Annotated in this window: 890 protein-coding genes, 21 tRNA genes, 2 other RNA genes and 22 pseudogenes (2 of these 935 running past the window's edge); 474 read left to right on the top strand and 461 right to left on the bottom strand. The window is 68.6% G+C overall.

The features are described 5' to 3' along the window. Positions 1-551, top strand: the 3' portion of a protein-coding gene (locus tag FVO59_RS16100; protein WP_182253536.1) for an NUDIX domain-containing protein. The gene continues 376 nt to the left of window position 1, outside the view; only the last 551 of its 927 coding nucleotides appear in the window; the start codon falls outside the window, past its left edge; the stop codon is at positions 549-551. Between the two features lie 93 nt (positions 552-644). Here the strand turns inward: FVO59_RS16100 and FVO59_RS16095 are convergent, their stop codons facing one another. From FVO59_RS16095 to FVO59_RS16075, 5 genes and pseudogenes are all read right to left on the bottom strand, one after another. Then, positions 645-2,219: an HNH endonuclease signature motif containing protein gene (locus FVO59_RS16095; protein WP_182253535.1), complete on the bottom strand. Its 1,575-nt coding sequence runs from the start codon at positions 2,217-2,219 to the stop codon at positions 645-647. Between the two features lie 69 nt (positions 2,220-2,288). Continuing rightward, a pseudogene (gene hslR / locus FVO59_RS16090) lies at positions 2,289-2,665 on the bottom strand (Hsp15 family ribosome-associated heat shock protein). Further along, entirely contained in the window at positions 2,665-3,333 is a 669-nt protein-coding gene (locus FVO59_RS16085) for a lysoplasmalogenase family protein (RefSeq protein ID WP_182253534.1), read from the bottom strand. The pseudogene hslR and the gene FVO59_RS16085 overlap by 1 nt, the downstream one beginning before the upstream one ends. A gap of 21 nt (positions 3,334-3,354) precedes the next feature. Continuing rightward, positions 3,355-3,807, bottom strand: coding sequence for a hypothetical protein (locus tag FVO59_RS16080; RefSeq protein WP_182253533.1), 453 nt, complete (start codon positions 3,805-3,807; stop codon positions 3,355-3,357). A 31-nt stretch (positions 3,808-3,838) separates the two neighbouring features. Continuing rightward, entirely contained in the window at positions 3,839-4,423 is a 585-nt protein-coding gene (locus FVO59_RS16075; protein WP_182253532.1) for a GNAT family N-acetyltransferase, read from the bottom strand. A gap of 144 nt (positions 4,424-4,567) precedes the next feature. Here FVO59_RS16075 and FVO59_RS16070 point away from each other — a divergent pair. From FVO59_RS16070 to FVO59_RS16055, 4 genes are all read left to right on the top strand, one after another. Continuing rightward, positions 4,568-4,641 (top strand) — tRNA-Pro (locus FVO59_RS16070). Positions 4,642-5,006: 365 nt separating this feature from the next. Beyond that, a complete protein-coding gene (locus tag FVO59_RS16610; RefSeq protein WP_259363312.1) occupies positions 5,007-5,537 on the top strand; it encodes a helix-turn-helix domain-containing protein in 531 nt (176 codons plus the stop codon). A 342-nt stretch (positions 5,538-5,879) separates the two neighbouring features. Beyond that, positions 5,880-7,439, top strand: a complete 1,560-nt coding sequence (locus tag FVO59_RS16060) for a thymidylate synthase (RefSeq protein ID WP_182253531.1) — start codon at positions 5,880-5,882, stop codon at positions 7,437-7,439. Beyond that, complete coding sequence (locus tag FVO59_RS16055) at positions 7,436-8,590, top strand: nucleotide kinase domain-containing protein (protein ID WP_259363311.1); 1,155 nt, start codon at positions 7,436-7,438, stop codon at positions 8,588-8,590. Before FVO59_RS16060 ends, FVO59_RS16055 begins: the two co-directional genes overlap by 4 nt. A gap of 15 nt (positions 8,591-8,605) precedes the next feature. On the opposite strand, the gene FVO59_RS16050 is transcribed toward FVO59_RS16055, so the two are convergent. Continuing rightward, complete coding sequence (locus FVO59_RS16050; protein ID WP_182253530.1) at positions 8,606-9,235, bottom strand: Nmad2 family putative nucleotide modification protein; 630 nt, start codon at positions 9,233-9,235, stop codon at positions 8,606-8,608. Between the two features lie 14 nt (positions 9,236-9,249). Continuing rightward, positions 9,250-9,717 carry a TIR domain-containing protein gene (locus FVO59_RS16045; RefSeq protein ID WP_182253529.1) on the bottom strand — a complete coding sequence of 156 codons (468 nt, stop codon included), beginning with the start codon at positions 9,715-9,717 and terminating at the stop codon, positions 9,250-9,252. Positions 9,718-9,799: 82 nt separating this feature from the next. Between FVO59_RS16045 and FVO59_RS16040 the strand changes: the two genes are divergently transcribed. Genes FVO59_RS16040 through FVO59_RS16025 form a run of 4 tightly spaced genes read left to right on the top strand, consistent with a single transcriptional unit; the run spans position 9,800 to position 14,029 of the window. Further along, positions 9,800-11,020 carry a toll/interleukin-1 receptor domain-containing protein gene (locus FVO59_RS16040; protein WP_220465686.1) on the top strand — a complete coding sequence of 407 codons (1,221 nt, stop codon included), beginning with the start codon at positions 9,800-9,802 and terminating at the stop codon, positions 11,018-11,020. Beyond that, the gene (locus FVO59_RS16035) at positions 11,017-11,847 is read left to right on the top strand and encodes a hypothetical protein (RefSeq protein ID WP_182253528.1); all 831 of its coding nucleotides are present in this window, start codon (positions 11,017-11,019) and stop codon (positions 11,845-11,847) included. Before FVO59_RS16040 ends, FVO59_RS16035 begins: the two co-directional genes overlap by 4 nt. Further along, complete coding sequence (locus FVO59_RS16030) at positions 11,810-12,523, top strand: restriction endonuclease (RefSeq protein WP_259363310.1); 714 nt, start codon at positions 11,810-11,812, stop codon at positions 12,521-12,523. The genes FVO59_RS16035 and FVO59_RS16030 overlap by 38 nt, the downstream gene beginning before the upstream one ends. Before the next feature lie 27 nt (positions 12,524-12,550). Next, positions 12,551-14,029 carry an Ea47 family protein gene (locus tag FVO59_RS16025; protein ID WP_524538369.1) on the top strand — a complete coding sequence of 493 codons (1,479 nt, stop codon included), beginning with the start codon at positions 12,551-12,553 and terminating at the stop codon, positions 14,027-14,029. A 600-nt stretch (positions 14,030-14,629) separates the two neighbouring features. Here the strand turns inward: FVO59_RS16025 and FVO59_RS16020 are convergent. After that, positions 14,630-15,031: a VOC family protein gene (locus FVO59_RS16020; protein ID WP_182253525.1), complete on the bottom strand. Its 402-nt coding sequence runs from the start codon at positions 15,029-15,031 to the stop codon at positions 14,630-14,632. A 120-nt stretch (positions 15,032-15,151) separates the two neighbouring features. Between FVO59_RS16020 and FVO59_RS16015 the strand changes: the two genes are divergently transcribed. Continuing rightward, on the top strand, positions 15,152-15,682 hold the full coding sequence (locus FVO59_RS16015) for a metallophosphoesterase family protein (RefSeq protein WP_182253524.1): 531 nt from the start codon (positions 15,152-15,154) through the stop codon (positions 15,680-15,682). Positions 15,683-16,559: 877 nt separating this feature from the next. On the opposite strand, the gene FVO59_RS16010 is transcribed toward FVO59_RS16015, so the two are convergent. The 5 genes from FVO59_RS16010 to FVO59_RS15990 form a co-directional block, all read right to left on the bottom strand. Then, entirely contained in the window at positions 16,560-17,258 is a 699-nt protein-coding gene (locus FVO59_RS16010) for an NADPH-dependent F420 reductase (protein ID WP_220465685.1), read from the bottom strand. 44 nt (positions 17,259-17,302) lie between these two features. Beyond that, entirely contained in the window at positions 17,303-17,563 is a 261-nt protein-coding gene (locus FVO59_RS16005; RefSeq protein ID WP_182253523.1) for a DUF7218 family protein, read from the bottom strand. A gap of 116 nt (positions 17,564-17,679) precedes the next feature. Continuing rightward, entirely contained in the window at positions 17,680-18,105 is a 426-nt protein-coding gene (locus FVO59_RS16000) for a pyridoxamine 5'-phosphate oxidase family protein (protein WP_182253522.1), read from the bottom strand. 56 nt (positions 18,106-18,161) lie between these two features. Beyond that, the gene (locus FVO59_RS15995) at positions 18,162-18,605 is read right to left on the bottom strand and encodes a pyrimidine dimer DNA glycosylase/endonuclease V (RefSeq protein ID WP_182253521.1); all 444 of its coding nucleotides are present in this window, start codon (positions 18,603-18,605) and stop codon (positions 18,162-18,164) included. Further along, positions 18,602-20,800 (bottom strand): MMPL family transporter, encoded by a 2,199-nt coding sequence (locus tag FVO59_RS15990; RefSeq protein WP_220465684.1) that lies wholly within the window; start codon positions 20,798-20,800, stop codon positions 18,602-18,604. Before FVO59_RS15990 ends, FVO59_RS15995 begins: the two co-directional genes overlap by 4 nt. A gap of 80 nt (positions 20,801-20,880) precedes the next feature. Between FVO59_RS15990 and FVO59_RS15985 the strand changes: the two genes are divergently transcribed. Next, complete coding sequence (locus tag FVO59_RS15985; protein ID WP_182253519.1) at positions 20,881-21,246, top strand: hypothetical protein; 366 nt, start codon at positions 20,881-20,883, stop codon at positions 21,244-21,246. After that, positions 21,246-22,130, top strand: a complete 885-nt coding sequence (locus tag FVO59_RS15980) for a GNAT family N-acetyltransferase (protein WP_182253518.1) — start codon at positions 21,246-21,248, stop codon at positions 22,128-22,130. Before FVO59_RS15985 ends, FVO59_RS15980 begins: the two co-directional genes overlap by 1 nt. Before the next feature lie 12 nt (positions 22,131-22,142). Here FVO59_RS15980 and FVO59_RS15975 read toward each other — a convergent pair whose 3' ends face one another. The 3 genes from FVO59_RS15975 to imuA' are packed head-to-tail and all read right to left on the bottom strand — an operon-like array spanning position 22,143 to position 27,963. Beyond that, a complete protein-coding gene (locus FVO59_RS15975) occupies positions 22,143-25,664 on the bottom strand; it encodes an error-prone DNA polymerase (RefSeq protein ID WP_182253517.1) in 3,522 nt (1,173 codons plus the stop codon). After that, on the bottom strand, positions 25,664-27,238 hold the full coding sequence (locus tag FVO59_RS15970) for a DNA polymerase Y family protein (protein WP_259363309.1): 1,575 nt from the start codon (positions 27,236-27,238) through the stop codon (positions 25,664-25,666). Before FVO59_RS15970 ends, FVO59_RS15975 begins: the two co-directional genes overlap by 1 nt. Beyond that, positions 27,235-27,963, bottom strand: a complete 729-nt coding sequence (imuA', locus tag FVO59_RS15965; RefSeq protein ID WP_182253516.1) for a DnaE2-dependent mutagenesis accessory factor ImuA' — start codon at positions 27,961-27,963, stop codon at positions 27,235-27,237. The genes FVO59_RS15970 and imuA' overlap by 4 nt, the downstream gene beginning before the upstream one ends. A 103-nt stretch (positions 27,964-28,066) precedes the next feature. Here imuA' and FVO59_RS15960 point away from each other — a divergent pair, with 103 nt between their 5' ends. From FVO59_RS15960 to FVO59_RS15930, 7 genes are all read left to right on the top strand, one after another. Beyond that, entirely contained in the window at positions 28,067-28,357 is a 291-nt protein-coding gene (locus tag FVO59_RS15960; protein WP_182253515.1) for a DUF1905 domain-containing protein, read from the top strand. A 53-nt stretch (positions 28,358-28,410) separates the two neighbouring features. After that, entirely contained in the window at positions 28,411-28,881 is a 471-nt protein-coding gene (locus tag FVO59_RS15955; RefSeq protein WP_182253514.1) for a prepilin peptidase, read from the top strand. 43 nt (positions 28,882-28,924) lie between these two features. After that, positions 28,925-29,140: a response regulator gene (locus FVO59_RS15950; RefSeq protein ID WP_182253513.1), complete on the top strand. Its 216-nt coding sequence runs from the start codon at positions 28,925-28,927 to the stop codon at positions 29,138-29,140. Positions 29,141-29,151: 11 nt separating this feature from the next. Then, on the top strand, positions 29,152-29,769 hold the full coding sequence (locus FVO59_RS15945; RefSeq protein ID WP_182253512.1) for a CYTH domain-containing protein: 618 nt from the start codon (positions 29,152-29,154) through the stop codon (positions 29,767-29,769). Positions 29,770-29,840: 71 nt separating this feature from the next. Next, entirely contained in the window at positions 29,841-31,004 is a 1,164-nt protein-coding gene (locus tag FVO59_RS15940) for a type III polyketide synthase (RefSeq protein WP_182253511.1), read from the top strand. Next, a complete protein-coding gene (locus tag FVO59_RS15935) occupies positions 30,994-31,731 on the top strand; it encodes a methyltransferase domain-containing protein (RefSeq protein ID WP_182253510.1) in 738 nt (245 codons plus the stop codon). Before FVO59_RS15940 ends, FVO59_RS15935 begins: the two co-directional genes overlap by 11 nt. Before the next feature lie 69 nt (positions 31,732-31,800). Further along, positions 31,801-32,859, top strand: coding sequence for an endonuclease/exonuclease/phosphatase family protein (locus FVO59_RS15930; protein ID WP_182253509.1), 1,059 nt, complete (start codon positions 31,801-31,803; stop codon positions 32,857-32,859). Between the two features lie 80 nt (positions 32,860-32,939). On the opposite strand, the gene FVO59_RS15925 is transcribed toward FVO59_RS15930, so the two are convergent. The 4 genes from FVO59_RS15925 to lpdA (FVO59_RS15910) all read right to left on the bottom strand — a co-directional run bounded on the left by FVO59_RS15925 (position 32,940) and on the right by lpdA (FVO59_RS15910) (position 36,539). After that, a complete protein-coding gene (locus FVO59_RS15925; protein WP_182253508.1) occupies positions 32,940-33,311 on the bottom strand; it encodes an SdpI family protein in 372 nt (123 codons plus the stop codon). A gap of 21 nt (positions 33,312-33,332) precedes the next feature. Then, a complete protein-coding gene (locus FVO59_RS15920) occupies positions 33,333-33,965 on the bottom strand; it encodes a TetR family transcriptional regulator (RefSeq protein ID WP_182253507.1) in 633 nt (210 codons plus the stop codon). After that, entirely contained in the window at positions 33,958-34,917 is a 960-nt protein-coding gene (locus FVO59_RS15915) for a CPBP family intramembrane glutamic endopeptidase (RefSeq protein WP_182253506.1), read from the bottom strand. Before FVO59_RS15915 ends, FVO59_RS15920 begins: the two co-directional genes overlap by 8 nt. A 224-nt stretch (positions 34,918-35,141) precedes the next feature. Beyond that, positions 35,142-36,539, bottom strand: a complete 1,398-nt coding sequence (lpdA, locus tag FVO59_RS15910; protein ID WP_182253505.1) for a dihydrolipoyl dehydrogenase — start codon at positions 36,537-36,539, stop codon at positions 35,142-35,144. A 131-nt stretch (positions 36,540-36,670) separates the two neighbouring features. On the opposite strand from lpdA (FVO59_RS15910), the gene FVO59_RS15905 reads away from it, so the two are divergent. The 3 genes from FVO59_RS15905 (at position 36,671) to FVO59_RS15895 (ending at position 38,489) form a co-directional block, all read left to right on the top strand. Then, positions 36,671-37,153 (top strand): FHA domain-containing protein, encoded by a 483-nt coding sequence (locus FVO59_RS15905; protein ID WP_182253504.1) that lies wholly within the window; start codon positions 36,671-36,673, stop codon positions 37,151-37,153. After that, positions 37,153-37,842, top strand: coding sequence for a transcriptional regulator FtsR (ftsR, locus tag FVO59_RS15900; protein ID WP_182253503.1), 690 nt, complete (start codon positions 37,153-37,155; stop codon positions 37,840-37,842). Before FVO59_RS15905 ends, ftsR begins: the two co-directional genes overlap by 1 nt. Positions 37,843-37,943: 101 nt before the next feature. After that, a complete protein-coding gene (locus FVO59_RS15895; RefSeq protein ID WP_182253502.1) occupies positions 37,944-38,489 on the top strand; it encodes a MerR family transcriptional regulator in 546 nt (181 codons plus the stop codon). Between the two features lie 74 nt (positions 38,490-38,563). On the opposite strand, the pseudogene FVO59_RS15890 reads toward FVO59_RS15895, so the two are convergent. After that, positions 38,564-39,375: pseudogene (locus FVO59_RS15890) on the bottom strand (ParA family protein). A 144-nt stretch (positions 39,376-39,519) separates the two neighbouring features. Between FVO59_RS15890 and FVO59_RS16605 the strand changes: the two are divergent. Together FVO59_RS16605 and FVO59_RS15880 are read left to right on the top strand one after the other, a co-directional pair. Continuing rightward, entirely contained in the window at positions 39,520-41,808 is a 2,289-nt protein-coding gene (locus FVO59_RS16605) for a MinD/ParA family ATP-binding protein (RefSeq protein ID WP_259363306.1), read from the top strand. After that, a complete protein-coding gene (locus FVO59_RS15880) occupies positions 41,808-42,299 on the top strand; it encodes a peptide deformylase (RefSeq protein ID WP_182253501.1) in 492 nt (163 codons plus the stop codon). Before FVO59_RS16605 ends, FVO59_RS15880 begins: the two co-directional genes overlap by 1 nt. 64 nt (positions 42,300-42,363) lie before the next feature. Here the strand turns inward: FVO59_RS15880 and FVO59_RS15875 are convergent, their stop codons facing one another. Continuing rightward, a complete protein-coding gene (locus FVO59_RS15875) occupies positions 42,364-44,190 on the bottom strand; it encodes an AMP-dependent synthetase/ligase (protein ID WP_182253500.1) in 1,827 nt (608 codons plus the stop codon). 116 nt (positions 44,191-44,306) lie between these two features. Between FVO59_RS15875 and FVO59_RS15870 the strand changes: the two genes are divergently transcribed. Together FVO59_RS15870 and FVO59_RS15865 are read left to right on the top strand one after the other, a co-directional pair. Beyond that, positions 44,307-45,005, top strand: coding sequence for a lysophospholipid acyltransferase family protein (locus FVO59_RS15870; protein WP_182253499.1), 699 nt, complete (start codon positions 44,307-44,309; stop codon positions 45,003-45,005). A gap of 73 nt (positions 45,006-45,078) precedes the next feature. Beyond that, complete coding sequence (locus FVO59_RS15865) at positions 45,079-46,416, top strand: class II 3-deoxy-7-phosphoheptulonate synthase (RefSeq protein WP_182253498.1); 1,338 nt, start codon at positions 45,079-45,081, stop codon at positions 46,414-46,416. Positions 46,417-46,521: 105 nt separating this feature from the next. Here the strand turns inward: FVO59_RS15865 and pknB are convergent, their stop codons facing one another. After that, positions 46,522-48,471, bottom strand: coding sequence for a Stk1 family PASTA domain-containing Ser/Thr kinase (pknB, locus tag FVO59_RS15860; protein WP_182253497.1), 1,950 nt, complete (start codon positions 48,469-48,471; stop codon positions 46,522-46,524). 82 nt (positions 48,472-48,553) lie between these two features. Continuing rightward, on the bottom strand, positions 48,554-49,738 hold the full coding sequence (locus FVO59_RS15855; RefSeq protein ID WP_182253496.1) for a muramidase family protein: 1,185 nt from the start codon (positions 49,736-49,738) through the stop codon (positions 48,554-48,556). Between the two features lie 136 nt (positions 49,739-49,874). Here FVO59_RS15855 and FVO59_RS15850 point away from each other — a divergent pair, with 136 nt between their 5' ends. Continuing rightward, positions 49,875-50,219 (top strand): Rv2175c family DNA-binding protein, encoded by a 345-nt coding sequence (locus FVO59_RS15850; RefSeq protein ID WP_182253495.1) that lies wholly within the window; start codon positions 49,875-49,877, stop codon positions 50,217-50,219. 23 nt (positions 50,220-50,242) lie between these two features. On the opposite strand, the gene FVO59_RS15845 is transcribed toward FVO59_RS15850, so the two are convergent. Continuing rightward, entirely contained in the window at positions 50,243-51,322 is a 1,080-nt protein-coding gene (locus FVO59_RS15845; protein ID WP_430736356.1) for a polyprenyl synthetase family protein, read from the bottom strand. Between the two features lie 94 nt (positions 51,323-51,416). Here FVO59_RS15845 and FVO59_RS15840 point away from each other — a divergent pair, with 94 nt between their 5' ends. The 20 genes and pseudogenes from FVO59_RS15840 (at position 51,417) to FVO59_RS15745 (ending at position 70,414) form a co-directional block, all read left to right on the top strand. Then, a complete protein-coding gene (locus tag FVO59_RS15840) occupies positions 51,417-51,803 on the top strand; it encodes a DUF3040 domain-containing protein (protein WP_182253493.1) in 387 nt (128 codons plus the stop codon). A gap of 253 nt (positions 51,804-52,056) precedes the next feature. After that, entirely contained in the window at positions 52,057-52,488 is a 432-nt protein-coding gene (gene mraZ / locus FVO59_RS15835) for a division/cell wall cluster transcriptional repressor MraZ (RefSeq protein WP_182253492.1), read from the top strand. Between the two features lie 96 nt (positions 52,489-52,584). Beyond that, positions 52,585-53,523, top strand: coding sequence for a 16S rRNA (cytosine(1402)-N(4))-methyltransferase RsmH (gene rsmH / locus FVO59_RS15830; protein WP_182253491.1), 939 nt, complete (start codon positions 52,585-52,587; stop codon positions 53,521-53,523). Continuing rightward, positions 53,520-54,134 carry a cell division protein FtsL gene (ftsL, locus tag FVO59_RS15825; protein ID WP_182253490.1) on the top strand — a complete coding sequence of 205 codons (615 nt, stop codon included), beginning with the start codon at positions 53,520-53,522 and terminating at the stop codon, positions 54,132-54,134. Before rsmH ends, ftsL begins: the two co-directional genes overlap by 4 nt. 20 nt (positions 54,135-54,154) lie before the next feature. Beyond that, positions 54,155-55,960, top strand: a complete 1,806-nt coding sequence (locus tag FVO59_RS15820) for a peptidoglycan D,D-transpeptidase FtsI family protein (RefSeq protein WP_182253489.1) — start codon at positions 54,155-54,157, stop codon at positions 55,958-55,960. Positions 55,961-55,990: 30 nt separating this feature from the next. Then, entirely contained in the window at positions 55,991-57,403 is a 1,413-nt protein-coding gene (locus FVO59_RS15815) for a UDP-N-acetylmuramoyl-tripeptide--D-alanyl-D-alanine ligase (RefSeq protein WP_182253488.1), read from the top strand. Then, positions 57,400-58,500: a phospho-N-acetylmuramoyl-pentapeptide-transferase gene (mraY, locus tag FVO59_RS15810; RefSeq protein WP_182253487.1), complete on the top strand. Its 1,101-nt coding sequence runs from the start codon at positions 57,400-57,402 to the stop codon at positions 58,498-58,500. The genes FVO59_RS15815 and mraY overlap by 4 nt, the downstream gene beginning before the upstream one ends. Then, entirely contained in the window at positions 58,497-59,999 is a 1,503-nt protein-coding gene (gene murD, locus FVO59_RS15805; RefSeq protein WP_182253486.1) for a UDP-N-acetylmuramoyl-L-alanine--D-glutamate ligase, read from the top strand. Before mraY ends, murD begins: the two co-directional genes overlap by 4 nt. 16 nt (positions 60,000-60,015) lie before the next feature. Next, positions 60,016-61,242 carry a putative lipid II flippase FtsW gene (gene ftsW, locus FVO59_RS15800; RefSeq protein WP_182253485.1) on the top strand — a complete coding sequence of 409 codons (1,227 nt, stop codon included), beginning with the start codon at positions 60,016-60,018 and terminating at the stop codon, positions 61,240-61,242. After that, entirely contained in the window at positions 61,239-62,312 is a 1,074-nt protein-coding gene (locus FVO59_RS15795) for a UDP-N-acetylglucosamine--N-acetylmuramyl-(pentapeptide) pyrophosphoryl-undecaprenol N-acetylglucosamine transferase (RefSeq protein ID WP_182253484.1), read from the top strand. Before ftsW ends, FVO59_RS15795 begins: the two co-directional genes overlap by 4 nt. A gap of 12 nt (positions 62,313-62,324) precedes the next feature. Then, positions 62,325-63,725 (top strand): UDP-N-acetylmuramate--L-alanine ligase, encoded by a 1,401-nt coding sequence (gene murC, locus FVO59_RS15790; RefSeq protein WP_182253483.1) that lies wholly within the window; start codon positions 62,325-62,327, stop codon positions 63,723-63,725. Position 63,726: 1 nt separating this feature from the next. Beyond that, on the top strand, positions 63,727-64,713 hold the full coding sequence (locus FVO59_RS15785; protein WP_182253482.1) for a cell division protein FtsQ/DivIB: 987 nt from the start codon (positions 63,727-63,729) through the stop codon (positions 64,711-64,713). 208 nt (positions 64,714-64,921) lie between these two features. Next, complete coding sequence (gene ftsZ, locus FVO59_RS15780) at positions 64,922-66,064, top strand: cell division protein FtsZ (RefSeq protein ID WP_182253481.1); 1,143 nt, start codon at positions 64,922-64,924, stop codon at positions 66,062-66,064. Continuing rightward, a pseudogene (locus tag FVO59_RS15775) lies at positions 66,061-66,737 on the top strand (YggS family pyridoxal phosphate-dependent enzyme). The gene ftsZ and the pseudogene FVO59_RS15775 overlap by 4 nt, the downstream one beginning before the upstream one ends. Before the next feature lie 43 nt (positions 66,738-66,780). Then, entirely contained in the window at positions 66,781-67,254 is a 474-nt protein-coding gene (locus tag FVO59_RS15770) for a cell division protein SepF (RefSeq protein WP_182253480.1), read from the top strand. Between the two features lie 3 nt (positions 67,255-67,257). Then, positions 67,258-67,557, top strand: coding sequence for a YggT family protein (locus FVO59_RS15765; RefSeq protein WP_182253479.1), 300 nt, complete (start codon positions 67,258-67,260; stop codon positions 67,555-67,557). A gap of 143 nt (positions 67,558-67,700) precedes the next feature. After that, positions 67,701-68,270, top strand: coding sequence for a DivIVA domain-containing protein (locus FVO59_RS15760; RefSeq protein ID WP_182253478.1), 570 nt, complete (start codon positions 67,701-67,703; stop codon positions 68,268-68,270). Positions 68,271-68,277: 7 nt separating this feature from the next. Next, complete coding sequence (gene lspA / locus FVO59_RS15755; RefSeq protein ID WP_182253477.1) at positions 68,278-68,856, top strand: signal peptidase II; 579 nt, start codon at positions 68,278-68,280, stop codon at positions 68,854-68,856. Between the two features lie 2 nt (positions 68,857-68,858). After that, on the top strand, positions 68,859-69,791 hold the full coding sequence (locus FVO59_RS15750; protein ID WP_182253476.1) for an RluA family pseudouridine synthase: 933 nt from the start codon (positions 68,859-68,861) through the stop codon (positions 69,789-69,791). A gap of 47 nt (positions 69,792-69,838) precedes the next feature. Beyond that, on the top strand, positions 69,839-70,414 hold the full coding sequence (locus tag FVO59_RS15745; RefSeq protein WP_182253475.1) for a GNAT family N-acetyltransferase: 576 nt from the start codon (positions 69,839-69,841) through the stop codon (positions 70,412-70,414). Here FVO59_RS15745 and FVO59_RS15740 read toward each other — a convergent pair. After that, positions 70,404-70,886 (bottom strand): NUDIX hydrolase, encoded by a 483-nt coding sequence (locus FVO59_RS15740; protein ID WP_182253474.1) that lies wholly within the window; start codon positions 70,884-70,886, stop codon positions 70,404-70,406. The two genes, FVO59_RS15745 and FVO59_RS15740, sit on opposite strands and share 11 nt — an antisense overlap. 70 nt (positions 70,887-70,956) lie before the next feature. On the opposite strand from FVO59_RS15740, the gene FVO59_RS15735 reads away from it, so the two are divergent. The 7 genes from FVO59_RS15735 to FVO59_RS15705 all read left to right on the top strand — a co-directional run bounded on the left by FVO59_RS15735 (position 70,957) and on the right by FVO59_RS15705 (position 80,722). After that, the gene (locus FVO59_RS15735) at positions 70,957-71,559 is read left to right on the top strand and encodes an RNA polymerase sigma factor (RefSeq protein ID WP_182253473.1); all 603 of its coding nucleotides are present in this window, start codon (positions 70,957-70,959) and stop codon (positions 71,557-71,559) included. Beyond that, on the top strand, positions 71,534-72,598 hold the full coding sequence (locus tag FVO59_RS15730; protein WP_182253472.1) for a hypothetical protein: 1,065 nt from the start codon (positions 71,534-71,536) through the stop codon (positions 72,596-72,598). The genes FVO59_RS15735 and FVO59_RS15730 overlap by 26 nt, the downstream gene beginning before the upstream one ends. Before the next feature lie 72 nt (positions 72,599-72,670). Further along, positions 72,671-76,189 (top strand): DNA polymerase III subunit alpha, encoded by a 3,519-nt coding sequence (gene dnaE, locus FVO59_RS15725; RefSeq protein WP_182253471.1) that lies wholly within the window; start codon positions 72,671-72,673, stop codon positions 76,187-76,189. Between the two features lie 95 nt (positions 76,190-76,284). Beyond that, positions 76,285-77,865 (top strand): hypothetical protein, encoded by a 1,581-nt coding sequence (locus FVO59_RS15720; protein ID WP_259363304.1) that lies wholly within the window; start codon positions 76,285-76,287, stop codon positions 77,863-77,865. A gap of 4 nt (positions 77,866-77,869) precedes the next feature. Then, positions 77,870-79,183, top strand: a complete 1,314-nt coding sequence (gene hisD / locus FVO59_RS15715) for a histidinol dehydrogenase (protein ID WP_259363303.1) — start codon at positions 77,870-77,872, stop codon at positions 79,181-79,183. 30 nt (positions 79,184-79,213) lie between these two features. Then, positions 79,214-79,690 (top strand): transcriptional regulator NrdR, encoded by a 477-nt coding sequence (nrdR, locus tag FVO59_RS15710; protein WP_182253469.1) that lies wholly within the window; start codon positions 79,214-79,216, stop codon positions 79,688-79,690. Between the two features lie 12 nt (positions 79,691-79,702). Further along, positions 79,703-80,722 carry a quinone-dependent dihydroorotate dehydrogenase gene (locus FVO59_RS15705; protein WP_182256906.1) on the top strand — a complete coding sequence of 340 codons (1,020 nt, stop codon included), beginning with the start codon at positions 79,703-79,705 and terminating at the stop codon, positions 80,720-80,722. Positions 80,723-80,753: 31 nt separating this feature from the next. Here FVO59_RS15705 and FVO59_RS15700 read toward each other — a convergent pair whose 3' ends face one another. Next, positions 80,754-81,314 carry a DUF3043 domain-containing protein gene (locus tag FVO59_RS15700; protein WP_182253468.1) on the bottom strand — a complete coding sequence of 187 codons (561 nt, stop codon included), beginning with the start codon at positions 81,312-81,314 and terminating at the stop codon, positions 80,754-80,756. 44 nt (positions 81,315-81,358) lie between these two features. On the opposite strand from FVO59_RS15700, the gene FVO59_RS15695 reads away from it, so the two are divergent. The 5 genes from FVO59_RS15695 (at position 81,359) to ctaF (ending at position 86,391) form a co-directional block, all read left to right on the top strand. Then, positions 81,359-82,771 (top strand): dipeptidase, encoded by a 1,413-nt coding sequence (locus FVO59_RS15695; protein ID WP_182253467.1) that lies wholly within the window; start codon positions 81,359-81,361, stop codon positions 82,769-82,771. 108 nt (positions 82,772-82,879) lie between these two features. Next, entirely contained in the window at positions 82,880-83,248 is a 369-nt protein-coding gene (erpA, locus tag FVO59_RS15690; RefSeq protein WP_182253466.1) for an iron-sulfur cluster insertion protein ErpA, read from the top strand. Positions 83,249-83,337: 89 nt separating this feature from the next. Continuing rightward, entirely contained in the window at positions 83,338-84,237 is a 900-nt protein-coding gene (gene ctaC, locus FVO59_RS15685; RefSeq protein ID WP_182253465.1) for an aa3-type cytochrome oxidase subunit II, read from the top strand. A 3-nt stretch (positions 84,238-84,240) separates the two neighbouring features. After that, positions 84,241-85,965: an aa3-type cytochrome oxidase subunit I gene (gene ctaD / locus FVO59_RS15680; protein ID WP_182253464.1), complete on the top strand. Its 1,725-nt coding sequence runs from the start codon at positions 84,241-84,243 to the stop codon at positions 85,963-85,965. Between the two features lie 3 nt (positions 85,966-85,968). Then, positions 85,969-86,391, top strand: a complete 423-nt coding sequence (ctaF, locus tag FVO59_RS15675) for a cytochrome c oxidase subunit 4 (protein WP_182253463.1) — start codon at positions 85,969-85,971, stop codon at positions 86,389-86,391. Between the two features lie 63 nt (positions 86,392-86,454). On the opposite strand, the gene FVO59_RS15670 is transcribed toward ctaF, so the two are convergent. From FVO59_RS15670 to ctaE, 6 genes are read right to left on the bottom strand one after another with little or no spacing between them, the layout of a single operon-like run. After that, entirely contained in the window at positions 86,455-86,874 is a 420-nt protein-coding gene (locus tag FVO59_RS15670) for a rhodanese-like domain-containing protein (RefSeq protein WP_182253462.1), read from the bottom strand. Between the two features lie 47 nt (positions 86,875-86,921). Next, the gene (locus FVO59_RS15665) at positions 86,922-87,491 is read right to left on the bottom strand and encodes a GNAT family N-acetyltransferase (protein ID WP_259363553.1); all 570 of its coding nucleotides are present in this window, start codon (positions 87,489-87,491) and stop codon (positions 86,922-86,924) included. 18 nt (positions 87,492-87,509) lie between these two features. Beyond that, on the bottom strand, positions 87,510-89,321 hold the full coding sequence (qcrB, locus tag FVO59_RS15660) for a cytochrome bc1 complex cytochrome b subunit (protein ID WP_182253460.1): 1,812 nt from the start codon (positions 89,319-89,321) through the stop codon (positions 87,510-87,512). Continuing rightward, the gene (qcrA, locus tag FVO59_RS15655; RefSeq protein WP_182253459.1) at positions 89,318-90,397 is read right to left on the bottom strand and encodes a cytochrome bc1 complex Rieske iron-sulfur subunit; all 1,080 of its coding nucleotides are present in this window, start codon (positions 90,395-90,397) and stop codon (positions 89,318-89,320) included. The genes qcrB and qcrA overlap by 4 nt, the downstream gene beginning before the upstream one ends. 36 nt (positions 90,398-90,433) lie before the next feature. Then, the gene (gene qcrC, locus FVO59_RS15650; RefSeq protein ID WP_182253458.1) at positions 90,434-91,267 is read right to left on the bottom strand and encodes a cytochrome bc1 complex diheme cytochrome c subunit; all 834 of its coding nucleotides are present in this window, start codon (positions 91,265-91,267) and stop codon (positions 90,434-90,436) included. Positions 91,268-91,287: 20 nt separating this feature from the next. After that, complete coding sequence (gene ctaE, locus FVO59_RS15645; protein WP_182253457.1) at positions 91,288-91,941, bottom strand: aa3-type cytochrome oxidase subunit III; 654 nt, start codon at positions 91,939-91,941, stop codon at positions 91,288-91,290. A gap of 213 nt (positions 91,942-92,154) precedes the next feature. Between ctaE and trpD the strand changes: the two genes are divergently transcribed. Together trpD and FVO59_RS15635 are read left to right on the top strand one after the other, a co-directional pair. After that, positions 92,155-93,219 (top strand): anthranilate phosphoribosyltransferase, encoded by a 1,065-nt coding sequence (gene trpD, locus FVO59_RS15640; protein WP_182253456.1) that lies wholly within the window; start codon positions 92,155-92,157, stop codon positions 93,217-93,219. Between the two features lie 15 nt (positions 93,220-93,234). Further along, positions 93,235-94,224, top strand: a complete 990-nt coding sequence (locus tag FVO59_RS15635; RefSeq protein WP_182253455.1) for a PHP domain-containing protein — start codon at positions 93,235-93,237, stop codon at positions 94,222-94,224. Positions 94,225-94,246: 22 nt separating this feature from the next. Here the strand turns inward: FVO59_RS15635 and FVO59_RS15630 are convergent, their stop codons facing one another. Continuing rightward, entirely contained in the window at positions 94,247-95,170 is a 924-nt protein-coding gene (locus FVO59_RS15630) for a 5'-3' exonuclease (protein WP_182253454.1), read from the bottom strand. Positions 95,171-95,356: 186 nt separating this feature from the next. Between FVO59_RS15630 and rpsA the strand changes: the two genes are divergently transcribed. The 3 genes from rpsA (at position 95,357) to FVO59_RS15615 (ending at position 98,302) form a co-directional block, all read left to right on the top strand. After that, on the top strand, positions 95,357-96,811 hold the full coding sequence (rpsA, locus tag FVO59_RS15625) for a 30S ribosomal protein S1 (protein ID WP_182253453.1): 1,455 nt from the start codon (positions 95,357-95,359) through the stop codon (positions 96,809-96,811). 100 nt (positions 96,812-96,911) lie between these two features. Further along, positions 96,912-97,514: a dephospho-CoA kinase gene (gene coaE, locus FVO59_RS15620; protein ID WP_182253452.1), complete on the top strand. Its 603-nt coding sequence runs from the start codon at positions 96,912-96,914 to the stop codon at positions 97,512-97,514. Next, complete coding sequence (locus FVO59_RS15615; RefSeq protein ID WP_182253451.1) at positions 97,511-98,302, top strand: GNAT family N-acetyltransferase; 792 nt, start codon at positions 97,511-97,513, stop codon at positions 98,300-98,302. Before coaE ends, FVO59_RS15615 begins: the two co-directional genes overlap by 4 nt. On the opposite strand, the gene FVO59_RS15610 is transcribed toward FVO59_RS15615, so the two are convergent. Next, on the bottom strand, positions 98,275-98,895 hold the full coding sequence (locus FVO59_RS15610; protein WP_182253450.1) for a DUF4126 domain-containing protein: 621 nt from the start codon (positions 98,893-98,895) through the stop codon (positions 98,275-98,277). The two genes, FVO59_RS15615 and FVO59_RS15610, sit on opposite strands and share 28 nt — an antisense overlap. Positions 98,896-98,971: 76 nt before the next feature. On the opposite strand from FVO59_RS15610, the gene uvrB reads away from it, so the two are divergent. Then, positions 98,972-101,041 carry an excinuclease ABC subunit UvrB gene (uvrB, locus tag FVO59_RS15605; protein ID WP_182253449.1) on the top strand — a complete coding sequence of 690 codons (2,070 nt, stop codon included), beginning with the start codon at positions 98,972-98,974 and terminating at the stop codon, positions 101,039-101,041. 27 nt (positions 101,042-101,068) lie between these two features. Here the strand turns inward: uvrB and FVO59_RS15600 are convergent, their stop codons facing one another. Then, positions 101,069-101,311 (bottom strand): hypothetical protein, encoded by a 243-nt coding sequence (locus tag FVO59_RS15600; protein WP_182253448.1) that lies wholly within the window; start codon positions 101,309-101,311, stop codon positions 101,069-101,071. A gap of 44 nt (positions 101,312-101,355) precedes the next feature. On the opposite strand from FVO59_RS15600, the gene FVO59_RS15595 reads away from it, so the two are divergent. The 16 genes from FVO59_RS15595 (at position 101,356) to FVO59_RS15520 (ending at position 117,287) form a co-directional block, all read left to right on the top strand. Next, entirely contained in the window at positions 101,356-101,799 is a 444-nt protein-coding gene (locus FVO59_RS15595) for a MarR family winged helix-turn-helix transcriptional regulator (protein ID WP_182253447.1), read from the top strand. A 55-nt stretch (positions 101,800-101,854) separates the two neighbouring features. Beyond that, entirely contained in the window at positions 101,855-102,592 is a 738-nt protein-coding gene (locus FVO59_RS15590; RefSeq protein WP_182253446.1) for a DUF4129 domain-containing protein, read from the top strand. Beyond that, positions 102,583-103,125, top strand: coding sequence for a hypothetical protein (locus FVO59_RS15585; RefSeq protein ID WP_182253445.1), 543 nt, complete (start codon positions 102,583-102,585; stop codon positions 103,123-103,125). The genes FVO59_RS15590 and FVO59_RS15585 overlap by 10 nt, the downstream gene beginning before the upstream one ends. Further along, on the top strand, positions 103,122-104,087 hold the full coding sequence (locus FVO59_RS15580) for an AAA family ATPase (RefSeq protein WP_182253444.1): 966 nt from the start codon (positions 103,122-103,124) through the stop codon (positions 104,085-104,087). The genes FVO59_RS15585 and FVO59_RS15580 overlap by 4 nt, the downstream gene beginning before the upstream one ends. A gap of 3 nt (positions 104,088-104,090) precedes the next feature. Beyond that, positions 104,091-105,362 (top strand): DUF58 domain-containing protein, encoded by a 1,272-nt coding sequence (locus FVO59_RS15575; RefSeq protein WP_182253443.1) that lies wholly within the window; start codon positions 104,091-104,093, stop codon positions 105,360-105,362. After that, positions 105,359-105,934 carry a hypothetical protein gene (locus tag FVO59_RS15570; RefSeq protein WP_182253442.1) on the top strand — a complete coding sequence of 192 codons (576 nt, stop codon included), beginning with the start codon at positions 105,359-105,361 and terminating at the stop codon, positions 105,932-105,934. The genes FVO59_RS15575 and FVO59_RS15570 overlap by 4 nt, the downstream gene beginning before the upstream one ends. Positions 105,935-105,943: 9 nt before the next feature. Beyond that, on the top strand, positions 105,944-108,832 hold the full coding sequence (uvrA, locus tag FVO59_RS15565) for an excinuclease ABC subunit UvrA (RefSeq protein WP_182253441.1): 2,889 nt from the start codon (positions 105,944-105,946) through the stop codon (positions 108,830-108,832). Next, on the top strand, positions 108,832-110,721 hold the full coding sequence (uvrC, locus tag FVO59_RS15560) for an excinuclease ABC subunit UvrC (protein WP_182253440.1): 1,890 nt from the start codon (positions 108,832-108,834) through the stop codon (positions 110,719-110,721). The genes uvrA and uvrC overlap by 1 nt, the downstream gene beginning before the upstream one ends. 26 nt (positions 110,722-110,747) lie before the next feature. Beyond that, a complete protein-coding gene (gene rapZ, locus FVO59_RS15555) occupies positions 110,748-111,620 on the top strand; it encodes an RNase adapter RapZ (RefSeq protein WP_182253439.1) in 873 nt (290 codons plus the stop codon). Positions 111,621-111,706: 86 nt separating this feature from the next. Further along, positions 111,707-112,699: a DNA-binding protein WhiA gene (whiA, locus tag FVO59_RS15550; protein WP_182253438.1), complete on the top strand. Its 993-nt coding sequence runs from the start codon at positions 111,707-111,709 to the stop codon at positions 112,697-112,699. 146 nt (positions 112,700-112,845) lie between these two features. Continuing rightward, positions 112,846-113,472: a superoxide dismutase gene (locus FVO59_RS15545; protein ID WP_182253437.1), complete on the top strand. Its 627-nt coding sequence runs from the start codon at positions 112,846-112,848 to the stop codon at positions 113,470-113,472. Positions 113,473-113,572: 100 nt separating this feature from the next. Further along, the gene (gene gap / locus FVO59_RS15540; protein WP_182253436.1) at positions 113,573-114,583 is read left to right on the top strand and encodes a type I glyceraldehyde-3-phosphate dehydrogenase; all 1,011 of its coding nucleotides are present in this window, start codon (positions 113,573-113,575) and stop codon (positions 114,581-114,583) included. Between the two features lie 3 nt (positions 114,584-114,586). Continuing rightward, entirely contained in the window at positions 114,587-115,801 is a 1,215-nt protein-coding gene (locus FVO59_RS15535; protein ID WP_182253435.1) for a phosphoglycerate kinase, read from the top strand. Beyond that, positions 115,792-116,604, top strand: a complete 813-nt coding sequence (tpiA, locus tag FVO59_RS15530) for a triose-phosphate isomerase (RefSeq protein WP_182253434.1) — start codon at positions 115,792-115,794, stop codon at positions 116,602-116,604. The genes FVO59_RS15535 and tpiA overlap by 10 nt, the downstream gene beginning before the upstream one ends. Before the next feature lie 78 nt (positions 116,605-116,682). Further along, positions 116,683-116,931: a preprotein translocase subunit SecG gene (gene secG / locus FVO59_RS15525; protein WP_182253433.1), complete on the top strand. Its 249-nt coding sequence runs from the start codon at positions 116,683-116,685 to the stop codon at positions 116,929-116,931. Beyond that, positions 116,931-117,287, top strand: a complete 357-nt coding sequence (locus FVO59_RS15520; RefSeq protein ID WP_182253432.1) for an RNA polymerase-binding protein RbpA — start codon at positions 116,931-116,933, stop codon at positions 117,285-117,287. Before secG ends, FVO59_RS15520 begins: the two co-directional genes overlap by 1 nt. 121 nt (positions 117,288-117,408) lie before the next feature. Here the strand turns inward: FVO59_RS15520 and FVO59_RS15515 are convergent. Further along, positions 117,409-117,479 (bottom strand) — tRNA-Gly (locus FVO59_RS15515). 128 nt (positions 117,480-117,607) lie between these two features. On the opposite strand from FVO59_RS15515, the gene FVO59_RS15510 reads away from it, so the two are divergent. From FVO59_RS15510 to FVO59_RS15470, 9 genes are all read left to right on the top strand, one after another. Next, positions 117,608-117,684: transfer RNA gene (locus FVO59_RS15510), tRNA-Pro, on the top strand. Between the two features lie 60 nt (positions 117,685-117,744). Further along, positions 117,745-119,274, top strand: coding sequence for a trigger factor (gene tig / locus FVO59_RS15505; RefSeq protein WP_182253431.1), 1,530 nt, complete (start codon positions 117,745-117,747; stop codon positions 119,272-119,274). Between the two features lie 66 nt (positions 119,275-119,340). After that, the gene (locus FVO59_RS15500; protein WP_182253430.1) at positions 119,341-119,844 is read left to right on the top strand and encodes a tetratricopeptide repeat protein; all 504 of its coding nucleotides are present in this window, start codon (positions 119,341-119,343) and stop codon (positions 119,842-119,844) included. 53 nt (positions 119,845-119,897) lie between these two features. Next, positions 119,898-120,536, top strand: coding sequence for an ATP-dependent Clp protease proteolytic subunit (locus FVO59_RS15495; protein ID WP_259363301.1), 639 nt, complete (start codon positions 119,898-119,900; stop codon positions 120,534-120,536). 16 nt (positions 120,537-120,552) lie between these two features. Beyond that, a complete protein-coding gene (locus tag FVO59_RS15490) occupies positions 120,553-121,194 on the top strand; it encodes an ATP-dependent Clp protease proteolytic subunit (RefSeq protein ID WP_182253428.1) in 642 nt (213 codons plus the stop codon). A 258-nt stretch (positions 121,195-121,452) separates the two neighbouring features. Beyond that, entirely contained in the window at positions 121,453-122,388 is a 936-nt protein-coding gene (locus FVO59_RS15485) for a sugar-binding transcriptional regulator (protein ID WP_182253427.1), read from the top strand. Further along, positions 122,385-123,386: a deoxyribose-phosphate aldolase gene (gene deoC, locus FVO59_RS15480; protein WP_182253426.1), complete on the top strand. Its 1,002-nt coding sequence runs from the start codon at positions 122,385-122,387 to the stop codon at positions 123,384-123,386. The genes FVO59_RS15485 and deoC overlap by 4 nt, the downstream gene beginning before the upstream one ends. 9 nt (positions 123,387-123,395) lie before the next feature. Continuing rightward, a complete protein-coding gene (locus FVO59_RS15475) occupies positions 123,396-124,838 on the top strand; it encodes an aldehyde dehydrogenase family protein (RefSeq protein ID WP_182253425.1) in 1,443 nt (480 codons plus the stop codon). Further along, a complete protein-coding gene (locus FVO59_RS15470; RefSeq protein ID WP_182253424.1) occupies positions 124,835-125,686 on the top strand; it encodes an aldehyde dehydrogenase family protein in 852 nt (283 codons plus the stop codon). Before FVO59_RS15475 ends, FVO59_RS15470 begins: the two co-directional genes overlap by 4 nt. A gap of 64 nt (positions 125,687-125,750) precedes the next feature. On the opposite strand, the gene FVO59_RS15465 is transcribed toward FVO59_RS15470, so the two are convergent. Next, complete coding sequence (locus tag FVO59_RS15465; RefSeq protein ID WP_182253423.1) at positions 125,751-126,470, bottom strand: GntR family transcriptional regulator; 720 nt, start codon at positions 126,468-126,470, stop codon at positions 125,751-125,753. 95 nt (positions 126,471-126,565) lie between these two features. Between FVO59_RS15465 and FVO59_RS15460 the strand changes: the two genes are divergently transcribed. The 7 genes from FVO59_RS15460 (at position 126,566) to FVO59_RS15430 (ending at position 133,645) form a co-directional block, all read left to right on the top strand. After that, positions 126,566-127,561: a carbohydrate kinase family protein gene (locus tag FVO59_RS15460; RefSeq protein ID WP_182253422.1), complete on the top strand. Its 996-nt coding sequence runs from the start codon at positions 126,566-126,568 to the stop codon at positions 127,559-127,561. Next, positions 127,558-128,136 (top strand): TIGR00725 family protein, encoded by a 579-nt coding sequence (locus tag FVO59_RS15455; RefSeq protein ID WP_182253421.1) that lies wholly within the window; start codon positions 127,558-127,560, stop codon positions 128,134-128,136. The genes FVO59_RS15460 and FVO59_RS15455 overlap by 4 nt, the downstream gene beginning before the upstream one ends. A gap of 38 nt (positions 128,137-128,174) precedes the next feature. Further along, on the top strand, positions 128,175-129,218 hold the full coding sequence (locus FVO59_RS15450; RefSeq protein WP_182253420.1) for an ABC transporter substrate-binding protein: 1,044 nt from the start codon (positions 128,175-128,177) through the stop codon (positions 129,216-129,218). Continuing rightward, a complete protein-coding gene (locus tag FVO59_RS15445; protein ID WP_430736312.1) occupies positions 129,215-130,057 on the top strand; it encodes an ABC transporter ATP-binding protein in 843 nt (280 codons plus the stop codon). The genes FVO59_RS15450 and FVO59_RS15445 overlap by 4 nt, the downstream gene beginning before the upstream one ends. Continuing rightward, positions 130,054-131,682 carry an ABC transporter permease gene (locus FVO59_RS15440; RefSeq protein WP_182253419.1) on the top strand — a complete coding sequence of 543 codons (1,629 nt, stop codon included), beginning with the start codon at positions 130,054-130,056 and terminating at the stop codon, positions 131,680-131,682. Before FVO59_RS15445 ends, FVO59_RS15440 begins: the two co-directional genes overlap by 4 nt. A gap of 138 nt (positions 131,683-131,820) precedes the next feature. Continuing rightward, positions 131,821-133,089, top strand: a complete 1,269-nt coding sequence (gene clpX, locus FVO59_RS15435) for an ATP-dependent Clp protease ATP-binding subunit ClpX (RefSeq protein ID WP_182253418.1) — start codon at positions 131,821-131,823, stop codon at positions 133,087-133,089. A gap of 34 nt (positions 133,090-133,123) precedes the next feature. Continuing rightward, positions 133,124-133,645, top strand: a complete 522-nt coding sequence (locus FVO59_RS15430; protein ID WP_182253417.1) for an NUDIX hydrolase — start codon at positions 133,124-133,126, stop codon at positions 133,643-133,645. A 13-nt stretch (positions 133,646-133,658) separates the two neighbouring features. On the opposite strand, the pseudogene FVO59_RS15425 reads toward FVO59_RS15430, so the two are convergent. Then, positions 133,659-135,709 (bottom strand): annotated as a pseudogene (locus FVO59_RS15425) (M3 family metallopeptidase). A gap of 24 nt (positions 135,710-135,733) precedes the next feature. Further along, positions 135,734-136,642 (bottom strand): LysR family transcriptional regulator, encoded by a 909-nt coding sequence (locus FVO59_RS15420; protein WP_182253416.1) that lies wholly within the window; start codon positions 136,640-136,642, stop codon positions 135,734-135,736. Positions 136,643-136,728: 86 nt separating this feature from the next. On the opposite strand from FVO59_RS15420, the gene tdh reads away from it, so the two are divergent. The 4 genes from tdh (at position 136,729) to FVO59_RS15400 (ending at position 139,878) form a co-directional block, all read left to right on the top strand. Next, the gene (gene tdh, locus FVO59_RS15415) at positions 136,729-137,772 is read left to right on the top strand and encodes an L-threonine 3-dehydrogenase, zinc-binding type (RefSeq protein WP_182253415.1); all 1,044 of its coding nucleotides are present in this window, start codon (positions 136,729-136,731) and stop codon (positions 137,770-137,772) included. A gap of 9 nt (positions 137,773-137,781) precedes the next feature. Next, positions 137,782-138,960: a glycine C-acetyltransferase gene (kbl, locus tag FVO59_RS15410; protein WP_182253414.1), complete on the top strand. Its 1,179-nt coding sequence runs from the start codon at positions 137,782-137,784 to the stop codon at positions 138,958-138,960. Positions 138,961-139,048: 88 nt separating this feature from the next. Next, positions 139,049-139,657 carry an ArsR/SmtB family transcription factor gene (locus FVO59_RS15405; RefSeq protein ID WP_182253413.1) on the top strand — a complete coding sequence of 203 codons (609 nt, stop codon included), beginning with the start codon at positions 139,049-139,051 and terminating at the stop codon, positions 139,655-139,657. 2 nt (positions 139,658-139,659) lie between these two features. After that, on the top strand, positions 139,660-139,878 hold the full coding sequence (locus FVO59_RS15400) for a hypothetical protein (RefSeq protein ID WP_182253412.1): 219 nt from the start codon (positions 139,660-139,662) through the stop codon (positions 139,876-139,878). 76 nt (positions 139,879-139,954) lie between these two features. On the opposite strand, the gene FVO59_RS15395 is transcribed toward FVO59_RS15400, so the two are convergent. Further along, positions 139,955-140,170 carry a hypothetical protein gene (locus FVO59_RS15395; protein ID WP_182253411.1) on the bottom strand — a complete coding sequence of 72 codons (216 nt, stop codon included), beginning with the start codon at positions 140,168-140,170 and terminating at the stop codon, positions 139,955-139,957. A 2-nt stretch (positions 140,171-140,172) separates the two neighbouring features. Further along, on the bottom strand, positions 140,173-142,746 hold the full coding sequence (gene valS, locus FVO59_RS15390; RefSeq protein WP_182253410.1) for a valine--tRNA ligase: 2,574 nt from the start codon (positions 142,744-142,746) through the stop codon (positions 140,173-140,175). A 162-nt stretch (positions 142,747-142,908) separates the two neighbouring features. Between valS and FVO59_RS15385 the strand changes: the two genes are divergently transcribed. The 10 genes from FVO59_RS15385 to ndk all read left to right on the top strand — a co-directional run bounded on the left by FVO59_RS15385 (position 142,909) and on the right by ndk (position 154,548). After that, complete coding sequence (locus tag FVO59_RS15385; protein ID WP_182253409.1) at positions 142,909-144,534, top strand: ABC transporter substrate-binding protein; 1,626 nt, start codon at positions 142,909-142,911, stop codon at positions 144,532-144,534. A 1-nt stretch (position 144,535) separates the two neighbouring features. Further along, positions 144,536-145,501, top strand: coding sequence for an ABC transporter permease (locus FVO59_RS15380; protein WP_182253408.1), 966 nt, complete (start codon positions 144,536-144,538; stop codon positions 145,499-145,501). After that, positions 145,498-146,307 (top strand): ABC transporter permease, encoded by an 810-nt coding sequence (locus FVO59_RS15375; RefSeq protein WP_182253407.1) that lies wholly within the window; start codon positions 145,498-145,500, stop codon positions 146,305-146,307. Before FVO59_RS15380 ends, FVO59_RS15375 begins: the two co-directional genes overlap by 4 nt. Beyond that, entirely contained in the window at positions 146,304-147,788 is a 1,485-nt protein-coding gene (locus FVO59_RS15370; RefSeq protein ID WP_182253406.1) for an ATP-binding cassette domain-containing protein, read from the top strand. Before FVO59_RS15375 ends, FVO59_RS15370 begins: the two co-directional genes overlap by 4 nt. Before the next feature lie 18 nt (positions 147,789-147,806). Continuing rightward, the gene (locus tag FVO59_RS15365) at positions 147,807-147,959 is read left to right on the top strand and encodes a ribbon-helix-helix domain-containing protein (protein ID WP_182253405.1); all 153 of its coding nucleotides are present in this window, start codon (positions 147,807-147,809) and stop codon (positions 147,957-147,959) included. Then, entirely contained in the window at positions 147,956-148,663 is a 708-nt protein-coding gene (locus tag FVO59_RS15360) for a VOC family protein (RefSeq protein WP_182253404.1), read from the top strand. Before FVO59_RS15365 ends, FVO59_RS15360 begins: the two co-directional genes overlap by 4 nt. A gap of 358 nt (positions 148,664-149,021) precedes the next feature. Next, positions 149,022-152,381 carry an isoleucine--tRNA ligase gene (ileS, locus tag FVO59_RS15355; protein ID WP_182253403.1) on the top strand — a complete coding sequence of 1,120 codons (3,360 nt, stop codon included), beginning with the start codon at positions 149,022-149,024 and terminating at the stop codon, positions 152,379-152,381. After that, entirely contained in the window at positions 152,374-153,726 is a 1,353-nt protein-coding gene (locus tag FVO59_RS15350; protein WP_182253402.1) for a bifunctional folylpolyglutamate synthase/dihydrofolate synthase, read from the top strand. The genes ileS and FVO59_RS15350 overlap by 8 nt, the downstream gene beginning before the upstream one ends. Then, positions 153,723-154,130, top strand: a complete 408-nt coding sequence (locus FVO59_RS15345; RefSeq protein WP_259363297.1) for a DUF4233 domain-containing protein — start codon at positions 153,723-153,725, stop codon at positions 154,128-154,130. The genes FVO59_RS15350 and FVO59_RS15345 overlap by 4 nt, the downstream gene beginning before the upstream one ends. A 1-nt stretch (position 154,131) precedes the next feature. After that, complete coding sequence (ndk, locus tag FVO59_RS15340; protein ID WP_071643142.1) at positions 154,132-154,548, top strand: nucleoside-diphosphate kinase; 417 nt, start codon at positions 154,132-154,134, stop codon at positions 154,546-154,548. A 58-nt stretch (positions 154,549-154,606) separates the two neighbouring features. On the opposite strand, the gene FVO59_RS15335 is transcribed toward ndk, so the two are convergent. Beyond that, positions 154,607-155,218, bottom strand: coding sequence for a vitamin K epoxide reductase family protein (locus FVO59_RS15335; protein WP_182253400.1), 612 nt, complete (start codon positions 155,216-155,218; stop codon positions 154,607-154,609). A gap of 267 nt (positions 155,219-155,485) precedes the next feature. Here FVO59_RS15335 and FVO59_RS15330 point away from each other — a divergent pair, with 267 nt between their 5' ends. Next, positions 155,486-157,909 carry an Rne/Rng family ribonuclease gene (locus FVO59_RS15330; protein ID WP_182253399.1) on the top strand — a complete coding sequence of 808 codons (2,424 nt, stop codon included), beginning with the start codon at positions 155,486-155,488 and terminating at the stop codon, positions 157,907-157,909. On the opposite strand, the gene FVO59_RS15325 is transcribed toward FVO59_RS15330, so the two are convergent. Then, complete coding sequence (locus tag FVO59_RS15325) at positions 157,874-158,140, bottom strand: DUF4031 domain-containing protein (protein ID WP_182253398.1); 267 nt, start codon at positions 158,138-158,140, stop codon at positions 157,874-157,876. The two genes, FVO59_RS15330 and FVO59_RS15325, sit on opposite strands and share 36 nt — an antisense overlap. 214 nt (positions 158,141-158,354) lie before the next feature. On the opposite strand from FVO59_RS15325, the gene rplU reads away from it, so the two are divergent. The 10 genes and pseudogenes from rplU to FVO59_RS15275 all read left to right on the top strand — a co-directional run bounded on the left by rplU (position 158,355) and on the right by FVO59_RS15275 (position 165,982). Further along, positions 158,355-158,663, top strand: coding sequence for a 50S ribosomal protein L21 (gene rplU, locus FVO59_RS15320; protein WP_182253397.1), 309 nt, complete (start codon positions 158,355-158,357; stop codon positions 158,661-158,663). A gap of 19 nt (positions 158,664-158,682) precedes the next feature. After that, positions 158,683-158,940, top strand: coding sequence for a 50S ribosomal protein L27 (gene rpmA, locus FVO59_RS15315; RefSeq protein ID WP_099196843.1), 258 nt, complete (start codon positions 158,683-158,685; stop codon positions 158,938-158,940). 80 nt (positions 158,941-159,020) lie between these two features. Continuing rightward, positions 159,021-160,520: a GTPase ObgE gene (gene obgE / locus FVO59_RS15310; RefSeq protein ID WP_182253396.1), complete on the top strand. Its 1,500-nt coding sequence runs from the start codon at positions 159,021-159,023 to the stop codon at positions 160,518-160,520. Further along, positions 160,517-161,304, top strand: a pseudogene (gene proB / locus FVO59_RS15305) (glutamate 5-kinase). Before obgE ends, proB begins: the two are co-directional and overlap by 4 nt. 54 nt (positions 161,305-161,358) lie before the next feature. After that, on the top strand, positions 161,359-162,636 hold the full coding sequence (locus FVO59_RS15300) for a glutamate-5-semialdehyde dehydrogenase (RefSeq protein ID WP_182253395.1): 1,278 nt from the start codon (positions 161,359-161,361) through the stop codon (positions 162,634-162,636). A 49-nt stretch (positions 162,637-162,685) separates the two neighbouring features. Then, a complete protein-coding gene (locus FVO59_RS15295) occupies positions 162,686-162,898 on the top strand; it encodes a hypothetical protein (RefSeq protein ID WP_182253394.1) in 213 nt (70 codons plus the stop codon). A gap of 6 nt (positions 162,899-162,904) precedes the next feature. Continuing rightward, positions 162,905-163,507 (top strand): nicotinate-nucleotide adenylyltransferase, encoded by a 603-nt coding sequence (gene nadD, locus FVO59_RS15290; RefSeq protein ID WP_182253393.1) that lies wholly within the window; start codon positions 162,905-162,907, stop codon positions 163,505-163,507. Further along, positions 163,504-164,640, top strand: a complete 1,137-nt coding sequence (locus FVO59_RS15285; RefSeq protein WP_182253392.1) for a hypothetical protein — start codon at positions 163,504-163,506, stop codon at positions 164,638-164,640. Before nadD ends, FVO59_RS15285 begins: the two co-directional genes overlap by 4 nt. Beyond that, a complete protein-coding gene (gene rsfS / locus FVO59_RS15280) occupies positions 164,640-165,017 on the top strand; it encodes a ribosome silencing factor (protein WP_182253391.1) in 378 nt (125 codons plus the stop codon). The genes FVO59_RS15285 and rsfS overlap by 1 nt, the downstream gene beginning before the upstream one ends. 2 nt (positions 165,018-165,019) lie before the next feature. Continuing rightward, positions 165,020-165,982 carry a GNAT family N-acetyltransferase gene (locus FVO59_RS15275; RefSeq protein ID WP_182253390.1) on the top strand — a complete coding sequence of 321 codons (963 nt, stop codon included), beginning with the start codon at positions 165,020-165,022 and terminating at the stop codon, positions 165,980-165,982. A gap of 2 nt (positions 165,983-165,984) precedes the next feature. Here FVO59_RS15275 and FVO59_RS15270 read toward each other — a convergent pair whose 3' ends face one another. Next, a complete protein-coding gene (locus FVO59_RS15270) occupies positions 165,985-166,188 on the bottom strand; it encodes a hypothetical protein (RefSeq protein WP_182253389.1) in 204 nt (67 codons plus the stop codon). Between the two features lie 191 nt (positions 166,189-166,379). On the opposite strand from FVO59_RS15270, the gene FVO59_RS15265 reads away from it, so the two are divergent. Both FVO59_RS15265 and FVO59_RS15260 read left to right on the top strand, forming a co-directional pair. Continuing rightward, a tRNA-Ala gene (locus FVO59_RS15265) sits at positions 166,380-166,455 on the top strand. A 272-nt stretch (positions 166,456-166,727) separates the two neighbouring features. Next, positions 166,728-167,915, top strand: a complete 1,188-nt coding sequence (locus FVO59_RS15260; protein WP_182253388.1) for a M14 family zinc carboxypeptidase — start codon at positions 166,728-166,730, stop codon at positions 167,913-167,915. 172 nt (positions 167,916-168,087) lie between these two features. On the opposite strand, the gene FVO59_RS15255 is transcribed toward FVO59_RS15260, so the two are convergent. Next, a complete protein-coding gene (locus FVO59_RS15255; RefSeq protein WP_430736311.1) occupies positions 168,088-169,227 on the bottom strand; it encodes a calcium:cation antiporter in 1,140 nt (379 codons plus the stop codon). A 124-nt stretch (positions 169,228-169,351) separates the two neighbouring features. Here FVO59_RS15255 and FVO59_RS15250 point away from each other — a divergent pair. Then, positions 169,352-170,451 (top strand): annotated as a pseudogene (locus FVO59_RS15250) (NAD(P)-binding domain-containing protein). Here FVO59_RS15250 and FVO59_RS15245 read toward each other — a convergent pair. From FVO59_RS15245 to FVO59_RS15235, 3 genes are read right to left on the bottom strand one after another with little or no spacing between them, the layout of a single operon-like run. Continuing rightward, complete coding sequence (locus FVO59_RS15245) at positions 170,391-171,275, bottom strand: 3-methyladenine DNA glycosylase (protein WP_182253387.1); 885 nt, start codon at positions 171,273-171,275, stop codon at positions 170,391-170,393. The pseudogene FVO59_RS15250 and the gene FVO59_RS15245 sit on opposite strands and share 61 nt — an antisense overlap. 13 nt (positions 171,276-171,288) lie before the next feature. Continuing rightward, the gene (locus FVO59_RS15240; protein ID WP_182253386.1) at positions 171,289-172,317 is read right to left on the bottom strand and encodes an App1 family protein phosphatidate phosphatase; all 1,029 of its coding nucleotides are present in this window, start codon (positions 172,315-172,317) and stop codon (positions 171,289-171,291) included. Positions 172,318-172,350: 33 nt separating this feature from the next. Continuing rightward, positions 172,351-173,028, bottom strand: a complete 678-nt coding sequence (locus tag FVO59_RS15235; RefSeq protein WP_182253385.1) for a DedA family protein — start codon at positions 173,026-173,028, stop codon at positions 172,351-172,353. Between the two features lie 42 nt (positions 173,029-173,070). Between FVO59_RS15235 and FVO59_RS15230 the strand changes: the two genes are divergently transcribed. The 5 genes from FVO59_RS15230 to holA all read left to right on the top strand — a co-directional run bounded on the left by FVO59_RS15230 (position 173,071) and on the right by holA (position 181,104). Continuing rightward, on the top strand, positions 173,071-174,405 hold the full coding sequence (locus FVO59_RS15230) for an anthranilate synthase component I family protein (RefSeq protein ID WP_259363294.1): 1,335 nt from the start codon (positions 173,071-173,073) through the stop codon (positions 174,403-174,405). A gap of 111 nt (positions 174,406-174,516) precedes the next feature. After that, the gene (leuS, locus tag FVO59_RS15225) at positions 174,517-177,009 is read left to right on the top strand and encodes a leucine--tRNA ligase (RefSeq protein WP_182253383.1); all 2,493 of its coding nucleotides are present in this window, start codon (positions 174,517-174,519) and stop codon (positions 177,007-177,009) included. A gap of 103 nt (positions 177,010-177,112) precedes the next feature. Beyond that, positions 177,113-177,760, top strand: a complete 648-nt coding sequence (locus FVO59_RS15220; protein ID WP_182253382.1) for a ComEA family DNA-binding protein — start codon at positions 177,113-177,115, stop codon at positions 177,758-177,760. Continuing rightward, positions 177,757-180,015: a ComEC/Rec2 family competence protein gene (locus tag FVO59_RS15215; protein ID WP_259363292.1), complete on the top strand. Its 2,259-nt coding sequence runs from the start codon at positions 177,757-177,759 to the stop codon at positions 180,013-180,015. The genes FVO59_RS15220 and FVO59_RS15215 overlap by 4 nt, the downstream gene beginning before the upstream one ends. Before the next feature lie 42 nt (positions 180,016-180,057). After that, on the top strand, positions 180,058-181,104 hold the full coding sequence (gene holA, locus FVO59_RS15210; protein WP_182253381.1) for a DNA polymerase III subunit delta: 1,047 nt from the start codon (positions 180,058-180,060) through the stop codon (positions 181,102-181,104). 105 nt (positions 181,105-181,209) lie between these two features. Here the strand turns inward: holA and rpsT are convergent, their stop codons facing one another. The 6 genes from rpsT to FVO59_RS15180 form a co-directional block, all read right to left on the bottom strand. Continuing rightward, a complete protein-coding gene (gene rpsT / locus FVO59_RS15205; RefSeq protein WP_182253380.1) occupies positions 181,210-181,470 on the bottom strand; it encodes a 30S ribosomal protein S20 in 261 nt (86 codons plus the stop codon). A 105-nt stretch (positions 181,471-181,575) separates the two neighbouring features. Next, the gene (locus tag FVO59_RS15200; protein ID WP_182253379.1) at positions 181,576-182,355 is read right to left on the bottom strand and encodes an alpha/beta fold hydrolase; all 780 of its coding nucleotides are present in this window, start codon (positions 182,353-182,355) and stop codon (positions 181,576-181,578) included. 89 nt (positions 182,356-182,444) lie between these two features. Continuing rightward, entirely contained in the window at positions 182,445-184,169 is a 1,725-nt protein-coding gene (locus FVO59_RS15195; RefSeq protein ID WP_182253378.1) for an ABC transporter family substrate-binding protein, read from the bottom strand. A 115-nt stretch (positions 184,170-184,284) separates the two neighbouring features. Beyond that, the gene (locus FVO59_RS15190) at positions 184,285-186,210 is read right to left on the bottom strand and encodes an ABC transporter ATP-binding protein (RefSeq protein WP_182253377.1); all 1,926 of its coding nucleotides are present in this window, start codon (positions 186,208-186,210) and stop codon (positions 184,285-184,287) included. Then, on the bottom strand, positions 186,207-187,118 hold the full coding sequence (locus tag FVO59_RS15185) for an ABC transporter permease (RefSeq protein ID WP_182253376.1): 912 nt from the start codon (positions 187,116-187,118) through the stop codon (positions 186,207-186,209). The genes FVO59_RS15190 and FVO59_RS15185 overlap by 4 nt, the downstream gene beginning before the upstream one ends. Next, positions 187,118-188,101, bottom strand: coding sequence for an ABC transporter permease (locus FVO59_RS15180; protein ID WP_182253375.1), 984 nt, complete (start codon positions 188,099-188,101; stop codon positions 187,118-187,120). The genes FVO59_RS15185 and FVO59_RS15180 overlap by 1 nt, the downstream gene beginning before the upstream one ends. 255 nt (positions 188,102-188,356) lie before the next feature. On the opposite strand from FVO59_RS15180, the gene lepA reads away from it, so the two are divergent. The 3 genes from lepA to hemW are packed head-to-tail and all read left to right on the top strand — an operon-like array spanning position 188,357 to position 192,144. Then, entirely contained in the window at positions 188,357-190,207 is a 1,851-nt protein-coding gene (lepA, locus tag FVO59_RS15175) for a translation elongation factor 4 (protein ID WP_182253374.1), read from the top strand. Between the two features lie 60 nt (positions 190,208-190,267). Continuing rightward, positions 190,268-190,918 carry a DUF1990 domain-containing protein gene (locus FVO59_RS15170; RefSeq protein WP_182253373.1) on the top strand — a complete coding sequence of 217 codons (651 nt, stop codon included), beginning with the start codon at positions 190,268-190,270 and terminating at the stop codon, positions 190,916-190,918. Continuing rightward, the gene (gene hemW, locus FVO59_RS15165) at positions 190,918-192,144 is read left to right on the top strand and encodes a radical SAM family heme chaperone HemW (RefSeq protein WP_182253372.1); all 1,227 of its coding nucleotides are present in this window, start codon (positions 190,918-190,920) and stop codon (positions 192,142-192,144) included. Before FVO59_RS15170 ends, hemW begins: the two co-directional genes overlap by 1 nt. A 39-nt stretch (positions 192,145-192,183) precedes the next feature. Here the strand turns inward: hemW and FVO59_RS15160 are convergent, their stop codons facing one another. After that, entirely contained in the window at positions 192,184-193,602 is a 1,419-nt protein-coding gene (locus tag FVO59_RS15160) for a carboxylesterase/lipase family protein (protein ID WP_259363290.1), read from the bottom strand. 106 nt (positions 193,603-193,708) lie between these two features. Here FVO59_RS15160 and hrcA point away from each other — a divergent pair, with 106 nt between their 5' ends. The 9 genes from hrcA (at position 193,709) to FVO59_RS15115 (ending at position 201,727) form a co-directional block, all read left to right on the top strand. Then, a complete protein-coding gene (gene hrcA, locus FVO59_RS15155; RefSeq protein WP_182253370.1) occupies positions 193,709-194,743 on the top strand; it encodes a heat-inducible transcriptional repressor HrcA in 1,035 nt (344 codons plus the stop codon). Positions 194,744-194,786: 43 nt separating this feature from the next. Then, positions 194,787-195,893, top strand: a complete 1,107-nt coding sequence (locus FVO59_RS15150; RefSeq protein WP_182253369.1) for a molecular chaperone DnaJ — start codon at positions 194,787-194,789, stop codon at positions 195,891-195,893. A gap of 26 nt (positions 195,894-195,919) precedes the next feature. Continuing rightward, positions 195,920-196,648, top strand: a complete 729-nt coding sequence (locus FVO59_RS15145) for a 16S rRNA (uracil(1498)-N(3))-methyltransferase (RefSeq protein WP_182253368.1) — start codon at positions 195,920-195,922, stop codon at positions 196,646-196,648. A 14-nt stretch (positions 196,649-196,662) separates the two neighbouring features. Next, entirely contained in the window at positions 196,663-197,010 is a 348-nt protein-coding gene (locus FVO59_RS15140) for an HIT domain-containing protein (protein ID WP_182253367.1), read from the top strand. 85 nt (positions 197,011-197,095) lie between these two features. Then, positions 197,096-198,121 (top strand): PhoH family protein, encoded by a 1,026-nt coding sequence (locus FVO59_RS15135; RefSeq protein ID WP_182256898.1) that lies wholly within the window; start codon positions 197,096-197,098, stop codon positions 198,119-198,121. Next, on the top strand, positions 198,118-198,576 hold the full coding sequence (ybeY, locus tag FVO59_RS15130; RefSeq protein WP_182253366.1) for an rRNA maturation RNase YbeY: 459 nt from the start codon (positions 198,118-198,120) through the stop codon (positions 198,574-198,576). Before FVO59_RS15135 ends, ybeY begins: the two co-directional genes overlap by 4 nt. Next, on the top strand, positions 198,573-199,865 hold the full coding sequence (locus FVO59_RS15125; protein WP_182253365.1) for a hemolysin family protein: 1,293 nt from the start codon (positions 198,573-198,575) through the stop codon (positions 199,863-199,865). Before ybeY ends, FVO59_RS15125 begins: the two co-directional genes overlap by 4 nt. Further along, on the top strand, positions 199,858-200,760 hold the full coding sequence (era, locus tag FVO59_RS15120) for a GTPase Era (protein WP_182253364.1): 903 nt from the start codon (positions 199,858-199,860) through the stop codon (positions 200,758-200,760). Before FVO59_RS15125 ends, era begins: the two co-directional genes overlap by 8 nt. Positions 200,761-200,779: 19 nt before the next feature. Beyond that, positions 200,780-201,727, top strand: coding sequence for a quinone oxidoreductase family protein (locus tag FVO59_RS15115; protein WP_182253363.1), 948 nt, complete (start codon positions 200,780-200,782; stop codon positions 201,725-201,727). A 3-nt stretch (positions 201,728-201,730) separates the two neighbouring features. Here the strand turns inward: FVO59_RS15115 and FVO59_RS15110 are convergent, their stop codons facing one another. Then, positions 201,731-202,372, bottom strand: a complete 642-nt coding sequence (locus FVO59_RS15110) for a hypothetical protein (protein ID WP_259363286.1) — start codon at positions 202,370-202,372, stop codon at positions 201,731-201,733. Positions 202,373-202,569: 197 nt separating this feature from the next. Between FVO59_RS15110 and leuA the strand changes: the two genes are divergently transcribed. Then, positions 202,570-204,324: a 2-isopropylmalate synthase gene (gene leuA, locus FVO59_RS15105; RefSeq protein ID WP_182253362.1), complete on the top strand. Its 1,755-nt coding sequence runs from the start codon at positions 202,570-202,572 to the stop codon at positions 204,322-204,324. A gap of 54 nt (positions 204,325-204,378) precedes the next feature. On the opposite strand, the gene FVO59_RS15100 is transcribed toward leuA, so the two are convergent. Beyond that, positions 204,379-204,774, bottom strand: a complete 396-nt coding sequence (locus tag FVO59_RS15100) for a VOC family protein (protein WP_259363284.1) — start codon at positions 204,772-204,774, stop codon at positions 204,379-204,381. A 51-nt stretch (positions 204,775-204,825) separates the two neighbouring features. Here FVO59_RS15100 and FVO59_RS15095 point away from each other — a divergent pair, with 51 nt between their 5' ends. Then, positions 204,826-205,557, top strand: a complete 732-nt coding sequence (locus FVO59_RS15095; protein ID WP_182253361.1) for a TetR/AcrR family transcriptional regulator — start codon at positions 204,826-204,828, stop codon at positions 205,555-205,557. Between the two features lie 6 nt (positions 205,558-205,563). Here FVO59_RS15095 and FVO59_RS15090 read toward each other — a convergent pair whose 3' ends face one another. Then, positions 205,564-206,250, bottom strand: a complete 687-nt coding sequence (locus FVO59_RS15090) for a trimeric intracellular cation channel family protein (protein WP_182253360.1) — start codon at positions 206,248-206,250, stop codon at positions 205,564-205,566. A 36-nt stretch (positions 206,251-206,286) separates the two neighbouring features. On the opposite strand from FVO59_RS15090, the gene recO reads away from it, so the two are divergent. Then, entirely contained in the window at positions 206,287-207,030 is a 744-nt protein-coding gene (gene recO, locus FVO59_RS15085; RefSeq protein ID WP_182253359.1) for a DNA repair protein RecO, read from the top strand. After that, entirely contained in the window at positions 207,027-207,830 is an 804-nt protein-coding gene (locus FVO59_RS15080) for an isoprenyl transferase (protein ID WP_182253358.1), read from the top strand. The genes recO and FVO59_RS15080 overlap by 4 nt, the downstream gene beginning before the upstream one ends. On the opposite strand, the gene FVO59_RS15075 is transcribed toward FVO59_RS15080, so the two are convergent. Further along, entirely contained in the window at positions 207,770-208,381 is a 612-nt protein-coding gene (locus FVO59_RS15075) for a P-loop NTPase family protein (protein ID WP_182253357.1), read from the bottom strand. The two genes, FVO59_RS15080 and FVO59_RS15075, sit on opposite strands and share 61 nt — an antisense overlap. A 52-nt stretch (positions 208,382-208,433) precedes the next feature. On the opposite strand from FVO59_RS15075, the gene FVO59_RS15070 reads away from it, so the two are divergent. Next, the gene (locus FVO59_RS15070; protein WP_182253356.1) at positions 208,434-209,102 is read left to right on the top strand and encodes a DsbA family oxidoreductase; all 669 of its coding nucleotides are present in this window, start codon (positions 208,434-208,436) and stop codon (positions 209,100-209,102) included. A 60-nt stretch (positions 209,103-209,162) separates the two neighbouring features. On the opposite strand, the gene FVO59_RS15065 is transcribed toward FVO59_RS15070, so the two are convergent. Then, a complete protein-coding gene (locus tag FVO59_RS15065) occupies positions 209,163-210,374 on the bottom strand; it encodes a metallophosphoesterase family protein (RefSeq protein ID WP_182253355.1) in 1,212 nt (403 codons plus the stop codon). Positions 210,375-210,497: 123 nt separating this feature from the next. Continuing rightward, positions 210,498-211,001: a glutathione peroxidase gene (locus FVO59_RS15060; RefSeq protein ID WP_182253354.1), complete on the bottom strand. Its 504-nt coding sequence runs from the start codon at positions 210,999-211,001 to the stop codon at positions 210,498-210,500. Between the two features lie 59 nt (positions 211,002-211,060). Here FVO59_RS15060 and dusB point away from each other — a divergent pair, with 59 nt between their 5' ends. The 5 genes from dusB to FVO59_RS15035 all read left to right on the top strand — a co-directional run bounded on the left by dusB (position 211,061) and on the right by FVO59_RS15035 (position 216,450). Beyond that, positions 211,061-212,245 carry a tRNA dihydrouridine synthase DusB gene (gene dusB / locus FVO59_RS15055; protein WP_182253353.1) on the top strand — a complete coding sequence of 395 codons (1,185 nt, stop codon included), beginning with the start codon at positions 211,061-211,063 and terminating at the stop codon, positions 212,243-212,245. Further along, entirely contained in the window at positions 212,235-213,608 is a 1,374-nt protein-coding gene (locus FVO59_RS15050) for a deoxyguanosinetriphosphate triphosphohydrolase (protein WP_182253352.1), read from the top strand. The genes dusB and FVO59_RS15050 overlap by 11 nt, the downstream gene beginning before the upstream one ends. Then, a complete protein-coding gene (gene dnaG / locus FVO59_RS15045; RefSeq protein ID WP_182253351.1) occupies positions 213,608-215,476 on the top strand; it encodes a DNA primase in 1,869 nt (622 codons plus the stop codon). The genes FVO59_RS15050 and dnaG overlap by 1 nt, the downstream gene beginning before the upstream one ends. A 35-nt stretch (positions 215,477-215,511) precedes the next feature. Beyond that, positions 215,512-216,279 carry an ATP-binding cassette domain-containing protein gene (locus FVO59_RS15040; protein ID WP_346265678.1) on the top strand — a complete coding sequence of 256 codons (768 nt, stop codon included), beginning with the start codon at positions 215,512-215,514 and terminating at the stop codon, positions 216,277-216,279. 95 nt (positions 216,280-216,374) lie between these two features. Next, a tRNA-Asn gene (locus tag FVO59_RS15035) sits at positions 216,375-216,450 on the top strand. A 168-nt stretch (positions 216,451-216,618) separates the two neighbouring features. Here FVO59_RS15035 and FVO59_RS15030 read toward each other — a convergent pair. After that, a complete protein-coding gene (locus FVO59_RS15030; RefSeq protein WP_182253349.1) occupies positions 216,619-217,134 on the bottom strand; it encodes a septum formation family protein in 516 nt (171 codons plus the stop codon). An 88-nt stretch (positions 217,135-217,222) separates the two neighbouring features. Next, entirely contained in the window at positions 217,223-217,789 is a 567-nt protein-coding gene (gene def / locus FVO59_RS15025) for a peptide deformylase (protein ID WP_182253348.1), read from the bottom strand. Positions 217,790-217,844: 55 nt separating this feature from the next. Here def and FVO59_RS15020 point away from each other — a divergent pair, with 55 nt between their 5' ends. Continuing rightward, positions 217,845-218,834 (top strand): DMT family transporter, encoded by a 990-nt coding sequence (locus FVO59_RS15020; protein WP_259363282.1) that lies wholly within the window; start codon positions 217,845-217,847, stop codon positions 218,832-218,834. Between the two features lie 55 nt (positions 218,835-218,889). Here FVO59_RS15020 and pgl read toward each other — a convergent pair whose 3' ends face one another. From pgl to tkt, 6 genes are read right to left on the bottom strand one after another with little or no spacing between them, the layout of a single operon-like run. Then, positions 218,890-219,669, bottom strand: a complete 780-nt coding sequence (gene pgl, locus FVO59_RS15015; RefSeq protein WP_182253347.1) for a 6-phosphogluconolactonase — start codon at positions 219,667-219,669, stop codon at positions 218,890-218,892. Positions 219,670-219,673: 4 nt separating this feature from the next. Continuing rightward, positions 219,674-220,609 carry a glucose-6-phosphate dehydrogenase assembly protein OpcA gene (locus tag FVO59_RS15010; RefSeq protein ID WP_182253346.1) on the bottom strand — a complete coding sequence of 312 codons (936 nt, stop codon included), beginning with the start codon at positions 220,607-220,609 and terminating at the stop codon, positions 219,674-219,676. Next, positions 220,606-222,150 (bottom strand): glucose-6-phosphate dehydrogenase, encoded by a 1,545-nt coding sequence (zwf, locus tag FVO59_RS15005; RefSeq protein WP_182253345.1) that lies wholly within the window; start codon positions 222,148-222,150, stop codon positions 220,606-220,608. The genes FVO59_RS15010 and zwf overlap by 4 nt, the downstream gene beginning before the upstream one ends. Before the next feature lie 34 nt (positions 222,151-222,184). Beyond that, on the bottom strand, positions 222,185-223,783 hold the full coding sequence (locus FVO59_RS15000; protein ID WP_182253344.1) for a phosphoglucose isomerase-related protein: 1,599 nt from the start codon (positions 223,781-223,783) through the stop codon (positions 222,185-222,187). Then, a complete protein-coding gene (gene tal, locus FVO59_RS14995; RefSeq protein ID WP_182253343.1) occupies positions 223,780-224,892 on the bottom strand; it encodes a transaldolase in 1,113 nt (370 codons plus the stop codon). Before tal ends, FVO59_RS15000 begins: the two co-directional genes overlap by 4 nt. A 26-nt stretch (positions 224,893-224,918) precedes the next feature. Continuing rightward, complete coding sequence (tkt, locus tag FVO59_RS14990; RefSeq protein ID WP_182253342.1) at positions 224,919-227,018, bottom strand: transketolase; 2,100 nt, start codon at positions 227,016-227,018, stop codon at positions 224,919-224,921. A gap of 282 nt (positions 227,019-227,300) precedes the next feature. Between tkt and FVO59_RS14985 the strand changes: the two genes are divergently transcribed. Beyond that, positions 227,301-228,215, top strand: coding sequence for a heme o synthase (locus tag FVO59_RS14985; protein ID WP_182256889.1), 915 nt, complete (start codon positions 227,301-227,303; stop codon positions 228,213-228,215). Positions 228,216-228,286: 71 nt separating this feature from the next. Here the strand turns inward: FVO59_RS14985 and FVO59_RS14980 are convergent, their stop codons facing one another. Continuing rightward, positions 228,287-229,399, bottom strand: a complete 1,113-nt coding sequence (locus tag FVO59_RS14980) for a COX15/CtaA family protein (RefSeq protein ID WP_220465683.1) — start codon at positions 229,397-229,399, stop codon at positions 228,287-228,289. Between the two features lie 241 nt (positions 229,400-229,640). On the opposite strand from FVO59_RS14980, the gene sufB reads away from it, so the two are divergent. From sufB to FVO59_RS14950, 6 genes are read left to right on the top strand one after another with little or no spacing between them, the layout of a single operon-like run. After that, a complete protein-coding gene (sufB, locus tag FVO59_RS14975) occupies positions 229,641-231,059 on the top strand; it encodes a Fe-S cluster assembly protein SufB (RefSeq protein WP_182253341.1) in 1,419 nt (472 codons plus the stop codon). Then, the gene (gene sufD / locus FVO59_RS14970) at positions 231,059-232,255 is read left to right on the top strand and encodes a Fe-S cluster assembly protein SufD (protein ID WP_182253340.1); all 1,197 of its coding nucleotides are present in this window, start codon (positions 231,059-231,061) and stop codon (positions 232,253-232,255) included. Before sufB ends, sufD begins: the two co-directional genes overlap by 1 nt. Continuing rightward, the gene (locus tag FVO59_RS14965) at positions 232,252-232,578 is read left to right on the top strand and encodes a non-heme iron oxygenase ferredoxin subunit (RefSeq protein WP_182253339.1); all 327 of its coding nucleotides are present in this window, start codon (positions 232,252-232,254) and stop codon (positions 232,576-232,578) included. The genes sufD and FVO59_RS14965 overlap by 4 nt, the downstream gene beginning before the upstream one ends. Further along, entirely contained in the window at positions 232,579-233,349 is a 771-nt protein-coding gene (gene sufC / locus FVO59_RS14960) for a Fe-S cluster assembly ATPase SufC (RefSeq protein ID WP_182253338.1), read from the top strand. Positions 233,350-233,358: 9 nt separating this feature from the next. After that, on the top strand, positions 233,359-233,688 hold the full coding sequence (locus tag FVO59_RS14955; RefSeq protein ID WP_182253337.1) for a metal-sulfur cluster assembly factor: 330 nt from the start codon (positions 233,359-233,361) through the stop codon (positions 233,686-233,688). A 1-nt stretch (position 233,689) separates the two neighbouring features. Continuing rightward, positions 233,690-234,862, top strand: a complete 1,173-nt coding sequence (locus FVO59_RS14950; protein WP_182253336.1) for a MalY/PatB family protein — start codon at positions 233,690-233,692, stop codon at positions 234,860-234,862. 35 nt (positions 234,863-234,897) lie between these two features. Here FVO59_RS14950 and FVO59_RS14945 read toward each other — a convergent pair whose 3' ends face one another. Further along, positions 234,898-236,019: a DUF2510 domain-containing protein gene (locus tag FVO59_RS14945; RefSeq protein WP_182253335.1), complete on the bottom strand. Its 1,122-nt coding sequence runs from the start codon at positions 236,017-236,019 to the stop codon at positions 234,898-234,900. A gap of 93 nt (positions 236,020-236,112) precedes the next feature. Here FVO59_RS14945 and FVO59_RS14940 point away from each other — a divergent pair, with 93 nt between their 5' ends. From FVO59_RS14940 to FVO59_RS14920, 5 genes are all read left to right on the top strand, one after another. After that, the gene (locus FVO59_RS14940) at positions 236,113-237,525 is read left to right on the top strand and encodes an MFS transporter (RefSeq protein ID WP_182253334.1); all 1,413 of its coding nucleotides are present in this window, start codon (positions 236,113-236,115) and stop codon (positions 237,523-237,525) included. A gap of 146 nt (positions 237,526-237,671) precedes the next feature. After that, positions 237,672-238,253: a biotin transporter BioY gene (locus tag FVO59_RS14935; protein ID WP_259363280.1), complete on the top strand. Its 582-nt coding sequence runs from the start codon at positions 237,672-237,674 to the stop codon at positions 238,251-238,253. Beyond that, positions 238,250-238,930 carry an energy-coupling factor ABC transporter ATP-binding protein gene (locus FVO59_RS14930; RefSeq protein WP_259363279.1) on the top strand — a complete coding sequence of 227 codons (681 nt, stop codon included), beginning with the start codon at positions 238,250-238,252 and terminating at the stop codon, positions 238,928-238,930. Before FVO59_RS14935 ends, FVO59_RS14930 begins: the two co-directional genes overlap by 4 nt. Further along, positions 238,927-239,523 (top strand): energy-coupling factor transporter transmembrane component T family protein, encoded by a 597-nt coding sequence (locus tag FVO59_RS14925; protein ID WP_182253333.1) that lies wholly within the window; start codon positions 238,927-238,929, stop codon positions 239,521-239,523. Before FVO59_RS14930 ends, FVO59_RS14925 begins: the two co-directional genes overlap by 4 nt. A gap of 92 nt (positions 239,524-239,615) precedes the next feature. After that, positions 239,616-241,214 (top strand): ABC-F family ATP-binding cassette domain-containing protein, encoded by a 1,599-nt coding sequence (locus FVO59_RS14920; protein ID WP_182253332.1) that lies wholly within the window; start codon positions 239,616-239,618, stop codon positions 241,212-241,214. Positions 241,215-241,254: 40 nt separating this feature from the next. Here FVO59_RS14920 and FVO59_RS14915 read toward each other — a convergent pair whose 3' ends face one another. Genes FVO59_RS14915 through FVO59_RS14905 form a run of 3 tightly spaced genes read right to left on the bottom strand, consistent with a single transcriptional unit; the run spans position 241,255 to position 242,617 of the window. After that, positions 241,255-242,052: an SURF1 family cytochrome oxidase biogenesis protein gene (locus FVO59_RS14915; RefSeq protein WP_182256882.1), complete on the bottom strand. Its 798-nt coding sequence runs from the start codon at positions 242,050-242,052 to the stop codon at positions 241,255-241,257. 8 nt (positions 242,053-242,060) lie between these two features. Continuing rightward, on the bottom strand, positions 242,061-242,258 hold the full coding sequence (locus FVO59_RS14910; protein ID WP_182253331.1) for a hypothetical protein: 198 nt from the start codon (positions 242,256-242,258) through the stop codon (positions 242,061-242,063). Then, entirely contained in the window at positions 242,255-242,617 is a 363-nt protein-coding gene (locus FVO59_RS14905) for a DUF3099 domain-containing protein (protein ID WP_182253330.1), read from the bottom strand. Before FVO59_RS14905 ends, FVO59_RS14910 begins: the two co-directional genes overlap by 4 nt. A 102-nt stretch (positions 242,618-242,719) precedes the next feature. On the opposite strand from FVO59_RS14905, the gene FVO59_RS14900 reads away from it, so the two are divergent. Continuing rightward, positions 242,720-243,430, top strand: coding sequence for a beta-ketoacyl-ACP reductase (locus tag FVO59_RS14900; protein ID WP_182253329.1), 711 nt, complete (start codon positions 242,720-242,722; stop codon positions 243,428-243,430). 33 nt (positions 243,431-243,463) lie between these two features. Here the strand turns inward: FVO59_RS14900 and FVO59_RS14895 are convergent, their stop codons facing one another. Genes FVO59_RS14895 through FVO59_RS14885 form a run of 3 tightly spaced genes read right to left on the bottom strand, consistent with a single transcriptional unit; the run spans position 243,464 to position 246,084 of the window. Beyond that, complete coding sequence (locus FVO59_RS14895; protein WP_182253328.1) at positions 243,464-244,150, bottom strand: alpha/beta fold hydrolase; 687 nt, start codon at positions 244,148-244,150, stop codon at positions 243,464-243,466. Between the two features lie 41 nt (positions 244,151-244,191). After that, positions 244,192-244,827 (bottom strand): phosphoserine phosphatase SerB, encoded by a 636-nt coding sequence (gene serB / locus FVO59_RS14890; protein WP_182253327.1) that lies wholly within the window; start codon positions 244,825-244,827, stop codon positions 244,192-244,194. Between the two features lie 15 nt (positions 244,828-244,842). Further along, positions 244,843-246,084: a glucose-1-phosphate adenylyltransferase gene (locus tag FVO59_RS14885; RefSeq protein WP_182253326.1), complete on the bottom strand. Its 1,242-nt coding sequence runs from the start codon at positions 246,082-246,084 to the stop codon at positions 244,843-244,845. Positions 246,085-246,130: 46 nt separating this feature from the next. Here FVO59_RS14885 and glgA point away from each other — a divergent pair, with 46 nt between their 5' ends. The 3 genes from glgA (at position 246,131) to FVO59_RS14870 (ending at position 248,459) form a co-directional block, all read left to right on the top strand. Then, a complete protein-coding gene (glgA, locus tag FVO59_RS14880) occupies positions 246,131-247,315 on the top strand; it encodes a glycogen synthase (protein ID WP_182253325.1) in 1,185 nt (394 codons plus the stop codon). Between the two features lie 17 nt (positions 247,316-247,332). After that, positions 247,333-248,115 (top strand): ABC transporter ATP-binding protein, encoded by a 783-nt coding sequence (locus FVO59_RS14875; protein WP_182253324.1) that lies wholly within the window; start codon positions 247,333-247,335, stop codon positions 248,113-248,115. Between the two features lie 86 nt (positions 248,116-248,201). Then, positions 248,202-248,459, top strand: a complete 258-nt coding sequence (locus tag FVO59_RS14870) for a type B 50S ribosomal protein L31 (protein WP_067246295.1) — start codon at positions 248,202-248,204, stop codon at positions 248,457-248,459. Positions 248,460-248,515: 56 nt separating this feature from the next. Here the strand turns inward: FVO59_RS14870 and FVO59_RS14865 are convergent, their stop codons facing one another. Continuing rightward, complete coding sequence (locus FVO59_RS14865; protein WP_182253323.1) at positions 248,516-249,223, bottom strand: 3'-5' exonuclease; 708 nt, start codon at positions 249,221-249,223, stop codon at positions 248,516-248,518. A 74-nt stretch (positions 249,224-249,297) separates the two neighbouring features. Here FVO59_RS14865 and FVO59_RS14860 point away from each other — a divergent pair, with 74 nt between their 5' ends. The 5 genes and pseudogenes from FVO59_RS14860 (at position 249,298) to FVO59_RS14840 (ending at position 253,556) form a co-directional block, all read left to right on the top strand. Beyond that, complete coding sequence (locus FVO59_RS14860) at positions 249,298-249,921, top strand: LysE family translocator (protein WP_182253322.1); 624 nt, start codon at positions 249,298-249,300, stop codon at positions 249,919-249,921. Positions 249,922-250,076: 155 nt separating this feature from the next. After that, positions 250,077-250,610, top strand: coding sequence for a single-stranded DNA-binding protein (locus FVO59_RS14855; RefSeq protein ID WP_182253321.1), 534 nt, complete (start codon positions 250,077-250,079; stop codon positions 250,608-250,610). 293 nt (positions 250,611-250,903) lie between these two features. Continuing rightward, positions 250,904-251,164: pseudogene (locus FVO59_RS14850) on the top strand (DUF6993 domain-containing protein); the annotation flags it as partial. 211 nt (positions 251,165-251,375) lie between these two features. After that, entirely contained in the window at positions 251,376-253,055 is a 1,680-nt protein-coding gene (gene ettA, locus FVO59_RS14845) for an energy-dependent translational throttle protein EttA (RefSeq protein WP_182253320.1), read from the top strand. A 21-nt stretch (positions 253,056-253,076) separates the two neighbouring features. Further along, positions 253,077-253,556, top strand: a complete 480-nt coding sequence (locus FVO59_RS14840; RefSeq protein WP_182253319.1) for an acyl-CoA thioesterase — start codon at positions 253,077-253,079, stop codon at positions 253,554-253,556. Between the two features lie 3 nt (positions 253,557-253,559). Here FVO59_RS14840 and FVO59_RS14835 read toward each other — a convergent pair whose 3' ends face one another. Continuing rightward, positions 253,560-254,450 carry an acyl-CoA thioesterase gene (locus tag FVO59_RS14835; RefSeq protein ID WP_182253318.1) on the bottom strand — a complete coding sequence of 297 codons (891 nt, stop codon included), beginning with the start codon at positions 254,448-254,450 and terminating at the stop codon, positions 253,560-253,562. 61 nt (positions 254,451-254,511) lie between these two features. On the opposite strand from FVO59_RS14835, the gene FVO59_RS14830 reads away from it, so the two are divergent. After that, positions 254,512-255,177 (top strand): DUF8185 domain-containing protein, encoded by a 666-nt coding sequence (locus tag FVO59_RS14830; protein WP_182253317.1) that lies wholly within the window; start codon positions 254,512-254,514, stop codon positions 255,175-255,177. Here FVO59_RS14830 and FVO59_RS14825 read toward each other — a convergent pair. From FVO59_RS14825 to pepN (FVO59_RS14810), 4 genes are all read right to left on the bottom strand, one after another. Continuing rightward, positions 255,174-256,838, bottom strand: a complete 1,665-nt coding sequence (locus FVO59_RS14825; protein ID WP_182253316.1) for an FAD-binding dehydrogenase — start codon at positions 256,836-256,838, stop codon at positions 255,174-255,176. The genes FVO59_RS14830 and FVO59_RS14825 overlap by 4 nt on opposite strands. Further along, positions 256,835-257,326: a globin gene (locus FVO59_RS14820; RefSeq protein WP_275943031.1), complete on the bottom strand. Its 492-nt coding sequence runs from the start codon at positions 257,324-257,326 to the stop codon at positions 256,835-256,837. The genes FVO59_RS14825 and FVO59_RS14820 overlap by 4 nt, the downstream gene beginning before the upstream one ends. Beyond that, positions 257,281-258,369, bottom strand: coding sequence for a mechanosensitive ion channel family protein (locus FVO59_RS14815; RefSeq protein WP_182253314.1), 1,089 nt, complete (start codon positions 258,367-258,369; stop codon positions 257,281-257,283). The genes FVO59_RS14820 and FVO59_RS14815 overlap by 46 nt, the downstream gene beginning before the upstream one ends. Positions 258,370-258,449: 80 nt before the next feature. Then, a complete protein-coding gene (gene pepN, locus FVO59_RS14810; protein ID WP_182253313.1) occupies positions 258,450-261,029 on the bottom strand; it encodes an aminopeptidase N in 2,580 nt (859 codons plus the stop codon). Positions 261,030-261,165: 136 nt separating this feature from the next. Here pepN (FVO59_RS14810) and FVO59_RS14805 point away from each other — a divergent pair, with 136 nt between their 5' ends. From FVO59_RS14805 to FVO59_RS14780, 6 genes are all read left to right on the top strand, one after another. After that, positions 261,166-262,359, top strand: coding sequence for a ferrochelatase (locus tag FVO59_RS14805; RefSeq protein WP_182253312.1), 1,194 nt, complete (start codon positions 261,166-261,168; stop codon positions 262,357-262,359). 31 nt (positions 262,360-262,390) lie between these two features. Then, positions 262,391-262,876: a ribose-5-phosphate isomerase gene (locus FVO59_RS14800; RefSeq protein ID WP_182253311.1), complete on the top strand. Its 486-nt coding sequence runs from the start codon at positions 262,391-262,393 to the stop codon at positions 262,874-262,876. Between the two features lies 1 nt (position 262,877). Beyond that, positions 262,878-263,876, top strand: a complete 999-nt coding sequence (locus FVO59_RS14795; protein ID WP_182253310.1) for an Fpg/Nei family DNA glycosylase — start codon at positions 262,878-262,880, stop codon at positions 263,874-263,876. Positions 263,877-263,989: 113 nt separating this feature from the next. Then, positions 263,990-265,471, top strand: a complete 1,482-nt coding sequence (locus FVO59_RS14790) for an alanine/glycine:cation symporter family protein (protein WP_182253309.1) — start codon at positions 263,990-263,992, stop codon at positions 265,469-265,471. A gap of 36 nt (positions 265,472-265,507) precedes the next feature. Continuing rightward, the gene (locus FVO59_RS14785; protein ID WP_182253308.1) at positions 265,508-266,149 is read left to right on the top strand and encodes an FMN-binding negative transcriptional regulator; all 642 of its coding nucleotides are present in this window, start codon (positions 265,508-265,510) and stop codon (positions 266,147-266,149) included. Beyond that, entirely contained in the window at positions 266,146-267,633 is a 1,488-nt protein-coding gene (locus FVO59_RS14780; protein WP_182253307.1) for an amidohydrolase, read from the top strand. The genes FVO59_RS14785 and FVO59_RS14780 overlap by 4 nt, the downstream gene beginning before the upstream one ends. A gap of 66 nt (positions 267,634-267,699) precedes the next feature. On the opposite strand, the gene FVO59_RS14775 is transcribed toward FVO59_RS14780, so the two are convergent. After that, positions 267,700-268,185: a Dps family protein gene (locus tag FVO59_RS14775; protein ID WP_182253306.1), complete on the bottom strand. Its 486-nt coding sequence runs from the start codon at positions 268,183-268,185 to the stop codon at positions 267,700-267,702. A 139-nt stretch (positions 268,186-268,324) separates the two neighbouring features. Here FVO59_RS14775 and FVO59_RS14770 point away from each other — a divergent pair, with 139 nt between their 5' ends. Beyond that, entirely contained in the window at positions 268,325-268,861 is a 537-nt protein-coding gene (locus FVO59_RS14770) for a gamma carbonic anhydrase family protein (RefSeq protein ID WP_182253305.1), read from the top strand. Positions 268,862-268,893: 32 nt separating this feature from the next. Further along, positions 268,894-268,967: transfer RNA gene (locus tag FVO59_RS14765), tRNA-Ile, on the top strand. Here the strand turns inward: FVO59_RS14765 and FVO59_RS14760 are convergent. Next, positions 268,965-269,189, bottom strand: coding sequence for a CDGSH iron-sulfur domain-containing protein (locus FVO59_RS14760; RefSeq protein ID WP_182253304.1), 225 nt, complete (start codon positions 269,187-269,189; stop codon positions 268,965-268,967). The genes FVO59_RS14765 and FVO59_RS14760 overlap by 3 nt on opposite strands. 162 nt (positions 269,190-269,351) lie before the next feature. Here FVO59_RS14760 and FVO59_RS14755 point away from each other — a divergent pair, with 162 nt between their 5' ends. Next, positions 269,352-270,401 (top strand): iron-containing redox enzyme family protein, encoded by a 1,050-nt coding sequence (locus FVO59_RS14755; RefSeq protein WP_182253303.1) that lies wholly within the window; start codon positions 269,352-269,354, stop codon positions 270,399-270,401. Here FVO59_RS14755 and FVO59_RS14750 read toward each other — a convergent pair. Next, entirely contained in the window at positions 270,389-270,607 is a 219-nt protein-coding gene (locus FVO59_RS14750) for a hypothetical protein (protein WP_182253302.1), read from the bottom strand. The genes FVO59_RS14755 and FVO59_RS14750 overlap by 13 nt on opposite strands. Before the next feature lie 143 nt (positions 270,608-270,750). Here FVO59_RS14750 and FVO59_RS14745 point away from each other — a divergent pair, with 143 nt between their 5' ends. Beyond that, a complete protein-coding gene (locus FVO59_RS14745) occupies positions 270,751-271,761 on the top strand; it encodes a YihY/virulence factor BrkB family protein (protein ID WP_182253301.1) in 1,011 nt (336 codons plus the stop codon). Between the two features lie 13 nt (positions 271,762-271,774). Here the strand turns inward: FVO59_RS14745 and FVO59_RS14740 are convergent, their stop codons facing one another. Further along, positions 271,775-271,984: a KTSC domain-containing protein gene (locus FVO59_RS14740; protein ID WP_182253300.1), complete on the bottom strand. Its 210-nt coding sequence runs from the start codon at positions 271,982-271,984 to the stop codon at positions 271,775-271,777. Beyond that, entirely contained in the window at positions 271,981-272,850 is an 870-nt protein-coding gene (locus FVO59_RS14735; protein WP_182253299.1) for a DUF72 domain-containing protein, read from the bottom strand. Before FVO59_RS14735 ends, FVO59_RS14740 begins: the two co-directional genes overlap by 4 nt. 142 nt (positions 272,851-272,992) lie before the next feature. On the opposite strand from FVO59_RS14735, the gene FVO59_RS14730 reads away from it, so the two are divergent. Then, positions 272,993-273,199 carry an Rv3202a family protein gene (locus FVO59_RS14730; protein ID WP_182253298.1) on the top strand — a complete coding sequence of 69 codons (207 nt, stop codon included), beginning with the start codon at positions 272,993-272,995 and terminating at the stop codon, positions 273,197-273,199. Positions 273,200-273,208: 9 nt separating this feature from the next. Here the strand turns inward: FVO59_RS14730 and FVO59_RS14725 are convergent, their stop codons facing one another. Both FVO59_RS14725 and FVO59_RS14720 read right to left on the bottom strand, forming a co-directional pair. Then, positions 273,209-274,462 carry an alpha/beta fold hydrolase gene (locus FVO59_RS14725; RefSeq protein WP_182253297.1) on the bottom strand — a complete coding sequence of 418 codons (1,254 nt, stop codon included), beginning with the start codon at positions 274,460-274,462 and terminating at the stop codon, positions 273,209-273,211. Continuing rightward, the gene (locus tag FVO59_RS14720) at positions 274,462-276,477 is read right to left on the bottom strand and encodes a DUF262 domain-containing protein (RefSeq protein WP_182253296.1); all 2,016 of its coding nucleotides are present in this window, start codon (positions 276,475-276,477) and stop codon (positions 274,462-274,464) included. Before FVO59_RS14720 ends, FVO59_RS14725 begins: the two co-directional genes overlap by 1 nt. A 170-nt stretch (positions 276,478-276,647) precedes the next feature. On the opposite strand from FVO59_RS14720, the gene FVO59_RS14715 reads away from it, so the two are divergent. Both FVO59_RS14715 and FVO59_RS14710 read left to right on the top strand, forming a co-directional pair. After that, entirely contained in the window at positions 276,648-277,421 is a 774-nt protein-coding gene (locus FVO59_RS14715) for a hypothetical protein (RefSeq protein ID WP_182256878.1), read from the top strand. Positions 277,422-277,599: 178 nt separating this feature from the next. Next, positions 277,600-278,103, top strand: a complete 504-nt coding sequence (locus FVO59_RS14710; protein WP_182253295.1) for a DUF3145 domain-containing protein — start codon at positions 277,600-277,602, stop codon at positions 278,101-278,103. Between the two features lie 166 nt (positions 278,104-278,269). On the opposite strand, the gene yczR is transcribed toward FVO59_RS14710, so the two are convergent. Beyond that, a complete protein-coding gene (yczR, locus tag FVO59_RS14705; protein WP_182253294.1) occupies positions 278,270-279,676 on the bottom strand; it encodes a MocR-like transcription factor YczR in 1,407 nt (468 codons plus the stop codon). Positions 279,677-279,771: 95 nt separating this feature from the next. Between yczR and yczE the strand changes: the two genes are divergently transcribed. Then, on the top strand, positions 279,772-280,461 hold the full coding sequence (gene yczE, locus FVO59_RS14700) for a membrane protein YczE (protein WP_182253293.1): 690 nt from the start codon (positions 279,772-279,774) through the stop codon (positions 280,459-280,461). Between the two features lie 58 nt (positions 280,462-280,519). On the opposite strand, the gene FVO59_RS14695 is transcribed toward yczE, so the two are convergent. From FVO59_RS14695 to aceE, 6 genes are all read right to left on the bottom strand, one after another. Then, entirely contained in the window at positions 280,520-281,758 is a 1,239-nt protein-coding gene (locus tag FVO59_RS14695; protein ID WP_182253292.1) for a beta-ketoacyl-[acyl-carrier-protein] synthase family protein, read from the bottom strand. An 81-nt stretch (positions 281,759-281,839) separates the two neighbouring features. Beyond that, positions 281,840-282,088: an acyl carrier protein gene (locus FVO59_RS14690; RefSeq protein ID WP_182253291.1), complete on the bottom strand. Its 249-nt coding sequence runs from the start codon at positions 282,086-282,088 to the stop codon at positions 281,840-281,842. A gap of 63 nt (positions 282,089-282,151) precedes the next feature. Next, positions 282,152-283,150, bottom strand: a complete 999-nt coding sequence (locus FVO59_RS14685; protein ID WP_182253290.1) for a beta-ketoacyl-ACP synthase III — start codon at positions 283,148-283,150, stop codon at positions 282,152-282,154. Further along, positions 283,147-284,067 carry an ACP S-malonyltransferase gene (locus FVO59_RS14680; protein WP_182253289.1) on the bottom strand — a complete coding sequence of 307 codons (921 nt, stop codon included), beginning with the start codon at positions 284,065-284,067 and terminating at the stop codon, positions 283,147-283,149. The genes FVO59_RS14685 and FVO59_RS14680 overlap by 4 nt, the downstream gene beginning before the upstream one ends. A gap of 113 nt (positions 284,068-284,180) precedes the next feature. After that, entirely contained in the window at positions 284,181-285,371 is a 1,191-nt protein-coding gene (locus tag FVO59_RS14675) for a PucR family transcriptional regulator (protein ID WP_182256876.1), read from the bottom strand. 28 nt (positions 285,372-285,399) lie between these two features. Beyond that, entirely contained in the window at positions 285,400-288,126 is a 2,727-nt protein-coding gene (gene aceE, locus FVO59_RS14670; protein ID WP_182253288.1) for a pyruvate dehydrogenase (acetyl-transferring), homodimeric type, read from the bottom strand. Positions 288,127-288,278: 152 nt separating this feature from the next. Here aceE and FVO59_RS14665 point away from each other — a divergent pair. Further along, positions 288,279-288,351: transfer RNA gene (locus FVO59_RS14665), tRNA-Val, on the top strand. A 25-nt stretch (positions 288,352-288,376) separates the two neighbouring features. Here the strand turns inward: FVO59_RS14665 and FVO59_RS14660 are convergent. Genes FVO59_RS14660 through FVO59_RS14650 form a run of 3 tightly spaced genes read right to left on the bottom strand, consistent with a single transcriptional unit; the run spans position 288,377 to position 291,307 of the window. Beyond that, a complete protein-coding gene (locus tag FVO59_RS14660; RefSeq protein ID WP_182253287.1) occupies positions 288,377-289,513 on the bottom strand; it encodes an acyltransferase family protein in 1,137 nt (378 codons plus the stop codon). After that, on the bottom strand, positions 289,506-290,471 hold the full coding sequence (locus FVO59_RS14655; protein ID WP_259363271.1) for a methyltransferase family protein: 966 nt from the start codon (positions 290,469-290,471) through the stop codon (positions 289,506-289,508). Before FVO59_RS14655 ends, FVO59_RS14660 begins: the two co-directional genes overlap by 8 nt. Further along, on the bottom strand, positions 290,468-291,307 hold the full coding sequence (locus FVO59_RS14650; RefSeq protein WP_182253286.1) for an aldo/keto reductase: 840 nt from the start codon (positions 291,305-291,307) through the stop codon (positions 290,468-290,470). Before FVO59_RS14650 ends, FVO59_RS14655 begins: the two co-directional genes overlap by 4 nt. A 73-nt stretch (positions 291,308-291,380) precedes the next feature. Between FVO59_RS14650 and FVO59_RS14645 the strand changes: the two genes are divergently transcribed. From FVO59_RS14645 to rnpB, 4 genes are all read left to right on the top strand, one after another. Beyond that, positions 291,381-291,779, top strand: a complete 399-nt coding sequence (locus tag FVO59_RS14645; protein WP_182253285.1) for a YchJ family protein — start codon at positions 291,381-291,383, stop codon at positions 291,777-291,779. A gap of 9 nt (positions 291,780-291,788) precedes the next feature. Further along, positions 291,789-292,523: a zinc ribbon domain-containing protein gene (locus FVO59_RS14640; RefSeq protein ID WP_182253284.1), complete on the top strand. Its 735-nt coding sequence runs from the start codon at positions 291,789-291,791 to the stop codon at positions 292,521-292,523. Positions 292,524-292,584: 61 nt separating this feature from the next. Continuing rightward, the gene (locus FVO59_RS14635) at positions 292,585-294,300 is read left to right on the top strand and encodes a bifunctional 3'-5' exonuclease/DNA polymerase (protein ID WP_259363270.1); all 1,716 of its coding nucleotides are present in this window, start codon (positions 292,585-292,587) and stop codon (positions 294,298-294,300) included. A gap of 14 nt (positions 294,301-294,314) precedes the next feature. Further along, an RNA gene (gene rnpB / locus FVO59_RS14630) (RNase P RNA component class A) lies at positions 294,315-294,680 on the top strand. A 54-nt stretch (positions 294,681-294,734) separates the two neighbouring features. Here rnpB and ppgK read toward each other — a convergent pair. Beyond that, on the bottom strand, positions 294,735-295,478 hold the full coding sequence (gene ppgK / locus FVO59_RS14625) for a polyphosphate--glucose phosphotransferase (RefSeq protein WP_182253283.1): 744 nt from the start codon (positions 295,476-295,478) through the stop codon (positions 294,735-294,737). A 68-nt stretch (positions 295,479-295,546) separates the two neighbouring features. Here ppgK and FVO59_RS14620 point away from each other — a divergent pair, with 68 nt between their 5' ends. From FVO59_RS14620 to FVO59_RS14605, 4 genes are read left to right on the top strand one after another with little or no spacing between them, the layout of a single operon-like run. Beyond that, positions 295,547-295,774 (top strand): SPOR domain-containing protein, encoded by a 228-nt coding sequence (locus FVO59_RS14620; protein WP_182253282.1) that lies wholly within the window; start codon positions 295,547-295,549, stop codon positions 295,772-295,774. A 2-nt stretch (positions 295,775-295,776) separates the two neighbouring features. Next, complete coding sequence (locus FVO59_RS14615; protein ID WP_182253281.1) at positions 295,777-297,114, top strand: glutamine synthetase family protein; 1,338 nt, start codon at positions 295,777-295,779, stop codon at positions 297,112-297,114. 9 nt (positions 297,115-297,123) lie between these two features. Then, entirely contained in the window at positions 297,124-300,102 is a 2,979-nt protein-coding gene (locus tag FVO59_RS14610) for a bifunctional [glutamine synthetase] adenylyltransferase/[glutamine synthetase]-adenylyl-L-tyrosine phosphorylase (protein WP_182253280.1), read from the top strand. 28 nt (positions 300,103-300,130) lie between these two features. Further along, a complete protein-coding gene (locus FVO59_RS14605; protein WP_182253279.1) occupies positions 300,131-301,066 on the top strand; it encodes a diacylglycerol/lipid kinase family protein in 936 nt (311 codons plus the stop codon). A 126-nt stretch (positions 301,067-301,192) separates the two neighbouring features. Here the strand turns inward: FVO59_RS14605 and glnA are convergent, their stop codons facing one another. After that, positions 301,193-302,617, bottom strand: coding sequence for a type I glutamate--ammonia ligase (glnA, locus tag FVO59_RS14600; protein ID WP_182253278.1), 1,425 nt, complete (start codon positions 302,615-302,617; stop codon positions 301,193-301,195). A gap of 117 nt (positions 302,618-302,734) precedes the next feature. Here glnA and FVO59_RS14595 point away from each other — a divergent pair, with 117 nt between their 5' ends. Further along, on the top strand, positions 302,735-303,151 hold the full coding sequence (locus FVO59_RS14595) for an RDD family protein (protein WP_182253277.1): 417 nt from the start codon (positions 302,735-302,737) through the stop codon (positions 303,149-303,151). Between the two features lie 32 nt (positions 303,152-303,183). Here FVO59_RS14595 and FVO59_RS14590 read toward each other — a convergent pair whose 3' ends face one another. Next, positions 303,184-303,660 carry an ATP-dependent zinc protease family protein gene (locus FVO59_RS14590; protein WP_182253276.1) on the bottom strand — a complete coding sequence of 159 codons (477 nt, stop codon included), beginning with the start codon at positions 303,658-303,660 and terminating at the stop codon, positions 303,184-303,186. 25 nt (positions 303,661-303,685) lie between these two features. Between FVO59_RS14590 and FVO59_RS14585 the strand changes: the two genes are divergently transcribed. Beyond that, positions 303,686-304,873 carry a RimK family alpha-L-glutamate ligase gene (locus FVO59_RS14585; RefSeq protein WP_182253275.1) on the top strand — a complete coding sequence of 396 codons (1,188 nt, stop codon included), beginning with the start codon at positions 303,686-303,688 and terminating at the stop codon, positions 304,871-304,873. Between the two features lie 63 nt (positions 304,874-304,936). On the opposite strand, the gene FVO59_RS14580 is transcribed toward FVO59_RS14585, so the two are convergent. Further along, positions 304,937-305,647: a DUF4191 domain-containing protein gene (locus FVO59_RS14580; RefSeq protein WP_182253274.1), complete on the bottom strand. Its 711-nt coding sequence runs from the start codon at positions 305,645-305,647 to the stop codon at positions 304,937-304,939. Positions 305,648-305,768: 121 nt separating this feature from the next. Here FVO59_RS14580 and FVO59_RS14575 point away from each other — a divergent pair, with 121 nt between their 5' ends. Then, positions 305,769-307,133 (top strand): hypothetical protein, encoded by a 1,365-nt coding sequence (locus FVO59_RS14575; RefSeq protein ID WP_182253273.1) that lies wholly within the window; start codon positions 305,769-305,771, stop codon positions 307,131-307,133. Positions 307,134-307,139: 6 nt separating this feature from the next. On the opposite strand, the gene sucB is transcribed toward FVO59_RS14575, so the two are convergent. From sucB to FVO59_RS14560, 3 genes are all read right to left on the bottom strand, one after another. Continuing rightward, the gene (sucB, locus tag FVO59_RS14570; protein ID WP_182253272.1) at positions 307,140-308,888 is read right to left on the bottom strand and encodes a 2-oxoglutarate dehydrogenase, E2 component, dihydrolipoamide succinyltransferase; all 1,749 of its coding nucleotides are present in this window, start codon (positions 308,886-308,888) and stop codon (positions 307,140-307,142) included. A gap of 72 nt (positions 308,889-308,960) precedes the next feature. Further along, a complete protein-coding gene (gene lpdA / locus FVO59_RS14565) occupies positions 308,961-310,334 on the bottom strand; it encodes a dihydrolipoyl dehydrogenase (RefSeq protein WP_182253271.1) in 1,374 nt (457 codons plus the stop codon). Next, positions 310,334-311,809: a leucyl aminopeptidase gene (locus FVO59_RS14560; protein ID WP_182253270.1), complete on the bottom strand. Its 1,476-nt coding sequence runs from the start codon at positions 311,807-311,809 to the stop codon at positions 310,334-310,336. Before FVO59_RS14560 ends, lpdA (FVO59_RS14565) begins: the two co-directional genes overlap by 1 nt. Before the next feature lie 111 nt (positions 311,810-311,920). Between FVO59_RS14560 and FVO59_RS14555 the strand changes: the two genes are divergently transcribed. The 6 genes from FVO59_RS14555 (at position 311,921) to FVO59_RS14530 (ending at position 318,070) form a co-directional block, all read left to right on the top strand. Then, complete coding sequence (locus tag FVO59_RS14555) at positions 311,921-312,847, top strand: proteasome assembly chaperone family protein (protein ID WP_182253269.1); 927 nt, start codon at positions 311,921-311,923, stop codon at positions 312,845-312,847. A gap of 165 nt (positions 312,848-313,012) precedes the next feature. After that, positions 313,013-314,266 carry an RNA polymerase sigma factor gene (locus FVO59_RS14550; protein WP_182253268.1) on the top strand — a complete coding sequence of 418 codons (1,254 nt, stop codon included), beginning with the start codon at positions 313,013-313,015 and terminating at the stop codon, positions 314,264-314,266. Then, positions 314,263-315,582 carry a MurT ligase domain-containing protein gene (locus tag FVO59_RS14545; RefSeq protein WP_259363268.1) on the top strand — a complete coding sequence of 440 codons (1,320 nt, stop codon included), beginning with the start codon at positions 314,263-314,265 and terminating at the stop codon, positions 315,580-315,582. Before FVO59_RS14550 ends, FVO59_RS14545 begins: the two co-directional genes overlap by 4 nt. Continuing rightward, positions 315,579-316,331, top strand: a complete 753-nt coding sequence (locus FVO59_RS14540; protein ID WP_182253267.1) for a type 1 glutamine amidotransferase — start codon at positions 315,579-315,581, stop codon at positions 316,329-316,331. Before FVO59_RS14545 ends, FVO59_RS14540 begins: the two co-directional genes overlap by 4 nt. 15 nt (positions 316,332-316,346) lie before the next feature. Beyond that, complete coding sequence (locus tag FVO59_RS14535; RefSeq protein ID WP_182253266.1) at positions 316,347-317,039, top strand: alanine racemase C-terminal domain-containing protein; 693 nt, start codon at positions 316,347-316,349, stop codon at positions 317,037-317,039. Then, the gene (locus FVO59_RS14530; protein ID WP_182253265.1) at positions 317,036-318,070 is read left to right on the top strand and encodes an alanine racemase; all 1,035 of its coding nucleotides are present in this window, start codon (positions 317,036-317,038) and stop codon (positions 318,068-318,070) included. The genes FVO59_RS14535 and FVO59_RS14530 overlap by 4 nt, the downstream gene beginning before the upstream one ends. A gap of 5 nt (positions 318,071-318,075) precedes the next feature. Here FVO59_RS14530 and FVO59_RS14525 read toward each other — a convergent pair whose 3' ends face one another. Continuing rightward, positions 318,076-318,285: a DUF7455 domain-containing protein gene (locus FVO59_RS14525; protein WP_099196012.1), complete on the bottom strand. Its 210-nt coding sequence runs from the start codon at positions 318,283-318,285 to the stop codon at positions 318,076-318,078. 181 nt (positions 318,286-318,466) lie between these two features. Here FVO59_RS14525 and FVO59_RS14520 point away from each other — a divergent pair, with 181 nt between their 5' ends. After that, positions 318,467-320,587, top strand: a complete 2,121-nt coding sequence (locus FVO59_RS14520; protein ID WP_182253264.1) for a DNA gyrase/topoisomerase IV subunit B — start codon at positions 318,467-318,469, stop codon at positions 320,585-320,587. Beyond that, on the top strand, positions 320,584-321,039 hold the full coding sequence (locus tag FVO59_RS14515) for a GNAT family N-acetyltransferase (protein WP_259363267.1): 456 nt from the start codon (positions 320,584-320,586) through the stop codon (positions 321,037-321,039). The genes FVO59_RS14520 and FVO59_RS14515 overlap by 4 nt, the downstream gene beginning before the upstream one ends. A gap of 16 nt (positions 321,040-321,055) precedes the next feature. Here FVO59_RS14515 and FVO59_RS14510 read toward each other — a convergent pair whose 3' ends face one another. Beyond that, positions 321,056-323,494, bottom strand: coding sequence for a DNA gyrase/topoisomerase IV subunit A (locus tag FVO59_RS14510; RefSeq protein ID WP_182253263.1), 2,439 nt, complete (start codon positions 323,492-323,494; stop codon positions 321,056-321,058). Between the two features lie 83 nt (positions 323,495-323,577). Between FVO59_RS14510 and FVO59_RS14505 the strand changes: the two genes are divergently transcribed. Then, a complete protein-coding gene (locus FVO59_RS14505) occupies positions 323,578-324,705 on the top strand; it encodes an alkaline phosphatase family protein (RefSeq protein ID WP_182253262.1) in 1,128 nt (375 codons plus the stop codon). Between the two features lie 91 nt (positions 324,706-324,796). Here the strand turns inward: FVO59_RS14505 and sepH are convergent, their stop codons facing one another. Continuing rightward, the gene (gene sepH / locus FVO59_RS14500) at positions 324,797-325,819 is read right to left on the bottom strand and encodes a septation protein SepH (protein WP_182253261.1); all 1,023 of its coding nucleotides are present in this window, start codon (positions 325,817-325,819) and stop codon (positions 324,797-324,799) included. Between the two features lie 212 nt (positions 325,820-326,031). Between sepH and FVO59_RS14495 the strand changes: the two genes are divergently transcribed. Continuing rightward, on the top strand, positions 326,032-326,325 hold the full coding sequence (locus tag FVO59_RS14495) for a DUF4193 domain-containing protein (protein WP_182253260.1): 294 nt from the start codon (positions 326,032-326,034) through the stop codon (positions 326,323-326,325). Positions 326,326-326,386: 61 nt separating this feature from the next. Here FVO59_RS14495 and FVO59_RS14490 read toward each other — a convergent pair whose 3' ends face one another. Then, entirely contained in the window at positions 326,387-326,869 is a 483-nt protein-coding gene (locus FVO59_RS14490; RefSeq protein WP_259363266.1) for a DUF3093 family protein, read from the bottom strand. A gap of 3 nt (positions 326,870-326,872) precedes the next feature. Between FVO59_RS14490 and dut the strand changes: the two genes are divergently transcribed. From dut to FVO59_RS14460, 6 genes are all read left to right on the top strand, one after another. Then, complete coding sequence (gene dut, locus FVO59_RS14485) at positions 326,873-327,322, top strand: dUTP diphosphatase (protein WP_182253259.1); 450 nt, start codon at positions 326,873-326,875, stop codon at positions 327,320-327,322. Next, positions 327,319-327,912, top strand: coding sequence for a DUF3710 domain-containing protein (locus FVO59_RS14480; protein ID WP_182253258.1), 594 nt, complete (start codon positions 327,319-327,321; stop codon positions 327,910-327,912). Before dut ends, FVO59_RS14480 begins: the two co-directional genes overlap by 4 nt. Positions 327,913-327,998: 86 nt before the next feature. Next, positions 327,999-328,673 (top strand): DUF3159 domain-containing protein, encoded by a 675-nt coding sequence (locus FVO59_RS14475; RefSeq protein ID WP_182256864.1) that lies wholly within the window; start codon positions 327,999-328,001, stop codon positions 328,671-328,673. Positions 328,674-328,791: 118 nt separating this feature from the next. Further along, a complete protein-coding gene (gene acnA, locus FVO59_RS14470) occupies positions 328,792-331,671 on the top strand; it encodes an aconitate hydratase AcnA (protein WP_182253257.1) in 2,880 nt (959 codons plus the stop codon). Positions 331,672-331,939: 268 nt separating this feature from the next. Beyond that, positions 331,940-333,883: a 1-deoxy-D-xylulose-5-phosphate synthase gene (gene dxs / locus FVO59_RS14465; RefSeq protein ID WP_182253256.1), complete on the top strand. Its 1,944-nt coding sequence runs from the start codon at positions 331,940-331,942 to the stop codon at positions 333,881-333,883. A gap of 10 nt (positions 333,884-333,893) precedes the next feature. Next, a complete protein-coding gene (locus FVO59_RS14460; RefSeq protein ID WP_182253255.1) occupies positions 333,894-334,799 on the top strand; it encodes a diacylglycerol/lipid kinase family protein in 906 nt (301 codons plus the stop codon). Between the two features lie 6 nt (positions 334,800-334,805). Here the strand turns inward: FVO59_RS14460 and FVO59_RS14455 are convergent, their stop codons facing one another. From FVO59_RS14455 to FVO59_RS14435, 5 genes are all read right to left on the bottom strand, one after another. Beyond that, positions 334,806-335,501 (bottom strand): SPFH domain-containing protein, encoded by a 696-nt coding sequence (locus FVO59_RS14455; RefSeq protein ID WP_182253254.1) that lies wholly within the window; start codon positions 335,499-335,501, stop codon positions 334,806-334,808. Positions 335,502-335,641: 140 nt separating this feature from the next. Then, a complete protein-coding gene (locus FVO59_RS14450; protein WP_182253253.1) occupies positions 335,642-337,801 on the bottom strand; it encodes a 3-hydroxyacyl-CoA dehydrogenase NAD-binding domain-containing protein in 2,160 nt (719 codons plus the stop codon). Positions 337,802-337,806: 5 nt separating this feature from the next. Beyond that, entirely contained in the window at positions 337,807-339,012 is a 1,206-nt protein-coding gene (locus FVO59_RS14445) for a thiolase family protein (RefSeq protein ID WP_182253252.1), read from the bottom strand. 74 nt (positions 339,013-339,086) lie between these two features. After that, the gene (locus FVO59_RS14440) at positions 339,087-340,283 is read right to left on the bottom strand and encodes an HRDC domain-containing protein (RefSeq protein WP_182253251.1); all 1,197 of its coding nucleotides are present in this window, start codon (positions 340,281-340,283) and stop codon (positions 339,087-339,089) included. Beyond that, entirely contained in the window at positions 340,276-340,857 is a 582-nt protein-coding gene (locus tag FVO59_RS14435; RefSeq protein ID WP_182253250.1) for a DUF3000 family protein, read from the bottom strand. The genes FVO59_RS14440 and FVO59_RS14435 overlap by 8 nt, the downstream gene beginning before the upstream one ends. A gap of 25 nt (positions 340,858-340,882) precedes the next feature. Between FVO59_RS14435 and FVO59_RS14430 the strand changes: the two genes are divergently transcribed. Further along, positions 340,883-342,031 carry an alpha/beta hydrolase family protein gene (locus FVO59_RS14430; RefSeq protein ID WP_182253249.1) on the top strand — a complete coding sequence of 383 codons (1,149 nt, stop codon included), beginning with the start codon at positions 340,883-340,885 and terminating at the stop codon, positions 342,029-342,031. A gap of 30 nt (positions 342,032-342,061) precedes the next feature. Here FVO59_RS14430 and FVO59_RS14425 read toward each other — a convergent pair whose 3' ends face one another. Further along, complete coding sequence (locus tag FVO59_RS14425; protein WP_182253248.1) at positions 342,062-342,493, bottom strand: SufE family protein; 432 nt, start codon at positions 342,491-342,493, stop codon at positions 342,062-342,064. 37 nt (positions 342,494-342,530) lie between these two features. Then, entirely contained in the window at positions 342,531-343,427 is an 897-nt protein-coding gene (locus FVO59_RS14420) for a sulfurtransferase (RefSeq protein WP_182253247.1), read from the bottom strand. A 127-nt stretch (positions 343,428-343,554) separates the two neighbouring features. On the opposite strand from FVO59_RS14420, the gene zapE reads away from it, so the two are divergent. The 4 genes from zapE (at position 343,555) to FVO59_RS14400 (ending at position 347,040) form a co-directional block, all read left to right on the top strand. Further along, a complete protein-coding gene (gene zapE / locus FVO59_RS14415) occupies positions 343,555-344,601 on the top strand; it encodes a cell division protein ZapE (RefSeq protein ID WP_182253246.1) in 1,047 nt (348 codons plus the stop codon). A 114-nt stretch (positions 344,602-344,715) separates the two neighbouring features. Further along, positions 344,716-345,975, top strand: coding sequence for an ammonium transporter (locus tag FVO59_RS14410; RefSeq protein ID WP_182253245.1), 1,260 nt, complete (start codon positions 344,716-344,718; stop codon positions 345,973-345,975). Positions 345,976-346,157: 182 nt separating this feature from the next. Continuing rightward, entirely contained in the window at positions 346,158-346,574 is a 417-nt protein-coding gene (locus FVO59_RS14405; protein ID WP_182253244.1) for a type II toxin-antitoxin system PemK/MazF family toxin, read from the top strand. Positions 346,575-346,653: 79 nt separating this feature from the next. Continuing rightward, entirely contained in the window at positions 346,654-347,040 is a 387-nt protein-coding gene (locus tag FVO59_RS14400) for an SPW repeat domain-containing protein (RefSeq protein WP_182253243.1), read from the top strand. A gap of 85 nt (positions 347,041-347,125) precedes the next feature. Here the strand turns inward: FVO59_RS14400 and FVO59_RS14395 are convergent, their stop codons facing one another. Together FVO59_RS14395 and FVO59_RS14390 are read right to left on the bottom strand one after the other, a co-directional pair. After that, the gene (locus tag FVO59_RS14395; RefSeq protein ID WP_182253242.1) at positions 347,126-348,019 is read right to left on the bottom strand and encodes a TIGR01777 family oxidoreductase; all 894 of its coding nucleotides are present in this window, start codon (positions 348,017-348,019) and stop codon (positions 347,126-347,128) included. 49 nt (positions 348,020-348,068) lie between these two features. Further along, the gene (locus FVO59_RS14390; protein ID WP_182253241.1) at positions 348,069-349,292 is read right to left on the bottom strand and encodes a zinc-dependent alcohol dehydrogenase; all 1,224 of its coding nucleotides are present in this window, start codon (positions 349,290-349,292) and stop codon (positions 348,069-348,071) included. A 385-nt stretch (positions 349,293-349,677) separates the two neighbouring features. On the opposite strand from FVO59_RS14390, the gene FVO59_RS14385 reads away from it, so the two are divergent. From FVO59_RS14385 to FVO59_RS16285, 5 genes are all read left to right on the top strand, one after another. Further along, positions 349,678-350,799, top strand: a complete 1,122-nt coding sequence (locus FVO59_RS14385; RefSeq protein WP_182253240.1) for a hypothetical protein — start codon at positions 349,678-349,680, stop codon at positions 350,797-350,799. 340 nt (positions 350,800-351,139) lie between these two features. Continuing rightward, positions 351,140-351,643, top strand: a complete 504-nt coding sequence (locus FVO59_RS14380; RefSeq protein WP_182253239.1) for a hypothetical protein — start codon at positions 351,140-351,142, stop codon at positions 351,641-351,643. Between the two features lie 312 nt (positions 351,644-351,955). Continuing rightward, on the top strand, positions 351,956-352,447 hold the full coding sequence (locus tag FVO59_RS14375; protein ID WP_182253238.1) for a DUF6932 family protein: 492 nt from the start codon (positions 351,956-351,958) through the stop codon (positions 352,445-352,447). Continuing rightward, positions 352,372-353,400: a hypothetical protein gene (locus tag FVO59_RS14370; protein WP_182253237.1), complete on the top strand. Its 1,029-nt coding sequence runs from the start codon at positions 352,372-352,374 to the stop codon at positions 353,398-353,400. Before FVO59_RS14375 ends, FVO59_RS14370 begins: the two co-directional genes overlap by 76 nt. A 27-nt stretch (positions 353,401-353,427) precedes the next feature. After that, positions 353,428-353,919, top strand: a complete 492-nt coding sequence (locus FVO59_RS16285; RefSeq protein ID WP_220465682.1) for a hypothetical protein — start codon at positions 353,428-353,430, stop codon at positions 353,917-353,919. Between the two features lie 78 nt (positions 353,920-353,997). Here the strand turns inward: FVO59_RS16285 and FVO59_RS14360 are convergent, their stop codons facing one another. The 12 genes from FVO59_RS14360 to FVO59_RS14305 form a co-directional block, all read right to left on the bottom strand. Beyond that, the gene (locus tag FVO59_RS14360) at positions 353,998-354,342 is read right to left on the bottom strand and encodes a hypothetical protein (RefSeq protein ID WP_182253236.1); all 345 of its coding nucleotides are present in this window, start codon (positions 354,340-354,342) and stop codon (positions 353,998-354,000) included. Beyond that, entirely contained in the window at positions 354,339-356,600 is a 2,262-nt protein-coding gene (locus FVO59_RS14355; protein ID WP_182253235.1) for a phage tail tape measure protein, read from the bottom strand. The genes FVO59_RS14360 and FVO59_RS14355 overlap by 4 nt, the downstream gene beginning before the upstream one ends. A 147-nt stretch (positions 356,601-356,747) precedes the next feature. Continuing rightward, positions 356,748-357,164, bottom strand: a complete 417-nt coding sequence (locus tag FVO59_RS14350; protein ID WP_182253234.1) for a hypothetical protein — start codon at positions 357,162-357,164, stop codon at positions 356,748-356,750. A 149-nt stretch (positions 357,165-357,313) separates the two neighbouring features. After that, on the bottom strand, positions 357,314-357,598 hold the full coding sequence (locus tag FVO59_RS14345; RefSeq protein ID WP_182253233.1) for a protein-glutamate O-methyltransferase CheR: 285 nt from the start codon (positions 357,596-357,598) through the stop codon (positions 357,314-357,316). Further along, positions 357,526-357,960, bottom strand: coding sequence for a protein-glutamate O-methyltransferase CheR (locus FVO59_RS14340; RefSeq protein WP_182253232.1), 435 nt, complete (start codon positions 357,958-357,960; stop codon positions 357,526-357,528). Before FVO59_RS14340 ends, FVO59_RS14345 begins: the two co-directional genes overlap by 73 nt. 115 nt (positions 357,961-358,075) lie before the next feature. Continuing rightward, positions 358,076-358,732, bottom strand: coding sequence for a hypothetical protein (locus tag FVO59_RS14335; RefSeq protein WP_182253231.1), 657 nt, complete (start codon positions 358,730-358,732; stop codon positions 358,076-358,078). Next, entirely contained in the window at positions 358,725-359,213 is a 489-nt protein-coding gene (locus tag FVO59_RS14330) for an MGMT family protein (RefSeq protein ID WP_182253230.1), read from the bottom strand. Before FVO59_RS14330 ends, FVO59_RS14335 begins: the two co-directional genes overlap by 8 nt. Next, entirely contained in the window at positions 359,210-359,653 is a 444-nt protein-coding gene (locus FVO59_RS14325; protein ID WP_182253229.1) for a hypothetical protein, read from the bottom strand. The genes FVO59_RS14330 and FVO59_RS14325 overlap by 4 nt, the downstream gene beginning before the upstream one ends. Beyond that, entirely contained in the window at positions 359,650-359,937 is a 288-nt protein-coding gene (locus FVO59_RS14320; protein WP_182253228.1) for a hypothetical protein, read from the bottom strand. The genes FVO59_RS14325 and FVO59_RS14320 overlap by 4 nt, the downstream gene beginning before the upstream one ends. Further along, the gene (locus FVO59_RS14315; RefSeq protein WP_182253227.1) at positions 359,934-360,110 is read right to left on the bottom strand and encodes a hypothetical protein; all 177 of its coding nucleotides are present in this window, start codon (positions 360,108-360,110) and stop codon (positions 359,934-359,936) included. Before FVO59_RS14315 ends, FVO59_RS14320 begins: the two co-directional genes overlap by 4 nt. Continuing rightward, complete coding sequence (locus tag FVO59_RS14310; protein ID WP_182253226.1) at positions 360,107-360,856, bottom strand: hypothetical protein; 750 nt, start codon at positions 360,854-360,856, stop codon at positions 360,107-360,109. The genes FVO59_RS14315 and FVO59_RS14310 overlap by 4 nt, the downstream gene beginning before the upstream one ends. Positions 360,857-360,884: 28 nt before the next feature. Beyond that, entirely contained in the window at positions 360,885-361,121 is a 237-nt protein-coding gene (locus FVO59_RS14305) for a helix-turn-helix domain-containing protein (protein WP_182253225.1), read from the bottom strand. Positions 361,122-361,286: 165 nt separating this feature from the next. Between FVO59_RS14305 and FVO59_RS14300 the strand changes: the two genes are divergently transcribed. Together FVO59_RS14300 and FVO59_RS14295 are read left to right on the top strand one after the other, a co-directional pair. After that, on the top strand, positions 361,287-361,772 hold the full coding sequence (locus FVO59_RS14300; RefSeq protein ID WP_182253224.1) for a helix-turn-helix domain-containing protein: 486 nt from the start codon (positions 361,287-361,289) through the stop codon (positions 361,770-361,772). Then, positions 361,769-363,127 carry a site-specific integrase gene (locus FVO59_RS14295; RefSeq protein ID WP_182253223.1) on the top strand — a complete coding sequence of 453 codons (1,359 nt, stop codon included), beginning with the start codon at positions 361,769-361,771 and terminating at the stop codon, positions 363,125-363,127. Before FVO59_RS14300 ends, FVO59_RS14295 begins: the two co-directional genes overlap by 4 nt. 15 nt (positions 363,128-363,142) lie before the next feature. On the opposite strand, the gene FVO59_RS14290 is transcribed toward FVO59_RS14295, so the two are convergent. After that, positions 363,143-363,218: transfer RNA gene (locus FVO59_RS14290), tRNA-Val, on the bottom strand. A gap of 205 nt (positions 363,219-363,423) precedes the next feature. Between FVO59_RS14290 and FVO59_RS14285 the strand changes: the two genes are divergently transcribed. The 4 genes from FVO59_RS14285 (at position 363,424) to FVO59_RS14270 (ending at position 364,089) form a co-directional block, all read left to right on the top strand. Next, positions 363,424-363,496 (top strand) — tRNA-Gly (locus FVO59_RS14285). A 56-nt stretch (positions 363,497-363,552) separates the two neighbouring features. Beyond that, positions 363,553-363,623, top strand: a tRNA-Cys gene (locus FVO59_RS14280). Between the two features lie 25 nt (positions 363,624-363,648). Next, a tRNA-Val gene (locus FVO59_RS14275) sits at positions 363,649-363,720 on the top strand. 177 nt (positions 363,721-363,897) lie between these two features. Further along, entirely contained in the window at positions 363,898-364,089 is a 192-nt protein-coding gene (locus FVO59_RS14270; protein WP_182253222.1) for a hypothetical protein, read from the top strand. A 20-nt stretch (positions 364,090-364,109) separates the two neighbouring features. Here FVO59_RS14270 and FVO59_RS14265 read toward each other — a convergent pair whose 3' ends face one another. Continuing rightward, positions 364,110-364,868, bottom strand: a complete 759-nt coding sequence (locus FVO59_RS14265) for a hypothetical protein (RefSeq protein ID WP_182253221.1) — start codon at positions 364,866-364,868, stop codon at positions 364,110-364,112. A 156-nt stretch (positions 364,869-365,024) separates the two neighbouring features. On the opposite strand from FVO59_RS14265, the gene FVO59_RS14260 reads away from it, so the two are divergent. The 5 genes from FVO59_RS14260 (at position 365,025) to FVO59_RS14240 (ending at position 368,809) form a co-directional block, all read left to right on the top strand. Next, entirely contained in the window at positions 365,025-365,291 is a 267-nt protein-coding gene (locus FVO59_RS14260; RefSeq protein ID WP_182253220.1) for a hypothetical protein, read from the top strand. Positions 365,292-365,399: 108 nt separating this feature from the next. Beyond that, entirely contained in the window at positions 365,400-365,696 is a 297-nt protein-coding gene (locus FVO59_RS14255) for a hypothetical protein (protein ID WP_182253219.1), read from the top strand. Between the two features lie 118 nt (positions 365,697-365,814). Then, on the top strand, positions 365,815-365,982 hold the full coding sequence (locus tag FVO59_RS14250) for a hypothetical protein (protein WP_182253218.1): 168 nt from the start codon (positions 365,815-365,817) through the stop codon (positions 365,980-365,982). Positions 365,983-366,332: 350 nt separating this feature from the next. Next, positions 366,333-368,270, top strand: coding sequence for a threonine--tRNA ligase (thrS, locus tag FVO59_RS14245; protein WP_430736355.1), 1,938 nt, complete (start codon positions 366,333-366,335; stop codon positions 368,268-368,270). Beyond that, on the top strand, positions 368,267-368,809 hold the full coding sequence (locus tag FVO59_RS14240) for an HIT family protein (protein ID WP_182253216.1): 543 nt from the start codon (positions 368,267-368,269) through the stop codon (positions 368,807-368,809). Before thrS ends, FVO59_RS14240 begins: the two co-directional genes overlap by 4 nt. A gap of 3 nt (positions 368,810-368,812) precedes the next feature. Here the strand turns inward: FVO59_RS14240 and pdxY are convergent, their stop codons facing one another. Both pdxY and FVO59_RS14230 read right to left on the bottom strand, forming a co-directional pair. After that, positions 368,813-369,664 carry a pyridoxal kinase PdxY gene (gene pdxY, locus FVO59_RS14235; protein WP_182253215.1) on the bottom strand — a complete coding sequence of 284 codons (852 nt, stop codon included), beginning with the start codon at positions 369,662-369,664 and terminating at the stop codon, positions 368,813-368,815. Between the two features lie 4 nt (positions 369,665-369,668). After that, on the bottom strand, positions 369,669-370,979 hold the full coding sequence (locus FVO59_RS14230) for an aminotransferase class I/II-fold pyridoxal phosphate-dependent enzyme (RefSeq protein ID WP_182253214.1): 1,311 nt from the start codon (positions 370,977-370,979) through the stop codon (positions 369,669-369,671). Positions 370,980-371,047: 68 nt separating this feature from the next. Between FVO59_RS14230 and pdxS the strand changes: the two are divergent. From pdxS to FVO59_RS14170, 12 genes and pseudogenes are all read left to right on the top strand, one after another. Next, positions 371,048-371,949 (top strand): annotated as a pseudogene (gene pdxS, locus FVO59_RS14225) (pyridoxal 5'-phosphate synthase lyase subunit PdxS). Positions 371,950-372,047: 98 nt separating this feature from the next. Beyond that, positions 372,048-372,932 (top strand): AraC family transcriptional regulator, encoded by an 885-nt coding sequence (locus FVO59_RS14220; RefSeq protein ID WP_182253213.1) that lies wholly within the window; start codon positions 372,048-372,050, stop codon positions 372,930-372,932. Position 372,933: 1 nt separating this feature from the next. Next, positions 372,934-373,563 (top strand): pyridoxal 5'-phosphate synthase glutaminase subunit PdxT, encoded by a 630-nt coding sequence (gene pdxT, locus FVO59_RS14215; RefSeq protein WP_182253212.1) that lies wholly within the window; start codon positions 372,934-372,936, stop codon positions 373,561-373,563. 10 nt (positions 373,564-373,573) lie between these two features. After that, a complete protein-coding gene (locus FVO59_RS14210) occupies positions 373,574-374,404 on the top strand; it encodes a ribonuclease FAU-1 family protein (RefSeq protein WP_182253211.1) in 831 nt (276 codons plus the stop codon). Between the two features lie 53 nt (positions 374,405-374,457). Next, positions 374,458-375,222, top strand: coding sequence for a YebC/PmpR family DNA-binding transcriptional regulator (locus FVO59_RS14205; RefSeq protein WP_182253210.1), 765 nt, complete (start codon positions 374,458-374,460; stop codon positions 375,220-375,222). Between the two features lie 67 nt (positions 375,223-375,289). Beyond that, the gene (gene ruvC / locus FVO59_RS14200; protein ID WP_182253209.1) at positions 375,290-375,868 is read left to right on the top strand and encodes a crossover junction endodeoxyribonuclease RuvC; all 579 of its coding nucleotides are present in this window, start codon (positions 375,290-375,292) and stop codon (positions 375,866-375,868) included. Positions 375,869-375,877: 9 nt separating this feature from the next. Then, positions 375,878-376,486, top strand: coding sequence for a Holliday junction branch migration protein RuvA (ruvA, locus tag FVO59_RS14195; protein WP_182253208.1), 609 nt, complete (start codon positions 375,878-375,880; stop codon positions 376,484-376,486). Continuing rightward, positions 376,479-377,510 carry a Holliday junction branch migration DNA helicase RuvB gene (ruvB, locus tag FVO59_RS14190; protein WP_182253207.1) on the top strand — a complete coding sequence of 344 codons (1,032 nt, stop codon included), beginning with the start codon at positions 376,479-376,481 and terminating at the stop codon, positions 377,508-377,510. Before ruvA ends, ruvB begins: the two co-directional genes overlap by 8 nt. A gap of 73 nt (positions 377,511-377,583) precedes the next feature. Beyond that, the gene (locus tag FVO59_RS14185) at positions 377,584-378,000 is read left to right on the top strand and encodes a preprotein translocase subunit YajC (protein WP_182253206.1); all 417 of its coding nucleotides are present in this window, start codon (positions 377,584-377,586) and stop codon (positions 377,998-378,000) included. Positions 378,001-378,037: 37 nt separating this feature from the next. Beyond that, positions 378,038-379,774 (top strand): protein translocase subunit SecD, encoded by a 1,737-nt coding sequence (secD, locus tag FVO59_RS14180; RefSeq protein WP_182253205.1) that lies wholly within the window; start codon positions 378,038-378,040, stop codon positions 379,772-379,774. Continuing rightward, entirely contained in the window at positions 379,774-380,763 is a 990-nt protein-coding gene (secF, locus tag FVO59_RS14175; RefSeq protein WP_182253204.1) for a protein translocase subunit SecF, read from the top strand. The genes secD and secF overlap by 1 nt, the downstream gene beginning before the upstream one ends. 69 nt (positions 380,764-380,832) lie before the next feature. Next, positions 380,833-383,085 (top strand): RelA/SpoT family protein, encoded by a 2,253-nt coding sequence (locus tag FVO59_RS14170; RefSeq protein WP_182253203.1) that lies wholly within the window; start codon positions 380,833-380,835, stop codon positions 383,083-383,085. Here the strand turns inward: FVO59_RS14170 and FVO59_RS14165 are convergent. The 3 genes from FVO59_RS14165 to FVO59_RS14155 all read right to left on the bottom strand — a co-directional run bounded on the left by FVO59_RS14165 (position 383,055) and on the right by FVO59_RS14155 (position 385,413). Further along, complete coding sequence (locus FVO59_RS14165) at positions 383,055-383,624, bottom strand: type IV toxin-antitoxin system AbiEi family antitoxin (RefSeq protein ID WP_182253202.1); 570 nt, start codon at positions 383,622-383,624, stop codon at positions 383,055-383,057. The two genes, FVO59_RS14170 and FVO59_RS14165, sit on opposite strands and share 31 nt — an antisense overlap. Positions 383,625-383,690: 66 nt before the next feature. Beyond that, a complete protein-coding gene (locus FVO59_RS14160; protein ID WP_430736354.1) occupies positions 383,691-384,974 on the bottom strand; it encodes a DUF349 domain-containing protein in 1,284 nt (427 codons plus the stop codon). A 133-nt stretch (positions 384,975-385,107) separates the two neighbouring features. Then, on the bottom strand, positions 385,108-385,413 hold the full coding sequence (locus tag FVO59_RS14155; protein ID WP_182253200.1) for a hypothetical protein: 306 nt from the start codon (positions 385,411-385,413) through the stop codon (positions 385,108-385,110). A 78-nt stretch (positions 385,414-385,491) separates the two neighbouring features. On the opposite strand from FVO59_RS14155, the gene FVO59_RS14150 reads away from it, so the two are divergent. The 11 genes from FVO59_RS14150 (at position 385,492) to FVO59_RS14100 (ending at position 396,606) form a co-directional block, all read left to right on the top strand. Next, positions 385,492-386,820: a replication-associated recombination protein A gene (locus FVO59_RS14150; protein ID WP_182253199.1), complete on the top strand. Its 1,329-nt coding sequence runs from the start codon at positions 385,492-385,494 to the stop codon at positions 386,818-386,820. A 173-nt stretch (positions 386,821-386,993) separates the two neighbouring features. Next, positions 386,994-387,623, top strand: coding sequence for a 30S ribosomal protein S4 (gene rpsD, locus FVO59_RS14145; protein ID WP_182253198.1), 630 nt, complete (start codon positions 386,994-386,996; stop codon positions 387,621-387,623). Between the two features lie 62 nt (positions 387,624-387,685). Continuing rightward, the gene (locus tag FVO59_RS14140; protein WP_182253197.1) at positions 387,686-387,874 is read left to right on the top strand and encodes a hypothetical protein; all 189 of its coding nucleotides are present in this window, start codon (positions 387,686-387,688) and stop codon (positions 387,872-387,874) included. Between the two features lie 64 nt (positions 387,875-387,938). Then, positions 387,939-390,599: an alanine--tRNA ligase gene (gene alaS, locus FVO59_RS14135; RefSeq protein ID WP_182253196.1), complete on the top strand. Its 2,661-nt coding sequence runs from the start codon at positions 387,939-387,941 to the stop codon at positions 390,597-390,599. Continuing rightward, the gene (gene ruvX, locus FVO59_RS14130; protein ID WP_182253195.1) at positions 390,596-391,078 is read left to right on the top strand and encodes a Holliday junction resolvase RuvX; all 483 of its coding nucleotides are present in this window, start codon (positions 390,596-390,598) and stop codon (positions 391,076-391,078) included. Before alaS ends, ruvX begins: the two co-directional genes overlap by 4 nt. Next, a complete protein-coding gene (gene mltG, locus FVO59_RS14125; RefSeq protein WP_182253194.1) occupies positions 391,071-392,525 on the top strand; it encodes an endolytic transglycosylase MltG in 1,455 nt (484 codons plus the stop codon). Before ruvX ends, mltG begins: the two co-directional genes overlap by 8 nt. Position 392,526: 1 nt before the next feature. After that, on the top strand, positions 392,527-393,351 hold the full coding sequence (locus FVO59_RS14120) for a shikimate dehydrogenase family protein (RefSeq protein WP_182253193.1): 825 nt from the start codon (positions 392,527-392,529) through the stop codon (positions 393,349-393,351). 4 nt (positions 393,352-393,355) lie between these two features. Further along, complete coding sequence (gene aroC / locus FVO59_RS14115) at positions 393,356-394,585, top strand: chorismate synthase (protein ID WP_182253192.1); 1,230 nt, start codon at positions 393,356-393,358, stop codon at positions 394,583-394,585. Next, a complete protein-coding gene (locus FVO59_RS14110; protein WP_182253191.1) occupies positions 394,572-395,093 on the top strand; it encodes a shikimate kinase in 522 nt (173 codons plus the stop codon). Before aroC ends, FVO59_RS14110 begins: the two co-directional genes overlap by 14 nt. Further along, positions 395,090-396,169, top strand: coding sequence for a 3-dehydroquinate synthase (aroB, locus tag FVO59_RS14105; protein WP_182253190.1), 1,080 nt, complete (start codon positions 395,090-395,092; stop codon positions 396,167-396,169). The genes FVO59_RS14110 and aroB overlap by 4 nt, the downstream gene beginning before the upstream one ends. Beyond that, complete coding sequence (locus FVO59_RS14100; RefSeq protein WP_182253189.1) at positions 396,166-396,606, top strand: type II 3-dehydroquinate dehydratase; 441 nt, start codon at positions 396,166-396,168, stop codon at positions 396,604-396,606. Before aroB ends, FVO59_RS14100 begins: the two co-directional genes overlap by 4 nt. A 6-nt stretch (positions 396,607-396,612) precedes the next feature. On the opposite strand, the gene FVO59_RS14095 is transcribed toward FVO59_RS14100, so the two are convergent. Then, positions 396,613-397,215 (bottom strand): hypothetical protein, encoded by a 603-nt coding sequence (locus tag FVO59_RS14095; RefSeq protein ID WP_182253188.1) that lies wholly within the window; start codon positions 397,213-397,215, stop codon positions 396,613-396,615. Between the two features lie 207 nt (positions 397,216-397,422). On the opposite strand from FVO59_RS14095, the gene efp reads away from it, so the two are divergent. From efp to FVO59_RS13930, 33 genes and pseudogenes are all read left to right on the top strand, one after another. After that, entirely contained in the window at positions 397,423-397,986 is a 564-nt protein-coding gene (gene efp, locus FVO59_RS14090) for an elongation factor P (protein WP_182253187.1), read from the top strand. A gap of 2 nt (positions 397,987-397,988) precedes the next feature. Beyond that, positions 397,989-398,399, top strand: a complete 411-nt coding sequence (nusB, locus tag FVO59_RS14085; protein ID WP_182253186.1) for a transcription antitermination factor NusB — start codon at positions 397,989-397,991, stop codon at positions 398,397-398,399. 50 nt (positions 398,400-398,449) lie between these two features. Continuing rightward, on the top strand, positions 398,450-401,761 hold the full coding sequence (locus tag FVO59_RS14080; protein WP_259363261.1) for a DEAD/DEAH box helicase: 3,312 nt from the start codon (positions 398,450-398,452) through the stop codon (positions 401,759-401,761). 97 nt (positions 401,762-401,858) lie between these two features. Further along, complete coding sequence (locus FVO59_RS14075; RefSeq protein WP_182253185.1) at positions 401,859-403,430, top strand: Rieske 2Fe-2S domain-containing protein; 1,572 nt, start codon at positions 401,859-401,861, stop codon at positions 403,428-403,430. A 111-nt stretch (positions 403,431-403,541) separates the two neighbouring features. Beyond that, complete coding sequence (pyrR, locus tag FVO59_RS14070; protein WP_182253184.1) at positions 403,542-404,072, top strand: bifunctional pyr operon transcriptional regulator/uracil phosphoribosyltransferase PyrR; 531 nt, start codon at positions 403,542-403,544, stop codon at positions 404,070-404,072. Further along, on the top strand, positions 404,069-405,028 hold the full coding sequence (locus FVO59_RS14065; RefSeq protein WP_182253183.1) for an aspartate carbamoyltransferase catalytic subunit: 960 nt from the start codon (positions 404,069-404,071) through the stop codon (positions 405,026-405,028). The genes pyrR and FVO59_RS14065 overlap by 4 nt, the downstream gene beginning before the upstream one ends. 19 nt (positions 405,029-405,047) lie before the next feature. Next, positions 405,048-406,331 (top strand): dihydroorotase, encoded by a 1,284-nt coding sequence (locus FVO59_RS14060; RefSeq protein ID WP_430736353.1) that lies wholly within the window; start codon positions 405,048-405,050, stop codon positions 406,329-406,331. Next, positions 406,328-406,834 (top strand): PH-like domain-containing protein, encoded by a 507-nt coding sequence (locus FVO59_RS14055; RefSeq protein ID WP_259363260.1) that lies wholly within the window; start codon positions 406,328-406,330, stop codon positions 406,832-406,834. Before FVO59_RS14060 ends, FVO59_RS14055 begins: the two co-directional genes overlap by 4 nt. After that, a complete protein-coding gene (gene carA / locus FVO59_RS14050) occupies positions 406,831-407,988 on the top strand; it encodes a glutamine-hydrolyzing carbamoyl-phosphate synthase small subunit (RefSeq protein ID WP_182253181.1) in 1,158 nt (385 codons plus the stop codon). The genes FVO59_RS14055 and carA overlap by 4 nt, the downstream gene beginning before the upstream one ends. Continuing rightward, positions 407,988-411,274: pseudogene (carB, locus tag FVO59_RS14045) on the top strand (carbamoyl-phosphate synthase large subunit). The gene carA and the pseudogene carB overlap by 1 nt, the downstream one beginning before the upstream one ends. Continuing rightward, entirely contained in the window at positions 411,271-412,134 is an 864-nt protein-coding gene (gene pyrF / locus FVO59_RS14040; protein ID WP_182253180.1) for an orotidine-5'-phosphate decarboxylase, read from the top strand. The pseudogene carB and the gene pyrF overlap by 4 nt, the downstream one beginning before the upstream one ends. Next, positions 412,103-413,035 carry a guanylate kinase gene (gmk, locus tag FVO59_RS14035; protein WP_182253179.1) on the top strand — a complete coding sequence of 311 codons (933 nt, stop codon included), beginning with the start codon at positions 412,103-412,105 and terminating at the stop codon, positions 413,033-413,035. Before pyrF ends, gmk begins: the two co-directional genes overlap by 32 nt. Before the next feature lie 61 nt (positions 413,036-413,096). Continuing rightward, positions 413,097-413,351, top strand: coding sequence for a DNA-directed RNA polymerase subunit omega (gene rpoZ, locus FVO59_RS14030; RefSeq protein WP_099195959.1), 255 nt, complete (start codon positions 413,097-413,099; stop codon positions 413,349-413,351). 111 nt (positions 413,352-413,462) lie between these two features. Next, complete coding sequence (metK, locus tag FVO59_RS14025) at positions 413,463-414,659, top strand: methionine adenosyltransferase (protein ID WP_182253178.1); 1,197 nt, start codon at positions 413,463-413,465, stop codon at positions 414,657-414,659. Between the two features lie 7 nt (positions 414,660-414,666). Next, positions 414,667-416,646 carry a primosomal protein N' family DNA-binding protein gene (locus FVO59_RS14020; protein WP_259363259.1) on the top strand — a complete coding sequence of 660 codons (1,980 nt, stop codon included), beginning with the start codon at positions 414,667-414,669 and terminating at the stop codon, positions 416,644-416,646. Positions 416,647-416,683: 37 nt separating this feature from the next. Continuing rightward, positions 416,684-417,607, top strand: coding sequence for a methionyl-tRNA formyltransferase (fmt, locus tag FVO59_RS14015; RefSeq protein WP_182253176.1), 924 nt, complete (start codon positions 416,684-416,686; stop codon positions 417,605-417,607). Next, positions 417,604-419,001, top strand: coding sequence for an RsmB/NOP family class I SAM-dependent RNA methyltransferase (locus tag FVO59_RS14010; protein ID WP_259363258.1), 1,398 nt, complete (start codon positions 417,604-417,606; stop codon positions 418,999-419,001). The genes fmt and FVO59_RS14010 overlap by 4 nt, the downstream gene beginning before the upstream one ends. Beyond that, entirely contained in the window at positions 418,998-419,678 is a 681-nt protein-coding gene (rpe, locus tag FVO59_RS14005; protein ID WP_182253175.1) for a ribulose-phosphate 3-epimerase, read from the top strand. The genes FVO59_RS14010 and rpe overlap by 4 nt, the downstream gene beginning before the upstream one ends. Further along, positions 419,675-419,938, top strand: a complete 264-nt coding sequence (locus FVO59_RS14000; protein WP_182253174.1) for a phosphoribosyl-ATP diphosphatase — start codon at positions 419,675-419,677, stop codon at positions 419,936-419,938. Before rpe ends, FVO59_RS14000 begins: the two co-directional genes overlap by 4 nt. 41 nt (positions 419,939-419,979) lie before the next feature. Beyond that, the gene (gene hisG, locus FVO59_RS13995; RefSeq protein WP_182253173.1) at positions 419,980-420,822 is read left to right on the top strand and encodes an ATP phosphoribosyltransferase; all 843 of its coding nucleotides are present in this window, start codon (positions 419,980-419,982) and stop codon (positions 420,820-420,822) included. After that, positions 420,822-421,583 carry an imidazole glycerol phosphate synthase subunit HisF gene (gene hisF / locus FVO59_RS13990; RefSeq protein ID WP_182253172.1) on the top strand — a complete coding sequence of 254 codons (762 nt, stop codon included), beginning with the start codon at positions 420,822-420,824 and terminating at the stop codon, positions 421,581-421,583. Before hisG ends, hisF begins: the two co-directional genes overlap by 1 nt. Further along, positions 421,580-421,924 (top strand): phosphoribosyl-AMP cyclohydrolase, encoded by a 345-nt coding sequence (hisI, locus tag FVO59_RS13985; RefSeq protein ID WP_182253171.1) that lies wholly within the window; start codon positions 421,580-421,582, stop codon positions 421,922-421,924. The genes hisF and hisI overlap by 4 nt, the downstream gene beginning before the upstream one ends. Before the next feature lies 1 nt (position 421,925). Further along, complete coding sequence (locus tag FVO59_RS13980; RefSeq protein ID WP_182253170.1) at positions 421,926-422,519, top strand: Trp biosynthesis-associated membrane protein; 594 nt, start codon at positions 421,926-421,928, stop codon at positions 422,517-422,519. Positions 422,520-422,553: 34 nt separating this feature from the next. After that, a complete protein-coding gene (locus tag FVO59_RS13975; protein ID WP_182253169.1) occupies positions 422,554-422,784 on the top strand; it encodes an HGxxPAAW family protein in 231 nt (76 codons plus the stop codon). Continuing rightward, positions 422,784-423,590 carry an indole-3-glycerol phosphate synthase TrpC gene (gene trpC / locus FVO59_RS13970; protein WP_182253168.1) on the top strand — a complete coding sequence of 269 codons (807 nt, stop codon included), beginning with the start codon at positions 422,784-422,786 and terminating at the stop codon, positions 423,588-423,590. The genes FVO59_RS13975 and trpC overlap by 1 nt, the downstream gene beginning before the upstream one ends. Further along, positions 423,587-424,795 (top strand): tryptophan synthase subunit beta, encoded by a 1,209-nt coding sequence (gene trpB, locus FVO59_RS13965; protein WP_182253167.1) that lies wholly within the window; start codon positions 423,587-423,589, stop codon positions 424,793-424,795. The genes trpC and trpB overlap by 4 nt, the downstream gene beginning before the upstream one ends. Then, positions 424,792-425,583, top strand: coding sequence for a tryptophan synthase subunit alpha (trpA, locus tag FVO59_RS13960; protein ID WP_182253166.1), 792 nt, complete (start codon positions 424,792-424,794; stop codon positions 425,581-425,583). Before trpB ends, trpA begins: the two co-directional genes overlap by 4 nt. A gap of 10 nt (positions 425,584-425,593) precedes the next feature. After that, a complete protein-coding gene (gene lgt, locus FVO59_RS13955) occupies positions 425,594-426,565 on the top strand; it encodes a prolipoprotein diacylglyceryl transferase (RefSeq protein WP_182253165.1) in 972 nt (323 codons plus the stop codon). Positions 426,566-426,678: 113 nt separating this feature from the next. Continuing rightward, positions 426,679-431,267: pseudogene (gltB, locus tag FVO59_RS13950) on the top strand (glutamate synthase large subunit). Beyond that, entirely contained in the window at positions 431,260-432,726 is a 1,467-nt protein-coding gene (gltD, locus tag FVO59_RS13945) for a glutamate synthase subunit beta (RefSeq protein ID WP_182253164.1), read from the top strand. Before gltB ends, gltD begins: the two are co-directional and overlap by 8 nt. 56 nt (positions 432,727-432,782) lie before the next feature. Next, a pseudogene (gene pyk, locus FVO59_RS13940) lies at positions 432,783-434,230 on the top strand (pyruvate kinase). 81 nt (positions 434,231-434,311) lie between these two features. After that, positions 434,312-435,091: an alpha/beta fold hydrolase gene (locus tag FVO59_RS13935; protein ID WP_182253163.1), complete on the top strand. Its 780-nt coding sequence runs from the start codon at positions 434,312-434,314 to the stop codon at positions 435,089-435,091. 8 nt (positions 435,092-435,099) lie between these two features. After that, positions 435,100-435,753 (top strand): esterase/lipase family protein, encoded by a 654-nt coding sequence (locus tag FVO59_RS13930; protein WP_259363255.1) that lies wholly within the window; start codon positions 435,100-435,102, stop codon positions 435,751-435,753. 208 nt (positions 435,754-435,961) lie between these two features. Here the strand turns inward: FVO59_RS13930 and FVO59_RS13925 are convergent. Continuing rightward, positions 435,962-436,044: transfer RNA gene (locus FVO59_RS13925), tRNA-Leu, on the bottom strand. A gap of 91 nt (positions 436,045-436,135) precedes the next feature. Here FVO59_RS13925 and FVO59_RS13920 point away from each other — a divergent pair. Further along, positions 436,136-436,753, top strand: a complete 618-nt coding sequence (locus tag FVO59_RS13920) for an ANTAR domain-containing response regulator (protein ID WP_071644465.1) — start codon at positions 436,136-436,138, stop codon at positions 436,751-436,753. Continuing rightward, on the top strand, positions 436,750-437,289 hold the full coding sequence (locus FVO59_RS13915; RefSeq protein WP_346265676.1) for a GNAT family N-acetyltransferase: 540 nt from the start codon (positions 436,750-436,752) through the stop codon (positions 437,287-437,289). Before FVO59_RS13920 ends, FVO59_RS13915 begins: the two co-directional genes overlap by 4 nt. 21 nt (positions 437,290-437,310) lie before the next feature. Here the strand turns inward: FVO59_RS13915 and FVO59_RS13910 are convergent, their stop codons facing one another. Beyond that, a complete protein-coding gene (locus tag FVO59_RS13910) occupies positions 437,311-437,712 on the bottom strand; it encodes a hotdog fold thioesterase (RefSeq protein WP_182256852.1) in 402 nt (133 codons plus the stop codon). Positions 437,713-437,775: 63 nt separating this feature from the next. Here FVO59_RS13910 and polA point away from each other — a divergent pair, with 63 nt between their 5' ends. From polA to FVO59_RS13880, 6 genes are all read left to right on the top strand, one after another. After that, a complete protein-coding gene (polA, locus tag FVO59_RS13905) occupies positions 437,776-440,409 on the top strand; it encodes a DNA polymerase I (protein ID WP_182253161.1) in 2,634 nt (877 codons plus the stop codon). A gap of 47 nt (positions 440,410-440,456) precedes the next feature. Next, complete coding sequence (locus FVO59_RS13900) at positions 440,457-442,130, top strand: DUF885 domain-containing protein (RefSeq protein ID WP_182253160.1); 1,674 nt, start codon at positions 440,457-440,459, stop codon at positions 442,128-442,130. Positions 442,131-442,162: 32 nt separating this feature from the next. Then, entirely contained in the window at positions 442,163-443,515 is a 1,353-nt protein-coding gene (locus FVO59_RS13895; protein WP_182253159.1) for an MFS transporter, read from the top strand. A gap of 47 nt (positions 443,516-443,562) precedes the next feature. Beyond that, complete coding sequence (locus FVO59_RS13890; RefSeq protein WP_182253158.1) at positions 443,563-444,318, top strand: SGNH/GDSL hydrolase family protein; 756 nt, start codon at positions 443,563-443,565, stop codon at positions 444,316-444,318. A gap of 61 nt (positions 444,319-444,379) precedes the next feature. Next, positions 444,380-445,123 (top strand): formylglycine-generating enzyme family protein, encoded by a 744-nt coding sequence (locus tag FVO59_RS13885; protein ID WP_182253157.1) that lies wholly within the window; start codon positions 444,380-444,382, stop codon positions 445,121-445,123. Then, on the top strand, positions 445,120-445,983 hold the full coding sequence (locus FVO59_RS13880) for an arginase family protein (RefSeq protein ID WP_259363254.1): 864 nt from the start codon (positions 445,120-445,122) through the stop codon (positions 445,981-445,983). Before FVO59_RS13885 ends, FVO59_RS13880 begins: the two co-directional genes overlap by 4 nt. A 41-nt stretch (positions 445,984-446,024) precedes the next feature. Here the strand turns inward: FVO59_RS13880 and FVO59_RS13875 are convergent, their stop codons facing one another. Beyond that, positions 446,025-447,353, bottom strand: a complete 1,329-nt coding sequence (locus FVO59_RS13875) for an MFS transporter (RefSeq protein WP_259363253.1) — start codon at positions 447,351-447,353, stop codon at positions 446,025-446,027. Positions 447,354-447,415: 62 nt separating this feature from the next. Here FVO59_RS13875 and FVO59_RS13870 point away from each other — a divergent pair, with 62 nt between their 5' ends. Beyond that, on the top strand, positions 447,416-448,492 hold the full coding sequence (locus FVO59_RS13870) for a DNA polymerase IV (protein ID WP_182253156.1): 1,077 nt from the start codon (positions 447,416-447,418) through the stop codon (positions 448,490-448,492). Between the two features lie 83 nt (positions 448,493-448,575). Continuing rightward, positions 448,576-450,153, top strand: coding sequence for a bifunctional phosphatase PAP2/diacylglycerol kinase family protein (locus tag FVO59_RS13865; RefSeq protein ID WP_182253155.1), 1,578 nt, complete (start codon positions 448,576-448,578; stop codon positions 450,151-450,153). Between the two features lie 237 nt (positions 450,154-450,390). Here FVO59_RS13865 and FVO59_RS13860 read toward each other — a convergent pair whose 3' ends face one another. The 5 genes from FVO59_RS13860 to FVO59_RS13840 form a co-directional block, all read right to left on the bottom strand. Next, a complete protein-coding gene (locus tag FVO59_RS13860; RefSeq protein WP_182253154.1) occupies positions 450,391-450,867 on the bottom strand; it encodes an NUDIX hydrolase in 477 nt (158 codons plus the stop codon). Between the two features lie 44 nt (positions 450,868-450,911). After that, complete coding sequence (locus FVO59_RS13855; protein WP_182253153.1) at positions 450,912-451,712, bottom strand: class I SAM-dependent methyltransferase; 801 nt, start codon at positions 451,710-451,712, stop codon at positions 450,912-450,914. 130 nt (positions 451,713-451,842) lie between these two features. Then, on the bottom strand, positions 451,843-454,197 hold the full coding sequence (locus FVO59_RS13850; RefSeq protein WP_182253152.1) for an ATP-binding cassette domain-containing protein: 2,355 nt from the start codon (positions 454,195-454,197) through the stop codon (positions 451,843-451,845). Positions 454,198-454,245: 48 nt separating this feature from the next. Then, positions 454,246-454,659, bottom strand: coding sequence for a VOC family protein (locus FVO59_RS13845; RefSeq protein WP_182253151.1), 414 nt, complete (start codon positions 454,657-454,659; stop codon positions 454,246-454,248). A 10-nt stretch (positions 454,660-454,669) separates the two neighbouring features. Continuing rightward, complete coding sequence (locus tag FVO59_RS13840) at positions 454,670-455,107, bottom strand: helix-turn-helix transcriptional regulator (RefSeq protein ID WP_259363251.1); 438 nt, start codon at positions 455,105-455,107, stop codon at positions 454,670-454,672. 58 nt (positions 455,108-455,165) lie between these two features. Here FVO59_RS13840 and FVO59_RS13835 point away from each other — a divergent pair, with 58 nt between their 5' ends. Next, positions 455,166-455,750 carry an HdeD family acid-resistance protein gene (locus tag FVO59_RS13835; RefSeq protein WP_182253150.1) on the top strand — a complete coding sequence of 195 codons (585 nt, stop codon included), beginning with the start codon at positions 455,166-455,168 and terminating at the stop codon, positions 455,748-455,750. Between the two features lie 62 nt (positions 455,751-455,812). On the opposite strand, the gene FVO59_RS13830 is transcribed toward FVO59_RS13835, so the two are convergent. Further along, positions 455,813-456,577 (bottom strand): SDR family oxidoreductase, encoded by a 765-nt coding sequence (locus FVO59_RS13830; protein WP_182253149.1) that lies wholly within the window; start codon positions 456,575-456,577, stop codon positions 455,813-455,815. A gap of 114 nt (positions 456,578-456,691) precedes the next feature. Here FVO59_RS13830 and FVO59_RS13825 point away from each other — a divergent pair, with 114 nt between their 5' ends. The 4 genes from FVO59_RS13825 (at position 456,692) to FVO59_RS13810 (ending at position 459,373) form a co-directional block, all read left to right on the top strand. Beyond that, positions 456,692-457,165: an NfeD family protein gene (locus tag FVO59_RS13825; protein WP_182253148.1), complete on the top strand. Its 474-nt coding sequence runs from the start codon at positions 456,692-456,694 to the stop codon at positions 457,163-457,165. A gap of 7 nt (positions 457,166-457,172) precedes the next feature. After that, positions 457,173-458,099, top strand: coding sequence for an SPFH domain-containing protein (locus FVO59_RS13820; RefSeq protein ID WP_182256844.1), 927 nt, complete (start codon positions 457,173-457,175; stop codon positions 458,097-458,099). After that, positions 458,096-458,866 (top strand): glycerophosphodiester phosphodiesterase family protein, encoded by a 771-nt coding sequence (locus tag FVO59_RS13815; protein WP_182253147.1) that lies wholly within the window; start codon positions 458,096-458,098, stop codon positions 458,864-458,866. The genes FVO59_RS13820 and FVO59_RS13815 overlap by 4 nt, the downstream gene beginning before the upstream one ends. Before the next feature lie 123 nt (positions 458,867-458,989). Further along, on the top strand, positions 458,990-459,373 hold the full coding sequence (locus tag FVO59_RS13810; RefSeq protein ID WP_182253146.1) for an RNA polymerase-binding protein RbpA: 384 nt from the start codon (positions 458,990-458,992) through the stop codon (positions 459,371-459,373). A gap of 1 nt (position 459,374) precedes the next feature. Here FVO59_RS13810 and lnt read toward each other — a convergent pair whose 3' ends face one another. The 9 genes and pseudogenes from lnt to FVO59_RS13765 all read right to left on the bottom strand — a co-directional run bounded on the left by lnt (position 459,375) and on the right by FVO59_RS13765 (position 469,052). Further along, a complete protein-coding gene (gene lnt / locus FVO59_RS13805; protein ID WP_346265675.1) occupies positions 459,375-460,889 on the bottom strand; it encodes an apolipoprotein N-acyltransferase in 1,515 nt (504 codons plus the stop codon). 16 nt (positions 460,890-460,905) lie between these two features. After that, positions 460,906-463,376: pseudogene (locus FVO59_RS13800) on the bottom strand (DEAD/DEAH box helicase). After that, positions 463,373-464,134, bottom strand: coding sequence for a twin-arginine translocase subunit TatC (tatC, locus tag FVO59_RS13795; protein WP_182253145.1), 762 nt, complete (start codon positions 464,132-464,134; stop codon positions 463,373-463,375). The pseudogene FVO59_RS13800 and the gene tatC overlap by 4 nt, the downstream one beginning before the upstream one ends. Positions 464,135-464,196: 62 nt before the next feature. Further along, entirely contained in the window at positions 464,197-464,430 is a 234-nt protein-coding gene (tatA, locus tag FVO59_RS13790; protein ID WP_182253144.1) for a Sec-independent protein translocase subunit TatA, read from the bottom strand. A gap of 31 nt (positions 464,431-464,461) precedes the next feature. Continuing rightward, the gene (locus FVO59_RS13785; RefSeq protein ID WP_346265674.1) at positions 464,462-465,451 is read right to left on the bottom strand and encodes a helix-turn-helix transcriptional regulator; all 990 of its coding nucleotides are present in this window, start codon (positions 465,449-465,451) and stop codon (positions 464,462-464,464) included. After that, on the bottom strand, positions 465,448-466,383 hold the full coding sequence (locus FVO59_RS13780) for a helix-turn-helix transcriptional regulator (RefSeq protein WP_182256840.1): 936 nt from the start codon (positions 466,381-466,383) through the stop codon (positions 465,448-465,450). The genes FVO59_RS13785 and FVO59_RS13780 overlap by 4 nt, the downstream gene beginning before the upstream one ends. Positions 466,384-466,436: 53 nt before the next feature. Further along, on the bottom strand, positions 466,437-467,348 hold the full coding sequence (locus tag FVO59_RS13775) for a hypothetical protein (RefSeq protein WP_182253143.1): 912 nt from the start codon (positions 467,346-467,348) through the stop codon (positions 466,437-466,439). A gap of 10 nt (positions 467,349-467,358) precedes the next feature. Beyond that, positions 467,359-468,369: a tRNA (adenine-N1)-methyltransferase gene (locus FVO59_RS13770; RefSeq protein WP_182253142.1), complete on the bottom strand. Its 1,011-nt coding sequence runs from the start codon at positions 468,367-468,369 to the stop codon at positions 467,359-467,361. After that, a complete protein-coding gene (locus FVO59_RS13765) occupies positions 468,366-469,052 on the bottom strand; it encodes an HAD family hydrolase (protein WP_430736306.1) in 687 nt (228 codons plus the stop codon). Before FVO59_RS13765 ends, FVO59_RS13770 begins: the two co-directional genes overlap by 4 nt. Before the next feature lie 77 nt (positions 469,053-469,129). On the opposite strand from FVO59_RS13765, the gene FVO59_RS13760 reads away from it, so the two are divergent. Beyond that, positions 469,130-469,975: a PAC2 family protein gene (locus FVO59_RS13760; protein ID WP_182253140.1), complete on the top strand. Its 846-nt coding sequence runs from the start codon at positions 469,130-469,132 to the stop codon at positions 469,973-469,975. Between the two features lie 4 nt (positions 469,976-469,979). Here FVO59_RS13760 and FVO59_RS13755 read toward each other — a convergent pair. Together FVO59_RS13755 and FVO59_RS13750 are read right to left on the bottom strand one after the other, a co-directional pair. Then, positions 469,980-470,809: pseudogene (locus FVO59_RS13755) on the bottom strand (undecaprenyl-diphosphate phosphatase). Between the two features lie 52 nt (positions 470,810-470,861). Continuing rightward, positions 470,862-472,157, bottom strand: a complete 1,296-nt coding sequence (locus FVO59_RS13750) for a M20/M25/M40 family metallo-hydrolase (RefSeq protein ID WP_182253139.1) — start codon at positions 472,155-472,157, stop codon at positions 470,862-470,864. A gap of 112 nt (positions 472,158-472,269) precedes the next feature. Between FVO59_RS13750 and FVO59_RS13745 the strand changes: the two genes are divergently transcribed. Then, positions 472,270-472,354, top strand: a tRNA-Leu gene (locus FVO59_RS13745). 41 nt (positions 472,355-472,395) lie between these two features. On the opposite strand, the gene FVO59_RS13740 is transcribed toward FVO59_RS13745, so the two are convergent. The 4 genes from FVO59_RS13740 to FVO59_RS13725 all read right to left on the bottom strand — a co-directional run bounded on the left by FVO59_RS13740 (position 472,396) and on the right by FVO59_RS13725 (position 476,632). Further along, positions 472,396-473,118 carry a glycosyltransferase family A protein gene (locus FVO59_RS13740; RefSeq protein ID WP_182253138.1) on the bottom strand — a complete coding sequence of 241 codons (723 nt, stop codon included), beginning with the start codon at positions 473,116-473,118 and terminating at the stop codon, positions 472,396-472,398. Positions 473,119-473,124: 6 nt separating this feature from the next. Continuing rightward, the gene (locus FVO59_RS13735) at positions 473,125-473,580 is read right to left on the bottom strand and encodes an SRPBCC family protein (protein WP_182253137.1); all 456 of its coding nucleotides are present in this window, start codon (positions 473,578-473,580) and stop codon (positions 473,125-473,127) included. 93 nt (positions 473,581-473,673) lie between these two features. Continuing rightward, positions 473,674-474,759, bottom strand: coding sequence for a VIT1/CCC1 transporter family protein (locus FVO59_RS13730; protein ID WP_182253136.1), 1,086 nt, complete (start codon positions 474,757-474,759; stop codon positions 473,674-473,676). A gap of 130 nt (positions 474,760-474,889) precedes the next feature. Continuing rightward, positions 474,890-476,632 carry a DEAD/DEAH box helicase gene (locus FVO59_RS13725; protein ID WP_182253135.1) on the bottom strand — a complete coding sequence of 581 codons (1,743 nt, stop codon included), beginning with the start codon at positions 476,630-476,632 and terminating at the stop codon, positions 474,890-474,892. A gap of 103 nt (positions 476,633-476,735) precedes the next feature. Here FVO59_RS13725 and FVO59_RS13720 point away from each other — a divergent pair, with 103 nt between their 5' ends. Then, positions 476,736-477,563: an SGNH/GDSL hydrolase family protein gene (locus FVO59_RS13720; RefSeq protein WP_182253134.1), complete on the top strand. Its 828-nt coding sequence runs from the start codon at positions 476,736-476,738 to the stop codon at positions 477,561-477,563. A gap of 22 nt (positions 477,564-477,585) precedes the next feature. Here FVO59_RS13720 and FVO59_RS13715 read toward each other — a convergent pair whose 3' ends face one another. Further along, a complete protein-coding gene (locus tag FVO59_RS13715; protein WP_182253133.1) occupies positions 477,586-478,395 on the bottom strand; it encodes a TrmH family RNA methyltransferase in 810 nt (269 codons plus the stop codon). Positions 478,396-478,456: 61 nt separating this feature from the next. Between FVO59_RS13715 and FVO59_RS13710 the strand changes: the two genes are divergently transcribed. Further along, the gene (locus FVO59_RS13710) at positions 478,457-479,320 is read left to right on the top strand and encodes a Sir2 family NAD-dependent protein deacetylase (protein WP_182253132.1); all 864 of its coding nucleotides are present in this window, start codon (positions 478,457-478,459) and stop codon (positions 479,318-479,320) included. A gap of 9 nt (positions 479,321-479,329) precedes the next feature. Then, positions 479,330-479,917, top strand: coding sequence for a histidine phosphatase family protein (locus FVO59_RS13705; protein ID WP_182253131.1), 588 nt, complete (start codon positions 479,330-479,332; stop codon positions 479,915-479,917). A 12-nt stretch (positions 479,918-479,929) separates the two neighbouring features. On the opposite strand, the gene FVO59_RS13700 is transcribed toward FVO59_RS13705, so the two are convergent. From FVO59_RS13700 to FVO59_RS13680, 5 genes are read right to left on the bottom strand one after another with little or no spacing between them, the layout of a single operon-like run. Continuing rightward, the gene (locus tag FVO59_RS13700; protein ID WP_182253130.1) at positions 479,930-480,733 is read right to left on the bottom strand and encodes an HpcH/HpaI aldolase/citrate lyase family protein; all 804 of its coding nucleotides are present in this window, start codon (positions 480,731-480,733) and stop codon (positions 479,930-479,932) included. Next, a complete protein-coding gene (locus FVO59_RS13695) occupies positions 480,730-481,209 on the bottom strand; it encodes a MaoC family dehydratase (protein ID WP_182253129.1) in 480 nt (159 codons plus the stop codon). The genes FVO59_RS13700 and FVO59_RS13695 overlap by 4 nt, the downstream gene beginning before the upstream one ends. A 9-nt stretch (positions 481,210-481,218) precedes the next feature. Beyond that, entirely contained in the window at positions 481,219-482,391 is a 1,173-nt protein-coding gene (locus tag FVO59_RS13690; RefSeq protein ID WP_182253128.1) for an acyl-CoA dehydrogenase family protein, read from the bottom strand. Beyond that, positions 482,388-484,277, bottom strand: a complete 1,890-nt coding sequence (locus FVO59_RS13685; protein WP_182253127.1) for an acetyl/propionyl/methylcrotonyl-CoA carboxylase subunit alpha — start codon at positions 484,275-484,277, stop codon at positions 482,388-482,390. The genes FVO59_RS13690 and FVO59_RS13685 overlap by 4 nt, the downstream gene beginning before the upstream one ends. Before the next feature lie 5 nt (positions 484,278-484,282). Beyond that, a complete protein-coding gene (locus tag FVO59_RS13680; protein WP_182253126.1) occupies positions 484,283-485,836 on the bottom strand; it encodes a carboxyl transferase domain-containing protein in 1,554 nt (517 codons plus the stop codon). 92 nt (positions 485,837-485,928) lie between these two features. Here FVO59_RS13680 and FVO59_RS13675 point away from each other — a divergent pair, with 92 nt between their 5' ends. Next, entirely contained in the window at positions 485,929-486,522 is a 594-nt protein-coding gene (locus tag FVO59_RS13675; protein ID WP_182253125.1) for a TetR family transcriptional regulator, read from the top strand. Positions 486,523-486,553: 31 nt separating this feature from the next. On the opposite strand, the gene FVO59_RS13670 is transcribed toward FVO59_RS13675, so the two are convergent. Genes FVO59_RS13670 through FVO59_RS13660 form a run of 3 tightly spaced genes read right to left on the bottom strand, consistent with a single transcriptional unit; the run spans position 486,554 to position 490,057 of the window. Next, positions 486,554-487,921, bottom strand: a complete 1,368-nt coding sequence (locus FVO59_RS13670) for a dihydrolipoamide acetyltransferase family protein (protein ID WP_182253124.1) — start codon at positions 487,919-487,921, stop codon at positions 486,554-486,556. After that, entirely contained in the window at positions 487,918-488,943 is a 1,026-nt protein-coding gene (locus FVO59_RS13665; protein ID WP_182253123.1) for an alpha-ketoacid dehydrogenase subunit beta, read from the bottom strand. The genes FVO59_RS13670 and FVO59_RS13665 overlap by 4 nt, the downstream gene beginning before the upstream one ends. Before the next feature lies 1 nt (position 488,944). Beyond that, on the bottom strand, positions 488,945-490,057 hold the full coding sequence (locus FVO59_RS13660; protein WP_182253122.1) for a thiamine pyrophosphate-dependent dehydrogenase E1 component subunit alpha: 1,113 nt from the start codon (positions 490,055-490,057) through the stop codon (positions 488,945-488,947). Positions 490,058-490,225: 168 nt separating this feature from the next. Between FVO59_RS13660 and FVO59_RS13655 the strand changes: the two genes are divergently transcribed. Continuing rightward, positions 490,226-490,699 carry an Lrp/AsnC family transcriptional regulator gene (locus FVO59_RS13655; protein ID WP_182253121.1) on the top strand — a complete coding sequence of 158 codons (474 nt, stop codon included), beginning with the start codon at positions 490,226-490,228 and terminating at the stop codon, positions 490,697-490,699. Here FVO59_RS13655 and FVO59_RS13650 read toward each other — a convergent pair. Next, positions 490,671-491,579, bottom strand: coding sequence for an alpha/beta fold hydrolase (locus FVO59_RS13650; protein WP_182253120.1), 909 nt, complete (start codon positions 491,577-491,579; stop codon positions 490,671-490,673). The two genes, FVO59_RS13655 and FVO59_RS13650, sit on opposite strands and share 29 nt — an antisense overlap. Positions 491,580-491,644: 65 nt before the next feature. Between FVO59_RS13650 and FVO59_RS13645 the strand changes: the two genes are divergently transcribed. Continuing rightward, positions 491,645-491,908, top strand: a complete 264-nt coding sequence (locus FVO59_RS13645; RefSeq protein ID WP_182253119.1) for a hypothetical protein — start codon at positions 491,645-491,647, stop codon at positions 491,906-491,908. Positions 491,909-491,913: 5 nt separating this feature from the next. Here the strand turns inward: FVO59_RS13645 and FVO59_RS13640 are convergent. Beyond that, positions 491,914-491,985: transfer RNA gene (locus FVO59_RS13640), tRNA-Arg, on the bottom strand. Positions 491,986-492,033: 48 nt separating this feature from the next. Here FVO59_RS13640 and orn point away from each other — a divergent pair. The 5 genes from orn to FVO59_RS13615 all read left to right on the top strand — a co-directional run bounded on the left by orn (position 492,034) and on the right by FVO59_RS13615 (position 494,049). Continuing rightward, on the top strand, positions 492,034-492,660 hold the full coding sequence (gene orn / locus FVO59_RS13635) for an oligoribonuclease (protein ID WP_182253118.1): 627 nt from the start codon (positions 492,034-492,036) through the stop codon (positions 492,658-492,660). Positions 492,661-492,696: 36 nt separating this feature from the next. Continuing rightward, a tRNA-His gene (locus tag FVO59_RS13630) sits at positions 492,697-492,769 on the top strand. Positions 492,770-492,905: 136 nt separating this feature from the next. Further along, on the top strand, positions 492,906-493,250 hold the full coding sequence (locus FVO59_RS13625) for a metallopeptidase family protein (RefSeq protein WP_182256838.1): 345 nt from the start codon (positions 492,906-492,908) through the stop codon (positions 493,248-493,250). Continuing rightward, complete coding sequence (gene clpS / locus FVO59_RS13620) at positions 493,247-493,549, top strand: ATP-dependent Clp protease adapter ClpS (RefSeq protein ID WP_182253117.1); 303 nt, start codon at positions 493,247-493,249, stop codon at positions 493,547-493,549. The genes FVO59_RS13625 and clpS overlap by 4 nt, the downstream gene beginning before the upstream one ends. After that, on the top strand, positions 493,546-494,049 hold the full coding sequence (locus FVO59_RS13615) for a DUF2017 family protein (RefSeq protein WP_259363250.1): 504 nt from the start codon (positions 493,546-493,548) through the stop codon (positions 494,047-494,049). The genes clpS and FVO59_RS13615 overlap by 4 nt, the downstream gene beginning before the upstream one ends. Here the strand turns inward: FVO59_RS13615 and FVO59_RS13610 are convergent. From FVO59_RS13610 to gatC, 5 genes are all read right to left on the bottom strand, one after another. After that, positions 494,039-494,623, bottom strand: a complete 585-nt coding sequence (locus FVO59_RS13610; protein WP_182253115.1) for a nucleoside/nucleotide kinase family protein — start codon at positions 494,621-494,623, stop codon at positions 494,039-494,041. The two genes, FVO59_RS13615 and FVO59_RS13610, sit on opposite strands and share 11 nt — an antisense overlap. Before the next feature lie 26 nt (positions 494,624-494,649). Next, positions 494,650-495,909, bottom strand: a complete 1,260-nt coding sequence (dinB, locus tag FVO59_RS13605; RefSeq protein WP_182253114.1) for a DNA polymerase IV — start codon at positions 495,907-495,909, stop codon at positions 494,650-494,652. Positions 495,910-496,064: 155 nt separating this feature from the next. Next, positions 496,065-497,579, bottom strand: a complete 1,515-nt coding sequence (gatB, locus tag FVO59_RS13600) for an Asp-tRNA(Asn)/Glu-tRNA(Gln) amidotransferase subunit GatB (RefSeq protein WP_182253113.1) — start codon at positions 497,577-497,579, stop codon at positions 496,065-496,067. Continuing rightward, positions 497,579-499,096, bottom strand: coding sequence for an Asp-tRNA(Asn)/Glu-tRNA(Gln) amidotransferase subunit GatA (gene gatA, locus FVO59_RS13595; protein WP_182253112.1), 1,518 nt, complete (start codon positions 499,094-499,096; stop codon positions 497,579-497,581). Before gatA ends, gatB begins: the two co-directional genes overlap by 1 nt. Continuing rightward, entirely contained in the window at positions 499,093-499,392 is a 300-nt protein-coding gene (gatC, locus tag FVO59_RS13590) for an Asp-tRNA(Asn)/Glu-tRNA(Gln) amidotransferase subunit GatC (RefSeq protein ID WP_182253111.1), read from the bottom strand. The genes gatA and gatC overlap by 4 nt, the downstream gene beginning before the upstream one ends. A gap of 48 nt (positions 499,393-499,440) precedes the next feature. Between gatC and FVO59_RS13585 the strand changes: the two genes are divergently transcribed. Both FVO59_RS13585 and FVO59_RS13580 read left to right on the top strand, forming a co-directional pair. Next, positions 499,441-501,141, top strand: a complete 1,701-nt coding sequence (locus FVO59_RS13585; RefSeq protein ID WP_182253110.1) for a long-chain-fatty-acid--CoA ligase — start codon at positions 499,441-499,443, stop codon at positions 501,139-501,141. A gap of 41 nt (positions 501,142-501,182) precedes the next feature. After that, entirely contained in the window at positions 501,183-503,021 is a 1,839-nt protein-coding gene (locus FVO59_RS13580; protein WP_430736304.1) for a DEAD/DEAH box helicase, read from the top strand. Between the two features lie 69 nt (positions 503,022-503,090). On the opposite strand, the gene ligA is transcribed toward FVO59_RS13580, so the two are convergent. The 3 genes from ligA to FVO59_RS13565 form a co-directional block, all read right to left on the bottom strand. After that, positions 503,091-505,409 (bottom strand): NAD-dependent DNA ligase LigA, encoded by a 2,319-nt coding sequence (ligA, locus tag FVO59_RS13575; RefSeq protein WP_182253109.1) that lies wholly within the window; start codon positions 505,407-505,409, stop codon positions 503,091-503,093. 159 nt (positions 505,410-505,568) lie between these two features. Beyond that, a complete protein-coding gene (gene mnmA, locus FVO59_RS13570) occupies positions 505,569-506,666 on the bottom strand; it encodes a tRNA 2-thiouridine(34) synthase MnmA (protein ID WP_182253108.1) in 1,098 nt (365 codons plus the stop codon). Positions 506,667-506,704: 38 nt separating this feature from the next. Beyond that, positions 506,705-507,859 carry a cysteine desulfurase family protein gene (locus tag FVO59_RS13565; RefSeq protein WP_182253107.1) on the bottom strand — a complete coding sequence of 385 codons (1,155 nt, stop codon included), beginning with the start codon at positions 507,857-507,859 and terminating at the stop codon, positions 506,705-506,707. 99 nt (positions 507,860-507,958) lie between these two features. Here FVO59_RS13565 and glgX point away from each other — a divergent pair, with 99 nt between their 5' ends. The 3 genes from glgX to glgB are packed head-to-tail and all read left to right on the top strand — an operon-like array spanning position 507,959 to position 514,348. Beyond that, positions 507,959-510,028 carry a glycogen debranching protein GlgX gene (gene glgX, locus FVO59_RS13560; protein WP_182253106.1) on the top strand — a complete coding sequence of 690 codons (2,070 nt, stop codon included), beginning with the start codon at positions 507,959-507,961 and terminating at the stop codon, positions 510,026-510,028. Between the two features lie 31 nt (positions 510,029-510,059). Beyond that, positions 510,060-512,144, top strand: coding sequence for an alpha-1,4-glucan--maltose-1-phosphate maltosyltransferase (locus tag FVO59_RS13555; protein WP_259363248.1), 2,085 nt, complete (start codon positions 510,060-510,062; stop codon positions 512,142-512,144). Further along, a complete protein-coding gene (gene glgB, locus FVO59_RS13550) occupies positions 512,141-514,348 on the top strand; it encodes a 1,4-alpha-glucan branching protein GlgB (protein ID WP_182253104.1) in 2,208 nt (735 codons plus the stop codon). The genes FVO59_RS13555 and glgB overlap by 4 nt, the downstream gene beginning before the upstream one ends. Positions 514,349-514,400: 52 nt before the next feature. On the opposite strand, the gene FVO59_RS13545 is transcribed toward glgB, so the two are convergent. Both FVO59_RS13545 and FVO59_RS13540 read right to left on the bottom strand, forming a co-directional pair. Next, complete coding sequence (locus FVO59_RS13545) at positions 514,401-515,342, bottom strand: tetratricopeptide repeat protein (RefSeq protein WP_182253103.1); 942 nt, start codon at positions 515,340-515,342, stop codon at positions 514,401-514,403. After that, positions 515,339-517,210, bottom strand: coding sequence for a DUF8094 domain-containing protein (locus FVO59_RS13540; RefSeq protein ID WP_182253102.1), 1,872 nt, complete (start codon positions 517,208-517,210; stop codon positions 515,339-515,341). Before FVO59_RS13540 ends, FVO59_RS13545 begins: the two co-directional genes overlap by 4 nt. 182 nt (positions 517,211-517,392) lie before the next feature. Between FVO59_RS13540 and FVO59_RS13535 the strand changes: the two genes are divergently transcribed. Then, on the top strand, positions 517,393-518,472 hold the full coding sequence (locus FVO59_RS13535; RefSeq protein WP_182253101.1) for an AI-2E family transporter: 1,080 nt from the start codon (positions 517,393-517,395) through the stop codon (positions 518,470-518,472). Positions 518,473-518,488: 16 nt separating this feature from the next. Here FVO59_RS13535 and FVO59_RS16600 read toward each other — a convergent pair whose 3' ends face one another. The 8 genes from FVO59_RS16600 to rpsB form a co-directional block, all read right to left on the bottom strand. Next, a complete protein-coding gene (locus FVO59_RS16600; RefSeq protein WP_259363247.1) occupies positions 518,489-518,776 on the bottom strand; it encodes an Rv1322 family protein in 288 nt (95 codons plus the stop codon). 9 nt (positions 518,777-518,785) lie between these two features. Then, positions 518,786-519,439, bottom strand: a complete 654-nt coding sequence (locus tag FVO59_RS13530; protein WP_259363246.1) for an aggregation-promoting factor C-terminal-like domain-containing protein — start codon at positions 519,437-519,439, stop codon at positions 518,786-518,788. A gap of 60 nt (positions 519,440-519,499) precedes the next feature. Further along, positions 519,500-520,087 (bottom strand): DivIVA domain-containing protein, encoded by a 588-nt coding sequence (locus FVO59_RS13525; RefSeq protein ID WP_182253100.1) that lies wholly within the window; start codon positions 520,085-520,087, stop codon positions 519,500-519,502. Then, a complete protein-coding gene (locus FVO59_RS13520; RefSeq protein WP_259363245.1) occupies positions 520,087-521,250 on the bottom strand; it encodes a phosphatidate cytidylyltransferase in 1,164 nt (387 codons plus the stop codon). Before FVO59_RS13520 ends, FVO59_RS13525 begins: the two co-directional genes overlap by 1 nt. A 4-nt stretch (positions 521,251-521,254) precedes the next feature. Then, positions 521,255-521,809, bottom strand: a complete 555-nt coding sequence (gene frr, locus FVO59_RS13515; protein ID WP_182253099.1) for a ribosome recycling factor — start codon at positions 521,807-521,809, stop codon at positions 521,255-521,257. A 74-nt stretch (positions 521,810-521,883) separates the two neighbouring features. Beyond that, entirely contained in the window at positions 521,884-522,600 is a 717-nt protein-coding gene (gene pyrH, locus FVO59_RS13510; RefSeq protein ID WP_182253098.1) for a UMP kinase, read from the bottom strand. Between the two features lie 90 nt (positions 522,601-522,690). Beyond that, positions 522,691-523,518 carry a translation elongation factor Ts gene (gene tsf, locus FVO59_RS13505; protein ID WP_182253097.1) on the bottom strand — a complete coding sequence of 276 codons (828 nt, stop codon included), beginning with the start codon at positions 523,516-523,518 and terminating at the stop codon, positions 522,691-522,693. 44 nt (positions 523,519-523,562) lie between these two features. Continuing rightward, positions 523,563-524,405, bottom strand: a complete 843-nt coding sequence (rpsB, locus tag FVO59_RS13500; RefSeq protein WP_182253096.1) for a 30S ribosomal protein S2 — start codon at positions 524,403-524,405, stop codon at positions 523,563-523,565. Positions 524,406-524,700: 295 nt separating this feature from the next. On the opposite strand from rpsB, the gene FVO59_RS13495 reads away from it, so the two are divergent. Next, positions 524,701-525,198, top strand: a complete 498-nt coding sequence (locus tag FVO59_RS13495) for a murein hydrolase activator EnvC family protein (RefSeq protein ID WP_182253095.1) — start codon at positions 524,701-524,703, stop codon at positions 525,196-525,198. A 26-nt stretch (positions 525,199-525,224) separates the two neighbouring features. Here the strand turns inward: FVO59_RS13495 and FVO59_RS13490 are convergent, their stop codons facing one another. The 9 genes from FVO59_RS13490 to FVO59_RS13450 all read right to left on the bottom strand — a co-directional run bounded on the left by FVO59_RS13490 (position 525,225) and on the right by FVO59_RS13450 (position 532,229). Next, on the bottom strand, positions 525,225-526,127 hold the full coding sequence (locus FVO59_RS13490) for a tyrosine recombinase XerC (RefSeq protein ID WP_182253094.1): 903 nt from the start codon (positions 526,125-526,127) through the stop codon (positions 525,225-525,227). A 54-nt stretch (positions 526,128-526,181) separates the two neighbouring features. After that, on the bottom strand, positions 526,182-527,357 hold the full coding sequence (gene dprA, locus FVO59_RS13485) for a DNA-processing protein DprA (RefSeq protein ID WP_182253093.1): 1,176 nt from the start codon (positions 527,355-527,357) through the stop codon (positions 526,182-526,184). Then, complete coding sequence (locus FVO59_RS13480) at positions 527,354-528,883, bottom strand: YifB family Mg chelatase-like AAA ATPase (RefSeq protein WP_182253092.1); 1,530 nt, start codon at positions 528,881-528,883, stop codon at positions 527,354-527,356. The genes dprA and FVO59_RS13480 overlap by 4 nt, the downstream gene beginning before the upstream one ends. Further along, positions 528,880-529,242 carry a YraN family protein gene (locus tag FVO59_RS13475; RefSeq protein ID WP_182253091.1) on the bottom strand — a complete coding sequence of 121 codons (363 nt, stop codon included), beginning with the start codon at positions 529,240-529,242 and terminating at the stop codon, positions 528,880-528,882. The genes FVO59_RS13480 and FVO59_RS13475 overlap by 4 nt, the downstream gene beginning before the upstream one ends. A 91-nt stretch (positions 529,243-529,333) precedes the next feature. After that, a complete protein-coding gene (locus FVO59_RS13470) occupies positions 529,334-529,660 on the bottom strand; it encodes a DUF2469 family protein (RefSeq protein WP_071644723.1) in 327 nt (108 codons plus the stop codon). A 43-nt stretch (positions 529,661-529,703) separates the two neighbouring features. After that, positions 529,704-530,363: a ribonuclease HII gene (rnhB, locus tag FVO59_RS13465; protein ID WP_182253090.1), complete on the bottom strand. Its 660-nt coding sequence runs from the start codon at positions 530,361-530,363 to the stop codon at positions 529,704-529,706. Continuing rightward, positions 530,360-531,091: a signal peptidase I gene (gene lepB, locus FVO59_RS13460; RefSeq protein ID WP_182253089.1), complete on the bottom strand. Its 732-nt coding sequence runs from the start codon at positions 531,089-531,091 to the stop codon at positions 530,360-530,362. The genes rnhB and lepB overlap by 4 nt, the downstream gene beginning before the upstream one ends. A 120-nt stretch (positions 531,092-531,211) precedes the next feature. Continuing rightward, positions 531,212-531,559: a 50S ribosomal protein L19 gene (gene rplS / locus FVO59_RS13455; RefSeq protein ID WP_182253088.1), complete on the bottom strand. Its 348-nt coding sequence runs from the start codon at positions 531,557-531,559 to the stop codon at positions 531,212-531,214. A gap of 175 nt (positions 531,560-531,734) precedes the next feature. Next, a complete protein-coding gene (locus tag FVO59_RS13450; protein ID WP_182253087.1) occupies positions 531,735-532,229 on the bottom strand; it encodes an MFS transporter permease in 495 nt (164 codons plus the stop codon). 102 nt (positions 532,230-532,331) lie between these two features. Between FVO59_RS13450 and map the strand changes: the two genes are divergently transcribed. Both map and FVO59_RS13440 read left to right on the top strand, forming a co-directional pair. Next, positions 532,332-533,114, top strand: a complete 783-nt coding sequence (gene map / locus FVO59_RS13445) for a type I methionyl aminopeptidase (protein WP_182253086.1) — start codon at positions 532,332-532,334, stop codon at positions 533,112-533,114. Between the two features lie 96 nt (positions 533,115-533,210). Beyond that, a complete protein-coding gene (locus tag FVO59_RS13440; RefSeq protein ID WP_182253085.1) occupies positions 533,211-533,933 on the top strand; it encodes a DedA family protein in 723 nt (240 codons plus the stop codon). 18 nt (positions 533,934-533,951) lie between these two features. Here FVO59_RS13440 and trmD read toward each other — a convergent pair whose 3' ends face one another. Genes trmD through rpsP form a run of 4 tightly spaced genes read right to left on the bottom strand, consistent with a single transcriptional unit; the run spans position 533,952 to position 535,900 of the window. Next, a complete protein-coding gene (trmD, locus tag FVO59_RS13435; RefSeq protein ID WP_182253084.1) occupies positions 533,952-534,668 on the bottom strand; it encodes a tRNA (guanosine(37)-N1)-methyltransferase TrmD in 717 nt (238 codons plus the stop codon). Between the two features lie 16 nt (positions 534,669-534,684). Next, positions 534,685-535,239, bottom strand: a complete 555-nt coding sequence (rimM, locus tag FVO59_RS13430; RefSeq protein WP_182253083.1) for a ribosome maturation factor RimM — start codon at positions 535,237-535,239, stop codon at positions 534,685-534,687. A 1-nt stretch (position 535,240) separates the two neighbouring features. Next, the gene (locus FVO59_RS13425) at positions 535,241-535,471 is read right to left on the bottom strand and encodes an RNA-binding protein (RefSeq protein ID WP_182253082.1); all 231 of its coding nucleotides are present in this window, start codon (positions 535,469-535,471) and stop codon (positions 535,241-535,243) included. A gap of 6 nt (positions 535,472-535,477) precedes the next feature. Continuing rightward, on the bottom strand, positions 535,478-535,900 hold the full coding sequence (gene rpsP / locus FVO59_RS13420; protein ID WP_182253081.1) for a 30S ribosomal protein S16: 423 nt from the start codon (positions 535,898-535,900) through the stop codon (positions 535,478-535,480). 209 nt (positions 535,901-536,109) lie between these two features. On the opposite strand from rpsP, the gene FVO59_RS13415 reads away from it, so the two are divergent. After that, positions 536,110-537,258, top strand: coding sequence for a glutamate--cysteine ligase (locus tag FVO59_RS13415; protein ID WP_182253080.1), 1,149 nt, complete (start codon positions 536,110-536,112; stop codon positions 537,256-537,258). A gap of 19 nt (positions 537,259-537,277) precedes the next feature. Here the strand turns inward: FVO59_RS13415 and FVO59_RS13410 are convergent, their stop codons facing one another. Next, positions 537,278-538,246 (bottom strand): sugar-binding transcriptional regulator, encoded by a 969-nt coding sequence (locus FVO59_RS13410; RefSeq protein ID WP_182253079.1) that lies wholly within the window; start codon positions 538,244-538,246, stop codon positions 537,278-537,280. 99 nt (positions 538,247-538,345) lie between these two features. Between FVO59_RS13410 and FVO59_RS13405 the strand changes: the two genes are divergently transcribed. The 3 genes from FVO59_RS13405 to glpK all read left to right on the top strand — a co-directional run bounded on the left by FVO59_RS13405 (position 538,346) and on the right by glpK (position 542,448). Continuing rightward, on the top strand, positions 538,346-540,064 hold the full coding sequence (locus FVO59_RS13405) for a glycerol-3-phosphate dehydrogenase/oxidase (RefSeq protein WP_182253078.1): 1,719 nt from the start codon (positions 538,346-538,348) through the stop codon (positions 540,062-540,064). Between the two features lie 85 nt (positions 540,065-540,149). Beyond that, on the top strand, positions 540,150-540,911 hold the full coding sequence (locus tag FVO59_RS13400; protein ID WP_182253077.1) for an MIP/aquaporin family protein: 762 nt from the start codon (positions 540,150-540,152) through the stop codon (positions 540,909-540,911). A gap of 22 nt (positions 540,912-540,933) precedes the next feature. Further along, positions 540,934-542,448 (top strand): glycerol kinase GlpK, encoded by a 1,515-nt coding sequence (gene glpK / locus FVO59_RS13395; protein ID WP_182253076.1) that lies wholly within the window; start codon positions 540,934-540,936, stop codon positions 542,446-542,448. Positions 542,449-542,505: 57 nt separating this feature from the next. On the opposite strand, the gene FVO59_RS13390 is transcribed toward glpK, so the two are convergent. Continuing rightward, positions 542,506-543,387 carry a LysR family transcriptional regulator gene (locus tag FVO59_RS13390; protein ID WP_182253075.1) on the bottom strand — a complete coding sequence of 294 codons (882 nt, stop codon included), beginning with the start codon at positions 543,385-543,387 and terminating at the stop codon, positions 542,506-542,508. Positions 543,388-543,465: 78 nt separating this feature from the next. Here FVO59_RS13390 and FVO59_RS13385 point away from each other — a divergent pair, with 78 nt between their 5' ends. Beyond that, the gene (locus FVO59_RS13385; protein WP_182253074.1) at positions 543,466-544,383 is read left to right on the top strand and encodes an EamA family transporter; all 918 of its coding nucleotides are present in this window, start codon (positions 543,466-543,468) and stop codon (positions 544,381-544,383) included. A 6-nt stretch (positions 544,384-544,389) separates the two neighbouring features. Here the strand turns inward: FVO59_RS13385 and ffh are convergent, their stop codons facing one another. Genes ffh through FVO59_RS13365 form a run of 4 tightly spaced genes read right to left on the bottom strand, consistent with a single transcriptional unit; the run spans position 544,390 to position 547,736 of the window. Continuing rightward, positions 544,390-545,943: a signal recognition particle protein gene (gene ffh / locus FVO59_RS13380; RefSeq protein WP_182253073.1), complete on the bottom strand. Its 1,554-nt coding sequence runs from the start codon at positions 545,941-545,943 to the stop codon at positions 544,390-544,392. A 13-nt stretch (positions 545,944-545,956) separates the two neighbouring features. Next, positions 545,957-546,460: an RNA polymerase sigma factor gene (locus FVO59_RS13375; protein ID WP_182253072.1), complete on the bottom strand. Its 504-nt coding sequence runs from the start codon at positions 546,458-546,460 to the stop codon at positions 545,957-545,959. Further along, on the bottom strand, positions 546,457-547,092 hold the full coding sequence (locus FVO59_RS13370; protein WP_182253071.1) for a hypothetical protein: 636 nt from the start codon (positions 547,090-547,092) through the stop codon (positions 546,457-546,459). Before FVO59_RS13370 ends, FVO59_RS13375 begins: the two co-directional genes overlap by 4 nt. A 59-nt stretch (positions 547,093-547,151) precedes the next feature. Further along, positions 547,152-547,736, bottom strand: a complete 585-nt coding sequence (locus FVO59_RS13365; protein WP_182253070.1) for a TetR/AcrR family transcriptional regulator — start codon at positions 547,734-547,736, stop codon at positions 547,152-547,154. A gap of 50 nt (positions 547,737-547,786) precedes the next feature. On the opposite strand from FVO59_RS13365, the gene lipB reads away from it, so the two are divergent. Together lipB and lipA are read left to right on the top strand one after the other, a co-directional pair. Continuing rightward, positions 547,787-548,491 carry a lipoyl(octanoyl) transferase LipB gene (gene lipB, locus FVO59_RS13360; RefSeq protein ID WP_259363243.1) on the top strand — a complete coding sequence of 235 codons (705 nt, stop codon included), beginning with the start codon at positions 547,787-547,789 and terminating at the stop codon, positions 548,489-548,491. After that, positions 548,488-549,480 carry a lipoyl synthase gene (gene lipA / locus FVO59_RS13355; protein ID WP_182253068.1) on the top strand — a complete coding sequence of 331 codons (993 nt, stop codon included), beginning with the start codon at positions 548,488-548,490 and terminating at the stop codon, positions 549,478-549,480. Before lipB ends, lipA begins: the two co-directional genes overlap by 4 nt. 3 nt (positions 549,481-549,483) lie before the next feature. Here lipA and FVO59_RS13350 read toward each other — a convergent pair whose 3' ends face one another. From FVO59_RS13350 to smc, 3 genes are all read right to left on the bottom strand, one after another. Beyond that, the gene (locus FVO59_RS13350) at positions 549,484-549,984 is read right to left on the bottom strand and encodes a DUF2004 domain-containing protein (RefSeq protein WP_182253067.1); all 501 of its coding nucleotides are present in this window, start codon (positions 549,982-549,984) and stop codon (positions 549,484-549,486) included. A 38-nt stretch (positions 549,985-550,022) separates the two neighbouring features. Further along, positions 550,023-550,898 (bottom strand): signal recognition particle-docking protein FtsY, encoded by an 876-nt coding sequence (gene ftsY / locus FVO59_RS13345; protein WP_182253066.1) that lies wholly within the window; start codon positions 550,896-550,898, stop codon positions 550,023-550,025. 188 nt (positions 550,899-551,086) lie between these two features. After that, positions 551,087-554,614 (bottom strand): chromosome segregation protein SMC, encoded by a 3,528-nt coding sequence (gene smc / locus FVO59_RS13340; RefSeq protein ID WP_182253065.1) that lies wholly within the window; start codon positions 554,612-554,614, stop codon positions 551,087-551,089. A gap of 539 nt (positions 554,615-555,153) precedes the next feature. Here smc and FVO59_RS13335 point away from each other — a divergent pair. The 7 genes from FVO59_RS13335 (at position 555,154) to FVO59_RS13305 (ending at position 561,680) form a co-directional block, all read left to right on the top strand. Next, on the top strand, positions 555,154-555,438 hold the full coding sequence (locus tag FVO59_RS13335) for a hypothetical protein (protein ID WP_182253064.1): 285 nt from the start codon (positions 555,154-555,156) through the stop codon (positions 555,436-555,438). Between the two features lie 12 nt (positions 555,439-555,450). Next, a complete protein-coding gene (locus FVO59_RS13330) occupies positions 555,451-556,545 on the top strand; it encodes a GNAT family N-acetyltransferase (protein WP_182253063.1) in 1,095 nt (364 codons plus the stop codon). Then, a complete protein-coding gene (locus FVO59_RS13325; protein WP_182253062.1) occupies positions 556,542-557,648 on the top strand; it encodes a GNAT family N-acetyltransferase in 1,107 nt (368 codons plus the stop codon). Before FVO59_RS13330 ends, FVO59_RS13325 begins: the two co-directional genes overlap by 4 nt. 84 nt (positions 557,649-557,732) lie before the next feature. Beyond that, a complete protein-coding gene (locus FVO59_RS13320) occupies positions 557,733-558,425 on the top strand; it encodes an ABC transporter ATP-binding protein (protein ID WP_182253061.1) in 693 nt (230 codons plus the stop codon). Next, positions 558,422-559,744, top strand: coding sequence for an FtsX-like permease family protein (locus FVO59_RS13315; protein WP_182253060.1), 1,323 nt, complete (start codon positions 558,422-558,424; stop codon positions 559,742-559,744). The genes FVO59_RS13320 and FVO59_RS13315 overlap by 4 nt, the downstream gene beginning before the upstream one ends. A 24-nt stretch (positions 559,745-559,768) precedes the next feature. Then, complete coding sequence (locus tag FVO59_RS13310) at positions 559,769-560,287, top strand: GNAT family N-acetyltransferase (protein WP_182253059.1); 519 nt, start codon at positions 559,769-559,771, stop codon at positions 560,285-560,287. Positions 560,288-560,468: 181 nt separating this feature from the next. After that, positions 560,469-561,680, top strand: a complete 1,212-nt coding sequence (locus tag FVO59_RS13305) for an MFS transporter (protein WP_182253058.1) — start codon at positions 560,469-560,471, stop codon at positions 561,678-561,680. A gap of 95 nt (positions 561,681-561,775) precedes the next feature. Here the strand turns inward: FVO59_RS13305 and mutM are convergent, their stop codons facing one another. From mutM to FVO59_RS13275, 6 genes and pseudogenes are all read right to left on the bottom strand, one after another. After that, positions 561,776-562,678: a bifunctional DNA-formamidopyrimidine glycosylase/DNA-(apurinic or apyrimidinic site) lyase gene (mutM, locus tag FVO59_RS13300; protein ID WP_182253057.1), complete on the bottom strand. Its 903-nt coding sequence runs from the start codon at positions 562,676-562,678 to the stop codon at positions 561,776-561,778. Positions 562,679-562,684: 6 nt separating this feature from the next. Next, positions 562,685-563,377: a ribonuclease III gene (gene rnc / locus FVO59_RS13295; RefSeq protein WP_182253056.1), complete on the bottom strand. Its 693-nt coding sequence runs from the start codon at positions 563,375-563,377 to the stop codon at positions 562,685-562,687. An 11-nt stretch (positions 563,378-563,388) separates the two neighbouring features. Next, positions 563,389-563,598 carry a 50S ribosomal protein L32 gene (rpmF, locus tag FVO59_RS13290; protein WP_040165203.1) on the bottom strand — a complete coding sequence of 70 codons (210 nt, stop codon included), beginning with the start codon at positions 563,596-563,598 and terminating at the stop codon, positions 563,389-563,391. Between the two features lie 2 nt (positions 563,599-563,600). Then, on the bottom strand, positions 563,601-564,149 hold the full coding sequence (locus tag FVO59_RS13285; protein WP_182256829.1) for a YceD family protein: 549 nt from the start codon (positions 564,147-564,149) through the stop codon (positions 563,601-563,603). A 30-nt stretch (positions 564,150-564,179) separates the two neighbouring features. Beyond that, the gene (gene coaD, locus FVO59_RS13280; RefSeq protein ID WP_182253055.1) at positions 564,180-564,677 is read right to left on the bottom strand and encodes a pantetheine-phosphate adenylyltransferase; all 498 of its coding nucleotides are present in this window, start codon (positions 564,675-564,677) and stop codon (positions 564,180-564,182) included. Positions 564,678-564,734: 57 nt separating this feature from the next. After that, positions 564,735-566,905: pseudogene (locus FVO59_RS13275) on the bottom strand (ATP-dependent DNA helicase RecG). 55 nt (positions 566,906-566,960) lie between these two features. Here FVO59_RS13275 and rsmD point away from each other — a divergent pair. Together rsmD and FVO59_RS13265 are read left to right on the top strand one after the other, a co-directional pair. Beyond that, positions 566,961-567,536, top strand: coding sequence for a 16S rRNA (guanine(966)-N(2))-methyltransferase RsmD (rsmD, locus tag FVO59_RS13270; RefSeq protein WP_182253054.1), 576 nt, complete (start codon positions 566,961-566,963; stop codon positions 567,534-567,536). Between the two features lie 42 nt (positions 567,537-567,578). Continuing rightward, positions 567,579-567,890 (top strand): hypothetical protein, encoded by a 312-nt coding sequence (locus tag FVO59_RS13265; RefSeq protein ID WP_259363242.1) that lies wholly within the window; start codon positions 567,579-567,581, stop codon positions 567,888-567,890. Here FVO59_RS13265 and thiL read toward each other — a convergent pair whose 3' ends face one another. Further along, positions 567,891-568,895, bottom strand: a complete 1,005-nt coding sequence (gene thiL, locus FVO59_RS13260; protein ID WP_182253053.1) for a thiamine-phosphate kinase — start codon at positions 568,893-568,895, stop codon at positions 567,891-567,893. 23 nt (positions 568,896-568,918) lie between these two features. On the opposite strand from thiL, the gene FVO59_RS13255 reads away from it, so the two are divergent. Further along, entirely contained in the window at positions 568,919-569,398 is a 480-nt protein-coding gene (locus tag FVO59_RS13255) for a DUF3515 family protein (protein WP_182253052.1), read from the top strand. Between the two features lie 30 nt (positions 569,399-569,428). Here the strand turns inward: FVO59_RS13255 and FVO59_RS13250 are convergent, their stop codons facing one another. The 7 genes from FVO59_RS13250 to FVO59_RS13220 all read right to left on the bottom strand — a co-directional run bounded on the left by FVO59_RS13250 (position 569,429) and on the right by FVO59_RS13220 (position 577,032). Beyond that, entirely contained in the window at positions 569,429-570,511 is a 1,083-nt protein-coding gene (locus FVO59_RS13250) for a D-alanine--D-alanine ligase family protein (protein WP_182253051.1), read from the bottom strand. Continuing rightward, positions 570,417-571,553 (bottom strand): NAD(P)H-dependent glycerol-3-phosphate dehydrogenase, encoded by a 1,137-nt coding sequence (locus FVO59_RS13245; RefSeq protein WP_430736298.1) that lies wholly within the window; start codon positions 571,551-571,553, stop codon positions 570,417-570,419. Before FVO59_RS13245 ends, FVO59_RS13250 begins: the two co-directional genes overlap by 95 nt. Next, on the bottom strand, positions 571,543-572,292 hold the full coding sequence (locus FVO59_RS13240; protein ID WP_182253050.1) for a lysophospholipid acyltransferase family protein: 750 nt from the start codon (positions 572,290-572,292) through the stop codon (positions 571,543-571,545). Before FVO59_RS13240 ends, FVO59_RS13245 begins: the two co-directional genes overlap by 11 nt. Before the next feature lie 4 nt (positions 572,293-572,296). Further along, the gene (gene murA, locus FVO59_RS13235; RefSeq protein WP_182253049.1) at positions 572,297-573,661 is read right to left on the bottom strand and encodes a UDP-N-acetylglucosamine 1-carboxyvinyltransferase; all 1,365 of its coding nucleotides are present in this window, start codon (positions 573,659-573,661) and stop codon (positions 572,297-572,299) included. Positions 573,662-573,765: 104 nt separating this feature from the next. Further along, the gene (leuD, locus tag FVO59_RS13230; protein ID WP_182253048.1) at positions 573,766-574,386 is read right to left on the bottom strand and encodes a 3-isopropylmalate dehydratase small subunit; all 621 of its coding nucleotides are present in this window, start codon (positions 574,384-574,386) and stop codon (positions 573,766-573,768) included. Then, entirely contained in the window at positions 574,386-575,813 is a 1,428-nt protein-coding gene (gene leuC / locus FVO59_RS13225) for a 3-isopropylmalate dehydratase large subunit (RefSeq protein WP_182253047.1), read from the bottom strand. Before leuC ends, leuD begins: the two co-directional genes overlap by 1 nt. A 181-nt stretch (positions 575,814-575,994) precedes the next feature. Continuing rightward, positions 575,995-577,032 carry a TerC/Alx family metal homeostasis membrane protein gene (locus FVO59_RS13220; RefSeq protein ID WP_182253046.1) on the bottom strand — a complete coding sequence of 346 codons (1,038 nt, stop codon included), beginning with the start codon at positions 577,030-577,032 and terminating at the stop codon, positions 575,995-575,997. 177 nt (positions 577,033-577,209) lie between these two features. Here FVO59_RS13220 and FVO59_RS13215 point away from each other — a divergent pair, with 177 nt between their 5' ends. From FVO59_RS13215 to FVO59_RS13195, 5 genes and pseudogenes are all read left to right on the top strand, one after another. After that, positions 577,210-577,767, top strand: coding sequence for an RNA polymerase sigma factor (locus FVO59_RS13215; protein WP_182253045.1), 558 nt, complete (start codon positions 577,210-577,212; stop codon positions 577,765-577,767). Continuing rightward, positions 577,764-578,900: a DUF4349 domain-containing protein gene (locus tag FVO59_RS13210; protein ID WP_182253044.1), complete on the top strand. Its 1,137-nt coding sequence runs from the start codon at positions 577,764-577,766 to the stop codon at positions 578,898-578,900. The genes FVO59_RS13215 and FVO59_RS13210 overlap by 4 nt, the downstream gene beginning before the upstream one ends. 59 nt (positions 578,901-578,959) lie before the next feature. Beyond that, positions 578,960-579,499 carry a winged helix-turn-helix domain-containing protein gene (locus tag FVO59_RS13205; protein ID WP_182253043.1) on the top strand — a complete coding sequence of 180 codons (540 nt, stop codon included), beginning with the start codon at positions 578,960-578,962 and terminating at the stop codon, positions 579,497-579,499. Between the two features lies 1 nt (position 579,500). Beyond that, a complete protein-coding gene (locus FVO59_RS13200) occupies positions 579,501-580,751 on the top strand; it encodes an MFS transporter (RefSeq protein ID WP_182253042.1) in 1,251 nt (416 codons plus the stop codon). A gap of 62 nt (positions 580,752-580,813) precedes the next feature. After that, positions 580,814-581,450: pseudogene (locus tag FVO59_RS13195) on the top strand (SDR family NAD(P)-dependent oxidoreductase). 107 nt (positions 581,451-581,557) lie between these two features. Here FVO59_RS13195 and FVO59_RS13190 read toward each other — a convergent pair. From FVO59_RS13190 to FVO59_RS13180, 3 genes are all read right to left on the bottom strand, one after another. Continuing rightward, a tRNA-Glu gene (locus FVO59_RS13190) sits at positions 581,558-581,630 on the bottom strand. Between the two features lie 73 nt (positions 581,631-581,703). Then, positions 581,704-582,729 (bottom strand): LLM class flavin-dependent oxidoreductase, encoded by a 1,026-nt coding sequence (locus FVO59_RS13185; protein WP_182253041.1) that lies wholly within the window; start codon positions 582,727-582,729, stop codon positions 581,704-581,706. Between the two features lie 104 nt (positions 582,730-582,833). Further along, positions 582,834-582,906: transfer RNA gene (locus FVO59_RS13180), tRNA-Glu, on the bottom strand. Between the two features lie 147 nt (positions 582,907-583,053). On the opposite strand from FVO59_RS13180, the gene FVO59_RS13175 reads away from it, so the two are divergent. After that, entirely contained in the window at positions 583,054-583,692 is a 639-nt protein-coding gene (locus FVO59_RS13175; RefSeq protein WP_182253040.1) for an MBL fold metallo-hydrolase, read from the top strand. A 16-nt stretch (positions 583,693-583,708) separates the two neighbouring features. Here the strand turns inward: FVO59_RS13175 and pepN (FVO59_RS13170) are convergent, their stop codons facing one another. Next, the gene (gene pepN / locus FVO59_RS13170; protein ID WP_182253039.1) at positions 583,709-586,210 is read right to left on the bottom strand and encodes an aminopeptidase N; all 2,502 of its coding nucleotides are present in this window, start codon (positions 586,208-586,210) and stop codon (positions 583,709-583,711) included. Positions 586,211-586,237: 27 nt separating this feature from the next. Continuing rightward, positions 586,238-587,428 carry a trans-sulfuration enzyme family protein gene (locus FVO59_RS13165; protein ID WP_220465681.1) on the bottom strand — a complete coding sequence of 397 codons (1,191 nt, stop codon included), beginning with the start codon at positions 587,426-587,428 and terminating at the stop codon, positions 586,238-586,240. Between the two features lie 113 nt (positions 587,429-587,541). Between FVO59_RS13165 and FVO59_RS13160 the strand changes: the two genes are divergently transcribed. Beyond that, positions 587,542-588,021, top strand: a complete 480-nt coding sequence (locus FVO59_RS13160; RefSeq protein ID WP_182253038.1) for an Lrp/AsnC family transcriptional regulator — start codon at positions 587,542-587,544, stop codon at positions 588,019-588,021. 3 nt (positions 588,022-588,024) lie between these two features. On the opposite strand, the gene FVO59_RS13155 is transcribed toward FVO59_RS13160, so the two are convergent. Continuing rightward, positions 588,025-589,365, bottom strand: a complete 1,341-nt coding sequence (locus tag FVO59_RS13155) for an APC family permease (protein WP_182253037.1) — start codon at positions 589,363-589,365, stop codon at positions 588,025-588,027. Between the two features lie 102 nt (positions 589,366-589,467). After that, entirely contained in the window at positions 589,468-590,025 is a 558-nt protein-coding gene (gene msrA / locus FVO59_RS13150; protein ID WP_182253036.1) for a peptide-methionine (S)-S-oxide reductase MsrA, read from the bottom strand. 177 nt (positions 590,026-590,202) lie between these two features. Between msrA and FVO59_RS13145 the strand changes: the two genes are divergently transcribed. Together FVO59_RS13145 and FVO59_RS13140 are read left to right on the top strand one after the other, a co-directional pair. Then, positions 590,203-590,676, top strand: a complete 474-nt coding sequence (locus FVO59_RS13145; RefSeq protein ID WP_182253035.1) for a carboxymuconolactone decarboxylase family protein — start codon at positions 590,203-590,205, stop codon at positions 590,674-590,676. Further along, positions 590,673-591,023, top strand: a complete 351-nt coding sequence (locus tag FVO59_RS13140; RefSeq protein WP_182253034.1) for a GNAT family N-acetyltransferase — start codon at positions 590,673-590,675, stop codon at positions 591,021-591,023. Before FVO59_RS13145 ends, FVO59_RS13140 begins: the two co-directional genes overlap by 4 nt. A gap of 1 nt (position 591,024) precedes the next feature. Here FVO59_RS13140 and FVO59_RS13135 read toward each other — a convergent pair whose 3' ends face one another. From FVO59_RS13135 to FVO59_RS13065, 15 genes are all read right to left on the bottom strand, one after another. Further along, positions 591,025-592,020 carry a pirin family protein gene (locus tag FVO59_RS13135; RefSeq protein ID WP_182253033.1) on the bottom strand — a complete coding sequence of 332 codons (996 nt, stop codon included), beginning with the start codon at positions 592,018-592,020 and terminating at the stop codon, positions 591,025-591,027. Then, positions 592,017-592,790 carry an ABC transporter ATP-binding protein gene (locus FVO59_RS13130; RefSeq protein WP_182253032.1) on the bottom strand — a complete coding sequence of 258 codons (774 nt, stop codon included), beginning with the start codon at positions 592,788-592,790 and terminating at the stop codon, positions 592,017-592,019. Before FVO59_RS13130 ends, FVO59_RS13135 begins: the two co-directional genes overlap by 4 nt. After that, positions 592,787-593,695, bottom strand: a complete 909-nt coding sequence (locus FVO59_RS13125) for an ABC transporter ATP-binding protein (protein WP_182253031.1) — start codon at positions 593,693-593,695, stop codon at positions 592,787-592,789. The genes FVO59_RS13130 and FVO59_RS13125 overlap by 4 nt, the downstream gene beginning before the upstream one ends. Before the next feature lie 25 nt (positions 593,696-593,720). Next, on the bottom strand, positions 593,721-596,417 hold the full coding sequence (locus FVO59_RS13120) for an FtsX-like permease family protein (RefSeq protein ID WP_182253030.1): 2,697 nt from the start codon (positions 596,415-596,417) through the stop codon (positions 593,721-593,723). Then, complete coding sequence (locus tag FVO59_RS13115) at positions 596,414-598,795, bottom strand: hypothetical protein (RefSeq protein WP_182253029.1); 2,382 nt, start codon at positions 598,793-598,795, stop codon at positions 596,414-596,416. The genes FVO59_RS13120 and FVO59_RS13115 overlap by 4 nt, the downstream gene beginning before the upstream one ends. A gap of 151 nt (positions 598,796-598,946) precedes the next feature. Continuing rightward, positions 598,947-599,018: transfer RNA gene (locus FVO59_RS13110), tRNA-Gln, on the bottom strand. A gap of 100 nt (positions 599,019-599,118) precedes the next feature. Further along, positions 599,119-600,432 carry a threonine/serine exporter family protein gene (locus FVO59_RS13105; protein ID WP_220465680.1) on the bottom strand — a complete coding sequence of 438 codons (1,314 nt, stop codon included), beginning with the start codon at positions 600,430-600,432 and terminating at the stop codon, positions 599,119-599,121. Next, positions 600,429-601,934, bottom strand: a complete 1,506-nt coding sequence (gene gltX / locus FVO59_RS13100) for a glutamate--tRNA ligase (RefSeq protein WP_182253028.1) — start codon at positions 601,932-601,934, stop codon at positions 600,429-600,431. The genes FVO59_RS13105 and gltX overlap by 4 nt, the downstream gene beginning before the upstream one ends. Positions 601,935-601,946: 12 nt before the next feature. Then, positions 601,947-602,747 carry a class I SAM-dependent methyltransferase gene (locus FVO59_RS13095; protein ID WP_182253027.1) on the bottom strand — a complete coding sequence of 267 codons (801 nt, stop codon included), beginning with the start codon at positions 602,745-602,747 and terminating at the stop codon, positions 601,947-601,949. After that, positions 602,744-603,997 (bottom strand): MFS transporter, encoded by a 1,254-nt coding sequence (locus FVO59_RS13090; protein WP_220465679.1) that lies wholly within the window; start codon positions 603,995-603,997, stop codon positions 602,744-602,746. The genes FVO59_RS13095 and FVO59_RS13090 overlap by 4 nt, the downstream gene beginning before the upstream one ends. Positions 603,998-604,002: 5 nt before the next feature. Then, entirely contained in the window at positions 604,003-604,779 is a 777-nt protein-coding gene (locus tag FVO59_RS13085; RefSeq protein ID WP_182253025.1) for a fumarylacetoacetate hydrolase family protein, read from the bottom strand. A 209-nt stretch (positions 604,780-604,988) separates the two neighbouring features. Then, positions 604,989-605,969: a hypothetical protein gene (locus FVO59_RS13080; RefSeq protein ID WP_182253024.1), complete on the bottom strand. Its 981-nt coding sequence runs from the start codon at positions 605,967-605,969 to the stop codon at positions 604,989-604,991. A 234-nt stretch (positions 605,970-606,203) separates the two neighbouring features. Continuing rightward, positions 606,204-607,307, bottom strand: coding sequence for a branched-chain amino acid aminotransferase (locus FVO59_RS13075; RefSeq protein ID WP_182253023.1), 1,104 nt, complete (start codon positions 607,305-607,307; stop codon positions 606,204-606,206). 46 nt (positions 607,308-607,353) lie between these two features. Continuing rightward, a complete protein-coding gene (locus tag FVO59_RS13070; RefSeq protein ID WP_182253022.1) occupies positions 607,354-608,403 on the bottom strand; it encodes a 3-isopropylmalate dehydrogenase in 1,050 nt (349 codons plus the stop codon). Positions 608,404-608,497: 94 nt separating this feature from the next. Beyond that, the gene (locus FVO59_RS13065) at positions 608,498-610,027 is read right to left on the bottom strand and encodes an MFS transporter (RefSeq protein ID WP_182253021.1); all 1,530 of its coding nucleotides are present in this window, start codon (positions 610,025-610,027) and stop codon (positions 608,498-608,500) included. An 84-nt stretch (positions 610,028-610,111) separates the two neighbouring features. Between FVO59_RS13065 and FVO59_RS13060 the strand changes: the two genes are divergently transcribed. After that, on the top strand, positions 610,112-610,681 hold the full coding sequence (locus FVO59_RS13060) for a TetR/AcrR family transcriptional regulator (RefSeq protein ID WP_182253020.1): 570 nt from the start codon (positions 610,112-610,114) through the stop codon (positions 610,679-610,681). Between the two features lie 30 nt (positions 610,682-610,711). Here the strand turns inward: FVO59_RS13060 and serA are convergent, their stop codons facing one another. The 3 genes from serA to FVO59_RS13045 all read right to left on the bottom strand — a co-directional run bounded on the left by serA (position 610,712) and on the right by FVO59_RS13045 (position 613,311). Continuing rightward, entirely contained in the window at positions 610,712-612,331 is a 1,620-nt protein-coding gene (serA, locus tag FVO59_RS13055) for a phosphoglycerate dehydrogenase (protein WP_182253019.1), read from the bottom strand. A 141-nt stretch (positions 612,332-612,472) separates the two neighbouring features. Continuing rightward, complete coding sequence (locus FVO59_RS13050) at positions 612,473-612,826, bottom strand: hypothetical protein (RefSeq protein ID WP_182253018.1); 354 nt, start codon at positions 612,824-612,826, stop codon at positions 612,473-612,475. Continuing rightward, a complete protein-coding gene (locus FVO59_RS13045; protein WP_182253017.1) occupies positions 612,823-613,311 on the bottom strand; it encodes a hypothetical protein in 489 nt (162 codons plus the stop codon). Before FVO59_RS13045 ends, FVO59_RS13050 begins: the two co-directional genes overlap by 4 nt. 43 nt (positions 613,312-613,354) lie before the next feature. Between FVO59_RS13045 and FVO59_RS13040 the strand changes: the two genes are divergently transcribed. After that, a complete protein-coding gene (locus FVO59_RS13040) occupies positions 613,355-614,305 on the top strand; it encodes a hypothetical protein (protein ID WP_259363240.1) in 951 nt (316 codons plus the stop codon). 77 nt (positions 614,306-614,382) lie between these two features. On the opposite strand, the gene FVO59_RS13035 is transcribed toward FVO59_RS13040, so the two are convergent. The 8 genes from FVO59_RS13035 to FVO59_RS13000 all read right to left on the bottom strand — a co-directional run bounded on the left by FVO59_RS13035 (position 614,383) and on the right by FVO59_RS13000 (position 624,456). Next, positions 614,383-615,648 (bottom strand): alpha-L-fucosidase, encoded by a 1,266-nt coding sequence (locus FVO59_RS13035; RefSeq protein ID WP_182253016.1) that lies wholly within the window; start codon positions 615,646-615,648, stop codon positions 614,383-614,385. Positions 615,649-615,734: 86 nt separating this feature from the next. Then, complete coding sequence (gene ilvC, locus FVO59_RS13030; protein ID WP_182253015.1) at positions 615,735-616,763, bottom strand: ketol-acid reductoisomerase; 1,029 nt, start codon at positions 616,761-616,763, stop codon at positions 615,735-615,737. Between the two features lie 38 nt (positions 616,764-616,801). Further along, positions 616,802-617,311 (bottom strand): acetolactate synthase small subunit, encoded by a 510-nt coding sequence (gene ilvN / locus FVO59_RS13025; protein WP_182253014.1) that lies wholly within the window; start codon positions 617,309-617,311, stop codon positions 616,802-616,804. A 3-nt stretch (positions 617,312-617,314) separates the two neighbouring features. Beyond that, on the bottom strand, positions 617,315-619,117 hold the full coding sequence (locus FVO59_RS13020; RefSeq protein WP_182253013.1) for an acetolactate synthase large subunit: 1,803 nt from the start codon (positions 619,115-619,117) through the stop codon (positions 617,315-617,317). A gap of 34 nt (positions 619,118-619,151) precedes the next feature. Next, a complete protein-coding gene (ilvD, locus tag FVO59_RS13015; protein ID WP_182256821.1) occupies positions 619,152-620,858 on the bottom strand; it encodes a dihydroxy-acid dehydratase in 1,707 nt (568 codons plus the stop codon). A 36-nt stretch (positions 620,859-620,894) separates the two neighbouring features. Further along, positions 620,895-621,692, bottom strand: coding sequence for a trehalose-phosphatase (otsB, locus tag FVO59_RS13010; RefSeq protein ID WP_182253012.1), 798 nt, complete (start codon positions 621,690-621,692; stop codon positions 620,895-620,897). Beyond that, entirely contained in the window at positions 621,689-623,128 is a 1,440-nt protein-coding gene (locus tag FVO59_RS13005) for an alpha,alpha-trehalose-phosphate synthase (UDP-forming) (protein WP_182253011.1), read from the bottom strand. Before FVO59_RS13005 ends, otsB begins: the two co-directional genes overlap by 4 nt. Before the next feature lie 104 nt (positions 623,129-623,232). Continuing rightward, a complete protein-coding gene (locus tag FVO59_RS13000) occupies positions 623,233-624,456 on the bottom strand; it encodes an MFS transporter (RefSeq protein WP_182253010.1) in 1,224 nt (407 codons plus the stop codon). A 183-nt stretch (positions 624,457-624,639) separates the two neighbouring features. On the opposite strand from FVO59_RS13000, the gene FVO59_RS12995 reads away from it, so the two are divergent. Further along, on the top strand, positions 624,640-624,918 hold the full coding sequence (locus tag FVO59_RS12995; RefSeq protein ID WP_182253009.1) for a hypothetical protein: 279 nt from the start codon (positions 624,640-624,642) through the stop codon (positions 624,916-624,918). A 53-nt stretch (positions 624,919-624,971) separates the two neighbouring features. On the opposite strand, the gene FVO59_RS12990 is transcribed toward FVO59_RS12995, so the two are convergent. The 3 genes and pseudogenes from FVO59_RS12990 to FVO59_RS12980 all read right to left on the bottom strand — a co-directional run bounded on the left by FVO59_RS12990 (position 624,972) and on the right by FVO59_RS12980 (position 627,598). Beyond that, positions 624,972-626,150, bottom strand: a complete 1,179-nt coding sequence (locus tag FVO59_RS12990; protein ID WP_182253008.1) for an acetyl-CoA C-acetyltransferase — start codon at positions 626,148-626,150, stop codon at positions 624,972-624,974. Then, positions 626,147-626,800: a CoA transferase subunit B gene (locus FVO59_RS12985; protein WP_182253007.1), complete on the bottom strand. Its 654-nt coding sequence runs from the start codon at positions 626,798-626,800 to the stop codon at positions 626,147-626,149. The genes FVO59_RS12990 and FVO59_RS12985 overlap by 4 nt, the downstream gene beginning before the upstream one ends. Position 626,801: 1 nt before the next feature. Further along, a pseudogene (locus FVO59_RS12980) lies at positions 626,802-627,598 on the bottom strand (CoA transferase subunit A). Positions 627,599-627,694: 96 nt separating this feature from the next. Here FVO59_RS12980 and FVO59_RS12975 point away from each other — a divergent pair. Genes FVO59_RS12975 through FVO59_RS12960 form a run of 4 tightly spaced genes read left to right on the top strand, consistent with a single transcriptional unit; the run spans position 627,695 to position 630,704 of the window. Further along, on the top strand, positions 627,695-628,480 hold the full coding sequence (locus FVO59_RS12975; protein ID WP_182253006.1) for an IclR family transcriptional regulator: 786 nt from the start codon (positions 627,695-627,697) through the stop codon (positions 628,478-628,480). Positions 628,481-628,514: 34 nt separating this feature from the next. After that, entirely contained in the window at positions 628,515-628,964 is a 450-nt protein-coding gene (locus FVO59_RS12970) for a MarR family winged helix-turn-helix transcriptional regulator (RefSeq protein ID WP_182253005.1), read from the top strand. Continuing rightward, positions 628,961-630,187, top strand: coding sequence for an MFS transporter (locus tag FVO59_RS12965; protein ID WP_182253004.1), 1,227 nt, complete (start codon positions 628,961-628,963; stop codon positions 630,185-630,187). The genes FVO59_RS12970 and FVO59_RS12965 overlap by 4 nt, the downstream gene beginning before the upstream one ends. A 34-nt stretch (positions 630,188-630,221) precedes the next feature. Further along, entirely contained in the window at positions 630,222-630,704 is a 483-nt protein-coding gene (locus tag FVO59_RS12960; protein WP_259363238.1) for a YbaK/EbsC family protein, read from the top strand. On the opposite strand, the gene FVO59_RS12955 is transcribed toward FVO59_RS12960, so the two are convergent. After that, the gene (locus FVO59_RS12955; protein WP_182253002.1) at positions 630,705-631,184 is read right to left on the bottom strand and encodes a hypothetical protein; all 480 of its coding nucleotides are present in this window, start codon (positions 631,182-631,184) and stop codon (positions 630,705-630,707) included. Between the two features lie 107 nt (positions 631,185-631,291). Here FVO59_RS12955 and FVO59_RS12950 point away from each other — a divergent pair, with 107 nt between their 5' ends. Next, on the top strand, positions 631,292-632,380 hold the full coding sequence (locus tag FVO59_RS12950) for an LOG family protein (protein WP_182253001.1): 1,089 nt from the start codon (positions 631,292-631,294) through the stop codon (positions 632,378-632,380). 94 nt (positions 632,381-632,474) lie between these two features. Further along, positions 632,475-632,547, top strand: a tRNA-Lys gene (locus tag FVO59_RS12945). Here the strand turns inward: FVO59_RS12945 and FVO59_RS16775 are convergent. Beyond that, positions 632,509-632,766 carry a helix-turn-helix transcriptional regulator gene (locus tag FVO59_RS16775; RefSeq protein ID WP_430736352.1) on the bottom strand — a complete coding sequence of 86 codons (258 nt, stop codon included), beginning with the start codon at positions 632,764-632,766 and terminating at the stop codon, positions 632,509-632,511. The genes FVO59_RS12945 and FVO59_RS16775 overlap by 39 nt on opposite strands. A gap of 140 nt (positions 632,767-632,906) precedes the next feature. On the opposite strand from FVO59_RS16775, the gene FVO59_RS12935 reads away from it, so the two are divergent. The 24 genes from FVO59_RS12935 to FVO59_RS12830 all read left to right on the top strand — a co-directional run bounded on the left by FVO59_RS12935 (position 632,907) and on the right by FVO59_RS12830 (position 648,115). Continuing rightward, positions 632,907-633,308 carry a hypothetical protein gene (locus FVO59_RS12935; protein ID WP_220465678.1) on the top strand — a complete coding sequence of 134 codons (402 nt, stop codon included), beginning with the start codon at positions 632,907-632,909 and terminating at the stop codon, positions 633,306-633,308. Continuing rightward, positions 633,296-633,517: a hypothetical protein gene (locus FVO59_RS12930; RefSeq protein WP_182253000.1), complete on the top strand. Its 222-nt coding sequence runs from the start codon at positions 633,296-633,298 to the stop codon at positions 633,515-633,517. Before FVO59_RS12935 ends, FVO59_RS12930 begins: the two co-directional genes overlap by 13 nt. Positions 633,518-633,524: 7 nt before the next feature. After that, positions 633,525-634,082, top strand: coding sequence for a helix-turn-helix domain-containing protein (locus FVO59_RS12925; protein WP_182252999.1), 558 nt, complete (start codon positions 633,525-633,527; stop codon positions 634,080-634,082). An 85-nt stretch (positions 634,083-634,167) separates the two neighbouring features. Continuing rightward, positions 634,168-634,497: a helix-turn-helix domain-containing protein gene (locus tag FVO59_RS12920; protein ID WP_182252998.1), complete on the top strand. Its 330-nt coding sequence runs from the start codon at positions 634,168-634,170 to the stop codon at positions 634,495-634,497. Beyond that, positions 634,494-634,796, top strand: coding sequence for an HNH endonuclease (locus FVO59_RS12915; protein ID WP_182252997.1), 303 nt, complete (start codon positions 634,494-634,496; stop codon positions 634,794-634,796). The genes FVO59_RS12920 and FVO59_RS12915 overlap by 4 nt, the downstream gene beginning before the upstream one ends. An 82-nt stretch (positions 634,797-634,878) precedes the next feature. Beyond that, on the top strand, positions 634,879-635,199 hold the full coding sequence (locus FVO59_RS12910) for a hypothetical protein (protein ID WP_182252996.1): 321 nt from the start codon (positions 634,879-634,881) through the stop codon (positions 635,197-635,199). After that, on the top strand, positions 635,178-636,620 hold the full coding sequence (locus FVO59_RS12905; protein WP_182252995.1) for a terminase large subunit domain-containing protein: 1,443 nt from the start codon (positions 635,178-635,180) through the stop codon (positions 636,618-636,620). Before FVO59_RS12910 ends, FVO59_RS12905 begins: the two co-directional genes overlap by 22 nt. Before the next feature lie 229 nt (positions 636,621-636,849). After that, the gene (locus FVO59_RS12900) at positions 636,850-638,010 is read left to right on the top strand and encodes a phage portal family protein (protein WP_182252994.1); all 1,161 of its coding nucleotides are present in this window, start codon (positions 636,850-636,852) and stop codon (positions 638,008-638,010) included. Further along, positions 638,007-639,875, top strand: a complete 1,869-nt coding sequence (locus FVO59_RS12895) for a head maturation protease, ClpP-related (protein WP_182252993.1) — start codon at positions 638,007-638,009, stop codon at positions 639,873-639,875. The genes FVO59_RS12900 and FVO59_RS12895 overlap by 4 nt, the downstream gene beginning before the upstream one ends. Before the next feature lie 14 nt (positions 639,876-639,889). Then, complete coding sequence (locus FVO59_RS12890) at positions 639,890-640,048, top strand: hypothetical protein (RefSeq protein WP_182252992.1); 159 nt, start codon at positions 639,890-639,892, stop codon at positions 640,046-640,048. Between the two features lie 72 nt (positions 640,049-640,120). Further along, a complete protein-coding gene (locus tag FVO59_RS12885) occupies positions 640,121-640,462 on the top strand; it encodes a hypothetical protein (RefSeq protein WP_182252991.1) in 342 nt (113 codons plus the stop codon). Positions 640,463-640,464: 2 nt separating this feature from the next. Continuing rightward, positions 640,465-640,878 (top strand): hypothetical protein, encoded by a 414-nt coding sequence (locus FVO59_RS12880; protein WP_182252990.1) that lies wholly within the window; start codon positions 640,465-640,467, stop codon positions 640,876-640,878. After that, positions 640,875-641,273 carry a hypothetical protein gene (locus tag FVO59_RS12875; RefSeq protein WP_182252989.1) on the top strand — a complete coding sequence of 133 codons (399 nt, stop codon included), beginning with the start codon at positions 640,875-640,877 and terminating at the stop codon, positions 641,271-641,273. The genes FVO59_RS12880 and FVO59_RS12875 overlap by 4 nt, the downstream gene beginning before the upstream one ends. 6 nt (positions 641,274-641,279) lie before the next feature. Further along, positions 641,280-641,786 carry a hypothetical protein gene (locus tag FVO59_RS12870; RefSeq protein WP_182252988.1) on the top strand — a complete coding sequence of 169 codons (507 nt, stop codon included), beginning with the start codon at positions 641,280-641,282 and terminating at the stop codon, positions 641,784-641,786. Then, complete coding sequence (locus tag FVO59_RS12865) at positions 641,786-642,901, top strand: hypothetical protein (RefSeq protein ID WP_182252987.1); 1,116 nt, start codon at positions 641,786-641,788, stop codon at positions 642,899-642,901. Before FVO59_RS12870 ends, FVO59_RS12865 begins: the two co-directional genes overlap by 1 nt. Beyond that, positions 642,898-643,257, top strand: coding sequence for a hypothetical protein (locus FVO59_RS12860; protein WP_182252986.1), 360 nt, complete (start codon positions 642,898-642,900; stop codon positions 643,255-643,257). The genes FVO59_RS12865 and FVO59_RS12860 overlap by 4 nt, the downstream gene beginning before the upstream one ends. Beyond that, complete coding sequence (locus FVO59_RS12855; protein WP_182252985.1) at positions 643,254-644,903, top strand: carbohydrate binding domain-containing protein; 1,650 nt, start codon at positions 643,254-643,256, stop codon at positions 644,901-644,903. The genes FVO59_RS12860 and FVO59_RS12855 overlap by 4 nt, the downstream gene beginning before the upstream one ends. Beyond that, positions 644,896-645,591 (top strand): hypothetical protein, encoded by a 696-nt coding sequence (locus FVO59_RS12850; RefSeq protein WP_182252984.1) that lies wholly within the window; start codon positions 644,896-644,898, stop codon positions 645,589-645,591. The genes FVO59_RS12855 and FVO59_RS12850 overlap by 8 nt, the downstream gene beginning before the upstream one ends. Continuing rightward, on the top strand, positions 645,591-646,334 hold the full coding sequence (locus FVO59_RS12845; protein ID WP_182252983.1) for a M15 family metallopeptidase domain-containing protein: 744 nt from the start codon (positions 645,591-645,593) through the stop codon (positions 646,332-646,334). Before FVO59_RS12850 ends, FVO59_RS12845 begins: the two co-directional genes overlap by 1 nt. A 2-nt stretch (positions 646,335-646,336) precedes the next feature. Continuing rightward, a complete protein-coding gene (locus FVO59_RS16280; RefSeq protein WP_220465677.1) occupies positions 646,337-646,513 on the top strand; it encodes a hypothetical protein in 177 nt (58 codons plus the stop codon). 8 nt (positions 646,514-646,521) lie between these two features. Beyond that, on the top strand, positions 646,522-646,866 hold the full coding sequence (locus FVO59_RS16275) for an LtfC-like domain-containing protein (RefSeq protein WP_220465676.1): 345 nt from the start codon (positions 646,522-646,524) through the stop codon (positions 646,864-646,866). After that, on the top strand, positions 646,863-647,567 hold the full coding sequence (locus FVO59_RS16270; RefSeq protein ID WP_220465675.1) for a collagen-like domain-containing protein: 705 nt from the start codon (positions 646,863-646,865) through the stop codon (positions 647,565-647,567). Before FVO59_RS16275 ends, FVO59_RS16270 begins: the two co-directional genes overlap by 4 nt. A gap of 24 nt (positions 647,568-647,591) precedes the next feature. Further along, entirely contained in the window at positions 647,592-647,903 is a 312-nt protein-coding gene (locus tag FVO59_RS12835) for a hypothetical protein (protein ID WP_182252981.1), read from the top strand. A gap of 11 nt (positions 647,904-647,914) precedes the next feature. Then, positions 647,915-648,115: a hypothetical protein gene (locus FVO59_RS12830; protein ID WP_182252980.1), complete on the top strand. Its 201-nt coding sequence runs from the start codon at positions 647,915-647,917 to the stop codon at positions 648,113-648,115. Here FVO59_RS12830 and FVO59_RS12825 read toward each other — a convergent pair. Both FVO59_RS12825 and FVO59_RS12820 read right to left on the bottom strand, forming a co-directional pair. After that, positions 648,112-648,345, bottom strand: a complete 234-nt coding sequence (locus FVO59_RS12825; protein WP_182252979.1) for a hypothetical protein — start codon at positions 648,343-648,345, stop codon at positions 648,112-648,114. The two genes, FVO59_RS12830 and FVO59_RS12825, sit on opposite strands and share 4 nt — an antisense overlap. A 12-nt stretch (positions 648,346-648,357) precedes the next feature. Next, positions 648,358-649,146 (bottom strand): tyrosine-type recombinase/integrase, encoded by a 789-nt coding sequence (locus FVO59_RS12820; protein WP_182252978.1) that lies wholly within the window; start codon positions 649,144-649,146, stop codon positions 648,358-648,360. A gap of 295 nt (positions 649,147-649,441) precedes the next feature. Between FVO59_RS12820 and FVO59_RS12815 the strand changes: the two genes are divergently transcribed. The 3 genes from FVO59_RS12815 (at position 649,442) to FVO59_RS12805 (ending at position 652,052) form a co-directional block, all read left to right on the top strand. Further along, on the top strand, positions 649,442-650,452 hold the full coding sequence (locus tag FVO59_RS12815) for an acyltransferase family protein (RefSeq protein ID WP_182252977.1): 1,011 nt from the start codon (positions 649,442-649,444) through the stop codon (positions 650,450-650,452). A 182-nt stretch (positions 650,453-650,634) separates the two neighbouring features. After that, entirely contained in the window at positions 650,635-651,444 is an 810-nt protein-coding gene (locus tag FVO59_RS12810) for an inositol monophosphatase family protein (protein WP_182252976.1), read from the top strand. 38 nt (positions 651,445-651,482) lie between these two features. Further along, entirely contained in the window at positions 651,483-652,052 is a 570-nt protein-coding gene (locus FVO59_RS12805; RefSeq protein WP_182252975.1) for a hypothetical protein, read from the top strand. A gap of 48 nt (positions 652,053-652,100) precedes the next feature. On the opposite strand, the gene FVO59_RS12800 is transcribed toward FVO59_RS12805, so the two are convergent. Continuing rightward, positions 652,101-652,298 carry a hypothetical protein gene (locus FVO59_RS12800; protein ID WP_182256926.1) on the bottom strand — a complete coding sequence of 66 codons (198 nt, stop codon included), beginning with the start codon at positions 652,296-652,298 and terminating at the stop codon, positions 652,101-652,103. 117 nt (positions 652,299-652,415) lie between these two features. Here FVO59_RS12800 and FVO59_RS12795 point away from each other — a divergent pair, with 117 nt between their 5' ends. The 3 genes from FVO59_RS12795 to FVO59_RS12790 are packed head-to-tail and all read left to right on the top strand — an operon-like array spanning position 652,416 to position 653,622. Continuing rightward, entirely contained in the window at positions 652,416-653,021 is a 606-nt protein-coding gene (locus FVO59_RS12795; RefSeq protein WP_182252974.1) for a TetR/AcrR family transcriptional regulator, read from the top strand. Beyond that, positions 653,018-653,227: an NAD(P)-binding domain-containing protein gene (locus FVO59_RS16595; RefSeq protein WP_259363236.1), complete on the top strand. Its 210-nt coding sequence runs from the start codon at positions 653,018-653,020 to the stop codon at positions 653,225-653,227. Before FVO59_RS12795 ends, FVO59_RS16595 begins: the two co-directional genes overlap by 4 nt. Continuing rightward, positions 653,224-653,622: an NADPH-dependent F420 reductase gene (locus FVO59_RS12790; protein WP_259363235.1), complete on the top strand. Its 399-nt coding sequence runs from the start codon at positions 653,224-653,226 to the stop codon at positions 653,620-653,622. The genes FVO59_RS16595 and FVO59_RS12790 overlap by 4 nt, the downstream gene beginning before the upstream one ends. 84 nt (positions 653,623-653,706) lie before the next feature. Here FVO59_RS12790 and ssrA read toward each other — a convergent pair. Next, positions 653,707-654,076, bottom strand: a transfer-messenger RNA (tmRNA) gene (gene ssrA, locus FVO59_RS12785). Positions 654,077-654,221: 145 nt separating this feature from the next. Between ssrA and FVO59_RS12780 the strand changes: the two genes are divergently transcribed. After that, positions 654,222-654,872, top strand: coding sequence for an SIMPL domain-containing protein (locus FVO59_RS12780; RefSeq protein ID WP_182252973.1), 651 nt, complete (start codon positions 654,222-654,224; stop codon positions 654,870-654,872). 40 nt (positions 654,873-654,912) lie between these two features. On the opposite strand, the gene hflX is transcribed toward FVO59_RS12780, so the two are convergent. Next, complete coding sequence (gene hflX / locus FVO59_RS12775) at positions 654,913-656,421, bottom strand: GTPase HflX (RefSeq protein ID WP_182252972.1); 1,509 nt, start codon at positions 656,419-656,421, stop codon at positions 654,913-654,915. A 70-nt stretch (positions 656,422-656,491) separates the two neighbouring features. Here hflX and FVO59_RS12770 point away from each other — a divergent pair, with 70 nt between their 5' ends. Next, on the top strand, positions 656,492-657,139 hold the full coding sequence (locus tag FVO59_RS12770) for a class I SAM-dependent methyltransferase (protein WP_182252971.1): 648 nt from the start codon (positions 656,492-656,494) through the stop codon (positions 657,137-657,139). A gap of 24 nt (positions 657,140-657,163) precedes the next feature. Here FVO59_RS12770 and dapF read toward each other — a convergent pair whose 3' ends face one another. From dapF to FVO59_RS12685, 17 genes are all read right to left on the bottom strand, one after another. Continuing rightward, positions 657,164-658,036, bottom strand: a complete 873-nt coding sequence (dapF, locus tag FVO59_RS12765; protein WP_182252970.1) for a diaminopimelate epimerase — start codon at positions 658,034-658,036, stop codon at positions 657,164-657,166. A gap of 35 nt (positions 658,037-658,071) precedes the next feature. Continuing rightward, on the bottom strand, positions 658,072-658,512 hold the full coding sequence (locus tag FVO59_RS12760; protein ID WP_182252969.1) for a GNAT family acetyltransferase: 441 nt from the start codon (positions 658,510-658,512) through the stop codon (positions 658,072-658,074). Beyond that, entirely contained in the window at positions 658,509-659,057 is a 549-nt protein-coding gene (locus tag FVO59_RS12755; RefSeq protein WP_182252968.1) for a dihydrofolate reductase family protein, read from the bottom strand. The genes FVO59_RS12760 and FVO59_RS12755 overlap by 4 nt, the downstream gene beginning before the upstream one ends. Positions 659,058-659,094: 37 nt before the next feature. Beyond that, the gene (gene miaA, locus FVO59_RS12750; RefSeq protein WP_182252967.1) at positions 659,095-660,024 is read right to left on the bottom strand and encodes a tRNA (adenosine(37)-N6)-dimethylallyltransferase MiaA; all 930 of its coding nucleotides are present in this window, start codon (positions 660,022-660,024) and stop codon (positions 659,095-659,097) included. Beyond that, the gene (gene miaB, locus FVO59_RS12745; RefSeq protein ID WP_182252966.1) at positions 660,021-661,574 is read right to left on the bottom strand and encodes a tRNA (N6-isopentenyl adenosine(37)-C2)-methylthiotransferase MiaB; all 1,554 of its coding nucleotides are present in this window, start codon (positions 661,572-661,574) and stop codon (positions 660,021-660,023) included. The genes miaA and miaB overlap by 4 nt, the downstream gene beginning before the upstream one ends. Before the next feature lie 60 nt (positions 661,575-661,634). Next, entirely contained in the window at positions 661,635-662,303 is a 669-nt protein-coding gene (locus FVO59_RS12740) for a regulatory protein RecX (RefSeq protein ID WP_182252965.1), read from the bottom strand. Between the two features lie 144 nt (positions 662,304-662,447). Then, positions 662,448-663,491, bottom strand: a complete 1,044-nt coding sequence (gene recA / locus FVO59_RS12735) for a recombinase RecA (RefSeq protein WP_182252964.1) — start codon at positions 663,489-663,491, stop codon at positions 662,448-662,450. Between the two features lie 246 nt (positions 663,492-663,737). Beyond that, entirely contained in the window at positions 663,738-663,959 is a 222-nt protein-coding gene (locus FVO59_RS12730; RefSeq protein ID WP_182252963.1) for a DUF3046 domain-containing protein, read from the bottom strand. A gap of 23 nt (positions 663,960-663,982) precedes the next feature. After that, positions 663,983-664,291, bottom strand: coding sequence for a helix-turn-helix domain-containing protein (locus FVO59_RS12725; protein ID WP_182252962.1), 309 nt, complete (start codon positions 664,289-664,291; stop codon positions 663,983-663,985). Positions 664,292-664,444: 153 nt separating this feature from the next. Further along, positions 664,445-664,927, bottom strand: a complete 483-nt coding sequence (locus FVO59_RS12720) for a CinA family protein (RefSeq protein WP_182252961.1) — start codon at positions 664,925-664,927, stop codon at positions 664,445-664,447. Then, positions 664,924-665,499, bottom strand: a complete 576-nt coding sequence (gene pgsA / locus FVO59_RS12715) for a CDP-diacylglycerol--glycerol-3-phosphate 3-phosphatidyltransferase (protein WP_182252960.1) — start codon at positions 665,497-665,499, stop codon at positions 664,924-664,926. Before pgsA ends, FVO59_RS12720 begins: the two co-directional genes overlap by 4 nt. After that, a complete protein-coding gene (locus FVO59_RS12710; RefSeq protein ID WP_182252959.1) occupies positions 665,499-668,261 on the bottom strand; it encodes a DNA translocase FtsK in 2,763 nt (920 codons plus the stop codon). Before FVO59_RS12710 ends, pgsA begins: the two co-directional genes overlap by 1 nt. 60 nt (positions 668,262-668,321) lie before the next feature. Next, positions 668,322-669,998, bottom strand: coding sequence for a ribonuclease J (locus tag FVO59_RS12705; protein ID WP_182252958.1), 1,677 nt, complete (start codon positions 669,996-669,998; stop codon positions 668,322-668,324). Between the two features lie 61 nt (positions 669,999-670,059). Further along, positions 670,060-671,037: a 4-hydroxy-tetrahydrodipicolinate synthase gene (gene dapA, locus FVO59_RS12700; RefSeq protein WP_182252957.1), complete on the bottom strand. Its 978-nt coding sequence runs from the start codon at positions 671,035-671,037 to the stop codon at positions 670,060-670,062. Between the two features lie 43 nt (positions 671,038-671,080). Further along, positions 671,081-671,842 carry an SDR family NAD(P)-dependent oxidoreductase gene (locus FVO59_RS12695; protein ID WP_182252956.1) on the bottom strand — a complete coding sequence of 254 codons (762 nt, stop codon included), beginning with the start codon at positions 671,840-671,842 and terminating at the stop codon, positions 671,081-671,083. Then, positions 671,842-672,318 (bottom strand): dihydrofolate reductase, encoded by a 477-nt coding sequence (locus FVO59_RS12690; protein ID WP_182252955.1) that lies wholly within the window; start codon positions 672,316-672,318, stop codon positions 671,842-671,844. The genes FVO59_RS12695 and FVO59_RS12690 overlap by 1 nt, the downstream gene beginning before the upstream one ends. Further along, positions 672,315-673,124 carry a thymidylate synthase gene (locus FVO59_RS12685; protein ID WP_182252954.1) on the bottom strand — a complete coding sequence of 270 codons (810 nt, stop codon included), beginning with the start codon at positions 673,122-673,124 and terminating at the stop codon, positions 672,315-672,317. Before FVO59_RS12685 ends, FVO59_RS12690 begins: the two co-directional genes overlap by 4 nt. 68 nt (positions 673,125-673,192) lie before the next feature. On the opposite strand from FVO59_RS12685, the gene FVO59_RS12680 reads away from it, so the two are divergent. The 3 genes from FVO59_RS12680 to FVO59_RS12670 all read left to right on the top strand — a co-directional run bounded on the left by FVO59_RS12680 (position 673,193) and on the right by FVO59_RS12670 (position 674,600). Next, positions 673,193-673,618 (top strand): thioredoxin family protein, encoded by a 426-nt coding sequence (locus tag FVO59_RS12680; protein ID WP_182252953.1) that lies wholly within the window; start codon positions 673,193-673,195, stop codon positions 673,616-673,618. Beyond that, on the top strand, positions 673,615-674,052 hold the full coding sequence (locus tag FVO59_RS12675) for a DUF4395 domain-containing protein (RefSeq protein WP_182252952.1): 438 nt from the start codon (positions 673,615-673,617) through the stop codon (positions 674,050-674,052). The genes FVO59_RS12680 and FVO59_RS12675 overlap by 4 nt, the downstream gene beginning before the upstream one ends. Before the next feature lie 122 nt (positions 674,053-674,174). Next, positions 674,175-674,600, top strand: coding sequence for an OsmC family peroxiredoxin (locus tag FVO59_RS12670; protein ID WP_182252951.1), 426 nt, complete (start codon positions 674,175-674,177; stop codon positions 674,598-674,600). Positions 674,601-674,613: 13 nt separating this feature from the next. Here FVO59_RS12670 and FVO59_RS12665 read toward each other — a convergent pair whose 3' ends face one another. The 6 genes from FVO59_RS12665 to FVO59_RS12640 all read right to left on the bottom strand — a co-directional run bounded on the left by FVO59_RS12665 (position 674,614) and on the right by FVO59_RS12640 (position 682,251). Then, positions 674,614-675,057, bottom strand: a complete 444-nt coding sequence (locus FVO59_RS12665; protein ID WP_259363234.1) for a hypothetical protein — start codon at positions 675,055-675,057, stop codon at positions 674,614-674,616. Further along, a complete protein-coding gene (dapB, locus tag FVO59_RS12660) occupies positions 675,054-675,800 on the bottom strand; it encodes a 4-hydroxy-tetrahydrodipicolinate reductase (RefSeq protein ID WP_182252950.1) in 747 nt (248 codons plus the stop codon). The genes FVO59_RS12665 and dapB overlap by 4 nt, the downstream gene beginning before the upstream one ends. Before the next feature lie 49 nt (positions 675,801-675,849). Beyond that, complete coding sequence (locus FVO59_RS12655; RefSeq protein WP_182252949.1) at positions 675,850-676,452, bottom strand: histidine phosphatase family protein; 603 nt, start codon at positions 676,450-676,452, stop codon at positions 675,850-675,852. Positions 676,453-676,555: 103 nt separating this feature from the next. Further along, positions 676,556-677,590 carry an aldo/keto reductase gene (locus tag FVO59_RS12650; protein ID WP_259363233.1) on the bottom strand — a complete coding sequence of 345 codons (1,035 nt, stop codon included), beginning with the start codon at positions 677,588-677,590 and terminating at the stop codon, positions 676,556-676,558. A gap of 207 nt (positions 677,591-677,797) precedes the next feature. After that, complete coding sequence (locus FVO59_RS12645; protein WP_182252948.1) at positions 677,798-680,065, bottom strand: polyribonucleotide nucleotidyltransferase; 2,268 nt, start codon at positions 680,063-680,065, stop codon at positions 677,798-677,800. Positions 680,066-680,307: 242 nt separating this feature from the next. After that, positions 680,308-682,251 carry a GDSL-type esterase/lipase family protein gene (locus FVO59_RS12640; RefSeq protein ID WP_259363232.1) on the bottom strand — a complete coding sequence of 648 codons (1,944 nt, stop codon included), beginning with the start codon at positions 682,249-682,251 and terminating at the stop codon, positions 680,308-680,310. A gap of 154 nt (positions 682,252-682,405) precedes the next feature. On the opposite strand from FVO59_RS12640, the gene FVO59_RS12635 reads away from it, so the two are divergent. Next, complete coding sequence (locus FVO59_RS12635) at positions 682,406-683,017, top strand: DedA family protein (RefSeq protein WP_259363231.1); 612 nt, start codon at positions 682,406-682,408, stop codon at positions 683,015-683,017. A gap of 10 nt (positions 683,018-683,027) precedes the next feature. Beyond that, positions 683,028-683,201 (top strand): DUF5302 domain-containing protein, encoded by a 174-nt coding sequence (locus tag FVO59_RS12630; protein WP_182252947.1) that lies wholly within the window; start codon positions 683,028-683,030, stop codon positions 683,199-683,201. Positions 683,202-683,257: 56 nt separating this feature from the next. On the opposite strand, the gene FVO59_RS12625 is transcribed toward FVO59_RS12630, so the two are convergent. Both FVO59_RS12625 and FVO59_RS12620 read right to left on the bottom strand, forming a co-directional pair. Next, positions 683,258-683,935 (bottom strand): FMN reductase, encoded by a 678-nt coding sequence (locus FVO59_RS12625; RefSeq protein ID WP_182252946.1) that lies wholly within the window; start codon positions 683,933-683,935, stop codon positions 683,258-683,260. A 1-nt stretch (position 683,936) separates the two neighbouring features. After that, positions 683,937-685,136 carry a CE1758 family FMN-dependent luciferase-like monooxygenase gene (locus FVO59_RS12620; RefSeq protein ID WP_182256806.1) on the bottom strand — a complete coding sequence of 400 codons (1,200 nt, stop codon included), beginning with the start codon at positions 685,134-685,136 and terminating at the stop codon, positions 683,937-683,939. Between the two features lie 135 nt (positions 685,137-685,271). Between FVO59_RS12620 and FVO59_RS12615 the strand changes: the two genes are divergently transcribed. Further along, entirely contained in the window at positions 685,272-686,405 is a 1,134-nt protein-coding gene (locus FVO59_RS12615; protein ID WP_182252945.1) for an acyltransferase family protein, read from the top strand. A gap of 9 nt (positions 686,406-686,414) precedes the next feature. On the opposite strand, the gene efeB is transcribed toward FVO59_RS12615, so the two are convergent. The 3 genes from efeB to efeU are packed head-to-tail and all read right to left on the bottom strand — an operon-like array spanning position 686,415 to position 689,872. Then, entirely contained in the window at positions 686,415-687,677 is a 1,263-nt protein-coding gene (gene efeB / locus FVO59_RS12610; RefSeq protein ID WP_182252944.1) for an iron uptake transporter deferrochelatase/peroxidase subunit, read from the bottom strand. Between the two features lie 21 nt (positions 687,678-687,698). Beyond that, positions 687,699-688,931, bottom strand: a complete 1,233-nt coding sequence (gene efeO, locus FVO59_RS12605) for an iron uptake system protein EfeO (protein ID WP_182252943.1) — start codon at positions 688,929-688,931, stop codon at positions 687,699-687,701. Next, the gene (gene efeU / locus FVO59_RS12600; protein WP_182252942.1) at positions 688,928-689,872 is read right to left on the bottom strand and encodes an iron uptake transporter permease EfeU; all 945 of its coding nucleotides are present in this window, start codon (positions 689,870-689,872) and stop codon (positions 688,928-688,930) included. Before efeU ends, efeO begins: the two co-directional genes overlap by 4 nt. A gap of 154 nt (positions 689,873-690,026) precedes the next feature. Here efeU and FVO59_RS12595 point away from each other — a divergent pair, with 154 nt between their 5' ends. Beyond that, positions 690,027-691,031: an isopenicillin N synthase family dioxygenase gene (locus tag FVO59_RS12595; RefSeq protein ID WP_182252941.1), complete on the top strand. Its 1,005-nt coding sequence runs from the start codon at positions 690,027-690,029 to the stop codon at positions 691,029-691,031. A gap of 131 nt (positions 691,032-691,162) precedes the next feature. Here FVO59_RS12595 and rpsO read toward each other — a convergent pair whose 3' ends face one another. After that, positions 691,163-691,432, bottom strand: coding sequence for a 30S ribosomal protein S15 (rpsO, locus tag FVO59_RS12590; RefSeq protein ID WP_018187174.1), 270 nt, complete (start codon positions 691,430-691,432; stop codon positions 691,163-691,165). Positions 691,433-691,637: 205 nt separating this feature from the next. On the opposite strand from rpsO, the gene FVO59_RS12585 reads away from it, so the two are divergent. Further along, positions 691,638-692,864: an MFS transporter gene (locus tag FVO59_RS12585; RefSeq protein ID WP_182256804.1), complete on the top strand. Its 1,227-nt coding sequence runs from the start codon at positions 691,638-691,640 to the stop codon at positions 692,862-692,864. A 43-nt stretch (positions 692,865-692,907) separates the two neighbouring features. Here FVO59_RS12585 and FVO59_RS12580 read toward each other — a convergent pair whose 3' ends face one another. The 6 genes from FVO59_RS12580 to FVO59_RS12555 form a co-directional block, all read right to left on the bottom strand. Then, entirely contained in the window at positions 692,908-693,456 is a 549-nt protein-coding gene (locus tag FVO59_RS12580) for a YceI family protein (protein ID WP_182252940.1), read from the bottom strand. A gap of 149 nt (positions 693,457-693,605) precedes the next feature. Next, the gene (locus FVO59_RS12575) at positions 693,606-693,974 is read right to left on the bottom strand and encodes an FKBP-type peptidyl-prolyl cis-trans isomerase (protein WP_182252939.1); all 369 of its coding nucleotides are present in this window, start codon (positions 693,972-693,974) and stop codon (positions 693,606-693,608) included. 84 nt (positions 693,975-694,058) lie between these two features. Beyond that, positions 694,059-694,871 (bottom strand): ABC transporter permease, encoded by an 813-nt coding sequence (locus FVO59_RS12570; protein ID WP_182252938.1) that lies wholly within the window; start codon positions 694,869-694,871, stop codon positions 694,059-694,061. A 7-nt stretch (positions 694,872-694,878) separates the two neighbouring features. Then, a complete protein-coding gene (locus FVO59_RS12565) occupies positions 694,879-695,706 on the bottom strand; it encodes an ABC transporter permease (RefSeq protein ID WP_182252937.1) in 828 nt (275 codons plus the stop codon). Between the two features lie 77 nt (positions 695,707-695,783). Then, the gene (locus FVO59_RS12560) at positions 695,784-696,974 is read right to left on the bottom strand and encodes an extracellular solute-binding protein (protein WP_182252936.1); all 1,191 of its coding nucleotides are present in this window, start codon (positions 696,972-696,974) and stop codon (positions 695,784-695,786) included. Between the two features lie 53 nt (positions 696,975-697,027). Then, entirely contained in the window at positions 697,028-698,095 is a 1,068-nt protein-coding gene (locus FVO59_RS12555) for an ABC transporter ATP-binding protein (protein ID WP_182252935.1), read from the bottom strand. A 107-nt stretch (positions 698,096-698,202) separates the two neighbouring features. Between FVO59_RS12555 and FVO59_RS12550 the strand changes: the two genes are divergently transcribed. Both FVO59_RS12550 and FVO59_RS12545 read left to right on the top strand, forming a co-directional pair. Continuing rightward, positions 698,203-698,994, top strand: a complete 792-nt coding sequence (locus FVO59_RS12550) for a FadR/GntR family transcriptional regulator (protein ID WP_182252934.1) — start codon at positions 698,203-698,205, stop codon at positions 698,992-698,994. A 49-nt stretch (positions 698,995-699,043) separates the two neighbouring features. Continuing rightward, complete coding sequence (locus FVO59_RS12545; RefSeq protein ID WP_182252933.1) at positions 699,044-699,751, top strand: cache domain-containing protein; 708 nt, start codon at positions 699,044-699,046, stop codon at positions 699,749-699,751. 141 nt (positions 699,752-699,892) lie between these two features. Here FVO59_RS12545 and FVO59_RS12540 read toward each other — a convergent pair whose 3' ends face one another. Next, the gene (locus FVO59_RS12540; protein WP_259363223.1) at positions 699,893-701,164 is read right to left on the bottom strand and encodes a PrsW family glutamic-type intramembrane protease; all 1,272 of its coding nucleotides are present in this window, start codon (positions 701,162-701,164) and stop codon (positions 699,893-699,895) included. A 59-nt stretch (positions 701,165-701,223) separates the two neighbouring features. On the opposite strand from FVO59_RS12540, the gene FVO59_RS12535 reads away from it, so the two are divergent. After that, positions 701,224-702,093, top strand: coding sequence for a fumarylacetoacetate hydrolase family protein (locus tag FVO59_RS12535; RefSeq protein WP_182252932.1), 870 nt, complete (start codon positions 701,224-701,226; stop codon positions 702,091-702,093). Positions 702,094-702,157: 64 nt separating this feature from the next. Here the strand turns inward: FVO59_RS12535 and FVO59_RS12530 are convergent, their stop codons facing one another. From FVO59_RS12530 to FVO59_RS12515, 4 genes and pseudogenes are all read right to left on the bottom strand, one after another. Beyond that, on the bottom strand, positions 702,158-703,618 hold the full coding sequence (locus tag FVO59_RS12530; protein WP_182252931.1) for an aspartate ammonia-lyase: 1,461 nt from the start codon (positions 703,616-703,618) through the stop codon (positions 702,158-702,160). A gap of 62 nt (positions 703,619-703,680) precedes the next feature. Beyond that, positions 703,681-704,589 (bottom strand): phosphodiesterase, encoded by a 909-nt coding sequence (locus FVO59_RS12525; protein ID WP_182252930.1) that lies wholly within the window; start codon positions 704,587-704,589, stop codon positions 703,681-703,683. A gap of 46 nt (positions 704,590-704,635) precedes the next feature. Next, a complete protein-coding gene (locus tag FVO59_RS12520) occupies positions 704,636-704,965 on the bottom strand; it encodes a peptidase (protein ID WP_182252929.1) in 330 nt (109 codons plus the stop codon). Positions 704,966-705,078: 113 nt separating this feature from the next. After that, positions 705,079-706,421, bottom strand: a pseudogene (locus tag FVO59_RS12515) (inorganic phosphate transporter); the annotation flags it as partial. Between the two features lie 151 nt (positions 706,422-706,572). Here FVO59_RS12515 and FVO59_RS12510 point away from each other — a divergent pair. Together FVO59_RS12510 and FVO59_RS12505 are read left to right on the top strand one after the other, a co-directional pair. Beyond that, a complete protein-coding gene (locus tag FVO59_RS12510) occupies positions 706,573-708,678 on the top strand; it encodes a S9 family peptidase (protein WP_259363221.1) in 2,106 nt (701 codons plus the stop codon). Positions 708,679-709,165: 487 nt separating this feature from the next. Beyond that, entirely contained in the window at positions 709,166-709,999 is an 834-nt protein-coding gene (locus FVO59_RS12505; RefSeq protein ID WP_259363220.1) for an endonuclease domain-containing protein, read from the top strand. 321 nt (positions 710,000-710,320) lie between these two features. Here the strand turns inward: FVO59_RS12505 and FVO59_RS12500 are convergent. From FVO59_RS12500 to truB, 6 genes and pseudogenes are all read right to left on the bottom strand, one after another. Then, a pseudogene (locus FVO59_RS12500) lies at positions 710,321-711,348 on the bottom strand (6-phosphofructokinase). Positions 711,349-711,568: 220 nt separating this feature from the next. Continuing rightward, positions 711,569-713,721: pseudogene (locus FVO59_RS12495) on the bottom strand (DEAD/DEAH box helicase). A 195-nt stretch (positions 713,722-713,916) separates the two neighbouring features. After that, entirely contained in the window at positions 713,917-714,864 is a 948-nt protein-coding gene (locus FVO59_RS12490) for a bifunctional riboflavin kinase/FAD synthetase (RefSeq protein WP_182252928.1), read from the bottom strand. Beyond that, the gene (locus tag FVO59_RS12485; RefSeq protein ID WP_182256795.1) at positions 714,861-715,253 is read right to left on the bottom strand and encodes a hypothetical protein; all 393 of its coding nucleotides are present in this window, start codon (positions 715,251-715,253) and stop codon (positions 714,861-714,863) included. Before FVO59_RS12485 ends, FVO59_RS12490 begins: the two co-directional genes overlap by 4 nt. Before the next feature lie 71 nt (positions 715,254-715,324). Beyond that, positions 715,325-715,693, bottom strand: a complete 369-nt coding sequence (locus FVO59_RS12480; protein ID WP_182252927.1) for a hypothetical protein — start codon at positions 715,691-715,693, stop codon at positions 715,325-715,327. Further along, positions 715,690-716,583 (bottom strand): tRNA pseudouridine(55) synthase TruB, encoded by an 894-nt coding sequence (gene truB / locus FVO59_RS12475; RefSeq protein ID WP_182252926.1) that lies wholly within the window; start codon positions 716,581-716,583, stop codon positions 715,690-715,692. Before truB ends, FVO59_RS12480 begins: the two co-directional genes overlap by 4 nt. A 172-nt stretch (positions 716,584-716,755) precedes the next feature. Here truB and FVO59_RS12470 point away from each other — a divergent pair, with 172 nt between their 5' ends. Continuing rightward, positions 716,756-717,658 carry an iron-sulfur binding domain-containing protein gene (locus FVO59_RS12470; RefSeq protein ID WP_182252925.1) on the top strand — a complete coding sequence of 301 codons (903 nt, stop codon included), beginning with the start codon at positions 716,756-716,758 and terminating at the stop codon, positions 717,656-717,658. A gap of 12 nt (positions 717,659-717,670) precedes the next feature. Here the strand turns inward: FVO59_RS12470 and rbfA are convergent, their stop codons facing one another. From rbfA to FVO59_RS12445, 5 genes are all read right to left on the bottom strand, one after another. Next, positions 717,671-718,099 carry a 30S ribosome-binding factor RbfA gene (gene rbfA, locus FVO59_RS12465; RefSeq protein ID WP_182252924.1) on the bottom strand — a complete coding sequence of 143 codons (429 nt, stop codon included), beginning with the start codon at positions 718,097-718,099 and terminating at the stop codon, positions 717,671-717,673. A 64-nt stretch (positions 718,100-718,163) separates the two neighbouring features. Continuing rightward, positions 718,164-720,929 (bottom strand): translation initiation factor IF-2, encoded by a 2,766-nt coding sequence (gene infB, locus FVO59_RS12460; protein ID WP_259363219.1) that lies wholly within the window; start codon positions 720,927-720,929, stop codon positions 718,164-718,166. 94 nt (positions 720,930-721,023) lie between these two features. Continuing rightward, positions 721,024-721,296 carry a YlxR family protein gene (locus FVO59_RS12455; RefSeq protein ID WP_182252923.1) on the bottom strand — a complete coding sequence of 91 codons (273 nt, stop codon included), beginning with the start codon at positions 721,294-721,296 and terminating at the stop codon, positions 721,024-721,026. A 60-nt stretch (positions 721,297-721,356) separates the two neighbouring features. Then, a complete protein-coding gene (gene nusA / locus FVO59_RS12450; RefSeq protein WP_182252922.1) occupies positions 721,357-722,340 on the bottom strand; it encodes a transcription termination factor NusA in 984 nt (327 codons plus the stop codon). Positions 722,341-722,480: 140 nt separating this feature from the next. Continuing rightward, positions 722,481-724,535, bottom strand: coding sequence for a PhoX family protein (locus FVO59_RS12445; RefSeq protein ID WP_182252921.1), 2,055 nt, complete (start codon positions 724,533-724,535; stop codon positions 722,481-722,483). A 105-nt stretch (positions 724,536-724,640) separates the two neighbouring features. Between FVO59_RS12445 and FVO59_RS12440 the strand changes: the two genes are divergently transcribed. Continuing rightward, on the top strand, positions 724,641-725,996 hold the full coding sequence (locus FVO59_RS12440; RefSeq protein ID WP_182252920.1) for a flavin monoamine oxidase family protein: 1,356 nt from the start codon (positions 724,641-724,643) through the stop codon (positions 725,994-725,996). Between the two features lie 5 nt (positions 725,997-726,001). Here FVO59_RS12440 and FVO59_RS12435 read toward each other — a convergent pair whose 3' ends face one another. The 3 genes from FVO59_RS12435 to FVO59_RS12425 are packed head-to-tail and all read right to left on the bottom strand — an operon-like array spanning position 726,002 to position 729,646. Beyond that, on the bottom strand, positions 726,002-727,036 hold the full coding sequence (locus FVO59_RS12435) for an LOG family protein (RefSeq protein ID WP_182252919.1): 1,035 nt from the start codon (positions 727,034-727,036) through the stop codon (positions 726,002-726,004). Positions 727,037-727,078: 42 nt separating this feature from the next. Beyond that, positions 727,079-728,833 carry a proline--tRNA ligase gene (locus FVO59_RS12430; RefSeq protein ID WP_182252918.1) on the bottom strand — a complete coding sequence of 585 codons (1,755 nt, stop codon included), beginning with the start codon at positions 728,831-728,833 and terminating at the stop codon, positions 727,079-727,081. A gap of 42 nt (positions 728,834-728,875) precedes the next feature. Continuing rightward, the gene (locus FVO59_RS12425; RefSeq protein ID WP_182252917.1) at positions 728,876-729,646 is read right to left on the bottom strand and encodes an isocitrate lyase/PEP mutase family protein; all 771 of its coding nucleotides are present in this window, start codon (positions 729,644-729,646) and stop codon (positions 728,876-728,878) included. Between the two features lie 79 nt (positions 729,647-729,725). Here FVO59_RS12425 and FVO59_RS12420 point away from each other — a divergent pair, with 79 nt between their 5' ends. From FVO59_RS12420 to FVO59_RS12400, 5 genes are all read left to right on the top strand, one after another. Then, on the top strand, positions 729,726-731,144 hold the full coding sequence (locus FVO59_RS12420; RefSeq protein WP_182252916.1) for an RNB domain-containing ribonuclease: 1,419 nt from the start codon (positions 729,726-729,728) through the stop codon (positions 731,142-731,144). 60 nt (positions 731,145-731,204) lie between these two features. Then, positions 731,205-731,894, top strand: a complete 690-nt coding sequence (locus FVO59_RS12415; protein WP_182252915.1) for a nucleotidyltransferase domain-containing protein — start codon at positions 731,205-731,207, stop codon at positions 731,892-731,894. After that, positions 731,891-732,322, top strand: a complete 432-nt coding sequence (locus FVO59_RS12410; RefSeq protein ID WP_182252914.1) for an NUDIX hydrolase — start codon at positions 731,891-731,893, stop codon at positions 732,320-732,322. The genes FVO59_RS12415 and FVO59_RS12410 overlap by 4 nt, the downstream gene beginning before the upstream one ends. A gap of 104 nt (positions 732,323-732,426) precedes the next feature. Continuing rightward, complete coding sequence (locus FVO59_RS12405; RefSeq protein ID WP_182252913.1) at positions 732,427-733,335, top strand: hypothetical protein; 909 nt, start codon at positions 732,427-732,429, stop codon at positions 733,333-733,335. Further along, positions 733,332-733,679, top strand: coding sequence for a GntR family transcriptional regulator (locus FVO59_RS12400; RefSeq protein ID WP_182252912.1), 348 nt, complete (start codon positions 733,332-733,334; stop codon positions 733,677-733,679). Before FVO59_RS12405 ends, FVO59_RS12400 begins: the two co-directional genes overlap by 4 nt. Here the strand turns inward: FVO59_RS12400 and FVO59_RS12395 are convergent, their stop codons facing one another. The 3 genes from FVO59_RS12395 to ispG form a co-directional block, all read right to left on the bottom strand. Continuing rightward, positions 733,680-734,534: an alanyl-tRNA editing protein gene (locus tag FVO59_RS12395; protein ID WP_182252911.1), complete on the bottom strand. Its 855-nt coding sequence runs from the start codon at positions 734,532-734,534 to the stop codon at positions 733,680-733,682. Positions 734,535-734,563: 29 nt separating this feature from the next. Next, positions 734,564-734,896, bottom strand: a complete 333-nt coding sequence (locus FVO59_RS12390) for a nuclear transport factor 2 family protein (protein ID WP_182252910.1) — start codon at positions 734,894-734,896, stop codon at positions 734,564-734,566. 111 nt (positions 734,897-735,007) lie between these two features. Beyond that, positions 735,008-736,138: a flavodoxin-dependent (E)-4-hydroxy-3-methylbut-2-enyl-diphosphate synthase gene (ispG, locus tag FVO59_RS12385; protein ID WP_182256791.1), complete on the bottom strand. Its 1,131-nt coding sequence runs from the start codon at positions 736,136-736,138 to the stop codon at positions 735,008-735,010. Between the two features lie 79 nt (positions 736,139-736,217). On the opposite strand from ispG, the gene FVO59_RS12380 reads away from it, so the two are divergent. Further along, positions 736,218-736,844, top strand: coding sequence for a pyroglutamyl-peptidase I (locus FVO59_RS12380; protein WP_182252909.1), 627 nt, complete (start codon positions 736,218-736,220; stop codon positions 736,842-736,844). Positions 736,845-737,091: 247 nt separating this feature from the next. Continuing rightward, positions 737,092-738,972 carry a chorismate-binding protein gene (locus tag FVO59_RS12375; RefSeq protein WP_182252908.1) on the top strand — a complete coding sequence of 627 codons (1,881 nt, stop codon included), beginning with the start codon at positions 737,092-737,094 and terminating at the stop codon, positions 738,970-738,972. Between the two features lie 16 nt (positions 738,973-738,988). Here the strand turns inward: FVO59_RS12375 and FVO59_RS12370 are convergent, their stop codons facing one another. Beyond that, positions 738,989-740,086, bottom strand: coding sequence for a hypothetical protein (locus FVO59_RS12370; protein ID WP_182252907.1), 1,098 nt, complete (start codon positions 740,084-740,086; stop codon positions 738,989-738,991). Positions 740,087-740,122: 36 nt separating this feature from the next. After that, a complete protein-coding gene (locus FVO59_RS12365) occupies positions 740,123-741,436 on the bottom strand; it encodes a M50 family metallopeptidase (RefSeq protein ID WP_182252906.1) in 1,314 nt (437 codons plus the stop codon). 87 nt (positions 741,437-741,523) lie between these two features. Here FVO59_RS12365 and FVO59_RS12360 point away from each other — a divergent pair, with 87 nt between their 5' ends. Beyond that, on the top strand, positions 741,524-743,134 hold the full coding sequence (locus tag FVO59_RS12360; RefSeq protein ID WP_182252905.1) for a Mur ligase family protein: 1,611 nt from the start codon (positions 741,524-741,526) through the stop codon (positions 743,132-743,134). A 57-nt stretch (positions 743,135-743,191) separates the two neighbouring features. Here FVO59_RS12360 and dxr read toward each other — a convergent pair whose 3' ends face one another. Both dxr and FVO59_RS12350 read right to left on the bottom strand, forming a co-directional pair. Continuing rightward, positions 743,192-744,274: a 1-deoxy-D-xylulose-5-phosphate reductoisomerase gene (gene dxr, locus FVO59_RS12355; RefSeq protein ID WP_182252904.1), complete on the bottom strand. Its 1,083-nt coding sequence runs from the start codon at positions 744,272-744,274 to the stop codon at positions 743,192-743,194. 61 nt (positions 744,275-744,335) lie between these two features. Further along, entirely contained in the window at positions 744,336-745,259 is a 924-nt protein-coding gene (locus tag FVO59_RS12350) for an FKBP-type peptidyl-prolyl cis-trans isomerase (protein WP_182252903.1), read from the bottom strand. A gap of 149 nt (positions 745,260-745,408) precedes the next feature. Here FVO59_RS12350 and FVO59_RS12345 point away from each other — a divergent pair, with 149 nt between their 5' ends. Continuing rightward, positions 745,409-746,197 (top strand): lysophospholipid acyltransferase family protein, encoded by a 789-nt coding sequence (locus FVO59_RS12345; protein WP_259363216.1) that lies wholly within the window; start codon positions 745,409-745,411, stop codon positions 746,195-746,197. Positions 746,198-746,209: 12 nt separating this feature from the next. Here the strand turns inward: FVO59_RS12345 and FVO59_RS12340 are convergent, their stop codons facing one another. After that, the gene (locus FVO59_RS12340; protein ID WP_182252902.1) at positions 746,210-746,698 is read right to left on the bottom strand and encodes an OsmC family protein; all 489 of its coding nucleotides are present in this window, start codon (positions 746,696-746,698) and stop codon (positions 746,210-746,212) included. 40 nt (positions 746,699-746,738) lie between these two features. On the opposite strand from FVO59_RS12340, the gene FVO59_RS12335 reads away from it, so the two are divergent. Further along, positions 746,739-747,734, top strand: coding sequence for an asparaginase (locus FVO59_RS12335; RefSeq protein WP_182252901.1), 996 nt, complete (start codon positions 746,739-746,741; stop codon positions 747,732-747,734). A 12-nt stretch (positions 747,735-747,746) separates the two neighbouring features. On the opposite strand, the gene FVO59_RS12330 is transcribed toward FVO59_RS12335, so the two are convergent. The 17 genes from FVO59_RS12330 to prmC all read right to left on the bottom strand — a co-directional run bounded on the left by FVO59_RS12330 (position 747,747) and on the right by prmC (position 764,504). Beyond that, complete coding sequence (locus FVO59_RS12330) at positions 747,747-750,449, bottom strand: FtsK/SpoIIIE domain-containing protein (protein WP_182252900.1); 2,703 nt, start codon at positions 750,447-750,449, stop codon at positions 747,747-747,749. A gap of 57 nt (positions 750,450-750,506) precedes the next feature. Continuing rightward, positions 750,507-751,358, bottom strand: coding sequence for a PP2C family protein-serine/threonine phosphatase (locus tag FVO59_RS12325; RefSeq protein ID WP_182252899.1), 852 nt, complete (start codon positions 751,356-751,358; stop codon positions 750,507-750,509). Between the two features lie 72 nt (positions 751,359-751,430). After that, positions 751,431-752,414 carry an aldo/keto reductase gene (locus FVO59_RS12320; RefSeq protein WP_182252898.1) on the bottom strand — a complete coding sequence of 328 codons (984 nt, stop codon included), beginning with the start codon at positions 752,412-752,414 and terminating at the stop codon, positions 751,431-751,433. A 96-nt stretch (positions 752,415-752,510) separates the two neighbouring features. Further along, complete coding sequence (locus FVO59_RS12315; RefSeq protein ID WP_182252897.1) at positions 752,511-753,305, bottom strand: DUF5684 domain-containing protein; 795 nt, start codon at positions 753,303-753,305, stop codon at positions 752,511-752,513. 132 nt (positions 753,306-753,437) lie between these two features. Further along, a complete protein-coding gene (locus tag FVO59_RS12310; protein ID WP_182252896.1) occupies positions 753,438-754,178 on the bottom strand; it encodes a YaaA family protein in 741 nt (246 codons plus the stop codon). A 76-nt stretch (positions 754,179-754,254) separates the two neighbouring features. Then, positions 754,255-754,515 carry a F0F1 ATP synthase subunit epsilon gene (locus FVO59_RS12305; RefSeq protein ID WP_182252895.1) on the bottom strand — a complete coding sequence of 87 codons (261 nt, stop codon included), beginning with the start codon at positions 754,513-754,515 and terminating at the stop codon, positions 754,255-754,257. 2 nt (positions 754,516-754,517) lie between these two features. Next, on the bottom strand, positions 754,518-755,972 hold the full coding sequence (gene atpD / locus FVO59_RS12300) for a F0F1 ATP synthase subunit beta (protein ID WP_182252894.1): 1,455 nt from the start codon (positions 755,970-755,972) through the stop codon (positions 754,518-754,520). 25 nt (positions 755,973-755,997) lie between these two features. Next, a complete protein-coding gene (locus tag FVO59_RS12295) occupies positions 755,998-756,891 on the bottom strand; it encodes a F0F1 ATP synthase subunit gamma (RefSeq protein ID WP_182252893.1) in 894 nt (297 codons plus the stop codon). A gap of 19 nt (positions 756,892-756,910) precedes the next feature. Next, positions 756,911-758,551: a F0F1 ATP synthase subunit alpha gene (gene atpA / locus FVO59_RS12290; RefSeq protein ID WP_182252892.1), complete on the bottom strand. Its 1,641-nt coding sequence runs from the start codon at positions 758,549-758,551 to the stop codon at positions 756,911-756,913. A gap of 50 nt (positions 758,552-758,601) precedes the next feature. Continuing rightward, positions 758,602-759,390 carry a F0F1 ATP synthase subunit delta gene (locus tag FVO59_RS12285; RefSeq protein WP_182252891.1) on the bottom strand — a complete coding sequence of 263 codons (789 nt, stop codon included), beginning with the start codon at positions 759,388-759,390 and terminating at the stop codon, positions 758,602-758,604. Next, a complete protein-coding gene (locus FVO59_RS12280; protein ID WP_182252890.1) occupies positions 759,390-759,935 on the bottom strand; it encodes a F0F1 ATP synthase subunit B in 546 nt (181 codons plus the stop codon). Before FVO59_RS12280 ends, FVO59_RS12285 begins: the two co-directional genes overlap by 1 nt. 27 nt (positions 759,936-759,962) lie before the next feature. After that, a complete protein-coding gene (gene atpE / locus FVO59_RS12275; protein WP_071642243.1) occupies positions 759,963-760,199 on the bottom strand; it encodes an ATP synthase F0 subunit C in 237 nt (78 codons plus the stop codon). A gap of 43 nt (positions 760,200-760,242) precedes the next feature. After that, positions 760,243-760,986 (bottom strand): F0F1 ATP synthase subunit A, encoded by a 744-nt coding sequence (gene atpB, locus FVO59_RS12270; RefSeq protein WP_182256787.1) that lies wholly within the window; start codon positions 760,984-760,986, stop codon positions 760,243-760,245. Between the two features lie 180 nt (positions 760,987-761,166). Next, on the bottom strand, positions 761,167-761,676 hold the full coding sequence (locus FVO59_RS12265; protein ID WP_182252889.1) for a Cg1360 family ATP-synthase-associated protein: 510 nt from the start codon (positions 761,674-761,676) through the stop codon (positions 761,167-761,169). Then, a complete protein-coding gene (locus tag FVO59_RS12260) occupies positions 761,676-762,866 on the bottom strand; it encodes an MraY family glycosyltransferase (RefSeq protein ID WP_182252888.1) in 1,191 nt (396 codons plus the stop codon). Before FVO59_RS12260 ends, FVO59_RS12265 begins: the two co-directional genes overlap by 1 nt. Then, positions 762,863-763,579: an L-threonylcarbamoyladenylate synthase gene (locus tag FVO59_RS12255; protein WP_182252887.1), complete on the bottom strand. Its 717-nt coding sequence runs from the start codon at positions 763,577-763,579 to the stop codon at positions 762,863-762,865. Before FVO59_RS12255 ends, FVO59_RS12260 begins: the two co-directional genes overlap by 4 nt. A gap of 67 nt (positions 763,580-763,646) precedes the next feature. After that, entirely contained in the window at positions 763,647-764,504 is an 858-nt protein-coding gene (prmC, locus tag FVO59_RS12250) for a peptide chain release factor N(5)-glutamine methyltransferase (RefSeq protein ID WP_259363215.1), read from the bottom strand. Positions 764,505-764,600: 96 nt separating this feature from the next. On the opposite strand from prmC, the gene cysK reads away from it, so the two are divergent. Then, positions 764,601-765,539 (top strand): cysteine synthase A, encoded by a 939-nt coding sequence (gene cysK / locus FVO59_RS12245; RefSeq protein ID WP_182252885.1) that lies wholly within the window; start codon positions 764,601-764,603, stop codon positions 765,537-765,539. Positions 765,540-765,553: 14 nt separating this feature from the next. Further along, positions 765,554-766,117 carry a serine O-acetyltransferase EpsC gene (gene epsC, locus FVO59_RS12240; protein ID WP_182256785.1) on the top strand — a complete coding sequence of 188 codons (564 nt, stop codon included), beginning with the start codon at positions 765,554-765,556 and terminating at the stop codon, positions 766,115-766,117. A gap of 8 nt (positions 766,118-766,125) precedes the next feature. Here epsC and FVO59_RS12235 read toward each other — a convergent pair whose 3' ends face one another. The 6 genes and pseudogenes from FVO59_RS12235 to lysA all read right to left on the bottom strand — a co-directional run bounded on the left by FVO59_RS12235 (position 766,126) and on the right by lysA (position 773,701). Continuing rightward, positions 766,126-766,635 (bottom strand): GNAT family N-acetyltransferase, encoded by a 510-nt coding sequence (locus FVO59_RS12235; RefSeq protein ID WP_220465672.1) that lies wholly within the window; start codon positions 766,633-766,635, stop codon positions 766,126-766,128. Then, entirely contained in the window at positions 766,632-767,714 is a 1,083-nt protein-coding gene (gene prfA, locus FVO59_RS12230; RefSeq protein ID WP_182252884.1) for a peptide chain release factor 1, read from the bottom strand. Before prfA ends, FVO59_RS12235 begins: the two co-directional genes overlap by 4 nt. Positions 767,715-767,738: 24 nt before the next feature. Further along, on the bottom strand, positions 767,739-769,787 hold the full coding sequence (gene rho, locus FVO59_RS12225; protein WP_182252883.1) for a transcription termination factor Rho: 2,049 nt from the start codon (positions 769,785-769,787) through the stop codon (positions 767,739-767,741). A 166-nt stretch (positions 769,788-769,953) separates the two neighbouring features. Continuing rightward, complete coding sequence (thrB, locus tag FVO59_RS12220) at positions 769,954-770,862, bottom strand: homoserine kinase (protein WP_182256781.1); 909 nt, start codon at positions 770,860-770,862, stop codon at positions 769,954-769,956. Positions 770,863-770,938: 76 nt separating this feature from the next. After that, positions 770,939-772,254: pseudogene (locus FVO59_RS12215) on the bottom strand (homoserine dehydrogenase). A 56-nt stretch (positions 772,255-772,310) separates the two neighbouring features. Continuing rightward, a pseudogene (lysA, locus tag FVO59_RS12210) lies at positions 772,311-773,701 on the bottom strand (diaminopimelate decarboxylase). Between the two features lie 122 nt (positions 773,702-773,823). On the opposite strand from lysA, the gene FVO59_RS12205 reads away from it, so the two are divergent. Continuing rightward, positions 773,824-774,876, top strand: a complete 1,053-nt coding sequence (locus FVO59_RS12205) for a YhjD/YihY/BrkB family envelope integrity protein (RefSeq protein WP_182252882.1) — start codon at positions 773,824-773,826, stop codon at positions 774,874-774,876. A 7-nt stretch (positions 774,877-774,883) separates the two neighbouring features. On the opposite strand, the gene FVO59_RS12200 is transcribed toward FVO59_RS12205, so the two are convergent. The 3 genes from FVO59_RS12200 to FVO59_RS12190 are packed head-to-tail and all read right to left on the bottom strand — an operon-like array spanning position 774,884 to position 778,338. Beyond that, complete coding sequence (locus FVO59_RS12200; RefSeq protein WP_182252881.1) at positions 774,884-775,651, bottom strand: LmeA family phospholipid-binding protein; 768 nt, start codon at positions 775,649-775,651, stop codon at positions 774,884-774,886. A 7-nt stretch (positions 775,652-775,658) separates the two neighbouring features. After that, positions 775,659-777,323, bottom strand: coding sequence for an arginine--tRNA ligase (gene argS, locus FVO59_RS12195; protein WP_182252880.1), 1,665 nt, complete (start codon positions 777,321-777,323; stop codon positions 775,659-775,661). 31 nt (positions 777,324-777,354) lie between these two features. Further along, on the bottom strand, positions 777,355-778,338 hold the full coding sequence (locus tag FVO59_RS12190) for an N-acetylglucosamine kinase (protein ID WP_182252879.1): 984 nt from the start codon (positions 778,336-778,338) through the stop codon (positions 777,355-777,357). Between the two features lie 109 nt (positions 778,339-778,447). On the opposite strand from FVO59_RS12190, the gene FVO59_RS12185 reads away from it, so the two are divergent. From FVO59_RS12185 to FVO59_RS12155, 7 genes are all read left to right on the top strand, one after another. Next, entirely contained in the window at positions 778,448-779,383 is a 936-nt protein-coding gene (locus FVO59_RS12185) for a MurR/RpiR family transcriptional regulator (RefSeq protein WP_182252878.1), read from the top strand. Next, on the top strand, positions 779,380-780,132 hold the full coding sequence (locus FVO59_RS12180) for a sugar isomerase domain-containing protein (protein WP_182252877.1): 753 nt from the start codon (positions 779,380-779,382) through the stop codon (positions 780,130-780,132). Before FVO59_RS12185 ends, FVO59_RS12180 begins: the two co-directional genes overlap by 4 nt. 83 nt (positions 780,133-780,215) lie before the next feature. Beyond that, a complete protein-coding gene (gene ngcE / locus FVO59_RS12175) occupies positions 780,216-781,634 on the top strand; it encodes an N-acetylglucosamine/diacetylchitobiose ABC transporter substrate-binding protein (RefSeq protein WP_182252876.1) in 1,419 nt (472 codons plus the stop codon). Next, complete coding sequence (locus tag FVO59_RS12170) at positions 781,631-782,653, top strand: carbohydrate ABC transporter permease (RefSeq protein ID WP_346265673.1); 1,023 nt, start codon at positions 781,631-781,633, stop codon at positions 782,651-782,653. Before ngcE ends, FVO59_RS12170 begins: the two co-directional genes overlap by 4 nt. Next, the gene (locus FVO59_RS12165) at positions 782,650-783,558 is read left to right on the top strand and encodes a carbohydrate ABC transporter permease (protein WP_182252875.1); all 909 of its coding nucleotides are present in this window, start codon (positions 782,650-782,652) and stop codon (positions 783,556-783,558) included. The genes FVO59_RS12170 and FVO59_RS12165 overlap by 4 nt, the downstream gene beginning before the upstream one ends. Before the next feature lie 125 nt (positions 783,559-783,683). Continuing rightward, the gene (locus tag FVO59_RS12160) at positions 783,684-784,478 is read left to right on the top strand and encodes an SGNH/GDSL hydrolase family protein (protein WP_182252874.1); all 795 of its coding nucleotides are present in this window, start codon (positions 783,684-783,686) and stop codon (positions 784,476-784,478) included. 510 nt (positions 784,479-784,988) lie between these two features. Next, entirely contained in the window at positions 784,989-786,140 is a 1,152-nt protein-coding gene (locus tag FVO59_RS12155; protein ID WP_259363551.1) for a tyrosine-type recombinase/integrase, read from the top strand. On the opposite strand, the gene FVO59_RS12150 is transcribed toward FVO59_RS12155, so the two are convergent. Further along, the gene (locus FVO59_RS12150) at positions 786,070-786,300 is read right to left on the bottom strand and encodes a DUF3263 domain-containing protein (protein WP_182252872.1); all 231 of its coding nucleotides are present in this window, start codon (positions 786,298-786,300) and stop codon (positions 786,070-786,072) included. The two genes, FVO59_RS12155 and FVO59_RS12150, sit on opposite strands and share 71 nt — an antisense overlap. A 134-nt stretch (positions 786,301-786,434) precedes the next feature. Between FVO59_RS12150 and FVO59_RS12145 the strand changes: the two genes are divergently transcribed. From FVO59_RS12145 to FVO59_RS12135, 3 genes are read left to right on the top strand one after another with little or no spacing between them, the layout of a single operon-like run. Then, positions 786,435-786,629, top strand: coding sequence for a type II toxin-antitoxin system HicA family toxin (locus tag FVO59_RS12145; protein WP_182252871.1), 195 nt, complete (start codon positions 786,435-786,437; stop codon positions 786,627-786,629). Continuing rightward, positions 786,626-787,009: a HicB family toxin-antitoxin system gene (locus FVO59_RS12140; protein ID WP_182252870.1), complete on the top strand. Its 384-nt coding sequence runs from the start codon at positions 786,626-786,628 to the stop codon at positions 787,007-787,009. The genes FVO59_RS12145 and FVO59_RS12140 overlap by 4 nt, the downstream gene beginning before the upstream one ends. 38 nt (positions 787,010-787,047) lie before the next feature. After that, complete coding sequence (locus FVO59_RS12135; RefSeq protein WP_182252869.1) at positions 787,048-787,338, top strand: hypothetical protein; 291 nt, start codon at positions 787,048-787,050, stop codon at positions 787,336-787,338. A gap of 62 nt (positions 787,339-787,400) precedes the next feature. Here FVO59_RS12135 and FVO59_RS12130 read toward each other — a convergent pair whose 3' ends face one another. From FVO59_RS12130 to FVO59_RS12100, 7 genes are all read right to left on the bottom strand, one after another. Beyond that, positions 787,401-787,709, bottom strand: coding sequence for a hypothetical protein (locus tag FVO59_RS12130; RefSeq protein WP_182252868.1), 309 nt, complete (start codon positions 787,707-787,709; stop codon positions 787,401-787,403). Beyond that, positions 787,709-788,134, bottom strand: coding sequence for a hypothetical protein (locus FVO59_RS12125; protein ID WP_182252867.1), 426 nt, complete (start codon positions 788,132-788,134; stop codon positions 787,709-787,711). Before FVO59_RS12125 ends, FVO59_RS12130 begins: the two co-directional genes overlap by 1 nt. Continuing rightward, positions 788,131-788,283 carry a hypothetical protein gene (locus tag FVO59_RS12120; RefSeq protein ID WP_182252866.1) on the bottom strand — a complete coding sequence of 51 codons (153 nt, stop codon included), beginning with the start codon at positions 788,281-788,283 and terminating at the stop codon, positions 788,131-788,133. The genes FVO59_RS12125 and FVO59_RS12120 overlap by 4 nt, the downstream gene beginning before the upstream one ends. Then, the gene (locus tag FVO59_RS12115; protein WP_259363550.1) at positions 788,271-789,725 is read right to left on the bottom strand and encodes a peptidoglycan DD-metalloendopeptidase family protein; all 1,455 of its coding nucleotides are present in this window, start codon (positions 789,723-789,725) and stop codon (positions 788,271-788,273) included. Before FVO59_RS12115 ends, FVO59_RS12120 begins: the two co-directional genes overlap by 13 nt. Positions 789,726-789,803: 78 nt before the next feature. Then, on the bottom strand, positions 789,804-790,073 hold the full coding sequence (locus tag FVO59_RS12110; RefSeq protein ID WP_182252864.1) for a hypothetical protein: 270 nt from the start codon (positions 790,071-790,073) through the stop codon (positions 789,804-789,806). Then, the gene (locus tag FVO59_RS12105) at positions 790,070-791,089 is read right to left on the bottom strand and encodes a hypothetical protein (protein ID WP_182252863.1); all 1,020 of its coding nucleotides are present in this window, start codon (positions 791,087-791,089) and stop codon (positions 790,070-790,072) included. Before FVO59_RS12105 ends, FVO59_RS12110 begins: the two co-directional genes overlap by 4 nt. Then, positions 791,086-791,802, bottom strand: a complete 717-nt coding sequence (locus tag FVO59_RS12100) for a hypothetical protein (protein ID WP_182252862.1) — start codon at positions 791,800-791,802, stop codon at positions 791,086-791,088. The genes FVO59_RS12105 and FVO59_RS12100 overlap by 4 nt, the downstream gene beginning before the upstream one ends. 98 nt (positions 791,803-791,900) lie before the next feature. Here FVO59_RS12100 and FVO59_RS12095 point away from each other — a divergent pair, with 98 nt between their 5' ends. Further along, entirely contained in the window at positions 791,901-792,965 is a 1,065-nt protein-coding gene (locus FVO59_RS12095) for an acyltransferase family protein (protein WP_182252861.1), read from the top strand. On the opposite strand, the gene FVO59_RS12090 is transcribed toward FVO59_RS12095, so the two are convergent. The 5 genes from FVO59_RS12090 to FVO59_RS12070 form a co-directional block, all read right to left on the bottom strand. Next, a complete protein-coding gene (locus tag FVO59_RS12090; protein ID WP_182252860.1) occupies positions 792,962-794,167 on the bottom strand; it encodes a hypothetical protein in 1,206 nt (401 codons plus the stop codon). The two genes, FVO59_RS12095 and FVO59_RS12090, sit on opposite strands and share 4 nt — an antisense overlap. 1 nt (position 794,168) lies before the next feature. Beyond that, positions 794,169-795,338, bottom strand: a complete 1,170-nt coding sequence (locus FVO59_RS12085) for a hypothetical protein (protein WP_182252859.1) — start codon at positions 795,336-795,338, stop codon at positions 794,169-794,171. A 20-nt stretch (positions 795,339-795,358) separates the two neighbouring features. Then, positions 795,359-796,969, bottom strand: a complete 1,611-nt coding sequence (locus tag FVO59_RS12080) for a fibronectin type III domain-containing protein (protein WP_182252858.1) — start codon at positions 796,967-796,969, stop codon at positions 795,359-795,361. After that, positions 796,969-797,115, bottom strand: a complete 147-nt coding sequence (locus FVO59_RS12075) for a hypothetical protein (RefSeq protein ID WP_182252857.1) — start codon at positions 797,113-797,115, stop codon at positions 796,969-796,971. The genes FVO59_RS12080 and FVO59_RS12075 overlap by 1 nt, the downstream gene beginning before the upstream one ends. Before the next feature lie 68 nt (positions 797,116-797,183). Beyond that, on the bottom strand, positions 797,184-800,000 hold the full coding sequence (locus tag FVO59_RS12070; protein ID WP_182252856.1) for a phage tail tape measure protein: 2,817 nt from the start codon (positions 799,998-800,000) through the stop codon (positions 797,184-797,186). A gap of 46 nt (positions 800,001-800,046) precedes the next feature. Here FVO59_RS12070 and FVO59_RS12065 point away from each other — a divergent pair, with 46 nt between their 5' ends. Beyond that, the gene (locus FVO59_RS12065) at positions 800,047-800,424 is read left to right on the top strand and encodes a hypothetical protein (protein ID WP_182252855.1); all 378 of its coding nucleotides are present in this window, start codon (positions 800,047-800,049) and stop codon (positions 800,422-800,424) included. Here FVO59_RS12065 and FVO59_RS12060 read toward each other — a convergent pair. From FVO59_RS12060 to FVO59_RS11825, 51 genes are all read right to left on the bottom strand, one after another. Further along, positions 800,409-800,684: a hypothetical protein gene (locus FVO59_RS12060; protein ID WP_182252854.1), complete on the bottom strand. Its 276-nt coding sequence runs from the start codon at positions 800,682-800,684 to the stop codon at positions 800,409-800,411. The genes FVO59_RS12065 and FVO59_RS12060 overlap by 16 nt on opposite strands. 113 nt (positions 800,685-800,797) lie before the next feature. Beyond that, entirely contained in the window at positions 800,798-801,343 is a 546-nt protein-coding gene (locus tag FVO59_RS12055) for a hypothetical protein (RefSeq protein ID WP_182252853.1), read from the bottom strand. A gap of 79 nt (positions 801,344-801,422) precedes the next feature. Continuing rightward, complete coding sequence (locus tag FVO59_RS12050; RefSeq protein WP_182252852.1) at positions 801,423-801,938, bottom strand: phage tail tube protein; 516 nt, start codon at positions 801,936-801,938, stop codon at positions 801,423-801,425. After that, positions 801,935-802,132, bottom strand: coding sequence for a hypothetical protein (locus tag FVO59_RS12045; protein ID WP_182252851.1), 198 nt, complete (start codon positions 802,130-802,132; stop codon positions 801,935-801,937). Before FVO59_RS12045 ends, FVO59_RS12050 begins: the two co-directional genes overlap by 4 nt. Next, positions 802,129-802,554 (bottom strand): hypothetical protein, encoded by a 426-nt coding sequence (locus FVO59_RS12040; protein WP_182252850.1) that lies wholly within the window; start codon positions 802,552-802,554, stop codon positions 802,129-802,131. Before FVO59_RS12040 ends, FVO59_RS12045 begins: the two co-directional genes overlap by 4 nt. Next, positions 802,551-802,928, bottom strand: a complete 378-nt coding sequence (locus FVO59_RS12035) for a hypothetical protein (protein ID WP_182252849.1) — start codon at positions 802,926-802,928, stop codon at positions 802,551-802,553. The genes FVO59_RS12040 and FVO59_RS12035 overlap by 4 nt, the downstream gene beginning before the upstream one ends. Beyond that, positions 802,925-803,353 carry a DUF6093 family protein gene (locus FVO59_RS12030; RefSeq protein WP_259363549.1) on the bottom strand — a complete coding sequence of 143 codons (429 nt, stop codon included), beginning with the start codon at positions 803,351-803,353 and terminating at the stop codon, positions 802,925-802,927. The genes FVO59_RS12035 and FVO59_RS12030 overlap by 4 nt, the downstream gene beginning before the upstream one ends. After that, positions 803,353-803,829, bottom strand: a complete 477-nt coding sequence (locus tag FVO59_RS12025) for a hypothetical protein (protein ID WP_182252847.1) — start codon at positions 803,827-803,829, stop codon at positions 803,353-803,355. Before FVO59_RS12025 ends, FVO59_RS12030 begins: the two co-directional genes overlap by 1 nt. 16 nt (positions 803,830-803,845) lie before the next feature. Then, positions 803,846-804,118 carry a hypothetical protein gene (locus FVO59_RS12020; RefSeq protein ID WP_182252846.1) on the bottom strand — a complete coding sequence of 91 codons (273 nt, stop codon included), beginning with the start codon at positions 804,116-804,118 and terminating at the stop codon, positions 803,846-803,848. Between the two features lie 2 nt (positions 804,119-804,120). Then, the gene (locus FVO59_RS12015; RefSeq protein WP_182252845.1) at positions 804,121-805,020 is read right to left on the bottom strand and encodes a phage major capsid family protein; all 900 of its coding nucleotides are present in this window, start codon (positions 805,018-805,020) and stop codon (positions 804,121-804,123) included. Between the two features lie 9 nt (positions 805,021-805,029). Beyond that, entirely contained in the window at positions 805,030-805,599 is a 570-nt protein-coding gene (locus FVO59_RS12010) for a hypothetical protein (protein ID WP_182252844.1), read from the bottom strand. Positions 805,600-805,678: 79 nt separating this feature from the next. Next, positions 805,679-806,350 (bottom strand): VG15 protein, encoded by a 672-nt coding sequence (locus FVO59_RS12005; RefSeq protein WP_182252843.1) that lies wholly within the window; start codon positions 806,348-806,350, stop codon positions 805,679-805,681. Continuing rightward, positions 806,304-807,758 carry a phage portal protein gene (locus FVO59_RS12000; RefSeq protein ID WP_182252842.1) on the bottom strand — a complete coding sequence of 485 codons (1,455 nt, stop codon included), beginning with the start codon at positions 807,756-807,758 and terminating at the stop codon, positions 806,304-806,306. The genes FVO59_RS12005 and FVO59_RS12000 overlap by 47 nt, the downstream gene beginning before the upstream one ends. A gap of 11 nt (positions 807,759-807,769) precedes the next feature. After that, positions 807,770-809,311, bottom strand: a complete 1,542-nt coding sequence (locus FVO59_RS11995) for a terminase (protein ID WP_182252841.1) — start codon at positions 809,309-809,311, stop codon at positions 807,770-807,772. After that, complete coding sequence (locus FVO59_RS11990) at positions 809,274-809,573, bottom strand: hypothetical protein (RefSeq protein ID WP_182252840.1); 300 nt, start codon at positions 809,571-809,573, stop codon at positions 809,274-809,276. Before FVO59_RS11990 ends, FVO59_RS11995 begins: the two co-directional genes overlap by 38 nt. Positions 809,574-809,673: 100 nt before the next feature. Next, positions 809,674-810,015, bottom strand: a complete 342-nt coding sequence (locus tag FVO59_RS11985) for a hypothetical protein (RefSeq protein ID WP_182252839.1) — start codon at positions 810,013-810,015, stop codon at positions 809,674-809,676. Between the two features lie 311 nt (positions 810,016-810,326). Beyond that, the gene (locus FVO59_RS16590; RefSeq protein WP_259363212.1) at positions 810,327-810,458 is read right to left on the bottom strand and encodes a hypothetical protein; all 132 of its coding nucleotides are present in this window, start codon (positions 810,456-810,458) and stop codon (positions 810,327-810,329) included. A gap of 249 nt (positions 810,459-810,707) precedes the next feature. Beyond that, on the bottom strand, positions 810,708-810,863 hold the full coding sequence (locus tag FVO59_RS11980; protein WP_182252838.1) for a hypothetical protein: 156 nt from the start codon (positions 810,861-810,863) through the stop codon (positions 810,708-810,710). Continuing rightward, on the bottom strand, positions 810,856-811,047 hold the full coding sequence (locus FVO59_RS11975) for a hypothetical protein (RefSeq protein ID WP_182252837.1): 192 nt from the start codon (positions 811,045-811,047) through the stop codon (positions 810,856-810,858). The genes FVO59_RS11980 and FVO59_RS11975 overlap by 8 nt, the downstream gene beginning before the upstream one ends. Continuing rightward, positions 811,044-811,226, bottom strand: a complete 183-nt coding sequence (locus FVO59_RS11970; protein ID WP_182252836.1) for a hypothetical protein — start codon at positions 811,224-811,226, stop codon at positions 811,044-811,046. Before FVO59_RS11970 ends, FVO59_RS11975 begins: the two co-directional genes overlap by 4 nt. A gap of 209 nt (positions 811,227-811,435) precedes the next feature. Then, positions 811,436-811,657, bottom strand: coding sequence for a DUF7455 domain-containing protein (locus FVO59_RS16770; RefSeq protein WP_430736296.1), 222 nt, complete (start codon positions 811,655-811,657; stop codon positions 811,436-811,438). Continuing rightward, positions 811,635-811,976: a hypothetical protein gene (locus FVO59_RS11965; protein ID WP_182252835.1), complete on the bottom strand. Its 342-nt coding sequence runs from the start codon at positions 811,974-811,976 to the stop codon at positions 811,635-811,637. The genes FVO59_RS16770 and FVO59_RS11965 overlap by 23 nt, the downstream gene beginning before the upstream one ends. Further along, entirely contained in the window at positions 811,976-812,806 is an 831-nt protein-coding gene (locus tag FVO59_RS11960) for a 3'-5' exonuclease family protein (RefSeq protein WP_182252834.1), read from the bottom strand. Before FVO59_RS11960 ends, FVO59_RS11965 begins: the two co-directional genes overlap by 1 nt. Before the next feature lie 498 nt (positions 812,807-813,304). Then, positions 813,305-813,375: transfer RNA gene (locus FVO59_RS11955), tRNA-Trp, on the bottom strand. Between the two features lie 415 nt (positions 813,376-813,790). Then, entirely contained in the window at positions 813,791-814,285 is a 495-nt protein-coding gene (locus tag FVO59_RS11950) for a DUF7341 domain-containing protein (protein ID WP_182252833.1), read from the bottom strand. Next, positions 814,278-814,682, bottom strand: coding sequence for a hypothetical protein (locus FVO59_RS11945; RefSeq protein WP_182252832.1), 405 nt, complete (start codon positions 814,680-814,682; stop codon positions 814,278-814,280). Before FVO59_RS11945 ends, FVO59_RS11950 begins: the two co-directional genes overlap by 8 nt. Beyond that, positions 814,679-815,005 carry a hypothetical protein gene (locus FVO59_RS11940; protein ID WP_182252831.1) on the bottom strand — a complete coding sequence of 109 codons (327 nt, stop codon included), beginning with the start codon at positions 815,003-815,005 and terminating at the stop codon, positions 814,679-814,681. Before FVO59_RS11940 ends, FVO59_RS11945 begins: the two co-directional genes overlap by 4 nt. Then, complete coding sequence (locus FVO59_RS11935; protein WP_182252830.1) at positions 815,002-815,142, bottom strand: hypothetical protein; 141 nt, start codon at positions 815,140-815,142, stop codon at positions 815,002-815,004. Before FVO59_RS11935 ends, FVO59_RS11940 begins: the two co-directional genes overlap by 4 nt. After that, a complete protein-coding gene (locus FVO59_RS11930) occupies positions 815,139-815,351 on the bottom strand; it encodes a hypothetical protein (protein ID WP_182252829.1) in 213 nt (70 codons plus the stop codon). Before FVO59_RS11930 ends, FVO59_RS11935 begins: the two co-directional genes overlap by 4 nt. After that, positions 815,348-815,869, bottom strand: coding sequence for a hypothetical protein (locus tag FVO59_RS11925; protein WP_182252828.1), 522 nt, complete (start codon positions 815,867-815,869; stop codon positions 815,348-815,350). The genes FVO59_RS11930 and FVO59_RS11925 overlap by 4 nt, the downstream gene beginning before the upstream one ends. Next, positions 815,856-816,152, bottom strand: coding sequence for a hypothetical protein (locus tag FVO59_RS11920; RefSeq protein ID WP_182252827.1), 297 nt, complete (start codon positions 816,150-816,152; stop codon positions 815,856-815,858). The genes FVO59_RS11925 and FVO59_RS11920 overlap by 14 nt, the downstream gene beginning before the upstream one ends. After that, positions 816,149-816,496: a hypothetical protein gene (locus FVO59_RS11915; protein WP_182252826.1), complete on the bottom strand. Its 348-nt coding sequence runs from the start codon at positions 816,494-816,496 to the stop codon at positions 816,149-816,151. The genes FVO59_RS11920 and FVO59_RS11915 overlap by 4 nt, the downstream gene beginning before the upstream one ends. Before the next feature lie 11 nt (positions 816,497-816,507). After that, complete coding sequence (locus FVO59_RS11910; RefSeq protein ID WP_182252825.1) at positions 816,508-816,966, bottom strand: single-stranded DNA-binding protein; 459 nt, start codon at positions 816,964-816,966, stop codon at positions 816,508-816,510. Between the two features lie 2 nt (positions 816,967-816,968). Continuing rightward, positions 816,969-817,178 (bottom strand): hypothetical protein, encoded by a 210-nt coding sequence (locus FVO59_RS11905; RefSeq protein WP_182252824.1) that lies wholly within the window; start codon positions 817,176-817,178, stop codon positions 816,969-816,971. A gap of 417 nt (positions 817,179-817,595) precedes the next feature. Next, a complete protein-coding gene (locus FVO59_RS11900) occupies positions 817,596-818,321 on the bottom strand; it encodes a hypothetical protein (RefSeq protein WP_182252823.1) in 726 nt (241 codons plus the stop codon). Between the two features lie 6 nt (positions 818,322-818,327). Next, complete coding sequence (locus FVO59_RS11895) at positions 818,328-818,606, bottom strand: hypothetical protein (RefSeq protein WP_182252822.1); 279 nt, start codon at positions 818,604-818,606, stop codon at positions 818,328-818,330. Continuing rightward, complete coding sequence (locus tag FVO59_RS11890) at positions 818,603-818,986, bottom strand: HNH endonuclease (protein ID WP_182252821.1); 384 nt, start codon at positions 818,984-818,986, stop codon at positions 818,603-818,605. Before FVO59_RS11890 ends, FVO59_RS11895 begins: the two co-directional genes overlap by 4 nt. Continuing rightward, entirely contained in the window at positions 818,983-819,849 is an 867-nt protein-coding gene (locus FVO59_RS11885) for a DNA-methyltransferase (protein ID WP_182252820.1), read from the bottom strand. The genes FVO59_RS11890 and FVO59_RS11885 overlap by 4 nt, the downstream gene beginning before the upstream one ends. A 145-nt stretch (positions 819,850-819,994) precedes the next feature. After that, positions 819,995-820,615, bottom strand: coding sequence for an HNH endonuclease family protein (locus tag FVO59_RS11880; protein ID WP_182252819.1), 621 nt, complete (start codon positions 820,613-820,615; stop codon positions 819,995-819,997). Then, entirely contained in the window at positions 820,612-820,965 is a 354-nt protein-coding gene (locus FVO59_RS11875) for a RusA family crossover junction endodeoxyribonuclease (RefSeq protein ID WP_182252818.1), read from the bottom strand. The genes FVO59_RS11880 and FVO59_RS11875 overlap by 4 nt, the downstream gene beginning before the upstream one ends. Beyond that, entirely contained in the window at positions 820,962-821,318 is a 357-nt protein-coding gene (locus FVO59_RS11870) for a hypothetical protein (protein WP_182252817.1), read from the bottom strand. The genes FVO59_RS11875 and FVO59_RS11870 overlap by 4 nt, the downstream gene beginning before the upstream one ends. Beyond that, positions 821,315-821,935 carry a Mom family adenine methylcarbamoylation protein gene (locus tag FVO59_RS16810; RefSeq protein ID WP_524538375.1) on the bottom strand — a complete coding sequence of 207 codons (621 nt, stop codon included), beginning with the start codon at positions 821,933-821,935 and terminating at the stop codon, positions 821,315-821,317. The genes FVO59_RS11870 and FVO59_RS16810 overlap by 4 nt, the downstream gene beginning before the upstream one ends. A gap of 243 nt (positions 821,936-822,178) precedes the next feature. Next, positions 822,179-822,733, bottom strand: a complete 555-nt coding sequence (locus FVO59_RS11865; RefSeq protein WP_182252816.1) for a hypothetical protein — start codon at positions 822,731-822,733, stop codon at positions 822,179-822,181. Then, positions 822,730-823,317 (bottom strand): HNH endonuclease signature motif containing protein, encoded by a 588-nt coding sequence (locus FVO59_RS11860; RefSeq protein ID WP_182252815.1) that lies wholly within the window; start codon positions 823,315-823,317, stop codon positions 822,730-822,732. The genes FVO59_RS11865 and FVO59_RS11860 overlap by 4 nt, the downstream gene beginning before the upstream one ends. Next, positions 823,314-824,129 carry a PD-(D/E)XK nuclease-like domain-containing protein gene (locus FVO59_RS11855; protein ID WP_182252814.1) on the bottom strand — a complete coding sequence of 272 codons (816 nt, stop codon included), beginning with the start codon at positions 824,127-824,129 and terminating at the stop codon, positions 823,314-823,316. The genes FVO59_RS11860 and FVO59_RS11855 overlap by 4 nt, the downstream gene beginning before the upstream one ends. Positions 824,130-824,271: 142 nt before the next feature. Next, positions 824,272-824,439: a hypothetical protein gene (locus tag FVO59_RS11850; RefSeq protein ID WP_182252813.1), complete on the bottom strand. Its 168-nt coding sequence runs from the start codon at positions 824,437-824,439 to the stop codon at positions 824,272-824,274. Beyond that, positions 824,439-824,948 carry a hypothetical protein gene (locus tag FVO59_RS11845; protein ID WP_182252812.1) on the bottom strand — a complete coding sequence of 170 codons (510 nt, stop codon included), beginning with the start codon at positions 824,946-824,948 and terminating at the stop codon, positions 824,439-824,441. The genes FVO59_RS11850 and FVO59_RS11845 overlap by 1 nt, the downstream gene beginning before the upstream one ends. Before the next feature lie 190 nt (positions 824,949-825,138). After that, the gene (locus FVO59_RS11840; protein WP_182252811.1) at positions 825,139-825,327 is read right to left on the bottom strand and encodes a hypothetical protein; all 189 of its coding nucleotides are present in this window, start codon (positions 825,325-825,327) and stop codon (positions 825,139-825,141) included. 17 nt (positions 825,328-825,344) lie between these two features. Then, positions 825,345-825,836 (bottom strand): HNH endonuclease, encoded by a 492-nt coding sequence (locus FVO59_RS16765; RefSeq protein ID WP_182256777.1) that lies wholly within the window; start codon positions 825,834-825,836, stop codon positions 825,345-825,347. A gap of 939 nt (positions 825,837-826,775) precedes the next feature. Beyond that, positions 826,776-826,994, bottom strand: a complete 219-nt coding sequence (locus FVO59_RS11830) for a helix-turn-helix domain-containing protein (protein WP_182252810.1) — start codon at positions 826,992-826,994, stop codon at positions 826,776-826,778. Then, entirely contained in the window at positions 826,991-827,158 is a 168-nt protein-coding gene (locus tag FVO59_RS11825; RefSeq protein ID WP_182252809.1) for a hypothetical protein, read from the bottom strand. The genes FVO59_RS11830 and FVO59_RS11825 overlap by 4 nt, the downstream gene beginning before the upstream one ends. Before the next feature lie 91 nt (positions 827,159-827,249). Here FVO59_RS11825 and FVO59_RS11820 point away from each other — a divergent pair, with 91 nt between their 5' ends. Beyond that, positions 827,250-827,687 carry a hypothetical protein gene (locus FVO59_RS11820; RefSeq protein ID WP_182252808.1) on the top strand — a complete coding sequence of 146 codons (438 nt, stop codon included), beginning with the start codon at positions 827,250-827,252 and terminating at the stop codon, positions 827,685-827,687. Then, complete coding sequence (locus FVO59_RS11815; RefSeq protein ID WP_259363208.1) at positions 827,635-828,051, top strand: ImmA/IrrE family metallo-endopeptidase; 417 nt, start codon at positions 827,635-827,637, stop codon at positions 828,049-828,051. The genes FVO59_RS11820 and FVO59_RS11815 overlap by 53 nt, the downstream gene beginning before the upstream one ends. A 69-nt stretch (positions 828,052-828,120) precedes the next feature. Here the strand turns inward: FVO59_RS11815 and FVO59_RS11810 are convergent. From FVO59_RS11810 to FVO59_RS11790, 5 genes are all read right to left on the bottom strand, one after another. Then, a tRNA-Arg gene (locus FVO59_RS11810) sits at positions 828,121-828,193 on the bottom strand. A gap of 77 nt (positions 828,194-828,270) precedes the next feature. Next, positions 828,271-828,657: a DUF1304 domain-containing protein gene (locus FVO59_RS11805; protein ID WP_182252807.1), complete on the bottom strand. Its 387-nt coding sequence runs from the start codon at positions 828,655-828,657 to the stop codon at positions 828,271-828,273. A 39-nt stretch (positions 828,658-828,696) separates the two neighbouring features. Continuing rightward, the gene (locus FVO59_RS11800) at positions 828,697-829,563 is read right to left on the bottom strand and encodes a CPBP family intramembrane glutamic endopeptidase (RefSeq protein ID WP_220465670.1); all 867 of its coding nucleotides are present in this window, start codon (positions 829,561-829,563) and stop codon (positions 828,697-828,699) included. After that, positions 829,560-830,285 carry a tRNA (guanosine(46)-N7)-methyltransferase TrmB gene (trmB, locus tag FVO59_RS11795; RefSeq protein ID WP_182252805.1) on the bottom strand — a complete coding sequence of 242 codons (726 nt, stop codon included), beginning with the start codon at positions 830,283-830,285 and terminating at the stop codon, positions 829,560-829,562. Before trmB ends, FVO59_RS11800 begins: the two co-directional genes overlap by 4 nt. Before the next feature lie 24 nt (positions 830,286-830,309). Beyond that, positions 830,310-831,152: a DUF3097 family protein gene (locus FVO59_RS11790; RefSeq protein ID WP_182252804.1), complete on the bottom strand. Its 843-nt coding sequence runs from the start codon at positions 831,150-831,152 to the stop codon at positions 830,310-830,312. 118 nt (positions 831,153-831,270) lie between these two features. Between FVO59_RS11790 and FVO59_RS11785 the strand changes: the two genes are divergently transcribed. The 4 genes from FVO59_RS11785 to FVO59_RS11770 all read left to right on the top strand — a co-directional run bounded on the left by FVO59_RS11785 (position 831,271) and on the right by FVO59_RS11770 (position 835,497). Then, complete coding sequence (locus tag FVO59_RS11785; protein WP_182252803.1) at positions 831,271-833,298, top strand: TPM domain-containing protein; 2,028 nt, start codon at positions 831,271-831,273, stop codon at positions 833,296-833,298. A gap of 113 nt (positions 833,299-833,411) precedes the next feature. Continuing rightward, on the top strand, positions 833,412-834,152 hold the full coding sequence (locus FVO59_RS11780) for a PspA/IM30 family protein (protein ID WP_182252802.1): 741 nt from the start codon (positions 833,412-833,414) through the stop codon (positions 834,150-834,152). Between the two features lie 59 nt (positions 834,153-834,211). Continuing rightward, on the top strand, positions 834,212-835,018 hold the full coding sequence (locus FVO59_RS11775; RefSeq protein WP_182252801.1) for an arginase family protein: 807 nt from the start codon (positions 834,212-834,214) through the stop codon (positions 835,016-835,018). Further along, the gene (locus FVO59_RS11770; RefSeq protein ID WP_182252800.1) at positions 835,015-835,497 is read left to right on the top strand and encodes a Fe-S oxidoreductase; all 483 of its coding nucleotides are present in this window, start codon (positions 835,015-835,017) and stop codon (positions 835,495-835,497) included. Before FVO59_RS11775 ends, FVO59_RS11770 begins: the two co-directional genes overlap by 4 nt. On the opposite strand, the gene FVO59_RS11765 is transcribed toward FVO59_RS11770, so the two are convergent. From FVO59_RS11765 to FVO59_RS11755, 3 genes are all read right to left on the bottom strand, one after another. Then, the gene (locus tag FVO59_RS11765; protein ID WP_182252799.1) at positions 835,476-835,937 is read right to left on the bottom strand and encodes an SIP domain-containing protein; all 462 of its coding nucleotides are present in this window, start codon (positions 835,935-835,937) and stop codon (positions 835,476-835,478) included. The genes FVO59_RS11770 and FVO59_RS11765 overlap by 22 nt on opposite strands. Before the next feature lie 145 nt (positions 835,938-836,082). Then, positions 836,083-836,607 (bottom strand): polysaccharide lyase beta-sandwich domain-containing protein, encoded by a 525-nt coding sequence (locus FVO59_RS11760; RefSeq protein ID WP_182252798.1) that lies wholly within the window; start codon positions 836,605-836,607, stop codon positions 836,083-836,085. A gap of 34 nt (positions 836,608-836,641) precedes the next feature. Next, positions 836,642-837,346, bottom strand: a complete 705-nt coding sequence (locus tag FVO59_RS11755; protein ID WP_182252797.1) for a tyrosine-protein phosphatase — start codon at positions 837,344-837,346, stop codon at positions 836,642-836,644. A 187-nt stretch (positions 837,347-837,533) separates the two neighbouring features. Here FVO59_RS11755 and FVO59_RS11750 point away from each other — a divergent pair, with 187 nt between their 5' ends. The 9 genes from FVO59_RS11750 to FVO59_RS11710 are packed head-to-tail and all read left to right on the top strand — an operon-like array spanning position 837,534 to position 844,621. Beyond that, positions 837,534-838,445 (top strand): alpha/beta fold hydrolase, encoded by a 912-nt coding sequence (locus tag FVO59_RS11750; protein ID WP_182252796.1) that lies wholly within the window; start codon positions 837,534-837,536, stop codon positions 838,443-838,445. 33 nt (positions 838,446-838,478) lie between these two features. Continuing rightward, complete coding sequence (locus FVO59_RS11745) at positions 838,479-840,005, top strand: ABC transporter substrate-binding protein (protein ID WP_259363205.1); 1,527 nt, start codon at positions 838,479-838,481, stop codon at positions 840,003-840,005. Further along, positions 840,002-840,955: an ABC transporter permease gene (locus FVO59_RS11740; RefSeq protein ID WP_182252795.1), complete on the top strand. Its 954-nt coding sequence runs from the start codon at positions 840,002-840,004 to the stop codon at positions 840,953-840,955. Before FVO59_RS11745 ends, FVO59_RS11740 begins: the two co-directional genes overlap by 4 nt. Further along, positions 840,955-841,821: an ABC transporter permease gene (locus FVO59_RS11735; protein ID WP_182252794.1), complete on the top strand. Its 867-nt coding sequence runs from the start codon at positions 840,955-840,957 to the stop codon at positions 841,819-841,821. The genes FVO59_RS11740 and FVO59_RS11735 overlap by 1 nt, the downstream gene beginning before the upstream one ends. Beyond that, entirely contained in the window at positions 841,818-842,621 is an 804-nt protein-coding gene (locus tag FVO59_RS11730; RefSeq protein WP_182252793.1) for an ATP-binding cassette domain-containing protein, read from the top strand. The genes FVO59_RS11735 and FVO59_RS11730 overlap by 4 nt, the downstream gene beginning before the upstream one ends. Next, positions 842,618-843,442: an ABC transporter ATP-binding protein gene (locus tag FVO59_RS11725; protein WP_182252792.1), complete on the top strand. Its 825-nt coding sequence runs from the start codon at positions 842,618-842,620 to the stop codon at positions 843,440-843,442. The genes FVO59_RS11730 and FVO59_RS11725 overlap by 4 nt, the downstream gene beginning before the upstream one ends. A 45-nt stretch (positions 843,443-843,487) precedes the next feature. Further along, on the top strand, positions 843,488-843,907 hold the full coding sequence (locus FVO59_RS11720; RefSeq protein ID WP_220465669.1) for a cytosine permease: 420 nt from the start codon (positions 843,488-843,490) through the stop codon (positions 843,905-843,907). After that, positions 843,850-844,179, top strand: a complete 330-nt coding sequence (locus tag FVO59_RS11715; protein ID WP_182252791.1) for a cytosine permease — start codon at positions 843,850-843,852, stop codon at positions 844,177-844,179. Before FVO59_RS11720 ends, FVO59_RS11715 begins: the two co-directional genes overlap by 58 nt. Further along, on the top strand, positions 844,169-844,621 hold the full coding sequence (locus FVO59_RS11710; RefSeq protein WP_182252790.1) for a nucleoside deaminase: 453 nt from the start codon (positions 844,169-844,171) through the stop codon (positions 844,619-844,621). Before FVO59_RS11715 ends, FVO59_RS11710 begins: the two co-directional genes overlap by 11 nt. Before the next feature lie 58 nt (positions 844,622-844,679). Here FVO59_RS11710 and FVO59_RS11705 read toward each other — a convergent pair whose 3' ends face one another. The 4 genes from FVO59_RS11705 to FVO59_RS11690 are packed head-to-tail and all read right to left on the bottom strand — an operon-like array spanning position 844,680 to position 847,367. Then, a complete protein-coding gene (locus tag FVO59_RS11705; RefSeq protein WP_182252789.1) occupies positions 844,680-845,393 on the bottom strand; it encodes a hypothetical protein in 714 nt (237 codons plus the stop codon). Next, on the bottom strand, positions 845,390-845,890 hold the full coding sequence (locus FVO59_RS11700; protein ID WP_220465668.1) for a GNAT family N-acetyltransferase: 501 nt from the start codon (positions 845,888-845,890) through the stop codon (positions 845,390-845,392). Before FVO59_RS11700 ends, FVO59_RS11705 begins: the two co-directional genes overlap by 4 nt. Further along, positions 845,887-846,585: a uracil-DNA glycosylase gene (locus FVO59_RS11695; RefSeq protein WP_182252788.1), complete on the bottom strand. Its 699-nt coding sequence runs from the start codon at positions 846,583-846,585 to the stop codon at positions 845,887-845,889. Before FVO59_RS11695 ends, FVO59_RS11700 begins: the two co-directional genes overlap by 4 nt. Continuing rightward, positions 846,585-847,367, bottom strand: a complete 783-nt coding sequence (locus FVO59_RS11690; protein WP_182252787.1) for an SDR family oxidoreductase — start codon at positions 847,365-847,367, stop codon at positions 846,585-846,587. Before FVO59_RS11690 ends, FVO59_RS11695 begins: the two co-directional genes overlap by 1 nt. 152 nt (positions 847,368-847,519) lie before the next feature. Between FVO59_RS11690 and FVO59_RS11685 the strand changes: the two genes are divergently transcribed. After that, positions 847,520-848,842, top strand: a complete 1,323-nt coding sequence (locus FVO59_RS11685; RefSeq protein WP_182252786.1) for a bifunctional o-acetylhomoserine/o-acetylserine sulfhydrylase — start codon at positions 847,520-847,522, stop codon at positions 848,840-848,842. A gap of 130 nt (positions 848,843-848,972) precedes the next feature. Further along, positions 848,973-850,178, top strand: coding sequence for a homoserine O-acetyltransferase MetX (gene metX, locus FVO59_RS11680; RefSeq protein WP_182252785.1), 1,206 nt, complete (start codon positions 848,973-848,975; stop codon positions 850,176-850,178). A gap of 6 nt (positions 850,179-850,184) precedes the next feature. Here metX and FVO59_RS11675 read toward each other — a convergent pair whose 3' ends face one another. From FVO59_RS11675 to FVO59_RS11660, 4 genes are read right to left on the bottom strand one after another with little or no spacing between them, the layout of a single operon-like run. After that, complete coding sequence (locus FVO59_RS11675) at positions 850,185-850,838, bottom strand: NUDIX hydrolase (RefSeq protein ID WP_182252784.1); 654 nt, start codon at positions 850,836-850,838, stop codon at positions 850,185-850,187. 8 nt (positions 850,839-850,846) lie between these two features. Next, positions 850,847-851,164 carry a thiamine-binding protein gene (locus FVO59_RS11670; RefSeq protein ID WP_182252783.1) on the bottom strand — a complete coding sequence of 106 codons (318 nt, stop codon included), beginning with the start codon at positions 851,162-851,164 and terminating at the stop codon, positions 850,847-850,849. A 41-nt stretch (positions 851,165-851,205) separates the two neighbouring features. Next, positions 851,206-852,414, bottom strand: a complete 1,209-nt coding sequence (locus FVO59_RS11665) for a hypothetical protein (protein ID WP_182252782.1) — start codon at positions 852,412-852,414, stop codon at positions 851,206-851,208. 16 nt (positions 852,415-852,430) lie between these two features. Beyond that, on the bottom strand, positions 852,431-853,264 hold the full coding sequence (locus FVO59_RS11660) for an ADP-dependent NAD(P)H-hydrate dehydratase (protein WP_182252781.1): 834 nt from the start codon (positions 853,262-853,264) through the stop codon (positions 852,431-852,433). A gap of 50 nt (positions 853,265-853,314) precedes the next feature. Here FVO59_RS11660 and FVO59_RS11655 point away from each other — a divergent pair, with 50 nt between their 5' ends. Further along, positions 853,315-854,400, top strand: a complete 1,086-nt coding sequence (locus FVO59_RS11655) for an NADH:flavin oxidoreductase/NADH oxidase (protein ID WP_182252780.1) — start codon at positions 853,315-853,317, stop codon at positions 854,398-854,400. A 60-nt stretch (positions 854,401-854,460) separates the two neighbouring features. Here FVO59_RS11655 and FVO59_RS11650 read toward each other — a convergent pair whose 3' ends face one another. After that, positions 854,461-855,522 (bottom strand): hemolysin family protein, encoded by a 1,062-nt coding sequence (locus tag FVO59_RS11650; protein ID WP_182252779.1) that lies wholly within the window; start codon positions 855,520-855,522, stop codon positions 854,461-854,463. After that, entirely contained in the window at positions 855,519-856,835 is a 1,317-nt protein-coding gene (locus FVO59_RS11645; protein WP_182252778.1) for a hemolysin family protein, read from the bottom strand. The genes FVO59_RS11650 and FVO59_RS11645 overlap by 4 nt, the downstream gene beginning before the upstream one ends. Positions 856,836-857,099: 264 nt before the next feature. Here FVO59_RS11645 and FVO59_RS11640 point away from each other — a divergent pair, with 264 nt between their 5' ends. Then, on the top strand, positions 857,100-860,771 hold the full coding sequence (locus FVO59_RS11640; RefSeq protein ID WP_182252777.1) for a multifunctional oxoglutarate decarboxylase/oxoglutarate dehydrogenase thiamine pyrophosphate-binding subunit/dihydrolipoyllysine-residue succinyltransferase subunit: 3,672 nt from the start codon (positions 857,100-857,102) through the stop codon (positions 860,769-860,771). A 122-nt stretch (positions 860,772-860,893) separates the two neighbouring features. Here FVO59_RS11640 and FVO59_RS11635 read toward each other — a convergent pair whose 3' ends face one another. From FVO59_RS11635 to FVO59_RS11620, 4 genes are all read right to left on the bottom strand, one after another. After that, the gene (locus FVO59_RS11635; protein WP_259363548.1) at positions 860,894-861,964 is read right to left on the bottom strand and encodes an APC family permease; all 1,071 of its coding nucleotides are present in this window, start codon (positions 861,962-861,964) and stop codon (positions 860,894-860,896) included. A 354-nt stretch (positions 861,965-862,318) separates the two neighbouring features. Further along, a complete protein-coding gene (locus FVO59_RS11630; RefSeq protein WP_182252776.1) occupies positions 862,319-863,614 on the bottom strand; it encodes a GNAT family N-acetyltransferase in 1,296 nt (431 codons plus the stop codon). A gap of 44 nt (positions 863,615-863,658) precedes the next feature. Continuing rightward, the gene (locus tag FVO59_RS11625; RefSeq protein ID WP_182252775.1) at positions 863,659-863,901 is read right to left on the bottom strand and encodes a zf-HC2 domain-containing protein; all 243 of its coding nucleotides are present in this window, start codon (positions 863,899-863,901) and stop codon (positions 863,659-863,661) included. Beyond that, complete coding sequence (locus FVO59_RS11620) at positions 863,898-864,518, bottom strand: sigma-70 family RNA polymerase sigma factor (RefSeq protein ID WP_182256764.1); 621 nt, start codon at positions 864,516-864,518, stop codon at positions 863,898-863,900. Before FVO59_RS11620 ends, FVO59_RS11625 begins: the two co-directional genes overlap by 4 nt. 96 nt (positions 864,519-864,614) lie before the next feature. On the opposite strand from FVO59_RS11620, the gene aroA reads away from it, so the two are divergent. The 3 genes from aroA to bcp are packed head-to-tail and all read left to right on the top strand — an operon-like array spanning position 864,615 to position 867,463. Then, entirely contained in the window at positions 864,615-865,940 is a 1,326-nt protein-coding gene (gene aroA, locus FVO59_RS11615) for a 3-phosphoshikimate 1-carboxyvinyltransferase (RefSeq protein ID WP_182252774.1), read from the top strand. Next, positions 865,937-866,980, top strand: coding sequence for a ribosome small subunit-dependent GTPase A (gene rsgA / locus FVO59_RS11610; RefSeq protein WP_182252773.1), 1,044 nt, complete (start codon positions 865,937-865,939; stop codon positions 866,978-866,980). Before aroA ends, rsgA begins: the two co-directional genes overlap by 4 nt. Before the next feature lie 9 nt (positions 866,981-866,989). Next, positions 866,990-867,463 (top strand): thioredoxin-dependent thiol peroxidase, encoded by a 474-nt coding sequence (gene bcp, locus FVO59_RS11605; RefSeq protein ID WP_182252772.1) that lies wholly within the window; start codon positions 866,990-866,992, stop codon positions 867,461-867,463. Between the two features lie 3 nt (positions 867,464-867,466). Here bcp and FVO59_RS16585 read toward each other — a convergent pair whose 3' ends face one another. Beyond that, positions 867,467-867,655 carry a hypothetical protein gene (locus tag FVO59_RS16585; protein ID WP_259363201.1) on the bottom strand — a complete coding sequence of 63 codons (189 nt, stop codon included), beginning with the start codon at positions 867,653-867,655 and terminating at the stop codon, positions 867,467-867,469. Beyond that, positions 867,613-867,882: a hypothetical protein gene (locus FVO59_RS16580; RefSeq protein ID WP_259363200.1), complete on the bottom strand. Its 270-nt coding sequence runs from the start codon at positions 867,880-867,882 to the stop codon at positions 867,613-867,615. The genes FVO59_RS16585 and FVO59_RS16580 overlap by 43 nt, the downstream gene beginning before the upstream one ends. A 204-nt stretch (positions 867,883-868,086) precedes the next feature. On the opposite strand from FVO59_RS16580, the gene FVO59_RS11595 reads away from it, so the two are divergent. Next, positions 868,087-868,335, top strand: coding sequence for a WhiB family transcriptional regulator (locus FVO59_RS11595; RefSeq protein ID WP_071641453.1), 249 nt, complete (start codon positions 868,087-868,089; stop codon positions 868,333-868,335). Between the two features lie 90 nt (positions 868,336-868,425). Here FVO59_RS11595 and FVO59_RS11590 read toward each other — a convergent pair whose 3' ends face one another. Further along, on the bottom strand, positions 868,426-869,904 hold the full coding sequence (locus tag FVO59_RS11590) for a sensor histidine kinase (protein ID WP_182252771.1): 1,479 nt from the start codon (positions 869,902-869,904) through the stop codon (positions 868,426-868,428). A gap of 53 nt (positions 869,905-869,957) precedes the next feature. Beyond that, a complete protein-coding gene (locus FVO59_RS11585; RefSeq protein ID WP_182252770.1) occupies positions 869,958-870,353 on the bottom strand; it encodes an Rv3235 family protein in 396 nt (131 codons plus the stop codon). Between the two features lie 147 nt (positions 870,354-870,500). On the opposite strand from FVO59_RS11585, the gene FVO59_RS11580 reads away from it, so the two are divergent. Next, positions 870,501-871,088 carry a hypothetical protein gene (locus FVO59_RS11580; RefSeq protein ID WP_182252769.1) on the top strand — a complete coding sequence of 196 codons (588 nt, stop codon included), beginning with the start codon at positions 870,501-870,503 and terminating at the stop codon, positions 871,086-871,088. Between the two features lie 8 nt (positions 871,089-871,096). On the opposite strand, the gene FVO59_RS11575 is transcribed toward FVO59_RS11580, so the two are convergent. Continuing rightward, a complete protein-coding gene (locus tag FVO59_RS11575) occupies positions 871,097-871,375 on the bottom strand; it encodes a helix-turn-helix domain-containing protein (protein ID WP_182252768.1) in 279 nt (92 codons plus the stop codon). Positions 871,376-871,472: 97 nt separating this feature from the next. Here FVO59_RS11575 and FVO59_RS11570 point away from each other — a divergent pair, with 97 nt between their 5' ends. Both FVO59_RS11570 and FVO59_RS11565 read left to right on the top strand, forming a co-directional pair. Next, the gene (locus tag FVO59_RS11570) at positions 871,473-872,087 is read left to right on the top strand and encodes a CpaB family protein (RefSeq protein ID WP_182252767.1); all 615 of its coding nucleotides are present in this window, start codon (positions 871,473-871,475) and stop codon (positions 872,085-872,087) included. Continuing rightward, on the top strand, positions 872,084-873,313 hold the full coding sequence (locus tag FVO59_RS11565; protein WP_182252766.1) for a CpaE/TadZ family protein: 1,230 nt from the start codon (positions 872,084-872,086) through the stop codon (positions 873,311-873,313). The genes FVO59_RS11570 and FVO59_RS11565 overlap by 4 nt, the downstream gene beginning before the upstream one ends. On the opposite strand, the pseudogene FVO59_RS11560 reads toward FVO59_RS11565, so the two are convergent. The 3 genes and pseudogenes from FVO59_RS11560 to FVO59_RS11550 form a co-directional block, all read right to left on the bottom strand. Continuing rightward, positions 873,261-874,482, bottom strand: a pseudogene (locus FVO59_RS11560) (pyridoxal phosphate-dependent aminotransferase). The gene FVO59_RS11565 and the pseudogene FVO59_RS11560 sit on opposite strands and share 53 nt — an antisense overlap. Beyond that, positions 874,463-875,149, bottom strand: a complete 687-nt coding sequence (locus FVO59_RS11555; RefSeq protein WP_182252765.1) for a GntR family transcriptional regulator — start codon at positions 875,147-875,149, stop codon at positions 874,463-874,465. The pseudogene FVO59_RS11560 and the gene FVO59_RS11555 overlap by 20 nt, the downstream one beginning before the upstream one ends. 35 nt (positions 875,150-875,184) lie before the next feature. Continuing rightward, complete coding sequence (locus tag FVO59_RS11550) at positions 875,185-876,180, bottom strand: carbamate kinase (RefSeq protein ID WP_259363196.1); 996 nt, start codon at positions 876,178-876,180, stop codon at positions 875,185-875,187. A 104-nt stretch (positions 876,181-876,284) separates the two neighbouring features. On the opposite strand from FVO59_RS11550, the gene FVO59_RS11545 reads away from it, so the two are divergent. Genes FVO59_RS11545 through FVO59_RS11525 form a run of 5 tightly spaced genes read left to right on the top strand, consistent with a single transcriptional unit; the run spans position 876,285 to position 882,447 of the window. Beyond that, positions 876,285-877,223 (top strand): oxamate carbamoyltransferase subunit AllH family protein, encoded by a 939-nt coding sequence (locus tag FVO59_RS11545; RefSeq protein WP_182252764.1) that lies wholly within the window; start codon positions 876,285-876,287, stop codon positions 877,221-877,223. Further along, a complete protein-coding gene (locus FVO59_RS11540; protein WP_182252763.1) occupies positions 877,220-877,828 on the top strand; it encodes an ankyrin repeat domain-containing protein in 609 nt (202 codons plus the stop codon). The genes FVO59_RS11545 and FVO59_RS11540 overlap by 4 nt, the downstream gene beginning before the upstream one ends. Positions 877,829-877,847: 19 nt before the next feature. After that, entirely contained in the window at positions 877,848-879,398 is a 1,551-nt protein-coding gene (gene fdrA / locus FVO59_RS11535; protein WP_182252762.1) for an acyl-CoA synthetase FdrA, read from the top strand. Next, positions 879,398-880,822, top strand: coding sequence for a YlbE family protein (locus tag FVO59_RS11530; RefSeq protein ID WP_259363194.1), 1,425 nt, complete (start codon positions 879,398-879,400; stop codon positions 880,820-880,822). The genes fdrA and FVO59_RS11530 overlap by 1 nt, the downstream gene beginning before the upstream one ends. After that, positions 880,819-882,447, top strand: a complete 1,629-nt coding sequence (locus FVO59_RS11525) for a SulP family inorganic anion transporter (protein WP_220465667.1) — start codon at positions 880,819-880,821, stop codon at positions 882,445-882,447. Before FVO59_RS11530 ends, FVO59_RS11525 begins: the two co-directional genes overlap by 4 nt. A gap of 214 nt (positions 882,448-882,661) precedes the next feature. Here the strand turns inward: FVO59_RS11525 and secA are convergent, their stop codons facing one another. Beyond that, positions 882,662-885,418 carry a preprotein translocase subunit SecA gene (gene secA, locus FVO59_RS11520; RefSeq protein ID WP_182252761.1) on the bottom strand — a complete coding sequence of 919 codons (2,757 nt, stop codon included), beginning with the start codon at positions 885,416-885,418 and terminating at the stop codon, positions 882,662-882,664. Between the two features lie 212 nt (positions 885,419-885,630). Here secA and FVO59_RS11515 point away from each other — a divergent pair, with 212 nt between their 5' ends. After that, a complete protein-coding gene (locus FVO59_RS11515; protein WP_182252760.1) occupies positions 885,631-886,224 on the top strand; it encodes a PadR family transcriptional regulator in 594 nt (197 codons plus the stop codon). A 72-nt stretch (positions 886,225-886,296) separates the two neighbouring features. Then, on the top strand, positions 886,297-887,622 hold the full coding sequence (locus FVO59_RS11510) for a coiled-coil domain-containing protein (RefSeq protein ID WP_182252759.1): 1,326 nt from the start codon (positions 886,297-886,299) through the stop codon (positions 887,620-887,622). A 79-nt stretch (positions 887,623-887,701) separates the two neighbouring features. On the opposite strand, the gene hpf is transcribed toward FVO59_RS11510, so the two are convergent. The 5 genes from hpf to mtrA form a co-directional block, all read right to left on the bottom strand. After that, positions 887,702-888,364, bottom strand: coding sequence for a ribosome hibernation-promoting factor, HPF/YfiA family (hpf, locus tag FVO59_RS11505; protein ID WP_182252758.1), 663 nt, complete (start codon positions 888,362-888,364; stop codon positions 887,702-887,704). Positions 888,365-888,429: 65 nt separating this feature from the next. Then, positions 888,430-889,110, bottom strand: coding sequence for a ComF family protein (locus FVO59_RS11500; protein ID WP_182252757.1), 681 nt, complete (start codon positions 889,108-889,110; stop codon positions 888,430-888,432). A gap of 91 nt (positions 889,111-889,201) precedes the next feature. Next, on the bottom strand, positions 889,202-890,917 hold the full coding sequence (locus FVO59_RS11495; RefSeq protein WP_182252756.1) for an LpqB family beta-propeller domain-containing protein: 1,716 nt from the start codon (positions 890,915-890,917) through the stop codon (positions 889,202-889,204). Then, positions 890,914-892,650 carry an MtrAB system histidine kinase MtrB gene (gene mtrB, locus FVO59_RS11490; RefSeq protein ID WP_182252755.1) on the bottom strand — a complete coding sequence of 579 codons (1,737 nt, stop codon included), beginning with the start codon at positions 892,648-892,650 and terminating at the stop codon, positions 890,914-890,916. The genes FVO59_RS11495 and mtrB overlap by 4 nt, the downstream gene beginning before the upstream one ends. A 6-nt stretch (positions 892,651-892,656) precedes the next feature. Then, positions 892,657-893,337 carry an MtrAB system response regulator MtrA gene (gene mtrA, locus FVO59_RS11485; RefSeq protein WP_182252754.1) on the bottom strand — a complete coding sequence of 227 codons (681 nt, stop codon included), beginning with the start codon at positions 893,335-893,337 and terminating at the stop codon, positions 892,657-892,659. A 231-nt stretch (positions 893,338-893,568) separates the two neighbouring features. Here mtrA and FVO59_RS11480 point away from each other — a divergent pair, with 231 nt between their 5' ends. The 3 genes in view from FVO59_RS11480 to FVO59_RS11470 are tightly spaced (each overlapping or abutting the next) and all read left to right on the top strand, a layout consistent with a single transcriptional unit that may run on beyond the window. Further along, positions 893,569-894,897 carry a DUF7847 domain-containing protein gene (locus FVO59_RS11480; protein WP_182252753.1) on the top strand — a complete coding sequence of 443 codons (1,329 nt, stop codon included), beginning with the start codon at positions 893,569-893,571 and terminating at the stop codon, positions 894,895-894,897. Next, entirely contained in the window at positions 894,894-895,562 is a 669-nt protein-coding gene (locus FVO59_RS11475; protein WP_182252752.1) for a DUF4129 domain-containing protein, read from the top strand. Before FVO59_RS11480 ends, FVO59_RS11475 begins: the two co-directional genes overlap by 4 nt. Next, positions 895,559-895,610, top strand: partial view of a DUF4350 domain-containing protein gene (locus FVO59_RS11470; protein ID WP_182252751.1) — the beginning only. It continues 1,142 nt past the right edge of the window; the window shows 52 of its 1,194 coding nt (coding positions 1-52); it begins with the start codon at positions 895,559-895,561; its stop codon lies off the right edge, out of view. Before FVO59_RS11475 ends, FVO59_RS11470 begins: the two co-directional genes overlap by 4 nt.

Here is an 895,610-nt window from a genome sequence, read left to right as displayed (position 1 = left end):
CCGTGATCAGCGACCCCGAGAGCCTTGCGCTGGAGTGGGTTCCGGTCGATGAGGTCGACCAGCGGCCGCTGCACCCGGGTTTCGGCGCGGCGTGGCCGCTGCTGCGGTCGCTGCTGGCGGCGCATCCGGCGATCGTCGTCGATGCCGCGAACGTCGTCGGCTCGGTGCCGGACGGCTGGTGGAAGGACCGCATGGGCGCGGCGTCGCGTCTGCACGCGCGCCTGTCGGCCTGGGCGGCCGGCGGGGTGGACGCCGAGGCGCTGGGCCTCGAAGCCGACCGGTGGTTCCCGCCGGTGTCGATGGTCGTGGAGGGCGCTGCGCGGGCGATTCCGGATGCCAGTCACCAGACGCACGGCGCCCGCGTCGCCATCGTGCGCGCCGACGGCGCGGGCGACGACGCGATCGTCGAGGAGGCGCGGTGCCTCCTAGTGGACGGATCGGAGGTCACCGCTGTGACCAGCGATCGCGGGCTGACCGTCAGGCTCGAAGAGGCCGGTGCGCGGGTCGAGTCGGCCGGCTGGCTGCTGCGACAGCTGGATGCCCGCGGCTGAACCCTGACGCGATCGCTTTCGGGTCGCTCGGCATCGCTGATCTACCTCGGAGCTCTGTCGACGGTGGCGGAGCGTGAAGGACCTTCGAGCAGGTCAGAACGGTGGTCGCTCCGGCGGATCGAAGCGACCCGGTTCGCCCGGTGGATCGGGCGGATCGACCGAGGGCACGAACATGACCCGCCGGTTCGGCTTGTCGCGATAGGTGCGCCCATTCGGGCTGGTCCATTCGACCGAGCGATCGGGCAGCTGACGCGCGAACCACCGATGGCTGTCGGGGATGTCGGGATGCTTGAGAGGATGATGCCGGCCGCAGAAGTGCGCCAGGTTGTCGACGTGCGTCTTGCCGCCCAACGCCCAGTCTTCGTGGTGGTCGATCTGACTACGGTGCACGGGAGCGCGGCATCCGGGAAAGCGGCAGTGCTGATCGCGGGCTCGCAAGAACCGGCGCATCTGCTCGGTCGGCGTGTACGTATCGGTCTCGACGACCATGCCGGATGCGTCGAGGAACAGCCGCGTCCAGCCGGTTCGCTGCCCTGAGAGGGAGCGCGCGACGTCTGGCATCAGCGCGCCGAACCCGTCGAGCTCTGCCGGCCGGTCATCGCCGCCGGCGAGCGTCGTGGCCGCGACCGTCACCTGGATGGTGGCGTGGATGCTCTCGAGCCCGGCGCCGTGCGCGTCGGTCGGCGTCGAGGCGAGCAGCAGATCGGTGAAGAGATCTGCGCGCAGCTGATCCATGGTCCTCGTGTCGGCGGGAACGTGGATGATGCACGGGCTGTCATCGTGGAACTTCGGATCCAGGGGAAGGTCGAAGGGGTCTGCCGTGAAGGTGTGTGATCCGAAGATCGCCCCGGCGTGGGCATCCGGCATCTGGGTGTCCGGCATCGCAGCATCCGGCATCTGGGCATCCGGCATCTGGGCATCCGGCATCCCACCGTCCAGCGGCAGAAGCGTCTCGGTGTCGAGACCGACCTCTTCGGGTTCGGAGGGACCGAAGTCCGGATCGCGGTCTTCGGGGTGCTGCTTCATGTGCCGCGCCATCTTCGTCAGGCGATCGAGGATCGCGACCCCCAGATGCTCAGACAGCACGGCCTGCAGCAGCACCAGCCCGTCGCCGATCGAGCGGATGGTGACCGTGCGATCTGCTGCAGCGCGCTCGTGCTGCTCGACGACGGTCGAACCGGCCAGAGCCGCTGCGATGCGACGAGCCTGAGCGCGAGTGCGGCCGACGGTGTCGTGCTCGGCGGTCTCGAGCGCCGCGGCCTCGTACAGCAGCAGCGTGTCGGCGTCGACCATGCCGGCGTCGATCGACTCGCGCACCGGTGCTGCCTCCCGCAGGATCTCGCGCACATGACCGGGCGTGATGCTCCCGGCAGCGAAGGACTCGCGGACCGTCTCGAACTCGCTGGCCAGCAGATGAGCGTCGGCGAAGGCGAAGACCATCGATCCGTGCGAGATGTGACCCGCGGCCGAATACTCCGAGATCATCGAACGCTCGATGGCATCGCGATGCTGCGGGGCAGCCGCCACCTCTTCCTGCCACAGATCCCAGCGACGGGCCAGCAGTGTAGAAGCCTCGGCCTGCAGCGCCGCGATCTCACGCTGCTTCGCCGTCCACTCGTCGAGCAGCGCGGTGCGCCGTTCGAGGAGTTCGGTGAAGTCTGCGGCCATGCATCCAGATTAGAACATACCTACGACATTCGGTCGAGGTCGCGCCATTCTGTGGATAACCCGCGGAGTTCAGTCGTCGTAGGCATCCCGGCCGCGAAGGCGGTCGATCTCGCGACGCTCGCGCTTGGTGGGGCGACCTGCGCCGCGATCCCGCACGGCGAGCATGGCCGATGGCTCCCTCGGGGAGTGCGGTCTTCATAGGCGGTGACGGCGACCGGCGCGCCGACCCGCTTCGACAGGGTCTGCTTCACGATGAGGATGCGGTCGAAACCAGACATCCGCACCCTCACCTCGTCGCCCGGCTTCACCGTCTGCGCCGCCTTGGTCCGCTCGCCGCCCACGCGCACGTGGCCGGCGCGGCAGGCGGTCGTGGCGGCAGAGCGGGTCTTGTAGATGCGGATCGCCCAGAGCCAGCTGTCGACACGGACCGGCTTCACGGCATCCATCAGCTGCTCTTCTCCTTCCGCAGCGCGACGATCGCGCCCGCGATGATCAGCCCCTGCCCGAGTGTGTAGGTGAGCATCACCGCCGGACTCGTCCAGCCCGGCATCATGTCTGGGAGGAACAGACGGAACGCGAGAATCGAGTCACTGGCGAGGAAGAACGCGCCGCCCGTCGCGATGATCGCGTTGCCTCGGGCGGAGGTCGCCGCGGTGCCGGCGAGAACGAGTCCGTACGCGGCGACGGCGAAGAACAGACCGCCGATGTGCGGGCCGAGGACGATCAGCATCCCGACCCACCAGGCTGCGTAGATCAGCGTCCACCAGGGCAGACGGCGGATGCGCGTGAATCGCAGGAAGACGACGATGTAGGCGATGTGCGCGATGCCGAAGAACAGCAGCATGAGGGGCAGCTCGGGGCCGTCGGGGAAGAATATACCGGCGCCGTCGCCGAGCCATGAGAAGAGCAGAGCCGCGAGCAGAAGTGCGATCGTGATCCGCGGCCGGAGTCTCGGAGCGGCGGCGAGAACAGGCAGCGCGAGCAGCGGCATCAGGGTCAGTTTCGTGGGCGCGGCGAGTGAGCTCTGTGCGGCGAGAGCGCTGACGTGGACGATGGCGAGAACGACGTACGGGGTCCAGACGGCGATGTCGAGAGGACGGATGCTGCGGGGCATCCACCCATCGTATTGAGCCGGTCAGCCCTCGACGGTGACTTCGCCGATCTGCCCGTCGACGCCGAGGTGCACGGCGGGCCAGTATCCTTCGGGGAAGTGCCGCCCGCACGAGTCGGTGAAGTGCAGCACCGTCGCGTCGTCGGTGATCTCGAGGGTGTCGAGCACCAGATCGCCTGCGCCCTCTTCCAGCTCAGTCGGCGAGGGGTCGCCATCGCTGAAGTGGGTGATGATGGCTTCGGATGCTCGGCGCCGGATGCCGTCGAGATCAGCCACGACGGCATGGACGCGGGGGATGAGGGCTCCCACGGCATCGATGTCGGCTCCGTCGATCATCACCTCGAGCTCGCGGCCATCGACCGTCAGCGCGCCCGAGTACCAGTCGTGCGTGACGACGTCGCCATCGTCGAGCGTGGTCTCGGCGCGCGAGAGGATGCCGAGTTCCGGATCTTCGATGGTCGGATGCTGGGTGCTCATGCGGCCACCGTAGCGCCTGACCGGTCTGCGATCAGTCGGCCAGGCCGCGCGTCACGAGGACTCGTCCTCCCGTCAATGTCGGGCCCTGGTCGAATCCGGCGGCGAGGAACGTCGACAGCGTGCCGTGGAAGAGGTCGTTGGACCGATGGGATCCGGTCGACGTGTCGACGGGGTAGGCCTCGATCATGCGCGCACCGGACTCTCGGGCAAAGTCGAGGGCGGATGCCAGCAGCTCGGCGTTCAGACCCTTGCCACGGTGCTCTTTGCGTACGACGAAGCAGGTCACGGCCCAGACGGAGTCGTCGTCGAGCGGCTCGGCGGTGGCTGCGAGGATTGCGCGCGTGTTCAGGATGCGCTGCTGCACCGTGCGAGGGCCGACCCGGATCCACCCTGCGGCCTCGCCATCGACATAGGCGATGAGGCCGGGGGGAGGGCCGGCGGCGACCTCGTCGTGCAGCATGTCGCGCCGTTCGTCGAGCGACGTCGCCTGCCAGACCTTGTTGCGCACGACGGGCCAGATGCACTGGCAGCTGCGCCCATCGCCGCCGCCTGACAGCGAGTGCTGCACGTCGTCCCACCGGGTGATCGTGGCCGGTTCCGTGGTGATCGTCGCCATGCTCGCACGCTACGCGGAGGTGCCGACATCGGCAACGGATCCCGCTCGTGGATGCCGTTCGCCACGCCCGACTTCATCGGTTCGCGATGGCTGAATCCGTCGGCTAGGATAGTGGAGTTGCCCGCGCGAAAGCGCGGACTGCCACGGGCTGTGGCGCAGCTTGGTAGCGCACTTGACTGGGGGTCAAGGGGTCGCAGGTTCAAATCCTGTCAGCCCGACGTAGACGTAACGAGGAGGGCTCTCGATTCGCAAGGATCGAGGGCCCTCCTCGTTCGTCTACTCGCGCTTGTAAAGCGGGGCCACGCGGCGCCGAGAGGCTCCGCGCGCCGCTTGCCCGCCCGACGTTCGCCGATCTCGACGACGAGCGGCGCGTGGAGGGCGCCGTGGGGATGCAGCCCGACCGAGAGGTCCCGGAAACTCCGGGGTTTCCGGGGCTTTTTCTGTAGGTGGATGTGATCCGGTCATCGAAAACCCACTACTTTGATGCCCTCGCGGCCCTCTCAGGCCGCCGCGCTCCGGCACGGGGAGCGACCGTGCCGGTTGCTCCCGATTCGTGGGTGGGAGCAGGACGCACCTGTTCGGTATGGACACCGAACACAGCCCGGCTGGCAACCCCTGGGGCCTAGAACCCCTGCTCGACGTCGGCGAGCTCGCCGCGTACCTGGGCGTGCCCGTCTCCTCCGTCTACGACTGGCGCGCTCGCGGCCTCGGTCCGCGAGCGTATCGCTTCGGGAAGCATCTGAAGTTCGCGCTCTCGGACGTGCGGACCTGGATCGAGCAGCAACGCGACCCCGAACCGCCTGTCTTTCCAGAGGGGGATGATCCGATGAGCCGGCAGCGCCTGACCATCGGCACTTTCGGAGAGATCGGCCACCTCGTGAGATGGCCTGCTCAAGTCGAGCCCCGGTATCCTCGGTTCGGAACCTGCCACGTTCGACCGCGCCACTCCGGACTGAGCGGCAAGCGTCCGCGCACATGCGGGTTTTTGCGGCGCGTGCACCGACCTCGTGCTCTGCGAACTGGGCGCGCCGGGGTACCCCGCGATCCTCCTTGCCGTGCCGCACCAACCTCACCGCCACCTGGTGTATCGCTGACCATCGAGGATGGTGATTGAGAATGGTCCACCCCGAGTTTGTGTCCCTGCTGGCGGAGCATGGTGCAGTTCTTCGTCGACGGGCCGACGGCGGTACTGCACGTTCTTCACACTTGGAGTCACGAGGCCGCGATTCGGCACCGATCTCGTCGTGTTGACCAAACTGCGTCGTACAGGGAAGCTTTGCGCAAGACACTGACACGGCCGAACTAGCGGTTGAGCGAACCGATACGACCGTCCACCAGGATCTGATCTGGCAGTCTCTCATCTACGACACGGTTGGGTTGCGGTCCTCGATCGCCCGACTTGTCCGAGCACACGGAATACTTGATCTCAAGATCTAAGCGGCTCGGGAGGGTACGCATGCTCTATCGCAACGCTGCGCGAGCCTTCATCGCCGAGCTTGCCGAGATTCGTTCGATTGGGCGACCGGTGAGAGTTCGCGGACTGCCGACTCACGAGCGCCTCGCACGTGCTGTGACTTTGGCGCGGCCAACGGAACGATTCATCACGATACCGGGTCGTCGTAACGATGTGTTCGCGACCATCGCCGAGACGATGTGGGTGCTCGCTGGGCGCAATGACATGGAGTATCTAGCCCGCTATCTCGGCCGCGCGCTGCAATTCTCGGACGACCAGGTGACGTGGCGGGGAGGCTATGGGCCACGGTTGCGCGACTGGAAAGGAGTCGATCAGCTGGATGAGATCCGCAAGCTCCTCCGTTCGGACCCTCAGTCCCGCCGGGCGGTCGCTGTTTTGTTCGATCCGGCGCGCGACTTCGCGGATACGCTCGATGTGCCCTGCAACAACTGGCTGCACTTCCTCATCAGGGATGGCAGAGTCCACCTCAACGTGACCGTGCGTTCCAACGACATCCTATGGGGGTTCTCCGGCATCAACACGTTCGAGTGGAGCGTGCTGCACGAGATGATGGCCTTCTGGCTCGGTGCGCGAGTCGGTCACGTGTCGTTCTTCATCTCATCCCTACATCTCTACGACGAGCGAAACGGGCAAGCTGACCGCGCGCTCGCCGGGTTTGGCGGCGCCACCGGCTACGAGGAGGCATGGGTGGGCGCTCAGTTTGGGACTCGATGGGAGGACTTCGCGGGCGTGCTCGATCTCTGGTTCGATATCGAAGCTCGGCTGGCATCCGGGGAGGACTGTTCCGAGGAGATCGCTGGCTTCCCCGACCCGTTACTGCGTCAGTTCCTTCAAGCGATCGCGATCAAATGGGCGATCGTCGCAGGTGCTGACGGCGCCCGGCAGCGTGAACTCGTCGACGATCTTGGCCACAGTGACATAGCGTTCGCGCTTCATGAACAACTGTTCCGAGACGCTGCTCAGCTACTATCCCAGCCCGTCTCCACAGTGGAGTGGGTAGACCTGCGCGAGTCGGTCATCGCCTTGCATCGTTCTAAGGACGCCGCCTACGGCAACTCGTGGAAGAAGCGAGGAGAGCTGATCAGCATTGCCGCCAACCTCGCCCGCAAGATTGATCGCATCGATCAGGTGGTGGGTGGTGCGGCAGCCGGGAGAGAAACCCTTCTGGATACTGCGGTCGATCTCCTTGTGTACGCGGTCAAATATGAGACCTTCCTCGCGGACCAGTCAGCCGACGTCGCTAATCATCTCTTCACGAGCGGCGGTGAGCGGTTTAGCGACGGCCCGAATGGTTTCGAGGAGCTCATGCGGGCGCGTGACGTCGACGGAGAGGTCAGGACCGCCCGTGCGGAGGCCGCACGGGCCTCGACGGCGTTCAATGAGCTGGATGCCTTCCTCCAACTCCACCCGCAGGGTGAGTGGATGGAGAAGCTTGCATTGGCCGAGCGCCTGACGGCGACCGCGTTACGCCTCTTGCTTGCAGTCGCGCGGTCCGACCCGGATGGAGCCCACACGCTGCGCCGCGATGCGGTGCGGTCATGACGGCGGTTCTGGTCGGCAGCGACGCATCCGGGGGAGATGATGGAGCGAACCATTGGACGACGGGTCGGAATTGCATCTCCCACGAGAAGCGAATCACCGTAGGCAGCGCAGAGCGGAGACGGGCACGGGTTATGCGAGCACCAACTCCCCGGGACGGGGTCTACGAGATCTATTGGAAGTTCGCGGCTGAGCGCCAGCATGTGTTTGAGGCGCGCATCGCTGGGGCTCCCGGGCCGTGGACGCAGGACCGGATTCTCCAGGAGTACAAGTTCTGCAACGTCTATCGGGCTGCTGACCGTGTCAGCCAGTACCTCATCCGTGATGTCGCTTACCGCGATGACGACTCAAGCCCTGCCGATCGTCTGTTCCAGATCGTCGCGTTCCGAAACTTCAGCAATGTCAGTACGTGGGAGACCGTCGTCGAGATACTTGGCCGGTCGCCTCGGATTGCCGATCTAGACTCGGGTTTGTTCGAGGCTGCGCTCACCGAGGCGAAGAACCGCAACGGAGGCCTCTACACAGGGGCGTTTATCCTCTGTGCCACGGACGTTTACGGTCGAAAGGCCAAGCATCTGAACCATGTAGAGCTGTTCCGGGATATGTTCGTGCGGTCGCGCCTTGCCGAGCGGGTTCTTGAGGCGGAGTCGCTGGAAGAGGTCTACGACCTGCTCCACGCTTTCCCTTTGATGGGGGATTTCATGTCCTATCAGATGGCGATTGACCTGAACTATTCGGAGCACGTGAACTTTTCTGAGAACGACTTCACGAAGCCTGGCCCGGGCGCTTTGCGCGGCATCAAGAAGGTGTTCTCCGACCTGGGGGGTCTTACGCCGCAAGAGGTGATCATGTGGATGGTCGACAATCAGGAGGCCGAGTTCGCCCGTCTGGAACTTGACTTCAGCGGCCTCTGGGGCCGGCCGATACAGGCGATCGACGCTCAGAACCTCTTTTGCGAGACGGACAAGTACTGCCGTGAGGCGGTTCCGGAGCTGGCTAGCGCGAGAAGCCGGATCAAATCGCGGTACGTCTCCACGCCCGAGCCGATGACGCTCTTTTTCCCGCCCAAGTGGGGGATCAATGGCCTCCTTCCTCAAAACGAGGTGCTGGGCGATGAGCTCGTGCGTGCGCGCGTCCTCGAGCCCATGTTCTAGATGAGAGCGTGGCGCTCACGCGGTTGATGTTGCGGGCTGGTGACGCCGTGGCCAGTCGTGCGGGCGTCCCTGCACTCCCGGTTCGAGTGATCGCACCCACTCGATGATCGCAGCGACGTGCTCGTCGGTGAAGTTGCTGCGGTATGCAGGTGCCGTGTGCACGAGGTCGAAGCCGTAGTCGTTGCGCAGCGATTCGGGGATGACCGGGCCGTCTCCGCCGAAGTACACGAACTCGTCTCCGAGCATCACTCGTTCGCTTTTCGTGTCGCGCAGCATGTGCCGCGCCTCTAGTGAGCCGTCGGCTTTGCTGTGGCGGGAGTCCTCCTGTATCCATTCACCGTCTGGATCCCGGTGGTAGATGTTGTCACCAAAGTGCTGCATGCGGCTGCCCCGAAGGTTTGGCCGTTTCTCGGCGAAGCGCTCATCATCCCAATATTCCTGGAAGCTCACGATCTCTGCGACGCGCATCGCGTAGACGAGGTTGCCTGCTTTGCCGTTCGGCCGGGAGCCGGTGCCGACTATCCAGTCGTCGACCTGGGCGACCTTGCGGATGTCCTGCTTGCAAGTGGCAAGAGAGCAGACACCGTGAAAGGGATTTGGCGCGAACCCGACGTCGTAGCGAACGATGTAGCTGAACACCTTCACGCTCGACATCCCCGTCAGCAGGCAGCCCGCGGGATGGACTGTACAGGCGCGGGCGTACCGCTGGGCGCTGTCCAGTTGTCCTTGCCCTCAAGCGCGTCGATGATCGCCTGGGCATCCCAGTTGACGACCGCGTTCGCGTAGTCGTCAAGCGGTTCGGGCATGTCGTCGTGCGTGGTACCTGGTGCCCAGACTCCGACGATCCGCTTGTCGGGGAACTTGCGGGCGTACTCGATCTCCCAGTCAACCCACTCGTGGTTCTTCGTGTCGGGGGAGATGATGACGATGATCTTTCCCGCCCATCGGATCTGGTCCGCCAGGAGCTTCCTGATGTAGTCGGGGCTTTTCGCGTTATTCGGGGTCTCGCTCGTGATCGAAGAGTCTCGAATCTCGGCTCCGCTGCCGGCGAGCATCTTCTTGAGATCTCCGACCAGCGCGTCGTCCTCGTGACGATGGCTGATGAAGATATTGTGTTGGTCGCTCACGTCGGGCTCCTCCCTTCCAGGGATAGTCTACTTTTGGCCACCGACATCGCCCCGATGAGGCGGCGTTTCGAGAGGAGAACATGTGCCGATCCCGCCGATCCTTGACGTATTCGTCGTCTGGCACCCTGACGACGTGATCGGCGCCGAGCGATTCGGAGAGCTCCACGAGCACTTCCATAGTCCGGCCTTTTCGGGACTGGCCGGCGGCGCCGTCGAGGTGTACGGGCGCAGCGATCCCTGGGTGGACGGAGCGTCGCCACGGCCCTTCGGCATTGCAACGCCACTCGGCGAGGGGCTTCCGCCCGCGCAGTTCAACGCGATCGTCCCGATCGTCGACACGAACTTGCTCCGTGCGGCGGCCGAGGTGGCCAATCCGTGGGGCGCATATCTTCGCGAGATTGCCGAGCTGAATCGGAGGTCTGGCGTAGGTGTCTACCCGGTCGTGGCCACAGGCTTGCAATGGGGTACCAGCATCGTCAATCAGATCCTCGGCGGTATCCAGACCCTGCCCGCTGACGTCAACACGGATGGTGGCCTGTTCGGGCGCGAACTGGCGCAGGCGATCACCCAACAGATCCAGCGGGAGGCGAACCTCCCCGCACGGTTGACGGTGTTCGTGAGCCACACGAAACACCGTTCTTCCGAGGAAGTTTCTCATTCCGGCCCCGCAATGTTCGAGCGTGTACGTGACCACATCCAAAAGTCTCACCTGTCGGCGTTCTTCGACGCGCAAGACATTCAACCCGGTGGCGATTGGGAGAAGACGCTTGAGGGCGCCGCTGGTAACAGCGCGCTGCTGATGATCCGCACCGACGTGTACGCCGCACGAGAATGGACGCAACGTGAGGTCCACGCGGCGAAGCACAGCGGCATGCCAGTCGTCTGCATGTACGCGCTCACGGCCGGGGAGGAGCGGGGGTCCTTCCTGATGGACCACGTCCCGTCGGTGGTCTGTGACCTCGCCGATCCAGATCCAGGCGTCGCCCTTGCGCTCAACAGGCTTGTCGACGAGACGCTCAAGAACACTCTTTGGCAAGCGCAGACGTCCTATCTCTCGGAGGACGGGTTCGATTGGCTTCCTGCGCAGTCGCCTGAGCCAACCACACTCGCCCCCTGGCTTGCTTCACATCAAGAGACGCAGCCAGATGATAAGCACCTTTGGGTTATTCACCCTGATCCGCCGCTTGGGCCCGCGGAGCGAGAGGTGCTGCTGCAGTTGTGCGCGGTGGCCGGCTATGACGTCGACGTCGACATCTTGACGCCCAGGACGTTCGCCGCGCGCGGTGGAGCACTCAAATCATGAGCGAGCCCGCCCTTATCTCGCGAGATGCTCTTTCGGGCCATAAAGTCGCTTTGTCGGTCTCTGAGAGCGCCGATCTCGCCCGTCTTGGTCTCACTGAGCAACACTGCCGGCTGGTGGTCGCCGAAGTAGGCAGAGCGATCATGCTCGCGGGAGGGACCGTCGTGTACGGTGGTCACCTCAATCCAGGTGGCTACACCGAGATCCTGATCGAAGAGGCCCAACGTTTCAGCAGCGGACGATCCGTGCTTGAGATCACGCTTGCCGAATCTGAGTACCGGAAGCTCACGGCGGACGAGCTGGTGGCGGCAGACCGGAATCTCGGTGACGTCGGCAGACTGACGTTGGTTTCCGAGTCGTGTATGACGGTGCCGATCGCACGCGCCCTGGACGGTTCCTGGACCCAAGACGCTGGCAACGCGTTGATCGCGATGCGCGAGCATGTCGCGAGAGCAACAACAGCTCGCCTGATTGTCGGGGGACGCCTCGCGGGCTACGTCGGCGCGGAACCCGGCGTCATCGAAGAGGCGCGTCTGACGATTCAGTCCGGGGGTCTTCTCCTCGTCGCCGGAGGGTATGGTGGTGCGGCTGCGGCAGTCGCGCAGCGTCTATATCCGCAGTACTTCGAAGGCTGGGCGCCTGGCGCATATCCGGCTCATGCTCATGATGCAGAGGTCACAGGTGCGCTTGACAACTTGCATGATGCATACATGAGTGCAGCCCCCGAACCTGACATCGACGAAGAGCTACTACGAATCCTCACCATCAGCCATAGACCAGCCGATATAGCGCGTGCCACCGTGCGCCTGCTCTCCGAGGCGGCACACTAGGTTGGCTCGTTGGCGTGAGTATCAAGAGCAGGCAGCGGGGCTCTTTCGGGAACTTGGATTTAACGTTCACACTGACCTGCGGGTAACAGGAGCGCGTGGCAGCCACGACGTCGATGTCTACGCGAGCTTCGAACGGGCTGGTCTGGTTGTGAACTGGATCATCGAGTGTAAGCATTGGAAGCGCCCAGTCGACAAGTCCCACGTACTAACCCTGAGGTCGATCGTGGAGGATGTTGGTGCAGATCGCGGGATCCTGCTCTCAGAATCCGGAGCTCAAAGCGGCGCAGTTGCAGTCACACACAAGAGCAATGTGCACGTCACGTCGATCGTCAATCTCAAGACTATGGCAGCCGATGAGATCGTTCTGGAACAAGTTCGTGCTCTGCCCAGAAGAGTCGCGATGGCGCACGCTCGATACTGGGCGCTCTCCAAGTCGCATCGCGAAGCGTATGGACTTCGGCCTGAGGGTGCAGCGGGGGGCTATAGCGGCGCTGTTGTCCTGATGCAGATCAAGGACGTTCTCTTCAGCACACTGGCGGAGCAGTACCCCCCGCGGGGAGACGTATTGCCCAACCTTGGCCTCCACAGCCCAAACGAAGCGCTCGCATGGGTGTACCCGCAGCTGGCGGACCTCGAGCTGAAACTCGAAATGGCAGAGAAGGCTCTAGCCACCTGACCAACTCGCCGGCCGCGGTGGCCGTTGATGGATGACGGGGCAGTTGTTGGTCGCTGGGGCGCATCCGGGCACGATCAACTGTCTTTGCTTCACGCGCTTGAACTCCAACTGTGTATGCGTGTTCACCCGAGGCTCTCAGTTCAGCGTGGAGATGCCGTCCGTCCCGGACCCTCGGGAGCACACATCGTGCAGCTCCCTCGCCTCAGGTTCTATCGTTTCCTCATGGCAATACCCGACGCCCAGGCATGCCCTTGCGCCAGTGCGCATCGGCGACTCATGGACCTCCATGAGGATATTCACCGAGCCATCGAGAACTATCTCGACGAGAACGAGTTCCGACGGTGGCTCAATTCAGCCATCCAGAACTCGCGCGGCGTGACCTTCCTCCTGCAGAAGCAGAAGGTCAAGTGGGCCGAGTTCGATACCTGGTACGGTGACTGGCAGAGTAGGGCGCGCGAGAACCCGGTTCTTGGCTGGGGCGTGACTGCCAGAAACCGGATCGTCAAGGAAGAGGATCTCGCTACGCTAAGCCAGGCGGTAGTGGGTGTTTACGACACCCATCGCCGCGGATACGAAGACGTGTTCGTGGTGCCGCCATCTACGTCGCCGGAGACGATCATCGCGTCATTCGTCAAGCTGGCGGAGCAGGACGGCAAGAAGCGAAAGGGGTGGATCCGCATCGAGCGACGCTGGATCGACGACCAGCTCCCCAATTATGAGCTGGTCGCTGCGCTTCGTGAGATGTATCGAGCAGTAGGGAAGGCGGTCGAGCTTGCTCACAAGGCCAGTGGCGTGGACGCATGCCTCGCCCCGTCATTCGCTCGGGAGTGTGTCACGAGCAGAATAGATCTTGATTTTCACTGTCTCGGATCGGGGAACCCTGTGCCCACGATGATGCTCAATCTTGAGTCCGGAGAAGTCGCAACGGTTGGCTTCCGTGGCCTCGAGCGCGACAACTCTGAGGATTTCGCAGAGTTCGGTCGCCAACACTACGGCGAGCCGCCGCGGTTCACTACTGACCCCATTGCGCATGTTGACGAAAGGATGGAACTCTCCAAGCAGTTTCTCAAGGCGGATGGCTACGCGGGTCCGATTCTGATGCTGTTTGGCAACGGCGGGGGACGGTTGTTCCCTATTGCGTTCGGCGAAGACGAGCCACGCGAAATGAAGATCGCAGCCGTGCTCGAGTCGGTAGGTGCATGGCAGTTCAATGGCGCGGTGTTTTCGTCGGAGACGTGGATCGGTCTTCCTGGCTCGAAGGGCGAGCTCGTGGGTGTGCCCAAAAGTCGTTTGCTACCAAGCAACCGAGAGTTCTTCAGCGAAGACTCGAAGGGAGGTGCTCGCGACGAAGGCCTAATCGTGGTCGGCCTTTCGGCGGATGGACGGCAGCGGGTACTCACCCAGCCGTTCGGTCGGGTCCTCGGGGGTTACGTATTCGGGCAGCTGCTGGTGAACGAGATGTCCGTGCCTACGTTCCTACGTCCACTATGGGAGCGGTGGCGTTGATGGAGCGATCGGAGAATCGAAGTGCTATTCCAAGTGCCGCTACTAATGGGACCGACGGGGAGTTGCGCCTTGGCCTCGGGGAGCGGCAAATCAGGTGACCAACAGCCGGCACGTCGTTCGGCGGCTCGACGACGCCGAGAACTTGTTGACCAGATTGGTGACCAGAAACCCCCAGAATGGCCCGTATCAGTCGTTGACTGCCGGCGGTGTTGTTGCCATGAGAACCGCGGAATTTCCCGGAATCTCGTCCGATCGGCACTCAGGCACGACGGACTCAGAGCCCGTCAGTTGTTCTTGGCGCGAGTCTGAAGCCAGACCCATCAGAAACCCATCTGAATCAGCCGCCAAGAACCACCACCGACCGGCTACACTCGAACCAAGCGAACCGCCTGGTTCCCTGGAAACACAAGGGAATCCGCGAGTTCCCGAGACGTTCGGCGGAGACCGGAAATCGACCGGTTCCTCCAAGGGGTCGCAGGTTCAAATCCCGTCAGGCCCTCACTCGGGTCTACTCGCGTCCGCAGCTCGGGGCCGAGCGGCACCAACAGGCTCGGCGAGCGGCGGCCCGTCCCATTCTCCGCGGGGGAGTTCGCCCCCTCGTCAAGGCGCCACAAGCACCGAGATCACATTTCCCGCGGGGTCCTTGAACCACGCGATCTCGGGCCCCGACGCCCCGTCCGGGCCCATGCGCGCGATGCCCTTCTCATCGGTGCCGAAGTCGGGGTCGGTGTAGATCTTCGTGACCACGCCACGGGCGTTGAGATCGTCGACGGCGGCCTCGACGTCAGCCACCGCGAAGTTCAGGACGGTGTAGGTCGCCGGCACGTGGTCGGGCTTGTCGTACACGAAGAGCGAGCCGCCCTGCGGCAGACCGATCTCGAGAAAACCCATCGGGTTGTTCGAGACCTGCATGCCGAGAGTCTCGCCGTAGAACGTGCGGGCGGCGTCGAGATCGTCGACGCTGAATCCGCTGAAGACCCGCTCGGGGTTGAATGCGCTCATATGCCAATGGTGCGCCTGGATCTGACGCATTTCCACCGGTTCTGCGGACGGTGGTCGAGGTCGTGAAAGACCCCCAGCATATGTGAGTGCGGCGCGGTGGCATCCCGCATGATGGATGCCATGACGACGATGCTCCTGCTCGCCGACACCCACATCCCCGCACGGGCGCGACGCCTCCCGAGCGCGGTGCTCGAGGCGGTCGACGCCGCCGACATAGTCGTGCACGCCGGCGACTGGGTCGACCTGGCCACACTCGACCTGCTCGAGGCGCGATCGAAGACGCTCCATGCGGTCTACGGCAACAACGACGGCCCCGCACTTCGCAAGCGCCTCCCCGAGATCGCGCGCTTCGCCGTCGACGGCCGAGAGTTCGCGGTGATCCACGAGACAGGTGCGGCTCGCAAGCGCGAGGAGCGGATGGATGAGGCGTTCCCCGGCGTCGACGTGCTCGTCTTCGGGCACTCGCACATCCCGTGGGACGCAGTCGCGCCATCCGGCATGCGTCTGCTCAATCCCGGCTCACCCACAGACCGGCGCCGCCAGCCGGTCTGCACGATGATGCTCGTCCGGATCGACGCCGGAACCCTGGACGTCACCGTCGTTCCCGTCGAGCGAGACTCCGCCAGCAGCACCACGCGCGGCGAACCATAGCACCGCCGTCATTCCGCGAGAATAGTCGCCCGATTTCCCGTGATGCCGAATAGGCTCCAGAGAAGCGGGGCGTTCCCAGGGGTCCCGCACTCGATCCGCGCCTCCGGGTGATCTCTCCCGAATCGCACCCACGCGCGGTGATGGGCGGATGTATGACTGCGCAGGCGCTGCTGACGGCACCGGTGCTCGGCATGGGCTCTTCGCTTATCGAGCCTGTCGCAGGCGACCGCGGCGACCGCGGCGACCGCGGCGACCGCTCCGGCCGCGCCGTGCCCCGCCTGACCTGGGTGCTCTGCGCCGGCCTGCTGCTGTGCGGATCGATCCTCGTCTCCGCGGCGACCACGACCGACGCCGAGTGGTGGCACCTCTACTTCAGCCGACTCGGCATGCGTGGCGACTTCTCGAGCCTCATGTTCAACAGCGGACTGTTCCTCAGCGGGGCGATCATCGCCGGTTCGTCATGGGTGCTGCGTATGCGGCTGCGCGAGCTGGCACCGGCGACCGCACGGGTGCGCCTGGCGACGGCGATCATGCCGCAGGCGGTCACCGGACTCGGAGTCAGCCTGCTCGCGATCGGCCTCTTCCCGCTCTCGGTTGACCCGGTGGCGCACGAGTGGGCCACCAACGGTGCCGTGCTGTCGTTCGCCCTGCTGCTGCTCGCGCACCGCGCTCTGCTCTGGCACCTGTCCGCGCCCCTCCGCCGCGCAACGGTCGTCAACGCGATCGTCATGATCTGGGCGCTCGCCGCCGTGAAGGCTGAGGCGATCTCGCTCACCGTGTTCGAGGCGATCGTGTTCGCCGTCATCCTCTGCTGGGTGCATCAGCTCGAGCACGTGGTGCGCGCCAGCAGCAGTCGCCGCAGCGCTACAGGCAGCGGTCAAGCAGGCAGCACGCCGCCCCTCGCCCTGGCCACCACGATGCCTCGCCGCGACGTCGCGAATCCGTCGAGCATCTCCCGCAGCTCACCCGCGTCGACGTCGGCGCCGAACGCGTCGGCGCCCGGTTCGAGCATGATCCCGGATGCCAGTCCGCCTGCGATCACGGGATCGAATCCCAGGTCGTCGACCAGGCGCGACACGACCTCGAGGTCGTCGGCGGACTCCCCGGCGATCGCGATCGCCTTGCGCCCGGATGCCCCGGCGGGCCGCGCCTCGTCCTCCACGTCCTGGTACCCCATGTGCCCGAGGCCTTTCACGACCCGGGCTCCAGCCAGGTGCTTCTGAACCAGCTCGCTCGTCGACGTGCGGGGGTCGTCGAGATCTGGACGATCGCCGTCCGCACCCCACCAGTAGTTCATGGCGTCGATCACGAGCATCCCGCGCATGCTCTCCGCCGGCAGCGTGCGATAGCGGCCCAGCGGAAGGGCGAGCACCACGGCATCCGCCCCCGCCACGACGTCCGAGACGGAAGCCGCCTCGGCTCCGATCGCCGACATCGCCCGCGCGATCGGCGCGGGGTCGCCCGAACGGGCGATGAGCACCCGGTACCCGGCATCCGCCGCCAGAGCCGCCAGCACACGCCCCAGACGGCCGGCGCCGATGATGCCGAGCGTGCGGATCGGCGAAGTGACAGTCACCCCGTCATCGTACGGCCCGGCTCTCCGGCGCCGACGCGGCGTGCTCAGTGGTCGCGCAGCATCTTGATGAGCTCGGCCTTGCGCTTGTCGGAATAGCCCTCGAGGCCGAGCTCTTTCGCCCGCTTCTTCAGCTCGTCGACCGTCCAGTCGTCGTAGTCGCCGGACTCGCCGCCTCGCCGGCCGACCGCCGATCGCCCGTCCCTGGCAGCCGCGTTCGAGATGCGCGCCGCCTTCTCCTTCGATGCGCCGTCATCGCGCAGCTTCTCGTACAGCTCTTCGTCCTTGAGCTCTGGCTGGTTCGGCATGGCCGCCTCCTCGGATCGTCGGACGTCGCACTCAGCGACGGGCACGACGATACGCACCGTCGCGACCGCGCCGAACGGCCTTGACAGCCCCGATCGCCCGACCTACCCGGCGCGGCTCACTCCCAGATGGCCTCGACGACGCGCGGCGGATGCTCGCCCGCGTCGTACACGCGCACCCAGTGCACGTCGACCACGACGACCTCGAATCCGACATCCAGCGCGCGCGATCCGGGGAACCGCTCGCTGTACACCTCGCCCAGCCGCCAGCGCTCCTCGTCGCGCGCGACATGGGCGCGGCCCTCGAGCTGCACCGACGTGTCGGCGCCGGTGACGGCCAGCGCCACCCGCGGGCGCTCGCGGATGTTGCCCACCTTGCGCGAGTCGCTCGTCGCGTCGAACACGAGCACGCCCTCGTCGGTGGCGGTGAGGCCGACGTACGCGGCCTGCGGCGCGCCGTCGGCGCCGATGCTGGCCACCACGCCCGATCCGCACACGCGGACGAAGTGCGCGACGGCGGCGCGATCAGAGGCATCGATGGTCATATATCGACGGTACGCGCCTCACCCGGCGAGGGCGAGAGGTTCTTGTGTGGACCGCGTCATGTGACGACGGTCGTCGCCCGCTCCCATGACTCCACCGGTCCGGGCACGACCGTGAACAGCGGGTGCGCTGTCGGCGACGCGGCGCGCCAGCGCACGGCATCCGTCGGGCTGCGCTGGTCGAGCTTCGCGCCCAGATGCATCCACTCGAGTGCCAGCTGCCCTTCCGTCACCGGGATGCGGGAGACCGGTGAGGCAGGCGCGAGGATGCGCGTTCGATCGAAGCGGTAGCTGCGGGCGTCGGCCTCGTCCGCGATTCCTGACAGATACGCGCCGACGGAGGCGAGCGGGTCGGGCTGAGTGCGGAAGCGCTCGAGCTGCGGATGCCTGGTGTACCCCTTCGTGCGCCCCGCGAGCACCGCCTGCGCGAGCAGGGTCTCACGCCAGCACGCGACCAGGGCGGCCCGGTCGAGGTGCGAGGGATGCAGCGACCAGATCCTCACCCGCGACCCGGTCCTCGCGATGGCTCGGCATCACGGCGGCTGAGCTTCGACGGCCACCAGATCGCGCGACCGATGTCGTACCCGAGCGCCGGTACGAGCAGCGACCGCACGACGAACGTGTCGAGCAGCACACCGAACGCGACGATGAACGCCAACTGCACGAGGAACAGGATCGGGATCACCGACAGCGCCGCGAACGTCGCGGCCAGAACAAGCCCGGCTGAGGTGATCACCCCGCCCGTCACCGACAGTCCGCGCAGGATGCCCTCGCGGGTGCCGTGCCGCTTCGACTCCTCGCGCACCCGCGTCATCAGGAAGATGTTGTAGTCGATGCCCAGCGCGACGAGGAAGACGAAGCCGAAGAGGGGCACCGCGGGATCGGCACCCGGGAACTGGAACACGCCGTTGAACAGCAGCGCCGCCACACCCATCGCCGAGCCGAACGAGAGCACGGTCGTGAGGATCAGCAGCACGGGCGCGACGACCGCTCGCAGCAGCAGCATGAGGATCACGAGGATCACGCCGAGGATCACCGGGATGATCAGGTTGCGATCGTGGATGGATGCCGTGTTCGTGTCGACCGCGGTCGCGGTCACTCCACCGACCAGTCCGCCCATGGGTTCGAGGGCGGAGCGCAGCCGCTCGACCGTCGCCTCGGCGTCAGCCGAATCGGCGGCATCGGCCAGCGTGCCCTGCAGCAGGACGCGGCCGTCAACGACCGTCGGATCGGGAGCAGGCGAGCCGGGAGGGCCGAAGGCGGTGATGCCGTCTGCGGTGACCGGAGCGCTGCCAGACGGTGAATCCGCCGCCGTCACGCTGACACCGTCGACGCTCTCGTCGGCGAGCAGCACATCGGCGGCATCCTGAAGCCGACCCTCGTCGACGAGCACGTACGCGGGACTGCCCGACCCGCCCGGGAAGTGCTCTCCGAGCACCTGCTGCCCGTCGCGTGCCTCGGACGCGCCGAGCACGAGATCCGATTGCGGCACCCCCTTGGCATCCAGCTGCACGACGCCGACCGCCGCGACCGCCAGCACGATGGCCGTCGAGATCCAGATGAGACGAGGGCGGCTGCGGATGCCGCGGGCGAGGCGCGGCCACAGACCGCGACCCTCCAGCGGATCGACCTCCGCGACCCGCTCCGGTTCGTACGCCGGACGCTTCGGCCAGAAGGCGGCCCGCCCGAACAGGCCGAGCAGGGCGGGAAGCAGCGTGAGCGCGGCGAGCATCGCGAACACGATGCCGATGGCAGCCACGGGGCCCAGCGTGCTGTTCGACTTCAGGTCGCTCAGCAGCAGGCACAGGAGGCCTGCTATGACGGTGCCGCCGGAGGCGAGGATCGGCTCGAAGGAGCCGCGCCACGCCGCCGCCACGGCGGCCCACCGGTTCTCGGTGCCGTGAAGCTCCTCGCGGAAGCGCGCCACCATCAGCAGCGAGTAGTCGGTCGCCGCGCCGATCACGAGGATGAACAGGATGCCCTGGGTCTGCCCGCTCAGCAGCAGGATGCCGAACTTCGCAGCCCACCAGACGACCAGCAGCGCCACGCACAGCGCGAACAGGCTGGTGCTCAGCACGACCACGGGCAGCAGCAGGGAGCGGTAGACGATCACGAGGATCACCAGCACCGCAGCCAGCGCCACGAGCAGCAGGATGCCGTCGATGCCCGCGAACCCTGCGACGAGATCGGCCGTGAATCCGGCGGGACCCGTGATGTACACCTCGACCCCATCGGGGACGGCGTCGCGGAGGTCGGCGGACAGGGCGGTGGACACATCGCCGATATCGGCATCCGTGTCGATCGGCACGAAGGCCTGGGCGGCGAGCCCGTCGTCCGAGACGATCACGGGGGAGGAGCCGTCCTTCACACCCTCTGCCGTCGTCGCATCCTCGAGGGCGGCGGAGAGGTCTTCCGCCAGCGCGTCGTCGATCCCGCCGTCGGCTGCGAAGACGACCACCGCGGGGATCGAGTCGGAGCCGACGAAGTCGTCGAGGGCTCGCTGCACCTCGGTCGCATCGGCCGAGTCGGGCAGATAAGTGGTGCGGTCGTTGGAGGAGACCTCGTCGATCTTCCCGAACAGCGGCCCGCCGAGCCCTGCCCCGGTGAGCCACAGCAGGATGAGGGCTGCCGAGAGCAGCACCCTCCAGAGTGTTCTCGGCTTGTGCCGGTCGGCGCGAAGCTCGGCCCGTGTCGTCATGTGCATCCCCTCGTAGACCACTCCACGCTATCGGCCAGGGAAAAAGTGCTCGGAGCCCTTGACAGGCCTAGCATGAGGGCATGCAGAGAACACTCGTCATCTCGGCATCCGCGCCGGTGCCGCAGGGCAACCGCGTCGAGATCGCCCAGGCGGCCGACGGAGTCGTCGTCGCCGTCCGGGATCTCGACCGGGGCATCCAGTATCAGGTGCGGGACGTGACCCGCGAACAGCTCGACGTCTGGCGCGCGGTCGTGCGCGACTGCCGCGTGACCGAGTCGGCGAGGGGTGCGCGCACTGCCCTGACCGTGGCCTTCACCGACGCGGCGTCGGCCGCGGAGGAGGCGCTCAGCGAGGCGGATGCCGCGGCCGCGGCGGCGAAAGCGGAGTCGGACCGCTGGGGCGGGGCCGACAAGCCGCCCGCCGAGGTTCCCGACCGGTTCTGGTGATGACACCCTGGACCCGCGCCGTCGATGCGGATGCCGGCCGAGCGATGATCGCCGCGGCCGCATCACGAGTGCGGGCCCGAAGGCTGGCGGTGCAGCACTGGGCGGAACCCGAACCCGAACGCGGTGAGATCTGGCATCTCGTCGACGACCCGGTGACGGTGTGGGCGATGCCGGATGCCACCGGCGCGCTGCTGCTCGACATCGATGTGCCCGTCCGCGACGGCGTCGATGCGGCGCGGCTGCGGCGGTGGCTCGCCGAGCTGGCGGCCGTCGCCGGGTGGACAGGCAGCTGGCGGGTCGGGGTGCTCGACCACGACCCGCTGATGGCATCCCTCACCGCGGATCCGGATGCCAGGCACGTGGCGACCAAGATGCAGCTCGACGTGCGCACCGTGGCCGAGCCGTCCGGCGTGCACCTGCGCGCCATGGACGACGTCGACTACGCGGCCTACCGGGAGCGCGCTGACGAGGAGTACGCGCAGGAGCGTGTCGCCGCCGGTGCCGATCCGAGCATCGAGGCGGCCCGTGCGACCGCGGCCGCGCAGATGGCCGAGATGCTTCCCGACGGGCCCCGCACGCGTGGGCAGCGGATGTGGACGGTGCGCGACGGTGCAGGCGAGCGCGTCGGCATCCTCTGGGTCGCGCTGCGCGACGGGTTCGGGTTCATCAATGACATCTCGCTCGACGAGAGCCGGCGAGGGCAGGGCATCGGCACCCAGGTGCTGCGTGCCGCCGCGGCGGAGATGCGGGCGGTCGGGCTCGGCGTGCTCGCCCTCAACGTCTTCGGCAGCAACGACGCCGCACGGAGGCTGTACGCCCGCGAGGGGTTCCGCGAGACCGAGACGCTGTGGTCTGTCCCGATTCCGGCGGCATCCGTCGCGTGAGCCTCCCGCCGGTCACCGGAAGTCGCGCGAGCGGTGCGCGAGACCGGTGCGCAGATCCTCGAACGCGTCGGCCAGCACGTTGGTGACGCCCTCGGGGGAGCGCTCGAGGATGCCTCGCACGATGAGCGCGGGGGAGTCGCGGGCCACACGCCGGTAGCGCGCCCAGACGCCTGTCGTGCAGATGACGTTCACGAGTCCGTGCTCGTCCTCGAGATTCAGGAAGGTGACGCCGCTGGCCGTCGCAGGGCGCTGGCGGTGCGTGACGACTCCCGCCACCTCGATGCGCCGTCCGGTCTCATGCGTGCGCAGCCGGATCGAGGGCAGCACACCGCGCTCGTCGAGCGCGGCGCGCAGATGAGCCATCGGATGGTCGTCGATGGAGACGCCCGTCGCCCACAGATCCGCCGCCAGACGCTCGTACCCTGATTGGTCGGAGAACAGCGGCGGCTGCACCGAGAGGGCGGTGCCAGGCAGGAATCGAGCTCTGTCCTCTGCGGCGGCACCCGCGAGCCAGATGGCCTCGCGCCTGCTCAGCCCCAGGCACTCGAAGGCACCGGCCGTTGCCAGCGCCTCGATCTGCGCGGTGGTGGCGTCGGTGCGCCGCACGAGATCGTGCAGGTCGCGGAACGGCCCGTGCTCGTCTCGCGACGCCACGATGCGCTCGGCGAGCTTCACACCGATCCCGCGAACCCCCGACAGGCCCAGCCGCACGGCGAAGCGTCCGTCGCGGCGGTGCGCTGCCGACTCATCGGGGGCGGTGATGTCGAACCGCAGCGGAGCCGGCTGGTCGAAGGAGACGCAGGACTCCCGCCCGGTCTGCCCCGTGCCGGCATCCGGCCCCGTGCCGGCATCCCCGTGAGCGTCGGCATCCGATGCGCCGATCGGCTCCATCCCATCCATCACCCCTGATGCATGCAGGTCGGGGCGCAGCACCTGCACGCCGTGATGGCGGGCATCAGAGGTGAGCGAAGCCGCCGAGTAGAAGCCCATCGGCTGCGCCCGCAGGAGCCCCGCCAGGAATGCAGCCGGATAGTGCAGCTTCACCCACGAGCTGGCGTAGACGAGCAGCGCGAACGACAGGGAGTGCGACTCGGCGAAGCCGAAGTTGGAGAACGCCTGGATCTGCGCATAGATGCGATCCGAGACATCCGTGCTCAGACCCCGCCGGCTCATACCGGCGTACAGCTTCTCCCTGACCCTCTCGATCTTCTCCAGCCCGCGCTTCGAGCCCATCGCTCGGCGCAGCAGATCCGCCTCGTCGGCTGTGCAGTCGCCGATGGCTGTGGCCATCTGGATGAGCTGCTCCTGGAAGATCGGCACTCCCAGCGTGCGCTTCAGGATCGGCTCCAGGTCGCGGTGCGGGTACGGGATGTCGAACGGCAGCGGCGGTTCGCCCCGGCGCTGCCGTTCGCGGTTCTCGGCATCCACCCTGTCCTTCTCGAGCTTGCGCCGGACGAACGGATGCACCGCGCCGCCCTGGATGGGCCCGGGGCGGATGAGCGCGATCTGGATGGCGAGATCGTAGAAGCAGCGGGGCTGCAGTCTGGGCAGCAGCCCCATCTGCGCTCGCGACTCGACCTGGAAGACGCCGATGGAGTCGGCCCGGCAGAGCATGTCGTAGACGCCTGGTTCCTCTTTGGGGATCGTCTCGAGCGTCCAGTGCTCGCCGGTGGATGCCAGGATGAGGTCGAAGCAGTGCTGCAGCGCCGCGAGCATCCCGAGCCCCAGCAGGTCGAACTTCACCAGCCCCATCGAGGCCGCGTCGTCCTTGTCCCACTGGATCACCGTGCGCTTCTCCATGCGGGCGTGCTCGACGGGCACCACCTCGCCCACCGGGCGGTCGGTGAGCACCATCCCGCCGGAGTGGATGCCGAGATGCCGGGGCGCACGCAGCAGAGCCTCCGCGTAGCCGAGCACATCATCGGGGATGTCGTGCCCCTCCACCGCCTCGAGGCCAGAGCTCCACCCGTCTACCTGCTTCGACCAGGCATCCTGCTGGCCGGGGGAGTATCCCAGCGCCCGAGCCATGTCGCGCACGGCGTTCTTCGGCCGGTACTGGATCACGTTCGCGACCTGGGCGGCGCGCTCGCGCCCGTAGGTCTCGTACACCCACTGGATGATCTCCTCGCGCCGGTCGGAGTCGAAGTCCACGTCGATGTCCGGCTCTTCTGTGCGGGTGGTGGCGAGGAAGCGCTCGAAAGGCAGCCTGTACAGGATGGGATCGACCGCGGTGATGCCCAGCAGATAGCAGACCGCGCTCGCCGCGGCGGATCCACGCCCCTGGCACAGGATGCCGCGCCGCCTGGCCTCCTGCACGATGCCGTGCACGATGAGGAAGTAGCCGGGGAAGTCCTTCTCTTCGATGACGTCGAGCTCGCGTTCGATGCGCGCCCGTCCTGCCTCGTCGAGGCGCGGATACCGCTCGGGCACCGCCTGCCAGACGAGCCGGCGCAGCCAGGTCATCGGCGTGTGCCCGTCCGGCACCTGCTGCTTCGGCAGCGCTGGACGGGCCGAGCGCAGCGAGAACGCGCACTCGGACGCCAGCCGCAGCCCGTGCTCGATCGCCCCGGGGTAGCGCCGGAACCGGGCCGCCATCTCGGTGCCGCTGCGCAGATGCGCGCCGCCGTGCGCGGGCAGCCAGCCGTCGAGATCGTCCATGCTGCGCACCGCCCGCACGGCGGCCACAGCCTCGGCCAGGCGCGCCGTCTCCGGCGTCGCATAGTGCGCATTGCTCGTCGCAACCACCGGCAGCCGCAGGCGCGCGGCGAGCTCGGCGAGGGCGTCGTTGCGGCGCGTGTCGAGCGGATCGCCGTGATCGAAGAGCTCCACCGCCACCCGGTCGTGTCCGAACAGATCGACCAGCCGCTGCAGCGGGGCCTCTGCATCGCCGGCCTCAAGGCCGCGCCGGACGGCGCCCTTGCGGCATCCGGTCAGCACCGTCCAGTGCCCGTCCGCCCGCGTGGCCAGCTCCTCGAGGTCGTAGACGGGGCGACCCTTCTCGCCGCCGCGCAGCTGGGCGGCCGAGATCGCACCGGAGAGGCGGTGATACCCCTCGGCGCCGCGGGCCAGCACGAGCAGATGATCGCCCTCGGGGTCGGGCGTCCCGGCCCGCACCCTGGACCGGGTGCGCGGCGGGTTCTCGGCGATGCCGAGCGAGAGCTCGGCCCCGTAGATCGTCTGCACCCCGGCCTTCATCGATTCGGCCACCTCGGCGAACCGTGATGCCCCGTAGAAGCCGTCGTGATCGGTGATCGCGAGCGCGCTGAGACCGAGCCGCTCGGCCTCGGCCAGCAGAGCCTCAGGAGAGGACGCGCCGTCGAGGAACGAGAACCACGAGTGCGCGTGCAGCTCGGCATAGGGCGCGGCGTCGCTCGGCCGGGTCACCGTGTGCGGATCGGGGGGACGCCGGCGTCTGCTCACCGGTCCTGGATCGGCACGGGGGCGCACCGGCTCGCCCTGCACAGGGGCCGGGCCGTCGATGTTGAGGGTGCGCTCCAGCTCCTTCCAGGTCTGGGGCGGGTTGTGCCAGCCCATCAGCGGTACCGTCCCTCTGCCCACCAGCCGTCGGCCGAGCGGAACACCAGCCAGGCGCGATGACCCGCGTCGAGCAGCTGGAAGCGATGGCCTGAACGGGCGCGCTCGGCATCCCACCGGTGCTCGTTCACCGGCCAGGGGCCCGCCCAGCCGACCACCTCGCTGTCTTCGATCAGGGCGGGCGGCGTCGACAGCGCGCCACGGTCATCGATCTCGATCTCGGCTCCGCCGGCACCGCTCACCCGCACCGGCCGCATGGGCGTGTACACCTCGGTCGGCAGCGGATCGGGCATGCTGCCCGGCCACGGCTGCGAGGGATCGCGCTGCACGAGGGGCCGCTCGCCCCACGGGGTGAGCACCTGCCGGTCGGCCAGCATGCGCCCACCCGACATCGCAGCCGTACTCACCCCACGGTGGCCGAGCAGCGTCTGCACGCGGGAGACCGCGTGATGCAGCCGTTCGTCGGTGCCAGAGCCGAAGAGACCGGGCTGATGGTGGGCGGCGTCATCGACGGCCACGGGCGCGAGCCGCACCCCGACGATGCCGCGGAAGGCATGCGCGGCGTCTTCCGGTGCGTCGTCGACGATCGTCTCGAGCTGCCAGCGCACTCGGTCGACCAGGTCGCCCGCATCGAAGCAGGTCGGATGCAGCCAGGTGCGCGAGAAGACCGCCCCGTCGTCGTCGGTGAGATCGATGCGCACCTCGGTGCACACGGCCGAGACGTCGGCGAGGGCGAGCAGCACGGCATCCGCGGTCTGCCGCACGGCGAAGGCGATCTGATCGGACTGCCCGAGCGGGGTCTCGAACTGCACCTCCCGCGCCAGCTGCGGGTCGGGTGGGCGCGGGGTGAGCGGGCGGGAGTCTGCTCCGGACGCCAGGTCGTGCAGCCGAGCCCCGTGCTCGCCGAACCTCGCCCGCACCGAGAGCGCGTCGAGGGCGGCGAACTCGCCGAGGGTGGCGACCCCCAGCCGTCGCAGCAGATCGGCGAGCTCCGGCTCGCCGAGCACCTGAAGGGGGAGCGGTGCCAGGAAGTCGCGGGATGCGCCCGACGGGATCACCGCCCACGGATCGACGCCGTCGCTGCGAGGGGGAGCCGCGCGGGCGGCGAGCTCGGCGGTGAACATACCGTCGGCCACGCCGATGCGCGCCTCGCCGTAGCCGGCATCGGAGAGCATCCGCACCAGGGCTGCCGCCGCGCCCTCCTCTCCGTCGTGATAGCGCGAGATGCCCCGCGACCGCAGGGCGGCGAGACCCGGGCGCAGCAGATGCGCGCCGGGGGCGTGCGCCTCGATCAGCCGCAGCACCGGAAGGAAGGCGCGCTCGTCGGCGGTCTCGTCGTGCGGCAGCGTCTTCAGCGAGGGCAGGCGGCTCTGAGCCTGCCGCTTGCGCTGGCCCACCCGCACACCGTGCGCGCGTGCGGAGTCGGTGCAGGCGGAGACGAGCCCGGCGCGCACCAGAGCGGTGGGTGGATGCGGGGGCGCGGCGCCCAGCGCGGCACGCAGCGGCCAGTCGGGGAACCACAGCACGTGCACGCGCATCGCATCGGTCGCCGGCGCGGCCGTCGGGCCTCTCATGACGCCACCGCCCAGCTCGGATGCGTCGGCAGGGCCTCGCGTGGATCGAGGGCGGGCTCGACGGCGGTGTCGATGCGGCCGAGGTCATCGGGCAGCCGCACCCGCAGGCTCTTCGGCACGGGCGTCGAGCGGGTCTGCGCGGTGACCGTCACCGTGCGGTCCGACAGCAGACCCCACCCCTCGCCGAGCCCTTCCCAGTGCGGGTCGTGCAGCGTGATCAGCCCCTCGCCCTGCGGCCAGGGCGACGTGGTGAGCAGGGTGCAGCCGCGGTCGCGCAGCCGGGCCGCGAGGCGTGCGGCATCGGCATCCCGCACGCGGGAGCCGGGGTTCATCGCGATCAGCGGCACCACCTCGGCCAGCGCCGAGACGACGGCGAGCCAGCGCTCGCCGGGCTCCGGAACCAGGATCAGCCGCGACAGATCGATGCCGAAGGCGGTGGCGGCCTCGAGGCCGAGCGCGGGCATGCCGACGGCGGCGCACCAGCCGCCGCGCTGGGACAGCGCGCTCATCAGCGCGAAGACCAGGCTAGGTGACGACGACACCGAGTACACCGTGCCCGTCTGCAGGCCGCCCTGGGGCAGCAGCTCTCGCAGAGCGGCGGGCATCGGAAGGTGCGCGTCGTCGCTGCGTCGGCGCTGCATCCGCCCGATCTCGCGGCGCAGGCGCAGAATGTCCCCTGCGCGCTCGTCGGCGGGGGAGAGTGCCGTGGTCGTCCTGATCCCCATGCATCCATCCTCGAATAAAGATTCGAACAGTTCAAGTTCATCTGTGACAGTAATTCGCACATCCGACATCGGTCGCGACCGGCCCCACGACTACGCTGGGACCATGCGGATCGAGTTCGAGAGCGAGGTCACTCGCTGGCAGGCCAGAGTGGATGCCTGGTACTTCGCCACGCTGCCCGAGCAGCTCTCGGCCGAGATCCGCGAGCTGCCCGCCCCGCCCCGAGGCTTCGGCTCGCTGCGCGTGCAGGCGCGGATCGGGCTCACCGTGTGGACGACGTCGATCTTCTTCGACGGCTCCGCCTTCGTGCTGCCGTTGAAGAAGCAGGTGCGTCAGCAGCAGGGGATCGACGAGGGCGACATCGTCACCGTCGACCTCGACATCCTCGACGTGTGAGCGTTCTCCACAGCCCTCTCCGGGACACACGGCTCATCGCCTAGCCTGCGAGCGTGACCCTCCACTTCGCCGCCGTGCTGATCGTGCACCTCGCGCTCGCCGCGGTCGGCCTGTGCCTCATCGTGATCGACGCGCGCTCGCACCGGCTGCCGAACCGCATCGTGCTGCCTGCGCTGGGCGCACTGATCCTGCTCCTCATCGTCGAAGCGATTATGACGGGCGACGGGGAGCGACCGACGCGGGCGCTGCTCGGCGGACTCGCGCTCGCCGCCTTCTACGCCATGCTGCGGCTCTCATCCCGGCAGGGCATGGGCGGGGGAGACGTGAAGCTCGCGGCCGTGATCGGCCTCGCGCTCGCCTGGCACGGCTGGCAGACGCTGCTGCTGGGGGCCGCAGCGGCCTTCCTGCTCGGGGCGCTGCACGCCCTGTCGCTGATGGCGCTGCGACGGGCCACGCGGCACACGCGGATCGCCTTCGGGCCGTGGATGATCATCGGGGCGGCGCTGGCGATCGGGATCGCGTGAGCGCTTCCGCCGTGCTGTCGGCGGAGAGGGATAGGGTGAGCACATGGCACTCGCACGACTTCACGGCGGCCCGCTCGACGGGCAGATCATCCCGCTCGCCGACGCGGATCAGGATTCCCTGATCCTGCCCTACAGCGAGACCCAGCTCACCTATCGACGCGAAGGCGAGTCGACCAACACCGGTGCGCACGACGGCCCGACCGAGACGGCCTTCTGGTTCGTCGAGGCGGGGGACGACATCAGCCCCGGCGACGACTGACCGCCCCGCACGTGACCGCAGAACCGCAGCGCACGTTCGAGATCGAGCGCAAGTACGACGCCGACGCCGACACCGTCCTTCCCGACTGGTCGGGCATCCCCGGAGTCGTGGCGGTGAGCGACGGCGAGCCCAGAGAGCTCGACGCGCGCTACTTCGACACGGCCGATGCCGCTCTCGCCAGGCACGGCATCGCGCTGCGCCGGCGCACGGGCGGCCCCGACGCCGGCTGGCACGTCAAGGGCCCCAGACAGGGCGACGGCAGGCTCGAGCTGGGATGGCCGCTGGGCGAGGCCGATCGGCTGCCTGACGCCATCGCCGAGATGGTCGCGCAGTGGACGGATGCCGAGCTGCACCCCATCGCGCGCATCGAGAACTCCCGCACCGCCTTCCACCTGCGTGCGACCGAAGGCGTGATCGCCGAGTTCGTCGACGATCACGTCCGCGCGACCGATCTGCGCACCGGCATCCGCCGTGAATGGCGCGAATGGGAGATGGAGCTCGGGCCGGCAGCGCCCGCCGACCCCGCTGAGCAGATCGCATTCTTCGCCGCTGTCGAGGCGGCCGTGCTCGCGGCGGGTGGCCGCGAGCCGTCATCCGGGTCGAAGCTGGCCCGCGCTCTCGGGTTCTGACTCCTCACACAGACGGCCTGCGCGGTGGCAACCCCTTTCGCTCGCCGCGCGCATGATGCTTGAGTCGCATCATGAACCGTGCTGTGCAGCTGCGCTCGATCCACACCCTCGTACCCGGGGTGGTCGTCGAGCAGCACGCGGTGCGTGAGATCTTCGCCGCCCAGCCCGGAGTCACACGCCTCGCGCAGCGGCTGATCGCGACCTCGTTCGACGGGGCGGGAGTCGAGACCAGGCACACGGTGCTCGACGAGCTCGATCCGTCGGCCGAGGTCGACTCGCCCCGGTTCCTCGATCGCCGGTCAGGCACGCTCCTCGAACCCGGCACCGCCGCCCGCAACGACATCTACGCCCGCGAGGCCGACCGGCTCTTCATCGAGGCCGCCCGTGGCGCTCTCGACGGCGACCCCGACCTCTCGGCATCCGACATCACCCACGTGGTCACGGTCTCGTGCACCGGATTCCACGCCCCCGGGCCCGACTATGCGATCGTGCGCGCACTGGGGCTCTCGGCTGCGGTGCAGCGCTACCATCTCGGCTTCATGGGCTGCTACGCGGCGCTGCCGGCTCTGCGCGCCGCCGCTCAGTTCTGCCGCGCCGACCCCGAGGCGGTCGTGCTCGTGGCGAGCGTGGAGCTGTGCACCCTGCACCTGCGCTCATCGAACGACGCCGACGCGATCATCGCCTCGTCCCTCTTCGCCGACGGAGCCGCCGCCGCTCTGGTCACCGCCCGCCCCCTGCCGACGGAGGTGCCCGCCCTCACCCTCGACGGGTTCCACACCGGCCTCATCCCCGAAGGGGAGCGCGACATGGCATGGACGGTCGGCGACACCGGCTTCGAGATGGTGCTGTCCACGCGGGTTCCGCAGCTGATCGGCGGGCACATCGACGAGGCTCTCCGCGCGCTCTGGAGCGAGGACGCCGGGGTGGCTCCAGGTCTCGCCGACCATCCGATCGGCGAGGTCGTGAGGCACTGGGCGATCCATCCCGGCGGACGCAGCATCCTCGACCGGGTGCAGGAGCGGCTCGGTCTCGACGATGCGCAGCTCCGGCCGGCTCGAGAGGTGCTGCGCACCTGCGGCAATATGTCGAGCGCGACGGTGCTGTTCGTGCTGCAGCGCATCCTCGAGCACGAGGGCGCTCTGCCGGGCGAGCGCGTCGCGGCAATGGCCTTCGGCCCGGGCCTCACAGCCGAGAGCGCGCTGCTCACTGTCGCAGGACGCGCCGATGCCCGCTGATCCGCATGGTCGCGTGGTGGATCTGAGCCGGCGCGAGACCGGCCTCGTCGAGCTGATGGATGCCGACGACGCCGACCCCGAGATGCTCGCGCGCACCTACGCGCTCTTCCGGTTCGTCAACGCCGTCGTATCGGGGCGGGCAGGCGCGCTGCGACGCACGATCGCATCCCGCACCGGGCGCGATCCGATCCGTGTGCTCGACATCGGCTGCGGAGGGGGCGACATCGCCAGATACGTCGCCCGCCGGCTGCGCCGGGGTGGGCATCCGGCAGAGGTGGTCGGCGCCGACATCGACCCGCGGGCGGTGCGCTGGGCATCGGATGCCGATGGCGAAGGCCTCGTGCGGTGGCGCTGCCTCTCGAGCTCAGACCTCGTGACCGAGGGGGAGCGCTTCGATGTCGTTCTCTCCAATCACGTTCTGCATCACCTGACCGCGTCGCAGCTGGGTGCCCTGCTCGCAGACTCCGAACGGCTCATGACGCCTGGCGGAGTCGCGGTGCACAGCGACATCGCACGCAGCCGCACCGCCTATGCGCTGTTCGACGCCCTCACCCGGCCTCTCGCCGGCACGCTGCTCAAGGGGTCTTTCATCCGAGAGGACGGGATGCTCAGCATCCGCCGCTCGTACGCCGCCGCCGAGCTGGCCGCCGCGGCTCCGCCTGGGTGGCGGGTCGAGCGACGCGCGCCGTCGCGCCTGCTGCTGGTGCGCGCGGGCGGGCCGGCGTGATCCCGGATGCAGAAGGAAGCCCGGACGGCAATCCGAAGACCTGTCAGCTCCCCAGGGGAGACTGGACGCATGCCCGTGACGACCGAACAGCGAGCCTCTGACCGACTCGGAATGTCGTCACCGAGGCAGCGCCTGCCGCGTCGACGCATCGTCGCGATCGCCGCCGGCATCGTGACCGCCGGCATGCTCGTCACCATCACCTGGCCGCAGGCGTTCGGCCTGCATCGGACTTTCGGCATCGCCCAGGTCATCGCGTTCCGGCCGGTTCTGGTCATCGGCTTCGCCGTCATGGGGGTGCTTGTCGCCGGAACCGCCCTTCTGATGAGGCCTCGCGCGCGCCGTATCAACGCGCTCATCGTCGCCGGTGTCCTGCTGATCGCCGCTCTCGCGCAGAGCGCCGTTCTCGGCTCACGTGGGTGGGGTAGCGCCTTCGCACCCCCGCGCGGCGCCGCCATGCCTGTCGACGGCGACCTCATCGTCCTGTCGTGGAACGCTCAGGGCGGCGCGACATCGGCTCGCGAGATCGCCGAACTCGCGCTGACCGTCCGACCTGATGTGATCGCCCTCCCCGAGACGGATGCCGTCGCCGCGGATGAGGTGCGCGCGATCCTCGCCGAGCACGGGATCGGCATGACGGCGTCGACGGCTGGTGACTGGATCCCGACGTCTGTGCTGATCTCCACCGATCTCGGGAGCTATCGTCTCGATGCGTCTCGCGGCTCGACCCCCGGCCTGCCCAGCGGGGTCTGGCTCCCCGAGGCGGAAGGCTCGCCGCCGATCGTCGTCGCGCATCCGATGCCGCCACTCCCCGCGAGCATGAACAGCTGGCGTGACGGCTTGAACTGGGTTGCAGAGCAGTGCCGGACCGTGGGGGACGATGTGATCGTGGCGGGCGATCTCAATGCGACGGTGGACCATCTCGGCGTCGTCCCTGGATGCAGCGACGCTGCGGCGGTCGCATCCGCTGCCGCCTCCGGGACCTGGCCCTCGACGACGCCGCAGGCGCTCGCCTCGCCGATCGATCACGTCCTCGTCGGAGCGGACTGGACGGTGCGGGGGGTGCAGGTCATCGACACGCCGGGAACAGGCAGCGACCACCGGCCGATCGTCGCGGTGCTCGGCTCCTGATCCGGCGCGCGTGAACGGGCAGACGACGCCGCTGCCAGGGAAGTCCTCCGGTCTGGGCTCTGCTGGTCAGCAGAGCAACGTCATGAGGACGGGCCTTTCGTCACCTCGCGTGCGGCTCTGCTTCCGACACGGGCTCCGTAGAGCACGAGAGCCAGCATCAGCACGCACGCCCCGAGTGCGACGATCGCGAGCGCCGGCGCGGGCAGCGGGAGCAGGGCGATGAGACCTGCACCGATCGCGATGTATCCCGCGATCAGCGTCGGCCTTTTCGCTCGGATGTGTGCGGCGAGCCACGCTTCCTCGCTCTCCAAGGTGCTCGGGATGCGGATCCCTGCGACGCGGTTGCGCTTCAGCTTCCCTGTCGCGGTCGCGTGGGCCATCCAGACCATGAGCAGACCCGATCCCACAAGGGCGACGAAGAGGACGATCCGCGTGATCAGGTCTTCATCCATGGTCTTTCCCCTTCCAGGGCATCAGGCCTCGGTCACTCCGTCGTCTGCGGGGACGAAGCCGGGAGCGGCGATGCTGGTCAGAATGAACTGCACCAGCACGTCCGCGGTGGCGGAGGCATTCCTCCACTGGTCGTTGATGAACGAGCTCGTCTGCGCCCCGATGAACAGCAGCACGAGCGCTCGGGCCGTCGAGACGGCATCGACGCCGTCGCGGAGCACCGCATCGGCCTGTGCTTTCATCAGTGCCCCCTCGATCGCCGCGTTCCAGCTCGGGTGGGGCATGTGCGCGACCTCGGGGAAGTTCTCTGCGGCCTGGATGACCAGCCGGAGTCCTGCCTGCATGACGATGTCATGCTCGATCTCGGTGACGATCCTCCGGAGGAAGAGGATCAAGGCGCTCAGGCCATCGAGATCCGCATCCGCGACAGCGGCCTCGCGGACGGCAGTGAGGCGCCCGTCCTGCCGGAGGATGAGCTCTTCCGCGACGCCCTTCTTCCCGGTGGGGAAGTGGAAGTAGAACCCGCCCTGAGTCACGGACGCCTCCGCCAGCAGCTCGGCGATCCGCACGGCCTCGTAGTGCTTGCGGCTGAACAGCCGAGCCCCTGCCTGGAGGATGTTCTCGCGGGTCGCGATAGCCCGCTCCTGCTTAGCCATCCGCGCGTTCCTCGCTCGGCGAGGACTGGGGTCGAGCCGGCTTCGGTGCGAATGGAGCGAACTTTCCGAGCGCGACGATCAGGACGAGGAGGACTGCGGGGATGATCCAGCCGCTCCATCCGGTGATGTTGGCGTGCAGCGGGTCGTAGGTGCCGTCCTTCGCGAAGAACAGGAGGGCCAGGGTCGCCGCGGCGTTGAGCGAGCTGTGGGCGAGCGCGGCCGGCCACACGGATCCGCCGCGGAGCCGGAGCCACCCGAAGATCCCGCCCATGATGATGCAGAACACGACCATGGCGATGAGCGCGAGCCACCCAGGCGTTCCGGGGTAGTTGTGGCCGAGCAGGATCACCGGTGCGTGCCACAGCCCCCAGATCACACCGGAGATGAGGATCGCCGGCCACGGGCCGAAGCGCAGGAGCTTGGGCAGCAGCCAGCCGCGCCAGCCGATCTCCTCACCGAGCGCCGGGATGAGATTGAAGATCAGTGCAGCAAGCAGCAGGTTCACGAACTGCACAGCGACGAGAACGCCGATCGGCAGCGGCAGCTCGGTGATCCCGGCGCTCTCGAGCTGCCGCTCGGTGAGCTGCTGGAAGCCCGAGAAGCCGGTGAAGTCCGCCGGGTACAGGCCCAGGAGCGCACCGACGACGAGAGCGCCCATGCACAGCGCGATGGGCAGGAACAGCCCGATGGCCAGATACCCGATCAGCCGTCCGGCCGGCTTCAGCGGGACGAGTCCCAGGGCGCGCGCCTTGTGCCGGGGCTTCTCGATGAAGAACACCACGACAAGCGCTGCGACCGTGGGCGCGAACATCATCGTCATGACGAGCAGGCCGGCGAGAGGAGATCGCAGGCCATCGCCGAGCCAGAGGGGCAGGGTGATCAGCCATGCAAGAGCGAAGGCGGTCGCGATGTAGACCGTCATCGACGTGCCGAAGCGGTTCGTCGTGTTCATCTCTTCGTTCAGTGCAGTGCCGCTTCGGTGTCGAGAAGTCATGGCAGAAACATACCGAACATACTGTTTCATATCGAGCGATACAGATGGCAGCCGGGCAGGGTGCCGACGAGGAGTGTCGAGGGGCACAACGAGATGACCCCCGAGGTGGTGCCTCGGGGGTCATGGTCGCTCCGCGAATCAATACGGAGATCCAGAGCGTTGTCTGGAGATGTTGCTCGGTCTCACATGTTGATCATGTGACCGGCGAGGCCGTGGAAGGCCTCCTGCAGCGCCTCCGACAGCGTGGGGTGGGTGTGCACGTTGCGGGCGGCCTCGAGGGCGGTGAGGTCCCACTTCTGCGCGAGGGTCAGCTCGGGCAGAAGCTCGGAGACGTCCGGTCCGATCAGGTGACCGCCGATGAGCTCGAGGTGCTCGGCGTCGGCGATCAGCTTGACGAAGCCGACGGGTTCGCCGAGGCCGTTGGCCTTGCCGTTCGCGCTGAACGGGAACTTGGCGACCTTGATCTCGCGACCCTCGGCCTTGGCCTGCTCCTCGGTGAGGCCGAAGCTGGCGACCTGCGGCTGGCAGAACGTGGCGCGCGGCATCATGCGGTAGTCGCCGAGCGTCTGGGTCTCGGCCTTGCCGATGGTCTCGGCGGCCACGACGGCCTGCGCCTCTGCCACGTGGGCGAGCTGCAGCTTGGCGGTGACGTCGCCGATCGCGTAGATGCCCTCGACGTTGGTGCGCATGTGGTCGTCGATGTCGATCGCACCGCGCTCGGTGAGCTTCACGCCCGTCTTGTCGAGGCCGAAGCCCTCGACGTTCGGAGCGAAGCCGACCGACATGAGCACCTTGCCTGCGGTGATCTCGCCCGGCTGGCCGTCGCGGGTCTCGTAGGTGACGTGCACCGACGAGCCGTTGTCGGTGACGGTCTTCACCGCGGTGGAGGTGAGGATGTCGATGCCGAGCTTCTTGTACTGCTTCTGGATCTCCTTCGAGACCTCGACGTCCTCGTTGGGGAGGGCGCGGTCGAGGAACTCGATGATGGTGACCTTGACGCCGTAGTTGGTCAGGACGTACCCGAACTCCATGCCGATGGCGCCGGCCCCGACGATGACGATCGACTCGGGCAGCTCGCGGGAGAGGATCTGCTCCTCGTAGGTGACGACGTTGTCGCTGAGCTGCACACCGGGAAGCAGGCGCACGGTCGAGCCGGTCGCGATAATCGCGTTGTCGAAGGTGATCTCCTCGGTCGAGCCGTCGCTCTTGGCGACCGAGATGGCCTTGGGGTCGGTGAAGGTGCCGCGACCCTCGTACTCGGTCACCTTGTTCTTCTTCATCAGGAAGTGGATGCCCTTGACGTGCGTGTCCGCCACCTTGCGGCTGCGGTCGAACGCGGCGCCGAAGTCGAAGCTCACGTCACCGGAGATGCCGAAGAACTCCGCCTTGTGCGTGAAGGTGTGGGCGATCTCGGCGTTCTTGAGGAGCGACTTGGAGGGGATGCATCCGACGTTCAGACACACACCGCCCCAGTACTTCTCCTCGATGATCGCGGTGGACAGACCGAGCTGGGAGCTGCGGACGGCGGCGACGTATCCGCCAGGGCCCGCGCCGAGGATGACGACATCGTAATGTGGCATGCCCACAGCCTAATCCCTGGCCGCAGGCGCGGGTGGGCGCGTGACCCGACAGAAACCGGCGGGCAGGACTGTATCGGCCTCCTCGCGGCCGGATGCATCAGATAGTCTGGAGAGCCGGAGGAGGGAGAACCGTGACAGACGACAGCAAGATCGGCGCCGGAGGCGCGATCCACCGCAGCGGCGAACAGCGCCACGACGTGACCCAGACGTTCGGACACGACTCCGACCTCTCCTTCGTCCCGTTCGGCGCCGACCTCACCGAGCCCGAGGCCGCCGCGATCGCCGCCCTGCCCTCCGGGTCCGCTCTGCTCCTGGTGCGGGCGGGGGCGCTGGCCGGTGCACGGTACCTGCTCGACGCGGACGTCACCACGGTCGGTCGCCATCCGGAGGCGGACATCTTCTTCGACGACGTGACCGTGTCGCGCCGTCACGCCGAGATCACCCGCTCGGGGACGGCGTTCGAGATCGTCGACCAGCGCTCGCTGAACGGCACCTACGTCAACGGGGAGCGGGTCGACCGCAGCGAGCTGGCCAACGGCTACGAGCTGCGCATCGGCAAGTTCCGCATGAACTTCTTCGCCTCGCCGATCGATCTCGCGGCGGCGAACGCCTGATGGCGGCGGCCGGCGCCGCCAGGGACCGTTCCGCATCCGCGGGTCTTCTCAGCATCGGTCAGGTCCTGGCTCGGCTCACCCCCGAGTTCCCGCAGCTCACCTCCAGCAAGCTCCGCTTCCTCGAGGTGCAGGGCATCGTCACCCCGTCTCGCACCGAGTCCGGCTACCGCAAGTTCTCCGGCTCCGATGTCGAGCGGCTGCGTGCGGCGCTCACCCTGCAGCGCGACCACTATCTTCCGCTCAGCGTCATCCGAGAGCAGCTCGACGAGGCCGAGGCGAAGGGCGAGGGCTGGGGCAGCATCGCGCCTCCGTCGATCTCGCCTCCGGCACGCCGTCACCGCCGCGACGAGCTCCTGATGCACACCGGAGCGACGCCGCAGCTGCTGAACGACGCGATCAGCGCGGGGCTGATCATCGGAGCCGAGCACTACACCGATCAGGTCGTCACGCTGCTCTCGGGTCTCGTGACGCTCGCTCGGCACGGCATCGAGCCGAGGCACCTGCGCAGCATGCGCCAGAACGCCGAGCGAGAGGCCGCGCTGATCGAGTCCGCGCTGTCGACGCTGCTGCGCCGGACCGACGCCGCGTCGCGCGGCAGGGCAGCCGAACTGGCGCCGGAACTCGCCACGCACATCGACGAGGTGCGGCGGCAGCTCGTCTCGCAGTCGCTCGAGCGCGTGCTTTCGTAACGAACGGATTGCGACACACCTACCCCGGGGTGCGGATGTCGTTGCCGGTGCGGGGGTCCTGCTCTAGCGTGGGGGAATAAGCCGTTCAGGAGGGACAGAGTATGAGTGCGGATGGGCTTGCAGGCGACCCGCGGTTCGTGACCGAACTCCTGTTCACCGACGGTCTTCCGGCGATGGATGACGAGGTCGGCTACCGCGGTGCGGTCGCCGCTCGCGCCGCCGGCATCACCTACCGGCAGCTGGACTACTGGGCTCGCACCGAACTGGTCGTCCCGACCGTGCGCGGCGCCTCCGGCTCGGGATCACAGCGCCTGTACGGGTTCCGCGACATCCTCGTCCTCAAGCTGGTCAAGCGACTGCTCGACACCGGCATCTCGCTTCAGCAGATCCGCACGGCGGTCGAGCAGCTCCGTGCCGCCGGCATCCGTGACCTCGCCGGCACCACGCTGATGAGCGACGGAGCCTCCGTCTACCTGTGCACCTCGAACGACGAGGTCATCGATCTGGTCAGCCGCGGTCAGGGTGTCTTCGGCATCGCGGTCGGCAAGGTGCTGCGAGAGGTGGAGTCGACGCTCGTCGAGTTCGACCCGACAGCCCCCGATCCCGTCGATGAGCTCGCGGCGCGCCGCACGAAGCGCACCGCCTGAGCATCGCCGGCAGAGCGCCGGAGAGAAGAGAAGCCGCCCCGAGGGGCGGCTTTCTTCGTCTGCGATCGCGGCCGTCAGGCCGTCGCGCCGCCCTCTGGCACCGGCACGCGTCCGGTGCGGATGATGCGGTCGAGCAGCAGGTCGAAGTCGGCGGCCAGCTCCTGTGCGGAGTCGCCGGGCCAGATGTGCAGCGGCTTCGCGGCTCCCTGCGCCTGCTGCAGCGAGGTGCGCTCCGGCAGCTGGGGCGAGAGAACGAGTGGGCCGAACATGTCGCGCAGCTCCTTGATGCGGAACTGGTGCTCGATCGACTGCGGCCGGACGCGATTGACCACGATCCCCAGTGGCTGGAGACGGGGGAGAGGCCTCGGCGGATCTCCTCGATGGCGCGCAGAGCGCGATCGGCGGCGGCGACCGAGAACAGGCCCGGTTCGGTGACGACCATGACGCGGTCGCTGGCCGCCCACGCGGTGCGCGTGAGGGCGTTGAGCGACGGGGCGCAGTCGATCAGCACGAGGTCGTACTCGCTCTCGACGGTCGCCAGGGCCTCCTCGAGCTTCCAGACGTCGCGCACGCTCGGGTGCGGGCCGTCGAAGTTGATGGCGGAGGGGCTGCCGATGAGCACGTCGATCGTGCCGGGGTGCACCTTCGCCCAGCCGCTGGTGGTGATCGCCTGGCGCACCACCTTCTCCTTGGGGTTGCCCAGGACATCGGCGATGTTCAGCCGTCCGGCGATCTGGAGGTCCATGCCGGTGGACACATCGGACTGCGGGTCGAGGTCGACGACGAGGGTCCGGATGCCACGGGCGAAGGCGGCGGAGGCGAGACCGAGGGTCACGGTCGTCTTTCCGACGCCTCCCTTGAGGGAGCTGACGCTGAGTACGTGCACGACCTACACGTTACCGTGCGCTCCTTTGAGGAGCACTCAGCAGCGGGCGGTGCGTTCGCGGGAATACCGGTCTTTTGGTCGTGATCAGCCAGGACCACTAATCTTGTCCGGGCGCCTACGTGCGCGCGAGCTGGGAGTTGAACCGTGAACCCGAAGAACAACGTCGATCCCGACGGCGACGATTCGCTGGGTGTGCTCGATGACACCCCGTCGTCTGACACGACCGGGATCGGCCTGATCGGCGGCACCGCACACGTCGAGGTCGTCCTGCCGACCGGTGGCGATGACGATCTCGACGACGAGGTCGTCGAAGGCGAGATCATCGACGGCGAGTCCGCATCGGTCATCACGGATCTCATCATCGACACCTCGGCCGTCGCCGACGCCGAGGTGCTCGCGCGCATCCAGCAGGAGGCGCCGGACGTCATCATCGAGCTGCCGGCGGAGGACCTGCCGTCGGCGCCGCGCGCCGCGCGCGGCGCGGAGGATCTCGACGATGCTTCGGTCGCCGAGGAGGCCGAGCTGGTCGCCGAGATCGTCGACGACGAGGGCTACGCGGACGATGCGGAACCGGAGGAAGCGGAGACGGAGGACGCGGCCGCGATCACGGCGGATGCCGGCGACCGGGCGCCGCACCATCCCGTACAGCAGCCCGTGTCGGCTGTGACCACGGAGCCCCAGGCTGAGCACGACGTCGATGCTCCCACCGAGGACGTCGACGATGCATACCCGGATCGGGCCGCACACGGCGACCTGAGTGGGAACGCGCACGCCGAGGTCGATGACGAAGAGAACGTCGAAGACGAGGACGAGCACCTCGTCGAGGAAGAAGACTCGGCCGAGGGCGCGGACCCTGTGGAGGACGCGGGTGTCTTCGTCGACGCCGAGCCGGGCGACGACGAGACCGGCTCCGGCACATCGGCTGTCGTGGAGGCGGCCGCGGCAGAAGAGGTCCTTGCAGAGGAGACCCTCGTTGAGGACGCGATCGACGACCAGCCCGCAGGTGACGCGGCCTCCGAGGACGTACTCGCTGATGATCGTGCGGACGACGACATCCCTGACGACGCAGCCGCCGACGACGCAGGCACTGACGACGAGGCCATCGACACCGACATCGACGATGAGCTCGACGATGAGCTCGACGAGGAGGACGAGCTCGACGAGGAGGAGCACGTCCACGACGTCGATGACGAGGACGACGACGATGGTCTGGTCGAGGCGAGGCCCGAGGTCGCCGACGAACCGGCAGGTGAGCAGCCGACGGCTGTTCAGACCGCCGATGCGTCGGTCGTCCTCGCCCCCGCGCATCCTGAGCATCCCGAGACGGACCCCGTCCCGACCGGCATGGCGCCCGCGCGACCTGCCGAACCCGCAGAGGAGAACCCCGCCGTGGCATCCCACGACTCCGCCCCAGCCGCACGCCCGGCCGCCCGGCCCGCCGAGATGCAGCTGACCTCGAAGCGCCTCGACGACCTCGGTTCCGCGGCATCCAGCGAGAGCGCCGACCTGCTGACCGCCGATCGGCTGCTCGACCCCTCCCGGGTGGCCAAGCCCGAGCCCGAGGGCACCTGGAGCCACCTGCTGTACTCGATCTCCGGCGGCCGCATCAACGTCGGCGACAGCCGTCGCGCGCGCGAGCGCAAGCAGCTCAGCGCCCGCATCGCCGCCCCGCTCACGGGCACCGCGCGCTTCGTGCCTGTGCTCTCGCGCAAGGGCGGCGTCGGCAAGACCACCGTGACCGCCCTTCTCGGCATGGCGCTGGCAGACGCTCGCGACGACCGGGTCATCGCCGTCGACGCCAACCCCGACCGCGGGACGCTCGCGGAGAGAGTCGTCGGCACTCACACGAAGTCGGTGCGCGACCTCGTGCGCGCGCAGCACGACATCCGTGGCTTCCACGACGTCTCGGCCCTGGTCGCCCGCGACGAGACGCGCCTCGACGTGCTCGCCTCCGACGCCGATCCGCGCGTCTCCGAGGCATTCGGCGACGGCGACTACCGCGAGGTCGCAACGGTCGCCGCCCAGTACTACTCGCTGGTTCTCACCGACTCCGGAACCGGCATCGTGCACTCCGTCATGGGCGCCACTCTCGACCTCGCAGATCAGATCGTGATCGTGTCCGGCCTGAGCGTCGACGAGGCGCGACTGGCATCCGAGACCATCACCTGGCTGGAGACCAACGGCCACGCCGCGCTCGCCCGCGACGCGATCGTCGTGCTCAACCAGTCCACCCCCGGCGCGCCGCTGGTGCGCCTGAGCGAGCTCGAGGCGCACTTCTCGACGCGAGCCAAGCACGTGCTGCGCATCCCGTACGACGCGCAGATCGCAGGGGGCGGCGCGATCGACTTCGCCAGCCTGCAGCCGGCGACCCGCCAGGCTGCGCGCGAGGTCGCCGCGGCCCTCATCGAGGGCCTGCGGGCGAAGGCCTCCTGATGACCGTCCGCGAGATCCGCCTCTACGGCGACCCCGTGCTGCGCACCGTCTGCGCTCCCATCGACGAGATCGATGAGGGCGTGCGCGCCCTCATCGCCGACCTGATCGACACGGTCGAGCTGCCGGGCCGCGCCGGCGTCGCAGCCAACCAGATCGGCTTCGCGCTGCGTGCGTTCAGCTACAACATCGACGGCGAGATCGGCTACGTGATCAACCCCGTCCTCACCGAGGTGCGCGGCGAGCCGGTGCCGACGGGGGAGGGATGCCTGTCGGTGCCCGGCCTCTGGCACGACACCCCGCGGCATCCCTGGGCGCGCGTCGAGGGCATCGACCTCGACGGCGATCCCGTCGTGCTCGAAGGCGAGGGCCTTCTCGCCCAGGCGCTGCAGCACGAGGCCGACCACCTCGACGGCCGGGTCTACCTGAGCCGCCTCGAGGGCGAGACCCGCAAGCTCGCCATGCGCCAGGTTCGCGAGAGCGACTGGTTCTAGACAGCGACCTATGCCTGAGGCCCCGCGCGGATCGCGCGGGGCCTCAGTCATGGACCGGTCTGCCTCAGCCGAGCGGTGTGGTGGTGGTGTGCACCGGCGCGTCGTAGATCTCAGCCACAGCGTCGGCGAAGTCGTCGAGGATCACGTTGCGCTTGATCGACATCTTCGGCGTGAGGTGTCCGCTGGCCTCGGTCCACTCCACGGGAAGGATCGTGAACTTGCGGATCGACTCGGCGCGCGAGACCGTCTTGTTCGCGCGGTCGACGGCGCGCTGCACCTCGTCGCGCACCGCCTGATTGCGGCTGGCTTCGCTCAGCGACATGTCGGAGGGCAGGCCGTTGTTGGCCAGCCAGGTCGGCAGCATCTCGCTGTCGAGCGTGACCAGGGCCGAGATGAAGGGCTTCTGATCGCCGAGCACGACGACCTGGCCGACGATCGGGTTCGAGCGGATCGGGTCCTCGAGCATGGCAGGGGCGACGTTCTTGCCGCCCGCCGTGACGATGATCTCCTTCTTGCGACCTGTGATCGTCAGGAACCCCTCGGAGTCGAAGCTTCCCAGATCGCCGGTGCGGAACCAGCCGTCGTTGAACGCGGCAGCGGTGGCCTCGGGGTTGTTCCAGTACTCCTTGAAGACGTTGATGCCCTTGACCTCGATCTCGCCGTCGTCCGCGAGGCGGACGCCGACGCCGGGGAGCGCGGGGCCGACGGTGCCGATCTTGGACTTGTCGGCGAGGTTGACCGTCGCAGGCGCCGTGGTCTCGGTGAGACCGTAGCCCTCCAGGATCACCACGCCGAGGCTGTGGAAGAAGTGCCCGAGACGCGCACCGAGCGGCGCCGAGCCCGACACCGCGTACGACACGTTGCCGCCCATGGCCTCGCGCAGCTTGCTGTAGACGAGCTTGTTGAACAGCGCGAACTTCATCCGAAGGCCGAAGGGGATCGACTTGCCCTCTTCGAGCAGGGTGGAGTGCTCGATGGCGACGGCGGCCGCGGCACGGAAGATCTTGCCCTTGCCGCCGGCCTCGGCCTTCTGCTCGGCGGAGTTGTACACCTTCTCGAACACGCGGGGCACCGCGAGCAGGAACGTCGGCTTGAACGATCCGAGCGCAGGCAGCAGCTGCTTCGTGTCCGGCTGGTGGCCGGTGCGCACACCCGAGTGGATGGCGAGGATCGAGATGAAGCGGGCGAACACGTGCGCGGTCGTGATGAACAGCAGCGTCGATGCGCCTGGTGCCGAGACGACCTCGTCGAGCGCCTTCGCCGAGTTGCGCGAGAGCTCGACGAAGTTGCTGTGCGTGAGCACGCAGCCCTTCGGGCGCCCGGTGGAACCGGAGGTGTAGATGAGGGTCGCGATGTCGGAGCCGACGGCGATGCCCCGGCGGCGCTCGATCTCGGCGTCTTCGATCTCCGCGCCGCGCGCCGTGAGCGTGTCGATGGCACCCAGGTGCAGCTGCCAGATCTCGCGCACGAGCGGCAGGTCGCCGCGAACCTCGTCGGCGCGCGTGAAGTGCTCGGCCGACTCGACGATCAGGGCCGTCGCTCCCGAGTCCTCCATGATCCACTGGATCTGGGCGGGGGAGCTGGTCTCGTAGATCGGGACCATGACGGCTCCGGCGTAGAACAGCGCGAAGTCGACGAGCGTCCAGTCGTAGGTGGTCCTTGCGATGAAGCCCACCTTCTCGCCCGGCTGGATCCCGGCGGCGACGAAGCCCTTCGCGAGGGCGATGACCGCGGTCTCGAAGTCCTTGGCGGAGATATCGCGCCAGCCGCTGCCCTCCGGCACGCTGAACAGGGCGAGATCGGGGGTCTTCTTCACCCGCTGGGCCAGCAGATCGCTGACGTTCCCCTCCGGGTCTGCAGGGACGATTGCGGGGACTTCGAACTGGGCCACGGCAGCTCCTTCGGCACCGATCGGACGTGGATGCTCAGAGTCTATGGCATGAGACCCAGTCGCAGATCATATGAAACTCGGTCGCCTGGCCCCGTGCGGCGCTAGACTTCCACACGATGTTCTACTGGCTGATGAAGTACGTCGCGATCGGTCCGCTGGTCAAGGCGATCTTCCGACCCTGGATCGTGGGGCGCGACAACGTCCCGACCAGTGGCGCGGCCATCCTGGCGAGCAATCACCTCTCCTTCGCCGACTCGATCTTCCTGCCCCTGCTGATCGACCGGCCGATGTCGTTCCTCGCCAAGAGCGACTACTTCACCGGCCGGGGGCTCAAGGGCTGGGCCACGAAGTTCTTCATGAAGGGCACGGGCCAGATCCCCATCGACCGCTCGGGCGGGAAGGCGTCGGAGGCGTCGCTCAACACGGGGCTGCAGATCCTCGGACGCGGCGACCTGCTGGGCATCTACCCCGAGGGCACCCGCAGCCCGGACGGCAGGCTCTATCGCGGCCGCACCGGCATCGCGCGCATGGCACTCGAGGCGAAGGTGCCGGTGATCCCGGTGATCATGGTCGACACGGACGCGGCCATGCCGATCGGTCAGCGCATCCCGAACGTCATGCGCGTGGGGATCCTGATCGGAGAGCCGCTCGACTTCTCTCGCTACGAGGGCATGGAGAACGACCGGTACATCCTCCGCGCGGTCACCGACGAGATCATGATCGCCCTGCAGCGCCTCGGCGCGCAGCGGTACGACGACGTGTACGCGTCGACCGTGAAGGACCGCCTGCCTGCGGGCGCACCCGGCCGCTCCTGACGCGGTCGCCCGCACCCCTCGGCCGCCGTCACAGGGCCGATCGACGCCGTCGGCGGACACTAAGCTGGAGCACATGCTTCCCTCGCACCCCGAACTCGACGCGTGGCGATCCCTTCCCATCAAGCAGCAGCCGCAGTGGCCCGACGCAGAGCGCACCGCCGAGGTGTCGACCCAGCTCGCCGCTCTGCCGCCGCTGGTCTTCGCGGGTGAGGTCGACAATCTCCGCGCGCGGCTCGCGCGCGCCGCATCCGGCAACGCATTCCTGCTGCAGGGCGGCGACTGCGCCGAGACGTTCGCCGGTGCGACCGCCGACCAGATCCGCAACCGGATCAAGACCGTGCTGCAGATGGCCGTCGTGCTCACCTATGGCGCATCGATGCCGGTCGTGAAGATGGGCCGCATGGCCGGTCAGTTCGCCAAGCCCCGCTCGAGCGACACCGAGACCAGGGGCGATGTGACGCTGCCCGCGTACCGCGGTGACATCGTGAACGGCTACGACTTCACCGAGAAGTCGCGGCAGGCCGATCCTGGTCGCCTGCTGCAGGGCTACCACATGGCCGCATCGACCCTGAACCTCATCCGCGCGTTCACGCAGGGAGGTTTCGCCGACCTGCGCGAGGTGCACTCGTGGAACAAGGGCTTCGCGCAGAACCCCGCCAACCAGCGCTACGAGCGGATGGCGGCCGAGATCGACCGGGCGATCAAGTTCATGGAGGCCGCGGGCGCCGACTTCGAGGAGCTCAAGCGCGTCGAATTCTTCACAGGCCACGAGGGCCTGCTGATGGACTACGAGAGCCCGATGACCCGCATCGACTCGCGCACGAGCACCCCGTACAACACCTCGGCGCACTTCCTGTGGATCGGGGAGCGCACCCGTGAGCTCGACGGCGCGCACGTCGACTACTTCTCGCGCATCCGCAACCCGATCGGCGTCAAGCTCGGCCCCACCACGACGCCCGAGACGGCGCTCGCGCTGATCGACAAGCTCGACCCGAACCGTGAGCCAGGCCGGCTGACCTTCATCACACGGATGGGTGCGGGCAAGATCCGGGATGCTCTTCCACCGCTGCTCGAAGCGGTGAAGGACTCCGGCGCCGTGCCGCTGTGGGTCACCGACCCGATGCACGGCAACGGCATCACCACCCCGAGCGGCTACAAGACCCGTCGCTTCGACGACGTCATCGACGAGGTACGCGGCTTCTTCGAGGCCCACCGCGCAGTGGGAACGTTCCCCGGCGGCATCCACGTCGAGCTGACCGGCGACGACGTGACCGAGTGCCTCGGCGGCTCCGAGCAGATCGACGAGGCCGGCCTCGCAACCCGCTACGAGAGTCTGTGCGACCCGCGCCTGAACCACATGCAGAGCCTTGAGCTCGCCTTCCTCGTCGCGGAGGAGCTGGAGAAGCGCTAGACCCTCAGCCGTCAGACACGAGAGCGGCCGTCCGGAACCCGGGTGGCCGCTCTCGTCATTCGGCGCAGTCCGCGCCGCAGAGATTCTGCTCGACGTGGTCGTGTCTCAGCAGAAGAAGCCCGGAGTGAGGGTCACGGTCGTGCCGCGTGCAGCGCTGCCCGACGGGTCGTAGCTGCAGACCTTGTAGACGTCCCAGTACTTGCCGCCGAGCGGAAGCTCCATGTCCTCGATCGTGGGGTTGACCTTGAACCCCGCGTCCTTCAGTGAGTCGACCGCCTGCCTGACGGTCTTCCCCTTCACGTCGGGGATGGGGAGCGGCTGCGGACCCTTCGACACGGTCAGCGTCACGGTGTCGCCGGGGCGCCATGCGCCGCCGCCCGGTCGCTCGGCGGACTGCGCGATCACCGAGCCCTTGGCGACCGAGTCGCTCCAGTCCTCAGGGCGCTCATCGGAGACCTGCAGCCGCGCCTCCTCGAGGGCGCGGACGGCCTCGTCGACGGACTTGCCCGTGACGTCGGGCACCGCACCGAGCGAGAGCTGGATGAGCGCGGTGTCGTCTTCGAAGACCTCGCACCCGTCGCCGCAGGCATACGGCTCGCGCTGATCCCGCGGGGTGATGCGCACATTGAGCACGAGCCCCGCGTCGAGGTCGTCGAAGTACTCCTCCACGTCGTCGGAGACGTTCACCCTGTTCTCCGCGAGCACGGCGCGCACCTCGTCTGCGCTCCTGCCGTGCAATGCGGGCAGCTCGTGCCTGGCGGGGCCGGTGGAGACGATGAGCTGCACCGTGCTGTCCTTCTCGACGCGCTCGCCCTCGCCTGGGGCTGATTCGATGACGAGGCCCGCTTCGACGTCGATCGAGGACTGCTCGGCGCGCTCGGGCACCAGCCCCTCGGCGGTCACGGTCGCCGCGGCCCGCTCGTAGTCCAGCCCCGCGACCGCCGGCACGGCGATGAGCGACCCTGGGCCGGAGCCGAACCACCAGCCGGCTGCGCCGGCGAGCACGGCCAGAAGCAGCACGAGGGTCAGCAGGGCCGCGCCGGTCGACCGGCGCCTCGCCGTCCGCCGTCGCAGACGCGTGGCGTTGTCGGCCGCCTCATCGACCTCCTCGGCCGGGGTGGGCAGCACGGCCGTGCCGGGAAGGATCTTCGTGACCGAGCCGGAGTCGTAGTCGCGGGAGGCGGCCTCGGTCGCCGTGGGCACGGGGGCGACGCCGATCTCGCGCTCGATCTCGCGCAGGCGCGTGAGCATCTCCTTGGCATCGAGCGGGCGGTCGTCGGGGGACTTCTCCGTGGCCCACAGCACGAGCTCGTCGAGCTGCTCGGGCACCCCGGGGTTGCGGACGCTCGGGCGCGGCACCTGCTCGGTGGCGTGCTGGAAGGCGATCTGCATGGGCTGCTCGCCCTTGTACGGCTGCTCTCCGACGAGCATCTCGTACAGCATGATGCCGAGCGCGTAGATGTCGCTGCGCGCATCGGCCGTGCCGCGGGTGACGAGCTCGGGGGCGAGGTAGGCGATCGTGCCGAGCAGCTGCGCTCCGGTCGCGGTGTTCGCGGTGGTCGCTCGGGCGAGGCCGAAGTCGCCGATCTTGATCCTGCCGTCCTCTGCCAGCAGCACGTTCTCGGGCTTGACATCCCGGTGCACGATGCCCGCGCCGTGCGCGGCGGCGAGACCGGACAGGATCGCGTCCATGATCGTGATGGTCTGCGTGACGGTGAGGCGCTTCTGCTCGCGCATGAGCTCACGCAGGGTGATGCCGGGGAGGTACTCCATGACCAGGTAGGCGAGCTCTCCGTCCTGACCCTGGTCGAACACGTTGACCACATGCGGGTCGGCGAGACGGGCGGCAGCCCTGGCCTCCTGGATGAACCGGCTCTGGAAGGCGGAGTCGTCGCTGAGGTGCGCGTGCATCACCTTGAGGGCGATGCGCCGCTCGAGGCGCATGTCGGTCGCCACGTAGACGGTCGCCATGCCGCCGCGGGCGATGCGGGCTCGCACGCGGTACCGACCGTCGACAAGCCGCCCGATGAGAGGGTCGGCCTGCGGAGTGTTCACAGGTCGAGTCTATGAAGAACAGCCTGGGTGAACAGGCAACGGCGCACCGCTGACGCGTTTCGATCCGGTGACGATGGGCGCGTCATCGCAGCGTGGCGAGCCAGCGGTTCGCCTGATGCTCCCACTGACCGTAGCGGTCGGGGAACGCCGACACCTGCACCGTCTGCGCGGCGTCGGTGAACCGCATGCCCTGCCATCCGGGGATGTCGAGGAGTCCTCGCGTCGCCGCGCCGTTGGGGTCGCCCGCGCCGCCGTAGAACACCCGGATGCTGCGATCGGCGTCGGTGATCTGCTCCGGCGTGCCCCATCCCTGGCTCGGCCGCTGCTGGAACAGGCCGAGCGAGTCGCGGTCGCCGTGGTTGAGATTGCGCATCGACGATTCGACCATCGCGGTGGCGAGGGCGATCGCGATCCCGCGATCGGGCACGCCGAGCTCCCGCCCGATGCGGATGATCCGCACGGCATGCGCCTGCTGAGTGGCATCCAGGGACGCCGAGCGCTGAGCCGGGGCCGGCGGTGCCAGGCGCAGGCTCTGGCCGGGGTAGATGATGCTTCCGGCGCCGAGGCCGTTGGCCTGCAGCAGAGCGGCGACGGTCGTGCCGTACTTCTTCGCGATGCCGAAGAGCGTGTCGCCCGCCGCGACGGTGTGCGCGGTCGGCGCGGCCGCCGGCGTGGTGGCGGCGACGGGCTGCAGTGCCGGGGCGGCCGCCGGGGCGCCCGCGACGCGCAGCGTCTGCCCGGGCCGGATGATGGCCGATCCGCCGAGGGAGTTGAGCGACATGATGGCCGACACCGTGGTGCGGTACTTCTTCGCGATGGCGTAGACGGTGTCGCCGCGGACGACGGTGTGGGTGGCCGCGGCACCGGGGGCCGTCGAGGCAGCCGGCACAGCGGCGGGAGCAGCCTGCGCGGCCGCGGGGGAGAGGCGCAGCGTCTGACCGGGGTAGATGACGGTTCGCCAGCCCAGACCGTTCCATGCGAGCAGATCGGCTGTGGAGACCCCGTGCTTCCTGGCGATCGACGAGACGGTGTCGCCCGGCTTGATCGTGTAGGCGGAGGGACGAGCCGCTGACGCGTGGACGACGCCGCGGCCGGCGTCGTGCACGGCGGTGAGCGCCCGCATGTGCGGCGCCGTGTCGGCCGTCCCCTGGGAGCGGATCTCGCCGGCCTCGGCAGGGGCGACGGAGAGCGCTGCGGCGAGCGTTCCGATGACGGCCGCCGGTGCGGCGAGTCGCACCGGGACGGTGCGCGGTGTGCTGATGCTCATATCGTCTCTCTCCCGGTGAGTCCAGAAGAAACGCTGACACGCATGTAAACCGTTGTCAACTGGTGTGACTGAAGTGACTGGAGTGATCGCCGTTCCGCGACACGATCCGCGATGCCTCGGATGAGATAGTGGAGGGGTGTCTGAGAACGCTGCTGATCCCTCCTCCTGGCTGACGATCCCCGAGCTCGCCGAGGCCCTCGGCGAGACCCCTGGACGTGTGCGTCGACTGCTCGATGAGCACTATCTGATCGGCTCCCGCCGCGGTGGCGCCTTCGCTGTTCCCGCGGTGTTCATCGTCGACGCCCGTCCGCTGCCGTCGCTGCGCGGCACGATCATGGCGCTGCAGGATGCATCGTTCTCTGATGACGAGATCATCGACTGGCTGCTCGCCGAGGAGGAGAGTCTCGGACGCACGCCGATCGCGGCTCTGCTCGCCGGGCACAAGAGCGAGGTCCGCCGCGTCGCGCGCACTCTCGCCTGACGGCGGGTCGGCGCGCAGGCCGGTCAGGCCGATCGTGCGATCGCAGCCGTGGCGAGCTCGTTCAGCGTCTGCGCGGCCCTGGTGTTCAGTGCCGCGGCGTCGAGGGCGCGTGCGGCTGATTCCGTGTACGCCGCGATCATGCGCTCCACCTGCTCGGCCGCGCCCGACTCGCGGATCAGCTCCTGCAGCTGCGCCACCTCGGCGGCACTGAGGTCGGGATCGCCGATCCGCGCGTCAAGGTGCCGGCGCGCGTCGTCGTCGAGTGCATCGCGAGCGATCGCGATGAGTGCGGTCCGCTTGCCCTCGCGCAGGTCGTCGCCGGCGGGTTTGCCGGTGACGGTCGGATCGCCGAACACGCCGAGCACGTCGTCGCGCAGTTGGAAGGCCATGCCTACCGGATGCCCGAAGGCGCGAAGGCCCTCGAGCAGCGAGTCATCGGCGCCCGCGAGCGTCGCGCCGAGGAGGATCGGCTGCTCGACGCTGTAGCGCGCGGACTTGAGTGCCGCGACGCGCAGCGCACGCTCGAGGAGCGAAGAGGGCGGGTTGACGCTCCATGCCGACTCCTCTGTTATGTCGAGCATCTGGCCGACGGTCACGTCGCGGCGCATGCGCGCGTACTCCGCGCGGGTGGCAGCGGCATGAGGATGCCCGCGCAGGCTCTCCTCGAGCAGATCATCGCTCCACGCGACGAGCAGATCGCCGAGCAGCACGGCCGCCGAACGGCCGAAGGCCTCCGCATCGCCGTGCCATCCGGCATCCCGGTGGGCGGCCTCGAGGGCGCGATGGGATGCGGGCCGTCCGCGCCTGGTGTCGGAGTTGTCGATCAGATCGTCATGAACGAGTGCGGCCGACTGGAAGACCTCCAGCGCGGCGCCGAGTCCCCACAGTGCGGCGTCGGGCGCGGTGCCGTCGCCGCCCGCGGCGAGCCAGCCGGCGTGCGCGAAGCGAGCGCGCAGGCGCTTTCCTCCCTGCAGCGTCGCGGCTGCGGCGCCGAGGAAGAGCTCGGCGTCGGGCCCGTACTCGGCTCCGCGCGAGCGGATGCTCTGCAGAAAGTGGTCGAGTCTGTCTGCGATGGCATCGGTGACGGGTGAGGATGGCACGATTCCCAGCCTAGATGCAGGCAATCCAGGGGTGCTCGGGTAGCCCGCCGCCCTGCGCGCGGGTAGACTTGACAGACCGAAACCGAGGGGGTTCGACATGCCTCTTTCCGAACAAGAGCAGCGCATGCTCGATGAGATGGAGCGCCATCTCCTCCAGCACGACGCGGACGTCGTCACGGCGCCGTCAGGCGACCGCGCTCTGAGCTACCGCAACCTGGTGTACGGCGCGCTCCTGCTGCTCGCAGGCATCGGCGGTCTCGTGGCTGCCGTCGCGGCCGGCGATGCGATCGGCGTGGCGGGCAGCATCATCGTCGGCGTGGTCGCCTTCCTTGCGATGCTCGGCGGCGCGATCCTCGCGTTCACACCCGTGCGCCGCACCTCCGCCCCCTCGACGTCGACGAAGCAGCGCGCTCCGAAGTCGCAGGACTCCTCCTTCATGGATCGCATGAACGATCGCTGGGATCGGCGCCAAGACGAACGCTGATCTGACCCACTGAGAAACCCGGATGCCGTGCATCCGGGTTTTTTTGTGCCTTCGTCGCGGATTCTCCTCCACTGGTCCTCCACCAGCCCTCCACTGCCCTCCACGCGTCCCGTGCCGCGGAATCACGGGCCTCGGCCGCACCTCTCTCGGGAGATCGACAGGAATCGGGGTGGATTCTCGTAGGAAAGTGGAGCGAAGTGGAGTAAAGTGGTGCGCACCTCGAGTTGGCCGGACGCAGAGGGGGTGATGGCCAGTGCTGCTGGGTACCCACACGCCGAAGCTCGACGACAAGGGCCGCGTGATCCTTCCTGCGAAGTTCCGCGAGGACCTCGCCGGCGGCATCGTGGTCACCCGCGGCCAGGAGCGCTGCCTGTACGTGTTCAGCACCGCTGAGTTCGAGGCCAAGCACGAGCGGATCCGTCAGGCCCCGCTCACCGACAAGCAGGCGCGCAGCTTCCTGCGCATGTTCCTCTCGGGCGCGAGCGCGGAGATGCCCGACAGCCAGAACCGCATCACCATCCCGGCCCACCTGCGTCAGTACGCGGGCCTGGAGAAGGAACTGGTCGTCACCGGCGTAGGCGCCCACGCCGAGATCTGGGACGCCACCGCCTGGAATGAGTACCTCGAGAGCAATGAAGAGTCCTACGCCGATCTGGAACAGGAGGTGATTCCCGGCTTGTTCTGACCACGGCTGTGATGCCTCGCCGCTCCGCCCCGACACACTTCCCCGGTGCCGGGTCGAGCGGAGAGGAATCAGAGCCGGAGGTCACGGGAGAAGATCATGAGCATCCGCGACATCCACACCCCGGTGCTGCTGGAACGCTGCATCGAGCTGCTCGCACCAGCGCTGCAGCAGGACGGCGCGGTGCTCGTCGATGCCACGCTCGGCATGGGCGGCCACTCGGAGGCGTTCCTGGAGCGCTTCCCCGGCATCCGCCTCGTCGGCCTCGACCGCGACACCGACGCTCTCCGCATCGCGGGCGAGCGCCTCGCGCCCTTCGGCGACCGCGTCACGCTCGTGCACACGGTGTACGACGAGATCGGCCTGCACGCGCAGGGAGCCTCCGCGATCCTGTTCGACCTCGGCGTCTCGTCGCTGCAGCTCGACGAGGCGGACCGCGGCTTCGCATACTCGAAGGACGCCCCCCTCGACATGCGGATGGACCAGACCAAGGGCCGCACGGCCGCCACGATCCTGGCCGAGTACAGCGAGGGCCAGCTGCGGCGCATCTTCGAGCGGTTCGGCGAGGAGAAGCTCGCCGGCCGCTACGCCCGGTTCATCGTCGAAGCCAGGGCCCGGCATCCCCTCACCCGCTCCGGAGAACTCGTCGACCTGCTCGTCGCGGCCACCCCCGCCGCGGCGCAGCGCGCCGGCCACCCCGCCAAGCGCGTCTTCCAGGCGCTGCGCATCGAGGTGAACTCCGAGCTCAGCGTGCTCGCCGACGCCATCCCGGCGGCGATGGACGCGCTCGCCGTCGGCGGCAGGATCGCCGTCATGGCGTACCAGTCGCTGGAGGACCGCCTCGTCAAGCAGGCGTTCACCGCGGCATCCTCGTCGACCGCACCCGCCGGGCTCCCGGTGGAGCTGCCCGAGCACGCCCCCCGCTTCCGCGTGCTCACGAAGGGCGCTGAGCTGGCAGGCGACGAGGAGAAGGCGCGCAACCCGCGCGCCATCCCGGTGCGGCTGCGTGCCGCAGAGAAGCTGAGGGAGTCGGCATGAGCCTCCAGACCGCCCGCGTGCAGCCACGGCCCGCACCGCGCACAGAGCCGCCGCGTCCGCGGCTCGCCCCCGTCACGGCTCCGGCAGCCAGGCGACGACCGCGGCTCGCGTACGCCGCGCTCGCCGTCGGCGGCGCGCTGGCCATCGGCGCCGCCCAGATGGGCATCTCGCTCGCCACCACGCAGGACGCCTTCGTGCTCGCCGGCCTGAACAGCCAGCAGCACGAGCTCGGCCTGCAGAAGCAGGCGCTGCACGAGCAGCTCGTGGGCATGAGCTCTCCGCAGGCGCTGGCGGCCAAAGCGGATGCCATGGGCCTCGTCGTCGCGGGTTCCGCATCGTATCTGCGGCTCAGCGACGGACAGGTGCTCGGGGCGGGGGACGGCGCGAGCTGGGCATCCACCGTCAACCCGAACGGCGGCACGGTGGTCGGCAACGCCTTGCTCGCCTCGCCCGTCCCGCCCGCGGAGGAGACCCCGACGGCAGAGGATGACGCGGCAGCGGGGGACGACACAGCAGCGGCCGAATCCGTCTCTGACATCGCGGTCACGCCGATCGAACCAGCCGCCCCGCCCGTCGTCACCGACGGGCTTCCCACCCCCGTCACCCGATAGCCCACCGGACGGAGAAGCGCATGACGACTCGAGCAACTCGCTCACAGCGCCGACGCACCGTCGCCGCCCTCGCCGTGATCCTCGCGGTGCTCGGGGCGTTCGTGTTCCGGCTCGTCGACATCCAGATGGTCCACGCGGACGATCACGTGGCCGAGGGCGTGAACACCGGCAACCTCGGATCGACGCAGGTCATCGCCGGCGCGCGCGGCGACATCACCGACTCGGACGGCACCGTGCTCGCCTCGAGCGTTCTCGTCTACGACGCGCAGCTCTCTCCGCTGCTCATCCGCGAGTTCGAGGAGGAGCCCAATCCGAAGAAGAAGCCGAAGCTCAGCTGGGACGAGGCCAGTGAGCGCATCGCGCGCATCGCCGGTCTCGATGTCGACGAGCTGCGCGAGAGCGTCTCGAAGAAGCTCGCGCAGGATCCGAACTCCCAGTACCTCGTGCTCGCCAACGGCCTCAGCACCGAGCAGTACCTGCAGCTGCGCGAGCTGAAGACCGAAGACGGGCTCGCCTACATCGCTATGAAGCCGCGCTCCGTGCGCGTCTACCCGAACGGCGCGGTCGCGGGGACGGCGCTCGGCTTCCTCGACGGGTCGGGCAAAGCTCAGTACGGCATCGAGCGCATCGAGGACTCGTGCCTCGCCGCGAAGAACGGCGAGATGACGTACCTCCGCGGTCAGGGCGGCGTGAAGATCCCGGGCAGCGAGCAGATCACGCCCGCGACCGACGGCGGCACCGTGCAGCTGACGATCAACAGCGACCTGAACTGGTACCTGCAGCAGATGATCGCCGAGGAGGCGCAGAAGCAGGGTGCGCAGGCCGGCTCGGTCACCGTCGTGGAGGTGAAGACGGGGAAGATCCGGGCCATGGCGGAATACCCCGCCGTCGACCCCAACGACATCGACTCCGTCGACCCCAAATACTGGAAGTCCCAGGTGTTCTCGGACGCCTACGAGCCCGGCTCGACCTTCAAGCCCATCACGGCCGCGGCGGTGCTCGACCAGGGGGCGGCCACCCCGCTGACAACGGTGACCGCGCCGTCGCGCGAGCACTTCCCGAACGGCGCGGAGGTCAACGACCCGTTCTCCCACCCCGTGTACCAGTACACCTTCGCCGGCGCGCTGATCGACTCCTCGAATGTCTCGCTGTCGAAGTTCGGCACGATGATCGCGCCCGAGACGCGCTACGACTACCTGCAGAAGTTCGGGGTCGGAGCACGCACCGCGGTGGGCTTCCCCGCAGAACAGTCCGGCCAGATCACCGACCTCGAGAAGTGGCGAGGTCAGACCCTCTACACCACCACGTTCGGGCAGGCGTTCACCGTCACCCCCGCTCAGATCGCCGGTGCGTACCAGGCGCTCGGCAACGGGGGAAAGAGGCTCGACCTCTCGCTCGTCGAGTCGTGCACGATGCCCGACGGCACCGTCGTCGAGGCCGACCGGCCGGAGGCGACCCAGGTGGTCAGCGAGGACACCGCGGCGCAGGTCCGACGGATGCTCGAGAACGTCGCCGTCCAGGGCGGCCTCGCCAAGACGGTCGCCGTGCCCGGCTACCGGATCGGCATGAAGACCGGAACCGCGCAGAAGCCCAACCTCGACAAGCCCGGATACAAGAAGGGCGTCTACTTCACCAACATGGCGGGCATCGCGCCCATCGAGGATCCGCAGTACGTCGTCCTGGTCACCCTCGACGAGCCGACTAAGATTAGGAACTCCGCGGCCACCGCCGTCGCGTTCCAGAAGGCGATGACGCAGGTGCTCAAGACCTACCGCGTCGCCCCCTCTTCGCAGCCCATGGATGAGCTGCTCCCGAAGTTCGACTAGCCGGCATCCCGCCGCGCAAGGAGATGCCACATGATCGCCCTTTCGCTCGCCGAGATCGCCGAGATCCTGAACGGTGAGCTGCGCCTGCACGCAGCCGACACGGCCGACACCGTCGTCGACGGCGTCGTCGACACCGACTCGCGCCAGATGACAGCCGGCTCGATCTTCGTGGCGAAGCCCGGTGAGGTGACCGACGGTCACCACTTCGTCGCCGCAGCCGCCGCCGCCGGGGCGGTGCTGGCCATCGTCGAGCGGCCGGTCGAGGCCGAGCTCACCCAGATCGTCGTCGCCGACGCGGTCGCCGCTCTGGCCGACCTCGCGCGCGAGGTCGTCGCGCGCGTGCGCGCGGCAGGAGACCTCCGGATCGTCGGCATCACCGGCTCGAACGGCAAGACCACCACCAAGAACTTCCTGGCGCGCATCCTGTCGGATGAGGGCGAGACGGTCGCGCCTGTCCGCTCGTACAACAACGAGGTGGGCGCACCGCTGACGATGCTGCGGGTCACACCGAGCACCCGGTATCTGGTGAGCGAGTTCGGTGCTGCAGGCGCAGGCAGCATCGCCCGCCTGGCCGGACTGGTCACCCCCGACGTCTCCGTCGTGCTCATGGTCGGACTCGCCCACGCAGGAGGGTTCGGCGGCATCGAGGAGACGGCGAAGGCGAAGTCCGAGCTGGTCAGCGCCGCGCGGACCGACGGCACGGCGGTGCTGAACGTGGACGACCCGCGCGTGTGGGCGATGCGCCGCATCGCCGAGGAGCGCGGGATGTCGGTGGTGGGCTTCGGCCAGCATCCGGATGCCGAGGTCAGGGCCGACCGCATCGAGGTCGCATCCGACGGCACGAGCGCCGTCATCAGCGCCGACGGCGAGGAGACCCCGCTGCGTCTGCAGGTGCTCGGCGCACATCACGTGCACAACGCCCTCGCCGCGATCTCCGCCGCCCGTGTGCTCGGTGTGCCGGTGCGCGCGTCGATCAGTCGTCTCGAGACCGTCGAGATCGCCGAGCGCTGGCGCATGCAGCCGATGGGATCCGACCGCGTCCGCATCATCAACGACGCCTACAACGCCAGTCCCGACTCGATGGCCGCGGCCCTGCGCACCCTCGCTCAGATCGTCGCGCCCGGGGAGCGCACCGTCGCGGTGCTCGGTGCGATGAGCGAGCTGGGGGAGACCGCAGGCGAGGAGCACGACCGGATCGGACTGCTCGCCGTGCGCCTGAACATCCAGCGCATCGTCGTCGTCGGCGCCGATGCGCGGCGTCTGTACCTGGCCGCGGTCGGCGAGGGCTCGTGGGACGGCGAGGCCGTGCACCTGCCCGACCAGGATGCCGCGTTCGAGTACCTCACGCACGAGCTGCGTGACGGCGACAGGGTGCTCGTGAAGTCGTCCAACTCCGCGGGGCTCCGGCATCTCGGCGATCGTCTGGGAGAATCGTTCTCGTGAGGTCCTTGCTTATGGCGACGGCGATTTCGCTCGCCTTCTCGCTCTTCCTGACCCCGGTCTTCCTCAAGGTGTTCCGCCGGATCGGCTGGGGGCAGGTCATCCGCACCCCGGAGGACATCGCCAACCCGAGCCACGAGGCCAAGCGCGGCACGCCCACCATGGGCGGCGTCATCTTCATCGTCGGAACGGTGATCGGCTACTTCGCCGGAAGCTTCTTCGGCGGCACGACACCGGCGCTCAGCGCGATCCTCGTGCTCTGGCTGATGGTCGGCTTCGGCATCGTCGGCTTCATCGACGACTACATGAAGATCCGCAGCCAGCGCAGCCTCGGGCTCTCCGGCTGGCGCAAGATCGTGGGGCAGCTGCTCGTGCTCGTGCCGTTCGGCATCGTCGCACTGAACTTCCCGAACCGCCTCGGCCAGTACCCGGCCAGCGGCTACGTGTCGCTGTTCCGCGACATCCCGTGGCTCAACCTCTTCGCCTTCGGTGCGGTGCTCGGCTGGATCCTCTATCTGATCTGGGTCTCGGTGATCGGCGTGGCGACGTCGAACAGCGTGAACCTGACCGACGGGCTCGACGGTCTCGCCGCCGGAGCCGGCGTGGTGGTCGTGGGCGCGTACAGCCTCATCGCGTTCTGGCAGTTCAAGCAGTCCTGCGTGGGATCGCTGCTGGCTCAGGCAGGATGCTACGAGGTGCGCGAACCCCTGAACCTGGCGACCGTGGCGGCGGCCTTCGCCGGCGGCCTGGTCGGGTTCCTGTGGTGGAACGCGCCCAAGGCCAAGGTGTTCATGGGCGATGTCGGCTCGATGGCGATCGGCGGCGTCGTGACGGCCATGGCGATCCTGACCCGCACCGAGCTGCTGCTGCTCGTGATCGCCGGCATCTTCGTGCTCTCCTCCGGCTCTGTCATCCTGCAGAGGCTGTACTTCAAGGTGACCCGCGGCAAACGGCTCTTCCTGATGAGCCCGTTCCATCATCACCTCGAGATGCGCGGCTGGGCCGAGGTGACGATCGTCGTGCGGCTCTGGATCATCGCCGGTCTCCTCGCGGTGTCGGCCGTCGGGCTCTTCTACGTCGACTGGCTGATTCAGGCATGAGCGATCGACTGGACTCCCTCACCAGCTGGCGCGCCGACTGGTCGGGGCTGAGGGTCGCCGTGCTGGGGCTGTCGGTGACCGGCTTCTCCGCGGCGGACACGCTCACCGAGCTGGGCGCCGAGGTTCTCGTGCTCTCCGAGGGCGCGGCAGAGGAGTACGCCCGTCTGGTGCCGGTGATCGGTGCGCGACTGGAGCTGGCATCGCTCGCCGATGTCCCGGCGGCACTGCGCGATTTCGATCCCGAGGTCGTCGTCGCATCTCCCGGCTTTCCTCCGTCGCACCCGGTGATCCGCTGGGCGCAGCAGAACGGGATCGCACTCTGGGGAGACATCGAGCTCGCCTGGCGGGTGCGCGACAAGGTCGTGCGCGCCGACGGCTCTCCCGCCGACTGGGTGCTCATCACGGGCACCAACGGCAAGACGACCACCACCCAGCTGACCGCGACGCTGCTGCAGGCCGGCGGCCTGCGTGCAGCCCCCTGCGGCAACATCGGCGTCCCCGTGCTCGACGCGGTGCGCGACCCGGCCGGCTTCGACGTGCTCGTCGTCGAGCTGTCCAGCCACCAGCTCTGGTACATCGGCCAGTCCGCCCTCGCGGGACAGCTCGTGCCCCACTCCGCGGTCTGCCTGAACCTCGCAGACGACCACCTCGTCTGGCACGGCAGCTCGGACGCGTACCGCGAGGCGAAGTCGTTCGTGTACCGGCACACGAGGGTCGCCTGCGTGTACAACAAAGCGGACGCCGCCACCGTGCGCATGGTGGAGGAGGCGGATGTCACCGAGGGAGCGCGCGCGATCGGCTTCGACCTCGGCACGCCGGGGCCCAGCGACCTCGGCGTGGTCGACGGCATTCTCGTCGACCGCGCCTTCCATGCGGATCGTCGCAACAGCGCACTCGAGCTGACCACGCTCGACGAGCTCCGCGCAGCGGGCCTCGGCGCGCCGCACATCGTGCAGAACATCCTCGCCGCGTCCGCGCTGGTCCGCTCGCTGGACGTCGCACCCGCTGTCATCCATGACGCCCTTCGCGACTTCACCCTGGACGCGCATCGGATCCAGCTGATCGCCGAGCATCGCGGCATCCGGTGGATCGACGACTCGAAGGCGACCAATCCGCACGCGGCCGCGTCGTCGCTGCGCGCCTACCCCGGCGCGGTGTGGGTCGTCGGTGGCGACCTCAAGGGGGTCGACCTCGGGGACCTCGTCGCCGATGCCGGCCGCACGGCGGGGGCCGCGATCGTGATCGGCGTGGACCGCGCGCCCGTTCTCGCGGCATTCGAGCGACACGCATCGCAGGTGCCGGTGTTCGAGGTCGTCCCCGGTGAGACTGGGGAGGTCATGGATCGCGTCGTGGAACTGGCGACCGGGATCATCGACGGCGAGGGGACGGTGCTGCTGGCTCCCGCCGCGGCATCCTTCGACCAGTTCGCCAGCTACGCGGACCGGGGAGAGCGCTTCGCGCAGGCGGTGCGCGCATGGATCGAGCAGTCGGGATCGTAGACGGAGGAGGGCGCGGATGACGCAGACGACTCGCCCTCCGCGCACCGAGGGCCGCGGACTCGCGGCGCGGGTATCGCTCGGTCGCCTCTTCGCTCCTCCCACCACGGAGTTCGTGCTCATCGCCTCGACGGCTCTGGTGCTCACGGTCTTCGGATGGGTCATGGTGCTCTCCGCGACCAGCGCGAAGCCCGACCCGTGGGACGGCGCGCTCAAGCAGGGCATCTTCGCACTTCTCGGCATCCCGCTGATGCTGCTGATCAGCCGGCTGCCCGTGTCGTTCCTCGGTCGCATCGCATGGCCGGCGCTCATCGGAGCCACCGCCCTGCAGCTGCTGGTCTTCGTGCCCGGTCTGCGCGTGTCGTCGTATGGAAACACCAACTGGATCCGGATCGCCGGTTTCCAGCTGCAGCCGTCCGAGTTCCTGAAGCTGACACTGGCGCTCTGGATCGCCTATGTGCTGCTTCGCAAGCGCGCGCGTCTGGGCATCTGGCATCACGTCTTCATCCCCGTGGTCCCCGTGTCGGTGCTCGTCGTCGGCACCGTGATCGGGGCCAACGACCTCGGCACGGCGATGGTGCTCGTGCTGATCACCCTCGGCTGCCTGTTCTTCGCCGGCGTCAAGCTGCGCCTGTTCATCCTGCCGCTGATCGGCGGCGTCATCGCCGTGCTCGGGTATGCGCTGACCAGTGACAACCGCATGAAGCGCATCATGTCGGCGTTCAATCCCGAGGCCTGCGACCCGACGCGCGAGTGCTACCAGGCCGTGCACGGCATGTGGGGGATGGCGAACGGCGGCATCTTCGGCGTCGGGCTCGGAAACTCGCAGGAGAAGTACGGCTGGCTGCCCGCCGCCGAGAACGACTACATCTTCGCCATCGTCGGCGAGGAGCTCGGCCTGATCGGCTGCGTGCTGGTGCTGGCGCTCTTCGCGGTCTTCGCGGTCGGCGTGTTCCGCATCGTGCGCCGCTCGGACGACCCCTTCATCCGGGTCGCCGCGGGAGGGATCGGCGTGTGGATCATGGGTCAGGCGCTGATCAACATCGGCGTCGTGCTGCGGGTCTTCCCCGTGATGGGAGTGCCGCTGCCCTTCATGTCGCAGGGCGGCACAGCGCTGGTGTCGGTGCTGGCGGCGTGCGGCGTGCTGCTCGCCTTCGCCCGCACGCTGCCCCAGTCCGACCCGCGCGCGTCCGTCCAGACGCCACGCGGCCGGACCACGGCGACAGCGGGTAGGGTCGCGAGGTGACTTCGTACCTTCTCGCCGGCGGGGGAACCGCCGGCCATGTCAATCCGCTGCTCGCGGTCGCCGATCTGCTGCGTGAGCGCGCCGGCGACCAGGTGCTCGTGCTGGGCACGAAGGAGGGGCTCGAGTCCCGCCTCGTCCCGGAGCGCGGCTACGAGCTGCTCATCGTCGACAAGGTTCCCTTCCCGCGTCGTCCCAACCGTGCCGCCATCGCATTCCCCCTGCGATTCCAGCGTGCGGTCGCCCAGGTGCGGGAGCACATCCGCCGCAACGCGATCGACGTGGTCGTCGGCTTCGGCGGCTACGCGTCCGCGCCCGCCTACGTCGCCGCCCGGCGCGAGAACGTCCCGTTCGTCGTGCACGAGGCCAATGCGAAGCCTGGTCTGGCCAACGTGCTCGGCGCCCGCAGCGCCGCTGCCGTCGGCGTCGCGTTCGAGGGCACGCCGCTGTCCCGCGGCGAGGTGGTCGGGATGCCGCTGCGCCGGGAGGTCGTCGACCTGGACCGGGCGGGAACCAGAGCCGAGGCCGCGGCGTACTTCGGTCTGGACCCCGATCGTCCGGTGCTGCTCGTCTTCGGGGGCTCGCTGGGGGCTCTGCGGCTGAACGAGGCGATCGCCGGATCGTGGGGCGACATCCTCGCAGCCGGCTGGCAGCTGCTGCACGCCACGGGCGAGCGGAGCGACCTCGTCGACCCCGAGGTGCCTGGCTACGCGATGCGCCGCTACATCGACCGGATGGATCTCGCCTTCGCCCTGGCCGACCTGATCGTGTCGCGCTCAGGATCGGCCACCGTGAGCGAGGTGAGCGCGCTCGGCATCCCGGCCGTGTACGTGCCCTACTCGGTCGGCAACGGCGAGCAGCGGCTCAACGCGGCATCGGCGGTCGAGGCCGGGGCTGCCGTGCTGCTGGATGACGAGACCTTCGACGGCGACGTCGTGCGCGAGCGGATCATCCCGCTGCTCGGGGACCGCGCGCGCATCGAGGCGATGGCGGCGGCGGCCGAGCGCATCGGCTCGCGCACCGGCTCCGAGGACCTCATCGCGCTCATCGATCGCGCACTCGCCGAAAAGTAGACTGGGAGCGACATGATCAGACCCGACCTCTCCCTCCCGATCCCCGACACCATCTCCTCCGCGCACTTCATCGGCATCGGCGGTTCCGGCATGAGCGGACTCGCGAGGATGTTCCTCGACGCGGGCATCCGCGTCTCCGGATCCGACCGCGCAGACAGCGACAACCTGCGCGCCCTCGCCGCCGCCGGGGCGACGGTGCACGTCGGACACGACGCGGCGCATCTCGGCGACGCGGACACCGTGATCCACACCGGTGCCATCTGGCCGGAGAACCCCGAGTTCGTCACCGCCAAGCAGCGCGGCCTGCACGTCATCCACCGCTCCCAGGCGCTGTTCTGGCTGATCGGCGGGCGTCGTCTCGTCTCAGTCGCGGGCGCCCACGGCAAGACGAGCTCGACCGGCATGCTCGTGACCGCACTGCAGGCCCTCGGCGCCGACCCGAGCTTCGTCAACGGCGGCGTGATCGAGCAGCTCGGCATCTCGAGCGGCACGGGCTCGGACGAGCTCTTCGTCATCGAGGCCGACGAGTCGGACGGCACCTTCCTGCTGTACGACACCGCGATCGCACTGATCACGAACGTCGACCCCGACCACCTCGACTTCTTCGGATCCGAGGACGCCTTCTACGACGCCTTCGTGCGCTTCGGCGACGAGGCCCGTGAGGCGGTCGTGATCTCGAGCGACGACCCCGGCGCGCAGCGCGTGCGGGCAGGCCTCAGCCACCGCACGGTCGTCACCTTCGGACGCGCGCCCGACGCCGACCTCCGCATCGACGACATCGCCACCGGCGGCGGGGTCTCGGCGACGCTGGTGCGCGGCACCGAGTCGGTGCGCATGCAGCTCGCCGTGCCAGGCGCGCACAACGCGATCAACGCGGGCGGCGTCGTGGCGGTGCTGCTCACGCTGGGCTACGCTCTCGCAGACGCCGTCCGTGCGGTCGAGGGCTTCGCAGGAACCGTCCGTCGGCTCGAGTTGCACGGCGAGGCGCGCGGCGTGCGCGTCTACGACGACTACTCGCACCACCCGACCGAGGTGCGAGCGGCCCTCGAGGCGATGCGCGGGGTGGCGGGGTCAGGGCGCCTGATCGCGATCCAGCAGCCGCACACCTACTCGCGCACCCAGCACATGTACCGCGAGTTCGCCGAGGTGCTCGAAGAGCTCGCCGATCACACCGTGATGCTCGACGTCTACGGCGCGCGAGAGGATCCGGTGCCCGGCGTGACGGGCGAACTGGTCAGCGGGGCCTTCGCCGACCAGACCAACGTGCACTACGTCCCCGACTGGCAGGAGGCGGCCGACTACACGGCCCGCATCGCGCGCGAAGGCGACTACATCGTCACCCTCGGCTGCGGCAACGTCTACCAGATCATCCCGCAGGTGCTGGACTCGCTGCGCCGTCCCGTCGAGGACTGACATGCGCCGCCCGGCACCGCTTCCCGCATCGCCCGAGGAGCCGACCCCTGACGACGTCTCCGAGGACGCAGCGCCCGGACGTCGCCGTGGCCTGCTGCGCTTCGGCGGCGCGTCCGCGGATGCCGCCGGGTCCCCGGCGCAGGATGCCGGCGACCCCGACGTCGCGGATGCCGCGGATCGTGCCTCGACCACGGATGTGATCGAGGACGAGGATCGGGATGCCGTGCGTGAGGCTGTGCGCAGCAGTGAGGTCTGGCGGGCGGCCAGGGCGCGCCGGAAGGCGCTTCGTGCCGAGATCCGCCGCTTCACCCAGCGCTCTCGCCGGCGCAGATTCGTCGTGTGGGGCTCAGCGGCCGCGATCGCGGCGCTGGTGATCGGCAGTGTGGTCGCCGCGTACAGCCCTCTCTTCGCGGTCGAGAAGATCACCGTCGCAGGGGCGACGACGATCGATCCCGCAGTCGTGCAGCAGTCGCTGTCGGGGCAGATCGGCGCACCGCTCGCCCTGGTTGACGCAGACGAGGTGAGGTCGGCGCTCGCGGAGTTCCCCGTCATCGAGTCGTACGCCCTCGAGGTGCGCCCGCCGCGCGAGCTGCTGGTGCGGATCGTGGAGCGGACGCCGATCGGCGCGATCCGCGGCGACGACGGGTACTCGGTGGTCGACGCGGCGGGTGTCGTGCTCGCGTCGAGTCCCGAACTGCCGGAGGGTCGGCCTGAGCTCGATGTCGCAGGGGGAGTCCGCTCGGCCGCGTTCCACAGCGCGGGCCTGGTGATGCGGTCGCTCCCCGCGGACCTCCGCTCTACCGTCGCCGAGGTGCGGGCGACATCGGGCGACGACGTCACGCTGCGTCTCGGCGACGGCAAGACCGTCGTGTGGGGGAGTGAGAAGGACTCGGTGCGCAAGGCCGCCGTGCTGGTGCGCCTGATCGCCGCGTCGCCGGGGTCGAGCACCTTCGACGTGTCGTCGCCCACCGTTCCCGTCGTGCGCTGAGGGCGCGCCCGCGCGGTATCGGAGCGGCGGTCGGAGTCGCAGGATGCCGGGATGCGGATCGATCGCGGCGACACGCCGTGTCGGTGCGGGCGCAGAGGGACGTTGCGCATACCGTCGTTGACGAGAACGCAATACCGGGAAACAGTTTAACCCTCTCGTTGAGGTTTAAGGTTTATCCCTCGTCAGGCTCGAATAACGGAGGCCGGCCATGAGCCAGAACCAGAACTACCTCGCCGTGATCAAGGTCGTCGGCGTCGGCGGTGGCGGCGTCAACGCCGTCAACCGCATGATCGAGCTCGGACTCCGCGGAGTCGAGTTCATCGCCGTCAACACCGACGCCCAGGCGCTGCTGATGAGCGACGCCGACGTCAAGCTCGACGTGGGGCGCGAGCTGACCCGCGGCCTCGGCGCGGGAGCCGACCCGGAGGTCGGTCGTCGCGCCGCCGAGGACCACGCGGAGGAGATCGAGCAGGCGCTGACCGGCGCCGACATGGTCTTCGTCACCGCCGGCGAGGGAGGCGGCACCGGCACGGGCGGAGCGCCCGTCGTCGCGCGCATCGCCAAGTCGATCGGCGCCCTGACCATCGGCGTCGTGACCAAGCCGTTCTCGTTCGAGGGCCGCCGCCGCCAGAGCCAGGCCGAAGCCGGCGTCGCGAAGCTCAAGGAAGAGGTCGACACCCTCATCGTGGTGCCGAACGACCGTCTCCTCGAGATCAGCGATCGCGGCATCTCGATGATCGAGGCGTTCGCCACGGCCGACCAGGTGCTGCTGGCCGGTGTGCAGGGCATCACCGACCTGATCACCACGCCCGGTCTGATCAACCTCGACTTCGCCGACGTGAAGTCGGTCATGCAGGGAGCCGGATCCGCCCTCATGGGCATCGGCTCTGCCCGCGGCGCCGACCGTGCCATCAAGGCCGCCGAGCTCGCAGTCGAGTCGCCGCTCCTCGAGGCGTCGATCGAGGGCGCCCACGGCGTGCTGCTGTCGATCCAGGGTGGATCGAACCTCGGCATCTTCGAGATCCACGATGCCGCCGACCTCGTCAAGGAGGCCGCGCACCCCGAGGCCAACATCATCTTCGGAACGGTTATCGACGACACGCTCGGCGACGAGGTTCGCGTCACGGTGATCGCGGCCGGCTTCGACGGCGGTGAGCCCGCTCCTCGTCTCGAGCCGATGGTCGTCGAGCGCCCGGCGGCGAACCCGCTGCCCGAGGTGCGCGTCGAGGAGACCTCCGCAGAGGAGCGCCCCGAGCCGGTCAAGCCGGCCGTGGCGCCCGCGCCCGTCGCCTCCAGCATCGAGCCGGCCTTCTCCGACGACGACATCGACATCCCCGAGTTCCTGAAGTGACGCTCAGCGCGCGGCTGTCGGCGATCGACGAGCGCATCGCCGACGCCGCGCGCCAGGCGGGCCGGGATCCGGGGGAGATCACCCGGATCGTGGTGACCAAGTTCCACCCGGCCTCCCTGGTGCGCGAGCTGCACGGGCTCGGCGTCGCAGATGTCGGCGAGAACCGCCAGCAGGAGATGTCGGCGAAGCTTGCGGACCTCGACGGCGTCGACGTGCGCTGGCATTTCATCGGTCAGGCCCAGACCAACAAGGCGGCGATGATCCGGCGTGACGCCGACGTCGTGCACTCCGTCGACCGGGTCAGGCTCGCCGACGCGCTGCACCGTGCCGCTGTCGGCGATGACGTGCTCGATGTCCTCGTTCAGGTGAACCTCACCGAGGACGAGGGACGCGGCGGGAGCACCCTCGCAGACGCCGAGGCGCTGACCGAGCATGTGCTCGGCCTCCCGTCGCTGCGGCTTCGTGGCGTGATGGCCGTCGCGCCTCTCGACGAGGAGCCGGCATCCGCCTTCGCGCGGCTGCGCGATGTCGCCGACCGCATCCGCTCCCTCGCCCCGAGGCCACGTGGATCTCGGCCGGGATGACCGGGGATTTCGAAGCGGCGATCCATGCGGGTGCGACACACCTGCGGATCGGATCCGCAATCACAGGACCGCGCCCCGACCGGGGTTAGCCTTTCAACCAGACCAGCCCGAACGTTCGAACCGGAGGACACGATGGGTAACCCGCTGAAGAAGACCATGGTGTATCTCGGCCTCGCCGACGAGGAAGAGGTCTACGAGGAGGAAGCCGCGCAGACGCCGGCGCGAGCCTCCCGTGACAAGCACGAGACGCCTGAGCGCGACGAGGCCGCACCGGCTCCCGTCACGCCGCTGCGCCGCCCGACCGCGGTGCGTCAGCCCGCTGCCGGCGCGGTCAACGAGATCCTCACCGTGCACCCCAAGCAGTACCGCGATGCGCAGATCATCGCCGAGAACTTCCGCGAGGGCGTCCCGGTGATCATCAACCTGTCGCAGATGAGCGACGCAGACGCGCGCCGCCTGATCGACTTCGCGAGCGGTCTCTCGCTCGGCCTGTACGGACGCATCGAGCGGGTCACCAGCAAGGTCTTCCTGCTCTCGCCCGAGAACATCGCCGTGTCGGGTCAGGGCGGCATCGCGCAGGCGGATTCCGCCTCGTTCGACTCCTGATCCGTGGGAGCGATCCTCAGCATCGTCGGCGGCATCGTCGAACTGGTGCTGACCCTGTACGTGCTCGTGCTCATCGTGCGACTCGTGCTCGAGTACATCCCGCTGTTCAACCGATCCTGGCGTCCTCGCGGCGCGGGACTGGTCGCGGCGGAGATCGTCTACACCGTGACCGATCCGCCCATCCGCTTCTTCCGTCGGCTGGTCCCGCCGCTGCGGATCGGCTCGATCGCCCTCGATTTCGGGTTCATGCTGACGATGCTCAGCGTGCTCATCCTGATGGCGATCGTGCGCGCTCTGACCTGACCTGCTGAGCGTGCTCGCATCGCGCCGCTCAGACTGGGGGACTATGCTTGGCTCCCAGACGCGCGCCCCGGGTACGCGTCGGAAGAACCACATCGCCGGCTCTCAGCGACTGGCAACCGAACTCATCGAAAGAGGAGCCACCCATGGCACTTACCCCGGATGACGTCGTCCACAAGGAGTTCCAGCACGTTCGATTCAAGGACGGCTTCGACCCTGAGGAGGTCGACGACTACCTCGACGAGATCGTCGTTGAATGGCGCAAGACCATCGAGGAGAACAACGAGCTGAAGGCGAAGCTCGCCGCGTTCGAGTCCGGCGAGAACGCCCCGGCTCCTGTCGCAGCGGCCGCTCCGGCGCCCGCCCCGGCCCCTGTGGCCGAAGGCTCGAGCACCGGCACCTCCGCCGGCATCATCGAGCTCGCCCAGCGCCTGCACGACGAGCACGTCGCCGAGGGCGAGGCCAAGCGCAAGCAGCTCATCGAAGACGCCGAGGCTGAGGTCGCGCGCATCCGCACCGAGGCCGAGGCCAAGCAGCGCGAGGAGTCCGCACGACTCGAGCGCGAGCGCAACACCCTCGAAGGTCGCATCACCGAGCTCCGCGAGTTCGAGCGCGACTACCGCGGCAAGCTGCGCGCGATGATCGAGGGCCAGCTGCGCGATCTCGACCAGAAGTCTCCGACGGACTCGACGCCCGTCTCCGCCATCGGCCTGTAGGTCACTCTTGGCAGGACGTCGTCCCCTTCGTCGGTCGGCGGCCGGCGCGATCGTCGCTCTTCTCGCGACGCTCGTGCTGGCCGCCGATCAGTATGTGAAGCACCTCACGATCGAGAACCTTCCCAAGCACGAGGCCGTGCCCGTGCTGGGAGAGTTCCTCCAGCTGTACTACGTGCGCAACGCCGGCGCCGCCTTCTCGATCGCCTCCAACATGACCTGGATCTTCACGATCGCCATGACCGTCGTCACCGGGATCATCATCTGGAAGACGTTCGAGGTCAGCTCGCGACTCTGGGCCGTCGTGCTCGGGTGCCTGCTCGGCGGGGTGCTCGGCAACCTCACCGACCGTCTGCTGCGCGAACCGGGTTTCGCGGTCGGCCACGTGGTCGACATGATCTCGATGCCCTGGATGCTGCCCGCGATCTTCAACGTCGCCGACATCTTCATCGTGTCGGGCATGATCGCCGTGGCGCTGCTGGTGGTGTTCGGGGTGCGTCTCGACGGCACGCGCGAGCGCGACCACGCCGCGAGTGATGACGACGCCGTGACCGGCCATGAGGACGCCGCCGCGTCCGCGGGAGCCTGATCGTGCAGTCCCGCAGCCTTCCCGTCCCCGACGGGCTCGACGGCCAGCGCGTCGACGCGGCCCTGGCGAAGATGCTCGGCTTCTCGCGCACCTTCGCAGCCGAGGTCGCCGAGGCGGGTGGCGTCACTCTCGACGGCGCCCCGCTCGGAAAGTCGGATCGTCTGCGGGCCGGCGGCTGGCTCGATGTGAGCTGGGCGCCGAAGGAGGAGCCGAGGATCGAGCCGATCCCGGTTCCCGAACTCGGGATCGTGCACGATGACGAGGACATCGTCGTCGTCGACAAGCCCACCGGCGTCGCAGCGCACCCGTCGCTGGGCTGGGAGGGTCCGACGGTCGTCGGCGCCCTCGCGGCGGCCGGGTTCCGTGTCGCCACCAGCGGCGCTCCCGAGCGACAGGGGGTCGTGCATCGGCTCGACGTGGGAACCAGCGGGCTGATGGTCGTCGCCAAGACCGAGCGCGCGTACACGGTGCTCAAGCGCGCTTTCAAGGAGCGAACGGTCGAGAAGATCTACCATGCCGTGGTCCAGGGGCATCCCGACCCGCTCTCCGGAACCATCGACGCGCCGATCGGCCGCCACCCGAATCACAGCTGGAAGTTTGCCGTCGTGCCCGACGGCAAGCCGTCGGTGACGCACTACGAGACTCTCGAGGCGTTCCCCGGCGCGTCGCTGCTCGAGATCCACCTGGAGACCGGGCGCACCCATCAGATCCGCGTGCACATGGCCGCGCACCGGCATCCCTGCGTGGGAGACCCGCTCTACGGAGCCGACCCGACGCTCTCTGCGAGACTGGGGCTGAGCAGGCAGTGGCTGCACGCGCACCGCCTGGCGTTCAGCCACCCCGCCACCGGCGAGTGGGTGCAGTTCGAGTCGCCGTATCCCGCCGACTTCCGACACGCGCTCGAGGCGCTCGACCCGGGGCGCGCCGAGGACTGACCGCGTCGCTCCGAGCCGATGTCGGTGCCATGCGCGAGACTGCGCAGGTGAGCATAGAGGTGAGGCCGGCGACGCGCTTCGACGACGTCGCCACCCTGGTAGGGCCGAAGAACCCGGCGTCGAACGTCTGCTTCTGCCTGAGCTATCGCATCGGGAACAAAGAGAACGTGGCGCTGCGCGGCGAGGCGCGCGCCGACCGCGTGCGCGAGCTCTGCGACCACGATCCGCCGCCGGGCGTGATCGCCTACCTCGACGGCGAGCCCGTCGGCTGGGCGGCTCTGCACCCGCGACGCGACACCAGCTTCGCGCGCAACCGGCTCATCCCGCACATCGATGACGTCGACGTGTGGTCGCTGTGGTGCTTCCGCGTGCGACCCGGTCACCGCAAGCAGGGCGTCATGCATGCGCTGATCGCCGGTGCGGTCGACTATGCGCGTGAGCGCGGGGCGCCGGCCGTTGAGGGCTATCCGGTAGACAACCGCGGAGAGAAGGTCAATCAGACGATGATGTACGTCGGCACGCGATCGCTGTTCGAGAGTGCGGGTTTCGAGAGGGCAGCGGACACAGGCTCGGTGCTCGACGGATTCCCTCGTGTGGTGATGCGGCTCGACCTCAGCGCCTGACGCGACCGCCGCGGAAGGTCGCCGGATCGTCCTCCGCCATCGCAAGGGCGATCTTGCGCACATGCGCGTCGTCGACGTCACCCATCGCCGCGAGGTCGTAGAAGCCGACCTCGGTCAGCTCGCCGTCGGCCGGATGCGGGTCTCCCGACACCCAGGTGCAGCGGAAGACGAGGTCGAGGTAGTCGACCTGATCGCCGTTGGCATAGGTGATCCGGGGGAGCTGCTGCACGAGTGCGAGCCTGTCGACCGAGACGACCACTCCCGCCTCCTCGAGGCACTCGCGTGCCGCGGCGTCTGCCGGCTCCTCGCCAGGCTCGACGATGCCGGAGACGGACTGCCACGCTCCGTTGTCCGCGCGCTTGCCGAGCAGCACCTTCTCGTCGCGGAAGACGATGGCCGTGGTGCCGACGAGGGGAAGCGGTGCGGTGCCGATGTGCTCGCGCAGCACGAGGACGAACTCTGGAGTGGCCATGGCATTCAGCGTATCGATCGCGATGAGAGGATTCCGTGAACCGTTCCCGCGCGCGAAGGCAATACCCGGTGTGAGCACAGACAGCGAGATCATCGAGCGATCGCTCGAGGAGCCGGAGGCCTTCTCCGGGATATTCGAGAGACACGTCCGTCCCGTCGGCGGCTATATCCGGCGACGGGTGGGGGCGGACGCCGTGGACGACGCGCTCAGCGAGACGTTCCTCGTGGCGTTCCGCCGACGTGCCTCGTTCGACCGGAGCGTCGGTTCTGCGCTGCCGTGGCTGCTCGGCATCGCGACGCGGATCGTGAAGCGGCACCGCGCTGATGAGGCCAGGCAGTGGCGGTCGTTCGCCGCCGCGTCCGCCGCTGCGCCTGTCGGCGACGGGGGTCATGGTGGGGTCGATGAGCGGATCGACGCCGATGCGGCGGTGAGGGCGCTCGCGCCCCGCATCGCGGCGCTGTCGGCACGGGATCGCGACACGCTGCTGCTGTACGCGTGGGGCGATCTGACCTACGAGCAGATCGCGATCGCGCTCGGCGTGCCGGTCGGAACCGTCCGTTCGCGGTTGAATCGCGTTCGGCGGAGGCTCGCACCTCCGGGCTCGCACACCGCGGCCCGACTGACCTGGATGGCGAAGGAGGAGAGCGATGTCGCTTATGGAACAGGTGCGTGAGATCGGCGGGGCCGAGGCGCACATCGACGAGAAGGACGTCGCGGCGGCGCGTCGTGCTCTGATGCGCTCGATCGGCGCGGCACAGCCGAAGGCGAAGCGGATCGCCAGGGGACGGTGGATAGGCGTCGGCGGACTGGTGGCGGCGTCGGCGGTGACGGCGATCGTCGTCGGGACCGTGCTCGCACCCCCGGACGCGTCGAGCGCATCGGCCGCGGTGTTCGAGGAGGCGGCCGCGGGGGCGGAGAAGGGTGCGGCGATGCCGCTGGAGCCCGGCAGGTACCTGAAGCTGGAGACCGCCTTCTCGATGCACACCACCTGGGATGCGGACATGCCGGAGGGAGCCCGTTTCAACAACCACGATCCGGAGGATGCCGAGGCGATCCTCGTCGTCCAGGATCGGGGCACGACCTGGGTCCCGGCGAACGCGGACGACGTGTGGGTGCGCGAGCGGATCCCGTACACCGTGGTCGACGCGCAGGGGACGGGGTCGGCAGAGGCCCTCGCGGAGTGGGCCGAGCAGGATCCGGGCAGAGGGCTCGGTGGCGTGAACCGCTACCCGGGCGGTCTCGCGGAGGGCGGCGGGGGTGACGGCGAGACCTTCGAGTACCACCTCGACGATCGTGAGCTCTACGCCGATCTGCCTGACGACGTGCCGGGGGTGATCGACTGGTTCTCCTCTCGATACGAGGGTGAGGGGGATGCGAACGGACTCGGGCACTACTTCGCCGAGACGATCAGCGACGTGTCGGTCTTCAACCTCGCACCCGCATCGGCGCGTGCCTCCATGCTGCGAGCCTTCGCGACGCTCGACGGGGTCGAGGTCGTGTCCACCGACGCCGACAGGTCGACGCTGCGCTACGAGCGGACGAGGACGAACGGCGACACCTCGGCGATCGATTTCGTCCTCGACACGGAGCGGGGGTACGTGCTCGAGGTGACGTCCTGGCCGTACGGCGTCGATCCGGACGGGGAGCCGACAGCACCCCGCTGGAGCAGCCGCACCACGGCGACGATCTCGGTGGTCGATTCCGCCCCGTGATCCTGCGGAGCGTCGCTGAGGCGGCCCCGGCACCGGAACCAGGTGTCGGGGCCGCCTCGTAGACTCGAGGGCATGGCCTCCGACTCTTTCGTGCACCTGCATGTCCACAGCGAGTACTCGATGCTGGACGGCGCGGCGAAGATCGCCGCGATGACGCAGGCGGCGGCCGATTACGGGATGCCGGCGATCGCCGTCACCGACCACGGCAACACCTTCGCGGCGTTCGAGTTCTACAATGCGGCGAAGAACGCGGGCATCAAGCCGATCATCGGCCTCGAGGCGTATATGACGCCGGGCACTCACCGCAGCGACAAGACCCGCGTGGCGTGGGGATCGCCGGATCAGAAGAGTGACGACGTCTCGGGATCGGGCGCTTACACCCACATGACGATGTGGAGCGAGACCACGCAGGGCATGCACAACCTGTTCCGCATCAGCTCGCGCTCGAGCATGGAGGGGTACTACTTCAAGCCGCGTATGGACCGCGAGCTGCTGCAGACCTACGGCAAGGGGCTGATCGCCACCACCGGATGCCCGTCAGGGGAGGTGCAGACCAGGCTCCGGCTCGGACAGTACGACGCCGCGCGTGCCGCGGCCGCCGAGTTCCAGGACATCTTCGGCAAGGAGAACTTCTTCGCCGAGATCATGGACCACGGGCTCTCCATCGAGCGACGTGTGATGACCGACCTGCTCCGGCTGGCCAAAGACCTGAACATCCCGCTGGTGGCCACCAACGACTCGCACTACACGCACCAGCACGAAGCCGATGCGCACGAAGCGCTGCTGTGCGTGCAGTCCGGCTCGACCATGGACGATCCGAACCGCTTCAAGTTCGACGGCGACGGCTACTACATCAAGACAGCGCAGGAGATGCGTCAGCTGTTCCGCGACCACCCGGAGGCGTGCGACAACACGCTGCTGATCGCCGAGCGCTGCCAGGTGGAGTTCGACACCTCCGCCAACTACATGCCGAAGTTCCCCGTGCCCGACGGCGAGACCGAAGACAGCTGGCTGGTCAAGGAGGTCGAGGCAGGGCTTCACTACCGCTACCCGGGCGGCATCCCCGACAAGGTGCGCAAGCAGGCCGAGTACGAGCTCGGCGTCATCCTGCAGATGGGCTTCCCCGGCTACTTCCTCGTGGTCGCCGACTTCATCAACTGGGCCAAGGACAACGGCATCCGGGTGGGGCCCGGCCGTGGTTCCGGCGCGGGATCGATGGTCGCCTACGCGATGAAGATCACCGATCTGGATCCGCTCGAGCACGGCCTCATCTTCGAGCGCTTCCTGAACCCCGATCGCGTGTCGATGCCCGACTTCGACGTCGACTTCGACGACCGTCGACGCGGCGAGGTCATCGAGTACGTCACCGAGAAGTACGGCTCCGAGCGCGTCGCGCAGATCGTCACGTACGGCACGATCAAGTCCAAGCAGGCGCTGAAGGACGCTGGTCGCGTGCTCGGATTCCCGTTCAGCATGGGCGACCGCCTGACGAAGGCCATGCCGCCGGCCGTGATGGGCAAGGACATGCCGCTCAGCGGCATGTACGACAGTGCGCACCCCCGGTACAAGGAGGCCAGCGAGTTCCGCGCGCTGATCGACACCGATCCCGAGGCGAAGACGGTCTTCGAGCGGGCTCTGGGGCTCGAGGGGCTGAAGCGGCAGTGGGGTGTGCACGCCGCGGGCGTGATCATGTCGTCCGAGCCGCTGCTCGACATCATCCCCATCATGAAGCGCGAGCAGGACGGCCAGATCGTCACGCAGTTCGACTACCCGTCGTGCGAGTCGCTCGGCCTGATCAAGATGGACTTCCTCGGGCTGCGCAACCTCACGATCATCTCGGACGCGCTCGACAACATCCGGCTCAACAGGGGAGAGGAGCTCGACCTCGAGCACCTGGGCCTCGACGACCGGGCCGTCTACGATCTGCTCGCACGCGGCGACACACTCGGAGTGTTCCAGCTCGACAGCCCGCCGCTGCGCTCGCTCATGCGGCTGATGAAGCCAGACAACTTCGGCGACATCTCGGCCCTCATCGCGTTGTACCGCCCCGGTCCGATGGGCGCGAACTCGCACACGAACTACGCGCTGCGCAAGAACGGCCTGCAGGAGATCACGCCCATCCATCCCGAGCTCGAAGAGCCCCTGGCCGACATCCTGCAGGAGTCGTACGGCCTGATCATCTATCAGGAGCAGGTCATGGCGATCGCGCAGAAGGTCGCGGGGTTCAGCCTCGGTCAGGCCGACATCCTGCGCCGTGCGATGGGAAAGAAGAAGAAGTCCGAGCTCGACAAGCAGTACGAGGGCTTCTCCGGCGGCATGAAGGAGCGCGGCTACGGCGAGGGCGCGGTGAAGGCGCTGTGGGACATCCTGCTGCCCTTCTCGGACTACGCGTTCAACAAAGCCCACTCCGCCGCCTACGGTCTGGTCTCCTACTGGACCGCGTACCTCAAGGCGCACTATCCGGCCGAGTACATGGCGGCCCTTCTCACGAGTGTCGGCGACTCCAAAGACAAGATGGCTCTGTACCTCAACGAGTGCCGGCGCATGGGCATCCGGGTGCTTCCGCCCGACGTCTCGGAGTCGATCAACTTCTTCGCCGCCGTCGGCGAGGACATCCGCTTCGGGCTCGGTGCCGTGCGCAACGTGGGCAGCAACGTCGTCGACGGGATCGTCGCCTCCCGTAAGGACGGGGCCTTCACCTCGTTCCATGACTTCCTCGGCAAGGTGCCTCTGCACGTCGCGAACAAGCGAACCGTCGAATCCCTGATCAAGGCGGGTGCCTTCGACTCGATGGGCGACACGCGTCGCGCCCTGATGGAGATCCACGAGGACGCTGTCGAGGCCGCCGTCGACCGCAAGCGGAACGAGGCGCAGGGCGCGATCGGCTTCGACTTCGACAGCCTGTACGACGACATGGAGGAGGCCCCGCCGGCGAAGGTCCCCGATCGCCCGGAGTGGATCAAGAAGGACAAGCTGGCGTTCGAGCGCGAGATGCTCGGCCTCTACGTGTCCGATCACCCTCTCGCGGGACTGGAAGTGCCGCTGGCCAAGCACGCCTCGATCTCGATCAGCGACCTGCTGACCTCGGAAGACCTTCAGGACGGCGATCAGGTCACCGTCGCCGGACTGGTGACGAGCGTGCAGCACCGTGTGGCGAAGGCCAGCGGCAATCCGTACGGCATGATCACCGTCGAGGACTTCAACGGCGAGGTGACGGTCATGTTCATGGGCAAGACCTACACCGAGTTCCAGCACACGCTGCAGCAGGATGCCATCCTCGCCGTCCGCGGGCGCGTGTCCCGCCGGGACGACGGTCTCAATCTGCACGCGCAGTCGGCCTTCGCCCCCGACGTCGGATCGTTCGACGCGGCCGGACCGCTCTCGCTCCTGGTCGCCGAGCAGCGTGCGACCGAGCGCGTCATGAACGACCTTGCAGACGTGCTGCGGCGCCACGCCGGAGAGACCGAGGTGCTGCTGCGCGTCCATCGCGGCGGCTCGGCCAAGGTGTTCGAGGTGCCCATGCCCGTCACGGTGTCGGCAGACCTGTTCGGCGACCTGAAATCGCTGCTCGGGCCCTCCTGCCTGGGGTGAGCGACAGACGACGACACGACTGACCGAACTCCAGGGTCGGGTGGGTAGGATCGTGACTCGCGTGGCGACCCACCCGTGAAGGAAAGGACCGATCGATGAGCTTCGACAGGCCCGGCACCGACCCCGACGAAACGTCCGGGGAGGGCAGGCGCTCCAGCGAAGAGGCACGACTCGACTGGCTGGACGACAAGGACGGCGCTCCCGACGATGCAGCCGCGGCTTCGCCTGCCGACGACGTCGCCCTGACCGACGAGCCTCAGGCCCGCGCAGACGCCCTCGAAGACGAAGACGCTCCGGCCGACGAGCCGGACGCCGATGACGATCTCGACGACACGGGGGTGCTCTATGAGGACCAGGTCGAGCCCGAGTACGGCATCCTCGGCTTCACCCTGCGCGAGCTGATCGTCGTCGGCGCATGGCTGGTCGGCTTCGTCGTGTCCTTCTTCCCGATCGGTCCGATCGGCGACACCATCTGGACGACCGGGATCCACTGGATCCTGATGATGGGCGTGCCGACCGCGGCGGTCTTCCTCGTCGTGCTGCGCCGGCTCTCGCCGGACGGCATCCGGCGGGTGGGATCGCTGGGGATCGACCAGTTCGCATCCGTCGCGGCATCCGTCGCCGCCGTCTCCTGGGCGCAGGTGCTGTGGCAGCAGGTCGCAGCCACAGCGGCGACCGGCGCCGTGCTGATCGGATGGGTCGCCATCGTCGGTCAGCTCGCCATGCTCGTGCTCGTCGCGGCGACGGTGTTCGCGCCGCTCCTGCCGCGGCTGCGCGAGGACTTCCACGGCAGGCTCGAGACGCTTGCCCACCGGAACGCCAACCCGGTCCGCCCTGTGATCTCCCGGCCGCGGCCCGAGCGCGAGCTCGTCCCTCCGCAGGCCGGCACTGTCGTCGACCACCGCACCGTGACCGACGACGACGACATCGCGCACGAGCGGACTGCGGCGACGGCCGCCGAGCCTCGCGTCGAGACCGCGCTGACGGTGGTCATCCCGGATGGACCTCAGGCATCCGACGCCCTGAACCAGACATCCGTGTCGCACATCGTGCCGCAGCCGGTACCGGTCGCAGAGCCCGCTGTGAGCGCGCCGGAGCCGAGTCTCCAGGACCAGGCCGCCCCGCAACGCGCCTCGGTCGGCTCTGCCGCGCCCGAGGACGAGGACGCGGACGACATCGAGGTGCTCTACAACACCGCTGCCGTCGAGGCGCTGCAGGACATCTTCGCCGTCGACGAGACGACGAATCCACGACGTCCCGTCGAGCACAACACGGCCCCTGATGGCGTCGCCGGCTCCGACATCCGCCCCGACCAGCTGGAAGACGCGGTCGAGGTCGGCACGGCTGCGGACGTCGCGGTCGGATCAGAGGAGCGCGTCGTGGAGCCAGAGGCCGACACCACAGCGTTCGACCTCGACGCAGAGCCGATGCTGCGCCGCAGCCGCGGCGAGCACGGGAACGGATCCGCTCCCGCCGCCCCCGGCCAGCCGGAGCCGTTCTGGATCCTCGCCCCGACCGAGCGCGACGTGCTCGACGAGCACGGTCAGCCGCTGTTCCGCATCGGGCCGACCGCGTGGGCGCTCGCGATCGAGGATCGAGGCGGGGCTTTCGTGGTGCGACATGAGGACGGCCGCATCGGCTACCTCCACGACATCTCCGACATCACGAAAGGCTGAGCGCGTGCGCACGATCGATCTCCGAGGGCAGTCGCTCTCTCCCTCCGACATGCTCGCCGCGGTGCCGCGGGCCACTCAGGCGCGTGCCGAGGCGCTGGAGGCCGCGGCAGCCATCGTCGAGGCCGTCCGCACCACGGGTGAGTCGGCGCTGCGCGATCAGGCCGAGCGCTTCGATCGTGTGAGCGGTCACGTCATCCGCGTTCCCGCCGAGCACGTGGCCGAAGCCGCGGCGTCGGTCGATCCCGCTGTGCGCGCTGCGCTCGAGGCGGCGATCGATCGGGTGCGTCGAGGCTCCGCCGCCCAGGTGCCCGCGGCGCAGAGCACCGACATCGGGCCGGGCGCCAGGATCACCCAGCGCTGGCAGCCCGTCACCCGCGCGGGCGTGTACATCCCTGGCGGCAAGGCGCCACTGGCATCCAGCGTCGTGATGAACGTCGTCCCCGCGCAGGTCGCCGGTGTCACCTCGATCGCCCTGGCCTCGCCGCCCCAGGCGGCGCACGGCGGGCGCGTGCACCCCACGATCCTCGCGGCCGCCGACCTGCTCGGCATCGACGAGATCTACGCGATCGGCGGTGCGGGTGCGATCGGCGCTCTCGCGCACGGCGTCGCGGACCTCGGCCTGGATCCGGTCGACGTCGTCTCCGGACCCGGCAACAACTACGTCGCGTCTGCCAAGCGCGTCGTGGCCGGAGTCGTCGGCACGGATTCCGAGGCGGGCGCGACCGAGATCCTGATCGTCGCCGACGCGGATGCCGATGCGACCCTCATCGCCGTCGACCTCATCAGCCAGGCCGAGCACGACGAGCAGGCATCCGCCGTGCTGGTCACCGACTCCGCCGAGCTCGCCGAGCGGGTCGCATCGAAGGTCGCCGAACTCGCGGCCACCACCGCCCACGCCGTGCGCGTCGCCGAGGCGCTCGCCGGTCCGCAGTCGGCCATCGTGCTCGTCGACGACCGTGCGATGGCGGAGGCGTTCAGCAACGCGTACGCCCCTGAGCACCTCGAACTGCACCTCGCGGATGCCGCCGAGGCCGCCGAACGGTTCACGAGCGCGGGCGCGGTGTTCGTCGGCGATCAGACGCCCGTCAGCCTCGGCGACTACATGGCGGGTAGCAATCACGTGCTGCCCACCGGGGGACAGGCACGGTACGCCGCCGGTCTCGGCGCGTACACGTTCCTGCGCCCGCAGCAGGTCATCGAGTACGACCACGCCGCTCTGGCCGAGGTGCGCGCGGGGGTCGTCGCCCTTGCGACCGCCGAGGTGCTGCCCGCGCACGGCGAGGCCGTCGAGGCGCGCTTCACGGACGCTCCCAGGTGAGCTGAAGGCGAGCGAGTAGGCTGACGGATCATGCACTGCCCCTTCTGCCGGCATCCGGATTCTCGCGTCATCGACTCGCGCACCAGCGACGACGGTCTGTCGATCCGTCGCAGACGGCAGTGCCCGGAATGCGGCGGACGCTTCTCGACGACCGAGACGGCGAGCCTCATGGTCATCAAGCGATCGGGCGTGATGGAGTCGTTCAGTCGCGACAAGGTCATCTCCGGTGTGCGGAAGGCCTGTCAGGGCCGCCCCGTGACCGAGGCCAACCTGGCTCTGCTCGCCCAGAAGGTCGAAGAGGCCGTGCGCCAGACCGGCGTCTCCCAGCTCGACACGAATGAGATCGGGCTCGCGATCCTCGGTCCGCTGCGCGAGCTCGACGAGGTCGCGTACCTGCGCTTCGCCAGCGTCTACCAGGAGTTCGACTCGCTGGAGGACTTCGAACGAGCGATAGGCGACCTGCGCGCCGATCACGCCACGGCGGGGAACGATTCCGACGACCGGTAACCTTGGGCAGTGATGTACTCACTGCTCTTCCGACACGTCCTCGCGCGCTTCGATCCCGAGTTCGCGCATCACGCCGCCATGGCGGTCATCCGCGTGCTCGGCGTGCCGCCCTTCTCGTGGGCGGCGCGGGCGCTGACCTCGCCGCGCCGCGGTCAGGAGGTGCGCGCCCTCGGCCTGGTCTTCCCCTCGGCGTTCGGCGTCGCGGCCGGCTTCGACAAGAACGGGGTCGGCGTTCGCGGCCTCGATGCGCTCGGCTTCGGACACATCGAGATCGGGACGGTGACGGCCATCCCGCAGGACGGCAACCCCAAGCCGCGCCTGTTCCGCCTCATCGCCGACAGGGCGGTGATCAACCGGATGGGCTTCAACAACGACGGCGCGGACGCGGCCGCGCAGCGTCTCGCCGCGCTGCGACGCCGTGCGCCGCGCGCCGTCATAGGCGTGAACATCGGCAAGAGCCGCGTCGTCGCCGTCGAGGACGCCATCGGCGACTACGTCACCTCCGCCACCAGACTCGCTCCGCTCGCCGACTACCTCGCCGTGAACGTCTCGTCACCGAACACTCCGGGTCTCCGCGGCCTGCAGGCGGTCGAGACGCTCGCGCCGCTGCTGCGCGCCGTCAAGCAGGCGGCGGGCGACACGCCGCTGCTCGTGAAGATCGCGCCGGACCTGCCGGACGATCAGATCGACGCGATCGCGCGCATGGCCGTCGCCGAAGGGCTGGCCGGGATCATCGCGCACAACACGACCATCTCGCGCGACGGGCTCGCCACCGACCCTGCCGTGGTCGAGGCCGCCGGTGCCGGGGGCCTGTCAGGCGCGCCGCTGAAGGAGCGCTCGCTCGAGGTCCTCGCGGTCGTGAAGCAGGCCGTGCCCGACGACTTCTGCGTCATCGCCGTCGGGGGAGTCGAGTCGGCTGACGACGTGCAGCGACGGCTGGATGCCGGTGCGACGCTCGTACAGGGCTACACGGCGTTCCTGTATCGGGGCCCGCTGTGGGCGAGGCAGATCAACAGAGGCCTGCGCCGCTGAGCGGCACAGGTCTCGTGGATCGTCCGCGGCGTCAGGCGGGGTACTGCCCGCGCTTGACCTGCGGCTTCGGAAGACGCATGAAGCGCATCTGCAGCGACCGCATCGCGGCATACCAGCCGAGGCCGCGCTCGCGGCGCTCGAGTCCGAACTTCGCCGCGACCTTCTTCTTCACGCGGATGCTCAGCAGCACCATGTCGGCGACTGCGAGGAGCATGTAGCCCCACAGGCCGACCATGGCCCACAGCTGCACCTCGCGCACGTCGATGAGGCTGAGCACGATGACCAGCAGCATCGCCGCCATCAGCCATTCCGAGATGTGCCAGCCGGCGTCCACGTAGTCGCGCACCCAGCGACGCTGGGGGCCGCGGTCGCGCGCAGGCAGGTACTTGTCCTCGCCGTTCTCCATGCCGATGCGCGCCCGATTGCGGCGCGCCTGCAGATCCGCCTTCGCCGCGGCGCGAGCCTCCTTGGTGTTCGCGACCAGCGGGCGGCGGTTGGCCGCCTCGCGCTCGGCGCGCGTAGGAGTGGCGCGTCCCTTGCCCACGGCGGGCGTCTCGGGGGCGTCGTCGGCTGCAGGAGTGGGGTTGGGCACGTTCGACCTCAGTTCGGAATCGGGTTCACCTTAAGATTACTCGCATGACATCCCCTGCATCTCCCGTCTCGTCCTCTGCGGAGACCGCGCTCCTCGAGGCGGTCTCGCTCGGCATCCCGTCCGCCCTGGCCGATCTCGGCGCCCTCGTGCGCATTCCGGGCATCGCGTGGCCCGCGTTCGATCAGACCCAGCTGCAGCGCTCCGCCGAGGCGGTCGCCGAGCTGGCGCGGGGCACGGGCGTGTTCGACGAGGTGCGCGTTCTGCGGGCCCATGTCGACGACACCGATGAGCTCGGCCAGCCTGCGGTGCTCGCGACCCGTGCGGCCCGCAACGGGCGACCGACGATCCTCCTCTACGCGCACCACGACGTGCAGCCTCCGGGGTCCGACGAGCTCTGGGAGACGCCCCCGTTCGAGCCGACGGTGCGCGACGGACGGCTCTACGGTCGTGGCGCCGCCGATGACAAGGCCGGGATCATGGCGCACATCGCGGCGCTTCGGGCGGTCGCCGAGGTGCTGGGCGACGACCTGGATCTCGGGGTCTCGCTGTTCATCGAGGGGGAGGAGGAGTACGGCTCCCGGTCCTTCGCCCGCTTCCTGCGCGACAACGCCGACGCGCTGCGCGCCGATGCGATCGTCGTCGCCGACTCGGGCAACCTCGACTCGAGCACGCCAGGCCTCACCGTCTCGCTGCGCGGCAACGCGCGCTTCACGCTCACCGTCCGCACCCTGGAGCACGCCTCGCACTCCGGGATGTTCGGCGGAGCGGTCCCGGATGCCATGATGGCGGCCGTCACGCTGCTCGCGACGATGTGGGATGCCGACGGCGCAGTCGCCGTCGAGGGCATGACCACGCGCGAGGCCGAGACGCCCGAGTACACCGAGGAGACGCTGCGCTCCGAGGCGGGGCTGCTCGGGGGTGTGACCCCGATCGGCCGTGACGACATCTACGGGCGGATCTGGAACAAGCCGTCGATCACCATCACGGGCATGGATGTCACCAGCGTCGCCGCGGCGTCCAACACGCTCCTTCCCGAGGTCAGCGTGGTCATCAGCGCGCGAGTGGCACCGGGGCAGGACGCGGCGGATGCCTACGCGGCGCTGGAGCGCCATCTCAGGGCCCATGCGCCCTTCGGCGCAGAGCTGACGTTCTCGGACATCGACCTGGGTGACGGCTTCCTGGTCGACACCTCAGGATGGGCGGTCGAGCTCACCCGCGAGGCCATGGGAGACGGCTACGGCGTGGACGCCGTCGACCTCGGGGTGGGCGGGTCGATCCCGTTCGTCGCCGACCTCGTGCGCGAGTTCCCGGGTGCGCAGATCCTGGTGACGGGCGTCGAGGACCCGCACTCGAGGGCCCACAGCCCGAACGAGTCGCTGCACCTCGACACGTTCCGCAACGCCGTGCGCACCGAGGCGCTGCTGCTGGCGAGGATGAACGAGCGGACCTCCTCCTGAGCCTTCCCGCCGATGTCGGCAGGGCCCGATGAGCGGCCCGGCCGACATCGGCGGCGGTAGAATCGAGCACGAGCAGCGAGACCGCGCTGCCCGTTGCAAGGAGTTGAGATGAGCGACACCACCCTGACCTCAGAGCCCACCGCCGCCCCCGCCCACGGCGTCTCGCTGACCGAGGCCGCCGCACTGAAGGTGAAGAGCCTGCTCGAGCAGGAGGGCCGTGACGACCTGCGTCTGCGCGTCGCCGTGCAGCCGGGGGGATGCTCGGGTCTGATCTACCAGCTGTACTTCGACGAGCGCTACCTCGAGGGCGACGAGACGGTCGACTTCGACGGCGTCGAGGTCATCATCGACAACATGAGCGTCCCGTACCTCGACGGCGCCTCGATCGACTTCAAGGACACCATCTCGGAGCAGGGGTTCACCATCGACAACCCCAACGCAGCCGGCAGCTGCGCGTGCGGCGACAGCTTCCACTGAGGCGCGCCAACCTGCGTGGTTGGCATGAATCGCGTGTGAGGTTGCCCTAGACTTGAGTTCGCTCCTGTCCGAGATCTGAAAGGTGCATCGTGCCCTCGAAACGCCGCCTTCGTTGGGCCGCGCTCCCGCTGGGAGCAGCGGCAGCTGTGGCCCTGGCGGGATGTACTCCCACCGAACTCCATGGATTCCTTCCGGGCTTCGTCGAAGACGGCACCCCCACGACCAACCAGACCGAGACGGTCGCCGGTCTGTGGGTCACGTCGTGGGTCGTCCTGCTTGCGGTCGGCGTGATCACCTGGGCCCTGATGGCCTGGGCCCTCGTCATGTACCGCCGTCGCAGCGGACAGACGGGCCTGCCCGTCCAGCTGCGCTACAACATGCCGATCGAGATCCTCTACACGGTGATCCCGCTGATCCTCGTGCTCGGCATGTTCTTCTTCACCGCACGCGACCAGGCCGACATCGAGACGCAGTGGGAAGAGCCGGATGTGCACATCACGGCCATCGCCAAGCAGTGGGCCTGGGACTTCCAGTACGACGGCGAAGATGACGATAACGCCGACGCCGTCTGGACCATGGGCGTTCAGGCCGACCCCGACGAGGCCGGCGACATCGACCGCGAGAAGTTGCCGACGCTGGTGCTCCCGGTCGACAAGAAGGTCACGATCGACCTGCAGTCGCGCGACGTCATCCACTCCTTCTGGATCATCGACTTCCTCTACAAGAAGGACATGTACATCGGCAAGGACAACTCCTGGTCCTTCATCCCCTCTCGCGTGGGCGAGTACGACGGCAAGTGCGCCGAGCTCTGCGGCGAGTACCACTCGATGATGCTCTTCAACGTGAAGGTCGTCGAGCAGGACGAGTACGACGCGTACCTCGAGACCCTGCGCGAGCAGGGCAACACGGGCGACATCTCCGACGCCTACGACCGACTCAGCAATCTCCCCGGCACCGGCGCGAGCACGGGCGCCGAGGAAGAGGAGTAAGCCATGACCACCACAGCTGAACCCACCACGGTGCCGGGCACGCGCTCGACCACCCTGCCCCCGCGTCAGGCGGCCCTGCTCACCTCCTCCCGTGTGGAGCAGAAGGGCAACATCGTGGTCAAGTGGATCACCTCCACCGACCACAAGACGATCGGCTACATGTACCTGATCGCCTCGGTGCTGTTCTTCCTCCTCGGTGGAGTCATGGCGCTGATCATCCGTGCCGAGCTCTTCGCGCCGGGCATGCAGATCGTGCCCACCAAGGAGCAGTACAACCAGCTCTTCACGATGCACGGCACGATCATGCTGCTGATGTTCGCGACGCCGCTGTTCGCCGGGTTCGCCAACGCGATCCTGCCGCTGCAGCTGGGCGCCCCCGACGTCGCCTTCCCTCGTCTGAACGCGTTCGCCTTCTGGCTGTTCACGTTCGGCTCGGTGATGGCCGTCGCCGGCTTCCTCACTCCGCAGGGCGCCGCGTCGTTCGGCTGGTTCGCGTACCAGCCGCTCGCCAACTCGTCGTTCTCGCCCGGTGTCGGCGGAAACCTCTGGATGCTCGGCCTCGGCCTCTCCGGCTTCGGAACGATCCTCGGTGCGGTGAACTTCATCACCACGATCATCACGATGCGCGCTCCTGGCATGACCATGTGGCGCATGCCGATCTTCTCGTGGAACACGCTGATCACGAGCCTGCTGATCCTGATGGCGTTCCCCGTGCTCGCCGCCGCGATCCTGGCCGCCGCGGCCGACCGCGTGCTCGGGTCGCACGTGTACGACGTCGCGAACGGCGGCGTGCTGCTGTGGCAGCACCTGTTCTGGTTCTTCGGCCACCCCGAGGTGTACATCATCGCGCTGCCGTTCTTCGGCATCGTCTCCGAGATCTTCCCGGTCTTCAGCCGCAAGCCGATCTTCGGATACAAGACGCTGGTCTACGCGACCATCGCGATCGCCTCGCTCTCGGTCGCCGTGTGGGCCCACCACATGTACGTCACCGGCGGTGTGCTGCTGCCCTTCTTCGCCCTGATGACGATGCTCATCGCCGTTCCGACGGGTGTGAAGATCTTCAACTGGATCGGCACCATGTGGCGCGGCTCGATCACCTTCGAGACCCCGATGGTCTTCGCCCTCGGCTTCCTCGTGTCGTTCGTGTTCGGCGGTCTGACCGGTGTCATCCTCGCGGCCCCGCCGCTGGACTTCCACCTCAGCGACTCGTACTTCGTCGTCGCCCACTTCCACTACGTGGTCTTCGGAACCGTCGTGTTCGCGATGTTCGCGGGCTTCTACTTCTGGTGGCCGAAGTGGACGGGGCGCATGCTCAACGAGCGCCTCGGCTACATCCACTTCTGGATGCTGTTCATCGGCTTCCACATGACCTTCCTCGTGCAGCACTGGCTGGGCGTCGACGGCATGCCGCGTCGCTACGCCGACTACTCGTCGTACGACAACTGGGAGTGGGGCAACCAGGTCTCGACGATCGGCGCCATCATCCTCGGCGCATCGATGCTGCCGTTCTTCCTCAACGTGTGGATCACGGCGCGCAAGGCGCCCAAGGTCACCGTCGACGACCCATGGGGTTACGGCGCGTCCCTCGAGTGGGCCACCTCGTGCCCGCCCCCGCGTCACAACTTCACGTCGATCCCGCGCATCCGCAGTGAGCGCCCGGCATTCGACCTGAACCACCCTGAGGCTGCAGAGCACCCAGTCGGCGTCGCAGCGGGAGAGGTCAAGTAAGTCATGCGCAGCAATGTCATCCTGTGGTGGTTCCTCATGGCGTTCTTCGTGGCCTGTGCCGCGATCTACACCATCTGGAACCTCGTCGACCCCTTCCACGGCTACGTGGAGTGGGTCGGCACCGTGGCACTTCTGTTCGTCGCCTTCATGAGCGCCATGATCGCGGTGTATCTGCACCGCACGTACCAGGCCCAGGGCGGCGAGCTGCCCGAGGACGTCCTGACGGCCGACATCGACGACGGCGACCCCGAGCTCGGCGAGTTCTCGCCGTGGTCGTGGTGGCCGATCGTCCTCGCCGGTTCCGCCGCGGTGTTCCTGCTCGGCCTCGCGGTCGGTCACTTCCTCCTGCCGATCGGTCTCGCGATCTTCCTCGTCGCGATCGTCGGCTGGGTGTACGAGTACTACCGCGGACACTTCGCGCGCTGACGCGCTGACACGACGAAGGAGCCCCTGGATGCATCCAGGGGCCCCTTCGTCGTCTCTGGGGCCTCAGAGGCGCGTGCGCACACGCGGTACGCCGGTGAGGGCATCGACGGGACGACGGTGCACGCCGTCGTGATCCTCGATGGGATATCCCTCGCGCACCCAGTACTCGAACCCGCCGATCATCTCCCGCACCGCGTACCCGAGCTTCGCGAACTCGAGTGCGCCCTTCGCACCCGCATTGCAGCCAGGGCTCCAGCAGTACACGACGACGGATGAGTCCGCGGGGATCTCGTCGGCGGCGCGCTCCTCGATCTCGCTGTAGTGCATGTGGATCGCGCCTGGCACCCGGCCCTGAGCCCACGCCTCGTCCGAGCGCACGTCGACGATCACCAGCTGCATCCCGGCCTTGCGTGCGGCGTGCACATCGCTGGGATCCGTCTCGTACTGCAGCTTGGCGGCGAAGAAGTCCTGTCGGTCGATCATGGTCGAAGCCTACTCCGCGGCCCGCGAGCGCCGAGAGACCATGACAGTCAGGCGCCGACCCGCGCGGTCATCTGCAGACGCCTCCCGTGGCGAGGGAGCCCAAGCGCCCGTTCGACGTCGACGAGACGCGTCAGGAACGGAGTGTCGGGACGCGTCTCGACGAAGCCGCACGTCTCGTAGAAGGGAGCATTCCACGGCACGTCCGCGTAGGTGCGCAGTGTGACCGTGCGATGCCCGCGCCGGGCCGCCTCTGCGAGGATCGCTTCCACCAGCATCCGCCCCGCCCCACGCCGTCCGAAGCGGGGGAGAACCGAAACCTGCTCGAGGTGAGCGTGCCCCTCGAGCTCCAGCAGGTGAGCGAACCCGATCACCTCGCCCGGTTGCAGTTCCGACACCAGCACAACGCCAGGAAGAGCGAGACGTTCCGTGGCGCCGTCGGGAGCCGGCCAGTCCTCGGCATCGAGCAGGTCGATGAGCAGCCGGTCTGCGGCAGCTTCGATCTCCTCGAGCCGAGCGGCGTCCTCGAGTGCGGCAGGGCGTACGACGAACGGCATGGGTCCCAGCCTATCGAGGGCTCGGAGACGACTGAGGGCCCGTCCGAATGGACGGGCCCTCAGTCGTTGGGGGAGTGCGGCCTACTCGCCGTCCTCCGTCTTGCCCTTGCGCGGCTTCTTGGCCGGTTCCTTGGCGATGACCGAACTGGGAGTGTTCGGGGTCTCACCGACGTGCAGGTCGGCCGGAGCGATCTGGTCGTCCGAGGTGACGCCCGCACGCTCGTGGGCACCGGCGATCTCGGCCGCCTCGATCTCCTCATCGTGCGCCAGCGTGTGGTGCTGGTGCGCATCGGCGGCGGCGATCTCGGCCTGCGTGAGCGGCTGCAGGCGGTCCTCGAAGAACCAGCGCGAGATCGAGCTGCGCAGGTTCTCGTGCCACGGGATGCGACCCTTCGCGTTCGGACGCACGACGAGCGGCTCATAGGTGGAGTAGTCGATGAGCTTCCAGCGGTCGTACACGTCGACCGGCTGGTGCACCTCGATGAACTCGCCACCGGGGAGGCGGACGATGCGACCCGACTCGTAGCCGTGCAGCACGATCTCGCGGTCCTTCTTCTGCAGCGCGATGCAGATGCGCTTCGTGACGAAGTATCCGAGCACGGGGCCGACGATCAGCAGCGCCTGGAGTGCGTGGATCACACCCTCCATGGTCAGCATGAAGTGCGTTGCCATGAGGTCGGACGAGGCAGCTGCCCAGAGGACCGCGTAGAAGATCATGCCTGCGACGCCGATGGCGGTGCGGGTCGGGGCGTTGCGGGGACGGTCGGCGATGTGGTGCTCGCGCTTGTCACCGGTGACCCAGGCCTCGATGAACGGGTACAGAGCGACCACGACGATGAACAGTCCGAGCACCAGCACCGGGATCACGATGCCGAGCGACAGCGTGAAGTTGCCGAGCGGAACGTCGAGGTTCGGCGGAGCCAGACGCAGGGCGCCGTCTGCGAAGCCGATGTACCAGTCAGGCTGCGTGCCGGCCGAGATGGGGGACGGGTCGTAGGGGCCGTAGTCCCAGAACGGAAGGATCTGGAAGAACGACGCGATCAGCACGATCACACCGAAGACGATGAAGAAGAAGCCGCCCATCTTCGACATGTAGACCGGCATCATCGGGTAGCCGACGACGTTGTCGTTCGTGCGGCCGGGGCCGGCGAACTGGGTGTGCTTGTTGATCACCATCAGCATGAGGTGGAGGACGATGAACGCGATGACCAGCAGCGGCAGCAGCAGGATGTGCATCGTGTAGAGGCGTCCGACGATGTCGTCGCCAGGGAACTCCCCGCCGAAGATCAGGAACGAGGTCCAGGTGCCGATCAGCGGCAGGCCCTTGATCATGCCGTCGATGATGCGGAGGCCGTTACCCGAGAGCAGGTCGTCGGGAAGCGAGTAGCCGGTGAATCCCTCGGCGAGAGCGAGGATGAAGAGCACGAAGCCGATCACCCAGTTGAGCTCGCGAGGCTTGCGGAACGCGCCGGTGAAGAAGACGCGCAGCATGTGGATTCCGATGCCCGCGATGAACACGAGCGCGGCCCAGTGGTGGATCTGGCGGACCAGGAGTCCACCGCGGATGTCCCATGAGATGCGAAGGGCCGACTCGAAGGCGGCGGTCATCTCGACACCGCGCAGCGGCGCGTATGCGCCCGTGTAGTGCGTGGGAGCCATCGACGCCTGGAAGAAGAACGTCAGGAACGTTCCCGACAGGAACACGGCCACGAACGCCCAGAGAGCGATCTCACCCAGCATGAACGACCAGTGGTCGGGGAAGATCTTGCGACCGAGCTCCTTGACGAAGCCCGACAGGCTGGTGCGCTCGTCGATGTAGTTCGCCGTCGCGCCGATGAAGCGTCCGCCCAGGGGCTTCTGCTTGGTTTCCTCTTTAAGAGTTGCGGTGCTCAATGACGCTCCCAGAAGCTCGGGCCGACGGGTTCGGTGAAGTCGCGCTGCGCGATGAGGTAGCCCTCATCGTCGACGGCGATGGGCAGCTGCGGCAGCGGGCGGGCGGCCGGGCCGAAGATGACCTTGGCGTGGTCCGTGACGTCGAACTGCGACTGGTGGCACGGGCACAGCAGGTGGTGGGTCTGCTGCTCGTACAGGGCCACGGGGCAGCCGACGTGGGTGCAGACCTTGGAGTACGCGACGATTCCGTCGTACGACCAGTCCTTGCGGTCCTCCGCCTCGATGAGCTGCTCGGGGCGAAGGCGCATGAGCAGAACGATGGCCTTGGCCTTCTCCTCCATGTAGCCGTCGTGGTGACCCAGCTCGGCGAGCGGCTCGGGGATCACGTGGAAGGCGGAGCCGAGCGTGACGTCTGCGGCGCGGATGGGGGTTCCCTCCGGGTCGCGCGCCAGACGCATGCCCTTCTCCCACATGGTGTGCTTGAGCAGCGCGACCGGGTCGCCGGCGATGGGGTTGCCGTGCGAGTTGTTGTGCGGCGCGAGACCGCGGAACAGAGTGACTCCGGGGAGGATGGAGGCGGCGACGGCGGCGATCAGCGAGTTGCGGATCACGGTGCGACGGCCGAAGCCCGAGTCGTCGTTCGCCTCCGAGAACGCCTGCACCGCTGCGGCACGGGTCGTGTCCTTGCCGCGGGTGGGGTGGCGGTGCTCGATGTACTCCTTGTCGGACATCAGCGCCTTCGACCAGTGGATCGCGCCGATGCCGAGCGCCAGCAGCGCGAAGGCGATGCCGATGCCGATGTACATGTTGTTGTGGCGGATGTCGATCGCGAGGCCGCTCTCGATCGGGAACAGCATGTACGCGGCGACCGCCCAGATGCTGCCGGCGAGCGACAGGTAGAACAGGGTGTAGACCGTGCGGACCGCCGCCTTCTCGGCGCGCGGGTCCTTGTCGGTCATCCGCTCACGGTGTGGCGGCAGTCCCGGGTTCTCCGCAGGATCGCTGACTGCGACGCCCAGCCCCCGCGAGGGCTGGTAGGCCCTGTCAAGAGCCTGCGTGTCGTCGTCGTGTGCCATGGTGCTCCTCGTACGTAACTCTTCGATGAAAGTGCGTCAGTTGGACTTCGCCGTGATCCACACGGTGAGGGCGACGAGCGCGCCGATTCCGAAGATCCAGATGAACAGGCCCTCCGACACCGGACCGAGCGACCCGAGCGTGAAGCCGCCGATCTGCACGGCCTCCTGCTGGTAGACGAGGGCGGCGATGATGTCGCGCTTGTCTTCGGTGCTCAGGTTCATGTCGCCGAAGACCGGCATGTTCTGCGGGCCGGTGACCATCGCGGCGTAGATGTGCAGCGGGCTGGTCGAGGTCAGCGCGGGGGCGTACTTGCCCTCGGTGAGCGCACCACCGGCCGCGGCGACGTTGTGGCACATCGCGCAGTTGATGCGGAACAGCTCCGCACCGTGGGCGATGTCGACCTCGTCGTTCGCGTTGTCGGGGTTCTCCTCACCGGCGGTCACCCAGTCCTGCGGGTAGTTCGGGCCCGGAGCGACGCTCTGCACGTACGCGGCCATGGCGCGGATCTGCGCATCGGTGAACTGCGGCTGCTTCTGCGGCGCCTGCGGTCCCTGCATCTGCAGCGGCATGCGGCCGGTGGCGAGCTGGAACTCGACGGAGAGCTCGCCGACGCCGACGAGGCTCGGGCCCTCGCTCGTGCCCTGCATGTCGAGTCCGTGGCAGGTGGCGCAGTTCGCGGTGAACAGCTTCTCGCCGTCCTCCACCGTCAGCTCTGCCGTCGCGCTCGTCTGAGCGTCGGTCGTGGATGCCATCGCAGCCGACGCGCCGGCGTAGGCGCCTCCGGTGAGCAGCAGGCCGGCGCCGATCAGGGCGGCAGCGGCGAGGGGACTGCGGCGACCGCGCGAGCGGTGCTTCTTCTCTCGTGCCATTTCGGGAAATCGCTCCGCTCTTATTTCAGGAAGTAGATGACGGCGAACAGGGCGACCCAGACGACGTCGACGAAGTGCCAGTAGTACGACACGACGATCGAGGAGGTCGCCTCCTTGTGGCCGAAGTTCTTGACGGCGTAAGCGCGGCCGATGACCAGCACGAAGGCGATCAGACCACCCGTGACGTGCAGCGCGTGGAAGCCGGTGGTCAGGTAGAACGCCGAGGCGTACGAGTCCGCCTGGATGGGCATGCCCTCCGCGACGAGCTGGGCGTACTCCCAGACCTGGCCGCTGACGAAGATCGCGCCGAGGATGAAGGTGAGCCAGAACCACTCGACCATGCCCCAGCCGAACAGGCGACGACGGCCGAAGGCGTTCACCTGGCCCTTGTCGATGCGGTAGGGCTGCAGGTCCTCAGCGGCGAAGACGCCCATCTGACAGGTGAAGGACGACGCGACCAGGATCGCCGTGTTCACCGCTGCGAACACGACGTTCAGCAGCTCGGTGCGATCGGCCCAGAGCTCGGGGGAGGTGCTGCGCAGCGTGAAGTAGATCGCGAAGAGTCCCGCGAAGAACATGACTTCACTGCCGAGCCACACGATGGTGCCGACAGCGACCGGATTGGGGCGCTTGATGGTTCTTGCCGCCGGGGCATACGTCGCTGAGGTGGTCACCTGACCATTATGGCCGATTCCGTGCGCGGATTCTTGCACCGGCGTGGCCTGTCCCGCTGTCCCGCGACTAAGGAGAACCTAAGAAGTACCTGCGAATGTGCTCTCTTTCCGCGCAGAACGCGCGCTGCGACGCCGGATCACCCGAGTGCGACCGCGGATCACGCGTCGTCATCTCGAATCGGCATCATCCTGTGCGCGATTAGGATCGCAGTCATGGCTGACACCCTCACCTGGCCCGATCTGCTCTCGACTCTGCTCAACCGGCGCGATCTCAGCGTGTGGGAGTCGACGTGGGCGATGCGTCAGGTGATGCGGGGCAAGGTGTCGGATGCCCAGCTCGCCGGCTTCCTCGTGGCGCTCCGCGCCAAGGGCGAGACCATCGACGAGATCGTGGGCTTCCGTGACGCGATCCTCGAGGCGGCGGTGCCGCTTCCCGTCTCCTCCGACGTGCTCGACATCGTCGGCACCGGAGGCGACCGGATCGGCACCGTGAACATCTCCACCACCGCGGCCATCGTCATCGGGGCCTCGGGCATCCCCGTGGTCAAGCACGGCAATCGGGCAGCCAGCTCGTCCTCCGGCTCCTCCGACGTGCTCGCAGCCCTCGGCCTCGACATCTCCCTCGACCCCGAGCGCGTCGCGGCCGCACTCGAGCGCACCGGCATCACCTTCGCCTGGGCCGCCGCGTTCCACCCCGGCTTCAAGCACGCGGGCGTGGCGAGGTCTGAGCTCGCGGTGCCGACGGTGTTCAACATGCTCGGGCCGCTGTGCAACCCTGCTCGCGCAGAGGCGAACGCCGTCGGCGTCGCCCAGCTCGATCGGGTGCCGCTGATCACCGGAGTCTTCCGCACTCGCGGCGCGACGGCTCTCGTGTTCCGCGGCGACGACGGACTCGACGAGCTCACGACGACGGGTCACAGTCGCATCTGGGAGGTCACCCGTGGCGACATCCACGAGCACGACCTCGATCCGCGCGATCTCGGCATCCCGCTGGCCGACCTCGACGACCTCGTCGGCGGATCGCCCGAGCACAACGCGACCGTGCTGCGCCGCACGCTCGGCGGCGAGACCGGGCCGGTGCGCGACATCGTCCTCCTCAACGCAGCTGCGGGCATCGTCGCCTACGAGCTGTCGCACGATTCGACGCTGACGCAGATCCCCATCGTCGAGCGCCTGCGCGATGCGTACACCCGTGCCGCTGCGGTCGTCGACGACGGACGCGCGGTCGCGAAGCTCGACCAGTGGGTGCAGGTCACCCGGGAGCCGCTTCCCGCCTGAGCGGGGTGATGCACCGTGGATGCCGCAGACGCCCTCCTCGAGATCGCATCGCTGCTCGAACGCGAGCGCGCGTCGCGGTATCGCGCCAAGGCGTTCCGGCAGGCCGCAGCCGTCGTGGCGTCGCTGCCGGCGGATGTGCTGGACGACCCCACGCTGCTGAAAGCGCAGAAGGGCATCGGCGACTCCACCTTCGCCGTGATCCGCCAGGCGCAGCAGGGCCAGGTTCCCGACTACCTGGTCGAGCTCCGCGGTGAGGTCGAACCCGAGCGGCGCTCAGCTCTGCGAGCACGGTTGAAGGGCGATCTGCACAGTCACACCGACTGGTCCGACGGCACGACCCCTATCGAGACGATGGTGGCGGCGGCCCGCGCGCTCGGCCACGAGTACATCGCCATCACCGATCACTCGCCGCGTCTCAGAGTCGCCCGCGGGCTGTCCGCGGAGCGGCTGCGCGAGCAGATCCCGCTGGTGCGCGCCCAGTCGGGCGACGGGCTCACCGTGCTGGCAGGGATCGAGGTGGACATCCTCGAAGACGGAGGGCTCGACCAGACCCCTGAGATGCTCGACGAGCTCGACATCGTCGTCGCGTCGGTGCACTCCAAGCTGCGAATGGATTCCGCGCCCATGACCAGGCGCATGCTCTCCGCGGTGTCGCACCCGAGGGTGAACGTCCTCGGGCACTGCACAGGCCGGCTCGTGGAGGGGTCGCGCGGCACCCGTCCGCGGTCGGATTTCGACGCCAGGGCGGTGTTCGCGGCCTGCGCCGAGAACGGCGTGGCCGTCGAGATCAACTCGCGACCAGAGCGGCAGGACCCGCCGGACGATCTGATCGAGATCGCGCTCGAGGCGGGGTGCCTGTTCTCCATCGACTCCGATGCGCACGCGCCCGGTCAGCTCTCCCTGCTCGACCACGGCGCCGAGAGGGCTGAGGCCGCCGGCGTGCCGGCGGAGCGGATCGTGACGGCATGGGGACTCGATCGCCTGCGCGCCTGGGCCCGCGGCTGACCGGCCGCGCCGCGGTCGAGCGTCAGGAGCCGGATGCCAGGGCGCTGAGCGCGCGTGTCATCGACGTGCCCAGGTTCCACTTCTCCGCGAGGGCGCCGGCGGCGTCCCGATCGACGTCGCTCAGCGGACCGAGCGCGGTGCCGGGGGCCGAGATGTCGAGGCCGGTCGCCACCTTCACGACGGTGGGAGCGACGTCGAGATAGTCGGATGTCTCGGCGAACCGGGCGGCCGCCGTCGCCGTGAGCTGCCCTTCTGCCGCCGCAGCGCGGATGCCGGCGAGGTCGCCGTGCGAGCGCAGCAGCGCCGCGGCTGTCTTCTCGCCGATGCCCTTCACCCCCGGCAGGCCGTCGGATGCGTCGCCGCGCATGGTGGCGAAGTCGGCGTACTGCGAGGGGAGGACTCCGTACTTGGCGACCACGGTCTGATCTGTCACGACCTCGAGATTGCTCATGCCCCTCGCGGTGTAGATCACACGCACATCTCGGCTGTCGTCCACCAGCTGGAAGAGGTCTCGGTCGCCGGTGACGATGTCGACCGGAAGTGACGCGTGCGTCGCCAGGGTGCCGATCACATCGTCGGCCTCGTGCGCGGCGACGCCGATGATCGGGATGCCGAGCACGCCGAGCACTTCGCGGATCAGCGGTATCTGCTGCTGCAGGGCATCCGGTACCTCCTCGACGTCCGGTGCCGCGGCGACCTCCTCGACCACGCGGTGCGCCTTGTAGCCGGGGATGAGGTCGACGCGCCACTGCGGGCGCCAGTCGTCGTCCCAGCAGGCGATGAGCTGGGAGGGCTGGTACAGGGTCACGAGCTTGGCGATGATGTCGAGCAGTCCGCGGGTCGCGTTCACGGACGATCCATCCGGCGCCTTGACCTTGTCGGGCACGCCGAAGAAGGCCCTGAAGTAGAGGCTGGCGGTGTCGAGCAGCATCAGACGTTCTGTCACAGCTCCAGCATAGGAGGAGAGGGCAGCGGTGCTCCCGCGGATCTGATAATCTGAAGTGTCACTCGTGGCGGGCCTGTGCCTGCCCTCGTGGCATCGCACTCAACATCCAACCGCTTCGAGGATCCATCCCGGCGTGCGCGCCGACCGTCGAAGCCCGATCATCCATTCACAAGGACAACCCACTACATGACTAGCGCAACGACCGCCCCGGCCACCAAGCAGGTCGCGATCAACGACATCGGCTCTGCTGAGGACTTCCTGGCCGCGGTCGAGAAGACCCTGAAGTTCTTCAACGACGGCGACATCATCGAGGGCACGATCGTCAAGATCGACCGCGATGAGGTTCTGCTCGACGTGGGCTACAAGACCGAGGGCGTCATCCCCTCGCGCGAGCTCTCCATCAAGCACGACGTGGACCCCAACGAGGTCGTCGCCGTCGGCGACCAGGTCGAGGCCCTCGTTCTCCAGAAGGAGGACAAGGAAGGCCGTCTGATCCTCTCCAAGAAGCGCGCACAGTACGAGCGCGCCTGGGGCGATGTCGAGAAGATCAAGGAGAACGACGGCGTCGTCACCGGCACCGTCATCGAGGTCGTCAAGGGCGGCCTCATCGTCGACATCGGACTGCGCGGCTTCCTGCCCGCGTCGCTCATCGAGCTGCGCCGCGTCCGCGACCTCACCCCGTACCTGGGTCAGGAGCTCGAGGCCAAGATCCTCGAGCTCGACAAGAACCGCAACAACGTGGTGCTCAGCCGCCGCGCCCTGCTCGAGCAGACCCAGTCGGAGTCGCGCACCACGTTCCTGAACAACCTGCACAAGGGTCAGGTCCGCAAGGGTGTCGTCTCGTCGATCGTCAACTTCGGTGCGTTCGTCGACCTGGGCGGCGTGGACGGTCTCGTGCACGTCTCCGAGCTGTCGTGGAAGCACATCGAGCACGCGTCCGAGGTCGTCGAGGTCGGCCAGGAGGTCACCGTCGAGATCCTCGAGGTCGACCTGGACCGCGAGCGCGTCTCGCTGTCGCTGAAGGCGACCCAGGAAGACCCGTGGCAGGTGTTCGCCCGCACGCACGCGATCGGCCAGATCGCACCGGGCAAGGTCACCAAGCTCGTTCCGTTCGGTGCGTTCGTCCGCGTCGCAGACGGCATCGAGGGCCTCGTGCACATCTCCGAGCTCTCCAGCAAGCACGTCGAGCTGGCTGAGCAGGTCGTGTCCGTCGGCGAAGAGGTCTTCGTCAAGGTCATCGACATCGACCTCGAGCGTCGTCGCATCTCGCTGTCGCTGAAGCAGGCCAACGAGTCGGTCGACCCCAACGGCACCGAGTTCGACCCGGCACTGTACGGCATGCTCGCCGAGTACGACGAGAACGGCGAGTACAAGTACCCCGAGGGCTTCGACGCCGAGACCGGTGCCTGGAAGGAAGGCTTCGATGCTCAGCGCGAGGCATGGGAGCAGGAGTACGCCGCTGCCCAGGCTCGCTGGGAGGCTCACAAGGCTCAGGTCGTCAAGGCCGCCGAGGCCGAGGCCGCCGCTGGCGAGGACTTCGGTGCGCAGTCGTTCTCGAGCGACTCGACCGGCGCCGGCACCCTGGCCGACGACGAGGCTCTCGCCGCGCTGCGCGAGAAGCTCTCGGGCGGCAACAGCTGATCACCGATCAGGTTCGGGAACGGGTCGTCACCTTCGGGTGGCGGCCCGTTCCGCGTCTGCGGCACCTGTCGTCCTCCCGCAGGGATGCCAGGATGGGAGGATGCCACTCATCGCGCTCACCGGGGGCATCGCCTCGGGGAAGTCGACCATCGCCGCTCGTCTCGCGGAGCACGGTGCGACGATCATCGACGCGGACGGGATCGTCCGCGAGGTTCAGCAGCCGGGAAGCCCGGTCCTCGAGGCGATCGCCGCGTCCTTCGGCGCGGAGGTCATCGCCGCCGACGGCACCCTGGACAGAGCCGCCCTCGGTACGAGGGTGTTCGGCGACGACGAGGCGCTCCAGCGGCTCAACGCGATCGTGCACCCGGCCGTGCGCGTCGAATCCCAGCGGCGCTTCGACGCCGCTCTCGCCGCTGATCCGTCTGCGGTCGTCGTGTACGACGTGCCGCTGCTCGTCGAGGCGCGGGTCGACGATCCATGGGATCTCATCGTCGTCGCCGATGCGCCCGCCGAGGTGCGCATCCAGCGCATGGTGGAGCTGCGCGGGATGTCCGAGGACGACGCCCGGCGTCGAATCGGCGCCCAGGTGCCCGACGACGTGCGACGCGCCATCGCGGACGTCGTCATCGACACGTCGGGGAGCGTCCAGCACACGATCGAGCAGGTGGATGCCCTCTGGCGGTCGCTGTCGGTGACCGCATGATCGCCGAGTACCTCGCCGCATACGACACCCAGCTGCGCGGCACCGTGGAGGTCGTGCACGCCGTCGACGTCGTCGCGCTCGGACCTCTGATCCTGGCCGACTTCGACGGCGGGCGCGGGTTCATCAGCGGACGTGATCTCGACGGAGCCGATGCCAACGGCCTGCGGGGACTCGTCGACGCCGCACTCGCCCATTTCGCCTCGCGTCCCGGCATCTGGTCGGTGGAGTGGAAGACGCGGTCGCACGATCACGCGCCCGGTCTGCACGACGCGCTCCTCGAGCGCGGGTTCGCGCCCGAGGAGCCGGAGTCGATCATGATCGGCGAGGCGTCCCTGCTCGCTCAGGATGTCGCGCTTCCCGACGGGGTCGAGCTGCGTCGCGCGAGGACCGACGACGAGGTGCTCGCCATGGAGCGGATGCAGGGAGAGGTCTTCGCCGACCCCGACTGGCGCTCGCGCGCCGAGGCGACCATCCGCCGGCTGCGCGAGGACGAGTCGATGCAGCTGTGGACCGCCGTCGCCGCGGGGGAGGTCGTCAGCGCAGGGCGACTCGAACCGGTCGACGGCACCGACTTCGCCGGCCTCTGGGGCGGCGCGACCCGACCCGAATGGCGGGGGAGGGGGATCTACCGCGCGCTGACCGCGGAGCGCGCTCGCGCGGCTCTCGCACAGGGCAAGCGCTACCTGCAGTCCGATTCGACCGAGTTCTCTCGGCCCATCCTCGAGCGCTCGGGGCTCGTGAAGGTATCGAGCACGACGCCCTATGTCTGGACGCCCCCGCTGGGCTGAGTGGAGCTCCGTTCCCGCCGACGTCGTCCCGCCCGCCGCACGACGAGGACGGCCGCGATGATCAGGCCGACCAGCAGCAGGAGTGCGAGCACCGGCACGACGATCGCCGCGGCTGCCAGGGCGAAGGACGCGCCGTCCTCGACCGTGCTGAGCACAGGGGCTGCCAGGCCCGCGGTCGCGGTGTTGGCGGCCACTCGGCCGGTGGCCTTGACGACGTGCACGATCAGTGCGATCACGATCCCGGAGACGATGGGCGCCCAGGTGCTCTCGGAGAAGAAGGCCGACGGGTCGTCGACGGCGACGGTCTGCGCGCTGGCCCCGGCGCCGAAGGCGATGCCCCCCGATGCCGGGCGCAGGATGCTCTGCACGATGTCATTGACCGAGTCGAGTGCCGGGATCTTGTCGGCCACGATCTCGAGCACGAGCAGAGCTCCCAGGATCCACAGTGCGATGTCGCTCGACAGCCACGACCAGCCGGCGGGGAGGTCGACGGCGGGGAGCAGCCGATCCGACAGCCCGAGCAGGAAGAGGGGCATCCATGCGTTGAGTCCTGCCGAGGCGGCGAGGCTGCTGCCGATGATGAACTCGATCACGGTCACACTCTACGACCGGCCAGGCGCGATGAGCGGAGTCGGCCTCGGTGTCGGAGGCTGCTCGTAGGCTTGAGGGATGCAACCCACGCGCAGCGTCCGCCCCTTCGAGGTCGTCAGCGAGTACATGCCCGCAGGTGACCAGCCGCAGGCCATCGCCGAGCTCGCCGCACGCATCAATGCCGGCGAGACCGATGTCGTGCTCCTCGGAGCAACAGGCACGGGCAAGTCGGCGACGACGGCGTGGCTCATCGAGCAGGTGCAGCGGCCGACCCTGGTGATGGCCCACAACAAGACGCTGGCGGCGCAGCTCGCGAACGAGTTCCGCGAGCTCATGCCGAACAACGCGATCGAGTACTTCGTCTCGTACTACGACTACTACCAGCCCGAGGCGTACGTGCCTCAGACCGACACCTTCATCGAGAAGGACTCCTCGGTCAACGCCGAGGTCGAGCGCCTGCGCCACTCGACGACCAACTCGCTGCTGAGCCGCCGCGACGTCGTGGTGGTCTCGACCGTGTCGTGCATCTACGGGCTCGGAGCGCCGGAGGAGTACCTGCGTGCCATGGTCGCGCTGCAGGTGGGGGAGCGCTACGACCGCGACGCGCTGATCCGTCAGTTCATCTCGATGCAGTACAACCGCAACGACGTCGACTTCTCGCGAGGCAACTTCCGGGTGCGCGGCGACACGATCGAGATCATCCCCGTGTACGAGGAGCATGCGATCCGCATCGAGCTGTTCGGAGACGAGATCGAGGCGCTGTACTCGCTGCATCCGCTCACCGGCGAGGTCATCGCGAAGCTGGATTCCGTGCCGATCTTCCCCGCGTCGCACTATGTCGCTGGCACCGACGTCGTGCAGCGCGCCATCGGCACCATCGAGCACGAGCTCGAGGAGCGGCTGGCCGAGCTGGAGCGCCAGGGCAAGCTGCTCGAGGCACAGCGTCTGAGGATGCGCACGACGTTCGACATCGAGATGCTGCAGCAGCTCGGCTTCTGCTCCGGCATCGAGAACTACTCGCGCCACATGGACGGACGGGCGCCTGGCGAGCCGCCGCACACGCTGCTCGACTTCTTCCCCGACGACTTCCTGCTCGTGATCGACGAGTCGCACGTGACCGTCCCGCAGATCGGCGCGATGTACGAGGGCGATGCCTCGCGCAAGCGCACCCTCGTCGAGCACGGCTTCCGTCTGCCGAGCGCCATGGACAACCGTCCCCTGCGCTGGGACGAGTTCAAGAACCGCATCGGTCAGACCGTGTACCTGTCGGCGACGCCTGGCAAGTACGAGATGGGCATCGCCGACGGCGTCGTCGAGCAGATCATCCGTCCCACCGGCCTCGTCGACCCCGAGATCATCGTGAAGCCCTCGAAGGGACAGATCGACGACCTGCTCGAGGAGATCCGTCTGCGGGTCGAGCGCGATGAGCGGGTGCTCGTCACCACCCTCACGAAGAAGATGGCGGAGGAGCTCACCGACTTCCTCGGCGAGCACGGGGTGCGCGTTCGGTACCTGCACTCCGACGTCGACACGCTCCGCCGGGTCGAGCTGCTCAGCGAGCTGCGTGCCGGGGTGTACGACGTGCTGGTCGGCATCAACCTGCTGCGCGAGGGGCTCGACCTTCCCGAGGTCTCGCTCGTCGCGATCCTCGACGCCGACAAGGAGGGGTTCCTGCGTTCCGGCACCTCGCTGATCCAGACCATCGGCCGTGCGGCGCGAAACGTGTCGGGTGAGGTGCACATGTACGCCGACAACATGACGGACTCGATGTCGAAGGCCATCGAGGAGACGGAGCGCCGTCGCGAGAAGCAGATCGCGTACAACAAGGAGAACGGGATCGACCCGCAGCCGCTGCGCAAGCGGATCGCCGACATCACCGAGGTCCTCGCACGCGAAGCGGCCGACACGGCCGACATGCGATCCGCGCGCAGCAAGAGCGGCAAGGGCAAGTCGCCGACGCCGAACCTTCGGCGCACGGGCATTGCGGCGGAGGGGGCGGCCCAGCTCGAGGACACGATCGCGGATCTGTCCGACCAGATGCTCGCAGCGGCGAGCGAGCTCAAGTTCGAGTTGGCCGCGCGTCTGCGCGACGAGGTGCAGGATCTCAAGAAGGAGCTGCGGGCGATGGAGCGGGCAGGGCACGCCTGACCGAGGAGCAGGCCGGAGCCGGACGGGTCAGGGGCAGTGCATCAGCGGCTTCGGCCCGCTGCGGTCGATGGTGTGCTGGTTCATCGGAGCGCCGCACAGCGGGCACGCCCGCTCCGCACGCTCATCGGCGCTGGGTGGCAGCGTGGGCTCGTACGGCCCCACGGATGCGGGCCCGGCGAAGCGTATGAGATTCGTGTTGAACCACGCGTACAGGCCTCCCGCTTCGCGAATGCGGGTGCGCAGGGGGACGCGTTCGGATTCCTCGGCCATATCCTTAGTGTACTAAATATCTGTGGACGAATAGAATCGAACGCATGACCTCCGACGACGACCTCCTCAGACTCGAGAACCAGCTCTGCTTCGCCATGGTCACGGCGGCTCGCAATGTGGTCGCCGTCTATCGTCCGATCCTCGAGCCCCTCGGGCTGACCCACCCGCAGTACCTCGTGATGCTCGCCCTCTGGGAGCGCTCGCCGCGTTCGCTCACCGATCTCGCCGCCGAGCTCGCCCTCGAGCCCGCCAGCGCCTCGCCACTCGTCAAGCGGCTCGAGAAGGACGGACTCGTCGAGCGCACCCGCAGCGCCGTCGACGAACGCCGGCTCGACATCACCCTGACCGACGAGGGCAGGGCCCTGCGGGCAAGGGCCGTCGACGTCCCGCACGCTGTGATGGCTGCAGTGGGCACGGGCATCGAAGAGGTGGCCTCGCTGCGCGATGCGCTCAAGCCCTTCGCCGGTCGTTCGACGGCGACCGATTGAGAGGGTTCTCCACAGGCATCCGCGGTCCGCGCGGGAGCACCCTAGGCTGACGGACATGACGGTCAGCACGGAGCAGGGACGGCGGGGGCGATCGCCCAGGTCGTCCGGCCGCTCCGCGATCGCCCAGGTCGCCGCCCTCGGTCTGTTCGTCGTGGCGATCGCCGCCGCCGCTCTTGCCGGTCTTCCCACGTTCTCCGCCGTCGACAGCGAAGCTGCGCCGCGCGAGGGGCAGAAGGCGCTGCAGACCCCGACGTTCGAGCCGTCTCCGCCCCCGGCTGAGCCTCAGGAGCCGAACCTGGTCTTGATGATCATCGGGATCGTGCTGCTCGCGGTCGCGGTCACGCTGGTGCTCATCGCCATCATTCGGCTGGCGAGACGGCTGCTCGCCGCCCTTCGCGATCGGATGAGGGCGCTGCCGGAGGCGGCGGAGACAGAGGTCGAGACGGCCACGGCCCCGTCGCCAGAGGAGCCGCTGGATGCGACCGCAGTGCAGCGCGGCATCGCCGTGGCGCTGTCCAGCATCGCGGCGCATCGCGACCCGGGCGATGCGATCGTCACGGCCTGGCTCGGCCTCGAGGAGACGGCATCCGACGCGGGCGCGGGACGAGGCCGCTCCGAGACGCCGGCGGAGTTCACTGTGCGCATCCTGACGAGACGGCCGGGGATCGACGAACCGGCGCGCATCCTGCTGCGTCTGTATGAGCAGGTGCGCTTCGGCAGCACGCCGGCCGACGAGCGGATGCGGCGCGAAGCCGAGCGGGCGCTCGCCGCGATCGAGCGGGGGTGGCGATGAAGGGCCTTCGTCGCGCAGTGCTCCCCACGGTGGTCGGCGCCATCGCCGTCGCGGCCCTCCACGCGCTCGGGGTGCAGAGCCCGTTCGCATGGGCATGGGGGATCCTCGCGGCCGGCGTGGCGCTGCTGCTGGGCATCCGGATGCCGGAGGACCCGCGACTCGACGCGCCGGGACGACCTGCCGACCAGCGCTACGTCGGCTCGGAGGTGTCGCGACTCGCGTGGGCGATCGACGCCCGCAACGACACCGTGAACGAGGCGGTCACGCGCCGGGTGCGGGCGACGCTCCGACGCCGGCTCAGCCGACTCGGAATCGATGTCGACGACGTGTCGCAGGCCGCCGACGTCGATCGCCTTCTGGGGGCCGGCCTCTGGAGACGACTGACCGGGCGTCGCACGACGATCCGCGACATCCGCGACGGGCTCGACGCGGCCGAGCGGCTGGAGGGCATCACGTCGAGCACCGCGTCGCCGGGCGGGTCAGACGCGTCCGTGCGCCCGACCGGACCATCTCAGAAGGAGAGGACAGCATGAACGTCGAGGACATCGCCGAGACCGGGCGCCGCATCCGCGCCGCCGTCGCCACAGTCGTGGTGGGGATGGACGGGCCGCTCGAGATCGCGCTCGCGACCATCCTGGCTGGCGGTCATGTGCTCTTCGAGGATGTACCCGGCCTCGGCAAGACCGTGGCCGCCCGCAGCCTGGCATCGGCGCTCGGGCTCTCGTTCCGGCGTCTGCAGTGCACGCCGGACATGCTGCCTGGTGATGTGACCGGATCATACGTCTACGCACCTGACACCGGCGAGTTCGTCTTCCGTCGCGGGCCGATCTTCACGGGACTGCTGCTCGCCGACGAGATCAATCGCACCACCCCGAAGACGCAGTCCGCGATGCTCGAGGCGATGGCGGAGCGGCAGGTGACCGTCGAGGGGAACAGTTTCGCGCTGGAGGCGCCGTTCCATGTGATCGCGACGGCGAACCCGATCGAGTATGAGGGCACGTACGCGCTTCCCGAGGCACAGCTCGACAGGTTCATGGTGCGGCTCTCGGTCGGATACCCTGACCACGCCGGCGAGACCGCGATCCTGCTGGCTCGGGTGCGCCGCCGTCGGGAAGCGGCCGAGGTGCCCGCGGTGCTGGCACCGGGCGAGCTCGCCGCGGTGCAGCACGCCGTCGAGCAGATCCACGTCGATCCCGATGTGGCAGCGTACTGCGTCGCGCTGGCCGCAGCCACGCGGCAGGCGCAGCATGTCGCCGTCGGCGCCTCCCCGCGCGGCTCGCAGACCCTGCTGCTGGTCGGCAGGGCGCTGGCGGCGCTCGACGGGCGGGACTTCGTGCGCCCGGACGACATCAAGCGCGTCGCCGTGCCGGCGCTCGCGCATCGGCTCACCCTGACGCCCCAGGCGTGGGCGCAGGGCGTCGACCCCGCCGAGCTGGTGCGCGCCGTGGTCGGCTCAGTGCCCGTCCCGCCCAGCGTCGCCGCAGCCAGGGCCTGAGGGATGTCGACCGATGCACCGTCGCGCCCCAGCCCGGCGCTGCTGTTCGCGGTCGTGGGCGCGCTCGCAGCACTGATCGCGGGGCTCGTGCTCGCCCGGCCGGATGTCATCGCGATCGGCGTCCCGCTCGCTCTGTGGGCGGCTCACGCTCTGAGCGTCAGCGGAGTCGACGTGGACATCGAGATCGAGAAGCGCAGCAGCGGCGACGAGGGCTGGGTCCACGACGACATCCTCGTCGGCGACGGCACCGAGCTCGTCGACGTCTCGATCATCCAGGCCGATCGTCGGCGTCGGCGGGTCGTCGTCGCCGGGGGCGCCCGGCTGCGCGCCGCCAGCCGCGCACTGCATTCGGGCCCGCTGCGCTCGGTCGAGGTCGCGGCACGCGGGATGCAGGTGGACGGAGCCCAGCTCGGCCGGCCGAGCGCGGGCATCGTGGCCGTGCACGCCGTGCCGCCCGCTGCCCCGCGACTGCCCCGGATGCCTCTGGCTCCGCGCCTGACGGGGCTGCACGGCTCGCACGAGGGCACCAGGCCCGGCCAGGGCGGTGACTTCCGCGACATCCACCCCTTCGCTCCCGGGGACGAGCTGCGCCGGGTCGACTGGAAGGCGACCGCGCGGGCTGCGCGCAGGCCGGGGGAGCTGCTGATCCGGAGGACGAACGCCCTGAGCGACGCATCCGCCGTGATCGTGATGGACACCGCCGACGACCTGGGCGCCATGGTGTCGACGTGGGGCACGACCGATCTGAGGCGCAGCGGAGCGACCTCCCTCGATCACGCACGCAGTGCAGCAAGGGCGATCGCCGAGGCGACGGTCGCGCAAGGCGATCGCGTGGCCTTCCACACACTCGCCCTCTCCGGGCGCTCGGTGCGCAGCGGCGGCGGGCGCAGGCACCTCGCACGGGTGGTCGCCGAGATCGCGGCGAGCGGACGGGCCGGCGACGACTCGAGGTTCCGCCGCACGCCGCCGGTGCCGCACGGCTCGATCATCCACGTGCTGTCTGTCTTCTTCGACGGCGCCGCCGCCGAGATCGCGCTGCGGTGGAGAGCCGGCGGGCACCGCGTGATCGCCGTCGACGTGCTTCCGGAACTCGATCGCGCCAGGCTGAGCATGGAGCGCATGCTCGCGTTGCAGGTGCTGCTCGCCGAGCGTCACGACATGCTGCGAGGACTGGAGGAGTCCGGCGTGGAAGTGGTGCGCTGGGACGCGGACCGCAGTGCGGTCTGGACGGCGCTGTCGCGGGTGCGCGCACAGGCGGTCGGGGTGATCCGATGAGGCGTGACGAGACGCTGCGCATCGGGCTGAGCGCGCCTGGGCTGCTGCTGCGGGTGCTCGTCGTGCTCGTCGCGGTGGCGGCGGCGACCCTGCTCGGCGCGACTCCCGTGTGGTTGGCGGTGGTGGGTGTCCTCGCCGTGTTCGGGGCGGTGACGCCTGTCTACGCCGGGGCGTGGATGGCCGCGGCGGTGCTGGTGGGGCTGCTCATCGTGCCAGGGCCGGACGGGGGCCGCGCGGCGCTCGTGGTGGCCGCGGTGCACGCGCTGCACGTGCTCGGCGCGCTCTCGCTCGTCGTCCCCGCGACCGCCCGAGTGTCGCTCAGGGCGCTGCGGCCGACGGCCGTGCGCTTCGCGTGGATGCAGGCGGTCGGCCAGGTGGTCGTGCTCGCCATCGGGGCGATCCCGTCGCGGGGCTCGTTTCCGCTCGCGGTGATCGCGGGTGCGGCGGCCGTGTTCGCGCTCACGCTCGGGGCGCGGCTGATGCTCGGACCGAGCCGTCTGGCGGCGTTCCCGAGGGCCGCGAGGCGTTCGCCCTCGGCTGATGCGGAGCCCAGTGTCGGTGGCCGCTCCTAGACTTGGACGGTGCCCATCGTTCCTGTCGCCTCCTCCGCAAAACTGAGTGTCCGCGGTGCCCGCGTGCACAATCTGAAGAACGTCGACATCGACATCCCGCGGGACTCGCTGGTCGTCTTCACCGGACTGTCCGGGTCGGGGAAGTCGAGTCTCGCGTTCGACACCATCTTCGCCGAGGGGCAGCGACGCTACGTCGAATCGCTGAGCGCGTACGCCCGGCAGTTCCTCGGCCAGGTCGACCGACCCGACGTGGATTTCATCGAGGGCCTCAGCCCCGCGGTCTCGATCGACCAGAAGTCGACCAACCGCAACCCGCGCTCCACGGTCGGCACGATCACCGAGATCCACGATTACATGCGCCTGCTGTGGGCGCGCATCGGCATCCCGCACTGTCCCGAGTGCGGCGAGCGGATCCAGCGTCAGACCGTGCAGCAGATCGCCGACCAGCTGATCGAGCTGCCAGAGCGCACGCGGTACCAGATCGTGGCACCGGTCGTCACGCAGAAGAAGGGCGAGTTCGTCGACCTCTTCAAGGAGCTCGGGGCGAAGGGCTACTCCCGGGCGATCGTCGACGGAGAGCTGGTGCAGCTGGCCGAGCCTCCGACGCTGAAGAAGAGCTACAAGCACGACATCGCGGTCGTGGTCGACCGGCTGGTGGCGTCGGGCGACATCCTCGGTCGCGTCACGGACTCGGTCGAGACGGCACTGGGCCTCGCCGGCGGCATCATGCAGGTCAACTTCGTCGACGAGGAGGGCGATGCCGCCTGGCAGTCGTTCTCCGAGAAGCTCGCCTGCCCCAACGGGCACGCGATCACGCTCACCGAGATCGAGCCTCGCACGTTCTCGTTCAACGCGCCCTTCGGCGCCTGCCCCGCCTGCGCGGGGCTCGGCACGCGCATGTCGGTGGACGTCGACCTGATGCTCGGCGATGAGGACCTCTCGATCCGCGAGGGCGTCATCCTGCCCTGGACGACTCAGGGCAAGGGGCTCTTCCAGTACTACGAGCGTCTGCTGGAGGGTCTTGCGCGCGACCTCGACTTCTCGCTCGACACGCCCTGGAACAAGCTGCACTCCGATGTGCGCGAGGCCGTGCTGCGCGGCGACAACTACAAGGTCAGCGTCAAGTGGAAGAACCGCTACGGCCGCGAGATGCGCTACACCTCGGGCTTCGAAGGCGTCGTGCCCTACATCGAGCGTCAGTACCTGCAGGCCGAGTCCGACACACAGCGCGGCCGCTGGGGCGAGTACCTGCGCGAGGTGCCGTGCCCGGTGTGCGACGGCGCCCGGCTCAAGCCCGAGGTGCTCGCGGTGAAGGTGCACGGGCATTCGATCGCCGAGGTGTCCGGTCTCAGCCTCGCCGACGCGAGCACGTTCATGCACGAGCTCGAGCTCACCGAGCGCGAGGCGAAGATCGCGGCGCAGGTGCTGCGTGAGATCCGCCTGCGCCTGGAGTTCCTGCTGCAGGTGGGCCTGTCGTACCTGAACCTCGGCCGTTCTGCCGGTTCGCTCTCGGGCGGAGAGGCCCAGCGCATCCGCCTGGCGACGCAGATCGGCTCGGGCCTGACCGGGGTGCTGTACGTGCTCGACGAGCCGTCGATCGGTCTGCACCAGCGCGACAACCGGCGCCTCATCGAGACCCTCGTGCGCCTGCGCGACCTGGGCAACACGCTGATCGTCGTCGAGCACGACGAGGAGACGATCGAGGCGGCGGACTGGGTCGTCGACATCGGGCCTGGCGCCGGCGTCGGCGGCGGCGAGGTGGTGCACTCAGGCCCCTACTCGGCGCTGCTCGCCGAGACGGGCTCGATGACCGGCGACTATCTCGCCGGCCGCCGTGAGATCGCCACGCCCGCGAAGCGCCGTAAGATCGACAGGAAGCGGATGCTGAGCGTCGTCGGCGCGCGCGCGAACAACCTCAAGAACGTCACCGCCGACTTCCCGCTCGGAGTGCTCACGGCCGTCACCGGCGTCAGCGGCTCAGGCAAGTCCTCGCTGGTGAACGACATCCTGTACCAGGTGCTCGCCGGCCGTCTCAACGGCGCGCGCACCGTCCCGGGCAAGCACACCCGCGTGACCGGCCTCGACAACCTCGACAAGGTCGTGCACGTCGACCAGGCACCCATCGGCCGCACCCCGCGATCGAACCCGGCGACGTACACGGGCGTGTTCGACCGCATCCGCACGCTCTTCAGCGAGACCCCCGAGGCGAAGGTCCGCGGCTATCAGCCGGGGCGCTTCAGCTTCAACGTGAAGGGCGGCCGCTGCGACGCGTGCTCCGGCGACGGCACGATCAAGATCGAGATGAACTTCCTGCCCGACGTGTACGTCGACTGCGAGGTCTGCCACGGAAAGCGGTACAACCGCGACACTCTCGCGGTGCATTACAAGGGCAAGAACATCGCCGAGGTGCTCGAGATGCCGATCGCCGAGGCCGCGGAGTTCTTCGAGCCGATCCAGGCGATCCACCGGTACATGAAGACGCTCGTCGACGTGGGCCTCGGCTACGTGCGCCTCGGCCAGGCCGCGACGACTCTCTCCGGAGGAGAGGCGCAGCGGGTCAAGCTCGCCACCGAGCTGCAGCGCCGAAGCAATGGGCGCAGCATCTACGTGCTCGACGAGCCGACCACCGGTCTGCACTTCGAGGACGTGCGAAAGCTGCTCGAGGTGCTGAACGGGCTGGTTGACAAGGGCAACACGGTGATCGTCATCGAGCACAACCTGGACGTCATCAAGTCGGCCGACTGGGTGATCGACCTCGGTCCTGAAGGCGGCTCCGGCGGAGGGCAGATCCTCGCGGCGGGCACCCCCGAGCAGATCGCCGAGGTCGAGGAGAGCCACACCGGCTCGTTCCTCGCCGAGATCCTCGGGCAGGAGCGCGGCGCGCGCAAGGCCGGCTGATGGCCGACGTCCTCCCGTACAAGCCGCGAGCGGGCGAGATCCCCACCGACCCCGGCGTCTACCGCTTCCGTGACGCCGACGGCCGCGTGCTGTACGTCGGCAAGGCGAAGAACCTCCGTCAGCGCCTGTCGAACTACTTCGCCCCGTTGCGCACACTGCACGAGCGCACCCGGCGGATGGTCACGACCGCGGCGTCCGTCGAGTGGACCGTCGTCGCGACAGACGTCGATTCGCTGCAGCTCGAGTACATGTGGATCAAGGAGTTCGATCCGCCGTTCAACGTGCGCTACAAGGACGACAAGTCGTATCCCTTCATGGCGATAACACTCGCCGACGAGGCGCCGCGGGTCATGGTGACGCGCAACAGGCGCATTCCAGGCGCCCGGTACTTCGGTCCGTATCCCAAGGTGTGGGCCGTGCACGAGACCATCGACCTGATGGTGAAGGCGTTCCCGATCCGCACCTGCAGCGATTCCAGCTATCGCCGCGCCATGCAGACCGGCAGGCCGTGCTTCCCCGGCCAGATAGGCAAGTGCGGCGGGCCGTGCTCGATGACGGTCACCATCGAGGAGCACCGTGCCATGGTCGACGACTTCGTCGCCTTCATGGCGGGTGGCGACGAGCGGTTCACGCGCGATCTCACCAAGCGGATGCTGGCGGCATCCGCCGCGATGGACTACGAGGCCGCCGCGCGGTTCAGAGACAAGCTCACCGCGATCGACGCCGTGCTGGGCAAGAGCGCACTCGTGCTCCCGTCTGACGAGGATGCCGACCTGTTCGGAATCGCGGAGGACGAGCTCTCGGCGGCGGTGCACCACTTCGTGATCCGCGGCGGTCGTGTGCGAGGCGTCCGCTCGCTCGCCGTCGACAAGGAACTCGACATCAGCCGGGGCGAGCTCGTCGACCAGATCCTGCAGAGGGTGTACGGCGACTCGCCCGACATCCCGCGGCGAGTGCTCGTGCCGACCCTGCCCGACGACGCCGCCGAGCTCGAGCAGTGGCTGCGCGATCGGCGCGGACGCCGCGTCGAGATCGCCGTCGCCCAGCGGGGGCAGCGCGCCGACCTCATGCGCACGGCCACGCTCAACGCCCAGCAGGCGCTGCTGCGTCACAAGACGCGCCGTACCAGCGACTACGTCGCGCGCACGCAGGCGCTCACCGACCTGCAGGAGGCGCTCGGCATGGACGAGGCGCCGCTGCGCATCGAGTGCTTCGACATCTCCCACCTCGGCGGCACGAACGTGGTCGCGTCGATGGTCGTCTTCGAAGACGGACTGCCGCGCAAAGACCAGTACCGCTCGTTCAACATCACCGAGACCACCGACGACACCGATTCGATTTACCAGGTGCTCATGCGCCGTCTGGCGAGGGTGGACTCCGGGCCCGAGGCGCCCGAGGACGACGACGAGACTGAGGGCAGACGGCGCCCGCGCTTCGCCTACCGGCCTCAGCTGCTCGTCGTCGACGGCGGCCAGCCGCAGGTGCAGGCCGCCGCGCGTGCGCTGCGCGACAGCGGGCACACCGAGATCGCGCTATGCGGCATCGCCAAGCGGCTCGAGGAGATCTGGGTCCCCGACGACGACTTCCCGGTGATCCTCCCGCGCACCAGTGAGGCCCTCTATCTCGTGCAGCGCCTGCGCGACGAGGCGCATCGCTTCGCGATCACGCATCAGCGCAAGCGCCGGCGCCGCGACATCCAGACCGTCCTGCGTGAGATCCCCGGCCTCGGCGACGCGCGGATCAAGGCGCTGCTGACCCATTTCGGCTCGGTCACGGCGCTTCGCGGCTCGACTCCGGAGCAGATAGGCGAGGTCGCTGGCATCGGGCCGGTGCTCGCAGCCACCATCCACGCACATCTCGCCGACGGACGCGCTCCCGCGACTCGCTAGGCTGGGATCAGGGAAGGGAGCAGAGCATGGCGGCCGCAGAAGAGGGCGAGTTCCTGATCGTCACCGGGATGTCGGGAGCCGGGCGCACGACCGCTGCGAACGCGCTCGAGGACCTCGGATGGTACGTGGTCGACAACCTCCCGCCGCAGATCCTCCGCCCGCTGCTCGAGCTCACCGACATGGGAGCGGGGAACCTGCCCAAGATCGCGGCCGTCGTCGACGTCCGCGGGCGTGGACTGTTCGACGAGCTCCCTGAGGTCTACCGTGCGCTGCGCGCCCGCGGCGGGGTGAAGGTGCTCTATCTCGACGCCTCCGACGACGTCCTCGTGCGGCGCTACGAATCGGTGCGCCGACCGCACCCGCTGCAGGGCGACGGCACGCTCCTCGACGGCATCCGCGCCGAGCGTGCCCGACTGGCCACGATCCGCGAGGCGGCCGACCTGCTCATCGACACCTCGTCACTGAACATCCACCAGCTGGCGATGCAGGTCTCCGAGATGTTCTCCGAGGAGGGGGCGGCGCGCCACCGCCTCACCATCCTGAGCTTCGGATTCAAGTACGGCCTGCCCACCGACGTAGACCTGGTCGCCGACATGAGGTTCCTGCCGAATCCGTTCTGGAACGAGGATCTCCGCGATCTCAGCGGCCGCGACGAGGCGGTGCGCGACTACGTGCTCGGCCTCCCCGGCTCGGCGCAGTTCCTGGATTCCTATGCCGAGGCGCTGCGTCCGGTGCTCGAGGGCTACCAGCGCGAGAACAAGAGCCACTCCACGGTCGCAATCGGATGCACGGGCGGCAAGCACCGCTCGGTGGCCATGAGCGAGGAGCTCGCCAGGCGTCTGGCCGACGCTCCCGGCGTCGCGATCAACGTGCGTCATCGGGATCTCGGCCGGGAGTGACCCTGGATCGAGTCGGTGCCGAGGCCGGGCGCCTTGTAGGCTAGTCCCTTGCGTCGCGATCCGACGCCTGGATCGTGAGGAGTCCCGTGGCACTAACCACCGACGTCAAGGCCGAGCTCGTCAGCGTGCGCAACGCACCCCCGACGGTGCGTGTCGCTGAAGTGACGACGATCCTGCGCTTCGCGGGTGGTCTGCACTCCATCGCCGGTCGCGTCGCGGTCGAGGCCGAAGTGGATGCCGAGCTGCTGGCTCGTCGTGTGAGCCGCGATCTCGCGGAGATCTACGGCGTGCGTCCGGAGATCGCGCAGGTCAAGGCCAGCGTCGCGAACTCCGCCGGTGCCGGCAGCGGTGCCCGCTGGGCCGTCCGCGTCATCGCGGCGGGGGAGACCCTGGCCCGCCAGACCGGTCTGCTCGACGCGCGTCGTCGGCCCGTTCGCGGCCTGCCGAACCGGCTCACCACAGGATCCCCCGAGGAGCTCGCAGGCATCTGGCGCGGCGCATTCCTGGCATCCGGTTCCCTCAGCGAGCCTGGCCGATCAGCCATGCTGGAGGTCGCCTGCCCGTCGGGCGAGGCCGCCATGGCGCTCGTGGGCGCCGCGCACCGCCTCGGTGTCGCGGCGAAGGCGCGCGAGGTACGCGGCCTGCCGCGCGTGGTCGTGCGCGAAGGGGAGGCCATCCGCGCCATCCTCACCGCGATGGGTGCCCGCCGCACCGCCGTCGCGTGGGAGGAGATGCGCCAGCGCCGCGAGGTGCGCGCCGGAGTGAACCGCCTCGTCAACTTCGACGACGCGAACCTCCGCCGCTCGGCTCAGGCCGCCGTCGCCGCATGCGCGCGCGTGGAGCGCGCCCTGGAGATCCTCGGCGACGACGTGCCTGAGCACCTGCGCACCGCGGGCAGCCTTCGACTCGCGCACCGAGACGCCAGCCTCGACGAGCTCGGCCACCACGCCGACCCGCCGCTCACCAAGGATGCCGTCGCCGGCCGCATCCGCCGTCTCCTCGCGATGGCCGACAAGCGGGCTCAGCAGGAGGGCATCCCCGGCACCGAGGCGGCCGTTCCGGCCGGCCTGGACGGCTGACCCTCCCGTCCGATCCGTCATCCGGAACATCCCACCGGCTGCTGCGTTGTCGTCAGTAGGATGAAAAACGTCTGCTCTGCGAGGCACTTCGGCGTCGCAGAGGATCGGCAAGCGCCGCGGCGCGGCGCGGATTGGATGAAATCGACATGGCGACCTACACGCTCCCCGACCTTCCCTACGACTTCGCGGCTCTGGAACCGCACATCAGCGGCAAGATCATGGAACTGCACCATGACAAGCACCACGCCGCCTACGTCGCCGGCGCCAACGCGGCGCTGGACGGCCTCGCCGAGGCTCGCGAGAGCGGCAACCTCGCGAACGTGAACAAGCTCGAGAAGGACCTCGCGTTCAACCTCGGCGGACACGTCAACCACTCCATCTTCTGGACCAACCTGTCGCCCGAGGGCGGCGGACAGCCCGAGGGCGAGCTCAAGGCCGCCATCGACGAGTTCTTCGGCTCGTTCGAGAAGTTCCAGGCGCACTTCGCCGCCGCGGCCGCCGGCATCCAGGGCTCGGGCTGGGCCGTGCTCAGCTGGGATCCGATCGGCGCACGCCTGATCATCCAGCAGCTGTTCGACCAGCAGGCGAACACCGCGCAGGGCACCGTTCCGCTCTTCCAGCTCGACATGTGGGAGCACGCCTTCTACCTCGACTACCTCAACGTGAAGGCCGATTACATCAAGGCCGCGTGGAACATCGCCAACTGGCAGAACGTCGCGTCACGCTTCGAAATCGCGCGCGAGAAGACCTCCGGTCTGCTGGTACTGTCGTAAAAGACCGGCGTCCTAATGGGCGCTCGGCCCATTAGGACGCCGTTGTCCGCGCATTCCGCAAGAAATACGCATTTCCGTGAGTAAGAACCAGGAGACTTTCGTGTCTGTCAAGATCGGTATCAACGGCTTCGGTCGTATCGGACGTAACTTCCTCCGCGCAGCTCTCGCGCAGAACGCTGACCTCGAGATCGTGGCGGTCAACGACCTCACCGACAACGCCGCTCTGGCACACCTCCTGAAGTACGACTCCGTCGGCGGCCCGCTCGGTGTCGAGGTCACGCACGAGGGCGACGTCATCACCGTCGGCGGCAAGGCCATCAAGGTCTTCGAGGAGCGCGACCCCGCAGCCCTGCCGTGGGGCGAGCTCGGCGTCGACATCGTCATCGAGTCGACCGGTCGCTTCACCAAGGCCGCGGACGCTGCAAAGCACATCGCCGGCGGCGCGAAGAAGGTCATCATCTCGGCGCCGGGCACCGACGTCGACGGCACCTTCGTGGTGGGCGTGAACGAGGACACCTACGACCCCGCCACCATGAACGTCATCTCGAACGCCTCCTGCACCACGAACTGCCTGGCCCCGCTCGCGAAGGTCTTCAACGACAAGTTCGGCATCGAGCGCGGCTTCATGATGACGGCCCACGCCTACACCGCCGACCAGAACCTGCAGGACGGCCCGCACAGCGACCTGCGCCGTGCCCGTGCCGCCGCGATCAACATCGTCCCCGCCTCGACCGGCGCCGCCAAGGCCATCGGCCTCGTGCTGCCCGAGCTCAACGGCAAGCTCAGCGGCTCGTCGTACCGCGTCCCGGTCCCCACCGGCTCCATCGTCGACCTCACGATCATCGCCGAGCGCGACGACCTGACCGTCGAGGAGATCAACGCCGCGTACCGCGAGGCCGCAGCCGAGGGTCGTCTGCAGGGCATCCTGGAGTACACCGAGGACCCGATCGTCTCCAGCGACATCCAGCTGAACGCGCACTCCTCGATCTTCGACTCCGAGCTGACCAACGTCAGCGGCAACCTCGTCAAGGTCTCGAGCTGGTACGACAACGAGTGGGGCTACTCCAACCGTCTCGTCGACCTCACCGAGTACGTCGCCGAGCGTCTCTGACTCATGGCGCTGCGCACTCTCGAGTCTCTGGGGTCCCTGGCAGGCAAGCGGGTCATCGTCCGCTGCGACCTGAACGTTCCGCTGCGCGACGGCGTCATCACCGACGACGGTCGCGTGCGGGCCTCGCTGCCGACGCTCAAGGCCCTCGCCGATGCCGGCGCACGCGTCGTCGTGTGCTCGCACCTGGGACGCCCTGACGGCGCCCCTGACCCCCAGTACAGCCTCGAGCCGGTCGCGCAGCGACTGTCGGAGCTGCTCGACGCGCCCGTCGCCTTCGCGGCGGACACCGTCGGCGACTCCGCACGGGACATCGTCGCGGGTCTCGAGGACGGCGGGATCGCCGTCCTCGAGAACCTGCGCTTCAACGCCGGAGAGACCTCGAAGGACGACGCGGCCCGCCGCGACTTCGCCGCGCAGCTCGCCGAGCTGGGCGACGCGATGGTGTCGGACGGGTTCGGCGTCGTGCATCGCAAGCAGGCCAGCGTGTACGACCTTGCCGAGCTGCTGCCCTCCGCCGCAGGGCTGCTGATCGCCGCAGAGCTCGACGTGCTCGACCGGCTGACCGAGAACCCGCAGCGTCCCTACACCGTGGTGCTCGGCGGATCGAAGGTCAGCGACAAGCTCGGCGTGATCTCGCACCTGCTGCCGCGGGTGGACCGCCTGCTCATCGGCGGCGGCATGCTCTTCACCTTCCTGGCGGCTGAGGGCCACGCCGTGGCATCCAGCCTTCTCGAGAAGGATCAGCTCGACACCGTCCGCGGCTACATCGCCGAGGCGACGCAGCGCGGGGTCGAGCTCGTGCTGCCGACGGACGTCGTCGTCGCCTCCGGGTTCGCGGCTGACGCCGACCACGAGGTCGTCGCGGCGGATGCCATCGAGCAGAGCTCGTTCGGAGCATCCGGTATCGGCCTGGACATCGGCCCCGACACGGCCGCCGCGTTCGCCGACGCCGTGCGCTCCTCGGCGACGGTCTTCTGGAACGGGCCCATGGGCGTGTTCGAGTTCGCGGCGTTCGCCGCCGGCACCAAGGCCGTCGCACAGGCGCTCACCGAGGTCGACGGCCTCGGCGTCGTCGGCGGCGGCGACTCCGCAGCCGCCGTGCGTCAGCTCGGATTCTCGGACGACCAGTTCGGCCACATCTCGACGGGCGGAGGAGCAAGCCTCGAATTCCTCGAGGGCAAGAAGCTACCGGGCCTGACGGTCCTCGGATGGGAGTGAACCCTGTGACCAGCGCGAAGAACCGCCGTACCCCGCTCATCGCCGGCAACTGGAAGATGAACCTCGATCACCTGCAGGCCGTAGCCACGGTGCAGAAGCTGCACTGGACGCTGAAGGACGCAGGGCACGAGGGCGATTCGGTCGAGGTGGCGGTCTTCCCGCCCTTCACCGACATCCGCAGCGTGCAGACGCTCATCGACGCGGACAAGATCCCGTTCGCCCTGGGCGCTCAGGATCTGTCGGCACACGACTCCGGCGCGTACACCGGCGAGGTCTCCGGTGCGTTCCTGTCGAAGCTGAACGTCGGCTACGCCATCATCGGCCACTCCGAGCGTCGCGAGTACCACCGTGAGGACGACGCCGTCGTCAATGCGAAGGTCAAGGCAGCGCTGAAGCACGGGCTCGTGCCCGTGATCTGTGTGGGGGAGACCGCGGAGGACCTCGAGCGGTTCGGCGCCAGTGCAGTGCCCGCGGGGCAGCTCGAGAAGGCTCTCGACGGGGTGCCCGCGTCCGCGGACATCGTCGTGGCCTATGAGCCCGTGTGGGCGATCGGCTCGGGTCAGGCGGCGACGCCTGCTCAGGCGCAGGATGTCTGCGCAGCCCTGCGCGGGGTTCTCGCGAAGACCCTCGACGAGGACGCCGCCGCGCGCACCCGCGTGCTGTACGGCGGATCGGTCAAGTCGGGCAACATCGCGAGCTTCATGCGCGAGCCCGACGTCGACGGCGCTCTGGTCGGAGGTGCGAGCCTGGTCGTGGACGAATTCGCGGCGATCGTGCGCTTCCAGAAGCACGTCGGCGTGTGAGTCGGGGCGGGGCGCGCGAGCGCCTCGTCCTATAATTGACCGCTAGGTGGGCCATCGGCCCCGGCGAAAGGCTTTTCCGTGCAGGTTCTCGAGTTCGTTCTGCAGGTGCTCACTGGCATCACCAGTGTGCTGCTGACGCTCCTCATTCTTCTCCACAAGGGCCGCGGTGGCGGCCTCTCCGACATGTTCGGCGGCGGCATGTCCGCTGCGGTGGGCTCTTCGGGCCTCGCCGAGCGCAACCTGAACCGATTCACGATCGTGCTCGCGCTGGTCTGGTTCATCTCGATCGTCGCGCTCGGTCTCATCACGAAGTTCCAGGTGATCTGATGGCGACCGGAGGAAACGCGATCCGCGGCACGCGTGTCGGCTCGGGCCCGATGGGCGAGCAGGACCACGGCTACCACGCCGACCGCATCGCCGTGTCGTACTGGGATGGTCTGGGCAACGAGACCGTCCGCTACTTCGCGGCAGGGCTCCCCGACGAGGAGATCCCCGAGATCATCGACCACCCGCAGAGCGGTCTTCCGGCCGGTCGCGACCGCGAGAACCCGCCGGCTCTCGCCAAGGCGGAGCCGTACAAGACGCATCTCGCGTACGTGAAGGAGCGCCGCACCGACGCAGAGGCCGAGCAGCTTCTGGAGGACGCCCTCACCCAGCTGCGCGAGCGTCGCGGCGGCAGCTGAGCCCCGCATCATCAGAACCCCCGGAGTCATCGGCTCCGGGGGTTCTGCGCATTCACTCCGGCGAGATCACCGCCCGAATCAGCAGAAGGCCCCCACCTGGCGGTGGGGGCCTTCTGATCGGAGGGGATGACGGGAATCGAACCCGCGTCATTAGTTTGGAAGACTAAGGCTTTACCATTAAGCTACATCCCCGGAATTCCGGGGCTTGCGCCCTCTGCGATGCCCCGCAGAGCGAAGCACCTCGTAAAGCATAGCGGACGGAGCGACGTGTTCCGTCCGTTAGACTCGTGAGGGCCGTTCCCGTGTGTGCGGGTTCACGCCGGGGCGTAGCTCAGCTTGGTAGAGCGCCCGCTTTGGGAGCGGGAGGTCGCAGGTTCAAATCCTGTCGCCCCGACCACGGTCCCAAGACTTCACGACCGCGCCGTTCGCGCGGAAACCACAAGGAGAACACACCAGCATGGCCAACAGCACCGTCGAGAAGCTGTCCCCGACCCGGGTCAAGCTCACCATCACGGTCACCCCTGAGGACCTCAAGCCCAGCATCGCGCACGCCTACGAGCACATCGCTCAGGACGTCCAGATCCCCGGCTTCCGCAAGGGCAAGGTCCCCGCTCCGATCATCGACCAGCGCGTCGGCCGCGGCGCCGTCATCGAGCACGCGGTGAACGAGGCGCTCGACGGCTTCTTCCGCGAGGCCGCCGCCGAGCACAACGTCCGCATGGTCGGACGCCCGGCCGCCGACATCACGCAGTGGCCGAACGAGAAGGACTTCTCGGGTGACCTGCTCGTCGACATCGAGGTCGACGTGCGTCCCGAGATCGAGCTCCCCGAGCTCTCGGACATCACCCTCACCGTCGACGCAGTCGAGGCGGACGAGGCCGCGATCGACGCAGAGCTCGACAGCCTGCGCGCACGCTTCGGCACCCTGATCCCCGTCGACCGTCCCGCCGCCAAGGGCGACTTCGTCGAGCTCGACCTCGTCGCGACGATCGACGGTGCCGAGATCGACCGCGCCGACGGCGTGTCGTACGAGATCGGCTCGGGCGAGCTGCTCGAGGGCATCGACGAAGCGCTCGACTCCCTCACCGCCGGCGAGGAGACCACCTTCCGCTCGGCCCTCGTGGGTGGCGACCACGCCGGCGAGCAGGCTGAGGTCTCGGTCGCGCTCAAGGCCGTCAAGGAGCGCGAGCTGCCCGAGGCCGACGACGACTTCGCGCAGATGTCGTCTGAGTTCGACACCGTCGCCGAGCTGCGTGCGAGCCTCGCCGAGCGCGTCGCTCAGCAGGGCGTGTTCACCCAGGGTGCCGCCGCTCGCGACCAGCTGATCGAGAAGCTGCTCGAGCAGGTCGACATCCCCGTCCCCGCTCAGCTCATCGAGGACGAGGTGCACGCGCACCTCGAGAACGAGAACCGCCTCGAGGACGACGAGCACCGGGCCGAGGTCGCCGAAGCCAGCGAGAAGCAGTTCCGCACGCAGGTCCTGCTCGACACGATCGCCGAGAGCGCGAACGTGCAGGTGTCGCAGGAGGAGCTCAGCCAGTACCTGATCCAGTCGGCCGCCCAGTACGGCATGGCTCCGCAGGAGTTCGTCGAGGCGCTGCAGGGTGCGGGCCAGCTGCCCGCCCTCGTCGGCGAGGTCGCGCGCAACAAGGCTCTCGCCGCCACGCTCGGCAAGGTGAACATCGTCGACAGCAACGGCGCCAAGGTCGACCTGTCGGAGTTCATCGGCGACGCCGAGGACGAGGACGCCGCTGAGGCCGAGGAGGCCCCGGCCGCCGAGGAGAAGCCCAAGAAGGCTCCGGCCAAGAAGGCTCCGGCCAAGAAGAAGGCTCCCGCCGAGAAGGACGCCGCCGACGAGGCGGAGGCCGAGAAGCCCGCCGCGAAGCGCCGCACTGAGCGAGCGGAGCGAGACGAAGTGAAGGCTCCGGCCAAGAAGGCTCCGGCCAAGAAGGCTGCGGCCAAGGACGAGGCCGACAAGGCCGAGTGATCACCGCGTGATCGCACGAAGGGCGGATGCTGCGGCATCCGCCCTTCGTCGTACGAGGAGGACGACATGGATCAGGTACCCGAAGAGTGGCAGTCGCGCATCGACGCGGTGTGGGAGGACGATGCGCTGGACGACGGGGAGCGCATAGCCCGGATCGACGAGCTCGCCGCGGAGCTCGACGCAGGGCATCCGGTCGCGCTGTTCGAACGCGCCGGTGCGCGTGACAGCGCGGGGGAGGAGGAGGCGGCCGAGCCGCTGTACCGATCAGCGCTCGATGCCGGACTCGACCCCGTGCGGCGCACGCGGGCGATCATCCAGCTCGCCAGCACGATCCGCAATCTGGGCAGGGTCGACGAGTCTCTCGCGCTGCTGGCCGACGAGTACGAGCGCACCCGCGGGGCGGCGATGGCCGACGAGGCCGCGGCCTTCTATGCGCTCGCGCTCGTCTCATCCGGCGACGCGACGCGCGGTGCATCCATCGCGTTGACCGCGCTCGCTCCGCACCTGAGCCGCTACACGCGATCCGTCACGGGATATGCGGCCGAGCTGCTGAACCCGAGGAGCGTCTGAGCGGGGCACCGCCACGCTGATATGCCGACGGCGAACACGGGCGGGCGCGTGCGTTGTCGCCGGTAGATTCGAAACACCGAAACACGGAAACAGGAGCTGACATGGCTGAACCCCTGATGGCGACGAGCGTCTTCGACAGGCTGCTCAAGGACCGCATCATCTGGCTGGGCTCTGAGGTGCGCGATGAGAACGCGAACGAGATCTGCGCGAAGATCCTCCTTCTCGCCGCCGAGGACTCTGAGAAGGACATCTACCTCTACATCAACTCGCCCGGTGGCTCGATCACCGCAGGCATGGCCATCTACGACACCATGCAGTTCGTGCCCAACGACATCGTGACGGTCGGCATCGGCATGGCCGCGTCGATGGGCCAGCTGCTGCTCACCAGCGGCACCAAGGGCAAGCGCTACATCACTCCGAATGCCCGCGTGCTGCTGCACCAGCCGCACGGCGGATTCGGCGGCACGGCGAGCGACATCCAGACCCAGGCTCAGCTGATCCTGTCGATGAAGCGACGCCTCGCCGAGATCACGGCAGCCCAGACCGGCAAGACGGTCGAGCAGATCAACGCCGACGGCGACCGCGACCGCTGGTTCACCGCCGACGAGGCGCTCGAGTACGGATTCGTCGACCACATCCGCGAGCACGCCAGTGACGTGCACGGCGGCGGCGGCACCGGCGCGGACAAGTAAGGCAGGAAGACAACGCATGTACACACCCACGTTCCGCGCCGCCGGCAACCTGCCCTCGAGCCGCTACATCCTCCCGCAGTTCGAGGAGCGCACGGCCTACGGCTTCAAGCGTCAGGACCCGTACAACAAGCTGTTCGAAGACCGCGTGATCTTCCTCGGCGTGCAGGTCGACGACGCCTCGGCGGATGACGTCATGGCGCAGCTGCTCGTTCTCGAGAGCCAGGACGCCGAGCGCGACATCACCATGTACATCAACTCGCCCGGCGGCTCGTTCACGGCGATGACGGCGATCTACGACACCATGCAGTACGTCGCGCCGCACATCCAGACGGTCGTGCTCGGACAGGCCGCATCCGCGGCATCCGTCCTGCTCGCGGCCGGCGCCCCCGGCAAGCGCCTCGCGCTGCCGAACGCCCGTGTGCTGATGCACCAGCCGGCGATGGGCGAGGCCGGCCACGGACAGGCATCCGACATCGAGATCCAGGCAGCCGAGATCCTTCGCATGCGCACCTGGCTGGAAGAGACCATGGCACGCCACACCGGCAGGCCCGTCGATCAGATCAACCGCGACATCGACCGCGACAAGATCCTCTCGGCGAACGAGGCACTCGAGTACGGCATCGTCGACCAGGTGCTCACCTCGCGCAAGCGAGGCTGAGAATCCTCTTCCGAAGAGCGGTCCGGACATCCGTCCGGGCCGCTCTTCGCATGTGCGCCTGCCGCGGAGACGTGCGCCTGCCGCGGAGGGGTGGCTCCGTTCCGTCGGCGCGAGGCGCACATCGCCGCGTGAAGCGCACGCGGCGATGAACGCGGATCGCCAACGGATGCGCGGGCGGATGCCCACGTGCTGCTCATCTGAGCAGAACAGTGCGCGCACGTCGGAGGGCTCCTAAGCTGGACGCGGAAGGAGGATGCCGTGGACGACGAACTGCTCATGGTGCGTGTCGCCGAGCTCTCGTACGACGAGAACAAGACGCAGGACGAGATCGGCGCCCTCCTCGGCATCTCGCGCTGGAAGGTCGGACGGCTGCTCGTGCAGGCCAGGGAGCTCGGCATCGTGCGGATAGAGATCGTGCACCCGCGAGCGCGCCGACTGGGCCTCGAGAGGGCCATCGTCGAGCGGTTCGGGCTGCGCGACGCCGTCGTCGTCCCCGCCCCCGACGAGCAGGATGCCGTGCTCGAGCGCGTCGCGCGAGCCGCGGCCGACATGCTCACCGCCCTTCGCCCCGTGCCGCGCACCCTCGCCGTGAGCTGGGGTCGCACCCTCACAGCTATCGCCGATGCCCTGCCGGAGGGCTGGACACGTGGCGTCACCGTCGTTCAGGCGAACGGAGGCGTGAGCCTCAACCGGCGGGCCGGTGGTGCGGCGTCCGTCGCCGCCACGATCGCGCAGCGCGGTGGAGGCCAGGCGGTGCTGCTGCCGAGCCCCGCGATCCTCGAGCGGGTCGAGACCAAACGTGCGATCGAGTCCGATCGCACTGTCGCCGCGATCCTCGAGCAGGCTGCGGGGGCGAACACGTTCCTGTTCACCGCCGGGCCCGCCGATGCCGGATCCGCGCACGTCGAGAACGGCTATCTCACCAGTGACGACATCGCGGAGCTGGTGCGCCGCGGCGCCGTCGGAGACCTGCTCGGCCGCTACATCGATGCCGACGGCAACATCGTCGACCCCCGCCTCGACGCCCGCACCGTCGGCGTCGGACTCGATCAGCTGCGCGCCGCGCCCCGATCCATCTTCGTCACAGCCGGTGCTGCCAAGCACGACATCGCTCGCACAGTCGTGAGCAACGGGCTGTGCAGCATCCTGGTGACCGACGAATCCACCGCCCGTGAACTCTTGGAGGAGAAGTGACGACAACAGAACTGGCCCGCCGCAGTGCGGTCGACGTCCTGGGCGGTGAGCCCGATGACCAGACCCTGCGACGCTTCCTGCACGGGCTGCCCGGCGTCGACGCCGTCGGCCTGGAGCAGCGCGCGGCCGGGCTCGGCACGCGCTCGATCAAGACCACGTCGAAGGCATGGGCGCTCGACAGGATCATCTCGCTGATCGACCTGACGACCCTCGAGGGGGCCGACACAGCGGGCAAGGTGCGCTCGCTGGTCGCGAAGGCGAAGAACCCGGATGCCGCCGACTCCGGCACCCCGCTCGTGGCCGCGGTCTGCGTGTACGGCGACATGGTCGGCCACGCCGTCGAGGCACTCGGCGATCTGCACGGCGACCCCGACGACGGCCGGATCTCGGTCGCCGCCGTCGCGACGGCCTTCCCGTCAGGACGCTCGTCGCTCGAGATCAAGCTGGCCGACACGGCGGATGCCGTCGCCGCGGGAGCAGATGAGATCGACATGGTCATCGACCGGGGGGCCTTCCTCGAAGGACGCTACGGCTTCGTGTTCGACCAGATCGCCCAGGTGAAGGAGGCGTGTCGCCGTGAGGACGGCAGCTACGCCTCGCTCAAGGTCATCATGGAGACCGGTGAGCTCAACACCTACGACAACATCAAGCGCGCATCGTGGCTGTCGATCCTCGCAGGAGGCGACTTCATCAAGACGTCCACGGGCAAGGTGCAGCCGGCGGCCACGCTTCCGACCACGCTGCTCATGCTCGAGACCGTGCGCGACTGGCACCGTGCGACCGGCGAGAAGATCGGCGTGAAGCCGGCAGGCGGCATCCGCTCGTCAAAGGATGCGATCAAGTACCTCGTCACTGTCGCCGAGACCGCGGGCGAGGAGTGGCTGCAGCCCCACCTGTTCCGCTTCGGCGCCTCCAGCCTTCTCAACGACGTGCTGCTGCAGCGCCAGAAGCTCACCTCCGGACACTACTCCGGCCCCGACTACGTGACCATCGACTAGGAGCCCCGCATGTCATTCCTGGAATACGCTCCCGCGCCGGAGTCCAAGGCGATCCTGCGCCTCAACGACAGCTACGGCCTGTTCATCGACGGCGAGTTCGTCGACGGCTCCGGCACGAGCTTCCACACCATCTCGCCCGCCGACGAGAGCCGGATCGCCGAGATCGCCTCGGCGTCCGACGAGGACGTCGACCGTGCCGTCGCCGCTGCTCGGCGGGCTCACGACAAGGTGTGGTCGAAGATGAGCGGTCGTGACCGCGGCAAGTACCTGTTCCGCATCGCGCGACTCGTGCAGGAGCGCGCCCGCGAGCTCGCCGTCGCCGAGAGCCTCGACAACGGCAAGCCCATCAAGGAGAGCCGCGATGTGGACGTGCCGCTCGTCGCGTCGTGGTTCTTCTACTACGCAGGATGGGCCGACAAGCTCGACTACGCCGGCCTCGGTGCCGACCCCAAGGCGCTCGGAGTCGCCGCACAGGTGATCCCGTGGAACTTCCCGCTGCTCATGCTGGCGTGGAAGGTCGCCCCGGCTCTCGCCGCGGGAAACACCGTGGTGCTCAAGCCCGCCGAGACGACCCCGCTCACCGCGCTGATCTTCGCCGAGATCCTGCAGCAGGCCGACCTGCCGGCGGGTGTGGTGAACATCGTGACCGGCGCCGGCGCCACGGGTGCGACCCTGGTCCGTCATCCGGACGTCGACAAGGTGGCGTTCACCGGCTCCACCGGCGTCGGTCGCGACATCGCCAAGGCGATCGCGGGCACGAACAAGAAGGTGACCCTCGAGCTCGGCGGCAAGGCGGCGAACATCGTCTTCGACGACGCGCCGATCGATCAGGCGGTCGAGGGCATCGTGAACGGCATCTTCTTCAATCAGGGCCACGTGTGCTGCGCCGGCAGCCGGCTGCTCGTCCAGGAGTCAATCCACGACGAGGTCGTCGACCGGCTCAAGCACCGCCTGTCGACGCTGCGGCTGGGCGATCCGCTCGACAAGAACACCGACATCGGCGCGATCAACTCCGCAGCTCAGCTGGCGCGCATCCGCGAGCTGAGCGAGATCGGCGAGGCCGAGGGCGCAGAGCGCTGGACCGCGGACTGCGCCATCCCCGAGAAGGGCTTCTGGTTTGCGCCGACGATCTTCACCGGCGTGGAGGCATCGCATCGCATCGCCCGCGACGAGGTGTTCGGCCCCGTGCTGTCGGTGCTGACCTTCCGCACGCCCGCCGAGGCCATCGCGAAGGCGAACAACACGCCCTACGGGCTCTCCGCCGGGATCTGGAGCGACAAGGGCTCGCGGATCCTCGCGGTCGCCGACCGGCTGCGCGCCGGTGTGGTGTGGGCGAACACCTTCAACCGTTTCGACCCGTCGAGCCCGTTCGGCGGATACAAGGAGTCCGGCTACGGCCGTGAGGGCGGCCGCCACGGGCTGACCGCGTACCTGAAGGGAGCCTCGGCATGAGCAAGCGTCTCACCGTTCCGAAGACCTACAAGCTGGCCATCGGCGGCGCGTTCCCGCGAAGCGAGTCGGGGCGCACCTATGAGGTCGTCTCGCCGAAGGGCGCCTTCCTGGCGAACGCCGCGAAGGCATCGCGCAAGGACGCGAGGGACGCCGTCGTCGCGGCGCGTGCGGCCGTGAAGGGCTGGTCGGGAGCCACCGCCTACAACCGCGGTCAGGTGCTGTACCGGGTGGCGGAGATCCTCGAGGGCCGCCGTGCGCAGTTCGTCGACGAGATCGTCGACCAGGAGGGCGGCTCCGCCGCCGCCGCGGGAGCACAGGTCGATGCAGCCATCGACCTGTGGGTCTGGTACGCGGGCTGGTGCGACAAGTACGCGCAGGTCGGCGGGAACGCGAACCCCGTGTCGGGCCCGTACTTCAACATCTCCGTGCCCGAGCCCACCGGCATCGTGGCGACGGTCGCACCGCAGGACTCGGCGCTGCTCGGTCTGGTCTCGGCGATCGCGCCGGCTCTGGTCACCGGCAACACGGTGGTCGTCGTGGCGAGCGAGCGATTCCCGCTGTCGGCGATCAGCCTGGCCGAGGTGCTCGCGACCAGTGATGTGCCAGGGGGAGTGGTGAACGTGCTCACCGGCTCACCGGCCGAGATCGCTCCGTGGCTGGCATCTCACGCCGACGTGAACGCGCTCGACCTCGCGGGCGCGGGCGCCCTCGACTGGGTGGACCTCGAGATCGCCGCGGCCGACACGCTCAAGCGCGTCCTCCGACCAGGCACGGTAGAGCCGAGCCTCGACCGGATCACGGCGTTCACCGAGACGAAGACGGTGTGGCACACCAAGTCGATGGTGTGAGCAGCTGACGAGAGACGAGGGCCCGGCGGATGCGCCGGGCCCTCGTGTCGTCGTGCCCGGACCGTCAGTCCTCGACGCTCGACGCGGCGCCGGCCAGCAGCTCGATCGAGATGGCGGAGATGTCGATGACGTGCTTGGCCAGATAGAGCGGCTTCGAGGGTGCACGGGTCGTGTAGGTCACGGTGAGGAGGTTGCCGGAGTGCCCGCGTCCGAAGCGTCTGGTGTCGGTGATGTACGGCGACAGCCGCAGTGATGCGAGCGTCGCCTTCGTGCGGTACTGCGACCCGAGCTGCGCGTACATCGTCGCCTCTTCGAGTTGAGGCGCCGGTTCGTGACCGGCCTGGATGAACTCGAGAGCGCTGGCCAGAACCTTGCCGCCGACGACGATCTCGCTCTCCCACGTGCAGATCTCGTCGCCGCGCGAGATGTCGAGCAGCCGGGAGTTCCATTCGGTCGCGGGCGACACCGTTCTCGCGATACGGCGCACGACGACCTTCTTCGCGGTGCGCACGGTCTCCTCGAGCGGCAGCACCGTGCCGTCGGTGGCGGGTGCGGTGCCCGCGACGTGTCGCCGCCTGCCCGGTCCGCGTTCGATGACCCCGTCCTCCTCGAGGAGCGCGAGGGCCTGGCGGACGGTGGTGCGGCTGACGCCGAGCTGTCGGGTGAGCTCCTCTTCGGTGGGAAGGGCCCCCGTTCTGTCGTCGCTGCGCGAGAGCGCATCGAAGAGGCGGTCGTAGACCTGCACGGCGAGCGGGCGGCGATCTCGCACCGGGGGCAGCTGCATGAACGTCATTCTGTCAGTGCTTCACTCTCGGTCTCAATGTGTAGTATGTTGTCGAGCATTAGACATTGTAGTCACTTTGTATAAAGGAGCGGCCAGTGCAGGCAGCGAGCCCCGTGCACATCGTCGGCGGATTCACGATCGACGCGATCATCCGCGCCGACGGATCGTGGGTCACCGGACAGCTCGGTGGCAACGCGCTGTGGGCGGCTGCAGGCGTCGCCGCGCTGGCTCACGGCTGCCCTGTCGCCCACGCCGTGGTGGGCGATGACTATCCGGCCGATGCGCTCGCCGACATCAGCGCTCACGGGGTGGACGTCACCGCGGTCCAGCGCAGGACGCAGCAGCGTAACGCGCGCGTCACCTTCGAATACCTCACCGACGGCTCGCGCTCGCAGCCGGCGCCCGCCGGTGCCGTCGCGGTGCTGCCTCATGCCGTGCAGCCCGAGTTCGCCGACACGACCCGTGACACATCTCTCACGCTCGCGTCGCTTCCCGACGCCGGCACGGTGCGCACCGCTGCGGGCCGGGGCGGAGCCTGGCACCTCGGGCTGCTGCCGGGGGCGCGCTTCGGCGAGCTCGTCGCCGCGCTGCGCGGAGGCGGTGCGTCCAGCATCCAGGCCGACTGCCCTGCGCGGTTCGAGCTGCGTCGGGACGGCGACGCGGTGCTGCGCACCCACCTGCGCGACCTGGACGTGTTCCTTCCGAGCAGCTCCGACACCGATGTGTTCGCACCCGGAATCCCTCATCGCGACCTGATCAGCCGCTTCCACGACTACGGCGCGCCCGTGGTCGTGCTCAAGCGCAGCGAGCACGGTGCGATCGTCTCCGACGCGCACACCGGAGAGGCCTGGTCGATCCCTGCTCTCCCCGTGGGCGAGCACCTCGATGCGACCGGCGCGGGCGACGTGTTCTGCGGAGTCTTCGCACACGTGCGCACCACGGGCGCCGCGCTGGTCGAGGCCGCCGTCGAAGCCACCGTGGCGGCGAGCCGTGCTCTCCATGTCGCCAGCCCTCTTGCCCTGACCAGACCCGATGAAGAGCGATGGCTGGCCGATTGCGCCCGCATCCGAGAAGGAGTGACCCCGCTATGAGGAAGACCACGATCGGCGTGATCGGCAATGCCGCCCGCCCCGGTGTCGAGCTGCCCGCCGAGCTGCTGCAGGCAGCTCGCGACGTGGGTCGCGGTATCGCCGAGGCCGGCGCCGTACTCGTGAACGGCGGCACGGGCGGCGTGATGGAGGCATCCGCCGAGGGGGCGCAGAGCGCGGGCGGCTTCGTCATCGGCTTCCTGCCCCAGGCCGACTACAGTCACGCGAACCCCCACCTCGACGTCGCCCTTCCCACCGGCATGGGCACCATGCGCAATGTGCTCACCGCCCGCTGCTGCGATGCCCTGATCATGGTCGGCGGGGGCGTCGGCACCCTGAACGAGCTCACCATCGCCTACGACGTCGGCACACCGGTCATCGTTCTTCGCGGCACGGGCGGGTGGTCCGACCGCATCGAGCTGTCGCTCATCGAGCAGCGCTGGCTCGACGAGCGGCGCACCTCCGAGATCGAGTTCGCCACCGATCCCGCCGACGCCGTCGCGCAGGCGCTCGCGGCCGTCTCGCGTCCTCGCCGCGAGGGCGGGCTCGTCGCCCACCTCGGCCACGCCGGCAACTGAACCTCCTCCACACAACCCGAACCCCCGCAAGGAGAACAATGATGTCCATCCGCTCCCGTGCCCTGCTCGCCACGGCATCCGCGACGATCCTCGCCCTCGGCCTCGCCGGCTGCTCCGCACCGGCGGGCGATGGCGAGGGGTCGTACGGCGACCTGGCGCTGCAGCTCTCGTTCGTGAAGAACTCCCAGAACATCGGGGAGTACCTGGCCGACTCGGAAGGCCACTACCTGGACGAGGGATTCACCGGCGTCGACCTGATCGCCGGCCCCACGGCCGTCGAGGCCTCGGTGGCCTCCGGCAAGGCCGACGTGGGCTTCTCGACCGCGCTGACTGCGGCGAACGTCATCTCCAAGGAGAAGATGCCCGTCAAGATCGTCGGATCGGTCTACCAGCGCAACGCCTTCACGATCCTCTCCATCGAAGGACCGGACGCCATCCGCACTCCGGCCGACCTGGAGGGCGCGCGCATCGGCGTCACCGCCGGCACCGCGCAGATCATCGTCGAGGCGCTCGCCCGCGCCAACGACATCGACCCCGCGAGCATCACCTTCGTGCCGGCCGAGGGCAACCCGGCCCTGCTCACCGGTGGTGAGGTCGACGGATACTTCGGCCTCGACACCAACGAGCGCATCGTCCTCGAGCAGCAGGGAGCCGAGGTGGTCTCGCTGCCGCTGGCCGAGAACGGACTGCCGTTCGCGGGCACCAGCTTCATCGTCACCGACGAGGCGATCGCCAAGGACCGCGAGCGCATCAAGGCGTTCCTGATGGCGGAGATCCAGGGGTGGACGGACGCCATCGCCGACCCGCAGGCCGGCGTCGAGCTCACGCTGACCGAGTACGGCTCCGACCTCGGTCTGAACCCCGAGAAGGAGGCGGCGCAGGCCGAGATGCAGAACGACTACGTGTATCCGGAGTCGATCCGCGAGAGCGGACTCTTCCTGCTCACCCCTGAGCAGATCGACGCGAACATCCAGGCGATCGGCTACGCGGGCGTCGACATCGACGCCGAGGACCTGTTCGACATGTCCCTTCTCGAGGAGATCTACGAGGAGAACCCCGAGCTTCTGAAGGTGACCAAGTGAGCGCCGCCGCCGACGTCATCCGCGATGTGACCGCGAGCACGCAGCAGCAGGGCGAGGGCTTCACACTCACCGGCCTCACCAAGCGGTTCGGCCGCGGTGCCAAGGAGGTGGTCGCACTGTCGGACGTCTCGCTGTCGACGCGACGCGGCGAGCTGCTCGCACTGCTGGGGCCTTCGGGGTGCGGCAAGTCGACGATCCTGCGGATCCTCGCCGGACTCGACGAGCCGACATCCGGCTCCGCCCTCGTGCACGGAGAGGACCCCGCGCGGATCCGCGCCGCGCACCAGATGGGCATCGCCTTCCAGGACTCCGCTCTGCTGCCGTGGCGCAGCGTGTACGCCAACGTGCGCCTGCCGCTGGAGATCTCCGGCGTCGACGTGGATCGCGACGAGCTCAACGAGCTGATCGCCCTCGTGGGCCTGAAGGGCTTCGAGAACGCGAAGCCGGCGCAGCTGTCCGGCGGAATGCGTCAGCGCGTCTCGATCGCGCGAGCACTGGCCGTCCAGCCCTCGGTGCTGCTGCTCGACGAGCCCTTCGGTGCGCTCGATGACATGACGCGGCAGAGGATGAACCTGGAACTGCAGCGCATCCTCGCAGCCAAGCCGGCATCCACCCTGCTGGTCACGCACGGCATCACGGAGGCGATCTTCCTCGCCGACCGTGTGGCCGTGATGAGCGCGCGTCCCGGCCGGGTCAAGAGGATCCTCGAGATCGACCTGCCTCGCCCGCGTACCCCTGAGCTGATGCGATCGCCCGAGTTCCACGCCCTGGTCGACGAGGCCACCGAGCTGCTCTTCGAGGAGCGCAACGGGCTGCCCTCCGACGGGAGCGCTCGATGAGCGCGACCGTCGCGATCGCCACCGGAGCCCCGAGCGCACGTCGTCGCCGCCTCGACCCCCGTCTGGTCGGAGTGTTCGGCACCCTCGGCATCGTCGCAGTCTGGTGGATGCTCGCCGCGGGTCCGCTCGCAGCGGCGGGGACGATCCCGACGCCGCCGGCGGTCGTGGCGCAGCTGGTGCAGGACGGGTTCGCCTTCTACGTGCCGAACACGACCGTCACGATGCTCGAGGCCGTGCAGGGCTACGCGATAGGGGTCGGTCTCGGCCTGGTCGCGGCGGCGACGGCACTCGTGCTCCCGATCTCGGAGCGGTTCGTGGTGCAGATCGCGGTCATCAGCTACTGCGTGCCCATCGTCGCGATCGGCCCGATCGTCTACCTGCTCGTCGGCGCACCGCGCGGCGGGGGCCCCTCCGGCACCGCCGTGGTGCTCGCGGCGTTCGCCGTGTTCTTCACCACGGTCATCAATGCGCTGCTCGGTTTCCGATCCGCGGATCGGCGCGCGCTCGATCTGGTCACCGCGTACGGCGGCGGAGCCGCGACCCGACTGCGCAAGGTCCAGGTGTTCTCCGCGCTGCCCTCGATCTTCAGCGCTCTGAAGATCGCGGCACCCGGTGCCCTCCTGGGCGCGATCCTGGGTGAGTACGTCGGCGGGGTCGACCGGGGACTGGGACCCGCCATGGTGAACGCCCAGCAGAACATGGACGTCGAGCGGACCTGGGGCGTCGCGATCGTCGCGGCGGCGATCGCGGGTGTCTCCTTCGCCGTGATCGGGCTGCTCGAGAGGCTCGCACGCGCCGTCGGCCTCGTGGCAGAGAGCACCACGGCGGGATTCGGCGCCGACGACGCGCTCCGCGGAGCAGGGGGATGGCGCGCGATCGCGTCGAGCATCGCGACGGTCGCGCTGCTCGTCGTGCTGTGGGATCTCGCGCTCCGGGTATTCGGGGTCTCTCCATTCGTCGGCAAGGGGCCTCTGGAGGTGATCGCGCACTTCTTCACAGCAGAGGAGGCCGCCGTAAACCGGGCGCAGATCGGCGCAGACACCGCGGTCACACTCGGACACGCGGCGATCGGCTTCGGCGCGGGTCTCGGGGTCGCCGCGATCGTGGCCGTGCTGTTCGTGCTGGTCCCGCCGCTCGAGTTCGCGATCATGCCCCTCGCGATGATGATGCGTTCGGTGCCGCTCGTGGCCCTGGCGCCGATCGTCATCCTCATCTTCGGCCGCGACATCATGACGCTCTCCGTGATCGGAGGCCTCGTCGTCTTCTTCCCGGCACTGGTGAACCTGACGATGGGCCTGCGCAGCACCCCGCCCCAGCTGACAGACCTCATCAGCGTGTACGGCGGTCGGGGCACGACGGTCATGCGCCTGGCGCGGGTGCCCGCCGCTCTTCCGGCGCTGTTCTCGTCGATCAGGATCGCGATCCCCGGCGCCATCGGCGGCGCTCTGCTCGCAGAGTGGCTGGCCACCGGCAACGGGCTGGGCTACGCGATCGTCTCGGCGATCGGCCGCTCCGACAACACCAGCGTGTGGGCCTGCGTGGTCGCGATCACGGTGTCGTCCCTCGCGCTGTACGGCCTCGCCTCGATGGCCGAGCAGCTCGTCCGCCGCCGGTGGGGCGGCTGACGCGGGTCATGATCCACGGGCCCGATTCCGACGACAGCGGAGCCGGGCCCGTGTCATCCGCCCGTCAATGCGGCCTCGCGTCGGAGCCAGCGGTTACGCTCGATTCAGGATCTCTCATTCCCCCTGAGGAGGACGGGCATGGCACGCATCGGTGAAAGCGCTGATCTGTTCAAGTGCTCTTTCTGCGGAAAGAGCCAGAAGCAGGTGCAGCAGCTCATCGCCGGCCCCGGCGTCTACATCTGCGACGAATGCGTCGAGCTGTGCAACGAGATCATCGAAGAGCGCATGGCAGAGGCCGGCGCCGGTCCGGTCGCCGACTTCGAGCTCCCCAAGCCGCGCGAGATCTTCTCGTTCCTCGAGGAGTACGTCGTGGGGCAGGAGGCCGCGAAGCGCTCGCTCGCCGTGGCCGTCTACAACCACTACAAGCGCGTCCGCGCCCGCGGCACCATCCAGACCGCAGAGCAGAAGGCCGAAGAGGTCGAGGTCGCCAAGAGCAACATCCTCATGCTCGGCCCGACCGGCTGCGGCAAGACCTACCTCGCACAGACCCTCGCCAAGCGGCTGAACGTGCCGTTCGCGGTGGCGGACGCGACCGCGCTCACCGAAGCGGGCTACGTCGGCGAAGACGTCGAGAACATCCTGCTCAAGCTCCTGCAGGCTGCCGACTACGACACCAAGCGCGCCGAGACCGGCATCATCTACATCGACGAGATCGACAAGATCGCCCGCAAGGCCGAGAACCCGTCGATCACCCGCGATGTGTCCGGCGAGGGAGTGCAGCAGGCGCTGCTGAAGATCCTCGAGGGCACAGTCGCCTCCGTGCCCCCGCAGGGCGGTCGCAAGCACCCGCATCAGGAGTTCCTGCAGATCGATACGACGAACGTGCTGTTCATCGTGGCGGGCGCGTTCGCCGGCCTGGAGGACATCATCTCGGCTCGCGTCGGCAAGCACGGCGTCGGCTTCGGCGCACCGCTGCACGACAAGGGCAAGGACCTCGACCTCTTCAGCGAGGTGCTGCCGGAGGATCTGCACAAGTTCGGGCTGATCCCCGAGTTCATCGGGCGACTGCCCGTCGTCACCTCGGTCTCGCCGCTCGACCAGGATGCCCTGATCGACATCCTCACCGGCCCGCGCAACGCGCTCGTCAAGCAGTACCAGCGCATGTTCGAGATCGACGGCGTGCAGCTCGAGTTCGAGGAGGACGCGCTGCGATCCATCGCCGACCTGGCGGTGCTGCGCAAGACCGGTGCGCGCGGACTCCGCGCGATCCTCGAGGACGTGCTCGGACCGATCATGTTCGAGATCCCCTCAGCGGAGGACGTCTCGAAGGTCGTCGTCACGAAGGCAGCTGTCGAAGAGGGCGCCCCGCCGACCGTGGTGCTCTCACGCAAGCGCAAGAGCGCCTGAACCCGTGACGGACGACCGCCCACAGCCCTGGCGGGTGGTCGGAACGCGTACGATCGCGGCTGATCGCTGGATCCGGCTGCGCGCGGACGAATGCGAGGATGTCGACGGGCGGCGGATCACCCCGTACTACGTGCTCGAACCCGCGGACTGGATCTCGGTGCTCGCGCTCGATGACCGCGGCGACGCCATTCTGGTGGAGGAGTACCGGCACGGAGCCGGCATCGTCGCCCTGGGCACGATCGGCGGTGCGGTCGAGGCCGACGAGGCTCCGATCGCCGCCGCGCATCGCGAGCTGCGCGAGGAGACCGGCTTCGCAGCATCCCGAATGATCGACCTCGGCGCGACCTGGGCGAACTTCGGCAACCACACCAACCGCGTGCATCACTTCCTCGCTCTTGATTGCACCCGGGCGGGCGGGCAGAGCCTCGACGAGACGGAGGCGATCGCCGTGCGAGTGCTGAGCTTGTCAGGTCTGGGGGAGCACCTCGCCCAGAGCTACCACCAGCTCACCTGGTACAAGGCGATGGAGTGGATGGCCGGCTCCGAACCACCGTGATCCGGCGAGCGGCTCAGCCATCCAGCCCACGGCGCTTCAGCAGGGGAGCGATCTCCGCGTCCCGGCCGCGGAAGTCGCGGTACGCGTCCAGCGGATCCTTCGAGCCGCCGACGCCGAGCAGCCGTCGGCGGAAGCGGTCGCCGTTCTCGCGGGTCAGACCTCCGTTCTCATGGAACCATTCCACTGTGTCGGCGTCGAGCACCTCGCTCCAGATGTACGAGTAGTAGCCGGCGCTGTATCCGCCCGAGAAGATGTGCGCGAAGTACGCCGACGAGTATCTCGTCGGCACGACGGGATCGAGCAGTCCGACGTCATCGAGGGCCGCGCGCTCGAACTCGGCGACATCTTCTGCGACGAAGTCAGGGCCGACACGATGCCAGGCCTGATCCAGCCACGCCGCCGCGAGGTACTCGCTGGTCGCATGCCCCTGGTCGAAGGTCTCGGATGCGCGCAGCCGCTCGACGATCGCCGGATCCAGCGGCTCGCCCGTCTCGTGATGGCGCGCGTAGCTGCTCAGCACCTCGTTCCACAGGATCCACATCTCGTTCACCTGGCTCGGGAACTCGACGAAGTCGCGGAACACGTTCGTGCCGGAGAAATGAGGGTAGGTGACCCGGGCGAACAGCCCGTGCAGCGCGTGACCGAACTCGTGGAACAGCGTGGTCACCTCGTCGAGGGTCAGCAGGGTGGGCAGGCCGTCTGCAGGCTGCGGCACGTTGAGGTTGTTCGCCACCACAGGCAGGGTGCCGCGCAGTGCCGACTGGCTCACGATCGGGTTCATCCACGCACCGCCCCGCTTGGAGTCGCGCGTGTACAGGTCGAGCACGTAGACGCCGACGGCGGCACCGTCCTCGTCATGCACCTCGAACACCCGTGCGCCACGGTGGTACGAGACCAGATCGGGGCGCTCGGTGAATGTGACCCCGTAGAGCTTCGTGGCGGCGAAGAAGACACCGTCCTGCAGGACGCGCTCGACCTCGAAGTACGATCGCAGGGCCGCGGTGTCGATGTCGTAGCGGGCCTGACGCACCTTCTCGGTGCAGAACGCCCAGTCGTGCGCCTCGAGGGTGAACGGCTCGGCCTCGGTCTCGTCGATGATCCGCTGCAGAGCCGCGGCCTCGCGATGCGCGTTGCGCGCGGCGGGAACGGCCAGCTCGCGCAGCATCCGCTCCACAGCCTCGGGGAGCCGGCCGTCTCGTCCGCGGTGACGTACGCGGCGTGCGAGTCGTAGCCCAGCAGCGCGGCGCGCTCGGCGCGCAGCGCGACGATCTCGGCGAGCACCGCCCGGTTGTCGTGCTCGTTTCCACGCGCGGCGCGGGTGAGGGACGCCTGCATGATGCGCCTGCGGCTCTCGCGCACGGTGAGGGATGCCAGGTACGGGTGCCCGCTGAACAGCGGCAGCGACACCAGGTAGCGACCTCCCAGTCCGCGCTCGCTCGCGGCGCGCGCCGCAGCGCTGAGCTCACCGGGGGAGAGGCCGTCGAGGTCGGCGACCTCGTCGAAGACGACGGCGAGGTCGTTCGTGTCGTTCAGCAGGTTCTTCTCGAAGGTCGTGCTGAGCGTCGAGAGGCGCTGGTTCAGCGAGGTCAGTCGCGCCTTGGCCTGGTCGTCGAGCGCCGCACCTGCATGGGTCATCTCGCGGAAGTGCCGCTGCACGAGGTAGCGCTGCTCGGCGGTGAGCTCGAGCTGATCGAGCGCCGAATGCACCTGTGACACCCGCCAGTAGAGGGCGCCGTCGAGGCGGACGGCATCGTCGTGCGCGGCCATCAGCGGGGCGAGCTGCTCGTCGACCTCCTGGATCTCGGCCGTCGCATCGGCGGAGCTGACGGTGTAGAAGGCGTGGGCGACGCGATCGAGCAACTCGCCGCTGCGCTCCAGTTCCTCGATCGTGTTCTCGAAGGTCGGCATCGATCGCTTCACCGTGATCGCGCGGACCTCGGCGAGGTGCTCGTCGAAAGCCGCGCGGAACGCGGGCAGGTAGTGCTCGGGCCGGATGGCCGCGTAGTCCGGCATCCCGTAGGGGAGCGTCGAGGGGGACAGGAGCGGATTCACGGCCTCGGTCATGAGCCGAGTCTATGGCCGGGTCGCTCAGCCGCTGAGGCGCCCCATCACGCGCTGCAGTCCTTCGACGACGAGGCGCACGCTGCGACGGCGAAGCGTCTCGGGCCGAGCGAGGACGTCGATGAGGCGGTGCGTGCTCACGCCGAGCAGGGGGATGCGCACGATCTCGCTGTCGTCGACGCTCCGTGAGGTGAAGCGGGGGAGCAGCCCGATCACATCCCCCGCCGCGACGGCGGCAGCGACGGCACCATAGTCGTTGATGCGGTGCTGCACGCGCGGGGCGACGTTCGCGACCGCTGCGATCGCGCCGAGCACGTCATCCGGGGAGTATCCGATGCGGCTCGTGACCCAGCGCTCCCCGGCGATGTCGGAAGGGGACACAGACGAGCGTCCGGCCAGCGGATGCGAACCGGCGACGGCCACGTCCAGCGGCTCGCGCACGAGCGTCAGGCTGCGCACACCCTGCGCGGGCCAGGGCTCCGAATGCTCCATCCGGTGCGCGAGCACCAGGTCGTAGCGAGCGGTGAGCGCGGGGAACTCGCTCTGCGCAACATCTTCGTCGGTGAGCTGAACGCTCGGAGCGTCCTCGCTCTCGGAGAGCTCTCGCAGCAGCGCCCCGAACAGCGCCTGGCCCGCACTGTGGAAGCCGCTCACGCTGACGACGCCGGCGGCATCCTGTTCGAAGGCGTCGAGTGCGCCGCGGGCGGCGGCCATGGCATCCAGGGCCTCGCCGCCCGCCTCGGCGAGGACCTGGCCTGCAGCTGTCAGCACGAGGGTGCGGCCTTGACGCCGGGTCAGCGGGGTGCGCACTCCACGCTGCAGCGCGGCGAGTTGCTGAGAGACGGCCGACGGCGTCACGCGCAGCGCCTCGGCGACGGCGGTGACGCTGCCGAGCGCACCGAGCTCACGCAGGATCTGCAGCTGATGGAGTTCCACAGCTCGATTCTACTTTCAGTTCTGCTTAATCGACCATGCAGGAAGAGGTCGTTGCTCTACATCGTCGGGTGCGGTGTGATCGAAGCATGAAGGCACTGTTCAAGAGCGGGCCGCGCGCCGGCTTCGAGCTCGTCGATCGCCCCGATCCCGTCGCGGGCACGGGCGAGGTGGTGATCCGAGTGCTGCGCACCGGGATCTGCGGCACCGATCTGCACATCCACCGGTGGGACGAATGGGCCGCCTCCGCGATCGAGGCGCCGCTGATCCCCGGGCACGAGTTCTACGGCGAAGTCGTCGAGGTCGGCGACATGGTGCACGACATCTCCGTCGGAGACCGCGTCTCGGGCGAAGGGCACATCGTCTGCGGCACGTGCCGCAACTGCCGAGCCGGACGCCGCCAGATGTGCATCCGCACGATAGGCCTCGGCCTGCAGCGCGACGGCGCCTTCGCCGAGTACCTCTCACTGCCGGCCACGAACGTCTGGGTGCATCACGACGATGTGACTCCCGAGCTCGGAGCGATCTTCGACCCGCTCGGCAACGCCGTGCACACCGCCCTGATGTACCGCGTGATCGGCGAGGACGTGCTGGTCACCGGATGCGGACCGATCGGTCTCATGTCGATCGCCGTTGCCCGTCACGCGGGGGCGCGCTTCATCGTCGCCACCGATGTCAGCGCGCCGCGCCTCGAGATGGCGACGCAGATGGGCGCGGACGCGGTCGTCGACGTCTCCAGGCAGGACATCCGCGAAGCGCAGCGGGCGCTCGGGATGCGCGAGGGCTTCGACATCGGCTTCGAGATGAGCGGTGCGCCGTCGGCGCTGCCGGCGATGATCGACAACATGAACCACGGCGGGCAGATCGCCATGCTCGGGCTTCCCAGCGCTGGTTTCGACATCGACTGGGGCAAGCTGGTCACCCACATGCTCACGATCAAGGGCATCTACGGACGCGAGATGTTCGAGACGTGGAACGCCATGGGCGCGATGCTGCAGACGAGCGCCGCGCTTCGCGAATCGATCACCCGGGTCATCGCCGACGTGATCCCCGCGCGCGACTGGGAGCGCGGCTTCGCGGCCGCGGAGTCGGCGGGCACGGGCAAGATCATCCTCGACTGGACAGAGCTGTAAGGAGCCGCCATGTACGCGACATTCAAGGATCACCTGCAGGCGGAGCTCGCCGGAATCGAGGAGGCGGGCCTCACCAAGCGCGAACGCGGCATCCGCGGCCCGCAGAAGGCACGGATCGTCACCGGCGATGCCGAGGTTCTCAACTTCTGCGCCAACAACTATCTCGGTCTGGCCGATGACGAGCGCATCCTCGACGCCGCGAAGGGCGCTCTCGACGAGTGGGGATACGGCCTCGCCAGCGTGCGCTTCATCTGCGGCACGCAGGAGCAGCACCTCGAGCTCGAGCGGCGCCTCGCGGCCTTCCTCGGCACCGATGACGCCATCCTGTACTCCTCGTGCTTCGACGCGAACGGCGGGGTCTTCGAGACGCTGTTCTCCGCGGAGGACGCGATCATCTCGGACGAGCTGAACCATGCATCGATCATCGACGGCATCAGGCTGTCGAAGGCCCGCCGCCTTCGCTACCGCAACCGCGACATGGCCGATCTCGAGGAGCAGCTGAAAGCGGCGGCGGATGCCCGCTTCCGTGTCGTCGTCACCGACGGCGTCTTCTCGATGGACGGCTACATCGCGCCGCTGGAGGACATCTGCGACCTCGCCGAGCGCTACGACGCGCTCGTGTTCGTCGACGACTCGCACGCGGTCGGCTTCGTCGGCGAGAACGGACGCGGCACACCAGAGCTGTGCGGGGTCTCGGACCGGGTCGACATCTACACCGGCACGTTCGGGAAGGCCCTCGGCGGGGCATCCGGCGGCTACGTCGCCGCGCACAGCGACATCGTCGCGCTGCTTCGCCAGCGCTCGCGTCCGTACCTGTTCTCGAACACGCTCGCCCCGTCGATCGTCGCCGGTACCCTCACGGCGCTCGATCTCGTCGAGGGCTCGGCTGACCTGCGTGCACGACTGACCGCGAACTCCGAGCTGTTCCGCCGGCGGATGAGCGAGGAGGGCTTCGACCTGCTCCCCGGCGAGCATCCGATCGTTCCCGTCATGTTCGGCGACGCTGCGCTCACCGCCCGCATCGCCGACGAGATGCAGCGTCAGGGCGTGTACGTGACGGCGTTCAGCTTCCCTGTCGTGCCCCGAGACAAGGCACGCATCCGGGTGCAGCTCTCCGCGGCGCACACGGCCGAGCAGGTCGAACGCTGCGTTGCCGCGTTCGTCGCCGCGCGAGACACGGTGAGCTGAACCGCCTCGCTCCCGGTGGGCGGATTGCAAAGAATCCATTGCAAAGAAAAGCTTGCAAAGAAATGTTTGCAAGTGTAGCTTTGCATGTATGACGAACAACGAGCAGGTGCGCACCCTCGATGCCAGTGCGCTGAAGGCGCTCGCGCACCCGCTGCGGGTACGGATCTATGATCTGCTGAGCGAACGAGGGCCGCAGACGGCCAGCAGTCTCGCCGCGCTGATCGGCGAGACCTCCGGGGCGACCAGCTACCACCTGCGCGCGCTGGCCGCGCATGATCTGATCCGCGAGGTGCCCGACCGGGGCACCGCGCGCGAGCGGTGGTGGGAGCGGCCCAAGGGCCGGATCAACATGCCGGGTCCTGCCGAGTCGATGTCGCCGTCGAACCGCGCCGCTGCGCAGATCGTGACAACCGAGTTCCTGCGGCTGCGCCACGAGACGCTCATGGACTACATCAATCGTCCCGCATCCGAGCAGCCCGAGGGGTGGAAGGATGCCGGTCTCATCATGACGACGATGCTCGACCTCACACCCGAGCAGATGGACGCGCTCAAACAGGAGCTCACCGCGGTCGTCGACGCCGCGGTCGAGCGCTACCGGGGGCAGGAATCACTGCCCGGAACCCGCCGCGTATCCCTGCGCGCCGAGATCTTCGACCTTCCGGTTGGCACGACCCGCCGAACGATGAACGAGGAGTGATCATGACCACCGCAACGCTTCACCTCGCCTCGCCCACGCCGTTCGAACGCCTCCTGCAGCAGCTCGCCGACGCACTCGCCGCGCACGTCGTACGCCGGATCGCGGCCCGCACAGAGCGACGCGAACTCGGTCTCGAGCTGCTGCGTCAGCAGCAGACGCGGCGCCACGACCCGCACGAGGTCGACCACCTCCTGGCGATCGTGGGGCTCACCGGGCGCTGACGCGAACCGCACATGCCGAGGCCCTCGGACCGCAGAGCTGCTGCGGTCCGAGGGCCTCGGTGCACATCGGAGGAGTTCAGTCCTCGAACGGGCGGGCGATGACCTCGCCTGTCGCGGTCTCGACGACCTCCCACCCGGCGTCGAGCTCGGCGATCGCCCGTCCCTCCAGCCACGTGAGCGTCCAATGCCCCGTCAGGCCCTGGGCCTCGACCTCGGAGATGGCGGGGAGCAGGGTCGCTGGAACCGACGACGGCGGCTGCGCGCCGGCCCGCCACCTCGTGCCCAGCTGCATGATCAGGCCTCCACCGGTGCGAGCTCGATCGCAGTGACTGCGAGTTCATCGGCCTCGGCGAAATGCAGCTCGGCGATGCGACCCACCGCCCGCAGGTCATCGGCCGCGGCGCGAAGCGCGTCGACCTTGGCCGCCGGTGCTGCGATCGTGGCGGTGGCCACCGGAGTCTTCTGCGACGCCTTCGCCTCGGTCTTCGCCCTGCGGATGCCGATCAGAGCCTCACTGGCGGCGGCGAGCACGGCGGGGTCGCCCTCGACGCCGAGCGGTGCGGGCCACGCGGCGGTGTGGATCGAGCCCTCCTCGAACCACGACCACGCCTCCTCGGTCGCGAACGACACGATTGGGGCGAGCAGACGCAGCAGCGTCGACAGCGCCAGGCGCAGCGCGAGGGCTGCCGAGGCCTGCCCGACGTCGGTCTGGTCGTACGCGCGCTCCTTCACCAGCTCGAGATAGTCGTCGCAGAAGGTCCAGAAGAACGCCTCGGTGACCTCCAGCGCCTTCGCCTGGTCGTAGTTCTCGTACGCCTTCGTCGCCTCGCGCACGACCTGGTCGAGCGCGGTGAGCATCGACGCGTCGAGCGCGTGCGTCACCTGCGCACCCTCGGGCACGGGGAACGACAGCACGAACTTCGCCGCGTTGAGGATCTTGATCGCCAGTCGGCGACCGATCTTCACCTGGGTGGGGTTCTGCGGGTCGAACGCCGCATCCATGCCGAGTCGGCTCGAGGCCGACCAGTAGCGCACCGCGTCGGAGCCGTGCGTGGAGAGGATGTCGGCGGGGGTGACCACGTTGCCCTTCGACTTCGACATCTTCTTGCGGTCGGGGTCGACGATGAATCCGGAGATCGCGGCGTTGCGCCACGGTGAGCGCTGGTCCTCGAGCGTCGAGCGCAGCATCGTCGAGAACAGCCACGTGCGGATGATGTCCTGGCCCTGCGGGCGCAGGTCGAACGGAGCGACCGTGTTCCACAGCTCCTCGTCGCGCTGCCAGCCGCCGGCGAGCTGAGGGGTGAGGGACGAGGTCGCCCAGGTGTCGAAGATGTCCTGCTCGGCATCGAATCCGCCGGGCACGCCGCGCTGGTCCTCGGCGTAGCCCTCGGGCACATCGGTGGTCGGGTCGATGGGCAGGCTGTCGAGCGGTGGGGTCAGCACGCGGTCGTAGTCGCGCTCGCCGTTCTCGTCGAGCGCGTACCAGACGGGGATGGGCACGCCGAAGAAGCGCTGGCGCGAGATGAGCCAGTCTCCCGTGAGCCCGCCGACCCAGTTCTCGTAGCGCACCCTCATGAAGTCGGGGTGCCAGCTCATTTCGCGGCCGTTCTCGAGCAGCTGCTCGCGCAGCTGCGGGTCGCGGGCGCCGTTGCGGATGTACCACTGGCGCGTCGAGACGATCTCGAGAGGGCGGTCGCCCTTCTCGAAGAACTTCACGGCGTGGTTGAACGGCTTGCCGACCTCGAGCAGGTCGCCAGAGGCCTGCAGCTGCTCGACGATGCTCTTGCGTGCGCTGAAGACCGTCTTGCCGGCGAGCTCGGCGTACGCGGCCAAACCGGTCTCAGAGGTGATCGCCTCTGGAGCCTCGGCCAGCACGCGGCCGTCCTTGCCGAGGATCGTGCGGTTCGGCAGATCGAGCTCGCGCCACCAGATGATGTCGGTGACGTCGCCGAAGGTGCAGATCATCGCGATGCCGGAGCCCTTGTCCGGCTGGGCGAGGTGGTGCGCGAGCACGGGCACCTCGACGTCGAACACCGGGGTGCGCACGGTCTTGCCGAAGTAGGGCTGGTAGCGCTCGTCGTCCGGGTGGGCCACGAGGGCGACGCATGCGGGGAGCAGCTCCGGGCGGGTCGTCTCGATGTGGATGTCGCCCGAGCCGTCGGTCTTGTGGAAGGCGACGCGGTGGTATGCGGCCTGCTGGTCGCGGTCCTCGAGCTCCGCCTGTGCGATGGCCGAGCGGAAGTCGATGTCCCACAGCGTCGGGGCGAGCGACTGGTAGGCCTCGCCGCGCTCAAGTCCGCGCAGGAACGCGAGCTGGCTCTGCCTGATCGTGTCGTCGGAGATGGTGCGGTAGGTCTGGGTCCAGTCGACGCTCAGGCCGAGCTGGCGGAACAGCGCCTCGAACTGCTTCTCGTCCTCGACGGTCAGCCTCTCGCACAGCTCGATGAAGTTGCGGCGGCTGATCGGCAGCTGATCGGCCGCACGGGACGACTTGTTGTCGCCGCCCTCGAAAGGAGGGGTGAAGTCGGGGTCGTAGGGAAGTGAGGGGTCGCAGCGAACGCCGTAGTAGTTCTGCACCCGTCGCTCGGTGGGAAGTCCGTTGTCATCCCAGCCCATCGGGTAGAACACGTTGCGCCCGCGCATGCGCTCGAAGCGCGCCTTGATGTCGGTGTGCGTGTACGAGAACACGTGGCCGATGTGCAGACTGCCGGACGCGGTGGGCGGGGGAGTGTCGATCGAGTAGACGCCGTCACGACCGGATGCCACTGCGCGGGCGCGGTCGAAGAGGAAGGTGCCCTGTTCGGACCACCGCTCACCCCACTTCGTCTCGAGGCCTTCGAGTGCGGGCTTGTCAGGGATGCTGGACATGGAGGTCTCCTCGAGCGATGTGTGCGGCACTGTGTGAGCGTGCCTGAGTGTGGGTTGTCCGGCGAGTCTACCGCTCGTCCGAGTGCGACTCGTTGATCGACCGAGTGCAACAATCGCGGATAGGATGGGGTGTTCCCCTTCCTGCACTCATCGAGGTTCCGAATGCCTTCCTTCTCCGCGCGTCGACTGCTGCCCCTGGCCGCGCTGACAACCGCATCCGCTCTTCTGCTCAGCGCCTGCGCAGCACCCGCCGACGAAAGCGCCGGCGGTGAGGGCGACTCCGAGCTCGTCTGGGCGATCGAGGGCGCCAACCTCTCTGCGGGTCACATGGACCCGCAGACGAGCCAGCTCGATGTGTCGGGCATGGTTCAGCGCCAGGTGCTCGATTCGCTCGTCTTCCAGGAGGAGGACGGCTCGTTCTCACCGTGGCTCGCCGAGAGCTGGACGGTCTCGGAGGACGGGAGGACGTACACGTTCGAGCTGCGCGACGACGTGACCTTCTCGGACGGCACGGCGTTCGACGCGGCGGCCGTGAAGGCGAACTTCGACCGCATCGCCGACCCGGCGACCGAGTCGGCGCAGGCTGCGAGCATGCTCGGCGGTGAGCTGTACGCGGGCACCGAAGTCGTCGGCGAGCACACGGTGGCGGTGAGCTTCACCCAGCCGTACGCACCCTTCCTGCAGGCTGCCAGCACCGCCCAGCTGGGCTTCTGGTCGCCGAAGGTGCTCGAGACCTCGGCCGACCAGCTCGCCGCGGGCGGTCCCGACGTCACGGTCGGCACCGGTCCGTTCGTGCTCAGCGAGTACACCGCGGATCAGGAGATCGTCTACACCCGCAACGACGACTACGCGTGGGGACCGGACGGAGCCGAGGCGCCGAAGATCAAGACGCTGCGAGTGGAGCTGCTGCCCGAGGCATCCGTCCGCGCCGGCGTGCTCTCGTCGGGCGAGGCCGATGTCGCCACGCAGCTGCCGCCGAATTCCGTCGCCGATCTCGGCGACGGAATCACAGTGACGGCCAGGGAGTACCCGGGTCTGCCGTACTCGCTGTTCCTCAACGAGAAGCACGGCGTCTTCGCCGATCAGAAGGTGCGACAGGCGTTCTCGCTCGCGATCGACATCGACGCCGCCGTCGAGGAGATCTTCTTCGGCGAGTTCCCGCGGGCATGGAGCATCCTCGGCCCGACGACGCCCGGCTACGACGAATCGCTCGAGGGCAGCTGGCCGTTCGACGCCGACAAGGCGAACGCCCTGCTCGACGAGGCGGGCTGGACGGAGCGCGATGAAGACGGCATCCGGATGAAGGACGGCGAGCGCCTCTCGGCGCGCTGGATCGCATGGACCCCGATCTCCGACGACCGCACCGCTCTCGGCAACGCCGTGCAGTCCGACCTCAAGGACGTCGGCTTCGAGATCGTGCGCGAGAAGCTCGAGCCCGCGGCGTACAACGAGCAGTACGGCCCGAAGACCTACGACATCACCGACTGGGACTTCTCGGGCGTCGACGCCGACCTGCTTCGCAGCCACCTCGGCACCGACGGGTTCCAGAACGCCTCGCAGGTGAGCGACCCTGCGGTCGACGAGCTGCTCGAGCAGGGGCTCTCGAGCGCAGACACGGCGGAGCGCGCGAAGATCTACACGCAGCTTCAGCAGTGGAACGCCCAGCACGTCGCGATCGTGCCGCTGTACGTCTCCTCGCTGATCACGGCGTCTGCCGACGGCGTCGACGGACTCGAGTACGACCTGTACGGCCGCCCGCTGTTCTACGACGCGAGCGTCAGCCGCTGACGTGCGGCGCGCCCTGATCCGGACTGCGGGGATCGCCGCGTCTGCCGTCCTCGTGCTCTGGGGCGCGGCCACCCTGGCCTTCCTCGCGTTCCGGATCATCCCCGGCGACGCCGTCTCGGTCATGCTCGGACCCCAGGCCAAGGTGAGTGAGGCGGTCAAGGATGCGCTCCGCGCGGAGCTGGGGCTCGACCGGCCGCCGCTCGAGCAGTACCTCGGCTACGTCGGGGGGCTGCTGCGCGGTGACCTCGGCACGTCGTACCAGCTCCGGATGCCCGTGAGCGAGGTCATCGCGCGACAGCTGGGCCCGACGCTGCAGCTGACCGCGCTCGCGATGCTTCTCGCCGTGATCATCGCATTCGCCGTCGCGCTCCTCGCCCGGCGCGGCGCGGCCAGGACAGCCGTCTCGGCGGTGGAGCTGATCGTGCTGTCCTCTCCGGTGTTCTGGATCGGGATCCTGCTGCTCGCGGTCTTCGCCTTCGGGCTCGGCTGGTTCCCTGTAGCCGGCACTCGCAGCCCTGCGACGGTGGTGCTGCCTGCCGTCACGCTCGCCCTGCCCGTGGCCGCGCTGATCGGCCAGGTGCTGCGCGACGGCATGGACGACGCGGAGCGCCAGCCGTTCGCCGAGACGGTGCGCTCGCGTGGTGGCGGGCCCGCGCGCATGGTGCTGCGTCACTCGCTGCGGCACGGCGCGGCCGGCGCCCTCACCATGACCGCATATCTGATCGGCTCGCTGCTCGGCGGCGCCGTTCTCGTCGAGACCGTGTTCGCCCGGCCTGGCCTCGGCAGGGCGACGCTGACGGCGATCGTCGACCGCGACCTGCCCGTCGTGGCCGGGGTGATCATGCTGAGCGCGGCGGTCTTCGTCGTGGTCAACGTCGTCGTCGAGCTGCTGCATCCCGTCATCGATCCGCGGCTGCGAGCGCGAGCCGCCGCCTTCGAGGCCCCGGCGATCGAGGAGCGGCGATGATCGCGCGGCGGATCGGACTCGGTCTCGCTGTCGCCTTCCTCGCTGTCGTCGCGCTCGCCGCGGTCTTCCCGGAGCTCCTGGCGACGCATGATCCGCTGCGCACCGACGTGCGCGCCGCTCTCGAGCAGCCCGGTGCCGCTCACCTGTTCGGCACCGACCAGTCCGGCCGCGATGTCTTCTCGCGGGTCGTGCACGGTGCCGGTCGGTCTGTGGGCATCGGGCTGCTCGCAACTGCCCTGGCGCTGGCGGTCGGGCTCTCCCTCGGATCGCTGTCGGGTGTCGCACCCCGGGCGGTGGATGCCGTCGCGATGCGCGTCACCGACGTCCTGCTCGCATTCCCCGAGTTCCTCATCGCCCTCATCGTCGTGGCGGTGCTCGGCCCGGGTGACGTGAACGTCGCGGTCGCGGTGACGATCGCGGCGGTGCCGGTGTACATCCGCCTCGCCCGCACGCGGACCCGCACGCTGCGACTCGCCGAGCACGTCGAGGCGGCGCGCATCATCGGTGTCGGACCGGTTCGCACTTTCAGTCGTCACGTGCTGCCGGGGGTGCTCGGGTCGCTGAGCGTGCTCGCCACGATCGGAATCGGATCCAGCATCCTCGCCGCCGCCGGTCTCAGTTTCCTCGGTCTCGGCCCGTCGGAGCCCGCACCGGAGTGGGGTCTGATGCTGTCGGGCGGGCGCAACGTGCTCGGTCGCGCGTGGTGGATTTCGGTGTTCCCCGGCCTCGCCATCACGCTGACCGTGATCAGCGCGACCGTGATCGGCCGTGCTCTGCGCGCCCGATCCGAGGGGAGGCGCGCATGAACGCCGTGTTCGCGCGTGGACTGCGCATCGAGATCGACGGACGAGCGGTCGTCGACGGGGTCGACATCGACGTCGCCCCCGGGGAGTGCGTCGCGATCGTCGGAGAGTCAGGCGCCGGCAAGTCCCTCACCGCCCGTGCGCTGCTCGGCATGCTGCCCGACGGCGCCCGCATGTCGGCGGACGAGCTGCGGATCGACGGCGTCGATGCCGTCGTGCTGGGCGAATCCGGCTGGCGCTCCCTTCGCGGCGCGCGGGTCGCACTGGTCTCGCAGGATGCCCTCGCCGCTCTCGATCCGCTGCGCCGGGTCGGGCGCGAGGTCGCCGAGCCCATGGAGATCCATGGGCTGCATCGCCGAGACCGGGATGAGCAGGTCGTGCGGCTGCTGGCATCCGTCGCGCTGCCCGAGCCGGAGCGGCGGGCGCGCAGCCACCCGCATGAGCTGTCCGGCGGCATGCGGCAGCGTGCTCTGATCGCCTCGGCCCTGGCCGCCGATCCTGGGGTGCTCGTCGCCGACGAGGCGACGACGGCGCTGGATTCGACGGTGCAGGCCCGCATCCTCGCCCTGCTGCGCTCGATCGTCGACGAGGGGCGCGCTGTGCTGTTCATCAGCCACGACTTCGCCGCTGTTCGCAGGGTCGCAGACCGGGTGCTGGTGATGCGCGAGGGGCGGATCATCGAGCAGGGCCCGGTCGCCGAGATCATGACGTCGCCGCGAGAGGCATACACGCGCGCGCTCATCGACGCGAGTGCTCCGCGGCCCCGCATCCCTGACCGGGAGGCCGGCGGGGTGCTGCTGCGCGCGGGCGACGTGTCGAAGCGGTTCCAGCGCCCCGCCGTCGTCGGGGCGTCGTTCACGCTCGGTGCCGGCCGCACGCTCGGCATCGTCGGAGAATCGGGCTCGGGGAAGACGACCCTTGCGCGGATGCTGACCGGCGTCGAGCGGCCCGACGGCGGTGAGCTGCGGTGGCTCGCGCCACAGCGGGTTCAGCTCGTGCACCAGAACCCGCTCGGCGCCTTCGACCCGCGCTGGACGATCAGCCGGTCGATCGCAGAGGCGCTGCAGGCGGCGGGCGTGGCGCGGCGCGATCGCCCGGCGGAGGTGGCCGCGCTGCTCGCCGAGGTGGGGCTCGGCGAGAGTCTCGGCGCCCGGCGCCCGCGCGAGCTGTCGGGCGGGCAGCGTCAGCGTGCGGCGATCGCGAGGGCGCTCGCCGCCGACCCGCAGGTCCTCGTACTCGACGAGCCGGTCTCGGCACTGGACCCGACCGTGCAGGCTCGCGTGCTCGATCTGCTCGTGCGCCTGCAGGCCGAGCGGCATCTGACGATGGTGCTCGTCTCGCACGATCTCGCTGTGGTCGCCGCGATGTGCGACGACGTGCTGGTGATGCGCGACGGCGAGATCGTCGAGCAGGGTCGCGTGGCCGACGTGTTCGCCGATCCCACGCATCCGTTCACCAGGGAACTCCTCGCAGCGGCACTCTGAATCCGCTAGGTTGCTAGCATGCAATCAGATGAGCCGAAGGCGCAGTTCAACGTGTACCTGCCGCAGGACCTCGTGCGCGCCGTGAAGCACAGAGCGATCGATGAGGGATCCAGCTTGTCCGCACTGGTCGAGCGCGCGATGCGCCGCTATCTCGAGGAGGTCGCGTCGTGATCGCCGCCGTCCAGCAGATCGTGTTCACTCATCAGCCGCAGCGGTGGCACGCGCTCGCCGCAGCCCTCGGCCTGCAGGCTCCGTACCCTCCGTCGCCCGAATGGGGCGAGTTCCACGGCGACGGCGTGCTCGCTGTGCACCACGCGGCCGCGGAGCACCCCGCCGGATCCGTCGAGCTGAACCTGCTGGTGGACGATCTCGACGAGGCCGCGCGCTCGCTCGCCGGCTTCGACATCACCCGAGGCGAGATGGACGGAGTGGGGGAGATGCTCGCCGTCAGGGCGTCATCCGGGCTCGAGGTCAGGATCTTCCGCGGTGCACCCGAGGCGGTGAACGGCGGCCTCGCCGTCCAGCCGATCTGGTTCCAGGACGACGTGGCCGAGGCCCGCGCCATCCTCGAGGCTCTCGGGCTGCAGGCATCCATCGTCTCCGACGGCGGGGGATGGGTCGAGATGCGTGCCGCAGGCGGCGGATGCGTCGGCGTGCACGCTGCGGCGACGCGCTCCGAGGGCGAGGGGCAGGGGTTCGGGCTGTCGTTCGAGGCCCGGGGCGATCTCGACGGGCTGGCAGCGCGGCTCGAGGACGCCGGGTTCGAGGCATCCGTGATCGACGAGTCCTACGGGCGCACCATCCGGATCGCGGACCCGGATGTCTGGATCAACGGTGCGCAGGATGACCTGTACGGCTACCACCGCGAGGACTGACCACCCGGGCAGGGACCGCGCGCGCGTCGCGCGGACGAATCGGCCCGACACGTCCGCGGCACGCGCAGGGGCTGCACCTGGCGAGATGACCCGCGCCGGCCGGCGCACAGGTGCGAGAGGCTTGGATCAGCGCGTAGAATGGCTGCACAAGCTGTGATCCGGCCATCACCGGGGAGCTCTCGGAAGAACGCGTCGCAGACTCGGAACGAGCAGGCGAGGCAAGTAGAACCGAGCGGGGCAGGCCCGTCATCGCCGCAGTGAGAGCGGCTTCGCGAGAAGCACGCAGGGTGGTACCGCGGTCCGTGGAAGCACGGGTCGTCCCTGCAGCAGCATCCGCCCACGACCACTGCGAGAGACGATGACCTATCCTCAGCCATTCCGGTTCCTGAGCGGCGGCGAAGCCGACAGTCGAAGGATCGGCGCAGCCGCCGACGTCACCCCGAGCCCGAGCTTCCCCGACATCGAGCGCGAGGTGCTCGACTTCTGGAAGGCGGACGACACCTTCCGGGCCTCGATCTCACAGCGAGACGGCGCCGACGAGTGGGTCTTCTACGACGGTCCGCCCTTCGCCAATGGTCTGCCGCACTACGGTCACCTGCTGACCGGGTACGCGAAGGACGTCTTCCCGCGCTTCCAGACCATGCTCGGGAAGAAGGTCGACCGCGTGTTCGGGTGGGACACGCACGGCCTGCCGGCCGAGCTCGAGGCGATGAAGCAGCTCGGCATCACCGAGAAGAGCGAGATCGAGCAGATGGGCATCGACGTCTTCAACGCGAAGGCCCGCGACTCGGTGCTCACCTACACCCGGGAATGGCAGGACTACGTCACCCGGCAGGCCCGCTGGGTCGACTTCGAGCGCGGCTACAAGACGCTCGACCTCGGATACATGGAGAGCGTGCTGTGGGCGTTCAAGACCCTCTACGACAAGGGGCTCGCCTACGAGGGCTATCGCGTGCTGCCATACTGCTGGCGCGATGAGACCCCGCTGTCTGCGCATGAGCTGCGGATGGACGACGACGTCTACAAGGACCGCCAGGACCCGTCGGTCACCGTCACCTTCCCGCTCGTGGGCGCCAAGGCCGAGACTCTCGGCCTGACCGCGGTGCGGGCCCTGGCCTGGACGACCACGCCGTGGACGCTTCCCACCAACCTCGCCCTCGTCGTCGGTCCCGAGATCGAGTACGTCGTGCTGCCCGGCGGTCCGAACGGCGCTGCCGACATCGTGCCGGGCGATGACCCGGCCGAGAGCGACGCGCACCGCTACCTGCTCGCACGCGAACTGGTCGGCGGGTATGCCAAGGACCTCGGCTACGAGAGCGCTGACGACGCGCTCGCCGCGGTGCAGCAGACCGTTCTCGGCAGGGAACTGCAGGACGTCGCGTACGACCGTCTCTTCGACTACTACGCGGATGCCGAGACCTGGGGCACCGAGAACGCCTGGCGCATCCTCGTCGACGACTACGTCACCACCACGGACGGCACCGGCATCGTGCACCAGGCCCCGGCCTACGGTGAAGACGACCAGCGCGTCACGAACGCCGCCGGAATCCCGACGATCATCTCGCTCGACGACGGCGGACGCTTCCTCTCGTCGGTCACCGATGTCGCCGGCGAGCTGTGGATGGACGCGAACACGCCGCTCATCCGACTGCTGCGCGCTGCAGGCCGGATGCTGCGCGAGCAGAGCTACGTGCACTCCTACCCGCACTGCTGGCGCTGCCGGAACCCCCTGATCTACAAGGCCGTGTCGAGCTGGTTCATCCGCGTCACCGACATCAAGGACGACCTGCTGGCGAACAACGAGCAGATCACCTGGGTGCCCGAGAACGTCAAGCACGGGCAGTTCGGCAAGTGGCTCGAGGGCGCGCGCGACTGGTCGATCAGTCGCAACCGGTACTGGGGCTCGCCCATCCCGGTGTGGAAGAGCGACGACCCGGAGTACCCGCGCGTCGACGCGTACGGCTCGCTCGAGGAGCTGGAGCGCGACTTCGGCACGCTGCCGCGCAACCCCGATGGCGAGGTGGACCTGCATCGCCCCTACATCGACGACCTCACGCGCCCCAACCCCGACGACCCGACCGGCAAGAGCACGATGCGCCGCATCGAGGACGTCTTCGACGTGTGGTTCGACTCGGGCTCGATGCCGTACGCGCAGGTGCACTACCCGTTCGAGAACCAGGAGTGGTTCGACTCCCACTCGCCGGCCGACTTCATCGTCGAGTACATCGGGCAGACGCGTGGCTGGTTCTACGTGATGCACGTGCTCTCGACAGCGCTGTTCAACCGTCCGGCGTTCACCGGCGTGAGCTGCCACGGCATCGTGCTCGGCAGCGACGGATACAAGATGTCGAAGTCGCTGCGCAACTATCCCGACGTCAGCGAGGTGCTCGATCGTGACGGGTCCGACGCCATGCGCTGGTTCCTCATGTCGAGCTCGGTGCTGCGCGGCGGCAACCTCGCCGTCACCGAGGAGGGCATCCGCGCCGGCGTGCGGGAGTTCATCCTGCCGCTGTGGAACTCGTGGTACTTCTTCGCGACCTATGCCAACGCCGCGACCGAGGGCGGCTACCAGGCATCGTGGCGCACCGACTCGACAGACGTGCTCGACCGGTACATCCTCGCCCGTCTCGGCGACCTCGTCCGAGAGGTGCGCGCCGACCTCGAGGGGCTCGACTCGACCACGGCATCCGCGCGGCTGCGCGATTTCGCCGAGGTGCTGACGAACTGGTACATCCGCCGCTCCCGCGACCGCTTCTGGGAGGGCTCCTCGACCGAGGCGTTCGACACGCTCTACACCGTGCTCGAGACGCTCACGCGCGTGGCAGCCCCGCTGGTGCCGCTGATCAGCGAGCGGGTCTGGCAGGGACTGACCGGCGGGCGCAGCGTGCACCTGACCGACTGGCCCGACGCCGACGCGTTCCCCGCGGCCGAGGACGTGCGGGACGCGATGGACGCTGTGCGCGATCTCTCCAGCGTGGGCAACGCTCTGCGCAAGAAGGAGAAGCTGCGCGTGCGGCTCCCGCTCGCCCGCCTCACCGTCGTGTCGCCCCTGGCCGGCGATCTGGCGCAGTTCGAAGGCATCCTCCGCGAGGAGCTGAACGTCAAGTCCGTCGAGCTCGTTCAGCTCGGCGAGACCACCGCCGTCGACTACGGCATCAGCCACAGGCTGAGCGTCAACGCCCGCGCAGCGGGCCCGCGCCTCGGCAAGGAGGTGCAGAAGGTCATCCGCGCGGCCAAGGAGGGCTTCTGGACCGAGGAGAACGGCGTGGTGACGGCCGACGGGATCATCCTCGAGCCGCACGAGTACGACCTCGTGCTCGAGACCTCGGGCCGCCCCGAGGGCGAGGCTCTTGCGCTCGTCCCCGTCGGCGGCTTCCTGCTGCTCGACACCGCCACCACTCCCGAGCTCGAGGCCGAGGGCCTGGCGCGCGACGTCATCCGCGCCGTGCAGGACACCCGCAAGAAGGCCGATTTCGACGTCAGCGACCGCATCCGTCTCGCGCTGCGCTTCGACGACGCGGAGGACGCGGAAGCAGTCGCGGCGGCGTTCGAGGTGGCCGACGTCGCCGGTGAGACTCTCGCTCTCGAGCACCAGCTGCTGCGTGCGGGCGAGGATCTCGCCGAGAACGAGTTCAGCGCTGTCATCGCCAAGGGCACCTACGCCAACCGCGGCGACTTCACGGTCGCCGTGAGCCGGATCGGAGGGCGCAATGAGTGACGTCCAGCGTGCCGATGTCGTCTACGAGAAGCTGCTCGAGCGGGCGGGTGAGCGGTGGGTGCAGCCGCGCAAGGAGCGGGTCGCCCGCATCCTGACGCTGCTCGACGACCCCCAGGGCACCTACCGCGTCGTGCACATCACCGGCACGAACGGCAAGACCTCGACAGCACGGATGATCGAGAGCCTGCTGCGCTCGCACGGCCTGCGCACCGGCCTTTTCACCAGTCCGCACCTCAAGCGCTTCACCGAGCGGATCATGATCGACGGCGAGCCGATCGCCGACGGCGCGATCGCCGACGCGTGGGACGAGATCGAGCCGTTCGTCGGCATCGTCGACGCAGAACTCGATGCGGCGGGCGACGCCCCGCTCACCTTCTTCGAGCTGCTCACCGTGCTCGCCTTCGTCGCCGCGTCGGACGCCCCCGTCGACGTGCTCGTGCTCGAGGTCGGCATGGGCGGGTCGTGGGACTCGACCAACACGGCGGACGGTGATGTGGCGGTGTTCGCTCCGATCGACATGGATCACGCCGACCGGCTCGGTGACACCATCGAGGCGATCGCCGAGGTCAAGGCGGGCATCATCAAGGACGGCGCCGCCGTCGTCTCGGCCGAGCAGAAGCCCGAGGTCGCCGCGGTGCTGAGCCGGGTCGCGGGCGAGAAGCACGCGACGATCGCCTTCGAGGGCCAGGACTTCGGTCTCAGCGCGCAGAAGCTCGCGGTCGGCGGCCAGCTGATCAGCATCCGCGGACTCGCAGGCGAGTACGTCGACGAGTACCTGCCCCTGTACGGCGCGCACCAGGGACACAACGCCGCCCTCGCCGTGGCTGCCGTCGAGTCGCTGATCGGCGGCGCGTCACAGCGCATCGTCGGCGACATCCTGGCCGACGGCCTTCAGAACGCCACGTCACCCGGTCGGCTGCAGCTGGTCGGCATCGCCCCGACCGTCGTGGTGGATGCCGCGCACAACCCGCACGGGGCCGCAGCCCTTGCGCGTTCGCTGGACGACAGCTTCGACTTCGACGAGTGGGGTCTCGTGCTCGGCGTCTTCGCCGACAAGGACACGGCGGGCATCGTCGACGAGCTGCTCCCGCAGGTGACGGAGGTGTTCGCGACGGCTCCCGACTCCGATCGCGCCGCGGACGCGGACGCCATCGCCGATCTCGTTGAAGAGCGGGGGCGCCGCGCGAGCGTTCATCCCACCCTGGCTGACGCCGTCGACGCCGCACGCGAGTGGGCGGCGTCAGGCGAACGTCGCGCCGTCGTGATCGCGGGTTCCATCGTGCTCGCGGGGGAGGCCCTGCTGCTCTCCGAGGAGGAGGACTGGAAGTCGGGGTGGCGTGCATGAGCGCTCGCGCCGCGCGACCCGCTCGCGCTCCGCGCACCCTCGTTCAGAAGCTCGGCTCGATCGTGCTCGGATTCGAGGCGATCGGGGCGCTGCTCGCCGGGCTCGTGATCTACGGTCTCGACGCTCTGCCCACCGGCATCCCCTCGTGGTGGGGCATCGTCGCCGGCGTGGTGGTCGCCATCGCCCTGATCGGCGTGGCGGGCTCGATCGCGAAGCCTTGGGCGATACCCGCCGGCTGGGTGCTGCAGGGCGTGATCGCGCTCGGCGGCCTGCTGGTGCCCGCGATCCTCTTCGTGGTGCTGATTTTCGGCGGCATGTGGGCGTATGCGACGATCGGTGGGGCCCGAATCGACCGACAGCGGCCGGCGGGCCCGCCGGCAGAACCTCACACAGAGAGCGAATGACATGGCCACTGAAGAAACCCTCGTCCTCGTCAAGCCCGACGGCGTCGCCCGCGGCCTGACCGGCAGCATCCTCGCCCGCATCGAGGCGAAGGGCTACGCGCTCGTCGACCTGCGCCTCGTCGAGCCCGATCGCGACCGGCTCGCCGCGCACTACGCAGAGCACGAGGGCAAGCCGTTCTACGAGCCGCTCCTCGAGTTCATGATGTCGGGCCCGTCGGTGGCGATCCGCCTTGCGGGCAACCGCGTCATCGAAGGGTTCCGCTCGCTCGCCGGCACCACCGACCCCACGACCGCCGCCCCCGGCACCATCCGCGGCGACTTCGGTCGCGACTGGGGCCTCAAGGTGCAGCAGAACCTCGTGCACGGCTCGGACAGCCCCGAGTCGGCTGCGCGTGAGCTGGGGATCTGGTTCGACTGAACGCTGACCGCAGACGAGAAGAGGGACGCCCGATCGGGCGTCCCTCTTCTCGTCTGGATCAGAAGACCATGTCGATGACCTCGCCGAGCAGGTCGAGCCCGGCGAGCTGCGCCATCGCGATGATCACCGCATAGGCGAGGATCGAGGCGAGCGGCACCCACGCCATGAGGCGGCCCGCGCGCTCTCGAGCCGAGGTCGAGCGGCTGAGCGTTCCGTTTCGGACGAGGTGCAGCGTGGTCGCGAAGAACGTGGGGATCGTGACGGCCCATGTCGCCATGCACCACGGGCACAGGGTGTGCAGGCTGTAGATGCTCTGTCCGATCAGCCAGCACACGAAGATGAAGGCGCCGAGCACTCCGACGCCGAACAGACCCCAGAACCACCGCGGGAAGCGGATGCCGGCCAGCACGGCCACGCCCATCACCAGCACGGCCATCCAGCAGGTCACGCCGATGAGCGGATTGGGGAAGCCGAAGACCTCGCCCTGCCACGACGAGAGGTTCTTGTCGCACTGCAGCATGACGCTCACGTAGCAGCTCGTGGTCTCGCCGGGGTTCTCGAGGACGTAGAACTTCTCCATCGTGAGCTGGAACGCCGCCCACCAGCCGACGATCGCGGCGAAGACGAGCCAGATTCCGTACCCGATATGGCGGGAGCGCTGCGTGGTCATGGCGCGATTATCCCAGCGGTGTCTATGCGGCTCGGGTGAATCACGGCACGCGCGTCGCAGTCGGTTCGGTCCTCGGCGTCCGGTAGTGCGATAATGGCTGAAGATGACGTCGCGTTCACCCGCGATCGAATCGACAAGACTTCGGGGTCATGTGCCCCAGGAGGTCGCGCCGCAGAGCCGACCACCAGCCGATCGAGTTCGCGGCCGCTGTTTCGCCGCACGAGTTTTCGCGGCGCACGCAGTGCCCGCGCAGGGAGTTAGCCAGAGATGGCCGATGAGAATGACGACAAGAACACCCCTACCCTCGACGAGTCGCCGGCGCAGCCGGTAGCCGAGGACGCACCGGCCGCCGAGACGGCCGCGACCGTCGCCTCGGAGCCGGATGCCCCGCAGCAGCCCGCTGCGGACGAGCAGCCCGCCATCGACGAGGCCGCTGTCGACGGGACCCCCGCCGCAGACGAGCCCGCCGCTGAGGCGTCGGCCGCTGACGAGCCCGCGGCTGACGAGGCGGCTCCCGTCGCGCAGCCCGCTGCGTCGGCATCCGAGAGCCTCGCGGGCGAGCCGACCGCCGAGCCTGAGGCTCCTGCCGAGCCTGAGGCTCCCGAGCCGCTGACGGCTGTGAGCCTCGGCCTGCTGCCTGAGGTCTTCGTCTCGAAGGTCTCCACGCAGCTGCACTTCTACGCACCGGAGATCGTGCCGCTGCCCGCACGCGGCAGCCGCGACGACGATGAGGGCGACGACCGGGGCAGCGCGTTCCGCCGTGGCCGAAACCGCAGGCGAGGCGAGGGGGACGAGGGCCGCGACGAGCCGCGTCAGCGCCAGCGCCAGGTGGAGTACATCACCGAGCCGAAGGCGATCAAGGGCTCCACCCGTCTCGAGGCCAAGAAGCAGCGCCGTCGCGACGGCCGTGACGCGGGCCGCCGTCGTCCGGTGGTGACCGAGGCGGAGTTCCTCGCCCGCCGCGAGTCGGTCGATCGCATGATGGTCGTCCGCGCCAAGAACGGCCGCACGCAGATCGGCGTGCTCGAAGACGATGTGCTCGTCGAGCACTACGTCGCCCGCAATCAGGACGCGTCGCTGATCGGCAATGTCTACCTCGGCCGCGTGCAGAACGTGCTGCCCAGCATGGAGGCCGCCTTCGTCGACATCGGCCGCGGTCGCAACGCCGTGCTGTACTCGGGAGAGGTCGACTGGGACGGTGTGGAGATCGGCAACCAGCCGCGTCGCATCGAGCTCGCGCTCAAAGCAGGAGACCGTGTTCTCGTGCAGGTCACGAAGGACCCCGTCGGCCACAAGGGCGCGCGTCTGACCAGCCAGATCTCGCTTCCCGGCCGCTACCTGGTGTACGTGCCGGGCGGGTCGATGAACGGGATCTCGCGCAAGCTGCCCGACAACGAGCGCGCCCGTCTCAAGCGCATCCTCAAGGAGGTGCTGCCCGAGTCGTCGGGCGTCATCGTCCGCACCGCGGCTGAGGGCGCCACCGAAGAGCAGCTGACGCGCGACGTGCAGCGGCTCACCTCGCAGTGGGAGCACATCCAGAAGCAGGTCCAGACGCAGCAGGCCCCTGCGCTGCTGCACGCCGAGCCCGACCTGCTGGTGAAGATCGTGCGCGACGTCTTCAACGAGGACTTCACCCGCATGACCATCCAGGGCGATGACGCGCAGCGCACCATCCGCGCCTACCTCGAGAGCGTCGCCCCCGACCTTCTCGAGCGCGTCGAGACCTACACCGACGACGTCGACCCCTTCGATGCGTACCGCATCACCGAGCAGATCGAGAAGGCTCTCGACCGCAAGGTCTGGCTGCCGTCGGGTGGCTCGCTGGTGATCGACCGCACCGAGGCGATGACGGTCGTCGACGTCAACACCGGCAAGTTCGTCGGCTCGGGCGGAAACCTCGAGGAGACGGTCACCAAGAACAACCTCGAGGCCGCTGAGGAGATCGTCCGTCAGCTGCGCCTGCGCGACATCGGCGGCATCATCGTCGTCGACTTCATCGACATGGTGCTCGAGTCCAACCGCGACCTCGTGCTGCGCCGCCTGGTGGAGTGCCTGAGCCGTGACCGCACGAAGCACCAGGTCGCCGAGGTGACCTCGCTCGGTCTCGTGCAGATGACCCGCAAGAAGCTCGGTCTCGGTCTGCTCGAGACGTTCAGCGAGGCGTGCGACGTCTGCGCCGGCCGCGGCGTGATCGTGCACCACGACCCCGTGGTCAAGCACCGCAGCAGCAGCGGCGGCGGCTCCAACGGCGGCGGCCAGAGTCGGCGCTCGCGGGGCGGCTCGTCGCAGCAGCAGTCCTCCGCAGCGGCGCCCGCTCAGCCGACGTCCGCGAACGGCGGCACGCACAGCATCACCGAGGGAGCGAAGTCGGCCCTGGCCGCCATCGCCGCCTCCACCATCGTCGCCAACGGCGATCCCGTGCAGGATCAGCCGGCCGCCGAGCAGCACGCCGCCGCCGAGGCGCCCGTGCAGAGCGAGCGTCCGAAGAAGCGCAAGAAGCGCGGGGGCGAGCGCAAGGGTCCGAAGACCGAGACCGAGCAGCTGCTCGACTCGGTGCTCGATGCGCTTCCCGAGCCGAAGGCGCCGGGTCAGGGCCGCAACCGGCGTCGGGTCACCACCGCCATGCTCACCCCGAACGCCTCGTCGACCGACGCGTCAGCGCCGGTCGCGGGCTCGAACCCGGAGTCCTGAGCGGATCAGTCGTCTGGTGAGCTCCTTGCCGCCCACGTGCACCGCGCCGGCGGCGAGGAGCCTCGGCAGCGACTCCTCCGGCACGTCGTAGTGGTCGCGGTCGAAGGCGCGGGGAGGGATGCCCTGCTGCGCGGCGAAGGCGTGCAGCTCGGCCAGGTCCGAATCGCTGACCAGATGCGCCCACAGCCTGCCGTGCGCAGGCCAGATGGCATCGTCGACGAGAAGGGTCATGCCGTGATCTTAGGACGGGGACACACCCGCGGCCTCGCTTTGCGGCATCGGCGATGATCCGGTAAAGTTGTCCTTTGGTGCGAGACCCCTGACGGCTCTTCCGGTCGCAGGATAAGTCTTGCGTCCGCACCCGTCGCCCCGGGCGATGTACGCAAGCAACAGTCTTCCCGTGAGATTCCCGGAGCGATCCGCTCCCCAACGAAACAGGTATGAAGTGGTTTACGCAGTAGTGCGCGCCGGTGGCCGGCAGGAGAAGGTCGAGGTCGGCACGATCGTTCAGCTCGACCGTGTTCAGGCTGCCCAGGGCGAGAACATCGAGCTTCCCGCCGTGCTTCTCGTCGACGGTGCCTCTGTGACCACCGACGCCGACAAGCTGGCGAAGGTCAAGGTCACGGCTGAGGTTCTCGGCAACCTCCGCGGACCGAAGATCGTCATCCAGAAGTACAAGAACAAGACCGGCTACAAGAAGCGCCAGGGCCACCGTCAGGAGCTCACGCGCGTCAAGATCACCGGCATCAAGTAAGCACGGAAGAGGCTCAGACATGGCACATAAGAAGGGCGCGAGCTCGACCCGCAACGGTCGTGACTCCAACGCACAGCGACTCGGCGTGAAGCGCTTCGGCGGTCAGACCGTCAACGCCGGCGAGATCCTCGTCCGCCAGCGCGGCACGCACTTCCACCCCGGCGCAGGCGTCGGCCGTGGCGGCGACGACACGCTGTTCGCTCTCGAGGCCGGCGCAGTCGAGTTCGGCACCAAGGGCGGCCGCAAGGTCGTCAACATCGTCGCAGCCGCTCAGTAAGAGCAGCAGACTTCCTGGACGGGGCGGGCTTCGGCTCGCCCCGTCCTCGTATCCCAGCACAACCCGGAGGAGCACGGCACATGGTCACGTTCGTCGACACCGTCACGCTGCACCTTCGCGCCGGAAAGGGCGGCAACGGCTGCGTCTCGGTCCGTCGTGAGAAGTTCAAGCCGCTCGGCGGTCCGGACGGCGGCAACGGGGGAGACGGAGGCGACATCATCCTCGTCGCCGACCCGCAGGTGACGACGCTGCTGTCGTACCACCACTCGCCGCATCGCACGGGCGGCAACGGCGGGTTCGGCATGGGAGACCACCGCTCGGGCTACGACGGAGAGTCGCTCGAGCTGCCCGTTCCTGTCGGCACGGTCGTGAAGAGCGTCGACGGAGACGTGCTGCACGACATGATCACGCCGGGTGAGAAGTACGTGGTGGCCGAGGGCGGTCGAGGCGGCCTCGGCAACGCCGCGCTCGCATCTCCGAAGCGCAAGGCCCCGGGCTTCGCCCTTCTCGGGACCCCGGGTTACGAGGGCTCGGTCGTGCTCGAGCTCAAGACCGTCGCAGACGTGGCCCTCGTCGGCTATCCCTCCGCAGGCAAGTCGAGCCTCATCGCCGCGCTGTCGGCGGCCAGGCCGAAGATCGCCGACTACCCGTTCACGACGCTGCACCCGAACCTCGGCGTCGTGCAGGCCGGTGACAGCCGTTACACCGTCGCCGACGTGCCCGGCCTCATCGAGGGCGCGAGTGAGGGCAAGGGCCTCGGCCTTGAGTTCCTCCGTCACGTCGAGCGCTGCAGCGCCCTGCTGCACGTGCTGGACTGCGCCACCCTCGAGCCCGGCCGCGACCCGCTCTCCGACCTCGACGTCATCCTCGCCGAGCTGGCTGCGTACGAGGTGCCAGAGGGGCAGACGCCTCTTCTCGAGCGTCCTCAGCTGGTCGCGCTGAACAAGGTCGATGTGCCCGAGGCGCGTGAGCTCGCCGAGATGGTGCGCCCCGAGATCGAGGCCCGCGGATTCCGTGTGTTCGAGATCTCGACGGTCGCCCGCGAAGGACTGCGTCCGCTGAGCTTCGCCCTTGCAGAGCTCGTCGACCAGCACCGCGCCGAAGCGGCCGTCGAGGTCCCGCGTGAGCGCGTGGTGATCCGGCCGAAGGGGGCCAAGGAGGAGTTCACGATCCGCGTCGAGGGCGGCACCTACGGCAACATCTATCGCGTGCTCGGAGAGAAGCCGGTGCGGTGGGTGCAGCAGACCGACTTCCAGAACGAGGAGGCCGTCGGGTACCTCGGCGACCGCCTCGAGCGTCTCGGTGTCGAAGAGGCCCTGTTCAAGGCCGGCGCGGTCGCCGGGGCCACCGTCATGATCGGCACAGGAGACAACAGCGTCGTCTTCGACTGGGAGCCCTCGATCGCCTCCACCGCCGAGCTCATGAGCTCGCCGCGAGGCACCGACATCCGCATCGGCGGCTCGAACCGACGCACCACCGCAGAGCGTCGCGAGCAGTACCACGAGATGATGGATGCCAGGGCTGCGGCCCGCGCTGAGCTCGAGGAGAAGCGCCTCGCCTCCCGCGAGGACGAGGAGTGACCGCGCACACGCGGGCCGAGCTCGCCGCCGCGAGCCGGATCGTCGTGAAGGTCGGCTCGTCGTCGATCAGCGGCGAGTCCTCGTGGCGCATCCCGATGATCGTGCAGGCGCTGTCGACGGCGCACCGTCGCGGCGCCGAGATCATCCTGGTCTCGTCGGGGGCGATCGCCACGGGCATCCCGTTCCTCGACCTCGACTCGCGTCCGACCGACCTGGCGACGCAGCAGGCGGCTGCAGCCGTCGGCCAGAACGTGCTGGTCTTCCGCTATCAGGAGGCGCTGCGTCCGTTCGGGATCGTCGCCGGCCAGGTGCTGCTGACGACCGGCGACCTCGAGAACCCGACCTCGCGCAGCAATGCCCGTCGTGCGATGGATCGGCTGCTGTCGCTGCGAATCCTGCCGATCGTGAACGAGAACGACACGGTGGCCACGCAGGAGATCCGCTTCGGCGACAACGACCGCCTCGCGGCCCTCGTCGCGCAGCTGGTCGGCGCCGACGCCCTCGTGCTGCTGAGCGATGTCGAGTCGCTGTACACGAAGCCTCCGACGGACCCGAGCGCGGTGCCCATCGAGGAGATCCCGGCGGATGCCGATCTGAGTGGTCTCGAGTTCGGGGCATCGGTCGTGAACAGCGTGGGCACCGGGGGAGCGGCGACCAAGGTCTCGGCTGCGCGCATGGCCGCGGCATCGGGATCGGGGTGCTCGTCACCAGCGCCGATCTCGTCGGCAGGGCCCTCGAGGGAGAGCAGATCGGCACCTGGTTCGTGCCGTCTGCGCGCGGCTGAGCAGCGTCCGTCACGGCGGCCCGGAGGCGCTTCGTGCGTCGATACACTGACCGGATGAGCACATCCATCGTCACCGACGCCCCGGCGGACACCGCGCAGGATCGCCTTGTGCGCGCGAAGGAGGCGTCGCGCTCGATCGCGCGGCTGACCAGCGCTCAGAAGGCGGAGCTCCTGGAGGCGATCGCCGCTGCGATCGAGTCGAACGCGGCACGCATCATCGATGCGAACACCGTCGACATCGAGCGCGGGCGGGCCGATGCCATCGGCGATGCGCTCATCGACAGGCTGCGCCTGGATGAGCAGCGCGTCGCGGCGCTGGCATCCGCCGTGCGTGACGTCGCGACCCTGCCCGACCCGATCGGCCAGGTCGTGGGAGGGCACCGGATGCCCAACGGTGTCGCTCTCGAGCAGGTGCGGGTGCCGTTCGGCGTGGTCGGCGCGATCTACGAGGCGCGCCCGAACGTCACCGTCGACATCGCGGCGCTCGCGCTGCGTGCGGGCAATGCGGTCGTGCTGCGCGGGGGCAGCGCCGCCCGCGGCTCGAACACGGTGCTGGTGGAGGTCATGCGCCAGGCCCTGGAGGGCCTCGGCCACGACCCTGAGGCGATCCAGAGCGTCGACGACTTCGGCCGCGAAGGTGCGAAGGCCATGATGCACGCACGAGGTCTCATCGACGTGCTCGTGCCGCGCGGCAGCGCGTCGCTCATCGAGGCGGTCGTGACGGAGTCGACGGTCCCCGTCATCGAGACCGGTGCAGGGGTGGTGCACATCGTCATCGACGAGTCGGCGCCGATGGACTGGGCGCGCGACATCGTCGTGAACGCCAAGGTGCAGCGGCCGAGCGTCTGCAACGCCGTCGAGACGCTGCTCGTTCATCGGCAGGCCGCTCCGCAGCTCGTCCCTGTGATCGCGAGCGCTCTGCTCAGCGAGGGCGTGGCGATCCATGGCGACGACATGGTCGTCGGGCTCGTCGCAGGGACGATCCCCGCGACGGAGGACGACTGGGCGAAGGAGTACCTCAAGCTCGAGATCGCGATCAAGGTCGTCGACGATCTCGACGAGGCGCTCGAGCACATCCGCCGGTACAGCACGGGTCACACCGAGTCGATCATCACCACCGACTCGCGCAACGCCGAGCGCTTCCTCGCCGAGGTCGACTCGGCGGTCGTGATGGTGAACGCGTCCACTCGCTTCACCGACGGCGCCGAGTTCGGGTTCGGCGCCGAGGTCGGCATCTCGACCCAGAAGCTGCACGCGCGAGGTCCGATGGGACTCGGGGAGCTGACCAGCACGAAGTGGCTCGCGCGCGGGTCAGGCCAGATCCGCGGCTGAGGACTAGAATGGACAGGCGTTTGCTTGCCAGGTCAGGAACGGAGTCAGGATGAACCTCGTCGCACAGATTGCGATGGCCGCAGCCGAGACGGAGCACCACGGGAACGTGGCGGCTGAAACCTTCATCTTCGGTGTCATCGCAGCGATCATCTTCGCCGTGCTCGGCCTCGTGACGCTGTCTTTCCGCAACGTCGCCAACCGCCACGCGGCCAAGGCCGAGGCGTACGCGCTGAAGCACGGCAAGGACGGCCACGGCCACTAGGATCGCATGCACGACTCCACCGCTCGGGCACCGCGCATCGGCGTGATGGGTGGCACTTTCGACCCCATCCACCATGGTCACCTGGTCGCGGCGAGCGAGGTCGCGCACTCCTTCGACCTCGATGAGGTCGTCTTCGTGCCGACCGGCCAGCCATGGCAGAAGCAGAACGTGTCGCCCAGCGAGCACCGCTATCTGATGACGGTGATCGCCACGGCATCGAACCCGGGCTTCACCGTCAGCCGGGTCGACATCGACCGCGACGGGCCCACCTACACCATCGACACCCTGCGCGATCTGAAGCAGCAGCGCCCCGACGCGGAGCTGTTCTTCATCACGGGTGCGGATGCCGTGGCGCAGATTCTCAGCTGGAGGGACCATGATGAACTGTGGGATCTCGCCCACTTCGTCGCGGTCTCCCGGCCGGGCCACGTGCTGAGCACGGACGGACTGCCCACCGAGGATGTGAGTCAGCTCGAAGTGCCGGCCCTGTCGATCTCGTCGACGGACTGCCGAGAGCGCGTCGCCGACGGGCAGCCGGTCTGGTACCTGGTGCCGGATGGCGTGGTCCAGTACATCGCGAAGCATCATCTGTATCGGAGCAAGGCATGAGCACTGAAGAGGACGGGCACACCCTCACGCGCAAGCAGCTGCGTGAGCTTCGTCTGACCGGCTCGACACCGGTCATCGGCGGTGAGGAGGCCGCCGCGGCTGCGATCGAACCGGCGCCGGCTCAGCCGCCCGCCGAGGAGCCCGCAGCGGACTCCGAATCCTCGGACCCGGCGTCGACCGGACAGTCGGCCCCCGACTCGGCCCGCCCCGCATCGACCTCCTCAGGTGCAGGCGAGGCTCCGCTCACCCGCCGCGCCGCCCGCGCCCAGGAGCGCATCCGCACCGGCTCCGTTCCGGTCGTGCCCGCGGAGGAGCAGCCCGCCGTCGTCGAGCCGCCTGCCGTCGAGGCGCCCGTCGTCCAGCCGCCAGTCGTCGAATCACCCGTCGTCCAGCCGCCGGTCGTCGAGGCACCGGTCGTCCAGGAACCGGTCGTCGAGCCCTCGATCGTCGAGGAGCCGGTCGATGAGTCGCCTGGGCTCGTGTCCGGCATCCCGGCTTTCGCACCGAAGCCGACGCCTGCGCCCAGATTCGACGCTCCGATCGAGCGGGCTGAGCCGGTCGAGTCCGAGGAGCCCCTGGCGGCCACTCCCGAGCCCGTCGAGGCCGCGCCGACGCCTGCGGACGACGACTCGGAGCGGCCGATGGTCGGTGCCGCGTTCGGCATCGGCGTCAAGAAGGCGACGTCCGGCAACAGCGCCCCGGCCGCGTTCGACGAACTGCTCGAGACCGGCTCCGCGGGCCCGCACAAGACGGCGAGCACGCTGATCTTCACCCCGTCGCCGGGCGCCGGATCGCTCTCGGGCCCCGTCGCATCGACCGGTGAGCTGCTCATCACCGGCACCTACGCGCTGCCCGACGGAATGGGCTCGCAGGGTCACGCCCTCGGCACCACCGACGGCAAGGACGTCGACGCCGTCCTCATCGACGGCGAGCTCGCTCCGGCGTCATCGCCCACCCCGATCGCTGCGAGCTCTGCGATCAGCACCTCGAAGCCGGCCGGAGAGGTCATCCGTCCGCCCGTGCCCGACAAGGGCAACAAGCTCACACTCACCCTGGCGATCGTCGCCGGGGGTCTCGCGCTCGCGCTGGCCGCGGCGCTGATCATCGCCTTCACCACAGGAGTCCTCGGTTGATGCAATCCCCTGAAGCCGCCGTCGAGATGCTGCAGATCGCCGCTCGCGCGGCGGATGCGAAGGGCGGCGAGGATCTCATCGCCCTGAACGTCTCCGAGCCGCTGCCGCTCGTCGACGTCTTCCTGCTGGTCACCGGAAACAGCGAGCGCAACGTCGCCGCGATCGCCGACGAGATCGAAGACCAGCTTCTCGAAGCGGGACACCGTCGCGTCCGACGCGAGGGCCGTGCCGAGTCACGCTGGGTCCTGCTCGATTTCGGCGACCTCGTGGTGCACGTGTTCCACTCCGAGGAGCGCGTCTACTACGGGCTCGAGCGCCTGTGGAAGGACTGCCCCGTCATCCCGATCGAGCTGCCTGCACCCGCCGCGGGGGAGTGAACGTGCGCGTCACCGTCGTCGGCCGGCTCGACACGGAGACGCTGATCGAATGGAACGGCGCGCTCAGGGCCTCGTGCGTCGAGGATCGCGTCGGCGTCTGGTGGCCGAGCGACGAGACCGTCCTGGCGCAGTTCGCCGATCCGCTGCCGGGTCGGCGCCGCTGGGCGCTGGTCCATCGCGCCGAAGACGGCTCACTCGCCGGTGCGGCCGACGTCTCAGCGGGCCCAGGCGAACCGGCCGAGGTCACGATCGGCGTCCTTCCCGCCCACCGTCGCCGTGGAATCGGCACCGTGCTCTGGGAGGCCGCTCGCGAGCTGCTCGCCGACGAGGCGCCCTCGGTCGTGCAGTCCGAGACGTGGTCGCAGGCGGGAGTCGCATTCGCCGAATGCTGCGGACTGGCGGTGGGCAACAGCGAGCTCCGGATGCTGCGCAGCGCCGTCGCACCCGCTCCCGACCGTCATGCCGCCGCCGATGTGGAGATCGTCACGTGGACGGGTGCCGTCCCGGACGACCTCATGCACGACTGGGTCCGCCTGAACACGCGGATGCGCGAGGACGTTCCCATCGGAGAACTCACCCGGCGCGTCACCTCCCTGGATGCGGAGTGGGTCCGCGCCCACGAGAAGCGCATGACCGACCAGGGCTGGATTCTCGTCCGGGCGATGGCTCGTCTTGCGGGCGAAGGCGTCGGCTACACCGTGCTCTTCGTCGCCGCAGACGGTGATGAGATCGTTGTGCAGGACGACACCTTCGTCGAGCGAGCCCATCGCGGGCGGGGCATCGCCGGACTGCTCAAGAGCGAGAACCTTCGTCAGCTGAGTGCGCTGCCGGCCTCCGCCGCAGCGCGGTGGGTGCAGACCACGACCGCCGTCGACAACCACCCCATGCTGGCGCTGAACCGCGCGATCGGCTTCGAGGTCGCCGACAGGTCGTACGCCCTCGAAGGTCGATTCGCAGTGAGCTGAGCTCAACCGACGCGGTCCTCGCCGGCCCAGGCGTCGTCGTCATCGGCGCCGGATGCCAGCCGGTCGGCGTCGATGCTGTCGATCGCATCGGGATCGGCATCGGGGTCCAGCTCGACCTCGCCGTCCACCTCCCTGGTCGGCATGCTCGCGTCTTCATCGCCCAGGTCGGGGTCTTCGGGAAGCATGTTCGGTGTGGGGTTCGACATGATCGCTCCTCTCATGGCGACGCCGCGCGCGCCGCGTGGCGCGAATCTAGCCCTGTCGGCGCCGCGGCCAGAGCCGCTTGACTGCGTGGCCTGCGACGGCTACCCGACACTCCCGACCTGCCGGGGCGATTTGGCGCTTGCCCGTCGGTGCGTAGTATGCTGATCAGGTTGCCGAGATCGGCGATGAAGATGGGCCTGTGGCGCAGCTGGTAGCGCACCTGCATGGCATGCAGGGGGTCAGGGGTTCGAGTCCCCTCAGGTCCACCAAACAGAACTCCCCGCCTCGGCGGGGAGTTCTTCGTTTTCGGAGGCATACCACGCGAAGGCGATGCGCGCCTCGCCGGTCCGGTCGGACACTCTGGCGATGTCCGAATGTCTCATCCTGGCCGAGATCCACCGGACGATCCCCTCATGGTGAGCGCGCGTCGCGGAATCCATGTAGGTCGAACACAAAGAATCACTCATTTGCGTGGCCAGGCTTGCGTTTTCTCTTCAAGCCGTGTGATTGTTCGGTTATCAAACATATAAGGAGAGATTCAATGATCGAATCACGTCCCCTGAAGAGAACTCGCGGCAGAGTCGCCGCGATCGCCAGTGCTACGGCCATGGTCGGCAGCCTGTTCATCGCCACCGCCCCGGCCTACGCGGGACCCCCCGCGAACGCACACTGCGGCACCGAGGCCAGCAACAACATCGACGGCTTCGTCAACCACGCGCAGCTGACGAAGGCTCTCCACAAGATCGAGCACACGACCAACGGCACCGTCGCTGTCGACGTGCTCGGTCAGACAGGCAATGGCACCGACATCTACACCGCGCGCGTCGGCCACGGCGACACGGTCATCTTCATAGAGTCGCAGATCCACGGCAACGAGAACCACGGCACCGAGGCGCTGCTCAACCTCCTCGCCGACTGGGGCAGCAACACGCCTGCCGCCCAGAAGCTGCGAGATGCAGTGACCATCGTCACGATCCCGCGCATGAACGTCGACGGCGGCGAGAACGACACGCGTCAGAACCAGCACTCGTGGGACGAGGTCGTCGCCGACTTCCCGCAGCTCGAAGGTGCGCAGCCCTCGTGGAACTACAACTCGCGCGTCGGCGGCTTCGACATGAACCGCGACTTCAACCCCGACCTGGACTACGTTCCGGACCCGGCGGACTTCCCGGGTACGAGCGCCGGCACCGGCTGGTACATCAACCCCGAGACCCAGCTCGTGCGCGACCTGTATCGCGACCTCGAAGACGAGTTCGGCACCGTCGACTACTTCGTGGACCTGCACAACCAGGGCAGCTGCTACGTCGACTCCGCCACGGGAGAGCGTTCGTTCCTGTCGATCTCGGGCCGCTTCATCGCCGACCCGACCGCGTTCGGCGACTGGCCCAAGTTCGACTACGACCACTCGCGGCGTGCGAACGTCGCCGTGTACAACGCTCTGCAGAGCCGCGGCGAGTCGGGCTTCGGCAACGCGACGCTGTACCCGCAGGACACGAACCTCCCGGGCACTGCTCTCGGCTCGTTCGCTCTGCGCGGCAGCGCCACGGTGCTCTTCGAGACCTCGAGCCAGACGCAGTACGACGGCACGAAGTCCAGCGGCAAGCTGATCAAGCAGGTCGAAACCGGTCTGACGGGCCTCGTCGACGCGGTCGTCGATGGCAGCATCGACAACCTCGACCCCGAAGACTATGAGGAGATTCCGACGCGCGAGCCGTTCCCGCGCGACTGATTCCTCGGTACCGTTCGATTCCCTTACTGGAGAGCCTGTTCTCGGCCGGATCCGCTCCGCCCGAGAACAGGCTCTCGGCCTTCTCGTCGCGTGGTGTGCAGAAGGTCCACCGAGACGAGATCCCGCGAGAAATCGCGGGATCTCGTCGCTTCCGGCCGCCTGGGTGCCCCCGCTATGCGAAGACGCTGAACATGTACAGCACGAACAGCATCACGTGGGTCGCCCCGTGCAGTGGGTTGAGGCGCCGCGCGCTGAAGGTGGCCATGGTCAGCAGCAGTGTGAGACCGAGCAGCAGCAGGTTGATCGGGCTCTCGGCGAGCACGACAGTCTGCCCGGTGATCAGGCCTATGGTCAGCACAGCCGGGATGGTCAGCCCGGCTGTGGAGACGAGTGCACCGTGGCAGAGGTTGCTCACGCGCTGCACCTCACCAGACAGCGACGCGCGCACGGTGGTGATCGTCTCGGGAAGGAAGACGATCATCGCGATGAGGATGCCCGAGAGCGCCACGGGCGCGCCGAGACGGCCGAGCCCGTCATCCAGCAGCGTGGCCATGTCGTGCGAGAGCAGCACGATCGGCAGGACGAGGGCGAGCAGCAGCAGCGTGCGCGCGATGAGCTCGGCGCGGTGCTCCACCAGCACCGCGCCGACGGAGGCACGGGCGGGGGCGTCGACAGCGTCCCGCCTGGCATCCACCTCCTGGAAGTCCGCCTTCTGCGCGCCCATCTGCCGCAGCAGGAAGAACACGTACAGCAGCACGACGAGCACGATCATGGTGATCGCCGCAGCCGGTGCGTACGCGCCGGCGTCGCCGAGGAGCGCCGGGAACGCGAAGGCCACCGCGAGCAGCACGATCAGCATGCCGAGATACGTCGACACGCCGTTCCGGTTGGCGCGCAGGCCGGAGTGACGCAGACCGCCGGCGATGAGCGCGACGCCGATCACGAGGTTCATGATGATCATCGACACGGCCATCACCGAGTCGCGGGCGATGGTGTGATGCTCACCGGGCCCCAGCATCACTGCCGCGATGAGGATCACCTCGATCGCCGCGATCGACAGGGTCAGCACGAGAGTGCCGTACGGGTCGCCGAGACGGTGCGCCAGATGCTCGGCCTCGGTGACGACGCCGAAGGCGCACACGGCGATGACCGTGACGATCGCGGCCAGGGTCAGCCAGAGCATCGGCGTCGGCAGGGGGCCGGCGAGCTGCGGGGCGAGTGCGAGCAGGGCGGCGAAGGATGCCCATCCCAGCACGAGACGGAAGACTGCGGTGCGCGTCATAACCGAGCGCAGGAGGTCGGAACGGGTCACGGTGCGAGCCGATCTGCGGGGCCGTCCCCGCGTGTGATCTGTCCGCCGGGTCGTCCCGCCGGTGGCTACAGCACCAGGGTAGCAAGCAGGAACAACGGGACCTGTGCAGACGTTGTGCATCGATGTGAGCACACTCGAGAGCGTCGTCATCGGAGCAGGCCAGGCGGGCCTGTCGGCGTCGTACCACCTGCAGAGGCTGGGCATCGAGCACGTCGTGCTCGATGCGAACCCGAACCCGGGCGGCGCCTGGCAGCACCGATGGGACGCCCTGACCATGAGCGACGTGCACCGCGTCGCCGAGCTGCCTGGAGACGATGCTCCGGCACATGACGACGCCCGCGCGAACCTCGCCGTGCCGCGGACGTTCGCCGCGTACGAGCAGCGCCACCGTCTGCCCGTCATCCGCCCGGTGCATGTCGGCGAGGTCGTCGACGACGATGGCATCCTGGTGATTCGGGCGGGGGAGCGGTCGTGGCGCAGCCGCACCCTCATCAATGCGACGGGCACCTGGACGCAGCCGTTCGTGCCGCACTACCCGGGCATGGAGACGTTCATCGGCGAGCAGCTGCACACCGTCGACTACCCAGGGCCCGAGCGGTTCCGCGGCAAGCGGGTGCTCGTCGTCGGCGGAGGGGCGTCGGCCGTGCAGTTCCTCGGTGCGCTCGCGCCGATCACCGACACACTGTGGGTCACCAGGAAGCCACCGGTCTGGCGCAGCGACGACTTCACCCCGAAGCCGGTGCTGCGGCGGTCGCACTGGTCGAGCAGAGGGTCGCGCAGGGACTGGCGCCCGAGAGCGTGGTGAGCGTGACCGGGCTGATGCTGCGGCCGCAGGAGAGGGAGGCGGAGCGGCTGGGCGCATACGCGGCGCGACGGCCGATGTTCTCCTCGATCGAGCCCGACGGGGTCCGGTGGTCGGACGGCTCGTTCGAGCAGGTCGACGTCATCCTCTGGGCGACCGGCTTCCGGCCTGCGATCGCCCACCTGGCGCCGCTGCACCTTCGCAGCCCGCGCGGCGGCATCCAGCTCGATCGCGGAGGGCGCGGCACGACAGCGGTCGCCGACCCGCGCATCCAGCTCGTCGGCTACGGACCGTCAGCGAGCACGATCGGGGCGAATCGTGCGGGACGCACCGCCGCCAACGCCGTGCGCCGTCACCTCGCTCAGCTCGCAGCCGGGAGCGCCGCGACGGCCGAGCCGGTCCACGCATCAAGCATGGCGTGACGCAGGGCGTTGCCCCGCTCGGCGAACACCCGCTGACGTCGCACGTACTCGGCCTTGCCCTCGGCGGTCTCGATCCGCACCGGACGAACACCCCAGTCCGACAGGTCGTACGGAGCCGCCTCCATGTCGAGACGACGGATCTCCGATGCCAGCTCGAACGCGTCGAGCAGCAGCTCGCCCGGCACCAGGGGGCCGAGCTTGACCGCCCACTTGTAGACGTCCATGCCGGCGTGCAGGCAGCCGGGCTGCTCGAGCTCGGGCTGGCTCTCCCGGCTCAGAGGCAGGCGATTGCGCGGCACCGCGTCGTCCGTGAAGAAGCGGAAGGCATCGAAGTGCGTGCACCGCAGGTCGCCTGCTTCGACGACGGCATCGGTGCCCGCCCCGCCGAGCCGGAGCGGCACGGCATGACGGTGCTCGTCGGTGCGGTAGACCATCGCCCACTCATGCAGGCCGAAGCAGCCGAACTGGCCCGGTCTTGCGGCGGTGAGACTCAGCATCCGCTCGACGAGGGAGGCGAGCTGAGGCTTCTCCGAGCGGAACGCCCCGGCGTCGGGCGCGTACCCGCCAGGTTCGTCACCGGGGGAGTACCAGCGCCAGTCGGCCCGCTCCTCGGCGTCACGGAGCATCACACCGGCGCCCGGATGCCACCTGCGCAGCTGTGCGGGCTTGTACGAGTAGTACGTGAAGAGGAAGTCCTCCACGGGATGCTTCTCTCCGCGCTGCTGACGAGCGCGATGCGCCGCGGTGAGCACGTCAGCACGGTCGGCGTGCGCCTGCGCGCGAGCAGTCCACTCGGCGGGTGACAACGGGGCGGCTGAGGTCATGACAGGCTGTCACTCATGAGGGGTCGGTGAGGATGCCGACCTCGCCGAGACGCTCCCTGAGCCCTGCGCCGTCCTCAGCGCTCACCCACGGCACGCTGCCCTCGGCGTGCTCGCCCGATGCGCGACCGCCCGCGAGCACGGCCTCGGCCGGGAGCAGGCGTCGGATCGCGACTCCCGCGACGGATGAGGGATGCTCCTCGAGGAACTGCGAGTAGATCGCCTCATCGTGCTGCCCGTCGTCGCCGATCAGCAGCCAGCGGACGTTCGGGAACTCCTGCGCCAGACGGCGCAGGTTGCTGGTCTTGTGCGCCTGACCGCTGCGGAACCAGCGGTCGTGCGTCGGACCCCAGTCGGTGAGCAGCATCGCTCCGGCCGGGAAGAGGTGACGGCTGAGGAACCGGCGCAGGGTCGGCGCGACGTTCCAGGCGCCGGTGGAGAGGTAGATCATGGGCGAGCCCGGGTTGTCCCGGCGCAGCTGCTCGAGCAGCACGGCCATTCCGGGCACCGGGGTTCGGGCGTGCTCATCGACCACGAACGAGTTCCATGCGGCGATGAACGGCCGCGGCAGAGCGGTGACCATCACGGTGTCGTCGACGTCCGACACCACACCGAAGTCGACGTGCTCGTCGACGATGAAGGCAGTGGCGGCGACGGGCTTCTGCCCCTCGACGGACATCGTGAAATCCTGCCAGCCAGGCTGCAGCTCCGCGTCGATGACCGTGTCGATCACACCGCCGCGGTCGGCCACGACCGTATGCGTGCGGCCGCCGATCTCGATCACGACGGAGGCGAAGCTGACCGGGATGCTCACGAACGAGCGCCAGCCGCGCACGCTGCCCTCCCCGCGGGTCTTCTTCAGCGGCGGCGGCACGATCAGGGCGCGGCCGACGACGCGCACCCAGCCCGATGTGCTGCCGTAGCCGGGGAAGGGCACGGCGGTCGCCGAACGCCCCCGTCGGCGAGCGCGGCGCTCGCGCCAGACGTGGATGCGGTGCTCGAGTCGAGCGAACCAGTGGATCTTGGCCGGTGACGCAGGAGACATCCGCTCCAGTCTTTCACGGTTCGGACCGGACGGTCACGGGTCGATGCGCCCGCCATCGTGGTCGAGTTCGCCGGCGTGGCGCATGTGCCTCTCCTCGCGGCGGGCGAGGAGCTTCTTGCCGACGACCAGCACCGTCAGCAGCACGACGATGAGGCCCACGAAGAGATATCCGGCATAGTGCACACGCTCGGAGAGCTCGCGGTAGTTGCCCGCCGCGGTCGCGGCGACGCCCACGTAGAGCCCTGCCCACAGCACGCAGGCGGGAAGGGTCCAGGCGATGAACCTGCGATACGCGTAGCCGCTCATCCCCACGGTCAGCGGCACGAGCGAGTGCAGGACGGGCAGGAAGCGCGAGAGGAAGATGGCCACGCCCCCGCGGCGGCGGAGGTACCGCTCCGACCGCTCCCAGTGCTCTTCGCCGATCCTGCGCCCCAGCCACGATGCGCGGATGTGCGGTCCCGCCCAGGTGCCGAGCCAGAATCCGATGGACTCGCCGATCAGCGCGCCGACGACCACCGTGACACCCAGCGCGATGCCCTCGAACCATCCGTCGACACCGATCGCCGCGACGAGCACGACCGTGTCGCCGGGCACGACCAGGCCGATGAGGATGCTGGTCTCGAGCATGATCGCGATCCCGGCCAGCACTGTGCGCAGCACCGGGTCGACAGCCTGCACGGCCTCGATGACCCACAGGACGAAGTCGTTCACCCCATGAGCGTAAAGCCTGCGGCAGAGCCATACGCTGTGAAGGTGCCTGCACCGCTCCCGCTGACCGATCGAGCCGTCGCGTGCGCCGATGGGCGTCCCGATGCCGAGGCCCTCTTCGCGCATCTGTTCGGCGACGCCCGGGAGGCGTTCTGGCTGGATGCCGGTGTCGACCCGCGGAGCGGGTGGAGCCTGATCGGCACGGGCGTCGTCGAGACCGACCCGGTCGCTGTGCGCTCGATCGATCTCAGCGCGCCGGCGGAGGCATCCCGAATCCCCTTCCTCGGCGGCTGGGTCGGATGGCTGCCGTACGAGCACGGGGCTGCGGCCAGCGGCGCGCCCGTCGCCGAGAGCGAGGCGGCCCCGACGTGGATCGCCGTCACCCGCGCCGTCGCGGTCGACCACGCCACCGGCGATCTGCACGCCCTCGCCGCCGCGGCGGACATCGATTCCTGGGTCGCGGCCGTGCGTGAGGCGGTCGCCGCACCACACCCGGCCCCGGCGCCTCCGGCGACCGGGGCGCGGACCGCAGCTGCCCGTCACGGGGTCGTCGAGTACACCGCCCTGGTCGAGGAGTGCAGATCGGCGATCCAGCGCGGAGACGCCTATCAGCTGTGCCTCACCACGCGCTTCACCGCTGCGCGTCCAGACGACCCGTTCACCGTGTACCGGCGGCTCAGGGCTGCGACGCCCGCGCATCACGGCGGATATCTGCGCACCGGCGACCAGCACGTGCTCAGCGCCAGCCCCGAGCAGTTCCTGGCGACGGGCGGCGGACGAGCCTCGACGAGCCCGATCAAGGGCACACGTCCGCGCGGCGTGACGCCCGAGCTCGACGCGCGGCTCGCCGAGGAGCTGCGCACGGACGTCAAGGAGCGTGCGGAGAACGTCATGATCGTCGACCTGATGCGCAACGACCTGTCGCACATCGGGGTGCCGGGCACGGTCGAGGTCGAGAGGCTGTGGGACGTGGAGACCTACCCCGCGGTGCACCAGCTGGTCAGCACCGTGAGCGTGCGGCTGCGAGACGGGGTCACCTTCGGCGACCTGTGCGACGCCGCCTTCCCCGCCGGCAGCATGACCGGCGCGCCGAAGCTGTCGGCGATGACGATCCTGCACCGGCTCGAGAGGGCGCCGCGCGGCATCTACTCCGGATGCTTCGGGCATGTGGGGCTCGACGGGCGCGTCGACCTCGCGATGGTGATCCGGACGATCGTGGTCGATGCGCACGGGGCGTACGTCGGCGCCGGAGGCGGGATCACGTGGCTGTCCCGCCCCGACGCCGAGGCGGCCGAGGTCGCGACGAAGGCGAGAGCGCCGCTCGCCGCCCTCGGAGCGACGCTGCCGCAGCCCTGGCGCGAGCTGCTGCCGGTTTCCTGACCGCACGCCGCTCGCGATACCCTGGAAGGGCCCGATTTCCGGGCTGTTCCGCATCGTCAGATTGGCCGTCCCTTGACCGAGCACGCGTCCCACGCCGAGTCCCCTGAAGTGATGTCCGCGCACGACATCCAGCTCAAGTGGCAGGAGTACTGGGCTGAGAACGAGACCTTCGTGGCCGGCGGCGAAGACGACGAGCGGCCTCGCAAGTACATCCTCGGCATGTTCCCGTATCCCTCGGGCGACCTGCACATGGGGCACGCGATCAACTACCTGTATCCCGACATCGTCGCGCGCTACTGGCGCCACCGCGGGCACAACGTGCTCAACCCGATCGGCTGGGACTCGTTCGGCCTGCCCGCCGAGAACGCCGCGATCAAGCGCGGCGCCGACCCTCGCGAGTGGACCTACCGGAACATCGACCAGCACAAGGCCGGCTTCCGCGGCTACGGCATGTCGTACGACTGGTCGCGTGTGCTGCACACCTCCGACCCCGAGTACTACCGCTGGAACCAGTGGCTGTTCCTGAAGCTGTACGAGCGGGGGCTGGCCTACCGCAAGAAGAGCGCGGTCAACTGGTGCCCGAACGATCAGACCGTGCTCGCGAACGAGCAGGTCGTCGACGGCCGCTGCGAGCGCTGCGGTGCCGAGGTCGTGAAGAAGAAGCTCACGCAGTGGTACTTCAAGATCACCGAGTACGCCGATCGGCTGCTCGACGACCTCGACACCCTCGAGGGGCACTGGCCGCACAAGGTGCTGCAGATGCAGCGCAACTGGATCGGCCGCTCCACCGGCGCCGACGTCGACTTCGTCATCGAGGGGCGCGACGAGCCGGTCACTGTCTTCACCACACGTCCTGACACGCTGCACGGCGCGACCTTCTTCGTGATCGCCCCCGACTCGGATCTGGCTGCGGAGCTGGCGTCCGGATCGTCGTCCGAGGTGCGCATGCGCTTCCAGGACTATCTGGAGGGCGTGCAGAAGGAGAGCGAGATCGAGCGCCAGTCGACCGATCGGCCGAAGACAGGCGTCTTCCTCGAGCGCTACGCGGTCAACCCCGTCAACGGCGAGCGGATGCCGATCTGGGCCGCCGACTACGTGCTGGCCGACTACGGTCACGGCGCGGTCATGGCTGTGCCCGCGCACGACCAGCGCGACCTCGACTTCGCCCGGGCCTTCGACCTGCCGATCCGCGTCGTGCTCGACACGACTGTCGCCGGCGGCGCGAACGAGGGTGAGGACCTGGCAGAGCTCGACCCGGCTGTCACCGGCGCCGCGCTGGTGGGCAACGGCCGGATGACCGGCTCCGGCGACCTCGACGGTCTGGAGAAGAGCGAGGCGATCGCCCGCACGATCGAGGTGCTGAGCGAAGCAGGCACCGGCCGCGCCGCGAAGAACTACCGGCTGCGCGACTGGCTGATCTCGCGCCAGCGCTTCTGGGGCACCCCGATCCCGATGCTGCACCTCGACGACGGAAGCGTCGTGCCCGTGCCCGAGGACCGTCTGCCCGTGAAGCTGCCCGGCGTCGAGGGGCTCGACCTGCGTCCTAAGGGCTCATCGCCGCTGGGTGCGGCCGAATCATGGGTGCGCACGGTCGACCCCGCGTCGGGCGAGCCTGCGCTGCGCGACGCCGACACCATGGACACCTTCGTCGACAGCTCGTGGTACTTCCTGCGCTTCCTGTCGCCGAACAGTTCAGAGTTCGCATTCGACCCGGAGCAGGCCAGGCGCTGGGCTCCCGTCGACGGCTACTTCGGCGGCGTGGAGCACGCGATCCTGCACCTGCTGTATGCGCGCTTCATCACCAAGGTGCTGTTCGACCTCGGCCTGATCGACTTCGAGGAGCCGTTCTCCAACCTGGTCAACCAGGGCATGGTCATCATGGACGGCGCGAAGATGTCGAAGAGCAAGGGAAACCTCGTCGAGCTGTCAGATCTGCTCGGCCGGTACGGCGCAGACGCCCTTCGTCTAGGCCTGGCCTTCGCGGGCCCCGTCGAGGACGACAAGGAGTGGAACGGCGTCTCGCTGTCGGGAGCGCAGAAATTCCTCTCCCGCGCGCTGCGCGTCGCGGATGAGGTGGCGAGCGCGCCCGGCACGGCTCCGGATGCCGGTGACGCCGCCCTGCGCCGCATCACCCACCGACTGCTGGCGGACGCCCCCACGCTCGTCGAGCAGACGAAGTTCAACGTCGTGGTCGCGCGTCTGATGGAGCTGGTGAACGGCATCCGCAAGACGATCGACACGGGCGCAGGGTCGACCGACCCTGCCGTGCGCGAGGCCGCCGAGACCGTCGCCATGATCGTCGAGCTGATCGCTCCGCACACGGGCGAGGAGATGTGGGCACGTCTCGGCCACCAGCCGTCGGTGAGCGCCGTGCAGTGGCCCGAGGCCGATCCTGCTCTGCTCGTGGAGGACACGGTCACCACCGCGGTGCAGGTGAACGGCAAGGTGCGCGCGACCCTCGAGGTCGCAGCCGACATCTCCGACGCCGACCTGGAGGCCGCGGCCCGCGGCGACGAGAAGGTGCAGCGAGCACTGGAGGGCAAGGAGATCGTGCGCGTCATCGTGCGCGCGCCGAAGATCGTCAACTTCGCCGTCAAGGGCTGATCCGGCCGCACGCGCTCTGCACAGGGCAGGGTTGCGCGCGAGTTGTGCACAGACGCCGGGATCCGCCTCGGGTGCGATGCCGCACGCGGCCTAGCGTTGCAGGGTGTCAGCCGACGACCCTGCAGAGCCGGATGCCTCCGCGCGTCCGCGCCTGAGGCTGGGCGTCGGCGCCGCGGTGACGCTCGGCCTGGTGGTGCTCTCGGCCGCGGTCGGCTGGGGCATTCTGAAGGGGCAGGCGGCTCCCGTCGAGAGCATCGCACTTGACGGCGGCAGCGGGCACTCGGCGGAGCGCGACGACACGGCCGTCGCGCCCGACGAGGGGATCTACGTGCACGTGCTCGGCGAGGTCACGACCCCTGGGCTGTACATCGTCGATCCCGACGCACGGCTGGTCGACGCGCTGGCAGCAGCGGGCGGCACCCTCGACACCGCTGACCTTCAGGCGGTGAATCTCGCACGCCCGCTGAGTGACGGCGAGCAGCTCGTCGTGCCGCGCATCGGCGCGGAGCCGGCGACGGGAGGCGCCGTCGCGATCGATGCGGGCGGCCCTGACGCCGACGGAGTGGTGAACCTCAACACCGCAGACGTCACCGCTCTCGAGACCCTGCCGCGGATCGGGCCTGCGCTCGCGCAGCGGATCATCGACTGGCGCGACGAGAACGGACGCTTCCGCTCGGTCGACGACCTGCTGGCCGTGCCGGGGATCGGCGAGAAGCTGCTCGCGGGCGTGCGCGAGAAGGTGCGCGTGTGACGGATATCCGCACGGCCGTGATGGCAGTCGCGCTGTGGGGCATCGCGCTGCTGCTGATCCACCTGCCCGGCCTCGCCGCGCCGGCCGTCTGCATCGGCGTCAGCGTCGCCGTGCTGCTGGTCGTCTTCCGTCGTCGCAGCGCGGGGCTCGTCGTGCTCCTGCTGCTGAGCGGATCGGGACTGGCAGCCGGTGTGGCCGCGGCACAGCCGTCCCGAGACGCCATCGCGTCGGATTCCGGGCACGTGATCGAGGCCGTCGTCGAGGTCAGCTCATCGGCTTCCCGCGGCAGCGACGGGCGTCTGTGGTTCGATGCCGGCACGATCGCGATCGGGCCGCCCGGCCTCGCGCGTGAGGTCTCGGGGCCGGTGCGGGTCGGGATCGATCCGCTGGACGGCGCCGACCTCGGCGCTCTCCTCCGTGTCACGGGACAGGGAAAGCGCACGGATGCCGGTGAACGGGCGGCACTGGTGATTTTCGCCACGCGGGCGGAGGTCGTCTCGCCCGCATCCGGCATCTTCGCCCTCGCGGCGAGCACGCGCGCAGAGTTCGTCGAGCGCGCCGGATCCTTGCCGGAGCCCGGCGCCGGCCTCCTGCCCGGCCTCGCCGTCGGCGACACGCGAGCCGTGCCTGAGGAGGTGAACGCTGCGATGCTGGCGTCCGGCCTGAGCCACCTCACGGCGGTCAGCGGGGCGAACTGCGCGATCGTCGTGGCGGCGGTGTTCTGGATCGTCTCGCTTCTCGGCGGCGGACGCGTCTTGCGAATCGTGCTCGCGCTGCTCGGGCTCGGCGCGTTCGTCGTGCTGGTCACCCCTGAGCCCAGCGTGGTTCGGGCGGCGACGATGGCCGCGCTCGCGATGCTCACCGTGCTGCTCGGGCGCCCGAGTGCGGGGCTGGCGATGCTGTCGCTGGCCGTGTGCGGTCTGCTCGTCGCTGATCCCTGGCTGTCGGCCACGCCGGGATTCGCGCTGTCGGCCGCCGCGACGGCGGCTCTGCTGGTGCTGTCGCGTCCGCTGCTGCGCGGACTCGGCCGGTGGATGCCCGCGCCGCTCGCCCTCGCACTGTCGGTGCCGCTCGCCGCCCAGCTCGTCTGCGGCCCGATCGTCGCGCTGTTCTCGGACACGCAGTCGGTGGTGGGGGTGGTCGCCAACCTCCTCGCCGCCCCCGCCGCCCCCATCGCGACGGTCATCGGCCTGCTGGCCTGCCTCACCTCCTCCGTTCCCGCGGTCGCGGATCTGCTCACCGCCGCTGCGTGGTTGCCCGCCGCGTGGATCCAGACGACCGCGACCGTCACGGCAGCTCTGCCCGGCGCGACGGCATCGGTGCCCGCCGGGCCCGTCGCGGCCCTGCTGGTCGGCGTGCTGAGCGTCGCAGCCGCGCTGGTGCTCGCGCGACCGCGCTCGCGGCGGCTGCGCGGCGCCGCGAGCGCGGTGATCGTCGTCGCGCTGGCCGCTTCGGCGGGCCGGATGCTTCTCGGCGGACCCCTCGCGTCGATGACCACACCCGCGGAATGGTCCATCGCCGCCTGCGACATCGGACAGGGGGACGCGGTGCTCGTCCGATCCGCTGGGCGGACCGCCCTGGTCGACACCGGAGCGGACCCCGACGCCCTCGAGCGATGCCTGGCGCAGACGGGCACAGCGCGGATCGATCTGCTCGTGCTCACCCATTTCGACCTCGATCACGTGGGTGCCGCCACCTCGCTCGCGGGACGAGTGGGGACGGTGCTGCACGGGCCGCCTGCGGAGCCGGCCGATCAGCGCATCCTCGACGAGCTCGCCGTCGGAGGCGCCGAGGTGAGGATCGGCGCCGCAGGAACCCGTGGGTCGCTGGGTTCGGCACGATGGCGGGTGATCTGGCCGCCGCAGGACTCCGCGGCGTTCCCCAGCGGCAACGACGCGAGCCTGGTCGTCGAGATCGCCGGAGCGGGAGTGCCTCGGATGCTCATGCTCGGCGACCTCGCGGCCGTTCCGCAGCGTCAGCTGCTGTCGAGCGGTCAGATCGGAGGCGACTACGCGGTGGTGAAGGTCGCCCATCACGGCAGCCGTGATCAGGAGCCCGCGCTGTATGAGCAGGTCGGGGCACCTGTGGCGCTGATCAGCGTGGGGGAGGGCAACGACTACGGGCATCCGCGCCGGGAGACGCTCGAGATGCTCGAGGCTGCGGGGTCTCGTGCTCTGCGGACGGATCAGAGCGGTCTCGTGCTGCTGGGCATGAGCGAGGGCAGGCTGGCGGTGTGGACCGAGCGCGCCGAGTGAGCGCCAGAAGGGAACGTCGGCACCCGCCGGTAGGCTGAGAGCATGGCAGCTCCTCGTTCTTCGGCACGCAGCACGGCCGCGAAGGGCGCCAGCATCCCGCAGGTGTCGTGGCGTGAGCCGCGGCCCGCTCCGATCGTTCTCGTCTCCGGCCCCGAGGAGGTGCTGGCCGAGCGGGCGATCGCCGGCGTGCGCGACTACCTGCGCGCCGAAGACCCCGCCCTCGAGGTGAGCGACATCCGCGCCGACGACTACGCCGCCGGCAGTCTGCTGGGCCTCACCTCGCCGTCGCTGTTCGGTGAGCCACGCCTCGTGCGCGTCGCAGGAGTGGAGAAGTGCACGGATGCCTTCCTGCAGGAGGCCGTGCGCTACCTCGACGCGCCTCAGGAGGGGGCGACGGTGATCCTCCGGCACACCGGCGCCACCGTGCGCGGCAAGAAGCTGCTCGACGCCGTGCGCGCCGGCACGGGCGGGGGCATCGAGATCCCCTGCGCCGCCGTCAAGCGCGACTCCGATCGCGTCGACTTCGCCGCCGGCGAGTTCAAGGCCGTGAAGAAGCGCATCCAGCCCACCGCGCTTCGGGCGCTCGTATCGGCTTTCGCCGACGATCTCACCGAACTCGCCGCGGCATGCCAGCAGTTGATCGGCGACGTCGAGGGCGACATCACCGATGACATCATCACCAAGTACTACGGCGGGCGCGTCGAGGTCTCGGCCTTCGTCGTCGCAGACACCGCGATCGCCGGCCGCTACGGAGAGGCGCTCGTGGCTCTTCGCCACGCGCTGGCATCCGGTGCCGACCCGGTTCCGATGGTCGCCGCCTTCGCGATGAAGCTGCGCACCATGGCCCGAGTCGCAGGTCGCCGAGAGCCCAGCCGCCAGCTCGCGCAGCAGCTGGGCATGAAGGACTGGCAGGTCGATCGCGCCCGCAAGGACCTCGCGGGCTGGAACGAGCGCTCGCTCGGCATGGCGATCCAGGCGACTGCCCGCGCCGACGCCGAGGTGAAGGGTGCCGCACGCGACCCGATCTTCGCCCTCGAGCGCATGGTGACCGTGGTCGCCACCCGCGACGCGTTCGTCTCCACCCGCTGACACCGCCCTGCACCAGGAGGTGCACCTGCCGAGGCTGCTCCCGAGCGCACAGCAGAAGGCCCGCCCCGCGAAACGGGACGGGCCTTCAGAGCAGAATGCAGGGGCTCAGAGAGCGGCGACCTGCTTGGCGATGGCCGACTTGCGGTTCTTCGCCTGGTTCTTGTGCACGACGCCCTTGCTGACGGCCTTGTCGAGCTTGACGGAAGCGACCTTGAGGGCGCCCTCTGCGGCCTCCTTGTCGCCGGCTGCGATGGCCTGGCGGGTCTTGCGGACCAGCGTCTTCAGCTCGCTCTTGACGGCGCGGTTGCGCTCCTGAGCCTTCAGGTTGGTCTTGTTGCGCTTGATCTGCGACTTGATGTTTGCCACGTGTGGACACTTTCTGTCTGGATGGGAATCGGATGCTGCCGACGGTAGAGGGGCGTCGCACAGCGGTCGTGAGGGACGAACCCACACGCAAGCCAAGAACCAATACTACCAGCAGTCGGCGCCAGGTGCGGACCCGGCCCCATCCGCGCGTCCGCCCGCGTCGGCGACTCGGGCATCCAGAACAGCCGTCGCCAGCCGCAGCACCGCATTGAAGACCGACGGTCGCATGGCGGTGACCAGATGCGAGGCGCGAGGGACGACGATCAGCTCCGCGTGCGGGGCGAGGCGCTGGAACAGCGCCTCGTGAACGCGCAGCTGGTCGAACTGCCCGTTCACGAACCACAGCGGCACCCGGATCCGCGACAGCGCAGTCTCGAGGTCGAGGGCCGCGAGGCTGCTCAAAGCGGCGTCCTGCGCGTCGAACGCGTACCCTCCCGCAGCGAAATCGCCGCGCGTGTCCACCGGCAGCGTCGCGGCGAGCACGCGATCGGTGAGCCATCGCCCGCGCCCGGGGAGCGAGTTCATCGCTCCCGCGAGCACACGATATGCGCGCAGCGCCGCGCCGCGGGGAAGAGCAGTGCACGAGACGGCGACCATGCCGTCGATCGGCGGTCGATCCTCGCCGCCCGCGTACGCGAGTGAGAGCAGCCCACCCATCGAATGGCCGACGAGGAGCACGGGCCCGTGCTCGGCGGCAGCTCGCACCGCCGCGTCGATGGTGTGCAGCGCCTCATGCAGGGTGAAGTCCTCGTCCATCCGCGTGCCGTGTGCGGGGAGATCGACCGCAGTGGCCGGGATGCCGTTCTCGGCCAGCCAGGCGAGCTGCGAGCGCCACATCGTCGCCGACGTGCGGATGCCGTGCACGAGGACGGCCTGGACGCTCACCCCTTCAGCATATGAAGAAAGCGGGGCCGGTGGACGAACCACCGACCCCGCTCGTGGATCACTGCGCGTCAGCGCAGGGATCCATCAGATCACTTCTCGAAACCCACGTTCTCCACCGGCTGGATGCCGAAGAGGTCGAGGCCCACGTAGGGCTCGGGGGTCAGGTTGGCGAGACCCTCCTTGACGGTCCAGATCTCAGGGCCGTTGAAGGCGGGGAGCAGGCCCCACGTCTGCGACATGATCTCGGCCTCCATCTCCATGGCCTTCTTGGTCTGCTCGACCGGGTCGGAGATGGTCTCGAGCTCCTCGTGGATCATCTTGTCGATCTCCGGCGTCTGGGTGCCGGTGAGGTTCAGGCTGTCGCCCTGGCAGTACAGCTGGCAGAACCACGCCGCGCCGAACGGGTCGGACGAGGTGAAGTTCAGGAAGAAGATGTCGCCGTTCTGAGTGTTGTAGTCCTCAGCGAAGTCAGCGGACGGACGCATGTCCACCTCGACCTCGACGCCGACCTTCTTCAGCTGCGCCTGCACGGCGAGCGAACGAGCCTTGGCGGTCTCGGTGTCGCTGTGCACGGGGAAGACGAGCTTCAGCCGCTCGCCGTCCTTCTCGCGGATCCCGTCGTCACCTGCGACCCAGCCGGCCTCGTCGAGGAGCTTGGCAGCGCCCTCGGTGTCGCCGTCCTTGCGGCCGGCCTTCTCGAGCGAGTTGGAGTAGTTCGGCTGGAACGAGAACAGCGTGAGCGAGCCCGCGGGGTCCTCGGTGTAGTTCAGGCCGTTGAAGACGATCTTCTTGACCTCTTCGAGGTTGATCGCCGACATGACGGCCTTGCGCACCTCGAGGTCCTCGAGGACGGGCGACTTGGCGTTCAGCGTGAACAGCGCGTTGGCGGTGGCCTGACCCTTGTAGGTCTTCACACCCTCGAGGTCCTCGACCTGCGCCAGCAGCTCGGCGGAGCCGGTCTCGGCCATGTCGACCTCGCCGTTGCGCAGCGCGTTGACGGCGGCGGTCGGCTCCATCTGGATGAAGCTCACCTCGTCGAGCAGCGGCTTCTCGCCCCACCACTTGTCGTTCGGGACCAGGGTGACGACGCCACCGGTCTTGTCGAACTCTCCCACGGTGTAGGGGCCGGCGGCCCACTCGGGGTGCCAGTCGCCCAGGAATGCCGTGTTGAACAGCTCAGGCGTGTTGACGGCCGGGTGCAGCAGCTGCGAGTAGACCATCTCGGGCCAGGCGAACTCGCCCTTGAAGGTGACGATGACGTCGCGGTCGTTCTCGCCGGCCTCGACGGACTCGATCTCCTTCCAGCCATCGGTGGAGTTCGGCTGGTACTCCTCGTTCGTGCCGTTCTGAGCCTCCCAGGTGGCCTTGAACGCGGTCACGTCGATCGGGGTGCCGTCGTTCCAGACCGCCTTCTCGTTGACCTTGAAGTGCAGGACGGTCTTGCCGTCCTCCACGCCGAACGAGTACTCGTCGAGGTAGGCGTCGTTCTTGTAGACGGTGCCGTCCGGCTTCATCAGCAGGATCTGCGGGCGGAACCACGTGCCGACCTGCGTGACGCGAGCGTCTCCGTCGCCGTGGAAGTAGTTGAGCTGCTCCGCGATGTTCGAGATCGGGATGCGCAGTTCGCCGCCCTGCTTCAGGTTCTCGCGCGGCTGCGGGTTGTAGTCCGCTCCGGTGACGGTCTGCGGGGCCTCGCCCTCATCGCCGCCGTTGCCGTTGCCGTTTCCGTTGCCCGCGGGTGCACATCCGCTCATGACGAGTGCGAGGGCGCCGCTGAGGGCAGCGATGCCCACCAGCTTCTGATGCCGTTTCATGGTACTCCTTAGTGCCTGTCGGCCTTTCTTGGGATAGGGGCAGACTAACTCCGCCCCTGGAACGCGGATCGACCGCACAGCCGTTTCGTTATCGGACTGTGCACAATCTCGCGAGTCAGGATGCAGCGACCGCGTCGAACCCGTCGACGGGAAGGATGATGCGCTCGCGCGTGCGCTCGATGTCGGGATCCGGGATCGGGATCGCCGACAGCAGGGCCTTCGTGTACGGGTGCTGCGGGTCGTCGAACACCTGGTCGACGTCGCCCTGCTCCACGAACGCGCCCTTGTACATCACGGCGACGCGATCGGCGATGTGTCTGATCACCGCGAGGTCATGGGCGACGAAGAGGTACGACAGACCGAGCTTGGCCTTCAGCTCGTCGAGCAGGTTGATGACGCCTGCCTGGATCGACACGTCGAGCGCCGACACGGGCTCGTCGAGCACGACGATCTTCGGATTGGTCGACAGGGCGCGGGCGATGCCGATGCGCTGACGCTGGCCGCCCGAGAACGCCTGGGGGAACCGGTCGACGTGGGCGGGATCGAGTCCGACGAGCCCCATCAGCTCCTCGACGCGGTCGAAGACCTCGGCCTTGGGCATCCCGATCGCGAGCATCGGCTCGGCGATGATGTCCCACACCGTCATGCGCGGATCGAGTGCGCCCATGGGGTCCTGGAACACGATCTGCAGATCGCGGCGCAGCTTGCGCTCCTGCGAGCGGTTCCTGATCTCGGACACGCTGGTGCCGGTGATCCGGATGTCGCCGTCCTCCTGCTTCACCAGATCCATGATCTGCAGCAGGGTGGTCGTCTTGCCGCTGCCGGACTCGCCGACGATCGCCAGGGTCTCGCCTTCGCGGATGTCGAAGCTGATGCCCTTGACGGCCTGCACCTCGCCGACCTTGCGCTTGAGGAACGAGCCCTTCATCAGCGGGAACGACTTCTTCAGGTTGATCGCCTCGAGAGTGATCGGCCGCTCCTCACGAGGGATGCGCGTGAGCGTGCTCTCGGGGATGACAGGAACGGGGTAGACGGGCAGGCCGCCGATCATGCCCTGATCGTCGATCTCGTGCGCGCGGATGCACGCCACCGTGTGCGGTGCGTCGCCGTCGGTGCCGATCGGCATGAGGTCGGGCTCCCGCTCGCGGCAGGCGTCGATCGCGATCGGGCAGCGTGCGGCGAAGGGGCATGCGTCGGGCAGGTCGATCAGGAGCGGCGGGTTGCCCTTGATCGGGATCAGCGGCACCTTCTCGCTCTTGTCGACGCGGGGGATGGCGCCCAGCAGGCCGATCGAGTACGGCATGCGGGTGCGGTAGAACAGCTCGCGCACCGGGGCGTGCTCGACGGGCTTGCCCGCGTACATCACCAGCACGTCGTCGGCCGTCTTGGCGACCACGCCCATGTCGTGCGTGATCATGATCATGGCGGCGCCGGTCTCGTCCTGCGCCTTGTCCATGAGCTCCAGGATCTGCGCCTGGATGGTGACGTCGAGGGCCGTGGTCGGCTCGTCGGCGATGATGAGCTTCGGGTTGTTGGCCATCGCGATCGCGATCACGACGCGCTGGCGCATGCCGCCCGAGAACTCGTGCGGGAACGACTTCATGCGCCGCTCGGCCTCGGGGATGCCGACGAGGTTCAGCAGCTCGACGGCGCGCGTCCACGCGGCCTTCTTCGACAGGCTGCGGTGCACCGTGAGCGCCTCGATCAGCTGGTCGCCGATCGTGAACACGGGCGTCAGCGAGGTGAGCGGGTCCTGGAAGACCATCGCCATGCCGTTACCGCGGATGACCGAGAGCTGCTTGTCGGACTTGCCGATCAGCTCCTGACCGTCGAACACGATCGATCCGGTGACCTTGGCGTTCTCGTCGAGCAGGCCCATGATCGCGAGCGATGTGACCGACTTGCCCGAACCGGACTCGCCGACGATGCTGAGCGTCTTGCCTGCTTCGAGGTCGAACGAGACGCCGCGCACGGCGTCGACGCGACCCGCCTCGGACGCGAAGCTGACCCGGAGGTCGCGAACGGAAAGAACAGTACTCATGCGCGACCTCCAGCCGCCGAGGTCGGGTCGAGGGCGTCACGCAGGCCGTCGGCGATGAGCGCCATCGACACGGTGAGCAGCGTCAGCGCCGCAGCGGGGAAGTAGAACAGCCACGGGGCGCTCACCAGGGTGCTCGAGCCGTAGCCGATCAGCGCACCCAGCGACACGTCGGGCAGCTTCACGCCGAAGCCGAGGAACGACAGCGCCGTCTCGGTCACGACGGCGTTGACGACGCCGATCGTGAAGTTGATCACCAGCAGCGAGCCGATGTTGGGCAGCATGTGCCGCAGCACGATCTTGATGCCGGAGATGCCGGCATAGCGGGCGGCGTGGATGTACTCCCGCTCGCGGATCGACAGCGACAGCGTCCAGATGATCCGCGCCGGCATGAACCAGCCCACGACGAAGATCATCACCAGCGAGATGACGATCCAGTTGCCGCCTGCGTCGTTCGAGATCATCGCGAGGATGAGGAAGTTGGGGATCACCATCATGAAGTGGATCACCGTGAGCATGATCCGCTCGTAGGGTCCGCCGAAGTAGGCGGCGGTGGCGCCGATGATCGCCGACAGCGCGGTGGTTCCGATGGAGACCACCGCAGCGATCATCATCGAGCGCTGCAGCCCGGTCGCGACCTGATAGAAGTTGTCGTTGCCCGAGCCGTTCGTGCCGAACCAGTGCGTCGCGTCCGGCGGCGTGCGCAGCGCCAGGAAGTCGAGGTCGTCGGGGCCGTAGGGCGAGACAAGCGGTCCGATGACCGAGAAGAGCACGAGCAGAACGAGCACGACGACGCCGATCACGGCACCGCGGTTGCGCATGAACCGTCGCGTGTAGAGCGACAGCATCGACGTGCGCTTGCGCGTCTTCTGCGTCGCCTCGGCAGGGGGATTCGTGGTGATGGAGGACATCAGCTCACCCGCACTCTCGGATCGAGGATGACGACCATGGCATCGGCGAGGATGGCGCCGATGGCGGTCATGAGGGCACCGAACGCGGCGACGGCGACCGTGCCGTGCACGTCGTTCGTGTTCAGCGTCGTGATGAAGTAGCTGCCCATGCCGCGCCAGTTGAAGATCGTCTCGGTGATGACCGCTCCGGTGAAGACCAGCGGGATCGTGAAGGCGACCTGGGTGGTCACGGGGATGAGGGAGGTGCGCAGCGCGTGCCTGCGGATCGCCTGCTGCTTGGTGAGGCCCTTCGCGCGTGCGGTGCGCACGTAGTCGGCCTTGATGTTGTCGAGCAGCAGCGAGCGCTGGAGGAAGTGGATCTGCGCGTAGCCGACGATGACGAGGCCGATGGTGGGAAGCGCGAGATGCTGCAGCGCGTCTATGAGTATCGGGAAGAAGCCCTCGACGCCCTTGCTGGATGAGCCGACCACGTAGAACACGGTGGTGCCGACCCAGTTGTTGAAGCCGATCGCGAGCAGCACGAGGCCGAAGCCGGCGACGACCGTCGGGATGTTCATCGTCACGATGCTGGTCGCCTGGCCGATGCGGTCGGCCAGCTTGTACTGACGGGAGGCCGTGTACACGCCGAGCGCGATGCCGATCACGGTGGTGAGGATCGTCGCGCCGAGCACGAGCTCGGCACTGACCCAGACGCGGTAGGCGACCTGCTCGTTGACCGACTCGCCGGTGGGCCCGAGGCCCCAGTCCCAATGGAGGACGATGTTCGTGAGCCAGGTCCACCACCGCTCGATGAGCGGGACGTTCTCGCTGAGGTTGCGTGGTCGGAGCAGACCGTCGATCTGCTCGGGCGACATGGGCGGGCGGCGCTGGGAGTAGTTGTTCTCGGGGTCGAGATACAGCCACGCGAGGAAGTAGGTGATGTTCGTCGCGATGACGATCATGAGCACCCACCCGGTGAGGCGGCGCAGCAGATACTTGATCAAGGTGTTGATTCTTTCTCTTTTACAGACGCGCGCGGGATCCGCCGACGCAGCGCTGGGTCGGGATGCATTCAAGCACACACACCGGGTAGAGCGAACGCCGTCAGACACGGGCTGGTCCGTGACGGAGTCTTGTCACCGACGGCATCCAGTGCCATCAGGGCAACTTCGCGAGACTATCACCGGTCGGCGCGAATGGGTGATCGCCCCGGCGGAACGTAGACTTGCCTGAACCCTCTCGGACGCACCAAGGACCACATGTCACCCCGCGCTCTCACCCCGCTGTCGCCTGCGGCGACGCCCGCCACGCAGATCCGCAACTTCTGCATCATCGCCCACATCGATCACGGCAAGTCGACGCTGGCCGATCGCATGCTGCAGGTCACCGGGTCGGTGGCGGAGCGCGACATGCGCGCGCAGTACCTCGACCGCATGGACATCGAGCGCGAGCGCGGCATCACCATCAAGAGCCAGGCGGTGCGGATGCCGTGGGCATCCGGCGGCGAGACGTTCGCCCTCAACATGATCGACACCCCCGGGCACGTCGACTTCACCTATGAGGTGTCGCGCTCGCTCGCGGCCTGCGAGGGGGCCATCCTGCTCGTCGACGCGGCGCAGGGGATCGAGGCGCAGACCCTCGCCAACCTCTACCTCGCGCTCGAGAACGATCTGCACATCATCCCGGTGCTGAACAAGATCGACCTGCCTGCGGCAGATCCCGAGAAGTTCGCGAAGGAGCTCGCCGATCTGATCGGAGGCGACCCCGAGGACGTTCTTCGCGTCTCGGGCAAGACGGGCGTCGGCGTCGAGGAGCTGCTCGACCGGATCGTGCAGGACATCCCGGCCCCGGTCGGAAATCCCGATGCCCCTGCGCGTGCCATGATCTTCGACTCGGTCTACGACTCGTACCGCGGCGTCGTGACCTATGTGCGCATGGTCGACGGACAGCTGAACCCGCGCGAGCGCATCCAGATGATGTCGACGAAGGCGACGCACGACCTGCTCGAGATCGGCGTGTCCAGCCCCGAGCCGATCCCGTCGAAGGGCCTCGGCGTCGGCGAGGTGGGATACCTGATCACCGGCGTGAAGGATGTGCGCCAGTCGAAGGTCGGAGACACCGTCACGACCGCGCGCGGCCCCGCAACGGAAGCCCTCGCCGGATACACGGACCCGAAGCCGATGGTGTTCTCGGGGATCTACCCCATCGACGGCAGCGACTACGCCGAGCTGCGCGAGGCGCTGGACAAGCTGAAGCTCTCGGACGCGTCGCTGCAGTACGAGCCCGAGACGTCCGTCGCGCTGGGCTTCGGCTTCCGCTGCGGCTTCCTCGGCCTGCTGCACCTCGAGATCATCACCGAGCGGCTCTCCCGCGAGTTCGGGCTCGACCTCATCACGACCGCCCCGAGCGTGATCTACGAGGTCATTACCGACACAGGCGAGAAGGTCGTCGTCACCAACCCGAGCGAGTACCCGGATGGACGCGTCGGGTCGGTCTCTGAGCCCATGGTGAAGACCGCGATCCTGCTGCCCAAGGACTACGTCGGCACCGTCATGGAGCTCTGCCAGTCGCGCCGCGGCGCACTGCTCGGCATGGAGTACTTCTCCGAGGAGCGCGTCGAGCTGCGCTATCGGATGCCGCTCGGCGAGATCGTCTTCGACTTCTTCGATCAGCTGAAGTCCAAGACGCAGGGGTACGCGAGCCTGGACTACGAGCCGGACGGTCAGCAGGAGGGCGACCTGGTCAAGGTCGACGTGCTGCTGCAGGGCGACAAGGTCGACGCCTTCAGTGCCATCGTGCACCGCGACAAGGCCTACGCGTACGGCACGCTGATGACCGAGCGGCTGCGCAAGCTCATCCCTCGGCAGAACTTCGAAGTGCCGATCCAGGCGGCGATCGGCGCGCGGATCATCGCCCGCGAGACCATCCGCGCACTCCGCAAGGACGTGCTCGCCAAGTGCTACGGCGGTGACATCAGCCGCAAGCGCAAGCTGCTCGAGAAGCAGAAGGAGGGCAAGAAGCGCATGAAGATGGTCGGCCGCGTCGAGGTGCCCCAGGAGGCGTTCATCGCCGCGCTGTCGGGCGACGTCGAGGGCAAGGACAAGAAGTAGCCTGCCGCGAACGCGGTGTCGTTCGGATTCTGTTCAGACAGGTCGCCTAGGCTGGAGATCATGCGGCGCGGGACTTTCCGAGAAGGCACGGTGGACTATGCCGCGGTTGGCGCGACCCACGCACCCGACCTGATGCAGTACCCGCCCGAGCGCAGCATCCCCGCAGAGGCGTCATGGCGCCTGGGCAGCGGCGAGGATCGCTTCCGCACGGCCGGTGAGTCGCTGCTGTCGTGGACGGCGCAGCGCGCCGCGGGGCTCGAGCTGCGCGATGTGCGTCCGGCCGCGGGCTCCGCGTACACCGGCGTGAGCTTCGATGCCGAGGGCACGCCGATAGCGCCGAACCGCACGCAGGTCGAGCAGCGTTTCGCCGCCGACGGCATGCCCTTCGTCGCACCCGGCATGACGCTCAAGCTGCACGGACGTGTCAGCGGCATGCGGGCGGATGCCGAGCTGCGTGTGATCTCGGTGACCGAGGAGCGTCGCCGGATCGGGTTCGTGCTCGGCACCGTCGGAGGATCCGTGGTGAGCGGCGAGGAGTCCTTCGACATCGAGTGGCGCGAGGACACCGACGAGGTGTGGTTCACCGTGCGTGCGTTCGACGCGCCGGTCGCGCTGCTGTACCGCCTCCCCGGCATGGTGCGCCGCCGCCGCCGGGAGCTCTTCGCGCTGTACCTGCGCGCCATCTCGCCGCTGTACGCGACCCCGATCTGATGGCGGGTGCGCTTCCGCTGGGCGATCCGGCGCCCGCCGACGGACGCCTGCCCGCCGACCTCGTCGTCGACGCATCGGCGCCGTTCTCGGCCTACCTGCATGTGCCGTTCTGCCGGGTGCGCTGCGGCTACTGCGACTTCAACACCTACACCGCGACCGAGCTGCGCGGCGCCACGCAGGACGAGTACGCCGACACGCTGATCCGCGAGATCGCGCTCGCGCGCGATGTCCTCGGCGAAGCCGACGGCATCCGCCCGCTCGACACCGTGTTCTTCGGCGGCGGGACACCCACTCTGCTGCCCGCCGGCGACCTGGCGCGGATGCTCTCCGCGGCGACGTCGGCGTTCGGCATCCGCGATGACGCCGAGGTGACGGTCGAGGCCAACCCCGACACCGTCACGCCTGAGGTCGTCCGCACGCTGGTGGACGCCGGTGTCACGCGCCTCTCGATCGGGATGCAGTCGGCGGTGCCGCACGTGCTCGCCGCGCTCGACCGCACGCATCGACCCGAGAACGTCCGCACCGCGGTCGACGCCGCGCGCGGGGGCGGCCTCGACGTCAGCGTCGATCTCATCTACGGCGCACCGGGGGAGTCGCTCGCCGACTGGCAGGAGTCGCTCGACGCTGCACTCGCGCTCGAGCCCGACCACATCTCCGCATACGCGCTGATCATCGAGGACGGCACCAAGCTCGCCAGGCAGATCCGCCGCGGTGAGGTCCCTGCGCCCGACGACGATCTGCAGGCCGACATGTACGAAGCCGCCGATCAGCGGCTGGGGGGTGCAGGGTTCGACTGGTACGAGGTGAGCAACTGGGCTCGTGCCGACGGTGCCGATCATCGCTCGCGGCACAACATGGCCTATTGGCGCGGCTCGGACTGGTGGGGCTTCGGACCAGGGGCGCACAGCCACGTGGCCGGCCTCCGATGGTGGAATGTCAAGCATCCGGCCGCGTACGCGCAGCGGCTCGCACTCGGCGAATCGCCGGCTGCAGGGCGCGAGCGGCCCGACCTCGAGGCGCGCACGCTCGAACGGGTGCTCCTGCAGAGCCGCCTCGCAGAGGGGCTGCCGATCGACGGCATCGCCGAGAACCGGCGCGACCGGGTCGCGGAGCTCATCTCCGACGGACTCGTCGACGCCGCCGCCGCGCTGCGGGAGCACCGCGTGCGCCTCACCCTGCGCGGTCGCCTGCTCGCCGATGCCGTCGTGCGCGCGCTCACAGACTGAGGCGGTACGCCGAGCGCGTTCGGCCGGGTGGCGGGACGGTCAGCCGGGGAGCAGATCGAGTCCCTCGATCCGCCGCTGCGGTTCGGTGCTGCTCTCGGCGTCGAAGATCCGGGTCATGCGGTTCGTCCCGTACGGCGCCCAGCCAGGATCACCCGTCTTGATGAATGCGATCCATGCGTCGCGCATCTCGGCGGCGAGCTGCCGCGGTGCATCGGTTCCCGCCATCCGCCTCGCGTCGTCGGAGTCGAGCTGGTCGAACACGAACCCGAGCTCGAGGGCATGCGCGGCGCGCAGGTCGCGAACCGGACTGCGCCACGCGAACTCGTAGACGAAGGTGGAGGCCCCACGGCGTCTCGCGACCCGGGTGAGCGGCCCACGCAGCAGCAGGTCGGTCGCGACCTGGCCGAAGATCTCACCGGTCGACGCGCCGGGGAACTGCGAACGGTAGGCGCGTATCGCGCGGCGGGGGATGCGCAGCGCCAGGCGAGCAAGAAGCAGCTTCGCCTCGGTGATCTCGGCGAGCTGCTCGGGGGTGAACCAGAGGCGGTACTCGTCGGTGTTGCTGCCGATCAGCAGCGGCACGTCGAGATCGCCAAGCACGTCGTGCGGCGAGCGGGGGAGGGTCTCGGGGTCGATCGTGAAATGGAAGCCCGGTGCGCCGCCGAGCGGAGACGAGCCGGCGGAGTGGGTGCGTCGGGCCTCGAGCAGCCTCGAGGGCGCCACTGCGGCGAATGCGTCTCGCTCGGGGCGGATGCCGAGAAGCCTGGCCAGCTGCGCGGTGACACGGCCCGACTTCTTGCGGGGCTGGGCCTGCAGCGGCCCGGACTGGACGATCGCGCGCGCGATCATCGCCCGTGATGTCTCGACGGCGAGCAGACCCGCCACCAGTGCGCCGCCCGCCGACTCGCCCATGATCGTGATGCTCGCCGGATCGCCGCCGAACGAGCCGATCTCGCGGTGCACCCACTGCAGCGCTGCGACGGCGTCCAGGAGCCCGAGGTTGGTCGGCGCCCCCTCCAGCACCGAGAAGCCCTCGGAGCCCACCCGGTAGTTGATCGATGCGAAGACGATGCCGGCGCGAGCGAACACCGAGCCGTCGTAGAGCGGGATCGCCGCCGTGCCGCGCTCCAGCGCGCCGCCGTGAAGCCAGAGCACCACGGGCGCCGCTTCGGCATCGGACGGTGCCCACACATTGACGGTCAGGACGTCATCGCCGTCGATGATCACCGAGCCGAGCAGATCGCCGATCGGACCGGAGTACGGCAGCTGGGGTGACGTGGGGCCGAACGAGTCGGCGGGCCGGACGTCGTCCCACACGGCGACCGGCTGCGGTTCGCGGAAGCGGTTCGGTCCGAAAGGCGCAGCGGCGTAGGGGATGCCGAGGAAGCGGTGCACGCCGTCGTGCACGGAGCCGCGCACGACGCCGGCGGTGAGGTGGGCTGTGGGGGCTGCGCTCATGGGCGACAGCATAGGGTCTCCCCGTCATCCGCTGAGGTGGGCCCGACCCGGGGTAGGATTGGCACTCTAGAGGCACGAGTGCCAGAGCAGCGGGTTCGGAGGGATGATGGTCACACAGCGAGGCCTGGAGGTCCTCCGCGCGATCGTGCAGGACTACGTCGCCACCCACGAGCCCGTCGGCAGCAAGTCGATCGTCGAGCGGCACGCGTTCGGCGTGTCGGCTGCGACCATCCGCAACGACATGGCGCAGCTCGAGGACGAAGAGCTCATCACCGCTCCGCACACCTCCTCGGGGCGGGTGCCGACCGACAAGGGCTACCGCGTCTTCGTGAACCACCTGGCGCAGCTGCGCCCGCTGTCGGCACCGCAGCGCACCGCGATCGAGTCGTTCCTCGCCGCGCCCAGCGATCTCGACGATCTGATGGCGCGCACCGTGCGGGTGCTCACCCAGCTCACCGGTCAGGTCGCGCTCGCGCAGTACCCCTCGTTCGCGCGCGCGAGCATCACCCATGTCGAGCTCGTCGCGCTCGCACCGAACCGCATGCTCGTCGTGCTCGTCACCGATGCCGGCGGCGTCTCGCAGCGCATCTCTCCTCTGCCCATCGACATCGAAGACGCCGATCTGGCCGTGCTGCGCGCACAGCTGGCGGCACTGATCACCGGCCGCGCGGTGGGCGAGGCGTCGGAGCGCATCGCATCGACCCTCGAACTGCAGACCGGATCCAGACTGCAGCCTGCTCTCGCCTCGCTCGCGGCCGTGATCGCCGAGGAGCTGGCCGAGTTCAGGCAGGAGCGGCTGGTGATGGCGGGCGCTGCGACCCTCGCCAGACGCGAGCAGGACTTCCGCGGCAGCATCCATCCTCTGCTCGAGGCGATCGAGGAGCAGGTGACCCTGCTTCGCCTGATGAGCGAGATGGTGACAGACGAGCACGGCCTCGCCACGAGCATCGGCACCGAGAACGCCCCGTTCGGACTCGGAGAGGCGTCGATCGTGGCGAGCAACTACGCGGCCCCCGGCGGCACGGCGAGGGTCGGTGTGATGGGGCCGACCCGAATGGACTATCCGAGCAATCTCGCGGCGGCGCGGGCCGTTGCCCGCTACCTGTCGCGGATGCTCGAAGAGGACGAGGCCGCCCGCTGACGCGGACGGCCATGCACACGAACGCACACGAAGAAAGGTGACCGTGGCGGATCATTACGAGGTCCTCGGGGTGTCGAGAGACGCCTCTCAGGACGAGATCAAGAAGGCATACCGCAAGCTCGCACGGCAGCTGCACCCTGACGTGAACCCGGGCGAGGACGCGGCCGAGCGGTTCAAGCTCGTCACGCACGCCTACGACGTGCTCAGCGACGAGGACTCCCGCCGTCGCTACGACATGGGCGGCGACCAGAACGGCGGCTTCGGAGGGTTCGGCGGCTTCGGCGACATCTTCGAGACGTTCTTCGGCGCGGCCGGCGGTGGCCGCTCGGCCCGCCCTCGCTCGCGCCGCGAGCGGGGCCAGGACGCCCTGGTGCGCATCAACCTCGAGCTGGGCGACGTCGTCTTCGGCGTGCACCGCGACATCGAGGTCGACACCGCGGTGCTCTGCGAGACCTGCCAGGGCTCGTGCTGCCAGCCCGGCACGTCTCCGGTGACCTGCGACGTCTGCGGCGGCAGCGGCCACGTGCAGCGCCAGGTGCGGAGCCTCCTCGGCAACGTCGTCACCACGCAGCCCTGCGGCAGCTGCGAGGGATACGGCACGGTCATCCCCAATCCGTGCGGATCGTGTGCAGGACAGGGCAGGGTGCGCTCGCGTCGCACCGTCGCACTCGACATCCCCGCCGGCGTCGAGACCGGGCTGCGCCTCCAGCTCCCCGGCTCGGGCGAGGTCGGCCGCGCCGGTGGCCCCAACGGCGACCTGTACGTCGAGGTCTCGGTCGCGCCGCACCCCGTGTTCAGCCGCGACGGCGACGACCTGCTCGCGACGCTCGAGGTGTCGATGACGGATGCCATCCTCGGCACCACGACGAGCATCGAGGGGCTCGACGGCACGGTCGATCTCGAGCTGCGCGCGGGAGTGCAATCCGGCGACGTGCTCACGATCGGCGGACGGGGCATCACCCCGCTGCGCGGATCGCAGCGCGGCGATCTGCGCGTCGGCGTGCAGGTGGTCACCCCGACGAAGCTCGACGGGGCGCAGCGCAAGCTCATCGAGGAGTTCGCGAAGAAGGCCAAGGCTCCGTCGCCGCGGCTGGCCCAGTTCCAGCAGGGCCTCTTCTCGAAGCTGCGTGACCGTTTCCGCAGCCACTGACCGACCCGCCAGCCGATCGGAGCACCATGGCCCTGCACTTCGTCGTACCCGATTGCACTGATGCCGCTGTCGGCGAACTCGTGCGGCTGACCGGCGCGGAGGCGAAGCATGCCTCGGTGGTGCGCCGCGTGCGCGTCGGCGAGACGGTGACCATCGGCGACGGGCGCGGCGTCTGGCTCGAAGGCGCTGCGGAGGACGTCTCGGCGTCGCAGGTCACGGTGCGGATCACCGAGCGTCACGTGAAGGACGCGCCCGAGACACGCATCGTCCTCGTGCAGGCGCTGGCCAAGGGCGATCGCGATGAGATGGCGGTGCAGGCGGCGTGCGAGCTCGGCATCGACGAGATCGTGCCGTGGCAGGCCGCGCGCAGCGTGTCGCGCTGGGAAGGGCCGAAAGCGGCCAAGGGCAGGGAGCGCTGGGCGACGATCGTGCGGGAGGCCGCCAAGCAGGCGCACCGTGCCTGGGTGCCCGATGTCGCACCGGTGCACTCCACTGTGCAGCTCGCGGAGCGTGCGGCCGACGCCAGGCTGCTCGTGCTCGATCCGTGGACCCAGACGCCGCTCACCGGCATCCGTCCCGACGGCCGAGACATCGTGCTCGTGGTCGGACCCGAGGGCGGGATCTCGCCGGACGAGCTCGAACGACTGGAGAAGGCGGGCGCCGAGCGGGTGCGCCTGGGCGACACCGTGCTTCGCACCTCGACCGCCGGACCTGCCGCGATCGCCGTGCTCTCGTCCAACCTCGGCCGCTGGTGAATAGACTTGCAGGCATGAGCGAACCCTCGATCTTCACCCGCATCCTCAACGGGGAGATCCCCGGCGACATCCTCGCCGACACCGACCGGGTGTTCGCGATCCGCGACATCAACCCGCAGGCGCCCCTGCACGTGCTGGTGATCCCCAAGACGGAGCAGTACAGGGATGTCACCGAGCTCGCCGCGGGAGACCCGGCCCTGATGGCCGACATGGTGGCCGTCGCCAAGCAGATCGCCGCCGAGCATGCGAACGGGGAGTACCGACTGATCTTCAACAACGGCGCGAGCGCCGGGCAGTCGGTCTTCCACGTCCACGCGCACGTGCTGGGCAGCATCGAGGAGGGGAAGCTCGTTGGCTTCTGACGACAGCGCGCACCCCGAGGGCGCACCTCCCCGGTTCCCCGCACAGCCCGAGCACACCGAGCGCATCTACGCCGACGGCATCGCCATGGTGCAGCTGCTCGGACCGCAGGACCGGCTGCTGCGCATGCTCGAGAAGCAGCACCCGAGCGTGCAGGTGATGGTGCGAGGCAACGAGATAACGCTCGGCGGAACGACCGCGGACGTCGCGGCTGCCAGGCGACTCGTGGAGGAGCTCATCGAGATGACCCGCTCCGGTCACGACCTGGCACCCAGCGACGTCGAGCACTCCGCGCGCATCCTGCGCCGGGATGAGGGCCCCCGCCCCAGCGAGGTGCTGGGCGAGGCGATCCTGTCGACGCGAGGCAAGGTCATCCGGCCCAAGACCCTCGGCCAGAAGGAGTACGTCGACGCGATCGAGCAGAACACCATCGTGTTCGGCATCGGGCCCGCGGGAACGGGCAAGACGTATCTCGCGATGGCCAAGGCCGTGCAGGCGCTGCAGCGCAAAGAGGTGCAGCGGATCATCCTCACGCGTCCCGCCGTCGAGGCGGGGGAGCGGCTGGGATTCCTCCCCGGCTCGCTCACCGACAAGATCGATCCCTATCTTCGTCCGCTCTACGACGCCCTCAACGAGATGATGGACCCGGAGGTCGTGCCGCGGCTGATGGCCACGGGGACGATCGAGGTCGCGCCCCTCGCGTACATGCGCGGACGCACGCTCAACGACTCCTTCGTCGTGCTCGACGAGGCACAGAACACCACACCCGAGCAGATGAAGATGTTCCTCACACGCCTCGGCTTCGGCACGAAGATGGTCGTCACAGGAGACATCACCCAGATCGACCTGCCCCAGGGCGCGTCTGGCCTGAGGCTGGTCACACGGGTGCTCAGCGACATCGACGACATCCACTTCACGCGTCTGACGAGCGACGACGTGGTCAGGCACTCGCTGGTGGGCCGCATCGTCGACGCGTACAGCGAGTACGACGAGCAGCGCACGGCCGCACGCGTCGAGCGAGAGCAGGCCCACCAGTTCGCCAATCGCGCCGAGCGTCGAAGCGGGCAGCCGCAGAAACCCCGAGACCGCATGCCGAAGCGAGGCCTGAAATGATCGAGATCAACAACGAGTCGGCGATCACGGTCGACGAGACGGTGCTGCAGCGGCTGACCGACTTCAACCTCGCGCAGCTGCACGTCAGCCCCGACGCCGAGGTCGCCATCGTGCTGGTCGACGAGGGCGCGATGGAGTCTCTGCACGTGCAGTGGATGGACGAGCCAGGCCCGACCGATGTGCTGAGCTTCCCGATGGACGAGCTCCGCCCCGGCAGCGCCGAGAACCCCACGCCTCCCGGTCTGCTGGGAGACATCGTGCTGTGCCCGCAGGTGGCCGAGGCGCAGGCGCAGACCGCAGGGCATTCCCTGATGGACGAGCTGATCCTGCTCACCACCCATGGCCTGCTGCACCTGCTCGGTTTCGACCACGCCGAACCGGAAGAGGAGCGTGAGATGTTCGGGCTGCAGAAGTCGCTCATCGAGGGCTTCGCGCGCGCCGAACGCAGTCGATGACCCCGGCGATACTGCTGGCGGCGGCCGTGCTCCTGGTCGCCTTCGGCGGACTGATGGCCGCCGTCGACGCGGCGTTCTCGGTCAGCTCGACCAGCGATCTCGAGAACATGGCGAGCGAGGGGCGCAACGCGGACGCACTCGCCCGAATAGCCGCCGACCCCGCTCCCCACGTCAACGCGGTCGCGTTCATGCGCGTGCTCTCCGAGACGACAGCGGCCGTGCTCGTGACGGTCGCCCTCGATGCGCTGCTGCCCAGCATCTGGTGGGCGATGCTCGCCGCCGCCGTGCTGATGACCGGCATCACCTTCGTGCTCGTCGGCGCCAGCCCTCGTTCGTTCGGGCGACTGCACGCGGCATCCATGCTTCGCACCTGGGCGCCGGTCGTGCGCGGCGTGCGGATCCTGCTGGGCCCGCTCGCCCAGGCGCTCGTCTCGGCGGGTCAGCGGGTGACGCCGGGCACCGGGCGCAGCAGCTTCGCATCCGAGGAGCAGCTGCTGAGCATGGTCGACGAGGCGGCATCGAACCTTCTCATCGAGGAGGACGATCGCGACCTCATCCATTCCGTGTTCGATTTCACCGACCAGTTCGTGCGCGCGGTGATGGTGCCGCGCACCGAGATGATGACGGTGGATGCCGAGGCGACGACCACCGAGGCCATGGAGCTCTTCCTGCGCACGGGGGTCTCGCGCATGCCCGTCGTCGACGACGAGGCCGACGACGTCGTCGGAGTGCTGTACCTCAAGGATCTCGTGCAGTTCGCCTACCGCGATGAGAGTGCGTGGCGCGGTCGGCCAGTGCGGCCGATCGCGAGGCCGGCGGTCTACGTCCCCGAGTCGATGCGGGCCGAGACGCTGCTGCAGCAGATGAAGCGCGACGCGGTGCACGTGTGCATCGTGATCGATGAGCACGGCGGGATCTCGGGTCTCGTGACGCTCGAGGACCTGATCGAGGAGCTGGTCGGCGAGATCGCCGACGAGTACGACCGCGGACCCGCAGAGGTCGTGGAGCTGCCGGACGGACGCTACAGGGTGAACTCGCGACTGGGGCTCGAGGATGTCGGCGATCTGTTCGGGCTGGAGCTCGAGGACGACGACGTCGACTCGATCGGCGGGCTGCTCGCGAAGGAGCTCGGTCAGATCCCTCAGCCCGGAGTCACGGTGACCGTGCAGGGTCTGGTGCTGACCGGCGGGGCGTCGCGCGGGCGCGGCAGGGGGATAGCCACGGTGTTCGTCGAGCGGGCACCGGAGGGCTGGGACGACGAGGGCGATGGAGGCCACAGCAATGACTGATCGAGAGCAGACCCGAAGCGGCTTCGTGACGTTCGTCGGTCGACCGAACGTCGGCAAGTCCACGCTGACCAACGCTCTGGTCGGCGAGAAGATCGCGATCACCAGTGAGAAGCCGCAGACGACGCGGCGGGCGATCCGGGGCATCCTGAACCGCCCCGACGGCCAGCTCGTGATCGTCGACACCCCGGGCATCCACAAGCCCCGCACGCTGCTGGGCGAGCGGCTCAACGACCTGGTGGAGCAGGTGCTCGGAGACGTCGACGTGATCGGGTTCTGCGTGCCCGCGACCGAGAAGGTCGGCCCCGGCGATCGCCGCATCGCGGCCTCGCTCGACGGATATCCGAGGGCGAAGAAGGTCGCGATCGTGACCAAGACCGACGCGGCCGACAAGGACGACATCATCGAGCGCCTCATGGAGGTCGACTCGCTGCGCGAGGACTGGTCGGCGGTGATCCCGCTCTCGGCGCTCACCCGCGAGCAGCTCGACGTGCTGGCCGACGAGATGCTGCAGCTGATGCCGGTGGGACCGCGCCTGTACGAGGACGGCATCGTCACCGACGAGTCCGACGAGGACCGCATCGCCGAGATCATCCGCGAGGCGGCGCTGGAGGGCGTGCGCGACGAGCTCCCGCATTCGATCGCGGTCGTCGTCGACGACGTCGAGCCCCGGGAGGACAGCGATCTCACCGACGTCTACGCCTCGATCGTCGTCGAGCGCGACAGTCAGAAGGCGATCATCATCGGCCGCAAGGGCGCGCGGCTGCGCGACGTCGGCGCCGCGGCCCGCGAAGGCATCGAGGAGCTCCTCGGAACGCGCGTCTTCCTGAAGCTGCACGTCAAGGTGGCCAAGGAATGGCAGCGCGACCCGAAGCAGTTGGGGCGCCTGGGTTTCTGAGGTGGCAGAGCCTTCTGACATGGCGGAGCACTGGGTCGCCAGGGAGTGGGGGTCGCCGGACGCATGGCGCCTCGAGTCGTACGACGTCGCGGCCCCGGATGCCGGTGAGCTGACCATCCGCGTGCACGCGGCAGGCGTGAACCCGGCCGACGCCAAGCACGTCGCGACCGCTCGCGCCGGCATCCAGCTGCCCGTGCCGATCGGCTACGAGGTCTCCGGAGTCGTCACCGCGGTCGGTCCCGACACCGAGATCGTGACCGGTCCCGTCGCCGTCGGCGACGAGGTCATCGCCTTCCGTGTGCGCGGCGGCTACGCGACCGAGCTCACCGTGCCGGCGCAGAAGGTGCTGCGCAAGCCCGCGACGCTCAGCCACCCTGAGGCCTCGAACCTGCTGCTCGCAGGCACGACGGCGGCCGAGATGCTGCACGTCAGCGGCGCGCGGTCAGGCGAGACCGTGCTGCTGCACGGCGCATCCGGCGCCGTGGGCGTCAGCGTGCTGCAGCAGGCGGCGCTGCAGGGCATCCGCGTGATCGGCACTGCCAGCCCCGGGCGGTTCGACACGGTGAGTCGCTTCGGCGGCGTCCCGGTCGCACACGGCGACGGGCTGGAGAAGAGGTTGCGCCAGGCGCTCACCCGGATCGGTGCGTCGGGCATCGACGCCGCACTGGATGCCGTCGGCACGGACGAGGCGATCGACGTGTCGCTCGCCGTCGTGCGCGACATGAACAGGATCGTCACGATCGCGGCCGCCGCGCGCGCCGAGCGTCACGGCTTCCACGCCATCGCCGGCAGTCGGCCTGACAGCGCCCGGTTCCGCGACGAGGCCCGTCCGCGTCTGGTCGAGCTGGCCGAGCAGGGACGGCTCGAGGTGCCGATGGCGGCAACCTACCCGCTCGCCGACGCGCCCGCCGCCCTGCGGCTGCTGTCGCAGGGGCATCCGGGCGGCAAGCTCGCGCTGCTGCCGTGATCCTCAGCCGTCGACCGGGCGAAATGCGGAGCGGATGACCACCACATCCTCGCCGAACTCCGCGTCCACGGCCCGCTGCAGCGACCCGTCGTCCCACAGCACGTCCACCCACAGGCGTCCGCGCTCGGAGAAGGAGCCGAGCGGCGCGGCGCCGCCGAGCAGGTGCGGAAGGCGCTCCTGGATGTCGACGAGGCGCGCCTCGGAGGTGCCGTCGGGTGATCCACCGGTAGGGTCCTCCGGGGCCATCGGATCGTAGAGCGCCAGGAGCATCGCCGGCCGGGTCACGGTGAACGTCTCGCCGTCGTATCGCCCGGTGACCGCGTAGGCGCCCCAGCGCGTCTCTCCGCTGCTCTCCGAGCCCTCCACGCCGGTCCACGACCAGCCGACCAGGGGCACGCCGGAGCACTGCGGGGGATACGACTCGGCGACCGCGCCCAGGCACAGCTCGACTGACCCGCCGGTGTCCATCACCGTCCCGCCGCCCACCACCTCGGCTTCGGGCGGCGCAGCAGAGGCGAGCGCCGTCCGTGGTGATGTCCCGCTGGTCGGGGCCGACGCACCTGGCGCCTGCGCGCATCCGCTCAGACCGAGCATTCCGATCAGGCTCAGAGCAGCGAGGAGGGTGATTCTTGTCGTTGTGCTCATGATCATCAGTGTCCGGGGCGCGAAGATCGTCTCGAATCCGTTCACGAGGGGCAGCGCATGCTGTTACGATCGATCCATGCCTCTGGGCGGTCTGCTCCTTCTTAGCTGCCGCGACGAGTCCTGATCATCGGGCCTTCCTCGTCGCGGCGCTTGTGTTGGCCTGAGCACGTTTTCTGACGAAGAGAAGCAGCCCCATCATGAAGAACCACCAGAAGCCCTCCGCGATGCCGGTGCACAAGTACCGTCCGTTCCACGAGCAGATCCGCATCGAGCTCGAAGACCGCACCTGGCCGTCGAAGCGGATCACCGAAGCGCCGCGCTGGTGCGCAGTCGACCTGCGCGACGGAAACCAGGCACTGATCGACCCGATGTCCCCCGAGCGCAAGCGCGTCATGTTCGAGCTGCTCGTCAGCATGGGCTACAAGGAGATCGAGGTCGGCTTCCCGTCGGCCAGCCAGACCGACTTCGACTTCGTGCGCCAGCTGATCGAAGAGGACCTCATCCCCGACGATGTCACCATCCAGGTGCTGACGCAGTGCCGCGAGCACCTCATCGACCGCACCTATGAGGCGATCGCCGGCGCCAAGCAGGCGATCGTGCACTTCTACAACTCCACGAGCGTGCTGCAGCGAGAGGTCGTCTTCCGCTCCGACCGTGAGGGAGTGAAGCAGATCGCGCTCGAGGGCGCACGTCTGTGCCGTCAGTTCGAGAAGCGCATCCCCGACACGCAGGTGTACTACGAGTACTCGCCTGAGAGCTACACCGGCACCGAGCTGGAGTACGCGGTGGAGGTCTGCAACGCCGTGCTCGATGTTCTCGAGCCCACGCCAGACCGCAAGGTCATCATCAATCTGCCCGCGACGGTCGAGATGGCCTCGCCGAACGTGTACGCCGATTCGATCGAGTGGATGAACCGCAATCTGGCGCACCGTGAGAACGTCATCCTCTCGCTGCACCCGCACAACGACCGTGGCACCGCGATCGCGGCCGCCGAGCTCGGCTATCTGGCCGGCGCCGATCGCATCGAGGGATGCCTGTTCGGCAACGGCGAGCGCACCGGCAACGTCGACCTGGTGGCGCTCGGCATCAACCTGTTCACGCAGGGCATCGACCCTCAGATCGACTTCAGCGACATCGATCAGGTCAAGCGCACGGTCGAGTACTGCAACCAGCTGCCCGTGCCGGAGCGCAGCCCGTGGGCAGGCGACCTGGTCTTCACGGCATTCAGCGGATCGCACCAGGACGCCATCAAGAAGGGCTTCGAGGCCATGGCGGCGAAGGCGGACGAGCAGGGCGTCTCGGTCGACCAGATCGAGTGGGGCGTGCCCTACCTGCCGGTCGATCCGAAGGATCTCGGCCGCTCGTACGAAGCGGTCATCCGCGTCAACTCGCAGTCGGGCAAGGGAGGGGTCGCCTACCTGCTGAAGACCGACCACGCCCTCGACCTGCCGCGCAAGCTGCAGATCGAGTTCTCGGGTGTCGTGCAGGCGAAGACGGATGCCGAGGGCGGCGAGGTCACCAGCGACCAGATCTGGTCGATCTTCACCGACGAGTATCTGCCGGCCGACGAGGCCGAGCACAAGTGGGGCCGCTTCGAGCTGCTCGGCACTCAGACCCGCAGCGACATGTCGGGAGAGGTCTCGCTCGACATCGTGCTGCGCGACGGCGAGGGCAGCGAACCGGCATCCGGCACGGGCAACGGCCCGATCGCGGCATTCATCGAGATCCTGCGGGAGCGAGGGTTCGATATCTCGCTCTACGACTACGTCGAGCACACTCTCTCGACCGGCGGCGACGCGCAGGCGGCCGCGTACGTCGAGCTGCAGGTCGACGACCAGCGTCTGTGGGGCGTCGGCATCGACGGCGACATCTCGACGGCATCCCTCAAGGCCATCGTCTCGTGCGTGAACCGCTCGATCCGCACCCGCGAGCAGGAACTGGTCGCCGTCTGAGGTTCATCTCGATGGCCCCGGGACGCGAGCCCGGGGCCATCGTGCTGCTGGGTCTCAGTCGACCCACTGGACAAGCTGCCAGATGATCCCGTTGGGGTCGGCGAACTGGCAGTACCGCTCGCCCCACGGCTCGGTCTCGGGTTCGGTCACCACTCGTGCGCCGGACGCGGCGATGCGGGCGAACTGCTCGTCGAGGTCATCGACCACGAAGACGAGCAGCAGTCCCTGTCCTGCGGGGCCGGCGATTTCGGCCGGACGAAAGGTGCTCAGCCCCGTCTCGAGGAAGATGAGGTTTCCCCCGATGCTCGGGTGCGTGAGTGAGATGAAGCCGTCGGCGGCCATCTCCTCCTGATAGCCGAACTGCGTGATGGCGAAGGAGGCGGATGCGGCGATGTCGGCGACGTTGAGCGAGATGGCGGTGCGGGTGATGTTCATGGAGCCTCCGGTCATTTTTCTATACAACGTATAGAGTAAGCGCATGACGTGAGGAGGTATTCCCCGATGCCCGATCTGATCGATCTGCTGTGGCGCGACGACTCCGCCGCGGGTCCCGCCCGACGCGGCCCGCGCCGGCGGACGACGCCGGGTGAGGTGATCTCGAGCGCGATCGCCCTTGCGGACGACGGGGGCCTTCCGGCGGTGACGGTGCGGGCGCTGGCACAGCGGCTCGGCCTGACGCCGATGGCGGTGTACACGTACGTCAACAGCCGTGAAGACCTGCTGGTGCTGATGGCGGACCTCGCGTACATGCGGATGCCCGCCCCGGTTTCCGGCGGCGACGCGTCGCCGTGGCGTGATCGAGTGCGTTGTCTCGCCCATGACAATCGCGACCTGCTGTGCGCGCAGCCCTGGCTGCTCGAGGTGCACGACCCGCGCGTCGTGCTCGGTCCGGGAACGATTGCGAAGTACGACCGTGAGCTGGCGGTGTTCGACGGTCTGGGGCTCGACGACGTGCAACGGGACGCCGCGCTGTCGTTCGTGCTCGACTTCGCCATGGCCGGCGCTCTGCGCCGTCTCGAGGCGCAGAGCGCCGAGGGCCTGGACTGGGATGCGGTCGCAACGCCGCTGGCCGGGCACCTGGGTGACAGACATCCGCTCGCTCAGCAGGTCGGCGCCACAGCGGGTGCCGAGTTCGACGGTGCGTACGATCCGGACGCCGCGTGGCGTTTCGGCCTGGAACGTGTGCTCGATGGACTCGCGCCGATCCTCGAGCAGGGTGGCCCGTCGCGCTGAGCGACGTCAGGGCTTGATGATCGGGATCATCCCGGTCTCGGTGGCGACCTTGCGGCGGTACAGGCGCCGCTGCTCGGGCAGGGACACGTCGAACACGACCGCGAGCACGCGGATGACCGCCGTCACGACGATGCCGATCACCGCCGCGACAGTGATGGAGACGTCACAAGCGTGCAGGATGACGATCGCCGTGCATCCGACGCCGGCGGCCACGGCGTACAGCGATCCGACGTGCATGATGGCGACCGGCAGCCCCATCAGGACGTCGCGAAGCACGCCGCCGCCGACAGCGGCGCACACGCCGATGAAGACGGCCGGGACGGGCGGGATGCCGAAGGCGATCGCCTTGCTCACCCCGAACGCCCCGAACATGCCGATGACGGCGGCGTCGAGTACGACGATGAGCGTGTTGATTCGATTGAAGACGCCGGCGAGCAGCATCCCGAACAGCGCAGCGCCGCCCGCGGTGATGAGGTACCAGTCGTTCTGCAGGGTCGCCGGCGGCTGGCCGATCAGCAGATCGCGGATGAGACCGCCGCCCATGCCAATCATGATGCCGATGATCGCGACGCCGAGCCAGTCCAGCCGGCGCTGACCCTGGAAGCCGGAGGCGAACATCGCCCCTTGGATGCCCCCGAGCCCGACGCCGAGAAGATCGGCCCAGAGCGGGATGGTGAAGAGCGGTTCCGTCACCCGTCCATTCTCTCGTGCCCGGGAGATAATCGTTGAGTGCCCACCTACCGAGACGAAGCGGTGATCCTGCGCACCCACAAGCTGGGTGAAGCCGATCGCATCGTCACGATGCTCTCGCGGCGCAACGGCAAGATCCGCGCCGTCGCGAAGGGTGTCAGGCGCACGTCATCGAAGTTCGGCTCGCGACTCGAGCCGTTCATGGTCGCCGATGTGCAGATGTACAAGGGCCGCACTCTCGACATCGTCCAGCAGGCGGACTCGCTCGGCGCGTACGGCGCCGACATCGCCGTCGACTACGAGCGCTTCACGGCGGCCAGCGCGATGGTCGAGACGGCCGATCGGCTCAACGAGGCAGAGGCGACGGCCGAGCAGTACCTGCTGCTCGTCGGCGGTCTGCGATCACTGTCGCGCGGCGAGCATGCCGCCCGCAGCATCCTCGACTCGTACCTGCTGAGGGTCATGGCGCTGTCGGGCTGGGCGCCCTCGCTCGACCACTGCGCCCGGTGCGGCGCCCCCGGCCCGCACCGCCACTTCGGCGCTCCGCTGGGAGGGTCGGTCTGCGACTCATGCGCGCCGGCAGGCAGCCCGCGCATCGCGATGTCGGCCCTCGCGCTGCTGCGCGCCTTGATGGGCGGCGACTGGACGACGGTCGATGCCGCGTCGCCGGCCGACCTGGCCGCGGCATCCGGCACGATCGCCGCGTACGCCCAGTGGCACCTCGAGCGAGGCATCCGCTCGCTCGAGCACCTCAGTCGCCCCTCGAGCATTGGAGCACGGTGACCCCGAAGCCGTACACGCACAAGGACGCGGTGCCTTTCCGCCCGCTCGACTGGACGGGCAAGACCCCGCCGGCGTTCCCCGCGGTGCCCCAGCACGTCGCGATCGTGATGGACGGCAATGGGCGCTGGGCGAACCGCCGCGGCCTCAATCGCATCGAGGGTCACAAAGCCGGTGAGGAGGTGCTGCTCGACGTCGTCGCGGGCGCCGTCCAGGCCGGTGTGAAGCACCTGTCGGTCTACGCCTTCTCGACAGAGAACTGGGCGCGCTCACCCGAGGAGGTGCGCTTCCTCATGGGGTACAACCGCGATGTGCTGCACCGCCGCCGAGACCAGCTCAACGAGTGGGGCGTGCGCGTGCGCTGGGCGGGACGCAAGCCGCGGCTGTGGGGCTCGGTCATCAAGGAGCTGCAGTTCGCCGAGCAGCTCACGAAGGACAACGACGTTCTCACCCTCACCATGTGCGTGAACTACGGCGGCCGCGTGGAGCTGGTCGATGCGATGCGTGCGATGGCCGAAGAGGTGAAGGCGGGGCGGATGCGTCCGAGCGCGATCACCGAGAAGCAGATCCGCAGGCATCTGTACGTGCCCGACATGCCGGACGTCGACCTGTTCCTGCGCAGCTCGGGGGAGCAGCGCACCTCCAACTTCCTGCTCTGGCAGGCGGCGTACGCCGAGATGGTCTTCCTCGACACGCTGTGGCCGGACTTCTCACGCGAGGAGCTCTGGCGGGCGATCGAGATCTACCTGTCGCGCGACCGCCGCTTCGGCGGGGCCGTGAACGCACCCGACGGGTCGGCCTGAGCACGAAGCCAGCGCTCCGTCTCGCGGGGGTGCGTGAAGCGCACGATCGTCAGGTGGGGGAATCGCGCCTCGACCGCGGGCATGCGCTCGGCCCACTTGTGCAGAGTGCGCGTCTGCCAGAGCAGGATGTTCTCCTCGGCATCCCGATTGAAGATGTTGGCCAGCCCGCGCTCGCGATTGCCGTTCCAGAGCTCGGTGCGCAGCACATGACGTGCCACGGTCCGGCGTACGAGGCGGGAGCGCACCACTGACCACGGGTAGTCCAGCCACAGCACGAGCTGCGCCCGCGGGGCGAGGATCTCATCGGTGCCCTTGCTGGTGTACTGCCATTCGGTGACCCAGCGATCCTCGGCTGCGAAGGCGCGCACATCGTCGAGGAACGACGGACGCGGAATCCAATCCGGTCCGTGGAAGAGGGCGTCGATCTCGACGTGACGAACACCCCATCGAGCGGCCACCCGGCGGGCGAGGGTCGTCTTGCCCGATCCCGTGACTCCGGCGATCAGCACCCGCTCGGGGCGGAACGGCAAGGGATCCTGGGCGCGGAGCATCCGTCGATCGTACGACGGAATAGCATTCGAGCGCATGCGGTTGGATGAGGATGTGACTGAACCCATCTCGATCGACATCTGGTCCGACATCGCCTGCCCTTGGTGCTACATCGGCAAGCGCAACCTCGAGAAGGGACTGGCGGCCACCGCAGGCGACGACGACGCCCCCCGGGTGGCGGTCACCTTCCACTCCTTCGAGCTGTCGCCCGACACCCCGGTCGACTTCGACGGAGACGAGGTCGACTTCCTCGCCGGGCACAAGGGCATGCCGCGCGAGCAGGTCGAGCAGATGCTCGCGCACGTGACCAAGGTCGCCGAAGGCGCGGGGCTGGAGTACCGTTTCGACCTGCTGCAGCACACCAACACCGTCAAGGCGCACGAGCTGCTGCACTTCGCCAAGGGCGAGGGACTGCAGCATGAGATGGAGGAGCGGCTCATGTCCGCCTACTTCGTCGAGGGCAGGCACGTGGGCCGCATCGACGACCTCGTCGCACTGGCCGAGGAGGTCGGTCTCGATCCCGCGCAGGCGCGCACGGCCCTCGAGACCGGAGCGCACCTCGACGCCGTCCGCGCCGACCAGGCGCAGGCCCGCGCCTACGGCATAAACGGCGTGCCCTTCTTCGTGATCGACGGGCAGTACGGAGTGAGCGGCGCACAGCCGCCCGAGGCGTTCGAGAACGTCATCCGCGACGTGTGGGCGCAGAAGACCGCCGCGAGCTGACCGGATGCGAGAGGGGCCCGATCCGAGCGGATCGGGCCCCTCCTGCGATGCCGGGGCGGCTCAGAGCGCCTGCTGCCTCTCGGGCAGCGGCAACGGCTCCATCGGCTGGTCGTTCGCGGTCAGATCGATGCCGAGGTCGCGGGCGTAGACGACCCTGGTCTCGATCGAGACGTCGTTGCCGTTCTCGGTGAGCTCGAACACGCGTCCGCCTCGCATGCGGTTGCGCTCGGCGCCCGGCAGTCCATAGGCGCCGAAACCGGTGCCGGGCGCGTAGCCGAGCTTCACGCCGTAGTAGTCGCCCACATAGTCGTTGATGTGGTCGTGGCCCACGAAGACGCCCTTGACGTCGCCTCGCTCGAGGATCGCGTTGAACATGCCCGAATTGAACGGACCAGGGCACTCGTCCTCGTTGCGCTCGCCGACGATGCCGTGCCTCGCCCTGCCGCGGGCGGCGTCCGCCGCCGTGCGGGTGTCGACGCCTCCCCACCACATGAACCGGTGCTCCCACAGGGCGATGTGGATGAACATGAGGCCGGGCAGCTTGCGTCCGAGGCGCTTCTCGATGCCCTGCGACTGAGTGCGGTACCAGGCCACCTGATCCATGCGCAGCCAGTCCCACGTCGGGTACCCCGCGAAGTCCTGTCCTTCGATGCGCGACGGAGCATAGCGACCCGAGTCGATCAGCCACAGGGCGAACGCCTCGCGGCCCTTGTCGGCGGATGAGGCGATGGGGACGATCGTGTTGCTCGTCCCCGTCACGCCGCGCGTGCTCTCGGCGTTGACGTTGAAGGCGTAGGAGCGGTAGATCTCCAGCATCCCGGCCTCGTCGACACCCGACTGCGGAAGCGAGTCCTCGTCATGGTTGCCGTAGGTGACCGCCCACGGCACCTTGCGCGCCTCCATCGGCGCCACGACGTTGTTGATCGCCTGCTTGACGGCGAGACGGGTCTCGCATCCTCCTGTGATCACATCGCCGTTGATCACGACGAAGTCGGGCTGCTCCTGGTCGAGCACCTTCTCGATCAGCTCGACCGTGCGGCGGTCGGTGCGCTCGTCGTCCTGCGTGTCGTTGAACTGCACGACCTTGAACGTGCGGTCGGACCGGAAGCGCAGGCGTGGAGCGTGCGGCCCAGGCCGGCCCGATGCGGGCGAGCCCGACTCGGGACCGGCGGCTGCGGCACTCGCAGCGCTCAGGGGGAGTGCGGCTGTCACGGCGCTCAGTGCGCCGGCGGTCAGGACGGTGCGACGGCTGAGGGGCAGTCGGTCGGTCATTCTCTTCTCTCCGTTCGTCGGCGGTGTCGCCATCACGAGAACGTAGGCCGCGAGATCGACCGGGAGGAGAAGACGAGGTGAACGAGCCCCACGCGGCTCCGCGAGCCGCGGTGAACGGCCGGGTCAGCGGTCGACGTCGACCAGCGCGGCCTCGATCGCGGCGACGATCTCGGGGTCGTCGGGCTTCTGCCTGGGGCGGAAGCGCCGAACGGCGCCGTCGGGTGAGACGAGGAACTTCTCGAAGTTCCATTCCACACGGCCCGCCTTGCCGTCGGCATCCGGGGTCTGCGTCAGCGCCTTGTACAGCTCGTGCGCGCTGCGGCCGTTCACCTTGACCTTGTCGTTGACGGGGAAGGTGACGCCGTAGCTCGTGGAGCAGAACTCGAGGATCTGCTCCATGCTCCCCGGCTCCTGACCGAAGAACTGGTTGCAGGGGAAGCCGAGCACCGTGAACCCGCGCTCGCCGTACGCGCGCTGGAGCTCTTCGAGCTGGGCGTACTGCGGAGTGAGGCCGCACTTGGAGGCGACGTTGACGACCAGCACGGCGCCCGCGCCGAAATCGTCGAGTGTCTTCTCCTCGCCGGAGGCATCGAGGAAGGGGATCTGTCGGATGGTCGCGTCGGTCACATCCACAGCCTAAGTCGCGCGCCCCCGGTCGAGGCGGCGTCTGGGAGAATGGACAGGACATGACTCTGGTAACTGACTCCCTCGCCGCCGCCGGCACGGCTCCTGCCCTGCGCATCGGTCCGATCGAACTCGACACTCCCGTCGTGCTCGCACCGATGGCAGGCATCACCAACACCGCTTTCCGTCGACTCTGCCGCGAGTACGGGGCCGGCCTGTACGTCAGCGAGATGATCACCTCGAGGGCGCTGGTGGAGCGCAATGCGATCACGATGCGGCTCATCCAGCACCACGAGAGCGAGACTCCGCGGTCGATCCAGCTGTACGGCGTGGATCCAGCCACCATCGCCGAGGCGGTGCGCATCATCGTCGCCGAGGACCGTGCCGACCACATCGACCTCAATTTCGGCTGCCCGGTTCCGAAGGTGACCCGCAAGGGCGGGGGAGCAGCCCTGCCGTGGAAGATCGGCCTGTTCTCCGACATCGTGCAGCGTGCGGTGAAGGCCGCCGGTGACGTGCCGCTCACCGTGAAGATGCGCAAGGGCATCAACAAGGACCACCTGACCTTCCTCGACGCCGGTCGCGCGGCTGAGGACGCCGGAGCCGCGGCCGTCGCACTGCACGCGCGAACCGCATCGGAGTACTACTCCGGCCATGCCGACTGGAGCGCGATCGGCGAGCTGAAGCAGGCGGTCACGAGCATCCCGGTGCTCGGCAATGGCGACATCTGGTCGGCGGGCGACGCCGTGCGGATGATGCACGAGACCGGGTGCGACGGCGTCGTCGTGGGCCGCGGATGCCTGGGCAGGCCGTGGCTGTTCGGCGAGCTCGCCGCCGCTCTGGGCCCGTCGGCGGGCGCCGACCAGCACGCCGTCGTCGACGCGACCCTCGGATTCGTCAAGGACGCCTTCCGGCGGCACGCCGAGCTGCTCGTCGAGTTCTTCGAGGACGAAGACCGCGGGTGCAAGGACATCCGCAAGCATGTCGCCTGGTATTTCAAGGGCTACCCGGTCGGCGGCGAACTGCGCGCGGCGCTCGCCAGGGCGTCGACTCTGCAGGAGATCGACGATCTGCTCGGCACCATCGGCGACGCGCCGTACCCCGGGGCAGGAGCCGAGGGGCAGCGTGGACGCGCGGGTTCCCCCAAGCGCACCGCCCTTCCCGAGGGCTGGCTCGACTCGCGCGAGATCGGCGAGGGCGTCGGTGACATGATGCGCGGGGCGGAGACCGAGAACGATGGCGGCTGAGCCCTCAGATCGCGGCTACCGCGAACACGACGCCGAACGCTTCTTCGCCGAGACGCATCGCTCCGAGAGAGACGACTTCTCGCGGGATCGTGCCCGCGTGCTGCACTCGGCAGCCCTCCGCCGCCTGGCTGCCAAGACCCAGGTGCTGAGCCCCGCCAGCACGGCCGACTTCGCGCGCAACCGGCTCACGCACTCTCTCGAGGTCGCTCAGGTCGGGCGCGAGCTGGCCAGCGCGCTTGGGGTCTCGGCCGATGTGGTCGACACGGCCTGCCTCAGCCACGATCTCGGGCATCCGCCCTTCGGGCACAACGGCGAGCGGGCGCTCAACGAGTGGGCCGAGGACATCGGCGGCTTCGAGGGCAATGCGCAGTCCCTGCGCATCCTGACCCGTCTCGAGGCGAAGGTGCTCGATGACAGCGACCACTCTGTCGGCCTGAACCTCACCCGCGCCAGCCTCGATGCGACCTGCAAGTACCCGTGGACCGTCGATGAACCCGTCCCCGATCCCGGTGGCCGGCTGAAGTTCGGCGTGTATCCCGAGGACGAGCCGGTGTTCCGCTGGATGCGCGAGGGCGCGGCCGGACGCGAGCGGTGCATCGAGGCCGAGATCATGGACCTGTCAGACGACATCGCGTACTCGGTCCACGATTTCGAGGACGCGATCGTCAACGGGTACGTCGATGTGGCACAGCTCTCGGACCCCGTCGAGCACCATCCGCTCGTCGGTCGCATCCAGCAGTGGGTCGGCTACGACTACACCCGCGATGAACTGGCCGATGCGCTGTACCGGCTCACACGCGAGACGATGTGGATGCGCTCGTTCGACAGGTCGCGGCGAGACCTCGCGCGGCTGAAGAACCTCACCAGCGACATGATCGGCCGCTTCGCGCGCGGCTCCGTGGCCGCGACCAGGGCGGCCTACCCCGGCGAGACGCTGGCCAGGTACAGCGCGCACGTGGTCATCCCGCGTGAGGTCGAGACCGAGATCGCGGTGCTCAAGGGCATCATGGGCCAGGCGATCGTCACCATCGATGCTCGCAAGGGCGTCTACAAGGAGCAGCGTCGCGTGCTGCACCGTCTTGCCGACGCCCTGTGGTCGACCGACGCGCTGTGGTCGGCCGGTGCCGACGTGCTGGAGCCGGCCTTCTCGGCCGACTTCCTCGCTGCCGACACCGACGCGCAGCGCGCGCGGGTGGTCGTCGACCAGATCGCCAGTCTCACCGACCAGACCGCGGTCGACTGGCACAACCGGCTCGTCGGCGAGATGGACCCCGCCGAGGTCGGAATCTGGACGCCGCGCCACGTCCGCCCGGGGGTGGGCCGCCGCACCGAATCGCGGGTGGTCGTCGAAGGGGCCGTCTGATGCCGCGGATCCTGCAGGCGGACGTCGAAGAGGTCAAGACCCGCACCAACATCGCCGACATCGTGGGTGAGCGGGTCGCGCTGAAGTCGGCAGGAGTCGGGTCGCTCAAGGGGCTGTGCCCTTTCCACGACGAGAAGAGCCCGAGCTTCCACGTCCGTCCGCAGGTGGGGTACTACCACTGCTTCGGCTGCGGCGCGTCGGGCGATGTCTACTCGTTCCTGCGCGAAATGGATCACGTGAGCTTCACCGAGGCCGTCGAGCGTCTGGCGGCCAGGGTCGGCTACACGCTGCACTACGAGGACGGCGGCGCCGCACCCGAGACCAGCGGACGCAGTCGGCTGTACGCCGCGAACACCGCGGCCGGGGAGTACTTCCGCTCGCAGCTGCTGAGCCCCGAGGCGGAGAGCGCCAGGAGGTTCCTCGGCGAGCGCGGCTTCGACGCCGGTGCAGCCGCGCATTTCGGCGTCGGCTACGCGCCTCGCGGCTGGGACAACATGCTGAAGGCGCTGAGCGCCCAGGGCTTCACGAGAGACGAGCTCACGGCAGCCGGGCTCGTCTCGGCCGGACAGCGGGGCGTGTACGACCGGTTCCGCGGGCGGGTCGTCTGGCCGATCCGCGACGTGACAGGGCAGACCATCGGCTTCGGTGCGCGCAAGCTGTACGACGACGACCAGGGGCCGAAATACCTCAACACGCCTGAGACGCCGATCTACAAGAAGGCGCAGGTGCTCTACGGGCTCGACCTCGCCAAGCGCGACATCAGCAGGGGCGACCCGCGTCGTGTGGTCGTCGTGGAGGGGTACACCGATGTGATGGCATGCCACCTCGCCGGCGTCACGACTGCGATCGCCACGTGCGGCACCGCGTTCGGCGCCGAGCACATCAAGGTGCTGCGCCGGGTGATGGGCGACGACTCCGCGGCAGGCGAGGTGGTCTTCACCTTCGATGGCGACGAGGCGGGGCAGAAGGCGGCGCTGCGTGCGTTCTCCACGGCCTCAAGTGCACAGGAGGACTCGCGCTTCACGGCGCAGACGTTCGTCGCCGTCGCACCCGACGGCCTTGACCCCTGCGACCTGCGACTGCAGCGCGGCGATGCCGCGGTGCGCGGGCTGATGGATGCCAAGGTGCCGATGTTCGAGTTCGCGATCGACCGCAAGCTCGCGGGGTACGATCTCGCGACCGTCGAGGGGCAGGTGGGCGCCCTGCGGGCGGCGGCCCCGATCGTCGCCGAGATCCGAGACGAGCTGCTGCGCCCGGGGTACGAGCGTGTGCTCGCCCGCCGACTCGGCATGGATCCGACGGCCGTGCACCAGCAGGTGCAGCGTGCGTCGCGCGGCGAGCGCGAGCAGCCCGCGTCCCGGCGTCAGGAGCAGGGAGACATGGGCGGCGACGGCACCTCGCGCGTGCGGCTGGCGGATCTCCCTCGGACCCCTGAGGTCGCGCTCGAGCGTGACGCGCTGATGGGCGTGCTGCAGTACGGGCATCGCCTCGACCAGGAGTCGCTCGCTCGCGCATTGAGTGAGCCCTTCCGGCATCCGGCGCTCGACGCGGTGCGCGAGGCCGTGGCCTCCGTCGCCGACCGCACGCGGGTGGGCTGGGCGACGGCCGCTGCCGATGCCGTGCGCGAGCCGTATCGCAGTCTCGCGGGCGAGCTGCTGATGATGCCGTTCCCCGCTCGCGACGACGAGGGCGCTCTGGCCTCGTCGGCCGACCTCTGCCGCCGGCTGATCCTGCGCGGCATCGAGCGGGAGAAGCAGGAGCTGCTGGGCGCGGTGCAGAGGGTGCCGGCGGATTCGGACGGCGGACGTGCTCTGCGCATGAGACTGCGCGACGTCGACGCCGAACGGCTGAGGTTCGCCGAGTCCTGAGCCCATTCCAACGCCGAGCGGGCAGGATGGACGGTATGCCTGCCGACAGCGAGTTCGCGATCGACTGCCACGACCTGGTCATCGACCGGATCGGGCACGGCGGAACGACCCGTGCCGTCGACGGCGTGACGTTCACCCTGAAGCCAGGCGAGCTGATGTGCATCGGCGGAGCGACCGGTTCGGGGAAGTCGACCCTCGTGACCGCGCTCGCAGGCATGGGCGACTCGTCGCTGAAGGTGGCGGGGGGCCGCGCCACCGTGTGCGGGGTGAACATCCGCAAGCCGGGGCGCAGACGCCGGACCCTCACCGCGCTCAGCGGGCATCTCGCCCAGGGCGCCGGCGCTGCGCTGCCGCCGCGGCTCACGGTCGGAGAGGCGATCTCGGAGCCGATCACCTCGCGTGAGAAGAAGGTCAACGGCAAGGCGCTGGCGATCCGCGTGGCTTCTCTGCTCGACGAACTGCACCTGCCGCTCGGACTCGCGTCGAAGTTCCCGTACGAGCTGAGCGCCGGCATGCGCCAGCGCGTCGCGATCGCTCGCGCGCTGATGCTCGAGCCGCATGTGCTCATCGCCGACGAACCGCTCGCGAATCTCGATCTGGAGGTGCGACCGGTCGTCTTCGACGCGATCACCCGACGCCGCACGGAACGGGCGATGGCGGCGCTGCTCGTCACGAACGACGCGGCCTTCATCCGCGAGCTGGACGCCGACGCGCTGCTGCTGAGGGCGGGTCATGTCGTGGCCAGGGGCACGGGGGCGGACCTCATCTGGGCGCCGAACGCCGAGGCCGATGTCGGCCCCTGAGCGCGCCACGCCCGGGGAGTCGTCGGTGTTCGGCAGCGCCCGCGGAGTTTGCTAAGCTGGGGGAGTTGCCCGCGCAGCGGGGAACGACCGAATGATCCTCGGTAGCTCAATTGGCAGAGCAGCCGGCTGTTAACCGGCAGGTTCTTGGTTCGAGTCCAAGCCGGGGAGCCAATCCCCTCGAAACCCCGTCCTCGCGACGGGGTTTCGTCGTTGCGGCGGCACGTCGATGACATCTGTCGGAGATCGCCGACGGGATGCCGCGGCATCCGGCGTGTCCGTGCGCAATCGCATCCCGACACGCCGGATCGCCTCCGGAAGCGGAGCCCGGATGCCGGGCCGTCAGATCTTGGTGCCCTTGGCCGATCCCTCGAGCTGCGTGCCGTCCTCGCTGTAGAGCACGCACTGGATCGTGCGGTCGCCGAGGCGCTCCCAGCCGTCCTGAGTGGGCGAGAAGTACGCGTAGGTCAGCGCCGAGTCCAGCTCGCTGATGCCGACGAAGGCCTCGAACTGCGGGTCGCAGGTCTCCCACACGGTCTGCTCGACCGCGTCCGCTGCGGGGAAGTCGCCGTCCGGCAGGTCGAACTCGTAGAAGATCTCCTCATCATGCGGATCGCTGCACCGCACGACGTTCGTGTCGCTCAGCTCGGTGCTCGTCGCGTCGTCGGCGAGCTTGCAGTCGCCCACCTTGAGCTCGAAGATGTCGATGTTCGATTCGGAGGTCACCTGACCCGCCTCATCGCGTTCGGCGTCGCCGCTGAACACATTGGTCGGGATGCTGCACCCGGTCAGCACGAGCGCGACGGCGATCGTCGATCCGGCGAGTGCGAGGGGACGGAGAAGAGAGCGAGAGGTCATGCGGTTGCGCTCCAGAGCGTGAGAGTGAACGCGACGGAACGCCGCTTCTCAGACCGTACTGAGCCGCGTCGTCGCGCGGCAAGTCCGCTCAGCCCTCGAGGTCGTCGACGCCGGGCATCCAGCTGTGCGAGCCGCGGTTCCAGCCGCGCTTGCGCGCGATCTTCTGCACGGTCTTCCAGTCGGAGTCTCCGAGCCGGTCGACGTACAGGATGCCGTCGAGGTGGTCGAACTCGTGCTGCATGATGCGGGCGCGCCACCCGTCGACCTCGATGCGCACCTCGCGCCCTTCGAGGTCGGTGCCGGTGACCAGGACGCGGTCTGAGCGCCGCAGTGCGAACCGCTCCCCGGGGAACGACAGGCATCCCTCCGACTCCTCGTCGGGGTCGGGGGATCCGGGCTCCATCGGAGCCATCCACAGCACGGGGTTGATGATCTCGCCGCGCCACGGATTCTCGTCGTCGTCGACGTACGAGTAGACGTAGATGCGCAGCCCGACGCCGACCTGCGGGGCCGCAAGACCGACTCCGGGGGCGACATCCATGGTCTCGTACATGTCGGCGACGAGGGTGCGGATCTCGTCGGTCACCTCGCCCACCTCGCTCGCTCTCGCGTGCAGAACAGGGTCGCCCATGATGCGGATCGGAAGAACAGCCACGCCACAACCCTAATGGGCGCGGCGCTGCAGGTAGGGTGAGACGGTGCATCATGGGGTGGAGTTCGCAGCGAACGTCAGCGATCAGCTGGTCGGAGTGTTCGAGAACCCGGCTCTGCTGCTCGGCATCCCGCTCGCACTGGCCGGGGCCGTCTTCATGTCGCTCGGCGCGCAGTACCAGCACCGCGGGGTGGAGAAGGTAGAGCGACTCAGCGGAACCGAGGGCACGACGGGCCTCAGCGGCGCGCAGATCAGGGCGCTGCTCACCCGTCCCTCGTGGATCATCGGCACCATCATGCTCGGCCTCGCCATCGCGTGCCAGCTGAGCGCCATCGCCATCGCCCCGCTGATCGTCGTGCAGCCCCTCGGCGCCATCGCGCTCGTGGTCACGACGCTGCTGAACGCCCGGATCTCGGGACACACCCCGACCCGCCGCTCTCTCATCGCGATCGGGGCCTGCCTCGGCGGGATCTTCCTGTTCGTGATCCTCGCAGCGCTCTATGCGACAGAGCGCCCGATCAGCAACGACGACCTGTTCACGATCCTCACGATCCTGCTCGTGGTGATCATCGTGCTCGGGACGTTCTGGCTGATCCTCCGCCACCGCATGCGGGCGCTGTTCTACGTCACAGGAGCCGGCATCCTGTACGGCTTCGTGGCGACTCTCGCGAAGGCCGTCATCAGCCGCATACAGGCCGGGAACTTCGAGTGGCTCACCGTCGTCTGCGTGATCGCCCTCATCGCGGCAGCGGCGGTCGGCGCCTACTTCGTGCAGACCGCATACAGCTCGGGACCACCCGACCTCGTCATCGCGGGGCTCACGGTGATCGATCCCATCGTCGCGGTGCTGATCGGAGCCCTCGTATTGGGCGAGGCGGCAGCGGCCCCGCTGTGGGTGCTGATCCTGTTCGGGGTCGCGGGAGCGATCGCCATCTGGGGTGTCTTCGGACTCGCTCGCTACCACCCGCAGGTGCTCAGCGACAGCCAGGAGCTCAGCATCCGCCGGGGGAGCGACCCTTCTGCTGGTGCGGGGGCACAGGAGGGCTGAGCCGCACGGCGGGGCCACGGCCCGGGCTCAGCCCGGCTCGGGAACCCGGCGCCGTTCAGTAGTCGCGGTCGATGAGCTCGGGGGAGACCTCGGCTGCGGCCGCCTCATCGACGAAGAAGATCGTGCGGCGACGTCCCTTCGCTCCGGCGGCCGGGACGCTCGCGTAGCTGGCTCCGGCGAGTGCCAGGCCGAGAGCGGATGCCTTGTCGGCGCCCGTCAGCACCAGCCACACGCGCTTCGATGCGTTCAGCACAGGGCGGGTCAGGGTGACGCGCTCGGGCGGCGGCTTCGGGGAGTCGCGCACGGGCAGAGCCGCGGCGTCCGTCACGGTCACCTCAGGCCGGTCGGGGAAGAGCGAGGCGATGTGCCCGTCGGGGCCCACGCCGAGGAAGCACACCGCGAATGACGGCCAGGGCCCGTGGTCGCTCGAGTAGCGCGCGAGTTCGGCGGCGTAGGCCTCGGCGGCCTCGTCGAGGGTGACGCCGTCGCTCGGAGCCGCGACCTCGTGCACGTTCTCGGCGGGCACGGGGATGCGATCGAGCAGCGCCTCGCGCGACTGCAGCGAGTTGCGATCGGGGTGGTTGCGCTCGACGAAGCGCTCGTCACCCCACCAGAAGTGCACGAGCGACCAGTCGATCTCGCTGACGCGAGGGTCGCTCGCCGTCGCCGCGAGCACCGCGCCGCCCATCGAGCCGCCCGTGAGGCAGACGTGCGCGGTGCGTCCGTTACGCGTGCGGGCGTGCAGACGGGTGAGGAAGCGGTCGGCGACCCGCGCCGCGAGTGCGGCGGGAGTCTGCTCGACCACCACGGACTTCGTCGTCCCCTGGACCTTCATGTGATCAGGCTCTCTGCTCTGGCGGACCGAGGCGCGACCAGCCCTCGGTGATGACACGACCATAGAGCAGATCGGCGTCGAGTCGGCGCAGCTCCTCGGCGAGGCACTCGCGCAGCGTGCGACGGGGCAGGTGCAGCTCGTGGTCCGGCTGCCCGGGCTGGGTGAGGACGGCCACGCTCGGCGACGGGCGCTCGAGCAGGATGTCGCCGCTGGCGCGCGTGAGGCGCACCGACTTGATGCCCTCCTCCCACTCCTCCGGATCCTCGTACGACCACGTCACGGGCACCTTGAGCGCCATCTGCAGCCACGCAGCCAGCAGCGCGGTCGACGGAGACGCAGCGGCGCCGCGCACGTCGGCGGCTGTGACGCTCTCGTACGGCGGCTGGTCGAGCACCGCGGCGAGCTGCTCACGCCAGTGCGTGAGGCGCGTCCATGCCAGATCCGTGTCGCCAGGGGCATGCGTGCGACCGAGCAGCGAGAGCCGGTCGCGCACATCGTGGCTCGTGGCGGCATCCGTGATGCGGCGCTGTGCGATGCGACCGAGCGGCGAGTCCGCGGCATCCGCGGGGGCGTCATCCGGCCACCAGGCGACGACCGGCGCATCAGGGAGCAGCAGGCCGGTGACCAGGCTCTCGGCGTTGCTGGCCGCGTCGCCGTAGGCGCGGAGCACGACGACCTCGCTCGCGCCGGCGTCGCCGCCGACGCGGATCTGCGCGTCCAGACGCGCCTCGCCCTCTCCGGCGGTGAGCACGATCACCCGCATGGGGTGCTCGCGCGAGGCGTCGTTGGCGGCGTCGATGGCGGCTTCGGCCACGCCGTTGCGGGCGGCGATGACCAGGGTCAGCACGCGACCGAGCGCGACGGCGCCGCCCTCCTCGCGCACCTTGACCAGCTGCTTGGCGACCTGGCTGATCGTCGTGTCGGGGATGTCGATGATCACGGGCGTCTCCAGACTCGTCCGTCGCGGGCAAGGAGGTCGTCGGCCGAGGCAGGACCCCATGAGCCGGGGGCGTACTGCTCGGGCTGCTCGTCGAGGGACGCCCAGTACTGCTCGATCGGGTCGAGGATCTTCCACGAGAGCTCGACCTCTTCGTGGCGGGGGAACAGCGGCGGGTCGCCGAGCAGCACGTCGAGGATGAGGCGCTCGTACGCCTCGGGGCTCGCCTCGGTGAAGGCGTGGCCGTAGCCGAAGTCCATGGTCACATCGCGCACCTGCGTGCCGGCACCTGGCACCTTCGAGCCGAAGCGGATCGTGACGCCCTCGTTGGGCTGCACGCGGATGACGAGCGCATTCTGGCCGAGCTCGGACGTGCGGCCCATCAGGTGCTGCGGGGCGCGCTTGAAGACGACGGCGATCTCCGTCACACGGCGGCCCAGTCGCTTGCCTGTGCGCAGGTAGAAGGGCACTCCTGCCCAGCGGCGCGTCGCGATCTCGAGCTTGAGGGCGGCGTAGGTCTCGGTGGTCGACTGGGGGTTCATGCCCTCCTCTTCGAGGAAGCCGTTCACCTTCTCACCGCCCTGCCACCCGCCGGCGTACTGGCCGCGTGCGGCGGCGAGCGACAGGTCGTCCGGCAGCTGGACCGCGGCGAGCACCTTCTCCTTCTCGGCCCGCAGATGCTCGGCCGAGAGGCTGATCGGCTCTTCCATCGCGGTCAGCGCGAGAAGCTGCAGCAGGTGGTTCTGGATGACGTCGCGGGCTGCGCCGATGCCGTCGTAATACCCGGCGCGACCGCCGACGCCGATGTCCTCGGCCATGGTGATCTGCACGTGATCGATGTGGTTGCGGTTCCAGATCGGCTCGTACAGCTCGTTGGCGAAGCGCAGCGCGAGGATGTTCTGCACCGTCTCCTTGCCGAGGTAGTGGTCGATGCGGAAGATCGAGTCCGCGGGGAACGCGACCTCCAGCGCCCTGTTGAGCGCCCTGGCGGACTCGAGGTCGTCGCCGAACGGCTTCTCGATGACCACGCGACGCCAGCAGCTGTCGTCGTCGCTGTGCTCGCCGACGAGGCCGGACTCCTTGAGCTGACGGGCGACGGTGGGGAAATCCTTCGGCGGGATCGACAGGTAGAACGCGTGGTTGCCCATCGTGCCGCGCTCGACGTCGAGGGTTTCGACGGTCTCGCGCAGTCGCGCGAACGAGTCTGGGTCGTCGAAGGTGCCCTGCACGAACCGGATGCCCTGCAGCAGCTGCTGCCAGGTCTCCTCTCGGAACTCGGTGCGCGAGTGCTCCTTGACCGCGTCGTAGACGACCTTGGCGAAGTCCTGATCCTCCCAGTCGCGCCGGGCGAAGCCGACCAGCGCGAATCCGGGGGGAAGCAGGCCGCGGTTCGCGAGGTCGTACACCGCGGGCATCAGCTTCTTGCGGGACAGATCGCCGGTCACGCCGAAGATCACCAGCGCGCTGGGACCTGCGATGCGGTTCAGTCGGCGATCATCGGGATCGCGGAGGGGATTGTGTCCGCGGGAGATGGGGGCAGTCATCGGTGGGGGATATCTCCAAGTGGTGCGGATGTTCTCACTGGGCGGCTTCGAAGAGCGCCAGCACGTCATCCACGGCATCTGTGATGGTCAAGGTGACGACGGGGCGGCCGAGTGCCGAGAGCACGGACGCGTCACCGGCGGCCTGAGCCTCGATCAGCTGTCCGAACGTGTAGGGGAGTCCGGGGATCTCCAGATCCACTTCCGTGCGCTCGGTGATCTGCAGGAAGACCCCGTGGGCCGGGCCGCCCTTGTGGTACTGACCGGTGGAGTGCAGGAAGCGCGGCCCCCAGCCGAAGGTCGTCGGCCGACCGGAATCGGCCGCCACCATCTCGCGGAGCCCCTGCAGCTGGGGGATGTCCGTGCGGTCGACGTACGCCTGGATGGCGACGTACCCGTCCGGGCTGAGCCGGGCCCAGAGCGCATCGAGCACGCCGGCGAGGGTGCCTGCCGAGAGCAGCGCGGGGTCGGACGCGCGGACCTCGATGCCGCTCTCACCGAAGGCGGGGGCCGGCACCTCGGGCCTGGAGTCGAGGAGTCCGCGGGCGGCGGCCTTGGCGGCCTCGACATCGGGCTGGTCGAACGGGTTCACGCCCAGAAGGCGCCCCGCGATCGCCGTGGCGTACTCCCAGAGCAGGAACTGCGCGCCGAGTGTGCCGCTGACGAGGATCTCGTCGCTGTGGCGCAGATGGAACTCCTCTGCGTCGTCGACCAGCCGAACGATCTGCAGATCGCCGGGGCGGGCGTCCACCTCTGGCGAGACGGGCAGCAGCACGACGGGGAGGATGCCCGTGCCTCCCTTGCCCGTCGATTCGGCGATGAGCTGCTCGATCCAGTCGGGCAGACCCTCGATGTGGGTGCCGTCGCTGATCAGGCCGAGCTTGTCACGACGCGGCTCGGCTCCGACGATCGCCGCGGCCAGACGCAGTGCGGGGTTCTCGGGGGAGTCGACGGCGAACTGCAGCAGCGAAGCCTCCGCCTCGTCGAGCAGCTCCTCGATGTCCGCGCCTGCGAGACCGGCGGGGACCAGTCCGAAAGCGGTGAGCGCGGAGTAGCGCCCTCCGACGTTTGGGTCGGCTTCGAATACCCGGTACCCGGCATCACGAGCGGTTGCCTGCAGCGGCGACCCGGGGTCGGTGACGACCACGATGCGCTCAGCCGGATCGATGCCGAGGTCGCTGAAGGCGGCTTCGAAGGCGCGTCGCTGGGAGTCGGTCTCGACCGTCGAGCCGGATTTCGACGACACCACAAGAGCAGTGCGGCTCAGGCCGTCGTCGATCGCGCGCAGCACCTGGGCCGGTGCCGTGCTGTCGAGGATCGTCAGCAGGACGCCGGCGGTGTTCGCGATGACCTCAGGGGCGAGCGATGACCCTCCCATCCCGGCGAGCACGATCCGGTCGACGCCGCGGCCGCGGAGATCGTCGCGCAGTGCGACGATCTCCGCGACGAGCGGACGGGACGTCGAGACGGCCTCGACCCAGCCGAGGCGGACGGATGCCTCCGCGGAGGCATCCGGACCCCAGAGGTCGCTGTCGGCACCCGTGACGCGTGATGCGACGAGGTCGTCGACGAGCCCGCTGACGAGCCGGTCGACCGCAGCCTCCGCCGAGTGCGACACGCGTACCGAGACGGTCATCGTGCGGCTTCCAGGCCCTCTGCGACCTGGGTGAGCAGACCGTGCCACGAGTCGATGAACTTCGCGACGCCCTCTTCCTCGAGCACTCGGGTCACGTCGTCGAAGTCGACGCCGACGGCCTTCAGGCCCGCCATGACCTCGTGCGACTCGGCGTAGGTCGAGGTGATCGTGTCGCCGGTCACCTCTGCGTGGTCGAACGTCGCCTCGAGCGTCTTCTCGGGCATGGTGTTGACGACGCCGGGGGCGACGAGCTGGGTGACGTACAGGGTGTCGGGCAGGTTCGGGTCCTTGACCCCGGTGGATGCCCACAGCGGGCGCTGCAGGTTCGCGCCGAGCTTGATGAGATCCTGCGCGCGCTTCTCGGCGAACTTCTTCTCGAAGAGCTCGTACGCCAGGCGCGCGTTGGCCAGCCCCGCCTTGCTCTTGAGCGCCAGGGCTTCGTCGGTGCCGATCTCGGTGAGGCGCTTGTCGGTCTCGGTGTCGACCCGCGAGACGAAGAAGGAGGCGACGGAGTGGATGCTCGAGAGGTCGAAGTCGCCCGCATGCGCGCGCTCGAGACCGGTCAGATAGGCGTCGATGACCTCCTCGTAGCGCTCGAGGCTGAAGATGAGGGTGACGTTGACGCTGATGCCGGTCGCGATCGCCTCGGTGATAGCGGGGAGCCCTGCCTTGGTGGCGGGGATCTTCACGAGCAGGTTGGGGCGGTCGATCTTCTCCCACAGCTGCTTCGCCTGCGCGACGGTGCCCTCTGTGTCGTGTGCGAGGTCGGGGGAGACCTCGATCGAGACGCGGCCGTCGACGTGATTCGTCGCCTCCCACACCGGGCGGAAGATGTCGAGTGCGGCGGCGACGTCCTGCGTGGTGGCGGCGAACACGGCCTCCTCAGCCGACGCGCCGGCGACGGCGAGCTCGTGCGTCTGGGCCTCGTACGAGGTGTCGTTCTGATCCATCAGGGCGGTCGCGAAGATGGTCGGGTTCGTGGTGACGCCGACGACGTTGCGGGTCTCGATCAGCTGCTGCAGGTTGCCGGTGCTGATGCGGGTGCGCGACAGGTCGTCGAGCCAGATGCTGACGCCGGCCTGGGCGAGGTTCTCGGTGGGGGTGGTCATGATGTCTCGTTCTCCTTCTGCAGCGCTCAGCGTGCCGAGGCGGCGATGGTCGCGCGGGCCGCGTCGACCACGGCCTCGGCGGTGACGCCGAACTTCTCGAACAGGGTCTTGTAGTCGGCGGATGCGCCGAAGTGGTCGATGCCGACCGATCGGCCGCGGTCTCCGACGATCCCGCGCCAGCCGGCGGTCGCGCCGGCCTCGACCGAGACGCGTGCGGTGACGGAAGCCGGCAGCACCGACTCGCGGTACGCCTCGTCCTGCTCGGCGAACCACTCCAGCGAGGGGGCCGACACGACGCGCGCCCCCACGCCCTCCGCGGCGAGCGCCTCACGGGCGGCGACGGCGAGCTGCACCTCGGAGCCCGTGGCGATGAGGATCACGTCAGGCGTGCCGCCCGGAGCCTCCGCGAGCACGTACGCGCCCTTGGAGGTGTTCGCGGCCGAGGCGAAGGTGTCACCGGAGGCCTCGCCGTCGCCCCGCTCGAACACCGCGATGTTCTGACGGGTGAGCGCGATGCCGGCGGGGCCGCCGTGGCGACGCAGCAGCTCGAGCCACGCGGCGGCGGTCTCGTTGGCGTCGGCGGGGCGGACGACGGTGAAGTTGGGGATCAGCCGCAGCGAGGCGAGCTGCTCGATCGGCTGGTGGGTGGGACCGTCCTCGCCGAGGGCGACGGAGTCGTGGGTCCAGACGAAGATGCTCGGCACGTTCATCAGCGCCGACAGGCGCACGGCTGGGCGCATGTAGTCGCTGAAGATGAGGAAGGTGCCGCCGAAGGCGCGCGTCGGCCCGTGCAGCACGATCCCGTTGATGATGGCGCCCATCGCGTGCTCGCGGATGCCGAAGTGCATCACGCGACCGTATGGGTTGCCCTTCCACTCGTGCGTCGACCACTCCACGGGGATGAACGACGGCGCGTTCTTGATGGTCGTGAGGTTCGACTCGGCGAGGTCGGCGGAGCCGCCCCAGAGCTCGGGCAGCTGCGCGGCGAGGGCGTTGATCACCTGGCCCGATGCCGCGCGGGTCGAGACGTCCTTGCCCGCCTCGAACACCGGGAGGGCGCCGGCGATGCCCTCCGGCAGCTCGTGGGCCTCGAGGCGGTCGAGCAGCGCCTTGCGCTCGGGGTTGGCCTCAGCCCAGGCGTCGAACGACTTCTGCCACTCAGCGCGCGCGTCTGCGGCGCGCCGACCGAGCTCGCGGGTGTGCGCGATGACGTCGTCGGCGACGACGAAGTGCTGCTCAGGGTCGAAGCCGAGCACCTTCTTGGTCGCCGCGAGCTCGTCTGCGCCGAGCGCGGAGCCGTGGATCTTGCCCGTGTTCTGCTTGCCGGGGGAGGGCCAGCCGATGATGGTCCGCAGGATGATGAGCGACGGCTTCGCCTGCTCGCCCTTGGCCGCCTCGATCGCGGCGTGCAGCTCGGCGACGTCCTCGACGTACTCGCCGGTCTTCTTCCAGTCGACGGTCTGCACGTGCCAGCCGTACGCCTCGTAGCGCGCGGCCACGTCCTCGGTGAACGCGACGTCGGTGTCGTCCTCGATGGAGATCTGGTTCGAGTCGTAGATCGCGATGAGGTTGCCGAGCTGCTGGTGGCCGGCGAGCGACGACGCCTCGCTGGTGACGCCCTCCTGAAGGTCGCCGTCGCCGGCGATCACGTAGACGAAGTGGTCGAACGGGCTGGTGCCGGCTGCGGCATCCGGGTCGAACAGCCCGCGCTCGTACCGGGCGGCGTAGGCGAACCCGACGGCCGAGGCGAGGCCCTGGCCGAGCGGGCCGGTGGTGATCTCGACGCCCTTGGTGTGGCCGTACTCGGGGTGGCCGGGGGTCTTCGAGCCCCAGGTTCGCAGCGACTGGAGGTCTTCGAGCTCGAGGCCGAACCCGCCGAGGTAGAGCTGCACGTACTGCGTCAGCGACGAGTGCCCGGCCGAGAGGATGAAGCGGTCGCGGCCGAGCCAGTCGGTGTCGGCGGGATCGTGGCGCATGACGCGCTGGTAGAGCAGGTACGCGGCCGGAGCGAGACTCATCGCCGTGCCGGGGTGGCCGTTGCCCACCTTCTCGACGGCATCCGCCGCGAGGACCCGGGCGGTGTCAACCGCACGACGATCGATCTCATCCCAGTGAAGTTCTGCCACAGCCATACTCCTTCAGACGCTTGCGGAGGCCCCCGTATTCCTGCGCTTTCCGCGTCTTCACGGAGTAGAACGGCACAGCAGCGGGTGCGCGAGTGGGTTTCAGCATACCGGGGTGGGAGAGGCTGCTCGGTGTGTGTTGCGCTCGGTCGACAGCGTACGGAAATCGCTTTCCCGCGAGTAGTCGTGCGGCTGGGGCGGCGTCTCCCGCTCGACCCGGCTCGACACGCCGGGTGGCATAGACTGGCAGGACGCCCGTCATGCACGCATAAGGAGGGGATCGCGATCTCGACGACATCGCAGACCGCCGCGACTCATCACCCGCTCGGTCAGAAGATCCGCGGTTACATCGCCCTCACGAAGCCGCGCGTGCTGGAGCTGCTGCTCGTCTCGACCGTGCCGGTGATGTTCCTGGCCGAGGGCGGGATGCCGGACATCTGGCTCGTCGTCGCGACGGTGATCGGCGGGGCCATGAGCGCCTCGTCCGCAGCATCGTTCAACATGTACCTCGATCGCGACATCGACGTGCACATGAAGCGCACCGAGAACCGTCCGCTCGTGACGGGCGAGGTCTCGCCGCGCGGTGCGCTGGTGTTCTCGTGGGTGCTGGCTGTGGCATCCACCGTGTGGCTGCTGCTCACGACCAACTGGCTCGCCGCGACCCTCTCGGTCGTCGCCATCTTCTTCTACGTCGTCATCTACACGATGATCCTCAAGCGCCGCACCGAGCAGAACATCGTCTGGGGCGGCATCGCCGGCTGCTTCCCGGTGCTGATCGGCTGGACGGCCGTCACCGGCTCGCTGGACTGGCCGCCGTTCGTGCTGTTCGTGCTCGTGTTCCTGTGGACCCCGCCGCACTACTGGCCGCTGTCGATGAAGTACAAGGACGACTACGACGACGTCGACGTGCCGATGCTCGGCGTCACGCGCTCGGCGTCGCAGGTCGGCCTGCAGGTCATCCTCTACGCGTGGGCGACCGTGGCCTGCTCGCTGCTGCTCGTGCCCGTCGCCCACATGGGTCTGGTGTACACCGTGTCCGCTCTGGTCTTCGGCGGCTGGTTCATCTACGAATCTCACCGTCTGTACAACCGCGCCGTGCACGGTGGCGAGGCGCGTCCGATGCGCGTGTTCCACGCGTCGATCACCTACCTGACGCTGATCTTCCTCGCCGTCGCGGTCGATCCGCTGCTGCCGTTCTGAGCTGTCGCTCGCGACGCGAGGAGGCCCGCACCGTGACCGGTGCGGGCCTCCTCGCCTGTTCGCGCCGCGCCTCAGGCGGCGGGCTTCTTCAGCGTCGTGACCATCACGGTGTAGGCGGCGGCCGACAGCGACGCGAGCACCATGTGGATGCCGATGAGCAGCGGCGGAAGGCCGGTGCGCGCCTGCAGCACGCCGACTCCCACCTGCACCACGATCGCGACGATGAGCACGAGGGCCCAGTTCCTGGGCGGCAGCTTCAGCACCCACGCCGATACCGCGAGCAGCAGGACGAGCGCGGCGAGCACATAGCCGGGCCAGGAGTGCACGTGCGCGAGGACGCTGGCGTCGAAGCCCTGCCGCTCGATGTTCGCGTCCCCGGAGTGCGGGCCGGATCCGGTGGTGAGCACGCCGAAGACGATCGTGAGCGCGAGGGCGAGACCCGTGATGTGCGTCGTGATCGTGAACCAGGGCGGCACGGCGGCGACACGCGGCCCCGGCTGTGCTCCCAATCGGACGAGGAACAGGGCGGTGATGCACACGAGCATGAGCGAAGCCGTGTAGTGGAACCCGACGATGAAGGGGTTCAGGCTGCTGATCACGGCGAATCCGCCGACGACGGCCTGCGCCATCACGCCGACGAGGACGATCCAGGCGAGCACCGCGAGATCACGTCGCTCGGTCGTCTGACGCAGGGAGTCCGTGGCTCCGGCCAGCACGGCGAGCAGAAGCACGGCGGACATCAGGGCCGCACTCGGCAGATCGAGAGCCGAGGCGGCGAGGTACACCGCGACGCCGGCGACGATCCCGCCGAGCGCGAACCACACCGCCCGAACGACCAGGCGTCGTCCGCTGATGATGTGGAGGGTGAGCATCAGCACAGCCAGCGCGAGAAGGCCGACGACGCCGGTCATCACCCTGTTGCCGAACTCGATCGCTCCGTGCAGACCCTGAACCTCGAGGATCGGCACGAGAGATTCGGGGGTGCACAGCGGCCACTCGGAGCAGCCGAGGCCGGAGCCGGTCAGGCGCACGGCGCCGCCGGTTCCGATGATGAGCACCTCGGCGACGAACGACAGCCAGGCGAACACGCGAACACGCCGGTCGATCGTCGTCGGCAGCCAGCTCAGGGTGTCGTCGGGCGTGCGCAGGCGCGGGATGGTATCCGGAGCGGCGGTGTGGTTCATGGTGCCTCCGGTTCGCGGAATGTGACAGGCCGTCGCGGCCCGTCTGTCAGACGGAACCTGTAGAATCGGGAACGTGGTGAGGGGTGCGCTCACAGCGCGAAACCCATCACCGACAGTTTAGGCGCGAGTCCTGCGCCGAAGATGAGGGCCCATCAGCGGCATCCGTTCCCCGAAGACTCGACGGGGGACCGGTATGCCGGGGCGGATGACACCGTCTGGGCCCGTGTGAGGAGAGTGTGTCATGTCGGATGTGCTGATCGACCGCCCGGAACTCGAAGGTCTGGGGGTGTACGAGTTCGGCTGGCACGACCCGGATGCCGCCGGAGCCAGCGCGCGTCGCGGCCTCTCCGAAGACGTCGTGCGCGACATCTCGGCTCTCAAGAGCGAGCCGGAGTGGATGCTGAAGACCCGCCTCAAGGGGCTGTCGCTCTTCGACCGCAAGCCGATGCCCACCTGGGGCGCCGACCTCAGCGAGATCGACTTCGACAACATCAAGTACTTCGTCCGCTCCACCGAGAAGCAGGCGCAGAGCTGGGAAGACCTCCCCGACGACATCAAGAACACGTACGAGCGGCTCGGCATCCCCGAGGCCGAGCGCCAGCGTCTCGTCGCCGGCGTCGCCGCGCAGTACGAGTCCGAGGTCGTCTACCACCAGATCCGCGAGGACCTGGAGCAGCAGGGCGTCATCTTCATGGACACCGACACCGCGCTGCGCGAGCACCCCGAGTTCTTCGAGGAGTACTTCGGCACGGTCATCCCGTCCGGCGACAACAAGTTCGCGGCCCTCAACACCGCCGTGTGGTCGGGCGGATCATTCGTGTACGTGCCCAAGGGCGTTCACGTCGAGATCCCGCTGCAGGCGTACTTCCGCATCAACACCGAGAACATGGGTCAGTTCGAGCGGACCCTGATCATCGCCGACGAGGACAGCTACGTCCACTACATCGAGGGCTGCACCGCCCCGATCTACAAGTCGGACTCGCTGCACTCCGCCGTCGTCGAGATCATCGTGAAGAAGAACGCACGCGTGCGCTACACGACGATCCAGAACTGGTCGAGCAACGTCTACAACCTCGTCACCAAGCGCGCGGTCGCCCACGAGGGCGCCACCATGGAGTGGGTCGACGGCAACATCGGCTCCAAGGTGACCATGAAGTACCCGTCGATCTACCTGATGGGCGAGCACGCCAAGGGCGAGACCCTGTCCGTCGCCTTCGCCGGTCCGGGTCAGCACCAGGACGCCGGCGCGAAGATGGTGCACATGGCGCCGTACACGCAGTCGTCGATCGTGTCGAAGTCGATCGCCCGCGGCGGCGGTCGTGCCGGCTACCGCGGTGAGGTGCGCGTCGACGCCGCCGCTCACCACTCGGCCAATTCGGTGGTCTGCGACGCGCTGCTCGTCGACACCCAGTCGCGCTCCGACACCTACCCGGCGATCGACATCCGTGTCGACGACGTGCAGCTCGGCCACGAGGCCACCGTCTCGAAGGTCAGCGAGGAGCAGCTCTTCTACCTGCAGTCGCGCGGCATCGACGAGACCGAGGCGATGGCCATGATCGTGCGCGGGTTCATCGAGCCCATCGCGCGCGAGCTGCCCATGGAGTACGCGATGGAACTGAACAAGCTCATCGAGATGGGCATGGAAGGATCGGTCGGCTGATGACGGCCCCCACACAGGCGCCCGAGCTGGCGCCGCAGACGAACGCGCACATCGACCCGGCCGCGCAGGTCGCAGGCTCCGGCTTCGTGCCGGTGCAGACCCGCTCCGAGCGGCCCCGGTCGTTCGATCCGCAGGACTTCGGTGCTCCCACCGGCCGTGAGGTCAACTGGAAGCACACGCCGATCGCACAGCTGAAGTCGCTGCTCGATCCGGCCGGCGAGAACGACGGCGTCACCTACGCTTTCAGCCACGAGCAGTACGTGAGCACGCCGCTCGCGCACGGCTCGACGCCTCGCGGGGAGTTCTTCGTGCCGGAGGACGTCGTCTCGGCGGTGGCATGGCAGGGATCGGCTGAGGCGATCCACCTTCGGATCCCCGCCGACGAGGAGGTCGCCGAGCCGATCACCGTGTCGATCGACGGCACCGGCGGCCGCGCAGACGCGCACCTCGTCATCGAAGCCGGGCGTCACAGCGTCGCGACCGTCGTGCTGCAGCACGGCGGAACGGCCCAGTACGCCCAGAACGTCGAGATCATCGTGCGCGACGGAGCCAAGCTGAAGCTCGTGACCGTGCAGCGCTGGGAGGACGAGGCGGTGCACGCCGCCGCCCACCAGGCGCGTGTCGACCGCGATGCCGAGCTCACCCACATCGTCGTCAGCCTCGGCGGCGGCGTGGTGCGCGTGAACCCGAACGTCGAGCTCGCGGGCACCGGCTCGCACGGGTACCTCTACGGGCTGTCCTTCGCCGACGCCGGTCAGCACCTCGAGAGCCAGGTCTACCTGCACCACAAGGGTGCGCACACCACCGGTGACGTGCTCTACAAGGGCGCTCTGCACGGTGCGAGCGCGCACAGCGTGTGGATCGGCGACGTGCTGATCGGTCCCGATGCGACCGGCACCGACTCGTACGAGGCGAACCGCAACCTGGTGCTCACCGAGGGCGCACGCGCCGACTCGATCCCGAACCTCGAGATCCAGACCGGTGACATCGCCGGAGCCGGGCACGCGAGTGCCACCGGCAGGTTCGACGACGAGCAGCTCTTCTATCTGCAGGCTCGCGGCATCACCGAGGAGGAGGCTCGTCGCCTCGTCGTGTTCGGCTTCCTCACCGAGGTCGTCCAGCGCATCGGCATCCCGTCGCTGCAGGACGAGCTGGTCGCCGCCCTCGAAGCCGAGCTCGGGGCGGTGACCGCGTGAGCGCCCAGCGCGCGTGCAGCGTCAGCGAACTCGAGCAGGACACGCCTCTTCGCGTCGAGCTCGACGGCATCGCGATCTCGATCGTGAAGGACGGCGACGATCAGATCCATGCGATCGGCGACCGCTGCACTCACGGCGACATCTCGCTGTCGGAGGGCTTCGTGGAAGGCAAGACGCTGGAGTGCTGGGCCCACGGCTCGGCGTTCTCGCTCGAGACCGGCCACCCCCTCAACCTCCCCGCTTACGAGCCCGTCCCGGTCTTCGTCGTCGAGATCGACGGCGACGACGTGCTCATCGACCCCACTGTCACTAAGGAAGTCTGAATGTCTGTGCTCGAGATCCGCGACCTGCACGTAACGGTCGAGACCGACCAGGGCGAGACCCCGATCCTCAACGGGATCGACCTCACCATCAAGACCGGCGAGACGCACGCCATCATGGGCCCCAACGGCTCCGGCAAGTCGACCCTCGCCTACACGATCGCCGGTCACCCGAAGTACACCGTCACCCAGGGCACCATCACCTTCGACGGTGAGGACGTGCTCGAGATGAGCGTCGACGAGCGCGCCCGCGCCGGACTGTTCCTCGCGATGCAGTACCCGGTCGAGATCCCCGGCGTCACCGTGACGAACTTCCTGCGCACCGCGAAGACGGCGATCGACGGCGAGGCGCCCTCGATCCGCCAGTGGACGAAGGACGTCAAGGAGGCCATGTCGAACCTGCGCATGGACCCCAAGTTCGCCCAGCGCAACGTGAACGAGGGCTTCTCGGGCGGCGAGAAGAAGCGCCACGAGATCATGCAGCTCGAGGTGCTGAAGCCGAAGCTGGCCGTGCTCGACGAGACCGACTCCGGTCTCGACGTCGACGCGCTGAAGATCGTGTCCGAAGGCGTCAACCGCGCCAAGGAGGCGACGAACCTCGGTGTGCTGCTGATCACGCACTACACCCGCATCCTGCGCTACATCCGCCCCGACTACGTTCACGTCGTCGTCAAGGGCAAGATCGTCGAGGAGGGCGGCCCCGAGCTCGCCGACCGCCTCGAGGAGGAGGGCTACGACCGCTTCCTCGACCCCGCCGAGCCCATCGAAGCGTAGGCTGACAGCATGACCGCGACGCTCACCCCTGAGAAGCACGACGAGGTCACCGAGGCTCTCAAGGACGTCATGGACCCGGAGCTCGGGATCAACGTCGTCGACCTCGGCCTGATCTACGACCTCTCCTGGGACGACGAGAACGACGCGCTGGTCATCCACATGACGCTGACCAGTGCCGGCTGCCCGCTCACCGACGTGCTCGAGGAGCAGACCGCGCAGGCGCTGGACTCCGTCGTCGATCAGTTCCGCATCAACTGGGTATGGATGCCGCCGTGGGGCCCGGAGCGGATCACCGACGACGGACGCGACATGATGCGCGCGCTCGGATTCGCGATCTGACATGCCTGCTGACGTCGTAGCTCTTCCCCTGGCGGAACTGCGGCAGCGCACGAGCGAGAAGTGGCGGGAGTACCCGGAAGGGGTGCTCCCGCTCCTCGTCGCCGAGACCGACTTCCCGCTCGCGCCCGCGATCAGTGCTGCGCTCGACCGGGCCGTGCGCACGGGCGACACGGGGTACATCGCATCCCGCACCCCCCTCGCCGCCTCGTATTCGGCGTTCGCCGAGCGACGCTTCGGCTGGTCTCCCGACCCGGCCGGCATGCGCAGCACGGCCGATGTGAGCATGGGTATCGTCGAGATCCTCCGCCGGGTGATCGCGCCGGGGGAGCGGGTGATCGTCAACCCTCCCGTGTATCCGCCGTTCTTCGAACTCGTCGAGGAGGCAGGCGGAGTCGTGGAGCGCGTGCCGTTGCGCGACACCGGGGATGCGTGGGAGCTCGACCTCGAGGGGATCGCCGCCGCGCTGGCGTCCGGCGCCAGGGCCGTGCTGCTGTGCAACCCCCACAACCCGACGGGGACCGTCCACTCCGCCGCGTCGCTGCGCGCACTCGCCGATCTCGCCGCCGAGCACGGTGCGGCGGTGATCTCGGACGAGATCCACGCCCCGCTCGCCCAGCCGGAGGCCGGATACACTCCCTTCCTCGCCGCGGGCGGAGCGTCGGCGCGGATCGGCTACGCCGTGGTGAGTGCCAGCAAGGCGTTCAACCTGGCCGGCCTCAAGTGCGCGCTGATGGTCGCCGCGAGCGCAGAGACCCAGCGGGTGCTTCGCGAACTGCCCGTCGAGGTGGTGTGGCGCACGGGTCAGTTCGGACTTCTCGCGGCCGTCGCCGCCTTCGCACCCGAGAGCGATGACTGGCTCGACGGGCTGCTGCGCACGCTCGATGAGAACAGTCGGCTGCTGCGGTCTCTGCTCGCCGAGCACCTGCCCGAGGCCCGATACCGGATGCCCGACGCCGGCTACCTGGCCTGGATCGACCTCACGGACCTCGGATGGGGCGCCAACCCCGCTCGGCGCATCCTGCGCGAGGCCGAGGTCGCCCTGCACTACGGACCGGCGTTCGGCGCGGAAGGTGCGGGGCACGTGCGCCTCAACTTCGGCACGAGCCCGGAGATCATCACCGAGGCGATCACACGCATCGCCGCGCTTCGGGGCACGACGGGTCCTCGAGGATGACCGCCTGAAGACAGACACGGTCGACGGCGTCGGTGCTACGGAGCCGGCAGCACGTCGCCGTCGAAGCAGGCCAGGTCGTTCTCGTGGATCGCACGCGCCTTCGCGTCGGTGGTCTCATTCATCGCGTAGTCGTCCTGCGTGCTGAGCTGCGCCGGGTCGGCACCCAGGAACAGGACCGCGTAGGAGTTCGTCACGCCCTCGCCGTACTGCTCGTCCCACTGAGTCACGGGCGGACCGCACTGGATATGGATGAGCTTGTGTGCAAGTTCATGCTTCATCGTGTCGACGAAGCCGGTGCTCGACACGTCGTCCATCCCGAGAGGCGTGTACGTCACGAGGCTCCAGCCGGCTTCTGTGCCGAGGCAGACGAAGGCGAGGATGCGGGGTTTCGTACTGGGCGGGCACTCGGCCGCCGTCTGATCGAGTGTGATTGTCGAGCCGAGCAGATTCGCGAGCGCTTCCGCCGCATCCCAGTATCTGCCGTCGCCGCTCGGGAGGATCGTGGCGGCGGCGATCTGCTTCTCGACCGCGATGACCGCCTCGTCCTGCGGGAAGCCCGTCGTCGCGAGGTCGGTTCCGATGCCTCCTGTCGAGATCGCTTCCACCGCTTCGCTCACGCGCAGGGTGACGAAGTCGTAGGCGTACTGCTCCGCCTCATCGAGAGTGTCGAACTCTCTTGAGCCTTCCGCCTCCAGTTCGGAGAGCACCTCAGTGAGATACTCGCGAGATGCCGCCCGATAGCCGGTGGATGCTCGCACGCCGCTGACCGTCGCATTCGACGCGAACGGATCCGGAGCCGCCACGATCTCCGACCTGAGCCACTCGGCGTTCTTCTGGTAGAAGGATGCCTCGGACAGCGGGACCTTGGCACTCGTGAACGGGAGTGCGCCGGGCAGGAGCTGTCCGATGCCCCACACGCCTGTCGCCACCAGCGCCAGCGTGACCACGAGGGCGGACCCCAGAAGTAGCCCAACGCGTCGTTTCCTCGTCGGTTCGGGCATTGCGGCGCGGGCATCATCGGCACCTCGTAGCGGGTCCGAGGGGCGCTGCGGTTCGGGCAGGAGCTGGCCTGTCCAGCCCGAGCCGTCCCAGTATCTCTGCGCCGAGGAGCCCTGAGGATCCGGATACCAGCCTGCGGGAGGGAGCTGCTCGGTCATCCCCAGATCCTCCCACGCGCCGCCCCGGCTCCCGCGTCGATAGGCTCATGTGGTGACAGTCACCACCCGCCCTCGCACGCTCAAGGTGCCCGAGTGACCGGCGTCACCGAGATCGAGACGATCTGGGATCGCACTCGTCTCGGGATCACCATCGGCTCGGTCGTGCTCATCTTCCTCGCCGCGATCGAGGCCCTCGCCGTCACGACGGTGATGCCCGTGGTCAGCGCCGATCTGCATGGCGAGGCGCTGTACGCCGTCGCGTTCTCGGGCACGCTCGCGACGAGCGTCATCGGCATGGTTGCCGCCGGGACCTGGAGCGATCGAGCGGGTCCCCGCGCACCCCTGTACACCGCGGTCGCGCTCTTCCTCCTCGGACTGGTGGTCTCCGGTCTCGCCCTCGACATGTACACCTTCCTCGCCGGGCGGCTCGTCCAGGGACTCGGCGCCGGCGGACAGACCGTCGCCCTGTACGTCGTGGTCGCACGGGTGTACCCGCCGCACCTGCACGGGCGCATCTTCGCCGCATATGCCGCCGCCTGGGTGGTGCCGTCGATGATCGGACCGTTCCTGGCGGGCCTGGTGACCGAGCTGATGCACTGGCGCTGGACCTTCCTGGGCGTCGCGGTGCTGACGGCTGCGGCTTTCGTCCTCGTCGTGCAGCGGCTGAGCGGGGTGAGTCTCGACTCGGACGCGGGTGATGCGGATTCCGCTCCGGACGCCGATGCTCCGGATGCCACGACCGCTTCACAGGGAGAGCGCGGAGGATTCGCGCTGCGCCTGCTGCTCGCCGTCGTCGTCGCCGTCTGCGCGGTGGGCGTCGGCTTCACCGTCGAGCTGCCCTTCTCCACCGGCGGGCCGCTCGCCGCGATCGGCATCGTCGCGATCGGCGTCGCACTGCTGCCGCTGCTGCCCCGACGCACACTGCGCGCCGCGGCGGGCCTGCCGAGCGTCGTCCTCACGCGGGGTCTCATCGCCGGCGCGTTCTTCGCCGCCGAGGCGTACATCCCGAAGCTCCTCATGGATGACCACGGCTTCTCGCCGTCGATCGCGGGACTGGCGCTGACGCTCGCGGCGCTCGGCTGGTCCAGCGCGTCTGCGGTGCAGGGACGGTGGGGCGATCGCCTGGGCAGCAGGCGGATCATGCTGATCGCCTTCGCGCTGATCATGGTCGCGCTGCTCGCCATCCTCGGCGTGGTGGTGCTGTGGCCGCTGCCGTGGATCGTCATGATCGGGTGGGGGCTGGCCGGGGCAGGGATGGGACTGCTCTACCCACGGCTCACGGTGCTCACCCTCGCATACTCGACCACCCGCGACGAGGGCTTCAACTCCTCGGCGCTGTCGATCGCCGACGCCACGGGCTCGGCGCTCGCTGTGGCCGTTGCCGGCCTGGGATTCGTCGCCGTGCCGCTGCTCGGCAGCGGCTTCGCCACCGTGTATCTGTTCGCCGCCGTGCTGACCACCATCGCGATGCTCCCCGGACTCCGGATGGGCGACGCGCAGCGCTGACGAAGACGAGCAGGCGTGCCACCGGCGACAAGGTTTGCCCGGCGACCCTGTGTCTGTCGCCAGATGCAGCCGCGGTGCGCGTCAATACAGTGAACAGTGTTCCGATGACGCCCGGGCGCTCGTACGCCATGACCTCCGGAGGACGCATGTCAGACCCCCGACCACTCAGCGCCGACCTCGCGCGCATCGCCGTCTTCGCCGCACTGATCATCGTGCTCGGCACCGTCGTCGTGCCCCTGCCGGGAGGCGTGCCGATCACCGGACAGACGCTCGGCGTGATGCTCGCCGGCCTCGTCCTCGGGGCACGACGTGCTCCTCTGGCGATCCTCGTCGTGCTCGCCCTCGCCGCGATCGGCCTGCCTGTTCTGGCGGGTGGACGAGGCGGCCTCGGGGCGTTCGCAGGACCGACTGCGGGCTACATGCTCGGCTGGGTCATCGGGTCGATCGTGATCGGCCTGATCGCGCACTCGGGTCGCCCAAGCTGGTGGCGCACCGCCCTCGCGACGATCATCGGCGGCATCGCCGCGGTGTATCTGCTCGGCGTCCCGGTGCAGGCCGCCGTCACGGGCGTTCCGCTCGATCTCACGGCGCTCTCCACCGTCGCCTTCCTGCCGGGCGACCTGGTCAAGGCCGGGATCGCGACGGTGCTCGCGCTGGGCCTGCGTCGGGCCTATCCGCGGGCATTCCCCGCGCGGAGCGCTACGGCACCAGCATCCGCTCTGTCGTGACCGATCCCGGGATCCGCTTCGAGGGTGCCGGGTGCACGATCGACGGTGAGCGCATCCTGCACGACGTGGATCTGAGCCTGAGCGCGCCTCGGACGGCGGTCATCGGCGCGAACGGGTCGGGCAAGTCGACCTTCGCCCGCATGCTCAACGGGCTGCGCCCGTGCACGCAGGGGCGCGCCAGCGTTCTCGGCCACGACATCGTCAGGGACGCCAGAATGCTCCGCGACCGAGTCGGATTCGTCTTCACCAATCCTGAGGCGCAGATCCTCATGCCGACCCCGGCAGAGGACATAGCGCTGTCGCTGCGCGATCTGCCGAAGCCGCTGCGGGCAGAGCGGGTGCTCGACACGCTGTCGCGCTTCGGGCTGGCCGGACGCGAGGATCAGCCGGCGGCCGCGCTCTCGGGCGGGCAGCGTCAGCTGCTCGCGATCGCCTCTGTGCTCGCCTCGGAGCCGGACCTGCTCGTCGCGGACGAGCCGACCACACTGCTCGACCTGCGAAACGCGCGCAGCATCGGCGAGCTGCTGCTCGGCCTCGAGGTTCCCGTCGTCATCGTGACGCACGACCTCGAGCTCGCGGCCGCGTGCGACGAGGCCGTGCTGTTCGACGAAGGCAGGGTGCACGCCGTGGGCGCACCTGTCGATGTCATCGCCGCATACCGGCGGCTCATCGGATGATCTCGCTCTACCGGCCGGGGACCAGCATCCTGCACCGACTCCCTGCCGGTGCGAAGCTGTGTGCGCTCATCGTCGCGGCGCTGCTGGTCTCCTTCGCCCGACCGGGCAGCGTCGGGGCCGTGCTGCTGGTGCTCTCCGCATCCGGGCTGCTGCTCGTCGCGGGTCTCGGGTGGCGGGGCGTTGCGGCGGCCTGGTGGCGTCTGCGCTGGCTGATCCTGCTGCTCGGCGGGGCGCTCTGGGTATTCGTGGACGTCGGCACCGCTGTGCAGAGCACGGCGCGGGTGATCGCGCTCATCCTCCTGGCCGAGAGCGTGACCCGCTCGACGCGGATGGGGGACCTGCTCGACGTGCTGGAGCGGGCGATGCGGCCACTGAGGCGCTTCGGAGTGGACCCGGCATCGGTGGCGCTCACCGTCTCGCTCACCATCGCGATGGTCCCCGTGCTCGCCGGGTTCCTCGCGCAGGTTCGAGATGCCCAACGTGCCAGAGGGGTGCGGCTGGGCGCGCGTGCGGTGCTGCCGCTGCTCGTGCTGACACTGCGCCACGCGGACGACGTCGGCGACGCCCTCGCCGCACGCGGACTGGCACGCTGAGCCGCACCGGCGGCTGCTCAGCACGCCTCGCGTATACTGGGGGGCTGGCCATTCGGCCGCTCACTCACACCTCCCGAAGATCGGACTGCGCTGTGCTCGCCGTGCACGAACTCGAGATCCGCGTCGGAGCCCGCGTGCTCATGTCGGACGTCTCGTTCCGAGTCGCCGCCGGCGACAAGATTGGCCTCGTCGGTCGCAACGGCGCGGGCAAGACCACCCTCACCAAGGTGCTCGCCGGCGATGTGCTGCCCAGCGAGGGCAAGGTGACCAAATCGGGTGAGATCGGCTACCTGCCCCAGGATCCGCGCACCGGCGACCCCGAGGTGCTCGCGCGCACCCGCATCCTCGATGCCCGCGGCCTCGGCACGCTGCAGCTCGGCATGTCGAAGGCGTCGCACGACATGGCATCGGACGACCCGAAGATCGCCGACCGCGCCATGCGCAAGTTCGCCAACCTGACCGAGCGGTTCGAGGCCCTCGGCGGCTACGCCGCCGAGGCGGAGGCTGCCTCCATCGCGCACAACCTCTCCCTTCCCGATCGCATCCTCGACCAGCCGCTCAACACGCTCTCGGGCGGTCAGCGCCGCCGCATCGAGCTCGCGCGCATCCTCTTCTCCGATGCCGACACGATGATCCTCGACGAGCCGACCAACCACCTCGACGCCGACAGCGTCGTGTGGCTGCGTGAGTTCCTCAAGAACTACAAGGGCGGCCTCATCGTGATCAGTCACGATGTCGAGCTCGTCGGCGAGACCGTGAACCGCGTCTTCTACCTCGACGCGAACCGCCAGGTCATCGACATCTACAACATGAACTGGAAGAACTACCTCCGTCAGCGGGTGGCCGACGAGGAGCGCCGCAAGAAGGAACGCGCCAACGCAGAGAAGAAGGCCACCCAGCTGCAGCTGCAGGCAGCCCGGTTCGGCGCCAAGGCGTCCAAGGCGGCCGCGGCGCACCAGATGGTCGCCCGTGCCGAGAAGCTGCTGTCCGGGCTCGACGAGGTGCGCCAGGCCGACCGGGTCGCCAAGCTGCGCTTCCCGAAGCCCGCTGCATGCGGCAAGACCCCGCTGATGGCATCCGGACTGTCCAAGTCGTACGGGTCGCTGGAGATCTTCACCGACGTCGATCTGGCGATCGACCGCGGTTCGAAGGTCGTCGTGCTCGGCCTCAACGGCGCGGGCAAGACGACGCTGCTGCGGCTGCTCGCCGGCGTCGACGAGCCGGACACGGGTCAGCTGGAGCCGGGGCACGGGCTCAAGATCGGCTATTACGCGCAGGAGCACGAGAATCTCGATGTGAAGCGCTCCGTGCTCGAGAACATGATCTCGGCAGCTCCCGACCTCAACGAGACCGAGGCGCGAAAGGTCCTCGGATCGTTCCTCTTCACCGGCGACGACGTGCACAAGCCGGCCGGTGTGCTCTCGGGCGGAGAGAAGACCCGGCTGTCGCTCGCGACTCTGGTCGTGTCGTCGGCCAACATGCTGCTGCTCGACGAGCCGACGAACAACCTCGATCCCGCGTCTCGCGAGGAGATCCTGGGGGCGCTGGCGCACTACGAGGGTGCCGTCGTGCTGGTGTCGCACGACCCCGGCGCGGTCGCGTCGCTGAATCCCGAGCGCGTGCTCATTCTTCCCGACGGCGTCGAGGACATCTGGAGCAAGGACTACCAGGACCTCATCGAGCTCGCCTGAGCCTCGCGCCGAGGCGCCGCACGCGGTTCGGCGGCGCCTGTCAGCGCTGCACGGCGTCGAGAAGCGCGTCCTCGTCGGCGGCGTCGCGATCGCGGCGCCGTGGCTGCCGCTTCGGCAGCTCACCGGCGTCCTCTTTCGCCTTCACGATCTCGATGCGGATCACGTAGCCGATGAAGGCGAAGCCCATGACGGCGAACAGGATCCACTGGATCGCGTACGAAAGATGGGGGCCCGGATCGTCTGTGGGCGATGCGAAGCCGCCCAGCGCCGCCTGCGCGGCTGGTTCCTCGGACACCAGCTGGCCGTAGGCGCTCGTGGTCAGCGCCGGGTTCACCAGATCGGCGATCGTCGGCAGATGGATGGTCGGCACCTGTCCCTCGGGGGCGCCGCGACCGGACGCCGGGAGGCGCTCACCGGGGCGCAGGCGCACCACCGCACTGCTCTCGCCGTCCGGGGGAGCGGGAACGGACTTCGGTGATGCGTCCTCGCCGGGGGAGATCCAGCCGCGGTCGACCAGCAGCACCAGGCCGCTCTCGTCGCGGAACGGCACGAGGACCTCGAACGCGCTGGTGCCGCCGTGCGGGCGGTTGCGCACGAGCACCTGCTCATCGGCGAGGTACTCGCCGCGCAGCAGCACCGGATGCCATTCATCGGCCGGTTGGAGAGCGCCGTCCGTGCCGAGCAGGTCGGCGACGGGGACCGGGTCCGCATCGTAATTGCGCTCCACCAGGGCGATCTGCTCTGCACGCGACTCGTTGCGATCGAACTGCCACTGCGACAGGAAGACGCACGCGATCGCGAAGCCGATCGCCACGAGCACGTACACGCCCCAGCGCATCAGCCGGCTCACCGGGGCAGCCCCTCGTGAACCTCCACCGGGAACTCCCTTGCCCTCAGGTAGTCGCTCAGGAACCCGACGTGCGCGTCGCACGCCAGCCAGATCTTCCGTCGGTCCTCGGCGTGGATGCGCGGGTTGCGCCAGACGATGTGATGCGTGGCGGGTTCACGGCATTCGGCCCGCGCGCATTCCAGCGCGGCGGTCATCGCTCGCCGGCTCCGCGGTCGTCTCGCCTCTCGATGATCGTGATCACATCCGGGTCTGCGGCGGTCGGCTCAGGAGCGGACGCCCTCGGGCTCTCGAGCTGCGCGACCGGCGACTCGACGGCGCTCGGCGTGCTGTCGCTTCCTGCGTTCGCATACACGACGGCGATGTAAGGGAGGAAGATCGCCGCGGCCGCGAACGCCCAGGTCCACCACCCGAGAGGCTGCACGAGCGCCATCAGTAGGAAGCACACCGTGCGGATGCCCATCGTCAGCGCGTAGCGGCGCACGCGGTGATCGGCCTCGTCCTGCGGCGACTGCGGCAGGGAGGTCACGGAGGGGGCGTGGCGCTTGTCTTTCACGGTGCTTCCAGCCTACGCCGCGCCCGGCGTCCCGGACGCCGTCCGGCGGGGTCGCGGTCGATAGGATGGCCAGCGATCCGTTCCCTCAGTCAGGAGCCCCATATGAGCGCTGAGCGCGTCGTCCTCGTCACCGGCGGAAACCGCGGCATCGGCCGTGCGATCGCCGAACGCTTCGTCCGCGACGGGTACCGGGTCGCCGTCACCGCCCGCAGCGGCGAGGGACCGCAGGGCACCCTGACCGTGCGAGCAGACGTCACCGACGCCGCCGCGATCGACGCGGCCTTCACCGAGGTGGAGCAGCAGCTCGGCCCGGTCGAGATCGTCGTCGCGAACGCCGGGATCACCAAGGACACCCTTTTGATGCGCATGAGCGAGGACGACTTCGACAGCGTCGTCGCGACCAACCTCGGCGGCACCTTCCGCGTGGTCAAGCGCGCATCGAAGGGCATGCTCCGTGCGCGCTTCGGCCGCGTCATCCTCATCTCCAGCGTCGTCGGCCTGTACGGCTCGGCTGGGCAGGTCAACTACTCGGCGTCGAAGAGCGCCCTGGTCGGATTCGCCCGTTCGCTCACGCGCGAGCTGGGCGGACGCGGCATCACGGCGAACGTCGTCGCCCCCGGTTTCATCGAGACCGATATGACGGCCGAGCTGCCGGAGGAGACCCAGAAGCAGTACAAGGCGAGCATCCCCGCCGGGCGGTTCGCGACACCCGATGAGGTCGCCGGCGCGGTGGCATGGCTGGCGGGAGATGACGCCGCCTACATCTCCGGCGCCGTGATCCCGGTCGACGGCGGCCTCGGAATGGGGCACTGAGAGCCCGCACGTCGAGGCCCCGTCGCTGCCCGGTCAGTCGCCGATCGCGTCGACGATCGCGGCTGCCAGTCGTTCCGGCATGGAGAACTGCGGCCAGTGGCCGGAGTCGAGCGTGACGACGGTCGCATCCGCGATCGATGAGAACTCCGCACCCCACGGACCCCAGTCCGCGAGCTCGGCTTCGAGCCGCTGCCGGTCGTACCCGCCCATCAGCAGCGTCACGGGAATCGCGAAGCGTCGCTCGTCCGACAGAGCGATCGGGTCGGTCGGCACCCGGGCCGGGACACTCATGGTCAGGGGCGCGGTGCGCTCCCTCATGGCCGCGTCGAGGTCGTGGACGTCCTCATCGGGGAAGTGGTCCCAGCCTGGGAAGGGCACCACGCCGTCGACCGTCTCGAACTCGCCGATGCCGTGATCGGGCGCCGGCGGGACGGTGTCGACGAGGATCACGCGGGTAACGCGATCCGGCCGCGCATCGGCCGCGCCCCAGGCGACGTTGCCGCCGCCCGAATGACCGACGAGCACGACCGGAGCATCGATCCCGTCGATGAGCTCGACGACGGCATCCACCCAGTCGGCGATGCCGACCTCCGGAGCAGGCTCGCCCAGCCCCGGCATCGTCATCGGATGCACGCGATGACCGGCGGCGGTCAGTGCAGGGGTCACATCGTCCCATGAGGACGCATCCAGCCACAGGCCGGGGATGAGGATGATGTCCATGCGAAGACGCTACTCGCCGCCTCCGACAAAAACGCAGTGCGTCAGGGGAGCAGGGGGATGATCTCTGACAGATCCTGGGGGCCGACGACGATCGAGGCGGCCGCCCGCACGGCGGGCTTGGCGTTGAACGCTATCCCGAGACCCGCCGCGGCCATCATGGTGAGATCGTTGGCTCCGTCGCCGATCGCGATGGTGGCGTGCGGTGCGACGCCGAGTTCACGCGCCCAGCTCTGCAGCGACGCCGCCTTCGCGTCGGCGTCCACGATGTCGCCGTCGACGGAGCCTGCGAGGCCGTCGCCGTCGAGGAGGAGCCGGTTGGCCCGCCAGCGGTCGACGCCGAGCCCCGGGGCGATGTGGTCGAGGATCTCGTGGAAGCCTCCCGAGACCACTCCGACGACTCCGCCGCGCTCGTGCACCGCGTTCGTGAGCTCGCGCACCCCCGGAGTCGGCTCGATACGTGCCCGCACGCGCTCGAATGCCGCGATCGGCACCCCGCGCAGCGCCTCGACGCGCGAGCGGAGGCTGGTGGCGAAGTCGACCTCGCCGCGCATCGCCGCCTCGGTCGCGGCCTGCACCTCGGCGCGACGTCCGGCCTCGTCGGCCAGAAGCTCGATCACCTCATTGCGGATCAGGGTGGAATCGGCATCGAGGACGACGAGGAAGCGCGCAGCGGTCACCCGTCGAGCGTAGCGTCACCGGGTGATGCGCACGCCCTTGCCGACCACGGTGATCCCGGAGTCGGTCACGGTGAACCCGCGTTCGAGATCGCGTTCGCGATCGACGCCGACGGTCGCACCGTCTTCGAGGACGACGTTCTTGTCGAGCACCGCCCGCCTGACGCGCGCACCGAGTCCGAGGTGCACATGATCGAGCAGCACCGAGTCGGTGATGGTCGATCCGCCCAGCGCGACGCCGCCGAGGCCGATCACGCTGCGTTCGATGTGCGTGCCGGAGAGCACGGAGCCGGCGGCGACCACGGAGTCGATCGCGTTGCCGATGCGGCCGACCGCATCGCGCACGAACTTCGCTGGCGGCATGTTCACGTTCTGCGTGCGGATCGGCCAGTCGGTGTTGTACAGGTTGAAGATCGGCAGCGTGGAGATCAAGTCCATATGCGCGTCGAAGTACGAGTCGATCGTTCCCACGTCGCGCCAGTACGAGCGGTCGCGAGGGGACGACCCCGGCACGTCGTTCTGCTTCATGTCGTAGTAGCCCGCCTCGCCTCGACCCACGAAGTAGGGGATGATGTCCCCGCCCATGTCGTGCCCTGACGACGCCGACTCGCCATCCGCCTCGACGGCGGCGACGAGCGCGTCGGCGTCGAAGACGTAGTTGCCCATCGACACGAGAACCTCGTTGGGTGAATCGGCGAGCCCGACCGGGTCGGCCGGCTTCTCGAGGAAGTCGCGGATGCGCCCCGTCTCGGGATCGGCATCGATCACGCCGAACTGGGAGGCCAGGGCGATCGGCTGGCGGATGCCGGCGACGGTCGCCGGCGCGCCGGAGGCGATGTGCGCATCGATCATCTGCTGGAAGTCCATCCGGTACACGTGGTCGGCGCCGATCACGACCACGATGTCCGGCTTCTCGTCGTTGATGAGGTTCAGGCTCTGCAGAATCGCATCGGCCGATCCGGAGAACCAGCGCTTGCCGAGCCGCTGCTGCGCCGGCACCGAGGTGACGTACGAGTCGAGCAGCGCCGACATGCGCCAGTTCTGAGAGATGTGCCGGTCGAGGCTGTGGGACTTGTACTGGGTGAGCACGACGAGCTGTCTGAGACCCGAGTTGATGAGATTCGAGATCGCGAAGTCGATCAGCCGATACTGACCGCCGAAAGGCACGGCCGGTTTCGCTCTGTCCGCGGTCAGGGGCATGAGTCGCTTGCCCTCGCCGCCGGCGAGGATGATCCCGAAAACCTTCTTTGGAGCCGACATGCGTCCACCATAGAGCGCCCGGCCGTCGATGTACTACCGTGCAGTCATGCGAGTCGACGTCATCACCAAGGAATACCCGCCGGAGATCTATGGCGGCGCCGGAGTGCACGTCGCCGAGCTGGTCGCGGCACTGCGCAGCAGCATCGATGTGCAGGTGCGAGCGTTCGGCGCCGAGCGCGCCGAACCGGGCACTCACGCCTATCTGGCACCTGCCGAGCTCTCCGGCGCCAACCCCGCACTGCAGACCCTCGGGACCGATCTGGTCATGGTCGGCGATGTCGCCGGGGCTGATCTGGTGCACAGTCACACCTGGTACGCGAACTTCGCCGGCCACCTCGCCTCGCAGCTGCACGGCATCCCGCACGTGCTGACGGCCCACAGCCTCGAGCCCCTGCGGCCGTGGAAGGCTGAGCAGCTCGGCGGGGGATACGCCGTCTCGAGCGGCATCGAGCGCCTGGCGTACGAGAGCGCTGCCGCGATCATCGCGGTGAGCGCCGGGATGCGGCAGGACATCCTGCGCAGCTATCCGCAGGTCGACCCCGAGCGCGTGCGCGTCATCCACAACGGCATCGACGTCGAGCGCTGGCGGCCGGTCGAGAACGCCGCCTTCCTGAAGAGCGTCGGGATGGATCCGGCGCGTCCCTCGGTCGTGTTCGTGGGCCGTATCACCAGGCAGAAGGGTCTGCCCTACCTGCTGAGGGCCGCCCGCTTGCTGCCGGAGGACGTGCAGCTCGTACTCTGCGCGGGAGCCCCTGACACCCCCGAGATCATGGCGGAGGTGCAGGAGGGCGTCCGTCTGCTGCAGCAGACCCGTCAGGGCGTGATCTGGATCGAGCGGATGCTGCCGCGCGACGAGCTGTCCGCGATCCTCGCCGCGGCGACGACGTTCGTGTGCCCGTCGGTGTACGAGCCGCTCGGGATCGTGAACCTCGAGGCGATGGCGTGCGGCGCTGCGGTCGTCGGCACCGCGACCGGTGGCATCCCCGAGGTCGTGGACGATGGAGTGACCGGGCGCCTGGTGCCGATCGAGCAGCTGCAGGACGGCACGGGCACCCCCGTGGACCCGGAGCGGTACGTGTCCGATCTGGCGGCGGTGCTCACCGAGGTGACCGGAGATCCGGAGCGCGCGAAGCAGTACGGCGAGGCCGGACGAGAGCGCGCCCGCAGCCAGTTCAGCTGGGGTGCCATCGCCGACACGACCCGCGCGCTGTACGAGGAGCTGACCTCGTGAGCCGATAGGCTGACGTCATGTCGAGCGCTCTGGATCTCACCGATGTCGTCGTGCGACGCGAAGGCCGCAACATCGTCGATCAGGTGACCTGGTCGGTTTCGGAGGATCAGCGCTGGGTGGTGCTCGGTCCCAACGGCGCGGGCAAGACCACGCTGCTGCAGCTCGCCGACACCCTCATGCACCCGACATCGGGCACCGTGACGGTGCTGGGGGAGACCCTCGGCCGCACTGACGTGTTCGAGCTGCGACCGCGGATCGGCTTCGCCTCCTCGGCGATGGCCAGGCGAATTCCGCGCGATGAGACCGTGCTGAACACCGTGATGACCGCCGCGTACTCGGTCATGGGCCGCTGGAACGAGGACTACGAGGCGATCGATGAGCGTCGGGCGCGTCGGGTGCTCGCCGACTGGCACCTCGAGCACCTCGCCGAGCGACTCTTCGGCACGCTCAGCGACGGCGAGCAGAAGCGCGTGCAGATCGCTCGGGCGGTGATGACCGATCCCGAGCTGCTGCTGCTCGATGAGCCGACTGCCAGCCTCGACCTCGGCGCGCGCGAGGAGCTGCTTCAGCTTCTCAGCGGCTACGCCGCGTCGCCCACCACGCCGGCGATGGTCATGGTCACCCATCACGTGGAGGAGATCCCGGTCGGCTTCACGCACGTGCTGCTGCTGCGCGACGGCGGCGTCGTGGCCGCAGGGCCCATCGCCGACACCCTGACCGCCGAGGCGCTCACCGAGGCCTTCGGCATGCCGATCGTGCTCACGCAGGACGGCGGCCGCTACGCCGCGCGCGCCGCCTGAGAGGTGCTAAAGTAGATCCTTGGTGCGATCGCACCGCAGACTTCCCTCGTCTCTGGCAGAATCCAGGGCACCACGTAAGGAATCCCATGAAGACTGACATCCACCCCGATTACCAGGCCGTCGTGTTCCGCGACCTCGGCTCGGGCGAGACCTTCCTCACCCGCTCCACCGTCACGAGCGACAAGACGATCGAACTGGACGGTGTGGAGTACCCCGTCATCGACGTCGAGATCTCCTCGGCCTCGCACCCGTTCTACACGGGCAAGCAGCGCATCATGGACTCGGCCGGTCGTGTCGAGAAGTTCAACCAGCGCTTCAAGAACTTCGGCGGCTCCTCCAAGTAAGCAGCCGTCACGAAGGCCCCGCTCCGGCGGGGCCTTCGTCGTTTCAGGGCGGCGACTCAGCCGCGCACGGGCCACGTCCCGTCGAGGCTCTCATCCGGGTCGAGGCGTCCGATCCTGATGAAGTACTCGGTGAGGCCGGCGGCCTGATCCCGAGCCCAGCCGATCTGCCTCGTGTGCAGTTCCGCCGCCGAGTGCGGAAGGGTGAACTCCCTCGCGAGAGCGAGCGCGACCCGGCCTGCGGCGACCGCATCGGCCGACGCCTCATGCGCGGCGTCCAGCCGAACCTCGTAATGGTCGGCCACGACGGTCAGTGTGCGCTTGCCAGGACGGTAGCGGTCGAAGGCCTTGTCGATCACCAGCGGGTCGATGACCGGCGAGGGGGTGGTCAGCTCGGGGATGCCGTGGCGACGAGCCTCGTGCGCGAGCAGCGAGAAGTCGTACGACGCGTTGTACGCGACGATCGGCAGCCCCTGTGCGAACAGCACCTGCAGAGCCCCGATCACCTGGGCCACGACCTCGTCGGCGGGTCTGCCGTGGGCTCGGGCATGGTCGGTGCTGATCCCGTGGACGGCGGTGGCGCCGACGGGAATGGGCACGCCGGGATCGGCGAGCCAGTCGCGGGCGGCGAGCTCTCTGCCATGCCTGTCGAGCACGCCGATGTGCGCGGTGACTATGCGATCCTGCGTGACATCGACTCCCGTGGTCTCGAGGTCGAACACCCCGACTCGGGTGAGCCAGGCGGGAGCATCGATCGGAAGGGTCATGGCGACACCATACGAGCGGGCGCCGACGTCGCCACGATTCCACGCCGTGCCCGCTATGTCACTACGCTGTGCTGGTGACCTGGACGGTATGGCTCTCGCTGCTCGCGGCGTGCGTGGTGATCAGCTTCACGCCGGGTGCGGGTGCCATCAACACGATGAGCAACGCCCTGTCGCAGGGTTGGCGGCGTTCCCTGTGGGGTGTGCTCGGCCAGCAGGCCGCCCTCATCGTGCACGTCGTCATCGTCGCTGCGGGGGTGGGGCTGATCGTCTCACGCTCGCCGCTGCTGTTCGAGATCATCCGGTATGCGGGTGCGGCGTACCTGGTGTATCTCGGCATCCGGCTGATTCTGGCGAAGCCGGACGATGAGACGGTCGAGCGCGACAGCGGCGTGCGCGAGGGCGCCTGGTCGATCTTCCGCCGAGGCTTCTGGGTGAATCTGCTCAACCCCAAGGCGATCGTGTTCTTCCTCGCCTTCGTGCCGCAGTTCGTGCGCCTCGACCAGGACCCGCTGCCGCAGTACCTCCTGCTCATCGGCACGGTGATCGTCGTCGACATCCTGGTGATGTGGTTCTTCTTCGCCGCGGCCGCGAAGCCGTTCCGCCGTTTCACGCGCGATGCGCGCGGCCAGCGCATCCTGAACACGGTCTTCGGCTCCCTGTTCATCGCCGTCGCCGCGCTGCTGCTCTTCGTGCACTGAGCTGCTGCTCTTCGTGCACTGATCAGTCGATCCCCGCTGCACATCTCGAGATCTGCGCAGGTTCTCCACAGTCGCCGGGAATCCGGGGCTCGATGTCCGATGCGGGGATGCACGCTGTTCAGACCCGGGCTCGCCCCGGCAACGAAGGAGCACCCATGAGCATCACCAACGACGTACTGACCATCGCCGGGAACATCGGCAACGACCCGATCAGCAACGAGACACGCGCAGGCAAGGCGGTGATCAACTTCCGTGTCGCGACCTCGTCGGGATACTTCGACCAGCGAACCGGAGCCTGGGTCGACGGCGTCACGAACTGGTACGCGGTGTCGGCGTTCGGCAACCTGGCCGAGCACGCCAGAGCGTCGCTTCATCGCGGCGATCCCGTGATCGTCGTCGGACGTCTTCGCCAGAAGGAGTGGGAGGCGAACGGCAGGAAGGGCATCGACATCGAGATCACCGCCGATGCGATCGGCCACGACCTGCGCAGGGGCACGAGCGCGTTCGTCCGCCGCCAGCGTTCAGATCAGGCCGCCGCCGCCGCGCCCTCGGAGTCTCCGCGGGCAGACGAGCCGTCGGCAGCGGATCAGGCTGCCTGGGCCGGTGCGGGCCTGACACCGGTGGGGGAGCGGGCGTTCTCGTCCGATGCGGAGGGCGCGCAGGAGGAGAGCGCGATGACTCTGGCGTGACCGCGGTGCGACGGGGGCGGAGGGCCCGAGCGCCTAGACTGCTGGGCGTGCGTCCAGGGTCTTCCGTCTCCGTCCGGCGGCACGCGCATGCCATAGCCCTCCTCGGTGGCGCCGGTCTCCTCACGCTCGCGCTGACGGCGTGCGGACCGCCGGCTCCTCAGCCGCCACCCGCGAGCTCCTCGTCACAGACGGAGCCGTCGTCCTCGTCGTCCTCGTCGTCCTCGTCGTCCTCGGAGTCTGACCTCGACGCGGCTCTCGCCTCCTTCACCGACGTCACCGCTCGCGTCTGGGCTTCGGATTCCCGTGATCAGGGTCGCGCGTACATCGACGCACTCACCCAGGCCGGCTTCGCGAAGGAGAACATGCAGGTCACCGCCGATCGGAGCACGGTAGGCAATCCCGCCGAGAGCCTGCAGTTCTCGGTGGCGTGGAGCGCGACGGAATGCCTGGTGGGCCAGGTCGGGCCCTCGACAGGCGATCCGGTCACCGCCGTGCTGCCACGGCTGGCGGACGGGGCATGCCTGGTGGCTCGAACCAGACCGATCGACTGGTGAACCGGGGGCTCGGCATCCATCTGGCGAAGGCGGTGCACGGCCGCGGTGCCTGAGCGCGCCGTCGCGCTGCGCCCGGTAGGCTATGAAGCCGAGCCGGCTATGAGGGGCAGCGCCCCGAGTCCGGTCGCACACACTTCGCGCATCCGTTCCGGCATGCGCTGCGCCGGATCACGGGCGCTGAGACAGGTCTTCCAGAGGAGCGTTGAACGGTATGGCTGAGTACATCTATTCCATGGTGAGGGCCCGCAAGGCGGTGGGCGACAAGCTCATCCTCGACGACGTCACGATGGCGTTCCTGCCCGGTGCCAAGATCGGCATGGTCGGCCCGAACGGCGCCGGCAAGTCCACGATCCTCAAGATCATGGCCGGTCTGGACACCCCGTCCAACGGCGAGGCGAAGCTCACTCCCGGTTTCAGCGTCGGCATCCTGATGCAGGAGCCGGAGCTCGACGAGACCAAGACCGTGCTGGAGAACATCCAGGACGGCGTCGCGATCAAGCCCAAGCTCGATCGCTTCAACGAGATCTCGGCGCTGATGGCAGATCCGGACGCCGACTTCGACGCGCTGCTCGCCGAGATGGGCGTGCTGCAGGAGGAGATCGACGCGGCTGACGGCTGGGACCTCGACTCCCAGCTCGAGCAGGCGATGGACGCCCTGCGCACCCCGCCGGCGGACGCGGAGATCGGTCCCCTCTCCGGTGGTGAGAAGCGCCGCGTCGCGCTCGCGAAGCTGCTGCTGCAGAAGCCCGACCTGCTGCTGCTCGATGAGCCGACGAACCACCTCGACGCCGAGAGCGTGCTCTGGCTCGAGCAGCACCTCAAGGACTACAAGGGCGCGGTCATCGCCATCACGCACGACCGGTACTTCCTCGACAACGTCGCGGAGTGGATCGCCGAGGTCGACCGCGGTCGTCTGATCGGCTACGAGGGCAACTACTCGACCTACCTCGAGAAGAAGGCCGAGCGCCTCGACATCCAGGGCAAGAAGGACGCCAAGCTCGCCAAGCGGCTGAAGGACGAGCTCGAGTGGGTCCGCTCCAGCGCCAAGGGCCGTCAGACCAAGTCGAAGGCGCGTCTGGCGCGCTACGAGGAGATGGCGGCCGAGGCGGAGCGCACCCGCAAGCTCGACTTCGAGGAGATCCAGATCCCCGCCGGTCCCCGTCTCGGCAATGTCGTGATCGAGGCGAAGAAGCTCGAGAAGGGCTTCGGCGACCGCGTGCTCATCGACGGGCTGAGCTTCAGCCTGCCGCCGAACGGCATCGTCGGCGTGATCGGCCCCAACGGTGTCGGAAAGACGACGCTGTTCAAGACCATCGTCGGTCTCGAGCCGCTCGACGGCGGAGACCTGAAGGTCGGCGAGACTGTCAAGATCAGCTACGTCGACCAGTCCCGCGCGAACATCGACCCGAACAAGACGCTGTGGGAGGTCGTCTCCGACGGGCTCGACTTCATCACCGTGGGCAAGACCGAGATCCCCTCGCGCGCATACGTGTCGAAGTTCGGCTTCAAGGGGCCGGACCAGCAGAAGAAGGCCGGAGTGCTCTCGGGCGGTGAGCGCAACCGCCTCAACCTCGCGCTGACGCTCAAGGAGGGCGGCAACCTGCTGCTTCTCGACGAGCCGACCAACGACCTCGATGTCGAGACCCTGAGCTCGCTCGAGAACGCTCTGCTCGAGTTCCCCGGCTGCGCCGTGGTCATCACCCACGACCGCTGGTTCCTCGACCGCATCGCGACGCACATCCTCGCGTACGAGGGCACCGACGAGAACCCGGCCCAGTGGCACTGGTTCGAGGGCAACTTCGAGGCGTACGAGAAGAACAAGATCGAGCGCATGGGCCCCGAGGCGGCACGCCCGCACCGCACCACGCACCGCAAGCTCACGCGCGACTAATCCCCGCGACCTGCTCCGAACATGGCGAGAACACCACGCCTGCACATCCCCATCCACCTGCGATGGGGCGATCTCGACGCGTTCAACCACGTCAACAACACGTCGATGCTCAAGCTCCTCGAGGAGGCGCGCGTGCGCGCGTTCTGGAAGCCGGAGGCAGGGGAGCAGGCGCCGGCGACGGCCGTGCTCGATTCCGGGATCGAGCAGGGCATCCTGACCCTGATCGCGCGTCAGGAGATCGAGTACCTCGCGCCGGTGCCGTACCAGCGGCGCCCGCTCGAGGTGCAGATGTGGTTCGGCAAGCTCGGCGGTTCGAGCCTCGAGGTCTGCTACGAGGTGCACAACGACCCGGCGAGCGTCCAGCGCACCCTGTACGCCCGATCGACTGCCGTGATCGTGCTCGTCGACGCGGGCAGCGGACGTCCGGTGCGGATCAGCCCCGAGATGCGCGCCGCGTGGGAGCCGTTCGTCGGCGAGCCGATCAGCTATTCGCGCCGCTGACGCTCAGGCGTCCTCCTTGGGCACCCGCACCATGACCTCCTGCGCGACGCTGGCCAGCAGGGCGCCCTCGCGGTCGTAGATGCGGCCGGTCGAGAGCCCTCGTCCTCCGCGGGCGTTCGGCGACTCCTGCACATAGAGCACCCACTCGTCGGCACGCCCGAAGCGGTGCCACCACATGGCGTGGTCGAGGCTGGCCACCTTGAGGCCAGGAGTGTTCCAGGTGACGCCGTGACGGCGCAGGATGGACTCCTGGATGGTCATGTCGCTGAGGTACGCGAGCGCGGCGCGATGCAGGCGAGGGTCATCGGGCATCGTGGCGCGCAGCCTCATCCACACCGCCTGGTGTGCGACGCGCTCCCCGGCCACGTCGACGAAGAGGGGACCCTCGACATGCCGCACGTCGGCGGGTCGCTCCGTGAGCATCTTGAGGGTCAGGGGGTGCACATCCCCGAGCAGCTCCTCGTCAGGGCGCAGGCGCTCGGGGTCGGGGATGCCCTCGGGCATGGGCTCGGCGTGATCGGCACCAGGATCCTCGTCCTGGAACGACGCGATCATCGAGAAGATCGGGACCCCGCCCTGGAACGCCTGGCAGCGGCGAGTCGAGAACGAGCGCCCGTCGTGGATGCGGTCCACGGCGAACGTGATGCCGCTCGAGGTGTCTCCAGGGCGCAGGAAGTAGCCGTGCATCGAGTGCACGACGCGATCCTCCGGCAGCGTCCGCTCCGCGGCGACCAGCGACTGGGCCAGCACCTGTCCGCCGTACACCCGCCCCGTGGGCATGAAGTGCGACCGACCAGTGAAGATGTCCTCCGTGGTCCGCGCCTCGGACGCCGCGAGGTCGAGGACCTCGAGAAGGGCGTCGACGGATCGGCGGGCATCCTGCTCAGCGGTCATCCGACCAGTCTAGGTCGACGGGTCGGCGGCCACCTCGCGGTCAGCCGACTAACTTAGAGGAGTGACCAGACCGCTCGTGCTCGCCGACGCCCAGACCGCACGTGACGTGCTCACCTTCGCAGGACGAGCAGTGAAGGCGGGTGCGGACGGGGTCCGGCTGCAGGCCGCTGACGGCGTGCTCGCGCTGACCTCGGCGGCGCTCGCGCCGCAGAGCCTGTTCGACCAGACGCCCACGGTGCTCGCGATGCGCATCGTGCGGGCCGATCCCGAGCTGCGCTGCGACATCGTCGTCGATGAGCTCGTTGAGGGCGAGAGCGCGCATGAGCTCGCGCTGCCCGACACAGGCCGCGCACCGGCGTGGGCCGGCGTGGCACCGCCGCGAGGGGAGTGGATGCACGTGGGCGACCTCACCGCGCAGATCGTCGCCGAGCGCGCGCAGTGGGGGATCTCGGCCGTGGCGCACGGCACTGCGCCGGGCTCGGGCGAGGAGGCGGTGCGCACGCTGCGCGCCCGCGTGTGGGGCGAGCCGGACGACGCGCTGTCGGGTCTTCCACGCGGCGTCGCGTTCGCAGCTCACGCGTTCGGGTTCATCAGCGGCGCCGAGCAGGTGCGGGTGACGCGGTCGGGCCGGTGGACGCGACTGGCCTTCGCGCGCGGGCACGTTCTCAGCCGCGGTCCGGCCGTCACGGGGCTCACCGCCGTGCGCAGCACGGGGACGACCGGCTAACCAGCCGCGGCCCGTCCGGCCTGGCGTCCGGAGAACAGGCATCCGCCGAGGAAGGTGCCCTCGAGCGCCCGGTAGCCGTGCATCCCGCCTCCGCCGAATCCGCTCGCCTCTCCGGCGGCGAAGAGTCCGGGGATCGGGTCGCCGGCGACGTCGAGCGCACGGCCGTCCAGGTCCGTGTGGATGCCGCCGAGCGACTTCCGTGTGAGCACGTGCAGCCGGACGGCGATCATCGGTCCGGCCGCCGGATCCTGCAGGCGGTGCGGGGGAGCGGTGCGGATCAGCCGGTCGCCGCGGTAACCGCGCATCGAGCGCAGCATGGCGATCTGGGCGTCCTTCGTGAACTCGTTGTCGATCTCCCGGTCGCGGGCGACGACCTCTTCGCGCACCCGATCGACATCCAGGAGCTCCCCGTCCGGCACCGCGCGCATGCCGGCCAGCAGCGACTCCAGGTCGTCTTCGACGACGAAGTCGACACCCTCGTCGAGGAAGGCCTGCACGGGCCCGGTCGGCCCCTTCGCCAGGCGCGACCTCAGCAGCAGCCCGATGTCTCTGCCCGTCAGGTCGGGGTTCTGCTCGCTGCCCGAGAGCGCGAACTCCTTCTCGACGATCTTCAGCGACGTCACGAACCACGAGTGGTCGTGTCCCGTGCGGCGAAGGTGCGCGAGAGTGCCCAGCGTGTCGAAACCCGGATACAGCGGCACGGGCAGCCGCGTGCCGGTGGCGTCGAGCCAGAGGGACGACGGTCCGGGCAGGATCCGGATGCCGTGCCCCGGCCACACCGGATCCCAGTTCTGGATCCCCTCGACGTAGTGCCACATGCGGTCGTTGTTGATCAGGTCGGCTCCGGCCGCGCGGGCGACGGCCTGCATCGACCCGTCGACGTACGCGGGCACTCCGGTGAGCATGTGCTCGGGCGGAGAGCCGAGGCGTTCCGGCCAGAACGCGCGGACGAGGTCGTGAGCACCGCCGATGCCTCCGGAGGCGACGATCACGGCATCCGCTCTGATCTCGAAGTCGGCCACGCGCTCGCGCGAGGTCGGCGTGCCCCGCGGCGCGTGCGTGTCGGCGAGCACGACGCCGCGTGCGCCGACGACGGCGCCGTCGTCGAGGATCAGGTCGGCGACGCGGTGCCGCGACAGGATGGTCGCCCGTCCGTCTGCCTCTGCCCGCTCGACGGCGGCGAGGAACGGCGCCAGGATGCCGGGACCCGTGCCCCAGGTGATGTGGAACCGGGGGACCGAGTTGCCCGGTCCGATCGCACTGCCGCCCCCGCGCTCCGCCCAGCCGACCACAGGGAAGAACCCGACACCGCGCTCGCGGAGCCACGCGCGCTTCTCGCCGGCGGCGAACTGCAGGTACTCCTCCGCCCACCGTCTCGGCCAGGCGTCCTCCGGCCGGTCGAAGCCGGCATTGCCGAACCAGTCCTGACGGGCGAGCTCGAGCGAATCCCGGATGCCCATCCGCCTCTGCTCGGGCGAGTCGACGAGGAACAGGCCGCCGAACGACCACCACGCCTGCCCGCCGAGGTTCTGGCGCGGTTCCTGATCGATGAGGGTGACGCGCCTCCCGGCCTCGAGCGCCTCCGCGGCGGCGACCAGCCCCGCCAGGCCCCAGCCGATCACGATGACATCGGACGCGGGGGTGCGGGGCAGGGCTGTCATGCGGTCTCCGTCGACTCCGGGGCGGCGCGGTTCTCGAGCGTCGGGCGTCCCTGGGGGCTCGGCCCGATGCCCGAGGGCTCGAATGTGTTCACCATGGCATACGCGGCGCGCTCGAGGTAGTCCCAGAGGGTCGCCTCGTGCAGCGGCGACAGCTTCACCTCGTCGAGCGCCGTGCGCATGTGACGCAGCCAGCGATCGCGTGCATCGGGGTCGATGTGGAAGGGGACATGCCGCATCCGCAGTCGCGGATGCCCTCGCTGCTCGCCGTACGTGGTCGGGCCGCCCCAGTACTGTGCGAGGAACCAGGTGAGGCGCTCCGCCGCAGGACCGAGGTCTTCTTCGGGATACATGGGCCGCAGCACGGGATCCAGGGCGACCTCGCGGTAGAACACCGCCACCAGGCGCTCGAAGGTGGGCTGCCCGCCGACCTCTTCGTAGAACGTCACTGCGTGCCGCCTTCCTCGCCGGTGGTCTTCTTGCGCCGCCAGATGCCGCGATCGACGATGCGGGGCACGCCGGTCACCGGGTTGGGCTTGGTGACAGGGGGATTGGCCCCCCGCACGCGGCGCGCGCCCTCCAGGCCGGTCAGGGTGACCGCGGCGATTCGGGGCACGCCGATCTCCTTCTCGACGAGGGCCGTGCGCAGCCGGCGACGCAGCTCCTGTGAGACGTCGTCCATCGCGTTCGCCCTGGTCTTCATGACCACGCGCACGACCAGCGCATCGCCGTCGATGGTCTCCAGGCCCCAGATCTCGGGTTTGGCGATGATCCGGGTACGCCACTTCGGGTCCTTCGCCAGGGTCTGCGCCGTCTCGAGCATCGTCTTCTCGACGAGTTCGAGATCCGCGTCGGGGGCGACTCCGAGATCGATGATCGCGCGCGCCCAGCCCTGCGACATGTTGCCGATGCGGGTGACCTCGCCGTTGCGGACGTACCAGAGCGTGCCGTTCACGTCTCGCACCTGAGTCACTCGGACACTGACGTACTCGACGACACCGGAAGCAAGGCCGAGGTCGACCACGTCTCCGATTCCGATCTGATCCTCGGCGACGAGGAACAGCCCGTTCAGGACGTCCTTCACGATGTTCTGCGCACCGAAGCCGAGACCGGCGCCGACGGCGGCTGTCAGCAGCGTGAGCGAGCCGAGCAGGTCCTTGTTCAGGTGGTTGACGACGAGCACGATGGCGACGACGACGAGGATCACGTTGACGATGTTGGTCAGGATCGTGCCGAGAGTGCGGGTGCGCTGCACGAGGCGCATGTCAGCCAGCGGCGAGCGCTCCAGCGCCTGGGTGTCGTCGACGTTCGCCTTGGTCTTCGCGCTGTCGACGATGCGCTTCACCACGCGGCGGATCACCCCGCGCAGCACCAGCGCCGTGAGTGCGCACACAGCGATGATGATCGCGACCACGAGGATGTTCCCACCCGTCGCCTGCAGGATCTGGAGCAGCCGTTCCCACGACCAGTCCCCGGCAGCATCGTCAGGGGCGGCGAGCGCGGCGAGCGGGGCGGGGAAGTGGAAGGTGTTCATCAACTCGATGGTAGCGAGCGGGCCTCAGCGCACACTGGGTGCGCTGAGGCCCGCTCGAGACGGATCGTCCTGGCTCCGGGTCAGATCTCGGCGTCGCGGGACTGAGCGGCGAGCGCCCGCTCGACGTCGGCCAGGTTCTCGTGCACGAGGCGGCGCAGCGCGGGAGCGGCGTCCTGGTTCTCGGCGAGCCAAGTGCGGGTCGCGTCGCGCAGCTCCACGCTGGCGAGCGAGCGCGGGTACAGGCCGACGACCAGGTAATCGGCGATCTGATACGTGCGCTGCTCCCAGATCGGCACCAGCATCTCGAAGTACTTCGGGATGAAGTCGGCGAGCACGTCGGTGCCGGACGGGTGCACGAATCCGAGGGCAGCCGAGCGCACGATGGTGTTGGGCAGGTCGCTGTTGTCGATCAGCGACGACCATGCGGCCTGCTTGGCTTCGGCGGTGGGCAGGGCGGCGCGCGCCTGCGCGGCGAACTCCCCGCCCTTGGACGTGTTGTCGGCGGCCAATGCGGCATCGATTGCGCCGGCGTCGGTCGCGCCGGCGGCCGCGAGGCCGACGAGCAGCAGCCACGACAGGTCGGCATCGATCTCGAGGCCGGGCAGGGTCTCCTCGCCGGCGCGCAGGCGGCCGACGATGCCTGCCTGCTCGGGGGTGGCGACCGAGTTGGCGAACGCGGTCACGAGCTGCAGCTGGCTGTCGCTGCCCGCCTCGGCCTGCTGAGCGAGGGCCCACAGACCGTCGGCGATCTTCTCGCGGGCGGCGGCGCGCGTGTCCGGTGCGACGTAGATGTTCGCGGCGAGCTGCACCTGCGCGAGAGTCGTGCGAACGGTCGTCGACTCGGTCTCGTGACCGATGTTGCCCAGGACGAGGTCGATGTAGTCGGAGGCGGCGGTCTCGGCATCCCGGGTCTGGTCCCAGGCCGCGCCCCACACGAGCGACCGCGCGAGCGGGTCGGAGATGTCGGACAGGTGCTCGATCGCGGTGGCCAGCGACCGCTCGTCGAGGCGGATCTTCGCGTAGGCGAGATCGTTGTCGTTGAGCAGCACCATGTCGGGACGCTCGAGGCCCTGCAGCTCGGGGATCTCGGTGCGGTCGCCGTCGATGTCGACCTCGACGTAGTGCGTGCGCACCAGATCCCCGGCGCCTTCGGCGGAGTCGCTGAGGTTGTAGAAGCCGATGCCCAGGCGGTGCGGACGGATGGTCGGGTAGTCCGCGGGAGCGGTCTGCGTCACCGCGAAGCGGGTGATGACGCCCGACGCGTCCTCGACGATGACCGGGGCGAGGGTGTTCACGCCGGCGGTCTCGAGCCACTTCTTGGCCCAGGTGGTGAGGTCGCGCCCGCTGGTGGCCTCGAGCTCGGTGAGCAGGTCGCTCAGCTCGGTGTTGCCCCAGGAGTGCTTCTGGAAGTACTGCCCGACGCCGGCGAAGAACGCGTCGATGCCGACCCACGCGGTCAGCTGCTTGAGCACCGAGCCGCCCTTCGCGTAGGTGATGCCGTCGAAGTTCACCATCACGTCTTCGAGATCGTTGATCTCGGCGACGATCGGGTGGGTCGACGGCAGCTGATCCTGGCGGTACGCCCAGGTCTTCTCCATCGCGTTGAAGGTGGTCCAGGCGGACGTCCACTCGGTGGCCTCCGCAGTGGCGATGGTGGATGCCCACTCGGCGAACGACTCGTTCAGCCACAGGTCGTTCCACCATTTCATGGTGACCAGGTCGCCGAACCACATGTGCGCGAGCTCGTGCAGGATCGTCACGACACGACGCTCCTTGACGGCGTCGGTCACCTTGCTGCGGAACACGTAGGTCTCGGTGAAGGTCACTGCACCCGCGTTCTCCATGGCTCCTGCGTTGAACTCGGGCACGAAGAGCTGGTCGTACTTCTCGAACGGGTAGGGCACGCCGAACTTGGCCTCGAAGTACTCGAACCCCTGCCGGGTCTTGTCGAAGATGTAGTCCGCGTCGAGGTGCTGCCAGAGGCTCTTGCGTCCGTACACGCCGAGCGGCACGACGGCGCCCGAGGCGCTGGTGAGCTCGGAGAACGTGGCCTCGTACGGGCCCGCCACGAGTGCGGTGATGTACGACGAGATGCGCGGCGTGGGGGCGAAGCCCCAGGTGGCCACGCCCTCGGCGCCCGACGACGAGTCGTGCACGATGGGCTCGGGCGTGGGGGAGTTCGAGACGACCTTCCAGGCTGAGGGAGCCGTCACGGTGAACTGGAACGTCGCCTTGAGATCCGGCTGCTCGAACACGGCGAAGACACGGCGCGAGTCAGGAACCTCGAACTGCGAGTACAGGTACACCTCGCCGTCGACGGGGTCGACGAAGCGGTGAAGGCCCTCGCCCGTGTTCGTGTAGAGGCAGTCGGCGTCGACGATGAGGACGTTCTCCGCCTGCAGGCCGTCGAGGGCGATGCGCGAATCGGCGAAGGCGGCGCTCGGATCGATCTGCTCGCCGTTGAGCGTGATCTCGCGCACCTCTCGTGCGATGAGGTCGATGAACGTCGAGGCGCCGGGGGTCGCGGTGAAGCGCACAACGCTGCGCGAGCCGAACACCTCCGCTCCCTTGGTCAGGTCGAGCGAGATCTCGTACGACTGCGTGTCGATGACGGCACGGCGCTCCTGCGCTTCGGTACGGGTGAGGTTTTCTCCAGGCACAGCTGATTTCTCCCATTGGTGGAGGGGATGTCGAGTGCGTCCACGCTGCTGGCGCCGACGGCAACCATGACAGCCTACGCCAGCGCCGCGCCGGCGCGCTGACCTCGATGCTGGCTCATAGAGAGTCGGTGGAAGGATGGATGACGTGAGCCCCACAGAGAAGATCGTCGTTCCGCACGCCTCGCCGGCAGCATCGGCCGGCTCCGCCCACATCGAGGTCCCCGTCGCCTACGACGGCGTCCTGCTCGCCGGATTCGGCGGGCCGGAGGGGCAGGACGACGTGATCCCCTTCCTGCGCAACGTCACGCGGGGGCGCGGCATCCCCGATGAGCGACTCGAGGACGTCTCGCACCACTACCGCCACTTCGGCGGCGTCAGCCCCATCAACGCGCAGAACCGCGCGCTGAAGGCTGCGCTGGAGGCGGAGCTCGCGGCGCGATCGATCGATCTGCCCGTGTACTGGGGAAACCGCAACTGGGCGCCCTACCTGGAGGAGGCCGTCGCGGAGGCGGCTGCGAACGACGACACGACACTGCTCGCCTTCGCGACCAGCGCATACAGCTCCTTCTCGAGCTGCCGCCAGTACCGCGAGGACTTCTCTCGCATCCTCGACGGCACCGAGCACGACGGGGTGGTGACGATCGACAAGATCCGTCCGTTCTTCGACCACCCCGGCTTCGTGCAGGCGTTCGTCGAGGGCGTCCACGACGCGGTGCGGCAGCGTCTCGACGAGGGTCTCGCCGCAGAGCGGATCCAGGTGCTGTTCTCGACCCACAGCATCCCGATGGACGACGCCGTGCGTTCCGGCCCACGCGACATCGACTGGGGCGAGGGCGGCGCGTATGCCGTGCAGCACGAAGCCGTCGCAGCCTGGGTGATGGCCCGCGTCGCCGAGCTCGCGCCCGCCGCGGCCGACGTGCCGTGGGAGCTCGTGTACCAGTCGCGCTCCGGCCCGGCCTCGCAGCCCTGGCTCGAGCCGGACGTCTGCGACGTCATCGGCGAGCTCTCCGAACGCGGACGCGATGCGGTGATCGTGGTGCCCGTCGGATTCATGAGCGATCACATGGAGGTGCTCTGGGACCTCGACACCGAGGCGAAGGAGGCCGCAGAGGAGGCGGGCCTCGCCTTCACCCGAACGCCGACTCCCGGCGTCTCGCCGGCGTTCGTCGCCGGAATCGTCGACCTCGTGCAGGAGCGGCTCGAGGGCCGTCCGGCTGCTGACCGCGCGCATGTAACCGAACTCGGACCGTGGTTCGACGTGTGTCGCCCCGGGTGCTGCGAGAACATCCGCGCGGGCTTCAAGCCGGCGGCCGCCGGCATAGCGCCCTGATCGCCTCTCCCGTCTCAATAGGATTGACGCCATGCGCATCCACATCGCCACCGATCACGCCGGACTGGATTTCTCGACCCGCCTTCAGGAGCACCTGCGCTCGTCAGGGCATGAGGTGATCGACCACGGGCCGGTGGAGTACGACGCGCTGGACGACTACCCGGCCTTCTGCATCCGTGCCGCACAGAGCGTGGTCGCCGACCAGCGCGCCGGAGTCGACGCGCTCGGCGTCGTCTTCGGAGGGTCGGGCAACGGAGAGCAGATCGCGGCGAACAAGGTCGAGGGCATCCGGGCGGCGCTGGTATGGAACCTGTCGACCGCACAGCTCGCCCGCGAGCACAACGACGCGAACGTGATCTCGATCGGCGCCCGCCAGCACGGCTTCGACGAGGTCATCTCGTTCATCGACCTGTTCATCGCGACGCCGTTCCCCGGCGACGAGCGCCACGTGCGCCGGATCGGTCAGATCGCCGACTTCGAGAAGGACGGATCGCTGCTTCCCGATCCGCGAGCCTGACATGCCCGAGGGTCACTCCGTCCACCGCATCGCCCGACAGTTCGCACGCAACTTCGTCGACAGGCCCGTCCGTGCCTCCAGCCCGCAGGGGCGGTTCGCCGAGGGAGCCGCCGTGCTCGACGGGCGGGAGATGATGCGGGCGATGGCGGTCGGCAAGCAGATGTTCCTCGAGTTCGAGGATGCCGTGTGGCTGCGGGTGCACCTCGGACTGTACGGGGCGTGGGACTTCGCCGGCGAGATCGTCGCGGACGCGACCATCGCCTCGGCGAACGGACGCATGGGGCAGACCAACCAGCGCGGCACCGATCTCGATGAGGCGATCTTCGACGAAGCCGGGGAGAACTCGCTGTCCTCGATCGGCGCACCGCGGAAGTCGCGCGTGCACGTGCGCATGTCCGAGCAGACCAAGGGGCTCGCCGATGAGGGCGACGACTGGCCGCCGCCCGTGGTCGGGCAGGTGCGCCTTCGTCTGCTCAACGACGCGACCTGCGCGGATCTGCGCGGTCCGACCGCCTGCGCACTGCAGACCACCGACGAGATGCTCGCCACCATCGCCAAGCTCGGCCCCGACCCCCTCGTCGGAGACGTGACGGAGGGCGAGGAGCGCTTCGTTCGCATCGTGCGCCGCAAGCCCACGCCGATAGCGCTGCTGCTGATGGATCAGGCGGTGGTCAGCGGCATAGGCAACGTGTACCGGGCGGAGATGCTCTTCCGCGCCAGGCTCGAGCCGCACACGCCAGGCCGCGACGTGCCGGAGGAGGTCGTGCGCGAGCTGTGGCGCGACTGGGTGAAGCTGCTCGCGATCGGTGTCGAGACCGGTCAGATGATGACGATGGACGGCCTGACCGGCGACGCCTACCGGGCCGCCATGGCCAGCCGTGACGATCGCCACTGGGTCTACCACCGGGCGGGCCTGCCCTGCCGGGTGTGCGGCACCGAGATCGCCCTGGAGGAGATCGGCGCCCGCAAGCTGTACTGGTGCCCGTCCTGCCAGCGCTGAGCCCACGCGGCCGTCGGCGCTCACCGCGCCGCGCCGAGGTCGGAGTGAACCTGAGCGCCCGCTGTGAATAGGATGACGGAATCCGTTCGCGACGTAGCACGACAGGAGACCTCATGGACCTTTCCGGCCTGCAGGCCGTTCTCGAGAACATCAGCTCATGGATCTGGGGACCGTGGGTCCTCATCCCGCTGCTGCTCGGCACCGGCCTCTACCTCACCATCCGCCTCGGCGGCCTTCAGTTCATCCGCCTCGGCGCGGCGCTGCGTCTCGGTCTGTTCAGGCGCCAGGACCCCGGATCCGATGGCGACATCTCGCAGTTCCAGGCGCTGACCACCGCGCTCGCGGCCACGGTCGGCACGGGCAACATCGTCGGCGTCGCCACAGCCATCGGCATCGGCGGCCCCGGCGCGCTGTTCTGGATGTGGGTGACGGGTCTGCTCGGCATGGCATCGAAGTACTCAGAGGCCTTCCTCGGTGTGCGCTTCCGCACCACTGACGCCGCGGGTGAGAAGTCGGGCGGCCCGCAGTACTATCTCGAGCGGGGAATACCCGGTCCGTTCGGCAAGTTCCTCGCGATCTTCTTCGCGGTCGCCGCCGTCATCGCCTGCTTCGGCATCGGCAACATGACGCAGGGCAACTCCATCTCGGCCAACCTCGAGAACAGCTTCAGCGTGCCCACCTGGGTCACCGGCATCGTGCTGACCGTGTTCGCCATGCTCGTGCTGGTCGGCGGCATCAAGTCGATCGGCCGGGTCACCGCGGGTCTGGTGCCCGTCATGATCATCTTCTACGTGGTCGGCGCCATCTACATCCTGATCGCAAACATCGGCGGCGTCCCCGCGGCCTTCGCGCAGATCTTCACTGAGGCCTTCACCGGCACAAGCGCAATCGGCGGCTTCGCCGGCTCGGCGATCATCATCGCCGTGCAGATGGGTGTCGCCCGCGGCATCTTCTCGAACGAGTCCGGCATGGGCTCGGCTGCCATCGCGGCCGCTGCGGCCAAGACCAGTCACCCGGTGCGCCAGGGTCTCGTGTCGATGACGCAGACCTTCATCGACACGATCATCGTCGTCACCTGCACGGGGCTCGTGATCATCACCACCGGCGTCTGGAACATGAAGGACGGGAACGGTGACCAGATCAGCGCCGCGTTGATGACGGGTGAGGCGTTCTCGCACGGTCTGCCAGGGGAGTGGGGTCACTACATCGTCACGATCGGCCTCGTGCTGTTCGCCGGATCTACGATCCTCGGCTGGTCGTACTACGGCGAGCGCAGCATCGAGCGTCTGATCGGGCGCAAAGCCGTGATGCCGTTCCGCATCCTGTTCTCGCTCGTCGTCTTCATCGGCTGCACCGTGCAGCTCGGTGTGGTCTGGGCGTTCTCCGACGTGATGAACGGCCTCATGGCGCTGCCGAACCTGATCGGTCTTCTGCTGCTGTCGGGCCTCGTCGCACGCGAGACGAAGAAGTACCTCGACCACGACCCCAAGCTGACAGCCACGCCAGAGGAAGTGAACGCGTTCATGGCAGGCGACCAGGCGTTCGAGGACTGGAAGACTCAGGCGATTCCGGTGGTCAAGACCCCCAACGCTTAGCCACTGGTTCGGCCGGGTCGGCCATAGGCTGGTGGGGTGCGTCAGAACCCCAGCTTCGCCATGACAGACCCGGCCGAGATCCGCAGGATCATCGAGCTCAACCCGTGGGCGACGCTCGTCAGTCATGCAGATGACGGACTCGTGGCGTCTCACTACGTCGTGCTTCTCGACGACGAGCGAGACGACCTCACCGTCGTCGGTCACGTCGGCAGACCCGACGACCTCGTGCACGGGCTGGGCGAGCGTGAGATCCTCATCGCGTTCCAGGGCCCGCACGGCTACATCTCGCCGGGCTGGTACGGCGACGTGCAGGCGGTGCCGACCTGGAACCACGTCTCGGTGCACCTGAGCGGCGTGCCCGAGATCCTCTCCGCCGACGAGAACCTGCGGGTGCTCGAGCGGATGGTCGACGTGTTCGAGAACCGGATGCCGAGTCCCCGCGGCATGTGGCAGCTTCCCAACGACGACGGGTTCGTGAACCGGCTCGCCGCGGGGACGGTCGGGTTCCGGCTGAGGCCCGCGAAGGTCGTCGCAAAGCGCAAGCTCAGCCAGAACAAGCCGGTCGAGACCGTGGACGAGGTGATCACGGCCCTCGAGGGCACGGGTCCATACGCCGATCCCGCTCTCGCCGCCGAGATGCGTCGAGCTCGTGACGCGCGTCAGGGACGCAGCGCATGATCGCACGCGGCGATCAGGTCGGCTTCCTGCGTGCGGTCCGGCTCACCGGTCCGCTGGCGCACACCTTCGGCGATGAGCCGGTTGATCTCGTCATCGACCGGGACCGCATCGTGGACGCCGCTCCCAGCGGTGCGCTGCGGGCCGAAGGCGCCGTGCTCGAGGGGGATGGCCGCCGTCTCGTCGCCGGATTGTGGGACCACCACGTGCACACGGTGCAGTGGGCGTTGAACGCAGACCGAGTGCCCCTCGGCACGATGCGCAGCGCCGCCGAGGCCGCTCGAGCCATGGGGGATGCCGTCGCCCTCGCGGACGGGCGTCGTGTCGGCGCCGGGATGCGCGACGCTCTGTGGCCGGACGTCCCCTCGCTCACCCTGCTCGACGAGCGCACGGGCGCGGAGCCCACGTACCTGATCAACGCCGACGTGCACAGCGTATGGCTCAACACCGCCGCGTTCCGGCGCGAGGGATTCGAGCCGATCGCCGACGGGATGCTGCGCGAAGAGGACGCATTCGAGATCTCCCGCAGGCTGAACGCCGCCGACGATCTGATGGCCGACGCCGCGGTGCATCGAGCCGGTGAGCGGGCCGCGGCCAGGGGCGTGACCGGCCTCGTCGACTTCGACATGGCGTGGAATGCCGACGCGTGGCAGCGCAGGGCGCACGCGGGGTTCGCCGCGCATCGGGTGGAGTTCGCCTTCTATGCGGCTGAACTGCACCGTGCGATCGAGCGCGGCCTGCGCACCGGGGACGAACTCGCCTCCACCTCAGGGCTGGTGCATGTCGGCCCTCTGAAGCTCATCACCGACGGGTCGCTCGGCACCCGCACCGCGGCGTGCTCGCACGCCTATGACGACGATCCGACCAACTTCGGGGTGCTCACCATCGAGCCGGATCGGCTGCGCGAACTGCTCACCACGGCCACCGCATCCGGCATCGAGGTCGCCGTGCATGCGATCGGCGACCGAGCTGTGGCATCCGCCCTCGACGCCTTCACCTTCACCCAGGCTCGTGGCACGATCGAGCACGCGCAGCTGGTGCGGCACGCCGACCTGGTGCGCTTCGCGCGACTGGGTGTGATCGCGAGCGTGCAGCCCGAGCACGCGATCGACGACCGCGACCTGGTCGGCAGCCTCTGGCAGCATCAGCAGGCGCTGAGTCATCCTCTCGGTTCGCTTATCGAGGCGGGCATCCCGGTGCGCTTCGGGTCGGATGCTCCCGTCGCCCCGCTCGATCCGTGGCTGACGATCGCCGCTGCGGTGCACCGCACAGGTGACGACCGTGAGCCGTGGAGGCCGGAGGAGCGCGTCGGCATCGAATCGGCGCTGCGCGCCAGCAGCCGGCACGGTGGGAGCGACATCGAGATCGGCGGCATCGCCGATCTGGCGCTCTGCGAGATCGACCCGCTGACGGCGGATCGCGCAGAGCTGAGCCGGATGCCGGTGGCAGCCACCCTGCTGGGCGGCAGGCTCACCCACCTCGCCTGAACCTGCAGCCATCGAACGCGAGAGGGCGCCGCAGCGATGCTGCGGCACCCTCTCGATGCTGCGGCGTCAGGCCGCGATGTGCGAGATCAGGAACCAGCGGTCCTTCTCGAGGCCGCGCTGGATCTCGATAGCGACGTCCTGGCTGGTGAGGTCGACCTCGTCGAGGCCGTCGACGGCTGCCTTCACATCCACGAGGATCGCGTCGATGTCGCCGATCACGGCGCGGATGAGCGCGTCGGACTGCTCGAAGCCGGCGGGGACGGCGGTCTGTCCGGCCTTCTCTGCGACGGTCTGCATGCGGGCGTCGATCGGCAGGCCGAGGGCGACGATGCGCTCCGCGGCGGTGTCGGCGAACTCGCCTGCGTGCTCGACGATCGTGTCGAGCAGCTCGTGCACGCCGACGAAGTTCGCGCCACGGACGTGCCAGTGCGCCTGCTTCCCATTGACGGTGAGGGCCTGAAGGCCGTGCACCACGGGGGAGAGGAACTGGGCTGCGGCCGCCGCGACGGTCGGGTCGACGGCGATGCTGGGAACGGTCTGGGCCTTGCTCATGAGAACCTCCGGGTGTCTTCTTCCACGTCTTGTGACTACAACGCTACTCACCGAGAGTCATTCCGCAAGCAAGCGTAGGCAACGCTTACCCACCCGTTCTTCCGCGGAATCACGCGGAAGTGAGGGTAGTCTCACCTTCATGACCATCGCCTCGAACGCCTCCGTCATCGCCCTCGGAACCAGGGTCCCCCGCATCGCAGAAGACGCCTTCCTGGCCGACGGTGCGCGCATCGTCGGAGAGGTCGCGCTCGGTGCTGGAGCGAGCGTCTGGTACAACGCCGTGCTGCGGGCTGATTCGGCGCCCATCACGGTGGGCGCGCGCAGCAATGTGCAGGACAACGTGTCGGTGCACGTCGACACGGCGCACGCCGTCGTCATCGGCGATGACGTCTCGATAGGGCACAACGCGGTCGTGCACGGCTGCACGATCGGCGACGGCTCGCTCGTCGGGATGGGCGCGGTGGTGCTGAGCGGAGCGGTGATCGGCGCCGGATGCCTCATCGCGGGCGGCGCGGTGGTGCTGAGCGGCACCGAGGTACCGGACGGGTCCCTCGTGGCGGGCGTGCCGGCGAAGGTGCGTCGTCCGCTGACCGACCAGGAGCGGCAGGGTCTCGTCGCGAATGCGGAGATCTACCTCGGCCACATCCGCACCCACTCGGCGGCGCAGGCGCGGTAGCGCGCGGAGCGGGCGGTAGGCTGGTGGTTCACGGGGCGGTGGCCAAGCTGGTTAAGGCAGTGGGCTCATAACCCAACGATCGTCGGTTCAAGTCCGACCCGCCCTACTTCCTGACATCCGGTCCGTCATCGGTGCGGAATCCCGACGTCTTGTGCGCACCGTCGCAGAACGGCTTGATCGACGACAGGCCGCATCGACACAGCGCGATCGTGCTGCGGTGACGCTCGATCGGGCGACCGGCGGCCGACTGCAGGTCGACGTCGCCGCGGACCAGCAGCGGCCCGTCGGTGCAGGCGGTGATCGTGGGGGCCTCGGTTCTCGCAGTCATGCCTGCTCCTCGTCGCGGTGGAGCCCCCAGCGTCGCGCGGCCGAGCCCCGGCGCACAGGGACTTGACTGCTCGCGGGTCACCGTGTCAAGGGCTGTGAACCAGGACCCGCGCGCACCTAGGGTGGCCGGACGAGGTGATCCCCCGCCTGATGAAGGAGCACCATGACGCTCAGCCTCTCCTCCGAGCCGATGACCATCGCCATCTCCGGACGCGGGCCGCTCAGCGCCGCACTGCTGGAGGTGCTGACGGATCGTGCACCGCAGCGCGCCGGCGAGCTCGCGCAGCTGGCCAGGGACGCCGTTCTCGTCGAGGATCCGATCACCGACGAGGACGTTCAGCTCTCGCTGTTCCTGCTGTACGCCGTGGCCTACGGGTCACTGCCGCAGTTCGCGGCGCACTGGGAGTGGGATGTGTCGCTGCTGGCCGCGCGCGCTGCTCTCGAGCGAGCCTTCGAGGATGCGGTGCGCGCCGTCGTCCCGCAGCCGGAGAGGCCGGAGCCGACCGGGGAGTCGGTGGCAGCGGCGCTGTTCGCCCTCACTGCCCCGCAGCCGGGGCCGAGCCTGTCGCATCATGTCGCACGCAGGGCCGATGCCGCGCAGGCACGGGAGCTGCTCGTGCAGCGCAGCATCTACACGCTGCGCGAGGCCGATGCGCACTCGTGGGCGATCCCTCGCCTCACCGGTCGCGCCAAAGCTGCACTGATCGAGATCCAGGCCGACGAGTACGGCGGAGGGCGCGTGGAGCGGATGCACCAGGTGATGTTCGCCGACGCGATGCGCGGCGCCGACCTCGACGACGCGTATGGCGCCTATGTCGATCTGGTCCCCGCCATCACGCTGGCCTCGTTCAACCTGATGACCATGTTCGGTCTGAACCGGCGTCTGATCGGCGCCTCGGTCGGTCATCTCGCCGCCTTCGAGATGACCTCCTCGCTTCCGTGCCGCGCGATCGCGGAGGGGCTGCGACGTCTGGGCTTCGGCGACGATGTCGCCGCCTACTACGACGAGCACGTCGAGGCGGATGCCGTGCATGAGCAGATCGCGGGGCGTGACCTCGCCGGCTCACTGGCGGAGGACCGACCGGAGCTCCTCGACGACATCCTGTTCGGAGCCGCGGCCTGCCTCACCGTCGACGGGTGGGCGAGCGAGCACATCCTGCACGCCTGGGAGGCCGGCCGCAGCTCTCTCCGGCGCGAGGCTCAGCTGGGCTGATCCTCTTCTCCTGATTGCGAATGCGCCGCGTCGGCGGTGTCGCTCTGCGGGCCGCCGACGACGACGATGCCGACGGCTTCGTGGTCGGGCTCCGGCTCGTCCGGACTCTCGACCCGCGGCTCCTCACCGGGCTCCTTCTCGGTGCTCGGCTCCTCGAGCTCCTCGGTCGTCGGCATTTCGTCGGGCTCTTCGTGGATGTTCGACATGTCTGCTCCTCTCCGCCATCACCGTGCCTGTCGACCACCCGGTCCGGCAAAGGGGTTGACCGCAGCGGCGTCTCGGCTAGCATCGCGGTTCTGCGCCCCGCAAGGCCGATGCCCTGCGGGGCCGGATGCGGCATCCTGGGCAGATGGGGACACACGAGCCGGAGCCCGGCGGCACGCACCGCGATGGCGACCGCCGGGGTGCCACAGCGCTGATCGCGCGGCGAGTCGCCCGGGGGTTCTTCCGCACCTACTGTCCTGACGCCGCGGCGGGCCTGACCTTCTACGCCGTGCTCGCCATGTTCCCGGCACTGATCGCCGCCTTCTCGGTCATCGGCGTGTTCGGCGAGAAGCGCGGTGCGGCGAAGGCCGTGCTCGACGTGCTGCGCGAGGTCGCACCGGCCGACATCGCCCAGGCTCTGAGGCGCCCGCTCGAGCAGGTGGCCACGACGGCCGGAGCGGGCTGGCTGCTGGTCCTGGCGCTCGTCTTCGCCCTGTGGTCGGTCGCCAGGTACGTCACCGCTCTCGGACGGGCCATGAACCGCATCTACGGCGTGCCCGAGGGACGGATGTTCTGGAAGGCGAAGCCCACCCACCTGCTCGTGACCTTCGCGGTGTTCCTGCTCGTGACGATCGCGTGCGCCCTGGCGGCGCTGAGCTGGCCTCTGGCGAGGTCGATCGGCACGTCACTCGGCGCGGGTGAGGTCGCGCTGACGATCTGGCGCATCGCGCGCTGGCCTGCCGTGGTCCTCGTCGTCTGCCTGATCGTCGCGATCCTGTACTACTTCGCGCCAAACATCGCGCACCCCAGGTTCAGGCTGATGAGCGTGGGCGCGCTGGTGGCGATCGCGGTGTTCGCGCTGGCCTCGGTGGGCTTCGGGTTCTACGTGCGCGATCTCGCCGACTACGACCGGATATACGGGTCGTTCGCTGGGGTCGTGCTCTTCCTGCTCTGGCTGTGGATCGGGAACATCGCGCTGCTCGTCGGCGCGCTCTTCGACGCCGAGCTCGAGCGGGTGCGTGAGCTGCGCAGAGGCGTGCCGGCGGAGCGGGAGCTGCAGGTGCAACTGCGCGACACGACCAGGCTCGAGAAGACGGCCGAGAACGACGTGGCCGACGAGCGCCTGGCGCGGCGGGTGCGGCGCTCGCGCCGTTGACCGGAGCAGTCGATCACTGCTGCCGTGTCGGGTATCGATCACGGATGTGCCGTTGGAAGTATCGCCCGATGCTCGGGGCCGAGAGCAGATCCGTGTGCACGGAGCGCGGCACGGCGAAGTAGCGGTACACCTCACCACTGACGAATTCGATCTCGAGCTCAGCCGTCGACTCCTCGTACCCAACCGACGCGATGGCCGAGGACGTGACCGCACGGCGTCTCATCGCCGCCCGTCCTGTGAGTCTCCGACCAGGCGCGCGAGGGTGAGCGCATCGTGCGGTGCGTGCCCGCGCGCATCGTTGTCGAAGTAGACGAAGACGTCCCGATCTCCCCTCCCGGCGGACCACCGGCGGCATCGCTCGGCCCAGCCCTCGAGCTCCTCCGGCGTGTAGCCGCTCGCGTACAGCTCCGACGCGCCGTGCAGCCGCACGTAGACGAGGTCGGCATCGCCGGGCTCGAACTGCGGCCATCTGCCCGCTGTGTCGGCGACGGTCAGGGCCACGCCGCGCCTGTTCAGGATCTCGGTGAGCGCGGGATCGTCGAAGCTCGACGATCGGGGCTCGAGCGCGTAGCGCAGTGGACGGTCCTCGACGTCGCTCAGCCACGTCCTGCCCGTCATCCGCGCGTCGTGCTGCTGTCCGAGCGCTCGCGCCTCGGCGGTGGTGCGCGGCAGGGCATCGAGGAAGTCGGCGAGCACGTCGGGTTCGAACTGCTGCCGCTCCGGAAGCTGCCAGAGGATCGGCCCCAGCGTCGGCCCCAGCGCCAGCACTCCCGATGCGAAGAAGTTCGCGAGAGCGCCGGTCGTTTCGCGCAGGCGCAGCATGTGCGAGATGTAGCGGGATCCCTTCACCGCGAACGTGAAGTCCTCCGGCACCTCAGCGCGCCAGCGCAGATAGCTCTGCGGACGCTGCAGCGAGTAGAACGATCCGTTCAGCTCGACCGTCGAGAAGTGTTCGCCGATGTACGTCAGCTCGGCGCGCTGCACCAGTCCTGCCGGGTAGAAGTCCCCGCGCCACGAGCGGTACCGCCAGCCGGACGTGCCCACTCTGACGTGCGGCTGCCGCTGGGCGCGGCGATCGTGGTGCGTCATCCCGATCACCGTAGGCCGCCGCGCGGACCGTGGACATGCCCTTGACGCGGGGTGCCGCGGCGGTCGATCGGCGAGATGCAACCCCCTTCTGGACGGGGGAACCACCGGGGACGATGTGGAGCACATCGCGAGGGAGGACGACATGAGCGGTCATCACGACGAGCAGACGGCGGAGATCCCGGAGGCGGATGCCCTGGAGCAGCGGCGCGACCCGGTCGACGAACCGCACGATCCCGAGCGCACCACGACCGAACCGACGCCGGACGGTGTGGAGGCCGACCCGGCCGACGTCATCGAGCAGGGCATCGATGTGCCCGACGATGATGAGGAGCGCGACGGCGACGCGTGAACTCAGCGGTCAGCGCACGCGGCGGTCGTGCGCCAGCTCGAACAGACGGGGGAGCACGTCCCCCGCGCGAAGGCCGTTGTGCTCGTGCTCGCTGGTAGCCCACGTGCGCACACCGGGCAGCAGCCGCGCCGTCTCCATCGAGAACTCATAGGGTACGTACACGTCGTTCACGTACACCGCTGCGGCGCCGACGGCTCCGGATGCCTGCACCGCCGCCGCATCGTAGATCGCCGGCCATTCGTGCTCGGCCAGGGCGAGCGCGACATCGCGCCAGGGGCGGAACGCGGGCACTGTCTCCGTCCAGTCGCGTCGGATGTGCTCGCCGGTGAACAGGGTCGGGTCGGCGGCGAAGTCGGACGGCTCGACCCGCTCCGCAGACCAGCGGGTGCGGTGACCTGACGCGTAGCTGGACTCGTGGAACACGAAGTACAGCGGATTCCTGCCGTCATACGGCATCGCCGCGGCGAGATCGTGTCGGAACGCGTTGGAGGAGGGGTCGAGCTCGAGGAACGACCAGAGCGACTGCCAGCCGTCGTTGGTGCCGAGAGCCGATCCGATCGACCGCAGCCGGGACAGCGAGACCATCTCGCCGTCGGGCAGCACGAGCTCGCCGGCGAGGGCGAGATCCGCGAGGCGGCGCATCCGATCGCGATGCTCGGGGAAGCGCCGGTAGTAGCGTTCGGAGGCATCCCGCATCTTGTCGTAGCAGAGGGCGTACACCTCGTCCGGAGTGCGATCGAGGGTGCTCAGGCCTCCGGTGATGTAGACGCGCTCGAGCGACGACGCGTCGGTCGACAGGTAGGCCAGGGTGGTGAAGCCGCCGAACGACTGACCGAGCACGTTCCACCGCTCCGCTCCGAGGTGTTGGCGGAAGGCCTCGCAGTCGCGCACGATGGCATCCGCGCGCAGGTGGGTGAGGTGCTCGGCGACGGCCTCGGCACCGCGTGCCAGGTCTCCGTCGCCCACGGGCGTCGAGCGGCCGGTGCCGCGCTGGTCGAGCAGCACGACGCGGTGCTCTGCCAGTGCGGCATCCAGCCAGGACGGTGCCGACGGGGAGTGGAACGGGCGCGGCGCCTCGTGACCCGGCCCGCCCTGAAGGAAGACGAGATACGGCAGATCCTCGCCGCCCTCACGGGTGACCACGGCGGCGAAGACGTCGATCGTGCGCGTGTCGGCGGGATCGCCCCAGACCAGGGGAAGGGTGAGCGTGTGCTCCTCGACGGTGAGGTCCTGCATGCGCCGGACGGTGGTGGTGGCGGTCATCACATCACGTTCCCTATGTACGAGTACTTCACGAACACTTCGGCGGCGATCCCGGATTCCTCGAGAACCCCCTGCAGGGCCGTCATCATGTAGTGCGAGTCCCAGCCCATGTAGAGGAAGTGGGATTCGTCGAACTGATCCCACTGGCCCTTCCAGGCCATCTCGCTGTAGATGGGGCCGCCGTGCTTCCCGCTGTACGCGAGGGCGGCGGGGCGGTCGTCGGTCCACGCGCGGCGGAAGATGCGGTTGAACAGGGCGCGGACGTCCTTGATCTCCCAGTGCTCGCCTCGGTACTCGCAGTAGTCGAACTCCCGGTCCCATCCGGCGGGCCAGCCCCGGCGGCGCACGGCGTCGAGCACGGGGGTGAGGCCGTCGTCGTCGATCTCGTCGACGTCGGGGCGCGCCCAGATCTTCAGCAGCTCCGCGGTCAGCCGTACGGTTCGAGCAGCGATCGCCGCGGTGCTCCACGCCGCGATCTCGCCGAGCTCCCTGGTGGCCGCGACCGAGCTGCGGGCGTAGGCGCGATCGCGCTTCTCGGGGAACGACGCCCCGAACACGCGGAGGGTGAGCGAGTCCTCCAGCAGGGTGAGGTTGCCGAGCGTCGGAGTCAGCGCGCGATGGGCGTTCTGCTCATCCTCGGTGTACTCCTTCCATTCGCGGATGCCGTCGCCGCTCCACGAAGTGGCCGGCACGGGCGGCACGACGGTCTCGACGTCGAACTCGGAGAGATCGTCGACCCCCGCGATGCGACCGAGCACATACGCAGGGTGCGGAAGCTCGCCGTACTTCAGCACAGCGCTGATCCGCTCATCGGATGGGGTGATGCGCGCGATGGCGCGCATCAGGGTGTCACGGCCATCCGCCCGAGCGCGGCACAGCCTGGCAATGAGCCGGTCGCTCGGCAGCCCGACGATGGCGCGGCGCAGGAACAGCGCTTGGACCCACTCCAGCACCTCGATGAGGTCGTCGCGGCTGATCGCCCCCCGGCGGTGGTCGCCATAGGCGCTCATCACCAGCGGATACGAGGTGCGGCCGAAGGTGTTCACATGATGCAGCTGCGCGCGTATCGCGGGATCCGGCTCCCGAGTCGGATCGAGCAGGATGCCGTAGATCTCGGCGTACTCGCGCCACACCGCGGCGTCCTCGCGGAGACGATCGAGGTCCAGCCGCGGGAAGGAGGCCCGGAAGGCGGCGTATACGCCGTGCTCGCCGGCGGCGTCGATCTCGCGCCCCGTGGTCATCACCAGGTAGTGACGCCAGAAGCCCCCGATCGTCTCGCCGGTGTGCTGCTCGACCGGCAGCCAGTAGTCCTGCTCGATGCGCAGCTGCTCGGCGTGCGAGAGGCCCATCAGGATGTAGTTGTGGATCAGTTCGTGGTCACGCAGCGGCTGGCCGGTCGAGTTGAGACTCTCGAAGATCTGCTGAGCGCTGGCCTGCGGGCCGAGCGTGATCGAGACGTGCTCCAGACGCTGCAGGCCGCGCCAGATCGCCTGCGCCTCGTCGGCGTGCACCTGGCTGCGGAAGAACGCGTAATTGTCGTCGAAGCGCGACTCGCGGTCGACGTCTCCGCGCCGATCGAGCACGACCGACTCGTAGAGCTCGGCCCACGCATGGTGCGGGCGCAGCTTGGTGCGACTGGGGTCGTCGGCGCGGACGAGCACGCGCTCGAGCTCGGCGGCGAGTGCGGCGTCGGCGTCGCGCACGGCGTGATGCAGCGCCGCGATCAGCAGCATGATCGTGGTGATGCGCTGCTGGCCGTCGATGAGGATGAGGTCGCCGTCCTCGGCATCCGCTTCCGATGCGGCATCGCGACCGGACAGGATCGATCCGATGAAGTGCCGGTCCGCGGCGTCCTCTCCTGCCACAGCCCTGATGTCGGAGAGCAGCTTCTCGCAGCCGCCGATGTCCCACCGGTACTGGCGCTGATAGACCGGGACGACGATGTTGGTCGTCGGGGCGGAGAGCCACTCGATCGTGCCCGTTGCGTGTGCTTCGACATTGGTGGCCGTTGCCATGGCTGCGTGATTCCTCCGAGCGGCGGGGTGACGGTCCGCCGGATCGAGTCTAGTCCGCGGGCATTTTCTCCGGCCGTGCCGCCCGGCGCGTTCAGAAGCCCGATGTAGGCTTACCTAAGTAGGGCCTGTTAAAACGTGCTGGCCCATTACGAAAGGACATGACTCAGATCATGGGATACATCAAGTCCGCAGCCCTCGAAGACAAGGGATTCGTCATCCTCGACCCGTACGGCGGGGAGATGGACCCGAAGGAATGGCTCGACATCGAGTACGTCGACTGGAAGTCTTCGGGTGACACCCGCTTCTCGCCTCTCGCCAGCGCCAAGGGCGAGATCGAGTGCAACGGCTTCTGGAATCACAAGCCGCCGCGCACCGACAAGGACGGCGTCTGGATCGACTCGCAGACCGCGATCGCCCCGACCCTGACCGCGCGCGCCAAGGAGCCGGGTGCCAACGTCGGTCGCTGCCGCGTCATCGAGCTGCAGCCGACGCCGTACGGCGAGTGCCTCTACAACCTCCACCAGGACGACAACAACCGCCTCAACCCGGACGGTACCGGCTGGGTGGTTCGCGGGTTCTTCAACCTCACCGACGACAAGGACAGCTACTTCGTCCTTCGTGAGAACCGCACCGATCCGAGCATCGAGTACCGCATCGCCCTTCCGGCCGGTGCCCAGCTCATCGTCGACACCCAGCGTCTGTGGCACGCCACCACGCACAACGGCACCGAGCCCCGCTACTGCCTGATCACCTCGTGGGAGTCGGGCCCCGAGCTCGATGCCTACATCGAGAAGTACAACGGCACCGACCAGCACGAGCAGGTCGAGGTGCCGCAGGACGTCCTCGAGGCAGGCTACGCCGAGCAGGCTCGCCGCGACGCCGCTCGCGCCGCGTACTACGCCGCGAAGGGCCAGCAGGCCAAGCTCGCGATGAGCGAGGCGTAAGCAGCACTCCGTGTTCGCACGACGGCCCCGGTCCTCACGGACCGGGGCCGTCGTCGCATCCGGAATCACACGCTTGTGATTCCGCCGCTTCTGGGCGATAATCGCCGTACAACCGCATAGTTCGCCGCATCTTCGATCAGGTCGTAGGGGAAGACGTACCTGATGAAACGGAGAGATCATGGCGACGGGATACGCACGCGGAGTGGTGTTCATCCACTCCGCTCCACGCGCGCTCTGCCCGCACCTCGAATGGGCGGTGGGACGCGCCATCGGTCGTGCGGTCAGCTTCGACTGGAGCGATCAGCCCGTTCAGCAGGGGACCCGCCGTGCGGAGTTCTTCTGGGACGGCCCCGCCGGCACCGGGGCGGCACTCGCGACGGCGATCCGCGGCTGGGAGCACCTGCGCTTCGAGGTCTCGGAGGATCCGACACCGGGAAGCGAGGGCGGCCGGTGGCTGCACACGCCCGACCTCGGCATCCACTACGCCCAGACCGACTCGGCGGGGAACATCGTGATCGGCGAGGATCGCATCCGCTACGCGATGGAGATCGCCGCCGGCAGCGCCGTCGAGCTGCAGCGCGAGCTCGACGTCGCCCTCGGTTCGGCATGGGACGAAGAGCTCGAGCCGTTCCGGCATGCCGGCGACGACACGCATGTCGTGTGGCTGCACAAGGTCGGCTAGGCGGGAAGTCGGCTAGGCGGGAAGCCGGGCCGGCGGTGGTGGCGAAGTCCTGCGGAGGAGGCGTCGGTAACGGGACCAGGTGAGCGCACCCTGGAACCGAGAAGGCGAATCCTCCGCACACGACCGAAGCCCCCTGCGGGGAAGCAGGGGGCTTCGTCGTTCTCGATCAGATGACCGCTGCGCTCGGGACCTCCCCGATGTGCTCGGCGGATCCGTCCCTGACGTCCCGCCAGGCATGGCGCAGCCGCGCGAGCGCGGTGTGGGTGCGCTCCGGCGGCAGCGTGATCGGGATCCGCAGGCGCCGCTCCAGTACTCCGCCCGTCGCGAATCGCGGACCAGGGGGGAGGATGAGTCCGTGTTCGCGCGCAGCGAGTGCGAGCCGAGTCGACACAGGGGCGCCCAGATCGAGCCAGGCGGAGAGCCCGCCCGGTGTCTCGGGCATCCGAAGTCCGTCGATCTGTGCGAGACCGGCGCTCACCGCCTCACGCCCCGCGCGCAGCCGCGCGGTGACGTGGGCGGAGAGCGCAGGCATGTCGTCGAGCAGCTCCACCGCTATGCACTGCTCGAGCAGAGCGGTGCCGAGTTCGAAGGACGGCCGCACCGCGAGCAGACGGGCGATGAGGTCGCGCTCCGCCCGGATCCAGCCGAGACGCATCCCGCCCCAGGCGATCTTCGACATCGAGCCGACGGTGATGATCTGCGGGCTGTACGCGGCCAGAGGCGTCGGCGTCCAGCCACGATCGATGTCGAGTTCGGCGGTCGTCTCGTCGACGATGAGCTGGGTGCCGGCGCTGCGCGCCGTCGCGGCGACGCGCTCCCGCGCGGCATCCGGCAGACTGGCTCCCGTCGGGTTGTGGAAGTCGGGGATCAGGTAGCCCACATGCGGGCGCGCCCGCAGCAGCAGGTCCATGAGGTGGTCCTGATCCCACCCGTCGACGTCGACAGGGGTCGGAAGCAGGCGGTACCCGTGTCGGCGCAGCGCCTCGAGGGCATGGGGGAAGGTGGGCTGCTCGACCAGCGCGCGCTCCCCGCGACGCCCGATGGTCGCGAGCACGAGATTCATGGCATTGAGCGCACCGGATGTGACGATGATCTCCTCGGCGAGGGTCGGCACACCGCGTAGGGTGAAGCGCTGCGCGATCGCATCCCGCAGCTCGGGAAGGCCCTGCAGCGAGTACCCGCTCGTGCCGCGCAGCGCGGCGAGTCGGGGCAGCGAGCGCACAGTGGCGTCGTAGAGACCAGGCGTCGAGTCCATCGATGCGATGGAGAGGTCGATGGACTGCGCGTCGCCGTCGAGCGGCGAGGACGAGGTACGAGCGTGGGGGAGGGCGACCCGCGTGCCACCGCCGTGCAGGCGGACGGCGTAGCCCGCGGCCTCGAGCTGATCGTAGGCGCGCGTGATGGTCGACCTCGACCGTCGCAGCTCGGCGGCGAGTGCCCGCTCGCTGGGCAGTCGCTCCCCGACCGTGAGACGGCCGTCGAGGATGAGGGCGCGGACCTGCTGGGCGAGGTCGGAGGAGGTGGCGCCGGCGGCACGGTGCGCTCCGAGCTGCTCGACGAGGCGTGACGACATGCATCAAGCATGCCGCAAAGTGGCTTCGGATGAGCAGTCCACTTTCTGGGGAGTGGCCTCGCCGGATGCCAGGCTCGGCGAGCCACCATGAGAACATGGTTCTCCGCTCAATCCTCCTCCCTGTTGCAGCCACCTCGCGGCGGGATCTCGTCGAGCGAATCGCGCAGCTGCTCTGCGGCCTCGTCCTCTACGGCGTCGCCATGGGACTCATGGTGCGCGCGGGCATCGGCGTCTCGCCGTGGGACGTGCTCGCCGTCGGCCTGACCGAGCGCACCGGGCTCGGATTCGGGCTGATCACCTGCCTGATCGCCGCAGTCGTGCTGCTGCTGTGGATCCCCCTCCGGCAGCGCGTGGGGGTCGGCACGCTGCTCAACGCGGTGGTGCTCGGTCCGGCAGCAGACGTGACGATGCTGGTCGTGCCGCCCGCGGCGTCACCGTGGATCGGCGTTCCGCTGTTCCTCGCGGGCCTGGTGCTGCTGTCCTTCGCCACGGGGCTCTACATCGCCGCCGACCTCGGGCCCGGACCTCGCGACGGCCTGATGACCGGCCTCGTGAGGGTCACCGGGCGCCCGGTCTGGCTCGTGCGCACGATGCTCGAGGGAAGCGTGCTCGTGGTCGGCTTCCTGCTCGGAGGACCGGTGGGTGTCGGAACGATGCTGTTCGCCTTCGGGGTCGGTCCGCTGATCGGCCTGTTCCTCGGGCGGTTCACGCGGCTGCGACAGGCGCGTTCTCGTGCCCTCGCGTCCTCCCGCGACGTCGTCGGGCATGCATCGCAGTCAGGCTGACATCCGCACGACGAAGGCCCCCTGGTGATCCAGGGGGCCTTCGTCGTGCACGCGCGCGTCAGTCTGCGCTGCGGAAGGCGACGACGGCGTTGTGGCCGCCGAAGCCGAAGGAATTGCTGATCGCCAGCAGGTCGCCCTCGCCGAGCGGCTGCGGAGAGGTCGAGAGCATGAAGGGCACCGCGGGGTCCGGCTCGGTCATGTTGATGGTCGGGGGAGCGACGCGGTCGCGCAGCGCGAGGATCGTGAACACGGCCTCGAGGGCACCGGTCCCGCCGAGAAGGTGGCCCGTCGACGCCTTGGTGGCGGACACGGGGATCTCGTCGATGCGCGCACCGAACACGCGCTTGAGGGCCTCGTACTCGTTCGGGTCGCCGACCGGAGTCGAGGTGGCGTGAGCGTTGATGTGCGCGACCTCGTCGGGCGACGCGCCCGCCTGCGCGAGGGCGGCCTCCACGGCGCGGGCCGCGCCCGCTCCCTCCGGGTCGTTGCCTGTGATGTGGTACGAGTCGGCGGTGACGCCGCCGCCCGCCACGTACGCGTAGACCTTCGCCCCGCGGGCCTTGGCGTGCTCCTCGGTCTCGAGCACGAGGGCGGCACCGCCCTCGCCCATCACGAAGCCGTCGCGGTCGATCGCACCCGGTCGTGATGCAGTGGCCGGGTCGTCGTTGCGACGCGACAGCGCCTGCGCCGAGGCGAACGACGCCATGGTGATCGGGTGGATCGCCGACTCGGCGCCTCCGGCGATCACGACGTCAGCGAGGCCGTCCTGCAGGTGCTCATAGGCGTTCGCGATCGACTCGGTGCTCGACGCGCATGCGCTGACCACCGTGCGGGCGTACGCCTTCGCATTGAAGTGCAGTGAGAGGTTCCCGGCACCGGCGTTCGGCATCAGCATCGGGACGGTCAGCGGCATGACGCGACGCGGACCCTTCTCGCGCAGGGTGTCCCAGGCGTCCAGCAGCGTCCAGACGCCGCCGATGCCCGTCGCCCAGTCGACGCCGAGGCGCTCGGGGGCGACCTCGGGCGCGCCCGCATCCTCCCATGCCTCACGCGCCGCGATCATCGCGAACTGCGTCGACGGATCGAGGCGCTTGGCCTCGTGACGCGGCAGCACCTCTTCGGGGCGGACGACGGCCTCAGCGGCGAAGTGCACCGGGATCTGGTACTTCTCGATCCAGTCGTGCGGCAGCGTGCGGGTGCCGGACTGGCCGGCGAGCAGGTTCGCCCAGTTCTCGGGAGCCGTGCCGCCCAGAGCGGACGTGGCGCCGATGCCGGTGACGACGATGCGCTTGGTCATGGAGGTCCTTCGTGAGGAGGGGGTGGATGCAGGAAGGAGGATGCCACGCCCCGCGGTCCGCGGGGGTGGCATCGACGGGTCTTACTCCTGGCCGGCGACGATGAAGTTGACGGCGTCAGCGACGGTCTTCAGGTTCTTGACCTCGTCGTCGGGGATGGTGACGCCGAACTTCTCCTCGGCGTTGACGACGATCGTCATCATCGAGATCGAGTCGATGTCGAGGTCGTCGGTGAACGACTTCTCCATCGTGACCTCGGATGCGTCGATGCCCGTCTCGTCGGTGACCAGCTCAGCAAGGCCGGCGAGGACCTCGTCGTGGGTGAGAGCCATGGTGTTTCCTCTTTCTCGGAATGGTTGGAACCGGTGAACAGTCTAGGGAAGGCGCGCGCCCGATCAGGGGAGCACGACCACCTGCGCGCCGAAGACGAGTCCGGCGCCGAATCCGATCTGCAGCGCCAGACCACCGCTGAGCTCGGGGTGCTCTTCGAGCAGGCGGTGGGTGGCGAGGGGGATCGATGCCGCCGAGGTGTTGCCCGTCGTCTCGATGTCGCGGGCGATGACGGTCGTCTCCGGCAGCTTGAGCTGCTTGGCGAACTCCTCGATGATGCGCAGGTTCGCCTGGTGCGGGATGAAGGCGGCGAGATCGGATGCCTCGACGCCTGCCTTCTCGAGCGCCTCGCGGGCGACCTTGGCCATCTCCCACACCGCCCAGCGGAACACGCGCGGTCCCTCCTGACGGAGCGTCGGCCAGGGTGCCTTGCCGTCTCGGAACTCGGTGAGAGTGTGGTTCATGCCGACGAGGTCCGCCTTCGAGCCGTCCGATCCCCAGACCGTGGCAGAGATGCCCGGGGTCTCGCTCGGACCGATGACGACGGCGCCGGCGCCGTCTCCGAGAAGGAAGGAGATGCTGCGGTCGGTCGGGTCGACGACGTCCGACAGCTTCTCGGCGCCGATGACTACGGCGTGACGCGCGGCTCCGGCGCGGATGAGCGCGTCGGCCTGCGCGACCGCGTACGCGTATCCGGCGCACGCGGCGTTCATGTCATATGCCGCGGCGGGAGTGGCGCCGATGCGGTCCGCGACGATGGCGGCGACCGACGGCGTCTGCTTCGGATTGCTGATGGTCGCGACGATGACGAGATCGATCTCGGCAGGGTCGATGCCCGAGCGCTCGACGGCCTCCTTCGCGGCGTCGGCGGAGAGCTCGATGGCGCTCGTCTCGGGGACGGCCCTGGTGCGGGTGATGATGCCGGTGCGCTGCCGGATCCACTCGTCGCTGGAGTCGATGGGCCCGACCAGGTCGTCGTTGGGAACGGCGTTCTCGCCGCGTGCCGCACCGACGGAGTAGATGCGGGTGTGGGCGGCGCCGGTGGCCTGCTTGAGAATGCTCACGAGACTGCTCCATTCAGCAGCTCGGCGGCTGCGTCGAGGTCGTCGGGGGTCTTCACCGCGACGTTCGGGATGCCGCGCAGGCCCCGCTTGGCGAGGCCGACGAGCGCTCCGGCGGGAGCGACCTCGATGAAGCCGGTGATCCCGGCAGCGGCGAATGACTCCATGCACAGATCCCAGCGCACGGGCGACGAGACCTGCGTGACGATGCGGTCGAGCGCCTCCTGGCCCGCATCGACGGCGGCACCGTCGCGGTTCGACCACAGGGTGATGGTCGGGTCGCTCGGGGTGACACCGGCCACGGCGGAGCGCAGGGTGTCGACGGCGGGCGCCATGTACGAGGTGTGGAACGCGCCTGCGACCTGCAGGGGCATGACGCGCACGCCGCGCGGGGCCCGCTCGGCGAGCTGGGCGAGGGCGGGAAGGGCTCCGGCGGCGACGATCTGACCGGCGACGTTGTAGTTCGCCGGAGTCAGCTCGAGCTCGTCGAGAAGCGCGAGGACCTCGTCGGCGTCGCCTCCGAGGACGGCGCTCATGCCGGTGGGCGTCTGCGCCGCGGCATCCGCCATCGCGCGACCGCGGATGCCGACCAGCCGCATCGCATCGCCGGCGGCGACGACCTCGGCCCCGACCAGAGCCGCCAGTTCGCCGACGGAGTGCCCGGCGACGCCGTCGGCGCGACGTCCGGCGCGCAGGGTGAGCTGCTCGGCGGCGACCAGCGAGGCTGCGACGATGAGGGGCTGGGCGATGCGGGTATCACGGATCGTGTCGGCGTCCGACTCGGTGCCGTGTGCGATCAGATCGACCTCCGCAGCCTCGGAGTAGGCGGCCAGCTGGTCGGCGACGCCGTCCAGCTCGAGCCAGGGTGCGAGGAAACCGGGAGTCTGTGAACCCTGTCCGGGCGATGCGACGACAATCACCAGACCAGTCTGCCAACGATTCGGCGCTAGTGGTGGATGAAACATCACAACAATCGACGAATCGATTGTGCGTGGCGTACATTCGCCGCCGCGCTTCGGGAGGGTGCTTCGTCTCAGCGGCGACGGGGGATGGCGCGGCGGCGCACGGGTTCGGCTGCGCCGATCGATCCGAGGATCAGCGCGGTCTGCAGGATCAGCGCCTCGCGCGGCCCCGTCGCGTCCCAGCCGATCACCTCGGTCACCCGCTTGAGGCGGTAGCGAACCGTGTTGGGGTGCACGAAGAGCTCTCGGGCGGTGGCCTCCAGGGAGCGCCCGTTGTCGAGGTAGCTCCAGAGGGTCGTGACGAGGTCGGTCGAGTGCGCCTGCAGCGGACGGAAGATCCGCTCGATGAGGGTCTGCTTGGCAAGCGTGTCGCCGGCGAGGGCGCGTTCGGGCAGGAGGTCGTCGGCTTCCACCGGACGCGGTGCGCTGCGCCAGGCTCGGGCGACGGCGAACCCCGCGAGGGCCGCGCGTGCGCTCTGACCGGCGTCAACGAGGGCCGAGACAGGCGGCCCCAGCACAACGTAGCCGGGGCCGAACGAGGGCTCCAGACGCTGAGCGATCTCGCTGAAGGGCAGCTCCTCGGTCGCCTCCTCCTTGCCGGGGACGCGTGCGCGGCCGATGACCAGCACGAGCCTCGAGCCCTGCACGCCGATCAGGACGTCGACCGACAGCCGCCTCGCCGTGCGGCGCACGAGGTCGACGTCGAACTGCGGGGGAGTCGTCCCGACGATCACGCAGACCTCGCCGTGGCCGTGCCAGCCCAGTGCAGCGATCCGGCTGGGCAGCTCCTCGTCCGCCTCGCCCGTGAGGATCGAGTCGACGACGAGCGCCTCGAGCCTGGCATCCCACAGCCCTCGCGCCTCAGCCGCGCGGGCGTACACGTCTGCCGACGCGAACGCGACGTCGCGGGAGTACAGCAGGATCGCTTCGCGCAGGTCCTCGCCGCGGCCGGCGACCCGCTCCTCGGTGACCTCGACCGTGACGCGGATCAACTGCAGGGTCTGCTGCAGACTGACGCTGCGCAGCAGCTCCCGCGGGGCGGCGGCGAAGATGTCGGCGGCGATCCAGGGGGTCGAGGTCGGATCCTCGTACCACTGGATGAACGAGGTGATGCCGGCCTGCGCCACCAGCCCGACGGCGGAGCGTCGGGCCGGCGGCATGTCGGCGTACCAGGGCAGGGTGTCCTCGAGCCGCTTGATCGTCACCGTCGCGATGTCACCGGAGATCCGGCGCAGCCAGGCGAGGGTCGCGGCCTTGTCCATGGCCTGCTGGGAGGTACTGCTCACAGGTTCAGCTCTCGCCGCCTGCGTTCCCGCTGGTGCCGGCGTTCACGTCGAACAGGCGGTACTTCTCGATCGCCTGGCCGATCACCGAGCGGTCGATCCTGCCCTCGTCGGCGAGCGCCTGCAGGGTGCGCACGACCATCGACGGTCCGTCGATCTTGAAGAAGCGACGGGCGGCAGCGCGGGTGTCCGAGAAGCCGAAGCCGTCGGCGCCGAGCGTGTAGTACCGGTTCGGCACCCAGGGGCGGATCTGGTCCTGCACGGCGTGCATGAAGTCGCTGACTGCGACGACCGGGCCCTCGGCGCCCTGCAGCTTCTGGGTGAGGTACGCCGTCTGCGGCTCCTCCTCCGGGTGCAGGAAGTTGTGCTCGTCGACGGCGAGGCCGTCGTGGCGCAGCTCGCTCCACGACGTCACCGACCACACGTCGGCGCTCACACCCCAGTCCTTCTGAAGCAGCTCCTGCGCCTCGAGCGCCCACGGCACGCCGACGCCCGAGGCGAACAGCTGGGCGCGGTGGCCCTCGCCCGAGCCGACCTTGATGCGGTGGATGCCTCGGATGATGCCGTCCACGTCGACGTCCTCCGGCTCGGCGGGCTGCACGAGGGGCTCGTTGTACACCGTTAGGTAGTACATGACATCGGGGTCGGGGTGCGAGCCGCCGTACATGCGCTCGAGACCCGAGCGCATGATGTGAGCGATCTCGTACCCGTAGGCCGGGTCGTACGACACAGTCGCCGGGTTGGTCGATGCCAGCAGCGGCGAGTGTCCGTCGGCGTGCTGCAGGCCCTCGCCGGTGAGCGTGGTGCGGCCGGCGGTGGCGCCGATGATGAAGCCTCGCGCCATCTGGTCGCCGGCGGCCCACATCGCGTCGCCGGTGCGCTGGTAGCCGAACATCGAGTAGAAGATGTAGATCGGGATCAGCGGCTCGCCCTGGGTCGAGTACGACGTGCCGGCGGCGGTGAAGGCGGCGAGAGCGCCTGCCTCGTTGATGCCGACGTGCACGATCTGGCCCTGGGGGCTCTCCTTGTAGGCGAGCAGCAGCTCGCGGTCGACGGAGGTGTAGTGCTGCCCGTTCGGGTTGTAGATCTTCGCCGTGGGGAAGTACGCGTCCATGCCGAACGTGCGCGCCTCGTCGGGGATGATCGGGACGATGCGGTGGCCGAAGTCCTTGGAGCGCAGCAGGTCCTTCAGGAGACGCACGAACGCCATGGTCGTGGCGATCTCCTGCGTGCCGGAGCCCTTCTTCGGCAGCGCGTAGGCGGAGTCGTCAGGCAGCGAGATGGCCGTGTGCGTGGTGCGGCGCTCGGGGAGCAGTCCGCCGAGCGCGCGACGGCGCTCGAGCATGTACTGGATCGTCTCGTCGTCCTGACCCGGGTGGTAGTACGGGGGCAGGTAGGGGTTCTCCTCCAGCTGCGCATCCGTGATCGGGATCTGCATGGTGTCGCGGAAGGTCTTGAGGTTCTCCAGCGTCATCTTCTTCATCTGGTGGGTCGCGTTGCGGCCCTCGAAGTGCGGTCCGAGACCGTAGCCCTTGACGGTCTTGGCGAGGATGACGGTCGGCTGGCCCTTGTGCTCCATGGCCGACTTGAACGCCGCATAGACCTTGCGGTAGTCGTGTCCTCCGCGGCGCAGGTGCCAGATGTCGTCGTCGGAGAGATCCTTGACGAGGGCGGCGGCCCGCTCGTCGCGGCCGAAGAAGTTCTCGCGGATGTACGCGCCGGATTCGGCCTTGTACGTCTGGTAGTCGCCGTCGGGCGTGGCGTTCATGATGTTCAGCAGCGCGCCGTCCGCGTCGCGGGCGAGCAGGTCGTCCCACTCGCGGCCCCAGATGACCTTGATGACGTTCCAGCCCGCGCCGCGGAAGAACGACTCCAGCTCCTGGATGATCTTGCCGTTGCCTCGCACGGGGCCGTCGAGACGCTGCAGGTTGCAGTTGATGACGAAGGTGAGGTTGTCGAGCCCCTCGTTCGCGGCGACCTGGAGCTGGCCGCGGCTCTCGACCTCGTCCATCTCGCCGTCGCCGAGGAACGCCCACACGTGCTGGTCGCCGGTGTCCTTGATGCCGCGGTTGGTCAGGTACTTGTTCGCCTGCGCCTGGTAGATCGCGTTGATCGGCCCGAGACCCATCGACACGGTCGGGAACTGCCAGTAGTGCGGCATCGAGCGCGGGTGCGGGTACGACGGAAGCGCGTGGCCCTCCTGCGACTTCTCCTGACGGAAGCCGTCCATGTCGGCCTCGCTCAGGCGTCCTTCGAGGAAGGAGCGGGCGTAGATGCCGGGCGATGCGTGGCCCTGGATGAAGATCTGGTCGCCGCCGCTGGGGTGGTCCTGGCCGCGGAAGAAGTGGTTGAAGCCCACCTCGTACAGCGACGCCGCACCGGCGTAGGTGGAGATGTGACCGCCGACCCCGATGCCGGGGCGCTGGGCGCGGTGCACGGTGACGGCGGCGTTCCAGCGGATCCAGTGCCGGTAGCGGCGCTCGATCTCCTCGTCGCCGGGGAACTCGGGCTCGTTCTCAGCCGCGATCGTGTTGATGTAGTCGGTGGTGGGCACCATCGGCACGCCGAGGTGACGCTCCTTCGAGCGCTTGAGGAGACTGAGCATGATCTCCCGGCCGCGCCCCGGCCCCTTCGCATCCACCAGCTCATCGAGTGACTGCTGCCACTCTCCGGTCTCCTCCGGGTCGCTGTCCAGAGGTGCCTGGGAGTACGGGTCCTGATCGTGGACGGTCACGTGGAGCCTTTCGTCAAGCTGGCAGGTCGTGCCAAGGAAACGGGATGCAGCGTGGGAAGCCTTGTCGGCTCTGCACAACACGCGCTGTGCTCAGCCTATATCCGTTCCGATGGCGGGTTCGGCAAATTCCGCACCGTAGAATGTCAGTACCAGGGCCTTTAGCTCAGCTGGTAGAGCGCCACGTTTACACCGTGGATGTCGTCGGTTCGATCCCGGCAGGGCCCACCGATAGATCACCGACCCGACGAGCTCATGCCCGCTTGGCCCGCCCGATCCGACGTGGCAGCTCGAAGAGCAGGCTCACGGGCATCCGTCGTCCGATCAGGGCGAAGCCGGTCGAGATCGCGACCGTCGCGGCGAAGATGAGCACCAGGCCGAGCCCCGGGCTGGTGATGCCCGCCTTTGCCGCCAGCCAGCCGAGCGCAGCGAAGACCGGGTAATGGGCGACGTAGTAGATCAGTGAGTACTGACCCACGAAGCGCACCGGTGCGAGCCAGCGCGCCTCAGGGGCCGCGGCGGTGAGACGCACGAGGATCAGGATGCCGAGCATCGCGGGGAGAGCGGAGAGGGGCTCGTACCAGAGCGGTTCGATGAAGCCCGAGTACAGAGCCACGCCGAGCGGGATGATCGCGAGACCGGCGGCGAGGGGCACACTCAGCAGCCCGGCGTACCGGTTCCAGTGCTTCTCGATGAACGCCCCCAGGAAGAAGAAGGGCATCAGGTAGAAGAAGCGCTGCAGCAGCTCGAGATCGGCGGGGATGAGGAACATGGCCGCGAACGGCACCGCGACCATCAGCCAGGCGGGCACCCATCGCAGCAGCAGCGCGATGATGTAGTACGCGAAGATGAACTGCATGAACCACAGGTAGGTGTCCCAGAAGGCGGGCTCCCACGGCATGTGCTTCAGCCCGGGGTCGGCGACCAGCTGCGATGCCGTGTAGATGAACGTCCACACGATGATCGGCCACACGATGCGGCGCACCTTGCCCCACACGTACTTGCCGGCGGGGGCGTTGAGCGAGCCGGCGACGAGCAGTCCGGAGAGGAACATCAGCATCGGCATGCGGAACGGGGCGAAGAACGCGCTGAGGAAGGTGAAGAACTCGGGCACGTCGTCGATCCGGTACGCGACGATCTGCGTGCTGTGGTGCAGGATCACGAGCAGGATCGACAGACCGCGCAGCAGATCCATCCAGCCGATGCGCCGGTCGTGGCGCTCGAGCGCCCGGCTGATGTCGGCACCGCGACCGGTCTGACCGGCGACCGGCGCGAGTGGCTCGGCTGCTGCGGCGTCGCCCGGCTCACCGGGGCGGAGCGCACCGGCGCGCCGCGCCGCTGCTCGGGTCAGAGGGGCCGGCGTGACGGGGGGCTCACTGTGCTCAGACATCCGGGTCAGTATACGAGGGGGCGGCTTCCCGCCGCCTCGCGACGGCGCGCGGTCGCCGGGGTACCCAGCACGACACCCGCTCGCGGTACCGCTCGTACTCCGCTCCGAAACGGGCGGCGAGATCCTTCTCCTCCCACGGGCGGATGAGGTCGTTCCACACGAGCGATCCGCAGAGCGCATACAGGATCACCAGCCACGACCCGCACAGCATCCCGACCGCGACGCCCTGGGCGATGCCGGCCACGGCCATCGGATTCCTGATGTGCCGGTACGGTCCCGTGACCACCAGGCGCGCAGCGGTGGCGCTCGGCAGCGGCGTGCCGTCGCCGGTTCCGGCCATCACGGTGGCAGACCGGATGCCCAGCGCCGACGCCGCCACCAGCAGCACCGCCCCTGCTGCGCGGACGCCCATCGGCATCGCCAGGTGCAGTCCCCAGCGCATCTCGAGCGCGGCGATCGCAGCGGGGACGACCACCAGCGCGCCACCCCAGAAGACGACGATCTGGGCGGCCGTGCGGCGCAGATGCGCACGGGGGGAGGCCGACGACGCGACCCGAGCTCGGAACGGCCCCACCAGCAGCCACTCCGACGGGATCCGGTCGAGTGTCACCAGCAGCAGCGCGCCCAGCGAGCCGATGCTCGCCGCGACCATCGCGAGCGCGCCCCAGCCGGCGAGCCCGGTGACGGTGGCGTAGATGGCCATCGACGCGGTCACCAGCACGGTCCATGACGCTGCCGCTGCGGCGCACCAGCGCAGTCCGAACGCAGCGAGGGCCGACATGACCACGAAGAGAGGGATGTCGAGGAGCGCGACCAGCATGACGGGCAGGCCCCCGAGCGTCGCCTCCCTGACCGCGGAGACGGTGGCGACGCCGACCCACCACAGTGCGCCCGCGGTCGCCTGCAGGGCGAAGTAGACCCGCCCGGCGCGGCGGTCGAGGTGCGAGGTGAGGGTCACATCTCCTCGTGCGTGGACGGATCGCCGTCGAAGAGACGCCCGTCGGGCCGGCCGAGACCGGTGATGGCGTCGACCTCGGCGGCGTCGAGCACGACGGCTGCGGCTTCGAGGTTGGTGCGCTGGTGCTCGGGCGACGACGCCTTCGGGATTGAGACCGTGCCGCGTGCGACATGCCAGGCGATGATCGTCTGCACGGGGGAGATGCCGTGGCTGCGGGCGATCTCGACGATCACCGGCTCGTTCACCACCTCGCGTGCCCGCCCGAGGGGCGACCACGCCTCGGTCAGGATGCCGCGCTCGGCATGGAACGCGAGCGCTTCCTCCTGGGGGAAGTAGGGGTGCACCTCGATCTGGTTCACGACAGGGCGCACGCCGGAGGCGGCCTCGATGCGCTCGAGGTGCTCGGGGAGGAAGTTCGACACGCCGATCTGGCGCACCGTTCCGCGCTGCTGCGCGTCGACGAGCGCCTGCCAGGCCTGCTCGTAGTTCCCCGTGATCGGATTCGGCCAGTGGATGAGGTGGAGGTCGGTGGCGTCGAGGCCGAGGCGGAACCTGCTCTCCTCGATGCTGGTGCGCGCCTTCGCGGTCTCGTGATGACGCCCGGGGAGCTTCGTGGTGACGATGACCTCGGAGCGGTCGACGTCGGATGCCCTGACGCCGGCGCCCACTGCTCCCTCGTTCTCGTAGTTGAACGCCGAGTCGACGAGGCGGTACCCGAGGGCGAGGGCAGCGGTGACCGACTCCGCTCCGGCCGCGCCGTCGAGTCTGTAGGTGCCAAGTCCCACAGCGGGGAGCTCGAATCCGTTGTGGGCGGTGAAGACGGGGGCAGGCGTCATGGGAATCCTCCGAAGGTCGGTCACTGCCAGCCTACGACCGGCCGGCGGGACGTCCGCGTGACAGCATGGAGGAATGGCGAACCCGGCGAGCGATCAGCGCTGTCCCTGCACCAGCGGAGACCTGTTCGGGTCATGCTGCGGTCCTGTGCTGGCATCCGGCTCTGCGCCGACAGCGGTGCGGCTGATGCGCTCCCGGTTCACCGCGTTCGCGGTCGCAGACGTCGACCATCTGCTGCGCACCTGGCATCCGTCCACTCGCCCCGATCGTCTCGACCTCGACGACGAGACCCGCTGGCAGCGCCTCGACATCATCGACCACGTGGCCGGCGGACCCTTCGATGACCGTGGCGTGGTCGAGTTCGAGGCCTTTTACCGCGATGCGGCCGGACGGGGGACTCTGCGCGAGCGCAGCAGCTTCGTGCGCGAGGACCGGCTCTGGCTGTACGTCGACGGTGTGGTCCGCAGCGGTTAGATTTGAGGGGTGAAAGCCAGCCCCGAGCACCAGCGCCGCCTTCTCGACATCGCCGATCTCGATCGGAGGATCGCGCAGGCGGAGCGCGCGCGCACGACACCGGCGCAGGGAGCTCGCATCAACGAGCTGGCCGCGGTACGGCAGCAGCAGCTGGGAGAGCTGACCGCGCTGACGGGTGTGCTCGACGACGCGAAGGCCGAGCTGGCGCGTCTCGAATCCGATGTCGCCCTCGCTGCTCAGCGACGGGACAAGGACGCCGAACGGCTGGCAACGGCGACCGACCCGAAGCAGGCTCAGGCCCTCGAGAACGAGATCGAGAGCCTCGGGCGCCGCATCACGATGCTCGAGGATTCCGAGCTCGATGTGATGGGACGGGTCGAAGAGGCGCAGGCGGCTGTCGATGCGCAGCAGGCTCTGATCGACCAGACCCAGTCGGAGGGCGCGCAGCTGACCGCCGCCGCGAAGGCCGATATGGCGGCGGCGGCGACGGAGGGCGAGCACCTCACGCGCGACCGGGCGGCTGTAGCCGAGAGCGTGCCGGCCGAGCTGCTCGCCGAGTACACGCGCCGGGCCGCGCGCGGCGGCATCGGCGTCGGACTGCTGCGTCGCCGGATCTGCGAGGGCTGTCAGATGGTGCTCGCGGGGAGCGAGCTGAACGCCGTGCGCGCCGCTGCCGCAGACGACGTCGTGTCGTGCCCCGAGTGCGGCGGCATTCTCGTGCGCACCGAGGAATCGGGTCTGTGACGAGCCTCGCGCCGTCGGCGTGACGGCGTCGACGTCGGATGCCGGTGATAGACCGGATGCTGTGACCCGACCCGCCGAGCCGCCGCACGCCCTCGTGGCACGCGCCGAGGCCGGCGGCTGGACGATTGCGCTGTACGCAGACCCCGATGCCGAACCGGCGGTCACCGAGGTGTCGGAAGGCGAACTCGTCGCGCGGGTGCGCGAGCTGGAGGAGCGGGTCTCTCCGCGGTGGACGGTGCGGAGCCTGCGCAGCTTCTATCCGCCCCTGCTCACGGCAGGCGTGCGGCTCCGCCGCGCGCACGATCTGCTGCTGTGCCATGCGATCCTCCGCGACACCGCCTCGCTGTCCAGTCCGCTCCCGGCGTCGGGTCGGTGGCTGAGGGCGGACGATGTCGCGGATGCCGCGATGCAGCCGAGCCTGTTCGATGTCGGTGCTCCCCAGACGGAGCACGGTGAGGGCTTCGACGAGGTGCGTGCGCAGTGGCTGGCGCAGCTGTCCGCGCTCGCTGACGCGCCGGATGCTCGGCTCGCGCTGCTGTGCGCCGCCGAATCGACCGGAGCGCTCATCGCCGAGGAGATGACGGCTGCCGGGCTCCCGTGGAGCACGACCGCCCATCATGGCATCCTCGAGCAGCAGCTCGGTCAGCGCCCGCTGCGCGGCGCGCGGCCGGCGCGCATGGCGAACCTGGCAGCCGAGATCGGCCGTCATCTCGATGATCCGAGCCTGAATCCCGACAGCCCGCCCCGGCTGCTGCGCGCGCTGCACCGGGCCGGAGTGTTCGTCGAGTCGACGTCGCGCTGGGAACTGGCCAGGATCGAGCATCCGGTCGTCGGCCCGCTGCTGGAGTACAAGAAGCTCGCCCGTCTGTTCACCGCGAACGGGTGGGCGTGGCTCGATGAGTGGGTGCGCGACGAGCGGTTCCGCCCCGTCTACCTCACCGGCGGCGTGGTCACAGGGCGCTGGGCGTCATCCGGCGGCGGGGCGCTGCAGATACCCCGGCAGCTGCGCAGCGCGGTGCGGGCGGACGCAGGCTGGACGCTCGTCGACGCCGACGTCGCGCAGCTCGAGCCGCGCATGCTCGCCGCCATGTCGCGCGACGCCGCGATGGTCGAGGCGGCGCGCGGGCGCGACCTGTACGAGGGCGTCGTGCGCTCGGGAGCTGTCGCCACACGGGACGAGGCGAAGTACGCCGTGCTCGGCGCCATGTACGGGGCGACCACGGGCAAGAGCGGTCAGCTGGTGCCTCGGCTGCGCACCGTGTACCCCCGGGCGATGGGGCTCGTCGACGCCGCCGCGCGCACCGGCGAGCAGGGCGGGGTGGTCAGCACGCTGCTCGGCCGCACCTCGCCCCGCCCCGACGATGCGTGGCGACTGGCGCAGTCTCAGGCCAGCGGGCCCGAAGCGGCGGGCCCGGAGGAGAGCCGGGCACGCAGCAGAGCGCGCGACCGGGGTCGCTTCACCCGCAACTTCGTCGTGCAGGGTACCGCCGCAGAGTGGGCGCTGCTGTGGCTCGCCGAGATCCGGCATCGCCTCATGGGGTTGCCCCCGGCACCCAGGCCCGCATCGGCATCGGGGCCGGTCTTCCGCGACCGCCCGCACCTCGCCTTCTTCCTGCACGACGAGGTGATCGTGCATGCACCCGTCGAGCAGGCCGAGGCGGTCGCTCAGATCGTGCGCGACGCCGCCGACGCTGCGACGGCGAGGCTGTTTCCCGGCTTCCCGCTGGATGTCCCGCTCGACGTCCATGTCGCGGAGGACGCGGCGAAGGGCGCGTAGAATCGAGTGGCGAGTGGGTCGGCCGGACGGTCGCGTGGCGCGTGAGCGCACCGAGGAACGTCCGGGCTCCACAGGGCAGGGCGGTGGGTAACACCCACCCGGAGCGATCCGCGAGACAGTGCCACAGAGAGAAGACCGCCCTCATCCTCGTGATGGGGGTAAGGGTGAAAGGGTGGTGTAAGAGACCACCGGGGAGCGTGGTGACACGCTCCGCCAGGTAAACCTCGCCCGGAGCAAGACCAGACAGAGGACGTTGACGCGGCTCGCCGAGTCCTCGGGTAGGTCGCTGGAACGACACGGCAACGTGTCGTCGAGAGAGATGGCCGTCAAGGGAGCGAAGTACTCCTGAACAGAACCCGGCGTACAGGCCGGCCCACTCGCCCTGACACAGCAGAAGGGGCCCGGTCAGTGACCGGGCCCCTTCTGCTGTGCGGTTAGTCGGCCGACAGCGCGGCGGCGCCGATGATGCCGGATGCGTTGCGGTGCACGGCCGCGACGATGGGCGTCTTGAGGTCGAGCAGCGGCAGAAACTTCTCGGGGTGCTTCGAGACGCCTCCGCCGACGACGAACAGGTCGGGGCTGAAGAGGAACTCGACGTGGGAGTAGAACTCCTGAAGGCGCGCCGACCAGTCCTCCCATGACAGGCTCTCGCGCTCCATCGCCGAGTACGCCGTCCAGCGTTCGATGGACTCGCCCTCGTGCGTGAGGTGACCGAGCTCCGTGTTGGGCACCAGCACCCCGTTGTAGAGGAACGCCGAGCCGATCCCGGTGCCGAGCGTGGTCATGATCGTGAGGCCGCGGGCGTCGCGGGCAGCCCCGTGACGGGCCTCGGCGACACCGGCGGCATCGGCGTCGTTCACGAAAGTGATATGACGCCCCAGACCGTCTTCGAAGAACTTCTCGGCCTCGAAGTCGACCCAGTCCTTGGAGATGTTGGCGGCCGAGAGCGTCCTGCCGAACTTGACGATGGCCGGGAATGCGACGCCCAGCGGCAGAGTCGACTCACTGACGCCGAGAGTGCTCAGCACCTCGCGCACCGTTTCGACCACGTCAGCGGGGTGAGCGCCCTCCGGCGTGGGCACCCGGACCCGGTCCGAAGCCAGTGTGCCCGTCTCGAGGTCGACGATGCCCGCCTTGATGCCCGTTCCGCCGATGTCGACGCCGATTGCCTGTGCCATGGCGAATAGCCTAGCGATGCCCGACCCAGCGATTAGGATCGTGACGAGAACCCGACGAAGGAGCTGACATGTCCGACGGCGACGAGAAGTACTGGTACAACCTCAGCACCGGCGAGGTCGAGTTCGGCATGCAGTCCGCCGCCGTCGACCGGGTCGGTCCGTTCGACACCAGAGAGGACGCAGCTCGGGCACCGGAGACCCTCAAGGAGCGCTCGCGGGCCTGGGCCGAAGAGGATGCCGCCGACGACTCCTGGGGGTCCGGTTCGAACTCCCGTTCCCCCGAGTCGGGGGAGTGAGGGTGGACAAGCAGCGCGACTTCGTGCTGCGCACCATCGAGGAGCGCGGCGTCAAGTTCGTCCGACTGTGGTTCACCGACGTGATCGGCACGCTCAAGTCTGTGGCGATCGCCCCGGCCGAGGTCGAGGGGGCTTTCGCAGAGGGCATCGGCTTCGACGGCTCGGCGATCGAGGGCCTCACCCGCACCTACGAGTCCGACCTGCTTGCGCAGCCGGATCCGTCGACCTTCCAGATCCTGCCGTGGCGGGGCGAGGTCGACCCGACGGCGCGCATGTTCTGCGACCTCACCACACCGGACGGCCGTCCCGCGATCTCCGATCCGCGCAACGTCCTGCGGCGCGTGCTGGCGAAGGCCGCGGATGCCGGATTCACCTTCTACACGCATCCCGAGATCGAGTTCTACCTGCTGAAGTCCTCGCAGCTGGGCGCAGAGGGCCCGGTTCCGGTCGACAACGCCGGCTACTTCGACAATGTGCCCGGCGGCACCGCCCACGACTTCCGGCGCAGCGCGGTGCGGATGCTCGAGGACCTCGGCATCTCGGTCGAGTACAGCCATCATGAGGGCGGTCCCGGACAGAACGAGATCGATCTGCGCTACGCCGACGCACTCACCACGGCCGACAACATCATGACGTTCCGGACCGTGGTGAAGGAGGTCGCGATCGAGCAGGGCGTGTATGCGACGTTCATGCCGAAGCCTCTGAACGATCACCCGGGCAGCGGGATGCACACGCACATGTCGCTGTTCGAGGGCGACGTCAACGCGTTCTACGAAGCCGGCGCCGAGTACCAGCTCTCACTCACCGGCCGTCGCTTCATCGCCGGGCTCCTGCGTCACGCCAACGAGATCGCCGCTGTCACGAACCAGTTCGTCAACTCGTACAAACGCCTGTGGGGCGGCGATGAGGCGCCCAGCTTCGTCACCTGGGGTCACGCGAACCGCTCCGCACTCATTCGTGTTCCGATGTACAAGCCGAACAAGGGCCAGTCGACGCGCATCGAGTACCGCGCTCTCGATTCGGCGGCGAACCCCTACCTCGCATACGCCCTGATGCTCGCCGCCGGGCTCAAGGGCATCGAGGAGGAGTACGAGCTGCCGCCCGAGGCCGAGGACAACGTGTGGTCGCTCAGCGACTCCGAGCGACGTGCCCTCGGCTATGCGCCGCTGCCGGCGAGCCTGGATCACGCCCTCGACTACATGAGGGACTCCGAGCTCGTGGCCGAGACGCTCGGCGAGCAGGTCTTCAACTACGTGCTGCTGAACAAGCAGAAGGAGTGGGAGGCATACCGCGGCCAGGTGACGCCGTTCGAGCTCAAGAGCAACCTCGGGCTGCTCTGAGGCGCGGCGATGGCGCGTCCTGATGCGTCCGTGTCGCTGTCCGCGCTCGCGCGGCTCGGCTTCGTCGAGCTGACCGCTGCGTCGGCCGACCTCACCGAACTAGCCGAGCTGACAGGGCTCGAGCGCGTCGACCTCGCTGACGGCATGATCGCGGCGGATCCGGATGCCGCTGTGCGCGGCCTGGTCAACGTCGCGCGCCGCGATGCGGCGCGGGTCACGGCTGTGCTCTCGGAGCCAGCGGCGAGGGAGGCGGCGTGGCGCCTGTTCGGGGCGTCCCGCGCGCTCGGGGCCTTCTTCGAGCGACATCCTCTCCACCTGCGCGCCGACATGCTGCGGCGAACGGATCTGCCGGACGCTGCCGAGCTGACCGCACGGATGCTGACCGCGGTCGACGCGGACGCAGGCTTCGCGCGCGCTGCGGATCCGGTGAGGGCGCTCCGCGTCGCCTACCGATGCTGCTTGAGTGAGATCGCGGCAGCGGATCTCGCTCAGGAGTCGGGCACCGCGGCGATAGCCGACGTCTCCGCCGCTCTCGCGGACGCGGCGGCGGCCGCGCTCGACGCAGCCCTGGCGGTCGCGCGCACGACCGTCGCCGAGACGGGTCGCGCCGGCACCAGGGACGAGATCGCTGCGACCCGCCTGGCGATCATCGGGATGGGCAAGGCAGGTGCGCGTGAGCTGAACTACCTCAGCGACGTCGATGTGATCTTCGTCGCCGGAACCGCCGACGAAGCCGTGATCTCCGAGGCCAAGGCGATCGACATCGCGACCAGATTGGCGCGCGAGACCATGACCGCGCTGAGCGGGATCGACATCGAACCGCCACTGTGGGAGGTGGACGCGGCGCTGCGGCCGGAGGGCAAGCAGGGCGCGCTGGTGCGCTCCCTGGCGTCCCATCTCGCGTATTACGATCGCTGGGCCAAGAGCTGGGAGTTCCAGGCCCTGCTCAAGGCCCGTCCGCTCGCCGGGGACGCCGCTCTCGGCGCCGACTACATCGCGGCCGTCCAGCCCAAGGTGTGGACGAGCGCCGAGCGAGAGGACTTCGTCGAGAGCGTGCAGCGCATGCGCGAGCGCGTCACCGACCACATCCCCGCCGATGACGTGCCCTTCCAGATCAAGCTCGGGCCCGGCGGGTTGCGCGACATCGAGTTCACCGTGCAGCTGCTGCAGCTCGTGCACGGGCTCACAGACGAGAGCATCCGCACACGGGGCACCCTCGAGTCGCTCGACGCCCTGGTCGAGGGCGGCTACATTGGGCGCGCGGAGGCGAGCGCGTTCGGTGAGCAGTACCGCATCCTGCGTCTACTCGAGCATCGCCTGCAGCTGCACGACCTCACCAGGACGCACCTCATGCCGCGCGATGACGAGGGCATGCGCCGCCTGGCCCGCGCCACCGCGCTGGCCGACAGCGCCTCGGGTCTCCAGGCCGTCTGGGACGATGTGCGGCGTGCGGTGCGCGATCAGCACGTGCGCCTGTTCTATCGCCCGATGCTGTCGGCCGTCGCCTCGCTGCCGGCCGAGGAGCGCACGCTCTCGACATCGCAGGCCGGATCCCGCCTGGCCGCCATCGGGTTCCGCGACCCCGCGGGCGCACTGCGTCACATCGCAGCACTGACATCGGGCCTCAGCCGCAAGGCGACCATCCAGAAGCACCTCATGCCCGTGATGCTGCGCTGGTTCGCCGACGGCAGCGATCCCGACTACGGCCTGATCGCCTTCCGGCGGATCAGCGAGCGGCTCGGGGACACGCACTGGTTCCTGGGGATGCTGCGCGACTCATCCGGCGCCGCCGAGCGGCTGACCCGCCTGCTCTCGAGCTCGCGGTACGTCGGGGAGCTGATGGAGTGGATCCCCGAGTCCGTGGCATGGCTGGACGCGCCGTCCGCGCTCCGCCCGCGCGGCGGCGCCGCACTGGACGAAGAGGCCCGCGCGATCCAGACGCGGCACGCGACCACGAAGGCCGCCCTGCGGGCGGTGCGGGCGCTGCGACGGCGCGAGCTGCTGCGCACCGCGATGGCCGCCGTGCTCGATCAGTTCGGCGTCGACGAGATGGCGAGGGCGCTCACCGAGATCACGGAGGCGACCATCCAGGCGGCGCTGCGCGCGGTGCGGCGCGAGATCGTGCCGCCGGAGGACGACGCGATGGACTTCTCGATCATCGCCATGGGCCGCTTCGGCGGGGCGGAGCTCGGCTTCGGCTCCGATGCCGACGTGCTGTTCATCTACGACCCGAACGGCGTCGACCCGCAGCGCGCCCAGCAGTATGCGGCGAAGATCGTCGCGGGCCTGCGCGAGCATCTCGCCGACCAGCGCGTGCCGCTGGAGCTCGACGCCGATCTGCGCCCGGAGGGACGCAACGGGCCGATCGTGCGGACGATCGAGGCGTATACGCAGTACTACCGGCGCTGGTCGCTGTCATGGGAGGCCCAGGCGCTGCTGCGTGCGCGTGGCATCGCGGGCAGCGTGAAGCTGATCGCCCGCTTCACCGAGCTCGCCGACAGCATCCGCTACCCAGAGAGCGTGTCGCTTCAGGATGTGCGCGAGATCAAGCGCATCAAGGCCCGTGTCGAGGGGGAGCGGCTGCCGCAGGGCGCCGATCCGCGACGGCACCTCAAGCTCGGGCCCGGCACCCTCAGTGATGTCGAGTGGATGGTGCAGGTGCTGCAGCTGCAGCACGGCCACCGGGTGCCCGATCTTCGCACGACGTCGACACTGCAGGCGCTGGATGCCGCGGTGCTGGCGGACCTGATACCTGCGGACGACGCCGAGAGGCTGCGCGAGGCGTGGGTGCTCGCCAGCCGGCTGCGTTCGGCGATGACGCTGCTGACGGGGCAGACGAAGGACGTGCTGCCCGCCGAGATCCGAGAGCTCGACGGCGTCGGGCGACTTCTGGGATATCCTGACCGCGCTGCGACCGTGCTCGAAGAGGACTATCTCCGGGTCACGCGACGGGCGCGAAGGGTGTTCGAGAAGCATTTCTACGGCTGATCATCAGCCGAGGCGGAGGGGGAGCACGATGGCTCAGCGTTTCGGAATCGTCTGGAATCCGACCAAGATCGACGGCGACGCGCTTCGGGATGCGGTGACAGCGGCGGTCCCCGAGGACACCGAGCTCATGTGGTGGGAGACGGCTGCCGACGATCCGGGTCGTGCGATGGCCACCGAGGCGGTGCGCGCGGACTGCGATGTCGTCCTCGCCGTCGGCGGTGACGGCACGGTGCGCACGGTGGCCGAGGTCCTCGCCTCGGCGGGGGAGCAGGCGCCGGCCCTCGGCATCGTCCCCCAGGGCACAGGGAACCTGCTGGCCCGCAACCTCGGCATCCCGCTCGGCAGCATCCCCAAGGCGCTGAATGTGATCGCCGCCGGCAATGAGCGCCGAATCGACATGGGCTGGACCCGCACCGACGACGCCGAGACCGAGACCGGGTTCCTTGTCATGGTCGGATTCGGCCTCGATGCGCACATGCTCGCCGAGACCGACGACGACCTCAAGGACAAGGCAGGGTGGCTCGCGTACGTGGCGGCCATGGGACGCGCGGTGACGGCGTCGGAGACGGTCGACTTCCACATCACGCTCGACGACGGCGAGGAGCAGACGCTCAGCGGGCACACGCTGCTCATCGGCAACTGCGGCGACATCCAGGGCGGCGTCACCCTGCTGCCCGATGCGGTGGTCGACGACGGGCGCCTGGATCTGCTGCTCATCAGCGCCGAGAACGTCACCCAGTGGATGCAGACGCTGCGCACGGTGGTCTGGGACAACGGCATCCGTCGGCTGCTCGGCGGCGACGACGAGACCGTCAGCATCGACTTCGCGCAGCACCTGACGGGGCAGGAGATCGCCGTCACCCTGCCCAGCCCGGTGCCCTTCGAGATCGACGGCGAAGAGGCGGGCGAGATCTCGACGCTCGCCGTGCGCGTGCAGCCGGGAGCCTTGCGCGTCCTCTGCTGACACGACGCGCCCCCGCAGTGCCGGGTCTCTCACGCGAGAAACCACTTCCCGCACGAGGAACACGTTCAGACGTGGTCTCTCGCGAAGGAAGTGGCTTCTCAGAGCGCCGGATCGGCGGCGGTGGGACTACACCCCGAAGTAGAGCTCGAACTCGTACGGGTGGGGACGCTGCGCCATCGGCAGGATCTCCTTCTCGTACTTGTACTCGATCCACGTGTCGATGAGCTCCTGCGTGAACACGCCGCCCTCGAGCAGGAAGTCGTGGTCGTTGCGCAGCGCCTCGAGGGAGTCGAGCAGCGAGTTCGGCACCTGCGGGATGTTGGCGGCCTCCTCCGGGGGCAGCTCGTACAGGTCCTTGTCGATGGGCTCCATCGGCTCGATGCGGTTCTTGATGCCGTCGAGGCCGGCCATCAGCTGAGCGGCGAACGCGAGATACGGGTTCGACGAGGCGTCGGGCACGCGGAACTCGATGCGCTTGGCCTTCGGGTTCGAGCCGGTGAGCGGGATGCGGATGGCGGCCGAGCGGTTGCCCGCGGAGTAGGCCAGGTTCACGGGCGCCTCGAAGTGCTTGACCAGGCGGTGGTAGCTGTTGAGGGTCGGGTTGGTGAAGGCGAGCACGGCGTGCGCGTGCTTGAGCAGGCCGCCGATGTACCACCGGGCGATGTCGCTGAGCTGGCCGTAGCCGGCCTCGTCGAAGAACAGCGGCTTGCCGTCGAGCCACAGCGACTGGTGCGTGTGCATGCCCGAGCCGTTGTCGCCGAACAGCGGCTTGGGCATGAACGTGACGGTCTTGCCCCATTCCTCAGCCGTGTTCTTGACGATGTACTTGAACTTCAGGATGTCGTCGGCCGCGCTGACCATCGTGTCGAAGCGGTAGTTGATCTCCTGCTGACCGGCGGTGCCCACCTCGTGATGCGAGCGCTCGAGCTGGAAGCCCGAGTCGATCAGGCGCAGCGTCATGTCGTCGCGCAGGTCTGCGGTCTTGTCGACCGGGGCGACCGGGAAGTAGCCGCCCTTGAACGGCGTCTTGTTGCCCAGGTTGCCGCCCTCCTCCTCGCGGCCGGAGTTCCACGCAGCCTCTTCGGAGTCGACCTTGTAGAAGCTCTCTCCGGCGGTGACCGAGTAGCGCACGTCGTCGAAGATGTAGAACTCCGCCTCGGGGGCGAAGAACGCCGTGTCGGCGATGCCGGTGGAGGCGAGGTACTTCTCGGCCTTCTTGGCGACCTGACGCGGGTCCTTGCTGTAGATCTCGCCGGTGCGGGGGTTGTAGATGTCGAAGACCATCACGAGCGTCTTCGCAGTGCGGAACGGGTCGATGTACGCCGTCGTGACGTCGGGGATGAGCTGCATGTCCGACTCGTGGATGCTCGCGAAGCCGCGGATGGACGAGCCGTCGAAGAGCTGGCCGTCGCGGAAGAAGTCGTCGTCGACGGTCGCGGCGGGGATGTTGAAGTGCTGCTGGACCCCGGGAAGGTCGGTGAATCGGATGTCGAGGAACTTGACGTCGTTCTCCTCGATGTAGCGGATGACCTCTGCGGGCTCTGTGAACATGTACGACTCCTGATCGGGTATCGGTTGCATCAACCTTACGCAGAATATGCGCGCGGGATTTCCCCGTCGTGTCCGCTGTGTTTCGGGCATGTTACAGCCGCTCGATAGGCTGGACGGGTGAGTGACTACCCCGGCGAACGCCTCGGACTGCCCGTCTCGGGACCGGGGAGCATCGCCCGCCCCGCCCGTCGGATCTGGGCCCTGCTGATCGACTACTTCGCGGCCACCGTCATCGCGATGGGCTTTCTGGGGTACGACCCGCTCGAGCTGCCCGCCGAGGCCGGCTGGCGGCAGTTCGCGCCGATGATGGTGTTCGCCGTGCTGCAGGTCGTGTTCCTGGCGACGGCGAACGGCAGCCCCGGGCACCGGATGCTCGGCATGCGCGTGCAGCGAGTGGACGGCGCCTGGGTGGGCCTGTGGCGACCGGTCGTGCGGACCCTGCTGCTGGTCTTCGTCATTCCGGCCGTGATCTGGGATGCCGATCAGCGTGGCCTGCACGACAAGCTCGCCGGCACGGTGCTGGTCCGCTCGTAGGCGTCAGCGCCGAGTCGGCGTCGTCGACGGAGTCAGCGTCCGCGGTTGCGCTGGCGCATCTCGCGCGGCGCTCGACCGCCGAGGAAAGACCGGGCGGGATCCACGAGGAACCCCTGCCTCAGCGCCTCGCGGCCGATCAGCATCCGGAATCCCATCTCATCCCGGTTGGTGAGGGTGATCTCGGCATCCACGTCACGACCGACCAGTCGCACGGGCATCGTGACCACGATCCGATGCTCGGTGTGACCGGACGAGCTGCGCACGGCGCGGCGGTCGTGCACCCGTGCCTCGTGGATCACGGCGTCATCGGTGCTGTCCTGCCAGGGGTACACGGTGAAGCGCACCCACTCCTCGTCGTCGCGGTCGAACTCGACGACGTCGAAGGCGTGCAGCGAGGATGTGCGGGCGCCGGTGTCGATCTTGGCCTTGAGCCAGTCGATCCCAAGATCCGGAAGCCCGACCCACTCTCGCCAACCCGTGGACGTGTTTGAATGAGAGGACCGTGTCACTCCTACATCCTGGCAGGAAACATCTGTGAAGATCGCCGTCCTCTCGCGCGCCCCGCACTCGTACTCGACGCAGCGACTTCGTGCCGCCGCGCAGCAGCGCGGACACAACGTGAAGGTGCTGAACACCCTGCGCTTCGCGATCGATCTCACCGCTGACGCACCTGACCTGTTCTTCCGCGGCAAGCAGCTCAGCGACTACGACGCGATCCTGCCCCGCATCGGCAACTCGATCACGTACTTCGGCACCGCTGTCGTGCGCCAGTTCGAGCAGATGGACGTGTACACGCCGAACACGGCGAACGGCATCTCCAGCGCGCGCGACAAGCTGCGCGCGAATCAGATCCTCTCGAGGCACAACATCGCCATGCCCGCGACCGCATTCGTGCGCAACCGTGCCGACGTGCGTCCCGCCATCGAGCGCGTCGGCGGGGCTCCCGTCGTGATCAAGCTGCTCGAGGGCACCCAGGGCATCGGCGTGATCCTCGCCCCGCAGGTCAAGGTCGCCGAGGCCATCATCGAGACCCTGCACTCGACCAAGCAGAACGTGCTCATCCAGAAATTCATCGCCGAGAGTCGAGGGCGCGACATCCGCGCCCTCGTGGTCGGCGACCGCGTCGTGGCCGCCATGCGCCGTGTCGCGGACGGCGACGAGTTCCGCTCGAACGTGCACCGCGGCGGACGGGTCGAGCCGGTCACCCTCGACCCGGTGTACGAGCAGACGGCCGTCCGCTCGGCGCAGATCATGGGGCTGCGCGTCGCCGGCGTCGACATGCTCGAGAGCGACGACGGACCTCTGGTCATGGAGGTCAACTCGTCGCCCGGCCTTCAGGGCATCGAGGCCGCGACGAAGCTCGACGTCGCCGGCGCCATCATCGACTACATCGCGAATCAGGTCGCCTTCCCCGACATCGACATCCGTCAGCGCCTCAGCGTTTCGACGGGCTACGGCGTCGCCGAGCTGCTCATCCACTCCGGCGCCGAGCAGGTCGGCATGAAGCTCGGAGATCTGGGGCTGTGGGACCGGGACATCACCGTGCTGACCCTGCATCGAGGCGTCAGCGTGATCCCGAATCCGCGCAAGCACGTGGTGCTCGAGGCCGAGGATCGTCTGCTGTGCTTCGGCAAGCTCGAGGAGATGCGCTCCATGATCCCGGAGAAGCGTCGCCGGCGACCGCGCGTTCGCCGGCTGCCCAAGGAGCCCCTGGGAGAGTGAGATGCGACAGACGGCTCCTCTCGGGATGAGAGGAGCCGTCTGTCGAATGCGCGCGGTGCGGGATCAGCGAGGCCGCTGAGAGCGCACGCGCGTCGGGTCGATGCCCTTAGGGATCGGCAGCGACGACAGCGACTGCGACACCGACTCGACGCGGCGGATGACCGCCGCCATCGTGGCCTTGTCGATCGCCTTCGGAAGCTTCTTGATGGTCTTCGACAGGTCGGCGATGGCGACGTCGTCGTCACCGTGTCCGACATAGAGGACCGTGACCGGCACGCCGTGGGCGACGCGCTGCGCCTTCTGGCGCTCCTCGTTCACGAGCCGGGTCAGGCGACCGCGGGCTCCCTCGCCGACGATGACGATGCCGCCGCGGCCGACCACGCGGTAGACGGCCTCCTGCGTCTTCGGGTTGATCCCGACAGGGGTGTCGGATGCCGACCAGCTGCGCCCGAGGCTGGTGCTCAGCACGTGGCCGCTGGCTCCGGGCATCCCGTCGATCTTGGCGTACATGGCCTTGGTCGACAGACGCGTCATCAGGAACATCGCGCCGAGAACACCGAACATGAGGCCGGTGAAGCCCCAGAGGATGAGGCCGAGCACAGAGGCGCCGCTGATGAGGTAGCCGATGATCAGACCGATCAGCACACCCGCGATGAGAATGGCGATCTGCGCCCACGGCAGCCAGCCGTACACGTCCCGCGTGAAACGGAACAGGGAACGGATCTGCGAGAAGAAGCCGGGCCGCTTCTCGGTGACGGGAGCACTCTTTGCCATGCGTACAGCCTACCGATTCCGTGATGCACGTTCTTCCTGCACAGCAGCCCGAACGGCCCATTCCGTCCCCAGACCGCGGATTCCAGGCCCAGCGGTCGTCGCCGAGCGCTGAGATGGTCGGATGGATGAGACGGCAGTGCTGGCGCCGGAGGCGCATCGCGGGATCCGGCTGCTCGACCCACGGGAGTCCGCGTACCCCGGCGAGCTGATCACCGACGGCGAGCGGCGAGCGGTGCGCGTGCCCGCCGAATCGGTGCCGGAGGTGCTCTGGGCCTTCGCGGGGGCTGAGCACGTCGCCGGAGTGGGCGACGTGCTTCGCAGATCCGACGGCCACGATGCTCTGCTCCCGTGGTGCGCGGACCGCGTCGAGGCGTTCCTCGGCCGTCGTGCCGTCGGGGAGACGGGGCTGTCGACGGGGGAGACGGTGACACTGGTCGGCAGCATGCTGCGCGGGATCGTCGAGGTGGGGGACCGGGCGGTGGCAGGCCAGTGGTGGCTGACCGACGACGCCCGTCCGCTGTTCGCGCCGGGCGAGGGCGCAGGGTGCTCAGAGTCTGCCGTGGCCCTCATCGCCCGGCTGCGCGAGGGCTGTGCGGACCGCGCGATGGACCGCCTGCTCGCCCGCGTCGCCACCGCCGCAGGGGACCCGCGGGTCGTGCGTCGCTCCCTCGAGCAGTGGGAGCGCGAGCTGACCGATCTCGCCGCACCGAAGCCGCTGCTGCGTGAGGCGTTCGCTCCCGAGCGAGTTGCGGCGATCGAGGCGCACCTGGTGCGGCTGCCGGGCGACGCGCAGTCGCCGGCCGCTCCGCGCGACCGTCTGCGACAGGCGGGGCAGCGCGCATTCGAGCTGGCGATGCGGCTGCGCGAGACGATCGGCGATCGGCGGGCACGCCGAGGGCACGTCGACGCGCCCGCTGCGGATCGGGTCTCTGCGACTCCCGCGCGTGCGGGGAGGGGCAGGATGCTGCTGGCCGGCGGGGCCGTTGCGGGCGTCGTGCTCATCGGCGGCCTGCTGTGGCCGTCGTCAGAGCAGGACTCATCGGCGTCCGAGCGCGTCGCCGATGAGGCGACCGTCGACCAGGGGACTCAGGATGCGAGCGCCGAGTCCCGCACGTCGGAGGGGGTGCCGACGCAGAAGAACGCTCACCCGTCGTCAGGTGCGGAGGCTGATGCGGTCACGGACGGCTCCGCGCAGCAGCACGCCGCCGTGCTCCTCGCAGCGATCGCCGACTGCGCGGACCAGGGAGATGCGGCATGCGCGGACTCGGTCGTCGACGGGGCAGGGGCTCTCGTGCAGGAGCGCCTCGCCGGCGCGGGCGAGGGCCGGACGATCACGGCCGTCGAGGACTATGGCGACGTCAGCGTGCTGCGCCTGGGGGCGTCAGGGCAGCGAGGCGAGCAGATGCTCGTGCTCGTCGCCCACGAAGACGGATGGCTGGTCCGCGACGTGTACGACGTCGCGGACCAGCCATCGGATCGGGGCTGAGCGGGGTCAGATCCCGAGGTTCGCAGCGAACTCCGCCGACTCGAGGCGGGTCTTGATCGCGCCGAGGAAGCGAGCCGCGTCCGCGCCATCGATCGTGCGGTGGTCGTACGAGATCGCCAGGTAGACGTACGAGCGGACGGCGATGGCATCCACTCCGTCGACGGTGACCACGCCGGGGCGCTTGAAGACGACGCCGGTGCCGAGGATCGCCGACTGAGGCAGGAACACCAGAGGCGTGTCGAACAGCGCGCCGCGCGAACCCGTGTTGGTCACCGTGAAGGTGCCGCCTGCGAGCTCGTCCGGCTTCAGCTTGTTGTCGCGGGTGCGCGCCGCGAGATCGGCGATCTCCTGAGCCAGCTGGGCGATGTTCTTCGTGCCCGCATCGCGCACGACCGGGGTGAGCAGGCCGCGCTCGGTGTCGACCGCGATCGAGATGTTCTCGGTCGCCGGGTAGACGATCGAGTCGCCGTCGACGGTCGAGTTGATGATCGGGAAGGCCTGCAGCGCCTCGGCGGCCGCAAGGGTGAAGAACGGCAGGAACGACAGCTTCGCGCCCGTCTTCTGGTTGAACTCGTCCTTCTTCGCGTTGCGGAACGCCGCGAGCTTCGTGACGTCCACCTCGACGAAGGTGGTGAGCTGAGCGGTCTGCTGCATCGAGGCGACAGCGCGCTCGGCGACGACCTTGCGCAGACGCGACATCTTCTGGGTGGTGCCGCGCAGGGGCGAGACCTCCAGCGGCGCCGCTGCCGGAGCGGCCGCCTCGGCGGCGGGAGCCTGCGACTTCGACTCGGCGGCCTTGAGGACGTCCTCCTTGCGGATGCGTCCGCCGACGCCGGTGCCGGTGATCGTCGACAGGTCGATGCCCTGCTGGCTGGCCAGGCGGCGCACGAGCGGCGTGACGTACAGCGAGTCCGAGTCGGCAGCGGGTGCCTCCGCGGCCGGAGCGGGAGCGGCCGGGGCCGCGGCGGGAGCCGGAGCGGCCGGAGCAGCAGGAGCCTCAGCGGCGGGAGCCGGAGCGGCGGGAGCGGGTGCCGGAGCGGCTGCCTCGGCGGCCGGAGCCGGAGCCTCGGCGGCCGGAGCCGGAGCGGGAGCCTCGGCGGCGGGTGCGGCCGCCGGTGCTCCGGAGCCGATGCGTGCCAGCACGGCGCCGACCTCGACGGTCTCGTCCTCGGCCGCCAGGATCTCCTGCAGCTTTCCCGCGACGGGCGACGGGATCTCGGTGTCGACCTTGTCGGTCGAGATCTCGAGCAGCGCCTCGTCGACTGCGACATCGTCGCCGACCTGCTTCAGCCAGCGGGTCACGGTGCCCTCGGTGACGCTCTCACCCAGCTCGGGGAGGACGACGTCGGTGGCATCGCCGGATGCGGCCGCTGCCGGTGCCGCCTCCGCAGCAGGGGTCTCCTGTGCTGCCGGTGCCTGCGCAGCCGGCGCCTCGGCAGCCGGTGCCTCTGCGGCCGGAGCAGCCTCTGCGGCCGGCTCCTCTGCGGCGGGTGCTTCTCCGCCCGACGCCGCGCCGCTGCCGTCGCCGATGCGCGCGAGCAGCGCGCCGACCTCGACGGTCTCGTCCTCGGCGACGAGGATCTCCTCGATGACACCGCTGACGGGGGACGGGATCTCGGTGTCGACCTTGTCGGTCGAGATCTCCAGCAGGCCCTCGTCGGCCTGCACTGTGTCGCCGACCTGCTTCAGCCAGCGAGTGACCGTGCCCTCGGTGACGCTCTCCCCGAGTGCGGGAAGGACCACGGCTGTGCTCATGTCGAGTCTCCTTCAGAAATTTGTGTTGCCCCAAGCTTAGTGACCTGGGCGTCTACGGATATTGGTGCGTTCCTACAGGGCGTGCAGCGGTTTTCCGGCGAGTGCGAGGAAAGCCTCGCCCAGTGCCTCGCTCTGCGTGGGATGCGCGTGGATGAGGGGCGCGATGTCTTCGGGGTGCGCCTCCCACGCGACCGCGAGCTGCCCCTCGGTGATCAGCTCGCCGACCCGGTCGCCGAGCATGTGCACGCCGAGAACGGGGCCGTCCTTGCGGCGCACGACCTTCACGGTGCCGCCGGTGCCGATGATCTCGCTCTTGCCGTTGCCGGCGAGGTTGTACTCGTACGAGACCACGGCGTCTGCACCGTGAGCGGCCACGGCGGCTTCCTCGGTGATGCCGACCGACGCCACCTCGGGGCTGCAGTACGTCACCCGCGGGATCTGCGACTCGGGCGGCGTCGGGACGTCCATGCCGGCGATGCGCTCGGCGACGGCGATGCCCTGCAGGAAGCCGCGGTGCGCGAGCTGCAGACCCGGCACGATGTCGCCGACGGCCCACACGCCGGGAACGGCCGTGCGCAGCTGCTCGTCGACCGTCACGAATCCGCGCTCGAGACCGACACCGGCCTCCTCGAATCCGAGGCCGGCCGTGGCAGGGCCGCGGCCGACGGCGACGAGCAGGTAGTCGGCGGTGAAGCTCTTGCCGTCCTCGAGCGTCACGGTGACCTGGTTGTCATTCTGTTCGGCCTTCTCGAAACGGGTGCCGAGCGAGTACGTGATGCCGCGTCGCCGGAAGGCGCGCTCCAGACCCTTGCTGAGGGCGATGTCCTCGTTCGGAACGAGGTGCGGCAGCGCCTCGACGATCGTGACCTCGGCGCCGAAGGACTTCCACACGCTGGCGAACTCGACGCCGATGACACCGCCGCCGAGGATGATCACGCTGCCGGGCACCTCGTCGAGCGCGAGGGCGTGCTCGCTGGTGAGGATGCGCCCGCCGATCTCGATGCCGGGCAGCGAGCGGCTGTACGAGCCCGTCGCCAGGATGACGTCGACACCGACGTAGCGGTCGTCGCCGACGACGACCGAGCGATCGGGGTCGAGGCGGCCCTCACCGGCCACGGTCGTGATGCCGCGGGCCTTGATCAGGCCCTCGAGACCCTTGAACTTCTTCGCCACGATGCCCTCACGGTACGCGCGGACGCCGGACGCGTCGACGGCCTCGAGCGTCGCCGTGACCCCGACCGACGCCGCCGATCGCACGTGGTCGGCCACCTCCGCCGCGTGCAGCAGCGCCTTGGTGGGGATGCAGCCGCGGTGCAGGCAGGTGCCGCCGACCTTGTCCTTCTCGATCAGGACGACCTTCTTGCCCAGCTCGCTGGCGCGCAGCGCAGCCGCATATCCGCCGCTGCCCCCGCCGAGGATGACCAGGTCGAACTCATGCGTCGCCATCAGGACTCCTTGACCGATGCTCGTGCGAAGGCGATCAGGGAGCGCACGGCGGCGCCGGTCGGACCCTTCTCCGTGAACCCGTACGGAGCGCCCTTGTGCTCGCTCGAGCCGGCGATGTCGAGGTGGACCCACGGGATGCGCGGTGCATCCTCGGCATCCGACGTGCGACCGACGAAGCGGCGCAGGAACAGACCGGCGAACAGCGACCCCCCGGAGCGGTCGCCCATGTTCGCGTTGATCATGTCGGCGATCTGCGAATCGAGGCTCTCCTCCATGAACGCCGGGAGAGGCAGCGCCCACGCGTCCTCGCCGACCGACTCCGCGGCGGCGAGGTACTCGGCTACGGCGTCGTCGTCGCCCATGACCCCGGTGTGGCGCATCCCCAGCGCGACGATGATCGCGCCGGTGAGGGTGGCGACGTCGATGATCACGTCGGGATTCTCGCGGCTCGCGGCGACCAGCCCGTCCGCCATCACCAGGCGCCCCTCGGCATCGGTGTTGAGCACCTCGACGGTCTGGCCGTCGAGCATGCGCAGCACGTCGCCGGGGCGGGTCGCGCGGCCGGACGGCATGTTGTCCGCGATGCACAGGAACGCGGTCACGCGCACGGGAAGACCGAGGGCGGCGATGGCGCGGATCGCGGCCAGCGAGGTTGCTGCGCCCGCCATGTCGAACTTCATGCCGACCATTCCGGTCGCGGGCTTGAGCGAGAGCCCGCCGGTGTCGAAGGTGATGCCCTTGCCCACGAGGGCGATGTGACGCACCGCTTCGGCGGGGGAGTACTCCAGGCGCACCAGCCGCGGCGGGCGATCGGAGCCCCGGCCGACGCCGAGGATGCCGCCGTAGCCCTGCTCCTCGAGCTGCGTCTCGTCGAGCACCTCGATCTCGATGGGCAGGTCGGCGACTGCCTTCGCAGCTTCCTCGGCGAGCTGCGCGGGGCTCTGCCATTCGGCCGGCACCGAGACGAGATCCTTGACGAGCGCGACGGCCTCGGCGACCGTCCGGGCGTGATCGAGGGCGTCGTCGGAGGTCTCCGTCGCATGCAGCACGATCGCGTCGGCGCGGGAGGGCTTCTTCGCCGAGCGGTAGTCGTCGAAGCGGTACCCGCCCAGCAGCGCGCCTTCCGCGGCGGCGTCGACGTGTGCGTCGAGGTCGCCTGCGAAGCCGACGGCCACCGTCGAGAACCCGGTCAGCGAGCGGACGGCCGTGGCCACGGCGTCGCGCACGGATGCTGCATCCGGCTGCCCGCCTGCGCTGACGACGGCGAGCGGCAGCGACGTCACTGTCGGAACATGCACGCGCGTGTAGGCGGAGGCGGTTCCCTTGTACCCGATTCCTGCCAGGGTGTCGGCAAGTCCCTCGAAGCCGCTGAGTGCGTCGGCAGAGGAGGAGGGATCGGGGATGACGAGCACCGCGGCGTCTGCAGTGCCTCCGGGGAACGGATCGGTCGTGTGAGAGATCACGGGAAGCGTCATGCCTCCATCCTATGGACGGCGGCCGCTGCCGAGACGAGGGCGCCGTGCCGTGTTCGCTGTGAGCATGCACCTCACCGCCCTGCCCGCGGGTGCGACTCGTAGCATGGAGGCATGCCGTCACCTGCAGACCTCTTCGAGTCGGTTCCCGGGGCCCCGGACGTGCCGACCGGCCTGCCCCTGGTCATCCTGCTCACCGGCTTCACCGATGCGGGAAGCGCCGTCGCCGGGCTCATCGAGCACCTGAACGCGACGACCGAGCCGAGCCCGCTGATCGTCTTCGACAACGATGTGCTTCTCGACTACCGTGCGCGTCGGCCGATCATGCTCTTCGACCAAGACCACCTCACCGAGTACCGGCCCTCCCGACTGGAGCTGTCGCTCGCGCACGATGCGCTCGGCCAGCAGTTCCTCCTTCTCTCCGGCTACGAGCCCGACTTCGCCTGGAACGCCTTCGCCCGTGCGGTGGTCGACTTCGTCGAGGCCTTCCAGGTGGCGGGGGTCACCTGGGTGCACTCGATCGCCATGCCCGTCCCGCACACCCGTCCGCTCGGGGCGACCGTCAGCGGCAACCGCCGCGACCTCACCGCGGTGCACTCGGTGTGGCGTCCGCGCACGCAGGTGCCGGCGACGGCGGCGCACCTGCTCGAGTTCCGCCTGATCGAGAGCGACGTGCGCGTGGCCGGCTTCGTGCTGCTGGTGCCGCACTACCTCGCAGACACCGAGTATCCCGACACCGTCATCGCCGCCGCAGACAAGCTGATGGCGGGCACCGGGCTGGTGCTGCGCATGGATGCCGTGCACGAACGAGGCGAGGAGTTCCACGCCCGCGTCGCCGAACAGGTGCAGGGCAGCGATGAGCTGATGCAGATGCTGCACGGACTCGAGCAGCGCTACGACGCGTACATGGCCGGTCGCGACGACACCGGCGACAAGGGAGGCTTCGACGAGCGCGATCTGCCCAGCGCTGACGAGCTCGCCGCCGAGCTCGAGCGCTATCTCGCGACCCGCAGGCCCGGCGACGACGACAAGCAGCGCTGACCGGACGAGCGGATCCGGCGAATCGGAGGAACCCGGCGCCGGTGTGTGTGATAATGGATGCTCGACCCGTTGTCAACAGACATTCCTCGCGGATGGACTTGACAAGGGTCTTACTAGTGTCCGAAATGGCTCGGAGCGTGTGCACCGCTCCGTGAAAGGCGAAACGTGACTCCTGCCACGAGCAAGAAATCCCGGACGACCAAGCAGACCGCCGCCGCGACCGAGGCCGCCGAGGCCGAGACGATCGACGCTGCCGAGGCGACGCCGAAGAAGGCTGCCAAGGCGCCGGCGAAGGCCGCCGCGAAGAAGGCCCCCGCCCGTCGCACGGCGAAGAAGGACGATGAGGCCGCCGAGGCCGAGGACGTCGTCGTCGAGACCGAGGATGCCGATGACGAGGAGGGCGACAAGAAGCCCGCCTTCACCGAGCCGCTGCCGACGGGCGCCATCGTCCTGACATCGAAGGACGAGGACGACGTCCCCGTCTACTCCACCCAGATCACCGGCGCGACCGCCGACCCGGTCAAGGACTACCTCAAGCAGATCGGAAAGGTCGCACTGCTCAACGCGGCCGAAGAGGTCGAGCTCGCGATGCGCATCGAGGCCGGTCTGTTCGCCGAGGAGAAGCTGTCGACCATGTCGGCTGCGGAGAAGTCGAGCCAGCTCGGACTCGACCTGCAGTGGGTCGCCCGCGACGGCCAGCGCGCGAAGAGCCACCTGCTCGGCGCCAACCTCCGTCTCGTCGTCTCGCTCGCCAAGCGCTACACCGGTCGCGGCATGCAGTTCCTGGACCTGATCCAGGAGGGAAACCTCGGCCTGATCCGCGCGGTGGAGAAGTTCGACTACACCAAGGGCTTCAAGTTCTCGACCTACGCCACGTGGTGGATCCGCCAGGCGATCACCCGTGCCATGGCCGACCAGGCCCGCACCATCCGCATTCCGGTGCACATGGTCGAGGTCATCAACAAGCTGGCCCGAGTGCAGCGCCAGATGCTGCAGGACCTGGGCCGCGAGCCCACTCCCGAGGAGCTCTCGCGCGAGCTGGACATGACCCCCGAGAAGGTCGTGGAGGTGCAGAAGTACGGTCGAGAGCCGATCTCGCTGCACACCCCGCTCGGCGAGGACGGCGACAGCGAGTTCGGTGACCTCATCGAGGACACCGAGGCCGTCGTGCCCGCCGACGCCGTGGGCTTCACCATGCTGCAGCGACAGCTCGAGCAGCTGCTCGACTCGCTGTCCGAGCGCGAGGCCGGCGTGATCCGGATGCGCTTCGGCCTCGGCGACGGCCAGCCCAAGACCCTCGACCAGATCGGCGACACGTTCGGAGTCACACGCGAGCGCATCCGCCAGATCGAGTCGAAGACCATGGCGAAGCTGCGTCACCCGAGCCGTTCGCAGTCGCTGCGGGACTACCTCGAATGACGTCGACGGCACCCCAGGCGCGCTCGGCCGGCCTGCGGTACGTCCTCCCCGTGCTGGCGGGCAAGCTCGCGCGTTTCGCGACCCGTCTGCGCGGGGGAGGATCCGCATTCCCGGGCTACCTCACGAATCGTCTCGCCCCGTCGCTGCTGCCGACGCTCGCCGACCAGTTCCGCTACGGCGTGGTGTTCGTGCTCGGCTCCAACGGCAAGACCACGACGACGCACATGGTCAGCGAGGTGCTGCGTGCTCACGGGCTGAGGGTCTTCACCAACCCGACCGGCGCCAACCTGCCGCAAGGAGTGACCAGTGCGCTGCTCGCGGACGCGACCCTCACCGGCCGCATCCGGGCGGACGTCGCCGTGCTCGAGATCGATGAGGGCTTTGCAGCCGACCTCGCCGACCGGCTCTCGCCGTCGGTGATCCTGTCGCTGAACGTGCAGGTCGATCAGCTGTACCGGTTCTACGAGACCGAGCGCGTCGCCGACATGATGCTGGAGGCGTCGAAGCGCGCCTCGGCGCATGTCGTGATCAACCGCGACGACCCGTACCTGTCGAAGATCGATGTCGACGCGATGCGCGCCCCGGTGACGTTCTTCGGGGTCGCATCCGACATCGTCGCGTCGTCGGCGCACGGCCTCGCCAATGCAGTGGACACCCGCAGCGGTACCGCCGGCATCATCGAGCGCGACGCCTTCTCCGAGGTGCGAGAGGTCTCCGGCCGCGAGGTCGTCGTGAACGTCGGGGGAGCGGACGCCCGCATCACGCTTCCTGCGAGAGGTCTGCACTACGCCGCCGATGCCGCTGCCGCCCTGGCCGTGGCATCGGGGGTGCTCGGCGCCGAGTTCGACGTCGACCGCGCTGCGGCCGGCTTCGTGAGCATGGCACCCGCCTACGGCCGCGGCGAGGTCATCCCGCTGCGCCGCGACCCGGCGGGCGAGCAGGTCGAGTTCGTCATGTTCAAGAACGGCCCCAGCATCCAGATGAACCTGGACGCTCTCGATGGCACTCCCGAACGAGCCCTGATCGCCATCGATGAGGGGACGCCGGACGTCTCGTGGCTGTACGACGTCGATTTCGCGGCGCTTCCTCGCGTCGACGTGGTCACGGGCGACAAGGCGCACCAGCTCGCACTGGCGCTCGCGTACGCGGGCGTCGAGATCGGCACGGTCGAGCCCGACATGGAGAAGGCCGTGGAGATCATGCGCTCGTTCCCCGAGACCGGGGCCGGCAAGCAGACGTGGTTCGTCAACTACGAGCTGATGATGATCGGCCGTCGCATCCTCGGATACGGCGACCAGGAGGTGGCACGCCGATGACCGAGATCAGCATCGCTCAGCTGTACCCCGCCGAGCTCGGCATCACAGGCGACCGCGGCAACGTGCGCACCCTCGAGGAGCGTCTCAGAGCCAGGGGGATCGCCTCGACGACCACGCATGTCGGGGTCGGCGAGCAGCTGCCCGCGAGCACCGACATCGTGGTGATCGGCAACGGCCCGCTCTCGGCGCTGCGCGGTGTGCACGCCGACTTCCTCGCCCGCGCCGATGAGCTGCGTTCGTTCATCGGCGACGATCGCACGCTGTTCGCCGTCGGCGGCTCTGCCGAGCTGCTCGGCGAGAGAATCGACCTCACCGACGGCGAGAGCGTCGCCGGTCTGGGCGTGATGCCGTACCGGGTCGCCCGCACGCGCGACCGCCGGGTCGGCTACATCACGGTCCGCACCCCGGATGCGAACGTGGTCGGCTTCGAGGATCACGCCTCAGAGTGGACGCTGGCCGACGAGGCCGTCGCATACGGCACCGTGGTCGCCGGGCGGGGCAGCTTCTCGCGAGGCGACGGCCGTGGTGAGCTCGTCCGCCATCGCAACGCCTTCGCCGGCAACGTGCAGGGCCCGGTGCTGCCGCTCAATCCCGCGCTTGCGGACGTGCTCGTCGCCACCGTCGCCGCCCGGCGCGGGCTCGACCTCCCCGGCGCGACGGCGAATGCGTTCGACGAGTACGCGAAGGGCGCCAGGGACGCGATCGAGCGGTTCATCCACGACAAGGGCTTCAAGACCATTCAGCTCTGAGAGCCGGAGAGCGTCATGGGATTCAGCAGTGCACTGCCACGGGTGCTCCTCTCGCGGGGAGCGCTCGAGCGATCCGCGCAGGCGCTCGTCGCGCCGGGGTCGCTCGTCGACCTGCGCCATGACGCTTTCGGTCACGGTGCCGCTGAGACGGCGCGCATCCTGGCCGGCGTCGGCATCACCGACGTGATCGTCGACGCCGACGCGGTCGACGAGTCGGCCGCGTCGGGGATGCGCATCCATCTCTCCGGTACCGCCGACGTCGATCCGTCCGCCCTCTTCGGGATCCCTGACGCCTCCGGTGCCTCGGCCGTCGATCCGGTGATGCGCCTGCAGGGACGCGTGCTCTCGACCAAGCCGCTGCGCGCCGGAGAGGCCGTCTCGTACGGATACACGCATCGTGCGACGGAGGACACGCGCGTCGCCCTCGTCACGGGCGGCTACGCCCAGGGCATCCTCAGGGCACTGGGCAACCGAGTGCGGGTGCAGGTGGGCGACGCGATGCTGCCCGTCGTCGGTCGCATCGCGATGGACGTGTGCGTGGTCGACCTGGAGGGCGGGGATGCCGAAGACGGCGCGCCCGTGACGTACTTCGGCGGCACCGGCGGCGCGCGTGAAGCGCTGGCGCGCTGGTCGGACGTGAGCGGCCTGTCGGCGATGGAGATGGCCGTGGTCATCGGCCGGCACGGACAGCGGGAGTGGATCGCATGACAGGACCCGTCCTCGAGATCTCGCGCAGTGCCTTCCGCCGCAACATCTCCGCGGTGCAGCGGCGACTGGCGCCGTCCGAGCTGCTGCTCGTGATGAAGGACGACGCGTACGGACTGGGCATCGACTGGTCGGTTCCCGAGGCGGCGGCCGCCGGCGTCACCTGGTTCGGCGGCTACGACATCGCGACGGCGCTGCGCATCCGCGCGCTCACCGATCAGCGGGTGTACGCCTGGGCCACGTCCCCTCGTGCGGAGATCGCGGAGGCGATCGCCTCGGACATCGACCTCGGTGTGGGGTCGGCCGCCTACCTCGACGACGTGATCGTCGAAGCCGGGAGAGCGGGCGCCCGCGTGCGCGTGCATCTCAAGATCGACACAGGTCTGCATCGCAACGGCTTCCGTCCTGAGCAGTGGCGAGAGGCCGTCATGACCGCCCTCGCAGCCGAGCGCAGCGGCACGGTGGCGGTGGCGGGCGTATGGAGCCATCTCGCCGAGGCGAGCGACGCCGAGGACGACACCGCACAGCACGTGTTCCTCGATGCCGTCGCGCAGCTCGTCGACGCGGGCGGCTCACCGGAAGTGCTGCACCTGACAGCGTCAGCGGCGGCATGGTGGCGCCCGGAACTGCGCGGCTCGCTCAGCCGTATCGGCGCGTTCTGCTACGGCATCCGGTCGGCCGACGGGCCGCCGCTCGACGGCCTCAGCCTGATCGCGCGGCTCACCGCGCCGGTCGAGCAGGTCGATGCCGATGCGGTCCGCGTCGGCATCGGGGCCTTCCATGGCCTGCCCTCGATACTGCGCGGAGCGGAGATCGCGACGCCGGGCGGCACACGACCCGTCCTCCGGATCGACGGAGCCAGCATGACCGTCGCCTCCTGGGAGGGCGCCGAAGTCGGTCAGCGCGTGGTGCTCTTCGGGCCGGGCTCGGCGGGCGAGCCGGATGCCACCGCTCTCGCCGAACGCGTGGACACGGTCGGCGAGGAGATCATCACCCGGCTCACTCCCGCCGTGCGGCGCGTCGTGATCGACTGATCCGCTCAGGCCTCGATGAGGCGGGCGGTCTCGTCGTGCCACGACGTGGCGACGGCGCGCAGCTTCTCCTCGTACTTGCGTCCGTGGTGTGCGCAGAACAGCATCTCGGTGCCGTTGACCTCGGCGGCGATGTACGCCTGCGCCCCGCAGGAGTCGCAGCGGTCCATCGCGGTGAGGCGGTACTCGACGGTCTCGCGCTCAGTCGTAGCGTTCATCTCGGTGCCTCCTCAGCGGTCAGATCCTTTGAAGATCGTGCTCAATACAACCACGCGCAACCTGTGCGCATGCCCGGATCACGGCGTGTTTCGCTGAGCGCGTACGCGCGGCGCCTGCCCTTGCCGCAGAGGGAGTGTCGCGGTCCGGGCCCGCGTCAGACCCGAAATAGAATCGATCATTGTGACTGCCGAGTACTCCGCCCACCATCTCCAGGTTCTCGAGGGCCTCGAGGCCGTGCGCAAGCGTCCGGGCATGTACATCGGCTCGAACGGCTCGCCAGGGCTCATGCACTGCCTGTGGGAGATCATCGACAACGCCGTCGACGAGGCCGTCGCAGGCAACGGCTCGAAGATCGACATCACGCTGCATGACGACGGCAGCGTCGAGGTGACCGACCGAGGTCGGGGCGTCCCCGTCGACGTCGAGCCGCGCACCGGACTCACCGGCGTCGAGGTGGTGTACACCAAGCTGCATGCGGGCGGCAAGTTCGGCGGCGGCTCGTATGCGGCATCCGGCGGCCTGCACGGCGTCGGCGCGTCGGTCGTCAACGCGCTCTCGGAGCGCCTCGACGTCGAGGTCGACCGCGGTGGCAAGACCTACGCGATGTCGTTCCATCGTGGCGAGCCCGGGGTCTTCGCCGACGATGGCGAGCCGCGGCCGGATGCCCCGTTCACTCCCTTCGAGCAGCGCAGCGAGCTGCGCATCGTCGGCAAGGTCGCCAAGGGCGTCACCGGCACGCGTGTGCGCTATTGGGCCGACCGGCAGATCTTCACGAAGGACGCCGCGTTCCAGCTGCCCGAGCTCGAGACGCGCGCGCGTCAGACGGCGTTCCTCGTCCCCGGGCTGGAGCTCGAGATCCGCGACGAGCGTCCGAGCGCTGCCCCCGCAGGCGAGGGCGATGCACCCGCCGGGCCGAAGGTCACCTCATACCTCTACGAGGGCGGCATCTCCGAGTTCGTCGAGTTCCTGGCATCCGATGCCCCCGTGACGGACACGTGGCGCATACAGGGCAGCGGCCGTTTCACGGAGACGGTGCCCGTGCTGCAGCCCGACGGGCACATGAAGGCCACTGAGGTCGAGCGCGAGTGCGAGGTCGACCTCGCGCTGCGCTGGGGCACCGGCTATGACACCACGGTCCGCTCGTTCGTCAACATCATCGCCACGCCCAAGGGCGGCACCCACCAGCAGGGCTTCGAGCAGGAGCTGCTGAAGACCCTGCGCGGTCAGGTCGAGCAGAACGCGCGTCGGCTGAAGGTCGGCAACGACAAGCTCGAGAAGGACGACGTGCTCGCCGGCCTCACCGCCGTGCTCACGGTGACGGTGCCCGAACCGCAGTTCGAGGGCCAGACGAAGGAGGTGCTCGGCACTCCGGCCGTGCGCACGATCGTCGCCCAGGTGGTGCGAAAGCAGCTCGCCGAGCGGTTCGCATCGAACAAGCGCGACGACAAGAACCAGGCGTCGATGCTGCTCGACAAGATCGTCTCCGAGATGAAGGCGCGCGTGTCGGCGCGGGCGCACAAGGAGACCCAGCGACGCAAGACGGCTCTCGAGTCGTCGTCGCTGCCGGCGAAGCTCGTCGACTGCAGATCGAACGACTTCGAACAGAGCGAGCTGTTCATCGTCGAGGGCGATTCCGCCCTCGGCACCGCCCGCCATGCGCGCAACAGCGAGTTCCAGGCCCTGCTGCCCATCCGCGGCAAGATCCTCAACGTGCAGAAGGCGTCGATCAGCGACATGCTCGGCAACGCCGAGTGCGCGGCGATCATCACGACCATCGGCGCCGGCTCGGGCCGCTCGTTCGATCTCTCGGCCGCCCGCTACGGCAAGGTGATCCTGATGAGCGACGCCGACGTCGACGGTGCGCACATCCGCACTCTGCTGCTCACCCTCTTCTTCCGCTACATGCGGCCGCTCGTGGAGGCCGGACGGGTCTATTCGGCCGTGCCGCCCCTGCACCGCGTGATCGTGATGAACCCGGGCTCCAAGCCGAACGAGACCATCTACACCTACTCCGAGGCCGAGCTGCACGCTCTGCTCGCGAAGCTGCAGAAGGCCGGCAAGCGCTGGCAGGATCCGATCCAGCGCTACAAGGGCCTCGGCGAGATGGATGCCGATCAGCTGGCCAACACGACCATGGAGAAGTCCGGGCGTCTGCTGCGTCGCGTCACGATCGAGGATGCAGAGTCGGCCGATGCCGCCGTGCGCACCTTCGAGCTGCTGATGGGCAGCGAGGTGGCGCCTCGCCGCGAGTTCATCATGAGCTCCAGCGACCGGCTCAGCCGGGAGTCCATCGACGCGTGACCGGTCCTCGTCCGACCCGGCACGCAGAGGTGCGTCTGCGGCCCGCGACATCCGACGACGTCGATCATGTGGTGGATCTCAAGAGTCGTGTGCTCCGCGCGGACCTGGAGCGGTTGGTCGGCTGGGACGACGGGAGATCCAGGGCCCGCGTGCTCGAGCACTTCTCACCGCGACACACGCACATGATCGTCGTCGGCGCCGATACCGCCGGCACCATCACGCTCCGGCCGGAGGGGGATCTGGTGTGGCCGGAGATGTTCTACCTCGATGAGCGCTTCCAGGGACGAGGCATCGGCACGATCGTGCTGACCGAGGTTCTGGCCAGGATCACCGCTCCCGTACGTCTTCAGGTGCTGGTCGGCTCGGCGGCGCAGCGGCTCTACGAGCGTCACGGCTTCGTCGTCGATCACGACGACGGAGTCGACGTGTGGATGTGTCGACCGGGGAGTTGACGACCCCTCCCGGCGATCAGCCGATGGCGGTGCCGACCGACCCGATCACGGCATCCAGGGGCTGGCCGGAGCCGTCGCGCTTCGCGCCAGAGGGCGGCAGCACACGGGCAGCGCCGTCGGACCCGATCGCTCGCGGCTCGACGCCGACCCAGGCGAGGCGCAGGCCGTCCTCGCCCTTCAGGAACGCGTGGGCGCGCACGCCGCCGGTGGCGCGGCCCTTCGCGGGGAACTCGGAGAAGGCCGAGACCTTCGCCCGTCCTGCGTCGGCTCCGGCGAGCGTCCCCTCCGAACCGGAGACGGTGACGACCACGGCGTCATCGACCGAGGTCACGACGGTGAACGAGATGACCTGGCCCTTCGCGCTCAGCTTCACGCCGGCCATTCCTCCGGCGGGAGCGCCCTGCGGACGTACGCTCGACGCCGAGAAGTGCAGCAGCTGGGCATCCGAGGTGACGAAGACCAGCTCCGCGTCGTCGGGTGCGGGAGCGGCGCCGACCACGACGTCCTTCGGCTTCAGTCCGATGATCTCGAGCTCGGGGCGCACCGGGAGCGCCGACGGGACGACGCGCTTGACGACGCCGTCCTTCGTGCCGAGTGCGAGAGGCGTGTCGTCGTCGAAGCGGACCAGGGCCATGACCCGCTCGCTGCGGTCTGTCAGGCCGAGGTAGTCGGAGATTCGCACACCGGCGCCCAGGCCCACCGACGATGCCGGGACGGCGGGGATGTCGACCGGAGTGAAGCGCACCACTCGGCCGGTCGACATCACGGCGCCGATCTCGCTGCGAGTGGTCGTCTCCAGTCGCGCTTGGATGGCATCGTGCTTGCTTCGGCGCGCAGGCGTGGTGATCACGGCGCCGGGCTCGAGGTCCACGCGCACGGCACGGCCGGTGGTCGAGAGCAGCAGCGTGGTGGGGGCGTCGGCGATCTGCAGCTCCGCGGCGGACTTCGCGGTGCGGGCCTTCGGCGGAGCGGCGTTCAGCAGAAGAGTGCGTCGATGCGTGCCGAACTGCTCGGCCACGGCATCCAGCTCGAGCGCGACCTGTGCGCGCACCAGCGCAGGATCCGCGAGGAGCGTCTCGAGCTCGGCGATCTCGGCCAGAAGCTTGTCGCGCTCGGTTTCGAGCTCCAGACGCGAGAACCTGGTGAGCCGTCGCAGGCGCAGCTCGAGGATGTACTCGGCCTGAACCTCGTCGAGTTCGAACACCTGCTGCAGACGGGTGCGCGCGGTCTCGGAGTCGTCGGACGAGCGGATGACCTGAATGACCTCGTCGATGTCGAGGATCGCGAGCAGCAGGCCGCGGACGAGATGCAGACGTTCGTTGCGCCGTGCCAGGCGATAGCGGCTGCGTCGCGTGACGACCTCGATGCGGTGCTGCAGATACACCCGCAGCAGCTCTTTGAGGCCCAGCGTGCGGGGCTGTCCGTCGACGAGCGCGACGTTGTTGATCGAGAACGAGTCCTCGAGCGGCGTGAAGCGGAACAGCTGCTCGAGCACGGCCGCCGGGTCGAACCCGGTCTTCACCGTGATGACGAGGCGCAGGCCGTTCTTGCGGTCGGTGAGGTCCTGCACATCGCTGATGCCCTGCAGCTTCTTCGCGGTGACCGCGTCCTTGAGCTTCTCGATGACGCGCTCGGGACCCACCTGGTAGGGCAGCTCTGTGACGACGATGCCGGTCTTGCGCGGCCCGAGCGGCTCGATCGAGGTCTTGGCACGCAGCTTGAACGCGCCGCGGCCGGACTCGTAGGCCTCCTTCACGCCGTCGAGGCCCATCAGGATCCCGCCCGAGGGGAAGTCCGGTCCCGGCACGAACTCCATCAGCTCGGCCGTCGTCGCGTCGGGGTTCTCGAGCAGGTGCGTGGCCGCTGCGACGACCTCGATGAGGTTGTGCGGTGCCATGTTGGTGGCCATGCCGACCGCGATGCCGCTGGCGCCGTTGACGAGCAGGTTGGGGAAGGCGGCCGAGAGCACTGCGGGCTGCTGGAACTGACCGTCGTAGTTCGGGACGAAGTCGACGACGTCCTCGTCGAGGCTCTCGGTCATCGCGAGGGCCGATGCGGCCAGGCGCGCCTCTGTGTACCGGGAGGCGGCGGGCCCGTCGTCGAGCGATCCGAAGTTGCCGTGCCCGTCGACGAGAGGCACCCGCAGTGCGAAGTCCTGCGCGAGTCGCACCAGGGCGTCGTAGATGGCCGAGTCGCCGTGCGGGTGCAGCTTTCCCATCACCTCGCCGACGACGCGGGCGCTCTTGACGTGCCCTCGGTCGGGGCGCAGCCCCATCTCGGCCATCTGGTACAGGATGCGCCGCTGCACCGGCTTGAGGCCGTCGCGTGCATCGGGGAGAGCGCGGGAGTAGATCACCGAGTAGGCGTACTCGAGGAAGGAACCCTGCATCTCCTGGGACAGATCGATGTCCTGGATGCGCTCCTGTACGGGCTCGGATGACGAGGGCTTTGGCATGGGCTTCCTGCTGGTCGCTCGGGGCGGACTCGCGACGGCGCTCTGGCGCGGTGCGTCGGGTCACCTGTGCGAGACTGACCCGGATGCCTCTCATCCTACCGACCAGCCTTGATTCGACGCGGAACATCAGCGGGGTGGCGCCCCAGCTGCTCGCTGCGCTGGGGAGCGGCTCCGCCGACCTCCCGGCGGTCAGATCCGTCGTCCTCGTGGTCGTGGACGGGCTCGGTGCGCTGCCGCTGCGATCGCACGCCGGGCACGCGCGCACGCTGTCATCGGCGATGGCCAGGAAGGACGTCGCGGGGTCGGTGTTCCCGACGACCACGGCGGCGGCGCTGACGAGCCTGCTCACGGGAGCCGCACCCGGAGTGCACGGACTGGTCGGGTACCGGGTGCGGGACACCCGGACGGATTCGCTCGTGAACCTGCTGAGCGGCTGGGAGGAAGGCGGGATCGACCCGCTGCAGTGGCAGGGGAGCGCGACCCTCTTCGAGCGGGCCGAGGCCATCGGGCATCCGGCGTTCGCGGTAGGCATCCCGGCCTACGCGGGAAGCGGGTTCTCGGGTGCGACGCTTCGGGGAGCCGCGTTCCACGCGGCGCGCAGCGCGGCCGAGCGCGTGGAGCTGGCCTGGGAGCTCGCAGACGCGAACGACGGCGCGCTCGTCTACTGCTACCTCCCCGAGGTCGACAAGGCAGGCCACCGTCACGGCGTCGACTCCGCCGAGTGGGTGGCCGCCCTCGAGGACGTGGATGCCGCGCTCTCGCAGACCGTCCCCGACGGCGTGGGCGTCCTGGTGACCGCCGATCACGGGATGATCGACGTCCCCCACCACCGTCAGCTCGTGCTCGATGCCGCTGGCGGGTGGCACGACGGCATCCGGCACATCGGCGGCGAGCCGCGCATGCTCCATGTGTACGCCGAACCGGACGTCGATCAGGCGGGACTGCTGGCGCGCTGGCGACGCGACCTCCAGGGAGCGGCCGATGTGCTGAGCCGCTCAGAGGCGATCGACGCGGGTCTGTTCGGCCCGGTGGTCTCGGATGCGGTGCGCGAGCGCATCGGCGACATGCTGGCGATCGCGCGCGGCAACGTGGCGCTCTACGACGCCGAAGCCGAGGATCAGCGAGGCCGGGGGATGATCGGTCAGCACGGTGCGCTGACGCCGGAGGAGTGGCGGGTGCCCTTCATCAGGATGGGCGCCTTCCGCCGCTGATCACTCATCCGTACGCGCTCCGCCCTTCGTCTCGCTGGCGCTCGCTCAGGAACCGGTCAGTGCACGTGGACCGACGTCGATTGCGACCGAATCACTCATCCGTACGCGCTCCGAACACGATCTCATCCCACGAGGGCATCGCGTTGCGGCGCTTGCGGCGACCACCGGACTGTTCGGTCGGCGGCTCGGGGGGCGACTTCGTAGCCGGTTCGTCCTCCGGCTCGTCGAGTGCGTCGAACAGAGCGATGGGCGACGGCTCGTCGTCCTCGCCATCGTTGAAGAGCGGGGCCGACTCCCGCTGCCCTCGCCGACGGCGCAGCGCCTCGAGGAGATCGGCTGTCTCCGAGCTCGTCCGGTGCTCATCGGGAGCTCGGCGGGCGGCTGCATCCTGAACCGCAGCGCTCGAGTGCTCGCTCGCGGGCGCGTCGCCGGTCTCCTCCGGCTGCGGAAGCAGCCGAGGACCGAACGCACCCGAGTCGAAGCGGCTGTCGTCCTTGTAGGGGGAGACGCGCTCGGCCTCGACGGCGCGCAGGCGCGGGATGAGCCCTTCGGGCAGGGAGCCCTGACGGGAGAGCTGCGTGGCATCGGCGTTGATCGGCGACAGGGTGCTTCGGCGCGGATCGAATGACCACCGCGCGTCGTGGGCGACCTCGTTGGCCGTGAACTCGAGCTTGACCGTCCAGCCCGCCTCGTCCTTCCAGCTGGCCCATCGCTCTTCGGTCGCTGCGAGGTCGGCGAGCTTCGCGCGGACGGCCGTTCCGAAGGTGGGCTGCGCGTCGGGCTCGACGTCGCTGCCGATCAGCACCGGGACCGCGAGGGCCTGGTTGACGATGTGCTCGCGCTCGGCCAGCACGGGACCTTCGAAGCGGGCCACGTCGGACTCGCTCACTCCGAGCAGGGCGGCGACCTCGGCGGCGGACAGGCCGGCGCGGATCTGCGCCTGGATGTCGCGCGGGCTCGCGGCGAGACGCGCCGGGGCGGGTTCCGCCTCGCGGGTCGCTCGACGCACCTCGCGGTGCAGGACGTCGTCGATGGGGAGCGCGAAGCGCTGGCCCGACTCGGTCGCGAGGACGAGGACTCCTGCTTCCGTTCCGACGATGGTGACGTTTTCCATGCCAATGCCCCTCTGATGGGATGTGCGTTCATGGTGTCACGCGCACCCTGATCGGGCGGGGAATATCGCGGGCGTGCCGCGAGTTTTCCTGTGCGGGCCGAGAGGCATTTGCGAAAAGAGGCGCAGTCGTGCAAACTATGGCCCGCCGATCACCCGAAATCGGATCCCCCCACCAGACACACCCACGCACCGCGGAAGTGGAGAATCACCGCATGGCAACCGATTACGACGCCCCTCGCAAGAGCGAAGACGACTCCGAGTCGATCGAAGCCCTCAAGGAGCGCGTGCCGAGCAGCCAGTCCGGCGCCGGCGACGTCGAGGACTCAGACAACCCCACCGGTTTCGAGCTCCCCGGCGCTGACCTCTCCGATATGGAGCTCGACGTCGTGGTGCTGCCCGCGCAGCAGGACGAGTTCACCTGCATGAGCTGCTTCCTCGTGAAGCACCGCTCGCAGCTCGATCACGACGGCGCGGACGGCCCCATCTGCAAGGAATGCGCCGCCTGACCTCGACACGCACGCGCCCCGGCCACATGGTTCGGGGCGCGTTCTGCGTCTCGGCGTCGGATCAGCCGCGCTCGGCGCGCGCGGAGCGGATCGCCGCCGCGAGCCTGTCGGGGGTGCGGGACGACAGCGTCCAGCTGCTCACCGGGTCATCGGGATCCGTGACGGGCACCACGACGACGCCGTCGACGCCTCCGCGCAGCAGGTTCCACCCGTCTCTGGCGATCTGATGGGTGCGCCGGGCTCTGGCCTCCTCGCCGATGAAGTCCTGGGGATCGCCGAGCCAGGTCGCATCGATATGCGCGCGTCCCGCATACAGCACGCCATCCGACACGCGGACGGTGGGGGACAGGACGACGCTGGCAGCGACCAGCACGAGCGAGACCACGGCGCCGACCATCAGGGCGAGACTCGCGTCGAGCGGGGTGAGCACGAGCGAGACCATCGGACCCGCCAGCGCGATCGTGACGAGAAGCCACAGCCCGGGGGCGAGCCGCTCGCGGTAGGTCTCTCGCGTGTCGGGGCGGGTGTTCTGCATTAGCCTCATGGGGTGACTCATTCCGTTGCGGTTCCCATTATCTCCGCGAACGTCCCGTTCTACGCGCACCCCGGCGATGCCGGGGCCGATCTCGTCTCGACCGAGGCCGTGCGCCTGGAGCCCGGTGAGCGGGCCCTTGTGCCCACGGGCGTGCGGATCGCGCTGCCCGAGGGCCATGCGGCCTTCGTCGTCCCTCGCAGCGGCCTGGCTGCGAAGCACGGCATCACCGTTGTGAACTCGCCCGGCACCGTCGACGCCGGCTACCGCGGCGAGATCAAGGTGAGCCTGCTGAACACCGACAGCAGGGAAGCGTACGATGTGGCCGTCGGCGACCGGATCGCGCAGCTGATCGTGATGCCGGTCGTCCAGGCCCGCTTCGAGCCCGTCGACGAGCTGCCCGAGAGCGTGCGCGGCGATGGCGGATTCGGGTCGACCGGCTACACCCAGGGAAAGAGCGAATGACTGAAGAGATCGAACCCACACCCACGCTGAAGTCCGCACCGGCCGATCGCGCGGCCGCGGGCCCGTTCGACGACAGCGAGGCGAACCCGGTTCGTCCCTACATCGACCTCGGCGGCATCAAGGTGCTGCCCCGCGAGGGACTGAATCTGCGCCTCGAGGTGGAGGAGCAGAGCAAGAGGATCGTGGCCGTCGGCCTCGACTACGCAGGCTCCTCGCTGCAGGTGCAGCCCTTCGCCGCGCCGCGCACCCGCGGTCTGTGGGATGAGACCCGAGTGCAGCTGCGCGATCAGATCCGCACGCAGGGCGGTCGCGTCGAGGAGCGCGAGGGCCCGCTCGGCAAGGAGCTTCTGGCCGAAGTGCCCGCGACCGCCGCCGAGGGCTCCGGCATGCGGCTGGCCCGCTTCGTCGGCATCGACGGCCCTCGCTGGTTCCTGCGCGGGGTCATCGGCGGCGACGCGGCATCCGATCCGGCCGCCGCCGAGCAGGTCGAGGACCTGTTCCGCTCGATCGTCGTCGTGCGCGGCGGATCTCCGATGCCGCCTCGCGACCTCATCCCTCTCAAGATGCCCACCACGCCGGGCTCGGCGTGACCCACGCCGACGACCGCGAAGGCGCGCAGCGCCCGCCGGAGGAGCCGGTCGGAGCGGCAGGACAGGGCGACGCCTCCGCGGCCGAGATGATCGGCGCCGCTCTCGGCGGCGCCGCACGCCGGGCCGGACTCAGCGCGGAGACGGGCGAGAGCACCCAGCGGATCGTGTGGACCGCGATGGGCGGCTGGCGAGGGATCATCGAGTCGGTGCTGCCGAGCCTCGCATTCGTGGTGTTGTTCACCATCCGCCCTGAGCCCCTGCTGCTCTCGCTCGGGGTGTCGGTCGGGGTCGCGGCGCTGTTCACGATCATCCGCCTCGCTCAGAAGTCGCCTCCGTCGGCAGCGCTCGGCGGTCTCGTCGCGGCGGCCGCCGCCGCGGCGCTCGCGCTGTGGACGGGACGCGGGGCCGACAACTTCGTGCCCGGGCTCATCACGAACGCGCTGTACGGCACCGTGATGGTGGTCGCCGCCCTCGTCGGGTGGTCGATCATCGGGCTGGCCGTCGGCTTCCTGATGGGGGAGGGCCTCGCGTGGCGAGCCGACCGCCGCAAGCGCCGCGCCTTCTTCTGGCTGGGGCTGGCATGGGGCGCCCTCTTCCTGCTGCGGCTGTCGGTGCAGCTGCCGCTCTACCTCACCGATCAGGTGACTCTGCTCGGCACCCTCAAGCTGGTCATGGGGCTGCCGCTGTTCGCACCCATGGTCGCGGTCACCTGGCTCGTGGTCCGCGCGCTCTACCGACGCGCCGAAGAGGAACCCGAGTGATTCCGTTCTGCTAGATTTATCTTGACGTCAAGATAAATTGCTCATTCCATCGAGCGATCGCCCGACGCAGACTGGTAAGGCCAACCTTGCTAGCCGTGGCGCTCACTCGGCGAGCAAGATGGAAGCGCCTGTCGCTCCCATCCGATCAGAAGGAGACGGATTCGTGTCCACGGTGAACAGCTTCGGTGCCAAGAGCACCCTGACAGTCGGCAGCACCGACTACGAGATCTTCCGCATCGACACGGTCGCCGGTCACGAGAAGCTCCCCTTCGCTCTGAAGGTGCTTCTCGAGAACCAGCTGCGCACCGAGGACGGCGCGAACGTCACGAAGGCGCAGATCGAGGCCCTGGGCTCGTGGGATCCCACCGCCGACCCCGACACGGAGATCCAGTTCACGCCGGCCCGTGTGGTCATGCAGGACTTCACCGGCGTGCCGTGCATCGTCGACCTCGCCACCATGCGCGAGGCCGTCACCGCCCTCGGCGGCGACCCGAGTCGCATCAACCCGCTCTCGCCCGCCGAGATGGTCATCGACCACTCGGTCATCGCCGACCTGTTCGGCCGCCCCGACGCCATCGAGCGCAACGTCGAGATCGAGTACCAGCGCAACGGCGAGCGCTACCAGTTCCTGCGCTGGGGTCAGACCGCCTTCGACGACTTCAAGGTCGTTCCCCCCGGCACCGGCATCGTGCACCAGGTGAACATCGAGCACCTGGCCAAGGTCATCTACGACCGCACCGTCGACGGCGTCCTTCGCGCCTACCCCGACACCTGCGTCGGCACCGACTCGCACACCACCATGGTGAACGGGCTCGGCGTCCTGGGCTGGGGCGTCGGTGGCATCGAGGCCGAGGCAGCGATGCTCGGCCAGCCCGTGTCGATGCTCATCCCGCGCGTCGTCGGCTTCAAGCTCACCGGCGAGATCCCCGCCGGCGTGACGGCGACCGACGTCGTGCTCACGATCACCGACATGCTGCGGCAGCACGGCGTGGTCGGCAAGTTCGTGGAGTTCTACGGCGCTGGCGTCGCCTCCGTGCCGCTGGCGAACCGCGCGACGATCGGCAACATGTCGCCCGAGTTCGGCTCGACCGCGGCGATGTTCCCCATCGACGACGTGACGCTGGACTATCTGCGCCTCACCGGCCGCGACGAGCACGCCGTCGAGCTCGTCGAGCAGTACGCCAAGGTGCAGGGCCTGTGGCACGACGCCGACAAGGAGCCCTCGTACTCCGAGTACATGGAGCTCGACCTGTCGACCGTCGTCCCCTCCATCGCCGGCCCGAAGCGCCCGCAGGACCGCATCCTGCTCGCCGAGGCCAAGGCGCAGTTCGAGAAGGACATCGTCAGCTACGCCACGGCGTCGACGAGCGACGACATCGTCGACCTCGAGTCGAAGCACTCCTTCCCGGCATCCGACCCCGGTCAGGTCCCGGGTGAGGAGGAGGCGACCACCCGCCCGGTGCACATCAACAGCGGCGCACCCGCCAACGCGTCCAAGCCGGTCAAGGTGACCACCCCCGATGGCCAGGACTACATCCTCGACAACGGTGCGGTCACCCTCGCCGCCATCACCTCGTGCACCAACACCTCGAACCCGTCGGTGATGATCGCTGCCGGCCTTCTCGCCCGCAAGGCACGCGAGAAGGGCCTGAAGCAGAAGCCGTGGGTGAAGACCACGCTCGGCCCCGGCTCGAAGGTCGTGACCGACTACTACGAGAAGTCCGGTCTCGACAAGGACCTCGAGGGCCTCGGCTTCTACACCGTCGGCTACGGCTGCACGATCTGCATCGGAAACTCCGGTCCGCTCATCGAAGAGGTCTCCGCTGCGGTCAACGAGCACGACCTCGCGGTGACGGCGGTGCTCTCGGGCAACCGCAACTTCGAGGGCCGCATCAGCCCCGACGTCAAGATGAACTACCTCGCCAGCCCGCCCCTGGTCGTGGCCTACGCCCTCGCAGGCTCGATGCACTTCGACTTCGAGAATGACGCGCTGGGCACCGACGAGGCCGGCAACGAGGTCTTCCTGAAGGACATCTGGCCCGCACCGGAAGAGGTGCAGGAGATCATCGACTCGTCGATCTCTCGCGACCAGTTCATCAAGCAGTACGCCACCGTCTTCGACGGCGACGAGCGCTGGAAGAACCTGCCGACCCCGACCGGTCCGATCTTCGAGTGGGATGAGGACTCGACCTACGTGCGCAAGGCGCCGTACTTCGACGGCATGGAGCTGACCCCGGCGCCCGTCGTCGACATCACGGGTGCTCGCGTGCTGGCTACGCTGGGCGACTCGGTCACCACCGACCACATCTCGCCTGCCGGAAACATCAAGGCGGGCACCCCGGCTGCTCAGTACCTCACCGAGCACGGCGTCGAGCAGCGCGACTTCAACTCGTACGGCTCGCGTCGCGGCAACCACGAGGTGATGATCCGCGGCACGTTCGCGAACATCCGTCTGAAGAACGCTCTGGTCAAGGCCGTCAACGACGGGCAGCAGATCGAAGGCGGCTTCACCCGCGACTTCACCCAGGACGGCGGTCCGCAGGCGTACATCTACGACGCCTCGCAGAACTACCAGGACCAGGGAACCCCGCTGGTGATCTTCGGTGGCAAGGAGTACGGCTCCGGCTCGTCGCGTGACTGGGCGGCCAAGGGCACCAACCTGCTCGGCGTCAAGGCCGTCATCACCGAGAGCTTCGAGCGCATCCACCGATCGAACCTGATCGGGATGGGCGTCGTGCCCCTGCAGTTCCCCGCCGGTGAGAGCTGGGAGTCGCTCGGACTCGACGGCACCGAGATCATCTCGATCGAGGGTCTGACCGCACTCAACGAGGGCGTCACCCCGAAGACCGTGAAGGTCACCGCCACCCCGAGCGAGTTCTCGGCCGAGGGCCGCGAGCCCATCACCTTCGACGCGGTCGTCCGCATCGACACCCCCGGTGAGGCCGACTACTACCGCAACGGCGGCATCCTGCAGTACGTGCTGCGTTCGCTGGTCTGACGCACATCGTGACGCGCCCCGCCCGGGTTGTTCCCGGGCGGGGCGCTCGCTTTGCGGCGAGCCGGTCCCGGTGCCGAATGGCGTGCGGCTGAACAGAGCGTCCCGTGGATGCGGTCGCCGCCGCAGCGGTGGACAATGACCGCGGTCCCGGGCCGTTCGGCGCGCCCGCAGCCCGCCGCGCGCCGAACACGCAGCCGCGCGGCGATAGACTGGAGGGATTCGCGCGAGCCCTCCGGCCGCGCCATCGTCGAGTCGCGGAGGAGCGTCCATGCCGATCCTGCCGAGTATCACCGGCCCCCGAGACCTCGATCGACTCTCCAGCGGAGAACTGGTCGAGCTGGCCGCCGAGATCCGGGCCTTCCTCGTCGAGAACGTGGCCCGCACGGGCGGGCACCTCGGGCCGAATCTCGGCGTCGTCGAGCTGACGATCGCGCTGCACCGGGTCTTCTCCTCTCCGGATGACCCGATCATCTTCGACACCGGGCACCAGTCGTACGTGCACAAGCTGCTCACAGGACGTCAGGACTTCTCGAACCTTCGCTCGCGTGGCGGCCTGGCCGGGTACCCGCAGCGCGCCGAGAGCGTGCACGACGTGGTCGAGTCCTCGCACGCGTCGAGCTCGCTCAGCTGGGCCGACGGCATCTCGCGTGCGCTCACCGCGACGGGGCGCGCAGACCGCCACGTCGTCGCCGTGGTCGGCGACGGCGCCCTCACCGGCGGGATGACCTGGGAGGCGCTGAACAACATCAGCGACGACAACGAGCGAAACCTGATCATCGTCGTGAACGACAACGGGCGCTCGTATGCGCCGACGATCGGCGGCATGTCGCGGTACCTGAACCGCGTGCGCACGGCCGGCGTGTACCGCGAGATGCACCGCAAATCCGACCGGCTCTTCCGCGCCTTCGGCCCGCTCGGTCGTGCCGTGTTCCGCGGAGTGCGCGGCGGCACGCACGGCTTCCTCTCGCGGTTCACGAACAACGTGGCGCTGTATTCCAACCTCGACATCAAGTACCTCGGACCGGTCGACGGACACGACGTGGGCGCCTTGATCGAGACCCTGCGCTACGCCAAGGACTACGGCGCGCCCGTCATCGTTCACGCGATCACCGAGAAGGGCCGCGGCTACCAACCAGCTCTCGACGATGTGGCCGACCAGTTCCATGCCGTCGGACGCATCGACCCGAAGACCGGCGGGGCGCTGTCGTCGTCCTCCGGCACGTCCTGGACCTCCGTGTTCTCAGACGCTCTCGTCGAGATCGGCGGCCGGGACGAGAAGGTCATCGCCATGACCGCCGCGATGCTCCGCCCGACCGGCCTCGCCGCTTTCGCCGAGCGATTCCCCGATCGCGTCTACGACGTGGGCATCGCGGAGCAGCATGCGGTCGCCTCCGCGGCAGGGCTCGCGTTCGGGGGGCTGCATCCGGTCGTGGCGATCTACGCGACGTTCATGAACCGCGCGTTCGATCAGGTGCTGATGGACGTGGCTCTGCACCGCTCCGGCGTCACGTTCGTGCTCGACCGCGCCGGTGTGACAGGGCCCGACGGCCCGAGTCACCACGGCGTGTGGGATCTGGCGATGCTGCAGATGGTGCCCGGCATCCGGATCGCCGCGCCGCGAGACGCCGAGCGTCTGCACGAGGCTCTCGCCGAAGCCGTCGCGATCGATGACGCGCCCACCGTCATCCGCTACCCCAAGGGCGAGGTTCCCGACCCCATCACGGCGGTCGAGCGGCTCTCAGACGGCACGGACGTGCTGGCCAGGGGTGACGAGGAGGACGTCCTGATCGTCGCCATCGGCTCGTTCGCCGAGATGGCCGTCGAGATCGCAGAGCGCCTCCGTGGGCGCGGGATCGGAGCGACCGTCATCGATCCGCGCTGGGCGGTGCCCGTGCAGGCGTCGGTCGTCTCGCTGGCGGCGCGCCACCGCCTCGTGATCACCCTGGAGGACGGCATCCGTGCCGGCGGCATCGGCACCCGCGTCCGACAGGTGCTGCGCGAGGCCGGCATCGACACGGGCGTGGACGAGCTGGGCCTGCCGGACGAGTTCCTCGAGCATGCATCGCGCGAGGAGATCCTGGAGGACGCGGGGCTGACGGTCGAGAAGATCACAGCCGACGTCATCGCGCAGGTGGGCGGAACCCGCATCCCCGTCGCCAAGGCGCCGGGACAGACCGGGGCGATCGAGCTCCCGCTGCACGAGACCCGCTGAGCCGACCGACATGGGCGGATCGTCGCCGCGCATCCTGCTCGTCATCAACCCGCATTCCGGCAAGGGCAGGGGTGAGGGCGCCGGTGCCGACGCCGCCGAAGCTCTGCGGGCGTCAGGCGCCCGCGTGCACGCCGTGGTGGGCGAGACCACCGGCCGCGCCCGCGACCTCGTGGGGGAGTCGCTGCAGCAGGACTGGGACGGCGCGGTCGTCGTCGGAGGCGATGGCACTCTCGCGGGGATCGTCGATCTGCTGGCCGATGCCGACATTCCCGTCGCCCTCGTGCCGGCCGGGACCGGCGACGATCTCGCGCGCGGCCTCGGCATCGCCGACGTGCGGCCGGCGGAGGCCGCGCGGGCCGTGCTGTCGGGCATCCCGCGTCGGATCGACCTCGGGACCCTCGAATCCGATGGGCGCGTGCGGGTCTTCCTCACGGTGGCGGCGATGGGCTTCGATGCGAAGGTGAGCGAGCGCACGAACATCCTCAGGCGGCCCAGCGGCCGGATGCGGTACCACCTCGCCCTGGTGATCGAGCTGCTGCGCCTGCGGCCGACCCGGTTCCACGTCTCGATCGACGGCGGCGAGCCGGAGGTCATGCCGGGAACGCTGCTGGCGGTGGGCAACACGGCGAGCTACGGGGGAGGCATGCCGATGTGCGCGGACGCGCGCCCCGACGACGGATTGCTCGAAGCCGTGCACGTGGCGCCTCTCAGCAGGACCCGGCTGCTGCGACTGTTCCCGCTGCTGCTGCGGGGCGCTCATCTCACGCGCCCTGAGGTCCGTCACCTGCGCTGCACGCGCATCCGCGTGTCCGCTCCCGACCTGGTCGCGTACGCCGACGGCGAGCGCATCGGCTCGCTGGAGTGCGAGATCGGCATCCGACCCGGGGCGCTCGAGATCATGCTGCCGAGACGCTGAGCGATCTCAGTTCAGCGCGTGCAGAGCGGCGATGCCCGACGATGCGCGCTCGCTCTCGCGCAGCGCTCCGGCCAGCAGGTAGCCGTCGGTCAACGCGTCGCCGGTGATCATCACCCGCACCACCTCGACACCGCAGGCCCGGCGCACGTCGTCGGAGCAGGCCGTGAGCACCCGAGTGCTGAGCTCGTCATTGTGCGGCAGATCGTTCGCATCCAGTCCGCGGACGATGTCGCGCAGAGCTGCGCCCACGATGTTCGAAGCGCGCTCCTTGACGTTGACCACGTCGAGCTCGAACACACGCAGATCGCGTCCGCTCGGGACCGGACGCCATTCGAACGATGCATGGACGCGGTGCTGCCGGCCGTTCGCGCCTGTCATCTCGCGCACGGGCAGGTCCGTCGCGCGGCAGCGCACATCGACCAGCTTGTACCAGTAGAACAGGGGGAACGCTCCGTGGCTGCCGGGATGCAGCACCACGACCTCGCCGACAGCGCCCCCGGCGCGTGACGGCCGCCGCTGAGGGCGGTTGCGGATGATCGGCTTGCCGTTGCGGGTGCGGATGGCCGCCCAGCCCTCGTCCACCGTCACGACGAAGAGCCGCAGCAGAGCCGGAACGACGAGCAGCACGGTGAGAATCGCCGTGCCGGTCTTGAGCAGACCCGACATGCCCTTCCCACCCATCATCGTGAGGATCATGTCCATGCCACCATCGTGCCGCCCCACCCGCATGCAGAACCCCGATTCCGCCCGATCGCAGAGGGTGTTCACCCGCTGTTGGTCGACTGTTCCACGCCGGCACGAGAAGGGGCCGCGCCCGAAGGCACGGCCCCTCTGCACGAGCTTCAGCTGTGCGCGACCCCGCGGATCGGCGGGTTGTGGAACGTCGCGCCGAACGTGCGCTCGGACGCGCCCTCTCGATCGAGGTAGGGCGATGCGCCCCCGTCGATGAACGGCCAGCCGGCTCCGAGGATCAGGCAGAGGTCGATGTCCTCGACCTCGGGGACGACGCCCTCGTCCAGCATGAGCCGGATCTCCTGGGCGAGTCCGTCCTGAACGCGCTGCAGGATCGTCTCGGCGGATGCCGGCGAGCTGTCGACGTGGCCCTTGAGAGCCTTCTCGGCGCCCTTGGTCCATCCGGTCACCCGTCCGCCCTTGTCCTTCTCGACGACCGCGTCCAGCTCGGCGAGAGCGTGGAAGTTCTCGTTCGCGTAGAACCGCTCGGGGAAGTGGCGCACCATCGTGTCCTGCACGTGCGCCGCGACCTTCCAGCCGACGAGGTCGATCAGCTGGAACGGTCCCATCGGCAGGCCGAGTGGAGCGAAGGCCTTCTCGACATCCGCCACCGGAGTGCCTTCGTACACGGCGCGGGCGGCTTCGCCCATGACCTTGGCGAGCAGCCGGTTGACGACGAACCCTGGGGCGTCCGCGGTCAGCACGGCGTTCTTGCCGAGGCCCTTCGCCACGACGAACGCCGTCGACAGCGCCGCTTCCGAGGTGTGCGGGGTCTTCACGATCTCGATGAGCGGCATGACGGCGACCGGGTTGAAGAAGTGGAAGCCGACAAGACGCTCGGGATTGGCGAGCTTCGAGCCGATCTCCTCGACGGACAGCGACGAGGTGTTGGTGGCGAGGATCGCGTCCTCGGCGACGATCTTCTCGATCTCGCCGAACACCTGCTGCTTGACCCCGACCTCCTCGAACACGGCCTCGATCACGAAGTCGCAGTCGGCGTACTGGCTCTTGTCTGTCGTCCCTGTCACCAGCGAGCGCAGCTTGTTGGCGGTGTCGCCGTCGAGGCGTCCCTTCGCCTCGAGCTTGCCGATCTCGTCGTGGATGTACGCCACGCCCTTGTCGACGCGCGCCTGGTCCAGGTCGGTGATGAGCACCGGCACCTGCAGCTTGCGCACGAAGAGCAGGGCGAACTGGCTGGCCATGAGGCCCGCGCCGATGATGCCGACCTTGGTGACCTTCTTCGCCAGCGTCTTGTCGGGAGCACCGACAGGGCGCTTCGCGCGCTTCTGCACGAGGTCGAAGGCGTACATCGACGCGGCGAACTGGTCACCGGTGACGAGCTCGGCGAGAGCCTCGTCCTCGCGGGCGAAGCCCTCGGCCTTGGTCCCGCTCCTCGCCTTCTCGAGCAGGTCGAGTGCGACGTACGGCGACTTCGGCACGGTGCCGATCTTCGACTCGAGCATCCCTCGGGCCATCTTGATCGCGATCGGCCACTTGACGGTGCGCTCGATCTTGCCCGGCTCGTTCTTGCGTTCGACCTTGCGCCCGCCGAGCACAGCGTCGGCCCAGGCGAGCGAGTTCTCGAGGAAGTTCGCCGCCGGGAAGATCGCGTCCATCAGCCCGAGCTCGAATGCCTGCTGCGGCTTGAGCATGCGGTTCTGCTTGAGCGGGTTCGAGATGACCACCTCGAGGGCCTTCTCGATGCCGATCAGATTCGGCACGAGGTAGGCGCCACCCCAGCCGGGGATGATTCCGAGGAAGACCTCGGGCAGGGCCAGCGCCGCCGCCGACGCGTCGACCGTGCGGTAGGTGGAGTTCAGCGCGATCTCCATGCCGCCGCCGAGTGCGAGGCCGTTGACGAAGGCGAACGACGGCACGCCCAGCTCGGACAGCGAGCCGATGACCTTGTGCCCGAGCTGTGCGATCAGACGGGCGTTGTCCTTCGATCCGACCCTGCTGATATCGGAGAGGTCGGCGCCGGCAGCGAGGATGTACTGCTTGCCGGTGATGCCGACCGCGTGGATCTCGCCGGACGCCGCGCGCGCCTTCAGCGCGTCGAGAGTCTCGCCGAGCTCGGTGAGCGTCGCCGGCCCCAGGGTGTTCGGCCGGGTGTGGTCGCGCCCGTTGTCGAGGGTGATGAGGGCGAGCACCCTGCCCGAGGCGAGACGGATGTCGCGCACGGGGGAGTGCGTGATGACCTCGCCGTCGGCGAGAGCGGAGAGCGGCGAGAAGTCGACGCCTGCGTACTGCTCGTTGATCGTGTCAGCCATCGGGGTCACTTCCTCTTCTTGCCGTCGTAGAACGGGTTCTCCCAGATGACCGATCCGCCCTGGCCGAGCCCCACGCACATGGCGGTCAGGCCGTAGCGCACGTCGGGGCGCTCAGCGAACTGCGCGGCGAGCTGGATCATCAGACGGACGCCGGATGCCGCGAGCGGGTGACCGAGTGCGATGGCGCCTCCCCACTGGTTGACGCGCGGGTCGTCGTCGGCGATGCCGAAGTGGTCGAGCAGCGAGATCACCTGGATGGCGAAGGCCTCGTTCAGCTCGAACAGACCGATGTCGGAGATGTCGAGGCCTGCCTTCTTCAGCGCCTTCTCTGTCGACGGGATCGGACCGATGCCCATGATCTCGGGCTGCACACCGGCGAAGGCGAACGAGACCATCCTCATCTTGGGGGTGAGGCCGAACTCCTTCACCGCGCCGCCGCCGGCGAGCAGCGACATCGTCGCGCCGTCGGTGAGCGGAGACGATGTGCCGGCGGTGACGCGACCGTGCGGACGGAACGGCGTCTTCAGCGCTGCGAGGTCCTCCATCGTGGTCTGCGGGCGGCGACCCTCGTCCTCCGTCGCGAGCCCCCACGCGCCATCGGCGCCCTTGATCGCGACCGACACGAGGTCGGGCTGGATCTTGCCGGCGTCGTACGCGGCCTGCACCTTGTGCTGGCTCAGCATGCCGAAGCGGTCGGAGCGCTCCTTGGTCAGGTGCGGGAAGCGGTCGAAGATGCGCTCTGCGGTGACGCCCATGTTGAGCGCGCCCGGGTCGACCATCTTCTCGGCGACGAAGCGCGGGTTCGGATCGGCGTTGCCGCCGATGGGGTGGTGGCCCATGTGCTCGACGCCGCCGGCGAGGGCGAAGTCGTACATGCCGACGCCGATGGACGCGGCCATCGTGGTGACGCTGGTCATGGCGCCGGCGCACATGCGCTCCACTGCGAGGCCGGGAACGGTCTGCGGAAGCCCTGCCAGGATGGCGACCGACCGGCCGAGGGTGAGTCCCTGATCCCCGGTCTGCGAGGTCGCGGCGATGGCGACGTCGTCGATGCGGTCGGCCGGCACGCCGGCGTTGCGCTCCATCAGGCCGATGGTCGCCTTCACGGCGAGGTCATCAGCGCGTGTGTTCCAGTACATGCCCTTTTCGCCGGCGCGCCCGAACGGGGTGCGCACTCCATCGACGAAGTAGACGTCCGAGATCTCGGCCACTCTGCCTCCATAGGTTGGGGTTCTCGTCCAGCCTAGGAGCGCGGATTATCCGCCAGGAATCGGTTGGATCGAATCTACGAAGCCGTGGGGAACCCCTCGTCGACCGTTTGAGGCCCCTCTACAAAAGCATCGACGATCTTCTGTGCGGTATACGCAACCTGCCACGGGCGGGCGCCGAGCTCGGCGAGCGCGATGCCAACAGACTCCGCTGAGAGCTCAGCTGGTGGCTGCCAGGCGAGGCGGCGCAGGTGCTCGGGCGTGAGCAGGTTCTCGGTCGGCATGTGCAGCTCTTCGGCGAGCGCCTCCACCACCGGGCGCGCCGCCTTGAGACGGAGGTCGGCCTCGGGATTGCGGTCGGCCCACGCGCGCGGCGGTGGCAGCGCGTCGCTCGGCACCCGCTCCCGCGGCAGCTCCTCCGTGGTGCGGCCGCGTTCGATGGCCGCCCACCAGCGGTCGAGCTGCGTCCTGCTCGCGCGGCCGTTGAACTCCTTGAGCGCGGCGAGCTCCTGCTTCGAGCGCGGGGCGGCGAGCAGAGCAGCGAGCAGCGAGCGATCGGGCACCAGGCGGCCGGGGGAGACGTCGACCTGCTCGGCGTACTCCTCGCGCGCCGTCCACAGCTCGCGCGCGACGGCGAGCTGACGGGCGCCTCGCACCTTGTGCAGGCCGCTGAGCCGCCGCCAGGGCTCCTCGCGCGCCGGCTTCGGCAGGCGATGCAGCGTCGCGTCGAACTCCTGCGCGGCGATCTCCGCTTTGCCCGCCGCGGCGAGTTCCGCCACGAGCGCATCGCGCACGTCGATCAGATGCAGCACGTCGAGTGCGGCGTACTCCAGCCAGGGGGCGGGAAGCGGGCGGGTCGACCAGTCGGCCGCCGAGTGGGCCTTGGCGAGCGAGATGCCGAGTGTGTGCTCGACGACGGCCGCGAGACCGAACCCGTCGCTGCCCAGCAGGCGTGAGGCGAGCTCGGTGTCGAAGATGCGCGAGGGGACCAGTTCGAGTTCGCGCAGCGAGGGCAGGTCCTGGCTGGCGGCGTGGAACACCCACTCCTCATCGCCGATGGCGGCCTGCAGCTCGCTGAAATCGCCGATCGCCGGCGGATCGAAGAGGAACACGCCAGCGCCGCGGCGATACACCTGCACCAGGTACGCGCGCTGGGAGTAGCGGAAGCCGGATGCACGCTCCACGTCGACGGCCACCGGACCGGTGCCCTGCGCGAGCGTCGTCGCCGCCATCTCGAACTCCGCATGGTCTTCGATCACGGAGTACTCAGCCACGTCCGCCCTTTCTCGCGCCGAACACGGCGACATCCTCTGAACCGGGCGGGAGCCCTGCGAGCATCCCGACCAACTCCGCCCATGCTTCCACATGCGGGCGCAGCGGGGCATCCGGTGTCCACGACGCCCGCAGCTCGATCTGCGCCCCGTCGCCTTCGGCGGCAAGCCCTCCGAAGCCCTTCGAGAGCATCTTCGTGGAGGTTCCTGAGGGGGAGTGATAGCCCGCATTCCGCGAATCCAGTGCGTCGACCAGCCACGACCAGGCGACGTCCGCGAGCAGAGGGTCGGTGCCGATCTCGGGCTCGAGAGGGGCCTGGGCGAACGCGACGATGCGCCACGCTCCGCCCCAGGCATCCGGCTCGTCTGGATCGTGCAGCAGCACGAAGCGTCCCGTGCCGTACACCGAGTCGCCGTGATCGTCCGGTCGGACGTCGGCCGCGAGGGCCAGAGCGAAGGGCGCGAGGCCGGCTGGAGACGGGATCTCCCGCACGACGATGTCGGCGCGGAACGCCGTCTCACGAAGCTCTGCCGCCGCTGCGTCGAACAGCGCTGCGGCATCCGGGTGTGCGCTCACGTGGACAGGCTAGAGTCGGGAGGCGATGAAGAGTCTCAGGCACGCCGTAGCCTTCGCCGTCCCTGCTGTCGTCGCCGCGGGCGTCGCAGCCGGCGCAGCTGCCGTCCTCGCGACGGCGCGTCGCGTCGTCACGCCCTCCGTGCGCCGAAACGACACGAAGATCCTCGCCGTCGACACGGGCGCCCAGACGATCGAGCTCGCCCGAACGCCCGACACCGAACTGCCGGGCCGGTACGGGCTGTTCACCACGGGCACCTATGGATACGTGAAGCTCGGTGCGGTGCTCAGCGCCGACGCCACCAGCGTCCGGCGCAAGCTGCTCACGCAGATCGAGCCGGGCGCCCGCGTCGATCGGGACGCCGCATTCAGCGGCTGGTACCACGTGACGCCGAGCGAGCTGCACCTGCCCTGGGAGAGCGTGCTGATCGGCTCGCCGGCCGGGCCATGCCCTGCATGGCTCTTCCCCGCGGATTCGTCGACCTGGGTGATCCAGGTGCACGGTCGCGGCACGACCCGCTCGGAGTGCCTGCGCGCGGTGCCGGTGATGCACGCCCTCGGGCTGCCCACCCTCGTGGTCTCGTACCGCAACGACGGCGAGGCGCCGCGTTCGCGTGGCGGCAGCTACGCCCTCGGCACGTCGGAGTGGCGCGACGTGGACGCCGCAATCGGTCACGCCCTCCGTCACGGAGCGACGCGCGTGGTGCTGATGGGGTGGTCGATGGGTGGCGCGATCGCGCTGCAGACCGCGGTCTCCTCTGGGCACCGGGATGCCATCGCCGGCCTCGTGCTCGAATCGCCCGTGGTCGACTGGCGCACTGTGCTGCGCTTCCAGGCACGCGAGTCGGGCTTGCGCGAGCCGCTGCCCGGTCTTGCGATGGGAGCGCTGGAGAACACCTTCCTCGCACGTCTCAGCGGCGCCGAGGAGGCGATCCCCTTCGATCGGCTCGACATGGTCGCCCGGGCCTCGGAGCTCAGCGCGCCGATCCTCATCCTGCACAGCGACGACGACGGGTTCGTTCCCGCCGACGCGTCGCACGCGCTGGCGGAGGCGCGCCCCGATCTGGTGACCATGCCGGAGTTCCGGGTTGCGAGACACACGAAGATCTGGAACTACGACCAGGACGGCTGGTCCGCGGCGATCACCGAATGGATGTCGGCACAGCGACTGGTCTGACGGCACAGCGACTGGTCTGACGGCACAGCGTCAGCGCTTGGCTTCGACCTGCCGCTTGGCGCGCATCAGCATCCCGGTCATTCCGCCGATCCGCAGCGGCGAGACGAGGCGCGTCAGGCCGATGCTCTGCGGGTAGTCGCTGGGGACCGCGAGCACCTCGTCCGGTGTCAGGCCGGTGAGGCCCTGGACGAGGATGCTGGCGAAGCCGCGGGTGGTGGGGGCCTCCGGCGGCGCCGTCGCGTGCATGGTGACGACGCCGTCGGCGACCTCGACGTAGATGTACACGGGGGACTGGCACTCCGCGACGCGCTCGCACATCTCGGGGTGGCTCGCCACCTCGTCCGAGACGGGTGGGAGCTCGTTCGCGAACTCGAGCAGCAGCTCGAGTCTGTCGGACTCGGGAAGCTCGAGGAACTCGTCGCGGAACTCGGCGAGGGCGGCGGGGACGTGCGTGTCAGTCATCCCTGCCATCATCCCATCCCGTGGCGGGCCGGGACGCTCAGAGCGAGCCCGGCTCGCTTCCGCTGACGATCGGCACGCGCACCGCGCTGCCCCACTCGGTCCACGAGCCGTCGTAGTTGCGAACGTTCTCGAAGCCGAGCAGGTGCTGCAGCACGAACCAGGTGTGGCTCGAGCGCTCACCGATACGGCAGTAGGCGATCACATCGTCGCCGTCCTTGATGCCGGCGCCGTCGCGGTAGATCGCCTCGAGCTCGGCCCTGGTCTTGAAGCCGCCGTCCTCGGCGACCGCCTTGCCCCACGGGACGCTCTGCGCCGTCGGGATGTGTCCGGCGCGCAGGCTACCCTCTTCGGGGTACGCCGGTGCGGTGGTCCGCTCGCCGTTGTACTCCTCGGGAGAGCGCACGTCGATGAGCGGCCCCTTGCCGATGAAGGCGAGCACGTCGTCCTTGTACGCGCGCAGCACCGAGTCGTCGCGCTCGATCACCGGATACTCCGTCGCGGGCCGTTCGGTCTTGTCGGTGGTGATCTCGCGTCCTTCGGCGATCCAGCGGTCGCGACCGCCGTCGAGCAGGCGCACATCCTCGTGACCGAACAGCGAGAAGACCCAGAGGGCGTATGCGGCCCACCAGTTGTTCTTGTCGCCGTAGATGACGACGGTGTCGTCGCGGGAGATGCCCTTGCGGCTGAGCAGCTCGGAGAAGCCCTTTCCGTCGACGTAATCGCGCACCACCGGGTCGTTGAGCTCGGTGTGCCAGTCGACCTTCACCGCACCGGGGATGTGCCCGGTCTCGTACAGCAGCACGTCCTCATCGGACTCGACGACCACGAGGCCGGGGGTGCCGAGGTTGGCGGCCAGCCACTCGGTGGTCACGAGACGGCCGGGTGCGGCGTACTCGGCGAACTTGGCGGATGACGTGTCGTGATCGACGGCCACGGTTGCTCCTCAGGGGTCAGGCTCGGGTGGGCAGGGCGACGGCGTAAAGTTGAGCCGTCCCTTATGACGATAGATCCCCTGGCGCGCACCCGCATCAGGATCGTAAGACTATGACTTCAGGAACGTGATGACCCAGCAGATCAGCACGGGCGTCGTGCACCTCACCGAGCGCACGCCCGTCGTGACCGGAACCGAGATGCTGGCCAGCCTCGTCCCGCCACCGCAGTTCGACGACGCGACCTTCGAGAGCTACCGCTCCGACGACCGCTATCCCTCGCAGGAGGCGACCAAGCAGCTCCTGCAGCGCTTCGCAGGCGGCGGTTCGTCCGCCCCGGCGAAGAAGGGCGGGTTCTTCCGCCGCGCGCCGAAGGAGACGCCCATGAAGCCCGGCGTCTACCTCGACGGCGGCTTCGGCGTCGGCAAGACCCACCTGCTGGCATCCGTCTACCACGCCCTTCCGGCGCGGCGGAAGTACTTCGGCTCGTTCATCGAGTACACCGCTCTCGTCGGCGCGCTCGGGTACAAGAACACTGTCGACCTGCTGCGCGGCGCCGACCTGCTCTGCATCGATGAGTTCGAGCTCGACGATCCAGGCGACACGATGGTGATGACGCGGCTGCTGGGCGAGCTCGTCGCGTCCGGCACCAAACTTGCGGCGACATCGAACACGCCGCCGAACGCACTGGGCGAGGGCCGCTTCGCCGCGCAGGACTTCCTGCGCGAGATCCACGCCATGTCAGAGAGCTTCGAGACGCTGCGCATCGACGGCGTCGACTACCGCCAGCGCGCGATCGACGGCAGCGCAGTCGTCTCCGACGAGGCGAGCTACGCACAGGCGACCGAGAGGGCCGCCGCATCGGGTGCCGCCTCCGACGACGAGTTCGCCGCGCTCATCCATCACCTCGCCCAGGTGCATCCTTCTCGGTACATCCGCCTGATCGACGGGCTCTCGCTGGTCGGCCTGCGAGACGTGCGCACTCTGACGGACCAGTCCGAGGCGCTGCGGTTCGTCGCGTTCGTCGACCGCGTCTACGACGCGCAGCTGCCGATCGTCGCGACCGGGGTGTCGCTCGACCAGGTCTTCGCCGACGAGATGCTCGCGGGCGGATACCGCAAGAAGTACCTTCGGGCGATCTCGCGTCTGAATGCGCTGACGCATTCGGCCATCGAGTAACACGATCGTCACATCAGCGGGCCGCGCGTAACGTGCCCGCAACATCGCGCGCGTTCGGCGGAAACATGACCGGCGCAGACTGACCTCGTTCGTTCACACGGAGGAGGTTTCGATATGGATGCCACAGGCAACGTCTCGTGGGTGATCACCGCGACCGCGCTCGTGCTGCTGATGACGCCGGGGGTGGCGTTCTTCTACGGCGGTCTGGTGCGGGCGAAGAGCGTGATCAGCATGATGATGATGAGCTTCGGGGCGATCGGTCTGATCGCGGTGCTGTGGGTGCTGTTCGGATTCTCGATGAGCTCCGTCTCGTCGCCGACCCAGTTCGCCGGCAACCCGTTCGCCGACCTCGGACTCGCCGCAGCCGCGGCAGGGCCTGACGCCAACGTCGCGCTTCTCGGAGTGGCGTACGGCGCGACGTTCGCGATCATCACGGTCGCACTGATCTCGGGGGCGATCGCCGATCGCGCCCGCTTCGGGCCGTGGCTGATCTTCGTCGGCGTGTTCGGCACGCTCGGGTACTTCCCGATCGCCGCTTGGGTGTGGGGTGGCGGATGGATCATGCATCTCGGCACGACGCTGTTCGGCGAGGACAGCGGGATCGCCGTGATCGACTACGCGGGAGGCACCGCGGTGCACATCAACGCGGGCGCGGCCGCACTCGCCCTGGCGATCGTGCTCGGCAAGCGCATCGGCTTCGGGCGCGAGCTGAACAAGCCGCACAACGTGCCGCTGACGCTGCTGGGAGCTGCGCTTCTCTGGTTCGGGTGGTTCGGATTCAATGCCGGCGCCGAGTGGCTCTCGGAGGACATGGGCGGTGTCGGCCTGATCGCCATCAACACCCTGGGAGCCGCGGCTGCCGGCATCCTGGGCTGGGTGCTCGTCGAGAAGCTGCGCGTCGGAAAGCCGACCTCCGTCGGCGCCGTGTCGGGGCTCGTCGCAGGACTCGTCGCGATCACTCCGGCGTGCGCCGCCCTGACACCCGGCTGGGCGCTGCTGCTGGGCGCGATCTCGGGGGCCGCCTGCGCACTCGCGGTCGACCTGAAGTTCCGCCTCGGCTTCGACGACTCGCTCGACGTCGTCGGTCTGCACCTCGTCGGCGGCCTGATCGGCACGGTCTACCTGGGCTTCTTCGCCACCGGACAGGGACTCTTCACCGGCGGTGACTGGCGTCTGCTCGTGGTTCAGGTGATCGCATCAGGAGGAGTGCTGATCTACTCGTTCGTCGTCGCGTATGTGATCGGGTTCTCGATCGAGAAGACGATCGGATTCCGCGTCACCGGCGAGGACGAGATCGCAGGAGTCGACCTGGCCGTGCACGGCGAGGAGGGCTACGCGCTCGAGCCGGTGCAGCCCGCTACTGTGGGCGGGTGAGCTCGAGCAGGAAGATCATCTCGGTCGTCGTAGACATTCTCGGCAGGGTCCTGTCGGGACGCAGCGGGGACGGGCAGCAGGCCCGTCCCCGCCCGCGTGCCACGCTGCGGCCGGAGGGTCGGAGCGATGGGCGCGAGCGCGACGTCCGTTCGACTCGCGATGCCGAACCCTCTGCGGGGCGGATGCCCGGGTCCGAGACCGTACGAGCCGACCCCGAACGCGTCCGGGATGTGCGCGTCGGCTACTCGCCCTCCCGCAACGGTCTGCCCGACTCGGGCGAGATCATCTGGACCTGGGTTCCGTACGAGGAGAACGACGGGCGAGGCAAGGACCGCCCCGTGCTCGTCATCGGCCGGCACGCCGCCGATCGCGTCTACGCCGTGCGGATGACAAGCAAGGCCCATGACCGTGACCGCGACTTCATCGCGATCGGCTCGGGCGACTGGGATTCTCGGGGACGCGAGTCGTGGGTCGACATCGAACAGCTGTACAGCGTGCACCACGACGGCATGCGCCGCGAGGCGGCCGTGCTCGATGCCGCCCGATACGGCCGCGTGGCGCAGGCGCTCATCGAGCGCTACGGGTGGGCGCGCTCCTGAACGCATCCAATCCGATCGGTCCGGGGTGACGAATCCCCGGTGAGTCGCCTTCCGCGATTCGACCGATCAAGGAGGAATCATGCGCTTCATCCCCACCAAAGTCCACGGCGTGCTCGACTATCTGGTCGGAATCGCGCTCATCGCCGCACCCTGGCTGTTCGGATTCGCTGCGATGGGCGGTCCCGCCGTCGTGATCCCCATCGTGCTGGGCATCGGCCTCATCGTCTACAGCCTGCTCACGAGCTACGAATGGGGTCCGATCAAGCTCATCCCGATGCCCGTGCATCTCGCCTTCGACGTGGTGGCGAGCCTGTTCCTGGCTCTGTCCCCATGGCTGTTCGGATTCATCTCGGCAGCGCCGAACGCGTGGGTTCCTCACGTCGTCGTCGGAATCACGGTGATCATCGTGGTGATCTTCTCCGAGCCGCAGCCCGCCCGGGCAGTGCCTGCGGCCGCGCGCGCCTGACGATCGACCGTGCCTCAGCAGAGTGATGGCCGTCTCATCGGCCGTCCCTCTGCTGCGGCGCCCTGCGGGCGGTGCGGCCCATCGCTCACCCGATCGCGGCGGCGATGGCATCCGGTGCGGTGGGGTGGCGGAACTCGAATCCACTGCGGGTGAGAGCATCGGGGGACACGTCGGCATCGGGAAGAAGCAGCGAGTCGGCCGCTGGGCGGCCGAGTGCCAGCCTCAGCGCCCAGGCCGGCGCGGGGATGAGGTAGGGCCGGTGCAGGCGGGATGCCAGGGCGCGCCCGATCCCGCCGGCCGTCGCTCGGTGCGGGCCCGCGAGATTCACCGGGCCATGCAGCTCGGAGTCGATGACGTGCCTGATCGCGCGAACCTCGTCGTCCAGCGAGATCCACGGCCAGACCTGCCGACCTGAGCCGAGCGGGCCGCCCAGCCCGACGCGCGTCAGCGCGATCATGGGCTTCAGCACCGCATCCGGGTGCAGGATCGGAGCGGTGCGCAGCAGCGCGACGCGCGTCACGCCGGCGGCGCGCTGCGCCTCGCGCTCCCACTGCACGCACACCTGGGCGAGGAAGGTGTCGCCCGGCCTCGCGGCCTCGTCGAGGTGCACACCGGGCTGGTCGCCGTAGTATCCGACGGCCGATGCCGACAGCAGCGCAGGGGCCTCGGACCTGAGCTCGAGCAGGGCGTCGGCGAGCTGCTCCGTCGGGCGCAGTCGCGATTCCCGCAGAGTCGTCCGATACCGCGACCCCCATGGCAGTCGCCCGATGCTCGCCCCGTTGAGGTTGACCACGGCAGCGGCTCCGGCGAGGGCTTCGGGATCGAGGCGGCCGCCCGTCAGCCACTCGACCTCATCGCCGTGACGTGGGGGACGACGCACGAGGTGCACGACGCGCACCCCGTCGGAGCGCAGCGATCGGGTGAGGGCGCCGCCGATCAGGCCGCTGGCTCCCGAGATCACGATGCGTGAGTCGTTCATGCGCGCCGTCCTTCCACGATCCGCGACGACCGGCGGCCGATGACCCCGATCATAGGGCGCCGCTCACCTCGCGAGCGGCATGCTCCGAGCGCGGTGCGTCTGGGTTCAGCACGACCTTGATGCAGCCGTCCTCCTTCTGCTGGAACAGCCTGTACAGGTCAGGGGCTTCGTCGAGTGCGGCGCGATGAGTGACCAGATCCAGCACGCCGAGAGGGTCGGCCTCGTCCTCGACGAGAGGCATCAGCTCGTCCGTCCAGCGCCTGACGTTGCACTGGCCCATGCGCATGGTGATCTGCTTGTCGAACAGGGTCTTCATCGGCAGGATGTCGGCGTCTCCGGCGTAGACGCCGCTCACCGAGACGGTGCCGCCGCGGCGCACCAGCTCGATCGCCGCATGCAGCGCGGCGAGGCGATCGACGCCCGCGTGCTCGAGAACCGGGCGGGACAGGGCATCGGGCAGCAGACCGACAGCCTGATGCATCAGCGAGATCGCGGGGCTGCCGTGCGCTTCGAGTCCGACGGCATCGATCACGGAATCCGGACCGCGGCCGGCCGTGAGATCGCGCAGGTGGGGGACCGCGTCCGCATCGAGATCGAAAACCTCGATGCCGTGACGCTCAGCCATGGCCCGCCGCTCGGGAACCGGGTCGACGGCGAGCACCCGGTGCCCTCGCGTGCGCGCGATGCGGGCCGCGAACTGCCCGACCGGACCGAGCCCCAGCACCGCGACGGTGCCGTCAGCGGGTACCTGCGCGTACTCGACGCCCTGCCAGGCGGTGGGCAGGATGTCGCTGAGGAACAGATACCTCTCATCGGGCAGCGTGGGCCCGACCTTCACGTGGTTGTAGTCGGCCAGCGGAACGCGCAGATACTCGGCCTGCCCGCCTGGCACCTGGCCGTACAGCTTGGTATAGCCGAACAGAGACGCACCGCTGCCGTGCTCGCGCACCTGAGTGGTCTCGCACTGCGATTGAAGCCCCCGCAGGCAGAACCAGCAGGTGCCGCAGGCGATGTTGAAGGGGATGACGACGCGGTCGCCTGGCGCGAGGCTGCGGATCGCCGAGCCGACCTCGACGACCTCGCCCATGCTCTCGTGGCCGAGGATGTCGCCGCGGTCGAGGAAGGGGCCGAGCAGCTCGTAGAGGTGCAGATCCGAGCCGCAGATGGCGGTGGACGTCACGCGGATGATCGCGTCGGTCGCTTCGAGGATGCGCGGATCGGGAACCTGTTCGATGCGGACGTCGCGCTTGCCGTGCCAGGTCAGGGCCTTCATCGATCGCTCCTCTGCTCGTATTCATGCGTGCCCGCTGTCGCGGGTCGTTCCCGTCGTTCGGCGGCGGTCGCGTGTACGCACCCTCCGGAGGACGGCATGGTCGGCAGACGGCGACGATCGACATCGAGACCGTGCGCCGAGATCCGCACCCGCGGGTCGCTGAGGGCGGCGATCGCGGCGGAGAGTCCGGCGATCGCGAGCTTCTCTCCCGGGCAGCGGTGCCCCGTCTCGACGTCCGCGCCGCCATGCGGGATGAAGGCGGGGATCGCCTCGAAGTCGGGCCGGTGGACGAACCGCTCGGGGCGGAACTCAGCGGCGTCATCCCACGAAGACTCGTCGAGATCGGTGCCGAGGATGTCGATGACGACCCGGCCCCGGCAGGCACATGCTGACCGTCGAAGTGGATGTCGGTGATCGCGCGCCCCGGCAGCATCGGCACGAACAGAGCCGTCCGGCGAACCTCCTGTGCGAACGCCACGGCGAGCGACCCGCCGACGAGCTGACCGCTGCGTGCGGTCTCGGCATGGATGCGCATGCGCCACTCCGGGTTCTCGTGCAGACGCTTGGCGGCGAAGGCGACGAAGCGTGCGACCGCGATCAGCGGACGGATGCTGTTCTGCAGCTCGATGCCGGCCAGGCGGTCAGGGAGCAGGCGCCCGTCGGGTGCGCGATGCCAGGCCCACGTGTGCAGTGCAGTGCCCTCGGGTGGGCTCAGCAGACCCGCGCGCACGTCGCGGATCAGTCGTGCACCACGCCGATCCGACCAGAGGCGGTTGAAGACCGTCAGAGCGAAGGCAGGGGAGAGGGGGCGACCGAAGCCGTCGACGATCTGCGCGAGCCTCGTCGACCACCTCGTACGGGCGTCGTCCGACCCCGGAAGGCCCGCCCATGCCATTCCGGCGCGTCCGAGCGCGCCGACCGCCGCGTCGTATGCGGTGCGGTCGCCTCCGGCGATCCATTCGTCGAGTTCACGCCTCCACTCGCGTTCCAGTTCGTGATGCAGGCGCCTGGCCTGCTCGCCCTCATACGCGACGTCCACGAAGGCTGCCTTGCGGTGACGATGGTCGGCGCCATCGAGGCTGTGGACCGAGCCATGCCCGAACAGCGTCTCCTGCACGAAACGTGGCATCGCCCCGCTGCGGGCGATGCGGCTCTCGTCATAGAAGACGTGCACGCCCTCCGCGCCGCGCACGAACATAGCCCGATGGCCGAGCAGTCGCATGGGTGCGGCGCGCGCGTTGTCGCGAACCCGCGACCAGATGCGCGCGCCGAGGTCGTAGCCGTGCACGAAGAGAAGGGGAGCGTCGTCTGCGATGCGGTGGAGCATGCGGCCAGCCTGAACGCTGCGCGCCGCCGTGTGAACGGGGGCGCGGTTCGCGGTCGGGTGTGCTACGGCTGCGAACCGGGCTCGATGCGCCGATGCAGACGACGAAGCCCCGTCAGCGCGCTGACGGGGCTTCTCTGTGTGGGCGATGCCGGACTCGAACCGACGACCTCTTCCGTGTGAATGACGATCGCGGCATGTTGCCGCGTGGTGTCGAGTGCTGGGACGTGCTGATCTGTAGCCGTCCCAGCGCTCGAACATCGCATCCCGTAGTGCCCCGTACCGGTCGATGGTGGGCAGTGTGCACAACGGAATGCACAACGATCTGACGTTGCTTGACCTACCGTTGCCACTCGCGCGACGCTGCCGATGAGCCGTCGCGCGGTAGTCTCGGCGACGTGACCCCCCACCTGAACCAACCGGTGACCCGACCGTCGATCCCCTCGCGCTCGTCGCGCTCTGCATCTCGATCTTCGCCGCTCTGGTCGGTCTAAGCGCGCTGATCTGGAACATCATCGCGTGGGTGCGATCCGGTCACCGCGTCGTCGTCGAGATAGACGTCGTCGTGCAGAACCCGGGACGCGGCATGTCCTGGGTGGGTCGGCGTAGCGAGCGCGGCTGGCCTGCGACATCAATACCGCCGAGCCAAGTCCTTTACTCGATCGTGTTCGTCAAGATCACGGCGCGCAATACCGGGCGAGCCGCTGTCGACATCGAGCGATTCTTCGTCGAGGTCGGTGAACCGTCCGAAGAGAAGAATCGGTCGTGGGTGATGAAAGGTGATCCGGCGTTGCCCCAGCGCTTGGAACCGGGATCGAGCGCGTCGCGTGAGTACATGCTTACGGAGGTCGAAGCGTTTACGCGAGGGCACAGTCGACGGCGCTTCCGGGGCGCTGTCGATCTTGGCGACGGCACGAGTCGACGCTCGCCGCTCAGTTTCGATCTCGACGCGCCCGATCGCGGCGCGGCGTTCCTCGCGTCGTCGACAGGGCAGATGCTTCAGACGCCCGCGCCGAGCGAGGCGTGACGGTCGACGTCGAGCACCACCGACGCCGCGCGCTCGCGCTGCTCGTCGAGACGCCGCCGCCGCGAGCGAGGCGCGGGGATGCGCCTGTAGGAACCGTCAGGCGCGGGCGCCGGTAGCAGGTCTGTCAAGCCATAGGAAGAATCGCATACGCGGTATCCAGTTCCCGAGCGCGCGCTCGTCCGTGCCGGTGCCGGTGCTCGGCGTTAGCGCGGGCGGGGCATCTCGACGAGCGCGGCTCGACGAATGCTCCCGTAATGCGAACAACGAAGCGAGGAACGGGATGGATATACTCACGCGCATGGGGAACGACACGTGATCCCGGCCTTCGAAGACGGGGCTTGGTACCTGCCACAAGGCCTGCACGCGGCGACGCTCGACGAGATCGAAGAGCGCTTCGTCGTCGCTGCGCCGTTCAGCGACCGCCGCCGCGTCGTCTTCGACGCGTTCCGCCTCTGGCACGGGATCATCACCAGCGTCATCCCTGATGCCCGGTTCTGGGTCGACGGCGGCTTCGTCACGCACAAGCCGTGGGCTGCTCCGTCCGACGTCGATGTTACGGTCATGCTCAGGCCGGATGATCTCAACAACCTCACCGAAGAACAGCAGCAGCGGCTCGACCCGATGTTCACCAAGAACGGGCCACCCCGCCAGCAGCCGATGTCGGGTCTGGTCGACGCGTTCATCTGCCTTCGCGGCAACGTGGACAACACGCTCTACTGGCGCGAGCATTGGTCTACGGTGCTCGACCAGAACCGCGACAAGGTAACGGGCACCCGCAAGGGCTTCTTGGAGGTGAAGCCATGACGCTGACAGAACAGGCTCTCGACGAGTTCCGCGACGCCTGGCACGCCGCCGAGGGCGACGACTTCGCGAGTCGTCTTCAGCGTCAGTCGCTCGAAGCACTCGCAGCGGAGAACAACGCGCTGAGGCACGTCCTCTTCGAACTCACGAACCGTGCGCAGTCCGAACTCGACCTGCATCTCGACGGCGAGACGGTGCACGGCCACGAGGCGAACGCCGAGTCCTTCGCTGCGTTTGTGCGCGGTGTCGCCGACGCAACGAAAGAGGTCGCGAAGCACCTGCTCGACCGTCAGCGGCGCGCATCGACTCTTCGCATCCTCGCCCCGGCCCCCGGTTCTGTCCGTGTTGTGTTGCGCGCAGCGACGCCCGAAGAGGCTGCGGGTCGCACCGCCCAGAACACGCGCACGCCGTCTGTCGACTCAAAGTCGCTCGACATGGTCGCCGTGCTGCTCGCGCGTTCTGAGGCCGACAGCGACGACTTGAACGACGACGTATTGTCTGGTCTGGCTGCCCGTCTGCCGCAGAAGGCCCACGCTGGGCTGAAGCGCGCCGCGAAAGCGATCGACGCCCAAGACTGGGACGTCCAGGGTGAGTTGCGGTCGCAGCACGGCTTCCAGCCGGTGCACGTTGGCCCGCACGGCGCGAAAGCGCTGCTGCGGGTGCTCGATGAGCATCAGGAGAGCAGCACGACGACGACGCTCTCAGGTGCGATCGACGGGCAGCGGCGGTCTATCGGTGCGCTCTGGTTCGCCCCTGACGGCGCTGGCCCGATCGAAGCAGCGGTGCCGACTCCTGAACTCATGGAGCAGGTTGTACAGCATGACGCGGCGAACCAGCGAGTGCGTGCTGAGTTCGACGTCGTGGCGATCGTCGGCAAGGGAGCGAACCCGCGCCGCCGACAGGTCTACACGCTGCGCTCGATCGAGCCGCTGCCCGATGCTCCCACGCTGATCTGACCGCAACCGAGCCGAGAGCGAGCCGCGATGTACTCCTGGAACTTGCGACGTCACGACGTCGAGCGCACGGGTGATCTGACGCTGTACTGGGAGGCCAATGGCGACCCGGTGAGTGACGACTACTACAGCGACGACACGTCAGCACGCGAACTGTGGCGCATCTGGCGCAAGCGTTACCCGGTCGACGAGCGAGCCGAAGAGCGCTGGGGCGAGGGCGCAGTGCGCATTTCCTGGTTCGTCGGCGGTGAAGTCTTCGAACCGGCACCGCACGCAATCAACCTCAGCGACTACGATCCCGAAACGTTCCTCGACACGTACACGACGCCGATCGACGTGGCGACCGGCGAGCCGATCCAGTGGACGCGACTGCCCGTCGAAGACAAGTTGTGGAACGAGAACCGAGCCGACAAGGGCGGATTCATCCAGGAGGCGACCGGCTGGAAGCCCTCGCCGCTTCAGCCGGTCTTCTGGCCCGACCAGTTGGCTGAAGCGTGCGGCCTGTTCATCCCCACGCGCTAGCGCTTCATCCCATGAGATGCGACCGCCCGCTCTGATCTGCGGTTTCCTTGGCTGCTGACACACCGATAGTGCAGTGACTCAGCGGTTCTCGCGCTCCTGAACCCACGCGATCATCGCTGGCAGGAACACGGCGTCACCGGCAGGGCAGTCGTGGCGGTGGTTCGCGACGATGGTCACGAACTCGCCGCGACCGGGCGCCGCATCCGGCCACTCGATCCGCTCGCCGCACGGGCACCCGCCGTCGACGACTTGCACTCGACGACGCGCCAGCGCTTCGCGGATCAGCGGCGGCGCGTCGTCGGGGATGGTGCGCACGATCATCCGGTCGTTCGGTCGCCCATACGGGATGACCCATTCTTGGCCATCCGTGAGCGGCGGCGCGTTCTCGTCGACGGCGACTCGGTCGCCCGGGTGCACGTTCACAGGTTGCCCTTGCCGATGGTGACGCGAGCCGAGCCGAGCGCTGCGAAGAGGTCTTCCTCCGAACTCAGCGAGCGGTTCTCTGCGGCGTTGTAGATGACGGTGATCGGTGCGCCGACCTGCTGTGTCGAGTCGTCGCTGAACGATGCGGCCTTCGCGTTGATCGCAGCGGTGAGCGCCGGGCTGTCGGCGAGTTCGCCCATCCGCTGATCGAAGTTCGGCTGCACCCGGACGACGCCCGCGAGCAGACCCTCGCCGAAGCCGTCGAACGGGTCGCTGCCGTGCAGACCGCGAGCGAACTGCGCCGAGATCGCTTCGCCAGCGTTCAGCACCGCACGCCAGCCCGACCCCGAGAACTGACCGCGCTTCGCGGGCGAGTGCGGGAAGAATCCGCCGACGAAATCCATCACGCCGCCAATCGCGTCGCCGACCGCGCCGATCATCGAGCCGATGCCGTCGATGAACCCCTGAATCAAGTCCTTACCGGCGTTCAGCAGCCACGAGCCGATGCCGCCGAAGAAATCCATGATCCGACCGGGGATCGACCCCAGGAACGACATCGCGCCGTTCCAGGCGTTCGTGATGCCGTTCGTGATGTTCGACCACAAGCCGCTGAAGAATCCGAGCAGCCCGTTCCAGATGCCCTGCCACCCGGCGATGAATCCGGCGATGAACGACGTCGCCCACGAGACGATGCCGTTCCAGACGCTCGTGAAGAATGCGCCGATCCCGGCCCACAGGCCGTTCCACCAGCCGACGATGCCGTTCACGATGCCCATCAGCCAGCCGACGAACCCCGACCACACGCCGACGATCCAGGCGACGAACCCCTCCCACACCTGACCGATCCACGACGCGAAGCCCTCCCAGACGCCGTTCCACCATGCGATGAAACCGTCGATCACTTCGCCGATCCACGTGATGAATCCCGACCACACTTCGGTGATCCAGGCGACTACCTGATCCCAGTTCATGACGAGCCAGATGATCGCGGCGACGAGCGCGACGATCGCCAGGATGATCCACGTGATAGGCGACGCGAGGAACGCCGCGTTAGCCGCCCACGTCGCGACAGACAGGCCGATGAATGCGAGCGCGAGCACGCCGATCGCGAGCGCGACGGCCTGAAGCACCATCGGATTCTCAGCGAGGAACCCGAAGACGGCATTGAGCACCGGCAGTAGACCCGACATCAGGTCGGACATCATGATCTGCACCTGGCGATTCATCGCCTCCATCTGCGACGCGGTGCTCGACCCCATCTTCTCGCCCATCGCGTCAGCCGAACCGGCGACGTCTTCCATGCCGCCGCCGAGTCCCTGAAGCGAGCCGAGGAAGCCCGGAATCTGCGCGACTCCGAGGTCTTCGAGCGGTGTGCCGAACAGCGCGAGCGCGGCCTGCGACTGCGCAGCCGGGTCGGTGATCCCCTGAAGCCCGGCCACGATCTCGTCGAGTGCCGTCTTCGCCGACTCGCCCCCGGCTGCCATGCGGTTCGCCATGTCCTCACCGCTGAGGCCGATCGCTGCGAGCGCGTCCTGTGCACCGCTGTCGCCGAGATCAGAGACGCGGATGCCGAGTTCCTTCAGCGAGTCGCCGGTCTTGTCGATGCCAATCGACCCTTGGTCAGCGCCGGACGCGAGCAGTGCGAACGCCTGATTGCCGGTGAAGCCCATCTGCGCGAGCAGCGGCCCGTACTCCGAGACGGCGTCGGCCATGTCGCCGCGCAGCGCTTCAGGAACGCGCTGCATGCTCGCGGTCATCAAGTCCATCGCCTCGTCGGCGCTGCCAGCGAGTCCGCTCGACATGAGTTGCTGCACCATCGCGATTGCTTCGGACGTCTCGAAGCCGAACGCGTCGGCGTAGGTCAGTACCTTCGCCGTCATCTTGTCGACCGTGGCATCGGATGCGGCGCCCATGCCCTCGATCTGGGTGATAACACCGCCTACGGCGCTCTGAACCTGCTCGACGGACTCGCCGTAGTTCTGCGCATAGACGCGCCCGGCAGCAGCGCCCACGCGCGCGCTCTCGGCCTCTGTGAGCGCGAGGCTACCCGAGATCGTCGCGAGCGAATCCTCGAACGACAGTGCGTCGCTCAGCCCCTGCGACATCGCAGCAGCGACGACGCCGCCGAGCACCAGACCGGCAGCACCAAAAGCCGCCGTCTTGCCGCTAAGCGTGCTCGGCATCCGGTCAGTCGCCTTGTCGAACTTCGACGTATCGAGATCGAGAAAGGCGACGAGTTCGCCCAGATCGAGTGCCATGCGGGCGAACCTCCGGAGATCGTGCGCAGGTACGACGTTCGCGCCCGCGTTTTGATCTCCGGCCCAGCGTGTTTGCCAGTGAGTGACACGCTAGCGCTCATTCGCCGCGACGTCTGGATTCAGGGCGGCGCGGCGCACTGTTCGGCCCTAGTCAGTGTTCTCCGCGAGCCACTGCTCTAGTGCTTCTCTCGTCCACCGCGAGACTGGTTCGGGGGGCGTGCCGCGCGACGAGCGCGTGGGCGGAACCTGCCCTGCCCGCATGGCTTGCACATACCTTGCGTGGTCATTGAAGTAGCACCACACTGACCCATCCGAGCGAGTCACGATGGTTGGGTTGATGCCCTTGGACGACGTAGGGATCACGACATTGCGAGCACGAGCGACTTCGAGGACTTGCTCTCGAAGCACCGTCAGTTCCTGACGAGCATCTTTCCGCTCGATCGTGGTGGCGATCTCGTGCTGCTCCTGTACCCATTGACGAGGGGCACCGCGGCGTTTCCAGATGCCCGCGATGATGAGCACGACCACTCCGCTAATCACGCCAGCGACGATGAGTTCGAACACGGCACCTCCTTTCGTGATCCCTGACGCTAGCGGACATCGTCAGGTTGGACGAGCATCGCACGAGAGCGTGGAAGGTGTGCCACTGCACTATCGCTGTGCCAGCAGGTCGAGAAACCCCAGATCAGAGCGAGTGCTCTCTTCCCTTGCGGTCAAGCGCTCCGGCGCGAGGGCGTCGAGCGAAGCACGAACGGTGAGCCAGCAGGCGTGAAGCGTCGCAGCCAGTCGCGACCCGCGTGCAGCAGGTCGGATGCGCCGAGGACGACAGGCACGCCCATCTGTGCGAGACGGTCGACAACGCCCGCCCGATCCTGCCGCGTGATCGTCGGCAGCACGTTCCGGCAGAGCACGACGTCGATGCCTGTCAGCGGCATGTGCGCGGCGAGATCGTGCGGCCACCAGCGGATGCGGGCGCTGATCGCTTCGTCGACGTGCACCCAGTCGCCGCTTCGTCGTAATCGGCGAAGATGCGGTCGGCTTCGTCAGCGGTGATCTTGCGCGCCTCGACGGCGGCATCGACCATACGACGCGGGTAGCGTCCCTCCCATGCGGCCTTCAGCGCGGGCAGCAGCAGTTCGCTCGCGACGATCTTGACGGTGTCGGGGGTGCGCGCGGCGAGCGTGAGGGCTTCTTCGCCGGTCGCGGCGCCAGCACACCAGACGGTGCCTGTCTGTGGGATGAGTTCGAGCAGTCCCGGCCACATCTCGGGGTCGCGTCCCCATTCGGTCTGCGTGGCAGCCCACGGCCAGATGCCGCCTGCCGCGAGCGCTGCTGCGGTGTTGTCGGTGTGAGCGTTCATGCTCCGGTGCCTTCCTAACGTTGCTTGTGTGATGAGAACGAGGGGCGGGCGAGATACGACCGCCCGCCCCTCTCGGCGTCGTCGCGGATGACCGACACGACGACGCCGCTCGCGACTACGCGAGATCGAGGCGACGCGTCCACTCGTCGACCTGGCCGTCGAAGCCCTCGCGCACGACCTCGTAACCCTCCGGGTCGGCGCGGTAGACGTCCTGCCAGGCTGCGACCGTCGCATCGCTGCCCGCAGCCGTCTCGGTCATCGCCCGGTGCCAGGCGATAGCCGGGGCGTTCTTCTGCTCGACGTCGCGCACGCCCGCAGCGGCCTCGACGCCAAGATCGGCGAGCCTGTCGAAGACCAGGCCGCGAACCTCTGCGACGATCTCCGCGCCGCTCTTCGAGTCGAGCACCTGCGGCAGTGTCTCGACGAGATCGGCGATCGCGAGCGCACGCACGTCGTCGGCGCTCGCGATGATCTGCCCGAGCGGGCGACCGGCGTCGAGCAGCGCCCGCACCTTGCCCTGCTCGTGCTGCATGCGGGCGATCGCATCGGCGGTCGTCGCGCCCAGCCCTGCGAGCACGTCATCGCGGCGCTGAGCGCCTTCCGGCAGCGGCGGCACCGCAGACAGCAGACGGGCGCGCGCAGCGGCTACAGCGGCACGCTGACGCTCTCCAAGGCCGGTAGCGCTCAGGCTGTCGTCGCTGATCTGCATCGCGGCGGTGATCTCGTCCCGGTAGCCGCGCACGGCGGCAGCGAATCGGGTGGTGTCAGTCACGGTTGTTCCTCTCTTCGGTGATCTGCCCGCTTGTGCGGGCCAGACGTTCTTCGTCGGCGTCGACGTCGTTCGCGAGCGTCGACGCCCATGCCTTCAGGACGGCCTTGAACTCGTCGACGCCGGTATCGACCGGCACGGCGTACAGCCCGGCGAGCCGAGCGCGGGCGTCCATGAGTCGCAGCATCCGGTCGATCGCGCCGAGATGCCCGGTGAGCACCATGCGCATGATCGACCGCTGGGCGACGTCGAGCGCTTCGAGTTCCTGCTCGCGCAAGGCCTTCGCGCTCTCTTTCGGCAGCGCCTTCAGCGCGCGCTCGACGGCTCGATACGCGCTGCCGGGGTTGGCGTAGCCGACCCGCTTCGCGATGTCGCGATACGAGACGCGCATGAGCCGCAGTTGCAGCGCTTCGTTCGCGCGCTGCGCGGCTGTGTAGCGGGCGGGCACACTGTTGCGGTCGCCGCCGTGCTCGGATTCGGTCACGGTTGTTCTCCGTTCTTCGCGCGCTCGGCGCGACGCTTTCGCTGTTCCTGTCGCTGGGCGTTCTCACGCGCTCGGTATCCGGGGTCTGCTCGCAGGCGCCGCTTGTGCTCGCGCAGCCGCTCGCGTCGACAGCCGACGCACTCCCCGTTGCTCGTCACTCCCCACGTCAGCCGGACGTGACCGCGCGGGCACATCAGTAGGTCGCCGCCGCGATCCAACTGCGAGTTGTGGCTGTAGCAGAGCGGCGCATAGTCGTTCAGATCGGTCGACCAGCGCACCGGCTTGCCGTCGCCGCCCTTCTCGCCGTAATGCGTCGCTTCGCCGACGAGTCCCCAGCCGTCAGCGAGCCGCGCGCAGCCCGGCACGACGCACGGGCGTCCGACAGCGCTGCCGCGATCGCGACGCAGCAGGTAGTGCACTCGGTTGTAGCCGCTGGTCATCGCTGCTCCCGGACGCCGAGAATCGCCGCGAGCAGGTCGCGCAGTTCGTTCGCTTCGGCACGGTTCGCGGCGGCTTCGGCGCTGAGAGCGGCGGCGTACGCCTTGACCGCGCCGTAATGCTGCGGGCGCATCTGATCGAGCGCGACCTTGTAGCCGCTGAGGGCGTGTCGGCGCTGAGCACGGGCCTCGCGCAGACTGTTCCGCTCTGGCGTCGAGATGATGCGGCGAGCGCGCTCGACGAGGGCGGCACGTTCGAGAGCCGAGCCGGTCGGTGTGGTGGTCATCGTGTGGTCTTCCTCTCGTCGAGCACTTCAGGGTGAGTGAAGCGCCTACCTGTCTGATCTGCGGTTTTCGCGGTCGATGTGCTCTGGGTGTGCAGGTGCGGGCGGATCACATCGACGAATCCGACGAGCGCGCCCGCGAGCATCAGCAGCCCGGCGAGTGTGTAGTAGGTCATGCGGTCGTCCTTTCGTCGTTCAGCAGCAGCCCGCGTTCGCGTGCGTATCGACGCGTCGCAGGCGATAGATCAGCGATCGAGCAATCGAACGGCTCGCCGTTGTGAGCACGTCGCTCGATCTCGGGCCAGTTCTCGCGGATGAACTCGGCTGCCTCTGCGCTCGTCTGAGGCTCAGCCGCGACGTCGAGCAGATGAGCGATGTCTGATGCGAACACCATCTGTCGATCGCTGGGACGGCGCGCAGCGCGTGCGATGCGCTTTCCTGTCGGAGAGGGAGGTAGAGAGATAGGTAGAGGGGTAACGGTCTGGGCGTTACCCATTCCCTCTGAAACCGTTACCCATTCGCCCTCGGAACCGTTACCCATTCCGTGTTCGCCGTGAGTCACGCGTGACACGTCATCGTCGAAACCGTTACCCATTCCCGAGCGTGAACCGTTACCCATTCCTGGGTCACCCAGCACGAGCAGTTCGTACTCAGCCCGATGCCCGCGATGCGCGGCCGAGCGCTTGCGGATGAGCCCCTTCGAGATCAGCGAAGGGAGGATGCGCACGCTGAGCGCCTGCTTTGCGGCAGGCGTGCCCGGCGTCTTGCCGATCGCGAGCGCGAGCCGATCGTGACCCCAGGTGTAGAGCGGCGCGTCATCGTCGACCGCGATAGCCATGTCGAGCAGCACCGCGCGTTCGAGCGACGTCACCGTCGTCGTCAGCAGCGCGCTCTTCATGCGCTCCAAGGTCGTGAATCCCACGTCTCTCGCCCTCCGTCGAGCCGGTCGCTCAGTCGTTCGTGTGCTCGATGCCGAACATGCGGAGGAACGGGACAGTGGGGATGAGCACGCGCCCTCGGATGCGGATCGAAGGAATCTCGCCCGAGCGGACGGCGAGCCACATCGTGCTCTCGCCGACGCCCAAGATCGGGGCGGCGTCTCGCACGTCGAATGCGACGGGGAGGGGGTTCGGAAGGTCGAAGTCTGCGGCGGTCAGGGTGACGGCGGGCTTCACGGTGGCGGGCATGGCGATCCTTTGGACGTAGGTGTCGGATCGTCAGACCGGGCCCGCCGTGCCTTGACGTTCTTACTGCTGTCATCAGCATACATCACAAATCAGGTATTTCACGCTATTCTGATGATGCACAGATTCGTGTATATAGGTAGCCAATTGAATCAGGAAGGAGTGCCCATGAGCACGATGAGAGAGATCATCGGGCAGAACGTGAAGCGCGAGAGACGAGGCATCGGGATGCAGCAAGACGCGTTCGCCGAACGGCTCGCAACACTGTCAGGCCGCGCGTGGACGATCAGCGCCGTCTCCGAGGCTGAGCGCGGAAAACGCACGTGGACAGCCGACGATGTCGTGCTCTTCGCGCGAGCGCTCACCGTTCGACCTGCGTCGCTGTTCTCGATCCCCGACGAGGTCGACGCGGTCGAGATCGACGGCCAGTCCGTGGGCCGCGACGAGATCGAACCCGGCGCGCGTGCACTCAGTAACGGTGCGTCAGCACCGTTACAGGTGATCGCGCGTCTCACGCGTGCGCTCGACTCGCACCTGCACGAGATCACCGCCCTGCACGGAGCGGTGGAACAGACGTATGCCGACGCGATCGGCGCGCGCAAGACCTGGCTTCGGCAGACAGCCGAGCCACAGCCCAGAGAGGAAGATCAATGATCTATCGCAGATGCTCGTGCCGCAACGCGGACGGCAAGCCATACGGCAACCTGCCCGAGAGCGCCACCGAGGCGCAGATCGCGCGAGCGTGCCCCACATTGCTCGCCGACCCGAAGCACGGCAAATGGGGCTACTACCTCAGCCGGGGATTCGGCTTCGATCCGAAGACCAAGAAGATGAAACGGCTACAGACGCGCGTCGCCAACTTCACCAGCAAGCGGGCGGCTCAGTCCGCCTACGCGAAGGCGAAGACCGAGCACGACACGGGGCAGTTCCGCGAGACGAACCGCACGCAGTTCGCGCAGTGGTGCGACGAGTGGCTGACTACGAGCGGCCTCTCGGCAGGTCTTCGATCGGCGTACGGGCGCTACTTCGAGAACGACGTCGCGCCGAGCGCTCTCGGGCGGATGCGGCTCAGCGACATCAGGCGCGCCGACGTGCAGCGCTTCGTCGACAGCATGCTCGCTGCCGGTCGCGGCGTGCCGACCGTCAAGAAGGCGCACCGGGGCATCAGCAGTGCACTCACGGCAGCCGTGCGGGGCGATCTCATCCCAGCGAACCCCGCGAACGGCGTTGTGTTCCCGAAGGAGCGACGCGCGAAGTTCGAGCCGTGGTCACCCGCACAGGCCGGGAGGTTCCTCGACCACGCAGCGCAGCACCGGCTCGGCGTCGTGCTCGAAGTCGCCATGTTCACCGGCCTACGCCCTGCCGAGTTGGCCGGGCTGCGGTGGATCGACGTCGACCTCGCGTCGCGCACGCTCACCGTGCGGTGGACGCGCACGATCGTCGACGGCAAGGTCGAAGAGAAGGAGCCGAAGACCGAAGAGAGCCAGGCGAGCATCGACCTGGAAGATCAGACGGTCGGCGCGCTCGTCGCCTGGCAAATCACCCAGCAGGGCGACCGCGACCGGCTCGGCGCGCTCTGGCAGAACAGCGGCTACGTCTTCACCCACGAGGACGGGCGACCGTTGCGGCGCGACTACGTGCTGAAGAACGTGTTCAAGCCGGTCTGGGCAGCGACGAACGCGACGATCGCCGCCGAGAACGTCGAGCGTGTCGCACGCGGCGAGCAGCCTCAGCCGCCGCTCTCGTGGATCAAGATGCACGGGCTGCGGCACATGCACGCGTCGCTGATGCTCGCGAGTGGGGCCGACATCGCATTGACGTCGAAGCGGCTGCGGCACTCGTCAGTCGTCATCACGTCGGACGTGTACACGCACCTGATCGGCGACCGTGCCCGGCATGCCGCTGAGGCCGTCGCGGCGCTGGTTCCGAGGGTAGGTGCACCACAAGTGCACAACCAGACAGCAGAGCGCGCGTCTTTCAGCACTGGGGGAGTGGGGACTTCCGCGTGATTACGCGGTTCCCTGTGGTGGGCGATGCCGGACTCGAACCGACGACCTCTTCCGTGTGAAGGAAGCGCGCTACCAACTGCGCCAATCGCCCATGTGGAGTTGTGTCGTGCACGGTGGCACAGTCAGAAAGCATACCCGATCAGCGGCACCGTCCCGACACCGTGCGGGATGCCGGGCGTGGCGGCACTCCGTACGATCATGAGACACGCCCGGCATCGCGAAGCGGTTTGGCGATGCGCCGATCCTGGGCTAATGTATTTCAAGTGCCCGGGACGCCGGGAACGAAAACAGAATATGCGGATGTAGCGCAGTTGGTAGCGCATCACCTTGCCAAGGTGAGGGTCGCGAGTTCGAGTCTCGTCATCCGCTCGAGTGCAGGAGCCCCCTTCAGGGGGTTTCGGCATGTGGGTTCGAATCCACCTCGCGGTGGCGTGGCCGAGAGGCTAGGCACCGGCCTGCAAAGCCGTTTACACGGGTTCGAATCCCGTCGCCACCTCTCTGACAACTGAACAGCCTTCTAGGCGCGATTGGCGCAGCGGTAGCGCGCTTCCCTGACACGGAAGAGGTCACTGGTTCGATCCCAGTATCGCGCACAGACGAAAACCCCGGTTCAGCCGGGGTTTTTGCGTATCCGGCCCGGTGCAGAGCGGCCCGCGTGCCATCTACGTGTCGATGATTCCAGGTATGCCGACGAGGACATTCCGCCAGCCGCTGCAACAGCCAGGGAGCAGCAACCTGGCGCGTTGCCGGACCGCCGATACGGTGGAGGGATGAGTACGGAGGGCGAGGATCTACAAGGCGACGGCGCGGGTCAGGAAGGCCGACGCTGGTATCAGCGGCCGTGGCTCGCGAGCTTCGACGGATTCACCTGGGGCCCGACGAGCTGGGGCGCTCTGGTTGCCATCGCCATGGCCGTCGTGGCTGGCGTCGTCGTCATCGACTGGATGGGCTCGCTGTTCTAGGAACTCGCCGTCCTGTCGACTCACATCACCGGAAACCCGTCCGGTTCTCCCACGCAGCCGCCGAGCCAGGATGACATCGCGTTGTCGCACCCGACGCGGGTCGCAGCGAACGGGGTCCGGACCGTGTAGACGAGATAGGACTCGGCAGTCATGGGCTCGTCGACGTCGACCGTGACATGCGCTGTGTGTGGACCGCCTGGAGCAGCGAGCGCGCAGCGATCCGGCTCATCCTCGGGCGGTGTGCCGTCAGGGTCGACCCACCACAGGACCGGCGTGTACTCGTGTGGTCCTACTGCGCCTGCCTCAGGGGTGAGGACGTCGAAGAGGAGCTCACCGCACGTCGGGTCGCCCGCGGTGTGGCCGCCGAGCCAGGCGGCAACGGAAGCGCCGTCTGTGAGCCCCTCGGGCACAGGATAGAGCTCCATGGCCTGCAGCCAGCACTGCTGCCAGTAGAACATCACCACGTCCTGCTCGCCGTCGCCATCGCTGTATCGCGGCACGAGCGAGCAGCCCACCTCGGTCCAGGAACGCACCGGATCGTCCAGTTTCTTCAGCGGGGCGCGGAACTCGTCCTGCTTCGCGAGTAGCATGTCGCGCTCGGCGGGCAGACGGTCGACGAGCTCGTGAGCGCTGTTCGTGTGGATGATCCGGAGGATCGGTCCTGGCGCGAAGGCGAAAAGCCCGATGAGAACCAGGACGACGATGATTCCCGCGAGCCAGCGACGCCGCGGCGACCACGGCTCTGCTTCCTGCGCTCCTGGCTCCTGCGTCTCGTCCATATCCTTCACGATATCGAGACGCTCCGTAGTCCTGTTCGGTCTCGGATCGAGCGCCCGGCCGTAATGAATCGGGCGTTTCGCCGTCTCTTAGTGGGAACACCAGAGCAGCGAAGGACCGCGTTGAACACATTGACGATTCACTACCAGCTTTCAGAGATGCTGGTGCCGCTGGGAACGATCGGCGCCGTGCTCGCAACCGTGTCGGTCGTCCTCACCTGCGGGATCGTGGCCGCAGGACGAGACGAGGTGGGGCTGCCCGTCGCCGGATGGCTCGTAGGCACGCTGCTGAGCCTCGCAGCTGGATTCAGCGATCTGAGACCGACTCTGTTCTCGATCGCCGGCGGGGTGACCATGGCCGTCTTCATCGTCGTGGCGCTGCTGATCCGGCGGAACGGTCTTCGCCGGGTGGTCCGCGGGCACTGATCGCGAACGGGCAGGCTCCCGTCGACCGAGTCGTTTCCGGGACGCCGGCAGTCGCGCGTCTTGCGAGTCGGCATGGCGAGCGCAACCCCCTCTGCGATGAGTCTGGACGTGGCTACGTTCGCTGGCATGAGCATGGGAGAGACGCAGCAGGCGATCATCTCGATCGATGATGACGACGGCATCCCACTCGACCGCGACCAGGACATAGGCGCGCTGAAGGAGCGGATCGAGCGCGCGGCCGCCGAGACCCGGTTCGTGGACTTCCGCAGGGCGGACGGCGCGGAGGTATCCGTGCTCGTTTCGCCGCTCAGTCGCGTGCGCATCGCGATCCTGCCCGTCCGTGCGGAAGCGGTCGACGCCGCAGAACCCGGCGGTATCGACGACTTCCCCGCCGACCTGTTCTGATCAGACACGTACTCGCACGCTCCGACCGGCCGAGTCAACCCCCTACGTCGAACCGGTCGGCGACCCTACTGTCGTTGCATCGGAGCTCATGCGGGCTCCAGGACGGAAAGGAGCGGTCATGAATCCTCTTCTGATCATCGTCGCGGTGATCGCGATCATCCTCGCCATCACGGGTGGACTGGTGCAGTCCCTGAACTTCCTGCTGTGGGTCGGACTGGTCCTTCTTGCGCTCGCGGTGATCGCGTGGCTCATCAGGGCGGTCTCGGGTCGAAACACGAGCGTGTGACCTCCGACCCCGCGCCGACCGTCAACGGGTGACGATCGGCGCCGGCCCCGGTGCGCAGAGCGGGCGCTCGCACACCGGGGCCTTCTCATGTCTGCGGGGCGGATGCGGGATGCCGTGACGCGGCGGCGTAGACTTCAGGGCATGGAATCCGCGCCGGCCGCTCTCGTGACCTCTGTCACCGGTGTCGTCGCGCGAACTACGGACGCCTGAGCGGGCAGGGCGCGTTCGCGCCTGCAGCTGAGTCGTCTCGTTCCATCGTCTATCTGGAGAAACCCGTGTCAGACATCGCCCAGCCCAGCGTCGACAAGCGCGACGGCTTCGCCCTGTTCACCGATCGTTCCGTTGTCGCCATGCGCGTCAACGGAGAGCTGAAAGACCTCGCGGCGACCGTCGCCGACGGCGACGAGATCGAGCCCGTCGGCATCGACAGCCCCGACGGCCTCGCCATCCTGCGCCACTCGACGGCGCACGTGCTGGCTCAGGCGGTGCAGCGCATCCGTCCGCAGTCGAACCTCGGCATCGGCCCGCCCATCACAGACGGCTTCTATTACGACTTCGGCGTCGACACTCCGTTCACACCGGAAGACCTCAAAGCCATCTCCAAGGAGATGCAGCGCATCATCCGCGAGGGGCAGCGCTTCACCCGCCGGGTGGTCAGCGAGGACGAGGCGCGCGCCGAGATGGCCGATGAGCCGTTCAAGCTCGAGCTCATCGCCCTGGCCGGAGGCCCGGGCTCGGGCGCGGATGCAGCCGAGGGGGCGTCCGCAGAGATCGGCGCGGGCGAGCTGACGATCTACGACAACGTCACGAAAGACGGCGAGGTCGCCTGGAAGGACCTCTGCCGCGGTCCGCACGTGCCGAGCACCCGCATGGTGGGCAACGGGTGGGATCTCACGCGAGTGGCCGCCGCCTACTGGCGGGGCAGCGAGAAGAACCCGCAGCTGCAGCGCATCTACGGCACGGCGTGGCCGAGCAAGGAAGAGCTGCGCGCCTACCAGGAGCGCATGGCCGAGGCCGAGCGACGCGACCACCGCAAGCTCGGGGTCGAGATGGACCTGTTCTCGTTCCCCGACGAGATCGGCTCGGGGCTGGCGGTGTTCCATCCCAAGGGCGGCATCATCCGCTACGAGATCGAGGAGAACCTGCGTCGCCACCTGCTGCGAAACGGCTACGAGGTGGTGAACAGCCCGCATATCACCAAGAAGGATCTGTTCATGACCTCGGGTCATCTGCAGACCTATGCGGACGGCATGTTCCCCCCGATGCATCTCGATGAGGCGCGCGATGACGAGGGCAACATCACCCGCCAGGGCCAGGACTACTACCTGAAGCCCATGAACTGCCCGTTCCACAACCTGATCTACCGGGCGCGCGGTCGCAGCTACCGTGAACTTCCGCTGCGGATGGCCGAGTTCGGCACCGTCTACCGGTACGAGAAGAGCGGAACGCTCTCGGGTCTCACCCGCGTGCGCGGCCTGACCCAGGATGATGCGCACATCTACGTCACGCAGGACCAGGTGCGCGACGAGCTCGCCACGAACCTGAACCTCGTGCTCACGCTGCTGCGCGACTACGGACTGGACGACTTCTACCTCGAGCTGTCCACGAACGAGGAGGGCAACGACAAGTTCCTGGGTGAGCCCGAGCAGTGGTCGACGGCGATCGACATCCTGCGCGAGGTCGCCCTGGAGTCGGGCCTGGAGCTGGTGGCCGACCCCGGTGGGGCGGCGTTCTACGGTCCGAAGATCTCGGTGCAGGCCCGTGACGCCATCGGCCGCACGTGGCAGATGTCGACGATCCAGCTCGATTTCAACCAGCCTGAGCGGTTCGAGCTCGAGTACACCGGTCCCGACGGGCAGAAGCATCGCCCGGTGATGATCCACCGAGCACTGCTGGGCTCTGTCGAGCGCTTCTTCGCCATCCTGCTCGAGCACTACGCCGGCGACTTCCCGCTGTGGCTGGCCCCGGTGCAGGTCGTGGGGGTTCCGGTCGCCGATCAGTACTCGGAATACCTCGACGGCGTCATCGCCCAGCTTCGGGATGCCGGTGTGCGGGCGGACGTCGACCACTCCGACGACCGCATGCAGAAGAAGATCCGCAATCACACCACCGCGAAGGTGCCGGTGATCCTGATCGCGGGAGAGCAGGATCGAGCCGCCGGCACGGTCTCGTTCCGCTTCCGCGACGGTTCGCAGGAGAACGGCGTGCCCATCGCGGATGCCGTCTCGCGGATCCGCTCGGCGATCTCGAGCCACGCACGGGTGATGACCTCGGAGGATCTGGCTTGACCGGACTCGAGGACGCAAGTCACCTCGCCGGAGTCCCCGACGAGTTCCAGAGGCTGTGGACCCCGCACCGGATGGCGTACATCCAGGCGGGGCCACAGCCCCTGCGCGACGAGTGCCCGTTCTGCGAGGCGCCGAAGCATCCGGACGAGGAGCGCCTGATCGTGGCGCGAGGCGAGACGGCGTTCGTCGTGCTCAACCTGTTCCCGTACAACTCGGGGCACCTGCTGGTGTGCCCGTACCGTCACATCGGCACGTACGACCAGGCGACGCCCGAGGAGGTCGCCGAGATCGGGGCGCTCACGCAGACGGGGATGCGCGTGCTTCGCGAGGTGTCTCGCTGCGACGGGTTCAATCTGGGCATGAACCAGGGCGAGGTCGCCGGTGCCGGCGTCGCCGCCCATCTGCACCAGCACATCGTGCCGCGATGGGCGACCGACGCCAACTTCTTCCCGATCATCGCGAAGACGAAGGCGCTGCCGCAGCTGCTCGACGAGATCCGCGATGCCGTCGCGAACGCCTGGCCCACCGGCGGTCGCTGAGCCTCAGCGCACCTGGCGCGCGGTGAACTGCATCCGCGGGTTCGCGTAGGTCTCCTGCGATTCGACGAGCCGAAGCTCGCGGTCGCCGGAGTCGAGGGTGTTCTGCAGCAGGTCGAAGACGCTCGACACGGTGCGCTCCAGCGCCAGCTTCGCGTCGCCGGTGGAGGCGTAGTGCGCCGTGAACAGCGCGGCCGTGACGTCGCCCGAGCCGTTCGCCTTCATCGGCAGGTGCGGTGTGGCGACCAGCCAGGCGCCCTTCCCATCCGCCGCGAGCATCTCGATGGTGCCCTCCTCGCGGTCGGGCCGCTCGACCGAGGTGACGAGAACCGTCGACGGTCCCATCGCCATCGCCGCATCGACCGACGCGAGCGTGGACTCGAGGTCGGAGGGCTCAGTGCCGGTGAGGAAGCCCAGCTCGAACTGGTTCGGCGTGATGATGTCGGCGACCGGCACGACCTTGTCGCGCAGCAGCACGGGGATCGCCGGGGCGACGAAGCATCCCGACTTCGCGTTGCCCATCACGGGATCGCAGGCGTACACGGCATCCGGGTTCTTGGCCTTCACCCGTGCCACGGCGTCGATGATCACATCGGCGATGCCCTCGCCGCCCTGGTATCCGCTGAGCACGGCGTCGATCTGCCCGAAGACGTCTCGCTCCTCGATGCCGGTGATGACCTCGCGCACGTCGGACGGGTCGATCATCGGTCCGCGCCATGCCCCGTACCCCGTGTGGTTCGAGAAGTTCACGGTGTACACCGGCAGCACGTCCACGCCGATGCGCTGCAGCGGGAAGACGGCGGCCGAGTTTCCGACGTGACCGTGCGCGACGGCCGACTGGATCGAGAGGATCTTCATCCTGTCATCCTCTCACTGCCGCGGCGGCGAGATCGTCGACGAGACGCGAGCTCTCGACGTCGGTCAGGTCGTGCACGGTCAGCCGAAGGTGCCTCGACGGCCCTGCTGCGTCGTCGAGCAGGAACTCGTCGCCAGGGCGGGCCAGCCAGCCCTTCCGCATCAGCCGCTCGGCGGCGATGCGGGCTGACGTCTCGAGCTGCACCCACAGGCTGAGCCCATCGGTCGAGACGGTGGCGATGCCGCGGGCGGCCAGCGCCTCGGTGAAAGCGCGATTGCGTGCGGCGTAGTGCTCGGCGGCCCGTGCGATCTGAGCGCGCGCGGCCTGATCGGTGAGCTGTGCATGCGCGAGCCGCTGCAGCAGGTGACTCACCCAGGTCGTTCCGGGGCTGAGGCGCATCGCCAGTCGCTCCGCCGTGGTCGGATCGGTCCCTGCGAGCGCGAGGCACATGTCGGGGCCGAGGAACTTCGACACGGAGCGGATCAGCGCGTACCGACGATGCGTCGGCGCGATCAGCGACGCGTAGGGGTGGGACGAGAGCAGCGAGAAGTGGTCGTCCTCGATGATCAGGACGTACGGGTGGTCGGCGAGGACGTCGCGGAGCGCCGCGGCGCGTGCGGGGGAGAGACTCACGCCCGTGGGGTTCTGCGCGCGCGGAGTGCTGATGATCGCCCGGACCCCGGCATCCAGCGCCGCGCGAAGGCCGTCCACGGTCATCCCCTCCTCGTCCACCGCGACGGGGACCGCGCGATAGCCGCCGAGCCTGACGGTATGGATGCTGGAGAGGAAGCACGGGTCCTCGAGCGCAACGGCGTCATCGCGCATCAGCGCCTGGGCGAGCAGGCGCTCCACCGCATCGACGGCGCCACTGGTCACGACGACGTGCAGGTCGTCACGGGGCAGGTCGGCGAGCATCCACTCCCGTGTCCACTGCTCCAGCCCCGCGTCTATCACCGGCTCGCCGTACAGCACCGGCCGACCGACGATCCGGCCGAGAGCCGGCGTCGGATCGGGGATGAGGGCCGGGTCGGGATTGCCGGATGCGATGTCGCGCAGCACCGTGTCGGCCACGCCCTCCTGAGCCACGGGCTCGGCTCCGGCGATCACGGTGCCCGCCCGGCCTCGAGAGAAGACGAGTCCCGCCTGGGAGAGCTGGCGGTACGCCGCCACGGCGGTGTTGCGGTTCACGCCGAGGGTCGTCGCGAGCTCGCGCACCGGGGGAAGCGCATCGCCGGGGCGCAGCGCACCGCGCTCGCGCAGCCCGCGCACGCTGTCTGCTATCTCGGCGGCGGAGGTCCCGGTGATCATCGCGTCCATCACTCCGATTGTATGGTGCTATTGTTTGGCATAGGCCAAAGTGCGGATTGTCACAACGAGGAGTGATCATGGCATCCACCGACCAGAACCCCACCACCGGATCGCAGCGCGTCAAGCGCGGTCTCGCCGAGATGCTCAAGGGCGGCGTCATCATGGACGTCGTCACGGCCGAGCAGGCGAAGATCGCCGAGGATGCAGGAGCCGTCGCCGTCATGGCACTCGAGCGAGTGCCGGCGGACATCCGCGCCCAGGGCGGCGTCTCGCGCATGAGCGACCCCGAAATGATCGACAGCATCATCGATGCGGTCTCGATCCCGGTGATGGCCAAGGCCCGCATCGGCCACTTCGTCGAGGCGCAGGTGCTGCAGGAGCTCGGTGTCGACTACATCGACGAGTCGGAGGTGCTCTCGCCAGCCGACTACGTGAACCACATCGACAAGTGGCCCTTCACCGTGCCGTTCGTCTGCGGGGCGACCCACCTGGGTGAGGCCCTGCGCCGCATCACCGAGGGCGCGGCCATGATCCGCTCCAAGGGAGAGGCCGGCACGGGCGATGTCTCGGAGGCGATGAAGCACATCCGCAAGATCCGCGGCGAGATCGCGGCGCTCGGGGCCCTGTCGAAGGACGAGCTCTATGTCGCCGCGAAGGAGCTGCAGGCCCCGTACGAACTCGTCGCGGAGATCGCCGAGACCGGCACCCTGCCCGTCGTGCTGTTCGTCGCCGGGGGCGTCGCGACCCCGCCGACGCCGCGATGATGATGCAGCTCGGCGCGGACGGCGTCTTCGTCGGCTCCGGCATCTTCAAGTCGGGCGACCCGGTCGCCCGCGCCAAGGCGATCGTGAAGGCCACCGCGTTCTACGATGACCCGAAGGTGATCGCCGAGGCCTCCCGCGGACTGGGAGAGGCGATGGTCGGCATCAACGTCTCCGACCTCCCGGCACCGCACCGCCTCGCCGAGCGCGGCTGGTAAGCCCGCCTTCGGCAGGCGGCGCGATCCCGGGGTCGATCCGACCCGATCGGATCGGACCCGGATCGTCGGGCGCGGTGGTCACTGCCGGTGGAGACTCGATGTCGAAGGGAGCCACCGTGATCGAGATCCTCAACCGCCTCGTCGATGAGATCGAGTCGCACCTCGGCGACGACATCGACATCGACGGCATCGCCGCGGCATCCGGAACCACCGGGTACCACGTGCGTCGCATGTTCTCGTCGCTCTCGGGCATGCCGGTGTCGGAGTACGTCCGTCGTAGACGGATGACCGTCGCCGCGTCCGACGTCGTCGGCAGCGAGGATCTGCTCTCGATCGCGGTGCGCTACGGCTACGGATCGACAGAGGCATTCGGCCGGGCTTTCCGCGCTGTGCACGGCGTCGCCCATGGCGTCGTGCGCCGTGACGGCGGCCCCCTTCGCAGCCAGCCGCAGCTCAGGTTCCGCCTGACCGTAGAAGGGAGCATCCCCATGGATGTCCGCATCACCGAACGAGACGCCTTCCGCCTGATCGGGCACGCAGCGCGCGTGCCGCTGATCCACGAGGGAGCCAATCCGCACATCCAGGCGCACATCGCGTCGCTGCCCGTCGACGAGCACACCAGGCTCAAGCGGCTCGGCGACACCGAACCCGCAGGGATACTGCAGGTGAGTGCCGATGTCGATGCGGACTACGCCGAGGGGAGCGAGCTCACCTACCTGCACGGCGTCGCCGTGTCCGCCGGCTCTCCGGTGCCGGATGACCTCGACGCGATCGAGGTCGATCGCGGCGCATGGGCGGTGTTCCGCACCTCCGGAGCGTACCCGGCGGCGCTTCAGGCGGCATGGGCGGCCACCGCCACCGAATGGTTCCCCTCCAACCCGTGGCGGCTGCGCCCCGGACCCTCTCTCGTCGCGGTCATCGATCGCGCCGAGGATTTCAGCACGGCGACAACCGAGCTGTGGCTGCCGATCGAACGGAGTTGATGTGACGCAGGAGTCGACGAAGGCTGACGGCCCGCGCGTCGGGGTGCTCGCCCTGCAAGGTGATGTGCGCGAGCACGTCGCCATGCTCGAGCGCCTCGGCGCCGAGGCGGTGCGGGTGCGCCGACCGGAGGAGTTCGCCACGGTCGACGGACTGATCATCCCCGGCGGCGAGTCGAGCGTGATCGACAAGCTGACGCGGATGTTCGGTCTGGCCGATCCCATCCGCGAGGCGATCCGAGCCGGGATGCCGATGTTCGGCACCTGCGCCGGTCTGATCATGCTCGCCGACCGCCTGGTCGACGCGATCGACGGGCAGCAGACGTTCGGTGGCCTCGACGTCACCGTCCGGCGCAACGCCTTCGGCCGCCAGGTGGACTCCTTCGAAGGCCCTGTCGCGGTGCCGAGCCTCGGCGGCGATCCGGTGCGCGCCGCGTTCATCCGCGGTCCGGTGGTCGACACGGTGGGTCCGGATGCCTCGGTGCTGGCGGCGCTCGATGACGGCAGCGTCGTCGCGGTCGAACAGGGGAATCTGCTCGGGATCAGCTTCCATCCCGAGATCTCGGGCGAACCGCGTTTCCACGAGCGCTTCCTGCAGCGCGTCGCGGAACGGATAGCAGTCCGCGAGGGATAGCCTCGCACCCATGCGCCTGCCACTCGGATCCACGGACCTCAGCGCCAGCGGCGGAACGGTCACCCTCGTCGGCCGGCGCGGCGATGCCTGGCAGAGCCTCGATGGCGCAGGAATGGCGCTCGAGCGCGCGATCGACGCCGTCGAGGCTCTCAGCAGCTCGGACGTGCACGCCGAACCCGGCTTCGCGACGTCGGTTCCCTCCGGATCCGCTCAGGCCGGCTTCTTCTCCGCCGGTGAGCAGATCCTCTGGCGCTATGGTCGCTTCACCGAGTCGGCACGCGTGGTCCGTGATGACGCTCGGGGCCTGGTCGTGTGGATCCCGTCAGGATCCGAACGACTCGAATCGGTGCCGGCCGATGGCCGCCGCACCCGCGACATCCCTCTCCACGAGCGGTTCGGCGTGCCGACGGTGACGCGTCAGTCGACCTGGACCGGCCCTGGCGTCCTCCGTGTCGCACCGAGCGGCAAGCCGTGGTCGGTGTGGTTCTTCCGCGACGCTCACGCCGTCCCGCAGGGGGCGTACGTGAACCTCGAGGTGCCGCATCGTCGCGGCGGAGCGGTTCACCCGGGCATCTTCTCGCGCGACCTCGTTCTGGATCTGTGGATCGACGCGGGGCATCCGGGATCGGAGGACATCTGGCTGAAGGATGCCGACGAGCTGGAGGCCGTCGTCAGGCAGGGCCGATTCACGCCCGCTCAAGCCGATGCCGTGCGCGCGATCGCCGATCACGCAGCACGGGAGTTCATCGTCGACGGACGATGGCCGCTCGATGAGGGCTGGGAGCGCTGGTCGCCGGATGCCGCGATGGACGAGCCCGTGGCACTGCCCGCGATTCGATAGAATGGACGACGCCCTGGAGGCGACTCCCGGGCGCAGGCGACGAGCGGAGACATATGTCCGGGCATTCCAAGTGGGCTACGACCAAGCACAAGAAGGCCGTCATCGACGCGCGCCGTGCGAAGTCATGGGCGAAGCTCATCAAGAACATCGAGGTCGCGGCGAAGCTCGGCGGACCCGACCAGGCAGGCAACCCGACGCTCTTCGACGCGGTGCTCAAGGCCAAGAAGATGTCGGTCCCGAAGGACAACATCGACCGCGCGGTGAAGCGCGGAGCAGGCATCGGCGGCGAGGCTGTCGAGTACACCTCGATCATGTACGAAGGCTACGGTCCCAACGGCGTCGCCCTCATGATCGAATGTCTGACCGACAACAAGAACCGTGCGGCCGCTGAGGTGCGCACCGCGCTCAGCCGCAACGGCGGCACTCTCGCCGACCCCGGTTCGGTCGCGTACAACTTCACCCGCAAGGGCGTCATCGTGGTCGGCTCGGAGGGCACCACGGAGGACGACGTGATGATGGCCGCTCTCGAGGCCGGCGCCGAGGAGGTCGAGCCGCATGCGGACGGGTTCCAGGTGATCGTCGAGGCGACGGACCTGGTCGCCGTGCGCACTGCTCTGCAGGAGGCCGGCATCGACTACGACTCGGCCGACGTCGAGTTCGTCCCGAACCTCAAAGTCGAGATCGACGCCGAGACCGCGCGCAAGGTCTTCCGCCTCATCGACGCACTCGAGGACAGCGACGACGTGCAGAACGTGTTCGCCAACTTCGACCTCACCGCCGATGTTCAGGCCGAGCTCGAGAGCGACGACGACGAGTAGGGGCTGCTCCAGAAGGCCCCTGGCGCGCCTGCGCCGGGGGCCTTCGTGCACCTCGTAGCCTGGGGGAGTGAGCTCTCTGCGCGTCCTCGGCATCGATCCCGGCCTCACCCGCTGCGGCATCGGGATCGTCGACGTCGACCGGTCCCGCAGAGCATCGCTCGTCCATGTCGGTGTCGTCCGTACGCCCGTCGACGCTGACCTCTCGACACGTCTCGCGGCTGTGGCCGCGGGGATCCGCGCGGCGATCGACGAGCACCGGCCGGCGGCTGTCGCTGTCGAGCGCGTGTTCGCGCAGCACAACGTGCAGACCGTGATGGGCACCGCCCAGGCATCCGGCGTCGCCCTTCTGATCGCCGCAGAGGCCGGACTTCCCGCCGCGACCCATACGCCGAGCGAGGTGAAGGCTGCCGTCACCGGGTACGGCTCGGCCGACAAGCGCCAGGTGCAGTCCATGATCGCGCGGATCCTGCGCCTCGACGCTCCGCCGCAGCCGGCCGACGCGGCCGACGCGCTCGCGATCGCGCTGTGCCATGCCTGGCGAGGCGGCACCGCTCAGGCCGCCGCGGGTGCCCGGCTGACCCCGGCGCAGCAGGCGTGGGCTGATGCCGAGCGCGGCGCCCGCGCCGCTAGAACATATGTCCGATAGGGTGAGGTCATGATCTCGTCTCTGCGCGGCACCGTGCTGCACGCCGACACCGCACACGTCGTCATCGAGACGGGGGGCGTCGGTTTCGCGGTGTTCGTGCCTGCGGACGTCGCACACACCGCCGTCGTCGGCGAGCAGCTCCGGCTGCACACGAGCCTCATCGTCCGAGAGGATGCGCTGACCCTGTTCGGCTTCAGCGACCGCGACGAGCTCGAGATCTTCGGACAGCTGCTCAGCGTCACCGGCGTCGGGCCGAAGTCCGCCCTCGGCGTGCTCTCGCACCTCACCGTCGACCAGATCGCCGAGGCCGTCACCGCCGAGGACGACGCGCCGTTCCGCCGCGTCTCGGGAATCGGACCGAAGACCGCGAAGCTCATCGTCGTGCAGCTGGCGGGCAAGGTGCAGCCGCGTGTGGCATCCGCTCCCGCCGGCGCTCCGGCGACCGCGACCGTCGAGCAGGTCGCCGCAGCGCTCGTCGGACTGGGCTGGTCGGAGAAGGTCGCGGCCGAAGCCGCCGCGCAGTCCGCGGAGGATGCCACGGATGCGGAGCGCGAGTCGGTGCCGGCCCTGCTGCGCCGCACGCTCGCGGCCATGGGGCCTGGAGCCAAGCGTGGCTGACGCCTCCCGCGACGCCGGCGAGGCGCTCGACGAGACGGAGCTCGCGATCGAGGGCGCCCTTCGCCCGAGCAGTCTCGACGAGTTCGTCGGACAGCCCAAGGTGCGCGGACAGCTGCAGCTGCTTCTCGAAGCGGCGCGCATCCAGGAGCGCCCAGCCGACCACATCCTGCTGGCAGGCCCTCCCGGCCTCGGCAAGACCACTCTCGCGATGATCGTCGCGCACGAGAGCGGGCGGCCGCTGCGACTCTCGAGTGGACCGGCCATCCAGCACGCCGGCGACCTCGCGGCGCTGCTGTCGAGTCTCACCCCCGGCGAGGTGCTGTTCATCGACGAGATCCACCGCATGGCGCGCTCCGCCGAGGAGATGCTGTATCTCGCGATGGAGGACTTCCGCATCGACATCATGGTGGGCAAGGGAGCAGGTGCCACGAGCATCCCGCTCGAGCTCGCCCCCTTCACGCTCGTCGGGGCGACGACCCGCTCCGGTCTGCTGCCGAACCCGCTGCGCGACCGCTTCGGATTCACCGGACATCTCGAGTTCTACGACGACGACGATCTCGAGCGCGTCATCGCTCGATCGGCGAGCGTGCTCGGCGTGCGCCTGCCCGACGACTCGCTCAGCGAGATCGCACGCCGCTCACGCGGCACGCCCCGTATCGCGAACCGCCTGCTGCGACGCGTGCGCGACTACGCGCTGGTGCACGGCGGCGGGGGAGCGGCGTCGATCGACGACGTGCGGGCCGCGCTCGATCTCTACGACGTGGACGCCATCGGGCTCGACCGCCTCGACCGCGCGGTGCTCGATGCGCTGGTGCGTCGCTTCCGTGGCGGCCCTGTGGGTCTCAGCACCCTGGCCGTCGCGGTCGGCGAGGAGGCCGAGACGGTCGAGAGCGTCGTCGAACCGTACCTCGTGCGCATCGGGTTCCTCGGGCGCACTCCGCGCGGACGCATCGCCATGCCCGAGGCGTACCGGCACCTCGGCATCGCCCACCCCGACGGCGTGGCATTGTTCGATGACCTATAATCGCTGAAGCCTCCCTGAACCCTTGTGCGCTCATCGGCGTGCGCTCTTTGAAAGGCCCATCCCTATGGATCCCATGTCCCTCATGCTCTTCGGTCTTCTCGGCGTGATGCTCGTGTTCATGTTCGTGAACACCCGCAAGCGTCAGAAGCAGATGAAGGAGCAGCAGGAGGAGAAGGCCACCAAGACCGTCCCCGGCGTCAAGGTGCTGCTGCAGGGCGGCCTGTACGGCACCGTGGTCTCGTACGACCCCGTCGACCTCGACAAGCCGGCGCAGATCGAGATCGCCCCGGGCGTCGTCATCGAGGTCCACAGCCAGGCGATCCTCCGACTCGTCGACGAGAACGAGCACGTCGCGGATGAGACGCCCGACGAGGTCGACGAGGCGTCCGACGTGACGCCCGCGCAGGATGCGACCGACGGCATCGAGTCGATCAAGGTCGAGACCCCGGAAGAGACCAAGGCGCGTCTCGAGCGCAACGACGAGAACTGACTCGCCGGCACGGCCCCCCACCCGAAAGCGGAACTCAGTGGCATCCTCATCTCCGACCCGCCATGCCTGGCGGGTTCTCCTCGGCCTGCTCATCGTCACGGCGGTGCTCTTCGGCATCAACTCGCTCGGCGTCTACGTGTTCAAGACGGACGCCGGCGAGCCCGCCAGCTCGTGGTCTCCCGAACTCGCCCTCGACCTGCAGGGTGGAACGCAGATCATCCTCGGCGCCGAGTCGGCTGACGGTGCGGATCCCACGACCGAGCAGCTCGAGCAGGCCGCGGCGATCATCCGCCAGCGCGTCGACGCATCGGGTGTGGCCGAAGCCGACATCACCACTGAGGGCGGCCGCAACATCGTCGTCCAGATCCCCGGCGTGGCCGACCAGGCGACCAGGGACCGGATCCAGGCGAGCGCCAAGCTCGAGCTGCGCCCGGTGATCCTGGCGACCGACCCGGCGACGTCGACGGTCGGAGAAGACGGCAAGGAGACGCCGTTCCCCTCGCCCGCAGCGACGATGAACGACGAGCCCTCACCTGCGCCGACGGACAAGTCCGACCCGAGCTGGGCCACCGAGAAGCAGATCGCGGCGCTTCGGGCGTACGACTGCTCCGCCGAGGTTGATTCACGTGCCGCTGAGGACAAGCCCCTCATCGCCTGCGAGGAGAACGGCAGCGCGAAGTACCTGCTCGGACCCGTCGAGCTCGACGGCACCGTGATCGACGACGCCACCGCCGGGCGCGAGCAGCAGAGCGGTCGCTGGACCGTCAACCTCGAGTTCGACAGCAAGGGCACTGAGATCTTCGGCAAGGTCAGCCAGCGTCTGAACGCCAACCGCCTGGCGCAGCAGTCGCCGCGCGATCAGTTCGCCTTCGTGCTCGATGGCAAGGTGCTCTCCGCGCCGACCATGCAGGCGGTCATCCTCAACGGCAAGCCGAGCATCTCGGGCAACTTCACTCAGGAGAGCGCCAAAGCCCTCGCCGACCAGCTGCGCTACGGTGCGCTTCCGCTGAGCTTCACGGTCGAGAGCTCCGACACCATCTCGGCGACCCTCGGCTCGCAGCAGCTCGAGATCGGCCTCATCACCGGCCTCATCGGCCTCGGCCTGGTCGCGCTGTACTCCCTGATCACGTACCGCGCGCTCGGCTGGGTGATCATGGCGTCCATCGGCGTGATGGGCGTGCTCACCTACATCATCATCGCGATCCTCGCGTGGCGAATGGGCTTCCGGCTGTCCCTGGCCGGCGTCGCGGGTCTGATCGTGTCGATCGGCTTCACCGCCGACTCGTTCATCGTGTACTTCGAGAGAATCCGCGACGAGCTGCGAGACGGCAAATCCATCGTCGCGGCGGTCGAGGACGGCTGGGGTCGAGCGAAGCGCACGATCTACATCTCGAAGTCGATCAACGTGCTCGCCGCCGTCGTGCTGTACGTCCTCGCCGACGCGACCGTCAAGGGCTTCGCGTTCACGCTGGGTCTGACCACACTCATCGACGTGTTCATCTTCGTGATCTTCACGCACCCGGTGATGCAGCTGCTCGCGCGCACGCGCTTCTTCGGCGGCGGGCACAAGCTCTCGGGTCTCGACCCGGAGGCGCTCGGAGCGGTGTATCGCGGCCGTGCGCAGTTCCGCGACGTGCGAACCGGCTCGTCCGGTCGCGCCGCCCGCAACAAGGGGGCGCGCGGTGAGGCAGAGAAGCGGCAGACCATCGCCGAGCGCAAGCGCGCAGAGGCCCTCGCAGGATCCAAGGATGCCGGAAAGGACTCCGACGCCTGATGTTCTCCATGAATGAGTTCGGCAACAACCTCTACTCGGGCAAGACCTCGTTCCCGTTCGTCGGGAAGCGCCGTCTGTGGTTCATCATCGCCATCCTGCTGGTGGTCGGATCGGCCCTCGTGCCGCTCGTGCGCCCCGTGCAGTTCTCGATCGAGTTCACCGGCGGCTCGCAGTTCGTCGTGCTCGCGCCGTCGTCGACCGATCAGGGCCTGGCGACCGACGCGGTGCGCTCCGTCGTGCCGGAAGCCGCGGCGAAGGTGGTCACGGTCAACAACCGCGACGTGCGCGTGCAGACCGACCAGATGACGCCGGACGAGACGCAGGAGGTCAAGGCGGCGCTGGCCGACGCCTATGACGTGAACGCGGATGAGATCACCGACTCCTTCATCGGCCCGGCATGGGGTGAGAACGTCACGCGGCAGTCGCTGTGGGGCCTGGCGATCTTCCTGGCGCTGACCTTCCTCATCCTCGCGATCTACTTCCGCACCTGGAAGATGTCGGCCGCTGCCATCATCGGCCTGCTCGACGTGCTGCTCATCACCGTGGGCGTCTACGCGCTGGCCGGCTTCGAGATCTCTCCTGCGGCGGTGATCGGGTTCCTCACGATCCTCGCGTACTCGCTCTACGACACCACGGTCGTGTTCGACAAGATCCGAGAGAACACGACCGAAGACGCGAATCAGACGACGCGCACCTTCGGCGAATCGGTGAACCTCGCGGTGAACCAGACCCTGATCCGCTCGATCAACACCTCGGTCGTCGCGGCCCTCCCGGTCGGCGCGATCCTGTTCATCGGATCGCTCTGGTTCGGCGCAGAGACGCTCACCGACATCTCGCTCTCGATCTTCGTCGGCATCATCGTCGCCACGTACTCGACGCTCTTCGTCGCCGCTCCGCTGTACTCGCTGTTCCGCGAGAAGGAGCCCGAGATCGTCGCCCACGACGCCAAGGTGCATGAGGCGCGCGAGCGCGCTGTCGCAGCGGTGTGATCACCCTGCGCGTGGTCGGGCACGCGCCCGTCCGCGCGTAGGATGATCTGATCGGGACGGGAGCGGAAGATGGCGGATTCTCAGGCGACATCGCAGGTGTCGAGCCTGCGGCGACTGGTGCCGCGCATCTTCTCGCGTGCCCCCAGGGTCAACGATCTGGACAACCTGATCCGCACCGTCCGCGCCAATCATCCGCGCGGCGATCTGCCCATCATCGAGCGCGCCTACCGGGTCGCCCGCGAGAAGCACGAGGGGCAGTTCCGCCAGAGCGGTGAGCCGTACATCACCCATCCGCTGGCGGTCGCGCAGATCCTCGCGGAACTCGGCCTCGGGCCGCGCGCCATCGCCGCGGCCCTGCTGCACGACACCGTCGAGGACACGGGGTACGCGCTCACCGAGCTGACCGCGGAGTTCGGTGACGAAGTCGCCATGCTCGTCGACGGCGTCACAAAGCTCGACAAGGTCAAGTACGGCGAGAGCGCTCAGGCCGAGACGGTCCGCAAGATGATCGTGGCGATGTCGAAGGACATCAGGGTGCTGCTGATCAAGCTCGCCGACCGACTGCACAACGCCCGCACGTGGGGCTTCGTGCAGCCCGAGAAGTCGGCGCGCAAGGCCAAGGAGACGCTCGAGATCTACGCGCCGCTCGCGCACCGCCTGGGTATCCAGACGATCAAGTCCGAGCTCGAGGATCTCTCGTTCGCCGTGCTGCACCCGAAGATCTACGCGGAGATCAACAGCCTGATCGCGCAGCGCACCCCGCAGCGCGAGAAGTACCTGCAGAACGTGGTCGAGTCGATCAACGAGGATCTGCGCGAGCTGCGCATCCGCGGCAAGGTCGTCGGGCGCCCGAAGCAGCTGTACTCGGTCTACCAGAAGATGGTCGTCCGCGGCCGCGAGTTCGACGACATCTACGATCTCATCGGCATCCGGGTCCTGGTGAACTCGGTGCGCGACTGCTATGCCGTGCTCGGCGCGATCCACGCCCGCTGGACCCCGCTGCCCGGCCGGTTCAAGGATTACATCGCCACGCCGAAGTTCAATCTCTACCAGTCGCTGCACACCACGGTGATCGGCCCCTCCGGCCGCACGGTCGAGATCCAGATCCGCACGCACGAGATGCACCAGCAGGCGGAGTTCGGCGTCGCGGCTCACTGGATGTACAAGGAGCGGATGAACGGCGGCAAGGTCGACACCCGTGCCGCCGACGCCGACATGGCTTGGCTCGCGCACATCTCCGACTGGCAGGCGGAGACGGCCGACCCCAGCGAGTTCCTCGATTCGCTGCGCTTCGAGATCGGCGCCAAAGAGGTCTACGTCTTCACGCCGAAGGGGAGGGTCATCGGGCTGCCCACCGGGGCCACCACCGTCGACTTCGCGTACGCCGTGCACACCGAGATCGGGCACCGCACGATGGGCGCCAAGGTCAACGGCCGCCTGGTGCCCCTCGAGACCGAGCTGAAGAGCGGCGACGTGGTCGAGGTGTTCACCTCGAAGAACCCCGATGCAGGTCCCAGCCAGGACTGGCTGAGCTTCGTCAAGAGCACTCGCGCGCGCAACAAGATCCGCGGCTGGTTCACCAAGGAGCGCCGCGAGGAGGCGATCGAACAGGGCAAGGAGGCGATCGCGCGCGCGATGCGCAAGCAGAACCTCCCGCTGCAGCGCCTGATGAACCAGGAGTCGTTCGCGGAGGTCGCGCGCCAGCTGCGCTATGAAGACGTCTCGGGACTGTACGCCGCCGTCGGCGAGGGCCACGTGTCGACGCAGTCCGTGCTCGAGAAGGTCACCGCTCTGGTCGCCGCCGACGAGGACACCAGCACCGGTGCAATCCAGCTGCCGGGACAGGCGCCGGCGCGCGAGCCGCGCACCAGCGACTCCGGAGTGCTGGTGCGCGGCGCATCCGACATCCTGGTGAAGCTCGCGCGATGCTGCACCCCGGTGCCTGGCGACCCGATCGTCGGCTTCGTCACGCGAGGCAGCGGGGTCTCGGTGCACCGTCAGGACTGCGTGAACGTCAAGGCGCTCGGCTCAGATCCGGAGCGGTTCATCGACGTCGAGTGGGCGCCGACGACGAAGAGCGTCTTCCGCGTGCAGATCCAGGTCGAGGCACTCGATCGCTCCGGACTGCTCTCGGATGTCACGCGCGTGCTCAGCGAGCACCACGTCAACATCCTCTCGGCCACGGTGTCGACCACCGACGAACGGCTCGCGCTCAGCCGCTTCGTGTTCGAGATGGGCGACTCGGTGCACCTCGACCGCGTGCTGAACGCGGTCCGTCGCATCGACGCCGTCTACGACGTGTATCGCGTCACGACGTCCTGATCCGCCCAGCCGTCGAGCACGCGCCGCGCATGGTTCGCGCCGGGGCGTCTGCCGAGCGGCAGCACCCGCTCGCGCACAGCATCGGCGAGTCCGGGAGCGGCATCGATCAGCGCGCGCAGCCAGATGGTGTCCTCAGCACTGCCTGCTGAGCTGAAGAGCAGCGATACAGCGGTCGCGAGCGGATTCTGCACCCAGACCCCGGCGATCTCCTGCACCTCGTCTTCTGGGAGCCGCCGCTCATGGTGCACGACTCGCGACGAGATGACGACCCGCTGACGAGTGCGACTGATGCGGGAGACATGGTGGACTCCAGGCGGCGCATCGCGCGCGCCGTGCACCCAGGCAGCGCTGATCCCGCTGACCGCGGCGCCTGTCGGCACGAGAGGGGAGAGGCTGAGAGCCCGCGCTCCGGCCCCTTCGATCGTGTCGGCCGGCATGTACCCTTCGCCGACCTCTACGACGTCGCCGTCGAGGCGCGCCGCGCTCAGCTCCGGCAGCGTGAGCCTGTCGCCGGGGCGGTAGAACAGGGCGGGATGCACCCTCAACAGTGTGAGCCGTGGCGCCCGTGTCGGGGGCACCACGGCTCACACTGTGGATAACCTGCGTCAGCCGCCCAGAGCGCTGAGCCAGGAGCGACGGGCGGCCAGCGCCTCAGTCGCCTCCTTGACGGCGCGCTTGTCGCCGGCCTTCTCGGCGGCGGCGAGCTCGGCCTCGAGCTTCTCGATGGCATCGAGGAGCTGGGAGCTCATGTCGTTCGCGCGCGCCTTGGTCTCGGGGTTGTTCTTCTTCCAGTCGACGTCCTCGCGCGACTTGAGCGCCTGCTCGATCGAGCGCATGCGGTCGTCGAGCGCACGCTCCTTGTCGCGGGGGAAGATGCGTCCGACCTCATCCCACTGGCGCTGGATGCGGGTGAGCAGTGCGCGGGCGCGCTTGAGGTTCGGCTCGTCGGCGACGGCCTTGGCCTCTTCGAGCAGCGCCTCTCGGGCCTCGATCTTCGGAGCCGAGTCCGCCTCCTCGGCCGCCGCCTGCTCGGCGCGGGCGGAGTAGAGCGCGTCACCGGCGGCCTTGAACCGTGCCCAGAGGGCGTCGTCGGCCTTGCGGCCGGCTCGTCCCGATGCCTTCCAGGCGTCGAGCAGATCGCGGTAGGCCGGGATCCCGTCGACGCCTCGCGGCGCGAGCGCCTCTGCACGCTCGACAAGACGCGCCTTGGCGTCGCGTGCGGCGCGGTGCGCGTCGTCGAGCTCGGAGAAGAACGCGCGGCGCGCCTTGTCGACGGTCGTGCGCGCATCACGGAAGCGCTTCCAGAGCTGCTGGGCGACGCCCTTCGGCAGACGCGGAGCGTTCTGCTGATGCGCCTGCCACGAGTCGAACAGCTCGGTCATCTCGGCGGTGACCTGCTTCCACTGCACCTTCGACAGGTCGCGACCGGCAATGGCCTCTGCCTTCTCGACGATCACGGTGCGCTCGGCGATCGCGGCGTCCAGCGCCTCCTTCGCGGCAGCCGACTCCTGAGCGGTCGCCTCGGCGAGCGACGCGAGGAGGGTCTCGATGCGCTCGCGCAGCGTCACCAGGTCGCCGACGGCAGCCGCGTCGGCTGCCTCGCCGCGCAGGTGCGTGGCCTGCTTGGTGAGATCGGAGGCCGAAGCGCCGCCGTTCTGCGCGCGCGTCTCGAGCGTGCCGAGCTTGATCGCGAGGTCATCGTACTTGCGGGCGAAGTACGCCAGCGCCTCATCCGCCGTGCCGTCGGGGTACTGACCGACCGGCCGCCAGCTCTCTCCCTCGCGCACCTCGACGGTGCCGTCTTCGGTGACGCGACCCCACTCGGCAGCATCCGAGGCGATCGGGGCTACCGCAGGTGCGGCGGGAGCCGCGGGGGCGGCCGCGGGCATCGGCCTGCGCGGCGGAGCCGGCACGGGCGGTCCGGGAACGGGAGGGGTGGGCGTGGGGGCGTCGTTGTCAGACACGATGTTCTCCTTGCGCGGTCGGCCCGCGGGAGTGGGAAAGGACGTTGCTCAGCCTAGTTCACTCGCTCGGAGTCTGCGTCGGCGTCGCATCGGGCGCAGAGCTCGTGGACGGGGAGGGCGACGGGGTCTGCACCGGCGTCGACGTCTCGGCGGGAGTGGGCTCGGGCAGGGTCACCTGGGCGTGCACGGCCTGGCTCACGAAAGCGCCCACGACGACGAGGGCTCCGACGACGGTGGCGACGATCGTGTCGCGACGGCGTCGCCGGATCGTCTTGGCGTTCCACGCGGTGCGCGCCGCGTACAGCCGAGCGCGTTCCGCCTCGGTGCGCGTGCGCCGGGGTGTGCGTGAGCCGCGTGCTGCCATGGGTGTCCTCCTGATCCGGTCGAGTGCGAGCCTACCCGGGAGCGGCACGGTGTCCGTCGCCCCGACTAGCCTGGGACGATGACCTCCGCACCCCTCCTGTCGGGACAGACCCCGCTCGCCGTGCGCATGCGGCCGGTCTCGCTCGACGAGGTGGCCGGGCAGCAGCATCTGCTGCGCGCGGGGTCGCCGATCGTCGCTCTTGCCGATCCGGATGCCCAGGCGCCTGGCGCCGTGTCGATCATCCTCTGGGGGCCGCCCGGCACCGGCAAGACCACGCTCGCGCAGGCGATCGCCCGATCATCCGGGCGCCGCTTCGTCGAGCTGTCCGCCATCACCGCGGGTGTGAAGGACGTGCGCGAGGTCATGCAGGAGGCGATCACCCAGCGCGACCTCTACGGCCAGACCACGATCCTGTTCCTCGACGAGATCCACCGCTTCACCAAGGCCCAGCAGGATGCCCTCCTGCCAGGAGTCGAGAACGGCTGGGTGATCCTCATCGCAGCGACCACCGAGAACCCCTCGTTCTCGGTGATCTCCCCCCTGCTCTCGCGATCTCTCCTGCTCACGCTGAAGCCGCTCACCGACGAGGACATCGGCGTGCTGCTCGATCGCGCCGTCGTCGACGCCAGAGGGCTCGCGCGTGCCGTGACGGTGTCCGATGACGCGCGCGCCGCGCTGATCCGGCTCGCATCCGGAGACGGCCGTCGCGCACTCACCGGTCTCGAGGCAGCGGCGGCGGTCGCGCTCTCCACGCACGAGGAGGGTGAAGAGGTCATCGTCTCCGACGAGGACGTCGCTCAGGCCGTGGACCGCGCGCTGCTGCGCTACGACCGGCAGGGCGACGAGCACTACGACGTCATCAGCGCCTTCATCAAGTCGATCCGCGGCTCCGACCCCGACGCGGCCGTGCACTACCTGGCGCGCATGATCGAGGCGGGGGAGGACCCGCGGTTCATCGCCCGTCGGCTCGTCATCTCCGCAGCCGAAGACGTGGGTCTCGCTGACCCGCAGGCGCTCACGATCGCCACTGCGGCTGCCGACGCGGTGGCCTTCATCGGGATGCCCGAGGGGCGCATCCCCCTCGCCGAGGCGACCATCTACCTCGCGACGACGGCCAAGTCCAACGCGGCGTACACCGCGATCAACCAGGCCATCGCCGATGTGCGCTCCGGCGGCTTCGGGAGAGTGCCGATCCATCTCCGCGACGCCCACTACGCCGGAGCGAAGCGGCTCGGCCATGGCAAGGGCTACCGCTACCCGCACGACAGCGATGCAGGCATCCTCCCGCAGCAGTACCTGCCGGACGAGCTGGTTGGCAGACGCTATTACGAGCCGAAGAACCTCGGGGCGGAGCGCGACATCGCACCTCGACTGGAGCGCATCAGGAAGATCCTCGACGACCGCTGAGACGACTCAGCTCGATCTGTTAGCATTGATCGGCTCGAAACAGAGTTTTCGGGCATCCCTCCACTCCTGCACCACTTCCCGACGCGCCCCGGCGTGCGCGACGAGAAGGAGGAAGCGAGGCGATACGCCCGTGAGGCGCGAAAGACGCGTCCACGTCACGGAAGGAACACTTCGTGGTCACGAAGTCCCAGGACCGCCGCAAGGTCCGTCTCAGCCGTGCGCTGGGAATCCCGCTCACCCCGAAGGCCGCCCGCTACCTCGAGAAGCGTCCCTACGCTCCGGGCGAGCACGGCCGCACCAAGCGCAAGGCCGACAGCGACTACGCCGTCCGTCTGCGCGAGAAGCAGCGTCTGCGCGAGCAGTACGGCATCCGCGAGAAGCAGCTGCGCATTGCGTTCAACGAGGCCCGCCGCAAGGACGGCCTGACCGGTGAGAACCTGGTCGAGCTGCTCGAGATGCGTCTCGACGCCCTCGTGCTGCGTGCCGGCTTCGCCCGCACCACCGCGCAGGCTCGCCAGCTGGTCGTGCACCGTCACATCCTCGTCGACGGTCAGCTCGTCGACCGCCCGTCGTTCCGCGTGAAGCCGGGTCAGCTCATCCACGTCAAGGCCAAGTCCGAGGCTCTCGAGCCCTTCCAGGTCGCAGCGGCCGGCGGTCACGCCGAGGTTCTGCCCCCGGTTCCGGGCTACCTCGAGGTCGAGCTCGACAAGCTGCAGGCCCGCCTGGTCCGTCGTCCGAAGCGCGTCGAGGTCCCCGTGACCTGTGAAGTGCAGCTCGTCGTCGAGTACTACGCAGCCCGCTGATATCAGCATCCGCACGAGAGGCGTCGGGGATTCCCCGGCGCCTCTCGTCGTAGGATGGAGCGATGAAGAATCTGCTCTGGTTCCTGATCGGCGTGATCGGCGGTTTCGTCGCCGCCCACTTCATGAACAAGGACCCCCGCGGGCAGGAGATCTTCGCCGACCTCGATGCGCGGCTGTCGCAGGTCACCGCCATCATGGGCGACGCGTATCGGCAGCAGGACGCCCGCCTGTCCGACCCCGCAGACGACTGAATCAGCCTCCCACGCGCCGCGCGCTCCGACGCGGCGCTCCTACGCAAGGAATGCCACGAGCTCTATGAAAACTGCGGAGATCGCGCAGCGCTACCTCGACTACTTCGAGAAGAACGACCACCTGATCGTCCCCTCAGCATCCCTGGTCAGCGACGACCCGTCGCTGCTCTTCACCGTCGCGGGCATGGTGCCGATGATCCCGTACCTCACGGGTGTGGTCCCCGCCCCGCACCCTCGGATCGCGGACGTGCAGAAGTGCATCCGCACGAACGACATCGAAGAGGTCGGACGCACGGCGCGTCACGGCACCTTCTTCCAGATGCTGGGCAACTGGTCGTTCGGCGACTACTTCAAGGAAGGCGCGATCCGCTACGCGTGGGAGCTGCTCACCTCGTCCGAGGCCGACGGCGGCCTCGGATTCGACGAGAAGGACCTGTGGGTCACCGTCTACGAGACCGACGACGAGGCCGAGGCCATCTGGCGGGACATCATCGGGCTGAAGCCCGAGCGCATCCAGCGCCTCGGCCGTGCCGACAACTACTGGAACACCGGGCAGCCCGGCCCCGGAGGACCAGACTCGGAGATCTTCTTCGACCGTGGACCCGCATACGGGAAGGACGGCGGTCCCGCCGTCGACGACTCGCGATTCCTCGAGATCTGGAACCTCGTGTTCATGCAGGAGTTCGTCGAGAACGTCCGCAGCAAGACGGAGTTCGACATCGTCGGCGAGCTGCCGATGAAGAACATCGACACAGGCATGGGGCTCGAGCGCGTCGCCTTCCTCAAGCAGGGCGTCGAGAACATGTACGAGACAGACCAGGTGCGTCCTGTGCTCGACCGGGCCGTCGAACTGTCCGGGAAGAAGTACGGTGCCGTGCACGAGGACGACGTGCGCTTCCGTGTCATCGCCGACCACGTGCGCTCCTCTCTCATGCTTCTCTCCGACGGCGTGCGCCCCTCCAATGAGGGCCGCGGATACATCCTGCGCCGTCTGATGCGCCGCACCGTGCGGGCCATGCGCCTGCTCGGCGTCGACGCCCCCTCGTTCCCCGAGCTGTTCGCCGTGTCGAAGGATGCGATGAAGTCGGCGTACCCGGTGCTGGAGAGCGATTGGTCGACGCTGTCGTCGGCCGCGTTCGCCGAGGAGGAGACCTTCCGCCGCACGCTCGCGCAGGGGTCGACCATCCTCGACCTGGCGCTGGCCGACACGAAGAAGGCCGGGGGCTCGACCCTCAGCGGCTCTGAGGCCTTCCTGCTGCACGACACCTACGGCTTCCCGATCGACCTCACGCTCGAGGTGGCAGAGGAGGCTGGGCTCGACGTCGATCGCACCGGCTTCGACTCCCTGATGAAGGCGCAGCGCGACCGCGCGAAGGCCGACGCCCGCAATCGCAAGCGTCAGCTCGCCGACGTGTCGGTGTACCGCGAGTACCGCGCACTCGGCGAGACAGGCTTCGCCGGCTACACCGACCTTCAGACCGAGTCGAGAGTGCTCGGACTGATCGTCGACGGTGCTCCTGCGCAGACCGCATCGGAGGGTCAGGTCGCCGAGGTGATCCTCGCCGAGACCACCCTGTACGCCGAGTCGGGCGGGCAGGTGGCGGACAAGGGCACGATCGTCGGAACCGGCTTCGAGCTGGACGTGCTCGACGTGCAGCGGCCGGTACCAGGGCTGATCAGCCACACCGTGCACGTCGCCTCGGGCTCGGTCGCGGTCGACGACCGGGCGACGACCGTCGTGGACGCCGCGAACCGCCGTGCCGCACGGCAGGCTCACTCCGCCACTCACCTCGTGCACGCCGCGCTGCGCGACACGCTCGGCAAGACGGCCACCCAGGCTGGATCGCTGAACCGCGCCGGATACATGCGATTCGACTTCGCCTGGTCGCAGCCGCTGTCGCTCGACACCCGCTCCGAGATCGAGGAGATCACCAACCGCGCGGTGAACGACGCCCTCGAGGTGACCACCCGCATCGTCTCGCTCGACGAGGCCAAGGAGGCCGGCGCCATGGCGCTGTTCGGCGAGAAGTACGGCGATGTCGTGCGCATGGTCGACATCGGAGGGCCGTGGTCGCGCGAGCTCTGCGCAGGCACGCACGTGTCGACGAGCTCGGAGATCGGGCTCGTGAGCCTGGTCGGGGAGTCATCGGTGGGAGCATCGAACCGCCGCATCGAGGCGCTCGTCGGCCAGGACGCGTTCCGCGAGCTCGCCGCTGAGCGCACGGTCGTATCGCAGCTGACGTCTGCGCTGAAGGCGCCGCGCGATCAGCTCGGCGCCCGCATCGAGGAGCTGCAGGCGAACCTCAAGGCCGCCGAGAAGCGCATCGCGCAGTTCGAGGCCAAGGAGCGCGAAGGCCGTGTACCGGCTCTCGTCGAAGCCGCGTCGCAGGTCGGCGGCTACCGAGTGGCATCCACGTCGCTGGGCGAGGTCGGCTCGGCTGACGACATCCGGACGCTCGCCCTCAGCGTGCGCGAGCGGCTCGGCTCGGATGCCGCCGTCGTCGCATTCGGAGGCATCGTGGGCGGACGGCCGATCGTCGTCGTCGCCACCAATGATGCGGCCCGTGCCGTCGGCGCGAAGGCGGGAGCCCTGGTGCGCATCGCCGCAGGGATGCTCGGCGGCGGCGGCGGTGGCAAGGACGACGTCGCCCAGGGCGGCGGTACCGACGCGGCGGCGCTCGACGTCGCCCTGTCGGCCATCGTCTCGGAGCTCGCGGGAGCGTGAGCGGGTTCCGTCGCGGGACCCGCCTCGGAATCGACGTCGGCAAGGCGCGCATCGGGGTGTCTCGGTGCGACCCGGACGGCATGCTCGCGGTGCCGGTGGAGACGGTGCCTCGGTCGGAGACGTCGATCGATCGCATCCTGCAGATCGTCGCCGAATGGGAGCCGATCGAGCTCGTCGTCGGCCTTCCCGTGAACATGCGCGGGGAGGAGACCGCCTCGACCGACGACGCGCGCGCGTTCGCGGAGGATCTGCGGCGGCGGTCCGGTCTCGACGTCCGCATGGTCGACGAGCGGCTGAGCACGGTCAGCGCCCACACAGCCCTGCGCTCTTCGGGGCGATCTCAGAAGAAGTCTCGTAGCATTGTCGATCAAGTGGCCGCAGTGGTGCTGTTGCAGCACGCCGTGGACACCGAGAAGAGCACCGGTCGCCCCGCCGGCGCATTGATCCCCGCCGTTCAGGAGCCGCCGCGCGATGTCTGACCCGCACGACCGCACGTCCGACTCGCTCGGGGACTTCTTCGACAACGTCCCCACCGCGTCCACCCCGCTTCCCGAGCGCGAGTCGCGTGACGAACCGGCTCCAGGGTCGCGCCGCGCGCTGCGCGAGGCGGCCGCCCGCGAAGCGACGGGACGCGAGCCGGCGCAGCACGGCACCGGCGTCACCGGGTCGCCTGCGGACGACCACGCCGCCCGGTCGCCGCTGGCAGCCGAGCCCGCAGCCGAGCCGGAGCCGTCGGCGGGGGCATCCGTGACACCGCCGGTCGACACATCCCTCACCGCGGAGGCGCCGGATGAGCCGGACCACGGGTCGTTCGAGGGCCTGTTCGCGCCCGAGGCGGCGACCGAGGTGCCACGCAGGCGGCGTGGACGCGGATGCCTCATAGCGCTGCTCGTCCTGCTCGTCATCGGAGGCGGGATCACGGCCGCGGGAGCATGGGTATGGAGCCAGCACGGCGACAAGATCAGCGACGTCATGGGCTGGGGAGAGCCGAAGGACTACGAGGCCGGCATCGCGACGGGTGAGGCCTTCGTGACCATCAAGCAGGGCGACACAGGCTCGCCGGTGTCGACCGCGCTGTTCGAGGCCAAGGTCACCAAGACGGACCGCGTCTTCTACGACTACCTGATCGAGAACGAGCCGAACGTCACCTTCTACCCCGGCGTGTACAAGCTGCAGCAGAAGATGACCGCCGCGGCGGCGCTGAAGGCTCTCGAGAACCCCGAGAACCGCATGGCCAACACCGTGCGCATCGCCGAGGGAAGCACGGTCGAGTCGTCGCTTCCGCGTATCGCGGAGGGCGTGGGCATCCCCATGGAGGAGCTCGAGGCGGCGGTGAAGGATCCCGCCGCCTACGACGTCGACGCCCCGAGTCTCGAGGGCTGGCTGTTCCCGGCGATCTACACGTTCGATCCGGGTGCGTCCGCCACGGACGTCATCGCGGCGATGGTCGATCGCACTCGCAAGTCGCTCACGGATGCGGGTGTGCCGGATGCCGACGCGCAGCGCGTGCTCACGATCGCGTCGATCATCGAACGCGAGGCCCGCACCGCCGACTTCCCGAAGGTGTCGCGGGTCATCGAGAACCGCATCGCCGACGGCATGATGCTGCAGATGGACTCCACCGCCCAGTACGGCTACGGCGAGCTGCACGCGGGCAAGGCGAGCACCTCGGAGGAGGCGCAGCACAACGACAATCCGTGGAACACATATGTCATCACGGGATTGCCCGCCACGCCGATCGCCAACTCCGGCGATGCCGCGATCACGGCGGCCATGCACCCGGCCGACGGTCCGTGGCTCTACTTCGTCACGATCGATTTCGCGACCGGCGAGACCCAGTTCTCGGAGACGTACGAGGAGCACCAGCAGGGCATCAAGAAGATGCGCGCGTGGTGCTCGGCGAATCCCGACTACAAGGGCTGCTGACATGCCTGCACGCACGCGCCTCGCGGTGTGGGGCGACCCGATCGGGCACAGCCGCTCGCCGGAGCTGCACACGGCCGCCTATCGTCATCTGGGGCTGGAGTGGACCTACGACCGCCGCCGAGTCGACCGTACCGGCTTCGGCACCGCCCTTCGCTCCCTCGACGACTCCTGGCGCGGGCTGTCGCTGACGATGCCCCTCAAAGAAGCCGCGCACGATGCAGCACATGACCTCGACCGCCATGCGGCACTCACGGGCGCGGTGAACACGCTGCTGCTCGGCGACACCCTGCGTGGGTTCAACACCGACGTGGGCGGGATCGTCGACGCGTTCAGCCACGCCGGCGTGACCTCCGTCGGGGTCGCCCGCATCCTCGGGGCTGGCGCGACTGCGGCTTCCGCTCTCGTCGCCCTGAGCGATCTCGGTGCCGCAGAGGTCGAGGTGCGCGCACGACGACCCGAAGCCATCGAGCGCCTGCGTCCGATCGCACGGGCGGTCGGGGTACGACTTACCGTAGCGGACTTCGCCACCGCGGCATCCGACGTCGATGTGACGGTCGCGACGCTGCCCAGCGGCACCGTGCTCGACACCGCCATCGCCGCGCCTCTCGCCGCTGTCGGCGGCACGCTCTTCGAGGCAGCCTATGCGCCCTGGCCGTCGGCTCTGGCGGCGGTGTGGCCCTCCGCCAACGTCATCTCCGGCTTCGAGATGCTGCTGTTCCAGGCCGTGCGCCAGATCCGCATCTTCCGCTTCGGCGACCAGCACCGCCGACTGCCGGATGAGGCCGTCACAGTCGACATCATGCGGTCGGCGAGCATGGAAGACTAGAGCAATGCTCCGCGTGCTCACTGCCGGCGAATCGCACGGCCCCGAACTCATCGCCATCGTGGAGGGCCTGCCCTCCGGTGTGACGGTCACGGCCGAGGCCATCCAGGCCGACCTCCAGCGCCGCAAACTCGGCTACGGCCGCGGCTCGCGCATGAAGTTCGAGCAGGACGAGCTCACCATCTCGAGCGGCGTGCGCCACGGCATCACCCTCGGCAGCCCCATCGCACTGCGGATCGGGAACACCGAGTGGCCGAAGTGGACCGAGGTGATGAGCGCGGCTCCTGCCGAGCTGACCGAGAAGTCCCGCGGCAGGGGAGCGGCGCTCACCCGTCCGCGTCCCGGTCACGCCGATCTCGTCGGGATGCAGAAGTACGACTTCGACGAGGCGCGGCCCATTCTCGAGCGCGCGAGCGCCAGGGAGACCGCCGCCCGCGTCGCCCTCGGCGCCGTCGCCCGTTCGTTCCTCTCCGAGCTCGGCATCCGGCTCGTCAGCCATACCCTCTCGATCGGACCGGTGCAGGCTCCCGACGACGCCCCGCTGCCCTCTCCCGACGACGTCGACGCACTCGACGCCGACCCGCTGCGATGCTTCGACGCCGAGACGTCGGCTCGCATGGTGGAGGAGGTGGACGCCGCCCGCAAGGACGGCGACACGCTCGGCGGCATCGTCGAGGTGCTCGCATACGGACTGCCTCCCGGGGTCGGCTCGCACGTGCACTGGGATCGCCGGCTCGACGGCCGTCTCGCGCAGGCGCTGATGAGCATCCAGGCGATCAAGGGCGTCGAGGTCGGCGACGGGTTCGAGACGACACGGCGACGCGGCTCGGCCGCTCACGATGAGCTGTTCGCCTCCGACGAGGGCATCACCCGGGCCTCCGACCGCGCCGGCGGCATCGAAGGCGGCATGAGCACCGGCACGGTGCTCCGTGTCCGCGCCGGAATGAAGCCGATCGCAACCGTGCCCCGTGCGCTGCGCACCGTCGACGTGGCATCGGGTGAGGCCGCCACCGCCCACCACCAGCGCTCCGACGTCTGCGCCGTTCCCGCCGCAGGCGTGGTCGCCGAGGCGATGGTCGCGATCGAACTCGCGAACTCACTGCTCGAGAAGTTCGGCGGCGACAGCATCGGCGAGACGCGGCGCAACCTCGAGTCCTACCTCGCGGCGATCCCGGAGACGCTGCGCACGGCACCGGCATCCGAGGCGGCGCTGCTCGCGCATGATGAGCTCGTCTGAACCTCCGCTGACCCTTGTGCTGGTCGGCCCGATGGCCGCGGGCAAGACCAGCGTCGGTCGCAAGGTCGCCCGTATGCTCGACGTGCCGTTCACCGACACCGACAAGCGCATCGCTGCGGCGCACGGTCCGATCCCCGAGATCTTCGCCTCGCGCGGCGAGCAGCATTTCCGAGAGCTCGAGCGCGACGCCGTCGCGACGGCCGTCGCGGAGGGCGGCGTGATCTCGCTCGGTGGGGGAGCAGTGATCGACGCGGGCACCCGCGCGCTGCTCCATCGTCACCCCGTCGTCTTCCTCACCGTCTCGGCGGAGGCGGTCGAACGGCGCATCGGCGGCGCCGGACGCCCGCTGCTCGCAGGGGAGGAGAACCCCGTGGAACGGTGGAGGAACATCTTCGAGCAGCGACGCGGCTGGTACGAGGAGGTCGCCGACCTGACCGTGGACACATCGCGCAGACCCATGCGCGCGCTGGCGGAGCAGATCGCCGCCTGGAGGAGGAAGCAGCAATGACCACGACCACAATCAGCGTCTCGGGGCAGACCGCATACGACATCACCGTGGGACGCGGGATCCTCGATCGCGTGCAGGCCGCTCTCGACCCCGCCGTGCGAAAGGTGCTGGTCGTGCACCCGCCGACGCTGGCGAAACGCGCCGCAGAGCTGCGCGAGCGGCTGATGTCGGAGGGCGGCATCGACGTGCTGCTGGCCGAGATCCCCGATGCAGAGGCGGGCAAGCGCATCGAGGTCGCCGCGTTCTGCTGGCAGGTCATGGGACAGGCCGACTTCACCCGCACCGACGCGGTGATCGGCTACGGCGGCGGGTCGGTGACCGATGTCGCCGGATTCGTGGCCGCGACCTGGCTGCGCGGCGTGCAGGTCGTCCAGGTGCCCACCACCGTCCTGGGTCTCGTCGATGCCGCCGTGGGTGGCAAGACCGGCGTGAACACGGCTGAGGGCAAGAACATGGTCGGCGCGTTCTGGGCTCCGCGCGCGGTGATCGGCGATCTCGACGAACTGCAGAGCCTGAGCGCCAATGAGGCGACCGCGGGGTACGCGGAGGTCGTCAAGGCCGGCTTCATCTGGGCGCCCGAGATCCTCGACATCGTCGAGGCATCGCCGGAGCGCGCCGTCGACCCGTCCACCGACGAGTTCCGTCGAACCGTCGAGCTCGCGGTCGAGATGAAGGCGAAGGTGGTCTCCGACGACTTCCGGGAGGCCGGGCTGCGCGAGATCCTCAACTACGGTCACACCCTCGGTCACGCCATCGAGCACGCCGAGCGCTACCAGTGGCGACACGGCGCGGCGATCGCGATCGGCATGATGTACGCCGCCGAGCTGTCGCGTCTGGCCGGTCGGCTTCCGGATGCCGGCGCTGATCGGCACCGCTCGGTGCTCGAGTCGCTCGGCCTGCCGACCACCTACCGCGCAGGTGCGTGGCAGCAGCTGCTCGCCACGATGCAGCGCGACAAGAAGGCGCGAGGCGGAATGCTGCGCTTCATCCTGCTCGACGACATCGCCAAGCCCACGGTGGTGCAGGCGCCGGACGAGTCGCTGATGTTCGCGGCGTACCAGGAGATCGCAGGATGACCGAGCCGCGCCGCATGATGCTGCTGAACGGCCCCAACCTCAACCTGCTCGGCACTCGGGAGCCCGACGTGTACGGCACGGCGACACTGGCCGACGTCGAACAGCTCACCGCATCGGCGGCCGCGGAGGTCGGGTACGAGCTGCGCGCTCTGCAGAGCAATCACGAGGGCGTGCTGATCGACGCCATCCATGCCGCCCGCGAGGACTGCGCCGCGATCATCATCAATCCGGGGGGTCTCACACACACCTCGGTCTCGCTGCGGGACGCCCTGACCGGCGTAGGCCTGCCGTTCGCCGAGGTGCACATCTCAGACGTCTACGCGCGCGAGGAGTTCCGGCACTTCTCCTATCTCGACGACGTCGCCTCAGTGCGCGTCGTCGGCCAGGGGGTGGAGGGCTACGCGCGGGCCGTGCGGGAGCTGGCAGCGCTGCTCTGAACCGGCTCAGTCAGTCCAGAAGCGACGAGCTCGATGGCTCAGCTCGGGCGCCGTGCTCACATCGACGCTCACCTGCGTCTCGCCGATGCCGAACGCCGGCCACTGCATGACCAGGTCGATCGGTCCCGCGGGCGGCAGCGGCCACAGCCACAGGTGATCCGCCGACGAGTACGTGTGCGGGCCTCCGCTGCCGCCCTGTTCGCGTCTGGTGAGCATGTGTCCCTGAGGCTCGGCCATCGGGTCTCCGCCGAAGAAGGGCGATGCGTCGGTCACCTTCGTTCCGTCCGCCAGCACGACACCGAAGCGCAGCCGCCCGGCAGGGTCGGCCGAGCCGTAGGGCAGGTGATCCATGAATGCGCCCGTCAGTTCATTCCAGTCCCTGACCGGGATGCCGAGACGACGAAGGCGCCGTTCGATGCGGATCTCGATGCCGTCGGTGTAGACCGCGACGCCTGCGAGGGCGATCGATGCGTGATCCGTGGCGGCGAGAATCCCGGACACGGGGATCATCGTCGGCAGCTCGTCTTGGGGAGCCTGCCACCATCTCGGCTGGGACGGCTCCGTCTCATCGGGCTCGGGCATCGGAGGGTCAGGCGGGAAGAAGCTCACGCGGCCAGTTGACCATGCCGATCGTCGGCGTGTACAGAGGCGGGCATGTTCGATCGGCCGCTCTGCGCGATCGTGGTGATCAGCCGTGCCGCCACCCACACCGAGTCGTCCGATCCGGGGCATCCGATAGAATCGCTTCTCGGCCGCTTTTCTGCGCGCACCCGCGCCCGGCCCTCCGAACTTCTGAACGAACGGACCTGCATCACCATGGCATCCACCGCAGACATCAAGAACGGCGTCGTCATCAAGATCGACGGACAGCTCTGGAGCGTCGTGGAGTTCCAGCACGTCAAGCCAGGCAAGGGCGGCGCGTTCGTGCGCACCAAGCTGAAGAACGTCGTCACGGGCAAGACCGTCGACAAGACCTACAACGCCGGCACGAAGATCGAGATCGAGAACGTCGACCGCCGTGACTTCACCTACCTGTACACCGACGGCGACAGCTTCGTCTTCATGGACCAGGAGGACTACGACCAGATCAACGTGTCGTCCGCCACGGTCGGGGATGCCGCCAACTTCATGCTCGAGAACCAGCAGGTTCAGATCGCGCTGAACAACGGCAACCCCCTCTACATCGAGCTTCCTGCTTCGGTGGTGCTCGAGGTCACCTACACCGAGCCCGGCCTGCAGGGCGACCGCTCGTCGGCCGGCACCAAGCCCGCGACGCTCGAGACCGGCTACGAGATCCAGGTGCCGCTCTTCCTCGAGACCGGAACCAAGGTCAAGGTCGACACCCGCACGGGCGACTACCTCGGCCGCGTCAACGACTGACCTTGAGCGCCCGCACCAAGGCGCGCAAGCGCGCCCTCGACATCCTCTTCTCCGCCGACGTGCGCGGCGAGGAGCTCACGGTCGTGCTCGCCGCGGCCGCCAAGCGAGCGGCCAGCGAGCCGGCTCGCGAGGCCTCGTGGCTGTACGCCCGCGACATCGTCGACGGCATCATCGACAACCGCGATGAGATCGACGAGCACATCACGACGCACAGCAACGACTGGAAGCTCGACCGGATGCCGGCCGTCGACCGCGCCCTGCTGCGCATCGGCACATGGGAGATCGTCTACAACGACGAGGTCCCGACTGCGGTCGCGATCGATGAGGCGGTGGAGCTCGCCAAGGAGCTCTCCACCGAGGACTCCGGCGCCTTCGTGCACGGCGTGCTCGCACGCATCGCGCGCTCCATCTGATCGGACCACGCCACGACGAGCATGTCGGTGGTGACGGGGAGGATGCCGTCATGAGCTCTCCCCGTCCCACCGCCTCCGCGCTGCGCGCTCTCGCAGGGGACGGCGGGTATGAGCGCGGGGTCGACTACGCGCGTCGCGGTCGCGTCGCCGTCGCCCGGTGGGAGCCCGCGACGCAGACGCTGACCGCCGAGGTCTTCGGAAGCGAACGCGCGCCGTACCGCTGCCGCATCCGCTTCGACGGTCTGCGCCTCATGTCGTCCAGCTGCTCGTGTCCTGTCGCGACCGCGTGCAAGCACGTGATCGCTGCGGTCATCGTCGGTCCCGCCGAGAGCGTCGAGATCGTGACTCCCGCGCGGACGCAGCCCGCCGTCGCCCCTCCACCGCCCCGTGAGCCGTGGGAGCAGTTCGGCGCCTTCGCCCGCCCCGTGCCCCCGCCCGCCTGGCGTGCGCTGCTGAATCCACCCCGGACACCTGCCGACGCCCAGCCGCTCGCGGTCGGTGTCGAGTTGCGCGTGCGTCCGGATCGATCCTTCGATCGCTGGGGTCCGGCCGCGCTGCAGGCCGCGACGCCGCGCGATCTCGCGGGAGACCACGGTGAGCTGCTGCTGGTCGTGCGCCCGCTGATGCGCAGCGCGTCCACCGGCAGATGGATCCAGGGCGACGCCAGCTGGGACACGGTGAGGCGCTCGTCGGGACGCTTCGACCCTGATCACGCTCGCTGGTTCACCGACTTCCTCAACATCGCGCGCGACTCGCTGCTCTCGGGCACGGCCGGCGACTGGATCGCGCTCGACCGGGTCGAGACGCCGTTGCTCTGGCAGCATCTCGATGCACTGCCAGGCCTCGGCATCCCCATGATCCCGACGCAGAAGCACACGACGGTTGCTCTCGCCGGCGCCGCGCAGATCGGCCTTCGCATCGATCCGGCCGAGGGCGGAGGGCTCTCCGTCAGCGTCGATGCGATGATCGACGGCCAGCCCGCGGCGGCGGCGTCACTTCGCCCGATCGGCCGGATCGGCGTCTATCGCTGGCAGCTCGTCGGCGCAGGCATCGACGTGACCATCGCGCGAGTGGGACTCGCGCCGGCGGTGCTGAGCGCCCTCAACGCGGCCGCTCCGATCGACGTGCCGGAGGATGACAGGCAGGGATTCCTCGCCGAGGCGTACCCGGCGCTCGCTCGTCAGACCGCCGTCTCGGCGCCGGAGCACCTCGCCCTGCCGTCTCTCGTCGCGCCCGAGCCGCTGCTTCGCGTGTCGTTCCGAAGCGGCCACCGCATCGACTACCGGTTCGAGTGGGAGTACTCGGGGCACGGCACGGTCTCGTTCAGCACCGCGGGCGCGCCTTTCCGTGACGCGGATGCCGAGCAGCGGCGCTCACGCGAGATCGAGGCGCTCTGGGCGTCGGCGAGCAGCGAGCCCTTCCGCCATCAGGCCGAGCTCGAGCAGCTCGCCGCAGCGGAATGGGCGGCCCACGTTCTGCCCGTCTTCGAGGGCGCGGATGTGAAGGTCGTCGTCACGGGGCGACGCAAGAGATACCGCGAGCTCACCGGAGCGCCCGAGATCTCGGTGTCGACGGTCGAGTCGAGCGACCCGGACTGGTTCGACCTCGGCGTGCTCGTGAAGATCGAAGGGCACTCGATCCCCTTCACACCGCTGTTCACCGCGCTGAGCATGCGGCGCACGAAGCTGATGCTGGTGGACGGCACGTACTTCTCACTCGCGCACCCCGCGCTGCAGCAGCTGCGGGAGCTCATCGACGAGGCCGGCGCACTCACCGAGTGGGAGACCGGACCGCGAATCAGCCGCTATCAGACGGCTCTCTGGGAGGACTTCGAGGACCTCGCCGACGAATTCGAGCAGGCCGTCGGCTGGCGGGCGACGGCGGAAGGACTCCGCGGAATCGAACGTGTGCCTGCCACCGCCCCGCCCGCGGGGCTGAAGGCGCAGCTGCGCCCGTACCAGCAGCAGGGACTCGACTGGCTCGCGTTCCTCTGGCAGCACAGGCTCGGCGGCATCCTCGCCGACGACATGGGCCTCGGCAAGACCCTGCAGCTGCTGTCCCTCATCGCCCACGCCGTCGAGGCGGGGGAGGAGCGGCCCTTCCTCGTGATCGCACCGACCTCGGTGCTCGGCACCTGGCGCAGTGAGGCGAGCCGATTCACTCCCCGCCTTCGCGTACGCGTCGTCGAGGGCACGGGATCGCGGCGCGCTGACGAGATCGAGGCGATGGCGGCTGATGCCGACATCATCGTCACCTCGTACACATTGCTGAGACTGGATGCCGATGAGTACCAGGCCCTCGACTGGGCCGGTGTCATCGTCGACGAGGCGCAGTTCGCGAAGAATCCCGCGACGAAGGTGCACCAGGCCGTCGGGAAGCTCCGCTCGGTCGTCAAGATCGCCGTCACCGGAACACCGCTCGAGAACAGCCTCACCGACCTGTGGGCCCTGTTCTCACTGACCGCGCCCGGCCTGTTCCCATCGCAGCGCCGGTTCCGCGAGGAGTACGTGCAGCCCATCGAGCAGGGCAAGGTGCCCGAGAACGAGGAGGGCGGCCCATACCGTCAGCGGCGACTCGAACGGCTGCGCCACCGCATCCGCCCTCTGATGCTGCGGCGCACGAAGGAGCTCGTCGCCGGCGATCTTCCCGAGAAGCAGGTGCAGGAGCTGTTCGTGGATCTGAGCCCGGCCCATCGGGCCGTCTACGACACGGTCCTGCAGCGCGAGCGACAGAAGGTGCTCGGCCTGCTGGCCGACCTCGATCGCAACCGCTTCATCGTGTTCCGCTCGCTCACCATGCTGCGGATGCTCGCGCTCGCTCCGCGGCTGATCGATCCGGATGCCGATGATGCGACCTCCGCGAAGCTCGACGTCCTGCTCGAGCACGTGCAGGAGCTGCGGGCCGAGGGGCATCGTGCGCTGGTGTTCAGCCAGTTCACGTCGTACCTCGAGATGGCGGCAGAGCGCCTCGGCCGGGCCGGCATCGCATACGAGCACCTGGACGGCTCCACCAGGCGGAGGGAGGAGGTGATCGACGCGTTCCGCTCCGGAGACGCTCCTGTGTTCCTGATCAGCCTCAAGGCGGGAGGATTCGGACTCACTCTCACCGAGGCGGACTACGTCTTCCTGCTCGATCCGTGGTGGAACCCGGCGGCCGAGGCGCAGGCGATCGACCGCACCCACCGCATCGGGCAGACGCAGCGGGTCTTCGTCTACCGGCTGATAGCGGCCGGGACCATCGAGGAGAAGGTGCTCGCCCTCCAGCAGCGCAAGGCGCGACTGTTCACCGCGGTGATGGACGATGAGGCGCTGTTCGCACAGGCGCTGACGGCCGACGACATCCGCGGACTGCTGGAGACCTGACCTCGACCGCGCTGCGATCCGGTTAAGCACGGCCGGTCACCGGCCGTGCACAGCATGCGCTCGATAGAATCGACGCTGTCCAAGCCAGAGGAGAGACATGCGGATCACGGGACTCGGCCATGCCGGGATGTTCATCGAGACGGTCGGCGGGAACATCATCTGCGACCCCGTTCTCGGTCCTTCGTTCTACGGATCCTGGTTCCCGTTCCCCGACAACCGCGGTCTCGACTGGGAGCGCCTCGGTCGCGAGGCCGACTTCCTGTACATCTCGCACCGGCACCGTGACCACTTCGACCCGAAGCTGCTCGAGAAGTACATCTCGAAGGACATCGAGGTGCTGCTGCCCGAGTACGTCACCGACGACCTCGAGGTCGACATCCGCAAACTCGGCTACAACAACATCACCTATGCGCCCGCCGGTCAGGTGATCGAGCGCGGCGAGCTGAAGATCATGATCACGCCGCTGCGCGCGCCGAGCGACGGCCCCATCGGCGACTCGTCCCTCAGCGTCGACGACGGAACGGCATCCATCCTCAATCAGAACGACTCGCACCCCCTCGACCTCGAGGCGCTGCTGTCGTTCGGCAAGCCCGAGGCCTACTTCACACAGGTCTCCGGCGCCATCTGGTGGCCCATGGTGTACGACCTGCCCCAGGACGCGAAGCAGAAGTTCGCAGGGCTCAAGCGCGACGCGCAGAACAAGCGAGCCATGTACTACATCGAGAAGGTCGACGCCCCGCACGTCTTCCCGATGGCGGGCCCGCCGATGTTCCTGCGCGACGAGCTGTTCAAATACAACGGCAAGGGCCGGGACGACGACTCGATCTTCACGGATCAGAAGGAGTTCCTGGCGCACATGAAGGAGCTGGCGCCCCAGTACGACGGCCACCTCTTCATCCCCGGCACCGTCGTCGAGCTGAACCACGGCGAGCTGACCGTCTCGCAGAGTCTGTACTCGCCGGCTGAGATCGACCACATCTTCGACGAGAAGTGGGAGTACCTCGAGGAGCAGCGGGCGTCGCGTCAGCAGGAGATCATCGACGAGGAGGCGACCCGCGCAGAGGTGATCCCGCCGGCCGAGATGCTCGCCGCCATCAAGGAGTGGTGGGAGCCGCTGCTGAAGAAGTCGCGCACGATCCGCCTCGGCGTCGGAGGCAACGTGCGCTTCAGGATCGGCGAGCTCGACATGGTCGTCGACTTCCCGAAGGCGAAGGTGCGCGAGTACGCAGGGGAGGAGTGCATCTACTGGTACACGATCCCCGCAGACCTCGTGTCGACGAACATCCGCGACCATGAGATCGACTGGTCGAACTCGATCTTTCTGTCGATGCAGTTCTCTGTCGGGCGCAGCGGCAAGTTCAACGAGTTCCTCACGACCTTCCTCAAGTGCCTCTCCGTCGACCGGATCGAGTACGTGGAGAACTGGTATCAGGAGCAGACCGATCAGACCGAGGACGCCGAGATCGGCGACTGGGTCGTGCAGCGTCGGTGCCCGCACCTGCGGGCCGACCTCACTCGTACCGGAAAGATCGAGGACGGGGTCCTGACCTGCTCGATGCACGACTGGAAGTGGGATCTCGCGACCGGCAAGTGCTTGACGACGACGGGCCACCCGATCCGCGCCGAGCGCTGCCCCGTCACCGATGAGGCACTGCGCCTCGGCGCCTGACGTGACCGCCCGCCCGCTGGTATACCACCGTGGCGTGCGGTGAATCGGTAGACTCGGGAACATCACCGAACCTTTAAGCCCGTCCAGAGAGGCGGAGAAGGGAAGTGGCCGATGACTGCACGAACAGTGCTGCACGAAGCCGATATCACGCGCGCTCTGACGCGCATCGCCCATGAGATCCTCGAGTCCAACCGAGGCGCCGACGGGCTGGTGCTCCTCGGCATCCCGACCAGGGGAGTGACGCTCGCCGAGCGGCTCGGTCCGATCATCTCCGGCATCGCCGAGACCGAGATCCCGGTCGGCTCGCTCGACATCACGCTGTTCCGCGACGACCTGTCGAAGCATCCGACGCGCGCACCGAAGCGCACCGAGATCCCCGCCGGAGGCATCGACGGCAAGACGGTGGTGCTCGTCGACGACGTGCTGTTCTCGGGCCGCAGCATCCGTGCCGCGCTCGACGCCCTGCAGTCGATCGGACGCCCCTCTGTGGTGCGCCTCGCGATCCTCGTAGACCGCGGACACCGCGAGCTTCCCATCCGCCCCGACTTCGTGGGGAAGAACATCCCCTCATCACGCGCGGAGCGCGTCAACGTGCGCCTGCGCGAACTCGACGGCGCTGACGAGGTGACGATCGAATCATGAGGCACCTGCTCGACACCCGCACGCTCGACCGCGAGCAGGCGCTGCGCATCCTCGACGTCGCCGAGGACATGGCCGACACGCAGTCGCGCGAGGTCAAGAAGCTCCCCACGCTGCTCGGCAAGACCGTGGTGAACCTCTTCTTCGAGGACTCCACCCGCACGCGCATCTCGTTCGAGGCGGCCGCGAAGCGCCTCTCCGCCGACGTGATCAACTTCGCCGCCAAGGGCTCCAGCGTCTCGAAGGGCGAGAGCCTGAAGGACACAGCCCAGACGCTGCAGGCGATGGGGGCGGACGCCGTGGTCGTGCGCCATTCGGCATCCGGTGCACCTCGCACCCTCGCGACCAGCGGCTGGATCTCGGCCGGCGTCGTCAATGCGGGCGACGGCACGCACGAGCATCCCACTCAGGCTCTGCTCGATGCGTTCACGATCCGCAAGCGCCGCTACGGCCAGGACAGCCGCGGACACGATCTCTCCGGGCTTCGCGTCGTCATCGTCGGCGACGTTCTGCACTCGCGGGTCGCCCGCTCGAACGTGTGGCTGCTCTCGCTGCTCGGTGCAGACGTCACACTCGTGACTCCGCCCACGCTCGTGCCCCAGAACGTCACCCAGTGGCCGGTGCGCGTGCTCTACGACCTCGATGCCGCCCTCGCCGAGGGACCGGACGCCGTCATGATGCTGCGTATTCAGGCCGAGCGCATGCACGCCGCGTATTTCCCCACTGAGCGGGAGTATTCCCGGCTATGGGGTCTGGACGCCGTCCGCTCGGCGACCCTGCCGGACGATAGCATCGTGATGCACCCGGGGCCGATGAACCGCGGGCTCGAGATCTCATCCGAAGCAGCCGACTCCCCGCGCTCCACAGTCCTGGAGCAAGTCACCAACGGGGTCTCGGTGCGCATGGCCGTGCTCTATCTGCTGCTGGCAGGCGAGCGCAACGACGAAGAGGGGAAGTGAAGTGAGCCAGACCCTCGTCATCGCAGGCGTCCAGCTGCTCGGGCGCGACAGCGCCGACATCGTGATCGAGAACGGTGTCATCGCGGAGATCGGCTCAGGCCTCGCGCGATCCGGCGCGCGCGTCATCGACGCTGCAGGCCTGGTCGCCCTCCCCGGTCTCGTCGATCTGCACACCCACCTGCGCGAGCCGGGCTTCGAAGCATCTGAGACGGTCCTCACCGGCACCCGCGCCGCCGCCGCCGGAGGGTTCACCGCCGTGTTCGCGATGCCGAACACGCAGCCCGTCGCCGACACCGCAGGCGTCGTGGAGCAGGAGCTCGCCCTCGGCGAAGCCGCCGGATACGCCACTGTGCAGCCGATCGGCGCGGTCACCGTCGGGCAGAAGGGGGAGCGCCTCGCGGAGCTTGGCGCCATGGCCGGGTCGCGAGCGCGGGTGCGCGTGTTCAGCGACGACGGCTTCTGCGTCTGGGACCCGCTGATCATGCGGCGCGCACTGGAGTATGTGAAGTCGTTCGACGGCGTCATCGCCCAGCACGCGCAGGATCCCCGCCTCACCGAAGGCGCGCAGATGAACGAGGGTGTCGTGTCGGCCGAACTCGGCCTCGCCGGCTGGCCCGCGGTCGCGGAGGAGTCGATCATCGCCCGCGATGTGCTGCTCGCCGAGCACGTCGGATCGCGCCTGCACGTCTGCCATCTGTCGACGGCCGGTTCGGTCGACATCATCAGGTGGGCGAAGAAGCGAGGCATCCAGGTCACGGCCGAGGTCACGCCGCACCACCTGCTGCTCACCGACGACCTCGTGCGCGACTACGACGCGCGCTACAAGGTCAACCCGCCCCTGCGCACTGCGGAAGACGTCATGGCCGTGCGCGAGGGCCTGGCCGACGGCACCATCGACATCGTGGCCACCGACCACGCCCCGCACCCCGCAGAGAACAAGGCCTGCGAGTGGCAGGCCGCGGCCAACGGCATGGTCGGGCTCGAGAGCGCGCTGCGCGTCGTGCACCAGGCGATGGTCGAGACGGGGCAGCTCGCCTGGTCCGATGTCGCGCGGGTGATGAGCGCCGCGCCGGCACGCATCGGCCGACTCGACGGATTCGGCGCGCTCGAGGTCGGACGCCCCGCGCATGTGACGCTGTACGACCCGAGCGTTCCCGGGGTGTTCACCGAAGCCGATCTGCACGGACGCAGCCACAACTCGCCGTACATCGGTCGCGAGCTGCCCGGACGCGTGCAGTGGACGATCCACGGCGGTGTCGTGACGGTCGACGGGGGCATGCTCGTCGAGGAGCTGGGCGAGTGACTCGTGAGGTCGCCGGCCTGATCATGGGCCTCGTCGCCGCGCTGATCCTGCTCACCATGTTCCTCGCATGGCGCAGGCGACTCCGACGCGATGCCGGTCTGACCGCACCGCTCGGAGTGCCCGAGCACGCGGATGTGACCGCCAGGAGCGAGATCCTCTACGTCGCCACGACCAAGCACGATGAGCCCCTCGAGCGCCTCGCGATCAGCCCGCTCACGTATCGGGCGCGCGGTGAGCTCGTCCTCACGGACCGCGGCGTCGCCCTCAGCCTCGACGGCGCACCGACCGTGTTCCTCGCATCGACCCGGCTGCTCACCGCAGACCGCGCCACCGTCGCCATCGACCGCGTCGTGGAACGCGACGGTCTGATCCGCCTGGTCTGGCGGGTCGCCGACGGCATCCACGTCGACTCGTACATCCGGCTCGCCTCCGGCGGGCCCGCAGACATCCTTCCGCAGCTCGAGCGCCTCTGCGCCGCGGCGGAGAACGGAGAGAACCCTTGACCTCAGCGAACAGCAACCCGATCGAGCCCGCCGTCCTGGTGCTCGAGGACGGCACCCGATTCGAGGGCCGTGCATACGGCGCCCGCGGCATCACGCTCGGCGAAGTCGTCTTCGCCACCGGAATGTCCGGCTATCAGGAGACGCTGACCGACCCGTCCTATGCAGGGCAGATCGTGCTGCAGACCGCGCCGCACATCGGCAACACCGGGATGAACCGGGAGGATCAGGAGTCGTCGCGCATCTGGGTCGCCGGATACATCGTGCGCGACCCCGCCCGCCGAGTGTCGAACTGGCGCTCGGAGGAGTCCCTTGACGACGCGCTGGTGCGCGGCGGTGTCGTCGGGATCAGCGCGATCGACACCCGTGCGCTCACCCGCCGCATCCGCGACACGGGCTCCATGCGCGGCGGAATCTTCTCGGGAGCCGACGCGGCGCTGAGCGCCGACGAGCAGCTCCGTCGTGTCACGGCAGCGCCCGAGATGGCCGGCCAGAACCTGTCGGCGACGGTCTCGGTCGCCGAGCCCGTCGTGATCCCCGCCGCCGCCGAGCGCATCGGCAACGTGGCGGTCCTGGATCTGGGGGTCAAGCAGTCCACGCTCGACAACCTCGCCGCACTCGGGTTCGACGTCCACGTGCTCCCTCAGTCCGCCACCTTCGACGACATGATGGCCGTCTCGCCGGATGCCGTGTTCTACTCCAACGGCCCCGGCGACCCCTCCGCATCCGACCAGCAGGTCGCGGTGCTTCGCCAGGTGCTCGACGCGCGCATCCCGTACTTCGGGATCTGCTTCGGCAACCAGCTGTTCGGGCGCGCACTCGGCCTCGGAACCTACAAGCTGACCTTCGGACACCGCGGCATCAACCAGCCCGTGGTCGACAAGGCGACCGGGCGGGTCGAGATCACCGCGCACAACCACGGCTTCGCCGTCGAGGCGCCCGTCGAGGGCGAGTTCGACAGCCCGCACGGCTACGGCCGCGTCGAGGTCAGCCACGTCGGACTCAACGACCGGGTCGTCGAGGGGCTCCGTGCCCTCGATCTGCCGGCGTTCTCCGTGCAGTACCACCCGGAGGCGGCGGCCGGACCGCACGACGCCCACTACCTGTTCAGCAGATTCCGCGAACTCGTCGTCGCGAACAAGAAGGGCGCCAACTGATGCCGAAGCGTGAAGACATCAACTCCGTCCTGGTCATCGGCTCCGGCCCGATCGTCATCGGCCAGGCCTGCGAGTTCGACTACTCGGGCACCCAGGCGTGCCGTGTGCTGCGCGAGGAGGGCGTGCGCGTCATCCTCGTGAACTCCAACCCGGCGACGATCATGACCGATCCCGACTTCGCGGACGCGACGTACATCGAGCCGATCACCCCGAGGTCATCGAGACGATCATCGCCAAGGAGAAGCCGGATGCCATCCTTCCGACGCTCGGAGGCCAGACGGCGCTGAACGCGGCCATGGCGCTGCACGAGCGCGGCATCCTCGAGAAGTACGACGTGGAGCTGATCGGCGCGAAGGTCGACGCGATCCGGCGAGGCGAGGACCGTCAGGTCTTCAAGGAGCTCGTGCTCGAAGCGGGCGCCGACGTCGCCCGCTCGGTCATCTGCCACACGATGGACGAGCTGCTCGCCGGCGCAGAGGAACTCGGCTATCCGCTCGTCGTGCGTCCCAGCTTCACCATGGGCGGACTCGGCTCCGGCTTCGCCTACGACGAGGCGGACCTGCGCCGCATCGGAGGGGCCGGCCTGCACGACTCGCCCACCAGCGAGGTCCTGCTCGAGGAGTCGATCCTCGGGTGGAAGGAGTACGAGCTCGAGCTCATGCGCGACACGGCCGACAACACGGTGGTGGTCTGCTCGATCGAGAACGTCGACCCCGTCGGCGTGCACACCGGCGACTCGATCACGGTGGCACCCGCGCTCACGCTCACCGACCGCGAGTACCAGAAGATGCGGGACATCTCGATCGACATCATCCGCTCGGTCGGCGTGGACACAGGAGGCTGCAACATCCAGTTCGCGGTCGACCCGACCAACGGCCGCATCATCGTCATCGAGATGAACCCGCGCGTGTCGCGCTCCTCGGCGCTGGCCTCGAAGGCGACCGGCTTCCCGATCGCCAAGCTGGCCGCGAAGCTCGCGCTCGGCTACCGCCTCGACGAGATCCCGAACGACATCACCGGCGTCACGCCGGCCAGCTTCGAGCCCACCCTCGACTACGTCGTGGTGAAGGTGCCTCGTTTCGCGTTCGAGAAGTTCCCCGCGGCGGATGCCACGCTGACCACCACCATGAAGTCGGTGGGCGAGGCGATGGCCATCGGGCGCAACTACACGACCGCGCTGCAGAAGGCGCTGCGCTCTCTCGAGAAGCGCGGCTCGAGCTTCCACTGGGGCGAGGAGAGCCGCTCGGTCGAGGAGCTGCTCGAGGTCGCCAAGACCCCCACCGACGGCCGGATCGTCGTGCTGCAGCAGGCGCTGCGCAAGGGCGCGAGCATCGAGCAGGCCTTCGAGGCCACGGCGATGGATCCGTGGTTCCTCGACCAGATCGTGCTCATCAACGAGGTGGCCGAGGCCGTCGCCGCGGCGACCGACCTTGACCGCGACACGGTGCGCTACGCCAAGGAGCACGGCTTCTCCGACGCCCAGATCGCGCAGCTGCGCGGTCTTGCAGAAGCCGAGGTGCGCGGCATCCGGCACGGCTTCGACGTGCGTCCGGTCTTCAAGACCGTCGACACCTGCGCGGGGGAGTTCCCTGCGCTCACGCCGTACCACTACTCGAGCTACGATTTCGAGACCGAGGTCGCCCCCAGTGACCGCACCAAGGTCGTCATCATCGGATCGGGCCCCAACCGCATCGGTCAGGGCGTCGAGTTCGACTACTCGTGCGTGCACGCGTCCTTCGCCCTCTCGGACGCGGGATTCGAGACGGTCATGGTGAACTGCAACCCCGAGACCGTGTCGACCGACTACGACACCTCCGACCGCCTGTACTTCGAGCCGCTGACGCTCGAGGACGTGCTCGAGGTGCTCGACGCGGAGGCCCGCAGCGGCACCATCCTCGGCGTCGTCTGCCAGCTCGGCGGACAGACCCCTCTCGGTCTCGCAAAGGGGATCGAGGCCGCGGGCTACACGGTGCTCGGCACCAGCCCCGCCGCGATCGACCTCGCCGAGGAGCGAGAGCTGTTCGCGCGGCTGCTCGACGACGCCGGTCTGGTCGCGCCCCGCAACGGCACGGCGATCGACGTCGACGGCGCGGTGCGCATCGCCGAGGACATCGGATACCCGGTGCTCGTGCGCCCGAGCTTCGTGCTCGGCGGCCGCGGCATGGAGATCGTCTACGACAGCGCCTCGCTCCGGGACTACTTCGTGCGCACGGCGGGCGAAGTCGTCATCGAGGAGGGCAAGCCGCTTCTGGTCGACCGCTTCCTCGACGACGCGATCGAGCTCGACGTCGACGCGCTCTACGACGGCACCGATCTGTACATCGGCGGCGTCATGGAGCACCTCGAGGAGGCAGGCATCCACTCGGGCGACTCGAGCTGCACGCTGCCCCCCGTCTCGCTCGGACGCACCGACATCGACCGGGTTCGCACCGCGACCCTCGCGATCGCCCAGGGCGTGGGCGTGCGCGGGCTGCTCAATGTGCAGTTCGCGATCAGCGCGGGCGTGCTCTACGTGATCGAGGCGAACCCCCGCGCAAGCCGCACGGTGCCGTTCGTGTCGAAGGCGCTCGGCATCCCGATGGCCAAGGCCGCCAGCCGGCTGATGGCGGGCGCCACGATCGCCGAGCTGATCGAGGAGGGCATGCTGCCGGCGCAGGACGGCTCCCGCGTGCCGGTGGGCGCTCCGGTCGCCGTTAAGGAGGCCGTGCTGCCGTTCAAGCGCTTCCGCACCCACGACGGCAAGGTCGTCGACTCCGTGCTCGGCCCGGAGATGCGCTCGACCGGCGAGGTCATGGGCATCGACCGCGACTTCCCGACGGCGTTCGCGAAGAGCCAGTCTGCCGCGTACGGCGGGATGCCGACCTCCGGCACTGTGTTCATCTCGGTCGCCGACGCCGACAAGCGCGAGGTGATCCTGCCGGCCCATCGTCTGCAGCAGCTCGGCTTCTCGCTGGTCGCGACCGAGGGCACCGCAGAGATCCTCGGGCGCAACGGCATCGCCGCGCAGGTCGTCGCGAAGTTCAGCGAGACGCAGGAGAACGGCGAGAAGAACATCGTCGACCTGATCAACGACGGCGAGATCGACATCGTCGTGAACACGCCGGGCGGCGGCGCCGCCCGTGCGGACGGGTATGAGATCCGCGCCGCCGCCGTCGCCGCCGACAAGGCGCTGTTCACCACCATGGCCGTGCTCGGCGCCGCGGTGACGGGAATGGATGCCACCCAGTCGGGCTTCGAGGTGCGGAGCCTGCAGGAATACGCGATCGACCGAGAGGCCGCTCGATGAGCGATTCCTTCGGCACCCGTCTTCGCACGGCCATGGACCGCTTCGGGCCGCTGTGCGTCGGCATCGATCCCCACTCCGCCCTGCTCGATCAGTGGGGCCTCGCTCAGGACGCCGACGGGCTGCGGTCGTTCGGGCTCGCCGTCGTCGAGGCGGCCGCGGGCCGAGCGGGGGTCGTGAAGCCGCAGGTCGCGTTCTTCGAGAGGTTCGGCTCCCGCGGATTCGCCGCGCTGGAGGAGGTCATGTCGGCCGCCAGGGATGCCGGACTGATCGTGCTCGCCGATGCCAAGCGAGGCGACATCGGATCGACGATGGCCGGCTATGCGTCTGCGTGGCTGGAGCCCGGCTCGCCCCTCGAAGCGGATGCAGTGACCATCAGCCCGTACCTCGGGCCCGACTCGCTGCGCGAGACGCTCACCACGGCCGTGCGGGCAGGCAAAGGCGTGTTCGTCCTCGCCGCGACGAGCAACCCCGAGGCTGCCGCCCTGCAGACCGCGCTGACCGTCGATGTGGCTGCCGCGGATCAGCAGACGGTCGCCGCGCGGGTCACCCGCGACGTCACATGGGTCAATCACTCCGCAGCGTTCGCAGGCGGGCTCGGCCCGATCGGGCTGGTGATCGGGGCGACGGTCGATCGCTCGGCTGTCGGCCTGGACGATGAGCTGCTCGTCGACACGCCGATCCTCGCACCGGGCTTCGGGGCCCAGGGCGCGACGGCGGATGACCTTCCGGCTCGCTTCGGCGCGGTCGCGGGCAACGTGCTGGCGAGCGAGAGCCGCAGCATCCTCGGAGCCGGCGCTGCCGGAGTAGCCGAGATGATCAGCACCCGGAATGCGCGCTATCAGGAGGTCCTCCGTGGCTGAACGTCCTGCCGTCCCCGACGTCGATCGGATCGCAGCCTCGCGCCGCGCCCTTGAGCGCCGACGTGCTCGAGCCGCGCTCAAGCGCGACCTCGGCATGAGGGTCGTCTCCCCGCAGGAGGTGCTGCGCCGCGCAACGGAGGACGCCGAGTCCGACGCCGCGACCATGCGTGTCACCGACTTCCTCATGGCGCTGCCCGCCATCGGCGCCGGCAAGCGGGATCGCGTGCTCGAGGAGCTGCACATCGCACCGGTCAAGCGGCTCGGCGGGCTGGGCGTGCGTCAGCGCGTCGCGCTGAACGCCTGGCTCGACGAGCGCTTCCCGCCGCACCGCCCGCGCCCCGCCCGCAGCCGTCTGCTCGTGCTCGCCGGGCCCACTGCCGTCGGAAAGGGCACGGTCGCTGCGCACATCCGCGAGACCCACCCCGAGATCCATCTCTCGGTCTCGGCGACAACGCGCGCGCCGAGGCCGGGCGAGGTCGACGGCGTGCACTACTACTTCGTCGACGACGCCGAGTTCGACCGGCTCATCGCAGAGAGGCAGCTGCTCGAGTACGCGGTCGTGCACAACAAGCACCGCTACGGCACACCCCGTGGACCCGTCGATGCGGCACTGGCCGAGGGAAGGACCGTACTGCTCGAGATCGACCTGCAGGGCGCCAGGCAGGTCAGAGCGGCCGAGCCGACGGCATCGCTCGTCTTCCTGCTTCCGCCGAGCTGGGACGAGCTGGTGCACCGGCTCGTCGGCCGCGGCACCGAGGACGCCGAAGAGCGCACCCGCCGGCTGCGCACCGCACGGGTGGAGCTCGCGGCCCAGAACGAGTTCGATTACCTCGTCGTGAACGCCGACGTCGCCACGGCCGCCGAAGAGGTCGTAGAATTGTCGTCAGACTCTGCGCGCTGATCCGCGTGCGCTCTCATCCATCGCTCTCCGACGACACCGTCGCCTGACCAGGAGGTCCACAATGGCCGGACACAACAACGGCATCATCGACCCGCCCATCGACAACCTGCTCGAGCGCGTCGAGTCGAAGTACGAGCTCGTGATCTACGCGTCCAAGCGCGCCCGCCAGATCAACGACTACTACTCCGACCTGCACGAGGGCAACCTCTTCGACAACGTCGGTCCGCTGGTCGACTCGTCGGTCGAGGACAAGCCCCTCACGATCGCCCTGCACGAGATCAACGAGGACAAGCTGCGCATCCGTCACGCTGAGTGATCCTCTCCGCACTGTGAGCCGCCGACGTCCTCATCCGGATGTCGGCGGCTTCATGCACACTGGCGTCGAGCCCGCACCGGCTCCGCCACACGACCCCGCTTTGGAGCCCCGATGAGCGCCCTGCGCCTGTTCACGTCCGAGTCCGTCACCGAGGGACACCCCGACAAGATCTGCGACCAGATCTCCGACAGCATCCTCGACGGGCTCCTCACCGTCGACCGCGGCTCCCGCGTCGCCGTGGAGACGCTCGTGACGACCGGCCTGGTCCACGTCGCGGGCGAGATCCGCACCGAGGGCTACGTCGACATCCCGACCATCGTGCGAGACGTCGTCAACCGCATCGGCTACACCTCCAGCGACACCGGATTCGACGGCTCGTCGTGCGGGGTGAGCATCTCGGTCGGCGAGCAGTCCACCGACATCGCCAACGGCGTCGACCAGGCGCAGGAGCAGCGCGACGGCGGCTCGACCGACCCCCGCGACGAGCTGGGCGCCGGTGATCAGGGCATCATGTTCGGCTTCGCCACCAACGAGACTCCGCAGCTCATGCCGATGGCCGCATGGACTGCGCACCGAATCGCCGAGCGCCTCACCGAGGTGCGCCGCTCGGGCGAGCTGGCCTTCCTGCGTCCGGACGGCAAGACGCAGGTGACCCTCGGCTACGACGGCTTCACCCCGAAGACGGTCGATGCGGTCGTGCTCTCGACGCAGCACCACCCCGACATCCCGCAGGACGAGCTCAAGCAGCTCGTCCGCGATGTCGTGATCGACCCGGTGCTCGAGCAGACCGGGCTCGACCTCGCCGACGACCTCACCTACTACATCAACCCGGCCGGCCCGTTCGTCACAGGTGGCCCGAAGGGCGATGCGGGTCTGACAGGCCGCAAGATCATCATCGACACCTACGGCGGCGCGGCGCGTCACGGCGGCGGTGCGTTCAGCGGAAAGGACCCCTCGAAGGTCGACCGCTCGGGCGCCTACGCGATGCGCTGGGTGGCCAAGAACGTCGTGGCAGCCGGCCTCGCCGACCGCGCCGAGGTTCAGGTCGCATATGCGATCGGCGTTGCCCGTCCGGTCGGGCTGTACGTCGAGACGTTCGGCACCGGGCGCGTCTCAGACGAGACGATCACCGAGGCGATCTCGAAGGTGTTCGACCTGCGCCCTCAGGCCATCATCGAGGAGCTCGACCTGCTGCGTCCGATCTACGCGCAGACCGCCGCGTATGGCCACTTCGGTCGCGAGCTGCCCGATTTCACCTGGGAGCGCACCGACCGCGCCGACGACCTGCGCCGCGCAGCCGGCCTCTGAGGCCGCCGTGTCGGACGCTCGTCCCGAGCGCACCCCGGAGACCCCGGCGGAGGGGCGCCGGATCGCCCGTGTGCTGATCGATTCGCCGCTGCCGCAGCTGGACAGACTGTTCGACTACGCGGTGCCGGACGGGCTCGGCGAGATCACCCCGGGGGTGCGGATCAAGGCGCCGCTTCGCACCGCCGGACGCGTCGTCGACGGGTTCGTCGTCGAGGTCGACGTGGAGCCGGACCCCACCCGCACGCTGTCTGAGATCGAGAGCGTGGTCTCTGCGACCGTGGTGATGCCCGACCGGCTGTACCGGCTCGCACGCCGTGCAGCCGATCGGGCCGCAGGATCGGCATCAGACGTGCTGCGCCTGGCGATCCCCAAGAGGCAGGTGCGAGTCGAGAAGGCGTGGTCGCCGGTCGATGAGACCATCGACCTCGATCCGGATGCCCTCGTCCGCGCGCACGAGGTGATCGGGCGCTACGACGGTCTCGCCGAGGTGATCGCCGAGCGCGGTCGGGCAGCGGTGGAGGCGATCCCCGTGCAGGTCGGCTCGGAGCCCGGATGGGCGGCACTGCTCGCCGCGGCGGCCGCCGGGCAGCTTGCGGAGGGACGATCGAGCGTCCTCGTCGTGCCCGACTATCGAGACCAGGAGCTGCTCCTCGCCGCCCTCGAGACGCTCGTCCCGAGTCGAGCGATCGTGCGGCACGACGCCAGGCAGCCGAATCCCGACCGGTACCGTGCGTTCCTGCGCACCCTGGACGACGCACCGTGCATCGTCGTCGGCAACCGGTCTGCCGTGTATTCGCCGGCCAGAGCAGGGCTCGTCGCGCTGTGGGACGATTCCGACCCGCTGCTGGCAGAACCTCTTGCGCCGTACGTGCATGCCAGGGATGCGGCCCTCATCCGGCAGGAGCAGGAGGAGAGCGCTCTGCTCTTCGTCTCGCACACCCGTTCGACCGACATCGAGCGCCTGGTGCAGCACGGCTGGCTGCGCGACATCACGGCACTGAGGCGCGTCATCCCGAACGTGCGACTGAGCACACCCCAGGAGCTCGAGCAGACGACGGGTCAGCGGGTTCCCTCGAGCGCATTCGCCACGGCGCGTGCCGCGGCCTCCGAGGGCCCCGTGCTCGTGCAGGTCGCCCGGCCCGGTTTCTCACCCACCCTCGTCTGCGCCTCCTGCAGGCATCCCGCGCGCTGCCTTCAGTGCGGCGGACCGCTCGGCGCGCGCCGTCGCGGAGCCGTTCCGGTATGCGGTTGGTGCGGCCGCTCCGCCCACTCCTGGCGCTGTGCGGAATGCTCCTCCGACCAGGTCCGCCTGGCCTCATCCGGCACCGAGCGCACAGCCGATGAGCTCGGGCGCGCTTTCCCCGGAGTGCGGGTGATCGTGTCAGACGGCGCGCACACCGTGCAGCACGTCGGCGACGGCCCCGCGCTGGTCGTCGCCACGCGCGGCGCGGAACCCGTCGCCGCCGGCGGATATCGGGCGGTCATCCTGCTCGACGGCGCGCGGATGCTGCAGGCGCCCGACCTTCGCATCGGCGAGTCCTGCCTGCGCTGGTGGTCGAACGCCGCCGCCCTCGCGGCCGCAGGAGCACCCGTGCACCTCGTCGGCGTCGACGGGCCGGTCGCGCGAGCTCTCGCCACCTGGTCCGGTGCGGCCTATGCCCGCTCCGAGCTGGAGGCGCGGATGCCGCTGCACATGCCGCCGACCGCCCGATTCGCTCAGATCGAGGGCGTCCCTGCGTCGGTCCGCTCGGCGCTCTCGGCTCTCTCCGACATCGGCATCGGCGGAGAGGCCGTGCTCGGACCCGTGCCGATCGACGACGAGGGACGGGTGCGAGCCCTGGTGCGATTCGCTTACGCAGCGGGGCAGAGGGTTGCGGACACCCTGCGTGCGAGCGTCGTGGCAGATGCGGCCCAGAGCCGTCGAGGCCGCGGCAGGCAGCGCATCGCACTCTCCGTCCATCTCGATATCCTCGAACCGGACATCTGATCACCCGACCAGCGCTCGACCGACCGGAGAACCTTTCATGCGCCTCGTCTTCGCAGGCACGCCAGCCGTCGCCGTCCCGACCCTTCAGGCTCTCGCCGACCGGCACGAGATCGCGGCGGTCATCACCCGTCCCGACGCGCCATTCGGCCGCAAGAGGGTGCTGACCCCGTCGCCCGTAGCCGCGGCGGCGGAGCAGCTCGGAATCCCGGTCATCAAGGCCGCGCGGCTCGACGAAGAGGTGACCGCGCGGATCACGGCGCTCGACGCCGCCCTCGGCGTGATCGTCGCATACGGCGGCATCGTTCGCGAACCGCTGCTGTCCGCACCTGGGAAGGGCTGGATCAACCTGCACTTCTCGCTGCTGCCGCGGTGGCGCGGGGCGGCACCGGTGCAGCGGGCGCTGATCAACGGCGACCCCGACCTCGGAGTCGCGGTGTTCCAGCTCGTGCCGGCTCTCGATGCGGGCGACGTGTTCGCCATGCGCACGGTTCCCGTCCCGTCCGACGCGACCGCCGACCTGGTGCTGGAGGTGCTCGCAAAGGACGGCGCCTCGCTCACGGTCGACGTCGTCGACGGCATCGAAGAGGGGTCGGCTCGCGCGCTTCCGCAGCAGGGTAGCCCCACGCTCGCGCCCAAGCTCACACTCGACGACGGCGTCATCGACTGGACGCAGCCGCTCGACCTCGTCTACGCACGGTATCGGGGCGTCACGCCGGAGCCGGGTGCGCACACGACCCTGGGCGGCGCCCGACTGAAGATCCTCACCGCCGCACACGCACCTGCCGACGCACCGCGGCTCGAGCCGGGCCAGATGGAGGGCGTGAAGACCGGCGTGCTCATCGGCACCGGCACGACGCCGCTGGCTGTCACCCGCCTGCAGCCCGCCGGCAAGGGACCGATGAACGCAGCTGACTGGTGGCGCGGCCTGCGCGACGGCGATTCCCCGAAGGCCGGATCGTGAGTGCGCCCAAGATCCAGGCCGCGCGCTGGGTCGCCTACGACGTGCTCCGAGCCGTGTCGGACGACGACGCGTACGCGAATCTGCTGCTGCCGAAACTGATCGTCGAGGCGAACCTGAACCCGCAGGATGCCGGACTGGCGACCGAGCTGGCGTACGGCACCCTGCGGCGCAGGGGCACCTACGACGCGATCATCGCCGAGGCCGCAGGCCGACCCGTCACGCAGATCGATTCGGCGGTGCTGGATGCCCTGCGCCTCGGAGCCCACCAGCTGCTGTCGACCAGGGTGGCGGCGCACGCGGCTGTGAACGAGTCGGTCTCCCTCGTGGCCGCGGAGGCGGGACGCGGGGCGTCGGGGTTCGCGAACGCGGTGCTGCGCCGGATCGGCCGCGACGACTCCGACACCTGGCAGAAGCGGATCGAAGCAGGTGCGCGCTCGGACGACGAGCGTCTGTCACTGCGCACTGCCCACCCGGTGTGGGTGATCCGAGCGCTGCGCCGCGCCCTCGCCGCCGAAGGCAGGGCGGAAGAGCTCGAGCAGCTCCTTGACTCCGACAACGACGCGCCCGAGGTCACCCTGGCGGCCCTTCCCGGGCTCGCCGAACCGGGTGCGCCTCGTCGTCCCTATGCCGCGACCGCGTTCGGATCGCCCGGCGGAGACCCGCGGCAGCTCATCGCCGGCGCCGACGGCGCCATTCGCGTTCAGGACGAGGGCTCGCAGCTCGTCGCACTCGCCCTGGCGGCGGCTGCATCCCCGCGCGCGGGGGAGCGCTGGCTTGATCTCTGCGCCGGCCCCGGCGGGAAGACCGCGATGCTCGCTGCGCTCGCGCTCGAGGCCGGGGCGAGTCTCGAGGCGAACGAGGTCGTTCCCGCACGGGCAGGGCTCGTGCGCCACGCCGTGCGTCCGCTCCCGATCGAGGTGCCGGTGCATGAGGAGGACGGCCGTGTGCTCGCGGCGCGGCATCCGGCCACCTTCGACCGCATCCTCGTCGACGCGCCGTGCACCGGCCTCGGTGCGCTGCGGCGAAGGCCGGAGGCCCGCTGGCGCAAGTCGCCCGGCGACGTCGCCGAGCTCGTCGACCTGCAGACGCAGCTGCTCGACGCGGCGATCGATGCACTCGCACCCGGGGGCGTCGTCGGCTACGCCACCTGCTCGCCGCATCTGGCCGAGACGACGGGCGTCGTGGCCGAGATGCTGCGCCGTCGCGATGACGTCACCGAACTCGACACCCGCGCCGTCATAGCCGATGTCTCCCAGTCGCCGATCGACCTCGCTCCGCGCCAGGCCGACGGGCCCGGAAGCGGCGGCGCACAGCTGTGGCCGCATCGCCACGGGACCGACGCGATGTTCCTCGCGCTGCTGCAGCGCACCGATCCGGAAAGGACACAGCCGTGAGCCTCCCCACCGCACCGCGCATCAACCCGAGCATCCTCGCCGCCGACTTCGCCAACATGCAGGCCGAGCTGGCGCGGATAGCCACAGCCGATTTCGCGCACGTCGACGTGATGGACAACCACTTCGTGCCCAACCTCACCTTCGGACCGCAGATGGTCGAGCGCATCCAGGCGACCAGCCCGATCCCGCTCGACGTGCATCTGATGATCAGCGACCCCGACAGATGGGCACCCGGGTACGCCGAGCTCGGGGCTGCGAGTGTGACGTTCCATCTCGAGGCGGCGGCCGACCCCGTCGCACTGGCACGGCGACTGCGGTCGATCGGAGCTCGCGCGGGCGTGGCGATCAAGCCGGGGACGGCGGGGGAGTCGCTCTACGACATCCTCGACGAGTTCGACCAGATCCTCGTGATGACGGTCGAGCCCGGCTTCGGCGGCCAGGGCTTCATGCCGGAGACGATGCCGAAGCTCCGCGCGCTGCGCGATGAGGCACGCCGACGGGGTTCCGATGTCTGGCTGCAGGTCGACGGCGGGATCTCCGACGCCACGATCGCACAGGCCGCCGCGGCAGGGGCAGACACCTTCGTCGCCGGATCCGCGGTGTACGGCGCCGCCGACATCGAAGCAGCGGTCATCGGTCTTCGCGAGCGCGCGCGAGCGGCTAGCCTGGAATCGTGAAGACATTCGACGAACTGTTCGCCGAGCTCAGCGCGACCGCGCTCGAGCGTCCCGAGGGCTCGGGCACCGTCGCACAGCTGGATCGCGGAGTGCATGCGATAGGCAAGAAGATCGTCGAGGAGGCGGCCGAGGTCTGGATGGCGGCTGAGTACGAGTCGGATGACGCCGCCGCCGAGGAGATCTCGCAGCTGCTCTACCACCTGCAGGTCATGATGCTCGCCAAGGGGCTGAGCCTCGAGGACGTCTACCGACATCTGTGAACGACGCTCAGACGACCGTTCACTAGAGACGAAAGACATCCATGCTGCGCATCGCCGTTCCGAACAAGGGCTCGCTCTCAGAGACAGCCGCCGAGATGCTCGCGGAGGCCGGATACACCGGACGCCGCGACCCCAAGACCCTGCACGTCATCGACGCCGACAGCGACGTCGAGTTCTTCTACCTCCGCCCACGTGACATCGCCACCTACGTGGCGTCGGGCGCCCTCGACGTCGGCATCACCGGACGCGACCTGCTGCGCGACGTGCGCCAGGACGATGCGCGCGAGATCGAGCAGCTGGGATTCGCCCGCTCGACGTTCCGCTTCGCCGCCCCTCCCGGCCGCTACACGTCGATCCAGGACCTCGAGGGAGTGAGGGTCGCGTCGGCCTACCCTGGTCTCGTCGACGACTTCCTGCGCGAGAACGGGGTGACAGCCGAGCTCGTCCCGCTCGACGGCGCCGTCGAATCGGCCGTACGCCTCGGCGTCGCCGATGTGATCGCCGACGTGGTGGAGACCGGCACGACGCTGCGGCAGGCAGGGCTCGAGATCTTCGGACCGGTCATCATCGAGTCCGAGGCCGTGCTCATCAGCCGTCCGGGCGACGTGCCGGGCACCGACCGGCTGCTGCGCCGGCTTCGCGGTGTCATGGTGGCCCGCCGCTACGTGCTGCTCGACTACGACCTGCCCGTGCACCTGGTCGATCAGGCCGTCGAGATCGCGGGAGGCCGCGAGTCGCCCACCATCTCACCGCTGCGCGATCCCGAGTGGGTGGCCGTGCGCGTCATGGTTCCCCGCAAGGGCGTGAACCAGGTGATGGACGACCTCTACGCCCTCGGCGCGAGAGCGATCCTCGTCACCGCCATCCACGCGGCGAGGCTCTGATGACGCTCGCCGCCCGAGTGATCCCCTGCCTCGACGTCGCCGCGGGACGCGTAGTGAAGGGCGTGAACTTCCAGAACCTGCGCGACATGGGCGACCCGGTCGAGCTCGCATCGCACTACGCCGCACAGGGCGCCGATGAGATCACCTTCCTCGATGTCACCGCGACGGTCGATGCGCGCGCGACCACGTACGACGTCGTGCAGCGAACGGCCGAGCAGGTCTTCGTGCCGCTCACCGTGGGCGGCGGTGTGCGCAGCGTCGACGACGTCGCGCGTCTGCTCGCCGTCGGCGCCGACAAGGTGGGCGTCAACTCCGCGGCCATCGCCCGTCCGGCGCTGATCGACGAGATCGCCGACCGATTCGGCGCCCAGGTGCTCGTGCTGTCGCTCGACGTCAAGCGCGCGGCGACGACCCACTCCGGTTTCGTGGTCACCACGCACGGCGGCCGCACCGAGACGATGCTGGATGCCCTCGACTGGGCGCGTGAGGCCATCGAGCGCGGCGCGGGAGAGCTGCTGGTCAACTCCATCGACGCCGACGGCACCAAGGACGGTTTCGACCTCGAACTCGTCCGTCTGATGCGCGAGGCCTCCGCGGTGCCGGTGATCGCGTCAGGGGGAGCGGGACAGGTGGGCGACTTCGCGCCGGCGATCGAGGCCGGGGCGGATGCCGTGCTCGCCGCGAGCGTGTTCCACAGCGGCCAGCTGACGATCGGCGAGGTCAAGGACGCTCTGCGTGCAGGCGGGGTGGTCGTTCGATGACGCCGCACGAGATCCCGGACATCGCATGGAACGACGCGGGGCTCGCACCGGTGATCGTGCAGCAGCACGACACGCGCGAGGTCCTGATGCTCGCGTGGATGGATGCCGAGGCGCTGCGACGGACGCTGACAGGGGGCCGCGCCGTCTACTGGTCTCGCTCGCGCCAGGAGTACTGGCGCAAGGGCGACACGTCCGGCAACACTCAGCGCGTCATCGGCGTAGCGGTCGACTGCGACGCCGATACGATCCTCCTCCAGGTCGACCAGCAGGGGCCCGCGTGTCACACGGGCACGCGCACCTGCTTCGACGGCCGGGAGCTTCCGCTCGGCGAGGTGTCCTGACATGCTGCGCCGCGCCCGTATGACAGGTGTGCTCGCGTTCCTGCTCGCCGGCGCTGTCGGCATCATCTCGTCGACGCAGGTCTGGGCGACCGTGCAGCGCGCCGATGCGGGGGAGTCGCTGAGCGTCACGGGAGCCGTGATCTACCCGCTGCTCGCTCCGCTTTCTCTGGCCGTGCTGGCGCTGGGGGCTGCGCTCTCGATCGCCGGCCCGGTGCTGCGCCACGTCATCGCCGTCCTGGGTCTCGGCGCTTCCGTCGCTCTGATCCTCGGCACCGTTCCGCTGGTCGGGGCGGCGCCTCTCTCGGCGATCGCACCGGCGGTGACCGAGGCGACCGGTCTCGGTGGCGAGGCGTCCCTGCGAGAGGTCGTGGCCGCGGTGACCGCCACGGCGTGGCCCGTGATCGCGATGCTCTGCTGGGTGGTGCTCGGTCTCGCAGCCGGCTTCGTCCTGATCACCGCCCGCCGCTGGCCTGCAGGCGGGCGGCGCTACCGTTCCGCCTCCGAGGCCGCGCACCACGGCACCGGCCCGCTCGACGCGGTCGATTCGTGGGACGAGCTGTCGCACGGCACCGATCCGACGGACTCGGCCCGATAGACTGTCGACATCGCCTAACCACCCGGAGGAGAACATGACCAACCCGATCGCCGATCCCGGCCACGGACACTCGCCTGCTGCCTGGACCGCCGTCGTGATCATGCTCGTCGGCTTCACCGCCGGCACGGTCTTCTTCTGCCTGGAGCAGCCCGTCGCCGTCTGGGTGTGCGCCGCCATCGTGGTGATCGGCGCGATCGTCGGCTGGGCGATGGCGAAGGCAGGGTGGGGTGTGAAGGGCCCGAAGTACAAGCCGAAGGCGCACTGATGGTCCTCGCCGACCTGACGGCCGGCGCGGTGGAGGATGCCGAGCAGCGCGCCCTGTCGCGTCCGCTCGCCGTCGTCGAACGCGACGCGGCCTCCCGTCCCGCCGCGCGTGATGCGCGCGCGGCTCTCGCCCCGGCGGATCGCGTGAAGATCATCGCCGAGGTCAAGCGCGCCAGTCCCTCACGAGGTGCCCTGGCCGAGATCCCCGATCCCGCCCTGCAGGCCTCTCTCTACGAGCAGGGCGGTGCCTCCGCGATCAGCGTGCTCACAGAGCAGCGCCGCTTCGGAGGAAGCCTCGCCGACCTCGAGGCCGTCACCGGCCGGGTGTCGCTGCCCGTGCTGCGCAAGGACTTCATCGCCACCCCGTACCAGGTCTTCGAAGCGCGCGCCGCCGGAGCAGACCTCGTGCTGCTCATCGTCGCCGGCCTGTCGCCCAGCGTGCTCACCGAACTCCACTCGCTGATCCTGGATCTCGGTATGACCCCGCTCGTCGAGACGCACTCCGCTGAGGAGCTCGAGGTCGCGATCGACCTCGGAGCAGAGCTCATCGGGGTCAACGCGCGCAACCTGCACACGCTGGAGCTCGACCGTGACCTGTTCGCCCGGCTCTCCGACCGGATCCCCGACTCGGCGATCCGCATCGCAGAGTCTGCCGTGCTGCAGCCTGACGACGTCGCGCGCTACCGCGATGCCGGTGCCGACGTCGTTCTCATCGGCGAGGCCCTCGTCACCGGCGACCCCGTCGCCACCCTGAACGCATTCCTCGCAGCCGGCGATGCACCGGTGCGCGGAAGGAGGAAGTCGTGAGTCTGCGCGATCAGCATGGGCCGTTCTTCGGCGAGTTCGGCGGGCGCTACATGCCCGAATCGCTCATCGCCGCGATCGACGAGCTCACCGCCGCGTACGAGTCGGCGATCGCCGACCCTGAGTTCCGTTCCGAGCTCTCGACTCTGCTGCACTCCTATGCAGGCAGACCGTCACCGATCACCGAGGTCCCTCGGTTCGCGCAGCATGCGGGCGGCGCCCGGGTGTTCCTCAAGCGCGAGGACCTCAACCACACCGGCTCGCACAAGATCAACAACGTGCTCGGACAGGCGCTGCTGACCAAGCGCCTCGGCAAGACGCGTGTCATCGCAGAGACGGGCGCCGGCCAGCACGGCGTGGCCACCGCGACGGCGGCGGCGCTGTTCGGTCTCGACTGCACCATCTACATGGGCGAGGTCGACACCGAGCGTCAGGCGTTGAACGTCGCGCGCATGCGCCTGCTCGGCGCCGAGGTGGTGGCGGTCACCACGGGGTCGCGCACCCTGAAGGACGCCATCAACGACGCCTACCGTGACTGGGTCGCGAGTGTCGAGACCACCAACTACATCTTCGGCACCGCGGCAGGACCGCACCCGTTCCCCGCGATGGTGCGCGACTTCCAGAAGATCATCGGCGAAGAGGCGCGCGAGCAGCTGCTCGCCGAGGCAGGTCGCCTTCCGGATGCCGTGGTCGCCTGCGTCGGGGGCGGCTCGAACGCCATCGGCATGTTCGATGCATTCCTCGACGACGAACGCGTGAAGCTGTACGGCGTCGAGGCGGCCGGTGACGGCGTCGACACCCCGAAGCACGCCGCCTCGATCGAGCGCGGGCGGCCCGGCGTGCTGCACGGCGCGAAGACCTACGTGCTGCAGGACGAGGACGGTCAGACGATCGAGTCCCATTCGATCTCCGCGGGTCTCGACTACCCTGGCGTCGGCCCGGAGCACTCATGGCTGAGCGACATCGGCCGCGCCGAGTACATCCCCGCGACCGACGACGAGGCCATGCAGGCGCTTCGGCTGCTCAGCAGGACCGAGGGCATCATCCCCGCGATCGAGTCGGCGCACGCCCTCGCCGGCGCGCTGCGGATCGGCCGTGAGCTCGGCGCAGACGGCATCATCGCCGTCTGCCTCTCGGGCCGCGGCGACAAGGACATGGACACCGCAGCACGCTACTTCGACCTGTACGACGAGGAGAACGCAGAGTGAGCCGCGTCGAAGACGCCATACGCAGGGCGCACGAGGCCGGTCGCGGCGCGTTCATCGGCTATCTGCCCGTCGGCTACCCCGACCTCGACACGAGCGTTCAGGCCGCCCTGACCCTCGCCCGCAACGGCGTGGACATCATCGAACTCGGTCCGCCGTACTCCGATCCCGTGATGGACGGGGCCGTCATCCAGGAGGCGACGCAGCACGCGCTCGCGAACGGCTTCCGGATGCGCGACCTGTTCACCGCGGTGAAGGCCATCACCGCTGAGACCGACGTCCCCGTCGTCGTGATGACGTACTGGAACCCGGTCATGCAGTACGGCGTCGACCGCTACGCCGATGATCTGCTGGCCGCCGGCGGCGCCGGGCTGATCACGCCGGACATCACCCCCGAGTCGGCAGGGGAGTGGATCGAGGCCAGCAAGCGCACCGGCCTCGATCGCATCTTCCTCGCCGCTCCCACCTCGAGCGACGAGCGGCTGGATCTCGTGATCTCGTCATCGACCGGTTTCGTCTACACCGTGTCGACGATGGGCATCACGGGGGAGCGCGCAGCGCTCGACCTCGCCGCCCGCACGCTCGTCGAGCGCATGCGCGCCCGCGGTGAGGTGCGCGCATGCGTCGGCATCGGCATCTCCAACGCCGAGCAGGTCGCGGGCGTCGTCGAGTACGCCGACGGCGCGATCGTCGGCACTGCGCTCGTCAAGGCGCTGCGCGACGGCGGCCTCGATGCCCTCGCCGAAACCACCAGAACCCTCGCCGGCGGTACGCCGACGACGCGATACTAGGATCTCTTTCATGCCCTTCGCGCCCATCAGCAGCCTTTCCGCCGTGCCCGCCAGCATTCCGAGCCCGCCGGAGAGCAGCTTTCAGATCGGTCCGCTGACGATCCATTTCTACGCCCTGTGCATCATCGCGGGGATCATCGCGGCCGTGCTGCTGACCAACCACCGCCTCACCAGGCGGGGTGCCGAGAAGTGGGTCGTGATCGACATCGCGATCATCGCGGTTCCGCTCGGGATCATCGGCGCACGCATCTTCCACGTGCTCACCCACCCGAACTTCTACTTCGGCCCGGGCCGGAACACCTGGAACCCCTTCGAGCAAGGCTCGGTGTGGGCGATCTGGGAAGGCGGCATCGCCATCTTCGGCGCTCTGCTCGGCGGAGCCGTCGGTGCGTGGCTGGGCTGCAAGTGGACGGGCATCCGGTTCTGGACCTTCGCCGACGCCCTCGCCCCCGGCATCCTGCTCGCGCAGGCCATGGGCCGCTTCGGCAACTGGTTCAACCACGAGCTGTTCGGTCTGCCGACGGACGTGCCCTGGGGCCTCGAGATCGAGTCGACCAACCCTGCCTTCCCCGCCGGCCTCGCCGAAGGGACCCTGTTCCACCCGACGTTCCTGTACGAGGTGCTCTGGAACGGTCTTGGCGTCATCGTCCTGCTCTGGGCAGGGCATCGCCTGCGCCTGCAGTGGGGCAAGCTGTTCGCGCTCTACCTCATCTGGTACAGCGCGGGCCGCATCGTGTGGGAGTCGATCCGCATCGACCCGAGTGAGATCCTCCTGGGGCTGCGCAGCAACGTCTGGGCCGCGATCATCGGCGTGGTCGTCGGAATCGTCATCCTGATCGTGCAGACCCGCCGTCACCCCGGCGTCGAGCCGTCGCCGTACATGCGCGGTCGGGAGCCGGAGGACGTGGATGTAGAATCGCAGAACACTTCCTCCGACTTCGTCGACGTGAGCGAGCCTCCCGTCAGCACCGAAGCGAACTAGGAGCCACGCCACAAGCACCGCTCCCGTCACGTGGGGCCCGCCCGGGCCTCCCTTCCGCGCGAGAGATCGCACTGAACGAGCGGGCCGATGATGTCCCCGGGTTCACTTGAAATCTGAGGACGGTGACTGGTGTACTTCCAGCCTCCCTACGGCGCCTCCGGCGCCTACCCCCGAGACAGGGTCTGTACAATCCGGCGTTCGAGAAGGACGCCTGCGGCCTGGCCATGGTCGCCACGTTGCGCGGGGAAGCCTCGCACGACATCATCGCGCTGGCGCTCGAGGCGCTGCGCAACCTGGAGCACCGCGGTGCGATCGGCTCCGACGCCGGCACCGGCGATGGCGCAGGCATCCTGACCCAGATGCCCGACGCCTTCCTCCGTGAGGTCACCTCTTTCGACCTCCCCCGAGCGGCGAGTACGCCGCGGGTCTCGCGTTCCTCCCACGGGAGTCGAGCGCCCGCCGTGAGCAGAAGGCCGGCATCGAGCGCATCGCCGCCGAAGAGGGTCTCACCGTGCTCGGATGGCGTGAGGTCCCCACCGCCAACGAGCACCTCGGCAAGCTCGCCGACGAGGCACGTCCGGCTTTCGAGCAGCTGTTCGTCAGCATCCCGGGCTCAGGCGCCGACAGCGCGCCCTCGCCCCTCACTCTCGACCGGTACGCCTTCCGGCTGCGCAAGCGCGCAGAGCACGAGCTCGACGCCTACTTCGTTTCGCTCTCCTGCCGCACCCTCGGCTACAAGGGCATGCTGACCACCCTGCAGCTCGAGCCGTTCTACCCCGATCTGCAAGACGAGCGGTTCGCATCGCAGCTCGCGGTCGTGCACTCGCGCTACTCCACGAACACCTTCCCGTCATGGCCGCTCGCGCAGCCGCTGCGCATGCTCGCCCACAACGGCGAGATCAACACCGTCGGCGGCAACCGCAACTGGATGCGCGCCCGCCAGTCCCAGCTGCAGTCCGACCTGCTCGGCGACATGCGACCGCTGCTGCCGATCTGCCGCGACGGGGCCAGCGACTCCGCGTCGTTCGACGAGGTGCTCGAGCTGCTCACCCTGACCGGGCGCAGCCTGCCCCACGCCATCATGATGATGGTTCCCGAAGCGTGGGAGAAGCAGGCCGACATCGACCCGGACCTGCGCGCCTTCTACGAGTTCCACGACATCCAGATGGAGCCGTGGGACGGCCCGGCCGCGCTGATCTTCACCGACGGCACCCAGGTCGGGGCGACTCTCGACCGCAACGGGCTGCGGCCCGGCCGCTGGACCGAGACCGTCGACGGCCTCGTGGTCATCGGCAGCGAGACGGGCGTGCTCGAGTTCGAGCCCGAGCGCATCAAGCGTCGTGGCCGGCTGCGCCCCGGCCACCTCTTCCTCGTGGACACGGCCCAGGGCCGGATCATCGAGGACGAGGAGATCAAGAAGGACCTTGCGAGCCTCCATCCCTGGCAGGAGTGGCTGGATGCGGGTGCGGTGCGTCTCGCGGACCTCCCTGAGCGCGAGCACATCGTGCACCCCGCGGCGTCGATCACGCGTCGCCAGCGCACCTTCGGATACACCGAGGAGGAGGTGAAGGTCCTCCTCACGCCGATGGGCCAGACCGGTGCCGAGCCGCTCGGCGCGATGGGCAGCGACACGCCGATCGCGGTGCTGAGCGACCGCCCCCGGCTGCTGTTCGACTACTTCGTGCAGCAGTTCGCACAGGTGACCAACCCACCGCTCGACGCGATCCGCGAAGAGATCGTCACGAGCCTGCGTCTCGGCCTCGGGCCGCAGCTGAACCTGCTGGAGTGGGGGCCAGAGCACGCCCGTACGGTAAGTCTCGACTTCCCGGTGATCGACAACGACGAGCTCGCGAAGATCAGGCACGTCGACCGGGCCCTGCCCGGGCGCACGAGCGCGACGATCAAGGGCCTCTACCACTTCGACGCCGGCCCCCAGTCGCTGCCAGAGCGACTCGCCGAGATGTGCGCCGAGGCGGATGCTGCCATCGAGCGCGGCGCGGAGTTCCTGATCCTGTCCGATCGCGATTCCGACAAGGACCTCGTGCCCATCCCGTCGCTGCTGATGCTCTCGGCGGTGCACCATCACCTCATCCGCCGGGAGACCCGCATGCGGGTGGGCCTGATCGTCGAGGCAGGAGATGTGCGCGAGGTGCACCACGTCGCGACGCTCATCGGCTACGGCGCGGCCGCGGTCAATCCGTACCTGGCGATGGAGACCGTCGAGCACCTGGTGCGCACCGGCTTCATCACCGACATCACGCCAGACGAGGCCGTGCACAACCTGATCCACGCGCTGGGCAAGGGCGTGCTGAAGATCATGTCGAAGATGGGCATCTCGACGGTGTCGTCGTACGCCGGCGCGCAGGTGTTCGAGGCGATCGGCCTGAGTCAGGAGTTCGTCGACCGCTACTTCACCGGAACCGAGACGAAGCTCGGCGGCATCGGCATCGACGAGATCTACGCCGAGAACCAGGTCAGGCACGATTACGCCTACCCGCAGGACGGCGCACCGCGTGCGCACGAGCGTCTGTGGACGGGAGGCGAGTACCAGTGGCGCCGAGACGGCTCTCCGCACCTGTTCAGCCCCGAGACAGTCTTCCGCCTGCAGCACGCCACCCGCACGCGCCGCTACGACATCTTCCGGGAGTACACCCGTCTGGTCGATGACCAGGCTCGGGAGCTGAAGACCCTGCGAGGACTGTTCGAATTGCGAACGGGGGAGCGGCCGCCGGTCCCGCTCGACGAGGTCGAGCCGGTCAGCGCGATCGTCAAGCGGTTCTCCACCGGCGCGATGAGCTACGGCTCCATCTCGCAGGAGGCGCACGAGACGCTCGCGATCGCGATGAACCGTCTGGGTGCGAAGTCGAACACCGGCGAGGGCGGAGAGGACCCGGAGCGCCTGGTCGACCCCGAGCGGCGCAGCGCGATCAAGCAGGTCGCGTCGGGCCGGTTCGGCGTCACCAGTCAATACCTCACCGAGGCCGACGATCTGCAGATCAAGCTCGCCCAGGGCGCCAAGCCCGGAGAGGGCGGTCAGCTGCCGCCGCAGAAGGTCTATCCGTGGGTGGCGCGCACCCGGCACGCGACTCCCGGTGTCGGCCTCATCTCGCCGCCCCCGCACCACGACATCTATTCGATCGAAGATCTCAAGCAGCTGATCTTCGACCTCAAGCGCGCGAACCCGAAGGCCCGCATCCACACCAAGCTGGTCAGCCAGTCGGGTATCGGTGCCGTCGCCGCCGGCGTCGCGAAGGCGCTCAGCGATGTCGTGCTCGTCTCGGGTCACGATGGCGGCACCGGGGCGAGCCCGTTGAACTCGCTCAAGCACGCCGGCACCCCGTGGGAACTCGGACTCGCCGAGGTCCAGCAGACCCTGATGCTGAACGGCATGCGCGACCGTGTGGTCGTGCAGGTCGACGGTCAGCTGAAGACCGGCCGTGACGTCGTCATCGGCGCCCTCCTGGGAGCCGAGGAGTTCGGCTTCGCGACGGCGCCGCTGGTCGTCAGCGGGTGCATCCTCATGCGGGTGTGCCACCTCGACACGTGCCCGGTGGGCGTCGCGACGCAGAATCCGGTGCTGCGTCAGCGCTTCACCGGCAAGCCGGAGTTCGTGGTCAACTTCATGGAGTTCATCGCCGAGGAGGTGCGCGAGCTTCTCGCCGCCCTCGGCTTCCGCTCCATCGACGAGATCGTCGGGCGGCACGACCTGCTGCGAACCACCTCGGCCGTGCGCCACTGGAAGACCGAAGGGCTCGACCTCGCGCCGATCCTCGAGGGGCCGGCGTTCCCGGGCAGCGAGCCCCGTCGCAGCGGGCGCACGCAGGACCACGAGCTCGAGAAGCACTTCGACGCCGCCTTGCTGGCGCATGCGAGCGAGGCCATCGAGCACTCCCACCCTGTGGTGATGGAGCTGCCGATCCGCAACACCGAGCGCGCCGTCGGCACGATGCTCGGTCACCACGTCACGGCCGCGCACGGCGCGGCAGGACTTCCGCGGGAGACGATCGACATCACCCTGCACGGCACAGCCGGGCAGTCGCTCGGTGCGTTCCTGCCGCCGGGCATCGTGCTGCGGCTCGAGGGGGATGCCAACGACTACGTCGGCAAGGGCCTCTCGGGTGGCGACATCACGATCCGTCCGGCGCGGGATGCCACGTTCGAGCCGCATCGCAACGTCATCGCCGGGAACGTGATCGGCTATGGCGCGACCAGCGGAAGCATGTACATCTCCGGTGTGGTGGGCGAGCGTTTCCTCGTCCGCAACTCCGGTGCGACGGCCGTCGTCGAAGGCGTCGGAGATCATGCCCTGGAGTACATGACCGGCGGTGTCGCGGTGATCCTCGGAGGCACCGGGCGCAATCTCGGCGCCGGCATGTCGGGTGGGGTCGCGTATGTGCGCAACCTCAGCGAGGCGCAGGTCAACGCACCCGCGCTGCGCTCGGGTGAGCTGCAGCTGACGTCGCTCGAACGCGACGACGCCGAGGTGCTGCGGGAGCTGCTCGTGGAGCACGTCGAGCGGACGGCGTCACCGCTTGCTTCCGCTCTCCTGGACGATTTCGAGAACGTCCTCAACGAATTCACCAAGGTGCTGCCGCGCGACTTCGCCGCGGTGCGCACCATGCGCCAGGAGGCGGAGGCCGCGGGCATCGACCCAGACGGCGACGTCGTCTGGGACCGGATCCTGGAGGTGACCGGTGGCTGACCCCAAGGGCTTTCTGAAGACGACCGAACGCGAGCTGCCGGCCAGGCGGCCGGTGCCCGTGCGCATCATGGACTGGAAAGAGGTCTACGAGCCGGGCGATCGGGCCGTTCTCAAGCGTCAGGCGAGCCGGTGCATGGACTGCGGTGTGCCGTTCTGCCACTCCGGGTGCCCGTTGGGCAACCTCATCCCGGAGTGGAACGACCTGACCTGGCGAGGTGCCGACCGCAGCGCGATCGAGCGACTTCACGCGACCAACAACTTCCCGGAGTTCACCGGGCGACTGTGCCCTGCGCCGTGTGAGAGCGCGTGCGTGCTCGGCATCAATCAGCCCGCGGTCACGATCAAGCAGATCGAGGTGTCGATCATCGACGAGGCCTTCGAGAAGGGCTGGGTCCAGCCGCAGCCGCCGCAGCGCCTGACCGGGCGCACGGTGGCCGTGGTCGGGTCGGGCCCAGCGGGTCTCGCCGCCGCGCAGCAGATGACGCGCGCGGGTCACACGGTGGTCGTGTTCGAGCGCGACGACCGCATCGGCGGACTGCTGCGCTACGGCATCCCCGACTTCAAGATGGAGAAGCGCCACCTCGACATCCGCCTCCAGCAGATGGAGGAGGAGGGCACTCGCTTCCGGCCGGGCGTCGAGATCGGGCGCGATCTGTCGTGGGATGAGGTGCGGGACCGCTACGACGCCGTCCTCATCGCCACGGGCGCCACGGTGCCTCGCGATCTGCCGATCCCGGGGCGCGACCTCGATGGTGTGCACTTTGCGATGGACTACCTCGTGCCGTCCAATCGGGTAGGCGCCGGAGACGAAGTCGCCGACCAGATCACCGCCGCAGGCAAGCACGTCGTCGTCATCGGCGGTGGCGACACCGGCGCCGACTGCATCGGCACTGCACACCGCCACGGGGCGCGCAGCGTCACCAACCTGGCCATCGGTCGCCAGCCTGGCACCGAGCGCTCCGACGACCAGCCCTGGCCGACGATGCCGACGCTGTTCGAGGTGCAGTCCGCCCACGAGGAGGGCGGTGAGCGCACGTACCTGGCCTCGACGGTCGAGTTCCTCGGCGACGAGGAGGGCAAGGTCAGAGCGGTTCGCGTGGCCGAGACCGAGTACATCGACGGACGCAGGGTGCCCAGAAGCGGCACCGAGCGCGAGATCCCTGCTGAGCTCGTGCTCATAGCGATGGGCTTCACCGGTCCCGAGACGGACTCGTATGGCGGCGGAACACTGCCCGCGATCACCGAGCGCGGCAACCTGCAGCGCGATGCCGACTATGCCACAGCAGTGCCCGGGGTGTTCGTGGCCGGCGATGCGGGGCGCGGTCAGTCCCTCATCGTGTGGGCGATCGCAGAGGGCCGCTCGGCGGCGGCGGCGATCGACCGCCACCTGATGGGCGCCACGGTGCTGCCGGCGCCGGTGGCCGTCACAGATGTCGCGTTCCGCGTTCAGCCCGCGTAGGCTGAGCGCGGCAACGTCGCCATGTCCTTTTATGCCCTCTTACCCTGGAGATGATGTTGAGACGCGCGAAGATCGTCGCCACACTCGGCCCCGCAACCTCGACCTATGAGAAGGTCCGTGCCCTCATCGATGCCGGTGTGGATGTCGCCCGTCTGAACCTCAGCCACGGCGACTACTCCGTGCACGAGGCCAACTACGCCAATGTGCGTCGCGCCGCCGAGGACTCCGGCCGCGCAGTCGCGGTGCTGGTCGACCTGCAGGGACCGAAGATCCGTCTCGGACGCTTCGAGGACGGGCCGTACGAGCTCGAGGTCGGCGACATCTTCAAGATCACCACCGAGGAGATCGTGGGCAACCGCGAGATCTGCGGCACGACGTTCAAGGGCCTGCCCCAGGACGTCAAGCCCGGCGACTTCCTGCTGATCGATGACGGGAAGGTGCGCGTCGAGGTCGTCGAGACCGACGGAACCGTGGTGACCACCAAGGTCGTCGTCGCCGGCGCCGTGTCGAACAACAAGGGCATCAACCTCCCCGGTGTCGCGGTCAACGTCCCCGCCCTGAGCGAGAAGGACGAGGACGATCTGCGCTGGGGCCTGCGCACCGGCGCGGACGTGATCGCGCTCTCGTTCGTGCGCAACGCCGCCGACGTGAATCGCGTGCACGAGATCATGGCGGAGGAGGGCGTTCGCGTCCCCGTCATCGCCAAGATCGAGAAGCCGCAGGCGGTCGACGCCCTCGAGGAGATCGTCGACGCCTTCGACGGCATCATGGTCGCCCGCGGTGACCTCGGGGTCGAGCTCCCGCTCGAAGCCGTGCCGATCGTGCAGAAGCGCGCCGTCGAGCTCGCCCGCCGCAACGCCAAGCCCGTCATCGTGGCCACGCAGATGCTCGAATCGATGATCTCGAGTCCCGTGCCGACCCGCGCCGAGACCTCCGATGTCGCCAACGCCGTCCTCGACGGCGCCGATGCGGTGATGCTCTCGGGCGAGACGAGCGTGGGGAGTACCCGGTGGTGGTCGTCGAGACGATGGCCCGGATCATCGAGTCGACCGAGGAGCACGGTCTCGAGCGCATCCACCCGCTGACGACCAAGCCGCGCACGCAGGGCGGCGCGATCACGCTCGCAGCCCTCGAGGTGGCGGAGTTCGTCGAGGCGAAGTACCTGTGCGTCTTCACCCAGTCAGGAGACTCGGCGCGTCGTCTGTCGCGACTGCGCTCGCGCATCCCGATGATCGCGTTCACGCCCGAACCCGGCATCCGTCGTCGAATGGCCATGACGTGGGGCATCCGCTCCACGCTGGTCGAGATGGTGCAGCACACCGACTCGATGTACCGTCAGGCCGATGAGTTCCTTCTCGGCAGCGGTCTGGCCAAGGAAGGCGATCAGATCGTCGTGATCTCCGGGTCGCCTCCCGGGATCATCGGCTCGACCAACGACATCCGCGTCCACAAGGTCGGGGATGCCGTCGGCGGCGCCGCACCGGTCTACAAGAACGGCATCTGAGCGGCATCCGAGCGCTGAGGGGCAGGACGTGAGAGTCCGCCCCTCGGCGCTCGCGCGTCCACGGCGGGGTACGGTGCTGGGATGGGATCAGAGATGCAGCGGACGCACCGCATCGGAGCGCTGCGCTTCGGCATCCGCATCTCACCCGGCCCAGGCGATGCCGTCCTCGTGCTCGTGCACGGGATCGGGATGTCGCATCGCTACCTCGCTCGGCTGCACCGTGCGCTGACGGCGCAGGGCACGGTCATGTCGGTCGATCTGCCCGGTTTCGGCGGTCTCCCGAAACCGCCCCACGACGTCGGCATCGAGGAGATGGCGGACGCGCTCGGCAGCCTCCTCGACTCGATCGGCACAGGCCCGGTTCTGCTCGTGGGGCAGTCGATGGGCACGCAGTGGGTGGTCGAGCTCGCCGTGCGTCGCCCTGAGCTCGTGTGCGGCGTCGTGCTCATCGGACCGGTGGCCGACTCTCGGCGGCGAACGGTCGTGCAGCACGCGGGCATGCTCGCCGTCGACACGATGGGCGAGCCGCCCGGGGCGAATGCGCTGGTGCTGGGGGACTATCTGCGGTGCGGACCGGCGTGGTACCTCGCACAGCTGCGCCACATGCTGGGATATCCGATCGAAGAGCGCATCGCGCGGGTCACGGCACCCGTTCTGATCGTGCGAGGAGGGCGCGATCCGATCGCGTCGCGGTCGTGGTGTCGTCGTCTCCGTTCAGCGGCGCGCAGGGCTGGGTTCGTCGAGGTGCCAGGCCGTGTGCACAATGTGCAGCACACGGCACCCGGCGCCGTGGCATCCGCCATCGGCCGCTTCCGCGCCGACCTGCCGATCGACCAGCGCCGGGAAGGGCGCGACGGATGATCGGCGTGGTGCGACGCGCACTCTGGTGGGCGCAGGACTACGCCTATGCGGCCGTGTGGCAGGCGCGCGCCTTCGGAAGCCGTGGCCGGGCTGACGCCTACTCCCGCGGTGCCGGGGTGCCGATCATCGTGCTGCCCGGCATCTACGAGACCTGGCGCTTCATGCAGCCGCTGATCGAGCACGCGCACCGCGCCGGGCATCCCGTGCACGTCGTCGAGCCGCTGCAGCGCAACCTCCGCCCGGTGGGCGAGATGGCGGAGAGCGTGAGCGCCTACCTCCTCGCGCACGACCTGCGCGAGGTGATCCTGCTCGCGCACAGCAAGGGCGGGCTCGCGGGCAAACTCGTGATGCTCGGTGCCGAAGGATCGCGCGTGCGGGGGATGCTGGCCGTCGCGACGCCCTTCGGCGGATCTCGGTACGCGAGGGTCATGCTCACTCGCGGCCTGCGTTCGCTCGCGCCAGGGCACCCGTCCATCTCCGCCCTGTCTGAACAGCGCGAGGCGAACACGAGGATCGTATCGGTCTACGCCCGATTCGATCCGCACATCCCCGAGGGGAGCGAGCTGCCAGGGGCGAAGAACGTCCCCCTCGACACCGGAGGGCATTTCCGCGTGCTGGCGCATCCGCGGGTGATGGCCGAGCTGGCCGCACTCGCAGAATGAGACTGCGGGAGGGCCGCCCCTCGAGACGGCCCCCGTGCTGGTGCCGGCGGTGGGGCCACGTCGCGACTCGACACGTCGCTTCGCGCCGCGTCGAGCCTCCCGCGACGCGGATCCGGAACCCACGCGGGCTCCGCCCGCTGGTTCGAGTCCCTCTCTGTCTGGATATGCGCGCGAGGGCCGCCCCTTCGGGACGGCCCTCGCGCGCATGTGCCGGCGGTGGGACTCGAACCCACACGCCCTTTCGGACAGAGCATTTTGAGTGCCCCGCGTCTGCCATTCCGCCACGCCGGCCTGCACACTGCGCATTCGACTGTAGCGCAGCGGCCGCAGGGATCCGTGCGCGTCTTCCGCCGCCCCTTCTGCGTTCGACTAGGATGGACGGGTGACTGAGCAAGAGCAGCCCGAGCAGCCCACGGCATCCGCCCCGCGTCGCGTCGTCGTAGCCGAGGACGAGTCGCTGATCCGCCTCGACATCGTCGAGATCCTGCGCGACAACGGGTTCGACGTCGTCGGCGAGGCCGGCGACGGAGAGACGGCTGTGCAGCTCGCGACCGAGCTTCGTCCCGATCTCGTCGTCATGGACGTGAAGATGCCGCAGCTCGACGGCATCAGTGCAGCCGAGAAGCTGCACAAGGCGAACATCGCGCCGGTCGTGCTGCTCACCGCCTTCAGCCAGAAGGAGCTCGTCGAGCGTGCCAGCGAGGCGGGCGCCCTCGCGTACGTCGTCAAGCCGTTCACCCCCAACGACCTGCTGCCGGCGATCGAGATCGCCCTCGCCCGTCACGAGCAGATCATCACGCTCGAGGCCGAGGTCGCCGACATGGTCGAGCGCTTCGAGACCCGCAAGCTGGTCGACCGTGCCAAGGGTCTGCTGAACGAGAAGATGGGGCTCAGCGAGCCCGAGGCGTTCCGCTGGATTCAGAAGGCCTCGATGGATCGTCGTCTCACCATGCAGGACGTCGCCAAGGCGATCATCGAGCAGCTCGCGCCCAAGAAGTGATCAGGGATCTCGGCGACGGGATCCTGCTTCGCCCGCTTCGAGCGGGCGATGGTGCACACCTCGCCGAGGCCTGCGCGCGCAACCGCGCGCATCTGGAGCCATGGGATCCTGTGCGCCCTGTGGAGTTCTACCGAGCCGAGGGCCAGGAGCGATCGATCCTGCGTTCTCTCGCCGATGTCGCCGATGGACGCATGGCCGCCTTCGTGCTGGCGGATGCAGATGAGCGCATCGTAGGCAGGGTGAACCTCAACAACATCGTGCGAGGCTCGTTCCTCAGCGCCGATCTCGGCTACTGGATCGATTCAGAGCTCACCGGGCGGGGGATCATGAGCCATGCCGTCGGCTCCGTGTGCGAGCACGCTCGCGATGACCTGGCTCTGCACCGGGTGCAGGCCGGGACGCTCGTGCACAACATCGCCTCGCAGCGAGTGCTCAGCGCCAACGGCTTCGAGCGAATCGGACTGGCGCGGCACTATCTGCGGATCGCAGGAGCCTGGCAGGACCACGTCCTGTTCCAGCGCATCCTCTCCGGTTGATGCTTCCGGCGGCGGGTTCTCTCAGTCGACCGACTTGATCAGGTTGGTGATGCGGATGGTCGAGCAGCGCCGACCCTGTTCGTCTGAGACGGCGATCTCGTGCACCGTCATGCTGCGGCCGAGGTGCACGGGTGTGCAGACGCCGGTGACGAAGCCGGAGGTAGCCGAGCGGGTGTGCGTCGCGTTGATGTCGATGCCGACCGCCAGCCGACCCGGACCCGCGTGCAGGTTCGCCGCCATCGATCCGAGCGACTCGCCGAGCACCACGTAGGCACCGCCGTGCAGCAGCCCCACCGGCTGGGTGTTCCCCTCGACGGGCATGGTCGCAACGGCCCGTTCGACCGAGAACTCGGTGAACTCGATGCCCATCTTCTCTGCCAGCGCGCCCATCCCACGGTGCGTCGCCCACTCCAGGCCGGTCATCTCGGTCTGCTCGCCCACTCGTCCTCCTCAGCGCATGTCCGCCGCCCTCGTTAGGCTTGCAGGGTGACGGACTCCGCAAAGCCTACCCTCATGGTCGTCGACGGCCATTCACTCGCATACCGGGCTTTCTTCGCCCTGCCTGTCGAGAACTTCACCACCAAGGACAACCAGCACACGAACGCGATCTACGGATTCCTGTCGATGCTGGTGAACCTCATCAAGGCCGAGAAGCCGACGCATATGGCGATCGCCTTCGACACGTCGCGACACTCGTTCCGCACCGAGGAGTACCCCGAGTACAAGGCGACGCGCTCCGAGACCCCCGGGGAGTTCAAGGGCCAGATCCCGCTCCTTCAGGACTGCCTTGCCGCCATGTCGATCCCCGTCCTGACGCAGGAGGGCATCGAAGCCGACGACATCCTCGCCACGCTCGCGAAGCAGGGCTCCGAGCAGGGCTATGACGTGCTGGTCGTCTCGGGCGACCGAGACACCATCCAGCTCGTGAACGAGCGGGTCACGCTGCTCTATCCGTCCGTGCAGGGCGTCTCGCAGCTGAAGCGCTACGATCCTGTCACCGTGCAGGAGCGGTACGGGGTGCGTCCCGACCAGTACCCGGACATCGCCGCACTCGTCGGCGAGACGAGCGACAACCTGCCCGGCGTTCCGAAGGTCGGCGAAAAGACGGCCGTCAAGTGGCTCACCCAGTTCGGCAGCCTCGACGAGCTGCTCGACCGGGCGGATGAGATCAAGGGCGTCGTCGGCGGCAACCTGCGCGAGCACATCGATGACGTGCGCCGCAATCGCAAGCTCAACCGGCTGCTGAACGACGTCGAGCTTCCCGTCGCTCCCGCCGATCTCGCCGTCACGCCGATCGACGCCCAGGCGGTGCGCGACATCTTCGCGCGACTCGAGTTCCGGACGCTGCTGCCTCGCGTCTTCGAGGCCGTCGGCGCCCCTGACGAGCCGGTGCACGACGAGCCCGCAGTCGCGGTGCCAGCGGCCTCAGAGTCCTCCGCGACCCTGATCGCGGCATGGCTTGCGCGGCAGACCGGCGAGGTCGGCCTGCTGCTTCCCGTCGTCGGGAACGCGATCACCCGTGTCGGCCTGGCGACCGAGACCGAGCTGCACGAGTGCGACTGGAACCCTGACACCGCCGCCGCTCTGCGCCCATGGCTCGAGTCCGACGCCCCGAAGGTGTTGAACGATGCGAAGCCCCAGGTCAAGGCGCTGCTGCGGGAGGGCATCCGCCTGGGCGGCATCGTCCATGACACGCTGCTGGCCGGCTGGCTGATGCGACCGAGCTTCCCCGACAAGACGCTCGCCCACCTCGTCGGCCGCTACCTCGACGAGAAGCTGCCCGAGTCCGACCCCACCCAGCTCGTACCCGAGACCGACGGCGCCACCCCCTCGCAGGAGGCGTGGTTCACGCTGCGCACCGCAGACGCCGTGCGCGAGGCGATGCCCGACACGGTCGCATCGGTGCTGACCGACATCGAGCTGCCTGCGGTGATCGCCCTCGCCGACATGGAATCCGCCGGCGTCTCGGTCTCGCACGACGTGCTGTCGACCTTCTCAGGCGAGCTGCTCGCCCGTACCGACGCCCTCGCCGCGGAGGCGTTCGCCCTGGTCGGTCGCGAATTCAACCTCGGTTCGCCCAAACAGCTCCAGGAGGTGCTGTTCGAAGACCTGCAGCTGCCGAAGACCCGAAAGACCAAGACCGGCTACTCGACGGATGCCGCTGTGCTGGCCGACCTGCAGGAGAGCAACCCGCACCCCTTCCTCGCACTGCTGCTGCAGCATCGCGAGGCGACCAAGCTGCGTCAGATCATCGAGACGCTCGACACCGCGATCCGCGATGACCACCGCATCCACACCACCTACGTCCAGACCGGCAGCCAGACCGGGCGCCTGTCGAGCACCGACCCCAACCTGCAGAACATCCCCGTCCGCACCGAGGAGTCCAGGCGCATCCGCAGCGCGTTCGAGGTGGGGACCGGGTACGAGGCCCTGCTCACCGCCGACTACTCGCAGATCGAGATGCGCATCATGGCGCACCTGTCGGGAGATCCGGGACTCATCGAGGCGTTCAACTCCGGCGAGGACCTTCACCGCTTCGTCGGGGCCCGGGTGTTCGGAGTCGAGCCCGAGGAAGTCAGCCCGGCCATGCGCACCAAGGTCAAGGCGATGTCGTACGGCCTCGTCTACGGTCTGAGCGCCTTCGGGCTCTCGAAGCAGCTTCGCATCGAGCAGTCCGAGGCGAAGCAGCTGATGCTCGAGTACTTCGCCCGTTTCGGCGCGGTGCGCGACTATCTGCGCGCGTCCGTCATGCAGGCGAAGGAGGACGGATACACCGAGACCATCTTCGGCCGTCGCCGTCCGTTCCCCGACCTCACCAGCCCCAACCGCGTGCTGCGCGAGAACGCAGAGCGGGCCGCGCTCAATGCTCCGATCCAGGGCAGTGCAGCCGACATCATGAAGATCGCGCTGAACCGCATCCACGCCGATCTGCGCGAGCGCGGACTCGCCTCCCGCGCCCTGCTGCAGATCCACGACGAGCTCGTCGTGGAAGTCGCGGCAGGGGAGTGGGACGAGGTCGAGAGTGTCGTGCGCGAGCGCATGGCAGGCGCTGCCGCGCTTTCCGTGCCGCTCGACGTTCAGGTCGGGCGCGGGCGCGACTGGAACGAAGCCGCACACTGACCGCGCGTTCCGATGTGCAGCGCGGGTGCGGGGCTAGGCTCGAGATCATGAGTTCAGAGCCTCGCACCCCCTCTGCCATCGATCAGATCGCGGAGGACTGGGTCGGCACCCTGGTCGACCTCTCGCCCATCCTCGCCACCTACATCGGACGCAACGAGGCGAATGCCCGTCTCGACGATGTCAGCCCCGAAGGTCACGAGCGATCCGTCGCTGCCGCACGGGAGACGCTCGCGAAGCTGGATGCCGCGTCGCCCGTCGACACCGTCGACGAGGTGACGAAGACGGATCTGTCGGCGGAGCTGCGCCTGCAGCTCGAGCTGCATGACGCGCAGTGGCATATGCGCGATCTCAACGTCATCGCCTCGGCTCCGCAGGATTTCCGTCAGGCGTTCGATCTCATGCCGACTGAGACGATCGATGACTGGTCGGTGGTCTCCGAGCGCCTGGCAGCCGTCCCTGCCGCGCTCAAGGGGTACATCGAGACGCTGCGCGAGGGCATCAGGCACGGTGTCGTTCCTGCGCGCCGGCAGGTCACCGAGGTCGCCACCCAGATCGCCCGCTACAGCGCCGATCAGGGGTTCTTCGCGACCTTCGCCGCCGGTGCCGGTCCCGACGAAGGTCAGCTTCCGGCTTCCCTCGCTCGTGACATCTCCGACCACGCGGGTGCCGCACGCGTCGCGTACGACTCGCTCCGCGAGTTCCTGATCGGCGAGCTCGCACCCGCAGCCGGCGAGCAGGACGCCGTCGGCCGCGACCTGTACGCGCTCAATTCGCGCCGCTTCCTCGGCGCCACCATCGACCTCGACGAGACGTACGAGTGGGGCCGCGACGAGCTGCAGCGGATGATCGACGAGCAGGAGGCGATCGCGAACGAGATCCTGCCCGGGGCCAGCGTCGAGGAGGCGGTGGCGCACCTCGAGGCCGACCCGTCCCGCAAGCTGCACGGCACCGAGGCGCTGCAGAGGTGGATGCAGGAGACCAGCGATCGGGCCATCGCCGATCTCGGCGCCAGTCACTTCGACATCCCCGAGCAGATTCGCGAGCTCGAGTGCATGATCGCCCCCACGCAGGAAGGCGGCATCTACTACACCGGCCCGACCGACGACTTCTCCCGTCCCGGTCGCATGTGGTGGTCGGTGCCCGAGGGCGTCACCGAATTCGACACCTGGCGCGAGCTGACCACGGTGTACCACGAGGGTGTTCCCGGCCACCATCTGCAGATCGCACAGGCGACCTACAACCGGGCAGAGCTGAACACCTGGCGACGTGTGCTGGCCGGCACCTCGGGTCACGCCGAGGGCTGGGCGCTCTACGCCGAGCGGCTCATGGAGCAGCTGGGCTACCTCGACGACCCCGCCGATCGCCTCGGAATGCTCGATGGCCAGCGCATGCGCGCACTGCGCGTCGTGCTCGACATCGGCGTGCACCTCGGCAAGCCCCGTCTCGACGGCGACGGCGTGTGGGACCACGACTATGCGCTCGAGCAGATGCGGCGCAACGTCAACATGCCCGATGAGTTCCGTCAGTTCGAGGTGAACCGCTACCTCGGCTGGCCGGGGCAGGCGCCGTCGTACAAGGTCGGTCAGCGGATCTGGGAGCAGGTGCGCGACGCCGTGCGGGAGAAGCAGGGCGACGCGTTCTCGTTCAAGGACTTTCACAAGCGCGCGCTCGACATCGGCGGTGTCGGACTCGACACGCTGCGCACCGCAGTCATCGGCTGAGAGCGGGTGTGCGGCGCCTCTACGATGAGAGGATGCCGCACACCGAGCTTCCGAGCCGTGCATCCATCGCGTCGCGCCTCGACGCGCTGCCGTTCACCCGTCGGCACCTGCGGGTGCTCACCGGGTCCGGCCTCGGCTGGGCGCTGGATGCGATGGATGTGGGGCTGATCTCGTTCATCATCGCCGTGCTGGCGCAGCAGTGGCAGCTGTCGCCGGCGGAGACGGGTTGGATCGCGTCGATCGGCTTCGTGGGCATGGCGATCGGCGCGAGCCTCGGCGGTCTGCTCGCCGATCGGATGGGCCGGCGTCAGGTGTTCGCTCTGACGCTGCTGATCTACGGCCTCGCGACGGGTGCGAGCGCCCTGGTCGGGGGAGTGGCGATGCTGCTCGTGCTGCGCTTCTTCGTGGGCCTCGGTCTCGGAGCCGAGCTTCCGGTCGCGTCCACCTATGTCAGCGAGTTCGCGCCCGCGGCGATCCGCGGCCGCCTGATCGTGGTCCTCGAGGCGTTCTGGGCCATCGGCTGGACGGCATCCGCCCTCATCGGCTATTTCGTGATCCCGGCATCCGCCGACGGGTGGCGGTGGGCTTTCGCGCTCGGTGCGATCCCCGCCGCGTACGCGCTCGTGGTGCGCTGGGGTCTTCCGGAATCGCCACGGTGGCTGGCCTCGCGCGGCCGGCTGGCAGATGCCGAGCGGGTCGTGTCGACCTTTGAGACGGCAGCCGACCTGCGGCGCACGCCGCCGACCCGCCCCGCTGTCGCCGTGCAGTCGGTGGCGGCGAGTGCAGGTCAGCGGGTGGGAGCCCTCTGGTCGGCGGAGTTCCGGATGCGCACGCTGTGCATCTGGCTGGTCTGGTTCTGCGTGAACTTCGCCTATTACGGCGCGTTCATCTGGATCCCGAGCATCCTCCTCCAGTCCGGATACGATCTCGTGCGCTCCTTCGAGTTCACGCTCCTGATCACCCTCGCCCAGCTCCCCGGATACGCGGTGGCGGCCTGGCTCATCGAGGTGTGGGGCCGTCGGGCGACGCTCTCGGTGTTCCTCGCCGGTTCGGCGGTGTCCGCCGTGCTGTTCGGCACCGCCGGCAGCGCCGAGGCGATCATCGTCACCGGCATGGCACTGTCGTTCTTCAACCTCGGTGCGTGGGGTGCACTGTACGCGGTGACACCTGAGCTGTACCCGACTTCGCTTCGCGCGACCGGGTCGGGCTGGGCCGCGGGTGCGGGCCGAATCGCGTCGATCATCGCGCCGCTGCTCGTCCCGGTGATGCTCGCCACGGGCGGCCAGATGCTGGCGTTCTCGGTGTTCGCGGGCTTCTTCCTCGTGGCGACGATCGCCGCGTGGGGGCTCGTCGACCTGCGCGGCCGGGCCCTCGACGACCGCTGAGCGTGCGCACGGCCTTCTGCGCTTCGACGCCGCAATAGGCTGAGAACATGGCGGCAGTGCGTTTCGTGGCGATCGGAGACTCCTTCACCGAGGGGGTCGGGGACGAGCTCCTCGACGGCACCGTGCGCGGGTGGGCCGACCTCGTCGGCCAGGGGTGGGCCGATGCACTCGGCGCTCCGATCCAGTACGCGAATCTCGCCATCCGCGGTCGGCTGGTCTGGCCGATCGTCGAAGAGCAGCTCGAGCCGGCGCTCGCGTTGCGGCCCACGCACCTCTCGTTCAACGGCGGTGGCAACGACATCCTCCGCCCGAACGCCGATATCGAGCACATCGCCGACGCCTTCTCCCGGGTGCTGCGCCGCTGCGATGAAGAGGGCGTGACGCTGATCGTGCTCTCAGGTGCGAACCCCAGCGCGCAGCTGCCGATGGGACCGGTGTTCCAGAGGCGGGGCGATGCGCTCTCCGCCGCCGTGCTGCGCCGGATCGAGGACCGCCCCGATGTCATCCGCGCACTCAACTGGCCGGACACCGAGCTGTCGAGGCCGCGGTACTGGTCTCATGACCGGCTGCACATGAACGCGAGCGGCCATCATCGCGTCGCCGCCCGCGTGCTCCACGCGGTGGGCGTGGAGCCGCCGGAGGAGTGGTGGTCGCCCCGGATCGATCACCCCGCCGGTCCGGTCGGGTTCGCCTACTACCGACAGTTCGTCGGCCCCTGGGTCAGGCGTCGGGTGACAGGCACGTCGTCTGGTGACGGACGCGTCGCGAAGTTCGCCGCGTGGGTCGAGCGGATGCCGCAATGACTCCGCCTCGCATGAGCGGGCTCCCACGTCGCACCGCTGCGGTGCGGGTGGAGGGCTGAGCATGGATCTCTGGGAGATGAGAGCCCTTCCGGGGGGTGTCGTGATCTTGCACGATGCCCGGCGGAAGGAGCACAGGACAGTCGAACTCGAGCCGTTCGAGCTCGGGGTGTTCCCGGTGACAGAGGGGCAGTTCGCCGAGGTGCTGGGCATCGCCGCTCAGCATCCGCGGCGACCGGCCCGCGACCTCAGCTGGTTCCGCGCGATCCGGTTCTGCAATGCCGCCTCCGAGTGGGAGGGACTCGACCCCGCGTACTCGTTCGATGGCGAGGATGTGACCTGGCACGTCGAGAGCGAAGGCTATCGACTGCCGACCGAAGCGGAATGGGAGTACGCGTGCCGCGCGGGTTCGGTCGCGCCCCAGTACGGCCCGCTCGACGAGATCGCCTGGACCTCGCTCGACGGAGTCGGATCACCGCAGGACGTGGGTATGAAGCTGCCCAACCTGAACGGACTGTTCGACACGCTCGGCAACGTCTGGGAGTGGTGCTGGGACCTCCTCGATCCCGAGCGCTACGACGACTACCGCGTGTTCCGCGGAGGCGGCTTCGCCGATGACACCTGGAGCGTCCGGGCGTCGGTTCGTCGCGGAGGAGGGCCACGGATGCACCACGACGATGTCGGAATGCGCCTGGCCCGTGGTGGGTTCGATGGTGTCGACGCCGCTCAGGGCTGGTCCGTGCTGGCCGACATCGAACGCGGCGGGCGCGGGGGAGCGCGGCCGATCGGCTGGACCCCTCGGCGATGACCACCGGCACCCGCAACGAAAGCCCTTACCGTCTGGAGGACGAATCCATGGCCAAGCCGATCGAGCTCATCATCTCCCAGGGTCGCGTCGGCGATCGCACCGAGGGTGCCCTGCCGGGCGCGCTCAAGGCGGGCCGCGCCCTCGGTCGAATGCTCGACGTCGACCCACTGGTCGTGGGCACTCCCGCTGCGGCGCGCACCGATGACTGGTCGGAGTGCCTGCCGGCCGCGGGGGAGACGCTGCGTGCGCTTCGGGATGCCGTGCGCGATGCGCTCGACCGTGGCACGACGCCCGTTCTCGCGACCAATACCTGCGGCGCCAGCCTCGGCACGCTGCCGACGGTCGCGGAGCGCTTTCCGGATGCGATCGTGCTCTGGATCGACGCGCACGGCGACTTCAACACTCCGCAGACGACGGAATCCGGCTACCTCGGCGGAATGGTCGTTGCAGCCGCGTGCGGGCTGTGGGACAGCGGGCACGGTTCGGGGCTGAATCCGGCGCAGGTCGTGATCGTCGGCGGTCGCGACATCGATCCGGCCGAGCGGCTGCTGCTCGACCAGCACGGTGTGACGGTGCTGTCACCGGCCCAGAGCACCCCTGAGCGCGTCGCCGCAATCGTGGCAGGCAAGGACGTGTGGATCCATGTGGATTGGGACGTGCTCGAGCCCGGCTACATCCCGGCCGCCTACCGAGTGGGCGACGGCCTGCTGCCGCATGAGGTCGCCGCGATCTTCGCAGCCCTCGATCCCGCGCAGGTGCGGGGAGTCGAGCTCGCAGAGTTCGAGGACGGCGACGCTGAGATCCCGGCACTGCTGAGCGTGGAGCTGATTCTGGAGACCTTCCAGGCGCTGCGCCTCTGATCCGGCTGACCGCAGCGAGCCGATCGCCGCGCAGCGAGCTCTCAGCGGTGCCGCTTGCGCTCGGGGTCGAGTCCCATCCGGATGCGCGTGTTCTTGCGTTCGCGGATGATGAACGAGGCGCCGAGCAGCCACAGGGGGAGCTGTGTCGCGAATGCCCAGCGGAAGGCGTCGAGCGAGTACGTGTCCGGGGTTCCCGCGCCTTGCAGGTCGAGCGTGAATCCGATGAAGAAGATCGCGATGAGCGCTGCGAGGAAGCCGCCGGAGTTCGTCACCCCCGTGGCGGTGCTGAGGCGGTGAGCCGGGTTGTGGGTGCGAGCGTGATCGAACGCGATCATGGAAGCCGGGCCCCCGGCGGCAAGGCACACCACGAGCAGCGTCAGCAGCCACATCGGCGCAGGACCCGGCCAGAGGATCACCGCGCTCCAGGCGATCACCTGGACGGCGATGCTGGGCAGTACGAGAGCGAGCGAGCGGCGGGTCGGGATGCGGCGCGACAGCGTGCCGAGCACCGGGCTGAGCGCCATGCTGACGAGCACGTTGATCGACAGGATGCCCGCAGCCTCCGCCGCCGACAGGCCCTGTCCTGCCGTGAGGAACGGCATGCCCCACAGCAGCAGGAACGCGGTGCTGGCGAATGGCGTGGTGAAGTGCGACCAGAAGGCGAGGCGGGTACCGGGGTGCGCCCACGCCGCGCGGATGCCGACGCCGGTATCGATTGCGGACGTGATGACCTGGACCACGCCGGTCTCGGTGTTGACCGTCACATCGGCGCTGCGCTCCGGCGGGTGGTTGCGCACCAGCATCCAGACGAGGATGGCGAAGAGCAGACCGAGACCGGCGACGCTGCCGAAGGTGATCGTCCAGCTCGTGGAATGCAACAGCGCGGCCAGCGGCATCAGCGCGACCAGCTGGCCGGTCTGGCCGACGAGACCGGTCAGCTGTCCCATCACCGGGCCGCGCTGCGCCGGGAACCAGGTGGCGACCAGCCGCAGCACTGCCGGGAAGATCGCCGCGTCGCCCGCACCGAGCAGGACACGGGCGATGAGCGCGATGCCGATGCTGGGCGATACGGCCATGACGAACTGGCCGACGGCCATCAGCAGCATCCCGACCACCATGATCGGTCGTGAGCCGTAACGGTCGAGCAGCACGCCGATGGGGATCTGAAGACCGCCGTAGACGGCCAGCTGCACGACGGCGAAGAGCGACAGTGTCGCGGCGTCGGCGTGGAAGCGCTCAGCGGCGTCCACGCCCACGGCACTGAGCGAGCTGCGATTCGTGATCGCGATCACGTACGCCGCGACCGCCACGCCCCACACCACCCAGCCGCGCCATCCGGGTGTCGTGCGGGGGAGGAGATGAGCGCTCACCCGTCAAGGCTAGTCCTGCCTGACGCATGGACATGACGCTCCGCGCCGCGCAGACTCATGGGATGAGGCCCTGGGTGCTGCACGTCGACATGGACCAGTTCATCGCTGCGGTGGAGGTGCTGCGGCATCCGGAACTCGCCGGCAGGTCCGTGATCGTCGGCGGCAACGGCGACCCGACGGAGCGGGCCGTGGTGGCGACCGCGTCATACGAGGCACGCGAATACGGAATCGGGTCGGGGATGCCGATGAAGATCGCCGCGCGCAAGGCGCCGGATGACGCGGTGTTCCTGCCCGTCGATCACGCCGCGTACGAGCGCGCGTCGGCAGAGGTGATGGCGACGCTGCGGGCACTGCCCGGAGTGACGCTGGAGGTCATCGGCTGGGACGAATGCTTCCTCGGGGTGACGACTGACAACCCGGAAGCGGTGGCACGACACGCCCGCAACGCCGTCTTCGCGGCGACCTCGCTGCACTGCTCGATCGGGATAGGAGACAACAAGATCCGCGCGAAGATCGCGACCGGTTTCGGCAAACCGCGTGGGGTCTTCCGGCTCACCGAGCAGAACTGGTTCGAGGTGATGGGGGAGCGATCGACTCGCGAGCTGTGGGGAATCGGCTCTCGCGTCGAGAAGCGGCTTGCCGACCACGGGATCCGTACGGTGCAGGAGCTTGCGCGTGCGGATCGCGCGGAGCTGGCCGCGGAGTTCGGGCCGAAGATGGGAGTCTGGTATGCCGATCTGGGCCTCGGGCGCGGACCGGAGGTCGTCGACGACACGCCGTGGATCGCGCGCAGTCACAGCCGCGAGACCACCTACCAGCAGAACCTCACCACCGCAGCGCAGGTGACCGCCGCTGTGTCTGAGCTGGCGGTGCGGGCATTCGATGACTGCGCAGCCGAAGGGAGGCCGGTGCAGAGGGTGCACCTGAAGGTGAGGTACGCGCCCTTCGACACGCGGACCTTCGGTCGCAAGCTGGCGTCTGCGACCTCTGACCGGGACGAGTTCGTCGATGCGGCGCTCGCGCTCACTGACGCACTCGATCCGGAGCGCGAGGTCAGGCTGCTCGGCGTGCGCGCCGAGATGACCATGCCGAGCGGCGGCGACCCGGTAGAGCGCACTCCGGTGCGGGGGAGGATCTGACACGCTCCGGCACCGGCTAACCCGTTCAGCGGCCTCGCGCAACGGCATTCGCACGCGACGTCCTGCGGGCATACTCTCCGTGCATGAGGTCCTCGCGCCACCCGTTCCTCGCGCTGCGGCGCGCGCGCATCCTGCCTCGCTGGGTGCGGGATGTCGATGCGCGCGCGTCGCACGCCGTCAATCGACATCGTCATCTTCCCGAGCTCGACGGAGCACTGGCGGGCCTCTCGCACCGTGCCGATCGCAGCCGCCTCTGGTTTCAGATCGCCGCCGTGCTCTACGTCATCGGCGGTGCGTCGCGTCGGGGCGCGGTCCGAGGAATCGCCTCGCTGGTGCTGGGCAGCGCGCTGGCCAACCTCGTCGGCAAGCGCATCTTCGGCGGCGACAGACCGCTGCTCAAGGATGTTCCGGCGCCACGGCGCCTGAAGAGGACGCCGACGTCGGCATCGTTCCCCTCCGGGCACTCGGCGTCCGCGGCCGCATTCGTGACGGGGGTCGCCCTGGAGTCCGGGCGCAGCGGCGCGGTGCTCGCGCCGCTCGGCGCAGCCGTCGCGTACTCGCGCCTGCACACCGGCGCGCACTGGCTCTCGGACGTGATCGGGGGAGTGGCACTCGGCTCCGCTGTCGCGGTTGCCGGCCGGATGCTCGTTCCTGCACGTCCGCGCCCCGAGCCGATCCGCAGGGGCAGCATGGTCGAATTGGCCGCGCTGCCGGACGGCGATGGCGCAGTGATCTTCGTCAACTCGGCATCCGGGATCGACCCGCTGCGTCCTGAGCCGGTGGCCTTCCTGTCGGGGGAGCTGCCCTCCTCCAGAGTGCGGGTGCTGCAGGAAGGGGAAGACCTCATGGAGCTCGTCCGCGATGCTGTCGCCTCTGCAGACCCACCTCACGTCATCGGCGTCTGGGGCGGCGACGGGACGGTGGCGAACGCGGCGGATGCCGCACGTCGTGCTCACTTGCCGTTGGTGATCTTTCCCGGCGGCACGTTCAATCACTTCGCGCGCACGGCGGGCGCCGAGACGATCGACGACGCTGTGACGGCCTTGCGGTCGGGCGTCGGGCGCCGGGTCGACGTGGCGGAGCTCACGATCGACGACGGGCAGCCGATGACGGTCATGAACGTCGCCTCGATCGGCGTGTACCCCCGGTTCGTCGCCGAACGAGAGGAGATGGAGGCTGCCCTCGGGAAGCCGGTCGCAGCCCTGGTCGCTGCTTTTCGGGTGTTCGCGCGAGCGCATACACTGTGGGTCCGCGTCGACGGCCGTGCGGCGCGGGTATGGTCGGTCGCCGTCGCCGCCGGCCAGAACTCGTCGGTGTCGATGGTCCCGCTGCAGCGACGCCGACTCGACGACGGGGTGCTCGACGTCAGGGTGCTGCACGCCCGCGGGCGGATGCCGCGGCTGCGGGGCCTGGTCGCACTGGCCTTCGGGGTGCGGGCATCAGCCGTTCTCGACCGCGTGCCGGGGCGAGCCGGGCTCGCGACGATCGAGGCCTTCACCGCTGAGCAGGTGCGCATCGAGGCGCGATCGTCGACGGGGGAGCCGGTCGACGTCGCGCATGACGGTGAGGTGTCAGTGGGTGAGCGCGGCATGACCGTCGCGACAGTGCGGATCGTGCCCGGCGGCCTGGACGTGTACGGGCTCGCTGAGGAGGAGGAATAGCCCGGCGACGGTGTCCGCCGATGCCTCCCGCTGCGTCACACGTCGGTGATCGGATGTGTCGCTGTCGCGCTGAGTCAGTCCGCTCACCATCGCCTCGGGTTCGGGTTCGGCGCCAGCGAATGCCGATTTCCGGTTACGAGCCTTCCTGGACGCGGGGGAGCACGCCCACCGCCAGCAGCCTGTCGGTGTCGATCGCTGCTATCCGACACGAATCGGATCGTACTGACATAATGTGCATTATCGGTTATTCCGTGAATGGCGCCCCAGGCTGTCGATCCACGGCCGGACTGCCACCGGATACAGCGGCACGTGCACGTCGACGTCGTCGAGCGAACGCCAGACGACGGGCACCACCGAACCGTCCGACTCCGTGAGCGTTGCGCCCTTGTCGGCCGGCGTCGGGTCGAGACGACCTTTGTACAGCGCGACGAGTTCGTGCCCGAGTTCGCCGTTGTAATGGAAGATGTTCTCGACCACGCCGAGGTGACGCAGATCGTGAATCCGAGCACCGAGTTCCTCGTCCACCTCTCGGATGATCGCCTCCTGCAGCGACTCGCCCAGCTCGACGCTGCCACCGATGAGCCGGTGGAAACCATGCGGGTTCTCATCCGTCGGTGCATTGCTGCTCACCAGATGACGGGTTCCGTCCTCATGGACGACGATGATCATGGCCTTCACCCGGATGCGAGATCGATCGATTGACGATTTCGGCACGCAATTCCCCTTTGCTGACGTATATGCGCTCGACCATACGACACTCACGACGGCACACGCGCGACTGCGATGAGGTGTGCACTGAGGTCGCGGATCGCGGGGATGGATGCTGACGCGCGGGCCATGACGAGGGCGGCCTCGACGAGTTCCTCCCCCGCGGTGTCGAGCGACTCCAGCACCGTGCCGCAGGGGCCCTCGACGCCGAGGACGGCGTCGACCTCCAGTCCCGATGACCCGACTTCCTCATCAAGCTCTTCCGCAGAGTGGAAATGTCCGGCGGGGAATCGCATCCCCTCCGCAGGCTCTCCCCTGGCAGCGAGGGCGACCCATTCCTCGGGGAACGGCTCGGGCACGGGGCGCCCGAGTGTCGCCCTGCCGAAGGCGATGAAACGCGAAAGGCCCGCCGCAAAGACGAAGCCGCCGGGGCGCACCACACGCGCCGCCTCACGCAGCGCACGAAGGCGTTCCGTGCGCGCCGCCAGGTGATACAGCGGTCCGAGCATGAGCGCCGCATCGAACTCCGCCTCCCCGAACGGCAAGTCGCGCGCGTCAGCGATCCGCGCTCGGATTCCGGCGTCGCGGGCCTGCTCGACATGACGCGGCACAGGATCGATGAGCTCAACCGCATATCCGGCATCCTGGAGCGCTCGGGCGTGCACACCGGCACCCCCGCCGATGTCGATGACCCGGCCCGACGCCACGCGCTCTCGGATGATCTCCTGTGTGCGCAGGAACTCGACGGGTCCCTGCGGCGATCGTGTCGTCAGACGCGCGCCCTCATCGAACACTCCGCCGTAGTAGCGCTGGATGCGTGCATCGATCTCGCGCTGATCACCTCTTGCCATCGTCGGAGCGTATCGAAATGACGCGGAGATGCCGACACCCACGCCGCGCCCATCGCCGACGACGCGCAGGCCGTACTTCGGAGACGGACGAGCGCAGCAGTGGGACGCAGCTGCTGTCGAACCTTTCGACTCAGGATGCGACGTACTCGGCCAGGTGCTCCCCGGTCAGCGTCGACTTCGCCGCGACGAGATCCGCCGGGGTTCCCTCGAACACGACGCGACCGCCATCGTGGCCGGCGCCGGGACCGATGTCGATGATCCAGTCGGCATGAGCCATCACCGCCTGGTGGTGCTCGATCACGATGACGCTCCTGCCCGCGTCGACGAGCCGGTCGAGCAGGCCGAGCAGGTTGTCGACGTCGGCCAGATGCAGACCCGTTGTGGGCTCGTCGAGAACATACACCTCGGCCTTCTCCCCCATCTGGATGGCGAGTTTGAGCCGCTGCCGCTCGCCGCCGGAGAGAGTCGACAGGGGCTGCCCGAGAGTCAGATACCCGAGTCCGACGTCTTCCATCCGCGACAGGATCGACACGACGGCGGGGATCTTCGTCTCAGGAGCCGCGAAGAACGCGTGCGCCTCGGCGACCGGCAGATCGAGCACCTCGGTGATGTCGAGACCGCCGAGCTTGTACTCGAGCACCCCCAACTGGAAGCGCTTGCCACCGCAGTCCTCGCACGGCGTCTCGATCGTGTCCATGAAACCGAGCTCGGTGACGATCACACCGGAGCCCTTGCAGCTCGGGCAGGCTCCCTCGCTGTTCGCACTGAACAGCGCCGGCTTCACCCCGTTCGCCTTCGCGAACGCCTTGCGGATCGGCTCGAGCATGCCCGTGTACGTCGCCGGGTTGCTGCGACGTGATCCCCTGATCGCGGTCTGGTCGATCGATACGACTCCCGGGAGGGGTGAGATCGCCCCATGCACGAGAGAGCTCTTCCCCGAGCCCGCGACACCCGTGACGACGGTGAGCACCCCGGTGGGCACGTCGACGTCGACGTCCTGCAGGTTGTTGGTCGACGCCCCACGCACCTCGAGCACACCGGTGCGCGCACGCACCGCATCCTTCAGCCGTGCCCTGTCATGCAGATGCCGGCCGGTGAGCGTGTCGCTCTGCGACAGCTGCTCGACCGTGCCCTCGAACCGCACCTCGCCGCCGTTGCTGCCCGCACCGGGCCCGAGATCCACGACACGGTCGGCGATGGCGATCGTCTCGGGCTTGTGCTCGACGACGAGCACGGTGTTGCCCTTGTCGCGCAGCTGCAGCAGCAGGGCGTTCATACGCTGGATGTCGTGCGGGTGCAGCCCGATGGTCGGCTCGTCGAAGACATAGGTGACATCGGTCAGTGATGACCCGAGGTGGCGAAGCAGCTTGATCCGCTGGGCCTCTCCCCCGGACAGCGTGCCCGAGGGCCGCTCGAGGCTCAGATATCCGAGGCCCAGAGTGACGAAGGAGTCGAGGTTCGCGCGCAGAGCGTCGAGCAGGGGCCCGCCGCCGGGCAGGTCGAGCCCGCGCACCCACGCGGCCAGGTCGGTGATCTGCATCCTGCAGGCGTCGGCGATGCTCGTCCCGTCGATCTTCGACGATCGCGCGCCCTCCGTCAGCCGGGTGCCGTCGCACTCGGGGCAGGTCTTGAAGGTCGCGACCCGCTCGACGAACGCCCGGATGTGCGGCTGAAGAGCGTCGATGTCCTTGGACAGCATCGACTTGGTGATCTTGGGGATCAGACCTTCGTAGGTCATGTTGATCCCCGAGATCTTGACCTTCGTGACCTCGCCGTAGAGGAACAGCTGGCGCTGCTTCTCGGTGAACGACGCGACTGGCCGGTCGGCAGGGTAGAACCCAGACTGTGAAAAGCCTTTCACCATCCAGCCGTCGGGGGTGTAGCCGGGCACCATGATCGCGCCCTCGTCGAGTGACTTCGACTCGTCCACCACCTGGGCGAGATCGATGTCGGACACTGCTCCCCTGCCTTCGCAGCGCGCGCACATGCCGCCGAGGTAGACGACGTCCTTGACGATCTTCTTCTCCCCCTTCGGCCCGGTCATCACACCGCTGGCCTTCTGCGTGGGGATGTTGAACGAGAAGGCGGTCGGTCCGCCGATGTAGGGAGCGCCGAACTTCGAGAAGAGGATGCGCAGCATCGCGTTGGCATCCGTCACGGTTCCCACGGTCGAGCGCGGGTTCGCGCCCAGCCGCTCCTGATCGACGATGATCGCCGTGGTCAGCCCTTCGAGCACGTCGACATCGGGACGCGGCACGGAAGGCATGAAGCCCTGCACGAACGCACTGTAGGTCTCGTCGATCATCCGGCGAGACTCCGCGGCGATCGTGTCGAACACGAGTGAGCTCTTCCCCGAACCGGACACCCCCGTGAAAACGGTGAGACGGCGTTTGGGCAGGCTGACCGATACGTCCTTGAGGTTGTTCTCGCGGGCGCCCTCGACGCGGATCACGTCGTGGCTGTCGGCGGGGTGATCCTGTGGCACAGTGCTTCCTTCAGTCGTGCGGGGCGGATGCCGGTGTCGGCGCTCGCGTCAGGCGATGGCCTGGTTGATACGGACGAAGTTACCGGCAGGATCCCGGAACGCGCAGTCGCGCACGCCGTACGGCTGATCGATGGGCTCCTGCACGACATCCGCGCCCTTCGCCTCGATCTCGGCGAAGACAGCATCCACGTCGTCGGCGGTGAGCACGACACCCGCATAGCTGCCCTTGGCCATCAGGTCGAGGATGGTGCGGCGCTCGTCGTCGCTGATGCCGGGATCGACCGCGGGCGGGGTGAGCACGATCGAGGTGTCGGGCTGGCCGGCAGGTCCCACGGTGATCCAGCGCATGTCCTCGTATCCGACGTCCTTACGGACCTCGAATCCGAGGACGTCGCGATAGAACGCGAGGGATGCCTCGGGATCGGTGTGCGGGAGGAAGCTGACGCTGATGGTGATGTTCATGCCCTCGACGCTACCCACGCCCGTGCGACGTCGCTTCTCGATTCCTGATCGGTCTGGTCGCCTGCTTCTCGATCCACGACGGGATGCCTGCTGCGAGCCCCGGTTCGCGCCGATACGCGCTCGGCGAGACGCCCACGAGCTCGCTGAAACGCGTGCTGAACGTGCCGAGCGACGAGAAGCCCACCTCGAAGCAGGCCTCCGTGACGCTCACATCACCTCGCCGCAACAGCGCCATCGCCCGCTCGATGCGCCGCGTCATCAGATACGAGTACGGGGACTCGCCGAACACCTGACGGAATCGCCTGCTGAGATGACCGGCCGACATGTGCACACCGCGCGCGAGCGTCTCCACATCGAGGGGGCGCGCGTACTCGCGGTCGATCCTGTCGCGCACGCGACGCAGCCTGACCAGCTCCGCGATTCGATGTGCGTCGTCGTCCTGTCCCACACCTCGATCCTGGCATCCGATAGCGTGTGCGCGTAGCGCCGCATACGAAAGGATCATCATGACCGCTCCGCGAATCACGGAACCCGGGTTCCTGCGCTCCATCCGTCTCTTCCTCGGCATAGCCGGTGCCATCACCCTGATCGCCGGCCTCGTGCTGCTCATCTGGCCGGCGAAGTCCGCCGTGATCGTCACCGGCATCTTCGCCAGCTATCTCATCGTCGGCGGGCTGATCTACCTCGGTCTCGCCGTGTTCTCGGGCAGGGGCGGCGGGTGGGTGCGAGCCGGCCACGTCGCTCTGGGTCTGCTCTACATCGCCACAGGCGTCATCGCCTTCGCCAACCTGGGTGCCGCCACCGTCACACTTGCGATCGTGGTGGCGATCTTCATCGGCGTCAGCTGGATCGCCGACGGGGTCGTCGCCCTGAGCCTGATGGGCACCGACACGTCGAAGGTGTGGACGCTGCTCTACGCCCTGCTCGGGATCGTCGCCGGCATCGCCGTGCTGTTCTCGCCGATGTATGCCGCGACGGTGCTCTGGCTCATCCTCGGAATCTCTCTCGTCGCGCTCGGCGTCGTGCAGCTGATCCGTGCGCTCACTCTGAAGGACGCGCAGACCGCCGAGATCCCGGGCGAGGTCATCTGACCCTCGTCTGATACGACGAAGGAGGCGGTCCCGTCGGGGCCGCCTCCTTCGTCATCTGCGGATCACTCGGCGGCGAAGTCCGAGGTGTCTCCGATGAGTCGGGTGTTGTCGGCCGGCACCGGCTCGACGGCTGCCTTCGCGACCTCGGCCGCGAACTCCGAGACGTTGTAGAGCTTGCCTGCCGACTCGCGGCGACCGGCGATCGCCCCCGGGTTGGCCCGCTCGAGCAGCGTCGCCGTGATGGTGCCCTCGATCATGTCGCCCGAGACCACGGTGAACCCGATGCCCTTCTCGGCGAGGCCGGGGATCAGCTCGCGCAGTGCGTCCTCGCCGGCGCGCTTCGAGCGCGCGACGGGCTCGTACTCGGGCATGGTCGGAGTGGTGCGGATGAAGTGCGCCTGGTGGCTGGTCACGAACACGACCCTGGCGCCGTCGCCGAGCAGCGGCTCCGCCGTCTGCAGCACGTTGACCTGCGCGTCGCGGTTGAGCTTCAGCGCATAGTCCTCGGCCATGCCGGATTCCATCCCACCGGACGCGTTCAGCACGAGGACGTCGAGGCGCCCGAACTCCTCGCGCACCTGGTCGAACATCGACGCCACGGACGCGGGGTCGGTGAGGTCGGCGCCGACGACGAGCGCACGACGTCCGAGGGCGCGGAGCTCGTTCGCGAGCTTCTCGGCGCGGGGCGCCTTGTTGCGGAAGTTGATGACGACGTCCGCGCCGGCCTCGGCGAAGTAGCGGACGGTGTCGGCGCCGATGCCTCGCGACGAGCCGGTGACGAGGGCCACCTTGCCGTCGAGGGATCCGGCGGGAAGGACCTGGGTCATCTCTGCTCCTCGGGATGCGCGGAAATCGCCGGGATGGCGACATTCAACCCTACAACGCCACCCCCTCCCGGCCCGGCCGTGAGCCCCGTGGTAGGTTGACGCTCAGGAGGGTGCATGGACGGTTTCGCGACATTCTTGGCCGACATCGGACAGTGGGCGTGGATCGCCTGGCTGGTGCTGATCGCCGTGTTCCTCGTGATCGAGATGCTCACGCTCGACTTCACTTTCCTGATGCTCTCGTTCGGCGGTGTCGTCGGACTCGTGGGCGGCCTGCTCGGACTCCCCTGGTGGGCCCAGCTGATCGTCGCGGCGGTCGCTGCCGCGATGTTCATCTTCTTCCTCAGACCGCCCCTGCTGCACCGCCTCCGACGGGGCGAGGATCCGGCGAAGTCGAACGTGGACGCCCTGATGGGCCTGCGCGGCACAGCGCTCCTCGACATCACGCAGATCTCCGGTCAGGTGAAGCTCAGCAACGGCGACATCTGGACGGCGCGCAGCGCCGACGGCACTCCCATCGTCGCCGGCACCCGCATCGCGGTCGCTGACATCAGCGGCGCCACCGCCATCGTCCGTCCCATCACCGAATAGGAGCATGATGAACGACTCCTCGTTCATTCCGACCGCAATCGCGTGGATCCTTGCCATCGCGGTCATCATCTTCGTGCTGGTCACGATCGCCCGCTCGATCCGGATCATCCCGCAGGCCACAGCCGGCATCGTCGAGCGCCTGGGGCGGTACCACAAGACCCTGCAGCCGGGCCTGAACCTGCTCGTGCCGTTCATCGACCGGCTGCGTCCGCTGATCGACATGCGTGAGCAGGTGGTCTCGTTCCCGCCGCAGCCCGTCATCACCGAGGACAACCTCGTGGTGTCGATCGACACCGTCGTGTACTTCCAGGTGACGGATGCCCGTGCCGCCACCTACGAGATCGCCAACTACCTCGGCGCTGTCGAGCAGCTGACGACCACGACGCTGCGCAACGTCGTCGGCGGTCTGAACCTCGAAGAGGCGCTGACCAGCCGCGACGAGATCAACGGCCAGCTGCGAGTGGTGCTCGACGAGGCCACGGGCAAGTGGGGCATCCGCGTCTCGCGCGTCGAGCTGAAGGCGATCGACCCGCCCGTCTCCATCCAGGACTCGATGGAGAAGCAGATGCGCGCAGAGCGTGACCGACGGGCTGCCATCCTCACGGCGGAGGGCTCGAAGCAGTCGCAGATCCTGGAGGCCGAGGGCCAGCGCCAGGCCGCCATCCTCAAGGCCGAGGGCGACAAGCAGGCGGCGGTGCTGCGTGCACAGGGCGAGGCGGAGGCCATTCAGAACGTCTTCGGCGCCATCCACCAGGGTCGTCCCGACGACAAGCTGCTCGCCTACCAGTACCTGCAGATGCTGCCGAAGATCAGCGAGAGCGAGTCCAGCAAGCTCTGGATCATCCCGAGCGAGCTGACCGAGGCGCTCAAGGGCATCGGGTCGGCATTCACGCCGCGCGGGGATTCCGCAGGCGAGCCGCCCCGCGGCGCGTGACGCACCCTTTCTTCGCCGGCACCCGGCACCCCAGAGTCCTCGCTCATCGCGGATTGATCGCCGCTGACGGCGAGGACTCGCCGGTGTGGGAGAACACCGCGGCCGCATTCGCAGCAGCACATGCGGCTGGTGCGGAGTACATCGAGACCGACTGCCAGGTCACTGCCGACGGCGACGCCGTGCTCTTCCATGATGAGACGCTCCAGCGCCTGACCGGAGACCCGCGGGCCATCGCCTCCGTGAGCACGAGGGAGCTCGCCTCGCTCTTCACCGATCACGGCGGCCTGCTGACCGTCGCCGAAGCCCTCGACGGGTTCCCTGAGATGCGCTTCAACATCGACGTGAAGACCGCGGCCGCGACGGATCCCCTTGGTCCCGTCCTCGCGCCGCACGCGCACCGGGTGCTGGTCACGAGCTTCTCCGACCGCAATCGCGTCGCCGCGCTGCGTCGCACGGTGGAGGCCGGTGCGCGCATCCGGCCGGCCACCTCCGGAGGCCGTTCGGTGATCGGTCGGCTGCGAGCCCTCTCCGCGGCCCGCCTCTCCCCCGCGCGCACTCTGCGCGACATCGACGCTGTGCAGATCCCCCTGTCACACAAGGGCATCCGTCTCTTCACGCCCTCCCTGGTGCGTGCCGCACGGCGGCACGGGGTGGAAGTGCACGTGTGGACCATCAACGACCCCGATGAGATGCGTCGGCTGGTCAGCGCGGGCGCGGATGGGATCGTGACGGATCGCGCCGACGTCGCGGTAGCCGTCCTCAGCTGACCCCTCGGAGCAGCACCGAGCGGCGCGCTGGGATTCCCCTGTGAGTTCGCGCCGGTTCTCGCCGCTGTGGATGAAGCGCACAGGCGCGAGCGTTATACCTGACAGCGACGAGAGGACCACACAATGGCAGATCGCAGCCTTCGCGGCATCCGGCTGGGTGCCCAGAGCCTTCAGAGCGAGGAGGGCGTCGTCTTCATGGAGAGACGCGCCACCGAGTACAAGTGCGACACGTGCGGCCAGGAGACGACCCTGATGTTCGCCGCCGATGCCGAGGCACCGCAGACCTGGGAGTGCCGTCACTGCGGCGCCGAAGCGGTGCTGCAGGTCGACGGTGCGCCCGTCAAGATCGAGGACAACGACGAGAAGGCGGCCCGGACCCACTGGGACATGCTGCTCGAGCGCCGCACCCGCGACGAACTGGAGGAGCTGCTCGCAGAGCGGCTCGCCTATGTCCGCGCCCGCCGCGGCGCCGGCGACGACCCGACCCGGGAACGCATCGGCGCCTGATTCAGCCGCGTCGTCGCGACAGCAGTCCGGCGACGACCAGCGCGGCCGGTGAGATGATCAGCATCCCGAGCTGGATCCACGGGCCGAGCACCACACCCGCCGTGAGGCCGGAGCGCAGTTCGACTTCCTCGAGCAGCACTCCGGCCTCATCTGCGTCCAGACCCGACACCGTCGTGCCATCGGGTCGGATGATCTGGCTCGTTCCCACGGTCGAGACGTTCACGACGCTGCGTCCGGTCTCGATCGCTCGCATCCGCGCGAAGGCGAGCTGCTGCAGGTTCTCGTCCGTACCCCGGAAATCGGCGTTGTTGGTCTGGAACACCAGCACCTCGGCACCCTGGGCCACGCCCTCTCGGATGACCTCGTCGTAGATGACGTCGAAGCAGATCGCCAGCCCCACGCCGGTGCCGTCGACCCGCACCAGCGGCGGGTTGGATCCGGGGGTGTACTCACGCCCGATCAGCCCGATGAGCTCGGGGGCGATGGCGTAGTAGAAGTCGCGGTCTGGGACGTACTCGCCGAACGGAACAGGATGCCGCTTGTCGTGCAGCTGGGTCGCCTCGCCCTCCTGCGTCCACAGGAACGAGGTGTTGAAGATCCGGTCGCCTCGTTCGGTCGCGGTGTTCGCAAGCAGCGGCGCCTCGAATCGGTTCACGAGTCGGGTGAGCTTGCGCGCCGTGGCCTCGTCCCGGAAGGGATCGTAGTCGACGCCGCCCTCTGGCCAGACCAGAAGGTCGATCGGTTCGCCGGCGACCGTCCTGGTCGCCTCGGCCTGTGCGGCGATGACGCCGTAGGGCTCGCGCTCGTCGAAGTATCCGGTGCTGCCGTTGCCCTGCACGGCGGCGATGCGCATCTCGCCCGAGCGAGCGGTCGGGAAGAGCGGGGTGAGCACGAGGACGAGCAGAGTCGCCAGGGGTACGACGAGCAGCGTCGGACGCCGCCACGCGCCCATCCGGACGATCTCGATCACGAGTGCGACCAGCGCGACCATGAGGAAGCTCAGACCGCTCACACCGAGCCATGAGGTCACAGGAGCAAACGGTCCCTGGGCCTGTGACATCCCCAGGCGGGCCCACGGGAAGCCCCCGTACGGCCAGTTGCCGAGGAAGAGCTCGTGAACGGTCCACAGGCCTGCGATGAGAAGCGGAAGCGCCACCGCCCTGCTGCGGGGCCAGGCGCGAGGCAGCCAGCGGTAGGCCAGGGCTACGGGCACCAGCGCCACGGCTGTGAGCGCACCCTCCACGACGGTGAGGGCGATCCAGGGAACGGGACCGAGGTACCTCGCGGTGAAAGACACCTGCAGGGCGAAGAACACCAGACCGTAGCTCAACCCGACCAGCAGTGCGCCACCGATGCTCCGTCCCATCAGCGCGGGCAGCAGCATGGCCAGGGCGACGAACACCAGCGGCCAGATCGCCGCCGCGGGGAAGGCCAGGGCCATCAGCGCACCTGCCGCGGCCGCCGTCGCCACCGCCATCCACAGGCGCAGTGGAGGGCGCGCCGAAGGCATGGTCATGGCATCTCTCATCCGTTCACACCGCGGTGTACACGACGATGCCGCGACGGACGCCGTCGAGCGCTCGGCGCGCCGTGCGGGCGAGCTCGCCGTCCTCCGCGACGATCGACAGCTGATCCAGCAGATCGATGGTCTGCTTCGCCCAGCGCACGAAGTCGCCAGCAGCCATGTCCGCATCGATCAGCACACGATCCAGCGACCCGCCGCGCGCCCACGCGTGCATCGCTGCGGCAAGTCCCGGGGCGAGCGGCTCGGTGCGCGGCAGCGAGTAGTCGTGCTCGAGCTCGTCGAGCTCGGCCCAGAGCCGGGCGGTCGCGTCATAGGCGATCCGGAACGCCCCTCGGGGCAGGCCCCGCTCCCCCGCGTTCTGCTCGTCGCGACGCGGTTCGTACACCAGGCAGCTGGCCATCGCCGCGAGCGAAGGGGCATCGAGCGTGCGCCACAGGCCCTGGCGAAGCGACTCGGCGACGAGCAGATCACGCTCACCGTAGATGCGGCGCATGGTGCGACCGGCGTCGGTCAGCGCGAGGCGGTCGCCCTCGCCTTCGAGATACCCGACGACCTGCAGCACGTCGATCACGCGGTCGAAGATCCGGGCGACGGTGCCCGTGCGGGTCTCGATCTGACGGCGGATGCGGTCGGTGTCCCGCTTGAGCGAGAAGTACCGCTCCGCCCAGCGTGCGTGCGCTTCGCGGTCGGGGCAGCTGTGGCATGCATGACGGCGCATGCGCGTGCGCAGACCCTGGATCTTGCGGTCGCGCTTGTCACGCGCGGTCCGCCCCCCGGCATCCCGCCGCTCCTTCTTCTCGAGGTCGCTGAGCTCGCGCCGCATGGCGGCGTACTCGAGGAAATCGCCGTGCTCGCACGACATCGCCTCACGATAGCCGGTGAGCGAGTCCTCGGCCTCGCGCACCTTGCGGGCGAGGCCGACGACCGAGCGATCGGCCTGGAACTGGGCGAACGACGACTCGAGGATCTCGCGGGCCCTCGCGCGCCCGAACCGGTCGATGAGGTTCACCGCCATGTTGTAGGTGGGCGGAAGCTGGAGTTGAGCGGGTAGGTGCGGCGGGATGCCAGCGCCGCGACAGCCTGAGGGTCCATGCCCTCGGTCCACTGCACGACGGCATGTCCTTCGATGTCGATGCCGCGTCGGCCTGCGCGCCCGGTGAGCTGCGTGTACTCCCCCGACGTGATGGCCACCCTGGCCTCGCCGTTGAACTTCTCCATCTTCTCGAGCACGACCGTGCGCGCGGGCATGTTGATGCCGAGCGCGAGTGTCTCGGTCGCGAACACCGCCTTGACCAGCTTGCGCTGGAAGAGCTCTTCCACGACCTCCTTGAACGCGGGCAGCATGCCCGCGTGGTGCGCCGCGACCCCTCGTTCGAGATCGTCGCGCCACTGCCAGAACCCGAGCACATCGAGGTCTTCGTCCTGCAGCGCGCGCGTGCGGTCTGTGACGATCTCGCGGATGAGCGTGCGCTCCTCCTGCGTGGTCAGGCGGACGCCGGCACGGCGCACCTGCTGAACGGCGGCATCGCATCCGACCCGGCTGAAGATGAAGAAGATCGCGGGAAGAAGGTTCGACCGCTCCAGCAGCCGAACGACCTCGGGCCGGTCCATGCGCTCGATGCGACGCACGTTCGACGCGCGCACGGGGCGCTTTCCGCCCCGGGGCGGACGCTGAGCCTCGCGACCGGCCTGCCGGCTGCTGCGATACTCCTGTGCCCGCCTGTTGCTCTCGTAGCGGGAACCGGTGAAAGAGCGGATTCGCAGAAGCTCCTGGTTCACCTGCGCGGTCGCGATGCCGGCCCGCTCGTCGAACAGAGGCAGCAGGTCGTCTCGGACCAGCACGTGCTGCTCGAGCGGCACGGGCCTGATCTCCGAGACGATCACGTCGGTGTCGCCGCGCACGGTGTCGAGCCAGTCGCCGAACTCCTCGGCGTTCGAGACCGTCGCGCTCAGCGAGACGAGCCGCACATGCTCGGGCAGGTGGAGGATGACCTCCTCCCACACCGGACCGCGGAACCGGTCGGCGAGGTAGTGCACCTCGTCCATCACGACATAGCGCAGGCCACGGAGGGCATCGGAGTCGGCGTACAGCATGTTGCGAAGGACCTCGGTGGTCATCACCACGATGCGCGCATTGCCGTTGATGTTCGTGTCGCCGGTGAGCAGGCCGACCTGATCGGCTCCGTAGACCTCGACGAGCTCCCTGAACTTCTGATTCGACAGGGCCTTCATCGGCGTCGTGTAGAACGCCTTGTCGCCGGTCGACTGCATCGCGAGGTGGATCGCGAACTCGCCGACGATCGTCTTGCCCGCTCCCGTTGGCGCCGCGACGAGCACGCTGCGGCCGCGCTCGAGGGCGTAGCACGCGTCGATCTGAAAGGGGTCCAGGGCGAAGCGCTGTCGCCCGGCGAACGCCTGGGTCTGAGGATGCTCCGCCGCTGCTCGCGCGGCGGCGTAGCGCTCAGAGGGCGAGCTCATGCTGCCGGCAGATCCGGGTCGAGACCCGCGGCGATCTTGTTCTTGCGGCGACGTTTGTCGAGCAGCAGGGTGAGCCCGGCGGCGGCGAAGTAGAGCACGACGAGCATGCCGGCCAGCATCAGCATGCTGACCACGTCGGCCGCGGGCGTCGCCAGGGCCGCGAACGTGGTCGCGATCAGCACGGCGACACGCCAGCCCTTGAGGATCGCCTTGCCCGAGAGGATGCCGGCGAAGTTCAACGCCACCAGGAACACGGGAAGCACGAACGCGACGCCGATGACGAGCATCATCTTGAAGACGAAGTCGTAGTACTCCTTCGCCGTGTACAGGTTCTGCGCCCCCTCCGGGGTGAACGTCGCCATCAGCTCGATGATGTGCGGCACGATGAGCGTGCCGACGTAGCATCCGGCGAAGAACAGCGGCAGGGCGGCACCCAGGAAGCCGAGGGTGTACTTGATCTCCTTGCGGGTCAGCCCTGGCATGATGAACGCCCAGATCTGCCACATCCAGATCGGCGCCGAAAGGAACAGGCCGAGCGAGAACGCCATGCGCATGCGCAGGTCGAACGGAGCCGTCACCGAGTTGAAGGTCAGCGCTACGAGCTGATCGCTCTCCTCCGCCACCCTGTTGATCGGCTCGGAGATGAACGCGATGATCGGGTCGGTCACGATGAACGCGACGATCATGCCGACCAGCAGGCCGGCCGCTGAGAGCATCAGGCGCTTGCGGAACTCCAGAAGGTGAGCTCCCAGCGACATGCGCCGTTCACCGCGTGGCTGACTGTCCTTCGCGGCGTGGGAATCTACCGCAGCCACGCTGGTCAGACTGTGCGATCGGGACCGGCGGGCGCGTCGGGGTCGACGTCGGTCGCGGCGTCCTTCTTCTTCGTGGGGTCAGCGGCGTCTTCTTCGCGCATGGCCTTCATCTCGCCCTTGAAGACGCGGGCCGACTGACCCATGCTCTTGGCCAGCGCCGGCAGCTTCGCCGCGCCGAAGAGAAGAAGGATGACGACGAGGAGGATAACCAGGTGCCATCCGTTGAGGCCAGCAAACATGTGGGACTCCTAAATCGAGGGTGCGATCAGTCTACCTGGCCGGAATGCGGCTCAGGTGCGTTGTAGAGGTCGAGTCCCGCAGCAGCCCAGTCGCGGGTCGTCGCGCGGGCCAGCGGGGGGTCGAGCACTTCGAGAGCGCCGCCGAAGCGCGCTGCGATCCGCTTGACCCCCGAGGGTCCGCCATGCGGATGCGGAGGGTCACCAGACCGTCACCGCGTTCGAGCTCCTCCTGCGGGAAGGAGCCGATCAGCGGGGCGAGCCGCTCGGGGATGCGCACGGTGACCTCGCCCTCGGGGCCGTCACCCTCGCCGAACGCGGCCGGCACCGCCGCGTCGGCGTGGGTGATCGGGATGTCTGTGAGCCTGGCGTCGCTGACACGGTCGAGGTGGAAGGTGCGCATGGCGGTGCGCAGATGACACCAGCCCTGCAGGTACCACTGACCGTTGTCGATCCGGATCTGCGCGGGGTCGACCGTGCGGGTCGTGGGCTGCGCATCCGGCGCCTGGTAGCGGAACGAGACGGCGACGCCGTCGTGCAGAGCCTGCGACACCACGCGCTGCACCTCGGTCACAGCGGCAGGCGCCACGACGAGGTCGGGCGGCGCATCGGCTGATCCGCGCGAGAGCTTCGCCATGAGCCCGCTGACCAGTCCCGACTCGGCCACCGCAGGAACCGAGGCGACCATCTGCAGTCCCGCCAGCAGAGCCGCGGCCTCCCGCGCCGTGAGGCGGGGAACCCGGCGCAGGGCGACGTCGTTGGTGATCTCGATGATGTCGTGCTCGTCGAGCAGCTCCCAGTCGATGTCGAACATCTCCTGGGGCAGCTGCCAGTAGCCGGAGTCGCCAGGCAGGCCGATCACGGTGAGCTTCTCGACCATGCTGCGAAGCGCCGCGGGTGTGACGCCGAAGTCCGCCGCCGCCTCGTCGAGCGTGACCTGACCACGCTCGAGCAGATACGGCACGAGCGTGAGATACAGCCGCACGCGGTCGGCCGCCAGCAGAGGCGCTCCTGAGGCGCTCATGACCCGGTCCCTTCCGTGTGGCGTTCGGCGATCGCCCGGAGCCGCTCGATCACGGCATCCCGCAGGTCTGCGGGAGCGACCACGCGCACCTCCGGACCGTACGACGCCAGCTCGTCGGCGAAGATGTGCCTGTCGACGTAGCCCACTGCGATGCCCTGGGCCCGCGCAGCGGCCCGCCGGCCGAGCCGCAGCGCCGCCTCGGTGCCCGGCGTCACCTCGAGCAGCGCGCTCTGGGCGGCTGCGACCGCCTCGAGCCCTGCGAGGGCGCGCTCGGTCGCCCGCTCGCGCAGGGCGACGTCGAAGGTCTGGGCTGTCACCTTCACGTCGCTCACGATGCGACTGAGCAGGAAGGTGCGCTCGGCATCCGCGTCGATGTCGATGCCGAAGAGATGCCAGCGCGCCTCGTACTCGACCTGTGCCAGTGGCCGCACGCGACGGCGTGTCGGCGCCTTCTCCCCCGGCTTCAGATATTCGAAGACCACGACTCGGTTGCGCTCGATGCCCTCCTGCAGGGCAGGGAAGGCGGCATCGCGCACGGCGATGCGAGGGGCGAATCCGATGATCGGCTCATCGCCGTCGATGCCGAGCGCGCGGATCTTGCGCACACCCGAACGTGCGTCCAGCGACACGGACTCCGTGCTCCAGACGCTTCCGGCGAGGCGCAGGACCGCCAGCTCGGCCGGGCTGAACTCGATGTCTGTGGGCAGATCGTATTCGGCCTGCGGGATGCGGTAGCGGGCCTCGCGCAGATCCTGCGGGTCGGTGGGGTCGCCGATCGTCTCGATCGGCACGCCGAGCGAGCGCAGCTCGTCCTTGTCGCGCTCGAACATCTTCTCCAGCGCGTCCGTCTTCGCCCCCGCCTCGACGCGCTGCCGGTAACCGGAGACGTTCTCGATGATCTGCTGCTTGGTGAGCCCGACCTCCGTGGCCATCAGCGCCACGACGAGATTCGTCAGGCGCTCCTCGGCAGGGATGCGGGCGGGCGTCACTGGCCCGTCAGCTCCTCGGGGACGACGCCGAGCACGTCGACGACGTGCACGGTGGCGTCCTCGCCGGACTGGGTCGGGACGACGACCATCAGCTGGGATCCGACGCGCGCCTTCGACACAGCCTCGGCGACCTCGGACGGGAGGCCGTCGGTGCCGGTGAGGGTGCCGTCCCAGGTCGTCTGTCCGACGCTGCGACTGGTCCATCCGACAGAGGTGGAGCGGATGAGCGCCGTGCCGTCGCCGACCTTCTCGTGCGCTCCCTGCAGCAGCGTCTCGGTGACTGCCTCCTTCGGCGCGGCGGTGTCGGGGACGATCACGCCCGGACGTCCGTCGGGCGCACGCACCACCGAAGGAAGCCCCGGCGCGTCGTTGAAGACGGGAGACCCGTCGGCCTTGGGCAGTGTCGTGTAGCGCACGTCGTAGACGGCGAGCAGGCTGCCCTTCGACCCCAGTCCGATCTGCTGCGCGGCTCCCTCAGGCAGCTCTGACGCAGGGATCGCCACAACGATCCGGCTCCCCTCGGTCGCGCACTTCAGCGCCTCATCGACACCGGGAAGCTCGGCGCCGGCCGACTCGGGGCTCCACAGCTTCAGCTGCGCGCTGATCGTCTGACCGGTCGTGCCGTTCACGAGCACGCGGGCGAGGATCGCCTCCTGGCGCTCGTCGGTGATCGCGCGCCCGTCGCCGACGATGGCGTCGGCGTAAGAGAGCTTCCCGAGATGCACGGGCGACTCGACATCGACGCGGGGCGCTCCGAAATCGCCGCTGACCGACACCGAGCTCTCCAGCGTCGCCGAGCTCTGGCGCTCGCAGGCGGCGCCCTCGAACGTCGGCGCGGCAGCCGAGCATCCGGTCAGGACGATGGTGGAGAGGGCGAGGGCCGAGACGGCAGCGGTCGTTTTACGCACGCGCCCCAGTCTATTCGGATGCCCGCTCGCCCTCGCGCGATGCTGCCGCCACCCGCGCGCCGCCGGCGGCCTTCTGCGCCTCGCGCACCCGCTTGCGCAGGTTCTTGTCTGTGATCTGCCGGTCGCCGACCGCGCCTGGTGTCCACAGCTCGACGTCCTCGTCGCCGTAGCTCGACTTCGACGCGCGACGACGCACCTCCGGCGGCACGGCCCCTGGCGCGAGGCGCCGTGCCGTCAGCAGGAAGCCGGTGTGGGCGACCATGCGGTGATCCGGCCGCACGGCGAGGCCCTCGACGTGCCAGCCGCGGACCATCGTCTCCGAGGCGTCGGGATCGGTGAACAGGCCGGTGTTGCGGATGTACTCCGCGACCCGCGACAGCTGCGTCGCCGTGGCGATGTAGCAGATCACCACCCCGCCAGGGGTGAGCGCGTCTGCGACGGCATCCATGCACTCCCACGGGGCGAGCATGTCGAGCACGACGCGATCGACCGTGCCCGGCTGATGCCGGCCGGCCAGTTCCTCGGCGAGGTCTCCGACGATGACGTCCCAGGTCTGAGGGGTCTCGCCGAAGAAGGTCTCGACGTTCGCCTTCGCGACCTCGGCGAAATCCTCGCGGCGCTCGAATGACGTGAGGCTGCCGTCGTGGCCGATCGCGCGGAGCAGGGCCAGCGAGAGAGCCCCGGACCCGACGCCGGCCTCGACGACGACCGCGCCGGGGAAGATGTCGGCCTGCATGACGATCTGTGCGGCGTCCTTCGGGTAGACGATGGCGGCTCCCCGCGGCATCGACATCGCGAAGTCGCGCAGCAGCGGACGCAGCGCGAGGTAGTCGTGGCCCGAGCTGTTCGTCGCCACCGAGCCGTCGGGCTGGCCGATCAGGTCGGCGTGCCGCAGCACGCCGTGGTGCGTGTGGAGCTCGCCGTCTGCCCGCAGCGTGATCGTGTGCAGACGGCCCTTCGGGCCGGTGAGCTGGACGCGGTCGCCCTCGCGGAAGGGACCGCTGGGGCGTGCGGCGCTCATCGTGCGCCCTCCTTCGCGAGACGAACGTGCAGATCGATGATGTCGGCAGCCGTGCGGCCTTCGAGAGTCGGCCACAGCTCGTCGGCGCCGAAGCCCTCGAGCGAGACCATGTGCGGCACGCCGAGCGTGACGGCCCCGGACGCCGCGCCCGAGGTGACCCCGGTGGGCGAGTCCTCGATCACCACGGCGTCCGCGATGTCGATGCCCAGCTGAGCGGCGGCGGTGAGGTAGGGGTCGGGGAACGGCTTGGGCCGTTCGACGTCATCGCCGGCGACCACGAGGTCGAAGGCGGTGAAGTCGATCTGCGCGACGACGTCGAGCGCCATCCGGCGCAGCGACATGGTCACCAGCGCGGTCGGGATGCCCTGCTCGCGCAGGTCGGCGAGCAGCTCGCGCGCGCCGGGGCGGAACGGCACGCCCTGCGTGCGCAGACGCTCGGCGACCCGATCGGTCATCAGGTCGACGATCTCAGCCGGTTCGAGCTCGACGCCCGCCTGCTGCAGCACCCGCCCGCTCTCGAGAAGATTGCTGCCGATGAGCTTGAGGGCGTCATCGTGAGTCCAGGTGCCGCCGTACGACTCCACCAGCTCGGTCTCGACCGACATCCAGTACGGCTCGGTGTTGACGAGGGTTCCGTCCATGTCCCACAGGACAGCGCGGGGCTTTCTGCTCATTGCACCCATGCTAGCCGGGTCGCCGCCCCTGGTTCGGCGCTGAGGTCTAGCCTGGAGGGATCGACTCGGCTCCCGGAAGGAGAGGGATGGACGTCCTCGGCTCTCGCATCATCGTCGCCGCTTTCGACGGCTGGAACGATGCCGGCGAGGCGGCGAGCGGCGCCATCGCCGCCCTGCGCACGGCCGGCGAGTACGAACAGGTGCACGCCGTCGACCCGGAACTGTACTTCGACTATCAGTACACCCGTCCGTCGACCAGGCTGAACCCCGACGGTCGACGCGAGCTGCGCTGGCCTGAGGCGACGCTGTGGCGGCCGACCCGCGTGATCGGCGGAGCTCCCGAGCTGTGGCTGCTCACCGGCTCGGAGCCGGCGCGCGCCTGGCAGGCATTCGTGAACGAGTTCGTGGACGTCGCGCTCCGCGACGACATCACAGGACTCGTCACGATCGGGGCGATGCTCTCGGATGTGCCGCACACCCGCCCGATCTCGGTGTTCGCTTCGAGCCAGGATGAGCGTGTTCGCGAGGTGCACGGCCTCGACAAGTCGACCTACGAAGGTCCGGTCGGAATCCTCAGCGTCTTCGACCAGTTCTTCAGCCAGGCCGAGATACCCACCGCCAGCCTGTGGGCCAGCGTGCCGCACTACGTCGCGACCGCCTCCCCCTCGCCCAAGGCGACGCTCGCGCTGCTCGACCGTCTGGAAGAGCTGACCGGCATCGGTCCGGAGCGAGAGCACCTGCGCACCGAGGCGGCGGCGTGGGAGGCGTCGATCGACGCGGCAGCGGCCGAGGACGAGGACATGGCCGAGTACATCAGACAGCTCGAGCGCACGCGCGACACGTGGGACTCGCCCGATGCGTCTGGCGATGCCATCGCCCAGGCCTTCGAGCGCTACCTGCGTCGTCGCGGCGAGGGTCCGGACAAGCGCTGAGCGGTCAGACCGCCGGGACGACCCCGGTCAGCAGCAGCACGATGATCGCGATGCCGAGCAGCACACGGTAGATCACGAACGGCAGGAAGCTGCGCTTGGAGATCCAGTTCATGAAGAACGCGATGACGCCCAGCGCAACGACGAACGCGATGCCGGTGGCAGCGAACGTCTCACCCAGGCCGAAGTGCTGGTCGGGGTCGTCCCAGTGCTTGAACAGCTGGAAGAAGCCGCTGCCGAAGACGGCCGGGATCGCGAGCAGGAAGGCGTACCGGGCCGCGGCTGCGCGCTCGTAGCCGAGGAAGAGGCCCATGGTGATCGTGCCGCCCGAGCGCGAGACGCCAGGCACGAGTGCGAGCGCCTGCGCGAATCCGAAGGCTGCGCCGTGCCCGTAGGTGAGCTGGTCGAGTCGACGGCGCTTCGCGCCGACGTGATCCGCGATGCCGAGCAGCACGCCGAAGACGATCAGCATGATGGCGACGACCCACAGCGACCGGAAGACCGTCTCGATCGAGTCCTGGAACAGCAGGCCGAGGACCACGATCGGAATGCTGCCGAGGATGATCAGCCAGCCCATGCGGGCGTCCGGGTCGTTGCGCGGCGCCTTGCCCGTGAGGGAGCGGAACCACTGCGCGATGATGCGTACGATGTCGCGCCAGAAGAACACGACCACCGCCGCCTCCGTGCCGATCTGCGTGATCGCGGTGAAGGCGGCGCCCGGGTCCTCCCCGATGGCAGGAAGGTGCCGATGATGCGCAGGTGCGCGCTTGAGGAGATGGGCAGGAACTCGGTGAGTCCCTGCACGATGCCGAGGATGAGCGCTTCGAGCAGGTTCATGCGTAGCTTTCTGACAGGAGCTTCGTGGGCGTGGCGTGCGAGCGGATGCCGATCAGCAGCTGCGCAGCAGATCGGCCAGCACACGCTGGCCGAAGACAAGCGATTCTACGGGCACGCGCTCGTCCACTCCGTGGAACATGCCTGTGAAGTCGAGATCCGCCGGCAGTCGCAGCGGGGCGAATCCGTATCCGGTGATGCCGATGGCTGCCAGGGCCTTGTTGTCGGTGCCTGCGCCGAGCAGGTACGGGATCACCGGGACGCCAGGGTCGTGCCTGCCGAGGGCCGCGACCATGTGGTCGACGAGATCGCCCGCGAACGGCGTCTCCATGCCGATGTCGCGCACCACGGTCTGGATCTCGATGTCGTCGCCCGCGATCCGCTGCAGCTCGGCGAGCACGTCGTCCTCGGTGCCGGGGATCACACGCACATCGATCAGCGCCTCGGCGGTCTCGGGGATGACGTTGTGCTTGTATCCGGCGGTGAGCGCCGTCGGGTTCGTCGTCGTGCGGAATGTCGAGCGAAGGAACGCCTCGGCCGGGCCCGCGGCTGACGCCAGCGCATCCGGATCATCCATGGGGCGGCCGGTCAGGTCGCTGAGCCCCTGGAGCAGAGCCTGGGTGGTCGGGGTCAGCCGGATCGGCCACCGGGTGCGCCCGATCGCCGCCACCGCCTCGGCGAGGCGGGTCACCGCGTTGTGCTCGTGGTAGCGGCTGCCGTGACCCGCTCGTCCCTTCGCCACCAGCCGCAGCCAGAGAAGAGCCTTCTCGCCGACCTGGAGCAGGTATGCGCGGCGACCGTCGACGCTGATCGAGTAGCCGCCGACTTCGCTGATCGCCTCGGTCGCCCCGGCGAACCAGTCCGGTCGGTGCTGCACGACGAGCGCCGACCCCTCGACGCCCCCGTTCTCCTCGTCTGCGAAGAACGCCAGGATGAGGTCCCGCTCGGGCTGCTCCCCCGCCCGCAGCATGTCGGCGACGGCGGTGAGGATCATCGCGTTCATGTTCTTCATGTCGACTGCGCCTCGGCCCCACAGCATCCCGTCGCGCACCACGCCCTCGAACGGGTCGACGCTCCAGTCCTCGGCGACCGCGGGCACGACGTCGAGATGCCCGTGCACGACCAGCGCAGGACGCGAAGGATCACGACCGGCGATGCGGGCCATGACGTTGGTTCGCCGCTCGATCGGCTCGTAGTACTCGGGCTCGAGCCCCAGTCCCTCCAAATAGGCGCCGACGTACTCGGCTGCCTCTCGTTCGCCGTTCGCCCGGCCGCCGCCGTAGTTCGACGTATCGATGCGGATCAGGTCGCGGGCGATGCGGACGACCTCTGGCAGCTCAGTCTCGGGCATGTCCCCCAGGCTACCCAACGGGCGAGCCACGCCCGGGCGTCGCGCTGGTTCGAGCGCACCCGCGGAGCGTGCTAGAGTCGTTCTTCGTTCGGCAACGAACATTTCATCACCTGCGCGGGTGGCGGAATAGGTAGACGCGCTAGCTTGAGGTGCTAGTGCCCGAATAGGGCGTGGGGGTTCAAGTCCCCCCTCGCGCACGGAAAGGCCCCGGATCTCAGGATCCGGGGCCTTCTTCGTCTCAGCGCAGCTCGCGCAGGCGTCGCCGACGCCACGGCGGTAGGTCCTCCGGCCAGTGCAGCGTCACCGTGTGCAGCCCCCGGCGCACTCGGCGGCGCAGCCCGCTGCCCGGGCGGAGCGGTCGCATCGAGATGCCCATGCGAACCCCGGTCAGACGCCCGATCGCACCGATCCGGCCCAGGTGGAACGACAGGTCGAGATCATCGTGCGTCTCGGCGTCGTGGCGGTGGACCTCGGTGCGCACGGCGCGCCAGGCATCCGCCCTGAGTGCCATGTTCGAGCCGAACAGGGGACGATGCCCGAGTGCCGTCCAGGCGGCGATCGTGTATGCGCCGAGGTACAGATCCACCGTCCAGCGCAGAGCTCCGGGCCCGTCGACGAAACGCGCCCATCCCGTGGCCGCGACCATCCCAGGCGAACGCGAGAGCAGCCGCTCCGTGTCCTGGATCCAGGTCCGAGGCGGGATGCAGTCGGCGTCGAGCCGCAGGATCAGATCTCCGCCCGCGGCGTCGTAGCCCGCCGCCGCGGCCGCGGGGATACCGGGCTCGGGGCACGAGAGCACGCGCGCTCCCCCGTCGGCGGCGACCGCCGCCGACGCATCAGAGGACGCGTTGTCGACGACGATCACCTCATCCGCCGGGCGGGTCTGCGGACGGAGAGCGGACAGGCAGCGCGCCAGCAGTTCCGCGTCATTCCGCACAGGGATGACGACCGACAGCCGCAACGACGCTCAGGCTTCGACGTCGCCCCGCCAGGCGCCCGTCTCGCCGCCCCGGCCCTCGATGAACTTCTTGAAGTTCTCGAGATCCTTCTTGACCGCGTGCGAACCCGCGCCGACCAGTGCGCCGATCTTCTCGAGGAGTCCCTGCGGATCCCAGTCGATCTGCGCGGTGACGCGCGTGGTGTCGTCGTCGAGCTTGTGGAAGGTCACGACGCCGGCGTGCTCCGTCTCGCCGCCGACGCTGCGCCATGCGACCCGCTCGTCCGGGTGCTGCTCGGTGATCTCGGCGTCGAACTCGCGCTCGGCTCCCCCGACATTGACGACCCAGTGGTTGTGGGTGTCGTCGATCTGCGTGATCGAGACGACCTCGTCGAGGAAATGCGGGAAGCTCTCGAACTGCGTCCACTGGTTGTATGCGACGGTCACGGGGACGTTCACGTCGACGGTCTCGATGATCTGCGGCATCTTCAACTCCTCGCTTCGGGAATGGAGATCCCAGTCAGCCGCACGGTGGCAGATCCCGGGAGGGGGTTGACGCCGGGGCCTCCTGACGTAGGGTCAGACTGCCCCGACCCCGAAGACGAGTCCGAGCACGTAGGTGATCGCCGCTGCTCCGACGCCGATGGCGAGCTGACGCAGCGCGCGCCGCAGCGGCGGGCCGCCGGAGAGGATCCCGACCATCGCGCCCGTGGCGAGGAGCGCGACGCCGACGAGCACGAGAGCCGTGGCGATAGCCGCCAGTCCGCTGAGACCGAAGATCCACGGCAGCACCGGGACGATCGCTCCAGAGGCGAAGAGCAGGAAGCTCGAGATCGCGGCACCCCAGTCGCTGCCGACGACGTCGTGGCCGGAGTCGACGCCGATCGGTCCGGTGGCGTCACGCCGGATGCCGGCCTGCGCCGCCGCGACGACGCGCTGCGCGCGTGCGAGCGATTCGTCCTCGGCCATCCCCCGGGCTCGGTAGACGAGCGCGAGCTCGTTAGCGTCTATGTCGAGATCTCCTGCGGTGGCATCCGCGTCGCTGTTCTCCTCGGTCGACGCCAGGAGCTCCCGCTGCGACCGCACCGAGACGAACTCCCCCGCCCCCATAGAGAGCGCCCCTGCGAGCAGGCCCGCTACGCCGCTGAAGAGGACGAAGCCGCCGCTCACGCCCGTGGCCCCGATCCCGAGCACGAGAGCGAGATTCGAGACGAGGCCGTCGTTCGCGCCGAACACCGCGGCACGGAACGATCCCGACAGTCTCCGGCGGCCACGGGCGGCGAGTCCGCGCACGACCTCGTAGTGCACCTTCTCGTCGGCGCGCATCGCCGGGGTGGCGAACTCCTCGGTGTCGTACGGCGACCGCGCCTCCGCGCTCTGCGCGAGGGCGAGAACGAAGATCGATCCGAAGCGCGAGGCCATCCAGCCCAGCAATCGTGAGCGGATGCCCGCCTTCGGCAGGCGCTGGGGCTCTCCGCCGAGCAGGTCCAGCCAGTGCTGTTCGTGACGGCGCTCCGCCTCCGCGAGCGAGCGGAGGATCTCGCGTTCCTCGCCTCCGCGGCGCGCCGCGAGGTTGGCGTACACGGCGCCTTCAGCGCGCTCCTCGACCAGGTAGCGGGCCCACCGCCGGCGGTCGGCGTCGGTGGGCTGTGCGGGCGCGTGCATGCATCCTCCGTGCTGTGGGTGAACATCCAACGGTATCGATCACGGGGTGGGCCAACCGCGTCAGAGCAGCGATTGACAGGATTTCGGATGCCCGAACCCGAGGCGCGAGAAGCCGCCGGCGTGCGGCCGATCAGGAGCGGACGCGCTTGCGCAGCACATCGATGCGCGACTGCAGCTGCGTGACCGTGGCCTGTGCGACGGCAGGCCCGCCGCAGACGCGTCGCAGCTCTGCGTGCACGGCACCATGCGGCTCGCCGCTCTGCCGGGCGTAGAGGCCGACGAGGCTGTTCAGCAGCTGCCGCTGCTCACGGAGCGTACGGTGCAGCGGAGCGGGCAGGGTCGATTCCTGCTCCGGCGGCGTCGAGGCCTCGCGTGCCTGTCTGAGCTTGCTCTGCCTGGCCTGGCGCTGCATGAGCAGGTCGTGCACGTGCTCGGGCTCGAGCAGACCAGGCAGCCCGATGAACTCCTCCTCCTCGGGCGTGCCGGGTTCGGCGAGCTGGCCGAAGTCCTTGCCGTCGAAGACGACGCGGTCGAAGTGCGCGAGCGACGAGATCGCCTGGTAGCTGAACTCCTGCGTCAGGGCATCCGATGCGTCGTCCTCGCGATTGGCGCTCTCGAGCAGAGAGTCCTCGAGTCCGTCGTCGTCCTTCGTCTGGCGATCGAGCGCATGGTCGCGCTGCTTCTCCATCTCGTTCGCGAGCGTCATGAGCACGGGGACGTTGGGGAGGAAGACGCTCGCCGCCTCACCGCGACGACGTGCGCGCACGAAGCGGCCGATCGCCTGTGCGAAGAACAGCGGCGTCGATGACGAGGTCGCATACACGCCGACGGCGAGCCGCGGCACATCGACGCCTTCAGACACCATGCGCACCGCCACCATCCATCGCCGGTCGTCGGCGCTGAACCTCTCGATCCGCTCCGAGGCGGAGGCGTCGTCGCTGAGCACGACGGTCGGCTGCTGACCCGTGATGCTGTACAGGATCTTCGCGTACGCGCGCGCGACGGTCTGGTCGGTGGCGAGCACGAGGCCACCTGCATCCGGAACGTGGTGGCGGATCTCGGTGAGTCGGCGATCCGCGGCTCGCAGCACCGCCGGCATCCACTCCCCCTCGGGATCCAGCGCTGTGCGCCAGGCCTGGGAGGTGACGTCCTTCGTGTTGTCCTGACCGAGGTGCGCCTCGAGTTCGTCGCCCGCGCTGGTTCGCCAGCGCATCTTGCCCGAGTACATGTGGAAGAGCACGGGCCGCACGACTCCGTCTTCCAATGCGCGGCCGTATCCGTACGCGTAGTCGGTGCTCGACACGCGTGCGCCGGACTCGTCGGGCAGGTACTCGACGAACGGGATCGGTGCCGTGTCGCTGCGGAACGGTGTGCCCGACAGCAGCAGGCGCCTCTTTGCAGGCGAATAGGCGTCGCGGATCGCGTCGCCCCAGCTCAGCGCATCGCCGCCGTGGTGCACCTCGTCGAGGATGACCAGCGTCCTCGCGTCTTCGGTGAGGTGCCGATGCACCGATGACTTCGCTGCGACCTGCGCGTAGGTGACGACCACACCGTGGTACTGCCGCGAAGGGGCCCAGTGGCTGTTGCGGAACCGCGGATCGAGACGGATGTGCACCCGGGCCGCGGCGTCGGCCCACTGGGTCTTGAGGTGCTCGGTCGGGGCCACCACGATGACCCGGTCGACCTCCCTCGTCCGCAGCAGCTCGACCGCCAGCGTGAGTGCGAAGGTCGTCTTTCCCGCGCCGGGGGTCGCGGCGACGAGAAAGTCGCGTTGATCAGCCTGGAAGTACTGTTCGAGAGCCTCTCGCTGCCATGCCCTCAGCTTGTCTGCGGTACCCCACGGGGCGCGCTGAGGGAAGGAGGGAGAGAGCATCGCATCTACGATAATCCAGCCCGCCGACAGTTCGCCTCGGCCCGGGGGTAGGCTCGGATGCTGTGCCAGGGCACCCCGTGGCACAGCTGCCGAAGGAGAGACGATGGTCGACCAGGATTCGTCGCGCACCCCGTACGTCGCCAACGATGGCCCGCACCCGTGGCGCCGGTTCGTCGCAGTGGGCGATTCGTTCACCGAGGGCATCGGCGACCCGGATGATGCCGCTCCCGGGGGCCACCGCGGCTGGGCCGATCGCGTCGCCGAGGTGCTCTCGCAGAACGTCGACGACTTCGCCTACGCGAACCTGGCTGTGCGGGGCAAGCTCATCGCGCAGATCGTCGCGGAGCAGATCCAGCCTGCCGTCGACCTCAAACCCGATCTCGTCTCGATCTGCGCAGGCGGCAACGACGTGATCCGTCCTCGCACCGACCCCGACGACATCGCGGCGCAGCTCGAGGACGCCGTGGCGCGTCTGTCGTCGACGGGTGCGGCTGTCGTGCTCTTCACCGGGATCGACACGAACTTCACGCCCGTGTTCCGCCCGTTCCGCGGCAAGGTCGCGATCTACAACGAGAACGTGCGCGCGATCGCCGATCGGCACGACTGCATCGTCGCCGACCAGTGGGCGCTCAAGGTGATTCAGGACACCCGCTTCTTCGCCGACGACCGCCTGCACCTGAATGCGCTCGGACACCACGAGGTCGCGCGCATGGTGCTGCGCGCACTCAACGTGCCGAACGCCCTGCAGGCGATGCAGCCCGACCCGATCCCCGTGCGCACCTGGCGCGAAGCCCGCACCGAGGACATCGGCTGGGCACGCGAGCACCTCGTGCCCTGGGTGCTGCGGCGCCTGCGGCACCAGTCCTCCGGCGATCACATCGCCGCGAAGCGCCCCGATGCGATGCCGTTCCTGCACGGCGATCGAGACTGACCAGTTCGCCTTCGCGCCACGCTCAGCGCGTCGCGTAGAAGGCGACGGCCGAGGCCGCCGCCACGTTGAGCGAGTCGACCCCTCCCCTCATCGGGATGGTCACCCGCCGGTCGAGAAGAGTGTCGGTATCCGGCAGGATGCCGTCGCCCTCGGTGCCGAAGACCAGCGCGAGCCGCTCCGTCGACTCCTCGACGAGCTCATCGAGAGAGATCGCGCCCTCCCCCAGCGTCATGCCGGCGACCACGTACCCCGCCGCGCGCAGGTCGTCGATCCCCCGGGGCCAGGGGTCGATGCGGGTCCACGGCACCTGGAAGACCGTTCCCATCGACACGCGCACCGCGCGACGGTACAGGGGATCCGCGCAGGTCGGGGTGACGAGCACCGCGTCCACGCCGAGCGCGGCTGCCGAGCGGAAGATCGCGCCGACATTGGTGTGGTCGGTGAGCCCTTCCAGAATCGCGACACGCGGGCGCTCCGATGTGATCGCCGAAAGGAGCTCGTCCACCGGGGTCGGCGTCGGGCGGTGCATAGCCGCCATGACCCCGCGATGCACGGCGAATCCGGTGAGCTTCGCCGCCACGTCGTCCGCCACCACGTACACGGGCACGTCGAATTCGCCGAGCAGGTCGGCAACGGCATCCGTCCACTTCTGCTGCGTCAGGACGGAGCGTGGCAGGTGACCGGCGTGAAGCGCGCGCTCGATCACCTTCGCGGACTCCGCGATGTACAGTCCGCCGGCCGGCTCACGCACTCGGCGCAGAGCGGTGTCGGTGAGCGCGCGGTAGTCGTCGAGCACCGGATCGTGCGGATCGGCGAGGTGGTGCAGCTGCATCCGTCCATGCTGTCAGGTCGAAACCGCCCCGCGGCCCATCGACCGCGCTTAGACTTCCGGAGTGCAATCGCTCGCCCTCCCCGATCAGACAGTCGAGGCCGTCGACCGCACGGCCCGGCTGCTGCAGGAGCACCCGTTCGCGGTGCTGACGGGCGCGGGCATCTCGACCGATTCGGGGATCCCCGCGTACCGGGGCGCGGGCGCACCGCCGCGTGCGAAGCCGATGACGATCCAGATGTACCTCTCGGACGAGGCGGCGCGTCGCCGCTACTGGCTCGGCGGGCACCTCGGGTATCGGGCCTTCACGACTCCCGATCCGAACGGCGGCCACCGCGCGCTCGCCTCGCTGGAGCGGAGCGGAGCCGCAACGGGAGTGGTGACGCAGAACGTCGACGGGCTGCACCTGCGCGCGGGCAGCCGGCGCGTGGTCGAGCTGCACGGCACCATGCACCGCACGCTCTGCCTGCACTGCGGCCAGGTGTACGACCGCCGCGCGATCGCCGAGCGGATCGAGCGGCTCAATCCGTGGATCCTGGTGCCGGAGAACATCGTGCTCAACCCCGACGGCGACGTGTCGCCGGAGAGCACCGAGGGATTCGTCATACCGAGCTGTGAGATCTGCGAGGGCATGCTCAAGCCCGACGTCGTGTACTTCGGCGAGTTCGTTCCGACTGCGCGCTTCGCCCTGGCCGAGTCCCTCGTGCACGCGTCGTCGGCACTCGTCGTCGCCGGGACGTCGCTGACCGTCAACTCCGGTATCCGGGTGATCGAACGTGCGCGACGACGCGGCATGCCCATCGTGATCGTCAACCACGAGCCGACAAGAGCGGACGACTGGGCGGACGAGGTCATCGCGGGTGGGACGACGGAGGTGCTCACGGCGCTCGCAGCCCGTCTCGGCTCGCTCCGAGGTGCGCTCGCCTAGGCTCGACTCGTGACCCTGCTGACACTCGTCCGCCACGGACAGACCGACTGGAACCTCGCGCGTCGGATTCAAGGCACGACCGACATCCCCCTCAACGACACCGGCAGGGACGACGCGCGATACGCCGCGCACAAGCTCGCCCGCGCCGAGCACCACGCCATCTACGCGAGCCCGCTCAAGCGGGCGAAGGAGACCGCCGAGATCATCGCCGGCGAGCTGGGCCTCGCGGCTCCCACTCTCGTGACGGACATGCGGGAACGGGAGTTCGGCATCGGCGAGGGAATGCTCGTCAAGGACTACATCGCGGCCTACGGCGACTGGCACGGCGAGGTTCCCGGCGCGGAGTCACTCGACGACGTGTGCGTCCGCGCCATGGCCGCACTGCACCGGATCGCACGCGATGCCCGACGCCGGTCGGCTCCGATCGCGGAATCGGTGATCGTCGTGACTCACGGCGGAGTCATCCGCTCGCTCATCGACCACGCCTCGGGCGGCACGCTTCCCGCACTCGGCAGCGTGCTCGGCAACGGATCCCTGCACCGCTTCGAGGCGTCGCCGGACGCGCTGCGGCTGCTCGAAGAGGCTGTCGTCCTCTGACCGCCGGGCGACTCAGCCTCGGCTGAGAACAGCTCTGGCGTGCCGCAGCACCGGCTCGTCGATCATGCGTCCCTCGTGTCGGAACACGCCCCGCTCCCCCTCGGCTGCGGCAAGCACGGCACGAGCCCACGAGAGCAACTCCTCGTCGGGTCGGTACGCGTCGCGGATGACGGGGACCTGCTTCGGATGGATGCAGGCGGTGGCCCCGAAACCCGATGCCACGGCGTCCGCGGCCTCGGCCGCGAGCCCGTCGACATCGTCGATGTCGAGATGCACGGCGTCGACCGCGGTGCGACCGTAGGCGCCGGCAGCCAGCAGAACCTGAGCGCGCGCCGTGCGTGCGACATCGCGGTAGCGCCCGTCGGGGAAGCGGCTCGACATGCCGCCCAGCGATGCGACCAGGTCCTCGGCGCCCCACATCATGCCGACGGTCCGCTCGTGAGCGGCGATGTCGCCCGCCCGGTGGACGCCCCGCGCCGTCTCGCACAGCGCGATCAGCGCGTACCCGGAGGCGAACGAGTCGAACGCCGCGGGGTCTTCGCTCTTGGCCACCATGACGGTGTGGAACGGTGTCCGGCCCACTGCCTCGAGGTCGAGCTCGAAATCAGCGGTCTCGGGCGCATTCACCCGCACGATCACGCGAGCCGGGTCGAGATCGGCGCCGACGATGTTCTCGCGCGCCTGAGCCTTGGCAGCCGGGAGCACCGCGTCCTCGAGATCGAGGATCACCGCATCCGCCTTCCGCAGCGCCCCGTCAAAGCGCTCGGGTCGGTCGGCCGGGCAGAACAGCAGGGCGGGTCCCATGTCGAGACTCATTGCTCCTCCTCAGGCAGACAGCGCATCAGCGCGGTGCGCGTGGCCTTCGCCACGACGACGCCGTCCTGGTTGCGCCCGATGTGCTCGATGGTGCAGATGCCCTGACCGGGGCGCGATGTCGAGAGCCGCTTGTCGACGATCACGCTCTCGGTGTACAAGGTGTCACCGTGGAACAGCGGATGCGGGAATGAGATGTCGCCGAGCCCCAGCTGTGCGACCAGAGTCCCCTGCGTGAGCTGTGCGACCGACGAGCCGACCATTGTCGACAGCGTCCACATCGAGTTCATCAGCCGCTGCCCGAACGGCTGCTGGCCGTCCGCGAACGCCGCATCGAGATGCAGCGCCTGCGTGTTCATGGTGAGGGTCGTGAAGAGGACGTTGTCGGCCTCGGTCGCGGTGCGCCCCGGCCGGTGCAGGTAGCGCGCTCCGACCTCGAACTCCTCGAAGTACAGTCCCCGCTGGACGATGTCGGTCATGCTCGCAGGCTATCCCGCGAGACCCAGTGAGCGGGCGATGACGAGCAGCTGCACCTCTGTGGTGCCCTCGCCGATCTCGAGGATCTTCGAGTCGCGGTAGTGACGTGCCACCGGATACTCGTTCATGAACCCGTTGCCGCCGAAGATCTGGGTCGCGTCGCGCGCGTTGTCCATCGCCGCCTCACTCGAGACGAGCTTGGCGATCGCCGCCTCCTCGGCGAACGGCCGGCCCGCGTCGCGCAGGCGCGCGGCATGATGCCATGCCAGGCGGGCGGTGTGCACTCGCGCACGCATCCTGGCCAGGGTGAACTGGGCGTTCTGACGTGTGCTCAGGGCGGAGCCGAACACCGTGCGCTTGCCTGCGTAGTCGACCGCCGCCTCGAGGCATCCTTCGGCCGCTCCGGTCGCCAGCGCGGCGATCGCGATGCGGCCCTCGTCGAGGATGCTCAGGAAGTTCTTGAAGCCGCGGCCTCTCTCGCCGAGAAGATTGTCCTCGGGGACCCGAACGTCCTGCAGGGTCAGGGGGTGGGTGTCGGACGCGTTCCACCCGACCTTGTCATATGCGGGCTCGACGGTGAAGCCGGGGGTGCCGTTCGGGACGATGATCGTTGAGATCTCCTTGCGCCCGTCGGTCTCGCCCGTGACAGCGGTCATGGTGACGAAGCGTGTGATGTCGGTGCCCGAGTTGGTGATGAACTGCTTGCTGCCGTTGAGCACCCATTCACCGCCCTCGAGGCGCGCGGTGGTGCGCGTGGCGCCCGCATCGCTGCCCGCCTCGGGTTCGGTGAGGCCGAAGCCGGCCAGTGCCTCACCGGCGAGCAGAGCAGGCAGGTGCTCCTGCTTCTGCGCCTCGGTGCCGAAACGGTAGATCGGCATCGCCCCCAGGCTGACTCCTGCCTCGAGCGTGATCGCCAGCGACTGGTCTACGCGGGCCAGGCCCTCGATCGCGAGACCGAGCGCGAGATAGTCGCCGCCCTGCCCGCCGTACTCCTCCGAGAAGGGCAGTCCGAACAGCCCCATCTCCCCCATCTGGCGGACCACGCCGAGGTTGAGGGTGTGTGAGCGATCGGCCTCATATGCCTGCGGTGCGACGACTTCTTCTGCGAACTCGCGCACCATGGCCGCGAGCTCCTGCTGCTCCTCGTTCAGGTCGACACCGGTCAGTTCGGTCTTGGCGCTCATGCTGTCTCCTGTTCGCTCACTCGTGCGACGGGCTGATCCCGGCGCACCTGGTCGCCGAGGGCGACCAGCAGGTGCACCGTGCCGTCGTGCGGCGCGAGCACCGGATGCTCCATCTTCATCGCCTCGATCGAGACGAGAGGCTCTCCTTCTCGCACCGTGTCGCCGTCCGCGACATGAACGGCCACGATGCTGCCTGGCATGGGCGCACGACCCTCCGGCTCGCGCGGGCCCGACGCCTTCTCCTGCTCGGCCAGGCGGCGCTGCATGCGCGCGCGGCGCGACAGCGGACGAAGGCGCGACGTGGTCCCGTCGGCGAAGACCCAGACGGCCCCGTCGCGGTCGGTCGCGGTCGGAATGCCGCGCGCGTACGCTGCCGGTGCCTCCACCTGCTCGTCCTGGTCGGTGAGGAACACCGTGCGGGCCGCAGTGGCTGCACCTCCCAGACGCCAGCCAGGCAGCTGATGCCAGATGTCCGCCACCGTGCCGGTGCGGCCCGCCTGCAGCGCCTGCGCGGCGGCGGCGAGCATGGCGGGGGTCGGCTGTGCGGCGGGGAACGGCAGCATGGTCTCGATGAGACCCGTGTCGAGATCGCCGCTCATCACCCGCTCGTCGCGGATCAGGGCACGCAGGAAGCCGATGTTCGTGTCGACGCCGAGCACGACGGTGCGGGCGAGTGCGCTGTCCAGCCGCCGCAGCGCGGTGGCCCGGTTGGGACCGTGCGCGACCACCTTCGCGATCATCGGGTCGTAGAACCCGCTGATCTCCGAGCCGGTCTCGATCGCGGCGTCCACCCGCACGTCTCGCGGCGGGTCGAAGAGCAGCACCTGCCCCGTCGACGGCAGGAAGCCCCGTTCCGGCGATTCGGCGTACACTCGCGCCTCGACCGCGTGGCCGCGCACGGCGGGGGCTGGATCGATCGCCCCTCCAGCCGCGATGTGCAGCTGCAGCGCGACGAGGTCCAGGCCCGTCACCTCCTCGGTGACGGGGTGCTCGACCTGCAGGCGGGTGTTCATCTCGATGAAGAAGACGTCGTCGAGGGCATCCGCATCGACGAGGAATTCGACCGTGCCCGCTCCGACGTAGTCGACGCTCCCGGCCGCGGCGACGGCGGCATCGAGCAGACGCCGACGCACCGAGTCCGGCAGCGATGCGGCCGGAGCCTCCTCGATCACCTTCTGATGACGACGCTGCAGGGTGCACTCGCGCTCGCCGAGGGCCACGACGTTGCCGTGCGTGTCTCCGAACACCTGCACTTCGATATGACGCGGCCTCTGGACCAGACGTTCGAGCACCATCGAGTCGTCGCCGAAGGCGGCCGATGCGACTCGCCGCGCAGTGGCCAGTGCTCCGGCGAGCTCGTCGCCAGAGCGCACGATCTCCATACCCTTGCCGCCGCCGCCGGCGCTGGGCTTGACCAGCAGCGGGTAGCCGACCTCGTCGGCGCGGACCCGGATCTGCTCGTCATCGAGGTCTGCGGCGCTGAAACCGGGTACGACGGGTACGCCGTGCTGCGCGACATGCTCACGCGCAGTGGCCTTGTCGCCCATGATCTGGAGCGCCCTCTCGCCCGGCCCGATGAAGATCACGCCTGCCGCGGCGCACGCGCGGGCCAGCTGCACGCTCTCCGAGAGGAACCCGTAGCCGGGGTGGATGGCCTGCGCCCCCGTCGCCTCAGCAGCCGCGAGGATGGCGTCCACCCTCAGGTAGGAGTCCACGGCCGCCGATCCGCCGATGTGGATCGCCTCATCAGCCTCGTGCACGTGCGGTGCCTCGGCGTCGGCATCGCTGTATACGGCGACGCTGCGCATGCCGAGCTCCCGCACGGTTCGGATGATGCGACGGGCGATCTCGCCCCGATTGGCGATGAGGACGGTGTCGATGGTCATGGCGGTCACATCCGGAAGAGGCCGAAGCGCGGTTCGGGCAGAGGCGTGCGGGAGACGACGTCGAGGGCGAGCCCGAGCAGGTCACGGGTCTGATCCGGGTCGACGATGCCGTCATCCCAGAGCCGTGCGGTGGCGTAGTACGGCTCGCCCTGCGCCTCGTACTGGCTGCGGACGGGCGCCTCGAACTCCGCACGCTGATCGGGCGTCCATGGGGTTCCGGCGGCGGTGAGCTGGTCCTCCTTCACGGTGGCGAGCACGGATGCCGCTTGCGGCCCGCCCATCACCGAGATGCGGGTCGCGGGCCAGCTCCACAGGAACCGCGGCGAGTACGCCCGTCCGCACATCGAGTAGTTGCCTGCCCCGAACGAGCCGCCGATGATGACCGTGAGCTTGGGCACGCGAGTGGTCGCGACTGCTGTCACCATCTTCGCGCCGTCCTTGGCGATCCCGCCGGCCTCGGCATCGGTGCCGACCATGAAGCCCGTGATGTTCTGCAGGAACAGCAGCGGGATGCCCCGCTGATCGCACAGCTCGATGAAGTGCGCGCCCTTCTGCGCTGACTCGCTGAACAGCACGCCGTTGTTGGCGACGATCCCGATCGGGTGACCGTGCAGCCGCGCGAAGCCCGTCACGAGCGTCGTGCCGTACTCGGGCTTGAACTCGCTGAACGTATCGGAGTCGATGAGCCGGTCGATCACCTCGTGCACGTCGTATGCGGCGTTCACGTCGACGGGGACCACGTCGTAGAGGCTGCCGCTCTCACGTGGGGCGGTGCTGGGCACGACGTGCCACGCGGGCCGCGCGGGTTGCGGAAGCGTCGCGACGATGTCCCTGAGGATCTCGAGAGCGTGCTCGTCGTCGTCAGCCAGGTGGTCGACGACGCCCGAACGCCTGGCGTGCAGCTCTCCCCCACCCAGCTCCTCCGCGCTGACGATCTCGCCGATCGCGGCCTTCACCAGCGGCGGGCCGCCGAGGAAGATCGTGCCCTGGCCCCGCACGATCACGGTCTGGTCGCTCATGGCGGGCACGTAGGCGCCGCCCGCGGTGCACGAGCCGAGCACCGCGGCCAGCTGAGGGATGCCTGCTGCGGACATGCGCGCCTGGTTGAAGAAGATCCGACCGAAGTGGTCGCGATCGGGGAAGACCTCGTCCTGCTTGGGCAGGAACGCGCCGCCCGAGTCGACGAGGTAGAGACATGGCAGGCGGTTCTCGAGTGCGATCTCCTGTGCCCGCAGATGCTTCTTCACCGTGAGAGGGAAGTACGTGCCGCCTTTGACGGTGGGGTCGTTGCAGACGACCATCACGTGGCGGCCGTGCACCAGACCGATGCCCGCGATCACGCCGGCACCCGGCGCCTCGCCGCCGTAGAGCCCGTTCGCTGCGAGAGGAGCGATCTCGATGAAGGGGCTGCCTTCGTCGAGCAGTCGCGCGACGCGGTCCCTCGGCAGCATCTTTCCGCGGGCGACGTGCCGCTCGCGGGAGCGCTCAGGGCCGCCGAGCGCCGCGATGGCGAGGCGCTCGCGCAGCTCGTCGGCGAGTGTCTGCTGAGTGACCGCCATCGCGGGTCCTCCTTGACCGTTGCTGAAAATTCGCGCCAGAAGAGTTAGTGTTCACTAACCCCGGCAACTCAGGTTAGCGAGGATTAACCGAAATGACAATGCCCGTCACCGCGCGCGATCGCGCCAAAGCTGAGCGAACCGATGCGATACTGATCGCCGCCGCGGAGCTGTTCGGTGCGCGCGGCTACTCGGGCGTCAGCCTCGAAGACATCGGCGCGGCCGTCGGCGTCTCAGGTCCCGCCGTGTACCGCCACTTCGCCGGAAAGCAGGCGCTGCTCGGTGCCCTGCTGATCGCCGTGAGCGAGGATCTGGTCGCGGGGGGCGCGGCCGTGGTGCAGCGTGCCGCCGACGACCACACGCGCATGGCCATGCTCGTGGACTTCCATGTCGACTTCGCCCTGCGCAACTCGGACGTGATACGCGTGCAGGATCGGGACCTTCCGCATCTGACGGCCGATTCGCAGGCAGACGTTCGACGGCTGCAGCGCGCGTACATCGAACTGTGGATCGATACCCTCGGCACGATCCTCACCGCGGATCGCGAAGCGCTGCGCCTGCGCGTGCAGGCGTGCTTCGGTCTGCTCAACTCGACGCCGCACAGCACCTCGGCGGCGCTGCGGACGCGGGCTGACACCGCACGGCTGCTCGCGGGGATGGCGATGGCGGCGCTCACCGCCGACGGCTGACCGGGGTCGACCGCCGGCGGCGTCGCCCCGCTCAGAAGAGCAGCGCGCGGCCCGGCTGTTCGAGGATGTCCGCGACGTCCTTGAGGAAGCGCGCTCCCTCGGCTCCGTCGACGAGGCGGTGATCGAACGAGACGCTCAGAGTCATCATCTGGCGCAGAGCGATCTCGCCGCGGTACTCCCAGGGCTGGCGGCGCACCGCGCCCACCGCGAGGATGCCGGACTGCCCTGGCGGCAGGATCGGCGTGCCCGCGTCGATGCCGAACACCCCGATGTTCGTGATCGAGAAGGTGCCGCCGGAGAGCTCTGCCGGACTCGTCTTGCCGGCGCGGGCCGTCTGCGTCAGCGCGGTGAGAGCGTCGGCCATGCCGGTGAGAGAGAGCCGCTCGGCGTCGCGGATGATCGGGACGATCAGGCCGCGCTCGGTCGCGGCCGCGATTCCCAGATCCACGAAGTGGTTCAGCACGATCTCGCCCGCAGCCTCGTCCCATGTCGCGTTGAGCGACGGATTGCGCCCGAGCGCGAGCGTGACCGCCTTAGCGATGAGCACGAGCGGTCCGATGCGGTGCTCGGAGAGCGACCGATCGGCTCGCAGGTCATCGATGAGCTCCATCGTCGCGGTGACATCGACCGTGTGGAACGTCGTGACATGCGGCGCGGTGAACGCGCTGCGCACCATCGCCTGCGCGGTGTGCTTGCGCACGCCCTTGATGGGGATCCGCGTCTGCGCGCGATCTCCAGATACGACCTCGGCCGCACTGGCTGGTGCGACCCAGTCGGGTGCCGCGACCGCCTCAGATGCACCGGTGCGCTCGGCGTAGGCATCCACGTCCCCACGTGTGATGACCCGATCGCCGACCTCGGCGGCGATCAGCGCGAGGTCGAGGCCGAGGCGCTTCGCATGCGCGCGGACCGGAGGTGTCGAGCGGGGCCGCTCCCCCACAGTCGGCTCGGCGACGCTGGGAGGCAGCGCATCGTGCGGGGCGGCGGCGAGCACGTCGGCATCCGCCACGACTGCGGGGACGCTGCCGCCCCGGCGTGCGCGTCGCGCCGGGCGACCGCTGGATGCCGGTGCCGCGCCGTACCCGACGAGGTTGGGCTGCGCCTTCTCCTCGGCCTCGGGCGCGGTGGCCGCGGACCCGGCGACCGGCTCGGGCTCGTCGCCGGCGACGTCGAAGGCGATGAGCGGCGCGCCGACGGCCACCGTCTCGCCCGCGTCGGCGTGCAGGGTCGCCACCTTCCCCTCGTAGGGGGACGGCAGCTCGACGACGGCCTTCGCCGTCTCGACCTCGGCGAGAGTCTGGTTCAGCGCGACGGCGTCGCCCGGCTGCACGAGCCACTGCACCACTTCGGCCTCCGTCAGGCCCTCGCCGAGATCGGGCAGGCGGAACTCGGCGATCACCGCTGGTCTCCCTTCGCGTCAGCGCCGCTCAGGCTGTGCGGACGATCGAGTACGCGATCCACGGCATCCAGGATGCGGTCGAGGTCGGGCAGGTGGAACTTCTCGAGCTTCGCGGGCGGGTACGGGATGTCGTGTCCCGTGACCCGCACCGGCGCCGCCTCGAGGTACTCGAAGCAGTACTCGGTGATGCTCGCGATGACCTCGGCGGCCACGCCCGCCTCGCGGGATGCCTCGTGCGCGACGACCACACGGCCGGTGCGGCGCACGGACGCCGAGACCGTCTCGTAGTCGACCGGGGACAGCGAACGAAGATCGATCACCTCGAGCGAGATCCCTTCGTCCTCCGCGGCGGCGGCCGCGTCGAGCGCGGTGCTCACCATCGCACCGTAGGTGATGACGGTGGCATCCGAGCCCTGACGCACGACGCGCGCCAGGCCCATCGGCGGCGCGTCGGCGAGCGGCGCGTCGAGATCGACCTCTCCCTTGTGGTGGTAGAGGCGCTTCGGCTCGAAGAACAGCACCGGGTCGTCGCTCGCGATCGCCTGCCGCAGGCAGCGGTACGCGTCCTGCGGGTCGGAGACGGCGATGACGCGCAGACCTGCCGTGTGAACGAAGTACGCCTCCGGCGACTCCGAGTGATGCTCCGCGGCGCCGATGCCGCCCGCCCACGGCACGCGGATCGTGATGGGCATCTTGACGCGCCCCTGCGTGCGGTAATGCAGCTTCGCGACCTGCGAGACGATCTGGTCGAATGCGGGATAGATGAACCCGTCGAACTGGATCTCGATCACAGGACGATAGCCGCGGAAGGCCAGCCCCACCGCGGTGCCGACGATGCCCGACTCGGCCAGCGGAGTGTCGATGACACGCTGCGCCCCGAACTCCTCCTTGAGTCCGTCGGTGATGCGGAAGACGCCGCCGAGCGTGCCGATGTCCTCGCCCATCAGCACGACCCTGTCGTCGTCGAGCATGGCCTGGCGGAGGCCGGCGTTGAGGGCCTTGCCCATCGTCATCGTCGTCATCTCAGGCCTCCTCGAACGAGGCGAGGTACGAGGCGTACTCGTCGCGCTGGCGCTGCAGGCCGGAGTGCGGCTCGGCGTAGACGCGGTCGAAGACGGCGAGGGCAGGTCGGGTCTGCATGCCGATGCATGCCGCGCGCATCTCGCGCGCGATGTCGTCTGCCGCCTGCTGCACCTCTTCGAGGTGCTCGTCGGTCAGCTCTCCGGCGGCGCGCAGGTGCGCCTCGAGGCGCGCGATCGGATCGCGCTCGCGCCACAGGGCGAGCTCGGCGTCGTCGCGGTAGCGCTTCGGGTCGTCGGCGGTGGTGTGCGGCCCCATGCGATAGGTGACCGCCTCGAGGTACGCGGGGCCCTTGCCGGAGCGCGCGTGGTCGAGCGCCCAGCGCATCGCCGCCATGCACGCGAGCACGTCGTTTCCGTCGACGCGCAGGCTCGGGATGCCGAAGCCGGGTGCACGGCCCGCCAGCGGGTACTGCGACTGCAGACCGACCGGCTCCGAGATGGCCCAGTGGTTGTTCTGGCAGACGAACACGACGGGTGCGCGGTACGACGACGCGAAGATCATGGCCTCGTTGACGTCGCCCTGGCTGGTTGCGCCGTCGCCGAAGTAGGTGACGGCCACCTCGTCGGTGCCGTCGTGCAGGATTCCCATGCCATAGCCGACGGCATGAAGGGTCTGCGCGCCGATGATGATCTGCAGCGGGGCGATCCCGAGTCGGGCGGGGTCGTACGCCGCGCCCTCCTCGCCCCGCCACATGCGGACGTAGTCGCCGGGCTCGGCGCCGCGCGTGTACATCACTCCGGTCTCGCGGTAGCTGGGGAACACGAAGTCCTTCTGAGCCAGCGCGCGGCCCGTGCCGATCTGCGCCGCCTCCTGACCGTTGCACGGTGCCCACAGGCCGAGCTGGCCCTGGCGCTGCAGCGCGACGCCCTCTGAATCGATGCGGCGCAGCACGACCATGTCGCGGTGCAGATCGCGCATCGCCTGGAAGTCGATATCGTCGATCCAGCGGTCCAGCTGGGGGTTGGGCACGCGAGTGCCGTCCGGAGCGATGACGCGCTCCGTGAGCTCGAGATCGTTCTGCGAGTCGACGATCGGGGTGGTGTGCGGTGACATCGGCGTCCTCCTGACGTGGCGGCCTTCGTGGGGCGTGCACGGCTTCCCGACTGCTGCGTCGGGCTTCCTCGAATGGTACGTCCGGCTGACACCTCGCTCAAGCATCTCTGCGGCTGCTGAGCATGTTGCGCAATACGCGCCCGCCGCACCCTGATATCGTGTGGCACTATGCCCGCCCTGGATCGCACCGACCTCGAACTGCTCACCGCTCTCGCGGAGGACCCGCGCACGACCGTCGTGAAGCTCGCCGACAGGCTTCGGCTGTCGCGCAACACCATTCAGGCTCGGATGGCACGGCTCGAGCAGACAGGGGTGTTCGAGTCGTACGAGAGGTCCTACTCGACCGAGGTGCTCGGTTTCCCGCTGCAGGCCTTCATCAGCATCGGGGTGCGGCAGACCGAGCTGCCCCGCATCATCAGCGAGTTGTCACGGGTGCCGGAGATCGTCCAGGCTCACGGGCTCAGCGGGTCGATCGACCTGCTTGCGCGAGTGGCGTGCCGTGATGCGCGTCACCTGTTCGACACCGACGCTCGGATCCTGTCGATCGAAGGGGTCGAGCGCACCGAGACCTCGCTCGCGATGGGCGAGGTCATCCCGTTCCGGGTGGCGGGGCTCATCGGCCTCGCACGACGGGAAGCCTGAGGAAGCGACGGATCGCCCCCGCCGCCTCGGCCGGGGTCTCGTAATGGATGAGATGACCGACCTCGGCGATCTCCACCAGCTCCGCCTGAGGGAACATCATCGCGAGACGCCGTTCCGCCTCGATCGGCGTGATGTCGTCGCGTTGCGCCGCGATGAGGAGCGTCGGAACGTCGATGACCCCCGCGAACGCCCGAACATCATGCGAGACGCTGGTCACGAAGGCGTCATGGAGCACATCGCGGTCGGCGAAGAGCGAGAAGTAGGTGTCGTGCTGGTCGTGGATGAATCGGCGAAGCGCAGGATCGCGGGTCTTCGCCATCGCGATGCTCATCACCCGTACGATCAGCGGGTGGCGGAGCAGCGCCGTGCCCAGCTGCTGGGGCAGGCGCGCTCCGAGTGAGTAGTACAGCACGGCCAGGCGCGTGAGCAGCCCTTTCGGCCCTTCCAGCGCAGGTGCGCCGATCGGGTTGATCAGGATGAGCCGAGGCGTCTCGAGCCCGCTCGCGACTGCAGCGGAGGAGACGATCGATCCGAACGAGTGCCCGAGGATGATCGCGCCTGGCGCGACCGTTCTCGCGAACTCGCACAGCCAGCCGGCGTAGAGACCGAGATCGTGCTCGCGGCCGGGGATCGGCGGCGTCTCTCCGAAACCGGGGAGGTCGGGCGAGATGATCCGGATGCCGGGCAGGTATGCCACGACCGGCTCGAGTCCGTGGTGCTCCCCCCTGAAGCCGTGAACGGCGATGATCGTCTGCGGCTCCTCGTGCGCGTCGGCGTCGCCGTAGACCCAGTACGCCGTCGTCGAGCCGAGCACCTGCACCTCACGCCTCTCGACCGGGATCTCGGCGAGACGGGCGGCATACGGCGAGGCGACGGGCATGAGGACGAGTCTACGGGAGCCGATGTCGGTGGCCGTGCATATGTTCGAATGCGAGAGGAGAAGTCATGCATGCGATCATCGACACCAGCCCCGCGCTCCTGTGGGAGACTCCCGCCCTGCGCAGCCCCGCCGAGCACCTCGAGCGTGCCGGCGACCACCTGTGGCGCGTCGTCGACACACGCGGCAGCATCCGCGGACACCTCCGCGTGATCGCCGACCCGCTCGGCATCCGCTACCGCGCGGAGCGCCTGCATCTGGCATCCGGAGCGTTCCGCCTCGTCGGCGAGTTCTGGGACGTCGATGATGCCGTCGCCGCGCTGCGCGGCTGATGAGGTGCCCCCTGCAGGATTCGAACCTGCGACCAACGGATTAGAAAGCCGATGCTCTTCCTCTGAGCTAAGGAGGCGCGTTACCTCCAGATTACCGCGTCGGGACCCGTCGCTAGGATCGAACCATGGTTTCTGCGACTGAGAACGACCGGCTCGTCTGGATCGACTGCGAGATGACGGGCCTCGACCTCTCGGTCGACGAGCTCGTCGAGATCGCCGTCGTCGTCACCGACTTCGAGCTGAACCTGCTCGATCCCGGCTTTCAGATCGTCATCAAGCCAGGCGACGCGGCGCTCGCACACATGAACGAGTTCGTCACGAACATGCACCGCACCTCGGGCCTGATCGACGAGATCCCGAACGGCGTGACGCTCGCCGAGGCCGAAGAGCAGACGCTCGCCTACATCAAGCGCTTCGTGCCGCTCGAACGCAGAGCACCTCTCGCGGGGAACACGATCGGCACCGACCGCATGTTCCTCGCGAAGTACATGCAGGACGTCGACCAGTACCTGCACTATCGCAACGTCGACGTGTCGAGCGTGAAGGAGCTGTCGCGCCGCTGGTACCCGCGAGTCTTCTTCCAGGCGCCCGAGAAGAACGGCGGTCACCGCGCCCTCGCCGACATCCTCGAGTCGATCCGCGAGCTGCGCTACTACCGCTCGGCGGTGTTCATCGACGCTCCCGGACCGTCGTCCGAGCAGGCTCGCGACATCGCAGCGCGCACGGTGTCAGAGTTCACCCCGAACATGTAATAGACTTATCGAGTTGCCCGCTCCGGCAGGCGCATGGTGGGTATAGCTCAGCTGGTAGAGCACCGCGTTGTGGTCGCGGGGGTCGCGGGTTCAAGCCCCGTTACTCACCCGGAAGAAGGCCCCGGATCCTGAAGGATCCGGGGCCTTCGCGTTCATGCCGTCTGTAGCATCGAAGCATGGCCTCGCACGCTCACCCCGCTTCGGATCCCGACCTCGCCACGCGCGACGACGGATCCGACGCCGGCATGGAGATGTCCGAAGAGGCGTTCGAGGCCCTCGTCATCGATGAACTCGACAGGCTGCCCGATGACATGGTCGACGGGCTCGACAATGTCGTGTTCGTCGTGGAGGACGAGCCGGATGACGGCAGTGACCTGTTCGGGCTCTACGAGGGCTTCGCCCTCACCGAGCGCGGGCAGTACGGCATGGGCGAGCTGCCCGATCGGATCATCGTCTATCGCCGTGCACACCTCGGGGCCTGTGCCGACGAGCACGCGCTCCGCGACGAGGTGCACACGACCCTCGTGCACGAGATAGCGCACTTCTACGGTCTCGACGACGAGCAGCTGCACGAGCTGGGGTGGGCATGAGCATCCCCTCCTCCACTCCCCTGCTCGACGAACAGCTCGACGAGCAGCTCGCCGCTGCGCCCCTGGTGCCTTGGCAGCTGGTGGTGTGGGATGACCCGGTGAACCTGATGAGCTACGTCGTGCGCGTCTTCCGCCGCTACTTCGGATACTCCGAGGAGCAGGCGACCGCCCTCATGCTCGCGGTGCACAACGACGGCCATGCCGTCGTCGCCACAGGTCCCCGCGAGACCATGGAGGTTCACGCGCAGGCGATGCACGACTTCGGACTATGGGCGACGGTCAGGCGGGTGCCGCAGTGACCGTCACCATCTCGATCGCCTGGATCGAAGGCCGCAACCTCCTGCTCCTGATCGATGAGTTCATCGGGCTCGTCGAGGGTCCGCGCAGCCCGGCCGATCCTGCTCTGGCCCGGCTGACGCCCATCGCCTACCCCGACGACGATGTCGCCGCGGCGGAGTTTCGTCGCGGCACCAGCGACCAGCTGCTCGACCGACGTCGCAGGGATGCCGAGGAGGTACGCGCCGATCTGGCGGGCTTCGCGGGCGAGCAGGACGACTCCCGCGACGTGCTCGAAGCTCACGACGTCGTGCTCGCGGCCGCGCGCGTAGACCCGTGGCTGCGCACCCTCGCGGCGATCCGACTGGTCGTGGCATCTCGTCTCGGCATCGACCGCGATGATCGGCACGCGGTCGATGACCCGCGCTTCCACGTGTACGACTGGCTCGGCTACCGCCTCGAGGATCTCATCCAGCGGGCCGACGCGATCGACCAGCAGGGCACCAGCAGCGCTACGGAGTGAGGATGCTCACCTGGGCGTGCCGCTGCGGCTCGTGACGTGCGATGTGCGCGTCCTCCTGGGCCGCCCACATGTCCCAGTGGCTGCGGAAGCCGTCGCCGTCGCGATCGAGGGCCCGGTGACGACGCGACTCGCGCGGTCCGTCGACCCAGACGGTCACGTCAGCCAGTGCCGCGGACGCCGATGTGAGCGCGCCGCAGCCTTCGACGATCAGGCCGAGCGCCGGATCGACGGCGTGTGCCTCGGCTTCCTCCTCGAGTTCCCAGTCCCATCGGCGCCAGATGCCGATCAGTCCGCGCCCATGCGGACGCAGAACCGTCTCGAGGGCGATCTCGCCGCCGCGCTCGAGACCTCCCCACCCGGGGTAGAGCGAGTCGAGGGCCAGCAGCTGAACCGGGGTGCCCAGGGGCCATGCGCGAGCGACCCGCGCGGCGAGGCTGCTCTTGCCCGCGCCGCTGCGACCGTCGATGACGACGACCGGGTTCGACGCAGACACCGCGGCCACCGCAGCGAGTATGCGCTCGGTCCCCGCGTCGAGACGCTCGCCGAAGGGATCGGGGGCTGGGGCTTTCGGCATGCTCCCACGCTAGTCGACCGACGCGGTCAGTCCCGGCTGAAGGGACGCGGCTGCGGCCCGTGCTGAGGGCCGCGTTCCGAAGCGCCGACGTGTCGTGCGCGGGTGATCATGCCGATGCCGAACCGCGCTCGCGCGTCATCGAGGGTCCCCTCGAGGCGACGCTGGTCTTCGTCGTCATCCCACAGCGCCGTTGCCGACGCGCCCGCAGGACGCAGCCTCTCGGCGCGGACGCCGACGAGACGCAGCGGGTCCCGTCGCTCGATCTGTGCGAACAGCGCGACCGCGGTCTCGCCGATGCGCTGGCCGACATCGGTCGGCTCGGGCAGCGAGACCGTGCGGCTCAGAGTGGTGAAGTCGGCGAAGCGGATCTTGATCGAGACGGCTCCCGCCTGCCAGCCCGATGATCGCAGCCGCGCGCCGACCCTGTCGGCGAGGCGGAGCAGCTCAGAGCGCAGCAGGTCGAGATCGCCGATGTCGCGGTCGAATGTCTCTTCGTGCCCGATGCTCTTCTCCACCCGCTCCGTCTCGACGACACGCGGGTCCCTGCCGCGGGCGAGGTCGCGCATGCGCTGGCCCAGTGCGGGCCCGACCGCCCTCTCGAGTGCCTCTGGCGGCGCCTCACGGACATCGCGGATGAGCCGGATGCCGCGGCGCTGGAGCGCCTCTGCGGCCTTCGGGCCCACGCCCCACATCGCGACCACCGGGCGCGGATCGAGGAACTCCTGGGTGTGCGCCGCGGGAACCACGAGCATCCCGTCGGGTTTCGAGACGGTGGATGCCATCTTCGCGACGTGCTTCGTGGCCGCCACCCCGACGCTGCAGGTGATGCCGACCTCATCGCGCACCCGGCGCCGGATGAGTCCCGCGATCTCGCCTGGACTCCCCCAAAGCCGCCGCACACCGCGCACGTCGAGGAATGCCTCGTCGATGGAGAGCGGTTCGACGAGCGGAGTGATGCTCTGGAAGATCTCCATCACCTGAGTGGACACCGCCCGATACCGGGTGAAGTCGGGTGGTACCACGCGTGCGGTCGGGCACAGTCGGAGTGCCTGGCCGACCGGCATCGCACTTCGCACGCCGAATCGGCGGGCCTCGTACGATGCGCTCGACACGACCGAGCGCCCGTCCGAGCCGCCGATGATCAGCGGGAGTCCCCGCAGCGAAGGGTCGTGCAGCACCTCGACGGCCGCATAGAAGGCGTCCATGTCGACGTGCAGGATTCCCGTGCCGCTGTCATCAGCGCCTTCCGGCGAGACCATGCGTCCCGATCCGTCACCGCGTCCCATGCCTCCATTCTCGCCGGGACCTCTGACATCGCGAAAAGGCCTGACCGCGCGCTCAGGCTGACTCGAGCAGCCGGCCGCCCCCCCCCCCCCCCCCCCCTGCGGGACAGAGCGATGGGCCGGGAAGCTCGCTCCCCGGCCCATCGTGGTCTCACCGACTACTGAGCCGCCCGTTCGAGGATGAGCTCGCGGACGCGAGCCGCATCTGCCTGGCCCTTCATGGCCTTCATGACGGCGCCGATCACCGCGCCGGCGGCCTGGACCTTGCCGTCCTTGATCTTCGCGAGCACATCGGGCTGCGCGGCGAACGCCTCGTCGATGGCCGCGATGAGCGCTCCGTCGTCGGACACGACGGCGAGGCCCCGGGAGTCGACGACCTCCTGCGGAGATCCCTCTCCCGCGATGACCCCCTCGAGCACCTGCCTGGCGAGCTTGTCGGTCAGGGTTCCGGCATCCACCAGCTTCTGCAGAGCCGCCACATCCTCCGGGGCGACGAGACCGGCGGCCTCGCGCTCCTGCGCATTCGCGATGCGGGTGATCTCTCCCGTCCACCACTTGCGCGCGGCTGCGGGTGCGGCGCCTGCGGCGATCGTCGCCTCGACCACGTCGATCAGCCCGCCGTTGCGCACGTCCTGGAACTCCAGATCGGTGAAGCCCCACTCCGCCTTCAGACGACGGCGGCGGGCGACGGGCTGCTCGGGCAGCGCGGCGCGAAGCTCTTCGACGAGCTCACGCGACGGCTGCACGGGCAGCAGATCGGGCTCCGGGAAGTAGCGGTAGTCGTCGGCGTCGGACTTCGGGCGGCCCGGTGAGGTCGTGCCGGTGTCCTCGTGCCAGTGACGCGTCTCCTGGATGATGGTGCCGCCGTCTGCGAGGATCGCGGCCTGACGCTGGATCTCGTAGCGCACTGCGCGCTCGACCGAGCGCATCGAGTTGACGTTCTTGGTCTCGGTGCGGGTGCCAAGCTTCTCCTGGCCGCGAGGTCGCAGCGACACGTTCGCGTCGCAGCGCAGGTTGCCTCGCTCGAGACGAGCTTCCGAGATGCCGAGGCCGCGCACGATGTCGCGGATCGCCGCGATGTATGCCTTCGCATACTCCGGAGCACGGTGCTCGGCGCCGAAGATCGTCTTCGTGACGATCTCGACGAGCGGCACACCCGCGCGGTTGTAGTCGACCAGCGAGTACTCAGCGCCCTGGATCCGCCCGGTGGCCCCACCCATGTGCGTGAGCTTGCCTGCGTCCTCCTCCATGTGAGCGCGCTCGACCGGGATCGTCACGAGCGTGCCGTCCTCGAGCTCGACCTCGACGGAGCCCTCGAACGCGATCGGCTCGTCGTACTGCGAGATCTGGTAGTTCTTGCCGAGGTCGGGATAGAAGTAGTTCTTCCGCGCGAACCGGCTGGACTCGGCGATCGAGCATCCGAGCGCGAGGCCGAGGCTGATGGACGAGCGCACCGCGGTCTCGTTGACCACGGGAAGCGAGCCGGGCAGACCGAGGTCGACCGGGGCGATGAGGGTGTTCGGCTCGGCGCCGTGGAACTCGTCATTCGCCGGGTTCGGCGCGTCGGAGAACATCTTCGTGCGCGTGTTCAGCTCGACGTGCACCTCGAAGCCGAGCACGGGCTCGAACAGTTCGAGGGCCTTGTCGAAGTCCATGAGCTTGGCGGTGGCCATCAGCGGGTTCCTCCCAGCAGCTGCGGAGCACGGGCGAGCAGAGGCGCGCCCCATGAGTCGACCAGCACGGCCTCGAGGGCCGCGCCGACGCGATAGAGACGGGCGTCCTCGTGAGCGGGCGCGAGGAACTGGATGCCGACGGGCAGCCCGTCCTCGGACGCGAGGCCGGAGGGGATCGAGATGCCGGGGACGCCCGCGAGGTTCGCGGGAATCGTCGTGAGGTCGTTGAGGTACATCTGCAGAGGGTCGTCGATCTTCTCGCCGATCCTGAACGCCGTCGTCGGAGCCGAGGGCGTGGCGATGACGTCGACCTGCGCGAACGCCTCGTCGAAGTCACGCTGGATCAGCGTGCGCACCTTCTGCGCGCTGCCGTAATAGGCGTCGTAGTACCCGGCGGAGAGTGCATAGGTTCCGAGGATGATGCGACGCTTGACCTCGGGGCCGAATCCCGCCTCGCGCGTGGCCGACATGACGTCCTCGACGGTCGCTCCGCCTTCGGGGGTCACACGCAGACCGAACCGCACCGAGTCGAACTTCGCGAGGTTGCTGGATGCCTCGGCGGGGAGGATGAGGTAGTAGGCGGCGACGCCGTACTCGAAGTGCGGTGCCGAGATCTCGACGATCTCCGCGCCCTGCGCCTCCATCAGCGCGAGGGACTCGCGGAACGAGGCCGCGACGCCGGCCTGGAAACCGGAGTCGGGCAGCTCCCTGATCACGCCGACCTTGAGTCCCTTGAGCACCTGGCCTGTCGCTCCCTCGCGAGCGGCGGCGGCGAACGACGGCCAGTCCTGCGGCAGCGAGGTGGAGTCCTTCGGGTCATGGCCGCCGATCACATCGTGCAGCAGGCCGGCGTCGAGCACGGTGCGGGTGACGGGTCCGACCTGGTCGAGGCTGGATGCGAGAGCGATCGCGCCGTAGCGGCTGACACCACCGTAGGTGGGCTTGATGCCGACCGTCCCCGTGACGTGCGCCGGCTGGCGGATCGAGCCGCCTGTGTCCGAGCCGAGGGCGAGCGGCGCCTCGAAGGCGGCGACAGCCGCGGCCGAGCCGCCGCCCGATCCGCCGGGGATCCGGTCGAGGTCCCACGGGTTGCGCGTCGGCCCGTATGCCGAGTGCTCGGTGGAGGACCCCATCGCGAACTCGTCCATGTTGGTCTTGCCCAGGGCGATCAGACCGGCTGCGCGCGAGCGCGCCACGACGGTGGCGTCGAAGGGCGACATGTACCCCTCGAGGATCTTCGAACCGCTCGTGGAGGGCATGTCCGTCGTCACCAGCACGTCCTTGACCGCGAGCGGCACCCCGGCGATCGGGCCGAGCTGCTCGCCGGACGCACGTCGTGCATCCACCTCGGCGGCTGCGGCGAGGGCGTGCTCGTTCACGTGGAGGAAGGCGTGCACATCGCCGTCGATCTGGGCGATGCGGTCGAGGTGAGCCTGCGTCGCCTCGACGCTGGAGATCTCACCGGCTGCGATCTTCTCGCCGAGCTCGGCGGCGGTAAGGCGGATGATGTCGCTCACTGCTCTTCTCCCAGGATGGCGGTGACGCGGAAGCGGCCATCGGCGGCATCCGGAGCGTTCTGCAGGGTCTGCTCGAGCGTCAGGGTCTGGCCGACCTCGTCGGGGCGGTAGACGTTGCTCATCGCGATCGGGTGGCTCGTGGCGACAACGTCGGGCGTCGCCACCTCTGACACCTTGGCGATGTTGTCGACGATGGCGTCGAGCTGACCGGTCAGCTGAGTCACCTCGTCGTCGGAGAGCTGGATGCGCGCGAGCACGCCGAGATGGCGCACAAGATCAGGGGTGATTTCAGACACCACATCAGTCTACGAGAGCGCGACGCGCAGACGCGTAGGCTGGGAAGCGTGACCGAGTTCGTTCCTCCTCGCCCATGGACCGCCAGCTACGCCGAAGGGGTTCCGCAGGATCTGCCCGAGGTGACCGGCTCGCTGATCGACATCGTCGAGGCGTCGGTGCGCGACTACCCGGACGCCCCTGCTCTGCAGTTCTTCGGGCGCGAGACGACCTATCGCGAGATGCAGGACGCGATCGATCGAGTCGCCTCGGGGCTCCGCGACCTCGGCATCGGCCCGGGCGATCCGGTCGCGATCGTGCTGCCCAACTGCCCGCAGCACATCATCGCCTTCTACGCCGTGCTCCGCCTCGGCGCCGTGGTGGTCGAGCACAATCCCCTCTACACCCCGCGAGAGCTCCGCAAGCAGTTCGAGGATCACGGAGCCAAGCACGCCATCGTGTGGAGCAAGGTCGTCGAGACCGTCCAGGCGTTCCCGGCGGACCTGGCCGTGTCGAGTCTCGTCTCGGTGGATGTGACGAAGTCGATGCCGTTCATGACCCAGCTGCTGCTGAAGCTGCCGATCACCAAGGCTCGTGAATCGCGCGCCGCGCTGACCGCCAAGGTGCGCGGCGCGATCAGCTGGGACTCGCTGGTGTCGGCAACGCCGCTGCCTTCGTCGCACCCGCGCCCGGGAACCGACGACCTCGCGATCATCCAGTACACGTCCGGCACGACCGGCACGCCGAAGGGTGCGTCGCTCACGCATCGGAATCTGCTCGCCAACGCCGCACAGGCGCAGGCGTGGGTCCCCTCCATCACACGCGGCGACGGCTGCGTCGTCTATGCCGTGCTGCCGATGTTCCACGCATACGGACTCACGCTGTGCCTGACATTCGCCATGTCGATGGGCGCGAGGCTGGTGCTGTTCCCGAAGTTCGATCCCGACCTCGTGCTCGAGGTGACGAAGAAGCATCCGGCGACCTTCCTGCCGCTCGTTCCGCCGATCGCCGAGCGTCTGCTGTCGGCCGCCGCGGAGAAGGGCATCTCCCTCGCGGGCACCGAGGTGGCGATCTCGGGCGCCATGGCGCTCGCGCATGAGCTGGTGGTGCCGTTCGAGAAGGCGTCCGGCGGATTCCTCGTCGAGGGGTACGGCCTGAGCGAGTGCTCCCCCGTGCTGATGGCGAATCCGGTGGCTGACAACCGCGTCGCGGGCACTGTCGGCTTGCCTCTGCCCGGCACGGAGTGCCGCGTGGTCGATCCGGAGAACCCGACAATCGACGTCCCGGCCGGATCCGCGGGCGAGCTGATCGTGCGAGGGCCGCAGGTTTTCTCGGGCTACTACGGCAAGCCGGAGGAGACCGAGGCGGTGTTCGTCGACGGCTGGTTCCGCACCGGCGACATCGTCACCATCGACGAGGCCGGCTTCGTGCGCATCGTGGACCGAATCAAGGAGCTCATCATCACCGGGGGCTTCAACGTGGCTCCGACCGAGGTCGAGGGGGCCCTTCGCCAGCATCCGGATGTCGTGGATGCGGCCGTCGTCGGGCTGCCCAGCGACCACTCCGGTGAGGAGGTCGTCGCCGCGATCGTCGTCGAGAACGGCAAGGATGTCGACATCGAGGCGATCCGCGAGTTCGCCCGCGGCATCCTGACACCGTACAAGGTGCCACGGCGGCTCTTCATCGTCGACGAGCTCCCGAAGTCGCTGATCGGCAAGGTGCTGCGGCGACAGGTGAAGGAGCGCCTGCTGGCGCTCACCTCGGGCAGCTGACCGGCCAGCACTCTCACATCCTCACCCACTATCGTTGTCAGGTGACTGCCGACGACATCGCCCCCGCCCCCGACGCACCCGAGATCGCGGAGGAGCGAGCGACCACTCCCGGATTCGAGGAGCTGGGTATCACCGGCTCGCTGCTGAAGGCGATCAAGGACCTCGGGTACGAGACGCCATCGCCCATCCAGGCGGCGACCATTCCCACTCTGCTGCAGGGCCGCGACGTGGTCGGCATGGCGCAGACCGGCACGGGCAAGACCGCGGCTTTCGCGCTGCCGGTTCTCGAGCGGCTCGAGCCGGGACAGAAGACACCGCAGGCGCTCGTGCTCGCTCCCACGCGTGAGCTCGCGCTGCAGGTGTGCGAGGCGTTCGAGGCGTACTCGACGAAGATGAAGGGCGTGCACGTGCTGCCCGTCTACGGCGGCCAGGGCTATGGCGTGCAGCTCTCGGCCCTGCGCCGGGGCGTCGACGTGGTCGTGGGCACCCCTGGTCGCATCATGGACCACCTCGCCAAGGGCACTCTCGACCTCTCGGACCTGAAGTACCTGGTGCTCGACGAGGCCGACGAGATGCTGAAGATGGGCTTCGCGGAGGATGTCGAGCAGATCCTCGCACAGACTCCGGAAGAGAAGCAGGTCGCCCTGTTCTCGGCGACGATGCCGGCCAGCATCCGCCGGCTCGCGCAGCAGTATCTGCGCGATCCCGAGGAGATCACCGTCAAGTCGAAGACCGCCACGAACACGAACATCACCCAGCGCTACCTCGTCGTCTCGTACGCCCAGAAGGTGGATGCCCTGACCCGCATCCTCGAGATCGAGAACTTCGACGGGATGATCATCTTCGTCCGCACGAAGAACGAGACCGAGACGCTGGCGGAGAAGCTGCGCGCCCGCGGCTACTCGGCCGCGGCGATCAACGGTGACGTGCCGCAGGTGCAGCGAGAGCGCTCCGTCAACCAGCTCAAGGACGGCAAGCTCGACATCCTCGTCGCCACCGATGTCGCGGCCCGCGGTCTCGACGTCGAGCGCATAAGCCACGTCGTCAACTTCGACATCCCCACGGACACCGAGTCGTACGTGCACCGCATCGGCCGCACCGGCCGCGCCGGCCGCACCGGCGACGCGATCAGCTTCATAACGCCGCGTGAGCGCTACCTGCTCAAGCACATCGAGAAGGCGACGCGCCAGGTTCCGGCGCAGATGCAGCTGCCGACCACCGAGGATGTCAACACCACTCGTCTCGCTCGATTCGACGACGCGATCACCTCGGCGCTCGAAGAGACGCGTCGCATCGAGGCGTTCCGCGACATCATCGCCCACTACGTGCGCAACCACGACGTGCCCGAGGCCGATGTCGCCGCGGCACTGGCCGTGGTCGCGCAGGGCGAGACGCCCCTGCTGCTCGACCCCGAGAACGATGAGCTCTCGAGGGCGGTCGAGCGCGACAACCGCCCGCCTCGCGAGCGCGCCGATCGCGGCTCGCGTGAGCGCCGCGGACGAGGCGACTATGCGCCCTATCGCATCGAAGTCGGCCGTCGTCACCGCGTCGAACCCCGTCAGATCGTGGGGGCGCTCGCGAACGAGGGCGGCCTGGGCCGCGACGACTTCGGCGCCATCTCGATCAAGCCCGACTTCTCGATCGTCGAGCTGCCGGTGAACATGGACCCGTCAGTGCTCGACAGGCTGCGTGACACGCGCATCTCGGGGAAGCTCATCGAGATCCGCCCCGACCGCGGAGTGCCTAACCGTCGTGCGCCGCGCGACCGCGACGACCGCGGTGGCCGAGGATACTCGCGCGACGATCGCGGCGCACGCTCTGACCGCGGCGGCTACCCGCGCGACGACCGCCCGGCACGCAAGCCTCGTCACAAGGGCTGAGGCACCCTCACCCGGTCATCCCGCGCGCATCGGTCGACGGGATGACCGGGTCCCGACTGCAGCAGGCGGTCACGCGTCGAGGGCGGCCGGACCCTCTGTGACGAGGATGTGGAACTGCGCGGCATCGAGGATGCGCACGCCCAATGCCTCGGCCTTCGCGAGCTTCGACCCCGCGCCAGGGCCGGCCGCGACGAAGTCGGTCTTCTTCGACACCGACGCGGCAGCTTTACCGCCGGCCTTGATGATCGCCTCCTGCGCGCCCTCGCGGGTGTAGCCGTCGAGGCTGCCGGTCGCGACGACGGTGAGTCCCTCGAGCACTCCCCCGGCGGCGACGGCGGCTCCCGGGCCGGGGTGTCCCGGCGTCGACCATTGCACCCCCGCCTCGGCCCACTGCCGCACGATGTCCTGGTGCCAGTCGACCTCGAACCAGCTGAGCAGCGAGTCGGCGATGATGCCGCCCACGCCCTCGACCGCGGCGAGCTCGTCGCGGGTGGCGGCGCGGATGGCCTCCAACGAGCCGAACCACTGCGCGAGAGCGCGCGCCGCGACAGGTCCGACGTGGCGGATGTTGAGCGATACGAGCAGCCGCCAGAGCTCCTTCGTCTTCGCCTTCTCGAGCTCGCCCAGGAGCTTCACCGCCTGCGACGACGGCTGCGGACCGTCCAGCCCCTGCTTCTTCTCCGCGGCGCTCGGGTTGCGACGGAACGGCGACCGGGTCTTGACGATGCCGTCATCGTCCTCCTTCGGCAGCCCTGTCTCGGAGTCCCGGACGACGACCTCGATCGGCACGATCTGCTCGAGTGTGAGATCGAACAGCCCGGCCTCGGTCTCGAGCGGCGGGACGGAAGGGTGGCTCGGCTGCGTGAGCGCCGCTGCGGTCACCTCTCCCAGCGCCTCGATGTCGAGCGCGCCACGGGATCCGATGTGCTCGACGCGGCCACGCACCTGCGCGGGGCATGATCGGGCGTTCGGACAGCGCAGGTCGATGTCGCCCTCCTTCATGGGCCGCAGCGGCGTATCGCACTCGGGGCATCGCTCCGGCATGACGAACTCGCGTTCGGTGCCGTCGCGCTTCTCGGAGACCGGCCCCAGAACCTCCGGGATCACGTCGCCGGCCTTGCGGAGCACGACGGTGTCGCCGATAAGCACCCCCTTCGCCTTGACGACGTCCTTGTTGTGCAGGGTCGCCTGCCGCACCACCGAGCCGGCGACGTGCGCGGGCTCCATCACGGCGAACGGGGTCGCTCTGCCTGTGCGCCCCACCGACACGACGATGTCGAGCAGCCTGGTCTGCACCTCCTCGGGCGGGTACTTGTAGGCGATGGCCCAGCGCGGAGCCCGGCTCGTGGTGCCGAGCTCGTCGTGCAGCGCGAGCTCGTCGACCTTGACGACGATGCCGTCGAGTTCGTGCTCGACGTCGTGCCGATGCTCACCGAAGTATGCGACGAAGCCCTCGACCTCGTCGATGCTGCGGCACACCTTCGTGTGCGGGCTGGTCGGAAGGCCCCATTGCGCCAGCAGCTCGTACACCTCGCTCTGCGCGGCGACAGGAGGGTTCGTCCACGCGCCGATACCGTGCACGTAGAGGGACAGCGAGTCGATGCGCAGCAGACCCGCTTCGCGCTCGAGGCCGGTCTTCTTGTCGATCTGCTGACGCAGGCCGCCGCTGGCGGCGTTGCGCGGATTCGCGAACGCGGGGAATCGTCGCGCGGCGGCGGTGCGCGCCTTCTCATCGTCGAACGACTTCTTCGCGCCGCCCCGCGCCTCCCAGCGATCACGAGCCTCCGCGTATACGCGATCACGGAACGACGCCTGAGCGGCGTTGAGCCGCTCGAACGCGGCCACGGGGATGAACACCTCGCCTCGGACCTCGACGATCTCCGGGTGCCCCTCGCCGCTCAGCCGCTCGGGGATGTCGGCGAGACGCAGCGCGTTCTCGGTCACGATCTCGCCGACGCGGCCGTCGCCGCGCGTCGCGGCTGAGGTGAGCACGCCGTTCTCATACCGCAGGTTGATCGCCAGCCCGTCGATCTTCAGCTCGGTGAGCCAGGCGACATCGCGACCCGATGCGGCCTCGGTCTTGGCCGCCCATTCGCGCAGCTCGTCTGTGGAGAACACGTTGTCGAGGCTGAGCATCCGCTCTGCGTGCTCGATCGTCGCCAAGCCCGTCGCCTCTGCCGCGCCGACCATCTGCGTCGGCGAGTCCTGCCCCTGCAGCTCGGGATGCAGCCGTTCGAGCTCCTCGAGTCGGCGCATCCAGCCGTCGTAGGTGGCATCGTCGACGATCGACGTGTCGCGCCCGTAGTACGCGTCCTTCGCCTCGAGGATGCGGGTCGTCAGCTCTTCGGCTTCAGCGCGGGCGTCTGTCAGCGAGATGTTCTCGGGCACCCTCCGAGTCTACGAGCGGGCGCCGACATCCTGCGGCACGTGTGCGCATCCGACGCGGGCACGGGCGACCTGACTGGCCGTGCGGGCTCGGAGAAGTGCACGTGCCGCGGACCCTCAGCCCGAACACACCCGCGCGAAGCGTGCGGACGTGGCGCTGCCTCAGGCGCCGATCGGAACGGCCGACACCGTGGTGTCGATCGTGAACTGTCCGAGCACGCGGCTGCCGACGTAGATGACCGCGCTCTGCCCGGGAGCCACGCCGTCGAGCGGCACCTCAGGAACGACGCGCACTCCTGCGTCCGTCACGTGCGCATGGGCCGGCACGGGTTCGGCGTGGGCGCGGATCTGCACCTCGCATGAGAAGTCGGATGCCTCCGGCGCCGCGCCCGCCCACGAGAAGCGCTCCCCCGAGATCTCGGCGATCGCGAGCGCCTCCTTGGGACCGACGACGACCGTGTTCGTGATCGGGCGCACCTCGAGCACGAAGCGCGGCTTGCCGTCGGAGGCCGGGACGCCGAGGCGCAGACCTCTGCGCTGCCCCACCGTGAACGAGTGCGCGCCGTCGTGCGTGCCGATCACATCGCCGTTGCGGTCGACGATGTCGCCCGTCGCCGTGCCGACCTTCTCGGCGAGCCAGCCGCGCGTGTCGCCATCCGGGATGAAGCAGATGTCGTGGCTGTCGGGCTTCTGCGCGACGGTGATGCCGCGCTCGGCGGCCTCGGCGCGCACCAGCGCCTTGGAGGGCGTGTCACCGAGCGGGAAGTAGGTGTGGGCGAGCTGCTGGGCATCGAGCACGCCGAGCACGTAGGACTGGTCTTTGGCCGAGTCGGAGGCGCGATGCAGTTCGAGCCCCCCTTCGCCGTCCACGAGGGTCGCGTAGTGCCCGGTGCAGACCGCGTCGAACCCGAGCTCGATCGCACGCTCGAGGAGGGCGGCGAACTTGATCTTCTCGTTGCAGCGCAGGCAGGGGTTCGGGGTGCGCCCCGCCTTGTACTCGGAGATGAAGTCGTCGATGACATCGTCGCGGAAGCGCTCCGAGAAGTCCCAGACGTAGAACGGGATGCCCAGCAGGTCGGCCACGCGCCTGGCGTCCATCGCGTCCTCGATCGTGCAGCATCCCCGGCTTCCGGTGCGGAGCGTCCCGCCGGCTCTGGAGAGCGCGAGGTGCACGCCGACGACGTCGTGCCCGGCGTCGACCGCGCGAGCCGCCGCAACCGCCGAGTCGACACCGCCGCTCATCGCCGCAAGAACTCGCATGGGCTCCATTCTACGAGCGACCGCCTGAGCGGGCCCCGTCAGCGTCGCGCGCGTGCGACGGCATCCGACATCGCCGCGACGACGGCGTCGACGTCATCCTCGGTCGATGACGCCCCCAGTGTGAACCGAAGCACGCTGCGCGCGTCCTGCTCGCTTCGCCCCATCGCCAGCACGACGTGCGACGGCTCGGCGACGCCGGCCTGGCACGCCGAGCCGGTGGATGCCGAGATGCCGGCCATGTCGAGCAGGAAGAGCAGGCTCTCCCCTACCGCGCCGGGGAATACGATGTGGGCGTTGCCCGGCAGACGATCGTCCGGGTCGCCGAGCAGGATGGCGGACGGGACGGACCGCATGATCCCCGCGACGAGCCTGTCGCGGAGGGCTGCGAGCCGGATGCCCTCATTCTCTCGCTCGGCAGCCGTCTCCGCCAGAGCGCACGCGAGGGCTGCCGCACCGGCCACGTCCTGGGTGCCGGCGCGCAGGCCGCGCTGCTGCATCCCGCCACGCAGGAGCGGGGCCATCAGAGCGCTGCGCGCGACCACGAGTGCGCCCGTCCCCACCGGCGCGCCGATCTTGTGACCCGCGATGCTCATCGCGACCAGCCCCGCCCCCTGTGGCGCCTCCCCTCGCAGCTCCCGGAACGCGAGCGGAAGGTGCCCGCAGGCCGCGACCGCATCGAGGTGCAGCGGCACCGCCGCCGATGCCGCCGCGGCGCTCAGCGCTGTCGCATCGTTCACGGTCCCGACCTCGTTGTTCGCGACGAGCGCCGTCGCCAACGCCGCGCCCTCCAGAGCCGCGCCGAAGGCCGCCGCATCGATGCGGCCGACATCGTCGACGCCGACCGAGCGGACCTCCGCCCCCTCGCGCTCGAGAGCGGCCACCGTGTCGATCGTGGCGTGATGCTCGGCATCCGGGAGCACGATCGCCTCGGTACCGGAGCGGCGTGCCGTCCACAGACCCCGCAGCGCCGTGTTGATCGACTCCGTGCCCCCTGAGGTGAAGACAACCTCGATCGCCTCGCAGCCGAGCACCGCGGCGACCCGGTCGCGCGAGTCCTCGAGCAGGCGACGGGCGTCCTGGCCAGCCCCATGCGTGGACGAGGCGTTGCCGACGCTCTCGGATGCGGCGAGCCAGGCCGCACGGGCGCCGGGGCGCAACGGCGTGGTGGCCGCGTGGTCGAGATAGTGCCGCATCCGTCAATCCTCCCACCGTCCGCGCACGCGGGACTGGGAGCCATGAAGGACGGGACGCAGATTCACCGCGCACCGGCGTCCCCGTTTAGGCTGTTCCCCATGCCCGCTCTGCCCTTGCCGCCGCTCGGCGGCGACACCCTCAACGACCTCGGCGTGCGCCTGCACGACGGCGTCGGCACCCTGCGCGTCTGGTCGCAGAACGCGTCATCCGTCGAGCTCGTCGTCTTCGACGAGGACGACCTCGACTGGGAGACCGCGACGCTGCCTCTCGAACGGCAGACCGGCGGCATCTGGCAGATCACGACGGATCTGCTGCAGGCGGGAACCCGCTACGCCCTGCGCGTGGACGGGCCGCACGGCCCAGGCAACATCTTCAACCCCGAGATGCTGCTGCTCGACCCGTACGCGCGCGGCCTCGCGCAGGGTGACGGATACGAGGAGTGGCGCTCCGTCGTCATCGCCGACGGCTTCGACTGGGGCGACGTCGGCAAGCCCGCCGTGCCGATGGACGAGACCGTCATCTACGAGGGCCACATCAAAGGGCTCACGAAGAGACATCCGGGCGTCCCGGCCGCCCTGCACGGCACGTACGCCGGGCTCGCCCACCCGGCCATGACCGACTACCTGAGAGAGCTCGGGGTGACCGCTGTCGAGCTGCTGCCCGTGCAGGCCTTCGTGTCGGAGCCGAGGCTCCTCGAGCGCGGGCTCACCAACTACTGGGGCTACAACACCCTCAACTTCTTCACCCCGCACACCGCCTATGCGAGCGAATCGGCGCGCCGCGCCGGTCCGGAGGCCGTCCTCGCCGAGTTCAAGGGCATGGTCAAGCTGCTGCACCAGGCCGGGATCGAGGTCATCCTCGACGTCGTGTACAACCACACCAGCGAAGAGGGCATCGGCGGCCCCCGCTCGAGCTTCCGCGGCATCGACAACGCGCTCTACTACCGCCAGCTCGCGGACGGCGCCTACGTCGACACGACCGGCTGCGGCAACACGCTCAACACCTCCGCGGACGCGCCGGCCCGGCTCGTGCTGGACTCGCTGCGATACTGGGCGACCGAGATGCAGGTCGACGGGTTCCGGTTCGACCTCGCAACCGCGCTGGCGCGCAACAGCGGCCACGAGTACGACACCGAGCATCCGCTGCTGCGGGCGATCGCCGAGGATCCGGCACTCCAGGACGTGAAGATCATCGCCGAGCCGTGGGACGTCGGTCTCGGCGGCTGGCAGACGGGCAACTTCCCCGCCGGCTGGAGCGAGTGGAACGACCGGTACCGCGATCGAGCGCGCAACTTCTGGCTCAGCGACATCGACTACGCGCGCCGGGCATCGGCCCCCGTCGGGATCGGCGGCTTCGCGAACCGTCTCGCCGGATCGGCGAACACCTACTCGCAGGAGCGCGGGCCGCTGGCCAGCGTCAACTTCGTCACCGCGCACGACGGCTTCACACTGCATGACCTGGTGACCTACGACGTGAAGCACAACGAGGCCAACGGCGAGCAGAACCGCGACGGCGCCGATGTGAACCGCTCGTTCAACCACGGCGTCGAGGGCGAGACCGACAACCCCGCGATCACCGCGGCGCGCCGCAAGGCGATGCGCAACCTCATGGGCACTCTGCTGCTTTCTGCCGGGATCCCCATGATCACCGCGGGCGATGAGTTCGGACGCACGCAGAAGGGCAACAACAACGCCTACTGTCACGACTCCCCGCTGACCTGGCTGAACTGGGCGCACGAGCCGTGGCAGAAGGATCTGCTCGCACACGTCACCCTGCTCACGCGTCTCCGCGCCGAGAACCGCGCATTGCGACCGGCACGCTACGCGGTGCTCGGCGAGCACGTGCCCGAGGCGTCCGAGATGGAGTGGTTCGACCAGAACGGCGAGACCATGGAGGTCGAGCAGTGGAACGACCCCCGCAACCGCACGCTGCAGTATGTCGCGACCAGCGACCCTCATGATGGGGAGAGCAATCGCATCCTCCTGATCGTGCACGGCACGGAGGCCCCGATCGACGTCCGGCTGCCCGACGATCTCGACGGCGCGACCGCCTTCGTGTCCCTCTGGTCGAGTGCGGACGAGGCCCCTCCCAGCGAGCGCAGACGGTATCTTCCGGGCGATGTGCTGCCCATCACAGGCACCTCGATGCAGCTCTTCCGGGTGGAGTGACGCGCACTGCCAGGAGCGGTACATTCAAGGTGTGGCAGCACAGACAGCACCTGAATCTGCGGGCCTGAGAAGCCCCGCACAGATCCCTCTGCGCCCCGCCGCCGAGACCACAGCACCCGAAGGGCTGAGAACCGGGCGGATACCGCTCTTCTCCCCCACACCGCACGTCCCCCAGGGCTTCCCCGCCAAGGCCTTCGCCGGAGAGGCGGTGCCGTTCGACGTGGTCTCGTTCCGCGAGGGCCACGATCTGATCGGCGTGCACCTGCGCCTGTCCTCCCCCGACGGAACCGAGTCGCTGCACAGAATGCGCCCGCTCGCCGACGGCACCGACCGCTGGCGAACGACGGTCGCGATCGACACGAGTGGCGACTGGCGCTACCGCTTCGAGGGCTTCTCCGACGATTACGCCACCTGGGCGCATGCCGCCGACGTCAAGGCCGCGGCCGGGGTCGACGTGGCGGTGATGTGCGCACTCGGCGTGCAGCTGCTCGCGGCTGCCGGGAAGGAGCAGGATCGCCCGTCGGGCGAGATGCGGATGCTCAGGACCGCCGCGACGACGCTCAGGAAGGCGCAGAAGACGGCTGATGCCGATGCACTACGTGCGGTGGCTGTCGACACCGCGCTGACGGCGGCGTTCGCCGCACGCCCGCTCGCCTCGCTCGGATCGGTCACCGAGTGGCTGCCGCTGCGCGTCGAGCGGAGGCTGGCCGGAGTCGGCGCCTGGTATGAGTTCTTCCCCCGCTCCGAGGGTGCGGTCCGCCGCAAGGACGGCTCCGTGAAGAGCGGAACGTTCCGCACTGCGGCGAAGCGGCTTCCCGGGGTCGCCGGCATGGGCTTCGACGTCGTCTACCTCGTACCGATCCACCCGATCGGCGAGACCAACCGCAAGGGGCGCAACAACACACTGACGACCGAGCCGGGCGACCCCGGTTCGCCGTACGCGATCGGCTCCGCCGACGGCGGTCACGATGCCATCCATCCCGAGCTCGGCACCGAGAAGGACCTTCGGGCGTTCATCCGTGCCGCCGCGAAGGAAGGCCTCGAAATCGCGCTCGATCTCGCGCTGCAGGCGTCGCCGGACCACCCCTGGGTGAGCGAGCATCCCGAGTGGTTCACCACGCTGCCCGACGGCACGATCGCCTACGCCGAGAATCCGCCGAAGAAGTATCAGGACATCTACCCGATCAACTTCGACAACGACCCCGCCGGCAGCTACGCCGAGATGCTCCGAGTCGTCAAGCACTGGGTGGGGCTGGGGGTGAGGATCTTCCGAGTCGACAATCCGCACACCAAGCCGCTGCAGTTCTGGGAATGGCTGATCACCGAGGTGAACGCCGAGGATCCCGGCGTGATCTTCCTCGCGGAGGCGTTCACCCGCCCCGCGGTGATGCGCGCACTGGCCGCCGTGGGGTTCCAGCAGAGCTATTCATACTTCACCTGGCGCAACACCAAGGCCGAGCTGGAGGAGTTCCTCACGTCGGTCTCGCAGGAGACCAGTGACTACATGCGGCCGAACGTGTTCGTGAACACGCACGACATCCTCACCGAGTACCTGCAGTACGGCGGTCGCGCGGCGTACCGCATCCGCGCCTGCATCGCCGCGACCGCCGCTCCGGTCTGGGGCGTGTACGCCGGGTATGAGCTGATCGAGAACGTCGCCCGACCCGGATCCGAGGAGAACATCGACAACGAGAAGTACGAGTACAAGTTCCGCGACTGGGAAGGCGCCGAGGAGCGCGGCGAATCCCTCGCACCGCTCCTGCGCCGGTTGAACGAGATCCGCCGCGCGCACCCCGCGCTCGGTCAGCTGCGCAACTTCTCGGCGCACTGGAGCGACGACGACGCCGTGCTGGTCTACTCGAAGCATCTGGATGCCGCGTTCACCGGAACCGGACGCGACGACACCGTCATCGTGGTCGCGAACGTCGATCCGCACTCGGTGCGCGAGACGACGGTGCACCTCGACACCACCATCTGGGGTGTCGAGCCGGGCGAGGCGTTCGAGGTCGAGGATCTGCTCACCGGGGCGGTATGGACCTGGACCGACCACAACTACGTGCGCCTCGACGCGTTCGCCGAGCCGGTGCACATCCTGAAGGTGAAGGAGCGATCATGAGCTATCTCGAGGACGTCGCGGCGTCGGCGGAGTGGGTCGCGGTGGCGCAGGCCACCCATCACGATCCTCATGCGGTTCTCGGCGCGCATCCGCGAACCGACTCGGTCGGTCGCACCAGCACCACCATCCGAGCCAGGCGCCCCCTGGCCGAGACCGTGCAGGCGGTCTTCGACGACGGGTCGAGGCTCGATCTCGCGCACGTCGCGCACGGCATCTGGGAGGGCGGCCACAGTGGACCGCCCGTGACCTATCGGATCGCGACCACGTACGAGGGGGGCGAGGAGAACGTGGCAGGTGATCCCTACCGTCACCTCAGCGCGCTGGGCGATCTCGACATCCATCTCATCGGCGAGGGCCGCCACGAGCGCCTCTGGGAGGTGCTCGGGTCGCACCCGCGCGCGCTGGACGGCGAGCAGGGCGTCGATTTCGCGGTGTGGGCCCCGAACGCCTCCGCCGTGAGGGTGGTCGGCGACTTCAACGCGTGGAACGGCGAAGGTCACGCGATGCGATCGATGGGGGCGAGCGGGGTCTGGGAGCTGTTCGTACCCGATGTCCAGGTCGGCGCGCGCTACAAGTACGAGATCCTCGACGTCGACGGGCGGTGGCGGCTGAAGGCCGACCCCATGGCGCAGGAGTCCGAGCTGCCGCCGGCGACGGCGTCGGTCGTCACCCTCAGCGCGTATCGCTGGAATGACGGCGCCTGGCTGACCCGGCGGGCTGCGACGCATGCCGTCGCGCAGCCGATGTCGGTGTACGAAGTGCATCTTGGTTCCTGGCGAGGCGGGCTCACCTACCGGGATGCAGCCGACCCGCTGATCGCGCACGTGCAGGCGACCGGCTTCACGCACGTGGAGTTCATGCCCCTCGCAGAGCACCCGTTCGGCGGCTCGTGGGGGTATCAGGTCAGCGGCTACTACGCGGCCACGAGCCGGTTCGGCTCGCCGGACGACCTGCGATACCTCATCGACCGACTGCATCAGGCGGGCATCGGCGTGATCATGGACTGGGTACCAGGACACTTCCCCAAGGACGACTTCGCGCTGGCCCGTTTCGACGGCACCGCACTGTACGAGCACAGCGACCCCCGACGCGGCGAGCACCAGGACTGGGGCACCCTCGTCTTCGACTACGGCCGCAATGAGGTGCGCAACTTCCTCGTCGCGAACGCCCTCTTCTGGCTGAGCGAGTTCCACGTCGACGGCCTGCGGGTCGACGCCGTGGCCTCGATGCTCTATCTCGACTACTCGCGCAAGGCCGGCGAATGGGAGCCGAACATCCACGGCGGTCGTGAGAACCTCGAAGCGATCCGCTTTCTGCAGGAGGTGAACGCGACCGCATACCGCCAGCACAAGGGCATCGTCATGATCGCAGAGGAGTCCACCGCCTTCCCCGGGGTGACTGCACCCACCGACCATGCCGGCCTGGGCTTCGGGTTCAAGTGGAACATGGGCTGGATGAACGACTCGCTCGAGTACATGAAGCGAGACCCGCTGCACCGTTCGCACCACGAGGGCGAGATGACCTTCTCGTTCGTCTACGCGTTCGGTGAGAACTACATGCTGCCGATCAGCCACGACGAGGTCGTGCATGGCAAGGGCAGTCTCATCTCGCGGATGCCGGGCGATCACGCGCACAAGCTCGCGAACCTGCGAGCGTATCTCGGGTTCATGTGGGGTCATCCGGGCAAGAAGCTGTTGTTCATGGGCCAGGAGTTCGGGCAGATCGGCGAGTGGTCGGTCGACCGGGAACTCGACTGGTGGCTGCTGGATCAGCCGTCGCACGCGCAGCTGCAGAGCCTGGTCGGCTCGCTCAACTCCGTCTACCGATCCCAGTCGCCGCTCTGGGAGCGGGACAACGACGGAAGCTCGTTCTCTCGCCTCGGAGCACCGAGCTGGGACCCGAGTGTGATCGCGTTCGAGCGGCGGGATGCCCACAGCGGCCGTCTGGTCGTCATCTCGAACTTCGCAGGGGTGACCCGCACCGGCTACCGACTCGCCCTCCCGGTCGAGGGGGCATGGCAGGAGATCCTGAACACGGATGCCGCAGCCTTCGGCGGCCACGACACGGGCAACCTGGGCATGATCAGCGCGCACAGGGACGACGAGGACGCACCTGCGATCGCAACGGTCACGCTTCCCGCGCTCTCGACGCTGTGGTTCCGGCACCAGCCCGATCCGCATCTTCCGACGCCGAGTCAGTGGTGAAAGACGAGCGCCCGGTCCCTCAGGGGCCGGGCGCTCGTGCAGCTGGGCGTGTTCAGAACAGCAGCGACGTGAGACGCGTGCGTGCGGATGCCACACGCGGGTCGGTGGGGCCGATCAGCTCGAACAGCTCGACGAGGCGCTCTCGGATGCGCGTGCGCTGCTCCGGGTCGGCATCGGAGAACAGGTCGAGCAGCCTGCCGAACGCGTCGTCGACGTGCCCGCCGGCGAGATCGAGATCGGCTACCTGGAACTGCGCATCGACGTCGCCGGGCGCCGCGGCGGCAGCTGCGCGCACCTGCTGCAGATCCAGACCCTGCACGCGATGCAGCAGGCGCACCTGTCCGAGGCCGGCCTTGGCGTCGTCATCTCGGGGGTTCTCGGCGAGGGCCTTCTCGTACGCGGCGATCGCGCGGGCGTAGTCGCCCGCCTCGATGGCCTCGAAAGCCTCGGCGTGCAACGGCGGCATCGGCGCGGGCTCTGCCTCGGCTGGGTCGTCTCCCTCGCCGTCGCCGAAGGGCACCGAGCCGGTGACGCCGTTCTGCGCCGCGACCTCGAGCAGGCGGGCGAAGACCTCACGGACCTGCTCCTCGGGCACGGCACCGGTGAACATCGGCACCGGCTGCCCGCCGATGAGCGCCACCACCATGGGGATCGACTGCGCGCGGAAGGCCTGGGCGACCTGCGGATTGGCGTCGACGTCGACCTTGGCGAGCACGACGCGGCCGCGCTGCTCGCGTGTCACCTTCTCGATGATCGGGCTGAGCTGCTTGCACGGCCCGCACCACTCGGCCCACAGGTCGACGACGACGGGAACCGAACGGGAGAGCTCGAGGATCTCGCCGAACGACTGATCTGTCACGTCGACGACGACGTCGCGGGCTTCACCTGCGGGCGGCGCCGGTGCGCCCGCTGCAGGCTGCGCAGAGGCCGGCCGGTTGCGCAGGGAGGAGAGATCGACGGCACCGCGGAGCGCGGCTGCGGAGATTTCGGTCACTGATTCACCTTCACGCTGAGGAGGTCCTGATGGTAGGCCAGAAGTCGGATCTGCTCGTTGGAGCCCTGTGCCGGCACCGAGAAGAACAGCTGGATCGCGTACGTCGTCGTGAACCCCTTGGCGGACTCCTTGACTCCGGTCAGAGCACTGGCCTCTGGGTTCTCGCCGATCCGGATCACCGCGTCAGCCGTGGTCGGCGTGATCGTCTCGATGTCGTCTACGCGCACGGCGACGACGGCGCCGCTCCCGAGAGTGGCGAGCGAGAGCGGCTCCTCGTCCGTCGCCTTCATGTCGAAGGCGACGGCGGAGGTCGTGTCGGACTGCTTCTCCTTGAGCCCGGCGAGGATCGCCGCACGGCTGTCACGGACGCTCTGCGCCAGCTTCTCGGCGGTCTCGTCGAAACGCCCCGCGTACTCGCTCTTGTCGCCGTTGTCGACGAAGTCGGCGAACGCCGCCGCAACCTGCTCGGGCGCGACCGCCAGGAACGGCGAGTCGTCGGGGACCTTGGTGGTGCCGAGCCACGCCGGCGCCACGTCGGGGAACTCCGACGATGCCGGCATGTCGGCCATCTCGGTGATCCGGTAGTTCGACCAGGGGTCGTCCTGCGTCATCGTGAGCAGCACGGGCGGCGCCGTGTCGTCCTCTTCCGAGACGGTCAGGGCGAGCACCGAGCGCGGCCAGCCGTCGGCAGCCTCGGGCAGAAGGATCTTGACCTTGTCGCGCGGCGCGGTCAGCGGCTGGGTGCGCTCGGCGATCTGTCCACGCAGCGTGTACTCGGTGCGGCGCGCCTCGAGCACGGCACCCGCGAGGCGCGTCTCGGCGAGAGTGATGTCGCGATCGGAGTCCGCCTTCTCGACGGTCTGTGCGATCTGCGAGACGATGCGCTGTCCCTGCTGCTCGGTGACGACAGGGGGCTTCTGGTCCTCGGGGGTCACCACGGTCGGGGTGGGGGTCGGAGTGGGCGTCTCGGCGCCGAACTCCGGCCACGATTCGGCCGAACAGCCCGTGGCGAGCACAGCGGTCAGTGTCAGCGCCGGAAGGCCCAGCGCGAGGCGACGGCGAAGCGCCGTGCGAGGCGTGCGCCCGCCCGCGGGGTCCGGGGAATCCGGCGAGCCGCCGCCGCTCGGCTCCTGGGCACCGCGCTCGCCCGATTCGTCGTCGCCCGAATCGATCGCCGCGCGCCGTGGCGCGGCCTGCATCTCGATCGGCTGGGTCTCGGGCAGTGGCGCCGGTCCCTTGCGCAGCGGTCCGCGACCGCGGCGCTGATGCCGGATGGCGAGGAAGTACAGCACCAGTCCGGCGAGCAGCAGCACACCGCCCGCGACCATCAGCGGCCCTGCGAGCGGAGTGCGTGTGTCGAGGCCCCAGCTGACGAGGATGTCGTCCGGGGCGGGCTCCACGCCGTCGCGCGCGATGAGGATGCTGTGTCCCGGGGTCAGCTGCATCTCGGTCACCAGAGAGTCCTTGTCGGCGAACGAGTCGAGCCACAGGTCGGAGTCCGCAGGGTTGCGACCTGACGTCTCGCCGCCGCCCGCCGGCGACTGCTGCGCCGCCACGGTCTCGCTTCTCGGCTCGTCGCCCTTCGCGAGGGTCACGTCGGTGTAGCTCGTGTCGGACAGCCAGGCCTTGACGTCGTCGGTGCGGCCGTAGGCGACGAAGATCTCGCCCTTTCCGCGCACGAGCAGCGTCTGCAGTCCCGAGTGCGCGCCGAGCACCTCGGCGTCGACGAGCACGTACGGCTGCGGTTCGTCGACCGCGAGCTCCATCCGCTGCTCTGAGGGTCCCATGAAGATGGTGCGCTGGGCGATTCCGGCTCCGATGAGAACCGTGGCCAGCACGAAGGCCACGACGGCCCATACGAAACGCACGAATCAGCTCCTTACGTGACCGGGCATACACCGCCGGTCCGCTCGACATTTCAGACTAGCGAAACCACCTGGGCATTGCCCACGAACGAAGAACCGCCGGGCGCGGCATGCCGCCTGCGGCCAGTCGGCGAAGACGGATGCCGCAGGGCGATTAGGATCTTCGCAGGTCGACGAGGAGAGCAATGAAGATTCACAGTCCCTTCCGCACCGCGCTGGTGGCGACGCTCGGCGTCGGCCTGGGCATCCTGCTGATCACGGGCGTGCAGACGCTGTCGACGATCATCCTGTACATCGGCACGGCGCTCTTCCTCAGTCTCGGTCTCGACCCGCTGGTCACGTTCCTCGAGCGCCGGGGACTCCCCCGCTGGGCGGCCGTCCTCATCACCATCCTCGCGGTGCTCAGCGTCTTCGCCGCCGTCGTTCTGATCGTGCTGCCCGTCGTCACCGACCAGATCACGCAGCTGGTGGCGCGCATCACCCCGCTCTTCGTCAACGGCGAGCAGACGGTGCAGGACATCAAGTCCTGGCTGACAGACACGTTCCCCACCCTCGAGGTCGACCTGGTCTTCGACTACATCGACAGCTGGATCGCCTCTGACCAGTGGACGCAGAACGTCACCGAATGGAGCACGACGATCGGCCAGGGCGTCTGGGTGGTCGGCGGGGCGGTTCTGACCGGTGCCTTCGGCGCCTTCATCGTCCTGATCCTGACGATCTACATGACCGCATCGACGCCGTCGCTCAAGCGCGCCGTGTATCAGCTGGTGCCCGCGTCTCGACGCGAGCGCTTCATCGACATCGCCGACCAGATCACCGACTCCGTCGGCCACTACGTCATGGGTCAGGTCTCGCTCGGTGTCATCAACGGCATCCTGAGCATGATCTACCTGTCGATCATCAACGCGCCGTTCACAGCGGTGCTGGCCGTCGTCGCCTTCTTCTTCTCCCTGATCCCGCTGGTCGGCACGCTGACCGGTTCGACGATCATCGTGCTCGCGTGCCTGCTGCCCGGGGTCGGCTCGCCTGCCACTGCGCTGGCCGCGGGCATCTACTACCTCATCTACATGCAGGTCGAGGCATACCTGATCGCGCCTCGCATCATGAGCCGCGCCGTATCGGTGCCCGGCGCCGTGGTCGTCATCGCCGCGCTCTCGGGCGGGGCTCTGCTCGGACTTCTCGGCGCGCTGATCGCGATTCCGGTGGCGGCGAGTGTGCTCATCATCTACCGTCAGGTGCTCATCCCACGGATGAACGAGCGCTGACCGCTCGCACCGGCCGTCAGGCGATGCGCCAGCAGTGCGTATGCCAGTGACGACGAGCCGCGAGATCGGCGCTCTCCCCCATCACTCCATCGGCCCGCCACACGACCACATGGGCGGTACCGGGCGCGATGGCCCCAGTGCACCCGGGGCAGCGGTACTCCTTCATCGCCTGGTGCGCAGACACAGGCTGCACAGTCCATTCCCGACCGCGTCTGGCCTCGGTTCGCTTCCAGCCGGCCAGAAGGCGGCCGAAGGAGTCGTCCGACCCGCTGCGCTCAGGTCGTCGTCGATGTGAGCGTGGCATCGAACGTGCTCACCACCAGTGGTTGCGCACCCAGAAGCTGTAGGCCGAAGCCCAGCTTCCGTACCTGCCGACCGCGTAGCCGTTGCCCCAGCGGAGGTTGTCGACCGGGTCGTAGCCGTTGCCAGGAACCTTGCTGCAGGGCAGCGCCTGAACGAGGCCGCAGGCACCGGAGGACTTGTTCGTCGCGTTCGGGTTCCAGCCGCTCTCCTTGGAGACGATGTAGTCGACGTACGGCCAATCGCTGCTCGCGATTCCCGCCGCGGTCATCCACTCCTCCTTGCTTCCGCCGCCGGTGTAGCGCGGGAGGGAGGGCTTGCTGCTCTTGGGCGCGGCCGCCGGCTTCGGGGCCGGTGGAGGGGTGGGCTTGGGCTTCACGTAGACCTCGAAGCCGCTGCGAGCGACGGGCGTGATCTCCGCACCCTCGACGGAGACGGTGATGCTCTGCGTCTCGGTCGTGGCGAGCGAGAACGCGGTGAGCGGCGCATCGGTCGGCTCGGGATCCGCTACGGCCATGCCGGTAGGGGCCATCATGGCCGCCGAGATGCCGACGACGGCGAGACCGGCCAGCAGGGCGCTGGCACGGCGACGCGTCTGAGTCTTCTTCGTCGGACCGGAGGCGTTCGGGCGCTTCGAGTTCGAGATCGATTCGTTATCGGGATTCACGATGGCCCTCAGTCTACGCACAAGTGGTCGGGCTCACCATGAGAACTCACCGAGAGCGCGTCAGCGGACGGCGAGGATCACTTCGACTGTGGCGTCGAGCAGGGCGTCCACCTGCTCCTCGCGGTAGCCGCAGCGCTGCATGCGGAACGCCGCCCCGCGGATCTGCTCGACGTCCAGTGCGTCACCGTCGCGCAGGAACGCCGCGATCCGGTCGGCGACGTGATCCACCTCGTCGATGCGGTAGCCGAAGGTCAGGATGCTCGTTCGCGCGAAGCGCTGCCTGCTGGGGCGGCTGAGGTGATCGAGCACCTGCTGCGCCTCGTCCCGCGCTCGGGCCACCCATGCGTCGGGCCCGACCTGGCGGATCGCCTTCTCACGCGCACGCTGGGCGAAGGCGTCCTCCACGCGCGCGAGCGCCGCGTCGACGTCGGCGATCGAATAGCCGTGCTTCACGAGCGGGAAGGATGCCGCGCGCACGTCGTCGGCACCGAAGTCCGCCCGCGACTCCTCGAAGGCGGCACGAGCGGAATCAAGGAAACTGTCGACCGCAGCACGGTGGTAGCCGCGCTGGCGGCCGGAGACGAGCGGGAAAGCCGGCGGCGTCTCCTCCTGCGGAGTGGTCAGCGCCTCGAGGTCTGCGTCAGTCATCAGGATCCGATCAGAGGGGAGAAGAGGTGGTACAGCGCAATGGCGGGGATCGTCGAGGGCAGGATGCTGTCGAGCCGGTCGAGAAGACCGCCATGACCAGGCAGCCAGGAACTCATGTCCTTGATCCCGAGGTCGCGCTTGAGCATGGACTCGCCGAGGTCTCCGAGTGTGGCGCAGGCGAGGATGGCCGCGCCGAACACGAGACCGCACCACCACGGCAGCTGCAGCAGCAGCATGGCGAACAGCACTCCGACGATCAGCGAGCCTGCCACGGCACCGCCGAAGCCCTCCCAGGTCTTCTTGGGGCTGATCCGCGGCGCCATGGGGTGCTTGCCGAAGGCGAGACCGGCCGCGTACGCGCAGGTGTCCGCGGCCACGGCCACCGCGACGAAGCCCAGCACCCACCACTCGCCCTGATCGCGGCTGAGCAGCATGAGCGCCACAGAGGTGAGGAACGGCACGTACACCTGCACGAAGGCGCCGACGACGACATCGGCCAGGACGTCACCGTATGTGCGGCCGTCGGCCGCGACCATCTGCCCGACCATCCGCCACACGCTGACGAAAGCGACCGCGGCGATGAGCACGACCCAGCTGAGCCACAGGGCGGCGAAGGGACCGGTGAGCAGAATGGCGGCACCAGCGATGAGCTGGGGCACGACGTCGACCCGGCGGCCGCCGGTGCGCAGCGCGCGGGAGAGCTCGTACGTGCCGAGGAGTCCGGCTGCGACCGCGATCGGCACGAAGAGGCACTTCACGAACAGCAGCGACGCGATCAGCACGGCGCCGAAGCCGACGCCGATCAGTATGGCCACGATCAGGTCGCGGCCGGTGCGCTGCTTGATCCGCTCGTTCGCCTGGTCGAACTGCTCCCTGGCCTGGGTGACGTGCGACTCGAACTCCCCGCGCCTGGCGCGCCACTGCTCGCGGATGGCGTGAGTCTCAGAGCTGTCAGGCGACGGCATCGGCGGGCGCGGCGGAATCCGCTCGGCGTCGAACGCAGGGAACGCGGCATCAGAGAGCGGCAGCCCGCGCACCGGGGTCTCGACGTCCTCCGGGTCGGCGGGAGCGGTCGCCGAGGCATCGGTCTCGGAGGGACCCTCCCCCCGGCGCGCCGCCCGCCGTGTCAGCGGCAGATCGTCGGAATCGCTGTCGCCTGCCATGCCGTCAGACCTCGAGCAGCTCTGCCTCTTTGCGCTTGAGCGCGTCGTCGATCGCGTCGACGTACTGGCGGGTCAGAGCGTCGAGCTCCTTCTCACCGCGGGCGATCTCATCCTCGCCGACGTCGTTCTTGAGCGCGTCGAGCTGATCCTTGGCCTTGCGCCGGATGCCGCGCACCTGGACCTTCGCGTCCTCGCCCTTCGAGCGCACGAGCTTGACGTACTCCTTGCGACGCTCCTCGGTCAGCTCCGGCATCGTGACGCGGACGATGTTGCCGTCGTTCGTCGGGTTGGCACCGAGATTGGGCATGTCGCGGATGGCCTGCTCGATCGCCTTCAGCGCGCTCTTGTCGTACGGGGTGACGATGAGGGTGCGCGCCTCGGGGTTCGCCATCGACGCCAGCTGCGCGATCGGCGTGGGCGAGCCGTAGTAGTCGACCATCAGCTTCTGGAAGAGCTGAGGGTTCGCGCGCCCTGTGCGGACCGTGGCGAAGTCCTCCTTGGCGGCGTCGACCGCGCGGGTCATGCGTGCGGTGGTATCTGCGAGGACGTCCGCGATCACGGGTGCTCCTTAGGTCGTGGTTTTCGAACGATTCTATCCGGCGACTGGTCGCCGGACACTGAGCGACAAGGCGCTCAGGAGGTGACGAGGGTGCCGATCTGCTCGCCGAGCAGCGCCTTGGTCACGTTGCCCGCGGGCTCCATGCCGAACACGCGCATGTCCATGTTGTTGTCCATGCAGAGGCTGAACGCCGTGGAGTCGACCACCTTGAGGCCGCGCTGCAGGGCGTCACGGTAGGTGACGCGCTCGATGCGCTCGGCGCTGGAGTCCTTGTTCGGATCGGCCGTGTAGATGGCATCCACGCCGTTCTTCGCGACGAGAACCTCGTCGGCGCCGATCTCGAGCGCGCGCTGTGCCGCGACGGTGTCGGTCGAGAAGTACGGCAGGCCGGCGCCCGCTCCGAAGATGACGACGCGGCCCTTCTCCATGTGGCGCTCGGCTCGGAGCGGGATGTACGGCTCGGCGACCTGCGTCATCGAGATCGCCGACTGCACGCGAGTGGCGGCACCGGCCTGCTCCAGGAAGTCCTGCAGGGCGAGGGCGTTCATCACCGTTCCCAGCATGCCCATGTAGTCGGCGCGCCCGCGGTCCATGCCGCGCTGGCTGAGCTCGGCTCCACGGAAGAAGTTGCCGCCGCCGACGACGACCGCGATCTCGACGCGGTCGACAGCCGCAGCGATGTCACGAGCGATCTGACCGACGATGTCCGGATTGACGCCGAGCTGGCCGCCCCCGAACGCTTCGCCGGAGAGCTTCAGGAGGACGCGCCGGCGTCCGTTGCCTTCGGTCATGTATGGGTTCCTCTCGTCCCGTCTCAAGATAGTGCCTCGAGGGCATGAAGAAGGGGGTCCGGATCGCAGATCCGAACCCCCTGGAGGTTGTTACGCGCCGACCTTGAAGCGGGCGAAGTCGGTGACGGTGATACCGGCGTCCTTCGCGACCTGGGCCACGGAGAGCTTGTTGTCCTTCGCGTAGTCCTGCTCGAGAAGCGCGACCTGCTTGAAGAAAGCGGTGACGCGACCCTCGACGATCTTCGGCAGAGCAGCCTCGGGCTTGCCCTCGTTGCGGGAGATCTCGGTGACGATCTCACGCTCCTTCTCGACCTCGGCGGCCGGGACGTCCTCACGGGTGAGGTACGAGGGGTTCGCGAACGAGATGTGCTGGGCGATGCTGCGCGCGGTGTCCGCGTCGGATCCGCTGTACGCGACGACGACACCGATCTGCGGCGGCAGGTCCTTGCTGGTGCGGTGCAGGTACACCGAGACGGCGTCTCCGGTGACGGTGCGCACGCGACGCAGCTCGACCTTCTCGCCGATGATGGCTGCCTCGTCCGAGATCAGCTGCTCGACGGTCTGGTCGCCGACGGGAGCGGCGAGAGCAGCCTCGATCGAGTCGGCGGCCACGGCGGCGACCGCCTCGGCGACCTTGTCGGCGAGAGCGATGAAGCGCTCGTTCTTCGCGACGAAGTCGGTCTCGCAGGCGAGCTCGATCAGCGTGACGCCGCCTTCGATCTCGCGAGCGACGACGAGGCCCTCGCTGGTGGAGCGGTCGGCACGCTTCGCGTTGCCCTTCGCACCCTTCAGGCGGAGGATCTCGGTCGCCTTCTCGACGTCTCCGTCAGCCTCCTCGAGCGCCTTCTTGGTGTCGACCATTCCGGTGCCGAGCTGCTCGCGCAGCGCCTTGATGTCGGCGATGGTGAAGTTGGCCATGTGTGGTGGCTCCTTGCTTCGTGTCTGTACGTGTGCGGGGTGACTTACTTGGCGTCTGCCTCGGCGGGTGCCTCAGCCGGGACCTCGGCAGCGGCCTCGGCCGGAGCCTCAGCAGCGGCCTCGGCCGGAGCCTCAGCACCCTCGAGCAGCTCGCGCTCCCACTCGGCGAGCGGCTCGGCGTCGCCGGCGTCCGGGTTGTGCTTCTGCTGCAGGCCCTCGGCGGCGGCGTCGGCGATGATGCGCGTCAGCAGCGAGACCGAGCGGATCGCGTCGTCGTTGCCGGGGATCGGGTACTGGAAGTCGTCCGGGTCGGCGTTCGTGTCGAGGATGCCGATCACGGGGATGCCGAGCTTCTTGGCCTCGTCGATGGCGAGGTGCTCGCGCTTCGCGTCGACGACCCACAGCGCCGACGGGGTCTTCGACAGGTTGCGGATGCCGCCGAGCGACTTGTGCAGCTTGTCGAGCTCGCGCTTCTTGAGGAGGAGCTCCTTCTTGGTGAAGCCCGAAGCGGAGGGGTTCTCGTAGTCGAGCTCCTCGAGCTCCTTCATACGCGCGAGACGCTTCGCGATGGTCGAGAAGTTGGTCAGGAGGCCACCCAGCCAGCGCTGGTTGACGTACGGCTGACCGACGCGGTCGGCCTGCTCGGCGAGGATCTCCTGCGCCTGCTTCTTGGTGCCGACGAAGAGGATGGTGCCGCCGCGTGCGACGGTCTCCTTGACGAAGTCGTACGCCTGGTCGATGTAGGACAGCGACTGCTGCAGGTCGATGATGTGGATGCCCGAGCGCTCGGTGAGGATGAAGCGCTTCACCTTCGGGTTCCACCGGCGGGTCTGGTGTCCGAAGTGCACGCCGCTGTCGAGCAGCTGGCGGATGGTGACCACAGCCATGGTCTTCTCCTAGTTCTGACGCTCTCGCGTCGTTGAGGTTGATTCGCCGGTCGGTCGACCGGCAGTCCTGGTGCCCGGCACACGCCCGCCCGCTCGAAAGCAGGACCTGTGGGAGTGGATGCCGCGACCGGAGTCGCTCTGGGCACGCGTAGTCACCCCGATTTCGAGGTGCTTCCTCAGTGTACAGGATCACGCCGCATCAGAACGTCCTGCACAGGCCAGGTGATCCGGGGGTTCTCCACCGTCACCGTGACGCGCAGGCCACGCGCGCGGACCGATGCGCGAAGGTTGTTCGATGCGCTCCCGTCTCATCGCCCTCGTGCTCTCGGTCGCCGTGTCCGCAGGCGGCGGGTCAGGTGGGGTCGCTGAGGCCGACCGCGGAGCATGGGTCTGGCCGGTCGCAGGCAACCGCACGGTGGTCGAGCCGTTCCGCGCCCCGGCGCACGACTACGCGCCAGGCCATCGCGGGATGGATGTCGCCGCGCCTGCGGGGATCGAGGTTACGGCTCCCGCGGGCGGCGTCGTGGCATTCCGCGGAACCGTCGTCGATCGTCCGCTGATCACGATCGACCACGGCGACGGGTACGTGAGCACCTGGGAGCCGGTGACGTCGTCGCTCGCCCCCGGGGACACGGTCGCTGCGGGGGCGACGATCGGCGCGGTCGCGTCCGGCGGTCATGCCACGCGTGGGACGCTGCACGTGGGAGTCCGGCGCGACGGCGTCTACATCGATCCGCTGCCGCTGTTCGGCGATGTGCCGAGGGCGGTGCTGCTCCCCTGCTGCAGCGGCTGACGCCTGCCCCGCCCTCCGACACGCGCTCATGCGCGGGGGTGGGCAAGGCGATAGCCGTCGAGCAGGCGCTCTGTCGACACGTGCGTGTAGATCTGAGTCGTGCCGAGGCTCGCGTGCCCGAGGATCTCCTGAACGGCGCGGAGGTCGGCTCCGCCGTCGAGCAGATGCGTGGCCGCCGAGTGACGAAGCGCATGAGGACCGATGTGCTCGGCGCCGACGATGGGGCTCAGCACCCGAGCCACCAGCGCGTAGACCGTGCGTGATCCGATGCGCGCACCGCGGGCGCCGAGGAACAGAGCGGGTGTCGCACGGTCGACGCGGGCCAGCAGAGCGGGACGGCCGCGAGTGACATACGCCCCGATCGCGTCGGCGGCGGGCGCGCCGAACGGCACGACCCGCTCCTTGGAGCCCTTGCCCAGCACGCGCACCGTGCGACGGTGCATGTCGACGTCGTCGATGTCGATCCCGCAGAGCTCCGACACCCGCACGCCGGTGCCGTAGAGCGCCTCGAGAACGGCATGATCCCGAAGCGCTGTCGCGTCACCGCCGGCGGCAGCGGCCCTGTACTGATCGAGCAGCTCGCGCATGGCGTCCTTCGAGGCGACCACGGGAAGGGTCTTCGCGCGCTTCGGGGTGACTAGACGCAGGCTGGGGTCGACCGGGATCAGCTCGCTCTCATGGGCCCATCCGAAGAAGGAGCGTGCAGCCGCCGCGCGTCTGGCCATGGTCGACCGCGCGTCACCCCTGAGGGTCGCGCGCCAGAGCCATTCGCGCAGGGTCTCGAGATCGATCTCGCGCAGATCCGCGTCGCCGATCACTGAGCCGAGATCGGCGAGGTCGGAGCGGTACGCGCGCACCGTCGCAGCCGAGAGTCGCCGCACCTGCTCGAGATACGACGTGAAAGACGCCACAGCGTTCGCATACCGCACCTGACCAGCATGCCGCGCCCTCGCGGATCCATGGTCTGCCGCGCCGCGCGGGCGTCAGCCCAGCCGCACCCAGCCGCTCTCGCGCTGAGCGGCGCATCCGTCGAGCGCGAGCAGTCCGAGCAGTGCCCGCACGCGTTCGATGGAGAGGCCGCTGCGACGGGCGATGTCGGGCACCTCCCGCGCGCTGCGGGCGCTCATCGCATCGAGCAGCCGGGTGCGGTCGTGGTCGGGCGGCGCCGACACGGCGGCTGAGGCATCGGTCTCGCCCCACAGCTCGCGGACCTCCTGCGCACTCGTGACGCACACCGCGTCGAACTCGCGGAGCAGGCGGTGACACCCGGCCGATGCCGCTGACGTCACCGGACCGGGCACCGCCCCGAGCGGGCGACCGAGAGATGAGGCGTGTCCGGCCGTGTTCAGCGTGCCGCTTCGCCAGCCGGCCTCCACCACCACCGTGGCCAGGCCTGCGGCGGCGATGAGTCTGTTGCGCGCGAGGAACCGCCACTTCGTCGGCGCGGAGCCACAGGGCACCTCGCTGAGCACCACGCCTGCCTGCCGAATCCGGTCGAAGAGCTGCTGATGCCCGATCGGGTACGCGCGATCGACACCGCCGGCGAGAAAGGCCGCCGTGGCGCCGCCGGCGCCGAGCGCCGCTCGATGCGCCGCGCCGTCGATGCCATACGCGCCCCCGGAGACCACCAGAACGCCACCTGCCGCGAGATCGCCGGACAGCTCTGCGGCGACGGACTCGCCGTACCCCGTGGCCGCCCTCGCTCCCACGATCGCGACCGCGCGTCCGGCCCGAAGGCCCTCGGCGTCCCCACGTGCCCAGAGCAGCACAGGGCTGTGCACATCGAGATCCTGCAGACCCTCTGGCCACTGCTCATCACCCGGGAGCAGCAGCCGGGCTCCCACGCTTCGCGCCGCAAGCACGGCATCCCGCACCGCGCGGGTGCGAGCGCGCGGACGCCAGCGCGCCATCGCGTCGCTCAGCGCCTTCGAGGGCACGACCCCGGGAACCGCGAGGCGGGATTCGCCGAACGTGGTGCGAAGCGCCTCGATCGCCCCCAGCTCCTGCAGCAGCGCCCCCGCGATGCCGTCGCCCGGCTCGATGAGCACCGACCACGCCACGCGCGCGGCCACCTCGACGGGATCCGCGTCCGGCCGGAGCAGGCGCGCCGCATCGATCAGCTCCGTGTCGTCGATGAGCTCCAGTCCGGTGGCGATCATGTCAGCAGCCCTTTCTTCAGGAACAAGGCGCGCCCGAGCTGGTCCGCCCCGGGTGACGACAGCCCTGCGAGGTCGCTCAGCGTCCATGCGATCCGCAGCACCCGGTCGTAGGCCCGCAGCGTCACGGTGCCCCGTTCGAGAGCCCGGTCGAGCGGGGCGCGCACAGCAGGCGGCAGGCGCAGCGCACCCTGCCGCAGCCGCTCACCCGGCACCTCGCCGTTCACCCGCCACGGGCTGCCGCGCCATCGTTCGGCGGCCGTCGCGCGGGCGAGCGCGACACGCTCGCGCGCAGCTGCCGTCGACAGCGTCGAGCGCTCTCCGGAGGTGGCTCGCGACGCCGACACGCGCGCCACCTGCAGGTCGATGTCGACCCGGTCTCGCAGCGGCCCCGACAGTCGTGCTGCGTAGCGGCGGATGGCCATCGGCGGGCAGGTGCACTCGCCTCCACGCACGCCGTAGCTGCCGCACGGACAGGGGTTCATGGCAAGGACGAGCTGGAACCGGGCCGGGAAACTCGCGGCGAACCCGGCGCGGGTGATCTCAATGCGTCCCGACTCGAGCGGCTGGCGGAGGGCGTCGAGTGCGGTGCGCTGGAACTCGGGCGTCTCGTCGAGGAAGAGCACTCCTCGGTGAGCGCGCACGATCGCCCCTGGACGGGGAGCGCGGGACCCTCCGCCCACCAGTGCGGCAGCAGATGCGCTGTGATGCGGGGCCTCGAACGGCGCCAGCGCATCGAGCCTGGTGACCGCCTCCCCCGTCAGCGAGCGGATCGCCGCAACCTCCAGCGCCTCGCTCTCGGTCAGGGCGGGGAGGATGCCGGGAAGCCGCCGGGCGAGCATCGTCTTACCTGCGCCGGGAGGGCCGCTGAGCATCATGTGGTGTCCGCCCGCCGCCGCGGCGACGAGTGCATCGACCGCCTCGTCCTGACCGATCACGTCGGCGAGGTCGAGCACCTCGAGGGGCTCAGCGGACACCGCGGGCATCTCGACCGGATCCGCGTCGACCAGCTCGACGTCGGCTCCGTGCCGGAGGGCGACCTCGGCGAGCGACACGGCGGCGTGCACCTCGATGCCGGGCACGAGCCTGGCCTCGGCCGCATTGGCATGCGGCACGATCACCGTCGTGAACCCGGCGCGGGCCGCCGCGTACACGGCGGGCAGCACACCGGGGACGGGCCTGAGCCTGCCGTCGAGGCCGAGCTCGCCGATGTGCACCGTGGAGCGCACCGAGTCCCTGCGGAGAGCTCCCCCTGTGGCGAGCGTCGCGACAGCGATACTCAGATCGAATCCACTCCCCGCCTTGGGCAGGTTCGCGGGCGAGAGGTTGACGGTGAGCCGACGACGCGGGAAGTCGAGCCCGGCGTTCACACAGGCGTTGCGCACCCGCTGCGCCGCCTCGCCCAGCGCCTTGTCCGGAAGGCCGATGATCTGGAAGCCAGGGGTCTGGCTGCTCAGATCGGCCTCGACCTCGACCATGTGCCCATCGACGCCGGTCAGGGCGACCGCCCACGTTCGCGCGGTGCTCACCACAGGTCCTCGAGGTGCTCGAGATGGGCAGTCGCAGCATCCGCACCCGTCAGCCCGATCACGTCGAGGCGGATCCGTCGGTCGCTCGCCTGCGCGGGGTGTGCCTGCGCCCATGCGAACGCCAGCCGCCAGAGCCGCCGTCGCTTACGCTCATCGATCGCCTCGAACGGGTGACCGAAGCCCGCGGAGCGTCGGGCCTTCACCTCGACGACGCAGAGCAGGTCGCCCATCGCCGCGACGATGTCGATCTCGCCCTGTGCGCACCTCCAGTTGCGCGCAAGGATCTCGTAGCCGCAGGCGCTCAGGTGCTGCGCCGCGCGCTCTTCACCCACCCGTCCCAACTCGTCTTTCGCTGCCATTCCGACAGCCTGAGGGCACCCGGAGACGCCCCGAGGCGTCACTCACAGCGATTGGGGAGAACTCGCCGCGGCCCCCGATTGGGGACAGAAGTCACTTGCCGTCGAGCGACAGCTCCTCGGGCAGCTCGAACTCGCGGCGCTGCAGCTCCTCGACGTTGACGTCCTTGAAGGTCAGCACGCGCACGGCTTTGACGAAGCGGTCAGCACGGTAGATGTCCCACACCCAGACGTCGGTCATCGAGATCTCGAAGTAGAAGTCGTGCTCGGTGTCACGACGCACCACGTTCACCTCGTTGGCGAGGTAGAAGCGGCGCTCGGTCTCGACGACGTACTGGAACTGGCCGACGACGTCGCGGTACTCGCGGAACAGCGCGAGCTCGAGTTCGCGGTCGTAGTCGTCGAAGGCATCCTCATCCATGATGGGTCCATCCTATGAGCACCGGACGGCGAATGCGGATTCCTCAGAACAGGGTCGGCGCGTCGGCGATCGCCCATGAGCACCTGTGCAGCGGCGACAGGCCGCGCTCGCGGATGGCCTGGCGATGCTCGGGACTCGCGTATCCCTTGTTGCGGTCCCACTGATAGTCGGGATGCTCCGGATGCAGAGTCGCCATGTGCATGTCACGCGCGACCTTCGCGATGACCGACGCCGCCGAGACGGATGCGCAGTCGCGGTCGCCCTTGATCACCGTGCGCACGGTCAGGGTCGCGGGGTGCACTCGCGAGACGTAGTCGTGGTTCCCGTCGAGGATCACGAGGGTGCGCTCGAGTGTCGCACCGCCGTCGACGACGGCCTGCACCGCACGCGATGCGGCGAGGCCGAGGGCGCGCATGATGCCCACCTCGTCGATCTCGGCGGCGCTCGACCAGCCCACCGCGGACAGCGGCACCCATCTGCTGGCGCGTTCGGCCATCGCCGGCCTGCGCTTCTCGGTGATCATCTTCGAGTCACGCAGCCCGTCGGGAACGCGTCGGCGCGAGCCCGCGGCATCCATCACTGCGGCGCCCACGGCGACGGGACCCGCCAGTGCTCCCCTCCCCACCTCGTCGAGCGCGATGATGAGGTCGAACTCCTTGAGAAGCCGACGCTCGAGTGTGAGGGTCGGCGCGACCACGGTCATTCCTCGTCGGGCACGGCGCGGAACACGTCGTCGTGCGTGTCGATGGGCCCGAACCTGTTCACCGGCCAGGTGGTCAGGAATGCGCGCCCCACGACGTTCTCGAGGGGCACGAAGCCACCGCCGGGCAGGTCCTGGTGCGCTCGCGAGTCCTGCGAGCGATCGCGGTTGTCGCCCATGACCCAGATGCGGTCGTCGGGAACGGTGACGTCGAACTCGGCGTTCGATGCCGCTGTGTCCCCTTCGGGGAGGTTGAGGTAGCCGAGCTCGTTCACGGGTGATCCGTTCACGGTGACCTGTCCCAGAGCATTGCAGCACACGACGTGATCGCCCGGCATCCCGATCACCCGCTTGACCAGATGGTCCTGCGCGTCTGTCGTCGAGATGCCGACGAAGGTGAGCGCCCAGTCCGCGGCCTCGACGAGGGGCGGCCTCGCAGGCCTCTGCGGCGGGCTGGGCAGCCAGCCGCCCGGGTCCTTGAACACCACGACATCCCCGCGGTCGTACCCGCTCCATCGCGGCGTGAGCTCATCGACCAGGATGCGATCGTTGACGAGGAGCGTGCGCTCCATCGATCCGGAGGGGATGTAGAACGACCGCACGACGAAGGTCTTCACGACGAACGAGACCAGTGCGGCGATGAGGATGATGACCAGCACGTCGCGCAGGAAGACCAGTGCGCCCCGGCGCCGCTGCGGTGGCTGGGTTGCCGCGGGGGCATCGGATGTCATGTGTTTCCTCTTCATCGACTCACCGCGCACGCGCGGCATTACAAGGGTCGCACACCCGTGCCGGAACGACAGAACCCCGGGACGGGTGTCCCGGGGTTCTGTCGGCAAGGATGCGACGAGTCAGTTCTCGCGCTTCTCCTTGATCTTGGCCTTCTTGCCGCGCAGGTTGCGCAGGTAGTACAGCTTCGCGCGACGGACGTCACCGCGGGTGACGACCTCGATGTGGTCGATCACCGGCGAGTGCACCGGGAAGGTGCGCTCGACGCCGACCTGGAAGCTGATCTTGCGGACCGTGAAGGTCTCGCGGACTCCATCGCCCTGGCGGCCGATGACGACTCCCTGGAACACCTGGATGCGCGAGCGGGTGCCCTCGGTGATGTTCACGTGCACCTTGACGGTGTCACCGGGGTTGAAGACAGGAATGTCGGAACGGAGCGAAGCCGCGTCGACGGCGTCGAGGATCTGCATGATCGTCTCTCTCTGCACTCGCCACAGGTCGGATGCATGAATCAAAGGGATGAGAACGGGTGTGTGCCGAGCGGCGCGCGAGGCGTCCGCGGGTTCCCCTGAGGCAGAACCGGGTCACGGCACAAACAGCTATTCTGCCATGAACCGCGGCCGCGCGCCAATCACGGCGAGCGGCTCAGAGGTCCCGCGAGCGGGATTCCTCGATGACGATCACGTCGGGGTCCGAGACAGTGCTCCCGCTACGCTGCGGCGGGGTGATCGTCGACCACGTGATGGTCTCGCGCAGGCGAGCCCCTGTACCGCGCGCCTCGTTCCAGAGCTGCCACAGCTGCATCCACAGCATGCCGACCGCGACGACGATCGCGGCGGTGAGCAGCCAGGGGAACGCGCCGTCGATGAAGCATCCGACCAGGATCGTCAGCACATGCCAGAGACCGAAGCCGGCGACATCCAGCCACGACACCGCACGCTCGGCGCGCACGGAGGGCCTCGAGCGGGTGAGCAGCGTCAGGATCAGCTGGGTGACGAAGACGCCGGGGATCGCCATCAGCAGCACCCAGAGCAGGCCCCACCCGTTGCGTCCGAAGATCGCCCAGCCGACGAGCATCCACGCCGGAAGCGCGAGGGAGGCCGGCAGAAGCCAGCGGAAGAACAGCCGTCGCAGCATCATGCTCCGATGCTACGTGGCCGCCCGTCCGCTCGGGCGAGTGTTCGCTGTGGGCATCGGCGCCGTGCGGATCGGGGAGAATGGATGGCGACGAGAGGAACTCCCATGATCGAATTGCGCACCCCCGCCGAGATCGACGAGATGCGCGCCGCGGGCCGCTTCGTCGCAGAGACCCTGGCGACCCTGCGCGACGAGACGAAGGTCGGGACGAACCTGCTCGCGATCGACGCGCGGGCCCACGATCTGATCCGCCGTGCCGGCGCCGAGTCGTGCTACATCGACTACGCGCCCTCCTTCGGCCGCGGCCCCTTCGGCAAGGTCATCTGCACCTCGGTGAACGACGCCGTGCTGCACGGCCTCCCCCACGACTACACGCTCCGCGACGGCGACCTCGTTTCGCTCGACTTCGCCGTGTCCGTGGATGGATGGGTCGCCGACTCCGCGGTCTCGTTCGTCGTCGGGACACCGCGCGATGAGGACCTTCGTCTGATCGACACCACCGAGCGGGCGCTGGAGGCTGCCATCGCCGCCGCGGTCGTGGGAAACCGCATCGGCGACATCTCGGCATCCATCGCCGCCGTCGCGCATGTCGAGGGCTACTCGATCAACACGGACTTCGGCGGTCACGGCGTCGGACGGATCATGCACGGTGATCCGCACGTGCCGAACGACGGGCGCGCCGGACGCGGCTTCCCGCTGCGCGAGGGTCTCGTCTTCGCCCTCGAGCCGTGGTTCCTGGCCACCACCGACGAACTCGTCACCGACGACGACGGCTGGACGCTCCGCAGTGCCGACGGCTCACGGGGCTCGCACTCGGAGCACACTGTCGCCGTCACCAAGGACGGTCCGATCGTCCTCACCGACCGCGGCTTCCTCGGCGTCGACTGACGGGGCGCGATCGCCGGGCTCCCAGAACTCTCGCATCGGCGTCCGCATAGACTCGCGTGCGACACCCGCCCGACGATCCTGAGGGAGCGCCAGACGATGACGAGCACCACGACGGACACCTCCTGGCTCGGCTCTCTCATCGACGCCGTGATCGGCCTGATGGACCTCATCGGACCGATCGGCGCAGGGCTGGCGATCGCTCTGGAGAACCTGTTCCCTCCCCTGCCGAGTGAGGCGATCCTGCCGATGGCCGGCATCGCAGCCCATGACGGTTCCTTCGGTCTGTGGGAGGCGGTGCTGTGGACCACCGTGGGCTCGCTCGTGGGTGCGCTCGCCCTCTACGGGCTCGGCGCGTGGCTCGGCCTTCGCAGGCTGCGCCGAATCGCAGACCGTCTGCCCCTCGTCGCCGTGTCCGACGTCGACAGGACCGTCGCCTGGTTCCATCGGCATGGCGGCAAGGCGGTGTTCTTCGGCCGGTTCATCCCGATCTTCCGCAGCCTGATCTCGATCCCCGCTGGCGTGGCGCGGATGCCGATGTGGCGCTTCGGAGTCCTCACGACGGCCGGCAGCCTGATCTGGAACACCGCGTTCATCCTCTGCGGATGGTTCCTCGGCTCCGGCTGGCACATCGTCGAGCAGTACGTCGACGTGGTACAGAACGTCGTCATCGTGGTCGTCGCCCTCGCCGTCGTCGTGTTCGCGGCCTCGCGGATCCGCTCCGTGCGCGCCGCGCGCCGACAGGATGCGCTCGAGCACGTCGACGAGTCGGGGCCGAGCGAGACCCGCACCGACGGCATCCCGATCTCATCCGGTCGCTGAATCGGCGTAGCGCGGCGCTCAGTCCGCGATCAGATCCGGACGGCGCGTCCGCGTGCGCTCGAGCTGCTGCTCGTGGCGCCACCCGGCGATCGCGCCGTGATTGCCGCTGAGCAGGATCGGCGGCACCTCCCGATCACGCCAGACGGAGGGCTTCGTGTATGACGGGTACTCGAGCAGTCCGTCTTCGTGCGACTCCTCGACGAGGCTCTCCGGGTTGCCCACGACACCGGGGATGAGGCGGCCGATCGCCTCGACCATGGCCATCACCGCCACCTCTCCCCCGTTGAGGACGTAATCACCAAGGCTGATCAGACGCACCTCGCCGAGCTCGGCCGCGTACTCGAAGACGCGCTCGTCGATGCCCTCGTAGCGGCCGCATCCGAAGATGAGATGCTCACGAGTGGCGAGGTCGCGAGCCGTGGCCTGGGTGAAGACCTCGCCGGCAGGCGAGGGGAAGATGATGGTGGGTCGCTCGGAGCGCGCAGTGTTCGGGGCGGGCTCTGCGGGTGGCGCGGCGAGGCGGTCGAGAGCGAGACCCCAGGGCTCCGGCTTCATGACCATGCCCGCGCCGCCGCCGTACGGCGTGTCGTCGACGGTGCGATGCCTGTCTGAGGTCCAGTCCCTGAGATCGTGGACGTTCAGATCCAGGATGCCCGAGTCACGGGCCTTCCCGAGCAGAGAGAGCGTCAGACCGTCGAAGTACGACGGGAAGATCGAGACGACGTCGATTCTCATCGTGCGGCGCCGCTCGTCACTCGGAGGGCGCGTCGTCGGCGGCCGGGAGCTCCTCGAAGAGCCCGGGCGGAGGTGTGACGACGATGCGACCGGCGGCGATGTCGACAGTGGGCACGAGCGCCTCGACGAAGGGCACCATCACGTCGCCGGACTCGGTGCGGACGATCAGCAGGTCCTGGGCGGGGAGATGCTCGACCCGCGCGACGCGGCCGACGACCGCGTCGTCGCGAACGACGTCGAGCCCGACCAGCTGGTGCGCGTACCAGGCGTCGTCCTCGGCCTCATCGTCCTCGTCCATCCAGAGGATGGCGCGCACGAGCGACTCGGCTGCGGTGCGGTCGTCGACGCCGTCGAGAAAGACGACGGAGTTGCCGTTCATCACGCGGTACTCGCGGATGGTCACCGTCTTGCCGTGCCAGCTGGATGCCTCGGGCACCTGCAGCGTGAACTCGGCTCCGGGGACGAAACGGCGTTCGGGGTTGTCGGTGTACAGCTCGAGCTTCAGCGCGCCCTTGAGACCGTGCGCCTTGAGCAGGCGGCCGACGCGGAGCTGGTTCTTCTCGGCTGCCACGTCAGTCGTCCGCGACGTCGACGCGGACGCGGCGTCCGTCGGCGAGAGCGGAGATGAGGGTGCGCAGCGCCTTGGCGGTGCGGCCGCCGCGCCCGATCACACGACCACGGTCATCCGGGTGCACGTGCACCTCGAGGAGGTCGCCCCTGGACGACGCGGATGCGGTGATGCGGACATCGTCCGGGTGATCCACGATCCCCTTGACGACGTGTTCGAGCGCGGCGGCGAGCACGGCGGATTACTCTGCGTCGGCGGCGGCGTCGGCCGCGTCCTCGGCGGGAGCCTCAGCAGGAGCCTCTTCGGCCTTCTTCTCGGCCTTGGGCTTGATGACCGACTTCTTGGCCGAGTCGATCTCGAAGGGCGCCTTCGGCTCGGCGACCTGGACGGTCGACTTCGCGTTCTTGTCGCCCTTGAACTTGCCCCAGTCGCCCGTGAGCTTCAGCAGCGCGGTGACCTGCTCGGTCGGCTGAGCGCCGACGGACAGCCAGTACTGCGCGCGCTCGGAGTCGACCTCGATGAACGAGGGGTTCTCGGTGGGGTGGTACTTGCCGATCTCCTCGATCACGCGGCCGTCGCGCTTGGTGCGCGAGTCGGCGACGACGATGCGGTAGTGCGGTGCACGGATCTTGCCCATGCGCTTGAGACGGATCTTGACAGCCACGATTCTCCTGAATGGTGTGGAAAGAAAGATGAACCGGTCGCCTGGAGAGTGGGGTGCACATCCGGCGGAAGCTCTGAAAAGGGTGACGGATGCTGGATAGAGGGTCGAGCAGCCGTCCGACCCTCTATTCTGCCAGATCCCGCCGCCGTGCGCGAAACGACACGACACAGTGCGCGCGGCACGTGAGATCACCGTGTCAGACTGTGCGCGTGCCGATCGAATTCGCCTCCTCCGCCCGCTCGACAGTCGGGCTGGAGTGGGAGATCATGCTCGCCGACCCGACGACGGGAGACCTCGTCGGGCGCGCGCCGGAACTGCTCACGCGTCTGGAAGAGCAGAGCGCCTCCGAGCGGCACACGGTCACGGGCGAGCTGCTCACCAATACGATCGAGGTCACCAGTGGCGTCGGCGCCACGGTCTCTGCCGCCATCGACGACATCGCTGCGGCGATCGCGTCCGTTCGGCGGTCGACCGACTCGGCGGGAATCGAGCTGCTCTCAGCGGGCAGCCACCCGTTCGCCCAGTGGTACGACCAGCGCGTGACCGACAAGAACCGCTATCACAAGCTCATCGAGCGCACCCAGTGGTGGGGCCGCAACATGATGATCTGGGGCATCCACGTGCATGTGGGCGTCGACGACAGGACCAAGGTGCTCCCGATCGTGGGCGCGCTGTCGGCCTTCCTCCCCCACCTTCAGGCACTGTCGGCGTCGAGCCCGTACTGGGCGGGAGAGAGGACCGGCTACGCATCCAACCGCGCACTGGTGTTCCAGCAGCTGCCGACGGCCGGCCTGCCGTGGCCGATGTCGACCTGGTCCGAGTTCGAGACCTTCGTCGATGACATGACACGCACGGGAGTCATGGACGACCCGTCTGAGATCCGATGGGACATCCGGCCCGCGCCTCGTTGGGGCACGATCGAGGTTCGCGCCTGCGATGGCATGTCGACGCTGACCGAGCTCGCATCGATCGCCGCCCTCACGCAGACGCTCGTCGAGTTCTTCTCCCGCGAGCTCGACGATGGCAGGCAGCTGCCGACGCTGCAGCCGTGGTTCCACCGCGAGAACAAGTGGCGGGCAGCACGCTACGGGCTGGACGCCCGCGTCATCGTCGACCGCGCCGGCTCCCAGATACCGGTACGCGAGCACATCGCCGCGGTCGTGGAGGATCTCATGCCGGTCGCAGCCGATCTGCACTGCACCAGCGAGCTGCAGGGTGTCCTGGCGATCATCGAGCAGGGGGCGAGCTACTCGCGTCAGCTCGCCGCGGCGGACGCCTCCGGCGGGGATCTGCGTCAGGTCGTGCAGCACCTGATCCGTGAGTTCCGCGCTGGTCCAGAGCACTCGATCGGCGTGTGAGACCGGGCTTCGAGCGGAGTCATTCCCCGTCGAGAAGCCGTCGTGCGAGCGTGTCGTCGAGGACGACGTCGGTGATCAGCCCCGCGCCGATGGCCGCTCTCAGCGAACCGGCCTTCGCAGCACCCGAGACCACGCAGATCCGGCGCGGCACGCGTCGCAGCCGATCCAGGCCGGGACCGGTGGAGCGCGCATTCAGGCGGATGTCGCGCCAGCTGCCGTCGGCGCGGAAGAACACCGTCGCGACATCGCCGATGACGCCGTCCTCCTCGAGACTCCTGTAGTCGTCGCGTCCGAGGTAGCCCCCGACGTACACCCGGCTGGGAACGTCGGCCTGAGGGGAGCCGAGCCCGAAGACCGCGATGTCCATCTTCGACTGGAAGGCGAGGACGCGCCGGGTGCTGCGTTCGCGCCACATCGCGTCCCTGGTGTCCGGGCTGTCGAAGAAGGCGGGCACCGGGAACTGCTCCACCTGCGCGCCGAACGCGTGCCCGAAGCGCTGCAGGATGTCGCTCGAGTACTCCAGGCCGCTCGTCTGGGTGTTCCCCGCGCCGTTGAGCTGCACGAATGTCGTGCCGTGGGTGTCCTTCTGCATCAGCGATCGGCTGACAGTGCTTATCGTCGAGCCCCAGGCGACGCCGACCACCATGTTCGACTCGACGAACTGCGACAGCAGACGCCCGGCGGTGAGCGCGACCCGTTCGAGACGCTCCACCTCGCTGACGCGCTCGGGAACAGGGGCGATGTGGGCGGTGACGCCGTGTCGTTCGCTGAATCGCTGCTCCAGCATCCCGAGTCTCTCGAGGGGCGAATGGATGCGGATGTCGACGAGACCGACTTCGCGGGCGAAGCCGAGCAGACGTGACACCGACGATCGCGAGGTGCCCAGCTCTCGGGCGATGACCTCCATGGTCTGATCCTGCATGTAGTACAGCTGCGCCGCAGTGAGGGCGGCGATCAACTTGCGGTCTCGCGCGTTGCGGGTCGTCATGCTGTCCTCCGGCGACGATTCTTGCACATATGTGCATTCGGCTTGCACATCCAGCGCAGCGGGTCGATGCTGAAGGCAACCAGAGAAGAGAGGTCGAAGATGATCGAGTCGACACACTCCTCGCGGGAGCGAGAGCAGGTACGGGCCGTTCGCGAGTCGGGGCGCACGACCGTCCTCGTCATCGGTGCGGGCATCAACGGCATCGCCACCTTCCGCGACCTGGCCCTGCAGGGCGTGGACGTGCTGCTGGTCGAGCGGGGTGACTTCGCATCGGGTGCGTCCTCAGCCTCCAGCCACATGATCCATGGCGGCATCCGCTACCTCGAGAACGGAGAGTTCCGTCTCGTGCGGGAATCCGTTCAGGAGCGCAACGGACTGCTCAAGATCGCCCCGCACTACGTCAAGCCGCTGCAGACGACCATCCCGATCTACTCGACGTTCTCGGGGATACTCTCGGCCCCGCTGCGCTTCCTCACCCACCGCAGCGGCAAGCCTCAGGAGCGCGGCGCGTTCCTCATCAAGGTCGGCCTGACCATCTACGACACGTTCTCGCGGGACGGCGGGGTCGTGCCCAGGCACCGCTTCCTGGGGCGCAGGCGATCGCTGGCCGAACTGCCCTCACTCGATCCAGGCATCAAGTACACGGCGACCTACTACGACGCCTCCATGCACGACCCGGAGCGACTCGCGCTGGATGTCCTGCAGGACGGCCGGGCCGCCCACCCCGGCGCCATCGCACTCAACTACGTCGAGGCGGCAGGCCGCTCGGGCGACGGAGTCCTGCTCCGCGACCTCGAGTCCGGCACGGAGTTCACGGTGTCCGCCGATGTGGTCGTCAACGCCTCGGGGCCGTGGACCGACCTCACCAACGAAGCGCTCGGTGAGGACACGCGCTTCATGGGCGGCACGAAGGGCTCGCACATCGTGCTGGATCACCCTGAGCTGCTCGACGCCACCGGGGGGCGGGAGATCTTCTTCGAGCACTCCGACGGCCGCATCGTCCTCATCTACCCGCTCAAGGGCCGTGTGCTCGTCGGCACCACCGACATCGATGCGGATCCTCGCGAGAACCCGGTCTGCACAGACGAGGAGATCGACTACTTCTTCGAGCTCATCCATCACGTGTTCCCCTCGATCCCGGTGTCGCGTGATCAGATCGTGTACACCTTCTCGGGCATCCGCCCCCTCCCCCGCCACGAGGACACCGCTCCCGGCTTCGTCTCGCGCGACTACCGGATCGAGGTGGACAAGGCGGGCCGCGTTCCCCTGGTCAGCCTCGTCGGGGGCAAGTGGACGACCTTCCGCGCGCTCGGCGAGTCGCTGTCGGACGTGGTGCTCGGGCTGATCGGCCGCACCCGCTCCGTCTCGACCGTTGGCCGGGCGATCGGCGGCGGCGAGGGCTTCCCGCGCACGGCTCGCGCGCGACACAGCTGGGTGGAGCAGAACCTCTCAGGCGCGGGCGAACGCGCAGAGCGCCTGCTCACCCGGTACGGCACCCGCGCGGCGCAGGTGTGGGGATTCATCCAGGACGGCGACGACGCTCCGCTCGCGGGCGGCGACCTCTCGACGCGGGAGCTCGCCTGGATGATCGAGCACGAGCACGCGGTCCGGCTTCAGGACGTCGTCCTGCGCCGCACCAGCCTCGCCTTCACCGGCGACGTCGACATCGATGTCCTCACGGAGCTGGCGGATGCCATGGCTCCCCTGCTGGGCTGGGACGCCGCCCGTCGCGACGCCGAGCTCGAGGGCGCACGCACCCTGCTCAACGACCGGCACGGTCTCGAGCTTCCCGCTCTTCCGTCACACCTCGAAGGCTGAACGACCCCGTCGTCCTCCTCACGACGTATTTCACTCACTGCACGGGCTTGGGGAGAGCACGTGCGCACGAAAGGTCAAAGAAGACATGACTGATGTCAATCTCGGGCTGTACTTCCTCTCCGAGTTCGTCGGAACCGCGATGCTCGTCCTGCTCGGATGCGGTGTCGTCGCGAACGTCGCACTCGCCAAGAACAAGGGCTACGCGGGCGGATTCCTCATGGTCAACTGGGGATGGGGCCTGGCAGTGTTCGCCGGTGTTCTCGCCTCGGCCTACTCCGGGGCCATCCTCAACCCCGCTGTCGGCATCGGCCTGCTGATCGCAGGCAAGATCACCTTCACCGCGTTCCTCGTCGCCACCGCCGCCGAGGTCCTCGGCGCCATCCTGGGTGCCATCGTCGTGTGGCTCGCCTACAAGCAGCACTTCGACGAGGAGCCCGAGGCCGCCAACAAGCTCGGCGTGTTCTCGACCGGTCCGGCCATCCGCTCCTACGGCTGGAACCTCATCACCGAGATCATCGGCACGTTCGTGCTGGTGTTCATCATCTTCGCGTTCGCCGACTACGGCGACATCGAGATCGGGACGCCCGGAGGCCTCGGACCGCTCACCGCCCTCCCCGTCGCCCTGCTGGTGGTCGGCATCGGCGCATCGCTCGGTGGTCCGACCGGGTACGCGATCAACCCCGCCCGCGACCTCGGTCCTCGCATCGCGCACGCGATCCTCCCGATCAAGGGCAAGGGATCGAGCGACTGGGCGTACTCGTGGGTGCCTGTCGTCGGCCCCCTCATCGGCGGCTCCCTCGCCGCGCTCGCCTCGCCGGCGCTGCTCAACCTCGTGACACTCGCCTGACCTGATTCAAAGGAGAAGCATCATGGCTGACTACATCATCGCAATCGATCAGGGCACCACCTCGAGCCGTGCCATCATCTTCGACCGCAAGGGCAGCATCATCGCCACCGGTCAGAAGGAGCACGAGCAGATCCTGCCCAAGGCGGGCTGGGTCGAGCACGACGCGTCGGAGATCTGGCGCAATGTGCAGGAGGTGATCGGCCTGGCCCTCAGCCGCGCCGATCTCACCCGCCACGACATCGCCGCGGTCGGCATCACCAACCAGCGCGAGACCGCGGTGGTCTGGGACAGGAACACCGGCGAGCCGGTCTACAACGCCATCGTCTGGCAGGACACCCGCACCCAGGAGATCGTCGACCGCCTCGCGGCCGACGGCGGCGTCGAGCGGTTCAAGCCGATCGTCGGCCTGCCGCTCGCGACCTACTTCTCGGGTACGAAGATCGCGTGGATCCTCGAGAACGTCGAGGGAGCCCGCGAGAAGGCCGAGGCAGGCGACCTGATGTTCGGCACCACGGACTGCTGGGTGCTCTGGAACCTCACCGGCGGCGTCGACGGCGGTGTGCACGCGACCGACGTGACCAACGCGTCGCGCACCATGTTCATGGATCTCGAGACACTCGAGTGGCGTGACGACATCCTCGAGGCATTCGGCGTGCCGCGCTCGATGATGCCGGAGATCCGCTCATCGTCCGAGGTGTACGGGGCCGCTGAGGACTCCTCGCTGCTGCGCGAGACCCCCATCGCGGGAATCCTGGGCGACCAGCAGGCCGCCACCTTCGGTCAGGCCGCGTTCGACAAGGGCGAGAGCAAGAACACCTACGGAACGGGCTGCTTCCTCATCTTCAACACCGGCGAGGAGGTCGTGCACTCCAAGAACGGTCTGCTCACCACCGTCGGATACAAGCTGGGCGACGGGCCGACGCACTACGCCCTCGAGGGTTCGATCGCGGTCACCGGTTCGCTGATCCAGTGGCTGCGGGACCAGCTCGGGATCATCGGATCTGCACCCGAGGTCGAAGACCTCGCGCGCCAGGTCGACGACAACGGCGGGGTGTACATCGTGCCGGCGTTCTCGGGTCTCTTCGCTCCCTACTGGCGCCCGGATGCCCGTGGCGCGATCGTGGGCCTGACCCGGTACTCGAACAGGAACCACATCGCGCGTGCGGCGCTCGAAGCGGTCGCCTTCCAGACGCGCGACGTGCTGGATGCCGTGAACGCGGATGCCGGGGTCGACCTCTCGGAGCTGAAGGTCGACGGCGGCATGGTCGCCAACGATGCCCTTATGCAGTTCCAGGCCGACGTCCTCGGGGTGCCGGTCGTCCGGCCCGTGGTCGCCGAGACCACCGCGCTCGGCGCGGCGTACGCCGCCGGGCTCGCGGTGGGCTTCTGGAGCGGACTCGACGACCTCTCCGCGAACTGGCAGGAGGACAAGCGCTGGGAGCCGACCATGGACGCTGCTGAGCGCGACCGTCTGCTCCGCCTGTGGCGCAAGGCCGTGTCGAAGTCGATGGACTGGGTCGACGACGACGTGAGGTGATCGCGGCTCTATGAGAGGGCGGGTTCGGAGCGCGTCTCCGGATCCGCCCTCTGCGTGTCAGCGGCGGTCATCCGCCGCGAGTCGTGCAACGAACGCGCGGGCGACCGCGCGCGGCGCGTGCTCATGCCAGATCAGATACTCCGCGCGCATCGGCCCGTCTTCGATGTCGACGGCCACGACGTCCGCAGACGAGCGGCTGACGACGCCGGGTGCGAGCAGGCACACGGCGAGTCCCGACGCAACGAGCCCGAGCAGGAGCTCGGCGGAGGCCGCCTCGAACGCGACATCGCGACCGAGGCCTGCTGTCGAGAACGCCAGATCGCCCTGTGCGCGCCCCGATGTGCCCGCCGGGAAGTCGGCGAAGGTATCTTTCGCGATGTCCTGCAGACGGATCCTCGCGCGGCCCGCGACCGGATGCGATGGCGGCAGGACCGCCACCAGTCGTTCGCGATCGAGCAGACGCCCCGACACGCCGGCCGGCTCGACGTCGGCGCGCAGGCCGAGGAACGCAGCATCCAGTTCGTCGCCGCGGACCGCGGCGACGAGGGATTCGCTGTTGCCCACCGTCAGCTCCACCCGCACCTCGGGGTGCTCTGCGCGGAATCCGGCGATGACAGCCGGGATATCCACCGCGGCGACCGTCGGGATGACCCCCAGCCTCAGGGTTCCGACGACGCGGCCCTCCGCGGCGGCGGCATCCTCCTTCGCCGCCGCCACTGCTGCGAGGGCCGTCCGCGCGTGCTGGAGGAATGCCAGGCCCGCCTCGGTGGGTCGCACGCTGCGGCTCGATCGGATGAAGAGGCGCTGACCGAGTTCGCGCTCGAGCGCAGCGATCTGATGGCTCAACGCGGACTGGGTGACGAAGCATCGCTCGGCCGCACGGGTGAAGCTCGCGACAGAGGCGACCTCGACGACATAGCGCAGCTGCTGCAGATCCACATAAGCATGATCTCAGTTCATTGTTCGTGTGAAAAGCATGCGTTGGACTCATGTCCGCCGATGACGCACGCTGAACACATGATCCCCCTGCGTGTTCTTCTCCTCACCGCCCTCGCGCCGATGGCCTGGGGCACGACGTATCTCGTGACGACCGAGCTGCTTCCCGCCGGGCACCCGCTGCTGGCGGGGCTTCTGCGGGCGCTGCCGGCGGGGGTGCTCGCGCTGGTCGCAGGAAGGGCCCTTCCTCGGGGCTCCTGGTGGTGGAAGGCGTCCGTTCTCGGGATCCTGAACATCAGCGCGTTCTTCCCCCTGCTCTTCATCGCCGCGGAGCGTTTGCCCGGCGGGGCCGCCGCCGCGATCGCCGGCGTTCAGCCCCTCATCATCATCGGCCTCGGCAGAATGGCGCTGCGCGAGCGCACGCGGGTGCTCGCCACCATCGCCGCCCTCGTCGGTGCGGGCGGCGTCACCCTCGTCGTCCTCGGCCCGAGCGCGCGACTCGACCCCGTCGGCGTGCTGGCCGCTCTGGGAGGCGTCGCGGCGACGGCATCCGGGGTCGTCCTCACCAAGCGCTGGGGCCGGCCCGCAGGCGTGGGCCCGGTCGCATACGCCGGCTGGCAGCTCTCCGCAGGCGGTCTGATGCTTCTGCCGCTGACGCTGCTGCTCGAACCGCTTCCGACACGAGTCGAACCGGGAGCGATCCTGGGCTACCTCTGGCTGGCGAGCGTCGGCGGCCTGCTCGCCTATGTGCTGTGGTTCCGCGGCATCCAGCAGCTTCCCGTCGCCGCGCCCGGCCTCCTCGCGCTGCTCTCCCCCGTCGTCGCCACGGTGCTCGGAGTCCTGGTCGCCGGCGAGACGTTCACCACCACTCAATCCATCGGCATCGCGACCGTGCTGGTCGCTCTGGTCGCCGGCCAGATGTTCACGCACCGCCGCGCCGAGCCAGCACGCCTCGATCCGCCACCCGCGCGCTCGCGAGAGCTCAGCCACACGGGCTGATGCGGATCAGCTCTTTCCGAAGAGCTTCTGGATCTCGGCGAGGTCGGCCTCGCTGGGCGCCGCCGTGCGACCGCCGAGTCCGAAGCCGGTTCCCGTCGGGGTGCTGCTCGCCGTCGCGAGCCCGGCGTTCTCGGCCGCGCGCTTGGCCGGGTTGCCCGATCGCGATCCGCCCTTGCCCTTGGCGCCCTTCTTGCCGCGCTTGCTCGACGCACCGGGCTTTCCCATCGGCCCCATGCCGGGGATCTGCGGGGTGCCGCCTCGCGCGACCGTCTTCATCATCTTCGCGGCCTGCTCGAAGCGCTGCACGAGCTGGTTGACGTCGGTGACGGTCATGCCGGATCCCTTGGCGATGCGCAGGCGTCGCGAGCCGTTGAGGACCTTCGGGTTGCGGCGCTCGCCGGGTGTCATGGAGCGGATGATCGCCTCGGTGCGGTCGATCTCGCGCTCGTCGAAGTCCTCGAGCTGCTGCTTCATCTGGCCCATGCCCGGCAGCATGCCGAGCATCTTCTTCATCGAGCCCATCTTCTTCATCTGCTGAAGCTGGTCGAGGAAGTCCTCGAGCGTGAAGGTCTCGTTGGCCAGCTTCTCGGCGACCTTGAGCGCCTCCTCCTCGTCGAAGGCGGCCTGCGCCTGCTCGATGAGGGTGAGGATGTCGCCGAGGTCGAGGATGCGGCTCGCCATGCGGTCGGGGTGGAACGACTCGAGGTCCTCGAGGTTCTCGCCCGTGGACGCGAAGATGATCGGACGTCCGGTGACGGACGCCACCGACAGCGCTGCACCACCGCGGGCGTCGCCGTCGAGCTTCGACAGGACCACTCCGGTGAAGTCGACGCCCTCCTGGAAGGCCTTCGCGGTGTTCACCGCATCCTGACCGATCATCGCGTCGATGACGAACAGCACCTCGTCGGGGCTGGTCGCCTTGCGGATGTCAGATGCCTGCTTCATCAACTCGGCGTCGACACCGAGGCGTCCCGCGGTGTCGATGATGACGACGTCGTGCTGGTGGCGGCGCGCGTAGTCGACGCCGTCCTTGGAGACGCGGATCGGGTCGCCGACGCCGTTGCCGGGCTCGGGAGCGTAGATCGTGGCTCCGGCACGCTCGGCGACGACCTGCAGCTGGTTCACCGCGTTCGGGCGCTGCAGGTCGGCGGCGACGAGCAGCGGCGTGTGCCCTTCGCCCTCGAGCTGCTTGGCCAGCTTGCCCGCGAACGTGGTCTTGCCCGAGCCCTGAAGGCCCGCGAGCATGATGACCGTGGGCGGGGTCTTGGCGAACTCGAGGCGACGCTGCTCGCCGCCGAGGATCGCGATGAGCTCTTCATTGACGATCTGCACGACCTGCTGCGCCGGGTTCAGCGCCTTGTTCACCTCGTCGCCGAGTGCGCGCTCGCGCACCTTGCCGGTGAAGTCCTTCACGACCTGCAGGGCGACGTCCGCGTCGAGCAGGGCGCGGCGGATCTCGCGGACGGTGCCGTCGACATCGGCGGGCGTCAGCTTGCCCTTCGTGCGCAGGTTGCGGAAGGTCTCGGTGAGCCGATCGGAGAGCGTGCCAAAGGTAGCCATGGTGCCTCCGATTCTACGCGAGCGGCGCCCCCACTCCGAGCGTCGCCCGCAGAGCATCCTTCGCGCGCTGGTATCGACCCCGTGCGGTGGACGCGCGGATCCCCAGCAGCTCGGCGGCTTCCGCGATGCTCAGACGATCCCAGTGCACCAGCCGGACCAGCTCGGCAAGCTCCGGATCGAGCCTCTCGATCGCGTCTCGCACCTCAGCGCCGTCGTCGGCCGCTGGCGACGTCGCCGACTCCCTGAGCTGCAGCCGGAGGCGGTCGGCGAGTGCCCACCGACGGCGCTGACCGCGGGCGTGGTTCAGCAGCGTGCCCCGAGCGATCCCGAACAGCCACATACGGGCACGCTCGGCATCGACGGGAAGCTCATCGACACGGCGCCAGGCGACAACCATCGTCTCCCCGAGCAGATCCGGGGCGTCATCCGCGCCGATCCTGCGCTCCAGATAGGCGAGCAGGTCGGTGGCCGAGGACTCGAGTGCACGGCTCAGGCGTGCGCCATCGTGGCGGCTCACTCGGCGCCCTCTCCGCCCCAGTCCTCGCCCTCGCAGTGCAGCTGGCTGTGCGATGTGGCCCCCGCGAGCCCGTGCTCGGAGTCGTAGCCGTGGGCCTTCAACTCGCTGTACATGGCCTCGCTCAGCGCCTGATCATGGGCCGTCCAGGCATTGAGGTCGGCGATGCGCGGATCCTTCGCGGCCTCCGCGTCCCGGGCGATCGACTCCTCGACCACGGCCAGTGACTGCGCCACGAACGGATCCGCCGCAGCCTCGACATCCGTCCGGGCGAACCAGTCGTCGATGATCCGGTTCACGTCGGCTTCGACGAACGGATCGGCGATGTCGTATCCGCTGTAGCGGATCTCGCACTGACCCCAGGTGGGCGAGACATACGAGTAGCTGCGCTCAGGGTTCTCGAGCCCCGGGCTCCAGATCCAGTCCGAGTTGGCCGCCGCGAAGCCTGCGCCGCCCACGAACACCAGGGCGAGTGCGCCGCCGAGCACGCTCACCCTCCGGCGCGACCGCTTCGGCGGGCGCGCGCTATCACGGGCATCCGCCACCATCTGCCGGATCGCCGCGTCGCGAGCATTCCCTCGATCAGCGAGCGCGGGCGCCGAACGGTCGAGCAGGTCGTCGAATGTGTCGGTCATGAGGTCCTCCTTCAGCGGGTCTCACTCATGACCTGTCCGGCCGGCGCCGAAACGTCCGCTCAACCCCAGGGAAGGTCGTGGATCGCGTGCAGCGCCTCGTCGAACTGGGCCTCGAGCGACGCCTGACCCGCTCCCTGCTCGGCCCACACCCGAACGGACGACAGCACGGCCGTCGCCAGTGCGGAGCCGAGGATATCGGCGCGGATCGCCTCGATTCCGGCGCTGCGCGCTGTCGCGGCGATTCCCGACGAGAGACGGGCGTGCCTCAGGCCCGTATCGCGCAGCAGTTCGGTCTCGACGCCCATCGCGCTGGCGTTGCGCAGCGCGAGCGCCAGCGGGTCGGGCGCGAGCTCGTGGAGCATCGGACGCAGGGCACCGCGCACCGCTGCGCCGTCGGCATCCGTCCCCAGGCGCGCCAGCGCGATCAGCGCCGCATCGATGCGCGCATCGAATCCTGACCACAGCACGTCGCTCTTCGATGAGAAGTAGTTGAAGAAGCTCGACCTGCTCACCCCGGCGCGACGCGTGATGTCCACGATCGACGTCGCCTCGTAGCCCTGCTCGAGGAACAGCTCGCACGCGGCCTCGGCGAGAGTCTCACGAGACGACGCTCGGGGACGCCCAGCGCGAGAAGCCGTGTTCATAGCGCTCAGCGTAGCCGCGCGTCGCATCCAAGCACCGCGCGAAGAGCGTATTGTGTAGCCAGGTTCGTTCTTGGACGCCATCCAACAATCGAGAGAAGCCCCCGATGCTCGACATCCAGACCCCCGGTCTCGCACCCGACTACGTGCCCTACCTCGACGGGTGGGAGCTGCAGCGCAGCATCCACCACGATGTCGTGGCAGGCACCAGGCCAGACACCCTTCTGCTGCTCGAGCACGAGGCGGTGTACACAGCCGGCACCCGCACCGAGGAGCATGAGCGCCCGCACGACGGCACGCCCGTCATAGACGTCGATCGAGGCGGCAAGATCACGTGGCATGGTCCGGGGCAGCTGGTCGGCTACCCGATCGTCCGGTTGCAGGAGCCGATCGACGTCGTGGCGCACGTGCGCCGACTGGAGCGAGTGCTCATCGGTATCCTGAAACCGCTCGGCGTAGACGGATACCAGGTCCGAGGGCGCAGCGGCGTCTGGGTGCGCCGCCCCCTCGGCGAGGACAAGGTCGCCGCGATCGGGGTCCGCGTGCAGCAGGGAGTGACGATGCACGGGTTTGCGATCAACTGCGACAACACCCTGGCCGGTTTCCGGGGGATCATCCCGTGCGGCATCACCGACGCAGGAGTCACGACCGTCAGCGAGGTCGCAGGGGCGCACGTGACCCCGTCCGACATCGTGCAGGCTGTCGCCGACGCCTTCACCGGCGAGTACGCGGCCGAGAACGAGGGAGTCGCCGCATGAGCGCCGCTCACCCCGATGGGCGAAAGCTGCTTCGTCTCGAGGTCCGGAACGCGGAGACCCCGATCGAGCGCAAGCCCGAGTGGATCAAGACCAAGGCCAAGATGGGCCCGGAGTACACCGCCCTGCAGTCGCTGGTCAAGACCGAGGATCTGCACACCGTCTGCCAGGAGGCGGGCTGCCCGAACATCTTCGAATGCTGGGAGGACCGCGAGGCGACCTTCCTCATCGGCGGATCGCAGTGCACCCGCCGGTGCGACTTCTGCCAGATCGACACGGGCAAGCCCGATGCCTACGACACGGACGAGCCGCGCCGCGTGGCCGAGAGCGTACAGCGCATGGGGCTGCGCTACGCGACCGTCACCAGCGTCGCCCGAGACGACCTGCCCGACACCGGCGCCTGGCTGAACGCCGAGACCGTCCGGCAGATCCACTCGATGAACCCGAACACCGGTGTCGAGCTGCTCGCGAACGAGCACAACGCCGACCCGGCGTTCCTGGGGCAGATCTTCGACGCGCGTCCCGAAGTCTTCGCGCACAACGTCGAGACGGTGCCCCGGATCTTCAAGCGCATCCGCCCGGCGTTCGCGTACGACCGCTCGCTCAATGTCATCACCCAGGGACACGAGGCCGGTCTCATCACGAAGTCGAACCTCATCCTCGGCATGGGCGAGGAGCCGGAGGAGGTCATCCAGGCCCTGCAGGATCTGCACGACGCCGGCTGCGACATCATCACGATCACGCAGTACCTGCGTCCGACGCCGCGTCACCTGCCGGTCGCTCGCTGGGTCAAGCCCGACGAGTTCGTCGAGTTCAAAGCCGAGGCAGAGCGCATCGGGTTCCTCGGCGTGCTGGCCGGTCCCCTGGTGCGCTCGTCATATCGCGCGGGTCGCCTGTGGGCGCAGTCGATGATCTCGAAGGGTCGAGAGATCCCGCGGCATCTGTCCCACATCGCCGAGAGCGCGGACCTCGGATTCGCCCAGGCCGTCTAGGGGCTAGTCAGCGCTGGTGACCGACTGCACCGAGCCGTCGGATGCCAGGTTGACCAGCAGCACCTCGTCGGTCTCGTCGGCATCAAGGGCGTACTCGAGCACCGCGAACGGCTCGGAGCCGCCGTGCTCGTCGGCGAGGATCGTCATGCTCGACAGCCGGAGCGACCGGATGATGTCGACCGCGGCGTCTCCGCTGACGTCGACGAGCACGTCCTCGAGATCGTCCCCGAACGCCTCCTGCTGCTGAAGGATGTACTCGGTCACCTCGCTGGTGCGGTCGTCCACCTCCGTCAGCATGGCACCACGCACCGTGGCATCCAGGTCCTCGAGCCCCGCGATCAGCGCGGCGGCGACGTCCAGAGCGGCGATCGACACGTCGTCCTGGTCGGGCGCGGTCAGATCGACGGTGACCGACTGGTCGCCGAAATCGACCCGCTCGGTCCAGAAGATGGCGCCGTCCGGCCCCGAGGAGAGGACCCCGAAATAGTCGTGTTCGATCGCCATATCGCTATGAAACCAGCCTCTCCGCCGCGACGGTAGTCCTACGCGCCGACAAGCGACGACACGAACACGTGCGGCGTGAAGCCGGTGAGGTCGTCTATGCCCTCGCCCTGACCGAGGAGCTTCACGGGGATGCCGGTTCGCTCCTGCACGGCGAGCACGAAGCCGCCCTTCGCCGACCCGTCGAGCTTGGTGATGACCAGGCCTGTCACCCCCGCATGCTGCAGGAAGGACTCCGCCTGCATCACCCCGTTCTGGCCCGTCGTCGCGTCCAGCACGAGAAGCACCTCGCTGACCGGCGCCTGCTTCTCCACGACACGGCGCACCTTCGACAGCTCGTCCATCAGGCCGCTCTTGGTGTGCAGCCGCCCCGCCGTGTCGATGATGGCGATCTCGATGCCCTGGTTCTTCGCGTACTCGACGGTCTGGAAGGCGACGGACGCCGGGTCCTGACCCTCGTGCTGGGGGCGCACGATGGCCGCTCCCCCGCGCTGGGCCCAGGTCGCAAGCTGCTCCACCGCGGCTGCACGGAATGTGTCGGCCGCGCCCACGACGACGCTTCGCTCGTAGCCGCGAAGGAACTTCGTGAACTTGCCGATGGTGGTGGTCTTGCCGACCCCGTTCACGCCGACGACGAGCACCACGGCCGGGCGCTCAGTGAGCTTGAGTGTGGTGTCGAACTTCGCGAAGCGCTCCTCGAGCGTCTCGCGAAGCATGCGCTGCAGGTCACGAGGATCGGTCGTGCGGTACCGGTCGACCTTCTCGTGCAGTTCGTCGAGCAGCTGCTCGGTGATATCCGGGCCGAAGTCGGCGGTGATCAGCGCCGTCTCGAGGTCCTCCCACGTCGTCTCGTCGATCGTGGGCTTGACGAACATGCCGCGCAGCGCACGACCGAGGGACCAGGACTTCTCCGCCATGCCTCCAGCCTACGATGACCGGATGAGCATCCGACGCGTGCACGTCCACAGCGCGTCCCCTCTTGTCGGAAACGTCAGACGAGTGCGGCGTGGCGAGCCTCGACGTGTCGAGACACGCCGTGGCACGGCCGAATGGTCTGAGGTTCCCGACATCGGCGCGGGACGATGAACGACGGTCTGTGAGCAGGTCAGGCGGATGCCGCCGCGCGGTCGCCCACGCGCTGACCGACCACAGCTGAGACGCCGTCCTGCCGCATCGAGACGCCGTAGAGCGCGTCGGCTATCTCCATGGTTCGCTTCTGGTGCGTGATGACCAGCAGCTGCGAGCTCTCGCGCAGCTGCTCGAAGACGGTGAGCAGACGGCCCAGGTTGGCATCGTCGAGCGCGGCCTCGACCTCGTCGAGGATGTAGAAGGGGCTGGGCCTCGCCTTGAAGATGGCCACGAGAAGGGCGACGGCGGCGAGGGATCGCTCACCACCCGAGAGCAGCGAGAGCCTCTCGATCTTCTTGCCGACGGGTCGCACGGCGACCTCGATGCCGGTGGTCAGCATGTCATCGGGGTTGGTCAACGAGATGCTGCCTGACCCGCCGGGGAACAGCAGGGGGAAGACCTCGCCGAACGCCTGCCTGGTGTCTTCGAAGGCGGCGGCGAAGATCGACTGCATGCGCTCGTCGAGCTCGGCGATGATCGTGAGCAGGTCCTGCCGGGTCTTCGTGAGGTCGGCGAGCTGCTCGGTGAGGAACGCGTGCCGCTGCTCGAGCGCCGCGAACTCCTCCAGGGCGAGCGGATTCACCCGGCCGAGCTGCGCGAGCTTGCGCTCGGCCTCCTTCAGCCGTCGCTCCTGGATCCGCCGATCGAACGGGATGTCCGCGGCGTCGCCCTCATCGTCGGCATCCGCGCCCGGATCGCGCGGGACGAGCTGATCAGGTCCATATTCCGCAATGAGAATATCTTCGTCGAGCGCGAGCTCCGACGCGACCCGGTCGAGCAGGCTGCCCAGGTGCAGCTTCTTCTCGTGGATCTGCAGCTCGAGCCCGTGGACGCTCTCTGTGAGCCCCGCGAGGCGATCGCGGAGAGTGCTCTCCTGCTTGCGAAGGGCGACCAGCTCCTCGTTGTGCGCGGACCGCTCGGCCTCTGCGGCCGCGAGGGCCACCCGAGCCTCGCTCACCGAACGGTCGATCGAATCCAGCACGCGAGGCAGCTCCTCGGCGACGGCGGACGCAGCCGCCCGTTGAGCACGGCGGATCACCGCCCGTCGGGCCGCCTCGGCGGCAGCATCCCGCTCCTGCTCGCGCTGACGTTCGAGGGCCACCACACGCGCCTGCGCCGCGCGCACCCGCTCGCGCAGCGTCTCGATCTCGAGCCGCGCGCGAACCTCCTCCTCGCGTGCCGACTCGAGCGTGTCGAGCAGCCCGTCACGGGCGGAGGCGTCGAGCACAGGACGGGGTTCGGCCTCGGCCGAGAGCAGCTCGTCCTTCGCCGCCGTCGCCTTCATCTCGGCGTCCGCCACAGCCGACTGCGCCTGGGCGAGACCGGTCTCGAGTCGTTCGCACTCGGCAACCGCGGCCTCGTGCCGCACGGTCACCCGGTTCAGCTGCTCGGCATGGTTGGCCAGCGCCGCGTCGTGCTCGCGCAGAGCGCGCAGGGCGTCCTTCGAGACGCGCCGCGCCGTCTCGACCCGGTCATTGGCCTCGACACGCTTCTCGCGCAGCGCCTCGACGACTCGCCGCACCTCGGCAAGACGTTCGGATGCCGCATCGCGCTCCGCCGCCAGTTCGAGCCGAGACGTCTCGCCGGAGCCGGCGCGGAGCGTGTGCGCCGTGACGACCTCGCCGCCCTTCGTGACGACGGTGACGCGGTCGTCACCCATCACGTCGAGCGCGCAACGCGCCGCGCGCGCAGCGTCGAGGTCGTCGGCGATCAGCACAGCGGACAGCAGCGAGCGCACGCCATGCGGGGCATCCACCACATCCTCCGCCGGAACGACACCTGTGACGTCGGGCATGACGGCCGAGGGTGCGACCGTGCCCTCGGCGATGACGAAGTCGACGGTTCCCCGCGTGCCTTCGGCCACGAGGATGAACGCCCGGTCGGCATCGTCGACGAGCACACCCTCGGCAAGCGGTCCGAGAACAGCCGCGATCGCGGCCTCGAACCCTGCGCGCACCTGCACCGAATCGCCGACCAGCCCTCGCACCCCCGACCCTCCGGATGCCACGATCTCGGCAGCGCCGCCCGACAGCGACAGGGCGCTGGTGAGCGCGGCCGCTTTCGCCATGAGCGAATCGGCCTCGCGCTCCGCCTCGTGCAGGCTTTCGCGCAGCGAATCGCGCTCGGCCTCCGCGGAGGTGACCTCCTTCTGCGCCTCGTCGTATGCCGCCGCGTACTCTGCGGCCGATCCTTCCGGTGCGTGCGCATCGTCGATTGCCTCGAGCGCCTCGGCTGCCTCTCGGCGACGCTGGTGTGCCGATTCGAGCGCCTGCTCCTGCCGCAGCACGGCGCCGCGAACGGCCGCCAGCGCGGAGGCCGCGGCATCCGCGTTGCCGCGCAGCGCGCTGAGCCGCATGTCGTACTGCGAGACGAGCGCGCTCTGCTCGGCGATGTCGACATCGAGCGTGTCGAGCTCGGCGCGGGCGTTCACGACTTCGCGACTCGCAGCGACGGCGGCGTCCTGCGCGTCGCCCAGTCCCTCCGAGATGCGGGTGATCTCGTCGGAGGCTTCGTCGATCGTGTCCTGCGTGACGGTGATTGTCGTCACGGCGTCGTCGTCCTCGCTGCCGAGCAGCGCCAGACGCTGGTTCGCGAGGGTGTACAGGCTGCGCATGCGCTCCTGCGCCTGCTCGAGTGCGAAAGCGATGCTCCGGGCCCGGTCGACGGCCGCCGAGTTCTGCTGCTGTTCGAGCCGCTGGATGCCCGCACGCACCCCTTCGGCCTGCTCCGACAGCACGAGCCGCTCGGTGTGCCGTTCGTGCTCGGTGCGCGTGTGGTCGGCGAGGGCGCTGCGCAGCGCGACGACATCGTCGGCGAACAGTCTGGCCTTGGCGTCGCGGACGACCGCGGCGATCGTCTGCGCCTCGCGCGCGATCTCCGCCTGCCGCCCGAGGGGCTTCAGCTGGCGACGGATCTCGCCGGCGAGATCGCTGAGACGCGTGAGGTTCGTCTCCATCGCCTCGAGCTTGCGCACCGTCTTCTCCTTGCGCCGCCGGTGCTTGAGGATGCCTGCGGCTTCCTCGATGAAGCCGCGGCGGTCCTCTGGTGACGCCTGAAGCACGGTGTCGAGGCGGCCCTGGCCGACGATGACGTGCATCTCGCGGCCGAGGCCCGAGTCGCTGAGCAGCTCCTGCACATCGAGCAGCCGGCAGCTGGAGCCGTTGATGGCGTATTCGCTGGAGCCGTTGCGGAACAGCGTGCGGCTGATCGTCACCTCGGCGTAGTCGATGGGCAGAGCGCCGTCGCTGTTGTCGATCGTCAGCTGCACCTCGGCGCGACCGAGCGGGCCACGGGTGGATGTGCCCGCGAAGATGACGTCCTCCATCTTCCCGCCCCGAAGGGTCTTCGCCCCCTGCTCGCCCATCACCCAGGCGAGGGCGTCGACCACGTTCGACTTGCCCGATCCGTTCGGCCCGACGATGCAGGTGACGCCAGGCTCGAACACGAACGAAGTGGGCTGCGCGAACGATTTGAACCCTTTCAGCGTCAGGCTCTTCAGATGCATGCCGGCGCCTTCGTGGTCAGGGTGTTCACGGGTCAGACGCTACCGGAATCACGAGGTGACGCGCGGATTCCGCGCCGCATTCGAGCTGTTCGACGCGCCGCGCGGATCCGACCGCGACACGCCGATGCGGGAGGAAGAGCTTGACGTACGCGGTGAGGATTCACTAGCGTGGCGTCCGATCACAAGAGAGGAGGTCACCGATGATGATCACGAAGATCGACGCCTGGTTCGAGACCACGTCGCCCGTGCGCGCGCCATACACCGCCGCCTCGGTGACCTTCGCCCGCTCTCAGGGCTAGAACCACACCGCCTCTCCCGATTTCACGGACGCCTTCCCGCGTCCGATCGATGATCGCCGTCGCTGTCCTCCTGGCAGCAGACCTCCGCCCGCTCCGCGGGCCTCGCCCGTCAGCATCCTGACGTCTCGACCGGACACCGTCCCGGTCGAGGGCCTCCTCGATGCTGCGTCCCCGGGCGTCGTTCGTCGCCGTCCACGGCGGGGACGGGGCCCAGCCATCCCTACAGAAAGCGCACACATCGTGAGCACCGTTCTGCTGACCGATGACCGGCAGCAATCCGCATCCATCCACCCGCCGGATACCGAGGGTCGTCAGATCCTCAGCATCCCCGACCGAGACGGCCTCGAGCGTCTGACGCTCGCCGACCGGCTCACCTTCCGCGTCGGACTCTGGCTGCTGCAGCGCAGCACCCGAGTTCGAGACGAGAAGTACCCCTCGCCGACGCCGGATCTCGATCGCCGGCCGCTCCGCGAGACCGAGGCGATCAATCTGCTGGTCTGGGGCCTGCAGCGCAACATGCTCTGAAAGGCGCAGATGATGACCATCACGCTTCCCGCCGACGCGACCCTGCGTCCGCTCGAGCTTCCCGCCCGAGCGGACGCAGGGCCGTCCCCCGCGGTCCAGGCCTATGCCGCCGTACGCAACGAGCTGCTCGTCGAGACCACCGGTCGCGACGATGACTGCCTCACCGCGTCGGAGCTGCTGTCGACGCTCTCGTCCACTCCCGATAGAGATCGACGTCACTGGGCGATCGAACTCGACGGCGACACAGTGGGGCGCTGCGCGCTCGACATCCTGCAGGACGACGGCGGCGAGACCGCGTTCATCACCGTCGCCCTGCTCCGTCGCGCGTGGAGCCGTGGGATCGGATCGGCCGCCTACGCAGAGATCGAGAGAATCGCGCGGGATGCCGGTGTGCGCAAGCTGCTCAACTGGTCGGAACACCACGACGCCGACGCTCCCCTGCCGCGGATCGAGTCCCCCACCGGCTTCGGATCGGCACCAGCCGACCGATCGGCGCGCTTCCTGCAGCGCAAGGGCTTCCGACTCGAGCAGATCGTTCGGGGCAGCGCACTGCACTGGGACGACGAACTCGCCCACCATCTCACCCGCCTGCGCGACGACGCTGCCGCGCATGCCCATGGATATCGCGTCATCCAGTGGATGATCCCCACTCCCGATGAGCACATCGACGGGTACGCATGGATGAAGTCGCGCATGTCGACCGACGTGCCGGACGGGGACCTCGGCATGCCCGAGGAGGTCTGGGACGCCGAGCGCGTGCGCCGCCAGGACTCCCGCATCATCCAGCGCGGCTGGTCGATGCTGGTCACAGCGGCGCTGCACATCACGACCGGAGAGCTGGCGGCCTTCAACGAACTCGCGATCGGCGACGTCCCGACGGCCGGCTCTCATCAATGGGACACTCTCGTGCTCTCCGAGCACCGAGGGCACCGGCTCGGAATGCTCGTGAAGACCGCAGGGCTGCTCGCATGGCGCGAACGTCACCCCGCCTCACCACGGGTGACCACCTACAACGCCGAGGAGAACCGGCCGATGCTCTCCATCAACGAAGCCATCGGCTTCACCCCGATCGCCTACGAAGGCGCCTGGAGGAAGGACCTCGCATGAGCACGACCCTGACGACCGCCGTGAGCACGTCAACCGGACTGGAGATCTCCGCGCTGAGCGTGCCGGAGACGCTGGACGCCCCTGAGGCGGCTGACTTCCACGCCTTCGTCGCCCTGAACAACGCGATCTGCCTGAGCGACACGGGCCTGGACGACTTCGCACGCAGCGCCGAGGAGATGCTGCCGCACTGGCGCGAGAGCACGGACGAAGTGCACCTCACGCTTCTCGCCCGCGAAGCGGGTGCGATCGTCGGTGCCGTGACGGTGAGTCACGCGACCGCAGAGCCGACCAGCGCAGAGTTCGACCTGATGGTGCTGCCCGAGAACTGGGGCCGCGGGATCGAGACGGCGCTGCTCGCCGCCGCGGAGGCCGAGGTGCGGGCGCTCGGCCGCAGGGTGATCCAGGCGTGGACCCTGCACCGGCCCGATCCGGATGCGGATACCTTCGTGCCGAAGACCGGGTGGGGTCGCGCCACCCGCACCCCGCACGCGCAGCTGCTCGCCGACGACGGCTTCGTGCTCGAGCAGGTCGAGCGCAACAGCGCCTTCGACCTGCAGGCCGATCCGTCGCCGATCGAGCGGATGCTCGCCGACGCGCTGGCGGTCGCCGGTGACGACTACCGTCTGGTCGAGTGGACGATCCCGACTCCGCCCGCGCTGCGCTCCGGCTACGCATGGGCACTGTCGCGGATGTCGACCGACGCGCCGAGCGGCGATCTCGAGGTCGACGAGGAGATCTGGGATGCCGATCGCATCGCCCGGCGCGATGCTCGCTTCGTCGACGGCGGTCAGACCGTATCGGTCGCCGCGGTCGAGCACGTGCCGACGGGGACCCTCGCGGCGTTCAACGAGCTGGTCATCGGGGCTGACCCGACGGGGGTGACACACCAGTACTGCACGCTCGTGCTGAAGGAGCACCGCGGCCACAGGCTCGGGCAGATCGTGAAGTGCGCGAACATCCTGCGCTGGCGCGGTATCGCACCGCAGTCGCCGCGCATCACCACGTTCAACGCCGAGGAGAACCGCCCGATGCTCGACATCAACGAGGCCATGGGCTTCCGGCCGGCCTCGTACGCGGGGGCGTGGCAGAAGAAGCTGTCGTGAATCATCCCGGAGGATGATCCCGGTCAAGCGGGATCATCCTCCGGTGCGACGACGGGCTGGCTCGTCGCGCCGGATGCTGGAATCATGATCGATTCCGTGCTCTCCGCCCAGATGCTGACCAAGACCTATGGCACCACCCGCGCCCTGGCCGGCGTGGACGTCGAGGTGGCCCGCGGCGAGTCGCTCGCCATCATGGGCGCGTCCGGCTCGGGTAAGACGACTCTGCTTCATGTGCTCGCGGGCATCGTGAGCCCCGACTCCGGGAGCGTGTCGTTCCGGCCGGCATCGGGCGGGGCCGTCGACGTCACCGCTCAGAGCGAGACATCGCGATCGAAGCTGCGCCGCGAGCGCTTCGGGTTCGTCTTCCAGCAGGGTCTGCTGATCCCCGAGCTCACCGCGATCGAGAACGTCGCACTGGCTCTGATGATCAACGGCATGAAGCGCCAGGAGGCCACGACCCACGCCGCGCGATGGCTGCACTCGCTCGGTCTCGCAGGCATGGAGGAGCGTCGGATCGGCGAGCTCTCCGGCGGCCAGGCTCAGCGCGTGGCGATCGCCCGCGCCCAGGTGACCGGGGCCGAGCTCATCTTCGCCGATGAGCCGACGGGCGCCCTCGATTCGCACACCTCGAGTGAGGTGATGGATGCCCTGCTCTGGTCGACGACGGGCCAGGGGCGCACTCTCGTGGTCGTGACCCACGATCCGCAGGTGGCCGAGCGCTGCTCCCGAACGCTGTCGATGCGCGATGGCGCGATCGTGGCCGAGGTGCAGGCATGAACGCCGGCGTGATCCGGATGCTGCTGCGCCCCGCTCCTGGGACCGCGGCGACCGTCGCCATCCCCGCCACCGCATTCGCGATCGTCACCGCTCTCGTGCTCATCGTCGTCGGCGGCGCCCAGTCCTTCTGGTCGTGGGAAGACGACTACGCGATGATCTACCAGGTGCTTGCTGCCGTCGCACTGGTGCTCCTCGTCATGCCGCTGGCATCACTCGGCGGGGCAGCCGCCCGACTCTCGGCGAGACGTCGCGACGAGCGGCTCTCGACTCTGCGACTGCTCGGGGTCACGCCGACCGGAGTGGGCGCGCTGACGGTGGTCGAGTCCACTCTCATCGCGCTCGCCGGTGTCGTGGTCGGCGTGCTCGGGTATCTCGCAGTCGTGCCCGCCATCGGCCTGATCCCCTTCCGGGGAGCACCGCTCGGAGCCTCTGCCGTCATGCTCGCACCGCTCGCGATCATCGGTCTGGCGACGGCCGCGCTGATGCTCGCGGCCGTCAGCGCGGTGCTGGGTCTGCGGCGGGTCGTCCTCTCGCCACTCGGCGTGCGCATGCGCGCCCAGGCGTCCGGTGCCCACTGGCTGCGCGCAGTGATCGCTGTCGTGCTGCTCGCCTCTGCATTCGCACTCGCCCAGCTCGTCCCGTCGCTCGCCGGCACGGTGTCGGTGGCGGTCGTGCTCGCCGCGCTGTTCGGCGGCGCTCTCGCCGTCTTGAACGTGGTCGGGCCATGGGCGCTGAAGGTGGCATCCGCACGACAGGCGAAGCGCGCGACGAGCGCCGTCCGTCTCCTGGCGGCGCGCACGGTGCTCGATGATCCGAAAGCGGCGTGGCGTCAGGTCGGCGGAATCGCCATGGCGAGCTTCATGGCTGTATTCGCCGGCACCGGCGTCTCGCTCATGAATGTCATGAGCACCTCCGACGCGGCCTCAGCCGATGTGCAGCTCATCATCGACATGCGCACGGGACTGATCATCACGCTCATCGCGTCATTCCTGATGGTCGCCGCATCGGTCGGCGTGACGCAGGCGTCCGACGTGCTCGACCAGCGCGTGCTGCATCGCAGCCTGCATCACCTCGGCATGCCGATGAGCACCGTGGACTCGGCGCGCAGGCGGGCGATCATGTCGCCACTGCTGCTCACTGCGGTGGGATCGGCGGTGTGCGCGGGGGTCGTCGTGTTCCCGCTGCTCGGGATGACGCTGATCATCGCGCCCCTGTCGCTGCTGACGATCGGCGCAGTGCTGGCCACGGGCATCCTGACCGTGTGGCTCAGCACCCTCGCGACCAGACCACTGCTTCGGAGCGCCTTCGCCGCCGCGTGAGCATCGCACTGGCAGACTGAGCGGATGATCCTGCGCACCCCGCGTCTCGACCTGCGCGAGATGACCGACGACGACATGCCGGCATTGTGCGCCATCCTGCAGGACGCCGAGACCATGACGGCGTACGAGGGCGCCTTCGACGACGACATGGTGCAGGCGTGGTTCACCCGTATGCGCGATCGCTATCGCGACGACGGATTCGGGATGTGGGCAGTCGTCCTGCGCGAGACGGGTGAGATGATCGGCCAGTGCGGGCTGACCAGGCAGCACATCCTCGACGAGGACGTGATCGAGGTCGGCTACCTGTTCAATCGCGCGCACTGGCACCGCGGATATGCGGTCGAAGCTGCTGCCGCATCTCGTGACCGCGCCTTCACGCTGCTCGGCGCCGATCGCGTGTGGGCTCAGGTGCGCGACACCAACATCGCCTCGATGAACGTCGCCATCCGGCTCGGCATGACCGTTCGCGGGCGCTTCGTCAAGCACTATCGCGGCGTCGACATGCCGCACCTGGCATTCGCGATCGACCGACAGCAGGCGTGATCCGACGCTCAGCGTCGAGCGCTGCACGCCCCGATCATCGTCGAAGACGGGGCGCATAGACTATGGCCATGCTTCATGCCCGTGATTGATCGGCAGCGGCGACGTTCGGCGTCGCTTCTCAGCTCCGATCCACATTCATCAGCACGCCCCGGCGTGCTCTTCAGCATGAGGTATTTCTGCTATGCTTTCCATTTCGGATGCACGTTACGTCGACGTGCTTGCACTTCCCCGGGTTCCCCTGACGTTCGGAACCTCACTGATCGGACGGGCGGCCTACGCGCTCGTCTTCCTGCCGCTGCTCTATGCCGTCACCGACGCGACCGGGTCGATCGCCCAAGCCGGTCTCGCGATCGCACTCTATGGCGCCGGGGCCGGCTTTCTCGCCCCGGTTCGCGCGTGGCTTCTCGATCACTTCGGTGCACGAAGAGTCATCGCGACCCTTGTGATCCTGTTCGCGATGGCGCTCACGTCGATCGCGATCGCAGCGCTGACGGCCTCTGGAGGCGTCCTGCTCCTGGTGCTCAGCGCAGCGGCGGGGTCGGTCGCTCCCCCGCTCGGGCCCACCATGCGGGTGGCGTGGCAGTCGCTCGCTCCTGAGGGCGAGCCTCTCAAACGGGCGATGAGTCTGGACGCCGTCGTCGAGGAGCTGCTCTACCTCGGCGGCCCGGCCATCGCCGGGCTTTCGCTGGCCTTCGCGAGCCCCGGTGCCGTGCTGCTCGGTCCGGCAGCGATGGTGCTCGTCGGCGGGCTGCTCTTCGTCGCGACGCCGGCGGTCGGCGCGATGGGCGCGAAGCCGAGGACCGAGCCGGACGATCGGAGTGAACGCCCGCTCATCCTCGAGCTGCGATTCGTCTCGATCGTCCTTCCGGTGCTGACGGCAGGCGGCCTGTCAGGGGCGATCAGCGTCGCGGTGCCGAAGATGCTGTCAGGTGATGGCGGCTCGACAGCCGCTGGCGTCGCGCTCGGGTGCTTCGCCGGAGGCAGCGCGGTCGGAGGACTGCTCTTCGGACGGATGCGAATGCCCGGCAGCCCGTTCCGTCAGCTCGCAGCGCTCGTACTGCTGATGGCCTCGGTGCTCGCGACCCTCGCGTTCGTATCCGGAGCTGTCGCGGTGGCGGCCGTCCTCGCTGTCGCCGGGCTGTTCTTCTCGCCGATCATGATCGTCGGATACATGGCAGCCGGGACGATGGGAGGCGACCACCGTCAGAATTCGGCGACGACGTGGGTGAACACGGGCCACAATCTCGGCTCGGCGGCAGGAAGCGCAGTCATCGGCGTCGGGTTGCAACTCGCCGGCGCACCGACCGCGATGATATGGACGGCAGGAGCAGCAGCCGTTCTGCTCCTGATCGCCAGCGTGCTGAACGCGTACGCTGGCGAGGCCGGGAAGTAGGCTGTGGAGCGCTCTCGGTCTCGGGAGCGCTCCACACTGCTCTGCTCTGCCGGGCTTCGCTCACCACTCGGCGCGGCTGCTGGCTGATCCGACGCTCAGCGTGGACGCTGGCAGCGCGGGCAGTAGTGGCTCGACCGATTCATGAACGCCTCGCGACGGATCGCACCCCCGCACCGCGGGCACGCCTCTCCCCCGCGGCCGTACACATTCAGCGAGTGCGCGAAGTAACCGGCCTGCCCGTTGACGTTGACGTACTGCGCGTCGAAGCTCGTTCCGCCCTCTGCGAGCGCCTTCTCGAGCACGAGGCGCACCTCGGCAAGCAGCCGTCGCAGCGCCTGAACGGACAGGGCCGTGCCGTGGGTCTCGGGGTGGATGCGCGCGGCCCACAGCGACTCGTCGGCGTAGATGTTGCCGATGCCGCTCACCAGGGACTGGTCGAGCAGGATCCGCTTGACGGCGCTCGAGCGGCGCCGGATCCGTGCGATCACATCGCGCTCGTCGAAGGCCGGGTCGAGCGGGTCGCGGGCGATGTGCATGACCTGAGACGGCACGAGCGGGTCGTCGATGCCGTAGCCGCCGGAGGCGGCATCCGCGGTGGGCAGCAGTCGGTCGACGGCCAGTGAGCCGAAGGTCCGCTGATCCGCGAAGACCACGGCGAGGAGGCCGTGCTGCGGATGCTCGATGCGCAGCCGCACGCGCTCGTGGCGCTCGAGCGGGGCATCCGGATCGCGCAGCAGCATCTGCCCGCTCATGCCGAGGTGAGCGACGAGCGCCTCCGGCTCGCCGGCGCGCTCCGCGAGCGGAAGCCACAGGAACTTGCCGCGCCGAGCGGCGGCGTGCACGTCGCGTCCTTCGAGCCGGCCGACGAAGTCGGCTGCGTCGAGCGGATGCCTGGTGAGGGCGCGCTCGTCGAGCACGTCGACCGAGAGCACCCGGGCGCCGGTGACGGCGGGGGCGAGTCCGTGACGGACGACCTCGACCTCGGGAAGCTCGGGCACGCGGGATCAGACCCGGTCGCTGAGCAGCCGCCACGCGGTGAGCGCTGCAGCCATCTCGGCGGTCTTCTTGCTCGTGCCGACGCCGGTGCACGCAACCTCACCGACCCGCACGGTCGCCGTGAAGACGCGGTCGTGGTCGGGGCCGGCCGATTCGACGGAGTAGATCGGCGGGGTCGATCCCAGACGTGCAGCCAGCTCCTGCAGACTCGTCTTCGGATCCATCGCCGCACCGTAGCGCTCAGGGTCTGCGAGCAGCGGCTCGGTCAGCCTCAGCACGAGCTCTGTCGCGGCATCCGGTCCTGCCGAGAGGAAGGTCGCCCCGAAGACGGCCTCCATGGTGTCGGCGAGGATCGAGTCCTTGTCGCGTCCGCCGGTCTGCTCCTCACCTCGCCCGAGGCGCAGATGCGCACCGAGCCCGATACCGCGAGCGACCTCGGCGAGGGCGACGGTCGAGACGACGCTCGCGCGCCTCTTTGCCAGTTCGCCCTCGTCGAGGTCGGGATGCGTGGTGAAGAGCATGACGGTCACGGCGAGGCCGAGCACCGAGTCCCCGAGGAACTCGAGACGCTCGTTGTTCGGGATGCCGCCGTGCTCGTAAGCGTAGGAGCGGTGCGTGAGCGCCCGCTCCAGCAGCTCAGGATCGATGTCGACGCCGAGCTTCTCGATCAGCGAGGCTCGCCCCGCGAGAATCTCGGTCATGACCGATCCGATCAGATGTCGGCGACCTTGCGGCCCTTGTACTCGAGGAACAGCTCGGTGCCCTGCGAGTCGGTGACGACCTTCGCCTGGTGCGGACGGCTGTAGACGACCTTGCCGTTCTCGACGGTCTTGACGAGCGCGGGAGCCTCGGCCTTCCACTGCGCACGGCGCGAGCGGGTGTTCGAACGGGAGACCTTGCGCTTCGGGGGGTTACCAGCCATGACTAGCTCTCTTCTTTCTCGGCGGAGCGGCTCTCTGCCGCACCGTCCTGGTCTGTGATCTGTCGGAGCGCGCTCCACCGAGGATCGATGGGAGCGGGGCTCTCTGCACCGGCGCTCTCGGTCAGCCTCTCGCCCGTGTTCGGGTCGAGACCCGGGCAGTCCGGCTGACACACCGGCTGAAATGGAAGCGACAACACGATCGCATCCCTGACCAGAGTTTCAAGATCCACGTGGTCGTCTTGAACTTCGAAGTCAGTTTCTTCCTCACCAGGATACGCGAAAAGCTCCTGGAACTCGACTTCGACAGGCGCAGAGATGTCTGTGAGGCAGCGACCGCATACTCCGGAGTACTCGGAATCAGCCGTTCCCGACACGAGGATCCCCTCGTGGACGGACTCGAGGCGCACGTCGAGATCGAGCGTCTCGCCGGCTTCGACGGTGACGATGCCCTCACCCCACTTCTCGGGGAGTGTCACCTTGAAACGGTGCTCGCGCATCTCTCCGGGCTTCCGGACGATGTCGCGGACGGGGAGGAAGAAGGGGCCGTTCACTCGGGATTTCACCCCGCCATGCTACCCGGCTCAGAGACCGCGGGCTCCGGTGTCGAGGAACGAGGCGACCACGGGCGGCACGAACGGCGAGACGTCGCCTCCGAGGGCTGCGACCTGGCGCACCAGCGAGCTCGACACCATGGCGTGCGACGGATCGGGCAGCAGGAAGACCGTCTCGATGTCGGCGAGGTGGCGGTTGACGATCGCCATCGGCGACTCGTAGGCGACGTCCACCTGCGAGCGGATGCCCTTGACCAGCACCCCGGCGTCGACGTCGCGCGCGTAGTCGACCAGCAGGCCCATGCTCCAGGAGCCGACGATGATGTGCCCCTCGACCCCCGCTTCGGCGATCGACTGCTCCAGCAGGCTCAGACGCTGCGCGATCGGCAGCATCGCCTCCTTGCCGGGGTTGTGCACCACCAGCACGTGCAGCTCGTCGTACAGCCGGGCGGCGCGCGCGATCACGTCGAGGTGGCCCAGCGTGGGCGGGTCGAAGGATCCGGGGACGACGGCGATCCGAGAATTCACTTCGCCTCACTCCGTTCGCTCAGTACAGGCACGCTCTCAGCCTAGGGCACCGCTTCGTCAGTTCTTGCTGAGCGCCGCCCGGTCGGACTCGCTCACCCGTCCCGCGATCGCGACTCGGAGTCCAGAGTGCTCGCGCAGCGTGGGGTCGTCCTTAAGGATGTCAGCCGCGATGTCTCGCGCGTACGCGATGAGTCCCGCGTCTTTGACGACCCGCAGCAGGCGAAGCGATGACTTGACGCCGGCCTGCGCGGCACCCAGCACGTCGCCCTCGCCGCGCAGCTCGAGATCGACCTCGGCGAGTTCGAAGCCGTCGAGGGTCGCGGCGACCGCTTCTACCCGCTCGCGGGCGAGCGATCCTCCTTCAGCCTCTGTCACGAGCAGGCAGAGGCCCGGATGCTCGCCTCGGCCGACGCGCCCGCGCAGCTGATGCAGCTGCGAGACACCGAATCGATCAGCGTCCATGATCACCATCGTCGACGCGTTCGGCACATCCACGCCGACCTCGATCACCGTGGTCGCGATGAGCAGATCGATCTCGCCGCGCGCGACGGCACGCATGACGGCATCTTTCTCGTCCGACGGCATCTTCCCGTGCAGCACCGCTCGTCGCACCCCGCCGAGCACGGGATGCGTCGCCAGCAGCTCGTCAAGCTGCACCACTCCCCACCGGGGGCCCTTGCCCTCGACGTCGGGCGGCGGCTCGTCGCCGGACTCAGCCGAGTCCTTCGTCGTGTCGATCGCCGCGCACACCGCGAACACCTGCCGCCCATCGGCGATCTCCTCGGACGCGCGCGCCCACACCCGCTGGAACCATTCCGGATGCTCGGCGAGCGGCGCGACATGCGTCTTGATCCCGGCGCGCCCCGCGGGCATCGACCGGATCACGGAGGTGTCGAGGTCGCCGAAGACCGTCATCGCGACGGTGCGAGGAATCGGCGTCGCCGTCAGCACGATCGCGTGCGGCGCAGTGCCCTTGGCGCGCAGCATCTCGCGCTGCTCGACACCGAACCGGTGCTGCTCGTCGACGACGACGAGCGCGAGATCGGCGAAGGTCGTCTTCTCGGACAGCAGGGCGTGCGTGCCGATGACGATCAGCGACTGACCGGATGCCACGCGCAGCGCCGCTTTTCTCCGTGCCGGCGCGGACATCTGGCCGGTCAGCAGAGTGGGCATGAGCTCGGCCGCCATGTCGGGGCCGAGCATCTTGGTGATCGAGCGGAGGTGCTGCGCGGCGAGCACCTCGGTCGGGGCGATGAGCGCTGCCTGTCCCCCGGACTCGGCCGTCTGCAGCATCGCCCGCAGTGCGACGAGGGTCTTGCCCGAGCCGACCTCGCCTTGGATGAGCCTGTTCATCGGACGGTCGGCTGCGAGATCCGAGGCGACCTCGGCCCCGACGCGCTGCTGGTCGGGTGTGAGCGTGAAGGGCAGCGTCGCGTCGAACCGCTCGAGCAGCCCCCGGGGCGCGCCGTGCGCGGGGTCGCCGTGAGCGATCGCACCTGGATCCGCTGCTGCAGCAGCGCGGTCTGCAGCACGAGAGCCTCGTGCATGCGCAGTGTGCGCACCGCTGGATCGATGTCTGCTCGGCGCTGGGGCCGGTGGATCGACTCGATCGCCTGCCGCGCGGTCAGCAGACCCTCCCGAGCGCGGATCCCCTCAGAGAGCGGGTCGGGGATGTCGCCGACCTGATCGAGCACAGCGCCGATCACCTTGGCGATCTGCCAGCTCTGCATCGCGGAGGTGGCCGGGTAGATCGGTATCGGCACATCCTGCAGCGCATCAGCCTGCCGGTACGCGCTCTCGGTGTCGTCGAAGAGCTGGTAGTCGGGATGCGCGAACTGCACTCGGTCCTTGAACATGCCGACCTTGCCCGAGAAGATCCCCCGGCGCCCGACCGACAGCTCCTTCTTGCGCCATTCGGCCTGACCGAGGTTCTTCGCGAAGAAGGTCAGCGACATCTGCCCGACACCGTCGCCGATGACGACCTCGAGCATCGCACCGCGACGGTTGCGCATCTCGCGCGCCGTCGCCGACACCACCTCGCCGACGATCGTGACCGTCTCGCCGATCGGAAGCTCGAGGATCGGCGTCAGCTCACCCCGGTCGGCGTATCGACGGGGATAGTGCCCGAGCAGCTCGGCCACCGTCGTCATGCCGAACGCCTTGTCGAGTGTCTTGGCCGTGGACGTGCCGACGGCGGTCGTCAGCGGCGTGTCGAGCTCGAGGGGCATGCTCCGAGTCTAGGGAGAGACGGGGACATCGACCGCCGTGTCGTATCGTGATCGGGTGACGAGGATCATCGCCGGCGCCGCGCGCGGCGCACGCCTGGACGTGCCGGGGGCAGGCACCCGCCCCACCAGCGACCGGGTGCGCGAGTCGCTGTTCGGCGCGCTGGAGTCGATGGATGCCATCGACGGCGCCCGGGTGCTCGATCTGTATGCCGGCAGCGGCGCACTGGGACTGGAGGCCTGGAGCCGCGGCGCCGCGCGGGTCGACCTCGTGGAGATCTCGCGCTCGGCGGCGACGGTCGCCGGACGCAACGCGGGAGTGGTCGCCAAGGCGATGGGGGTCGTGCCCGCGGCGAAGGTGCATCAGAGCGCGGTGCGCCCCTTTCTGTCACGCGCACGGGGCGAGTTCGATCTCGTGTTCACGGATCCGCCCTACGACCTCGACGATGCGGCGATGACGGCCGACCTGACTGCCCTCGCTGCGCTGCTCTCACCGGACGCCGTGGTGGTCATCGAGCGGGGCAAGCGGGCGTCCCCGCCCGACCTCGATGCGGCCGGCCTCGTGCTGCTTCGCGAGAAGGCATACGGCGACACCCGGGTCTGGTGGGCTGAACCCGATCGCCTGGGCACGTGAGCAGCATCCCGCGGAGGCCTCTCACGGAGTAGCGTGCCCGACATGCGCTTCACCTCCTCCACCACTCACGATGACGGGGCGGCAATCGACACGCGCATCGCCGCCGCCGGGCTCTTCGCGGGCAGCTTCGTCCCCCGAGCGACGATGGATGAGGCGCGCCACGTGACGATCCCGCTGCATGTGCTGCTGCAGTGGGACGACGAGGGCAACGATCGTCAGATGGCGCTGGATCTCTTCGATGCGTTCGCGTCGTCGGAGAAGACCCTGTACGCCAACATGGGCGGACACACCGGAGTGCCCGCGTTCGCCGGTGACGATGCCATCCGCTTCTTCATCCGGCATCTCGTGACGTGATCAGCGGCTGTGGTCCCAGTCCCGGTAGGGGTCCCAGCCGGAGTGCTCGACCGGTCGCCCGTCGACGAGCACAGACGCGTGGGAGCGCGCCGTCACGGTGCCCAGGCGCGCGAAGCCGCCAGGCAGCACCCCCGGAGGAAAGGTCGCCAGCAGTCCGTGGTCCTCTCCCCCGCCCAGTGCTCGGCCGCGGTCGCCGCCGAAGGCCACCGCGTCCACCGCTGGGCCTGACAGCGCGATCGTCACGTTCGAGGCATCCGCCAGACGCGAGGCGTCCAGCGCGAGGCCGTCGGAGAGGTCCATCATGGCGGTGGCGCCGGCATCCGCTGCCACCGTCCCGAGGCGCAGCGGCGGCAGCGGGCGCAGCTGTCGGTCCAGGGCATGCTGCTGCACAGCATCCAGAGCCGACCGATCGACCGTCACCGGAGTCGTGCCCTCGCGGAACCGCCCGAACAGCAGTCCGAGTCCGGCTGCTGCGACGCCGAGCTCCCCGGCAACGGCGACGACGTCTCCTGGCCGCGCACCCGCACGAGTGACTGCGGTTCGCCCACCCAGATCGCCCAGAGCCGTGACGGCGATCATGAGCAGATCGGAGACCGTGAGGTCGCCGCCGACCACCGAGCATCCGGGCGCGAGCTGAGCGCAGCACTCGCGGAAGCCGTCGGCCATGGCCTCGATGAAAGACAGGCGCGTATCGGCGGGCACCGCGAGCGAGACGAGAAGGGCCGTCGGCACGGCGCCCATCGCCGCGATGTCGGAGAGGTTCACCGCTGCGGACTTCCAGCCCAGGTCGTACCCGGTCGACCAGGCGAGACGGAAGTCCGGCCCCTCGACCAGCGTGTCGGCGGTCACGACGACAGACCCCGAGGGAGCCGCGACGACGGCGGCGTCATCGCCAGGGCCGAGCACGGCGTGAGAGGCCGGGGCGGTTCGCGCGAGGATCGCGCGGAGCACCTGTCCCTCCGAGAGGTCGCCGATTCGAGGGTCGTCGTCGGAACCGGATGCCATGCCGACAACGGTAGCCTGGAATCATGCTCCGCCGTCTCGCCCTGATCACCTCCGCGGCGGCGATGCTCGCTCTCACCGGGTGCTCGACCACCGTGGCTCTCACCCCCGCCGATGACGCGAACAACCCGGAGTGCGCCGAGGTCACCGTGCGCCTGCCGCAGAGCGTGGCCGAGCAGGATCGCCGATGGACAGACGCCCAGGCGACGGGTGCCTACGGCTCGGACGGACAGACCAGTGTGATCCTCACCTGCGGTGTGACGGTGCCCGGCCCGACCGCCGAATTGCAGTGCGTCACTCTCGAAGGCATCGACTGGCTCGTCGACGAGTCAGACGCACCGAGGATGCGCATGACGACCTACGGCCGCGATCCCGCGGTGCAGGTGTTCGTCGACACCGAGGTCGTCAGCGCCAATCAGGTGCTGACGAGCCCCGGCATCGTCTCGGGTGTGCGGATGATCGACGCCGAGAGCGCGTGCACGGCGCCGGACGAGCTGCCCGAGTAGCAGGCTCTGCGAATTCAGCGTCGCAGGTCCTCAGCGGCGCAGTCCGCCCTCGACGAGCTCGGTGATCAGGTCGCCATAGCTCAGCCCGGACGCGATCCAGCACTTCGGGAACATCGAGATCGGAGTGAACCCCGGCATCGTGTTCAGCTCGTTGACGATGATCTCGCCCTGTGCGGTGACGAACACGTCGACACGGGCCAGGCCCTTGCCGTCGACCGCCTCGAACGCACGCATCCCGATCTGCTGAACGGACGCGATCTCGGCATCCGACATCGCCGCGGGGCAGACCACGTCGACCCCGTCCCCGCCGAGGTACTTGCCTTCGAAGTCGTAGAAGCCGCGCGAGGTGAGCACGATCTCGCCCGGCAGCGACGCGCGCACGCCGTCAGCGGTCTCGAGGATCGCGACCTCGATCTCGCGACCGACGATGCCGGTCTCGACAAGCACCTTCTCGTCTTCCGCGAAAGCGACCGCGAGTGCGGCGTCGAGCTCGCCCAGGTCGGCGACTTTCGAGACGCCGACGCTGGAGCCGGCGCGGGCCGGCTTCACGAACAGCGGGAGCCCGAGTTCGGCGATGGCGGCGCGCAGCGGCGCGGAGTCCTGCTGCCAGGCGCGCTGGCGAACGGTGACCCACGGCGAGACCGCGATCCCGTCGGCCTCGAGCGCGACCTTCATGAAGTGCTTGTCCATGCACAGCGCGGAATCCAGCACCCCGCCGCCGGCGTACGGGATCTCGAGGATGTCGAAGAAACCCTGAATGGTGCCGTCCTCGCCGTGGGTGCCGTGCAGGATCGGAAGGACGACGTCGACGACGCCGAGATCCACCGTCGACCCGTCGGGGGCGACGACACGGAGCACCCGATCGCCGCCGGCATCGGGCCACTGGATTCGGGTGCCGTTGTCGATCACCTCGGGCATGTTCGACGCGTCCAGCGCGAACCTCGCAGGGTCATCCTGCTCGAGCACGAATGCGCCCTCACGGGTGATCCCGACGGGGATGACGTCGTACCTGTCGCGGTCAATCGCCGCCAGCACCCCGCCCGCCGTTGCGGAGCTGATCGAATGCTCGCTGGAACGCCCGCCGAAGAGCACCACCACCGTCTGCTTGTCCATGATTGGTCATCTCCTCCTGAGGAGTGTCGTCGTCGGTGGTCAGGTGCGGGGCGATGTCGCGGGGATCCATGCGCCCGTCGAGCACCATCTTCACCTGCTCCACGATGGGCATGTGCACTTCGGACTCGCTCGCGAGCTGAAGAATGGGAGCCACCGAGGCGAGGCCTTCTGCGGTCTGATTCATCTGCTTCACGACATCGTGGAAGCTGTAGCCCTGACCGAGCAGACGCCCCGCCGTGTTGTTGCGGCTCAGTGGTGACTGGCAGGTCGCGATGAGGTCGCCGAGGCCCGCCAGACCCTGGAGCGTCTCGGGGCGAGCGCCGTTGGCCACGGCGAAGTCGGTCATCTCGACCAGTCCGCGCGTGATGATCGACGCCTTCGTGTTCTCGCCGTACCCGACGCCGTCGACGATGCCGATCGCCACGGCGATGAGGTTCTTCAGCACGCCGCCGAACTCGGTGCCGATGACGTCGGTGTTCACGAACGAGCGGAAGTAGCGGTTACGGGCGGTGCGCGCCACGGCATCCGCCGTCTCCTGGCTGCGGGAGGCGATCACCGCCGCGGTGGGCTGCTCGCGCGCGATCTCGAGCGCGAGATTGGGTCCGGATGCCACCGCGATGCGATCAGGGTCGCACCGCAGCTCCTGCTCGATCACCTGGCTCATGCGCAGGCCGGACGACCGCTCGACGCCCTTCATCAGGCTGATGATCGGGATGTCGCGGCCGGCGAGCAGCGGACGCAGCGCCTTCAGGTTCTCGCGCAGGGTCTGACTGGGCACCGAGAGGTAGACCTGCTCGGCGCCGTCGAGGGCGTGAGCGAGCTCGTGAGTGGCCCGCATGGTGCGCGGCAGGTTGATGCCGGGCAGGTACTTCGAGTTGCGCTTCGCCTCGTCGATCTCGTGGGCGAGCTCGGGCCGGCGGGCCCACATCGTGACCTGGGCGCCGCCGTCCGACAGGATCTTGCCGAAGGTGGTCCCCCAGCTGCCGGCCCCCACGACGGCGACGCGGGTCCCCGAGGGCTGGGGCGTGCGCTTATGAATCAAGGCGACCCGTCTCCTTCTGACCGTGGTCGGCCGGGTTCCAGCGTTTCTCGGGGGCCTTCTCGTCGCGCAGCTCCTCGAGCAGCGCCGTGATGGCGGCCATCAGGCGCTCCGTCGCGGTGTTCAGCACACCGGGGTCGCCGGCGCGGCCGCGCAGATCGGAGAGATCCACCGGGTCGCCGATCAGCACCCGCACCGGCTTGCGCAGCGGCCAGAGGCTGAGGCCCTTCTGATACCGCCCCATGATCGCCTGCGTGCCCCACTGGGCCATCGGGATCAGCGGGATGTCGCCCATCAGGGCGAGCCGCACCGCACCGGACTTGCCGCGCATGGGCCACATCTCGGGATCCCGGGTGAGGGTTCCCTCGGGGTAGACGATGACGCCGCGGCCGTTCTCGACCAGCTCCCGAGACTGGGTGAGCGTCTGCTTCGCCGCCGAGGCCGACGAGGCGCGGGCGACGGGGATCATCCCGGTCCTGCGCAGCACCCAGCCGAGCACCGGGATCCGGAACAGGCTGTCCTTCGCCATGAATCGAGGCAGCCGTCCGGTGCGGTACACCGCGATTGCGACGATCAGCGGGTCGAACTCGGAGTAGTGATTCGGAGCGAGGACGAACGCACCCCTGCGCGGCAGCTTCTCGGCGTCGATCACAGTGATCTTCGCCAGCAATGACACGAGCGGGATGACGATCGCCGCCAGAGGCCAAAAGAGGCTGGGACGGCTCCGTTCAGAGGCGGCCATCAGCTCACCGGACGACGTCGAAGTCCGCGCCGAGGGCGCTCAGCTTGTCGAGGAACTTCTCGTACCCGCGGCTGAGGATGTCGATGCCCGAGACCTGCGACTCGCCCTCCGCGGTCAGCGCGGCGATGACGTGGCTGTAGCCGCCGCGCAGATCGGGGACGACGATGTCTGCCGCGTGCAGCGGCGTCGGGCCGGTGATGACGGCGGCCTGCTCGAGCTCACGGCGCGGCACGCGGCGCGGTCCGTCCTGCAGACCATGCGGGTGCACCTCGATGTCGGCGCCCATCTTGACAAGCGCCTGGGTGAAGCCGAACCGGTTCTCGTAGACGGTCTCGTGCACGATCGAACGACCGGCGGCCTGAGTCAGCGCCACGATGAGCGGCTGCTGCCAGTCCGTCATGAACCCGGGATGCACATCGGTCTCGACGATAACGGGCTTGAGCTCGCCCTCGCGGCGGAAGAGGATGCCGTCCTCCTGCACGTCGAACCAGCCGCCGGCCTTGCGGAACACGTTCAGGAACGTGAGCATCTCCTGCTGCTTGGCCCCGGCGACGAAGATCTCGCCGTCGGTGGCCAGTGCGGCGCACGCCCACGACGCGGCCTCGTTGCGATCGAAGATCGCCCGGTGGTCGTAGCCGCGCAGCGAGTCCACACCTTCGATGAGGATCACGCGGTTGGGCTCGTACGAGATGATCGCGCCCATCTTCTGCAGCACGGCGATGAGATCCATGATCTCCGGCTCGATCGCCGCGTTGCGCAGCTCGGTGACGCCCTTGGCCCGCACAGCGGTCAGCAGCACCTGCTCGGTCGCCCCGACGCTCGGGTAGGGCAGGTGGATGTTCGCGCCCTTGAGGCCGTTGGGGGCCGAGAGGCGGATGCCGCTGGGCTGCTTCTCGACGATCGCCCCGAACTTGCGCAGCGCGTCGAGGTGGAAGTCGATGGGACGGTCGCCGATGCGGCATCCGCCGAGGTCGGGGATGAAGGCCTGACCGAGTCGGTGCAGCAGCGGCCCGCAGAACAGGATGGGGATGCGCGAGGCGCCCGCGTGCGCGTCGATCTCCTCGTAGTGCGCCGACTCGACCTCGCTCGGGTCGAGCACGAGCGAGCCGGGTTCGTCGCCCTCGGTGACGGTCACGCCGTGCACCTCGAGCAGCGAGCGCACGACGGCGACGTCGCTGAGATCGGGCACGTCACGCAGGGTGCTCGCAGTCTCGCCGAGCAGGGTCGCGACCATCGCCTTCGTGGCGAGGTTCTTCGCTCCCTTGACGTCGACGCGCCCGCGCAGCGGCCTTCCGCCGCGGATCGCGAGGACGGATCCGGCTGGGGCCGGAACCCGGTCGTCTACAGCAACTCGCGGCGGTGTCGTCATTCGGGCCTCATCTTCTTCGGGACATCGCGGCGTTCGCCGCGATGTCTGTATCTGTCACGGCGTCTGCCGCAGGGCTTGTGGCCCTGGCCCACGAGCTCCCTGCTCTAGCGAACAGGGAGGGTGCGTGGCCGCCACGACTCGCGGCGGGCCTCGAACTGCGCGATCCTGTCTTCGTTACGCAGCGTGAGCCCGATGTCATCGAGCCCTTCGAGGAGCCGCCATCTAGTGTAATCGTCGATCCCGATGGAGGCCTGGAAGGCGGGCTCCGCGTCGATCCCGACTCCGGGAACGGTGACCGTGCGGGCCTCGAGGTCGACCACGACCTGCCTGCCCGGCTGCTCGTCGATCAACTGCCAGATCCGCTCGATCTCGGGCTCCTCGACTGTTGCGGCGAGCAGGCCCTGCTTACCCGAGTTGCCGCGGAAGATGTCGGCGAAGCGCGACGAGAGCACGACCTTGAAACCGAAGTCGCGCAGCGCCCAGACAGCGTGCTCGCGGCTCGATCCGGTGCCGAAGTCGGGTCCGGCCACGAGCACGGAGGCACCCTGGTACGGTGCCTGGTTGAGCACGAACTCCGGGTCCTGACGCCAGCCGTGGAACAGGGCGTCCTCGAAGCCGGTCTTGGTGACCCGCTTGAGGAAGACCGCCGGGATGATCTGGTCGGTGTCGACGTTCGAGCGCTTCAGCGGCGCCGCGATGCCGGTGTGCGTGGTGAACTTCTCCATCAGTTGCTCGCCTCCAGGTCTGCGGGGCTCGACAGGGTGCCTCGGATGGCGGTCGCGGCCGCGACCAGCGGCGAGACCAGGTGGGTGCGGCCGCCCTTGCCCTGGCGGCCCTCGAAGTTGCGGTTGGATGTCGACGCGCAGCGCTCGCCGGGGGCGAGCTGATCAGGGTTCATGCCGAGGCACATCGAGCATCCGGCGAAGCGCCACTCGGCTCCGAAGGCCTCGACGATCCTGTCGATGCCTTCGGCCTCGGCTTCGATGCGGACCCGCGCCGAACCTGGGACGACCATGACGCGCACGCCGTCGGCCTTCTTCTTGCCCTCGATGATCGACGCGAAGGCACGCAGGTCCTCGATGCGACTGTTGGTGCACGATCCCATGAACACGGCGTCGACCTTCACCTCCTTCAGCGGGGTGCCGGGGGCGAGATCCATGTACTCGAGGGCGCGCTCGGCGGCGGCGCGCTCGTTGGCATCCGCGAAGTCCGCGGGGTTCGGCACCGATGCCGACAGCGAGCTGCCCTGTCCGGGATTGGTGCCCCAGGTGACGAAAGGCTCGAGCTCGTTCGCGTCGATGAACACCTCGGCGTCGAACGCCGCGCCCTCATCCGTCGGCAGCGTGCGCCAGTAGGCGACCGCATCGTCCCAGTCCTGGCCCTGCGGTGCGTGGGGCTTGCCCTTTACGTACGCGAAGGTCGTCTCGTCGGGTGCCACCATCCCGGCGCGGGCGCCCGCCTCGATGGACATGTTGCAGATCGTCATGCGACCCTCCATCGAGAGGGCGCGGATGGCGCTGCCGCGGTACTCGAGCACGTAGCCCTGGCCGCCGCCGGTGCCGATCCTGGCGATGACGGCGAGGATGATGTCCTTTGCGGTCACGCCGGGGCGCAGCGTTCCCTCGACGTTGATCGCCATGGTCTTGAACGGCTTGAGCGGCAGCGTCTGGGTCGCCATCACGTGCTCGACCTCGCTGGTGCCGATCCCGAACGCCATGGCGCCGAATGCACCGTGCGTCGAGGTGTGCGAGTCTCCGCAGACCACGGTGATGCCGGGCATGGTCAGTCCGAGCTGGGGGCCGACCACGTGGACGATGCCCTGCTCCGCATCCCCCAGCGAGTGCAGCCTCACACCGAACTCGGCGGCATTGCGGCGCAGCGTCTCGATCTGGGTGCGGCTGGTGAGGTCGGCGATCGGCTTGTCGATCGCCAGAGTCGGGGTGTTGTGGTCCTCTGTCGCGATCGTCAGGTCGAGACGGCGGAGAGGGCGCCCTTCCGAGCGCAGCCCATCGAACGCCTGCGGGCTGGTGACCTCGTGCACGAGGTGCAGGTCGATGTAGATGAGATCGGGTTCGCCGTTCTCACCCTTGACGACGAGATGGTCGTCCCAGACCTTCTCGGCCAGAGTGCGCGGAGCGGTGCTGCTGGTCATGCGGTGTTTTCCTTAGATGGCTCGAAGAGTCGGCCCATGATGGACTCCGCGACGAGGAAGGCCTTAGATCGAGGTCCCGTCGCGGCTGCTAAGAAGAAGAACCACCCGCCGCATGCCGGTCAGTTTACACGGCATGGACGGGTGGTCCTTCGCACTGTTTCACGCAGCGGAACGGGTCGGGTCAGCTCTCGACGACGGCCTTGCGGTCGCGACGCGACGCGACCAGGCTGGCGATCGTGGCGACGGCCATCGACGCGAAGATGACGCCGAGCGACACCCAGTTGTTGATGTCGGGAGCCCACTCGATCGGGTGACCGCCGTTGATGAACGGCAGCTCGTTCTCGTGCATCGCGTGCAGGATGAGCTTCACGCCGATGAACCCGAGGATGAAGGCCACGCCGTAGTGCAGGTAGCGCAGGCGGTCGAGGAGGTCGCCGAGCAGGAAGTAGAGCTGGCGCAGCCCCATCAGGGCGAACAGGTTCGCGGTGAAGACGATGAACGGGTTCGTCGTGACGCCGAAGATGGCGGGGATCGAGTCGACCGCGAACATCAGGTCGGTGACGCCGAGCGACACGAACACGATGAGCATCGGGGTCCAGATCTTCTTGCCGTTGACGACGGTGCGCACCTTGGGTCCGTCGTACTCGTCGCTGATCGGGATGACCCTGCGGATCTGGCGGACGATGAAGTTCTCGGTCTTCACGTCCTCCTCCTCCTTGTCCGGCATGGCCTGACGGATGGCCGTGAAGACGAGGAACGCGCCGAAGATGTAGAAGATCGGGCTGAGGTGCTCGACGGCCGCGCCGACGATGATGATGAAGATCGCGCGCAGCACCAGCGCGATGATGATGCCGACCATCAGCGCCTCCTGCTGATAACGGCGCGGCACGGAGAACTGCGTCATGATCAGCACGAACACGAACAGATTGTCGATCGAGAGGCTGTACTCCATCGCCCATCCGGTGAGGAAGTCGAGCGAGGATTTCGTGTCGCCGAAGAAGTACAGGGTGACCGCGAAGATCAGCGCCAGGGTGACGTAGAAGCCCACCCACAGGGCCGATTCCTTGGTGGAGGGGATGTGCGGCCGCTTGAGGATGAGCAGAAGGTCAGCGATCAGGATCACGGTGAGCACGATCAGTGACGTGACTTCGAACCAGACGGGAATCAAGGATTGACGCCTTTCGGAGGGTGTGTGATGACCGAAAGTCTCTCCCCGCATGTGTCACATGCGCCGCACGGCCGGAGCAGCTTTGATGGTGCTCGTGATGACGATCCGCGCGATCCCGGGATACTCCCTCTCGCTCAGACGAGTTTAGCCGATTCTGAGACGATCGACTGTTCCGCGACACCCCCACTGTGAGAGACACTCAGACAGGCGACGGCGATCGGAAGAGGGATGCCGAAAAGCACGCAGGACCGCGAGTGGGCCGCTCTGGCCGCATCCGGTGACCAGGATGCGTTCCGGGCGATCTACCGCGCCCATGTGCGCCCGGTGTACTGGATCGCGCACGGCATCCTCGGCTCGGCTCCCGACGCCGAGGACGTCGTGCAGGAGACCTTCGTGGTCGCATGGCGCAAGCTGCCCGGCTTCGAGCCGCTCGGCGACTCGCTTCTTCCGTGGCTTGCGACGATCTGCCGCTTCCAGGCGGCGAATCGTCTGCGCCGCCTGCGGCGCGACAGAGCGAACACCGCGGATGCCATGGACGAGACGCTGCCGGACACGGTGAGCGTCGAGGATCAGGTGATCACATCCTCGCTGGCGGAGCGGATCACGGCGGAGGTGGCGCGACTCAGCGACATCGACCGGGAGATCTTCCGGCTGTGCGTCGTGAACGGATTCGCGTACGAGGCGGCCGCAGCGCAGCTCGGGGTCAGCCACGCCGTCGTCCGCAATCGTCTCTCGCGGGTTCGCACGCGACTTCGCGGTGCGGTGAGGGAAGTGAGAGACGCATGAGCGAGAAGAGCGGGCTGCCGCCGCTGAGCGATGAGAGCATCTCCGGGATGGAGGACGCGATCTTCGACCGGATCGCGCAGGAGCCGCGAGCAGGCGCGAACCGGCCGGCCGACGAGCGCCGACGGCGACGCGGGTGGGTCACTGCTCTCGGGGTCGCCGCCGCGTTCGTCGCCGGCGCGCTCGTCGCGCCTCCGCTGCTGAGCGGTCTTGGCGCAGGCACAGGAGCGTCGGTCATCGACGGGGCTTCGTCGGAGGTGTCGCCCGAGGCCGCTGTCGGGGGTGAGACGGCACCGGACGCAGCTGTGGACGGCTCGGCGGGTGGCTCGAGCAGCGAATCTGCCGACGCGGACTCGTCGGGCACGGCGGTGGCACCTCGGGACGAAAGAGGCTCGAAGGGCGCAGACGCGCCCCTCGCCAGTGTCGACGACGCACGGGAGATCATCGTCTTCGCCGAGATGACTCTTCGTGTGCAAGACGCCGAGGACGCCGCCGACGACATCACCGCGCTTGCTGCGGAGCACGGCGGGTTCGTCGAATCCGCGTCGCTCGGCCTCGATCGGGATGACGCGTCGATCGCCCCCGAGCAGCCGCGGGAGCCGGGTACGGGATGGATCAGCATCCGGGTCCCCGCCGACGAACTCGAGAAGGTGATGGCGGCGGTGGGCGAGGAGGGCGAAGTGCTGCGTTCGTCGATCTCGCGCGACGACGTCACCGCGACGGCCGTCGACCTTCGTGCGCGCATCGACTCGGCCCGCACGTCGGTCGAGCGTCTCACCGAGCTCATGGGCGGATCGGGCTCTGTGGCAGATCTGATCGCGGCCGAGGCCGCCCTGAGCGAACGCCAGGCTCAGCTGGAGAGCTATGAGCAGCAGCTGAAGCATCTCGACGAGCAGGTGGCGCTGTCGACGATCTCGATCCAGCTGACCGAGAGGACCACGGCGACCGAGGCCGATCCTGCCGGCTTCGGCGATGGTCTGCTGGCCGGTTGGAACGGTCTGGTCGCGAGCCTGAACGGGCTGGTGGTCGCGATCGGCTTCCTGCTTCCATGGCTGGGCATCGCGGCGGTCGTGCTGGCGGCGGTGTGGCTCCTCCGTCGGCGGATGCGGCACGATCAGGACTCCGCTGTCGGCTGATTTTCCGCGGTATACAAGAAGTCTTGTGCTCTTTCCCGACCGGCCATAGCGTTGCGGGCGTGGAAGAGATCTCCGTCATCACGGCCGTGCACCACCCGCTGCGCCGACGTATCGTCGACCATCTGCAGCTCCATGAGACCGCTCAGGTCGGCGCTCTCTCCCGCGCTCTCGACGTGCAGGTGGGCAGCATCAGCCACCACCTGCGCATGCTGCAGCGGGCGGGCATGGTCGAGCAGGTCGACGATCCCACCGGTGACAGGCGCACCAGCTGGTGGCGTCTGTCGCGCCGATCGCTGAGCTGGTCGAGCCGCGATTACGCCGACTCCCCCGCCGCGGCCTATCTGGCGCGGGAGGCCCAGCGGCTGAACCTGCGTCATCAGCTGGAGCGTCTTCAGCAGTGGAATCGGGTCAGCGAGAGCAGCGACGTCGAGGCGTTCAGCACGGATGCTCTGGCCTGGGCCACCGCCCAGGAGCTCCTCGAACTGCAGCACCGGATCACAGAGGCGGTCGACTCGTGGCGCGATGGCATCGACAGGGCGGACGGGCAGGAGCGGATGCCGGTCTTCTTCTTCGCGCACGGCTTCCCGACGGCGGTGTGAGATGGCGACCGCGGACGCCCTGATGCTTCGTACTCCCCCGCCGTTCCGGCGGGATGCGATGGTGCACGCCTGGCTCGTCGTGAAGGCGCTCTCCGATGCCGGCGATGCGGTGTGGACGATAGCCGTGGCGTGGACGGCCGTGCAGATCGCGTCGCCCGCGGTGGCCGGACTGATCGTCGCCGCCGGGACGCTCCCCCGCGCCGTGATCCTGCTGATCGGCGGCGCGGTCGCCGACAGGGTCGACCCGCGGCGGATGATGCTGCTCTTCAACGGGATCAGGGTCGTGGTGCTCGCGTCGACGGCGGTGTGGATCCTCACGATCGAGCCGACGGTCGCAGTGCTGCTGATCGCGACGATCGCCTTCGGCGTCTGCGATGCCTTCTACGAGCCTGCAGCGGGGACGATCCCTCGACAGCTGGTCCGTCCCGCCGATCTGCCTGCCTATTCGGCGCTGAGCCAGACCTTCAGTCGCCTCGGCACGATGGCCGGGGCGGCCGTCGGCGGGTTCCTGGTGGCCTGGAGCGGGATGCCGGGCAGCGCGACGGCCGACGCTGTGACCTTCACCGTCGTCATCGCGTTCATCGCGATCTGGCTGCGCCCTCGCTTCGCGCTTCCGCGCAGCTCGCCCGAGGCGACGGTGATGCAGGACGTTGCTTCGGGTTTCCGCCATCTCGCCGGAGACTCGGCGACCCGAACGCTCGTCCTCGCTCTGTCAGGGCTCAACCTCGCCGTCGGCCCCGCCCTCGCCATCGGGCTCGCCCTGCAGGCGACGGCGCATGGATGGGGAGCGGCGGCGGTCGGGCGGTTCGAGGCGCTGGTCGGCGGAGGCGCGATGGTGGGTGCACTGATCGTCGTGCGCTGGCGTCCTCGACACGAGGCGATCGGCGGATTCTGGGCACTCGTGGTCCAGGGCGGCGGCATCGCGCTGATCGGCGTCGGCACGCCCTGGGCGGTCGGCGCCGGATGCCTGCTCATCGGCCTCACGGCCGGTTTCGCGTCGGTGCTGCTCGGAGCCACGTTCGCCGCGACCATCGCCCCGGCCTTCCTCGGCCGGATGTCGTCGATCACGCGGCTCGGCGACGACTGCCTGATGCCGCTCACGATGGCTGCATTCGGCGCTCTCGCGGCGGTCCTGCCGCTGTGGGCGCCCTTCGCCCTGTACGGCGGTGCGCTGATGCTGCTCATGGTGCTCCCCCTCCGCAATCCACGGCTGCGGGCGATCGAGCTGCGTTCCTCGGCGGGACCCGCATAGGGCACCGGCGTCTCTGGAGGAAGCCCCTTCGACAGGGCGTCGCGTTCCGATACGGTTCCGGCATGACACCACAGACGTTCCGCCCCCGGCGAGCGATCGTCACGGCATCCGACTCGGGAATCGGCGCGGCCACCGCCCTGGCTCTGGCGGCTGCCGGGATGGACATCGGGATCACATGGCACAGCGACGAGGAAGGCGCCGAGCGCACCGCGTCCGCCGTGCGAGAACGCGGGCGCAAGGCCGTGGTGACCCGGTTCGACGCCACGCAGCTCGACCGGGTGACGGGCGTCATCGACGATCTGGCGGAGCAGCTCGGCGGTGTCGACGTGTTCGTGAACAACGCCGGAGCGAGTGTCCCGCGCGCGTTTCTCGATGTGCCGCTCGGCGAGTGGCGCGACACCGTGGCCCTCAACCTCGACGGCGCGTTCGCCGGGATGCAGGCGGCGGCGCGGCGGATGGTCGCAACCGGCGCCGGAGGGCGGATCATCGCGGTGACGAGCGTTCACGCCCACCAGCCGCGCGTCGGCCTCTCCGCGTACATCGCCGCCAAGCACGGGCTGTCCGGCCTGATCAAGACCATGGCCCTCGAGCTCGGCGAGCTACGTGACCGGAGCTGATTGGAACGTCGACGGCGGGATGCTGCTGATGGGGCCTCAGGCCGGCTCCCATATCGCCGACGACCGCTGGCGGGAGGGCTGAGCGACCACCCCGGGCTCCCGTCCGGTCGGCGGACGCCCGCTGGACGGAGCTCGGGGACCGAACGCGAAGAAGGCCCTCCGGATTCCGGAGGGCCTTCTTCAGGTCAGTGACCCCAGCGGGATTCGAACCCGCGTTACCGCCGTGAGAGGGCGGCGTACTAGGCCGCTATACGATGGGGCCGTCACTGCAACCGTTCAAGTATGCCATGACGGATCCGGCCCGGCCAAATCGAGCCGCTCACGATCTGTTCGACTCAGGCGAGCATGTCCTTGACCATCGGGACGACCTTCTCGCCATACAGGCCGATCGACTCCATCATCGTGGCGTGCGTGATGCCGCTCTGGTCGTACTTGAGGTCGAAGCGGTCCACCTTCAGTGTGCGCAGCGTGCCGACGATCTTGCGGGCCACCGTCTCCGGGGACCCGATGTAGAGCGCGCCGCTCTCGATCTCGCGCTCGAAGTCGCCGACGGCGGGCGGAGCCCACCCGCGCTCCTGTCCGATGCGGGTGCGCATCGCGAACCAGCCGTCGTGGGTGAGCGCACGAGCCTGATCGTCGGTTTCGGCCACGAGCCCCGGTGAGTGCACGGCCACCGGCTGGTGGGCGACGCCGTACTGGTCCTGCGCTCGGGTGAACAGGTCGACATACGGAGCGAAGCGCGCCGCCGGTCCGCCGATGATCGCAAGGAAGAGCCCGAAGTTGTACCGCGCCGTGCGCACCACCGAGTCGGGGCTGCCACCGACTCCCACCCAGGTGCGCAGCCCGTTCGCCGTCGTCGGGAAGACCCTCTGGTTCTCGAGCGCTGCTCGTGTGCTGCCCTGCCAGGTGACGGGCTCCTCCGTGAGCAGCTGCGACAGCAGGTCGAGGCGCTCCTCGAACAGCTCCTCGTACTGCCGCAGGTCGAAGCCGAACAGGGGGAACGACTCGATGAACGAACCGCGTCCCGCGACGATCTCGGCTCGGCCGTTCGAGACGGCGTCGAGCGTCGAGAACCTCTCGAACACCCGAACGGGGTCGTCGGAGCTGAGCACGGTCACCGCGGACCCGAGGCGGATGCGCTCGGTGCGCGCCGCGGCTGCCGACAGGACTACCTCGGGACTCGACACCGCGAAGTCAGGGCGATGGTGCTCTCCCAGCCCGAAGAAGTCCAGACCAACGCTGTCGGCCAGCACAGCCTCCTCGATGATGTCCCGGATCACCTGCGGATGCGGGACGGATTCGCCGTCGGCGTCCTTAGTGACGCCGCCGAAGGTGTCGAGCCCGAATTCGATGTCAGTCATGTCGTCAGGAACCGCCGTCCGACGCGTTTCATTCCCATGAATGCATTTGAGCACCGGAAAGGCAGAAGGCCCTCCGATCGCTCGGAGGGCCTTCTGTGTCGCTGTGACCCCAGCGGGATTCGAACCCGCGTTACCGCCGTGAGAGGGCGGCGTACTAGGCCGCTATACGATGGGGCCGTTTCGGCCCTGAGGGCCGATCTGGCAACCGTAGAAGTCTGTCATGGCGCGGGCGCCCGCTCCAAATCGACACCGGCGGAGCATGCATCGCGGGCGTGTCGCGTCAACCGGTTTGCCCGAATCGGTGGCGACCAGTTGACTTCCGTCATGCGCATCACGAAGTACGAGCACGCCGCACTCCGAGTCGATGAAGCGGGCAGGGCCCTCCTCATCGATCCCGGTTCGTTCACCACGCCCTTCGACGACCTGGCTGATGTCGTAGCGGTCGTGATCACCCACGAACACCCCGACCACTGGACCGGATCGCACCTGGATCGGATCCTCCGTGCGGCACCGGGCACTCCGATCCTCAGCACGGCCGGCGTCGCCGCCGCTGCATCCGATTACGAGATCACCGTCGTCGCCCCGGGCGATGAGCTCACCGTCGGCGAGTTCACGCTGCGGTTCTTCGGGGGCTCGCACGCCGTGATCCACGAGAGTCTGCCGGGCATCGAGAACCTCGGCGTACTCGTGAACGACGAGCTGTACTACCCCGGTGACTCCTACGCCGTGCCGGAGGGGGTCGAGGTGAAGACGCTCGCGGCGCCGCTCGGCGCGCCGTGGCTGAAGATCGGCGAGGCCATGGACTTCGTGCTCGCTGTCTCACCGCGCCGCTGCTTCGGCACCCATGACATGACGCTGTCAACCATCGGGCGCACGATGCACCGCCAGCGTCTGCAATGGGCCACCGAACAGGGCGGCGGGACGTTCTTCGAGCTCGATCCCGCCCAGAGCCTCGACGTGTGACCCAGAGCAGTCTCGGTCAGAGCGCGCTCTGACCCGACCGCACCCGCAGGTCGCGCGCGAGGTCGTCGCGCGACTCGATCACCAGGCGACGCAGCGCGCCTGGTGCGTCTGCGTTCTGCTCGAGCCAGGCGTCCACCGCCTCGGTGGTCTCCGCGGCGGGGAACAGACCGAGCACCAGCCGCTGGGCCAGCTCGATGCTGCGCTGGGTCCAGGCATCCCGGATGCGGGTGAAGTACTCCGCGTCGAACCCGTCGATCAGGTCGCGACGCCCAGCGGCCCGGAACCCGGCGATCGTCGCGTCGAGGTGATCGTTGCTCAGGCTCAGGTCGCTCCACGCCGATTCCCACGCCGCGGCGCGGATGGACGCTTCGGGGCGGGATGCCAGCGCCCGGATCTCCGCGGTGTGACCGGCAGCCGTGTCGTCATTCGCGCGCTCGGCGGCGATCGCCTGAGCGTCGGCGTGTCCGGTCGAGGCGAGCGCGGTCAGCAGCAGCCAGCGCAGATCGGCGTCGATCGGGAGCCCCTGCGGGGCGTTCCCGTCGAGGATCGCCCAGACCTCGGCGGCGCGCGAGTCATCGAACGACGATGCGGCGGCGAATGCGCGCGCCCACGACAGCTGCGCATCGCTGCCCGGGTCTGCCTCCTGCAGCGCCGCCCACGTCGAGTCGACCCAGGCGCGGCGCTGCGCGGCGCGGTCGCCCTCGGCGACGTAATGCCCGATGGCGAAGGCCGCGTTCAGGAGAGTGGCGCTGAGCAGTGCCACGTTCGGCTCAGCGGGCGCGTGCGCGCGCACGATGTCGAGGTAGCGGGCAGCGGCCAGCTCTCCGTCGCGCGTCGCGTTCCACAGCGACGACCAGATCAGCCCGCGCGCGAGCTCGTCGCTCAGTGTCGACAGCGACGCTGCGACGGTGGCCAGCGACCTGTCGTCGAGTCTCACCTTCGCGTAGGTGAGATCCTCGTCGTTGAGCAGGATCAGATCCGCCTCCGGGATCTCGACCTCGGTGCGCTCCTGGTCGACGGTGAGCTCGATGCGCTCGCGCAGCGCGATCGCGCCATCGACCGTGTCGTACAGCCCGACGCGCAGGCGGTGCGGGCGAGGCGCTGCCTCGCCGCTGTCCTGCACGATGGCGCGCCGGCCCTCGGCATCCGTCTCGAGCCACAGTGCCGACACCCCGCTCGTCTCGAGCCAGGAGCGCGACCACTCGCGCAGCGGCTGGCCGGAGGCGCCCTCGAGCTGGTCGAGGAGGTCGCCGAGCGTCGTGTTGCCGAAGGCATGCGCGGCGAAGTAGCGGCGTGCGCCCTCGAAGAAGGCGTCCTCTCCGACGAACGCGACCAGCTGCTTGAGAACCGACGCGCCCTTCGCGTAGGTGATGCCGTCGAAGTTCAGCTTCGCCGCCTCGAGGTCGGGGATGTCGGCCACGATCGGATGGGTCGTGGGCAGCTGATCCTGACGGTACGCCCAGGTCTTGCGGCTGTTCGCGAAACGCGCCCAGGCGTCGGTGAAGCGCGTGGCAGCGGCTGACGCGTGAGTGCCCATGTAGTCGGCGAACGACTCCTTCAGCCACAGGTCGTCCCACCAGCGCATGGTCACGAGATCGCCGAACCACATGTGCGCCATCTCATGCAGGATCGTGTTCGCCCGCCCGCCGCGCTGCGCGTCGGTCGCCGCACCGCGGTTGATGTACGCCTCCGTGAACGTGACCAGACCGGGGTTCTCCATCGCTCCGAGGTTGTACTCGGGCACGAAGATCTGGTCGTACTTGCCCCACGGGTACGGGTATTCGAACGCATCGGAGAAGAAGTCGAGACCCTGGCGGGTCACCTCGAGGATCTCGTCGGCCTCGAGATGCTCGGCGAGGGATGCCCGGCACAGCACGCCGAGCGCGATCCGCTGCTCGTCGCGGCTCCACTCGCCGTCGATGCGCGCATAGGGTCCGGCGGCGACCGAGGTGATGAAGCTCGAGATGGGAAGGGTCGGCGCGAACTCGATCGTCTGCACCCCGATCCCCTCGGTGACATGGGCGGCCGACTGATTCGAGAGCACGTGCCAGCCGGCCGGGGCCGTCACCTCGAAGGTGTAGGCGGCCTTCAGGTCGGGCTGCTCGAAGCACGCCATGACGCGGCGGGAGTCGGCGGGCTCATACTGCGTGTACAGGTAGGTCTCGCCGTCGACCGGGTCGTGGAAGCGGTGCATTCCCTCACCGGAACGGCTGTAGGCGGCGATGCCCTCGACACGCACCACGTGCGAACCGCCGAGCCCGTCTATCAGGATGCGCGCACCGTCCCAGCGGATGTCGCGGTCCTCGCCGTCGACCGTGACCCGGTCGACCGACTCGCCGATGAAGTCCAGCCACGTCTCTGGCTCCGTCGCGTCGAACGTCAGCGTCGTCGCGGTCGCGAAACCGGTCCGGGCGCGCTCGGGTGCACCGGCGAGATCGAGTTCGACGCGCACCTCGCGCAGCGTGATCGATGCGGCGCGGCGGGCGGTCTCATCCTTGGTGAGGTTGGCTGAGCTCATCACACCATCGTGTCATGCCGTGCGAGCTCATGCGGAGGCGGATACCGGCACCTTCGCGAGAGCCTGCTCGAGGTCGGCGAGCAGGTCGTCGACGTTCTCGAGGCCGATCGAGAGCCGCACGACGTCGGCGCCGGGCCTTGCCTCCGGCGCCACCGGACGGTGCGTCAGCGCGGCGGGGTGCTGGATGAGCGAGTCGACGCCGCCGAGGGAGACCGCGTGAGTGAACAGGCGAACCGCCCCGGTGACCGCCTCGGCCGCGGAGTAGCCGCCGGTGAGACGGATGGCGATCATCGCTCCGCCACCGCGCATCTGCCGTCCGATCAGGCCGCGCTCGTCGTCGAACTCGGGATACAGCACCTCGCTGACGGCGGGATTGTGCTGGAGGGCGTGCGCCAGGGTGCGGGCGGAGGCCTGCTGGGCGTGGATGCGCATCGGCAGCGTGGCCAGGCCGCGGTGCAGCAGGTAGGCACCGAGCGGGTGGAGCAGCGCCCCCGTGATGGCGCGTACGCGCCGCAGCGCCTCTGCCGTCTGCTCGCTGCACGAGATGACCCCGGCGATCACGTCGCCGTGACCGCCGATGTACTTGGTCGCGCTGTGCAGCGACATCGCGGCCCCCAGGTCGAGGGGGTTCTGCAGCAGCGGTGTGGCGAAGGTGTTGTCGACCAGCACCGGGATGCCCTCGGCCTGCGTCACGACGGCGGCGATGTCGACGAGGTCGAGCGTCGGGTTCGCCGGCGTCTCCAGCACGATCATGCCGGTGTCCGGGCGGATGCTGGCTGCGACCTCGTGCTCGTGGCAGAAGGTGACCTCCGCCCCGAGCAGGCCGGAGTCGAGCAGGTGGTCGGTGCCTCCGTACAGCGGACGGACAGCCACGATGTGCCGCTTGCCGACAGCCGTGGTGTGCGCGAGGATCGCGGCGGTCATCGCCGCCATGCCCGAGCCGAAGGCGACAGAGGCCTCGGCGTGCTCCAGCTCGGAGAGCGCCTCTTCGAATCGGGCGACGGTGGGGTTCCACAGCCGCGCGTAGACGTTGCCGCCATCGGGCAGCGGGTGCCCGCCGGTTGCCATCGACTCGTACGAGTCGCCGCCATGCAGGATGTCGGGCAGCGGATTGGTCGACGACAGGTCGATGGGGGCGGCGTGGACGCCCAGTGCGCCGAAGTCGGCGCGACCGGCGTGGACGGCAACGGTGTCGGGGTGCAGCGGCATGTCGGACATGCATCGATCCTGCTCCGCGCACTCAGAGGAGTCCAGGATGGTTGTCGCACATCGTCGCAGACCACGCGTATGTTGTTCACAGAGCAAATCGAAGCGGATCTCGGGAGCGGAAGTTGTCTGCAGCACAGCATGGCCTCGTCGACGAGCTCGATCTGCGCATCCTCGGCGCACTGATCGCCGATCCGCAGTCGCCCATCAAAGAGCTCGCACAGGCGCTGGGCATCCCGGCGTCTACCTGCGCCTTCCGGCTGCGCAGCCTGCGCAGCCGCGGGGTCGTCACCGGGCCCCGGCTCGAGGTCGACCCCGCCTCGGTGGGCGCGCCCGTCCAGGCGATGATCCGGGTGCGCCTGGGCAACCACAGCAAAGACGGCGTCGAGTCGCTCTTCGACGCGCTCGCGACGACACCGGGAGTGCTGCAGGTGTTCCATATCGCCGGCGCGGACGACTTCCTCGTGCACGTGGCCGTCGCCGACGCAGCCGCCTTGCGCGACATCGTGCTCGAGCGCATCACGGTGCACGAGATCGTCCGCGCCACCGAGACGCAGCTGGTCTTCGAGCTGCGCGAAGGCGCCGGCGTCGTTCCGCGCCGCTGAGGATCAGCCCCTGGTCACCGGCTCGTCGAGGCGATCCGCGACCGCCCGTCGGGAGAACCGGCGTGTCGTCAGCCAGAGCACCACGCCCGCAGCCAGCAGGATCGCGGCGAACAGCCAGACGATCGGGCGCTGCTGGCTGAGCAGCACCAGGCACGAGATCACGCCGAGCACGGGCACGAACGTCCATACGCGGAAGTGCTCATGCTCGACCCGGTCGCGCCGCAGCACCAGCACCGACACGTTCGCACTGATGAAGACGAGCAGCAGCAGGAGCACGACGGTTTCGGCCAGCGTCGCAAGGTCGCCGATGAGCGTCAGCAGCATCGCGACGGCCGTGGTCGACGCGATCGCCACCCACGGCGTCCGGCGGTTCGGCAGCACCCGCCCGAGCGGAGCCGGAAGCAGCCCCTGCTCCGACATGCCGAACGCGAGCCGGCTCGCCATGATCATGGTCAGCAGCGCTCCGTTCGCCACGGCGATCAGCGCGATGAGGCTGAACAGCCACGATGGGACCCTCAGCCCTGTCGCCTCGACCACGGCGAGCAGCGGACCCGTCGATTCCTGCAGCGCGGCGCTGGGCAGCGCCGCGGCGCTCGCCACGCCGACGAGTACGTAGACGATGCCGGCGGTGACCAGCGCGCCGAACAGGGCGCGCGGATACACACGGCTGGGCCTCTTCACCTCTTCGATCACGTTCGCCGAGGTCTCGAAGCCGACGAAGGAGTAGTACGCCACGATGGCGCCCGCGAGCACGGCACCGGCGACGCCGACCCCCTCCGGCAGCTGCGTCGCGCGGCCGAGGTCTCCGCCTCCGCCGCCGACGAAGACAGCCACCACGACGATCACGATCACGAGACCGCTGAGCTCGATCGCCGTCATCACCAGATTGGTGCCCATGGACTCGCGGATGCCCCGTGCGTTGAGCAGCCCGATGAGCACCAGGAACACCATCGCGGCGGGAATGGCCGCAACATCGATGAACGTCGCCAGGTAGTCGCCGGAGAAGGCGATCGCGAGGCCTGCCGCGCTGACAACGCCCGCAGCGAGCATGCTGAAGCCCACCAGGAACGACAGCAGCGGGCTGCGGAACGCGCGCTCGGCGAAGACGGCGGCTCCCCCTGCCCGCGGATACTTCGTCACGAGCTCGGCGTAGGAGCCTGCGGTGAGCAGCGCAAGCAGGAGAGCGGCCGCCAGCGGGGCCCACAGCAGTCCACCTGAGCTCTGCGAGAGCACCCCCATCAGCGCGTAGATCCCGGCCCCGAGCACGTCGCCGAGGATGAAGGCGAAGAGCATGGGCCCGCTGATGGCGCGGCGCAGACGGGGAGGATTCTCGGCGGTGTCCATGGCCTCGAACGTACGGCCGGTCCGCCCCTGCTGCATCGGCCTTGACACCCGCTCAGCCCGGCCGATATGCAGCGGACGTCAGGCCGCGATCCAGGCTGTGGTTCAGACCGTCGTGTCGGCCTCGCGGCGCGGCAGCACCCAGCCGGCCCGCGGGAAGTGGCAGGTGTACCCGTTCGGATACCGGACGAGATAGTCCTGATGCTCGGGCTCGGCCTCCCAGAACGGACCGGCGGCCTCGATCGTGGTGACCGCGGGGGCGGGCCAGAGGCCGGAGGCGTCGACGTCGGCGATCGTCTCTCGCGCGACGCGCTCCTGCTCGGCATCGAGCGGGAAGATCGCCGAGCGGTAGCTGGTGCCGATGTCGTTTCCCTGACGGTTCAGCGTCGACGGGTCGTGGATCTGGAAGAAGAAGGCGAGGATGTCGCGGTACGTCGTCTGCTCGGGGTCGAACACGATCTCGAGCGCCTCAGCGTGGCCGGGGTGGTTGCGGTACGTCGCGTGGTCGTTCTCGCCCCCGGTGTACCCGACGCGTGTGGCGAGCACCCCCGGCTGGCGGCGGATCAGATCCTCCATGCCCCAGAAGCATCCGCCGGCGAGCACGGCCGTCTCCGCGTCCGCGCGGCGGGTGATCTCTCCGGTGTCGCTGGTTCCGCTGGTCATGCTGGTCTCCTCATGTCCTGTGAGTGGGGTCCGCATGGACCCGCGTCTTCCATTCTGCCTCCGCCCGGCGTGCTGAGGGCCGTGTCGACGCGGCCCGGCCGGCGGGAATGCGGCGAGCACCGTCTAGGTTGGTGCAGAGAGCCGCGTCATGGCCGGTCATGGCATCCGAGGAGAGAAATGCGCCCCTATCTCGACAAGTCCGCACCCGAGGTCTGGAAGGCCGCCACCGCCTACTCGAGCGCTGTCGCGAGCGAAGCCGAGCGCAGCGGCCTCTCGCTGCAGGAGAGCGAGTTCATCAAAGTGCGCGCCTCGCAGATCAACGCCTGCGCCTTCTGCCTCGACCTGCATACCCGCGAGGCGCGCGGCTCCGGAATCACCCAGCAGAAGATCGATCTGCTCCCGGCCTGGCGTGAGACCTCGATCTTCACCGAGCGCGAGGCGGCTGTGCTCGCGGTAGCCGAGGCGGCGACGCGCATGCCGCTGACCGAGGAGGCGAAGGCCGACCTGTCGGGCGCTCGCGCCGTGCTCGGAGACGCCGCGTTCGCCGCCGCCGAGTGGATCGCTCTGACCATCAACATGTTCAACCGGATCTCCATCCTCAGCGAGCACCCCGTGCGTCCACGTGGTGCCGACGGAAAGGTGCTGTCATGACGGACGGCCGCTTCGTGGTGCGCGATCTCCCTGGCGAGTCGCGATACGTGCTGATCGACCGCGGCGAGGACGGCACGCAGTCGAAGGAGATCGGCGAGGAGTCGTACGTCGATGTCGGCGACGAGCGCGTGCTGTTCCACACCGGCGTCGCCGAGGAGTACGGCGGGCAGGGCCTCGCCTCGACGCTCGTCCGAGCCGTCGTGGACGACTCGGTCGCGGCGGGCAGGAGCATCGTGCCGGTGTGCCCCTACGTGGCGGCCTGGCTCCCCAAGCATCCGGAGTATCAGCAGCACGTCGTCGAGCGCCGCGGCGAGCATATCGCTGCGATCAAGGCGCAGCAGGGCTGAGCTACTCGCGGGGACGCAGCCTCACCGTCGGCAGCGCCGGCGCGGGAAGCGGCGCCAGCTGCCCTTCGGGATAGGGGCCGAACAACGGGGGCTTGCCGTCGTCCGCCGGGTCGGCCGGCTCGAAGCCCAGCTCGGCCTGGTAGCGGCGGCGGAACTCCTCGATCTCGTCGTGGCTGCGCCCGATGAAGTTCCACCACATGACGATCTGCTCGCCCAGCGGCACCCCGCCGAGCAGGATCACGCGCGCTCCATCCGGCCCCGCGGTGATCACCATCGTGTCGGCGCCGGTCGGGACGTAGCCGAGCTCACGGTGACGCACAGCGACGCCGTTCACGTCGATGACGCCCGTCTCGGCGAGGGCGGCGTGCTCGAAATCGCGGCGGACAGGCAGCACGATCTCGGCGTCGGGGTCGAGGATCAGCTCGGCGCCGAGCATGTCGGGCGTCCGCGTGTCGACCGGCGACGTCGAGCCGAGCAGCGATCCGATGAACACCCGCACGGCGGCGCCCGCGAGTTCGACGGGCTCGGGTGCGTAGTGGGCGAAGCCGTGCGCCGAGAACCGAGTGGCCTCCGGCAGGGCGTACCAGAGCTGCACGCCGTGCAGCACCGTGGTCTCGGGGGTGCTGATCTCCTGATGGGTGATCCCCTGCCCCGCGATCATGAGGTTCAGCTCTCCCGGCAGCACGGCCGCGGCGACGCCGTTCGAGTCGAGGTGGTCGATGCGCCCGGTGAACAGCCATGACACGGTCGCGAGGCCGGTGTGCGGGTGACGCGGAACCTCCATGCCGCCGGTGCGGGCGACGTCGTCCGGGCCGTAGTGGTCGAGGAAGCACCAGGCGCCGACGAGCGACCGGCGCTTCTGCGGCAGAGTGCGGTACACCGTCATCGCCCGGATGCCGCCGAGCGGAACCTCACGGGGTGCGAGGACGTCGACAGAGGTGCACCGCTCCCCCGGTTCGAGGACGCTCAACGGCGGGTTCTTCTCGAGGTTGGTCATCGCGGCTCCTCGGACTGTCGTGGCTGAGTGCGTGGTCCAGCCAGCGTAGCCGCGTGCTCGGCCTGGAGGGCCGCACGACGGGCATCCCTTCTGGGCGACCGGCGTCGCAGCTCGCCGTCGTGAAGCTCCAGCACCCGATCGGCTCGGGCGAGCATCGCCGGGTCGTGGGTGGCGACGATCGCGGCGGTGCCGCGCTCGTGCACCAGCCGCGCGATGAGATCCATGATCTGCGCGCCGGTCTCGCTGTCGAGCTGGGCAGTGGGCTCGTCGGCGAGCAGGATGCCCGGCTGCATGACCAGCGCCCTGGCGATGCCGACCCGCTGCTGCTGACCGCCGGAGAGCTCGCCCGGTCTCTGCGGTGCATGATCCTCGAGTCCGACGTCCCGCAGGGCCTCGGCGACCCGACGGTCACGCTCTGCGGGATCGACGCGGCGGATGCGCAGAGGCACCTCGACGTTCTCGGCTGCAGACAGCACCGGGATGAGACCGGCCGTCTGGAAGATCGACGCGATGCGCGAGCCGCGCAGCCCGGTCGCATCCGTCGACGGATCGGAGAGATCGGCGCCGTCGATCAGCACCCGGCCGGATGTCGGCCGGTCGAGACCGCCCAGCATCGTGAGCAGGGTCGTCTTTCCTGCTCCCGAGCGGCCGGCCACCACGACGAGCTCGCCCGGGCTGACCTCGAGATCGACATCCCGCACCGCGACGACATCGCCGCCGGGGCTCGGGAAGACGCGCGTGAGCGACTCCGCCTTCAGCACCGCGTTCACGAGGCATCCTCCGCTGATTCGCCCGTTCGCGGGGCATCCTGCCCTGATGCGACGCGCACATGGTCGGGTTCGAGGCTGAGCCGCACCCGGTCGCGCAGATCGAGCGCGGAGACGAAGTCGGCGGGCAGCTGCATGCGCCCCGCGCGGTCGAGCAGCGCGTACTCCTGCGCGGTGCGCACAGATCTGCCCTCGCCGTCGGTGCTCGAACTGCGCAGCGTCTCGGTGGACGTGCGCCCGTCTCGGATCCGCACGGTGCGCGCGACATGCTCGGTGACGCTCGCATCGTGGGTGACGATCAGCGTCGTCACCCGGCGTTCGCGGTTCACGGTCTCCATCGCGGCGAGCACCTCGGCACTGGTCTGCTCGTCGAGCTCCCCGGTCGGCTCGTCGGCGAGCAGCACGCGTGGGCGGTTGGCGAGGGCGACGGCGATCGCGACCCGCTGACGCTGGCCGCCCGACATCTGCGCGGGGCGCTTGTCAGCGACCTCCGTCGCATCGAGCAGCTCGAGAAGCTCGTCGCCGGCCGCGGCGCGCTCGCCGCGTGGCACGACGCCGGCGACCCCGTGCACCATCGCGATGTTCTCGCGTGCCGAGAGGTACGGAAGCAGGTTGCGCGCCGACTGCTGCCAGACGAACCCCACGCTGCCGCGACGGTACGACAGACGCTCGGCGCCCTTCATGGTCACCAGGTCGTGACCGGCGACCCGCGCGGCGCCTGCGGTCGGCTGATCGAGGCCGGCGAGTATGCCGAGCAGGGTGCTCTTTCCCGATCCGGATGCGCCGACCAGGGCGACCATGTCGCCCGTGGCCATGCGCAGGTCGAGGCCCTGCAGCGCCTGTACCTCCACGCCCTGTGCCGTGAAGATGCGCACGAGCCCCTCGCACACGATCGCGCCGTCGCTCATGTCATCCATCCTCTCTCCGAGGTCGTCATGCGTGCTCCTGCTCATCACCCTCGCGGATCGCCGTCGCGGTGCCAAGCCGCGAGGCCAGCAGCGTCGCCGCCACCACGGCGACCGTCGACACCAGCGCGAAGCCGACGACGACGATCACCGGCCACATGCCACCCAGCACCACGGGCGGCTGTGTCGGACCGCCGACGAAGCCGCGCAGATCCAGCTGCGGGATGACCAGCCAGGCCATCGCCACGCCCACTCCGGCACCGAACGGCAGCGCGAGCAGCAGCGCCGGTGCGACCTCCCAGGTCACCAGTCGGGCATCTCCCCGGGAAGGATGCCCGAGCGTCCTCAGTATGGCGAGCATGCGAGCGCGCGAGACCGCCCCGAGCATGAGCATGGCCACGACCGCCACGCCGAGCAGGGCGGCGACGATGCTGCTCGCAGCCAGCAGCGCGCCCTGCACGACCGAGAAGGCCGGGTCCTGCTCATGGACGGCTGCGGCCCGATCCGGCGTGCGGAAGACGGCGTCTCCTGCGATCTCGCGCACAGCGGCCGCGCCGACGTCATCCGCGTCGGAATCCGATGACACAGAGAGGTAGAGCTGGGACAGGCCGATGTTGCGCTGGCCGAGTGCACGGGCGTTCACCGTGTCCACGATCACCCACTGCTGGGCGGAGCCGAAGGGGACCTGAGCCGGAGCGACCGCCACCACCGTCACCGGCGTGCCGCCGATCTCGATCCCGTCGAGGTCGCCGTCGGCATCCACCCCGAGCCTGGCGAGCAGTGTGCGCGAGGCGACCACGGGGACAGGCTCGCCGTCGGCCGGCTCGGCGAGCGATGAGGGCAGCGGGATCGCGGCAGGCAGTCCGTGCTGCATGGCCGCGAACTCGGCGCTGTCGATGGTGTAGACGTGGGCACGCTGATCCTCCGACCCCGCCTTCGCCTGCACCGCCGAGTCGCCGCGCAGGGCGGCCACATCGGCCACACCGTCCAGCCCGGCGACGCGCTCGACCGCGCCATCGGTGATGTAGGAGGCGTCGACGCGCACGTCCGCGCCGACCTCCATCAGCGCCGAACGCGCGATCCCGCTCGTCACCGTCGCGGCGAAGGCCACCGAGAAGACGGCGACGCCGAGTCCGATGACGACGGCGAGCACGGGAGCGGCCCGCACCAGCGGGTCGCGGCGAGCCCGTGCTGGACCGAGCAGCGCGGCGAGGGAGGGACGCACCCTCGCCCGACGCTCGGCGATGAGCAGAAGCGAGGGCAGCAGGCGCAGGCACAGGATGCTGCCCGCGCCGCCGAGCAGGACGGGCAGGGCGAGGAGCATCGGATCGGCGGATGCCGCCCCTGGTCGCGCCATGACGAGCACGACGAACGCGACGGTGACTGTGAGGAAGAGGCCCTCCACGATCAGGCGCCTGGATCCGCGGCGCGACGTCTCACCGAGGTCGCGCCGCTCGTGCCGTTCGGCGTCGTTCAGGGCGCTCGAGGGCAGGACGGCGGCCGGAACGGCGGCGAGGAGCAACGGGATGAGCAGGATCCATCCCGACAGCCAGCCAGGCAGGAACGCGGCGATGGCCGCGCCGATCACGGCGCCGAGCATGCCCAGCGCCGCACCTTCGCCGCCCAGCATGGCCACCAGCCGGAGCGAAGAGGCCCCGCGCGCCCGCATCACGCGCACGGCCGCGATGCGGCGCACCGCGATGAGCCGGGTCACGAGCGCGAGGACGACGAGCGCGACCGCCACCGGCCCCACGGCGGCGACGGTCACGACGGCCGTCATCGCCTCTCCCCGCGACACCCCTTCGTCGATCACCCGCGGCAGGCCGGATGCGAATGACAGCCCGCGGTTGAAGAAGCTGTCCGTGTGCATCTCGAGGTAGACCGGATCCGCGGTCAGAAGCCGCATCTGCGCGGTGAGCTCTGCGGCATTCGCCGCATCGATCCCGGTGGTGCGCACCGGCATCCATGCCGTCACTTTGACGTCGCGCACCAGATCGGGCAGCGCCGCCACCTGGTCGACGTGCATGAACGCCGTCCCGACGAGGATCCGGTCGCCGCTGCTGCTCACCTCCACCATCGGCCGCAGAGCTCCGGGGATGAACGCCCAGTCCCCGGCATCCGGTGCTCTGGCGGAGACCGTGCCGGTGAGCAGCAGGGTCATCCCGCTCCAGGAGCGTTCGGTGCCGACGGGCCAGGCGAGCTGCTCGGCCACCTCGGACGTGAGCACGATCTCGACGCCGTCGGCCGGGTCGGTGACCTCCGGCAGACGACCCTCGTCAACGGTGATGCGATCGAGCAGCCCGACGTCCGAGACCAGCGCGACCTTGTTGATCGGCACAGGGTCAGTGCGTTCGGGGTCCTCATCGACCGAGAACTGCGGGTCGATCGCCATCACGAGCCGCGGTGCGCCGAGCAGCTCTCGCAGCGGCTCGGGCTGCTGTCGACGGGCGGCGTCGATCATCGCGAGTGCCGAACCCCAGACGCCGGTGTCCTGGTCGGATGCGGCATCGAACTCCGGCAGCCCCGGGGCGTCCGCCGAGAGCCAGCGGCTGGTCTGCGGCAGGGAGGTGGTCGCGCGCTGGATCGTGGCGGTGCGGCCCTGCTCGAGAAGGAGCGGTGCGGCCACGCCCAGGTACGACAGCGCCGCGATCACGAGCACGAGGAACAGCGACAGCGCCGGTGTCGTCGTCGCACCGCGCAGTGCGAGGCGGGCGGATGAGGTCATGCGCCCACCCCCAGCACGATGGGGAGCACGGCCGCGGCGACCACAGCCCCCAGAGCAGCGCCGGCGACGACGGCGTAGAGCGCGACGCCGGCGCTCTCGCCGAGCCTCATCGCCCGCTGCGCGGCAGCAGCGAGCCCGAGGGCACGCAGCACCTGCGTCTCATCGAGCCGGGCTCGCGACGAGGCGGTCGTCGCCGCGGCGAACCCGATCACGCCGAGCACGGCGGCGACGACAGCGCCGGCCGTGAGCATCGCGGGGGCCACCGAGGTCACGGGGGCGGCGCTGACCTGGGCGGCGGTCAGGATGCGGACGGGCTGCACCGCCCGTGCCCGCAGCCGCTCCGCGGTGTCCTGCGGGTCGTCGCTCGTCAGCCACAGCTCATTGGCGGGCCTGTCGAGATCACGCTGCTCGAGGGCCGCCGGGTCCGTCGCCGCGCCCAGGCCCTCTCCGATGCCCGGCAGCGCGGGGACGATGTCGGTCACCTCGATCGAGACCGGCTGATTGATCGAGCGGATGCGAGCGGTGAAGACCGTGCCGCGCTCGGCGCCGAGACGCGCCGCGAGGCTCTCGGTGATTTGAGCGGGAAGCGCGCCGCCCACGTCGTCGGGAAGCGGCCCGTTCAGCCCCACGGCGGAATCCGGTCCTGCGATCAGGGTCGCTGTGTCGGATCCGACGGTCAGCGGGGTGTGCAGCACCTCCGATGCCGCGCCGACGCCATTCCACGAGCTCGCCTCGTCGGCGGTGGTGCCGAGGGCGCCGTCGGAGATCAGACGCACATCCGCACCGAGCGCCGCACGGGTCGTGCGCTGCTCTGCCGCGTCTGCGGCGAGCGGAGACATGATCGCAAAGGCCGCCGCAGCGGCAGCCAGCGACAGGCACAGGATGGCGACGGCCAGGGTGTTCATCCGCCTCGCCAGCTGGCGCAGAGGAAGGATCGGAGAGATTCCCGACGTGCCTCGCAGCACCCTCTCACCGAGAGCGGCGAGAGGACCTGCGGCGAGAGGGGCGAGGACACAGGCGGCGACGAGCAGCAGCGTCGGGGCGGCGGCGGCGAGAGGCTCCGCCCCTCCGTCCGACCGCACGACTGTGCCGGTGCTGAACAGCTGCCAGGCGGAGAGCGCACCCAGTGCGACGGCGATTCCCGCCGGCACAAGCAGGGCGGTCAGCGAGCGCAGCCCCGCGTCGCTGCGCTGCGCGGCGGCGCGCACCGCGTCGGCCCTGACGGCACTGCGCACCGCCGTCACAGCCGCGGTCAGTGCGGCGAACACCACGGCCCCGGCGGCGATGAGCGGCACGTCGACGGAGATGTCGACGAGGATGGCCAGCACGCCGACCGCCAGCGCAGCGCCTGCAGCTGCGAAGGCCGCCGCCTCGGCGGCTGCGGAGAGCGCGAGCCGACGGCCGGAGGCACCGCGGGCGCGCAGCAGTACGAGCTCTTCGAGGCGGGCGCTCGACAGGGACGTCAGCACGATGCCGAGCACCAGGGCGCCGAGAAGCGCGATGATCAGCTGTGGCGCGACGAGCAGGCCGCGCGTGGCCGCGACCGCGGCGGACTGCCGCTCCAGCGTCTGCGCGAGGTCGCCCGACAGCCGCGTGTTCTCGGCGCGCCGCGGGTCGATGGACTCAGGCAGCCCGTCGAGGCGCGCGGCGGCTCGCTGCAGCTCGGGAAGGATGGCCGCATCCGAGCGAGCGGGCGTGATCTCCCACGTGACCGTGGACGAGTCGGGATGCTCGGCGAGCGTGTCGGCGATCGTGATCGCGGGGCCGATCACGCCGTCGCTCTCTCCGGAGGCGACCGACGGGTCTCCGTGCCACTCCGTTCCCGCGGGATCGATCGCGCGCCAGATACCCACGACCTCGAGCGCGGCGCTGTCTCGCGCCGGCGGCACCGGCTCTCCTCCGGGGATCGCGAGAGAGACCAGATCGCCGACGCCGAGATCGAGACGCGCCGCTGCGGGTTCGGGAAGGGCGACCTGACCGGCCCGCATCGGCCACTCCCCGGACGTGAGCTCGGCGATCTCGTCGAAGCGGTCGTCTACGAGCAGACCGATCCTCTTCGTCCCGCTGCCGACATCGGCAGTCGGCAGCTCCAGAGACTGCTGCCGAGCGACGACGACAGGTGCCGCACCGAAGACCGCCGCGATGGCGTCGCGCACCTTCTCGTCCTGAGCGGCGGGGTCCTTCCCCTCGGTCGCGACGACGCGGACGCTGCGGGCGGCCGGTTCCGCATCGCGGAGGATCTGCGAGGCACCCGCCGTCAGCATCCGGTCGGCGGTGACGGCGATGCCGCCCACCCCGGCCACCACCAGGGCGACGACGAGCGCGAGAAGCAGCAGTCGACCGACGTGCTGGCCGGCCCGCCTCGCTGCAGACGTCATCGCTTCCCATCCGGTGCACGCCCCCTCACGTGCACGCACTGCTGAACATCCTGGCCCGTAGGGTTGCGCCCGCGCAACATCTGCGCCGAGAGCGCGGAACCCGGCAGTCCGGAAACGCGAAAACCCCCGCCTGAGCGGGGGTTTTTCACTGCTGGGGTACCTGGACTCGAACCAAGAACAACTGAACCAGAATCAGCCGTGTTGCCAATTACACCATACCCCAAGGGCGAAACCGGAGCCTCGCACCGAGAGTCAAGCTTACCCGAGCTGCGCGCAGATGGCGAATCGGCACAGGTTCCCCGGGCGTGGCGCGCGTGATCGTCTCACAGCTCCCCCATGCGTGCGGGCCTGGCCCAACGAAGGAACACCGTTGACCGGGTGATGCGCGCGAGGTCTGCCAGGAGCGCGCCGACCTTCGTGCCGATGCACAGGCTGAGGAACATCATCGGGGCTGATGCCAGTGCCTGCGCGTCGAAGCTCGCCAGCGAGACGAGCCCGACGGTGCCAGGCACGAGCAGCAGGAACGCGGGCTGGAACGACACGGTGGCCGGCACGGCGAGGGTCACGCGCTCGAGCACGCGCGCCGCGACGAACAGCACCGCGGCCGCGATTCCTGTCGCCACGACGCTGCCGACCAGTGGGCTGAACAACGCGAGCACCGCATAGGTGCCTGTCATCACCACGATGCACACGACCGTCAGCCTGAAGCCCGACCCGAACGCGAGCCCGATCCCGACGGCCAGCACGATGACGACGAACCATGCCGTCCACGCCGGCGGCAGGGCATCCCATCCGCGGCTCTCGGTCGTGAGATGAACGGCCTCACCCACCAGCGCCGCCGATGCCGAGTCGACCCGCAGCCCGGTGAGCGACGCCCCGGAGTACAGCCCCGCAGCCATGAACGCAAGCATGATGAGCCCATACATCAGCCGCGATCCACCCGTGACGATGTCGGTCGATGTCAGTTCGAGCAGGGCGTTCGTGATCAGGGCGCCGGGCACGAGGATCGCCACGGGGGCGCACACCGCGAACAGCGGCACCGGCCCGAGATCCAGCGCGTTCGCCACGACGCCGACGAGCAGCGTCGAGGCGAAGGACGACACGAACGGGGCCACCGCGGCGGCCGCGCGCACCCGCATCATCAGGATCGTGAGTCCGCCGACCAGCAGGCCGACGAGCAGCGCGAGCAGCGCCGCCCACCATGGACAGCGGAACAGCACCGCCAGCGATACCGAGAGCAGCCCGCAGCCGATGACGCTCTGCACCCCTGGCATCCGGCGCGGCGTCGAGCGGATCGCAGCCATGCGTGCGGGCGCCGCGGACAACGGCAAGGCGCCCATCTCGAGATCGCGCACGAGCCTGCTGGCACGTGCCGACTGCCGGAAGGTCAGCGCCTCGCCTTTGCCGATCACCGTGGTGGTGGCCGACGCCGCCCCCGGCCGGCTTACCATCACCATCTCTGGAAGGATCGCGAACTCGAGCGTCGTCTCAGGGGCGGCCCGGCGGCTCACCTGCTCGAGCGATCCGCGCACGTCGGTCACCGACGTGCCGCACTCGAGCAGCAGGACGCCCAGGTCGCCGAGGATCACATCCGTCTCGGCGGCCGGCATCACGGCGTCGGGCGCCTGGCGGCTCACGCCAGGAAGTCAGCGAGCGCACGCAGTCGCCGCAGCGACTCGTCCTTGCCCAGCAGCTCCATCGACTCGAACAGCGGCGGCGAGACGCGGCGACCGGTCAGGGCGACGCGGGGCGGGCCGTAGGCGACCCGGGGCTTGAGCCCGAGCTCGTCGACGAGCTTCGCCGAGAGCGCCGCCTGAATCGCATCCGGAGTGAACTCCTCGACCGGCTCGAGAGCCGCGACGCTCGCCTCGAGCACCTCGGCGGCGTTCGCGGGCAGGCCCTTGAGCGCGTCGGCCTCGTACGACACGTTCTCGGTGAACAGGAAGCCGAGCATGCCGGCCGACTCTCCCAGCAGCTGCATGCGCTCCTGCACGAGAGGCGCGGCACGGAAGGCGAGCACGATCTGCTCGTGGGTCGGCTCGCCCCCGAACACGTCGGCCGCGGCGAGATACGGCAGCATCCGCTCGGCGAAGTCCCTGCCCTCGAGCATGCGGATGTGATCGCCGTTGATCGACTCGGCCTTCTTCTGGTCGAAGCGCGCCGGATTCGGGTTGACGTCTGCGATGTCGAACGCGGCGATGAACTCGTCGAGCGAGAACACGTCGCGATCGGCGGCGATCGACCAGCCGAGCAGGGCGAGGTAGTTCAGCAGTCCCTCATGGATGAAGCCGCGCTCGCGGTGCAGGAACAGATCGGCCTGTGGGTCGCGCTTGGACAGCTTCTTGTTGCCCGTCTCGCCCAGCACAAGCGGCATGTGGGCGAAACGCGGCACGAACGTGGTGACGCCGGCCTGGATCAGTGCGTCGTAGAGCGCGAGCTGACGCGCGGTGGACGGCATCAGATCCTCGCCGCGCAGCACGTGAGTGATGCCCATCAGCGCATCGTCGACCGGGTTCACGAACGTGTACAGCGGCACGCCGTTCGGGCGCACGACGACGAAGTCGGGGAACGACCCGGCGGGGAAGGTGACCTCGCCGCGGATCAGGTCGACATAGGTGAGGTCCTCGTCCGGCACGCGCAGGCGGAGCGCCGGCTGCCGACCCTCGGCGCGGAAAGCCGCCTTCTGCTCGTCGGTGAGGTCGCGGTCGAAGTTGTCGTAGCCGAGCTGCTTCGCGCGGCCGTTCGCCTCGTTGCGGGCGTCGATCTCCTCCGCCGTCGAGTAGCTCTCGTACAGGGCTCCGGTCGCCAGCAGCTTCTCGATCACGCCGCGGTAGATGTCGTGGCGCTCCGACTGACGGTACGGCGCGTGCGGGCCGCCCACCTCCACGCCCTCATCCCAGTCGATCTTCATCCAGGTGAGCGCGTCGACCAGCTGACGGAAGCTCTCCTCGCTGTCGCGTGCGGCATCGGTGTCCTCGATGCGGAACACGAGCTTGCCGCCGTTGTGGCGGGCGTACGCCCAGTTGTACAGGGCCGTGCGCACCATGCCGACGTGCGGCAGGCCGGTCGGCGAGGGGCAGAAGCGCACGCGGACGTCGGATCCGGTGGCGGTGGTGGTGAGGGGGTGCACAGTAGCCATATCCCCTCGATTCTACCGGGGGCGGATGCCCGCGACCGGCGCGCTCGAGCGTCGTCGGCCGAGACGTTCGACGGCGATCGCCGCCGTCTGCGTGATCGGCATCCGGCCGCCGTCGAGCCGATCGGCGACGAGCTCGTCGAAGGCGGCACGAAAGCGCCTGCGATCGGTGTCGGCGAGCGTGGCGTAGTAGGCGCCGGCGCCCGCCACTCCCCCGGCGACCGATCGCCACAGGGCGTCGGGCTCGGCGAGCCACGTCCAGGTGAGCTCGTCCACCTCCGGGTGCCACCCCGCGTCGGCCAGCATGCGCGCGAATCCGTCGGAGGTGCGCTCGAAATCCTTCTCGGCCGGCAGCCGCGCACCGGATGCCCGGGGCAGGCCCGCACGTGCGATCACATCGGCCCACAGCGTCGTCGGCGACGACGACCAGGTCGTGGCGATCACGAGGTGGTCTGCCACCCGCCGCAGCTCTGCTGCCGCGGCACGCGGGTCCGGCACGTGGTTGAGCACGAAGTTCGCCGTGACAATGTCGAACGCACGGTCGCCGAACGTCAGCCCGGGCAGCCCGTCGGCGACGAGACGCAGGTCCGGATGCCTGGCAGCGGCGGCCTCGCGCATGCTGGGCTCGGGCTCAGCGGCGGTGACCTGCCATCCGGCGTGCGTCCACGCGGCGGCGAGGGTTCCATCGCCCGCACCGACGTCGAGCAGCGTTCGGTCGCGAGCGGGCCCCGCGATCTCCCGGAGTCTCTCCCCCGTGCCTGCGCACAAAGCCGCGTATGACGCGGCGTACGCCTCGCCCGTGCCGGCCCAGCTCACGCGGCTCCGCGCACGCGCCCGAGCGGCGACAGCGCCGTGATCGCGATGACGAGCACGAGCGCGACCGTGGCGAGCCCGGCATAGCCGAACTCGGTGAGCACGATGCCGGCGCCGGCGGCCCCGACCGCTGCGGTGAGACTCATCAGCGAGTCGCTGATGCCCTGACGGCGCGGGCGCATCAGCACCGTCGACGACTCCGTGAGCAGCGCCGCCCCGGCGACCGTGGCCGCACTCCAGCCGAGACCGAGCAGGATCAGGGCCGTCATGACCCCGGCGGGGTGAGCGCCCGCGATGATCGCCGTCGCGAGGGATGCAGCCAGCACCGCCTGGCCGAGCAGCACCACGCGGACTCGCCCCCAACGGTCGGCGAGCACGCCGAACAGCGGAGACAGGCCGTACATGCCGGCGACGTGCAGGGCGATGGTCACGCCCACCAGCAGCGTGACCTCGTGCGTGGTGCCGTGGCCGCCGCCGTGCGCCATGTGCTTGAGATGGATGGGCGTCATCGCCATGACCGATGCCATGACCGCGTGCGAGCCCGACACAGCGAAGATCGCGTATCGCGCGACGACGGGACGATCGACGTCAGCCCCGAGAACCGCGCTCTTCGCGGCCGAGTTCGCGAGGCTCATCGCCGTCAGCAGCGGGTCGGGTCGCAGCGCGATCACGTACAGCACGAGCGCCGCGGCCTGCGCGATCAGCGAGAACAGGTATGAGCCGGTGAGCGGGGGCATCCCGATCACCGCTCCGACTTCTTCGCCGATCGGCAGCAGCAGCGGTCCCGTCACCCCGCCCACCGTCGTCGACCACACGACGATCGACAGGTCGCGTCCTCGGTGCGCGGGCGCGGCGAGGTCGGTGGCGGCGAAGCGCGACTGCAGGTTGCCTGCGTTGCCCATGCCGATCATGATGATGCCGACCAGCAGCAGCGGGAACACGCGCAGGCCGGCGGAGGCGATCACGATGCCGATGCCGACGAGGGCGAGCAGGTTGCCGGCGGTGAGCGACATTCGGCGTCCGCGTCGCGCAGCGAATCGGGCCAGCGGGATCGCGAAGGCGGCGGCACCGAGGGTGACCGAGGCGGTCGCCAGCCCCGACAGCGCATCGTCGCCCGAGAGGTCGGCGGCGAGCAGCGCGCCCAGTGACACGGTCGCACCGAACGCGATTCCGCCGAGCACCTGCCCGGCGGCGAGCACGCCGACGGTGCGGCGTTGGATGGCGCGCAGGTCGCCGATCGGCGGCGTGGCCACCGCGCTCACGCTGCGGGCGCGGCGTCGCGCACCGGATTGCGCAGCACGCCGATGCCGCTGATCTCGACCTCGACGGCGTCGCCGGCGACGATCTCGCCGACGCCCGCGGGGGTTCCCGTCATGATCACGTCGCCGGGAAGCAGCGTGAAGACCGCGGAGGCGTACGCGATGATGTCTGCGACCGAGTGGATCATGTCGGTGAGTGGCGCCTGCTGGCGGACCTCGCCGTTCACTCGGGTCTCGAGTCGCGCCGCGTCCGCATCGAACTCGGTCTCGATGACCGGGCCGAGGGGGCAGAAGGTGTCGAAGCCCTTGCCTCGAGTCCACTGACCGTCCTTGCGCTGCAGGTCGCGTGCGGTCACGTCGTTGCCGATCGTGTAGCCGAAGACGTAGTCGAGCGCGTTCTCTGCGCTCACGTTCTTGGCGATGCGGCCGATGACGGCGACGAGCTCGCCCTCGAACTCGGTCCTCTCCGAGATGGTGGGCCGAACGATCGTGTCGCCGGGGCCGACGACGGCCGTGTTGGGCTTGAGGAAGAGCAGGGGCTCCTCGGGGGCGACGTTGCCGAACTCCGCCGCGTGGTCGTGGTAGTTGCGGCCGACGCAGACCACCTTCGAACGCGGGATGACCGGTGCCAGCAGCGCGACATCGGCGACCGGCACGCGCTCCCCCGTCGGCTCGTATCCGGCGAACATCGGGTCACCGTCGAGCACGACGATGTCGGTGTCGTCGAGGATGCCGTATCGGATGCCGTCGTTGTGACTGAAACGCGCGATCTTCACCCCGTCAGCCTATCCCCGCCCCCCGTCCCCCTCTCTCCCTCCCCCCAATCTCCCCACAATCCGCCGAGACCCCTAGCTAGTGCCGATACCCCCAACTGTGGTCGGCCGCAGCTGGGGGTGTCGGCAGCAAGTAGGGGTATCGGCAGCGGGGCAGCGGGGCCGGGGTGAGCACGGTGGGCCGCGACGAGCAGGGTGAGCAGGGTGGACAGTCAGCCGGGTGGACGGATGCCGAAGGCCGCGAGGCGGGCGCCGAGGGCATCCGGCGTGCGGATGTCGTCGTATCCCCAGCGGGCGAACCTCCACCCGGTGACACCTCTGATGTCGTCCTCGCGCTGCTTCTCGGCGAGCACTGCCGCCTGCGCGGTCGATGCACCCCGCAGAGCCGCGTCGACGTACTTGCCCTCACCATCGAACTCGCCGAAGGTGCGCGATCGCGGGAATCCGAAGTCGACCCAGTACTGGTTCCCCCCTGCCCCAGTGATCGGAATCTGAAGCTCGTATTGCGAGAAGCCGAGCTGACGAAGGCGAACCCGACTGACGCTCTCCCCCGGCAGCTGCGCACGCCCGTCCGCGAAGCGGATGACATCGCGCGCCTGCCTGACACCGCGCAGCCCGGGCCGCGCGAGATTCATGGCATCCGATCGCCACTGCGCATCCGCGTCCGCCGCTACCGACTGACCCGTGACGCAGACGTGCCTCAGCCCAGCGTCGGCGCATGCGACTGCCGTGTCGAAGGCGGCGGTCCGTGCGACGTCGAACGTGGTGCGGGTCAGGGATGTGAGCCGGAATCCGTCGATCTCGTCCACATCCCCCGCCGCGAGCTGCATGTCGCGCCGAACGACTCCCGCGATCAGGCGACTGTGCCGAGTCCCGTCGATCACGATCTGCACGGGCATGTCACCCATTCGATACAGCGGCAGCCCCCAGAGCACGGCCGCCGAGGCATGGCTGAACACCGGTCCGTCGCCTGGGCTGGCGGCGCGCACCGCCAACACCTTCAGCAGATGCTGACCCTCCCACCACAGCCCCGCCCAGTCCTCGGCGTGAACATACGCACCGCGGTGCAGCCTGATCAGCCGTCCGCCGGCGACATCCGCGCGAAGCTCGCGAACGGTCCTGCCTGCTGCCAGGAGCTGCTGCCTCGTTCGCAGCAGTGCTCGAGCTTGCACGATGTCGATTCGGTGCCGCATCCCGATATCATGTTTCGCCGCGCCGGACGGAACGCGTCCATCCACATGCCGTGACGCAGTATCCCGACTGTGCAGAACGAATCTCGCGGGCCGAGACCCCTGCGCCGATACCCCCACATAATGCCGACACCCCTACCTGTGGGCGGCCGCACCTGGGGGTGTCGGCAGCAAGTAGGGGTGTCGGCGAAGGACGAAGGAAGTGGGAAGAAGGAAGTGGGAAGAAGGAAGACCGGGTCAGTCGACCCGCACCAGCCAGCCGTGCTTGTCCTCACGCCGGCCGTACTGGATGTCGGTGAGCTCTTCACGCAGAGACAGTGCCAGCTCGCCGAGCGGCTGCTGGTCCTCGAAGTCGTCGGAGACCAGGGCGCCGATCGGAGTCACGACGGCGGCCGTGCCGCAGGCGAACACCTCGACGATGTCGCCGGATGCCACACCCCGACGCCACTCGTCGAGCGACACGGCCCGGCGCTCGACGGTGAGCCCGCGGTCCTCGGCCAGCTGCAGCAGCGAGTCGCGCGTGATGCCCTCGAGGATGCTGTCGGACTCGGGAGTCACGACTCGGCCGTCCTTGTAGACGAACACGACGTTCATGCCGCCGAGCTCTTCGACGTTGCCGTCCTGGTCGAGGAAGACGACCTGATCGCAGCCCTGCGCAGAGGCCTCGGCCTGGGGAAGCAGGCTGGACGCGTAGTTGCCGCCCGTCTTGGCCGCTCCTGTGCCGCCCTTTCCGGCGCGGGCGTAGGTCTTCGACAGCCAGATCCGCACGGGCTTCACGCCGCCGGTGAAGTACGCGCCGGCGGGCGAGGCGATCAGGTAGTAGGCGACCTTCTTCGCCGGACGAACCCCGAGGAACGCCTCCTTGGCGAACATGAACGGGCGCAGGTACAGGCTCTGGTCGGCGCCGGAGGGCACCCAGGCGCCGTCGACTGCGATCAGCTCGCGGATCGACTGCACGAAGTGCTCGGTGGGCAGCTCGGGCAGCGCGAGGCGGCGGGCGCTGCGGCGCAGGCGCTCGGCGTTGCGGTCGGGACGGAAGGTGTGCACCGAGCCGTCGGCGTGCCGGTAGGCCTTGATGCCCTCGAAGATCTCCTGTCCGTAGTGCAGCACGGCAGCGGCAGGGTCGAGCGCGATGGGGCCGTAGGGCTGAACGCGCGGGCGGTGCCAGCCGCCCTTCTCCGACCAGCAGATGTCGACCATGTGGTCGGTGAAGTTCGTTCCGAACCCCGGGTTCTGCAGGATCTCCTCGCGCTGGGCGGGGCTCTTCGCTGCGAGGTTCTTCGTCACGGCGAACGTGAGCTCAGCGGCGTCGGGGCTGGCTGTGGTGGCGGTGTCGGTCATGTCTGTCCTCTGTCGGATGCGGCGGCGGTGCGCGCGTGTTCTCAGATTACGCCTGCAGCCGGGCGATGATCGCGTCGCCCGTCTCGGCGGTGGTGCGAGCGCCGTCACGGCTCGCGATGTCGGCTTCGACCGCCTGCTGCACGCGCGCGGATTCGTCGCGCAGGCCGAGGTGGTCGAGCAGCAGGGCGACCGACAGGATCGCTGCGGTCGGGTCGGCCTTCTGCTGCCCTGCGATGTCGGGCGCCGAGCCGTGCACCGGCTCGAACATCGAGGGGAATGCGCCGTCGGGGTTGATGTTGCCCGAGGCTGCCAGGCCGATGCCGCCGGTGACGGCACCGGCGAGGTCAGTGAGGATGTCGCCGAAGAGGTTGTCGGTGACGATCACGTCGAATCGCGCCGGGTCGGTCACGAGGAAGATGGTGGCGGCATCGACGTGCAGGTAGTCGACCGCGACGTCCGGATGCTCGGATGACACCTGGTCGACGATCCGCTTCCAGATCGCCCCGGCGTGCACGAGCACGTTCGTCTTGTGCACCAGGGTGAGCTTCCTGCGTCGCCGCTCCGCGAGTTCGAACGCGTAGCGGACGACGCGCTCGACTCCGAAGGCCGTGTTCACGCTGGTCTCGTTGGCGACCTCGTGCGGGGTGCCCTTGCGGATCGCACCCCCGTTGCCGACGTACGGCCCCTCGGTGCCCTCACGGACCACGACGAAGTCGATCTCACCCGGGTTCGCGAGCGGTCCGGATGCACCGGGGAACAGCTTCGACGGACGGAGGTTGACGTAGTGGTCGAGCTCGAAGCGCAGCTTCAGCAGCAGACCGCGCTCGATGTTCGCGTCCTTCAGTCGCTCATCGCCCGGCGTGCCGCCGACGGCGCCGAGCAGGATCGCATCGTGCGAGCGGATGGCCGCGAGGTCGTCGTCGGTGAGCGTGTCACCCGTCGCGAGGTAGCGGTCGGCGCCGAGTGAGAAGGGAGTCTTCTCGAAGGTCACGTCGCCGCCGGCGGTGACCGCGTCGAGCACGCGCCCCGCCTGGGCGATGACCTCTCGTCCGATTCCGTCACCGGGGATGACGGCCAGCTTCACGACGCGCGACATGAGTCTCCTTGGGGCCCTGCTCGTCCGCAACGCGGGTCGCCGCGGACACTGCCTTCCAGCGTAGCGGCGCGGATGCGGGCCGCTACGCCGGATGTCAGCGGCTCGGGCGAAGCGTGGTCGCGGCGACGGCGATGGCGGAAGCCACGAGCAGAGCTCCGATCAGAGACGTCGTGACGATGCCCGAGTCGAAGGCGTGCGCGGCCGCCTGCCAGAGGGCATCCGCCTGCGCCGCCGGCAGCTCCTGCGCGGCCGCGTAGGCGCCCGCGAGCGTCTCTCGGGCCTGTGCGGCGGACTCCTCCGGCACGCCAGTCGGGATGGCCAGCGCACCGCGGTAGAACGCCGTGATGATTCCCCCGAGCACGGCGGTGCCGAGCACGGCGCCGAGCTCGTACGCGGTCTCGGACACGGCACTCGCCGCTCCGGCCTTCTCGGCCGGGGCGTGCGCGAGGATCAGCTCGTTCGAGATGGTCTCCGCCGCGCCGATGCCGATGCCCAGGATCACGAAGGCCAGGATCAGCCACGCGACGCTGTTCGCCTGCGCTGTCAGCGCGACGACCAGGTACCCGCCGACAGACAGCAGGAGGCCTGCGGGCACGACGATGTGCGGCGGGACGCGGCGAGAGATCGGCACGACGCTCAGGCCTGCGATGATCATCGCGGCCATGCCGGGCACGAGGGCGAGACCGGCGACCATCGGCGAGAGCCCGAGCACGAGCTGCAGCTGCTGCGGCACGAAGTAGAGGAAGCCGACGAGGGCGATGACGCTGAGCAGGTTCACGAGGATCGCCCCGCTGAAACCTCCGCGGCGGAAGAGGCTCATGTCGAGCATCGGCGTCTCGGCGCGCAGCTGCCGGCGCACGAACAGCCAGCCCATCACCAGGCCGGCGAGCACGAGTCCGGCGGCCGTGAAGGTGGGTCCGTCTACCGCGAACGACTTGATCGCGTAGACGACCGGCAGCATGGCGGCCATCGACAGGAGGATGCCGATGGGGTCGATCCGACCCGGGTTCGGGTCGCGACTCTCGGGCAGCAGCCAGTAGCCGCCGATGAGCAGCGGGACGAGCATGGGGACGGCGATGAGGAACACGGATCCCCACGCGAAGTGCTCGAGAAGGAATCCGCCGACGACGGGACCGAGCGCGGATCCGGCCGAGAACCCGGATGCCCAGATCGCGATCGCGAGTCGACGCTGATCGCGGTTCGGGAAGATCGAGCGCAGCAGCGACAGGGTCGAAGGCATCAGCATGGCGCCGAAGAAGCCGAGTGCGGCGCGGGCGGCGATGAGCAGTCCTGCCGTGGGGGCGAATGCGGCCAGCACCGAGACCACGGCGAATCCCGTGGCGCCGATGAAGAGCATCCGGCGCCGTCCGAAGCGGTCGCCCATCACGCCCATCGTGACGAGCAGCCCTGCGAGCACGAGCGAGTAGACGTCGATCACCCAGAGCTGCTCGGCGCCGCTCGGACGCAGCGCGAGCGAGATCTCGGGCAGGGCGAAGCTGAGAACGGTGTTGTCGACCGAGACCAGCAGCACGGGCAGCATCAGCACGGCCAGCGCAGCCCACCCCCGGGCGCCGACGCGCGCGCCGTCGTCCTGGGAGAGCCTGATCGTGGCTGTGATGGACATGGCTGCACCTTTCGTGAGAGGGACGACTGTATCTAAACCGTCCGGATGGTACAGTAACACAGAAGCCGACGATCAGGAGACACGATGCCTCGTCCCCCACTGGCACGCGAGCGCGTGCTCGACGCCTACCAGGGCATCCTCATCTCAGAGGGTGAACGCGCGGCCACTCTCGAGGCCGTCGCCCGCGAGGCGGGCGTCTCCAAGGGCGGGCTTCTCTACCACTTCGCCTCGAAGGACGATCTGACGGCCGGCCTCGTCGCGCGTCTGGGTTCGCTCACCGACGACGACCTCGAGCGGATGGCCGCCGCCGACGACGGGCCCATCTCGTACTACGTGCGCACCTCCGTCATGGAGGATGACGACCTCGACCGAGCACTGATCGCGGTGACGCGCCTCGCACAGGGCGGATCCGCCGCGGCATCCGACGCTCTGCGCGACGTGCGCACCCGCTGGGCCGAGGCGATCCGTCCGCACGTGCGCGACGAGACCGCGCTCGACCTGGTCATGCTGCTCAGCGACGGCCTGTACTTCAACAACTCCCTCGCCGAACCAGGCGAGGAGCTGAACGCGATGAGCGAGTTCGTCCCCACCGGTGCGGCCCTCGAGCAGCTGGTCGCCCTCGTGGTGGATGCGACGACGCGGGCCCCGGAGTGATCCGGAGCCCGCGTCGTCGGAGCCGTTCGATCAGACCTCGGCGATCTCGATCTGGCGGAACAGATCGGCGTCGATCGCGACGCTGACGTCCTCGAGCAGTTCGTCGGAGACGGGCGAGTCGAGGGTCAGCACGCTGAGCGCCTGAGCGCCTGCGGCCTGTCGCGCGATCTGCATGCCTGCGATGTTGATGCCTGCGTCGCCGAACTTCTGGCCGTACACGGCCACGATTCCGGGGCGGTCGGTGTAGAGCATCACGACATGGTGCTTCTCGATCGGGAGCTCGATCGCATGCTCGTTGATCGACACGAGCTTCTCGATCTGCTTCGGCCCGGTGAGGGTGCCCGAGACCGCCAGCTGCGATCCATCTGAGAGTGCGCCGCGCAGCGTGATGACGTTGCGGTACTCCTCGCTGATCTCGTCCTGCAGCAGACGGACTGCGATGCCGCGCTGCTCTGCGAGCAGCGGGGCGTTCACATACGACACGGTCTCGCTGACGATGTTGGTGAAGACGCCCTTGAGAGCTGCGAGACGAAGCACGCTCACGTCGTAGTTGTTGAGCTCGCCGTGCACCTCGATGTCGAGGCTGGTGATCGGCGACTGCGCGAGCGCGGAGAAGATCTGGCCGAGCTTCTCGACCAGCGGGATGCCGGGACGAACGTACGGGTCGATGACGCCGCCGGCGACGTTGACGGCGTCGGGCACGAGGTCGCCGCCGAGCGCGAGGCGCACCGAGCGCGCGACGGAGACGCCGGCCTTCTCCTGCGCCTCATCGGTGCTCGCACCGAGGTGAGGGGTGACGACGACGTTGGGGAGGCCGAGCAGAGCCTGAGCCGTGCTTCCCTCGGCCGGCGGCTCAGAGGTGAAGACGTCGAGACCCGCGCCTGCGATCTCGCCTGCGACGAGCGCCTCGTGCAGGTCGGCCTCATCGATCAGACCACCGCGGGCGACGTTGACGACGAACGCCGTCGGCTTCATCGCCGCGAACTGCTCGGCGGCGATCATCCCCGTCGTCTCGGGGGTCTTCGGCATGTGGATCGTGATGAAGTCCGACTCCGCGACGAGCTCGTCGAGCGTGACGAGCTGCACGCCGAGCTGCTGAGCGCGGGCGCTGGTGACGTACGGGTCGTATGCGATCACGCGCATGTCGAAGGCGTTCAGGCGCGCGGCGACGAGCGCGCCGATCCGGCCGAGGCCGATGATGCCGACGGTCTTCTCGAAGAGCTCGGCGCCGGTGAACGAGCTGCGCTTCCATGCGCCACCCGAGAGCGAGGCGTGGGCGGCGGGGATGCGACGGGCGAGGCTCAGGATGTGGCCGACGGTGAGCTCGGCCGCCGACACGATGTTCGACGTCGGGGCGTTGACGACCATGACACCAGCGGCCGTCGCGGCCTTGATGTCGACGTTGTCGAGTCCGACGCCCGCGCGGGCGACCACCTTCAGCTTCGGTGCGTGGGTCAGCGCCTCGGCGTCGATGCGCGTGGCCGAGCGCACGAGCACCGCGTCGGCGTCGGCGAGGGCTGCGAACAGCGCCTCGCGGTCGGTTCCATCGACCTCGCGCACGTCGAAGTCGGGGCCGAGTGCCTCGATCGTCGCGGGCGAGAGCACCTCTGCGAGCAGGACGACGGGCTTGGTGGCGGTGTTGTTCGGCACAGATATCCTTCGGGGCAGGACGGGAGGGGGTCAGCCGATGCGCCGCACGCCGTCGGGGCGCAATCGCGACACACTTTACCTCAGCACCGTCGACCGCCCCGACCGTGTGACGGGCCGTGACGGCTGCGGCGTCGTCGCAGCTCAGCCGAGCAGCGAGGCTCCGTTGCGCAGGGCGAAGCTGAGGGTGTCCAGCCAGAAGACGGCACTCACGCCGAGCCCTGCGAGCATCGTGACGATGAAGACGCCGAGAGTGCGCCGCCGGGTGAGCAGCAGCGCGACGACGAAGACGATCATCGGCACGATCACGGGCATCAGCAGCACGGTCCACCCGTATCCGCTGATGCCGGCCTGCGCCATCTCGATCAGGTAGAAGGTCGCATTCCACACGAGGAATGCGTAGGCGAGACCGACGAGGCCGGTCACGAAGCCGCGCATCATGCTGGCCAGACGGGATGCCGTAGGCGCGGCCGCCGCGGAGTGCGCGCTGTCGTTCACAGTGCTCCCCCTCCCCCGGCGACGACGAACGGCCAGGGCACGAGCAGAGCGGCCCCGACGACGAGCGTGCTGATGCGCACCCAGTCCTTCGCTCCACGGGTGAGCATGACCGTCGCGACGAACCACAGGGCGGGAGCGAGCACGGCGATCCACATGCTCGCGAGGTAGAGGGGCCCCGGCAGCATGAACATCGCCTTCGCCTGCATGCCGACTCCCCCGATCGCCCAGCCGATCGTATAGAGCAGGTAGACGCCGCCGAGGATGCCGAGCATCACGAGGGTGACGGTGCCGATGCCCTGAGGCTCGTCGTCAGCATCCGGAACGCCCTCCCCGGAACCCACCGCCCCCTGACGTGCGGCTTCGCTCATCGTCGGAACGCTCTCCGGAGTCGGCGCGGAGGCTCGACGGGCGGGCTCGGGCCTGCGCGCTTCGAGCGCGTCGTCGCCCTCCCAGCTGAGTGCGTCGTCCTCGGGGTGGGAATTCATCTCTCCAGCGTACTCACGCGAACGGTGCCATCCCACTAGGCTCATGGTCGACAACTCCTGGGGAGGAAAAGTGGCAGAGAACAGCAGGCAGGTCGCCGAGCCGGGCGACGAACGCGGCGCGACGGAGCGCACGTGGGTGCCGACCGCCGAGGCGAAGAAGAAGTCGACGACGCTGCGGTGGATCGCTGCGGTGCTGTGGGCGCTTGCCATCGCCGCCGAGGCCGTCGCGATCTTCTGGCTGCTGCGTCAGCGAGAGGTCACCGGCGGTGACGGCAAGCTGATGCGCGATCCCGAGACGGGCCTGCTCGTCGAGGGCGGCAGCGAGGCGGTGTTCCCGCAGTGGGCGTTCGTCACCCTGATCGTGCTGCTCGTGGTCATCGCGGCGCTCTCGATCATCGGTTCGATCCTGTGGAAGAAGGCGAACCGTCTCGATCCCGCGAAGAAGTCCGACACGGTGCGCTTCTTCGTGCAGAACCAGCTCGGCGCCATCATCGCGATCGTGGCCTTCCTGCCGCTGATCATCCTGATCTTCCTGAACAAGGACATGGACAAGGGTCAGAAGACCATCGCCGGCGCTCTCGGCATCGTGCTCGCGGTCATCGCCGCGATCGTCGGCGTCGACTTCAACCCGCCCTCCGTCGAGAAGTACACGGCCGACCAGTCGACGGTCATCCAGCTGCTGGGCGAGGACGAGGTCACCTGGGTCGACGGCGGCGCCGTCTACCACGTGTGCGACACCGTCTCCGACATCCAGACGGGCAGCGAGATCAAGTACGGCACGACCGCGCAGGCCGTCGAAGCCGGCAAGGAGCGCCTCACGCTGAAGTTCGCGTCTGAGCTCGAGAAGTGCGGGCTGGCGGTTCCGACCAACGCCACGGAGATCGCCGACGCGCTGCGGCAGATCCAGGGCGGGCAGACCGTGACGCTGCCGGCCCCCGAGTGGGCCGACGGCGAGGCGCCGATCGAGATCGAGGATGCACCGGCCGAGGGCTGATCGCCTCCAGGCAGATGAGAAGCGCACCTCCGGAGGCATCCGGAGGTGCGCTTCTCATCTGGCCGTGAAGCCGGCGCTCATTCTCTGAGGGTCAGCTCGATCACCGGAACGAGCACGTCGGGGCGGCGAACGGGCAGATGCACCGTGAGGGTGCCCTCCGCTTCGCCCGCGGGCGTTATGTTCTCGGCCCGCTGATCGGGGTCGGACGTCGAGGTCTTCAGCCAGGATCCGTCGTTCAGCAGCCGTGCGAACGAGACACGGCCCGCGAGATCCGGCAGGTGCACGAAGCCCAGCGGCCAGCTGAACAGGTGCAGGTAGAGCCTGTCACCGCGTCGTGTGTAGACCCCCTCCCGGGGCGGGCGCAGATCGGCATGGCCTGCACCGATGATGGCGTCCCGGTGCAGCAGCATCCAGTCGCCGATCTCATCCAGCGTCCGCCCATCGCGCGGCGCGATCGCGCCTCGCCCGTCCGGGCCGATGTTCAGCAGCATGTTGCCGTCCATCGACACCGAGTCGGCGAGCATCTGAACGAGCAGGGTCGCCGACTTCTGGTCGGTGTTGTCACGGTGATAGCCCCAGGACCCGTTCAGCGTCTGACATGCCTCCCAGATCTGCCGCTCCCCCGTCTCGTCGACGAGCGGCGAGGTCGGCTGGTACTGCTCGGGGGTGACGAAGTCGGCCGGGATGCCGAGACGGTCGTTCACGAGCATCTCCGGCTGCAGTTCGCGGCACAGCGCCAGCAGCGCTTCCGCGTCCCAGTCCTGCGGCCCCTTGCCCTGCCATCCGTCGCGCGCCTCGGGGTACGTCCAGTCGAAGAACAGGTAGTCGATGCGACCGTAGCGGGTCAGCAGCTCGCGGACCTGCCCATGGAGGTAGTCGCGGTATCGAGCCATGTCCCGGCCCCGGTTCAGGTCGGATGCGTTCTCGTCATCTCGGCGCGGGTGGTTCCAGTCGACCGTGAAGTCCGGGTGGTGCCAGTCGATCACCGAGTAGTAGATCCCCACCCGCAGCCCCTCCGCACGCGCGGCTTCGACGTGCTCGCGCACGAGATCGCGCCCGCAGACCATCTGGGAGGTGAAGTCGGTGAGCGCTGAGTCGAACAGGCAGAAGCCGTCATGGTGCTTCGCGGTGAGCACGACGTACCCCATGCCGGTGGCCTTCGCTCGGCGGGCGATGGCCAGCGCGTCGAATCGATCGGGGTCGAAGTGATCGATGTACGGACGGTACTCGTCGTCGGTGAGCCGCTCGTAGTTCTGCACCCACTCGTGCCGTGCGGCCACACTGTAGGCACCGAAGTGCACGAACATGCCGAACCGGGCGTCGTCGAACCATTGCTGTCGCATGCCTCCATCCTTCCGCACGGCGATCATGGGCGCGGATGCGAAAGGGAGGCACCCGGCGAACCGGATGCCTCCCCCTGCGGACGATGTCAGCGCGCGGCGCTGCCCTCGACGTAGTCCTCGTCCTGCGACTTCCACGCGAACAGCGAGCGAAGCTCCTTGCCGGTCGCCTCGATCGGGTGGCCCTGCTCCTTCTCGCGCAGCGACAGGAACTCCTCGGCGCCGTTGTCCTGGTCCTCGATGAAGCGCTTCGCGAACGCACCCGACTGGATGTCGGCCAGAACGCCCTGCATGCGCTCCTTGACACCGGCGTCGATGACGCGCGGGCCCGAGACGTAGTCGCCGAACTCGGCGGTGTCGGAGATCGACCAGCGCTGCTTGGCGATGCCGCCCTCCCACATCAGGTCGACGATGAGCTTGAGCTCGTGCAGCACCTCGAAGTAGGCGATCTGCGGCTGGTAGCCCGCCTCGACGAGCGTCTCGAAGCCGGCCTGGACGAGGTGGCTCATGCCACCGCAGAGCACGGCCTGCTCGCCGAACAGGTCGGTCTCGGTCTCCTCGGTGAAGGTCGTCTTGATGACGCCGGCGCGGGTGCCGCCGATGGCCTTCGCGTACGAGAGGGCGAGGTCCCATGCCTTGCCCGACGCGTCGCGCTCGACGGCGATGATGTCGGGGATGCCGCGGCCGGCGACGAACTCGCGGCGCACCGTGTGTCCGGGAGCCTTCGGGGCGATGAGGATCACGTCGACGCCCTCGGGAGCGTCGATGTAGCCGAAGCGGATGTTGAAGCCGTGCGCGAAGGCGAGAGCCTTGCCCGCGGTCAGCCTGTCCTTGATCGACTCGTTGTAGATCGTGCGCTGGTGCTGGTCCGGCGCGAGGATCATGATGAGGTCGGCCCACTCGGCCGCGTCGGCGACGTTCTTGACGGGGAAGCCCGCCTCCTCGGCCTTGGCGATCGACTTCGAGCCGTCCTTGAGGGCGATGGTCACCTCGACGCCGGAATCGCGAAGGTTCATGGCGTGGGCGTGGCCCTGCGAGCCGTAGCCGACGATGGCGACCTTCTTGCCCTGGATGATCGAGAGGTCGGCGTCCGCGTCGTAGAAGATCTCGGTGCTCACGGTGTTCTTTCTCCTTGCTAGTGGTTCGTAAGTTCTTGTCAGCCGCGCAGGACACGCTCTGTGATGCTCTTGCCGCCCCGGCCGATCGCCAGCAGACCCGACTGGGCCAGCTCCTTGATGCCGAAGGGCTCGAGGGCGCGCAGCAGCGCCTGCACCTTGCCCTGGTCCCCGGTGACCTCGACCACCACGGCATCCGGGGCGTAGTCGACGATCGACGCGCGGAACAGGTTCACGATCTCGAGCACGTTCGAACGGGTGTTGTTGTCGGTGCGCACCTTGATGAGCATGTGCTCCCGCTGGACCGACGTCGACGGCTCGAGCTCGACGATCTTGATCACGTTGACCAGCTTGTTCAGCTGCTTGGTCACCTGCTCGAGGGGCAGGGCCTCGACGTCGACGACGACGGTGATCCGCGAGATCCCCGCGACCTCCGTCACGCCGACCGCGAGGGAGTGGATGTTGAAGCCGCGGCGCGCGAACAGCCCGGCGACGCGGGTCAGGATGCCTGGTGTGTCTTCGACGAGAAGGCTCAGCACGTGTGTGGACATGGCTCAGATCTCCTCATCGAATGCCGGGGCGTGGTCGCGCGCGTACTGGATGTAGCTGTTGCTGACGCCCTGCGGCACCATGGGCCACACCATCGCATCCGCGCTCACGACGAAGTCGATCACGACAGGACGATCGTTGGTCTCGAGCGCCGTCTGGATCGCGGCGTCCACGTCCTCCTCCTTCTCCACCCGCAGGGCGAGGCAGCCGTAGGCCTCGGCGAGCTTGACGAAGTCGGGGATGCGCACCGTGCCGTGGCCGGTGTTGAGGTCGGTGTGCGAGTGGCGACCGTCGTAGAACAGCGTCTGCCACTGGCGCACCATACCCAGCGACGAGTTGTTGATGATCGCGACCTTGATCGGGATCTGGTTGATGACGCAGGTCGCGAGCTCCTGGTTGGTCATCTGGAAGCATCCGTCGCCGTCGATCGACCACACGACGCGGTCGGGCTCGGCGACCTTTGCTCCCATGGCGGCAGGGACCGAGTAGCCCATGGTCCCGGCACCGCCCGAGTTCAGCCACGAGTTGGGACGCTCGTACTTGATGAACTGCGCCGCCCACATCTGGTGCTGGCCGACGCCTGCGGCGTAGATCGCCTCGGGCCCGGTCAGCTCGCCGATGCGCTGGATGACGTACTGCGGCGACATCAGTCCGTCCTCGGGCTGTGCGTAGCCGAGCGGGAACTCCGCCTTCAGGCCGTCGAGGTACGACCACCACTCCTCGGTGTCGGGCTTGGCGCCGGCGATCGCACCGCGGAATGCGGTGTCGAGATCGACGAGCACATCGCGCACGTCGCCGACGATCGGCACGGTCGCCGTGCGGATCTTCGAGATCTCCGCCGGATCGATGTCGACGTGCACGACCTTGGCGTCAGGGGCGAACAGCGCCGCCTTGCCTGTCACCCTGTCGTCGAAGCGGGCGCCGAGCGAGACGATCAGGTCGGACTCCTGCAGCGCGAGGACGGCGGGAACCGTGCCGTGCATGCCCGGCATGCCGAGGTGCTGCGGGTGCGAGTCGGGGAAGGCCCCGCGCGCCATCAGCGTGGTGACCACCGGCGCACCAGTCGACTCGGCGAGTGTCAGCAGCTCGGCCGAGGCGCCGGCGCGGATCACGCCGCCGCCGACGTAGAGCACGGGCTTCTTGGCCTCGGCGAGCAGTGTCGCTGCAGCCTGGATCTGCTTGCCGTGTGCCTTGGTCACGGGACGGTACCCCGGGAGGTCCACCTTCGGCGGCCACACGAAGGCCGCCGTCTGCTGCTGCGCGTCCTTCGTGATGTCGACGAGAACCGGGCCCGGACGACCGGTCGAGGCGATCTCGAACGCCGCTGCGATGGCGCCGGGGATGTCCTCGGCGGTCTTGACCAGGAACGAGTGCTTCGTCACCGGCATCGTGATGCCCACGATGTCGGCCTCCTGGAACGCGTCGGTGCCCATCAGGGTCGAGAACACCTGGCCGGTGATCGCCACCATCGGCACCGAGTCCATGTAGGCGTCGGCGATGGCGGTGACGAGGTTGGTGGCGCCTGGGCCCGAAGTGGCGATGCAGACACCGACCTTGCCCGTGGCCGACGCGTACCCCTCGGCCGCGTGGCCGGCGCCCTGCTCGTGGCGCACGAGCACGTGACGCAGACCCGAGGCGTCCATGAGCGGGTCGTAGACCGGCATGATCGCACCGCCGGGGATGCCGAAGACGTCGGTGACGCCGAGCTTCTCGAGCGAACGGACCACGGCCTCGGCCCCGGAGATCTCGGGGGCTGCGGAAGGGCGTGCGGGCGGCCGCGGCACGGCGGGCGCGGATTCAGAAGTCATTTGCTCATCCTTGATGATCTGCGTCGTCAGATGGTCAGCCAGTCACCGCGCCCTGCGCGGCGGAGCGCACGAGACGGGAGTACTTGGCGAGGACGCCACGGGTATAGCGCGGGGGAAGAGGCTCCCAGCCTTCCCGGCGGGAGCTCAGCTCAGCCTCCTCGACGAGTAGCTCGAGGGAGCGAGCCGCGATATCGACCCGTATCAGATCACCATCGCGCACGAAGGCGATAGGACCTGCGTCCACCGCTTCGGGTGCTATGTGGCCGATGCACAGGCCGGTTGTGCCGCCTGAGAATCGTCCGTCCGTCAAGAGTAGTACATCTTTTCCGAGGCCAGCGCCCTTGATGGCCGCGGTGATGGCGAGCATCTCGCGCATGCCTGGTCCGCCCTTGGGGCCCTCGTAGCGGATGACGATGACGTCACCCGGGTTGATCTCGCCTGCCGCCAGCGCGTCCATCGCACCCCGCTCGCGCTCGAACACGCGCGCCGGGCCCTCGAACACGTCGGCGTCGAAGCCGGCCGACTTGACCACCGCGCCCTCGGGCGCGAGGGATCCGTGCAGGATTGTGATGCCGCCGGATGCATGGATCGGGTCGGCGAAGGTGTGGATCACGTCGCCGTCGACCGGGTCCGGGTTGAGATCGCGCAGGTTCTCGGCCACCGTCTTGCCGGTGACGGTGAGCGCGTCTCCGTGAATGAGGCCCTCGTCGAGCATCGCCTTCATGATGACCGGGATGCCCCCGTGGCGGTCGACATCGTTCATGACGTACTTGCCGAAGGGCTTCATGTCGGCCACGTGCGGGGTGCGGCTGCCGATGCGGTTGAAGTCGTGCAGCGACAGTTCGATGCCGGCTTCGTTGGCGATCGCCAGCAGGTGCAGCACGACGTTGGTCGAGCCGCCGAGCGCCATGGCCAGCGCGATCGCGTTCTCGAACGACTCCTTGGTGAGGATGTCCTTGGTCGTGATGCCCTGACGCAGCAGGTTCACGACGGCCTCGCCGGAGCGGTGCGCGAAGTAGTCGCGGCGGCGGTCGGCAGCCGGCGGCGCGGCCGATCCCGGCAGGCTCAGGCCGAGCGCCTCTGCGACAGATGCCATCGTGTTGGCCGTGTACATGCCTCCGCACGCCCCCTCGCCGGGAGCGAAGGCGCACTCGATGCGCTTGAGGTCCTCCTCCGACATGCGGCCGGCGCGACACGCGCCCACGCCCTCGAACGAGTCGATGATCGTGATGTCCTTCTCGGTGCCGTCCGAGAGCTTCACCCAGCCCGGCGCGATCGACCCGGCGTAGAGGAACACGCTGGAGAGACCGAGTCGCGCGCTCGCCATGAGCATGCCGGGGATCGACTTGTCGCAGCCGGCCAGCAGCACGGTGCCGTCGAGACGCTCGGCCATGATCACGGTCTCGACCGAGTCGGCGATGACCTCGCGCGAGACGAGTGAGAAGTGCATGCCCTCGTGCCCCATCGAGATGCCGTCCGAGACGGAGATGGTGCCGAACTGCAGCGGGTACCCGCCGCCGGAGTGCACGCCCTCCTTGGCGCCCTGCGCGAGCCGATCGAGGCTCAGGTTGCAGGGGGTGATCTCGTTCCAGCTCGATGCGATGCCGACCTGCGGCTTGTCCCAGTCGGCGTCGCCCATGCCCACTGCGCGGAGCATGCCGCGCGAGGTGGTCGCCTCGATGCCGTCGGTGACGACGCGGCTGCGCGGCTTGATGTCGATTTCTGGCTGGGCTCCGGGCATGGCGGGCTGAGATTCGCGGGTGGACATGACGGAAGTCTATTGCCGTCGAGCGGCCCGTTCCGACGCGATGACTTCCAGAAGTCCGGCCATCTGCTGTGGGGATTCCACACGCAGCGTCGCGGCGGTCTCGCCCGGCCCGACGCGCACGCCGAGGTCGTCGGCAGCGAGCACGCGGAGTGCGTCCTCGTCGGTGACGTCGTCGCCCGCGAACAGGATGCCCGTGGCGCCGATGCGCTCGCGCAGCACGGCGATCGCCGTGTCCTTCCCCTCGAGACGCGAGGAGTACTCGAGGATGCGGTCGCCTGTCCGGCGGCGCCAGTGCTTCGCCCGGCGTGCGAAGACCTCGTCGACCGCGGCGAAGGCCGCCTGCTCGACATCGGGTCGAGCAGGACGCCCGTGGATGCCGATCCCGAACGTCTTGCTCTCCAGCTCGACTCCGGGATAGTCACTCAGCAGCGGAGTGAGCTCCTCCAGCAGCGTGTCGCGCAGCATCCGGTCGGGGTCGTCGGAGACGGCATCCGCCTCCCCCTCCCCCGGATACCAGTACTGGGCTCCGTGGGAACCGGCGAGGACAACGGGCGAGTCGTCGGCGTGCTCCGCGATCTCGCGCAGGTGCACGAGGCTGCGTCCCGAGACGAACGCGACGGTCGTGCCCGGCAGCACCGACAGGTCTGCGACGGCGCGCTTCATCTCCGGTATCGCGCGAGCCGTCATGGGGTCGGCGACGAGCTCTGATGCCGTGCCGTCGAAGTCGAGCGCGACCAGCAGGCGCTCGGTGTGCGCGATCGCCGTCACGGCCTCATCCGGGGCACCGGGTCGCCAGTCGCGGGTCATCGGTGCGCTCCTTCGTGGTGATCGTGCTGACGACGATGGCGGCTGCGACCGGCCTGCTCGAGCGCCCGAAGGAACGACTGCGACCAGGCGGTCACGTCGTTCTCGAGCACTCGCCTGCGCAGCGAGCGCATGCGCTTGCCCTGCTGCGCACGCGGCATCTCGATCGCGTCGACGATCGCATCCTTCAGTCCCTCGATGTCGTGCGGATTCACGCGTAGCGCCTGACGCAGCTCATCCGCCGCGCCGGTGAACTCGCTGAGGACGAGCACACCGCGATTGTCGGCCCTCGTGGCCACGTACTCCTTGGCGACCAGGTTCATGCCGTCCCGCAGAGCCGTCACCAGCATCACGTCGGCCGCGAGGTACATCGCGACCATCTCCTCGCGGGGGAATCCCTGATGCAGGTATCGGATGGCCGTGTGCCCCAGCGTGTCGTGATCGCCGTTGATGCGGCCGATCGACAGCTCGACCTCGTCGCGCAGGTGCATGTAGGCATCCACCCGCTCACGGCTGGGACTGGCCACCTGGATGAAGGCGACGTCCTCCACCGAGATCCGCCCCTGGTCGAGCAGTTCGCCGTAGGCCTTGATCCGGTGCCGGATGCCCTTGGTGTAGTCGAGCCGGTCCACGCCGAGCAGGATGTGCTTCGGGTTGCCGAGCCCCTCGCGGATCTCGAGCGCCCTGGCACGGATGTCGGGGCGCTGCGCCAGCTCGCGATACGGCGTGGTGTCGATCGAGATGGGGAACGCCTTCACCAGCGGTGTGCGGCCGTCCGGAAGGGTGATGCTGGATGCCCTCGTCTCGTGCCCCAGCCGCCGCTTGGCCGCGGCGAGGAAGTTCGAGGCGTCCTGCGCACGCTGGAATCCGATCACATCGGCGCCGAGCAGCCCCCGCAGCACCTGGTCGCGCCAGGGAAGCTGGGCGTACAGCCCGTGCGCGGGGAACGGGATGTGGTGGAAGTATCCGATCGTCACGTCGGGACGGAGTCCGCGCACCATCTCGGGGACGAGCTGCAGCTGGTAGTCGTGCACCCAGACGGTTCCGCCCTCCGCCGCCGCGTCTGCGGCGGCCTCGGCGAAGCGCAGATTGACCGCGACGTAGGCCTCCCACCACTCGCGGTGGTACTGCGGAGGTGCGATGACGTCGTGGTAGAGCGGCCAGATCGTGTCGTTCGAGAAGCCCTCGTAGTAGTCCTGAATCTCCTGCTCGCTGAGGGTGACCGGAAGCAGGCGGATGCCGTCTGCCTCGAACGGCTCGATCTCGAGATCGGCCTGCCCCGCCCAGCCGACCCAGGCGCCATCGACGCTTCGCATCATGGGCTCGAGAGCCGCGACCAGCCCGCCGGGAGAGGTGCGCCAGATCTCCTCGCCGTCCGGCGTGACGATCCGGTCGACCGGAAGGCGGTTGGCGACGACCACGAACTCTGCGGCGACCATGTGACTCCTCTGTTCGGTGTCTCCAGGCTACCCACGACCGCCGAACGGGTTACGGGGGTTGACGGGCCGGCTGCCGCCCTGCAGAGGCCGGATGCGCGGCGGTGTCAGTGATGCCGCTGGCTGAGAAGGCGGTTCGCGACGCCGGCGATCAGCACGATCGCCGCGGCGATCAGAGGCAGCACGATCGCGGCCCGGGTGCCGGCGGACTCGGCTGTCGCTCCGGTGACAGCGGCCGCGATCGCCTGCCCGACGACGACGCCCGAGCCGAGCATGGTCATGACCGTCGCAGAGCGGCCGAGCGGACTGCGGGCGGCGCCGAGGCTGTACTGAGTGACGATGGTCGGCCCGACGCCGATGCCGACGAGGGCGAGAGCCACGATCATGGATGTCACCGTCGTGGAGGTCGCGAACAGCACCGAGCCGGCCACGAGGATGCCCCCGAACACGATCCACCGCGCGTGCAGCGTGAAGCGGGCCGGCAGCCACGCCACGCCGAGCGCGAGGACGGCCGACCCGACACCCATCACGCCGTACAGCAGACCCGCCTGCTCGGCGGCGTCGAGGTCGGCCATGAACGAGGTCAGCGCAGTCAGGCTCGCCCCGAAGAACAGGCCGATGCCGAAGATCCCGACCACGACCACGAGCAGGGCGGGTCGGAACAGCTCCGACACGGCCGAGGGCGCGCGTCCGTCGGAATCCCGCTCCACCGAGACGTGACGCCCTGTGGGGTGCAGCGCGAAGGCGCCGACGAACAGCAGCGTCAGCGCCGAGGCGATGGCGATGGGCGCCCAGGGAGCGATGAACGAGGCGAGGATGCCGACGAGGAACGGCCCGAACACGAACACGGTCTCATCAGCCGCCGACTCGTAGGACATGGTCGCCGAAGTCGTGCGTGCACGCTGCGGCTGCGGCATGCGCTCGGCGATGATCGTGACCAGACGCGACCGCGACATCGGCGACACCTGGGGCGCCGTCGCGCCGATGGTGAAGGCGGATGCCAGCACGACCGCATCGGCGACCGGCGTGTAGACGACCAGGGCGAAGACGGCGAGCATGGCGGAGTTGAGAGTCGCGCACAGCATCAGCACGGGGCGCTGTCCCCAGCGATCCGCTGCGGCTCCGAGGAAGGGCCCGACGAGCGCCGTGCCCACGCCGACGGCTGCGGAGGTGAGTCCGCCGAGGGAGAGCGACCCGCGGACGGTGACGACCACGGTCAGCACCCCGACCACCATCATGGCGAAGGGCAGTCGCGCGATGAACGCGATGATGAAATACGGGATGCCGGTCAGCTGGACGAGACTCGGCGACGTGGGGGTTGTCTGTGTCATGGCTCGCACGCGTCCTCGACGCGGATCGGGTGCCGCCGCTGTCCGTCGGGGAGCCGACGGCCGGTGGATACACAGTGGAACGGGCTGGTGCCCTCGGTCCAGTCTAGTAGAGCGCCTCGGTGCGGTTCGCGGGCCGATGTCAACCCTTCGCGGGCGGATCGGCGACTCGGCTACCGTGGACGCATGCGCTATCTCCTTCGCACCGGACTCTTCAGCGCCATCTCCACGGGCTGGACCCTGCTGCGCGGCGCGCGCGGCCAGCAGTTCACGTGGCGAGCGGTGCTCGCCTGGGTGAGCTGGGCCATCACCCTCTCCCTCGCCATCGGCGCGGTGAAGGACATGCGTCGCCAGGAGAAGGGTCTTCCGGTCGCAGCGGACTCCCCCTTCGCGCCGAAGCCCGACAAGAAGGAGCGTCGCGAGAAGCGCCGCGACGAGGTGAAGCGCCTCTCGAAGCAGCGCTGACGGCCGTCGCGGACCACTCCGTCCAGGAGCGGCCCGCGACGGGATGCAGTGCGTCAGCGAGTGAGGATCAGCGCCTCGCCCTGGCCGCCGCCACCGCACAGTGCGGCGACCGCGATGCCCGATCCGCGCTTGGCCAGCTCGTGCGCCAGGTGCACGACCAGTCGCGTGCCGCTCGCGCCGATCGGATGCCCGATGGCGATGCCGCCGCCGTGGACGTTGACGATGTCGCTCGACAGCCCCAGCTCCTGCTGCGAGCGTGCGACGACCGCGCCGAAGGCCTCGTTGATCTCGACGATGTCGAGCTGATCGGCGGTGATGCCCTGCTTCTCGAGGGCCCGCTCGATCGCGCGCGCCGGCTGTGCCTGCAGCGAGTTGTCCGGCCCCGCCGTCTGCCCGTTCGCACCGATGACGGCGAGAACAGGCCATCCCTCGGCCTCCGCGTTCTCGCGAGTCGTCACCACGACGGCCGATGCGCCGTCTGAGATCTGCGAGGCGTTGCCCGCGGTGATCGTGCCACCCTCGGCGAAGGCGGGGCGCAGACCGGCGAGCGATTCGACGGTCGTCTCGGGGCGGACGCCCTCATCCTTGGTGAGGACGACCGGCTCGCCCTTGCGCTGCGGCACGGAGACCTCGACGATCTCGGCGCCGAAGACGCCATCAGCCTGGGCCGCCGCGGCACGCTGGTGCGACAGCGCCGCGACGGTGTCCTGGATCTCGCGGGTCATCTCGAAGCGGGGGTTGTGCCGCTCGGTCGAGGCTCCCATGCTCTCGCGATCGTATGCGTCGGTGAGCCCGTCGTAAGCCATGTGATCGATCACCTCGACGCTGCCATAGGTCCAGCCGTCGCGCGAGCCCATCAGCAGATGCGGCGCACGGGTCATCGACTCCATGCCGCCCGCCACGACCGTGGTGGCGTCACCTGTGCGGATCATGCGCGCGGCGTCGATGATCGCGGTCAGGCCCGAGAGGCACACCTTGTTGACCGAGCTCGCCGGGACATCCCAGCCGATGCCCGCGCCGACGGCCGCCTGGCGGGCCGCGTTCTGGCCGGACCCTGCCGCGAGCACCTGCCCCATGATGACCGCATCCACGGCATCCGGGGCGATCGACGCCTGCTCGAGTGCACCGCGGATGGCCATCGACCCCAACTGCGGCGCCGTGAATGAGGCGAGCTGCCCCTTCAGGCGCCCCTGAGGTGTGCGGGCTGCGGCGACGATGACGATGTCGCTCATGAGTTCTCCTTCACTGTCTCGGCGATGGTCAATGCGGGTTCGGTTGCGTCGACGACGTCCTGCACGCTCACGCCGGGCGCGGTCTCGACGAGCACGAGGCCGTCATCTGTCACATCGATCACGGCCAGGTCGGTGATGATCCGGTCGACCACTCCCCTGCCGGTGAGCGGGAGGGAGCACTCGTTCACGATCTTCGCCGAGCCGTCCTTGGCGACGTGCTCCATCAGGACGATGACGCGGCCTGCGCCGTGCACGAGGTCCATGGCACCGCCGGGGCCCTTCACCATCTTCCCCGGGATCATCCAATTCGCCAGATCGCCGTTCACCGAGACCTGCATGGCCCCGAGGATGGCGGCGTCGATCTTCCCGCCGCGGATCATGCCGAAGCTCGTGGCGGAGTCGAAGAACGCAGCCCCGGGAAGAAGGGTGACGGTCTCCTTGCCCGCGTTGATCAGGTCGGGGTCGACATTCTCCTCGGTCGGATACGGCCCGACGCCGAGGATGCCGTTCTCGGACTGCAGCACGACGGTGACGTCGTTCGGCACGTAGTTCGGCACGAGCGTGGGCAGCCCGATCCCGAGGTTGACATACGAGCCGTCGGCGAGCTCCTTCGCGGCACGGGCCGCCATCTCGTTGCGAGTGAGCGCCATGTCAGTTCCCTCCCTGAGTCGCCGAGTCCGTCGCCGCGACCGTGCGCCGCTCGATGCGCTTCTCGATGTCGCTGCCGACCTCCACCACGCGGTGCACGTACACGCCCGGCAGGTGGATGCAGTCCGGGTCGAGCTCGCCCGGCTCGACGAGCTCTTCGACCTGCGCGATGCAGATGCGCCCCGCCATGGCGGCGAGAGGGTTGAAGTTGCGCGCGGCCTTGTTGAAGATGAGGTTCCCGTGCCTGTCGCCCTTGAGCGCATGCACAAGGGCGAAGTCGGTGGTGATCGACTCCTCGAGCACGAAGTCCCGCCGGTCTCCGAGGAAGTCGAAGCTGCGAACCTCCTTCACCGGGGATGCCACGGCGATCGATCCGTCGGCGTTGTACCGGCGCGGGAGTCCGCCTTCGGCGACCTGTGTGCCCACGCCCGTCTGGGTGAAGAACGCCGCGATGCCCGAGCCGCCTGCACGCAGCTTCTCGGCCAGGGTGCCCTGCGGAGTCAGCTCGAGCTCGAGATCGCCCTCGAGGAACTGCCGCTCGAACTCCTTGTTCTCTCCGACGTACGAGGAGGTCATCTTGCGGATGCGACGCGCACCGAGCAGGATGCCGAGGCCCCAGTCGTCGACGCCGCAGTTGTTGCTGACTACGCTGAGGTCGCCTGTCCCCGCGCGTGCAGCGCCTCGATGAGCTTCATGGGGTTGCCCGAGAGGCCGAAGCCGCCGACGGCGAGCGATGCGCCGTCCGGGATGTCGGCGACGGCTTCCGCCGCGGATGCGAACTGCTTGTCGATCAAGGCCACTCCTTCGTGTGCGGTCCTTCCAGCATCCGCCCGCTCTCACCCGGTCGGCAAGGCGGTGCTTGCGATGTGGTCGCGGATCCGACTACCGTCCACGATGTGGAACATCCTCGACGCACCGTCCCCGGCGCACAGGCCGTCTCGAGAGCCGCGGCGCTGCTGCGTCTCGTATCGGCCTCCGCCGAGGGCGCCTCCCTGCAGAATCTGTCCCGGGAATCCGGCCTCAGCCGCTCCACCGCCCACCGGCTGCTCACGGCGCTGCGCGTGGAGGGTCTGGTCGACCAGGACGACGCGACTGCACGCTGGCTGCCGGGTCCGGAGCTGTATCTGATGGGGACTGTCGCCGCCGCGCGGTACGACGTGACCGAGCTCTCGCGAGACATCGTGCGCTCGCTCGCCGTGAAGACCGAGGAGAGCGCGTTCCTTTCGACCCGCCGCGCGGACGAGACTGTCTGCCTAGTGCGCGAAGAGGGCTCGTTCCCGATCCGCTCGTTCGTGCTCAGCGAGGGGGTGCGCTTCCCTCTCGGCGTCGCGAGCGCGGGGCTGGCGATCCTGGCCTTCCTTCCTGACCACGATGTGGATGCCTACCTGGAGCGGCATCCGGAGCTGGACGAACAGTGGGGCGCGGCGCACGGCGATACGCCGCTGCGTCGCCGATTGCGCGAGACGAAGGCGCGCGGCTACGCGGTCAATCCCGGCCTGATCGTCGAGGGCTCCTGGGGCATGGGCGCGGCGGTGTTCGACCGCGAGGGTCGCCCGGAGTGGGCTTTGAGCATCACCGGCGTCGAGTTCCGATTCGGCGCCGACAGGCTCCCCCAGCTGGGCCGCATCCTTCTCAGCCACGCCCATCAGCTGTCGTCACGGATCGCAGGCGCACGCCGCTGATCCCATATATACCAACAGGTATATACTTGAGGGTATGGAAAAATCCGAAGCGATCACCGCGATCGTGCTCGCCGCCCACGCGCTGGCGAGAATCGCGGCTCACGAGGCCGGGAACGACGCGCCCTCTGCCCAGTGGCGCGCCCTCAGCATCCTGAACCAGCGAGGCGGAATGCGCCTCGGAGCCCTGGCCTCCGCAGCCCGCACCACCCAGCCGGGGATGACGCGGCTGATCGGATCCCTCGAGCACGCCGGCTTGGTCGAGCGCACCGCTGATCCGGCAGACTCGCGCGCCACCGTAGTGAATGCGACAGCAGCGGGCATCCGCGCCCTCGACGAGTGGCGCACCGAGCTCGGTGCCACTCTCGCCCCTCGGTTCAACCGACTGAGCGATGACGACTGGCGTGCCGTCGAGCGCACCGCAGTCATCCTGGGTGAGCGCGCACAGGGTCATTCGGACGACGAGAAGACAGGAGACGACGCATGAGCGGAACACCGCAGGGACCGGTCTGGCGACAGCCCGCGCAGGTCTGGGCGGTCGCGTTCGCCTGCGTGGTCGCCTTCATGGGCATCGGGCTCGTCGACCCGATCCTGCCCGCCATCGCGGAGTCGCTGCAGGCATCGCCTCTCGAGACCGAACTGCTCTTCACCAGCTACCTGCTGGTCACCGGGCTCGCGATGCTGGTCACCAGCTGGATCTCGAGCCGCATCGGCGCGAAGTCGACCCTCCTGATCGGCCTGGCGCTGATCGTGATGTTCGCCCTGCTGTGCGCCGTCAGCGGCAGCGTCGACTGGGTGATCGGATTCCGCGCCGGCTGGGGACTGGGCAACGCGCTCTTCATCTCGACGGCACTCGCGACCATCGTCGGCGCGGCCGCAGGCGGAAGCGGCGCGGCGATCGTGCTGTACGAGGCGGCCCTCGGTCTCGGCATCGCGGTCGGGCCCCTGCTCGGCGGACTGCTCGGCGAGGTCAGCTGGCGTGGACCGTTCTTCGGCGTCGTCGCACTCATGGCGATCGGCTTCATCGCCGTGCTCGCTCTCGTGCGCAGCGACGGCGGGCGACGCGAACCGGTACCGTTCTCGGCCCCGTTCCGGGCGCTGCGGCGGCCTGCCCTCGCGGTGCTCGCCGTCGCCGCACTGTTCTACAACATCGGCTTCTTCGTCCTGCTGGCGTTCTCGCCCTTCCCCCTGGGCTTCAGCGCGATGGGCATCGGACTGACCTTCTTCGGCTGGGGCGTCGCCCTCGCCGTGACGAGCGTCTGGGTGGCGCCCGCCCTGATGCGCCGCGCATCGCGCACGGCGATCATCATCACGACCCTCCCCCTGCTCGCGATCGACCTCATCGCTGCCGGTCTGCTGGTCGCGACCCCCACCGCCCTGGTGGTGTGCATCATCGTCGGCGGTCTGCTGCTGGGGGTCATGAACACCGTGCTCACCGAGGCGGTGATGGAGGCCACGGATCTGCCGCGCTCGGTGGCGTCTTCGGCGTACTCGGCCGTCCGCTTCCTCGGGGGTGCCATGGCTCCGCCCGTCGCAGCCGCCCTCGCTCACGCATACGGAGACACCGTGCCGTACCTCTTCGCAGCTGCTGCCGTCCTGCTCGCCGCCCTGACGGTGCTGGTCGGCCGTCGGGTGCTCAGCCACATCGACGACCCCTCCGGAGACGAGGCCGACGATGCGGCCGCTATTCTCATCGGAGACGCCGCCTGAGCGGTATCCATCCGCCACCGAGGAGAACATCGCCGTGACCTCCCCAGACACGCTCCCACCGCGCAGCCGCATCGTGCACGACCGCCTCGCCGAGGCGGGGATCGATGCGCGCATCCTCGTGCTCCCCGATTCGGCTCGGACCGCCGCGCTGGCGGCTGACGCCATCGGATGCCACGTCGGCGCGATCGCGAACAGTCTGGTGCTGGTCGCCGACGGCGAGCCGATCCTCGTGATGACCAGCGGAGCCCATCGGGTCGAGTTCGGTGTCCTCGCCGGGCAGATCGGCGCGGACACCGTGGCCATGGCGCCGCCGGCCGTGGTCAGGGAGTCGACGGGGCAGGTCATCGGCGGGGTCGCCCCCGTCGGGCATCCCACGCCGCTTCCGACCTACGTCGACGAGGATCTGCGCGGGTTCGACGAGGTGTGGACGGCGGGCGGCACGCCCGAGACGGTCATGCCGCTCACCTTCGCGCAGCTGGTCGAGGTGACCGGCGGGAGGCTCGTGCGCGTCGCGTGATCACTCGACCATCAGGTCGTCGATCTCGAGATCCTCGTCGAGCAGGCAGTAGATGATCAGGTCCGGATACTCTTCAGGCGCGATGTAGAGCAACGTCAGGCCCCCGTCGCCGAAGACGACCACCCCGTCGAGCGCGATGTCCTCCTTCAGCGCTGCGAGCGCCTCGGCCATGTCGACCTCGTCGGCCTCGTCCTCGTATGCGGCCTCGGTGAGCTCCTCCACGACCTCGCGCTCTCGAGCGTCGAGGATCTCCTCGGTGAGGCGAGCGAGGGCATGCTTGACGGTCTCCTGCATCGTGTCGAGGTCGGGCAGATCCTCACGTTCGACGGGCTCGTCGTCCTCGTCGTCATCGTCATCGTCGTCGTAGTCGAACTCCTCGTCGAATTCGTACTCGACCGTGACGCGGCGGCCGCCGGGGAGCTCCACGGTCGCGGTCAGCGCGCCGTCCTCATCGGTGTCGATGTCGTCGAGATCGATCATGAGAACCACCTCCTGTCCGCCATGTTCCCACCGGGGCGCCCGAGAGGGAAGAGCCGGATGAAGAACCCGGCGAGGTCTGCACGTGAGGCTGCCCTAGGGTCGTTGGCATGAGAAGAACGCGCGGCCGTGTCGTCGACGTCGACACGCTCGAGGATTTCGATCGGCGCCTCGCGGAAGGCGCCCGATCGCTCTCCGGCTGGCGGATGCGGGCACTCGATCTCACCGAGCGGGGCCCCGCGCTGCGTTCGGTCGACGTCGCCGAATCGCTCTTCCTCGGCTGCCGTCTGACTCTCGCCGATGAGGCGTCGGTGCGGGCACGCGGCGCGGTCGTGTTCCCGGCGCTGCCCGGCATCCCGATCGACACCTACCGCACCACGCTGTATACCCCGTCCGATCTCTTCGGAGCGGCCGGCTACGTAGAGAGCCTCGATGCACGCACCTACGCCTGGTCGCAGCGCGAGACCTCGCGGGATGCAGCCCTTGCTCAGTCGCTGCACGATCACAGCATCGATCTGGCGCTCGCCGACTGGGTCTCGCACAGGCGGCTGATCGGGGTGATGGGCGGACACGGCGTCGCGCGCGGCAGTCGCGCATACGCCGACGGGGCGGAGCTCGGACAGCGCCTGTCGCAGACGCTGACGGTCGCGACGGGCGGAGGACCGGGCGCAATGGAGGCGGTGAACCTGGGCGGCTATCTGGCGGGTCGGGACCCGGATGCCAGGGAGCACGCACTGGCGATGCTCGCGACTGCGCCCGGATTCGCGCCGAGCATCGCCGCATGGGCCGAGGCGGCGTTCGCGGTGCGGGATGAGTTCCCGAGCGGGGGCGAATCCCTCGGCATCCCGACCTGGCATTACGGGCACGAACCGCCGAACCCGTTCGCCAGCGCGATCGCGAAGTACTTCCGCAACGCGCAGCGCGAGGCGATCCTGCTCGAGGTGTGCCAGGCGGGCATCGTGTTCCTCCCCGGTGCGGGCGGCACCGTGCAGGAGATCTTCCAGGACGCGTGCGAGAACTTCTACGCCGATGAGTCGTCGGTGGCTCCCATGATCCTGGTCGGTCGCGCGTACTGGACCGAGCACTACCCCGCCTGGCCGCTGCTCCAGGCACTGGCGAAGGGTAGGCCGATGGAACGTCATGTGCACCTGGTCGACACCGTGCTGGATGCCGCCGATCTGGCATCCAGCGGCGCCTGATCGACGCAACGCGCCCGGAAGACGACAACGATTTGGCGCGACCCCCGGCCGCTGGTAATGTAATTCCTCGGCCGGGGAAATCCTCCCGGGCCACGCACCTCTAGCTCAATCGGCAGAGCAACTGACTCTTAATCAGTGGGTTCAGGGTTCAAGTCCCTGGGGGTGCACCCCGGCAGCCCGTCGATCAGTTGATCGACGGGCTGCTTCGTTATGCGCGCCCAGCCGATGAACTGCGACACGTTCGGCTCCGTCATGCCGCGCTCCCAGCTCGACACGGTCGTGCGCGAGACGCCCAGCAGTGCCGCCATCTGGCTCTGATCCAGCCCGACCGCGAAGCGCGACACCTTCAGGCGTCCCGCCACCGTCACATTCTCGACATTCAACATGGTCATGACGGTAACTATAGCGATCCTCATGCGCGGAAAACACGACACGCCGCACGCAATCAAACGAATCCTCGACATACGCGCTTTGTTGATCACTGTGCACGGAATACCGCGCACAGTGATCAATCGAAGGGGCCGACATGGCTGAATGGGTGCGAGTCGCTGAGGCGATCGCCAATCTGGTACACGCGGGCGGCGAGGTCAAGGACATCGCGACATTGATGCAGTCGGGCGGCGATGTGCCGCTCACGTACGCTGCAGCGGAGGTGCACGAGCTCGAGGTCGAGAGCGAGCACCTCGGCTGGAAGATCGTCGTTCTGCAGCGCGGCTGGGTGGTCGTCGGCGACGTGACGGTCGAGGGCGGCGAGCTCGTGATCCGTGACGCGTCGGTGATCCGCTACTGGGGCACGACCAAGGGTCTCGGCGAGCTCGTCGACGGCCCGACCGAGAAGACGAAGCTCGACCCCGCGGGTACCGTGCGCGCACACGTCCTGGGCGTAGTGCTGACGCTCGACGTCAAGGCCGAGAAGTGGGCAGCCTGACCCCTCCGCTGTCGCTGGCAGGTTCCCTGGGTGAGGACGCCCAGGGAACCGTCGGCCGCTACGGCTACGGCTACGGCTACGGCTACGGCTCCGGCTCCGGCTACGGCTCCGGCGACGGCTACGGCTACGGCTACGGCGACGGCGACGGCTACGGCTACGGCTACGGCTACGGCGACGGCGACGGCTACGGCGACGGCTACGGCTGGTGATGACCGAGTGAGCATCGAATCCATCGCGATCGCGCTGCACCATTCGAGGGCAACGGGCGCTGCCAAGCTCGTGCTCGTCGGCATCGCGAACCACGATGGCGACGGGGGTGCGTGGCCCTCAGTGGCCACGCTCTCCCGGTACGCCGGCGTGACACCGCGCGGCGCCCAGAAGGCCGTGCAGAAGCTCGAGCAACTGCACGAGATCCGCCGCCACGTACAGCGCGGCGGCGACGCCTTCACCGCCGACCCTCAGCGTCCGAACCTCTACGAGTTCCTGCTCACGTGCCCTCCCGACTGCGACCGGTCGAGCAAGCACCGAACGCGAAACTCGGGCATTCAGACGGAGCTATCAACAGGGGTGAACCCCAGTTCACCCGGTGAACCCCAGTTCGTAGGGCGGGCGAACCCCAGTTCGCCCAAACCGTCCACTAACCACCCCTCTACCACTGAGAAGAAATCTCACGTTGGTGAGCGTGCGCGCGCCGCGTGCGGGCACGAGCTCATCGACGAGCGCCACTGCGATCGCGGATGCCCCGCGCCGCGAGTGATCGGAGCAGCAGCATGATCGACGGATCGTTCATCGCCCTCGCCGTCGGCGCGTACGTCGCCTACCGCCTCGGCATCTGGATCGACTCGCGAGGTGAGCGGCGATGACCGTCCCTGTGATGATCCACCTGCCCATCGAAACGTTCAAGGCGCTCGAGCGCGTGGCCGACCGCAAGGGCATCGCGATGCGCGACCTCATCGTCGCCGGCCTGATGCGCAGCACCCAGCCGCGACCGCAGCGCACGTCCGGTCAGGTCCCGTCGAGCACACCAGGCGGTGGCTCTGCGCGTCGCCACTATCGCCGCCTCGACGCCGCCGAGTGGCGTGAGCTTCGCCAGCTGAGGGCGGCTGGCTGGTCAGTGCCCGAGCTCGCCGTGAAGTACGGCTGCTCGTCGTCGATCATCTACCGCCACCTGCAGAACGAGAAGCGATGATCCAGCACGGCCCCGGCACCTACGCCGACCCGAGCCTGCCCGCCGAGTCGTGGGGTGGGCGGAAGGCGCAGCAGTACGTCGAGCTCACGCTGCTGACGTACGGCGACATCTGCATCAACTGCGGACTGCCCGGGTCGAACAGCGCCGACCACGTCATCCCTCGCAGCAAGGGCGGCGCGGTCTACGACATCGACAACCTCGGCCCCAGCCACCGCCGCTGCAACTACAGCAGGCAGGACAAACCGCTCAGGCCCGTCGGCATCCCCGTCGAGAGCGGACTCGCGTTCTTTAAGACGTGAGATCCGGGACACCCACGCGCAGCCCCGTCTTTTCTTTCCCGATCAGCGCCAGAAAAACCCGCACCGCACGAAAGGAGCCGAGATGACCGAGAACGATGCCGGCCTCGCCGACTACCTCCCAGGCATGGAGCCGCCGGCGGCAAGCTCGATCGTCTCAGCCGCCTACGCCAAGGCAATCGAGCGCCTACGCTCCGACGGCGTCATCGGCGACGAGCACGCCGGCATCTGCGCCAGCATCATGACGCTCGCCGAGATCGCCGACAACCCGACGACCAAGGCCTATGCGCGCAACGGCGCGCTGCAGGAAGCCCACGAGCAGATGCGCACGCTGCTCGACGCCGCGAAGCGTCAGGGCGACGCCGACTACGCGACGTTCGAGACGTGGCTGGCGGCGCAGCAGTGACCTGGTCGGGGTTCACCTACGCGACGCCCCGCGACCCGTCGCGGCCGTCGCGCGGCGCGAAGATCGCCGAGCTCGCGCGGATGCTCGGATGGGAGCCGATGCCCTGGCAGCAGCACGTCTGGGACGTCGCCACCGAGCTCGACGAGCGCGGCAACTACGTCTACGAGAAAGTCTTCGTGACAGTCCCGCGCCAGTCCGGCAAGACCACGCTCTTCGGCCCCGTCGAGTTGCAGCGGGCCGTCGAATTTCCCGGCTCCAAGGTGTACTTCACGGCGCAGACCGGCGACGACGCGCGCACGCTGCTCAAGAACCTGATCTCACGCGTCGAGGCCAGCCCGCTCAGCCGATTCTTCGACGGCAAGCGCAGCGCCGCTCAGACCGGCATGGTGACGCCGAAGGGCTCCGAGATCTGGGCGTTCCCGCCCAAGCCTGAGAAGATCCACGGCAAGACCCCGGTGCTCGTCGGCATCGACGAGATCTGGACGCTCGACGATGTTCAGGCCAAGGGCCTGATCACAGACGGCATAGAGCCCGCGCAGCGCACGCTCTACGGCAAGCGCCAGATCTGGTACCTGTCGACAGCCGGAACCGCCGAGTCGACCTTCATGAAGCGCCAGGTTCAGATCGGCCGGCGCAGCGTCACAGAGCCCGGATCTCATCCCCGGTTCGCGTACTTCGAGGCCAGCCTGCCCGACGACGCCGACCCATACGACCGCGAGGCATTCGCCGCGTTCCACCCAGCCGTCGGCTACACGCAGGACGTTGACGACCTCTTCGCGCTCGTCGACGGCACCGTGCCCGAAGAGGAGCGCGTCGACCACTCGACGTGGCTCCGCGCCTACTGCAACCGCTGGACGGAGTCTCGCGAGGTGCTCATCCCCGACTGGGACGAGCTCGCCGACGAGACGCTCGAGGCGCGCTGGGCCGACGTCGCGATCTCGTGGGAAGTCGCGCACGACAACCAGATGGGCGCAATCGTAGCGACCTGGCGCGCAGACGACGAGACGATCTGCACCCGCGTCGTGCACGCAGCACCCGGCACCCAGTGGATGGAAGACCTGCTCGTCAAGATCCATGCGCTCGCGCCGGCCGCGTTCGGCGCCGACGACGGTGGCCCGACCCGACGTCTGAACGACAGGCTCCGCCTGCGCCTCGGCGACGACGAGATCACGACGCTCGGCATGAAGGACTTTGGCGTCGCGTGCGAGACGTGGCTCACCGCCGCCCGCGACGAGAAGCAGCTGCTGCACGACGGGTCGCGCACTCTCGCCCACGGCGTTGCGTTCCTCGTCATGAAGCGGCAGGGCGAGGTCACGCGATTCAGTCGCGCCGACGCCGCCGGCCCCATCGCATCCGCCGTCGCGCTGTGGCTCTATGACCACCGTGACGCGCCGTCCTGGACACCCACCACGAGCTACTGAGGAACCCTGATGATCTCACTCGACTCCACCCAGATCAGCGTCGTCGTGCTCTGCTCACTCTGCCCCTGGTACCGCGGCTTCGCCGACTCTCGCGACGAGGGCTGGCGCGTCGGCGCGCACCACGAGCAGCAGCTGCATCCTGAGCTCGACCAGGCCCGCAACGCCCGCGACCAGCGCGCATCACGTGCACGACACGCCGTGTCGGCGCTTTCGGGTGTCAGGACTCAGGATGACGGTATCCAACGTGAACCAGTCGAAGCCCAGCATCCTGAGCCGCGCCCTCGCCGCCATGGCGCCGGCGCTGTCGCTCTCGATCAAGAGCCCTGAGGACTGGGCTGACAGCAGCCACCTGATCCCCGTCGACCTGCAGTCGCTGTTCGGGTGGGCCGATGCATCCGGCATCCAGATCAGCCGCCGCACGGCGATGGGCCTCGACGTCGTCGCCAAGGGCCGGCGCGTGCTCGCCACCAACCTCGGCCGCATGAGCCTGGTGAACTTCAAGGCCGGCGCCCGCGCCCCGCTGCAGATGGCCTACCTGCAGCAGCCCGAGGAAGACCGCCCGCTCGCGCAGACGCTCATCTGGACGGCCGACGCCCTGTACTTCTACCCGCGCACCTGGTGGATCGTCCAGCGCCGCGACGCCTACGGGTGGCCGGCACGTGGCGGCGTGAAGCTGCTCGACCGCAAGGATGCCGAGTTCGACGACGACGGCAAGGTCATCAAGGCCTGGGGCAAGCCCGTCGAGGCGCGCGACGTCATCCAGTTCGACGCCCCCGACGGCGGCCTGCTGCACGACGGACTCAAGACCCTGCGCCGCGCCGTCGTCCTCGACCGCGCGGCCAGCCTCGCCGAAGAGAACCCCGTCCCGTCCGTCGACATCCACAACACCGGTTCCACGAAGCTCGAGGCCGACCAGATCCGTGCGCTGCTCGCCAGCTGGCAGGCAGCCCGCGCGAAGTACGGCGCGGCGTACTCGGACAAGTCGATCGAGGTCAAGACTCTCGGTCTCGACAAGGAGCAGCTGCTGCTCGACGCGCAGAACCGCATGGACGTCAAGCTCGCCCGCCAGGTCGGCATCCCCGCCTGGGCCGCCGACGTGGCGCTCGAGGGATCGACGCTGAACTACCAGAACCGCGCCAGCCGCGCGTGGGAGCTCATCGACCTGTACCTCGCCACGTACACGACCGCGATCGCATCGCGCCTGTCGATGAACGACTGCACGCCGATCGGCTGGTCGACCGAGTTCGACACTGAGGTCCTCACCCGACCCGAGCTCAAGACCAGGTTCGAGACGTACGAGATCGGCCTGCGCGCCGGGTTCATCGACCAAGCGTGGATCGACGCACAGGAAGGCCAGCCGATGAAGCAGCTCGAGGAGTCCCCCGCATGAACCCTCACGAACAACTCCGCGCACGTCTGCGACTGATCGAAGCGAACGCGCAGCATCCCGCCCGCTGGAACGTCGAGCAGGGCGGCGGCACCGCCAGCCTGCACCTTTACGGCGTCGTCGGCGGATTCTGGGGCGAGATCGTCGCATCCGACGTCGTCCGCGAGATCGACGCCCTTGACGTCGCAGAGCTGCACGTCTACATCAACTCCCCCGGCGGCGACGTCTACGACGGCATCGCGATCCGCAACGCCCTGCGCCGCAGCTCCGCCAGCATCGTCGTGCACGTCGACGGGCTCGCCGCCAGCGCCGCCAGCTTCATCGCCGCCGCCGGCGACACCGTCGTCATGGGCGAGAACTCCGAGCTCATGATCCACGACGCGTGGACGATCGCACTCGGCAACGCCGACGAGCTCCGCGTCGTCGCCGACGATCTCGACCGCATCAGCGCCAACATCGCCGCCATGTACGCCGAGAAGGCCGGCGGCACCGCCGACGACTGGCGCGCGCTGATGAAGGCCGAGACCTGGTACTCGGCATCCGAAGCCGTCACCGCTGGCCTCGCCGACCGCGTCGAAGGCGCAGCCGACGACACCGACGACGACGAGCTGGACGTCGCCGCTCGCTTCACCAGCCCCATCTACGCCCACGCCGGCCGCGCCGCGGCCCCGGCACCCCTCCCCGTAGCCGCCATGGCTGCCACTCGAAAGGAACCCCGCATGAACCGTGAGCAGCTCGCAGCCGCACTGGCCGCCGGCACGATCACCCAGGCGCAGCACGACGACGGCCTGCGCATCCTCGACGCCATGGCCGCGCCGCACGCGCCGGCAGCGCCGGCAGCAGCGCAGCCGCTCGCACCGTCCGCCGGCGCGCCCGGCGAGCCTGTCAGCGCCGAGTACGCCGCTGGCCCGACCACCGTGCCCCAGGCCGGCGCGCAGGTCGCCGATCGCCCGCGCTCACTGATGAACGTCGCCCGCGAGGCTGCCGATCTCATCCAGGCGCGCGCGTCGATCCACGAAGTCATCGCGAACATCAACAACGCGCTGACCAACGTCGTGCCCGCCAACGACGCGGGAGAGGCGTTCCTGCAGCCGGCGAACGTCGGCGAGGTGTGGCAGGCAGTCCCCGAGGGGCGTCCGCACGTCGACGCGCTCGGTGGCCCCAAGCCGCTCACCGCGCCGAAGATCGAGGGCTGGAAGTGGACGATCCCCACGCCGGTCCTGCAGGCGTATGCCGGCAACCTCGCCGAGGTGCCGACCGGCGCATGGGCGACGCAGAAGGTCGAGGAGACCCCGAGCCGCTGGGCGTTCGGCAACAAGGTCGATCGCATCTACACCGACCTCGGCAGCGCGGACCTGATCGCCTCGCTGATCGCGATCCTGCGCCGCGGCCACGGCCCCGTGTCCGACAACGCCGTCGCGGCCGACCTGATCGCCGGCGCCACCGCACTCACCGGCACGGCCCCCGCCACCCTGATCGACGCGATCACACGCACCTTCCTGCAGCTCAAGAAGATCGGCGCGGCCCCCACGCAGTTCTGGATGGGCGAGGCCGCGTTCACCGACTTCGCCAAGCTCAAGGTCAGCGACCTGCCCGCGTGGATCGCGAACGCCACCGGATTCGTCGAGCTCGACGGCCGCACGTCGCTCGCGAACGTGTTCGATGTCGACGTCGACTTCCAGCTCGCCGCGCAGGGTTTCCTCGCGCTCGACAAGCGCGCCGCTGACGTCTACGAGACGCCCATCTTCCAGGTCGAGGCCGTCGACGTCGCCCACGGTGGCGCAGACATCGGCCTGTTCACCTACGGCGGCACGTTCCTCAACGACGCCCGCGGCATCGTCAAGGCCACCATCACCCCCGTTCCGTAAGGAGAGCAGCAGACATGGCTGAGAACAACAACCCCTACATCAAGGTCAGGCTCGCGCAGCTCGACGAGCGCAAGAAGGCGCTGCAGGCCGAGCTCAAGGAGCTCGCCGCGCGCCGCAAGGGCTACGCAGACCAGCTGGTCGACGAGCCGAAGTCCGACCCCCAGGAGGACTGACCAGCAGCGCGGGCCCGTCCCGGCCGGCCCCGGCACGGGCCCGCGCACCATCTCCGACCCCCGAAGGAAACCATGATCGACTGGTACACGCCCGAGTCCGCGAAGACCGCACTCGGCATCAGCGTCAGCGCGAAGCAGCTCGCCGCCGCGCAGGAGCAGTGTCTTCGCGTGAAGGGCCTCTCGCTCACCGCCACGACCGCGCCGAGCGAGAGCTTCGCGCAGGGCGTCGTCTACCAGGCGCTCGCCAACAAGCAGACGGCCGCCGCATCCCCCGCCGGCGACCTCGGCGGCGAGACAAACCGCGTCAACGTCGCGCCCCTCGACTGGAAGATCCTCTCCATGCTGATCGTGCCCGCACCGGATGCCGGAGACCCGACCCGCGACACCAGCCACGTCGGCTCCCTGATCGGCTGACCATGGGCGCCCGACACGACCTGCGCGACCTGATCGCCGCCGGCGCACCCGACGGCTGGGAGATCTTCGGCTACCCCGCGCAGCTGAACACCCTCGACGACCCGACCAAGCCCGTCGCGATCGTCATCGAACAGCGCACCATCACCGCCGCCCGCACCTCCCCCGACGCGAACGGCATCCCGGTCGACGTCGAGCTCACAGTCTGGGTGATCGTCGACGCCACCCTCGGGGAGACCCGCGAGGAGGTCGAGGATCGCCTCGAGCTCGCAGCCGAGCACATGATCCAGATCCTCGAGCAGCTCGACGCTCAGACCTGGGACGGCACCGCCGGCCGTAACCAGTACGACCCCCAGAAGCCCGCCTACGACTTCACCATCCGCGCCCAGGGCGCGCTGATCCCCGAGGAGACACCATGACCATCCCCGCCAACACCGCGCGCGCCACGAAGCGTTGGAAGCTGCTCAAGGGAACCGACGAGTTCCAGGGTCACACCTCGTCGATCGAGGTCACCCCCAAGATCGCCACATGGCAGGGCGGCGACGGAAACACCGTCGTCGACGACGACGGCTGCACCGTCGCGATCGTCATGGCGCAGGACACCGAGAACCCAACCTCGCTGTGGTCGGTGATGCGCGACGGCGCGGGCGAAAAGGCGACCTTCGTCATCGGCCCCCACCACGACGGCACCTTCGAGGAGTCCGTCGATGTGACGCTCGTGCGCCCGCCGCTCCGCATGGCACGTGGCGGCGTGATCCCCGAGGTGACGGTCAACCTCGAAGGCGTCTACACGCCGGCCCCCATCGTCCCGTAGGCCGCCATGCTGGACGTCCGAGATTCGCGCGAGCTGCAGGCCACGATCCTCGCCCTGCGAGGGGCTCAGCGCAGCATCCGGCTGGACATCAACAAGGAGTCCCGCTCGCGCATCCGGCCGCTCTGGCAGCAGGCGCTCAACGCGCGCACCCACGACGAGATGACCCGCCGCATCATCGTGCCGGGCGCACGCGCGACCGCCACCGACCGCGGCGTCACGATGCACGCCGCGACCAGTCGTCGCCCCCTCAGCGGTGGCCTGGTGCCGGCCTTCGAGTGGGCGGGCGCCGAGTTCGGCGCCCGCTCCCGACGTGTGGAGGTCACCCAGCGCTCTCGCGCCGGCCGCAGCTACCGCCGCCCCCTCATCATCAATCGACAGTTCCGCGGAAGGCAGCAGGACGGCATGGTCGCATTCGACGCCGCCAGCGAGGTCGGCACGAAGCTCGTCGCCATGTGGGTGCACACCGTCGTCGACAAGCTCAACGAGATCCCCGCAGTGGAGGTGACTGCCTGATGCCGATCAAGATCGACTTCCTCGCCAACGTGCGCGACTTCGTGCGAGGTACCGGCGACGCAGAGAAGGCGCTCGACGACGTCGCCGACAGCCTCGACGACATGGCAGCCGGCGCCAAGAAGGGCGGCCGCGACGCCGAACGATCCGTCGAGCAACTCGAGGACGGATTCCGCGACGCGGCCCGGCGAGCTCGTGACCTCGGCGACGCCGGGAAGGAAGCAGGCAAGGACGTCGAGCGCGGCATGGATCGCGCGAGCGAAGGCGTCGACGATTTCAAGTCAGAAGCCCAGCAGTCCGCCCGAGAGGCAGCCGCCAGCTTCGACGGCAGCATGGAATCCATTGCCGACCTCGGTCAGGAGATCGCCGCGAACGCGTTCTCCGGCTTCGGGCCCGCGGGCGTCGCGGCCGGCGTCGGCGTCGCCGCAGCGGCCGGCGTGATGATCGAACAATTCAACAAGATCAACGAAGCCGCCGAAGAGGCCCGCGAGTCCGCCTTCGCCATGGCGTACGACGTCGCCGGCGCGCTCGACGCCGCCGGATACGCCGCCCGCCTGCAGGAATGGACCGGCTCAACCGAGAAGCTGAACCAGGTGCGCGACATCGCGATCGGCACCGGCTGGGACGAGGTCGAAGTGGTCGACGCTCTCGCCGCAGGCGGCGACAAGATCAAGAAGCTCAACGACGCCTGGGGCGACGGTGCCGAGGCGCAGACATTGACCAGCGGTCGCATCTGGGAAATCGAAGCCGCGCTCAAGGCCACGAGTGAGGGGTACCTCGACGGCGCGCAGGCGGCGGATATCAACGCCCGAGCACTCTACAACTTCGCCCAGCAGGCGGGTACCGCGACTGGCGAGGTCGACGACCTCGGCAACAGGATCTATGAGCTGCCGGACAGCACACAGGTAGTCGTCGACGCGAAGACTCAGAAGGCCTATGAGAACGTCGATCAGCTCGAGAGCAAGGTCGGCGGCATCAAGGACAAGAACGTCAACGTCAGCGTCAGCGCGAACACCGACCAGGCGCAGCGGGAAATCAACGCGTTCATCACACGCAACGCATCGCGCGCGTTGAAGATCGCTGCCGAGGTCTTCCCGAAGGGCGGGTGGGACCGGTGAGCACGATCATCGCGCGCAGCACCGACGCGCAGACCATCGAACCTGAGCTCGTGCTGCACGGCTGGCAGAGCGACGACGAGCCGCAGAGCCGCATCCACATCGTGCTCGGCCGCGAGTACCCCGATATCACCCTGCGGCCCGCGCAGGCCCGCACCGGCACACTGCGGCTGCTCTTCGTGTCGGCGGAAGCTGCCGAAATCGCCCGGGTGTTCCACCGCGCCCCTGCCGTGTTCACCGCCACATCCGATCTGCCCTGGGTGCCCGCCGCTTATGTGCCGACGGGAACGATCCGCACGATGCAGCAGGCCGGCGCGCGGTGGGTGCTCGAGGTGCCATTCCAGGAGGTTGCGCCGTGATCTCGACGCACGTGTACTCGGCGCGGGTGATGCCGGCAGATGTTGACCTCGGTACGGTGGCTGGGTCGATCACGCTGGACGCCTCGGGCATCCCGCACGTCACCGCCGACCTGTCGTTCTCGGTTCCTGATGCGGCCTTGCTGGACTTGCTCGACCCACGCGACGGCGCCCGCCTCGAGGTCACCGCGAGCCGCGACGGCGGCGCCGCGCGGGTGTTCGATCTCGGCATCCGTGAGGTGAACCCGGATCGCGGAGCCGGTACCGTCGCGGTGAAGCTCGCGTCCGACGAGGCGATCCTCGGCGACGTCGCGCCCCTCGCGGATGACAAGACGCCACGCGCGCACCAGAGTTCGCTGCGGGCGGTGTGCAACTACGTGCTGGGCAAGATCGGCGCGCACCTGGAACCGGGCCCGTTGGATGCCAATGTGACCGCGTTCTGGCCGGTGTCGAACCTGCTGCCGAACCCGGGATTCGAGATCAATCTCACGGGGTGGTCGACATGGCATGCATCATCGTTCGTCCGCACCAACGTCGCGACGCCGGTGACGGGCAACTGGGCTGCACAGTGGGTGTCGGACTACACGGGCGTCACGGCTATCGAGTCGGTTCCGATCCGGGTCACCCCGGGCAAACCGGTCACGTTCGCCGCGTACATGCTCTCCAACGGCACCCGGCCGGCCCGGCTGATGATCCGCCACAGGGCCGCTGACGGGCGCATCCTCGCCGAGCATCGCACCCCGAACACGACCCTCAAGACCACCTCGTGGACGCGCCTCGCGCTCGTCGGCAAGCTCGTCCCCCCGGGTGCTGCGACGGCGACTGTGCATGCCGAGTGCGATGCGGACGGCGCGGGCCGTCAGGTGTTCATCGACTCCGCCATCTTCTACGAAGGCGACGAGCTGATCCCGTACTTCGACGGCGAGCAGCCACCCTCGGCCGGGTACACGTACGCGTGGTCCGACCCGGCGAACGTGTCCACCTCCAGCCGCATCCCCGACATCGAGCGTCCGCCTGAGGTGCTGACCTGGCACGCAGGCACGAGCGGGATGGACTTCCTTCAGGTGCTGCTCAAGCAGGCCGGTCTTCGCCTCGTGTGCGACGAGCTCCGCCGCTGGTGGCTGCGCGATGACGCCTCCCGAGCGGACGGCGGGCAGACCTGGCGGTATGGGGCGAACATCATCGCCGCCGACGAGCAACTGAGCCTCGACGAGTACTACGGGTCGGCCGTGTACGAATACGTCTGGACCGACGCGGACGGCATCCCGCAGCGCCGCATCGACAGCTTCGCCCTCGTGCCCGCCCCGGCACCGGTGCTGCACGTGCAAGTCAACGCCCCCTACCCGGGGCCAGGGCGCGCCGAGGCGCTCGTCAGACGAGCGCAGGGACGCGGCCGCATGGTCACCGTGACCGGCATTCCCGACTGGACGGAGCGCACCGATCAGCCGCTGTCGGTGCTGCTGGACGGCACCCCGATCCAGACCGGGATCAGCGGCACAGTCGTCTACTCGCTCGACGATGACACCGTGACCGTCACCAGCCGCACCACCGACACACCCGCCGCCGCATGGATCCTTATCCCGGTCGGCGCCCGATGGATCGACTCGCCCGCGGGTGAGTCCTGGACAGAGGAGATCATCCATGCCTGAGACCTACACAGGCACCGAAGGAACCACTGCGCTCGCGGACGGCATGACCATCCTCGACGGCACGGAAGACCGCCGCACCGGGTGGCTCGGCCTCAACAAGACCCGCGACTACATCGCCACCAAGGTCGCGGCGCTGCGCAGCTACGTCGATGACAAGTTCGCCGCCCTGAACCTCTCCTGGGGTGCGATCACCGGCAAGCCGACCCTGTTCCCATCCCGCTCCGACATGGTGACGCGAACAGTCGGCGGCAACGTCGAAACCGCACTCAACGACACTTACGCGCTCGCACAGTCCAAGATCGGCACCACCGGCGGCACCATCAGCGGCAGCCTCTACCTCCCGAACGCAAGCCCGGCCACCTCCGGATACACGGTCTGCTACCTCAACACGGACGGGCGCGTGTCCCGGGGCGCATCGTCCGAGCGCTACAAGAAGTACATCAGCACGATCGACCCGGCCGCTCTCGGCGACGTGTGGCCCGACCTGCACCGCTTCCAGATGCGACAGGGCGATCACGAGTGGAAGTACGGCTACATCGCCGAGCGCCTGGCCGAGTCCGACGACCTGCGGGCCTTCGTCGTCTACGACGCCGAAGGCCGCCCCGACAGCATCGACTTCATCGCGCTGCTCATGGTTCAGAACGCGCAGCTTGCGCAGCGCGTCACGAACCTCGAAGGCGGTGCGTGATGGGCAGCACTCCAGTCATCGTCTGGATCCGACCCGGCGTCGGATTCGTCCAGTCCGCCGCCGACAGCTTCCGCCGCCTCGAGGCGCGCCTGGGTCGCGAGGTCGACGTGAACAGCACCTACCGGGACTGGGACAAGCAAATGTCGATGTACCTCGCCTGGCAGGCCTACGTGAACGGCACCGGCCCGAAACCGCCGCACTCGCGAGCCGTGCACCCGGCCTACTCGATCCACTGTCAGGGTCGCGCGGTCGACAGCGACGACTGGCGCACCCCCGGATTCATCAGCCTCGCCGCCGAGTACGGCTTCATCAGAACCGCCGCGAGCGACCCCACCGAGCAACACCACTTCGAATACATCGCATCCCGAGACCAGTACCAAGGAGAGGACCCCGACATGCCCCTGAACGAAACAGACCAGCGCTGGCTCAACGGCCTCGGATCGAGCATCGTCCAGCAGGTCGTCGATGCCGTACCAGCGAGAGTCTGGACGAAGCTCATCCAGGCACAAGACGAGAACGGCCGGCTGCTCACCAAGCCAGACGGCACGGCCGTCATGTGGCAGGCCGGCGGCTATCTGGCATCCATCAACGCGCGCGTCGGCGGCACTGTCGCTGACATCGACGAGGACGCCATCGCGCAGCACCTCGCCCCGCTGATCACCGCCAACCTCAGCGCACTCTCGGACACGGACGTACAACGCATCGCCGAGGCCGCCGCCGACGAGCTCAAGAAGAGGCTCTGACCGTGACCGAGCCGCTCGAAGTCGTCGTCGCCCGCTCTGATGTGCGCCTCGCCGCCGTCGAGCGGGACATTCGCGACATCAAGAACGACATGTCCTCACGGCGCCCCTCGTGGCCGTCTGTGGTCTCGTCGCTCGTATCCGCAGCGACACTCCTCATCGTCCTCATCCAGATTCTCTAGGACCGCTCATGACCGACCTGAGAACGCCCGGCCGCGGAGACCTCAGCATCTACGCCGGCGACACGTTCACCGCGCAACTCACCTTCCAGACGCCCACGGGCGCACCGATGACTCTGCCCGACACCGGATGGACTGCCATGGTGCGCTACCAGCGCGACAGCACCGACGGACACCCCATCACCGTCGACACCACCCAAGCCGGCGACGGCATCCTCACCCTCAGCATGCCCGCCGAGGTCACCGCGAGCATCATCACCCCGACCGGAGTCTGGGATATCCAGCACACCGACGGAACCACAGTCACCACCTGGGTCACCGGGAAGGTAACGATCATCAAGGACGTGACCCGATGACCGACGTCATCGTCACCCTCATCCCGAGAGACCCCATCCGCGTCACGCTCGCCCAGGGCCTCCCGGGCCCGAAAGGCGACCCCGGAGACCGTGGCATCCAGGGAGAGCGCGGCCTGCAGGGAGAGCGCGGCCTGCAGGGAGAGCGCGGCCTGCAGGGAGAGCGCGGCCTGCAGGGGATTCAGGGAATCCAAGGCCCCAAGGGCGACCCCGGAAACCCTACCCCCTACGAGCTACGCGGCACAGGCCTCCCCGAAGGGGTCGTAACCGCGCCCGTCGGCACCTACTACACCGACACCGCCGCCACGAACGGTGCGGTGCGCTGGGTGAAGGCGAGCGGCACTGGCACCACAGGCTGGCGTGTCGTGTATGGCGACACCGGAGAACGCAACCTCGACAGCTACTTGAAGTCGCCTGCGTCAGGCACTCTCCGATGGAGCCAAGTCGGCCAGTTCGTCACCTTGGAGTTCTTCATCGCCCTCACCGCCGCAAGCGGGGAAATCACCAACGCCCTCCCTGCCGCCGCTGATGCATGGACTCACGCGGCATCCAGGAGCGTGCCCCTCGCGCGTGGTAACGGCGTCTTCGGCGTGATCACGATGAATGGCCCTGGCATCTACAGCGTGAGCAGCACTGTCACCAACAGCCTTTCTGCTCGCATCCAGTGGCGCAGCAGAACTTGGCCCACTGTTCTCCCCGGCTGACTCTCTGAAAGGACAAACTCTCACATGGCTATCCCTGACATCACCACTCTCGCCGACGAGGAGCTCGTCGCCCTTGCGCAGTCGATCAACACCCTGCTCGCGGTGCGGGCCGCTGAGGAGGCGGATGACGCCGCCGCGCGTCGCGCAGCGATTGCCGCCGAGATCACCGAGACGGTGGCGTTGATCGACAAGCTCACGGGCTACCGCGACCTCACCGACGCCGACCTCGCCGCGATCCCCGTCCCTGTCATCATCCGAGAGCTTCTCACCGCCCACATCGACACCCTCGCCCAACAGGTGGACATGGCTCACGTCATCACCGCCGCCGAGTACTGAAGGAAAGTCCCATGCCTGAGAACGGAAAGATCAACCCGAAAGTCACGTACGCGAGCGGTGGCGCCGCAATAGGATCGGCCGTCGCCACCGTGGCGGTCTGGGCGCTCGAAGCGTCGACACAGATCGACGTACCCGGCGAGGTCGAGCTCGCGCTCGGCGTCATCCTAACCGCCGGTCTAGCTTTCCTCGCGGGATGGAGCAAGCGCGCCTAGGGCATGCCGCATTTCTCGCCGGCGGCGCGCAGCCCCTCGAATGTGCCGTTGACTTCGTCGAGCGACTTATCGAGCGGGTAGCCTTCGTGCGCCATGCACGCAGCTACCCGCTCGGCTTCGGTGGGCTCGTTCAACTTGCCGAGGATGAGGGCGCCGACGACGATCACGCCGACGAGGAGGGCCGCGACGCCGCCGCCGACGATCGCGATGAGCTTGGCCTGTTTCGTCATGCCCGCATCCTTTCAGAACCCGGCGGCCGCAGTCGCCGCTCGACGGATCGCGTCGTCCTCCACACCGACGTAGATCTCGGTTGTCGTGCTGTAGGCGTGCCCCAGCAGCGTCTGCACGGCGCGAAGATCCTTCCCGCCGAGGTTGTACGCGCGGGTGCCGTATCGGTGGCGCAGCTGGTGCGCCGTGACGCCAGGTGGCAGCGCGTCGCTGATGAGCTCGCTGACGCGGCTCGGCGAGAGGTGGCCGGAGATCCTGCCTGGGAACAGGTAACCGGCGGGCAAGGCCGTGAGCTCGTGCGCGAGCGCGTCTGAAAGCGGCACGAGGCGCTGCTTATCGCCCTTGCCGTGCACGATGAGCGACCAGCCGACCAGGTCGCGCACGACGTCGCTGGTGCGCACCTGGCAGATCTCGCGGCAGCGCAGGCCGGCGCTCACGGCGAGGCGGATCATCAGCCGCACGCGCTCGTCGGAGGTGCTCAACCCGACGCGGACGGAGTGCTCGGGCGCCGGCCGCGCGACGCCTCGAGGTGCCTTGATGGGTGGCAGGTGCCGCGCGGGGTTGTCCCAGCCGCGCACGAGCTCTCCCCACGCGTAGAAGCCGCGCAGAGCCTGTCGGGCTGTGCGGCGCGCTGACGCGCCGAGATGATCGAGCGACGCCAGATAGCCGGCGAGCTGCTCAAGGGATGCTGGCGTGGGCGACGCGCCCGTGGTGTGGGCGAATCGCCGCAGCTGGTAGGAGTGCTGGTAGATCGTCCCCTCAGACTTCCTCGCAGCACGCATCCAGTCGAGGTATGCGCTCAAAGGGTCAAGCCAGCCGGGGGACACTGGTACTTCAGTCTTCACACCCGACGGTAGCGCGCGCAGGGAGGGCCTGTTCACACGCGTAGATCTTCGACCCACTCGCCTCCGACAGGGAGCTCGAGACGCTCGACGATATCCCAAAACTCTGAATCAGTGGGTTCAGGGTTCAAGTCCCTGGGGGTGCACGGACAAGCCCCGGTAGATCTCGCCATCTACCGGGGCTTCTCTGCGTCCACCTCGCGTGCCCCAGCTCGGCGCGTGTCTCCTTCTCACGGTCCGATAGCGTTGCGGGGTGATGACATCCCGTTCCGGCGCGATCGACGCTGTTCGTCTGCTCGGCTGCGTGGCCATCGTCGCAGGCCATGTGTGGACGCGCGATGCCACCGCTGAGATCCTCTACACCTGGCACGTGCCCCTGTTCTTCTTCCTGGCGGGCTGGTTCTGGACGCCGCAACGCTCGATGCGCACCGAGCTCTCGAAGCGCTGGCGCACGCTTGGCAAGCCGTACGTCGCATGGGTCCTTCTGCTCTCGCTGACGACCTGTCTTCTCATCGTCGCGAACCGTGCAGAACCCGACCGCCTGCTCGGCGGATTGTGGGGAGGATCGGCTGCTCTGCAGCCGTTCACCACCATCTGGTTCGTGTCCGTCCTGTTCTTCACAGCAGTGCTGTACCGCGCGATCTCACCGCTCCCCGCCGGGTGGCAGTGGGGGCTCGGCATCGCCGGCGCGCTGCTCGGCGCGCTGTTCGGCCCGCAACTCGCTGCGACCCCGCTGTCTGCCGGTTCGGCGATCGGGTGCCTCATCTACCTGCTCGCCGGCACAGCGCTCAACCGCCCAGGCATGAACCGGCGCTGGCTCGCGGCGACTGTCGTGCTCGCCGTCTCGGCGGTGCTGATCGCCACCGGCATCTCTCGATCGATGGACGTCAAGTTCGGCGATTACGGAACACCGCTGCTGTCCTCGGCCGTCGCAGTCGGCATCTCGTACGCCCTGGTGGTGTTCTCGACGATCGTCTTCGACAGGCTCGAGGCCGCAGCGCCCACGGCGTCCGCCCTCGCTCGCACGGCGCTGGTGATCGTCCTCCTGCATCCGCTGCTGCTGTACGTGCCCGGCCCTGACGCCCTCAGACTGGCCATCGGCGTGCTCGTCCCCGTCATCGTCGGACTCCTGTGCCTCGCTTCACCCGCATCCGAGTGGCTGACCGGCCAACCCAGACGCCCTCGCGTCCGGGCAACCGCGAGCGACCGGGGCGAGTGCCGGGCGCCGGGCGATCCGTCGTCGACTCGCGCGAGTCGCGACACGTAGGGCGCCGCCATGCGGGTCACACCCGATGTCGTTCTCGCCCTGCGTCCCGAAGATGATGCGCACACGTTCGTCCCCCATCGGCGACGAGCCGGGGTCTCGCTCATCCGGTCGACACTCGATTCGTGTCTGGACCGATATGCTGCAGGCCGGTCGGATGAAGGGTCGCGGTCTATCCTTGATTGGTGACCGACACCCGCCCCGATGCCGACCTCGCTGCCGATCTGACCCTCGCCCTGCGGCTGGCCGACGCCGCGGACGCGCAGTCGCTCCCCCGCTTCGACGCCGCGGATCTGCAGGTCTCGCGCAAGGCCGATCGCTCGCACGTCACCGACGCCGACCTTGCCACCGAGCGGGCGATCCGCGGACTCCTCGCCGCTGAGCGCCCCGGCGACGGCATCTTCGGCGAGGAGTACGGCGCCGAGGGAGACACCCACCGCCAGTGGATCATCGACCCCATCGACGGCACGGCGAACTTCCTGCGCGGCGTGCCGCTGTGGGGCACGATGATCGCCCTCGCGATCGACGGCGTCCCCCGCGTCGGTGTGGTGAGCATGCCCGCGCTGTCACGGCGCTGGTGGGCCGCCGACGGCCTGGGCGCATGGACGAACGCCGCCGACGCCCCGCGCCGGCTTTCGGTGTCGAGCGTCGACTCGCTCGACGACGCCAGCATCAGCTTCCAGAGCATCGCCCAATGGGCGGATGCCGGGAGGCTCCCCGAGCTCCTCGCCGTCACCGACCGCGTCTGGCGCGACCGGGCCTACGGAGACGTGTACAGCTACATGCTGCTGGCCGAAGGCCGCATCGACATGGTCGCGGAGTTCGACGTCAAAGAGTACGACATCGCCGCGGCAGTGGCGATCGTCCGAGAAGCCGGCGGCCGCATGACCGCCTTCGACGGCGCCGAGACCCTGTCGGCACTGTCCACGCTCGCCACGAACGGCATCCTGCACGACCCCCTCCTGTCCCTGTTTCGCGACGCGCGACTCCCCTGAGCGCGTCACCGCCCCTTCACCCCTCCCCTCGGATCCACATGAGCCCCCGCACCCCTCTCGCCTTCGGCGCGCTCGTCACGGCGCTGCTGCTGGCATCCTGTTCCACCCCCGCCCCGAAACCCGCCCCGCCATCGTCCGCCTCGGCCAGCGCCGAGCCGTCGACCGCGGCGACCACCGCCGCGGTCGACGACGAGACACCCGCCGTCGACGCCGAGCCCGCCTGCGACACGATCATCACGTCCGGCACGGTCGACGCCCTCACCTCGCAGGGCTGGACCTCGAAGCACCAGGAGCTGCGCATCGGCGAGACCCTCATCGAGAACGGCCTGCTGTGCATGTGGGCCGACTTCAGCACCGCTTCAGACCACGGCCAGATGTACGGCTGGGGCGCCCTCGACGAGCGCACCTCGGAGACGGCGCAGTCGAACCTCAAGCGCGACGGCTGGCTTCGCTCGACGGAGGGCGAAATCGTCTACTTCACGGAGGACCCGGCGTACGCCATCGCCACCGATGAGGACGGCTTCGGCATGACCTACGAGTTCGGCGACGGCTGGGTGAAGTTCGCGGACACGAAACAGGGCCTGCTGCTCATCGACTGGAAGGGATGAGCGAACAGGCCCGGAGATGAAGGCGCCGCCTTCCGGCGGCGCCTTCGGTCAGTTCTGGCGCTGGTTCCAGTTGTCGGTACGACGCGTGGCCGAGCCGCGCTGACGCATGACGTACGCCAGGGCGAGGCTGACGAGGATGATGCCCGCGCTGAACGCGACGCCCTGCCACTCCGGCATCTCCCATGCAGCGCCGAACAGCCACATGCCGCCCAGGAACAGAACCATGAACACGATGAAGTCGACCACGTCGAAGCCTTTCCGATCGTCGGATTACCCCCTCAGCTTAGCGGTCTGACGCTCCATGCTGCGGCCGGTCCGACGAGCTCCGCGCGGCTAGAGTGGGGACATGCCGAGGACCCGCCCGTGACCGCTACGACGAAGCGTCCGCAGCGCCGTGGGCGTCCGGGACACGACCGTGCCGACGTCATCCGCGCCGGTGTCCAGCTCTTCAACGAGCAGGGCTATGACGCCACATCCGTATCCGATCTCACAGCCAGGCTCGGCGTCACCAAGTCGGCCCTGTACCACCACGTCGACTCGAAGGCGCAGATCCTCGAGATCGCGCTCGACGATGCCCTGGGCGGGCTGGAGGATGCCCTCGAGGCGGCTCTCCGGCGTCCCACCCCCGCTGAGCGGCTGACCGCGATCGTCGACGGCGCCGTACGGGTGCTGACCGAGAGCCAGCCGCAGGTGACGCTGCTGCTGCGTCTGCGCGGCAACAGCGACATCGAGCTCGCCGCTCTCGAGCGCCGTCGCCGGTTCGATCACACGGTGACGGGTCTGGTGCGTGAAGCGCAGGCCGAGGGGCTCGTGCGGGCCGATCTGGATGCCGGTGTCGCCACGCGCCTGATCTTCGGGATGATCAACTCGGTCGTCGAGTGGTACCGTCCGGACGGCCCGGTCGATCCGGAGCTGCTCGGTGCCGAAATCCGCGCCGTCGCCCTGGACGGTCTGCGCCTGCGCACGTGATCTCCGCCCCCCGGGTGCTCGTCGCCGGCTCTCGCGAGCCCGAGCGCATCGCCCTGACGATCGACGTGCTGGTCCCGGGTGCCACCGCCGTGCGGGCGGAGGACGCCATTCGCGAGGCCGACATCGTGGTGCTCGCGCTTCCCTCGGCAAGCTCGACTCGCTTCCCGCCGAACTCCTCCAGGGCAAGCTCGTCGTCGACGCGATGAACTACTGGTGGGAGACCGACGGCATCCGTGACGACCTGAACGACCCGCGCACCTCGACGAGCGACATCGTCCAGCAGTTCCTGTCCGGAGCGCGGGTCGTGAAGGCGCTGAATCACATGGGCTACCACGACCTCGAGGACGAGGCTCGACCGGCAGGCATGGACGGACGTCGTGCGATCGCCGTCGCGGGAGATGGAGCCGACATCGCGCCCGTCTCGGAGTTCGTCGACGCCCTCGGCTTCGATCCGGTCGTCGCGGGTCCTCTGGCCGCCGGCGTTCTGCTGCAGCCCGGGTATCCGACCTTCGGTGCGAACGTCACCGCTGGCGCGCTTCGGGAGCTCATCGCCGCAGCCGCCGAGCAGCACGGCTCGGTCGTCATGGCATCGGGTCGCTGACGCGCCGGTCGGACCGCAGACGACGACGCCCGCGATCTCCTGCATCTGCAGGGATCGCGGGCGTCATCCACAGTGACAGCGGCTTGGTGGAGCTGGGGGGAATCGAACCCCCGTCCGACGCTGCTAATCCACGTCTTCTCCGGGCGCAGTCTGTGGAGGCGTTCTGCTCGGCTCCGACCTTTGTCACAGACACCTAAGTCGACGAGCCCAGTCTGGGAAGAGTCCCACGTGACGTCCAGACGCCATCACGCAGCAAGATCCCTAGATGACGCCAGGGTCCGTATCGGGATCACATACGGTCTGACGGACTATCGGGCTCGCTTAGGCAGCGAGGGCGAAGTCGTTGCGCTTGGATTCGGCAACTATAGGTTCGCAGGGAGCGTTCACGAGATAACCCTGCATCCTCGGCCCGCTTCTCGTCGATACACAGGCGCCGTCGAAACCGATCAGCCCCGTGAACCTTCTCGCGAAGGAGCCACTGTCACACTGTGGAATTACCAGCGGGAGCAGGTGCTCCCGAGCATCACAGACTACAACGGATCGACCGCGGATGCTATTCCGCGACGGGCCTGTCATCGTGGTGCCGTACAGTCGCTCGCATGAGCGAAGTCATCATCACCGTGCGAGGCGAGCACGAACTGCGCGTCGCACCCGAGCGTGCCACCGTCCACCTCTCGGTCTCGTTCGACGGTCCCGAGCGCGCCGATGTCGTCGAGCGTGCTCTCGCAGCCGCCGCGCCCGTGCGCGAGGGGATCGAGGAGCGCAAGACCTCGGGCAGCATCACGGAGTGGAGCAGTCAGCGGATGAGCGTGTATGCCGACCGACCGTGGAACAGCGACGGTCGGCGGCTCGCCCCGGTGTACCGCGCGAGCATCGACTTCACCGCGACGTTCTCGGACTTCTCGGAGATGTCGGAGTGGGTCACCGAGATCTCCGCCGACACAGGGGTCTCGGTCGGAGCAGTCGACTGGCATCTCACCCCAGAGACCGAACGCGAGGTCGAGCGCGAGGTCGCGACCCAGGCCGTCGGCGTCGCCGTCTCCAGAGCACGGGCCTACGCGCAGGCTCTCGGTCTGCAGAACGTCACGCCGAGAGAGATCTCCGATCGCGGGCTGATGTCGACCGAGAGCGCCGCCTTCAAGCCCGTGGCGATGCGCGGCATGGCGATGGACTCGGCACCTGCCATGGAGTTCCAGGGTGAGGAGATCACCGTCTCCGCCACCGTCGAGGGTCGATTCTCGGCATCCTGACCCGCGCTCATGCGGGCGGAGGTATCCGCCCGCATGAGGGTCAGTCGACGGCGAACGGCGCGAGCTCGGCAGCCAGACGCTCCGAGACGTGCGCGTGAACAGCCGTGCCGTTCTCCTCATGCTCGGCCGAGATCAGGACGCCGCTCTCGTGCACGGCAGAGATCAGGTCGCCCCGGTCGTACGGCACCAGTGCGCGCACCTCGACCGCCGGCATCGGCAGTCGTCGCTCGATCTCCGCTCGCAGCTCGGGGATGCCCTCCCCTGTCCGTGACGAGACGAAATGCGCGTCGGGCGCGAGCCCGCGCAGCACGAGTCGCTCGTCGTCGTCGATCAGGTCGGCCTTGTTGAACACGACGATCTCGGGGATGTCGCGCCCGCCCACGTCGCCGATCACGTCGCGCACCGTCTGCAGCTGCGCGGAGGGATCCGGATGCGATCCATCGACCACGTGCACGAGCAGATCGGCCTGCCCGACCTCCTCCAGCGTCGAGCGGAACGCCTCGACCAGCTGGTGGGGCAGGTTGCGCACGAAGCCGACGGTGTCGGCGAGGGTGTACACGCGCCCATCGGCCGACTCGGCGCGACGCACGGTGGCGTCCAGAGTCGCGAACAAGGCGTTCTCGACCAGCACGCCCGCACTGGTCAGCGCGTTCAGCAGACTCGACTTGCCCGCGTTCGTGTACCCGGCGATCGCGACCGAGGGGATGGTGTTGCGCTTGCGCTCTGCGCGCTTGGCATCGCGGGCGGGCGCGAAGTCGCGGATCTGCTTGCGCAGCTGCGCCATGCGGGTGCGGATGCGGCGACGATCGAGCTCGATCTTCGTCTCACCCGGTCCGCGCGAGCCCATACCGGCGCCTCCTGCGCCGACCTGGCCGCCGGCCTGGCGGCTCATCGACTCACCCCATCCGCGCAGGCGGGGCAGCAGGTACTCGAGCTGAGCCAACTCGACCTGCGCCTTTCCCTCTCGGCTCTTCGCGTGCTGACTGAAGATGTCGAGGATGACGGTGGTGCGATCGATGACCTTCACCTTCACGACATCTTCGAGGGCTCGACGCTGGCTCGACGCCAGCTCGGTGTCGGCGATGACCGTGTCTGCACCGACGGCGGCGACGATCTCCTTGAGCTCCTGCGCCTTGCCGCGGCCCAGGTAGGTGGCGGGGTCGGGGTGTGGCCTGCGCTGCAGCAGCCCGTCGAGCACGACGGCGCCGGCGGTCTCGGCGAGGGCGGCGAGCTCGCGCAGCGAGTTCTCGGCGTCCTCCTGCGCACCCTGCGGGTACACGCCCACCAGCACGACGTTCTCCAGCCTCAGCTGGCGGTACTCGACCTCTGTGACGTCTTCGAGCTCGGTGGAGAGGCCCGCGACGCGGCGCAGCGCGTGCCGGTCCTCGAGATCCCACTGCTCGCCGTCCGCATCGGTGTGGGCGGCGGATGCTGCGTCCTGCAGCGCCTGGGCGGCGCCGAACACGCGCGGCTGAGTACGCGGCTCGGCGTTGGCCAGCACGCGATCCAGTGCATCCTGTGTTGTGTTGTCGTCGTTGGTGTTCGTCATCCGGTGGTGAACTCTGTCCTCTCTGAGACGCGCCTTAACCTTAGCCCGCGGTGTCCGGTACGCTCACTGCATGCCGTCGTCCGATCATTACTTCAGTGCGGCCCCGGCCAGTGCCGAGAACCTCCGAACCATCACGGTCCCGCTCGCGGGCCGCGATCGCGAGGTGACCACGGCAGGCGGCGTGTTCAGCCCCGACCGTCTCGACACCGGCACCGCGGTGCTCTTCGCCAACATGGCTCCTCTGCCGCCCAGCGGCAATTTCCTCGACCTCGGATGCGGCTGGGGCCCGATCAGTCTCACCATGGCCCTCTCGTCGCCGCACGCCACGGTCTGGGCTGTCGATGTCAATGAGCGGGCCCTGGATCTCACCCGCCGAAACGCCGAGTCCCTTGGCCTCAGCAATGTCAACGCCGTGAGACCGGAGGATGTTCCCGACGACGTCGCGTTCACGACGATCCGATCGAATCCGCCCATCCGCGTGGGCAAGAGCGAGCTGCACAGCATGCTGGAGCGCTGGATCCCCCGCCTCGACGAGCGCAGCGACGCGTGGATGGTGGTTCAGCGCAACCTGGGCTCCGACTCGCTCCAGCGCTGGATGACGTCGGTCTTCGCCCCCGGCTACACCGTCACGCGTGCGGCGACGGGCAAGGGATACCGGGTCCTCAAGGTCCGCCGGCACGGAACTCCGCCGACCGCGCCTATCGCGCTGCCCGAGTAGCCGCGCCCCGCCGCACCGCGCCGATCAGACCAGGTCGATCTCGCCTCGGTAGACGAGCTGAGCGGGTCCGGACAGGGCCACGTGCTCGCCATCCTCCGCGGGGAACATCCGAACGCCGAGCACACCGCCGGGCACCTCGACGCGCCACTGGTGCGGAGCGCGTGCTCCCGCCCAATGACGCACCGCGAGCGCGGTGGCCGCCACGCCGGTACCGCAGCTGAGCGTCTCGCCAACGCCTCGCTCGTGCACCCGCATGCGCACATGCCCGACCCCGTCGCGCACCAGCGGCTCACCGGGCACCACGAACTCGACGTTCGCGCCGTCGATCGGCGCGGGGTCGAGGACGGGCGTGGGGTTCAGATCGAGACCGGCGAGCTCGTCCTCTGACGCCAGCGCGACGACGACGTGCGGGTTGCCCACGTCGATTCCGAGACCAGGTCTGGGAACCGACAGTCCTGCAGCACGGGCGAGCGGCTCGCCGCCGGTGAGCTTCCACAGCCCGAGGTCGACCTGATAGCCGTTCTCCGAGCGCATCACGTCACGCACACCCGCCCTCGTGCCGATCGGCAGTGTCGAGCCGCTCTCGATCGTCGCGAGTCCGGCGCGCAGCAGGTAGTGCGCGAAGACCCGGATGCCATTGCCGCACATCTCGGCTGTCGAGCCGTCCGCGTTGCGGTAGTCCATGAACCATTCGGCGTCGGGCTCCTCCGCGAGGGCAGCCGCTCCTTCTGGCAGTGCCCGCGAGCGCACCACCCGCAGCACGCCGTCGCCGCCGACGCCGAAGTTCCGGTCGCAGAGCGCCTGCACCTGCGCGGCGGTGAGATCCAGCTCGCCGTCGACGTCCTCGATGATCACGAAGTCGTTGCCCGTGCCGTGCCCCTTGGTGAATGCGACCATGCGAACAGTCTAGAGAAGCCGGCGCGGGCGAACGCTCACACGGCGGGTGCGGGCTCGTCGACGATGAGCCGCTTGCCGGTCATGGCGATGTCGAAGCGCTCGTAACCTGCGCTGTCGTAGAAGGCGAACACGATCTCGTTGCCGGGGCGCACCATCAGCTGCACCTTGGGGCAGCCCAGCGCGACTAGGCGACGCTCCGCTTCGGCGACCAGCGCACGTCCGATTCCCTCACCTCGGCGGTGCGGGGCGCTGGCCAGGTAGTAGAGCCACCCCCGATGTCCGTCGTAGCCGGCCATCACCGAGCCGACGACTCGCCCGTCGTCCTCCGCGACGAGCAGCAGGTCCGGCCATACCGCACGTATGCGCCGGATGTCGGCATGCGGATCGTTCCACGCGCGGGTGAGCCCCGCCTCGTGCCACAGGGCCACCACTGCGTCGGTGTCCTCGTCGACGAAGGCCCTGATCTGCACCGTCATGCGTGCGCTCCATTCTTCACTGCGGTCAGCACACGATAGCGCGCGCAGGCGAACGCCCGGTTCCGATCGACATCGATCAGTTCGAGATCCATCCGACGCGGCAGCAGTGGGGCGCCGGACCCGAGCGTCACCGGCGCGTACTGCACCCAGATCTCATCCAGCAGTCCGGCGTCGGCGAACTGCCCCGCGAGGTCTCCCCCGCCGACGACCCACAGATCCTTCCCGTCTGCGGCGGCGGTCATCTCCGCGTGGATCGACCGCACGTCACCCTTCGCGAATCGCACATCGCCCTTCTCAGGCGCGGTGAGCTCGCGGTGCGCGAACACCCAGGTCGGCTGCTCGTAGTCCCAGCGCCCGTCTTCATGACGCATGATCCACTCGAACGTCGACGCCCCCATCGCGAGCGCACCGATCCTCGCGATGAACTCCGGATAGGCCATGGGGCCTCCCAGGTCGATGTCCTGTGTCAGAAGCCAGTCGAGCGAGTGCTCGCTCGTCGCGATGAATCCGTCGAGTGACGAGGCTGTGTAGTAGTGGGTGGCCATCCGCCCATCGTGCCCCGTGCCTCCGACACTCGCCAGATCAGTTGGCCAGAGCGGACATGTCGACGGGATGCTCGACCCATTCGATGTCGGCATAGCGCTTGAACCACGACACCTGCCTGCGCGCGTAACGTCGGGTGAGGGCCTGCGTCTCGGCGATCGCCGCATCCTGCGTCATCTCGCCCCGCAGCTGTGCGAGCGCCTGGGCGTACCCGATCGCGCGCGACGCCGTGACTCCGCCCTCGATGCCGTCGGCGCGCAGCCGCTCGACCTCGCCGAGCATCCCTTCGCGCCACATGCGCTCGACCCGCCGGTCGAGGCGCTCGACCAGCTGCTCCCTCGGTGTGTGCAACCCGATGATGCGGGTCCGCGGATGCCACAGCTCGGGCTCGTCCGGCAGGGCGGCGCCATGCGTGGAGCCGCCCTGCTCGATCACCTCGAGCGCACGGACGACACGCCGGCCGTTCTTCGGATCGATCCGCGCCGCGGTCGCCGGGTCCCGCTGACGCAGCCGCTCGAAGAGCTCTCCGGCACCGCTCTCCGCGAGCTCTGCCTCCAGTCGCGACCTGACGGCGGCATCCCTCGGCGGGAAGCGGAAGTCGAAGATCACACTCGAGACGTACAGTCCTGATCCGCCGACGAGGATCGCGTCTCCCCCTCGAGCGTGGATTCCGCTGATCGCCTCTCTGGCGATCGGCTGATACCAGGCGACGGCCGCCTCGTCCGAGACATCGCGGACGTCGAGCAGGTGGTGCGCGATGCCCCGTCTCTCGTCGATGCGGAGCTTGGCTGTGCCGATGTCCATGCCCCGGTACAGCTGCATGGCGTCGGCGTTGACGATCTCGGCAGGGCTGCCCTGTCTGCGCAGGTGTTCGGCGAGGTCGAGGGCCAGCTCGCTCTTGCCTGTGCCGGTGGCGCCGACGATCGCCCACAGGCGCGGCCCGTGATGCGGTGCGGGGCTGCCGGTCAAGATCCGACGGGCCGCAGCGTCGGCAGGCCGAGCGAGACCGCTCGGGGTGCGCCCGACTCACCGGCCGGTGCGGGCACGCCACACGACGCCGCCTGAGCGCGGTCCCATGCGTCACCGCCGCGGGTGCGGCGGATGCGAAGAGGAGCTCCGGTCGGGTCGTCCGCGAGCAGATGGAACGGTGCTCCGTGAGTGATCCTCACCGTGACGACATCTCCAGGTCGAGGCAGCTCGGAGCCGGGAGTCACCTCGAAGTGGACGAGGCGGTTGTCCTCCGCACGGCCCGTGAGACGGTGCGTCTCGGCATCCTTCTTGCCCTCGCCCACCGATACCAGCACCTCGACCTCGCGGCCCACCTGCTTCTGGTTCTCTTCGAGCGAGATGCGCTCCTGCAGGGCGATGAGGCGGTCGTAGCGCTGCTGCACGACCTCCTTGGGAACCTGGTTCTCCATTGTGGCTGCCGGCGTGCCCTCGCGGATGGAGTACTGGAAGGTGAAGGCGCCTGAGAACCGGGACTGCTCGACGACGCGCATCGTGTCCTCGAAGTCCTCGTCGGTCTCGCCGGGGAAGCCGACGATGATGTCGGTGGTGATCGCGGCGTGCGGGATGCGCTCTCGCACGCGCTCGATGATGCCGAGGTAGCGCGAGCTGCGGTACGAGCGGCGCATCGCCTTGAGGATGCTGTCGCTTCCCGACTGCAGGGGCATGTGCAGCTGCGGCATGACGTTCGGCGTCTCCGCCATCGCGTCGATGACGTCGTCGGTGAACGCCGCAGGGTGCGGACTGGTGAAGCGGATCCGCTCGAGGCCCTCGATCTCGCCCGCGGCGCGCAGCAGCTTGCTGAACGCCTGGCGGTCGCCGAACTCGACGCCGTACGAGTTCACGTTCTGGCCCAGCAGCGTGACCTCGATGGCTCCGTCCTCCACGAGGAGGCGGATCTCGTTGAGGATGTCGCCCGGCCGACGGTCCTTCTCCTTCCCACGCAGACTCGGAACGATGCAGAAGGTGCACGTGTTGTTGCAGCCGACTGAGATCGACACCCATCCGCTGTGCGCGGAGTCGCGTTTGGTGGGCAGCGTGGAGGGGAAGATCTCGAGCGACTCGAGGATTTCGAGCTCGGCCTCTCCGTTGTGGCGGGCGCGCTCGAGCAGGCCCGGCAGCGAGCCCATGTTGTGCGTGCCGAAGACGACGTCGACCCACGGCGCCTTGTCGAGCACCGCCTGCTGATCCATCTGCGCGAGGCAGCCGCCGACGGCGATCTGCATGCCCTCGTGCTTGTCCTTGCGGGACTTGAGGTGGCCGAGGGTGCCGTACAGCTTCCCGGCGGCGTTGTCACGGACGGCGCAGGTGTTGATGATCACGATGTCGGCCTCGTCGCCGGCATCCGCTCGCACATACCCCGCGCTCTCGAGCGATCCCGACAGGCGCTCGGAGTCGTGCACGTTCATCTGGCAGCCGAAGGTGCGCACTTCGTAAGAGCGTCGGCGCCCGTCAGCGGTGATCGCCGCGTCGGAGGGCGCGATGATCGTCGGTTCGGAAGAGAGAGAAGACATGGTGAGTACATTCTACGAGCCGCCGGGCCAGAGGGGCCGAGCGGCTCGTAGAACGGATCATCACTCGGAGTCGACGAACCGCACGCCCGAGGTCCGAGCGCTCGCGCGGCGCACCCCGACCTCGCTGAGCGCGGTGCGGGCTGCGTCCATCGCCACGGATCCGCCGTAGCCGCGACGAGCGAGCTGCCCGTGCAGCCGGCGCAGGGCCGTGTCGTAATCGAGACGGCTCATTCCTGGCGCCTTGCCACGAGCGAACTCCAGCGCCCGCTCGGCGTCATCGTCGGGCAGCTCTTCGAGGGCATCGTCGATGACCTCGCGCGGGATGCCCCTCTGAGCGAGCGAGCGGGCGAGGGCGATCCGCCCCTGGCCCTTGCGCTCTGAACCCGAGGTGACGAGCAGCGAGGCCAGCGTGCGATCGTCGAGATAGCCACGGCGCAGGAACTCGTCGATGACGTCCTCGATCGCATCTCGATCGAGATCGTTCTCGCGCAGCACCGAGCGCGACTCGGAGACCGAAAGCTGCTTGGCCCGCAGCTTGCGTACCAGCGCGTCCTCTGCGCGGCGACGCACCTCTTCGGCGTCCGGCTCGGCCTGAATCACGTCGTCATCGTCGCTCGCAACCCCGAACCGCGCTCCGGCCGGCCGCGCCGGCCCCGTGGAAGGGTCGGCGCCTCGGCCGCCGAACAGCGGAATGATCGGTGCGAGGTCGTCAGCATCAGCGGATTGCATAGCTCACCCCGGTTGTTGAGCGACGCCGAAACACGGTTGTTGAGCGACGCCGAAACACGGTTGTTGAGCGACGCCGAAACACGGTTGTTGAGCGACGTCGAAACACGGTTGTTGAGCGACGTCGAAACACGTCGGACGACGACATCAGGCCGGACGACGCTCGGCGAGCTCGTCGACGGTCGCCTCGGCCTTGACTCCCACACCCAGCTTCTGCTTGATCTGCGTCTCGATCGCCATGGCGATGTCGTCGTTCTTGATCAGGAAGTTGCGGGCGTTCTCCTTGCCCTGGCCGAGCTGGTCGCCGTCATAGGTGTACCAGGACCCCGACTTCTTGACGATGCCGTGCTCGACGCCGAAGTCGATCAGACTGCCTTCTCGCGAGATGCCGACCCCGTAGAGGATGTCGAACTCGGCCTGCTTGAAGGGCGGTGCCATCTTGTTCTTGACGACCTTGACGCGGGTGCGGTTTCCGACCGCCTCCGTGCCGTCCTTCAGGGTCTCGATCCGACGGATGTCGAGGCGCACCGAGGCATAGAACTTGAGGGCCTTACCACCAGCCGTGGTCTCGGGCGAGCCGAAGAACACACCGATCTTCTCGCGCAGCTGGTTGATGAAGATGGCCGTCGTCTTGGTCTGGTTGAGACCACCCGTCAGCTTTCGCAGCGCCTGCGACATCAGTCGAGCCTGCAGACCCACGTGCGAATCGCCCATCTCGCCCTTGATCTCGGCCTCGGGCACGAGGGCGGCCACGGAGTCGATCACGACAAGGTCGATCGCGCCGGAGCGGATCAGCATGTCGGCGATCTCGAGCGCCTGCTCACCGGTGTCGGGCTGCGAGACGAGCAGCTGGTCGATGTCGACGCCGAGCTTGCGCGCGTACTCGGGGTCGAGCGCGTGCTCGGCGTCGATGAACGCGGCGATGCCGCCGGCGCGCTGCGCGTTGGCGATCGCGTGCAGCGTCAGCGTGGTCTTACCGGACGACTCGGGACCATAGATCTCGATGATGCGTCCGCGTGGCAGACCTCCGATGCCGAGGGCGACGTCGAGGGCGATCGATCCGGTCTGGATGACCTCGACGGGGGCACGCTCGTCGCTGCCCAGTCGCATGATCGACCCCTTGCCGAACTGACGCTCGATGTGCGCGAGTGCGGAATCCAGGGCCTTCTCGCGGTCGTCGGTGGATGGCATGACGTGCTCCTCTGTATCTCGAAGTTCTGCCGCCTGTAGGCTGTCGCGGCCGCTCCGGACGGAGCGACTCTGCGACAAGGCGTATGGCTCGGTGCCACATCCCTCACCGTAGGTGCGACCACCGACATTCGATCGGCGGCAGCGTCTGATGTGGAGAAGGTGACGTCAAGACCACTTGTGCAGAACATTACGCGCTCATCGAACACACCTTCGACGACACGCCGAAAGAGCGCGCGCGAGATTCGATCAGCGTTCGCGAGGGTCGAGTCTGCCGACGCCATACCGGCGGGCGGCCGGCACGTCGGTCTCTTCGCACAGCGCCAGCCAGATGTCACGAGGGGGAACACCGGCATCTAACGCGTCGCGAGCGGTTCTGCCGAGCGATCCGAGGATCAGGTCATGCGTGAGAGAGTCCGCGCGACCGCCGAACTCGTCGTCGACCGCGCGGAGGAACTCGCTGCGTCGCATGGGTGAGGAGCGTCGCCGCGCGTTCAGCGCAGCGACAGCTCGGGCTCGACTGCGGCGACGAGGTCGTCGGGAACGACATCCGGGAAGGGGCTGAGTCCCTCGAGCACCGAGATGCGATCGCCTACCTCGCGCATGATCGTCGAGATGGGCACGTCGAGCGCCTCGGCGACCGATGCGAGGATCTCGCTGGACGCCTCCTTCTGACCGCGCTCGACCTCGCTCAGGTAGCCGAGGGCCACGGACGCCTTGCTGGCGACCTGTCGGAGGGTGCGCCCCTTCTGCAGGCGGAAGTCCCGCAGCACATCGCCGATCTCCTGTCTGACGAGGATCATCGGAACCTCCTTTCCGTCGCGCCACCCGGAATCTGCTCCGAGGGGATCGCCAGTCTAACCCGACTGGGTGTCGTTGAATCTACTGTTTCTCGCTGTGCTTCAGTTGTGAGTGAGCGATCTGCCACATAATCGAAAACGACGGCGGACGCGCAGCTATTCCCGTATCGCCTCGAGCGCTGCCGAGATGGCTGCATCCCTGGCCTGGAGCCGCACCTGAGACCGCGTACCGGCGAACAGGTGCGGGATGCTGCGCACGCCGCGCGGTGTGACGATCCCGATGTGCACGGTGCCGACCGGCTGGCCGTCGGGTGAATCCGGACCTGCGATCCCCGTCGTCGCGATGCCGACGTCGGCCGGACGGCCCGCGACGGCGACGGCGCGCCGTACGCCCTCCGCCATCTGCGCCGCGACCTCGGGGTGCACCGGTCCGTGCGCGGCGAGAAGCGCCTCGTCGACGCCAAGCAGCGTCTGCTTCACCGGCGTCGCGTACGCCACGACGCCACCGAGCAGCACGGCCGATGCGCCGGGTACCGAGACGATCTCCGCGGCCACCGCTCCGCCGGTCAGCGACTCGGCGACGCCCAGAGTCCAGCCGCGCTCGCGAAGCGCGTCGACCAGCGTCGATGCGTCGGTCATCCTGCCCTGCGGCGGCCGCGCACCTGCGCGACCACGTAGTCGATGCCACTCGCCACGGTGAGCACGAGCGCGAGGATCATCAGCACCTGAGTGACCACGACCCAGGTGGTCTGCCCGACAACGCCATGCAGCGGCAGAAGAGCCCAGCTCAGCGCGACTCCCTGCACGACGGTCTTGATCTTGCCCATCCAGGCCGCGGCGACCACGTGCTCGTGCACGAGCGTGAAGCGATGGATCGTGATGGCCCATTCCCGCACGAGGATGACCACGACGATCCACCACGGCACCTCGCCCAGGATGGCGAGCCCCAGGAAGCCGGCGCCGGTGAGCAGCTTGTCGGCGATCGGATCCCACAGCTTTCCGAAGTCGCTGACGATGTCGTACCTGCGTGCCAGGTAGCCGTCGACCCAGTCGGTGGAGATGGCCAGCACGAACAGTCCCGCGGCCACCCAGCGCATCACGATGTCATCAGCACCGAAGGTTCCCGCAACGAGCAGGAGCACGAAGAAGACCACCGCGAGCGGAATGCGCGCGACGGTGATGGCGTTGGGCAACTGCCGTGGGATCGCCATCAGTCGCGCCCCGTGAGGCCCCAGGCGTCCTCATCCCCGTCGTCATCGCTCTCGACCACGGGCAGCCCCTCGAATTGCTGGGCGACGGGATCCTGTCCGTAGTGGTCGGCCTGGGCAGCGGGGCCTGGAGCCGCTGCCGCACTCGGCGCTGCCGCCGGCGCGTCCTCGCCGCGCAGCTTCGCCAGCACACCGGGCAGCTGCTCGGAGGTCACCAGCACGTCGCGCGCCTTCGATCCCTCCGACGGGCCGACGATCTCGCGCGATTCGAGCAGGTCCATCAGGCGCCCCGCCTTGGCGAAGCCGACCCGGAGCTTGCGCTGGAGCATCGAGGTCGAGCCGAACTGCGACGACACGATCAGCTCCGCCGCCGCGAGCAGAAGCTCGAGGTCGTCTCCGATGTCCTCGTCGACCTCCTTCTTGCGGGCCTCCGCCGATTCCTGCACGTCGGGGCGGTACTCCGGACGCGCCTGCTGTGTGACGTGCTTGACGACCGCGGAGATCTCGCTCTCATCGACCCACGCGCCCTGGAGACGGAACGGCTTCGAGGAGCCCATCGGCGAGAAGAGCGCGTCACCCTGACCGATCAGCTTGTCGGCCCCCGGCGCGTCGAGGATGACGCGGCTGTCGGTGACGCTCGTCACGGCGAAGGCGAGGCGCGACGGCACGTTGGCCTTGATCAGACCGGTGACGACATCGACGCTCGGCCGCTGTGTGGCCAGCACAAGATGGATGCCAGAGGCGCGTGCCAGCTGCGTGATGCGCACGATCGAATCCTCGACGTCACGCGGGGCGACCATCATCAGATCGGCGAGCTCATCGACCACGACCAGCAGATACGGGTATGGCTTGAGCACCCTCTCGCTGCCGGGAGGCACCTGCACCTCGCCGGCACGGACGGCCTTGTTGAAGTCGTCGATGTGGCGGTATCCGAACGACGCGAGGTCGTCGTACCGCATGTCCATCTCCTTCACGACCCACTGCAGCGCCTCGGCCGCCTTCTTCGGGTTCGTGATGATGGGCGTGATCAGATGCGGGACGCCCGCATAGCTGGTCAGCTCGACGCGCTTGGGGTCGATCAGCACCATGCGCACATCGGCCGGACGGGCGCGCATGAGCAGGCTGGTGATCATCGAGTTCACGAAGCTGGACTTGCCGGAGCCCGTGGAGCCGGCGACGAGCAGGTGGGGCATCTTGGCGAGGTTCGCGACGACGATGTTGCCGCCGACGTCCTTGCCGACGCCGATCGTCAGAGGGTGGGTGCTCTTCTGCGCGGCGGTCGAGCGCAGGACATCGCCGAGGGCCACCGTCTCCTTGTCGACGTTGGGGATCTCGATGCCGATCGCGCTCTTGCCTGGAATCGGAGAGAGGATGCGCACATCGTTCGACGCGACCGCGTACGCGAAGTTGTTGCTCAGCTGCAGGATCTTCTCGACCTTGACGCCATGACCGACCTCGACCTCGTACTGCGTGACAGTCGGTCCGCGCGAGAAGCCGGTGACCTTCGCATCGACCTTGAACTGCTCGAGCACGCTGGTGATCTGCTCGATCGTGCGATCGGTGGCATCCGAGCGCACGACCGGCGGAGGTCCCGACTTCAGCACGGCGGTGGAGGGCAGCACGTAGGGAGCGGCGGGGGCCTGCATGCCCCTCTCCCCCGGGCCATCGGTGCCGAAGCCGTCGAGACCGGGCAGCTCGCCCGTCGAGCCCGCGTCGTCCAGCAGCGCTGTGGTGTTCTGCTCGCCGAGCAGTCCGGTCAGGGCGCTGACGTCGGAGAGCACCTCCGTCGCCGCGTCTGCCGCGTCGTGATGGGCGGGCTCGTCGTCGACGATGACCGCCTGGTCGTACGCCGTCTTCTGGGCAGGCTCATCGAACAGCGCGGTGATCGCCTGCGAGTCGACCCCGTCGTCCGGCGTCTCCTCGCGGCCGCTCTTGTTGCGGCGCCACCACGGCAGCGCATCGTCCTTCTCGTCGTCGTCCTCGGGCCCGGACTCGGCGGCGACGGCGCGCATCGGGCGCTCGGCGCCGAACATCCAGGCGTACAGGTCGCCGAGTCGCTCGCCGATGCGGTTCGGGGGCGTCTTGGTGAGGATCAGGATGCTGAGCACGCTCAGCAGCGCGAGGACGATGTACGCGACGACCGGGGTGAGGTAGGCCAGCGGCTCACCGAGCATCCACCCGAACAGTCCGCCTGCGGCGCTGAGGTCGGGCATGCCGTCCCGCGGCTGGGGTCGCACGATCGCACCCGTCGCGCCTGCCGTGCCGGATGCCACGTGCAGGATGCCGGCGAGCGAGAGCACGAAGAGCCCGAATCCGATCCCGATCCGGCCGTTGTCATGCACGGAGGACGGATGGCGGAACAGCCATCCCGCGAGCAGGAGCAGGAGGACGGGGAGCACGAATGCGACGCGTCCGACCAGGAGTCCCCAGGTGAAGGCGCTGATGTTCTGGGCGATGGCATCACCGATGAAGAACCACTCGACCACGCCGCCGATGATCGCGAACAGCACGAGCAGCAGCGGAAAGCCGTCTCGGCGCTGGTCCTTCTCGAGGTTCTCGGGTCCGAATGCCCGGAAGAGCCCGCCGACGCCGTGCGCCAGGCCCAGCCACATGCGCACGCCGAGCGGGGTCCGCTCGGCCTCGTCGATGTACTTCTTCGGGGCCGGAGCGGCTTTCGCGCTCGATCGAGCGGTCGTCTGCCGCTTCGGGCGCGGCGAGTTCGCGCTCTCGGACGCGCGCTCGGACTTGGTGGTGCTCCTGGCCATGTGTTCCACGGTACGGCCGGCGGCGGACAACGGCCCGCAATGACGCGGCTTTGCGCGGTATCAGGCCTCGATGACGAGCGGCACGATCATCGGGCGGCGGCGCAGCTTCTGGTTGACCCAGCGGCCGATCGTGCGACGGATGATCTGCGAGAGCGCGTGATTGTCGCGCACGCCGTTTCGTGCGGCCTCCTCGAGGGCCGCGACGATCTTCGGCGTGATGTCGTCGAATACCGAGTCGTCCTCGGCGACGCCGCGCGCATGGATCTCGGGGCCGGAGATGATCCGCCCCGTCGAGGAGTCGACGACGACGATGACCGATACGAAGCCCTCCTCGCCGAGGATCCTTCGGTCCTTCAGATCCGCATCCGTGATGCCGCCGACGGTCGAGCCGTCGACGTACACGAAGCCGATGTCGAGCTGACCGGCGACCCTGGCCTCGCCGTCGCGCAGGTCGATGATCGTGCCGTTGCCGCCGACGATCGTGCGCTCCTCGGGGATGCCGGTGGCCTGGGCCAGCTTCGCGTTCGCGATGAGATGACGGTACTCGCCGTGCACCGGGAGCACGTTCCTCGGCTTGAGGATGTTGTAGCAGTAGATGAGCTCGCCGGCTGCGGCGTGACCGGACACGTGCACCTGCGCGTTGGCCTTGTGCACGACGTTCGCCCCGAGCTTGGTCAGCCCGTCGATCACGCGGTAGACCGCGTTCTCGTTGCCGGGGATGAGGCTCGAGGCGAGGATGACGGTGTCGCCCTCGCCGGGTTCGATCGCGTGGTCGAGGTTCGCCATGCGGCTGAGCACGGCCATCGGCTCGCCCTGCGAGCCCGTCGACATGTAGACGATCCTGTCGTCGGGCAGATCGCGGGCCTTCTTGTAGTCGATCAGCACGTTCGCCGGGACCTTGAGGTACCCCAGCTGCTCGGCGATGGTCATGTTGCGCACCATGCTGCGACCGAGGAACGCTACGCGGCGACCGTGCGCGTGGGCGGCGTCGATCACCTGCTGCACGCGGTGCACATGGCTGGAGAAGCTCGCGACGATCACACGTCGGCTCGCTTTGCCGATGACCTGTTCGAGCACCGGGCCGATCGAGCGCTCAGTGGGTGTGAACCCCGGCACGTCGGCGTTGGTCGAGTCGACGAGGAACAGGTCGACGCCCTCCTCGCCCAGACGGGCGAAGGCGCGGAGGTCGGTGATGCGGCCGTCGAGCGGCAGCTGGTCCATCTTGAAGTCGCCTGTAGCCAGCGCGAGCCCCGCAGGGGTGCGGATGGCGACGGCCAGAGCGTCGGGGATCGAGTGGTTGACCGCGACGAACTCGAGGTCGAACGGCCCGACGTTCTCGCGCTGCCCCTCGGTGACGGTGAGGGTGAACGGCTTGATGCGGTGCTCTTTGAGCTTCGCCTCGACGAGCGCGAGAGTGAGCCCGGATCCGATGAGGGGGATGTCCTGCTTCAGCCGCAGCAGGTAGGGCACGGCGCCGATGTGGTCCTCGTGGCCGTGGGTGAGCACGACGCCGACCACGTCGTCGAGGCGGTGCTTGATGGGCTCGAAGTCCGGCAGGATCAGGTCGACGCCGGGCTGGTGCTCCTCGGGGAAGAGCACGCCGCAGTCGACGATGAGGATCTTTCCCTCGTACTCGAAGGTGGTCATGTTGCGACCGACCTCGCCCAGACCGCCCAGCGGGGTGACCCGCAGCGTTCCGGGTGCGAGCGGTTCGGGTTCGGCGAGGGGGAAGGACATTCAGTCTCCTCAAGCGGGCACGTGGTGCCCGGTCGTTTCGTTCTTCAGCGCGAGGACGCGCTCATCGTGTGGTGCCGTGCACCTTGGGCAGTGCGCCGCCCGCGGCCGCGTTGCGGTCGGGACGGAAGTTCGAGAAGTCGGCGCCGGCGACATCGGAGACGAGCGCGAGCTCGTCCTCGATGAGGGCGGCCTCCCACTCCTCCGGGCCGACCAGCGGCAGGCGCACGCGCGGGCTGCTGATCCGCCCGAGTCCGTGCAGGATGTACTTCGCCGCGACCGTTCCGGGCACGTGGGTCATGGCCGCCCGCACGAGCGGCTCGAGGCGCTTGTGCTCTGCGGTGGCGGTCGCCAGGTCGCCGCGGTTCACCGCGTCGACGATGGTGCGGTACGGCGCCGAGGTGATGTTGGCGGTCACGCCGATCAGCCCGGTGGCCCCGATCGAAAGGTGCGGCAGGACGTTGGCGTCGTCGCCCGAGAAGTACATCAGGTCGGTCTGGTTGAGAACGCGGCTGACCTCGCTGAAGTCGCCCTTGGCGTCCTTCACGGCGAGGATGTTCGGGTGCTTCGCCAGGCGCAGGATCGTCTCGTACTTGATGGGCACCCCGGTGCGGCCGGGGATGTCGTAGAGGATGACCGGGAGGTCGGTCGCGTCGGCGACCAGCCGGAAGTGCGTCAGGATGCCGGCCTGGGTCGGCTTGTTGTAGTACGGCGTCACGATCATGATGCCGTCTGCGCCGGCCTTCTCGCTGGCCTTGTACAGCTCGATCGCGTGGGCGGTCTCATTGGATCCGCCGCCGGTGATGATCTTGGCCCGGCCGGCGGAGACATCCTTGCCGACCTCGACGAGGCGGATCTTCTCGTCGTCGGTGAGGGTGGAGGTCTCACCCGTGGTGCCCGTGACGACGATGCCGTCGGCGCCATCGCTGATGACGCGATCCATGTGCCGTTCGGTTGCGGGCCAGTCGACCTCGCCGTCGGCGGTCATCGGCGTCACCAGTGCGACGAGAACCTGGCCGAAGGGATTTTCCACGTGCGTCATCCTCTCAGCGTAGCGTTTCGAGGCTGCGCACCGGCACCGTGCGTCAGACGCGCCCGCGCCGGGCGACGCCGGAGGTGAGGCCGCTGGGCAGCACCCGGGAGAGGGCGACGATGGCCTTGTACCGCAGCGAGGGGATGGACACGGGGCGACCGAGCGAGGCATCCCGGAGCCCGGCGCGAACGACTCGCGGCGCATCGAGCCACAGGAACGAAGGCACCCCCTCCTCCCCTGGCGCGAGCCCCATCCGCTCGTGGAAGCTCGTGTGCGTGAAGCCGGGGCAGAGCGCCGTCACGCTGACGCCGTCCCTGCCGTACTCGGCGTTCGCCCAGCGGCTGAACCCGATCAGCCAGGACTTGCAGGCCGAGTAGGTGGAGCGGGAGATGAACCCGGCGACGGAGGCCACGTTGATGATCCGGCCGCCGCGGGCGCGCATGACCCGGATGGCGGTGTGCATGAGCCGCATCGACGCCTCCACGTGCACGCGGAGGTGGCGGACCTCGTCGTCGATGTCGTTGTCGGCGAACTGCAGCGGCAGGCCGAACCCGGCGTTGTTCACGAGCAGATCTATCGGAGCGGCGGCATCCGCGATGCGCTCGGCGACCCGCCGCACGTCGCCTTCGTCGGCGAGGTCGGCGGTGAGCACCTCGACGTGCACTCCGTGCTCGTTCCGCAGCCGCCGTGCCAGCTCGTCGAGGGCGTCGGCGCCGCGGGCCACCAGCACGAGGTCGGCCTGTCGCGCGGCGAGCTGGCGCGCGAACTCCGCGCCCAGTCCTGCGCTGGCACCGGTGATGAGTGCGGTCGGCATCAGCGCTCGTACCCGAGGAAGCGGTAGCGGATGCCCGTGCGGGAAGTCCTCCACTCCCCCTCATCGACCAGACGCCAGCCGTCGACCGGCGGAGCGTATGCGTCGCCGTCGACCTCGATGTCCAACTCTGTCACCTCGAGCCGATCGGCGTCGCCGATCACCTGCCGGAAGATCTCCGCTCCCCCGATGACCCACACCCGCTCCTGCCCGCGGACGGCCTCTTCGACGCTCGCCGCACGCCTGGCGCCTTCGGCACTCCAGTCCTGGCTGCGGGTGACGACGATGTTCTCACGGTCGGGAAGCGGGCGGAACCGCTCCGGCAGTGAATCCCACGTGCGCCGTCCCATGATGACCGGCGCCCCGAGGGTGACCGCCTTGAAGTGCGCGAGGTCCTCCGGCACATGCCAGGGCATCCCTCCTCCGGCGCCGATCACGCCGTTCTTCGCCTGGGCCCAGACCAGCCCCGCCCAGGTCATACGGCCACCGCCGCGCGGATCGCCGGGTGGTGCTGGTATCCCTCCACGACGAAGTCGTCGTAGCGGTAGTCGAGGATCGACTCCGGGGTGCGGGCGAGGGTCAGGGTCGGGTACGGGTACGGCTCTCGGGTGAGCTGTTCGCGCACCTGCTCCAGGTGATTGTCGTAGATGTGGCAGTCGCCGCCCGTCCAGACGAAGTCACCCGGCTCGAGCCCCGTCTGCTGCGCGACCATCATCGTGAGCAGCGCATACGACGCGATGTTGAAGGGCACGCCGAGGAACAGGTCGGCGCTGCGCTGATACAGCTGGCAGGAGAGCCTTCCGTCGGCGACGTAGAACTGGAACATCGCATGGCAGGGCGCCAGCGCCATGTCGGGGATGTCAGCGGGGTTCCATGCCGACACGATGAGGCGGCGCGAGTCGGGAGTCGCCCTGATCTGCTCGATAACCTGCGACAGCTGGTCGATGTGCCCGCCGTCCGGCGTCGGCCACGAGCGCCACTGCACGCCGTACACCGGGCCGAGGTCGCCCGACGCATCCGCCCATTCGTCCCAGATCGTGACGCCGTTCTCCTGCAGCCAGCGCACGTTCGAATCACCGCGCAGGAACCACAGCAGCTCGTACGCGATCGACTTGAAGTGCACCCGCTTGGTCGTGATCAGGGGGAAGCCCTGTGCGAGGTCGAAGCGGATCTGCCGGCCGAAGACGCTCGTCGTGCCCGTGCCGGTGCGGTCGTCCTTGTGCGTGCCGGATTCCAGCACATCGCGGAGCAGGTCTTCGTAGGGCGTGGGCACGGCTGCACTCATGCCAGCAACGATACGTCACCCTGTGTCACACTCGGCGGTGGCGGCGCCTTTCCGCGTAGCCTCGATCCATGCCTCTCACGACCGCTCTGATCACGGTGGGCGCACTGCTCGTCGCGACGGTCGTCGTCGGAGTCGTGTGGCGGCTCGGCGACGGCCGGCGTCGTCGCGCGACGGGCAGCGTCGACATCTCGCGTCTCGGCCTGCTGCGCGGCCGCTCCGCGCTCGTCCTGTTCAGCACCGAGACCTGCTCCCGCTGCCCGCAGGTGCGCCGGATGCTGCACGCCGTGGCCTCGGAGCGCGGAGCGATCGACGTGCACGACGTCGATCTGACCCATCGTGCCGACCTGGCTGCCGAGAACCATGTCCTCAGCACGCCCACCACCCTGCTCGTCGACGCGGATGCCAGGATCGTCGCGCGCTTCGTCGGCGTGCCCCGCCGCGACGAGATCGCCGCCGCTCTTGACGAGCTGCCCGCACGGCAGGAGACCGCATGACCGCGCCCACCGGAATCGACCCCAGAGGCCCGCGATTCGCCGCGTGGATAACCTCTCTGCTGCTCATCGTCACGACCGTCCTCGGCCTGACCGCGAGCCCGGCCGCCGTCGTGCTGGCCGTGATCGCGGCGGCTCTGTTCGTCTGGGGAGTGGTGTCGCCGACGACATCGCCATGGGCGGTGCTGTTCCGCACGGTCGTGCGCCCCAGACTCTCACCACCCGGCGAGCTGGAGGATCCACGCCCTCCGCGCTTCGCACAGGGAGTGGGTCTGGTCGTCATCGGGATCGGGCTCGTGCTGCATCTCGCCGGCGTTCCGCTCGCACTTCCCATCGCCGCAGCCGCCGCCTTCGTCGCGGCGTTCCTGAACGCCGCCTTCGGCTTCTGCCTCGGCTGCCAGATGTATCTGCTGCTGCAGCGCGCCGGCCTGGTCTGACGCGAAGACACCGCCGTCTGATCCGGCCGCTCGAACCGGTTCCGGCACGGCCCCGGCCTGGATAGGCTTGCCACGCGACGCGATCCCGCGGCGCCATGCGACGAGCGATCCCCGGAGGAACAATGACCGTCACCAGCGAAGCCGCAACCACCTGGACCGGATCCCTGATGGAGGGCTCGGGCACCGTCGCCTTCTCGAGCTCGAACCTCGGCACCTTCCCCATCGACTGGAAGGCGCGCAGCGAGGGATCCGACACGACCACCACGCCTGAGGAGCTCATCGCGGCGGCGCACGCATCGTGCTTCAGCATGGCTCTGTCGCACGCGCTGGCCGAGAACGGCACCCCGCCGGAGCGGGTGAACACCTCGGCCTCCGTCACCTTCAAGCCGGGCACCGGCATCACCGGCAGCCACCTGAACGTCAACGCGACCGTTCCGGGGCTCACCCCCGAGAAGTTCCAGGAGATCGCCGAGGGCGCCAAGACCGGCTGCCCCGTGTCGCAGGCCCTCGCCGGCATCGAGATCACCCTCGAAGCCAGCCTCGCCTGACGTCACCCGGATGTCAGGGCCGGGTGCGTGAGAGTCTGATCGCCTCGCGGATGCTGGCCCTGGCATCCTTCCGCCGTCCGGCGGCATCCTGCACCACACCCAGCCGGTAGCGCGCCCGCCAGTCCTCGGGCCCGGCCTCGACCGCCGCACCGTAGTGCGCGATGAGTGGGTCGATGTCGTCGTTCAGCAGCCGGCCGCTCGGAGTCAGCTGATCGGGCGCCTCGGGCATCCCGCCCTCGGAGTCGAGCCTCCTGCCGAGCCGGTCCGCCGCGAAGCCGAAGCTGAGCTCCCTCACCAGCGCCCACGCGCCGATCGGCGCGATCACGATCAGCGCGACGGCCATCCCTGTCGAGATCGGGGTGCCGACCCTCAGGAACATCACCGCGAGCCAGCCTGCGATGATCACGTACAGCAGCAGCGCCGCCCCCATCACCGCGACGCCGATGCGCGAGGTCACGATCGGGCCCGGATGCCGATGTCGACGAGGTTCTCAAGGCCGACGACCACCCCGCGCGCGTCGCGGGCGAACGGCACGGCGAGCCTGATGCCGGGCGCATACGCTGCCGCCGAGTCGACGGTGTCGTGCACGATCGTCAGCGACTCCCCTGGTCCTGACAGGATGGCCTCCTGCTTCGCGATCACTCCCGGACGACGCAGCGAGTGCACCGGGACGCCGGACACCTGCTGTCCGCGGGCGCGCTGATCGGCATGCGGAGCCTGGAACGGCCCCTGTGCATCGCGTGCGGCGACCATGAGCTCGGCCGTGCGCACTGCGGTTCCGCTCGGCGAGTCGATCTTTCGATCGTGATGCGCTTCGATGATCTCGGCGGAGGGGAAGAAGGGTGCCGCCGCGGCGGCGAGGGCAGAGCCCAGTGCCGAGCCGAGCGAGAAGTTGGGGATGAAGACCGCCCCGGTTCCGGCGACCTCGACCAGCGGACGCATCACAGCGATGCGCTCCTGCGACCACCCGGAGGTGCCGACGAGCACGTTGATGCCGCGTTCGACAGCTGCACGCACGACCTCGATGCTCACTGCGGGGGTCGAGGCGTCGACGACCAGGTCTGCGCCGTCGATCTCGGAGAGGTCGTTCGCCGAGCCGAGCACCGAGCGCACCTCGAAGCCGTCGAGCTGGTCGATCACCGAATGGATGATGCGTCCGAGTGAGCCTGTACCGCCGACGAGGGCGACCTGTGTCGTCATGACTCCAGTCTAGATTCGCATGCGCTGCGGCTCGGCCGTCGTGTCGCGGTCAGATGAGCGCGCCTTCGGGCAGTCCTGTACGCAGCTCCATCGGCAGATGCCCGAGGTCGTTGTGGCTCAGCAGCGTCCACGGACGCCCCTGCTTCTGCGCGATCACCGTGAGTCCGCAATGCGCCTGATTCAGCGTCATCCAACGCCAGTCGGGAGCGCCCAGCACCTCGCGCACGAACCACGAGATCACGAAGTTGTGGGTGATGAGCACCTCGTGCACGTCGCCGTTGCGCCGACGGAGGAACTCGCCGACCGCGTCTGCCATCTGAGCCGAGCCCGCCTCGATCTCGGCGTCGCTCACCGATCCGAAGAACGGCTCGTACACCGAGGGCACGTCCTCGCTCATGCCGCTGGGCACGCAGTCGAAGAGCAGAGCCGAGGGCACCGGGTCGACGGACGGCAGCCGTGCCGCGACGCTGCGGGCGGTCTCAGCCGCGCGCAGCAGGGGCGAATGCCAGACGGCGTCCAGCGGCAGTCCCGAGAGCCGGTCTGCGATCAGCTCGGCCTGGCGCTGACCTCGGGGCGAGAGGGGTCCGTCATCGACGCCGTGCTCGGCATCCTGATGTTCGCCGTGTCTGACCAGATAGATGTAGTGCGTCACTGCCCGCTCGCTTCAGCCCCGCCGACTCGGAGGGGCATCTCCAGCTTAGGTCACGGCGCGGACACGGCGACGAGGCATGACGCATTCGGCACGGACTGTGCGCTCAGTCGCCGGCCCGGGTGAGCTCGGCCACCTGAGAGCGCAGCAGCGAGACGCCCGCTCCCTGCATGAGCTCTTCGACGTGCTGCGGCGCGAACGCGTTCACGATGGGAGCGACCACCGTGCGCTGCGCGAGAAGCCAGGCGATCGACACGGCGGCGACCGGCACAGAGAGCTCGTCAGCGATCCGGTCGAGCACCCGCAGCACGCGGATGCCCCTGCGGTTCAGGTTGCCCTTCATCTGCTCGCCGCGCACACCGGTGACCGCGGACCTGCGACGGTGCTGTCCCGACAGGAACCCGTGCTCAAGCGCATGGGACGGCGTCACCGCGAGGTTCTGGGCCGCCGCCACGAGGCGCAGATCGCCTTCGAGGCCCTGACGTCGCACGAGGTTGTAGGGTTCGTCGACCACCTCGATGCGGGGGTACCCGGCGGATGCCAGGATGCGCGCCTCTACGAGCCGCTCGGGGGCGAAGCGGAACGCCCCCACCGAGTGGATCTTCCCGGCCTCTCGCAGCCATTCCACGGTCGCCAGGGTGTCCTCCAGCACGGAGCTGTCGTCCAGGGACGCGTCGAGGTACAGCACGTCGAGGCAGTCGACACCCAGGCGCGTCAGCGAGCCCTCGACGGCGCGGACGAGGTTCACCGATCCGAGGCCGGGGTTGTCGGCGTGCGAGCCGACACGCACGCTCAGAGTGATGCTGTCGCGGATGCGACGTGCTCGCAGCCACTGACCGATGATGTGCTCGCTGCGCCCGCCGGAGAATCCGTCGGCGGTGTGCACGGCGTTGCCACCGAACTCGACGTAGCGATCGAGGATGCCGCTGCTGGTGTGCTGGTCGATGCTCCAGCCGAACTCCGCGGCGCCGAGCATGAGCGGGAAGACAGAGTGGCCCGTCTCGCCGAGGGGAACGCGGATTCCCTCCCCCACGCCGGGTCCGATCACGGGGATCGGGGCGGATGGATGCGCATCGAGTCCGGGCGCAGTGCTCGACGGCGCGCCCGCCGTGCCGGCTGTCCCTGTGCCGAAGAGCTTCACATCGCCACCCCCGTAGCTCCGCACCCCCGTGCGTACTTCGAGGGTAGGCGAGCGCAGGGGCGCTTCCGGTCACGACAGGAGCACGAGGGGTCATGTTCTCGTAACGGTTCGATCACATCGGATACGAAAAGACCCGGAATCGCGGCCATGGGCACGCGATCCCGGGTCTTTCACTCACGGATGCCCGTCATCGGCATCCGATCGGGCTCACGCCTCGACGGTCTCCGCCGCGCCCTCGGCGGGCGCGTCGTCGATGACCGGCTCGAGCGACAGCTTGCCGCGGTCGTCGATCTTGGTGATGCGCACGAGCAGCTTCTGACCGACCGAGAGGACGTCGTCGACGTTCTCGACGCGCTTGCCGCCGGCGAGCTTGCGCACCTCGGTGACGTGCAGGAGGCCGTCCTTACCGGGCAGCAGCGACACGAAGGCGCCGAAGGTGGCGATCTTCACGACGGTGCCGAGGAACTGCTCGCCGACCTCCGGGTTGGTGGGGTTGGCGATCGCGTTCACCTGGGCGCGGGCGGCCTCGGCCGAGGGGCCGTCGGTCGCGCCGATGTAGACGGTGCCGTCCTCCTCGATGGAGATCTGAGCGCCGGTCTCGTCCTGGATCGCGTTGATCGTCTTGCCCTTCGGGCCGATCAGCTCGCCGATCTTGTCGACCGGGATCTGCACGCTGATGACGCGCGGCGCGGTCGGCGCCATCTCGTCGGGGGCGTCGATCGCGGCGTTCAGCACGTTGAGGATCGTCAGACGCGCGTCGCGCGCCTGGGTCAGGGCTCCTGCGAGCACCGACGACGGGATGCCGTCGAGCTTGGTGTCGAGCTGGATCGCGGTGACGAACTCGCTGGTGCCGGCGACCTTGAAGTCCATGTCGCCCAGCGCGTCCTCGGCGCCGAGGATGTCGGTCAGCGCCGCGTAGCGGGTCTCGCCGTCGACCTCGTCGGACACCAGACCCATCGCGATGCCCGCGACCGGTGCGCGCAGCGGCACGCCGGCGTTCAGCAGCGAGAGGGTCGAGGCGCAGACGGAGCCCATCGAGGTGGAGCCGTTGGACCCGAGGGCCTCCGACACCTGACGGATCGCGTAGGGGAACTCCTCGCGGGTGGGCAGCACCGGCACGAGGGCGCGCTCGGCGAGGAAGCCGTGCCCGATCTCGCGACGCTTCGGCGACCCGACACGGCCGGTCTCACCGGTCGAGTAGGGCGGGAAGTTGTAGTGGTGCATGTAGCGCTTGCTCGTGGTGGGCGACAGCGAGTCGATCTGCTGCTCCATCTTGAGCATGTTCAGCGTGGTGACGCCCATGATCTGGGTCTCTCCGCGCTGGAAGATCGCCGAGCCGTGCACGCGCGGGATGACCTGCACCTCCGCGTCGAGCGGCCGGATGTCGGCGAGACCGCGACCGTCGATGCGCACACCGTCAGTCAGGATGCGGCCGCGGACGATCGCCTTGGTGACCGACTTGTAGGCGGCGGAGAACTCGAGCGGTGCCGCTGCGGGCAGGGTGCCGGCCTCGGTGGCCTCGATCAGCTCGGCCTTGACGCGGTCCTTGATCGCGTCGTCGGCGTTCTGCCGCTCCTGCTTGTCGGCGATCTGGTACACGTCGACGAGCTCGGCGTGCGCACGCTCCTTGACGAAGGCGAAGGTCTCATCGCTGTAGGGCAGGAAGACCGGGTACACGCCCGGCTCCTTCGATGCCGTCGCCGCGAGCTCGGCCTGAGCCTTGACGAGCTGGGCGATGAACGGCTTCGCAGCCTCGAGGCCCTCGGCGACGACGTCCTCGTTGGGCTTGGTGGCGCCGGCCTTGATCAGGTTCCAGCTTCCCTCGGTCGCCTCGGCCTCGACCATCATGATCGCGACGTCCTCGGTGCCATCGGCCTTGGTCACGACGCGACCGGCGACGACGAGGTCGAACACGGCCTGCTCGACCTGCTCCACGTTCGGGAACGCGACCCACTGGTCTGCGTGCTCGCCGTGACCGGGGATGAACGCGAGGCGCACACCGGCGATCGGTCCGGAGAACGGCAGACCCGAGATCTGGGTCGAGGCCGAGGCCGCGTTGATCGCGAGCGCGTCGTAGTACTCGCCGGGGGCGATCGACAGCACGGTGATGACGATCTGGACCTCGTTGCGCAGACCGTCGACGAAGGACGGGCGCAGCGGACGGTCGATCAGACGGCACACGAGGATGGCCTCGGTCGAGGGACGGCCCTCGCGGCGGAAGAACGAGCCGGGGATCTTGCCTGCGGCGTACGAGCGCTCCTCGACGTCCACCGTCAGCGGGAAGAAGTCGAAGCCCTCGCGCGGGTGCTTGCTCGCGCTGGTGGCCGACAGGAGCATGGTCTCGTCGTCGAGGTAGGCCGCGACCGAGCCCTGAGCCTGCTGGGCGAGGCGTCCGGTCTCGAAGCGGACGGTGCGGGTGCCGAAGCGGCCGTTGTCGAGAACGGCCTCGGTGGCGGTGATTTCAGGACCTTCCAAGAGGTCTCTCCTTCTTTGTTTAGGCTCGCGCGCCCGTGTGGCGCGCGAGTTGTCGCGAAGGAGCGGATGCGGACAGATATAAGCGCGCGGGCATCCCGCGAATCTCGCCTGCGCTGGCCACCAGTAGAAGATCACCCGGCGCCGTGCGCGACGAGGAACCCACCACAGGGGACCAGCTTCTCAGCCGACCGCTCCGTACCGTGTTCAGTTGTGCGGCGCAGACTGCACCACCGTAGATCCTATCAGCCGGCGTGTCTGCGGTCGGCCCGGCTGATGCTCTCCGGCACGCCGTTGCGGTCGAGGACCACATAGTCGTCGTGCTTGGCCACGCGGCCGTCCCCCGCCGTGCGCCCTCGCAAGCGACGCCAGATCCACGGCAGCGCATGCCTGCGCCACCACAGGCCACGGGTGATCCGCTCGTGCTCATGCAGGGCGGCATCCAGCTCTCCCAGCGCCTCGGCATGCGGCACGCCGAGACGCTCGCCCACTATGTACGCGAGCAGACGGTGCCCCCGGCTGGAGAGGTGCACGAGGTCCTCCGCCCAGTTGGCCCGCGCGCCGAGTCCGGGATGACGGTCGGCGTCGACGAGGATCGCGCCCGTGCGATCCGCCACGGCGGCGAGTGCAGACGCGAACGCCGCGAAGCGACGTGCGTAGACGGCAGACGCCGCGCGGCGGGGCAGGAACGGCGTGATCAGCACCACATCCGCGCCGCTCGCGCGCAGACGTTCGACTGCCACTTCGAGCCTTGCCGCGAGGGCGTCGACGTCGGCGCGGATCAGCACGAGGTCGTTTGCCCCGACGAAGACCGATACGAGGTCGGGTTCCAACTCGAGGGCACGTTCGAGCTGCGGCCCGCACACATCGGCGACGCGACGCGAGCGCACGGCGAGGTTGGCGTAGCGGATTCCGCCGCGCGCGGCCAGCAGCAGCGCGAGACGGTCCGCCCATCCCCGTTCGGTGCCGTCGGCGGTTCGATCGCACAGGCCCTCGGTGAGGGAGTCGCCGAGGGCGATGTAGCGACTCCAGCGTCGGCCGCGCACGGGCGGAGCCGGCTCGGGGCGTCGCGCACGCCGCGCCCGCAGCGCGCCGTCGAGCGAGTGCAGCTCGGCGGCTTCGCCGTAATGGGCGAGCAGCTGGTCGCACACAGCGGCCCAGGACCGCCGCGCCACGGCATCTCGCCCCGCTCGTCCGAAGGCCTGCCGCTTGCGGGTGTCGCCTGCGAGGTCCTGCACGCGCATGCGCAGGTCGTCGAGGTCGCCCGGCCTGTACAGCCAGCCGTCGACGCCCATCCGCACCAGGTCGAGTGGCCCTCCCCGCCCTGTGGCGATCACGGGAACGCCGCTGGCGTGCGCCTCCTGCAGCGTCTGGCCGAACGTCTCGCTCTCACCCGGATGCACGAAGATGTCGAAGGACGCCATGGCGCAGGCGAGTTCGGCGCCCGACAGATGCCCGAGGAAGACGGCATCTGGCAGCACCGACTCGAGTCGCGTTCGCGATGGCCCGTCGCCGACGACGACGAGCCGCACCCCCGGCATCCCGTTGAGCGCGCGCAGATCCTCGACCTGCTTCTCGGGAGCGAGCCGGCCGACATACCCCACGATCACTTCGCCGGGTCGGCGATGCTCCCAGTTCTCGTCGCGGGCGGCGGGGTGGAAGAGCTCGGCATCCACTCCCCTCCCCCAGCGGCGCAGTCGATCGATGCCGAGGCGGGCGAGCTGATCCTCGGACTCCTTCGACGGAGCGAGGGTGAGCGTGGCGCGACGGTGCAGCCGGATGAGGTGCTGCTCGGCGAGCGCGGTCGTCATCGCGACCCCGTACCGCGCGGCGTAGGCCGCCACATCGGTCTGGTACGCGGCGACGACGGGCAGGTCGAGGCTCTCCGCGGCGAGCGCACCCCGCCACCCCAAGGCGAACGGGGACGCCAGGTGCACGACATCCGGCCTGAAACGACGCAGCGCCAGACGCACCTCCCGCGTGGACGCGACGCCCACCCGCACGTTGCGATAGCCGGGCAACGGCACCGAGGCGACGGTCTCCACGCGCGCGGCGCCGGAGCGCATCGGCGCATCAGGCGCGGCGGGTGCGATCACGTGCGCCTGGTGCCCTGAGCGTTCGAGGTGTCGAAGGATCTGCAGCACGGATCCGGTGACGCCGTTCATGTGCGGAAGGAAGGACTCGGTCACGATCGCGACTCTCACCTGGCCAGGATGGCGGGGTGGAGCACGGCCGGAGCGCCTGTCCGGGCTCCGGCGGCAAGAGTTCACCCGATGCACGGATGCCCGTCACCGGCCATCCGCCGGATGGTTGCCGTTCACCGCAGACGGCGAGACTTCGACGGTGACACCGGACACCCTGCTCGAGATGCTCACCGGCCCGTGGGGCCTTCTGGCGATGACCGTCCTGGTGTTCGGCGACGCCTTCCTCGTCGTCGTGCCAGGCGAGATCGCCGTGACGGCGATGGGCGCGGCGGCGGCATCGCAGGGGGCGCCCTCGCTCGCGGTCGTGGTCGTGCTCGCGTCTGCGGCCGCGTGGTGCGGTGATGTGTGCTGTTACATGATCGGACGCGCCGTGGGAACGGAGCGCTGGGGGTGGATGCGCACATCCCGCGTGCAGACGGCCTTCGACTGGGCGCGACGGCGGCTGGGGACGGGGACGGCGACCGTGCTCTTCAGCGCACGGTTCGTGCCGTTCGCGCGTCTGGCGGTCAATCTCGTCGCCGGGGCGTCGCGGGTAAGGACGGGTCGCTACCTCGGCCTCGCCGCTGTGGCCGCTGCGGGCTGGGCCTCGTATCAGGCGGCGATCGGTGCGGTCGTCGCGCAGATCGTGCCCGGCGGGCCGCTGGCGGCGGTCGTCGTGTCGATCGCGGTGGCGATCGGGCTCGGGATGCTGATCGATGCGCTCACGACGCGGCGCAGCCGCTCCTCACGCTCCGCCGAGCGCAGCGGCTAGGCTGGCGGGCATGAGCGAAGACAAGGCAGTCTCCTCCGAGGAGATGAAGCGCAAGTTCAAGGAAGCGCTCGAGAAGAAGAACGCGAAGAACCGGGGCGGCGAGGCGCATCTGGACGGCGATTCGGCCGTGCACGCCACGCCCGCGCCGCAGATGAAGCGCGAGTTCCGCCGCAAGAGCGGCTGACCGCGAAGAGGCGGGAACCGGTCTTCCGGTTCCCGCCTCTCACGTCGTCGCATCGATCATGGCGCCATCGAGAGAGGTGCGCCGCCCAGGTCACTCCCCGCGAGACCGCCGAGGAGATGCCCGAAGGACTTCCCCTTGCCGAGGTAGGTGTCCGGATCGAACGGGTCGGCATCCGAGACCGGCTCACGACGGGCGATCGCCTCCGCCAGTTCCTTCGCACCGCGCTCGACGCGGGCGCTCAGGGGTGCGACGTCGTCGGCGGTCGCGCCCCAGTCGCTGGATGCCGCGAACACACCGGTCGAGACGGGCTCGGCGTGCAGGTAGGTGAACAGCGGACGGATCGCGTAGTCGACCGCGAGCGAGTGACGTGCCGTGCCGGCGTTGGCCCCGATCAGGACCGGCTTGCCTGTGAGGGCATCCGGGTCCAGCACGTCGATGAACGACTTGAACAGACCCGAGTAGCTCGTCGAGAAGATCGGCGTGACCGCGATCAGCGCGTCTGCGGAGACCACCCGGTTGATCGCCTCCTCCAGAGGCGACGGCGCGAATCCGGTGAGCAGATTGTTCGTGATGTCGTGCGCGAGATCGCGCAGCTCGATCACGTCGACCTGCACGTCGATGTCGCGCTCGCGCAGCGCTTTGGCGGTCTCGGCTGCGAGGCGGTCGGCCAGCATGCGGGTGGAGGAAGGATTGGACAGGCCGGCGGAGATGACGGCGATACGGCGCTCGCTCATCTCATGCTCCCTTGCGGCCGAGGCCGAACGCCGCGCCGGCGGGAGCCGGTGCGTCCTGATAGGGCGAGCCGGCGGTCAGGTTGTCCCCGCGGTTGGCGGAGGGACGCGCCTGCCTGCTCGGTCCGTCGCCGTAGACCGCCTTCACGCGCGCGGCGTGGGTCGGGGCATCCGGAACCGTCTCCGGTCGGTTCTGCGCGAGCTCTCGGCGCAGCACGGGAACCACCTCTCCGCCCAGGATGTCGAGCTGCTCGAGGACGGTCTTCAGCGGCAGACCGGCGTGGTCGATCAGGAAGAGCTGGCGCTGGAAGTCGCCGAAGGTGTCGCGCATCGACGCGTAGCGGTCGATGACCTGCTGCGGCGACCCGACGGTCAGCGGCGTCATCTCGGCGAAGTCCTCCATGCTGGGGCCGTGCCCGTAGACGGGCGCGTTGTCGAAGTACGGTCGGAACTGCGTGACGGCGTCCTGCGAGTTGGCCGCCATGAACACCTGGCCGCCGATGCCGACGATGGCCTGCTCCGGAGTGCCGTGGCCGTAGTGCGCGAACCGCTGACGGTACAGCTCGATCAGGCGCTGATAATGCTCCTTGGGCCAGAAGATGTTGTTCGCGAAGAAGCCGTCGCCGTAGTAGGCGGCCTGTTCGGCGATCTCAGGGGTGCGGATGGATCCGTGCCAGACGAAGGGCGCGACGCCGTCGAGCGGGCGGGGCGTCGCGGTGAAGCCCTGCAGGGAGGTGCGGAACTTGCCCTCCCAGTCGACGACGTCCTCGTCCCACAGCTTGCGCAGCAGCGCGTAGTTCTCGATGGCCAGCGGCAGGCCCTGGCGGATGTCCTTGCCGAACCAGGGGTACACCGGCCCGGTGTTGCCGCGGCCGAGCATGAGATCCATGCGCCCGTCGGAGACGTGCTGCAGCATCGCGTACTCCTCGGCGATGCGCACGGGGTCGTTGGTCGTGATGAGCGTCGTGGAGGTGGACACGATGAGCCGCTCGGTGTGAGCGGCGACGTGCGCGAGGAAGGTGGTCGGGCTCGACGACCAGAACGGCGGGTTGTGGTGCTCGCCGATGGCGAAGACGTCGAGACCGACCTCTTCGGCGTGCGTGGCGATCGTGGCGGTCGCCTTGATGCGCTCGGCCTCACTCGGCGTGATGCCGGTCGTCGGGTCCTGCGTGATGTCGCTGACGGACATGATGCCGAACTGCATGGCGCTCTGCTCGTTCACTGTTCTCTCTCCGCTCCGGATGCCCGTGGGCTTCCGTTCTATTCACTTGAATGTACTTGTTGGAACGCGTGAGCCGCAACAGTATTCCCGCATATCCGCAGCCGCTAGCCTCGACGCATGAGCAGTGCCGAGCAGCATCCGCCCGTGACCGCCTCGACCGGCACCGTCGGAAGGCCCCGTCGGCGGGTCCCCTTCTGGGACAACGCCCGATTCGCGTGCATCGTGCTGGTCGTCGTCGGTCACGGCACCCAGCGGCTGATCTACGACTCGGACGTCTCCTACGCCTTCTACCTGTGGGTGTATGCGTTCCACATGCCCGCGTTCGCCATCATCTCCGGCTACTTCTCGAAGGCGGGCAGCCCGACCAGGCGGCAGATGGCACGCGTGATCACCGACATACTCGTGCCCTACGTGATCTTCGAGGGGCTGTGGAGTCTCACCAAGTGGCTGGTCGAGGGCCGCGCAGACCCGAACCTCACGCAGCCGTCGTGGACGCTGTGGTTCCTGCTCGCTCTCGGCATCTTCCGCCTCGTGCTCCCGTATCTCGCGCTGCTGCGCTGGCCGCTGGCCTGGGCTCTCGTGATCTCGATCGGCGTCGGCTACATGACGAACGTCGACAGCACGTTCTCGCTGTCGCGCACGCTGGGTCTGATGTTCTTCTTCACTCTGGGCTGGTGGCTCAGGGAGCGCGATGTCGTGCGCCGCCTGCACCTCATCGACTACCGCCCCTGGTGGGTTCGCGCACTCGCCATCGCGATCCTCGGCGCCTGGGGCCTCGCGTGCTGGCGGTGGCTCGAGGTCTGGGAGGCGATCGACCTGCGCCACTGGCTGTTCTACGACGACTCGTACGCCGACCTCGCCGGCGAGCAGTGGTGGGCAGGAGGCATCCGCCTCGGGCTGATCGCGCTCGCGGTCCTGCTCAGCGCCTGCTTCTTCGCGCTGCTCCCCCGTCGTACCCATCGGTGGACGACACTCGGGCAGTACACGATGTACGTCTACCTGCTGCACTCCTTCGTGCTGTACCCGTTCCGCGAATCCGGCGCGCTGCGCGGCCTCGACCCGACCTGGATCTGGCTTCCGCTCATCATCGTCGTCTCGATCGGCATCGCGTTCGCGCTGTCCTCCACGCCCGTGCGCACCCTCTTCCGTCCGCTGATCGAGCCGCGTCCTCGGTGGATGTTCCGTGACGCCGAACTCGCCTCCGGCGGTGATCACCGCAGCGATCCGACCGGCTCGCGGCGAAACCGCTGACACCGCGCGTCAGGCGAACAGGTCGGCTCCCACGAACGATCCCTCCGAGACGCCTGCCGGGATCGCCCACACTCCGGAGCCGACATGCCGGATGTACTCGTTCAGCAGGTCGGCCGAGAGCCGCCTCTGCAGAGCCACGAACTGCGCGGGGTCACGCTGGTACGAGAGGAAGAACAGCCCGGCATCGAGACGACCGAGCTCGTTGTTGCCGCCGACGTAGTTGAATCCCCTGCGAAGGATGCGTGTGCCGCCGTTCTCGTCAGGATGTGCCAGCCGCACGTGGCTGCGCGCGTCGAGCCCGGCGAGCTTCGGCGGTGTCATCTCGGTGCCGCCCGACAGCGGCGCCCCCTCGCCCTTGTCGCGACCGATGATCGTCTCCTGCTCGCCGAGCTGCACCCGATCCCAGGTCTCGATGAGCATCGCGATCTTGCGTGCGACGAGGTAGGACCCACCCCTCATCCACGCCGGCTGATCGCCCGCGCCGACCCAGACGTGCGCATCCAGTGCCTCGTGGTCGTCGGAGAGGATGTTGGCGGTGCCGTCTTTGAAGCCGAACAGGTTGCGCGGCGTCTGCTGAGCCGCACTGGTGCGGGAGGTCTTGCCGAAGCCGAGCTGAGACCAGCGCAGCTTGGCCCGCCCGAAGGCGATGCGACTGAGGTTGCGCACGGCATGCACCGCCACCTGCGGATCATCGGCGCACACCTGGATGCACAGATCGCCGCCGGACTGCCCGGGATCGAGGTCGTCGCCGAGGAATGCGGGCAGCGGCTGCAGTTGCGGCGGGCGCCGATCGAGAATGCCGTAGCGGTCGCCGTCCTCGTTCTCGAACAGCCTGGGGCCGAACCCGAAAGTGATCGTGAGGGCACTGGCCGGAAGCCCGAGCGCCTCACCCGTGTCGTCCGGCGGTGACTGCGCGGGGCCGCCGACCGCTCCCGTCGCACTGACCTCGAGTCCCTGCGTGAGCCGGGACGCGGCATATGTCCAGTCCTGCAGCAGCTCGACGAGATCCTCGCGACTGCTGCGCGGCATCATGTCGAACGCCGCGAAGTGCAGGTGCTCCTGCACCGGGGTGGTGATGCCGGCCTGGTGCACGCCGAAGAAGTCGTGCGGAGCGGAATCCTCGTCACGTCGGGTCGAGCCGATCGCCAGTCCTGTGCCTCCGGCGAGCAGCACGGCGGCCGCTCCGCCACTGGTCGCGAGGGCGAGCAGCCCGCGCCGGCTCAGCCCTCGGCGGGGATGCGGGGGCGGCACCTCCTGCTCCTGGTCCGACATGCGCGTGCTCCTGCGTGCGGGTCAGGCGAGAGCCGTGCCGGTCAGCTGCGAGAGCGGCTCGGCGAGAGCGTTGATCAGGTCGATGAGCTCGCGCTTGTGCGCGTCGTCGACATCCGTGAACGGCACGAACCCGGCCTCCAGCGACCCGTGCTGGGCGAGCGCGGCGTCCAGGTCGTCGTACCCCGCCTCGATCTCCTCGACGAGAGCGGCGCCGTCATCGCCCTTGCCCGCGACGTAGTCGCGCACGAGCGAGAAGGCCATCTTCGATCCCTCGACGTTGGCGGCGAAGTCGTACAGGTCGGTGTGCGACCACCAGTCCTCCTCGCCGGTGATCTTGCCGGTGGCCACTTCGTCGAGCAGAGCGACCGCCCCGTTGGAGATGCCCGCGATGCCCTGGTCGGTGAGAGCGGTGGTGAAGTCCTTCGAGTGCACGTAGTCGAACAGCTCCTGCACGTCGGCGATGAGCAGGTCGCCGAACTCGCCGCGCTGCTCCGGCGTCGACGGCGACCAGTCCTGCCAGGCCGGCGTCGCGCCGTCGGCGTTCAGGGCATCCTCCGCCGGAACCCAGAGGTCCTTCTCGATGCGGTGGAAGCCCGTCCAGTCCAGCTCTTCTGCGACGGCGTCGACCTCGCGGTAGTCGATCCGGGGGTCGAGGTCGCCGAGCGCCTCGGCCACCGGCTCGATGCGCTCGTAGAAGGCGCGCGTCAGCGGGAAGAGCTGGCGCGCCTTCTCATCGTCGCCGGCCATGTACGCGGCGACGAACTCCTCCACGGCCGGCACGAGCGCACCCACCTGGTCCTTGACGAAGGCCCCGTACAGGTCGACCGCCTGCTGCTTCTGCTCGGCGTCGGGCCCGTCGATCGCGACCTTCTCGCCGGTGACCGTGAACGATGCCCGTCCGACGCCATCCCCGATCATCCCCGGCTTGCAGACGGTGAAGTACTCGCCGGGCTGGGCGACCACGGTGAGGGTGCGGCTCGCCGAAGGGGCGATGTTCTCGACCTCGCCCACGATGCGCAGGCCGTCCTCGGCCAGCAGGTAGAACTCGGTCACCTTGTCGCCGGCGTTCTTCACGTCGAAGGTGAGCGTGCCGCTCTGCGCGGTGTCTGCCGAGACCGTGCACGCATCCGATGTCGACGACACGGCGAAGGCTGCGCCCGCGTCGGCGGGCTGCTTGGCGACGCAGCCGCTGAGGGCGAGGGCGGCGACGGTGCCCACCGAGAGAAGGCCGAGGGAACGGGCGATCAGGGTCATGCTGCTCCAGATGCAGAAGGGACGGGTTCGGGGCGTGGGCGCGTCGCGGGCTCGCGCGGAGCGCGCGGGCCGCGTGCGCTCAGCACTCCGCGGACGAAGAAGGTGCCGACGACAGCGATGTAGAGCGACCATGCGATCACCTGCAGCCAGGTCATGTGCGGCATGAAGCCGATCGTGGCCTGGAGCAGGGTCGCGAAGAACTCGCCTGGTTCGACGACGGACGAGACATCGAAGGCCCATCCGAAGGGAAAGCCGGCAAGGCCGGTGAGCACCGTGCCCGCGGGGTCGACCGGGGCCGCGGCCGTGAAGGGGCCGGGCACCACCGCCGCCTCCTGCAGGTCCATGATCGCGTAGGCGAGCACGCCGGCGGCGACGACGACGAGGAATCCACCCGTCCACAGGAAGAAGCGGCGCAGGTCGAGCCGCACAGCCCCCCGTGCGAGGAGCCAGCCGACGACCACCGCGATGGCGAGACCGATCACCGCACCGAGCAGGGCCTGGGGCGTGTCGCCGAACGACTGCACCATCGACCACAGCAGCAGCGTCGTCTCGATGCCCTCGCGCGCGACGGAGACGAAGCCGACGGCCACCAGAGCCCAGAGGCCGCCGTTGGCCAGTGCGCGATCGACGCCGCCCTGCAGACTGGACTTCATGGTGCGCCCGGCCTTCTGCATCCAGAAGATCATCCAGGTGACCATGCCGACGGCGAGGAGCGAGAGCGAGCCTCCGATGATCTCCTGCGCCTCGGTGGTGAGGGCGTAGGCGCCGAAGGTGAGGACGGCGCCTATACCGAGGGCGAGCAGCACCGCCAGGGTGATGCCGGCCCACATGCGACCGAGCACGTCGGCGCGACCGAGGCGACGGATGTACGCGACGAGGATGCCGACGACGAGGGCCGCTTCGAGGCCTTCACGGAGGCCGATGAGCAGGGCTGCGAGCACAGGTGGGCGGCTTTCCGACTGACGGGTTAGTAAGGGATGCCTTACCTCAGAAGATTAGCACCTCGCGTCGCGGATGCCATCTCACATCCGGCCATGCGCGGTAAGAGTAGGCAACATTCCACCACTGCGGCGCGCGCTCGCCTACCGTCGTCCCATGACCGACCTGACCCTGCCGATCCTCGACCTGTCCCAGCTCGACGCCGGAGCCGAGCAGGCCGCGCGCTTCTGCGCCGACCTGCGTGCTGCGACGCGCGACGTGGGCTTCTTCTACCTCACCGGCACCGGCGTCTCGGCCGAGCTCACCGAGCGCCTGCATCGCGCGGCCAGGCAGTTCTTCGCGCTGCCGGAGGAGCACAAGCTCGCGATCGAGAATGTGAGGAGTCCGCACTTCCGCGGGTACACCCGCATCGGCGGCGAGCGCACCAAGGGCGAGGTCGACTGGCGCGAGCAGATCGACATCGGCCCCGAGCGGGATGCCGTAGAAGGCGGTCCCGCGTTCAACCGCCTCATCGGCCCGAACCTGTGGCCAGACGCGCAGCCCGAGCTGCGCGAGGTGGTCGCCGAATGGCACGCCGCACTCTCCGCCGTGGCGCGGCGCCTGCTGCGGGCCTGGGCGCTCTCGCTCGGCGCGGAGGAGTCCTACTTCGACGACCACTTCGGCGAGCCGTCGACGCTCATCAAGATCGTCCGATACCCCGGCACGCACGACCCGCTCCCGCAGCAGGGCGTCGGCGCGCACAAGGACAGCGGCGTGCTCACCCTGCTCTGGGTCCAGCCGGGACGCGGCGGCCTGCAGGTCGAGCGCGACGGCGAGTGGGTCGATGCACCGCCCGTCGACGACGCCTTCGTGGTCAACATCGGCGAGCTGCTCGAATACGCGACCAACGGCTACCTGAGAGCCACCAATCACCGTGTCGTGTCGCCACTCGCCCCGCACGACCGGCTCTCGATCCCGTTCTTCTTCAACCCCGCGCTCGACACCCAGCTCCCGCTGATCGAGCTTCCCGCTGAACTCGCCGCCGAGGCCAGGGGCGTCACACAGGACCCGTCGAACCCGATCCACAGTCTCTACGGCGAGAACGCTCTGAAGTCGCGTCTGCGTGCGCACCCCGACGTCGCGGCTATCCACCATGCCGACCTCGTGGGGGCGCCGGCCTGACCCGGACATGACGAGAGCCGCCCCTCCCCACGCCTTCTCAATTCATCGCATTCGCGATGTATTGAGCCTCTGGCGTGTGGGCCCGGTGGGCGGCTCTCCAAGAATGTTCTGCGCGATTGAACGCTGGTCGATTACCGACGCAGACCGAGACGCTCGATGAGCGAGCGGTAGCGGTTGATGTCGACGTCCTGCAGGTAGCCCAGCAGGCGACGGCGCTGACCGACGAGCAGGAACAGGCCACGACGCGAGTGGTGGTCGTGCTTGTGCTCCTTGAGGTGCTCGGTGAGGTCCTTGATGCGCTGCGTCAGCATTGCGACCTGCACCTCGGGGGATCCGGTGTCACCGGGGTGCGTCGCGTACTCTTCGATGATCGCCTTCTTGACGTCTGCTTCCAGTGCCATAGATTCGATCCCCTCTCTGCTTGTTGCGCGGTGCCCGACGCCGAATGCGTGGGCTCTCTTTATCCGCGGCCGATCAAACGGCAACCTGAACAGCTTACCAGCATCCGAAACGACGAACGCACACCGATAGCCTCGATGGGTGCAGTTCTCCCGCGCCCATCTGATCGACCTCACCCCGCTGCGGACCAGCCCGGCCTTCGCTCGCATGTGGATCGGCTCGACCCTCGCCGGCATCGGCGGTCAGCTGACCATCGTGACGGTGATGCTGCACGTCTTCGAGCTGACGGGCAGCACCTTCGCCGTCTCGATGATCGCCGTCGCCGGGCTCGTGCCGATGATCCTCGCAGGCCTGTACGGCGGCATGCTGGCCGACGCGTTCGACCGGCGCCGCGTCGCGCTGATCGCAGCCACCGTCGCCTTCACCGCCACCCTCCTGCTGACCGCGCTGACGTGGACGGGCACCGAGACGATCTGGTGGCTGTACGGGCTGAGCATGATCATCGCGGCGGCGAACTCGGTGGGCATGGCCACCCGCACCGCCATCGTCCCCCGGCTGATCCCGCTGAGCCAGCTCGCCGCCGCCTCGGCACTGAACGGCGTGGCGTTCGGGCTCACGGTGATGGTGGGACCAGCGGTGGCAGGGATGCTGGTGGCGCTCACCGGCTTCGGATGGACCTACACGATCGACATCGTGCTGATGCTCTGCATGTTCCTCGGCCTCTGGACCCTGCCTGCGCTGCTGCCCGAGGGGACGATCGTGAGACCGGGCCTCGCATCCCTCGTCGACGGATGGCGCTTTCTGCGACGGGCCGGAAACATCCGCGCGCAGTATCTGCTCGACATCGCCGCGATGACCTTCGGCAATCCGCTCGCCCTCTACCCCGCACTCGGCACTGTGCTGCTCGGCGGCGGGGCGGTCACCACGGGGCTGCTCACCGCGTCTGTGGCGGTCGGCACGTTCACCTCGAGTCTGTTCTCGGGCAGGATCGTGCAGTACCGCTGGCATGGCGTCGGCATCGCGAGGGCCGTGCAGGCGTACGGCGCCGCCATCGCCCTGTTCGGCGCGGTCGTGCTCATCGGCGTCTTCCTGCCTCCGGCGACGGAGCAGTCGCCCGATGTCCCCCTCATCGTGCTCGCCTGCGTCGCGCTGGCCGTGTCGGGGGCCGCTGACAACATCAGCTCGATCTACCGCAACACGATGATGCAGGCAGCCGTGCCCGATGCGATGCGCGGACGCCTGCAGGGCGTGTTCATCATCGTCGTCGCGGGCGGCCCTCGTCTCGGAGCGCTGTATGCGGGCGCTCTGGCCACGATCACCAGCCTGTGGTTCCCGCCGCTGCTCGGCGGGCTGCTGGTGATCGGCGCCGCCGCGATGATCGCGCGACTGACCCCTCGCTTCCGCGCCTACGATGCACTGAGCCCGGAGGCCTGAGCCGCGGCGCGCGACTCGGCCCCCGGGCTCGGGGATGACCGGCTCAGGCCTGCAGGGCACCCTGCAGGTCGAGGTTGATCGTGATCTCCTTGCCGACGAGCACACCGCCGGTCTCGAGAGCGGCATTCCAGGTCAGGCCGAAGTCCTCACGGTTGATGACGGTCTTCGCCGATGCGCCCGCCTTGTAGTTGCCCCACGGGTCTGCCCCGAAGCCGCCGAAGTCGAACTCGAAGCTGACCGGCTTCGTGATGCCGCGGATGGTGAGGTCGCCGTCGACGTAGAAGTCGCCGCCCTCGACGCGGGCGCCGGTCGAGACGAACTCCATGGTCGGGAAGTTCTCGACGTCGAAGAAGTCCGCCGAGCGCAGGTGGGTGTCGCGGCCCTCGTCGTTGGTGTCGACGGAGGTGACGTCGACGCTTGCCTCGACCTTCGCCTCGAGCGGGTTCTCGGGAGCGATCAGCGTGGCGTTCTTGATGCCGAAGGAGCCGCGCACCTTCGAGATCATCATGTGGCGCACGCTGAAGGTGACCTCGCTGTGGCTGGGGTCCAGGACCCAGGTGCCGGGGCGGTAGCCGGGGATCTCGATCGACATGTGTGTGTTCTCCTTGACGTTCACGGGTGCGCTCTCGCGCCGTACCGAGGATAACTTACATTCATACGCATGTATTCCCAGGTATTCCGATGAAATGAAGAACCCCTGTCCGCCGAAGCGGACAGGGGTTCTTCGTGTCGCGGATGGGTTCAGCCGACAGCGACCAGATCGATGATGAAGATCAGGGTCTTGCCCGATAGGAAGTGCCCGGCGCCTGCCGGCCCGTACGCCAGGTGCGGCGGGATCACGAGCTCGCGGCGACCGCCGACCTTCATGCCGGGAATGCCGTCCTGCCAGCCCTGGATCAGGCCGCGCAGCGGGAACTGGATGGTCTCGCCTCGACCCCACGACGAGTCGAACTCCTCGCCGGAGTCGTGCTCGACGCCCGCGTAGTGCACGGTGACGGTGTCGCCGGGCTTGGCCTCGGCCCCATCGCCCTCGATGATGTCGCGGATGACGAGCTGTGAGGGAGCGGGTCCGGTGGGAGCGTCGAACTCGGGCTTCGTGCGTTCAGTCATGGCTCCATCCAACCCCGCCGCGACGGCCGGGGTCAATGCCGCACGTCCGCTGTGCGCGTAACCCGCCGACACGGGCGCCGCGCGTCAGTCGCGATCGGCGACGTCGCGGGAGAGGCGCTGGGAGACCCAGACCGGGATGAAGGATGCCAGGATCACCACCGTCGCGACGACGTTCACGACGTTCGCCTCATTGGGGCGAGCCATCTGATTCATGATCCACAGCGGGAGCGTGTCGACCCCGGGCGGCGCTGTGAAGATCGTCACGTACACCTCGTCGAAGCTGAGCGCGAAGGCGAGGATCGCGCCGGCCACCAGTGCGCTGCGGAACTGCGGGAAGGTGACCATGCGGAACGTCTGCCACGGCGTCGCGCCGAGATCCTGAGACGCCTCCTCGAGGCTGGGGTTCATGCGCCGCAGACGCGCCAGCACGTTGTTGAACACCATCACGATGCAGAAGGTGCCGTGCGCGATGATCATCCCCCAGAACCCGACTTGGATGCCGATCGGCTCGAGCATCTGGTTGTAGGTGTTGTTCAGGGCGACACCGGTGACGATGCCGGGGAGGGCGATCGGCAGCACGACGAGCAGATTCACGGCGCGCTGGCCGAAGAAGCGGTGACGCTGCAGGGCGAAGGCGACGAGCGTGCCGAGCACGAGGGCGATGACCGTGGCACCGGCGGCAACGAGCACCGAGTTGAGCAGCGCATCGCGCACGGGCTGACTGGTGAAGGCCCGCCCCCACCACTCGAGACTCAGGCCGCCGATGGGCCAGCTGGCGATACGGGCGGAGTTGAACGAGTTCATGACGACGAGCATGAGCGGGATATACATGAACGCGAGGATGATCGCGACGATGACCCCGAGCACGATCTTGGAGGGGCGCGACAGTCTCAGCATGGTCGGCTCACATCCTTTCCAGGGCGCCGGTGCGCTGCACGCTCACCAGGTAGACGACGACGAAGGCGATCGGCACGACCGAGAACGCCGCAGCCAGCGGCGGGTTCAGATTGATGTTCGAGGCGATGACGCTTCCGATCATCTGCGTGTCTCCGCCGACGAACTTCGCCACGAGGTAGTCACCGAGGCTCAGCGAGAACGTGAACACGGAGCCGGCGATGATCGCCGGCTTGATCAGGGGCAGGACGACCGTTCGGATTGTGCGCCATGACCCCGCGCCGAGGTCGGCGGAGGCGTCGAAGAGGTTCGCCGGCAGCTGCCGGATCGCCGTGTAGACAGGGACCGCCATATAGGGCAGCCACAGATACGTGAGGGTGAGCACGACCGTGAAGACGGTGAAGCCGGGGCCCTGGATGCCCAAAGGTGCGAGCATCCAGTTGAAGAAGCCCTGCTCGGTGAAGGTGATGCGCATCGCGATGACCTTCACCAGGTAGCCGGCCCACAGGGGCAGCGTGATCGAGACGGCCAGCACGGCGCGCAGCCAGGGAGAGGCGACCTTCGCCATGAAGATGCCGAGCGGCACCGAGATCACGATCGAGAGCGCGGTGACCCCCAGCGCGATGCCGAGGGTGCGCAGTGCCGTCGACGCGTAGGCCGGATTCGAGATCAGCTGCTCGAAGTTGTCGAAGGTGAAGCCGGGCTTCACCTTCGAGGTGAACGGGTCGGTGATCCAGAACGCCGTCACCAGCAGCATGACGAGCGAGAAGATGTAGATGCCGATGAGCCAGGCCATCGGCAGGGCCAGCAGACCGGCGATGCGTACGCGGCGCTTCATGTCGTTCCTGTCGTCGTCGAGAGGGTGGATCCGGGGCGGAGGAGATCTCCCCCGCCCCGGGGTTCAGACGGCCGGAGTCAGCCCTTGACGCCGGCCCAGGCGTCGGTCCACTGCTGGAAGTTGGTGCACTTCACCTCGGCGGGGTCACGGCCGTCGATGCACTGCTCGATCGGGGTGGTCCAGAACCAGACCTTCTTGAAGTACTCCTCGTTCTCGGCGTTGTAGTACTCGCAGTGCGCCTTGGCCTCGTCACTGGTGTCGCAGAACGCGGCATTGGCCGGCGCCATGCCGAAGTTCATGGCGATCGCGCCGTTCACCTCGGGCGAGGAGGCGTAATCCATCCACGCGTACGCGCAGTTGGGGTTCTTCGACTTCGCGGCGAGCATCCAGGCGTCCGACCAGCCGGTGGAGCCTTCCTCCGGCAGCACGCTCTTGTACTTGTCGTCCTCGGTGAGCTTGCGCAGCACCTCCCATGAGGTGCCGAGCACGGTCGTTCCTCCGGCGAACGAGGTGATCTGCGCAGCCGGGTCCGACCAGTACTCCGAGACGATCTCGTTCTGCTGCTTGAGCAGGTCGACGGCCGCCTTCAGCTGCTTCTCGTCGAGCGCGTACGGGTTCTCGATGCCGAGGTCGGGTTCGTGCGCCATCAGGTAGACGGCGGCGTCGGCGATGTAGATCGGTGCGTCGTACGCGATCACCTTGCCCGCGTACGGGCTGTCCTTCTCCCAGGCGACGTCCCAGCTGGTCGGCTCCTCGGTGACGACTTCGCTGTTGTACTGCAGGATGTTCGCACCGCGCCCGATGGGGATGCCGTAGGACTTGCCGTTGATCGTGTCGTAGATCTGGCCCTTCATCCCCTCCACGATGTCGTCGCCGAAGTTCGGGATGAGCTCGAGGTTGAGCGGCTGCACGTCACCGCCGGCGATCAGGCGCAGGCTCGCATCGCCCGAGGCCGAGACGAGGTCGTAGTCGCCGGTGCGCATGAGCTGCACCATCTCATCGCTGGTACCGGCCACGCGACGGTTGACCGTGCATCCGGTCTCTGCGGTGAACGCGTCCGACCACTCCGGCTCCACGAATCCCGACCAGGCGATGATGTTCACCTCCTTCTCGTTGTCTCCGAGCTCGTCCATCATCGAGATGTCGGGGACGTCGATCGAGAGGCCGCCGCCCGTGCCGTCGGTCGGCTGGTCGGCGCTCGAACAGCCCGACAGCGCAAGGGCTGCGGCTGCGGTGATGGCCGAGACGGCCAGGATCTTCTTTCGCATGGATCTCTCCTTCGTGATCGCGGTGCGCGAGGTGTACTGCGGGGACGTGGGAATCAGGGAAGCCGGGCGGCGTGCGCGGGGTTCCAGGTGGCGCGCACCCGATCGCCTCGGCCGGGTTCGCCGGCGCCGGAGTCGTGGTGCGCGTTCGGGCGCTCGGCGATGATGTCGACGCCTGCGTCCGAAGTGATGAGGTACCGGGTAGCGGGTCCGGTGTAGACGACCTCCGAGATCGTGCCGATCAGACCCACGTCGCCGTCTGCGAGGGCGTCGGATGGCCCGTGCAGCCGCACACGCTCGGGGCGGATGCTCATGGTACGCCGGTCTCCGGTCAGCTCCTCGGCGAGCTCGGCTGCGAAGAGGTTCGACAGCCCGAGGAAGCGGGCGACGAACTCGGTCTGCGGCTCTTCGTACACCTCGCGGGCGCTCCCCACCTGCTCGATGCGCCCGTTATTGAAGACCGCGACGCGGTCGCTGAGCGTGAGCGCCTCCTCCTGGTCGTGGGTGACGAAGATGAAGGTGATCCCGACCTCACGCTGGATCTGCTTCAGCTCGATCTGCATCTGCTCGCGCAGCTGCTTGTCGAGCGCGCCGAGCGGCTCGTCGAGAAGCAGCACCTGCGGGCGCATGATCAGTGCGCGAGCGAGGGCGATCCGCTGTCGCTGGCCGCCCGAGAGCTGGTGGGGCAGCCGCTCGGCGACGTGGTCGAGACGCACGCGGCGCAGGGAGTCGGCGACCTGCTCGATGCGCTCCGACTTGCCGGCACCCCTTACCCGAAGGCCGTAGCCGACGTTCTCGGCGATGGTCATGTGCGGGAAGAGCGCGTAGTCCTGGAACACGGTGTTGACGTCACGCGCGTGCGGCGGCGTGCGGGTGACATCGGCCCCCGAGAGGCGCACCGTCCCCGACGTCGCATCTTCGAAACCGGCGATGATGCGCAGCACGGTGGTCTTGCCCGAACCGGACGGCCCGAGCATCGAGAGGAACTCCCCCGGCGCGACGTGAAGATCGAGGTCGCGGACGGCGGTGAACTCACCGAAGGACTTCGTCAGGCCGGTCAGCGACACGCTGCCTCTGGCTGCGGTGTCGCTCGCGGCATTCGTGGCCAGCGCAGCAGTCGTCATCTCGTGCTCCTCGATCTCCGTCGACTCGGAAGGTGGATTAAACATATAAAACCGTAGGTCATATTTCAAGTCTTCTTTCTCGCCCCGCATCGTGGAAGAATCCAGACATGGAATCGCTGACCTCCCCCGCCGGTGCGCGCACCGACGCGGATCGTCAGCGCACCCGCCATCCGCACCGGCTGCAGGGCGCGCTGTTCCAGCCCATCGGCGACGAGGGCAGGGCCGAGCTGGTCGAGCGCCGACTGGTGGACGCGATCCATCGCGGTCACCTGCGAGCCGGCGAACGCCTGCCCTCCGAGTCCGAGCTGGCCCGCAGCTTCGGCGTCGCGCCCGTCACCGTTCGCGAAGCGCTGCTCACGCTGCGCGGCCAGGGCCTGATCGTCACACGGCGGGGTCGCAACGGCGGCAGCTTCGTGGTCGACGACGCCGATCCGCTCGCCTTCGCCCGCACCGCTCTACTGGGCACCTCGCGTCTCGCGCTGCGCGACATGGGGGCGCACTACGGCGCGATCACCGAGGCCGCTGTGCGTCTCGCCGCTCGCCGCGCGGATCCCACCGAGGCGAACCGCGTGCTGCGCCGTCTCGAGCGACTCGAGGACCTCGATGTCGAGCAGCAGCGGCGCGTGCTCGACGACGTGCTGGTCGAGCTCGTCTCGCTCAGTCAGTCGGCGCGCCTCACCCGCGAGCAGATGAAGCTGCAGGCGGAGTTCTCACCGTACCTTCGCCTCGCGGCCCCCGACGACGACGGCCTGCGCGCGCAGACCGCATCGCTCGCCGGGATCATCCGCGCCGTCGAGCAGGGCGACCCCGGCACGGCGGGCGATCTCACCGGGCGCTTCGTCACAGACGTGATCGACTCCCTGATCCACCTGCAGAGCTCCTCTGCGGGCACCCCATGAGCAGTCCCCTCCCCGAGAGCCTTTCCATCGACGTGCACTGGAGGACGCGATGAGCACCACGACCACCACCGCCCCGGCCGACGCCGCGCGGATCGTCGAAGACTACTTCGGCGCGCCGATCCGCATGCTCGACAGCTGGGTCGGCTCCTGCGCGCAGGAGCTGTCGCACCTTCTCGACGAGGGCACGCTGACACGCCAGCGGCTGGACGCCGTCGTCGAGCCGTACGCCGCCCGCACCCTGGCGCTCGAGGCCGCGCCGGTGTACGGCGCGGGCTTCATCGCTGCGATCGACCTGCTCGCCGATGCGCACAGCCATCTCGCGTGGTGGCAGGGCGAGGATGGCCGCAAGCTCGTCCTCGCATCGCAGACCGTGAACAAGGAGTACATCGACTACAGCGAGCTCGAGTGGTATCGCGTGCCGATGAGCACCGGTCAGCCGCACGTCGCGGGCCCCTATGTCGACTATCTGTGCAGCGACGAATACACGATCACGATCGCGGTGCCCGCGTCCGCCGACGGGCGTCTGCTGGGGGTCGCAGGGCTGGACCTCCTCGTCTCCGAGGTCGAGCGCGAGCTCACCCCGCGGTTCGCGGCGCTCGGCCATCAGGTCACCCTGACCAACGGCGTCGGCCGGGTGGTCGTCTCCACCGATCCGCGGTGCGCGACGGGCGACTCGGTCCGCGGCGGTCGCCTCGCCGATCTGCCGCGTGTGTCGTGTGCCGGCGTCGCTCTCGACGTGATCGTCGAGAGCATCTGAGGCGGCGATTCTCGCCGAGGTCTTGACTTGGGCGGATCAGCGAGGCACCCTGTCTGTAGATCAACTCAGCGCCCGGGAGACTCGCAGGCATCGCCGCAGCACCGGGCGCTGAGTCTGTCCTCCCCCGATCAGCGAGCGCCGTCAGTACGCGAGGAGTCGGGCCCTGGCATCCCTCGTCCGCATCAGCAGGGCTCGCTCATCAGCCGCCGCGAGCGAGTCGCGACCGCTGATCGCGCGCTGGCGCACGGCAGCCAGCGCAGCCGCGTCGCGGATGAACGACTGCATCACCTCGCGGCGATCGCCGCGGAGCCCGGACGCCCACTGCAGTCCGGTGCGACGGCCGGCCGGGGTGGCCAGCATCTCCACCTCCTGCGGCGTGAACCAGCCGGCCGCGGCGTACTCGCCGAGGCGCAGCCTGGTCAGGCGCGCCTCCTCGCGGCGCAGAGCGAGGATCGCCACGATGAACCCGATGAACAGGGGCACCTGCGTGCTGAGGTACAGAGCGAGGAAGTCGCCCAGCAGCGACGACCCGTTCCAGTACGCGTGCAGCGCGATCGCACCGATCACGCCCACCGCCCCCGAGCCGACTGCCGACGCGGTGCTCGCCCCGCGCCGGGCGGCGAGACCGACAGCGAAGCCGGTCAGCGCAGTGAACATCGCGTGGGCGAACGGCGACACGAGACCGCGCAGGATGAACGTGGCGGTGAGCTGTCCGGCGCCGCCGGAGATCAGGCTGTCGCCGAAGTACTGGATGTTCTCCGTGAAGGCGAAGCCGGCGCCGACCAGTGCGCCGTACACGACGCCGTCGACCGGGCCGTCGAACGCCCGCCGGCCGATCAGGAACACGATGAGCACGCCGAGCCCCTTGGCGATCTCCTCGATCACCGGGGCCTGGATCACGGCGCTGAAGAACTCGGTGCGCAGGCCGACCATCAGCGTGAACGCCAGGTCGACGAGCAGCGTGATGCCGACCGCTGCCACCGCGCCCCAGGCGAGCGCGAAGACCACGAGGCTCTTCGGCTCGGGCTCCCACCTGTCGATCAACCGCACACCGGTGAGCACGATCGCGAGCGGCACGAGCGCGAGCAGCAGCCCGACGATCGACGCACCGGCGCCGAGGAACAGCGCGAAGTACGCGATGAGCGCGAGCATCGCGAAGGCGAGAGCGCCGAAGGCCCAGACCGAGGCGCTGCGGCCGCGCCTCGCCGGCATGGGAAGAGCGGGCATGGCGGGAGCAGGGGCAGGAGCAGCCGGTGTCGGCGGCTCGTAGGCCTGTCGCCCCGCGAGCAGCGTCGGGAACGGCTCCTGCCCTGCAGGTCGTGCATCCGGCGTCTGCGGGTGCAGCGGCCGCGGCGGCTGCCCGTACAGGGGGTCGGACGGCTGCGCGGCAGGGGGCTGTCCTCCAAAGCTCATGAGCAAAGCCTATTGGCCGCCTCTGCCGCGGGCGGTACCGCGCCCGGTAGCGTAGAGACATGCGTTTCGCCCACCTGAGCGCTCGTGATTCCGAGGCCCTGCAGCTCGCCGTCATCGACGGCGACGAGGCGATCCTCGTCAGCGACCTCCTCTCCCCTGCCCCATTGACCCTGCAGCAGCTCATCGAGGGCGGTGAGGAGCTGCTCGCACGACTGCGCGATGCCTTCGCGGAGGGCGGTGCGCCCAGGCATCCCCTCGCGGATCTGCGCTTCGGCCCTTCCGTCCTCGCCCCGCCGATCATCCTCGCCGTCGGGCTGAACTACGCCGCGCACTCCAGCGAGCTGGGCCTGAAGACCGACACGGCGCCGACCGTCTTCACCCTCTGGCCGAACTCGCTCGGCGCGCACGAGGGCACCACCTCATGGCCGCGCGCGCTCAGCGAGTCGGTCGACTACGAAGCCGAGCTCGGCGTGATCATCGGTCGCGCCGCGAAGGATGTCACCGCAGACGACGCGCTGAGCGCCGTGTGGGGCTACACGGTCGTCAACGACATCACCGCCCGCGACATCCAGTTCGCCGAGGCGCAGTGGTCGCGCTGCAAGTCGTTCGACGGGTTCACCCCGACCGGCCCGGTCGTCGTCACCGCGGACGAGATCCCCGACCCTCAGGACCTCCACATCTGGGCCGTGGTCGACGGTCAGACCGTCCAGGACGCCAGCACGGGGCAGATGGTGCGCAGCGTCGCGACGCTGATCGCGCACCTCTCGTCGTCGGCCACCCTCCAGCCCGGGACCCTGATCTCGACCGGCAGTCCTGGCGGCGCCGGATACTCTCGCGACCCGCAGATCTTCCTGCGCGATGGATCCACAGTCACGGTCGGCGTCGACGGGATCGGCGAGCTCACGACGCACTGCCGCACGATCGGCTGATCGCGCACCCGATACGACGAGAGAGGCGGATGCCCTGTGCATCCGCCTCTCTCGTCTGTTCTGCCTACGCCTCCGGGAGGTCCTCGGCGGCGACCACGGGGATGGCGGCGGTCACGGCCTCGAGACCCGACAGGCGTGCCGGCGAGATCTGCTTCATGACCTCCTCGCGCGACATGAGGCCCGCCTCGACGACCAGGTCGGCGACGTTGCGGTTGGTGAGCAGCGCCGTCTTCGCGAGCGCAGCCGACGCGGCGTAGCCGATGAACGGCGTCAGGGCCGTGACGACGCCGACCGAGGCGCCGACCATCGCGCCGAGACGCTCGCGGTTGGCGGTGATGCCGTCGACGCAGTTCACGCGCAGCGTCCACATGGCCTGGCGCATCCAGGTGATCGACTGGAAGATCGAGTGGGCGATGACCGGCTCGAAGGCGTTCAGCTGCAGCTGACCGCCCTCGACCGCCATGGTGACGGTGACGTCGGCGCCGGCCACCGCGAAAGCCACCTGGTTCACGGCCTCGGGGATGACCGGGTTGACCTTGCCCGGCATGATGCTGGAGCCGGCCTGCATGGCCGGGAGGTTGATCTCGCCGATGCCGGCCTGCGGACCCGACGAGAGCAGGCGCAGGTCGTTGCAGATCTTCGACAGCTTGATCGCGTTGCGCTTGAGCGACGAGGAGAACGACATGAAGGCACCCGTGTCGCTCGTCGCCTCGACCAGGTCGGTCGCGGTGCTCAGGTCGAGGCCGCTGATCTCGCGCAGGTGCTCGAGCACGGTGGGCGCGTAGTCGGGGTGGGTCGTGATGCCTGTGCCGATGGCGGTGGCGCCCATGTTGATCTCGGTGAGAAGAGAGGCGTTCTCGGTGAGTCGGGTGTGGTCTTCTCCGAGCGTCGTCGCGAAGCCGTTGAACTCCTGGCCGAGCGTCATCGGCACGGCGTCCTGCAGCTGCGTGCGGCCGACCTTCAGCACATCGTGGAACTCGTCGGCCTTGGTCAGGAACGACCGGCGCAGCAGCTCGAGCTCGTCGAGCAGCGAGACGAGATTCAGCGACAGGCCGATCTTCACCGCGGTCGGGTACACGTCGTTCGTGGACTGGCTGCGGTTGGTGTGGTCGATGGGCGAGAGGAACGCGTAGTCGCCCTTCTCCCGTCCCGCCATCTCGAGGGCGATGTTCGTGATGACCTCGTTGGCGTTCATGTTGGTCGACGTGCCGGCCCCGCCCTGGATCACGCCGACGATGAACTGATCGTGGAACTCGCCGTCGATCACGCGCTGCGCGGCGGCGTCGATCAGATCCGCCTTCTCGGGATCGAGCACGCCGATCTCCTTGTTCGCGCGCGCGCTCGCCTGCTTGACCATCGCGAGGCCGCGCACGAGGTCGGGGTACACCGAGATGGGCCGCTTCGTGATGGGGAAGTTCTGCTCGGCTCGCAGCGTGTGGACGCCGTAGTACGCGTCCCCCGGGATCTCGAGGCTTCCGATCGAATCGGTCTCTGTACGGGTAACAACAGGCGCAGAAGAGGCCATGTCACATCCTTGTGGGGTAGTGGCGATCAGGGATTCGGGGGATGCCACCAGTCTATGACGCTTCAGCGACCGGGCTTGCGGGAGAAGACGTCGAGTCGCTGTTCCGGGGTGAGCGATGCCATCTGCTCGGCCCACTCGCGCGTGAAGAAGTCGCCGGTGGGCGCATCGATCACCGGCACGACGGTGTGCGTGACGGTGTCGGGATACACGTGCACGAGCTGGAACGACTGCGCGGCGTCCATGCCGTTGACCTCGACGGCCGGGCGGGCGATGTTCATCGTGTAGCAGGTCGCCGAGGCGACACTGACCGGGATGCCGGCGAAGATCCCGTGCGACGAGTAGTGCAGATGGCCGGCGAGGATCGCTCGCACATCGCTGCCCCGGAGTATGTCGGCGAGGCGATCCTGATGGCGGAGCTCGAGGATGTCGAACAGCGGGATGTGGCTGGGCAGCGGAGGGTGATGCATGGCGAGGATCGTGCCGTGCGGCGCCGGCTCGCTGAGGGCATCGCGCAGCCACTCGAGCTGCTCGGCGTCCAGGTCGCCGTGATGCCAGCCCGGCACGCTCGTGTCGAGCGCGATGACCCGCAGTCCGTCGAGGTCCCACACCCCCGTCACCGGCTGCTCGGTCGGCGCGAGCCCCAGCAGGTGCTGTCGCAGTGCGGGCCGCTCGTCGTGGTTGCCCGCCACCCAGATGACCTGGCAGCCGAGATCGGCGGCGAAGGGCTCGACCGCCGCGCGGAGGCGGCGGTACGCGTCGGGCTCACCCAGGTCGGCGAGATCGCCTGTCACGACGATCGCCGCGGGTCGGGCGCCGGTGTCGCGGATGGCGTCGAGCGTTCGCTCCAACGTGCTCTCGACGTCGTACCTCTCCCCCAGTCGCGCGCCGCCTGCGAGCAGATGCGGATCGCTGACGTGCACGATGACGTGCGATGCAGGTTCGTGACCGCCGAAGGAGTAGTGCGCTGGCATGGCCTAAGCCTAGAACTGCCTCCGCCGGCGCGCAGGTGATCGGGTGTCAGCCGAGGACGATGAGGAGGATGCCGCCGATGACGGCCGCGCCGCACAGCACGAAGCAGGCGATCGCGCCGGCGAAGGCGAGAGTCTTCTGCCCCTCGCTGAGCGGGCTCTTGCGCGCGGCCTTCTCGGCCTGCTTCGCGGCTCGCTTGATCTCCTTCTCGGAGAGCACGGTGATGGCATCCGTGAACTCCGCAGGTGTCACCACCGGCACACGACCGGCGCGCACCAGCATCCGCAGACCCAAGGCGTAGAAGAGAACGATCGAGCCGGCACCGAGCAGTGCGGCGAGGAAGACGTTGAGGAAGGCGCTCCAGTCGATCGAGATCATCGTGCGTCCTCCTGCTCGTCCACGGCGATGTCCCACTCGGCCAGCCTCGCGCGCTCCTTGCGGCTCGCGCTGAGCAGCTCCCACTCCTGTGCGGCGCGCTCGGCCTCTGCGAACTTCTCGGCGGCCTTCTGCGCGGCCCGCTTGGCGGCCTTCACCTCGGCGGGCGAGGCTCCGACCTTCTTCAGCTTCTTCGCACGCCGCGCGGCCCGCTCGGCCTCATCGGCCTTGCGCTCGGCGCGCTCCAGAGCCCGCATCAGCTCGATGCGGGTGGCGCGGCGCGTCGGGCCAGGCACCTCGGGCTGGTCGACCGCGAGGCCGGACTCGGCCACGTCGCTCATCGCGTTGGCGTGGGTGACCTCGTTGCGGCGCGAGTAGAGGAACAGGCCGATGATGACAGCGAGGGCGAGGACGGCGTCTATCGCGACGCCCCAGACACCGAGACGGATGACCAGCAGTGCGGCGAGCGCGCCGACGCCGCCGGCGGCGGGAAGCGTGAGCAGCCAGCCGATCGCGATGCGGCCGGCGGTGGCCCAGCGCACCGAGGCGCCTCGACGGCCGAGCCCGGAGCCGATGACGGAGCCGGAGGCGACCTGCGTGGTCGACAGGGCGAAGCCGAGAGCGCTGGAGGCGAGGATCGTCGCAGCGGTCGAGCTCTCGGCCGAGAAACCCTGCGCGGGCTTGACCTCGGTGAGCCCCTTGCCGAGGGTGCGGATGATGCGCCAGCCGCCGAGGTAGGTGCCCAGTGCGATCGTGAAGGCGCAGGCGACGATGACCCACAGCTGCGGCTCGTGGTGTGCACCGGACTGCCAGCCGATGGTGATGAGGGCGAGGGTGATCACGCCCATGGTCTTCTGCGCGTCGTTCGTGCCGTGCGCGAGCGCGACCAGCGACGAGGTGAAGATCTGCCCCACCGGAACCCGGAGCGGCCGTCGGGCTTGCCGTCGTAGCGGCGCGTGACTCCGTAGGCGATCTTCGTCGCGGCGAACGCGATGATGCCCGCGGTGAGCGGAGCGATCACGGCCGGCAGGATGATCTTCGAGAGCACCATGCCGAAGTCGATGCCTGAGGCTCCGACGCCGACGAGTGTTGCCCCGATCAGGCCGCCGAACAGCGCGTGCGACGAGCTCGAGGGCAGGCCGAGCAGCCAGGTGAGCATGTTCCAGGTGATCGCGCCGATGAGACCGGCGAAGATCAGCGGGAGGAAGACGTCGGCGCCCATCTTGCTGATCGCGTCCTCACGGACGATGCCGCCCGAGACGGTCTTCGCGACCTCTGTCGACAGGAAGGCGCCGACGAGGTTCAGCACGGCGGCCAGGAGCACCGCGGTCTTCGGCTTGAGCGCGCCGGTCGCGATGGGCGTCGCCATCGCGTTGGCGGTGTCATGGAATCCGTTGGTGAAATCGAAGAAGAGTGCCAGCGCGATGACCAGCACGACGACGAGGGCTGCGGTTTCCACCGGTCTCTTTCGTTGGGACTGCCAGGGAGGGGCCGAGAGCTCGGCTGTGACGAACGAAGAGTTCACCGTGGGTTTGCCATCCGTTAAAGGAACCCGAATGAATCCTCCCACCCTGCCCGGTCGTGGTCAACTCGCCGGGTAGCGTGGCAGGGTGATCGAATCCCGCATCCGTCCGCCCGAGGCCATCCGACGAATCACCACCCGCTCGCATCATGGCGACGTCTTCGACGACCCCTATGAGTGGCTGCGCGACAAGGAGGATGCCGGGGTGCTCGCCCACCTCGAGGCCGAGAACGCGTACACCGACGCGCGGACCTCTCATCTCGCGCCGCTGCGAGAGAAGCTCTTCGAGGAGGTCAAGTCGCGTGTGCAGGAGACCGACCTGTCGGTGCCGACGCGACGAGGTGACTGGTGGTTCTACGGTCGCACCGAGGAGGGCGCGCAGTACGGCATCCAGTGCCGTACCGCGGCGAGCGGCGACGACTGGACTCCCCCTGCACTCGAGCCGGGCGTGCCCGTCCAGGGCGAGCAGGTGCTGCTCGACGGCAACGTCGAGGCTGAGGGTCACGAGTTCTTCTCGCTCGGCGCGTTCGACGCGTCCGATGACGGAACGCGCCTGCTGTGGTCGGTGGACGTCGAGGGATCCGAGCTGTACACCGTGCACGTGCGAGACCTGGTGACGGGCGAGAAGCTCGACGACGTGATCCCGAACACAGGTCAGGCGTTCTTCACCCCCGACGGCACGGCGATCCTGTACACGACGCGCGACGACGCCTGGCGACCGGACACGCTGTGGCTGCACCGAATCGGCACGCCGGTGGATGCAGATGTGAAGCTGTTCCATGAGCCGGACGAGCGATTCTGGATGGGCGCCGGGATCACCCGCAGCCGCAAGTACCTCGTGATCGGACTCGGCTCGAAGATCACCAGCGAGGAGCTGCTGCTTGATCTCTCCGACCTGAGCGCGGAGCCGCAGGTGGTCTGGCCGCGCAGGGACGGCGTGGAGTACTCGGTCGACCATGCGGTGGTCGACGGCGAGGATCGGCTGCTGATCCTGCACAATCAGGACGCCCTGGACTTCGAGCTCGTCTCGGTCGCGGCATCCGACCCGCAGGGCGAGCGGCGGGTGCTCATGCCCCACCGTGCGGGCAGGCGGATCATCGACGTCGACTGCTTCCGGGACTTCGCGACGATCGAGTACCGCAGCGAGGGCCTGGTGCGCGCCGGGATCATGGACCTCACCACGGGGACGGTGGACGAGGTCGAGTTCGACGAGCCGCTGTTCGACGCGTACTTCAGCGGCAACCCGGAGTGGCACTCGCCCTTCCTGCGGATGACCTACACGTCGTTCGTCACGCCATCGCAGGTGCTCGACCTCGACGTCGCGACCGGCGAGAAGCACCTGCGCAAGCAGATGGCTGTGCTCGGCGGTTACGACCCCGCCGACTACGGGCAGCAGCGGGTCTGGGCCACCGCACCCGACGGCGCACAGGTGCCGATATCGCTCGTCTGGAAGCGCTCGTTCGGCGAACCGGGCGACGAGCCGCGCGCCGTGCACCTGTATGGCTATGGCTCGTACGAGCACTCCATCGACCCCGGGTTCTCGACGATGCGCCTGTCGATGCTCGATCGCGGCGTCGTCTTCGCCGTGGCGCACGTGCGCGGCGGCGGTGAGATGGGCCGGCACTGGTACGACCAGGGCAAAGAGCTGCACAAGCGCAACACGTTCACTGATTTCATCGCCTGCGCCCGTCACCTCATCGACAGCGGGGTCACCGAACCGCGTCGACTGGTCGCAGAGGGCGGCAGCGCCGGCGGCCTGCTCATGGGCGCGGTCGCGAACCTCGCCCCAGAGCTGTTCGCGGGGATCCTGGCCGGAGTCCCCTTCGTCGATGCGCTCACCTCCATCCTCGACCCGTCGCTGCCGCTCACGGTCGTCGAGTGGGACGAGTGGGGCGACCCGCTGCACGACGCCGAGGTGTACGCGTACATGAAGACGTACACGCCGTACGAGAACATCCGCGAGGGGGTGGCGTATCCGCGCATCCTGGCGATGACCTCGCTCAATGACACGCGCGTGCTGTACGTCGAACCGGCGAAGTGGGTGGCCGCGCTGCGGCACGCGGGCGCGCAGGACGTGATTATGAAGTGCGAGATGTCAGCCGGGCACGGCGGCGTCAGCGGGCGCTACAACTCCTGGCGCGAGCGCGCCTTCGAGCTCGCCTGGATGCTTGACGTGCTGGGCCTCGCCGACTGAGCACCCGCCTCCTTCCGCCCCCGAGTCGGTCGCCGGAATCCGGCAACCGTCCCCAGATCCGGATGCCTTGGCGCCAAGGCATCCGGATCTCAGGCGAACTGTCGGAACTGAGGCGCACCCCGTCCGGCTCGCCCGACCCCGGTCGCCCCGACCCCGGACGCTCGCCTCCGACCCCGGTCGCCGGAATCCGGCAAATGTCCCCAGATCCGGATGCCCCCGCCCCGGGCATCCGGATCTCAGGCCAACCACCGGAACTGAGGCGCACCCCTCCGGCCACCTGAACCCCGACGCACCCGACCCCGGTGGCCGGAATCCGGCAACCGTACCCAGATCCGGGTGCCCGCGCGCCAAGCATCCGGATCTCAGGCGAGCTGCCGGATCTGGAGAGTGCCGCCGATCACTCTGCACAAAGGGCGATTCCGCACAGTCCCTCCACAGAAGGCGATTCCGGGCAGCGCCTCATCCTTCGTTGGCGCAGAGTGAGCTGATGCTCCTCACTGAATGGCTCACGCGCCGTGACGGCATCGCGCACACCTCCGAGATATATGCGGCCGGCTTCACCAAACACGCGATCGCAGCCGCGGTTCACCGCGGCGGGCTCGCGCGGGTGCGGCGCTCGTGGATCGCAACGCACGATTGCGACCCGCAGCTCATGGCCGCGATCGCCGCCGGAGGGCGGTTGACGTGTGTCAGTCAGGCGAGACGACTGGGTCTGTGGATCCCTGATGACCCGCTCGTCCACCTCGTCGTGCCACCGGGTGCAGGTAAGACGAAGGCCGCGGACAGCAGAATCCACTGGTCCATCGGCCCCGCGCCCGTACACGAACGAGCGCCTGTCGACCCGCTGATCAATGTGCTGCATCACGTCGCTCGCTGCCTCGACTCGCGTCCTGCACTCGCGGTCTGGGAGTCCGCACTGAACAAGAAACTCATCGCGCCGGCGGTGCTGGAACGCGTGCGCTGGCGAGGCAACCGCGAGAAGCGCCTCTGCGGCGTTGCGACTGCACTCTCGGATTCCGGCGTCGAGACCGAGTTCAGGCTGCTGATGAAGGCGATCGGGATCAGCATCCGGCAGCAGGTCTGGATCGATGGCCACCCTGTCGACGCCGTCATCGGCGACAGGCTGATCGTGCAGCTCGACGGCTTCGAGCACCACAGCACGGCAGCCGCACGTCGTCGCGACATCGAGGCGGATGCACGCCTCAGGCTGCGCGGATACTCGGTGCTGCGCTTCGACTACTACCAGGTCTTCTTCCAGCCCGAACTGGTCCAGAGCATCATGCTCGGCGCTGTCGCCCAGGGGCTTCACCTCGCCGCCTGAGCCTCGTCGGCCCCGGAATCCGGCAACCCTCCCCAGATCCGGACGCCCAGGCACCAGGCATCCGGAACTCAGGCGAACACCGGAACCCAGGCCCGCCCGACCCCGGCCCCGGAACCCGGCAACCGTCCCCAGATCCGGACGCCCAGGCACCCAGCATCCGGAACTCAGGCGAACACCGGAACCCAGGCCCACCCGACCCCGGCCCCCGAAATCCGGCAACCCTCCCCAGTTCCGGATGCCCGGGCACCAAACATCCGGAACTCAGGCGAACTGCCGGAACCGAGAGGCCGAAGCCCGAGACCCCGCCGACACCGACCCGGATCAGCCGAACAGCGCCGCGGCCTCGTCGTAGCGCTCACGGGGCACGGTCTTCAGCTCGCCGAGTGCGTCGGCGAAGGGGACCCGCACGATGTCGGTGCCGCGCATGGCGACCATCTGGCCCCAGCACTCGTCGACCAGTGCGTCTGCGGCGTTCAGGCCGAGCCTCGTAGCGAGCACGCGATCGAAGCCGGAGGGCGACCCACCGCGCTGGATGTGGCCGAGCACGGTCGAACGGGTCTCGATGCCGGTGATGCGCTCGATCTCCGGCGCGAGGATCTCGCTGATGCCTCCGAGACGCGGGCGGTTGAACGCATCCAGACCCTTGTCGCTGTACGCCTCGTCCATCCCCGTCAGCGTGAAGCCCTCGGATACGACGACCAGCGGCGCCCGTCCTCTGTCGTGAGCGCTGGTGACCAGCGCGCAGATCTCGTCCATCGACATCGGCACCTCGGGGATGCAGATGACGTGGGCGCCGGATGCCATGCCCGCGTGCAGCGCGATCCAGCCGACGTGCCGGCCCATCACCTCTGCCACCATGCATCGCTGGTGGGAGTCGCCTGTGGTGCGCAGTCGGTCCATGGCGTCCGTGGCGATGTTGACGGCCGTGTCGAAGCCGAACGAGTAGTCGGTCGCGTGCAGGTCGTTGTCGATGGTCTTCGGGACGCCCAGCACCTTGATGCCGTCCTTCGAGAGCCGGTCAGCCGCGGCGAGAGTCCCTTCTCCGCCGATTGCTACGACTCCGTCGATGCCGTGCGCGGCGAGGGTCCTGGCGATCTTCTCCGCGCCGCCGCGTGGCCCTCGTACGGGTTGGTCCGGCTCGTGCCGAGGATGGTCCCGCCGACCTTCGACAGGCCCTTCACCTCGTGGCGGGTCAGCGGGAAGAAGTCGCCGTCGACGACTCCGCGCCAGCCGTCGCGGATTCCGACGAACTCGAGGTCGTGGTTCGTAGTGCCCTTGAGCACGATGCCGCGGATGACGGCGTTGAGCCCGGGGCAATCGCCGCCGCTGGTGAGGATGCCGATCTTCATGCTGCTGCCTTCGTGCTTCAGGGAAAGGGGAAGAGGAGGCGACGCTGCCTGTTGTCGACACTAGTGCCGATCGCATCCAGAAGCCATTCGAAAGCAGCGAAAATGACGGATCTTGCCAGCCGGTCAGCGGCGATCACGGATTCTTGGCAGGAATTGTGCCTGAATGACGAGAACGGGCGCTAAGAACAATAGTTCTTAACGCCCGTTCTTCGGCCTTGGATCACTCGCCGCCCAGAGCCTCCCGCAGAAGGTGCATGAGGGCCGCCAGCTGCACGGACTCGCCCGGCTCCTCGGCGACCGCTTCGCCGTCGAGGGCGCGGGCCGCGAGACCCTGCTTCTGGTCGATGAGCTCGGCGATCTTCGTGTCGAGCGTGTGCGCGGCGATGATGCGCCATGCGGTCACCGGCTCGTCCTGCCCGATGCGGTGCACGCGGTCGATCGCCTGGGTCTGCTCCGCCGCCGTCCAGCTCAGCTCGGCCAGCACGACGTTCGACGCCACCTGCAGGTTCACGCCGACGCCCGCCGCGGTGAGCGAGCAGACCGCGACCCCGACCTCGGGGTCGGTGTTGAACGCGTCGATCGCCTGCTGACGAGCGGGGGTGGTCTGGTCGCCTCGGATCGAGACCGACTTGATCCCGACCGCAGCGAAGTGCGCCTCGGCCTGATCCATCACGTCGACATGCTTCGCGAAGAACACGACCTTCTCGACCGAGCGCTGCAGCTGTGCGGCGTAATCTGCCGCGAGCAGGGCCTTGGCCTGGCCGATCTTGCGGACCATCGTGAAGACGTTGTCACCGCCGGCGCCCGCCGCCTTCGACTCCTCGAGCTCGTTGTGAGCGACGAGACGCACGATGTCGTCGTCGATCTCGCCGTGCGCTGCGGCCGACGGCCCGTGGGTCGCGGTGCGCGCCTCGACGATGCGCCGATACTTCGCCGCCATCCGCTCGCCCAGCTCGCGCTCGGCGGCCCGGATGCCCCGTCCGAACTCGTCATCGAGCTGCACCGGCAGATCGGCGATCAGCTTGTCCGGCAGGTCGGCGGCGACGTCCTTCTTCTTGCGACGGACGATGCCCATCGAGATGACGGCCTCGCGCGCTTCGGCGTAGAACGACTTGTCGGCGGGGGTCAGCCCCGTGGCATCGAGCTTCTCCATCAGCGCCTGCGTGGGTTTCTCGCCGTTGGTCCAGCCGAGGAATCGCCAGATCGCGTCGAAGTCCTCGACGTCGTTGATCAGCGGCGTTCCGGTCAGGGCGAGCATGAGCGGGCTGCGCTCGCGGTCGCGGATGCGGGCGGCCAGAGCGAGCACGTTCTGCGAACGCTGTGACGAGAGGTTCTTGATGAAGTGCGCCTCGTCGACGACCATTCCCTTCAGGCCGATCGATCCGAGCCACGAGAGGTGGCGATCGAGGATCTCGTAGTTGACGATGAACACGTCGGCGAAGGCATCGATGTCGGCGCCGTCACCCTGGATGACGGTGGCGCGGCGCTGAGGCGTCCACCGCTCGACCTCCCGCGCCCAGTTCATCTTCACGACGTTCGGCACGACCACCAGCAGCGGGTAGGCGTCGGCGACCGATGCGGCGAGCACCGACTGCGCTGTCTTGCCGAGTCCGGGCTCGTCGGCCAGCAGGAAGCTGCGGTGACCCGCGCGGACCGCCTCCACGAAGCGCGACTGGTGCACCATGACCTCGCGGCCCTTGGGCGAGATGTGGTCGTACTCCGGTGTCGGAGGCAGCTCCATGGTGGCCGCTCCCCACCGGCTCCTGATTCGAATGCCTTGTACAGCGGACCCATCAGCTCCCAGCCGTCGAGGCGACGGCGCGGGACCGCGGCCGGCCGCGGGGTGAGGTCGGGCGCGAGGAACGGCGTCGCGAGCAGGCGCGATTCGACCGAGGGCGGGGTGACCTGCTTCTCGGCGAGCGCGGCGGGCACGACGGGGGTCTGGACGATCGGGGCCACGTCGGTGATCACGAGCTCTTCGGGTGCGAGCTCTGCGCCCGATTCGAGCAGCCAGTCGCGGCGCATGCGCTTCGCAACTGGCGAGGTGGCCTGATCGGCCTCGAGCAGCTGGATCAGGGATGTGTCGCGCGCAGCCGTCTTCGCAAGGATGGTCGCCACGCCGTCGAGCCGCTTGAGCAGCTCGGCGCGCGCGGCGTCGGTCAGCTCTCCGTCGGCCTTCACCCTGGCGCGCTCCTCGCGCACCAGGAACGCGATCACCTGGAACTTGACCCGATTGGTCGGGCCCAGCTTCGCGCGCTGCGCCTTCGCCTCGATCTCCCGGACCTTGCGGGCGAGGATCGGGATCAGGGGCGCCTCTTCATCTCGACGTGACGTCTTCTTTCGCCGCGGTGCGGCGGTCGCCGTGCTCGGCATGCTCCTCCTGAGCGTGAGTGCCGAAGGGCCGAAGGGGCCTTCGGTTCGTTGCGGTCATCCGCGTGTGGCGCCAGCCAGGACCGTGCGGATATCGGTGCTCGGCTGCACGCGCATGGCGGCTGTCGTCGAGCACTGCTTCGAGTTTAGGCCATCTGGCCGTCTCCGGCCCAGATGGGACACGAGTCCGCTGTGGAATCAGCTCAGCCCGAGACGCGCGCGCGCCACGGAGACGTCATCGGCGATCTGCGCGATGAGCGCCTCCATGCCCTCGAACGCCACCATGCCGCGAAGATGGTCGGTGAACTCGACGGTGACTCGATGGCCGTACAGGTCGAGCCCCGTCGCGTCGAGAACGTGCGCCTCGACCTGGCGCCGCTCGACGTCGTCGAAGGTCGGGTTGGTGCCCACCGAGATCGCGGCAGGGTGCCGGATGCCCGTCACATGGTCCTCCAGCCAGCCCGCGTACACGCCGTCGGCCGGCGCAAGGGCGTCGATCATCTCCGACAGGTTGGCGGTCGGGAATCCGAGCTCGCGGCCCCGCTTGAGCCCGTGCACGACCTCTCCGGTGACGCTGACCGGGCGGCCGAGAACGGTGGCCGCCTGTGCGACGTCGCCTGCCGCGAGCAGCTCGCGGACCCAGGTCGACGACACGCGTCGTCCGCCGCCCTCCGGCGTGACGTCGTCGACGACGTCGACGGTGAAGCCGTGTTTCGGGCCCAGCTGCTGCAGAAGCTCGGGGGTGCCCGCCCCGCCCTGCCCGAAGCGGAAGTCGCGGCCGACCAGGATCATGACCGCGTGCAGCGCATCGACCAGGATGTCGCGGACGAAGTCCTCGGCGGGCAGCGATGCGAGCGCCCGGTCGAAGGTGAGCACGAGGGTGGCATCGAGATCGAGCTCGCCGAGCAGCTCGACCTTGCGCTCCGTGGCCACGACGTTCTCGGGGCACAGCTCAGGGCGCAGCACCTCGAGCGGGTTCCGATCGAAGGTCACGGCGACGGTGCGGGCGCCGATCGCTGCGGCGTCCTCCCGCATGCGCTCGATCACCGCGCGGTGGCCGACGTGCACGCCGTCGAACTTGCCGATCGCGACCACCGAGCGGCCGAAGTCGGCAGGCACCTCGGACGGGTCGCGGAAGACGATCATGCCGACTCTCCCTGCGGACGATGGGTGCGCAGCCACCACAGGCCGAACACCGGCAGCACGAGCGGAACGAAAAGATACCCCATGCCGAAGTACGACCACACGCTGTCATGGCCGAACAGCGCCGGTGCGAGGAGGCTGAGCGCGCCCACGACGACCACGCCGGTCAGCTCGAAGACGATCGCCACCCATGCGACCGAGTACCACCCTCGTCGGTGCGCGAGCACGAGGGCGAGGGTCGCGAGGATGTAGACGACGGCGGCGAGCGCCGAGAGGCCGTACGCGAGAGGGGCCTCTTCGAAGCGGCGGACGATCTGCACGAAACTGCGACCGGTGGCCGCCAGCGCCATCACGGCGTAGACGATGACGAGGACTCGGCCGATGCCCGTCATCCGGGTGCGCGAAACGGTGTGGGACATTGCGTCCTCCATCTTACGCGTGACGGAGGTGGGGCCCGGCTGCGTCACGCGACCTGGATCGTCCAGATCGCCTGCATCCGCCACAGCATGATGGCCAGTGACAGGCCGATCACCCCGAGGATGACCGTGCTCCACCTGGTGCGGTCGAGCAGCGCCCATGCCGTGCCCCCTATCGGCAGCAGCACTGCCGATACGAGATACACCCAGAACTCCAGGAGGTCGCCGGTGGGAGGGTTGCCCGCCAGCGGGGCGACGATCGCCACGACGACCTGAGCGATCAGCAGCACCTCGACCAGGAGAAGGCTGCCCACGCTCCAGTCGCTCGGGCGGCGGCCCGCGAGCCCGGCTGTCACGCAGAACAGCCCGGCAGCGCACGCGACGGAGATCTGCACGACGGTGAACCACAGGATCATGCCTGCACCTCCGGCATGTTCATGGCGCTCTTGATGTCGTTGCCGCGCGCCTCTATGACGCCGACGAGCATGCCCTCCGGGTCGATCGCGGCCACCTCCGACGCCGGCAGCCGGTCGGCCCGGCCGTGCAGTCGCTTGCCGTGGCGGAGGTCGATGGCCTCCTGCGCATCCACCCGGAGCACGGGCATGGTGCGAGCCGCCGCCTCGGCGGGCGTCAGCACGGAGGCGCCGGTCAGATCGTCGACGCCCACCGCCTCGGAGACGTCGAAACCTCCGACGCGGGTTCGCCTGAGGGCCGTGAGATGCCCGCCGACGCCCAGCCCGTCGCCGAGGTCGCGCGCGAGCGCGCGGATGTAGGTGCCGGACGAGCAGTCCACGACGACGTCCAGTTCGATGAGGCCCTCCGCACGGCGCGTCTGCAGCACGTCGAACCGCGAGACGGTCACCTCCCGTGCGGCGAGCTCGACCTCCTCCCCCGCACGCACCCGATCGTACGCGCGGCGGCCGTCGACCTTGATCGCCGAGACCGAGCTCGGCACCTGCGCGATCGCGCCGGTGAGCGCGGCGATGCCTGTCGCGATGCTCTCGTCGGTCACCGCCCCGAGCACCGCGGCGTCGGCCGTCGCGACCGATTCGCCCTCTGCGTCGTCGGTGGTGGTGCGCGCGCCGAGGCGGATCGTGGCGGTGTACGTCTTGTCGGCGCCGACGATGTAGGTCAGCAGCCTCGTCGCGCCTTCGATGCCGATCACCAGCAGTCCCGTCGCCATCGGGTCGAGGGTGCCGGCATGGCCGACCTTCCGGGTGCCGAACGCCCGCCTGGTGCGGGCGACCACGTCGTGACTGGTCAGCCCGCCTGGTTTGTCGACGAGCAGGATGCCGGGTGGGACCATCCCTCCAGCCTAGAGCGTGTCAGCGGCACACCGTGATCGCGGCGACGACCACCCCGTCGAGCAGCATTCGAGGCCTGCTGCATCAGCATCGAGCCCACGAGCTCTGCTGTGCATGTCGTCTTGGTGTTCGTCGTGAGCTCGCTCCCCGTGTCAGCCGCTTAGGCTGGGCGTGATGCCCTCGCCCTCGACGATCCCCTCCGCCCTGTGGCGACCAGCCCTGCTGGAATGGTACGCCGATGCGGCCCGGGATCTCCCCTGGCGGCGTTCGGGGTTCTCTGATCGCTACGGCGCCTGGGGCACGCTGGTCAGCGAGTTCATGCTGCAGCAGACGCCGGTCAACCGGGTGATCCCCCACCTGGATGCGTGGCTGCGCCGGTGGCCGACACCGTCGGCGATGTCGAACGCCACCCCTGCCGAGGTCGTGCATCAGTGGGCGAACCTCGGCTATCCGCGGCGCGCGCTGTGGCTTCATCGGGCTGCGATCGAGATCGTCGAGCGTCACGGCGGCGTCGTGCCACGGGACGTCCCCGCGCTGCTTGCGCTCTCGGGCATCGGCGAGTACACCGCCCGCGCCGTGGCGGTATTCCACTACGGAGACAGGCATCCGGTCGTCGACACGAACACCCGTCGGGTGATCGCCAGGGCGGTCGACGGCCGATCGCAGCCCGATCCCCCCGCCAAGCGCGATCTCGCGCGGATGGCTGAATTGCTGCCAGTCGACGTCGCGGAGTCCGCGCTCTTCAACGCCGCCATGATGGAGCTCGGCGCGGTCATCTGCACAGCGCGCGCACCGGAATGCGAGGCCTGCCCTCTGGCATCCCGCTGCGCATGGGTCGCCGCAGGCCGGCCAGACACAGGTGACACGCGACGCAGGCAGCCGCGCTTCGAAGGGTCCGACCGCCAGGCGCGCGGAGCCGTGCTGCGGAGTCTCCGCGAGGCATCGGCCCACACGCTGCCTGCCGCAGAGGTGGTCGCCGACTGGCCGGATGCGGCTCAGCGCGACCGTGCGATCGACTCGCTCATCGCCGACGGCCTGATCGAGGCCGTCGGCGGGATGCTGCTGCTCCCGCGCTGAGCGGGAGCAGCGTCAGTCCTCGTCCTCGTCGTCGCGACGGTACGGGTCGGCCTCGCCTGCATGCGTCGCGGACGACGCGAGCTTCGCCACCTCGGCGTCGCGCTCGCGCGCCTCGCGCAGGAGGTCGGCGATGTGCCCTGCGCTCTCGGGCAGGGCGTCGGGGATGAATTCGAGCGTGGGCACCAGCCGCACATTGAGCTGACGCCCGACCTCCTTGCGCAGCAGGCCGGTCGCCGAGGTGAGCGCGGCGCCGCTCGCGACACGCTCCTCGTCCGTGCCGAGCACGGTGTAGAAGACCGACGCGTGCTGCAGGTCTCCCGAGACGCGCACGTCGGTGATGGTCACGAATCCGAGACGCGGGTCGCGCAGACCCTTCTCGAGACGCTCGGCGAGGATGACGCGGATGCGATCCGCGAGTCGTGCCTGTCGTTCTCCAGCCATGTTCCCATTCCTTCTGAGGACAGATGAGGGGCGCCCGCGGGCGCCCCTCACCGTATCGCTGTGATCAGCCGCGAGGCTTCTCGACGAGCTCGGTCGTCTCGATCTCGTCGCCGATCTGGATGTCGTTGTACTTGCCGAGTCCGATACCGGCCTCGAAGTCGGTGCGGACCTCGGTGACGTCGTCCTTGAAGCGGCGCAGCGACTCGATGGCAAGGCCATCGGCGATGACGACGCCGTCGCGGATGACGCGCGCCTTCGCGTTGCGCGTGATCGTTCCGGAGCGGACGATGACACCCGCGATGTTGCCGAACTTGGAGGAGCGGAACACCTCGCGGATCTCGGCCACGCCCGACTGGACCTCTTCGAACTCGGGCTTGAGCAGGCCCTTGAGGGAGTTCTCGATCTCGTCGATCGCGGAGTAGATCACCGAGTAGAACCGCACGTCGACGCCCTCGCGGGCGGCCGCCTCGCGGGCCTTCGTGTCGGGACGGACGTTGAAGCCGACGATGATCGCGTTGTCGATCGTCGCCAGGTTCACATCCGACTCGGTGATCGCACCGACACCGCGGTGGATGATGCGCAGCTGCACCGAGTCGTCGACCTCGATCTTGAGCAGCGACTCCTCGAGCGCCTCGACGGCACCGGACACGTCGCCCTTGATGATGAGGTTGAGCGTCTCGACCTTGCCCTCTTCGAGAGCGCGGGTGAAGTCCTCGAGCGAGATGCGCTTGCGGGCCTTGGCCAGCAGGGCGTTGCGCTCGACGGCCTCACGCTTCTCGGCGATCTGGCGGGCCATGCGGTCCTCTTCGGTGACGATGAAGACGTCACCGGCGCGCGGCACGGAGTTCAGACCCTGCACCTGCACCGGACGCGAGGGCGCTGCCTCTGCGACGGCCTCGCCGTTCTCGTCGAGCATCGCGCGAACGCGGCCGTAGGCGGTTCCGGCGACGATCGCATCGCCGACGCGCAGCGTTCCGGACTGGATCAGCACGGTCGCGACCGAACCGCGGCCCTTGTCGAGCTTCGCCTCGATGGCGACACCACGGGCTGCCTTGTTCGGGTTGGCCGTCAGGTCGAGACCGGCGTCGGCCGTGAGCAGGACGGCGTCGATCAGATCCTGGATGCCCGTCCCGTTGCGAGCCGACACGTCGACGAACATGACGTCTCCGCCGTACTCCTCTGCGACCAGACCGTACTCGGTGAGCTGCTGGCGCACCTTGGCGGGGTTGGCCTCGGGCTTGTCGACCTTGTTGACCGCGACCACGATCGGGACCTCGGCCGCCTGCGCGTGGTTCAGCGCCTCGACCGTCTGCGGCATGATGCCGTCGTCGGCGGCGACCACGAGGATCGCGATGTCGGTCACCTGAGCACCACGGGCACGCATGGCGGTGAACGCCTCGTGACCGGGGGTGTCGATGAAGGTGACCGCACGGTCGATGCCCTCGTGCTCGGTCCAGATCTGGTAAGCACCGATGTGCTGGGTGATGCCGCCGGCCTCGCCCTCGATGACATTCGTCTGGCGGATCGCGTCGAGCAGTCGGGTCTTACCGTGGTCGACGTGACCCATGACGGTGACCACGGGAGGACGGATCTCGAGGTCGTCCTCGCTCTCGGCTTCGAGCTCGGCCTCGAGATCGAGACCGAAGCCCTCGAGGAGCTCCTTGTCCTCGTCCTCGGGCGAGACCATCTGGATCTTGTAGCCCAGCTCCTCGCCGAGCACCTCGAACGTCGCCTCGTCCAGCGACTCGGTGGCTGTGGCCATCTCGCCGAGGTTGAAGAGGATGGTGACCAGGGTGCCGGGCTGGACGGTGTAGCCGTTCAGTGCCTCGAGCTTGTCGGCGAAGTCGGCGATCGATGCGCCGCGGCGCAGTCGGATGATCTCGCCGTTGCCCTTGGAGACGTTGACGCCGCCGACGACCGGCGCCGACCGCATCTCGAATTCCTGACGCTTCGCGCGACGCGACTTGCGCTGCTTGCTCTTGCCGCCGCCCTTGCCGAAGGCGCCTGCAGTACCGCCGCCGGGGCCGCGCCCACGACCGCCGCCACCGCCGGGTCGACCTGCGAAGCCGCCGCCAGGACGCTGGAAGCCGCCGCCAGCACCCGCACCCGCACCGGCACCGCCGGGACGGCCGGGAGCGCCGGGACGCTGCTGGAACGGTGCGCCGGGACGGCCGCCCTGACCACCGCGTGCGCCACCGGGACGCCCGGGACGCGGAGCGCCGACACGCGGCGAACCGGGGCGAGGAGCCTGCGGCCGCGGGATGTTGCCCGGCGTGGGCCGCTGGCCCATGCCCTGCTGCGACGCGAAGGGGTTGTTGCCAGGGCGGGGACCGGCGGGACGCTGGCCCATGCCCTGAGCGGAAGAGAACGGGTTGTTGCCGGGACGCGGGGCGCCCGGCTTCGGAGCGCCGCCGGGCTTCGGAGCGCTGTCGCCGGAAGCGGGGGCGCTGCCGCCGGGCTTGGGCGCTGCGGGCTTGGCGGGCCCGGGCGTGGGTGCGCCCGACGTCGCCGCGGGCGCCTCAGGCGCTGCGGGCGCCTCTTCGGGGGCGGCCGGAGCCGCCTTCTTCGCCGGTCCCGGCTTCGGGCCGGGGGTCGGCGCCTTGGGTGCCGCGGCGGCGGGCTTGGCAGCCGGCTTCGCCTCGGTCTTCTCTGCCGGCTTCGCGTTGGGGTCGGCCTCGATCGCGGCGCGCAGCTTGCGCGCCACCGGGGGCTCCACCGTCGAAGACGGGCTCTTCACGAACTCGCCTAGCTCCTTGAGCTTCGCGAGTGCGAACTTGCTGTCGACGCCGAGTTCAGCGGCGATCTCGTGCACACGTGGTTTGGCAGCCACAATTCTCCTGTCTGGGTCGGTCCGCCCAGGCAGGGCAGACCACTAGTCGCGGACGGGTCTCATTTCGAGCCGTTCACTTTGTTTCCATAGCCGTTCAGCCTTTGTTCCGGTGGAAGTACCGTTGGATGGTCTGCGCGTCCTCCGCCTCGGGGAACCCGATGGACGGCGGCACGCGGAGTGCTCGTGCGAAGGCCTTTCGCCGCAGAGCGGTGTCGAGGCACTCGGGCGAGGGATGCAGCCACGCGCCTCTCCCCGGCAGAGCTGCCCGCTCGTCGATGACGAGCCGGTCGTTCTGCGCCACCACCCTGATCAGGGCGGTCCGAGAGGCACGACCGCGGCAACCTACGCACGTTCGTACAGGGTCCATCTTACACCTCGCCGCGTCGCCCGACGCCCGACGCACCGTGTGCGAGCAGGTCGTCGCGCGTCACTCCATCACGCTGTCGGGCTGGATGTCGATCTTCGCACCGGTGAGCTTCGCCGCCAGGCGGGCGTTCTGGCCCTCCTTGCCGATCGCGAGTGAGAGCTGGTAGTCGGGCACCAGCGCTCGGACGGCCTTGGTGCCTGCGTCCAGCACGAACGCCGAGGTGACCTTGGCGGGCGACAGCGCGTGCGCGACGAAGGTCGCGAGGTCGGGGTGGTGATCGACGATGTCGATCTTCTCGCCCGCGAGCTCCTCGGTCACGGCGCGGACGCGACGGCCCATCTCTCCGATGCACGAGCCCTTGGCGTTCACCGACGGGTCGTTCGCCTTGACCGCGATCTTCGTGCGGTGACCGGCCTCACGGGCGAGCGAGACGATCTCGACGAGACCGCCGGCGATCTCGGGGACCTCGAGGGCGAACAGCTTGCGGACGAGCCCGGGGTGTGTGCGGGAGACGGTGATCTGCGGGCCCTTCGCACCCTTGGCCACGCTGGTGACGTAGACACGCAGACGACGGCCGTGGGCGTACTCCTCGCCGGGAACCTGCTCCTCGGGCGGAAGGATGGCCTCGACCGTGCCGAGGTCGACGTGGATCATGCGGGGGTTCGGGCCCTGCTGGATCACACCGGCGACGATGTCGCCCTCCTTGCCGCGGAACTCGCCGAGCACGGCGTCGTCGGCGATGTCGCGCAGGCGCTGGCTGATGACCTGCTTCGCAGCGTAGGCCGCGATGCGCCCGAAGTCCTCCGGGGTGGTCTCCTCTTCGCCGATGATCGCGCCCTCGTCGTCGCGAACGGGCTGCAGCACAGCCACGTGACCGGTCTTGCGGTCGAGCTCGACGCGGACGCCTGCGGGGACGGCGCCGTCTTCGGAGATGTGCTTGCCGTAGGCGGTGAGGATGGCCTGCTCGATGATCGACACGAGTTCGTCGAAGGGGATCGCCTTCTCCTTCTCGATTCCGCGCAGCAGTCCGAGTTCGATGTCCATCAGCGGTCTCCTCTATTCAGCTCTCACCGCGGACAGACGCTCCGCGGGCATCAGACAAGGATAGCCGATCCGGCGCGGCGCAGACGAAGACGCCGGTCAGGGGCGCAGCGCCCCTGACCGGCATCCGTCGGCTTGTCGGATCAGATCCGGTGGACCTGCACCACGGCGGGGCGGGGTGCGTCGGCGACGTCGCCGGGTGCCGTCGAGCCGTAGTCGGGGAACAGCGAGCGCGGATGCTCGAAGGTGCCGTCCTCACCCGGGTGCTGCACAGCCACGAACACGAGGCCCTCCTCGTCGTGGATGACCGGCCCGCAGGTCTCGGCATCGCGAGGAACCGACAGGAACTGCTGCACGTGGCCGCGCTCGGAGCCCGTCAGCGGCACCTTGAACAGGCCGTCGCCGTACCCGATCGTGCTGGGGGCGCCGTCGGTCGAGATCCACAGATCGCCCTTCGAGTCGAACGCGACGTTGTCGGGGCACGAGATCGGCGAGACGAGCTCCTTGGGGAATCCGGCGAAGTAGGCGTTCTCGAACGTGTTCGGGTCGCCGCACAGCAGCAGGACGCTCCATCCGAACGAGCGCCCGGCCTGCCCCGCGGTCTCGGTCAGCTCGATCACATGACCGTAGCGGTTGCCGGTGACCGGATTGGCCTCGTCGACGGCGGTGCGACGCGTGTTGTTGGTCAGCGCAACGTACACCTTGCCCGTGACCGGATTCGGCTCGACGTCCTCCGGGCGATCCATCTTCGTCGCGCCCACGGCATCGGCGGCCAGACGCGTGTACACCAGCACCTCCTCGGTGCTGAAGCCCGGCACGACGCTCTCGCCGTCGAGGGTCAGGGGCAGCCACTCCCCCGTTCCGTCGAACGCGCCGTCGGCGGGCAGCTGACCCGTGCCGGTGATCTCGGCCTGTGCCGAGTTGCCGCGGAACTTCGCGACGAACAGGTCGCCTTCGCTGAGCAGCGTGAGGTTCTTCCTGCGCGAACCGGAGATGCGGTTCTTCGACACGAACTTGTACAGGTAGTCGTTCCGCTCGTCGTCGCCCATGTAGGCGACGACGCGGCCGTCCTCCGCCACGTGGACGTTCGCGCCCTCGTGCTTGAAGCGACCCATCGCGGTGTGCTTGCGCGGAGTCGACGTCGGATCCTGCGGATCGACCTCGACGATGTATCCGAAGCGGTTCGGCTCGTTGACGTACTCATCCGAGTGCGCGTCGAAGCGCGGGTCGTACGTCTCCCATCCGGTGGACGTGCTCGTGGTCGGGGAGCTGCTGTAGCGCTTCTGCTGCGGTGTGTCGGCGGCCCAGGCGAAGTAGCCGTTGAAGTTCTCCTCGCCCGACAGGATCGTGCCCCATGGCGTCGTGCCGCCTGCGCAGTTGCCGAGTGTGCCGTGCACCCATCGGCCCTCGGGGTCGGCAGCCGTCTTGACCAGGTCGGATCCGGCGGCGGGTCCGGTGAGCTCGAAGACGGTCTCGACCGTGAGACGGCGGTTGCGGCGCCCGTCCACGACGTACTCCCACGGGTCGCCGACCTTGCGGCGGCGGATCTCGACGACCGACATGCCCTGCGCGGCCTTGTAGATGTCACCGCGGCGACGCAGCTCGGCGGCGTCGTCGCTGTCGGGGAACATGAGATTCGGGTTGACGTACTCGTGGTTGTTGACGAGCACGCCGGTCTTGCCGCTCGGGTCGGCGACGATGTCGAGGTAGTCGCTGTTGTAGCCGAACTGCTCGGCCTGCGCCTTCGGAGTCTGGTTGCGGATGTCGAAGGCCGGCGTGCGCGAGAAGAGCGGGTCTCCCCAGCGGATGATCGGCTTCCAGGTGTACCCGGCCGGCACCGTGAAGGCGTCGACCTCGGCAGGCACGGGCGCGATGCCGCTGAAGGACAGACCCGCCCGTCCGGGGCGGGCGAAGGATGCCCCGGTGCCGGCTGCGCCGGCGGCGGAAGGAGACGATACGGGTGTGGTGCGCCCGACGCCGACGGCGACGGCCACGGCAGCGGCCGCTCCCAGTCCGAACAGGGCACGTCGTGAGAAGACGGCGGACGCGATCGAGCGGAAGTCCTCGTTCGCGGAGGTGTTGCACTCCTCGCCCAGGCAGGCGTTGGCGCACTTGAGCTGGCAGGTCACTGCCGAGCGCTTGCCGCGCACGTGATCGGCCATCGGCAGGCTGCGGCGGGTGAATTCGGTCAGGGACATCTGTCCTCCTCGTCGGGGCGAATCGTGGCAAGGATGCCGCGGCCTGTTGACGAGCAGGTGAACGGAGTTCTAACGCACCGCTTCGTGCGTGCGCATACTGGGTGCATGGAGCGATTCGACACCGTCGTCGTCGGCGCCGGGATGGCGGGAGTCACCTGCGCCAGGATGCTGGCCGATGCGGGCAGGACCGTGATCGTGCTCGAGGCGCGCGAGCGCATCGGGGGACGGATGTCGACTGAGCGCACAGCAGGCTTCCCCGTCGACCTCGGTGCCTCGTGGATACACGGCATCAGAGACTCGGCACTGTGGGAGCTGGTGCAGGCGCTCGACATCCCGACGCGGGAGTTCACCGTGGGGAGCTTCCAGGTGGGCGGCAGGCCGATGGAGCATTTCGACGGAACGGGGACTCCGATGGACGCGACTGCGTCTTCGCAGTGGATCGCCGACGTCGAGGCGGTCGATCGCGCACTCGTCGGCGTGATCGCGCGCTCCTCCCCCGGCGACAGCTATCTGGACGCCACCGAGAGCGCACTGGATGCCTCGGGACTCGACCCCGAGCGCATCGATCAGATCCGGGAGTTCTTCCGTCACCGTGTCGAGGAGCAGTGCGGCGCGTGGATCGGCGATCTCGATGCGCACGGCCTCGACGAGGATGCCATCGACGGCGAAGAGGTCATCTTCCCGCGCGGCTACGACGAGCTGCCTCGGCGGATCGCCGTCGGCGTCGATGTGCGGCTGGCACACACGGTGCGCGGGATCAGGCGAGTCGAGGACGGATGGATCGTCGACACCGATCACGGTGCCTTCGGCGCCGACGACGTCGTGGTCACCGTGCCGCTCGGGGTGCTGCAGTCCGGCGCGCTCGAATTCGACCCGCCGCTCCCGCAGCCCGCAGCCCGCAGCATCGCGCGGCTGGGCATGGGCGTGTTCAACAAGATCTTCCTGCAGTTCCCGCACCGCTTCTGGAACGAGGAGACCTACGTGATCCGGGCCCTGGGCGAGGCAGGCGAACGCTGGCACTCCTGGTACGACGTCTCGGCGATCAGCGGCATCCCGACGCTGCTCACCTTCGCAGCCGGCCCGCTCGGGCACCGCGTGCAGTCTCTGCCGGATGCGGTGGTGGTCGCCGACGTCGCGCGTGCGCTGCGCGCGCTGTACGGCGACGCTGTGGGCGAGCCGACCGCGTCGTGGGTCACCCGCTGGGGCGATGACGAGTGGTCGCGGGGCTCGTACTCGCACCTGCCCATCGGCGCCTCGCACCACGATCACGACGCGCTTGCCGGACCGTTCGCCGGCGGGCTGCGCTTCGCGGGTGAGGCGACGTGGGGTGAGGAGCCCGCCACGGTGGGCGCGGCGTACGCCTCAGGGCATCGGGCTGCCGAGAGCATCCTCGGGCACAGCGTCGACAGGGCGGATTTCGCCGCCGCCATCGTCGACCGCGAGCGCTCCGCTGCCCGCTGACGTCGTCAGCCCGCCGACGGCAGGTCGTTGATCGCCCGGATGAGGGCGTAGAGCCCGCCGACGCTGCGCTGTTCGAGGTGCAGCGCGAGGCGCGGCAGCTCGACGACGTCGCCGGCGGTGCGCTCGACATCGAGAGGCTCGGTGCGCTCGATGCGTCCGTGCGCGCACATGTGGCCGAAACGCTCGTTGAGGCTGTCGATCTCGGCATCCGTCGGCGGATTCACCAGTCGCAGCACCAGCAGATCCCCGACCCACCGCAGCGAGTCGTAGTTGCGCCAGAACCCCGTCACGTTGGCGGCGGCGTCCTCCACCGAGTCGGTGATGAGCACCCGGTCCAGGTCGTGGGGCGAGATCACGCCGGCCGGAGCGAGGTGCTCGTCGACGAAGCGCCTCAGCCCGCTCCAGAAGGTACCGTTCGGGGCGTCCAGCAGCACGATCGGCATGGGCTCGGCCTTGCCCGTCTGCTGAAGGGTGAGCAGCTCGAACATCTCGTCCATGGTGCCGAAGCCACCGGGAAGGCAGATGAACCCGCGCGACTCCTTGATCAGCATCAGCTTGCGCGTGAAGAAGTACTTCATCGACACGACCTGGGCGCTCTCGGAGATGATCGTGTTCGCGCGCTCCTCGAACGGCAGCCGGATCGACACGCCGAGCGACATCTTCGACCCTGCGCCCTCTGCCGCGGCCTGCATGATCCCGGGCCCGGCCCCCGTGACGACCATCCAGCCGTCGTCGGCGAGCGCTGCGGCGACGTCTCGCGCCTGGAGGTACAGCGGATCCTCCTCGCCCGTCCTCGCAGACCCGAAGACGGTGACCTTCGGCACCTGATGGAACGGCTGGAACAGACGGAACGCCTGGTGCATCTCCTGCAGGGCCGCCGAGGCGATCTTCAGGTCGAGGCGGTCGGTGTTCTCCATCCCCAGCGACAGCGAGGTCTGCAGCAGCCGTGCGACGAGTCCCCGCTCCGCGCGGATGCCTGCCTTGTCGAGCAGCGTGGTGAGCTCATGGCGCAGGTCGTCGTTCAGCGTGGCATCCGTCATGCCTCCACCCTGTCACAGCCGCCGGGAGGGGGCTGCGACAGGTCAGCGGGTGAGTCGTGCGACGGCCTCGTCGACCGAGATCGACTCGCGCTCGCCGGTGGCGCGATCCCAGAGCTCGACCTGGCCCTCGGCGGCGCCACGCCCCACGATCACGATCTTCGGGACGCCGACGAGCTCTGCGTCGCCGAACTTCACGCCGGGCGACACCTTCACTCGGTCGTCGTAGAGCACGTCGAGACGTGCCGCCTCGAGCCTGTTCGAGATGTCCTCCGCGACGTCGAACGCGACCTGGTCACGCCCCGCAGCGACGACCTGCACGTCGAACGGCGCGACGGAAGCCGGCCAGATGAGACCCTTGTCGTCGTTGTTCAGCTCGGCGATGATCGCCAGGATCCGAGTCACGCCGATGCCGTAGGACCCCATGGTGACGGTGACGAGCTTGCCGTTCTGGTCGAGGACCTTCAGACCGAGGGCCTCGGCGTACTTGCGTCCGAGCTGGAAGACGTGACCGATCTCCATGCCGCGAGCCAGCGAGACGGGTCCGGAGCCGTCCGGCGCCGGGTCTCCCTCGCGGACGTTCGCGATCTCGACCGCACCGTCGGCGATGAAGTCCCGCCCCGCGACGACGGTGTGCGCGTGCTTCTGGTCGATGTTGGCGCCGGTGATCCACCGGGTGCCGTCGGCGACGCGCGGGTCGACGAGATAGCGGATGCCGGTCGCCGACTCCTCGCCGAGCACCGCGCCGGTCTCGGACCAGGGGCCGATGTATCCGCGCACGAGCAGCGGGTTGCGCTCGAAGTCCGCGTCGGTTGCCGCCTCGACCTCGGCAGGCGCGAAGGCGACCTCGGCGCGCTTCATGTCGACCTCGCGATCACCGGGGATGCCCACGATCACCACCTCGCGAGAGCCGTCGAGGTGCGACAGGGCGAGGACCACGTTCTTGAGCGTGTCGGCAGCGGTGTACTCGCCGTCGAGCACGGCGTTCGCGTGAGCCACGAGCGTGTCGATGGTCGGGGTGTCGGGCGAGTCGAAGATCGTCGCCGGCCCCACGCCGTCCCAGCCCACGGCATCCGGCGCGGTGGTGGTGTAGGCCTCGACGTTCGCCGCATACCCTCCCTCGCTGCGCACGAAGGTGTCCTCGCCGACGGGAGTCGGGTGCAGGAACTCCTCGCTGCGTGAGCCACCCATCGCACCGGCGTCGGCCTGAACGATGGCGTACTCGAGGCCGAGCCGCTGGAAGATGCGCTCGTATGCATCACGCTGCGCCATGTAACTGGCGTCGAGCCCCTCGTCCGATGCATCGAACGAGTACGCGTCCTTCATCGTGAACTCGCGCCCGCGCAGGAGCCCGGCGCGGGGCCGCGCCTCGTCGCGGTACTTGTCCTGGATCTGGTAGATGGTCAGAGGGAGGTCCTTGTACGAGGAGTACAGGTCCTTCACCAGCTGGGTGAACGCCTCCTCATGCGTCGGAGCCAGGAGGTAATCGCCACCCTTGCGATCCTGCAGACGGAACAGCAGATCGCCGTACTCGTCCCAGCGACCGGTCGCCTCATAGGCCTCTCGCGGCATGAGCGCGGGGAAATGCACCTCCTGCGCTCCGGCCGCAGCCATCTCCTCGCGCACGATCGCCTCGATCTTCGCCTTGACGCGCAGCCCCAGTGGCAGCCAGGCGAAGATGCCGGCGGCCTGCGGACGGATGTACCCGGCTCTGATCAGCAGCTTGTGGCTGGCGACCTCGGCGCCGGCCGGGTCGTCACGGAGCGTGCGGAGGAAGAAGTTCGACAGACGGGTGATCACGGGGCAAGTCTAGTGACCCGTGCTCACCCATACCGTCGTGCGTCAGTTCAGTGCGCGGGTGCCGTCGGGGATGACGCCGTCCGCGTAGAGATCGGTGGCGAGGTCCTGCAGAGCGGTGAGCGCGACGCGCTGCGTCGTCGGGCCGTACGAGACGCGCGAGACTCCGAGCGCCTCGTACTCGGCTGCGGTGAGGGCACCAGGCAGCCCGATGACGCTGACCTTGTTGTGCCCGATCCCCTCGACGAGGGTGCGAGTGGCGGCCGCATCCAGGATGCCGGGTACGAACACCGCGGTGGCGCCGGCGTCGAGGAAGGCACGGCCCCGCTCGACGGCATCCGCCAGCTTGTCGGCGAGCGGCTTGTCGCCGCCCCGCACGATCGCATCGGTGCGCGCGTTCAGCGCGAACGGCACGCCCTCGGCCCCGGCAGCCTTCACGATCGCCTCGACCTTCGCCACCGACGCGGCGAGCGGCGCGAGGCGGTCTTCGATGTTCGCACCGACCACGCCGACGCCGATCGCGAGCCGCGTGGTCTCCCCCGCGTCGCCGTAGCCGTCGTCGAGGTCGGCCGTGACCGGCAGGTCGACGGCGGCGGCGATGCGGCCGACGAAGTCGATCATGATGTCGCGGGGGATCTGCCCGTCGGCGTACCCGAAGGTCGCGGCGATCGAGTGGCCGGCGGTCGCGAGAGCCTTGGTCTCGGGCAGCGCGGCGACGGCCTTGGCCGAGACGACGTCCCAGATGTTGACGACGCGCAGGATCTCCGGCGCTTCGTAGAGGTCGATGAGGGTGCGGGCCTTGTCAGCGTTCGTCATGGGTTCACGCTAGCGGCCGTCCGACGGGCGGGGGCCGCTGTTACCCGAGGTTGCAGCGTCGCCTGCGTAGGGTGGGTGCATGCCTCAGCGCCGATCACACGTCTCCTCGTCCGTCGAGCAGAGCGAGCTGGCCGAGGCGCTCGCCGCGCTGAGGGCGCAGATCGAGGCACCGGTCGAGTTCCCGCCCGAGGCGATCGCCGAGGCGGAGGCCGCGAGCGCTCCGACGCCGGAGCTCGATCTGCGCGACGTGCCTTTCGTCACCCTCGATCCGCTGGGCTCGAAAGACCTCGATCAGGCGTTCCACCTCGAGCGCACCGGCTCAGGCTTTCAGGTGCGCTATGCGATCGCCGATGTGCCGGGCTTCGTGAAGGCCGGCGGTGCCCTCGACGCGCAGGCGCGTCAACGCGGACAGACCCTGTACCTCGCCGACGGGAACATCCCGCTGCATCCGCCCGTGCTGTCTGAGGGGCGAGCGTCGCTGCTCCCGGATGCCGACCGCCCGGCGCTCGTGTGGACGTTCAGCCTCGACGCCGACGGCGCGAAGACCGATTTCCGCCTCGAGCGCGCGCTGATCCGCTCACGTGCACAGCTCGACTACATCTCGGCACAGGCATCCGTCGACCGCGACGCCGACCCTCACCTCGCTCTGCTGCGAGAGATCGGAGAGCTGCGGCGAGCGCAGGAGGCCGAACGCGGGGGCGCGAGCCTCAACCTGCCCGATGAAGAGGTCGTGCTGCGCGACGACGGCAGCTATGACATCGAGCGCCGTCGTCCACTGCCCATCGAGGACTGGAACGCTCAGCTGTCGCTCATGACCGGCATGGCGGCCGCCGAGTTGATGATCGACGGGAAGATCGGCGTGCTGCGCACGATGCCTCAGCCCGATGAGCGGGCCTTCGAGCGATTCCGGCGACAGACAGAGGCGCTCGGACGGCCGTGGACCACCGGACGATACGGCGAGTACCTGCGGGCGCTCGACACAGCCGACCCTCTGACGCTGCCCGTGCTCGAAGCGGCGGCGTCGCTGTTCCGCGGCGCCGGCTACATCACCTTCGATGGGGTGCTTCCCGGCGGAGATCTCTCCCAGGCCGCCATCGGCGCGCCGTACGCCCATGCCACTGCTCCCCTTCGCAGGCTGGTCGACCGCTGGTCGCTGGCGATCTGCCTCGCGGCAGCACAGGGCGATCCGGCGCCGCAGTGGGCGCGCGACTCCCTCGCAGAGCTGCCTGCGCTCATGCAGGAGTCGGCGCAGCGCGCCTCACGACTGGACGCCGACACGATCAACCGGGTGGAGGCGGCGCTGCTGCAGCCGTTCGTCGGGCAGACGATCGACGCCACGGTGATCGAGCTGCGGGGCGAGGATCGCGCCGCTGTGCAGATCGCCGAACCGGCCGTGACAGCGACCGCACCGGTGCCGGCCGGCACGGCACCCGGCTCGACTCTGCCGCTGCGGGTCGTCGAGGTGGATGTCGCGGAGGGCACGATCGAGTTCCGGTAGGGCCGCCCGGTCGACGGGCGCCTCGGAGGCGCCGACCGCACGTTGACTACGCTGTCGAAGATGAGCTTCACCGCCGTCGCTGAGCGCTTCGTCAGCGCGAACTATCCCCGCGCCACCATCGCGGTCTTGGCCGGCAGCACCGCGCGCGGGGAGCGCACGGCCAGCAGCGACATCGACCTGCTGTTGATCGGCGACGACCTGTTCGGCGACGACCGAATCGGCGAGGCCGCGACATACTCCTTCGAAGGTGAGGTCTTCGAGGTGTTCGCCTACACCCCACAGGGCTTCGATGAGTGGGCCACGCGAGATATGGAACGCCACCGTCCTGTGATCGTGGAGATGCTCGTACGGGGCATTCCGGTGCGCCGAGATCACGGTCTGGACGCGATGCGAACGTTCTGGGCCGACCGGCTGGCTGAGGGGCCCAACCTGTCGGATGCCGAATCCCGGCTCCGCCGATACATCATCACCGATCTGCTCGATGACCTACGCGACATCGCGGATGGTCTCGAGAAGCAGGTGGTCGCCGGCCTGCTGTTCGAGCGCACGGCAGAACTCATGCTCCTGACGGCAGGGAGGTGGATCGGCACCGGCAAATGGCTTCCCCGACGCCTCCGAGAATGGGACGCCACGCGCGCAGGTGCGCTGGCGGCCGCCTTGACATCCGGGGACCACGCCGCCTTCGCCGACCAGGTGCAGGCTGAGCTCGATCGCGCCGGCGGCCGCGTCCAGGCGGGCTTCCGGCGATGACGCGGATCGTGGCGAAGGTCGTCTGCTACGTCGTGCACGAGGGGCACCTGCTGGTGTTCACCCACGACGACGTGCCGCTGACCACCGCGGGGGTGCAGGTGCCGGCCGGTTCGGTCGAGGACGGAGAGAGTCCGGCCGATGCCGCTATGCGAGAGCTGCGTGAGGAGACGGGCCTGCGGGGCGAGGTCGTGCGTCAGCTCGGCGTCGAGGACTACGACCTGGCCCCGGTACGTGACGAGATCGCGCGGCGGCACTTCTTCGAGCTGTCCGTCGAAGGCGCCGACATCACCCGCAGGTGGCCGGCCGGCGAAGACGACCCGGAGACGGGGACGGGTGCTCACTCCTGGACCTGCTGGTGGCTGCCCCTGGCTCACGCTCACGTCCTCGCAGCCGGGCTCGGCGCCCGGCTCGGTGCGCTGACCAGGTGAAACGAGCTGCGCGTCCGTGCTGAGCAGCATCCTATCCTTGATCTTGTAGCAACTCGACGATACATTTTGTGCCACAAGGGTGACTGACTTCGAAGGAGCGGCTCATGGGCAGGATGATGTTGTGGATGCTGTTGTGGGGGCCGTTCGTCCTTGCGGTCGCGATCGGGATCGTGCTTCATCTGTCCCGACGCGGATCGCGAGTGACCCAGCCGGGATCGCTGCGCCTCACCTCGGCGCTCGCGGGCGGCGTCCCCGCGCTGATCATCGGCTTGGCTCCCGCTGTGACGTCCTTCTGGATGCCGGGCCAGGGGCTGCCCTTGGAGGTTCGGGCGCTTCTGCCTCTGCTGCTGGGCATCGCCGGCGTGGCCCTGCTGACGATCCCACCGCCGCCGCGACGCGCACTCGCCGCAGCAGATCTGTCGCCCAGAGGCGTCGCAGCCTTCGTGCGACCCGTATGGCCGCTGACGATGGTGCTACTGGCTCTGACCATCACCGCGATCACGGTCGCCGCGGGCCTCGCATCCAGCCGGGACGAACTCGGCCGCTTCACGCAGTACTCCGTCAGCATCGGCACGTCGGGCACCGAGATCGGGACGGGGATCTACGGCTGGCACTACTCCGTCCCATCGGTCATCGCGATCGCCGCGCTGATCATCGCAGCCCTCACAGCCTGGGCGCTCATCGCGCGCCCCGCCTGGGCTGACGACGTCGAGCGCGATTCCGCGTTGCGGAGGCTGCGCAGCTCCCTCGTCGGGCGTGCCGTGCTCGGAGCCCTGCTGATCCACCTCTTCGTCGTTCTGCAGTCGCTGGCCTCGACTGCGTCCCTGCGGGGCAGCGCGCCGTCGTCGGAGCTGGGCACGGTCTCCGTCGGAACACCGTTCGCCGCGATGTCTCCCCTACTCGGAGGACTCGGGCAGGCTGCTCTGATCGCCGGGCTGGCACTGTGGATCCTGCTCGCGCTCAGCGCCCTCCCGATGCGCACCAGACGGCACTCCGCGCTGGCCGCAGCATGAGGATCGAGATCACCGAGCAGGGCGCTCCTCCTGCTGAGCAGGTGTACGGCCAGCTGCGGGGTCTCATCACGTCGGGCCAGCTCGCCGCCGATGAACGGCTGCCGTCAGTCAGGCGACTGGCATCAGATCTCGGCATCGCCGCCGGCACCGTGGCCAAGGCCTACCGGCACCTGGAGTCGGACGGGCTGGTCGTCTCGCGCACGGGCGCAGGCACACGGGTGAGCAGATCCGCCACGCCCGTGTCGCAGAACGTGGCCCGTGCGGCCAGAGCCCTCGCGTCCGCCGCCAGGAGGGAAGGGCTGAGCGCGGAGGATGCCGTGCGCATCCTCCGCGCCGTGTGGTGATCAGGCCGCCACGGCGGTCGTCGTCATGACCAGCAGCTGCGGATCGCTGAGGTCGAGCGCGACGGTGATCGACGCGAACTCGGCGAGCGAACGCACATGGGTGCCGCCGCAGAGGAAGGCGACCTCACCCTCGGGCAGCGCACAGCGCCAGGTACGGCGGTCGATGATGCTCGGCCCGTCGACGTCGATGCGGCTCTCCCCCGCCGATCCCACCCAGTCCGCGAGCAGCTCGTTGATCCGAGCCTCGCGTTCGCCGATCGACGCCGCGAAACCCTCGGAGTCGAACCCGGCCCTGCGAAGGCTCTTGCCGAGCCGGTACTCGTCGACGCTGCCGTCGGGACGGATCCGGCTCGACTGATTGGCCCTGCCCTCGAAGTCGGGGTTGCCGAGCGGATCGTTGCCGATCTCCTTGCGCCACAGATCGGCGAGCGCTGCATCGAGCGCGAGCGAGGCCAGGTGGCATGCGGTGTGCCCCCGGCTCAGCGACGCACGGAGATCGGCGTCGACCTCGAGCGTGACTCGTGCGCCGACCGCGATGTCGGCCGGGATGACCCCGTCGGTACGATGACCGACCATCCACGTCCACCCCTCGCCGCCGCGCTTCACCGGGATGTCAGAGCCGACGGCCAGCACCCCCTCGTCGCTGATCGCCACCATGACCGCCTCGGTCACTCGCACACGCGCATCGCCGACCGTGATGACGCCCGTATCGCCGGGCTGATCCGGCCAGGTGTGGTCGACCGGATGGAACGGCGTCGCGTCGACGACCACTACGGATGCTCGCTGATCGACGAGAACCACCTCGCCCTCTCCCACGAGAGTGCCGGCGGGGAACGAGATGAGCGTCGACTGCATGGGCTCAACGCTACGCGACCCCGTGGCGATCAGTGGTTCGGCGGAATGGTGAAGCTCGCCAGACGGTCGCCGTCGATGACGAAGATGCCGTCGGATTCCCCGTTGAAGACGCTGCTGCGCCAGCCGAATCGAATGCGGGTGGTGTCTCCGTCGCTCTGCGCCGAGAGCACCGTCATGCGGGCACCGGCGCCGATCGCGTCGCTGTCAGCCCATGATCGGATGCCGGAAGCCCCGGACTTGACCGTGCCCCAGTCGCTGACGAAGCCGTTCTCGGTGAACGACGCGACGAAGGCGTCGGTGTCGGCATCGTTGATCGCATCGACCATACGCTGCACCTGTGCGGGAACGGAGTGTGCCGTCATCGTCGTCTCCTCATCTCTCTCGTCGCGCGCCCGATCGGCGCTCGGAGCGGTCAGGCTACCGCGCTCCACCCCCGTCATCCAGGGGTGTCGCCAGGGAGGGGTCCGGCCGGCTCAGCCGGTGACGACCTGGGCGGTGCCCACCGGTGCATCGGAACCCATCTCCGCGGCGATGCGGTTGGCCTCCTCGATGAGGGTGGCCACGATGTCGGCCTCCGGCACGGTCTTGATGACCTCGCCCTTCACGAAGATCTGCCCCTTGCCGTTGCCCGATGCGACGCCGAGATCGGCCTCCCGCGCCTCGCCCGGACCGTTCACGACGCAGCCCATGACGGCCACGCGCAGCGGCACGGTCATGTCCTTGAGACCTTCGGTGACGTCCTCGGCGAGCGTGTAGACATCGACCTGCGCGCGACCGCACGACGGGCACGAGACGATCTCGAGCTTGCGCTCACGCAGGTTGAGGGACTGGAGGATCTGGTGACCGACCTTGACCTCCTCGGCCGGAGGAGCCGACAGCGATACGCGGATGGTGTCGCCGATGCCCTCGCCAAGCAGGATTCCGAAGGCCGTGGCGCTCTTGATGGTGCCCTGGAAGGCCGGGCCCGCCTCGGTGACCCCGAGGTGCAGCGGCCAGTCGCCGCGCTCGGCGAGCTGACGGTACGCCTTCACCATGACGACCGGGTCGTTGTGCTTGACCGAGATCTTGAAGTCGTGGAAGTCGTGCTCCTCGAACAGCGACGCCTCCCACACCGCGCTCTCGACGAGCGCCTCGGGGGTCGCCTTGCCATACTTCTCGAGCAGGCGGCGGTCGAGGGAGCCCGCATTGACGCCGATGCGCAACGACACATTCGCGGCCTGGGCCGCCTTCGCGATCGCGCCCACCTGATCGTCGAACTTGCGGATGTTGCCCGGGTTCACGCGCACCGCCGCGCAGCCCGCGTCGATCGCCTGGAAGACGTACTTGGGCTGGAAGTGGATGTCGGCGATCACGGGGATCTGGCTCTTCGCCGCGATGATGTGCAGCACATCCGCGTCGTCCTGCGAGGGGACAGCGACGCGGACGATCTCGCATCCGGATGCCGTGAGCTCGGCGATCTGCTGGAGCGTGCCGTTGATGTCGCTGGTCTTCGTCGTCGTCATGGACTGCACGCTGACCGGGGCGTCGCCTCCGACGAGCACCTTGCCGACCCGGATCTGACGGGACTTTCGACGCGGGGCGAGGACTTCGGGGACGCGCGGCATCCCAAGATTCACTGCAGGCACGACTCAAGGCTACCGCCGCGTGATCGACGTCGGCTGGATGTCCGTAGGCTCATCTCCTGTGCGCACCATCATCGTCACCGGGTTCGAGCCGTTCGGCGGCGACGCCCGCAACCCCTCCGCCGATGCCGTCGCAGCCGTCTCGGCGGGGTACGACGGCCCGCATCGACTGGTGAGTGCGACGCTGCCGGTGTCATTCGCCGGCGCCGCACGGGCATTGCGCGCGCTGATCGCGGATCACCATCCCGATGCGGTCATCGCCACCGGACTGGCGGGCGGCAGCGACAGTGTCGCCATCGAGAGGGTCGGCATCAATCTGATGGATGCGAGGATCCCCGACAACGACGGAGCACAGCCGATCGATCAGCCGTGCGAACCGGCGGGACCTGCGGCACGTTTCGCGACGATCCCCGTCAAGCGCATAGTCGCAGCCCTCACGGGTGAGGGGATCCCTGCTCGGGTCTCACTGACCGCCGGCACGTACGTGTGCAACCACGTGCTCTACACAGCGCTCGCGGCCGTTCCTGTTGACGTGCCGGCCGGGTTCGTGCATCTGCCCTGGTCTGTCTCGACCGTGCCCGCCGGCGCACCGAGCCTTCCGGATGAGATGCTCGCGCGCGCTGTGCGCCGATGCGTCGACCTGGTCTTCGAGCAGGAGAAGGCGATGCGGGGCGGCACCATCTGGTGATCCACGTCGCCTGTGCGGCATTCGCTGATCAGCCTCGCCCCGCGGACCGCGGGTGAGTGTTCGGTGGCGGCCCGCACCGTCACGCGCGCGAGCGCGACACCTCCGATGTGCTACTTTCGCCATATGTCCGCGACCCGCACCTGGTGGCCCGCCTCCTAGGCGGTGATTCGCGTACCCACGAGATCAGACCGCCTTCCGGGGCGGTTTTTTCTTGTCCGCACCGGAATCCCCGACCGAGGAGACACCGATGACCGCAGTTCCGCTCGCCCGGCTGGCCGAGCTCACGGCCGATCACGACGCATCATTCGTGCTGATCGCGCGCGAGGGCGGCATCGACCTGCTCACCGGCGACGTGCTCGACGTCGACCGGCTCGCCGACATCCCGCTCGACGACTCGCGCGGCGCTCGCGAGGTCTTCGCGATGGTTCCCTACCGACAGGTGCACGAGCGCGGCTTCGAGGCGCAGGACGACGGCACTCCGCTTCGCTGCCTGCTCGTCAGCGAGCACGAGCACCTCGACAGGGGCGAGCTGATCTCCGCGCTCCCCGGTGCGCCGATCACCCTCGCCGATGGCGGGTTCGACATCTCCGACGCCGAGTACGCCGAGATCGTCGAACGGGTGATCGCCGACGAGATCGGGCGCGGCGAAGGCGCGAACTTCGTGATCCGGCGCGACTACCGGGCCGGCTACGACGCCGACGACCGCACCGCCGCGCTCACGTGGTTCCGTGCACTGCTCGAGCACGAACGCGGCGCCTACTGGACCTTCGCAGTGATCACTCCCGGCCAGATCGCCGTGGGCGCGAGTCCCGAGGCGCACGTCGTCGCACGCGACGGCGTCGTCACCATGAATCCCATCTCCGGCACCTTCCGCCACCCGGCGGGCGGGGCGACACGTGAATCGCTGACCGAGTTCCTCTCCTCCACCAAGGAGACCGAGGAGCTCTTCATGGTCGTCGACGAGGAGCTCAAGATGATGAGCCAGGTCTGCTCGGACGGTGGCCGCATCACGGGCCCGCACCTGAAGGAGATGTCGCGCCTGACGCACACCGAGTACATGCTGCGCGGACGCAGCAGACTCGACCCGCGCGACATCCTCCGCGAGACGATGTTCGCCCCCACTGTCACAGGCTCCCCGATGCAGAACGCGTGCGCCGTGATCCGCCGACACGAGCAGTCGCCACGGGGCTACTACTCCGGTGTCGCCGCACTGTTCACCCCGAACGCCGACGGTGGCCACGACCTCGACGCGCCCATCCTGATCCGCACCGTGTACCTCGACGGCGGACGCCTGCGAGTGCCCGTCGGCGCCACGCTCGTCCGTCACTCCGACCCGCAGGGAGAGGTCAGTGAGACCCATGGCAAGGCTGCAGGGGTGCTCGGCGCGATCGGCGCGATCGAGCGCGACAGCGCAGCCGAGGCGCGCGACGACGATGCGCCCGGCGAGGCGCGGCTCGCCGACGACCCCGAGATCGCCGCACTCCTGGCATCGCGCAACACGCGCCTCGCCGACTTCTGGATGCAGCCCCAGGACGTGCATCCCGGTGGCCGCTTCTCCGGGCGGAGCGCCCTGGTCGTCGATGCCGAGGACCGCTTCACGACGATGCTCGCCCATCAGCTGCGCCACCTCGGCCTCGACGTGCAGATCTCGGCGTGGGATGCCGTGACGGACGCCGAGATCGACGCCGCCGACCTCGTGGTGTCCGGCCCCGGCCCCGGCGATCCCCGCGACGGCGCGTCCGCGCGCATCGCACGCATGCAGCAGGTCGTGTCGCGTCGTCGGCACGCCGGCGCGCCGCTGCTCGCGGTCTGCCTCAGCCACCAGATCCTGTCCGACGGTCTCGGTATCGACCTGGTGCCGCTCGATGCACCGCATCAGGGCGTGCAGAAGACCGTCCCGGTGTTCGAGCACGAGGCATCGATCGGGTTCTACAACACCTTCACCGCTCGCGTCGCCCCCGGCACGACGAGGGTGCGGGATGCCGAGGTCTCGGCGGATGCCGGCACCGGAGACGTCTACGCGCTGCGCGGCGAGCGCTTCGCCTCGGTGCAGGGGCACCTGGAGTCGATCCTGTCCCGCGACGGTCTCGAGACGCTCGAGCGCCTCACCGCGCACGCCCTGGCCTGAGTGACGCCGATCGGCGTCACTCCAGATCGGGCCAGCGGCGGGCGCTGTAGCCGTTCCCGGTGGAACCGGCGAGGCCCGCGAGCTCGGTGGTGACCGGAGCATCGCCCGACTGCCACCAGGTTGCGCTCAGCACGTCGATGCGCAGCGGCATGTCACCATCCGTCACCAGCCGCAGCGCCGTGCCGTCGGCACGTCTCGCCTCTATCCTCAATGGCGCGTCGGTGACGGTGCCGATTTCCCAACCTGTGGCATCGAGCACCTCCGCGATGCCCTTCGGATCCACGCGCAGGTCGCCGGCCGCGACGTGCGAGAAGCCGACGCGGAAGCGATACGAGGGGTAGCCGGGACCCCGCTCGTCCAGAGCCTCGACCCGCACCTCGTCTGCGCTCCAGCGCTCGGTCGCGAGCTCGGCACGCAGTGCGGACACCGCACGCTGAAGCGCCTCGTAGCGAGTCTGTGCGAGGGCGATCTGCTCGTCCGCCGATCGCGATGAGACCTTGTTCGCAGCCTCCCCCGCGGCGTCGATGCGCAGCCCGCTCGCCCCGACGCCGAGCAGGCCCAGGAGAACCAGAACAGCCGGGACTGCGACGATGCTCAACGCACCCATCCGGTCCACGGCCCTCGTGCGCACCGACCGGAGGGGACCGGTCGCCACCATCATCAGGCCGATCCACGATGCGATGCCGACCACCGTGGAGGCGATGAGGACCCACGCGGCGAACACACCGCCCATCGAATCGCCGATCGCGAGCTGCAGCAGAGACGGGAAACCTGCCCGCGTCGACGAATCGAACTGCTCATCCGGCATGGCCAGGGCGATCCCCACCCAGCTCCACCACTGGATCATCAGCAGCCCCGCACCGAGGCTCGGCGTTGCTGTCACCCCCGAGCGTCGCAGCGTGAACCGCGGAATCGATGACAGCAGTGCGGCGGCAGGAACGAGCAGTGGCGAGCCCAGCACGACCAGGAATGCGGTCACCAGACGCTCGTCCGCGGTGCGCCAGGCGCAGAACAGCACGAAGCCGATGGGCAGCAGCCAGTTCATCCACGGCCAGAGCCGCCAGGTCACCCTGCGAAGCGCAGATGTCGAGTGCGCGAGCGGCGATCGGTCCATGCCCTCACGCTAGGGCGCACGGCTGAACGACCTGTGTCAGCCCAGCAGGTTCATCGGCTTGACGAGGTCGGCGATGATGAGCAGCGCCCCCATGCCGATCAGCAGCACCGCGACCACGACGGTCACAGGCACGAGCCTGGTGGCATCCACGGGCTTCGGTGCCGGGCGGCCGGTGAGCTTCGCCCACAGCCGCTTCACGCCCTCCCAGAGCGCGACGACGATGTGTCCGCCGTCGAGCGGCAGCAGCGGGATGAGATTGAACACGAACAGGGCGATGTTCAGCGCCGCCAGCAGGTTCATGAGCACGACCAGGCGGTTCAGCACCGGGGCGTCCGTCGCCGCGACCTCGCCCGCGAGGCGGCCGACGCCGACGACGCTGAGCGGCCCGTTCGGGTCGCGTTCCGAGCCCGTGACCAGCGAGACCCCGACATCCCACAGCTTGACCGGCAGGTTGACGACCAGCGACGCCACAGAAGCGGTCTGCTGCAGTGCGAGCTCGGTTCCGGTGCCGATCGGCTGCGGCGCGTACTCGTACTGCGAGAAGATGCCCGCATAGCCGACGGTGTGCGTGACGGGTTCGCCCTCGTCGTCGAGCACCGGGCGTCCCTCGGCATCCACCTGTCCGCGCTCGGCCGCCACCGGCGTGAGCGACAGGTCGACCTCCTCGCCGTCGCGCTCGACGACGATGTCGAGCGGCTCGCCCGGAGAGCGCTGGATGATCGCGGATGCCTCGGCGAACGTCTGCACCCGTTCTCCGCCGACGCTCACGAGGATGTCACCCGCCCGGACCCCGGCCTCGGCGGCCGGCGCGACAGGGTCGCCCTCGGCGCAGATCTGCTGCGTGGTGCCGGCAGGCAGCACGCATTCGGTCACCGCGCTGACCGTCGTGCTCGCCTGCTGGATGCCGATTCCGGATGCCATGATCGTGAAGATCGCGATCGCGAGCAGGAAGTTCATCGCGGGCCCGCCGAGCATGACGATCACGCGCTTCCAGACCGGAAGGCGGTAGAAGACTCGGTCCTCCTCGCCCTCTGCGATCGTCTCGTCGTTGGCGGTTCGAGCATCCTGAACGAGGGACGCGAACACACCGCGAGCCGGGGAGTTCTTCGCCGAGGGCGGGTACATGCCGGACATCGAGATGAATCCGCCCAGCGGCAGCGCCTTGAAACCGTACTCGGTCTCGCCTATGCGCTTGGACCACAGCCGGGGCCCGAATCCGATCATGTACTGCCCGACGCGCACCCCGAAGAGCTTCGCGGGCACCAGATGGCCGACCTCGTGCAGTCCGATCGACAGGCCGAGGCCGATCAGCATGAACACGACGCCGCCCAGGTAAAGCAGGATCTCCACCCGTCCACGCTAGTGCCAGCGCTGTGGAATCCCCTGGACCCTCGGCACGCAGGGCACGACCGGTCCGCGTGAGATCATGGTGGGGATATGACCACGACATCTCTGCCCCCCGTGCTCCGCCCCGCCGACCCACCCCGTCGCGCGCTGACCGAGCTGGCCGAACGCTTCTCCCGAGACGTCCGGGGTGACATCGCAGGCGTGCAGCTGAGCGGCATAACCCTCGCCACCGCCGACCTGCGCGCGGGCGAGGCCTTCGTCGCCATCCAGGGCGTGAACCGGCACGGCGCGGAATTCGCGCAGACGGCGGCCGAGCAGGGCGCCGTGGCGGTCATCACCGATGAGGCCGGGGCCGAGATCGCCGCGGCGGCGGGGCTTCCGATCATCGTCGTCGACGACCCGCGGGGCGTGCTCGGCGCACTCAGCGCCTGGGTGTACGGCACCGGCGCCGGAGACCCGCTGCCTCGGCTGTTCGGCACCACCGGCACCAACGGCAAGACCAGCGTGTCGCACCTCCTGCAGGGCCTTCTCGACCAGCTCGGCGTCGTGTCGGGGCTGTCGTCGACGGCTGAGCGCCACATCGCCGGCGAGGTGATCGTGTCGAGGCTGACCACCCCCGAGGCATCCGAGATGCATGCGCTGCTCGCGCTCATGCGCGAGCGCGAGGTCGAGGCGGTCGCCGTCGAGGTCAGCGCACAGGCGCTTTCGCGCCATCGTGTCGACGGCATCATGTTCGACGTCGCCGGATTCACGAACCTCTCGCACGACCACCTCGACGACTATGCGGACATGGAGGAGTACTTCGAGGCGAAGCTCCCCCTGTTCACCCCTGAGCGCTCGCGTCGAGGCGTGGTGAGCCTCGATTCGGCATCCGGCGCCGTCGTGGTCGAACGCGCGAGCGTCCCCGTCGTCACCGTCGGCACGCCGGCGATCGCCGCCGACGCCGATGCCGCCGCCCGCGCCGACTGGGTCGTGACCATCGACGACGAACGCCCGAGCGGCACCGCCTTCACCCTCACCGGCCGGGATGGACGCACTCTCTCCTCCGTGGTGCCCGTGATCGGGCCGCACATGGCGGCGAACGCGGGGCTCGCGATCGTGATGCTGCTCGAGGGCGGGTACAGCTGGCAGCGCATCGCCGAAGCGCTCGAACGTGACGGGCACATCGTCGCGCACCTGCCCGGCCGCACCCAGTTCGTCTCGGGCGAGAGGGGGCCCGCCGTCTACGTCGACTTCGGGCACTCCCCCGACGCGTTCGAGAAGACTCTCGCGGCGGTGCGTCGTGTGACACCGGGCAAGGTGCTCATGCTGTTCGGCGCCGACGGCGACAGGGATGCCACCAAGCGCTTCGACATGGCCCGTACGGCGGTCGAGGGCAGCGACATCCTCGTGGTCACCGACCACCACCCCCGCTTCGAGGATCCGGCGTCGATCCGCGCCACCCTGGTCGAGGGCGCCCGCCGTGCCCGTCCTGATGCCGAGATCCACGAGGTGTCGCCTCCGGAGGACGCAATCGTGACGGCTGTCGGGCTGGTCGGAGACGGGGATGCCATCCTCTGGGCAGGACCGGGACACCAGGACTACCGCGACATCCGCGGCGTCCGCACGCCGTACTCCGCGCGCGAGCTCGCCCGCCGGGCGCTCATCGACGCCGGATGGCCGGCACCGGAGTCGCACTGGCCTGTGCCCTACGCCGACTGAGGCGCGTACGACGACGAGGACTGCCCCGTAGCCGTGCCGCTGGTCTGACGACGACGATCAGGATGCGGCGATCAGCGCATCGGCCTTCGACCGCGCCCACCTCTCGGCCTCGGCGAGCGCCTCGATCGTGAGCTTCTCGGGAGCGTCGTGCGCGTCGATGACGCGCTCGACGGTGTCGACGATGCCGAGGAAGGGGAGCCGACCATCGTGGAACGCGTGCACGGCCTGCTCGTTCGCGGCGTTGTACACCGCGGGGAACGTGCTGCCGGCGCGCCCGACGGCCTTCGCGAGGGCGACCGCCGGGAACGCCCCGTCATCGAGGGGCTCGAAGGTCCAGCTCGTGGCGCTGCGCCAGTCGAGGGGGCGCCCCACGCCGCCCACGCGGTGCGGCCAGTCCAGCCCGAGCGAGATCGGCAGCCGCATGTCGGGGGGCGATGCCTGTGCGATGGTGGATCCGTCGACGAACTCGACCATGGAGTGCACGATCGACTGGGGATGCACGACCACCTCGATGTCGTCGTACGGCACGTCGAACAGCAGGTGAGCCTCGATGACCTCCAGCCCCTTGTTGACGAGGGTTGCCGAATTGGTGGTCACCATCCGCCCCATGTCCCACGTCGGGTGAGCGAGCGCCTCGGCCGGGGTGACGTCGGCGAGTTCGGCTCGGGTGCGACCGCGGAAAGGCCCTCCGGAAGCCGTGACGACCAGGCGGCTGACCTCTGCGCGCGTGCCTGCGCGCAGAGCCTGCGCCAGCGCGGAGTGCTCGGAGTCGACCGGCACGATCTGGTCGGGAGCGGCAACCGCACGCACCAGCTCACCGCCGACGATCAGGGACTCCTTGTTGGCGAGTGCGAGAGTGCGACCCGCCTGCAGCGTCGCGAGGGTCGAACCGAGACCGATGGAGCCGGTGATGGCATTGAGCACGACGTCGGCCTCGACGTCGCGCACCAGCTGCTCGGCCTCTTCTGCGCCGAGTGCGGTGTGCTCGACCTGGAATTGCGCGGCCTGCTCGGCGACGAGCTCGGAGTTGCTGCCCGCTGCGATGCCGACGAGCTCGAACCGGCGGGGGTTGCCGCGGATCACGTCCAGCGCCTGGGTGCCGATGGAGCCGGTGGAGCCGAGGACGATGACGCGACGCATGTCGCCAGCCTATGCGAGAGGGCGGCGACCCCGTCGGATCGCCGCCCTCTCGTTCAGCCGATCACTGCGCGGCGGGTGCGTGCTGCGTGGCGAGGATGTCGATGACGAAGACGAGCGTCTGACCGCCGAGCTCGTGGCCCTCCGGGTCCTCGCCGTAGGCGAGCTCCGGCGGGATGACGACGAGCACCTGCGAGCCGACCTTCTGCCCGGCGAGCGCCTGCACGAAGCCGGGGACATAGGTGTTTCCGGGCGCTGCGTACGGCGCACCATTCGACCAGGAGGAGTCGAAGCTCTCGCCCGACTTCCAGTCGACGCCGTAGTACTGCAGCAGCGTGGTGTCGCCATCGGCGACCGCCGGTCCGTCGCCCTGCTTGAGCACCGAGATCTGGAGCTCCTTCGGCGCATCCCCGGTGGGGACGTTGACGTCGGGCTCGCCGTTCTCGGCGAGCTTGACGGTGGGCATGCCGTCGACCGGCTCCTGCTTCTCGCCCCATGCGGCGGTGGGGACCTTGTCGAGCACGTCGATGATGTACAGCTGCGAATCGGCGCCGTCCGTGGCAGGCAGGGCGAAGGCGACGCGCGTGCCGACCGTGGCGCAGCCGATGGCCTCGGCGAGCGCCTGGTTCGCGAGGGCGTTCTGCGGCAGCAGTTCTCCCTCGGTATAGCCGAGATCGCCGAGGTGATCGCCGGTCTTCGCATCGAAGGCGCTCATCGCATAGGAGATGTAGTCGCCCTCTCCGACCTTGTCGCCGTCGCCTTCGGTGACCACGGTGCGCTGCACGTCCTCCACCTTCTGCTCCTTGGCGACGGTGATCTTCGCAGGGGTGCCGAACTCCCCGCTGACGTCGACGCTGTCGGTGAGCGCGCCGGGTTCAGCGGCCTGAGCGCACAGATCGGCGCTGTCGGTCGGCTTCGACGACTCCGACAGCTTCTGCGAGCCGGAGCAGCCGGTGAGCAGGAGCGCGGCGACGGCCACGGTGGACACAAGGGTGAGGGGGCGCAGGCGCAAGATGAGACCTCGGATTCGCTGAGCGGGAGCTTCCATCCTGGTGCATGCGGCTTTGCCGGGGCTGAGTGCCGACACATCACGTCGTCATTCCCTTCTCGGCATGCGCCGAAAGATAAGCTCTTCCGGTGAGTGCTGAGCAGTCGGTTCCCCCTGTCGATCCCGAGTCCGGGCTGCCGGAGCACTCGTCGCCGCGTCGAGCAGGGTTCAAGTACAAGCTCGGCCGGATGATCGCCGCTCCTCTGGCCCGCGTCGTCTACCGCCCGCGCATCGAAGGACGCGAGAACGTGCCGCTCACCGGCGCGGTGATCCTCGCCAGCAACCACCTGTCGTTCATCGACTCGATGGCGATCCCGGTGGCCGCTCCGCGGCCCGTGCACTTTCTGGCGAAGTCGAGCTATTTCGAGGGCACCGGTTTCAAGGGGGCGCTCTCTCGCCAGTTCTTCACCTCGGTCGGAGCGATCCCGGTGCGCCGCGGTGCCGGCCAGGCAGCCCTCGACGCCCTCGACCAGCAGCGCCAGCTGCTGGAGGAGGACCTCGCCGTCGCCCTCTACCCCGAGGGCACGCGCTCGACCGACGGCCGCCTCTACAAGGGACGCACCGGCGTCGCCTTCCTCGCCCTGCAGACCGGCGCGCCGGTCGTGCCTGTCGGCCTCATCGGCACCGACAAGGTGATGCCCGTGGGCGCGAAGATGCCCTCGATCAGCGAGCGTGTGACGGTGCGCTTCGGCACGCCGATCGACGTCTCGAAGCACGGTCCGGCTACGAGCGGAAAGGCCCGCCGTCTGGCCACCGACGAGATAATGTCCGCGATCCACGCTCTGAGCGGTCAGGAGCTCGCCGGCGTGTACAACGAACCCCCCGCGCAGACTCCGATCGAGAAGATCAAGCAGGCGCTCCCCCACGAGCGCCGCTGACGTCGGACGGGCTCAGTCGCCCTCGAGTGCGACGGAGACCGTCGCTTCGTGGCGCACCGGGAAGTTCACCGAGTTCGCGATGAAGCACCACTCGTTGGCGGTGCGGTGCGCCTCCCGGGCGGCATCGAGCATCGACTCTTCGGCGACCACGACCCGGGGACGAAGAGTCACCTCGACGAAGGCGCCGCCTCCCCTGCCGTCCTCGCGCATCACACCGGTGGCTTCGTCGCGGTACTCGCTCACCACCACGCCGGCGCTGACGCAGGCGTGCAGGTAGGAGAGCAGATGGCACTCCGACAGCGCGGCGAGGAGCAGGTCCTCGGGGTTCCATCGGGTCGGATCTCCTCGGAACGGCTTGTCGGATGACGCCAGCAGGTCGGGCTTGCCGTTAATGCCGATCGTGACGTCTCTCGCATAGTCGCGGTATCCGCTCGTGCCGGTGCCTCGGTTTCCCGTCCAGGTGGTGGTGAGCGCGTAGTGGTGTTCGCCGAGGGGAGCCATAGCGCCAGTCTGCCACCGCGCGGCGCATTAGGCTTGTCTGGTGCTCGAGACTCTCACCATCGCTGACGCTGTCGAACTCGCGATCGTGGAGCGCAACGGCTTCGTGGAGTCCCGCCATGCGGGGGCCGCAGTCGTGCTCTCCTCCGAGGGGGAGGTCGTCGCACAGCACGGCAACGCCGAGGCGCTGATCCTGCCGCGCTCCAGCCTGAAGCCTCTTCAGGCGATCGCCAGCGTGACTGCCGGTGCCGCGCTCGAGGGCGAGCAGCTCGGGCTGGGCACGGCGAGCCACAGCGGCACCGACCGGCACGTCGAGGTCGTGCGCGAGATGCTCACCGCAGGCGGACTCAACGAGGACGACCTGGGATGTCCGGTCGCCTGGCCGTCCGACGCCACCGCGCGCCGCGACATGATCCGCGATCACGCCGACAAGGCCCGCGTGCGGATGAACTGCTCGGGCAAGCACGCACTGATGCTTCGCGCCTGCGTCGCGACCGGCTGGCCGACAGAGGGCTACCTCGACCCGACGCATCCCCTTCAGGTGCACATCCGCGAGGTCGTCGAGCGCCTCGCCGGCGAGAAGATCGCCCATACCGCCATCGACGGCTGCGGAGCGCCGGTGCACGCCATCACGCTGCTCGGCCTCGCCCGGGCGATCCACCGCATCGGCTCGGCGTCCGAGCGCTCGCCTTTCGCTCTTCACCGCGTCGCCGGCGCGCTGGTGCGCGCCGTGCGCGAGAATCCCTGGACCATCGCCGGTCCCGGCGAGCCCGACACGATCGCCATCGAGACTCTCGGCGTCTTCGCCAAGCACGGTGCCGAGGGCGTGATGGTGATGGCCGCACCTGACGGCACGACCGTGGCCCTCAAGATGCTCGATGGCAGCAGCCGTGCATCCGCCATCGTCGCGGCCACGCTGCTCGCGCGCACCGGCGCGCTGGGCGAGGCGGATGTCGCGGCACTCGCCTCGGCGCTCCCGCTGGATGTGCTCGGAGGCGGCCAGCCGGTCGGCGCGATCCGTCCCGGTTCCGGTATCTGACGCGCCCGCGACTCATCTCAGCAGCACCCTTCGGGGACGTCCACCCGCCTCGACGGCCCATGCCCTGTCTTCGTGCGGCCGCGCGAACGGCGGAGTCTCCCGCACACCGGCGAGCTGGCGCAGCTCCGCCTGGCACTCGGCGGAGACGACGAGTTCGCCGCTGCTGCGGATGCTCTGCAGCACGGCCCAGTGCGAGCGCCACTCCTCGGGGTCTGCGACGACCACCAGCGGCTCGCCGCCGATGTCCGGACCGGTCACGCCGCTCAGCTCCGCGAGCATGATCACCCGGCAGTCCGGGAGGGCGGCCGAGAGCGCGCGCCGCGTGGCCTCGGACGCCGCCGTCACCACCCCCGAGCGCGCGCGCCGCGGGCGCCAGCCGTCTATGGCTCTCGGTCCTACTGGCGTGGATGCGAGCGCATCCGTCCAGCACAGCTGCACATCGCGGCCGTCGAACCATCCGCGTCCGGGGAGCCGGTGCGGATCGAAGGTGCCGGAGTCGCCGCCTGCGGCGATGTGCTCGACTCGGCTGCTCAGCCGCAGCAGCACTCGACGCGGCAGCGCGTCGAGCAGTCGGCCGACCGGACCGGACGCCCGCGACGAGGTGATCACCGCACCCTCCGGAGCGCGGATGATCGTCTCCCACCGGCTGAGGAACAGCTGCGCCTGCTCTGGCGGGTACTGGGCCAGCAGCAGGTCGAGATCATCGCACAGCACCATCCCGTGCCGTCCGGTGACCAGTTCGGCGACCGCGTCCCACGCCTCCTCCGCGTCGGACGGGATCACCACCGCATCGGGCACCTGGCTTCGAAGCACGCCGATCAGCGTGCTCTTGCCCGCCCCGGCTCCCCCGATCACCGCGAGCCCCTCGCCCGCCGCGAGGCGCACCCACGGCTGGCTCTGGCTCTGCGGCTCGTCGGCCCTGCCGAGCACGACCCCGCCGTCACTCGGATCGGCCTGTGCCGGGAGATCGATCAGGGCGGGCAGGGGCGGAAGCCACGGGCTGTCTTGACCCGCGGAACCGGCCCATCGCCGCGCCGTCGCCGCGAGGTCGGATGGTGACGTGAGGGCGACGCGCATCACCTGCGGCTCTGCGTCCTCGGGGCGCCGGACGTACGCGAGGCCACGCGATTCGGCACCACCAGGCAGAGCCGCTGCGGCATCCGTCCCGATCACGAGACGGCTGTCGGCGGACTCCGCGACGCGCAGGCTGAGCCGCAGTGGACAGTTCGCCGCCAGGGCCTCCCTGATGACCCCGCCCGCGCGCTGCGTGCCGAGCACGAGGTGCATACCCAGCGCCCGACCGCGAGCCGCGACATCCGTGAAGATCTGCGCCAGGTCGGGGTGCTCCCTGACCAGCGCGGCGAACTCGTCGACCACGATCACCAGGCGCACCAGCGACGGGCACTCGGCGACGTCGCGCGCGCCGGCCGCGGCGAGCAGGGCCTCCCGTCGCCGAAGCTCGGCGGTGAGGCTGCCGACGCCCCGCCGCGCACCGAGGGCGTCGAGGTCGGTCACCACCGCGACGACGTGCGGCAGCACCCTGAGCGGGTCGAAGGCGGTGCCGCCCTTGAAGTCGATCAGCACGAACGCCACCTCCTCCGGCGAATGCGCTGCCGCGATCCCCGCCACCCAGCTGATCAGCAGCTCGCTCTTGCCCGTGCCCGTCATCCCGGTGACGATCGCGTGGGGCCCGTCGTCGACGAGGTCGACCAGCACCTCGCCGTGCTCCCTGCGGCCCAGGCACGCCGCGAGTCTGCCGTCGCCGCCCTGCACCTGCTCGAGGTCGGCGAGCGCCACAGCATCCGGCACCTCGTCGGCGTCCTCGGCCCGTGCGGCCGCGTCAGCCGCGATCACCGCCGTCTGCCGTGCAGACAGCCCCTCCAGCGACAGGACCGACATCCCCTCGGGTGTGCGCGCGGTCGCCTGGCGCGGCTCGATGCAGTCCAGCACGGTCGTGACGCCTTCCGGCGGCTCGTCGCCTGGCATCCGGATGCAGAAGACTGCATCGGCCGGTTCCGATCCGTCACCGAGCCGCAGTCGGAAGCGCGCTCGGCGCCGAGACGCATGCGGGAACCCCGAGAGACCCCAGGCCTGGACCCCGCTGCCGTGTAGGCTCAGCTCCGTCGGACCGAACCGAAGGCACAGCTGGGTGACGAGCGCTCTGATGACGGCCGCTGCCACGGGCTGCGCCGTGCGGACGCACACCCCTCCCCCGAGTTCGACGACGATCGGCGCATCGGTGAGGCGCTCGGCGCGCTCGCGGAAGGCACGCGACCTGGCATCGTCACCGCCGGACGCCCGGATGCGGCTCCGGCGATCGCCGCGGCCGATCACGAGCTCGGTGCTCGCGCTCAGTGGTGTGCGTCCGCGCAGCGGCGGGTCGAGCAGGCAGCCGGCCGCGTCCGGTGAGCGGTGCCGCAGATCGCGCTGCTCACGGTCATGCAGACGGACCAGTTCGTCCTCCGCGTGCTGCCAGGCCGCATCGGAGTCGTGCTCCGAGCTGCGCCTTGCTCTGCGTCGTGCGCGCAGTCCGTCGAGGAAGGAGGCGAGCAGCATGAGCGGGCCCAGGGCGGCGAAGCACAGGGCGAAGAGCGATCCGGTGATCAGCCAGAGCACGACCCCCGCGATGACGGGGACGATCGCCGCCAGCAGTGGAAGAGGAGGACGCGCCGGCTCGGCTGCAGCGGCGGGGAGGACGATGGTCGTGGCATCCATCCGCCCATCTCAGCGCATCCGGCACGCGGGAACGGACCTGTCCACAGGCCCTGGGGATCAGTCCTGGGTCGTGCCGTCTGTGGAGGAGGACTGCTCGTCGTCTGCGGGCTCGTCGTCTGCGGGCTCGTCGGCGGGATCCTCCGATGCGCCGGTGTAGCGCACGTTCAGCACGATCAGCGTGACGTTGTCGCGTCCGCCGTTCTCGAGCGCCGCGTCGACCATGGCGCTGACCGCGTCGGCGGGCTCGTCGTTCTCTCGCAGGAAGTGCAGGATCCCGTAGTCGGTCAGCTCCTTGGTGAGGCCATCGGAGCAGATGATGAACCGGTCTCCATCGACCACGTCGATCGCGACGTAGTCGGGCGAGACCAGTTCGTTCGCGCCGACCGCGCGGGTGATCACGTTGCTGTACGGGTGCGCATCCGCCTCTTCGGGGCTGATCTTGCCCGAGGCGATGAGCTCCTGCACGACCGAATGATCCGTGGTGACCTGGATGAGCCGCCCGTCGCGCTCCAGGTAGACCCGGGAATCGCCGATGTTCAGCGAGATCCAGCGCCAGCTGCCGTCTTCGCCCCGATCGAGGTAGACGCCGGTCAGGGTGGTGCCGGTGCCCTCATCGGTCGTGTCTGGATGCCGGTGGATGTCGTCGACGGCCAGCTGCAGCGCAGCGATGATCCGCTCGTCGTCGATCCGCCCCGCGTCGACCATGTCGGAGAGCCGGTCGACCGTCGCCTGGCTCGCGATCTCGCCCCCGGCGTGCCCGCCCATGCCGTCGGCGACGATGAACAGCGGATACTTCGCGAGGAAGGAGTCCTGGTTGTTCTCGCGGCGCCGACCGCGGTCGGTCACGCCTGCCCAGGTGAGCTCCAGCTCATCGCTGACGCGGAACGTCTGCGTCGTGGTCTCAGGCACGTGGGCTCTCCGTCGGGCGGTTCGGCGGCGCGGGGGCCGCGGTATTCATCTTCATCGTACTGGTGCCGACACTCACATCCGGTCGGCGGGGTCGTCGATCAGGGGGAACAGCGCGTCGATCTCGGCGAGGTCCGCAGCGGTCGGCGTCCATGCATCGGCCGCGGCGGCGTTCGCCTCGACCTGGGAGGGGCTGGTCGCGCCGGCGATCACGCTCGACACCCCCGGCTGCGCCAGAAGCCAGCCGAACGTCGCCTGCAGCATGGTGATGGAGCGCTGATCGCAGAACTCCTGGTACCGCTCGAGCGCGTCCCACGGCGCATCCGCCCAGATGTGCCGACGCGTGTCCATGATCCGGCTGCCTTCAGGTCCTCCCTCGCGGGTGAACTTGCCGGTGAGCAGACCGTTCTTCAGCGGGAAGAACGGGAAGAAGCCCAGGCCATAGCGGTTCACGGCAGGAAGCACCTCTCGCTCGGAGGCGCGCGCGAGAAGGGAGTAGTGGTTCTGCGCGGAGATGAAGCGCCCCGTCGAGCGGGCGCGGGCCGTGAACTCCGCCTCCGCGATCTGCCACCCTGTGAAGTTCGAGTGTCCGTAGTAGCGGATCTTGCCCTCGTCGACGAGCTCGTCGAGCGCATCGATCGTCTCGGCGATCGGCGTCGTGGTGTCCGGCAGGTGAAGCTGGTACAGATCGATCCAGTCGGTTCGCAACCTGCGCAGCGACTGCTCCACGGCATGACGGACATATCGGCGCGATCCGCGTCCGGCCGGGAAGTCATAGCCCATGTCGCGATCGTGTCCGAACTTGGTGGCGAGCACGACCCGATCCCGGCGTCCCTCGAGCACCTCGCCCATGAGCTCCTCGCTGCGACCGGCCTCGGCGCCGTACATGTCGGCGGTGTCGAAGAAGAACACTCCGTTCGCGAGCGCCGCGTCGATCACCGCGCGGGTGCCTTCGAGCGTTTCGGTGGCGGTGCCTGCGCGTCCGAAGTTGTTGCAGCCGAGACCGGCGGCGGATACGACGAGTCCGGATGCGCCGACGCGACGCTGCGAGGTAGCCATGCCTCCACACTATCGGGGCGCCGGGCCGGGGTCGCGCACGCGGCATCGGAGGCAGAAGAGGCCCCGACATCGTCGGGGGCCTCTTCTGCGCTCAGCTCACGCGGGCGGCTGGGTCGGATCGTTCGGCGCGGCCGGCGGCGCAGGCGGTGCGGGCGGAGTCGCCGGAGGCGCTGCCGGCGGGGCGGGAGGCGCCGGCGGGGTGGCCGGAGGAGGCACCGGGGCACCGGGGGCAGGCGGAACCGGGGCGCCCGGGTTCTGCGGTGCGCCGTAACCGGGCTGCGCCGGCGGGGCGTAGCCAGGCTGCGCCGGCGGGGCGTAGCCCTGCGGTGCGGGCGGCTGGTAGCCCTGCGGCGCACCGTATCCGCCGGCGGGGGCGACGTTCTGCCCCGCCTGCACGGGGATGCCGTCCCACACGGTGTTGTCGCCGAGGAAGCCGTTGCCTGCCCACGGAGCAGGCGCGATGCTGGAGTTCCAGCGCGAGCGGTCGAATGCGACGATGCCCATCCAGACGATGTTGAGCAGCACGAACAGGATGACCCACGCCGCTTCCTTCTGCAGCTTGAGGCCCACGCGCCAGCCCGCCATCGCGAAGAGCGCGGTGAACGCGAGCCCGACGATACCGCCGAGACCGACGAACGAGAGGACGATGGTCGCACCCAGCGTGTACAGCACGAGCCACGGGCTCATGTCGCCGAGCTTGAAGAAGATCATCTCGCGGTAGATGGGAACCCATGCCCGCCACTTGCCCACCGCGCCGGCCTTCTCGAAGATCTTCATCATGAAGATCGACGAGACGACGTAGTAGATCGGTCCGATGATGAAGAACACGATGCCCAGAAGGGCGAACATCGCGGCGAGGGCCTCGTAGCCCCCGTAGTCGCCATAGTCCATGAGTGATCCACTTCCCTCGTTGAGAGGAAGCGGTGCCGCTCCCCCGTGCGAATCTCGCGCACCGGTCATGCTAGCGAAGCGGCCGCACCGCGGGCAACGGAGCGCGCCGTGCGCGGCGATGAGAGATCGACGTCAGCCGTCGACGACGAGCTCCAGCACACCGGCATCGTCTGCCTCTCGCAGCCGGATGCCGTTCCCCGACGCCCACGCGATGAGCGATCGCGCGGTGCGGCCCCGCGGGCGTGTCGTCGCGAGCGCGCGCACGAACTCACCCTTGGCCTTCTTGTTGAAGTGATTGAGCGCCCGTCCGGACTCGGTGACCACGCGCACATACGCCGACGGGACGATGCCGGCGACGGGGCCGAGCGCGACGTACGACTCGCTGCGGAGGTCGAGCACGAAACCGGCACCGCTCAGCGCCATAGATGTCGCCTCGGCCCAGTGCCGACGAAGAGGCCGGATGCCGGGAAGCGACGTCCCCGCAGCCAGCCGGTACAGGGGGATCTCGTCGAGTGCGCCGATCGGCCCGAAGGGCGCCGAGTGGATCAGCACGTGCTCGCCGAGCCAGCGTCGAGCCGTCCGATCGAGAGACGCCGCGTCGAGGGCGTCGTAGAGCACGCCGGTATAGCGGTCGATCGCGGCCATCGTGGGCGCCGTGCGGAGCATCCGGTTGTGCTCGACATCGCCCGCCTGACGCTCGCTGAGCTTGAGCACGCGACGCGCCTCGTCGACGTCGGAGCTGAGCTCGACGAGGGCCTCGACGAGCTCGACGCGCTTCCCGGTGAGCGACGGCAGCTCGAGGGTCTCGAAGCGCAGCGGGCCGCCGGAGCCGCCCTGGCGCTTCGTCTCGGACGGGGGCAGAAGGATCTTCATGGGCTCCACACAGACGAAGCGTCCGCCCCGGCGCGTGCAGAGCACGATCCGGGGCGGACGCCGGGTTGTCTTGCTGTCAGGCGATCAACGCGGCGTTGCCTGCCACGATCGTCAGGGTGTCGCCCTCCATCGAGAGGAACCCATCCTGCGCGTTCGCGAGCACCTTGCTGCCGTCCGTCTGAGTGATGCGGACCTCGCCCTGGGCGAGGATGGCCAGCACCGGCTCATGACCGGACATGATGCCGATCTCGCCCTCGACGGTCTTGGCGACGACGAGCGACGCCTCTCCCGTCCAGACCTCCGCGTCAGCGGAGACGAGGCTCACGTGCAGCGCCATGGTCAGGCGTTCTCCTTCTGGATCTTCGCCCATGCCTCTTCGACGTCGGAGATGCCGCCGACGTTGAAGAACGCCTGCTCGGCGACGTGGTCGAAGTCACCACGGCAGATCGCATCGAACGACTCGATGGTCTCCTTGAGCGGCACGGTCGAGCCCTCGACACCGGTGAACTTCTTCGCCATGTAGGTGTTCTGCGAGAGGAACTGCTGGATGCGGCGCGCGCGGGCGACGACGATCTTGTCCTCTTCGGAGAGCTCGTCGACACCGAGGATCGCGATGATCTCCTGCAGCTCCTTGTTCTTCTGCAGGATCTGCTTGACCGTGGTGGCCACGCGGTAGTGGTCCTCACCCAGGTAACGCGGGTCCATGATGCGCGACGTCGAGGTCAGCGGGTCGATCGCGGGGTACAGACCCTTCGACGCGATCTCACGCGAGAGCTCGGTGGTGGCGTCGAGGTGCGCGAACGTGGTCGCCGGGGCCGGGTCGGTGTAGTCGTCGGCCGGCACGTAGATCGCCTGCAGCGAGGTGATCGAGTGACCACGCGTCGACGTGATGCGCTCCTGCAGGAGGCCCATCTCGTCGGCGAGGTTCGGCTGGTAGCCCACGGCCGAGGGCATGCGGCCCAGCAGGGTCGAGACCTCGGAGCCGGCCTGCGTGAAGCGGAAGATGTTGTCGATGAACAGCAGCACGTCCTGCTTCTGCACGTCGCGGAAGTACTCCGCCATGGTCAGAGCCGACAGCGCGACGCGCAGACGCGTCCCCGGCGGCTCGTCCATCTGGCCGAAGACGAGGGCGGTCTTGTCGAAGACGCCCGCCTCCTCCATCTCGTGGATGAGGTCGTTGCCCTCACGGGTGCGCTCGCCGACACCGGCGAACACCGACACACCGCCGTGGTCCTGCGCGACGCGCTGGATCATCTCCTGGATGAGGACGGTCTTGCCGACACCCGCGCCACCGAACAGACCGATCTTTCCACCCTGCACGTAGGGGGTCAGGAGGTCGATCGACTTGATGCCGGTCTCGAACATGGTGGTCTTCGACTCGAGCTGGTCGAAGTTCGGCGCCTTGCGGTGGATCGGCCAGCGCTCGGTGACCTCGATGGTCTCGCCGGGCTCGGCGTTGAGGACCTCGCCGATCACGTTGAAGACCTTGCCCTTGGTCACATCTCCCACGGGGACCGAGATGGCCTCGCCGGTGTCGCGGACCTCCTGGCCGCGGACGATGCCGTCGGTCGGCTTCAGGGCGATCGCGCGGACGAGGTCGTCGCCGAGGTGCTGTGCGACCTCGAGCGTGATCTCGGTGGAGTCCTCGCCGATGGTGATGGTGGTCTTGAGGGCGTTGTAGATCTCGGGGATCGAATCGTGCGGGAACTCGATGTCGACAACCGGACCGTTGACGCGTGCGACGCGCCCGACGACCGCGGTCGCCGGCTGCTCAGCCGTGGCGGTGGTGGTCATTTCTCGTCTCTTCTCCTGATGTGTGTCAGCTGGATGCCAGGGCGTCGGCGCCGCCGACGATCTCTGCGATCTGCTGGGTGATCTCGGCCTGGCGAGCGTTGTTGCGCAGGCGGGTGTAGTCGGTGATCAGCTTGTCGGCGTTGTCGCTGGCCGACTTCATCGCCTTCTGCGTCGCGGCCTGCTTGGCTGCCGACGACTGCAGGAGGGCGTTGAACACGCGGCTCTGGATGTACACCGGCAGGATCGCGTCGAGCACGGTCTCGGCGTCGGGCTCGAACTCGTAGAGCGGGTAGACGGCCGCGCTCGCGGTGTCCTCGGCCTCTTCGATCTCGAGCGGCAGCAGACGCAGCGCCGTCGGCTCCTGCGTCATCATGCTGACGAACCGGTTGTAGACCAGCACGATCTCGTCGACGCCCTCGGACTCGCCGCCGCGCAGGAACGCCTGCTGCAGCGTGTGCGCGATCTCCTCGGCCGTGTGGAACGACGGGGTGTCGGTGTCGCCGATCCATTCCGCCACGGACTCGATCCGACGGAACTGGAAGTACCCGACGGCCTTGCGGCCGATCAGGTAGTACACCGGCTCGCGGCCGAGCTCGCGCAGACGCTCACCCTGCTCCAGGCCCTCGCGGATCACCTGGGAGTTGAACGCGCCTGCGAGACCACGGTCGCTCGAGAAGATGACGACCGCCGTGCGGCGGATCGTCTCTGCCTCGCGGGTGAGCGGGTGGTCGACGCTGGAGTGCGTCGCGACGGCCGACACGGCCCTCGTCACGGCCTGCGCGAAGGGGCTGGACGCCTTGACGCGTGCCATCGCCTTCTGGATGCGCGAAGCCGCGATGAGTTCCATCGCCTTCGTGATCTTCTTGGTCGTCTGAGCAGAAGAGATCTTCTGCTTGTAGACCCTGAGTTGAGCGCCCATGAATCAGTACCTCACGCGATTACGCGCGACGACCCTTGACGATCTTCTCCTGGCTGACATCGCCTGCGTCCTCAGCAGAGACCTGCTCGTTGCCCGGGCTGCTGATCGACTGGCCCTTGCCGCCCTGGAACTCCAGGATGAAGGCGTCGGTCTGCTTGTCGAGCTCTGCGACCGTGTCGTCGTCGAGGACGTTGGTCTCGCGCAGCGTGTCGAGGATCGACGTGTTGCGGCGCAGGTAGTCGAGGAGGTCGCGCTCGAAGCGGAGCACGTCCTCGACCTCGAGCGAGTCGAGCTTGCCGTTCGTTCCGGCCCAGATCGAGACGACCTGCTCCTCGACGGGGTACGGCGAGTACTGCGGCTGCTTGAGCAGCTCGGTCAGACGCGCGCCGCGGGCGAGCTGACGACGCGAGGCCGCGTCGAGGTCGGACGCGAACATCGCGAACGCCTCGAGCGAGCGGTACTGCGCGAGCTCCAGCTTCAGCGTTCCGGAGACCTTCTTGATCGACTTGACCTGTGCGTCACCGCCGACTCGCGAGACCGAGATTCCCACGTCGACAGCCGGACGCTGGTTGGCGTTGAAGAGGTCGGACTGCAGGAAGATCTGGCCGTCGGTGATCGAGATCACGTTGGTCGGGATGTACGCCGAGACGTCGTTGGCCTTGGTCTCGATGATCGGCAGACCGGTCATGGAACCGGCGCCGAGCTCGTCGGACAGCTTGGCGCAGCGCTCGAGCAGACGCGAGTGCAGGTAGAAGACGTCACCGGGGTAGGCCTCGCGGCCCGGCGGGCGACGCAGCAGGAGCGACACGGCGCGGTAGGCCTCAGCCTGCTTCGACAGGTCGTCGAAGATGATGAGCACGTGCTTGCCGCCGTACATCCAGTGCTGGCCGATGGCCGAGCCGGTGTAGGGGGCGAGGTACTTGAAGCCGGCCGGGTCGGAAGCAGGGGCGGCGACGATCGTCGTGTACTCGAGGGCACCGGCCTCTTCCAGCGCGCCCTTGACCGAGGCGATGGTCGAGCCCTTCTGGCCGATGGCGACGTAGATGCAGCGGACCTGCTTGTTGACGTCGCCCGACTCCCAGTTGGCCTTCTGGTTGATGATCGTGTCGATCGCGATGGCCGTCTTGCCTGTCTGGCGGTCGCCGATGATCAGCTGACGCTGACCGCGGCCGACGGGGATCATGGCGTCGATCGCCTTGATGCCGGTCTGCATCGGCTCGTGCACCGACTTGCGCTGCATGACACCCGGTGCCTGCAGCTCGAGCTCGCGTGAGCCCTCGGTGGCGATGGCGCCGAGACCGTCGATCGGGTTTCCGAGCGGGTCGACGACGCGACCCAGGTAGCCGTCGCCGACCGGGACCGAGAGGACCTCTCCGGTGCGGGTGACCTCCTGGCCGGCCTCGATGCCGGTGAAGTCGCCGAGGACGACCACACCGATCTCGTGCTCGTCCAGGTTCAGCGCCAGGCCCTTGGTGCCGTCCGCGAAGGTGACGAGCTCGTTGGCCATGACGCCGGGCAGTCCCTCGACGTGCGCGATGCCATCGGCCGCGTCGATGACGGTGCCGACCTCGGTCGCCACGGCGCCGGTGGGCTCGTAGGCGGCGGCGAAGTTCTTCAGCGCGTCACGGATGACGTCGGGGCTGATCGATAGTTCTGCCATTGTCTTCCCTTTGTGTGTCTGGGTGTCCGCGGTTCCCCGCGTGAAGTTGTTCAGCTCGCGAGCTTCTGGCGAAGGTCGGCGAGTCGGGCGGAGATGCTGCCGTCGATGACGTCATCGGCGATCTGCACACGCAGGCCCCCGACCACGCCCTGGTCGATCACCTGGTTGATGGAGATCTCGCCGCCGTAGCGGCGTGCGAGCGCATCGCGCAGGCGTGTCTGCTGAGCAGCGGAGAGGGCGGTCGCGGTGTACACCGTCGCCACCGTGCGGCCCGCCTGCGCGGCGACGATGTCGATCGCACGGGCGAGGACCTGGCGGACACGGCGCTCGCGCGGCAGGCGCACCAGCGAGGATGCGACCAGCACGGTTGCGGGTGATGCCGAGCCGCCGAGCACCTTCTCGACGAGGTCGCCCTTCGCCGACGCGTCGCCGAGGCGGCTGCCGAGAGCGAGCTCAAGCTCGGGGTTCGCCGCGACGATCCGCGAGAACTCGAACAGCTCACCCGCGATGTCGTCGCCGGGCGCCGCCTTCGCAGCCGCCCGGATGGCGAGCTCCTCGACGCCGTCGATCAGGTCGGATGCCGACGACCAGCGCTCAGCCGCGACCGAGGTCAGCAGCGTGCGCACCGGAGCCGAGACACCGGCGAAGACGGCCGAGACGAGCGCGCTGCGCGCCTCAGCCGGAGCTGCGGGATCGGCGAGCGCGCCGCTCAGCTGGGCCGACTCCCCGATGGCACGGGCGGCTGCGAACAGCTCGGCCGCACTGTCGAGGTTCAGGCCCGACGCTGCGGCAAGCGCGTCCGTCGATGCCGCGAGTGCCTGAGTGGTCGCGCTGCCCATTACTTGGCCTTCTCGAGGTCGGCGAGGAAGCGGTCCACGACAGCCGTCGCACGAGCGTCATCGCTGAGGGTCTCCCCCACGACTCCGCCGGCGAGGTCGATCGCGAGCGTGCCGACCTCGCTGCGCAGCGAGACGAACGCCGCCTGGCGCTCCGCCTCGATCTGCGTGTGAGCGGCAGCGGTGATGCGGTTGGCCTCGGCGACAGCCGTCTCCTTGGCCTCGGTCACGATCTTCTTGCCGTCCTCGCGGGCGGCTTCGCGGATCTCACCGGCCTCGGTGCGGGCCTCGGCGAGCTGGCGGGTGTACTCCTCCAGCGCGGCCTCGGCCTGCTTCTGAGCCTCATCTGCCTTGGCGATGTTGCCTTCGATGGCGGCCGAGCGCTCGTCGAGGATCGCGGTCAGGCGAGGAAGGGCGACCTTCCACACCACGATGAGGATGATGAGGAACCACAGGCCCGACCAGATGATGTCGTACCACGCGGGGATGAGCGGGTTCTGCGCCTCGGTCTCCGCCGCCGCGAGGTTCGTGACAAGAGCGTTCAGCATCCTGTCTCCTTCGGAAGTCGGTGCGGATTACGGGAAGGGGATGAATGCGACGGCGATGCCGACGAATGCAAGCGCCTCGGTGAAGGCGATACCGATCCACATGAGGACCTGGAGGCGACCGGCCAGCTCGGGCTGACGGGCGACACCCTCGATGGTCTTGCCGACGACGATGCCCACGCCGATGGCCGGTCCGATGGCGGCGAGGCCGTAGCCGACTGCACCGATGTGACCGTTGATTTCAGCGAGAACCGTAGTAGCGTCCACGGGTTTTTCCTTTCGTTGGGTGGGACGGCAGTTGCCGACCCGCTCAGTGCTCTTCTGCGACCGCGAGCTGGATGTAGATCGCGGTGAGGACGGTGAAGACGTAGGACTGCAGGACGACGACCAGGATCTCGAAGAGAGTGAAGGCGCCGCCGAAGGCGAGGGTGCCGACGCCGAGCGCCGCCCAGCCGCCACCTGCGGTGAAGAAGAAGAAGTGCGTTGCAGCGAAGCACAGCACGAGGATCATGTGGCCCACGACGAGGTTCATCATCAGACGCAGGGTGAGCGTCACCGGGCGGATGATGAAGGTGGAGATGAACTCCAGAGGGGTCACGATGATGTAGACGGGCCACGGCACTCCGGCCGGGAAGAGCGAGTTCTTCCAGAACCCGAGAGGGCTCTTCTTCATGCCCGCGTAGATGAAGGTCACGTAGCTGATCACGGCGAGCGTGAGAGGCACGGCGATGATCGCGGTTCCCGGCATGTTCAGGAACGGGATGATGCCCGTGATGTTCATGAACAGGATCATGAAGAACATGGTCACCAGCAGCGGTGCGAACCGCTCGCCGTCCTTGCGGCCGAGCAGGTCGTGCCCGATGCCGTTGCGTACGAAGCCGATGCCCATCTCGACCACGCTCTGGAAGCGGCCGGGCACGACGGTCATGCGGCGGGTCCCGAGCCACATGATCAGCACGACGGCGATCACGGAGAGCAGCTGGATGAGGTGGATGCGGTGGATCGGCACGACGCCGAACACGTTGAACAGGATCTCCGGGAAGAACTCGTCCATCGAGGGGCCGTGGAATTCACCGTCACCGGCGATCGGACGAAGGGTCAGGGTCGCAACGGGATTCAACAGCGCGGGCTCCAGCTTCGGGTCACCGGTCAGAACCGGGGGCGACGAGGGACGGTGTGCGTCAGCGCAAGCGCTCGCGAGACGAGCGGCGGGCACGGGTAAACACTACCAGATTCAGCGGTCCTCCTCCGCCGCGCCCGGTGCCTGTCGGCCACGGCCTTCGGCGTCGTCCTCGGGATTCACCGTCGGAAGGTCTATGTCGCTGACGTTGGGGAGCCTCATGCGCATGAGGACGATCATGTCCACCACGAGGGACAGCGCGACGCCCGCGACGATGGAGAGGAAGAACACCAGAGGCGAGATCCACGGCTGTCCGCTCAGAACGATCATCACCACGAGGAAGACGCCGAGCTTGAGCAGCCATCCGCCGAGGACGATCGCGAAGAAGAGCTGCACATAGATCGGGTCGCCGAACCAGCGGTTGGCGAACAGGATGCTGCCTGCGGTGATCCCGAGGAACAGGAATGCCAGGAGCACTCCGATCAGGCCGCTCCAGAGGCCGCTCGCGCCGTCGACGCCGTAGCCGATCCCTCCGGCGATGAGGGCGAGGACCAGAGCGGCGCCGGCGGACCAGACGAGGGTGCGACGCAGGATGGGGGTGCTGGAGACGGGGCTCGAGGTCATCAGGGCTCCATGTCGTGGGGGTCGGAGGCGGGTGTGTCGTCTGCGGCAGACGGGTCGATGGCCGACCGGCGCGCGCTCATCGGGGTGCGGGTGACGATGAGGCAGGCGATGATCCCGATGATGCCGAAGGCCACCGCGGCGAGGTACCCGCCCGGCCAGTCCTGACGTCCGGCGATGTACATCAGCAAAACGGTCAGGGAGATGATCGCGCTCCACGCGTAGAAGATCAGCACCGCGTCGCGGTGACGATGGCCGAGATCCAGCATCCGATGGTGCAGATGCTTGCGATCGGGCGAGAAGGGCGACTTCCCGGCGCGCATGCGGCGGAAGACCGCGAGACCGAAGTCGAGCAGGGGCAGCATGACGATGACCAGGGGCAGCACGATCGGGATGAATGCCCCGAGCAGCTGCGAGCGCCCGAAGCGCTCGGGGTCGAAGGCGTTCACGTCGCCCTGCGTCGTGAGGGCGATCGTCGAGGTCGCCATGAGAAGGCCGAGCACCAGGGCACCGGAGTCGCCCATGAAGAGCTTCGCCGGGCTCCAGTTCAGCGGCAGGAAGCCGAGGCAGGCGCCTATGAGCACGGCGGCGAGGAAGGTCGCGAGGTTGAAGTAGCTGGTCGCACCGGAGTCGCGGGTCAGGATGTATGCGTACACGAAGAACACGCCGTTGGCGATGAGACAGACTCCCGCGACCAGCCCGTCGAGGCCGTCGATGAAGTTCACCGCGTTCATCACGACGACGATCGCGAACATGGTGATCGAGATGCTCACCCAGCTCGAGACGAGGATCATGTCCCCGACGGGCAGCGACAGGATCTGCAGCCCTCCCCCGACCGAGATGATGCCGGCGGCGAGGAACTGCGCGGCGAGCTTGATCATCCAGTCCAGGTCGATCAGGTCGTCGATCACTCCGACGACCGCGATCAGCAGCGCCGCAGCGAGGATCGCCCAGAGCGTGTTCGGAGGCGACCACATGCGCTCGAAGAAGGGGTTGGCTGCGGAGATGAGGATCGCACTGGCGATCCCGATGAACATGGCGACGCCGCCGAGTCGCGGCGTCGGCGTCTTGTGCACGTCTCGTTCACGGATCCCCGGGTACAGCTTGAACCTCAGGCTGAGCCGCCAGACGGCCCACGACAGCGCGAAGGTGATCGCCGCCGTCAGGATGATCGTGAACAGATACTGCTTCACTCGTCGCCGACCGGGCTCTCTTCGGCCTCGGCCGGGCGCTCCTCGGGCTCGAGAAGCTCTCCGAGCACCTCGGCGAGCTGCTCGCGGCTGATCGCGCCCTCACGCAGGATCCGCACGAGCGGCGTCTCTCCGTCGGGAGTGGCGACGAGCGAGGTCGCGTCGACGATCGTGGAGGGCACGCCGTTCTCGCTGTACCCCTCCTCGAGATACACCGCGACGCTGTCGCCGAGCATCTCCTGCGCGTCGGAGGCGATGATCGCGGCGTCACGACCGGTGAGGTTGGCGCTGGACACCGCGAGCGGGCCGGTCTCGGCGAGCAGCTCGAGGGCGACACGACGATCAGGCATCCGGACGGCGACAGTGCCCTTGGTCTCGCCGAGGTCCCAGGTCAGCGAGGGCTGAGCGGGCAGGACGATCGTCAGACCGCCGGGCCAGAACGCGTCGACCAGGTTCTGCACCGCGGCCGGGATCTCCTCTACGAGCGCGCCGAGCATGTCCTGCCCCGCGACCAGCACGGGCGGCGGCATGTCGCGGCCCCGCCCCTTGGCATCCAGGAGCCGCTGCACCGCAGCGGGCGAGAACGCGTCGGCGGCTATGCCGTAGACGGTGTCGGTGGGCAGCACGATGAGCTCGCCGCGGGCGATGGCCTGACGGGCGTGGCGCATGCCGGCGAGGATCTGGGAGTCGTCGCGGCAATCGAAGACAGTTGACATGGCACTCCTAGTCTACGTCGATCACCTCTGGGGCCACCGTGACGCCGGCGCTTCGCGGATGGGCCGCTCAGGGGCGGAGCGCTGTCGTCGCCCGATCGCGGCGCGTGAGGTCCTGGTGGGTGGCCGAGGCACGCCAGCCGTCCGCATCGAGGATGTCGCGGATCGCGTCGCCCTGCAGCTCGCCGTGCTCGAGCACGAGCAGTCCGCCGGCGTGCAGAAGCTCCTGCGCCCGTCGGCTGATCACGCGGATCACGTCGAGACCGTCCGGTCCCCCGTACAGAGCCTGCGCCGGGTCGTGCAGCCGCACCTCCGGATCGCGCGGGATCGCGTCGTCGGGCACGTACGGCGGGTTGGAGATGACCACGTCGACCGTGCCGCGGAGCTCGTCGAAGGCGGTGGCGAGGTCGCCGTGCACCAGCGTCAGATTGTTCACGCCCCGCATGTTGCGAGCGGCCCACGCGTGCGCCTGTGCGGAGCGCTCGACCGCGTAGACCCTCGCATGCGGCACCTCGGTGGCCATGGCCAGCGCGATCGCACCGCTGCCGGTGCCCAGGTCCGCGGCGATGGGAGCCGCGGTCGCGCTCTCCAGCAGCGCGTCGATCGCGAACTGCGCGACGGTCTCGGTCTCGGGTCTCGGCACGAAGACGCCGGGCCCGACCGCGAGCTCCAGGTGACGGAAGGCGGCTGTCCCTGTGAGATGCTGCAGCGGCTCGCGTGCGGCACGCCGGTCGACGAGGGAGGCCAGCCGCTCGGCATCCCCATCGGGGATCGCATCGCCTCGGACGACGGCGGCCTGCATCTCGCCCCTCCCGAGACCGAGGACGTGCCCGATGAGCAGCTCCGCATCGACGAGCGGATCCGGGACGCCGGCGTCGGCGAGCCGCTGCGCGACGGCGCGCAGCTGCGCGGAGATGAGGTGGGGCATCCTCTCAGCGTATGCGGTGGCGGTCATATTCCGTCATCAGACCGGGGCCGCACCGTAGGCTGATCTCGCTGAACCCACGCACACGAAAGGTCTGTCATGACCGGCATCCACAACGACATCACGAGCACCTTCGGCAACACCCCGCTGGTGCGGCTGAACCACCTGACGGAGGGCCTCGACGCCACCGTGCTCGTCAAGCTCGAGTCGTTCAACCCGGCCTCGAGCGTGAAGGACCGCATCGGCATCGCCATCGTCGACGCGGCCGAGGCGTCTGGCGAGCTCAAGCCGGGCGGCACCATCGTCGAGGCGACGAGCGGCAACACGGGCATCGCCCTCGCGATGGTCGGCGCCGCGCGCGGCTACCGGGTCATCCTGACCATGCCCGCATCGATGTCCAAGGAGCGCCGCGTGCTGCTCAAGGCATTCGGCGCCGAGCTCGTGCTCTCCGACCCGACGCTGGGCATGAAGGGCGCGATCGAGAAGCTGCAGGAGATCATCGACACGACGCCTGGCGCTGTCTGGGCCCGCCAGTTCGAGAACGCGGCGAACCCGCAGATCCACCGCGACACCACCGCCCAGGAGATCCTGCGCGACACCGACGGTGCCGTCGACGTGTTCATCGCAGGCGTCGGCACCGGCGGAACGGTCACAGGCACCGGTCAGGCGCTGAAGGCGGCGAAGCCCGGGGTCACGGTCATCGCCGTCGAGCCGAAGGACTCGCCGCTGCTCTCTGAGGGGCGCACGGGGCCGGCCAAGATCCAGGGCATCGGCCCGAACTTCGTTCCCGCCGTGCTCGACCGAGAGGTGATCGACGAGATCATCACCGCCGAGTTCGACGAGTCGATCGCGACCGCACGCGACCTGGCAGCCAAGGAGGGTCTGCTGGTCGGGATCTCCAGCGGCGCAGCCGTCGCGCAGGCGCTGAAGGTCGCCGCCCGCCCCGAGAGCGCAGGCAAGACCATCGTCGTCGTCGCCCCTGACACGGGCGAGCGCTACATCAGCACGGCTCTGTTCGAAGACCTCCGCGAGGACTGATCCCCGCCGTGAGCATGCTCTCCCGGATCCGCGAGGACGTCGCGGCCGCCCGCCACCGCGACCCCGCTGCCCGCAGCGGGGTCGAGGTGGCTCTGCTCTACCCCGGCCTGCACGCCGTGTGGGCGCATCGTGCGTGGCACGCGCTGTGGAGACGCGAGCTGCGCTTCGTGGCGCGCATGGGATCGCAGCTCACCCGATGGCTGACCGGCATCGAGATCCATCCGGGGGCGCGCATCGGGCGGCGCTTCTTCATCGACCACGGCATGGGCGTCGTGATCGGCGAGACCGCCGAGATCGGCGACGACGTCATGCTGTATCACGGGGTCACGCTCGGCGGACGCACCCGCGACCACGGCAAGCGGCACCCCACCCTCGAGGACGGGGTGTCGGTGGGCGCCGGCGCGAAGATCCTCGGCCCCGTCCGCATCGGCGCGCGGTCGCTGGTGGGCGCGAACGCCGTCGTCACCAAGGACGCCGCGGCCGACAGCATCCTGGTCGGCGTGCCGGCGAAGCCGCGACGCCGAACGGAGTCCGACGATTCGCGCGCCCTGCTGACCGCAGCGGACTATGTGATCTGACGCGGCGCTCAGAGCGCCAGGTGCATCACGTGCAGCCCTACCAGGCCGTGCCGACGCGAGCGGAACGCCGCGGGCACGGTGCCGATGATCTCGAAGCCGAGCGACTGCCACAGGCGCACAGCGCCGACGTTGGACTGAACGACGGCATTGAACTGGATGGCCGAGTAGCCCTCGGCACGATGCCAGTCGACGACATGGCGCCCGAGGGCGCCGCCGATCCCGGCTCCGCGCGCCTCAGGGTCGACCATGAACGACGCCGTCCCCACATGAGAGCCGCGTCCAGGGCGGTTCGGTCCCATCTTGGCCGATCCGACGACGCGATCATCGAGCACGGCGACCACCGTGCGCGACGGCGCCTGCTCCATCCACAGCCCGGCCGCCTGCTCCGAGCTGAGCCCGTCGGGGTAGGCGTAGGTCTCTCCATCGGCGACGATCGCCGTGAAGAACGCGAAGATCGCGGGCCAGTCCTCGGTCGTCGCATCGCGGATGATCAGCCGGTCCTGCGGCTCGGGAGTCATGAGCCGTCACCACCCAGCGCGGACAGCCTCGCCTCCTCGTCGGCGTGGATCGCCGACTCGATGATCGGCTCGAGCGCGCCGTCCATCACCTGATCGAGGTTGTAGGCCTTGTACCCCGTCCGGTGATCGGCGATGCGGTTCTCGGGGAAGTTGTAGGTGCGGATCCGCTCGGAGCGGTCCATGCCCCGGATCTGCGAACGGCGGGCGTCGGATGCCGCGGCATCCAGCTCCTCCTGCTGTCTGGCGAGCAGTCGTGCCCTCAGCACGCGCATCGCCGCCTCCCGATTCTGCAGCTGGGACTTCTCGTTCTGCATCGAGACGACGATGCCGGTGGGGACGTGGGTGATGCGCACCGCCGAGTCAGTGGTGTTCACCGACTGCCCGCCAGGGCCTGATGAGCGGTACACGTCGATCTTCAGATCGTTCGCGTCGATCTGGATCTCCTCCGGCTCGTCGACCTCAGGAAAGACGAGGACACCGGTGGTCGAGGTGTGGATGCGGCCCTGCGACTCGGTCGCAGGCACGCGCTGCACGCGGTGCACACCGCCCTCGTACTTCAGGTGCGCCCAGACGCCCTGCGATGGATCGGACGAGGAGCCCTTGATCGCGACCTGGACGTCCTTGTATCCGCCGAGATCGGATTCGTTGCGCTCGAGCAGCTCGGTCTTCCAGCCCTTGGAGGCCGCGTACTGCACGTACATGCGCAGCAGGTCCGCGGCGAACAGCGCCGATTCGGCACCGCCCTCCCCCGCCTTGATCTCCATGATCACGTCGCGGGCGTCGTCGGGATCGCGAGGGATGAGCAGACGGCGCAGCTTCTCCTGTGCGGCGCGCAGTCCCTCCTCCAGCGCAGGGACCTCGTCGGCGAAGGCGTCGTCCTCCCTGGCGAGCTCGCGAGCCGCGTCGAGGTCGTCGGCCGCCGTCGTCCAGGCCTCGTGCGCGGCGACGATGCGGTTCAGCTCCGCATAGCGCCGGTTCACGCGCTTGGCGCGCGCGGCGTCGGCGTGCACCGCCGGGTCGGAGAGCTCCTCCTGCACCCGGCGATGCTCCTCGATGAGGGCCTGGACCGATTCGAACACGCCTCTGCTCCGCTCAGCGGTGGATCAGCGGATGCTGTTCTCGTGGGCGTGCGAGCTGCCGTTCGAGGTCGGCGTCGGCACCGACTTCTGCATCTGGAACAGGAACTCGACGTTCGAGCCGGTCTCCTTGAGCTTGCCGAGGACGACCTCGAGCGCCTGCTGCGGGTCGAGGCCGGCGAGGGCGCGACGCAGCTTCCAGGTGATCTTGACCTCGTCGGCCGAGAGCAGCATCTCCTCGCGGCGGGTGCTCGACGCGTTGACGTCGACCGCGGGGAAGATCCGCTTGTCGGCGAGCTGGCGCGACAGGCGCAGCTCGCTGTTGCCCGTGCCCTTGAACTCCTCGAAGATGACCTCGTCCATCTTCGAGCCGGTCTCGACGAGAGCGGTCGCGAGGATGGTCAGCGAGCCGCCGTTCTCGATGTTGCGTGCGGCGCCGAAGAAGCGCTTCGGCGGGTAGAGCGCCGCGGCGTCGACGCCGCCGGTGAGCACGCGGCCCGACGCCGGGGTCGAGATGTTGTACGCCCGGCCCAGACGGGTGATCGAGTCGAGCAGCACGACAACGTCGCGGCCGAGCTCGACCAGGCGCTTGGCGCGCTCGATCGCCAGCTCGGCGACCGTGGTGTGGTCTTCGGCGGGGCGGTCGAAGGTCGAGGCGATGACCTCGCCCTTGACCGTGCGCTGCATGTCGGTGACCTCTTCGGGGCGCTCGTCGACGAGCACGACCATGAGGTGGACCTCGGGGTTGTTCTGCGCGATCGCATTGGCGATCTGCTGCAGCACGATGGTCTTGCCCGCCTTGGGCGGCGCGACGATGAGTCCGCGCTGGCCCTTGCCGATGGGCGCGACGAGGTCGATGATGCGCTGCGTCAGCTTCTCGGGAGCGGTCTCGAGACGCAGGCGCTCCTGCGGGTACAGCGGGGTCAGCTTGCCGAACTCGACGCGATTGGCCGCGTCGTCGGGCGAGAGGCCGTTGATCGAGTCGACCTTGACGAGTGCGTTGTACTTCTGGCGGCCCTGCTGCTCGCCCTCGCGCGGCTGCTTGATCGCACCGACCACGGCGTCGCCCTTGCGCAGGTTGTACTTCTTGACCTGGCCGAGCGAGACGTAGACGTCGCTGGAGCCTGCGAGATAGCCGGTGGTGCGCACGAACGCATAGTTGTCGAGCACATCGAGGATGCCGGCCACCGGGATGAGCACGTCATCCTCGCCGATCTCGGTCTCGAACTCGTCGGCGGTGGCGTTGCCGCCACCACGGCGCTTGCTGTTGCGCTGGCGTCCGCGGCCCGAGCCGGACTCCTCGTCGGAGTCGTTCTGACCGCCGCCGTTCTGACCGCCGCCGTTCTGGGCGCCGCTGTTTTGGGCGTTGCCGTTCTGGGCGTTGCCGCCGCGTCCACGGCTGCGGCTGCGACTGCGGCTGCGGCTGCGGCCGGAGCCCTCGCCCTCGCCTTCGCCGTCACCGCCGCTCTGCTCGCTCGTGCTCGAGCCCTGCTCGCTGGGTGCGGGCTCGGCCGGCGTCTCGGCGGGCGCGTCGGCCTCTGCCGCCTTCGCGCCGCGACGACCGCGCGCGGGGCGCTTGGCGGTCTCCGCCGGGGCATCCGCACTCTGCTCGTCGGCCTTGTCGCGCGAGTCGCTGGTGCCGGCGTCGGCAGGGGTCTCCGTCGCCGGGCCGCCGTCCACGGCGGGGGCGGCCTCCACGGCGGCATCGGTCTTCTTGGCGCGCGACGGGCGCTTGCGCGCCGGCTTCGCCGGTGTCTCGCCGTCTTCGACCTTGTCGGCCGCCGCAGCCTTCGCGGGAGCTGCCTCGACGGGGGCATCGGCGGACGGCAGGTCGAGGGTCTCGGCGTCGGACTTCTTCGCACGCGTGCGACGCGGCGCCTTGGCCTTCGGCTGCTCCTCTGCGGGAGCGGCATCCGCCGTCGGCGCTGCCGCCGCGTCGGCCGAGCTCGTCTCGGCGGCGGCGGCGGAAGCCGTGGTGGCGCGACGCGGCGCGCGCTTGCGTGCCGGGGCCGGGGTCTCAGCCGTCACCGAATCGGTGGACGGGGTGTCGTTCTGGGTCTCGGAGAGGTTCTCCACGAGTACTCCCTCATATGTCGTGGGAAGACGAGCAGTCCGATGTGCACGCAGCAGATGCTGCGGGCATCACACGCGCCGACGCAGAGCGCCTGCCAGCCAGTACCTGGATGTTCCTGGGGATCGCGTGCGGACTTCGCAGAATTGCGATAGGGCGAGAATCACGAAGTTACGTGGTGCCCTCCGCTCGTTCCCTTACTGTACCACCCTGCACGTCGACCGCGAGCATGTGCGCCTGCCACGGAGTGTCCGTCACGGCATCCGCCACCTCGACCGCACGCTGCCGCGCGCCGGGACCGTCGGCGAGCACGAGCACGCTGGGGCCGGCTCCTGACACGACAGCGGCGTAGCCCTCGGCGCGCAGCGCCTGGACCAGACGCAGCGTCTCGGGCATGGCGGGGCCGCGGTAGTCCTGGTGCAGACGGTCGTCGGTCGCGTCGAGCAGGAGCTCGGGGCTCTGGGTCAGGGCCGCGATCAGCAGCGCAGAGCGCGACACGTTGAACACCGCGTCCTCGCGCGAGACCTGCGGCGGCTGCAGCGAGCGCGCCAGCGAGGTCGACATCGTGAAGCCGGGCACGAACACCAGCGGTGCGACGCCGCGGTGCACCAGCAGCTTCTTGTGCTGCGGACCGCGCTCGCCCGTCCACGCGATGGTCAGGCCGCCGAACAGGGCGGGCGCGACGTTGTCGGGGTGCCCCTCGAGCTCGGTCGCCAGGCGCAGCAGCGCATCGTCGTCGAGATCGACATCGCCGGCGAGCAGTCCCTTGGCGATCAGGATGCCCGCGGTGACCGCTGCGCCCGACGAGCCGAGTCCGCGTCCGTGCGGCACGCCGTTGGCCGCGTGCAGGTGCAGGCCGGGCATCCGACGGCCGACGTCGGCGAAGACGTGCGCGATGGAGCGGACCACGAGGTTGCTCGCATCGACGGGGATCTCCTCCGCGCCCGAGCCGGTGACCTCGATCACGAGACGGTCGTCGTCGAACGACGACGCCGTGAGGGTGTCGTAGACGCTCAGGGCGAGGCCGAGCGTGTCGAATCCGGGACCGAGGTTCGCGCTGGTCGCGGGCACCGTGACCATGACCGTGCGGATCGCGGCCTCGACGTGCGGCGCCTCGGATGCGACCGGCTCGGCCGGCACGAGGGTGACCCCATGCTCACTCCCCCTCGACGCGCAGCACGGACACGACCCGCTCGACGACGTCGCTCGACGCCAGCCGCTCCACCGCGGCGCTGAGTGCGCTGTCCGTGGCCCGGTGCGTGCCGATGATCAGCCGGGCGGTCTCGCCGTCGGCGCCGTCCGCGGCCGGGATGACCGTCTGCACCAGCGTCGCCACCGACACGCCGCCGTCGCTGAGGAGACCGGCGATCGTGGCGAGCACGCCCGCCTCGTCCGACACCTCGAGGGTGATCTGATAGCGGGTCATCACGTGTCCGATCGAGACCACGGGCAGGTTGGCCCGGGTCGACTCGCCGACCCCCGTGCCGCCCGCGATGTGTCGCCGCGCAGCCGAGACCACGTCGCCCAGCACGGCGGATGCCGTCTGCACGCCGCCCGCGCCTGCACCGTAGAACATCAGCGAGCCGGCGGCCTCGGCCTCGACGAACACGGCGTTGTTGGCCCCGTGCACGGCGCCGAGCGGGTGCTCGCGCGGCACGAGGGCGGGGTAGACCCGCACGGAGATCGACTCGGGGCCGCCGTTGCCGAGCCGCTCGCACACCGCGAGCAGCTTGATGACGAATCCGGCCTCGCGGGCCTCCTCGATCATGTCGGCCGTGATGGTGGTGATGCCCTCACGGTGCACGGCCTCGAGGGGCACGGCGGTGTGGAAGGCGAGGGATGCCAGGATCGCCGCCTTCTGCGCCGCGTCGTAGCCCTCGACGTCCGCGGTGGGATCGGCCTCGGCGTAGCCGAGGCGCTGGGCGTCGGCGAGCACCTCGGCGAAGTCCGCACCCTCGACGTCCATGCGGTCGAGGATGTAGTTGGTCGTGCCGTTGACGATCCCCATGATGCGCACCACGCGGTCGCCTGCGAGCGAATCGCGCAGCGGGCGGATGATCGGGATCGCGCCGGCGGCTGCGGCCTCGTAGTACACGGAGGCGCCGACGCGCTCGGCGGCCTCGAAGATCTCGGGCCCGTGCGTGGCGAGCAGCGCCTTGTTCGCGGTGACGACGTCGGCGCCTGAGCCGAGTCCGAGCAGGATGTGCGAGCGTGCGGGCTCGATGCCCCCCATCAGCTCGATCACGATGTCCGAGCCGGTGATCAGCGTCTCGGCGTCCGTGGTGAAGAGCTCGCGGGAAGATCGACGTCCCGCGGGGCGTCGACGTCGCGCACGGCGATGCCGGAGAGCTCGAGGTGCGCTCCGGCGCGGTCTGCGAGCTCCTCGCCGTGACGCAGCAGCAGGGATGCCACCTGCGAGCCCACGGCTCCGGCTCCCAGCAGCGCCACGCGAAGTCGTCGGTAGTCAGTCATCTGCGCTCCTCAGCACGTCGGATCGGGAAGTTCGGTCTGGCCGCTGACGGCCGCGATCACTGCGGGATGCCCACGTCGCGCGCGAGCAGGTCGGCGATCGACTCGCCCCGCACGATGACTCGTGCGATCCCGTCGGAGACGGCGACGACGGGCGGCCGGGGCACATGGTTGTAGTTGTTCGACAGAGGCGCGCAGTACGCCCCCGTCACCGGCACGGCGAGCAGATCCCCCGGAGTGAGGTCGCCCGGGAGGTATTCGTGGTCCACGACGATGTCTCCCGACTCGCAGTGCTTTCCGACCACCCTCACCAGAACGGGTTCGGCTGTTCCCGCCCGAGAGGCGAGCCTGGCCGAGAACTGCGCGCCGTACAGGGCAGGCCGTGCGTTGTCGCTCATGCCGCCGTCGACACTGACGTAGCGCCGTGTTGTCGTCTCGAGCTCGACGTCCTTCGTGGTGCCGATCTCGTACAGGGTCACGCCGGCGTTGCCGACGATCGCGCGGCCTGGTTCGAACGAGAGGGCGGGCACAGGGATCCCGCGCGCCGCGCACCCCTCGGCGACGGCCGAGACGATGCCGTCGGCGAGCTCCGCGATGGGCGTCGGGTCGTCGACCCGCGTGTACGCGATGCCGAACCCGCCCCCGAGATTGAGCTGCGGGATGTCGCCCCCTCGAGCAGCTCCTGGTGCAGGTCGAGCACGCGCGAAGCGGACTCCTTGAAGCCCGCGACGCCGAAGATCTGCGAGCCGATGTGGCAGTGCAGGCCGGAGAACAGCAGGCCGTCGATCTCGCGGATGCGCGCGACCGCCGCCGGCGCCTGATCGAGCGCGAAGCCGAACTTCTGGTCCTCGTGCGCCGTCGCGAGGAAGTCGTGGGTCTCGGCGTGCACGCCGCTGTTGACGCGCAGCATGACGCGCTGCGTCGCGCCGGTGCGCGAGACGATGGCGGCGAGGCGCTCAATCTCGATGACGCTGTCGATGATGATCGTGCCGACGCCGGCATCCACCGCGCGCTCGAGCTCGCCCACGGACTTGTTGTTGCCGTGGAAGCCCAGCTTCCCGGCATCCGCTCCCCCCGCCAACGCGACCTCGAGCTCGCCGCCGGTGCAGACGTCGACGTTCAGTCCCTCCTCGAGCACCCACCGCACGATCGACGTGTTCAGCAGCGCCTTGCCCGCGTAGTAGATGCGCGCGGTCGTGCCGTTGGCCTCTGCCGCACGACGGAAGGCGTCTCGCAGCGTCGCCGCGCGAAGGCGGACCTCCGCTTCGTCGATCACCTGCAGGGGCGTGCCGTAGGTGCGGGCGAGGTCGCCTGCGCCCACGCCTCCGATGCTCAGCTCGCCGTCCGCATCGCGTACGGCGGAGCGTGGCCACACCCCCTCGACCAGATCGTTGGCGTCATCGGGGACGAGCAGCCATCCGGGGGCGGGAGAGGAATCAGGGGAATGCACGCAGCACCAATCGGATCACGGGTTCTGACGGGATCGCCGTGCAGGCGAGGTCGACCCTGATTCTAAGACACCGCCGAGTCAAGCCCCGTCCACATTCCGACGAGCTGAATAGTGTGGAGAGGATGGAGACGCCGACGAGTTCCGACGCAGCCCCGACCGCCGAGCGGAAGGGATGGCCTGCGAGTACCTCGGCGGACGCCATCCGACGACTTCTGCGGCTGCGTGTCGTGCGGGCCGCCCTGCTGTACACAGGCAGGCGGGGTCCGATGCTCGCCGATGCCGTGACGTACCGCGCGCTGTTCAGCGTGTTCGCGGCCGTGCTGCTCGGGTTCTCGGCGGCGGCCCTGTGGCTCTCGCAGGATGCCGTGGCGTGGACCGCCGTCGTGTCGGCGGTGGACTCGGCCGTGCCAGGGCTCATCGCGACCGACGGCGGCAAGGGCATCGTCGACCTGGACGATATCAGCGCACCGGCCGGGCTGTCGATCGCCGGGGTGATCTCCCTGGTGGGTCTGATCGGATCCGCCCTCGGCGCGATCGGCTCGATGCGCAACGCCGTGCGCACCGTCGCCGGAACCGATTCCGCCGACGTCGTCTGGTACCTGGTCGTGCTGCGCAGCGTCCTTCTCGCGCTGATCATCGGGGCGACGTTCGTGGCCGCCGCCGGCCTGACGTTCGCGAGCGAGCTGATCGTGGGATGGACCGCCGCTGCGCTGGGCATCGCAGAGGACTCCCCCGCCGTGTTCTGGACGGTGCGCGTGCTGTCGCTGATCGTCGTGTTCGCCCTCGACGCCGTGCTGATCGCCGCGGTCTTCCGGATGCTGTCGGGGGTGCGCGCATCGGCCGGGGCGCTCTGGGGCGGGGCGCTCGTCGGCGCTGCCGGCCTGCTGGCGCTGCAGGAGCTGTCGGGTCTGTTCGTCGGTGGGGCGAGGGCGAACCCGCTGCTCGCCTCGTTCGCGTCCCTCCTCGCGCTGCTGCTGTGGCTGAACCTGTCGACGCAGGTGATCCTGCTGGCCACTGCGCTGATCACGGTCTCGCACCGCGAGCGCGGCGACCGGGTCGCCGAGCGCTTCGGCGCCGATACGCTTCCGGAGTTCGCGCTCCGGCGGGCCGAGGACGATGTGCGGGCGGCCACCGCGGTGCTGCGTGCCGCGCAGAAGGCTGCCGCCCCGGATTGATCGCCGCTCAGGAACGGGGGCAGGTGCCCGTCTCGAGCAGCGCGGGATCGATGGAGATCCGGCCGTCGGCGGAGATGTCGGCGACGGCGCGGGTGCCTTCGATGCGCAGTCCGGTGAGAGCGATGCCCGCGGGAAGGCGGTCGGCGATGCAGATGCGCTGCGGCTTGGTGACCTGCTCGCCCACCGCGCCGATCATCCCCGACACGGCATCGAGATCCATCTGCATGCCGTTCAGCATCAGCGATACGGGGGTCAGCAGCAGGTCGCCCTGCTCCGCCCCCGGCGTCACCGTGAGTCCCACCGGGATCCGCCGTCCGAACAGCTCGACCTCCCCCTCGACGGTCGCGTTCGGCGCCGCCAGCGCGATGCGGGTGATCGGCAGCTGCGATGCCGCGAGCAGGGAGCCGAACTCGTCCTGATCGATGGACACCGTGCCCTCAGCCGCGCCCAGCGCCCCTCCTGCCACCGGCACATCCGTCGCTCGCACGTGGGCGGACCCGGTGATCCCGCCGATCGTCACCTCGTCGGAGGACAGCTCGACCTCGTCGAGTGTGCCTGAGATCAGCTGGGGCAGCATCACGCCAGGCACCTCGACGTCGAGCTGCTGATCGGCGGGCAGGTCGAGGTTGGAGATCACGAGCGATCGGACCGTGTTCGGCACGATGGCGCGCGCGACGAACTCGCTCGCGACGACCAGTGCGGCCAGCACGAGCACGATGACGAGCACGACCCACGGCCAGCGCGCCCTTCGGCTCCGGGGGCTGATCGTGCTCATCACCGGATCACATCCTCTCGGGGGCCGAGACTCCCAGCAGGTCGAGTCCGTTGCGCAGCACCTGACCTGTGGCGTCGTTCAGCCACAGACGCGTGCGATGCACGGTCTCGATCGGGTCGTCGCCCTTCGGGATGACCCTGCAGTTGTCGTACCAGCGGTGGTACAGGCCCGCCAGCTCTTCCAGGTAGCGCGCGATGCGGTGCGGCTCGCGCACCTCTGCGGCGAATGCGACCAGGCGCGGGAACTCCTGAAGCGCACCGAGCAGCGCGCTCTCGGTCTCGTGGGTGAGCAGCTCGGGGGCGAACTCGGAGCGGTCGACGTCCGATTCGGCGGCATTGCGGGCGACGTTGTGCGTGCGCGCGTGAGCGTACTGCACATAGAAGACCGGGTTGTCGTTGGTGCGCTTCTGCAGCAGTTCGGGGTCGAGGTCGAGCGGCGAGTCCGCAGGCGAGCGCTCGAGCGCGTATCGCAGAGCATCCGTGCCGATCCAGGAGCGCAGGTCGTCCATCTCGATGATGTTGCCCGCGCGCTTCGACAGCCGAGCTCCGCGCACCGAGACCATCTGGCCGATCAGCACCTGGATGTTCTTCTCGGGATCCTCGCCGGCCGCCCCCGCCACGGCCTTGAGCCGGTGCACGTAGCCGTGGTGATCGGCACCCAGGAGGTAGATCTTGTTCTGGAAGCCGCGGTCGCCCTTGTTCAGGTAGTACGCGGCGTCGGCGGCGAAGTAGGTGTACTCGCCGTTCGAACGGCGGATGACGCGGTCCTTGTCGTCGCCGAAGTCTGTGGTGCGCACCCAGACGGCGCCCTCCTCGTCGAAGACGTGGCCCTGGGCGCGCAGGCGGTCGACCGCCTGGTCGACCAGGCTCGGGCCCTCGGGCCCCTCGGCGTGCAGGGTGCGCTCCGAGAACCACACGTCGAAGGGCACGTTGAAGGCGTCGAGCGATGCCTTGATCTCGGCGAGCTGGTACTCGTAGGCCTGATCGCGGGCGACGATCAGCTGCTCGTCGGCGGGCAGGTCGAGCAGGCCGGGGTGCGACGCCAGCACGCGCTGCGCGAGCTCGGCGATGTATGCGCCCGGGTAGCCGTCCTCAGGCGTCGGCTCGCCCTTCGCGGCTGCGAGCACCGAGCGCGCGAAACGCTCCATCTGCGCACCCGCGTCGTTGATGTAGTACTCCCGCACGGCCTGCGCACCGCTGGCCAGCAGCAGACGCACGATCGAGTCGCCGAGCGCCGCCCAGCGAGTGTGCCCGATGTGCAGTGGACCCGTGGGGTTCGCCGAGACGAACTCGACGTTCACCGAGACGCCCGCCTGAGAGTCGTTGGCACCGTATGCCGCGCCCTGATCGACGATGGTCTTCGCCAGGGCGCCGGCGGCGCCGGCTTCGAGGCGGATGTTGATGAATCCGGGGCCGGCGACCTCGACTCCGTCGATGCCGTCGATCTGGTTCAGCCCGTCGGCGATCCGCTGAGCGAGGTCGCGCGGGCTGGTGCCGAGCCGCTTGGCCAGGCGCATCGCGATGTTGGTCGACCAGTCGCCGTGGTCGCGGTTGCGCGGACGCTCCAGCACGATGTCCGTAGCGTCGACGCCCAGCGCATCGTCCGGTCGCAGCGACGCCGCGATCGGGCTGAGGACGGCGAGGACTGCGGCGGAGAGGGCTTCAGGGTTCATAGACGGTCAAGTCTACGGCTCGCGCGAGCGACTACCGGAACGCCGATACGGTGTCGGTCAGTCGCGCGAGCACCGCGTCGTCCGGGATGCCTCCGGCGGCACGCACCGCGAGAACCGCGGCGCCGACGGCGCCGTCGCTGACAGGGCGGAGGTCGAGACCGTCGCCGTCAGCGCCGAGCCTGGCCACGAAGGCGTCGCGCACGGGCCCTGATCGCGCCAGCACACTGCCGCCGACGACGACCGGGCCGGGGCGGTCGAGCACAGCGGAGAGCGTATCGGCGAGCTGCTCGCCCGCGGTCATGAGGATGCCCCTGGCGACGGCGTCCTCGACGTCGAAGGCGTAGGGCGTGAGACCTGCCAGCTCAATGGGCGGATGCCCGTACAGCCGCCCGATCAGCTCCTCGAGCTCCTGCAGCCGGCCGTCTGTGCGGACGTCGGTGCGCTCGAGCTCGTAGTGGGCGAGCACGCGATCTGTGAGCGCCGTGGCCGGACCGGTGCCGTCGAGGTCCTGCACCGCGGCGCGGGCGATCGCGTGGCCGATCCAGAAGCCGCTCCCGCGGTCACCGAGCAGCCAGCCGAGTCCGTCACCCGTGTCGACGATCCGGCCGTCCTGCACCCGGATGACGCACGCTCCCGTGCCCGACACCAGCGCATATCCGACGGGTGCGGCCGCGCCGCTGAAGTAGGTGGCGAGCAGATCGGACTCGAAGCGCAGTGTGCCGCCGAAGCCGGCAGGGGCGAGTCGCTGCATCAGCCAGTCGCTGCCGCCCGAGGCGCGCATCCCCGCCATCGCCGGCACGATCACCGAGACGTCCGCGAGGCCGTGGCCGGTGGGCTCCAGAGCGCCGCGGATGGCGTCCAGCACTCCGGCGGCCGCGCGCTCGGGACCGGCTGAGATGGGGTTTCCGCGGCCGCCGACGCCGTAGCCGAGGCAGCGGCCGGAGGGGTCGGTGAGCACGGCCCTGGTGGAGGTGCCACCGGCGTCGACGCCGACGAGAAGCGGTTCGTGATTCATTTGTGATGTTGTCCTGTTTGACGTTTTCGTCGCGTGAGAATAGTTTTCATTGCAACGGAGATCGCCGGACGAGAACTCTCGCCCGGAACCGCGGAAGAAGTTGGAGGCAATGGTGCCACGGACCCGGGACATCGGCAACGGACTGACGATCGCACGCCGGATCGCAGACCGCCGCCGGGCCATGCCCGCGGCGATGAGCAAGATCGCAGACGTCGTCACCGAGCATCCGACGGCCCCTGTCGAGCTGACCATTACCGAGCTGGCGGACCGCGCAGGCACCTCCGCCGCCACCGTCACGCGCTTCTGCCGCGCCCTTGGCTTCGACGGGTACACGCAGTTCCGCGTCGGAGTGGCATCCGAGATCGGCCGCGGCGACGCCGACGAGAGCTGGCAGGCCGACATGGGGCGCGAGCTGAGCGCTTCGGACGAGCCGGGCAAGGTGCTCCACACACTGCTGAGCCTGCACGTCGAGAGCCTCCAGAGCACCGCGACCCGCATCGACCTGGACGATGTGCTGCGCGCTGCGGACGCGATCACGGCGGCCCGTCACGTCGACATCTACGGCGTCGGCGGCAGCGGAGTGATGGCGCGCGAGTTCCAGGGACGCCTCTATCGCATCGGCGTCAACGCCCACAGCTGGTCGGACGTGCACGACGGGCTCACGAGCGCCGTGCTGCAGGATCAGTCGTCCGTGGCCATCGGGATCTCGAGCACCGGACGCACCGAGGAGACCGTGCAGATGCTCTCGCAGGCGCACTCCACCGGGGCGTTCACCGTCGCGATCACCCATGACGTCGACTCGCCGCTCGCCGGGCTCGCCGACATCTCGCTGGCCACCGCCGAACCCACCGCATACCTGCGCCCCGACGACCTCTCCGTCAAGCACTCGCAGCTGCTCGTGCTCGACCTGCTCTACGTGCTCGTCGCCCAGCAGACCTTCGGCGTCGCGTCCACCCGGCTCGCGGCAAGCGCGATGGCCGTCGCCCCGCACCGCCGAGCCCCACGCGCCCACAAATCCACCCCCGGCTCGCAGGAGACCCGATGACCGCCACCCCCACCGCGCTGCTGCGCGAAGCCACCTCCCGCCTGGAGCGTCTGTCAGCCGACGCCGAGGCAGGCGCCCTCGACACGGCGATCGGCCTCATGGTCGCCGCCCTCGACGCCGGCGGCGTGCTGCACGCCTTCGGCACGGGTCACTCCGAGGCCTTCGCCATGGAGATCGCCGGCCGCGCCGGCGGCCTCATCCCGACCAACCGCTTCGCGCTGCGCGACATCGTGATGCACGGCGACCGCGGGATCGATGTGCTCACCGGGTCGCTGGAGCGCGAGCCCTGGGTGGTCGACGAGCTGATGGCGACGGTGCCCGTGAACGAGCACGACGTGTTCCTCATCGCCTCCAACTCGGGCGTCAACGGCTCGATCGTCGGCACCGCGCTGTGGGCGAAGGAGCGCGGGCACTCGGTGATCGCCGTGACCAGCCTCGCGCACACCGCACGCGTGGAGCCGAAGCACCCCAGCGGCAAGCGCCTGAGCGAGGTGGCGGATGTCGTCATCGACAATCTGGCGCCGTACGGCGACTCCACCCTCGAGGTCGCAGACGGCATCGGCGCCGGCGCGATCTCGTCGATCACCGCGGCGTTCATCGCCCAGCTGCTCACTCTCGGCGTCGCACGCACGATCGCCGAGCGCGGCGAGACCCCACCGATGTACATCTCCGCCAACATCCCCGGCGGCGATGAGCACAACTCCGTCCTTGAGGACCGCTATGCGGGCCGCATACGACGGGGAGCTTGACCTCCGAGCTCACCCTGGGTTCCTGAGCTCGTCGACGGACCCGAACACCGATCACGAACACAATCACAACGGAAGGTAATGAGATGGACCTCAATGAAGCATCCATCAGCCGTCGCAGCCTGATCCGCGGCGCAGCCGCCGCAGCGATCCTGCTGCCCTTCGGCGCCACCCTCGCCTCGTGCGCAGCCCCCGGCGGCGGTGGCGGGGCCGAGGGCCCCGCAGGCGAAGTCACCGCCGACAACCCGTTCGGCGTCGCGGCCAACTCGAAGGTCGACGCGGTCATCTTCGACGGCGGCTACGGCGTGGACTACGTCGAGAACGCGGCGAAGATCCTCGAGGGCAACAAGAAGCTCGGCGGCGTGAGCGTCAAGGTGTCGGCGTCCACGAAGATCGCGCAGGAGCTGCAGCCGCGCTTCGTCGGCGGCAACCCGCCGGACCTGATCGACAACTCGGGTGCCAACTCGATCGGCTGGAACACCATCCTCGAGCAGCTCGAGGAGCTCGACGACGTCCTCGACGCCGAGAACCTCGAGGGCGAGAAGATCCGCGACACGCTCTTCGGCGGCGTCGAGGCCCCCGGCACCTTCGACGGTCGCTTCGTGGCCCTGAACTACGTCATGACCGTCTACGGCATCTGGTACTCCTCGACCCTGTTCGAGGAGAACGGCTGGGAGGTCCCGACCTCGTGGCAGGACCTCAAGGCCCTCGGCGAGGCTGCGAAGGCGAAGGGCAAGTACCTCTTCCTCTGGGGCAAGGAGGCGGCGACCTACTACCAGACGATGGTCGTGGACTCCGCGGTCATCCAGGCCGGCGATGACTTCCGCATCCCGTTCGAGAACCTCGACCCGAACGCCTGGTCGCACCCTGCCGTCCAGAGCATCCTCGAGATCCTGCACGACCTCATCGCCTCGGGCTACGTCAAGCCCGGCGGCGCCGGCACGCAGTTCACTCAGGCCCAGTCGCAGTGGAGCCTCGACCAGGAGGCGCTGCTGTACCCCTCTGGCTCGTGGATCGAGAACGAGATGAAGAAGACCACGGCCGACAACTTCAAGATGAAGGGCATCGCCGAGCTTCCTCTCGACGGCAACCAGACCACCCCCAAGGGCACCATGCGCGCCGAGGCAGGCGAGCCGTTCGTCGTCCCCTCGAAGGCGAAGAACCCCGAGGGCGGCAAGGAGCTGCTGCGCACCATGCTGTCGAAGGAGTCGGCGACGGCGTTCGCCAAGGAGAAGCTCGCCCCGACCATCGTGAAGGACACCGTGCCTGCGGACGGCTTCGGCTCGACCGCGCTGGTCTCGCAGTCCGAGCTGCTCGCCACCGCCGGCGAGAACGTCTTCACCATCAAGTCGACGAACCTGTACGGCATGAACTCCGACCAGCTGCCCATCTGGAACTCGTTCCTCGATGGCAAGATGACCGTTGCCGAGCTGACCTCGCAGCTGCAGGCGCTGGTCGACAAGGTGCGTGAGGACTCGTCGGTCACGAAGATCGAGATCAAGTGAGCAATTCCACCGTCAGTGGTGGACCGGGGTTCCAGACGGCCGCGGTCACCGCACCCAAGGCGGGGCGACGCAAGTCGCCCCGCCTCGGGCGGCGCAAGCTGACCTTCGACTACGTCTCGTTCCTGCTCGTGTTCCTCGGCCTGCCCGTGGCGATCTTCCTGATCTTCGTGATCTCGCCCTTCGTGCAGGCTCTGTACTACGCCATGACGAACTGGACGGGGTTCTCCCCGAACATGGACTTCGTCGGCTTCGACAACTACGTGCGCCTGCTGAAGGATCCGACCTTCATGCAGGCCATGGGCAACAACATCCTGCTGGCGATCGTGGTGCCGCTGATCACCATCGTCATCGCCCTGGTCTTCGCCAGCATGATCACCGTCGGCGGCCCCAGCCACGGCCAGGTCCGCGGTCTCAGGGCCTCGAGCTTCTACCGCGTGGTGTCGTTCTTCCCGTACGTCATCCCCGCCATCGTCATCGCGATCCTGTGGAACATGATCTATGCACCCACAGGACTCTTCAACGGAATCCTGGGGCTGTTCGGCATCGACACCAACGGCTTCGCCTGGCTTGGCGACGAGCGCACCGCCATGGGCGCGACGATCTTCGTCATCGTCTGGAGCATGGTCGGGTTCTACATGATCCTCTTCATCGCCGCGATCAAGGGCATCCCGGCCGAGACGCTCGAAGCCGCCCGCATCGACGGCGCGGGGCGGATGCGCACGGTGACCTCGATCCTGCTGCCTCAGATCCGCGACAACGTGCAGACCGCGTACATCTACCTCGGCATCATGGCCCTCGATGCATTCGTCTACATGGCCGGCCTGAACTCGACGGGCGGTCCTGGCAACAGCACGCTGGTCATGAGCCAGTACCTGTTCCGCACGGCGTTCGAGAAGGGCCAGTTCGGTCTCGCCACGGCGATGGGCGTCGTGCTCGCCGTCATCACCCTGCTGTTCGCCGCCCTCGTCATCGGCGTGTTCCGCTTGATCGGCGGCAAGGACGAAGGAGGACGCGCATGAGCATCGACACCCGTGCCGCGGTCACGATCAATCGCAAGAAGAGCGCGCAGCCGACGGAGCGCACCGTGAAGTCGACCACGGGCGACAAGGTCGTCGGCGGGGTCTCGCACGTCGTGATGGGCCTGTGGGCGCTCGTCGTCATCCTGCCGATGCTGTGGACCCTGATCGGCTCGTTCAAGACGACGAAGGAGATCTTCGCCTCGCCGTTCGGCCTGCCGGCGAACTGGAACCTCGACAACTACATCAGCGCCTGGGTCGACAATAACTTCGGCGGCATGTTCCTGAACACGGTCATCGTCGTGGGCGTCTCGCTGGTGCTGGTGATGGTCCTCGGAGCCATGTGCGCCTATGTGCTCGCCCGGTTCTCGGTGCCCGGCAGCCGCGTGATCTACTACCTGATGCTCGCGGGTCTCACCTTCCCGGTGTTCCTCGCGATCGTTCCGCTGTTCTTCATCCTGCAGGGCATGCAGCTGCTGAACACCCTCCCCGGCCTGATCATCACGTACGTGGCGTTCGCGCTGCCGTTCACGGTGTTCTTCCTGTTCTCGTTCTTCAAATCGCTGCCGTACGAGATCCAGGAGGCCGCCTATGTCGACGGCGCCAGCGAATGGCGGACGTTCTTCCAGATCATGCTGCCCATGGCCAAGCCGGGCATGGCAGCCGTGGCGATCATGAACTTCCTCGGCCTGTGGAACCAGTTCCTGCTGCCCATCTCGCTGAACACGAACACCGACAACTACGTGCTGTCGCAGGGCATGGCGTCGTACGCGTCGTCAGCCGGCTACGCCCTCGACTTCGGTCAGATGTTCGCCGCCGTGATGATCACGATCATCCCGGTGCTCATCGTCTACGTCCTGTTCCAGCGTCAGCTGCAGGGGTCGGTGTCGCAGGGCACCTCCAAGTAGCGTCCGCATCCGGATCGCCCCTCCCCGCTCCTGCGGGGTGGGGCGATCCGCGTCACACGGCAGGCGTTGTCGCTCTGTGACCTCGCCGGAATCCGATTCGCGGCGACGTCGCATACGCTCTTCTCATGCCATTGCACCCGCCGACCCGACGGCGACGCACGGCCCTCGCGATCGGAGGCGCCGTCGCGGTCGCGCTCGCTGTCACCCTGAGCATCGCCCGACCTTGGCTCCCGCCCGCCGAGACCGCGCCGGTCGCCGCCGCTGAGAGCGGCCTGTCCCCCGCCGCTCTCGCCCTGCCCGAAGACCCGGAGGTTCTCGTCTTCGGGGATTCGTGGACGTACGGCTCGGCCGCGACAGTCCCCACCGACGGCTACGCGTACCGCCTCGCGCGGCTCATCGCCGGCGACACCGTCGTGCGCGGCGTGCGCGGCAGCGGCTATCAGCGCCCTGGCGTCGACGGGCCCGACTTCCTCACCCGCGTGGCAGAGCTGGAGACGTGGATCGATCCGGATCTGATCATCCTCCAGGGGTCGATCAACGACCGGCGCTCCGATGCCGCCGCGTATCCCGCCGCGGTCAACGCGGTGTGGGATGCCGTGGTCGCGAAGTATCCCGGCATCCCGATCGTCATCCTCGGGCCGGCACCGCACGAGCTGCCGGTCGGCGCGAGCACCGCCCGCATCGACCGCGACCTCGCGGGGCTCGCCGCCGCACGCGGATGGTGGTACATCTCCCCTGTGCAGGAGGACTGGATCACCGAGTCCAACTATCTGCAGCTGATCGACGCCGGCGTGGGACGCAAGCATCCCTCCGACGCAGGACACGCGTATCTCGCAGACAAGGTCGCCGCTGCCCTGGAGCGATTCGGCACCGCACCGGTGACCGCGGCAGACGGAGCGAAGCCGAAGCCGGCGAAGTGACCGCACCGGCGTGCGCCGACCCTCCTCATCGCAGCGTCCCTGGCCGACGATCATCCGCCCGAGACGAGAGAAGACCGCCCGCGGGCGGTCTTCTCTGAGTGTGCCCCCGACAGGAATCGAACCTGCGACCTACGGTACCGGAAACCGGCGCTCTATCGCATCTGGGGTTGCAATACGCGCATATGCGTAGTAGCGTCTCAGATGTAGTGAACAGGGCGCATAGCCTGCACGACGTTGGCTACATGAAATGGCTACTACCAACCTTGGCCGGAAGGGAGCAGTGATGATCCGCCAGCGGAACATCCGCAGAAGACCGATGCACGTCGGAGTGACCAACCAACAGATGTGGTCAGCGCATGGGAGAAGACTGATATGACGCCACGCAAAGCAAGCAGGGGGCGGCGTGGAGACGGGGCCATCTACAAAGAGGCATCCGGGCTCTGGGCTATAGCGATCGAACTCCCACCGATTCGGTGGAAGAACGACGGGACACCAGTTCGCAACCGCAAGGTGCAACGGTTCAAGACCCGCAGCGAAGCCAACGCCGCCCTCCGCGACCTGCGGGAGCAGAAGCGGCAGATGGGAACACTCCCAGGCTCCTCTCCCACCGTGGCGTCATGGTTCGAGAAGTGGCTCCGGGTGCACGTTGTGCCACGCAAGCGGCCGCGAACCGCGGACACCTATCGAACCTACGTGAACCAATACATCGTGCCGGCGCTCGGCTCGACTAAGCGTCTCGCGCAGATCGGTCCGGAAGAGGTGCGACGGATCGAGGCGTACGTCTATAGCAAGGGCCTGTCTCCCACCACTGCTCGCAACGCCTACCATTACGCGTCGGCGGGACTCGAAGCCGCTGTACGTGAGGGACTGCTGCTCAGCAACCCCGCGTCCCGCGTGGAGCCTCCTCTCGCGGGCATCCCCGACCTGGACGTCTTCAGCCTCGACGACGCCATCAAGCTGCTCGAGCATCTTGCAACGCACCCCGACCGGGCGCTCTGGATGGCCTATCTTCTGACTGCCGCGCGGCGGGGAGAGATTGCGGGCCTCGAAGCCGATCGCGTCGGAGACGTGCTTGACATCTCCTGGCAGCTACAGCGCCTCGCATATACGCACGGATGCTTGACGCCGTGCGGGCGGAAGCGCGCCGGGAACTGCCCCGACCGGCGTCTCGACGTGCCCAACGACTATCAGGTGCGGCCGATCTCTGGCGGGCTTCACCTGACGCGCCCGAAGTCTCGCGCGGGGTGGCGCACCATACCCCTCGTGGAGCCCCTGCGCAGCGTTCTGCGCTCCCATATCGCCGGAATGCGGCCCAACCCCTGGGGTCTCTTATACGCGGGCACACACGGGCGCTACGGAACCGTCACACCACCCGATCCCGACCGGATCACGAAAGAGTGGCCCAAGTTGCGGAACGAGGTGTTCGGTCCCGGACGCCGGGTGCGGTTGCATGACGTTCGCCATTCGACCGTCGACCTGCTGTATCTCGCTGGCGTCCCTGAAGACCTCATTCAAGAGATCGTCGGCCACTCCACGCGTTCAATGACCCGCGCATACAAGTCGCGCTCGGATCTGGTTCGGCTCGAGTCCGCTATGCAGCGTCTATCCGCACTCTTCGCGATCGAGCCCGCTCTCCCATCGTCCGCACCCGTCGAGCGGTGATGGGGTCGGCGCGTATCCCGTCGATCGACCGTGCTGCGCGCCCCAACAGGACGTAGTACCGGGCGGGTGTGATTCCGAACGTTGCACGGATGGTTTCTTCCTTGTCCCCGTTGTGGCGTGGGTGTGCATGTTCGAAGGCGAGTAGGTCGCTGGGCAGCATGGGGGTATTGTCCCGCCAACCTCCGACATACCCCTGTGGCAGGGGGCGGTGCGCTGGTTCAGTAGGCCCCGTTGTGCTCCAAATTTGTCTAGTCCTGCTTGACTTGCACTGTCTAGTCGGGCTAGACTATATTCATGGTTAGCGAGCAGCCCACGCGGAAGATCGTCAAAGTCCTCCGTGACGCCGGATTTACCCCCGCACGGACGGTCGGCTCACACACCGTCTGGGTCAACGGGAACGTAAGCATCAGCGTCCCGGACGGGCATAAGACGATCTCCCCCGGAGTTGTCCGCAAGGTGCACAAGGCAATCGAGGAGGCCCAGAAATGACGCAGTACGAGGTCACCATCAGCCGAGAAGGAAAGTGGTGGATGGTCGCGATTCCAGAGATCGACGGCCTCACGCAAGCACGCTCCATCAAGGAAGCCCACGAGATGGCGCGCGAGTACATCGCTGTCACTCTTGACGTGCCCATCGACTCGTTCGAGATTCATGTGACCGCCGAACGAATCGGAACCATTGAACATGTCACCCAGGTATTGGAGGACATCAAGATCGAACGCGCCGAAGCCGAGCGTCTGGAACGCGAAGCGAACGAGCGCGCTCGAAACCTCGCTAAGGATCTAGCTGCGCAAGAAGTCACTCTCCGCGACATCGGAGAGCTTATGGAAGTGTCCCACCAGCGTGCACACCAACTCGTGAATGCATAGCTGAAGGGTTGTCTGTGGCCGGGAGTATCGTCCACGGCATGCATCCCGATACGGCTCTCGATATTCGGTTGTCGGCGATTCTGACGCGTGGGAAGTTCACGGCTGATCCGGCTGTGGTGATTGCTGAGTTGCGTGCTGCGGCCGGCGTGCGGACTGGTGTGCTGGTGGGGACGGTTGGGACGTGGATCGGCTACCACGGCGGCGACGAGCACCTGCGCGTGTTGGTTGATGCGCTGCAGGTCGAGTTCGGGGACGCACTGCACCCGGGTATTGCGTTGGGGCAGTCCAGGCGTGGGATCGGACACACCACCCCGCCACCACCCGAGTAGCCACCAACACAGAATCGCCCCTCACCCTCCGAAGAGGATGAGGGGCGTTCAACGCAGTTCAGTCAGTAGCGCTGCGGCGAGGTGCGCTGCTCGAGCGCGGTCGCGGTGGTCTTCGTCACCATGGCGTAGGACGCCTGAGCGACGACGATCGCGAGCAGCACCAGCACGGGCCAGTCAGGGATCGTGTCGCCCGTGTACACGTAGTAGAACGCGAGCACGACGGTCGTGAGCGCCAGGGCCACGCCGACCGCGACGATCTTCTTCACGGTCGGCGACCACTCGGGGCGCTGGATGAGCGCCTGCACGTACGGGGCGAGCAGTGCCAGCAGCACGAGCACGCCCGCAGGAATGGTGGGGAGGGTGATGTCCATCAGGACTCCTTCTGTTCGATCGAAGTGATGCGACCAGACAGGTCGCTGATCGCATCTCGGTTGGCGCGACGGTCGTCGCGGAGTTCTTGCCGGATGCCGCCGATGTCGGCTCCGACCTCTTTGCGGAGTACGCGGATCTCGCCGGTGAAGGTGGCACGGAGATCGTCGATCCACCGCTTCGTCTCACGGTGGCGCTCGTCGTTCTCCTCGCGCATGTTCGTCGAGTGATCGTTTTCGACCTGCACGCGCGCTGCCGCACTGTTCGTCCGCGCAGCCGAGGCATCCGCCTTGACCCGGGCGACGTCGGTCTGCACCGCCCCGACGGTCGTGCGCACCTTCCCGAGCCGGGTGGCGACGATCCCGAGAAGCGCGAGCACGATCGCCTGGCCGGCTGTGATGATCGTGATGAGGACCCCCTCGCTCACCCGATCACCGCCATACTCGGCGCGCACATCAGCATGAACGCGGAGATCGCGACAGCGAACAGGACGCCGAGGCATCCGACCTCGAACATGGAGACGTGGCGTCGGGCCTGCCCGTGCTGCACGTTCCGGCGGCGGGTCACGACAGCCACCCGTCGATCCGCTGGCCGAAGGCCTGCAGGTCACCGATCGCCGTCGACACCCGCGCACGTAGCTCGAGCAGCTCGGCCTTCACGATCACGACGGACCCTGCCGGAACCTCCGGCTCTGGATCGGGCGCGGCGAGCTCCTGTGCGCGCTTGACGATCCCGTCGAGGTCCATCGACGGGCCGGGGCACGCAGTCGCGGCGCCCGTCTCGCGGTGGCCGATGACGTGCGTGCGGTCGATCGGGAATCCGAAGTGCTTGGACGCCCAGACGACGAGGTGTGCGATCGCCTCGTGCGAGGCGTCGGATATCACCCAGTCGGTCCCGGCCACCTTGTCAGTACCGGACACGTCCCCCGTGACGTTCTGCGTTTCCACAGCCACGGACCGGTCGTTCCACGAGCCCGTCGAGGACGGCTTCATATCGGGCGGGATGAACTCGACGACCGTGCCGTCCTTCTTCACCTGCCACGTCGGGCACGAACCGCGGTCGTTCTTCGTCTTGAAGTACGCCTCGTCGTCGTTGGTTGATCCCTGGTGGTGGATGATGAACCGGTCGATCGTGACGCCTGCGGTGCGGGCGGAAGCGAGCGGAACGTTCCATGCGCGGATCGCGTCGGGGTAGACGGGCTCGCGCGGGGTCGCTTCAGGAACAGGCGTCGGTGTCGGGGCAGGCGCCGGTGGGAATGCCTTCGCGTCAGAGGCTGGCCCCCAGATCGCGTCGGCGGTGAGCCCGTTCGCTTTCTGCCACTTGTACGCAGCGAGTGAGGTGCGCCCGCCCCAGATGTTGTCGGGGTCGGCTCCGACCTTCGCCTGAATGTCGCGCACGGGGCGACTGGTCGCGTTGCGGCCCGCAAGGATCAGGTCGGCGAGTTCGTTCGTCTTCGGTCCGAATACGCCATCGTCCTTCAGCCCGCCGATGCGCTGCAGCGTCTCCGTGGCCTCCTGGGATGCTGGGCCGTCCTTGCCGTCGATGTCGCCGGAGTAGAGACCGAACGCGGTCAGCTTCTGCTGTGCGGCCTTCACCCATGCTTCGCCGTACAGGGCGCGTGCGGGCCAGTTCGACATGTCGGTGCTCCCTCCCGTCGGTGTGGCACCGACGACGCGCGACCGGTCGAGCAGCGCCATCATGCCTGCGTACGTCGCGTTGTTGATGTTCTCCATGTGCAGGTGCGGTCCGGTGCTGTTCTGGCCGAGCGAGCCGACCTTCCCGATCACGGTTCCTTCGGACACGCGCGCGCCGACAGCGATCGATGCGGGCGCGTCCTGATGGGCGTAGCCGACGACAGCGCCGTTGTCGTACTGGATGGTCGTCCAGTACCCGCCCCGGTCCGTGCGCGGCTTGCGCAGCACCTTTCCCGCCGCGGACGCACGAATCGCCGTGCCTCGAGGCTGTGGGAAGTCCACCCCGCTATGCCCTGGGTAGGTGCGGGGATTGCTGAACGGCATCGGCATCAGAGCCACGACGGGCCCCCTTTCACGACGAAGCCCCGCACACGGGCGGGGCTGAGAACGGGTGGGGCTGGCTCAGGCGCCAGCTTGGATGACGAGGATCTGTCGGTGCTGCTCGGCGCAGATCACCCGCTGCCCGACCGTGTGCACCATGAGGGACACCGCCGGGGTGGAGATCGGCTGCCCGACCGTCGGGCTCGTTTCGTCGAGGTCGACGTCACCGTCGAGTGCGATCCGCAGGGGTGACGCCTGGGTGACGGTGCCCAGTCGGATCTCCGACTTCCGTCGAACCTCGCTCACGAGGCCATGAATCAGCTTCTTCAGCGGGGCGAAGCGGTCTTTCACAGCACTTGCCTCCACTCCGCATCGATGTCCGTGAACGGGGTGAAGCTCATCGACATGCGCTGGATCGTCGCCAGCCGGGTGACGCCGTCCTCCGGGATGAACTCGACCAGATCATTCGGATTCAGGTCGAGCATCGCGTGGGACACGCTGATCCGGGCGACGGGGTCCATCAGGTCACGCAGCTTCCTGGCCGCGTACTGGTCGATGATCTGCTGCGACTCGGCTTCGACGCCCTCTTCCGTGGCGGTGATCCATCGGCCGCGCGCCTGACGGGAGAACGGTGACGTCGGGTCGTCGTTCTTCGCGATCCCGATGAGCGGTGGGTTCTCTTCGTCGCCGCGTCCGATCGCGAGGAACCGATTCGGGACGTCGGCGAGGTTCTGCTCACGCGACCAGTCCGGGAAGTGCAGGGACTCCTCGCCATGCGCGAACCGGTGCGTGATGCTCCGATTCTGCGGGTCGACATAGGGCTCGATGCGGAATTGGCCTGAGCCGTCACACCAGAGCGACCAGTACCCGGCCGCCTGCAACAGGTCGTTGATGATCCCGAGTTTCGACGTCCCGGCCGGCCAGGTGAGCGCGGCCGTGAGCGTCGCATCGGACGAGGTCGACGCGACACGGGTCTCTCCGGTGGAGGTGAGCAGGTCGACGGCGGCCGGGATGATCTCCGTGCCCGCCGCGATCGAGAAGCGGGCTTCGACCTTGTCCTCCGCGGGGACGTTCATCTTCGTCAGCAGCCCGACGTCATGGGTGGTCACGCCGAGCCCCGAGTGCTGATCGGTCGGGGACGCGAACATGTACGTCCCGACGGGCCAGGACCGGTCACCGTCGTGGAACCAGGCGCGGACACGGTTCGACGCCCAGTCGATGTTCTGCCGCCCGTCGACAACCAGCCGACCGGACCCACCCAGCGCCGACTGAGCCACGATCTCCGCACGGCCGCCCGTGACGCCGTCGAGCTCGCCGATGGGGCGGTCTTCACTGTCGAGCAGCTCGAAGGACCACCGGGTCGTCATGTCGCCTCCGTGAATGTGAACGAGTACCCCCACAGGCCGTTCCACCCGCGGATGCCGTTCGCCTGCTGGATCGCGAGAAGCCGGTCAAGGTCGACGTCGCTCAGCACTCCGTACATGCGGCGTCCGTCCGGGTCACGGAACAGGAACAGGCGGGACGGGAGTTGCGCGATGCGGATCAGGTCTTCGATGTTCGCGGTTTCCTCGATCCACTTCTCATCCGTCACCCGCCCGGACACGGCGACGGCACGGGAGGTCATCTCGCCGACGAGCGCGACCGGCTTGGACCGGCCGGCGTACTCCTTGAGCGCACGCTCCCGCCCGCCCGAGTGCTTCACATCGGGGTTCAGCGGGAGACGTCCCGTGTCCCCGTACCCGGGTCCACCTGATAGCCAGAACGCACCGGAGCGCGCCTGCACGGTGATCTCCGTCTCCGACGTCGCCCCCTCCGCCGTGAAAGCGACCGCCCGGTAGAGGTTGTCACCGTAGGACAGGGATTCGAAGTCGACGAGGTTGATGCCGTCCCCGGCGACCGCGTCATCGACCACCGGCTCCCAGGTGAGGCCGCCGTCGACCGACCGTTCGATGGTGACGCGCTCCGCACGAGCGATGGTGTCGGTGACCGAGATCCGGTTCCCGACGACGGAGACCTCGCCCTCGTCAGCGCCTTCCTCGACGTACGGGTGCTCGTTGTCGAAGCCGATGTTCGTGACCACAGCAGACCACCTCTCTCGTGTGCACCGGACCCCCTAGGGGTCACGGGCGCTCGCGTTGCATGTCGGCCGGAGGACGCCCGTTCGATACGCTCGGGCTCATGACTTCATTGGGGGCCGCGTTCAATCCGAAGCAGAACAGCCTGAATGCTCTGCGCCTGCTGTTCGCGACCGCGGTGATCGTCGCTCACGCGTGGCCCCTGAGCGGCCGGACAGACGAACCGATCGGGCCCGGCGCGTTCAACTCGCTCGGCCCCTGGGCCGTCGCTGGCTTCTTCGTGATCTCGGGCTACCTGATCGCTGGCAGCCGTGACCACTCTGCGATCGCCCCATTCCTGTGGCGCCGATTCCTGCGGATCTACCCGGCGTTCGTCGTTGTGCTTGCGGCGACGGCCTTCGTCTTCGCCCCGCTATCGACTCTCGTCATGGGCGAGTTCTCGATCACCGCCGGGGTTGAATATTTGCTCAAGAACGCCGGCCTCTACATCTTCACATTCGACGTGAATGGCACACTTCCCACCGCACCGTATCCAGACGCGTGGAACGGGTCGCTCTGGACGCTCTTCTACGAAGCGCTCTGCTACGTCGGAATCGGTCTCGCGATGACTGTCATCCCTCGGCGGTGGCTGGCGCTGGCACTCTCGATCACGGTCATCGGCGGCATGGCAGTCACCGCTGCGCACGTGTATCTCGACGTGCTGCATGTGAACGTCATCTTGCACACCATTCGCCTCGGGACCTACTTCGCCGCGGGCGCTCTGCTGTACGTCCTCCGGGAGCGAGTCGCGTACCGGTGGGAGTTCGCCGCCGTGTCCGCTGTGGCCGTCGTCATCACTGCTGCGACGGGGACCTTCGATATCCTCGCGGCCGTCCCGCTGGCGTACCTCTGCATGTGGCTAGGGATCGCGTTGCCGCTGGACCGGGTCGGTGCGAAGAACGACATCTCGTATGGGATGTATATCTACGCCTTCCCGGTCCAGCAGCTTCTCGCGATCACGATCGGGGAGCGCATGCCGCTCTGGCTATTCATGTTGTTGTCGATCGCTGCGACCGTGCCGTTTGCGTGGGCGAGCTGGGTTCTTGTCGAGCGGCCCGCCATGCGGTTGCGGGGCCGCGGAAAACAGACACCACAGATTCCAGCCCCTTCCCTCGCAGCCACGACCTAAGGTTGAGCAGCGATCCTCGTCGGCGCGCCCCAGTGGCGAGGCGCCCACTGGGTCTGTCCCCACGGGAACGCTGCCACCGAGAGGGCATCCGCGGGGTCTCGACCCTCGCGGATGTTCAGCTCGCGATACTTCGCCGTCACGTCCCCACCGCTTGACCACGGGTCCACGCCGAGGAACTGTCTCTCGTAGAAGCCCGGCTCTGCGTTGAAGGCGTGCACGAAGTTGTTGGAGTCGGTGCACACCATCCCGTACTTCTGGATCGCACGGATCACCATACGCAGGAACGGCGGGTAAGGCCCAGACGGGGACAGGTCGAGCGTCGTCGGGAGGCGTGCCCATTGCCCGTGTATCGGCACCTCATCAGATGGATTTGCGGTGTCTCCGTCACCGCTCAGTCCGGGCCACGATGCTCCCTTCGTGATGTAGCGCACGCCGTCCGGGTCGATCGCTTCGCCGAGACTGTCGGGGAGAGCCATGTTCGCACAGGTGAACGCAACCGCATGATCGATCACACCGCGTCGGGCTCCCGCGATGTCGATCCATCCCGCCCAGTTGTGCATGCGGACCACAGTGTTCCTTCCCATCTGCAATTGCAGGGGATAGTTCCGCTCCGCGAGGTCGATGAGATCTCGGTTGTAGAGCGATATCCCGCCGACCCACGCCGTGAAGCGGTTGGTGTAACCCGCAGTCTGCTCCACGTAGTAGTACTCGCGGACCAGGCCGGACCCGAGATCAACGATCACCACCGACGAGTCCTGGCCCGCTTGCAGTGAGGATGCGTCTAGCCATTTGGGCCACGGAACCCATCCCGAGAGGACCTCAGCGCCGTAGCCGGTCACGCCGATGTCACCGCAAGTCATGTGGATTCGGTTCATTCCCGGGATTCGGGAGTCCACCAAATGAACCTGCACGGGATGCGTTCCGTTGACACTCGTGTTGAGGGCTGTCGGCCCATAGCCGGAGCCGTAGTTGATGTGATCTCGCATCCACTGCGCTTGCGCGACGGACTTCGTGGCGAGCGGCATCTGCGACACGTCGCGCTGGAACACGGTTCCTGCCGCCAGGTATGGATCGAATGGTGATCGCCGCACCGTCGTATAGTCTTCGACTGGCCGGCTCCACCCGTATCCGTCCCATCGCTTAGGCACAGTGGGAACCCACTCGCCGCTGTCCGCCTGATACCGCCGGATCAGTGCGACCATCTCAGGCACCCACCTTGGTGAGCTTGAGGTTGTCCACCGTCACGCCCATAGCGGTCTGCGTGACCCGCACCCACAGCTCCTTGCTCGACACGCCGGGGATGAGACTGGCATCTGACTTGTCGACCACCTGCGGCGTACCGTTCGGTCCAGTGATCGTGATCGTCGTTCCGACCTTCTGCAGCACCCAGTGACCAACGTTGCTGGTCTGATTGCTCAGTGTCGTCTCGACGCCGCCACAGAACAGCCGCGATGAGCCGGCCCCCCGGCCGCCGATGGAAAGCTCGAACTGGTACGGAGATCCCGACTGGTTCCGAATCCCAACGACGAGCCCCGCGGCAGTGCCAAATTGTCCTTCGCCGGAGATCGAGACGACATCGAATTCCACACGGTAGTTGCTCGCGATCAACCCACCCGCAAGGACGATCCTTCCGATGCCCGCGAGACCCGCCTTCTTCTCGAGCTGCGCGGATGCGTTGATCTGCCAGAGATCATCGCCACTCCACGACGCCGCCGATCCACCAAGCGCGAGGTCCAGAGATCGACCGATGATGGAGGATGATGCTCCCCCGGAGAATCCGTCGGACGTGAGCACGGTCAAGACGTTCGGATCGTAGAAGTCGTGCACGAATGGCCGCACGCCGGATGCAAGAACATACCCCGGCTTAGCCACTGGCGTGATGGTCACTGTGCGTGGATACGTTCCTGTCGTTGACAGGGTCGCACCCGGTGTGAGCGTCGCGCCAACACCGCCACCTCCGGACGTCCACACATAGTCCACCCCGATCACACCAGTTGGAACAGTGAAGCGCGAGAGCGTGTCATTCCACGACGGAGACGGCGGTAGCGCTGGTGTTGGCACCAGCTGTTCGGTCGTGTCGATCCACAGGACCGGCAGTCCGTTCTCGGTCGCCGCGGCGGGAGGTGTGGCCTGCACCTTGAATACGGCGCCCAGCGCCGCATACGCGTTGCCGAGCGCAATCTGCTGCGCTTGATCTCGCGCCGCACCCGCCTGCTGTGCAGCGGTCTCAGCCGCAGTCGCAGCAGCGAGCGCCTCCGGAGTCACATCGCCCGACACTTTTCCTGCATCGACGACCTGTCCGTTGTCGCGGGTGAACCGCAGGTGCCCGTCGGCGGCATCTACTGTCGCCGACAGGAACTCGTTCTCAGTCACGAGATACTTGCGGACCATATTCAAACTCCAACCTCTGCGTACCAGGCGCCTTCGTCGAGAACGGCGACGCCGAATTGTTCACCCGAGACAGTGATCTGCACGCCGCCCTGCGATTCGTCCCACACGCCAGTGAGCACGGGCTCCACGGGCGGGGTGAACGCGACGGTGAATGCTTCCACGCCCCATGCCGACCACACCTCACCGGTCGCGGCCTGCGCGCGCACCGTCCACGCACCCTCAGTGAGGCGCGTGGCCAGCTGCAGCGTCGCCGTCGCACCGGACCCGGTCCGGGACTCCACGACCGTGCCGGTCGCGTCGAGCAGCTCCACCCGCCAGGCGGACTGCGGCCGACCTTGAGCCTGGAACCAGGTCCACACCGCGGTCAGGGTTGACGCGTCCCACGTGTCCGCGGGCTGAACGACGGCGACACCAGGTCGGTCGATGACGGTGAACGACGCTGTCGCCGACCACGGCGACCAATCCGGGTGCGCGCCCTTCGTGCGCACCTGCCACTCAACCGCCCCGACAGGCAGCGTCACCGCCCTGGCCTGCGCAGTCGTGCCGGTGAGTACCGTCCACGCCCCACCCGGGGCCCGATACTGCAACTCGTACGCCGACTGCGGTGACGAATCGACCGGGCTGTGCACCCACGACAACGTCACGCTCTCATCCGACGGCGCCACCGCACCATTCGGGCTCAGGGACTGCGGCGGCGACGGCGGGCTGATCAGCTGCACCGTGTTCGACGGCGACGACCACGCCCCCGCGATCCCCGAGACGACGCCCTGCACCGTGTACGTGTGCGTGTCCGCCGGGTTCGGGTCGACATGCGTCCACGGCAGGCTCACACCCGACGCGACCAGCGCCCCGCCGTCGCGGATGTTGAACGACGTCGCCCACGCGGGCCGGCCGGATGCATCGACCCGGATGTCGTCCGCCGCGGTGCGGGCCGCCGACACACCGGTCGGCGCGGCCGGGGACGTGTAGATCGTCGCGGTCGACGACCACGGGCCCTGCCCGCCACCGTTCGACGCCGCCACCCGGTACGTGTACTTTCGGTTCGCCTGCGTCGACTTGTCCGTGTATGTGCCTGACGCGGTCACCGTCGCGAGCGTCTGCCAGGCACCGTCGTCCGTGGATCGCTGCCACACCATCTTGACCGCACCCCACGGCACCGTCACGTTCAGGGTCTGCTGCGAATCCGATACCCGCGTCGCCGACAGCCCGGTCGGGGTCTCCGGCTTGATCGTGTCCGTCACGAAGTACAGCGGGGCCGGATCAGCGGACCCGAAAACGCCCGCGGGACCATGCCACGTATCGATGACGATGGTCAGCTCACCGGCGCTGTTGTGATCGAACCAGCCCGTGGACCCAGTAGCCAGGGTGATGTACTCCTGACCGCCACGGAAGTCGAGGTTGTGCTCGTGTTCGAAGATCTGCCCGCCGACGTTCACCGCCAGCGGGAAGTTGCTCAGCGCGTATGTCTGCGTGCGCCGTTCAGGGTTCCGAGCCCGAACCTCGTATGCATAGGACGAGCGGCGCGCCTGGGTCTGGTCCCGCCGCACATACAGGTACTGGTCGAACGCCGGGCGGCCCGAGTAGGGGCCCGAGATGCTGGCGTCGTAGGCCATCAGACCCCCCGAGCGTCGAAGACGACCTTGTCCGCGTCGTCGAGCACGTACCCGTCGACGTCAGCGGCCGCGCGCCGCACCTCACCGTCGAGCTCGTCATCCCCGCCCACCAGGCGGCCCGTCCTGTCGAAGATCCGGTAACCCATGACACGCTCCCTTGGATATGACGGAGGGGCGCAGACAGACCGTCCACGCCCCTCCCGAATGCCGGGTCCTACCGGCCGAACTCTGACCTGACCGCCTCATCCGAGGACGGCTCGAACGCACGCTCAATACGGCCATCGATGATCCGGGCGAGACCATCACCGCCAACCTCGAGGCGCCCCGTGATCGACATGCCCGCCAACGACGGTGCCGCCACGTTGACGACCGGAGCCGCTGCTGGCATCCTGCCGAGCTGCCCGAGACCGAGCCGTCCAGCCAACGCGTTCATCGTGTCGATCGACTGCGGCAGATACTTCGGGTCAGTGGTGACGTAGCCCTCGTCGTAACCCGCCTCAGCGAAACGATGGATACCGCCCGGGACAGCCTGGTAGATGCCAGGCTCGAACCCGCCAGAGGCGAAGCTCTTGACCTTCATTCCCTTGCTATTGACCAGACCGCCGGTCGCGAAGGTGAGACCCCCTTGGCCTCCCTGCCCCGTCGACACATGTATCGAGTGGTTACCGGTGATGCGACGCAGCAGGCTCTGCACACCCATCAGCGCGTTGTACGCCTGACTGGTGCGCGCGGTGAGGTCGATGACGGGCGTCTTCGGGATGCTGTTCACGGCGCGCGTCACTTCGCCCATCGCCGCCTGAACCTGAGAGGCCGAACCGAGGTTCTGGTCTGCCCACTTGACCGCTTCTGCGCGGTCCATGCCCTTCGCCTCGAGCATCCTGATCACGGCGTCACGGCCCGCATTCCACTTGCCAGTCGCCTCGTCGAGGGTCCCGCCGTTCTCTAGGATCGCGACCGCCGAATCCCGATGCGCCGTCTCGACCTCACGGATCGAATCGCGAAGCGCGATCGACGCGTCGTTCGTGCCCGCGAGAGACGCTCCCTCGGCGCTTGCAGCATCGGTCATCGCGTTGATCGAAGACAGAGCATTGTCGTTCGCTTCGCTGACCGACATGGCTCCGCCTGCGACCTCCATCAGCGCCCGCACGACGCTGTCGAGCGCGGTCGCAGCATCCGACGCTGCGGATTCCATCTCCGACAGGTCACCAGAGGCTGCGCCAGTCGCGTCGCCGGCCATCTTCGCTTCGTTCGCTGCGCCGGTCAGAGCGTCCTTGTACTGCGGCATGACCTCGTTAAGCTGGTCGACTGTGTATCCCTGCGCCTCGAACTGCGCCTGAAGATCGGCGAAGATCGACTTTGCCCGCTCGCCGTCGCCACGAGACACCATGTCGGCAAGGGCTTCACCCATGAGAGCGAACTGTTCGCGTGCCTCCCCCACGGAGGATGTGAAGCCAGTGAATGCGAACGTGTCTGATCCCCACCGGTTGAAGGCGTTGTCGAAGTCGCCCGCGAGGAGCTTGTCCATCGCGTCGGTGAGATCGTTGACGCCGCCGGCACCCTTCGTCATGCCCTCGAACAACCCGTCGTAGTCCTTGTTCAGGAGCAGCGACACGGTCTCGTTCGCGGACTTCGCACCGTCGCCGAGCTGACCGAGCCCCCGTGCGGCGGCCTCAGCGCCCTTCGCGAGGAGGAAGTACCCGGCAGTGATGCCGACTGCCTTCCCAAGCCCGGTGACGAACCGGGACGCACGCTGCGCGCCAGTACCCATCGTCGCGATCGCGGCGTTGTAGGCGGCGACCTTCGGAACGGCGAGCATGAACCCACCCGCACCCAGAGCGACGGCAGCTGTCACAGCGCCGACGCCGATAGCGGACTGCTGTGCCCAATCGGGCAGATCGTTGAATCGGTCCACCATCCCGGTAAGGCCCTGCACGAACTCGCGTAGCGGACCGTTCGCGCCCTCGCCCATCGAGATCATCGCCGTGTCCAGCGCGCCCGTGAACGCTTCCCAATCGCCCTTCAGGTTGTCCAATCGCATCGCCGCGGTCTCCGCGGCATACCCCTGAGCGTCGACCTCAGTCGTCCACTTGCGGATACCGTCCGCGCCCTCCTGAAGAAGGACATTCGCGCCACGGATCGCGTCCTGACCGAAGATGATCGCCAGAGCCGCGTTCTGCTGCTCCTGCGTCAACCCCGAAAGACTGGTCTGCAGCTGCCCCGCGAGAGACTGCATGCCGACGAACTGGCCCTGCGCGTCGTACGCGTTGATGCCCAGTTCCTGCATCATCTCGGCCGCTTCACCGGTCGGGTTCGCGAGACGCAGCAGCATCGTACGGAACGATGTCCCTGCGTCGGAGCCGAGCATGCCCGCTGACGCGAACGCCGACAGCGTACCGACCGTCTCATCCACCGACAGGCCAAACTGGTTCGCGACCAGACCGCCCTGCTTCAGTGCCTGAGCCATGTCGGACACGTCACCCTGCGCCTTGCCCGCGCCCGCTGCGAGCAGATCCGCGATGTGCGACGCGTCCCGGCCCTCGAGGCCGAACTGCTTCAGCGTCGTCGCGGCGACGGCCGCGGCATCCGCGACTCGCATGCCGCCAGCAGCAGCAAGATCCAGAGCCGCGTCAAGGCCGCCGCTGAGGATATCCGCCGTCGAGACGCCGGCCTTCGAAAGTTCCTCGATCGCCCCTGCAGCCTCCGTCGCAGAGAACACCGTGCGGGCGCCCGCGTCGAGAGCCGCGTCCCGCAATAGGTTCATGTTCGCGGCGGACTCGTGCGTGGCTGCCTGCACATAGGACATCTGCTGGTCGAAGTCCGCGAACTTCGCGACAGCCATGCCAATACCGAGCGCAACAGCCGAACCGAACCCGACCGCAGCGGTGCCGAGCGTATTGAACGCCTCGCGCTTCTGCGCCAGCTTCTCGGTCTCAGAACCGAGCTCGCGCACCTTCTTCGCAGCCGCGTCCGTGCCCTGCATGAAGCCTTGGGCGGCCAGGATGAGCTCCACTTTCACGACGCGCTGAGCCATGGACCCCCTTGTGTGCTCCGGCAGGCGAAGCGGTATCGTGAGCGGCATGACCGACTCCCAAGCGCAGGCAAACGACGCGTGGCGTGCAAAGGTCAACCGATGGGTGATCGGGATCGTCATCGCTCTAGCCGTGATCATCGGCTTCGCGAGTTGCCTGGCGTCGAGCCTCAGGAGCAACGACGGCAGCAATGACGACATCGAGTCGATCGCGCAGTGTGAAGCGCGCATAGAGAAGCTGTTGAAAGCACCCGGCACTGCCGACTTCGACAGCAGCACAAGCGCGCGAGGGTCCGAGACGTGGGAAGTCACCGGCACAGTCGACGCCGAGAACAGCTTCGGCGGGAAAGTGCGCGCAACCTACGGGTGCACGGTCATCATGAACGGCGACACCGCGACGACTACCGTCGACTACTTCGAGGAATGATCCACGCGCACGGCGTAGAACCGTCGCGCATGTGACGGGTGATCCTTGAAGTCCTTCTCGCGTTCCTCGATCGCCGTCTGCGCCCAGTCACGCAACACCTTCGCCTCGTAGTGATAGGTGGCGTCCGGGTTGTTCGGGTCGGCTTCCGATGAGGTCGTCTCGTCCACTGGCAGACCGTGCGGACCTAGCAGCGCCTCATACTCGGCGAGGCCCGCGAGCATCGCATGCTGCTCCGGGTCGAACTCAGACTCCCTGGTCACCCGGATGACCCTCCGACCTTCCTCGTCGACGTCTTCGACGTGGATCTCTTCCGGCTCCCACCCCCACAGACGGCGCGGGGCGATCCCGAGATCCCGAGCGACCCGGAGATCAGTCAGGAGTCGGTGGTCGGTTCGGAGCCGTTCACGAAAAAACCGACATCGACCTGCCCGAGGCCACGGTTCACGTAGAGGACGGCCTGCGCGAGACGGTCGTACTCACCGTCCGTCATCTTGTCGATCGTCACCCACTCATCCGGGGTAATCTCGTGCTCGACGCCGCTCTCGTCGACGTACTTCGCACTGTTCTTCGCAGCGTGCATGAAGAACGTGGACGAGTCGAACGCCTCCTGCCGTCCCTTGCGGGGTGGGCACTCCACGATCCACTGGTTGTACGTGTGGCGGTCGACTCCGTACACACGGAGGATGATCGACGCCTCACGGATCTGTACGTCGAGCTCGGCGACACGCTCGCGGGCAGCGGACACGTCAGGGTGCTCCCCGGAAACCAGACGCTCGTCCGAGTTCTTCGCGGCGCGGTGGGCTGCGTCGAGGGCGCGCATCACGTCGTCGCGCTGGTCGATCAGGTCGAGGTCGAGGCAGATCGGCACATCCTTGTGCGACATCTTGCGGGTAGCGATGCGGGTGCTGAGGTTGGACACGGGAGTCTCCTTCAAAGTCTGTACACGGGTTCACGGAGAACCTGGGAGCCGGCCCCGTGTAACCGGCCCCCAGGGGTTGTTAGGCGCCAGCGACCAGCTGACGCAGCGGAGTCCACGCACCGGTCACCGCAGCAGCCTGCTCGATGCGGTCGATCGCGTTGTCCTCCACCGGGGGAATGTTCTGCTCACCAAGCTGAACCGGAGTCGCCTGATACCAGTCGCCAGTCGCGAAAGTCTCAGCATCCTCATCGACCTGGAAAAACTCCACCAGGATGCCCTCTGTACCCTCGACGAGAGCCAGGCGGGCCTCGTCGTCGGTCGGGGTGTTGAGGTTCGTGGAGTAGGCCAGGCCCATCTCCTTCTGCTTAGAACCGAACCGCTGAAAGTCCTGCGCAGAGCAGTACCGGGAGTCTGTGATCTTGTTCTCCGTCAGCGACTTCGTCAGACCGTTGGAACGCATGATGTAGCACGAGATGTTCTCGCCAGCGTTCGCCTCAACGGCAGTGATCGCATCGATGTCAGCCACGGTTCCCGGGATGAACACGACGCGCCGCGTTCCCATCGAGGGAACGCCTGCAGGAATGGTCAGGGTCATTGGTCTTTCTCCTTGTCAGTCTTCACGGGGGCGATGCGCTTCCCGCCCTTGCGGACGTTCGGCTTGGGGCGGCGCGGGCGCGTCGTCTCCGAATATCGGGCGACCTTCGAGTACTTCTCGGGGTCGAAACTCTCGGAGGGCAGATCGAACTCGTGCCCTGTCGTCTTGTTCTTCACGCGCACGAAACGCGTCATGGTGTCTCCCCTCGACGGGACCAGAACCGGAAACTTAGATCCCGGTAGTACAGATCAGCGGCACGGTCGTAACCGTCGCCCTCCTCCACGTTCTGCACCAACTCGATCGGCGTGCACCTGCGACCAGGAACCACCAACCGGTGACCAAGCACCTGGGTGAACACAGCGCGCATCCAGATATCCAGCCCATCCGCAGCGGTCGTGATTATCCGCACATCGAACGTGAACCGCTTATCCGAATCCGGAACCTGATAGCCGGCAGCGCGTCCATCGTCCAGCCGGTCAGGAGGAGCCGACTTCGCCACGATGTAGTTCGTCCGAACCGTCCCCGTACCGTCCTTGCGCACGATCGGGAACACCTTGTTCGCGGTGACCAAATGACCACCCAGCCGAGCCTTAAACGCTTCCCACTCGGCAGTCACAAACCCACCGCCCTCAGCGCATCAGCCACAGCCGCATCAATACCGCGAACGAAATCGTCCTCGTTGTTCTCCAAGGCCGATCTGCCCGCGTGCTGAGGCGACGAATACACGTTCCCCGGCGCATCCTCAACCAAACCAAACGAACCAGAATCACCCGGCGTCGGACCAATCTCAGCAACAACACCGGCCACGTTCTCGCGCGTCTCATACGTCACATCCGCCGCATACCCCGCAAGCCCCGTACGGTTCGCCGCAGCCCGCCACTCGTCCTTGATGTGATGAGCGGTAACCTGAACCGCTTTCCGCGCGAACGGGCGAACAGCAGGCCCCGCAGCCGTCAGATCAGCGGCGAGCTTCCGAATGTCGTCACTCATCCGACCTCCTCGAGCAGGTACCGATGGCTTGTGACCTGTCCTGACACCGGGGCGCCCTGAACCGTGAACACACGACCCACCAGCAACCCGTCAGCGGTCGAAGAAGCCACCACAACCGCCATGCCATCCAGCAGACGAGGCGACCCCACAGGGATCGACAACACCGGCTCCTGAACCGAAATCGGCTCTCCCGCCCCCTGCGCATCCGACACCGTTGACGACGCCCACCGGATACGTGCGCGCCCGGCATCGGGAGATGTATCACCGGGGACTGGGTAGACCGGCGTCTGCACGGTCTGGGTCGGCTCGCCCGTTTCAGGGTCTGTGCCGTCAACGAGCCAACCCGCGGTCACCTTCTCCGACATGCGCGACTCGGCCTGAGCGCGCAGCTCAGGAAGAGCCGCCGCCACATCCGCGCCCAGCATCACTCAACCCCGTAGATCGGCTTGCCGGCGATATCCGCACCGCACGAGCAATACGTGGCACCGAACCGGAGCGAGCACGCCAGGTCATGAATCGCGGAGACGCCAGGAAGCATGTCGATCGCGAACGCGCCTTCATCAGCCTCAACGAGCCCGAGCATCGCCCACCACTCGTCAAGAATCGACACCCGACCTTTACCCGACTGGTAGGTGCGCGATGAAGACGCATCGTCAACGCTGATCGTGACCTGCGTCGCGTCATCCGGTTTCTTGACCTGTGAGACCACGGCCTCACGGATCACGTAGTCGAGCTTCGCTTCGCCGATCATCGACAGATCGACCTCCAGTCGCTCAGCGCGGTTCTCGATCAGCATCGTGGCGTCATCGATCCACAGGGACCACTGTTGCCACTGGATCGAGTTGGTTTCGGGGGCGGTCACGCCGAGCGCCACCGCGATCTTGTCGGGAGTCACAGCCATGACCGCCCCCTCTCACTCAGGACTCGTCGTCGTTCGACTCGTCGTTGTCAGAATTGCCGTCGTCGTCGGCGCTGTCATCCAGCGCGGCGAGAATGTCGGCCTTCTTCGTGGCATCGCCCAGGTCGATGCCGTTCTCTTCGGCATATGCCTTGAGATCCGCCACCTTCCAGGACGCGTCAGGCGTCTCAGACCGTTCCGTTTCACCCTCGGCGCGCCAGTCGGAACCGAGCACCTTCTCGTCAGCGACCGACACCACGACACCGCTCACCCTGTGCGTGAACCGAGCCATGATCAGGCCACCTTGTCGACGATCAGCGCGAACGCATCCAGGTCGGCAATGCCCCAGCCGTAGACAACCTCGGCACGGAACGCGACCTGGTTGTTGCGCTTCAGGTCGCCCTGGCCGTCCGGGTCGCCGTAACGGATCAGCTCGAGGCCGATCGCGCGCTGGATGCCCCAACGGAAGCCACCGAAGTCTCCGACGATGCCGAGGATGCCCGAAGGCGTAGCGACGACACCCGAACCGCTCACGGTGCGCGAAACGGACGAGCGGTGACCGTCGAGCTCCGAAACCTCCGTGGTGAGGCGGAAGTTGGGGTAAAGCTTCTGCTCGGTCTGGCCAGCCCGCAGCGACGAGAACGCCGCAGCGAACGACGGGTCCAGGGCGATGCCCTCAGGCACGTAGCCGTCAGCGAGCACCAGCAGGTCAGCCGCGTCGAGGTTCGCGTACGGCTTGTCGGCCGCAGCGCGCTCCACCTGGTTCGTCACGGAAGCGAACTTCTGCGTGATTGAACCAGCGACGGCACCGGTCTTCGGGTTGATGCCGTGAATGGCACCGAAGTCCAGCGCACGCGACAGGGCCGGCTGGATCTGCGCGAGGATCTGCTCCACCGCGTCAGTCTGGCCGTCCTCGTCAGCCCAGAGAACTTCCTCGTTCATACGAACGGTCTTCTGGAACTTGTGAGGCTCAACCGACTGAACGGTCTTCGTGATGTCGTTGGACGACTTCTGGCCGCCCTCAGACACGAGCTCAGCCTCGCCCGAGTCGAACACCATCGCCTTGCCGGAGCCGAATCGCTGAGGCTCAGCAGGCGAAAGCGCGGCGAGAACAGACCCGCCACGAACCTTGCCCAGCCATGGAGTGAGAATGTTGTCGGGGAGTTCGAGATCCCCAGTTGCAAGTGCGGCCATCGCCGTCTCCTATTCGTTCTGCGCGGCGGCAAACAGGTTCTTCGCGAACGAGCGAATGTCCTTCTTGCCGTCGTCGGTTGTGGTCGTGCCGCCCTCCTTGGGGGCACGGTTGCCGTTCTTCTTCTGATCGGCGAGCCGTTCGGCCAGGCGCTTCGCCTGAGCCTCGAGAGCCGCCTCGTCGGAACCGGTCAGGAACAGGTCACGGTCCTCCGCAGAGATCCCGTGCTTCGTGGCGATGTCGGATCGCAGCGCGCGGGCTTCCGCCTCCGCATGCTTCGACTCGAGGTCGGCAAGCTTCTGCTCCACCGTCTTCGCGCCGTCAGCCGCCTTCTTCAGGTCGTTGTAATCCGCGTACTTCGTCTCGACGCGCTGCACACGCTCCTGAACGATGCGGTTCACCTCGGCCTGCTGCTCGGGGGTGAAGAGCTTCCCCTCGCCAGGCTTGCCGTCACCGGCACCATTGCCTTCTCCTCCGGCGCCTTCACCCTCGACGGGCGCGAAGTACCGGAAGTGCGGGCGGTGCCACGATGGGGCGAACCCTGCGCCGAGAACACGCTTCGGAGCATCCTGCTTGCTCATGTCTGGTTCCATCCGTTTCTGTGCCGTCGCACGTCAGAACCCCGAAACTGTCGGGTACAGCCCGCCAACAGGCGGGAAGTCAATCGGGGTAGTTGCCCTCGAGGTAGTCACGAAGGAATGCCTTCTCCTTCGCGGTACGGCGACGCTTCGACGCCACGTACTGCGCCGTGTTCGCCTCAGGGCCAACATCGCCACCCTTGAACACCGGAGCCGCCGTGCACAGACAGTCGTCATGAGCGGCGAACGTGGCCGTCGCCTCTTTGTAGACAGCGCCACGATCGGCCAACATCCTGCAGAACTTGCACGACGCGGGGCCACGCGCAATCCGCTTCCACCCGATGCACACCGGATCTTGCTTCCGGTTCGTGATGATCGTGTCCCTGTACGGGCGCGACATCTCCGACCTGACCAACTGCGCCAACCGTGCCGCAGCAGCCGCGTCGTCATCCACCGACAACGGCTCAGACGCCCACGCCGCCCCACGCCGGATACGCACCGTGCGATCCAAGATCACCGGGGATGCGGCGAACCGGGAGCCCTTCACCTTCGACCGCTCATCGTCATACAAGTCAGTCGCGAGCGCCGCAGACCCTTCCGAGTAATAAGCGACCACTTCAGGTACCGTGTCCAGCAACTGCAACCGCCTGGACTCCCACTGACCGGAGGAACGGCGCAGCATCCACCGCGCCGTATCCTCCGAATCATCAGCGAGAAGCGTCAGCTGCGCCTTCGACTCCAACGGGGTCACCATCAGCAGCCTCCCCAAGACGTGCAGCGATCAAAGCCGCTGCAGACTGACGGCCAACGCTCTGCCGACGCTCCTGCAACGCAAGATCAATGTCCTGCTGAGACCACCCCAGCCGACGCATCGCAACCGTCGTCTCCTTCACCCACTCCGGCAGGGACGCGATCTCCTTCGCGCCCGCATCAGCCTGAGCCGCACGAGACAGGTACACCGGGGAACGCCACTCAGTCGTGATCGACGCCCAATCGTCCGGGATCTCCGTGACACCGTTCTGGATAGCCAGAGCACGCGTCACAGCACGCCGAATCGGCACAGACCAGTCATCCGTCGCACCCTCAGCCTCAGCGATCAGATCCTCACGAGACGCGTTATACGAATCCGCCGACGTCGGGTTCGCCATGTCCGTCAACGCAAACGCCGAATCGGGCAAGTCATACTCACGCGCCGTCAGCTTCGCCAACGCATTCAGATCAGCCAGGTGCGGTTCCGGCGACTGCGCGGGAATGTGCTTCACATCCGCGCGACCACCCTCGATCGGAGTGCCCTCATCGTCGACAGCATCCGGGATACCCAGGGCACGCCCGAGAGCGATCTGCCACGACGCCTTATACGAACCGTCCGCGTTCTTGAAGATCCGATCCGACGCACCCAGCAGGATCAGCTGGGGGATCGTGTAGATGTCCATGTGACCCTCAAGGCGCACAAGCGCCCGGAGTGCCGCGAACTGGTGCGAGATCGCCGCACGAGTGATCCGCGAACGGCCCATCCGCTTCGACGTGCGCGGCTTGTACACCAGCGGATCAACCGGGACATGCCACGGATGCTCTTGCCGGTCGACCTGCCACTTGCCGTCAACGATGTCAGCGTTGATCGTCTCGCCATCCAGGTACAGCACGAACCCAGTGATCCGGTCACGCTCACGCGACGTCACCGACAGCAGATTGTCCAACCGGCGCTTCCGGTTGTTCCACTCCCCCGTCGCATTCAGGGCATCCTTCGCATGAACCAGCGCAGCCGGCTCATCACCTTCGCCTTTCGTGGTGATCAGGTACGACAGGCCATGAATCAGCGAATCCGTGCGGCCCTGCGCGAGCTCCGACAGCAGGAAGTTGCTGTCCTCGAGCTCCTGGTAGCCGAGAGAATCAAGATCCCCATCAGGCCACACCATCCGCTCGAGGTTGCAACGTCGCGCGAGCCCGTCAACACCCTTCGCAGCCCACCCCAGGGCAAGCCCCAGACGGTAGTACTGCGGTGGGATGACAGTGCCAACCTGACGGAGCGCCTGCTTCCCGTCGTACAGGTCAGAGCGACGCTTGTTGTGCGCCTGCTTCTCCTGCAGCTGCTTCGCCAGCAGGTTCAGCGTGACCGTCTCGTCATCATCGAGACCGGGAATCCGCAGGTTCACATCAGCCATGCCGACCCCCTTCACAAGACAACCGCAGTACGGTCACTCACCACACGGCGCGACGGTCGCACCACGTCATCCTTCATCGCGCCCCACAGCGCCAGAGTCGACGAAACCACCGGAGTGATATCCGCCTCAGGATCTTTCCGGTTCCACGCCCACGCACCCGCCAAAGGACGCTTACGAGCCACCGACAACGCCACATTCAACTGAGGCTGATCCGTATGACGGAGCTTCGGAGTCGCCTCCATCACCCCGTCAAAGAACCACCCGCACGCGATTGCCATATCCCGACCCTCAGCAGCAGCCAACGTGACCAGAACCTTCCGATCCGTGCCCGCCAGGTAGTGCTTGCCGTTCTTCGTTTCCACAAGACCCGACATCTCATCCACCACCACCGCATGCAACCGGTTCCGCTCAGCACGCGACTTCACCCACGGGCCAACCCAGTCGATGCCGCGCTTCTGCTCATCGAGCTCCACATGCCACAGGCCATCAGCCCGCTTACCCGCCAAAGACACCGACGCCACCGAACGCCCCGGCTCAACATCAATGGCCAGAGTCAAACGCTCAACGGCCATCGAGGCCGGATCAGAAACCCGCGCCCACGACGCCGCATCAATGACCTCAGGAGTGCCCGCAGCATCCCAAATGCCGAGAGCCTCACGGCGGAACGAATCCTCATCCGTCAGCTGCTCCCGCATGCGTTCCATCGACTCCACCGGAGTACGAGACGGAAAGGACGGGTTCGCCTTCGCCCACTGCTCATGGTCATCAGGGTCAGCGCCATCGTCCGCCGAGAACTCGACGTAAACGGCCTTGCCGCCGACCCCAACCACCTCATCCAGAGGCTTCACCGCGAGAGCCTTCGCGCGACGATTCGTGAACTCCTCGCCGTTATCCACAGGACGCGGCGGGGTGCCCATGAAGAACAGCAGCGCCGCAGTCTTCTGCTTCGACGCGTTGGCGGCCGGCACCATGTCGTCTAGCGCTTTCTCCGTCAGGATCTGCGCCTCGTCGAACACCTCAACATCGACCGAATCGAAGCCGCGACCGAACCCGTTCTCACGGGCGCCGAACATGATCACCGATCCGTTCTTGAACCGGATCTCCTGCTCACCGTTCCCCTTACGGATGCCGTCGTTGCGATCAGGGGCCAGATGCACGCGGATCTTCTTCCGCTGCACCATCCCCTGCATCGTCTTGAACGTCATCGTCGAAGTGCGCGTCCGATGCGCCGTCCACAACACCGTCATATTCGGGAACAGCACACACAGGGCGATGATCATCATGCCGACCAGGAACGTCTTACCCACCTGACGCGGAATCGAAAGAACCACGCCCCCGACCGTCGCCGCATACTTGCCGTTCTTCAGCTTCCCCAGCGCCAAAGTGCCGACACCGTGCTGCCACTGATCAAACGAAACGCCCATCGCCGCACACTGCGCGACAACCCGCGGCCACACCGACGTGACGATCCCCTTCGGATACACAACATGCCGCGCAACCTCAGACAGCTTCCGATCAGATGGCTTCGGCGTCGAACTCCCCGTCTTCGACATTCGCGCCACCCTCAGCCTCATCAGAATCACGCGACTGCAACGCAGCAATCTCCTTCGAGATGATCGACAACTGCCGATGCAAAGCAGCCAATGCCGGACCCTTCTCATTCGGCAGCGACTCAGCCATCGCCCGCCGTTGCGCCTGCAGAATCTGCAGATAGTCCCCCGACGCGATCGCCTCATCCAGAGACAAGATCTTCGCAGGCTCAGGAGTCTCGTCCGGTGCCACAGCCCGCAGAACAGACTTTCGAGTGTTCGACATGGGCACCTCCGCGCGGCAACAAGAAAAAACGTCAGGGAGAGATGATCCCAAGCCCCGGAGGTACTTTGACGTTGGGCCGAAGGGGTACCCCGCCCTGGGTCTAGAACAGAGTTTCGAACGCGGGTTCGTTCCTCTGCTTGCCCATGTAGTAGTGGCCAGCAAGCTTGGTGCGGTGCGCATGGCAGTTGGCACAACGCACGGTGCAGTAGAGCTGGACATGGCGCAGGAAGCCTTGCAGCTTGGCCCGGCTCTTCAGCTTCGACCTATCGTCGTACCATCCGAGCGCGCGTAGCTTCGTGCGCGGGTCTTCATGGTCGAATTGCAGCGCCTCGGGCCAGGCGTTGAAGCCACAGTCGGCGCAGCCTGCGGCCTTCTTGTACGCGTCCAGAACGTCGGCGGCGTGCCTGACTCTTCGCTGGAGTGATGCTGGCGATGTAGGCATACATCCCCCTGTCCATCACTTGACTGAGCCGGACCGCCTGACGATGGGCGCGTAGTCGCGAGCTCGCTTCTTGCTGTTGCATTCGTGGGTGGTGCGCTGCCTTTTTGTTGAACAGCGCGTCGGAGCCCCCTTTCGCGATGGGGACTACGTGGTCCACTACGAAGCAGCGGGGGTCGGGGAACTTGAGGGTGAAATCGATAGCGCCCCCACAGATGTGGCAAGCGGGCTTCGACTTGGCGATGATTGCTCGGTGCTTCTTCCGGAGCGCGTCGTTGCGAGGGATGAGGGACATGCTCTCCCCTCACTTACGCTTAAGCGCGGCTCTTGCGTGCCCAGTATTGGTTTTCGAGGTGGGTGAACCAGGTGTCGACGCCGCGGGTGATCATGATGATGCCGGAGAGGATGCCGATGCCGTAGAGGCATCCGCGTTCCACGGGTGTCATGGTCAGTCTTCGGTGAGGTCGTCGATGGGTTCGTAGCTGTCGCAGTGGCAGAGACTGGCCCGTAGTGATGGGACGGTCTCTCCACAGACGACGCATTCGTGTTGCATCCATGACATGGTTGTCTCCTCTTTGAGACGGGGGAAGTAAGGGTGGGGGTTGGTCAGTGTGTGACCAACCCCCGAATGTTTGCCCGGACTCGCCACGGTCGGCCCTGCATGATGTGGTCGGTTGTGGGGTGGGGCAAGTGTGTTAGTCGACGAGTGCCCGGTTGAGGGCTTTCGCTTCCTTGCGGCGCAGGTATGCGGTTTGGGATGCGAGGACACGGTATGCGTCGGCTTGGTCGACATTGTTGCGGTCGATTGCTTCTTCGGCTTTGTTGAGCAGGCGTTCGATGCGCTCATCCATGAAACTCGATACTTTCGGGTAGCCATCCCAGCTTGAATGCGCGGCGGGCGATCCGCTCACAGTTGCATGTAAGCCATGCACCGAACGGGGCCCCGTCCTTGGCGTGGTCGGATGCGTCATGCCAGTCGTGCGCCATTGAATCGACTAAGCTCGCGGCGTAAGCGGGGACATCTTCTTCGCTCATCGCTTCTCCTCCGCTTTGCATCTGCCGCAGTAGAGGCGTTCGCCGAGCATGGTGACGCCGGTCTCTGCGAGGCGGTAGACACGCAACCATCGGAGTGCTTCGAACCCACAGGTCGGGCAGTCGCCGGGGATGGATTCGATGAGGGGTTGCATGTGCAGGGTGACGGTTGAGTCGTTCATCGTCGTTCCTTCTGCCACCACACGAACTCGGTGTCGGTGCGGTGCTTGTGTGGTACCGCGTGGCCGACCTTGAGGATGCAGGTCAGGTCACCGTACGTGTCGGTGCAGTTACTCATCGTCTTCACCTACGTGATGCTGAGGGTTCAGCTGCCAGTCGCCCTCGCCTTCGTGGTGTGCGATGGCGAGGTTGATGATGATGTCCCGGTCGGTCAACATGCGACCACCTCGTAGATGAGCGCGCCGCCGTCCGTGAGGGCGGTTCGGTTGCCGTCCAGGTGGTGTCCGCAGTAGAAAAGCGAGCGACCGGAGGGGAGCGCGACAACCCACAAGGCGCGCGCTGCCCCACACTGGTCACAAGCTACATACGAAGACGTTTCCTCATACACGATCACATCCCCTTCGATGTGGTTAGCCGCGGATCTTCCAGCCATCGGGAATTGCGTGCCCGACGCCTCCGGGTTGGCAGTAGCCCGAATGCCTCATCGGCAGCGAGCAGTCGGCGCTGTGCCAACCGAAGGACTCTCCATCGGGGCGCATCACGCCTATGGGCATCCAGCAATCGGCGCATTGCCCGAGGTCCATGTTTGGCCCGGCCGGTTCGGGGTGAGGCTTAGTGCAATCTCGCGGCTCAATCGGGTCCGGCACGTCGTCCGTCTCCGCAAAGAACTTCGCGGCTCGCTCAGCCCACTCTTCGCGCACCCCTGGATGCCGGGCCGCATAGTCTTCGAGGTACTCGTGCAGGCTTGCCATCACACGCCCCTCACAATCGACATGCGTTCCGGCTCGATGGAGAGCCGCGTGTACCCCTGGCAGTTGGTGCAACGCAGCATGCTGTACGACAGCACGTTGGCGACGTACTTGCGTGGGGTGGGTTCCGCTTCGTGACCACACCTGTTGCAGACGGTGAGTTTGTTCTTCCCGTCGATGAACAGTGCCGGGTGGTTCTTGATGTACGGGCGGAGGGTGTCGTAAAGGCCCTGCGTGGCGATCACGTCACCCTCGCAGTAGTCCGTCAACCGAACCCTGTCCTCCACCGAACCAGCCACGGCGCGTTCCATCGCCTCCGGGTCGTAAACGTCCGTCTTCGCGGGGATGCCGAGGAGCTTGCACAGGGCATCCAACGATTTGAACGGCGCCCCCGATTTGAACTGGGAGCGCATGACCTTCAGCGTGTCGACCGTTTTGAACGGCGGCAGCGGCGGCAGGGACGGGCGGTGCTTGTGTCCTTCGCGGGGAAGGTGGAAGTCACCCACCAGCCAGGGCACGTCAGCATTGTCGAGGTTGTGGCCGACGAGGATGTCAGCTCGAGCCATGAGCCCGTGCACTCGCTTGAGGAACTGTCCGCGGCCGCCCTTGTCCCATTCGGTGAATCGCATCACGTCGGGCTGGTCGTACCACTTCGCGCAGACGATCGTCGTGCGGGGTTCGCGGATCACCGTTTCGTGGTGGATGTACCGCTTCTGCAGATCCTTCCGGTCCCACCAGTGCTGCAGGGTGATTCCGTTGACGCGTTCGACGTCGAGGATCAGGATGCGGTTGCGGACCTTGGGGTTGATGGCGAGCTTTTCGGTCAGGCCCATTCTTCTGCCCGCCGTCTCCGCCACGAACCGAATGACGTGTCCGCGAGTTTCGGTGCGCCCTCATCTTCGAGGACGCGCTGCAGGTCGACGTGGCGCCAGGCCGGGTCGGTGACAGCTTTGCGGATCGCGGCTTGTTCTGATTCGGGCCGGTTGGCGTACCACCGGTCAAGGATCGTTTGGGAATTCTTGGGTGCGGGCGGTGCCGCGAGACGTGATTCCAGCGACACGGTGCCGCCCCTTTCGGTATGCCCTGTGCGGGCGTTAAACCCAGATATGCCCTATTCGGTTGTTAGTGCCCGCAGGGATCGTCCGACCGGCAGACCCGGAAGCGATATGCGGAAAAGGTGCCCCAAGCCGTCGAACGCTATCTCGGCCGCACTCTCATGAAGATGAGGTCACTTGGGGTCTTCTGCGAGGGGTGCACCATCGCGGCGTCCGGAACGCGTGTACTTGGCCCAGTTGGCTCAGTCGCTTATCCGGCGCGTTGACCTCGCATTGCTGATCCCCTTGGAGTCGAACCAAGGCCTGCGGTTTTGGAGACCGCCGTGCTGCCGTAACACTTGGGACCAATGTGCCTCGCCGCAGCCGTACTGGCTCGAGGCTTATTCAGTTGTGGCGCGCCTGGGGGTGCGCGCTTCGGTTGCTGCGAGTCACCGCAGCGCCCTACGACCGGCTTGCCCAGGAATGAACACCGAGCCTGTCCGGGAGGGATCAAAAAAGGCCACCCACCTGAATGGTGAAGCGGCCTGGCAGGAGACGGTCTTCTCCTGAACTAACCCCGAGTATACATGAAAACGGGGCCGAATGACATGCCTGTAATTCAGGCGTGTCGCGCGGCCCTCGCTTCCCACAACGCCTGGAAATCGATCTCGAGGCCGGCTTCCTTCCCCAACCCCTCAAGCCCCTGATCTCCCACCCAGATCGCCCCGCATTCCGAAGCCTGACATTCCGCGGTGGGTTCCTGCCCGTCACGCCACAGGATCATCAGGTTGTCCGCCTGGTCCCCGTTCGTGTTGACGATCTTCCCGACGCCGCAGCGGGGCAGGGCAGGCCGCGGACGGATACACGGATGGGTGGTTCGATGAGGTCCCAGATGTTGACGGCCCACGTGTCTGGGTAGGCGGCGAGGTGCTCGAACGTCACGTCGTCCATGGCGTCGGTGTTGTGGAGGGTGTTGAGGTGACCCCAGTAGCTTCGTAGGTCGGTCTTCAGTTCACCGGTCGCGACGATGCGCCATTCCTGCAGCCATGCTCGGGCAACATCCTGAATGTGGGTGAGCAGGTCGAGCGACTTCACATCCAACACGTTGCGGGTGTTGACCGCTGAACCCCCACCGGTCTGGTTCCCGTCCGGGACGATCCTCGACCGCAGCATGTCGACGAGGGGTGGGAAGTGCTGGTCTCGATCACCGTCACCAACACTTACCCGCATCGTCCACGTGTCGGTGAGTCTCCTCATCGCATCAGAAAGCTCAGTCATCGGTGTTTCCTTCCTGCTCTACGGGCAGCCACGCCGACGCGAGGAACGCATTCAGTGCGTCTCGGACGCGAGTTGCCTGCTCGACGCTCATGTGCGCCCGGTCGTCGTCCAAGCCGATCCACACCTGGCATTCGGTCGCGAGGCTCGACTGCTGGATGCTGAACGTTCGCTCCGGTTGGCCTGCGTAGTTCGCCACCTTGATCTCGGTGTAGCCGAAGCCCCGCGGCGTCATGTACTCCCATTCCGGTTCCTCGGGTACGACACCGGCGCGCACCTCGGCATCGTGAGCGGCCAGCCAGCGGTCGAACATAGCTCGGCGTCGTTCTGTTACTTGCCCCGCGCCACCATGCGCGTGGACCGACCGCACGTTCTCGGTCGTCGGCGTGTACTCGGTCATCGCCTCTCCTCGCGGTCGCATGTGCAGTGGTAACGTTCGGTGCATCCCGTCACCTTGTGACACCAGTCCTCGTGGTTGCTCGGTTCCTCGGGTAGGACACCTGCGCGCAGGCGGTGAAGTTCAGCCTCGTCCTCGCGAAGCAGGGCGATGATGTCCCCCTGCTTCGCGATCTCGTAGTCCTTCTCGGCATCGTGAGCGGCCAGCCAACGATCGGCTTCCTTCCCGTCGCTATCGGCGAGCTCCGGCCGGAACATGCGTCGTGACCACGCCCACTCGGCGATCGCCTCACGCACCTCTTCCGTCGTCGGCGTGTACTCGCTCACTGGATTCCCCTCTCGTACTTCCACTGCGCACAGCGGAGCCGGTATTCCTTGTACTGGTCCGCTTCGTCGGCATCGGGCATGTCCACCTCGACCTCCGCAAGGATGCGCTCGTATGCCTGCTGCCATGTCTCGCTCATCGGTTCTCTCCTTGGTCGGTGACAGCGGCATGCTCCGCGCACATGAAGATGCCAGGACGGCCGCGGGGGTTCACCCGGAAGAGCACCCCGTCATCGACGGTCTTCTGGCACATCCATTCGTCGCAGTCGTGGCCCACCTTCTTCCCGAATTTCTCTCGCACGTCGCGCAGAGCTACACGCTCGGCGGCGATCTCGTCCTGCTCGGTCATCGGTTCTTCCCTTCTTCGGCAGCAGCACGCAGAGCGGCAAGGCCTTCAGCATCCGGGTAATCGTCGCTGTCACCGTCCCCCAGCCGCGCGTCGTACTCCGCGTTCAGGTCTTCTTCGCTCGGCTCCGGAGACACGGGGCGACGGAGAGCAGCGAAGAATGCCCGCCGCTGATCCGGCGTGTTGTTCTCAGGGGCCGCATCCCGGTACTCGGCCCATGCCTGCTCGTCGTCGGTCGGGGCGTGCGCGGCCTCGAACACGTAATCGGTTCCGGCTGTCGCCGTCCCCGGCTCGACCTCCGTGCGCCCCGCGTCACGGATCACGGTGCTCATCCGCTCAATGTGATCGCGTTGCCCACCGAGCACGATGACGGGAACGCCCGGATGCACGCCCGCCGCTGTCAGTGCGGCGTGGACTGCCGCCGCGGCGTACTTCCCACGGCTCATCTTCTCCCCCGAGTTCACCCAGATTCGGATGCGCCCGTCGTCGATCAGGTCTCGCTTACGGTCATCGGTGGTCATCGGCCTGCTCCTTCGGGGTCGCTTCCCGCATCCCATCCAGCACCAGTTGCAGGGCGGGCTCGGGGACGGGCTTCATCGTCTGCGGGTCGACGCGCGCGTAGCCGATGCATTCACCCGCTACCCACCCCGTCGCACCCGTTCGCGAGTTGTAGAAGTCCCACGTCGTCGCCTTGCCGCGGAGCTTGTCGATCAGGACTCCACCGATCTCGACCTGCGCGGGGCACCGTTCGCTCTTGCCGGTCACGCGGTAGTACGCGACGCGCTGGTTCGGCTTGTAGATCATCTGTCTCGCTCCTTCGTCTCGCGGTACGGGTTACGGAGAACATCAGCAGGTACGGCGGAGAGCACGTTGTCCAAGCCCGAAATCCGGCCCGTCTGTCGGTTGTACGGGTCCTCCGCCCACGCTCGCGCCCGTTCGATGACAGCGGCGAGGGCATCGCGCTCGTATAGCGCCCTTGTCTCGTCCTGCCCCATTCGGAGAATGTCAGCGCGTGCTTCGTCGCGTTCCCGGCGGGCGGCATCCAGGGCATCCAGGACAGCGCGGACATCCTCGGCGCCTTCGCCCCTGAGGACGCCGTTCGTCAGATCGTCTTTTAGTCGTGTCCACGCTTCGTCGATGTTGGTCATGTCGTCGCCTTTCAGAACGGGGTGTCGTCGCCGAAGCTGCCCGGGGTCGACCATGCGTCATCCGTGGCCTGCTGCTGCTGCGGGCGTGACTGTCCACCGCCGTTGGATGCGGCCCGCGTGACCTGTGCCGTCGCATAACGCAGCGACGGACCGATCTCGTCAACCTCCAGCTCGATGGCCGTGCGGTTGTTGCCGTCACGGTCCTGGTAGGAGCGCTGACGCAGACGGCCCTGCGCGATGACGCGCATGCCCTTCGTCAGCGACCCGGCGACGTGCTCGGCGAACTCGCGCCACACCGACGCGCGGAGGAACAGCGCTTCGCCGTCCTTCCACTCGTTGGCCTGACGGTCGAACGTGCGCGGGGTCGAGGCGATGGTGAAGTTCGCCACCGGCAGGCCGTTCTGCGTGTAGCGCAGCTCGGGATCTGCGGTCAGATTGCCGACAATCGTGATCTCGGTTTCGCCAGCCATAATCAGTTCTCCTCGTTCTCGGCGCGGTCGATGACGCGCACATGCTCGTTGTCCTCTGCCAGCCGGTCGGCATGGGCAGTTGCGTCCTCCAGTGCGTGGAACGCGTGCTCGAAGTTCCACGCCCCTCGCAGTCGGATGCCAGTGACGCCGCTGAGGGCGTTCGCTGTCTCGACCACGTAGCGCGGCTCCGGCTCGTAGATGATCGTGCTCATGCTGCTTCCTTTCGGTTGGTGTTCCCGGCGTCTGACCGGTTCCATGTGCGTGCCCCGTTGTCGCAGAGAATCTTCGACACGTACGTTTTTGAATACCCGGTGATGTCCGCGATGGCCTGCACCGTGTGCCCGTGCCCCCGTAGACGCAACACCTCCGCGATGAGGCGCCTCCGGTGCGTTTCCCGGGAGATGCGGATCTCCGTGTACCGGGTTTCCTTTGCGACGTCAGGTTTCCGGGTTGCCCCGGGTACGAGTCGTTCCGCGGTTTGGGCGATCAGTTCTGAGATGCTGACGCCTTTGGTGTCTGCGAGGGTGGCGAGTCTCCCCCACACACGGTTGTCGAATGTGACTTGCATGATTTCTCTCCATGACGAAGGCCGCTCCCCTGAGCGGGTAGCGGCCTGTGGACTAGTGACGTCAGGTGAGTCCTGCGTCGTAAAGGTGCTTCGCGATCTCTGCCGGGTTGCGGGTGATCGATGACAGCACGTACCCGGTCGGTTTATCGGGCGAGGTGGCTCTCTTGCTGAGAATGTGGTTGCCGAGAGCGAGCGCGTTCACCAGGCTCAGGTCGATGCCGAGTTGGTCGCGCACCTTCCCGCTGATGCGCTCCACATCCAGGCCAGCCCTTGCGGCCATGCTCTTTTGCACAGCTGATAGCTCGTCCGTCGTTTCGCGCGCACGGTTATCTAGTGACTGACTCTCTGTAACGTAAGTAGAAGTCTTGTGACTCTGACTCTGACTCTGACTGTGCTTAGGTTTGCCACCATCGGCTAAGCCGCTGCTAGCACTTGCTTGGCTCTTGGCAAGCCCGCCCTTACGCCCAGCCTCGGCCCGCTTAGTAGCCAACGCCTCACGCTCAGCACGAGTCTGCTGATGCTTCGCATACTCCCTAAGCACATAGAAATCACCGTCACGAACCACCAGAGGACGCGTCGGATGCGACCCAACCAGCGCATCCAGGTGATCCTTCGGCCACATGAACTCCGCATGCTCAGCCGGGATGATCCCGTCATCATCAGCGATCCGCGACTCGGCCACCATCTCCACGAACGTCCACCGAACCTCAACGGGCAGCCGAACAACCTTCGGATGCCGGTGGAAGTCGATAGGGAACGTCATGTACAGGCGTTCGTCTTTAGCCATCGCGCATCAGTCCTCCATGCAGGCGCGTGCGAGTGCGACCTCAGGTAGCGCGTTGCGTCTGAGTTTCAACACGAACGATGCGGCCTGCGGGTAACGGGACGGGTCAGCAGCCTGCCCCTCAGCCCGCCCCAACGTCCGACGAAGTGATTCCTCCGTGTCGTCAATCAGGTCAGGGTGCAACACGGCACGCCACCACTCCGGGAAATCGTCACGTCGTTTGAATGCCTGCATCACGGCGTCATCAAACGCCTCATCATCCATCTGTGCGAGCACGTCAATGTTCACTCTGCTTCTCCATTCATAAGTAGTTGTGCGGTCGATTCGTTCAGGAACCTCATACCGCCGTCATCGTCAAGCAGCACCCACGCGTCCCGGTACAGGACGGGCATGAGCTCTGACCTGTACCCGCGGCCGATCGCGAGCCCTTCCCGTTCCCCGTCCTTATGGGCGCGACCGTGACAGCCGTTCACGTTGCCCATCCCGCACAGGTGGATCAGGTTGTGAACGTCGTGAGTGCCGCCCCTGCTGAGGTACTGCCGGTGGTGAATGTTCGACGCTGTTGCGCGCCCACACGACTCGCACATCCCGCCCGAACGCGCCTTCACCGTTGCCTCGTTGCGGGCGGGGATCTTCTTCGGCTGCTTCGGTGGACGCTGACCGATCATGACGCTTCTCCCCACGGCAACGCGGGCTGCTGGAAACGCGTCCGCAGCGACAGATCCAGGTACTCCCGATTCAGGTCGATACCGACATATCTCCTGCCCTCGAAAGTGGCAACGGCCCCAGTTGTTCCGGAGCCGCTGAAAGGGTCAAGCACGATGTCGCCAGGTTCAGACCCGGCACGTATGCAGGGCCGGATCAGGTCGGGCGGATACGTTGCAAAATGAGCGCCCGGAAACGAAACCGGAGACACTGACCACACGTCACGCAGACTCCGCATGCCGTCGTATTCGCGCTTGCCCTCCACCGCTATGCGGATACCCGCCGCGCGCAGGGCCGTCGCCTTATCGCCACCAAATCCCGCCTCGTACCGCCGAGTAGACGCTTCCGCCCCGGCCTCCCGGACGGACTCGTGGTCGTAGAAATAACCCGAGTTGACCTTGGCGAACATGAAGATGTGTTCATGTGATCGGGTCGGGCGATTCTTGATCGATTCGGGCAGCACTTTTGGCTTGTGCCATATGACGTCCGCCCGAAGGGACCACCCGTCTTCCTTGAGCGCGAGGGCCAGCCGCCATGGCACGCCGGCTAAGCCGTCACTCAGGTAGCTGTCTCCGATGTTCAGCCAAAACGTCCCGTCATCTGCAAGCACGCGCCGCAGCTCTCGGAACACCTCAACCATCCGAGCCACGTATTCGCCCACGGATGCCTCTGCCCCGATCTGACCGTCCTCGCCGTAGTCGCGTAGCCCGTAGTACGGCGGGGAAGTGACGATCGTGCGAGCCATTCCATCGGGGAGAGTTCGGGCGACTTCGAGTGCATCACCGTGGTGTAGCTGCACATCGCTGCTGTCGTAGTAGATGCTCATGTGTCTCTCCTGTGGCATGTGCACTCGGGCTTCTTGCACCACCAGTCGCCCCCGAAGGACTTGCCTGGATGGCAGGATGCGCAACGCCCGCAAACGGGATATTCGCGGGCGTAGGTGGATGGGCTTGGGGTGCCTGCATTGGCGCTCATGGTGTTCCTTTCATGGCGGCACGAATCCGCGCCCGCTCCGGTTTCGTCGTCCCACGACTGGGCGCGAGCTCGAGGCCGCTCATGTTCATCCGCCCCTTGGCCAGCGCGTCACGCATGTTCTCTAGCTGCGTGCCGACTCTCAGGTGGTTGGGGTTGCAGCACGGCGGGTTGTCGCACGCGTGCAGCACGAGCTGGCAGGCATCGACCGTGGTTGTGGTGGCGAGGGCATAGCGGTGGGCGAGCCTGCGGGTTCGCTTTGGGTGGTCGTAGATCGCGAAGCGCCCGTATCCCTTGTTGTTGCGCTCTCCCTGCCACTCCCAGCATTCGTTCGGCGCCCCGATCGACACCTTTGACCAGAAGCGCTCTTCCTCTGTTTGGTCCCGCCACGGCTCCGCGGCGGTTGCCTTCCCGGTCGATCGAAGCCGCTGGTAGTGCTTGCCGCAGTATCCGCGGGCTAGCGCATATCGTTCGCAGCCGTCCGCTTCGCACATCTCCCCGCGGAAGCGCGCTGACCGCGAGCGGATCGCGCAGGACTTCGAGCAGAAGGTGAGCTCTCGCGCGATCTGGACCGATGTGAGCGTCGCCTGGCAGCAGGCGCAGGACTTTTCGGATGTCATGTCGTCACCGTCACTTCGAGTTCGAGGTGCGCTGTTCCGCCCGGTTCGTGCCGGATGAAGGGTGCGCGCTTGTCCATGTATTCGGGGGTGTCGTCGGGGACAATCCCGGCGTCTACGAGCCCGTCGCACATGGCTTTGAACGTGGGGTAGATGTTGTCGCTGTCCCGCCGCCGTTTGTCCGTGACGACCCATGTGAGCTGCACGGTGATGTGTTCGGCGGTGCCCAGGTGGAAGGCGCGGATCGCAGTCGAGTTGCGAACCAGGCGGGTCAGGTTGGCTTTCTTCGCCCAGTGCAGGCGCTGGTTCGCGTTCAGTGGCGGCTTGGGCCAGTCGAACGTCAGGACGGTCATGCTGCGTCCTTGCGCATGTAGTCCGAGATATCCAAGTGCGCCTGTGTTGGGTTGTCGGCGAGGTTGAGTAACTGTGCGCCGTCTCTCCTGCCAACCGCGATCAAGCATCCCACATGCTTCTTCATCTGGGATACGCGGCGGTGGATGCTGTAGAACGCCACCACCGGCCACCCCCAACGTTCACGGTTCTGGAAGTAGCGGTGTTCGAGTTCGGCGGGTGTCATGGGTCCGTGTTCGGCGAGCATGTCGACGAGCACATGCATGACTTTTTCGGTTGCAGTGCCGGACAGGTTGATCGCAGCGGTGCGTGACGTGTCCGGGTCGTCGACGTGGTGGAGGGTGTGCGGGTTCATATCAATTCCTTGAGTTGGGGGTGGGATCGCGCCCACCTCTTCTCGGTTTCGGGTGCACTTCTGGCCCAGTGCTTCATCGCCGCGGTGTCGTCGATGCGCAGAACGGGCTCACGGCGAGCGTCGGGGCGTAACGGGAACACCCATCGGTCTTTCGTCTGTTGCGGTTCTCCTGGCACCCAAGCGCCGTTGCCAGAAGGCGGTGTGCGCAATCTCAGCCACGTCGGCCACCACTGCCAGTTGCAGGCGCGATACAGTGCGCCTGTGTGGCCATGGCCGGGGTCTGAGTACGACACGAGTGTCGTTACCGCGGGCAGTCGTTCGCGTATAGACCGCACCGCTTGGCGATGTTGCCTAGAGCCGGCGTTCTCCCCCGACTCGGGCGTCAGGCACCATCTGGAAAGCTCAAGCCAGGTTCCGTCAGCAGGGAGATGTCTCGATGTGGGCGTGCGCCAGACCTGAGCCGCGACCACAAGGCCGTCCCTCTCGCCGGTCACGATCAGTTCGTGCCCACCCGATGCGAGTGGTCCCAGGTAGTGATATTGCGACAGGAGCGGGTTGGCGTCATCAGCTGAGCCGACGTACCATTCCACCCCGGTGGAATCCTTCCGGGAATCCATGACGAACAAGCCGCTCATTCGGGTTTCTCCTTGGGTATGTGAAGAGGGCCGCTCTCGATGTGAGAACGGCCCTCAAAATCAGGGGTCATGGGGTTCGTTGCCGTGTGATCTCATCCACAGCGATCCGTGCGCGGCTGATCCACCACGCGTAGTCGTCCGGGTGGGACGGTGGCCATGTTGGACGCACGTCCTCGCCCGGGTACGGGGCTTCGTACATGGCCTTCGCAACATCAACAACCGAAGTCATGTAAGTTCCGCCTTCCGTTTGTTGGTTGCTTCGATCACGTCAGGGTGTTTCTGCGCACCCTTCACACCCGCCAACTCCCACGCGGTCTTGAGGGCGGGGATGGATTCGGCGCCGTTGATGTTCGCCAACGCATCCACCACCGCCGACTCATCGAACTCCGGCTTGAGGGGCTGCACGGTGAACTCCTGGCGCTTCCCTCGAGACACGCTGAGCAGCACGCTCAACGGCTTGTCGATGTGGGACATGTGCGAGATCCGCACCCCGCCGATCTCCTGGCCCGCCCACTTCACTGTCGGATCGTTGTAAATCGTGAGCCGCCGACCGGTGTACGTTGCGGCTTCCGGCCCCCAAGCTGCGACAATGATCCGCCGTACCGTCTTAGCCGGCCGGAACGTGCGGCCCTCAAACTCTGCCAAGTGGATGAAGATTGGCTGCTCTGCCGTCCCCTTCTCCACACCCGTGACCGTTACCGTGACCGGGCCACCGATAAGGTCTTCGGCATTCACCTGCTGACTGTTCGGGGTGATGGTTTCCGAGATGTTCACGGTCACGCCGCCTTCCTTCTGTCCCTGAGCGATACAGGCATGTGCTGGTGACGCCACGCGATCATCGCTTTCTCCGCGTCGGCGAGGTTGTCGAACCTGCCGACCTCGTGTGTGACTGGGCCGATACACGCACGCGCAATCCACTGGTTCTGTGACCAGTAGACGCCGCGGACTCCCGACCTACTGTTGATGTTCGCGCCTGCCCGGTTCTGGCCGTTCTCCTGGTGGGTCAGCAGGCGCAGGTGGTCGGGTTTCACACAGGAGCGGTTGAAACATGTGTGGTCTACCTCGTAGCCCTTAGGAATCGGCCCGTGTGCCCACATGTATGAGACCCGGTGGGCGACCATGTTGCGGCTGTTGATGCGGAAGACTCCGTATCCGCCCGTGTTCTGGAGTGCGGCTGTCCAGATCCAGCAGGTTCCAGCCTTGTCAACCTTCGACCAGAACCGCTCCTCGTCGGTGGCGTTGTGCTTCCTCACGGGCGGGGCCATGTCGCGACCTTTTGCGTTCCGGGTGTAGTGCGCGTTGCACCACCCCAGGGCCTTTCCCTTCGGCATATCACAGCCGGGGTACTTGCAGAGAACAGTCATATCTTGATCTCCTCGTCTTCGCCCTCGAACACAGCCCATGCGGGTGCGGTGAGGGTAGCGGCCCCATAGCCGGGCCAGGTGTTCGTTTCGACGCAACGGTGATACAGCTCGCGCGCCTTCTTTGCCGCTCGATACCCCAGGTCTTGCCACATGAAATCCATGTCGTACGTTCCGACCAAATGAGGTTCCGAGTTCTCCACGACAATGAACTTGAACGACTCCAACACGCCGCCCGTTTCAGCCCTGTGGGTGTCGTCGTAGAACGCGAACTGGATGTGGTAGCCCCACTTTGCAATCGACCGGTTGAATCCGGCGGGTGAAGCATCAGGGGCGGTTTTCAGATCCCCACCCCGCCCGTCGCCGTAGAGGTCGAACCGGGACCGTGACGGCACCCCGTCAACGTCCTGGATGATCGATACCTCCCGGCCGTGGATCGATTCGAGCACCGGCCTGGCATCGGGATCGGCGAGTACCGCTTCTGCCATCGCGTCGACTCGGCGTGCGTCTTTCGAGGTGATGGGGATGAGTCCAGATGCACGCTGTTCCTTCTCCCACGCCACGGTTGCTTTGCTCGTCGACACGTTCCCCGATGCGGTCAGATGCTCGGCCGGGTACTCGACGATGTTCGCCCCAACGCCGAGGATCTTCGTGTGCGCTGCCGACCCGAGGTCGAATGCGGCTTTGGGTGGTTGCGGGTGGTCTTCCCAATACCGGTATCTGGCCGGCGAGTCGAGAAGACGCCTGGCACCCGTGCTCGAGAGTTCCTTCCGCGAGTGATATTCGCTCTCAGGCATCGCCATGTGGATGCTCATGCTGTTGGTTCTCCTCTTCGCATCAACGCGGCGACGGTGTTGGCGTGGCGGATAGCGTCACGCCAGTAGCGCATGCGGCCGCGGGGTTCGTTGTTGTAGGTGACGTGCCACCAACCGCCATCACGACGAACACGGGCGCGCATCAGAACTCCCCCGCTCTCCTGCGTGCGGCATCCAACGCGGCCTGTGCACGTGCGACACCCTCCCGGTAGAGGGCTTGTGCTATCTGGTTCCCGAACAGGTCGGCCCGTGCGAGGGCGTCCTGTTCGATCTGCAACCGCTTCTCCAACTGCTCAATCGACCGAGGCATCACGACTCCTTCGGTGGGTAGATGCGATCGGCGTCGAGAATCTGTTCGTCGTTGATCGCGAACTTCTGCGTCTCGTCGTCGACGTAGATGAACTGCCGCCCGACAACCCGGAACGGGAAGTAGCGGTCGTCTGGGCCTCGTGAGATCGTCCAGACCTCGTGCGGCTTCGCGTCGTGCCACGGCTTCGGCTCGGGGTGGGCGTCGCGATACGCCGCTGCCGCATCGCCCGCAACGTCGTGTGCGTAGAGGCCGTTCCGCTTGACTGACTCTCCGGTCAACTCATTCACGACCAGGAGGATGTCGTCTCCCTGATGCACAACGAATTCCGGACGTTCGCTCCACCTCCACCGTCCAAGCTCTTCGTCACGCTCAGCACGGAAGAACTCACGCAGCGCCTGGATGTACTCACCGCCCGCGACGGGCACGGGCAGGTCTTTCCTCGCTCGCTGGACGAACAGATCGTTATCGATGTGTACCAAAATGCCGTTGCTTGCTTCGTACTTGTCCATAACGTCTCCTACCAGCAGTGCGCACAGGTGCAGTGCGCGATCGTCCCGTTGTGTTCGCAGTGCAGTGACGGCATGTGTGGTGGGTGGAAACCCGGTGACAGGCATGCCCTGCAGGTGGCTTCTTCCGGTTCGGGTGCTTCGTCCCGTGTTTCCCGGTACTGTTTCGCAAGCCCGAAAATGTCATCCTCAGTCACAGCGGAGTCCCCCATGTCGCGACCACAAGGGCGACAAGAAGTCCGACGACTCCGAGTACGCCCACCGCGATGAGCAGGAACCCGAAACCGAGCCCAAATGCCTCCCACCGCGTGTAGGAATCGAAACGGCGCAGAATCGCGCCGAGCACCGCGGACAACGCCAATGTGCCGATGATCGCCAACACGATCAGAATCCCAACAGTCATCTCACTGACCTGCCTCTCTTACGCATCTTCTGCGCCGTCCAATCGAATGGCAGCGCCTCAGCTCGGGCTGCTATTACCGCCTCGTTCGCTTGCTCCGCTGTATCGAAGATCCCGAGGTAGTGGTCGACGCCGTTCAGGCCGTACCGAGCCGTCCATCGGCCACCCGCGTATCGATAGACGCCTCGATACGGGTTGGTACCTCCGCGACGCGCTGCTGCGCCGCGGTGCTGACTGTTCTGAGCGCTCGTCACCAACCGCAGGTGATCCGGCCTGACACATGACCGGTTGCGGCAGAGATGATCTACCTGCAGACCGCGCGGAATGGGCCCGTAGTGGACTTCGTAGGAGAACCTGTGAGCACGGACAACACGTCCGTATACGCCGAGGTTGCCGTACCCATCCGGTGAGACAGATGCCGTCCAAAGCCAGCAGCCGCTACCCTTGTCGACCTTCTCCCAGAAGCGCTCTTCCGGATCTCGCGCTCTCATCGAACCGACCTGCCTCTCTTGCGTCGTTTCGCGGCGAACCTGAATGCGCGTTTCGAGTCCGCGCTGATCCCCGACTCCCGCGACTGGATCGTTGCTGTGTCCGTCGCCCACGCATTCGCCGTAGCCCACACAAACGTCACCACCATCCAGAACCCCTCACGCGGCTCCACAACAGCCGTCAACTTGTCCCGCGTCCACATCTCCCGCATCCCCAAACCGGGACGGGTGTGCCTCGGGTTGCCGAGCGTCGCCCTGATCGCGTCCTCATCGAGTGCCATATCCAGGGCGCGGGTGACAGCGTGCGGGGTGAACTCAAACCACGCCCCATTCAGCTGCCACACGAGTCAGCCCCCAACGCTTCCTCTACCTGCGCCCACATGCGTGGGAGGCTGCGTTCCATCGCCAGTTCGATGTACAGAAACTCCATCGTTCGTCCTCCCTCAAATGTCAGAGGCCCGGGCGCTCCCTCAGTGCCCGGGCGTGATGCCGCTACAACTCCCCAGTGAGCAGCAGTGCCCGTGCGCCGATCTGTGAGCGCACGCACGGGCTGCCACTTGACCCAGTGACCGGTTCATCGCGACCAACCCGATGCCAATAGCGCCTAACCCATACGCCCGGTTCCAACCACAATCGGTCGGCCAACAGTCGAAAATCCCTTACTTCCCCCAACAGCACCGCGCTCATCCCGAGTGCCCGTAGACGGGTGTCTATATGCCGCCGCCCTGCTCCTAACCGGCCCCTGAGCGGGGATCGGAATCCACAGACGGCTATGTAATTTCTGCGCCCCGAGGGGTCGCCGAGTAGCGGGTAGATCAGTGCGACCTACCAGCCGGATCGTTTACGGGGATCAGCCGGTCAGGTCATGCACCTTCAGAACCAGATACGACGACCAGAGAACGACGGCGACGGGAATCCAGAACCACGCCGGGAGGGTGTCCATCAGAGCGACCCCAGATCTTCATCGGGGAGCTCGCGGAGAAATCTCCTGGCCTCCTCGACGGGGATGATCCGCTTCTTCCCCGAGAACTTCGCGGTCAGATCACCGCGCTCGAGGTGCTTGTACAGCTGGCGGTCCGAGATGCCCAACGCGGCGGCCAGATCTGGCACCGAGTAGGACAGCGGTTCGACTGCAGGCGTAGCAGGCTTCTTCGCGCTCAACTGGTCATCTCCTTGGTCGTCAACGCGCGAAGGCCCCCGGCTCGCAGAGCGTCAGCGACCGTCATGTCACCCGCGGTCCGGGTGGGACGGTCGACCGACGCGATGCGGCCGGGGGCCTTCGCGTTGGGCTTGGTGTCTGCCTTGGCAGCTCTTCTGAGGTTCATAACTGCGATGTTAGTACGCACATCTGCGTAATGCAAGCACATGCGCGAATTTGATTCGCAGATGTGCGTACTGCCTCGCTACTCTTGAGGAATGCCTACTCCTAAGAAGCCTCAGACGTTCGACCAGCATCTCGGGGCGGTGGTCGGCGGTCTGGCCAAGCCTCACGGCGGCCGACCGTTCCTCATCGGATTGCTCGATTGGTCGAAGGGAACCGTTGACCGGCGCGTGTCAGGTGACACGTCGTTCCTCGTGAAAGAGCTTGAGGTGGTCGCCCGTGCGATGAACACGACACCCGCGGAGATCGCTGAACAGGCGTTGCGCAACTTCTCTGAGGACGGGACGGCGCAGGGCGGGTTGGAGAAGTTGAAGGCCGAGAGCGCCCCGGCAGTGTCCCCGGCCCCGATTAGCCTCGAGGATCAGCGCAAGAAGAAGACACCGAAGGACATGACCGACGCCGAGCTTGAGGAGGAGCAGAGTGCAGCCAACACCGACCCCGAGATCGGCTACGACGAGACTGACCCTGCCTAAGGGCCGCGCGTACGACCCGTGGGCGCATGCTGACGCTCTCGGTATCGAGGTTGTCGTCAGGCGCCTTCGTACGGCGAATGGCCGATGGTTCCCCGAGTACAACCAGATCCTCATCAGCGACCGGCTCCGCGCCGGCCACCAGCGACTCACCCTTGCCCACGAGCTCGGCCACGGTCACTTCGGGCACCCCGACGATCGTCCGAAGTTCGAGCAGCAGGCAGATCGGTTCGCGGCGAGCAACCTCATCTGCCCTGACGAGTTGGCTGACCTGTACGAGTGGTGCCCCGATGAGCAGCGCATCGTGGCCGAACTGGGCGTGACGACGCAGCTGTTCCGGGCGTTCGTCCTTGACCGCGCCGCCTAAAACGAAGAAAGGCCACAGTTTCGGCTACTGGTTGTAGCGTGAAAATGTGGCCTTATCAGTCGTTTCTAGTGCCCCCGACAGGAATCGAACCTGCGACCTACGGTACCGGAAACCGGCGCTCTATCCGCTGAGCTACGGAGGCGTACCGGTCGAGCCTACCAGTTGCGCGGGCTCTCGAATGCACGGCGCGACCGCCTGCGCGCGGGCGGTCGGCGAGGCTCAGCCGAGCGCGATGCTCAGCGCGATCACGGCGAGCAGCGGCAGACCGCCCTGCATCACCGCGGCGCGCAGCTTGGTGCGGTCGGAGAGCACGAGCACGAGCGATGCGGCCAGCATCATCCCCGTCCCCGCGAGCGTCAGGGTCACCCCGGCCGTGCGCTGTCCCGCGAGCACGAGGGCCGCTCCGGCGAAAGCGGCGATCGCCAGGAAGAGGTTGTAGAAGCCCTGGTTGAAGGCGAGCCCGCGCGTGGTCTCGGCGTCCGCCTCGCTGCGCACGCCGAAGATCCGGCGGGTGGCCGGCTGAGTCCACCGCAGCGATTCCAGCACGAAGATGAAGACATGGAAGGCGCCGGCGAGGACGGCGAAGGCGAGACCGGCGATCAGCATCCGGTCATTCTCCTCCTCGCGAGCGAGTCGGGCAAAGCGTCAGACGAGGAAGAACGGCAGCAGTCCCGGGTTGTGCGCGTGAACCAGCACGGCGAAGACGACCGCATCGAACAGCAGGTGCACGGTGACGACGTAGGCCAGCGAATGCGTACGCAGGAAGATCCAGCCCTGCAGCAGCGCGAACGGGATGGTGAGCACGGGCCCCCATGCCCGGTAGCCGAGCTCCCACAGGAACGACACGAACACGACCATCTGCAGCACGTTCGCGCTCCAGGCGGGCATGTGCCTGCGCAGCAGGGCGAAGACCGTGCAGATGAAGAACAGCTCGTCCCAGATGCCGACGGCCCCCACTCCAACGAAGAGCCTGGCGATCAGCTCGGGCGAGTCGACGACGGGCCAGTTCCGGTAGACGCCGCTGGAGATGAAGTAGTACGGCAGGATCAGCCAGCCCAGCACCAGCACACCCACCAGCCAGACCCACTGCCAGCGGGCCCAGCGTCTGCGGGTGCGCCACGGGAACGATATGGCCCTGTCGCGCATCACGAAGCGCGACAGCAGGTAGGGCACGAGCACCGCTCCCCCGAGCGCCAGCGTGAAGCGCAGCATCGACAGATCGTCCAGCTGCGCCTCGAGGGAGATCGCGTGCACGATGAGCATGCCGATCGCGATGAGGGCCAGGTCCCGCGTCAGCGAAGGGCTCCGTCTCTCGCCGACCGCCCAGTCGGGACGATGGCCGACGGAGACGGTGACCGTTCGCGGTCCGCCGCGCTCGACCAGAGCGGCGGCCACGACTCCCGCGGCGAGCAGCAGCCAGCCTGCCCACGTCCACCCGAGCACGAAGAACGCGGGTGCCGCCGCGCAGACCAGTGCGGCGGGAGGGATGCTGTGCCAGGCGGTCTTCGTCACACCCGCGGCACCCGACGGTAGGTGAGGTCGCGGATCTCGCGCCCCTTGGCGATGCCCTTGCGTTCGAAGGCCGTCATCACGCGTCCGTCGAAGCGCTCCGCCCATTCGCCCTCGAAGGCGCGCTCGAACTCGGGTGCCTCGTCGAGCACCTCGCGCATCTGCAGCGCGTAGTCCTCCCAGTCCGTCGCGAGGCGCAACAGGGCGCCGTCCGCGAGGGCGCGAGCTGCGGTCTGCGAGAACCCGGGGCGCACGAGGCGCCGCTTCGTGTGCCTCTTCTTATGCCACGGGTCGGGGAAGAAGATCCACACCTGCGAGGCCGCAGCCTCGGGAAGGAAGGTGGAGAGCACCTCGGGCGCGTTCGCCTCGATCAGGCGGAGATTGCGAACCCCCGCCCGATCGGCGTCGAGCATCGTGCGGGCGAGCCCGGCGCGGAACACCTCCACCGCGAGGAAGTCGGTCTCCGCGTCCGCTGAGGCCGCGGAGACGATCGCGTGCCCCTGCCCCGATCCGATCTCGACCACGAGGGGTGCCGTCCGCCCATATGCGGAGAACTGGTCCAGCCGCGCCTCGGGGTGCACCGAGGTGAACGCGACGTCACGGGGCACGTCGAGCAGGTAGAAGGGCGCGAGCTCGGCGAAGGCGCGCTCCTGGGCATCCGACATGCGACCGCTGCGTCGCACGAACGACACCGGCTCATCGCGGAAGGTGCGGGGTTCTGGCATCCATCCAGGGTACCGGCGGCGGGGTCAGCGCTCGGCCGGGGCGGTGACGAAGTCGATCAGCTCCTCCACCCTCCCGAGCAGCGCCGGCTCGAGGTCGCGATAGGTGGTGACGCGAGAGAGGATCCGCTTCCATGCGTGGGCGATGTCGGCCTGATCCTCAGCCGGCCATCCGAAGGCGCGGCAGATCCCCGTCTTCCAATCGGTGCCGCGCGGGATCTCGGGCCAGGCCCGGATGCCCATCGCCGCGGGGGTCACGCACTGCCATACATCGATGTAGGGATGCCCCACGATGCGCAGATGGCGACCGTGGGGTCCTCGCATGATCTGCTCTACGATGCGCGTCTCCTTCGAGCCGGGCACGAGGTGGTCGACGAGAACGCCGTAGCGCCGGGTCGCCGACGGCGGAGATTCGGCGAGCAGCTCGTCGAGCAGGTCGAGCCCCTTGAGGTACTCGACGACGACCCCCTCCACGCGCAGATCGGCTCCCCACACCTTCTCGACGAGTTCGGCGTCGTGACGGCCCTCGACAAGGATGCGGCTGGGGAGGGCGGTGCGTGCGCGCTCGTCGGCGACGGCGAACGAGCCGGATGCCGTGCGGCGAGGTCCCGTCTGCTTCGCGGCGGGAACGACCAGCCGCACCGGCCTGCCGTCGATCATGAAGCCTCCACCGAGAGGGAAGCTGCGCCTGCGCCCCTTCCAGTCCTCGAGCTCGACCATGCCGGCTTCGACGCGGGTGACGGCCCCGCAGTACCCGTCCTGCGCGACCTCGACCACGAGGTCTTTCGCGGCTTCGACCTGCGTCGTCTTCGCGACGCCGCGCTGACGCCAGCCGTCGGCGAGCACATCGGTGCCGTACATGTCGTCCATGCCATCCAGCGTATGCGTCTGCGCTGAGGGCGAACGCCGAACCCGCCGCTGTCGCGCTCACAGCCCGAATGCATAGACTCAAGCCATGGGGGCACGGCTGCCGGTCGGAGGGATCACTATGAGGAATCGGTGGCTGACTGCGGCCGCACTGCTGCTGGTGGCGACAGTCGGAGTCGTGGCTGCGCCGGCGGCATCCGCGACGGACCCCGGTGAGCTCGACGGGCAGATCACGGACCACAGCGAGGTCATGTCCGCTTCCGACCGCGCCGATGCCGAGGCGACGCTCGGCAGGTTGCGCGATGAAGCGGGAATCGATCTGTTCTTCGTCATGGTGCCCCAGTACACGTCCCCGAGCGATCCTGCGGAATGGACCACCCGGACGGCGCGGGGCAACGGCTTCAGCGACACGCAGTACCTGATCTCGGTCTCGACCGAGGGGCGCAACTACACGATGTTCCGCCCCGACACCGGGCAGATGAGCGTGGAAGAGCGCGACGAGATCCTCGCCGCCATGCGGCCTGATCTGTCGAACAGCGACTTCAGCCACGCGGTGGTCGCCGGCGCGGAAGAGGCCTACGACATCTACGTGCTCGAGCCGCAGCGCGCCGCCGAGCAGCAGAAGCAGGCGGCAGAGGCGGGGGCCCGGATCGCGGCGATCGTCGGCGTCATCGTCGTGATCGCCGTCATCGCGGCCGTCATCTTCCTCCTGGTGCGTCGTGCCCGCAGACGCGCAGCGGAGCAGGCCAAGAGGGATGCGCAGCTGGCCGAGCTCGGCCAGCAGGCGAACATCGCCCTGGTGCGCACCGACGACCTCGTCCGCACCAGCGAACAGGAGCTGGAGTACGCCCGCGCGCAGTTCGGCGACGATGTCATCGGCCCGTTCGTCACCGCCCTGCAGACCTCTCGCACGAACCTCGACGAGGCGTTCTCCCTCCAGCAGAAGCTCGACGACGAGGTACCCGACACCGACGAGCAGCGGATCGAGTGGAATCAGCGCATCATCCAGCTGTGCTCCGAGTCGACGCAGGTGCTCGAAGCGCGCAAGGCCGAGTTCGACGAGCTTCGCGAGCTCGAGCAGAACGCGCCCGCCGCGCTCGAGAACGTGCGCCGCCTTCGCGCTGCCGCCGGCGCCGAGATAGAGCGTGCCGATCAGATCCTCTCCGCTCTCGCGGCGGCCTACTCGCCTGCGACCATCTCCCCCGTGGCGGAGAACACGTCCGAGGCTCGCTCGCGCATGGCCTTCACCGACGAGAGGATCCAGCAGGCGGAGGCGTTCATCTCGGCGGGCGAGACGGGCGATGCGGCTGTGGCCGTCCGTGCGGCGGAGGGCGCGATTCAGCAGGCCACCCAGCTCGAGGACGCCGTCGAGAAGCTGCAGGGCGATCTGAAGGCCGCAGATGAGCGTGCCATCGCGCTGATCTCGGAGCTGGACGCCGATGCGCGGACCGCACGCACCCTCCCCGATCCTCAGGGGGCCATTGCCCAGGCTGTGACTGCTGTGACCCAGGCGATCCAGCACGCGCAGGCACGGCTCGGCGCATCAGGACGCGAGCCGATCGAAGCCCTGCGCGCGCTCGAGGCTGCCAACACGTCCATCGATGCCGTCATCCAGCACGGGCGAGACGAGCAGGCGAGGATCGCCAGAGCTATGAGCATGCTCGGCGATGCCGTCCGGCGTGCCGAGGTGCAGATCTCCACAGCAGAGAGCTACATCCTGAACCGGCGCGGATCGATCTCGTCGACCGCGCGGACGAGACTCGCCGAAGCGCAGGCGACGCTCGACCAGGCTCGATCGCTGGCGCAGATCGATCCGGTCCAGGCGCTCGCTTCGGCGCAGCGTTCCGACGCTCTGGCCACGGAGGCGATCCGTCTCGCTCAGAGCGACTACTCCGGTTTCGGCGGATCGGGCGGGAGGGGCAACGACACCCTCGGCGCGCTGCTCGGCGGAATCCTCATCGGTCAGGCCACTGGCGGCCACCATGGCGGCGGAGGCGGCGGCTGGAGTTCCGGCGGCGGCGGTGGAGGAATCTTCGGCGGCAGCAGCGGAGGCGGCGGCTTCTTCGGAGGAGGAGGAGGCGGCGGGGGCTTCTCCGTCGGAGGCTTCGGGGGCAGCTCCGGCAGCAGCGGAGGAGGCGGGGCCTTCTGACCGCACGACGACTCGTGAACGCAATCCCACGACTCTGACCAGACCAACGACCACGACCACGACCACGACCACGACCACGACCACGACCATCCGAGAAAAGCAAAGGAACGACTATGGCCAAGGAATCAATCTTCGGACGCATCTCGACCCTCGTCCGAGCGAACATCAACTCCCTCCTCGACCAGGCCGAGGACCCGCAGAAGATGATCGACCAGCTCGTGCGCGACTACACGAACAACATCGCCGACGCCGAGTCGGCCATTGCCGAGACGATCGGCAACCTGCGCCTTCTCGAGCGCGACCACGAAGAGGACGTGCGTGCCGCTCGCGAGTGGGGCAACAAGGCCCTCGCCGCCAGCCGCAAGGCTGATGAGCTGCGCACTGCCGGCAACACCACCGATGCCGACAAGTTCGACAGCCTCGCCAAGATCGCCCTGCAGCGCCAGATCGGCGAGGAGCGAGAGGCACAGGCGGCCGAGCCGCAGATCGCCGCCCAGACCGAGATCGTCGAGAAGCTCAAGAGCGGCTTGAACGGCATGAAGGAGAAGCTCGGCCAGCTCAAGACGAAGCGCAGCGAGCTGCTCGCCCGAGCCAAGGTCGCCGAGGCGCAGACCAAGGTGCAGGACGCCATCGGCTCGATCAACGTGCTCGACCCGACCAGCGAGCTGGGCCGCTTCGAAGACAAGATCCGCCGCCAGGAGGCGCTCGCCCAGGGCAAGGCCGAGATCGCGGCCTCGTCGCTCGACGCGCAGTTCGAGAGCCTCGAGGACCTCGGAGAGCTGACCGAGGTCGAGGCGCGTCTCGCAGAGCTGAAGTCCGGCGGCACCTCGCGTGCCGCCATCGAAGCAGAGTGAACCACGGGGTGGGTGCCGCAGCCCGGCACCCACCACGCCTTCTCCCCTCGGAGAGCAAGATGACCCGTTTCCTGATCGTCCCGCAGTGGCAGGGGTCGCCGTCGGCCCGTGCCATGCTGCTCACCGACGGCGCGGCCGCGATCGCGGGCGACCTGCCCCGTCGCGACACGACCGTGCTCGACGTGCCCCTGGAGGCAGGAGACTCTCTCGGCACGGGCATCCGTCGGCTCAGCGCCCTGCAGCGCACGCGCGACATGGTCGCAGACCAGCTGGCAGGGCACACCGACCCTGTCGTGGTCATAGGCGGCGACTGCAGCGTGAGCGTCTTCGCGCTCTCCGCCCTCGACACCTCCGACGTCGCGGTGCTGTGGTGCGACGCGCATCCCGACCTCAACGAGCCGTCCACCTCGCCCTCGGGCGCCTTCGCGGGCATGGCCCTGCGCGCGGTCATGGGCGAGGGCGAGCCGCAGCTGGCGCTCTCGCCGGGAATCCCCGCCGAACGGGTCGTCCTTCTCGGCGCACGCAGCATCGACGACAGCGAACGGGACGCGCTGAGCGAACTGACGCTGCTGTCGCGTGATGCACTGGACGACGTCGACTCCGTCGCAGCCGCCGTACGGGCGACCGGAGCCGGCCGCGTCTGGGTGCACATCGACGTCGATGTGCTCGATCCCGCCGAGTTCGAGGGCGTCTCCCAGGCCGCCCCCTTCGGCGTGACCGCGAGCGGCCTCGCCGCCGCGCTCAGACGCCTCCGCGAGGAGGTGCCCCTGGCCGGCGCGACCATCGCCGGATTCGCGCCACGCAGCCCTGCGGACGCGGTGCTCGATCTCGGAGCCATCCTTCGGCTGATCGGCGCTGTGGCGTGACGGGCGACTGGCGCGCCGACGCCGAGCGCGCCCTCGAGCGAGGGCGCAGAATCGACCGCTTCATTCCAGCACTGCTGCTCGACTCGCCGATCAGCCGCGTCGGCTTCGCATGGGGCACGGCCGTCGGCTGGGCGTGGGGATCGCTGTGGAGCACCGGCGCTGTGCAGCGCAGACACGGTCTGTGGGTGTTCCGCGGCCTCCCCGCATGGTCATTCGCTCGTGGCGGCGTCTGCGTCGGCGGATGCTTCCTCACCGGAGACCGCGATCCGTCGGATGCGGTCCTCAGGCACGAGGCTGTGCACAAGCGCCAATGGCAGCGATACGGCTTCCTGATGCCCGTCCTGTATCTGCTCGCCGGACGGAATCCCCTTCGCAACCGGTTCGAGATCGAAGCCGGCCTCGAAGACGGCGGCTACGTGGCACGGGCATCGCGAGCCCTTCGGCCCGCGGCGGACGATCAGTCGAGCGACAGTCCGTAGTGCGACGGCGCGTGGATCGCCGCCGCAGGCACGGCGTGCGCGTCAGTGAGGTGCTCGGCGATGTCGGCGGTGCTCAGCCATCCGCCCAGCAGGATGGCCTCTGTGCGCAGGCCCGCGCCGGAGTCGTCGCAGAGCATCTCGTCCGACCAGGCGATCGCGGCTCTGGTGAGCGCCTCGCCGGTCGCGCGCGGTGCGGAGTGCCGGCGGGCACGGGGAAGCCAGGTGACGGTCATCCGCGGCGGTGCCGCGACGATCCCCACATCGGAGGCCTCAGGGACCTCGATGAAGACACGGCCGACGGCGCACAGCGGCAGCGTGGCGAGCGCGAGCTCGAGGTCGGCGAGCGAGTGCTCGTCGGCCGTGATGAGGTGCTGCACCTGCGGTCGCCGAGAAGCCCGGCGTGCGGCGCGGCTTCCTGCGAACGTCTGAACGGTGCTCATGATGATGCCACTCTATCACCGATGTAGGGTTGCCTAACCTCATCGACGCAAACGATGGGCTGCTGGCGGCTGCGCGCTGCGGCTACGGTGGGCTGACGCTGTCGGACGGGAAACGCCGGTGCCGGATGCCTCCCACCGGCGTTTCTCATCTGCCGCGCAGCCGTACAGATGGAAAACACCGGTTCACGGGGGTGCGCACCGGCGTTTCCCATCCGGCCCGGGCATCCGCGGTCGGCCGGGTATGGTCCGGGCATCCGGGGGGGGAAGGGAGAGTGATCCGGCGCTGCCCGAGCACGATCCGCTTCGGGTGACCGTGGCCGTCGAGCTCGAACTCGAGGGTGAGGGGTGACGTCGAGAAGACACGCACGCCGGCATCCGCTTCGACCACCGTGGTTCCGTCCGCCGAGGGCAGCGTCACTCGCGCGACCGTCTGCGTTCGGCTCGGGCCCGACAGCGCGACGGTGGTGCGTCCGTCCGCAGTGCGCACGGCGAGCGAGCACGACCCGCTCGCCTCGAAGCCGCCGGCGGATCCCGCGGCGAAGAAGTTCGCCAGCGTGAGCCCCGAACCGGCCTCGCTGATCATCTGCGCGCTCGGGTTGTTCGCCACCACCGACACCGTCGGCGAATCGGACTCGTCGAACGTCGTCGAGTGGCCCATGTTCGGCAGCACGACGTACGCGTAGTCGCCGCCCGACGGGTCGAACTCAATCCAGCAGCGCGGCCGACAGCGCGTCGAGTTCGGCCTGGCTCATGCCCGCCTGGCGCAGGTACGCAGCAATCGAGCCGTATCTCGCGTCGATGTCCGCGAGCAGCGCGGCCATCACGGGGGCCGGCGAGGCGGTGGCCAGTTCCACGGCGTTCGTGGCGTCCGGCAGGTGAGCGCGCAGGTACTGCACGATCGCGCGGTTGCGCTCGGGCGGCAGCTGCGACGCGGTGAGCGCGTAGTCGGAGACCACCGCGTCACGATCGGCGCCCACGGCGCTGAGCGCCAGGGCGACAGTGACACCCGTGCGGTCCTTCCCCACCGTGCAGTGGACGAGCGTCGGCTCCCCGGCGGCGATCACCCGCACAGCGTCGACGAGGCGAGGCGCCGATTCGTCGATCAGGTGGCGGTACATCGCGGCCAGGTCCATGTTCTGCGCGAAGAACGATCCGACGGATCCGAGGAACAGCGGAATGCGCGTCGTCGGCACGCCCGTCAGCGCCGAAGGCTCGCGCTCGACCTCGATGTCATCCCGCAGATCGACCACGTGCCGCACCCTGCCCGAGAGGATCGCGCCGCCTTCTGCGGTGAGCTGCGCGAGATGACCGGAGCGGAACAGCACGCCGGCGCGCACGCGCGAGGAACCTGCGGCCATGCCGCCGACGTCGCGGATGTTGGCGACGCCGCCGACGGCGAGCACCGTCATGCGCATCCTCGAATCAGAAGCTGTCCCATGCATCCAGCCTACGGGGGCGACCTGCGCGGCACGCGAATCGGGGAAATGCAGAGAGCCAAGCTGCGGGCAGAATCTTTACGCATTGTGAAGCGTGTTACGCAATTGTGTAAAGCAGATTGATCTCGCATTTCCTGAGCCGTCATCGCAAGAGCAGAATATGGCCGTGGTCAACGACTCCAGCGAATTCCGCTACCTGCGTTCCCAGGCGCACCAGCTCGGCACCGATGTGCCGCCCGCCGAGCGTATCGCGCTCGCCCTGCCGGACGGGCGTACCCTGAGCGCCCTGCGCTTCGGCGACGGCGATCCCGAGGTCACGCTGCTTCACGGCGCCGGGCTCAATGCTCACACCTGGGACGCGGTGGTGCTGCTGCTCGACCGTCCCGTGATCGCGATCGACCTCGCGGGGCACGGAGACTCCTCATGGCGCGAAGACCTCGACTACTCCCCCGCCGTGCTCGCCGACGACGTCGCCGAGGCCCTCCGAGCGTGGACGTCGCGGCCTCAGGTGCTCATGGGACACTCCCTCGGCGGCCTGACCGCGTCGATCGTCGCCTCCTGGCATCCCGAGCTGGTCCACGAGCTGGTGCTCGTCGACATCGTCCCCGGAGTCGACACCGACGCGGCGCCCGCCGTGCTGCGCGAGTTCTACACCGTGACCGACTTCTCCTCACGAGACGAGGCCGTCGATCGCGCGCAGCAGTTCGGCTTCGGCGGCAGTCGCTCCGACACCGAACGCGGAGTGTTCTTCAACACACGCGTGCGCGCGGACGGCCGCGTCGAGTGGAAGCACCACTTCGCCCGGATCATCGGATCGGCCTTCGACTCGTTGAAGGCCGCCCATGCGGCATCCGGTGGCGCGCCCTGGGCGCAGCTCGCCGGCGTCGCGGCTCCCGTCACCCTCGTGCGCGGCGAGCGGGGCTTCCTGCAGGATGCCGACGTCGCGACCTTCGCCGAGCACCTGCCCACCGCCAGGATCGTCACCGTCGCCGCTGGTCACAACGTCCAGGAGACAGCACCCGCCTCGCTCGCCGAGATCGCATCCGGCGCCCTGACCCGCGTGACGCGCTGAGCGCGCTCCACGCTTCCATCGAGAGGACAGCCCTTGTCTGCATCACCCGCCCGACGCTCCATCGGATTCGCCGCGCTCGGCCTCCTCGCCGTCGGCGCCGTCGCACTGAGCGCATGCACTCCTGCTCCGGAGCAGGAGCCGACCGCCTCGGCCGCGCCCGATCCCGACGCGACCCTCACCGTCGGCCTCGTGCTGGAGCCGACGAACCTCGACATCCGCCACACCAGCGGTGCAGCACTCGAGCAGATCCTCGTCGACAACATCTACGAGGGACTGGTCACCCGCACCGAGGACAACGGCATCGAGGAGCGCCTCGCGACGCAGTACGAGATCTCCGACGACGGGCTGACCTACGAGTTCACCCTCAACGAGGGCGTCACATTCCACGACGGCACCGCGCTCACCTCCGCCGATGTCGTGGCCTCCTACGAAGCGGTCAAGGCCGACGCCAGCATTCAGGGCAACGCCGACTTCGCCGATGTCGCATCGATCACGGCACCCGACGCCCAGACCGTCACCATCGCACTCACCAAGCCCGACCAGAACTTCCTGTTCACGCTCACCGGTCCCGCAGGGCTGGTGTTCAAGAACGGCGACACGACCGACCTGAAGACCGCTGAGAACGGCACAGGTCCCTTCGTACTCGACCGCTGGGCCAAGGGCAGCTCCATCACCTTCGACCGATACGACGAGTACTGGGGGGATGCCGCCACGATCGGCGAGGTCGTCTTCCAGTACATCCCCGACTTCACCGCTGGAGTGAACGCGGCGCTCGACGGCACGCTGGACGTGCTGACCGCTGTCGACCCGAACCTCGTCTCACAGCTCGAGGACACCGGCGATTTCACGATCACGACCGGTCGCACCACCGACAAGGCCACCCTGGCGTTCAACGGGAGCAAGGCTCCGCTCGATGACGTCAGGGTGCGCGAGGCGCTCCGCCTGGCCGTCGACCACGAAGCCCTCGTCGAGGCGATCGGCGCAGGTCAGACGCTGTACGGCCCCATCCCCGAGCTCGACCCCGGATACGAGGACCTCAGCGACGTCGCCCCCTACGATCCGACCAAGGCGAAGGAGCTGCTGAAGGAGGCCGGTCATGAGAAGCTCGATCTGACGCTCACGATCCCCTCGTTCTACGGCACCACTGCCGCTCAGGTCCTGGTCTCCGACTATGCCAAGGTCGGCGTCTCCCTGGAGGTCAAGCGGGTCGAGTTCCCGGCCTGGCTCGAGGACGTCTACACCAACCACGACTACGACCTGAGCTTCGTGCTGCACGTCGAGCCGCGCGATTTCGCGAACTTCGCGAACCCCGACTACTACTTCGGCTATGACAACCCCGAAGTGCAGGACCTCTACGAGAAGTCGCAGACCGAGATCGATCCCGACAAGTCCGCCGAGCTGCTGAAGAAGGCCGCACGCATCGTGTCGGAGGACCACGCGGCGGACTGGCTGTACAACGGCGCGACCCTCACCGCGCACACGGCGGCCGTCTCGGGCTTCCCGACCGACTCGATCAACTCGCGCATCGACCTCGCGGGTGTGACGAAGTCCGCGGAGTGATCCGCTACGCGCTCACACGAGGGGCCCTGCTCATCGCGGGGCTCCTCGTCTCGAGCGTGATCATCTTCCTCACTCTGCGGGTCTTCCCCGGAGACGTCGCGCAGCTGATCGCAGGCACGCAGGCCGACCGGCAGACCGTCGAAGCCCTGCGCGAGTCCCTCGGCCTCGACAAGCCCCTGCTCGCGCAGTACACCGACTGGATCGGTGGGGTCATGCGCGGCGATCTGGGCACCTCCCAGCTCAGCGGAGCATCGGTGGGCGCCGAACTGGTCGAGAAGTCGCGGGTGACCGTTCCCCTGGGGCTGATGGCCCTGACGATCGCCCTGCTGATCGCGGTGCCGTTCGGGGTGCTTTCGGCGCTCCTGCGCGGCCGCGGCGGGGGCACGGCGCTGAGCATCGCCGCGCAGACCCTCGCCGCCGTGCCCGTGATCTGGGCCGGGATGATGCTGGTCGTGGTCTTCGCCCACTGGCTGGGCTGGCTCCCCGCGCAGGGTTTCCCCCGCTCAGGGTGGGCGACGCCTGGCAGGGCGTTCGAGTCGCTGCTGCTTCCCGCGCTCACGATCGGCATCGTCGAAGGAGCCATGCTCATGCGGTTCGTGCGCAGCGCGACCCTCCAGGCCGCGGGGCAGGACTTCGTCCGCACCGCCGCCGCGAAGGGCCTCACCCGCCGCCAGGCACTCATCCGCCATGGCATCCCCGCCGTCGGTCTTTCCATCGTCACCGTGCTCGGCGTGCAGGTCGCCGGCATCGTCGTCGGATCCGTCGTCATCGAACAGCTCTTCACGCTGCCCGGCATCGGCCGGATGCTCGTCGCCGACGTCGGCACCCGTGATCTCGTGAAAGTGCAGAGCGAGCTGCTCGTGCTCACCGGCTTCGTGCTGATCATCGGCTTCATCGTCGACCTCGTGCACCACGCCGTCGACCCCAGGCAGAGAGCGGAGGAAGGCTGATGCCCCGCTGGCTGCACGCGCTGCTGTCTTCGTGGACGGGCCGGTTCGCGGTGCTCGTCGTCGCGATCATCGCACTCACCGCCCTCGTCTCGCTGTTCTGGACCCCGTTCGATCCCATGCTCTCCGACGTGCGCGGACGCTGGGCGGCCCCCGGGTGGCCGCATCTGCTCGGCACGGACGGCACCGGCCGCGACATCCTGAGCCTGCTCATGGCGGGGGCGCGCACGACGACCTTCGTCGCCGTGGGCGCAGGCGTCGTCGCCACGCTGGTCGGCATCTCACTCGCAGCACTCGGAGCCCTCACCGCCCGCTGGGTGCGTGAGAGCATCGCGGTCCTCGTCGACATCCTGATCGCCTTCCCCGTGCTCATGATCGCCATGATGATCTCGGCGGTGTGGGGCGGTTCGCTCTGGGTGGTCGTGTTCGCGGTCGGCATCGGCTTCGGCGTGAGCATCGCCCGCGTCACGCGGCCCGAGCTGCGAAGGGTTCAGCAGAGCGACTTCGTGCTCGCCGGTCGCGCAGCCGGACTCACCGCAGGGCAGAACCTGGTGCGGCACCTGCTGCCGAACATCGCGCCGGTGTTCATCGTGCAGCTGTCGTGGTCGATGGCGGTCGCCGTGCTGGCCGAGGCCGGTCTGTCGTATCTCGGCTTCGGGGCATCCCTCACCGAAGCGTCCTGGGGGACGCTGCTCGCCGATCTGCAGCGCTACATCGGCGTGCATCCGCTCACCGTCGTCTGGCCGGGCATCGCGATCACGGTCACCGTGCTCGGCCTCAACCTGCTCGGCGACGCGCTGCGCGAGGCGAGCGACCCCACTCTCTCCCGCCGTTCCGCGCAGGTGCACGTGCCGGAGGTGGTCGCATGAGTCTCGAAGTCGAGTCGCTCGTCGTCGAGCTCGACGGCGCACGCGTCGTGGACGGCGTGTCCTTCGCGGTCGAGGACGGCCAGCGCCTCGGGCTGATCGGCGAATCCGGGTCGGGCAAGTCGATGACGGCCCTGGCCATACTCGGACTGCTGCCCGATGGCGCTCAGGTCACCGGCAGCATCCGGTGGAACGGCACCGAGCTGGTCGGATTGCCCGACCGGGAACTCGCGCGTCTTCGCGGCGACGAGATCGGCATGGTGTTCCAGGAGCCGCGCACCGCGCTGAACCCGATACGCACGGTCGGCAGGCAGATCGGCGAGTCGGTGCGCATCCACGAGCGGCTCGGGCGGCGCGAGGCGCGCGAGCGCGCGATCGCAGAGGCCGCCCGCGTCCAGCTGCCGGATCCGGCGTCGATCGTCGACCGCTATCCCCACCAGCTCTCCGGCGGACAGCGTCAGCGGGTCGCGATCGCGATGGCCCTGGCCTGCCGACCGCGGCTGCTGATCGCCGACGAGCCGACCACGGCGCTCGACGTGACCATCCAGGCAGAGGTGCTGAAGCTGCTTCTCGGCCTGGTCACCGACGAGGGCATGTCGCTCGTCTTCATCACCCACGACCTCGCCGTGCTGTCGCAGGTGGCCACGCACGGGGTCGTGCTCGAGCACGGTCGCGTCGTCGAGCAGGCGCCGGTCGCGACGCTGCTCAGCGCCCCGGCCTCGCCGGTCACACAGGCGCTGCTGCGCGACGCCACGGCGACGCTGTGGAGAGCGGACGGCGACGACGACGGGAGCGGAGCATGACAGTCTCCGATGGCACCGGCACCGGCACCGGCACCGGCCTCATCGTCGCCGAGGGCCTCAGCCGCAGCTTCCCCGTTCGGCGGCGCACGATCTTCGAGCGCCGCCGCACGAGCACGGCGCTGCACCCGACCGACCTCGCCGTCCCGGAGGGCGGATCACTGGGCCTGATCGGAGAATCGGGATCGGGCAAGTCCACGCTCGTGCGGCTGCTGCTCGGTCTCGACCGCCCGACGAGCGGGCGTGTGAGCGTGGGCGGGCGAGAGGTGGATGCCACGGCGAGCGCACGGTCGCTGCACTGGCTGCGCCGCCAGACCGGGCTGGTGTTCCAGGACCCCTACGCATCGCTCGACCCGCGGATGAGCGCGGGCCGGATCATCGCCGAGCCGCTGTGGGCCCTCGACATCCCCGGAGATCACAGGGCGCGGGTGCGGGAGGTGCTCGAGCAGGTCGGGCTCGACGCCGGCATGGCCGACCGGCATCCGCACGAATTCTCCGGTGGTCAGCGCCAGCGCATCGCGCTGGCGCGTGCCATCGTGCACCGCCCGCGCATCCTCGTCGGCGACGAGCCGATGTCGGCGCTGGACGTCACAGTGCGGGCGCAGATCCTCGCCCTGCTCACCCGGTTGCAGGCCGAGGAGGGGCTGACGATGATCACCGTCTCGCACGACATCGGGCTCGTGCAGCACCTCAGCGACACGGTCGCCGTGATGAAGGACGGGCGCATCGTCGAGCACGGCGCGACCGCCGCTGTGCTGCAGCATCCGGCGCACGAGTACACGAGACGACTTCTCGCCGCAGTGCCAGTCATTCCCGCATCCTGAAACAGGTCTCGCGCGGTATACCATTTGCCGCTACGGTATACCAGAATGTCCTTCCTCGACGCCGACGACGGCTCGAGCCCGACTCGCGCCACGCTGACGTGGCGCGGAAATCGAGACACCATGTCCGAGATCCGTGAGCACACTCAGCCTCCTGATGCGGGTGCTACGCGCTTCGAACCCAGCCCCACACTGACCGACCCCGACATCAGTCCCGTCACTCAGCAGTCCTGGGGCGTGTACAACCTGTTCGCGATGTGGATGTCGAACGTCCACTCGGTCGCCGGGTACGTGTTCGCCGCCGGCCTGTTCACCCTGGGGCTCGCCGGCTGGCAGGTCTTCACCGCCCTGCTCGTCGGCATCACCCTGATCTACTTCTTCACCAACCTCGCAGGCCGCGGCGGCCAGAAGTGCAGTACACGCTCGGCACCTTCTCGGCGTTCATCGGCCCGATCTTCGGCATCGTGATCTGCGAGTACTTCTTCGTGCGTCGCCAGCACATCGACATGGACCACCTCTACACCGCCGACCCGCGCGGCAAGTACTGGTACCGGCGCGGATTCAATCCCCGCGCGATCGCAGCTCTGCTGCTGGCGGGCGGTCTCGCGACGATCATCGCGCAGGTGCCCGCGCTGGGCGCGCTCGCCCCGTTCTCGTGGTTCTTCGGCTGCGCGCTCGGCATCGCCTTCCACTGGATGCTGTCGAAGGACAGGTCGACGGCGGTGGCCCATGCTGCGTGAATGGACCGAGACCGGGCTCGCCGCGGCCCTGCGTGAGGCGGAGGACGGCGTCGCCGAGGGAGGAATGCCCTTCGGGGCGGCGATCCTGCACGGCGGCGAGGTGATCGCCCTGGGACGCAACCGTCAGGTGCAGCGGGGTGACTTCCTCGCCCATGCCGAGACCGAGGCGATCCGCGACTGCATCGAACGCCACGGTCGCGTGCCGGAGGGCGCTGTGCTCGTGGCCACAGAGGGGCCGTGCGCGATGTGCGCCGGAGCCGCTCTGATCACGGGCGTGCGCTCGGCGATCGTCGGCGAGGTGCACCACTTCGCCGGCCACGTGTCGCAGCTGCGCACCGAGGGCGTGCACGTCGAGATCGTCGACGATCGAGCATGCATCGACCTGGTCACGCGCTTCCGCGCCGATCATGCCGACCTGTGGGCGCGATACTCCGCAGGCTGATCCTCATCGCATGGTCGAGGCGCCGCCCGCGCGCAGGGCGGCGCCTCGACGACATCTCTCAGTACCGGTCGATCTGCGCGGCGAGGTCAGACAGACCGACGGCGACGTCCACCAGCCCGAGCTCGGCGAGGGCGTCAGCCAGCAGGAGGGCCTCTCCTGCCAGCTCTCTGCGGATCCGTCCGCCCTCCGTGGTTCGCCGCCACGTCGAGGATCCGGCGAGTCCCGCCTGCAGCGCATCGAGATCGACGAGCAGCTCCCATGTCTCGGGATGCACGATCATCCAGCTGTCCTCGATCGGGGGCAGCCGACGGTCAGCGAGCAGTCCGTCCGCAGCGCGCGACAGCCGCGCGCGCACACGACGTGCACGCAGCGGAGAGAACCGGGCGAGCATCCGATCGAGCGGGGCGAACAGCAGCAGCTCGGCGCCGTCGACAGCGACGGCGAGGCGATGCCGGCCGGCGCGTCGGATCAGCCTGCTCCCCCCGTGCAGGTGCGCGAGCGCGATGTCGACCAGCGCGGCAAGATGCTCGCGCATCTCGCGGTCGGTCAGGTCGACGTCGATCACGTCGCGCGTGTAGTGCCCGTCGACGACCAGCGAGAACCAGGTCGAGCCCGTCGAGTGGACGATCGCCCAGGCCGTGGGATCGCTCGCGCTGAGCAGGCTCAGGAAGGCGGAGTCGCGTCGCAGCGTGACCGCCGACCGGATGCCGGGATCCGCCGGCGCCAGCTCCGCGAGCGCGTCGCGTACATCGCGCAGTGGATCCGCGGTCACAGCGCCTTCTGCAGGAAGTGCACCCCGAGCCGGTCGCCGAACTTCTCGCCCACCTCGAACAGGCGTCCGGCGTCCGCGAAGCCCGCCTTGCGGTGCAGCGCGATCGACGCCTCGGCACCACGATCCGCGATGACCGCGATGACCTGACGCAGACCGGCCTCCCTGCAGCTGTCGAGGAACACCGCGAGCAGCGCCCATCCCACTCCCCTGCCCGCAGCGGACGGCGCGAGGTAGATCGAGTTCTCGATCGTGAACCGATAGGCCGACTTCGCCGACCAGGGCTGCCCCAGGGCGTAGCCGAGCACCTCGCCCTCGCTCTCGGCGACGAGGAAGGGGATGCCGGCGGCAGCGATCCGGATCGCCTTGCCCTGCCAGTCCTCGACGCTCGACTCGATCTCATCGAAGGTCACCGTCGACGAGCGCACGTAGTGGTTGTAGATGTCGCGGATCGTGGGCAGGTCGGCGTCCGCTGCCGGACGCACCCGCAGTTCGCTCACGACTCCCCCGCCACGCGCCAGTCGACGCCGGCCGCGCCCATCGACTCGAGAAGCGCGTTCGCACGCGAGAACGGCCGCGACCCGAAGAACCCTCGGCTTGCCGACAGCGGCGACGGGTGCGCCGACTCGATGGTCGGCGTCTGCCCGAGCAGCGGCTTGAGCCCTGCGGCATCTCGCCCCCACAGCACGGCGACGAGAGGCCGATCTCGGGCGACGAGGGCGCGGATCGCCAGCTCGGTCACCTGCTCCCAGCCCCAGCCGCGGTGCGACGCCGGAGCGCCGGGGCGCACGGTGAGCACCCTGTTCAGCAGCAGCACGCCCTGATCGCTCCACGCGGTGAGATCGCCGTGCGGCGCCGGCGGGATGCCGAGGTCGCTGTGGCGCTCCTTGTAGATGTTGCTCAGACTGCGCGGCAGAGGTCGTACGTCACGCTCGACGGCGAAGGACAGGCCGATCGGGTGACCGGGCGTCGGATACGGGTCCTGCCCGGTGATCAGCACGCGGACGTCTGCGAGCGGGCGCTGGAAGGCGCGCAGCACGTTCGCCCCGGCAGGCAGGTACTCGCGCCCCGCGGCGTGCTCGGCGCGCAGCCGGTCTCCGAGCTCGCTGATCACCGGCTGCACCGGCTGCAGCGCCTCCGCCCACCCGGCGTCGATCAGACCCGCGTCGGCGAGCTCGGCGAGAGTCCGTCGCATCAGTCGTCCGTGCGCACGTGCAGCGGTCCTCTGGCCAGCAGGTGCTGCGCGGCCTGCGCCAGAGGTCGCATCGTGACCAGGTCGAGGTTCACCCGCCGTGGCGCGTTCAGCGCGTACGCGATGAGCTCGGCCACGTCGTCGGCGACGAGCGGCTCGGCGACGCCGGCGTACACCGACTCCGCCGCGACCGAGTCGCCGCCCAGGCGATTGAGCGCGAACTCCTCGGTGTGCACCATGCCCGGCGCGATCTCGACCACGCGGATCGGCTCGCCGTGCAGCTCCTGCCGCAGCACCTTGACGAGCATCGCCTCCGCCGCCTTCGCCGCGTTGTAGCCGGCCCCACCGGGGTACGGGTTCTGTGCGGCGGTCGAGGTGACGAACACCGTGTCGGAATGACCGTCGGCTGCCGCCGCCTTCCGCAGCAGCGGAAGCAGCCCCGCCACGAGGCGCTGGGTCGCGAGCACGTTCGCGTCGTACATCCACTGCCAGTCGTCGATAGATCCCTGCTCGACGCTGTCGGTGCCTCGCGCACCTCCGGCAACCTGGACCAGCGCGTGCACCGGTCCGGTCCTCTCGAGCTCGGCGACGAGTGCGTCGACGGCTTCGGGATCGGTGAGATCGCACGCGATCGCCGATGCCCCCGTCTCGGCGGCGAGCGCTGCCAGCCGCTTCTCGCGCCGCGCCACGCCGACGACCTCCCAGCCCTGCGTGCGCAGCACGCGCACCGTCGCCTCTCCGATACCCGAACTCGCTCCGGTCACCACGGCACGTCTGATCACCATGGCTCCACCGTAAACGCAACCGGCGGCGGATACGGTCATGAGACTGTGTTACGTAACATTTCCCGCCGGTTGTCGGACATGGCGCGGCTTCGTAATGTCACTGTCAGGCATCCAGCCGAACGACTCCACCACCCGACACCTGGGAGCACGTCATGACCGCAGCCGAGAACTGGCGCTTCGAGACCAAGCAGATCCACTCGGGCGCCGCGCCCGACCCGGTCACCAAGGCGCGCGCGACGCCGATCTACCAGACGACGTCGTACGTGTTCGACAACGCCGACCACGCCGCGAACCTGTTCGCGCTCGCAGAGTTCGGCAACATCTACACCCGCATCCAGAACCCCACCCAGGATGTGCTCGAGCAGCGCCTCGCCGCTCTCGAGGGCGGCACCGGAGCGCTCGTGCTCTCCAGCGGCCAGGCGGCCTCGACGTTCGCGATCCTCAACATCGCCGAGGCGGGCGACCACTTCGTGGCATCGAGCTCGATCTACGGCGGCACCTACAACCTCTTCAAGTACACCCTCGCCAAGCTCGGCGTCGAGGTGACGTTCGTGGAGAACCAGGACGACCCGGAGGAGTGGCGCGCAGCGGTGCGGCCGAACACCAAGCTCTTCTTCGCCGAGACCATCGGCAACCCGAAGATCAACGTGCTCGACATCCGCACGGTCGCCGACATCGCGCACGAGAACCGTCTGCCGCTGATCGTCGACAACACGATCGCCACGCCGTACCTGATCCGCCCGTTCGAGCACGGCGCCGACATCGTCATCCACTCGGTCACCAAGTTCCTCGGCGGTCACGGCACCACCATCGGCGGTGCGATCGTCGACGGCGGAACGTTCGCGTGGTCGCAGAACGTCGACAAGTTCCCCGGCCTCACCGAGCCCGACCCCTCGTACCACGGCGCCAGCTACACCGCTGCCGTCGGCGACGGGCTCGCGTACATCATCAAGGCCCGGGTTCAGCTGCTGCGCGACCTCGGCTCGGCCATCTCGCCGCAGAGCGCGTGGAACCTCATCCAGGGCATCGAGACGCTCTCGCTGCGCATCGAGCGCCACGTGCAGAACGCGCAGGAGATCGCGGAGTGGCTCGAGAACCACGACGACGTCGCGTCGGTGAACTACTCGGGTCTGCCCTCGTCGCCCTGGTACGCCAAGGCGAACGAGTACGCCCCCAAGGGCGTCGGCGCGGTGCTGTCGTTCGAGCTGAAGGGGGGCGTGGAGGCCGGTCGCGAGTTCGTGAACAGCCTCACCCTGTTCAGCCACCTCGCGAACATCGGCGATGTGCGCTCGCTCGTCATCCACCCCGCCTCGACGACCCACTCGCAGCTCACCCCCGAGCAGCAGCTCTCGAGCGGCGTGACGCCAGGGCTCGTGCGCCTGTCGGTCGGCATCGAGAACATCGAAGACCTCAAGGCCGACCTCGAGGGCGCACTGAGCGCCGCACGTCGCGTCGCAGAGGCCGCTCGCGCCTGATCGTCCTCCTCAGATGCTGATGCCCCGGATCGTTCGGTCCGGGGCATCAGCGCTTCCCGCCGCCATGCACCCACGGCACAGGGCCCGTAACCTTCCGAGGCGCCGGCCATCGACAGGCGAGAATGGGAGCATGGACTGGCAGACGACCTCCGAGGACACGGTGCCCTCGGCACCCGTGACCGAGGCCGATGTCCGTCTGCTTCGCGCGCGTCCGCCTGCGACCGGAGCCTGGCGCGACGGCGACCCCGTCGGCGAGCGGCGCTTCACATTCCTCGGCGACTTCCGCACCGAGAACGGACAGGTGCTGCCCGCCACGCGGCTCGCCTGGGAGTCATGGGGAGAGCTGAACGAGGCGCGCGACAACGCCGTGCTGATCCTGCACGCGCTGACCGGCGACAGCCATGTGCGCGGCGCCGCGGGTGCAGGCCACCCCACCGCCGGCTGGTGGGACGAGATCGTCGGCCCCGGCGCCGCGATCGACACCGACCGGTGGTTCGTGATCGCCCCGAACATGCTGGGCGGATGCCAGGGGTCGACGGGCCCGGCGAGCATCGCCCCCGACGGCAGGGAGTGGGCATCCCGATTCCCCTACCTCACGATCCGCGACCAGGTCTCGGCTCAGATCCGCCTCGCCGACGCGCTGGGCATCGAGCGCTGGGCGGCGGTGGTCGGCGGCTCCATGGGCGGCATGCACGCACTCGAATGGGGTGTGATGCAGCCCGAGCGCGTCGAGCGACTCGCGGTGCTGTCGTCTCCTCCCGTGACCACAGCCGACCAGCTGGCGCTGAACTTCGTCCAGCTCGAGACGGTGCGCATGGACCCGAGATTCGCCGGCGGCGAGTACTACGACGCAGCTCTCGGCGAGGGCCCGCACCGCGGACTGGCACTGGCACGCCGTATGGCGCTGCTGAACTACCGCAGCCCCATCGAGCTGAATCAGCGTTTCCAGCGCTCCTGGCAGTCCGACGTCTCACCGCTCGGCCGCGGCGGACGGTTCGCGGTCGAGTCGTACCTCGACTTCCACGGCAACAAGTTCACCCGCCGATTCGACGCGAACAGCTACCTCACCGTGGTCGAGGCCATGAACTCGCACGACATCGGCCGGGACCGCGGCGGTGTGGAGCAGGCGCTGCACACCGTGACGGCGAAGACCCTCGTGCTCGGCATCGACACCGACAGGCTGTTCCCCGTCGACGGGCAGCAGCGCATCGCACGCAGCATCCCGAACATGATCGACGATGAGGCCGTGGTGCTCACGAGCGACTTCGGCCACGACGGGTTCCTCATCGAGACGGAACCGGTCGGCGCGCACCTGGAGCGGCTGCTCGCGACGTGACGCCGTTCAGTCGCGCTCGTAGACCCAGGGTGGCGGTCCCATCGTGAGCCGATGCCTGGCGCCGGGGCCGCCAGGAGCGTCGGGATGCTCCTCATCGCCCGCCCACAGCGCTCGCATCCCGTCGTCGAGCTTCTGCATTCGCGTCTCGTAGCGCGCGAAGGCGCTGACCGACGCGAACGCGGCGTCGACGTCGCCGTGATCGCGCAGCGAGTACAGGGTGACCCAGGTCGGCGGGAACAGCATGAGCTCACCCGAGGCGTGCCGGTCGAAGGCCCGCTCCGGCGTCATCCACTCGGCCTCCTCGATCTCGCCGGGGTTCGGCCGCAGCGGATCGCCGCTCTCACGGGCGAGGAAGAACCAGGTGCGGAATCTCACCGGCGTCTCCGCCGGCGGCACCCAGCGCGACAGGGTGACGAGATCCCGGATGCCGACGCCGACCTCCTCCGCGGTCTCCCGCACCGCCGCGCGCCTGGCTGCCTGCTCCTCGTCCTCGCCGGCTCGCTCATCGGCTCCATCGACACGACCGCCGGGGAACACCCAGGCCCCGGCGAACGATCCGGTCGCCGGTCGCCGCAGCAGCAGCACCTCGATGCCGTGCGCGCTGTCGCGCAGCACCACGGCGGTGCCGGCGACGCGCATGGCGTCCGCCGTGTCGCTCATCAGCAGTCCTACGAGCCCTCAGACTCGTCGATAGCCCGCTCGAGGCGCTCGATCTTGGCATCCAGCTCACCGGTGTATCCGGGCCGGATATCGGCCTTGAGCACGAGCGAGACGCGCGATCCGAACGGCATGACGGCCTCTGTGGCGCGCTTGACCACCTCCATCACCGAGTCCCAGTCGGGCCCTTCCACCTCGGTGAACATGCTGGTGGTGCGATGAGCGAGGCCCGACTCGCGCACCACCGTGACGGCGGCGGCGACGGCATCGTGCACGGAATCGCCTGAGCGGCCGTCGCCCGACGGGGCTACTGAGAATGCGACGAGCATGGTTCCTCCTGTTGGTGTGGATCTCTGGTCTCTCTGCACGGTCAGCGGGCGGGCGTCGGAGTTCGCAGCACCGCGCGCAGCGCGACGACCAGCAGCACCACGAGCATGCCATTGCGGACGGTGAGCAGCAGAACCGGCAGCGCATCGGCGGCGAGGAGTCCTGCGTAGGTGAGCGGGTAGACGCTGAAGGTGAGCGCACACAGCAGCAGCACGAGAGCCGCCGGCGCGTGCGCGCGGGCCCGGTCGAAGACGATCCAGAGCATCGCCGGGGCGATCAGCCAGACGGTGAACTGCGGCGAACCCACTTTGTTGGTGACGATCAGGGCGGTGATCAGCGCGAGCGCGAGAGGCGGGAGCAGACGCTGCCAGCGAGCGCCTGCTCGCGCGCGGACGACGCCGAGAGCCAGGATGCCGCCGAACGCGAGCACCATCAGCGGCGTCATGGCCGCGGCGATGGCCGTGGCCGCGGGAGCGATGACCTGGTAGGTGAGGATGTCGAGGCTGTACTCGATCCTCGCCTCTCCCCTGGTCGCCGCCCAGAGGAAGGGCGTTGCGGCGACGGCCTCGATCTGCAGCCCTCGTCCCGTCTGGGCGGTGAGGAAGCCGAGCAGCCGATCGCCTGCGCCGAGCCCGAGCAGCGCCACGACGATGACTGCGGTGGCCGATGCCGCGGTGATCAGCAGCTCCATACGGTGCCGGCCCGCCGCCACCGCGGCCACCAGGAGCGCTCCCGGCCAGATCTTGATCCACGCGCCGACGGCGAGCATCGAGGCTCCCAGGCGTGGATGCGTGGCGAGCCACAGCCCGCCTGCCAGGGCGACGGGAAGCGTGATCGCGTCGATGCGGTACATGGCGATCGGCCCGAGCAGCAGCAGGGCGGCGATCCAGAACCACGCGGCCAGCCGCCGAGGCCGGCCCGCGTCGCGCAGCAGCACGGCGAGCCCCAGCGCGTCGCAGACGGTCACCAGCACGGCCCAGCCGACCAGGTACGCGCCCGCGGTGCCCAGCAGCGGCACGAACGGCAGGGCGAGCGGCTGGGCGAGCAGCATCGGCAGCAGGGCGAGCTGCGGGTAGACCCAGTTCTCGGTCACGCCGACGATCGTGCCGCCGCCGAGCGCCGCCGCCGACCACGGCTGGTAGACGAGCACGACATCGCCCATCGGCTGGCTAGGGAGCAGCCATCCGGAGACGGCGACGAGCAGGTGCGCCCCGAGGAACGCCGCCCAGAGCGGCCACGATCGCGATCTCACACCCGTCGCCCCGGTGTCACGACAGCAGCTCGCCGATGGCGCCCGGCAGCGCGTCGGCGACGTCGAGGGCGACGATCGGATGCCCGGCTGCGCCGTGCGCGGCTCCGGATGCCCGTGCCGCGGCATGCCCGTGCAGCCAGGCGGCGGCCGCGGCCGACTGCGCCAGCGGCCGTCCGGGATCCGCCGCGACCAGCGCCCCGATGACTCCGGCGAGGACGTCCCCGGTGCCGGCGGTGGACAGCCACGACGGTGCGTTGCCCACCACGATCGGGTCGTGGTCCGGCCCGGCTATGACGGTCCGCGCGCCCTTGAGCAGCACGGTCGCGCGCAGTCGCCTCGCGGTCTCGACCACAGCGGTCGTCCTGTCGTCCTCATGCGACAGGTCGAGCTCATCGAGCCCCAGCCGGGCGCGCAGCTGCGCGAACTCGCCGGCATGCGGTGTGAGCAGCGTCGGCGCGGAGCCCTCGCCGGCGAGGTCCAGAGCCCCGGCATCCACGACGACGGCCGCGTCGCCGCGCAGGATCGCGTCGAGCTCCGCGCGCTCGTCAGCGCTGCGATGCTCGGCATCCGTCCCCGAGCCGATCACCCAGGCCCCGACCCGCGTCCTGCCCACCTCGGTCCTCGCGACCGTCTCGGGACGTTTCGCCAGCACGGCATCCCTCGCCTCGCCGGTGTACAGCACGTAGCCCGCGCCGGCCCGCCACGCCGCCTCGACGCCGAGCACCGCGGCCCCCGGGTACGCCGCCGAGCCGGTGCGCAGGCCGACCACACCCCGTGAGTACTTGTCGTCGTCGACGCTCGGCACACGAAGCAGCACGCTCGTGTCGGCCCTCGTCCACTCCCGCAGCATGGACACCACGCTAGCGCCCCGCACCCCCGGCGGGGCGCTAGCGTCGAGATGTGACCCCGCTCTCCACTCCACAGCTCTTCACGCCCCTCACCCTCCGCTCGCTCACCCTCCCGAACCGACTCTGGGTGTCGCCGATGTGCATGTACAGCGCCGTGGACGGCGTGCCGCAGAGCTGGCACCGCACGCACCTTTCGCAGTTCGCCTCCGGTGGGGCGGGGCTGATCATGGCGGAGGCCACCGGAGTGGTGCCGGAGGGGCGCATCTCACCGCGCGACACCGGCATCTGGAACGCCGAGCAGCAGCACGAGTGGGCGCGGATCGTCACCGAGGTGCACGATCGCGGCGGCCTGATCGGCATCCAGCTCGCCCATGCCGGGCGGATGGCGTCGACCTGGTGGCCGTGGGCCGAACTGCGCGGCAGTGTGCCGCCGGCGGATGGCGGCTGGCCGACTGTCGCCCCCTCCGCGATCGCATTCGACGACTACTACGCGGAGCCCTCCGCTCTGGACGCGGACGGGATCGAGCGCGTCGTCTCGGCCTTCGCCGATGCCGCCCGGCGCGCCGTGGATGCCGGCTTCGACGTGCTCGAGGTGCACGGCGCGCACGGCTACCTGCTGCACGAGTTCCTCTCGCCGCTGTCGAACATGCGCGACGACGAGTACGGTGGCTCGCTCGAGAACCGGGCACGGCTGCTGCTGCGCATCGTCGCCGCCGTGCGCGGGGTGGCCGGCGAGGGACTGCCGGTCTTCGTCCGCCTCTCCGCCACCGACTACGCCGACGGCGGCTTCACGCCGGAGCAGGCCGCACAGGTGGGGCGCTGGGCGATGGTCGCGGGCGCCGACCTCGTCGACGTCTCGAGCGGCGGCATCGTGGCGCGTCCGCGCATCGACTACAGGCCGGGGTTCCAGGTGCCCTTCGCACGGACCGTGCGCGGCGACGGCGACCTCCCGACCGCTGCGGTCGGCCTGATCACCACCGGCGCTCAGGCAGAGGAGATCCTCACGTCAGGAGCCGCGGACGCGATCTTCGCGGGGCGGGAATGGCTGCGCGACCCGCACTTCGGGCTCCGCGCCGCTCACGAGCTCGGCGCAGAGGTGCGCTGGCAGCCGCAGTATCTTCGCGCGCGCTGGCGCTAGGCAGACGGCGGCGGCGCGGCAGGTGACCCCGCCGTGCCGCCGGATCCGTGTGCTCCCCGGTCAGCGCCCGTGACCGCGCCGGGTGGCGTCCTGCACCTCGCCGACCAGTTCCTCGAGGATGTCCTCGAGGAACAGCACCGCGGTGGTCGCGCCAGAGCTGTCGCGCACCTTGGCGAGGTGGCGTCCGGCGCGGCGCATCGACGCGAGCGCGTCCTCGAGGTCGGTGTCCTCCTGCACGGGCAGCATGTGGTGGATGCGCTTGGACGGCAGAGGCTGGGTGACCTTCTCGTCCGGCTCAGGTCCCTCCGCGGCACGCAGCACGTCCTTGAGGTGAACGTAGCCGACGGGCATCCGCTCGTCGTCGACGATCACGTAGCGCGAGAAGCCGTAGCGCGCGACCGCCCGCTCGACGTCGTCGGGGGTCGCCGTCTCGGGCAGGGTGACCAGGTCGGCGAGCGGCACCGCGATGTCGCGCGCCTTCTTGTCGGTGAACTCCACAGCGGCCGCCACCGCGCCGGACGAGTCCGTCAGCACGCCCTCGCGCCGGGAGCGGTCGACGATCGTGGCGACCTCCTCGAGCGTGAACGTCGAGGCAGCCTCGTTCTTGGGCTCCACCCCGAACAGGCGCAGCACCCCGTTCGCGATGCCGTTGAGCGCCCAGATGATGTGCCGGAACACGCGCGAGACCCACACCAGGGGCGGCGCGAGCACCAGCACGGCGCGATCGGGGATCGAGAATGCGAGGTTCTTCGGAACCATCTCGCCGAACACCACGTGCAGGAACGACACGAGCGCGAGGGTGATCACGAACGCGCTCACGGTGATGACCGCCGGGTCCCAGCCGAGCGCGTGCATCGGCACCTCGAGCAGGTGATGGATGGCGGGCTCCGAGACGTTCAGGATCAGCAGCGAGCAGATCGTGATGCCCAGCTGCGAGGTGGCCAGCATCAGCGTGGCGTGCTCCATCGCGTACAGCGCGGTCTTCGCCGCGCGGGAGCCGCGTTCGGCGAGCGGCTCGATCTGCGAGCGGCGCGCCGAGATGACGGCGAACTCGCCGCCGACGAAGAACGCGTTCGCCGCCAGCAGCACGACGAGCCATACGAGTCCTGCCCAGTCGCTCATCGCTCGACCTCCGTCGCGTCATCGACCGGGTCGGCCGTGTACCTGACGCGATCGATGCGCCGCCCATCCATGCGCACGACGCGCAGCACGCCGGTCTCGATGCGCACCTCGTCATCGATCACGGGCAGCCGCTCGAGGCGGCTCATCATGAATCCGGCGACCGTGTCGTACACGTCGCCGACCGGCACCTCGATGCCGGTGCGAGCGAGCAGCTCGTCGGGTCGCAGCTCGCCGGGAAAGGTGATCGAGTCGACGCGTCGCACGATGCCGGCGCGGCTGCGGTCGTGTTCGTCCGACACCTCGCCGACGATCTCCTCGATGAGGTCCTCGAGGGTCACGATGCCGGCGGTTCCGCCGTACTCGTCGACCACGACGGCCAGCTGATACCCCTTGCTGCGCAGCTCCGCGACGAGCACGTCGAGGTGCACGGTCTCCGGCACTCGCAGCGGCTCGGTGCTCAGGGCGCCGACGGGCACCTCGGCCCGCTTCTCGCGCGGCACGGAGACGGCGGCCTTCACATGCACCACGCCGGTGATGTCGTCGAGGTCGTCGTCGTACACCGGGAACCGGCTGTGGCCGGTGCGGCGCGCGAGCCGGATGACGTCATCGGCGGAGTTGCCGACCGCGATCGCGTGCATGCTCGGCCGTGGGGTCATGATGTCGTCGGCCGTCAGCCTGGCGAAGTTCAGACTGCGATCGAGCAGCGTCGCGGTGTCCTTCTCGAGCACGCCCTGGCTCGCCGATCGCCGCACCAGCGACGACAGCTCCTCGGCGCTGCGCGAGCCGGAGAGCTCCTCCTTGGGCTCGATGCCCATGCTGCGCAGCACGCCGTTGGCGCTGCCGTTGAGCACCACGATGGCCGGCTTGAACACGGCGGTGAACACCGTCTGGAACGGGATCACGAGCTTCGCCGTGGCCCGGGGCAGCGCGAGCGCGAAGTTCTTCGGCACGAGCTCTCCGAGGATCATCGAGAGGAAGGTCGCGATGAGCATCGCCACGGTCACCGAGATCGGCGTCGCAGCCGCATCCGGAACACCCCAGGCCTCGAGAAGCGGAGCGAGCAGCTTCGAGATCGCCGGCTCCATCGTGTAACCGGTGAGCAGGGTCGTCAGCGTGATACCCAGCTGGGCCGACGACAGGTGCGTGGAGGTGATCTTCAGTGCCCGGATCGTCAGGCTGAGGCGGGACTCCCCCCTGGCCTGACGGGCTTCGAGTTCCGCACGGTCGAGATTGACCAGAGCGAACTCGCTGGCGACGAAGAGCCCCGTCCCCACGATGAGCAGCAGCCCCACGCCCAACAGCAGGAATTCCATCAGCTGTGACCCTCGATTTCCTCGAGGAGCGGGCGGTGGGGCGATGTACTACAAGAAGGAGGGTCGTCCATGGTGGGCATGATCTTACAGAATGCTGCTGTGCCCGCGCACTGCGTGATCGCCGGATGCGAAACGGCGCCCGACGCAGACGTTTCGGAATCCGTTTGGCATTAGGCTTGATGACTGTTACGCAAGTGCGACCCGGGCGCTGCAGTCGGCGTCGGGGCGCATGTGAGCTTCAGCGACGAAAGAGGGCGATAGAGCGTGTCGAACCAGGTGACCGGCGTCGGTGGCGACGGGGGGTTCGGAGCCAACTCTTGGCTCGTGGACGAGCTTTACGAGCAGTTCAAGAAGGACCGCAACTCGGTCGACAAGGAATGGTGGCCGATCCTCGAGCAGTACACGCCGGATACGGCGGCCCAGCCCGCCGGAACCGCACCCGCTGCTCCCGCGCAGACCGCTCACCCCGTGACTGCGCCGATCCCGGTCATCGGTGCTCAGCCCGTCGCCCGCACGACGGCGAAGCCGGCCGCGCAGGCCCCGATCCCCGCCCAGGCGCCCAAGCGCGAGGCGAAGGACGATGCGCCCGCCGAGGAGGAGACGGTCACACCGCTGCGCGGCATGCCGAAGACCCTCGCGGCGAACATGGACCAGTCGCTGTCGGTCCCGACCGCCACCAGCGTGCGCACCGTGCCGGCGAAGCTGATGATCGACAACCGCATCGTCATCAACAACCACATGTCGCGCACTCGCGGCGGCAAGGTGAGCTTCACTCACCTCATCGGCTGGGCGCTGATCCGCACGCTCAAGGAGTTCCCGAGCCAGAACGTGTTCTACGCCGAGATCGACGGCAAGCCGTCGGTCGTCGCGCCCGCGCACGTCAACCTCGGCATCGCCGTCGACATCCCCAAGCCGGACGGAACCAGGGCGCTGCTCGTGCCGAGCATCAAGCGCGCCGACACGATGACCTTCGGCGAGTACCTCGCCGCGTACGAGGACCTCATCGCACGCGCCCGCGGCAACAAGCTCACCGCCGCCGACTTCGCAGGCACGACGGTCTCGCTGACCAACCCCGGCGGCATCGGCACCGTGCACTCCGTGCCCCGCCTGATGAAGGGCCAGGGCTGCATCATCGGCGCGGGAGCGCTCGACTACCCGGCCGAGTTCCAGGGATCGAGCACGAAGACGCTCACCGAGCTCGGCATCGGCAAGACGATCACGCTGACCAGCACCTACGATCACCGCGTGATCCAGGGCGCCGGCTCCGGCGAGTTCCTCAAGAAGGTGCACGAGCTGCTGATCGGCGAGCGCCACTTCTACGAGGACATCTTCGCGTCACTGCGCATCCCGTACCAGCCGATCCGCTGGAACGCCGACATCGCGGTGGACCTCGCCGAGCGCGTCGACAAGCAGTCCCGTGTGCAGGAGCTCATCAACTCCTACCGCGTGCGCGGCCATCTGATGGCCGACATCGACCCGCTCGAGTACGTGCAGCGCTCGCACCCCGACCTCGAGATCGAGAGCCACGGCCTCACCTTCTGGGATCTCGACCGCGAGTTCGTGACCGGCGGCTTCGGCGGCCGGCGCGTGATGAAACTGCGTGACATCCTCGGCGTGCTGCGCGACTCGTACTGCCGCACGCTCGGCATCGAGTACATGCACATCCAGGATCCCGAGCAGCGCCGGTGGTTCCAGGAGAAGCTCGAGGTCAAGTACGTCAAGCCCGGCCACGACGAGCAGCTGCGGGTGCTCCGCAAGCTGAATGAGGCCGAGGCGTTCGAGACGTTCCTGCAGACCAAGTTCGTCGGGCAGAAGCGATTCTCGCTCGAGGGCGGCGAGTCGCTGATCCCGCTGCTCGACGAGATCCTGCAGGGCGCGGCGACGGCGGGGCTCGACGGAGCGGCGATCGGCATGGCGCACCGCGGCCGCCTCAACGTGCTGACCAACATCGCAGGCAAGACGTATGGTCAGGTCTTCCGCGAGTTCGAGGGGTCTCTGACCCCCGGCAACCAGCGCGGTTCGGGCGATGTCAAGTACCACCTCGGCACCGAGGGCACCTTCGTCGCCGAGGACGGCGCCGAGCTGCCCGTCTACCTCGCGGCGAACCCCTCGCACCTCGAGACCGTCGACGGCGTGCTCGAGGGCATCGTGCGCGCCAAGCAGGACCGCAAGCCGATCGGCACCTTCGCCTGGCTTCCGATCCTCGTGCACGGCGACGCGGCCTTCGCCGGTCAGGGCGTCGTGGTCGAGACCCTGCAGATGTCTCAGCTGCGCGGATACCGCACCGGCGGCACCGTGCACATCGTGGTCAACAACCAGGTCGGCTTCACCACCCTGCCGACGGACTCGCGCACCTCGGTCTACGCCACCGACGTCGCGAAGACGATCCAGGCTCCGGTGTTCCATGTGAACGGCGACGACCCCGAGTCCGTCATCCACGTGGCGCAGCTCGCTTTCGAGTACCGCGAGCGGTTCCACCGCGATGTGGTCATCGACCTGGTCTGCTACCGGCGCCGCGGCCACAACGAGGGCGACGACCCCTCGATGACCCAGCCGCTGATGACCGACCTCATCCAGGCGAAGCGCTCGGTGCGCAAGCTGTACACCGACGGCCTCGTCGGTCGCGGCGACATCACCGAGGAGGAGTACGACCAGGCCAAGGCGGACTTCCAGAACCGCCTCGAGATCGCGTTCGCCGAGACGCACGCGGCCGAGACCGGAGCGACGCCCATCGCACCCGAGCTCGCGCCCGTCGACGAGCAGGTGGGCTCCCCCGAGGTCACCGGGGTTCCCCTCGAGGTGATCCACCTCGTCGGCGACGCCCATGCGAACAAGCCAGACGGCTTCACCGTGCACTCCAAGCTGCAGCAGCAGCTCGACAAGCGCGTGTCGATGAGCCGCGAAGGCGGCATCGACTGGGGCTTCGGCGAGCTGCTGGCCTTCGGGTCGCTGCTCGTCGAGGGGACCCCGGTGCGCCTGGCAGGACAGGACTCGCGTCGCGGCACCTTCGTGCAGCGTCACGCCGTGCTGCACGACCGCCTGAACGGTCAGGAGTGGCTGCCGCTGGCCAACCTCTCCGACAGCCAGGGCCGCTTCTTCGTGTACGACTCGCTGCTCAGCGAGTACGCCGCGCTCGGGTTCGAGTACGGCTACTCGGTCGAGAACCCCGAGGCGCTCGTGCTGTGGGAGGCCCAGTTCGGCGACTTCGCCAATGGCGCCCAGTCGGTCATCGACGAGTACATCTCCGCCGCCGAGCAGAAGTGGGGCCAGCAGTCCAGCGTGGTCATGCTGCTGCCGCACGGCTACGAAGGCCAGGGCCCCGACCACTCGTCGGCGCGCATGGAGCGATTCCTGCAGCTGTGCGCGCAGGAGAACATGATCGTCGCGCGTCCGTCGACCCCTGCTTCCCACTTCCACCTGCTACGTCGCCAGGCCTACGCCCGCCCGCGCAAGCCGCTGATCGTCTTCACGCCCAAGGCGATGCTGCGTCTGCGCGGCGCGACGAGCGAGGTGGAGGAGTTCACGCGGGGTCGCTTCGAGCCGGTCATCGACGACGACCGCGGCCTCGACCGCGGCGCCGTCAAGCGCGTCCTCGTGCACTCAGGCAAGATCCACTGGGATCTGCGCAGCGAGCTCGAGAAGAACCCGAACCCCGAGATCGCGCTGGTGCGGCTGGAGCAGCTGTACCCGACGCCGATCGACGAGCTGAAGGCGATCACCGACTCCTACCCGAACGCCGAGCTGGTATGGGTGCAGGACGAGCCCGAGAACCAGGGTGCATGGCCCTTCCTGGCGCTGCAGTTCGCCGATGTTCCCGGCGACCGCCAGTTCCACGCCGTGACGCGTCCTGCCGCCGCCTCTCCCGCGACCGGCTCGTCGAAGGTTCACGCCGCCGAGCAGGTGGCCCTGCTGAAGACGGCACTGACCGTCGGCTGACCGGACACCGCTCGACCGCCGCTCCTCCTCGTGAGGGGCGGCGGTTCGGTGTCTCGGGCCGGAGAGGCTCGCCGTCTGGGCTCCCCGGACGCGTTCCCGGGGGCGGGACGTCCTCCGGGAAGTCAGCTCGTACTGCGCCGTCGCAGCAGCTGCACGGTCCAGGCCGTGAGGGCCAGGGCGGCGGGCACGATGAGGGCGATCCCCGCGAGGGGCAGGAGCGCCACGGTCAGCACGACGGCGATCGACGCGAAGCGGTGACCCGCCGTGCCCCGAGGCAGCAGGCGCACGGCCGCGATCATCCCGACCACGTAGATCGCGACCATGCTCGCGGTGTGCACGAGGATGAACGGCTGCAGATCCCCGCCCGTCGCCAGGGCGGCTCCGAAGTAGAGCGCCACCACGCCGCCGGTCAGCAGCAGGGCTCGGCGAGGAACCCGGCCGTTCTCGACGCCCTTGGCGAAGAAGGCGGGCAGATCACCCGCGGCGGCGAGGGATGCGCCCAGCTTCGCGAATGCGGCGAGATAGACGTTCATCACTCCGAGGGCGACGATGCCGGCAGCGCCTCCGATCAGTGCCGGCGCGGCAGGCAGATCACCCGTTCTGGCCAGCTCGAGGAGGACCACGTCTCCCTCCCCCGCGCGGTCGCCCAGCGCTCCGACGGTGACGACCTGCAGCACGAGGTATGCGGCGCCCGAGACCACAAGGGTCACCGCGGTCGCGATCGGGATGGTGCGATCCGGCCTGCGGAACTCGCCCGAGATGTGCGTCCCGACCTCCCAGCCGGCGAACGCCCAGACGAACATGACGATGGCGGTGCCGACACCTCCCCAGCCGTGAGGCAGGAACGGCTGGAAGTTCGCGGGCTCGACCGCCGGCGCGGCGAGGGCTGTCACCGTCACGACGACCGCCATGAGCAGCGCGGTGAGCCCGAGCTGGAGCCAGCCGGCGGTCCGGACGCCGAAGAGGTTCGAGATGAAGGGCAGCGTCAGGAATCCCAGCGCGATCACCGGGACCGCGGCATCGTCGATGCCGACCACGATCGAGATGTACCGCGCACCGAGGAGGGCCACCACGGCTCCCCCGGCGGCGACGCCGAAGAGGAACCAGTATCCCGCGGCACGGGCCGCGATCGGCCCGAGTGCGCGTCTCGCATAGGCGGCGACGCCGCCGGGGTCGGGATGCCTGGCGGCCAGCGCCGCGAAGGCCCCGCGAGCGGGATCGCCAGCAGCGTGACCGCGAGGACCGACACGATGCTGGCCGGGCCCGCCGTGCGCGCGGCGAGTCCAGGCAGGACGAGCAGACCCGTGCCGAGCACCGACGCGAGGTACAGCGCCATCCCCGGCAGGAGCCCGAGCCCGCCACCTGGCTGCTCGTCGCGATGGGGGCGGAACAGCGCGGATTCCCTGGAGCTCACCCGATCACGCTAGAGCCCGGCGCAGCTCTCGGCTGCGGCGTGGCGGGGCGCCTGGCCGGATTGGCGGTAATGCTCCGCAGATCGACCGGATCCCGTCGTTCGCGCGGAACATATCCCGAGCGCGGCGCCGCGTTCAGTACCAGATTCCGAGATGGGGCGCGGGCTGCGTGCTGAACGCAGCCGACAGCGCGGCTGCGGCCGCGGCGTCGCCGTCGATGCGTCCTGCTGCGGCGAGCTGGGCCGCAGGCACTCCACCGGCGTACACGGCCGAGAGCTCGGCCACGCCGAGGCTGATGTCGTGGTCGGCGTCGGTCGACTCGACCGAGCATCGTCCCGCGGCGTCGACGCGCACCCGCCAGGTGCCATGGGCGAATCCGAGCTGGTCGGTGACGCGGAGCACGAGGTCGAGCGGCCCACTGTATGTGCGCGCCGTCAACGCGGCCGGAACGTCGAGCACGCGCAGCCAGCCGTGGTCGTGCACCTCGGTCTTCACGGCGCGCGGATCGGCGACCAGCCAGGGCAGCGGGTCGTCGATCGGGCGCAGATCGACGACCGCGCTGGTGACGAGATCATGCTGGACGACGAACTGCCAGATGGCGCGCAGCGCCTCGTCCGAGGTCGTGATGATGGTGCGGATGCGCATCTCGGAGCGGAATGCCCCGGGCTGCTCGGCGAGGGTGTAGGCCATCGCCCCCTGCACGACGCCGTCTGCGTCGGTGAAGCGAACGCCGCGCACGGCGGCCGCCTCCTTGTCTCCCTCCGACAGCCCCGACATCCGCATCCATCGTCCGCGCCAGCCGGAGATCTGCCCGGATCGCGTCCCCCTGGTCGCCTCGTGCAGGCGCTCCAGATCGTCGGTCAGGGTCTGCTTGTCGACGTAGGCGATCCGACCGGCCGTCACCGGTCGTCCCGACCAGCCGGCGCGCGCCGTGTCGATCGTGAAGCGCACTACCGGCACTGCAGGCCCGAAGCCGTAGCGGCCGTAGATCGTCGCCTCGGTCACAGTGAGTCCCGCGACCGGCACCCCTGCGGTCGCGGCCGCGCGCAGCTCGCCTTCGAGAAGGTTGCGCGCGATGCCGCGACGGCGATGGGTGCCGGCGACGGTGACCGAGCTGATCGCCCACATGTCGACCTCGCCGCCCGGCAGGGTGAGGGGCGCGATCCAGCTGTTCACGGTCGCGACCGGCCAGTCGCCAGCCGCCTCGTCGAACACCCCGATGTTGCGACGCGTACGCATCGTCTCTCGCATCTGCGTCAGCTGAGCCCCGGTCGGCTCCTCGTCGAGGAATCCGCGCGCGTCTGCACGGAGGAAGGCCTCGCCATCGGCGGCGTCATCCATGTCGACGATGCGGTAACGCAGCCCGCTCTCGCTCAGACGCTGCTCCGATAGAGGATCGACGGGCACCGCATTCTGATTCACGGCGGTCATGAACCCACCCTATGCGCCGGGTCGGGCACCGGGCGGTCTGCGGCTCAGTGTGCGGCCTGAGCGGCGCGCAGCCGCGCCATCACCTGATCGCGCAGCTCCTCGGGAGCGGTCTCCTTGCAGGCGCGCGCGACGACCTCGGTGAGGGTCTTCGCGACCAGCGCCTCATCCTTGCACGATTCGCAGTTCTCGAGGTGCTCGCGGATCTCGGTGTGGCCGGTGCGGCACACCTCGTTGCGGAGATACTCCTCCAGATCCCGGCGCGCCTTCTCGCAGCCGCAGTCGCTCATTTCCTGCTCCTCGGTTCGGCCGCCCGGATTCCCCGTTCAGCGGCGTAGTCGGCCAGCAGCTCGCGGAGCATTCGCCTGCCACGGTGCAGGCGGCTCATCACGGTGCCGATGGGGGTCTTCATGATGTCGGCGATCTCCTGATAGGAGAATCCCTCGACATCGGCGAGGTAGACCGCGAGACGGAAGTCCTCGGGCACCTCCTGCAGCGCGTCCTTCACGACCGATGCGGGCATCCGGTCGATCGCCTCCGCCTCCGCGGAGCGGCTGTGCGATGCGGTGGTCGACTCGGCCCCGCCCAGCTGCCAGTCCTCGAGCTCATCGATCGTGCCCTGGAACGGCTCGCGCTGCCGCTTGCGGTAGATGTTGATGTACGTGTTGGTGAGGATGCGGTACAGCCAGGCCTTCAGGTTGGTGCCCTGGGAGAAGGTCGACCACGCTCCGTAGGCCTTCACGAATGTCTCCTGCACGAGGTCAGCGGCATCCGCGGGGTTGCGCGTCATGCGCATGGCCGCCGCGTAGAGCTGGTCCATGAAGGGGATCGCCTGCTCCTCGAAGTCGCGTCGAGGATCGCTGGAAGCTGTCTCGTCCATCACGGGCCAGTCTAGGCGGGAGAGCATGTCGACATCGGTGTCGTCGATGCGGTCGATCAGGGCGGTCGACGTCATGCGTCTTCTCCTCTCCGTCTGTCGCGGGCTTCACTAGGCTTAGAACCGATGAGCACTGAACGGTATTCCCCCGCCCCCGCTCGAGGCAGCTACCTCGCGCCGGACGTCGACCATGCTGTGCACGCGTCCGTCACGATCCCCGGCTCGAAGTCGCTCACCAACCGCGAACTGGTGATAGCGGCGATCGCCGACGGTCCAGGTCGCCTCATCCGTCCGCTGCACTCCGACGACTCGCGGCGCATGGTCGACGCGCTTCGCCTGCTGGGCGTCGGCATCGAGGAGGCACCCTCCGACGGCGAGTTCGGACCCGACCTCGTGGTCACGCCGGCGCACCTGCGCGGCGGAGTGACCATCGACTGCGGCCAGGCGGGCACCGTGATGCGCTTCATCGCTCCGCTCGCCGGTCTCGCCGACGACGAGATCCACCTCACCGCGCACGAGAGCGCGCTGCATCGCCCGATGGGCGCACTGATCACCGGGCTGCGCGACCTCGGCGTCGACATCGACGACGAGGGCACCTGGTCGCTTCCGTTCACCGTGCGCGGGCACGGGCGCATCCGCGGGGGACGCGTCGAGATCGACGCCTCAGGCTCCAGCCAGTTCGTGTCGGGGCTGCTTCTCGCAGCACCCCGTTTCGACGTGGGTCTTCACCTCGTGCACACCGGCGATCGGCTGCCGAGCCTGCCGCACATCGACATGACCATCGAGTCGCTCAGCCGTCGCGGCATCCGCATCGAACGACCCGCCACCGGCGAGTGGCTGGTCGAGGCGGGCGTCCCGCGGGCCAAGGACGTCGCGATCGAACCCGACCTCTCCAACGCCGCCCCCTTCCTCGCCGCAGCACTGGTGACCGGCGGCGAGGTCACCATCACGGGCTGGCCGCTGCACTCCACCCAGCCCGGCGCCCTGCTGCCCGATATCCTGCACGCACTCGGCGGGCACACCAGCCGCCACGGCGGCGCACTCACCGTGCGGGCCGGGGACGGCATCCGCGGGCTCGACATCGACCTGTCGGCGGCGAGCGAGCTGACGCCGACGATCGTCGGGCTGGCCGCCTTCGCCGATGGTCCGACCACCATCCGCGGAGTCGGACACATCCGCATGCACGAGACAGATCGCATCTCGGCCCTGGTGAACAACCTGCGCGCGCTCGGCGGAGATGCCGAGGAGCTCTCGGACGGCCTGAGGATCACGCCCCGTCCGCTTCACGGTGGCGTGTGGCCCGCGCATCACGACCACCGGATGGCCACCACGGGCGCCCTGATCGGCTTGCGCGTGCCCGGTGTGGAGATCGACGACATCGGCACCACGGCGAAGACCTTGCCCGAGTTCACGATGCTGTGGGAGCGGATGCTGAAGGGCGCCATCGCGTGAGCTGGCTCGGCGACGACGACGACCTCGACGAACTCGAGGAGTTCGACGAGAGCCGCATCCGCACCCGCCCGAACCCGAAGGCCAACCGGCCGCGCACGAAGCGCAGGCCCGCCCACGACGATGCTGAGATCGGCCGCATCCTCGGCGTCGATCGCGGCAGGTACAGCGTGCTGCTGGGCGAGGACACCCCCGACGAGCGCATGGTGACTGCGGCCAGGGCCCGCGAGCTGCGCCGCACCCCGATCGTCACCGGCGACCTCGCGCGCGTCGTCGGCGACCGCTCGGGCGACGAGGGCACCCTCGCTCGCATCGTCGGCATCGTCGAGCGCACCTCGCTGCTGCGCCGCAGCGCCGATGACACCGACCAGGTCGAGCGGGTCATCGTCGCGAACGCGGATCAGATGCTCATCGTCGTCGCCGCAGCCGACCCCGAGCCTCGCGCTCGTCTTGTCGACCGTTATCTCGTGGCCGCGCTCGATGCGGGCATCCGTCCGCTGCTCGTCGTGACGAAGACCGACCTCGCCGATCCGGCCGAGTTCCTCTCGCACTTCGACGGGCTCGAGCTGACGGTCTTCACCAGCGCGCGGGGAAGGATGCCGGTCGACGAGATCGGCGAGGCGCTGGTGGGCCACTCGACGGTGTTCGTCGGCCACTCCGGCGTGGGGAAGTCGACGCTCGTCAACGCACTGGTGCCCGACGCTCGGCGCGCGACCGGGCACGTCAACGAAGTCACCGGCCGCGGCCGGCACACCTCCTCGTCGACCGTGTCGCTGCGCTACACGGGGCAGGACGGCGGCGGATGGGTGATCGACACCCCCGGCGTCCGCTCGTTCGGACTCGGTCACGTCGATCCGGCCAACATCCTGACGGCCTACACGGAGCTCGCCGAGATCGCCGCGGACTGCCCTCGTGGATGCACGCATCTGCCCGATGCCGAGGACTGCGCGCTGAACGAGGCAGCCGCCGACGGCACGCTCAGCGAGACCGGCAGGGGGCGTCTCGAATCGCTGCAGAGGCTGCTGGCCACCTTCGCCGGATAGGCTGGAGGGGTGACGACACGCCTGGAACCCGGTACCTCCGCCCCCGACTTCTCGCTGCTCGATCAGGACGGACGATCCGTCTCCCTCGCAGATCTGCGCGGGCAGAAGGTCATCCTCTACTTCTACCCGGCGGCGATGACTCCCGGGTGCACGACGCAGGCGTGCGACTTCCGCGACAGCATCGCGTCCCTGCAGGGAGCCGGATACACCGTCGTCGGCGTCTCCCGTGACGAGCCCGAGAAGCTCAAGGCCTTCCGCGAACGCGACGGACTCACCTTCACCCTGCTCAGCGACCCGGAACACGCCGTGCACTCGGCGTACGGCGTATGGGGCGAGAAGATGAACTACGGCAAGGTCATCGAGGGCGTCATCCGCTCGACTTTCGTCATCGACGAGCACGGCGCGGTCTCGCTCGCGCAGTACAACGTGAAGGCGACCGGGCATGTCGCCCGCCTGCGCAAGGCGCTCGGCGTCGACGCCTGAACGTCAGACGCCGTCGCGAGGATCGTCTTCGCGGCGCAGCCGCGGGTCGGATGCGCCGTCGCGCCGCGTCGCGCTGATCAGCAGCACCAGCCCGATCAGCGCGGTGCCGCCGACGCCCAGCGTGAACAGCCACACCTTGGGCTCGATGCTCAGGGACGCCAGCCCGAGCGCGACGCCGAGCACCTGGAACACCACTCCCCCGAGCGCGCCCATGAGGCACGTCGCAGGGTGCCCCACGAGAACGCGCCGAGTGCCGCTGCGGCGAGCAGGGTGAGCACGATGAGCGCTATGCCGCCGATGTCCGACGACGTCTGACCCGCCCCGAGCGCGGAGATCTCGATGAGACCCACCACCCCGAGCGCGACGGCCTCGAGGGCCAGGACGATGGCTGCGGCGAAGGTCGGACCGGACGGGCGCACTCGGGCTCCTCTCAAGAGCTGTCAGAAAACCCTTGATTTCAGTTTATTTCTGTAACACAATAGTCAAAGCCATGTGCTCCCACATCGGAGTGGGGCGGGCGAGAGCCCGTATCACCAGGGTAGCCGACCCCGATCCGCTACCCGATCTGCGCGCCGCATCGACGGCGCCCCGCACCGAAACACCAATTTCTGAGGAGCCCCTGTATGGACTGGCGCGACAAAGCAGCCTGCCTGACCGTCGACCCCGAGCTGTTCTTCCCCGTCGGGAACACCGGACCGGCCGTCGACCAGATCGAGAAGGCCAAGGCCGTGTGCGCCACCTGCACCGTCACCGAGATCTGCCTGCAGTACGCCCTCGAGTCCGGTCAGGATTCGGGCGTGTGGGGCGGGCTCTCCGAAGACGAGCGTCGCGCGCTCAAGCGCCGCGCCGCTCGTGCCCGTCGCGCAGGCTGACGCGCGCACGAGCTCGCGCTCGCGCACGAACGAGAAGCGCCGGTCCCCCTCGGGGGCGACCGGCGCTTCGTGCATCTGCGCGTGCGGGCCTCAGATGGAGATCCACCGCATGGGGATCTCTATCACGACCTCGGTCCCCTCCCCTTCAGCGCCCTTCCACTCGATGCTGCCGCTCAGCTCGCCCTGGATCAGGGTGCGCACGATCTGCGTGCCGAGGCCCTGACCGACCCGACCCTCCGGGAGCCCGTGGCCGCTGTCGGCGACCGTCACCCGCAGCAGCTCGGAGGTTCGAGTCGCCTCGATGCGGACGATCCCCTCCTGGCCGGCGAGGCCGTGCTCGACCGCGTTCGTGACCACCTCTGTGAGAGCCAGCGCCAGTGGTGTCGCGTACTCGCTCGGCAGCACGCCGAAGCGTCCTTCGAGCTGCGTCCTCGCGCGGGTGTTGGGCGCGGCGGCGACCTCGGCCACCAGCTTGAGAACCCGGTCGAAGACCTCGTCGAAGTCGACCGTCTGCGCGAGCCCGCTCGCGAGCGTGTCGTGCACGACGGCGATCGACTCGACCCGGCGCATCGCCTGGGTCAGCGCGTCACGTGCTTCGTCGGAGTGCGTGCGACGCGCCTGGATGCGCAGCAGCGAGGCGACGGTCTGCAGGTTGTTCTTCACCCGGTGGTGGATCTCGCGGATCGTGGCGTCCTTGGTGATCAGCTCCTGCTCCTGATGACGCAGCTCCGACACGTCGCGGCACAGCACGATGGCGCCGATCCTGGTGCCGTGATCCTTCAGGGGGATGGCCCGAAGCGACACGGTGACGCCCCTGGCCTCCATGTCGGTGCGCCACGGCGCTCGCCCGGTGACGACCACGGGCAGCGATTCGTCGACCTGACGTGACGGCGGCACCAGCCGGGTGGTGACCTCGGCGAGCGACTCCCCCTCGAGCTCGTCGTCGAACCCCATCCGGTTGAAGGCGGAGAGCGCGTTCGGGCTCGCGAAGGTGGTGATGCCGTCGACGTCGAGGCGGATCAGCCCGTCGGACGCGCGGGGCGCACCCCGGCGCGGGGCGGTGGGAGCAGCGAGGTCGGGGAACTCACCCGAGGTGATCATCTGGAACAGGTCGTTCGCGCATTCGTCGAAGCTGATCTGCTGGCGAGACGGCATCCGGACCTCGCCGAGGTTCGTGTGCCGTGTGAGGACGCCGATGACGCGGCCCTCGTCCTTGCCCTCCCGTCGGCGGATAGGGACCGCGCGCACCCGTGTGGGGGTCTCCTCGAACCAGTCGGGAGAGGAGGAGTCGACGATAGCGCCCGACTCGAACGCGGACTGCACCTGGGTGCGCCACTGCGGGCGCACCTTCTCTCCGACCAGGTCCCGGTAGAAGAGCGTCGCGGCTCCGCTCGGCCGTGAGTGGGTGACCGCGATGAACGACCCGTCGGATGTCTTGATCCAGATCACCATGTCGGCGGATGAGAGATCCGCCAGCAGCTGGCCGTCGCCGGCCAGACGATGAAGCCATTCGACGTCGGCGTCGGTGAGGAGCCCCTGGGCGTGGACGAGGTCGCTGAGTGTTGACACGGATTCAGCCTACTGGGGCGGTAGCCACGGGCTTCCGCAGCGACGGGGTGCACTCAGAGGATGGCGAGTGAGCTCGCGCGCCATCGGCTGTCGAAGCCCTCGAGGCGGATCGCGACGGCACGTGTCCGTCCCGGTCCCGCCACGACGACCACCGCTTCGATGACGTTGTCGACCGGGGCGCTCTCACGAATCGAGAGGATCTGGAAGCTCGGCCGCGTGGGTGCCTGATTGCGTGCGCTCCTGGCGCGCGCCGACAGATTCGCCCTGGTCACGAGCGCGCGGAACGCGTCTTCGCTGAACCAGCGGGCCAGCTGGTCGACCTCGCGCACACCGGCGAGGACCTCCAGTGCGCCATGCGTGAGGCTGCGCAGCAGCGGCACCGGATCGGGCAGCTCCGCAGCGGACGTCGGTTGCGGAGCGAAGTACTCGTTCAACGTGGTCGTCGTCATTCCCCGATCCCCCCGGCTCGTGGTGCCCGCCCTTCTTCGCGGCGAACCCCACGAAAGTAGCACACGGCGCCGAACCCGCTCGAAGACCATCCGCCGGCCTGTGGATAACCGGCGCGGGCGCGCATCCTCCTCCTCTACTGTCGAGGCGTGGAATGGGAGCATCTCTTCGACGACCTCGAGGGTCAGCTCGCGGCCGAATGGGAATCGGAGCGCGCGGCACTCGATGCCGAGTCCGAGCGACTGCGCATCGCGAAGCTGACCCTGCGGGATCGCCTGCGCGCGATGAGCGGCGCCAGGGCCGTGCTGGAGCTGCACGGAGGCGAGCGGTGGGACGCCGTGCTGCGTGTCACGGGGGCGGACTGGGTCGGCGCCAGCGCCGGCGACGACCCCCGGCTGCGCATCGCGCCGCTGACCGCGATCGAGTCGCTCGCCGTCGACCACGGAACGCTGCTCGACAGCCTCGCCCCCGACGCACCCGATGACGGCCTGACTGCGCGGATGACTCTCGGCTTCGTCATGCGCGACCTCGCGCGACGCCGCGTTCCCGTGACCGTCGGCACGCGCTCCGGAGACCCCCGCCACGGCACGATCGACCGCGCCGGCGCCGATCATCTCGACCTCGCGCTGCACGATCCGAATGAGGCGCGCAGGCTCCGATCGGTGCGCGGATTCCGCAGCATCCCGTTCGCCGCGCTCAGCTGGGTGAGGGTCGAAGACGCCTCGGCTGCACTATGAAGGGCGGGTCAGTCGCGCCTCAGCGGCGTCGTGCCCCAGACCTCGGGGAAGCTCGCCTCGTTGGACTGCCGCCACAGGGCCATCCGCCGCGACTCCTCGGACTGAGCATCGAGATACTCGGCGAGGCTCGAGTACTCGACCCGCCAGCGCGGCGGCGATCCCAGCTGGGATCCGCGCAGGCGACCATCGTGGACGAGGGCGATGACCTCGTCGACCTCGATGCCGAGCAGCTCCGCGACCTGCGCGGGAGAGAGGAAGCGCGGTTCGGCTCCGGATGCATCTGGCATGCCAGCATTCTCCTCTGTCTGCGGCGCAAAAGCACGGCCGAAACGGCGGCTGTGGAAAACTCCGGCGAGGACCGCCGTCTTCTGTGACGATGTGTGCATGACGCGCTTCCGTGCCCACCGCCCGCTGTTCGGCGACCTGCGATTCGTGATCGGCGTCGTGCTCGTGCTCGCCTCCATCGCCGGCGTGTGGCTCCTGGTGTCGTCGTCGCGTCAGACCGTCCCGGTTCTTCAGGCGACGCGGACGGTGCTGCCGGGTGAGCGGATCAGCTCGGCTGAGCTTCAGGTCGTGGACGTGGGGCTGGGGCCGCTCGCCGACGCCTACCTCGCCCCGCAGAGCCTGGAATCGGGGGCCGTCGCCGTCCGCGCCCTCGCGGCCGGCGAGCTGGTGCCCCTCGCCGCCGTCGGCGATGCGGAGGATCTGCGAACCACGTCCGTCGTGATCAGCAGCACCGCACTCCCGGCCGACGTCGCCCCCGGTACGGCCGTCGAGGTGTGGCACGCCCCGCCGCTCGAGGACGGACGCGCGTTCGAGGAGCCGCGGATCCTCGTGGGCGACGCGGTGGTGGCCGACGTGGCCGAGGAGGAGGGGATGCTCGCGGGCGCACGCATCGACGTCGAGGTCGTCGTCGACAGGGCCGACGTGGCGGACGTGCTCGCGGCGATCACCGGCGGGGATGCCATCTCGCTCGTTCCCACCCTGGCGGGCTCATGACCGATCTGATCATCGTCGACGTCGGCGGCGCCGTCGGCATGCTGGCGACCGACCTCGAACTCGAGGGGGCGCGGGTGACGATCGTGGCGCCGACGGCCCTGCCCGACCTCGCGCTCGACGGCGTGGATGCGCTGCTCGTCCCGCCGACTCGCTCGCTCCTCACAGCCGCGCTGGTCAGCGCCTGCGATCGAGCCGGGGTGCGCCTCGTGCCGATCGGCTCGGACGGCTCCCGCATCACCTCTCGCTTCGGCCTGCCCGAGCCGATCCCACTCGACACCCCCGCCTCGCAGGTGCTGGCCGCGATCGCCGCGGTGGGAGGCGTCGCGGCATCCACCGGATCCGACCGCCCGCCCCGCGTTCTCGCCGTGTGGGGTCCGGAGGGTGCGCCCGGCCGCACCACACTCGCCATCGAGCTGGCCGTGGAGCTGACCAGGGCAGGGCGCAGGACCGCACTGGTGGATGCCGACAGCGTCGCGCCGTCTGTGGCGCTGCAGCTGGGGCTGGGCGACGAGTCGCCCGGGCTCGCCGCCGCGTGCCGGCGAGCGCAGCTCGGAAGCCTCGACGCGGCGGAGCTGGCGCGGCTCGCGGTGCCGGTGGAGACGTCGGCGGGACCGCTCGACGTGCTCGTCGGACTCAACCGGCCGAACCGGTGGCCCGAGCTGGCGCCTGCTCGGCTGCGCACCGTTCTCGCCGTCGCGCGCGGATGGCAGGACGAGATCGTCGTCGACGTCGCGGCGGCGTTCGATGAGGACGACGACCAGCTGGGCCCGGATGCCCCGCAGCGCCACGCCGCCACGTCCGCAGCGCTGCGAGAGGCCGACGCCGTGATCGCCGTGCTCAGCGCCGACCCGCTGGGGGTCAGCCGCTTCCTCCGGGGGTACGCAGAGCTGCGCCACCTCGTGGGGGACGCCCCCGTGACGGTCGTGGCCAACCGAGTGAGGCCCGGCCCGCTCGGCATAGACGCCAGAGGCCAGATCCGACGCACCCTGAGTCGCTTCGCCGGCATCGAGGATGTCGCCTTCGTGCCGCATGATCAGCGCTCCGCCGATGCCGCTGCGCTGCACGCGAGAGCGATCGCCGACGTCTCGCCGCGCTCTCAGCTCGTGGGCGCGGTGCGGCGGGTGGCCGCGGGCCTCGGCGCCCGAGCCGAGGTCACCGCCGGCAGCTCGACAGTCACTGCCGGTAGCTCGAGAGGAAGTTCCCGAGTCGCTCGACGGCCTCGCTGAGCACACGCGCCTCGGGCAGCGTGACCACCCGGAGGTGGTCCGGCGTCGCCCAGTTGAACCCGGTGCCCTGCACGAGCAGGATCTTCTCGGACACGAGGAGGTCGTACACCAGCTTCTCGTCGTCGCGGATCTCGTGCACCTCGGGTCGAGCCGAGGGAACGCGTAGAGCGCACCCTCCGGCTTCACGCAGCTCACTCCGGGGATGGCCTCGAGCCCGGTCCAGGCGATGTCGCGCTGCTCGTGAAGGCGCCCGGTCGGCGCGATCAGCGCATCGATCGACTGCACTCCCCCAGAGCCGCCTGCACGGCGTACTGCGCGGGGACGTTCGGGCACAGGCGAGTGGACGCCAGCAGCGTGATGCCCTCGAGGAATCCTCGTGCGTGCGACTTCGGGCCGGTGACGACCAGCCATCCGGAGCGGTAGCCGGCGACCCGGTAGGTCTTGGACAGCCCGTTGAAGGTGAGGCAGAGCAGATCGGGCGCGAGAGTGGCGGTCGGGATGTGCTGCGCGTCGTCGAACAGGATGCGATCGTAGATCTCGTCAGAGAGCAGCAGCAGCTCGTTCTCGCGGGCGATCTGCACGAGTCCCTCGAGCACCTCCCGCGAGTACACCGCGCCGGTGGGGTTGTTCGGGTTGATGATGACGATCGCCTTGGTGCGCGGCGTCACCTTCGAGCGCACGTCCTCGAGGTCAGGCTGCCAGCCGTTCTCCTCGTCGCAGATGTAGTGCACGGGCGTTCCGCCCGCGAGCGAGGTCATCGCCGTCCACAGCGGGTAGTCCGGCGCAGGGATCAGCACCTCGTCGCCCTCATCGAGCAGGGCCTGCATGACCATCGTGATCAGCTCGGAGACGCCGTTGCCGAGGAAGACGTCGTCGGGGTCGAAGCGCGGGAAGCCCTCGACCTCCTCGTAGCGGCTGACGACTGCGCGTCGGGCCGTGATCACACCCTTGCTGTCGCTGTACCCGTGGGCCGTCGGCAGGGCGGCCAGCATGTCGCGCACGATCTGGTGCGGGGCCTCGAAGCCGAAGGTGGCGGGGTTGCCCGTGTTCAGCTTGAGGATTTGGTGGCCCTCGGCCTCGAGACGGGCCGCCTCGAGAAGAGCCTTGCCCCGGATCTCGTAGAGGACGTTCCTCAGCTTCGACGACTGGTCAAGGGTGCGGCGGGTCATCTCGCAAGGATACCGGGGCGGCGTGCAGCGATGCCGCATGCGACAGCCGCTCGCGGCGGCTGCTGTCGACGTGAGCGTAGGCGAGTTCGCTCGCCCTGTCGCCGTCCCTGTCGCGGATCGCCTCGAACAGGGCGACATGCTCGTCGGCGATGTGCACCAGGTCGTCGTGCTGCACGAGCGACCAGCGCAGCCTGCTGCGGATGCTCTGCATGAGCGCCATGAGCAGTCTGTTGTCCGCCAGCTCGACGACGATCTCATGGAAGTCCGCGGCGGCACGGCGGGAGACGATCGGGTCGTCCTGCGCCGCGCTGTCCTGCTCCTCGTGCAGAGCCAGCTGAAGCCTGTCCAGACCGTCTCGCCGATGGCGCTCCGCCGCGAGCCGGAAGGCCATCGGCTCCAGCACCTGGCGCACCTCGTCGAGATCGGCGAGGTCTGCAGCCGTGAACTCCCGGACGATCGCCCAGGTGCGAGGACGCAGCTCGACGAGCCCCTCGGCCTCGAGCACCTTGAGCGCGTCGCGCACCGGGACACGGCTCACGCCGAACTCGCTGGCGAGATCGCGTTCGATCAGCTTGCTGCCGGGTTCGCGGACCCCGTCGAGGATGGCGTCGCGCAGCCACGACGCGACCCTGCCGGATTCCAGTCCGCGGTCGTCTGCTCTGCTCACAGGTTCATCCTCGCACCTCACGTGCTCGGATCGGGTCAGGCGGACTTCGTCGGGGCGCTCTCGACCCAGCGGATCCCCTCCTTGAGGGTCGGCACGATCTCGGTGCCGATGCGACGCGCCAGCAGGTCGTCGAGACGGTCGAGCGGCCCGATCAGGGCGCGACCGCCCGCACGAGCGACGCGGATGGCTGCGTCGATCTTGGGCTGCATGGACCCCTCGGCAAACGTCATCGCGGCGACAGCGTCTGCCGACGCGGTGTGGATGTCACGCTGCTCGGGTGTGCCCCAGTTCTCGCTGACGTAGTCGCCGTCGGTGAGCATGATGAGGACGTCCGCGCCGATGTCGGCCGCGAGCGCTGCCGACGCGAGGTCCTTGTCGACCACGGCCTGCACGCCCACATGACGCCCCTTCGAGTCGATGCGAACGGGGACACCGCCACCGCCGACGCAGACGGCGAGACTGCCGGCCTCGAGCAGTCGGCGGATCAGCGGCGCCTGGACGATCGACAGCGGATCGGGCGACGGGACGACGCGCCGGAACGCGTTGCCGTCCTTGGCGATGGTCCAGCGGTACTCGGCAGCCGCCTCGGCGGCGTCGTGCGCCGAGTACTGCGGGCCGATGAGCTTGGTGGGGCGCTCGAACGCGGGATCGGACTCGTCGACCACCGTGGTGGTGATGATGCCGGCCACTTCGCGTGCGCCGTTCAGCGCGTTGGAGAGCTCCTGCTGCACGACGTATCCGATCATGCCCTGGGTCTCTGCGCCGAGGATGTCGAGCGGGTAGGCGGCCACGTCCTGGTAGGCGAGGTTCTGCAGCGCCAGCAGACCGACCTGGGGGCCGTTGCCGTGCGTGATGACCATCTCGTTCTCGCTCGCCAGGGCGGCGAGGGCCTCGCAGGTGGAGCGGACGTTGGCCCGCAGGTATTCGGCGGTCATCGGCTCGCCACGACGTGCGAGGGCGTTTCCACCCAGTGCCACCACGATGCGCATTCTGTCTCCCTTGTTGAGGCTGAGCTGGTACTCCAGATTCATGGATGGTATTCCATTTGCACAAATGGTATACCTATACCGAAGACATTTCACAGCATCCGTCCGACTGTCACCACGGGCGGCCCGGATGCCTCGGAGAGAAGACGATGACCCCCGTCGCCACCCCTGTCGCGCTTCGCGCGCACACCTGGGATGCTGCGCTTGAGGAGACGCTCTCAGGCGGCAGCGATGCCCCCGCCGTCGGCGTCGCCGTGCACTCCGTGCACCGGAGCGTGGTCAACATCCGTCGAGGGGCCGCGCTCATCGCACTCGCTCATGAGCGCCTGGACGACGCGCCCTGGACCGTCCGCATCTCCGAGCGGGACTGGCCGGCCGTCGCATCCGCACGGGCAGGCGACGATGTGCTCCTCGCCGACGATGCCGTCGTGCTGCGTCCCGCGGACGACGAGGTTCGCATCGTCCTCGACCCTCGCGACCGCCGCGTGCTCGGCGCCACCACGGGCATCCCCTCGACCGACTCGCTCCGCGGCGCCTGCGCCGTGCTGGACGCCGTGCCCTCCCCCGCCGCCACGACGCCATTCGGCGCTCTCGCGGCCGACGCCCTCGCGGCAGGCATCCACCGACTGCAGGCCTCGGCCCGAGAACTGATCGCGACGGATGCACCCGACGCCGCCGACGCGACCGCCGCGGCCGCCGAGCGGCTTCTCGGGCTGGGCGAGGGGCTGACGCCGTCAGGCGACGACGTGCTCACCGGTCTCGCATTCGTCGCCGCGCATCCCGGATTCGGGCTGAGCACGCTGCTCGCTCCTCTGCGCGCCGCCGCCGCGACCGCCCACCGCCGCACGACCCAGCTGAGCGAGGTCACGCTGCGCGCAGCGCTCGGCGGAAGGGCGCGCCGGCGCATGCACGACCTGATGGACGCTGTCATCTCGGGCGATGCTGCCGCTCTGCGCACCGCCGTCGCCGGCACCGCCGAGATCGGCCACACTTCCGGGCACGACATCCTCACCGGCATCCGCCTGGGCGTCGTGCTCGCCGCATCCCACATCCGACCAATCCCATCCGATCAAGGAGATCATCGATGAGCACTGCACGCACGATCGACGAGCGCTACCTCGACAGCGCCGCCGCAGGAGACCTCGAAGGCGTCAGGGCCGCCCTCGCCGAGGGCGCCGACAAGGACGCGGTCGACCGCGAGGAGGCCACGGCCATCCTCCTGGCCGCACGCGGCGGACACCTCGATGTCGTGCGCGCGCTCATCGCCGAGGGCGTGGACATCGATGCCCAGGATCAGACCTGCTCGAACCCGTTCCTGTTCGGCTGCATCAACGACCAGCTCGAGCTCGTGAAGATGATGGCCGAGGCGGGTGCCGACCTCAAGCGCCTGACCCGCATGGGCGGCAACGGCCTGACCCCCGCGGCCGAGAAGGGTCACCTCGAGGTCGTGCGCTACCTGCTCGAGAACACCCGCATCAACGTGAACCTCACCAACAACCTCGGCTGGACCGCGCTCATCGAGACGATCATCCTCGGCGACGGCGGACCCGTGCGGCAGCAGATCGTCGAGCTCCTGCTCGCACACGGCGCCAAGCCCGGCATGCCCGACCCGTGGGGCACCTCCCCCGCCGACCTCGCCCGCGAGCGCGGCTACGACGAGATCGTCGCGATCCTCGAGAACCACCAGGCCTGACAGACCCGAAAGGACGACGATGACCAGACACATCGAAATCAGGAAGAACACGTACCTCGACTCGGTCTCGCTCATGTCCATGAGCACCAAGGCGAACGCCGTCGACGGCGTCACCCAGGCCCTGCTCGGCATGGCGACCCCGATGAACAAGGAGGTGCTCGCTGGCGTCGGCGTCGACGATCCCGCGATCGACGAGGCCCGCCCCAGCGACCTCATGATCGTCATCGACGCCGCGGACGACGCGCTCGAAGCGGCGATCGCCGCCGTCGACGACATCCTCGCCCGCAAGGACAGGGAGGCCGCGGATGCCCAGGAGGTGCGCTACCGCACCCTCGACGGCGCCTTCCACGAGGCACCGGACACGAACCTCGTGATCATCTCGGTCAACGGCGCATTCGCCGCCCGCGAGGCGCGCAAGGCGCTGAACGCCGGCAAGAACGTGATGATCTTCTCGGACAACGTCTCGGTCGAGGATGAGCTCGCGCTCAAGACCCTCGCGCACGAGAAGGGCCTTATCGTGATGGGCCCGGACTGCGGCACCGCGATCATCAACGGCACCGGCCTGGCCTTCGCCAACGCCGTGCGTCGCGGCAGCATCGGCATCGTGGGCGCCTCGGGCACCGGCAGCCAGGAGGTCTCCGTCCGCATCCACGACTTCGGCGGCGGCGTCTCGCAGCTGATCGGCACCGGCGGGCGCGACCTGAGCACCGAGATCGGCGGCATCTCGATGATCGACGGCATCCGCGCCCTCGACGCCGATCCCGAGACCTCCGTCATCGTCGTCATCTCCAAGCCACCGGCGGAGGACGTCGCCGCGAAGGTGCTCGAGGTGGCGGGGCAGGCGTCCAAGCCCGTCTTCGTGACCTTCCTCGGCTCCGACCGCACCGAGTCGGGGTACGACAACGTCACGATGGTCACCGCAGGCACGAAGCCGCTCGCGATCGCCGCGGTCGTCGCCTCTGGCATCGACGAGTCGACCCTCGACAAGCACCCGCTGAACATCCCGCTCATCGAAGAGGTGCGAGCCAAGCTGGCCCCGGAGCAGAAGTACGTGCGCGGCCTGTTCTGCGGCGGAACCCTGTGCGACGAGTCGATGTTCGCCGCGCTGGCGAAGTACGACAACGTGTACTCGAACATCCAGAAGGACCCGGCGTACCGGATCGGGGCCATGGACGACTCGCGCGAGCACACGTTCCTCGACATGGGCGACGACGACTTCACCAACGGCCGCCCGCACCCGATGATCGACCCGTCGCTGCGCCTGCAGCGGATCGTGGAAGAGGCCAAGGACCCGTCGGTCGGCGTCATCGCGATGGACTTCGTACTCGGCTTCGGCGCACACGCCGACCCGGTCGGCGTCACGATCCCCGCGATCACCGAGGCGAAGGCTATCGCCGCCGAACGCGGTCACCACCTCGAGATCCTCGGTTACGTGCTCGGCACCGACCTCGACACCCCTGCGATCGGCGAGCAGATCGCCCAGCTCGAGGCGGCCGGGGTCACGATCGCCTCCTCCTCAACCAACCTCGGGCTGCTGGCCCGCGAATTCGTCGCGAAGGGTGACAACTGATGAGCGTCAACGACCTGTTCTCCGCGAACCTGAAGCCGGTCAACCTCGGCCTCGACATGTTCGCCGACGACCTGAAGAAGCAGGGCGTCGACCCGGTCCTGATGGACTGGACCCCGCCCGGCGGCGGCGACCCCGACGTGATCGCCGCGCTGAGCCGTCTCGAGGACCCCGCAGTCGCCGAGCGCATCGACGCCGCGAACCAGGTGGCTCTCGATCGCATCCTGTCGGCTCAGCCGTTCCTCGAGGGCTTCGGTCAGGCGATCGACACCGTGCCGGGCATGACGGCCAAGACGATCCTGCACGCCGGACCCCCCATCGAGTTCACCCGGATGTCCGGCCCCATGAAGGGCGCCGTCACCGGCGCACTGGTCTTCGAGGGCCTCGCGAAGGACATCGACGAGGCGTTCGAGCTCGCGGCGTCGGGTGAGATCACCTTCTCGCCGTGCCACGAGCACCAGTCCGTCGGCTCGATGGCCGGAGTGACCAGCGCGAGCATGTGGGTGCACAAGGTCACCAACCGCACGCACGGCAACACCGCCTTCACCAACCTGTCTGAGCAGCTGTCGAAGATCCTGCGCTTCGGCGCCAACGACCAGTCGGTGATCGACCGGCTCAACTGGATGCGCGACGTGTTCGGCCCGATCCTGTCGGCCGCAATGGCACTGAACGAGGACGGTCTCGACCTCCGGCTGATGCTCTCGCAGGCGCTGCACATGGGCGACGAGGCGCACAACCGCAATGTCGCCGGCACGACGCTGCTGATCCAGGCGCTCGCCCCGTACATCCTGGAGACCGACTTCACGACGAAGGAGAAGCGCGAGGTCTTCGACTTCGTCGCCTCATCCGACTACTTCTCAGGCCCGACCTGGATGGTCGCCGCCAAGGCATCCATGGATGCGGCGAACGGCGTCGAGAACTCGACCATCGTCACGACGATGGCGCGCAACGGGGTCGAGTTCGGCATCCGCGTCGCGGGCACGGGCGGACAGTGGTTCACTGGACCGGCCCAGGAGGTGATCGGCCCGATGTTCGCCGGATACACCCGCGACGACTCAGGGCTCGACATGGGCGACTCGGCCATCACCGAGACGTTCGGCATCGGCGGCTTCGCCATGGCCGCAGCCCCCGCGATCGTCGCGCTCGTCGGCGGAACAGTCGACGAGGCGATGGGATACTCGCGCACGATGAACGCGATCACGACGGGCAACAACCCGAACATCACGATCCCTGCGCTCGACTTCATGGGCGTCCCCTCCGGCATCGACGTGCGCAAGGTGATGGAGACCGGGATCCTGCCCGTCATCAACACCGCCATCGCTCATAAAGAGCCCGGCATAGGCATGATCGGCGCAGGCATCACCCACCCGCCGGTGGAGGCGTTCCAGAAGGCGCTGCGCGCCCTTGCAGACACGGTGAAGCCGTGACCGCCGCCGCCCCCGCAGCGGGCACCCAGCTGAAGTGGTGGAAGAAGGGCGACATCGCCGCCTTCTTCGCTCTGTTCACCAACAACCTCACGAACATCATCACCTTCACGGCGCTGCTCACCATGGCCGGTCTGCCCGTGGACATGGTCGTCGGGCGCATCGCGCCCGCGTTCGGTCTCGCGATCCTGATCACATCGTCGATGTACGTCTGGTTCGCCCGACGGCTCGCGGCGAAGGAGGGCCGCGGCGACGTCGTGGCGCTCCCGTCGGGACCGAGCGCGCCGTCGATCTTCACGGTGACGTTCCTCGTCATCCTGCCCGTGTACTCGACGACGCAGGACGCCGAGCTGGCTGTCGGCATCGGTCTGGTCTGGGGCTTCCTCGAAGGACTGATCCTCGTGGTCGGCTCGTTCTTCGGAGACCTTCTGCGCCGCGCCGTGCCTCGCTCCGTGCTGCTCGCCTGCCTCGCCGGTCTCGGCCTGCTGCTGCTGGCGATGAACCCGATGCTGCAGAGCTTCCAGTTCCCCGTGGTCGCCTTCCTCGTGCTGGTGATCGTCTTCATGAACTGGTTCGGCCGCGCGCCGTTCCTCGGCAAGGTCCCCACCGGGCTGCTGCTGCTCATCGTCGGCACGGCGGCCGCATGGGCGTTCGGGCTGCAGACGCCCGAAGCCGTCCAGGCCGCACTCGTGCACGCGGGCTGGCACCCGCCGCAGGTGTCGATCGGCAGCTTCTTCGACGGGATCGCGCACTCGGCTCCGTTCCTGGCCTCGGCTGTACCGCTGGCTCTCGCCAACTACGTCTTCGACCTCGAGAACATCGAGGCCGCAGAGGCGGCGGGCGACCACTACAGCGCTCGTCCGGTCATGCTGGTGAACGGCGGAGCGACCATGGTCGGCGCGCTGATGGGAAACCCGTACCCCGTGACGGTGTACATCGGACACACCGCATACAAGGAGATGGGCGCGGGCATCGGCTACACGATGCTCAACGGCATCACGATGTTCGCCGTCGGTCTGTTCGGCATGAGCGCGCTGCTGCTGTCGATCGTGCCGATGGCCGCGATCGCGCCGATCCTCATCTACATCGGCATCGTCACCGCCGCGCAGTCGGTGCGCGAGACGCCGAAGGTGGAGCTGCCCGTCATCTTCGTCGCGCTCTTCCCGTGGATCGCGAACTGGGCGAACAGCCTGATCAACAACACGCTGAAGTCGGTCGGCACCAATGCGGCCGAAGTCGGGGCCGAGGCGCTCAACGGCGCAGGCACCTACTTCACCGGCATCGCCGCGCTGGGCAACGGCGCACCGCTGTCGTCGCTGCTGTGGGGCATGATCGCGATCTTCGCGATCCGCAACCTGCCCCTTCAGGGCGCGATCATCAGCGCCCTCGCCGGGATCCTGTCACTCTTCGGCGTGATCCACGACAGCGTGCCCGGTCTGCCTGACGCGTTCGCGCTGAGCGACACGCACGTGCTGTTCCTCGTCTCCTACCTGATGGTGGGTGTGCTGTTCCTGGCCAAGTGGCTGCAGGATCGCATCACCGGCGAGACAGTGACCTTCGGGGCGAACGACGAGCTCACGCTGAGCAGCGCCGTCGCGCCGTCGCTGATCCAGTCCTCCAAGGACTGACCCCTCCGGCGGGCCCGGGAGAGCACCGCTCCCGGGTCTTCGTCGAGTCCCTGGCGCAGGTCGACGACCTCGCCGCCTCTCGGGGCCGACCATCGGCTTCGGGAGCTGCGTCCTCCTGGCCCTCGCCGCACGCAGGACCCGCTCAATTCCTGACCCGGAAGACGGAAGGAGCCGGATCCGCATGGATCCGGCCCCTTCCTCGTTGCGTACGGCCTTACTTCTTCTTCCTGCCCTGCGCCCTGCGCTGCTCGCGGTTGCCAGAGGGCTGCTCCTCGGCATCCACCTGCTGACCGAACGCGCCGCGGGATGCGGCCGAAGCGCGTGCGGTTGCCGCCTGCTGCACCTGACCCCGATCGTTGCGCACCTCGACGTCTCCCGAGTCGTTGGGCGCCGAGTACTCGAGCTTCTGCACGGGCTGTCCGTCGGCAAGGCCCTTCGCCTCGACCTCGGTCTGGTCGTCGCCGGCGCGGCGCACCTCGACCTCGAGGTTGTAGAGGTAGCCGACCGACTCCTCCTTGATCTGACCCATCATCGCCTGGAACATGGCGTAGCCCTCGCGCTGGTACTCGATCAGCGGGTCACGCTGCGCCATGGCCCGCAGGCCGATGCCGTCCTTGAGGTAGTCCATCTCGTACAGGTGATCGCGCCAGCGCCGGTCGAGCACCTGAAGCACCACCCGGCGTTCGAGCTCGCGCGTGGCGGCCTCACCGAGCGACTCCTCGCGCTTGTCGTAGGCGATCTTCGCGTCCGAGAGAAGCTCGCGCTTGAGGCCCTCGGCAGTGATGGCTCCCTTGCGGTCGCCCGCCTCGGCGACGACCTCGTCGATGGTCACATCCATCGGGTACAGCGTCTTGAGCTCGGCCCACAGAGCGTCGAAGTCCCAGCTCTCGGTGTGACCGGTGCTGGTGTGGTCGTCGACGATGCCGCCGATCGCGTCCTCGATGAAGTGCTGCACCCGGTCTGCGATGTCATCGCCGTGCAGGATCTGACGTCGGTCGGCGTAGATCGCCTCGCGCTGACGATTGAGCACGTCGTCGTACTTGAGCACGTTCTTGCGCATCTCGGCGTTGCGCGCCTCGACCTGAGACTGCGCGCTGCGGATGGCACGGCTGACCAGGCCGGACTCGATCGGCACATCGTCGGGGAAGTTCGTGCGCGCGAGGATCGCCTCGGCGGCACCCGACTGGAACAGACGCATGAGATCGTCGGTGAGGCTGAGGTAGAAGCGGCTCTCGCCCGGGTCGCCCTGACGACCCGAGCGACCGCGCAGCTGGTTGTCGATGCGGCGGGACTCGTGGCGCTCGGTGCCGAGCACGTAGAGACCGCCGGCCTCGGCGACCTTCTCGCCGTCCTCGGCGACCTTCTTCTTCATGGCCTCGTAGGTCTCGTCCCACGCCGCCTCGTACTCCTCCGGAGTCTCCTCGGGATCCAGACCCTTGGCCTTGAGCTCCTGCACGGCGAGGAACTCGGCGTTCCCGCCGAGCATGATGTCGGTGCCTCGACCCGCCATGTTCGTGGCCACCGTCACCGCCCCGAGCTTGCCCGCGAGCGCGACGATCTCGGCCTCGCGTGCGTGGTTCTTGGCGTTGAGCACCTCGTGCTTGACGCCCTTCTTGGCGAGCAGCCGCGAGAGATACTCGCTCTTCTCGACGCTCACCGTGCCGACGAGCACGGGCTGGCCGGACCTGTGGCGCTCAGCGATGTCCTCGACGACCTGGGCGAACTTCGCCTGCTCGTTCTTGTAGACCAGGTCGGGCTGGTCCTTGCGGATCATCGGGCGGTTGGTCGGGATCGGCACGACACCCAGCTTGTAGGTGGACATGAACTCGGCGGCCTCGGTCTCGGCCGTTCCTGTCATGCCGGCGAGCTTCTCGTACAGACGGAAGTAGTTCTGCAGGGTCACCGTGGCGAGGGTCTGGTTCTCGGCCTTGACCGGCACACCCTCCTTCGCCTCGATCGCCTGGTGGATGCCCTCGTTGTAGCGCCGCCCGACGAGGATGCGACCGGTGTGCTCATCGACGATCATGACCTCGTCGTTCATCACGACGTAGTCGGTGTCGCGCTTGAACAGGGCGATCGCCTTGATCGAGTTGTTCAGGAACGAGATGAGCGGAGTGTTGGCCGATTCGTACAGGTTGTCGATGCCGAGGTAGTCCTCGACCTTCTCGATGCCGGGCTCCAGCACGCCGATGGTGCGCTTCTTCTCGTCGACCTCGTAGTCGACGCCGACTTCGAGGGTGCGGGCGATCTTGGCGAACTCGGTGAACCAGCGATTCGCCTCCCCCGACGAGGGCCCGGAGATGATGAGCGGGGTACGGGCCTCGTCGATGAGGATCGAGTCGACCTCGTCGACGATCGCGAAGAAGTGCTCGCGCTGGACGAGATCCTCCTTGCGCCACGCCATGTTGTCGCGCAGGTAGTCGAAGCCGAACTCGTTGTTCGTGCCATAGGTGATGTCTGCGGCGTACTGCTGCCTGCGCACCTCCGGCGACTGACCGGAGACGATGGTGCCGGTGGTCATGCCGAGGGCGCGATGCACACGCCCCATCAGCTCGGACTGGTACGAGGCGAGGAAGTCGTTCACGGTGATGACGTGCACGCCCTTGCCCGCGATGGCGTTGAGGTACGAGGGGAATGCCGCGACGAGCGTCTTGCCCTCACCGGTCTTCATCTCGGCGATGTTGCCGAAGTGCAGCGCGGCTCCGCCCATGAGCTGGACATCGTATGCGCGCATGCCGAGGGTGCGGCGGGCCGCTTCGCGCACGGCGGCGAACGCCTCCGGCATCAGCTGGTCGAGGGTCTCGCCCGCATCGAACCGGGCGCGCAGCTCGGCGGTCTCGTTCCGCAGCTCGTCGTCGGTGAGCTTCTCGAAGTCGTCTTCGAGCGCGTTCACGGCCTTCGCGACCTGCTTCAGTCGGCGCAGGATGCGTCCCTCGCCCGCACGCAGCAGCTTCTCGAGAGGATTCGCCACGGATGTCTCCCTTGGGTATACGGCCCGGCGCAGGGGTCTGCACAGGACATGCTTTGCCATGTTACCGGCGCGTGACCTGCGCACGCTGTGCGCGAGCAGGTCGGCGCTCGCTCAGCGCGAACGGACACGCCGCGGCGCGTCCGTCATCACACCATGTTTCCGGATATGCATATACCCAGAAACGTGATATCCGACCGGATCGAGGAGTCGCCATGTCCGTCCGTCAGAGCCTGCTCGCCATCCTCGACCAGGGGCCCTGCTACGGCTACCAGCTGCGCGCGGAGTTCGACCGACGCACCGGGTCGACCTGGCCTCTCAACGTCGGCCAGATCTACAACACGCTCGAACGCCTCGAGCGCGACGGCCTCGTCGAGAAGGGGGACGTCGACGAGCAGGGTCACGTGTACTGGCAGATCACCGCGGCCGGCCGCGCCGATGTGAGCGCCTGGCTGCAGTCCCCCGTCGCACGGGCGCAGGGCACGCGCGATGAGCTCGCCATCAAGCTCGCCGTCGCCGCGACGCTTCCCGGTGTCGACGTCTCGGCGGTGATCCGCAGGCAGCGCAGCGCATCGCTCGCGCAGCTGGAGGAGCTGACCAGCGCGAGATACACCGGCGCGGATCCCGACGGCCCTGAGCACCTCGCGTGGTCGCTGGTGGTGGACTCGATGATCTTCGCCGCGGAAGCCGCGCTGCGCTGGCTCGATCGCGTCGAGCACCGCCTTGACGCGCATCCTCAGCACGCGCTCCGGCTCGAGCTGTCGACCGAGCGCCCCAAGCGCGGCCGCCCCGCGAAGGCGCCCGCCTGACCGGCCGGGTGTTCGCGACGGGCGCATCGGATGCACAGCGCGCGCATGGTCCGGCGACCGTAGGATCGAGACATGGCCGGATTCTGGGGCAGACGCAGACGTGAAGAAGAGGCGCTCGCAGCGCAGGACGCAGACCTCGCGCGCCGCGCAGAGCAGGCGCTGGTGGCGGCGGACGAGCGCATCCGCACCACGTCGGACGAACTCGCGTTCGCGCAGGCCGAGCTCGGCGAGTCGCTGACGGCGGATCTCGCCAATGCCCTCACGTCGGTGCGCACGCACCTGGGCGAGGCGTTCCAGCTGCACCAGCTGAACCACGACGAGATCCCCGACACCGTCGAAGAGCTGCGCACCCGCAATGCCCGGATCATTCAGCTGTGCGAGTGGGCGGAGAACCTGCTCGACGAGAAGACAGGAGACCTCGCCGAGACGGTCGCGAAGGTGCGACGCGCTCCCGAGATCATCGCGCAGGTGCGACAGGATGCCGAGGCCCTCGCCTCCCGCATCCCCCAGGCGCGATCGAGCATCGAGCGCCTCTCGTCGCGCTATTCGGAGACCGCGATGCGCCGCATCGCCTCGTCGGGCGACGAGGCACAGCAGCTGCTCGACTTCGCCACCCACGGCGCAGACGTGTCGGAGCGCCGCCGCGCCGCCCGTCAGAACGAGGAGGCGAACCTCGCCCTCGAGACCGCCACCGAGGCCGTGCGCCGAGCCGGCGCGCTGCTGGATGCCGTCGAGGACTTCGAGATCCAGGCGCTGCGCGCCGAGTCCACTCTTGCGGATGTGGTCGCCGACTCCAGGGGCGACATCGTCGCCGCTCGCAACGCCCCGCAGACCCCTGAGGTGGCCAGGGCGACCGCCGACCTCGAAGCTGCGCTTCTCGCGCTCGCACCGTCGGGGAGCCGCAACGACCCGTTCACCGAGCTCACGCAGCTGCGCGGTGCCAACACCGCGCTCGACGAGGCGATCGCCAAGGCGCAGTACCGCGCGCAGAACCCACTCCCCTCGCTCGAGCACGTGCAGCACGCGGTCGACGACGCCGATCGCCAGCTGGGTGTCGCCCGTGGCCTCATCGCCGGGCATCGCGGCTGGATCGGCGCCGATGCACGCACGCGTCTCGCAGAGGCGGAGCGCCTCCGCGTCGACCTTCCCGCGATGCTGCCGGCCGAGGACACCCGCGAGCAGGCGCTGTCGTCCGCGCGGCGCGTGGCGCAGCTGGCATCCGAGGCGCTGCAGCTCGCCCAGCGAGACATCGACTCGTCTCGGCCGCAGAACCAGGACTGGGGCAATGACGGCTGGGGCGGCGGAGGGCGCCGTGGCGGCATGGGCGGCGGCGATGTCATGGGCGGTGTGCTCGGCGGCCTCGTGATCGGCAGCATCCTGGATGGCATCTTCGACTGATCCGCTCCGCGATCGCACGGCTCGCGCATGAGAGAGGCGCCCTCCCCCGATGGGGAAGGGCGCCTCTCTCATGCGCGGGTCAGGATGCCAGCTCCTCCTCGGCCGGCGGCGCCGCGGCGGTGGTCAGAGCGATGACGCCGTAGTCCCAGCCCTTGCGGCGGTAGACGACGCTGGGGTGGTCGGTGCGGGCATCGACGAAGAGGAAGAAGTCATGGCCGACCAGCTCCATGCGGTCGACGGCCTCCTCGACGGTCATCCATTCAGGATCGAAGTTCTTCGTGCGGATGACCACGGGCGAGTACGCCTCCTCCTCGTCCTCCTGGACGGGGATGGCACCGGTGGCGACGGCGTGCAGCACGTCGACCGAGGCGGGCTGCACGTCGATGCCCGCCAGCGCGCCGCTGCCCTTCTCGTAATGGGCGCCTCGCGGGTGGTGGCGTCCGTCGATCCGCTTCTCCTTGGCACGGCGCAGCTGCTCGGCGAGCTTGTCGAGCGCCATGTCGAGCGCGGCGAACTTGTCGGGATCGACCGCCTCCGCGCGGATCACCGGCCCTTTGCCGAGCAGCGTCAGCTCGACGGTCTCATCAGGAAGCCGGCCGTTGCGATACGCGCGATGGGTGACCTTGATCTCGAGTCGCTGCGCTCGCGGGGCGAGCGTCTGGATACGGGCTGTCTTCTCTTCGACAACGGTGCGGAATCGATCGGAGATGCTCACTCCGACGCCGACGATGCTCGTTTCCATCACTGTCTCCTTGTCCCGGTCCGCCCGGCCAAGGGCGGACCGTGGTCGCCTTGTGACCCCCTACGCTAGTCGCCGCGCACCGCCATGTCACTATCCGTTAATGATGAATTCACCGTGTCGCGGATACGCGGGGTGGATGCCAGTGCGACTGCGCAGACGGGCGTGAATCCAGCGGCGCTCAGCGCCCTCGCCGCCTCGTCCAGCGTCGCCCCCGTCGTCACCACATCGTCGACGATCACGACCCCTCCTCGCCCGTGCGCTGTGGCCCGCATGCTGCCGGCCACGTTGCGCGCTCGACCAGCGCGGCCGAGGCCGCGCTGGTCATCGGTGAGGCGAGCGGATGCCAGGTTGCGGTGCGCCTCGAGTCCCGCCCGCCGCACGAGCAGGTCGGGCACGCGGTATCCCCTGCGACGGAACGACGCCCGGCTCGTCGGCACGGGGACGATCAGGGCATCGCCCGCCCGCGGGCGAAGGACGGCGCCCAGGGCAGCCCCGAGCGGACGCGCGAGCAGCGTCGCGCCGTCCTCCTTCAGGCGCCGGATCGCGCGGGCGGGAACCCCCTCGTATCGCAGAGCCGCGTGCACGGCCAGCCCGTGCGGAGTGCGCACCTCATGCGGGTCGGCGCGCAGCTGCATCCGGCATCGGTCGCACAGCAGCGTGCCGCCGCGGTCGCAGCCGGGACAGCTCGCCGCGAGCAGCAGGGCGAGCGCGTCGCTCGCGATCCGCCGCCAGTGATCCGCATCCATCCCCCGACTGTGCCGCACGGCCGTGCCTGCGAGTGGACGTGGAGTCGGATCTGGGGAGAAGCGACCGTCCCTTCGCCCTGTGCAGGACGAGTCAGTACCCGGCCCTCGTGCCGAGCACGAGCACGTCGGCGACCGACTCCTGCCAGAACGACCCGCGCTGCGCGTACACCGACTCGTCGGACGACAGCACCCGCAGTCCGGTGACCGTCTTCGCCCCGGCGAGTGCGATCGCCCCCGCGGGGGCAGAGGACACCGTCGAGGGTCCGCCGATGATGCGGGTGGTGAGCGTCGGGTCCGGCACGGTGCCGAGCACGGCGACGGCGTCGGCGCCGACCCACGAGAGCCCCTGAGTCGCGCCGGTGAGCCTGCCCACCTCGAAAGGCGGGCCGAGGCTGACCGGCCGCTGGTCGTCGTCGCGGATGACCGCTGACACCACCAGCCGTCGGTCGGCTCCCGTGCCGACGATCGCCGCGACGCGCGCACCGTCGGCCGACACTCTGAGCTGACTGATCGAGTCGGCGGCAGGCCATGCATCCGCCACCATCGAGGGGTCGGTCTGCGCGGTCGACACCTGCAGCTGCGACGGGTTGCCTGTCGGCACCGTCCACAGCAGTCCGAAGGGGTCGAGCGACGGCGCGATCAGCCCCGACCTCCCGTCGATCTCGTTGGTGTCGCCGTCGCTCACGGCGAAAACGCGGCCGTCGCGCAGCTGCACGGAGGCGAGCTGTGCGTCGGCGGAGACGTCGACGGCCGCGATCGGCTCGACGATCTTCGCGATCTGTGCGGTCAGCCCGGCCACCGGTGCGATCTTCCCGCCGGAGGTGGCGGTGCCGAAGGTCTCGTCATCGAGCACGAGCACGCCCGGATCGACGATCGGATCCTCGACCTGGACCCTGCCCGCCTCCAACGGCACGCCGTCGACGAGCAGCCGGACCTGGGTGACGCCGGAGCCCTCCAGGCTCGCCTCGAGCTGCGTGCGCATCCTGGCGAGGTCGGTCGGAGACGCCGACAGCGCCGCCCTGGTCAGGGGCACCGACGCCACCTGCGAGGCGTCGACCGTCACCGAGTCGCCGACCATCTCGACATCCGACGAGAAGGGCCGTACGGCCGGGGCGAGCCACTCGCTCGGTCCGCCTGAGATCAGCGCCCGCACCACGGTCGTGGCCATGGCCGCGCGCCGGGGGAACCAGCGCACGTCGGGGACGAGATGGGTCCACGTGGGGTCGAAGAACTTGAGCGAGAACTTCTCGTAGACCTGCCCGAACGTCTCGACATCGAGGGTGATGCCGTCGAGGGCCTCCGCGATGCGCCACTCCCCGCCCTCCTCGCGCACGAGCCGGTACACCGCGTTGCCCGTTCCCGTCTCGGCGCTGTAGACGCCGTCGGCGTCGACGCTGGCGACCTGGTCGAGAGTGACGCTGACCTCGGCGGAGGTCGCATCCTCGTCATCCGGCTGCACCGACGAGTCGTAGTCGCGCTTGTCGACCGACGAGTCGATGGTGACCGCAGCCTCCGGCTTCCACGCACCTCGGAAGTCCTCGGTGAGGAAGGTGCGTGCGGTCTCCCACGAGTCCGTCGGAGACATCGACGCATCGAGGAATCCCTCGACGATCCTCGCCGGGCTCGCGCCGGGCTCCGGCCCTTCGGCGATGAACGAGAACGGAGGCTCGTCGACCTCGTCGCCGACGACGAGGCCCGCGTTCGGCGGTCCCTCGGTGGGCAGGCCGGTGCATCCCGCGAGAAGCAGCGCGGAGGCGAGGAGGGCGGCGATCCCGGAGAGAGCCCGGATGCTCTTGCGCGAGGTCATGGGCTCTGCTCCCCCTTCACGTCGTCATCCCCGCCGCCGGCCTCGAGCGGCTCCGGCTGATCGGACAGGTCGCGCACACCGCGCAGCGTGATCGGCTCGGTGACATCGACGAGGTCGACGACGGTGTCCTCCGGCTCGAGCGGCACCGGTCCGCGACCGATCTCCATCTCAGGGCCGCGCGGGATGGTCAGCACGAAGTTCGTGCCGACGCCGAGCTCCGACCACACCTCGAGGGTGCCGCGGTGCAGCTTGGCATCGCCCAAGGCGATCGAGAGCCCGAGGCCCGTCCCGCCGATCGTGCGCTTGCGCGAGGGGTCAGCACGCCAGAACCGGTCGAAGACGTGCTCGGCGTCTTCGGGGCGCATGCCGAGTCCGAAATCGCGCACGCCGACGGCGACCGCGTGCTGATCGCTGTCGACCGTGACGACGATCGGCTCGCCCTCGCCGTGCTCGATCGCGTTGCCGATGAGGTTGCGCAGCACGCGGCGCACGCGGCGCGGATCCATGTCGACGGGCGAGTAGCCGCCCGGCGCCACCAGCCGCAGCTCGGTGTCGTGGGCGGATGCCAGCGGCCGCAGCTGATCGACCATTTCCTCGGCCAGCTGCGCGAGGCTCGTCGCCTCGACCTCGAGCTGCACGGACCCTGCGTCGTAGCGGCTGATCTCGAGCAGATCGGCGAGCAGGGTCTCGAAGCGCTGCACCTGCGTGTGCAGCAGCTCGGCCGTGCGGGCGGTGACGGGGTCGAACTCGTTGCGGGTGTCGTTGATCATCTCGGCGGCCAGGCGGATCGTCGTCAGCGGCGTGCGCAGCTCGTGCGAGACGTCCGACACGAAGCGCTGCTGCACGAGCGAGAGCTCCGCGAGTTCCTTGATCTGGCTCTCGATGCTGTCCGCCATCGCGTTGAACGAGCGACCGAGGCTCGCGAGCTCGTCATCGCCGTGGACGGGCAGGCGCACTTCGAGATCGCCCGCGGCGAGGCGCTCACTGGTCTCGGCCGCCTCGATGATCGGCACCGAGACCGACCTGAGCACCAGCCACGAGATGGCGGCGATGAGGGCGACCAGCGTTATCCCGGCGAACCACAGCGTGCGCTGCACGAAGAGCAGCGTCTCGTCGGCATCCACCAGGTCGTAGGCGATGTACACCTCGTAGGTGCCGACCCCGCGGAACTCGAGCAGCTGCCCGACCACGATCCCGGCAGCGCGCGATCCGTCGGGCTGAGGAAGCGCGATCGACTGCCATGCCTGCCGGGTGGGCACCTGCGTGACACGGGTGCGCAGCTCGTCGCTCAGCGTCAGCTGCCCGGACGAGTACTCGAGGCTGCGGAATCCGGTCGGAGTGTAGCCGTCGCCCTGCGTCTCGGCGATGAAACCGACGATGCGGCTCGATGACGCGGTGCGCCCGAGCACCCGCTGCGCCTCGCCCCACACCGCCGCGATGGTCGCGCGGTCATCTCCGGTCTGCCCGGAGTCGAGCTGCTTCTGGGCCGCTGACACGGCCGCCCTGGCGTTGTGCAGCGCCTCGTCCTTGCGCGACTCGAACAGATCACCGCGGATGACGAGGGCGATCACCACGCAGATGATGAAGATGGCGAGCGAGGTCAGCATCAGCGTGATCGCCGTCGCGCGGAAGCGCATCGAGGTGCGCCACAGCGCTGAGACGACCTCCGGCCACTTGCGGGGACCACCCCAGAGGGCGGCGATGACCCGCGTCGGAGGGTTCGCGGCCACCATCGACGCCTAGCTGACGCTGCCGGCGCGGTAGCCCACGCCCCGCACGGTCATCACGATGCGCGGATTGTCGGGGTCGAGCTCGACCTTCGCACGCAGCCTCTGCACGTGCACGTTCACCAGTCGCGTGTCGGCCTTGTAGTGGTAGCCCCACACCTGCTCGAGCAGCATCTCGCGGGAGAAGACCTGCTGCGGCTTCGACGCCAGGGCGACGAGCAGCTGGAACTCGAGCGGCGTCAGGGCGATGGGCGCCGTGCCGCGACGCACCTCGTGTGCATCGACGTCGATCGTCAGGTCGCCGACCCGCAGCACCTCGGTCGCCGTCTGCGGCGCCGGCCGCAGACGAGTGCGGATGCGGGCGACGAGCTCTTTGGGGTTGAACGGCTTGACGATGTAGTCGTCGGCGCCGACCTCGAGGCCGCGCACGACGTCAGCGGTGTCGCTGCGGGCGGTGAGCATGATGATGGGCACACCGGACTCCGCGCGGATGCGGGTGCAGATCTCGATGCCGTCCATCCCGGGCAGCATGAGGTCCAGCAGCACCAGGTCGGGCCGGGCCGCGCGCCACTCCTCGACGGCCTGCGCGCCGTCGGCGCAGAACAGCGCCTCGAAGCCCTCCGTGCGCAGCACGATGCCGATCATCTCGGCGAGCGCCGTGTCGTCGTCGACCACGAGGATACGAGAGGTCATGGTCCGCTCAGCCTCAGCTTTCTCTCCTGTGCGTCACCGGCAGCCCCAAGCCGGGCGACTCGGATCAGCCTACTTGACATTGCCCCGTGAGCGCGGAGGCATGCGCGCTCCGTCTCGCCCGGACGGTGTGCCACGATGGGAGGGCACAGGGAGGGAGTGCGAATGAGCGGTCAGACCTGGACCCCCGCGCCGAGGAAGAGTGCGATCCCGTTGCACCCGATGACGTTCGGGATGATTCTGGGACGATCCTTCAGCGCGCTCCGGCACAACCCGAAGGTGCTGTTCGGCTTCGCGGTGGCCGTTCAGTTCGCCATCACAGCGATCGCCGTCGTCGTGATCGTGCTCGTCGCCGGCTTCGCGGCCGCGCGGATCGCGAGTGTCCCGCCCGGATCCCCCGATCAGGGACCGATCCTCGCCGGCACGATCGCCGTCAGCATCCTCGTCGGCGTCGTGCTCACGCTCGCCAGCGTGGCGTTCACCTCGATCGTGCAGGGACTGGTCGCCGCTGACGTCTCGTTCGCAGCCCTCGGCCGCAAGGCCCCGCTGCGCGCACTGTGGTCGCGGGTCCGCCCCGCGTTCTGGCGGCTCTTCGGCTTCGCTCTGCTGCAGGGACTTGCGGCGCTGCTCTGGATCCTCGCCGTCGGCGGCGCGGCGATCGCCATCATGGCCGGCAGCGGCTTCGCAGACGGCTCGATAGGCATCGCCGTCGGCCTCATCGTCCTGCTCGTGCTCGCCAGCATCCCGCTGGCGGTGTGGCTGACCACGAAGCTGCTCGTCGTGCCCGCGGCGCTGGTGCTGGAGCACGCGACCCTCGGCTCGGCCCTGGTGCGCTCCTGGCGCCTCATCCGCGGACGCTTCTGGCCCGCCCTCGGCGTCATGTTCCTCATCGGAGCGATCATGGGGCTCGCAGCCCAGGTGGTGAGCGTGCCCGGCTCCATCATCTCCGGCGTGGTGGGGGGCGTGCTGGCCCCGACCGGATCGCCGGATGAGAGCGAGATCGTCGCTCTCATCGCCGCGACCGTGCTGCCTCAGATCCTCGTGCTCGCCGTCCAGGCGATCACCCTCGTCGTGCAGGGAACCGGGGCGACGCTCATCTATCTCGACAGCCGGATGCGCTACGAGGGCCTCGACCAGACACTGATCCGTCACGTCGAGCGCAGTTCGCTCGGGGCGACGGATGACGAGCTCGGCGACCCGTATGCGGTGGATCCCGCCCGCGCCGTGTCCAAGACGCCCCCACCGAAGCAGCCCGCCGGATACGCTCCGTATCCGGCCGGCCCGTCGACCGGATACTACGCGCCGTCGAACGGCTACCCCCAGGCCTACCCCCAGCAGCCCCAGACAGGCGGTACTCAGCCACAGGCGCCGTCGCCGTACCCGGCTCCGCCATACCCCGGCCAGGCGTACCCGGCTCAGCCGTATCCCGGCCAGGCGTACCCCGGCCAGCCGCACCCCGGCCAGGCCGCTGCGCAGCCGCCGTCGACGGGTGAATCCGCGCCGCCGGCGGCACCTCCCCCGTCGTCTCACGACAGCTGGGCGGCACCGGGCGGAGCCGAATGATCGCACTGCTCGCGGCCGCCGACGTCTTCGTGCCGGATGGCGACGACGCACGTCGCCGGGCGCAGGAGGAGCTGTCGAAGGGCGAGTACCAGGCCGCGAAGCCGAACTGGTTCGACCAGCTCGCCGCAGACATCGCGGAGTGGTTCTTCGGCCTCTTCAACGGCGACGGCGCCGGCGCCGTCGCTCCGCTCGCACTGACCATGATCGCCATCGTCGTCATCGCCGCGATCGTCGTCGCCCTGATCGTCTGGGGCAGGCCGCGCGCGTCGCGCGTCGTACGTCGACGCGCCGACCTGCTCGGCGAGAGGGATGATCGCACCGCGGCGCAGCTGCGAGCGGATGCCGAGCGCCGCGCCCGCGACGGCGACTGGGATGCCGCAGTGGTGCTGCGCTTCCGGGCACTCGCTCGCGGACTCCTCGAACGGGATCTCATCGATCCGGCCCCTGGCGCCACAGCGCAGGGCATCGCCCGCGAGGCCGCGCCGGCCCTCCCCTCGGCCGGCGGCGCGCTGCACGACGCGGCGACGCTCTTCGACTCCGTCCGCTACCTCGGCTCGTCCGCGAACGAGGCCGACTACCGTGCGATCGTCGCGACCGACGACGAGGTGCAGGCGACTGCGCCTCGCCTCACCGCTGTCGCCGGGGCCGGGCGGGTTCCCGCATGAGCGCCGTCATCTCCCTGGTCGGCGACGCCGTCGGCAGCACCGCCGCGC

The organism is Microbacterium esteraromaticum (genome assembly GCF_014084045.1).
Classification (GTDB): Bacteria; Actinomycetota; Actinomycetes; order Actinomycetales; family Microbacteriaceae; genus Microbacterium; species Microbacterium esteraromaticum_D.
Note: the sequence above shows the minus strand (reverse complement) of the source record. Positions and strands in the feature narration are given on the sequence as shown.

What these genes read in the sequence shown, in the direction of transcription:
- FVO59_RS16095 (WP_182253535.1), bottom strand. Translation starts at nt 2,219, where the DNA reads ATGGCCGCAGACTTCACCGAACTCCTCGAACGGCGCACCGCGCTGCTC.
- FVO59_RS16085 (WP_182253534.1), bottom strand. Translation starts at nt 3,333, where the DNA reads ATGCCCCGCAGCATCCGTCCTCTCGACATCGCCGTCTGGACCCCGTAC.
- FVO59_RS16080 (WP_182253533.1), bottom strand. Translation starts at nt 3,807, where the DNA reads ATGAGCACCCAGCATCCGACCATCGAAGATCCGGAACTCGGCATCCTC.
- FVO59_RS16075 (WP_182253532.1), bottom strand. Translation starts at nt 4,423, where the DNA reads ATGGCGACGATCACCACGGAACCGGCCACGATCACCCGGTGGGACGAC.
- FVO59_RS16610 (WP_259363312.1), top strand. Translation starts at nt 5,007, where the DNA reads ATGGACACCGAACACAGCCCGGCTGGCAACCCCTGGGGCCTAGAACCC.
- FVO59_RS16060 (WP_182253531.1), top strand. Translation starts at nt 5,880, where the DNA reads ATGCTCTATCGCAACGCTGCGCGAGCCTTCATCGCCGAGCTTGCCGAG.
- FVO59_RS16055 (WP_259363311.1), top strand. Translation starts at nt 7,436, where the DNA reads ATGACGGCGGTTCTGGTCGGCAGCGACGCATCCGGGGGAGATGATGGA.
- FVO59_RS16035 (WP_182253528.1), top strand. Translation starts at nt 11,017, where the DNA reads ATGAGCGAGCCCGCCCTTATCTCGCGAGATGCTCTTTCGGGCCATAAA.
- FVO59_RS16025 (WP_524538369.1), top strand. Translation starts at nt 12,551, where the DNA reads ATGGATGACGGGGCAGTTGTTGGTCGCTGGGGCGCATCCGGGCACGAT.
- FVO59_RS16020 (WP_182253525.1), bottom strand. Translation starts at nt 15,031, where the DNA reads ATGAGCGCATTCAACCCCGAGCGGGTCTTCAGCGGATTCAGCGTCGAC.
- FVO59_RS16015 (WP_182253524.1), top strand. Translation starts at nt 15,152, where the DNA reads ATGACGACGATGCTCCTGCTCGCCGACACCCACATCCCCGCACGGGCG.
- FVO59_RS16005 (WP_182253523.1), bottom strand. Translation starts at nt 17,563, where the DNA reads ATGCCGAACCAGCCAGAGCTCAAGGACGAAGAGCTGTACGAGAAGCTG.
- FVO59_RS16000 (WP_182253522.1), bottom strand. Translation starts at nt 18,105, where the DNA reads ATGACCATCGATGCCTCTGATCGCGCCGCCGTCGCGCACTTCGTCCGC.
- FVO59_RS15990 (WP_220465684.1), bottom strand. Translation starts at nt 20,800, where the DNA reads ATGACGACACGGGCCGAGCTTCGCGCCGACCGGCACAAGCCGAGAACA.
- FVO59_RS15985 (WP_182253519.1), top strand. Translation starts at nt 20,881, where the DNA reads ATGCAGAGAACACTCGTCATCTCGGCATCCGCGCCGGTGCCGCAGGGC.
- FVO59_RS15980 (WP_182253518.1), top strand. Translation starts at nt 21,246, where the DNA reads ATGACACCCTGGACCCGCGCCGTCGATGCGGATGCCGGCCGAGCGATG.
- FVO59_RS15975 (WP_182253517.1), bottom strand. Translation starts at nt 25,664, where the DNA reads ATGGGCTGGCACAACCCGCCCCAGACCTGGAAGGAGCTGGAGCGCACC.
- FVO59_RS15970 (WP_259363309.1), bottom strand. Translation starts at nt 27,238, where the DNA reads ATGAGAGGCCCGACGGCCGCGCCGGCGACCGATGCGATGCGCGTGCAC.
- imuA' (WP_182253516.1), bottom strand. Translation starts at nt 27,963, where the DNA reads ATGGGGATCAGGACGACCACGGCACTCTCCCCCGCCGACGAGCGCGCA.
- FVO59_RS15960 (WP_182253515.1), top strand. Translation starts at nt 28,067, where the DNA reads ATGCGGATCGAGTTCGAGAGCGAGGTCACTCGCTGGCAGGCCAGAGTG.
- FVO59_RS15950 (WP_182253513.1), top strand. Translation starts at nt 28,925, where the DNA reads ATGGCACTCGCACGACTTCACGGCGGCCCGCTCGACGGGCAGATCATC.
- FVO59_RS15940 (WP_182253511.1), top strand. Translation starts at nt 29,841, where the DNA reads ATGAACCGTGCTGTGCAGCTGCGCTCGATCCACACCCTCGTACCCGGG.
- FVO59_RS15935 (WP_182253510.1), top strand. Translation starts at nt 30,994, where the DNA reads ATGCCCGCTGATCCGCATGGTCGCGTGGTGGATCTGAGCCGGCGCGAG.
- FVO59_RS15930 (WP_182253509.1), top strand. Translation starts at nt 31,801, where the DNA reads ATGCCCGTGACGACCGAACAGCGAGCCTCTGACCGACTCGGAATGTCG.
- FVO59_RS15925 (WP_182253508.1), bottom strand. Translation starts at nt 33,311, where the DNA reads ATGGATGAAGACCTGATCACGCGGATCGTCCTCTTCGTCGCCCTTGTG.
- FVO59_RS15920 (WP_182253507.1), bottom strand. Translation starts at nt 33,965, where the DNA reads ATGGCTAAGCAGGAGCGGGCTATCGCGACCCGCGAGAACATCCTCCAG.
- FVO59_RS15915 (WP_182253506.1), bottom strand. Translation starts at nt 34,917, where the DNA reads ATGAACACGACGAACCGCTTCGGCACGTCGATGACGGTCTACATCGCG.
- lpdA (WP_182253505.1), bottom strand. Translation starts at nt 36,539, where the DNA reads ATGCCACATTACGATGTCGTCATCCTCGGCGCGGGCCCTGGCGGATAC.
- ftsR (WP_182253503.1), top strand. Translation starts at nt 37,153, where the DNA reads ATGGCGGCGGCCGGCGCCGCCAGGGACCGTTCCGCATCCGCGGGTCTT.
- FVO59_RS15895 (WP_182253502.1), top strand. Translation starts at nt 37,944, where the DNA reads ATGAGTGCGGATGGGCTTGCAGGCGACCCGCGGTTCGTGACCGAACTC.
- FVO59_RS15880 (WP_182253501.1), top strand. Translation starts at nt 41,808, where the DNA reads ATGACCGTCCGCGAGATCCGCCTCTACGGCGACCCCGTGCTGCGCACC.
- FVO59_RS15870 (WP_182253499.1), top strand. Translation starts at nt 44,307, where the DNA reads ATGTTCTACTGGCTGATGAAGTACGTCGCGATCGGTCCGCTGGTCAAG.
- FVO59_RS15865 (WP_182253498.1), top strand. Translation starts at nt 45,079, where the DNA reads ATGCTTCCCTCGCACCCCGAACTCGACGCGTGGCGATCCCTTCCCATC.
- FVO59_RS15855 (WP_182253496.1), bottom strand. Translation starts at nt 49,738, where the DNA reads ATGAGCATCAGCACACCGCGCACCGTCCCGGTGCGACTCGCCGCACCG.
- FVO59_RS15840 (WP_182253493.1), top strand. Translation starts at nt 51,417, where the DNA reads ATGCCTCTTTCCGAACAAGAGCAGCGCATGCTCGATGAGATGGAGCGC.
- rsmH (WP_182253491.1), top strand. Translation starts at nt 52,585, where the DNA reads ATGAGCATCCGCGACATCCACACCCCGGTGCTGCTGGAACGCTGCATC.
- ftsL (WP_182253490.1), top strand. Translation starts at nt 53,520, where the DNA reads ATGAGCCTCCAGACCGCCCGCGTGCAGCCACGGCCCGCACCGCGCACA.
- FVO59_RS15820 (WP_182253489.1), top strand. Translation starts at nt 54,155, where the DNA reads ATGACGACTCGAGCAACTCGCTCACAGCGCCGACGCACCGTCGCCGCC.
- FVO59_RS15815 (WP_182253488.1), top strand. Translation starts at nt 55,991, where the DNA reads ATGATCGCCCTTTCGCTCGCCGAGATCGCCGAGATCCTGAACGGTGAG.
- murD (WP_182253486.1), top strand. Translation starts at nt 58,497, where the DNA reads ATGAGCGATCGACTGGACTCCCTCACCAGCTGGCGCGCCGACTGGTCG.
- ftsW (WP_182253485.1), top strand. Translation starts at nt 60,016, where the DNA reads ATGACGCAGACGACTCGCCCTCCGCGCACCGAGGGCCGCGGACTCGCG.
- murC (WP_182253483.1), top strand. Translation starts at nt 62,325, where the DNA reads ATGATCAGACCCGACCTCTCCCTCCCGATCCCCGACACCATCTCCTCC.
- FVO59_RS15785 (WP_182253482.1), top strand. Translation starts at nt 63,727, where the DNA reads ATGCGCCGCCCGGCACCGCTTCCCGCATCGCCCGAGGAGCCGACCCCT.
- ftsZ (WP_182253481.1), top strand. Translation starts at nt 64,922, where the DNA reads ATGAGCCAGAACCAGAACTACCTCGCCGTGATCAAGGTCGTCGGCGTC.
- FVO59_RS15770 (WP_182253480.1), top strand. Translation starts at nt 66,781, where the DNA reads ATGGGTAACCCGCTGAAGAAGACCATGGTGTATCTCGGCCTCGCCGAC.
- FVO59_RS15760 (WP_182253478.1), top strand. Translation starts at nt 67,701, where the DNA reads ATGGCACTTACCCCGGATGACGTCGTCCACAAGGAGTTCCAGCACGTT.
- FVO59_RS15740 (WP_182253474.1), bottom strand. Translation starts at nt 70,886, where the DNA reads ATGGCCACTCCAGAGTTCGTCCTCGTGCTGCGCGAGCACATCGGCACC.
- FVO59_RS15730 (WP_182253472.1), top strand. Translation starts at nt 71,534, where the DNA reads ATGTCGCTTATGGAACAGGTGCGTGAGATCGGCGGGGCCGAGGCGCAC.
- dnaE (WP_182253471.1), top strand. Translation starts at nt 72,671, where the DNA reads ATGGCCTCCGACTCTTTCGTGCACCTGCATGTCCACAGCGAGTACTCG.
- FVO59_RS15720 (WP_259363304.1), top strand. Translation starts at nt 76,285, where the DNA reads ATGAGCTTCGACAGGCCCGGCACCGACCCCGACGAAACGTCCGGGGAG.
- nrdR (WP_182253469.1), top strand. Translation starts at nt 79,214, where the DNA reads ATGCACTGCCCCTTCTGCCGGCATCCGGATTCTCGCGTCATCGACTCG.
- FVO59_RS15705 (WP_182256906.1), top strand. Translation starts at nt 79,703, where the DNA reads ATGTACTCACTGCTCTTCCGACACGTCCTCGCGCGCTTCGATCCCGAG.
- FVO59_RS15695 (WP_182253467.1), top strand. Translation starts at nt 81,359, where the DNA reads ATGACATCCCCTGCATCTCCCGTCTCGTCCTCTGCGGAGACCGCGCTC.
- erpA (WP_182253466.1), top strand. Translation starts at nt 82,880, where the DNA reads ATGAGCGACACCACCCTGACCTCAGAGCCCACCGCCGCCCCCGCCCAC.
- ctaD (WP_182253464.1), top strand. Translation starts at nt 84,241, where the DNA reads ATGACCACCACAGCTGAACCCACCACGGTGCCGGGCACGCGCTCGACC.
- ctaF (WP_182253463.1), top strand. Translation starts at nt 85,969, where the DNA reads ATGCGCAGCAATGTCATCCTGTGGTGGTTCCTCATGGCGTTCTTCGTG.
- FVO59_RS15670 (WP_182253462.1), bottom strand. Translation starts at nt 86,874, where the DNA reads ATGATCGACCGACAGGACTTCTTCGCCGCCAAGCTGCAGTACGAGACG.
- qcrA (WP_182253459.1), bottom strand. Translation starts at nt 90,397, where the DNA reads ATGGCACACGACGACGACACGCAGGCTCTTGACAGGGCCTACCAGCCC.
- qcrC (WP_182253458.1), bottom strand. Translation starts at nt 91,267, where the DNA reads ATGGCACGAGAGAAGAAGCACCGCTCGCGCGGTCGCCGCAGTCCCCTC.
- trpD (WP_182253456.1), top strand. Translation starts at nt 92,155, where the DNA reads ATGGCTGACACCCTCACCTGGCCCGATCTGCTCTCGACTCTGCTCAAC.
- rpsA (WP_182253453.1), top strand. Translation starts at nt 95,357, where the DNA reads ATGACTAGCGCAACGACCGCCCCGGCCACCAAGCAGGTCGCGATCAAC.
- coaE (WP_182253452.1), top strand. Translation starts at nt 96,912, where the DNA reads ATGCCACTCATCGCGCTCACCGGGGGCATCGCCTCGGGGAAGTCGACC.
- FVO59_RS15615 (WP_182253451.1), top strand. Translation starts at nt 97,511, where the DNA reads ATGATCGCCGAGTACCTCGCCGCATACGACACCCAGCTGCGCGGCACC.
- uvrB (WP_182253449.1), top strand. Translation starts at nt 98,972, where the DNA reads ATGCAACCCACGCGCAGCGTCCGCCCCTTCGAGGTCGTCAGCGAGTAC.
- FVO59_RS15600 (WP_182253448.1), bottom strand. Translation starts at nt 101,311, where the DNA reads ATGGCCGAGGAATCCGAACGCGTCCCCCTGCGCACCCGCATTCGCGAA.
- FVO59_RS15595 (WP_182253447.1), top strand. Translation starts at nt 101,356, where the DNA reads ATGACCTCCGACGACGACCTCCTCAGACTCGAGAACCAGCTCTGCTTC.
- FVO59_RS15590 (WP_182253446.1), top strand. Translation starts at nt 101,855, where the DNA reads ATGACGGTCAGCACGGAGCAGGGACGGCGGGGGCGATCGCCCAGGTCG.
- FVO59_RS15580 (WP_182253444.1), top strand. Translation starts at nt 103,122, where the DNA reads ATGAACGTCGAGGACATCGCCGAGACCGGGCGCCGCATCCGCGCCGCC.
- FVO59_RS15575 (WP_182253443.1), top strand. Translation starts at nt 104,091, where the DNA reads ATGTCGACCGATGCACCGTCGCGCCCCAGCCCGGCGCTGCTGTTCGCG.
- FVO59_RS15570 (WP_182253442.1), top strand. Translation starts at nt 105,359, where the DNA reads ATGAGGCGTGACGAGACGCTGCGCATCGGGCTGAGCGCGCCTGGGCTG.
- uvrC (WP_182253440.1), top strand. Translation starts at nt 108,832, where the DNA reads ATGGCCGACGTCCTCCCGTACAAGCCGCGAGCGGGCGAGATCCCCACC.
- rapZ (WP_182253439.1), top strand. Translation starts at nt 110,748, where the DNA reads ATGGCGGCCGCAGAAGAGGGCGAGTTCCTGATCGTCACCGGGATGTCG.
- FVO59_RS15545 (WP_182253437.1), top strand. Translation starts at nt 112,846, where the DNA reads ATGGCGACCTACACGCTCCCCGACCTTCCCTACGACTTCGCGGCTCTG.
- FVO59_RS15535 (WP_182253435.1), top strand. Translation starts at nt 114,587, where the DNA reads ATGGCGCTGCGCACTCTCGAGTCTCTGGGGTCCCTGGCAGGCAAGCGG.
- tpiA (WP_182253434.1), top strand. Translation starts at nt 115,792, where the DNA reads ATGGGAGTGAACCCTGTGACCAGCGCGAAGAACCGCCGTACCCCGCTC.
- FVO59_RS15520 (WP_182253432.1), top strand. Translation starts at nt 116,931, where the DNA reads ATGGCGACCGGAGGAAACGCGATCCGCGGCACGCGTGTCGGCTCGGGC.
- tig (WP_182253431.1), top strand. Translation starts at nt 117,745, where the DNA reads ATGGCCAACAGCACCGTCGAGAAGCTGTCCCCGACCCGGGTCAAGCTC.
- FVO59_RS15500 (WP_182253430.1), top strand. Translation starts at nt 119,341, where the DNA reads ATGGATCAGGTACCCGAAGAGTGGCAGTCGCGCATCGACGCGGTGTGG.
- FVO59_RS15490 (WP_182253428.1), top strand. Translation starts at nt 120,553, where the DNA reads ATGTACACACCCACGTTCCGCGCCGCCGGCAACCTGCCCTCGAGCCGC.
- FVO59_RS15475 (WP_182253425.1), top strand. Translation starts at nt 123,396, where the DNA reads ATGTCATTCCTGGAATACGCTCCCGCGCCGGAGTCCAAGGCGATCCTG.
- FVO59_RS15470 (WP_182253424.1), top strand. Translation starts at nt 124,835, where the DNA reads ATGAGCAAGCGTCTCACCGTTCCGAAGACCTACAAGCTGGCCATCGGC.
- FVO59_RS15465 (WP_182253423.1), bottom strand. Translation starts at nt 126,470, where the DNA reads ATGCAGCTGCCCCCGGTGCGAGATCGCCGCCCGCTCGCCGTGCAGGTC.
- FVO59_RS15455 (WP_182253421.1), top strand. Translation starts at nt 127,558, where the DNA reads ATGAGGAAGACCACGATCGGCGTGATCGGCAATGCCGCCCGCCCCGGT.
- FVO59_RS15450 (WP_182253420.1), top strand. Translation starts at nt 128,175, where the DNA reads ATGATGTCCATCCGCTCCCGTGCCCTGCTCGCCACGGCATCCGCGACG.
- FVO59_RS15440 (WP_182253419.1), top strand. Translation starts at nt 130,054, where the DNA reads ATGAGCGCGACCGTCGCGATCGCCACCGGAGCCCCGAGCGCACGTCGT.
- clpX (WP_182253418.1), top strand. Translation starts at nt 131,821, where the DNA reads ATGGCACGCATCGGTGAAAGCGCTGATCTGTTCAAGTGCTCTTTCTGC.
- tdh (WP_182253415.1), top strand. Translation starts at nt 136,729, where the DNA reads ATGAAGGCACTGTTCAAGAGCGGGCCGCGCGCCGGCTTCGAGCTCGTC.
- kbl (WP_182253414.1), top strand. Translation starts at nt 137,782, where the DNA reads ATGTACGCGACATTCAAGGATCACCTGCAGGCGGAGCTCGCCGGAATC.
- FVO59_RS15405 (WP_182253413.1), top strand. Translation starts at nt 139,049, where the DNA reads ATGACGAACAACGAGCAGGTGCGCACCCTCGATGCCAGTGCGCTGAAG.
- FVO59_RS15400 (WP_182253412.1), top strand. Translation starts at nt 139,660, where the DNA reads ATGACCACCGCAACGCTTCACCTCGCCTCGCCCACGCCGTTCGAACGC.
- FVO59_RS15395 (WP_182253411.1), bottom strand. Translation starts at nt 140,170, where the DNA reads ATGCAGCTGGGCACGAGGTGGCGGGCCGGCGCGCAGCCGCCGTCGTCG.
- valS (WP_182253410.1), bottom strand. Translation starts at nt 142,746, where the DNA reads ATGTCCAGCATCCCTGACAAGCCCGCACTCGAAGGCCTCGAGACGAAG.
- FVO59_RS15385 (WP_182253409.1), top strand. Translation starts at nt 142,909, where the DNA reads ATGCCTTCCTTCTCCGCGCGTCGACTGCTGCCCCTGGCCGCGCTGACA.
- FVO59_RS15375 (WP_182253407.1), top strand. Translation starts at nt 145,498, where the DNA reads ATGATCGCGCGGCGGATCGGACTCGGTCTCGCTGTCGCCTTCCTCGCT.
- FVO59_RS15370 (WP_182253406.1), top strand. Translation starts at nt 146,304, where the DNA reads ATGAACGCCGTGTTCGCGCGTGGACTGCGCATCGAGATCGACGGACGA.
- FVO59_RS15365 (WP_182253405.1), top strand. Translation starts at nt 147,807, where the DNA reads ATGCAATCAGATGAGCCGAAGGCGCAGTTCAACGTGTACCTGCCGCAG.
- ileS (WP_182253403.1), top strand. Translation starts at nt 149,022, where the DNA reads ATGACCTATCCTCAGCCATTCCGGTTCCTGAGCGGCGGCGAAGCCGAC.
- FVO59_RS15350 (WP_182253402.1), top strand. Translation starts at nt 152,374, where the DNA reads ATGAGTGACGTCCAGCGTGCCGATGTCGTCTACGAGAAGCTGCTCGAG.
- FVO59_RS15345 (WP_259363297.1), top strand. Translation starts at nt 153,723, where the DNA reads ATGAGCGCTCGCGCCGCGCGACCCGCTCGCGCTCCGCGCACCCTCGTT.
- ndk (WP_071643142.1), top strand. Translation starts at nt 154,132, where the DNA reads ATGGCCACTGAAGAAACCCTCGTCCTCGTCAAGCCCGACGGCGTCGCC.
- FVO59_RS15335 (WP_182253400.1), bottom strand. Translation starts at nt 155,218, where the DNA reads ATGACCACGCAGCGCTCCCGCCATATCGGGTACGGAATCTGGCTCGTC.
- FVO59_RS15330 (WP_182253399.1), top strand. Translation starts at nt 155,486, where the DNA reads ATGGCCGATGAGAATGACGACAAGAACACCCCTACCCTCGACGAGTCG.
- FVO59_RS15325 (WP_182253398.1), bottom strand. Translation starts at nt 158,140, where the DNA reads ATGACCCTTCTCGTCGACGATGCCATCTGGCCTGCGCACGGCAGGCTG.
- rpmA (WP_099196843.1), top strand. Translation starts at nt 158,683, where the DNA reads ATGGCACATAAGAAGGGCGCGAGCTCGACCCGCAACGGTCGTGACTCC.
- obgE (WP_182253396.1), top strand. Translation starts at nt 159,021, where the DNA reads ATGGTCACGTTCGTCGACACCGTCACGCTGCACCTTCGCGCCGGAAAG.
- FVO59_RS15300 (WP_182253395.1), top strand. Translation starts at nt 161,359, where the DNA reads ATGAGCACATCCATCGTCACCGACGCCCCGGCGGACACCGCGCAGGAT.
- FVO59_RS15295 (WP_182253394.1), top strand. Translation starts at nt 162,686, where the DNA reads ATGAACCTCGTCGCACAGATTGCGATGGCCGCAGCCGAGACGGAGCAC.
- nadD (WP_182253393.1), top strand. Translation starts at nt 162,905, where the DNA reads ATGCACGACTCCACCGCTCGGGCACCGCGCATCGGCGTGATGGGTGGC.
- FVO59_RS15285 (WP_182253392.1), top strand. Translation starts at nt 163,504, where the DNA reads ATGAGCACTGAAGAGGACGGGCACACCCTCACGCGCAAGCAGCTGCGT.
- rsfS (WP_182253391.1), top strand. Translation starts at nt 164,640, where the DNA reads ATGCAATCCCCTGAAGCCGCCGTCGAGATGCTGCAGATCGCCGCTCGC.
- FVO59_RS15270 (WP_182253389.1), bottom strand. Translation starts at nt 166,188, where the DNA reads ATGTCGAACCCCACACCGAACATGCTTCCCGAAGACCCCGACCTGGGC.
- FVO59_RS15260 (WP_182253388.1), top strand. Translation starts at nt 166,728, where the DNA reads ATGATCGAATCACGTCCCCTGAAGAGAACTCGCGGCAGAGTCGCCGCG.
- FVO59_RS15245 (WP_182253387.1), bottom strand. Translation starts at nt 171,275, where the DNA reads ATGACCTCAGCCGCCCCGTTGTCACCCGCCGAGTGGACTGCTCGCGCG.
- FVO59_RS15240 (WP_182253386.1), bottom strand. Translation starts at nt 172,317, where the DNA reads ATGTCTCCTGCGTCACCGGCCAAGATCCACTGGTTCGCTCGACTCGAG.
- leuS (WP_182253383.1), top strand. Translation starts at nt 174,517, where the DNA reads ATGTCCGCGCACGACATCCAGCTCAAGTGGCAGGAGTACTGGGCTGAG.
- holA (WP_182253381.1), top strand. Translation starts at nt 180,058, where the DNA reads ATGGCAGCTCCTCGTTCTTCGGCACGCAGCACGGCCGCGAAGGGCGCC.
- FVO59_RS15195 (WP_182253378.1), bottom strand. Translation starts at nt 184,169, where the DNA reads ATGAAACGGCATCAGAAGCTGGTGGGCATCGCTGCCCTCAGCGGCGCC.
- FVO59_RS15190 (WP_182253377.1), bottom strand. Translation starts at nt 186,210, where the DNA reads ATGAGTACTGTTCTTTCCGTTCGCGACCTCCGGGTCAGCTTCGCGTCC.
- FVO59_RS15185 (WP_182253376.1), bottom strand. Translation starts at nt 187,118, where the DNA reads ATGTCCTCCATCACCACGAATCCCCCTGCCGAGGCGACGCAGAAGACG.
- lepA (WP_182253374.1), top strand. Translation starts at nt 188,357, where the DNA reads ATGTCACCCCGCGCTCTCACCCCGCTGTCGCCTGCGGCGACGCCCGCC.
- FVO59_RS15170 (WP_182253373.1), top strand. Translation starts at nt 190,268, where the DNA reads ATGCGGCGCGGGACTTTCCGAGAAGGCACGGTGGACTATGCCGCGGTT.
- hemW (WP_182253372.1), top strand. Translation starts at nt 190,918, where the DNA reads ATGGCGGGTGCGCTTCCGCTGGGCGATCCGGCGCCCGCCGACGGACGC.
- FVO59_RS15160 (WP_259363290.1), bottom strand. Translation starts at nt 193,602, where the DNA reads ATGAGCGCAGCCCCCACAGCCCACCTCACCGCCGGCGTCGTGCGCGGC.
- hrcA (WP_182253370.1), top strand. Translation starts at nt 193,709, where the DNA reads ATGGTCACACAGCGAGGCCTGGAGGTCCTCCGCGCGATCGTGCAGGAC.
- FVO59_RS15145 (WP_182253368.1), top strand. Translation starts at nt 195,920, where the DNA reads ATGGCCCTGCACTTCGTCGTACCCGATTGCACTGATGCCGCTGTCGGC.
- FVO59_RS15140 (WP_182253367.1), top strand. Translation starts at nt 196,663, where the DNA reads ATGAGCGAACCCTCGATCTTCACCCGCATCCTCAACGGGGAGATCCCC.
- FVO59_RS15135 (WP_182256898.1), top strand. Translation starts at nt 197,096, where the DNA reads ATGGTGCAGCTGCTCGGACCGCAGGACCGGCTGCTGCGCATGCTCGAG.
- ybeY (WP_182253366.1), top strand. Translation starts at nt 198,118, where the DNA reads ATGATCGAGATCAACAACGAGTCGGCGATCACGGTCGACGAGACGGTG.
- FVO59_RS15125 (WP_182253365.1), top strand. Translation starts at nt 198,573, where the DNA reads ATGACCCCGGCGATACTGCTGGCGGCGGCCGTGCTCCTGGTCGCCTTC.
- era (WP_182253364.1), top strand. Translation starts at nt 199,858, where the DNA reads ATGACTGATCGAGAGCAGACCCGAAGCGGCTTCGTGACGTTCGTCGGT.
- FVO59_RS15115 (WP_182253363.1), top strand. Translation starts at nt 200,780, where the DNA reads ATGGCGGAGCACTGGGTCGCCAGGGAGTGGGGGTCGCCGGACGCATGG.
- FVO59_RS15110 (WP_259363286.1), bottom strand. Translation starts at nt 202,372, where the DNA reads ATGAGCACAACGACAAGAATCACCCTCCTCGCTGCTCTGAGCCTGATC.
- leuA (WP_182253362.1), top strand. Translation starts at nt 202,570, where the DNA reads ATGAAGAACCACCAGAAGCCCTCCGCGATGCCGGTGCACAAGTACCGT.
- FVO59_RS15100 (WP_259363284.1), bottom strand. Translation starts at nt 204,774, where the DNA reads ATGACCGGAGGCTCCATGAACATCACCCGCACCGCCATCTCGCTCAAC.
- FVO59_RS15095 (WP_182253361.1), top strand. Translation starts at nt 204,826, where the DNA reads ATGCCCGATCTGATCGATCTGCTGTGGCGCGACGACTCCGCCGCGGGT.
- FVO59_RS15075 (WP_182253357.1), bottom strand. Translation starts at nt 208,381, where the DNA reads ATGCTCCGCGCCCAGGATCCCTTGCCGTTCCGCCCCGAGCGGGTGCTG.
- FVO59_RS15065 (WP_182253355.1), bottom strand. Translation starts at nt 210,374, where the DNA reads ATGACCGACCGACTGCCCCTCAGCCGTCGCACCGTCCTGACCGCCGGC.
- dusB (WP_182253353.1), top strand. Translation starts at nt 211,061, where the DNA reads ATGACTCTGGTAACTGACTCCCTCGCCGCCGCCGGCACGGCTCCTGCC.
- FVO59_RS15050 (WP_182253352.1), top strand. Translation starts at nt 212,235, where the DNA reads ATGGCGGCTGAGCCCTCAGATCGCGGCTACCGCGAACACGACGCCGAA.
- dnaG (WP_182253351.1), top strand. Translation starts at nt 213,608, where the DNA reads ATGCCGCGGATCCTGCAGGCGGACGTCGAAGAGGTCAAGACCCGCACC.
- FVO59_RS15040 (WP_346265678.1), top strand. Translation starts at nt 215,512, where the DNA reads ATGCCTGCCGACAGCGAGTTCGCGATCGACTGCCACGACCTGGTCATC.
- FVO59_RS15030 (WP_182253349.1), bottom strand. Translation starts at nt 217,134, where the DNA reads ATGACCTCTCGCTCTCTTCTCCGTCCCCTCGCACTCGCCGGATCGACG.
- pgl (WP_182253347.1), bottom strand. Translation starts at nt 219,669, where the DNA reads ATGAAGGTCCAGGGGACGACGAAGTCCGTGGTGGTCGAGCAGACTCCC.
- zwf (WP_182253345.1), bottom strand. Translation starts at nt 222,150, where the DNA reads ATGACTGCCCCCATCTCCCGCGGACACAATCCCCTCCGCGATCCCGAT.
- FVO59_RS15000 (WP_182253344.1), bottom strand. Translation starts at nt 223,783, where the DNA reads ATGACCGTCTCGGTACGCGTGTCGCACTCGGCGGAGGCTGCGGTCGAC.
- tal (WP_182253343.1), bottom strand. Translation starts at nt 224,892, where the DNA reads ATGACCACCCCCACCGAGAACCTCGCCCAGGCCGGCGTCAGCATCTGG.
- FVO59_RS14980 (WP_220465683.1), bottom strand. Translation starts at nt 229,399, where the DNA reads ATGAACCACACCGCCGCTCCGGATACCATCCCGCGCCTGCGCACGCCC.
- sufB (WP_182253341.1), top strand. Translation starts at nt 229,641, where the DNA reads ATGTCGGATGTGCTGATCGACCGCCCGGAACTCGAAGGTCTGGGGGTG.
- sufD (WP_182253340.1), top strand. Translation starts at nt 231,059, where the DNA reads ATGACGGCCCCCACACAGGCGCCCGAGCTGGCGCCGCAGACGAACGCG.
- sufC (WP_182253338.1), top strand. Translation starts at nt 232,579, where the DNA reads ATGTCTGTGCTCGAGATCCGCGACCTGCACGTAACGGTCGAGACCGAC.
- FVO59_RS14955 (WP_182253337.1), top strand. Translation starts at nt 233,359, where the DNA reads ATGACCGCGACGCTCACCCCTGAGAAGCACGACGAGGTCACCGAGGCT.
- FVO59_RS14950 (WP_182253336.1), top strand. Translation starts at nt 233,690, where the DNA reads ATGCCTGCTGACGTCGTAGCTCTTCCCCTGGCGGAACTGCGGCAGCGC.
- FVO59_RS14945 (WP_182253335.1), bottom strand. Translation starts at nt 236,019, where the DNA reads ATGACCGAGCAGCTCCCTCCCGCAGGCTGGTATCCGGATCCTCAGGGC.
- FVO59_RS14935 (WP_259363280.1), top strand. Translation starts at nt 237,672, where the DNA reads ATGTCAGACCCCCGACCACTCAGCGCCGACCTCGCGCGCATCGCCGTC.
- FVO59_RS14925 (WP_182253333.1), top strand. Translation starts at nt 238,927, where the DNA reads ATGATCTCGCTCTACCGGCCGGGGACCAGCATCCTGCACCGACTCCCT.
- FVO59_RS14915 (WP_182256882.1), bottom strand. Translation starts at nt 242,052, where the DNA reads ATGCGCTGGGGCGTGTACGTGCTCGTGGCGATCGGCTTCGCGATCGCG.
- FVO59_RS14910 (WP_182253331.1), bottom strand. Translation starts at nt 242,258, where the DNA reads ATGACCGCCGCGCTGGAATGCGCGCGGGCCGAATGCCGTGAACCCGCC.
- FVO59_RS14900 (WP_182253329.1), top strand. Translation starts at nt 242,720, where the DNA reads ATGAGCGCTGAGCGCGTCGTCCTCGTCACCGGCGGAAACCGCGGCATC.
- FVO59_RS14895 (WP_182253328.1), bottom strand. Translation starts at nt 244,150, where the DNA reads ATGGACATCATCCTCATCCCCGGCCTGTGGCTGGATGCGTCCTCATGG.
- FVO59_RS14885 (WP_182253326.1), bottom strand. Translation starts at nt 246,084, where the DNA reads ATGTCGGCTCCAAAGAAGGTTTTCGGGATCATCCTCGCCGGCGGCGAG.
- glgA (WP_182253325.1), top strand. Translation starts at nt 246,131, where the DNA reads ATGCGAGTCGACGTCATCACCAAGGAATACCCGCCGGAGATCTATGGC.
- FVO59_RS14875 (WP_182253324.1), top strand. Translation starts at nt 247,333, where the DNA reads ATGTCGAGCGCTCTGGATCTCACCGATGTCGTCGTGCGACGCGAAGGC.
- FVO59_RS14870 (WP_067246295.1), top strand. Translation starts at nt 248,202, where the DNA reads ATGAAGACTGACATCCACCCCGATTACCAGGCCGTCGTGTTCCGCGAC.
- FVO59_RS14865 (WP_182253323.1), bottom strand. Translation starts at nt 249,223, where the DNA reads ATGACCCTTCCGATCGATGCTCCCGCCTGGCTCACCCGAGTCGGGGTG.
- FVO59_RS14855 (WP_182253321.1), top strand. Translation starts at nt 250,077, where the DNA reads ATGAGCATCACCAACGACGTACTGACCATCGCCGGGAACATCGGCAAC.
- ettA (WP_182253320.1), top strand. Translation starts at nt 251,376, where the DNA reads ATGGCTGAGTACATCTATTCCATGGTGAGGGCCCGCAAGGCGGTGGGC.
- FVO59_RS14840 (WP_182253319.1), top strand. Translation starts at nt 253,077, where the DNA reads ATGGCGAGAACACCACGCCTGCACATCCCCATCCACCTGCGATGGGGC.
- FVO59_RS14835 (WP_182253318.1), bottom strand. Translation starts at nt 254,450, where the DNA reads ATGACCGCTGAGCAGGATGCCCGCCGATCCGTCGACGCCCTTCTCGAG.
- FVO59_RS14825 (WP_182253316.1), bottom strand. Translation starts at nt 256,838, where the DNA reads ATGACAGCCCTGCCCCGCACCCCCGCGTCCGATGTCATCGTGATCGGC.
- FVO59_RS14815 (WP_182253314.1), bottom strand. Translation starts at nt 258,369, where the DNA reads ATGAACACCTTCCACTTCCCCGCCCCGCTCGCCGCGCTCGCCGCCCCT.
- FVO59_RS14805 (WP_182253312.1), top strand. Translation starts at nt 261,166, where the DNA reads ATGGATGACGTGAGCCCCACAGAGAAGATCGTCGTTCCGCACGCCTCG.
- FVO59_RS14800 (WP_182253311.1), top strand. Translation starts at nt 262,391, where the DNA reads ATGCGCATCCACATCGCCACCGATCACGCCGGACTGGATTTCTCGACC.
- FVO59_RS14795 (WP_182253310.1), top strand. Translation starts at nt 262,878, where the DNA reads ATGCCCGAGGGTCACTCCGTCCACCGCATCGCCCGACAGTTCGCACGC.
- FVO59_RS14790 (WP_182253309.1), top strand. Translation starts at nt 263,990, where the DNA reads ATGGACCTTTCCGGCCTGCAGGCCGTTCTCGAGAACATCAGCTCATGG.
- FVO59_RS14780 (WP_182253307.1), top strand. Translation starts at nt 266,146, where the DNA reads ATGATCGCACGCGGCGATCAGGTCGGCTTCCTGCGTGCGGTCCGGCTC.
- FVO59_RS14775 (WP_182253306.1), bottom strand. Translation starts at nt 268,185, where the DNA reads ATGAGCAAGGCCCAGACCGTTCCCAGCATCGCCGTCGACCCGACCGTC.
- FVO59_RS14770 (WP_182253305.1), top strand. Translation starts at nt 268,325, where the DNA reads ATGACCATCGCCTCGAACGCCTCCGTCATCGCCCTCGGAACCAGGGTC.
- FVO59_RS14760 (WP_182253304.1), bottom strand. Translation starts at nt 269,189, where the DNA reads ATGACTGCGAGAACCGAGGCCCCCACGATCACCGCCTGCACCGACGGG.
- FVO59_RS14755 (WP_182253303.1), top strand. Translation starts at nt 269,352, where the DNA reads ATGACGCTCAGCCTCTCCTCCGAGCCGATGACCATCGCCATCTCCGGA.
- FVO59_RS14750 (WP_182253302.1), bottom strand. Translation starts at nt 270,607, where the DNA reads ATGTCGAACATCCACGAAGAGCCCGACGAAATGCCGACGACCGAGGAG.
- FVO59_RS14745 (WP_182253301.1), top strand. Translation starts at nt 270,751, where the DNA reads ATGGGGACACACGAGCCGGAGCCCGGCGGCACGCACCGCGATGGCGAC.
- FVO59_RS14740 (WP_182253300.1), bottom strand. Translation starts at nt 271,984, where the DNA reads ATGAGACGCCGTGCGGTCACGTCCTCGGCCATCGCGTCGGTTGGGTAC.
- FVO59_RS14735 (WP_182253299.1), bottom strand. Translation starts at nt 272,850, where the DNA reads ATGACGCACCACGATCGCCGCGCCCAGCGGCAGCCGCACGTCAGAGTG.
- FVO59_RS14730 (WP_182253298.1), top strand. Translation starts at nt 272,993, where the DNA reads ATGAGCGGTCATCACGACGAGCAGACGGCGGAGATCCCGGAGGCGGAT.
- FVO59_RS14725 (WP_182253297.1), bottom strand. Translation starts at nt 274,462, where the DNA reads ATGACCGCCACCACCACCGTCCGGCGCATGCAGGACCTCACCGTCGAG.
- FVO59_RS14720 (WP_182253296.1), bottom strand. Translation starts at nt 276,477, where the DNA reads ATGGCAACGGCCACCAATGTCGAAGCACACGCAACGGGCACGATCGAG.
- FVO59_RS14715 (WP_182256878.1), top strand. Translation starts at nt 276,648, where the DNA reads ATGGGATACATCAAGTCCGCAGCCCTCGAAGACAAGGGATTCGTCATC.
- FVO59_RS14710 (WP_182253295.1), top strand. Translation starts at nt 277,600, where the DNA reads ATGGCGACGGGATACGCACGCGGAGTGGTGTTCATCCACTCCGCTCCA.
- yczR (WP_182253294.1), bottom strand. Translation starts at nt 279,676, where the DNA reads ATGTCGTCACGCCTCGTCGAGCAGCTCGGAGCGCACCGTGCCGCCGGC.
- yczE (WP_182253293.1), top strand. Translation starts at nt 279,772, where the DNA reads ATGGTTCTCCGCTCAATCCTCCTCCCTGTTGCAGCCACCTCGCGGCGG.
- FVO59_RS14695 (WP_182253292.1), bottom strand. Translation starts at nt 281,758, where the DNA reads ATGACCAAGCGCATCGTCGTCACCGGCATCGGCGCCACGTCCGCTCTG.
- FVO59_RS14690 (WP_182253291.1), bottom strand. Translation starts at nt 282,088, where the DNA reads ATGGCTCTCACCCACGACGAGGTCCTCGCCGGCCTTGCTGAGCTGGTC.
- FVO59_RS14675 (WP_182256876.1), bottom strand. Translation starts at nt 285,371, where the DNA reads ATGGACAAGGCCGCGACCCTCGCCTGGCTGCGCCGGATCTCCGGTGAC.
- FVO59_RS14660 (WP_182253287.1), bottom strand. Translation starts at nt 289,513, where the DNA reads ATGTCTGAGCACAGTGAGCCCCCCGTCACGCCGGCCCCTCTGACCCGA.
- FVO59_RS14650 (WP_182253286.1), bottom strand. Translation starts at nt 291,307, where the DNA reads ATGACGCCTGCCCCCGTCTTCACCGCCCACAACGGATTCGAGCTCCCC.
- FVO59_RS14645 (WP_182253285.1), top strand. Translation starts at nt 291,381, where the DNA reads ATGGCGAACCCGGCGAGCGATCAGCGCTGTCCCTGCACCAGCGGAGAC.
- ppgK (WP_182253283.1), bottom strand. Translation starts at nt 295,478, where the DNA reads ATGGCACAGGCAATCGGCGTCGACATCGGCGGAACGGGCATCAAGGCG.
- FVO59_RS14620 (WP_182253282.1), top strand. Translation starts at nt 295,547, where the DNA reads ATGTCCGACGGCGACGAGAAGTACTGGTACAACCTCAGCACCGGCGAG.
- FVO59_RS14610 (WP_182253280.1), top strand. Translation starts at nt 297,124, where the DNA reads ATGGCGCGTCCTGATGCGTCCGTGTCGCTGTCCGCGCTCGCGCGGCTC.
- FVO59_RS14605 (WP_182253279.1), top strand. Translation starts at nt 300,131, where the DNA reads ATGGCTCAGCGTTTCGGAATCGTCTGGAATCCGACCAAGATCGACGGC.
- glnA (WP_182253278.1), bottom strand. Translation starts at nt 302,617, where the DNA reads ATGTTCACAGAGCCCGCAGAGGTCATCCGCTACATCGAGGAGAACGAC.
- FVO59_RS14580 (WP_182253274.1), bottom strand. Translation starts at nt 305,647, where the DNA reads ATGGCAAAGAGTGCTCCCGTCACCGAGAAGCGGCCCGGCTTCTTCTCG.
- FVO59_RS14575 (WP_182253273.1), top strand. Translation starts at nt 305,769, where the DNA reads ATGGATGAGACGGCAGTGCTGGCGCCGGAGGCGCATCGCGGGATCCGG.
- sucB (WP_182253272.1), bottom strand. Translation starts at nt 308,888, where the DNA reads ATGAGCACAGCCGTGGTCCTTCCCGCACTCGGGGAGAGCGTCACCGAG.
- lpdA (WP_182253271.1), bottom strand. Translation starts at nt 310,334, where the DNA reads ATGGCGACGCATGAGTTCGACCTGGTCATCCTCGGCGGGGGCAGCGGC.
- FVO59_RS14560 (WP_182253270.1), bottom strand. Translation starts at nt 311,809, where the DNA reads ATGACGCTTCCCGTGATCTCTCACACGACCGATCCGTTCCCCGGAGGC.
- FVO59_RS14555 (WP_182253269.1), top strand. Translation starts at nt 311,921, where the DNA reads ATGCCGTCACCTGCAGACCTCTTCGAGTCGGTTCCCGGGGCCCCGGAC.
- FVO59_RS14545 (WP_259363268.1), top strand. Translation starts at nt 314,263, where the DNA reads ATGACGTCGACGGCACCCCAGGCGCGCTCGGCCGGCCTGCGGTACGTC.
- FVO59_RS14540 (WP_182253267.1), top strand. Translation starts at nt 315,579, where the DNA reads ATGACCGAGATCAGCATCGCTCAGCTGTACCCCGCCGAGCTCGGCATC.
- FVO59_RS14535 (WP_182253266.1), top strand. Translation starts at nt 316,347, where the DNA reads ATGGGATTCAGCAGTGCACTGCCACGGGTGCTCCTCTCGCGGGGAGCG.
- FVO59_RS14530 (WP_182253265.1), top strand. Translation starts at nt 317,036, where the DNA reads ATGACAGGACCCGTCCTCGAGATCTCGCGCAGTGCCTTCCGCCGCAAC.
- FVO59_RS14525 (WP_099196012.1), bottom strand. Translation starts at nt 318,285, where the DNA reads ATGAACGCTACGACTGAGCGCGAGACCGTCGAGTACCGCCTCACCGCG.
- FVO59_RS14510 (WP_182253263.1), bottom strand. Translation starts at nt 323,494, where the DNA reads ATGCCAAAGCCCTCGTCATCCGAGCCCGTACAGGAGCGCATCCAGGAC.
- FVO59_RS14505 (WP_182253262.1), top strand. Translation starts at nt 323,578, where the DNA reads ATGCCTCTCATCCTACCGACCAGCCTTGATTCGACGCGGAACATCAGC.
- sepH (WP_182253261.1), bottom strand. Translation starts at nt 325,819, where the DNA reads ATGGAAAACGTCACCATCGTCGGAACGGAAGCAGGAGTCCTCGTCCTC.
- FVO59_RS14495 (WP_182253260.1), top strand. Translation starts at nt 326,032, where the DNA reads ATGGCAACCGATTACGACGCCCCTCGCAAGAGCGAAGACGACTCCGAG.
- FVO59_RS14490 (WP_259363266.1), bottom strand. Translation starts at nt 326,869, where the DNA reads ATGAGGCTAATGCAGAACACCCGCCCCGACACGCGAGAGACCTACCGC.
- FVO59_RS14480 (WP_182253258.1), top strand. Translation starts at nt 327,319, where the DNA reads ATGACTGAAGAGATCGAACCCACACCCACGCTGAAGTCCGCACCGGCC.
- FVO59_RS14475 (WP_182256864.1), top strand. Translation starts at nt 327,999, where the DNA reads ATGATCGGCGCCGCTCTCGGCGGCGCCGCACGCCGGGCCGGACTCAGC.
- acnA (WP_182253257.1), top strand. Translation starts at nt 328,792, where the DNA reads ATGGAAGCGCCTGTCGCTCCCATCCGATCAGAAGGAGACGGATTCGTG.
- dxs (WP_182253256.1), top strand. Translation starts at nt 331,940, where the DNA reads ATGCCGATCCTGCCGAGTATCACCGGCCCCCGAGACCTCGATCGACTC.
- FVO59_RS14460 (WP_182253255.1), top strand. Translation starts at nt 333,894, where the DNA reads ATGGGCGGATCGTCGCCGCGCATCCTGCTCGTCATCAACCCGCATTCC.
- FVO59_RS14455 (WP_182253254.1), bottom strand. Translation starts at nt 335,501, where the DNA reads ATGGACATGATCCTCACGATGATGGGTGGGAAGGGCATGTCGGGTCTG.
- FVO59_RS14450 (WP_182253253.1), bottom strand. Translation starts at nt 337,801, where the DNA reads ATGGCTGACACGATCAACGAGCAGTACGCAGGCGTCGACTTCTCGCCG.
- FVO59_RS14430 (WP_182253249.1), top strand. Translation starts at nt 340,883, where the DNA reads ATGAAGAGTCTCAGGCACGCCGTAGCCTTCGCCGTCCCTGCTGTCGTC.
- FVO59_RS14425 (WP_182253248.1), bottom strand. Translation starts at nt 342,493, where the DNA reads ATGACTGACACGCACGTCCCCGCCGCCCTCGCCGAGTTCCGCGACGAG.
- zapE (WP_182253246.1), top strand. Translation starts at nt 343,555, where the DNA reads ATGACCCAGCAGATCAGCACGGGCGTCGTGCACCTCACCGAGCGCACG.
- FVO59_RS14410 (WP_182253245.1), top strand. Translation starts at nt 344,716, where the DNA reads ATGGATGCCACAGGCAACGTCTCGTGGGTGATCACCGCGACCGCGCTC.
- FVO59_RS14405 (WP_182253244.1), top strand. Translation starts at nt 346,158, where the DNA reads ATGCCCGGGTCCGAGACCGTACGAGCCGACCCCGAACGCGTCCGGGAT.
- FVO59_RS14400 (WP_182253243.1), top strand. Translation starts at nt 346,654, where the DNA reads ATGCGCTTCATCCCCACCAAAGTCCACGGCGTGCTCGACTATCTGGTC.
- FVO59_RS14395 (WP_182253242.1), bottom strand. Translation starts at nt 348,019, where the DNA reads ATGAACGACTCACGCATCGTGATCTCGGGAGCCAGCGGCCTGATCGGC.
- FVO59_RS14390 (WP_182253241.1), bottom strand. Translation starts at nt 349,292, where the DNA reads ATGAAGGCCCTGACCTGGCACGGCAAGCGCGACGTCCGCATCGAACAG.
- FVO59_RS14385 (WP_182253240.1), top strand. Translation starts at nt 349,678, where the DNA reads ATGCTGACCGTCGAAGTGGATGTCGGTGATCGCGCGCCCCGGCAGCAT.
- FVO59_RS16285 (WP_220465682.1), top strand. Translation starts at nt 353,428, where the DNA reads ATGTACTCCTGGAACTTGCGACGTCACGACGTCGAGCGCACGGGTGAT.
- FVO59_RS14355 (WP_182253235.1), bottom strand. Translation starts at nt 356,600, where the DNA reads ATGGCACTCGATCTGGGCGAACTCGTCGCCTTTCTCGATCTCGATACG.
- FVO59_RS14340 (WP_182253232.1), bottom strand. Translation starts at nt 357,960, where the DNA reads ATGAACGCTCACACCGACAACACCGCAGCAGCGCTCGCGGCAGGCGGC.
- FVO59_RS14325 (WP_182253229.1), bottom strand. Translation starts at nt 359,653, where the DNA reads ATGACCAGCGGCTACAACCGAGTGCACTACCTGCTGCGTCGCGATCGC.
- FVO59_RS14320 (WP_182253228.1), bottom strand. Translation starts at nt 359,937, where the DNA reads ATGACCACCACACCGACCGGCTCGGCTCTCGAACGTGCCGCCCTCGTC.
- FVO59_RS14315 (WP_182253227.1), bottom strand. Translation starts at nt 360,110, where the DNA reads ATGACCTACTACACACTCGCCGGGCTGCTGATGCTCGCGGGCGCGCTC.
- FVO59_RS14305 (WP_182253225.1), bottom strand. Translation starts at nt 361,121, where the DNA reads ATGCCCGCCACCGTGAAGCCCGCCGTCACCCTGACCGCCGCAGACTTC.
- FVO59_RS14300 (WP_182253224.1), top strand. Translation starts at nt 361,287, where the DNA reads ATGAGCACGATGAGAGAGATCATCGGGCAGAACGTGAAGCGCGAGAGA.
- FVO59_RS14295 (WP_182253223.1), top strand. Translation starts at nt 361,769, where the DNA reads ATGATCTATCGCAGATGCTCGTGCCGCAACGCGGACGGCAAGCCATAC.
- FVO59_RS14270 (WP_182253222.1), top strand. Translation starts at nt 363,898, where the DNA reads ATGAGTACGGAGGGCGAGGATCTACAAGGCGACGGCGCGGGTCAGGAA.
- FVO59_RS14265 (WP_182253221.1), bottom strand. Translation starts at nt 364,868, where the DNA reads ATGGACGAGACGCAGGAGCCAGGAGCGCAGGAAGCAGAGCCGTGGTCG.
- FVO59_RS14260 (WP_182253220.1), top strand. Translation starts at nt 365,025, where the DNA reads ATGCTGGTGCCGCTGGGAACGATCGGCGCCGTGCTCGCAACCGTGTCG.
- FVO59_RS14250 (WP_182253218.1), top strand. Translation starts at nt 365,815, where the DNA reads ATGAATCCTCTTCTGATCATCGTCGCGGTGATCGCGATCATCCTCGCC.
- thrS (WP_430736355.1), top strand. Translation starts at nt 366,333, where the DNA reads ATGCGCGTCAACGGAGAGCTGAAAGACCTCGCGGCGACCGTCGCCGAC.
- pdxY (WP_182253215.1), bottom strand. Translation starts at nt 369,664, where the DNA reads ATGAAGATCCTCTCGATCCAGTCGGCCGTCGCGCACGGTCACGTCGGA.
- FVO59_RS14230 (WP_182253214.1), bottom strand. Translation starts at nt 370,979, where the DNA reads ATGGACGCGATGATCACCGGGACCTCCGCCGCCGAGATAGCAGACAGC.
- FVO59_RS14220 (WP_182253213.1), top strand. Translation starts at nt 372,048, where the DNA reads ATGTCGAAGGGAGCCACCGTGATCGAGATCCTCAACCGCCTCGTCGAT.
- FVO59_RS14210 (WP_182253211.1), top strand. Translation starts at nt 373,574, where the DNA reads ATGCGCCTGCCACTCGGATCCACGGACCTCAGCGCCAGCGGCGGAACG.
- FVO59_RS14205 (WP_182253210.1), top strand. Translation starts at nt 374,458, where the DNA reads ATGTCCGGGCATTCCAAGTGGGCTACGACCAAGCACAAGAAGGCCGTC.
- ruvA (WP_182253208.1), top strand. Translation starts at nt 375,878, where the DNA reads ATGATCTCGTCTCTGCGCGGCACCGTGCTGCACGCCGACACCGCACAC.
- FVO59_RS14185 (WP_182253206.1), top strand. Translation starts at nt 377,584, where the DNA reads ATGTCCCTCATGCTCTTCGGTCTTCTCGGCGTGATGCTCGTGTTCATG.
- secF (WP_182253204.1), top strand. Translation starts at nt 379,774, where the DNA reads ATGTTCTCCATGAATGAGTTCGGCAACAACCTCTACTCGGGCAAGACC.
- FVO59_RS14170 (WP_182253203.1), top strand. Translation starts at nt 380,833, where the DNA reads ATGGCGGATTCTCAGGCGACATCGCAGGTGTCGAGCCTGCGGCGACTG.
- FVO59_RS14160 (WP_430736354.1), bottom strand. Translation starts at nt 384,974, where the DNA reads ATGCCCGCGGCCGCCCCCGCGGCTCCCGCCGCACCTGCGGTAGCCCCG.
- FVO59_RS14155 (WP_182253200.1), bottom strand. Translation starts at nt 385,413, where the DNA reads ATGGCAGCACGCGGCTCACGCACACCCCGGCGCACGCGCACCGAGGCG.
- FVO59_RS14150 (WP_182253199.1), top strand. Translation starts at nt 385,492, where the DNA reads ATGACCTCCGCACCCCTCCTGTCGGGACAGACCCCGCTCGCCGTGCGC.
- FVO59_RS14140 (WP_182253197.1), top strand. Translation starts at nt 387,686, where the DNA reads ATGAAGAATCTGCTCTGGTTCCTGATCGGCGTGATCGGCGGTTTCGTC.
- alaS (WP_182253196.1), top strand. Translation starts at nt 387,939, where the DNA reads ATGAAAACTGCGGAGATCGCGCAGCGCTACCTCGACTACTTCGAGAAG.
- mltG (WP_182253194.1), top strand. Translation starts at nt 391,071, where the DNA reads ATGTCTGACCCGCACGACCGCACGTCCGACTCGCTCGGGGACTTCTTC.
- FVO59_RS14120 (WP_182253193.1), top strand. Translation starts at nt 392,527, where the DNA reads ATGCCTGCACGCACGCGCCTCGCGGTGTGGGGCGACCCGATCGGGCAC.
- aroC (WP_182253192.1), top strand. Translation starts at nt 393,356, where the DNA reads ATGCTCCGCGTGCTCACTGCCGGCGAATCGCACGGCCCCGAACTCATC.
- FVO59_RS14110 (WP_182253191.1), top strand. Translation starts at nt 394,572, where the DNA reads ATGAGCTCGTCTGAACCTCCGCTGACCCTTGTGCTGGTCGGCCCGATG.
- aroB (WP_182253190.1), top strand. Translation starts at nt 395,090, where the DNA reads ATGACCACGACCACAATCAGCGTCTCGGGGCAGACCGCATACGACATC.
- FVO59_RS14100 (WP_182253189.1), top strand. Translation starts at nt 396,166, where the DNA reads ATGACCGAGCCGCGCCGCATGATGCTGCTGAACGGCCCCAACCTCAAC.
- efp (WP_182253187.1), top strand. Translation starts at nt 397,423, where the DNA reads ATGGCATCCACCGCAGACATCAAGAACGGCGTCGTCATCAAGATCGAC.
- FVO59_RS14080 (WP_259363261.1), top strand. Translation starts at nt 398,450, where the DNA reads ATGAGCTCTCCCCGTCCCACCGCCTCCGCGCTGCGCGCTCTCGCAGGG.
- FVO59_RS14075 (WP_182253185.1), top strand. Translation starts at nt 401,859, where the DNA reads ATGCGGATCACGGGACTCGGCCATGCCGGGATGTTCATCGAGACGGTC.
- pyrR (WP_182253184.1), top strand. Translation starts at nt 403,542, where the DNA reads ATGACTGCACGAACAGTGCTGCACGAAGCCGATATCACGCGCGCTCTG.
- FVO59_RS14065 (WP_182253183.1), top strand. Translation starts at nt 404,069, where the DNA reads ATGAGGCACCTGCTCGACACCCGCACGCTCGACCGCGAGCAGGCGCTG.
- pyrF (WP_182253180.1), top strand. Translation starts at nt 411,271, where the DNA reads ATGAGCGATTCCTTCGGCACCCGTCTTCGCACGGCCATGGACCGCTTC.
- gmk (WP_182253179.1), top strand. Translation starts at nt 412,103, where the DNA reads ATGCGCGCTATCAGGAGGTCCTCCGTGGCTGAACGTCCTGCCGTCCCC.
- rpoZ (WP_099195959.1), top strand. Translation starts at nt 413,097, where the DNA reads ATGGCCGGACACAACAACGGCATCATCGACCCGCCCATCGACAACCTG.
- metK (WP_182253178.1), top strand. Translation starts at nt 413,463, where the DNA reads ATGAGCGCCCTGCGCCTGTTCACGTCCGAGTCCGTCACCGAGGGACAC.
- fmt (WP_182253176.1), top strand. Translation starts at nt 416,684, where the DNA reads ATGCGCCTCGTCTTCGCAGGCACGCCAGCCGTCGCCGTCCCGACCCTT.
- hisG (WP_182253173.1), top strand. Translation starts at nt 419,980, where the DNA reads ATGCTGCGCATCGCCGTTCCGAACAAGGGCTCGCTCTCAGAGACAGCC.
- hisF (WP_182253172.1), top strand. Translation starts at nt 420,822, where the DNA reads ATGACGCTCGCCGCCCGAGTGATCCCCTGCCTCGACGTCGCCGCGGGA.
- hisI (WP_182253171.1), top strand. Translation starts at nt 421,580, where the DNA reads ATGACGCCGCACGAGATCCCGGACATCGCATGGAACGACGCGGGGCTC.
- FVO59_RS13980 (WP_182253170.1), top strand. Translation starts at nt 421,926, where the DNA reads ATGCTGCGCCGCGCCCGTATGACAGGTGTGCTCGCGTTCCTGCTCGCC.
- FVO59_RS13975 (WP_182253169.1), top strand. Translation starts at nt 422,554, where the DNA reads ATGACCAACCCGATCGCCGATCCCGGCCACGGACACTCGCCTGCTGCC.
- trpC (WP_182253168.1), top strand. Translation starts at nt 422,784, where the DNA reads ATGGTCCTCGCCGACCTGACGGCCGGCGCGGTGGAGGATGCCGAGCAG.
- lgt (WP_182253165.1), top strand. Translation starts at nt 425,594, where the DNA reads ATGCCCTTCGCGCCCATCAGCAGCCTTTCCGCCGTGCCCGCCAGCATT.
- FVO59_RS13935 (WP_182253163.1), top strand. Translation starts at nt 434,312, where the DNA reads ATGGGATCAGAGATGCAGCGGACGCACCGCATCGGAGCGCTGCGCTTC.
- FVO59_RS13910 (WP_182256852.1), bottom strand. Translation starts at nt 437,712, where the DNA reads ATGACCGGCCTGGAGTGGGCGACGCACCGTGGGATGGGCGCGCTGGCA.
- FVO59_RS13900 (WP_182253160.1), top strand. Translation starts at nt 440,457, where the DNA reads ATGAGTTCAGAGCCTCGCACCCCCTCTGCCATCGATCAGATCGCGGAG.
- FVO59_RS13895 (WP_182253159.1), top strand. Translation starts at nt 442,163, where the DNA reads ATGCCGCACACCGAGCTTCCGAGCCGTGCATCCATCGCGTCGCGCCTC.
- FVO59_RS13890 (WP_182253158.1), top strand. Translation starts at nt 443,563, where the DNA reads ATGGCGGCAGTGCGTTTCGTGGCGATCGGAGACTCCTTCACCGAGGGG.
- FVO59_RS13885 (WP_182253157.1), top strand. Translation starts at nt 444,380, where the DNA reads ATGGATCTCTGGGAGATGAGAGCCCTTCCGGGGGGTGTCGTGATCTTG.
- FVO59_RS13880 (WP_259363254.1), top strand. Translation starts at nt 445,120, where the DNA reads ATGACCACCGGCACCCGCAACGAAAGCCCTTACCGTCTGGAGGACGAA.
- FVO59_RS13870 (WP_182253156.1), top strand. Translation starts at nt 447,416, where the DNA reads ATGAGGCCCTGGGTGCTGCACGTCGACATGGACCAGTTCATCGCTGCG.
- FVO59_RS13865 (WP_182253155.1), top strand. Translation starts at nt 448,576, where the DNA reads ATGAGGTCCTCGCGCCACCCGTTCCTCGCGCTGCGGCGCGCGCGCATC.
- FVO59_RS13855 (WP_182253153.1), bottom strand. Translation starts at nt 451,712, where the DNA reads ATGGCAAGAGGTGATCAGCGCGAGATCGATGCACGCATCCAGCGCTAC.
- FVO59_RS13845 (WP_182253151.1), bottom strand. Translation starts at nt 454,659, where the DNA reads ATGAACATCACCATCAGCGTCAGCTTCCTCCCGCACACCGATCCCGAG.
- FVO59_RS13835 (WP_182253150.1), top strand. Translation starts at nt 455,166, where the DNA reads ATGACCGCTCCGCGAATCACGGAACCCGGGTTCCTGCGCTCCATCCGT.
- FVO59_RS13830 (WP_182253149.1), bottom strand. Translation starts at nt 456,577, where the DNA reads ATGACCCAGGTCCTTCCCGCCGGATCCCTCGACGGCAAGGTGGCCCTC.
- FVO59_RS13825 (WP_182253148.1), top strand. Translation starts at nt 456,692, where the DNA reads ATGGACGGTTTCGCGACATTCTTGGCCGACATCGGACAGTGGGCGTGG.
- FVO59_RS13820 (WP_182256844.1), top strand. Translation starts at nt 457,173, where the DNA reads ATGAACGACTCCTCGTTCATTCCGACCGCAATCGCGTGGATCCTTGCC.
- FVO59_RS13810 (WP_182253146.1), top strand. Translation starts at nt 458,990, where the DNA reads ATGGCAGATCGCAGCCTTCGCGGCATCCGGCTGGGTGCCCAGAGCCTT.
- lnt (WP_346265675.1), bottom strand. Translation starts at nt 460,889, where the DNA reads ATGACCATGCCTTCGGCGCGCCCTCCACTGCGCCTGTGGATGGCGGTG.
- tatC (WP_182253145.1), bottom strand. Translation starts at nt 464,134, where the DNA reads ATGTCGCTGGGAGCTCACCTTCTGGAGTTCCGCAAGCGCCTGATGCTC.
- tatA (WP_182253144.1), bottom strand. Translation starts at nt 464,430, where the DNA reads ATGTTTGCTGGCCTCAACGGATGGCACCTGGTTATCCTCCTCGTCGTC.
- FVO59_RS13785 (WP_346265674.1), bottom strand. Translation starts at nt 465,451, where the DNA reads ATGAGCGCCTCAGGAGCGCCTCTGCTGGCGGCCGACCGCGTGCGGCTG.
- FVO59_RS13780 (WP_182256840.1), bottom strand. Translation starts at nt 466,383, where the DNA reads ATGGCCACGGAGGTCGGGCTCACCAAGCAGCAGATCATCGAGAACGTC.
- FVO59_RS13770 (WP_182253142.1), bottom strand. Translation starts at nt 468,369, where the DNA reads ATGAGCGCCGCACGCCCCAGCGGTCCCTTCCGCGAGGGCGACCGCGTC.
- FVO59_RS13765 (WP_430736306.1), bottom strand. Translation starts at nt 469,052, where the DNA reads ATGGGTGCAATGAGCAGAAAGCCCCGCGCTGTCCTGTGGGACATGGAC.
- FVO59_RS13760 (WP_182253140.1), top strand. Translation starts at nt 469,130, where the DNA reads ATGGACGTCCTCGGCTCTCGCATCATCGTCGCCGCTTTCGACGGCTGG.
- FVO59_RS13750 (WP_182253139.1), bottom strand. Translation starts at nt 472,157, where the DNA reads ATGCCCGAGACTGAGCTGCCAGAGGTCGTCCGCATCGCCCGCGACCTG.
- FVO59_RS13735 (WP_182253137.1), bottom strand. Translation starts at nt 473,580, where the DNA reads ATGCCGCAGATCATCGAGACCGTCGACGTGAACGTCCCCGTGACCGTC.
- FVO59_RS13730 (WP_182253136.1), bottom strand. Translation starts at nt 474,759, where the DNA reads ATGCACGCGCCCGCACAGCCCACCGACGCCGACCGCCGGCGGTGGGCC.
- FVO59_RS13725 (WP_182253135.1), bottom strand. Translation starts at nt 476,632, where the DNA reads ATGCTCTCTCCCTCCTTCCCTCAGCGCGCCCCGTGGGGTACCGCAGAC.
- FVO59_RS13720 (WP_182253134.1), top strand. Translation starts at nt 476,736, where the DNA reads ATGGTCGACCAGGATTCGTCGCGCACCCCGTACGTCGCCAACGATGGC.
- FVO59_RS13715 (WP_182253133.1), bottom strand. Translation starts at nt 478,395, where the DNA reads ATGCAGCTGCACCACCTCGCCGATCCGCACGATCCGGTGCTCGACGAC.
- FVO59_RS13700 (WP_182253130.1), bottom strand. Translation starts at nt 480,733, where the DNA reads ATGAGTCTCGACATGGGACCCGCCCTGCTGTTCTGCCCGGCCGACCGA.
- FVO59_RS13695 (WP_182253129.1), bottom strand. Translation starts at nt 481,209, where the DNA reads ATGACCGACATCGTCCAGCGGGGACTGTACTTCGAGGAGTTCGAGGTC.
- FVO59_RS13690 (WP_182253128.1), bottom strand. Translation starts at nt 482,391, where the DNA reads ATGAGCGCCAAGACCGAACTGACCGGTGTCGACCTGAACGAGGAGCAG.
- FVO59_RS13685 (WP_182253127.1), bottom strand. Translation starts at nt 484,277, where the DNA reads ATGACCATCGACACCGTCCTCATCGCCAATCGGGGCGAGATCGCCCGT.
- FVO59_RS13680 (WP_182253126.1), bottom strand. Translation starts at nt 485,836, where the DNA reads ATGGCGGTCACTCAGCAGACACTCGCCGACGAGCTGCGCGAGCGCCTC.
- FVO59_RS13675 (WP_182253125.1), top strand. Translation starts at nt 485,929, where the DNA reads ATGACAATGCCCGTCACCGCGCGCGATCGCGCCAAAGCTGAGCGAACC.
- FVO59_RS13665 (WP_182253123.1), bottom strand. Translation starts at nt 488,943, where the DNA reads ATGACGACGATGACGATGGGCAAGGCCCTCAACGCCGGCCTCCGCCAG.
- FVO59_RS13660 (WP_182253122.1), bottom strand. Translation starts at nt 490,057, where the DNA reads ATGTCACCGCACACCACCCCGATCGTCGACTCGCAGAACGATCTCGAG.
- FVO59_RS13655 (WP_182253121.1), top strand. Translation starts at nt 490,226, where the DNA reads ATGCCCGCCCTGGATCGCACCGACCTCGAACTGCTCACCGCTCTCGCG.
- FVO59_RS13650 (WP_182253120.1), bottom strand. Translation starts at nt 491,579, where the DNA reads ATGCCCGTCGCCTCGCCGTATGCCGCCCGTCTCGCCGAGATCCCGGTC.
- FVO59_RS13645 (WP_182253119.1), top strand. Translation starts at nt 491,645, where the DNA reads ATGCATGCGATCATCGACACCAGCCCCGCGCTCCTGTGGGAGACTCCC.
- orn (WP_182253118.1), top strand. Translation starts at nt 492,034, where the DNA reads ATGGTTTCTGCGACTGAGAACGACCGGCTCGTCTGGATCGACTGCGAG.
- FVO59_RS13625 (WP_182256838.1), top strand. Translation starts at nt 492,906, where the DNA reads ATGGAGATGTCCGAAGAGGCGTTCGAGGCCCTCGTCATCGATGAACTC.
- clpS (WP_182253117.1), top strand. Translation starts at nt 493,247, where the DNA reads ATGAGCATCCCCTCCTCCACTCCCCTGCTCGACGAACAGCTCGACGAG.
- FVO59_RS13610 (WP_182253115.1), bottom strand. Translation starts at nt 494,623, where the DNA reads ATGCCGAAAGCCCCAGCCCCCGATCCCTTCGGCGAGCGTCTCGACGCG.
- dinB (WP_182253114.1), bottom strand. Translation starts at nt 495,909, where the DNA reads ATGGGACGCGGTGACGGATCGGGACGCATGGTCTCGCCGGAAGGCGCT.
- gatB (WP_182253113.1), bottom strand. Translation starts at nt 497,579, where the DNA reads ATGGCCACCGCCAAGCTCATGGACTTCGACAAGGCCCTCGAACTGTTC.
- mnmA (WP_182253108.1), bottom strand. Translation starts at nt 506,666, where the DNA reads ATGCGAGTTCTTGCGGCGATGAGCGGCGGTGTCGACTCGGCGGTTGCG.
- FVO59_RS13565 (WP_182253107.1), bottom strand. Translation starts at nt 507,859, where the DNA reads ATGCGGCACTATCTCGACCACGCGGCCACCACGCCGTTGCGCCCCGGC.
- glgX (WP_182253106.1), top strand. Translation starts at nt 507,959, where the DNA reads ATGCCCGCTCTGCCCTTGCCGCCGCTCGGCGGCGACACCCTCAACGAC.
- glgB (WP_182253104.1), top strand. Translation starts at nt 512,141, where the DNA reads ATGAGCTATCTCGAGGACGTCGCGGCGTCGGCGGAGTGGGTCGCGGTG.
- FVO59_RS13535 (WP_182253101.1), top strand. Translation starts at nt 517,393, where the DNA reads ATGAAGATTCACAGTCCCTTCCGCACCGCGCTGGTGGCGACGCTCGGC.
- FVO59_RS16600 (WP_259363247.1), bottom strand. Translation starts at nt 518,776, where the DNA reads ATGCCACGCTCACATCGACGACGACCTGAGCGCAGCGGGTCGGACGAC.
- FVO59_RS13525 (WP_182253100.1), bottom strand. Translation starts at nt 520,087, where the DNA reads ATGACTGACGCAGACCTCGAGGCGCTGACCACTCCGCAGGAGGAGACG.
- FVO59_RS13520 (WP_259363245.1), bottom strand. Translation starts at nt 521,250, where the DNA reads ATGGCAGGCGACAGCGATTCCGACGATCTGCCGCTGACACGGCGGGCG.
- pyrH (WP_182253098.1), bottom strand. Translation starts at nt 522,600, where the DNA reads ATGACCGAAGGCAACGGACGCCGGCGCGTCCTCCTGAAGCTCTCCGGC.
- tsf (WP_182253097.1), bottom strand. Translation starts at nt 523,518, where the DNA reads ATGGCCAACTTCACCATCGCCGACATCAAGGCGCTGCGCGAGCAGCTC.
- rpsB (WP_182253096.1), bottom strand. Translation starts at nt 524,405, where the DNA reads ATGGCTGTGGTCACCATCCGCCAGCTGCTCGACAGCGGCGTGCACTTC.
- FVO59_RS13495 (WP_182253095.1), top strand. Translation starts at nt 524,701, where the DNA reads ATGCGCTCCCGTCTCATCGCCCTCGTGCTCTCGGTCGCCGTGTCCGCA.
- dprA (WP_182253093.1), bottom strand. Translation starts at nt 527,357, where the DNA reads ATGATCGCCACCGGACTGGAGCTCATCGACGACACGGAGCTGATCGAT.
- FVO59_RS13475 (WP_182253091.1), bottom strand. Translation starts at nt 529,242, where the DNA reads ATGGCAGCGAAAGACGAGTTGGGACGGGTGGGTGAAGAGCGCGCGGCG.
- FVO59_RS13470 (WP_071644723.1), bottom strand. Translation starts at nt 529,660, where the DNA reads ATGGATGAGGATGCCTTCGACGACTACGACCGCGAACTCGAGCTCGCG.
- rnhB (WP_182253090.1), bottom strand. Translation starts at nt 530,363, where the DNA reads ATGACCGTGGTCGCGCCGACCCTCACACTCGAGCGTCGGCTTCTCAAG.
- lepB (WP_182253089.1), bottom strand. Translation starts at nt 531,091, where the DNA reads ATGACATCCGATGCCCCCGCGGCAACCCAGCCACCGCAGCGGCGCCGG.
- rplS (WP_182253088.1), bottom strand. Translation starts at nt 531,559, where the DNA reads ATGCAGATCCTCGACGCCGTCGACGCGGCTTCGCTCCGTTCCGACATT.
- FVO59_RS13450 (WP_182253087.1), bottom strand. Translation starts at nt 532,229, where the DNA reads ATGATGCTGCGACGGCTGTTCTTCCGCTGGCTTCTGCCGGCCTCCCTC.
- map (WP_182253086.1), top strand. Translation starts at nt 532,332, where the DNA reads ATGATCGAATTGCGCACCCCCGCCGAGATCGACGAGATGCGCGCCGCG.
- FVO59_RS13440 (WP_182253085.1), top strand. Translation starts at nt 533,211, where the DNA reads ATGACGAGCACCACGACGGACACCTCCTGGCTCGGCTCTCTCATCGAC.
- trmD (WP_182253084.1), bottom strand. Translation starts at nt 534,668, where the DNA reads ATGAGAATCGACGTCGTCTCGATCTTCCCGTCGTACTTCGACGGTCTG.
- FVO59_RS13410 (WP_182253079.1), bottom strand. Translation starts at nt 538,246, where the DNA reads ATGACGACCCGCAACGCGCGAGACCGCAAGTTGATCGCCGCCCTCACT.
- FVO59_RS13405 (WP_182253078.1), top strand. Translation starts at nt 538,346, where the DNA reads ATGATCGAGTCGACACACTCCTCGCGGGAGCGAGAGCAGGTACGGGCC.
- FVO59_RS13400 (WP_182253077.1), top strand. Translation starts at nt 540,150, where the DNA reads ATGACTGATGTCAATCTCGGGCTGTACTTCCTCTCCGAGTTCGTCGGA.
- glpK (WP_182253076.1), top strand. Translation starts at nt 540,934, where the DNA reads ATGGCTGACTACATCATCGCAATCGATCAGGGCACCACCTCGAGCCGT.
- FVO59_RS13385 (WP_182253074.1), top strand. Translation starts at nt 543,466, where the DNA reads ATGATCCCCCTGCGTGTTCTTCTCCTCACCGCCCTCGCGCCGATGGCC.
- ffh (WP_182253073.1), bottom strand. Translation starts at nt 545,943, where the DNA reads ATGGCTACCTTTGGCACGCTCTCCGATCGGCTCACCGAGACCTTCCGC.
- FVO59_RS13370 (WP_182253071.1), bottom strand. Translation starts at nt 547,092, where the DNA reads ATGACCGACACATTCGACGACCTGCTCGACCGTTCGGCGCCCGCGCTC.
- FVO59_RS13365 (WP_182253070.1), bottom strand. Translation starts at nt 547,736, where the DNA reads ATGAACACGGCTTCTCGCGCTGGGCGTCCCCGAGCGTCGTCTCGTGAG.
- lipA (WP_182253068.1), top strand. Translation starts at nt 548,488, where the DNA reads ATGAGCGCCGCTCACCCCGATGGGCGAAAGCTGCTTCGTCTCGAGGTC.
- FVO59_RS13350 (WP_182253067.1), bottom strand. Translation starts at nt 549,984, where the DNA reads ATGGCGATCGAACACGACTATTTCGGGGTCCTCTCCTCGGGGCCGGAC.
- ftsY (WP_182253066.1), bottom strand. Translation starts at nt 550,898, where the DNA reads ATGGCGGAGAAGTCCTGGTCCCTCGGTCGTGCGCTGCGCGGCATGTTC.
- smc (WP_182253065.1), bottom strand. Translation starts at nt 554,614, where the DNA reads ATGCATCTGAAGAGCCTGACGCTGAAAGGGTTCAAATCGTTCGCGCAG.
- FVO59_RS13330 (WP_182253063.1), top strand. Translation starts at nt 555,451, where the DNA reads ATGACCATCACGCTTCCCGCCGACGCGACCCTGCGTCCGCTCGAGCTT.
- FVO59_RS13325 (WP_182253062.1), top strand. Translation starts at nt 556,542, where the DNA reads ATGAGCACGACCCTGACGACCGCCGTGAGCACGTCAACCGGACTGGAG.
- FVO59_RS13320 (WP_182253061.1), top strand. Translation starts at nt 557,733, where the DNA reads ATGATCGATTCCGTGCTCTCCGCCCAGATGCTGACCAAGACCTATGGC.
- FVO59_RS13315 (WP_182253060.1), top strand. Translation starts at nt 558,422, where the DNA reads ATGAACGCCGGCGTGATCCGGATGCTGCTGCGCCCCGCTCCTGGGACC.
- FVO59_RS13310 (WP_182253059.1), top strand. Translation starts at nt 559,769, where the DNA reads ATGATCCTGCGCACCCCGCGTCTCGACCTGCGCGAGATGACCGACGAC.
- FVO59_RS13305 (WP_182253058.1), top strand. Translation starts at nt 560,469, where the DNA reads ATGCTTTCCATTTCGGATGCACGTTACGTCGACGTGCTTGCACTTCCC.
- rnc (WP_182253056.1), bottom strand. Translation starts at nt 563,377, where the DNA reads ATGACCGAGATTCTCGCGGGGCGAGCCTCGCTGATCGAGAAGCTCGGC.
- rpmF (WP_040165203.1), bottom strand. Translation starts at nt 563,598, where the DNA reads ATGGCTGGTAACCCCCCGAAGCGCAAGGTCTCCCGTTCGAACACCCGC.
- FVO59_RS13265 (WP_259363242.1), top strand. Translation starts at nt 567,579, where the DNA reads ATGCGCTTCACCTCCTCCACCACTCACGATGACGGGGCGGCAATCGAC.
- thiL (WP_182253053.1), bottom strand. Translation starts at nt 568,895, where the DNA reads ATGGCATCCGGTTCCGACGACGACCCTCGAATCGGCGACCTCTCGGAG.
- FVO59_RS13255 (WP_182253052.1), top strand. Translation starts at nt 568,919, where the DNA reads ATGCTCCGCCGTCTCGCCCTGATCACCTCCGCGGCGGCGATGCTCGCT.
- FVO59_RS13250 (WP_182253051.1), bottom strand. Translation starts at nt 570,511, where the DNA reads ATGGACAAGCAGACGGTGGTGGTGCTCTTCGGCGGGCGTTCCAGCGAG.
- FVO59_RS13240 (WP_182253050.1), bottom strand. Translation starts at nt 572,292, where the DNA reads ATGGCCGCCTCTGAACGGAGCCGTCCCAGCCTCTTTTGGCCTCTGGCG.
- murA (WP_182253049.1), bottom strand. Translation starts at nt 573,661, where the DNA reads ATGACGACACCGCCGCGAGTTGCTGTAGACGACCGGGTTCCGGCCCCA.
- leuD (WP_182253048.1), bottom strand. Translation starts at nt 574,386, where the DNA reads ATGGAGAAGTTCACCACGCACACCGGCATCGCGGCGCCGCTGAAGCGC.
- leuC (WP_182253047.1), bottom strand. Translation starts at nt 575,813, where the DNA reads ATGACCAGCAGCACCGCTCCGCGCACTCTGGCCGAGAAGGTCTGGGAC.
- FVO59_RS13220 (WP_182253046.1), bottom strand. Translation starts at nt 577,032, where the DNA reads ATGCGGGGAGAGACTTTCGGTCATCACACACCCTCCGAAAGGCGTCAA.
- FVO59_RS13215 (WP_182253045.1), top strand. Translation starts at nt 577,210, where the DNA reads ATGCCGAAAAGCACGCAGGACCGCGAGTGGGCCGCTCTGGCCGCATCC.
- FVO59_RS13210 (WP_182253044.1), top strand. Translation starts at nt 577,764, where the DNA reads ATGAGCGAGAAGAGCGGGCTGCCGCCGCTGAGCGATGAGAGCATCTCC.
- FVO59_RS13200 (WP_182253042.1), top strand. Translation starts at nt 579,501, where the DNA reads ATGGCGACCGCGGACGCCCTGATGCTTCGTACTCCCCCGCCGTTCCGG.
- FVO59_RS13185 (WP_182253041.1), bottom strand. Translation starts at nt 582,729, where the DNA reads ATGACTGACATCGAATTCGGGCTCGACACCTTCGGCGGCGTCACTAAG.
- FVO59_RS13175 (WP_182253040.1), top strand. Translation starts at nt 583,054, where the DNA reads ATGCGCATCACGAAGTACGAGCACGCCGCACTCCGAGTCGATGAAGCG.
- pepN (WP_182253039.1), bottom strand. Translation starts at nt 586,210, where the DNA reads ATGAGCTCAGCCAACCTCACCAAGGATGAGACCGCCCGCCGCGCCGCA.
- FVO59_RS13165 (WP_220465681.1), bottom strand. Translation starts at nt 587,428, where the DNA reads ATGTCCGACATGCCGCTGCACCCCGACACCGTTGCCGTCCACGCCGGT.
- FVO59_RS13155 (WP_182253037.1), bottom strand. Translation starts at nt 589,365, where the DNA reads ATGGACACCGCCGAGAATCCTCCCCGTCTGCGCCGCGCCATCAGCGGG.
- msrA (WP_182253036.1), bottom strand. Translation starts at nt 590,025, where the DNA reads ATGACCAGCGGAACCAGCGACACCGGAGAGATCACCCGCCGCGCGGAC.
- FVO59_RS13145 (WP_182253035.1), top strand. Translation starts at nt 590,203, where the DNA reads ATGCGCCCCTATCTCGACAAGTCCGCACCCGAGGTCTGGAAGGCCGCC.
- FVO59_RS13140 (WP_182253034.1), top strand. Translation starts at nt 590,673, where the DNA reads ATGACGGACGGCCGCTTCGTGGTGCGCGATCTCCCTGGCGAGTCGCGA.
- FVO59_RS13135 (WP_182253033.1), bottom strand. Translation starts at nt 592,020, where the DNA reads ATGACCAACCTCGAGAAGAACCCGCCGTTGAGCGTCCTCGAACCGGGG.
- FVO59_RS13125 (WP_182253031.1), bottom strand. Translation starts at nt 593,695, where the DNA reads ATGAGCGACGGCGCGATCGTGTGCGAGGGGCTCGTGCGCATCTTCACG.
- FVO59_RS13120 (WP_182253030.1), bottom strand. Translation starts at nt 596,417, where the DNA reads ATGACCTCATCCGCCCGCCTCGCACTGCGCGGTGCGACGACGACACCG.
- FVO59_RS13115 (WP_182253029.1), bottom strand. Translation starts at nt 598,795, where the DNA reads ATGACGTCTGCAGCGAGGCGGGCCGGCCAGCACGTCGGTCGACTGCTG.
- gltX (WP_182253028.1), bottom strand. Translation starts at nt 601,934, where the DNA reads ATGGCTACTGTGCACCCCCTCACCACCACCGCCACCGGATCCGACGTC.
- FVO59_RS13080 (WP_182253024.1), bottom strand. Translation starts at nt 605,969, where the DNA reads ATGCGGCACCGAATCGACATCGTGCAAGCTCGAGCACTGCTGCGAACG.
- FVO59_RS13075 (WP_182253023.1), bottom strand. Translation starts at nt 607,307, where the DNA reads ATGACCGACACCGCCACCACAGCCAGCCCCGACGCCGCTGAGCTCACG.
- FVO59_RS13070 (WP_182253022.1), bottom strand. Translation starts at nt 608,403, where the DNA reads ATGTCGCGCGTCGTGAAGCTGGCCGTCATCCCCGGTGACGGAATCGGA.
- FVO59_RS13065 (WP_182253021.1), bottom strand. Translation starts at nt 610,027, where the DNA reads ATGTCCATCACAGCCACGATCAGGCTCTCCCAGGACGACGGCGCGCGC.
- FVO59_RS13060 (WP_182253020.1), top strand. Translation starts at nt 610,112, where the DNA reads ATGCCTCGTCCCCCACTGGCACGCGAGCGCGTGCTCGACGCCTACCAG.
- FVO59_RS13045 (WP_182253017.1), bottom strand. Translation starts at nt 613,311, where the DNA reads ATGAATTCCCACCCCGAGGACGACGCACTCAGCTGGGAGGGCGACGAC.
- FVO59_RS13040 (WP_259363240.1), top strand. Translation starts at nt 613,355, where the DNA reads ATGGTCGACAACTCCTGGGGAGGAAAAGTGGCAGAGAACAGCAGGCAG.
- FVO59_RS13035 (WP_182253016.1), bottom strand. Translation starts at nt 615,648, where the DNA reads ATGCGACAGCAATGGTTCGACGACGCCCGGTTCGGCATGTTCGTGCAC.
- ilvN (WP_182253014.1), bottom strand. Translation starts at nt 617,311, where the DNA reads ATGTCCACACACGTGCTGAGCCTTCTCGTCGAAGACACACCAGGCATC.
- FVO59_RS13020 (WP_182253013.1), bottom strand. Translation starts at nt 619,117, where the DNA reads ATGACTTCTGAATCCGCGCCCGCCGTGCCGCGGCCGCCCGCACGCCCT.
- ilvD (WP_182256821.1), bottom strand. Translation starts at nt 620,858, where the DNA reads ATGCCCGGAGCCCAGCCAGAAATCGACATCAAGCCGCGCAGCCGCGTC.
- otsB (WP_182253012.1), bottom strand. Translation starts at nt 621,692, where the DNA reads ATGACCCGCGACTGGCGACCCGGTGCCCCGGATGAGGCCGTGACGGCG.
- FVO59_RS13005 (WP_182253011.1), bottom strand. Translation starts at nt 623,128, where the DNA reads ATGGTCGCCGCAGAGTTCGTGGTCGTCGCCAACCGCCTTCCGGTCGAC.
- FVO59_RS13000 (WP_182253010.1), bottom strand. Translation starts at nt 624,456, where the DNA reads ATGACACAGACAACCCCCACGTCGCCGAGTCTCGTCCAGCTGACCGGC.
- FVO59_RS12995 (WP_182253009.1), top strand. Translation starts at nt 624,640, where the DNA reads ATGCGCTATCTCCTTCGCACCGGACTCTTCAGCGCCATCTCCACGGGC.
- FVO59_RS12990 (WP_182253008.1), bottom strand. Translation starts at nt 626,150, where the DNA reads ATGAGCGACATCGTCATCGTCGCCGCAGCCCGCACACCTCAGGGGCGC.
- FVO59_RS12985 (WP_182253007.1), bottom strand. Translation starts at nt 626,800, where the DNA reads ATGGCGCTCACTCGCAACGAGATGGCGGCCCGTGCCGCGAAGGAGCTC.
- FVO59_RS12970 (WP_182253005.1), top strand. Translation starts at nt 628,515, where the DNA reads ATGGAAAAATCCGAAGCGATCACCGCGATCGTGCTCGCCGCCCACGCG.
- FVO59_RS12965 (WP_182253004.1), top strand. Translation starts at nt 628,961, where the DNA reads ATGAGCGGAACACCGCAGGGACCGGTCTGGCGACAGCCCGCGCAGGTC.
- FVO59_RS12955 (WP_182253002.1), bottom strand. Translation starts at nt 631,184, where the DNA reads ATGATCGATCTCGACGACATCGACACCGATGAGGACGGCGCGCTGACC.
- FVO59_RS12950 (WP_182253001.1), top strand. Translation starts at nt 631,292, where the DNA reads ATGAGAAGAACGCGCGGCCGTGTCGTCGACGTCGACACGCTCGAGGAT.
- FVO59_RS16775 (WP_430736352.1), bottom strand. Translation starts at nt 632,766, where the DNA reads ATGTTGAATGTCGAGAATGTGACGGTGGCGGGACGCCTGAAGGTGTCG.
- FVO59_RS12935 (WP_220465678.1), top strand. Translation starts at nt 632,907, where the DNA reads ATGGCTGAATGGGTGCGAGTCGCTGAGGCGATCGCCAATCTGGTACAC.
- FVO59_RS12920 (WP_182252998.1), top strand. Translation starts at nt 634,168, where the DNA reads ATGACCGTCCCTGTGATGATCCACCTGCCCATCGAAACGTTCAAGGCG.
- FVO59_RS12915 (WP_182252997.1), top strand. Translation starts at nt 634,494, where the DNA reads ATGATCCAGCACGGCCCCGGCACCTACGCCGACCCGAGCCTGCCCGCC.
- FVO59_RS12910 (WP_182252996.1), top strand. Translation starts at nt 634,879, where the DNA reads ATGACCGAGAACGATGCCGGCCTCGCCGACTACCTCCCAGGCATGGAG.
- FVO59_RS12900 (WP_182252994.1), top strand. Translation starts at nt 636,850, where the DNA reads ATGACGGTATCCAACGTGAACCAGTCGAAGCCCAGCATCCTGAGCCGC.
- FVO59_RS12895 (WP_182252993.1), top strand. Translation starts at nt 638,007, where the DNA reads ATGAACCCTCACGAACAACTCCGCGCACGTCTGCGACTGATCGAAGCG.
- FVO59_RS12890 (WP_182252992.1), top strand. Translation starts at nt 639,890, where the DNA reads ATGGCTGAGAACAACAACCCCTACATCAAGGTCAGGCTCGCGCAGCTC.
- FVO59_RS12885 (WP_182252991.1), top strand. Translation starts at nt 640,121, where the DNA reads ATGATCGACTGGTACACGCCCGAGTCCGCGAAGACCGCACTCGGCATC.
- FVO59_RS12880 (WP_182252990.1), top strand. Translation starts at nt 640,465, where the DNA reads ATGGGCGCCCGACACGACCTGCGCGACCTGATCGCCGCCGGCGCACCC.
- FVO59_RS12875 (WP_182252989.1), top strand. Translation starts at nt 640,875, where the DNA reads ATGACCATCCCCGCCAACACCGCGCGCGCCACGAAGCGTTGGAAGCTG.
- FVO59_RS12870 (WP_182252988.1), top strand. Translation starts at nt 641,280, where the DNA reads ATGCTGGACGTCCGAGATTCGCGCGAGCTGCAGGCCACGATCCTCGCC.
- FVO59_RS12865 (WP_182252987.1), top strand. Translation starts at nt 641,786, where the DNA reads ATGCCGATCAAGATCGACTTCCTCGCCAACGTGCGCGACTTCGTGCGA.
- FVO59_RS12850 (WP_182252984.1), top strand. Translation starts at nt 644,896, where the DNA reads ATGCCTGAGACCTACACAGGCACCGAAGGAACCACTGCGCTCGCGGAC.
- FVO59_RS12845 (WP_182252983.1), top strand. Translation starts at nt 645,591, where the DNA reads ATGGGCAGCACTCCAGTCATCGTCTGGATCCGACCCGGCGTCGGATTC.
- FVO59_RS16275 (WP_220465676.1), top strand. Translation starts at nt 646,522, where the DNA reads ATGACCGACCTGAGAACGCCCGGCCGCGGAGACCTCAGCATCTACGCC.
- FVO59_RS16270 (WP_220465675.1), top strand. Translation starts at nt 646,863, where the DNA reads ATGACCGACGTCATCGTCACCCTCATCCCGAGAGACCCCATCCGCGTC.
- FVO59_RS12835 (WP_182252981.1), top strand. Translation starts at nt 647,592, where the DNA reads ATGGCTATCCCTGACATCACCACTCTCGCCGACGAGGAGCTCGTCGCC.
- FVO59_RS12830 (WP_182252980.1), top strand. Translation starts at nt 647,915, where the DNA reads ATGCCTGAGAACGGAAAGATCAACCCGAAAGTCACGTACGCGAGCGGT.
- FVO59_RS12825 (WP_182252979.1), bottom strand. Translation starts at nt 648,345, where the DNA reads ATGACGAAACAGGCCAAGCTCATCGCGATCGTCGGCGGCGGCGTCGCG.
- FVO59_RS12815 (WP_182252977.1), top strand. Translation starts at nt 649,442, where the DNA reads ATGACATCCCGTTCCGGCGCGATCGACGCTGTTCGTCTGCTCGGCTGC.
- FVO59_RS12805 (WP_182252975.1), top strand. Translation starts at nt 651,483, where the DNA reads ATGAGCCCCCGCACCCCTCTCGCCTTCGGCGCGCTCGTCACGGCGCTG.
- FVO59_RS12790 (WP_259363235.1), top strand. Translation starts at nt 653,224, where the DNA reads ATGAACTACTGGTGGGAGACCGACGGCATCCGTGACGACCTGAACGAC.
- FVO59_RS12780 (WP_182252973.1), top strand. Translation starts at nt 654,222, where the DNA reads ATGAGCGAAGTCATCATCACCGTGCGAGGCGAGCACGAACTGCGCGTC.
- hflX (WP_182252972.1), bottom strand. Translation starts at nt 656,421, where the DNA reads ATGACGAACACCAACGACGACAACACAACACAGGATGCACTGGATCGC.
- FVO59_RS12770 (WP_182252971.1), top strand. Translation starts at nt 656,492, where the DNA reads ATGCCGTCGTCCGATCATTACTTCAGTGCGGCCCCGGCCAGTGCCGAG.
- dapF (WP_182252970.1), bottom strand. Translation starts at nt 658,036, where the DNA reads ATGGTCGCATTCACCAAGGGGCACGGCACGGGCAACGACTTCGTGATC.
- FVO59_RS12760 (WP_182252969.1), bottom strand. Translation starts at nt 658,512, where the DNA reads ATGACGGTGCAGATCAGGGCCTTCGTCGACGAGGACACCGACGCAGTG.
- FVO59_RS12755 (WP_182252968.1), bottom strand. Translation starts at nt 659,057, where the DNA reads ATGGCCACCCACTACTACACAGCCTCGTCACTCGACGGATTCATCGCG.
- miaB (WP_182252966.1), bottom strand. Translation starts at nt 661,574, where the DNA reads ATGTCTTCTCTCTCTTCCGAACCGACGATCATCGCGCCCTCCGACGCG.
- FVO59_RS12740 (WP_182252965.1), bottom strand. Translation starts at nt 662,303, where the DNA reads ATGCAATCCGCTGATGCTGACGACCTCGCACCGATCATTCCGCTGTTC.
- recA (WP_182252964.1), bottom strand. Translation starts at nt 663,491, where the DNA reads ATGCCATCCACCGACGACCGCGAGAAGGCCCTGGATTCCGCACTCGCG.
- FVO59_RS12730 (WP_182252963.1), bottom strand. Translation starts at nt 663,959, where the DNA reads ATGCGACGCAGCGAGTTCCTCCGCGCGGTCGACGACGAGTTCGGCGGT.
- FVO59_RS12725 (WP_182252962.1), bottom strand. Translation starts at nt 664,291, where the DNA reads ATGATCCTCGTCAGACAGGAGATCGGCGATGTGCTGCGGGACTTCCGC.
- FVO59_RS12720 (WP_182252961.1), bottom strand. Translation starts at nt 664,927, where the DNA reads ATGACCGACGCATCGACGCTGGTCGACGCGCTTCGCGAGCGCGGCTGG.
- pgsA (WP_182252960.1), bottom strand. Translation starts at nt 665,499, where the DNA reads ATGGCGATCCCACGGCAGTTGCCCAACGCCATCACCGTCGCGCGCATT.
- FVO59_RS12710 (WP_182252959.1), bottom strand. Translation starts at nt 668,261, where the DNA reads ATGGCCAGGAGCACCACCAAGTCCGAGCGCGCGTCCGAGAGCGCGAAC.
- FVO59_RS12705 (WP_182252958.1), bottom strand. Translation starts at nt 669,998, where the DNA reads ATGTCCTTCCCCCTCGCCGAACCCGAACCGCTCGCACCCGGAACGCTG.
- dapA (WP_182252957.1), bottom strand. Translation starts at nt 671,037, where the DNA reads ATGACGCACGTGGAAAATCCCTTCGGCCAGGTTCTCGTCGCACTGGTG.
- FVO59_RS12695 (WP_182252956.1), bottom strand. Translation starts at nt 671,842, where the DNA reads ATGCCGACCGCACTCATCACCGGTGCCAGCGCAGGACTGGGCGCGGAG.
- FVO59_RS12690 (WP_182252955.1), bottom strand. Translation starts at nt 672,318, where the DNA reads ATGACCTGGGCGGGGCTGGTCTGGGCCCAGGCGAAGAACGGCGTGATC.
- FVO59_RS12685 (WP_182252954.1), bottom strand. Translation starts at nt 673,124, where the DNA reads ATGAGTGCAGCCGTGCCCACGCCCTACGAAGACCTGCTCCGCGATGTG.
- FVO59_RS12680 (WP_182252953.1), top strand. Translation starts at nt 673,193, where the DNA reads ATGCCTCTCACGACCGCTCTGATCACGGTGGGCGCACTGCTCGTCGCG.
- FVO59_RS12675 (WP_182252952.1), top strand. Translation starts at nt 673,615, where the DNA reads ATGACCGCGCCCACCGGAATCGACCCCAGAGGCCCGCGATTCGCCGCG.
- FVO59_RS12670 (WP_182252951.1), top strand. Translation starts at nt 674,175, where the DNA reads ATGACCGTCACCAGCGAAGCCGCAACCACCTGGACCGGATCCCTGATG.
- dapB (WP_182252950.1), bottom strand. Translation starts at nt 675,800, where the DNA reads ATGACGACACAGGTCGCCCTCGTCGGCGGTACAGGCTCACTCGGACGC.
- FVO59_RS12630 (WP_182252947.1), top strand. Translation starts at nt 683,028, where the DNA reads ATGAGCGAAGACAAGGCAGTCTCCTCCGAGGAGATGAAGCGCAAGTTC.
- FVO59_RS12625 (WP_182252946.1), bottom strand. Translation starts at nt 683,935, where the DNA reads ATGAGCGAGCGCCGTATCGCCGTCATCTCCGCCGGCCTGTCCAATCCT.
- FVO59_RS12620 (WP_182256806.1), bottom strand. Translation starts at nt 685,136, where the DNA reads ATGCAGTTCGGCATCATGTCCGTCAGCGACATCACGCAGGACCCGACG.
- FVO59_RS12615 (WP_182252945.1), top strand. Translation starts at nt 685,272, where the DNA reads ATGAGCAGTGCCGAGCAGCATCCGCCCGTGACCGCCTCGACCGGCACC.
- efeB (WP_182252944.1), bottom strand. Translation starts at nt 687,677, where the DNA reads ATGTCGGACCAGGAGCAGGAGGTGCCGCCCCCGCATCCCCGCCGAGGG.
- efeO (WP_182252943.1), bottom strand. Translation starts at nt 688,931, where the DNA reads ATGACCCTGATCGCCCGTTCCCTCGGCCTTCTCTCGGTGGGCACCGTC.
- FVO59_RS12595 (WP_182252941.1), top strand. Translation starts at nt 690,027, where the DNA reads ATGACCGACCTGACCCTGCCGATCCTCGACCTGTCCCAGCTCGACGCC.
- rpsO (WP_018187174.1), bottom strand. Translation starts at nt 691,432, where the DNA reads ATGGCACTGGAAGCAGACGTCAAGAAGGCGATCATCGAAGAGTACGCG.
- FVO59_RS12585 (WP_182256804.1), top strand. Translation starts at nt 691,638, where the DNA reads ATGTGGATCGGCTCGACCCTCGCCGGCATCGGCGGTCAGCTGACCATC.
- FVO59_RS12580 (WP_182252940.1), bottom strand. Translation starts at nt 693,456, where the DNA reads ATGTCGATCGAGATCCCCGGCTACCGCCCCGGCACCTGGGTCCTGGAC.
- FVO59_RS12575 (WP_182252939.1), bottom strand. Translation starts at nt 693,974, where the DNA reads ATGACTGAACGCACGAAGCCCGAGTTCGACGCTCCCACCGGACCCGCT.
- FVO59_RS12570 (WP_182252938.1), bottom strand. Translation starts at nt 694,871, where the DNA reads ATGCTGAGACTGTCGCGCCCCTCCAAGATCGTGCTCGGGGTCATCGTC.
- FVO59_RS12565 (WP_182252937.1), bottom strand. Translation starts at nt 695,706, where the DNA reads ATGAAGCGCCGCGTACGCATCGCCGGTCTGCTGGCCCTGCCGATGGCC.
- FVO59_RS12560 (WP_182252936.1), bottom strand. Translation starts at nt 696,974, where the DNA reads ATGCGAAAGAAGATCCTGGCCGTCTCGGCCATCACCGCAGCCGCAGCC.
- FVO59_RS12555 (WP_182252935.1), bottom strand. Translation starts at nt 698,095, where the DNA reads ATGACGACTGCTGCGCTGGCCACGAATGCCGCGAGCGACACCGCAGCC.
- FVO59_RS12550 (WP_182252934.1), top strand. Translation starts at nt 698,203, where the DNA reads ATGGAATCGCTGACCTCCCCCGCCGGTGCGCGCACCGACGCGGATCGT.
- FVO59_RS12545 (WP_182252933.1), top strand. Translation starts at nt 699,044, where the DNA reads ATGAGCACCACGACCACCACCGCCCCGGCCGACGCCGCGCGGATCGTC.
- FVO59_RS12540 (WP_259363223.1), bottom strand. Translation starts at nt 701,164, where the DNA reads ATGAGCTTTGGAGGACAGCCCCCTGCCGCGCAGCCGTCCGACCCCCTG.
- FVO59_RS12535 (WP_182252932.1), top strand. Translation starts at nt 701,224, where the DNA reads ATGCGTTTCGCCCACCTGAGCGCTCGTGATTCCGAGGCCCTGCAGCTC.
- FVO59_RS12530 (WP_182252931.1), bottom strand. Translation starts at nt 703,618, where the DNA reads ATGGCCTCTTCTGCGCCTGTTGTTACCCGTACAGAGACCGATTCGATC.
- FVO59_RS12525 (WP_182252930.1), bottom strand. Translation starts at nt 704,589, where the DNA reads ATGCCAGCGCACTACTCCTTCGGCGGTCACGAACCTGCATCGCACGTC.
- FVO59_RS12520 (WP_182252929.1), bottom strand. Translation starts at nt 704,965, where the DNA reads ATGATCTCGATCGACTGGAGCGCCTTCCTCAACGTCTTCCTCGCCGCA.
- FVO59_RS12505 (WP_259363220.1), top strand. Translation starts at nt 709,166, where the DNA reads ATGCTCCTCACTGAATGGCTCACGCGCCGTGACGGCATCGCGCACACC.
- FVO59_RS12490 (WP_182252928.1), bottom strand. Translation starts at nt 714,864, where the DNA reads ATGATCGTCTTCCGCGACCCGTCCGAGGTGCCTGCCGACTTCGGCCGC.
- FVO59_RS12485 (WP_182256795.1), bottom strand. Translation starts at nt 715,253, where the DNA reads ATGACGGGCATCGGCCGAGTCCTCGTCATCGTCTACGCCGTGATGGCG.
- FVO59_RS12480 (WP_182252927.1), bottom strand. Translation starts at nt 715,693, where the DNA reads ATGATCCTGTGGTTCACCGTCGTGCAGATCTCCGTCGCGTGCGCTGCC.
- truB (WP_182252926.1), bottom strand. Translation starts at nt 716,583, where the DNA reads ATGGTCCCACCCGGCATCCTGCTCGTCGACAAACCAGGCGGGCTGACC.
- FVO59_RS12470 (WP_182252925.1), top strand. Translation starts at nt 716,756, where the DNA reads ATGCCCTCGCCCTCGACGATCCCCTCCGCCCTGTGGCGACCAGCCCTG.
- rbfA (WP_182252924.1), bottom strand. Translation starts at nt 718,099, where the DNA reads ATGGCTGGAGAACGACAGGCACGACTCGCGGATCGCATCCGCGTCATC.
- FVO59_RS12455 (WP_182252923.1), bottom strand. Translation starts at nt 721,296, where the DNA reads ATGGACCCTGTACGAACGTGCGTAGGTTGCCGCGGTCGTGCCTCTCGG.
- nusA (WP_182252922.1), bottom strand. Translation starts at nt 722,340, where the DNA reads ATGGACATCGAACTCGGACTGCTGCGCGGAATCGAGAAGGAGAAGGCG.
- FVO59_RS12445 (WP_182252921.1), bottom strand. Translation starts at nt 724,535, where the DNA reads ATGTCCCTGACCGAATTCACCCGCCGCAGCCTGCCGATGGCCGATCAC.
- FVO59_RS12440 (WP_182252920.1), top strand. Translation starts at nt 724,641, where the DNA reads ATGGAGCGATTCGACACCGTCGTCGTCGGCGCCGGGATGGCGGGAGTC.
- FVO59_RS12435 (WP_182252919.1), bottom strand. Translation starts at nt 727,036, where the DNA reads ATGACGGATGCCACGCTGAACGACGACCTGCGCCATGAGCTCACCACG.
- FVO59_RS12425 (WP_182252917.1), bottom strand. Translation starts at nt 729,646, where the DNA reads ATGACGAACGCTGACAAGGCCCGCACCCTCATCGACCTCTACGAAGCG.
- FVO59_RS12420 (WP_182252916.1), top strand. Translation starts at nt 729,726, where the DNA reads ATGCCTCAGCGCCGATCACACGTCTCCTCGTCCGTCGAGCAGAGCGAG.
- FVO59_RS12415 (WP_182252915.1), top strand. Translation starts at nt 731,205, where the DNA reads ATGAGCTTCACCGCCGTCGCTGAGCGCTTCGTCAGCGCGAACTATCCC.
- FVO59_RS12410 (WP_182252914.1), top strand. Translation starts at nt 731,891, where the DNA reads ATGACGCGGATCGTGGCGAAGGTCGTCTGCTACGTCGTGCACGAGGGG.
- FVO59_RS12405 (WP_182252913.1), top strand. Translation starts at nt 732,427, where the DNA reads ATGGGCAGGATGATGTTGTGGATGCTGTTGTGGGGGCCGTTCGTCCTT.
- FVO59_RS12400 (WP_182252912.1), top strand. Translation starts at nt 733,332, where the DNA reads ATGAGGATCGAGATCACCGAGCAGGGCGCTCCTCCTGCTGAGCAGGTG.
- FVO59_RS12395 (WP_182252911.1), bottom strand. Translation starts at nt 734,534, where the DNA reads ATGCAGTCGACGCTCATCTCGTTCCCCGCCGGCACTCTCGTGGGAGAG.
- FVO59_RS12390 (WP_182252910.1), bottom strand. Translation starts at nt 734,896, where the DNA reads ATGACGGCACACTCCGTTCCCGCACAGGTGCAGCGTATGGTCGATGCG.
- ispG (WP_182256791.1), bottom strand. Translation starts at nt 736,138, where the DNA reads ATGCCGCGCGTCCCCGAAGTCCTCGCCCCGCGTCGAAAGTCCCGTCAG.
- FVO59_RS12375 (WP_182252908.1), top strand. Translation starts at nt 737,092, where the DNA reads ATGACCGCAGTTCCGCTCGCCCGGCTGGCCGAGCTCACGGCCGATCAC.
- FVO59_RS12370 (WP_182252907.1), bottom strand. Translation starts at nt 740,086, where the DNA reads ATGGACCGATCGCCGCTCGCGCACTCGACATCTGCGCTTCGCAGGGTG.
- FVO59_RS12360 (WP_182252905.1), top strand. Translation starts at nt 741,524, where the DNA reads ATGACCACGACATCTCTGCCCCCCGTGCTCCGCCCCGCCGACCCACCC.
- dxr (WP_182252904.1), bottom strand. Translation starts at nt 744,274, where the DNA reads ATGCGTCGCGTCATCGTCCTCGGCTCCACCGGCTCCATCGGCACCCAG.
- FVO59_RS12340 (WP_182252902.1), bottom strand. Translation starts at nt 746,698, where the DNA reads ATGGCTCCCCTCGGCGAACACCACTACGCGCTCACCACCACCTGGACG.
- FVO59_RS12330 (WP_182252900.1), bottom strand. Translation starts at nt 750,449, where the DNA reads ATGGATGCCACGACCATCGTCCTCCCCGCCGCTGCAGCCGAGCCGGCG.
- FVO59_RS12320 (WP_182252898.1), bottom strand. Translation starts at nt 752,414, where the DNA reads ATGGCTACCTCGCAGCGTCGCGTCGGCGCATCCGGACTCGTCGTATCC.
- FVO59_RS12315 (WP_182252897.1), bottom strand. Translation starts at nt 753,305, where the DNA reads ATGGACTATGGCGACTACGGGGGCTACGAGGCCCTCGCCGCGATGTTC.
- FVO59_RS12310 (WP_182252896.1), bottom strand. Translation starts at nt 754,178, where the DNA reads ATGAAGATCCTTCTGCCCCCGTCCGAGACGAAGCGCCAGGGCGGCTCC.
- FVO59_RS12305 (WP_182252895.1), bottom strand. Translation starts at nt 754,515, where the DNA reads ATGGCGCTGCACGTGAGCCTCGTCTCCGCTGACGCGGAGGTCTGGACG.
- atpD (WP_182252894.1), bottom strand. Translation starts at nt 755,972, where the DNA reads ATGACCACCACCGCCACGGCTGAGCAGCCGGCGACCGCGGTCGTCGGG.
- FVO59_RS12295 (WP_182252893.1), bottom strand. Translation starts at nt 756,891, where the DNA reads ATGGGCGCTCAACTCAGGGTCTACAAGCAGAAGATCTCTTCTGCTCAG.
- atpA (WP_182252892.1), bottom strand. Translation starts at nt 758,551, where the DNA reads ATGGCAGAACTATCGATCAGCCCCGACGTCATCCGTGACGCGCTGAAG.
- FVO59_RS12285 (WP_182252891.1), bottom strand. Translation starts at nt 759,390, where the DNA reads ATGGGCAGCGCGACCACTCAGGCACTCGCGGCATCGACGGACGCGCTT.
- FVO59_RS12280 (WP_182252890.1), bottom strand. Translation starts at nt 759,935, where the DNA reads ATGCTGAACGCTCTTGTCACGAACCTCGCGGCGGCGGAGACCGAGGCG.
- atpB (WP_182256787.1), bottom strand. Translation starts at nt 760,986, where the DNA reads ATGGACGAGTTCTTCCCGGAGATCCTGTTCAACGTGTTCGGCGTCGTG.
- FVO59_RS12265 (WP_182252889.1), bottom strand. Translation starts at nt 761,676, where the DNA reads ATGACCTCGAGCCCCGTCTCCAGCACCCCCATCCTGCGTCGCACCCTC.
- FVO59_RS12255 (WP_182252887.1), bottom strand. Translation starts at nt 763,579, where the DNA reads ATGTCAACTGTCTTCGATTGCCGCGACGACTCCCAGATCCTCGCCGGC.
- prmC (WP_259363215.1), bottom strand. Translation starts at nt 764,504, where the DNA reads ATGCCCCACCTCATCTCCGCGCAGCTGCGCGCCGTCGCGCAGCGGCTC.
- cysK (WP_182252885.1), top strand. Translation starts at nt 764,601, where the DNA reads ATGACCGGCATCCACAACGACATCACGAGCACCTTCGGCAACACCCCG.
- epsC (WP_182256785.1), top strand. Translation starts at nt 765,554, where the DNA reads ATGCTCTCCCGGATCCGCGAGGACGTCGCGGCCGCCCGCCACCGCGAC.
- FVO59_RS12235 (WP_220465672.1), bottom strand. Translation starts at nt 766,635, where the DNA reads ATGACTCCCGAGCCGCAGGACCGGCTGATCATCCGCGATGCGACGACC.
- thrB (WP_182256781.1), bottom strand. Translation starts at nt 770,862, where the DNA reads ATGGTCACGGTGCCCGCGACCAGCGCGAACCTCGGTCCCGGATTCGAC.
- FVO59_RS12205 (WP_182252882.1), top strand. Translation starts at nt 773,824, where the DNA reads ATGGAGACGCCGACGAGTTCCGACGCAGCCCCGACCGCCGAGCGGAAG.
- FVO59_RS12200 (WP_182252881.1), bottom strand. Translation starts at nt 775,651, where the DNA reads ATGAGCACGATCAGCCCCCGGAGCCGAAGGGCGCGCTGGCCGTGGGTC.
- argS (WP_182252880.1), bottom strand. Translation starts at nt 777,323, where the DNA reads ATGAACCCTGAAGCCCTCTCCGCCGCAGTCCTCGCCGTCCTCAGCCCG.
- FVO59_RS12190 (WP_182252879.1), bottom strand. Translation starts at nt 778,338, where the DNA reads ATGAATCACGAACCGCTTCTCGTCGGCGTCGACGCCGGTGGCACCTCC.
- FVO59_RS12185 (WP_182252878.1), top strand. Translation starts at nt 778,448, where the DNA reads ATGGTGCCACGGACCCGGGACATCGGCAACGGACTGACGATCGCACGC.
- FVO59_RS12180 (WP_182252877.1), top strand. Translation starts at nt 779,380, where the DNA reads ATGACCGCCACCCCCACCGCGCTGCTGCGCGAAGCCACCTCCCGCCTG.
- ngcE (WP_182252876.1), top strand. Translation starts at nt 780,216, where the DNA reads ATGGACCTCAATGAAGCATCCATCAGCCGTCGCAGCCTGATCCGCGGC.
- FVO59_RS12165 (WP_182252875.1), top strand. Translation starts at nt 782,650, where the DNA reads ATGAGCATCGACACCCGTGCCGCGGTCACGATCAATCGCAAGAAGAGC.
- FVO59_RS12160 (WP_182252874.1), top strand. Translation starts at nt 783,684, where the DNA reads ATGCCATTGCACCCGCCGACCCGACGGCGACGCACGGCCCTCGCGATC.
- FVO59_RS12150 (WP_182252872.1), bottom strand. Translation starts at nt 786,300, where the DNA reads ATGCTGCCCAGCGACCTACTCGCCTTCGAACATGCACACCCACGCCAC.
- FVO59_RS12145 (WP_182252871.1), top strand. Translation starts at nt 786,435, where the DNA reads ATGGTTAGCGAGCAGCCCACGCGGAAGATCGTCAAAGTCCTCCGTGAC.
- FVO59_RS12140 (WP_182252870.1), top strand. Translation starts at nt 786,626, where the DNA reads ATGACGCAGTACGAGGTCACCATCAGCCGAGAAGGAAAGTGGTGGATG.
- FVO59_RS12135 (WP_182252869.1), top strand. Translation starts at nt 787,048, where the DNA reads ATGCATCCCGATACGGCTCTCGATATTCGGTTGTCGGCGATTCTGACG.
- FVO59_RS12130 (WP_182252868.1), bottom strand. Translation starts at nt 787,709, where the DNA reads ATGGACATCACCCTCCCCACCATTCCTGCGGGCGTGCTCGTGCTGCTG.
- FVO59_RS12115 (WP_259363550.1), bottom strand. Translation starts at nt 789,725, where the DNA reads ATGCCGTTCAGCAATCCCCGCACCTACCCAGGGCATAGCGGGGTGGAC.
- FVO59_RS12105 (WP_182252863.1), bottom strand. Translation starts at nt 791,089, where the DNA reads ATGACGACCCGGTGGTCCTTCGAGCTGCTCGACAGTGAAGACCGCCCC.
- FVO59_RS12095 (WP_182252861.1), top strand. Translation starts at nt 791,901, where the DNA reads ATGACTTCATTGGGGGCCGCGTTCAATCCGAAGCAGAACAGCCTGAAT.
- FVO59_RS12090 (WP_182252860.1), bottom strand. Translation starts at nt 794,167, where the DNA reads ATGGTCGCACTGATCCGGCGGTATCAGGCGGACAGCGGCGAGTGGGTT.
- FVO59_RS12080 (WP_182252858.1), bottom strand. Translation starts at nt 796,969, where the DNA reads ATGGCCTACGACGCCAGCATCTCGGGCCCCTACTCGGGCCGCCCGGCG.
- FVO59_RS12075 (WP_182252857.1), bottom strand. Translation starts at nt 797,115, where the DNA reads ATGGGTTACCGGATCTTCGACAGGACGGGCCGCCTGGTGGGCGGGGAT.
- FVO59_RS12070 (WP_182252856.1), bottom strand. Translation starts at nt 800,000, where the DNA reads ATGGCTCAGCGCGTCGTGAAAGTGGAGCTCATCCTGGCCGCCCAAGGC.
- FVO59_RS12065 (WP_182252855.1), top strand. Translation starts at nt 800,047, where the DNA reads ATGACCGACTCCCAAGCGCAGGCAAACGACGCGTGGCGTGCAAAGGTC.
- FVO59_RS12050 (WP_182252852.1), bottom strand. Translation starts at nt 801,938, where the DNA reads ATGACCCTGACCATTCCTGCAGGCGTTCCCTCGATGGGAACGCGGCGC.
- FVO59_RS12045 (WP_182252851.1), bottom strand. Translation starts at nt 802,132, where the DNA reads ATGACGCGTTTCGTGCGCGTGAAGAACAAGACGACAGGGCACGAGTTC.
- FVO59_RS12035 (WP_182252849.1), bottom strand. Translation starts at nt 802,928, where the DNA reads ATGAGTGACGACATTCGGAAGCTCGCCGCTGATCTGACGGCTGCGGGG.
- FVO59_RS12030 (WP_259363549.1), bottom strand. Translation starts at nt 803,353, where the DNA reads ATGCTGGGCGCGGATGTGGCGGCGGCTCTTCCTGAGCTGCGCGCTCAG.
- FVO59_RS12025 (WP_182252847.1), bottom strand. Translation starts at nt 803,829, where the DNA reads ATGGCTGTGACTCCCGACAAGATCGCGGTGGCGCTCGGCGTGACCGCC.
- FVO59_RS12020 (WP_182252846.1), bottom strand. Translation starts at nt 804,118, where the DNA reads ATGGCTCGGTTCACGCACAGGGTGAGCGGTGTCGTGGTGTCGGTCGCT.
- FVO59_RS12015 (WP_182252845.1), bottom strand. Translation starts at nt 805,020, where the DNA reads ATGGCCGCACTTGCAACTGGGGATCTCGAACTCCCCGACAACATTCTC.
- FVO59_RS12010 (WP_182252844.1), bottom strand. Translation starts at nt 805,599, where the DNA reads ATGAGCAAGCAGGATGCTCCGAAGCGTGTTCTCGGCGCAGGGTTCGCC.
- FVO59_RS12005 (WP_182252843.1), bottom strand. Translation starts at nt 806,350, where the DNA reads ATGGTGACCCCGTTGGAGTCGAAGGCGCAGCTGACGCTTCTCGCTGAT.
- FVO59_RS12000 (WP_182252842.1), bottom strand. Translation starts at nt 807,758, where the DNA reads ATGGCTGATGTGAACCTGCGGATTCCCGGTCTCGATGATGACGAGACG.
- FVO59_RS11995 (WP_182252841.1), bottom strand. Translation starts at nt 809,311, where the DNA reads ATGTCGAAGACGGGGAGTTCGACGCCGAAGCCATCTGATCGGAAGCTG.
- FVO59_RS11990 (WP_182252840.1), bottom strand. Translation starts at nt 809,573, where the DNA reads ATGTCGAACACTCGAAAGTCTGTTCTGCGGGCTGTGGCACCGGACGAG.
- FVO59_RS11985 (WP_182252839.1), bottom strand. Translation starts at nt 810,015, where the DNA reads ATGCCTACATCGCCAGCATCACTCCAGCGAAGAGTCAGGCACGCCGCC.
- FVO59_RS16590 (WP_259363212.1), bottom strand. Translation starts at nt 810,458, where the DNA reads ATGACACCCGTGGAACGCGGATGCCTCTACGGCATCGGCATCCTCTCC.
- FVO59_RS11980 (WP_182252838.1), bottom strand. Translation starts at nt 810,863, where the DNA reads ATGGATGAGCGCATCGAACGCCTGCTCAACAAAGCCGAAGAAGCAATC.
- FVO59_RS11975 (WP_182252837.1), bottom strand. Translation starts at nt 811,047, where the DNA reads ATGAGCGAAGAAGATGTCCCCGCTTACGCCGCGAGCTTAGTCGATTCA.
- FVO59_RS11970 (WP_182252836.1), bottom strand. Translation starts at nt 811,226, where the DNA reads ATGAACGACTCAACCGTCACCCTGCACATGCAACCCCTCATCGAATCC.
- FVO59_RS16770 (WP_430736296.1), bottom strand. Translation starts at nt 811,657, where the DNA reads ATGGCTGGAAGATCCGCGGCTAACCACATCGAAGGGGATGTGATCGTG.
- FVO59_RS11965 (WP_182252835.1), bottom strand. Translation starts at nt 811,976, where the DNA reads ATGGCAAGCCTGCACGAGTACCTCGAAGACTATGCGGCCCGGCATCCA.
- FVO59_RS11960 (WP_182252834.1), bottom strand. Translation starts at nt 812,806, where the DNA reads ATGGGCCTGACCGAAAAGCTCGCCATCAACCCCAAGGTCCGCAACCGC.
- FVO59_RS11950 (WP_182252833.1), bottom strand. Translation starts at nt 814,285, where the DNA reads ATGACTGAGCTTTCTGATGCGATGAGGAGACTCACCGACACGTGGACG.
- FVO59_RS11945 (WP_182252832.1), bottom strand. Translation starts at nt 814,682, where the DNA reads ATGACCGAGTACACGCCGACGACCGAGAACGTGCGGTCGGTCCACGCG.
- FVO59_RS11935 (WP_182252830.1), bottom strand. Translation starts at nt 815,142, where the DNA reads ATGAGCGAGACATGGCAGCAGGCATACGAGCGCATCCTTGCGGAGGTC.
- FVO59_RS11930 (WP_182252829.1), bottom strand. Translation starts at nt 815,351, where the DNA reads ATGACCGAGCAGGACGAGATCGCCGCCGAGCGTGTAGCTCTGCGCGAC.
- FVO59_RS11925 (WP_182252828.1), bottom strand. Translation starts at nt 815,869, where the DNA reads ATGACCACCGATGACCGTAAGCGAGACCTGATCGACGACGGGCGCATC.
- FVO59_RS11920 (WP_182252827.1), bottom strand. Translation starts at nt 816,152, where the DNA reads ATGATCTACAAGCCGAACCAGCGCGTCGCGTACTACCGCGTGACCGGC.
- FVO59_RS11915 (WP_182252826.1), bottom strand. Translation starts at nt 816,496, where the DNA reads ATGACCAACATCGACGAAGCGTGGACACGACTAAAAGACGATCTGACG.
- FVO59_RS11910 (WP_182252825.1), bottom strand. Translation starts at nt 816,966, where the DNA reads ATGGCTGGCGAAACCGAGATCACGATTGTCGGCAATCTGACCGCAGAT.
- FVO59_RS11905 (WP_182252824.1), bottom strand. Translation starts at nt 817,178, where the DNA reads ATGAGCACGATCATCTACGAGCCGGAGCCGCGCTACGTGGTCGAGACA.
- FVO59_RS11900 (WP_182252823.1), bottom strand. Translation starts at nt 818,321, where the DNA reads ATGGCTAAAGACGAACGCCTGTACATGACGTTCCCTATCGACTTCCAC.
- FVO59_RS11890 (WP_182252821.1), bottom strand. Translation starts at nt 818,986, where the DNA reads ATGATCGGTCAGCGTCCACCGAAGCAGCCGAAGAAGATCCCCGCCCGC.
- FVO59_RS11885 (WP_182252820.1), bottom strand. Translation starts at nt 819,849, where the DNA reads ATGAGCATCTACTACGACAGCAGCGATGTGCAGCTACACCACGGTGAT.
- FVO59_RS11880 (WP_182252819.1), bottom strand. Translation starts at nt 820,615, where the DNA reads ATGACATCCGAAAAGTCCTGCGCCTGCTGCCAGGCGACGCTCACATCG.
- FVO59_RS11875 (WP_182252818.1), bottom strand. Translation starts at nt 820,965, where the DNA reads ATGACCGTCCTGACGTTCGACTGGCCCAAGCCGCCACTGAACGCGAAC.
- FVO59_RS11870 (WP_182252817.1), bottom strand. Translation starts at nt 821,318, where the DNA reads ATGAACCCGCACACCCTCCACCACGTCGACGACCCGGACACGTCACGC.
- FVO59_RS16810 (WP_524538375.1), bottom strand. Translation starts at nt 821,935, where the DNA reads ATGGATTCCCGGAAGGATTCCACCGGGGTGGAATGGTACGTCGGCTCA.
- FVO59_RS11860 (WP_182252815.1), bottom strand. Translation starts at nt 823,317, where the DNA reads ATGACTGTTCTCTGCAAGTACCCCGGCTGTGATATGCCGAAGGGAAAG.
- FVO59_RS11855 (WP_182252814.1), bottom strand. Translation starts at nt 824,129, where the DNA reads ATGAGCATCCACATGGCGATGCCTGAGAGCGAATATCACTCGCGGAAG.
- FVO59_RS11850 (WP_182252813.1), bottom strand. Translation starts at nt 824,439, where the DNA reads ATGCCTCGGTCGATTGAGCAGTTGGAGAAGCGGTTGCAGATCGAACAG.
- FVO59_RS11845 (WP_182252812.1), bottom strand. Translation starts at nt 824,948, where the DNA reads ATGGACAAGTACGAAGCAAGCAACGGCATTTTGGTACACATCGATAAC.
- FVO59_RS16765 (WP_182256777.1), bottom strand. Translation starts at nt 825,836, where the DNA reads ATGAGAGCGCGAGATCCGGAAGAGCGCTTCTGGGAGAAGGTCGACAAG.
- FVO59_RS11825 (WP_182252809.1), bottom strand. Translation starts at nt 827,158, where the DNA reads ATGAACCTCAGAAGAGCTGCCAAGGCAGACACCAAGCCCAACGCGAAG.
- FVO59_RS11820 (WP_182252808.1), top strand. Translation starts at nt 827,250, where the DNA reads ATGCCTACTCCTAAGAAGCCTCAGACGTTCGACCAGCATCTCGGGGCG.
- FVO59_RS11805 (WP_182252807.1), bottom strand. Translation starts at nt 828,657, where the DNA reads ATGCTGATCGCCGGTCTCGCCTTCGCCGTCCTCGCCGGCGCCTTCCAT.
- trmB (WP_182252805.1), bottom strand. Translation starts at nt 830,285, where the DNA reads ATGCCAGAACCCCGCACCTTCCGCGATGAGCCGGTGTCGTTCGTGCGA.
- FVO59_RS11790 (WP_182252804.1), bottom strand. Translation starts at nt 831,152, where the DNA reads ATGGACGACATGTACGGCACCGATGTGCTCGCCGACGGCTGGCGTCAG.
- FVO59_RS11785 (WP_182252803.1), top strand. Translation starts at nt 831,271, where the DNA reads ATGAGGAATCGGTGGCTGACTGCGGCCGCACTGCTGCTGGTGGCGACA.
- FVO59_RS11780 (WP_182252802.1), top strand. Translation starts at nt 833,412, where the DNA reads ATGGCCAAGGAATCAATCTTCGGACGCATCTCGACCCTCGTCCGAGCG.
- FVO59_RS11775 (WP_182252801.1), top strand. Translation starts at nt 834,212, where the DNA reads ATGACCCGTTTCCTGATCGTCCCGCAGTGGCAGGGGTCGCCGTCGGCC.
- FVO59_RS11765 (WP_182252799.1), bottom strand. Translation starts at nt 835,937, where the DNA reads ATGAGCACCGTTCAGACGTTCGCAGGAAGCCGCGCCGCACGCCGGGCT.
- FVO59_RS11755 (WP_182252797.1), bottom strand. Translation starts at nt 837,346, where the DNA reads ATGACGGTGCTCGCCGTCGGCGGCGTCGCCAACATCCGCGACGTCGGC.
- FVO59_RS11750 (WP_182252796.1), top strand. Translation starts at nt 837,534, where the DNA reads ATGGCCGTGGTCAACGACTCCAGCGAATTCCGCTACCTGCGTTCCCAG.
- FVO59_RS11735 (WP_182252794.1), top strand. Translation starts at nt 840,955, where the DNA reads ATGCCCCGCTGGCTGCACGCGCTGCTGTCTTCGTGGACGGGCCGGTTC.
- FVO59_RS11730 (WP_182252793.1), top strand. Translation starts at nt 841,818, where the DNA reads ATGAGTCTCGAAGTCGAGTCGCTCGTCGTCGAGCTCGACGGCGCACGC.
- FVO59_RS11725 (WP_182252792.1), top strand. Translation starts at nt 842,618, where the DNA reads ATGACAGTCTCCGATGGCACCGGCACCGGCACCGGCACCGGCCTCATC.
- FVO59_RS11720 (WP_220465669.1), top strand. Translation starts at nt 843,488, where the DNA reads ATGTCCTTCCTCGACGCCGACGACGGCTCGAGCCCGACTCGCGCCACG.
- FVO59_RS11710 (WP_182252790.1), top strand. Translation starts at nt 844,169, where the DNA reads ATGCTGCGTGAATGGACCGAGACCGGGCTCGCCGCGGCCCTGCGTGAG.
- FVO59_RS11695 (WP_182252788.1), bottom strand. Translation starts at nt 846,585, where the DNA reads ATGCGACGGACTCTCGCCGAGCTCGCCGACGCGGGTCTGATCGACGCC.
- FVO59_RS11690 (WP_182252787.1), bottom strand. Translation starts at nt 847,367, where the DNA reads ATGGTGATCAGACGTGCCGTGGTGACCGGAGCGAGTTCGGGTATCGGA.
- FVO59_RS11685 (WP_182252786.1), top strand. Translation starts at nt 847,520, where the DNA reads ATGACCGCAGCCGAGAACTGGCGCTTCGAGACCAAGCAGATCCACTCG.
- metX (WP_182252785.1), top strand. Translation starts at nt 848,973, where the DNA reads ATGGACTGGCAGACGACCTCCGAGGACACGGTGCCCTCGGCACCCGTG.
- FVO59_RS11675 (WP_182252784.1), bottom strand. Translation starts at nt 850,838, where the DNA reads ATGAGCGACACGGCGGACGCCATGCGCGTCGCCGGCACCGCCGTGGTG.
- FVO59_RS11670 (WP_182252783.1), bottom strand. Translation starts at nt 851,164, where the DNA reads ATGCTCGTCGCATTCTCAGTAGCCCCGTCGGGCGACGGCCGCTCAGGC.
- FVO59_RS11660 (WP_182252781.1), bottom strand. Translation starts at nt 853,264, where the DNA reads ATGCTGCGGGAGTGGACGAGGGCCGACACGAGCGTGCTGCTTCGTGTG.
- FVO59_RS11650 (WP_182252779.1), bottom strand. Translation starts at nt 855,522, where the DNA reads ATGAGCGACTGGGCAGGACTCGTATGGCTCGTCGTGCTGCTGGCGGCG.
- FVO59_RS11645 (WP_182252778.1), bottom strand. Translation starts at nt 856,835, where the DNA reads ATGGAATTCCTGCTGTTGGGCGTGGGGCTGCTGCTCATCGTGGGGACG.
- FVO59_RS11630 (WP_182252776.1), bottom strand. Translation starts at nt 863,614, where the DNA reads ATGACCGCCGTGAATCAGAATGCGGTGCCCGTCGATCCTCTATCGGAG.
- FVO59_RS11625 (WP_182252775.1), bottom strand. Translation starts at nt 863,901, where the DNA reads ATGAGCGACTGCGGCTGCGAGAAGGCGCGCCGGGATCTGGAGGAGTAT.
- FVO59_RS11620 (WP_182256764.1), bottom strand. Translation starts at nt 864,518, where the DNA reads ATGCTCTCCCGCCTAGACTGGCCCGTGATGGACGAGACAGCTTCCAGC.
- aroA (WP_182252774.1), top strand. Translation starts at nt 864,615, where the DNA reads ATGAGCACTGAACGGTATTCCCCCGCCCCCGCTCGAGGCAGCTACCTC.
- FVO59_RS11595 (WP_071641453.1), top strand. Translation starts at nt 868,087, where the DNA reads ATGGACTGGCGCGACAAAGCAGCCTGCCTGACCGTCGACCCCGAGCTG.
- FVO59_RS11585 (WP_182252770.1), bottom strand. Translation starts at nt 870,353, where the DNA reads ATGACGACGACCACGTTGAACGAGTACTTCGCTCCGCAACCGACGTCC.
- FVO59_RS11575 (WP_182252768.1), bottom strand. Translation starts at nt 871,375, where the DNA reads ATGCCAGATGCATCCGGAGCCGAACCGCGCTTCCTCTCTCCCGCGCAG.
- FVO59_RS11570 (WP_182252767.1), top strand. Translation starts at nt 871,473, where the DNA reads ATGACGCGCTTCCGTGCCCACCGCCCGCTGTTCGGCGACCTGCGATTC.
- FVO59_RS11565 (WP_182252766.1), top strand. Translation starts at nt 872,084, where the DNA reads ATGACCGATCTGATCATCGTCGACGTCGGCGGCGCCGTCGGCATGCTG.
- FVO59_RS11550 (WP_259363196.1), bottom strand. Translation starts at nt 876,180, where the DNA reads ATGAATCTGGAGTACCAGCTCAGCCTCAACAAGGGAGACAGAATGCGC.
- FVO59_RS11545 (WP_182252764.1), top strand. Translation starts at nt 876,285, where the DNA reads ATGACCCCCGTCGCCACCCCTGTCGCGCTTCGCGCGCACACCTGGGAT.
- FVO59_RS11540 (WP_182252763.1), top strand. Translation starts at nt 877,220, where the DNA reads ATGAGCACTGCACGCACGATCGACGAGCGCTACCTCGACAGCGCCGCC.
- fdrA (WP_182252762.1), top strand. Translation starts at nt 877,848, where the DNA reads ATGACCAGACACATCGAAATCAGGAAGAACACGTACCTCGACTCGGTC.
- FVO59_RS11530 (WP_259363194.1), top strand. Translation starts at nt 879,398, where the DNA reads ATGAGCGTCAACGACCTGTTCTCCGCGAACCTGAAGCCGGTCAACCTC.
- FVO59_RS11515 (WP_182252760.1), top strand. Translation starts at nt 885,631, where the DNA reads ATGTCCGTCCGTCAGAGCCTGCTCGCCATCCTCGACCAGGGGCCCTGC.
- FVO59_RS11510 (WP_182252759.1), top strand. Translation starts at nt 886,297, where the DNA reads ATGGCCGGATTCTGGGGCAGACGCAGACGTGAAGAAGAGGCGCTCGCA.
- hpf (WP_182252758.1), bottom strand. Translation starts at nt 888,364, where the DNA reads ATGGAAACGAGCATCGTCGGCGTCGGAGTGAGCATCTCCGATCGATTC.
- FVO59_RS11500 (WP_182252757.1), bottom strand. Translation starts at nt 889,110, where the DNA reads ATGGATGCGGATCACTGGCGGCGGATCGCGAGCGACGCGCTCGCCCTG.
- FVO59_RS11495 (WP_182252756.1), bottom strand. Translation starts at nt 890,917, where the DNA reads ATGACCTCGCGCAAGAGCATCCGGGCTCTCTCCGGGATCGCCGCCCTC.
- mtrB (WP_182252755.1), bottom strand. Translation starts at nt 892,650, where the DNA reads ATGGTGGCCGCGAACCCTCCGACGCGGGTCATCGCCGCCCTCTGGGGT.
- mtrA (WP_182252754.1), bottom strand. Translation starts at nt 893,337, where the DNA reads ATGACCTCTCGTATCCTCGTGGTCGACGACGACACGGCGCTCGCCGAG.
- FVO59_RS11480 (WP_182252753.1), top strand. Translation starts at nt 893,569, where the DNA reads ATGATTCTGGGACGATCCTTCAGCGCGCTCCGGCACAACCCGAAGGTG.
- FVO59_RS11475 (WP_182252752.1), top strand. Translation starts at nt 894,894, where the DNA reads ATGATCGCACTGCTCGCGGCCGCCGACGTCTTCGTGCCGGATGGCGAC.